Origin of the sequence: Cohnella cholangitidis (genome assembly GCF_014107495.1) — a bacterium.
GTDB classification, from domain to species: domain Bacteria; phylum Bacillota; class Bacilli; order Paenibacillales; family Paenibacillaceae; genus Cohnella; species Cohnella cholangitidis.
Window position 1 is genome coordinate 343501 of record NZ_CP041969.1, and the last position, 922746, is coordinate 1266246.

General features: G+C 51.3%; 869 protein-coding genes, 5 tRNA genes, 1 other RNA gene, 32 pseudogenes, 2 riboswitches and 3 other annotated features (2 of these 912 cut by a window edge). Of the genes and pseudogenes, 152 read left to right on the forward strand and 755 right to left on the reverse strand.

Annotated features, from left to right (window positions below; translation table 11 throughout):
- From FPL14_RS29710 to FPL14_RS01825, 23 genes and pseudogenes are all read right to left on the reverse strand, one after another.
- Positions 1-204 (reverse strand): annotated as a pseudogene (locus FPL14_RS29710) (IS5/IS1182 family transposase) (its annotated part extends 76 nt beyond the left edge of the window); the annotation flags it as partial.
- A 167-nt stretch (positions 205-371) separates the two neighbouring features.
- Positions 372-806 carry a DUF6326 family protein gene (locus FPL14_RS01725; RefSeq protein WP_182301392.1) on the reverse strand — a complete coding sequence of 145 codons (435 nt, stop codon included), beginning with the start codon at positions 804-806 and terminating at the stop codon, positions 372-374.
- A gap of 194 nt (positions 807-1000) precedes the next feature.
- Complete coding sequence (locus FPL14_RS01730; RefSeq protein ID WP_182301393.1) at positions 1001-1216, reverse strand: MDR/zinc-dependent alcohol dehydrogenase-like family protein; 216 nt, start codon at positions 1214-1216, stop codon at positions 1001-1003.
- Between the two features lie 517 nt (positions 1217-1733).
- The gene (locus FPL14_RS01735) at positions 1734-2105 is read right to left on the reverse strand and encodes a hypothetical protein (protein WP_182301394.1); all 372 of its coding nucleotides are present in this window, start codon (positions 2103-2105) and stop codon (positions 1734-1736) included.
- A complete protein-coding gene (locus tag FPL14_RS01740) occupies positions 2066-2383 on the reverse strand; it encodes a hypothetical protein (protein WP_182301395.1) in 318 nt (105 codons plus the stop codon). The genes FPL14_RS01735 and FPL14_RS01740 overlap by 40 nt, the downstream gene beginning before the upstream one ends.
- Positions 2384-2599: 216 nt before the next feature.
- Positions 2600-3103, reverse strand: a complete 504-nt coding sequence (locus FPL14_RS01745; RefSeq protein WP_182301396.1) for a DinB family protein — start codon at positions 3101-3103, stop codon at positions 2600-2602.
- Between the two features lie 188 nt (positions 3104-3291).
- The gene (locus FPL14_RS01750; RefSeq protein WP_229263745.1) at positions 3292-4089 is read right to left on the reverse strand and encodes a hypothetical protein; all 798 of its coding nucleotides are present in this window, start codon (positions 4087-4089) and stop codon (positions 3292-3294) included.
- Between the two features lie 110 nt (positions 4090-4199).
- On the reverse strand, positions 4200-4706 hold the full coding sequence (locus FPL14_RS01755) for a DUF6933 domain-containing protein (RefSeq protein ID WP_182301397.1): 507 nt from the start codon (positions 4704-4706) through the stop codon (positions 4200-4202).
- 253 nt (positions 4707-4959) lie between these two features.
- The gene (locus FPL14_RS01760; RefSeq protein ID WP_182301398.1) at positions 4960-5445 is read right to left on the reverse strand and encodes a hypothetical protein; all 486 of its coding nucleotides are present in this window, start codon (positions 5443-5445) and stop codon (positions 4960-4962) included.
- A gap of 444 nt (positions 5446-5889) precedes the next feature.
- Complete coding sequence (locus FPL14_RS01765) at positions 5890-6444, reverse strand: hypothetical protein (RefSeq protein ID WP_182301399.1); 555 nt, start codon at positions 6442-6444, stop codon at positions 5890-5892.
- Between the two features lie 556 nt (positions 6445-7000).
- A complete protein-coding gene (locus FPL14_RS01770) occupies positions 7001-7492 on the reverse strand; it encodes a DUF4365 domain-containing protein (RefSeq protein ID WP_182301401.1) in 492 nt (163 codons plus the stop codon).
- A 223-nt stretch (positions 7493-7715) separates the two neighbouring features.
- Entirely contained in the window at positions 7716-8711 is a 996-nt protein-coding gene (locus FPL14_RS01775) for a YwqG family protein (RefSeq protein WP_182301402.1), read from the reverse strand.
- 182 nt (positions 8712-8893) lie between these two features.
- The gene (locus FPL14_RS01780; protein WP_182301404.1) at positions 8894-9271 is read right to left on the reverse strand and encodes a hypothetical protein; all 378 of its coding nucleotides are present in this window, start codon (positions 9269-9271) and stop codon (positions 8894-8896) included.
- A gap of 1062 nt (positions 9272-10333) precedes the next feature.
- Complete coding sequence (locus FPL14_RS01785; protein WP_182301406.1) at positions 10334-11206, reverse strand: imm11 family protein; 873 nt, start codon at positions 11204-11206, stop codon at positions 10334-10336.
- Between the two features lie 362 nt (positions 11207-11568).
- Entirely contained in the window at positions 11569-12117 is a 549-nt protein-coding gene (locus tag FPL14_RS01790; protein WP_182301407.1) for a restriction endonuclease, read from the reverse strand.
- A gap of 265 nt (positions 12118-12382) precedes the next feature.
- A pseudogene (locus FPL14_RS29525) lies at positions 12383-12679 on the reverse strand (glyoxalase superfamily protein).
- A gap of 251 nt (positions 12680-12930) precedes the next feature.
- Positions 12931-13413, reverse strand: a complete 483-nt coding sequence (locus FPL14_RS01795; RefSeq protein WP_182301408.1) for a hypothetical protein — start codon at positions 13411-13413, stop codon at positions 12931-12933.
- A gap of 181 nt (positions 13414-13594) precedes the next feature.
- Complete coding sequence (locus tag FPL14_RS01800) at positions 13595-14350, reverse strand: hypothetical protein (protein WP_182301409.1); 756 nt, start codon at positions 14348-14350, stop codon at positions 13595-13597.
- Positions 14351-14615: 265 nt separating this feature from the next.
- A complete protein-coding gene (locus FPL14_RS01805) occupies positions 14616-15494 on the reverse strand; it encodes a YwqG family protein (RefSeq protein WP_182301410.1) in 879 nt (292 codons plus the stop codon).
- A gap of 184 nt (positions 15495-15678) precedes the next feature.
- Positions 15679-16350: a hypothetical protein gene (locus FPL14_RS01810; protein ID WP_182301411.1), complete on the reverse strand. Its 672-nt coding sequence runs from the start codon at positions 16348-16350 to the stop codon at positions 15679-15681.
- A gap of 243 nt (positions 16351-16593) precedes the next feature.
- On the reverse strand, positions 16594-17346 hold the full coding sequence (locus FPL14_RS01815; RefSeq protein WP_182301412.1) for a PD-(D/E)XK nuclease domain-containing protein: 753 nt from the start codon (positions 17344-17346) through the stop codon (positions 16594-16596).
- Positions 17347-17577: 231 nt separating this feature from the next.
- Positions 17578-18390 (reverse strand): hypothetical protein, encoded by an 813-nt coding sequence (locus tag FPL14_RS01820; RefSeq protein WP_182301414.1) that lies wholly within the window; start codon positions 18388-18390, stop codon positions 17578-17580.
- A gap of 238 nt (positions 18391-18628) precedes the next feature.
- The gene (locus FPL14_RS01825) at positions 18629-19585 is read right to left on the reverse strand and encodes an SIR2 family protein (RefSeq protein WP_182301416.1); all 957 of its coding nucleotides are present in this window, start codon (positions 19583-19585) and stop codon (positions 18629-18631) included.
- 1075 nt (positions 19586-20660) lie between these two features.
- On the opposite strand from FPL14_RS01825, the gene FPL14_RS01830 reads away from it, so the two are divergent.
- On the forward strand, positions 20661-21968 hold the full coding sequence (locus tag FPL14_RS01830; RefSeq protein WP_229263746.1) for an MFS transporter: 1308 nt from the start codon (positions 20661-20663) through the stop codon (positions 21966-21968).
- Positions 21969-22006: 38 nt separating this feature from the next.
- Here the strand turns inward: FPL14_RS01830 and FPL14_RS01835 are convergent, their stop codons facing one another.
- Both FPL14_RS01835 and FPL14_RS01840 read right to left on the reverse strand, forming a co-directional pair.
- The gene (locus tag FPL14_RS01835; RefSeq protein ID WP_182301420.1) at positions 22007-23704 is read right to left on the reverse strand and encodes an ATP-binding cassette domain-containing protein; all 1698 of its coding nucleotides are present in this window, start codon (positions 23702-23704) and stop codon (positions 22007-22009) included.
- Positions 23670-24548 carry an energy-coupling factor ABC transporter ATP-binding protein gene (locus tag FPL14_RS01840; protein ID WP_182301422.1) on the reverse strand — a complete coding sequence of 293 codons (879 nt, stop codon included), beginning with the start codon at positions 24546-24548 and terminating at the stop codon, positions 23670-23672. The genes FPL14_RS01835 and FPL14_RS01840 overlap by 35 nt, the downstream gene beginning before the upstream one ends.
- A gap of 100 nt (positions 24549-24648) precedes the next feature.
- On the opposite strand from FPL14_RS01840, the gene FPL14_RS01845 reads away from it, so the two are divergent.
- Together FPL14_RS01845 and FPL14_RS01850 are read left to right on the forward strand one after the other, a co-directional pair.
- Positions 24649-25290, forward strand: coding sequence for a biotin transporter BioY (locus FPL14_RS01845; protein WP_182301423.1), 642 nt, complete (start codon positions 24649-24651; stop codon positions 25288-25290).
- Between the two features lie 147 nt (positions 25291-25437).
- The gene (locus FPL14_RS01850) at positions 25438-26046 is read left to right on the forward strand and encodes a hypothetical protein (protein WP_182301424.1); all 609 of its coding nucleotides are present in this window, start codon (positions 25438-25440) and stop codon (positions 26044-26046) included.
- Positions 26047-26310: 264 nt separating this feature from the next.
- Here the strand turns inward: FPL14_RS01850 and FPL14_RS01855 are convergent, their stop codons facing one another.
- From FPL14_RS01855 to dpsA, 39 genes and pseudogenes are all read right to left on the reverse strand, one after another.
- Complete coding sequence (locus FPL14_RS01855; RefSeq protein WP_182301426.1) at positions 26311-26787, reverse strand: YlbF/YmcA family competence regulator; 477 nt, start codon at positions 26785-26787, stop codon at positions 26311-26313.
- 59 nt (positions 26788-26846) lie between these two features.
- Entirely contained in the window at positions 26847-28412 is a 1566-nt protein-coding gene (gene miaB, locus FPL14_RS01860; protein ID WP_182301427.1) for a tRNA (N6-isopentenyl adenosine(37)-C2)-methylthiotransferase MiaB, read from the reverse strand.
- Between the two features lie 179 nt (positions 28413-28591).
- Entirely contained in the window at positions 28592-29560 is a 969-nt protein-coding gene (locus FPL14_RS01865) for an ROK family protein (protein ID WP_182301429.1), read from the reverse strand.
- 12 nt (positions 29561-29572) lie between these two features.
- Entirely contained in the window at positions 29573-30259 is a 687-nt protein-coding gene (locus FPL14_RS01870) for an N-acetylmannosamine-6-phosphate 2-epimerase (RefSeq protein ID WP_182301430.1), read from the reverse strand.
- A 22-nt stretch (positions 30260-30281) separates the two neighbouring features.
- The gene (locus FPL14_RS01875; RefSeq protein ID WP_182301431.1) at positions 30282-31097 is read right to left on the reverse strand and encodes a carbohydrate ABC transporter permease; all 816 of its coding nucleotides are present in this window, start codon (positions 31095-31097) and stop codon (positions 30282-30284) included.
- Positions 31098-31107: 10 nt separating this feature from the next.
- Entirely contained in the window at positions 31108-31983 is an 876-nt protein-coding gene (locus tag FPL14_RS01880) for a carbohydrate ABC transporter permease (protein ID WP_182301433.1), read from the reverse strand.
- Between the two features lie 86 nt (positions 31984-32069).
- A complete protein-coding gene (locus FPL14_RS01885) occupies positions 32070-33422 on the reverse strand; it encodes an ABC transporter substrate-binding protein (RefSeq protein WP_220471205.1) in 1353 nt (450 codons plus the stop codon).
- Positions 33423-33445: 23 nt separating this feature from the next.
- On the reverse strand, positions 33446-34453 hold the full coding sequence (locus tag FPL14_RS01890) for a Gfo/Idh/MocA family protein (protein ID WP_182301434.1): 1008 nt from the start codon (positions 34451-34453) through the stop codon (positions 33446-33448).
- A gap of 206 nt (positions 34454-34659) precedes the next feature.
- Positions 34660-35277: a helix-turn-helix domain-containing protein gene (locus FPL14_RS01895; RefSeq protein ID WP_182301435.1), complete on the reverse strand. Its 618-nt coding sequence runs from the start codon at positions 35275-35277 to the stop codon at positions 34660-34662.
- A complete protein-coding gene (locus FPL14_RS01900) occupies positions 35274-36287 on the reverse strand; it encodes a response regulator (RefSeq protein ID WP_182301436.1) in 1014 nt (337 codons plus the stop codon). Before FPL14_RS01900 ends, FPL14_RS01895 begins: the two co-directional genes overlap by 4 nt.
- The gene (locus FPL14_RS01905; protein WP_182301437.1) at positions 36259-38061 is read right to left on the reverse strand and encodes a sensor histidine kinase; all 1803 of its coding nucleotides are present in this window, start codon (positions 38059-38061) and stop codon (positions 36259-36261) included. The genes FPL14_RS01900 and FPL14_RS01905 overlap by 29 nt, the downstream gene beginning before the upstream one ends.
- A gap of 165 nt (positions 38062-38226) precedes the next feature.
- The gene (gene pduL / locus FPL14_RS01910) at positions 38227-38811 is read right to left on the reverse strand and encodes a phosphate propanoyltransferase (protein WP_182301438.1); all 585 of its coding nucleotides are present in this window, start codon (positions 38809-38811) and stop codon (positions 38227-38229) included.
- A 98-nt stretch (positions 38812-38909) separates the two neighbouring features.
- A pseudogene (locus FPL14_RS01915) lies at positions 38910-39775 on the reverse strand (2-oxoacid:ferredoxin oxidoreductase subunit beta).
- A gap of 1 nt (position 39776) precedes the next feature.
- Positions 39777-41513, reverse strand: a complete 1737-nt coding sequence (locus FPL14_RS01920) for a 2-oxoacid:acceptor oxidoreductase subunit alpha (RefSeq protein WP_182301439.1) — start codon at positions 41511-41513, stop codon at positions 39777-39779.
- Positions 41514-41697: 184 nt separating this feature from the next.
- Positions 41698-42639, reverse strand: a complete 942-nt coding sequence (locus FPL14_RS01925) for a dipeptidase (protein WP_182301440.1) — start codon at positions 42637-42639, stop codon at positions 41698-41700.
- A gap of 147 nt (positions 42640-42786) precedes the next feature.
- A complete protein-coding gene (gene spoVS / locus FPL14_RS01930; protein WP_027084382.1) occupies positions 42787-43047 on the reverse strand; it encodes a stage V sporulation protein SpoVS in 261 nt (86 codons plus the stop codon).
- A 170-nt stretch (positions 43048-43217) separates the two neighbouring features.
- A pseudogene (locus tag FPL14_RS01935) lies at positions 43218-44035 on the reverse strand (TIGR00282 family metallophosphoesterase).
- Between the two features lie 78 nt (positions 44036-44113).
- Positions 44114-45655 (reverse strand): ribonuclease Y, encoded by a 1542-nt coding sequence (gene rny, locus FPL14_RS01940; protein ID WP_182303809.1) that lies wholly within the window; start codon positions 45653-45655, stop codon positions 44114-44116.
- A 256-nt stretch (positions 45656-45911) separates the two neighbouring features.
- The gene (locus FPL14_RS01945) at positions 45912-46814 is read right to left on the reverse strand and encodes a regulatory protein RecX (protein WP_182301442.1); all 903 of its coding nucleotides are present in this window, start codon (positions 46812-46814) and stop codon (positions 45912-45914) included.
- 97 nt (positions 46815-46911) lie between these two features.
- Positions 46912-47976 carry a recombinase RecA gene (recA, locus tag FPL14_RS01950; RefSeq protein WP_182301443.1) on the reverse strand — a complete coding sequence of 355 codons (1065 nt, stop codon included), beginning with the start codon at positions 47974-47976 and terminating at the stop codon, positions 46912-46914.
- A gap of 873 nt (positions 47977-48849) precedes the next feature.
- On the reverse strand, positions 48850-50103 hold the full coding sequence (locus FPL14_RS01955; protein WP_182301444.1) for a competence/damage-inducible protein A: 1254 nt from the start codon (positions 50101-50103) through the stop codon (positions 48850-48852).
- A 49-nt stretch (positions 50104-50152) separates the two neighbouring features.
- Complete coding sequence (gene pgsA, locus FPL14_RS01960; protein ID WP_182301446.1) at positions 50153-50731, reverse strand: CDP-diacylglycerol--glycerol-3-phosphate 3-phosphatidyltransferase; 579 nt, start codon at positions 50729-50731, stop codon at positions 50153-50155.
- Complete coding sequence (gene rimO, locus FPL14_RS01965; RefSeq protein ID WP_182301448.1) at positions 50728-52056, reverse strand: 30S ribosomal protein S12 methylthiotransferase RimO; 1329 nt, start codon at positions 52054-52056, stop codon at positions 50728-50730. The genes pgsA and rimO overlap by 4 nt, the downstream gene beginning before the upstream one ends.
- Positions 52057-52139: 83 nt before the next feature.
- Complete coding sequence (locus tag FPL14_RS01970; RefSeq protein ID WP_182301449.1) at positions 52140-52631, reverse strand: YajQ family cyclic di-GMP-binding protein; 492 nt, start codon at positions 52629-52631, stop codon at positions 52140-52142.
- A 116-nt stretch (positions 52632-52747) separates the two neighbouring features.
- On the reverse strand, positions 52748-53596 hold the full coding sequence (locus FPL14_RS01975; protein WP_182301451.1) for a RodZ domain-containing protein: 849 nt from the start codon (positions 53594-53596) through the stop codon (positions 52748-52750).
- A 42-nt stretch (positions 53597-53638) separates the two neighbouring features.
- Positions 53639-54409 (reverse strand): DUF3388 domain-containing protein, encoded by a 771-nt coding sequence (locus FPL14_RS01980; protein ID WP_182301453.1) that lies wholly within the window; start codon positions 54407-54409, stop codon positions 53639-53641.
- Between the two features lie 288 nt (positions 54410-54697).
- Positions 54698-55432 carry an elongation factor P 5-aminopentanone reductase gene (gene ymfI, locus FPL14_RS01985; protein ID WP_182301455.1) on the reverse strand — a complete coding sequence of 245 codons (735 nt, stop codon included), beginning with the start codon at positions 55430-55432 and terminating at the stop codon, positions 54698-54700.
- Complete coding sequence (gene yfmH / locus FPL14_RS01990; RefSeq protein ID WP_182301457.1) at positions 55429-56709, reverse strand: EF-P 5-aminopentanol modification-associated protein YfmH; 1281 nt, start codon at positions 56707-56709, stop codon at positions 55429-55431. The genes ymfI and yfmH overlap by 4 nt, the downstream gene beginning before the upstream one ends.
- A gap of 2 nt (positions 56710-56711) precedes the next feature.
- Positions 56712-57992: an EF-P 5-aminopentanol modification-associated protein YfmF gene (yfmF, locus tag FPL14_RS01995; RefSeq protein WP_182301459.1), complete on the reverse strand. Its 1281-nt coding sequence runs from the start codon at positions 57990-57992 to the stop codon at positions 56712-56714.
- Between the two features lie 199 nt (positions 57993-58191).
- Positions 58192-58980, reverse strand: a complete 789-nt coding sequence (gene sleB, locus FPL14_RS02000) for a spore cortex-lytic enzyme (RefSeq protein ID WP_182301461.1) — start codon at positions 58978-58980, stop codon at positions 58192-58194.
- Positions 58981-59146: 166 nt separating this feature from the next.
- Entirely contained in the window at positions 59147-61816 is a 2670-nt protein-coding gene (locus tag FPL14_RS02005; protein ID WP_456064438.1) for an FtsK/SpoIIIE family DNA translocase, read from the reverse strand.
- 63 nt (positions 61817-61879) lie between these two features.
- On the reverse strand, positions 61880-62140 hold the full coding sequence (locus tag FPL14_RS02010; protein ID WP_182301465.1) for a YlzJ-like family protein: 261 nt from the start codon (positions 62138-62140) through the stop codon (positions 61880-61882).
- Positions 62137-62886, reverse strand: a complete 750-nt coding sequence (locus FPL14_RS02015; protein ID WP_182301467.1) for a ClpP family protease — start codon at positions 62884-62886, stop codon at positions 62137-62139. Before FPL14_RS02015 ends, FPL14_RS02010 begins: the two co-directional genes overlap by 4 nt.
- Positions 62887-63005: 119 nt before the next feature.
- Positions 63006-64685, reverse strand: a complete 1680-nt coding sequence (locus FPL14_RS02020; RefSeq protein ID WP_182301469.1) for a ribonuclease J — start codon at positions 64683-64685, stop codon at positions 63006-63008.
- Between the two features lie 327 nt (positions 64686-65012).
- Positions 65013-65891: a 4-hydroxy-tetrahydrodipicolinate synthase gene (gene dapA, locus FPL14_RS02025; RefSeq protein WP_182301471.1), complete on the reverse strand. Its 879-nt coding sequence runs from the start codon at positions 65889-65891 to the stop codon at positions 65013-65015.
- A gap of 14 nt (positions 65892-65905) precedes the next feature.
- Complete coding sequence (gene dapG / locus FPL14_RS02030) at positions 65906-67138, reverse strand: aspartate kinase (protein WP_182301473.1); 1233 nt, start codon at positions 67136-67138, stop codon at positions 65906-65908.
- A gap of 77 nt (positions 67139-67215) precedes the next feature.
- Positions 67216-68256 carry an aspartate-semialdehyde dehydrogenase gene (locus FPL14_RS02035; protein WP_182301474.1) on the reverse strand — a complete coding sequence of 347 codons (1041 nt, stop codon included), beginning with the start codon at positions 68254-68256 and terminating at the stop codon, positions 67216-67218.
- 35 nt (positions 68257-68291) lie between these two features.
- Entirely contained in the window at positions 68292-68888 is a 597-nt protein-coding gene (locus tag FPL14_RS02040; RefSeq protein ID WP_182301475.1) for a dipicolinate synthase subunit B, read from the reverse strand.
- On the reverse strand, positions 68885-69784 hold the full coding sequence (gene dpsA / locus FPL14_RS02045; RefSeq protein ID WP_182303810.1) for a dipicolinate synthase subunit DpsA: 900 nt from the start codon (positions 69782-69784) through the stop codon (positions 68885-68887). Before dpsA ends, FPL14_RS02040 begins: the two co-directional genes overlap by 4 nt.
- A 487-nt stretch (positions 69785-70271) precedes the next feature.
- Here dpsA and FPL14_RS02050 point away from each other — a divergent pair, with 487 nt between their 5' ends.
- Positions 70272-71204: a transposase gene (locus FPL14_RS02050; RefSeq protein ID WP_182301476.1), complete on the forward strand. Its 933-nt coding sequence runs from the start codon at positions 70272-70274 to the stop codon at positions 71202-71204.
- Between the two features lie 514 nt (positions 71205-71718).
- On the opposite strand, the gene dut is transcribed toward FPL14_RS02050, so the two are convergent.
- From dut to sucC, 74 genes and pseudogenes are all read right to left on the reverse strand, one after another.
- Entirely contained in the window at positions 71719-72162 is a 444-nt protein-coding gene (dut, locus tag FPL14_RS02055; protein ID WP_182301477.1) for a dUTP diphosphatase, read from the reverse strand.
- Complete coding sequence (locus FPL14_RS02060; protein ID WP_182301478.1) at positions 72125-73405, reverse strand: M16 family metallopeptidase; 1281 nt, start codon at positions 73403-73405, stop codon at positions 72125-72127. Before FPL14_RS02060 ends, dut begins: the two co-directional genes overlap by 38 nt.
- A 65-nt stretch (positions 73406-73470) precedes the next feature.
- Positions 73471-74490, reverse strand: coding sequence for a polysaccharide deacetylase family protein (locus FPL14_RS02065; protein WP_407644639.1), 1020 nt, complete (start codon positions 74488-74490; stop codon positions 73471-73473).
- A gap of 152 nt (positions 74491-74642) precedes the next feature.
- Positions 74643-76742: a polyribonucleotide nucleotidyltransferase gene (pnp, locus tag FPL14_RS02070; RefSeq protein ID WP_182301479.1), complete on the reverse strand. Its 2100-nt coding sequence runs from the start codon at positions 76740-76742 to the stop codon at positions 74643-74645.
- Positions 76743-77011: 269 nt separating this feature from the next.
- Positions 77012-77281 (reverse strand): 30S ribosomal protein S15, encoded by a 270-nt coding sequence (rpsO, locus tag FPL14_RS02075; RefSeq protein ID WP_135153228.1) that lies wholly within the window; start codon positions 77279-77281, stop codon positions 77012-77014.
- A 198-nt stretch (positions 77282-77479) separates the two neighbouring features.
- Positions 77480-78463 carry a bifunctional riboflavin kinase/FAD synthetase gene (locus FPL14_RS02080; protein ID WP_182301480.1) on the reverse strand — a complete coding sequence of 328 codons (984 nt, stop codon included), beginning with the start codon at positions 78461-78463 and terminating at the stop codon, positions 77480-77482.
- A 15-nt stretch (positions 78464-78478) separates the two neighbouring features.
- Positions 78479-79438 (reverse strand): tRNA pseudouridine(55) synthase TruB, encoded by a 960-nt coding sequence (truB, locus tag FPL14_RS02085; protein WP_182301481.1) that lies wholly within the window; start codon positions 79436-79438, stop codon positions 78479-78481.
- Positions 79435-80427 (reverse strand): DHH family phosphoesterase, encoded by a 993-nt coding sequence (locus FPL14_RS02090; protein WP_182303812.1) that lies wholly within the window; start codon positions 80425-80427, stop codon positions 79435-79437. The genes truB and FPL14_RS02090 overlap by 4 nt, the downstream gene beginning before the upstream one ends.
- 15 nt (positions 80428-80442) lie before the next feature.
- The gene (rbfA, locus tag FPL14_RS02095; RefSeq protein WP_182301482.1) at positions 80443-80799 is read right to left on the reverse strand and encodes a 30S ribosome-binding factor RbfA; all 357 of its coding nucleotides are present in this window, start codon (positions 80797-80799) and stop codon (positions 80443-80445) included.
- Positions 80800-80824: 25 nt separating this feature from the next.
- Complete coding sequence (gene infB / locus FPL14_RS02100; protein WP_182301483.1) at positions 80825-83332, reverse strand: translation initiation factor IF-2; 2508 nt, start codon at positions 83330-83332, stop codon at positions 80825-80827.
- Between the two features lie 576 nt (positions 83333-83908).
- Entirely contained in the window at positions 83909-84241 is a 333-nt protein-coding gene (locus FPL14_RS02110; protein WP_182301484.1) for a YlxQ family RNA-binding protein, read from the reverse strand.
- A complete protein-coding gene (gene rnpM / locus FPL14_RS02115) occupies positions 84225-84545 on the reverse strand; it encodes an RNase P modulator RnpM (RefSeq protein WP_182301485.1) in 321 nt (106 codons plus the stop codon). Before rnpM ends, FPL14_RS02110 begins: the two co-directional genes overlap by 17 nt.
- A 49-nt stretch (positions 84546-84594) precedes the next feature.
- The gene (gene nusA, locus FPL14_RS02120) at positions 84595-85692 is read right to left on the reverse strand and encodes a transcription termination factor NusA (protein WP_182301486.1); all 1098 of its coding nucleotides are present in this window, start codon (positions 85690-85692) and stop codon (positions 84595-84597) included.
- A gap of 82 nt (positions 85693-85774) precedes the next feature.
- Positions 85775-86236 carry a ribosome maturation factor RimP gene (rimP, locus tag FPL14_RS02125; RefSeq protein ID WP_182301487.1) on the reverse strand — a complete coding sequence of 154 codons (462 nt, stop codon included), beginning with the start codon at positions 86234-86236 and terminating at the stop codon, positions 85775-85777.
- 195 nt (positions 86237-86431) lie between these two features.
- Positions 86432-90744: pseudogene (locus FPL14_RS02130) on the reverse strand (PolC-type DNA polymerase III).
- 189 nt (positions 90745-90933) lie between these two features.
- On the reverse strand, positions 90934-92643 hold the full coding sequence (locus tag FPL14_RS02135) for a S41 family peptidase (protein WP_182301488.1): 1710 nt from the start codon (positions 92641-92643) through the stop codon (positions 90934-90936).
- A gap of 89 nt (positions 92644-92732) precedes the next feature.
- The gene (locus FPL14_RS02140) at positions 92733-94115 is read right to left on the reverse strand and encodes a sensor histidine kinase (RefSeq protein WP_182301489.1); all 1383 of its coding nucleotides are present in this window, start codon (positions 94113-94115) and stop codon (positions 92733-92735) included.
- Positions 94112-94789: a response regulator transcription factor gene (locus FPL14_RS02145; protein WP_182301490.1), complete on the reverse strand. Its 678-nt coding sequence runs from the start codon at positions 94787-94789 to the stop codon at positions 94112-94114. The genes FPL14_RS02140 and FPL14_RS02145 overlap by 4 nt, the downstream gene beginning before the upstream one ends.
- 87 nt (positions 94790-94876) lie before the next feature.
- Complete coding sequence (proS, locus tag FPL14_RS02150; protein WP_182301491.1) at positions 94877-96325, reverse strand: proline--tRNA ligase; 1449 nt, start codon at positions 96323-96325, stop codon at positions 94877-94879.
- 64 nt (positions 96326-96389) lie between these two features.
- Positions 96390-97649 carry an RIP metalloprotease RseP gene (rseP, locus tag FPL14_RS02155; protein WP_182301492.1) on the reverse strand — a complete coding sequence of 420 codons (1260 nt, stop codon included), beginning with the start codon at positions 97647-97649 and terminating at the stop codon, positions 96390-96392.
- An 86-nt stretch (positions 97650-97735) separates the two neighbouring features.
- The gene (locus FPL14_RS02160) at positions 97736-98878 is read right to left on the reverse strand and encodes a 1-deoxy-D-xylulose-5-phosphate reductoisomerase (RefSeq protein WP_182301493.1); all 1143 of its coding nucleotides are present in this window, start codon (positions 98876-98878) and stop codon (positions 97736-97738) included.
- 61 nt (positions 98879-98939) lie between these two features.
- Entirely contained in the window at positions 98940-99731 is a 792-nt protein-coding gene (locus tag FPL14_RS02165) for a phosphatidate cytidylyltransferase (protein WP_182301494.1), read from the reverse strand.
- A gap of 4 nt (positions 99732-99735) precedes the next feature.
- The gene (locus FPL14_RS02170) at positions 99736-100476 is read right to left on the reverse strand and encodes an undecaprenyl pyrophosphate synthase (protein ID WP_182303813.1); all 741 of its coding nucleotides are present in this window, start codon (positions 100474-100476) and stop codon (positions 99736-99738) included.
- Between the two features lie 151 nt (positions 100477-100627).
- Positions 100628-101182, reverse strand: coding sequence for a ribosome recycling factor (frr, locus tag FPL14_RS02175; protein ID WP_182301495.1), 555 nt, complete (start codon positions 101180-101182; stop codon positions 100628-100630).
- Positions 101182-101910 (reverse strand): UMP kinase, encoded by a 729-nt coding sequence (gene pyrH, locus FPL14_RS02180; RefSeq protein ID WP_182301496.1) that lies wholly within the window; start codon positions 101908-101910, stop codon positions 101182-101184. Before pyrH ends, frr begins: the two co-directional genes overlap by 1 nt.
- Before the next feature lie 77 nt (positions 101911-101987).
- Positions 101988-102638: a translation elongation factor Ts gene (tsf, locus tag FPL14_RS02185; RefSeq protein ID WP_182301497.1), complete on the reverse strand. Its 651-nt coding sequence runs from the start codon at positions 102636-102638 to the stop codon at positions 101988-101990.
- 136 nt (positions 102639-102774) lie between these two features.
- Entirely contained in the window at positions 102775-103473 is a 699-nt protein-coding gene (gene rpsB, locus FPL14_RS02190; protein ID WP_182301498.1) for a 30S ribosomal protein S2, read from the reverse strand.
- Between the two features lie 212 nt (positions 103474-103685).
- Positions 103686-104273, reverse strand: a complete 588-nt coding sequence (locus FPL14_RS02195; RefSeq protein ID WP_182301499.1) for a hypothetical protein — start codon at positions 104271-104273, stop codon at positions 103686-103688.
- On the reverse strand, positions 104266-104868 hold the full coding sequence (locus FPL14_RS02200) for a hypothetical protein (RefSeq protein ID WP_182301500.1): 603 nt from the start codon (positions 104866-104868) through the stop codon (positions 104266-104268). Before FPL14_RS02200 ends, FPL14_RS02195 begins: the two co-directional genes overlap by 8 nt.
- A 27-nt stretch (positions 104869-104895) precedes the next feature.
- Positions 104896-105213 carry a hypothetical protein gene (locus FPL14_RS02205; RefSeq protein WP_182301501.1) on the reverse strand — a complete coding sequence of 106 codons (318 nt, stop codon included), beginning with the start codon at positions 105211-105213 and terminating at the stop codon, positions 104896-104898.
- 45 nt (positions 105214-105258) lie between these two features.
- Positions 105259-106674 (reverse strand): flagellar assembly protein A, encoded by a 1416-nt coding sequence (locus FPL14_RS02210; protein ID WP_182301502.1) that lies wholly within the window; start codon positions 106672-106674, stop codon positions 105259-105261.
- A gap of 15 nt (positions 106675-106689) precedes the next feature.
- Entirely contained in the window at positions 106690-107478 is a 789-nt protein-coding gene (locus FPL14_RS02215) for a FliA/WhiG family RNA polymerase sigma factor (RefSeq protein WP_182301503.1), read from the reverse strand.
- Between the two features lie 16 nt (positions 107479-107494).
- Positions 107495-107914 (reverse strand): hypothetical protein, encoded by a 420-nt coding sequence (locus tag FPL14_RS02220; RefSeq protein WP_182301504.1) that lies wholly within the window; start codon positions 107912-107914, stop codon positions 107495-107497.
- Between the two features lies 1 nt (position 107915).
- Positions 107916-108410, reverse strand: coding sequence for a chemotaxis protein CheD (locus FPL14_RS02225; RefSeq protein WP_182301505.1), 495 nt, complete (start codon positions 108408-108410; stop codon positions 107916-107918).
- Positions 108411-109028, reverse strand: coding sequence for a chemotaxis protein CheC (locus FPL14_RS02230; RefSeq protein WP_182301506.1), 618 nt, complete (start codon positions 109026-109028; stop codon positions 108411-108413).
- Between the two features lie 4 nt (positions 109029-109032).
- Positions 109033-109494 (reverse strand): chemotaxis protein CheW, encoded by a 462-nt coding sequence (locus tag FPL14_RS02235; RefSeq protein ID WP_182301507.1) that lies wholly within the window; start codon positions 109492-109494, stop codon positions 109033-109035.
- A 30-nt stretch (positions 109495-109524) separates the two neighbouring features.
- Complete coding sequence (locus FPL14_RS02240; RefSeq protein WP_182301508.1) at positions 109525-111603, reverse strand: chemotaxis protein CheA; 2079 nt, start codon at positions 111601-111603, stop codon at positions 109525-109527.
- Between the two features lie 42 nt (positions 111604-111645).
- On the reverse strand, positions 111646-112572 hold the full coding sequence (locus FPL14_RS02245; RefSeq protein WP_229263749.1) for a CheB methylesterase domain-containing protein: 927 nt from the start codon (positions 112570-112572) through the stop codon (positions 111646-111648).
- A gap of 68 nt (positions 112573-112640) precedes the next feature.
- Positions 112641-113108 (reverse strand): response regulator, encoded by a 468-nt coding sequence (locus FPL14_RS02250; RefSeq protein WP_182301509.1) that lies wholly within the window; start codon positions 113106-113108, stop codon positions 112641-112643.
- A 66-nt stretch (positions 113109-113174) separates the two neighbouring features.
- On the reverse strand, positions 113175-114041 hold the full coding sequence (locus tag FPL14_RS02255; protein ID WP_182301510.1) for a MinD/ParA family protein: 867 nt from the start codon (positions 114039-114041) through the stop codon (positions 113175-113177).
- Positions 114034-115518: a flagellar biosynthesis GTPase FlhF gene (gene flhF / locus FPL14_RS02260; protein ID WP_182301511.1), complete on the reverse strand. Its 1485-nt coding sequence runs from the start codon at positions 115516-115518 to the stop codon at positions 114034-114036. Before flhF ends, FPL14_RS02255 begins: the two co-directional genes overlap by 8 nt.
- The gene (gene flhA, locus FPL14_RS02265) at positions 115515-117548 is read right to left on the reverse strand and encodes a flagellar biosynthesis protein FlhA (RefSeq protein ID WP_182301512.1); all 2034 of its coding nucleotides are present in this window, start codon (positions 117546-117548) and stop codon (positions 115515-115517) included. Before flhA ends, flhF begins: the two co-directional genes overlap by 4 nt.
- A gap of 197 nt (positions 117549-117745) precedes the next feature.
- On the reverse strand, positions 117746-118834 hold the full coding sequence (flhB, locus tag FPL14_RS02270; RefSeq protein WP_182301513.1) for a flagellar biosynthesis protein FlhB: 1089 nt from the start codon (positions 118832-118834) through the stop codon (positions 117746-117748).
- Positions 118835-118864: 30 nt separating this feature from the next.
- A complete protein-coding gene (fliR, locus tag FPL14_RS02275; RefSeq protein WP_182301514.1) occupies positions 118865-119650 on the reverse strand; it encodes a flagellar biosynthetic protein FliR in 786 nt (261 codons plus the stop codon).
- A 6-nt stretch (positions 119651-119656) separates the two neighbouring features.
- A complete protein-coding gene (fliQ, locus tag FPL14_RS02280) occupies positions 119657-119926 on the reverse strand; it encodes a flagellar biosynthesis protein FliQ (protein WP_182301515.1) in 270 nt (89 codons plus the stop codon).
- A gap of 32 nt (positions 119927-119958) precedes the next feature.
- Entirely contained in the window at positions 119959-120705 is a 747-nt protein-coding gene (gene fliP / locus FPL14_RS02285; protein ID WP_182301516.1) for a flagellar type III secretion system pore protein FliP, read from the reverse strand.
- The gene (locus tag FPL14_RS02290; RefSeq protein ID WP_182301517.1) at positions 120702-121247 is read right to left on the reverse strand and encodes a flagellar biosynthetic protein FliO; all 546 of its coding nucleotides are present in this window, start codon (positions 121245-121247) and stop codon (positions 120702-120704) included. Before FPL14_RS02290 ends, fliP begins: the two co-directional genes overlap by 4 nt.
- A 25-nt stretch (positions 121248-121272) precedes the next feature.
- Positions 121273-121635: a response regulator gene (locus FPL14_RS02295; RefSeq protein WP_182301518.1), complete on the reverse strand. Its 363-nt coding sequence runs from the start codon at positions 121633-121635 to the stop codon at positions 121273-121275.
- Between the two features lie 22 nt (positions 121636-121657).
- A pseudogene (gene fliY, locus FPL14_RS02300) lies at positions 121658-122862 on the reverse strand (flagellar motor switch phosphatase FliY).
- Positions 122852-123853, reverse strand: a complete 1002-nt coding sequence (gene fliM, locus FPL14_RS02305) for a flagellar motor switch protein FliM (protein WP_182301519.1) — start codon at positions 123851-123853, stop codon at positions 122852-122854. The pseudogene fliY and the gene fliM overlap by 11 nt, the downstream one beginning before the upstream one ends.
- A gap of 100 nt (positions 123854-123953) precedes the next feature.
- Positions 123954-124436 (reverse strand): flagellar basal body-associated FliL family protein, encoded by a 483-nt coding sequence (locus tag FPL14_RS02310; RefSeq protein ID WP_182301520.1) that lies wholly within the window; start codon positions 124434-124436, stop codon positions 123954-123956.
- Entirely contained in the window at positions 124433-124666 is a 234-nt protein-coding gene (locus FPL14_RS02315; RefSeq protein WP_182301521.1) for a flagellar FlbD family protein, read from the reverse strand. Before FPL14_RS02315 ends, FPL14_RS02310 begins: the two co-directional genes overlap by 4 nt.
- A gap of 63 nt (positions 124667-124729) precedes the next feature.
- Positions 124730-125557, reverse strand: a complete 828-nt coding sequence (gene flgG, locus FPL14_RS02320) for a flagellar basal body rod protein FlgG (RefSeq protein ID WP_182301522.1) — start codon at positions 125555-125557, stop codon at positions 124730-124732.
- Between the two features lie 92 nt (positions 125558-125649).
- Positions 125650-126036 (reverse strand): TIGR02530 family flagellar biosynthesis protein, encoded by a 387-nt coding sequence (locus FPL14_RS02325; protein ID WP_182301523.1) that lies wholly within the window; start codon positions 126034-126036, stop codon positions 125650-125652.
- The gene (locus FPL14_RS02330; RefSeq protein ID WP_182301524.1) at positions 126029-126493 is read right to left on the reverse strand and encodes a flagellar hook capping FlgD N-terminal domain-containing protein; all 465 of its coding nucleotides are present in this window, start codon (positions 126491-126493) and stop codon (positions 126029-126031) included. The genes FPL14_RS02325 and FPL14_RS02330 overlap by 8 nt, the downstream gene beginning before the upstream one ends.
- Positions 126494-126517: 24 nt before the next feature.
- Entirely contained in the window at positions 126518-126946 is a 429-nt protein-coding gene (locus FPL14_RS02335) for a flagellar hook-length control protein FliK (RefSeq protein ID WP_182301525.1), read from the reverse strand.
- Complete coding sequence (locus FPL14_RS02340; protein ID WP_182301526.1) at positions 126946-127917, reverse strand: hypothetical protein; 972 nt, start codon at positions 127915-127917, stop codon at positions 126946-126948. The genes FPL14_RS02335 and FPL14_RS02340 overlap by 1 nt, the downstream gene beginning before the upstream one ends.
- A 68-nt stretch (positions 127918-127985) precedes the next feature.
- Positions 127986-128867, reverse strand: a complete 882-nt coding sequence (locus FPL14_RS02345; protein WP_182301527.1) for a MotE family protein — start codon at positions 128865-128867, stop codon at positions 127986-127988.
- Positions 128868-128910: 43 nt separating this feature from the next.
- Positions 128911-129357 (reverse strand): flagellar export protein FliJ, encoded by a 447-nt coding sequence (gene fliJ, locus FPL14_RS02350; protein ID WP_182301528.1) that lies wholly within the window; start codon positions 129355-129357, stop codon positions 128911-128913.
- 12 nt (positions 129358-129369) lie between these two features.
- Entirely contained in the window at positions 129370-130689 is a 1320-nt protein-coding gene (gene fliI, locus FPL14_RS02355) for a flagellar protein export ATPase FliI (protein WP_267875396.1), read from the reverse strand.
- The gene (fliH, locus tag FPL14_RS02360; RefSeq protein WP_182301530.1) at positions 130676-131518 is read right to left on the reverse strand and encodes a flagellar assembly protein FliH; all 843 of its coding nucleotides are present in this window, start codon (positions 131516-131518) and stop codon (positions 130676-130678) included. The genes fliI and fliH overlap by 14 nt, the downstream gene beginning before the upstream one ends.
- Positions 131511-132521: a flagellar motor switch protein FliG gene (gene fliG, locus FPL14_RS02365; RefSeq protein ID WP_182303815.1), complete on the reverse strand. Its 1011-nt coding sequence runs from the start codon at positions 132519-132521 to the stop codon at positions 131511-131513. The genes fliH and fliG overlap by 8 nt, the downstream gene beginning before the upstream one ends.
- A gap of 11 nt (positions 132522-132532) precedes the next feature.
- On the reverse strand, positions 132533-134101 hold the full coding sequence (gene fliF, locus FPL14_RS02370; protein ID WP_182301531.1) for a flagellar basal-body MS-ring/collar protein FliF: 1569 nt from the start codon (positions 134099-134101) through the stop codon (positions 132533-132535).
- Positions 134102-134196: 95 nt separating this feature from the next.
- Entirely contained in the window at positions 134197-134499 is a 303-nt protein-coding gene (fliE, locus tag FPL14_RS02375; protein WP_182301532.1) for a flagellar hook-basal body complex protein FliE, read from the reverse strand.
- A 51-nt stretch (positions 134500-134550) separates the two neighbouring features.
- Positions 134551-134994 (reverse strand): flagellar basal body rod protein FlgC, encoded by a 444-nt coding sequence (gene flgC / locus FPL14_RS02380; protein WP_182301533.1) that lies wholly within the window; start codon positions 134992-134994, stop codon positions 134551-134553.
- 3 nt (positions 134995-134997) lie between these two features.
- Positions 134998-135411 (reverse strand): flagellar basal body rod protein FlgB, encoded by a 414-nt coding sequence (gene flgB, locus FPL14_RS02385; RefSeq protein ID WP_182301534.1) that lies wholly within the window; start codon positions 135409-135411, stop codon positions 134998-135000.
- 250 nt (positions 135412-135661) lie between these two features.
- Entirely contained in the window at positions 135662-136432 is a 771-nt protein-coding gene (gene codY, locus FPL14_RS02390) for a GTP-sensing pleiotropic transcriptional regulator CodY (protein ID WP_182301535.1), read from the reverse strand.
- A gap of 132 nt (positions 136433-136564) precedes the next feature.
- Positions 136565-137953 (reverse strand): ATP-dependent protease ATPase subunit HslU, encoded by a 1389-nt coding sequence (gene hslU, locus FPL14_RS02395; protein ID WP_182301536.1) that lies wholly within the window; start codon positions 137951-137953, stop codon positions 136565-136567.
- Positions 137954-137982: 29 nt separating this feature from the next.
- Positions 137983-138525 carry an ATP-dependent protease subunit HslV gene (gene hslV / locus FPL14_RS02400; protein WP_182301537.1) on the reverse strand — a complete coding sequence of 181 codons (543 nt, stop codon included), beginning with the start codon at positions 138523-138525 and terminating at the stop codon, positions 137983-137985.
- A 99-nt stretch (positions 138526-138624) separates the two neighbouring features.
- A complete protein-coding gene (trmFO, locus tag FPL14_RS02405) occupies positions 138625-139956 on the reverse strand; it encodes an FADH(2)-oxidizing methylenetetrahydrofolate--tRNA-(uracil(54)-C(5))-methyltransferase TrmFO (RefSeq protein ID WP_182301538.1) in 1332 nt (443 codons plus the stop codon).
- 29 nt (positions 139957-139985) lie between these two features.
- Complete coding sequence (gene topA, locus FPL14_RS02410) at positions 139986-142082, reverse strand: type I DNA topoisomerase (RefSeq protein WP_182301539.1); 2097 nt, start codon at positions 142080-142082, stop codon at positions 139986-139988.
- A gap of 58 nt (positions 142083-142140) precedes the next feature.
- Positions 142141-143334: a DNA-processing protein DprA gene (dprA, locus tag FPL14_RS02415; RefSeq protein WP_182301540.1), complete on the reverse strand. Its 1194-nt coding sequence runs from the start codon at positions 143332-143334 to the stop codon at positions 142141-142143.
- Positions 143335-143480: 146 nt separating this feature from the next.
- Positions 143481-144407 (reverse strand): succinate--CoA ligase subunit alpha, encoded by a 927-nt coding sequence (sucD, locus tag FPL14_RS02420; RefSeq protein WP_182301541.1) that lies wholly within the window; start codon positions 144405-144407, stop codon positions 143481-143483.
- Positions 144408-144438: 31 nt separating this feature from the next.
- Positions 144439-145598 (reverse strand): annotated as a pseudogene (sucC, locus tag FPL14_RS02425) (ADP-forming succinate--CoA ligase subunit beta).
- A gap of 520 nt (positions 145599-146118) precedes the next feature.
- Here sucC and FPL14_RS02430 point away from each other — a divergent pair.
- Positions 146119-146343 (forward strand): hypothetical protein, encoded by a 225-nt coding sequence (locus FPL14_RS02430; protein ID WP_182301542.1) that lies wholly within the window; start codon positions 146119-146121, stop codon positions 146341-146343.
- Positions 146344-146416: 73 nt separating this feature from the next.
- On the opposite strand, the gene FPL14_RS02435 is transcribed toward FPL14_RS02430, so the two are convergent.
- A complete protein-coding gene (locus FPL14_RS02435) occupies positions 146417-147397 on the reverse strand; it encodes a fibronectin type III domain-containing protein (RefSeq protein WP_182301543.1) in 981 nt (326 codons plus the stop codon).
- 389 nt (positions 147398-147786) lie between these two features.
- Between FPL14_RS02435 and FPL14_RS02440 the strand changes: the two are divergent.
- The 4 genes and pseudogenes from FPL14_RS02440 to FPL14_RS02450 all read left to right on the forward strand — a co-directional run.
- Positions 147787-148949, forward strand: a pseudogene (locus FPL14_RS02440) (YifB family Mg chelatase-like AAA ATPase); the annotation flags it as partial.
- A gap of 3 nt (positions 148950-148952) precedes the next feature.
- Complete coding sequence (locus tag FPL14_RS30440; RefSeq protein WP_324617864.1) at positions 148953-149345, forward strand: magnesium chelatase subunit ChlI family protein; 393 nt, start codon at positions 148953-148955, stop codon at positions 149343-149345.
- Between the two features lie 115 nt (positions 149346-149460).
- Positions 149461-149829, forward strand: coding sequence for a hypothetical protein (locus FPL14_RS02445; RefSeq protein ID WP_182301544.1), 369 nt, complete (start codon positions 149461-149463; stop codon positions 149827-149829).
- A gap of 35 nt (positions 149830-149864) precedes the next feature.
- Complete coding sequence (locus FPL14_RS02450; RefSeq protein WP_182301545.1) at positions 149865-150500, forward strand: hypothetical protein; 636 nt, start codon at positions 149865-149867, stop codon at positions 150498-150500.
- Here FPL14_RS02450 and FPL14_RS02455 read toward each other — a convergent pair.
- The 33 genes and pseudogenes from FPL14_RS02455 to FPL14_RS02615 all read right to left on the reverse strand — a co-directional run bounded on the left by FPL14_RS02455 (position 150497) and on the right by FPL14_RS02615 (position 177597).
- The gene (locus tag FPL14_RS02455) at positions 150497-151189 is read right to left on the reverse strand and encodes a GTP pyrophosphokinase (RefSeq protein WP_182301546.1); all 693 of its coding nucleotides are present in this window, start codon (positions 151187-151189) and stop codon (positions 150497-150499) included. The genes FPL14_RS02450 and FPL14_RS02455 overlap by 4 nt on opposite strands.
- A 115-nt stretch (positions 151190-151304) precedes the next feature.
- Positions 151305-151613, reverse strand: coding sequence for an SPFH domain-containing protein (locus FPL14_RS29720; protein WP_407644640.1), 309 nt, complete (start codon positions 151611-151613; stop codon positions 151305-151307).
- Entirely contained in the window at positions 151610-152170 is a 561-nt protein-coding gene (locus FPL14_RS29725) for an SPFH domain-containing protein (RefSeq protein WP_229263750.1), read from the reverse strand. The genes FPL14_RS29720 and FPL14_RS29725 overlap by 4 nt, the downstream gene beginning before the upstream one ends.
- Positions 152167-153192 carry an FtsH protease activity modulator HflK gene (gene hflK / locus FPL14_RS02465; protein ID WP_182301547.1) on the reverse strand — a complete coding sequence of 342 codons (1026 nt, stop codon included), beginning with the start codon at positions 153190-153192 and terminating at the stop codon, positions 152167-152169. Before hflK ends, FPL14_RS29725 begins: the two co-directional genes overlap by 4 nt.
- Before the next feature lie 157 nt (positions 153193-153349).
- A complete protein-coding gene (locus tag FPL14_RS02470; RefSeq protein ID WP_182301548.1) occupies positions 153350-153748 on the reverse strand; it encodes a YraN family protein in 399 nt (132 codons plus the stop codon).
- Positions 153749-153762: 14 nt separating this feature from the next.
- Positions 153763-154089: an EscU/YscU/HrcU family type III secretion system export apparatus switch protein gene (locus tag FPL14_RS02475; RefSeq protein WP_182301549.1), complete on the reverse strand. Its 327-nt coding sequence runs from the start codon at positions 154087-154089 to the stop codon at positions 153763-153765.
- The gene (locus FPL14_RS02480) at positions 154086-154637 is read right to left on the reverse strand and encodes a hypothetical protein (RefSeq protein ID WP_182301550.1); all 552 of its coding nucleotides are present in this window, start codon (positions 154635-154637) and stop codon (positions 154086-154088) included. Before FPL14_RS02480 ends, FPL14_RS02475 begins: the two co-directional genes overlap by 4 nt.
- A complete protein-coding gene (locus tag FPL14_RS02485) occupies positions 154562-155938 on the reverse strand; it encodes a hypothetical protein (RefSeq protein WP_182301551.1) in 1377 nt (458 codons plus the stop codon). The genes FPL14_RS02480 and FPL14_RS02485 overlap by 76 nt, the downstream gene beginning before the upstream one ends.
- 123 nt (positions 155939-156061) lie before the next feature.
- On the reverse strand, positions 156062-156688 hold the full coding sequence (locus tag FPL14_RS02490; RefSeq protein ID WP_182301552.1) for a ribonuclease HII: 627 nt from the start codon (positions 156686-156688) through the stop codon (positions 156062-156064).
- 34 nt (positions 156689-156722) lie between these two features.
- Positions 156723-157148 carry a thiol-disulfide oxidoreductase DCC family protein gene (locus FPL14_RS02495; protein WP_182301553.1) on the reverse strand — a complete coding sequence of 142 codons (426 nt, stop codon included), beginning with the start codon at positions 157146-157148 and terminating at the stop codon, positions 156723-156725.
- Between the two features lie 130 nt (positions 157149-157278).
- Positions 157279-158151, reverse strand: coding sequence for a ribosome biogenesis GTPase YlqF (gene ylqF, locus FPL14_RS02500; RefSeq protein ID WP_182303816.1), 873 nt, complete (start codon positions 158149-158151; stop codon positions 157279-157281).
- Between the two features lie 54 nt (positions 158152-158205).
- The gene (gene lepB, locus FPL14_RS02505) at positions 158206-158937 is read right to left on the reverse strand and encodes a signal peptidase I (protein ID WP_182301554.1); all 732 of its coding nucleotides are present in this window, start codon (positions 158935-158937) and stop codon (positions 158206-158208) included.
- A 77-nt stretch (positions 158938-159014) separates the two neighbouring features.
- Complete coding sequence (rplS, locus tag FPL14_RS02510) at positions 159015-159359, reverse strand: 50S ribosomal protein L19 (protein ID WP_182301555.1); 345 nt, start codon at positions 159357-159359, stop codon at positions 159015-159017.
- Between the two features lie 195 nt (positions 159360-159554).
- Positions 159555-160319 carry a tRNA (guanosine(37)-N1)-methyltransferase TrmD gene (gene trmD, locus FPL14_RS02515; RefSeq protein ID WP_182301556.1) on the reverse strand — a complete coding sequence of 255 codons (765 nt, stop codon included), beginning with the start codon at positions 160317-160319 and terminating at the stop codon, positions 159555-159557.
- Positions 160320-160321: 2 nt separating this feature from the next.
- Positions 160322-160843, reverse strand: coding sequence for a ribosome maturation factor RimM (gene rimM / locus FPL14_RS02520; RefSeq protein WP_182301557.1), 522 nt, complete (start codon positions 160841-160843; stop codon positions 160322-160324).
- A gap of 175 nt (positions 160844-161018) precedes the next feature.
- Positions 161019-161252, reverse strand: coding sequence for a KH domain-containing protein (locus FPL14_RS02525; RefSeq protein ID WP_182301558.1), 234 nt, complete (start codon positions 161250-161252; stop codon positions 161019-161021).
- Positions 161253-161278: 26 nt separating this feature from the next.
- A complete protein-coding gene (gene rpsP / locus FPL14_RS02530; RefSeq protein ID WP_135152955.1) occupies positions 161279-161551 on the reverse strand; it encodes a 30S ribosomal protein S16 in 273 nt (90 codons plus the stop codon).
- Between the two features lie 42 nt (positions 161552-161593).
- Positions 161594-162970, reverse strand: coding sequence for a signal recognition particle protein (gene ffh / locus FPL14_RS02535; RefSeq protein WP_182301559.1), 1377 nt, complete (start codon positions 162968-162970; stop codon positions 161594-161596).
- Positions 162971-163036: 66 nt separating this feature from the next.
- Positions 163037-163387, reverse strand: coding sequence for a YlxM family DNA-binding protein (gene ylxM / locus FPL14_RS02540; protein ID WP_182301560.1), 351 nt, complete (start codon positions 163385-163387; stop codon positions 163037-163039).
- 221 nt (positions 163388-163608) lie between these two features.
- The gene (gene uraD / locus FPL14_RS02545) at positions 163609-164121 is read right to left on the reverse strand and encodes a 2-oxo-4-hydroxy-4-carboxy-5-ureidoimidazoline decarboxylase (RefSeq protein ID WP_220471208.1); all 513 of its coding nucleotides are present in this window, start codon (positions 164119-164121) and stop codon (positions 163609-163611) included.
- Between the two features lie 128 nt (positions 164122-164249).
- Positions 164250-164591, reverse strand: coding sequence for a hypothetical protein (locus FPL14_RS02555; RefSeq protein WP_182301561.1), 342 nt, complete (start codon positions 164589-164591; stop codon positions 164250-164252).
- Between the two features lie 374 nt (positions 164592-164965).
- Positions 164966-165970 carry a signal recognition particle-docking protein FtsY gene (ftsY, locus tag FPL14_RS02560; RefSeq protein WP_182301562.1) on the reverse strand — a complete coding sequence of 335 codons (1005 nt, stop codon included), beginning with the start codon at positions 165968-165970 and terminating at the stop codon, positions 164966-164968.
- A gap of 263 nt (positions 165971-166233) precedes the next feature.
- The gene (gene smc, locus FPL14_RS02565; RefSeq protein WP_182301563.1) at positions 166234-169803 is read right to left on the reverse strand and encodes a chromosome segregation protein SMC; all 3570 of its coding nucleotides are present in this window, start codon (positions 169801-169803) and stop codon (positions 166234-166236) included.
- 30 nt (positions 169804-169833) lie between these two features.
- Positions 169834-170535: a ribonuclease III gene (rnc, locus tag FPL14_RS02570; protein WP_182301564.1), complete on the reverse strand. Its 702-nt coding sequence runs from the start codon at positions 170533-170535 to the stop codon at positions 169834-169836.
- A 113-nt stretch (positions 170536-170648) separates the two neighbouring features.
- Positions 170649-171887 (reverse strand): beta-ketoacyl-ACP synthase II, encoded by a 1239-nt coding sequence (fabF, locus tag FPL14_RS02575; RefSeq protein ID WP_182301565.1) that lies wholly within the window; start codon positions 171885-171887, stop codon positions 170649-170651.
- Positions 171888-171988: 101 nt separating this feature from the next.
- Complete coding sequence (gene acpP / locus FPL14_RS02580; RefSeq protein ID WP_115990925.1) at positions 171989-172222, reverse strand: acyl carrier protein; 234 nt, start codon at positions 172220-172222, stop codon at positions 171989-171991.
- Positions 172223-172303: 81 nt separating this feature from the next.
- A pseudogene (gene fabG / locus FPL14_RS02585) lies at positions 172304-173049 on the reverse strand (3-oxoacyl-[acyl-carrier-protein] reductase).
- 44 nt (positions 173050-173093) lie between these two features.
- A complete protein-coding gene (gene fabD / locus FPL14_RS02590; RefSeq protein ID WP_182301566.1) occupies positions 173094-174020 on the reverse strand; it encodes an ACP S-malonyltransferase in 927 nt (308 codons plus the stop codon).
- 45 nt (positions 174021-174065) lie between these two features.
- Complete coding sequence (locus tag FPL14_RS02595; RefSeq protein ID WP_182301567.1) at positions 174066-175052, reverse strand: beta-ketoacyl-ACP synthase III; 987 nt, start codon at positions 175050-175052, stop codon at positions 174066-174068.
- A gap of 9 nt (positions 175053-175061) precedes the next feature.
- Positions 175062-176051: a phosphate acyltransferase PlsX gene (gene plsX / locus FPL14_RS02600; RefSeq protein ID WP_182301568.1), complete on the reverse strand. Its 990-nt coding sequence runs from the start codon at positions 176049-176051 to the stop codon at positions 175062-175064.
- Positions 176052-176080: 29 nt separating this feature from the next.
- Positions 176081-176656 (reverse strand): transcription factor FapR, encoded by a 576-nt coding sequence (gene fapR, locus FPL14_RS02605; protein WP_182301569.1) that lies wholly within the window; start codon positions 176654-176656, stop codon positions 176081-176083.
- A gap of 196 nt (positions 176657-176852) precedes the next feature.
- Positions 176853-177026 carry a 50S ribosomal protein L32 gene (rpmF, locus tag FPL14_RS02610; RefSeq protein WP_115990919.1) on the reverse strand — a complete coding sequence of 58 codons (174 nt, stop codon included), beginning with the start codon at positions 177024-177026 and terminating at the stop codon, positions 176853-176855.
- Between the two features lie 52 nt (positions 177027-177078).
- A complete protein-coding gene (locus tag FPL14_RS02615; protein ID WP_182301570.1) occupies positions 177079-177597 on the reverse strand; it encodes a YceD family protein in 519 nt (172 codons plus the stop codon).
- A gap of 166 nt (positions 177598-177763) precedes the next feature.
- Here FPL14_RS02615 and FPL14_RS02620 point away from each other — a divergent pair, with 166 nt between their 5' ends.
- From FPL14_RS02620 to FPL14_RS02630, 3 genes are all read left to right on the forward strand, one after another.
- Positions 177764-178999, forward strand: coding sequence for a nucleotidyltransferase (locus tag FPL14_RS02620; protein WP_182301571.1), 1236 nt, complete (start codon positions 177764-177766; stop codon positions 178997-178999).
- 100 nt (positions 179000-179099) lie between these two features.
- The gene (locus tag FPL14_RS02625) at positions 179100-179453 is read left to right on the forward strand and encodes a hypothetical protein (RefSeq protein WP_182301572.1); all 354 of its coding nucleotides are present in this window, start codon (positions 179100-179102) and stop codon (positions 179451-179453) included.
- Positions 179450-180328, forward strand: a complete 879-nt coding sequence (locus tag FPL14_RS02630) for a hypothetical protein (RefSeq protein WP_182301573.1) — start codon at positions 179450-179452, stop codon at positions 180326-180328. Before FPL14_RS02625 ends, FPL14_RS02630 begins: the two co-directional genes overlap by 4 nt.
- Positions 180329-180400: 72 nt before the next feature.
- Here FPL14_RS02630 and FPL14_RS02635 read toward each other — a convergent pair whose 3' ends face one another.
- The 6 genes from FPL14_RS02635 to FPL14_RS02660 form a co-directional block, all read right to left on the reverse strand.
- Complete coding sequence (locus FPL14_RS02635; protein WP_182301574.1) at positions 180401-181837, reverse strand: DUF4179 domain-containing protein; 1437 nt, start codon at positions 181835-181837, stop codon at positions 180401-180403.
- Positions 181834-182352: a sigma-70 family RNA polymerase sigma factor gene (locus FPL14_RS02640; protein ID WP_182303818.1), complete on the reverse strand. Its 519-nt coding sequence runs from the start codon at positions 182350-182352 to the stop codon at positions 181834-181836. The genes FPL14_RS02635 and FPL14_RS02640 overlap by 4 nt, the downstream gene beginning before the upstream one ends.
- A 141-nt stretch (positions 182353-182493) precedes the next feature.
- Positions 182494-183024 (reverse strand): pantetheine-phosphate adenylyltransferase, encoded by a 531-nt coding sequence (gene coaD, locus FPL14_RS02645; RefSeq protein ID WP_182301575.1) that lies wholly within the window; start codon positions 183022-183024, stop codon positions 182494-182496.
- Complete coding sequence (gene rsmD, locus FPL14_RS02650; protein ID WP_229263752.1) at positions 183021-183629, reverse strand: 16S rRNA (guanine(966)-N(2))-methyltransferase RsmD; 609 nt, start codon at positions 183627-183629, stop codon at positions 183021-183023. The genes coaD and rsmD overlap by 4 nt, the downstream gene beginning before the upstream one ends.
- 446 nt (positions 183630-184075) lie before the next feature.
- On the reverse strand, positions 184076-184342 hold the full coding sequence (locus FPL14_RS02655; RefSeq protein WP_182301576.1) for a YolD-like family protein: 267 nt from the start codon (positions 184340-184342) through the stop codon (positions 184076-184078).
- Between the two features lie 151 nt (positions 184343-184493).
- Positions 184494-184868 (reverse strand): YhjD family protein, encoded by a 375-nt coding sequence (locus tag FPL14_RS02660; protein ID WP_182301577.1) that lies wholly within the window; start codon positions 184866-184868, stop codon positions 184494-184496.
- A gap of 448 nt (positions 184869-185316) precedes the next feature.
- Between FPL14_RS02660 and FPL14_RS02665 the strand changes: the two are divergent.
- Positions 185317-185463: pseudogene (locus FPL14_RS02665) on the forward strand (ATP-dependent DNA ligase); the annotation flags it as partial.
- Between the two features lie 8 nt (positions 185464-185471).
- Here FPL14_RS02665 and FPL14_RS02670 read toward each other — a convergent pair.
- From FPL14_RS02670 to FPL14_RS02685, 4 genes are all read right to left on the reverse strand, one after another.
- Positions 185472-185690, reverse strand: a complete 219-nt coding sequence (locus tag FPL14_RS02670; protein ID WP_182303820.1) for a phage terminase small subunit-related protein — start codon at positions 185688-185690, stop codon at positions 185472-185474.
- A 58-nt stretch (positions 185691-185748) separates the two neighbouring features.
- Positions 185749-186675, reverse strand: a complete 927-nt coding sequence (locus tag FPL14_RS02675; protein ID WP_182301578.1) for a hypothetical protein — start codon at positions 186673-186675, stop codon at positions 185749-185751.
- 275 nt (positions 186676-186950) lie between these two features.
- Positions 186951-187556 carry a tyrosine-type recombinase/integrase gene (locus FPL14_RS02680; protein WP_182301579.1) on the reverse strand — a complete coding sequence of 202 codons (606 nt, stop codon included), beginning with the start codon at positions 187554-187556 and terminating at the stop codon, positions 186951-186953.
- Positions 187557-187626: 70 nt separating this feature from the next.
- Positions 187627-187920: a hypothetical protein gene (locus FPL14_RS02685; protein ID WP_182301580.1), complete on the reverse strand. Its 294-nt coding sequence runs from the start codon at positions 187918-187920 to the stop codon at positions 187627-187629.
- Positions 187921-188134: 214 nt separating this feature from the next.
- Between FPL14_RS02685 and FPL14_RS02690 the strand changes: the two genes are divergently transcribed.
- On the forward strand, positions 188135-188623 hold the full coding sequence (locus FPL14_RS02690; protein WP_182301581.1) for a hypothetical protein: 489 nt from the start codon (positions 188135-188137) through the stop codon (positions 188621-188623).
- A 53-nt stretch (positions 188624-188676) separates the two neighbouring features.
- Here FPL14_RS02690 and FPL14_RS29730 read toward each other — a convergent pair whose 3' ends face one another.
- The 4 genes from FPL14_RS29730 to FPL14_RS02710 form a co-directional block, all read right to left on the reverse strand.
- Positions 188677-189018, reverse strand: coding sequence for a hypothetical protein (locus FPL14_RS29730; protein ID WP_229263753.1), 342 nt, complete (start codon positions 189016-189018; stop codon positions 188677-188679).
- A gap of 400 nt (positions 189019-189418) precedes the next feature.
- A complete protein-coding gene (locus tag FPL14_RS02700) occupies positions 189419-189679 on the reverse strand; it encodes a hypothetical protein (protein ID WP_182301582.1) in 261 nt (86 codons plus the stop codon).
- 54 nt (positions 189680-189733) lie between these two features.
- Positions 189734-189883, reverse strand: a complete 150-nt coding sequence (locus tag FPL14_RS02705) for a hypothetical protein (protein ID WP_182301583.1) — start codon at positions 189881-189883, stop codon at positions 189734-189736.
- The gene (locus FPL14_RS02710) at positions 189873-190184 is read right to left on the reverse strand and encodes a hypothetical protein (RefSeq protein WP_182301584.1); all 312 of its coding nucleotides are present in this window, start codon (positions 190182-190184) and stop codon (positions 189873-189875) included. The genes FPL14_RS02705 and FPL14_RS02710 overlap by 11 nt, the downstream gene beginning before the upstream one ends.
- Before the next feature lie 107 nt (positions 190185-190291).
- Here FPL14_RS02710 and FPL14_RS02715 point away from each other — a divergent pair, with 107 nt between their 5' ends.
- A complete protein-coding gene (locus FPL14_RS02715) occupies positions 190292-190531 on the forward strand; it encodes a hypothetical protein (RefSeq protein ID WP_182301585.1) in 240 nt (79 codons plus the stop codon).
- Positions 190532-190617: 86 nt separating this feature from the next.
- Here FPL14_RS02715 and FPL14_RS02720 read toward each other — a convergent pair whose 3' ends face one another.
- Entirely contained in the window at positions 190618-191076 is a 459-nt protein-coding gene (locus tag FPL14_RS02720; RefSeq protein WP_182301586.1) for an ASCH domain-containing protein, read from the reverse strand.
- A 141-nt stretch (positions 191077-191217) separates the two neighbouring features.
- A complete protein-coding gene (locus tag FPL14_RS02725) occupies positions 191218-191469 on the reverse strand; it encodes a hypothetical protein (protein WP_182301587.1) in 252 nt (83 codons plus the stop codon).
- 89 nt (positions 191470-191558) lie between these two features.
- Here FPL14_RS02725 and FPL14_RS02730 point away from each other — a divergent pair, with 89 nt between their 5' ends.
- On the forward strand, positions 191559-191747 hold the full coding sequence (locus FPL14_RS02730) for a hypothetical protein (protein ID WP_182301588.1): 189 nt from the start codon (positions 191559-191561) through the stop codon (positions 191745-191747).
- 19 nt (positions 191748-191766) lie between these two features.
- Here FPL14_RS02730 and FPL14_RS02735 read toward each other — a convergent pair whose 3' ends face one another.
- The gene (locus FPL14_RS02735; protein WP_182301589.1) at positions 191767-192564 is read right to left on the reverse strand and encodes a DNA adenine methylase; all 798 of its coding nucleotides are present in this window, start codon (positions 192562-192564) and stop codon (positions 191767-191769) included.
- Positions 192565-192736: 172 nt separating this feature from the next.
- Here FPL14_RS02735 and FPL14_RS02740 point away from each other — a divergent pair, with 172 nt between their 5' ends.
- Positions 192737-193453 (forward strand): zinc metalloprotease, encoded by a 717-nt coding sequence (locus tag FPL14_RS02740; RefSeq protein ID WP_182301590.1) that lies wholly within the window; start codon positions 192737-192739, stop codon positions 193451-193453.
- Positions 193454-193484: 31 nt separating this feature from the next.
- Here FPL14_RS02740 and FPL14_RS02745 read toward each other — a convergent pair whose 3' ends face one another.
- On the reverse strand, positions 193485-193625 hold the full coding sequence (locus FPL14_RS02745; protein ID WP_182301591.1) for a hypothetical protein: 141 nt from the start codon (positions 193623-193625) through the stop codon (positions 193485-193487).
- The gene (locus FPL14_RS02750) at positions 193622-193906 is read right to left on the reverse strand and encodes a RusA family crossover junction endodeoxyribonuclease (RefSeq protein WP_182301592.1); all 285 of its coding nucleotides are present in this window, start codon (positions 193904-193906) and stop codon (positions 193622-193624) included. The genes FPL14_RS02745 and FPL14_RS02750 overlap by 4 nt, the downstream gene beginning before the upstream one ends.
- A gap of 428 nt (positions 193907-194334) precedes the next feature.
- On the opposite strand from FPL14_RS02750, the gene FPL14_RS02755 reads away from it, so the two are divergent.
- Positions 194335-194673, forward strand: coding sequence for a WGxxGxxG family protein (locus FPL14_RS02755; RefSeq protein WP_182301593.1), 339 nt, complete (start codon positions 194335-194337; stop codon positions 194671-194673).
- 78 nt (positions 194674-194751) lie between these two features.
- Here the strand turns inward: FPL14_RS02755 and FPL14_RS02760 are convergent, their stop codons facing one another.
- From FPL14_RS02760 to FPL14_RS02835, 16 genes and pseudogenes are all read right to left on the reverse strand, one after another.
- Positions 194752-195228, reverse strand: a complete 477-nt coding sequence (locus FPL14_RS02760; RefSeq protein ID WP_182301594.1) for a YhjD family protein — start codon at positions 195226-195228, stop codon at positions 194752-194754.
- Positions 195225-196483, reverse strand: a pseudogene (locus tag FPL14_RS02765) (DNA polymerase IV). Before FPL14_RS02765 ends, FPL14_RS02760 begins: the two are co-directional and overlap by 4 nt.
- Positions 196473-196670 (reverse strand): hypothetical protein, encoded by a 198-nt coding sequence (locus FPL14_RS02770; RefSeq protein ID WP_229263754.1) that lies wholly within the window; start codon positions 196668-196670, stop codon positions 196473-196475. The pseudogene FPL14_RS02765 and the gene FPL14_RS02770 overlap by 11 nt, the downstream one beginning before the upstream one ends.
- A gap of 180 nt (positions 196671-196850) precedes the next feature.
- Positions 196851-198173, reverse strand: coding sequence for a cohesin domain-containing protein (locus FPL14_RS02775; RefSeq protein ID WP_182301596.1), 1323 nt, complete (start codon positions 198171-198173; stop codon positions 196851-196853).
- Between the two features lie 180 nt (positions 198174-198353).
- The gene (locus tag FPL14_RS02780; RefSeq protein WP_182301597.1) at positions 198354-198722 is read right to left on the reverse strand and encodes a 4-fold beta flower protein; all 369 of its coding nucleotides are present in this window, start codon (positions 198720-198722) and stop codon (positions 198354-198356) included.
- 91 nt (positions 198723-198813) lie between these two features.
- Positions 198814-199599: an ABC transporter ATP-binding protein gene (locus FPL14_RS02785; protein ID WP_182301598.1), complete on the reverse strand. Its 786-nt coding sequence runs from the start codon at positions 199597-199599 to the stop codon at positions 198814-198816.
- Positions 199596-200381: an ABC transporter permease gene (locus tag FPL14_RS02790; RefSeq protein ID WP_182301599.1), complete on the reverse strand. Its 786-nt coding sequence runs from the start codon at positions 200379-200381 to the stop codon at positions 199596-199598. Before FPL14_RS02790 ends, FPL14_RS02785 begins: the two co-directional genes overlap by 4 nt.
- The gene (locus tag FPL14_RS02795; protein WP_182301600.1) at positions 200371-200673 is read right to left on the reverse strand and encodes a thiamine-binding protein; all 303 of its coding nucleotides are present in this window, start codon (positions 200671-200673) and stop codon (positions 200371-200373) included. Before FPL14_RS02795 ends, FPL14_RS02790 begins: the two co-directional genes overlap by 11 nt.
- Positions 200674-200693: 20 nt before the next feature.
- Entirely contained in the window at positions 200694-201758 is a 1065-nt protein-coding gene (locus FPL14_RS02800; RefSeq protein ID WP_182301601.1) for an ABC transporter substrate-binding protein, read from the reverse strand.
- Positions 201759-201872: 114 nt separating this feature from the next.
- Positions 201873-201983, reverse strand: a riboswitch (TPP riboswitch).
- A 77-nt stretch (positions 201984-202060) separates the two neighbouring features.
- Complete coding sequence (locus FPL14_RS02805; protein ID WP_182301602.1) at positions 202061-202759, reverse strand: class I SAM-dependent methyltransferase; 699 nt, start codon at positions 202757-202759, stop codon at positions 202061-202063.
- Between the two features lie 135 nt (positions 202760-202894).
- On the reverse strand, positions 202895-203188 hold the full coding sequence (locus tag FPL14_RS02810) for a stage VI sporulation protein F (protein ID WP_267875398.1): 294 nt from the start codon (positions 203186-203188) through the stop codon (positions 202895-202897).
- Between the two features lie 107 nt (positions 203189-203295).
- Entirely contained in the window at positions 203296-204057 is a 762-nt protein-coding gene (locus FPL14_RS02815) for a cysteine peptidase family C39 domain-containing protein (protein ID WP_182301603.1), read from the reverse strand.
- Positions 204058-204471: 414 nt separating this feature from the next.
- Positions 204472-206523 (reverse strand): ATP-dependent DNA helicase RecG, encoded by a 2052-nt coding sequence (gene recG / locus FPL14_RS02820; protein ID WP_182301604.1) that lies wholly within the window; start codon positions 206521-206523, stop codon positions 204472-204474.
- Positions 206524-206552: 29 nt separating this feature from the next.
- The gene (locus FPL14_RS02825; RefSeq protein WP_182301605.1) at positions 206553-207410 is read right to left on the reverse strand and encodes a DegV family protein; all 858 of its coding nucleotides are present in this window, start codon (positions 207408-207410) and stop codon (positions 206553-206555) included.
- 31 nt (positions 207411-207441) lie between these two features.
- Entirely contained in the window at positions 207442-209277 is a 1836-nt protein-coding gene (locus FPL14_RS02830; RefSeq protein WP_182301606.1) for a DAK2 domain-containing protein, read from the reverse strand.
- Between the two features lie 24 nt (positions 209278-209301).
- Positions 209302-209661, reverse strand: coding sequence for an Asp23/Gls24 family envelope stress response protein (locus FPL14_RS02835; RefSeq protein WP_182301607.1), 360 nt, complete (start codon positions 209659-209661; stop codon positions 209302-209304).
- Between the two features lie 203 nt (positions 209662-209864).
- Here FPL14_RS02835 and rpmB point away from each other — a divergent pair, with 203 nt between their 5' ends.
- Positions 209865-210053, forward strand: coding sequence for a 50S ribosomal protein L28 (gene rpmB / locus FPL14_RS02840; protein ID WP_120976086.1), 189 nt, complete (start codon positions 209865-209867; stop codon positions 210051-210053).
- Positions 210054-210141: 88 nt separating this feature from the next.
- Here rpmB and spoVM read toward each other — a convergent pair whose 3' ends face one another.
- The 19 genes and pseudogenes from spoVM to purT form a co-directional block, all read right to left on the reverse strand.
- Positions 210142-210222 (reverse strand): stage V sporulation protein SpoVM, encoded by an 81-nt coding sequence (gene spoVM / locus FPL14_RS02845; RefSeq protein ID WP_041064529.1) that lies wholly within the window; start codon positions 210220-210222, stop codon positions 210142-210144.
- A 143-nt stretch (positions 210223-210365) separates the two neighbouring features.
- Complete coding sequence (rpe, locus tag FPL14_RS02850) at positions 210366-211010, reverse strand: ribulose-phosphate 3-epimerase (protein WP_182301608.1); 645 nt, start codon at positions 211008-211010, stop codon at positions 210366-210368.
- A 4-nt stretch (positions 211011-211014) separates the two neighbouring features.
- The gene (gene rsgA / locus FPL14_RS02855; protein ID WP_182301609.1) at positions 211015-211920 is read right to left on the reverse strand and encodes a ribosome small subunit-dependent GTPase A; all 906 of its coding nucleotides are present in this window, start codon (positions 211918-211920) and stop codon (positions 211015-211017) included.
- 47 nt (positions 211921-211967) lie between these two features.
- Positions 211968-214043: a Stk1 family PASTA domain-containing Ser/Thr kinase gene (pknB, locus tag FPL14_RS02860; RefSeq protein ID WP_182301610.1), complete on the reverse strand. Its 2076-nt coding sequence runs from the start codon at positions 214041-214043 to the stop codon at positions 211968-211970.
- On the reverse strand, positions 214040-214807 hold the full coding sequence (locus FPL14_RS02865; RefSeq protein WP_182301611.1) for a Stp1/IreP family PP2C-type Ser/Thr phosphatase: 768 nt from the start codon (positions 214805-214807) through the stop codon (positions 214040-214042). The genes pknB and FPL14_RS02865 overlap by 4 nt, the downstream gene beginning before the upstream one ends.
- Positions 214808-214812: 5 nt before the next feature.
- On the reverse strand, positions 214813-215877 hold the full coding sequence (gene rlmN, locus FPL14_RS02870) for a dual-specificity RNA methyltransferase RlmN (protein WP_407644641.1): 1065 nt from the start codon (positions 215875-215877) through the stop codon (positions 214813-214815).
- A 35-nt stretch (positions 215878-215912) separates the two neighbouring features.
- Positions 215913-217313, reverse strand: coding sequence for a 16S rRNA (cytosine(967)-C(5))-methyltransferase RsmB (gene rsmB, locus FPL14_RS02875; protein ID WP_229263755.1), 1401 nt, complete (start codon positions 217311-217313; stop codon positions 215913-215915).
- A 174-nt stretch (positions 217314-217487) separates the two neighbouring features.
- Entirely contained in the window at positions 217488-218441 is a 954-nt protein-coding gene (fmt, locus tag FPL14_RS02880; RefSeq protein WP_182301613.1) for a methionyl-tRNA formyltransferase, read from the reverse strand.
- Between the two features lies 1 nt (position 218442).
- Positions 218443-218934 carry a peptide deformylase gene (gene def / locus FPL14_RS02885; protein WP_182301614.1) on the reverse strand — a complete coding sequence of 164 codons (492 nt, stop codon included), beginning with the start codon at positions 218932-218934 and terminating at the stop codon, positions 218443-218445.
- A 48-nt stretch (positions 218935-218982) separates the two neighbouring features.
- Entirely contained in the window at positions 218983-221478 is a 2496-nt protein-coding gene (gene priA / locus FPL14_RS02890; RefSeq protein WP_182301615.1) for a primosomal protein N', read from the reverse strand.
- Positions 221479-222699, reverse strand: a complete 1221-nt coding sequence (coaBC, locus tag FPL14_RS02895) for a bifunctional phosphopantothenoylcysteine decarboxylase/phosphopantothenate--cysteine ligase CoaBC (protein ID WP_182301616.1) — start codon at positions 222697-222699, stop codon at positions 221479-221481. It lies immediately after the preceding gene.
- Positions 222700-222771: 72 nt separating this feature from the next.
- The gene (rpoZ, locus tag FPL14_RS02900) at positions 222772-222993 is read right to left on the reverse strand and encodes a DNA-directed RNA polymerase subunit omega (protein WP_182301617.1); all 222 of its coding nucleotides are present in this window, start codon (positions 222991-222993) and stop codon (positions 222772-222774) included.
- A gap of 13 nt (positions 222994-223006) precedes the next feature.
- Positions 223007-223633 carry a guanylate kinase gene (gene gmk / locus FPL14_RS02905; protein ID WP_182301618.1) on the reverse strand — a complete coding sequence of 209 codons (627 nt, stop codon included), beginning with the start codon at positions 223631-223633 and terminating at the stop codon, positions 223007-223009.
- A gap of 13 nt (positions 223634-223646) precedes the next feature.
- A complete protein-coding gene (remA, locus tag FPL14_RS02910) occupies positions 223647-223907 on the reverse strand; it encodes an extracellular matrix/biofilm regulator RemA (protein WP_027084220.1) in 261 nt (86 codons plus the stop codon).
- 231 nt (positions 223908-224138) lie between these two features.
- Positions 224139-226022, reverse strand: a complete 1884-nt coding sequence (locus FPL14_RS02915; RefSeq protein ID WP_182301619.1) for a bifunctional homocysteine S-methyltransferase/methylenetetrahydrofolate reductase — start codon at positions 226020-226022, stop codon at positions 224139-224141.
- Positions 226023-226127: 105 nt separating this feature from the next.
- Positions 226128-227350: pseudogene (locus FPL14_RS30445) on the reverse strand (MFS transporter).
- A gap of 84 nt (positions 227351-227434) precedes the next feature.
- A complete protein-coding gene (locus FPL14_RS02925; protein ID WP_182301620.1) occupies positions 227435-227716 on the reverse strand; it encodes an ArsR/SmtB family transcription factor in 282 nt (93 codons plus the stop codon).
- 157 nt (positions 227717-227873) lie between these two features.
- Positions 227874-228704, reverse strand: a complete 831-nt coding sequence (gene dapF / locus FPL14_RS02930; RefSeq protein WP_182301621.1) for a diaminopimelate epimerase — start codon at positions 228702-228704, stop codon at positions 227874-227876.
- Between the two features lie 126 nt (positions 228705-228830).
- The gene (gene purT / locus FPL14_RS02935; protein ID WP_182301622.1) at positions 228831-229991 is read right to left on the reverse strand and encodes a phosphoribosylglycinamide formyltransferase 2; all 1161 of its coding nucleotides are present in this window, start codon (positions 229989-229991) and stop codon (positions 228831-228833) included.
- A gap of 154 nt (positions 229992-230145) precedes the next feature.
- Here purT and FPL14_RS02940 point away from each other — a divergent pair, with 154 nt between their 5' ends.
- Together FPL14_RS02940 and FPL14_RS02945 are read left to right on the forward strand one after the other, a co-directional pair.
- The gene (locus tag FPL14_RS02940; RefSeq protein WP_182301623.1) at positions 230146-230796 is read left to right on the forward strand and encodes a TetR/AcrR family transcriptional regulator; all 651 of its coding nucleotides are present in this window, start codon (positions 230146-230148) and stop codon (positions 230794-230796) included.
- Between the two features lie 57 nt (positions 230797-230853).
- On the forward strand, positions 230854-231375 hold the full coding sequence (locus FPL14_RS02945; RefSeq protein WP_182301624.1) for a hypothetical protein: 522 nt from the start codon (positions 230854-230856) through the stop codon (positions 231373-231375).
- A 20-nt stretch (positions 231376-231395) separates the two neighbouring features.
- Here the strand turns inward: FPL14_RS02945 and FPL14_RS02950 are convergent, their stop codons facing one another.
- From FPL14_RS02950 to FPL14_RS02960, 3 genes are all read right to left on the reverse strand, one after another.
- Positions 231396-231815 carry a DUF3995 domain-containing protein gene (locus tag FPL14_RS02950; protein ID WP_182301625.1) on the reverse strand — a complete coding sequence of 140 codons (420 nt, stop codon included), beginning with the start codon at positions 231813-231815 and terminating at the stop codon, positions 231396-231398.
- Between the two features lie 25 nt (positions 231816-231840).
- Entirely contained in the window at positions 231841-232437 is a 597-nt protein-coding gene (locus tag FPL14_RS02955; RefSeq protein ID WP_182301626.1) for a TetR/AcrR family transcriptional regulator, read from the reverse strand.
- Between the two features lie 161 nt (positions 232438-232598).
- Positions 232599-235427: a calcium-translocating P-type ATPase, SERCA-type gene (locus FPL14_RS02960; protein ID WP_407644642.1), complete on the reverse strand. Its 2829-nt coding sequence runs from the start codon at positions 235425-235427 to the stop codon at positions 232599-232601.
- Between the two features lie 170 nt (positions 235428-235597).
- On the opposite strand from FPL14_RS02960, the gene FPL14_RS02965 reads away from it, so the two are divergent.
- Positions 235598-237340 carry an Rqc2 family fibronectin-binding protein gene (locus tag FPL14_RS02965; protein WP_182301628.1) on the forward strand — a complete coding sequence of 581 codons (1743 nt, stop codon included), beginning with the start codon at positions 235598-235600 and terminating at the stop codon, positions 237338-237340.
- Between the two features lie 102 nt (positions 237341-237442).
- On the opposite strand, the gene FPL14_RS02970 is transcribed toward FPL14_RS02965, so the two are convergent.
- From FPL14_RS02970 to FPL14_RS03025, 12 genes are all read right to left on the reverse strand, one after another.
- The gene (locus tag FPL14_RS02970) at positions 237443-238282 is read right to left on the reverse strand and encodes a PHP domain-containing protein (RefSeq protein WP_182301629.1); all 840 of its coding nucleotides are present in this window, start codon (positions 238280-238282) and stop codon (positions 237443-237445) included.
- Complete coding sequence (locus tag FPL14_RS02975) at positions 238272-239177, reverse strand: LysR family transcriptional regulator (protein WP_182301630.1); 906 nt, start codon at positions 239175-239177, stop codon at positions 238272-238274. Before FPL14_RS02975 ends, FPL14_RS02970 begins: the two co-directional genes overlap by 11 nt.
- A 106-nt stretch (positions 239178-239283) precedes the next feature.
- The gene (locus tag FPL14_RS02980; RefSeq protein WP_182301631.1) at positions 239284-239721 is read right to left on the reverse strand and encodes a hypothetical protein; all 438 of its coding nucleotides are present in this window, start codon (positions 239719-239721) and stop codon (positions 239284-239286) included.
- A gap of 217 nt (positions 239722-239938) precedes the next feature.
- Positions 239939-240733 carry an ABC transporter ATP-binding protein gene (locus FPL14_RS02985; protein ID WP_182301632.1) on the reverse strand — a complete coding sequence of 265 codons (795 nt, stop codon included), beginning with the start codon at positions 240731-240733 and terminating at the stop codon, positions 239939-239941.
- Positions 240734-241660, reverse strand: coding sequence for an ABC transporter permease (locus tag FPL14_RS02990; protein WP_182301633.1), 927 nt, complete (start codon positions 241658-241660; stop codon positions 240734-240736).
- A gap of 61 nt (positions 241661-241721) precedes the next feature.
- Positions 241722-242804 (reverse strand): ABC transporter substrate-binding protein, encoded by a 1083-nt coding sequence (locus tag FPL14_RS02995; RefSeq protein WP_229263758.1) that lies wholly within the window; start codon positions 242802-242804, stop codon positions 241722-241724.
- Between the two features lie 234 nt (positions 242805-243038).
- Complete coding sequence (locus FPL14_RS03000; protein WP_182301635.1) at positions 243039-243302, reverse strand: YlbG family protein; 264 nt, start codon at positions 243300-243302, stop codon at positions 243039-243041.
- A gap of 27 nt (positions 243303-243329) precedes the next feature.
- Complete coding sequence (locus tag FPL14_RS03005) at positions 243330-243821, reverse strand: YlbF/YmcA family competence regulator (RefSeq protein ID WP_182301636.1); 492 nt, start codon at positions 243819-243821, stop codon at positions 243330-243332.
- 65 nt (positions 243822-243886) lie between these two features.
- A complete protein-coding gene (locus tag FPL14_RS03010) occupies positions 243887-245863 on the reverse strand; it encodes a helicase-associated domain-containing protein (RefSeq protein WP_182301637.1) in 1977 nt (658 codons plus the stop codon).
- Positions 245860-247563 carry a DNA repair helicase XPB gene (locus FPL14_RS03015; RefSeq protein ID WP_182301638.1) on the reverse strand — a complete coding sequence of 568 codons (1704 nt, stop codon included), beginning with the start codon at positions 247561-247563 and terminating at the stop codon, positions 245860-245862. The genes FPL14_RS03010 and FPL14_RS03015 overlap by 4 nt, the downstream gene beginning before the upstream one ends.
- A 111-nt stretch (positions 247564-247674) precedes the next feature.
- Positions 247675-248115, reverse strand: coding sequence for a CBS domain-containing protein (locus FPL14_RS03020; protein WP_182301639.1), 441 nt, complete (start codon positions 248113-248115; stop codon positions 247675-247677).
- Between the two features lie 106 nt (positions 248116-248221).
- Entirely contained in the window at positions 248222-249400 is a 1179-nt protein-coding gene (locus tag FPL14_RS03025; RefSeq protein WP_182301640.1) for an amidohydrolase, read from the reverse strand.
- Between the two features lie 254 nt (positions 249401-249654).
- Here FPL14_RS03025 and FPL14_RS03030 point away from each other — a divergent pair, with 254 nt between their 5' ends.
- Together FPL14_RS03030 and ftsW are read left to right on the forward strand one after the other, a co-directional pair.
- Positions 249655-249999, forward strand: coding sequence for a YugN family protein (locus FPL14_RS03030; protein ID WP_182301641.1), 345 nt, complete (start codon positions 249655-249657; stop codon positions 249997-249999).
- A 19-nt stretch (positions 250000-250018) separates the two neighbouring features.
- Positions 250019-251206, forward strand: coding sequence for a putative lipid II flippase FtsW (gene ftsW, locus FPL14_RS03035; RefSeq protein WP_182301642.1), 1188 nt, complete (start codon positions 250019-250021; stop codon positions 251204-251206).
- A 52-nt stretch (positions 251207-251258) separates the two neighbouring features.
- On the opposite strand, the gene FPL14_RS03040 is transcribed toward ftsW, so the two are convergent.
- Entirely contained in the window at positions 251259-251636 is a 378-nt protein-coding gene (locus FPL14_RS03040; RefSeq protein WP_182301643.1) for an Asp23/Gls24 family envelope stress response protein, read from the reverse strand.
- 200 nt (positions 251637-251836) lie between these two features.
- Here FPL14_RS03040 and cax point away from each other — a divergent pair, with 200 nt between their 5' ends.
- A complete protein-coding gene (cax, locus tag FPL14_RS03045) occupies positions 251837-252898 on the forward strand; it encodes a calcium/proton exchanger (protein WP_182301644.1) in 1062 nt (353 codons plus the stop codon).
- A gap of 72 nt (positions 252899-252970) precedes the next feature.
- Here cax and FPL14_RS03050 read toward each other — a convergent pair whose 3' ends face one another.
- From FPL14_RS03050 to FPL14_RS03070, 5 genes are all read right to left on the reverse strand, one after another.
- Positions 252971-253261, reverse strand: a complete 291-nt coding sequence (locus FPL14_RS03050) for an Fpa/YlaN family protein (RefSeq protein ID WP_182301645.1) — start codon at positions 253259-253261, stop codon at positions 252971-252973.
- A 207-nt stretch (positions 253262-253468) separates the two neighbouring features.
- Positions 253469-253708: an HPr family phosphocarrier protein gene (locus FPL14_RS03055; protein ID WP_182301646.1), complete on the reverse strand. Its 240-nt coding sequence runs from the start codon at positions 253706-253708 to the stop codon at positions 253469-253471.
- An 82-nt stretch (positions 253709-253790) separates the two neighbouring features.
- Positions 253791-254906, reverse strand: a complete 1116-nt coding sequence (locus tag FPL14_RS03060; protein ID WP_182301647.1) for an aminopeptidase — start codon at positions 254904-254906, stop codon at positions 253791-253793.
- A gap of 21 nt (positions 254907-254927) precedes the next feature.
- Positions 254928-255680, reverse strand: a complete 753-nt coding sequence (locus FPL14_RS03065) for a hypothetical protein (RefSeq protein WP_182301648.1) — start codon at positions 255678-255680, stop codon at positions 254928-254930.
- 148 nt (positions 255681-255828) lie between these two features.
- A complete protein-coding gene (locus FPL14_RS03070; protein ID WP_182301649.1) occupies positions 255829-257808 on the reverse strand; it encodes a sensor domain-containing diguanylate cyclase in 1980 nt (659 codons plus the stop codon).
- Positions 257809-258132: 324 nt separating this feature from the next.
- On the opposite strand from FPL14_RS03070, the gene rpsD reads away from it, so the two are divergent.
- From rpsD to FPL14_RS03085, 3 genes are all read left to right on the forward strand, one after another.
- Positions 258133-258732 (forward strand): 30S ribosomal protein S4, encoded by a 600-nt coding sequence (gene rpsD, locus FPL14_RS03075; RefSeq protein ID WP_182301650.1) that lies wholly within the window; start codon positions 258133-258135, stop codon positions 258730-258732.
- A gap of 121 nt (positions 258733-258853) precedes the next feature.
- Positions 258854-259078, forward strand: coding sequence for a DUF1450 domain-containing protein (locus FPL14_RS03080; RefSeq protein WP_182301651.1), 225 nt, complete (start codon positions 258854-258856; stop codon positions 259076-259078).
- Positions 259079-259140: 62 nt separating this feature from the next.
- Positions 259141-259647, forward strand: a complete 507-nt coding sequence (locus tag FPL14_RS03085) for a ferritin (protein ID WP_182301652.1) — start codon at positions 259141-259143, stop codon at positions 259645-259647.
- Positions 259648-259712: 65 nt separating this feature from the next.
- On the opposite strand, the gene FPL14_RS03090 is transcribed toward FPL14_RS03085, so the two are convergent.
- The 3 genes from FPL14_RS03090 to FPL14_RS03100 form a co-directional block, all read right to left on the reverse strand.
- Positions 259713-261044 carry an ABC transporter substrate-binding protein gene (locus tag FPL14_RS03090; RefSeq protein ID WP_182301653.1) on the reverse strand — a complete coding sequence of 444 codons (1332 nt, stop codon included), beginning with the start codon at positions 261042-261044 and terminating at the stop codon, positions 259713-259715.
- A gap of 134 nt (positions 261045-261178) precedes the next feature.
- On the reverse strand, positions 261179-262012 hold the full coding sequence (locus FPL14_RS03095; protein WP_182301654.1) for a carbohydrate ABC transporter permease: 834 nt from the start codon (positions 262010-262012) through the stop codon (positions 261179-261181).
- Positions 262012-262902 carry a carbohydrate ABC transporter permease gene (locus FPL14_RS03100; RefSeq protein WP_229263759.1) on the reverse strand — a complete coding sequence of 297 codons (891 nt, stop codon included), beginning with the start codon at positions 262900-262902 and terminating at the stop codon, positions 262012-262014. Before FPL14_RS03100 ends, FPL14_RS03095 begins: the two co-directional genes overlap by 1 nt.
- A 191-nt stretch (positions 262903-263093) precedes the next feature.
- Here FPL14_RS03100 and FPL14_RS03105 point away from each other — a divergent pair, with 191 nt between their 5' ends.
- The 4 genes from FPL14_RS03105 (at position 263094) to FPL14_RS03120 (ending at position 270712) form a co-directional block, all read left to right on the forward strand.
- Complete coding sequence (locus tag FPL14_RS03105; RefSeq protein ID WP_182301655.1) at positions 263094-264938, forward strand: cache domain-containing sensor histidine kinase; 1845 nt, start codon at positions 263094-263096, stop codon at positions 264936-264938.
- Complete coding sequence (locus tag FPL14_RS03110) at positions 264935-266539, forward strand: response regulator transcription factor (protein WP_182301656.1); 1605 nt, start codon at positions 264935-264937, stop codon at positions 266537-266539. Before FPL14_RS03105 ends, FPL14_RS03110 begins: the two co-directional genes overlap by 4 nt.
- Before the next feature lie 183 nt (positions 266540-266722).
- Complete coding sequence (locus FPL14_RS03115; protein WP_182301657.1) at positions 266723-267463, forward strand: MBL fold metallo-hydrolase; 741 nt, start codon at positions 266723-266725, stop codon at positions 267461-267463.
- Between the two features lie 144 nt (positions 267464-267607).
- Positions 267608-270712 carry a penicillin-binding protein 1A gene (locus FPL14_RS03120; RefSeq protein ID WP_182301658.1) on the forward strand — a complete coding sequence of 1035 codons (3105 nt, stop codon included), beginning with the start codon at positions 267608-267610 and terminating at the stop codon, positions 270710-270712.
- A gap of 48 nt (positions 270713-270760) precedes the next feature.
- Here FPL14_RS03120 and acsA read toward each other — a convergent pair whose 3' ends face one another.
- Entirely contained in the window at positions 270761-272485 is a 1725-nt protein-coding gene (gene acsA / locus FPL14_RS03125; protein WP_182301659.1) for an acetate--CoA ligase, read from the reverse strand.
- A gap of 248 nt (positions 272486-272733) precedes the next feature.
- Here acsA and FPL14_RS03130 point away from each other — a divergent pair, with 248 nt between their 5' ends.
- Entirely contained in the window at positions 272734-273366 is a 633-nt protein-coding gene (locus tag FPL14_RS03130; RefSeq protein ID WP_182301660.1) for a GNAT family N-acetyltransferase, read from the forward strand.
- Positions 273367-274578, forward strand: a complete 1212-nt coding sequence (locus FPL14_RS03135; RefSeq protein WP_182301661.1) for an acetoin utilization protein AcuC — start codon at positions 273367-273369, stop codon at positions 274576-274578. It abuts the gene before it with no gap.
- A gap of 81 nt (positions 274579-274659) precedes the next feature.
- Here FPL14_RS03135 and FPL14_RS03140 read toward each other — a convergent pair whose 3' ends face one another.
- The 5 genes from FPL14_RS03140 to FPL14_RS03160 form a co-directional block, all read right to left on the reverse strand.
- Positions 274660-275361, reverse strand: a complete 702-nt coding sequence (locus FPL14_RS03140; RefSeq protein ID WP_182301662.1) for a 5'-methylthioadenosine/adenosylhomocysteine nucleosidase — start codon at positions 275359-275361, stop codon at positions 274660-274662.
- Positions 275362-275453: 92 nt separating this feature from the next.
- Positions 275454-276467, reverse strand: coding sequence for a catabolite control protein A (gene ccpA / locus FPL14_RS03145; RefSeq protein ID WP_182301663.1), 1014 nt, complete (start codon positions 276465-276467; stop codon positions 275454-275456).
- A gap of 130 nt (positions 276468-276597) precedes the next feature.
- Entirely contained in the window at positions 276598-276957 is a 360-nt protein-coding gene (gene ytxJ, locus FPL14_RS03150; protein WP_182301664.1) for a bacillithiol system redox-active protein YtxJ, read from the reverse strand.
- Positions 276958-277053: 96 nt separating this feature from the next.
- The gene (locus FPL14_RS03155) at positions 277054-277464 is read right to left on the reverse strand and encodes a TraR/DksA C4-type zinc finger protein (protein ID WP_182301665.1); all 411 of its coding nucleotides are present in this window, start codon (positions 277462-277464) and stop codon (positions 277054-277056) included.
- Positions 277465-277536: 72 nt separating this feature from the next.
- Positions 277537-277947, reverse strand: coding sequence for a VanZ family protein (locus FPL14_RS03160; protein WP_229263760.1), 411 nt, complete (start codon positions 277945-277947; stop codon positions 277537-277539).
- 116 nt (positions 277948-278063) lie between these two features.
- Between FPL14_RS03160 and FPL14_RS03165 the strand changes: the two genes are divergently transcribed.
- Positions 278064-278585 (forward strand): type 1 glutamine amidotransferase domain-containing protein, encoded by a 522-nt coding sequence (locus FPL14_RS03165; RefSeq protein ID WP_182301666.1) that lies wholly within the window; start codon positions 278064-278066, stop codon positions 278583-278585.
- 85 nt (positions 278586-278670) lie between these two features.
- Here the strand turns inward: FPL14_RS03165 and ptsP are convergent, their stop codons facing one another.
- From ptsP to FPL14_RS03195, 6 genes are all read right to left on the reverse strand, one after another.
- On the reverse strand, positions 278671-280425 hold the full coding sequence (gene ptsP, locus FPL14_RS03170) for a phosphoenolpyruvate--protein phosphotransferase (protein WP_182301667.1): 1755 nt from the start codon (positions 280423-280425) through the stop codon (positions 278671-278673).
- The gene (locus FPL14_RS03175) at positions 280422-282305 is read right to left on the reverse strand and encodes a glucose PTS transporter subunit IIA (protein ID WP_182301668.1); all 1884 of its coding nucleotides are present in this window, start codon (positions 282303-282305) and stop codon (positions 280422-280424) included. The genes ptsP and FPL14_RS03175 overlap by 4 nt, the downstream gene beginning before the upstream one ends.
- Positions 282306-282631: 326 nt before the next feature.
- Positions 282632-283060 carry a CoA-binding protein gene (locus FPL14_RS03180; RefSeq protein WP_182301669.1) on the reverse strand — a complete coding sequence of 143 codons (429 nt, stop codon included), beginning with the start codon at positions 283058-283060 and terminating at the stop codon, positions 282632-282634.
- Positions 283061-283094: 34 nt separating this feature from the next.
- The gene (gene aroA, locus FPL14_RS03185; RefSeq protein WP_182301670.1) at positions 283095-284387 is read right to left on the reverse strand and encodes a 3-phosphoshikimate 1-carboxyvinyltransferase; all 1293 of its coding nucleotides are present in this window, start codon (positions 284385-284387) and stop codon (positions 283095-283097) included.
- A 22-nt stretch (positions 284388-284409) separates the two neighbouring features.
- Positions 284410-284790 (reverse strand): fluoride efflux transporter FluC, encoded by a 381-nt coding sequence (locus FPL14_RS03190; RefSeq protein WP_182301671.1) that lies wholly within the window; start codon positions 284788-284790, stop codon positions 284410-284412.
- A complete protein-coding gene (locus FPL14_RS03195) occupies positions 284787-285170 on the reverse strand; it encodes a fluoride efflux transporter FluC (protein WP_182301672.1) in 384 nt (127 codons plus the stop codon). The genes FPL14_RS03190 and FPL14_RS03195 overlap by 4 nt, the downstream gene beginning before the upstream one ends.
- A gap of 80 nt (positions 285171-285250) precedes the next feature.
- On the opposite strand from FPL14_RS03195, the gene FPL14_RS03200 reads away from it, so the two are divergent.
- On the forward strand, positions 285251-285556 hold the full coding sequence (locus FPL14_RS03200; protein WP_182301673.1) for a rhodanese-like domain-containing protein: 306 nt from the start codon (positions 285251-285253) through the stop codon (positions 285554-285556).
- Here the strand turns inward: FPL14_RS03200 and FPL14_RS03205 are convergent.
- Positions 285553-286089 (reverse strand): shikimate kinase, encoded by a 537-nt coding sequence (locus tag FPL14_RS03205; protein WP_182301674.1) that lies wholly within the window; start codon positions 286087-286089, stop codon positions 285553-285555. The genes FPL14_RS03200 and FPL14_RS03205 overlap by 4 nt on opposite strands.
- Positions 286090-286215: 126 nt before the next feature.
- Here FPL14_RS03205 and FPL14_RS03210 point away from each other — a divergent pair, with 126 nt between their 5' ends.
- Positions 286216-286500, forward strand: coding sequence for a hypothetical protein (locus tag FPL14_RS03210; protein ID WP_229263761.1), 285 nt, complete (start codon positions 286216-286218; stop codon positions 286498-286500).
- A 1-nt stretch (position 286501) separates the two neighbouring features.
- Here the strand turns inward: FPL14_RS03210 and gndA are convergent, their stop codons facing one another.
- The gene (gndA, locus tag FPL14_RS03215; RefSeq protein ID WP_182301675.1) at positions 286502-287917 is read right to left on the reverse strand and encodes an NADP-dependent phosphogluconate dehydrogenase; all 1416 of its coding nucleotides are present in this window, start codon (positions 287915-287917) and stop codon (positions 286502-286504) included.
- Positions 287918-288218: 301 nt separating this feature from the next.
- Between gndA and FPL14_RS03220 the strand changes: the two genes are divergently transcribed.
- Complete coding sequence (locus FPL14_RS03220) at positions 288219-288620, forward strand: YceI family protein (protein ID WP_324617919.1); 402 nt, start codon at positions 288219-288221, stop codon at positions 288618-288620.
- Between the two features lie 78 nt (positions 288621-288698).
- Here the strand turns inward: FPL14_RS03220 and FPL14_RS03225 are convergent, their stop codons facing one another.
- From FPL14_RS03225 to FPL14_RS03240, 4 genes are all read right to left on the reverse strand, one after another.
- Positions 288699-289298 carry a hypothetical protein gene (locus tag FPL14_RS03225; RefSeq protein WP_182301676.1) on the reverse strand — a complete coding sequence of 200 codons (600 nt, stop codon included), beginning with the start codon at positions 289296-289298 and terminating at the stop codon, positions 288699-288701.
- 213 nt (positions 289299-289511) lie between these two features.
- On the reverse strand, positions 289512-290660 hold the full coding sequence (locus tag FPL14_RS03230; RefSeq protein WP_182301677.1) for an ABC transporter permease: 1149 nt from the start codon (positions 290658-290660) through the stop codon (positions 289512-289514).
- Complete coding sequence (locus FPL14_RS03235; RefSeq protein ID WP_182301678.1) at positions 290657-291787, reverse strand: ABC transporter permease; 1131 nt, start codon at positions 291785-291787, stop codon at positions 290657-290659. The genes FPL14_RS03230 and FPL14_RS03235 overlap by 4 nt, the downstream gene beginning before the upstream one ends.
- Before the next feature lie 32 nt (positions 291788-291819).
- Entirely contained in the window at positions 291820-292764 is a 945-nt protein-coding gene (locus FPL14_RS03240; protein WP_182301679.1) for an ABC transporter ATP-binding protein, read from the reverse strand.
- A 158-nt stretch (positions 292765-292922) separates the two neighbouring features.
- On the opposite strand from FPL14_RS03240, the gene FPL14_RS03245 reads away from it, so the two are divergent.
- The 3 genes from FPL14_RS03245 to FPL14_RS03255 are packed head-to-tail and all read left to right on the forward strand — an operon-like array spanning position 292923 to position 295418.
- Positions 292923-294071 (forward strand): sensor histidine kinase, encoded by a 1149-nt coding sequence (locus FPL14_RS03245; protein WP_182301680.1) that lies wholly within the window; start codon positions 292923-292925, stop codon positions 294069-294071.
- A gap of 4 nt (positions 294072-294075) precedes the next feature.
- On the forward strand, positions 294076-294744 hold the full coding sequence (locus FPL14_RS03250) for a response regulator (RefSeq protein ID WP_182301681.1): 669 nt from the start codon (positions 294076-294078) through the stop codon (positions 294742-294744).
- A gap of 29 nt (positions 294745-294773) precedes the next feature.
- Entirely contained in the window at positions 294774-295418 is a 645-nt protein-coding gene (locus FPL14_RS03255; RefSeq protein ID WP_182301682.1) for a YktB family protein, read from the forward strand.
- Positions 295419-295490: 72 nt separating this feature from the next.
- On the opposite strand, the gene FPL14_RS03260 is transcribed toward FPL14_RS03255, so the two are convergent.
- The 3 genes from FPL14_RS03260 to FPL14_RS03270 form a co-directional block, all read right to left on the reverse strand.
- Positions 295491-299066, reverse strand: coding sequence for a M6 family metalloprotease domain-containing protein (locus FPL14_RS03260; RefSeq protein WP_182301683.1), 3576 nt, complete (start codon positions 299064-299066; stop codon positions 295491-295493).
- Positions 299067-299227: 161 nt separating this feature from the next.
- The gene (locus tag FPL14_RS03265) at positions 299228-302245 is read right to left on the reverse strand and encodes an efflux RND transporter permease subunit (protein WP_182301684.1); all 3018 of its coding nucleotides are present in this window, start codon (positions 302243-302245) and stop codon (positions 299228-299230) included.
- Positions 302246-302593: 348 nt separating this feature from the next.
- Positions 302594-303766, reverse strand: a complete 1173-nt coding sequence (locus FPL14_RS03270; RefSeq protein ID WP_182301685.1) for an MFS transporter — start codon at positions 303764-303766, stop codon at positions 302594-302596.
- Between the two features lie 238 nt (positions 303767-304004).
- On the opposite strand from FPL14_RS03270, the pseudogene FPL14_RS03275 reads away from it, so the two are divergent.
- Positions 304005-305476: pseudogene (locus FPL14_RS03275) on the forward strand (aminotransferase class I/II-fold pyridoxal phosphate-dependent enzyme).
- Positions 305477-305613: 137 nt separating this feature from the next.
- On the forward strand, positions 305614-306033 hold the full coding sequence (locus tag FPL14_RS03280; protein WP_182301686.1) for a DUF1885 family protein: 420 nt from the start codon (positions 305614-305616) through the stop codon (positions 306031-306033).
- Positions 306034-306144: 111 nt separating this feature from the next.
- On the opposite strand, the gene FPL14_RS03285 is transcribed toward FPL14_RS03280, so the two are convergent.
- The 3 genes from FPL14_RS03285 to FPL14_RS03295 form a co-directional block, all read right to left on the reverse strand.
- A complete protein-coding gene (locus tag FPL14_RS03285; RefSeq protein WP_182301687.1) occupies positions 306145-306441 on the reverse strand; it encodes a DUF1292 domain-containing protein in 297 nt (98 codons plus the stop codon).
- Positions 306442-306551: 110 nt separating this feature from the next.
- Positions 306552-307133 (reverse strand): copper amine oxidase, encoded by a 582-nt coding sequence (locus FPL14_RS03290; RefSeq protein ID WP_182301688.1) that lies wholly within the window; start codon positions 307131-307133, stop codon positions 306552-306554.
- A gap of 197 nt (positions 307134-307330) precedes the next feature.
- Positions 307331-307534 carry a hypothetical protein gene (locus FPL14_RS03295; RefSeq protein ID WP_182301689.1) on the reverse strand — a complete coding sequence of 68 codons (204 nt, stop codon included), beginning with the start codon at positions 307532-307534 and terminating at the stop codon, positions 307331-307333.
- A gap of 176 nt (positions 307535-307710) precedes the next feature.
- On the opposite strand from FPL14_RS03295, the gene FPL14_RS03300 reads away from it, so the two are divergent.
- A complete protein-coding gene (locus FPL14_RS03300) occupies positions 307711-308484 on the forward strand; it encodes an MBL fold metallo-hydrolase (protein ID WP_182303826.1) in 774 nt (257 codons plus the stop codon).
- Between the two features lie 201 nt (positions 308485-308685).
- Here the strand turns inward: FPL14_RS03300 and FPL14_RS03305 are convergent, their stop codons facing one another.
- Positions 308686-308883: a hypothetical protein gene (locus tag FPL14_RS03305; RefSeq protein ID WP_182301690.1), complete on the reverse strand. Its 198-nt coding sequence runs from the start codon at positions 308881-308883 to the stop codon at positions 308686-308688.
- Between the two features lie 182 nt (positions 308884-309065).
- Between FPL14_RS03305 and FPL14_RS03310 the strand changes: the two genes are divergently transcribed.
- Positions 309066-309141: transfer RNA gene (locus tag FPL14_RS03310), tRNA-Val, on the forward strand.
- 211 nt (positions 309142-309352) lie between these two features.
- On the opposite strand, the gene FPL14_RS03315 is transcribed toward FPL14_RS03310, so the two are convergent.
- Positions 309353-310777: a hypothetical protein gene (locus tag FPL14_RS03315; protein ID WP_182301691.1), complete on the reverse strand. Its 1425-nt coding sequence runs from the start codon at positions 310775-310777 to the stop codon at positions 309353-309355.
- Between the two features lie 511 nt (positions 310778-311288).
- Here FPL14_RS03315 and FPL14_RS03320 point away from each other — a divergent pair.
- The 4 genes from FPL14_RS03320 (at position 311289) to FPL14_RS03335 (ending at position 313578) form a co-directional block, all read left to right on the forward strand.
- On the forward strand, positions 311289-311456 hold the full coding sequence (locus tag FPL14_RS03320) for a hypothetical protein (protein WP_182301692.1): 168 nt from the start codon (positions 311289-311291) through the stop codon (positions 311454-311456).
- A 495-nt stretch (positions 311457-311951) separates the two neighbouring features.
- Positions 311952-312941, forward strand: a complete 990-nt coding sequence (locus FPL14_RS03325) for a hypothetical protein (RefSeq protein ID WP_182301693.1) — start codon at positions 311952-311954, stop codon at positions 312939-312941.
- A gap of 137 nt (positions 312942-313078) precedes the next feature.
- Positions 313079-313249: a hypothetical protein gene (locus FPL14_RS03330; RefSeq protein ID WP_182301694.1), complete on the forward strand. Its 171-nt coding sequence runs from the start codon at positions 313079-313081 to the stop codon at positions 313247-313249.
- 95 nt (positions 313250-313344) lie between these two features.
- Entirely contained in the window at positions 313345-313578 is a 234-nt protein-coding gene (locus FPL14_RS03335) for an alpha/beta-type small acid-soluble spore protein (protein WP_182301695.1), read from the forward strand.
- A gap of 61 nt (positions 313579-313639) precedes the next feature.
- On the opposite strand, the gene FPL14_RS03340 is transcribed toward FPL14_RS03335, so the two are convergent.
- Positions 313640-314203, reverse strand: a complete 564-nt coding sequence (locus FPL14_RS03340; RefSeq protein ID WP_182301696.1) for a hypothetical protein — start codon at positions 314201-314203, stop codon at positions 313640-313642.
- Between the two features lie 163 nt (positions 314204-314366).
- Here FPL14_RS03340 and FPL14_RS03345 point away from each other — a divergent pair, with 163 nt between their 5' ends.
- The 4 genes from FPL14_RS03345 (at position 314367) to FPL14_RS03360 (ending at position 316917) form a co-directional block, all read left to right on the forward strand.
- Positions 314367-315422, forward strand: coding sequence for an MBL fold metallo-hydrolase (locus tag FPL14_RS03345; RefSeq protein ID WP_182301697.1), 1056 nt, complete (start codon positions 314367-314369; stop codon positions 315420-315422).
- A complete protein-coding gene (locus FPL14_RS03350) occupies positions 315422-315634 on the forward strand; it encodes a DUF3006 domain-containing protein (protein ID WP_182301698.1) in 213 nt (70 codons plus the stop codon). Before FPL14_RS03345 ends, FPL14_RS03350 begins: the two co-directional genes overlap by 1 nt.
- 165 nt (positions 315635-315799) lie before the next feature.
- On the forward strand, positions 315800-315892 hold the full coding sequence (locus FPL14_RS03355; protein WP_182301699.1) for a sporulation protein YjcZ: 93 nt from the start codon (positions 315800-315802) through the stop codon (positions 315890-315892).
- A gap of 146 nt (positions 315893-316038) precedes the next feature.
- Complete coding sequence (locus FPL14_RS03360) at positions 316039-316917, forward strand: S-layer homology domain-containing protein (protein WP_182301700.1); 879 nt, start codon at positions 316039-316041, stop codon at positions 316915-316917.
- Positions 316918-316975: 58 nt separating this feature from the next.
- Here the strand turns inward: FPL14_RS03360 and FPL14_RS03365 are convergent, their stop codons facing one another.
- Positions 316976-317692 carry a uracil-DNA glycosylase gene (locus tag FPL14_RS03365; RefSeq protein WP_182301701.1) on the reverse strand — a complete coding sequence of 239 codons (717 nt, stop codon included), beginning with the start codon at positions 317690-317692 and terminating at the stop codon, positions 316976-316978.
- A gap of 168 nt (positions 317693-317860) precedes the next feature.
- Here FPL14_RS03365 and FPL14_RS30680 point away from each other — a divergent pair, with 168 nt between their 5' ends.
- Positions 317861-317947, forward strand: a complete 87-nt coding sequence (locus tag FPL14_RS30680; protein ID WP_407644658.1) for a putative holin-like toxin — start codon at positions 317861-317863, stop codon at positions 317945-317947.
- A 73-nt stretch (positions 317948-318020) separates the two neighbouring features.
- Here the strand turns inward: FPL14_RS30680 and FPL14_RS03370 are convergent, their stop codons facing one another.
- The 11 genes from FPL14_RS03370 to FPL14_RS03420 form a co-directional block, all read right to left on the reverse strand.
- Positions 318021-319445 carry a hypothetical protein gene (locus tag FPL14_RS03370; RefSeq protein WP_182301702.1) on the reverse strand — a complete coding sequence of 475 codons (1425 nt, stop codon included), beginning with the start codon at positions 319443-319445 and terminating at the stop codon, positions 318021-318023.
- A 182-nt stretch (positions 319446-319627) separates the two neighbouring features.
- Positions 319628-319716: transfer RNA gene (locus FPL14_RS03375), tRNA-Leu, on the reverse strand.
- A gap of 73 nt (positions 319717-319789) precedes the next feature.
- Positions 319790-319866: transfer RNA gene (locus tag FPL14_RS03380), tRNA-Ile, on the reverse strand.
- A 23-nt stretch (positions 319867-319889) separates the two neighbouring features.
- Positions 319890-319966, reverse strand: a tRNA-Met gene (locus tag FPL14_RS03385).
- Positions 319967-320039: 73 nt separating this feature from the next.
- Positions 320040-320222 (reverse strand): YycC family protein, encoded by a 183-nt coding sequence (locus FPL14_RS03390; RefSeq protein ID WP_182301703.1) that lies wholly within the window; start codon positions 320220-320222, stop codon positions 320040-320042.
- Between the two features lie 90 nt (positions 320223-320312).
- A complete protein-coding gene (locus FPL14_RS03395; RefSeq protein WP_169279842.1) occupies positions 320313-320477 on the reverse strand; it encodes a hypothetical protein in 165 nt (54 codons plus the stop codon).
- A 134-nt stretch (positions 320478-320611) separates the two neighbouring features.
- On the reverse strand, positions 320612-322156 hold the full coding sequence (locus FPL14_RS03400) for an ABC transporter substrate-binding protein (protein ID WP_182301704.1): 1545 nt from the start codon (positions 322154-322156) through the stop codon (positions 320612-320614).
- Positions 322153-323043, reverse strand: a complete 891-nt coding sequence (locus FPL14_RS03405; protein WP_182301705.1) for an ABC transporter ATP-binding protein — start codon at positions 323041-323043, stop codon at positions 322153-322155. Before FPL14_RS03405 ends, FPL14_RS03400 begins: the two co-directional genes overlap by 4 nt.
- A gap of 4 nt (positions 323044-323047) precedes the next feature.
- Positions 323048-325915, reverse strand: coding sequence for an ABC transporter permease (locus tag FPL14_RS03410; protein ID WP_182301706.1), 2868 nt, complete (start codon positions 325913-325915; stop codon positions 323048-323050).
- A gap of 3 nt (positions 325916-325918) precedes the next feature.
- Positions 325919-327022: an efflux RND transporter periplasmic adaptor subunit gene (locus tag FPL14_RS03415; RefSeq protein WP_182301707.1), complete on the reverse strand. Its 1104-nt coding sequence runs from the start codon at positions 327020-327022 to the stop codon at positions 325919-325921.
- Complete coding sequence (locus tag FPL14_RS03420) at positions 326967-327752, reverse strand: ABC transporter ATP-binding protein (protein ID WP_182301708.1); 786 nt, start codon at positions 327750-327752, stop codon at positions 326967-326969. The genes FPL14_RS03415 and FPL14_RS03420 overlap by 56 nt, the downstream gene beginning before the upstream one ends.
- A gap of 234 nt (positions 327753-327986) precedes the next feature.
- Between FPL14_RS03420 and FPL14_RS03425 the strand changes: the two genes are divergently transcribed.
- Positions 327987-329639 (forward strand): glutamine--tRNA ligase/YqeY domain fusion protein, encoded by a 1653-nt coding sequence (locus tag FPL14_RS03425; protein ID WP_182301709.1) that lies wholly within the window; start codon positions 327987-327989, stop codon positions 329637-329639.
- A 70-nt stretch (positions 329640-329709) separates the two neighbouring features.
- Positions 329710-331017, forward strand: a complete 1308-nt coding sequence (nagZ, locus tag FPL14_RS03430) for a beta-N-acetylhexosaminidase (protein ID WP_182301710.1) — start codon at positions 329710-329712, stop codon at positions 331015-331017.
- A 570-nt stretch (positions 331018-331587) separates the two neighbouring features.
- On the opposite strand, the gene FPL14_RS03435 is transcribed toward nagZ (FPL14_RS03430), so the two are convergent.
- The 12 genes and pseudogenes from FPL14_RS03435 to lspA all read right to left on the reverse strand — a co-directional run bounded on the left by FPL14_RS03435 (position 331588) and on the right by lspA (position 345214).
- On the reverse strand, positions 331588-332706 hold the full coding sequence (locus tag FPL14_RS03435) for an ABC transporter permease (protein WP_229263762.1): 1119 nt from the start codon (positions 332704-332706) through the stop codon (positions 331588-331590).
- A 1-nt stretch (position 332707) separates the two neighbouring features.
- Positions 332708-333637 (reverse strand): ABC transporter ATP-binding protein, encoded by a 930-nt coding sequence (locus FPL14_RS03440; RefSeq protein ID WP_182301711.1) that lies wholly within the window; start codon positions 333635-333637, stop codon positions 332708-332710.
- Positions 333638-333841: 204 nt separating this feature from the next.
- Complete coding sequence (locus FPL14_RS03445) at positions 333842-334246, reverse strand: hypothetical protein (protein ID WP_182301712.1); 405 nt, start codon at positions 334244-334246, stop codon at positions 333842-333844.
- Between the two features lie 122 nt (positions 334247-334368).
- Positions 334369-335016, reverse strand: coding sequence for an orotate phosphoribosyltransferase (gene pyrE / locus FPL14_RS03450; RefSeq protein WP_324617865.1), 648 nt, complete (start codon positions 335014-335016; stop codon positions 334369-334371).
- A complete protein-coding gene (gene pyrF / locus FPL14_RS03455; RefSeq protein WP_182301713.1) occupies positions 335013-335753 on the reverse strand; it encodes an orotidine-5'-phosphate decarboxylase in 741 nt (246 codons plus the stop codon). Before pyrF ends, pyrE begins: the two co-directional genes overlap by 4 nt.
- Positions 335754-335833: 80 nt before the next feature.
- Positions 335834-339051 (reverse strand): annotated as a pseudogene (gene carB, locus FPL14_RS03460) (carbamoyl-phosphate synthase large subunit).
- Positions 339038-340183: a glutamine-hydrolyzing carbamoyl-phosphate synthase small subunit gene (carA, locus tag FPL14_RS03465; protein ID WP_182301714.1), complete on the reverse strand. Its 1146-nt coding sequence runs from the start codon at positions 340181-340183 to the stop codon at positions 339038-339040. The pseudogene carB and the gene carA overlap by 14 nt, the downstream one beginning before the upstream one ends.
- 12 nt (positions 340184-340195) lie before the next feature.
- Positions 340196-341500 (reverse strand): dihydroorotase, encoded by a 1305-nt coding sequence (locus FPL14_RS03470; RefSeq protein WP_182301715.1) that lies wholly within the window; start codon positions 341498-341500, stop codon positions 340196-340198.
- 150 nt (positions 341501-341650) lie between these two features.
- Positions 341651-342097 (reverse strand): bifunctional pyr operon transcriptional regulator/uracil phosphoribosyltransferase PyrR, encoded by a 447-nt coding sequence (gene pyrR / locus FPL14_RS03475; RefSeq protein WP_407644659.1) that lies wholly within the window; start codon positions 342095-342097, stop codon positions 341651-341653.
- Between the two features lie 277 nt (positions 342098-342374).
- On the reverse strand, positions 342375-343628 hold the full coding sequence (locus tag FPL14_RS03480; RefSeq protein WP_182301716.1) for an LL-diaminopimelate aminotransferase: 1254 nt from the start codon (positions 343626-343628) through the stop codon (positions 342375-342377).
- A 130-nt stretch (positions 343629-343758) separates the two neighbouring features.
- The gene (locus FPL14_RS03485) at positions 343759-344724 is read right to left on the reverse strand and encodes an RluA family pseudouridine synthase (RefSeq protein ID WP_182301717.1); all 966 of its coding nucleotides are present in this window, start codon (positions 344722-344724) and stop codon (positions 343759-343761) included.
- Positions 344684-345214, reverse strand: coding sequence for a signal peptidase II (gene lspA, locus FPL14_RS03490; RefSeq protein ID WP_182301718.1), 531 nt, complete (start codon positions 345212-345214; stop codon positions 344684-344686). Before lspA ends, FPL14_RS03485 begins: the two co-directional genes overlap by 41 nt.
- A 166-nt stretch (positions 345215-345380) precedes the next feature.
- Here lspA and FPL14_RS03495 point away from each other — a divergent pair.
- Positions 345381-346126, forward strand: a pseudogene (locus FPL14_RS03495) (TraR/DksA C4-type zinc finger protein).
- A gap of 270 nt (positions 346127-346396) precedes the next feature.
- Here the strand turns inward: FPL14_RS03495 and FPL14_RS03500 are convergent.
- From FPL14_RS03500 to FPL14_RS29745, 10 genes and pseudogenes are all read right to left on the reverse strand, one after another.
- A complete protein-coding gene (locus FPL14_RS03500) occupies positions 346397-346798 on the reverse strand; it encodes a DUF5665 domain-containing protein (RefSeq protein WP_220471210.1) in 402 nt (133 codons plus the stop codon).
- 169 nt (positions 346799-346967) lie between these two features.
- Positions 346968-350053 (reverse strand): annotated as a pseudogene (ileS, locus tag FPL14_RS03505) (isoleucine--tRNA ligase).
- Between the two features lie 43 nt (positions 350054-350096).
- Positions 350097-350406, reverse strand: a binding site (T-box leader).
- A gap of 108 nt (positions 350407-350514) precedes the next feature.
- Complete coding sequence (locus tag FPL14_RS03510) at positions 350515-351000, reverse strand: DivIVA domain-containing protein (RefSeq protein WP_182301719.1); 486 nt, start codon at positions 350998-351000, stop codon at positions 350515-350517.
- An 83-nt stretch (positions 351001-351083) separates the two neighbouring features.
- Positions 351084-351869 carry a YlmH family RNA-binding protein gene (locus FPL14_RS03515; RefSeq protein ID WP_182301720.1) on the reverse strand — a complete coding sequence of 262 codons (786 nt, stop codon included), beginning with the start codon at positions 351867-351869 and terminating at the stop codon, positions 351084-351086.
- Positions 351870-351885: 16 nt separating this feature from the next.
- The gene (locus FPL14_RS03520) at positions 351886-352158 is read right to left on the reverse strand and encodes a YggT family protein (protein WP_182301721.1); all 273 of its coding nucleotides are present in this window, start codon (positions 352156-352158) and stop codon (positions 351886-351888) included.
- Positions 352159-352165: 7 nt separating this feature from the next.
- On the reverse strand, positions 352166-352630 hold the full coding sequence (locus FPL14_RS03525) for a cell division protein SepF (protein WP_182301722.1): 465 nt from the start codon (positions 352628-352630) through the stop codon (positions 352166-352168).
- 13 nt (positions 352631-352643) lie between these two features.
- Positions 352644-353333 carry a YggS family pyridoxal phosphate-dependent enzyme gene (locus FPL14_RS03530; protein ID WP_182301723.1) on the reverse strand — a complete coding sequence of 230 codons (690 nt, stop codon included), beginning with the start codon at positions 353331-353333 and terminating at the stop codon, positions 352644-352646.
- 7 nt (positions 353334-353340) lie between these two features.
- On the reverse strand, positions 353341-354180 hold the full coding sequence (gene pgeF / locus FPL14_RS03535) for a peptidoglycan editing factor PgeF (protein ID WP_407644643.1): 840 nt from the start codon (positions 354178-354180) through the stop codon (positions 353341-353343).
- Between the two features lie 57 nt (positions 354181-354237).
- Positions 354238-354516, reverse strand: a complete 279-nt coding sequence (locus FPL14_RS03540) for a YlmC/YmxH family sporulation protein (RefSeq protein ID WP_182301725.1) — start codon at positions 354514-354516, stop codon at positions 354238-354240.
- A 227-nt stretch (positions 354517-354743) separates the two neighbouring features.
- Positions 354744-355070, reverse strand: coding sequence for a hypothetical protein (locus FPL14_RS29745; RefSeq protein ID WP_229263763.1), 327 nt, complete (start codon positions 355068-355070; stop codon positions 354744-354746).
- Here FPL14_RS29745 and FPL14_RS29750 point away from each other — a divergent pair.
- A complete protein-coding gene (locus FPL14_RS29750) occupies positions 354966-355814 on the forward strand; it encodes a transposase (RefSeq protein ID WP_407644660.1) in 849 nt (282 codons plus the stop codon). The two genes, FPL14_RS29745 and FPL14_RS29750, sit on opposite strands and share 105 nt — an antisense overlap.
- A 339-nt stretch (positions 355815-356153) precedes the next feature.
- On the opposite strand, the gene sigG is transcribed toward FPL14_RS29750, so the two are convergent.
- The 26 genes and pseudogenes from sigG to FPL14_RS03675 form a co-directional block, all read right to left on the reverse strand.
- Positions 356154-356936, reverse strand: coding sequence for an RNA polymerase sporulation sigma factor SigG (gene sigG / locus FPL14_RS03550; protein ID WP_182301727.1), 783 nt, complete (start codon positions 356934-356936; stop codon positions 356154-356156).
- A 123-nt stretch (positions 356937-357059) separates the two neighbouring features.
- Positions 357060-357782, reverse strand: coding sequence for an RNA polymerase sporulation sigma factor SigE (sigE, locus tag FPL14_RS03555; protein ID WP_182301728.1), 723 nt, complete (start codon positions 357780-357782; stop codon positions 357060-357062).
- 16 nt (positions 357783-357798) lie between these two features.
- Positions 357799-358761: a sigma-E processing peptidase SpoIIGA gene (gene spoIIGA / locus FPL14_RS03560; RefSeq protein ID WP_182301729.1), complete on the reverse strand. Its 963-nt coding sequence runs from the start codon at positions 358759-358761 to the stop codon at positions 357799-357801.
- A 192-nt stretch (positions 358762-358953) separates the two neighbouring features.
- Positions 358954-360099, reverse strand: coding sequence for a cell division protein FtsZ (gene ftsZ / locus FPL14_RS03565; RefSeq protein WP_182301730.1), 1146 nt, complete (start codon positions 360097-360099; stop codon positions 358954-358956).
- Positions 360100-360152: 53 nt separating this feature from the next.
- A complete protein-coding gene (gene ftsA, locus FPL14_RS03570; RefSeq protein WP_182301731.1) occupies positions 360153-361403 on the reverse strand; it encodes a cell division protein FtsA in 1251 nt (416 codons plus the stop codon).
- A 223-nt stretch (positions 361404-361626) separates the two neighbouring features.
- Positions 361627-362376 (reverse strand): cell division protein FtsQ/DivIB, encoded by a 750-nt coding sequence (locus tag FPL14_RS03575; protein WP_182301732.1) that lies wholly within the window; start codon positions 362374-362376, stop codon positions 361627-361629.
- 79 nt (positions 362377-362455) lie between these two features.
- The gene (gene murA, locus FPL14_RS03580; RefSeq protein ID WP_182301733.1) at positions 362456-363730 is read right to left on the reverse strand and encodes a UDP-N-acetylglucosamine 1-carboxyvinyltransferase; all 1275 of its coding nucleotides are present in this window, start codon (positions 363728-363730) and stop codon (positions 362456-362458) included.
- A 16-nt stretch (positions 363731-363746) separates the two neighbouring features.
- The gene (gene murB / locus FPL14_RS03585; protein WP_182301734.1) at positions 363747-364652 is read right to left on the reverse strand and encodes a UDP-N-acetylmuramate dehydrogenase; all 906 of its coding nucleotides are present in this window, start codon (positions 364650-364652) and stop codon (positions 363747-363749) included.
- Positions 364653-364804: 152 nt separating this feature from the next.
- Positions 364805-365914, reverse strand: a complete 1110-nt coding sequence (gene murG / locus FPL14_RS03590) for an undecaprenyldiphospho-muramoylpentapeptide beta-N-acetylglucosaminyltransferase (RefSeq protein ID WP_182301735.1) — start codon at positions 365912-365914, stop codon at positions 364805-364807.
- Between the two features lie 5 nt (positions 365915-365919).
- Positions 365920-367017, reverse strand: coding sequence for a stage V sporulation protein E (gene spoVE, locus FPL14_RS03595; RefSeq protein WP_182301736.1), 1098 nt, complete (start codon positions 367015-367017; stop codon positions 365920-365922).
- 45 nt (positions 367018-367062) lie between these two features.
- Positions 367063-368496, reverse strand: coding sequence for a UDP-N-acetylmuramoyl-L-alanine--D-glutamate ligase (gene murD, locus FPL14_RS03600; protein ID WP_182301737.1), 1434 nt, complete (start codon positions 368494-368496; stop codon positions 367063-367065).
- Positions 368497-368521: 25 nt separating this feature from the next.
- On the reverse strand, positions 368522-369484 hold the full coding sequence (mraY, locus tag FPL14_RS03605; RefSeq protein ID WP_182301738.1) for a phospho-N-acetylmuramoyl-pentapeptide-transferase: 963 nt from the start codon (positions 369482-369484) through the stop codon (positions 368522-368524).
- Positions 369485-369488: 4 nt separating this feature from the next.
- A complete protein-coding gene (locus FPL14_RS03610) occupies positions 369489-370895 on the reverse strand; it encodes a UDP-N-acetylmuramoyl-tripeptide--D-alanyl-D-alanine ligase (protein WP_182301739.1) in 1407 nt (468 codons plus the stop codon).
- Positions 370892-372378 (reverse strand): annotated as a pseudogene (locus FPL14_RS03615) (UDP-N-acetylmuramoyl-L-alanyl-D-glutamate--2,6-diaminopimelate ligase). The gene FPL14_RS03610 and the pseudogene FPL14_RS03615 overlap by 4 nt, the downstream one beginning before the upstream one ends.
- 89 nt (positions 372379-372467) lie before the next feature.
- Entirely contained in the window at positions 372468-374396 is a 1929-nt protein-coding gene (locus FPL14_RS03620) for a stage V sporulation protein D (protein ID WP_182301740.1), read from the reverse strand.
- Positions 374397-374483: 87 nt separating this feature from the next.
- Positions 374484-376763: a penicillin-binding transpeptidase domain-containing protein gene (locus FPL14_RS03625; protein WP_182301741.1), complete on the reverse strand. Its 2280-nt coding sequence runs from the start codon at positions 376761-376763 to the stop codon at positions 374484-374486.
- Positions 376764-376793: 30 nt separating this feature from the next.
- Complete coding sequence (gene ftsL / locus FPL14_RS03630; protein WP_182301742.1) at positions 376794-377207, reverse strand: cell division protein FtsL; 414 nt, start codon at positions 377205-377207, stop codon at positions 376794-376796.
- 44 nt (positions 377208-377251) lie between these two features.
- Positions 377252-378208 carry a 16S rRNA (cytosine(1402)-N(4))-methyltransferase RsmH gene (rsmH, locus tag FPL14_RS03635; protein WP_182301743.1) on the reverse strand — a complete coding sequence of 319 codons (957 nt, stop codon included), beginning with the start codon at positions 378206-378208 and terminating at the stop codon, positions 377252-377254.
- Positions 378209-378282: 74 nt separating this feature from the next.
- Complete coding sequence (mraZ, locus tag FPL14_RS03640; protein WP_182301744.1) at positions 378283-378720, reverse strand: division/cell wall cluster transcriptional repressor MraZ; 438 nt, start codon at positions 378718-378720, stop codon at positions 378283-378285.
- A gap of 127 nt (positions 378721-378847) precedes the next feature.
- Positions 378848-379921, reverse strand: coding sequence for a DUF4349 domain-containing protein (locus FPL14_RS03645; protein WP_182301745.1), 1074 nt, complete (start codon positions 379919-379921; stop codon positions 378848-378850).
- Between the two features lie 145 nt (positions 379922-380066).
- Positions 380067-381329, reverse strand: a complete 1263-nt coding sequence (locus FPL14_RS03650; RefSeq protein WP_182301746.1) for an adenosylhomocysteinase — start codon at positions 381327-381329, stop codon at positions 380067-380069.
- Between the two features lie 25 nt (positions 381330-381354).
- Positions 381355-381870, reverse strand: a complete 516-nt coding sequence (locus tag FPL14_RS30920) for a hypothetical protein (protein ID WP_456064439.1) — start codon at positions 381868-381870, stop codon at positions 381355-381357.
- A 39-nt stretch (positions 381871-381909) separates the two neighbouring features.
- Positions 381910-383063: pseudogene (bshC, locus tag FPL14_RS30685) on the reverse strand (bacillithiol biosynthesis cysteine-adding enzyme BshC); the annotation flags it as partial.
- A 197-nt stretch (positions 383064-383260) separates the two neighbouring features.
- A complete protein-coding gene (locus FPL14_RS03665) occupies positions 383261-383650 on the reverse strand; it encodes a DUF3397 domain-containing protein (RefSeq protein WP_182301749.1) in 390 nt (129 codons plus the stop codon).
- A gap of 19 nt (positions 383651-383669) precedes the next feature.
- On the reverse strand, positions 383670-384587 hold the full coding sequence (locus FPL14_RS03670; protein WP_182301750.1) for a ketopantoate reductase family protein: 918 nt from the start codon (positions 384585-384587) through the stop codon (positions 383670-383672).
- Between the two features lie 90 nt (positions 384588-384677).
- Positions 384678-385322 carry an RsfA family transcriptional regulator gene (locus FPL14_RS03675; RefSeq protein ID WP_182301751.1) on the reverse strand — a complete coding sequence of 215 codons (645 nt, stop codon included), beginning with the start codon at positions 385320-385322 and terminating at the stop codon, positions 384678-384680.
- A gap of 356 nt (positions 385323-385678) precedes the next feature.
- Between FPL14_RS03675 and FPL14_RS03680 the strand changes: the two genes are divergently transcribed.
- Positions 385679-385915: a DUF2626 family protein gene (locus tag FPL14_RS03680; RefSeq protein WP_115990744.1), complete on the forward strand. Its 237-nt coding sequence runs from the start codon at positions 385679-385681 to the stop codon at positions 385913-385915.
- A gap of 132 nt (positions 385916-386047) precedes the next feature.
- Here the strand turns inward: FPL14_RS03680 and FPL14_RS03685 are convergent, their stop codons facing one another.
- On the reverse strand, positions 386048-387223 hold the full coding sequence (locus tag FPL14_RS03685) for a class I SAM-dependent methyltransferase (RefSeq protein WP_182301752.1): 1176 nt from the start codon (positions 387221-387223) through the stop codon (positions 386048-386050).
- A gap of 121 nt (positions 387224-387344) precedes the next feature.
- On the opposite strand from FPL14_RS03685, the gene FPL14_RS03690 reads away from it, so the two are divergent.
- Positions 387345-388430, forward strand: a complete 1086-nt coding sequence (locus FPL14_RS03690) for a coiled-coil domain-containing protein (protein WP_182301753.1) — start codon at positions 387345-387347, stop codon at positions 388428-388430.
- A gap of 25 nt (positions 388431-388455) precedes the next feature.
- Here FPL14_RS03690 and FPL14_RS03695 read toward each other — a convergent pair whose 3' ends face one another.
- Positions 388456-389748 carry an ABC transporter substrate-binding protein gene (locus FPL14_RS03695; RefSeq protein WP_182301754.1) on the reverse strand — a complete coding sequence of 431 codons (1293 nt, stop codon included), beginning with the start codon at positions 389746-389748 and terminating at the stop codon, positions 388456-388458.
- Positions 389749-389884: 136 nt separating this feature from the next.
- Here FPL14_RS03695 and FPL14_RS03700 point away from each other — a divergent pair, with 136 nt between their 5' ends.
- Positions 389885-390388, forward strand: a complete 504-nt coding sequence (locus FPL14_RS03700; RefSeq protein ID WP_182301755.1) for a hypothetical protein — start codon at positions 389885-389887, stop codon at positions 390386-390388.
- Here FPL14_RS03700 and FPL14_RS03705 read toward each other — a convergent pair.
- Positions 390383-391714: a PhoH family protein gene (locus FPL14_RS03705; protein WP_182301756.1), complete on the reverse strand. Its 1332-nt coding sequence runs from the start codon at positions 391712-391714 to the stop codon at positions 390383-390385. The genes FPL14_RS03700 and FPL14_RS03705 overlap by 6 nt on opposite strands.
- A 206-nt stretch (positions 391715-391920) precedes the next feature.
- On the opposite strand from FPL14_RS03705, the gene FPL14_RS03710 reads away from it, so the two are divergent.
- Complete coding sequence (locus FPL14_RS03710) at positions 391921-392580, forward strand: YhcN/YlaJ family sporulation lipoprotein (RefSeq protein ID WP_324617866.1); 660 nt, start codon at positions 391921-391923, stop codon at positions 392578-392580.
- Positions 392581-392739: 159 nt separating this feature from the next.
- Here the strand turns inward: FPL14_RS03710 and FPL14_RS03715 are convergent, their stop codons facing one another.
- The 6 genes from FPL14_RS03715 to FPL14_RS03740 form a co-directional block, all read right to left on the reverse strand.
- On the reverse strand, positions 392740-393855 hold the full coding sequence (locus FPL14_RS03715) for an LCP family protein (protein ID WP_182301757.1): 1116 nt from the start codon (positions 393853-393855) through the stop codon (positions 392740-392742).
- On the reverse strand, positions 393852-394040 hold the full coding sequence (locus FPL14_RS03720) for a hypothetical protein (RefSeq protein ID WP_182301758.1): 189 nt from the start codon (positions 394038-394040) through the stop codon (positions 393852-393854). The genes FPL14_RS03715 and FPL14_RS03720 overlap by 4 nt, the downstream gene beginning before the upstream one ends.
- A gap of 152 nt (positions 394041-394192) precedes the next feature.
- On the reverse strand, positions 394193-394510 hold the full coding sequence (locus tag FPL14_RS03725) for a YlaH-like family protein (protein WP_182301759.1): 318 nt from the start codon (positions 394508-394510) through the stop codon (positions 394193-394195).
- A gap of 85 nt (positions 394511-394595) precedes the next feature.
- Positions 394596-396437: a translational GTPase TypA gene (gene typA, locus FPL14_RS03730; protein WP_182301760.1), complete on the reverse strand. Its 1842-nt coding sequence runs from the start codon at positions 396435-396437 to the stop codon at positions 394596-394598.
- A gap of 223 nt (positions 396438-396660) precedes the next feature.
- Complete coding sequence (locus FPL14_RS03735; RefSeq protein WP_182301761.1) at positions 396661-397143, reverse strand: hypothetical protein; 483 nt, start codon at positions 397141-397143, stop codon at positions 396661-396663.
- Between the two features lie 141 nt (positions 397144-397284).
- Complete coding sequence (locus FPL14_RS03740; RefSeq protein ID WP_182301762.1) at positions 397285-397971, reverse strand: TerC family protein; 687 nt, start codon at positions 397969-397971, stop codon at positions 397285-397287.
- A gap of 121 nt (positions 397972-398092) precedes the next feature.
- On the opposite strand from FPL14_RS03740, the gene FPL14_RS03745 reads away from it, so the two are divergent.
- Entirely contained in the window at positions 398093-398836 is a 744-nt protein-coding gene (locus FPL14_RS03745) for a TerC family protein (RefSeq protein WP_182301763.1), read from the forward strand.
- A gap of 33 nt (positions 398837-398869) precedes the next feature.
- Here FPL14_RS03745 and thiI read toward each other — a convergent pair whose 3' ends face one another.
- The 6 genes from thiI to FPL14_RS03775 form a co-directional block, all read right to left on the reverse strand.
- Positions 398870-400096: a tRNA uracil 4-sulfurtransferase ThiI gene (gene thiI / locus FPL14_RS03750; RefSeq protein ID WP_182301764.1), complete on the reverse strand. Its 1227-nt coding sequence runs from the start codon at positions 400094-400096 to the stop codon at positions 398870-398872.
- Positions 400093-401271 (reverse strand): cysteine desulfurase family protein, encoded by a 1179-nt coding sequence (locus FPL14_RS03755; protein ID WP_182301765.1) that lies wholly within the window; start codon positions 401269-401271, stop codon positions 400093-400095. The genes thiI and FPL14_RS03755 overlap by 4 nt, the downstream gene beginning before the upstream one ends.
- 29 nt (positions 401272-401300) lie before the next feature.
- Positions 401301-401414 carry an AgrD family cyclic lactone autoinducer peptide gene (locus FPL14_RS30690; RefSeq protein ID WP_182301766.1) on the reverse strand — a complete coding sequence of 38 codons (114 nt, stop codon included), beginning with the start codon at positions 401412-401414 and terminating at the stop codon, positions 401301-401303.
- Complete coding sequence (locus FPL14_RS03765) at positions 401389-402069, reverse strand: lytic transglycosylase domain-containing protein (protein WP_229263765.1); 681 nt, start codon at positions 402067-402069, stop codon at positions 401389-401391. Before FPL14_RS03765 ends, FPL14_RS30690 begins: the two co-directional genes overlap by 26 nt.
- 102 nt (positions 402070-402171) lie before the next feature.
- Entirely contained in the window at positions 402172-402384 is a 213-nt protein-coding gene (locus tag FPL14_RS03770; RefSeq protein ID WP_182301767.1) for a DUF1540 domain-containing protein, read from the reverse strand.
- 82 nt (positions 402385-402466) lie between these two features.
- A complete protein-coding gene (locus FPL14_RS03775) occupies positions 402467-402967 on the reverse strand; it encodes a DUF3907 family protein (RefSeq protein WP_182301768.1) in 501 nt (166 codons plus the stop codon).
- A 226-nt stretch (positions 402968-403193) separates the two neighbouring features.
- Between FPL14_RS03775 and FPL14_RS03780 the strand changes: the two genes are divergently transcribed.
- Positions 403194-405089, forward strand: coding sequence for a S8 family peptidase (locus FPL14_RS03780; protein WP_182301769.1), 1896 nt, complete (start codon positions 403194-403196; stop codon positions 405087-405089).
- 66 nt (positions 405090-405155) lie between these two features.
- Here FPL14_RS03780 and rnpB read toward each other — a convergent pair.
- The 32 genes from rnpB to FPL14_RS03940 form a co-directional block, all read right to left on the reverse strand.
- Positions 405156-405587: RNase P RNA component class A (gene rnpB / locus FPL14_RS03785), an RNA gene on the reverse strand.
- Positions 405588-405676: 89 nt separating this feature from the next.
- A complete protein-coding gene (locus tag FPL14_RS03790) occupies positions 405677-406792 on the reverse strand; it encodes a Nif3-like dinuclear metal center hexameric protein (protein ID WP_182301770.1) in 1116 nt (371 codons plus the stop codon).
- On the reverse strand, positions 406759-407568 hold the full coding sequence (locus FPL14_RS03795) for a tRNA (adenine(22)-N(1))-methyltransferase (RefSeq protein WP_182301771.1): 810 nt from the start codon (positions 407566-407568) through the stop codon (positions 406759-406761). The genes FPL14_RS03790 and FPL14_RS03795 overlap by 34 nt, the downstream gene beginning before the upstream one ends.
- Before the next feature lie 2 nt (positions 407569-407570).
- On the reverse strand, positions 407571-408467 hold the full coding sequence (locus tag FPL14_RS03800) for a hypothetical protein (RefSeq protein WP_182301772.1): 897 nt from the start codon (positions 408465-408467) through the stop codon (positions 407571-407573).
- 18 nt (positions 408468-408485) lie between these two features.
- Positions 408486-409628, reverse strand: coding sequence for an RNA polymerase sigma factor RpoD (gene rpoD, locus FPL14_RS03805; RefSeq protein ID WP_169279922.1), 1143 nt, complete (start codon positions 409626-409628; stop codon positions 408486-408488).
- Positions 409629-409662: 34 nt separating this feature from the next.
- Positions 409663-411489: a DNA primase gene (gene dnaG / locus FPL14_RS03810; RefSeq protein ID WP_182301773.1), complete on the reverse strand. Its 1827-nt coding sequence runs from the start codon at positions 411487-411489 to the stop codon at positions 409663-409665.
- 85 nt (positions 411490-411574) lie between these two features.
- Positions 411575-412045, reverse strand: a complete 471-nt coding sequence (locus tag FPL14_RS03815) for a YaiI/YqxD family protein (protein ID WP_182303832.1) — start codon at positions 412043-412045, stop codon at positions 411575-411577.
- Between the two features lie 480 nt (positions 412046-412525).
- On the reverse strand, positions 412526-413332 hold the full coding sequence (locus FPL14_RS03820; RefSeq protein ID WP_182301774.1) for a pyruvate, water dikinase regulatory protein: 807 nt from the start codon (positions 413330-413332) through the stop codon (positions 412526-412528).
- Between the two features lie 25 nt (positions 413333-413357).
- Positions 413358-415439 (reverse strand): glycine--tRNA ligase subunit beta, encoded by a 2082-nt coding sequence (gene glyS / locus FPL14_RS03825; protein WP_182301775.1) that lies wholly within the window; start codon positions 415437-415439, stop codon positions 413358-413360.
- Positions 415432-416319 (reverse strand): glycine--tRNA ligase subunit alpha, encoded by an 888-nt coding sequence (glyQ, locus tag FPL14_RS03830; RefSeq protein ID WP_182301776.1) that lies wholly within the window; start codon positions 416317-416319, stop codon positions 415432-415434. Before glyQ ends, glyS begins: the two co-directional genes overlap by 8 nt.
- A 318-nt stretch (positions 416320-416637) precedes the next feature.
- Entirely contained in the window at positions 416638-417453 is an 816-nt protein-coding gene (recO, locus tag FPL14_RS03835) for a DNA repair protein RecO (RefSeq protein ID WP_182303833.1), read from the reverse strand.
- 6 nt (positions 417454-417459) lie between these two features.
- Positions 417460-417609, reverse strand: a complete 150-nt coding sequence (locus FPL14_RS03840) for a YqzL family protein (protein ID WP_182301777.1) — start codon at positions 417607-417609, stop codon at positions 417460-417462.
- 115 nt (positions 417610-417724) lie between these two features.
- On the reverse strand, positions 417725-418627 hold the full coding sequence (gene era / locus FPL14_RS03845) for a GTPase Era (protein WP_182301778.1): 903 nt from the start codon (positions 418625-418627) through the stop codon (positions 417725-417727).
- A 50-nt stretch (positions 418628-418677) separates the two neighbouring features.
- The gene (locus tag FPL14_RS03850; RefSeq protein WP_182301779.1) at positions 418678-419103 is read right to left on the reverse strand and encodes a cytidine deaminase; all 426 of its coding nucleotides are present in this window, start codon (positions 419101-419103) and stop codon (positions 418678-418680) included.
- A gap of 36 nt (positions 419104-419139) precedes the next feature.
- Complete coding sequence (locus FPL14_RS03855) at positions 419140-419514, reverse strand: diacylglycerol kinase family protein (RefSeq protein WP_229263766.1); 375 nt, start codon at positions 419512-419514, stop codon at positions 419140-419142.
- Positions 419511-420047, reverse strand: a complete 537-nt coding sequence (gene ybeY / locus FPL14_RS03860; RefSeq protein ID WP_182301780.1) for an rRNA maturation RNase YbeY — start codon at positions 420045-420047, stop codon at positions 419511-419513. The genes FPL14_RS03855 and ybeY overlap by 4 nt, the downstream gene beginning before the upstream one ends.
- The gene (locus tag FPL14_RS03865) at positions 420044-422308 is read right to left on the reverse strand and encodes an HD family phosphohydrolase (protein ID WP_182301781.1); all 2265 of its coding nucleotides are present in this window, start codon (positions 422306-422308) and stop codon (positions 420044-420046) included. Before FPL14_RS03865 ends, ybeY begins: the two co-directional genes overlap by 4 nt.
- A 22-nt stretch (positions 422309-422330) precedes the next feature.
- Entirely contained in the window at positions 422331-423302 is a 972-nt protein-coding gene (locus FPL14_RS03870; RefSeq protein ID WP_182301782.1) for a PhoH family protein, read from the reverse strand.
- A gap of 40 nt (positions 423303-423342) precedes the next feature.
- Positions 423343-424521: a sporulation protein YqfD gene (gene yqfD / locus FPL14_RS03875; protein ID WP_182301783.1), complete on the reverse strand. Its 1179-nt coding sequence runs from the start codon at positions 424519-424521 to the stop codon at positions 423343-423345.
- 144 nt (positions 424522-424665) lie between these two features.
- A complete protein-coding gene (gene yqfC / locus FPL14_RS03880; protein WP_182301784.1) occupies positions 424666-424962 on the reverse strand; it encodes a sporulation protein YqfC in 297 nt (98 codons plus the stop codon).
- Positions 424963-425253: 291 nt separating this feature from the next.
- Positions 425254-425586: a hypothetical protein gene (locus FPL14_RS03885; RefSeq protein WP_182301785.1), complete on the reverse strand. Its 333-nt coding sequence runs from the start codon at positions 425584-425586 to the stop codon at positions 425254-425256.
- A 25-nt stretch (positions 425587-425611) separates the two neighbouring features.
- A complete protein-coding gene (gene floA, locus FPL14_RS03890; RefSeq protein WP_324617921.1) occupies positions 425612-426601 on the reverse strand; it encodes a flotillin-like protein FloA in 990 nt (329 codons plus the stop codon).
- A gap of 80 nt (positions 426602-426681) precedes the next feature.
- Positions 426682-428061: an NfeD family protein gene (locus FPL14_RS03895; protein WP_229263767.1), complete on the reverse strand. Its 1380-nt coding sequence runs from the start codon at positions 428059-428061 to the stop codon at positions 426682-426684.
- Positions 428062-428245: 184 nt separating this feature from the next.
- Complete coding sequence (locus tag FPL14_RS03900) at positions 428246-428689, reverse strand: GatB/YqeY domain-containing protein (RefSeq protein ID WP_182301788.1); 444 nt, start codon at positions 428687-428689, stop codon at positions 428246-428248.
- A 15-nt stretch (positions 428690-428704) separates the two neighbouring features.
- Positions 428705-428878, reverse strand: coding sequence for a 30S ribosomal protein S21 (gene rpsU / locus FPL14_RS03905; protein ID WP_115990702.1), 174 nt, complete (start codon positions 428876-428878; stop codon positions 428705-428707).
- A gap of 156 nt (positions 428879-429034) precedes the next feature.
- On the reverse strand, positions 429035-429388 hold the full coding sequence (locus FPL14_RS03910) for a histidine triad nucleotide-binding protein (protein WP_229263768.1): 354 nt from the start codon (positions 429386-429388) through the stop codon (positions 429035-429037).
- Between the two features lie 102 nt (positions 429389-429490).
- Positions 429491-430003 (reverse strand): hypothetical protein, encoded by a 513-nt coding sequence (locus tag FPL14_RS30450; RefSeq protein WP_324617867.1) that lies wholly within the window; start codon positions 430001-430003, stop codon positions 429491-429493.
- 125 nt (positions 430004-430128) lie between these two features.
- A complete protein-coding gene (locus FPL14_RS03920) occupies positions 430129-430743 on the reverse strand; it encodes a hypothetical protein (protein WP_182301789.1) in 615 nt (204 codons plus the stop codon).
- Between the two features lie 63 nt (positions 430744-430806).
- Positions 430807-434751 (reverse strand): UvrD-helicase domain-containing protein, encoded by a 3945-nt coding sequence (locus FPL14_RS03925; protein WP_182301790.1) that lies wholly within the window; start codon positions 434749-434751, stop codon positions 430807-430809.
- Positions 434748-438290, reverse strand: a complete 3543-nt coding sequence (gene addB, locus FPL14_RS03930; RefSeq protein ID WP_182301791.1) for a helicase-exonuclease AddAB subunit AddB — start codon at positions 438288-438290, stop codon at positions 434748-434750. The genes FPL14_RS03925 and addB overlap by 4 nt, the downstream gene beginning before the upstream one ends.
- A gap of 167 nt (positions 438291-438457) precedes the next feature.
- Entirely contained in the window at positions 438458-438679 is a 222-nt protein-coding gene (locus tag FPL14_RS03935; RefSeq protein WP_182301792.1) for a hypothetical protein, read from the reverse strand.
- Between the two features lie 130 nt (positions 438680-438809).
- On the reverse strand, positions 438810-440201 hold the full coding sequence (locus tag FPL14_RS03940; protein ID WP_182301793.1) for a class I SAM-dependent rRNA methyltransferase: 1392 nt from the start codon (positions 440199-440201) through the stop codon (positions 438810-438812).
- Positions 440202-440282: 81 nt separating this feature from the next.
- Between FPL14_RS03940 and FPL14_RS03945 the strand changes: the two genes are divergently transcribed.
- A complete protein-coding gene (locus FPL14_RS03945) occupies positions 440283-441257 on the forward strand; it encodes a Na/Pi cotransporter family protein (protein ID WP_182301794.1) in 975 nt (324 codons plus the stop codon).
- A gap of 6 nt (positions 441258-441263) precedes the next feature.
- Here FPL14_RS03945 and deoC read toward each other — a convergent pair whose 3' ends face one another.
- From deoC to FPL14_RS04010, 13 genes are all read right to left on the reverse strand, one after another.
- Positions 441264-441956, reverse strand: a complete 693-nt coding sequence (gene deoC / locus FPL14_RS03950; RefSeq protein ID WP_229263769.1) for a deoxyribose-phosphate aldolase — start codon at positions 441954-441956, stop codon at positions 441264-441266.
- A gap of 23 nt (positions 441957-441979) precedes the next feature.
- Positions 441980-442408, reverse strand: coding sequence for an NUDIX hydrolase (locus FPL14_RS03955; protein WP_182301795.1), 429 nt, complete (start codon positions 442406-442408; stop codon positions 441980-441982).
- Positions 442409-442510: 102 nt separating this feature from the next.
- Positions 442511-443860: a tRNA (N(6)-L-threonylcarbamoyladenosine(37)-C(2))-methylthiotransferase MtaB gene (mtaB, locus tag FPL14_RS03960; protein WP_182301796.1), complete on the reverse strand. Its 1350-nt coding sequence runs from the start codon at positions 443858-443860 to the stop codon at positions 442511-442513.
- Between the two features lie 2 nt (positions 443861-443862).
- Positions 443863-444639, reverse strand: coding sequence for a 16S rRNA (uracil(1498)-N(3))-methyltransferase (locus FPL14_RS03965; protein ID WP_182301797.1), 777 nt, complete (start codon positions 444637-444639; stop codon positions 443863-443865).
- Between the two features lie 110 nt (positions 444640-444749).
- Positions 444750-445412, reverse strand: coding sequence for a site-2 protease family protein (locus FPL14_RS03970; protein ID WP_229263770.1), 663 nt, complete (start codon positions 445410-445412; stop codon positions 444750-444752).
- The gene (gene prmA / locus FPL14_RS03975; RefSeq protein WP_182301799.1) at positions 445409-446398 is read right to left on the reverse strand and encodes a 50S ribosomal protein L11 methyltransferase; all 990 of its coding nucleotides are present in this window, start codon (positions 446396-446398) and stop codon (positions 445409-445411) included. The genes FPL14_RS03970 and prmA overlap by 4 nt, the downstream gene beginning before the upstream one ends.
- A 348-nt stretch (positions 446399-446746) precedes the next feature.
- Entirely contained in the window at positions 446747-447073 is a 327-nt protein-coding gene (locus tag FPL14_RS03980; RefSeq protein WP_182301800.1) for a hypothetical protein, read from the reverse strand.
- Between the two features lie 5 nt (positions 447074-447078).
- On the reverse strand, positions 447079-447222 hold the full coding sequence (locus FPL14_RS03985; RefSeq protein WP_182301801.1) for a YfhD family protein: 144 nt from the start codon (positions 447220-447222) through the stop codon (positions 447079-447081).
- A 102-nt stretch (positions 447223-447324) separates the two neighbouring features.
- Positions 447325-448446, reverse strand: a complete 1122-nt coding sequence (gene dnaJ, locus FPL14_RS03990; RefSeq protein ID WP_182301802.1) for a molecular chaperone DnaJ — start codon at positions 448444-448446, stop codon at positions 447325-447327.
- 84 nt (positions 448447-448530) lie between these two features.
- On the reverse strand, positions 448531-450375 hold the full coding sequence (gene dnaK / locus FPL14_RS03995; protein WP_182301803.1) for a molecular chaperone DnaK: 1845 nt from the start codon (positions 450373-450375) through the stop codon (positions 448531-448533).
- 76 nt (positions 450376-450451) lie between these two features.
- Positions 450452-451039, reverse strand: a complete 588-nt coding sequence (gene grpE / locus FPL14_RS04000) for a nucleotide exchange factor GrpE (RefSeq protein WP_229263771.1) — start codon at positions 451037-451039, stop codon at positions 450452-450454.
- Positions 451040-451091: 52 nt separating this feature from the next.
- Positions 451092-452114, reverse strand: coding sequence for a heat-inducible transcriptional repressor HrcA (gene hrcA, locus FPL14_RS04005; RefSeq protein WP_182301804.1), 1023 nt, complete (start codon positions 452112-452114; stop codon positions 451092-451094).
- A 138-nt stretch (positions 452115-452252) separates the two neighbouring features.
- Entirely contained in the window at positions 452253-452753 is a 501-nt protein-coding gene (locus FPL14_RS04010) for an N-acetyltransferase (protein WP_182301805.1), read from the reverse strand.
- 192 nt (positions 452754-452945) lie between these two features.
- Between FPL14_RS04010 and FPL14_RS04015 the strand changes: the two genes are divergently transcribed.
- Positions 452946-453482 (forward strand): DUF1572 family protein, encoded by a 537-nt coding sequence (locus FPL14_RS04015; protein ID WP_182301806.1) that lies wholly within the window; start codon positions 452946-452948, stop codon positions 453480-453482.
- A 16-nt stretch (positions 453483-453498) separates the two neighbouring features.
- Here FPL14_RS04015 and hemW read toward each other — a convergent pair whose 3' ends face one another.
- The 6 genes from hemW to gpr all read right to left on the reverse strand — a co-directional run bounded on the left by hemW (position 453499) and on the right by gpr (position 461866).
- Positions 453499-454683, reverse strand: a complete 1185-nt coding sequence (gene hemW / locus FPL14_RS04020; protein WP_182301807.1) for a radical SAM family heme chaperone HemW — start codon at positions 454681-454683, stop codon at positions 453499-453501.
- A gap of 92 nt (positions 454684-454775) precedes the next feature.
- Entirely contained in the window at positions 454776-456593 is a 1818-nt protein-coding gene (lepA, locus tag FPL14_RS04025; protein WP_324617869.1) for a translation elongation factor 4, read from the reverse strand.
- Positions 456594-456696: 103 nt separating this feature from the next.
- Complete coding sequence (locus FPL14_RS04030) at positions 456697-458649, reverse strand: endonuclease MutS2 (RefSeq protein ID WP_182301808.1); 1953 nt, start codon at positions 458647-458649, stop codon at positions 456697-456699.
- 389 nt (positions 458650-459038) lie between these two features.
- A complete protein-coding gene (locus FPL14_RS04035; protein ID WP_182301809.1) occupies positions 459039-459422 on the reverse strand; it encodes a hypothetical protein in 384 nt (127 codons plus the stop codon).
- 14 nt (positions 459423-459436) lie between these two features.
- Positions 459437-460684 (reverse strand): stage II sporulation protein P, encoded by a 1248-nt coding sequence (locus tag FPL14_RS04040; protein ID WP_182301810.1) that lies wholly within the window; start codon positions 460682-460684, stop codon positions 459437-459439.
- Positions 460685-460861: 177 nt separating this feature from the next.
- Positions 460862-461866 (reverse strand): GPR endopeptidase, encoded by a 1005-nt coding sequence (gene gpr, locus FPL14_RS04045; RefSeq protein WP_182301811.1) that lies wholly within the window; start codon positions 461864-461866, stop codon positions 460862-460864.
- Positions 461867-461994: 128 nt separating this feature from the next.
- Between gpr and rpsT the strand changes: the two genes are divergently transcribed.
- Positions 461995-462267, forward strand: a complete 273-nt coding sequence (rpsT, locus tag FPL14_RS04050) for a 30S ribosomal protein S20 (protein ID WP_169279966.1) — start codon at positions 461995-461997, stop codon at positions 462265-462267.
- A 342-nt stretch (positions 462268-462609) separates the two neighbouring features.
- Here the strand turns inward: rpsT and holA are convergent, their stop codons facing one another.
- The 3 genes from holA to FPL14_RS04065 form a co-directional block, all read right to left on the reverse strand.
- The gene (gene holA, locus FPL14_RS04055; protein ID WP_182301812.1) at positions 462610-463641 is read right to left on the reverse strand and encodes a DNA polymerase III subunit delta; all 1032 of its coding nucleotides are present in this window, start codon (positions 463639-463641) and stop codon (positions 462610-462612) included.
- 224 nt (positions 463642-463865) lie between these two features.
- Complete coding sequence (locus tag FPL14_RS04060) at positions 463866-464849, reverse strand: anti-sigma factor family protein (protein WP_182301813.1); 984 nt, start codon at positions 464847-464849, stop codon at positions 463866-463868.
- On the reverse strand, positions 464846-465394 hold the full coding sequence (locus tag FPL14_RS04065; protein ID WP_182301814.1) for an RNA polymerase sigma factor: 549 nt from the start codon (positions 465392-465394) through the stop codon (positions 464846-464848). Before FPL14_RS04065 ends, FPL14_RS04060 begins: the two co-directional genes overlap by 4 nt.
- A gap of 195 nt (positions 465395-465589) precedes the next feature.
- Between FPL14_RS04065 and FPL14_RS04070 the strand changes: the two genes are divergently transcribed.
- Both FPL14_RS04070 and FPL14_RS04075 read left to right on the forward strand, forming a co-directional pair.
- On the forward strand, positions 465590-466123 hold the full coding sequence (locus FPL14_RS04070) for an RNA polymerase sigma factor (RefSeq protein WP_182301815.1): 534 nt from the start codon (positions 465590-465592) through the stop codon (positions 466121-466123).
- Positions 466120-467586 (forward strand): hypothetical protein, encoded by a 1467-nt coding sequence (locus FPL14_RS04075; protein ID WP_182301816.1) that lies wholly within the window; start codon positions 466120-466122, stop codon positions 467584-467586. Before FPL14_RS04070 ends, FPL14_RS04075 begins: the two co-directional genes overlap by 4 nt.
- A gap of 26 nt (positions 467587-467612) precedes the next feature.
- Here the strand turns inward: FPL14_RS04075 and FPL14_RS04080 are convergent, their stop codons facing one another.
- The 5 genes and pseudogenes from FPL14_RS04080 to FPL14_RS04100 form a co-directional block, all read right to left on the reverse strand.
- Positions 467613-468767, reverse strand: coding sequence for a ComEC/Rec2 family competence protein (locus FPL14_RS04080; protein ID WP_407644661.1), 1155 nt, complete (start codon positions 468765-468767; stop codon positions 467613-467615).
- Between the two features lie 30 nt (positions 468768-468797).
- Positions 468798-470245: pseudogene (locus FPL14_RS04085) on the reverse strand (ComEC/Rec2 family competence protein); the annotation flags it as partial.
- Between the two features lie 100 nt (positions 470246-470345).
- Positions 470346-470864 (reverse strand): deoxycytidylate deaminase, encoded by a 519-nt coding sequence (locus FPL14_RS04090; RefSeq protein ID WP_182301819.1) that lies wholly within the window; start codon positions 470862-470864, stop codon positions 470346-470348.
- Between the two features lie 32 nt (positions 470865-470896).
- Complete coding sequence (locus FPL14_RS04095; protein ID WP_182301820.1) at positions 470897-472189, reverse strand: homocysteine synthase; 1293 nt, start codon at positions 472187-472189, stop codon at positions 470897-470899.
- Positions 472190-472273: 84 nt separating this feature from the next.
- Positions 472274-472678 carry a ComEA family DNA-binding protein gene (locus FPL14_RS04100; protein ID WP_220471211.1) on the reverse strand — a complete coding sequence of 135 codons (405 nt, stop codon included), beginning with the start codon at positions 472676-472678 and terminating at the stop codon, positions 472274-472276.
- A 258-nt stretch (positions 472679-472936) separates the two neighbouring features.
- Here FPL14_RS04100 and comER point away from each other — a divergent pair, with 258 nt between their 5' ends.
- A complete protein-coding gene (gene comER / locus FPL14_RS04105; RefSeq protein ID WP_182301821.1) occupies positions 472937-473770 on the forward strand; it encodes a late competence protein ComER in 834 nt (277 codons plus the stop codon).
- 156 nt (positions 473771-473926) lie between these two features.
- On the opposite strand, the gene leuS is transcribed toward comER, so the two are convergent.
- Positions 473927-476362, reverse strand: coding sequence for a leucine--tRNA ligase (gene leuS / locus FPL14_RS04110; protein WP_182301822.1), 2436 nt, complete (start codon positions 476360-476362; stop codon positions 473927-473929).
- 63 nt (positions 476363-476425) lie between these two features.
- Positions 476426-476668: a binding site (T-box leader), on the reverse strand.
- A gap of 47 nt (positions 476669-476715) precedes the next feature.
- Positions 476716-477345, reverse strand: coding sequence for a TetR/AcrR family transcriptional regulator (locus tag FPL14_RS04115; RefSeq protein ID WP_182301823.1), 630 nt, complete (start codon positions 477343-477345; stop codon positions 476716-476718).
- A gap of 144 nt (positions 477346-477489) precedes the next feature.
- On the opposite strand from FPL14_RS04115, the gene FPL14_RS04120 reads away from it, so the two are divergent.
- Positions 477490-479724: an MMPL family transporter gene (locus FPL14_RS04120; protein WP_182301824.1), complete on the forward strand. Its 2235-nt coding sequence runs from the start codon at positions 477490-477492 to the stop codon at positions 479722-479724.
- Between the two features lie 65 nt (positions 479725-479789).
- Here FPL14_RS04120 and FPL14_RS04125 read toward each other — a convergent pair whose 3' ends face one another.
- The 16 genes from FPL14_RS04125 to essC form a co-directional block, all read right to left on the reverse strand.
- A complete protein-coding gene (locus FPL14_RS04125; protein WP_182301825.1) occupies positions 479790-481541 on the reverse strand; it encodes a hypothetical protein in 1752 nt (583 codons plus the stop codon).
- On the reverse strand, positions 481523-481708 hold the full coding sequence (locus FPL14_RS04130; RefSeq protein ID WP_182301826.1) for a hypothetical protein: 186 nt from the start codon (positions 481706-481708) through the stop codon (positions 481523-481525). The genes FPL14_RS04125 and FPL14_RS04130 overlap by 19 nt, the downstream gene beginning before the upstream one ends.
- Before the next feature lie 15 nt (positions 481709-481723).
- Positions 481724-483517 carry a serine/threonine-protein kinase gene (locus FPL14_RS04135; protein WP_182301827.1) on the reverse strand — a complete coding sequence of 598 codons (1794 nt, stop codon included), beginning with the start codon at positions 483515-483517 and terminating at the stop codon, positions 481724-481726.
- Positions 483518-483562: 45 nt separating this feature from the next.
- Positions 483563-484321 (reverse strand): hypothetical protein, encoded by a 759-nt coding sequence (locus FPL14_RS04140; protein WP_182301828.1) that lies wholly within the window; start codon positions 484319-484321, stop codon positions 483563-483565.
- Between the two features lie 45 nt (positions 484322-484366).
- Positions 484367-485047: a vWA domain-containing protein gene (locus FPL14_RS04145; RefSeq protein ID WP_229263935.1), complete on the reverse strand. Its 681-nt coding sequence runs from the start codon at positions 485045-485047 to the stop codon at positions 484367-484369.
- 320 nt (positions 485048-485367) lie between these two features.
- Positions 485368-486021, reverse strand: coding sequence for a serine/threonine protein kinase (locus FPL14_RS04150; RefSeq protein WP_182301829.1), 654 nt, complete (start codon positions 486019-486021; stop codon positions 485368-485370).
- 37 nt (positions 486022-486058) lie between these two features.
- Positions 486059-486247: a hypothetical protein gene (locus FPL14_RS04155; protein WP_182301830.1), complete on the reverse strand. Its 189-nt coding sequence runs from the start codon at positions 486245-486247 to the stop codon at positions 486059-486061.
- Between the two features lie 60 nt (positions 486248-486307).
- The gene (locus FPL14_RS04160; protein WP_182301831.1) at positions 486308-487885 is read right to left on the reverse strand and encodes an Mbeg1-like protein; all 1578 of its coding nucleotides are present in this window, start codon (positions 487883-487885) and stop codon (positions 486308-486310) included.
- Entirely contained in the window at positions 487882-488649 is a 768-nt protein-coding gene (locus tag FPL14_RS04165) for a hypothetical protein (protein WP_182301832.1), read from the reverse strand. Before FPL14_RS04165 ends, FPL14_RS04160 begins: the two co-directional genes overlap by 4 nt.
- Complete coding sequence (locus FPL14_RS04170; protein ID WP_182301833.1) at positions 488646-489389, reverse strand: polysaccharide deacetylase family protein; 744 nt, start codon at positions 489387-489389, stop codon at positions 488646-488648. The genes FPL14_RS04165 and FPL14_RS04170 overlap by 4 nt, the downstream gene beginning before the upstream one ends.
- A gap of 26 nt (positions 489390-489415) precedes the next feature.
- Positions 489416-490399, reverse strand: coding sequence for a glycoside hydrolase family 19 protein (locus FPL14_RS04175; protein ID WP_182301834.1), 984 nt, complete (start codon positions 490397-490399; stop codon positions 489416-489418).
- A gap of 38 nt (positions 490400-490437) precedes the next feature.
- Positions 490438-490764, reverse strand: coding sequence for a hypothetical protein (locus FPL14_RS04180; protein WP_182301835.1), 327 nt, complete (start codon positions 490762-490764; stop codon positions 490438-490440).
- A 72-nt stretch (positions 490765-490836) separates the two neighbouring features.
- Positions 490837-491139, reverse strand: a complete 303-nt coding sequence (locus FPL14_RS04185) for a pore-forming ESAT-6 family protein (RefSeq protein ID WP_182301836.1) — start codon at positions 491137-491139, stop codon at positions 490837-490839.
- A gap of 33 nt (positions 491140-491172) precedes the next feature.
- A complete protein-coding gene (locus tag FPL14_RS04190) occupies positions 491173-491475 on the reverse strand; it encodes a WXG100 family type VII secretion target (protein ID WP_182301837.1) in 303 nt (100 codons plus the stop codon).
- Between the two features lie 30 nt (positions 491476-491505).
- A complete protein-coding gene (locus FPL14_RS04195) occupies positions 491506-491757 on the reverse strand; it encodes a methyltransferase (protein WP_182301838.1) in 252 nt (83 codons plus the stop codon).
- Positions 491750-496378 (reverse strand): type VII secretion protein EssC, encoded by a 4629-nt coding sequence (gene essC, locus FPL14_RS04200; RefSeq protein ID WP_229263772.1) that lies wholly within the window; start codon positions 496376-496378, stop codon positions 491750-491752. The genes FPL14_RS04195 and essC overlap by 8 nt, the downstream gene beginning before the upstream one ends.
- A gap of 209 nt (positions 496379-496587) precedes the next feature.
- Between essC and FPL14_RS04205 the strand changes: the two genes are divergently transcribed.
- The gene (locus FPL14_RS04205) at positions 496588-496971 is read left to right on the forward strand and encodes a hypothetical protein (protein ID WP_182301840.1); all 384 of its coding nucleotides are present in this window, start codon (positions 496588-496590) and stop codon (positions 496969-496971) included.
- 3 nt (positions 496972-496974) lie between these two features.
- On the opposite strand, the gene FPL14_RS04210 is transcribed toward FPL14_RS04205, so the two are convergent.
- The 21 genes from FPL14_RS04210 to FPL14_RS04310 form a co-directional block, all read right to left on the reverse strand.
- Positions 496975-497331: a hypothetical protein gene (locus FPL14_RS04210; protein ID WP_182301841.1), complete on the reverse strand. Its 357-nt coding sequence runs from the start codon at positions 497329-497331 to the stop codon at positions 496975-496977.
- Positions 497321-497572 carry a hypothetical protein gene (locus FPL14_RS04215; RefSeq protein ID WP_182301842.1) on the reverse strand — a complete coding sequence of 84 codons (252 nt, stop codon included), beginning with the start codon at positions 497570-497572 and terminating at the stop codon, positions 497321-497323. Before FPL14_RS04215 ends, FPL14_RS04210 begins: the two co-directional genes overlap by 11 nt.
- 15 nt (positions 497573-497587) lie before the next feature.
- Positions 497588-498268 (reverse strand): hypothetical protein, encoded by a 681-nt coding sequence (locus FPL14_RS04220; protein ID WP_182301843.1) that lies wholly within the window; start codon positions 498266-498268, stop codon positions 497588-497590.
- Positions 498265-499233 (reverse strand): M23 family metallopeptidase, encoded by a 969-nt coding sequence (locus FPL14_RS04225; protein WP_182301844.1) that lies wholly within the window; start codon positions 499231-499233, stop codon positions 498265-498267. The genes FPL14_RS04220 and FPL14_RS04225 overlap by 4 nt, the downstream gene beginning before the upstream one ends.
- Before the next feature lie 34 nt (positions 499234-499267).
- Entirely contained in the window at positions 499268-500134 is an 867-nt protein-coding gene (locus tag FPL14_RS04230) for an S-layer homology domain-containing protein (protein WP_182301845.1), read from the reverse strand.
- An 18-nt stretch (positions 500135-500152) separates the two neighbouring features.
- The gene (locus FPL14_RS04235) at positions 500153-501250 is read right to left on the reverse strand and encodes an S-layer homology domain-containing protein (protein WP_182301846.1); all 1098 of its coding nucleotides are present in this window, start codon (positions 501248-501250) and stop codon (positions 500153-500155) included.
- A 52-nt stretch (positions 501251-501302) separates the two neighbouring features.
- The gene (locus FPL14_RS04240) at positions 501303-506948 is read right to left on the reverse strand and encodes a glycine rich domain-containing protein (RefSeq protein ID WP_182301847.1); all 5646 of its coding nucleotides are present in this window, start codon (positions 506946-506948) and stop codon (positions 501303-501305) included.
- Positions 506949-506969: 21 nt separating this feature from the next.
- Positions 506970-507944 carry a hypothetical protein gene (locus FPL14_RS04245; RefSeq protein WP_182301848.1) on the reverse strand — a complete coding sequence of 325 codons (975 nt, stop codon included), beginning with the start codon at positions 507942-507944 and terminating at the stop codon, positions 506970-506972.
- A gap of 7 nt (positions 507945-507951) precedes the next feature.
- Complete coding sequence (locus tag FPL14_RS04250; protein WP_182301849.1) at positions 507952-508401, reverse strand: hypothetical protein; 450 nt, start codon at positions 508399-508401, stop codon at positions 507952-507954.
- A 13-nt stretch (positions 508402-508414) separates the two neighbouring features.
- Entirely contained in the window at positions 508415-508702 is a 288-nt protein-coding gene (locus FPL14_RS04255) for a hypothetical protein (protein ID WP_182301850.1), read from the reverse strand.
- 13 nt (positions 508703-508715) lie between these two features.
- Positions 508716-509135: a hypothetical protein gene (locus FPL14_RS04260; protein WP_182301851.1), complete on the reverse strand. Its 420-nt coding sequence runs from the start codon at positions 509133-509135 to the stop codon at positions 508716-508718.
- 2 nt (positions 509136-509137) lie between these two features.
- Positions 509138-509548: a hypothetical protein gene (locus FPL14_RS04265; RefSeq protein ID WP_182301852.1), complete on the reverse strand. Its 411-nt coding sequence runs from the start codon at positions 509546-509548 to the stop codon at positions 509138-509140.
- Between the two features lie 2 nt (positions 509549-509550).
- The gene (locus tag FPL14_RS04270; protein WP_182301853.1) at positions 509551-509985 is read right to left on the reverse strand and encodes a hypothetical protein; all 435 of its coding nucleotides are present in this window, start codon (positions 509983-509985) and stop codon (positions 509551-509553) included.
- A gap of 116 nt (positions 509986-510101) precedes the next feature.
- A complete protein-coding gene (locus FPL14_RS04275) occupies positions 510102-510674 on the reverse strand; it encodes a hypothetical protein (RefSeq protein WP_182301854.1) in 573 nt (190 codons plus the stop codon).
- Positions 510675-510865: 191 nt separating this feature from the next.
- The gene (locus FPL14_RS04280; protein ID WP_182301855.1) at positions 510866-512863 is read right to left on the reverse strand and encodes a hypothetical protein; all 1998 of its coding nucleotides are present in this window, start codon (positions 512861-512863) and stop codon (positions 510866-510868) included.
- 21 nt (positions 512864-512884) lie between these two features.
- Positions 512885-514714: a Flp pilus assembly complex ATPase component TadA gene (locus FPL14_RS04285; protein WP_182301856.1), complete on the reverse strand. Its 1830-nt coding sequence runs from the start codon at positions 514712-514714 to the stop codon at positions 512885-512887.
- Between the two features lie 49 nt (positions 514715-514763).
- Positions 514764-515555 carry a CpaE/TadZ family protein gene (locus tag FPL14_RS04290; RefSeq protein ID WP_182301857.1) on the reverse strand — a complete coding sequence of 264 codons (792 nt, stop codon included), beginning with the start codon at positions 515553-515555 and terminating at the stop codon, positions 514764-514766.
- Entirely contained in the window at positions 515552-516124 is a 573-nt protein-coding gene (locus tag FPL14_RS04295) for a hypothetical protein (protein WP_182301858.1), read from the reverse strand. Before FPL14_RS04295 ends, FPL14_RS04290 begins: the two co-directional genes overlap by 4 nt.
- Complete coding sequence (locus tag FPL14_RS04300; protein WP_182301859.1) at positions 516124-517161, reverse strand: SAF domain-containing protein; 1038 nt, start codon at positions 517159-517161, stop codon at positions 516124-516126. Before FPL14_RS04300 ends, FPL14_RS04295 begins: the two co-directional genes overlap by 1 nt.
- Before the next feature lie 53 nt (positions 517162-517214).
- On the reverse strand, positions 517215-517784 hold the full coding sequence (locus FPL14_RS04305; protein WP_182301861.1) for a hypothetical protein: 570 nt from the start codon (positions 517782-517784) through the stop codon (positions 517215-517217).
- A 524-nt stretch (positions 517785-518308) separates the two neighbouring features.
- Complete coding sequence (locus tag FPL14_RS04310) at positions 518309-519586, reverse strand: adenylosuccinate synthase (RefSeq protein WP_182301862.1); 1278 nt, start codon at positions 519584-519586, stop codon at positions 518309-518311.
- Between the two features lie 109 nt (positions 519587-519695).
- On the opposite strand from FPL14_RS04310, the gene FPL14_RS04315 reads away from it, so the two are divergent.
- Positions 519696-520574 carry a LysR family transcriptional regulator gene (locus tag FPL14_RS04315; RefSeq protein ID WP_182301864.1) on the forward strand — a complete coding sequence of 293 codons (879 nt, stop codon included), beginning with the start codon at positions 519696-519698 and terminating at the stop codon, positions 520572-520574.
- Between the two features lie 48 nt (positions 520575-520622).
- On the opposite strand, the gene FPL14_RS04320 is transcribed toward FPL14_RS04315, so the two are convergent.
- The 15 genes and pseudogenes from FPL14_RS04320 to spoVAC all read right to left on the reverse strand — a co-directional run bounded on the left by FPL14_RS04320 (position 520623) and on the right by spoVAC (position 533548).
- Positions 520623-521414: a class I SAM-dependent DNA methyltransferase gene (locus FPL14_RS04320; RefSeq protein ID WP_182301865.1), complete on the reverse strand. Its 792-nt coding sequence runs from the start codon at positions 521412-521414 to the stop codon at positions 520623-520625.
- Positions 521415-521452: 38 nt separating this feature from the next.
- A complete protein-coding gene (locus FPL14_RS04325; RefSeq protein ID WP_182301866.1) occupies positions 521453-522397 on the reverse strand; it encodes a CvfB family protein in 945 nt (314 codons plus the stop codon).
- Positions 522394-522738, reverse strand: coding sequence for a ribosome silencing factor (gene rsfS, locus FPL14_RS04330; protein WP_182301869.1), 345 nt, complete (start codon positions 522736-522738; stop codon positions 522394-522396). Before rsfS ends, FPL14_RS04325 begins: the two co-directional genes overlap by 4 nt.
- A 22-nt stretch (positions 522739-522760) precedes the next feature.
- Positions 522761-523345: a bis(5'-nucleosyl)-tetraphosphatase (symmetrical) YqeK gene (gene yqeK / locus FPL14_RS04335; RefSeq protein WP_182301870.1), complete on the reverse strand. Its 585-nt coding sequence runs from the start codon at positions 523343-523345 to the stop codon at positions 522761-522763.
- Positions 523335-523922, reverse strand: a complete 588-nt coding sequence (locus FPL14_RS04340; protein ID WP_182301872.1) for a nicotinate-nucleotide adenylyltransferase — start codon at positions 523920-523922, stop codon at positions 523335-523337. Before FPL14_RS04340 ends, yqeK begins: the two co-directional genes overlap by 11 nt.
- Positions 523923-523943: 21 nt before the next feature.
- On the reverse strand, positions 523944-524240 hold the full coding sequence (yhbY, locus tag FPL14_RS04345) for a ribosome assembly RNA-binding protein YhbY (RefSeq protein WP_182301876.1): 297 nt from the start codon (positions 524238-524240) through the stop codon (positions 523944-523946).
- Positions 524241-524456: 216 nt separating this feature from the next.
- Positions 524457-525299, reverse strand: coding sequence for a shikimate dehydrogenase (gene aroE, locus FPL14_RS04350; RefSeq protein ID WP_182301877.1), 843 nt, complete (start codon positions 525297-525299; stop codon positions 524457-524459).
- Positions 525300-525334: 35 nt separating this feature from the next.
- Entirely contained in the window at positions 525335-526453 is a 1119-nt protein-coding gene (yqeH, locus tag FPL14_RS04355; RefSeq protein ID WP_182301878.1) for a ribosome biogenesis GTPase YqeH, read from the reverse strand.
- A 4-nt stretch (positions 526454-526457) separates the two neighbouring features.
- Positions 526458-526981, reverse strand: a pseudogene (locus FPL14_RS04360) (YqeG family HAD IIIA-type phosphatase).
- 140 nt (positions 526982-527121) lie between these two features.
- Positions 527122-529344 (reverse strand): transglutaminase TgpA family protein, encoded by a 2223-nt coding sequence (locus FPL14_RS04365; protein WP_182301879.1) that lies wholly within the window; start codon positions 529342-529344, stop codon positions 527122-527124.
- Positions 529341-530582, reverse strand: coding sequence for a DUF58 domain-containing protein (locus FPL14_RS04370; protein WP_182301880.1), 1242 nt, complete (start codon positions 530580-530582; stop codon positions 529341-529343). Before FPL14_RS04370 ends, FPL14_RS04365 begins: the two co-directional genes overlap by 4 nt.
- Positions 530583-530584: 2 nt before the next feature.
- Entirely contained in the window at positions 530585-531538 is a 954-nt protein-coding gene (locus FPL14_RS04375; RefSeq protein WP_182301881.1) for an AAA family ATPase, read from the reverse strand.
- A 174-nt stretch (positions 531539-531712) separates the two neighbouring features.
- Entirely contained in the window at positions 531713-532063 is a 351-nt protein-coding gene (spoVAE, locus tag FPL14_RS04380; protein ID WP_182303842.1) for a stage V sporulation protein AE, read from the reverse strand.
- On the reverse strand, positions 532063-533100 hold the full coding sequence (gene spoVAD / locus FPL14_RS04385; RefSeq protein WP_182303843.1) for a stage V sporulation protein AD: 1038 nt from the start codon (positions 533098-533100) through the stop codon (positions 532063-532065). Before spoVAD ends, spoVAE begins: the two co-directional genes overlap by 1 nt.
- Positions 533087-533548, reverse strand: coding sequence for a stage V sporulation protein AC (gene spoVAC, locus FPL14_RS04390; RefSeq protein WP_229263936.1), 462 nt, complete (start codon positions 533546-533548; stop codon positions 533087-533089). Before spoVAC ends, spoVAD begins: the two co-directional genes overlap by 14 nt.
- Positions 533549-533782: 234 nt before the next feature.
- Between spoVAC and sigK (FPL14_RS04395) the strand changes: the two genes are divergently transcribed.
- The gene (sigK, locus tag FPL14_RS04395) at positions 533783-534484 is read left to right on the forward strand and encodes an RNA polymerase sporulation sigma factor SigK (RefSeq protein WP_169280001.1); all 702 of its coding nucleotides are present in this window, start codon (positions 533783-533785) and stop codon (positions 534482-534484) included.
- A 400-nt stretch (positions 534485-534884) separates the two neighbouring features.
- On the opposite strand, the pseudogene FPL14_RS30695 reads toward sigK (FPL14_RS04395), so the two are convergent.
- From FPL14_RS30695 to FPL14_RS04425, 6 genes and pseudogenes are all read right to left on the reverse strand, one after another.
- A pseudogene (locus tag FPL14_RS30695) lies at positions 534885-535122 on the reverse strand (Fic family protein); the annotation flags it as partial.
- 126 nt (positions 535123-535248) lie between these two features.
- Positions 535249-535770: a WG repeat-containing protein gene (locus FPL14_RS04405; protein WP_182301882.1), complete on the reverse strand. Its 522-nt coding sequence runs from the start codon at positions 535768-535770 to the stop codon at positions 535249-535251.
- A gap of 13 nt (positions 535771-535783) precedes the next feature.
- Complete coding sequence (locus tag FPL14_RS04410; protein ID WP_182301883.1) at positions 535784-536029, reverse strand: WG repeat-containing protein; 246 nt, start codon at positions 536027-536029, stop codon at positions 535784-535786.
- Between the two features lie 52 nt (positions 536030-536081).
- Positions 536082-536162, reverse strand: a pseudogene (locus FPL14_RS30700) (HNH endonuclease); the annotation flags it as partial.
- Positions 536163-536328: 166 nt separating this feature from the next.
- A complete protein-coding gene (locus tag FPL14_RS04420) occupies positions 536329-536916 on the reverse strand; it encodes an ATPase (protein WP_182301884.1) in 588 nt (195 codons plus the stop codon).
- Entirely contained in the window at positions 536909-537085 is a 177-nt protein-coding gene (locus tag FPL14_RS04425; RefSeq protein WP_182301885.1) for a hypothetical protein, read from the reverse strand. The genes FPL14_RS04420 and FPL14_RS04425 overlap by 8 nt, the downstream gene beginning before the upstream one ends.
- A gap of 156 nt (positions 537086-537241) precedes the next feature.
- On the opposite strand from FPL14_RS04425, the gene sigK (FPL14_RS04430) reads away from it, so the two are divergent.
- Together sigK (FPL14_RS04430) and FPL14_RS04435 are read left to right on the forward strand one after the other, a co-directional pair.
- Entirely contained in the window at positions 537242-537751 is a 510-nt protein-coding gene (gene sigK, locus FPL14_RS04430; protein ID WP_229263938.1) for an RNA polymerase sporulation sigma factor SigK, read from the forward strand.
- Positions 537752-537953: 202 nt separating this feature from the next.
- Positions 537954-538616: a 3'-5' exonuclease gene (locus FPL14_RS04435; RefSeq protein ID WP_182301886.1), complete on the forward strand. Its 663-nt coding sequence runs from the start codon at positions 537954-537956 to the stop codon at positions 538614-538616.
- A gap of 39 nt (positions 538617-538655) precedes the next feature.
- Here FPL14_RS04435 and FPL14_RS04440 read toward each other — a convergent pair whose 3' ends face one another.
- From FPL14_RS04440 to FPL14_RS04465, 6 genes are all read right to left on the reverse strand, one after another.
- The gene (locus FPL14_RS04440; RefSeq protein ID WP_182301887.1) at positions 538656-539588 is read right to left on the reverse strand and encodes an urease accessory protein UreD; all 933 of its coding nucleotides are present in this window, start codon (positions 539586-539588) and stop codon (positions 538656-538658) included.
- Positions 539572-540246: an urease accessory protein UreG gene (gene ureG / locus FPL14_RS04445; RefSeq protein ID WP_182301888.1), complete on the reverse strand. Its 675-nt coding sequence runs from the start codon at positions 540244-540246 to the stop codon at positions 539572-539574. Before ureG ends, FPL14_RS04440 begins: the two co-directional genes overlap by 17 nt.
- 41 nt (positions 540247-540287) lie before the next feature.
- A complete protein-coding gene (locus FPL14_RS04450) occupies positions 540288-540959 on the reverse strand; it encodes an urease accessory protein UreF (protein ID WP_182301889.1) in 672 nt (223 codons plus the stop codon).
- 80 nt (positions 540960-541039) lie between these two features.
- Positions 541040-542752 (reverse strand): urease subunit alpha, encoded by a 1713-nt coding sequence (gene ureC / locus FPL14_RS04455; protein ID WP_324617922.1) that lies wholly within the window; start codon positions 542750-542752, stop codon positions 541040-541042.
- 52 nt (positions 542753-542804) lie between these two features.
- Positions 542805-543170 (reverse strand): urease subunit beta, encoded by a 366-nt coding sequence (locus FPL14_RS04460; protein WP_182301891.1) that lies wholly within the window; start codon positions 543168-543170, stop codon positions 542805-542807.
- A gap of 28 nt (positions 543171-543198) precedes the next feature.
- Entirely contained in the window at positions 543199-543501 is a 303-nt protein-coding gene (locus FPL14_RS04465; RefSeq protein WP_182301892.1) for an urease subunit gamma, read from the reverse strand.
- Positions 543502-543800: 299 nt separating this feature from the next.
- On the opposite strand from FPL14_RS04465, the gene ilvD reads away from it, so the two are divergent.
- The gene (gene ilvD, locus FPL14_RS04470) at positions 543801-545471 is read left to right on the forward strand and encodes a dihydroxy-acid dehydratase (protein ID WP_182303846.1); all 1671 of its coding nucleotides are present in this window, start codon (positions 543801-543803) and stop codon (positions 545469-545471) included.
- Positions 545472-545804: 333 nt separating this feature from the next.
- On the opposite strand, the gene FPL14_RS04475 is transcribed toward ilvD, so the two are convergent.
- Positions 545805-547205: a polysaccharide deacetylase family protein gene (locus FPL14_RS04475; protein ID WP_229263773.1), complete on the reverse strand. Its 1401-nt coding sequence runs from the start codon at positions 547203-547205 to the stop codon at positions 545805-545807.
- Between the two features lie 275 nt (positions 547206-547480).
- Here FPL14_RS04475 and FPL14_RS04480 point away from each other — a divergent pair, with 275 nt between their 5' ends.
- A complete protein-coding gene (locus FPL14_RS04480; RefSeq protein ID WP_182303847.1) occupies positions 547481-548626 on the forward strand; it encodes an AI-2E family transporter in 1146 nt (381 codons plus the stop codon).
- Here the strand turns inward: FPL14_RS04480 and FPL14_RS04485 are convergent.
- The 15 genes from FPL14_RS04485 to cymR form a co-directional block, all read right to left on the reverse strand.
- Positions 548559-550400, reverse strand: a complete 1842-nt coding sequence (locus tag FPL14_RS04485; RefSeq protein ID WP_182301894.1) for a peptidoglycan D,D-transpeptidase FtsI family protein — start codon at positions 550398-550400, stop codon at positions 548559-548561. The genes FPL14_RS04480 and FPL14_RS04485 overlap by 68 nt on opposite strands.
- A 107-nt stretch (positions 550401-550507) precedes the next feature.
- Positions 550508-552622: a methyl-accepting chemotaxis protein gene (locus FPL14_RS04490; protein WP_182301895.1), complete on the reverse strand. Its 2115-nt coding sequence runs from the start codon at positions 552620-552622 to the stop codon at positions 550508-550510.
- A gap of 166 nt (positions 552623-552788) precedes the next feature.
- Positions 552789-554048, reverse strand: a complete 1260-nt coding sequence (locus FPL14_RS04495; RefSeq protein WP_229263774.1) for a peptidase U32 family protein — start codon at positions 554046-554048, stop codon at positions 552789-552791.
- Positions 554049-554068: 20 nt separating this feature from the next.
- Positions 554069-554983, reverse strand: coding sequence for a peptidase U32 family protein (locus tag FPL14_RS04500; RefSeq protein ID WP_182301896.1), 915 nt, complete (start codon positions 554981-554983; stop codon positions 554069-554071).
- 133 nt (positions 554984-555116) lie between these two features.
- Entirely contained in the window at positions 555117-556424 is a 1308-nt protein-coding gene (mltG, locus tag FPL14_RS04505; RefSeq protein ID WP_229263775.1) for an endolytic transglycosylase MltG, read from the reverse strand.
- A 69-nt stretch (positions 556425-556493) separates the two neighbouring features.
- On the reverse strand, positions 556494-556799 hold the full coding sequence (locus FPL14_RS04510; RefSeq protein ID WP_182301897.1) for a DUF1292 domain-containing protein: 306 nt from the start codon (positions 556797-556799) through the stop codon (positions 556494-556496).
- Positions 556800-556836: 37 nt separating this feature from the next.
- Positions 556837-557145 carry a DUF1292 domain-containing protein gene (locus FPL14_RS04515; protein ID WP_182301898.1) on the reverse strand — a complete coding sequence of 103 codons (309 nt, stop codon included), beginning with the start codon at positions 557143-557145 and terminating at the stop codon, positions 556837-556839.
- Between the two features lie 11 nt (positions 557146-557156).
- Positions 557157-557570: a Holliday junction resolvase RuvX gene (ruvX, locus tag FPL14_RS04520; RefSeq protein ID WP_182301899.1), complete on the reverse strand. Its 414-nt coding sequence runs from the start codon at positions 557568-557570 to the stop codon at positions 557157-557159.
- A 3-nt stretch (positions 557571-557573) separates the two neighbouring features.
- Positions 557574-557849, reverse strand: a complete 276-nt coding sequence (locus tag FPL14_RS04525; RefSeq protein WP_182301900.1) for an IreB family regulatory phosphoprotein — start codon at positions 557847-557849, stop codon at positions 557574-557576.
- Positions 557850-558113: 264 nt separating this feature from the next.
- Entirely contained in the window at positions 558114-560741 is a 2628-nt protein-coding gene (gene alaS, locus FPL14_RS04530) for an alanine--tRNA ligase (RefSeq protein ID WP_324617923.1), read from the reverse strand.
- A 350-nt stretch (positions 560742-561091) separates the two neighbouring features.
- A complete protein-coding gene (locus tag FPL14_RS04535) occupies positions 561092-562162 on the reverse strand; it encodes an AI-2E family transporter (RefSeq protein ID WP_182301902.1) in 1071 nt (356 codons plus the stop codon).
- Between the two features lie 167 nt (positions 562163-562329).
- The gene (locus tag FPL14_RS04540; protein WP_182301903.1) at positions 562330-562536 is read right to left on the reverse strand and encodes a hypothetical protein; all 207 of its coding nucleotides are present in this window, start codon (positions 562534-562536) and stop codon (positions 562330-562332) included.
- Entirely contained in the window at positions 562533-563084 is a 552-nt protein-coding gene (locus FPL14_RS04545; RefSeq protein ID WP_182301904.1) for a PRC-barrel domain-containing protein, read from the reverse strand. The genes FPL14_RS04540 and FPL14_RS04545 overlap by 4 nt, the downstream gene beginning before the upstream one ends.
- A 30-nt stretch (positions 563085-563114) precedes the next feature.
- Positions 563115-564266 carry a cysteine desulfurase family protein gene (locus FPL14_RS04550; protein ID WP_182301905.1) on the reverse strand — a complete coding sequence of 384 codons (1152 nt, stop codon included), beginning with the start codon at positions 564264-564266 and terminating at the stop codon, positions 563115-563117.
- 66 nt (positions 564267-564332) lie between these two features.
- Positions 564333-564752, reverse strand: a complete 420-nt coding sequence (gene cymR, locus FPL14_RS04555; RefSeq protein WP_182301906.1) for a cysteine metabolism transcriptional regulator CymR — start codon at positions 564750-564752, stop codon at positions 564333-564335.
- A gap of 231 nt (positions 564753-564983) precedes the next feature.
- Between cymR and mnmA the strand changes: the two genes are divergently transcribed.
- Positions 564984-566156, forward strand: coding sequence for a tRNA 2-thiouridine(34) synthase MnmA (mnmA, locus tag FPL14_RS04560; RefSeq protein WP_182301907.1), 1173 nt, complete (start codon positions 564984-564986; stop codon positions 566154-566156).
- A gap of 108 nt (positions 566157-566264) precedes the next feature.
- Here mnmA and FPL14_RS04565 read toward each other — a convergent pair whose 3' ends face one another.
- The 3 genes from FPL14_RS04565 to FPL14_RS04575 all read right to left on the reverse strand — a co-directional run bounded on the left by FPL14_RS04565 (position 566265) and on the right by FPL14_RS04575 (position 568179).
- On the reverse strand, positions 566265-567011 hold the full coding sequence (locus tag FPL14_RS04565) for a YebC/PmpR family DNA-binding transcriptional regulator (RefSeq protein ID WP_182301908.1): 747 nt from the start codon (positions 567009-567011) through the stop codon (positions 566265-566267).
- Between the two features lie 161 nt (positions 567012-567172).
- On the reverse strand, positions 567173-567370 hold the full coding sequence (locus FPL14_RS04570) for a cold shock domain-containing protein (protein ID WP_135150164.1): 198 nt from the start codon (positions 567368-567370) through the stop codon (positions 567173-567175).
- 92 nt (positions 567371-567462) lie between these two features.
- Positions 567463-568179 (reverse strand): class I SAM-dependent methyltransferase, encoded by a 717-nt coding sequence (locus FPL14_RS04575; protein WP_182301909.1) that lies wholly within the window; start codon positions 568177-568179, stop codon positions 567463-567465.
- 228 nt (positions 568180-568407) lie between these two features.
- On the opposite strand from FPL14_RS04575, the gene FPL14_RS04580 reads away from it, so the two are divergent.
- From FPL14_RS04580 to FPL14_RS04595, 4 genes are all read left to right on the forward strand, one after another.
- A complete protein-coding gene (locus FPL14_RS04580; RefSeq protein ID WP_182301910.1) occupies positions 568408-568641 on the forward strand; it encodes a hypothetical protein in 234 nt (77 codons plus the stop codon).
- A gap of 32 nt (positions 568642-568673) precedes the next feature.
- The gene (locus FPL14_RS04585; protein WP_182301911.1) at positions 568674-568853 is read left to right on the forward strand and encodes a hypothetical protein; all 180 of its coding nucleotides are present in this window, start codon (positions 568674-568676) and stop codon (positions 568851-568853) included.
- 230 nt (positions 568854-569083) lie between these two features.
- The gene (gene pepF / locus FPL14_RS04590) at positions 569084-570874 is read left to right on the forward strand and encodes an oligoendopeptidase F (protein ID WP_182301912.1); all 1791 of its coding nucleotides are present in this window, start codon (positions 569084-569086) and stop codon (positions 570872-570874) included.
- A gap of 54 nt (positions 570875-570928) precedes the next feature.
- Positions 570929-571462, forward strand: coding sequence for a YfiT family bacillithiol transferase (locus FPL14_RS04595; protein WP_182301913.1), 534 nt, complete (start codon positions 570929-570931; stop codon positions 571460-571462).
- 52 nt (positions 571463-571514) lie between these two features.
- On the opposite strand, the gene FPL14_RS04600 is transcribed toward FPL14_RS04595, so the two are convergent.
- The 4 genes from FPL14_RS04600 to FPL14_RS04615 form a co-directional block, all read right to left on the reverse strand.
- Positions 571515-572018 carry a DNA-deoxyinosine glycosylase gene (locus FPL14_RS04600; protein ID WP_182301914.1) on the reverse strand — a complete coding sequence of 168 codons (504 nt, stop codon included), beginning with the start codon at positions 572016-572018 and terminating at the stop codon, positions 571515-571517.
- Between the two features lie 119 nt (positions 572019-572137).
- Entirely contained in the window at positions 572138-572968 is an 831-nt protein-coding gene (locus FPL14_RS04605; protein WP_182301915.1) for a carbohydrate ABC transporter permease, read from the reverse strand.
- Positions 572968-573849, reverse strand: a complete 882-nt coding sequence (locus tag FPL14_RS04610) for a carbohydrate ABC transporter permease (protein WP_182301916.1) — start codon at positions 573847-573849, stop codon at positions 572968-572970. The genes FPL14_RS04605 and FPL14_RS04610 overlap by 1 nt, the downstream gene beginning before the upstream one ends.
- Before the next feature lie 80 nt (positions 573850-573929).
- Entirely contained in the window at positions 573930-575318 is a 1389-nt protein-coding gene (locus FPL14_RS04615) for an extracellular solute-binding protein (RefSeq protein ID WP_182301917.1), read from the reverse strand.
- Between the two features lie 305 nt (positions 575319-575623).
- On the opposite strand from FPL14_RS04615, the gene FPL14_RS04620 reads away from it, so the two are divergent.
- The 3 genes from FPL14_RS04620 (at position 575624) to FPL14_RS04630 (ending at position 578096) form a co-directional block, all read left to right on the forward strand.
- Positions 575624-576286, forward strand: coding sequence for an MBL fold metallo-hydrolase (locus tag FPL14_RS04620; RefSeq protein ID WP_182303850.1), 663 nt, complete (start codon positions 575624-575626; stop codon positions 576284-576286).
- Positions 576283-576846, forward strand: a complete 564-nt coding sequence (locus FPL14_RS04625; protein ID WP_182301918.1) for a TetR-like C-terminal domain-containing protein — start codon at positions 576283-576285, stop codon at positions 576844-576846. Before FPL14_RS04620 ends, FPL14_RS04625 begins: the two co-directional genes overlap by 4 nt.
- 119 nt (positions 576847-576965) lie before the next feature.
- Positions 576966-578096: an HD domain-containing phosphohydrolase gene (locus tag FPL14_RS04630; RefSeq protein WP_182301919.1), complete on the forward strand. Its 1131-nt coding sequence runs from the start codon at positions 576966-576968 to the stop codon at positions 578094-578096.
- 52 nt (positions 578097-578148) lie between these two features.
- On the opposite strand, the gene FPL14_RS04635 is transcribed toward FPL14_RS04630, so the two are convergent.
- The 16 genes and pseudogenes from FPL14_RS04635 to FPL14_RS04705 form a co-directional block, all read right to left on the reverse strand.
- Positions 578149-578802, reverse strand: coding sequence for a fumarylacetoacetate hydrolase family protein (locus tag FPL14_RS04635; RefSeq protein ID WP_182301920.1), 654 nt, complete (start codon positions 578800-578802; stop codon positions 578149-578151).
- Positions 578803-578805: 3 nt separating this feature from the next.
- Positions 578806-579647, reverse strand: a pseudogene (locus tag FPL14_RS30455) (glycerophosphodiester phosphodiesterase).
- The gene (locus FPL14_RS04645; RefSeq protein ID WP_229263777.1) at positions 579622-580503 is read right to left on the reverse strand and encodes a CapA family protein; all 882 of its coding nucleotides are present in this window, start codon (positions 580501-580503) and stop codon (positions 579622-579624) included. The pseudogene FPL14_RS30455 and the gene FPL14_RS04645 overlap by 26 nt, the downstream one beginning before the upstream one ends.
- Complete coding sequence (locus FPL14_RS29755; RefSeq protein WP_229263778.1) at positions 580500-580871, reverse strand: hypothetical protein; 372 nt, start codon at positions 580869-580871, stop codon at positions 580500-580502. The genes FPL14_RS04645 and FPL14_RS29755 overlap by 4 nt, the downstream gene beginning before the upstream one ends.
- A 107-nt stretch (positions 580872-580978) precedes the next feature.
- On the reverse strand, positions 580979-581941 hold the full coding sequence (locus tag FPL14_RS04650) for an ROK family protein (RefSeq protein ID WP_182301921.1): 963 nt from the start codon (positions 581939-581941) through the stop codon (positions 580979-580981).
- 2 nt (positions 581942-581943) lie between these two features.
- Entirely contained in the window at positions 581944-583536 is a 1593-nt protein-coding gene (gene nagZ / locus FPL14_RS04655) for a beta-N-acetylhexosaminidase (protein ID WP_182301922.1), read from the reverse strand.
- Positions 583537-583565: 29 nt separating this feature from the next.
- Positions 583566-585197, reverse strand: a complete 1632-nt coding sequence (locus FPL14_RS04660; RefSeq protein WP_182301923.1) for a response regulator — start codon at positions 585195-585197, stop codon at positions 583566-583568.
- Positions 585198-585203: 6 nt separating this feature from the next.
- Positions 585204-587048, reverse strand: coding sequence for a cache domain-containing sensor histidine kinase (locus FPL14_RS04665; protein WP_182301924.1), 1845 nt, complete (start codon positions 587046-587048; stop codon positions 585204-585206).
- A gap of 226 nt (positions 587049-587274) precedes the next feature.
- Entirely contained in the window at positions 587275-588096 is an 822-nt protein-coding gene (locus FPL14_RS04670) for a BtpA/SgcQ family protein (protein ID WP_182301925.1), read from the reverse strand.
- Positions 588097-588131: 35 nt separating this feature from the next.
- Entirely contained in the window at positions 588132-589007 is an 876-nt protein-coding gene (locus FPL14_RS04675) for a carbohydrate ABC transporter permease (protein ID WP_182301926.1), read from the reverse strand.
- Between the two features lie 45 nt (positions 589008-589052).
- On the reverse strand, positions 589053-590360 hold the full coding sequence (locus FPL14_RS04680) for an ABC transporter substrate-binding protein (RefSeq protein ID WP_220471212.1): 1308 nt from the start codon (positions 590358-590360) through the stop codon (positions 589053-589055).
- A gap of 14 nt (positions 590361-590374) precedes the next feature.
- Positions 590375-591202 carry a carbohydrate ABC transporter permease gene (locus tag FPL14_RS04685; protein WP_182301927.1) on the reverse strand — a complete coding sequence of 276 codons (828 nt, stop codon included), beginning with the start codon at positions 591200-591202 and terminating at the stop codon, positions 590375-590377.
- Positions 591203-591220: 18 nt separating this feature from the next.
- Positions 591221-591970 carry an HAD family hydrolase gene (locus FPL14_RS04690; RefSeq protein WP_182301928.1) on the reverse strand — a complete coding sequence of 250 codons (750 nt, stop codon included), beginning with the start codon at positions 591968-591970 and terminating at the stop codon, positions 591221-591223.
- On the reverse strand, positions 591967-592752 hold the full coding sequence (locus FPL14_RS04695) for an SDR family NAD(P)-dependent oxidoreductase (protein ID WP_182301929.1): 786 nt from the start codon (positions 592750-592752) through the stop codon (positions 591967-591969). Before FPL14_RS04695 ends, FPL14_RS04690 begins: the two co-directional genes overlap by 4 nt.
- Positions 592753-592767: 15 nt before the next feature.
- Entirely contained in the window at positions 592768-594267 is a 1500-nt protein-coding gene (locus FPL14_RS04700) for an FGGY-family carbohydrate kinase (protein WP_220471213.1), read from the reverse strand.
- 264 nt (positions 594268-594531) lie between these two features.
- The gene (locus tag FPL14_RS04705; protein WP_182301930.1) at positions 594532-595278 is read right to left on the reverse strand and encodes a DeoR/GlpR family DNA-binding transcription regulator; all 747 of its coding nucleotides are present in this window, start codon (positions 595276-595278) and stop codon (positions 594532-594534) included.
- A 186-nt stretch (positions 595279-595464) separates the two neighbouring features.
- On the opposite strand from FPL14_RS04705, the gene FPL14_RS04710 reads away from it, so the two are divergent.
- The 3 genes from FPL14_RS04710 to FPL14_RS04720 are packed head-to-tail and all read left to right on the forward strand — an operon-like array spanning position 595465 to position 597873.
- Positions 595465-596283 (forward strand): ABC transporter ATP-binding protein, encoded by an 819-nt coding sequence (locus FPL14_RS04710; RefSeq protein WP_182301931.1) that lies wholly within the window; start codon positions 595465-595467, stop codon positions 596281-596283.
- Positions 596280-597083 (forward strand): ABC transporter permease, encoded by an 804-nt coding sequence (locus FPL14_RS04715; RefSeq protein WP_182301932.1) that lies wholly within the window; start codon positions 596280-596282, stop codon positions 597081-597083. Before FPL14_RS04710 ends, FPL14_RS04715 begins: the two co-directional genes overlap by 4 nt.
- Before the next feature lie 7 nt (positions 597084-597090).
- Positions 597091-597873: an ABC transporter permease gene (locus FPL14_RS04720; RefSeq protein WP_182301933.1), complete on the forward strand. Its 783-nt coding sequence runs from the start codon at positions 597091-597093 to the stop codon at positions 597871-597873.
- Here the strand turns inward: FPL14_RS04720 and FPL14_RS04725 are convergent.
- The 7 genes from FPL14_RS04725 to hemE form a co-directional block, all read right to left on the reverse strand.
- On the reverse strand, positions 597870-600086 hold the full coding sequence (locus FPL14_RS04725) for an ATP-dependent helicase (protein ID WP_182301934.1): 2217 nt from the start codon (positions 600084-600086) through the stop codon (positions 597870-597872). The genes FPL14_RS04720 and FPL14_RS04725 overlap by 4 nt on opposite strands.
- 70 nt (positions 600087-600156) lie before the next feature.
- The gene (gene mobB / locus FPL14_RS04730; RefSeq protein ID WP_182301935.1) at positions 600157-600684 is read right to left on the reverse strand and encodes a molybdopterin-guanine dinucleotide biosynthesis protein B; all 528 of its coding nucleotides are present in this window, start codon (positions 600682-600684) and stop codon (positions 600157-600159) included.
- A 32-nt stretch (positions 600685-600716) separates the two neighbouring features.
- Positions 600717-601976, reverse strand: coding sequence for a molybdopterin molybdotransferase MoeA (locus FPL14_RS04735; RefSeq protein WP_182301936.1), 1260 nt, complete (start codon positions 601974-601976; stop codon positions 600717-600719).
- A gap of 16 nt (positions 601977-601992) precedes the next feature.
- Positions 601993-602607, reverse strand: a complete 615-nt coding sequence (gene mobA / locus FPL14_RS04740; protein ID WP_182301937.1) for a molybdenum cofactor guanylyltransferase — start codon at positions 602605-602607, stop codon at positions 601993-601995.
- A gap of 286 nt (positions 602608-602893) precedes the next feature.
- The gene (gene hemG / locus FPL14_RS04745; protein ID WP_182301938.1) at positions 602894-604375 is read right to left on the reverse strand and encodes a protoporphyrinogen oxidase; all 1482 of its coding nucleotides are present in this window, start codon (positions 604373-604375) and stop codon (positions 602894-602896) included.
- On the reverse strand, positions 604375-605319 hold the full coding sequence (hemH, locus tag FPL14_RS04750) for a ferrochelatase (RefSeq protein WP_182301939.1): 945 nt from the start codon (positions 605317-605319) through the stop codon (positions 604375-604377). The genes hemG and hemH overlap by 1 nt, the downstream gene beginning before the upstream one ends.
- The gene (gene hemE / locus FPL14_RS04755; RefSeq protein ID WP_182301940.1) at positions 605316-606368 is read right to left on the reverse strand and encodes a uroporphyrinogen decarboxylase; all 1053 of its coding nucleotides are present in this window, start codon (positions 606366-606368) and stop codon (positions 605316-605318) included. The genes hemH and hemE overlap by 4 nt, the downstream gene beginning before the upstream one ends.
- Positions 606369-606554: 186 nt before the next feature.
- On the opposite strand from hemE, the gene FPL14_RS04760 reads away from it, so the two are divergent.
- Positions 606555-607757 (forward strand): MFS transporter, encoded by a 1203-nt coding sequence (locus tag FPL14_RS04760; protein WP_182301941.1) that lies wholly within the window; start codon positions 606555-606557, stop codon positions 607755-607757.
- Between the two features lie 61 nt (positions 607758-607818).
- Here the strand turns inward: FPL14_RS04760 and tyrS are convergent, their stop codons facing one another.
- Positions 607819-609108 carry a tyrosine--tRNA ligase gene (gene tyrS / locus FPL14_RS04765; protein ID WP_182301942.1) on the reverse strand — a complete coding sequence of 430 codons (1290 nt, stop codon included), beginning with the start codon at positions 609106-609108 and terminating at the stop codon, positions 607819-607821.
- Positions 609109-609160: 52 nt separating this feature from the next.
- Positions 609161-609389 (reverse strand) — a binding site (T-box leader).
- A 375-nt stretch (positions 609390-609764) separates the two neighbouring features.
- Between tyrS and serS the strand changes: the two genes are divergently transcribed.
- On the forward strand, positions 609765-611054 hold the full coding sequence (serS, locus tag FPL14_RS04770; RefSeq protein ID WP_182301943.1) for a serine--tRNA ligase: 1290 nt from the start codon (positions 609765-609767) through the stop codon (positions 611052-611054).
- A gap of 340 nt (positions 611055-611394) precedes the next feature.
- On the opposite strand, the gene FPL14_RS04775 is transcribed toward serS, so the two are convergent.
- From FPL14_RS04775 to FPL14_RS04800, 6 genes are all read right to left on the reverse strand, one after another.
- Complete coding sequence (locus tag FPL14_RS04775; protein WP_182301944.1) at positions 611395-612351, reverse strand: ABC transporter ATP-binding protein; 957 nt, start codon at positions 612349-612351, stop codon at positions 611395-611397.
- Positions 612344-613375, reverse strand: a complete 1032-nt coding sequence (locus FPL14_RS04780) for an ABC transporter ATP-binding protein (RefSeq protein WP_182301945.1) — start codon at positions 613373-613375, stop codon at positions 612344-612346. Before FPL14_RS04780 ends, FPL14_RS04775 begins: the two co-directional genes overlap by 8 nt.
- A gap of 13 nt (positions 613376-613388) precedes the next feature.
- A complete protein-coding gene (locus tag FPL14_RS04785; RefSeq protein WP_182301946.1) occupies positions 613389-614303 on the reverse strand; it encodes an ABC transporter permease in 915 nt (304 codons plus the stop codon).
- 3 nt (positions 614304-614306) lie between these two features.
- A complete protein-coding gene (locus FPL14_RS04790; RefSeq protein WP_182301947.1) occupies positions 614307-615236 on the reverse strand; it encodes an ABC transporter permease in 930 nt (309 codons plus the stop codon).
- Between the two features lie 142 nt (positions 615237-615378).
- Complete coding sequence (locus FPL14_RS04795; protein WP_182301948.1) at positions 615379-617049, reverse strand: peptide ABC transporter substrate-binding protein; 1671 nt, start codon at positions 617047-617049, stop codon at positions 615379-615381.
- A 592-nt stretch (positions 617050-617641) separates the two neighbouring features.
- Positions 617642-618280 carry an O-methyltransferase gene (locus tag FPL14_RS04800; RefSeq protein ID WP_182301949.1) on the reverse strand — a complete coding sequence of 213 codons (639 nt, stop codon included), beginning with the start codon at positions 618278-618280 and terminating at the stop codon, positions 617642-617644.
- Between the two features lie 209 nt (positions 618281-618489).
- Here FPL14_RS04800 and FPL14_RS04805 point away from each other — a divergent pair, with 209 nt between their 5' ends.
- Entirely contained in the window at positions 618490-620472 is a 1983-nt protein-coding gene (locus tag FPL14_RS04805; protein ID WP_182301950.1) for an LTA synthase family protein, read from the forward strand.
- A 77-nt stretch (positions 620473-620549) separates the two neighbouring features.
- Here FPL14_RS04805 and FPL14_RS04810 read toward each other — a convergent pair whose 3' ends face one another.
- From FPL14_RS04810 to FPL14_RS04915, 21 genes and pseudogenes are all read right to left on the reverse strand, one after another.
- Entirely contained in the window at positions 620550-620807 is a 258-nt protein-coding gene (locus FPL14_RS04810) for a YuzB family protein (protein WP_182301951.1), read from the reverse strand.
- On the reverse strand, positions 620794-621096 hold the full coding sequence (locus FPL14_RS04815; RefSeq protein ID WP_182301952.1) for an iron-sulfur cluster assembly accessory protein: 303 nt from the start codon (positions 621094-621096) through the stop codon (positions 620794-620796). The genes FPL14_RS04810 and FPL14_RS04815 overlap by 14 nt, the downstream gene beginning before the upstream one ends.
- A gap of 101 nt (positions 621097-621197) precedes the next feature.
- Complete coding sequence (locus tag FPL14_RS04820; RefSeq protein ID WP_182301953.1) at positions 621198-621821, reverse strand: cupin domain-containing protein; 624 nt, start codon at positions 621819-621821, stop codon at positions 621198-621200.
- A gap of 70 nt (positions 621822-621891) precedes the next feature.
- Positions 621892-622095 (reverse strand): hypothetical protein, encoded by a 204-nt coding sequence (locus FPL14_RS04825; protein ID WP_324617872.1) that lies wholly within the window; start codon positions 622093-622095, stop codon positions 621892-621894.
- Between the two features lie 89 nt (positions 622096-622184).
- Positions 622185-623078, reverse strand: coding sequence for a M14 family metallopeptidase (locus tag FPL14_RS04830; protein WP_182301954.1), 894 nt, complete (start codon positions 623076-623078; stop codon positions 622185-622187).
- 142 nt (positions 623079-623220) lie between these two features.
- A pseudogene (gene racE / locus FPL14_RS04835) lies at positions 623221-624032 on the reverse strand (glutamate racemase).
- A gap of 160 nt (positions 624033-624192) precedes the next feature.
- Positions 624193-624510: a YtxH domain-containing protein gene (locus FPL14_RS04840; RefSeq protein WP_182301955.1), complete on the reverse strand. Its 318-nt coding sequence runs from the start codon at positions 624508-624510 to the stop codon at positions 624193-624195.
- A 60-nt stretch (positions 624511-624570) separates the two neighbouring features.
- A complete protein-coding gene (locus FPL14_RS04845) occupies positions 624571-625008 on the reverse strand; it encodes a hypothetical protein (RefSeq protein WP_182301956.1) in 438 nt (145 codons plus the stop codon).
- A gap of 153 nt (positions 625009-625161) precedes the next feature.
- Positions 625162-626382, reverse strand: a complete 1221-nt coding sequence (locus FPL14_RS04850) for a type III PLP-dependent enzyme domain-containing protein (protein ID WP_182301957.1) — start codon at positions 626380-626382, stop codon at positions 625162-625164.
- Entirely contained in the window at positions 626379-627872 is a 1494-nt protein-coding gene (locus FPL14_RS04855; RefSeq protein WP_182301958.1) for a class I adenylate-forming enzyme family protein, read from the reverse strand. The genes FPL14_RS04850 and FPL14_RS04855 overlap by 4 nt, the downstream gene beginning before the upstream one ends.
- Positions 627873-627898: 26 nt before the next feature.
- Positions 627899-628144: a phosphopantetheine-binding protein gene (locus FPL14_RS04860; protein ID WP_182301959.1), complete on the reverse strand. Its 246-nt coding sequence runs from the start codon at positions 628142-628144 to the stop codon at positions 627899-627901.
- Entirely contained in the window at positions 628131-629006 is an 876-nt protein-coding gene (locus tag FPL14_RS04865) for a sugar phosphate isomerase/epimerase family protein (RefSeq protein ID WP_182301960.1), read from the reverse strand. The genes FPL14_RS04860 and FPL14_RS04865 overlap by 14 nt, the downstream gene beginning before the upstream one ends.
- Positions 629007-629040: 34 nt before the next feature.
- Positions 629041-630378 carry an ANL family adenylate-forming protein gene (locus FPL14_RS04870; RefSeq protein ID WP_182301961.1) on the reverse strand — a complete coding sequence of 446 codons (1338 nt, stop codon included), beginning with the start codon at positions 630376-630378 and terminating at the stop codon, positions 629041-629043.
- 23 nt (positions 630379-630401) lie between these two features.
- Positions 630402-630644, reverse strand: coding sequence for an acyl carrier protein (locus FPL14_RS04875; protein ID WP_229263940.1), 243 nt, complete (start codon positions 630642-630644; stop codon positions 630402-630404).
- Positions 630645-630654: 10 nt separating this feature from the next.
- Positions 630655-631710 carry a hypothetical protein gene (locus FPL14_RS04880; protein ID WP_182301963.1) on the reverse strand — a complete coding sequence of 352 codons (1056 nt, stop codon included), beginning with the start codon at positions 631708-631710 and terminating at the stop codon, positions 630655-630657.
- A 35-nt stretch (positions 631711-631745) separates the two neighbouring features.
- Positions 631746-633527, reverse strand: coding sequence for an ABC transporter ATP-binding protein (locus tag FPL14_RS04885; RefSeq protein ID WP_182301964.1), 1782 nt, complete (start codon positions 633525-633527; stop codon positions 631746-631748).
- Between the two features lie 65 nt (positions 633528-633592).
- The gene (locus FPL14_RS04890) at positions 633593-634495 is read right to left on the reverse strand and encodes a DUF6005 family protein (RefSeq protein ID WP_229263941.1); all 903 of its coding nucleotides are present in this window, start codon (positions 634493-634495) and stop codon (positions 633593-633595) included.
- Positions 634496-634544: 49 nt separating this feature from the next.
- A pseudogene (locus FPL14_RS04895) lies at positions 634545-635659 on the reverse strand (DegT/DnrJ/EryC1/StrS family aminotransferase).
- Positions 635622-636656 carry a Gfo/Idh/MocA family protein gene (locus FPL14_RS04905; protein ID WP_182301968.1) on the reverse strand — a complete coding sequence of 345 codons (1035 nt, stop codon included), beginning with the start codon at positions 636654-636656 and terminating at the stop codon, positions 635622-635624. Before FPL14_RS04905 ends, FPL14_RS04895 begins: the two are co-directional and overlap by 38 nt.
- 3 nt (positions 636657-636659) lie before the next feature.
- Positions 636660-636920, reverse strand: a complete 261-nt coding sequence (locus FPL14_RS04910; RefSeq protein ID WP_229263779.1) for a phosphopantetheine-binding protein — start codon at positions 636918-636920, stop codon at positions 636660-636662.
- Positions 636921-636923: 3 nt separating this feature from the next.
- Positions 636924-638180, reverse strand: coding sequence for an AMP-binding protein (locus FPL14_RS04915; RefSeq protein ID WP_182301969.1), 1257 nt, complete (start codon positions 638178-638180; stop codon positions 636924-636926).
- Positions 638181-638342: 162 nt separating this feature from the next.
- On the opposite strand from FPL14_RS04915, the gene FPL14_RS04920 reads away from it, so the two are divergent.
- Entirely contained in the window at positions 638343-639134 is a 792-nt protein-coding gene (locus tag FPL14_RS04920; protein WP_182301970.1) for a helix-turn-helix domain-containing protein, read from the forward strand.
- A 12-nt stretch (positions 639135-639146) separates the two neighbouring features.
- Entirely contained in the window at positions 639147-640343 is a 1197-nt protein-coding gene (locus FPL14_RS04925; RefSeq protein WP_182301971.1) for a macrolide family glycosyltransferase, read from the forward strand.
- Here FPL14_RS04925 and FPL14_RS04930 read toward each other — a convergent pair.
- The 11 genes from FPL14_RS04930 to FPL14_RS04980 all read right to left on the reverse strand — a co-directional run bounded on the left by FPL14_RS04930 (position 640336) and on the right by FPL14_RS04980 (position 650986).
- The gene (locus tag FPL14_RS04930) at positions 640336-641391 is read right to left on the reverse strand and encodes a hypothetical protein (protein ID WP_182301972.1); all 1056 of its coding nucleotides are present in this window, start codon (positions 641389-641391) and stop codon (positions 640336-640338) included. The genes FPL14_RS04925 and FPL14_RS04930 overlap by 8 nt on opposite strands.
- Before the next feature lie 151 nt (positions 641392-641542).
- On the reverse strand, positions 641543-641965 hold the full coding sequence (locus FPL14_RS04935) for a DUF86 domain-containing protein (RefSeq protein ID WP_182301973.1): 423 nt from the start codon (positions 641963-641965) through the stop codon (positions 641543-641545).
- A gap of 18 nt (positions 641966-641983) precedes the next feature.
- Positions 641984-642121 carry a hypothetical protein gene (locus FPL14_RS04940; RefSeq protein ID WP_182304234.1) on the reverse strand — a complete coding sequence of 46 codons (138 nt, stop codon included), beginning with the start codon at positions 642119-642121 and terminating at the stop codon, positions 641984-641986.
- Between the two features lies 1 nt (position 642122).
- On the reverse strand, positions 642123-642410 hold the full coding sequence (locus FPL14_RS04945; RefSeq protein ID WP_182301974.1) for a Dabb family protein: 288 nt from the start codon (positions 642408-642410) through the stop codon (positions 642123-642125).
- 428 nt (positions 642411-642838) lie between these two features.
- Complete coding sequence (locus FPL14_RS04950) at positions 642839-643219, reverse strand: cupredoxin domain-containing protein (RefSeq protein ID WP_182301975.1); 381 nt, start codon at positions 643217-643219, stop codon at positions 642839-642841.
- A 157-nt stretch (positions 643220-643376) separates the two neighbouring features.
- The gene (locus FPL14_RS04955; protein ID WP_182301976.1) at positions 643377-644801 is read right to left on the reverse strand and encodes an NAD-dependent malic enzyme; all 1425 of its coding nucleotides are present in this window, start codon (positions 644799-644801) and stop codon (positions 643377-643379) included.
- Between the two features lie 127 nt (positions 644802-644928).
- The gene (locus FPL14_RS04960) at positions 644929-645363 is read right to left on the reverse strand and encodes a phage holin family protein (protein WP_324617874.1); all 435 of its coding nucleotides are present in this window, start codon (positions 645361-645363) and stop codon (positions 644929-644931) included.
- A 281-nt stretch (positions 645364-645644) separates the two neighbouring features.
- Complete coding sequence (locus FPL14_RS04965; protein WP_182301977.1) at positions 645645-647435, reverse strand: alpha-glycosidase; 1791 nt, start codon at positions 647433-647435, stop codon at positions 645645-645647.
- A gap of 30 nt (positions 647436-647465) precedes the next feature.
- A complete protein-coding gene (locus tag FPL14_RS04970; RefSeq protein WP_182301978.1) occupies positions 647466-648290 on the reverse strand; it encodes a sugar ABC transporter permease in 825 nt (274 codons plus the stop codon).
- Positions 648287-649597, reverse strand: a complete 1311-nt coding sequence (locus FPL14_RS04975; protein ID WP_182301979.1) for a carbohydrate ABC transporter permease — start codon at positions 649595-649597, stop codon at positions 648287-648289. The genes FPL14_RS04970 and FPL14_RS04975 overlap by 4 nt, the downstream gene beginning before the upstream one ends.
- 66 nt (positions 649598-649663) lie before the next feature.
- On the reverse strand, positions 649664-650986 hold the full coding sequence (locus FPL14_RS04980; RefSeq protein ID WP_229263780.1) for a sugar ABC transporter substrate-binding protein: 1323 nt from the start codon (positions 650984-650986) through the stop codon (positions 649664-649666).
- Between the two features lie 180 nt (positions 650987-651166).
- Here FPL14_RS04980 and FPL14_RS04985 point away from each other — a divergent pair, with 180 nt between their 5' ends.
- Together FPL14_RS04985 and FPL14_RS04990 are read left to right on the forward strand one after the other, a co-directional pair.
- Complete coding sequence (locus FPL14_RS04985) at positions 651167-652189, forward strand: LacI family DNA-binding transcriptional regulator (protein ID WP_229263781.1); 1023 nt, start codon at positions 651167-651169, stop codon at positions 652187-652189.
- Positions 652190-652194: 5 nt separating this feature from the next.
- Positions 652195-652350: a hypothetical protein gene (locus tag FPL14_RS04990; protein WP_182301981.1), complete on the forward strand. Its 156-nt coding sequence runs from the start codon at positions 652195-652197 to the stop codon at positions 652348-652350.
- A 325-nt stretch (positions 652351-652675) separates the two neighbouring features.
- On the opposite strand, the gene FPL14_RS04995 is transcribed toward FPL14_RS04990, so the two are convergent.
- From FPL14_RS04995 to FPL14_RS05025, 7 genes are all read right to left on the reverse strand, one after another.
- The gene (locus tag FPL14_RS04995) at positions 652676-655402 is read right to left on the reverse strand and encodes a discoidin domain-containing protein (RefSeq protein ID WP_182301982.1); all 2727 of its coding nucleotides are present in this window, start codon (positions 655400-655402) and stop codon (positions 652676-652678) included.
- 16 nt (positions 655403-655418) lie between these two features.
- On the reverse strand, positions 655419-657836 hold the full coding sequence (locus FPL14_RS05000; RefSeq protein ID WP_182301983.1) for a glycoside hydrolase family 31 protein: 2418 nt from the start codon (positions 657834-657836) through the stop codon (positions 655419-655421).
- A 78-nt stretch (positions 657837-657914) separates the two neighbouring features.
- A complete protein-coding gene (locus FPL14_RS05005) occupies positions 657915-659375 on the reverse strand; it encodes an ABC transporter substrate-binding protein (protein ID WP_182301984.1) in 1461 nt (486 codons plus the stop codon).
- A 127-nt stretch (positions 659376-659502) separates the two neighbouring features.
- Entirely contained in the window at positions 659503-660375 is an 873-nt protein-coding gene (locus tag FPL14_RS05010; RefSeq protein ID WP_229263782.1) for a carbohydrate ABC transporter permease, read from the reverse strand.
- A 3-nt stretch (positions 660376-660378) separates the two neighbouring features.
- Positions 660379-661299, reverse strand: a complete 921-nt coding sequence (locus tag FPL14_RS05015) for a carbohydrate ABC transporter permease (RefSeq protein ID WP_182301985.1) — start codon at positions 661297-661299, stop codon at positions 660379-660381.
- Between the two features lie 98 nt (positions 661300-661397).
- The gene (locus FPL14_RS05020; RefSeq protein ID WP_182301986.1) at positions 661398-662729 is read right to left on the reverse strand and encodes a response regulator; all 1332 of its coding nucleotides are present in this window, start codon (positions 662727-662729) and stop codon (positions 661398-661400) included.
- A 35-nt stretch (positions 662730-662764) separates the two neighbouring features.
- Entirely contained in the window at positions 662765-664573 is a 1809-nt protein-coding gene (locus FPL14_RS05025; protein ID WP_182301987.1) for a cache domain-containing sensor histidine kinase, read from the reverse strand.
- A 188-nt stretch (positions 664574-664761) separates the two neighbouring features.
- Between FPL14_RS05025 and FPL14_RS05030 the strand changes: the two genes are divergently transcribed.
- The gene (locus FPL14_RS05030) at positions 664762-666741 is read left to right on the forward strand and encodes a methyl-accepting chemotaxis protein (RefSeq protein WP_182301988.1); all 1980 of its coding nucleotides are present in this window, start codon (positions 664762-664764) and stop codon (positions 666739-666741) included.
- A 340-nt stretch (positions 666742-667081) separates the two neighbouring features.
- Here FPL14_RS05030 and FPL14_RS05035 read toward each other — a convergent pair whose 3' ends face one another.
- From FPL14_RS05035 to FPL14_RS05060, 6 genes are all read right to left on the reverse strand, one after another.
- Positions 667082-667315 (reverse strand): hypothetical protein, encoded by a 234-nt coding sequence (locus FPL14_RS05035; protein WP_229263783.1) that lies wholly within the window; start codon positions 667313-667315, stop codon positions 667082-667084.
- A 237-nt stretch (positions 667316-667552) separates the two neighbouring features.
- On the reverse strand, positions 667553-668083 hold the full coding sequence (locus FPL14_RS05040; RefSeq protein WP_182301989.1) for an SRPBCC family protein: 531 nt from the start codon (positions 668081-668083) through the stop codon (positions 667553-667555).
- Positions 668084-668106: 23 nt separating this feature from the next.
- The gene (locus FPL14_RS05045) at positions 668107-668442 is read right to left on the reverse strand and encodes an ArsR/SmtB family transcription factor (protein ID WP_182301990.1); all 336 of its coding nucleotides are present in this window, start codon (positions 668440-668442) and stop codon (positions 668107-668109) included.
- 200 nt (positions 668443-668642) lie between these two features.
- The gene (locus FPL14_RS05050) at positions 668643-669632 is read right to left on the reverse strand and encodes an aldose 1-epimerase (protein WP_182301991.1); all 990 of its coding nucleotides are present in this window, start codon (positions 669630-669632) and stop codon (positions 668643-668645) included.
- Positions 669633-669732: 100 nt separating this feature from the next.
- On the reverse strand, positions 669733-670527 hold the full coding sequence (locus tag FPL14_RS05055; RefSeq protein ID WP_182301992.1) for a hypothetical protein: 795 nt from the start codon (positions 670525-670527) through the stop codon (positions 669733-669735).
- The gene (locus FPL14_RS05060) at positions 670493-671767 is read right to left on the reverse strand and encodes a M48 family metallopeptidase (protein ID WP_182301993.1); all 1275 of its coding nucleotides are present in this window, start codon (positions 671765-671767) and stop codon (positions 670493-670495) included. The genes FPL14_RS05055 and FPL14_RS05060 overlap by 35 nt, the downstream gene beginning before the upstream one ends.
- A gap of 108 nt (positions 671768-671875) precedes the next feature.
- On the opposite strand from FPL14_RS05060, the gene FPL14_RS05065 reads away from it, so the two are divergent.
- Entirely contained in the window at positions 671876-672214 is a 339-nt protein-coding gene (locus FPL14_RS05065) for a L,D-transpeptidase (RefSeq protein WP_182301994.1), read from the forward strand.
- Here FPL14_RS05065 and FPL14_RS05070 read toward each other — a convergent pair.
- Positions 672198-673355 (reverse strand): glycerate kinase, encoded by a 1158-nt coding sequence (locus tag FPL14_RS05070; RefSeq protein ID WP_182301995.1) that lies wholly within the window; start codon positions 673353-673355, stop codon positions 672198-672200. The genes FPL14_RS05065 and FPL14_RS05070 overlap by 17 nt on opposite strands.
- Positions 673356-673517: 162 nt before the next feature.
- Between FPL14_RS05070 and FPL14_RS05075 the strand changes: the two genes are divergently transcribed.
- Positions 673518-674462 (forward strand): aldo/keto reductase family protein, encoded by a 945-nt coding sequence (locus FPL14_RS05075; protein ID WP_182301996.1) that lies wholly within the window; start codon positions 673518-673520, stop codon positions 674460-674462.
- A gap of 76 nt (positions 674463-674538) precedes the next feature.
- On the opposite strand, the gene FPL14_RS05080 is transcribed toward FPL14_RS05075, so the two are convergent.
- From FPL14_RS05080 to FPL14_RS05140, 13 genes and pseudogenes are all read right to left on the reverse strand, one after another.
- Positions 674539-675099 (reverse strand): nitroreductase family protein, encoded by a 561-nt coding sequence (locus FPL14_RS05080; RefSeq protein WP_182301997.1) that lies wholly within the window; start codon positions 675097-675099, stop codon positions 674539-674541.
- A 4-nt stretch (positions 675100-675103) separates the two neighbouring features.
- On the reverse strand, positions 675104-676507 hold the full coding sequence (locus FPL14_RS05085) for a cobyrinic acid a,c-diamide synthase CobB (RefSeq protein WP_182301998.1): 1404 nt from the start codon (positions 676505-676507) through the stop codon (positions 675104-675106).
- Complete coding sequence (locus tag FPL14_RS05090; protein WP_229263784.1) at positions 676504-677658, reverse strand: cobalt-precorrin 5A hydrolase; 1155 nt, start codon at positions 677656-677658, stop codon at positions 676504-676506. Before FPL14_RS05090 ends, FPL14_RS05085 begins: the two co-directional genes overlap by 4 nt.
- Positions 677655-678434 carry a precorrin-4 C(11)-methyltransferase gene (cobM, locus tag FPL14_RS05095; protein WP_182302000.1) on the reverse strand — a complete coding sequence of 260 codons (780 nt, stop codon included), beginning with the start codon at positions 678432-678434 and terminating at the stop codon, positions 677655-677657. The genes FPL14_RS05090 and cobM overlap by 4 nt, the downstream gene beginning before the upstream one ends.
- Positions 678431-679141 (reverse strand): precorrin-2 C(20)-methyltransferase, encoded by a 711-nt coding sequence (gene cobI / locus FPL14_RS05100; protein WP_182302001.1) that lies wholly within the window; start codon positions 679139-679141, stop codon positions 678431-678433. The genes cobM and cobI overlap by 4 nt, the downstream gene beginning before the upstream one ends.
- A pseudogene (gene cbiE, locus FPL14_RS05105) lies at positions 679134-680413 on the reverse strand (precorrin-6y C5,15-methyltransferase (decarboxylating) subunit CbiE). Before cbiE ends, cobI begins: the two are co-directional and overlap by 8 nt.
- Positions 680414-680446: 33 nt before the next feature.
- Positions 680447-681570 (reverse strand): annotated as a pseudogene (locus tag FPL14_RS05110) (cobalt-precorrin-5B (C(1))-methyltransferase).
- 1 nt (position 681571) lies between these two features.
- Positions 681572-682222, reverse strand: a complete 651-nt coding sequence (locus tag FPL14_RS05115; RefSeq protein ID WP_182302002.1) for a precorrin-8X methylmutase — start codon at positions 682220-682222, stop codon at positions 681572-681574.
- A gap of 2 nt (positions 682223-682224) precedes the next feature.
- Positions 682225-682998: a precorrin-6A reductase gene (cobK, locus tag FPL14_RS05120; protein WP_182302003.1), complete on the reverse strand. Its 774-nt coding sequence runs from the start codon at positions 682996-682998 to the stop codon at positions 682225-682227.
- 18 nt (positions 682999-683016) lie between these two features.
- Entirely contained in the window at positions 683017-684060 is a 1044-nt protein-coding gene (locus FPL14_RS05125) for a sirohydrochlorin chelatase (protein WP_182302004.1), read from the reverse strand.
- A gap of 23 nt (positions 684061-684083) precedes the next feature.
- Positions 684084-685784, reverse strand: a complete 1701-nt coding sequence (gene cobJ, locus FPL14_RS05130; RefSeq protein WP_182302005.1) for a precorrin-3B C(17)-methyltransferase — start codon at positions 685782-685784, stop codon at positions 684084-684086.
- Between the two features lie 370 nt (positions 685785-686154).
- Positions 686155-686380: riboswitch (cobalamin riboswitch) on the reverse strand.
- 94 nt (positions 686381-686474) lie between these two features.
- Positions 686475-686831 carry a (2Fe-2S) ferredoxin domain-containing protein gene (locus FPL14_RS05135; RefSeq protein ID WP_182302006.1) on the reverse strand — a complete coding sequence of 119 codons (357 nt, stop codon included), beginning with the start codon at positions 686829-686831 and terminating at the stop codon, positions 686475-686477.
- A 49-nt stretch (positions 686832-686880) separates the two neighbouring features.
- Entirely contained in the window at positions 686881-688119 is a 1239-nt protein-coding gene (locus tag FPL14_RS05140; RefSeq protein WP_182302007.1) for an MFS transporter, read from the reverse strand.
- A 225-nt stretch (positions 688120-688344) separates the two neighbouring features.
- Between FPL14_RS05140 and FPL14_RS05145 the strand changes: the two genes are divergently transcribed.
- Complete coding sequence (locus tag FPL14_RS05145; RefSeq protein WP_229263785.1) at positions 688345-689646, forward strand: ABC transporter substrate-binding protein; 1302 nt, start codon at positions 688345-688347, stop codon at positions 689644-689646.
- A 40-nt stretch (positions 689647-689686) separates the two neighbouring features.
- Here FPL14_RS05145 and rarD read toward each other — a convergent pair whose 3' ends face one another.
- The 11 genes from rarD to FPL14_RS05195 form a co-directional block, all read right to left on the reverse strand.
- Positions 689687-690574 (reverse strand): EamA family transporter RarD, encoded by an 888-nt coding sequence (gene rarD, locus FPL14_RS05150; RefSeq protein WP_182302008.1) that lies wholly within the window; start codon positions 690572-690574, stop codon positions 689687-689689.
- Between the two features lie 101 nt (positions 690575-690675).
- Positions 690676-692925 carry an FAD-dependent oxidoreductase gene (locus FPL14_RS05155; protein WP_182302009.1) on the reverse strand — a complete coding sequence of 750 codons (2250 nt, stop codon included), beginning with the start codon at positions 692923-692925 and terminating at the stop codon, positions 690676-690678.
- 5 nt (positions 692926-692930) lie between these two features.
- A complete protein-coding gene (locus FPL14_RS05160) occupies positions 692931-693716 on the reverse strand; it encodes a carbohydrate ABC transporter permease (protein ID WP_407644662.1) in 786 nt (261 codons plus the stop codon).
- A gap of 114 nt (positions 693717-693830) precedes the next feature.
- Entirely contained in the window at positions 693831-694712 is an 882-nt protein-coding gene (locus tag FPL14_RS05165; protein ID WP_182302011.1) for a carbohydrate ABC transporter permease, read from the reverse strand.
- Between the two features lie 220 nt (positions 694713-694932).
- Positions 694933-695103: a hypothetical protein gene (locus tag FPL14_RS29760; RefSeq protein ID WP_229263786.1), complete on the reverse strand. Its 171-nt coding sequence runs from the start codon at positions 695101-695103 to the stop codon at positions 694933-694935.
- On the reverse strand, positions 695081-696271 hold the full coding sequence (locus FPL14_RS05170; RefSeq protein ID WP_229263787.1) for an ABC transporter substrate-binding protein: 1191 nt from the start codon (positions 696269-696271) through the stop codon (positions 695081-695083). Before FPL14_RS05170 ends, FPL14_RS29760 begins: the two co-directional genes overlap by 23 nt.
- 155 nt (positions 696272-696426) lie before the next feature.
- Positions 696427-697197 carry a response regulator gene (locus tag FPL14_RS05175; protein ID WP_182302012.1) on the reverse strand — a complete coding sequence of 257 codons (771 nt, stop codon included), beginning with the start codon at positions 697195-697197 and terminating at the stop codon, positions 696427-696429.
- A 34-nt stretch (positions 697198-697231) separates the two neighbouring features.
- Complete coding sequence (locus tag FPL14_RS05180) at positions 697232-699013, reverse strand: sensor histidine kinase (RefSeq protein ID WP_229263788.1); 1782 nt, start codon at positions 699011-699013, stop codon at positions 697232-697234.
- Positions 699014-699233: 220 nt separating this feature from the next.
- On the reverse strand, positions 699234-700928 hold the full coding sequence (locus FPL14_RS05185; protein WP_182302013.1) for a type 2 periplasmic-binding domain-containing protein: 1695 nt from the start codon (positions 700926-700928) through the stop codon (positions 699234-699236).
- Positions 700929-701036: 108 nt separating this feature from the next.
- On the reverse strand, positions 701037-702647 hold the full coding sequence (locus tag FPL14_RS05190; protein WP_182302014.1) for a response regulator transcription factor: 1611 nt from the start codon (positions 702645-702647) through the stop codon (positions 701037-701039).
- Entirely contained in the window at positions 702628-704433 is a 1806-nt protein-coding gene (locus FPL14_RS05195; RefSeq protein ID WP_229263789.1) for a sensor histidine kinase, read from the reverse strand. Before FPL14_RS05195 ends, FPL14_RS05190 begins: the two co-directional genes overlap by 20 nt.
- Positions 704434-704613: 180 nt before the next feature.
- Here FPL14_RS05195 and FPL14_RS05200 point away from each other — a divergent pair, with 180 nt between their 5' ends.
- Together FPL14_RS05200 and FPL14_RS05205 are read left to right on the forward strand one after the other, a co-directional pair.
- Positions 704614-705567, forward strand: coding sequence for an ABC transporter permease (locus FPL14_RS05200; RefSeq protein ID WP_182302016.1), 954 nt, complete (start codon positions 704614-704616; stop codon positions 705565-705567).
- A 15-nt stretch (positions 705568-705582) separates the two neighbouring features.
- Positions 705583-706455 (forward strand): carbohydrate ABC transporter permease, encoded by an 873-nt coding sequence (locus FPL14_RS05205; RefSeq protein WP_182302017.1) that lies wholly within the window; start codon positions 705583-705585, stop codon positions 706453-706455.
- A gap of 101 nt (positions 706456-706556) precedes the next feature.
- Here FPL14_RS05205 and FPL14_RS05210 read toward each other — a convergent pair whose 3' ends face one another.
- Positions 706557-708755: a glycoside hydrolase family 3 N-terminal domain-containing protein gene (locus FPL14_RS05210; protein WP_182302018.1), complete on the reverse strand. Its 2199-nt coding sequence runs from the start codon at positions 708753-708755 to the stop codon at positions 706557-706559.
- A 225-nt stretch (positions 708756-708980) separates the two neighbouring features.
- Between FPL14_RS05210 and FPL14_RS05215 the strand changes: the two are divergent.
- A pseudogene (locus tag FPL14_RS05215) lies at positions 708981-709960 on the forward strand (LacI family DNA-binding transcriptional regulator).
- Positions 709961-710169: 209 nt separating this feature from the next.
- Here the strand turns inward: FPL14_RS05215 and FPL14_RS05220 are convergent.
- From FPL14_RS05220 to FPL14_RS05235, 4 genes are all read right to left on the reverse strand, one after another.
- Positions 710170-710847 carry an ABC transporter permease gene (locus FPL14_RS05220; RefSeq protein WP_182302019.1) on the reverse strand — a complete coding sequence of 226 codons (678 nt, stop codon included), beginning with the start codon at positions 710845-710847 and terminating at the stop codon, positions 710170-710172.
- Positions 710819-711766, reverse strand: coding sequence for an ABC transporter ATP-binding protein (locus FPL14_RS05225; RefSeq protein ID WP_182302020.1), 948 nt, complete (start codon positions 711764-711766; stop codon positions 710819-710821). The genes FPL14_RS05220 and FPL14_RS05225 overlap by 29 nt, the downstream gene beginning before the upstream one ends.
- An 88-nt stretch (positions 711767-711854) precedes the next feature.
- Entirely contained in the window at positions 711855-712820 is a 966-nt protein-coding gene (locus tag FPL14_RS05230; protein WP_182302021.1) for a sensor histidine kinase, read from the reverse strand.
- A 1-nt stretch (position 712821) separates the two neighbouring features.
- Entirely contained in the window at positions 712822-713520 is a 699-nt protein-coding gene (locus tag FPL14_RS05235) for a response regulator transcription factor (RefSeq protein ID WP_182302022.1), read from the reverse strand.
- A gap of 188 nt (positions 713521-713708) precedes the next feature.
- Between FPL14_RS05235 and FPL14_RS05240 the strand changes: the two genes are divergently transcribed.
- Positions 713709-714596 (forward strand): ATP-binding cassette domain-containing protein, encoded by an 888-nt coding sequence (locus FPL14_RS05240; protein WP_182302023.1) that lies wholly within the window; start codon positions 713709-713711, stop codon positions 714594-714596.
- Positions 714593-715381, forward strand: a complete 789-nt coding sequence (locus FPL14_RS05245; protein ID WP_182302024.1) for an ABC transporter permease — start codon at positions 714593-714595, stop codon at positions 715379-715381. Before FPL14_RS05240 ends, FPL14_RS05245 begins: the two co-directional genes overlap by 4 nt.
- Before the next feature lie 53 nt (positions 715382-715434).
- Here FPL14_RS05245 and FPL14_RS05250 read toward each other — a convergent pair whose 3' ends face one another.
- The 5 genes from FPL14_RS05250 to FPL14_RS05270 all read right to left on the reverse strand — a co-directional run bounded on the left by FPL14_RS05250 (position 715435) and on the right by FPL14_RS05270 (position 720665).
- Positions 715435-716223 (reverse strand): TetR/AcrR family transcriptional regulator, encoded by a 789-nt coding sequence (locus tag FPL14_RS05250; RefSeq protein ID WP_182302025.1) that lies wholly within the window; start codon positions 716221-716223, stop codon positions 715435-715437.
- Positions 716224-716420: 197 nt separating this feature from the next.
- Positions 716421-717623 carry a PqqD family protein gene (locus FPL14_RS05255; protein WP_182302026.1) on the reverse strand — a complete coding sequence of 401 codons (1203 nt, stop codon included), beginning with the start codon at positions 717621-717623 and terminating at the stop codon, positions 716421-716423.
- A 10-nt stretch (positions 717624-717633) separates the two neighbouring features.
- Positions 717634-718791 carry a HesA/MoeB/ThiF family protein gene (locus FPL14_RS05260; RefSeq protein ID WP_182302027.1) on the reverse strand — a complete coding sequence of 386 codons (1158 nt, stop codon included), beginning with the start codon at positions 718789-718791 and terminating at the stop codon, positions 717634-717636.
- A gap of 224 nt (positions 718792-719015) precedes the next feature.
- Positions 719016-719627 carry a response regulator transcription factor gene (locus FPL14_RS05265; protein ID WP_182302028.1) on the reverse strand — a complete coding sequence of 204 codons (612 nt, stop codon included), beginning with the start codon at positions 719625-719627 and terminating at the stop codon, positions 719016-719018.
- A 588-nt stretch (positions 719628-720215) separates the two neighbouring features.
- Positions 720216-720665: a VOC family protein gene (locus FPL14_RS05270; RefSeq protein ID WP_182302029.1), complete on the reverse strand. Its 450-nt coding sequence runs from the start codon at positions 720663-720665 to the stop codon at positions 720216-720218.
- A 182-nt stretch (positions 720666-720847) separates the two neighbouring features.
- On the opposite strand from FPL14_RS05270, the gene FPL14_RS05275 reads away from it, so the two are divergent.
- The 6 genes from FPL14_RS05275 (at position 720848) to FPL14_RS05300 (ending at position 725714) form a co-directional block, all read left to right on the forward strand.
- Positions 720848-721393, forward strand: coding sequence for a PadR family transcriptional regulator (locus FPL14_RS05275; protein ID WP_182302030.1), 546 nt, complete (start codon positions 720848-720850; stop codon positions 721391-721393).
- On the forward strand, positions 721368-722174 hold the full coding sequence (locus tag FPL14_RS05280) for an alpha/beta fold hydrolase (protein WP_182302031.1): 807 nt from the start codon (positions 721368-721370) through the stop codon (positions 722172-722174). The genes FPL14_RS05275 and FPL14_RS05280 overlap by 26 nt, the downstream gene beginning before the upstream one ends.
- 40 nt (positions 722175-722214) lie before the next feature.
- On the forward strand, positions 722215-722571 hold the full coding sequence (locus tag FPL14_RS05285; protein ID WP_182302032.1) for an ArsR/SmtB family transcription factor: 357 nt from the start codon (positions 722215-722217) through the stop codon (positions 722569-722571).
- Between the two features lie 83 nt (positions 722572-722654).
- Entirely contained in the window at positions 722655-723437 is a 783-nt protein-coding gene (locus FPL14_RS05290) for an SDR family NAD(P)-dependent oxidoreductase (protein ID WP_182302033.1), read from the forward strand.
- Positions 723438-723543: 106 nt separating this feature from the next.
- Complete coding sequence (locus FPL14_RS05295) at positions 723544-724398, forward strand: GLUG motif-containing protein (RefSeq protein WP_182302034.1); 855 nt, start codon at positions 723544-723546, stop codon at positions 724396-724398.
- Between the two features lie 332 nt (positions 724399-724730).
- On the forward strand, positions 724731-725714 hold the full coding sequence (locus FPL14_RS05300) for a phosphotransferase enzyme family protein (protein ID WP_182302035.1): 984 nt from the start codon (positions 724731-724733) through the stop codon (positions 725712-725714).
- Here the strand turns inward: FPL14_RS05300 and FPL14_RS05305 are convergent.
- From FPL14_RS05305 to FPL14_RS29770, 7 genes and pseudogenes are all read right to left on the reverse strand, one after another.
- Entirely contained in the window at positions 725685-726128 is a 444-nt protein-coding gene (locus tag FPL14_RS05305; RefSeq protein WP_182302036.1) for a VOC family protein, read from the reverse strand. The genes FPL14_RS05300 and FPL14_RS05305 overlap by 30 nt on opposite strands.
- Positions 726129-726179: 51 nt before the next feature.
- Positions 726180-726758: a VanZ family protein gene (locus tag FPL14_RS05310; protein WP_182303859.1), complete on the reverse strand. Its 579-nt coding sequence runs from the start codon at positions 726756-726758 to the stop codon at positions 726180-726182.
- Positions 726759-726852: 94 nt separating this feature from the next.
- A complete protein-coding gene (locus FPL14_RS05315) occupies positions 726853-727947 on the reverse strand; it encodes a sensor histidine kinase (RefSeq protein WP_182302037.1) in 1095 nt (364 codons plus the stop codon).
- Positions 727940-728629, reverse strand: a complete 690-nt coding sequence (locus FPL14_RS05320; RefSeq protein WP_182302038.1) for a response regulator transcription factor — start codon at positions 728627-728629, stop codon at positions 727940-727942. The genes FPL14_RS05315 and FPL14_RS05320 overlap by 8 nt, the downstream gene beginning before the upstream one ends.
- 129 nt (positions 728630-728758) lie before the next feature.
- A complete protein-coding gene (locus FPL14_RS05325; RefSeq protein ID WP_182302039.1) occupies positions 728759-729733 on the reverse strand; it encodes an iron-hydroxamate ABC transporter substrate-binding protein in 975 nt (324 codons plus the stop codon).
- A gap of 198 nt (positions 729734-729931) precedes the next feature.
- Positions 729932-730048, reverse strand: coding sequence for a helix-turn-helix domain-containing protein (locus FPL14_RS29765; protein WP_229263790.1), 117 nt, complete (start codon positions 730046-730048; stop codon positions 729932-729934).
- Between the two features lie 359 nt (positions 730049-730407).
- A pseudogene (locus FPL14_RS29770) lies at positions 730408-730932 on the reverse strand (AraC family transcriptional regulator); the annotation flags it as partial.
- 162 nt (positions 730933-731094) lie between these two features.
- On the opposite strand from FPL14_RS29770, the gene FPL14_RS05335 reads away from it, so the two are divergent.
- On the forward strand, positions 731095-731679 hold the full coding sequence (locus FPL14_RS05335; RefSeq protein WP_182302040.1) for an NAD(P)H-dependent oxidoreductase: 585 nt from the start codon (positions 731095-731097) through the stop codon (positions 731677-731679).
- Positions 731680-731788: 109 nt separating this feature from the next.
- Here FPL14_RS05335 and FPL14_RS05340 read toward each other — a convergent pair whose 3' ends face one another.
- The 16 genes and pseudogenes from FPL14_RS05340 to FPL14_RS05415 all read right to left on the reverse strand — a co-directional run bounded on the left by FPL14_RS05340 (position 731789) and on the right by FPL14_RS05415 (position 748978).
- Positions 731789-731965, reverse strand: coding sequence for a hypothetical protein (locus FPL14_RS05340; protein WP_182302041.1), 177 nt, complete (start codon positions 731963-731965; stop codon positions 731789-731791).
- Between the two features lie 18 nt (positions 731966-731983).
- A complete protein-coding gene (locus FPL14_RS05345) occupies positions 731984-732457 on the reverse strand; it encodes a hypothetical protein (protein WP_182302042.1) in 474 nt (157 codons plus the stop codon).
- Positions 732458-732760: 303 nt separating this feature from the next.
- A complete protein-coding gene (locus FPL14_RS05350) occupies positions 732761-733384 on the reverse strand; it encodes a hypothetical protein (RefSeq protein WP_182302043.1) in 624 nt (207 codons plus the stop codon).
- Between the two features lie 27 nt (positions 733385-733411).
- Positions 733412-734398, reverse strand: coding sequence for an NAD(P)-dependent alcohol dehydrogenase (locus FPL14_RS05355; RefSeq protein WP_182302044.1), 987 nt, complete (start codon positions 734396-734398; stop codon positions 733412-733414).
- A 183-nt stretch (positions 734399-734581) separates the two neighbouring features.
- The gene (locus FPL14_RS05360) at positions 734582-737239 is read right to left on the reverse strand and encodes a winged helix-turn-helix domain-containing protein (RefSeq protein WP_182302045.1); all 2658 of its coding nucleotides are present in this window, start codon (positions 737237-737239) and stop codon (positions 734582-734584) included.
- Between the two features lie 235 nt (positions 737240-737474).
- A complete protein-coding gene (locus FPL14_RS05365) occupies positions 737475-737855 on the reverse strand; it encodes a VOC family protein (protein ID WP_182302046.1) in 381 nt (126 codons plus the stop codon).
- On the reverse strand, positions 737852-738463 hold the full coding sequence (locus tag FPL14_RS05370; RefSeq protein WP_182302047.1) for an SRPBCC family protein: 612 nt from the start codon (positions 738461-738463) through the stop codon (positions 737852-737854). Before FPL14_RS05370 ends, FPL14_RS05365 begins: the two co-directional genes overlap by 4 nt.
- Before the next feature lie 78 nt (positions 738464-738541).
- Complete coding sequence (locus FPL14_RS05375) at positions 738542-739510, reverse strand: helix-turn-helix transcriptional regulator (protein WP_182302048.1); 969 nt, start codon at positions 739508-739510, stop codon at positions 738542-738544.
- A gap of 83 nt (positions 739511-739593) precedes the next feature.
- On the reverse strand, positions 739594-740409 hold the full coding sequence (locus tag FPL14_RS05380) for an ABC transporter permease (protein WP_182302049.1): 816 nt from the start codon (positions 740407-740409) through the stop codon (positions 739594-739596).
- Positions 740406-741437 (reverse strand): ATP-binding cassette domain-containing protein, encoded by a 1032-nt coding sequence (locus FPL14_RS05385; RefSeq protein WP_182302050.1) that lies wholly within the window; start codon positions 741435-741437, stop codon positions 740406-740408. Before FPL14_RS05385 ends, FPL14_RS05380 begins: the two co-directional genes overlap by 4 nt.
- Positions 741438-741578: 141 nt before the next feature.
- Entirely contained in the window at positions 741579-744656 is a 3078-nt protein-coding gene (locus FPL14_RS05390) for an InlB B-repeat-containing protein (protein WP_182302051.1), read from the reverse strand.
- Positions 744593-745789 carry an InlB B-repeat-containing protein gene (locus FPL14_RS05395; RefSeq protein WP_182302052.1) on the reverse strand — a complete coding sequence of 399 codons (1197 nt, stop codon included), beginning with the start codon at positions 745787-745789 and terminating at the stop codon, positions 744593-744595. Before FPL14_RS05395 ends, FPL14_RS05390 begins: the two co-directional genes overlap by 64 nt.
- Positions 745786-746253, reverse strand: a complete 468-nt coding sequence (locus tag FPL14_RS05400; RefSeq protein WP_182302053.1) for an InlB B-repeat-containing protein — start codon at positions 746251-746253, stop codon at positions 745786-745788. The genes FPL14_RS05395 and FPL14_RS05400 overlap by 4 nt, the downstream gene beginning before the upstream one ends.
- Positions 746254-746381: 128 nt before the next feature.
- Positions 746382-746813, reverse strand: a pseudogene (locus tag FPL14_RS05405) (InlB B-repeat-containing protein); the annotation flags it as partial.
- Between the two features lie 50 nt (positions 746814-746863).
- On the reverse strand, positions 746864-747946 hold the full coding sequence (locus FPL14_RS05410; RefSeq protein WP_182302055.1) for an InlB B-repeat-containing protein: 1083 nt from the start codon (positions 747944-747946) through the stop codon (positions 746864-746866).
- 453 nt (positions 747947-748399) lie between these two features.
- Positions 748400-748978, reverse strand: coding sequence for a TetR/AcrR family transcriptional regulator (locus tag FPL14_RS05415; RefSeq protein WP_182302056.1), 579 nt, complete (start codon positions 748976-748978; stop codon positions 748400-748402).
- A 168-nt stretch (positions 748979-749146) separates the two neighbouring features.
- On the opposite strand from FPL14_RS05415, the gene FPL14_RS05420 reads away from it, so the two are divergent.
- Entirely contained in the window at positions 749147-750379 is a 1233-nt protein-coding gene (locus FPL14_RS05420) for an MFS transporter (protein ID WP_182302057.1), read from the forward strand.
- On the opposite strand, the gene FPL14_RS05425 is transcribed toward FPL14_RS05420, so the two are convergent.
- A complete protein-coding gene (locus tag FPL14_RS05425; RefSeq protein ID WP_182302058.1) occupies positions 750380-751729 on the reverse strand; it encodes a sensor histidine kinase in 1350 nt (449 codons plus the stop codon).
- A 1-nt stretch (position 751730) separates the two neighbouring features.
- Positions 751731-752417, reverse strand: coding sequence for a response regulator transcription factor (locus tag FPL14_RS05430; RefSeq protein WP_182302059.1), 687 nt, complete (start codon positions 752415-752417; stop codon positions 751731-751733).
- A gap of 211 nt (positions 752418-752628) precedes the next feature.
- Between FPL14_RS05430 and FPL14_RS05435 the strand changes: the two genes are divergently transcribed.
- From FPL14_RS05435 to FPL14_RS05445, 3 genes are all read left to right on the forward strand, one after another.
- The gene (locus tag FPL14_RS05435) at positions 752629-753666 is read left to right on the forward strand and encodes a DJ-1/PfpI family protein (RefSeq protein WP_182302060.1); all 1038 of its coding nucleotides are present in this window, start codon (positions 752629-752631) and stop codon (positions 753664-753666) included.
- Between the two features lie 46 nt (positions 753667-753712).
- Complete coding sequence (locus FPL14_RS05440; protein ID WP_182302061.1) at positions 753713-754363, forward strand: DUF2306 domain-containing protein; 651 nt, start codon at positions 753713-753715, stop codon at positions 754361-754363.
- A gap of 187 nt (positions 754364-754550) precedes the next feature.
- Complete coding sequence (locus FPL14_RS05445; RefSeq protein ID WP_182302062.1) at positions 754551-755471, forward strand: NAD(P)-dependent alcohol dehydrogenase; 921 nt, start codon at positions 754551-754553, stop codon at positions 755469-755471.
- Between the two features lie 37 nt (positions 755472-755508).
- Here the strand turns inward: FPL14_RS05445 and FPL14_RS05450 are convergent, their stop codons facing one another.
- Positions 755509-758853 (reverse strand): ATP-binding protein, encoded by a 3345-nt coding sequence (locus tag FPL14_RS05450; protein WP_182302063.1) that lies wholly within the window; start codon positions 758851-758853, stop codon positions 755509-755511.
- 137 nt (positions 758854-758990) lie between these two features.
- A complete protein-coding gene (locus FPL14_RS05455; RefSeq protein ID WP_182302064.1) occupies positions 758991-760985 on the reverse strand; it encodes an S-layer homology domain-containing protein in 1995 nt (664 codons plus the stop codon).
- Positions 760986-761136: 151 nt separating this feature from the next.
- Here FPL14_RS05455 and FPL14_RS05460 point away from each other — a divergent pair, with 151 nt between their 5' ends.
- Positions 761137-761871, forward strand: a complete 735-nt coding sequence (locus FPL14_RS05460) for a stalk domain-containing protein (RefSeq protein WP_182302065.1) — start codon at positions 761137-761139, stop codon at positions 761869-761871.
- 261 nt (positions 761872-762132) lie between these two features.
- Here FPL14_RS05460 and FPL14_RS05465 read toward each other — a convergent pair whose 3' ends face one another.
- The 3 genes from FPL14_RS05465 to FPL14_RS05475 form a co-directional block, all read right to left on the reverse strand.
- Positions 762133-763164 (reverse strand): Cfr family 23S rRNA (adenine(2503)-C(8))-methyltransferase, encoded by a 1032-nt coding sequence (locus FPL14_RS05465; protein WP_182302066.1) that lies wholly within the window; start codon positions 763162-763164, stop codon positions 762133-762135.
- A 236-nt stretch (positions 763165-763400) separates the two neighbouring features.
- A complete protein-coding gene (locus FPL14_RS05470; RefSeq protein WP_182304235.1) occupies positions 763401-763556 on the reverse strand; it encodes a hypothetical protein in 156 nt (51 codons plus the stop codon).
- Positions 763557-763969: 413 nt separating this feature from the next.
- Positions 763970-764341 (reverse strand): winged helix-turn-helix transcriptional regulator, encoded by a 372-nt coding sequence (locus FPL14_RS05475; RefSeq protein WP_182303860.1) that lies wholly within the window; start codon positions 764339-764341, stop codon positions 763970-763972.
- Positions 764342-764492: 151 nt separating this feature from the next.
- Between FPL14_RS05475 and FPL14_RS05480 the strand changes: the two genes are divergently transcribed.
- A complete protein-coding gene (locus tag FPL14_RS05480; RefSeq protein ID WP_182302067.1) occupies positions 764493-764912 on the forward strand; it encodes a cupin domain-containing protein in 420 nt (139 codons plus the stop codon).
- Between the two features lie 328 nt (positions 764913-765240).
- On the opposite strand, the gene FPL14_RS05485 is transcribed toward FPL14_RS05480, so the two are convergent.
- Positions 765241-765316: transfer RNA gene (locus FPL14_RS05485), tRNA-Ala, on the reverse strand.
- A gap of 156 nt (positions 765317-765472) precedes the next feature.
- Positions 765473-765934, reverse strand: coding sequence for a transcriptional regulator NrdR (gene nrdR, locus FPL14_RS05490; protein ID WP_182302068.1), 462 nt, complete (start codon positions 765932-765934; stop codon positions 765473-765475).
- A 110-nt stretch (positions 765935-766044) separates the two neighbouring features.
- Between nrdR and FPL14_RS05495 the strand changes: the two genes are divergently transcribed.
- A complete protein-coding gene (locus FPL14_RS05495) occupies positions 766045-766260 on the forward strand; it encodes an alpha/beta-type small acid-soluble spore protein (RefSeq protein WP_182302069.1) in 216 nt (71 codons plus the stop codon).
- A 71-nt stretch (positions 766261-766331) separates the two neighbouring features.
- Here the strand turns inward: FPL14_RS05495 and FPL14_RS05500 are convergent, their stop codons facing one another.
- The 27 genes from FPL14_RS05500 to FPL14_RS05630 form a co-directional block, all read right to left on the reverse strand.
- Positions 766332-766889 (reverse strand): lytic transglycosylase domain-containing protein, encoded by a 558-nt coding sequence (locus tag FPL14_RS05500; RefSeq protein ID WP_229263791.1) that lies wholly within the window; start codon positions 766887-766889, stop codon positions 766332-766334.
- An 8-nt stretch (positions 766890-766897) separates the two neighbouring features.
- Positions 766898-767494 carry a dephospho-CoA kinase gene (gene coaE, locus FPL14_RS05505; protein ID WP_182302071.1) on the reverse strand — a complete coding sequence of 199 codons (597 nt, stop codon included), beginning with the start codon at positions 767492-767494 and terminating at the stop codon, positions 766898-766900.
- A gap of 22 nt (positions 767495-767516) precedes the next feature.
- Complete coding sequence (ytaF, locus tag FPL14_RS05510; protein WP_229263792.1) at positions 767517-768200, reverse strand: sporulation membrane protein YtaF; 684 nt, start codon at positions 768198-768200, stop codon at positions 767517-767519.
- A 121-nt stretch (positions 768201-768321) separates the two neighbouring features.
- The gene (mutM, locus tag FPL14_RS05515; RefSeq protein ID WP_182302072.1) at positions 768322-769236 is read right to left on the reverse strand and encodes a DNA-formamidopyrimidine glycosylase; all 915 of its coding nucleotides are present in this window, start codon (positions 769234-769236) and stop codon (positions 768322-768324) included.
- Positions 769237-769256: 20 nt separating this feature from the next.
- A complete protein-coding gene (gene polA, locus FPL14_RS05520; protein WP_182303862.1) occupies positions 769257-771917 on the reverse strand; it encodes a DNA polymerase I in 2661 nt (886 codons plus the stop codon).
- A gap of 127 nt (positions 771918-772044) precedes the next feature.
- Positions 772045-773274 carry an EAL domain-containing protein gene (locus tag FPL14_RS05525; RefSeq protein ID WP_182302073.1) on the reverse strand — a complete coding sequence of 410 codons (1230 nt, stop codon included), beginning with the start codon at positions 773272-773274 and terminating at the stop codon, positions 772045-772047.
- Between the two features lie 112 nt (positions 773275-773386).
- Positions 773387-775768 (reverse strand): GGDEF domain-containing protein, encoded by a 2382-nt coding sequence (locus FPL14_RS05530; protein WP_182302074.1) that lies wholly within the window; start codon positions 775766-775768, stop codon positions 773387-773389.
- 359 nt (positions 775769-776127) lie between these two features.
- The gene (locus FPL14_RS05535; protein WP_182302075.1) at positions 776128-776601 is read right to left on the reverse strand and encodes a hypothetical protein; all 474 of its coding nucleotides are present in this window, start codon (positions 776599-776601) and stop codon (positions 776128-776130) included.
- 288 nt (positions 776602-776889) lie between these two features.
- Positions 776890-777549 (reverse strand): phosphate signaling complex protein PhoU, encoded by a 660-nt coding sequence (gene phoU, locus FPL14_RS05540; RefSeq protein ID WP_182303863.1) that lies wholly within the window; start codon positions 777547-777549, stop codon positions 776890-776892.
- A 25-nt stretch (positions 777550-777574) separates the two neighbouring features.
- Entirely contained in the window at positions 777575-778330 is a 756-nt protein-coding gene (gene pstB, locus FPL14_RS05545) for a phosphate ABC transporter ATP-binding protein PstB (protein ID WP_182302076.1), read from the reverse strand.
- A 16-nt stretch (positions 778331-778346) separates the two neighbouring features.
- On the reverse strand, positions 778347-779222 hold the full coding sequence (gene pstA / locus FPL14_RS05550; protein ID WP_182302077.1) for a phosphate ABC transporter permease PstA: 876 nt from the start codon (positions 779220-779222) through the stop codon (positions 778347-778349).
- A gap of 1 nt (position 779223) precedes the next feature.
- Positions 779224-780117 (reverse strand): phosphate ABC transporter permease subunit PstC, encoded by an 894-nt coding sequence (gene pstC, locus FPL14_RS05555; RefSeq protein ID WP_182303864.1) that lies wholly within the window; start codon positions 780115-780117, stop codon positions 779224-779226.
- Between the two features lie 160 nt (positions 780118-780277).
- On the reverse strand, positions 780278-781270 hold the full coding sequence (locus tag FPL14_RS05560; protein WP_324617875.1) for a PstS family phosphate ABC transporter substrate-binding protein: 993 nt from the start codon (positions 781268-781270) through the stop codon (positions 780278-780280).
- 94 nt (positions 781271-781364) lie between these two features.
- Positions 781365-782261 carry a phosphate ABC transporter permease PstA gene (gene pstA, locus FPL14_RS05565; RefSeq protein WP_229263793.1) on the reverse strand — a complete coding sequence of 299 codons (897 nt, stop codon included), beginning with the start codon at positions 782259-782261 and terminating at the stop codon, positions 781365-781367.
- A complete protein-coding gene (gene pstC / locus FPL14_RS05570; RefSeq protein WP_182302079.1) occupies positions 782258-783226 on the reverse strand; it encodes a phosphate ABC transporter permease subunit PstC in 969 nt (322 codons plus the stop codon). Before pstC (FPL14_RS05570) ends, pstA (FPL14_RS05565) begins: the two co-directional genes overlap by 4 nt.
- 100 nt (positions 783227-783326) lie before the next feature.
- Entirely contained in the window at positions 783327-784178 is an 852-nt protein-coding gene (locus FPL14_RS05575) for a phosphate ABC transporter substrate-binding protein (RefSeq protein WP_182302080.1), read from the reverse strand.
- A gap of 35 nt (positions 784179-784213) precedes the next feature.
- Complete coding sequence (locus FPL14_RS05580; protein WP_182302081.1) at positions 784214-785626, reverse strand: stalk domain-containing protein; 1413 nt, start codon at positions 785624-785626, stop codon at positions 784214-784216.
- A gap of 151 nt (positions 785627-785777) precedes the next feature.
- On the reverse strand, positions 785778-786962 hold the full coding sequence (locus tag FPL14_RS30460) for a methyl-accepting chemotaxis protein (RefSeq protein ID WP_182302082.1): 1185 nt from the start codon (positions 786960-786962) through the stop codon (positions 785778-785780).
- A 160-nt stretch (positions 786963-787122) separates the two neighbouring features.
- The gene (gene tatC / locus FPL14_RS05590; protein ID WP_229263794.1) at positions 787123-787866 is read right to left on the reverse strand and encodes a twin-arginine translocase subunit TatC; all 744 of its coding nucleotides are present in this window, start codon (positions 787864-787866) and stop codon (positions 787123-787125) included.
- Positions 787867-787878: 12 nt separating this feature from the next.
- Positions 787879-788142: a twin-arginine translocase TatA/TatE family subunit gene (tatA, locus tag FPL14_RS05595; RefSeq protein WP_182302083.1), complete on the reverse strand. Its 264-nt coding sequence runs from the start codon at positions 788140-788142 to the stop codon at positions 787879-787881.
- Positions 788143-788173: 31 nt separating this feature from the next.
- The gene (locus FPL14_RS05600; RefSeq protein WP_182302084.1) at positions 788174-789847 is read right to left on the reverse strand and encodes a PhoX family protein; all 1674 of its coding nucleotides are present in this window, start codon (positions 789845-789847) and stop codon (positions 788174-788176) included.
- 282 nt (positions 789848-790129) lie between these two features.
- Positions 790130-791266, reverse strand: coding sequence for a Gfo/Idh/MocA family protein (locus tag FPL14_RS05605; protein ID WP_182303867.1), 1137 nt, complete (start codon positions 791264-791266; stop codon positions 790130-790132).
- A 23-nt stretch (positions 791267-791289) separates the two neighbouring features.
- A complete protein-coding gene (locus tag FPL14_RS05610; protein ID WP_182302085.1) occupies positions 791290-792252 on the reverse strand; it encodes a sugar phosphate isomerase/epimerase family protein in 963 nt (320 codons plus the stop codon).
- 213 nt (positions 792253-792465) lie between these two features.
- Positions 792466-793578, reverse strand: a complete 1113-nt coding sequence (locus FPL14_RS05615; protein ID WP_182302086.1) for a Ger(x)C family spore germination protein — start codon at positions 793576-793578, stop codon at positions 792466-792468.
- Positions 793575-794675, reverse strand: a complete 1101-nt coding sequence (locus FPL14_RS05620; RefSeq protein ID WP_182302087.1) for a GerAB/ArcD/ProY family transporter — start codon at positions 794673-794675, stop codon at positions 793575-793577. The genes FPL14_RS05615 and FPL14_RS05620 overlap by 4 nt, the downstream gene beginning before the upstream one ends.
- Entirely contained in the window at positions 794672-796228 is a 1557-nt protein-coding gene (locus tag FPL14_RS05625; protein WP_182302088.1) for a spore germination protein, read from the reverse strand. The genes FPL14_RS05620 and FPL14_RS05625 overlap by 4 nt, the downstream gene beginning before the upstream one ends.
- A gap of 135 nt (positions 796229-796363) precedes the next feature.
- Complete coding sequence (locus tag FPL14_RS05630; RefSeq protein WP_182302089.1) at positions 796364-797437, reverse strand: Gfo/Idh/MocA family protein; 1074 nt, start codon at positions 797435-797437, stop codon at positions 796364-796366.
- Positions 797438-797570: 133 nt separating this feature from the next.
- Here FPL14_RS05630 and FPL14_RS05635 point away from each other — a divergent pair, with 133 nt between their 5' ends.
- Complete coding sequence (locus tag FPL14_RS05635) at positions 797571-798440, forward strand: helix-turn-helix domain-containing protein (protein WP_182302090.1); 870 nt, start codon at positions 797571-797573, stop codon at positions 798438-798440.
- A 195-nt stretch (positions 798441-798635) separates the two neighbouring features.
- A complete protein-coding gene (locus tag FPL14_RS05640; RefSeq protein ID WP_229263795.1) occupies positions 798636-799340 on the forward strand; it encodes a DNA-binding response regulator in 705 nt (234 codons plus the stop codon).
- Between the two features lie 427 nt (positions 799341-799767).
- Here FPL14_RS05640 and FPL14_RS05645 read toward each other — a convergent pair whose 3' ends face one another.
- From FPL14_RS05645 to FPL14_RS05655, 3 genes are all read right to left on the reverse strand, one after another.
- Positions 799768-800496 carry a response regulator transcription factor gene (locus FPL14_RS05645; RefSeq protein ID WP_182302091.1) on the reverse strand — a complete coding sequence of 243 codons (729 nt, stop codon included), beginning with the start codon at positions 800494-800496 and terminating at the stop codon, positions 799768-799770.
- 120 nt (positions 800497-800616) lie between these two features.
- On the reverse strand, positions 800617-802416 hold the full coding sequence (gene pnpS / locus FPL14_RS05650) for a two-component system histidine kinase PnpS (protein WP_182302092.1): 1800 nt from the start codon (positions 802414-802416) through the stop codon (positions 800617-800619).
- 44 nt (positions 802417-802460) lie between these two features.
- Positions 802461-804008: a fumarate hydratase gene (locus FPL14_RS05655; RefSeq protein ID WP_182302093.1), complete on the reverse strand. Its 1548-nt coding sequence runs from the start codon at positions 804006-804008 to the stop codon at positions 802461-802463.
- 90 nt (positions 804009-804098) lie between these two features.
- Between FPL14_RS05655 and yfbR the strand changes: the two genes are divergently transcribed.
- Positions 804099-804707, forward strand: coding sequence for a 5'-deoxynucleotidase (yfbR, locus tag FPL14_RS05660; RefSeq protein WP_182302094.1), 609 nt, complete (start codon positions 804099-804101; stop codon positions 804705-804707).
- A gap of 98 nt (positions 804708-804805) precedes the next feature.
- On the opposite strand, the gene FPL14_RS05665 is transcribed toward yfbR, so the two are convergent.
- The 7 genes from FPL14_RS05665 to citZ form a co-directional block, all read right to left on the reverse strand.
- Positions 804806-805375: a YobA family protein gene (locus FPL14_RS05665; RefSeq protein ID WP_182302095.1), complete on the reverse strand. Its 570-nt coding sequence runs from the start codon at positions 805373-805375 to the stop codon at positions 804806-804808.
- 5 nt (positions 805376-805380) lie between these two features.
- Positions 805381-805905, reverse strand: coding sequence for a hypothetical protein (locus FPL14_RS05670; RefSeq protein ID WP_182302096.1), 525 nt, complete (start codon positions 805903-805905; stop codon positions 805381-805383).
- A 246-nt stretch (positions 805906-806151) separates the two neighbouring features.
- Entirely contained in the window at positions 806152-807357 is a 1206-nt protein-coding gene (locus FPL14_RS05675) for an MDR family MFS transporter (RefSeq protein ID WP_182302097.1), read from the reverse strand.
- Between the two features lie 157 nt (positions 807358-807514).
- Complete coding sequence (locus FPL14_RS05680; protein ID WP_182302098.1) at positions 807515-807958, reverse strand: DUF2269 family protein; 444 nt, start codon at positions 807956-807958, stop codon at positions 807515-807517.
- 190 nt (positions 807959-808148) lie between these two features.
- A complete protein-coding gene (gene mdh, locus FPL14_RS05685; RefSeq protein ID WP_182302099.1) occupies positions 808149-809093 on the reverse strand; it encodes a malate dehydrogenase in 945 nt (314 codons plus the stop codon).
- Positions 809094-809438: 345 nt separating this feature from the next.
- A complete protein-coding gene (gene icd, locus FPL14_RS05690; RefSeq protein WP_182302100.1) occupies positions 809439-810731 on the reverse strand; it encodes an NADP-dependent isocitrate dehydrogenase in 1293 nt (430 codons plus the stop codon).
- A 105-nt stretch (positions 810732-810836) separates the two neighbouring features.
- Positions 810837-811952 carry a citrate synthase gene (citZ, locus tag FPL14_RS05695; RefSeq protein WP_182302101.1) on the reverse strand — a complete coding sequence of 372 codons (1116 nt, stop codon included), beginning with the start codon at positions 811950-811952 and terminating at the stop codon, positions 810837-810839.
- Between the two features lie 420 nt (positions 811953-812372).
- On the opposite strand from citZ, the gene FPL14_RS05700 reads away from it, so the two are divergent.
- Entirely contained in the window at positions 812373-813914 is a 1542-nt protein-coding gene (locus tag FPL14_RS05700; protein ID WP_182302102.1) for a Ppx/GppA phosphatase family protein, read from the forward strand.
- A gap of 12 nt (positions 813915-813926) precedes the next feature.
- Here FPL14_RS05700 and ppk1 read toward each other — a convergent pair whose 3' ends face one another.
- The 7 genes from ppk1 to FPL14_RS05735 all read right to left on the reverse strand — a co-directional run bounded on the left by ppk1 (position 813927) and on the right by FPL14_RS05735 (position 821067).
- Entirely contained in the window at positions 813927-816011 is a 2085-nt protein-coding gene (ppk1, locus tag FPL14_RS05705; protein ID WP_182302103.1) for a polyphosphate kinase 1, read from the reverse strand.
- A 164-nt stretch (positions 816012-816175) separates the two neighbouring features.
- Positions 816176-816580, reverse strand: a complete 405-nt coding sequence (locus FPL14_RS05710) for an FxsA family protein (protein ID WP_229263796.1) — start codon at positions 816578-816580, stop codon at positions 816176-816178.
- A 29-nt stretch (positions 816581-816609) separates the two neighbouring features.
- On the reverse strand, positions 816610-817083 hold the full coding sequence (locus tag FPL14_RS05715; protein WP_182302104.1) for an acyl-CoA thioesterase: 474 nt from the start codon (positions 817081-817083) through the stop codon (positions 816610-816612).
- A gap of 114 nt (positions 817084-817197) precedes the next feature.
- Positions 817198-818952: a pyruvate kinase gene (gene pyk / locus FPL14_RS05720; protein WP_182302105.1), complete on the reverse strand. Its 1755-nt coding sequence runs from the start codon at positions 818950-818952 to the stop codon at positions 817198-817200.
- A gap of 48 nt (positions 818953-819000) precedes the next feature.
- Positions 819001-819966, reverse strand: a complete 966-nt coding sequence (locus FPL14_RS05725) for an acetyl-CoA carboxylase carboxyltransferase subunit alpha (protein ID WP_182302106.1) — start codon at positions 819964-819966, stop codon at positions 819001-819003.
- Positions 819956-820822: an acetyl-CoA carboxylase, carboxyltransferase subunit beta gene (accD, locus tag FPL14_RS05730; protein WP_182302107.1), complete on the reverse strand. Its 867-nt coding sequence runs from the start codon at positions 820820-820822 to the stop codon at positions 819956-819958. The genes FPL14_RS05725 and accD overlap by 11 nt, the downstream gene beginning before the upstream one ends.
- Positions 820823-820878: 56 nt before the next feature.
- A complete protein-coding gene (locus tag FPL14_RS05735) occupies positions 820879-821067 on the reverse strand; it encodes a glutamate decarboxylase (protein WP_182302108.1) in 189 nt (62 codons plus the stop codon).
- 190 nt (positions 821068-821257) lie between these two features.
- Between FPL14_RS05735 and FPL14_RS05740 the strand changes: the two genes are divergently transcribed.
- Positions 821258-821542 (forward strand): hypothetical protein, encoded by a 285-nt coding sequence (locus FPL14_RS05740; protein WP_182302109.1) that lies wholly within the window; start codon positions 821258-821260, stop codon positions 821540-821542.
- A 336-nt stretch (positions 821543-821878) separates the two neighbouring features.
- Here the strand turns inward: FPL14_RS05740 and FPL14_RS05745 are convergent, their stop codons facing one another.
- Complete coding sequence (locus FPL14_RS05745; RefSeq protein ID WP_182302110.1) at positions 821879-825499, reverse strand: DNA polymerase III subunit alpha; 3621 nt, start codon at positions 825497-825499, stop codon at positions 821879-821881.
- Positions 825500-825660: 161 nt separating this feature from the next.
- Here FPL14_RS05745 and FPL14_RS05750 point away from each other — a divergent pair, with 161 nt between their 5' ends.
- The 3 genes from FPL14_RS05750 (at position 825661) to FPL14_RS05760 (ending at position 826932) form a co-directional block, all read left to right on the forward strand.
- The gene (locus FPL14_RS05750; protein ID WP_182302111.1) at positions 825661-825987 is read left to right on the forward strand and encodes a YtrH family sporulation protein; all 327 of its coding nucleotides are present in this window, start codon (positions 825661-825663) and stop codon (positions 825985-825987) included.
- Positions 825988-825996: 9 nt separating this feature from the next.
- Entirely contained in the window at positions 825997-826497 is a 501-nt protein-coding gene (locus FPL14_RS05755; RefSeq protein WP_182302112.1) for a sporulation membrane protein YtrI, read from the forward strand.
- 138 nt (positions 826498-826635) lie between these two features.
- Positions 826636-826932 (forward strand): YtpI family protein, encoded by a 297-nt coding sequence (locus FPL14_RS05760; RefSeq protein WP_182302113.1) that lies wholly within the window; start codon positions 826636-826638, stop codon positions 826930-826932.
- Positions 826933-826941: 9 nt separating this feature from the next.
- Here the strand turns inward: FPL14_RS05760 and FPL14_RS05765 are convergent, their stop codons facing one another.
- Positions 826942-828285, reverse strand: a complete 1344-nt coding sequence (locus tag FPL14_RS05765; RefSeq protein ID WP_182302114.1) for a DRTGG domain-containing protein — start codon at positions 828283-828285, stop codon at positions 826942-826944.
- Between the two features lie 176 nt (positions 828286-828461).
- On the opposite strand from FPL14_RS05765, the gene FPL14_RS05770 reads away from it, so the two are divergent.
- Positions 828462-829793 carry a sensor histidine kinase gene (locus FPL14_RS05770; RefSeq protein ID WP_229263943.1) on the forward strand — a complete coding sequence of 444 codons (1332 nt, stop codon included), beginning with the start codon at positions 828462-828464 and terminating at the stop codon, positions 829791-829793.
- A gap of 77 nt (positions 829794-829870) precedes the next feature.
- On the opposite strand, the gene FPL14_RS05775 is transcribed toward FPL14_RS05770, so the two are convergent.
- The 9 genes and pseudogenes from FPL14_RS05775 to FPL14_RS05815 all read right to left on the reverse strand — a co-directional run bounded on the left by FPL14_RS05775 (position 829871) and on the right by FPL14_RS05815 (position 837886).
- Positions 829871-830590, reverse strand: a complete 720-nt coding sequence (locus FPL14_RS05775; protein ID WP_182302116.1) for a hypothetical protein — start codon at positions 830588-830590, stop codon at positions 829871-829873.
- A 77-nt stretch (positions 830591-830667) separates the two neighbouring features.
- The gene (locus FPL14_RS05780; protein WP_229263797.1) at positions 830668-832470 is read right to left on the reverse strand and encodes an ABC transporter ATP-binding protein; all 1803 of its coding nucleotides are present in this window, start codon (positions 832468-832470) and stop codon (positions 830668-830670) included.
- A 121-nt stretch (positions 832471-832591) separates the two neighbouring features.
- Positions 832592-833314 carry an SDR family NAD(P)-dependent oxidoreductase gene (locus FPL14_RS05785; RefSeq protein WP_182302117.1) on the reverse strand — a complete coding sequence of 241 codons (723 nt, stop codon included), beginning with the start codon at positions 833312-833314 and terminating at the stop codon, positions 832592-832594.
- A 157-nt stretch (positions 833315-833471) separates the two neighbouring features.
- Complete coding sequence (locus FPL14_RS05790; protein WP_182302118.1) at positions 833472-835124, reverse strand: b(o/a)3-type cytochrome-c oxidase subunit 1; 1653 nt, start codon at positions 835122-835124, stop codon at positions 833472-833474.
- A 13-nt stretch (positions 835125-835137) separates the two neighbouring features.
- Positions 835138-835610: pseudogene (locus FPL14_RS05795) on the reverse strand (cytochrome c oxidase subunit II).
- 19 nt (positions 835611-835629) lie between these two features.
- On the reverse strand, positions 835630-835791 hold the full coding sequence (locus FPL14_RS05800; RefSeq protein ID WP_182302119.1) for a cytochrome c oxidase subunit 2A: 162 nt from the start codon (positions 835789-835791) through the stop codon (positions 835630-835632).
- A gap of 441 nt (positions 835792-836232) precedes the next feature.
- Positions 836233-836616, reverse strand: a complete 384-nt coding sequence (locus FPL14_RS05805) for a cupredoxin domain-containing protein (protein ID WP_182302120.1) — start codon at positions 836614-836616, stop codon at positions 836233-836235.
- A 215-nt stretch (positions 836617-836831) separates the two neighbouring features.
- Positions 836832-837056, reverse strand: a complete 225-nt coding sequence (locus FPL14_RS05810; RefSeq protein WP_182302121.1) for a helix-turn-helix domain-containing protein — start codon at positions 837054-837056, stop codon at positions 836832-836834.
- Between the two features lie 209 nt (positions 837057-837265).
- Positions 837266-837886, reverse strand: a complete 621-nt coding sequence (locus FPL14_RS05815; protein WP_182302122.1) for a YhcN/YlaJ family sporulation lipoprotein — start codon at positions 837884-837886, stop codon at positions 837266-837268.
- 195 nt (positions 837887-838081) lie between these two features.
- Here FPL14_RS05815 and FPL14_RS05820 point away from each other — a divergent pair, with 195 nt between their 5' ends.
- Positions 838082-839056 (forward strand): ketoacyl-ACP synthase III, encoded by a 975-nt coding sequence (locus FPL14_RS05820; protein WP_182302123.1) that lies wholly within the window; start codon positions 838082-838084, stop codon positions 839054-839056.
- 116 nt (positions 839057-839172) lie between these two features.
- Here the strand turns inward: FPL14_RS05820 and FPL14_RS05825 are convergent, their stop codons facing one another.
- The 11 genes and pseudogenes from FPL14_RS05825 to FPL14_RS05875 form a co-directional block, all read right to left on the reverse strand.
- A complete protein-coding gene (locus tag FPL14_RS05825) occupies positions 839173-840351 on the reverse strand; it encodes an ATP-grasp domain-containing protein (protein WP_182302124.1) in 1179 nt (392 codons plus the stop codon).
- Positions 840348-841481: a DegT/DnrJ/EryC1/StrS family aminotransferase gene (locus tag FPL14_RS05830; RefSeq protein ID WP_182302125.1), complete on the reverse strand. Its 1134-nt coding sequence runs from the start codon at positions 841479-841481 to the stop codon at positions 840348-840350. The genes FPL14_RS05825 and FPL14_RS05830 overlap by 4 nt, the downstream gene beginning before the upstream one ends.
- A 35-nt stretch (positions 841482-841516) precedes the next feature.
- Positions 841517-842542 carry a glycosyltransferase family protein gene (locus FPL14_RS05835; RefSeq protein ID WP_182302126.1) on the reverse strand — a complete coding sequence of 342 codons (1026 nt, stop codon included), beginning with the start codon at positions 842540-842542 and terminating at the stop codon, positions 841517-841519.
- A gap of 21 nt (positions 842543-842563) precedes the next feature.
- Entirely contained in the window at positions 842564-843781 is a 1218-nt protein-coding gene (locus FPL14_RS05840; RefSeq protein WP_182302127.1) for a glycosyltransferase family protein, read from the reverse strand.
- 6 nt (positions 843782-843787) lie between these two features.
- Positions 843788-844072: a hypothetical protein gene (locus tag FPL14_RS05845; RefSeq protein WP_182302128.1), complete on the reverse strand. Its 285-nt coding sequence runs from the start codon at positions 844070-844072 to the stop codon at positions 843788-843790.
- A 33-nt stretch (positions 844073-844105) separates the two neighbouring features.
- Entirely contained in the window at positions 844106-845026 is a 921-nt protein-coding gene (locus FPL14_RS05850; RefSeq protein ID WP_182302129.1) for a GT-D fold domain-containing protein, read from the reverse strand.
- 207 nt (positions 845027-845233) lie between these two features.
- Positions 845234-846318 (reverse strand): annotated as a pseudogene (locus tag FPL14_RS05855) (CgeB family protein).
- Positions 846315-847037 (reverse strand): sugar phosphate nucleotidyltransferase, encoded by a 723-nt coding sequence (locus FPL14_RS05860; protein WP_182302130.1) that lies wholly within the window; start codon positions 847035-847037, stop codon positions 846315-846317. Before FPL14_RS05860 ends, FPL14_RS05855 begins: the two are co-directional and overlap by 4 nt.
- A gap of 30 nt (positions 847038-847067) precedes the next feature.
- Entirely contained in the window at positions 847068-847796 is a 729-nt protein-coding gene (locus FPL14_RS05865; protein ID WP_182302131.1) for a glycosyltransferase family 2 protein, read from the reverse strand.
- A gap of 20 nt (positions 847797-847816) precedes the next feature.
- Positions 847817-848689 (reverse strand): glycosyltransferase, encoded by an 873-nt coding sequence (locus FPL14_RS05870; RefSeq protein WP_229263799.1) that lies wholly within the window; start codon positions 848687-848689, stop codon positions 847817-847819.
- 573 nt (positions 848690-849262) lie between these two features.
- Entirely contained in the window at positions 849263-850555 is a 1293-nt protein-coding gene (locus FPL14_RS05875) for a nucleotide sugar dehydrogenase (protein WP_182302133.1), read from the reverse strand.
- 366 nt (positions 850556-850921) lie between these two features.
- Between FPL14_RS05875 and FPL14_RS05880 the strand changes: the two genes are divergently transcribed.
- Positions 850922-851500 carry a hypothetical protein gene (locus FPL14_RS05880; RefSeq protein ID WP_182302134.1) on the forward strand — a complete coding sequence of 193 codons (579 nt, stop codon included), beginning with the start codon at positions 850922-850924 and terminating at the stop codon, positions 851498-851500.
- Between the two features lie 54 nt (positions 851501-851554).
- On the opposite strand, the gene FPL14_RS05885 is transcribed toward FPL14_RS05880, so the two are convergent.
- Entirely contained in the window at positions 851555-852253 is a 699-nt protein-coding gene (locus tag FPL14_RS05885; protein WP_182302135.1) for a glycosyltransferase family 2 protein, read from the reverse strand.
- A 163-nt stretch (positions 852254-852416) separates the two neighbouring features.
- On the opposite strand from FPL14_RS05885, the gene FPL14_RS05890 reads away from it, so the two are divergent.
- Genes FPL14_RS05890 through FPL14_RS05900 form a run of 3 tightly spaced genes read left to right on the forward strand, consistent with a single transcriptional unit; the run spans position 852417 to position 855603 of the window.
- Entirely contained in the window at positions 852417-853406 is a 990-nt protein-coding gene (locus FPL14_RS05890) for a sugar phosphate nucleotidyltransferase (RefSeq protein ID WP_182302136.1), read from the forward strand.
- On the forward strand, positions 853403-854695 hold the full coding sequence (locus FPL14_RS05895; protein WP_182302137.1) for a UDP-glucose dehydrogenase family protein: 1293 nt from the start codon (positions 853403-853405) through the stop codon (positions 854693-854695). The genes FPL14_RS05890 and FPL14_RS05895 overlap by 4 nt, the downstream gene beginning before the upstream one ends.
- 32 nt (positions 854696-854727) lie before the next feature.
- Positions 854728-855603 (forward strand): hypothetical protein, encoded by an 876-nt coding sequence (locus tag FPL14_RS05900; protein WP_182302138.1) that lies wholly within the window; start codon positions 854728-854730, stop codon positions 855601-855603.
- A gap of 921 nt (positions 855604-856524) precedes the next feature.
- Here FPL14_RS05900 and FPL14_RS05905 read toward each other — a convergent pair.
- From FPL14_RS05905 to FPL14_RS05920, 4 genes are read right to left on the reverse strand one after another with little or no spacing between them, the layout of a single operon-like run.
- The gene (locus tag FPL14_RS05905; protein ID WP_182302139.1) at positions 856525-857448 is read right to left on the reverse strand and encodes a UDP-3-O-(3-hydroxymyristoyl)glucosamine N-acyltransferase; all 924 of its coding nucleotides are present in this window, start codon (positions 857446-857448) and stop codon (positions 856525-856527) included.
- A 5-nt stretch (positions 857449-857453) separates the two neighbouring features.
- Positions 857454-858281 carry a beta-keto acid cleavage family enzyme gene (locus FPL14_RS05910; protein ID WP_182302140.1) on the reverse strand — a complete coding sequence of 276 codons (828 nt, stop codon included), beginning with the start codon at positions 858279-858281 and terminating at the stop codon, positions 857454-857456.
- Positions 858282-858298: 17 nt separating this feature from the next.
- The gene (locus tag FPL14_RS05915) at positions 858299-858613 is read right to left on the reverse strand and encodes a hypothetical protein (RefSeq protein WP_182302141.1); all 315 of its coding nucleotides are present in this window, start codon (positions 858611-858613) and stop codon (positions 858299-858301) included.
- Positions 858610-858993, reverse strand: a complete 384-nt coding sequence (locus FPL14_RS05920; RefSeq protein WP_267875405.1) for a glycosyltransferase family 2 protein — start codon at positions 858991-858993, stop codon at positions 858610-858612. Before FPL14_RS05920 ends, FPL14_RS05915 begins: the two co-directional genes overlap by 4 nt.
- A gap of 364 nt (positions 858994-859357) precedes the next feature.
- Between FPL14_RS05920 and FPL14_RS05925 the strand changes: the two genes are divergently transcribed.
- Positions 859358-860074: an FkbM family methyltransferase gene (locus FPL14_RS05925; RefSeq protein ID WP_229263944.1), complete on the forward strand. Its 717-nt coding sequence runs from the start codon at positions 859358-859360 to the stop codon at positions 860072-860074.
- An 11-nt stretch (positions 860075-860085) separates the two neighbouring features.
- On the forward strand, positions 860086-860814 hold the full coding sequence (locus tag FPL14_RS05930) for a glycosyltransferase family A protein (RefSeq protein ID WP_182302144.1): 729 nt from the start codon (positions 860086-860088) through the stop codon (positions 860812-860814).
- Between the two features lie 82 nt (positions 860815-860896).
- On the opposite strand, the gene FPL14_RS05935 is transcribed toward FPL14_RS05930, so the two are convergent.
- The 5 genes from FPL14_RS05935 to FPL14_RS05955 are packed head-to-tail and all read right to left on the reverse strand — an operon-like array spanning position 860897 to position 864894.
- Positions 860897-861673: a glycosyltransferase family 2 protein gene (locus tag FPL14_RS05935; RefSeq protein WP_267875406.1), complete on the reverse strand. Its 777-nt coding sequence runs from the start codon at positions 861671-861673 to the stop codon at positions 860897-860899.
- 7 nt (positions 861674-861680) lie between these two features.
- Positions 861681-862364 (reverse strand): PIG-L deacetylase family protein, encoded by a 684-nt coding sequence (locus tag FPL14_RS05940; RefSeq protein ID WP_182302146.1) that lies wholly within the window; start codon positions 862362-862364, stop codon positions 861681-861683.
- A 23-nt stretch (positions 862365-862387) separates the two neighbouring features.
- On the reverse strand, positions 862388-863110 hold the full coding sequence (locus tag FPL14_RS05945; protein ID WP_182302147.1) for a WbqC family protein: 723 nt from the start codon (positions 863108-863110) through the stop codon (positions 862388-862390).
- Positions 863103-863672: a GNAT family N-acetyltransferase gene (locus tag FPL14_RS05950; protein ID WP_182302148.1), complete on the reverse strand. Its 570-nt coding sequence runs from the start codon at positions 863670-863672 to the stop codon at positions 863103-863105. Before FPL14_RS05950 ends, FPL14_RS05945 begins: the two co-directional genes overlap by 8 nt.
- 1 nt (position 863673) lies before the next feature.
- Complete coding sequence (locus FPL14_RS05955; RefSeq protein WP_182302149.1) at positions 863674-864894, reverse strand: glycosyltransferase family 4 protein; 1221 nt, start codon at positions 864892-864894, stop codon at positions 863674-863676.
- 314 nt (positions 864895-865208) lie between these two features.
- Between FPL14_RS05955 and FPL14_RS05960 the strand changes: the two genes are divergently transcribed.
- A complete protein-coding gene (locus FPL14_RS05960; RefSeq protein ID WP_182302150.1) occupies positions 865209-865751 on the forward strand; it encodes a DUF4183 domain-containing protein in 543 nt (180 codons plus the stop codon).
- 64 nt (positions 865752-865815) lie between these two features.
- On the opposite strand, the gene FPL14_RS05965 is transcribed toward FPL14_RS05960, so the two are convergent.
- Positions 865816-866154: a DUF4183 domain-containing protein gene (locus FPL14_RS05965; protein WP_182302151.1), complete on the reverse strand. Its 339-nt coding sequence runs from the start codon at positions 866152-866154 to the stop codon at positions 865816-865818.
- A gap of 231 nt (positions 866155-866385) precedes the next feature.
- Between FPL14_RS05965 and FPL14_RS05970 the strand changes: the two genes are divergently transcribed.
- From FPL14_RS05970 to FPL14_RS06000, 7 genes are all read left to right on the forward strand, one after another.
- Positions 866386-867069 (forward strand): glycosyltransferase, encoded by a 684-nt coding sequence (locus FPL14_RS05970; RefSeq protein WP_267875430.1) that lies wholly within the window; start codon positions 866386-866388, stop codon positions 867067-867069.
- A 127-nt stretch (positions 867070-867196) separates the two neighbouring features.
- Entirely contained in the window at positions 867197-867814 is a 618-nt protein-coding gene (locus tag FPL14_RS05975; RefSeq protein ID WP_267875431.1) for a glycosyltransferase, read from the forward strand.
- Positions 867815-867832: 18 nt separating this feature from the next.
- The gene (locus tag FPL14_RS05980) at positions 867833-868561 is read left to right on the forward strand and encodes a glycosyltransferase family 2 protein (protein ID WP_182302154.1); all 729 of its coding nucleotides are present in this window, start codon (positions 867833-867835) and stop codon (positions 868559-868561) included.
- Between the two features lie 13 nt (positions 868562-868574).
- Positions 868575-869015 (forward strand): dTDP-4-dehydrorhamnose 3,5-epimerase family protein, encoded by a 441-nt coding sequence (locus FPL14_RS05985; protein ID WP_182302155.1) that lies wholly within the window; start codon positions 868575-868577, stop codon positions 869013-869015.
- A gap of 4 nt (positions 869016-869019) precedes the next feature.
- A complete protein-coding gene (locus FPL14_RS05990) occupies positions 869020-869838 on the forward strand; it encodes an aldolase/citrate lyase family protein (protein WP_182302156.1) in 819 nt (272 codons plus the stop codon).
- A 59-nt stretch (positions 869839-869897) separates the two neighbouring features.
- Positions 869898-870569 (forward strand): class I SAM-dependent methyltransferase, encoded by a 672-nt coding sequence (locus FPL14_RS05995; protein WP_182302157.1) that lies wholly within the window; start codon positions 869898-869900, stop codon positions 870567-870569.
- A 195-nt stretch (positions 870570-870764) separates the two neighbouring features.
- Positions 870765-871205 carry a hypothetical protein gene (locus FPL14_RS06000; RefSeq protein WP_182302158.1) on the forward strand — a complete coding sequence of 147 codons (441 nt, stop codon included), beginning with the start codon at positions 870765-870767 and terminating at the stop codon, positions 871203-871205.
- On the opposite strand, the gene FPL14_RS06005 is transcribed toward FPL14_RS06000, so the two are convergent.
- The 19 genes from FPL14_RS06005 to FPL14_RS06095 all read right to left on the reverse strand — a co-directional run bounded on the left by FPL14_RS06005 (position 871195) and on the right by FPL14_RS06095 (position 895379).
- A complete protein-coding gene (locus FPL14_RS06005; RefSeq protein WP_182302159.1) occupies positions 871195-871779 on the reverse strand; it encodes a GNAT family N-acetyltransferase in 585 nt (194 codons plus the stop codon). The genes FPL14_RS06000 and FPL14_RS06005 overlap by 11 nt on opposite strands.
- On the reverse strand, positions 871776-872009 hold the full coding sequence (locus FPL14_RS06010) for an acyl carrier protein (protein WP_182302160.1): 234 nt from the start codon (positions 872007-872009) through the stop codon (positions 871776-871778). The genes FPL14_RS06005 and FPL14_RS06010 overlap by 4 nt, the downstream gene beginning before the upstream one ends.
- Positions 872006-873724: an HAD-IIIC family phosphatase gene (locus FPL14_RS06015; protein ID WP_182302161.1), complete on the reverse strand. Its 1719-nt coding sequence runs from the start codon at positions 873722-873724 to the stop codon at positions 872006-872008. The genes FPL14_RS06010 and FPL14_RS06015 overlap by 4 nt, the downstream gene beginning before the upstream one ends.
- A 26-nt stretch (positions 873725-873750) precedes the next feature.
- Positions 873751-874932: a phosphotransferase gene (locus FPL14_RS06020; protein WP_182302162.1), complete on the reverse strand. Its 1182-nt coding sequence runs from the start codon at positions 874930-874932 to the stop codon at positions 873751-873753.
- 103 nt (positions 874933-875035) lie between these two features.
- Positions 875036-876124: an aminoglycoside phosphotransferase family protein gene (locus FPL14_RS06025; protein ID WP_182302163.1), complete on the reverse strand. Its 1089-nt coding sequence runs from the start codon at positions 876122-876124 to the stop codon at positions 875036-875038.
- Positions 876125-876281: 157 nt separating this feature from the next.
- Positions 876282-878723 (reverse strand): PKD domain-containing protein, encoded by a 2442-nt coding sequence (locus tag FPL14_RS06030; protein WP_182302164.1) that lies wholly within the window; start codon positions 878721-878723, stop codon positions 876282-876284.
- 209 nt (positions 878724-878932) lie between these two features.
- The gene (locus FPL14_RS06035; protein WP_182302165.1) at positions 878933-881950 is read right to left on the reverse strand and encodes a PKD domain-containing protein; all 3018 of its coding nucleotides are present in this window, start codon (positions 881948-881950) and stop codon (positions 878933-878935) included.
- 5 nt (positions 881951-881955) lie between these two features.
- Positions 881956-883113 (reverse strand): copper amine oxidase N-terminal domain-containing protein, encoded by a 1158-nt coding sequence (locus FPL14_RS06040; RefSeq protein ID WP_182302166.1) that lies wholly within the window; start codon positions 883111-883113, stop codon positions 881956-881958.
- Positions 883114-883625: 512 nt separating this feature from the next.
- Positions 883626-883952 carry a hypothetical protein gene (locus tag FPL14_RS06045; protein ID WP_182302167.1) on the reverse strand — a complete coding sequence of 109 codons (327 nt, stop codon included), beginning with the start codon at positions 883950-883952 and terminating at the stop codon, positions 883626-883628.
- Entirely contained in the window at positions 883949-884248 is a 300-nt protein-coding gene (locus FPL14_RS06050) for a hypothetical protein (RefSeq protein WP_182302168.1), read from the reverse strand. The genes FPL14_RS06045 and FPL14_RS06050 overlap by 4 nt, the downstream gene beginning before the upstream one ends.
- On the reverse strand, positions 884245-884583 hold the full coding sequence (locus FPL14_RS06055) for an alpha-helical endospore appendage domain-containing protein (RefSeq protein WP_182302169.1): 339 nt from the start codon (positions 884581-884583) through the stop codon (positions 884245-884247). The genes FPL14_RS06050 and FPL14_RS06055 overlap by 4 nt, the downstream gene beginning before the upstream one ends.
- Positions 884584-884611: 28 nt before the next feature.
- Positions 884612-884902, reverse strand: coding sequence for a nucleoside-diphosphate sugar epimerase (locus FPL14_RS06060; RefSeq protein ID WP_182302170.1), 291 nt, complete (start codon positions 884900-884902; stop codon positions 884612-884614).
- Positions 884903-885156: 254 nt separating this feature from the next.
- On the reverse strand, positions 885157-886551 hold the full coding sequence (locus FPL14_RS06065) for a glycosyltransferase family 2 protein (protein ID WP_182303871.1): 1395 nt from the start codon (positions 886549-886551) through the stop codon (positions 885157-885159).
- Between the two features lie 79 nt (positions 886552-886630).
- Positions 886631-887356, reverse strand: a complete 726-nt coding sequence (locus FPL14_RS06070; RefSeq protein ID WP_182302171.1) for a sugar phosphate nucleotidyltransferase — start codon at positions 887354-887356, stop codon at positions 886631-886633.
- Between the two features lie 66 nt (positions 887357-887422).
- Positions 887423-888184 carry a glycosyltransferase family 2 protein gene (locus FPL14_RS06075; protein WP_407644663.1) on the reverse strand — a complete coding sequence of 254 codons (762 nt, stop codon included), beginning with the start codon at positions 888182-888184 and terminating at the stop codon, positions 887423-887425.
- Positions 888185-888440: 256 nt separating this feature from the next.
- Entirely contained in the window at positions 888441-889019 is a 579-nt protein-coding gene (locus FPL14_RS06080) for a WIAG-tail domain (RefSeq protein WP_182302172.1), read from the reverse strand.
- 130 nt (positions 889020-889149) lie between these two features.
- Positions 889150-889617, reverse strand: coding sequence for a hypothetical protein (locus FPL14_RS06085; protein WP_182302173.1), 468 nt, complete (start codon positions 889615-889617; stop codon positions 889150-889152).
- On the reverse strand, positions 889523-891757 hold the full coding sequence (locus FPL14_RS06090) for an autotransporter outer membrane beta-barrel domain-containing protein (protein WP_182302174.1): 2235 nt from the start codon (positions 891755-891757) through the stop codon (positions 889523-889525). The genes FPL14_RS06085 and FPL14_RS06090 overlap by 95 nt, the downstream gene beginning before the upstream one ends.
- Positions 891758-891854: 97 nt before the next feature.
- Positions 891855-895379, reverse strand: a complete 3525-nt coding sequence (locus FPL14_RS06095) for a hypothetical protein (RefSeq protein WP_182302175.1) — start codon at positions 895377-895379, stop codon at positions 891855-891857.
- A 176-nt stretch (positions 895380-895555) separates the two neighbouring features.
- On the opposite strand from FPL14_RS06095, the gene FPL14_RS06100 reads away from it, so the two are divergent.
- Entirely contained in the window at positions 895556-895921 is a 366-nt protein-coding gene (locus tag FPL14_RS06100; RefSeq protein ID WP_182302176.1) for an ArsR/SmtB family transcription factor, read from the forward strand.
- A gap of 134 nt (positions 895922-896055) precedes the next feature.
- Here FPL14_RS06100 and FPL14_RS06105 read toward each other — a convergent pair whose 3' ends face one another.
- Positions 896056-897204 (reverse strand): glycosyltransferase family 4 protein, encoded by a 1149-nt coding sequence (locus FPL14_RS06105; protein WP_229263801.1) that lies wholly within the window; start codon positions 897202-897204, stop codon positions 896056-896058.
- Between the two features lie 165 nt (positions 897205-897369).
- On the opposite strand from FPL14_RS06105, the gene asd reads away from it, so the two are divergent.
- A complete protein-coding gene (gene asd / locus FPL14_RS06110) occupies positions 897370-898161 on the forward strand; it encodes an archaetidylserine decarboxylase (RefSeq protein WP_182302178.1) in 792 nt (263 codons plus the stop codon).
- Positions 898162-898215: 54 nt separating this feature from the next.
- Here the strand turns inward: asd and FPL14_RS06115 are convergent, their stop codons facing one another.
- Positions 898216-899001 (reverse strand): helix-turn-helix domain-containing protein, encoded by a 786-nt coding sequence (locus FPL14_RS06115; protein ID WP_182302179.1) that lies wholly within the window; start codon positions 898999-899001, stop codon positions 898216-898218.
- Entirely contained in the window at positions 898994-900514 is a 1521-nt protein-coding gene (pdxR, locus tag FPL14_RS06120) for a MocR-like pyridoxine biosynthesis transcription factor PdxR (RefSeq protein ID WP_182302180.1), read from the reverse strand. Before pdxR ends, FPL14_RS06115 begins: the two co-directional genes overlap by 8 nt.
- A 111-nt stretch (positions 900515-900625) precedes the next feature.
- Between pdxR and FPL14_RS06125 the strand changes: the two genes are divergently transcribed.
- Positions 900626-901252 (forward strand): pyridoxamine 5'-phosphate oxidase family protein, encoded by a 627-nt coding sequence (locus tag FPL14_RS06125; protein WP_182302181.1) that lies wholly within the window; start codon positions 900626-900628, stop codon positions 901250-901252.
- A 101-nt stretch (positions 901253-901353) separates the two neighbouring features.
- The gene (locus tag FPL14_RS06130; RefSeq protein WP_182302182.1) at positions 901354-902661 is read left to right on the forward strand and encodes an aminotransferase class I/II-fold pyridoxal phosphate-dependent enzyme; all 1308 of its coding nucleotides are present in this window, start codon (positions 901354-901356) and stop codon (positions 902659-902661) included.
- Positions 902662-902778: 117 nt separating this feature from the next.
- Here the strand turns inward: FPL14_RS06130 and FPL14_RS06135 are convergent, their stop codons facing one another.
- The 5 genes from FPL14_RS06135 to FPL14_RS06155 form a co-directional block, all read right to left on the reverse strand.
- On the reverse strand, positions 902779-904104 hold the full coding sequence (locus FPL14_RS06135; RefSeq protein ID WP_182302183.1) for an ABC transporter permease: 1326 nt from the start codon (positions 904102-904104) through the stop codon (positions 902779-902781).
- Positions 904097-904843 carry an ABC transporter ATP-binding protein gene (locus tag FPL14_RS06140; protein ID WP_182303873.1) on the reverse strand — a complete coding sequence of 249 codons (747 nt, stop codon included), beginning with the start codon at positions 904841-904843 and terminating at the stop codon, positions 904097-904099. Before FPL14_RS06140 ends, FPL14_RS06135 begins: the two co-directional genes overlap by 8 nt.
- 128 nt (positions 904844-904971) lie before the next feature.
- Complete coding sequence (locus FPL14_RS06145; protein WP_182302184.1) at positions 904972-906108, reverse strand: Ger(x)C family spore germination protein; 1137 nt, start codon at positions 906106-906108, stop codon at positions 904972-904974.
- Complete coding sequence (locus FPL14_RS06150; protein ID WP_182302185.1) at positions 906105-907544, reverse strand: spore germination protein; 1440 nt, start codon at positions 907542-907544, stop codon at positions 906105-906107. Before FPL14_RS06150 ends, FPL14_RS06145 begins: the two co-directional genes overlap by 4 nt.
- Entirely contained in the window at positions 907541-908644 is a 1104-nt protein-coding gene (locus tag FPL14_RS06155; RefSeq protein WP_182302186.1) for a GerAB/ArcD/ProY family transporter, read from the reverse strand. Before FPL14_RS06155 ends, FPL14_RS06150 begins: the two co-directional genes overlap by 4 nt.
- A gap of 106 nt (positions 908645-908750) precedes the next feature.
- Between FPL14_RS06155 and FPL14_RS06160 the strand changes: the two genes are divergently transcribed.
- On the forward strand, positions 908751-908966 hold the full coding sequence (locus FPL14_RS06160) for a hypothetical protein (protein WP_182302187.1): 216 nt from the start codon (positions 908751-908753) through the stop codon (positions 908964-908966).
- Positions 908967-909043: 77 nt separating this feature from the next.
- Here FPL14_RS06160 and FPL14_RS06165 read toward each other — a convergent pair whose 3' ends face one another.
- On the reverse strand, positions 909044-910291 hold the full coding sequence (locus FPL14_RS06165; protein ID WP_182302188.1) for an S-layer homology domain-containing protein: 1248 nt from the start codon (positions 910289-910291) through the stop codon (positions 909044-909046).
- 236 nt (positions 910292-910527) lie between these two features.
- On the opposite strand from FPL14_RS06165, the gene pdaA reads away from it, so the two are divergent.
- The gene (pdaA, locus tag FPL14_RS06170) at positions 910528-911313 is read left to right on the forward strand and encodes a delta-lactam-biosynthetic de-N-acetylase (RefSeq protein ID WP_182302189.1); all 786 of its coding nucleotides are present in this window, start codon (positions 910528-910530) and stop codon (positions 911311-911313) included.
- Positions 911314-911453: 140 nt separating this feature from the next.
- Here the strand turns inward: pdaA and FPL14_RS06175 are convergent, their stop codons facing one another.
- From FPL14_RS06175 to FPL14_RS06185, 3 genes are all read right to left on the reverse strand, one after another.
- Positions 911454-912986: a DEAD/DEAH box helicase gene (locus FPL14_RS06175; RefSeq protein WP_182302190.1), complete on the reverse strand. Its 1533-nt coding sequence runs from the start codon at positions 912984-912986 to the stop codon at positions 911454-911456.
- 39 nt (positions 912987-913025) lie between these two features.
- A complete protein-coding gene (locus FPL14_RS06180; RefSeq protein WP_182303874.1) occupies positions 913026-913808 on the reverse strand; it encodes an SDR family NAD(P)-dependent oxidoreductase in 783 nt (260 codons plus the stop codon).
- Positions 913809-913911: 103 nt separating this feature from the next.
- A complete protein-coding gene (locus FPL14_RS06185; protein WP_182302191.1) occupies positions 913912-914370 on the reverse strand; it encodes a chemotaxis protein CheX in 459 nt (152 codons plus the stop codon).
- Positions 914371-914486: 116 nt separating this feature from the next.
- Here FPL14_RS06185 and FPL14_RS06190 point away from each other — a divergent pair, with 116 nt between their 5' ends.
- Entirely contained in the window at positions 914487-915434 is a 948-nt protein-coding gene (locus FPL14_RS06190) for a zinc dependent phospholipase C family protein (protein WP_182302192.1), read from the forward strand.
- A 21-nt stretch (positions 915435-915455) separates the two neighbouring features.
- Here FPL14_RS06190 and FPL14_RS06195 read toward each other — a convergent pair whose 3' ends face one another.
- From FPL14_RS06195 to FPL14_RS06205, 3 genes are all read right to left on the reverse strand, one after another.
- Positions 915456-916706: an MFS transporter gene (locus FPL14_RS06195; RefSeq protein WP_182302193.1), complete on the reverse strand. Its 1251-nt coding sequence runs from the start codon at positions 916704-916706 to the stop codon at positions 915456-915458.
- Positions 916707-916818: 112 nt separating this feature from the next.
- A complete protein-coding gene (locus FPL14_RS06200) occupies positions 916819-917403 on the reverse strand; it encodes a PadR family transcriptional regulator (protein ID WP_182302194.1) in 585 nt (194 codons plus the stop codon).
- 5 nt (positions 917404-917408) lie between these two features.
- Complete coding sequence (locus tag FPL14_RS06205; RefSeq protein ID WP_182302195.1) at positions 917409-919007, reverse strand: MDR family MFS transporter; 1599 nt, start codon at positions 919005-919007, stop codon at positions 917409-917411.
- 208 nt (positions 919008-919215) lie between these two features.
- Here FPL14_RS06205 and FPL14_RS06210 point away from each other — a divergent pair, with 208 nt between their 5' ends.
- Entirely contained in the window at positions 919216-920118 is a 903-nt protein-coding gene (locus FPL14_RS06210; RefSeq protein WP_182302196.1) for a LysR family transcriptional regulator, read from the forward strand.
- Between the two features lie 19 nt (positions 920119-920137).
- A complete protein-coding gene (locus tag FPL14_RS06215; RefSeq protein ID WP_182302197.1) occupies positions 920138-920950 on the forward strand; it encodes a histidinol-phosphatase in 813 nt (270 codons plus the stop codon).
- Between the two features lie 453 nt (positions 920951-921403).
- On the opposite strand, the gene FPL14_RS06220 is transcribed toward FPL14_RS06215, so the two are convergent.
- A complete protein-coding gene (locus tag FPL14_RS06220) occupies positions 921404-922147 on the reverse strand; it encodes a DUF6612 family protein (protein ID WP_182302198.1) in 744 nt (247 codons plus the stop codon).
- A 162-nt stretch (positions 922148-922309) separates the two neighbouring features.
- Positions 922310-922746, reverse strand: the 3' portion of a protein-coding gene (locus FPL14_RS06225) for a pirin family protein (RefSeq protein ID WP_182302199.1). The gene runs 268 nt beyond the window's last position; the window shows 437 of its 705 coding nt (coding positions 269-705); the start codon falls outside the window, past its right edge — the gene reads right to left on this strand; the stop codon is at positions 922310-922312.

Consider the following 922746-nt stretch of genomic DNA (forward strand, 5'->3'; position numbering starts at 1 on the left):
ATTAACAAATCCAGTATTTTCAGACCCTTTAACCGCAACTTACGGAACTTTGTAAGTGAACTCAGCAGTAGTTTGCTTTCAGTTCGTCGTAAAGGAGAAGTTCACCAGTTCGTTGATCTGCCGCAGCATGTTATCCTTAGGGACGATGAGGTCGTATAGCGCCGTGTAAGGGCTGTGTGCAAATGAGATTTGAGGCTGGAACATGATCTTCATCTCCTTCGCCATTATATACTATCATTATTCTACATTAACGCATTGCCGCATTAAACATTTGAACAATTAAAAAAGACTGCCGAAACAATCTCGACAGCCTGCATGTTTTCGTACTTTTGAACTTTTTCAGTGGCCCCTTAGTCCCGCTATTATTGTTTCTATTTGGCCAACGAAGAAGGCCATTTCCATGAATACCAGATAATTAGACAAAGAAGAGCGACTTCTACAACAGCGCCAAACACCATGTGCACCCAAGCCTCTCCTGTCAAATTAAACAATGTATAGGGGATATACACCGCGGCAACAATGATATTTGCCCAGCGACTTACTTTTGCCGGCAGGGCAACAGAAAGGAAAATCATAAGAGCTGGAATTGTTACCGAAATCAGTGCTATCAATAGAAAGACATATGAAATGTCAAATATAAATATTTTTCCTACCAGAATACCTTCTATTTTGCCCGGCATATATAAGGCGAAATAATCAACATAAATATAGAGAAACATAAAACTCGCCCACAGCGTAGCAATCTTCAGTTTCGAACTGACTTTGATGTCTTCCAGTGCATTTTGTGCTTTATTTTGTGTATTCATATTAATCTCCATTCATAAATTAAAAGTTGTAATCCCTATATTCCACGTCATTTTACGATAACCATAAGAACCCGCTCCCCTTTTTGCAACTTTCCGAGGTCCCTTACTCCTTGAAGGGCTGTCACGGAAGTTAGAGGTAGCGACGCTGCTTCTAAGTGACTTAAGCGCTTTGGTTTATGGACCAGTAGTGTTTCTTAGACGCTGACATAATCTGCAAAGGCACCAAACCCTGCATCATCGCTAACTTTATTAAACCGCGTCACACCCTTGCCCATCTCAGAAACAATCCCAGAGACATCTGTGCCCTTTATGATGTGCTTAGGGCGAAAGATCCCTGAACTTAAGCGCATCATCATCGGTTTACCCCTTAAAAGACGCCAATCCGGAGCATTAAGGGATGTTGCCTTCATGCACAAGCACCTCGTCGTCTTTAGGCATAGGCTTTTTCACTTCAACTAGTTCTAACACACTAGCAGGTCCATATTTCTTATATAATTGCTTTCATTGACTCTCCTTCCACTCAACATAGATTAAACATAACGAATTGTGTAAGGCCTCACTACCTACTAAAGTAGGTTTCTTAAAAAAAATAAATAAGTAAACATCTTCCAAAATGAAAAAACCACCCCTGTCAGACATGGTGGCTAATGGTTACACTTAGCATGCAAAATCCAAACAGATGGTGGCGCCATCTAAAGTAAATAATCCTGAATTTCGAAAGCCCGCTAAATCAACGATCCCGCATGGATATTAATTGTCGGGTTTCGCCTAACGATCTTGTATTCACGACGTCGATTCCCCTTAGATAGCTATTATGTTAGGAGAATCGATATATCCGGCCGCTCCAACACCCCCGAAATCTATCTGCCTGACCGAGGGCGAATGCCCCGATGCACGAATATGGTGTTTGCTGAAGCAATCATCTCTTTAGTAATATTCGGGAGTTATTATTGGTTTGTCTTCATCAAGTATGGATTTTGACCCAATGATGGCTTTAAACATTTCATTTGTAAGAAACACTGCTCTTAGTTCATTCCCACCATATAGGATATACACCCTTTCATTTGATGATGCTTCCTCCAAAAGTTTGTTAACTATTCCGAAAGCTCTTATTGTACTAAGTTCCCAAATATCTTTGTCCAATTCATCTCCACTATATATCTTGTAGGATTTCCCATTTATTTCAACATTATAGTCCATATTAACTAGATCATCATTTACTTCCGTTATCTGAACGTTTTGGGTTGCTAAAAATGGTTTTAGAGCTTCAATGAACTCACCAACTCCACCTTCTGCCAATTTTCAGCATCTGAGGTAAAATCTCTTCCGGATTCTTCCCAACCAAAGAGATAACCGGCATTAATTGAGTTTTTCTTTATCTCCTTTTTGCTTTTAGGATCAACATATTTGTAATAACCCAATTGATCTAATTTATTAATTATCGAGACAATCCCTTTATCTGATCTGATAATATAAGATGATTTTCTAGATTTCCCTTTAGTCTTTAAGGAATCATCGAGAGCGAGATACAATAGAAATACTACGATTCCCACAATACTTATTATTAGAATCTTCATGTAATTGACCTCCTTCGCGTTTTTGGTTATTTCACCTAACGTTCTTGTATTCACGACGCAGATCTCCCTTAGATAGCTCCTATCTTAGGGAGATCTACGTGTCCGGCTGCTTTCGCCTCCCGAACCTTCTGTGCCGGACCGAGGGCCGAACTGCCGGATACGTGGATATGGTGTTATAGGATATATCCGCCTTCTTCGAATATGCATCAACCGTTACTAAGGTCCATCTATAATTTCTTTTATTTGTTTAATATGCCTTTGTTCATGTAAGTACAGGGATTTAAGCCATTCAATTAATAACATCTCTTTAAAGACTGGGTGTAGATAATGTCTTCTACTCAGCACTGAAGGGTCTTCTACTGTGTTTAAAAGTTCATGTAACTTCTGTCTTGCATAGTTTAGTTTTTCAATGATCACTTGATTTTCTAATAATTCATCAGTTGGTTTAGCAATGTCAGGGGCTTCTAACTTATTACTTCTGTCAACTAGAAATTCTACTGGTTTATTTTCAATAAATGAATCTTCTTTGCTCTTTAATCCCTTCCTTATTGCTACGATATATAACTCTTCTGTTTTAATGAGGTGCTGACAAACCTGACTAATACTCCAAGTTTCAAAGTCTTTCTGTTTGTTTATTTGATCCTCACTCAATCCATCAAGAATTCCGAGTAATTCGATTCTGGTTTCTTCTAATTTTCGATTGATTTCTTGAAGCTCCATAGAAAACTCCCCCAATCTTTAATTGTTTGCGGGTTTCGAAAGAACCGGTCGCGATGCTGTTAGGTGGTGCGGATGTGTCCGGCTGATTCTGCTTCCTTGCGAATGCCAATGCATCTCCGAATCCACATTTTACTCCTGCTGGACCGAGGGGCAAATGCCCCGATGCGTCAATATGGTGTTATATGATGTTAATTTTCGGGGGACTTCTTCGAATACACTATCAAAGCATCCCTAACTATCTTCTTATTAATGCCGCTTGCATTACTTATTCGTTCAACCCATTCTTCCATAGTTTGAAGTTTACTCTCCATCTGCTTCCCATCTATTGAACTAAAGAAACTGATATAGTTATCGAACTCCCAATGGATTACTTGACTATCAGTAAAAATTCTCCTTTCAACAAGTGGAGTCCATAAAGTTCGTTGAGTTTTCTCACCTTCAGCGATTAATCTCTCATCCGATATAGGGTTTAAGATATACCTTTGTTTGCTTACTTTTCCATTCGGTCTTTTGTATGTCACAAAAAGGCTATTCTCCGATGATTCTAATTTTACTTTTGCACCTGGAAAGAAGTTATCTAAAAATTCTTCCGTATAATTATCATGATTTTGTTCAATTAATATGGGTTCAATCCATTGATCACCTAAATCACATAAGTACCTGTTACCCTTATCGTTTAACGCAACCACAGCAACGTGGGATTCAGGAGTTAGTATTGCATAACTATGAAATTTTTCCTGTCTAAATTCATCAATTAACCAAATTGCTAAATCAAAACAATTTCCTGATGTGCCATACTGCTCCCTATGTGATTTCATTTGTTCAACTGTACGTTGTTTATAACCCGAAGTTAATTGGGAATACCAGGCTTTCGTTATTGTTTCCATGGGAAAATCATCAAACTTCTTCCAAATGCTAAGCACATCCTGAGTAGCCCTCAAATCTCTTCCCCCCCTAATTAAATTCTTATAACGTTTTGTATTCAAGACGTCCCTCCACTTTTAAGGAGCGAAGTGAATGGCCGTATACTTCTGTCCGGACCGAGAGGTGAATGCTCCGAAGCGTGAATATGGGGTTATTTGAAATTGACTTCCCACTAATTAACTTTCAAAGCATTTTTCATAGCCAATCTTGAATAGCCTTCCTCGAGTTTTAGAATCACGGAATCGTTAAGTTCAATATTTAAATCTACTATGTTCAAATCATCAGTTGGTAGATATTTTTGAATCCAATGTTCGGTCATAAGAATCTGATCATTAACTGATCCAAGTATGCTTTTGTTGTGTGTTTTAGTGTATGTGAGTTTTTCCATTTCAGATATAACGACAGCGATTTCTCGCTCATCGAATTTGTCCGCCTTTAATATGATTTCAAAATTACTTCGAAGTGTTGCTCCGAAGTCCTTAAAATGCTCCTTCTTTATTCCATAGAGAACTAATTGATATCTTGTTAAGTCATTCATGATTATTAAACAATTCTTCCGTCCAATCTTAAATATATTCGCATGCCAGCTATGTAATGGTCTGTATCCAAATTCCGAAAGTGGCGACATTGGAAATCCAGCAAGATCAATTAGTTTCTTTGTACATGCAATACTCGCCATTGATTTGCCCTTCTTTCTCAAGTTTTAAGTTTATTTCACATAACGTTCTTGTATTCACGACGTCCCACCACTTAAGCCCCAAAGGGATAGCCGCGATGCGGTTAGGTGGTGAGGATGTGTCCGGCTGATTCTACTTCCTCGCTACTGTCATTTGCTTCTCCGAACCCTCATCAAACTCCGACCAGACCGAGGGGCGAACGCCTCGAAGCGTGAATATGGTGTCATCGGATGTCGACATCTTCATTGAAATATCTCACATGTTATTTAATGCGTTTATTTTTGTTGTAAAGCTCTTCCAGTCACTACTATATCCTATATTCATTCCCCATCCAGCTGACTTTAAGTTATTTCCTAAAAGAATCAATTCATTTATATTATTTTGGTCGAGCTTTGAGTTTGGAAATCCTGAATATGTTGGAAATTTCGAAAAGATATTATTAAGCTTCCATAAGTCATTTTCTTGAGACTTTGACATTATCCCCAAATCTTTGCCTGTCACCATTAAGTAATTTATGCTTTCTCTTACATCTTCAATCTTTTCAATTACAGTATTCTCTTCATTCCAATTATTCTTTATTTGATAGTCAATTGAGCTTTCTAATTGGACCAAATCATTTTGTAGTTCAAAAGATAGATTGGAATATGAGCTTTTTAAGTGGTTTGTCTTCATGACGATGTAAGTAACCATGATTAAATTTATTAATATAGAAGGAATAATTATTTTTTTTATGTGTTTCATTTTGTCTCCTTTTTTATGGTCTTTATACCGGTTTCTGATAACGTTCTTGTACTCACTATATCCCACCACCTTAAGGCTCGAAGAGCCAACCGGTTATCTATGCATTCAGAAATAATCTTTTGAATAATTGCGTGGTTGTCATTCTTATTTAAATACTGTTCTATTTGATTCCATTCTGCACTATCAAAAAGTATTAAATATAAATACTTACTGCCTCTGCCTCGTAAACTTCTTGCAATAAATTCACCATATGCCATATCAGATAGAGTGGGAATTTTGAAAACTGTAGAGCAATTCAGACATCGCTCGATAGAACTTGGTTCTCATGAACTTTAACCGCCCTTCAAGCTATTGCGTGTATGCGATCCCTTGAGCTTCTGTGAAATACTCTCTAAATAATGTCCTTTCTAACTTCCCGAAATTGAATAAACACCAACAGTTTAATTATTCGACCTTCGTTCCATTAGAGTTCTTTAGATTGAATTCAGTAATTAAATCACTAACTTCCTCAAGCACTTGATATTGAATTCCTAAGCTTTTTCCTTCTAACTTATTTTGATAGTCAAGTACATCAACAATTTGCGAAATATATGAGGTGTACTCCTCTAAGGCTTGAATCCAAACCTCACTGTCTCTATCCATTGTGCGCTCAATTAATGCATAAGTTACAGCTCTAGATTGATATGGAGTATTGATTGTATTCAGGTTTACAGGAAAGTCGAAGTTTACACCCAAAGGAGTCTCTCCTGTTAACTGATAGTTATGATAGATAATTCGATCCGCTGAAATCAGTGCTTTGATAAATTCTTCTTTATTCTCTTTATTATTTAGTGCCCTTTCTAGCTCGGATAACACTTGTCCTTGTTGGGAAGCAAATTCTTGAACTACCCTTTTCTTGATAGCAATATTCTCTTGATATGTAGACAATAAAAAGTATGCCAGCGTTAAATTTATAACGACCGAAAGTGCAAGAATAACTTTCCATGCTCGAGTAGACATGACCTTTACCTCCTACTTTTTTTTGATTCATATGATTTCACTAATCGCAATTGAATCCATGATAATCGCGAATTAGATGTTGAATTTATGCAATGAAGGATTCAGAAGAAGATTAAGGTAATTCCTTATTATTTGATCATTTATTGTGCTCTTATGACGCTCTTTATTAATGCTCTTCAAATATTCCTTTAAACACGCTCTTAAATGGTATTATAACCCAGTCTTTCTAATTCTGCTCTTCAATTCTCCTTAATAATAATTTCAGTCACCAACACAAAAAGCCGCAGCGCCATGAGGATTTCAAATCCTTTGATTCGCACGCGACTATTTAATTTATTGAGTTTGTATGGTCTTTGCAATACTCTTCAGCACTCAGAGATTTCAGTTAACGTTCTTGTATTCACGACGCGGATCTTCTTGGATAACTCCTATCTAAGGAAGACCGAAGTGTCCGGTTGATTCCGCTTTCCTGTATCTGCGATACTCCAGTCGAAATCCTCTTCAACTCCGGTCCGGTCCGGCCGAGGGTCGAATGGCCCGAAGCGTGAATATGGTGCTATAGGATGTCAGTGGCTTCGAAGGAATACTTCATATTCAACAAAATTGACTTTTTAAATTCATATTGGTATAAGAAATCATAATTTTTCTTTGATATATTTATTCCATACTCGGGATTGCTCTTTAGATCAGGTTTATCATAGTTACGATCAACGAATATATTATTCGGTAATCTCCATACATTAGAAGGTATCAAAAATAAATCAGGCATTTGTCCTTCTCTAAATACTAATAAAGTCATATAGAGATTATCGTTATTAATATTGAATTTGCTCTTTTGAGCAAACACATATCCGTAACCTCTCAGCGCCTTCACTTGAATCTCACAGAATTGACCCCTTCTATCCTTCACAATAAAATCTATACCTCTGTCATCTACTTCTGAAGTAAACACTTCAAACCCATATGAGGTAAACTCCATCTTTGCAAAGTATTCTGCATATTTACCAATTTGTAAGTGATTCAAAACTGACCAATCCATATTAGGCATTGTAAGATGGCTCCTAGGTTTGTAGTATTTAATGGTTTCCGCTGATTTCCTATAAAGTTCCTCGTATTCACGACGTCCAATTCCCTTAAGGTCCGTAGGACCGGCCACGACGAGGTTAGGGAGTTGGATGTGTCCGGCTGATTCCTCTTCCCTGCTGCTGCCAACAAGTTGTTAGGTGAAGTTGGTGACTTCTTGAATCTACTCTAATTTCCTTCCGTGATCGCTAGCTACCTTCACGTATAGTGGTTACGCCATCAAAATGTAAAGTCTTCAAGTCATAATCTTTAATCCAAAAGTAAAGTCTTCCAGTATCATCCCATTCCATGTTAGTACTGTCTTCTGAATCTATTTGAAGAAGGAGCCTCCAACCCTCGCCCTTATATTCACCCTGAACAGAATCATGATATCCATAAAGTCTATTCATTCCTACATGGAATTCCGAAGTATAGCCCTCTATATATTCTTTCGAGAAATTTTCTTTAAATACTTCCCAGTACTTATCGTAATCTTCATCACCCCAAGACAACCCTAGCACTTCATTTATCTCAAAAGAATCCGACTCGGGAACACTCCATTCAAGTCGAGGTGTAACTCTCGCACTAAAAAACTGCAATTCTTTCGATAGTTTTTTAGGTGGTTGAGTTCTTATTAGATTATTTATTTCTCCGTCGTAAAATAAAACTTTTGAAGTCTTAGGGTTATTCTCAAAACTGCCATCTTCATACATCGCTTCGGGATAAGTTGTATAAAAGAAATAAATGATTCCTTTAGTTAGAAGATTATCGTCATCTGTCTGAATGTTAGGCATTTCTTGCAAATTGATCTGCGCAATAAATGACATCGGGTACTCTTCCCAATACGGCCATTCCATATTTGCAGGCAAATCTGGTTGGCCCCCTAATTTAGTTTGACCAATTGCTAATTTTTCCTCCGACTCTCTTTCCGTTATTAAACGGATAGATGGCTTGATCATTCTTTGAAATGTTTCTGAATAATCTTCAAGTCCTGCTTTATGAAACATAGACAAAATTTCTACTTTCGCATCCATTATTGGACTCACCTCTTCATCATCATTATTAATCGCGTATTTCTTACCGCATCCAGATAGAACCAAAATTAATATAAACAGAAAGAATAGTATATTCTTCAATTTGCTTCTCCTAGTATTTGTTTTGTTATTGTCCCATACAGCAATTTCACCTAACGTTCTTGTACTCACGACGTCCAACTCCCTGAAGTCCAAAGGGCGGCTGCGATGCGGTTAGGGAGTTGGATGTGTCCAGGCGAATCTGCTTCAGATCCGGCTTGGACCGAGGGGAAAGCCCTGATACGTGAATATGGTGTTATCGGATGTCAGCTACCTCTCGAAATACCCACAATCAATAGTTTAATTATTATTTTTTAAAGATTGGGCTTAAGCCACAAAACTTCAAACCCTAATTTACTCATAATATCAAGTCCATCAAACTCCATAACACTTTCTCCATTCCACCCATTATCTAACGCGAAAACAATGAATCTATAAATCTGTTTAGGATGATGTAAATTAAAATTTACGATCCCATCAGTATCTCTTTTCCTTATCGCAACGCCTACTATAAGAGGACTTCCAGCAATTGCATCTTCCCATGTGATAAATCTATAAATACACGCACTATTTCTCAAATCCTTTAATGATATCTTTAAGGTAATATGGCTTTTATTTTGAATATACTTTTGATTAATAACATATGTATATTTTTTACCATCAATAGAAATTTCTCTTGTTTTTTTCTTCATTAAGATTACACCTATGTTTGATATATTTATTAAATTCTCTTTTTGAACACCTTGATAAAGCTCACTCTAATATATTCGCTGATTTCCGATAACGTTTTTGTGTTCACTACGTCCCACCACCCTAAGGAACTTTAGGTCCGGCCGCGATCCGGTTGGGTTGTGCGAATGTGTTCCGGCAATCACTTCCCCATCTTATCTTCCGGGACCGAGGGGGCTTTAGCCCCCGAAGTGTGAACATATTGTTATCTGATGGGGACGACTTCTTCGAAATACCTTCAAATTGCCTTTAGACTGATATTCCATTCTGGTTTGTATAGTCTAATTAGCTCCTCCTCTAGTTTCATTATTTGGGTTTCATTACTTAGTTCCAAAATAAAGAATCTAATTCTTTCTCTGTTCTGAGTGATTAGGGAATTTAAATGGCAATTAGTAGACTGTCCATCAATATAACAATTCTTAGGATGGATCTTTCCATACCCTTGATTAATTCTCTTGCCGAATGAGTCTCTGCACCTACCAATGTATTTGAGATCATTCCCCACAGAATATAAATACAGTCCCATGCTTACTTTAGCTTTTGCATCCTCGATCTTGAAGATCGAGTATGTGGAATCACCGTATTTATTTAGAAAGTTATTGTAATATCCATTATTATTCTGTTTGAGCTGTATGAGAAATGTCCCCAATTCATAGTCCAAGTATTCTGAGTATTTAGTTTCGATAACATTCTTAAATTTCAAGTATCTCTTATGCTTAATCGTCTCACTTAGAGTTTTATTATTCTTCATAGAAAATACATCAGTAAAAACACTGTCAAAGAAAACGAGATCGACTTCCCGGAAAACAAATTCTTGGTGATTTAATGATAACTTCAAAGCGATCCCCCCACCCTATCATTTCGTCCCTTTCAGATAACATTCGTGTATTCACGACGTCCAGCTCCTTTAAGCCCTTAGGGCGACCGCGATGCGACTAGGGAGTTCGATGTGTCCAGCTGATTCCGCTTCCTGGAAAAACCTCTACCGGAACGAGGGCCGATTAGCCCGATGCGTGAATATGGTGTTAACTAAAGGTGATGACTTCCTTAAGTCTACTTAAAAAACTCTGTGCCTTAATCTTATCTTTTATTCCCCATTCTGCATAAAGAAATGTTGGGGGTATTGAATACGCTGTAATCCAAATATAATTACCATCCAATTGTAATAATCCAATCATTAAGTCTCCATCTTCATTTAACTTAATAGCAGATCTTCCACTATATACATTGATATTATTTGTTTTTAGTATTTTAAGCGCTTTATCAAAATTAAAAGTTTTATGTAACGATGCATTTATAAGTTCACCCATAACATTTAGTTTAATTTCAATCTCTGATTGAGTAATATCAGAATCCCATATATCAACTAGTTGATATCCTTTCAATTCTGAATTAGTGATTACATTTCTAATTTTTTCTGATACATAAATTTCTTTTAGAATAGTATTACTCTCTTTATTCTCAATCCGGAATATATCATGATTCTTTACTGCATCAACAATAAATTCTATCTCTTGATAGCCTATTAATCTTCCTGAGGACAATCGATCTTCTTTGCTTCTATCTTGATCAACACAATCCAAGACATTCAACACATTCAACACATTTAATATATAGTATTCTCCATCAGTAGTTATTACAGGTAAAAATTCAAAGAGTTCGGTTAGCATAGTTGTTTCAAATAATGCTTTAACTTTCTCAGTTACAAATAAAACACCATCTTTCTGGTATAAAAAATCAGAGGATCGTCCCTTTGCAATATATTTCATTTTAGGTGGAATCCATTTCTCAATTAAGGGTATTCCAAAAAGTAAAGATTCAAAAGCTTCAAAATCCTCATTATTATTAAACTCTAAATTATCGTAATCAGGATGATAATCTAACCACCAAATCTTCATTGAAGAACCTCCAACAAGTTAGTTTCATCACTTTCAGATAACGTTCTTGTATTCACGACGTCGATCCCCCTTAGATAGCTCCTATCTTAGGGGGGATCGATGTGTCCGGCTGCATCTGCATCCCCGAACACTGAAATGCCTCATCGACTTCACTTCTAACTTCGTGCCGGACCGAGGGCGAATGCCCGAAGCGTAAATATGGTGTGTTAGGTGAAGTATGTCATACTTTGAAATCCTACCGGATGTGTCCGGCTGATTCATATACCCCATTACTGCCAATTACTTCTTCGAAAAACATCTAACTATTGCCGGACCGAGGGCCGTATGGCCCGAAGCGTGAACATGGTGTTAGACGAAGTGCCTCACTCCATTGAATCACTAATCAATTCCTTAAAGTCTTTAATTAGGCTTGTTGAAAGATTTGAATTGCTTAATGGCTTTATCCAATGCATTACAATACTTCCTGACAAACTTGTTTCATCCGGAATGATATTTAATAACTCTGTGCTTCTTCTTTCATATATAAATTCTTCATTTATTAGTTTGATTAATCCAATATTATGTTTACTAGCGTATTCAAGCGCTCCTAATTGAAAAGAACTTGAGGCTACTAAAATTCCTTTTTGAGCTCCTATAGATTTAACTCTATCATTGAGGATTTGAATATAATCCCTCTTTATTGGATTCTTGTGATGTTTACATTCAACTAAAACTAAAAAGTTAACTCCTAACTCTTGAAATCTAACTGCTAAATCAATATTAAACTCTCCATCCATGCCCTTAATGTTCTCACGATGAGTAATCTCCACATTGGTAAATGATTCCTTAAATTTATTCATAACTATTAATTCAAATTGTTCCGGAGAAATAATTGCGTTCGGATAGAGAATTGTTGGAGGAAATGCATTCATGTTATTGGTCCTTTCTTTGAGGAATTTCGTCTAACGTTCCTGTATTCACGACGTCCCGCCACCTTAAGCCCGAAGGGCGGCCGCGATGAGGTTAGGTGGTGCGGATGTGTCCGGCTGCTCCCGCTTCACCGAAACTGAAATGCCTCACCGAACCCACTTCTTACCTCTGCCGGACCGAGAGCGAATGCCCGATGAGTGAATATGGTGTTAGATGATGTCGTCGACTTCCTCGAGACTCTTCTATTACACAACATTCTTCACTCCCTCATGGAGTGCTTTCCAATCCGGGCTTTGAATAATTGTATTGCTTGTTAATTAGGTTTCTTTGAAGCTCTTTAACTCCAGTTACCTCAATTCTGATCGCAGCTCCTGGACTGCAATCACCCTAATGTTCACTTAAATGTATCTTTAAATCATTTTTTGATATTTGAATATATAGCGGTAGATCAGACTCAAATCGGTGTTCCCAATCCACAGTAAATTCTAAGTAGTCTATATAAAACTCTCTTGCCTTATTAATATCAAACATTCGAAGAATAAGAACTATCTCATAAAGCTTCATCTGTCTTACCTCCAAATGAGTTCTTGTTTATTTGCGATTTTCGACGATTTCATCTAACGTTCTTGTATTCACGAAGTCCCACCGACTTAAGGCGACGAATGTCGCCGGGTGCGATGCGCTTAGTCAGTGCGGATGTGTCCGGCTGATTAAGCTTCTTCGTAATCTGAAAAGCCTCTTCGAAATACATCGAGCTACAGCCAGACCGAGGGCCGAATGGCCCAATGCGTGAATATGGTGTTATGTGAAGTGACCTACTTCCCCGACAACTCTATATAAACTGTATCTCTTATGTTATCTATGACTAGTTTAGTAAAGTGATTTGTTTCTCTATTGAATGAAGACATATATATCTTCCCGTCATTGATAACGAATGGGTCATACCATTCATACAATTTATTTCTTTGAAAATGATTCATCTGATCTTGATTCGATATACTTACTGTCTGATTGAGGTTAAGATTCTTCAGAGCTTTAGAGTTTATTACATACGCCTTAATTTCTTCTTTATCTGCATGAAATTTAATAAATATATTAGGATACATAAAAGAACCACCGGCAACTTGAAGTCCACTAGTAGAAGGAGGAAGTTCAGCCAAGTTTTCCTTAAGAAGTTGTTCTGCAACTTTGCTAGGTTTTAACTCATCATTTAATTCATAATCTAGTATCTTGTAAGCTAAAAAACTTAGAATTAGTGCTGCTAAAAATATTGCACTAACGATCTTTAGTTTTCTCATCTTTCACCTCATTTGGTCATTTCACATAACGTTCCCGCATTCACGACGCGACCCGGCCTTAGATAGCTCCTATCTTAGGCCAGGTCGTGTGTTGTCTGAGCTATTTATTTCATTGATTATACATCTGACAACCAAGGGTCGTAAGGCCCGCCGTGTGAAGACGACTTTATTGGAATGCTCATCAAGTTTTATTATTAAATCCCTTAATTACCTTTTTTTGATTTACAACATAACGCATAAATTCAATGGTATTATTTATTTTTAGTTGAATTGACCAATCATCAGTAGTTTTATCATGTTGGCTAAAGCTGGCTAGAATCTTTTCCTCTTTAGTCACAGAAGTAACCCAATTTACAATGTAGTGATTTTTTACTTTTCCGCTTTTTTTAGGTACAGAATACTCGAACAAAGAATTGTTTTTCAACATTATATTTAATAGAATATTATTTCCACATCTTTCAAAAACGTATCGCATGCAACTATCTGTGACAACGCAACCAGATAGTTGAATAATACTCTCAAAACTATATGCTTCAGTTAAAGCTTTTCCAAAAACCTGAATTCCCTTATCTGAGTTATAAATCGTCAGATCACCTCTATTGATAGTTCCTCTGAGTGGTATGCCTTCTTCAAATGAAGAAATCACTAAAAACTGAACAGCCATAACAAGCATACAAAAGTTTTCAGGTGTATCTGTAGCTGTCCATATTATTATACTATCTGAGATAATAACCGAATGGACCTGTTTTGGTGAATCCGTCTCTGATATAAACATTTCACCGATTGATTCAAAAAACTTCTCTTGATTAGATAATCTTGTTGAAAAATCATTATAAATTTGCGTTAGTCTTTCATGTGTATTATTTTCAACAATTGATTTAAATCCCAAAATATCAAGAAATGCTATGTATTTTTTATTATTGCTCTGAGAATACAATTTAGTCATTCTCCTTATTCTATCGTCAATTTCCTATAACGTTCGTGTATTCACGACGTCCAACTCCCTTAAGCCCGCAGGGTGGCCGCGATGCGGTTAGGGAGTTGGTTGTGTCCGTCTGATTCCGCTTCCCAGCTACTTCTAATTGCAACTTCGATTCTACTCAAACTCCTGTCCGGACAGAGGGGCGTACGCCCCGATGCGTGAATATGGTGTTATACGACGTACACAGTTCATTGAGATACAACAACCTTCTTACTTTTATTCAAGTGCCAACTCTACTTGTCATTACTTTCTCAAAAAATAAATTTGAAAAATCTTTCTTTTCAATAAAAAAGTAAAGTAGTCCAGATAAATCCCATTCCATCCCTATCTCATCATATGAGTCTGCTTGGAAAAGAAGGGTTTCACTTTCTGCATACCCACCAAATTGTAATGCATCCATATGACCTAGAAATCTAAATCCTATGCCTAAACTATGTTTATCTCTAAATGTTGGCTTAAATTGAGACCAGTACTGTTTTATTGCTTCTTCATCATCGTTCAATAATTTGTTTTCAATTATGTAATCTGAATCAGGGATTGTTAATTCTATATTGAATGAAACGTTGCAACTCTGAAATACTTGATCATCCCTTAATTCTTCAGGTGGGTTTGCCCTTTCTAAAATTGATATGTTGGAGACATAAAAGACTCTTCCATTTGAGTATTGATCATATTCAAAATCGTCCTCATACCAAATGTCACTATCGTAAACATAAAAAAAGTATAATAACCCCTCTCCAGGATAGTTTGGATTAATAGAAGTCATTGGAAGTTCATTTAAGTTAATTTGTGCTATAAAAGACATTGGTGTGTCTCTCCAATATGGCCACGTAAAACATGACGGAACATCAGGCTTACCTCCTATCTTGCTCCTGCCAATTGAAATAGTGTCTTCATCAACCAGTTCTGGAGTCAAAAAGACACCTGGTTCAAAATACGGTTTTAATACATCCCAATAAGGTCCCAAACCCGATTCATTTATCAATTGTTTAATATCGTCCAAAGTTGCTGGACTTACATAGATTGAATTCGCTTCAGACATCGATGCCTCTCTCCATTTCGTATTTCTGTGTATTTCATATAACGTTCTTGTATTCACGAGGTCCCACCACCCTAAACGAGCGAAGCGACTAGCCGGGATGCGATTGGGTGGTGCGGATATGTCCGGCTGATTATGCTTCGATACTACTGATATGCCTCTTCTAATTCGCTTCTAACTCCGGCCGGACCGAGGGCCGAATGGCCCGAAGCGTGAATATGGTGTTATACGAAGTTGAAGGCATCTATGAGTTACAATCATTGTGTTCTAGTATTATTCCTTCAAGTAATGTTTCTATTTCTTTCAATTTTGATCTTCTAAATGAGATCAAATCGTTATTTAGCATCCTACCAACAGATACTACCAATGTAACCATAATTATTACAAATAGTGCTGTCACGAAATACTTTGATGCCTCAACTAGCGTTGCAGAAGACTTGAAAATCAAAGTAATATACTGGTTCCATAAAGGTAGAAATAACGTTATGAAGACACCTGGGATAAAAAATATATTTAGTTTTGTTTTATCAATTTCCTTATTAATTATTTCATGTAGTTGTTTAAATTTATCTAGTTTATTAATACTTAGTTCATTAACTAGGTATACTTTAAACCTATCTTCTTTAAACTTATTGTAACTAGATCCACCCCACATAAATTCATCTTGGGGTATATTAAAGTTCTTCTTTACTATTGCTTTGGCTTTGTTATTAATAATAAGAATTTGAAAAATATATAAGATAAAGACAATGAATAGATACATAATATTCCCTGTATATTCTAGTAAATACATAAATCCAACCCATTCTACTAGTGAAAACAATATAAAGCTGAACCACCAATATTTAATCTTACTAAATACAAGCTTGTAATTACCCAATTCTTTTCTATAGAAATAGAGAATCTTGCTTATCATGTTATGTCCTCCATCAATTTCGTATAACGTTCTTGTATTCACGACGTCCAACTCACTTAAGGTCCGAAGGACCGGCCACGATGCGGTTAGGGAGTTGGATGTATCCGGCTGATTCTGCTTCCCTGAATTCCTGAATTGCTCCAATCGAATCCGCTTCAACTTCTGCCGGATTAAGAGCCGAATGGCCCGAAGCGTGAATATGGAGTTATCAATTGTCCCGGCCTTCAAGGAACTACATTAAATTTAATGTTTTACTATTATTACTTTGATCCCTTCATTGTTTTCAATATCTCTACAGAATTCTAATTCATCTCTTATAACACCAATATCATAAACAACAAAAAGGACGTTTTCATATTCTTTCAAATATGCGGTTAAATCAGCATTGATCTCTTCAATTATTTTGGACTTCTTGGAACTATCTTTTAATAACTTTACCTCTATACACATTCTAAGTTTAGGTAGGATAAAGTCTGGTATGTATTCCCTACCTGAGTAATTAAATTTCCCTGTTTCTCTATCATAGTCAATCGCTTTGTTAAATCCTTTTCCTAGAAACAAATTCTCAATTGCATTTTGAACTTCCTTTTCTTTTTCTGGGGCTCTGTAAAGCGCGCTTCGAAGTTTGGATCTAATGAAACTTTCAATGTTATCTATCTCTACTTCCACAAAATCAATATTACTTTCTAATGAAGATATTAGGATACGCGTGCTTATTAGAACAGTTTCTAGAATACTCTTTGCTGTAGGCCAAAGTGTATCTGCCCATCCTCTCATATCTTCAGTATTCATTTTATAAAAACTTCCGATCTTCATAACCGAGCCAGCCCTATTCGCTAAATCATTGTAAGTGTGCGCCATGCTCTTAAAAGAGGTATATTTGTTAGCTTCCATACCATCTCTACTTAAGATGTCATCAATCGTTTTTTCAAGTCCTTTTGCTTGTAGAATAAGAGTTTTTATTTCTTTTACTTCTGTAATTGTCAAATTACTCATAAATATCACCTATTGTTTTAATTGTTTTGCCGGGACTTCTGATAACGTACTTGTATTCACGACGTCGGTTCCCCTTCACTTCACTTATTCCATACTAATCTTTAATTTCCTTTCATTCCCTTATGGGACAGTGACACATTTCTACAAAAAAAGCCGCATCTTCTGCGACTTCAATCGTCTATATATTCCGGTCCGGACGAGGGCCGAATGGCTCGATGCATGAATATGGTGTTATCGGAAGTTATTGCCTACTTGAACAGCCTCAATACTTCTATTATTTTTGCCCCTTTTATCTACTAAATAAATCATTGATGCTTGTATTACGATACTTATTAAAGAAATATCTACAAATATCAATGAGATAAAAGGTGCAATTGATATTGTGATAATACAAAACATGAAGTAACGGGACCGTTTCTTAATTTTATTGTTAATAAACTCTTTAGAGAATATTGCGAACACCATGATCCCAAAGGTAAATGATATTGAAAAACAAATAATATTCATTCTGTCAAACCAAGTTGTCGATTGATTAAAAGAAATAAAACTAATGAATGCTATCAAACAGAAAAAAATAAGATAACTTATGGGCTTCATTGGAGCAATTAAACTTGTGATAAATTTTTCTACAGAATCCATTTTATTCTCTTGCATAGCCTCATCCAACTGATTCCTAAGTTTATATATTTCCGCTTGTACTAATGTTAAGATAAGTGGAAATTTAGTATTATCGTCATTAGTTGTATCAATAAATATATGCCTTATTTGATTCGAAAGAAGATGGGCTGACTCTCCAAATGATTCATATAACTTTAATTCTGTATCTGGACACTTATTTTTAAGAAATAATAATATAGCGCTTTCGATTCTTCCATATAGTAGCAAAAAAATTGTTTTTTCTTCTATTGATTCTCTAATGTTCGAAATATATTCCGTTCTACTTTCCTTATAAATCCAAACTATTAAGTACCCAACTAAAGATGCGGAAAGAGTCAAAACAGGGTTAGCCTTAATATAGTTATAAAGTTCTACTAAACTTTGCATTTTTTATCCTCTCTTCATTAAGCAATAATTTTCGATAACGTTCTATATTCACGATGTCGATCTCCCTTAGATAGCTCCTATCTTAGGGGGATCGGTGTGTCCGGCTGATTATGCTTCCCTGTAGCTGAAATCGCTCCAATCGAATACACTCCATCTCCGGTCCGGATCGAGGGACGGATGTCCCGATGCGTGAATATGGTGTTAGACGAAGTTAGTACCTTCCATGAAATAGCTTTCATTATTCATTTCTTAATAACTGCTCTATTTCTTTAGGTTCGGTTCCTTCTATATCATGGATATTATTTACACCGCCGAATTCAAAACAATGATCAGGAAGTGGAGGTCTTTTACGAATTTGTGTTCTTACAAACTTCTTAAATTTTTCTTGGGTAGAGGCTTCTTGTTTATAATCAATAATAAGTAAGCCCTTAGTGTAGTCCTTTACGCCATTCATCCAGCGTTTTATTAGATCATTTATGTGATCATCTCTGAAACTATATCCAACAATAAATAATTTACTTGCCTGTCCAAAATCACATATATCTTTTAATGCTCTATAATAGTACTCAAAAGGGTGTTGAACAATCTTATTAGATTTTCCACCACCAGTAATAATTGCTGGTAATAAAGGAAGGTTCTCAGTATAAATTTTCTCATAAATTGCTTCATATCCAATGTCTTGACTCTTTAACTTAATCACTCTGTTTCTAATGTAGTCATAAAATAATGATAAAGATCCATGAAGATGGTGCAGTTCTATTCTTCTTTGAGTTTCGGTATAATGCTCTTCACTTCGCCTAGGGTTAAAGTCAAATTTGGGAATATTTGTGTCTTTCAAAACATGAGATGGAAAACAAAAATCTGTAAAATGAAGTGTCCCTAGTTTCTCTAATAATATAGTTTCAACTAATAGATCGTAATTTAGTGTAAACACAAACCCTTTTTGGCTTTCTTTAAGTGTTCTGATAAAAAACTTAGTAAAATTCGAAAGCTTCTTCTCAATTGCGTCGAGATGTACATTCCCATGAATGATTCGCAAAATTCTGACTATGTATTTTTTATATATCCTTTCAATAATCTCAACATGTTTTGATAATTGAGGATTTGGAAGCTCATAATTGTTTAGCATTGTTTGACCTACAGGTGAATCTATAAACGTGGAATACTTTTTAAGACTTTCAAATGCAGATTCCAAAGCTGTGAAGTTTGCCTCGAAATCATCAAAAGAAAGCCCTTCTCCCCCCGTGGCATAGCTGCGTTAAAAATCTCTTTTCTTCATATTCCAGATCTTCAATGAATTTCGTAGTTATATTACGTAATGCGAAATCTGGTGAAAGAGCAATCGACAATCCATTGCCAAAAAGAAATAAAGGTTTATTCAATGATCTCAATCCTTTCGTGTTTGTGTGATAATCTCATCTAACGTTCATGTGTCCGGCTGCTTCTGCTTTCATACTACTGCCAACGTCATCTTCGAATCCTCATCTTACTTCTACCGGACCGAGGGGCGAATGCCCGAAGCGAGAATACGGTGTTATGTGCTGTTCCCTGTCTTCGTCGAAAATCGTACTTAACCTGTCAACGCCTAGCTTTTCGAATAAAAAGTACTATTCATGTTTCCCGTCTTTTCCCGTCTTTTCCCGTCCTTCCTTCTCTTTAGGTTCACTAGCGAATTAATCGAATCGCTATTTAGATTCTTCACTTCTCTTATTCCATACTAATCTTAATTTTCCTTTCATTTCCTTACGAGTCAGGACACATTTCTACAAAAAAAGCCGCATCTTATGCGACTTCAATCGTCTCTATATTCTCTTCTTTGCATAGCACTTCTTGGATTGCACATAACGTTCTTGTATTCACGACGTAGATCCCCCTTAGATTGCTCTAATTCAGTGGGATCTATGTGTCCAGCTGAAACGAAGAATTGAAGTGTTCGTAGTGACTATCTAAACTTGAACAACCTCCCAATATTGTGAAGATAAAAATGATGAATATGAGTTGAAACAACTTTTTCATCCTTTTAGATATCACCCTCTGCTAATACTTCAACATAATCGATCTTCCCCTCTCATTCTACCAATAAAACCTAATAATTGGAAAATAGAAAAAGAGACTCCCGCGATCGCCCTTGCTTTCCCACTCTTCTACTCTCTCTACTGTCTTTTCCCGACTTTTAACACAAGCAAACCCATCATCTTCCCAATTCCAATCGAATCCGTTACAGTAGAAAATGAGAAAAAGTCCCCTCAACCAGGAGGTTAACAACAACGATGACGATGCAGCAACAGCGATCCTCTTCCCTTCAATCGCAACCGGCTCTGCAACCACAACCACAACAAAAAGCCCAGTCGTTCAGACGCAGGCACCTGATCTTCGCTGCCGCTACTGTTCTTTACTGGACTACGCTATATATCTATGTTCCGATCCTCAGCCCCTATCTACAGGACCGGGGTCTATCGATGAGCTGGATCGGTTTTATACTCGGAAGCTACGGCCTGACCCAAGTTCTAACCCGTTTGCCGCTAGGCATGTACTCGGACGTGATGTCAAGGCGGAAGCCTTTTCTGATCGCGGGGATGGTCGCAGGATTGATTAGCTGCGTCTTCTTCATGCTGCCCGGAACTTGGGGCGGACCGCTCGCAGGTCGGTTGATGGCAGGTCTGTGCGCGGCGACTTGGGTGCCTTTTACGGTGCTGTATGCTTCCTATTATCCGACGAACCAAACGCACCAAGCGATGGGAACGCTAAGCTTTCTTACCGTATTCGGGCAACTCGCCGGCATGAGCGCTAGCGGCTGTTTAGCTTCGCTTGGCGGATGGAACTATGCTTTCACGTGCGGGATAGGCGTTGCGGCAGTTGGCATGATAGTTGCTTTATTCGTCTACGAACCGAAGAACGATTCAACGACAACGAGCAGCGCGCATGAACCATCCATACCCGCGAATTCCGACGACGAGATAGCCGCTAACCCCAACCTATCCTCCGCCAATCGCAAAGGAAAACATCAAACCATTTCCAAAGTGCTGCGATCATCCCTATTGTGGAGAGTATCGATCCTTTCCCTGCTCGCGCACGGAATTCTGTTCATTACGATGTTCGGCTTCACGCCGCTTCAAGCGGTGGAGCTTGGCGCAAGCGAGGCGCAATTGACGGGAATCGTCGTCTCGTTCATGATCCCGCATGCCCTTGTCTCTCTCTGGACCGGACGATATCTCGCCCCGCGCTTCGGGACGCGGACGGTCGTCATTACCGGCTTCGTACTTGCCGCCTTGTTCACCGCCGCCATTCCCTACAGTCCGAACCTTGGCTGGCTTGCCGTCACCCAGATGCTGAACGGAATCGCCCAAGCGCTCTATTTCCCGCTTCTGCTCAGCTTATCCATACGAAACTTCGCTCCAGTCGAACGGGCTACGGCGATGGGCTTCTATCAATCCGTCTACTCTCTCGGAATGTTTCTTGGTCCCTACATCGCGGGAGGCCTCAATTCATTCGGCGGTTTGAAAGCCGGTTTCCTCTTCGGTTCTTTGCTCGGAATCATGGCGGCCGTTCTCTCGATTAGTAAAAAACTAACCAACTAACAGAGTAAAACGAGCAGCCTAACTCCCACGAAAGACCTCTACCGTCCCGCGGCGAACGCCCACAAAGCAACCGCAAGCACGAGAGCTCCGGCAGCGACGCCATAATCTCTCATCCGCCACTTCAGCTTAACCGAGCGGGTAGGATGAGTGGTATAGCCGACCCCGCGGCTTTCCAGCGCAAGTGCCACTTCGTCTCCCAACCGGAACAACGCAAGCAAGAACGGAATCGCCACGTCCCGCAGTTTCCTGCCGTAGGCGACCGGATTTTTCGAGATCGTTTTGCCCCGCGCAATGAAAATCTTTGCAAACCGCTCCCACAATTCGAGCAGTACCGGAACGAACCGCAGCATCAGCGTCACCGTCAGAATGAATCTCTGAATGACCTGCGGCGATCTCCCGCCGAACGATAGAATTTGCTCCAACGACCTGCGAAGCGATAGCGGCGACATGACAAGCGGAATGGCTAAGCCGAGGAAGAGGATGAGCATCGTTCGCGCGAAAGGAAACAACGTATCCGCAAAGGCCTCCCATTCGAAGCCGCCCCTGCTGCTCGCCCCCCAAGCGAATATCGCTGACGTAACGACCGAGAAAACGGCGTAATTCACGATCAAACCTCGCCATCTCCCTATCGGGATTCTACCCGCGATCAACAAGCCCACGACGACCGCCGACCCCGCAACAAGTGAAATCCAATCTCCCAGGAAAAATAACCCGGTGGAAACGAGCAAGTACGCCAGCCATACCGACCTAGGGTCGAAACCCGCCAACCGATGCGACTTGCCGTTAGCGGCGCGTGTTCTACGTTCCTTGCCCACCACCGCTGCACCTGAAAAACCTTTCTCCAATCGCAAGCTCCGATCGGAAGCCGAAGCCCAACCCGCTGCTGCTTGCACGGGGTCCCATACGTGATTTGCGGCAACCCCGCTTTTCCCTAACAGATGAGCGACTCGCAGCCAATCCGGAACCGTCATTCCCGCTTGTTCCAGCCAATCGGGACGCATCAACAGCTCGTCGCGCTCGCATAATCTGACCGATCCGTCCGGGCTTAAGATCATTACGCGATCCGCTAGCGGCATCGCCCAATCGGAATCGTGCGAGACTAATAAGATACCCCGGCCTTCCGACCTCAGCTTCATAAGCTGATTGGCAACTCTCCCATGACCGGCTCCGTCTAAACCTGCCGTCGGCTCATCCAGCAGCAACCACGGCGCAGGCGTCACGAATACGGAAGACAGCGCAACCCGTCGCCGTTCCCCGCCGCTCATCAGATAGGGATCTCTCGTATCCCATGAAGAGTCCCAACCCACTGCAGCAAGGGCAACCTCTCTTCGTTCCGCTTGCTCCTGTTCGGTCAACGCATACGGTCTTAACGCATAATCAAGCTCATCCCGTACGCTTCGGGCGAACAGCCCTTCCTCGGGCGATTGGACGCAATAGCTATATTGCAACAAGGCTTGTTCGTTCAACCGCCTGCGTCCCGACCGCCCCCGCTTCCAAAGAGGTCTCGATCCGTACATCACTCGTAATCCCTCGGGATCGCGAAGGCCGGCCGCTTTTTCTAGCAACGACGTTTTACCCGCTCCGTTGCTGCCTATGAGCAGAGTGATCGTCCCCGGTTCCAGTCTTAAGCCGGAGTCGCACGATTGTCCATCGCCGATACGCCAAGGGATTCCGTCCAATAGAAGCGGCTCGTATGTATTTTTATCGCATAGCGCTCTTCGCTTCCTCGTCCCCAACCTGACCCAACACCTTTCCCCACTCTTGCGCCGTCATCGGCAACGGATCGGACCATATCCCTTGGCGTCTGAGCTCGACCGCCATCGCCGGTAAATAAGGCAACCGCAGACCCGCCCTGAGACAAGGGGATAACGGAGGCTCTAGCTCCCCCGGCTCGGCAATCCCATAGAGAAATTCGCGGGCATCCCCATCGAAAATAACCCGGCCTTCACCGATCGCTACCACGCGAGTATAAGGCTCCAGTTCATCCAATCTTTGCGTTACCCATACGATCGCCGTACCTTGCTTATGTAGATCTCGCGTCGTCTGCCTCACGATCTCCCGATTATGATCGTCTAACATCGCAGTCACTTCATCCAGAACGAGCAGCGGAGTATCGCATGCTACGGATGCCGCGAACGCCGCGAGCTGTTGTTGCCCGCCGGACAATCTGTCCCATGTTACATCGGCATATGCGAGTAATCCCACTTTGTTTAAGGCGCGTTCAACCAATTCGGCAATCCGCTCCTTATCCACGCCCCGCCACTCCAATGCAAAGACTACTTCTTCCCGCGGCGTCTCCCCGAACAGCTGAGCTTTCGGCTGCTGCAGAACGATCGGGCTAACGCCTTCCCCGGCGAAGCCTCGCCCAATGTCGCCGGTTAGATTGTCCGGCTGCAGGCCGGCCAGCAATCTAGCGAGCGTAGACTTCCCGCTTCCGTTAACCCCGACGACGGTTAACCATTCGCCCGCCGCGAGCGTAACGTTCGCTTCATGCAGGCGAACAGACGAGCCGCCATTCTCATCCAGATCTATTATCGATACGTTCTCCAGTACGACCGGTTCATCTGCTCGTTTCGCCATTTTACAAAATCCCTCTTTTCAACCAAGCCATCCCATGCTACAATCTCAATTGTTAACCACCAACATGATAACAGGTTAACATTTAGGAGGCTTTTTGACAATGTCCAATCATGCATCAACTTCGACGACAAGCGCGACGCAACCAACAAGAACGAATAGCCAATGGATTAGGGGAATGGTGTATACCGCCCTATTCGGCGCGTTGTTCATCGCAGGAAGCTTTATCAAAATCAATCTCGGTTTTACGCCCGTTCCCATTTCGCTGCAAACCTTTGCGATCATGCTTGCCGGCGGACTCCTCGGTGCCGTTTACGGCTTCTGGAGCACTTTCATCGTCGTGGCGCTGACCGCGATCGGACTTCCCCTCATGAACGGTTCCGGGGGAATTGCCCAAATCACGGGTCCGACAGGCGGCTTCATCTGGATGTATCCCGTGTCCGCGTTCTTGATCGGTTGGGCCAGCGATCGCATTTTCGCCGGACGCAAGAAGCTTAACCGGGTTCAACAGTTAACCCTTCTGCTCGCTCTCTTTGCTTTCGGTTCCTTATTGGTGTACATATCCGGCGTACCTTGGCTTGCGCATGTCGTGGATAGCGAGAAATACGATACCGTCACCGGAGCTCTAAGAGCAGGCATGTATCCTTTTTTGCCGGGAGACGCCATCAAAGCGGTCGTCGCGACGCTTGTCATCATTTCTCTCAAACCCGTACTGCCTGCCATTCGGCCATTCAACAAAAAGTAGATCCGACTACGGCGTAATCCCGGCTCCCTCTCTAAGAGGGAGCCTTTTTGACGTATGGACGAAGGTACAAACAAGCTACGGATTCGAAGCATATGCTAGAAGGATTCTTTAGTTTCATCTGCCTTTCAAGGAGTGTGACCCATCTTTATGGCAACCGGTCGTCTGGATTTGTTCATATCCAAGCTTCCCCTTCATACCGTCGTCCTTACTCTCAATTGTTCCGATTCCGCATCCGAATTGCTGGCCATTCCCCATAACGTAACGGTAACCCTCAAGCGGGGCACGATCAAACAAGCCATACAGATTCAGTTTCTGGAAGGACGGGAATGCTTCGCCGACTTCATGGAGATGAATTTCGCGTTAGCGCGACGGTTTCAGCTTACCGCATTGCGAAGATATTCTCTTACGTACAATCCGGCCGATCGCTCGCTGACCGTTAAACCCTCGCCGCTGAGCGATACGTCTGCGCTCTTGATGACAAGCACGTTAGGTTCCGGCACCGTGTCCGTCGGGTATGAGCTCTTATCCAGGCTCGGCATTCCCGAACGCCAAGGAACCATCATCAAGGTGCGCCAAGGCAAGAACGTCACTCGGATGCGTCTGCACGTGCCCGCGAATTTATCGGACGACCGGCTCAGGCTACCCAACCATTGGCTGCAAAAATGGAAGCTCAACGCCAATCAGCCCCATCTGTTCCAATTCGATCAACGGAACTTCACCTTAAGCCTGAGTCCGTTTCCCCCAACCCTCCGCTAACGGCTCCATTCAAGACAAAGGACCACGCGATCCGCGTGGCCCTCCGTTTTCACTTCGATTTTTTCTTAGCGGCCGAACGCCCTTGCTTCTTCGGATCGTCCGACTTCGGAGCCCGCGTCTGCGAGTTCGGAATGCCTTCTGTCATCAGATAGTCCTCCTTCAGCATTCAGGGTTAAATCCCTGGCGACAGTAGGGTGTCAACTATTCCTGCGACTTATTCAATCCGCTCGGCACATAAGCCCAGCCGCTCTTAGTCACTGGCTATTAATCGCATTGTTCCGGAGCTTCCGCCGGTTTCGCCGCTTCCACGTCGATTTTCTCCGCTACCGAATCGCGAATGATCGAGACGATCGATTGCAGCATATAGTTCACGTCCACTTGGCTTTGCTGGAACTGCTGCACGATCGGAATATTGTCCAATTCGTCTTGAATAGCGTCGATCTCCGCTTCGATCTTCTCGACCATAGCCGGGTTTTTGAACGTGTTCTGGAACGCTACGAGTTCCTTCTGTTTTTTCTTGATCGTCGTGATCAATCCTTGAACCTTCTCATGGTTCTGGATAAGCTTCTCCGAACGTTGGTAGAGCTCGACTTCTTCGGTCGTCGTAATCCGCTCCGCCAATTCTTTGGCCATGGCCAAAATATCCTCGCGAACGATCAATTCCCGGTTATCGAACTTAGGGATCGAGCATCCCTCGCCATGTTCGTGATCATGGTCGTGATCATGTGCGTGTGCTGACATTGTGTGGTTTCCTCCCGATCGATTGTTCTACGATATTTGCTATAAGCAAGTACAACTTCTTAACCTGCAAAGCCCGCTATTGCTGCCGGTTCACTAACGACTTCCGCTTTGACGTACCACGATTGGGCCGCGGTAACTTTTACTTGCACGAACTGCCCGATCCATTCCTTCTTGCCTTCGAAATGAATGAGCTTATTAGAGCGGGAACGTCCCGATAGAACGTTAGACTTGTTCTTGCTCTCGCCTTCGACCAACACCTCGAACACTTGCCCTACCAGCTCTTGGTGATGCTCGAGCGATAGTTGTCCGATCAATTCGTTCAGACGGGCCAGCCGGCTCTTCTTCACTTCGGTCGAAACGTCGTCGGCCATATCGAACGCGGGCGTGCCTTCTCTCGGAGAATAAATATACGTATAAGCCGAAGTAATCCCCGCTTCGCGCATCAACGTGAGCGTCTCTTCGAACTGTTCGTCCGTCTCTCCCGGGAATCCGACGATGACGTCCGTCGTAAGCACCGCGTTCGGAATTTCCTTGCGAATCCGGTGCGCCAGCTCCAAGTAACGTTCGCGAGAGTATTTGCGGCTCATCTTCTTCAGCACTTCCGTGCTGCCGGACTGCACCGGCAAGTGGATATGCTCGACGAGATTTCCGCCCTTCGCCATCACTTCGATGAGATGATCGTCGAAATCTCTCGGATGCGAAGTCGTAAACCGGATGCGAGGAATATCGATCTTCCGCATGTCGTCCATTAGATCCCCGAAGCGATAGGAACGATCAGCGAAATCTTTGCCGTACGCGTTCACGTTCTGGCCCAGCAGCGTCACTTCCTTGAACCCTTGCCGCGCCAGCTCGCGAACTTCCGCGATGACGTCCTCCGGCAGACGGCTTCGTTCTTTGCCTCTCGTATAAGGAACGATGCAGTACGTGCAGAATTTATCGCATCCGTACATGATGTTTACCCAAGCCCGCAACCCTTCGGTACGTTTCTTAGGCAAGTTCTCGATGATGTCGCCTTCCTTGGACCACACGTCGATAACCATCTCTTTGCCGAAATGCGCTTCCTGCAGCAAGTGAGGCAACCGGTGAATATTGTGCGTTCCGAAAATCATGTCGACGTGGGCATGCTTCTGCATGATCCGGTTAACGACCGAAGCTTCCTGCGACATGCAACCGCATACGCCGAGAATGATCTCCGGGCGTTGCTGCTTCAGAACCTTCATATGTCCGAGCTCGCCGAACACTTTATCCTCCGCGTTCTCGCGAACGGCGCAAGTATTGAACAGAATAACGTCGGCTTCCATGCGATCGTCGGTCGACGCGTAACCCATTTCCTCGAACAAGCCGCGCATCACTTCCGTGTCGTGCTCGTTCATCTGGCAGCCGTACGTTTGAATCAAATATTTTTTCCCTAATCCGAGGTTCTTCAGCTCGTCCGGAACGGCATTCTCATAGTGGACTTGAATTTCTTCTTTGCCCCGTTGCTTCTCTTGCCGATAGTCCGGCTCGGAGACGATATGGATATCCCGTCCGTTCAGACGGATCGTTTTGCCGTTGTGGTCCTCGGAAATGACTTTAGCACCGGAGAAATCGAAATATTTGCTGAAATCCTTCGTCTCTTTGGCCATTTCCTGTTTCCTCCCATAGAAAACGGGCAAGCTCCGGCGAGCCCCGCTTCTCGTCAATCCTACCTATTATAGCATGAACATCTGAATGGATGCGAATCGGAAAATAGAAAAAAAGTACCGAATCCAAGCCCTTTCGGCTTGAAGATTCGGTACGTTATTCCGTCCGTAAATCTATAAAGCTATGCGTATTCCCATAGCTGCATCGCGGCTCCGATCATGCCGCCTTGGTTTCCGCTGCTTGACGGCACGATCTTAACGCCATTCAAGAAGGAAGGCATAGCGCGCTTGCGCGTTTCCTCCTCGATTCGTCTAAGCAACGGTTCCCCGACATCCGCCAAGCCTCCGCCGATGACGACGACCTGCGGGTTAAAGACGTGCAGCAAGCTGGCGACGGCGGCTCCCAACGCTTCGAACGCCTCGTCCATGACCGCCGCGGCTACGGCGTCTCCCGACATCCAGCGCCTCACGGTTTCTCGCGTATCGAGCGGCCCATCGTCTTCCATCGTCCCGGTCGCGACCAGTCTTTCGTTCATCCGCTTGGCGATTGAAGTTCCCGAGGCGTACGCTTCCAAGCAACCTCTGCCCCCGCAGATGCACGGGAGGCCGCGGTAATCGACGCTCATATGTCCGATCTCTCCAGCTCCGCCCCATAGTCCATGCACGATCTTGCCTTTGTCCACGATGACGCCGCCGATTCCCGTCCCGAGCGCCAAGCAGACCATGTGATCGGCTTGTCTTCCCGCTCCGGCGTATTTTTCCGCCAATGCCAGCACGTTGACGTCGTTATCGACATGGACCGGCATGCCGAATTTCCGTGCGATCAACGATTTAATCGGCGTACCGGTATACCCCGGCAGCAAGTCGGAAGCATGGCGGATAACTCCGGTCTCCCATTCGACCTGACCCGCCGTACCTATGCCTATTCCTCTTACCGTTAGCAACGGCTCATTGTCATGCACACCTTGCAGCAATCGAGAAATCGCAATCGCTACGCGGTCTTCGACGACGCATTCGCCCGCCAGAGTAGGCAGGCTGTTCGAACAAACGACCTTACCATTGCGGCCGATAACGCCAACGTTGATTTTCGTCCCGCCCACGTCGACGCCTATCGCGAACTCGGAAGAGGGATCGAATACCGGTAATTCCAACTCCGGCACCTCCTATCCGAGCTTCTGGCGAATCGCTTTGACATAACGCGCGGTAATCAGTTGCGGACGGGTAATGGCGCTTCCGACGACTACGTAATCGGCTCCCGCATCTAGAGCGGCTACCGCTTCCTCCGGCGTCCAGATCCGTCCTTCCGCCACGACGGGAATGTCGAGCTCGCCGCTCAAGCGGCGAATCAGGTTCAGATCCGGACCTTCCTGCTGCGTGCTGTACGGGGTATATCCCGACAGCGTCGTTCCGACGAAATCGGCTCCCAGCCTAGCGGCAGCGATGCCTTCTTCGTAAGTCGACACGTCCGCCATGACGGCTGCACCGCGCTCATGAATGTAACCGAACAGTTCGACGACCTTATCCAGCCGGCCTTCCCGATCGGTCACGTCCATCGCCACGATATCCGCGCCGGCGTCGAGAATCGCCGCAACCTCTTGCATCGTCGGCGTAATGAAGACGTCCGCCCCCGGAATCACCCGCTTGATCAATCCGATCACGGGCAAGTCAATCGCTTCTTTTATCGCCCGAATATCATGCGCACCGTTCGTGCGGATGCCGATCGCTCCGGCTTCCAGCGCGGCGCGCGCCATTTTCGCCATCGTATCCCCGCCGTGCAACGGTTCGTCCTCGAGCGCTTGCGCCGAGACGATTAACCCTCTGCGAGGGAATATAGTTGAAATTTTCGCCATGTTCTCATTTCTCCTCTGAGGGTTATTTTACCGCTCCCATCGTCATCCCTTTGACCAGATGCTTCTGTACGAAGATTCCGAAGATAAGCATCGGAACCATGATGAAGGTGCCTGCGGCCGACAACGGTCCCCATTCCGTTCCTTGGAACGTCATGAACGACGTGACGAGCACGGGCAGCGTTTGCGTCGCTTTGCCCGTCATGACGAGTCCGATCAGGAACTCGTTCCACGCAAGCACCATCGATAGAATGAACGTCGCCGCCAATCCTCCGCGTGCCAGCGGAAGAATGACCTTGAAGAACGTTCTCGTCTCCGAACAACCGTCCACGAATGCGGCTTCGCGAATCTCGCTTGGAATATCCTCGAAATAAGTGACCAACATCAACACCGCGAACGGCAAATTCATCAGCATATACATAAAAATGAGCAACGCGTAGGAATCGGTAACACCGATTTGCACGGAGATGAAGTAGATCGGCAGCAGCATAAGGATCGGTGGAGCGACTCTGGAGCTCAATATGAATGTCATGATCTTGGATTTTTTCGGAAAGTTAAAATAAGCCAATGCGTAAGACGTTACCGCGGCGATACAAAGGCACAACAGGGTGGATACGACAGAAATGAGCACGCTGTTGCCGAATGCCGCGAAAAAATCGGATCTGCCGAATACGTTATTGTAGTTGTCTAGAGTCGGCTCGAATATCCATTTCGGCGGAATCGCGAACGCGTCCCGATTGTTTTTGAACGAGGTGGAAATGAGCCAGACAAGGGGGACCATGAAAAAGGTCAAAATGCAGCCTACGCCGACATAGAACAACCCGGATTTGGTTTTACGCATTCGTCTCCCCTCACTTTCTGGCCTTCGAGCCGTTTAGTTTGTTGTACACCATCGTGAAAATAAAAGTGATAATGACGGTAATCGTTAAATTAATGACCGTTGCGTAGCTAATGTTAAAGTTGTTGAAGCCTTGGATATAGGCGTACATGTTCGTCGTTTCCGTCGCTAGCGACGGACCTCCCCGCGTCATGACGTAAATGATGTCGAAAGTCTTGACGCTGTCGATGATCCGAAGCAGGAACGCGATCAACAGAGAAGGTGCTAACAGAGGAAGAACGACATGGATAAAGCGTTGGATACGCGACGCGCCGTCGACTTCGGCTGCCTCAAGCGGTTCGTTCGGCATCGCGTCGAGACCCGCGGCAAGGATGAGGAATACGAACGGAGTCCATTGCCACACGTCCGCGATAATGACGGAGATCATGGCCAGATCCATGCTGCCGAGCCAATTGTGCTTGCTGCCGAGTCCGAACACGCCCATATAGTAGTTGATAATTCCGGCGTTCGGATCGTAGAACACCCTCCAGATCAAACCCGATACGACGGGCGTCATGATCATCGGAATGAGGAGCAGCGTTCTGACGAGTTTCCTCCCGGCGAACTGCCGATTCAGGAACAGGGCAAGGCCCAAGCCGAATAACAATTCGATTCCCGTCGCCGATACGGAGAAAACGAATGTCCTCCATAACGAAGCCCAAGCCCTTGAATCATGGAACAATGCGACGAAATTGTCGAATCCGACGAAAGAGGTCACCGATTTCACCAAGTTGATATCTTGGACGGCCATATAGATCGAATACCCCATGACTACGACGGACATGATGCCCAGAATAAGCATCACCGGCATGATCCAATAAAGGGCTCTGTTTCTCAGTTGTTTAATCATTCGTTCACACCCTTAAGGGGCCAAGCAACCTTCATGCCGATTGCTCATGGCGCTTGCTTGGCCCTTGATCGATTTCGTCTTCCGTTTTATTTCGCGGATAAGAGCTTATTGTTCAGATCGTTGGCTTCCTTCAGCGCGTCCGCGGCCGACTTATTGCCCAGCAGCGCCTTGGAGATCGCTACGCCCGTGTTGTTGATAATTTCGTTGGATTGCGGGATTTGCGGCAAGTATTGGGTGTTGCCGTTCTCGATCGCCTTCAGCATCGTGTCTTTGAAAGCGCCGAATTTCGTAACGAACGCATCGTCCTGCATCGCGGCCAAAGAAGAAACGCCGGAGTTCGGTTCGATGGACATCGACTTGATTTGCTGTTCCTTAGCGGTCGCCCAGGTCATGAACAACCAAGCCGCTTCTTTGTTTTTGCTTTCTTTGGACAGGTACATGCCATGAACGGTTAGCGAGGATGCTCCGCCCTTCGGATTATCCGATTGCGTAGGCACCGGCGCGTAGCCGACTTTGCCGACGATGGAGGATTCTTTAGGATCTTCGTTGAAGGCGCCGTTCACCGTCGCATCGATCGTCATTGCCGCTTTGCCTTGCTGGAACAGAAGGCGATTTTCTTGCCAGCCGAAGTTGGCTACGCCGGTCGGACCGTATTTGTTCAAAATTTCTTGATAGAAATCTAATGCTTTAGCCGCTTCCGGAGACCCCAGGTCCGTTAAGCCTTGTTCGTTCAACCATTGTCCGCCGAAGCCCCATAGGAACGTCGCCCAGACGTAGACGTTCTGAATGCCTTGTTCTCCGCGCAGCGTGATGCCCGCGATATCCCCGTTGGACTTTTCGCTTACGGTCTTCGCCGCCGTCATCAGTTCGTCGAACGTCGTCGGAACTTTAATGCCGTATTCTTCGAATAAATCTTTGCGATACATAAGGAAAGTGCTCTCGCCGTATACGGGAAGCCCGTACATGACCTTGTCGATTTTCATCGCGTTCAAATATTGCGGCACGAAATCCGCTTCGTCGTAATCCGCGTTGATAGATGCGTTAGCGGCGAAAGCGTCCAGCGGCTCTACGTAGCCGGCATTGACGTAACCGTAACCATGTACGATATCGTCCATGACGATATCGTAACGCCCGGATCGGCTCGAGAAGTTGATCAGCGCTTTGGAAGTCAAGTCGCTGTAAGGAACGATTTCCAGATTCACCTTGATCCCTGTTTTTTGTTCGAACTCGGGCAATATTTTCTGAATGGCGTTGCTCGTCGAGTGCCCTTCGAGCAGAACGCTGATTTCTTTCCCTTTATAAGGCATGTCCGAGCCGGACGACGCGTCGCTTGCTCCCGTTCCCGTCGCTCCGGCGTTATCCGCTTTATTGCCGCAGCCTGCGACCAATACGGACGTTGCCAGCAATGCGAATGCTCCCCATTTTAACCGTTTGTTCATTGAAAATTCCCCCTATTGTGAGATCAGTCGTTAGTAGGAACGGAGACCGGAAGGCCGGTCAACAGCGATTTCTCCATGCACGAAGCGATAAGCACCGCACGGTAAGCGTCTTCGACCGTAATCGGCAATGGCGCGTCTTCCGTAACCGCAAGGACGAACGAGGTCAGCTCTTCCTTCATGATTCCCGTCAAGCGACCGTACATTTCCATGCCGTACATCGTATCCGGATAAGCGAATCGGCCGCCCGCATGGCGCTGAATGTTCTGGTTGACGATGTTGACGTTGATGGCGCCGTCCGTTCCGATGATGTCGAGCTTCGCGTCGAGCTCGTAATAATGGTCGGGCATAACCCAGCTTGTCTCATAGCTTCCGACCGCTCCGGACGCCAGCTTGAAGGTCGTTACGGCAGCGTCGCCGACGTTGAATTCGTTAAGACGATTGCGGACTTCCGCCGTGTATACTTCTACGATGCGATCCCCTGTCACCCATTCGATCGCGTCGATATCATGAACCCCTAGGAACATGAGCACGGACGTTCTGCCTTTCAGCCTTAACCCGTTCTGATAGGAGTTGTTCCGTCTAGCGTACAGATGCAGCGGACTGCCCAGTTGCCCGGCTGCGATGGACTCGCGAGCGTGATAATACCGCGGATCCCAACGCAGCGTATGTCCGACCATCATCTTGATCCCGGACGCTTTCACTTGATTGACGATCGCCTTCGCTTCGATCAGGTCCGTCGCAAGAGGTTTCTCCATCAATACGTGCTTTCCGTGTTTGCATGCTAGCTTCGCAAGCTCGTAGTGCTGGTCGTCGGCAGTGCAGATGCTGACGGCGTCCAACTCCGCCATACCGAACAGCGCTTCCAAGTTTTCCGCCGCCTTTGCTTGATACCGTTCCGCCATACGATCGGCATGCGCCTGGTTAATATCGTATACCGCGACTAACTCTACTCCGGCCATTTCCGAATAAATACGCGCGTGCGTTTGCCCCATCACGCCTAATCCAATGACCGCTACTTTCATCTTCCCCATTGTCCCTGCCTCGCTCTCTTGCCTATGTTATGGCTTTTGTATAACGCTTACATTTCACATTATAGAAAGCCGGACGAGGGGGAAGAAGGAACGCAATCGAGAACATTGTTCACGATTTCGCGACGTGTAAACGCTTTATTCACGATTTTCATGCGAATGTTCACGAAATTTTTACCAAATGGTCATTCCTCGCAAATAAAAACCTCCTATTCCAGAGGAATGGAGGTTGTCGATCCGGCCGAATAGTTAGCCCGATACCGCTTGGGGCTCATGCCTTTTACCTTTTTGAATATTCGTCCGAAGTAGTTAATATTGTCGTACCCGACCTTCTCGGCGATCGCATAACTAGGAAGATGCGTTTCCCGGAGCAATTCCGCCGCCTTCTCGACTCTCAGTCCGTTCATGTATTCGATTAAACCCGAGCCCGTCTCTTTCTTGAACAAATAACTTAAATACCCTTCGCTAATGTTCGTCATTTCCGCCGCTTGCTTCAGGGTGAAGCTTTCGGTGTAGTGTTTTTTCAAATAAGTCGTAAGCGCATGGATATCTTCCCTCATCCGCTCCCGCGAGGCGGATCGGATCGTGTCCAAGCACTGGGCGATGTAGGCGTCGAACCATCTTTCCGCTTCGCCGATTCGTTTGAATTCGATCATCTGGCTGTAGGCCGGACGCTCTTTCTCCGATGCTTGCACGATGTGTTCGCCGAATTTCCTGAATGCCGATTGCAAGCAGTAAAAGATATCCAAGCAGATTTGGATCGTACTGGCAATCGGTTGTTTCCCGCTTCGGAGCTTGTCCATTATATGGGCGATCAGGCGCTTCATGCCCTCTTCATCCAATCTCTCGACGAAGAGCGCCAGTTCCTTCTCCTCCAGCTTTGTGAACAGGGCAAATCCGTAGACGACCTCTCGCCGTTGCATTCGTCATATACATACACTCTAACTCCGCATTCATAGAAGCGTCCGTCCAGCGCCAGCTTCGACTGCGCATAAGCTTGCGACAGGCCGTTCGGTTCTCCGCAAGCGCCGCTGAACCCGACATCGATCGCCGCTCCTGCGAAGCGCTCCGCCGCGCTCGCCAAATCCGTTCCGATCTCCTTCAATTGTTCCGCAGCAGCAGCCGAATGCATCCACAGAAGGAGCACGGCTTCCGTCTCCGTAGAACGAATGAGGGAGGCGTCCGCCCATTTCCGTGCGTTGAGCTCCAGAACGTTCGCTAACGTGGCAACCGAACTTGCGGATAGCGGAGCGCCGCCGGACTCGTCCTCCGTTCTCGCCACGATGACGTAGGCTGCTTTCGTTCCGAACTTCTCCAACAGCTCCGCTCGATTCAGATCCTCGGTTGAAGATTTGCCGTCGATGCAACGGCGAAGGACATCCTCCAAGCTATCGCCGGATTCCTGTGAAATACGAGGGCTTTGGCCGTTGACGATCTCGGATTTGCGGTCGACGTTCGGAACGATGCGGCTTGCCGTCTCTTGCAGCAGCCGAATCAATTTGTCCGGGTCGACCGATGCTTTCAGAATATAATCGTCGGCTCCTAACTTCATCGCGCTCCGAACGTAATCGTATTCGTCGTGGCTGCTAAGCACGAGAATCCGGATCCAAGGGTACAATCGTTTCACCGATTCGATCAGTTCGATCCCGTTCATATTCGGCATCTTAATATCGGTTAATAGAATATCCGGTTTAACCTGCTCCAATAGAACCAATGCCTCTTTCCCGTCGCAAGCTTCCCCGACGTGCCGAAATCCGTTCGCTTCCCAGTCGATCACCGATTTCATCCCTAAGCGAACGATAATCTCGTCATCGACCAGCATGATCTTGATCGACATTGGACTGCTCCCCCCTTCCCTTCAGGAACGGCAACCGATAGGTAACCGTCGTTCCTTCGCCTAGCTTGCTGTCGATCTCAAGACCGAATGATTCCCCATATTGAAGCTTCAGCCTATCGTGAACGTTCCGGACGCCGATTCTTTTCGTTTCCTCTCTGCCTGTCGACTCGCTCAGCCACGCTTGGATTTCTTCCAACCGTTCCTTGTCGATTCCGACGCCATTGTCGCTAACGGTGAGGATTAGCGTACTTTGGGCGAGCAGAGCTTTCACTTCAATAATCCCTTTGCCCTGAACCTGATCCACCCCATGCTCGATACTATTTTCAACGATCGGCTGCAGCATGAATTTAACCGTTTCGGCTTGTAACAGCTCTACCGGCACGTCGAATACGATGTCCAGCTTTTCGTTGTATTTCAGTTTCATCAACGCGATATAATTTTGTATATAATCGATTTCGTCTTTAAGCGTATTCAGAACGCTTCCCCTGACGATGCTTCCTTCCATCAACCCGGCCAAGCTGGACAGCATTTGTCCGACCTCGCGCTCGCCCCTCATGTAGGCGGTCCATTTGATGTTGTTTAACGTATTCAGAATAAAATGCGGATTAATCTGAGCTTGCAACGCGCGGAAACGCATGTCTTCCTTCTGCTTGTATTCGTCCTTGACGCGTTGCAGCAAATCCTTAACTTGGCCGAGCATCTGGTTATAGGTTCTCTGCAGAACCGATATTTCTTTAGGTCCGCTTATTAGAATAGGGCTATTGAATTGATTGTTCTCCATCCCCGTCATTTTCTTCACCATCACGATCAACGGCCTCGAGATCCCATTAGCGATCGCTATCGTCAACAGAACGAACAATACGATAATGACTCCCGACATCATGAAATTCGCTTTACGGATATCGAATATTTCTTTGAACACGGTATCGTAGGGAACGATCTGAACGATAGTCCATCCCGTCTGGCTGATTTTGTACGTATTCACGATTTTCTTATCCGAACCTTCTCCGACGGTCGATTGTCCACGGGAGGTTTCCTGGCTATTCATGACGGCATACTTGACCGGCAAAGCGCTTCCTAGCTTGTCTTTGTTGGCGCTCGAAATAATCGTGCCTGACGAATCGGTTAAATAAACCTCTCCTTCAAGCCCCGTAATATAGCTATACAAATCTTCTTCCGCTTTGCTGAACAGCAGAACGCCAAGCTTGCGATGAGTTTGAGGATCCAGAATCATCTTGGCTAGCGATACGGTCGGTCTTTTGTCCGCGAAAGTATAATTGGTTTTCCTGAACACCCATAACAATTGATTCGGGGATTCGTTCAAGCGGGCGAGCCAATCGCTGCGCATGATCTCATCGTAAACCTGCGGTTCCGTATATCGGGATGTTAGCATATTCCCGTTATAATCCATTATCGCGGCGTAAGTCGTATGTTTCGATCTCGAGACTTTATTGAGCTCGTTATGCTGCAGCTCGTATTTCCCGTATGGCGTAAGCGCTTTCGGATCTTGCAGCAGCTGTATGACGCTCGGGTTTTGCGTGATTTCATTGGCATCCGTGAACATGTCTTCCGTCGTGAATTCGATATTCCTTCCCGCCAACGTGAGCGCTTCCTGAGCGGAGTGGCCTATCTTCGTCTTGATCGCGTTCTCCAAAGGCTTGTCCAGAAAATAAAACGTAAACAAAAACGGCAAAATGAGTATAAGCAGAATCAAAAAAATAATCTGATTCCGGATCGATATTTTCTGGGAGAGGGTGCCTAATCTAAGATTCATTTGCCATTTCTCCTGTCGTTCGATTTCCCACCCCAGTGTAAACCCGCTTATCCGATCTGTAAATGGCAAAAGCAGGTAACTCGTCCGTTTACATCGTCAGACCTGCTACAACAAACAAACCGTCTTCCCAAGGAAAACGGTTCGTTTCGACTGCAGAATGAAGCATTAGTCCACGATTTCGCCGAAGTCGCCGGTGTTTACGTTAGCCGCGTTACCTTCGTCCGTGTCGATGTGCATATCGAGAGCGAATTGGTCGGATACCCGTGCCAGCACCTGCTCGAATACGACGCCGCGTTCGCCGCCTACCCGCACTTTAAGCAACTGCTTGTCCGATATTCCCCAGCGCTCGGCATCCGACGTGTGAAAATGAATATGGCGCGCGGCCACGATAACGCCTTTGTCCACGGTAACTTCTCCCGCCGGTCCTACGATCCGTATTCCCGGCGTCCCTTCGATGCTGCCCGATTCGCGCAGCGGCGGTTGAAGACCTAGCGAGAATGCATCCGTGCGCGACACTTCCAACTGCGTCGCGCTGCGAGCCGGTCCTAGAATACGTACTTTAGGGAAAGAACCTTTCGGTCCGTATACGGCTACGGTTTCATTAGCGGCGAATTGTCCAGGCTGCGATAGCGGTTTAAACTCCGTCAAAGTCGCTCCGGCGCCGAACAGCAGTTCGACGTGCTCTTGGGAGAGATGAATGTGGCGAGCCGATACGCCTACCGGCACTTGTTTCACTTCGGATATCGTCATGAACAACCCTGCCTTCCTATGATTTCCTATCCCCAGTATAACGCAAGAGGCGCACGGGACAAACCCGTGCGCCTCTTGAATATCGTGCTTGTTCGTGCTTATTTGAATTCCGTCAACAGTTTGTCAAAGTCTTCGCGGGAAATTTTGATATCCTGCTTCGAGAGGGCTTCTTCCTTGAAGCCGACAGCCAAGTCTTCATACGACTTGCGCTCTTTGTTCTGGTAGATCAGACCGGTCAACATGCCGTTCGTTTCCATGATTTTGGTCATCGCGGCAACGCGGTTGGAAGGATCGTAATCCGGGAATTGCTCCAGGTTCACGATGTTCTCCTTGAACCAATCGTAAGTGTTGATCTTATTGAACGTTACGCAAGGGCTGAATACGTTGATAAGCGAGAAGCCTTTGTGGCTCAAGCCTTGCTCGATCAGCGACGTCAACTGCTTCAAATCGCTGGAGAACGATTGAGCTACGAACGTAGCGCCTGCGGACAGAGCGATCTCGAGCGGAGACAGCGTAGATTCGATCGAGCCTTCGGGCGTCGATTTCGTCTTGAAGCCTTCCGCGCTTCGCGGAGAAGTTTGACCTTTGGTCAAGCCGTAGATTTGGTTATCCATGACGATATAAGTGACGTCCAGGTTACGGCGGATCGCGTGGACCGTATGGCCCATCCCGATCGCGAAGCCGTCTCCGTCACCGCCCGATGCGATAACCGTCAACTCGCGGTTAGCAAGCTTGACGCCTTGCGCGATCGGCAACGAACGGCCGTGGATCCCATGAAGGCCATACGCGTTAATATAACCGGAGATCCGGCCGAACAGCCGATTCCCGAAATGACCGCAAGCTGTTCGGGCTCCAAGCCAACGTTGGCTGCCGCGCGCTGAATTGCCGCCTGTACGGAGAAATCTCCGCAGCCAGGGCACCAGTTTGGCTTAACGTTATTGCGAAACTCTTTGAATGTAGCCATCTTAGTTCAGCTCCTTGCACGCTTTGTGAATTTCCGAAGGCAAGAACGGCGTTCCGTCATATTTAAGCAGATTGCGGATTTTGTCGTGATATCCGATGTTTTGTTTGATCAAGTTAGCTAATTGGCCCGTAGCGTTGTTCTCCAGAACGACGACTTGCTTCGCCGCATCCAGATGAGGCTGCAGCAATTCTACCGGGAACGGATGCATCTGCCGAACCATGATTTGATTCGTCGTAATGCCGTCCGCCGTCAAGCGGGTACGAGCTTCCTCGATCGTTCCGCCCGTCGAACCCATCGCTACGATGAGCAGATCCGGATTCGCGTTCGGCGCATCGGCTTTCACCGCGTTCGTCACGCGAAGATTGCTGATTTTGCCTAAGCGTTTGTCCATCATTTTCTCGCGGTTGAGCGCGTTCTCCGAAGGTCTTCCCTCTTGATCATGCTCTACGCCCGTTACGTGATGAATGCCGTGTTTCGCGCCCGGAAGCACGCGAGGAGAAACTCCGTCTTCCGTGAATTCGTACCGTTTGAACAAACGGTTGTCCTCGTTAGGCGGCAATTCTTCGGTAACCAGCTTACCGCGGTTGATCACGATTTTGTCGTAGTCGAGCGCTTCCGACGTTTGTTTACCGAGCGACAACTGCAAGTCCGTCGCGACAATGACCGGAATTTGATATTCCTCGGCAATGTTAAAGCCTTCAATCATATCGTAGAAACATTCTTCGATCGTGCTCGGCGCAACGACCAGCTTAGGAATCTCGCCGTGCGTACCGTAAATAAGCGCGTTGATATCCGATTGCTCTTGTTTCGTCGGCAAGCCCGTCGAGGGACCGCCGCGTTGCGTATCGACGATCAGAAGCGGAGTTTCCGTCATTCCGGATAGACCGATCGCTTCCATCATCAACGCAAGACCCGGACCCGCGGAAGCCGTCATCGTACGGACGCCCGCGTAGTTCGCGCCGATTGCCATCGTAACCGCTGCTATTTCATCTTCCGTCTGTACGACCGTTCCGCCGAACTTAGGAAGCTTTTTGATCAAATACTCCATGATTTCGGAAGCAGGAGTGATCGGATAGGCGGACATCAGTCGGCAGCCCGCGGCGACGCAACCTAGCGCCATCGCTTCGTTACCGATCATGAACAGCTTCTGCTTGCCGTCCGCTTCTTCCAGCTTGAATTCGTCGAGAGGACCGCCCGCTTGTTCGAGCACGAATTCCGCGCCGCGGCGAACCGCTTCCACGTTCTTCTCTACGATTGCGGCTCCTTTGCGTCCGAACTCTTCTTCTACCGCTTTATTAAAGACTTCCATTGGCAAACCTAACAGCCCCCAGGATGCCCCGGAAGCGACCATATTTTTCATGAGGGAAGTGCCTAGCTCTTCTGCAATTGCAGTAATCGGTACGGCGAATAACCGCGCTTGCACGCCATCTGGGATCGTCGGCGAGAATTTCGCGTCGGCGACAACGACTCCGCCCGGACGAAGCTCACCTGCGTTTAGATCGATGCTCTCCTGGTCAAAAGCGACTAGAATGTCCAGGTCATCGGATATCGCGCGAATCGGCTTCGTGCTGATGCGGATTTTGTTGTTCGTGTGTCCGCCTTTAATCCGCGAGGAAAAGTGTCGGTACCCGTACAGGTAGTAGCCCAGACGGTTAAGTGCGGTAGAGAAAATACGGTCGGTACTTTCCACGCCTTCGCCTTGCTGGCCGCCAATTTTCCATGACAGTTGACTGATCACAGTGCCCATCTCCTCTTAATCTCTGGTTCGTCAATTTTCGACAGAATTACCCTATAATATTTTTTATTACCCTCATAAATATTATGTTTTACCAACGTAAATTGCAAGACATATTCGCGTAAGCAATAGATAACAGTTTGAGATTAGACCGATGCCGAAATGAGATCGATGTCGGCTCAACGATTCAATTAGGTAGATTTTTTAGGAAAAAACGGTATGCGTTTTCGCCGAGAATGTCGTTCACGAGCTTCTCCGGGTACCTCTTTAATAAAGCCTCGGTAAGGTCCGGATATCGCCCGGGGTGTTCGAGGCCTTGGACATGCCGGGAAATGCCGTCGAAATCCGATCCGAAGGAAAGATGTTCGGATCCCCCTAACGCGCATACATGCTCTACATGGCGAAGCACATCGTCAATCGTCGCGGGCTCTTCGGCTGTAACGAACCACGGGACGAAAGTAAGCCCGATGATTCCTTGCGCGGCGATGATTGCTTGAATCTGCTCATCCGTCAGGTTACGAGGATTGTCTCTAATCGCGCGAGCGTTAGAATGCGAGGCGAAAAAAGGGCGTTTGGCGCGTTCCGCCAACTCCCAGAAGCCTCGATCCGATAGATGGGACACATCTACTAGGATACCCAAAGATTCGCATTCCGTAACAAGCTGCCTTCCCGCTTTCGTAAAGCCTGCTCCGCGTGGCTCCATCGCTCCGTCGCACGCCCAATTGGCGTGATTCCATGTCGGTCCGAGCAGCCTCAACCCTAACCGGTGCAGGAGCCGCAACGTCCATAGCTTGCCTTGAAGCCCATCGACGCCTTCCAGGGACAGCAATGCGCCGATCGTCCCCTCTTGTTTGGCTTTCTCTAGATCCGAGGCTCTGCGAATAAGCCGCAGCCCTTTTATGGTTAATACTTCGCTCCAGAATAGCTCCGCCGCCTGAAGCACGCTCTCCGGGTTGGCCGGAACCGTGTCGGGCACGTACAAGGCGAACACTTGCAGTCCGATCCCTCCTTGCCTTAACCGCTCGGGAGTTGCATCGAAAGCTCCACTCTTGTCTTCCCTTCCCCATTTGGACCCGGGGTTTTCAAGCAGCTTGCATAACACGTCAATATGCAGATCCGCAATTCTCATCCTGTTTCCCCCCATAGCGCTTCTCGAAAATATGTACCCCGAACGGCACAAAAAAACCTGTCGCGTCGATGATACCGAGACGTAACGCAAGTTACGCCGCCTCGATGATCATCTTGAAACAGGTCGACAACTTTCCAAGCGAATTGCTTACCGGGGTTCGACAATGAGTTTAATCGCCGTCCGGTCTTCTCCATCGATCACGATATCCGTAAATGCCGGGATGCAGATCAAGTCTACTCCGCTAGGTGCCACGAATCCGCGGGCGATAGCGACCGCTTTGACCGCTTGGTTGAGCGCCCCGGCACCGATAGCTTGCAGCTCGGCAGCCCCGCGTTCGCGAAGCACGCCTGCTAGTGCGCCTGCTACGGAATTTGGATTGGACTTTGCGGAAACCTTCAATACTTCCATGACCAGTACCTCCTCTTATGACAACCCGCATAGTTCTTCGGTTGCATCGGGAATTATTCGGAAATCAAAGGATGGGCCCACTAAGGCATACTTATTCGGTAACGCGCCCGATAATTCCTTCTTTTCCTAAGCGGTTTGGTCATGAAAATGTCCAATTATTCAGATTATTGCTACACGGCGATCCAGGAATCTTCATCTACGGTAATGTTTTGTATTTTAACGGCTTTTCCCGTCGATTCATCTATGTCCACGAATACGCCATTTAACGTCCATTTTCCTTCCGCCACGGTGAACCTGCCGGGCATTCCCGTAATGAAGCGACGCAATACCGTCTCCTTCTCCATCCCCAACACTCCGTCGCGAGGTCCGGTCATTCCGGCATCCGTCAAGTAAGCCGTTCCTTCCGGCAAAATCCGGGCATCGTTCGTCTGAACATGCGTATGCGTGCCTACGACTAACGAAGCGTAACCGTCCAAGTGCCAGCCCATCGCGATTTTTTCGCTCGTCGCTTCCGCATGGAAATCGACCAAAATGCACTTCGTGCGACGACGAAGTTCTTCTATCTCTTCATCCGCGGTGCGGAACGGACATTCCGCGGGAGGCAAGAACGTCCGACCGATCAAGTTAACGACTCCAAGATCCTTGCCGTTTCCCTTTACGATCATGCTTCCGCGGCCCGGCGTGCCCGGCGGCAAGTTGGACGGGCGCACGATCCGCGGTTCATCGTCGATAAACTCGAAGATCTCCCGATTGTCCCACGTGTGGTTGCCCATCGTGATCCCGTGAACTCCCCACTCGAACAGCTCCCGCGTGATTGCCGCGTTAATCCCGCGGCGCCGGCGGCATTTTCCCCGTTCGCGATAATGATGTGCGGGTTATATTTGTCTTTGATCCACGGCAGCAGCCGCTTAACCGTATCCCTGCCTACGTTGCCTACGATATCTCCGATAAAAACGACTTTCATTTCCTGCTCACGCTCTCTTTCCATATCCAGCCTTAACCGAAGAAAAGGAAAAGTGGCTGCATGTTGCCGCAGCCACTTTCAGCCTTCCCTGCATTCCGTAAATTATTTAGCGTACTCGACCGCGCGAGTCTCACGAATGACCGTAACCTTGATGTGTCCCGGATAATCCAGTTCACCCTCGATTTTCTTCGTAATATCTCGTGCCAGGCGGAACGCCTCCGTATCGTCGATCTTTTCCGGTTGGACCATGACGCGAACCTCGCGTCCGGCTTGAATCGCGTACGATTTCTCGACGCCTTCGAACGATTCGGAGATTGCCTCCAGCTTCTCGAGCCGGCGGATGTAAGTCTCCAACGTTTCGCGGCGCGCTCCAGGGCGTGCGGCGCTAAGCGCGTCTGCAGCTCCTACGAGCATTGCGATAACCGATGTCGCTTCCACGTCGCCGTGGTGCGACGCGATACTGTTGATAACAACAGGATGTTCCTTGTATTTCTTGCCCAATTCCACGCCGATCTCGACATGCGAGCCTTCCACTTCGTGGTCGAGCGCTTTGCCGATATCATGAAGCAAGCCGGCGCGTTTCGCAAGCGTGATGTCCTCTCCCAGTTCCCCTGCCATCAGGCCGGTCAAATAGGCGACTTCCATCGAATGCTTCAACACGTTCTGGCCATAGCTCGTCCGGAATTTCAGACGACCTAGGATTTTGATCAAATCCGGATGCAGGCCGTGCACGCCAACTTCGAAAGTGGCTTGCTCGCCGTACTCACGAATTCTCTCATCGACTTCCTTACGGGACTTCTCCACCATTTCCTCGATCCGAGCAGGGTGAATCCGTCCATCCGCAACCAATTTTTCAAGCGAGGTACGAGCAATCTCGCGGCGGATCGGGTCGAAGCCCGATAGAATGACCGCTTCCGGAGTATCATCGATAATGAGGTCAATACCCGTTAACGTCTCAAGCGCACGGATGTTACGACCTTCGCGACCGATGATGCGTCCTTTCATCTCTTCGTTAGGCAACGTAACGACGGATACCGTCGTCTCCGCCACGTGATCCGCGGCGCAACGTTGAATGGCGAGCGAGATGATATCGCGAGCTTTCTTGTCGCCTTCCTCTTTCGCTTGCTGTTCGATTTCTTTGATCATCTGAGCCGTCTCGTGACGCACTTCCTGTTCCACGTTCGACAAAATCATCTGTTTGGCATCTTCCGTCGACAGGTTCGAAATGCGTTCCAATTCGGTCATTTGCTGCTTATGCAGCGTTTCGATCTGATCCTGGATCTCTTCGACCCGTTTCTCTTTGTTGGCGACTTGCTCCTCTTTGCGTTCCAACGCTTCGAGCTTGCGGTCCAACGACTCTTCCTTCTGCAAGAGGCGTCTCTCCTGGCGTTGAATTTCGTTGCGGCGTTCGCGAATATCGCGTTCCGCTTCGTTACGGAGCTTGTGCACCTCGTCTTTGGCTTCCAGTACCGTTTCTTTGCGAACGGCTTCCGATTCTTTCTTGGCAGACTCGACAATTTGAATGGCAGCCGCTTCGGCACTAGAGATTTTGGCTTCCGCAATGGATTTGCGTGCGACGTAACCGATCCCAAAGCAAAGGACGCCAACAACGAGAACGATCAAGATCCAGATCCATGAAGCCATCATGGTCTTTCACCTCCTCGTTGCATCACCAAGGCAACCGCTTGGGGATACTTATTCAATTGATTTTCCGGTTTCCAAACCGTTTGATTACATGTGAACAAAACATAAAGGGTCGAAAAAACACGTACTGAATCGCTTTTTGGAAGGAAAAAACGTTCAGTTGGGAAGATGGAATACAAAATCATTTTATCTTTTGCTAAATTAGATTGTCAAGCGAGGTTGTAACGTTACACTCGCCTACAAGGCATAGGTTCCATTAATCTTCCAGATATTCCACTCCATCGTCGTAATCCTCGGCGTAATCGGACTCCGAAGCCGTTTCCCCGAGCTCCGAAGAAGCTTGCTGTACAGCCGATCTAGCGACCCCGGAAGGGAACCCGCGGCGCAGCAATACGCCCATCAGCTTCAGCTTCCGTTCCCTGTCATTCCCTTTCGTACTTGACCAGCGCTTGCGGGCTAATGCCAGAGCCGCGTCTTGCTCTACCTGCCCGTCCAGCTCTCCGATCGCCTGCTCAATATCCTCACGCCCGACTCCCCGTTGTTGAAGCTCCTGTCTGATCAGCATCCGGCCCTTTCTCTGGCCGACCGCACGCTGCTCCGTAAACCGTTTAGCGTAGGCTGTGTCATCTACCATCCTTCTCGCCTGCAGCCGCTCCAGGCAGGCTGCTACGACTTCTGGGACATACCCTTTGCGCTTAAGCGCCCGCGACAGTTCCGCCGTCGTCCTCGCCTGACGTTCCAACATCACCAGCGCCGCACGGTAGGCATCTTCTTTCTGCTCATCTTGTTTCAACACTTCATAGTCCGCCGCCGTCAACTGCCGCCCCTTCAGTAGTCGCCAGCTAACCAACGTATCCTCATGAACGGTGAGCGTCGTACCCGTCCCGACCTCGGCGCCCATTCTCCGCGCGGATTGCGCACCGGAAATGAGAGCATCTACCTCCTCGTTCCAATCCCCGTCTCTCTGCTCAACGTCCTCCGCTTTTGCCGACTCATCAAGATCGAGCTTTAGCGTGACCCAGTACATATGCGTTTTCTTGGGATGAGACTCTATCGCAACCACTTCCGCGCCCAATACGGGCAGATTCATCGGATTTCCCTGAGTACCCGCAGCTGAATCTTTAGTTCGGCTCTTACCCGGTTTTCTTGGTTTATACATTCCGAACACCTCACTTCTCTACAAAAACACAAAGAGCGGCAATATATGCCGCTTAAGTGTCCTACTATTCATTAACCCCGTTAGTCATTGGGTTGTATTATAGATCTTCGCCGAATTCAGCATCGTCATCATCATCCGAGGATAATGCAGCGGAACTTGCTGCCGCAGCCGTTAACGAAGATGATAGAAGCGTTTCGCGAATCTGCCTCTCAATTTTCTCGGACGCTTCCGGATTGTCCTTTAAATATTGTTTCGCATTCTCGCGGCCTTGTCCAAGTCGTTCGTTATTGTAAGAGAACCAAGCGCCGCTCTTCTGGATAATATCCTGCTCCGCGCCGATGTCGATAATACTGCCGACCTTCGAAATCCCTTCGCCGTACATAATATCGACGTCCGCTTGCTTGAACGGAGGCGCTACCTTGTTCTTCACGACTTTGATTCTCGTGCGGTTGCCGACCACGTCGTTCCCTTGCTTAATAGCCTCAACGCGTCGAACGTCCAACCGAACGCTCGCGTAGAATTTCAACGCCCGTCCACCCGGAGTCGTCTCCGGATTACCGAACATGACGCCGATCTTCTCGCGAAGCTGATTGATGAAGATGGCAAGACACTTCGACTTGCTGACGGCACCGGACAGTTTACGCATCGCTTGCGACATTAAGCGAGCCTGCAATCCGACGAAAGAATCTCCCATATCGCCTTCGATTTCCGCCTTCGGTACAAGAGCCGCAACCGAGTCTACGACGATAATGTCAACCGCGCCGCTCCGTACAAGAGCTTCCGCGATCTCCAGAGCCTGTTCTCCCGTGTCCGGCTGAGAAAGAAGCAGCTCATCGATGTTCACGCCGAGATTTCGCGCATAAACCGGGTCGAGCGCATGCTCGGCATCAATGAATGCTGCCGTTCCGCCAGCGCGCTGTACTTCTGCGATTGCGTGTAAAGAAACCGTCGTTTTACCGGATGATTCCGGTCCGTATACTTCTATAATCCGCCCGCGTGGGTATCCGCCTATTCCAAGAGCGATGTCCAATGCTAACACTCCGCTGGATACTGTCTCAACAGCGAGGTTAGCACTCTCGCCAAGTTTCATTACAGAGCCTTTACCGAATTGTTTCTCAATCTGGCGCAAGGCCATGTCTAATGCGGCGCGACGATCTGACAACTCACCCACATCCTTATCTTTTGATAGATTTATCATAACGCTTTTCCAACTGTTTGCCAAGCATTTTGAGAACATTTGTTCTATTTTATTTCGTAAAAAACCGCAGCAAAGTAATCTTCGCTACGGTTCTTCCGCAACTTTCAAATAAACTTTATCATAACTCCCATGGATTGACAAGCATCGACAGTTTTTTGTCACATTTTGTTCACCCTTGCGATATTCCTACTATTCCGTCTATTCGTCTGCCTCTCAGTCTTACAACTTTAGATTCCTTATGAGCACTATCCCGTTCACTCAGTTGCTATTCTTCCCCTAATCCATCCCTTATCGGCTATTTTTCATAATACCCCCTTAATCTCCTTTAGCCAATATCCCCTTCACTCAGCTCCATAGCATTGATTAATAAGGTTCAAATTGCTAGAACGTTACCCCGGTTACAAATAAAACCGCTATGATCCGCTGCTACCTTAACCTAAATGCAGGGTTTCTGAAAATGCAGAATAGCAACGAATATGCCAGTCGATCACATCCAATTTACGACCTGAACCAATGGGATAACGATAGAAACTCAATAGACCACCGTATTATCTCTTACAAAACTGAGCGAAGGGGATAGCGACATAAGGCACGGTATCACAGCACACGCTTTCCTCTCACTCAACTGAGCAATAGGGATAGTGGAGATAAGGTGAAGATAAGGTGAAGATAAGGTACAGACTCCCCTCCCCTTGCCCTCCTGAACCAATGGGATAACGACAAAAAGGCACGGCCAGCACACTCAACCCTCTCACGCAACTGAGCGAAAGGGATAGCGGCTATAACCGTGCCCATATTAACACTTTTAATACTTGAAGCGAACTAGCCACTCTCGGATCAGCTACGGCCAGTCAACGATAGCCAAAGCATGTAGAGCGCTCTCTTCGCCGCCCGCAATCGAATGCCTTCCCTGTCGCCCGACAACTGAAGCTTCTCCACGCGGGTTTCGCGCCCCCGTTCGGCTAAGCCCACGTAGACAAGCCCAACAGGTTTGTCTTCCGATGCACCTGGCCCGGCATTTCCTGTAATGGACAATGCGAAATCGGAATCGGCCGCAGATCGCATTCCCTCCGCCATAGAGGCGGCCGTCTCCGCGCTGATCGCCCCCGGAGCTTCAGGTCCCTCAAGCAATTCGGCAGGCACGCCTAATTGCCCCGTCTTCATGGCATTGCTGTACGTCACGACGCCTCCGAGGAACACAACCGCGCTGCCTGGAATAGTCGTCACGAGCTGGGATACCATTCCTCCCGTGCAACTCTCCGCCAAGGACAAAGTCCGTTGCTGCTCGGTCAGCGTACGGACGATCGTTGCCTCGATCGGCACGTCTTCCTCGGCATATAGATGCGCTAACGTTCTACCGCGAATGGCCGTTAAAGTCCCTTCCAGTTTCCGCGCCGCTTCTTCGGAATCCGCCGCCTTGGTGGAGACGCGGATCGCGACTTCGCCTTCCTTCGCATAAGGAGCGATCGTCGGATCCTGTTGTTCCCGAATCAGATCGATCAACAAGTCCTCCAGCCCGGATTCTCCGATGCCAGCAAACTTTAACATGACGGAATGTAGCTTCTTCGCCGGTCCGAGCTGCTCTTTCAACCAAGTTGAGCCGTCGTTGTCGAACATCGGTTTCATTTCGCGCGGCGGTCCGGGTAACAGCAAGTAACAGGTACCCTCAACGGCCAACGCATTGCCGACCGCGAGCCCCGTGTCGTTCCGCAGCGGCGTTGCCCCTTCGATAAGCAAAGCCTGCCGACGATTGCTCTCGACGAAAGCGCCGCCCCTGCCGGCAAACATACTCGCGATTTTCGCCATCGTCGGCTCGTGCAATTCAATGCCGCGGCCTAAATATTCGGCCAACGCATCCCGCGTCAGATCATCGAGCGTCGGACCGAGCCCGCCCGTAAATACGAGCAAATCCGCTCTTCCGCGCGCGATATCGATTGCTTGGATCAAACGTTCCTTGTTATCGCCCGCAACAGTCTGATAATAAACGTCAATGCCCAGCTCTGCCAAACCTCGCGACAGATACTGGGCGTTCGTGTTTACGATTTGACCGAGGAGCAGCTCCGTGCCGACAGCTATGATTTCTGCTCTCATGCTAAGTTCCGCCTCGTTATGTTCGTCTTTAGCCGCCATAAGAAGCGGATTAATCCGAAACTGGAATCAAATTTTTGTTTTTGACGAAATAATCTATGCCCGAGTATACGGTAATCAGTACTGCCGCCCAGACGACGATTAGATCTATGCGCAAGTCTATGAAGTTAAAAGGGAAATTGTTGAGCAGCAAAACGATGATCATCGTGATTTGCACCGCCGTCTTCCATTTGCCCCATTTGCTAGCGGCAAGAACCGCTCCTTCCAGCAGAGCAACCTGCCTTAAGCCGGTTACCGCCCATTCGCGGCTGATAATGATAATCGCGACCCAGGCACCCAGTTTCCCCATCTCTACCAAGGCGATCAGCACGGCAGCCATAAGAAGCTTGTCCGCCAGCGGATCAAGAAGCTTGCCGAGATTCGTGACGATTTTCCGTTTGCGCGCGATATAACCGTCCAACCCGTCCGTGCTCGCCGCAATAATAAAAAGAAGCAACGCGCACACTTGATTGTAGGAAATGGAATACTCGCCTATCGTAAGCGAACCAAGGTCTAGTCGGACCAATAAGAAAATCGTCACGATCGGTACTAAAAAGATTCTTGCAAGCGTGATCCGATTGGCGAGGTTCACGCAATTCCCTCCCCTGACAAATCATACTCGTAAGCGTGTGTAATCTTTACCTTGCTTATCTCGCCGATTTGTACTGGACAATTAGTGATGAATACTTCTCCGTCTACTTCAGGAGCGTCATACTGGCTTCTGCCGATAAACACGTCGCTGCGGCCGTCGTAACGCTCTACCAATACTTCGATCGTGCGGCCTACGTATTTAGCGGCATTATCCTTAGCCACTTCGCGCTGAATCTCCATCAGCGTATTGGCGCGGAACTGCTTCACTTCATCCGATAGCTGATCCGGCAAGCGATTGGCAGGAGTATCTTCCTCTTGCGAATAAGCAAATACGCCTAGACGATCGAATTTCATTTCGCGGACGAAATCGCACAGCTTCTCGAAATCTTCCTCCGTCTCGCCCGGGAAACCGACGATCATCGAAGTGCGAAGAGCCACTTCCGGAATACGCGCGCGGATTTTGGCTACCAGCTCGCGAACGTCCCGTTGACGACCCGGACGTCGCATTCTTTTCAGAATGGAATCCTCGCTATGCTGAAGCGGCATATCGATATAATTGCAAATCTTAGGATTCGTAGCGATCGCTTCGATCAATTCGTCCGTAAAGAAGCCCGGATACGCATAGTGCAGGCGAACCCATTCGATTCCCGGCACTTCGCTTACGCGATTCAACAGCTCCGGAAGCTTAAACCCATCGTACAGGTCGGTTCCGTAGTTCGTGGAATCCTGCGCTATCAGGCTAATCTCTTTAACGCCTTGCTCCGATAACAGCTTTACTTCCGCAAGAATAGATTCTATCGAACGGCTGCGGAATTTCCCCCGCATAATCGGAATGCTGCAGAACGTACAAGCATTGTCGCAACCTTCCGCAATTTTAACATATGCCGTATGGCGCGGAGTCGTTAGCAATCTAGGCAAGTTTTCTTCATAGTTAAACACCGGGTTGCCTACGTATACCGGTTTGCGTCCGCGTAACGCCTCGTCGATAATATCGTTGATTCGATGAAAATCGCCAGTACCGACGATTCCGTCGATTTCCGGCATCTCGTCCATCAGTTCTTTTTTATAACGTTGGGTCAGACAGCCCGATACGATTAGCGCCTTCAAACGCGCCGAATCCTTGAGCTCCGCCAAATTCAGAATCGTGTTGACCGATTCTTCCTTGGCCGCGTCGATGAACCCGCACGTATTTACGATAATAACCGTCGCATCCTCCGGCTTCTCGACCAAAGAGAACCCTCTTTGATGAATCAGTCCGGACATAATCTCGGAATCGACTAAATTTTTCTCACAGCCAAGCGTGACGACGCTGACTCTCTCTATCATGGATGACTTCCCCCAAACGTTCGTCCGTTGTTATCCACAACAGTATAAACGAACCCCATATACGTGTCAAAACGGCACTGCCTTTAGCGATAGTTGATAAACTGCAGCTCGAGCGGAAGTCCGGCTCCTTTTAACAGCGCCATGACGGCTTGCAGATCGTCTTTGCTCTTGCCCGTGATCCGCAGCTGATCCCCTTGAATTTGGCTTTTGACCTTAAGCTTCGAATCGCGAATCAGGATGTTCATTTTCTTCGCGTTCTCCTGGTCGACGCCTTGCTTCAACTTGATTTCCTGACGCACAGTTCCGCCGGAAGCCGGCTCGATTTTCCCGTAATCGAGATTCAGGATAGGCACGCCGCGTTTGATCATCTTCGATTGCAGAATGTCCAAGACGCTTTTCAGCTTGAAGTCGCTATCCGAGGCTAGAACGAGCTTCTCGCCTTCCAGTTCTATGTTGCTTTTGCTTCCTTTGAAGTCGAAGCGCGTTTCAATTTCCTTAAGTGCTTGTTGAATCGCGTTGTTCATTTCCTGCATGTCCACTTTCGACACCACGTCAAAAGAATATTCCGATGCCATTACGATCCTCTTCCTTTCATCTATTGCCCATTTATCCCTATATTATAGCACGAGAGTCCCCTAGGATTAAAACAAAAAGCCCTCCATAGGAGGGCCGCAGCGTTACATTCATGTCCTTATTGTGCCGTATCGGTCACGGGAGTAAACATGTATTTGGTCGACCCCGGCTTGTTGCCGTCATCGAAGGTCACGTCATCCACATAAAAGGTAACGTAATCCGTCCGCCCGACATTGACGTATAGAGGCGTTGTGAGGTCGAACGTGAGCTGTTGGGCTTCCCTGACGCTCTTATAGAACAGTTTTTTTCCGGTCCTGCTGTTCTCTCTGACTTCGATCCATGCCTCTCCCGAAATGTCCAATTTCAATTGATGGCCTGCCCCGGGAGTCACCTCGTAATAGTTAATGCTGTTCTTCGTTTCGATCAACGTTAAGGTAACGGCGCTTACTGGCGGAGTCGGCGTTACGGATTCGGACGGAGTAACGCTAGGTGTAATGCTTGCGGAAGGACTCGGCGTCGATGTTTCCGTCGAAATCGGCGGATTGGAGTTGAGTTCCTGCGTATCGGGCTCTTTATTATTCGACCAGTAAACATAAATAACTACGGCGATTAGGATTGGAAAGGCCCACATCAACAAGGATACGGCAACTTTGCCCCATCGGTCGTTATGTTGCACGCTTCTCCTGCCGGGTTTGATCATCGGTTCAGCCTTAACCGTTTCGGTTACGGGAGCCTGCGGCAATTCTTTGTGATACAGACGCAGTACTTCTTCCGCATCCAATCCGACTGTCTCCGCGTACGTCTTTACGAATGCCCGAACGTAGAACGAACCAGGCAGCACTTTATATTCGCCGTTCTCGATCGCTTCCAAGTATCTTTTGCGGATCTTCGTATATTCTTGGATATCATCCAATGTATAGCCCCGTTGCTCGCGCGCTTTGCGAAGCAGGGCGCCTAAATCGGACATGCCTTTCACCTCCCAATGTTCATGGTGTTGGCGGTATGTAGTTTAGAAATCGTCGTTCAAGCCTGCGGTTGTGAAGTTTTCATAAGAAATTTCCTCATCCGGAGTGTTTCGCAATTCCACGATGCAATCGAACACGTCGTAATCGAATTGCGATTCCCTTACGAATATGTCCGGATGCTCGATAACCTTCGTGGAAGGCATCGCCATAATTTCCTGCAGCAAGGCATAATGTTTTTCGTTCGAACGAATCGTACTGACAATACCATCGATAATGAATACGTTATTCGGGTTCATTTCTTCTTCGGACAATTGGCTTCTTACCGTCTGGCGAAGGAGCGTGGAGGACACGAATGCCCAACGCTTATTGGAGCAGACGCTTCCGGCGATGATGGATTCCGTCTTCCCGACGCGCGGCATTCCGCGTAGTCCTATCGTTTGGTTTCCCTCGCGCTTGAACAGCTCGCCCAAAAAATCGACCAGAAGACCTAATTCGTCGCGCGTGAAGCGAAATGTCTTATGGTCGTCGGAATCACGCTCGATATATCGGCCATGCCGAACCGCTAAAATATCCGTCAGACGCGGGGGGCGCAGCGTATTCACCGTAATGTTCTCAACCTTGCGAAGCATTTTGCCGAGTAATTCGATCTTCTCGTCGTCATCGGTTTGGAGCAGCATTCCCCGAGTTCTATCTTCCACTCCGTTGATCGTTAGAATGTTGACTTCCAGCATCCCAAGCAATGAAGCGATATCGCCGAGCAATCCAGGACGATTTTTGTGGATCTTATACTCCATGTACCATTGTTTGGGTTCCATCTTGCACCTCATTCAAATTTCGGAAAATAATGTAAGATATATAATTGCCGTCGAATGGACGTTTTTCCCGTTTTTTTGGGCTTTCTCTTTTATTCTACAACGCTCATCATTATCCTGCAAAACAAAACCGATTATTACTCCAAAAGTCCTATAAATATTTGATTTGATGGACAGAAAGCCTCCGAATGGAGGCTTTCTGTTATTTCACGCGATACTCTCAACGCTAATATGTCCCGAATTAACTGAATATATGCGAATAGAGCGGTAAAATCAATCTTTGTGAAAAAGTTACATATGCCATCCGCCGTTTAGTCCGATCATCTGTCCCGTAACGTAATTCGCATCCTCCGAGACGAGAAATCTAACGAGCTGGGCCACCTCTTCCGCTCCCCCTAGCCTTCCCAACGGGATTTCCCGGCATAACTGCTCGCGGCCCTCGGAATCGAGCGCTGACAGCATGTCCGTATCGATGGCGCCCGGGCACACGGCGTTCACCGTAATGCCCGAGGAAGCCATCTCTTTGGCGGCAGATTTGGTAAACGCGTTAAGGCCCCCCTTGGAAGCTGCATATGCGGCTTCACCCGAAGCGCCGATCTGCCCCCAGATACTGGAGAGATGAACGAAACGCCCCCACCTCTTCCATCGCATCGCCGGACCGAACGACTGGGTCAAATAATAAGCGCCCTTCAGGTTTACGTTCATCAGATCGTCCCAAATCCGATCATCCATATCTTCCACTAAGCCGTAATGGGCCATCCCCGCGCAATGGACGACAATATCCGGAGCCCATTGCAATCGATCCAGCTGGTCCTTCAGATTCAGGGTAGACGCCTTGGATCGTAAATCCGCTTGCAGGATGACGGCCTGCACGCCGCTGCCCTTGCATTCGCCGGCAACTCGCCGCGCCTCTTCCGCCCCCGAATAATACTGGATGGCGACATCGGCGCCATCCGCGGCCAATTGACGGGCTACCGCGGCCCCGATGCCGCGGGAGGCGCCCGTCACTAACGCCGCGCGCTTCACGCCGGTCCGCTCCGCACGACGGAGACGGCACGCAGGTCCGGATTGGCGTGCTCCTTGATCCGTTCATTGACCTCATCCAGCGTCAGACTCTCGTACACCTCGACCAAAGGGAACAAATCCCCGCCTTTATGGCGGTAACGCGTAAACTCGCTCGCAATCGATTCCGGACTGTTCATCATTCTGAGAAAAGCCCCGATTTTTTTGCGACGCGTCCGTTCGAAGATATCGGGCGATATTCCGTTCTTGGCAGCATCGTACAGCGATTGGCTCACCCGTGCGACCAGCTCGTCGGGATCTCTCGTCTCCCCTCCGATGATCGAGAAGGAATATCCCGGCCCGGTATTGTACTCGTGGCCGAAACCGTCGGAGATTAAATTGTCGTCATACAATTGCTGATACAGCGCCGAACTGGAGCCGAGCAGCGCTTCGAGCATGACTTTGCTGGCCAGTTCGCGGCGCACGGCATCCTTGTCGTCCCCGGGCGCTTCCTTGAACCCGAATAAACATTTAGGCAAGGATACGGGGAGGTGCAGCTCTTTTTTCTCTGTTTTAACCTGAACCGGCTCATTTTCAAACAAACGCTTGATTTCTCCGCCCGCAGAGAACGACTTCTGCGCTTGATCCCGCTTGACCCGCTCCATCGTCCGTTCCGGGTCTACCCCTCCGACGATAAACAAAGTCATGTTCGACGGATGATAGAAAGTGTTGTAACAATCGTACAGCATTTCCTTCGTGATGGAACGGACTGAATCGGCCGTGCCGGCAATGTCGATATGCACCGGATGATTCCGGTACATCGCCTCGATCAATCCGAAATAGACGCGCCAATCGGGATTGTCCCGATACATATCGATTTCCTGCACGATAATGCCTTTTTCCTTTTCCACGTTCTCGTCCGTAAAATACGGATTTTGCACGAAATGGAGGAGCGTATCCAAGTTCGCTTCGATCTCGCCGGTCGCCGTGAATAAATATACCGTCCTATCGAAGCTCGTATACGCATTGGCCGATGCGCCTTGAGAAGCGAATTTGGAGAAAATATCCCCCTCCGGCTCCTCGAACATCTTATGCTCTAGAAAATGGGCGATCCCGTCCGGCACGCGGATCGTTTCTCCGTTCGGACGGGTAAAGTGATTGTCGATCGAACCGTAACGGGTCGTGAAGGTCGCATAAGTTTTCGTAAAGCCGGGCTTCGGAAGGATGAATACCTCTAAGCCATTGTCAAGCTTCTCGTGCCACAACGTCTCCTGAAGGTTCGGATATGGTTTAGCCGTCATGCTCAGCCCTCCTCTTTCCGGTCGCGCAAGAAGTAAATGGTATCCAGCGCAACTCCTTGCGCCACCGCCGTTACTTTCTCCGGCGTCACCGCTTGAATCTCGGCGATAAAGCTATCCCCCGTCCGCTCCGCTCCGGACAACACATTGCTGAAGTCGAAAGCGATTCGTTCGAATGCGGAATCCTGAAGCTCTCTCAGTTGGCCAATAATCATCGCCTGCGTGCGGCGGAAATCTTCCATGGCGAAGTCGCCTTTTGTCATCGCTTCGATCTGCTCGCGAATAATGGCCACGGCTCGCTCGTAGTTCGCGATCTCAACGCCCGATTGCAGCGTAAGAATGCCTTTGTGCCCGTCTAGCCTGGAAGAAGCGTAATAAGCCAAGCTCGCCTTCTCGCGAACGTTAACGAATAGCTTCGAGTGCGGGAAACCGCCGAGCAGTCCGTTATAGACGAGAAGCGACGCATAGTCGTCGCTGCCGTAAGTTGTGCCGACTCGTAAACCCATATTGAGTTTTCCTTGACCGACATCCAGCTTCTCTACGATCGTCTGTACTTCGGCACGGGCAGCCCGCAACGTCGGAGCGGAATAAGCCGAAGGCTTGCCGTCCGGCAGTTTAAACGATTTCTCGACGAGCGACCGCACCTCTTCCAAGTTGGTATCGCCGGACACGTATAAGTCGAAAGACGCTTCCCGCAGCCATTGTTGGTACGCTTGATAGAGCGAATCGGCATTCAACTCCGCTAGCCGATCTTTGCGTCCAAGCGCGAGTAGCCGAAACGGCTCATCCTTGCACATCTCTTCGACGCAGCGTTCAGCCGCGTACCTGATCTTGTCGTTGATAATGGCGTCGATTCTTTTGCTTACCGTCGACTTCTCCGCTTCCACGTATTTGCTCCGGAATTTTCCGTCCTCCAGGGCCGGGGCCGTCAATACTTCGCCGAGAAACCGCAACGCCTCTCCCAGCAACGATTCCTTGGCGGAAACGAATCGGTCGTTAATCATATCGAGACGGAACTGAACGATCTGATGATCGCCACGTTTGTACAAATCGAAACCGAATCCCGCGCCGTACAACTCATCCAATCGTTCGCGAAATGATATCGTCTCGGGAAGGGATTGCGTTCCTCTCCTTAAAACGAACGGAGTAAGCGCAACGGACGTAACGCGCTCTTCGGATAACGGAACGCCCGCGAACAAGGACAAGGCGAATGTTTTGAACCGTTTGGTAGGCAGAACGTGCAAGCGAAGCCGTCCCCATATCCCTCTCTGGAACTGTTCCGACATGATCTCAAGCTCCTTTAGGTAAAATCACTGCATAATGCTTCCAACATGGCATTTCAGCCCCATTCTAACCGATTGGACGAGCAGGAAGCAAATGTTGGAAAACAATGCCTCGTCCGAAAACGCGACAACCAACCGCGACGCCATAGGCGCGTTGGTTGGTTGCACTGCGATGAACGCGGGTAGCGATCGCGACGATCGATCAGCGGCAAAAAATATGTTTGCCGATCGTCTTGTATTGCGGACGTGTCCATATCCATTTGGAAGTCGCCGTCTCCGGATTGAAATAATACAGACAGCCGTCGCTCGGATCCCAGCCGCTGATTGCGTCTTTGACGGCTTTGATCGCTTTTTCGTTTGGCGTCAGCCAGATTTGGCCGTCAGCGACGGCCGTGAACGCGCCCGGCTGAAAAATAACGCCCGTCGCCGTATTGGGAAACTGGGACGATTTCACCCGATTGATGATAACGGCGGCTACGGCGACTTGGCCCTCGTACGGCTCCCCGCGAGATTCCCCGTACACGGCGTTGGCCATCATTTTCAAATCCTTTTCCGTGAAGCCAAGGTTGTTGGATGCGGGAAGCTTCGCGTTGCCGCCGGACGGTTGGTTCGGCTGGCTCGGTTGGTTCGCTTTCTCGCCACCCGCCGTCGGCGGCAGCTCGGCCGCGGTCGGCTTCCAATCCTTGGTCGCCTTCCATAGCATCAGCTTTGTTTTGGCGCCGACGATACCGTCCGATTTCATTCCGAACTTCCACTGAAACCAAGTGACGGCGTTTTTCGTGCTCGCGCCGAATTGGCCGTCTACTTTGCCGTTGAAATAGCCAAGCGCCTTCAACCGTCCTTGAAGCTCGTATATGTCCTTTCCGGAGGACCCTTCCTTCAGAATCGCGCTGCTGAACGTTTCGCGGCTTTGGGTGGAGTGCTGTATCGTATAAAGCCCAAGCAAGCCAAATACGACGCATACGGTCAAAATCACTAGACGATAACTCACTTAAGGTCACGCCTTTCCTGTTCCATGTTGGTCTTCGACCGTTAGTATGAGAAAGGGGAAAGGCTCTTATACCCAAATTTGCATGCTTTCTGCTTATGCGCCAAAAAAACCGCAGTCCTCTAACTCTGGACTGCGGGCTTATTCTGCCTTTTATTTATATTGCTTTTTATGATGGAATACGTTGTTGGTATTGTTCCATCGTCATCAACACCTCGCGGGGCTTGCTGCCCTCGTAAGGGCCGACGACGCCCTTCGCCTCCATCGAATCGATCAGCCTCGCCGCGCGCGTGTAGCCTATGCGCATCCGCCGCTGAAGCAAGGAGACGGATGCCTGCTTCGCTTCGAGCACGATCTGCACCGCTTGGTCGAACAACTCGTCCAATATTTCCTCCGATTCTTCGCTGGCCGAATCGTCGATTTCCGGTACGAGCTCCTCGTTGTATTCCGCCTCCGCTTGACCGCGGCAATAGCCGACGACCGATTCCACTTCCCCGTCGGACAAGAACGCCCCTTGCACGCGAATCGGCTTGGATGCCCCCATCGGCAGGAATAGCATGTCGCCTCGGCCAAGCAATTTCTCCGCGCCGACCATGTCGAGGATCGTCCGCGAATCCACTTGCGACGATACGCCGAACGCGATCCGGCTCGGAATGTTGGCTTTGATAACGCCGGTAATGACGTCTACCGACGGCCGTTGGGTCGCGATGATCAGATGGATGCCCGATGCCCGCGCCATCTGCGCCAGTCGGCAAATCGCATCCTCCACGTCGCCTGCCGCGACCATCATCAAGTCGGCGAGCTCGTCGACGATAACGACGATATAAGGCAGAACGGCGTCCGGATTGTCCCCGCTCATCATCAAAGCGTTGTAGCCTTCGATATTCCTCGTTCCCGATTTCGAGAACTTCTCGTATCTCTTTTCCATTTCCACGACGATCTTCTTCAGTGCCAAGGAAGCCCGTCTAGGATCGGTGACGACAGGCGCTAGCAAATGCGGAATCCCATTGTAGACGTTTAGTTCGACCATTTTAGGGTCGATCATGAGAAACTTGACCTCATCCGGCTTCGCTTTGTACAGCAGGCTCGTAATGATCCCGTTGATACAGACCGATTTGCCCGAGCCGGTCGCACCCGCCACGAGCAAATGCGGCATTCTAGCCAGATTTCCGACAATAGGCTGACCGGAAATATCGCGACCGAACGCAATCGTCAGCTTAGCGGAAGATTCCTGGAACGGCTGGGTCTCCAGCACTTCCCTCAACGTTACGACGCTTACTTCATTGTTCGGCACCTCGATGCCGATCGCCGCTTTGCCCGGAATCGGAGCCTCCATCCGTATATCTTTGGCTGCGAGGGCAAGCGCGATGTCGTCCGTCAGGCTGACGATCCTGCTGACTTTAACCCCGACGTCGGGTTGCAGTTCGTACCTCGTCACGGCAGGTCCACGCGCAACGTCCAATACCTTGGCTCTTACGCCGAAGCTTTCAAGAGTCGCTTCCAGCTTACGAGCCGTATTCATGTAATCCGCGGGGTTCCCGGATTTGCTGCCTCCCGGCGGCTTGTCCAGCAGATTCGCGCTAGGTAACCGGTATGGCTTTTGTATTTTGCGAACCGGCTTCGGCGCAGCCGCAACGGGAGTTTCCTCGCTCGGTTTCAAATCAAGCTCGACGTCGATATCTCCGTCCGGAACAGCAGAGTCTACGTCTTCGGGGGCTAAGGCGGCCTCCTCCGATTCCTCTACGGCTAGTGGAATAGCCTGCTGTTCCATTTCGGCTTCCTCGTCCCACTCATAGTCGGGATAACCTTGTGCCGTAAAATCCGTAAACCTTGGAGTGACCGGCTGCTCGAATTGTTCGTCCTCGTCCGCTAACGCCGCTGGCGGCGGCGTCACGGGAACATCTTGATGTCGCTCGATAATTTGCTCGACGGGAGTATCTTGACTAGCGACTCGCTTGCTCGAATATTTGATCGGTTCATCGTCGTCCCAATGCTCATCCTGCGCTATGTTGGGATCCCGTTCCGGCTTGCCGTGGAACAACTGGAAAAATAACGGCGTTTTTCTGGCGCGCGGGATAAGAGCCGGTTCGTCTATTTCGTCATCATCCGGCAACGTTGGGATAGGCGCTTGCGGCGCGGCCGCCGAGCTTCTCCCCCTTCTGCCTGAGCCGTTGACCGGAATCGCTTTCGCCGATAACAGTTTGCGCCCGGAAGCTAGACGCGACGCGAGCAGCGGCATCACTCTGAGCAAGAACAACCGAATCGACCGTCCGATTTCGACATAGGAACGGTTAGTCACAAGCATGACGGCAATGGCGATCTCGATCAGCAGAACGAATTTAGCGCCGTAATATCCGAATAACCAGTATAGGACGGAATATTGCAGAGCGCCGACGATCCCCCCGCCGACATCGGCATTGAAAACCTTAATATTGTCGGCAGGCGGGGCTTGCCAAAGCATCTCTTTCAGTTGCGCCATCGTTTGATTGACGATGCTAGACGGGGTTACCGAATCCATAAGTCCAAGACTATTATCGATAGCAGCCATCGCGCTCCAAAGCGTAACGACCAAGGAGACGAGAACGAACCCCGTACGGCGGGACGTCCAACCTCGAGGCCAGCAACGTTTAACCATCACATATAAACCTACCCAAATGCCGACCAACGCGAGCAAATAATAATGCTTCCCTAGCAGAAAGCCGAACAACTTGGAAAGCGACCTTCCGACTGCCGCTTCTCCGGAGATGGCGATAACGGAAATCGTAATGAGCACGATGCCATAAACTTCGTATTTCAAGCTTGCTCCGAACGAAGCCCGCTTCTTCTTGCGCTTGGCCAAATTTGCCACCTCCCGGTTCAACATTATATCACAGTTGAAGGGAGGTTGGCAGACTATCGGGGACTACATTCCAAAGTCGGGAAGTTCCTGCCCCTGTCGTAGTTCCGGGGTCGGATAATAACAGACCGTTTGGCCGGGGGCATACTCCGTTGACAGATAACAATTCAGCGGCGCGGAGAGAAGCCGCACGATCTTACCCATGCCGGGAGCGATCGGGATCAGCTGCATCATCACGCCTTGGACCGTCACCTCGACGAAAGGACCCGGCTCGTTTTGTATCCCGTCAAGCACGAGCTCCATAGGCATCGCCGTATAGATCGTCACGCCTTGCTCCCCCCTTCCGCGACGTTCGCTTTACGCTCGCCGATTCGACGATTCAATTCCTTCAAAGCATCTCCCAATCCTCCAACGGCATTTATCAGCCCGTGTTTTACGGCATCCCCTCCGATAACCGTCGTACCGATATCTCTCGTCAGCTCTCCGGTTTTAAACATAAGCTGCTTAAATACTTCCTCGGAAATTCGCGAATGCCTGGTGACGAAGCGGGTTACCCTTTCCTGCATTTTCTCCAAGTAATCGAACGTTTGCGGCACCCCGATAACGAGTCCGTTCATCCGTATCGGATGAATGGTCATCGTCGCGGTTTCGGCAATCAAGGAGTAGTTCGCGGACACGGCAATCGGAACTCCGATCGAATGCCCTCCCCCTAACACGATCGTAACCGTAGGCTTCGTTAACGATGCGATCATCTCCGCGATCGCTAGCCCCGCTTCCACGTCTCCTCCGACCGTGTTGAGCACGATCAAGAGTCCTTCAATCTTGGCATTCTGCTCGGCGGCGACTAACTGAGGAATGACATGCTCGTATTTCGTCGTTTTATTTTGCGGCGGAAGCATGAGATGCCCTTCGATCTGTCCGATGATCGTCAGACAGAAAATATTGCTCTCTCCGGATGGAATCGAAGTTTGGCCTAATTGCACGATCGAATCCGCAGCGGTGGCTGATTTACGTCCTTCTTCGGAAGGGGTCGGCTGTTCCGCCGTTTCCCCCGATTTCGTTTTGTCGGTCATGATGAGTCCTCCTAGTCGATTGGCAGCATGACATAGTATGGGCGATTTGGATAAAAAAAACCGTCTTCCAGCCGCATATGCGACGGAAAACGGTTTTCAATGAGTGTGGGTTAGTCTTTCTACACTTCCATGATGATCGGCAAGATCATCGGTCTTCTTCTTGTTTGTTCGTATAAGAAACGTCCGAGCGCGTCTTTGACGTTCGTCTTGAGCGACGCCCATTCGTTTACGTTCTCGTTCATCAGCTTGTGCAACGTGCTAGTCACGATGCGGTTAGCTTCTTCCAACAGACCTTCGGATTCACGAACGTACACGAAACCGCGAGAGATGATGTCGGGACCCGACATGATCGTTCCGTCTTGTTTGCTAAGCGTAACGACGACAACTAAAATTCCGTCTTGAGATAGAAGCTTACGGTCGCGAAGTACGATGTTTCCTACATCGCCGACTCCAAGACCGTCGATAAGTACGTTACCGGAAGGAATTTTGCCTGCTTTGCGTGCTGCGCCATTCTGAATTTCGACAGTGTCCCCGATATCGAGCAGGAAAATGTTTTCCTTCGGAATTCCTACGGATTCGCCGAGCAATCCGTGATGACGAAGCATCCGGTATTCGCCGTGAATCGGAATGAAGTATTCCGGACGCATAAGGTTAAGCATAAGCTTAAGTTCCTCTTGGCTGCCGTGACCGGATACGTGTACTCCAGACACCGAGCCAGGACCATAGATAACGCTTGCACCCAAACGCATCAACTCATCGACGGTACGTCCGACATACCGCTCATTCCCCGGAATCGGAGTTGCCGCGATAATAACCGTATCCCCCGGTAAAATGTCGACTTTCCGGTGCGTGGAACGTGCCATCCGCGTAAGTGCCGACATCGGCTCGCCTTGGCTTCCGGTCGATAGGATAACGACGCGGTCCGCGGGAAGCTTGTTCACCTCTTCCGGCTCGATCAACATTCCTTCCGGAATGTTCAAGTATCCGAGCTCGGACGCAATGTTCACTACGTTGACCATGCTACGGCCGATTACCGTCATTTTGCGGCGCGTTTCCGCTGCTGCGTTAATGACTTGTTGAATCCGATGAACGTTGGAAGCAAACGTCGCAACGACTACGCGTTGTTTCGCGCTCCGGAATAACGATTCGAACTCTCTGCCAATATTGCTCTCCGATGGCGTGTAACCCGCGCGTTCCGCGTTGGTGCTGTCGGATAGAAGAGCAAGTACGCCGCGGCTTCCGATTTCCGCCATCCGTTGAAGGTCGGCGAACTGGTCGTTTACCGGCGTATGGTCGAACTTGAAGTCGCCCGTATGCACGACATTTCCTTCCGGTGTTTCCAGGCAAACGCCGACGGAATCCGGAATGCTGTGATTCGTACGGAAGAAGCTTGCTTTGATCGTTCCGAAAGTCAACTCCGAATCTTCGGTGATAAGAATTCTCTTCGTATCGCCGAGCAATCCAGCCTCTTTAAGCTTGTTCTCTACCAAGCCTAGCGTTAGCTTCGTTCCGTAGATCGGAATGTTCAGTTGCTTCAGGACGTACGGTAATCCTCCGATGTGGTCCTCGTGTCCGTGCGTAAGCAGAATAGCTTTCACTTTGTCGCGATTTTCCAACAAATAGGCAATATCCGGGATAACGACGTCGATTCCGAGCATCTCTTCTTCCGGGAATTTCAATCCAGCGTCTACGACTACGATGTCGTTTCCATACTGGACGCAGTACATGTTTTTGCCGATTTCGCCAACGCCACCGAGCGCGAAAATCAGTAATTTATCTTGGCTGTTTTTCTTTGACACTCCTAGTACCTCCTAGATCCATTCGACGCACCCGATCGATATGAAATTTTCAATTTGCTAAAAATATTAGCCGCACCCAATCACTCTCAATCATTATACATGAAGCAATTCAGGAAATACAAGATCGACGATATTATCTTTCCCTGTCAAGTTATACGAATTCCCTGTCGTCAAGATAGGAGCAAACCTATGTATCGAACGATCAGATGAGCGTAAGTACGATGCGCTTCGCCGTGTACTTACGTTCATCTGATCGCGCAAAAAACCGATGCCCGGAGGACATCGGTTTTCGCAAAGCGCAGCTTCTAACGACCGACAAACTCCTATTTATACATTGATCAGTTTTTGCAAATAGCTTGCTTCCGCCTCGTTCACGTCTACCAATGGAAGGCGTACTCCGCCTACAGGCAAGCCGCGCAAAGTAAGCGCGTACTTCACCGCAACCGGATTCGGAACGGGGTGCGGACAATTAAACAGTCCATTGAAGAACGGGTAGCACTCTTCGTTGATCGTTTTCGCGTCGTGAACGCGGCCTTCGAGATAAGCCTCGATCAGTTGTTTCATTTTCGCGCCGACGACATGGCTCGCGACGCTAATGATTCCGTATCCGCCAACGGACAATGTCGGAAGAGTAACCGCATCATCCCCGCTATATAAAATAAAGCCTTCCGGAGCACCGCTGATGATTTCCGTCATTTGACCAAGCGAAGCGCATTCTTTGGTCGCAACGATGTTAGGAATTTGCGCCAGGCGCAGCGTTGTTTCCGAAGACATGCTGACTACCGTACGGGATGGAACGTTGTACAAAATGACCGGCAGCGAAGTCGCTTCAGCGATGGTGCGGAAATGTTGGTAGATGCCTTCTTGAGTTGGTCTATTGTAATACGGCGTTACGAGCAGGACGCCGTCGACGCCGGCTTCTTCGGCTTTTTTAGTCAATTGGACGGAATGGGCGGTTTCATTGCTGCCGGTTCCGGCAATGATTTTGCAACGTCCCGCAGCGTGTTTGACCGCGAAACGGAACAATTCTACCTTTTCATCGTCCGTTAATGTCGGAGATTCGCCTGTCGTCCCTGAGATAACCAAGCTGTCGGATTTTTGTACGTCGATCAAATAATCGATCAATCGACCCGTCGTCTCCCAGTTAATGTTCAGTTGTTCATCAAAAGGGGTTACCATTGCTGTAATTAAACGACCGAAACTCATTCCTTCGTCCTCCTCTAAATTCCCGTTGCCGGAGCAAGATGCAGCCCGAAAGCCGTATGCAAGGCCTGCAGAGCTTTCGCCAAATCTTCCTCGGATATAAGCACCCATATCGTGGTATTCGAATCCGCGGATTGCAGGATCGGAATTCCCGAGTTCGTCAAGGCTTCAACGATGATCGCCATAACTCCCGGTTCTCCGTTCATTCCGCCTCCGATTACGGACACTTTAGCGCACCCTCTGCGGATGTGGGGCTCGAACCCTAATTCTTGAAGCAATCGAATCGCGTTCTGCGTATCGTTATCGGATACCGTATAATGCACGCCAGTCGGCATTACGTTTATAAAATCGACGCTAATCCCGTGGGAAGCCATAGCGCGAAATACTCTCAGCTGAACGTCGGCGGGGCCGCTGCGATTCATGACGCCTAACTGAGTGACTTGGCTGACATGCGCAAGACCCGTTACGGTTCTATCATACCATATTCCTTGGCTGCGCAATGCTCGCGCGTGCGTGACCAACGTTCCTTCTTCATCGGAGAAAGTGGAGCGGACCCGAACCGGGATGCCCGCTTTCATCGCGATTTCAACGGCACGGGGATGGATAACCTTTGCCCCGTTCTGCGCCATGTTGCATATCTCTTCGTAACTGACGGCAGACAAGGCGCGAGCATTGCTCACCCACCGCGGATCGGCGGTTAATATCCCGTCGACGTCGGTATAAATATCCACGATGTCCGCGTTCAAAGCCGCACCGAGAGCCGTTGCCGACGTATCGCTGCCTCCGCGGCCTAAAGTAGTCATCTCGCCATCCGAAGTCATTCCTTGAAACCCGGTGATCACGACGACTTGGCCGTCCGACAAATGCTTTTGAATCCGGTCCGTCTTGATTTCTTTAATACGCGCAGCGCCGAACCGGTCGTCCGTTACGATGCCAGCCTGTCCTCCTGTTAAGGCGACGGAAGGTATCCCTTCTGCGTTAAGAATACTGCATAATACGGACGCGGATATGAGCTCCCCGCAGCTGAGCAACAGATCACGTTCCCTAGCCGGAAGAGCGTTCCCGTTATGGCGAACAAGGTTGAGCAACGAATCCGTTGCGTACGGTTCGCCGCTTCTTCCCATTGCCGAAACGACAACGACAAGGCCGATTCCCGCTCCATGCTCTCGAACAATATGACGGAGGACGTGGCGCCGACTTTGGTCGTCGGACAGCGACGTCCCACCGAATTTCTGTACGATCAGGTCCATCTTGTTTTCCTCCGCTCTTATCAGGATGGAGTAGTGAGGAAAGAAAAGATAGGAATTCTGCCGCATGTAATATTAAGTTATGCTTGCTGGGGAATCGCGATGTACTCGGCGATTTGTACCGCATTCCATGCCGCGCCCTTAAGCAGATTGTCGGAGACGATCCATAGGTTCAACCCGCGAGGGTTCGATAGATCTCGTCGTACCCGGCCTACGAACACCTCGTTTTTGCCGGCGGCATCCGTTGCGAGCGGATAACGTTGCCCGGATGGATCATCCACAAGCACGACTCCCGGAGCATCGGCAAGCAATGCTTTGATTTCTTCAATGTCGAAGTCGTTCTTGAGTTCTACATACACGGATTCGGAATGACCGTATACGACCGGTACCCGAACGCATGTAGCGGTAACTTCGAGCGAATCGTCGTCCAAGATTTTTTGCGTTTCGCGAATCATCTTCATCTCTTCGAGAGTAAACCCGTTCTCTTGGAATTTATCGATTTGAGGGATGACGTTGAATGCGATTTGGTGTTTCACCGGCAACGAAGATACCGGAAGGATAGCAGGATTGGAATCGTTGCCGGACAACACCTCTGAAGATTGTCTTAGCATCTCCTTAACCGCGGATGCGCCTGCGCCGGAAACGGCTTGATATGTTGAAACGATGATGCGGGAAATGCCAAAACGATCATAGATCGGTTTAAGTGCCGCAACCATTTGGATCGTAGAACAATTGGGATTAGCGATAATGCCTCTGTGATCGCTGATTTTGTCGATGTTGACTTCCGGAACGACTAGCGGCGTCTCCGGGTCCATGCGGTAAGCGTTCGTATTATCGATACAAACGGCGCCGTGCTCCACGGCGTGCGGAATCAAAGCTTTACTAACCTCTCCGCCTGCGCTGAACAAAGCGATATCTACGCCGCGAAAGCTGTCTGGCGCAGCTTCTTCGACCGTTACCGGTTTGCCTTTGAAAATGATCGTCGATCCTGCTGAGCGGGCAGACGAAAGCAGCTTCAAGCTTGCGATCGGGAAGTCGCGTTCTTCTAGTAATCTGCGGATCTGTTCCCCAACGGCGCCGGTCGCTCCCACGACGGCGACATTAAACAACTGTGTCGACATCTGCTGATACTCCCCTCGGTTGTGGCAAGTCTATCTCAAGCGTGCAAGAAACGCTCTACGAGCAAAGGTTGAAGTTGTTTCCCTTGAAGCGCGGCTTCGCAGGTTTCCATTACGAGATCCATTCTTGCGACAAGCGAATTCGGCTTGGCAATCGGATTGTCCTGTCCGAACGGCACGAAGTAAATATTCTTCATAATGAGCAGCTTGGCAATGTTAGCCGCATTCAGTCCTAATCCATCGTTAGTGGAGATGGCAAGAACCAACGGTCGTTGATTTCTCATTTGCGCCTTGGCCGCCATCAATACAGGCCCATCCGTCATGGCGTTCGCCAATTTACTCGTGGTATTGCCGGTACAAGGGGCTATCGTCAAAACATCCAACAGCTTGGAAGGACCAAGCGGCTCTGCGTCTACTATAGATGATATGATTTCATTGCCGGTTATTGAACGCAAGCTCTCTTGCCAGTGGTTCGAAGTTCCGAATCGGGTATCCGTGGTCATTATGGTCGCCGAGACGATAGGAACCACATTCGCACCCGCGTCCACAAATCGTTGAATTTGCGGCAAAATCTCTTCCAAAGTGCAATGAGAACCGGATAATGCGTAGCCTACGGTGATTCCCTGCCAGTTCATGGTCTATTCCCCCGTAATCGGTTGTCTTCCAGAATAATCTGGGTAAGACTGTTCGCGATGATTCGACCGGCTGTCTTCGGAGCTACGATCCCGGGCAATCCGGGAGCAAGCAGCGCCTTGATTCCTCTCTTCTCGGCGAACCGGAAATCCGTCCCGCCAGGCTTGGAGGCCAGGTCGATAATACATGCGCGCAGGGGAAGTTGAGCGATCACTTGTGCTGTGATTATCATAGTCGGAATTGTATTAAAAATCAAGTCGATATTCCCCGCCTGACGCGCTAATTCAGGCATATAGAAAGGCTCGAAGCCCATCTCGAACGCACGTGCGAAAGCCTCGTCCCGGCGTACTCCGACTTTAACGCGAGCGCCTACCGCTTGCAAGGTTCTTGCCATCGTAAACCCCGTTCTTCCGAGACCGAGAACGATGCAATTCGAGCCGTGAATCGTGATATCGGTATTCTGAATCGCCATCATCAAGGCGCCTTCAGCCGTCGGTATCGAGTTATAGATCGCCACGTCATCTCTTTCGAACAGCTCGATAAGCTCCACGTGATACTTTTCGCATAGCTTTCTAAGGTACGGCTTCGCCATGCCCGTAATGACTTTGCTCGTCTTGGGCATCTCCGCGAGATGGGCATCCGTCAGCTTCAATTCCTGATCGGTGAACAGCGTGGAAATAATCCCCTCGTCATCCGTTCCGACCGCGGGCAAAACCAACGCATCCACCTGCTTTAATATGTCAGCAGACCATTCCGCCTTAACGACGCCGCTAAAGGGCGTATCCAAACGATCGAAGCCAACGATCGTAACCGTGGCATCGAGCTCCGTTAACCGCCGAATCACTTCCAACTGCCGGGCATCTCCACCCGCGAGAACGATTTGTACTCCCGTAAGTATCGCAGCCCCCTCCTCTCGGCATTCTTGCATAGCACATCGTATGCATACGCCCAGTCCGGGGTGCCAATCACCATTATCCCTATCGCTCAGTTACACCGTGCCGTTCGCATCACTCTCCTCCATCTGATCTGCCTTATATCCACTATCCCTTTCGCTCAGCCATCCATCCGCTTAAGCCATTTAAACTACATCAGCCACTTCACTCCTTCTTTGCCATCATATAACTCCTATGTTCACTATCCCTTTCGCTCAGCCATCCAGCCCTCTCGCTATCCCATGTTCCGTATTTTATACTATCCCCCCCACTCGACCGACTCTGCCTCCTCATTTCTTCTCCATTATCCCATTCGCTCAGTCCTTCGCATTTCTTCTATTACCTTTCTTCTGCAGACCTATTCCATTTACAAAATAAAGATATTTTTCTTTAAATAGAACATATGTTTGGTATAATAAACACAAGAACATTTGTTCCCGTTGGAGGGGTTTTATGGAACGATCTGAAATAATAGCCTCATGCCTTTCAAATGCAAATGAGTCGTACTGGATTCAACAGTTGGTCGTGATTCGATGGCCATCCGGTTTCCTCTGCCCTTCCTGCGGAAGCCCAGACGCTTTCGCGATTTCGACTCGCAGGTTGCCTCTTTATGAATGCAATTCGTGCGGCAGACAAACCTCGCTCACTTCCGGTACAATTATGGAAAGAAGCCGGACCCCTGTCAGGTTGTGGATGCTCGCTATATACCTTCATTCATTTCCCGAAGGAATTTGCGCTCTTCATTTGGCGAACCTTATCGGAACCACTTACAAAACAGCCTGGCTCATTTGTCACAAAATCCGTCACGCTATGGCTCACGCAGAACAAAATGAACTGCTAAAAGGAATCGTACGCATTAACTTTGCTCAATATGGCCGCCCTTATAATCCAACGATATATAGACATCCTCAAGAACAGCCTCTGCTTATCGGAGCCTCCATGGACGGTCAAGGTGAATTTACCCATATTAAGATCAAACAAGCCATCGAGGAATGTTCATTCCCCCAATTCACTTGTCCTTTAAATAAACATCCTTTTATCCGCAAACATGTCGATCCTCGAGCAATAGAAGTGATTGCCGTAACCAAAAAATACAGCAAAGATAGAAACATACAGCTTATCGGAATGAGTCAAACCGCTTCTAGATGGATCAATTCTGTTTTCAAGGGGATTGGCGCAAAACATCTGCAAGTTTACTTGGACCAATATTGCTACGGCTACAACATCACTCGCAAAATAACGGCTCAGACAAGTGACGCCTTCTCCCACCTCATTAGATTGTGCACTACAACATCAGCGATGACATACCCTCAGCTAATCAGCAAGCCTAACCTTCAACCCCAATTACGAATGCAATACGCTCATTATTTAAGAAACGCAAGTTAGCCAAAATCATTTCGAGTCGTTACTTCTTTACCTCCCCACTTAGCTTTGGATGGTGTCTATTTGACTTGCACGAGAGGAATTAGTGAATATTGTCGCTTACAACAGAAGCAATGGAAAAGTTGATACGAAGAAATTAGAGGACGAGGATACCAGAGTACGCTGATACCAGAGTACGCTGATACGCGGAAACCAGAGTATGTTGATCCGAGACTGAGCAAGAGGGATAGTGATAATACCTGAGAAACCGGAAATTTTGGGCTGCTATGCACTGAGTCGTGGGGATAGTGACGATAAGGGAAATAAACGGAGTGCGGAGTTCGAGCTATCCAGAACTGAGCCATGGGGATAGCGGTGATAAGGGGTTTATGAAGTACCTGCCATTTAAAACTGAGCGAATGGGATAGTGGTCATAGGAAAGGCTCGACGAGTATTGCAAACCTGAGACTGAACGACGGGGATAACGATAAAACGAGCACCTAACACATAGCTTAAGCTGGGTTAGGTGCTCAATTCGTTACTTGCCCGTGTGGCCGAAGCCGCCTTCTCCGCGAACGGTTTCCGACAGCTCGGATACTTCTTCAAGAGTAACTTGGGGGACCCGCTGGAACACCATCTGCGCGATGCGCTCGCCGCGTTCGATCGTAAAAGGCTCTTGACCCAAATTGATGAGCAGCACTTTCACTTCTCCGCGATAGTCTGCATCGATCGTCCCCGGCGAGTTCAAGCATGTAATGCCGTGTTTGAATGCCAAGCCGCTCCGAGGCCTGATTTGCGCTTCAAGCTCGCGGGGCATTGCCATCGCGAAGCCTGTAGGGATTAATGCTCTCTGTCCCGGAGCAAGCACGAAGGGCTCGCTTACCGCAGCATGCAAATCAAATCCTGCCGCCCATTCCGACATTTGACGCGGCAAAGCTACGTCTTCATTCCCCGGTAGTCTCTTCAACTGAATTGGATACAATGAATTCCCTCCCGATTCCCGACAGCACCTTCTCGTTCGCGCCTACAAGTGCAACCGCACACGGCTGCGCCATCATCGATTCCATAATATCGCTTAGATCGGACAATTTCACTTGGTCGATCCGATCCAGCATTTCATCCAACGTATAATGTCGCCCAAGCATCAGTTCGTTTTTGCCTAGACGGTTCATACGACTGCTGGTGCTCTCCAAGCTTAGAATCAGATTCCCTTTTAATTGCTCCTTGCCCCGCGAAAGCTCAGCTTCGCTTAAGCCGGTTGCTGCGATATCATTCAGCAATTCCATCGTAATATCATAAACGTCTTTCGTTTGTTTAGGGGCCGTTCCTGCATAGACCGTGAACAAGCCGCTGTCCGCGTATGAAGTATGATAAGAGTAAACGGAATAAGCTAACCCGCGTTTCTCCCGGATTTCCTGGAACAACCGGGAACTCATCCCTCCGCCGATCGTATTGTTCAACAAAATCATCGCATACAGATTAGGCGCTTTGATGGAGCACCCAGGGAATGTCAAACAAAGATGATTTTGTTCCGTTTTCTTGCGATGGAACAAGGATTGGGAATGAAACGTCGGGATTTCCAACGCGGAATCCGTGCCCCTGACGTCAAAGCGGCCAAAATGGTGCTCAAGAAGCTCCAGCACTTCTTCTCCGACGTTGCCCGCTACGCTGATGACCGTATTATCGATCCGATAACGCTCGCTCATATATTGACGCAGGTGATCCGGGCCCATCGCGTTTAACCGTTCGGCCGTTCCAAGGATGGAATAAGCCAACGGGTGATCTTGATAAGCCGCTCTGGCCGCCAGGTCGTGAACGGTATCGTCCGGAGTATCCTCGTACATCGAAATCTCTTCTAGAATAACGTTTTTCTCTTTGGCCAATTCGGACTCCGCCATCTGCGACTCGAAGAACATATCCGATAAAATGTCCACCGCGATCGGCAAATGCTGATCCAATACCTTGGCATAGTAACACGTATATTCTTTGGACGTGAACGCGTTCACGTTGCCCCCGATTCCATCGAAGCGATCGGCTATATCTTTCGCGCTGTGGCGATTCGTTCCCTTGAACAGCATGTGTTCAATGAAGTGGGAAATTCCGTTGTTATCCAAATCTTCATAACGGGAACCGGTTTTGACCCAGATACCGAACGAGACCGACCGGCAGGTCGGAATAGATTCGATCATCACGCGCAATCCGTTCTTAAGTACGTACTTGTTCATCCGATTTCCCCCTTTACTGAATACCTAACGAACAGTGATACCACTATATCAAATTCCGACATCTGTCACAACCGATCCCTATCTTCAACCCGATTCGATGACAACGTTTCCGACACGGTGCCTAGCTCATACCCCTTGTTTTTTATTACCTTTATCATCCCGCTTAAAGCTCGTTGTGAGGACGAAGTAGGATGCATTAAGATCAAAGTTCCCGGTCCGACTTTCCGATCTATTTTCTGGATAATCGTTGACGGCTCGGGTTTCATCCAGTCGACCGTGTCCAATGTCCACAATACCGTCCTAAGCCCGTGCTCCGATGCCGCCTTAACCGTATTCTCGTTATAATCCCCGGACGGCGGAGCGAACCAAATGTTCTTAACGCCTATTTTTTTCAGCAAAGCTTCCGTCTTGCCGATCTCCTCACGTTGCCTCGCTAAGCTAAGCTTGCTCATATCCGGATGGGTATACGCGTGGTTGGAAGCCTCATGGCCTTGGGCGATGATGTTTTGGGCCGTATCCAGATTTTTGGCTAACCATGTTCCATCGAAGAAAAAGGTCGCTCTAACGCCGTTGTCCTTCAAAGTTTGGAGCATGAGCGGCAAAAATTCGTCTCCCCAAGCTACGTTAATCATAAGGGAAACCATCGGCTTGGCCGAATTCCCTCTATAAATAGGTTGTACGGGCAAATCGCTCAAGCTGATCTTAGGCTTGACCGTGTCAAATATCCACGGGAACCCTTTGTCGTCGCCTGGAACGGAACCGAATAATTTGGCTTTCAGGTAAGTCGCCTTCACGTCCACAACACGTCCGTCGTAGCCGGGAATCGCTTTCCACACCCGATCAATAACGGCGTTGACCGGCGGTTGGTTATGCTTCGTCGCTTGCGATTGAATCCACTTCATCAATTGGTCCTCAGCCACCGTACCGTTCACCGGAACCGGTGCCGTGATTGATGTCGCACGCGGTTTGACAGCTTGAATAAACGGCTGTAAAGGTCCGTATGTTCCTGCTAGCAGCACAGCCGACAAGCATACTATCATTGCCGTCAGCAAACTTAATGGCATCTTTCTTTTCAATCCGCTCACCCCGTCTTGTCCCGAATCCCTGCCTTCATCCTATGCCGGAATAACGAGCTTTATGAGTGAGCATCCCATGGAAAGCGCTCATTTATGCAAAACAAAAAGAGACCGTCTTGTTGGAGTCTCTTTTGTCGATCTTATGCGTTTGTAATGCGAGTTTATACCGAAACTTGCTCGGAATTCAGTAAAGCTTTGCGGGACAGGTTGATGCGTCCCATATTATCGATTTCGGTTACTTTAACTTCGATTTGATCCCCGATATTCACGACGTCTTCCACTTTCGCCACTCGCTCGTTGGCTAGTTGGCTAATATGGATTAACCCGTCTTTGTTAGGCAGAATTTCGACGAAGCAACCGAATTTCTCGATCCGTTTAACCGTTCCGGTATAAACTTCTCCGACGACGACTTCTTTAACGATCCCCTCGATGATGCCGCGGGCGCGTTGGTTCGCAGCTTCGTCTGTCGAAGCGATATACACGGTACCGTCTTGCTCGATATCGATTTTCACGCCGGTTTCCTCAATAATTTTATTGATGATTTTTCCGCCGGATCCGATAACATCCCGAATTTTGTCCGGGTGAATTTTGAGCGAAATAATTTTCGGAGCGTATTTGCTCAATTGTTTGCGTGGCTCTTGGATCGTTTCGAGCATTTTACCCAAGATGAACAATCGGCCTTCTTTGGCTTGCGCCAATGCATCGGTAAGAATCTGACGGTCGATTCCGTCGATCTTGATATCCATCTGGATTGCGGTAATTCCGGCAGCCGTTCCCGCGACCTTAAAGTCCATGTCGCCAAGGTGGTCTTCCATTCCTTGGATGTCCGTCAGAATAGAAGTGTGATCGCCGTCTTTGATCAAGCCCATCGCGACACCCGCAACCGGAGCTTTAATCGGAACGCCGGCATCCATCATCGCAAGCGTACTCGCGCAAATACTCGCTTGGGACGTAGATCCGTTCGACTCGAGAACCTCGGATACCAAACGAATCGTGTATGGGAAATCCGCTTCCGACGGAAGCACTTTTAGCAACGCGCGCTCTCCTAACGCTCCATGACCAATTTCGCGACGGCCTGGCGGACGAAGCGGGCGTGCCTCGCCGACGGAAAACGGCGGGAAGTTGTAGTGGTGCATGAACCGTTTCGATTCTTGCGGGCTGATCCCGTCCAAGATCTGCACTTCGCCAAGGGGTCCGAGCGTACAAACGCTAAGCGCTTGAGTTTGGCCGCGAGTAAACAAACCGGAGCCGTGAGTGCGCGGCAGTATGGCGGTATCGCTGGAAATCGGACGGATTTCAGCTAATCCGCGACCATCCGGGCGTACCTTGTCATGCGTAATCAAGCGACGGACTTCGTTTTTCACGATATCGTACAGCACTTCTTTAACATCTTTGAGTTTGCTTGGCGTCTCGGCATAAACGTTGCCGAAATGCTCGACCGTCTCGCCGTTGATCGCGTCGATGGCATCTTGACGAGCATGCTTCTCGGAAATGCTGACGGCTTGTACCAAACGAGCTTGCGCATAAGCTTGAACTTCGGCTTCAACATCCGCATCCACGCTATGCAGCTTAACTTCCATTTTCGGTTGTCCGGCAACGGCAACCAGTTGGTCGATCGTATCCACGATTTTCTTGATTTCGTCGTGGCCGAACATGATCGCTTCCAGCATATCCGTCTCGGATACTTCGTTCGCTTCCGCTTCAACCATCATGATCGCATCGCGCGTACCCGCTACGACAACGTACATGTCCGTAATCTCTTCTTGCTCTTGCGTTGGGTTCACGATGAATTTGCCATCGATGCGTCCGACGATTACGCCGCCAACAGGACCGTTGAACGGAACGTTGGAGATCGACAGAGCTGCGGAAGTACCGATCATGGCAGCGATTTCCGGCGAGCAATCTTGATCGACGCTCAGCACGAGATTCACGATTTGCACATCGTTCCTGAAGCCTTCGGAGAATAGAGGACGAATCGGACGATCCGTCAACCGGCTAGCGAGAATCGCTTTCTCGCTTGGACGCCCTTCCCGTTTGATAAAGCCCCCGGGAATTTTACCTACCGCATATAACCGTTCTTCATAGTTAACAGTAAGCGGAAAAAAATCAAGATCTTTCGGCTCATTGGAAGCCGTAACAGTGGATAGAACCACCGTATCTCCGTAGCGTACGACTACCGCTCCGTTAGCTTGCTTAGCCAATCGGCCCGTCTCTAAAGCAAACGTCCGACCTCCAAGCTGCATTTCCACGCGTTGTTCCAAACGAATTCCCTCCTCTAGTGCGAGCTTACCTCGTCACTTCTTCCAAACCGAACTAGGCTATTCGCCAATCTATTCGCTCGCAGCCGTTCGAAATGGGGTAAATAACTTTATGTACATTCGACACTCTTCCCATTATTTCCTGCCGGCACGCAGCTTAGGCATCGTTCGGTTAGGATTGTTATCCCTTATATGGGAAAAAGCAACCTGATGCCGAAATGGGCGTTGAGCCCCATTCGGCGTGGCCAGGTTGCTTTCGTGCGGGTAACAAATTAACGGCGAAGTCCCAATTTTGCAATCAGGGCACTATACCGGCTAACATCTTTGTTTTTCAAATATGCCAGCAGCTTACGACGTTGACCAACCATCTTGAGCAGACCACGGCGGGAGTGGTGATCTTTCTTGTGCTCCCTAAAGTGATTCGTCAGATTGTTGATGTTCTGCGTAAGGATAGCGATTTGGACTTCCGGGGAACCCGTGTCCGTAGCATGCGTCTTATGCTCTTCGATCAATTCTTGTTTGCGTTCTTGTGTCAATGCCATCCTTGTTCACCTCCTTCATTAGAATCGCCGTTAACCTAGCAGACGTCGGTGAGCACGCTTTGCCAAGCTAAGGTTCGTTTGTGCGTATTCAGCGAGATGCCTCATCTGACAGCAACGTGTTACAGTATAGCATATTGTTAGACTCATATACAATGCCAATGTAGCAGAAAGTCAGCCTTACATCGTACAAAGCGCCTCTTAATCTTGAACAATAACGGAAAAAATTTCTCTGGCCCGCCCGGAATCGCTTGAGATTTGCGCCACAAGCTGATCGATGGATTCGAACTTTTTCTCCGCGCGCAGGAACGTATGGAAAGTCAGCGCCAATTGCCTGCCGTACAAATCCCCTGCAAAATCGAACAGATGAGCTTCCAGCTTAAGCGCGCCGCCCGGCGCGTCGAACGTCGGCCTGTAACCAACGTTAAGCACCCCATTGTAACGGCCTTCGCTAACGCCCGAGTTCGATAATACGTCGATATGAATCGCATAAACTCCCGAACGCGGAATCACGTAGGATTGCTCAGGCGACAAATTCGCGGTAGGAAATCCAAGCAAACGGCCTCTAGCGTCGCCATGGACGACTTCGCCCTTGATAACATACGGGCGTCCCAGCAGTTCGGTTGCTTCACGGGAAGCGCCCTCTGCCAGCCGATCGCGAATTCGGGTGCTGCTAACTTTGTTCCCCTCTAGGAACACAGGAGGAACGACCTGAACCTGAGCGTCTCCCGTTCCGTGAAGCCTAAGCGTTTCGGCGTTGCCTTCGCCCCTGTGCCCGAAAGCGAAATCGAAGCCTATCGTCGTCGCTTTAACGTTAAGCGGGTTAATCAACGTCTTAACGAACTGCTCGGCCGTCACCTCGGAGAATGAACGATCGAACCGGATAATGTAAGCCGCTTCGACGCCAAGTTCGGATAACAAGCTTAGCTTGTCCGTAAGCGGCGTAAGCACCGTTTGATATTGCGAACCATGCCCCAACACGACTCTGGGATGCGGGTCGAAGGTCATTACGGCAGGCACAAGCCCCTGTTCCCGCGCCAAAGCAACCGCTTGACGAACGACCTCTTGATGGCCTAAGTGTACCCCGTCAAAAAAACCGATCGCGAGCGATATCCCACGTTCTTTTATTGCTCCTTCAGGGAGAGCTCCCGTTACGTTCGCAACTGATAGATCAAACCGTTCCACTTGATGCCCTCCTGCTTAATCGGACTGACTGTCGCTTAACTGGCCCTCCGAAGTGTGAAACACTTTTACCGGACGCACCGTTTCCCTACTCTCGTCGACAGAGAACAGCCCGAGAAATACCCCGTCTGACCGGTATAGCTTCAATAAACCTGCGTTGCCGGGCGGAGGTTGCAGACTTGCGGCTCCAATCCTCTTTCCCTGAAGCGCATGCAAAGATTCCGGATAAGCTGCGGTAGCGGCGGGAATCGTAGTCAGCAACGCATCGGGAACCAACAGCTTCTCTTTCAAAACCCCTTGTTCAAGTAAAACGGGGATCTGCTCTAGAGTCACGCAATGCTCTTGTTTAATTCCCGCGCTTTCCGTACGCACGAGCTCCGACATCACTGCGGGAACGCCAAGCTTACGCCCGATATCCACGCATAACGTGCGTATGTAAGTGCCTTTGGAACAAGTGACGGAGAAAGTCAGCTCCGGCGCTTCTCCCTCCACCACGTTCAGGATATCGATTTCATAGATTCGAACTCGCCTGGATGATCGTTCAACCGTAATTCCTTGTCTCGCCAAGTCGTAAAGTCGTTGACCGTTGACTTTGACGGCCGAAACCATCGGCGGGATCTGATCGATTTCCCCTATGAAGGACAAAGCGGATTCGATCATCATCGGTCCCGTGAGAAACGAAGCATCCTTCTGCTCGATGACATTGCCGCTTAGGTCTTCCGTGTCCGTCGCGATCCCGAATCGCAATGTTGCGCGGTAGGTCTTAGGCAGCTCTTGCAAATACTCGACGAATCGGGTGGAACGTCCAATGCAAAGAGGAAGCACTCCCGTTACGGCGGGATCTAGCGTTCCCGTATGACCGATCCTTCGTTCCCGCAGCAACCCTCTCGCTTTGGCTACGACATCGTGCGACGTCCAGCCCGCGGGCTTCCAAATCGCCAATACGCCGTCCCAATTTTGTTCGGTCCGTTGTTTCATTCGTCATCCAACGCTTTCTGAACGTATGCGACCACTTGATTAATAACTTCGGGCAAAGGTTCCGTCAGCCTACAGCCTGCGGCGCGGACATGTCCGCCGCCCCCGAAATGCTGGGCGACCGCGGCAACGTTAACCCGCCCGGCCGACCGCATGCTTACTTTAACCGACTCTTGGCCGTTCTGCTTGAAAAGCATCCCGACCTCTACCCCTTCGACGTTCCTCGGATAATTAACCAAACCTTCCAAATCCTCGTTCGTCGCTCCGGATTCCTCTAAATCTTCCGAATTCACCCACACCCATGCGATTTTTTGATCCTCGCTAAAGGAAAGCCGGGACAATCCGCGTTGAATAATTCGGAGTTGTCCCGTCGTCATGCGTTCCAGCAAATGTTCCGCCAGCTCAGGACCGTTAACTCCGGCCTCCAACAACCGCGAAGCCATCGCCATGACTAACGGGCTTGTATTGGAATAGCGGAATCCTCCGGTATCGGTTAACAATCCGGTATAGATCGCCGTGGCAACTTCTACATCCAATTGCAATCCCAGCTCGTCGATTAGCTCGAACAATATTTCGGCGGTTGCGGCCGCGTGGAACTTCATTAAGTTCACGAGGCCATAACCGTCATTGGTAGGGTGATGATCGATATTCAACAGCTCTGCGTCCGGGGCAAACCATGCATTGGTTTTGCCTACTCGTCCGTAATCGGCGCAATCCACGCAAATGACGTTGCGATATTGCCGGGAAATGGCATTCCCTTCTCCCGCCAAAGTATGGATCTCGGAGCTTTTCCATAAATAATGAAGCCGAGAAGGCACGGGGCCTTCATTCAGCATCGTATATTTCTTGCCCAGCTTCTCCAGTAGCCAGCCAGTGGCAACCGTTGAGCTTATCGCATCGCCATCGGGCTGCACATGAGAAACGATAAGGAAATCGTCTCTTTCACGAATGAAAGCGGCCGCTTCCTTCAAATCCTTGGCCCACATGCTTATTCCCCCTAGCTACTTCTAAGACTCCATAGAATCTTTGTTAATTTTCGCTAACAGCGATTCAATATGACTGCCGTAAGCGATGGAGCTGTCGAATCGGAACTCCATTACCGGCGTATGGCGCAGTTTCACCCGACGTCCCAGCTCCGAGCGCAAAAATCCGTTCGCGCGCCCGATCGCTTTAAGCGTCTCTTCCTTCTGTTCTTCGCTTCCCAGGATGCTTAGATACACTCTTGCGAGCGACAGATCGTTGGTAACGTCTACTCCGGTTACGGTGATGAAACCGATGCGAGGATCTTTCAGCTCCGTCTGGATAATGGAGCTGATCTCCTTCTTAATCTGTTCGCCGACCCGTCCGACACGAAATTTGGCCATTCAGATCCCACCTTGCTTGCTATTATTAGCGCTCTACGGACTCCATCACGAAGGCTTCGATAATGTCGCCTTGCTGTAAGTCATTGAATTTATCCAGCGTAATTCCGCATTCATAGCCTTCGGAAACTTCCTTCGCATCATCCTTGAATCTTTTGAGGGAATCGATTTTGCCCGTGTAGACAACGATTCCTCCGCGAGTAAGGCGAGCTTCGGAGTTGCGGGCGATCTTGCCGTCCGTGACCATACACCCTGCGATCGTACCGACTTTAGTTACTTTGAAAGTCTCGCGCACTTCCGCATGTCCGGTTACTCTTTCCTTGAATACCGGATCGAGCATACCTTTCATGGCGTATTCGATCTCCTCGATTACTTTGTAGATGATCGAATGCAGACGAACGTCGACTTTCTCTTGCTCGGCGATACCTTGAGCGCGCGGTTCAGGTCGAACGTTGAACCCGACGACAATCGCGGAAGAAGCGGAAGCCAGAATAATATCCGACTCCGTAATCGCACCTACGCCGCTGTAGATCGTCCGTACGCGAACGCCTTCGATCTCGATTTTCTCGAGCGAGCCCTTGAGTGCTTCAAGAGAACCTTGAACGTCGGCTTTAAGGATAACGTTAAGCTCCTTGATGTCGCCTTCCTTGATTTTGCTGAACAGATCTTCCAGCGTAACCGTTTGGTTGGCTTTCATCTGAGATTGACGCGTCTTGATCGAACGCTTGTCGGCGATTTCACGCGCTTTGCGTTCGTCTTCGAACACCATGAACGGATCGCCGGCTTGCGGAACTTCGGTCAAACCGGTAATTTCCACCGGTGTCGAAGGACCCGCTTCCTTGATGCGACGACCGCGATCGTTCGTCATGGCGCGAATACGTCCGAAGCAGTCGCCCGCTACGAAGGCGTCGCCCACTTTAAGCGTACCGTTCTGTACGAGAATCCGGGCAACGGGTCCTTTCCCTTTGTCGAGCTCGGCTTCCATAACGGTACCGCGGGCTCTCTTGTCCGGGTTCGCTTTGTAGTCGTTGACTTCGGCAACGAGAAGAATCATTTCAAGAAGACCGTCAAGGTTAATCCGTTGTTTCGCGGACACTTCGACGAAGATCGTATCTCCGCCCCACTCTTCTTGAACAAGACCGTATTCTGTCAATTCTTGCTTCACTTTATCCGGATTAGCGCCCGGCTTGTCGATTTTATTAACGGCAACGATAATCGGCACGTTAGCTGCTTTCGCATGAGCGATCGCTTCGACGGTCTGAGGCATAACGCCGTCATCCGCGGCTACGACGAGAATCGTAATGTCGGTTACTTGAGCTCCGCGAGCACGCATAGTCGTGAACGCTTCGTGACCAGGCGTATCGAGGAAGGAAATTTTCTTGCCGTTGATTTCGACTTGGTACGCGCCGATGTGCTGCGTAATTCCGCCCGCTTCGCCGATAGCAACCTTCGTTTCGCGGATCGCATCGAGCAAAGTTGTTTTACCATGGTCGACGTGACCCATAATCGTAACAACAGGAGGACGGGAAATCAAAGCATCCGGATCGTCGTTTTCTTCGATCGTTTCGAATTGGGTATCTTCCACAACGATTTTCACTTCGACTTCAACGCCATACTCTCCGATTACAAGCAGTACGGTGTCTAAGTCAAGATCTTGGTTAATCGTCGCCATAACGCCCATTAACAATAGCTTCTTAATGACCTCGGAAGCATCTTTATGGAGCAATTTAGCCAATTCGCCGACGGTCATGTTACCGCGAACGATAACCTTCTTAGGCGTGTTGTCGATTTTCTCCCGCGGCGGCTGAGCGTTCTTGCGCGCGTTTTTGCCGCCTTTGCCTTTAGGGCCTCTGAAGTTCGTTCTGCCATCATCGAAGCGACTATTGTTTTCTTTGCGTTTGCCAGCGGCACCCGGGCCGCCTGCTCCGCGATTGAAATCACTGTCTCCCGGACGACCTTTGTCTCCCGGACGTCCTCCGCGAGCTCCGGCAGCGGAAGGAGCCGGACTGCGTCCAGCGCCAACGCCTTGGCCCGGACGGCTAGTTGCGGCGCTGCTTACGCCACCGCCGAAACCGCCGCCTTGCGGACGGCTACCGCTGCTGTATCCGCCTTGACCGCCCTGTGGACGGTTGCCGCCGCTGCTGTATCCGCCTTGACCGCCGCCTTGCGGGCGATTGCCGCCGCTGCTATATCCGCCTTGGCCGCCGCCTTGTGGACGGTTGCCGCCGCTGCTGTATCCGCCTTGACCGCCGCCTTGCGGACGGTTGCCGCCGCTGCTATATCCGCCTTGACCGCCGCCTTGTGGACGGTTGCCTCCGCTGCTGTATCCGCCTTGACCGCCGCCTTGTGGACGGTTGCCGCCGCTGTTGTATCCGCCTTGACCGCCCTGTGGACGGTTGCCGCCGCTGCTATATCCGCCTTGGCCACCTTGCGGACGGTTGCCGCCATCGCGGTTGTATCCGCCTTGGCCTTGCGGGCGATTGCCGCCATCGCGGCTTGTATCGCCTTGACCCTTTGAGGGAGGTTGGCCTGCCACCGCGGTTGTATCCTGCCGTTCGAGCCTTGCGGGCGAGTTGCCGCCATCGCGTGGTTGTATCCGCCTTGGCCTTGCGGGCGAGGCGCATTTCCTTGCGATGGAGCGGAACTAGAGCCCGTTGGCGCTGCAGGCGCTGCTGGCGTAGGTGCCGGTGCCGTATTTGCCGTAGGAGCAGATGCCGGTTCCGAAGAAACGGGCGCCGCGGAAGTTTGCGCCACTTGAGGAGCCCCTGCCGCAGGCGTCGGTGCAGGAGCAGTTGGACGCGCTTGCTTCGGAGCTTGACTGTTCGCAGCCGGCGCAGCCGAAGAAGCCTGATCTCCCTCTTGCGGACGACGATCGGATGCAGGTGCCGTTGCGGGCTTAGAAGCTTGAGCCATTTTCGCCGCGGCATTCGCTTTGATATCGCGGAAGAATTTCTCGACCGCTCCGGTCATGCCGTCTTCCATAACGCTCATATGGTTGTTGACAGGCATGTTCTGTCTTTTCAATATCGTAATGATCTCTTTGCTGCTCATGTTAAGCTGTTTGGCATATTCGTAAACCCTTAACTTTTCCTTGTTATCCGTACTATCTTGTTTACTCAATATTCTCCACCTCCGAGTGATGACCCCAACCGGCGGCTAGCATATCGGCGAATCCTCGATCCGTGACCGCGAACAGCACGCGCTCGGGTTTGCCTACTGCAGAGCCCAGTTCAAATCGGGTAAAACCAACTAACAATGGAACTTCGTAACTATTGCATTTATCCTTAATCTTCTTGGTCGTATTGTCCGAAGCATCGCCCGCGAGCAAGACAAGTTTAGCTTCACCCGATCTAATCGCTTTGAGCACGACTTCTTCGCCGCTGATCAGCTTGCCGGCTCTCGTCGCCAATCCCAATCGGGATAAAACCTTATTCCCCTTCGTCATCTTCGTGAGCATGCTCCTTGTTAGCCTGAAACTCCTCTTCCACTTGAATGAAATCGGATTCCAGACGGTCATATATCTCCACGTCTACCGGCGTCTTCAAGGCGCGTTCGAATGCTTTAGACTTTTTTGCCAGTTTAAAGCATGCGACTTTGCCGCATAAATAAGCGCCGCGTCCGGGCTTTTTGCCGCTTAGATCGATCTGGATTTCCCCTTGCGGCGAACGAACGATCCGTATCAATTCCTTCTTCGCCATCATTTGCTGACAGGCGACGCATTTGCGCTGCGGTATCTTTCTAGGTCTCAAGGCGATCCCTCCCAGCGTTTCGTAAGAAACGCGCCTCGTAAGCGAAAACTTAGTCGATGGATACGCTGTCCTGATGCATCGTAGCTCCGGTCGATTTCGGACGGCCGTATTCTTGTTCGGCCTGCGTTTCGCTCTTGATATCGATTTTCCATCCCGTCAGCTTCGCGGCCAGACGGGCGTTCTGGCCTTTAATGCCGATCGCCAGGGAAAGCTGATAATCCGGAACGATGACCCGAGCCATCTTCTCGGATTCGAATACGAGCACTTCCAATACTTTAGACGGGCTCAACGCATTCGCGACGTACTCATCTATAGATTCCGACCATCTCACGATATCGATTTTCTCGCCTTTAAGCTCCGTCACGATCGACTGAACGCGAATGCCGCGTTGTCCGACGCAGGAACCTACCGGATCTACTTCCTCATTGCGGGAATAGACGGCGATCTTGGAACGGAAGCCCGCTTCGCGCGCTACCGAACGAATCTCTACCGTGCCGTCGAAGATTTCCGGCACTTCAAGCTCGAACAACCGCTTCAGCAATCCCGGGTGAGTACGGGAAAGAATGATTTGCGGGCCTTTGCTCGTGTTCTCCACTTTCGTAATGAACGATTTAACGCGATCGCCCTGCTTGAACTTGTCGGTCGGCATGAGTTCGGTCAGCGGCAACGCCGCTTCCACTTTGCCCAGATCGACGTATAAATTGCGCAAATCCATACGTTGCACGATACCCGTAACGATATCTTGCTCTTTATCTACGAAAGCATGATAAATGAGTCCGCGTTCTGCTTCGCGAATCCGTTGCGTGACGACTTGCTTCGCCGTTTGGGCGGCGATTCGGCCGAAGTCGCGCGGCGTTACTTCGATTTCGGCGATATCGTCCAACTGATAATGCGGATTGATTGCCCGTGCCGCTTCCACCGAAATCTCCATGCGCGGATCAAGCACTTCTTCCACGATCGTCTTACGAGCATAAACTTTAATTTGCCCCGTTGTCCGGTTGATATCGACGCGAACGTTCTGAGCTGTATTAAAGTTACGCTTGTAGCTGGAGATAAGTGCCGCTTCGATAGCCTCGATCAGGACGTCTTTGCTAATGCCCTTCTCGCGCTCGATTTCGGACAGCGCTTCGATAAACTCCATGCTCATGACTAGATTGATTCCTCCTCATTATACGCGAAGCCGCCGTATCGTTTAGGTTTCGGCGATTCGCTCTCACTGTAATTAAATATTAGAAAACAATGGCCAACCTTGCGGAAGCCACTTTATCGTAAGGAATGGCATGTTTGCGGCGTCCGACCGCCACGATCAACGTCGTGCCGTCGAACTCGTCCAACCTTCCTTCAAACTCTTTGGCTCCGTCAATCTTCTCGTAGGTCGTGACGAACACATGCTTGCCTACGGATTTCGTTATGTCGTCGGCCTTCTTAAGCGGCCTTTCCGCTCCGGGGGAGCTTACTTCCAGGAAATACGCTTCTTCGATCGGATCCAGCTCATCCAGCTTCGCGCTTACGAATTCGGAAACGCGGCCGCAATCGTCGATATCGATGCCGCCTTCCTTATCCACGTATATGCGCAAAAACCAGTTGCTTCCTTCCTTCACGTATTCCACGTCCACCAGTTCCAACTCGTTCTCCTCTAGATAGGAGTTCGCGAAGTTTTCCACGATGGATTTGATTTGCGCTGAATTCAATAGGGTTTACCTCCGATGCTCCAAATGGATTCCTGCAGTCTTTGATAACCGTAAAGACCCGCAGACAAAACGGAAAGAGTGGGTTTCCCCACTCTTCTGCAGACAGTGATATCCACATGATTACCAAAATTAATATAACATAACCTTAAAGCCGCTGGCAACCACAACTTTCCTGCGCCCGCGGCACTCTCATCCTTAGAACAGCATGAGCTGATTGGATTCCGGGAGCCCTCGGAAAGCACCTAATCCGGTCAACACCTCGACGATCGTTTTACTTGCTTTCGACCGTTGCTGGAAGTCCTCGATCGACAAGAAATCTCCGTCCGCCCGGGATGCCGCGATGTTGCGCGCCGCATTCTCCCCGACTCCGGCGATCGCTCCGAACGGAGGAATCAGGCTATCTCCGTCGATGATGAAGCGGGTCGCTTCCGACCGGTACAGATCGACCGATTTGAACTTAAATCCGCGAGCCGTCATTTCAAGACCCATTTCCAGAATCGAGATCATGTTTTTCTCTTTCGTCGTCGCTTGGAAACCCTTCTCTTCTATTTCAAGAAGCATTTTCAAGATGGCGTCATACCCTTGGCAGAACAACTCGACATCGAAATCGGCCGCGCGAACGGAATAGTAAGTCGCATAGTATTGAATGGGATAATACAGTTTGAAATAGGCGGTTCTAACCGCTGAAATAACATACGCGGCGGCATGCGCTTTCGGAAACATGTATTCGATCCGCAGGCAGGAGTCGATATACCATTGCGGCACCTTGCACTGCTTCATTTCCTCGATCCACTCCGGAGTGAGCCCTTTGCCCTTCCGCACGCTCTCCGTAATTTTGAACGCGAGCGACGCGTCCATGCCTGCTTTATAAATAAGAAACAACATAATATCGTCCCGGCAACCGATTACGGTCTTGATCGTACAAGTGTTGTTCTTGATCAGCTCTTGCGCATTGCCTAGCCATACGCCCGTTCCGTGGGACAGACCCGAGATTTGCAGCAGATCGGCGAAGGAAGCCGGCCTAGTCTCCTCGAGCATCTGCCTTACGAACCGGGTTCCCATCTCGGCACGCCGAACGTGGCGACCGGCGAACGAATTTGCTGCGGACTTACGCCGAGCGCCTCTACGGAATTGAACATGCTCATGACTTTCGGGTCGTTCATCGGAATCGTCGTCGGATCCACTCCCGTCAAATCCTGCAGCATCCGCATCATCGTCGGATCATCGTGCCCGAGAATATCGAGCTTAAGCAAGTTCGCGTCGAAGGCGTGATAATCGAAATGGGTCGTTTTCCATTCCGAGTTTTTGTCATCCGCCGGGAATTGCACCGGCGTGATATCCTCTACTTCCATATAGTCCGGTACGACGACGATACCGCCCGGATGCTGGCCGGTGCTGCGCTTAACGCCCGTACAGCCTGACGCCAAGCGGTTCAGTTCGGCGCCGCGCCAAGATTTGCCGTGCTCTTCCTCGTACTTCTTCGCGAACCCGAATGCGGTTTTCTCGGCAACCGTACCGATCGTACCTGCCCGGAATACGCTCTTCTCTCCGAATAGCACCTTCGTATAGTTATGCGCGTTCGGCTGGTATTCCCCCGAGAAGTTCAAATCGATATCGGGAACTTTATCCCCCTTGAACCCAAGGAACGTCTCGAACGGGATGTCCTGTCCTTCGCCGCGCATGATCGTGGAGCAGTGCGGACAAGCTTTATCCGGCAAGTCGAAGCCGCTCGGTATGCTTCCGTCCAGAAACCATTCGCTATGTTTGCATTCCGGGTTGCGGCACAAGTAGTGCGCCGGCAAAGGATTAACTTCGGAAATGCCGAGGAACGTCGCGACGACCGATGAACCGACGGAACCCCTTGATCCGACTAGATATCCGTCCTGGTTCGATTTCTTAACGAGCCGTTCCGAGATCAAATAGTTCGCAGAGAAGCCGTACTTAATGATCGGCACCAATTCCTTCTCCAGCCTGTCGATGACGACCTGAGGAAGATTGTCTCCGTACAGGCTCTTCGCCGTCTCGTAACAAGTGTTGCGGATTTCGTCATCCGCGCCTTCGATAATCGGCGTAAACAGCTCGTCCGGGAACATCTTGATTTCCTCGAAACGGTCCGCCAGCTCCGACGTGTTTTTCACGACGACCTCGTAGGCTTTGTCCGCGCCAAGGAATTGGAATGCCTCCAACATTTCCGCTGTCGTGCGGAAATGGGCGTCCGGCTTGCGTTGGTCCTTGAGCGGGCTGAATCCGGTAATGCCGTGAATCGTAATATCTCGAAATATTTTCTCGCGGGGAACGAGGTAATGAACGTTGCCGGTTGCGATTACCGGCTTCGTCAGCTTCTCTCCGATGCGGCAAATACGACGAAGCGCTTCTTCCAGCGCGCTGCGGCTGGCGACCAACCCTTTGTCCAGCAAGTGCAAGTAGAAGTCTAACGGCTGAATCTCGAGCACGTCGTAGAACGCGGCCACTTCTTCGGCTTCTTCCTGCGACTTGTTCAGCACCGTCTCGAACAATTCGCCTTTCTCGCAGCCGGAGATGACGAGCAGCCCTTCGCGAAGCTCGATCAGCTTGCTCTTCGGAATGCAAGCGACGCGATTGAGATAATCCGTATGGGACAGAGAAATGAGCTTGAACAAGTTTTTCTTGCCGATTGCGTTGAGCGCGTAAATACCGCAATGGAACGGACGAGTCGTCTTCCAGCTGTTCTCGTTAACCTCATTCAGCGTGTGCAGCTCCGTTACGCCTCTTGCCGTCGCGTCTTTCAGCAAACCGGTCAGTATGCCGCCCAACGCGATCGTATCGTCAATCGCTCTATGGTGATTTTCCAGAGATACCTTGTACAGGGCAGCGAGCGTGTTCAATCTATGGTTTTTCATTGTCGGATGCAGGAATCTCGCTAACTCCAGCGTGTCTAATGCCGGATTGGTCAGCGGCGGCAACCCGTGTTGCTTGCAAGCTTCCTGCATGAACCCGACGTCGAACCTCGCGTTATGCGCCACGAGAACGGCATCGCCTATAAAGGCGATGAATTCTTTCAGCTTCGGCTCCAGCTCGGGCGCATCCTTCACCATATCGTCCGTTATATTCGTTAACTGCTGGATATTATAGGGAATCGGTTCATGCGGGTTAATGAACGTCTCGAACCTTCCGGTTTCCTGACCGTTCACCATCTTAATGCCCGCTAGCTCTATAATCTTATTGTCCGTAACCGACAAACCGGTCGTCTCGATATCGAACACCACGTATTCGGCGTCGGCCAGGCTTTGTTCCCTCGGTTGAATGACCATCGGCACGGCATCGTTGACCACGTTCGCTTCTACGCCGAACATCACTTTAATTCCGTGTTTCTTGCCGGCTTTCGCGGCATCCGGAAAACATTGGACGTTCGCGTGATCGGTCACGGCGATTGCTTTATGTCCCCATTTCGCTGCCGTCTTAATATAAGTGTCCACGGGAGTGACCGCATCCATCGTGCTCATCGTCGTATGCAGATGGAATTCCACCCGCTTCTCCTCGGCCGTATCCTTCGGCTCCGGCGGCGCCAAGATCTCGCGAATATCGTTCGGAAACATGACGAGCTCGGGCGGATTAAGGAAACGATCGTATTCGATCTTGCCCCGCATTTTTACCCACTTGCCGTTGGCCAGCAGGCTGAGCATCTTAACGTCCTCTTTGTTCTTGCCGAAAATTTTGATCGATAACGAATCGGAGAAGTCCGTAATCGAGCATTGGAACAGCGTGCTCCCCGTTCTAAGCTCCTTCGTCTCCAGCCCGAAGATAACGCCTTGAACGGTTACCTTCTTCTCTTCCTCGCGGATTTCCTGGATCGGCACGGCCGGATCCTTGATTTCATGGCCATGCGCCAACACCTGCGGAGCTTCGCCGGCTTCTTCCGGCGGAGCTTCCTCCCTCACGCTGGCCATCAGCTGCTCGATGGCTTCGCGGTTTTCCTGTTCGATTTTCTGAGTGAACTCGGTATAAGTTTCCGGCTTCGTTTCTCCGACCGTTAGCTTTACCCGGCAAGCGCGTTGAAACCGTTCCTCGAAAAAACGCGCCGTAAACACGTCGATTTCTTTTTTCTTGGCCAAGCCCAAATTCGTATCGTTCAGCAACGTTATCGTCAGAATATCGCCTTCTACGCCGACGTCCGCTTTCGCGAGCCAGCCGTTAACGGATGCGATCTCCTGCTGCATCCAATCGACGAACGCCGGCCAATATTCCTGTACGATTTGGTCCGTCGTAATCGATTGACCGTAGTTTAGGACGATTTTTATTTGCGCGATATGACCTAGTTTGGCCCTAATCCTCTCCGTAAACCCGGAATAGATGGTTTTCGGTAGCAAAGCATCTTTGCCGATATATATCGTCCATTCCTTGCTGGAACGGCTAATTTCCACCTTCTCGATCCGTCCGTCCCGAAAATGTTGCCCTAGCCACTCGGTCGGCAGCTCCGCTTGCTGCAGAAGCACCTCGAACCGTTTACGTCCGTCTTCCGTCGGCTGCATCCCCACATCCCTCTCTTGTCCCACTTACCCGGTAAATATAAAAGCTTCCGTGAAAAAGGTCCGGTGCGGCGTGCATCCGTAAACCGTCTTCAATCAGAAGCTAACGTTACGCTTTCTATTATTCTACCTGAATGACCATATGCGAGCAATACATAATCTCGACCGCATTCGTAGATTTATGCTCGCGATTCACCTGCTTAACGCTTCGATTGCGCTCTGCAATTCAACGTCGCGGCCTTCCAGATAACGTTCTCGAAAAGTGTCTTCATTAAGCGGAATTCGAATGTCGGGAATCGCTCCCCCGATGCCCGAACCGTCGGAATCTCCTTGAATTCGCCCCTTCTCGTCAAGCGATCTGCCGTCAGGGAAATTTACGATAATATTTCCGGGCAGTTCGATTTCGATGGGGCTGCTCATGATGCCGAAGGATGCCGCGGATGGCGTGAAACCGATGACCGTAACGTTGGGTAACCCGTCCAGCGCCAACGGAATGCCTTCTGCCGAGCTGCCCGTACGATCGTTGATCAGAATCGCGATTTTACCGCCATAATAAGGTTCCCTTGGGATAACGTTAATGATTTCATTCCGGTTGATCTCGAAACGTCCCGAGTTCCGATTGTAATAACTGACCGTTTCGTAATGTTGCCGCTCTTGAACGAAAAATGCGGCGATGTCGGCGGCCATTTGATCTTCGCCGCCGGGATTGTTCCTTAAATCGACGATCAAACCTTTTGCCCGCTTCTCCAAAAAACCTCGAATCGCTTCCCCAACGCTCTTAGTCGGAGAAATAACCCCCGGACTTGATAACAGATGCTTAATTTTGACATAGCCGATCCCGTTGTCAAGCCATCGGCTTTCTACGGGGGATGCTTTCAAATCAGCTTCGGTTAGCTTTGGTTTCGTTCGTTTCAACGTCTCGAATCCGTCGTCGTAAGCCGTTAGCTTCGTCGCAATGATCGATGCTTCTCCCCGATTGCGATATTGCACTTGTACGGGAGCACCGACTTTGGCCCGCGTCATAAAACGACCTTTATTCACGGCAATCGCCTCGATCGTAGCCGAAAACGTATCGCTCCAAAAAGTGCGTTCGAATGCTTCTTCCGCTGTCATGCCGTTCCAACTGACCATTTCCGCCCCCGGTTTCATACCGCTCAGGTCTGCCGGACTGCCCGGTATAACAAAGCTGACAAACACTTTCCCGCTATCCAGCTTGACGACGCCGATGCCGAAGCCCCCGCCGACCGAATCATAGAAGTGGACATTGCCTTCGTAGACGTTATCGTTTGCGATTTTTACGTGCCCGTCCTTGAACGAAAACAAGTATTCTCGCAGCGTCCGGTAATATGCAGCTTCGTCCGAGTCTTGGTCCGCTTTCGCGAAGATCGGTTCGTATTTGCTCCGCAATGCTCGCCAATCGATATTTTTCCATTCGCCGAACGGATATTCGCGCGATAGTCTATCGTTCATCCGGACGAACGCATCAGCGTAACCGAGCTTGCCGAATTCGCTGGTCGGATTGTACCGCAACACCCCTGCATACATAAGCGATAATAAGATAGGGATGACTCCTAGCAACCCGACGGCGATTCGAGCGACTCGAATGAACGGCTTGCGGGAAGGAAGCCATGGTCGTTTCCGTTGAATTAACCTTTGGAGCGTGAACAGAAACTGTAAGACTGTCAGCCCATAGAGGACAAGGGCGGGAAGAGAATCGTCCCCGGCGATTAACAAACTTGCGAGTGCAACTAGAACACCCGCACCCGAGACGAAATCGAACGCTCTAACCTGTTTATGGATCGGCCATGCATAACGAAGCAACACAAACAACTGGAGTGTAATAAGGAATACGGTGTAGCCGGTAAGCCACTTTATCGAATCAATTGTGCCGATAAAACTCATTTATCCGTTCACCTCTGTTTGCTTTTTCTCTGTCCGCGCGGTACAAAACGTAGCATAAGAGAGAAATATGAACGGAGCGTGAACTGCATCTATTTTTTCGTTTCGTTAGGAAATGTCCGAGGGAGCTGTACGGTTACCGTCGTTCCTTGCTTAACGAGACTATCCATTTCGACTCTTCCTCCGTGGAGGGAGACGATTTTATGAACGATCGCGAGCCCAAGACCGTTTCCGCCGTCGCTTCTGGAAGCATCGCCCTTATAGAAACGCTCGAATATTCGCCCGAGATGCTCGGAAGCTATACCGACGCCGGAATCCCGAATCGTAACGATATAACCGCCCGATCCTGGATCAATTTGTAGCCGAATCCATATGCGACCGCCGTCCGGCGTGAACTTAACGGCGTTGCCGAGAAGGTTAAGCCATACTTGGCTCAGCAGCTCTCGGTCGGCCGAGATAGAACAAGAACCTCGCGGAAGTTCCAAGTCGATACGAATGTTCTTGGCGAACAACTGAGGCTCGCTCGTGACAACCAATTGTCGAAGCTGCTCATCGAGCCGATAATGTTCAAGCTCAAGAGGATGGCGCTCGGACTCGAGCGAGGCGAGTTTCAGCAGATGGTCGCCTAATTTGGATAGACGTCCGCTTTCCGCGATAATGATTTCCAGCACTTGTTCGCGTTCCTCTTCCGGAACGAGGCGCTTGTCCTTCAGAGCTTTGGCAAAACCCGAGATGGACGTTAGCGGCGACTGAATTTCATGGGAAACATTAGAAACAAATTCTTTACGCATGTTCTCCAGTTGTCGAAGGCCGACCGTCATTTCGGTAAAGCTTCGGGCGAGCGTACCGAGCTCATCCTTACGATTCGCGTCGAGCGCGATGTCGTATTCGCCGTTCGCGATCTTTTTCGTCGCTAACGTCAACGCTTTAATCGGTTTAACGATATACTTCGCGCCCAAGAGAACGAATAGACCGCCGATCGCAAGCGCGATAAACAAAATGGCGCCTAGCAGCCTGAGAATGGCTGTTTCGTTTTTGGCGGACGGGGATACGAATAATGCGAGATGGTCATCTCCTATTGGAAACGGCAGACCGACTAACGTTTCGCTATCTTGAGCGGTCGAAAGATACACGTTGCCGTTCCGTACAAATTGTACGGCTTCCATGCGGATATCGGATTGTCGAAGCCGACCGGATTCATAGGGATAATATTGATGAGAACCATTCGTCGCATATAAATCTAGATCGTATGAGCTTAACTTGGCCATACTTGCCATGAACGAGTCCATCTCGGTTGGAATCGTCCGCCCGTATACTTGTACGATCTCTCTGCCTGCTGCCAGCAAGTCCCGTTGACCCGTCTCGTCGAGTTCCTTCTCGAAGAACAACATTCCAAGCAACACCGCGATAGTCATTCCCGCGACCACAGCCGCAAGAAACGTTAGCACGACACGGAAGTACAATGTGCGGGTCATTTCGATACCTCAAGCCGATAACCGAGACTGCGAACGGTCGCAATTCGAAAGTGACGCTCGTCGCCGGAGAACCGTTCGCGAATGCGTTTCACATGAACATCTACCGTACGGTCATCTCCTTCGTAGTCCATCCCCCAAATTTCCGTGATCAGCTGCTCACGGGTCAAGATTTGCCCCGGATAGCTTCCAAGCATGAACAGTAAAAGAAACTCCTTATTAGGCAATATCAATTCTTCGTTTCCGCGAAAAACTTTGTTAGATCCGCGGTCCAGCACGACCTCGCCCAGCCTAACGATCCGAGAAGTCGATATCCGATAACGCTTTAGTAAAGCTTTGACCCGGAACACCAGTTCCACCGGATCGAACGGCTTGACCACGTAATCATCGGTTCCGAGCCGGAACGCTTTCGCCTTCTGCTCGGATTCTCCTTGCGCGGTTACCATCATGAACGGCGCTTCCGGAAACCGGGAGCGAATCTCTTTGCACAGTTCCCATCCGTCCATGTTCGGCATCATAATATCGATAATGATAAGATCGGCGGGCTCCCGCTCCATGCTGTTCAGTGCCTGAACGCCATCGCCCGCCTCGATCGTTTCGAATCCTTCGTTTCTTAAATATAAAGCGATCAACTTGCGAATGTTAGAATCATCGTCCACGATCAATATACTCGTCATCGTTGGTTGCTCCTTTGCATAGCGCTCTTTCCAAAAAGGACCCCAATCCCCGCTTGAAGCGGGTTTTGAGGTCCTCTCGCATACTAATTAGTAAGCTCTAGCAAATACTACCGTGTGTGTCGCTTCATCGCCGCACACGAGACATTTGGACTTTTGCTCCGCAGGCTCGAACGGGATATTCCGGCTCGTAGCGCCCGTTTCTTCCTTCACCTGCTTCTCGCAAGCGTCCGAACCGCACCAGCCTGCCAGCGCGAACCCTCTCTTCTCTTCCATCGCGGCTTTGTATTCATCCAAAGTCTCGACGGAGAAGAAGTTTTCTTGCTGGAAGGAAAGCGCGCGATTGAACATATCTTCGTGAATCTGCGCCAGTAACGCTTGAACCTCCGCAACGAGGTTGTCCAGCGATACCGATTTCTTCTCGCCGCTGACGCGGGAGACGAGCACGCACTGGCCGTTCTCCAAGTCGCGCGGTCCGAGCTCCAGACGAATCGGAATGCCGCGCATCTCGTATTCGTTGAACTTCCAGCCCGGGGATACGTCGGCGCGGTCGTCTACGCGAACGCGAATGCCAGCGGCCTTTAACTGGGCATACAGTTCGTCCGTCTTGCCGATGACGACTTCACGCGTCTTAGGAGGACCGATCGGAATCATAACGACTTGGGTCGCCGCCACTTTCGGAGGCAGCACAAGGCCGCGGTCGTCGCCGTGGACCATGATGAGCGCGCCGATCAGGCGGGTACTGACTCCCCAAGAGGTCGTATGGCAAAATTGCTGCGTATTCTCGCGATCCAAAAATTTGATATCGAAGGCAACGGCGAACTTCGTGCCGAGGTAATGGGACGTTCCCGCTTGTACGGCGCGGCCGTCCTTCATCATCGCTTCGATCGAGTACGTGTCTACCGCGCCCGCGAAACGTTCGGAAGGCGTCTTCTGCCCTTTAATGACCGGAATCGCCAATACGTTCTGGACGAAATCGGTATAGACGTCGAGCATCTGCATCGTTTCTTTGCGGGCATCCGCCTCGTCCTCATGCGCGGTGTGGCCTTCTTGCCAGAGGAATTCGCTAGTCCGCAGGAACGGCAAAGTTCTCTTCTCCCAGCGTACGACGTTCGCCCATTGGTTAATGAGCAGAGGCAGATCGCGATAGGAGTTGATCCACTTCGCGTACATGTGCCCGAACATCGTTTCGGACGTCGGACGAATCGCCAGTTTTTCCTCGAGCTGTTCCCCGCCCGCTTCGGTAACGAACGGCAGCTCCGGGTTAAACCCTTCGACGTGCTCCTTCTCTTTCATGAAGAAGCTCTCCGGAATGAATAACGGGAAGTAGGCGTTGCGGTGTCCCGTGTCCTTGAAACGTTGGTCCAGCTCTCTTTGCATGTTCTCCCACAGTTCATAACCGTCGGGACGAAATACAATGCAACCCCTGACAGGGGAATAATCCATTAATTCCGCTTTCTTGATTACGTCGATGTACCAGCGCGAGAAATCCTCGCTCTGCGGCGTTATTTCCGTTACGAATCCTTTATCCTTCGACATTGTGGCCCTCCAACTCCTAGCTTATGCTTACGATGTGCGTTTCTTACGAAACGCTTTAATCGGCTTAATTTCTTACTAATCCTACGATATCGTTATAAGTGACCACGATCATGAGCAGCATGAGCATGGCGAACCCGACCAAATGGACCATGCTTTCGCGGTTCGGATCGATCGGTTTCCCCCGCACCGCCTCTATCCCGAGGAACAGCAACCGGCTTCCGTCGAGCGCCGGAATCGGCAGCAGGTTAAAAATCCCCAAATACAAGCTTAATATTGCCGCCCAGAACGTAAGCTGGTCAACGCCTTCCCGAGCGATCTCGACGGTATATTGCGTCGTCTTGACAGGCCCTCCGATATCGTTCAGATTGAAATCCCGAATTAACTTTCGGAAGCCCTCGAATATTCGTTCGGTCATCTCGACCATAGAAGTACTCGCGAAGCTAAGCGTCTCGCTTGCGGTTGGATTGCGCATTTCCCCCGATGGATAGACGCCGATTTTGCCATCTTCGGCCGGCGTCACTTTAATCGGAACTTCGACGCCGTTACGGTCGACGATCCAATTCATCGGCTTGCCAGCGGATGCATTGATCTGCTCTCTGAATTTCTCGACATCTCCGCCGATAGCTACGCCGTTAATGGACCTGACCCAGTCACCATCGATCAAGCCGGACTGCTCGGCCGGCGTGTCGGGAAGCACCTTGGAAATAAAAACTTTGGACGAGTTTTCAAGGGGAACGCCGACTTGCAGCAAGTAAATGCCAAAAAGAACGAAAGCCAGCAGAAAATTCATAACGGGACCGGCGAAAATGGCTAACGCGCGCTTACCCACCGGTTTGTGCCCGAATTGACGGTCGATCGGCGCGATCTGCGTCTCCCTGCCCCGCGCGATGATAAGCGCCTGCGGATGCACGGAATACCGTTCGAGCTCTCCATCGACGTCCAATGAGATGAATAAGTCTCTCTCCAGATCCAGCGATTTCACTTCTCCGCGCATGACGCCCGAACGCTCATCCAAGCGATCCAGATAAAGGCGAGTAACGACATTCTCTTTGTTCACTCTTACCGATAAGGTTTGTCCAGGCTGAACTTCGACCACCTCGGGATCTTCGCCCGCCATCCTCACGAATCCGCCGATGGGAAGCAATCGCAAGGTATATCGAGTTTCCCCGCGTTTGATGGAAAATAGCTTAGGCCCGAATCCGATCGCGAACTCGCGCACCAAGATCCCCGCCCGGCGAGCGAAATAGTAGTGCCCCCATTCATGCAGCGAGACCAACAAGAAGAACATAAGCACGGTCAGCAAAGCGACCTGTATATTTTCCATCTTTCCAACCCCTTTTGTACCGCGAACGGCTGATCTTAGATTAACATTATTCTCCGAGCCGTTACAAGAGAATACAACCTTGCCCTTTATTCTATGGCAGCAGCTTCGATCCGCGCCCATGCATCCGTCTCCAGAATGGCTTCCAAGCTTGGCGAAGCAATGGAGACGTGTTTCGATAATACTTTCTCGATTCTGTCCTCGATGGCCAGGAAGGAGATTTCTCCCTTAAGGAATCGAGCGACGGCGATTTCGTTAGCCGCGTTGAACACGGTGGTCGAAGTTCCGCCCTCGCGACCTGCTTCATAAGCCAATCTCAGACAAGGATACCGTTCGAAGTCCATCTTTCGAAAATGCAGAGCTCCCGTCGTCAACAGATCAAGAGGCGAAGCCGGGGACGCTTTGCGTTCAGGATAGGTAAGCGCATATTGGATCGGAACTCGCATATCCGGGTTCCCGAGCTGCGCCATCACGCTCGTATCGGCGAATTCCACCATCGAGTGGATGATGCTTTCCGGGTGAAGGACGACATCGATCCGATCATAGGGCAAATCGAACAGCCAATGGGCTTCGATAACCTCCAGCCCTTTGTTCGCCATAGTCGCCGAGTCGATCGTCACCTTCGCTCCCATGCTCCAATTCGGGTGCTTAAGCGCGTCCGCTACGGTCACGTTTTTCAGTTGATCGCGCCCGAGGTCGCGGAAGCTTCCTCCGGACGCCGTCAATAGAATCCGCTTGACCGCTTTGCGGTTTTCTCCGTTCAAGCATTGGAAGATGGCGGAATGCTCGCTGTCGACCGGCAAGATCGACACGCCTTTTTCTTTCGCCCTCCGCATAACCAAATGGCCTGCCGTTACCAAAGTCTCCTTATTGGCAAGACCGATATCCGCTCCGGCCTCGATAGCCGCAAGGGTCGAAGTCAGTCCTAAGCTTCCGACTAACGCGCATACGACATAATCGGCACCGGATTGGCCGGCGATTTCGATTAAGCCCGCTTCTCCATGAACGACCTTAACGCCTGCGGGAACTTCCGAACGAATCCGGTCGGCCAAAGCCGCGTTCGCCGCGGAAACCCATTTCGGCTTGAATTGGCGGACTTGCTCCAGCAGCAGATCGACGTTATGTCCCGCCGCCAAGCCCACGACCTCGAAATCCTCGGGCTGGCGGGCAATGACATCCAGCGTCTGCGTGCCGATAGAACCGGTACTGCCGAGGACCGCTATTTTTTTCATGACAATCTCCACCTATCAACCCGACTATTAGAACTTTCGATTTATGTAGATATCGACTTAATTACATCGTTAAAAGGCCGAGCATATGTACTAACGGAAACACGATCAACCAGCTATCGGTACGATCCAATACGCCTCCGTGTCCAGGCAATAATTGTCCGGAATCCTTCACGTTCCTGAAACGTTTGTACGCCGATTGTACGAGGTCGCCAAGTTGTCCGGCAACCGCGGCCGTCAAACCGATCAGCGCCGCCTGTCCAACCCCTACCCACTCCGGTTGACTGTAAGCGAAGATCAATCCAACGCCTATCGCGATAACTAGTCCTCCAAGCGCGCCTTCGATCGTCTTATTCGGACTGATGGCCGGCCATAGCTTCGTTTTACCTATCGCTTTACCTACGAAATAAGCGCCGGCATCCGAAGCCCAAATGCATGCGAACGTGAGCGCCGACCAGAAGATTCCGTGCTCTAGATCTCTAGTGAGAGCCATGTAATGAAAGCCTGCACCGACGTAGACGGCCCCTAAAAACAATACGCTGACATGCTCTAGTTGTATACGGTTTTTGCTGAATACGGTTCCGCATAATAATACGAACATCAGCACCCACGTAATCGTCGTAAAGGAGGGCATCTCCCAACCGAAAGGCATTTTCGGGAGCGCGATCAATAAGACGGCGGCGAAGCCGATCAACACGTCAAGCCGCGTCCACTTTTGACCGTTCAGCCGTGCATATTCCCAATAACCGATTAACGCAAGCAGCAGGAGCAATCCCGTATAATACCAGCCTCCCGCCACTAAGAGTCCGATGAACGCAGCACCGGCTACGACTCCGGTGACAATTCGCTGACCCATGCTGTCAAAGCCCCCCGTAACGGCGCGCTCGCCGCTGATATTCGCGGACGGCGTCGTATAAATGTTGTTCGCCGAATTCCGGCCAATACACGTCGGTGAACCAGAACTCGCTGTAGGCGAGCTGCCATAACATGAAGTTGCTTAAGCGCAGCTCCCCGCTTGTACGGATCAGCAAATCCGGGTCCGGAAGTCCGTTCGACAGCAGCAGCTTCTCGAAATCCGCTTCGTCGATCGATTCCGGATCCAACCGCCCTGCCGCAGCCTGACGCGCCAGTTCCTTGGCGGCGTCCAGCATTTCGAGCCTGCTTCCGTAATTCAATGCGAAATTGAGAATGAGTCCGGTATTGCCCTGCGTCTGACGAACCGCTTCCTCGATTGCCGTGATCGTATGATCCGGGAGCAAGTCCCGATTCCCCATCATTCTAACTTGCACGTTGTTTTCTATGAGCTCGCCTAATTCGAGCGAAAGAAACTCCTGCGGCAGTTTCATCAAGAACTCCACTTCAGCCTTGGGACGTTTCCAATTTTCCGTCGAGAAGGCGTATAAAGTCAGCACTTTGACGCCGATGCGATCGGCGGCTTTCGTGATCCTTTTCACGGCCTTCATTCCATTATGATGTCCGGCAATGCGCGGGAGTCCTCTAGCTTTGGCCCATCGGCCGTTTCCATCCATGATGATCGCGATATGTTCCGGAATATTTTCTTGAACCGGGACTTCTTCCGTCTTCACCTGCAATTGCTGCATATCGTTCTCCGTGAAGACGCCGACCCGAAACTTCCGCAGCCATTTACTGAACAAACCCATGGTTCTTCCCCCCAATAGCGGACGACAAGACTCCGTTAACTAGCCAAAAGAGAATAAACCCCACCTTTCGGAGGGGCCTTGCGAGTTCGAATCAAACTTCCATAATCTCTTTTTCTTTAGCAACCAAGATTTTGTCCACTTCGGCGACATAACGGTCGGTGATTTTCTGTACGTCGTCTTGATGACGACGGGATTCGTCTTCCGAAATTTCGCCTTTTTCTTTTTTCTTGATATCGTCGTTCGCATCGCGACGGATGTTGCGAATGGCGACTTTAGCTTCTTCGCCGAACTTCTTCGTCGATTTGGCCAAGTCCGCGCGACGCTCTTCGGTCAGCGGCGGAATGTTCAGACGAATGATCGATCCGTCATTGGCCGGCGTAAGCCCGAGATCCGACTTCTGGATCGCCTTCTCGATGGCGGACAAAGCCGTTTTATCCCATGGCGTAATAATGATCGTACGGGAATCGGGCGTGTTGATGGAACCCATCTGATTAACCGGCGTCGGCGTGCCGTAATAATCCGCTTGAACCCGATCTAACATAGCGGCCGAAGCCCTACCCGCTCTCAAAGTCATTAGGTCGCGTTTCAACGCGCCTAACGCTTTCTCCATACGCTCTTCCGCGTCTTTCTTAATGGCCTGCGGCATTAGTCGATACTCCCCTTTACAATGGTACCGATCTTTTCGCCCAATACGGCTCGCTTAATATTCCCTTTCTCGGTAATCGCGAATACGAGAAGCGGGATATTGTTATCCATGCAGAGCGAAGATGCGGTTGAATCCATAACGCCTAAGTTTTTGTTAAGTACGTCCATATAAGTCAATTGCTCGTATTTCTCCGCCGTCGAATCTTTGAACGGATCCGCGCTGTAGACGCCATCCACTTTGTTCTTGGCCATCAAGATGACTTCCGCTTCGATCTCGGCAGCCCTAAGCGCTGCTGTCGTATCCGTGGAGAAGAACGGATTGCCCGTTCCTGCCGCGAAGATGACGACGCGACCCTTCTCGAGATGCCGGATAGCGCGTCTGCGAATATAAGGTTCAGCGATTTGCTGCATGGCGATCGAAGTCTGAACCCGGCTCGGCACGTCCATTTGCTCTAACGCATCTTGCAGCGCCAACGAGTTCATTACCGTAGCCAGCATACCCATGTAATCCGCCGTCGCGCGGTCGATGCCCTTCTGGCTGCCCGCGATTCCGCGCCATATGTTTCCGCCGCCGCATACGATGGCGACTTCTACTCCAAGCGCGGTTACTTCTTTAATCTGCTCCGCAATCGACAAGATGGTCGTCGCGTCGATGCCGTAACCGTTCGATCCGGATAAGGACTCGCCGCTCACCTTTAATACCACACGTTTATAAACGGGACGTTCCAACGTTTTGTACCTCCAGCCTGTCTGATGGTTAAAAAAGAGGGAACACACCGTGTTCCCATAAGGGTATTGCTCTTAGCTTATTGTTTAACTTGTGCCATAACTTCTTCTACGAAGTTATCCACTTTTTTCTCCAAGCCTTCGCCCAGCTCGTAACGAGCGAATCTGCGGATGGAGATTTTTTCGCCGATCGCGGCGATTTTCTCGTTCAGAAGAGTCGTGATCGTTTTGTCTTGGTCTTTAACGAACACTTGCTCCATGAGGCAGTTTTCCTCATAGTATTTGTTCATTCGGCCTTCAACCATTTTATCGACGATTTTTTCCGGTTTGCCTTCGTTAAGGGCTTGGTTACGGAGAATTTCTTTCTCTTTATCCAGCTCTTCTTGGGAAACCTCTTCGCGGCTCAAGAATTTAGGGTTAGCCGCCGCGATTTGCATAGCGATATCTTTAACGAACGCGCGGAATTGATCCGTTTTACCTACGAAATCCGTTTCGCAGTTAACTTCGACAAGAACGCCGATACGTCCGCCTGCATGGATGTAGGATTCTACGATACCTTCGGTTGCAACGCGATCGCCTTTCTTAGCTGCTGCGGAAAGCCCTTTCTCGCGAAGAAGCTCGGCAGCTCTCGTCAAATCGCCGTTTGCTTCCTCCAACGCTTTTTTACAATCCAACATGCCTGCTCCGGTTCTTTCGCGGAGAGTTTTAACGTCTGCTGCATTTACTGCCATGTAGACTCCTCCTAAGTTTAGGCCCTCATTCGGATGAAGCCGATAGATGAGGTGCGGTTGATTTTTTTGAAAAAAAGGGCGGTGAGAAGGTTCTCTTCTGACCACCCTTTGATTGTCCTTATGAACGCAATGGCGATTAGGCGGTTGTTTCTTCACCTTGGCGCGCTTCTACGATTGCGTCAGCCATCTTAGCCGTCAAGAGCTTAACGGCGCGGATTGCATCATCGTTACCCGGGATAACATAATCGATTTCGTCCGGATCGCAGTTCGTATCAACGATACCTACGATAGGAATGCCCAATTTACGCGCTTCGGCAACAGCGATACGCTCTTTGCGAGGATCGATGATGAACAAAGCATCAGGCAATTTACGCATATTTTTAATGCCGCCGAGGAACTTCTCGAGGCGCTCTTTCTCTTTGCGGAGAATGATAACTTCTTTTTTAGGCAGCACTTCGAAAGTGCCGTCTTGTTCCCATTTGTCCAATTGGTGCAAACGGTCCGTACGTTTTTGGATCGTGGAGAAGTTAGTCAGCGTACCGCCCAACCAACGTTGGTTGATGTAGTATTGACCGCTGCGCTCAGCTTCTTCCTTAACGGAATCTTGAGCTTGTTTCTTCGTTCCTACGAACAGCATCGTTCCGCCGTTCTCTCCGAGTTGACGCACGAAATTGTATGCCTCGTCAACTTTTTTAACCGTTTTTTGCAAATCGATAATGTAAATGCCGTTACGTTCAGTAAAGATGTACTTATCCATTTTCGGATTCCAACGACGTGTTTGGTGTCCGAAGTGTACCCCTGCTTCAAGCAGTTGTTTCATGGAAATGACTGCCATCTTCCTGCACCTCCTAGTGGTTTTTGGTGAATCTCCGCCGCCCTTCGCTTTTTTCGTCAAAACTTCCTCGTAATTACGAGATAAGCACCGTTGACGAAATTAAAAGGCGTGTGTTTTTTACACCGAAAAATAATATACCATATCGATAACCGTCGCGCAATGGCAGAAACGCATTAACGCTCGTTTTTTATGCACCGCGCGTAAATCTACGTTTATTTTTTCCGAGTTAGCTCGCTCATGATTTCCTTGACGGTCGGCTTACCGATAAAAACGGCGTTCCCTACGTTCATTTTTTTCGCGATCGGCCTAGCCTCATTAATGAAATCTTTCGTATCCTCGATGATCCCTTGTTCAAACAGCGCATTGGCGACTTCCGTCAGCGACATGCCGTAACGAATGTATAAAGTGAACTCCTCCGTATTTGCCGGTTCCGAAGCGCTTGCTTCCGGTTGCTCGGATTCAGCGCCGTCCGTCGGAGTAGCCGATGGTTGCCCTTCTTCATTCGCACCTGGAGGAGTTAGCGCGGATTCCGTGTCATTCATTCCGGAGTTGATGTCGTCGGTCTCTTGACCGGAGTCCTTTTGTACGGAAGCAACCGCTTCATTAATTTTGGTTTCCAATTGTTCCGTCGTCAGCAGCACGAGACCCGCTTTTTTGGCTTCCGCGTTTAATTCCTCGCGGGTTAAAGGCTCCGCTACCATGACGGCTTGTTTCTGCGCGAGCAGGATCAATTGCAACATGGAAGCTCCTAAGATGATGCCGATGCCAAACCCCAATAACCAGCTTCGATATTTACGCATGCTGCTCTTCCTCCCGACGCACGAGCTGCAAGATCAATTGCACCTCGCCCTTGTTCATCCCCATAGCTTTGGCGATTTGCTCAACCGATCTTCCTTTGTCATGCATCTCAAGCAACTCCGGATATCTGCCGCGGATCGTCGGCGGCGGAATTTCGATCGCGGTATCCTCAACGATAGGCACTGCAACATACGTTGGACTATCCGCAGCAGGATACGAAGATGGCGCTAATAACTCGTTATAAGTCGAGGGTACATCCATTTCATTGGTGGGGAAAGACGGGGGAGCTGCTATCGGAGATTTATAGTCCGGCGTCGCCGTAATAGGAGAAGCTTGGTCCGACCACTTCTTCAACTGTTGCTCCATATCGACGATCCGGCGTCCCAATCTGTCGACGGTCTCGTCCTGCTCTCTCTTGAACTTGGCAACCGCATCGACCAATTCGCGATTTTCGGCTTCCAGATCCTCCAGGAGCTGATTATAGGCGGCTTCGCTGACGAATTCCGTCTCTTTTCCTTTGCCATTCGATTTGGGCATCATCCACGCATACCCGGTAATCGCTACGCCAAGCAACACTATGCTTAACCAAGGACTCACCCTTTAACCCCTCTCTTGCTTGAAACATCAGCCCATGAAATCAATATGCTTCCCCTTGTAAGGGTGCTCGGAGGATTTCATTTCTCCTGCGGATTCTTCATGAGCTTGGCTGTTAGATGATGATTGCTGTTGATTTCGGTTGCGAGGCTGCCGGTCTGAGATCGTTCCATTCGATGTCGATTCCGTCTTCGGACTTCGCTTGGCTTGCTGTTCGGCTGCTTTGACGGCCTGTTGACCGAGCAGGGCTTGCTCCGTGGCCGATCTCTGTTGTTGTTGCTGTTGCAACGGAGCCATCTCCACCGTACGAGGAAGAGAAACTTGCAAATCAATGGACTTGAAACTCATGGCTTATCACCTCAGGTAAAGTTAATAGATCGTTCTTTTCCGGTCTTAGTAGAAGGGAACCATTACGATGTCTCCGTCGATAAAGCGGAAAGTTACCCTTTGAGAGGCATCTTTAACGAAACGGGTGTACCTGCCGATGACGATTTTCGTGCCGCCCCATAAAGTGTGCACCGCATCCACCCGAGCCGTCGTAGCGTCCTCCAGCGTTTTCTCGATCTCAAGCACCCGCTCTTTGGCCGATTGCAGTTCCTCTTGCGTCTGGCGTTTCGTTGCCGTCAGCTTTACGCGAAGAGCCAGCTTATCAGGAGTAAGCTGGCCGGCTGCCGCCAACTGGTCTAGCAATGTAAGTGCTTTCTCCGATTTGTCCATGCTATCCGCATGTTGCCTCATAACCGTTCTTAGATCATTCAGTTCTTGACGCAGCTCCGGACGAACTCCGACTTCGACGACCGTTGCCGTAGACATCGTATTGCCGATCATTCTAGCGGTAACGCGATCTCCGGCCTGGACGATCCCGCCTACGATCAAGCCCTTCGCGCCTAAGCAGCGGACGGATTTTCCCGCGCGAACGTTGGAATGCATAATGCTTTGAGTGACGGTGATATCCTCGCCGGCGATCACGTTCCCTTCCTGAACGAAGGAACATCGGATATTGCGTCCCGCTTTTACGTACCCTTTATTGCTTCCGATAACTCCGCCCGTAATCTCGATGGAGCCATCGGATTCGACTTCCGCTCCTTCGATCCCGCCGGTCACGCGGATATCGCCGGAAGCTTTAACCCGGAATCCGGTCAAAATATTGCCCCTAATGACAACGGTCCCGACGAAATCGATATTCCCGATATTATAATCTACATCCCCGTTTACCTCGTACACGGGAAATACGTTTAACTTATCGCGGTCCGTCTTCGTGACAAGACCGTCAATCGCCGCGTACATGCCGATTTTCTCCGGATTGACAACGACGTTTTTGCCGATCTTGAAATGGGCATCCTTGCCGTCTTTGGGCGCGATCTCATCGCCGGTCACGGATTTGCCCGGTATCCCGGGCGTCGCGGGTATACGCTCGGCGATCAATTGGCCCGCTTTCACGTTCGCCAGCTGCGTCACCTGTTTGTAGTCCACGCTGCCGTCTTCTCTTTCCACCGGACGACGTTCTTCCTCTTCCGTTTCTCCGTACAGAACTTTAACGAAGCCATCAACGCCCGGTTGCGGAGGGGTTCCGACGGCTACGATATTTTGCGTGAAATAAAACTCTTGCGGCTTTTGCGAAATCAAATACAATAAGTCGGTTTGTATGCCGAATTTGATTCCTTGCGATTGCAAATATTGTTCCAGTTCACGGGAAGTAACCTTAAGATCGCCTTCAACACGTTTAAAGACCAAGTACGCTTGCATCTTATCTTCAGAAATCGTAACCTGCAGACATTCCGCCAATGGCAATGTTCCATTGTCAGACATTATTAGCGCCTCCTATTATCCGTTTTGAAGCAGCTGTTCCTTTTGTTTAGCTAACGCTCCGCGAAGCCTTAAAATCGCTTTGGAGTGAAGCTGCGAAATTCTAGAAGGAGACAAACACATGACTTCCGCGATTTCGCTTAATGAGAGGTCTTCATAATAGAATAGGGAAACAACGGTGCGTTCTTTCTCCGTAAGCTTCTCGATTCCGTATTTCAGAGAATCCTTAAGGTAAGTTTCGTGTACCTTGGATTCCGGACTGACCGCTTTATCGTCCACCAAGAGGGAAAGCCTAGTCTCTGATTCTTCTTCCCGTATAGGATCTTCAAGCGAGAACACGGCGGCAACCGCGACTTCCTGAAGCATTTGCTGAAATTCTTTTTCGCTAATATTCAAATAGGCGCAAATTTCGTCGTCCGAAGCAGAACGCAAGTATCTCTGTTCTAGAACGGCATAAGCGTCCTCCATTTTTTTCGCTTTATCACGTACCGAACGGGGAACCCAGTCGCCTTGCCTAAGTCCGTCGATTATAGCCCCGCGGATTCGCCAAGAGGCATAGGTCTCGAACTGGAGCCCCCGCCGATAATCGAACTTCTCGATCGCATCGATCAAGCCCATGGCCCCATTGCTTGCCAAGTCGTCTTTTGTCACGTTTTTGGGTAAGCCGACCGCCATTCGACTGGATACATAATCCACGAGCGGCAAATAGTGCTCGATCAGAAGCTTTCTCGCGTCCGGATCCTCTTCCTCTTTCCATCGCTGCCATAAATCGTGATGGGATAACCGGGAACGTGTTTGATCGACCATTCAAGCTTCACCATCCTTATTCGTCCGTCAGGCGACGCAACGCCTGAACCACTTCCTCCGGATTGGGATTATCGAGGGATACCAACCGTGTAGGCTGTAATGGCTGGAAGCCTTTAATCGGTTCCCCTTTGCCGTCAGCCCATTGCTCCTTCATCATCTCCGACAAAGAATCGCCTTCATCCGGAGTCGTCACGTCAAGCATTGCGCCGCGTTCATTATCCGAAGGCAAATCTTCGGGAGCTTGGGGTTTCTTCGCCGGATGCAACAATTGTCCTAGCACGACTCTAACCACGAATGCCAGTATTGCGAATACCAGAAAGGCATAAAGACTGCGTAAGCATGTCGTTCCTATCGGATTGTTCGATAGAGAAAACAAAAAGGTCAACAATGCGCCGAATGCGCCGAACCCGACATTTAAGCGCCAAGAACCTATCATCTCAAATCTCCTTTACTCCGAACTGCACGCTGCGAATACTGAATATTCCGGTATGGCTATCAAGTTCTACGGTCCGGCCGTAATTGCCACCGGTATCTTCGGAGAGTAGAGGAATCGCGAATTGCTCTAATGCGAGCTTCGTAGCTTCCACGTTGCGGGGACCGATGCGCATCGTGTCCGTCCCTCCCATGAAGGCGAACATTTGCGCTCCGCCCGCCATTTTCGCGACCAATCGACCGATTACGGCACCCTTGCTCTTCATTCGCAGCAATAGCTCCGGCACAGCCGTATCCGCGTATTTAGCGATATTCAGTTGGCCTTCCCGGGCAATATCGGAGGAGGGCAGCATAATATGCGCCATGCCTCCCAGCCGTAGATGCGGATCGTAGAGCGTTAATCCTACGCACGATCCCAAGCCTGTCGTTTTGAGCACCGCGCCTCCATCAGCGATGTTCAAATCTGCCATCCCAACTTTGATAAGGGTGCCTTCGATCATTTAGAATGGCACTCCCAACGCACGAAACAGTTTCTCGAACGATTCGGGATCCGGAATGAGGAAGAAATGGCCTTCCGCTTCTTGATGACCTTCGAGAAACGTCGTATCGATAAGCAAAGCATCATCGCCCATCGTGCCGAATTGTAGTAGACCGTAGCTCAGAATCGCACCTGCCATATCGACCGCTAAAGAGGGAACGGTCGGAGACATCCGAAGTCCGGTAAAATCCGCAAGAGACGATAAATACGAGCCGGCTAATATATTTCCGATCTCGTTTAACGCCGACAATTCCAATTCGCTGTAATCGTCATTCTCCGCCGCGTTAAATCCTAACAGGCCTTGAAGAATCCGACGGGCGGGCTCTCTATTGATAATGAAGAACATGTTGCCGGGCGCGTCGCCCTCCACCCGCAGGAAGATGGCGACAACGACGGCTTCGGAGCCTCCAACACGTTCCGAGATCGCTTCGAATGGCAACAAGTTCACCGTAGGTACTGCCATATCTACCGTTTTATTCAATAGCGTCGATAGTGCGGTAGCCGCGTTGCCAGCACCGATATTGCCGACTTCTCTTAGCACGTCCAGCTTAAAATCCGCGTCATTCCTAAACAGATTCACGGTTCTACTCTCCGAATTGTTCTAATTGGATGATTTCGTTGCGGTTGAGCACTTCTACCAAATTCAGCAAGATCAGCAGGCGGCTGTCCCCGATTTTGGCAACTCCGCTAATATATTTGGCTTTAACTCCGCCCAATACTTCCGGCGGGTTCTCGATCGTATCGCTCATGACGTCCATGACGTCGTTAGCGGAATCGACGATAAAACCGACCTCAAGATCGTTCGCCGCGACGATAATAATTCTTGAATTTTCCGTGTAATCCGTCTCCGCAAGACCGAAACGTCCGCGCAGGTCGATAACCGGAATAACGATTCCCCGCAGGTTTATAACTCCCTTTACGAATTCCGGCGTTTTCGGAACGCGCGTAATCGGTACCATACGCTCGATCGTGCGAACTTTATCTACTTCAATCCCGTACTCTTCTTGCGCAAGCGTGAAGACAATGACTTTCAATTCCTCTGCCATGGATATAATCCTCCCTTAGAGTCCGGTATTTTACTTAATAAGTGCGTTAGGATCAACGATCAATGCAACTTGGCCATCGCCTAGTATAGTCGCCCCGGAGACGACGCCGAGATTGCCGGCTAAATATTTGCCCAATGGCTTCAAGACGATCTCGCTTTGTCCTATGAATTCGTCTACGAGAATCGCGGCCAGCTTGTCCCCTTTGCGTACGATCAGCATTTCGGTTTCCGTTTCTTCTTCGTCCCGATAGTCGGGCGAATCAACCAAAGCCGCCAGCGATACGACCGGAATGATCGATTGGCGATAATCGATCATTCGGTTGCCGTGAAGCGTTCGGATATCGGACCTTTTGACCGAACCGGTCTCAACAATAGAGGACAGAGGGAATGCGTATTTTTCGGATCCGAGCTTGATCAACATCGCCGCTATGATGGAAAGCGTGAGCGGCAGTTGTATCGAAAACTTCGTTCCGGCTCCCAGAGTCGAATGGACGGTGACATGTCCTCCGAGCGAGGAGATTTTAGATTTAACGACGTCAAGACCGACACCCCTGCCGGAAATGTCCGATACTTTGTCGGCGGTGCTGAAGCCCGCGGCGAAGATCAGCATGTTTACCTCTTCGTCGCTGAGATTTTTCGCCTCTTCGGCAGTAACGACGCCCCGTTTGATTGCCGTCTCCAATACTTTAGGACGATTGATTCCTTTGCCGTCTTCTTCGATTTCGATGAAGACGTGATTACCGCTATGGTAGGCGCGAAGATGTACCGTTCCTACTTCCGGTTTACCTATTTTGACCCGCTCTGCGATAGGCTCTACGCCGTGATCGACCGCATTACGGATAAGGTGTACCAGCGGATCGCCGATTTCGTCGATGACCGTACGGTCTAATTCCGTCTCGGCTCCGGTAATCACTAAATCTACTTTCTTATCCAGCGATTTAGCCAAATCCCGGACCATCCGCGGAAACCGATTAAATACGCTCTCCACCGGAACCATCCGCAGCTTCAATACGATATTCTGTAAATCCGCGCTTACGCGCGCCATATGCTCGACCGTTTCCGTCAAGTCGTTACGCCGAACTTCGGACGCAAGCTGCTCCAATCGAACCCGATCTATCAGCAACTCGCTAAATAGATTCATTAACGAATCAAGCCGGTCGATATCGACGCGAATCGTGCGCGGCGCGGCGCTTCCCGTCGATTGGGCCGCGGCCGGGCGAGGAGCGTTCTCGGCGCTGGGGCTAGGAGTTGCGGCCGGTGCATTGCTTGCCGGAGCAGCCGATGCCGCCGTTTCCAGGCTCGCTTTTTCGCTTTGCTCGACGGCGCCTTTACTTTGCTCCATCTCGGCTAGCGAATCCTTATCCACCGCGTTCAGAACAACCGATTCGATCTCCGAAACCCGTGAAATTTGGTCTTTGAGTTCATTTGCATCGACTTGAGAGATGTAATAGACCGAGAAGCCGCGATCGAACTGCTCCTGCTCGATCTCTTGGACAGAAGGATAGGATTTAACCACTTCTCCGTTGCGCTCAAGTACGTCGAACACCATATAAGCGCGAGCAGCTTTGAGCAAGCAGTCTTCTCGCACTTTCACTTCGATGTAATAGGCCTTATGGCCGCTCTCCAATGACTGGGCAAGGACGGATAGTTGGAATTGGTCCAATACGAACGAAGGTGGTACGGCTGCTGCCGACGACGCAGGTTTGGACGTTCCGCCACCGCCGCCGACATCGCCTTTGACTATCCCCTTCAGACGTTGAACAAGCTCTTCCACATCACTTTTTCCCGTACCGCCGTTGATGATATCTTGAACCATACCTTCGAGCGCGTCCAAACATTTGAACAACGTATCGAATATATGTCCGTTCATGCTGAGCTTGCTGTTGCGTACAAGGTCCAGAACGTTTTCCATTTCGTGCGTCAGGGCGGCAAGATCTTCGAAGCCCATCGTCGCGGACATTCCCTTTAACGTGTGCGCAGAGCGGAAGATAACCTGAACGATGCTGATATCCTCCGGTTGCTGCTCCAGCCGAAGCATATTTTCGTTCAGCGCTTGCAGGTGATCGTTGGACTCATCGATAAACATGGATAAGTATTGATTCATTTCCACTGGCCGGACACCTCCTTGTTGGCTGAGCTTACGGGTACATGATTAAGGTTTGCGGGATTTCACTTCCTGCACGAGAACCGAAGCAATTTCTTGAAGCGGCAATTGGTGGGAAGCGGCGCCAAGCTCGATAGCGCAACGCGGCATTCCGTAAACGACGCACGTCTGCTCCGCTTCCGCTATCGTTGTCTGAGCCCCATCCGCTTGAAGAGCCTTCATTCCTTTCGCGCCGTCGCTGCCCATTCCGGTCATGAGCACGATATGCCTTTTCAATTGCTGATGTCCGATCAACGATTCGAACATCACATCAACTGACGGCTTGTGCCCTCCCTTCGGCGCTTCATCCGATAGCTTGATTCTGTACTTGCCTGTCGCGTCTTTCGAGAGCGACATATGCCGACCCCCGGGAGCGATATAAGCAGTAGCAGTCTCAACGAGTTCATCGTCGACAGCTTCTCGGACATGGATGCTGCAAAAATTATCCAAACGTTGCGCCAGCGAATGCGTGAATTTAGGAGGCATGTGCTGGACAACGAGTATGGGAGCTGGAAAATCCGCCGGAATGCCGGTCAGAACTTCGTGCAAAGCACGCGGGCCTCCCGTAGACGTACCGATTGCAACCAGATGCGTGAATACCGTAGACGTCTTAGGCCCTGCATTCGCGTTATTGGACTCCTCTAAAGCTGAGGTATTCTCTAACTTTGGCTTTGGCGCAAGACCAGATGGCTTCTTGGCGGGTAGAGGTCTATGCTCTATGCCCGCCGCGGGCTTGCGGCTTGGCAATTGCAAGCTTTCCTTGCCTGCCGCGCGCTCCGTTGCTTTCGGTTTTGCCGCGTTAGCGCCAAAGGTACCAGTGATCCGCGGCTTATCGGGCACCCTTCCGAAGTTGACCGGGGGTTCCGTGTTTTTCTTCCTTGGAGGTAGTTCGAGAGGTTTCACGCTCTCTTCGTTCGTTTTGTCGGGGACCGACAATGCCGATACGCTCGGTTTCGGTTTCTTCGTATTTTCTACGATCGGAACGGGTGCCGGCGTTTCGGTTTTTACAGGCTCGGGAATAGCTCGCCCATCTCCTTTACCGCCGGCAGCATTTTTAACGCGCCTCTGCTCATCGTCTCCAACGCGACATGAAGCTTCTCAAGCAATTGTTCGCCTACTTGATGAATATCGAGCTTCACGGCTCCATCCGGCTTGCGGATAAAATCGATTGCGCCGTATTGGAGAGCTCGTATCGTATCCCTTGTCCCGTTATCCGTTACTGCTGAGAGCATGATAACCGGCATGGGCTGTACGGCCATGATTCGTTTCAGCGCCTCGATTCCATTCATATGAGGCATTTCCAAATCCATCGTAATAATGTCCGGCTTGAGTTCAAGCGCCAAGTCAACAGCCTCTTTACCATTCGAAGCTGTCGCCAATACTTTGAAGGCAGCATCAGCATCGATGACATCGCTGAACACTTTGCGCATGAATGGAGAATCATCAACAATGAGAACTTTGAATTCCGTCATATGCGATCCTCCCCTGTTAATCTGGCTGTAAACGCGTCACTGCTTCTAGTTCCTTAGCAACCTTGACTAACTCCATAGTTTTTTCATTTTTTGCAGAAATCCTGATACCCCTCGCGCGCTACTCTGTTCTCGTTCTTCCAGCAGAAACCGAGAAGTGATTCGATCGATTCCTTTAATGGCTTGACTATCCGGAAACGCTATAGATAAAGGGGTCTGGCGTTTGACCGCCTTGGTGACGTTTGCGTCATCCGGAATGAATCCGAGAACCGGTATTTCCAACCCCAAATATTTACTAGCCACTTGGCGAATGTTATCCGCCGTCTGATTGCCTTCCCGATCATCGGTAACCCGATTAACGACTAACCGGAAAGCGATATCGTGCCCCATCGTCTTAAGCATTTTAATCAAGGCGTAGGCATCCGTAATGGAGGTCGGCTCCGGAGTCGTGACGACGATCGTCTCCTCCGCCGCCGTTATGAATCTAACTGTTTCTTTCGATAAACCGGCTCCGGTATCGAATAAGATGAAATCCACATGTCCGTGCAGCTTGCCGATTTGTTCCGAGAAGTACTCGAGCTCTTGCTCGCTAAGCCTTACTAGATCTTGAAATCCCGAGCCGCCGGCGATGAACTGCAATCCGCTCGGCCCGATTTGGATGATTTCCCAAATGGACTTCTCGCCCTTAAGAAGATGAATGAGATTATACTGGGCAGGCGTACCTAAAAGGACATCGATATTCGCGAAACTAACGTCCGCATCGAAAATGAGTACGCTATACCCCCGATTCTGCAACGCCATCGCAAAGTTGAGGCTGAAATTCGATTTCCCTACGCCGCCTTTGCCGCTTGTTACGGTGACGACCCGCGTCGTGCGAGCGGATCGAATGTCCTTTGAATGAACCAAATGCCGGAGTGCCTGCGCTTGATCAATCATCGGTCGGATCCCCCAATATTCGTTTTACTAAATCCTCCGGCTCGAAAGCTTTAATGTCGTCGGGTACCGTTTGTCCGAAAGTAATATAGGAAATCCGAAAGTCGAACTCTCTCACCAAATTGATTACCGATCCGTAGGAATCCGTCTCGTCGAATTTGGTCAGCAACAGTTGGTTAACTCCGTATTTCACGAATTGGGATGCAACCGTCTTCATATCGCTGTATTTGTGGGTTAAGCTCAGGACGAGAATCGTTTGCGTTTGCTCGCCTGGCGCCAGAAGGCTGTTTACTTCCGACACGAACAGCTCGTTCCTATAGTTACGGCCCGCGGTGTCCATGAAGATCAAGTCTTGATCGCTCATTTTTTTGTAAGCTCGCGTTAACTCGCCCGGAGAGAACACGACTTCAAGCGGTATGTTTAAGATATCCGCGTAAGTTCTTAATTGGTCTACTGCGGCAATCCTGTAGGTATCCGCTGTGATGAAACCTACCGATCTTCTGTGGTTGAAAGATTGCTCCGCAGCCAGCTTGGCGATCGTCGTTGTCTTACCGACTCCCGTCGGGCCGACGAAATGGATAATTCGGGTTTCCGCATCGATGCCGACGTCCTTCGCGTTATGCAGCCAAGAGAGAAGCTCGGCTCGAGCTGCTTGATAGGAAGCTTCTACGCTCTCTTCTCCGAGATCCGCCAGCCTATGGCTGACCGCTTCGGCGAATTGTTCTACGTAAGCGGGTTCTACTCCTTGTTCGGCTAACCGCTTGCTCCACTTCATAACGGATTCCGGCATGCTGCGGTAGGTTTGCTGTTTGGCCATCTTCGTCATTAATTCTTTCATGGAACGCAGTTCCTGCAACAAAGCGGACGTTTCTTCAACTTCTTGCTTATTTCCTCTTGTTTGCGCGGTTAGCACATCATCGGCTAGCGTCGACGCTTGCACGCTCGTCCGCGGTTGTTCCGGCTTGTTATCGGTAAATGCCGGTTCCGGCCGAATCTCGGGAAGAGGAGCGCTGCGTTCTTGAGCCGATTTAGCCAGTTCTAAACTCGAACCGAAGGCACTCATCTTCGTCGGACCGGCTTGTCCGGAATCCGTCTGAATGTCGGCTAGTCCGATAGGCGACGGTAACGGCGCTCTTCCGCTATCCGCAAACGGAGGCTGGGAATAGCGTTCCCTGATCGTGTTCGAGGGCAACACGGGCGAAGACGTCGCTTGCTCTTCCGCAGGAGGGACATAAGGCTTTCTGTCGGGCAGACGATCAGGCAATGGCGATCTCGATGGCAACGGCGAGCGCGCGGGCGGTTTCTTGGCCGCTTCATCGATCGCGGCGATGACTTCCATACGCTTCTTGCGGAACATGCCAAGAAATCCGCCTACGCGGATTTCTTTCGTATTGAGAATGACGGCATCCGAGCCTAGCTCGCTTCGAATCATTTGAACGGCTTCGGGCACATCGTCGACGATATATCTTTTTACCTTCATGCACTCACCACCCCAACGCTTTGCACTTCAATGCTTGGCTCCAATTCACTGTATGAGATAACCGGAATATCTTGCAAACTTCTTTCTAGCAACTGGCGCAAATACATACGAATCGTCGGTGAGGTTAAAATAATCGGTTGTTGTCCCGATTGAACCAGGCGGTTGACTTGCTCCGTCAAGCGTTGATAGATCACTTGGGAAGATGCGGGATCCATAGCCAAATAGCTGCCTTGATCGGATTGTTGCACCGCATCCGCGATCTTCTTCTCGACGGCCGGGCTAACCGTAATCACCTTAAGAGGTTCGGAAGAAGTAGCGTACTGTTGCGTAATTTGTCTGGACAAGCTTTGCCGTACGTATTCCGTTAACACTTCCGGGTCCTTCGTATACTTGCCGTAATCCGCCAACGTTTCGAAGATCGTAACCAAATCCCGGATGGAGATCTTTTCTTTTAGAAGCTTTGACAATACTTTCTGCACGTCCCCCACGCCAAGGATGGATGGGATCAGTTCGTCGACCAGAGCCGGATACGTTTCTTTGACGCTTTCCACCAATGCTTTCGTTTCTTGGCGGCCGATAAGCTCGTGCGCGTACTTCTTAATGACTTCCGTTAAATGAGTCGCTACGACGGAAGGAGGATCGACGACGGTATAACCGGCCATCTCCGCACGTTCTTTCGTAGCTTCGTCGATCCAAAGCGCCGGAAGTCCGAACGCGGGTTCCTGCGTCTCGATTCCCGTGACGGAATCATCATCGAAGCCCGGACTCATGGCAAGATAATGATGAATTAATAATTCGCCACGAGCTACCGTATTTCCTTTCATCTTGATGACATATTCGTTCGGTTTTAGTTGAATATTGTCGCGAATTCGGATAACGGGCACGATTAATCCCATTTCAAGCGCGCATTGCCGTCGAATCATGATGATCCTGTCGAGCAAATCCCCGCCCTGTTGCGTATCGGCCAGCGGAATTAAGCCGTATCCGAACTCGAATTCGATCGGGTCTACCTGCAATAGGCTGATGACGCTCTCCGGGCTTCGGACTTCCTCGATTTGTTTCTCTTCGACAAGAAGCTCTTCTTCTTGCTGTTTACGGTCTAGATTAGACTGCAATCGATAACCGGCGACGGCGAGAATGATCGCATACGGAATGGTGCTAAGCAGAGGTATCGGCGTTGCGATCCCAAGCAGTGCTACCGTACCCGCTACGATGTATAGCAATTTCGGATAACGGAGCAATTGTTTGCTCACGTCGTCGGCCATATTTCCTTCGGACGCCGCTCTCGTGACGATAATACCGGCAGCCGTACTAATTAGTAGCGCAGGAATTTGGCTGACGAGACCGTCACCGATCGTCAAGATGGAGTATGTCTCTAGAGAAGTCATGACGTCCATGCCATGAATAGCCATACCGATAATAAAACCTGCGATCAAGTTGATAAGAACGATGATGATCGACGCGATAGCGTCCCCTTTTACGAATTTACTCGCACCGTCCATCGCTCCGTAGAAATCGGCTTCCTTCTCGATTTTCTCGCGGCGTTCGCGCGCTTGCTGTTCGTTGATCAATCCTGCGTTCAAATCGGCGTCGATGCTCATTTGTTTACCGGGCATCGCGTCGAGAGTAAACCTTGCCCCTACTTCGGCGACGCGCTCGGAACCCTTAGTAATAACGATAAATTGGACGACGACCAGGATAAGGAATACAACGAATCCAATCGCCATCTGACCGCCTGCAACGAATTTTCCGAAGGTCTCGACGACATGTCCCGCATCGGCCTCGGAAAGAACCAGTCTCGTCGTCGATACGTTCAACGCTAAGCGGAATACCGTTGTAATGAGCAATAAAGTCGGGAAAATCGAAAAATGTAGCGCATCTTGGGTGTTCATTGCAATGAGCAATATCATGATGGCTACGGAAATGTTGATGATGAGCAAAATGTCCAATAGCCCTTTGGGAATTGGAACGACCATCATCAGGACAATGCCGATGACGCCAATGAGTATGCTTAAGTCCCGTATTTTCATGACGCGTTCCTCCCATTCGAAGCGTTCTCTTATGAAAACGCGTGCGACAGAAAAGGATTGTCCCTGTGCCGCTGTTAAAATCAAGTTGCTATTGAAATGACTTTTGCCGTTGCAACTTGATTTTAAAGGCGGACGTAAACTCTCCGTGACAATTCCTTTTCTTCTGCACCCTTCATAAGCCGACCAATCTCACTATATTACCTACGGCCTTTGAGCCGATATACGTATGCCAGCACTTCCGCTACCGCTTGGAAGAGGTCGCCGGGAACGCTTTGTCCCACTTCAGTCCTCTCGTATAGCGCGCGGGCGAGCGGCTTGTTTTCCATTGTTATGACCTCATTTTGTTTGGCGATTTCCCGGATACGAAGAGCTAAGTAGTCTTGCCCTTTGGCGATAACCGTTGGCGCATCCATCTTTGAAGCATCATATTTCAATGCAACGGCGAAGTGCGTCGGATTCGTAATAATGACATCCGCGTTCGGCACTTCTTGCATCATCCGCATCAGAGCCATCCTGCGTTGGCGCTCCTTGATCTTCCCTTTGATTAAAGGATCGCCTTCTATGTTCTTGTATTCGTCTTTAATATCTTGCTTACTCATTCTCATATTTTTCTCGAACTCGTAACGTTGATACATAAAATCGCCAATGGCTAAAATAAGCAATAATGCAGCAACATAAATCCCCATCTGCATCGTCAAGCTGGTTACAAACGCGAAAATATCTTGTACGGGCAAATGCGCCAGATCCATCAATCGGTCTCTTTCGGACCATAAAAGCATGAAAACGATCAATCCGACAGCGATTAGCTTCAAAGAGCTTTTGAGAAATTCAACGATCGTACGCATACCGAAAATGTTTTTGGCACCGTTAATCGGATTTAGCTTATCCAGTTTTGGTTTTAGTGGTTCAAAAGTGAATAACCAACCGATTTGCACGTAATAACTCGCAAAGGCTACGACAACGGCAATGATGAAAATAGGCGATAATACGATTAGAATTTGAATGGCGTACTGGGAGAACAGACCCAGTACGTTCTGATCCGTTACTTCCATGTTCAATCGATGCAGCAAAGTGTCGCCGAACAAACTCAGTATTTCTTTCTGCAAAAATGGACCAAGCATGAGTAAGCAACAAATACTTGCGAGTAAAATCAGCGAGCTTGGAATTTCCGGGCTTTTTGCCACTTGGCCTTTGTTCCGGCTTTCCGAACGCTTTTTGGGTGTCGCCTTTTCCGTTTTCTCGCCTGAAAACAATTGCAGGTCCATCCTTAGGCGATTACGGGGCATGACACCACCTCCTCTTCTGGATTTCTAAGATTAAGAGGATGACTTTATGATGGTAAACAGTTTCTCGAGCGCTTGGAACATATGATCGAATATCACTTGAAACAATACGCCAAACCCGGGAAGAAGCAGGACGAGCAATCCCAAACCCACTAGAATTTTAATCGGTATGCCGATAACGAACACGTTGTACTGAGGAGCGGTTCTTGCGAGAAGCGCCAACCCGAAATCCGTCAAAAACATCGCTACGACGATCGGGGCCGATATTTGCAGCGCTAACAAGAACGTGTCCGCGAAAGTTCTGGTTAGAAACTCCGTGACGTTTCCTCCGTAATATACTTGAAACAGATTGTTATCGAGAGGCAACCACTTGTAACTATCCATAATCGCCGCCAACAAATAATGGTGACCGTTTATGGACAAAAAAACGAGAATCATTAACATATACTTGAAATTTCCGAGTATAGGCGCCGTTACGCCCGTAATGGGATCAACGATATTCGCAATCCCAAACCCCATTTGCATATCCATGAATGAACCGGCGGTTTGTACGATCGTGAAGAACATGTAAGCCACATAACCTATGAGCAGCCCCGCAAAAACTTCCCGTACGATCGCAAGAATATAAGTAGCATCGGCAGTAATTTTCGTATCGAAGCCGACCGTTAAAAAGACAATCAACGAGACGAAAAACGCAAGACCAATTTTGATGACCGTTGGAAACGTACGCGAAGAGAAAATAGGTGCCACTACAAAAAACGATGTTATTCGACATAAAACAAGCAGAAAAGCAGGAAACGCCTGCATAATTAGTTCCATTCGCCGTCACCCAATGTAGTTCGCCAAATTTCCTAGCAATTGACTCGTGAAATCGACCATGACATTCAGGATCCACGGACCGAAAAGCAGGATGGCCAAGAAAACAGCGATGATTTTGGGTACGAAAGCAAGCGTCTGCTCCTGGATTTGCGTGGTCGCTTGAAAGATACTGACGAGTAATCCGACGATCAGTCCGATTCCGAGCATTGGCGCGCTTACTTTAAGAACGGTATACAAAGCTTGTCCCGCTAAACCGATAATAAACTCTGTAGACATGATAACCCTCCTACCTTGCAATTACGCTTAATTCAAGTATTGAAGCTGGTCAACAGAGACTTAACGACTAGATACCAACCGTCGACAAGCACAAAGAGCAATATCTTGAACGGAAGCGAAATCATAACAGGCGGAAGCATCATCATCCCCATGGCCATCAACGTGCTGGCCACAACCATATCAATAATGAGAAACGGAATGAAAATCATAAACCCCATCTGAAATGCCGTCTTTAACTCGCTGATGGCATAAGCAGGTACAAGGACGGTAATCGGAATGTCTTGATAGGTTTCCGGTTTCTCGGTTTTCGTATAGTTCATGAACAAGAGCAAATCCTTTTCACGCGTATGTTTATACATGAACTCCTTCATCGGTACGCTCGCTTTTTGCAGAGCATCAGTTTGACTGATCTCCCCGGCTAGATAGGGCTTAAGAGCCGTTTCGTTAACTTGGGAGAACGTAGGAGCCATAATGAATAACGTCATGAATAAGGCCAATCCGATCAACACCTGATTCGGAGGCATCTGCTGCGTACCAAGCGAAGTCCGGACAAAGCCTAGCACGATAACGATTCTTGTAAAGCTTGTCATCAATACAAGTATCGCGGGTGCCAGACTGAGCACGGTAATGAGAAGGAGCATAGATAATGCCGAAGCCCCTACCGGCTCAGACCCATCGCCGAGAGTAACTCCGATTATGGGATCGGCGAAGGCAGATGCCTGAAATCCGATCAAGAGAGTCTGCAACGCAACAAAGCTGTAAAGTATTTTTTTTCTCATCGCTTATCTGTCCGATCCCCGGAACGACTATCCTCCAGCAATTGCTCCACCCTCTGCCTTCTTTCGGAGAGCTGGCGCAGCCGGTTTTCCAACGTATGCTCGAAGCTCGTTTGGTTTCCCGTTTCCTTGGAGGATTGAACATCGTTATGCGGATTGTTGCGTTGAGTCCATTTGCGAAGCCATTCAGGTAGAGCAGGACCGGTATTGGCCATGTTGGAATCATGTTCAGCCAGCAGAGCGGCAACGACTTCGGGCTCCGTGATGGACTCCAACAGCGTTACTTCGTCCCCAACGCCAAGTACGTATATTCGGCCATTCCATTCCACGATTTGCATCGACTTGTTCGTTCCGAGCGGAAATCCGCCAAGAGAACGAAGCGATCGATTCATTCCCCACCCGCGATTGCGTTTGGCGAAAAACCGCAGAACCAGAACGATTAAACCGATAATAATGCCGAGGACGAATAATACCCAGATTAAATCCCACGCCGACGCTGTCGATCCCGACAGTGGAATCTCTTCAACGAGCCCGTAACTTCGCATGAATCTTCAACGCTCCTGACTTTGTTTAACCCAGTGTTTTCTTGATCGCTTCGATTACGCGATCCGCTTGGAATGGTTTCACGATAAAATCTTTAGCTCCGGCTTGAATCGCGTCGATAACCATAGCTTGTTGCCCCATTGCGGAACACATAATGACTTTGGCGTTCGAATCCAGCTTGCGAATTTCTTTTAACGCCGTGATGCCGTCCATCTCAGGCATCGTAATATCCATGGTGATCAAATCAGGATTGAACTCTTTATATTTCTCGATAGCTTGCGCACCGTCTTGTGCTTCCCCAACTACCTCGTAACCATTTTTCGTCAAAATATCCCGGATCATCATGCGCATGAATGCTGCGTCGTCTACGATGAGAATGCGATTTGCCATTTTCTATTTCCTCCCGATATGCTTATTGGATTTTTTGGACGCGGTCCCATTGACTGACGATATCGGTGACGCGTACACCGAAATTTTCGTCGATTACGACGACCTCGCCTTTGGCGATCAATTTGTTATTCACTAAGATGTCTACAGGCTCGCCGGCTAACTTGTCCAGTTCGATAATCGAGCCTTGGGACAGCTCTAGAATATCTTTAATTTGTTTCTGAGTACGCCCAAGCTCAACCGTTACCTTCAGAGGAATATCCAGCAACAAATTCAGATTTGTTTCGTCCCCTTGCGAATACGCTGCACCTTGGAAATTGGCAAATTGAACCGGATTAACGTTCACGTTTCGATTCACTCCCCCTCCTAAAGTCTGAGGATGGCTAGGTACAGGCGCGCATAAGTTGGCGGAGCATGATGTACTGGCGGTGCCGGTTGCGCTGGCGGCGGCGTCGGTGCCGCATAAGCAGCCGCTGGTGGCGCAGACTGCGGTGCCGGTTGCGCGGCTTGCTGTGGAGCAGGCTCTTCGGAAGCGCCTCCCATTAAGGAACGAACAAGTTCTTTAGCGAAAGGTACGGCTATCAGCTGCATGATCGACGAATCGATCAAATCTCCGATTTTGAGCCGGAACGAGATTTTGACGAACACGCTCTCTTGAGGAATGTTGCTAATGCCCGAATTGTTGCGCACGTCCATAATATCGATGCCCGGAGGAGAAATATTTACCATACGGTTAAATATCGTAGACATGGATGTAGCGGACGAACCCATCATTTGATTCATCGCTTCTTGAACGGCGCTGACATGAATTTCATTCAGCTCTTCCGAAGTAACGTTCCCTTCGCCGCCAAGCATCAAATCCGCAATGACTTGCGCGTCATGGGATTTAATGACGAGTGAGTTAATCCCTTCGAAGCCTTCCACGTAGCTCACGTGTACCGCGACATGAGGTTTTGGAAATTCGGATTCAAACTGATCTCTGGCAATCGCCGAAACGGTAGGAGTAGTGATATCTACTTTTTTACCGAGCAGTGTCGATAATGCCGTCGCCGCGCTTCCGAATGTGATATTGCCGATTTCTCCAAGCGCATCCTGTTCTAGCGGCGTCAGATAGTCGCTAATGGCGGGTACGCCGCCGGATGAAGTCCCTGGCGACTCTTCTTCTCCGCCAGAGGATTGATTCAATAACGCGTCAATCTCTTCTTGCGATAAATAGTCTTTACTCGTCATGGATTTCATCTACTCCTTCGCTGACGATCTCTTGAATCTGAATCGCCATCTTATCTCGCACGGTGCCTGGGCTGGCAATAAATTTCACCTTATCCCCAACCTTCACTTCCAGGCCTTCGGCCGTAGGTTTATGTAAGGCAATGACATCCCCGATGTTCAGGTTCAGAAATTCCTGTACGGAAATTCTGGAATGGCCTAGCTCTGCGATAATCGGCAATTTGGCCTTGTTAACCCGCTGTTCAAGCATCAACTGTTCTTCAGGCGCCCTCGTCTTCTTCTGGGACACGAACCAGTGATGCACGGACAATCTCGGCATGATCGGTTCGATAACGACGTGAGGAATACATAGATTGATCATCCCGGTCGTCTCTCCGATTTTCGTACTGAGAGATATAAGCGCGATCGTCTCGTTCGGGGATACGATTTGCATAAACTGCGGATTCGTCTCTAAAGCTTCAAGGCGCGGTTGTACATCCAAAATCGTCTTCCAAGCTTCTTGCAAGCTCTCCAGCGCCCTGCTGAAGATTTTCTCCATGATGATCGTTTCGATCTCCGTTAAGCTGCCGATTTTGCTCGGAGCGCTGCCGCCGCCGCCTAATAGCCTATCCAACATGGCAAACGCTACGTTGGGATGTACCTCTAGAACCATTCGACCTTCAAGCGGTTCTGCTTCGAAAATGTTCAAAATCGTCATCTTAGGGATGGAGCGAATAAATTCGTCATAGGGTAGCTGTTCTACTTGAACGACGCTAATCTGAACGAACGTTCGGAGCTGAGCAGAGAAATATGTGGTCAAAAATCTAGCAAAGTTTTCGTGTATGCGGGTTAAGCTGCGGATATGATCTTTCGAAAAACGAGTGGCGCGTTTGAAATCATACGCACGGACCTTTTTCTGGGTATCCTCTTTTTTGAGCTCTTCCGCATCCATTTCTCCTGACGAGAGCGCCGCCAACAACGCATCGATCTCATTCTGCGAAAGTACATCTACCAAATCTCTCACCCCTTTCTTAAACCATTACGAAACTGATGTTGTTTGCGTCAAAGGTCAAAATGATCTACCCATCCATTGAAATAGCATTGGATTTTCTTTATTAAACAGGCATCATCACAAATCCCGTAATGCCGACATTCAACAGCTTTCCATCCGACAACACATCGTTGATGGAATTTATAAGCCCTGCCGTCAATTGGTCTTTGCCTTTGGTACCGTTCATTTCGTCTGGGGTCATAACCCATAAAGCGCGGTTAATGATCGGTTTAACTTTGCTTTCCTTGATCTTGTCGAACTCTTCCTTTGCTTTCTCGTTTTCGAGTTGGAACGAGAAGCTAATTTGCACGACATAATCCGTGTCGGCGAGGTTTGTTCTAATATCAATTAATTCGGATGTGACTTTAACCATTTCATCCGCAGATATTGGCTCGACTTGCACACTGCCGGCAGCTTCCTTCGCGACTTGTTCTGGATCATCCGATTTCTTGTCCCCGAACAGGTTAGTTGCGAAGTAAAACGTGACAATGACAATTAACGTAATCGCCAATAATAGCGAAACGAGCCATGGCAACAATTTTCTCATGACGTAGCTCCCTCCGATTGCGTGTCCACTGGGCTTGTAACCGCCGCTAGCACACCGATACTGCGTAGGTAATGCCGGATAGCCCGGATTACATCCGAAGAATTTTCAATAACGATGAATTTCTTTCCAGTCGTAAGCGTAATAATCGTGTCTGGCGTATCTTCTACCGTTTCGATCAATAAGGCATTGATATGAAACTTACTGCCGTTAAGGCGCGTGACATAAATCATTACAGGGCCTCCCCTAAGCTGCCAAGGGGAGAGCTAAGCTCTCCCAAGGCAGGAGATCAATAACTATCGTTTAAGGTTAACGACTTCTTGTAAAATATCGTCCGATGTCGTGATAATTCTGGAGTTCGCTTGGAATCCGCGTTGCGCGACGATCATTTCCGTGAACTCGTTCGTCAAATCGACATTGGACATTTCAAGCTGACCGGTAATGATTGCTCCAGTACCTGTTTCAAGGTTGGCTGCTGTTCCAACAATCAGCTCGCTTTCGGCGTTGGCATTCGGAGTCATGCGGTACAAGTTGCCTCCCACTTTCTCCAAACCGCTCGGGTTAACGACTTTCGCTACACCGACCTGGAATTCCGTAGGCGTTGCAATTCCATCTTGGTCAATCGAAATGATTGTTCCGTCTTGAGCGATAGAGAACGCGGTCACTCCTTCATCAAGAACGATCGGTTGGCCTTCGCCATCGTCGCCGGAGAGCACGAACATTCCATCCGCATTGACAAGTTGACGGTTAGCGTCAAGCGTGAAGTTACCAGAGCGAGTCAAATATCTTGGACCGTCCGCGCTCGGACTTACGACGAAAAATCCATCGCCATCAATACGAAGATCCGTTGAGCTTCCGGTAGTCATCGCGCTACCAGGCGTATGCATCGTATCGATGGAAGCGATCGACACCCCTAGGCCGATTTGTTTGGCATTAACGCCTCCGGATTCACCTTCAACCGGCGCCGTTACTCCTGACATCGATTGGCTCAAGATATCCTTAAACATCACTCGACCAGCTTTGAATCCTACTGTGTTTACATTTGCGATGTTATTACCGATAACGTCAAGCTTCGTTTGAAACCCGCGCATACCGGAGACACCAGAGTACATAGAACGCAACATGAAATGTCTACCTCCATAAATTTGGTGGAATAGAGCCGCTTCAATCGGTCGGCGGCTTAGGGCTTCCTAAGTAGGACCAGCCCGGTTTAACGTTAGCTGACAACGACGGCGCTATCGATTTGCGTGAAAATATGTTCTTTCATCGAATTGCCGTCCATCGCGGTAACGACGGTTCGATTCGGCACATTTACGATCATCGCGATATCCCGAAACAACACCAGAGAATCCTTCGCGCCTTTCGCAGCGGCTTGTTCAACCGCATCGGCAATTTTCGTCAACTGCTCCGGCTGCAATGAAATGCCTCTTTGCTGCAACCGTTGCTCGGCGTGGTGACTGAACTTCAGCTGTTGTTGACTAAGTAAGTCGCGGAATGAAGCCGTCTCCGGATACTCCTGCTTATTCCGGTTGATGTTGCGATTGCCTTGAATCGGTCCCGTAAGTCCCGTTGAAAGATGTCCAACGAGCATCCGGTCACTCATTTCCCGTCGCCTCCGATTCGCTGTCTTCAGACGGTTCAGAGATCGACGTTATTTCTTCCATTGGGACTTCCTTATCCTCGACCTTGACGTATTGAACGCCGTCGCGCCACAGCACGGAGTTAACGGTACCGTGATACTCCACCACTCCGGCATCCGTTTCAGTCAGCCAAGAAACTTCCTTGCCGATTAAACCGGCAGCCATCCCCGCGGATTGTTTAAGCGCGACCAGTTCCTTGGTCATGTTCATCGTTTGTTCCAAGGACGAGAATTGCGCCATTTGCGCGATAAACTCCTTATCTTGCAAAGGCTGCATTGGATCTTGGTTACGCAATTGCGTGACTAAGATTTGTAGAAACTGGTCTTTGCCCAGCTCCTTCACGGGTTTTCTCGCCGCCGCTTGAACGTTCTGCGAAGAATAATACGGCCATACATTCGAACTCCCGATACTATCAGCCACAGAATTCACCTCCTTCAACCGGAATTACGCTGTGACGTTAATCGAGCTTCCGTAACCGAATTCCTTAAGGGAAGAGTTACGTTCCAGCTCGGCGGCGAATACGGCAGGATCCTCGATTGCATCTCCATTGCCGTTGCCATTGTTGCCGTTGCCGTTTCTAGCATTCGAATGACGTTGCTCTTGGTGCATAAACGCAGTACTTGCCGAGTTAGCAGGTTGCTGCACAACCTCCAAACGTTCAACCTGCAAGCCCTGACCGTTTAATGCGGCTCTAAGCTGCGACATTTGATTTTCTAGAAGATCGCGAGCAGCCGGGTTTTCCGTAACGAATTGGGCAGTCAGCTGGCCGTTCTGCATGACGATACGAATGTCGACTTGACCAAGATGTTCGGGAGTGAGCGTAAGCTTCGCTTCGGATGTTCCGTTTCCTTGGATTAACTGGAATTGCTTCACTAAGAACTTCTCCATCTGCGATGCAAACTGCTGTACCGGAACTTGTGCCGCAACGACGGTTTACCCGTCTGCAATTCGGCATTCGTCGTTACGTCGTTCTGCAAGAACGTCCATGCCGGCTGTGAACCCGATTGACTCGCTTCACCGGAGGCTGCGGCGCTAGTGACCACGGCAGGTTGACTGTTCGAGGCTTCGTTCTCGGCTACTTCAGTAACGTTAAACCGCCAAACCGGATCGCGGAGAGCTTGAACGGATCTGCGCTCCTGAACCACGACGGCTGTCTGCGTTACCGCATCTTTCGTTGCAGAAACGGAGTCGACAGCTGCTTTATTAGGAGTAGCAGTCTGTACGCCTTCAGCACTGTCTTCTTGAGCAGCTCCTTGACTCACGGCTTGATTACTCTGCGTTTTGGCTGTAATCGAATCCAACAAAGCTTTAAGCTGACCGGCAAAGTTCGTCGCTAACGGTACGTTCTCATCGCTTGAAGCTATGACAGCGGCAAGCTGCTGTAAAGTTTCCCGCAACGAACGCACGATAGGTTTCGAATCGACGGATACCGGATCCGTCGTTGTAAGCGGATCCGCCTGCGCAGATTGGTTCTGGCCGATTTGTTGAAGCAAGCTTTGGAATGCAGCTAACAGTTCGGCAAGCTGAGATTGTACGTCCGACGTAAGAGAACTCAGATCGGATTGTTCTAGCTGCTCCAGCTGTTCGACTAAGCCGGCGAGCATCTCCAATAAATCCTGGGATTGCTCAGCGCTTGCATCTAACCCCAATTGGCCTAGCAATCCTGCTAATCCTACCGGCAATGACAATCCGTTGCTTACCGTCGCCGTATTGCTGGTACCATCGATCGCTTGCACCAGCGCGCCCGCGAATCCGCTTCCCGTTGCAGAGCCTGCGGCGGAACCAGAAGTCGATGCTGCCACCTTACCCGTAGAGATTGGCGAAGATGAGATAGCCATGTTCATTTGTTTTCACCTCCTTTCAATAGGCAGGTACAAAACGAATTAAGGATTAGCCGGCATGAGCTTGCTGACTAGATTAGCCGTAGCCTTCTTATCGAGCTCTGACATCGATGACAAAATATCCGAGCGAGAGCATCGTCCAACACGCTAAGAATTCGCAGCACTTTACTCTGATTCGTTCCTGCCAACTGCAACAACAAAGTCGCCGCATTGCTAGGCTTCATCGAGGAGAAAGTTCTATTTAGCTCCGCGGTATCCAGCGTCGAAGATTGCTCGCCTGCCTTAAGCTCCAATTCCTTAACGCGAGATTGCAAGGCGGAAATTTCGCGGTTGTCCACCGTTTCGGAATCCTTAAGCTTCATCGTAACGTCGGCCGCTTTTTTCGGAGTCATGCGTTCGAGCACTCGTCCGCGTTCGGTATCCGACATTTCGCCCAAAACAAGGGCGGATTCGTCCAAAGTCATATTCTCCAATATCGGAGCCGCTTTGCTTGGAGTCATTTTGCCGTACATTTGGGCTAAGGAGGAAATTCGAGCATGGTACGCATCGCTGGTAATCGTTTTTTCCGAGTTTTCTTTCGTCAATTGGTCGACTTTGCTCTGCAGATCATCGATCTGCTTTTTCTGATCGACCGTTTGTTGCGTCGCTTGCTTAAGTGCCGTTTCCCGATCCGCTAGAAGCGCGTTCAGCTCTTCTACTTTAGCTTTGGCATTGTTGACCGTCAGTTGTTCATCCGAATTGGCGCCCGGCACGGCAGGCTCGTCCGGATCCGGAACGATCGATTTAACGACGGGAATTTTATTCCCGATCTCAAGCGCCGCATTCCGCCATTCCTTATTGAACATCAACAGCAATATGCCTAGCAATACAGCGGTAAACAAGATCGGGGTAACAAAAAAGAGAAATCGTTCGAAGCCGCTGTAACTGCTCTTTTCTACGTCCGCGCTCGCCACGATTCTCCCTCCCTTCTCCTGCGATAGGTACGTGTGCTTCCAATCACCCGCGAGCGGCTGACGCAGCCCGTACGATCGCGATTTCATCCAGTTCGTTCTGTTCTTTAGCAAGCCATGCGCTTCTAAAACGCTCTAGAGCGCGTTCTCTTGCATTAACCCAAACTTTCTCGTCTACCATCTTGTCCGTCAGGTGGCTTTGGCGTTTTCTAACCAACGTTTCAGCCGATCGTACGTCTTCGCGCTGCTGAGTAATTCGCTCGTCCAAAATTTCTATGTAACGGTGCAGCGTCTGCAACTCGGTCAACGGCGTCGGTCGCGCGGAGGTCTCTTGCAAAGCTTGTTCCACGCCCCGTCTCTCTTCAAACAAAAGCGCCAGTTGTTCTTCTTCTTTGCGCAATTTTCCGAGTGAAGCCGCGTATTCCCATTCGGCCATCGATTTCTCGCTGCCCTTCAAATCAACGATCTTCTGCAAGTGATATCGAAATGACATAATCGCTTATTCTCATCTCCTGTAAAAATCGATGATCAACCGTTCTTGAGATTCCTGCAGCGTGATTTTCTCGTCCGTTCTTTGTTGCGTATAAGTTCTAATAAGATCGTAATACTGGATTGCTTTATCGATCTCAGCATTCGATCCCCGCTGGTAAGCGCCGATATTGATCAGATCCTCCGAATCACGATACACGGCAAGCAATTTCTTCAACTGCTCCGCCGCTCCTTGTTGCTCGGAACTGATAATGTCTTTCATAACGCGGCTTACGCTGGACAAAACATCGATTGCCGGGAAATGACCTTTATTCGCCAGATTACGATGCAAAACGATGTGTCCGTCGAGTATTCCTCTAACGGCATCGGCAATCGGCTCGTTCATATCATCTCCGTCAACGAGCACCGTATAGAATGCCGTTATGGAACCTGTTACTCCAGTCCCCGCTCGTTCGAGCAACTTAGGAAGAGCTGCGAATACCGAAGGAGTATACCCTCTAGTTGCCGGAGGTTCGCCGATGGCTAACCCTACTTCGCGAAGCGCCATGGCATAACGGGTAACGGAATCCATCATGAGCATGACGTTCAAGCCGCGATCGCGGAAGTACTCCGCAATCGTCGTCGCTATCAATGCGCCTTTCATCCTGACAAGCGCCGGTTGATCCGACGTAGCTACGATCACGACCGATCTAGCCAACCCTTCGGGACCTAAATCCTTTTCGATGAATTCAAGCACCTCGCGGCCGCGTTCCCCAATTAACGCGATGACGTTAACGTCTGCCGAAGTATTTCGCGCCACCATCCCGAGCAGCGTACTTTTACCTACGCCCGAACCTGCGAAAATCCCTACGCGTTGCCCTTGACCTACGGTTAACAATCCGTCTATCGCCCTAACTCCGACTCCGAGCGGCTGGGTTACTCTAGGCCGTTTCAACGGATTACCAGGGGCATTGTTCGTTGAATAGTGCGGCATGCGTACCGGTAAACTCGAACCATCAAGCGGCTTTCCTAATCCATCGAGCACTTTGCCAAGCAATTCGGAACCTACCTGAACCGTTAACGGCCCTCCCGTTGCCACGACTTCGCAACCGGGGCCAACGGCGTGCAGTTCTCCGAGCGGCATTAGCAGCACACGGTTATTTCGAAAACCTACTACTTCTGCTAGAACAGGTTTTCCGCCTTTGATCGGATGAATTGAGCAAACGTCCCCTATACTGGCATCCGGTCCTTCAGACTCCACGGTCAAGCCGATAATTTGAATCACTTTGCCGTTTACCCGTAAAGGATCCATGTGCTGCAGCGTTTCCGTATAACGGTTAATGTCAAGGAGCGGCAATATTATCGCCCTCCTCAATCCTATGAGACGCGACCTTGAGCAACTGTTCCCGTATCGCTTCCAATTGGGTATCGACTCTTGCATCGATGCTGCCGAAAGCCGAACGAACGATGCAACCGCCCTCCTTGATGGAAGAATCGGGAACGATTTGAAGCTCTGCCTGCGCATCCAGAATCATGGCTAATTCGTCTTTCGCGGCTTGTACATAAGCAAATTGCGACGGAGCGACGCATAATACGATCACTCCCTGCTCTCTTCTTCTGGCAAGAGCTTTCTCGAAAAGCTTCATGGACATTTCCGGCGCTTTAGACAGCTTGCGGCTAATGATCTTCTCCGCGATCGAACAACTTAGCTCGACGAGGAAAGACTCGCCTTCCGTGATCACCGTTTCTTTGGCAGCGTAAGCTTGCTCGACTATCGTTTGAGCTTCCTGCAGTCGTGAAGCCCAGTTCTGGTGCAGAACTTCCTCCGCTTGTCTTGATCCGGCTTCATAACCTTCATCATATCCTTGGCGGCTGGCTTCTTCGCGAACTTGCGAATCTTCCTCGCGACGACTTTGCCACCAATCCTCGATTTCCTTACCGGCTTTGTCCCGGATTTCGGCTGCATCTGCTCTTGCCTGCTGCAAAATTTGTTGCGCGGCTTCCTCTGCGTCGGCCAATATCCGATCCTTCAACGATTGTGTTTCGACGTCAATCGTCTCATTTCCTTCGCCGTCGACACCGGATTCCGAAATATTTTGCGGGCTCGGCGTAATTCTCCTAATTAATTCCAATCTCTTGAGATCATCCAGCGAAACGACATGAGAAGATTTGATGAGATTAGACAATAATATCGTCTCCTCCGCCACGAGCGATAATGATCTCTCCGGCTTCTTCCAATCTGCGGATTGTCGCTACGATGCGAGTCTGGGCTTCTTCGACGTCGCGAAGCCGCACCGGTCCCATGTATTCCATCTCTTCTTTGAAAGTTTCGGCCATCCTTTTGGACATATTTCGGAATATCGATTCCCTGACTTCTTCGCTGGCCACTTTGAGCGCCAATTGAAGATCGGCGTTCTCGATATCGCGAATGATGCGCTGGATCGAACGATTGTCCAGGTTGACGATATCCTCGAACACGAACATCCGCTTCTTGATCTCTTCCGCCAGCTCCGGATCCTGAATTTCCAACGAATCCAAGATCGTCCGCTCCGTCCCCCGGTCGACTCCGTTCAAAATCTGAACGATAGCTTCGATACCGCCTGCATTCGTGTAATCTTGCGTGACGGTCGAAGACAGCTTTTGCTCCAGCACTCTCTCTACTTGGGAGATTACGTCCGGCGAAGTGCTATCCATTAGCGCGATTCTGCGAGCCACTTCGGCTTGCTTCTCTTGAGGAAGCGAGGATAACACGGCGGAGGATTGCTCCGGTTGCAAATAAGATAAAACCAAGGCGATCGTTTGAGCGTTCTCGTTCTGAATAAAGTTAAGAATTTGCGAAGGCTCCGCTTTCCTAGCGAAGTCGAATGGACGAACCTGCAAGGTCGCCGTCAATCGATTGAGAATATCCATCGCTTTCTGCGAACCCAACGCTTTTTCCAAAATCTCTTTCGCGTATGTAATACCGCCTTGCGTAATGTATTCCTGCGCGACGCAGATTTGATGGAACTCGCTAAGAATCATTTCTTTCTCGCTCGCGTCGACTTTGCGCACGTTCGCGATTTCTAACGTCAGCTGCTCGATCTCATCATCTCGCAAATGCTTGAACACTTGCGCGGACACTTCCGGTCCGAGGGTGATGAGGAGAATGGCCGCTTTTTGTCTACCCGACAACTGAAATCCCTTCGCCACCATTGCCACCTCTATTCATCCACTAGCCATGTCCGGAGAAGATTAACGAACTCGTCCGGTTTACGTTTGGCCAAGCCTTCCAATTGTTTGCGAACTTGGCTCTCGTTTGCGACGTTGTCGATATCGATCGTCGGCATTTCCACGCGCGGCGCTTCCGCAAGTTCGGCCGCTTCTTGCGCTGCTTTACGACGACGGTACAAGTAATAACCGCCACCGCCCAGTAAGGCCAATGCCAAAAGTCCTGCGCCGGCTAACCAGTATGCGGATGTCGAAGTTCCTCCGCCAGAAACATCGTTACCTTCGAAAGACTGGGACATAACGGATACGCGTTGCGCCAAAGCCTCATCCGTCAACTCCAAGCCCGACTCCGCCAACAGTACCCTCGCGCTGCGAAGCAGCACGCCTTGGATCTCCGTCAGCTTCTCGGGAGTCATTTTTGAAGCATCTACTCCAACATTTATCGAAATGTCCTTCACTTTATAAGGTCCGTAGTCGATATTATTAGTAATCCGACTTACTTCATAGTTAACGGTGCTGGAAACCTTTTCCGAAGAAGACGAACCGGAACTTCCTCCTCCAGGGTAATTGGAAATATCCGTTTCCCCCGTACCCGCTACTCCGCCTGACTGGCCATCTTGACCTTGATAGGTCTCGCTGGTGTCGTTACGGCTAATTTCGATCCCTTTGTTATCGTTATCCGGGATCGGCTGCACCAACTGCTCCGTAGAGATCTTCTTGTCGAAATTCAACGCAGACACGACGCTTACGACCATGTTGTCCATTCCGACGATCGGATTTAGGAACTGTTGGATATTTCTTTTCAAGGTATTCTCGAATTCGTTCTGGATCGCGAACTGGGTTTCATAAACCGCTCCGCCCATACCGCCGCTGCCGCCGATCTGGGTAGACGGCGTCAAATCGCCAGTGCTGCTGCTAATCGTAATATCTTTGATATCGAGATTTGGCACAGCCGATTTCACTAGATTGTAGTAGCTGTCGACTTCTTCTTGTTTCGGGCGGAAGCCCGGTTTGAAAGTCATTACGACGGCTGCCGTCGCCTTGTCTTTGTCGGATTCATTCAAGAAAACCGAATCCTCGGGCAACGTTACGATTGCTTTAACTCTTGAAATCCCTTGTTTGCTCAAGAGCAACTGTTGAATTTCTCCGTTCAAAGCGTTGCGGAATTTAACTTTAAACTCTTGGTCAGTCGTTCCGATCGTAGAGGAAGAAGCGCTCATCTCGGCAAAACCGATCGAACCGTTCTGTATGAGTCCTTGCGAACCGATATCGACCTTTACTTTCGATGCGGATGCACTCGGCACGGAAATGCTAGTGCCTCCATCGTTCAACTGATAACTGATCCCGTTGGTATCCAAGTATTCCATAATTGCCGCCGCGTCCGAGCTGTCCAAATTTTGAAAAGCAAGCTCGTACTCTGTTCTTGTAAACAAATAAGTCAATAAAATAATGGCAAATAGCAACAAGGCTGCTGTTGAGGCGAGAACCCATTTTTGCGTTTTGCTGTACTGGTTCCAGAAACCTTGCAGCTTTTCTCGAACCTGTGCCCACTTCTCGTTCACGATTTCACCTCACCTGCGGTTAACACTTTGGGATCAAAGACATAGTCCGTCCTTCACCCAAAGTGGATTTGCTACAATGTTTAGTAGGAATAGGGCTACACTTGAATACGCATAATTTCCTGGTAAGCCTCGATCACCTTGTTGCGAACTTGCCCTACTAAAGTAAGGCTTAGCTCAGCCTGAGTAGCCGCGATAATCACTTTATTCTCGTCAACTTCCCCGATCAGAAATTGATCGTTAACCTTATGTACGTTCTGTTCTTGGGCCGCTACGCTATCTATTGCGGATTTGAGATAAGAAGCAAAGCTCTCCGTAGCTTCGGCGGGAGTCGTCTTCGTTTGAAGAGTGCTGACGTTAGGCACCAGGCCTACTGGAGTAATCATCGAATTCGAAATCAAACTAGCACCCGCTTTCAATTGTTATGTATGTAGCTTCTCTTGCTCGACCTCTTATCGACCCATCTCCAACGCTTTCATGAACATCGCTTTTCTAGCGTTTAATGCCGTCACGTTCGCCTCGTACGAACGCGAAGCAGCCAAAAGATCCACCTGTTCCTTCAGCATGTCCACGTTAGGCATATAGACCATTCCATTCGCGTCCGCATCCGGATGCGATGGATTATACACTTGCTTAAATGGAGTGGAATCCTCCTGAATCGCAGTTACCTGCACACCTTGCGCGGCAGAGCCATTCATTTGCTGGGCTAACAGGTCCTGGAACCTAGGTTGCACCGCTTCCATGACAACCATTTTTCTGCGATAAGGGACGAACTGCCCATTGACGTATCCTGCCCGCGTCGATTCCGCGTTCGCGATATTGGCAGTAATGACATCCATCCTCAGACGTTGTGCCGTTAACGCCGAAGCGCTAATATCAAAGCCTCCAAGCTTCATCCGTTAGATACTCCCTTTAATCCCGATTCTCATCATTTTTGCATCGTGGCTCACTTGCTGAGTCAGTAGGTTATACCTTAGCTGATTTTCCGCGAGCATAGCCATTTCTTTCTCTACGTCAACATTATTGCGATTATTGTTAATCGCTGTCGAATTCTGCGTTACGACCTGCGGAGATGGAGATGGGTAACTCGAGTTAATCGGGATGTGTCTTTCATTGGTCATCCTACCCGCTAGAACTTTCGTCCCTTGGCTGCCGATGGCTTGCGACAACATTTCTTCAAAAGCTACATCCGATCTTTTGAAATATGGCGTATCTACGTTCGCAATATTGTTAGCTAACACCCTTTGTCTCATCGTGGCAGCATTGATTGCGTTTTCCAAGCGTTGAAACGCAGCACCGCTCAAAACTTCCATTCCTGTCGCCTCTCTTCGCTTGTACATGAGAATTTATTCATGTTCATCCCAACTGTTATTCAACGCCTATCTCCCATATTCCTGCTTGTTCCGACATCATATTCTTCGAAAATACAAAAAATTTACAAAGTGCGACAAATTAAAATTTTCTAAGATCATCATCTACGACATACGGTCTTGTGACAATAAGAAAAAAGCCCTAAATCTTTTGTTAAAAGATCGGGCTTTCCTTATTTCTATTTTCATATTCTTAATTTTTTCGATGGTCAAGTTCTTGCAGCAATTGGGAATTTAGAATGCGAATGTAGGTACCCTTCATTCCGAGCGATCGCGTTTCGATTACTCCGGCGCTCTCCAATTTTCTTAGCGCGTTTACGATAACCGATCGGGTAATTCCCGCCCTATCCGCAATCTTCGATGCGACGAGAAGCCCTTCCTTGCCTTCCAACTCCTCGAATATTTGCTCGACGGCTTCCATCTCGCTGAAGGAAAGCGAATTGACGGCTACCGATACGATGGCCTTGCTCCTGGCCTCCGTTTCTCTTTCTTCCGCCCTCTCGCGCAGGATTTCCATCCCGATAATAGTGGAACCATATTCCGCCAGAATCAGGTCGTCTTCGCCAAAGATTTGCTTGTTTCTGGATAGGACTAAAGTACCTAGTCTATCGCTTCCGCCGATAATAGGAACTATCGTGACAATTTCATTTTCGAACAAAGCGTTCAGATTAGCGAATATCTCCTCGTTCGAAGTAACATTCGCCGCCGTCTCGGAAATTCGCAATAGGCGCTCGTTCGTCTCGGAAGGAAACCTGAGTTCGTCCGCCTGCTCGCTCCGCAACCACATTTCCGGAAAACCGGCTGAATGGGCGGCTCCAAGCACTTTGCCCTTACGGCTAAGAACAAAAACGTTTCCTAGCATCGTTTCCCGCAGTCCCTCGGCCATCTCGCGGAAGTTTAACGGTTTTCCCGCTGCCTCTTGCAGTAATTTGTTCAGCGTCCGGGTTTTCATCAACAACGTCATGATCCTGCTTCCTCCTAGTACGACAACCAAGTAAAACGGCTTCGCCGACTTCTAGGCGACAATTCTGCGACCGCAAAGGGTCGAACAGACTATTGCGCATGGACGGCTTCATTCGCAAGAACCGTATGTCCGTTACAATATATATTGACTTAAATCTCGATTGCTCGCAATCGAAGATAACTTCTCACGAACGTATTCCGGCGTGATCGTCATTTCTTCCAATTGCAGCTCGGGCGCTTCGAAGCTTAAATCCTCCAGCAATTTCTCCAATAAGGTGTGCAATCTGCGCGCGCCGATATTTTCCATGTTGTGGTTGACCTCTTGCGCCATGCGCGCAAGCTCGGTAATCGCGGCATCCGTGAAGGTTACGTTGATTCCTTCCGTCTGAAGCAAAGCCGTGTATTGTTTGGTTAGCGCATTTTCGGGCTCCGTAAGAATCCGAACGAAATCCTCGTCGGTCAAGCTGCTTAGCTCTACGCGGATAGGGAATCGTCCTTGCAGTTCCGGAATCAAATCCGAAGGCTTGGCGATATGGAACGCTCCCGCGGCAACGAAGAGCACGTAATCCGTTTTGACGGGGCCGTATTTCGTCATGACGGTCGATCCCTCAACGATAGGAAGAATATCCCTTTGCACGCCTTCGCGCGAGACGTCAGGCCCCTGTCCGCGCCCTTGGCTGGCGATCTTATCGATCTCATCGATGAAGATGATTCCCGACTGCTCCGCGCGTCGTACGGATTCGGATATGACGTCATCCATATCGATCAGCTTATTGGCCTCTTCCACGATGAGCACTTTACGAGCTTCCTTGACGGTTAAACGACGTTTCTTGCGACGTTTCGGAAGAAACTGACCGAGCATTTCCTGCATGTTGCCCATCTGCTCTTGTCCGGGGCCTCCGAGCATATCCAGCATGCTAGGAGAATTGTCCTCGACTTCGATCTCGATAATCTCGTTCTCCAATTGCCCCGCATCAAGCTTAAATTTGGTGTCGCGCCGTTTATCCTGCAGGCCGGGGTCCACCGGCTCCGGCTCGTCGCTCGGCGTGCTAATGCCGCCGAATAGCATTTCCAACGGGTTTTTATTCGACTTGGGCTTAGCCGGAGACGGCACCAGCAAAGCGGCTAACCGCTCGTTCGCGGCTTTCTCGGCTTTATCTTTTACTTTCTCCGTTCGTTCTTCCTTAACCATCCTGATAGCCGTCTCGACCAAATCCCGAACCATCGACTCAACGTCTCTGCCCACGTATCCGACCTCGGTAAATTTCGTAGCTTCGACTTTGATGAACGGAGCATGAACCAACTTGGCAAGCCTGCGGGCGATTTCCGTTTTTCCGACGCCCGTCGGGCCTATCATCAAAATATTTTTAGGAACGATTTCATCGCGAATCTCTTCAGGCAGACGGCTGCGCCGATAGCGATTGCGCAGCGCCACCGCCACCGAACGCTTGGCGGGTTTCTGACCGACGATGTATTTATCTAACTCCGCTACAATCTGGCGAGGCGTCAGAGCGTCATTCATGCGATTATCTCCCTTACCTAATGTAATCATCATATCTCCTCGACAATCAAGTGGTTATTGGTAAATACGCAAATCTCCGAAGCCGTTTCTAGCGCTGCGCGGGCAATTTCCTTGGCTTCCATCGCAGGGGCATGTTTCTTAAGCGCTCTTGCAGCCGCTAGCGCGAAGCTTCCGCCGGAACCGATGGCGAGAATGCCGTCATCGGGTTCAATAACCTCTCCGTTACCCGATAATAACAGCATCCCGGTAGCATCCACGACGATCATCATCGCTTCCAATTTACGCAACACCCGGTCCGAACGCCAATCTTTCGCCAATTCTACGGCAGCGCGCTGCAGATTGCCATGATGTTCTTCCAACTTTCCTTCGAACTTCTCGAATAGCGTAATCGCATCCGCAACCGATCCGGCGAACCCGGCGAGTACTTGATTGCGATAAAGCCTGCGTACTTTCTTAGCCGTGTTTTTCATGACCATGCTGTTGCCGAAAGTGACTTGACCGTCGCCCGCGATCGCGCCTTTGCCATTGTGCCGAATCGCGCAGATCGTCGTTGCGTGAAAGCTCATATCCATGGGCTGATCCTCCCGAATATTCATAGGTTTAAATTTACTCTATCGTAGAAGTCGCAAAAGCAGCGGCTTATGAGATATACGCTGCCGCTGCTTAATAAGTTACAAACCGGAACTTTTCTTGATTTCCAAACTAAGCGCGTCAATACTCTCCAATGCCCTGGCGGCGATGGCTTCGTTTTTCTCCTTTTTGCTTCGCACGCGATGCCCTAATGGAGGAAAAAGCCCGAAGTTCGCGTTCATCGGTTGAAAATGCTTGAAGTCCGCCGTCGTGATATAGTGCGCCATGCTTCCTAGCGTAGTATGGGCGGGTAAAGTCAGCAGTTCTTCTCCTTTGGCCAACCGTCCGGCGTTTAGTCCCGCGATCAAGCCCGAAGCGGCCGATTCCACGTATCCCTCTACTCCGGTCATTTGACCGGCGAAGAATAGCGTTTCTCTGTCTCGGAACTGATATGTCGGATGAAGCAGCTTAGGAGAATTGATGAACGTATTGCGATGCATCACTCCGTAGCGAACGAACTCGGCATTCTCAAGCCCGGGGATTAGCGAAAACACTCTTTTCTGCTCGCCCCATTTGAGGTGCGTCTGAAATCCTACCAAGTTATATAGCGTACCGGCGGCGTTGTCTTGCCGCAATTGAATGACCGCATGCGATTTCGTTCCCGTTCTCGGATCCACTAATCCAACCGGTTTCATCGGCCCGAACAGCACCGTCTGTTTCCCTCGCTTGGCCATGACCTCGATCGGCATGCAACCCTCGAAATACATTTCCTTCTCGAAATCTTTAACTTCCGCCGTTTCAGCGGTCGTGAGCGCTTCGTAGAACGCGTCGAATTCGCTTTCCGTCATCGGACAGTTCAGATATGCCGCTTCCCCTTTGTCATATCGGGATGCTAAGAACACTTTGTCTAAATCGATGGAATCCTTCTCGACGATCGGAGCAGCCGCATCGAAGAAGTAAAAATATTCTTCTCCCATCAACTGCTTAATGCTCTCCGAAAGCTCCGGGGAAGTAAGGGGGCCCGTCGCGATGACGACGATCCCGTCTTTAGGAACTGCGGTAATTTCCTCGTTCACTACCGTAATGAGCGGATGTTCGCGAAGCCGCGTCGTCACTTCTGCCGAGAAGCCTTCGCGATCAACCGCCAGCGCTCCGCCGGCAGGTACGGCATGTTTATCCGCGCAGATCAGGATGAGCGAATCCAACCTTCTCATCTCTTCCTTCAGCACGCCGACCGCGTTGGCCAATCCGTTAGCTCTTAAGCTGTTGCTGCACACCAATTCGGCAAACCCGCCCGTGTGATGGGCAGGCGTTTGCTTTACCGGACGCATTTCATATAATGTGACAGGTACGCCCTGGCTGGCAATCTGCCATGCGGCTTCGCTTCCAGCCAACCCGGCACCGATGACCGTCACGGATTGAACTTCTTTCAATTGCTAAACCTCCTAAGCTGACACTGCCCTTATTCTGCGGCTTCTTCAGACTCCTCTACGTTCTCCGAGTGGCTGCACGCCGTGCAGTGATATTGAATCTCGCCTTTTACGCGTTTCTCGACCATCAAGCCGCCGCAGCTAGGGCAAGGCTTCGCAACGGGTTTATCCCATGAAACGTAATCGCAACCGGGATAGAGGTTGCAGCCGTAAAATACCCGTCCCTTCTTGCTTCGGCGCTCAACGACGTGACCTTCGCCGCATTTCGGGCATTTAACGCCCGTTTCCTTGATAATCGGCTTCGTATTCCGGCAATTCGGGAAACCGGAGCAGGCAAGGAACTTGCCGAAGCGTCCCATCTTATAGACCATCGGACTGCCGCATTTGTCGCAGATTTCGTCGGAAGGCTCATCCTTGATCTCGATTTCCTTCATCTCGTCTTCGGCGAAGTTCAGCCGAACCTCGAACGATTTGTAGAATTCGCCGATTACGTTGACCCAATCTTGGGTACCTTCCTCAACGTGGTCGAGATCGCCTTCCATGTTGGCCGTAAATTCAGCGTCGAGAATTTCCGGGAAAAATTCTTCCATCAGCTGGATAACGAGCTCTCCGAGCTCGGTCGGAATGAATTTTTTCTCTTCCATCGCCACATAGTTTCTCTTCTGGATCGTCTCCAGCGTCGGCGCGTATGTACTTGGGCGCCCTATGCCGAGCTCCTCCAGCGTTCGGACTAATCTGGCTTCCGTGTAACGCGGCGGCGGTTGGGTGAAGTGCTGCTTAGGCTCAATCTCCTTAGAGCCTACTTTATCCCCGGTCGCGAGCGCAGGCAGCAAACGGTCTTCATCCGTCGTTCCGTCGTCGTTGCCTTCCACGTACACCTTCATGAAACCGGCGAATTTCAACTTTGAACCGTTAGCGCGGAAAACTACCGGACCATTGCTTAGATCGACGGTCATCGTATCAAGCACGGCGGAAGCCATCTGACTCGCGACGAAACGTTCCCAAATGAGCTTATATAGGCGCAGCTGATCCTTCGAAGTAAAGGCTTTAACGGACTCCGGATCACGGAGAACCGATGTCGGACGAATCGCTTCATGCGCATCTTGCGCGCCGGCGTTTTTCTTCGTGTACACGCGAGGCGTCTCCGGTAAAAACGAGCTTCCGTATTTGCCGGATATATATTCGGCGGCTTCTTCCTGAGCGACAGGAGATATACGCGTAGAATCCGTACGCATGTAGGTGATGAGACCGACTGTGCCCTCTTTGCCCAAATCTACCCCTTCATAGAGCTGTTGGGCGATTTGCATCGTTTTCGAAGCACGGAAGTTTAGCTTACGGGCCGCTTCCTGCTGCAAGGAGCTCGTAATGAACGGAGGAGACGGATTGCGCTGCCGCTCTTTCTCCTTCACTTCGCCTACGGTGAAGTCATTGCCCTTCATGAGGGCTAGTACTTCCTTCACTTCCGCTTCGCTCTTCAACTCTTTTTTCGTCCCGTGCACGGAGTGGAACTTCGCTTCGAAAGCCGACTTCTCTTTCGCGAGATGCGCGGTAATGCTCCAGTATTCTTCCGGAATGAACGCGTTGATTTCGTTCTCGCGGTCGTAAATGAGCTTGACCGCAACCGATTGTACTCTGCCCGCGCTTAAGCCTTTCTTCACTTTCTTCCATAATAGAGGGCTTATTTTATAACCGACCAACCGGTCGAGCACCCTTCTCGCTTGTTGGGCATTCACGAGATCCATATCGATGGGGCGAGGATTCTTAAAGGCATCCTTCACCGCTTGCTTCGTGATTTCGTTAAATACGACGCGGCAAGCATCCTTCTCGTCTATTTCCAAATAATGCGCCAAATGCCACGCGATCGCTTCGCCCTCCCTATCGGGGTCGGCCGCGAGATATACTTTTTTGACTTTTTTGCTGGCATCGCGAAGCTCCTTCAGGACGCTCCCCTTGCCGCGAATCGTAATATATTTGGGCTGAAAATCATTTTCTACTTCTACCCCGATCTGGCTCTTGGGTAAATCGCGAATGTGCCCCATGGACGCTTTGACGATAAATTTGCTTCCCAAATATTTGCCGATCGTCTTGGCTTTAGCCGGTGACTCTACGATAACGAGCGAATCCGCCACGTCCATTCCTCCTCTCCTACGGTCGACAAGTCCTCGTGCCTATGCGCTTATGTCTACATTAAAGGACATGATATACAGAACCGGGTTGTTGATGAATCCGTCTTTTTATTAGTAAAGATAGCAGAACGGAGTGTAAATGTCCAAATGTCATCCCGGATTGTTTCGCAAGTTCGTCGATCGAACAGGCTTTTTCGAGCAATATTCGATATAGCCGAAGCTCGTCGGGAGTTAGATTTTCGGACGGCGAAACCGGCTCTTCCGGCGCATCCGCAGCTTTTGGAGACGATGGGATCGGCGGCAGCCTGTATGCGTACATCTCGAAAATGTCACTCTCGTCAAGTACCGGGTGAGCGCCCTTCCGAAAATACTCGAGAGCCCCCTTGCTCCTTGGCGAAGTAATTTGGCCGGGTACGACGAACACATCCCTATTATAACCTAAGGCCAAATCCGCGGTGATTAAGGCCCCGCTCCTATGGGCTGCCTCTACTACGATGACTCCATATGACAAACCGACGATAATCCGATTACGCAAAGGAAACAAGCCGGGATGAAGAATCGTGTCCGGCGGACTTTCGGAGAGAATGAGGCCTTGATGGAGAAGATCGCGGTAAAGCGCTTTATTCTCTGGAGGATAACAATGATCCACTCCGCCCGCAACGACCGCAATCGTCCCGTTTCGAGCGTGTAAGGCGCCCAGATGGGCTGCGGTATCGACTCCCCTAGCCAAACCACTGACGACCGTCATACGCTGCGCACAACCCGCTCCGAGGTCCTCCGCCACCTTGCGGCCATATCCGGTAGCCAGCCGGGTGCCGACAATCGCGATCGCCGGATTGCGCACAAGCTCCCAATTCCCTTTGTAGTAGATAACCCAAGGCGGGTCCGATATCTGTGCAAGCAATTCCGGGTATTCATCGTCCAAATAGGTGATTACCTGAATATCGCGCTCCTCAAGCTTGCGAATTCTCCGCTCCGACGCTTCCTCCCGAAGATTGTCGACAACCGCCGCGGCTTGCTTTGCGCTAAGACCCATGTCTCTCCAATCTCCCGCCAAGAAATCGGGAACATGCCTTAACGAGCCGCTTCCTTTGGCGGCGCCATAAAGCAGAATATTGGCGATCGTAATTCTCCCTACCCCTTCCGTCTCATGCAGGGCGATGAGAGTGTCTCTTGATATCCCCGTCATCCTGGCTTCCGATCTGGAGACGACTCTCGCTTTGGTCGTTTCGTCAAGCTCAGATTCGCTTTTCAATTGGACTCCACTCCTTACTGTCGTTATACGCAAAGAAGCCTCCCGCTCCCTCCGAAGAGGGGGCAGAAGGCTGCTTGCCTTGCCGATTCGTCCAGCGGGTCAGATCGACCGCAGTCACGAAATTCTCATATGAGCTTACTGTAGCATTAACCTTTGCATTTTTCCAGCAAACCTTTTTCTTCGAGCACGGCGACAAGAGTCGCGCCCATGTCGGAAGGCGTCGGAGCAACGCGAATTCCGCATGCTTCAAGAACAGAAATTTTCTCGGCTGCCGTACCTTTCCCTCCGGAAATGATCGCGCCGGCATGTCCCATACGTTTGCCCGCTGGAGCAGTTGCGCCGCCGATGAAGCCAACGACAGGTTTAGTCATGTTCGCTTTTACCCACTCGGCCGCTTCTTCTTCCGCCGTACCGCCGATTTCGCCGATCATGATAACGGCATACGTATCCGGATCCTCATTAAACAGCTTAAGGATATCGATGAACTCCGAGCCTTTAACCGGATCTCCGCCGATTCCGACGGCGGACGATTGACCGATGCCGCTCGAAGTCAGTTGATGAACCGCTTCGTAAGTCAGAGTTCCCGAACGGGAAACTACGCCTACGTGGCCTTTTTTGTGAATATAACCCGGCATGATGCCGATTTTGATCTCCCCTGGCGTAATGACGCCCGGGCAGTTCGGTCCGATCAAGCGAGTTTTCTTGCCTTCCATGAAACGCATGACTTTAACCATGTCCAGTACCGGAATTCCTTCCGTGATACAGATGACAAGATCAAGCTCCGCGTCTACCGCTTCCATGATCGCGTCGGCCGCGAAAGGAGGAGCAACGTAGATTACGGATGCCGTCGCGCCCGTTGCGTTTACAGCTTCGACTACCGTATTGAATACCGGCAAAGAAACCGTCGTGCCGTTTTCCAAGTTGAAGTCTACGTTCGTGCCGCCTTTGCCCGGCGTAACGCCGCCGACCATTTGCGTACCGTAGTCCAGTGCACCCTTGGCGTGGAAATTTCCCGTTGCGCCCGTGATGCCTTGGGTGATCACCTTGGTGTTTTTATCGATCAAAATACTCATGATTACACACTCCCCGGTAGGTTCTCCCTAGTCATTTCACGAGCGACACGATTTTTTGCGCGCCGTCGGACATCGAATCCGCAGCCACGATGTTCAGGCCGGATCCGTTCAAAATTTCTTTACCTTTTGCTACGTTCGTGCCTTCCAGACGGACGACGAGCGGACGGTCGAGACCAAGCTCGCGAGCAGCCGCGACAACGCCCTCGGCAATAATGTCGCACTTCATGATACCGCCGAAAATGTTAACGAAAATCCCTTTGACGTTCGCATCGGACAAAATGATCTTGAACGCTTCGGTTACTTTCTCTTTCGTCGCGCCGCCGCCAACGTCTAGGAAGTTAGCCGGTGATCCGCCGAAATATTTAATGATGTCCATTGTCGCCATAGCTAGTCCAGCGCCATTAACCATACAGCCGATGTTGCCGTCTAGAGCAATATAGGAAAGATCGAATTTGGAAGCTTGAATTTCCTTGGCATCCTCTTCGTCCAAGTCGCGAAGCTCGACGATGTCCTTGTGACGGAACAATGCGTTGGAATCGAAGTTCAACTTCGCGTCAAGAGCCATAACGTCACCGGAACCGGTAACGACAAGCGGATTGATCTCCGCGATGGAGCAATCTTTGTCTTCGAACGCTTTGTACAAAGCGAGCATGAACTTAACCGCTTTGTTGATCAGTTCGCCCGGAATTTTGATATCGTACGCCAATTGGCGCGCTTGGAACATTTGCAAGCCGACCGCCGGATCGACGACGACTTTGATGATTTTCTCAGGAGAGTGGGCAGCGACTTCTTCGATATCCATGCCGCCTTCTTCGGAACCCATCATGACGACGCGTCCGGTTCCCCGGTCGACGACGACGCCGATGTAATATTCTTTCTTGATGTCGCAGCCTTCTTCGATCAGAAGACGTTTCACTTCTTTGCCTTCCGGTCCCGTCTGGTGAGTGACCAATACTTTGCCGAGCAATTCTTTGGCGTAGCTTGCTACGTCATCCAGGCTCTTGGCGATTTTAACGCCGCCTGCTTTACCGCGTCCGCCCGCGTGAATCTGGGCTTTAACGACAGTAACCGAGCTTCCGAGTTCTTTTGCTGCGCTTACGGCTTCGTCGACGGTGAACGCCACTTTGCGCGCGGCACGTTAACGCCATACTGCCTCAAGACTTCCTTGCCTTGATACTCATGAATATTCATGACCCTGGCATCCTCCCGTTGTGCGCTTTAATATCGAGTGCGACTATCGCATCGGTATATGATCACCGTGCGTAGCCGTCACAGGTGACTCCCTGTTAGCGATGCGATCATCGCTTGCGGCTGTCACACAAACGAATTTATGTAACAAAACCTTCACCATTGTAACACTAATCGTTGCACGCTTCCTCACTTTTTCATCAATTTATTAGTCTTATTTGGCAATGGTTTCATCTCAAATCGATATGGAAACAAGGCAAACACATATAGCTTTTGCATTTCAAGAAAGGATTATTCCTTTAAGTTGACAGTCTTGAGCGGCGAATGTATTTTTTCAAAGTCGCACTTTAAAACCGTTCAGCTACTAACACACGCAATTCCATCTTGATTTGTCTAGATAAACGCTTCATGGACTTGCACATAGGGGGAAAGTACATCTCCCCTTTCTTTGAAAATCTAATATCGTCAGTTTATTGGATTTGTTGTAAAATGATGTAAAATGATAACGTGAGAGGTGCTATACATGGTGGGATTTCTTAATGGCGTTGCTTTCTTTGTATTCTTAGGCACGGCTATGTGGGGATACAAAGTTGGAAATGATATAAATACAACGTTAAGCGTCTTCAATCAACCTTCACAGCAGTTCCAATACCAAGCAGCTATGTTCGTTTGGGTTCCTGGATTTCTAATAGGATCCTTCTTCCTTGCATTGGCTCGCATTATTGAATTACTAGAAAAAAAGAAATAATAATGGAATCGCCTGGAAAATTACGTGAGAAAAACAAAAAAAGCCCGAGAGCCATAGCCCTCGAGCTAATTCCTTATGGAGTTACATCATACTCATCCACATCAAACGCAAGAATCTTATCGAAGATGACGTATTCGCTACGAGCTTTGAACGGACCTTTGTTCCATGTCTTAGTGAACTTGTACTTAGCAGGGCCTGTGCCGCCGCCCTTGGCGTCGTACCACGAGATGAAGGCGTGAAGCTCAGCCATGGATAGATCGTATTCCTTTTCGAGTCCGTTCGTCATGGTTATGGTGAGGAGTGCGCGCCCAAGGATAAGAGGCGAAGCAGATACTTCATTTGATAGGGGACTCTCCCCATTAAGGCTAGTTGCAGTTATGACATAATAATAAGTCGTTCCATTCATAACATTAGTGTCAACGAAATTTAGATCAATAATGTTATTCGCTATTGTTGTGTATGGACCTCCACTTGTTAAGGATCTCTTGATTGTATAGTGAGTTGCATTTGTAATAGAACTCCACGAAAGCGTGATCTGATTTACTTCTTCTGTTGCAGCAAGTATGGGTACATCTGGGCTAACAGCATCGAAAACATCAAATTCAAACACTTTCGTTGCTGTACTAAATCCATTTGAAAGGTAGACTGACTTTACTCCCGGGACAGTTTGAATAAATTGTAACGAACCATCCGTAACAGGTGTAATCGTCTTAATAACAACTCCAGACGCATTAAGAAATGTAAGATTTGGTCGCCCGGGTGCATCTGTAAGTAGTCTATACGAACCAATAAGGTGAGGAACTGAAAAATTGTAAAATGCATTATCATATACGGTTGGTAAGCTTGCGTTTTGTGCATGTAAAGTAAACGATGTACTTTCATCATTATCAGTAATCAGAGTTGTTGTCCCTGCACTCGAATCTTTACCCATACCATAGTGCACTGGTTTATTTTCTAATAAACCACCCGTGTATGCACTTACCGATGACAAAGGTACGGTAAGGCTGAGTAATAGTGTAAAACTTAAAAATAAAACAATAATTTTTACCTTCAATGTAAATCCTCCTCATATGTAATGAATCAATCATAAGAGGAAATATTAGGAATTGTAAGACTGATATTCTACAATTTTCAACACTATACTTAAGAGTTAAAGGACAATCCCGGAAAGTACGGTTCACAAGCGAATGATTTACTTGTGATCGTTATCGTTTTGGTCGTATTAGACCATGTTACATGTGCTCCAAGCGCCCCCCACCTCACGCGGTAACGGAAACCATCGTTAATTACTCCACCTTAAACCTCTATCTGTTTATTCCATATAGTTGACAGCCTTGAGCGGCAATTGTATTCTTGCATTAACAGAAATATTCGGAGAGGAAGCACCTTTCCCGTCATTTAATCTCAGACGGAGGAAGGTGTTTTTTTGTGTACGTCAAAATCATGAGCGCAAGCGTATTCGGCGTGGAAGGACGGTTTATCGAGGTCGAAGTGAATATATGCTCGGGGTTGCCGCAGGTGTCGGTCGTCGGCTTGCCGGATTCGGCGGTACGGGAATCCGTCGAACGGGTGAGAGCGGCGATACAGAACGGCGGCATGAAGTTCCCGATGGACCGGATCACGATCAATCTCGCGCCGGCCGATCTGCGCAAGGAAGGCAGCGCGTTCGATCTGGCCATCGCCGCGGGCATTTTATGCGCAAGCGGACAGGTTGATACTAGCCTGCTGGAGGATACTTTGTTCATCGGGGAGCTTTCCTTGAACGGAACGGTTAGGAATGTCCCGGGAGTGCTTCCGATGACCGAATTGGCCCGCGGTGCCGGCATTCGGAGAATTGTCGTACCCCACACGGCCGTCGCCGAGGCTTCTCTCCTTCCCGGAATCGAAGTGTTCGGAATTTCTTCCCTGTCCGAGTGGATTCACGGTTTTATCGACGATGGGAGGGAAAATGGTCTTTCAATCGGGAATGCAAACGGATTCGGCATAAAAGAGCTCAACCGCTTGAATCTATCGCGATTAAAAACGGATCCGAATGACCAAGAACTGGACTTATCCGACGTCATCGGCCAAGACCAAGGAAAACGCGCGCTCCTTATCGCCGCTAGCGGAATGCATAACCTGCTCTTCGTCGGGCCGCCCGGTACGGGAAAAACGATGCTCTGCCGGAGATTGCCCACGCTCATGCCTCAGCTGGACGACGAAGAAGCATTGGCCGTTACGAAAATATTCAGCGTATGCGGTAAACTAGGCAACTCTCCCTCCGGGCTATTCCGTAAACGCCCCTTTAGGGCGCCTCATCATACGATCTCGTCCGCAGGATTAATCGGAGGAGGTTCCATACCGAAACCCGGAGAAGTCACGCTTGCCCATCATGGCATCTTATTTTTGGACGAAATGCCCGAGTTTTCACGTGTTTGCTTAGAGGCTTTGCGTCAACCTCTAGAAGATCGTGAAGTCACGATCGGGAGAGCGCGGGGAGTTTGTCAGTTCCCTGCCCGATTCATGTTAGCCGCATCGATGAACCCTGTCCGTGCGGGTATTATGGATGTTCCGTGGATGATCGTCCGTGTACATGCACTCCTACGGCGATAGCGAGATATCGCGCCCGCATGTCGGGTCCGCTTGCGGACAGACTGGACCTGCAGGTCGAGCTGCCCCGCCAAACGGTCAAGCCTTCGGATGGCGATCGCATGACTTCCACGCAGGCAAGAGAGATCGTGATCCAAGTTGCCAAACGGCAAAAAGCTCGTTATGCATCTCACGGATTTCAATGGAACAGCCAGCTGCAAGGACCTTTGTTGAAAAAATACGCGAAACTATCCTCCGATGCCGAGATGCTGCTCCATCACGTATACGAGCGGCTCGGCCTAAGCTTTCGCGCGCATGACCGAATTCTGAAGATGTCCCGCACGATCGCGGACCTTGCCGATAGAGAGCAGATTGGTTCGGAAGACGTAGCCGAAGCGATCAGCTACCGGTGCTTGGACCAGAAAGAAAATTAGATAAAGGGATTTAACCCGTGCACGGAAACAGGAAAATGGATAATAATGGAGAATACATCATATTGAACGGTTGCATAAGAGTTGTTAAAAAAAGGGGGGAAATTATACGGACTCCATGATTTTGCCGGTGAGCCAGCCATTCATTACGTCTTGGTCTAATCATTCGCATATTCTGTCCGTAATCGCCGGGAATTCGAACAGCGCCGAGTGGATCTTCTCGAACTATATCCAGCTTGAGCTTATCAAGGAATTGAACGGGAACAAGCTGCTTCTGAACTATTCCTTCGAGACGGCTCCCGAGGATGCCTGCCCTTGGCTTAGCGTGTCCAGAGCGCCGAGAAGCATTGTCGATTCTTGCGGCGGGGTCGTTCCTTTCCTAAAGCAAAAAATAATAGAAGGGCAATATATTTACCTATTCCTCGATGCCTTTTATTTATCCGCTTATCCTTTTTATCTTACCGAAAGTTGCCCCATGACCCTTTAATCATCGGTTTTAATGACAGAGATCAAGTTTTTTACTTGGAAGATTTTCATATCGCGGCAGGCGGAATCAACAAATACGGCACGTTTGAAATCCCTTACGTCCAGCTGGAGCAATCGTTTTATCATCTGTTTCCCGAGCAGGACCACCTTCATGGCATCGAATTGTTCAGCTACCGCTCCGACGCTGATTATCGTTTGGATACGAACTTGATCCGGCTGTATTTGTCCGATTATTTGAACGCCGAGTTTACGCCGATCAAAGAGCGCAACTGGCTTACGACGACCGTCGAAGCCTACGGAATCGCGGTTTACGACTATATTCTGGCCGAGCTCGAACAAGTGAAAGAGGGCTCGAAAATACCGGATTTTCGCTTGATTCACGTATTCAACGACCATAAGACGCTCATGCATCATCGATTGCATTACCTGAAGGAAAAGGGATTCATACGCGACGAGTTGGCTCGCTCTTACGATCAAATCGTCAAAGACTCTTTCGCCTTAAGAAAGAAAGCGCTTAAATACGGTTTAACGGGAGCCCTGGATTTGATTGCCGAGTCTTCAAGCCTGGTCAAGCTTATCTTGAACAACGAGACGCGGATCCTTCATTCCGTCATAGCGGATCTTGATGGAACATCCTCTTCTCCGCAAACAAAAGAAAAGCAAGGAAACTAGTCGTTTCCTTGCCCGATATCGATCATTTCCATTAACGCGGCAGGAATTTGGTACTCCTGATCGTTGATGATAATCCGCTTCGCCTTGGCGCCAGCGCTATTCTCTTGATTTTCTTTGATTTCCGCTATCTCGTCGTGCAGCCTTTCCATTTGCTTATCCAATGCTGCCGCCGAGTCCGCCGCTTCCTTCAACTCTTGCAGAAGCCTTGGGGGAACGGCCTCCTTGTACTTGTAGAAAATCTTATGCTCCAGACTCGCCCAGAAGTCCATCGCGATCGTGCGAATCTGTACTTCTACGCATACTTTTTCCTGCCTATCCGACATATACACCGGCACTTCGACGATCAGATGCAGGCTCTGATAGCCGTTAGGCTTCGGAAACTGGATGTAATCCTTCGTCTCCACGATCGTAAGATCGCTTTGGTTCTGAAGCATCTCGCTTATCCGGTAAATATCGGTGACGAACGAACAAGTAATGCGCAGCCCGGCGATATCTTTAATCTTATCCCTAATGCTTGCGAAGGATAAGTCGCAGCGCTTCCGGTAGATTTTGTTCAAAATGCTCTCCGGCGATTTCAAGCGGGATTTCGTATGCTCGATCGGATTATAATCGTGCAGGAATTGAAACTCTTCCTTCAGAATTTCGATTTTCGTTTCCAGAGAATCCAACGCGAATTTGTACATCATCATGAACCGGGTGATTTCATCCTTGAATTTCTTGAACTGCTCTATTGGTACCGGTAAGTTAGTAGTCAGAATCGTTCACCCTTTTGCAATTAGTGAGAGGCCCATCCTCTCTGGCGTATTATTTTCCAAGTAAAATGCGAGCGTACGGCGAATCGATCGGCAGCATAATGACCGGCTCGTTCTCCAGCGTCTTGACATAGCTTTGCAGCGTTCGGTAGAAGTTGTAAAATTCCGGATCCTTGCCGTAAGCTTCATTGTAGATTTTCGCGGCTTCCTGTTCTCCTTGCGCCACGATTTTCTTGGCATCCGCTTCCGCCTGCGCGAGCAGCTCCGTGGCCGTACGGTCGGCTTTCGAAGTAATTTTCCGGGATTCCTCGTCTCCTTCGGACAAGTAGCGTGCGGCGATGGATTGGCGGTCCGAGATCATCCGGTTATAGACGCTTTGCTTGTTTCCTTCCGGCAAGTCGGTGCGTTTAATTCGAACGTCAATAATCTCGATTCCGTAATTATCCCGTAGAATCGCGTCCGCAACGTCTTTCGTGATATCGTCGTTAATGTTGCTCGCTCGGTGTTCTCACTGATTATATTATCATAATTAACTTCGGAAAGCTTGCGACGGACGGAGTTGTATACCGCTTCGTCGATCCGTTGGATTCCTCCGCCTACGGTTTGGACGGTTCTCAGGAAGCTTTGCGGGCTCTTGATCCTCCATACCGTATAGTTATCGACGATAATCGGCTTTTTATCTTTCGTCAGAATCGTAGTCGGATTGCTCTCGTAGGTCATCTGGTATTTCGGCAGCTTGGACACGCTCTCGATAAATGGAATTTTGAAATACAATCCCGGGCTTTCTTCGACCCGTACCGCTTCGCCGAACTTAAGCACGACTTTGTACTCGCCTTCCTTGACGATAAACAAAGATCCCGCGACGAGAATGATGGCGGCTATAATACCGACGATCCAAGCGATCAACTTTTTATTCATTTCGCCGTCCCTCCCTGTTGCGATCCCGCGGTACCTGTTGCGCCGCCGGCCGAGCTTGGGTTGCGAAGAAGCTCGTTAATCGGCAAATATTTGACGGTATCGCTATTGGAATCGGAGATGAAAATTTTCGCCTTCGGCAATATTTTTTCCAGCGTCTCCACGATCAAACGGCTTTCGGTCACGCCTTTGCTCTTCGCGTATTCCTCGTAAATAGCGTTAAATTGAGCGACATCCCCTTGCGCATTCAGGATGCGGGACTTCTTGACCGCTTCGGCGTTTTCTAGCTGAGCTTGGGCTTCGCCGCGCGCTTTCGGAATTTTGTCGTTCTCGTATTTGACCGCGTTGTTGATTTTCGTGTTTTTCTCCTCGCGCGCGTTAGTGACCTCGCGGAACGCTTCCTCCACTTGACCGCTCGGCGGTTCTATATCCTGGAACTTAATGTCGATGATCTGCATCCCGGTCTGGTACTTCCCTTGAAGCTCCAAAAGCTTTTCCCGAACCTTGTCTTGAATCTCCGTCTTTCCGTCCGTTATCGCGTAATCCAGCTTCTCGGATCCGATGACGGAACGAATGGACGAACTGGCGGCATTGCGCAAAAATTGCTCGGGATTATCGATGTTGTATAAGTATTGTTGAATATTGCTTATTTTCCACTGGACGACCGCGTCCGCGGATACGATATTCTCGTCGCCGGTAATCATCATCGCCTCTTCCTCCACGGGCGTGATTACGTCTCCGTCTTGGCGATATCCGATGTAAATACGCTGAGTAAGCTCCGCCGGCACGATGATAACCTGTTGAATCGGATAGGGCCATTTGAAATGGAGCCCTGCCGACGACTCCCCCGTGTATTTGCCGAACGTCAGAATCGCTGCCCTTTCCTGCTCCTGCACGGTGTAAAAGGAAGAATAGCCGATCAGAACGACGAATAGCGCCGCGATGCCGAAGCCGATTTTTTTGAGCAAGCCCGGCGGCAAATCTAGCGGATTTTTCGGTCTTTTCGGAATTTTTACGAGTTCCATTTCAATTTTTGCCTCCCTTGTTTTCATTCAAGCGTACATAATGGGTTACGTGGCGGACGCTCCCTGCGTTTCAACATTTACCCATTTTCCTCTTGCGACGATAAAAAAACCAAAAAAAGCCTCCTATAATAGGGGGCTTTAAATCGGAAACATTCGCTCAGAAGGCGCCTTGAAGATGCTTGACCTCCACTAGGCCCCCATCCTTGCCGAAGGTAACCGCTACGACGTCGAAACGAACAGACAGGATTGCATCGTCTTTACGTTGTTTTAAGTAAATCGTCGCTAGTTCGCGGACTTGCCTGCATTTGCGGGGCGTTACCGCCTCGACGGCCGTGCCGAACCGGCTCGGATTGGACCGCGACCTCACTTCCACGAACACCAGCGTCTCTCCGTCGCGCGCGATTAGATCAAGCTCGCCGGATCGACATCGCCAGTTACGCCCCTCCACGAGGTAGCCGGATTGCTGTAAGTGATGAGCTGCGGCGTCTTCTCCGGCTTTGCCGACCGCGACTCTCCGATCCTTGGCCGTAGATGAGGGTGATGGAGATTGTCCCATGGGCGTATGACTCCTTATGGCAAAATTGGCTTATTGCCTTTCCCCTTCGCATTCTGACCGGCACGGCGATCCGACCGATAGACGAAGCTGAGCACTTCCGCGACAAGCGTATAGAGCTCGGGAGGAATTTCTTGGTTCAGGTCCAGCTTGGACAGCACTTCCACGAGAGACGAATCTTCCTGCAACGGAACGCCGTTCTCCTGAGCCCGGCGCATGATTTCGTCCGCTATGACCCCTTGCCCTTTCGCAATGACGGTAGGGGCCGAACCCCGCTCAGGTTCGTACTTAAGCGCTACTGCTTTCTTAGGCACATGGCGTTTGTGGGAATCTTCTTGCTTCATGCTTTGTAGTCGACTCCCTTATACGGTTTAGCGGAATAGGCGCTTGCGATTGCGGTTTTGTCCGCGCCTGTCGTCGGAAGAGCCGAAGCTGCGGATCCGATCTTCCATGCCGGAAGTGGGGACGCAGACAACGAAAGCAGCTGGAAGCCCGCTTTCGACATGCCCGATGACAGCTCTTCGCGAGCTTGCTCTATCAAAGCCGTCATCCCCGGAAAATCGCTGAGCAGCTTCAACGAGACGATGCGGTCCACGACTTGGACGTCCACGATCGTGTCTCCGATGTTCCTCATTCGCAAATCGAACAGCAGATGGCAATTGTCGGTATCCCATTCGCCGCGACGGCTGCGTCTCGTCTGGACGTGGACGGTAGCCGTCGTGTCTCCGTCGGCGCTCTCATCGGCACGAACAGCGTCATATGGCTGAACGGGGCTGTTGCGCTCCGGTCCGGAGGTTAGCAACAGCTGCTGGCCGGTCACCTGGTTGGCCAGCGTCTGCGCCGCCTCCCGCAGCGCGGGAGGCACGTCATCGTGCGCCGCAAGGGCGAGCAACGCGCCCTTGAGCGTCTCCGTGGCGGGCCGCGCCTCTTGCCCCCGGAGGCGGAATCCGCCTCCCCGGGCACCAGCGCTGCGGCTGCGCCCGCAACCGGCCCGGCGTCCCCGCCGGGCAACCGCGGCTCGGCGGGGGCGTGCAGGAGCTGGCGCTCATGCCCGACGCCGAGCCATTGCAGGAAGCGGCCTATCCACGCCGCTTCCGGTTTCGGGGCTGACGGCTGCGCGCCGTCAGCCTGCCCCGAGGCGCGGCGGCCGTCAGCGGCCGAGCCTGCCGCCGCCGCATTGCCCTCGGCCGCCGGACGCGCAGGCTCCGGCGGCCAAGCTGCCGTGCGCGACGCTTCCGGCGGTACCGCTCTCGCTCCCGCCGTACCGGCTTGCGCCGCCTGTGCCTGAGCCGAAGCCGGTTGCGCAGGCGTCCCCGTCGGCTGCAAGTTACCTGCTCTCGCTACGTCTCCCCTTGCCGTCGCCGCATCCGAGACGGCTTTCCCCAGATCTCCCGCAAGCTTCGGCCCCGTCGCTTCCTTCGCTAGGTTGGCCGCTTGCGCGCTTCCCGTTTCCGCTCCCTTGGTGGCGCCGGCTTTGTTCAGCGCTTCCTCTCCCGCCAGTTGGGCCTCTCCTTCGGCGATTAGCGCCGCTCCTTGAGCGAGCAAGCTTTGCAACTTCTGTCCGAGTACCGCGGCATCGGCGGAGGGCGCCTTCGCGCCGCCCAACCAACTGTCTATGGCCGTCCGAAGATTCGCCAGTTCATCATGAATCGGTTGTCCGAACAGCGCTTGCCGCAAAGAGGACAACGTCGTCTCCGTCGGCGTTAAGCCACGTCGAAACGCGACGTCCGATGCGCTCGCCCAAGTAGACGCGTCAACGCCGGAAGGCTTCATTGCCGCGGCATTATGGAAGAACGCCGCCGTTTCCTTGCCGATCGGAAATCCGTCGCGTTTCAGCCCGCGAAGAAGCTCCATCGCCCATTTCTGCTCCGGCAGGCCGAAAGTCTTTAAGACATCCTTCAACCCTTCTTCGGGCATCGCTTCGGTCATGTCCGTCAAAGGCTTAAGCGTCACTAATCCTCCGGCCCCGCCCGGCTGAACTTGCAACAGCGTGTTTTTTCCCGCGGCCATTTCCGCGTCGAGCTTGGCTCTTACTTGAACGCCGTTAATATTAACCATCGCTTCTTGGTTTTCCAACATCTCTATGAGCACGCCTCTTACGATCTGGCCGATCCTTAGCTCCAACGCGCGGCTATCCGTCGGCTGCGCTTCTCCCATTAACGCCCGAAGCATCGGGCCGATGTTCATGCTCATGCCGCATCTTCCTTTCAACCTGTTCGCTTGGCGCAGATACCTGCATTTCCGTGAACTTTTCCTCTACCTTATGTATCGGTTTTTATCTCGCTCTCGTTGAATCGTTAGTTGAACCCAGTAGAATCAGAACAATTCCTGCTGCTCTACGAACATGTTTTTAAGGAAGCTTCTCCGATGCATAGGCGTCGGACCCAGTTCAAGCAACGCTTCCCGATGAACCTTCGTCCCGTAGCCTTTGTGTACGGCAATGCCGTATCCGGGATACAAGGAATCCCATACCTCCGTGCATAGGCGATCTCGGGTCACCTTGGCGACGATCGATGCGGCGGCTATCGATTGGCTTAGACTATCGCCTTTAATGATTGCCGTCTGCGCCATCTTCAAATCCACGGATTCCGCATCGACTAACAAATATTGTGCCGGGACGCCAAGCCCTTGCACCGCTTGCTTCATCGCCAGCCTCGACGCTTGCCGGATGTTGATGGAATCGATAACGGAAGCTTCGACCCTCGATACCGACCATGCGATCGCCTCCTCGGTAATTTGCTCGTATAGCCTGTCCCGCTTCTTCTCGCTGATCTGCTTCGAGTCGTTCACTTCCTCGAGCACTAGTCCGACCGGCAAGATTACCGCTGCCGCCACGACATCCCCGAACAGGCATCCGCGCCCTACCTCGTCGACGCCGGCGATCATAGTTACCCCTTGCGACCATAACTCGCTTTCGTAAGCCAAACGATTGATTTCGCTCATCTTGCTTAATGCCTCCCGAATCCCATTCATTCCGCTAGTCTTCTATAAACCGTTTCCGAACGTCAGCCGTTGGAATCAAGCAGCTTTCGTTACGGCCGAACCAACGATACCGCCGTCTCGCGATCATATCGTATACCCGGTCGCGAATAGCTTTCGGAACGATTATCCCTATGTATAATAACGCCCATGCTCCGCCCAGCTTCCGGAATAAACGCAGGGCCGCAGTCGATTTCGTGTCGTATCGGCCGTTATCGACCATGACGACCGTATCCAAATCGGAAGCGGACAAGCCTCCCTCTTGCAGCATGCGTTGTCCCGTATTCGATTGGAGCGACGCAAATCGAAACTTGGCCTTCGGATCCCTACGGATGACAAACCGGGAAATTCCATGGCACATATTGCATTCCCCGTCGATCAGAAGAATAACAGGAGCTTTCGAATCGTTCGCCGTTCCGTTCATCTCCTCGCCTCCTCCGCCCTTTAAGGATTTATACGTAATTTATCATATTTAAGCGGATCGCAAAACAAAAAGCTGCCCCGCGGCGATAGGAATCGCCTGGGAGCAGCCATAAAAAACTCAACGATCCGGTTCAGTCCGTGAATTCGGGACTTTCCAAAGTCATACGGCCTAGCTTGCCGGACCGAAGATCCCTTAGCAGCAAAGTGGCCGTCTTCTCGTAATCGACATGTCCGCCGCTTACGATGCAGCCCCGACGTTTGCCGATGCTCTCCAATACGTCGATCGCCGCCTGCATGTCGGGCAATTCGGAAGGAAGCCCCTCTAGCCCGTATCGATCTTTCAACGCCGACCCGTAGCTTTCGACGAGCACCTTCAGAACGAAGCAAGCGACTTCGTCGAGATGAAGCACGTCTTCCTTGATCGCTCCTGTCGCCGCCAAGCGGAACCCCGCGACGGGATCGTCGAATTTCGGCCACAGAATGCCCGGCGTATCGAGCAACTCCAGTTCTCCTCCGAACCGAATCCACTGTTGACCCTTCGTCACGCCCGGACGGTCGCCCGTAACGGCGATGTTCCGGCCGGCTAACCGATTGATCAACGTCGATTTGCCGACGTTCGGAATTCCGATAATAAGCGCGCGGATCGGACGAGGCTTCATGCCTTTGTTGATTTGCCGCTGAATTTTTTCCTGAAGCAACTCCTTGGCTTTGTTTGCCAGATCTTTTACTCCCGCGCCTGCGTTGGCGTCGATCGCATGAGTCGCTAGCCCCTTGGAACGGAAATAGCGGCTCCACTCGGCCGTCTGTTCGGCGTCTGCCAAATCCGCTTTATTGAGCAGCACGAGGCGGGGTTTCGTTCCGGTTATTTCATCCACCATCGGATTTCGGCTCGACTGCGGAATTCTGGCGTCGAGCAGTTCGAAGACGACGTCGATTAACTTAAGCTTTTCCTCGATTTGCCGCTTAGCCCGGGTCATATGGCCCGGAAACCATTGTATCGTCAATTGCTTCACCTCTCTTACAGACAACAACGCGAGGGGAAGCTCCCCTCGCTATTGTTAATGCTTAACTAAGCTGAAATCCTTGAGCGGCCAGAAAACCAAATCGGCACGGCCCACGATCTCTTTCATCGATACGTAGCCGATCATCCGGCTGTCCTCGCTGTTAGAGCGATTGTCGCCCATTACGAATACGGAACCTTCAGGCACTACGTCGTCCGGAAACTCGTTGTTCGGGAAGTTGGCGCGCTCGTCGTCCTGCTTGTTATATAATACGCCTTGCGCATGAGCTTTGTCGTAAGCTCCCTTCAAATAAGTCTCGTCCACCTGTTGCCCGTTTATGTATACTTGATCGCCTTCGACTTTGACCTTATCTCCCGGAACTCCGATCACCCGTTTGATGAAATCTCTTCCTTCACTCGGAACGTGGAATACGATGACTTCTCCGTGCTTCGGTTCGCGTATATCGTATATGATTTTGTTTACGATAATCCGCTCGCGATCCCAGAAGTTCGGTTCCATTGATTGGCCGTCGACGATGAATGGGCTGACAAGAAACCACCGAATAACGAAAACGAGAATACCCGCGATAGCAAGCGCCTTAATCCATTCCGTCAATTCGTTCCCCGCGCGCGATTTTCTGGACTTGTCCGATCGTCTAGTACCTGGAGCACCGTTCTCCGAGCCTTGGGTCAGCTCTTGCCGTTCATCGCGAACGTCCTGTTCACCGGAGGCAGAGGTTGCTTCTCGCTCGGCTGATTCGTTTGGTTTAGGGTTTTGATGATTTTCCATTCGCAATCGCCTCTGCTTTCTTATAGAAAATGCAAAAAGGAGAGCTTGAACTTTGCCAAGCCCTCCTCTGACGCTCATTATCGAATTTCTTTGATCCGTGCTGCTTTACCGCGCAGGTTGCGCAGGTAATACAGTTTCGCGCGGCGAACTTTACCGCGGCGAGCCACTTCGATTTTCTCGATGCGCGGGGAATGTACCGGAAAAGCACGTTCTACGCCAACGCCGTAAGAAATTTTACGAACCGTGAATGTTTCGCTGATTCCGCCGCCGCGACGTTTAATAACAACGCCTTCGAACAGCTGTACGCGCTCACGGGAACCCTCGACGACTTTCACGTGTACTTTAAGCGTATCGCCTGGACGGAAGCTTGGTACGTCCTTGCGCAATTGCTCTTGCGTGATCGCTTGAATAAGGTTGCTCATTGAGTGTTCACTCCTTCCATAACAGACGTTCGTACCCCGCTCCCCGGATGTTCTCATTCGGATCATGGCGTGCAGAGGACCGTCCTACTCGTACGATTCGTTTGTCCCGTCCCATTGAAAGAACAAAGACAAAACAACATTTGAAATTCTATCATATCCGCGATGATATTACAACTATTTCTTCGCGACTTTTGTCTATTGTTCCCGCTCGGATGCTAAGGACGCCAGCCATTTGCGCTCTTCCGCAGTCAGCTCGGCCTGCTCGAGCAGCTCCGGTCTCCTTACGAGCGTACGTTCCAAAGATTGTTTGCGCCGCCATTTCACGATTTCCGCGTGATGGCCGGACAACAACGTATCGGGTACTTTCCAGCCACGAAACTCGGCGGGTCTTGTGTAATGCGGATATTCCAGCAAACCGTCGCTGAAGGAATCGGTTACGGCCGACTGTTCGTTCCCGAGAACGCCGGGCAGCAGCCGAACGACCGCATCGACGACGACCATTGCGGGAAGTTCCCCTCCCGTAAGCACGTAGTCCCCGACGGACAGCTCGTCCGTCACCAAGTATTCCCTTATTCGCTCGTCATAGCCTTCGTAGTGGCCGCAAATAAATATCAAATGCGATTCATCGGAAAGATGCTGCGCGATTTCCTGGGTGAACGGCTTCCCTTGAGGACACATGAGAATGATCCGAGGCTTGCGGGACGGAAATGGCGCATTAGCTTCCTCCTGCCGGCCGAGCAGATGCTCGACCGCGCCGAAGATCGGCTCCGCCTTCAGCACCATTCCTCCTCCGCCGCCGTAAGGGGTATCGTCGACAGTATTATGTTTATTGTTAGCAAAGTCGCGAAAATTAACCGTATTTAACGAGACGATCCCTTTATCCTGGGCTTTGCCCAATATGCTCGACCCGAACACGCCCGTGAACATTTCCGGAAATAACGTTAATACATCGATACGCATCTTTAGAGCAGCCCTTCCATGAGATGCACTTTAATCTTGCGACCGGCTACGTCCACATCCAATACGACGTCGTCAATGACCGGAAGCAACAGTTCTTTGCCCTTGGCCATCTTGACGACCCATACGTCGTTCGCGCCCGGCGATAAAATATCCTTAACCGTGCCTAGCGTCTCGCCTTCCTCGGTAATGACCTCGCAGCCGATGATGTCCCGGAAGTAATACTCGCCTTCGGATAGCGGCACTCGTTCGCTTTCGGTTACTTTAAGCTCCCAGCCCTTATATTTCTCAACTTGATTGATGTTGTCGAAACCTTTGATCTTAACGACATACATCGTCTTTTGTTCCCGCGCGGCCGCAATTTCAATGGCAATCGGCTCGCCGGACTCGGGAGGCACCATCAACAGCTTGCTTCCGGGCTGAAATCTGACTTCAGGGAAGTCCGTTTGCGGGTATATTTTCAGTTCTCCCTTAATGCCGTGCGTATTCACGATTTTGCCTATATTGAGCAAACGCTCATCGGACATGGAATAAACTCCCTTCGAATCTGCAGAAGTTGTTCGTAAACCCATCAAAAAAACTTCAGTACCTATCATATAGCACCGAAGCCGATATTCGCAAACGCTAGATGAATGATTTACCATTGCCTATGTTATACAAAAGGCCGCACCATGCTCTCGCACGGTACGGCCCTTCTGCCAATTATTCCGAGATAATGTCCACGATGACGCGCTTCCGCTCCTTAACCGCAGCGGAAGAGACTACTGTACGCAACGCCTTAGCGATACGTCCCTGCTTGCCGATTACTTTGCCGACATCGTCGGGATGAACGGAAAGCTCGTACACCAGGCCTCTCGCGTCTTCCTTGACCTGAATTTGCACGTCTTCCGGATGATCCACCAACGCTCGGGCAATAACCCGAATCAATTGTTCCATGGCTCAGCCCTCCGGTATTTAGACGATTACTTCTGGAGCTTGGATTCGTGGAATTTCTTCAAGACACCGGCTTTGCTCAGAAGGTTGCGAACGGTATCGGACGCTTGCGCGCCGTTTTGCAGCCATTTCAAAGCTTTTTCCTCATCGATTTGTACTTGGGCTGGTTGAGCAACCGGATTGTACACGCCGATTTCTTCAATAAAACGTCCATCGCGCGGGGAACGGGAATCCGAAACCACTACGCGATAGAACGGAGCTTTATGAGCACCGATCCGTTTCAAACGAATGCGAACTGACATTGACTTTCACCTCCTTGACAAAAATTCGGACTAACGGAATCGTTAGAAAGGAAACTTCATATTTTTTCCCCCGAACATGTTTTTCAGGCCTTTGAGACCGCCCTTCGGACCTTTGGGGCCCATCATGCCGGAGAATTGCTTCATCATTTTTTTCATATCTTCGAATTGCTTCAGCAAACGATTGACGTCGGCGATCGTCGTGCCGCTTCCCGCGGCGATTCTCTTCCGGCGGCTGTAGTTGATGATATCCGGTTTTTTCTTCTCCGCCTTCGTCATCGACTTGGCGATCGCTTCGGTGCGGGCGATTTGCTTCTCGTCGATTTTGAAATTCGGATTGCCTTTCAGCTTGTTCATGCCGGGCATCATATCCAGCAACTGATCGAGCGGCCCCATCTTGCGAACCTGCTCCATCTGCTCAAGAAAGTCGTCGAAAGTAAAATCGGCGGTGCGCATCTTGCGCTCCATTTCCTTTGCCTTCTCCGCATCCATGTTCGTCTGCGCTTTCTCGATCAGCGACAGCATGTCGCCCATGCCGAGGATCCGCGAAGCCATGCGGTCCGGATGGAAAGCTTCCAGCTGATCGATTTTCTCGCCGGTAGAGGCGAATTTAATCGGGCAACCGGTTACGGCTTTAACCGATAACGCCGCCCCGCCCCGGGTATCGCCGTCCAGCTTCGTCAGCACGACTCCCGTAAGCGCCAATTGCTCGTGGAAGCTTTGAGCCACGTTAACCGCTTCTTGACCGGTCATCGCGTCGACGACGAGCAACACCTCGTCGGGATTAACTGCGGAATGAATGTCTTTGATCTCTTGCATAAGCTCGGCGTCGATCTGGAGACGGCCGGCCGTATCGATCAGGACGTAATCGTTTCCTTGGTCTTTGGCCAATTGGACGCCTTGCTTGGCGATTTCGACCGGGCTGACTTTATCCCCGAGCGTAAATACCGGCACTCCGATCTGGCCTCCGAGCACCTCTAGCTGCTTAATCGCGGCAGGACGATAAATATCGCCCGCGATTAATAGCGGCTTATGGTTCTGGGATTGCAGCAGCTTCGCAAGCTTGCCCGTCAGCGTCGTTTTACCCGCCCCTTGCAAACCGGCCATTAGAATAACCGTAGGAGGTTTGTTCGCTTTTGCAAGCTTCTCCTGCGTGCCGCCCATCAACTCGGTTAATTCTTTGTTTACGATGTCGATGATGACCATCGCGGGAGTAAAGCTCTTCACCACTTCTTGTCCCGTGGCGCGTTCCTTCACCTTGGCGATGAAATCTTTGACGACCTTGAAGTTAACGTCCGCCTCCAGCAAGGCCAAGCGCACCTCGCGCATCGCTTCGTTAACGTCGTCCTCCGATACTTTGCCTCTGCCCTTCAGCTTGCCGAACACGTTCTGCAGCCGGGTTGATAATCCTTCGAATGCCATATTCCCATCCCTCCTTCGGAACGGTTTTTTACTTCATCTATTCCTGTTGTTGGGTCGTTTCAAACCTCATTCCGCGCTTCGCAGCCTAGCGGCGATCTCCGAGAGCGATTGACGCCACTCTTGGGGCAATCCGGCGATCCGCGACTCCAGCAGATCGATGCCCGCGTGCAGCTTGCCGTGGCGCTCGACGAGCCTCAGCTTGGATTCGTATTCCTCCAACACTTGCTCGGCCCGTTTGATATGCTCGTAAACCGCCTGCCTGCTAATCTGAAAATCCGCGGCGATTTCACCCAACGTATAATCATCGTGAAAATAACATTTCAAGAACGTCTGTTGCTTATCGGTTAACAAAGGTCCGTAGAAATCGTACAACTCATTGATTCGGTTCGTCTTTTCTAACGCATTCTCCCCGCTCACAATGGCTGCTCCCTTCATTCCCCCGCGGAATAGCACGTATTGATCCTTCAAACTAACGATACGATATCCGCCAATTCAATGTCAAGGAAAAACCCTTTACATCATCTTGCTTCCACTATGTTAACCAATCGCAAAAGAGATGTCAAGGGAAATCCCTTAACATCTCTCGTTTCGGTCGCAAAGAGTCGTATTCCGCATGAATCCCTCTCCCCGCAGTCCGATTAAGCCTCCAACAAATCTTTCAGACGAAAACCGGTGATTTTGCCTATTTCCTCTAGCGCCGTTTCCCTTTCCTCCGCTTCCGAATGGTGGATCCGTATTTTCATCGCCAATAAAACCTCATTCTTGTTCTTTCCTTTGACTGCCATAATAAATGGAAACCCGAACTTTTCCGCGTATTCGCGATTGTTAGCGGCGAATGTTTCAACCTCCTCCGCCGACAACAGGCTAAGTCCCGCTCCCTGCTGCTCGGCGGCGGAGTACTCCGTCACTTCGAGTCTGGTCGCCAGATCGGGATGACCGCGGAAAAACGCCGTTACCGTCTCGTCGGAAGCTTGCCTGACGACTTCCATCATTTTGTCGTGAAGCTGCTTGCGAGTCTTGAACGGACGATGTTCCCAAGCTCCTTCCGCCACCCATGGCGCGTTCTCGAATATTCCTCCCAACGTCTCGACGAATTGTTCTTTGCTCATTTTCCCGATGACCGGCATCGGAATGCCCGTCTCTGTTCTCATGAAGCGTTCCTCCCTAATGCTGTAGCTTTACGTACGGAGCGAAGAATGCCGCCGTAGCCGGTACACCTACATAGATTGCCCGAAAGCGCCTTTGCCATCTTTATACCATAATTAACTATTCATTCTTTTCAAATCGCTTCTCTACCGTATTTGTTTACGCGCTCGACATCCTTCATAACTACCTCTAGATCTTCTCCCGTTATTCGACCTTCTAATTTACCAAGAACGCCGTTTGTCAGCATAGTAACTATTTCGGATACGACATCGGCTCTAACCTGGTTCTGTTCAATCCCGGCTTTCGCCAACGTTAGGTAAACAAAGAATCTGTCGATCTCACTTTCGTTAATAACCGTATCAAACTCATAAAGAGCTCTTTCAGTCGCTTCGATTACATTAAGTCCTAGCGCTAAAGATTGAGTAAAGTTTTCGCTTACGTATTCATTCGTTTCCGAGTAACTCCATATCTCCATCTCAAACCCTGCTTTACAAGATTATTCCGACCTGCTCGCAACCATCTATCGTTTGTTTTTTCAAAGGCTTCCACATATTCTATCGAAATAAAATTTAGATTCATTGTTGGCATTCAACACCGAATAGTAACACAAAAGAAGCCATTGAAGTCCCTCCTACGGTCTCCAAACCCTACCGGATTTTTCAGAAGCAGAATGCGCAGTTTCATAATCCGTTTTGAAAATACCCTCAAATTTGGAATAATCAATAAAAATTGATTTCATTGAATAACGCATAATCACCTGGATATTACCATTTTATCGAATAAGTCGTGGACGAAAAAAACACCCCGTAGGCATTAAGCCAAACGAGGTGATCGTATTTAGACATTCTTTTAGTTGGATTGTTCCTCTTCCGCGTCTTCGTTGCCCGCCAGATCGGCGAATAAGGCGTGGACGAATTGGTCTGCGTCGAATTGTTGCAGATCGTCCATCTTCTCGCCGAGACCGACAAATTTGACCGGCAGAGACAGCTCATTACGGATCGCGATGACAATTCCGCCCTTAGCGGTGCCGTCGAGCTTAGTCAATACCAATCCGGTTACGCCGCTTTTCTCGCCGAACAGCTTTGCTTGTTGAAGCGCGTTCTGGCCGGTCGTAGCGTCGAGCACGAGCAGCGTCTCGTGCGGAGCTCCGGGGATCTCGCGTTGGATGACACGATGGATTTTTGCAAGCTCTTCCATCAAGTTGGATTTATTCTGGAGGCGTCCCGCCGTATCGCAAATAAGAACGTCGACTTTCTGCTGTTTCGCCGCCTGCACCGCGTCGAACATAACCGCAGCCGGGTCGGAACCTGACTCTTGTTTGATAACGTCCACGCCTACGCGTCCGCCCCAGACTTCCAATTGCTCGATCGCGCCCGCTCGGAAAGTATCTCCTGCAGCTAACAGAACCTTTTTGCCTTGCTGCTTATAACGCCAAGCAAGCTTTCCGATCGTCGTCGTTTTGCCGACCCCGTTCACGCCCACAAATAGGATAACCGTAATTCCGTTCGGGTTTTCCTTGATTCCGATTTCTTCGCCGGAGCCTTGGAGCATAGCCACGAGCTTCTCGGACATAATCGGCTGCAGCTCGGAAGGCTGTTCGATTTTGCGTTTTTTCACTTCCGCGCGAAGATCGTCGATCAATCCCATAACCGTATTAACGCCGACGTCGGCCCCGATCAGGATTTCTTCCAGCTCTTCGAAAAACTCTTCGTCTATCTTCTTGCGGCGAGTGAACAGTTCTGCCACTTTCCCGACGAAAGCGTCGCGAGTTTTCGCCAATCCATCGCGGAATTTGCTCGTGACCGCTTCCGTTTTGGATGCGATGCTTTCCTTAAGCCTCTTGAAAAAGCTCATTTTCGTTTCCTCCAACCTATTGCTAATACAACTTGTACTGCCTCTCGGTTACTACTTAGGTCTCTAAAACTCGTCTTGGGACGAGTTAGTCGATTAAACCGACTAAATCCAACCCGATTGCGTGTTTCTGGAGCGAGTTAGTCGATAAAATCGACTAATTCCAGCCCGGTTATGCGTTTCTGGAGCTAGTTAGTAGACAGACAAAACGACTTCATATAGTTGTACGGATTCGAGGAGACCTAAGCATTAACCTCACGGCACTATTAAGCCGTAGCCGTCATCTCTTCCGTGTCTTCCAGACGGACGGAGACGAGCTTGGACACTCCGCCTTCTTCCATTGTAACCCCGTACAGTACGTCCGCTTCCTCCATCGTCCCCTTGCGGTGAGTAACGACAATGAATTGCGTCGAGTCGGAAAACTCGCGCATATACTGAGCATAGCGGGCTACGTTAGCTTCGTCCAGTGCAGCCTCGACTTCATCGAGCACGCAGAATGGCACTGGCTTAACGTTAAGAATCGCGAACAGCAAAGCGATGGCCGTGAGCGCCCGCTCTCCCCCGGACAATAGCTGAAGGTTGGTCAGCTTCTTGCCCGGCGGCTGCGCGACGATATCGATTCCCGTATCGAGCGGACGATCCGGTTCTACGAGTATGAGATCCGCTCGCCCTCCGCCGAACATCCGGGAGAATACCACTACGAAATGCTTGCGGATTTCCTCGAACGTCGTGCGGAACCGCTTGGACATCTCGTCGTCCATCTCGCGAATAATGCCATGCAGCTTTGTTTTCGCTTCAATGAGGTCGTTCTCTTGCTCGGAGAGGAAGTTGAAACGCTCGGATACGCGTTTATACTCCTCGATCGCTCCCAAGTTAACGTCGCCCAGCGAAGAAATTTTCCGCTTCATATCGCGAACTTCGTTCTGGGTACTCACGATATCTTCCGGAACAGGGTACCGCTCCTTCGCGAGCTCGAACCCGATTTCGTATTCTTCGGTGAGTTTGCGGAGAAGGTTGTCGAGTTCGACATCCATTCGGTTGACGGCGATCTCCGCTTGACGCAAACCTTCCTCGACGGTTCTCAGCTTGGCGCGCTGATCCTTCGTCTCGCCTTCTTTGCGCTCCAACTCGCGTTGCTTTTCCGCGCGGTCCGCGCGTTTGAACTCGATATTTTCCGTGAACTGTTTTTTCTGAATCCGCAATTCGTTCAAACGTTCGCGGTGCTCCACGGACTCTTCTAGCGTACGCGCGGTTTCCGCGTCGTTATGCTCCAAAGATTGTTTGAACTGCTTTCTGTCGTCCGTCAAACGAGCCAGGTCGGCCCGGTGACGGTTTAATTGCTCGTCCAATGCGCTGCGGGACTGCTCCAACCGAGCGATCGAAACCTTCAGCTCGGTAAGCGCCGCTTGCAGCTCCTCCTTAGCGGATGCGCTCTTGCGGCGAAGTTCTTCCGCCTCTTGGATCCGCGCTTGAATACGCTTTTCCTCTTCCGTAAGCGCAGCGAGCCTGGCCTCGGCTTCTTCCTTGTTGGAATTCAGGCCGCCCGCTTCCGCGTCGAACGCGGCCTTCTCCCCGAGCATTTCAGCATGCTGTTCCTCCAGCAGCTTCTCGTCCTGCAGCAATTGGGCTTGTTCCCCGGTTACTTGCTGCTCCTTCAACCGCTCTTGCTCTCCCTGGTTACGGAGCTGCTCGATATTTTGCGCGACTTGCGCGAGTTCCTTCTTCAGGTCGTCCGCTTCCGCTTTTGCTTTTTCCCTCGCGATCTCGGCATCCTTGATTTCGCGATCCAGCTCCTCTAGCTGACGCTGGCGTCCTAACAGACTGGACGATTTCTTTTGAAGGCTACCGCCCGTCATCGAACCGCCGGCATTGACGATATCGCCATCCCGCGTTACGACGCGAAAACGGTATTGCAGCTTGGAGGCGATTCGATTCGCCAGTTCCAACGTTTCGGCGATAAGCACATTGCCTAGCATGCTGCTCACGATTGCCGAGTATTTCGGTTCGAAGCCGACTAACTCGGAAGCTATGCCAATGAAGCCCTCCGCTTGTTCCAACGTACGACGGTCGCCGTCCGACATGTGCCTTGGACGGATAACGTCCAACGGTAAGAACGTCGCGCGTCCGGATTGACGCTGTTTCAAATAGGCGATGGCAGTGCGAGAGCTTTTCTCGTCCTCCATAACAATGTGCTGCAATGCTGCGCCAAGCGCGGTTTCAATCGCGACTTCCAATTGCCCCGGAACGCTAACCAGCTCGGCAACCGCGCCATGTACCCCATGCAGCGATCCCCGCTTTGACGCTTTAAGCACTTCGCGGACGCCGTGCTGGAATCCGTCGTAGTCATTCTGCAGTTCTTTGATCGTGTCTCTCCGGGAAACTAATGCTTCCTTCTTCTGCTCGGATCGGCGAACCGAAGCTTGAGCTTCTTCCAGCTTGCGTTGCAGCTCCCCGGAACGCGCGCCTTCCGCGACATAGCGGTCGCGTACTTCGGTCAGCGCCAGCGTAACTGCGGCAACCCGCTCTTCGAGCAACCCGCGTTTCGCTTGCAGCACGTCCTTCTGCTCGCGCCACTTCGCTTCCTCTTCCGTAATCCGAGCCATCCGGCGCTCAAGCACCTCGCGCTGACCCTCGCCGTAACGAATATCGTTGCGGGCTTGAGCCATTGCGTTTAACGTATCGAACAATTCCGCTTTCAATCGTTCTTCGACTTCGGTGCTTCCGTCGGCAAGCGCCAGCCGGTCTTCTTCGTCCGCGAGCTTCGCGGTTAACTCAGTAAGTTCGGCATCCAATTGAACCCTTTTGGTCCGGAGCTCCGCTTCCTCGGCAGTCGCTTGCGCGAACCTTTCCTCGGCGGAAGCGAGCGATTGCTGAAGCCCTTCGCGGGTCCGTTCCAGATGTCCGCGGCGCTCGTTAAGCAACTCCACGTATCCTTCCGACTTCTCCGTCTCCTCGCTGCAGCGCAGCAACTCGTCCTGAAGCTTCTCGAGCAACTCTTCCAGGTGAACGAGAGCTTGACGCTCTTCTTCCAGGATCGCGTCATGCTTGCTAACGAATGTAGATAAACCAAGCTGCTCTTCGCGTAAAGCGGCGAGACGCTCGTTCGTCTGCGTCCAGGAAGTATGTACCCCTTCGATCTGATGGACGTAAAGGGCGATTTCTTTATTTTTCAAATCTTCTTTGATCGCTTTATAAGCTTCGGCTTTCTCCGATTGTTCCTTAAGCGGCTCGATCTGGCCTTTGAGCTCGCTGACGAGATCGTGAATCCTCAGCAAGTTGCTCTCGGTGTCTTCGAGCTTCTTCTGGGCTTCCTTCTTCCGGCTCTTGTATTTCACGATACCGGATGCTTCCTCGAAGATTCCCCGCCGATCCTCGGATCGCGTACTTAAAATCTCTTCGATACGGCCTTGCCCGATAATCGAATAAGCTTCCCTCCCGATTCCCGTATCCATGAACAATTCGGTAATGTCCTTGAGACGGCAAGGTTGCTTATTGATCAAGTATTCGCTTTCTCCGTTCCGGTGAACTCGGCGCGTAACGGTTACTTCGCTGAAATCCAAAGGCAACGCCTTGTCCATGTTATCGAGCGTCAGAGACACTTCGCCGAAGTTGACCGCCTTGCGGGAATCGCTGCCGGCAAAAATAATGTCTTGCATATTGCCTCCGCGAAGAGACTTCGCGCTTTGCTCGCCCAGTACCCAGCGGATTCCGTCGGAGATATTGCTCTTGCCGCTGCCGTTCGGTCCGACGACGGCGGTTATGCCGCGAACGAACTCCAGCTCGGTCCGGTCCGCGAATGACTTAAACCCAGTCAGCTCGATTCTTTTCAAAAACATAAGGATAATTACTCCTCTCGAGTCGGTCGGTTACCCGGGATATTGCTTCGCAAACGTCGTGAGCGCTTGTGATGCGGCTTGTTGCTCCGCCTCTTTCTTGGAACGCCCGATTCCCTTGCCTAAACGTTGCTTGCCGATGGCTACTATCGCGACGAACTCGCGGTCATGCGCCGGACCTCTCTCTTCCACGATCCGATAATCCAACGCACCCATCGACAGCTGCTGAACTTTCTCTTGCAGTTCCGTCTTGTAGTCTTTGAGCGGAGCTTGCCCGTCGCTCGGCAACTGCGAGAACATATGGCGCTCCAGAAAAGAACGAACGGCATCCAGCCCTTGATCCAGATAGAGCGCACCCAAAAAAGCTTCGAATGCATCCGCAAGCAAGGACGGACGGGTACGTCCTCCCGTCTGCTCCTCCCCTTTGCCGAGCAGCACGACTTGCCCGAATTCGAGCGTCTCGGCAAAACGGACAAGCGATGGTTCGCAGACGATACTCGCCCGCAAACGGGTCATTTCTCCTTCCGGAGAATCGGGATAGAGACGATACAAATACTCCGATACCGTTAATTGCAATACGGCATCGCCCAGAAATTCCAATCGTTCGTTGTCCGCAATCCGCGCTCCCCGCTGCTCGTTCACGTAGGAAGTATGCGTAAATGCCTGCTTCAGCAAAGCAGGGTTGCGAAATGTCAGATTAACGCGTTCTTGCAGCTGTTGAAAACCATCCTTCAAGTTCCTTCACCTCAACACCGCTCCATAAACAATCGACGCAGACAGCAAATGCCGCCTGCGTCGACGTTCACGCGCTTATTAGGTTGCGTATGTTTAATCGGTTCACGATTCCATTAGTCTTGGAATTTACGCATGATGATGGTGGCATTATGGCCGCCGAACCCGAAGGAGTTAGACAATGCCACTTGCACATCCGCTTCACGCGGCTTATTCGGTACGTAATCCAGATCAAGCTCGGGGTCTTGGTTATCCAGATTAGCCGTTGGAGGGATCATTCCGTTCTGCAACGTTAATCCGAGAATAACCGCTTCTACGCCGCCTGCCGCGCCGAGAAGATGCCCGGTCATCGATTTGGTTGAGCTAACCGCAAGCTTATACGCATGATCCCCGAAAGTCTTCTTGATCGCGGTTGTTTCGGACTTGTCGCCGATCCCCGTCGAAGTTCCGTGCGCATTGACGTATTGGACCGCTTCCGGCTCGATTCCGGCGTCTTTGATCGCCTTCTTCATGCAACGGGCCGCTCCGTCGGGATCAGGATCGGTCATATGATGGGCATCGCCGCTCATGCCGTAGCCGATTACCTCGGCATAGATCCGAGCGCCTCTTTGCTGAGCATGTTCAAGCGATTCCAATATGAGTACGCCGGCGCCTTCGCCCATAACGAACCCGTCGCGATCCACGTCGAATGGACGGCTTGCTTTCTCAGGCTCGTCGTTGCGAGTGCTCATCGCTCTCATCGCGCAGAATCCTGCCATGCCGATCGGACGAATCGTCGCTTCCGCGCCGCCGCAGATCATAACGTCGGCATCTCCGCGTTGGATCATTTTGAAGCTGTCGCCAATGGAATGCGTACCCGTAGCGCAAGCCGATACGGCCGCGGAGTTCGGACCTTTAGCGCCAGTGCTCATAGATACTTGGCCGCTGGCCATATTGGCGATCATCATCGGAATGAAGAACGGGCTCACGCGGCGCGGTCCCTTCTCCATCAACAACGTATGCTGATCTTCCCACGTACCCAAACCGCCGATGCCCGAGCCAACGACGACGCCTACCCGCTCGGCATCCGCGTTCTCGCCAATGACGAGCTTCGCGTCTTCAAGAGCCAGCTTGCTAGCCACGACTCCGAATTGAACGAAGCGGTCCATTTTGCGGGATTCCTTCTTGTCAATATATAAGCTAGGATCGAAATCCTTAATCTCCGCTGCGATCTTGGTTGTATATTCCGTTGTATCAAAAGCTTCTATAAGGCTGATGCCTGATTTGCCGTTCAGTAGATTGTTCCAGAACGTAGGCAGATCGGAGCCTAGGGACGTTACTACTCCCATGCCTGTAACAACAACACGCTGTGTCAAAACCCATTCACCTCTTCAGCTGATTCAGTACACGCTCCCGAGTGTGAAGCGGCGCTTAAATGTGCAGAAGTCCCGTCGCGATAACGGGACCCGGTCGATCATTACGCATGAGATTGTATGTATTTAACGACTTCTCCCACCGTTGTGATCTTCTCTGCATCCTCGTCTGAAATCTCCAAGTCGAATTCGTCTTCGAGTTCCATAACGAGTTCTACCACATCGAGAGAGTCAGCGCCTAAGTCGTCTTTGAAGGATGCTTCGGCTGTTACCTCTGCCTCTTCAACACCTAGGCGTTCGATAACGATGCGTTTTACACGTTCTTGTACATCGGACATCCGGTTCACCTCCCTTAACGTATTATACGTGAATCATGGACAAAAAGCCATAGATGCCTTGCACGGGGAACCTTACATTTCCTACATATACATTCCGCCGTCTACATGAATCGTTTGACCGGTCATGTAGGATGCCGCATCTGAAGCTAGGTAAACGACGGCGACGCGATGTCCTCGGGACGGCCCATTTTGCCGAGCGGAATTTCGCCGAGCATTTTCTCTCTGATGTCTGCGGGAATTTTATCGGTCATGTCCGATTCGATGAAACCCGGCGCTATCGCGTTGACGGTAATGTTGCGGGAAGCCAATTCCTTGGCCACCGTCTTCGTCATTCCGATCACGCCCGCTTTCGCCGCGACATAGTTGGCTTGACCAGCGTTGCCGAGTACGCCGACCACGGACGAAATATTAATAATACGCCCGGCGCGTTGCTTCATCATCGGACGGGTCACGGCTTTAATGCCGTTGAACACGCCCTTCAGATTCGTCTCGATGACCTCGTCGAATTCCGATTCCTTCATACGCATAATCAGGTTATCCCTGGTGATGCCCGCATTATTCACGAGAATGTCCAATTTTCCGAAAGTTTCCAGAGCCTTGGCGACCATCTCTTCGAACTCCGCCGCTTTGCCGACATTAGCCTTGATCATGATCGCCTTGCGTCCGAGCGCTTCCACCGCTTTGACGGTTTCTTCCGCCGCGGCTTCGTTGCCCGAATAGTTAATCGCTACGTCCGCGCCCGCGCCGGCAAGCGCAATCGCGATCGCTCTGCCGATTCCCCGGGACGCTCCCGTCACCAAGGCGCTTTTGCCGTTCAAATCCCACATCGCCATTCTCGATCACCCTCCCGTACATTGTCGCTGTTTCAGCTTCATTGCGCAACTGCCGTTGCCGATTCCGCGCTGTTGATGGAGATTACCTGTACCGACTTGTCGATTTTCTTGATCAAGCCGGCGAGCACCGTTCCGGAACCGATTTCAACGAACGTATCGACGCCTTCACTGATCAGATACTTAATCGTATCTTCCCATTGTACGGGGGATACGACTTGCTTCACAAGCAACTCGCGAAGCTCCTGGCCCGATGTAACAGGTTTGGCGTGAACGTTCGCAACGACGGGCACTTGCGCGTCATTGAAGTCCGTACTCGCCAGCTTTGCGGATAAATTGTTCGCGGCAGGCTGCATAAGCGAGGAGTGGAAAGGACCGCTAACGTCTAACGGAATTACCCGCTTCGCTCCAGCTTCTTTCCCCCGCTCGGCGACTGCCGCGACTCCATCCGCCGAACCGGAAACGACGATCTGCCCCGGACAGTTCACGTTCGCTAGTTCAACGATTGATCCCGAGGCGGCAATGTCCGCGCATAAGGTTTGCAAAGCATCGCGTTCCGCTCCCAACACCGCCGCCATCGCACCTTGGCCGCTAGGAACCGCTTGTTCCATAAACTGGCCGCGAGCCCTGACTAGCCGTACTGCATCATCGAAAGCCAATGCGCCGGCCGCCACTAATGCGCTATACTCGCCAAGCGAATGTCCCGCGACATAATCCGGTTTCACGCCGTGCGCTTTGTACGCCTCCAGCAATGCGATGCTGGTCGCAAGCAATGCCGGTTGCGTGTTAGCCGTCTGACGAAGTTCGTCGTCCGGCCCTTCGAACGCCAGCTTCGAGATCGAAAACCCGAGCGCGGCGTCCGCTTGATCGAAAATAGCGCGAGCAGCCGCGTGGCTCTCGTAAACATCCTTACCCATCCCTACCGCTTGCGCGCCTTGGCCGGGAAATACGAATGCGATTTTACCCAAAGTAATTCCTCCTCTTCACATGAGGCAACGACGAATTGCCGTCGCTTACCAGATCAAGACGGATGCTCCCCATGTAAGTCCGCCGCCGAATCCGACGAGAACCAAGCAGTCCCCTTCTTTAACTCGTCCTTGCTCGACCGCTTCCGCCAATGCCAAAGGTATCGATGCCGCCGACACGTTGCCGTATCGATCCAGATTGATCATGGCCTTGTCTTCTGACAAATCCAATCTTTCGAGCGCGGATTGAATAATGCGGATATTCGCTTGATGAGGAATAAGAAGATCAATGTCCGCTTTCTCGTAACCCGCGCTGCTCAACGCTTCCTCCGCGGCGCTTCCCATAACGCGGACGGCGAACTTGAACACGTCGCGTCCGTTCATTTCGATATAATGGCGACGATCCGTAACGGATTGTTCGGAGGAAGGCAGACGAGAGCCGCCGCCGCAAATCCGCAACAACTCGCCGCCCGCTCCGTCGGCGCCAAGCTTGAAGGACTTAAAGCCCCGCGATTCCGGCACTTGACCTAGAACAACCGCGCCCGCGCCATCGCCGAACAGAATAGCCGTGTTGCGATCCTCATAATCCGTAATTCTCGATAAGCATTCGGCGCCTACTACGAGAACGTGGCGATACAGACCCGTCGCGATTAAGCTGCTTGCATTCGCTAAACCGTATATAAATCCGGAGCAAGCGGCGGACAAATCGAAAGCGGCCGCTTTTTTCGCCCCGAGCTTTTCTTGTAACAAACAAGCCGTGGAAGGAAAAAACATATCCGGAGTAATGGTTGCCACGACGATCAGATCGAGTTCATCGGCCGTAATTCCGGCAGCTTGCAGCGCTTTAACGGATGCTTCATAAGCAAGATCCGAGGTCGCCTGCTCCGGAGCCGCGATCCTGCGTTCCCGAATTCCCGTGCGCGTCACGATCCATTCATCGTTCGTTTCCACCATCTGCTCTAAATCCTGATTCGTTAATCGGCGTTCCGGAACGTATTTACCCGTACCCAGAATGCCGACGGAAACTCCATTCATATGTCTCTCTCACTTTCCGCTGATTTCATCGGCCAACGCCGCGATAAGTCCATTGCCGATTGCCGTCCTCGTTTGCCTGATTGCCGTCTTCATTGCCTTCGCGTCCGAAGAACCGTGTCCTTTGACGACCAATCCATTCACGCCGAGCAACGGAGCACCGTTATATTCGTTATAATCCATACGATCTCTGACTCTACGGAAACTCGGCTTAAGAACAGCTGCCGCCAACTTGGCCGTTAAGGTCGAAGTCAGCTCTTCGCGCAATAGCGTAAAGATCGTGGAAGCCGCGCCCTCCAATGATTTCAGCATGATATTCCCGGAGAATCCATCGCAAACGATAATATCGCATTTGCCGGCCAATACGTCCCGGGCTTCGATATTGCCGATAAAGTTGATCGGCGCTTCCTCAAGCAATCCGAAGGCGATTTTGGTTAATTCATTGCCTTTGGCCGCTTCCGTTCCGACATTGAGCAAACCTACCCGCGGCTTCGCGATTCCATGAACTTTGCTCCGATATATGCTGCCCATAATCGCATATTGCAATAGGTGCTCAGGCTTCGCATCCATATTCGCGCCCATATCGAGCGCAAGCACGCCGACGTTGTCCAACGTCGGGAAGATCGCCGCCAAGCCGGGACGCTCGATTCCCTTGAGCCGCCCTACCACGAGCAAACCAACCGTCATTAAAGCTCCCGTGTTGCCGGCGGAAATCATCGCGTCCGCTAACCCTTCCTTAACCATCCGTCCCGCGACGACCATGGAAGAGTTCGTTTTGCGGCGAACGGCTTTGACGGGTTCATCGTCGCTCTCGATGATTTCCAGCGCGGATTCGACGGATATGTTCGGAGGCGCTCCTTTACCTAACAACGGTTGAAGCACTTCCGGGTTACCGACCAGAATCAAATGCGTATCCGGCCATTCGGCAGCTGCAGACAAAGCGCTTTCGACTTGAGCATGCGGCGCGTGGTCGCCGCCCATTGCATCAATAGCAATCCGCATGAGCTACACTCCTTTATGAGGCTGCAAATTTAAGTTTTCGATTCCCCGCCGGATCTATAAATGATAAAGTTCCCTTGAAAAACCATTTCCTCGCCAACATATGTAAACACTTCGACCTTAGCTTTCCCTTTTTGCTCGCCGCTTGCCCTTACGTAGGCTTTGGCAATGCATTTCTCCCCAAGCCGGGCAGGACGAATAAAACGGATATCCGCGGATGCAGTCAACGCGATCTCGTCGTTAATGATCGCGACCGCTAGCGAGTTCGCCTGAGCGAACACGTGGTGGCCGCGGGCAATGCCTGAACGGGAGAACACATGCTCCTCGCTTATCTCGAACAAGGAAATCCCGCTTTTGTCCAACTGCAAGTCGACGATGTCTCCGATCACCTCATGAAGAGGCAAAGACCGAACGGAATCGTACGACCGCTCCGCCATCAGCTTCAGTCTTTCCCTCAGCTCCGGAATGGCAAGCTCCAAGCGATCCAATCGGACGGTCTGGATGCTGACTTTCAGCAGACGAGTGAGTTCCCGGTCGGTGAGAAACGGATTTTCGTCCAATAGCTTGCTAAGCTGTTGATGACGCTGACGTTTAGGTAGCCGTTCCATGCTCACCACCGCTTTCTGTAGAAAGGTAGTTCAAAAATCGACTTTTTTGAACGCATCTATGAATAACCTTTAATACCAGGTGCCAAAATTAGCGTAAAGAAAAACGCGCCGGCATGCACCGAACGCAAGTAACGCCACTTCACCCGCAGTGCGGTCGAATGCGCTTCCCCGTCGTGAAACCAGACGCGTCTAAGCTTTATTGCTTGATGATTTCGCGTGATTTGTACGTACCGCAAACTTTACATACGCGGTGCGAAATTTTCAATTCTCCACATTGCTCGCATTTCACCATACCAGGAACTACCAACTTAAAGTGCGTCCGGCGTTTGTGTTTGCGGGCTTTCGATGTCTTCGCAAAAGGGACTGCCATTGCTGCCACCTCCTTATCAGGTCCGAATAATGCCGCGGCTTGGAGCCGGGCCCTATTCTTTCTGAGATTTAAACCAATCCTGAAGCGCAGCCATACGGGGATCGATCTTCTCCGTATTGCAACCGCACGATTGTTCGTTCAGGTTCATCCCGCATTCCGGGCACAGCCCTTTGCAATCTTCCTTGCAAAGCGGTGCATACGGCAGCTGGACAACGAGTTCTTCCGCCAAATAAGGAGAAAGATCGATCCGCTCTTCCGTTACCGGTACGGCTTCATCATCTTCACTCAGTTCGGCTTCTCCGTCCTCGACGATACGAAATTGTTCCTCGAAAGGAACGTTAACGGTTTCGTCGAATTTGTCCAAGCAGCGCGAGCACTGCATGCGGACGTCGCAGGAGAGTTGACCCGACACCAGAATCCGATCGTCGGAAGCTTGCGCAACCAGATCGTATTTCATCGGCGCGAGCGGATTATATTCCGAATTGCTCCGGAATAAATCCTTCAAGTCGAGAGTTCCCTGTAGCTCAATCGGCTGCTGCCGAGCGACAAGTTCTTGTACTTTTAGCAACAATGATATCACTCCAAACAAACAAAAATTATTATATCGAGTTTCGGCGTCCTTTGTCAACAATTACGGAGAGTTTTCGCCTAATCTTCTCTTGCGATCCCCCTACATGTTATATTGTGGCAAAAGAAATAATCAAGTATAACGGCTTAACCGCCTTAAGGAGACCGACATGTCAACGGTAGGTGTTATTGTAGAGTATAACCCATTGCACAACGGACATCTCTATCATTTGCAGCAATCCAAGAAAATAACAGGCTCCGACAACGTCGTCGCGGTCATGAGCGGCCATTTCCTCCAGCGCGGCGAACCCGCGATGGCCGACAAGTGGGCACGCGCGGAAATGGCGCTGCGGGCGGGGTGCGACCTCGTGCTGGAACTTCCCGTCGCTTATAGTTCTCAACCGGCCCAATGGTTTGCTTATGGTTCCGTCGGCTTATTGGACGCGACGGGAGTCGTCGACTCCCTCTGCTTCGGCAGCGAAAGCGGGGAACTGGATTCGTTGCAGCTTTTGGCCTCGTTGCTTGCGGATGAACCCGCGGAATTCGTTTCGCTCCTGAACGGTCGCCTTAAAGAGGGATTGCCTTACCCTTCCGCTTTTACCGCAGCCGCATCGGAATACCTGGAGCGCCGCGGCTTGGCCGAGCATGCTTACTCGTTGACTCAGCCCAATCATACGTTAGGGCTTCATTATTTAATGGCGCTGCGCAAGCTTAACAGCCCCATAACCCCGTATACTCTCCGTCGCGAGAAATCGGAATACGGGCAATCCGACATTACGGACATCCGAATCGCCAGCGCTACCGCGCTTCGCAAGCTATTGCTCGGCGAGACGGGATCTTTGGAGCAGTTAGCCGACTACGTGCCGGACTCCACTTTGGCTATATTGCGGCGAGAGATGGAAGCCGGAAGAGCCCCCATCCATTGGGAATGCTTTTCCAGGCCTCTATTCCATGAACTGTACCGCCAGAATGAGGCTGAGCTTTCCGCGTTCGCGGAAGTGACCGAAGGTCTTGAGCATCGCATTCGAAACGCGCTTGCGGAGTTACCCGATATAAGCGTGGCGACATTGCTTCAGGCATTAAAGACTAAGAGATATACGCATACGAAATTGCAGCGTACGTTGCTGCGCATCCTGCTCGGCCATCGCAAGGAACTCCTCTCCGCAGGCAAGCTCGCCACGGGAATAGAGTATATTCGGGTGCTCGGATTTAATGATCGCGGACAACGATTGCTTCACGACATGAGAGTCAAGGCCAAAGTACCCGTCTTCGCCTCCGCGTCCAAGGGGGATTCACCCTATTTAGCCATGGACGCCCGAGCCACCGCCGTCTACTCGTTAGCGTTCCGGAATCCCGCGCCATCCGCGGCCATGCGCGATTATACGAGTCCGCCCATTCGTCTCTGATCGCATAAACCTGCTGGAGGTCGGACAAGAAGGTCTAACCCTCCATCGCTAGGCGTACATTGTATTGTACTGCGTGCGCGTGTTGGGGAGGCGTTGCGAAATGGTCAAAGTAAAAAAGCGTAGAAGATCGGCCTTCCTCTCGCTCCTGCTGGGATCGGCATCTATGCTGCTCGTTGCCGGAATCGTTCATTCGCCGGGCGAAGCGTTCCGAGCTTCGCTGTCCGGATTGCAAATATGGTGGCAGAACGTGTTTCCCGGATTGCTCCCTCCATTAATGCTTACGGAGCTGTTAGCCGCATCCGGACTGTTGCACGGGATGGCTGCGTTAGCCGAGCCGCTGACCGCGGGTTATTCCGGTTGCCCGGGGCATCCGGATGGGCCATCGCTTTCGGTTGGTCGGCGGGCATCCCTTCGGGCGCTAAGGAAACCGCCCGACTCCGGGACAACGACATGATTCAGGACGGAGACGTCGATACCGTCCTGCTCGTTTCCCATTTGCCTAACCCTTTCCTCATCGTGCTCGTCATCGGCTGCGGTTTCCTGCAATCGCCCGAACTAGGATGGGCCATCGCTTTAAGCCTATGGTTATCCGCGATCGTATCCGGATTCGTGTGGGCGAGAGTGGCAAAGCCGCGTAAACCGAACATACCGGGCATCCCCATCAACCACTCGCGCGCCCTTCTCAAGCGGGCATTAAGAGCCGCAGCGGATGCGCGTATCGACGACGCTCGCCCTCTGGGCAAGCAATTAGCGGATTCCGTAACGAATGCCGTATCGACGTTGATGACGGTCGGCGGTTTAATGATGATGTGCGCCGTCGTTGTCCGGTTAATCCAGCTATTGCTCCCCGGCAACGATCTGTGGCTCGCCATTCCCGGCCTCTACGAAATGCACCTCGGCGCATACGAGAGCAGCCGTTCCGCCTTATTCGACTCGGCGCCTGCCCAAGCAGCCGCCCTCCTTGCCGCAGCGCTTGCTTGGAGCGGCTGGAGCGGCCTATTGCAGGCTCGGGCGGCCTTCGGTCTGGACAAACCGTTCCCATGGACGAGAGTTATCGCCAGCCGCCTTCTACATAGCGCTTTGGCGTTGCTTATCGCTTATCCGATCGCGTTAGCCGCGCTCTCCCAACCAGCGGCCCATTGGCTTGCCGACATCTGGCCTTTACAGACGACGGCTATGGAAGCATGGGCCGCGGAAGGATCGCTCGCAAGCGGGTGGGGACATCTGACCGTAAATCTAACGGTTGCGTTAGCTAGTTTCGGAGTGTTTCTATTGCTCGCATTGCTAGCGGCGCTCATACGGCCAAAGCCTCCGACGAAACGAGATTGACGTTGCCCTGCCCAGCCGCAGTAAAGAAAAGAGCTCTTGCCCGTGACGGCAGGATCTCTTTTCTTCATGTTTTCATTGGGTCTGGATAACTATCGGCAATTGGATATCCAACTGCTCTATCCGCTCTTTCGAATCTATTTGCACGACGGCGATTTTCAAACTTTCGTCCGGCTGAATCGCCGGAAGCTTTACTCTGTACGCATACGAAACTTCGCTGATGCGGGTTTGATCATAACGATCGAATAAGTATCGGTCGCCCTTGCCGTTCTCAAGCCACCATGCGTTATCTTGAATATAAGGTTCCGTACCGCGCACTTCGTATTCTATCCACGTTTGATCTTTTTCGAACCGTATGCTCCTGAACTCGATTTCTCCTGCATTGCCTTGTTTCATCGTAAACGGAGCGTCGATCGGCAGAGGCGCATAATGGATTTCCGGCGTACTGACGCCAACGAACGAACCGTCTCCCTGACTTCTCATCTTATCTGCGCTTTCGATCGTTCGAAGCGTTAACGACTTCACATCCGATGTAACGGGCGCGAACAAGACGACGCGCTTTTCGGGTTCGCCCGGCTTCTGGCTGCCGCTTCCGCTTAACGGTTCAAGACTTAACCCGTTTGAATCCACCAACTCGTAATCTAGTCTATGGGTTGTGACCAATTCCCCCTTGGGAACTTCTCCCCTGTTAAAAGTCATATAATCGTACTTATCCGGGACTTCCAGCTCGAACGCGACTTTGGTCGTTAACGGCGTTGACGTCACTTCCGTAACCGCGATTCGTATTCCCGCATGTTCGCGAATAAGCGGGGGATCGAACGGAATGACGTTTACGTCTTCCGCGAGTTTAACGACCGGCGTCGACAACCACCAACTGCCGGCAATTTTCTCCGAACGGCCTTCTTTGTTCCTCGTCACCTCATGGAAATGGAAATCGAGCATAAACCGATCGGGAAGCTGCTCCTCCGTCGTGAATTTGTACACCGAAGCCGTCATGCCGTTGGCAATCTCTTTGGATACCCCGCCCATTCCGGCGTTCAACTCCTTGCCGTCGATCCGAATCATTCCCGCAGCGCCGGGAAGCGATATTTGGATGTCCGATGAATGCAAGATGCCGATCGAGAGGCGCGTGCCGTCATAGATCACTTGATCCAATGTCACGGCAACCCCTTTATCCTCCACCGTCTGACCGACGGTAGAAACCAACCCTTTTTCGCTCGCTCGTTGAATCCCCTCGTCTCCGACCGTCTGAAAAGCCGATCCGATAACCGGAAGTTGACGCAGAACTTTCGCCACGGCGGGAGAGACGAATCCCGATGCAAAAATACCGACGAAAAGCAATAATGCGCAAACGCTCACCCAGACAATCCTTATACGGATAGAGCTTCTGATCGGATAATCAGGCAGTCGGCTGTAGACGTCATCCATCTTGTCCCGTACGAATGCGGGAAGCGTGAACGGGCTCGATTCGAGTTCGTTTTTTATTTCCCCGTCCCATAGTTGTTCGTTCATAGGCTTTTCACCCCTTTCGACAACCGATCGTACTGCGACCCCAAAATTTCCCGCGCTTTGTACAGCCTCGATTTCACGGTCCCCTCCGGAACATCCAGCTCTTCCGCGATTTCCTTAACCGTCAGGTCACCGTAATAATATAAGAGCACGACGCTACGCTGGGGCCCGTCAAGCCTGTCCACTAATTCCCGCAGCTCTAACCGGGCATAACCCGGATCCGCAACCGCAGGCTCGTACTCGGGCTGGAAGGAAACGACGTTACGCCTCTTGTCCAGCAATTTCTTGCACTCGTTGATCAAGATGCGCACGATCCACGTTTTGAAATACCGCGGATTTTTCAACCCCCGAATCGAACGGTACGACCGAAGGGCCGTTTCCTGCATCGCGTCCGCGCAATCTTCGTCCGAATGAAGAAATGCCTTTGCCGTCTGGTACAACGATACCTCCAAGCCCCGCATCAGCCGGATGAAAGCTTCCTTGTCCCCTCTTCGCGCGAGTTCGACATCGCCTATCATTTCCAATCATCCCCACTCTCCTCGCAGGCTTCATTCTCTTGTCATTCGATCGCTTTCGAAAATTAGATCGGAAAATGCGCTATTCGGTTCATTGCCATAACAAAAAAAAAAGACCGTACGATATTCGCCGGCCTTCCTTCCTTATTTCCGTTCCCCGTCGGGTGCCACATGCTTCCCTTGCAGGGCCACTTCTACCGCCGGCGGAACCAGATCCTGCACGGGTCCGTTAAACTTAGCGATTTCCTTCACGATACTGGAGCTTAAGTAAGAATATTTAGGATTAGTCATCATGAACACCGTTTCGATGCCTTCGTCGAGCTGACGGTTCGTTGAGGCCATCTGCAGCTCGTATTCGAAGTCCGTAACGGAACGAATTCCGCGAACGATGACTTGCGCTTGACGGGAACGCATATACCTAACGAGCAAATCGCGGAAGCTGTCGATCTCCACGTTAGGCAAATCCCGCGTAACTTCCGCCAACAAATCTTTGCGTTCCTGAACGCTGAACAAAGGCGTTTTCGTCGTATTGTTGAGAACCGCGACGATGACGCGATCGAATTGCTTGGCCGCTCTGCGAATAATGTCCAAGTGACCGAACGTAACGGGATCGAAGCTGCCCGGATATACGGCGATCCGGGATTCTCGCTCCGTACGGGATTGATGAGGGCTCATTGTCCAGCCTCCTCTTCCTCGACCGAGGAAGGAGCGGGCTCCGCCTCGTCTAATGGTTGATAACGATATACGGACAACGCAATTTCTCCGTAGGTCGCGTATTTGGTTCTTTCGTATCCGGCGAAAGAATCGGCGTAAACGACGTCCGGATGGTGTTCGACGACCGCGATCGCTCCGTCGGCTACTAATCCTTTGGAGGCCATTTCCTGCAGCAATGCGTCGCAATCCTTCATGGCATATGGCGGGTCCAGAAAAATCAGATCGAAACATTTGCCCGCGCGTTCGAGAAGCTTTAATGCCCTGCGCGCATCGTTGCGATACACTTCGGCCTTATCCGCCAGTCTCGTCGAAGCGAGATTGCGCCGAATGACCTCGACGCTTTGCGGGCTGGTATCGATAAAGATCGCGCTGATCGCCCCTCGGCTAAGCGCCTCGATGCCCAATCCTCCTGTACCGGCGAATAGGTCAAGCACCCGTTCCTCGTCGAAATAAGGACCGATGATGCTGAATAGGGATTCCTTGACTTTGTCCGTTGTCGGACGGGTATTGCTGCCTGGCACCGCTTTGAGCGGATGGCCTTTGGCTTGTCCCGAGATGACTCGCAAGTTCTCAACCCCATTGTGATAGCTGTCTTGTATGGAACCAGGATGATTATAACTGGTGTTATGTTACCACAATCTCCCGTGTTACAAAAGCTTAGAAAAATCCCCTTTATTCGTGATTGTTCGCCCGTTAATTTTTTTCCTCGCCGACGTATATTTTCCTCGCGCCGGGTCACAATGATAGTACCGGCGCCGAGAGGTGTCGGGGACAACCGCGGAGAAGACTTACGTTTCCCCATAAGCTCTTCGTCCGGTTTCTCCTCTCCCATGAAGGCCCTCGTCGCGAGACGGGGGTCGACTTTTTATGTTAACTAGCGCTCGAAAGTACTGATATTATAGGGTTTACCACATTTCGTTTCGCGTAAAAACATCATGCTTAAAGACTTAAAAATGGTGGTTGGCAGTTATCTTCTTCACGTTTCTTCATATAATATCGTTTTTCAGCAAAATCAATCGGGGCTCTCAACTTTCATAATATCCATAAACGGAACTTTCGTTGTCGCTCCAGCACGCTGCACGTGAACGAGTTTAGTCCTAGCATCCAATGCGACGATCAATCCTTGGACTACCTCATCCACACCCCACACGGTTAGGACGACTTCCGACTCTTCAACCAATGCTTCGACCAGTCTTTCTCCGATTTCCTCAAGGATAGCTTCGTCCCGTGTTGGTCTTTTATCTTTGGCTTTCTTCTTTGGTTTTTCTACTGGCGGCATGATGCGCCCTCCTCATTAGTCATGTTCCCACCATTTAAACATTGGTTGCGTCTTAATCTGATGAATCTCCCATGCAAGTTCCGCGATCGATGGAACATATCGCATGTTATTGAGGATTCGGAGTATTTTTCGAGACGTATCGTCCAACATATTATTCGCGCACTAAATTGATGCTGGTGTATTGACTGGCCTTGTGCAGCACCTCTGTTCGGACGGTACTCCAAAGTAAAGACATCTTATGATTGTATCCACGACAAAGGAATTCTGATTCGATGGAAGATTTACTTCGTGTCTCCTGAACAATCTTGATTCCCCGTTCACGAAGCTGCCGTTTAATTCTGATATGCTCGTTAATAATGTCATCCTGAACCTTCTTTAATCCATTAACCAGAACAATATCCGTATTAAGTCCGGACTTCTGAATCGTAGAAATGTCATTATCAATGTAATTAAGCATAACTGGTATGACTATGGCGTCTTTAACCATTGCGCGCTCTTCATTTGTGACGTTTCTAGGTGTGCTCACGCTGTCCTCCCCACCGGCTGCATAGCCAGTATTCGATCGATCCTAAAAGGGCGAGGAGCTCGCTTGTCAAAGTCATACGCTAATATCCTACCGTCAACAATTCGATTAACTCGGATTGTTCGTTGCGTTATTCGGCCCTTTGCGTCCTGGTAAATGATTCGAACAATCTGCCCAATGTATTTTTCAGGCATGCCCCTCACCTCCATATCGAACGTTTGTTCTTATAATATAATACGAACGCTTGTTCTTATAAAGTTAAAAAAAAAGCCCCAGCTACGCTAGGTCTTCTCCAATCGGTGATTCCAGATTTGATTAAATCATTCAGATCCCTCATATTGTAAGCGATTGATTTGGGTTAACTTACCGGCATCGCCGTGCAATCCCGAATGATACAATCAGTCTATCAACCTAGATATACGGATGGTGTACACCAATGTTTATTTCCCCGATGCTCCTAGATAAGCGCGAAACGCCGTTCGACGACGATCGGTACATATTTGAGCCTAAGATTGACGGCCACCGGCTTATCCTTTCGATGGAGAACGGGACCGTCCGTCTTTTTACACGTCACAATAACGATGTAACTCGCCAATACCCGGAGGTTCACGACGTTCCGATAGAAGACAAATCCGACGTCGTTCCTGGAGCTCCTCGGGGTCGTTTTAGAGGTATTTCGTCCCACTTATCGACGAACTTCCATTTGCGGATTAATGAGGCAATAGTACCAAGTACGTCAGCAATTTCAGTGAGCTTCATCTCCCGACCACTTTTGAGCCACAATTTTAAAGCTGCCGATCGGTTTGTGCTTCTATCTCTAGGCACTGCATTTCACCACCTCCAAAAAAATAAAAAAGCACCCAAAATGGATGCTCTAGAGAACTTATTCTAAATTTATTGTATGGATTAATTCATACAATTCAGAGTTAGAACTGATGGTCTTTACTATTTGATCCCTTGAAATAGATTCATTTGTATGGAGACTAATTAATATTGAATCACCTTCTTCTAAGTTGTATTGATTTTCATCTACATCTTTTTTAAATACTTCAAACCAGTTAGCTTCTTTGGATCTACGTATCTTTACTTCGCTAATACGGACAGATTCATCCCATAGACTTTCAAAAATTCCGACTACATTAGACAATTCAAGCCCATTCCTTACAGAGAGCCTTACTCTTATTCGACGCATGTTCCTTGCCCTAGAATTATTACTCGAATGTACTATATTTATGTTATTGTTATTAAGTTTATCTTCAATTGAATTCAACCTACTTATAAGGTACTTTTCCAAGGATTGGTTTTCCCCGCCTGTATCTTCTTTTAATATTTTTAATTCTGCCGTGGCTCTATATATAGGATTATCTGATAGTTCTTCCTCCAAAGCACTTTGTATCGATATTTTTAATTCTTGCTGTAACTCGACTACGCCTTTCATATCATTTGTATAAAAAATAGTTCTTTCGTCATTTATGTCAAATGGAAGTGAGGTTCCTACTTCACAGATTACAACAACAGGTTTTCTAACCGCATGCCGGACAGCCAATTCATACATTACATTTGGATTAAGTGAGGTTAAGTTTACAATTACCAAATCATCTTCTAAGATATGCTTCAATATTTGGTTTGTAATAGAACCAGGATTCGACATTCTATGAGATACAAAGTACTCAATTTGTAAATCCTTTAATATGGGTTCAATTGTTGCATCAATAACTCCATCTGCGTGTCTTCTTGTTTCAGTGGCTGAATTGCCAATAGGCGTTATAATAAAGCATTTTTTTAATGGTTCCTTCACTGTTTCAATCAATTATCTCTCCCCCTTGAGATAATAGTATATTAACTTCCATAATCCGGCAATCGTAGTATTGGGTTTAATTGAGTTGAATGGTAACGTTCATGTTCTTTGGTAACGTGTTGTTCCATTAATCATTACTTATCACAATATCAATACCGCCTTCACCCTCCCAATAAATGTAACTAGGGTGTAACTTAACTAGATTTCTGTTGCACTCGTGAATTATCAGAACCGTTGATAAATCAAGCATTCTTCATTCTCTTTGGTCGAGTGCAACATTAACCGGTTTATGTGAAACTCAAACGTAGAATCATGTGATCCATCGCGTCCTGAGTGAGTCCTAAATAACCCAAAGTTTCCTCTTGAGTCTCATGACCAAACATCTCCATTAGTAACGCCATGACGAATGCTGCTTTCTCGGGAGGAGCGTTAGTAATTAAGTGATAGCCCCATGTTTTCCGCATAGAATGGCACCCAATTTCCTCAAGGCCAAAATGCTTGGCTGCCTTACTCAACATACGCCACGCTGTCTCTCTGCGAATCGGCAATCCAACTTCACAGGTTTTCGTTTTCTTTTGTCTTGAGGCGAATAAATATGCATTATCAGGCATATCGCGAATGTAAATTTCTAAATCTTCCCGATAATCTGGATGGATAATGAACTTCTTCTCTTTTCTTCGCTTTCGTTTTCGGTTCTTAGTTTTCTCAGCGATGAATGTAACGTGAAGTTGATTCCGCACCTGCCATACTTGAAGATTTAGCAAGTCCGCAATACGGAGTCCACTATGAATCCCCATCGAAAACAACAGATAATCTCGGAAGCTCCGAACTTTCAAATAGTTTTTGATCAGGACTATGATATTAATGTCCCGGATCGGCTGAACAAACTTCATACCACCACCTCACTATCGATTTGGACAAAAGAAAAAGCACCCGAAGGTGCATCTCACTATGGCAGTATTATTACTTCATACTTTTTTCTTTCTTAAGAAGATATTTCGTTCTTATTCTCTTATTGAAAAACTTCTTCATTGGCACAACGATTGTTTTTTCGAGGACAATTCCAGATTTCTTGGGTGATATTTGAAATACACCGTACTTATTTAATTCATCAACAATAACTTGATGTGTTTTGATTTTGTAGCCCTTTTTGAGTGGTTTTAGTTTGGGGATTCCTACCTCGACAAACTCTTTAATAATATTCGAGAGCTGCCCTTTTTCATTTTGATAACCATAATAATCTAAGTCAAAATCCATGTGAATGCTTCTTTGCATGCGATTTACTGTTATAAAACAATATAAACAAAATAATTACGTCCAATCCTTCAGTTACAATCTCACCAAAAAAAGTTTTAATATTAATAACTGCAAAAAACGACAGTAGTGAAAAAATATAAATTTTTACTATTTTGATAGATATCTGTTTCGGGCCCGGAGCGTTATCTATCACCACCAAAAGGAGGAGTTATTAATGAAATCGTCCAAGATCAGAAAGGTAGTGGCAGTCCTTACCCTCGTCTCCGCCGTGGTCGTTGGTTCTCAAAGCGCATTTGCAAATACGAATATTAATGAGCAAAATGACATTCAGAACAACGGCTACTACACGCCTGAAGCTTTTCTTGCTGGTGCTCCTTCCGGTGCGAATAACCCCTTTCTTTACAACAAGGTAGGGACTCTTAGCAGCAGTACGGATATGGATTGGTATACTATATCTTTCCCTTCTAACACCTACTTCCCAGGGGCTAAAGCTTTGATCACAATGGCATTTCCGTCAGGTTACTACGGTTATGTTGGATTGACGACCGAGACAGGCGGATATGTTCAAAGAACGATAGTTAATGACTCCCCTGGCATATTCCAATTCGAGTTTGAATTCCAGCCAAATACCATCTACCGTCTCCGCGTTGACAGTAACGGACCTAACCCCGGACCTTTTACGTACATTCTTGGGGTTGATTGATCCTCATATCGCGTCGCCCTTTCAAGGGCGGCGTTTTTATTTCACTTATTTTTTCATTTCCCCTCTCCCTTCTCCCCTAATAGAGATTGGAAATCGAACTCGCCCAATATCTTCAACAGCCGTTCGACCTTCGGCGCCCTCCATGCCGTCATAGCGTAGGTGTGTACCTCATCTGTAAAGTGGTAATGGTTGCATTCGATGTGCCATTTCGCCTCAGCCTTCGTTAGGAACATCGTATTTTCGCGGACGAAATGCTCCTTCTTCGTAGGAACAAGATATGCATCCTCGTCCATGTACTTAATAATCCATTCAAGCGCTGAGGTTTCGCAGCCGATTTCCTTGAACTCGTCCAGTTTCTCCCCAGAAAGTTCCTCGTCCTCTTCGATGTCTTTCAAGTAAGAATTGACTTCGTATGATTCCCCGGCGCTAGGAAGATTTACATAGTATCGTTCGGCGTTATCTTCCGTACACTCTACCCATTTAAAGTCGCCGACTGTCCAAAATCTCGGGATGCTTGGCAATCATCGCTTTGGTCGTTCAGCTCACGTTGTAATTCAGCCAAGAATTGAATATCTTCCCTCATTTGCTCAGTTATGCTCATCGTCTGCTCCCTTCTCCCTCAATAAGTGGTGGGTAATACCCGTTCGATCCTTCGGTGTATTCGATCCATTTCCTCTGGCGTCCGACAAGGAAATTTACAATCGTTCTTGCATTTGGAGAGATGACCGTCACATTCCGCGCACAGTCCGTTATCCTTAATGCAAGCGAGGGACGTCCGGCACTCTTTGCATTTTCTCATTCCGTTGCTCCCTTCTCCCTTGGGGGATAGGATAGGAGGATGGTACGGGCTACGTAGCCTTTATCAAGCACACTCCGTATCCAACCCTTTTTATCTCTGTTCCAAAATTCTTCATCAGCATAGCCGTTAAGCACCTTATCCTTAGCTGCTAATTCGGATGCCATGACTACATTGTCTTCGTTTAATCTGAATAACTGTTGAGCAAAGTCGTCCCGTTCCGCCTTGACCTGTTCTAACTCCATTTGCAGTTTGATCATTGGCTCTAATGGACTTGCACCGAACTTGATCTGTTCAAGTTCTTCCCTTGTCTGTTAGAGTTGATCTAGTAAAAAGCGAATGTCCGCCATAAGATCATGAACGGTATTGGCTTGGACGCGAACAGCCCTACCGAGTTTTGATTTATCATTAATCTGTGCTAGTCTCTGCTCATTAGGTTGTGATGCCGCTCCTTTATTGGTCATGTCCTGAATCCTCCAGACCGGCGAGTTCTTCAAGTGCTGACCATTCCGAACCAGCTCTTTCCCACTCGCCGTTTTTCATCGCAACTCCATACCTCACCATAGCCAACTTATACTCCAGTATCTTGCGGGTTACTTCTTCGGGGAATTCGGTGACGAACGTCTTAAAAGATGGGCTGTCGTCGTCTCCCTCGCCATTTAGTGAAATACCTGTTGTGTCCGAATCCCCTGTCTCAAAGATCATGCTTATATGATAAGGTGATACATAAACCTTTCTACCTGATCCTGTTGTCAGTTTAATCATGTCCTATCTCTCCTTTGCTTTATCGTCGTACTGTGTAGTAGTGCGCATTATTGGTGGAAAAGTTCTACATCGCCTGCTACAATCAAAGAAAAAAGGTGGCGCGGTTTATGAGTTCGGATCTGGAAAACGATGTGAAAGCACTAGGATATACTGATGAAGAAATTGAGGCCATTAAATACCGGATTTCGTTAAGGTTATCCTATGAAGAATGGAAGTCCTTTGTAATTCAAGACGAAGGGTTTATCTATGATCCCTATGATGATGAGTATTTAAGACTCCCTACGGGAAGAGTGATCCTCATTCCTTATGATATTTACAGTAGGGACATTCTCAGCCAAGTTGATTAGTAAGGATCAAGCTATGCAACAGACTTCATGTCTTACCGCCCTATCTATTGAACAAAATGTGTCTACTATTCAGGGATAGATCGGCTCTATCTCTCCTCCGTCCAGTTCCATAATCCTTGCTGCCCCTTCGCTTCTACAGGCACCGATAGTCGTTGAATGTCGTCCAGCTCCCACGCATAACGACCATCATCGTAATATCCGAATACATATTCTTTCTCGTCGATATTCCGGACGTTAAGGTCGTCCGCGCCGTGAAGTGGCTTTCCTCTCAGTAGTACGCCGTGAGTGTTGTCCCACTTCCAGACCTCTGAAAGATTGGCTATTGCAACAATTGCGCCGTAAGGGAGTTTTGTCCAATCCGTGATTCCGTGTTTTATCAAAGTATTTTTGATTTCCGGTACGGTCATCGCTTGAAGGTCGATCTGCTTTCCGGCGTGTATTACTATGGAGCCGCGATACTTAGTCGGCCAACCCCGCGTTTCAAAATGTTTCTCGCGGAGAGCAATCAGCATCGCCCATGGTTGATGGATGGTTATGGCTTTCATCTATCTATTCACTCCTTATAGTTGATGGGATACCTTATATGGATTAGTCTTGTTAAGTTGGTTGGGCTGTTTTTCGCACCCCATCATAATTAGCAGTTGTTCGGCGAATTCAGCAGCCTCAGCCTCTTCGCTCGGCAACAATTAACGGACGTACCGATGCCCGAACTTAAACGTTGTCAGAAGCCGCACAGAATCCCACGTCTTCGCCCATTTTACGATTCCGAATTTGACCCTTAACTCCTTTTTGTACCGCTGATAGAGTCCGTTTAGCGGTCTGTTGTTGTCCTGTGCTGTTCGAAGGTCTTGTCCGGTAAGTTGTTGAATGACTTTTGCGGTAATGTCGGCTTGAAGCAATTCAAATTGCTCTGGAGTTAACATTTGAGTCACGCTCATCCTGCATCCTTCTCCATTAAGGAAAATATTGTCGTTCTATATCTGAATGTGTACAATCGTGAGTAGCAATCAATGAAAGGTAGGCCAACATGACAGCAGAACAATGGGAAACTTTCTTTTGCCTTTTTGGTGTGGCTATAGTTTTCTTTATTGCAGCAAACATCTTAAATAGATTCAATGTGGGCAGCGTGGAAAGGCTAACGATAGGTACTGTCGTCTTTTTTGTGGGCAGCATTGTCTATCTTGTTGCTGGACTGCTAGGTTTCAGGCTATTTTGATAACTTAAAAAAGTGTTAATTACCTCCCGGCGTGTTCGGCTGCTATTGGATTGATCCAAAGTACTTCGGTTCGAGGCTTGCCGCGATCCGCTGTTGCCGCCCTCTCATTTCTGGTCCAATGCCCTAAACGATCGTCATATAACGGATGAGCATAACCCGATAAGATTACTGGACCGGGATGCTTGTCCAGCGCTTCTAGGAGTTCATGGTGGTCATCTTCGTTCATTTCATGTCGGTACATCCTGGATGATCGAGTAGATAATACATATGGCGGATCCGCATATATGCACACCTCGGAATAGCGATAGCGCTCAAGAATCTGCAAGACTGGCTGTTGTTCAATTTGTACGTTTTTTAATCGATTGGTCGCTTCAATGATCTCCTCAGGGGCATCAGACCACTGTGCTGGCCAAAGTTTATGCGGAGCTTTATCGAATTGGATGTTGCTGCGCCATCCGGTCCGATCGCTTGTCTTAGCTCCAATCGCTTGCCAAGTCCGGACCAAGAAACGGCGCGCTCTCTCTACCTCGTCCTCAACCGGTTCGTATGAGGTGTAATACTCCTCACGACTATACGGTGTCCATCGAACCAAATGAGCTAATTCTTCCGGACGGTCCCGGATAACCCGGAAGAGGTTTACCACATCACCGTCAATGTCGTTAATCGTCTCTAGAGTACTCGGGGACTTATTGAAGAACACTGCGCCGGATCCGAAGAACGGTTCAAGGTACGTACTATGTGGTGGCATATAACTGATAATCCAATCGGCCATGCTCCACTTGCTTCCGGGGTAGTGTAATATCCTTGGGGCACTCATTAATCATCCCACTTATACCTGATGTTCATGGGTATTCATCCTTTCACTCTGTTACTGTCATACATTCCCCTTGTATCTGCTGAAAAACTTTGTCCCGATCTAGCATACTAGCCCTTACAATTAGCAATCTGAACCATATCCTGAAAAGAAATCTTAAACAGGTGGTGCTCTGGTGAAAATTAAGGCAGAACCATTGAATAGATGTGCGCTTGTAACGATATATGGCACATCTTCATATGCAAGAAGATCATTGATTCTCCCTTTGCAAAAAACCATAAATGAAAAAGTTAGTCCCTATTTCAAGAAATGTGGAATAAATCTTTATTCAGTGGACTATGCGAATGTCACTTGTCCATTTCCAAATAGCCCCCCAGGTGAAGTTAGAGCCGGTTGTTTGTCAGGAATCTCCTGTCCCCCTACCTCTTTAATGAATGAACAAATGATGGATGCTTTTTCTGGGGCAAACATAAAAATCGGTGATCGAACTTTCCCACAAATCATACTGGTGGTTTCTGGGTTTAATTTCCCTGGTGTTATTTTGGCTTGTACTGTGGCTCGTACTAAGAACGGAATTAAACGTCCATTTATTTGGTTATCGCAAGCGGCGAATGATGATCCCATAGTAATCGCACATGAGATTGGTCATGCATTAATGGTACAAAGGAATAGTGCCAGATGTAGATCAGATCCCGATCCTTATTCTAAAACCGACCTATGTCATAATAAGAACAAACGAAATATCATGTATCCAAACCGAACTGAATTGATACTACCAGTGAGTTTTACGAAAGCTCAGTGCGATTTAATGAAAAAAAGCTATTTAATTCGTCCCAATTGTCCTGATTCACAGATTTTAAGAAGAAAACTATCTAGGCGCCAACCATCGTAAGCAGGTTACTTCCTTCTTACTTCATAAACCCTCAATCTAAGCAAAAGTATCCTTTCCCTATCCGTTCGATATCGTCGTCCGTAGCCCGAGAAACTACAAACGATTCTCCGTGGACGACTAATACTGTTTCTTCCCCGTCTTTCAGGTCCTTAAGCTGATCTAGTAACTTCAAGATGCGACCTCCTGCAATTTGTAAATTTCCATTTCGATTCGTGGGTTTGTCCTATCTATTTGCCAATCAATGACGCGAGGTAGCGCGTAACGATCATTCGTATAGATCCCCGCATCCTCAAGGCAATCAAGCAATAGTTTTTGACCATTGTGAGTGTCGCGTATCCGGTTGTCCGGGAAGTAGTACCACAGGTTGACGACGACTTTTCCTTTTGCTGTTTGCCATCCGGACTTATTTCGCCAGAGCCTAGCGAGTAGAGTAGCTTGATCCACTTCAATCATGATTGCAAAAAATGTTCATTCAAAAGCAATTGCGAATCGACTGAGATGGAAAAGCACAAAAATGGTGGATCGCTACGGAAAGATATTTTCATCAGTCGACGAGGCTGCTGCCGTAGTATTTGAGGATGTACTTCCAGGGAAAAAGAAAACGTCAAATGGGTAGCCATTGGCAGTTAGTTGGCAGTTATTTTCTTCATTGTTCTTCATTACTTATCACCATATTTCTTTATTTCCGCATATATACAGGCGTTATATCCACTATTTCACCTCATATCATGCAGTATCATATACAGCGTCCCTCCTCTCCCATGAAGGCCCTCGTCGCGAGACGGGGGTCGACTTTTTGTTTCAAAAGGGATACAGGATAATCGATATGCATTTGGACAAGTTAAGCCTATAACAAAAATCCGGAAGCGAGGAAACAACGTATGAAAAAAGTGTCGATAGCCCTTATGATAATGGTCTTAATCGCAATCCAACTTTCCGCTTTTGCAGCTGCGAATACAACCGATGCAACTCGAACGAACGATCCGACCCAACTTGGACGCGCCGTTCCCGATACCGGAAAAAAATCCAATGACGACATTGGAATTACGGAAACGAACGGAAATAGGATCCACGACACAAACGTAAATCGTTCATTCAATAATCTAAATACGATTAGAGCGACAGCAACAAATACAAATAATAAATTTAATTGGAGCTGGCTTGGTTTACTAGGATTGCTCGGATTAGCCGGTTTAACCAAGAATCGTGGTCGCGCTTAAGCGTTGATTACCTATCGTGTTCTTGCACTCAACCATAAAGCCCTCGTCGCGAGACGGGGGCCTTATGTTTGTTCCTAATTATTCCTTATGCTCTTTGATTTCAGGGTAAATAATCGAACTGGCGTACCGGGCTAAGCGGACGCTGATCTCCGTACGCAATGTCTCTCTAACGATACCGAACTTGTCCTCATACCCGCGACAAGCGTATCGATGATAAATAATCCCGTCCGCCGTCTCATCATCGAATACTTTTATGTTCCGAGACTTCATCTCGCGACGGAGCAAAAATAGATCATTGCTGATCCTGTCCATTATTAATTGGATTAACTGTTCAAAGAACCTTTTAAATAAATTAGGCGACCGTTTAACCTCTTGCAGGCTCTTGTCGCACAACGTAAGCATATGAGGAAACATGATGGAATCGCGAATCATCGTTAGCTCTTCCGTCGTTGCTCTTCCTATATTGGACTTGTTATGGCGATTCTGATATTGCTCTTGATGTTCCGTCAATAGCATCTTCGACTTCCAACGCTCGTTTCCATCAAGTTTGGTCATTTATAGTGTCCTCCGATTTGCTCAGAACGTTCTCTAGCTACTCCGGCTGCCAGTAGCGATGATGCTCTCATGATAGCTCCGCTCCCATATCGGTCCTTGATTTGGTCGGTCGTTCGTTCGATTTCGTATGCCGCTGCCCGATCGTCAAATAACGTAAGCTGATAGGCGCTGTCGTCGGTGAGCTGCGTAAGCGAAATATAAAGACGGCTCACGGGAAGTCCATGCCAATTGTCGGCAAACAGCTTTAAAGCAGCCGCAGCGACTTCATGCGTAAGGGAAGTAGCATGGGGAAGCGTCATTTGCCGCCCGAATCCCGTTGAACGATCGCCGTCTGTTTCAGCGGCTCCTACAGAGACGACTCGGCCTAAGTACCCCAGCCTGCGCGCTCGCCTGCACACTTCGACAACGAGTTCGAGGAGTACGACTTCGATATCCGCTATCTTTTTGTACAGATTGCTTCTTAACGCCTTTCCGTGGCTTACCGATTTGAGATTTCCGCGTATCGAAGCCACAACCGGGCTCGGATCGATCCTCGTGCGGTCTGCCAATAGTATTCGGCTTGAATATCGCTCTGTTTGCCCATACGTTGCCTCAACCGTCTTTTGAAATCGGCAAGCGGCATTCTGGCAATATCTCCGATCGTCTGAAGTCCCATATACATAAAATGCTTCGTCATCCGGTTGCCCACCATGAACATTTGATGCACGGGCAGCGGCCAAAGATCCGTCTCCATATTCTCGTATCCCAGTCTAAAAATGCCGTCCGGTCTTTTCTTAGCGAAGTTATCCGTTGCCATTTTAGCTAGAATTTTGGTCGGGCCGATCCCTACTCTAGACCACACTCCCGTCGACAACAGAATGCGTTCCTGGATATCGTGGGCGATCTCATCCGGGGCGCCGAAGGTCGAAATAGACCCTGTCACGTCTAGAAATTGTTCGTCTATGCTATAAGGCTCAACTTGGTCGGTAATGGATTCGAATATTTCCGTGATCAATAAAGAAATCGTAATGTATCGTTGCATCCTGGGCCGTATAACCACAAGGTCCGGGCATTTGGCAAGCGCCTCTCCTACTCGTTCCGCCGTCGTGACGCCCTTTGACTTCGCAAGCGGGCAGGCAGCAAGAATAATGCCTGATTTCCTCTCGGGATCGCCAACTGCTATCGGCTTATCCCTAAACTCCGGATGCGCCGCTTTTTCGATTGAGGCATAAAAGGACTGGCCGTCGACTAAAAATATGGTGCGTTCAGGAGGCATGTAAGCTTACCGGCAAGTGGGACAAGATACGATCTATTCTAAAGGGGCGATGAACTCGTTTCTCTAAATCGTAAGCGAACACTTTACCCTCGGCGATGTTACGAATACGAATCGTGCGTTGCGTAATCTTCCCTTTGGCATCTTGGTAAATAATCTTTACGATCTGCCCAATGTATTTTTCAGGCATGCTCCTCGTCTCCATAGCGAACGTTTGTTCCCTTATTATATGGCGAACACTCGTTCTTATGCAAGGGATAAACGGACATCTAATTTTGGTAAAATGCCAAAGGGAACGGAAGGAGTTATCAGGTTTCAAAACGATAAAAAGACCCGCCGGCAGAAGCCAGCGGAGTCTTTGATATTCCATTTAAGCATTCAAAGGATAGTTCGTATTGTTCAACATTTCGTTTACGATAAACAATAAGTCGTCATCGTTAATATGTTCGTCTCCGGCTTGATCGGCATCATGCTTCGAGTGATCGGTGTCTGCCGCTAGTTTGCCGTAGTAGAATCCGTCAATCGCCAAATCGACCAGAGTGTACTCTCCCGTTCTATTGACGTCCTTATTGCCTTCAATCACGATCGTATCCTCAAGGCACGAAGAACCTTCCAGGTCATACTCGTCCTCTGTATCCGCTATTCTGCATTCGAGAGCGTCTACTTTAGCCGTACCTTTGGCCTTGCCCGAGAATTTCAACTTTAGAAATACTTGCTCTCCGTTAATCCCGTACTGCTCGCCCTGACTTGCGACAATGAAACGAAGAGTTCCGTTCTCATCGGTAGGTTGGTTGTAGATTTTATAGCCAGGAACTTCTTCGAATCCAACGTAGTTAAGAAGCGTGCTGTCGTAATTGATTTTGAAGTCTTCTGCGTAGATGTTGCTTACGTTTTTCAGAAGGATATCAGAAGTGAATTGTTCACCGACTTTAATTTTGTCTTTATCTATTACAACATCTAATGCAGCAGATGAAGGTTGGGGAGTAACCTGTACTGCGTTGCTTTTGGGTGACTCATTCCCGCTTGCGTTGATCGCTGTAACCTGGAATGCATAAGTAGTGCCATTTGTTAATCCCGTTGCCGTATAAGTTGTTAATGGCGAAGTAACGGTTGCTAAGTAATTTCCGTCTTTATAAATTTTATATCCGGACACATCGGAATCAGAGGACGGTGTCCAATTCAATACTGCCTGTTTATCGCCAGACGTGGCAGTTAATCCAGTAGGAGCGGCAGGCACGCTTGAACTTATAGCGGAAACAAAAATCTCATTTGAATAAACTGCTGAAGAATAGAATGAAACATACCGAACTTGCGGGTAGTTAACGCTTTTATATGAGGTGTCATGTGCATCAAAATTATAAGTGTTGCCTATTTTGTTTCCTTCTACATCGTAGAAGCTCATCTCTCCGCTTTCCTGAGAATTATACTTAATCGTTCTAACATCGAAAGTTGAATTAAGATCAATGTATATCCTGTGGCTTCTGTAAAGATCATATGTCGAGTCATCGTCATCCACGATATTACCTTTAAAAGCATAATTATATTCTGTTGTAAGAGGGGAATCGACAGTGTCGTTAACTCCATATAGCTTGTTGGGAAGAATGTTTGGCGATGGATGAGCCGCAAATGCGGATGGCGATAACAGACCTACGAATAATGCAATACTAAGTAATGCTCCTAATACTTTCTTCAATTGACTTCCTCCTTTTATGTAATGCTCCTATCATAAGAGGAAATATAAGGAATTAATAGACTGATAATCTACAAATTTCTACAATATACTTAAGGGTTAAAACAGGAAAATCCCGGAAAATTCAAGAAACCCCCTGACAAAAGAAAAAGCCCCGCCTAAGCGGAGCCTTCATCGTTCTCTCTAAATATCCGTACCGAAAAAATCGCGCACCTGTTTATTGGACCATCCGCCGTTGCCAGGATCGCTAACCGATCCCGCAAAACCGGGCTTGGGCGGACGGCCCGGGATCGACGGCGCTCCGGGAGCGCCGCTCATTCCGGGGATAGATGGCAATCTGGAGCTTGCCGAACGGGTAAATCCGACAATGCCCCCTGAGCGATCTCTGAGAACGCCCTTATCTAACCACCCGATCGGTTGTCCCGTCAGCGAGTAGACTTGCTGCCCTTGATACACCCAACCTAAATTGCGTCCGTTGCGGCTCACCAATCTATCCTCTTCGACTAACAGGAACGAGGCTTGTCCGGTTCGGTCGAAATACCAATCGCTCATCGGAAGTTCCTCCGGCTTTTTTTCCCAATTATAGCACGATTCTCTTGTCGCAAGTCGAAAATCGTAATAAGATTCGCCGGTATCTTCCAAGTTACGCGCGAACATTCCTCTCTCCGAGCAAATCCAATACTTCCTGCTTTAACTCGACGAATGCCGGATCGGTCCATACGTCGGGACGTCTTGGCCTCTCGAAAGGAATGACAATCTCCCGCAGCACGGTTGCCGGGGCGGACGATAAGACGTAGATCCGATCCGACAGCACGAGCGCTTCCTCTATGCTGTGCGTCACGAACAGCACCGAGCGCCTGTCCGCCTCCCATAGCTCCAGCAGCCAGCGTTGCATGTCCGCCCTGGTCAACGCGTCCAGCGCGGCGAAAGGCTCGTCCAAGCACATCACGTTGCGCTTCATGAGCAGGGCGCGCAAGAACGAAACCCTCATCTGCATCCCTCCGGACAGAACATGAGGATACTCTTTCGCTACTCCGCCCAGTTGGATTCTTTCCAACCATTCCAACGCAAGCCGTTTGGCTTCTTTCTTCGCGGATCCCGCTGTGACCAATGCGGAGGAGATATTATCCTGAACCGTCAACCAAGGAAACAAAGCCGCTTGCTGCGGCATATAGCTGATCAAGCCTCGTTGCCCGGTCGCTTCGTTGCCATCGATGACGATCCGTCCTTGGTCCGGACGTTCCACGCCGCCGATCAACCGGAATAAAGTCGATTTGCCGCTGCCGGATGGCCCGATCAACGTCACGAACTCCCCGGCCTTAACGGCCAAGTTAATATCGGACAACACGGGAACCCGATCTTTGCCGCGGAAATACGCTTTATAAATTCCGTTTAACTCCAAGGAATTACGGGTAATCGAACCGCTCATGAAGAAGCCCCTTTCCAATCGCCCTGAGAACGAGGTCTCCAACGAATCGTCATTCGTTCAGCAAATACCACCGCATAATAGAACAGAAAACTTAACGTCACAATGCAGACGATCGACCCGAACACGCCAGGTTGGTCGAATCCGTTGAACTTAAGTTTCAGGTAGAACCCGATCCCTTTGTTCGCGCCTAGCCATTCCGCTACGATGGCCGAGGACACGACGTAGGTAGCCGCGATCCGCAAACCTGAGAATAAATAGGATAAGGAAGCCGGAAATTCAAGTCGTTTCAGCCTTTCCCATCGCGAAGCTCCGATCATCCCCAAGTATTCGCGCAACTGCGGCTCGGCTTGCCCGAGCCCGACGAGTATCGATAAGGCAACCGGAAAAAAGCAAACGAGCACAAGCAAAATCAATTTAGGCGTCCAACCGAAGCCGAACCAAATCATAAGAAGCGGCCCTAGTGCGATTAGCGGAACGTTCTGCGACAACACCAGCAGCGGGGCGAATGCTTCCCTGAGAAAAGGGACGACATGCAGGAATACCGCCACGACGATGCCGATCGCCAAGCCTGATCCTAATCCGATGAGAGCTAACTTAAAGGTGGCTAGCACGTGCTCCCACAGCATGGCGGAGTCATCGTACATGGTGGTTGCTATATCCCAAGGCGAAGGCAAAGTATAAGTCTCGATCTTGAAAACGACGCACACCGCTTGCCAGATGCCGACGAATGCTAATAAAGTCGCGACGGGCAGCAAAATTCCTCTTAGCTTCTTATTGCCCATCTGGATACTTCTGCAACAAGCGAGCCATCGATGCGCCTTCTTGACCGTCGACGACCAATTTGATTTGCGACATGACGGAAGGGCTGCCCATCTCGAACATGGCGGCGTTCATCTGCTTAACGATATCGATTAGCTGATCGAGATCGCCTTCCATCGTCGTCTCCAGCGGCGCTACCCTGTATGCCACTCCGGATTGTTTAATGATCTCGATCGCCCGGTCCACGTAGGGGATCACTTCTTCTCCCGCTTTAACCTTCGGTAAAATCTGTATGCTTAACAAAGCTTGCGCCATCGCTCATCTCTCCTCGTTCGTTATTCAGGCAAAAATTCCGTCGTGAACATTTCGTCGTAATTCAATTGCTTTTTCATAAGCCCGTTCTGGGTCAACCAATCTCCGTAACCGGACCATACTTCCCGCTTCTGTTCTCCCCAACGCGGAGCATCGTCCTTGTATTTCGGGCTAAGCCACTTCTGGCTTGCCTTGACCAACTCCGCGTTTACCTCCGGAACCGCTTTGATCAGAATATCCGCGGCTGCGTCCGGATTGTCGATCGCATAGTTGTATCCTTCCGAGGCGCCAGCCAAGAACGCGCGAACGACTTCCGGCTTTTCCTTGATCAGCTTTTCGTTAGTCAATAACAAAGGCGTGTAATAATCCAACTGTTTGCTGTAATCGGTCAAATACACCATGTTGACGGGTTCATTGCGCAGCTCCGCTTCGATTCCCGTCCATCCGTAGAAGATCCATTCGAAATCGATCCCTTTCTTGACGGCGGTGAAGAAATCGGCTGTTCCGGCGCTTACGAAATTCACCTTGCTAACGTCCGCCTTCTGCACGTTCATGATCGATTCGATTACCGCCTGCTCCGCCGGAGATCCCCACCCGCCGTAAGATTTGCCCTCGAAATCCTTCGGCTCCTTGATGTTCTTGTCTACCGGAGAAGCGAAACCGGACGTATTATGCTGAATGATCGGGGCGATGGACACGAGCGGCAAGCCCTGCTCGCGCGCCAAGATCATGCTCTCCTGCGCTCCTACGCCGAAATCGGCCGTTCCGTTCGCTACCAAAGCGCTAGCTCCAGCTTCCGGCGGAAGAATGATTTCCACGTCCAAGCCGTGTTTTTTCCACAAACCTTGATCTCTCGCCACATATAAGCCCGTATGGTTCGTATTCGGAGTCCAGTCCAATACTAGCGTTACTTTCTGCAACGTCTCCGGCGATGCCTCCGCGCTTGCCTCCAAGGGGGAAGCAGTCGAGGGCGACGTCGGGCTGCCGGAAGCCTCCGTGTTTTCCTTGTTACCGCACCCCGCCAACAGCAGCATACCCGCCAGCATCGTTAGTCCCAAGATTTGCCAACCTTTGTTGTTTCTTTTCATCTTTCTCTCCCTTTCTATCTGTCTTGTCGAGTAGAAGGCTTCGCGAAATCAAAAAAACGCCCCCCGATTCCGGAGGGCGTCCTAAATAACAACGGACGTACGCCACGACAGCAACGTGTCGTGCTCCCGCCTTCCTACGCTGGTACTAACCAGATCAGGTATAAGGGTCTGCATCGATGGGATGCACTCTCAGCCGGCCTTGCTCCAGCTCCCCCGGGGCTTATTCAATTCATGAAACCCGCTACTTTCCTCCCCTATTATAGCAAAACACTCGAGGATGTCTATCTCATATTAGGCTCGGCTCATTGTTTCGACGATTTAATAATGTAAGGAAGTATCGAATGAAGCGGACTCTTTTCCGGCACGATAATTCCTAAGCCGTTGTTGGAGAATAGTTGATAATACTTAAGATGAAATTTCGATTCCCGCATGAAATCTTCTACCGCGGTTAATACGCCGTTCGTTTCCCCGTTTTCATAAACCGCGTTGTAGAGTTGCGGATTTTTGCCTCCGGACTTAAGCAACTTGGATCTCCCGCGCCGCATCCCTCTCTTGGCGTAAAGCTTTCGCATCTCTGCGGGAATAGATTCGGGATAATAGTACATGTCTCGCCGACCGTAAGGCCATTGCGTGTCATGAAGCATGACGATCGGGAATTGTCCCGACCGTTCGGCCATTCTCTCCGCCAGTTTCAATTCGTTATACACGGTATACCAATTATGATCGCCGTCGATCAACAGCAAATCGTACTTCTCGATTAAAGGCAACGCTTCTAGGCTGAACATCTGCAGCACGTCCGCGGCTTCTCCGTACTTCTCCTTGAGCGACTGCAAGTCGAATAACGGATTAGGATCGATAGTGATCGTCTGGGCATTGCAAGCTTTGCAATAATCGAGTAGTTTAAAGGTATTTTTTCCTGATAAAGATCCGATTTCAACAATGATATTCGGCCTCGCCGAAATAATAATCGGCTTGATGACTTGATCCCAAAATCGGTGCAAATCCATCTCTCCTTAGAAAATCAAATAGACAAGACAAACCTTGTCTATACTACGCACCTATTAGATAAGTTGTCCGGGCATGCCGAAAGAATAAACGCTCCGTTCCGGTTCGGACCGGAACGGAGCGTTCGCGTTTTACCTAAACATCGTATACAGCTTGATCAGGTGAAGCATATTGTTGGGATCGATTTTCTGGGAGATGACGAAATTGACTAATTGATCTTCCTGATGCTCGGTTAACGGTTCGTTTAATATCCTTGCGAACTGTTTAACCCAGCGGCGAACTTTGGCCCGATCCTGCAAATCGTATTTCGTTACGCCCTCAAGAATGCCTTTGATGCGCTCCTTGGTGGCCGGGTTTTTCATCTTTACCTTTACTCGTTCTACGAACTCCGCTTTGATGCCGAACTTTTGCCAGCTTGGGGTCAAAGAGGGTCACGCTCCTTCCGGCGGCTATTCGGTACATCATATGCCATCGGGATACGGGTAATGACACCGTCTCGCGCCCATCTCTTTAATCCAAAGTCTGTCCCGCGCTACTTCACGATCATTCCTCCGATTAAATCTTGAATGAATTCCGCTTCCAACTCTTTTATTTCATCCGTCTGTTGAGAAACGGTTTCTATCAAGTCCTTCTTTCCGGATAAAAAATACTTCAAAAACAGCTTCTTGACCATGAACGCCTTGTGCTCGATCAATTTAGCCGCCTCAATGAAATTCGGGTTCTCAATGAATCCGTTCTCGTACATATATTCCGTACGCAGCCTCATGCACGATTTGTGCTCCCACAAAATATGAAGATGCCGAATGTCCGTATGTATCTTGTTAGCTAGCAGGTCCTGAAAATATTTTTGCAGGCAGTCGTACGATTCCATGCCGTATGCGCGATCCCATGGCTCCGCAAGCATGCTGAATCTCTCCGAAGTGTTTCTGGAGTACAAATAATCCTCGAGCGTTTCTTTAACCAACTTCGCATTGAAGTCGTATTTTCCGTCTTGGTTGTATTGGTAAAGATAAATTTGATGGCAATGGTTTTCGATCTTGTCCAGAGAATGGTAGGACTGGCTAAACTCCTTGAATGAAACGTCCGTGCTCTCGTACGAGCCGATCTTGTTAAACCCTAATATCTTAAAAGTCCGCGACTCTAAATCGTATCCGTGCACAAGAGTGTCGTGCGAGAAATGTTGTTTATGGTAGCACCCGCGATCGGGAATAAAATATTCATCTACGTTAAGATAGACGTAATAACCTCGATCGATCGAATCCACCACAAAGTCGACTATTTCTCTATCAAACATAGAGAAAGTATCCCGGTGCAAACGATGAACGTTCAACCAAGGGTTACACGCATAATCATACATGTAGAAACATAGAGGTACCGGCGCTGAAGCATTTTTATCGAAGGCTAACTGGATGAAATTACTATAGAACCACGGGTATGATGCCTTGTGATTTAAGGTAATTGCCAAAGGATAGGAATAAAATTGATATCCGTTCGCTGGCGGTTTAGTTATCGCGAGAACTTTACTTTTCATCACGAATCCCCCTTTTAACCCTTAAGTTTCGACTTATTATATTTCTGGAAACAATAGTTGTCCATAGGGGTTTATGGAAGTTTTTGTCGAACCTCCTCTCTTTTAGAATTTTTTTGAGCTATTAACTCTCCATCACGACAAAAAAGCCGACAACGATTGTTGCCGACCTTTGTTCGTTTAATCCAACGGCTCGCCGTGCAGATTGGCATCGCGCGCTAGATTGTCCCTTAATTCCGCGTACATAGGCGACGACCAAAACTCTTCCCGCGATGTAAGAGAAGCCGCGTCGTCCCTGGCTTGCTCGAGAACCTCGAAATCGTTAAGCAGATTCGCTAGCCGGAACTCCGGCATCCCGCTTTGCTTCGTTCCGAAAAACTCCCCGGGTCCCCGAATTTCCAAGTCTCTTCGCGAAATTTCGAAGCCGTCATCCGTATCGGTCATGGCCCTCATTCTCTCCTGCCCGTTCTCCGATTTCGGATCGGCGATCAGAATGCAGTACGACTGATATTGTCCGCGGCCGACTCTTCCCCGCAGCTGATGCAGCTGCGATAAGCCGAACCGGTCCGCATCCATGACGATCATCAAAGTCGCGTTAGGAACGTCTACCCCTACTTCGATCACGGTCGTCGATACGAGCACATGGGTGTCTCCGGCAGCGAAAACCGCCATCGTCGCCTCTTTCTCGGAAGCCGACATGCGCCCGTGCAGTAAGCCGATCTTCAGGTCCGGCAAAGCTTGCGTTAACTGCATATGCAAGTCGATAGCGTTCTGCACGTCAAGCTTCTCCGATTCCTCGATCAACGGACAGATGAAGAACGTTTGTCTTCCTTGCCCGGCCTCCTTGCGTATAAACCCGAGTACGCGATCCATCATCTCGTGCTTTACCGAGTAAGTTTTGATCGGCAATCGACCTTTAGGACGCTCTCTTAACGTAGATACGTCCATATCGCCGAACACGGTGATCGCGAGCGTCCGCGGAATCGGCGTTGCCGTCATCGACAGCACGTCGGGATTCATTCCTTTGCGCCGAAGAATGCTTCGTTGGTTAACTCCGAACCGATGCTGCTCATCGGTCACGACGAGCCCAAGGCTTCTGAAGAAGACGTCCTCCTGGATTAACGCGTGGGTGCCGACCACGATATCGAGCAATCCCATTTGCAATGAAGCGATCACGTCCCGACGCTTGCGTTCCGTAAGACTTCCCGTCAACAGGCCGACCTGTATCCCATAAGGCTCAAACATTTTAGTAAGCGAGCGCGCATGTTGTTCGGCCAATATTTCCGTCGGCACCATCAAAGCCCCTTGATGGCCCGCTCTTACCGTTGCGTACAGACCGACGGCGGCGACAACGGTTTTGCCCGCGCCGACGTCCCCTTGAAGCAATCTGTTCATCGTATAGGGTTGCTTCATATCGTGAAGAATCTCGTTAATGACTTGTTTCTGGGAATCCGTCAGCGTAAACGGCAACACGCTCACGAATTGCCGAATTTCTTCGTTGTTGACGGGTTGAACGAGTCCGTCCGCTTTTTTAACATGGGTTACGCGATAAGCCTGGAGCTTAAGCTGAAATAAGAATAACTCCTCGTATACCATCCTTCTTCTTGCTTCCTGCCCTTCGCTCGTATTTTCGGGACGATGAATTCGCGTAATGGCTTCTCTACGCGGAACGAGCGAATGCTTGTCCAGAAGCTCTGCAGGCAGAATCTCCGGAATGAGCGCGCCGAATTGGGTTAAAGCCCGATCGATCAGCTTGCGTATCGCGGCTTGCGTAATGCTGCCTCCAACCGAATAGACCGGTTGCAAAGTTCCCGTCTTAACCGCGCTCCGATCGGGAAATTCCGAATCCGCCACGGTTAGATGGCGTCTGCGTTGGTCCCACTTTCCGGTCAGAGTGATCTCTCTGCCGAGCGTCAACTGATCCTTCAGAAACGCTCGGTTAAACCAAACGGCCGTAACTAAGGTGGATTCGACCGTCACGCGGCAAATCAACCTGCTTTTCCCTCCATACCTCTGCATCGAAGGCATCGAGGCGATCGTGCCTTGAATCGTAATTCTCTCTCCATCCTTCACTTCATGGAGCTCGCGTACCCGATAGTCCTCGTATCGGAACGGATAGTATTCAATCAAATCCCCGACGGTGGAAATACCCAAGGCGTGAAGCTCCTCCGCTTTCTGAGGGCCCACGCCTTGTAGTTTCGTCAGAGGAATCCGGAACAAATGAATAATCATTAGACCAACCTCTTTATATTACTGTTAACTCACTTGCGCAAGGGGAATACGAACAATCCGATCGTTCCCGGACCGGCATGGGAACCGATAACCGGACCAATCTCCGTTTCCAGGTAGGATTGCACGTTCAGACGTTGCTTAAGCAGCTCCGACATTTCGGACACTCCCGCGGTATGTCCCGGAGTCTTAGCAATCGTTAGATTCACTGGGGCGTCTTTGACATCCGCCTCCAGCACCTCCGCGATCCGGGCAAACGCCCGCTTCTGGCCCCTTACCTTATCGAAAGGAAAAATCGTTCCTTCGTTATCGATGGATAATATCGGCTTGATATTAAGCAGCGATCCTAGCAAAGCGGATGCCTTGCCGATACGACCGCCTTTCCGCAAATATTCTAACGTATCTACTAGAAAATAAAGCCGCAACTCCGAACGAAGCCGATGAATTTCCGCCACGATTTCTTCTTTGGAAGCTCCCGCCTTCGCCATCTCCGCAGCGGTAACGACGATCTGTCCATAACCGTAAGAGGCGGATTTGGAGTCGATTACGGTTACGTCCGCGTCTTCGTCCAACATCGATTTCGCGATCGTCGCGGATTGATAGGTTCCGCTAAACGCGCCTGACAGTTGAATGGAGATTACCGAATGCCCTTCGTCCGTCAATTTCTTATACACGTCGTAAAAATCGGCCGGAGATGGCTGGGACGTGGTCGCGAGACCTCCGAAAGATGTCAGCTTTTCATAAAACTGCGCCGGTTGCAGAGTAATGTTGTCTAGAAAGCTCTCGTCTCCGAAATTCACCTTAAGAGGTACCATCGAGATGCCGAGCTTCTCTCGCGTCTCGAGTGGAATATCCGCCGTACTATCCGTAACCAGAACTACAGATGCCATAGCTTGTACCTCCATCGCCTAATTTGAATAACTACGGTTCCACGGCGAACAAATACGGATACAACGGCTGTCCGCCTTCATGCACCTCGACCTCGACGTCGGGGTATTGCTGCGCAAGCCATTGCTCGAGCTCCTCCGTCTGTTCGCCTTCAGCGTTATCGCCGGTTAGGATCGTAAGAATTTCTCCGCCCGATACGAGCAGATCGGATAAGAGCGCTTTGCACGCTTCCGAAGGGGACGAAGCCGATGCGACGATCGTCTTGTCCTTGATTCCGATATAGTGGCCTTCTTTGATTTGCACGCCATCCATCTCGGTATCCCGCACCGCTTGCGTAACGGAACCCGTTACGACCCGTTCGTACGCTTTCGTCATCCGTTCGATGTTCGAAGTTTCGGAATCGTTCTCCTGAAAGGAGAGCATGGCCGCCATTCCTTGGGGCAGCGTGCGGGTCTGCAGAACGGTAACCGGACGTTCCGCCAGTTCGGCTGCTTGCTTCGCCGCCATAATGATATTCGGATTATTCGGCAACACGAATATATGATGAGCTGATAAGGACGTAATAGCGCCGAGCAAGTCTTCCGTGCTCGGATTCATGCTCTGCCCGCCTGAAAGGACGATATCCACCCCGAGGCTGCGGAATAACTCCGCGTTCCCTTCGCCAACGCTGACGGCGACCACTCCGTATGATGCCAGCTCGTATACGTCGGGATTCGGCTCGCTTTCCGGAGAAGCCGAGATCGACGGCAGATCGACGACGCCCGGCAACGCGTAATCGACGACGGGCCCGGATGTCGGTTCGTCTTGGCGAGGCGCTGCCGGAGCTTCCTGCTTAACAACGGGCTGCTGGGCCAACAATTCACGATGCTGTTCCTGCATATTCAGAATATGAATATGGGTAATTTCCCCATAGGTCAAAGCGAAATTAATAACATCGCCAGGACGCCGGGAATGGACGTGAACCTTCACGATCCCTTCGTCTTCGATCAGAATAATCGAATCTCCGTCCCGTTCCAGCGCTTTCCTGAAGGTCTGTTCAGGGAAAGGGGACGACGTCGTAACCCGTTGGATGAAAAATTCCATATCGTAAGGGAAAGCGATGCTCTCCGTCGTAATTTTGGATTGGGCCGCCGTATTCGCCCCTCCGCTAGCGCGTATAGCTGGAGCAGGAATCGTCGGCGGAACGGGTGCTTCCCGGAGAGAAACCGGAGCTTGAAACTCGCGCCCCTGCGCGGCGGAGCTCGCGAAATTCCCTTCGCTCAAATAATCCACGAACCCCTCGTACAAGTACACGAGCCCTTGTCCTCCGGAATCGACGACGCCTACCTGTTTAAGTACGGGAAGCATATCCTGCGTACGAGCGAGCGTCTCCGAAGCTTTGGCATGAACTTCGACCATCCATTCCTTCAGGTCGGACGTTCTGCGGGCAGCCGTAAGGCCATGGCGCGCGGCTTCGCGAGCAACCGTTAGGATCGTTCCTTCGACAGGTTTGACAACAGCTTTGTAAGCGGTATCAACTCCTTGTTGCAGAGCATTGGCGAATAGAGGCACCGTGAGCTCGCCCTGCCCGGAAATTGCCCGCGCGAATCCGCGGAACAATTGGGACAGGATAACCCCGGAATTGCCTCTAGCGCCCATCAGCAGCCCTTTGGAAAGCACTTCCGCCGCCCGTCCGACTTCCTCGGACGGTTTATTTTTTAATTCGGCCACTCCGGCCGTCATCGTCAAATTCATATTCGTTCCGGTATCCCCATCCGGGACCGGGAATACGTTCAGGGCATTCACCCGATCAACGTTGCGGGTTAACCGCTCCGCGCCGACCAGAATCATCGCCGCCCATTCACTTCCGTTCAAGAAGCGCTTACTCAATGATGAATTCCCCTTCCTAATAAGCTACTTCAATACTCGTACCCCTTGAACATTTACGTTCACTTGATCGACCTTCAATCCGACGACTTCTTCCAATACGTATTTAACCTTCGATTGGATGTTATGAGCTACTTCGGATATTTTGGTTCCGTAGCTTACGATGACATAAAGATCAAGATGGACTTGCTCGCCCTCATGGCGAACTTCCACACCCCGAGACAGATTCTCGCGGCCGAGCAATTCCGCGATCCCATCCTTTAATCCTTTGCGGGACGCCATGCCAACAAGTCCATAACAATCCAGGGTCGCCGAGCCGGCGATTACAGCGATGACTTGATCAGCTACATCTATCTTTCCGTTCTCCGAGACAAGCTGCAGAGGCATGGAAATTCACTCCTTTATGCCTGTATTATGGACCATATCTCATTGTACTATAAAAAATCGGGAGAATGAAGCCGTTTTCTAGCCAAATCTCACGATATTAACGACAAGGACCGCGAAAGGCCACTTTTTCCGTTGCATCAAACAACACGCTGTGCTAAGATAGTGAAGTATTTGTATGGACGTGGCAGGGAGGTGTATTTTTAGTGGCTCGTAAATGTTATATCACAGGGAAAAAGCCAGGTTCCGGTAACAACAAATCTCACGCGAATAACACTACCCGCCGTTCTTGGGGGGTTAACGTACAAAAAGTGCGCATTTTGGTGAACGGTAAACCTAAACGTGTTTATGTAAGCGCACGTGCTTTGAAATCCGGAGCAGTAACGCGCGTATAATTCACGTATCCGGCTGCATTAGCCATGAAGAAAAACCGTCAGGTGATCCTGACGGTTCTTTTTTTCGTGATGAATGCCTTCAAAGGCGTCAATTTTTGTGAAACGTGTTGAGAATCGCTTTGACGAAGCCACCCAAAAATTTCGGCAGCTTGATGGTGTAAAACTTCATCGTCCCATCCCTCCTCCGCAGGCTGAACCCTTGCCGGGCTTCTAACGTTCGAAGCGCGCTATTGATTCCAATGTATGCGGCCTTGAATTTGTCCTATACCAGACAAATCGGAGGAAGGAGCCCATTTCTCGAAGATTAACCCCTTATCGCAGGGAAGCAATTGCGGCAGCGCGATTCTCATGGCCGAAAATGTACGTTCCCGCCACTAATGAATTCGCCCCCGCTTCCCTTACAAGCGCGGCGGTTTCGGCATTAATGCCTCCATCCACTTGAACGTGGATGTCTTGACGTCCGTGACGCTCCAGCATTTCGCGGAGCTGACGAAGCTTCGGCAGCATCGACGGCAGGAAAGATTGGCCTCCGAAACCGGGATTGATCGTCATAATCAGAACGAGATCGATATCATCCAGTATATATTCCAGAACGGATAATGGCGTCTGCGGGTTTAACGCGACTCCAGCTTTCATTCCGAGTCCCTTAATTTCCGAGAGAGTCCGTTGAAGATGTACGCAGGCTTCCGCATGAACGGTGATCCGGTCCGCTCCTGCCGCTGCTAATGCCGGAAACAACGATTGAGGGTTCTCGACCATGAGGTGGGCATCGAAGAACAATTTCGTTACCGGGCGAATCATCGCCACGACAGGCGGCCCGAACGTGAGATTCGGCACGAAGTGCCCATCCATAATATCGATATGTACCCAATCCGCTCCCGCTGCTTCGATACTGCGGATTTCATCTCCGAGCGAAGCGAAATCGGAAGCAAGAATGGAGGGTGCGATTATTGTCATGTGATTAATACCTCCGCTTGGTTTCTTTCCATTCCGTCATGAAGCTGACGTAATTGTCGTACCGGCTTTCCGCGATTAGTCCCTGTTCCTTCGCCTGCAATACGGCGCAATGAGGCTCATGGGTGTGCGTGCAGCCGCGGAACTTGCACGAGGGAGACCATTCGGCGAACTCACGGAAGCAGGAACCGATTTCATCGATTCCAAGCTCCGCGAAATCAAGCTGGCTGAACCCGGGAGTATCCGCCATGTATCCGCCTCCGGCAATCGGAACGAGCTCTACGTGACGGGTAGTATGCTTCCCTCGGCCTAGCTTGTCGCTAATCTCGTTCGTCTCCAGCTTTAGGCCCGGCACGAGCGCGTTCACGAGCGAGGACTTACCGACGCCCGATTGTCCGGCAAGCATATTGATGTGCCCGGCCAGGGCGGAACGCAATTCATCCATCCCCTCGCCTTCGTGGGCGCTTGTAAGCAATACCTGATAACCGATGGAGGTATACAAGGCTCGGGCTTTATCCGCCGTCCGGCGAATGGCCTCCCCTTCTTCCCCCTTCGGAATACGATCCATCTTCGTAAGCACGATTATGGCATCCATGCGGGCATGTTCGGTGTGCACCAGGAACTTATCCAGCAAAACGAAGCTAAGCTCGGGACGCACGACGGAAAAAACGAGGATAGCCAGATCGGCGTTCGCGATCTGCGGACGGATCAACTCCGAAGCGCGCGGCAATATTTCCTCGACCGCTCCTTCCCCGTTCTCCGTCTCGCTGTACACGACGCGATCGCCGACCAACGGCGATTCCCCTCTTTTCTTGAATATTCCTCGGCCCCGGCATTGTACCGGATTCCCGCCTTCGGCGTTTTGCACGTAGTAATATCCGCTTAAAGCTTTAACGATTAAGCCCTCGGGCACTCAGAAACAACCCCTTCTCCTAGCCCGAATCGGCTCTAGTGATTATTTTATTCCGATTCCGTAATTTCTCCATCTACCGGAATCGATCCTTCATCGGTTTCCGGAACTCCTTCGGAAGCCGTCCCGTCGTCAATAGTACCGGGATCAGGTTCCTGGGTGGTATCGGCTGGGATTACGCGATAAGGAACGGGTTCCGTCTGTACGACCTGTCCGTCCCGGTAGATCGTAACAAGTCCATCTTTGGACGGTGACAAAATGAGGGTGATCGGGATCGACGTCGTCGAACTGATCTTATACGTGCCTCCCTCGATATTGTCGCCCGTCGCGTCGGAATATACGATTCTGAATTTACTCGTCTGTCCTTCGACGGTCGGGAACACCGTAACGTTTATCTTCTGCTCCCTGGAGTCTTCCGGATATCCGCTGCTTACCCAGATCATGATTTCCGTATCGGGCGTTACCATCTCGTTCTCTTCAACCGATTGCTTGAACACCTTTCCCTTAGGGGAATAGCTTGGTTCTCTAAAAATTTTGCCTTCCGACAGGTTCTTACTCAGGAGGATCGCCTTTGCTTCCGATTCCGTCTTATCGAGAAGTTTCGGCATCGGGAAAGCTTCTTCGCCCTTGCTGATCTTCAGGTTAATCACGGCAGTAGTAGGGTCGAACAATTCATCCTTCGCCGGAACTTGATCCAGAACCGTATCGGGCTCGCTTTCGTCGAATACGGGATTCGTGCCGATATTACCCGATTTAACGCCCATGTCCATTAGAATCTCTTTTGCTTCGCCTAGGGTTTTACCCGCTAAGTCCGGCATCGGAGGAAGATCCTTGGCCTTACTGACCGTAAGCTGGATAGGCGAACCTTCTTTGGCTTCCATGTTAACCTTATCCTGCTTAATAACGATGTCTGGATCCTTGTCTTCGACGACTTCGTACAAAATCGGATCCGCGATCGTAAAGCCGGCGGCGATCAATTCTTCTTTCGCTTCCTCCAGCTTCTTGCCGACCATATTCGGAACCATCACGTCATCCGGCATCTGTTGCTTCAGCGCGGATACGGCCCAGATCAACACCGCGATTAAGACGACCGCCAACACCCCTAGAACGGTCGGCAAAACCCATTTGCGCTTCGGTTCGGTTAAGCCGTCGGAATTCCAACGTTCCTCCTGATTGGAATTGGATACTTTAACCGCGGGAGCTTCGATCGTGTTGATCATATCCGGCCGGATTGCCGGCATGACTTTCGTTTTGTCCTCTTCGTTGTCCTCGTCGCTCGAATATTGCACCGCAGGCTCGGTCAACCGTTGCGGCTGCAAGCACGTTTCCAGATCGGACAGCATTTCCCGTGCGGACTGGTACCGCTCCTGGGGATTTTTGCGCATCGCCCGTAGAATGACGTTTTCCACGCTCTGCGGAATATAGGGATTCACTTTCCGCGGCTGTTCGAACGGCTCCTGCAGATGCTTAAGCGCAACGCTTATCGGACTCTCGCCGAGGAAAGGCAATCTGCCCGTCAGCATCTGGTACAGGACGATCCCCAACGAATACAAGTCCGATTTCTCGCCCGTGGCGACGCCTTTGGCATGCTCCGGGGAGAAATAATGAACGGAACCGATAACGGAACCCGTCTGGGTAATCGTCGAAGAAGTTACGGCCCGGGCGATACCGAAATCCGTCACCTTCACTCTTCCGTTGTTGCCGATCAATATATTATGAGGTTTAATGTCGCGATGAATAATTTGATTATGATGGGCGTGTTCCAACGCATCGCATATTTGAGCCGTGATTTTGACGGCTTCGTCGACTTGCAGAGGCGCCCTGTCGCGAATGATTTCATTCAAGTTAGCGCCATCGATGAATTCCATGACGATATAGTGGGTATCTTCGACTTGTCCGACATCGTAAATGCTTACGATGTTAGGATGCGACAAAGACGCGGCCGCCTGCGCTTCGCGGCGGAACCGCTTGACGAAATCGTCATCGTGCGTGAATTGCTGCCTTAACACTTTTACGGCTACGAAACGGTTCAACAATAAGTCCCGTGCTTTATATACTAGCGCCATACCGCCGCCGCCAACACGAGCCAGCAGTTCGTAACGCCCGCTAAGCGTAAGTCCGATCATGCTGTTTCCCCTCCTGTGGCATTAGCCAATCCTTCGTCAGAGACGAGTACGACGGTAATGTTGTCGTCTCCGCCTGCCGCTAACGCCAGATCTATCAACTTCTCGGCTTGCTGTTCCAAATGCGAGCCGGAATCGCCTAACGTAGCTTCGATAACGGAATCTTCGACAAGACCGCTAAGCCCGTCGCTGCATAACAAAATCCGGTCGCCGAGTTGCCAGTCGATGAACTGGACGTCCACCTCGACTTCCCGATCGGTTCCGAGAGCTCTGGTCAACACGTTGCGCCTTGGATGGTGGGCAGCCTCCTCCGGGCTTAGCTGCCCGGATTTCGTCAGCTCGTTCACGAGAGTATGATCCTCGGTCAATTGCTCCAAACGGCCGGCACGGAGCCGATAAGCCCGGCTATCTCCGATATGGCCGATCAAACCGGTGCTTCCTTCTACCAATGCCGCGACGACCGTTGTTCCCATATTGTGATATTGCTCGTTTAAGGAAGCCGTTTCGTAGACGACCTTGTTGGCTTTGCGAATCATATCCGTTAACGGAGAGGCGCCTCCTATTAGGGAAGAACCTTCTCCCCACGCTTGCAACGATTGCACCATGCTATCTACCGCAAGCGCGCTGGCTACGTCGCCGGCACGATGGCCCCCCATCCCGTCCGCAACGATCGCGACCGTAATGCCGCTAGGCAGACTCCCGCTCCAGGCTTGGTCTTCATTAATCTGCCTAACTTTGCCGACATGACTCCGCAATACCGTTTTCACACCTATCACCCCGTCGTCGTCTCCATGTGCTTCGCCCGCAATTGTCCGCAAGCGGCAGCAATGTCATGGCCTTGCTCTCTGCGAATCGTAACGTTCACGTTTTTCTTCTGCAATACGCGCTGGAATTCGAAAATATCGTCCCTTGGCGTTCTAACGTAATTGCGCTCGGGCACATAGTTGACGGGAATGAGGTTGACGTGGCACAACATGCCTTGAAGCACGTTGCCCAGCTCCTCCGCATGCTCGGGACGGTCGTTTACTCCGCCGATCAAAGCATATTCGAACGTAATTCTCCGTCCGGTTTTCTCGATATAATACTTGCAGGCATCCATAACGTCCGCGAACGGAAATCTTCTGTTGACGGGCATAAGCTTAGATCTAAGCGTATCGTTAGGCGCATGAATGGAAATCGCCAGATTGATCTGCGTATTCTCGTCCGCGAACTTGATCATGCTAGGCACGATTCCGCTGGTCGACACCGTGATGTGCCTAGCTCCGATATTCAATCCTTTCGGATGAATCATCGTGCGCAGAAACTGCATAGTCGCGTCATAGTTCTCGAAGGGTTCGCCGATACCCATGATGACAATACTCGATACACGCTCGTTAAGAGGATCGAGTATTCTTTGCGATTGAACTACCTGCGCTATGATTTCTCCCGCCGTTAAGCTCCTCTTGAGCCCGCCTAGCGTGGAAGCGCAGAACGTACATCCGATCCGGCAGCCGACCTGGGTAGTCACGCAGACGCTATTGCCGTAATTGTGGCGCATGATAACCGTCTCGATCGCATGGTCGTCATGCAGGCCGAACAGGAACTTCACCGTTCCGTCTTTGGATTCGAACTTCGCGATCTCCGAAAGCGTAATGAAACGGAAGCCCGCAATCAATTTATCCCTAAGAGATTTCGGCAAGTTCGACATCTCCTCGAAGGAGCCTACGCGTTTCACGTATAGCCAATCGAAGATTTGTCCCGCGCGGAAAGCAGGCTCCCCCTGCTCCTTGATCCATTGTTGAATATCTTCTAAAGTCAGGTCGTAAATAAAAGGTTTAACGTTGTCCTCAATATCCAATTTCGTCACCACCATTCGTTCATTTTAACATAAATTTATTGGGATTGCTTCCGCAATCGGGCAATGAAAAAGCCATCGCTTCCGAACATTTGGGGGAGAAGCTGCAGCATCCCCGCGAACGTTTCCGGAAGCTTTCCTGATTCGCGTATTGGAGTCAGAACTTCTTCCGGCCAGTTCGCATCCAGCGTAAAATCAGGATGCTGCGACAGGAATCTGTTAATCGTGCTCTCGTTCTCCTCGGACGCGATCGTGCATGTGCTGTAGACGAGCACTCCTCCCGGCTTGACGAGCGATTGAACCGCGCTTAACAATTCCGATTGAAGCCGGGATAGGCTTTCAATATCCTCAGCGGTCTTGTTCCACTTGATTTCCGGCTTGCGGCGAATGACGCCGAATCCCGAACACGGAGCGTCCAACAGGACGACGTCGCAAGACTGCGGCTCGATGCGCTTCGGCAACTCCAGGGCATCCCCCGTCATCGTTTCCACGCTCGTTAAGCCAAGTCGCTCGGCTTGTTGCTTGATTAAAGCTTCCTTATGAGGATGCACATCATTGGCGATTATTTTTCCTTCGTTGCGCATGATTTCGGCCAAATGCGTCGTCTTGCCGCCCGGAGCCGCGCAGCAATCCAGCACCCGCATGCCCGGCTTAGGGCTCGCGACCGCCGCGACCAGCATCGAGCTCTCGTCTTGAACCGTAATCCATCCTTGCTTATACCAATCGGAATGGACCAGATTTCCAGCCTTCAGCGCGATAATGCCCTCGCGGGCTAACGGAGACGCGATCGCTTCCATTCCCGCGTCCGTCAATCCTGCGACGACTTGATCCCGGGAAGCTCTCATCCGGTTGACGCGCGCGGAAGCATGGGGCGGCTCGTTGTTCGCCGTGCACATTTGTTCCGTTACGCTTTCCCCGTACTCCGAAATCCACCGCTCGACTAACCATTGCGGATGGCTGTGCGTTAACGAGATCCGTTCCGCCGCGGGCATGCTTTCAGGTAGCACGGCAGCGAAACCTTCCCTCAATAATCCGCGCAATACGCCGTTCACGAGCCCGCCGATGCCGGCATGTCCGCGTTTCTTGGCGATTCGCACCGCTTCGTCCACGGCCGCGTGCGCTGGCACCCGGGTTAGCCACCGCAATTGGTAATAGCTCATACGCAACAAGCTTCTTACCCACGGTTCTATTTTATTCGGCCAGCCTTTAACCCGGCTTTTCAAATCGTGATCGATCGTGTTCAAACGTTGTATCGTTCCGTAGACAAGCTCTGTCGCCAGCGCCGCGTCGGGACGGGAAAGCTCGGACGCTTGCAAAGCTTGGTTAAGCTCTAGCCCGCTGTACGCGCCTAGCATCTCCACGTTGTGAAGCACGCTCATGGCGACTTCTCGCGCCCCTTGCGGTTTGCCGCCGGGCAATCGACTTGGTTTCTTCATCATTCGCATCCTATCTCTTCTTGAGGTGAGGTCTATATTTTCGCTTTCGCAGCCGCTGGAAGCATGCTCGAGAGCTGTTACATGCCGTATTTGAGAACTATAAGTTTTTCTCTATTTAGGTTTTCCATACCGAGGAGCAAAATCAAACCTCGTCATCAAGCAAAAAAAAGCCCGGGATCACCCGAGCATTTTACCGGGAGCAAGCCGAGCGCCTTTGGCATACTCCGCTGCCGCTAACGTTTTTTTGCCGGCTGGCTGAACTTCCTTTAATACGATACTTCCGTCACCCGTGCGAACGCGTATTCCGTATGCGCCCGTCTCCAATACGGAGCCCGGAGCCATGGCCGCCCACTCCGGACGCAACTCCCCATCGGCGGCTTCAGGAATTCGGAAGCTCCACACCTTGAATACTTCGCCGTCCAAATGCGTGAAGCCGCCAGCCATCGGGCTGAGGCCTCTTACCCGGTTGAATAGCTGCCGCGAATCGCGATTCCAGTCGAGCTTCTCGTCTTCCCTCGTCAGGTTCGGCGCGTAAGTCGCTTCGCTCTCCTCCTGGGGAGTTCGCCCGGCGGTTCCGTCCGTTATGCGCGGTAACCATTCTAACAACAACTCGGCGCCCGCGACGCTAAGCTTGTCGAAAATCGTACCCGCCGTATCTTCGTCGGTAATCGGAACTTCCACCTTGGCGATCATATCCCCTGTGTCTAAACCTTCCGCCATGTACATGAGCGTAACGCCCGTCACTTTTTCCCCGTTAATAATCGAACGTTGAATCGGCGCTCCTCCGCGATAACGCGGCAACAACGAGCCATGCACGTTAATGCAGCCGAAACGCGGCAAATCCAGCACCGACTTCGGAAGAATTTGCCCGTAAGCGGCCGTTACGATCAAATCGGGCGCAATTGCCGTCACCGCGGCAACGCCTTCCGGCGAGCGCAGCTTCTCCGGCTGCAGAACGGCAAGCCCGCGCTCTAACGCATAAGCTTTAACCGGCGACGGAGTAAGCTCCCTTTTGCGTCCCTTTGGCCGATCGGGCTGCGTGACGACCGCCGCGATCTCGTAGCCGCGTTCGAGCAGCAACGCTAGAGAAGATACGGCGAATTGCGGCGTACCCATAAACAGTATTTTCATTCTAATCTCCATCCTGCTCCTGATCGTCATGCTTGCGCGCTTCGTATACGGATTCCGCCGTGTCGATGAATAGCACGCCGTTCAGATGATCTACTTCATGCTGAAACGCTCTCGACAGAAATTCCGTGCTCTCGTATTGTATCGGATTACCGTTGCGATCTTGGCCCCGGATCACGATCCGGTTCGCCCGGCGAACGTCTCCTTGAAGCCCCGGAATGCTAAGGCAGCCTTCGGGTCCAAGTTGCTCGCCTTCCGCGGAAACGATCTCGGGATTGACCAACTCGATGAGCTCATGTTCATCCCCTACGTCAACGACGATGACACGCTTCAATATCCCGACCTGAGGTGCAGCTAACCCGACTCCGTCGGCATCATACATCGTATCCGCCATGTCGTCCAGCAATTTATGCAGGTTGGCATTGAACTTCGTCACTTCCTGCGCTCTTTCCCGAAGCACGGAATCTGGGTGTTTCACGATTAATCGAATTGACATAACGGCATCCATCCTTCATTACAGAGGTTGTTTCTCTTGAACTTTCAACTAAAGCATCATCTGCGGATCCACGTCGACGCTGATCTGAACGCCCGCGCGTTTAACCGCTTCTCCTATAGCCGCGAGCACTTGGGAGGTCAACAAGCTAGCGTCTACGTCTCCTCGATATTTTACCATACATTGAAATCGGTAGCGATCTTTCAATCTCGCGATCGGAGAAGAAACCGGGCCTAGCACTTCCATGGCGGCATGGCCGCCCATGTCGAAATCTTTGCGGATCCCGAGCGCCGCCGCTTTCTCCCGCATTCCGGTAGCAAAGCTCTCCCCGATAGACAACAACATCGGCACCGATTCGTGCGAGAACGTGACCGATAAAAGACGTCCGTACGGCGGATAGCCCAGCTGCTTGCGCAACACGAGAGCCCTCTCGACGAACCCCGTATAATCATGACCTTGCACGTACGTAATGGACTCGTGCTCGGGGTCGTAGGTTTGGATAATGACTTCCCCTGGCAGTTTATGACGTCCGGCTCTCCCGGCTACTTGCGTCAACAATTGGAACGTCCGCTCGGATGCCCGGAAATCCGGCAATCTCAAAGCGGCGTCGGCGGCTAATACGCCGACTAACGTAACATACGGGAAATCCAGCCCTTTGGCTACCATTTGCGTACCGAGCAGCACGTCCGCGCGACGTTCGCGGAATTCGGCCAACCATCGCTCATGGGATCCCTTCTCCGTAGTCGTATCCACGTCCATTCGAATAACCCGGATACCCGGAAAAGTCGCGGCAAGCGACTCTTCGACCTTCTGCGTGCCCGTGCCGAAAAAACGAATATGCGGACTTTGGCAGCTCGGGCACTCCTTTGGCTCGGCTTCCGAGTAACCGCAATAATGGCAACGGAGATTTTGCGATCCTCTATGATAGGTTAGCGAGATTTCGCAATGCGGACAGGCGGCGGTATATCCGCAAGATCGGCACATGACGAAAGTGGCGTATCCCCGACGATTGAGCAATAATACGATCTGTTCCCGTTTCTCCAACCGATCCCTGATCGCATCGGCTAACGGCCTGCTGAACATGGCCCTGTTGCCAAGCTTCAGCTCCTCCCGCATATCCACGATCCGGACGCCCGGAAGAGGCCGGTTTGCGACCCTTTCCGGCAACGCGATATACTCCGTCCCGTCGAGCCCGGTTTCCAACCCGCGATATACCGCCGCTTCATAGGTTTCGAGAGCGGGAGTCGCCGATCCCAAGACGACAACGGCATCGTGCAGGCGAGCCCGCTCAACCGCGACGTCGCGGGCATGATATTTCGGACTCTCTTCTTGCTTATAGGAGGTTTCGTGTTCTTCGTCTATGACGATAAGTCCGATGCTAGTGAAAGGCGCGAAAATAGCCGATCGGGCTCCTACCGCTACTTGGGCCCGGCCTTCCCTGATTTTGCGCCATTCGTCGTAACGCTCCCCGTTGGACAAGCGGCTGTGCAGCACCGCTACCCGCGCTCCGAAGCGACTTTTGAACCGTTCGACCATCTGCGGCGTCAAGGCGATTTCCGGTACGAGGACGATCGCTTCGCGCCCCATTTCCAAACAACGCTGAATCGCTTGCAGATACACTTCCGTTTTGCCGCTCCCCGTAACTCCGTGCAATAGGAACGTTTTATTTTCGCGCGAATCCAGTGCCGACCTAATCGGCGCTAACGCCGCCGATTGCTTAGGCGTCAGCTCCATCGGGACAGACGCCGGAAAATCCCTATCGGCATAAGGATCTCGATCCTCCGTAACCGAACGGATCTCGACCAGCCCTCTTTCTGCAAGCGAACGGATCGTAGATGAAGTCGTCTCCGCGGCTTCGGTCAGCTTTGTCACGGCAATCGGTTCGTTGTGCTCGGCCAAATATCGCGCCACTTCCCGTTGTTTGTTCGCCCTAACGGGAATGCTCCCGACGGCTTGAAGCAACTTCTCCGGCAGGGCGGGGAATACCGTCAGAACGGTTTTGACGGACAATTGGTCCTCTACCCGTTGACGCTCCTCCAGCCTGCCTTGACGAAGCCAACGCTTGAGCAAATGCCCCTGTTCCGGATATTGCTGCAGAAGGCTTGTCAGCTTAATCGGTTTGCCTTTCAGCAACGCAAGCAAGAGACCGCCACTTTCGGCGGTCTCTTCATCGGACCACACTGCTCCTGCGGCCGGAAACACGTATTTCTCCGTTCGTCCTTTCAACGCGGCGGGGAGCATCGCTTGCAAAGCAACCGTAAGCGGGCATAGCCATCTTCTGCTCATCCACTCGCCAAGCTCCACCAATTCCGGCGAGAGCGGAGGCACCGCGTCCAGCAGATCGTCGAGCGGCTTCAGCTTCGCGTATTCGACGTCCGCGTCCTCCGCAAGACCGGTTACGATTCCTTGCAGCTTTCGCGGACCGAACGGGACCGCTACCCGGCTGCCGATCTCCACCCAACCGACTAGCCGGTCCGGGATTAAATAATCGAACGTGCGGTCCGTATCCCGGCTCGGTACGTCTACTATAACTCTGGCAACGGCCATCTAACCGATCCTTTCTTGCGCGATATCGAGCAGCCGCTCCGCGACCGCTCTCTTCGCCATCTGCGGAACGTGCTCGATCAGCCCTTGCGGACCGTACACGCTGACGACATTCGTATCCGTCCCGAATCCGTTATCCGCGTCCGCAACGTTATTCGCGACGATAAGATCGCACTTCTTCCGTCTCAGCTTGTCCATCGCGTACTTCTCCACGTCGTTCGTTTCCGCGGCGAAGCCGATAACGAACAGCTTATCCGGATCCGGCTGGGCAAACTTCCACTCGCCGACGGCCTGCAAGATGTCGGGGTTGCGCACAAGCACCAGCGACAGGTCCTCTTCCGTTTTTTTCATTTTCAACGCGGCTTGGTGCAACGGGCGATAATCGGCTACGGCTGCCGCCTTGACTACGATATCTATTCCCGGCAACCTCTCCATGACCGCCTCGTGCATCTGCGAAGCGGAATCGATCTTGACGACGTTGACGCCGTGAGGCGGTGCCGCTTCCGTCTTGCCGCAGATTAACGTAACGTCGGCGCCGCGATCTCTCGCCGCCTCCGCGATAGCAAAGCCCATTTTGCCGGAGGAATCATTCGTGATGTAGCGAACGGGATCGATTCTCTCGACCGTTCCTCCTGCCGTAACGAGCACCTTTTTGCCTGACAACGGCTTAGGTCCGACCAGCATGGACACGATCGCTTCCACGATCTCATCCGGCTCTGCAAGCCGTCCTTTGCCAACGTAGCCGCACGCCAATTGGCCTGTCCCCGGTTCCACGAAGATGGCGCCACGCGAGGCAAGCTTGTTTACGTTGTCGATAACGGCGGGATGCTCCCACATATGCACGTTCATGGCAGGAGCGATCAATAACGGCGCGGTCGTCGCCAGCAACGTCGTGCTGACCATATCATCCGCAAGTCCGTTCGCCAGCTTGGCTATTAAATTCGCCGTGGCCGGCGCGACTACCGCAAGGTCCGCGGAATCCGCCCAATCGATATGCTGAACGATCGAAGCGTCCTTCTCGTCGAAAACGTCCGTCGCGACGGGATGGCGAGTGAGCGTCTGCAATGTTAAGGGAGTAATGAAGCGCGTAGCCCCCTCCGTCATCATGACCCTTACCGATGCTCCTAAGCTGACAAGACGACTGCATAACGTAGCCGCCTTGTACGCGGCAATTCCGCCAGACACGCCTAATAGAATCGTTTTTCCCGACAGCGTCTTGCTCATGGTTCCCCCTCCCTAGAAAAAAAACAACCGCTGGGGTTGTCCTTTCCTGCCGATCTTATCGATATCCGAACCCTATTCTTTGATAACCGTAGGAACGTACTTCAGATGCTCGACTTTGATGGCTTCGTGATAAATTTCTTCCAAAGCGACGCCAACGTATTTATGGGACTTAGGCGCGCCGATATTGCACATGACGCCTTCGCGCAAGCCGCGGGCTCTCTTCGAAGCCGCTACGACCAACGTATATTTGCTGTCCACTTTCTTAACCAATTCATCGATGGATGGATATAACATGATTTCACCTCTTTCAGACGTTATCTGCGGTTTTGACGACTTCCAGCTGCTGGAACAGCTCGCCCAGAAATCTCTCCCGCTTGCAATGCTCCGCCGTTATAATAGAGCGGATTCGGTCGCACGCCTGATCGATCTCGTCGTTTACGACAGCGTAATCGTAATGATGCAGCAAGTTCATCTCTTCCACGGCGACGGATAACCTGTGGTCGATCGTGGCTTGAGACTCCGTCCCTCTGCCTACGATTCTTTGCTTCAATTCGTTCAAGGAAGGAGGCATCAGGAAAATAAACACGCCGCCGGCGAACTTCTCCCGTACCTTCAACGCTCCCTGAACTTCGATCTCTAGAATAATATCCTTGCCTTCGGAAAGCGTCTTCTCCACGAAATCGCGCGGCGTACCATAGTAGTTGCCGACGTACTCCGCATGCTCTAGCAGCGCGTCCGCTTCTATCATTTGATGGAATTGCTCGCGCGTCTTGAAGAAATAATTGACGCCGTCCTGTTCGCCTTCCCGGGGAGACCGGGTCGTCGCCGAGACGGAATAGACCAGCTCCGGCAGATTGCGTCGCAACGCGGCGCAAACCGTGCCCTTGCCGACCCCTGAAGGTCCGGATAGTACGAATAATATACCTCTGCTCATCGTGGTCCCCAATTCATTCATCGTGTTCGTCGTCTTTGGTAGACAACCGGTGTGCAACCGTCTCCGGCTGGACAGCCGACAAAATAACGTGATCGCTGTCCGTAATAATAACTGCGCGAGTACGTCTGCCGTAAGTCGCGTCGATCAGCATGTGTCGGTCCCGCGCTTCTTGAATAATCCGTTTAATCGGCGCCGATTCCGGACTGACGATTGAAATAATCCGATTCGCTGAAACGATATTGCCAAATCCGATATTAATCAGCTTGATCGCCATGGTTAGCACTTTCCCTCCGGTCATTCCTACCAAGCAGCATATAAGCGGGATACCGAACTTTGCTTCCAGTGTTGCCGAAAGCGGTTCGCCGCATACTGCAGGCTTGAAAATGCCTATTCTCTTCTTATTAAGGAGAGGTTGCTCCAAAATTTTCGCTTTGGGAACTCTCGCTATCAATTTATTGCTTTATTGTACTTCAAAACCCCAAGGGGGACAAGAGGATGGAGCAGGTTACTTGCCGGAATGGATGCTCTTGCTCTTGTTTCTGACATATTCGGTCAAGGAAACGGTCATCTCGTACGCCATGAACGGAGTCATTAAATAGATGCCGTTGAAATGCTCCATCGCGACGTCGAGCAGCTCCTCGGCGATCTTGACGCCTTCGGCGCGCGCCGCGCCCTCCAGGCCGCTCATCCGCTGACGAACCGAATCAGAGAGCTGAATGCCGGGCACCTCGTTGTGAAGATATTCCGCGTTGCGACCGCTCGCCAGCGGGAAAACGCCGATGAATATCGGGATGCTCAAGTGCTTCGTCATTTCCGCGACGCGAACGATCAGCTCCGGGTCGTATACCGGCTGCGTCATAATGTAATCGGCGCCCGCCGATATTTTGCGCTCCAGACGTTGAACGGCTTTGTCCAAATGCTTAACGTTAGGATTAAAGGCCGCGCCTACGACGAACTTGGCCTTCTGCTTTAGCGGCTTGCCCGAGAAAGCGATCCCGTCGTTCAGTTGCTTGATCATCCGTATGATCTCGAACGACGTGAGATCGTATACGGAGCTGGATCCAGGCAAATCGCCGAACTTGGCGGGATCCCCGGTAACCGCCAGCACGTGGTCGATGCCAAGCGCGTCGAAGCCCATCATATGCGTTTGCGTGCCGATAAGGTTGCGATCGCGGCAGGCAATATGCGCCAGCGGCCGAATGCCTACCCGTTCTTTCAGTAACGCGGCTAAAGCCATGTTGCTCATTCTCGTCACGGCAAGCGAGTTATCCGCCATCGTCAAGGCATCCGCTTTCGCTTCCTTCAGCGCCTGGGCCCCGGCCATGAACTTCGAAATGTCCAAATCGCGAGGAGGGTCCAATTCGACGATGACCGTGTGCCGCTGACGCACGAGATCGACGATGCTAGGTTCCGCATCCTGCGGCGGCTCATTGCCGTCGCCCGCGACCGCCGGTTGTACATCGACGACTTCAACCGGCTTGCCAGGCTGAGCATCCTCGGGGATAATCGGTTGCACAACAGGAGCATAGCCCTTAAGCGCGCCCGCGATCGCCGAAATATGCTCGGGAGTCGTTCCGCAGCAGCCGCCGATCACCCGAGCGCCCGCATTCGCGAATTTAATCGCGGAAGACGCGAAGTATTCCGGCGTTGCCGAATATATGACTTGGCCGTCGACGTAATCCGGTATGCCGGCATTCGGGAATACGCTTAACGGTACGCCCAGATCCCGCGGTATCGTCTCCAGCGCGCGCAATATTCCGTTAGGACCGCTTCGGCAGTTGAAGCCGATTACGTCGGCGCCTTCGCCCTTCAACCGGCGAAAGGCTTCAGGCAGAGGAATGCCGTCATGCGTTCTCTGCGCATCCTCGACGGCGAACTGGCAAATGACGCTAATATCGCTTTGCTTGCGAATAATGGATAACGCTAATGATAGCTCTTCGAGATCGAAGAACGTTTCCAGCAATAAGCCGTCGACGCCCGAGCCGAGAAGAACGCCGATCTGTTCCTCGAAATCCCTTTTGACGATCGCCGTTCTGACGTTTTTGCCTGCGCCGCCTCTGACGGCCCCGATCGAGCCGACGACGTAAGCGTCTTGTCCGACGGCTTTGCGGGCAATCGCCACGCCCGCGGCGTTGATTTCTTCGGTTTTCTTCTCTAAACCGTATTTAGCCAATTTATTTTGTTGCGCGGAGTACGTATTGGTTTCGATGATCTCCGCTCCGGCGGCCGCATAGCGGCGATGCACTTCCGCGATTACGTCCGGCTTGAGCAGATTGAATTCCTCGAACGATACGCCCACGGGCAAGCCGAGCTGATATAAGTAAGTGGCCATCGCGCCGTCGCCGACCAATGGCTTAAGAGCTAGCGCCGTACGCAAATCCGGTTTCATGAAGCTTCCCATCCATTTCCTCGATAAAGTATTCTAAATGTAGCACAAATTCGCTTCGGGGAAAATGGATAAACCCGATCTTAATCGATCGGGTTGTAAGGAATTTTATCCGTTAAGAGGAAGCCGTTTCCGGGTCCGCTTGGGGTACGCGCAATTTCTGTTCCGCAATTCTAGCTCTCGCCCCCGCGCGGATAAACCGAACGATCCCGCGGCCATCGCGGCCGCGATCGCCACGCCGGCGGCGCCGAGCCAGCCGATCGCGGATAGCGACACGCTTTCCACGATGACCCCTCCGATTCCCGCCCCCGCTGCCATAGCGAGCTGCAATACCGAAGAATTCAAGCTTAACATGATGCCGGAAGCTTCGGGAGCCAATGTCATCAAGTAATATTGCTGGGTCGGCCCGGATGACCATGCGGAGAACGCCCATATCATTAATAGAGGAAACATGAACGCGGCAGATTGGGAAAAAGCGGCGATTAGAAATAACACTCCGGAATGAAGCAGCATTCCTCCGACCAACGTGCGGGGGATCCCCCATCTATCCGTGCTGAATCCTCCCAGCTTGGAGCCGATCAAGCTCGCCACGCCGAATGCGAACAGCCCGATGCTTACGGCGCGTTCGCTCATCCCGGTAATCGTGAGGAGGAACGGGGAAATGTACGTATATACGATCGAATATCCGAAAATCCAAAAAAACGTAATCGATAAAGCGACGGCGATTCGAGGGCTTTTGAGCAAGGCGATTTGGGCTCGGACAGGTACCGGCGCCTCGCCTTCGGATTGCGGAATCAAACGCACGATCGCCGCCATGGCCAACAAGCCGAGAATGCCGATGCCCACGAAGATGAGCTTCCAATCATAGGAGGAAGCGATAACTCTCCCGAGCGGCACGCCATGATGAGCGAAGTGCTGAACCCCATGACCAGCGTAGCGATCGCGCTGCCCTGCTTGCCCGGCTGCGCCAGCTTAGCCGCAACCGTCAGCGCGACCACGACGAACACTCCCGTGCTAAGAGCCAATATTATCCGGGAGCCCATCAGCGAGACGTAACCGGATGCCGTTACCGCGATTACGTTACCTACGAAGAATACTCCCAACGCCGCGAGCATAAGCTTCCGTCGTTCCACTTTAGCGGTGATCGCCATAAGAACCGGCGTACCGAAAGCATAAGCAAGCGAGAACACGGTAATTAACTGTCCTGCCGCGGCTACCGACACCCCTACGTCATCCGCGACCATATCCAATATTCCCGCGATAATATTTTCCGACGTTCCCACCAGAAAACTAACGACGGCCAGCATGTAAATTTTCCAAGAATTCGACATGTTGATCATGCTCCTCTCTCCACTCCAAATAATTGTTTCTTGTTTTTATATTTCTAAATATATAGAAATATAGCTTAAAAAAATTTACGCCAACAAATAAGGCGCGTACTTCTCCGCCATATCGCGATTTACGCTATAGTAAATATACGTTCCGTCCTTGCGGAGATTAAGCAATCCGCAATCCGTAAGCTGCTTCAGATGGTGCGACAACGTTGAACCCGCCACGGATTCAAGCTTGCTGCCGATATCGGAACAGCACAAATTTTTCTCCTCGGTCAGCAACATCGCGATTTTCAGTCTTGTCGGTTCTCCTAACGCTTTGTACACTTTCACCGCTTGCGTCATGTCCGCGTTATCTTCGACCATCTTCTACTCACCTCGGTTCGAAACTTATATTTCTATATGTATCGAAATAAACAATAGCATAGTTCCCCGGAGATGTAAACCCGCTCGCTTAAAATAGGCAAAACTGCCTCCGCAGCATCCGCTTGGAGACAGTTTCGATATAAGCCGCCATATCCTTTTACGCTTGACCCGTAAACACGAACGCGGCAGGACCGGTCATGTAAATCCGGTTGTTGTCTTCGTTCCAGTCGATCAACAGATCGCCGCCGGCTAGGGATATGGTCGCTTTGCGATCGGTGTATCCGTTCAAGAAGGAAGACACCAGCGTAGCGCAAGCGCCCGTACCGCATGCAAGCGTCGGACCTGCGCCGCGTTCCCATACGCGCATGTCCACTTGGCTGCGGGAGTTAACGGTAGCGAACTCTACATTGATCTTGCGAGGGAACAACGGGTGCTTCTCCAGCTTCGGTCCCCACGTCGCCAGGTCGAATCCGGGCGCGTCGTCCACGTAGATTACGCAATGGGGATTGCCCATCGATACGGCCGTAAAGGTAAATTCGCGGCCGTCTACCGACACGGAATGGCCGATGACCGGATTCGCGTCGATCGTCGTAGGCACATCCAAGCCGTTCAAGATCGGTTGACCCATATCTACGGTCACGAGCTCGGCTTTGCCGCCCGCCGTTTGCAATTGAACGGGCTGAACGCCTGCGCCCAGCGTCTCGATCGTCAGCTCCGTTTTGTCCGTTAACCCGTTGTCGTACACGTATTTCGATACGCAACGGATCGCATTGCCGCATTGCTCCGCTTCCGATCCGTCGGAGTTGATGATTCTCATCTTAAAGTCCGCTTTGTCGGAAGGTAAAATATAAACCAAGCCATCCGCGCCGATACCGAAAAATCGGTTGCAAAGCCGTACTGCCAAATCCGCGACGTTGTCCGGTAGGGCTTGTTCTCCGGCTACGACGATGAAGTCGTTGCCTAGTCCGTGCATTTTCGTGAATTCCATTGTGCTTACCTCCCGGGAATGTCCATCCGTTATGTTCCGATTACTTCTTTAATCATAACGGTCATTCGGGAGGATGAGCATACAACAATTCTCCGTTTATTTGCACTTTTCCGACTATCGAACGCTTTATTGCCCTTGAATCCGAAGGCAATCCAACGCTTTCTTCGCTCTTTCGCGGGCTTCCGCGACGGAGCTTCCGGTAGATAGAGTTACGGCCATTCTGCGTCCGATCTTCGTCACCGGTTTGCCGAATACGCGCAGTTGCGTCCGCGGAACGGACAAGGCTTCGCCGATTCCTTCAATCCGGTATTCGGCCAATTCCTTATCCGCTTTGAGCGGCCGGCTGGCACCCGGAGCCGAAACATAGATTTCCGGGATCGGATAGCCTAAGATCGCCCGAACGTGCAGCGCGAACTCGGACAGGTTCTGGCTCGCCAACGTCACTAATCCCGTATCGTGAGGACGAGGAGATACTTCGCTGAAATACACTTTATCCTTGGCCAAGAATAGCTCCACTCCGAAAATGCCCGCTCCGCCGAGCGCATCCGTAATGACTCCCGCGATTCTTTTCGCTTCTTCGATCTGTTCGTCCGTCATTTCGTGAGGCTGCCATGATTCGATGTAGTCCCCGTCTTTCTGGATATGACCGATCGGGGGGCAGAATAGCGTTCCGTTAGCCGCGCGAACCGTAAGCAGCGTAATTTCCGATTCGAAAGTAATGAATTCCTCGACGATGACTCTCGCCTGTTGAACGCGTCCGCCTTCCATCGCGATCGTCCAGCAACGGTCTAGATCGTCCTCGGAACGGCAAACGCTTTGACCTTTGCCCGATGAACTCATTAACGGTTTAACGACGCAAGGAAAACCCATTTCCCGGGCAGCTTGGGCGAATTGCTCATACGTGTCCGCGAAACGGTAATCCGCCGTGGGCAGGCCGAGAGTTTCCGAAGCAAGTCTCCGAATTCCTTCCCGATCCATCGTCAACTGTGCCGCGCGAGCCGTCGGGATAACGCGGTACCCTTCTTCCTCAAGCTTGACGAGCTCCGCGGTCGCGATCGCCTCGATCTCCGGTACGATCAGGTCCGGCTTCTCCCGCTCCACCACTTCGCGAAGCGCCTGACGATCCAACATGTCGATGACGTAACTCCGGTGAGCGACCTGCATGGCCGGCGCATGCTCGTAACGATCCACCGCTACGGTTTCGATGCCTAGGCGCTGCGCCTCGATAATGACCTCTTTACCTAGCTCTCCAGAACCTAACAATAACAGCTTTTTACCTATGTACATTATCCTTTTCCTCCCGGATATCTTATCCAATACCGTCCATTATACACGATGGTTTCTCAATAACCAGTACCGATTCTTATCCAGACATTGACAATCGTTATAAGGTGCGGTATGTTTTCGTTGACACGCAAGTCAATGAAAAAGAGGTACCGACATGTCCCCACGCACGAAGGAACAGAACGAAGAAATACGCAAACAACGATCGCAGGAAATTATGCGGGCAGCGATTGCCGTTTATGCGGAAAAAGGCTACGCCGCTTCCGAAATCGGCGAGATCGCTGAAAAAGCCGGTCTGGCGCGCGGACTGGTCTACCACTATTTCAAGTCGAAGCAAAGCTTGTTTCGCGAGCTTCACGATTACATGATGGACGGAACGCGGAAGTTCACGAAATCCTACTTCGAGCAAGAAGGCCCTGCCCTTGAATTGTTTGCGGAATATGCGCGGAAGGTTTGCAAGCAAGTGTTGGAAGAATCGGCGATCTCCCGGTTTTACATGAGAATAAGCCTTGATGTCCATTACTTGTATACGCCCGAGGAATATACTCCGTTCGATTGGATGAAGAGCTTCATCGAGCCGATGAAGCAAGCCGTCGAGAAAGGCATCGGCCAAGGGTCGATACGTCAAGGAGACGCCAATCTAATGGCTTTGCAATTCTGGGGCGCCGTGTCGCAAGGGATGAGTTATTTAGACCGGCTGCAGCAGGAGCTCATTTCGCAGGGGATGGAAGAGAATGATTCCAAAGATCGGCTAAATCACGTACTCGAACAGATCGTGGAATCGGCTTTGGCCGTTTTGCGGGGATAGAAAAAATTTTTGCTCTTTTCGTTGACATTCGTGTCAGTCAAAAAAAGGAGAGATGTTATGACATTAGTAACCATGAACAAACAGGATTTCGATTCTTTAAACGACGAGGGACTCGGCTCAGCTTGCATGGAACCGACCTTCCGGCTAATTCGCGGCAAGAACGTCTCGGTCAAAACGCAAGTCATCTCCGGGTTGACCAAGGGACAGCAAGCTTTGTGCCTGTTCAGGGTCATGTACGACCATGCCAAAAACTCCGCTGCGGAACTTTACGGTTGGACATCGTATTTGCACGATCAACCGGGATATTGGACCGGCGTGACAGGAGCATTGAGCTTCTTCGGCGACCGTTCCCTGTTAGCTCTCCTTGAAGAGACCGAAGAAATGCTCCACGGCAGAAACGTTAGTTTGGGTTTGCGCTGGAGCGACGCTTCTCCTACCGATGTAGAGTATGATCCGGAGCTCCAAAGGACGATGAACGGCTTGTTTAATCGTTTTCAAACCCTCGCCCCTCTAAGCATAAGGATCGTTGGCGACTATATTCGTGCCAACCCTCAAGAATATGTCAGCTTCGAGCCATAATGGTTAGTAGAAAAATGATTTTATAAAGCCACGGCCGCAAAAACCGCGGCAAGGTATACGCACAATGGACTGTAGAACCGAGTATCGTTCGCCGCGAACGGCGTTCCTTTGATTTTCTTGGCAAAGCCCATATATTTGAAATCGCCGACAGCCCGGATCAAGAACACGAAACCGCAAAATAAGCAGCCCCATCGCGTGACTTGATTCGGGACTTCTATGTTTATGAGCTCGCTCTGGGCAAGCAACATTAAGCCAACGGCCAACATAATGACCGCCACGCCAACCGTCTCCGCGGTTCTAGGCCTGAAGAGCGCTCCGCCGCCGATCTTGCTCGGAATAACCGCTTGCCCTCCCCATTTTCCGCCGAACGCCCAGTAGAAATGTAATCCGCTAATCAACAACAAAATCGCGAATGTGAGCAGAACGATAGCACCCATCATTTTTAACCCCTCCTTTGATTTGAGTTTATCGGTCGATTATGCCTTCCCATACCAAATCCAACTCCCGCTGAATCGCAGTATAAAGATCGACTCCCGCATGATCTGTCACCGAAGCCGTCATAAGCGAATTGAAGTACAGCGATACGAGCACGGAGGCAATCGTTTGGGCAGGGAACCGAGTCTTTAACCTGCCGGAAGCAATCGCTTCGTCCAGTAACATCGCAAGTCCTTGTTGAAACAGCGTAATGTGGTCGGTTTGTTCCTTCATGAGCAACGCGGAACGGATCGTTTCGGAGATGACCAGCCTGAGCAGTTCCGAATCGGATTGCTCCCGGTAACGGGACAGCAACTGTCGAAAAATCAGCGATATCTTTTCTCTTGGATCACCGGCGCCGCCATGCTTCTCGAGAATTTGCTTCAGCGTCTCTAATTGAGACCTTCCCAAGTGAAGCAACAGCCCTTCTTTCTTAGGAAAATAGTTGAAAAAAGTGCCTTTCGCCACTCCGCATCGTTGGACGATTTCTTCCACCGTCACGTTGTCGTATCCTCTTTCCTTGAACAACCGGATCGCTTCCGAGAAAATTTGCTCCTTCAATTGCTGTTTGCGAGCTTCCCTTAACAAGGTGGAACTCCTCTCGTTATGACCGTGGTCATTTATTGACTATAGTCATTATATTCCATCGGCATTCGGAATGACAATTGCGAATTACCAAAATTTGTGTCCCTTACAAGAAATAAAGCCCTGCGCCGAAATCGATTTTCGGCACAAGGCTGATCTAACGGTTATCTTGCCATCGTAGGGGGTGCGGAGTTCCCTCCGAACGTGATTTTGCGGCCTTTTTTCTTTTGCTTGGACGTTCCCAGCACGCTTCCGATTCCCATCGCGAACGTCGGAATACCCGCCGCTACGAGGACGAGCGCCCAATCCCTTAAGTCCAGAGGAACGGTTTTGAATACCGGCTGAAGCGGCTCGACGTAGAGCACCGCCAACATCAGTAACAAGGAAGACAGCACCGCCAGCACTAGAAATTTATTTTCCAACAGCTTACGGTGGAAAATCGAGCGCGAGCTGCGGCAATCGAAAACATGGATGAGCTGGGCCATGACTAACGTGGCGAATGCGACGGTTTGCGCGTGCACGAGCTGCTGCGAATGTCCGGCTCCCGCCTTCAGGGCGATAATGAACGCCCCCAGAGTGCATACGCCGATAAGAATGCCTCGGCTGATAATTTTCCACCCTAGTCGCCTCGCGAATATGTTTTCTTTGGCGGAGCGCGGCTTGTGCTGCATGAGATCGCTCTCCGCTTGATCGACTCCGAGCGCCATGGCCGGCAAGCCGTCGGTGACCAGATTGACCCATAAGATCTGAATCGGAACGAGCGGCAACGGGAGTCCCGCCATCATCGCCATAAACATAGTCATGATTTCTCCAACGTTGGATGCCAGCAAATAACGAATGAATTTACGGATATTCTCGTAGATTCCCCGGCCTTCCTCGACGGCGGCGACGATGCTGGAGAAATTGTCGTCCGCAAGAACGAGTGCGGAAGCCTCTTTCGTCACGTCCGTTCCGGAAATCCCCATGGCGATTCCGATATCCGCCGCTTTGACGGCCGGCGCGTCGTTCACGCCGTCTCCCGTCATCGCGACCACGTGCCCGCGCCGTTGCAGAGCTTGGACGATTCTCAGCTTATGTTCGGGAGATACCCGGGCATACACCTGAACGTCGTCGGCGATTTGTTCCAGTTCGTCGTCGTTCATTCCGGACAATTCGGCTCCCGTTACGACGCGTCCCCCGCGTCCCATGATTCCGAGCGTCTTGGCGATCGCCTCCGCCGTCGTTCCGTGATCTCCCGTGATCATGACCGTCTTGATGCCGGCTTGACGGCACTTATAGATCGCATCCTTCACTTCCTTGCGCGGCGGGTCCATCATACCCGTCAATCCGACGAATATGAGCCCGCTCTCCGCTTGCTCGTTAGTCTCGCAATCTTCGTGAGGCTTCACTTCCCGGTAGGCTAGGCCGAGGACGCGTAGCGAATCCTTGGCCATCGCTTCGTTCGCCGTCATCACTTTTTGCCTCAACGTTCCCGTAAAGGGCACGACCTGGTCGCCCCACAGGACGTAAGCGCATTGTCCGACCAGCAGATCCGGCGCTCCTTTCGTGCAGATCAGCTTGCCGCCTTGGTGGGACACCATGACGGACATTCGTTTGCGCTCCGCATCGAAAGGAAATTCTTTGACTCGCGTGTAGAGGCTCTGCAAGGCCGATTTGACCATTCCCGTCTTCGCGGCGAGCACGAGCAAAGCGCCTTCCGTTGGATCTCCCTTGATTCGCCACTCCAACGCTTCGCCAGCCGGGGCTTGCTCGCCTTTGCCGGTTTTGCGCTTCTTCGGATCTTCCGCTTTTTCCTGCTGGGACAAATCCGAGTTATTGCACAGCGCCGCGATCTGGGTTAATCTGCGCAGCGAAGCGTCGCCTTTGGCGTCGACGCCCTTGCCGGCTTCCCTGAGCATGCCGATCGGATCGTAGCCTTCCCCGGTCACTTCGATCGCTCTTCCTGCGAGCCAGAGCTGCGTAACGGTCATTTTATTTTGCGTCAGCGTACCGGTTTTGTCCGAACAAATAACGGATGCGCAGCCGAGCGTCTCGACGGAAGGCAGCTTGCGTACGATCGCCCTACGTTTGATCATCCTCTGCACGCCGAGCGCGAGCGCGATCGTCACGATCGCAGGTAGTCCTTCGGGAATAGCGGCAACAGCCAGGCTAACGCCTGCCAGGAACATTTCGTAAATGGGTTGTCCGTGCAGGATTCCCGCTAGCACGACGACGATCGTCAGAATAATGGCGACGACGATCAGGATTTTGCCCAACTGCTCCAAGCGGTGCTGAAGCGGAGTGTCCGCCTCTTCCGTCTGCTGGATAAGATTCGCGATTTTTCCCATTTCCGTCTGCATGCCCGTTACGGTTACGACCCCTTTGGCCGTTCCTCGAGTGACCATCGTTCCCAAGTAACCGCAGTTTTTCCGGTCGCCGAGAGGAAGCTCCTCCGCGGCAAGCCGAACGGCTTGCTTGACGACCGGTACCGATTCCCCGGTCAAAGCCGCCTCGTCGACAGAGCAATCGTTGCATTCGAGGAAGCGAAGGTCCGCAGGCACCCGGTCTCCGCTCTCCAACAATACGATATCTCCGGCAACGAGATCCCGCGCGGGGATCTGCTCGTACTCGCCTCCCCGAATGACTTTGGCGGAAGGAGCGGACAGTTCCTTAAGCGCCCGCAGCGACCGTTCGGCCCGAAACTCCTGATAGAAACCCAGAATACCGTTAATCAAAATAATCGCAACAATCGTAAGGGCGTCGAGCATCTCTCCAAGCAGACCGGAGATAACGGTAGCCCCTAGCAGCACGAGCACCATAAAATCCTTGAATTGATTCAGCAATAGCTTGAGCGGAGATTCCCCTTGCTTTTCCGCAAGTTCATTGGGACCTTGCGCCTGCAATCGATTGGACGCTTCGTCCGCCGACAGCCCTTTCTTGATGTCGGAACCCAGCGTCGCCATCAATTGTTCTTCGCTAAGCTGATGCCATGCCTTTCCTTCCACGTTGGTCATCCCCTTCCGTCTTATCCGCGTTTATGACCTATGTGTATTCAGACAAGCCGGGAAATATCCCGCTTGGTTGTCCTTGATCGGCAGACAAAGCTTTCCCTTTGGTTCGATGTGTGGCATCATAGGGAGACAGAAAATCACGCATCGTAAGCGATGTAACAGGAGCAACCGCTATGTCATTGGACGGAATCGTCACCCGAGCGCTCGTGCACGAGCTGCAAGCAAGCGTCAAAGCGCGCATTCATAAAATATATCAACCTACGGAAAACGAACTGATTCTGCATATTAGGGGACAAGGCGTAAATGGCAAGCTGCTCTTGTCCGCGCACCCCTCGATGCCCCGCATACATTGGACCGAACAAACGTGGGCCAATCCTCAGGAGCCGCCTATGTTTTGCATGCTTCTGCGCAAGTATTGCGAAGGCGGCGTCATCGAGGCCGTCCGGCAAGTCGGACTGGAACGGATCGTCGAGATCGACGTTCGCCATCGCGACGAGTTGGGAGATTCCTCCTTCAAGACGATCGTGTTGGAAATCATGGGGCGCCATAGCAACTTGATCTTGTTGGATCCGGCGACCGGGATTATCCACGATGGAATTCGTCACGTCACCCCGGCTATTAGCAGCTATCGGGTCGTTCTGCCAGGCAGCGCGTACGTGCCTCCGCCGTCCCAAGACAAAGTCAGCCCGCTCGATGCGACTTCGGCCGGCTTCGAAGCGGTTCTCGCTTCGCTGCCGCAAACGGATCGGCTCACGGACGTGAATGCCTTGTCGTCTGCACTGCTTAACGCTTATACGGGACTAAGCCCGCTCATTACACGCGAGATCGCTTTCCGTGCCGCAGATCAACAACAAGAGCCATGGACGATCTTCGACAAAATGATGAAGCAGGTAGCCTCGAACGAATATACGCCGAATCTGGTCATTACGGGAGAGGGCAAAGCTCTGTTCTCCGCCGTTGCCTTGACCCATGCAAAAGGCGAAGCGCAAGCATTCGACTCCATGCACCAATGTCTCGAAATCTTCTATAGGGACAAAGCCTCCCGGGATTTGGTCCGGCAGCGGACGACGGACCTGAACCGTTTCCTGCTGAACGAAATGGCCAAAAACGAGAAAAAGCTGCTCAAGCTGCAAGATACTCTTAAGGAAGCCGAAGAAGCCGATCTCGTTCGTCGAATGGGAGAATTGCTTACCGCGCATCTTCACGCTTTCCAACGGGGCGACAAATCCGTCGACGTTATCGACTATTACGAGGAAGAGCAGCCCACGATATCGATTGCGCTTGACCCGCTTCTTACCCCGAACGAGAACGCCCAGCGTTACTTCCGCAAGTATAATAAACTGAAGAACAGCCGATCGGTCGTATCCGAGCAAATGGAAGCTACGAGAACGGAAATGGAGTACTTGGCTTCGGTGCTGCAAGGGCTGGAATCGGCTACGCCCAACGACATCGGAGAAATTCGCGAGGAATTGATCGAACAAGGATACATTCGCGACCGCGGCGTAAAGCGGGGAATGAAGAAGAAAAAGAAAGAAACGCCTTCCGTGCTCTGCTACACTTCAAGCGAAGGTATTCCGATCTACGTCGGCAAAAACAACACCCAGAACGACTATGTGACCAACCGTCTGGCCATGTCCACGGATACTTGGCTTCATACCAAGGACATACCCGGTTCCCACGTTCTTATCCGCAGCGCGGAATACGGGGAGGAAACGCTGCAAGAAGCCGCTATATTGGCCGCATATTATAGTAAAGCCAGAGCATCCAGCAGCGTCCCGGTCGACTACACCCGCATACGCAACGTCCGCAAGCCGAGCGGCGCCAAACCCGGATTCGTCATCTACGACGGCCAGAAAACTTTGTTCGTTACGCCGGACGAGACTATTGTGCAGCAAATGCCTTATACGGTGAAGTGACATTAATAAAGCGGTGGAACCCGGAGATTGCGTCTCCGTTCCACCGCTTTTTGTTGCGTTTATGCTGCGTGCAGTTCGGTTATTCCTAACGACAGAGCTACGTCAACCGTTGCGCAGCAATTTATCGACAATCGACGCGTCGACAGTGCGGTTCCCGATATCGCCATGGAACGCCACACCGTCCTTTACCCCGTGAAAATCGGAGCCTCCCGTCACGAGTTTTCCGCGGTTTTCCGCCCACTCCGCATAACGTTGCTCCATCCGCTCGTCATGATCCGAATGGAATGCCTCCAAGCCATCCGCTCCGCTATCCAACAAAGTTAATACCAAATCATCGTCCCCGTACAAACCGGGATGAGCGATGATCGCTATTCCGCCCGCCTCGTGGATCCACCGAATCGCTTCCGTCGGGGCAATTCGCGTCAGGCTCGCATAAGCCGGCTTTCCTTCTCCGAGCAACCGTTCGAACGCTTCCCTCTTATCGGCAACATAGCCTTTGTCGACGAGCACTTGAGCAATATGCGGCCTGCCGATCGAACCGTCTTCTAGACGGGATTTGCCCGCCGCCGCTTCCAGTTCCTCGAGGGATACATGCATGTTCAGCTCCGCTAATTTGTTAAGTATTTCCTCGTTCCTGCGATTTCTGACATTCCTTTGCGCCTGCAGCCGAGACAACAAAACCGAATCCTCCGTGGAAATCCCATATCCGAGAATATGGATATCTTTACCGTCGGCCGATGTGCTGAGTTCCATGCCGGGGATAACCGTTATGCCGTATTCTCTTCCCGCTGCCAGCGCTTCCTCCACTCCCGCGATCGTATCATGATCCGTTATCGCCAAGGCGGACAGGCCTGCTTCCTTAGCCAACCGTACGTTCTCCGCAGGCCGGAACATCCCGTCGGAAGCGGTCGTATGGGTATGCAAATCCGCCTTAGCGATCATGGGAAAGCCCCCTCAAGTCTTGCAGCAAAGCGGTTGCCGGAATCGAAAGAAGCGAAGATTGCAGCCACACCGCATAAAACTGCCGTCTGAAATTAACGCCCGAGATTTTGACCGGTTTGAGCAATCCTAACGCCAGTTCATGCTTAATGGTCCAAATGGAGAGCAAACTTAGCCCAAGACCCGCTTCTACCGCCGATTTAACGGCTCCGGTGCTGCCGAATTCACTGACGACGCGCAACTCGGCTTCGCTTACTCCGTGGCGGCGAAGCTCCTCTTCCATAATCATGCGAGTGCCCGAGCCCTTTTCCCGCAGCACCATCGGCTCTCGCATGAACTCTTCGAGAGTAACCTCATCCCGAGACGCGAAAGGATGGTCCGTAGGCGTAATTAGCAGTAGTTCGTCGTCCATAACCGTTTGCACTTCGAGACCCGGAACCTCGCAAGGAGCTTCGATAATACCGAACTCCAGCCCTTGGTGAGCTACCGCATCAACGATTTCCGTCGTATTCATGACTTTCATGTCCACGGTGACGTCCGGGAACCGCCGCAAGAAAGGCCCTAACAGACTTGGCAGAACGTACTCCCCGATCGTTAAGCTAGCCGCGAACTGCAGCCTGCCTTTCAACTCCTCGATATACGCAACCATCATCTCGTCCGTATCCCGCATCAGCTCTACCGCTTTACGCGCTTGCGGCAACAACCGATGTCCCGCCTCCGTCAGCTCCAGTTTTTTGGTCGTCCGGTTGAGCAGCTTCGTACCGAATCTTTCCTCCAACGCTTGAACCTGCATCGTTACGGCAGGCTGGGTCATATGCAAAGCTTGGGCGGCAGCCGAGAAGCTTCCCCGTTCCGCAACCGTATAGAAAATATGAAGCTGATGTACGTTCAGTGCCATGTTCGCCCCGCCTTACGTCCATTAAGTTAGTTTAACTATATCACATAACGCGAACAGCCGGGGGGAAGTAACCCTCCGGCCCGGCTGTTCGTCATATCAATTTGCCTTAACGGCGTTTACGATTGTTTTTGATCAATGTCATGCGTCTGGAATGCCGCAACCAAGAATAATACGTTTTCAAATCGCGCAATTCCATCGTTTCCGACATTCTTCCTAGGAACGTAACGATAATCATTTTATGCAAGGGGTTTCCGATTAAGTCCGTTTCCGTCTCGCTTACGGCGAATTCCGCGACAAATACGAGATCGTCATCGATCGTATACACATCCTGCTCGTTCCGGTAATAAGACACGATACGGTCTTCCTTCAAGCATTCCCACATAAACTCGGCGATATCGGAATAACCGGTCTTTTCGCTTTCAACCCGATCCGTCCAGCGCGTGCGAGCATGATTGGTAATGATGATGTCGACTACCTTCTTATCCCCTAGAACAACATGGAAGGGCTCGTAAGTATTCCAGCGCTCCGTATGTTTATCCTTCACCGGGCCTTCCCCTTCCCGATTATAGGTCTCATGACTCATAAGCAACCCATTCATGACTAGGAACATAAGTTCATTTTACCGCATTCTTTCCCGATGATTCAACAATAAAATAAAATGACGCCTTACATTCCACTATTTAGTTCAACTTTGGCTAAAGTAAAGATCGTCGGGAACTTCCCGACGATCCGACTTCGTACTGGATTGTTGACGCTCATTGCTAGCCAAGGATGACCCGATCGTCCGACAGCTGGTGTCCGCTGATCCGCTCGAATTCACCGAGCAGTTGAGCTACGAATAAGCTGTTTTTCCGTTCCTCCGGTATATCTAGAATGATACGCCCTTTATCCATCATGATCAAGCGGTTTCCTAACCGAATCGCTTGCTCCATGTTATGGGTGACCATCAGCGTCGTCAGCTTCATTTCCCTAACGATCTCCTCGGTCAGGCGCGTAATCAGTTCCGCCCGCGCCGGATCCAATGCGGCCGTATGCTCGTCCAGAAGCAAGATTTCCGGCTTCGTGAAAGTCGCCATCAGCAAGCTTAACGCTTGACGCTCTCCTCCCGACAGCAATCCGACCTTAGCGTTCATGCGGTTTTCGAGGCCGATTCCAAGCCGCGCGAGCTGTTCGCGGAACAATTGCCGCTTAGCGGAAGTTGCTCCCCAACCTAGTCCCCGCGTCTTCCCCCGTTTATAGGCCATCGTCAAATTTTCTTCGATCGTCATTCGCGGAGCGGTTCCTGCCATCGGATCTTGGAATACACGGCCGATCCAACGGCTTCTTTCGTACTCCGGAACGTGCTGAATCGCTTTGTCTTCTATCCGAACTTCGCCGATATCGGGCTTCATGACGCCGGAGATAATGTTCATCAGCGTGGACTTTCCCGCGCCGTTACTGCCGATTACGGTAACGAAATCCCCCGTCTTAAACTTCAAATTCGCATTCATTAATGCGACTTTCTCGTCCGGGGTTCCCGGATTAAACAATTTAGATACGTTCACTAAATCCAGCATCTAAGAGTTGCCTCCTTTGCCCTGAGAAACCGCGGCCAATAGCTCCGCGGAGCGTCTGCGAGCAACGCTCTTCTGCTTCATCATGCGTCTTATATAAGGAACGACGAGCGCAACGATTACGATAAGAGCGGTAACCAGCTTCAGGTCCGAGGATTTGAATAATTCGACCCGCAGAGCCAAAGCCACTACGATACGATACACGACAGAGCCAAGCACTACAGCCAGAGTAGCGATGAATACCGATCTTGCTCCGAAGATCGCTTCCCCGATAATAACCGAAGCCAAACCGATGACGATCATCCCTACTCCCATCGAGATATCCGCAAAGCCCCCTTGTTGCGCGATCAACGCGCCGGAGACCGCTACCAATCCGTTCGATAAGCTAATGCCGAGAATTTTCGTCCGGTCCGTGTTCGCCCCGAAGCTCCGAATCATTCTCTCGTTGTCGCCGGTCGCCCTAAGCGCTAGACCAATATCCGTATGCAAGAAAGCGTCCAACAACAGCTTCACGATAATGACGGCGATCGCCATGACGAGAATAAATAAGCCAATCGGCTTCATTATCGGAGAGAGCAACGTCTCGGTGTTGACGACGGAAACATTCGGTCTGCCCATAATCCGGATATTGATGGAATAAAGGGCGATCATCATCAAGATCCCCGCCAACAATCCGTTCACTTTCCCCTTCGTATGCAGAAGCCCCGTGCAAGCCCCAGCCGCTAATCCTCCGCCGAAAGCGGCCAAGGTGGCCAGCAAGGGACTATATCCTTGCGAAATCATAATCGCGGCGATCGCTCCGCCCGTTGCAAAGCTGCCGTCTACGGTTAAATCCGGGAAATCCAGAATGCGAAACGTGATATATACTCCAAGAGCCATTAACGCGTAAAGAAGGCCTAGCGCTATCGCTCCGTAAATTGAATCAAGCATGGTTCAGCCTCCTTATAGAAGAAGTGGAGTGAACGACGGGAATCGTTCACTCCACTATCTGTTACTGGATAATATTATTATCTTTGTCCTTTACTTTATCCTTCATGGCATCCGTTACCGTGATTCCTTGCGCGGCTGCCGCTTTCAAGTTAAGAATCAGATCAAGTTTATCCGGAACAGTGACTTTCAGGTCGGCTGGTTTCTTGCCGTTCTTCAAGATCTCGACGGCCATTTGGCCGACTTGATAGCCGTGGTCGTAATATTTAAAGCCTACGGTTGCGAAAGCTCCCTTCTCAACGGTATCTCTATCGCTGGAGAAGAACGGGATTTTGTTATCGTTGGCTACTTGAATAATGGTATCGACGGCGCTCACGACGGTATTATCCAATGTGATATAGATCGCATCGGCACGGCCGACCAGCGATTCGGCAGCTTGCTTCACTTCGGAAGTATTGGAAGCCGCGGCTCTAACAAGCTTGATATCGTGGGCCGCCAAAGCTTCCTCGGCTTTCTTAGCCATAACGACCGCGTTCTCTTCGCCTTCATTGATAACGATTCCGACGTTCTTGACGTTCGGCATGTCGCTGGCGATGAAGTTCATGAGCTCCGTGATCGCTTCAGGATTCGTATCGGAAGCACCGGAGACGTTGCCGCCCGGTTGATCAAGATTCGTTACGATCTTCGCCGCGAGCGGATCGGTTACCGCCGCGAACAGAACCGGCGTTTCCTTCACGTTCTGCGCTACCGCCAACGCGGAAGGAGTTGCGATTCCGAGTACCAAGTCGTTCTTCTCGGAAGCGATTTTCTGAGCGATCGACAAGTTATTGGTGGAATCCGCTTGAGCGATGTTAAGATCTACCTTGAGATTCTCGCCGTCGACGATGCCCGCATCTTTAAGCGCCGCCAGGAATCCTTCGCGCGTCGCATCCAGGGAAGGGTGTTCGACGTATTGGGAAATCGCGATCTTGTAGCTGCCCGCTTCGGCATTGGAACCGGATGCGGTTGGAGACGCGCTCGACGATGCGCTTGGCGCTGGCGTTGCAGCACCGGAATTGTTGCCGGCTTCGGGTTTGTTTCCGCAACCTGCCATTACGAGCAAAGCGGCAGAGGAAATCATAATCGTAGAGAGCCATTTTTTCTTCACTTCGTTACCTCTTTTCATGGTGTTTATTCTGAGCTGCCTGAAGCTGTAACGCTTCTGCCTATTACAGCAATAAAACAGAATTGTTACTAGTTTAATAGCGCGTTTCGACATTCGTCAATTCAAAATATTTATTTCCTGTTCTCCAATTGGCATGCCTCTCACATTATGGAAAAGAGACTAAAGAAAGCCTCCCGTATCCGGGAGGCTTTCTTCCATTCAATGGCTTTCTTGCGATTATAAACCGTAAAAACGGGTTTTGTCGGGTACGTTTTTCTCGTATTCCGTTTTGATTTCATTGCGGTACGAGCGTTCGACTTTGCGGACGAAAGGCAAACGTTGCAGGTTACGGACCGCTTCTTCCGCAACGTCGGCATTCATGTACATTACGGCGTACTGCATCTTGCGGGACATATAATGCAAAGTTCCGTATTTGTCCAAGCCCTTCGCCGCTTTCGAATCGCTAAACCACACGATATAACCTGTCCGTTCGGCAAACATGTTTAACCTCCGGTTCTATCAATCTGATCAGCCGCAGCCTCCGCTACCGCAGGAGCAGCTTCCGCCGTTGCCGCAGCCGGAAGCTTTCGGATTCGGATCGTTGTCCGGAACCTTAATGCTATGCGATACGGCGTGCGCCAGCGTTCGGGATATATCATTAAGCAGTTCATCCAAGGAGTTTTCCGCGGCTTTGTACCTGCGAACCGCTTCCACCTGATCAAGCAGCGCTTCCATCTCGTACACGCGATCCAATGCGGCGTTATAGTCCGGATGGAACCTTCCGAATCGTTCGCATTCCGCGAATTGCTCTTTCGCCTTGGCGAATTGCTTAGTCAGGCTTTGCGCCTCGGCGTCTTGAAGCACTTGATCTTTCCAATACGCATATTCCGCCGCCAAAACGGAGTTTTTAAGCGAATCCCCCAGCTCGAAGGCGTAGGATAGGAGCATTGCCATATCGGCAGGCGCGTTATCCCTCACACCTTGTTCTGCCGCAGGGAGGGTTTGAGTCATGCTGGCCATCGGCCTCACCTCACCTCTCGGCTTTGCCATACCCCATCATCATAACACAACTTGCCGCTATCCGGTCAATTGGTTTCGATATCCTCCAAGTCGGGGAGCACGATCATCACGGCTTCGATCTCGTCCGCGCCGACCGCGATAGTTGCTTCCGAGCCGATTCGGTTTCCGGTACTCCCGTTGTCGGCAAACAACCGCCATTGACCAATAACCGACCATTTTCCACCATCTTCCTTTAACTCGACGGGAACGAATAGCTTGGTTTGGCCGTCCCGCTCCACTTGAACGGGAGCTTGCCAATCGATGGCTCGCTGCAGCAGTTCCTTGCGCGTGGACAGATGGTATGTCCTTGGTTTCGTGATCCATGCCGCCGGAATGTCCAGCATCCCGGGAAACAGATCCTTTGCGGCAGGCAACGTGCGGTCCGCTTCGAATACGGATAACACGTGGCGCCTATAGATCCAGCCCGATTCCTCCGAATCCGACCGTCCGGGTACGAGCTCGGGCTGATGAGTATCCGCAATATTCATGCGAAGCCGTTGGTCCAGCGGCGGGTAGCCTATTTTGCGCAACCTTTCGTTAAGAAACTTAATGGAAGAACGATCAACGATAAAATCACGGTCGCCGACTTGCTCCAACAGTTTCTCGGCCGTCTCGGGATCTTGTCGGAGCTTGCCCGCTACAGCCGCGTTTTCCGTTCGCAACAGCATGGCCTCGGCGAATCGAACTTTACCGAGCATCGAATACCAATCCTCTATCGATCTGGCGACAGGCTCCGGTAATTGCCCTCTTGAGGCTTGCTCCAGGAACGATATTAGCGATTCCTTAGAATAACCGGCATTACTGGCCTCCATGCAGGAGTTTCTCGTTATCCGGTATACGAAAACAGTATCCGCCGTCACAAGCTCGGCTATCTCGGATAAAACCCAACGCTCCCTTAGTCCCGCTTCCGGAAGGACCAGAACTTCTCCGTCCGGCTGCACGAAAATTGCTGCTTGCCCTTCATCCTGCTCCGTCGGATATGCCGATCCCGTTCGTAGCGGCTGCTTGATCCGAAAAACCGCTCTGCCGTTCCATGCGCCCCGTTCAAGCCAACCGAGAGCTTGCAGCAGTTCCAGCCAATCGTTAATCGCTCGCTCTTGCCCGTCCCGAACGGCCGCATCCTCGTCCAAATACCATTTCATCGCGGTTAAGGTCATAATCGAAGAAGCCGTAAGATGTAACGCCGGACTGACCGCGCCATACCGATCGGCGAGTTGAGCGTACAGCAGACGGTCCGCCTCCATTGGCGAATAGGCTAACCACGAAGTCAGACCCGAATCGGAAATGCGAATTTCGTTTCCGGACTTCCGCAATACGCCGTTATGCAATCCAAGATCAAGAGCGATGGCGATTTGCGGGGGAAGGTTTTCACTTTGAGGGTAAGCCAAGGATAAACAATCGAACTCCTCTGCGGATAGCCTCATCCTCTTAGTCATCCGAGTAACGTCGGTACGGGAAATGGTGCCTTTGGACGTCCACAAGAGAGGTTCTCGTGCAATCTGGTGCCATACCGATAAAAGCTCCAGCGATAGCGGAAGGCGGAATTGTCCGGAGACGTTGACCACGTCTCTCGCGTCGATATCCATTATGGCGCTGCCTGCGATCGGCAATAACAATGGCTGCCATAACGAAACGCAGTCCGAAGGCAAATACAACAATTGTTCTCCCCACGCCTTGCGAACCGCAAAGACGACGCCCGATCTTCGCAGCTTCGTCAACGCAACCCTCGTCTCGGCTCCGGTTAACGATGATGTTCTCTCTAATAGCTTAATCAGCGATTCAAGTTCAAACGGCAAACCCGCAAATTCAATAAGAATTGCTCTGAGCACCTTTACTGACGACGAATCGCCGTTTTGTCTAAGCCACGCTTGCGCCCACTCCCGGCTTCTTAGGATTTCCTCTAATTTATCCCCTTGATCGCACCTTGGCTTGATCGTCGGATCCGCAAGGATGAGCCGTCGAATCGATTCCGGGAGCCGTTGAACGGATAGAGAGATGTTCATGGCTTGGCCTCCTCTGACGAAACGGATTTTTCGAGCGATTCCCAAGTATCCACTTCATAAGGATATCCTTGTTCCAACAGAAACCGACCCCGATTGCGCGCGAATTCCACCTCGTCCGTCCCTTCGCTAACGACGGAATAGAAAGTCGCCCCGCCTCCCGATCTTTTAGGGCGCATGATCCTTCCTAACCGCTGCGCCTCCTCTTGCCTCGATCCATAGCTGCCGGATACTTGGATAGCAACGGAAGCATTCGGCAGATCGACCGCGAAATTGGCTACCTTCGATACGAGAAGCACGTCGATTTCCCCTTCGTTGAATCGGTCGAACCATTGCTTACGGCTTCGATGCGGCATCTCGCCGGTAATGAGCGGCAGCGATAACTCGCGCGAAAGCTCGCGTAACTGATCGAGATATTGACCGATGATTAAGGTCTGCAATCCGCTATGGCGCTCCAGCAAGGATTTCACGACCTCTGCCTTGCGCGGGTTTTCTCCCGCGATGCGATGCCTGCTGCGTTTAGGCGCGTTGGCATAGGTGATCGCGGTATCCGGATCCAGCGGCACCCTCACTTCGGTGCAAGCAGCTTGAGCGATCCAACCTTTCTCTTCCATCGCTTTCCAAGGAATCTCGTATCTTTTAGGTCCGATCAAGGCAAAAGCGTCGCCTTCCCGCCCGTCTTCCCTGACGAGCGTCGCCGTTAGCCCCAATCTTCTCGTCGCTTGGATTTCCGCCGTCATCCGGAACACCGGCGCAGGCAACAAATGAACCTCGTCGTAAATAATGAGGCCCCAGTCCCTATTTACGAAAAGCTGCAAATGGGGATATTCCTCATCCTTCGAGCGCCTGTGGGTAAGCACCTGGTAAGTCGCCACCGTTATGGGCTTGACGTTTTTCTTGTGACCCGTATATTCCCCGACCTCATCCTCCGATAACGTCGTATTGCGCAAAAGCTCGGTTATCCATTGGGATACCGACACCCCGTTCGAGGTCAGGATAAGCGTTTCGACTTTTAATCGGGCGATCGCCGCCATTCCCACCCAGGTTTTCCCCGCGCCGCAAGGGAGAACGATAACTCCGCTTCCTCCGTCGTGCCTCCCGTCCCCGAGCAAGGCCTTTACCGCATCGGCCTGGTAGTCTCTTAGATGTATGGGCTTACCCAGAACGGAAACCTCGCGGAAAGCAACCTCCAACGATTCTCCGGCATGAAACCCCGCATCGTCCTTAACGGGATAACCACGGGCAGCCAGCTCGCGTTTAATCCACCCGCGCGAACCTTCATGAATGACGACGCTGGTCTCCCTAGGAGGACTTGCAAAAACCGACGAGACCGTTTCCCAGCCGCATACCATCGCCATCAGCTCCGCCGATTCGGCAGCAAGAGTTAATCCGCCGTCCGAAAAGCTTAGCCGGAGTTGGCCGTATCGGCTCATTTGCGAGCGGATCTCCTCTTCCAACCGACGGGGGATCTCATTGCGCGCCAGCTCGGTTAATTGTCTTATCACATACTCGCAATCCCGTCCCGCTGCCGCGGCGTTCCATAACGACACCTGCGTCAGACGGTAAGTGTGCCACTCTCCCGGGCGCTTCTGAAGCTCGGCGATTTCTCTTAAAAAGTCTCTCGTTTCCTCGTAATCGGGGTGTCTCCCGTCCAAAAGCACGGTGCCATCCGATTGGACCCATAACGGCCGGGTACTGTTCAACCCGCATCCCTCCTTGCTAACCTCAGCCTTCCCTTTCCGTTAGATTTCTAAGCTTCTTGGGAACGCAAAAAAGCCCATTACCCGGTTCCCCGGAAAATGGGCCTTACATCCCTAATGGGCAAATGAAGAAGATTGACCTTCATGCTCGGATATGCCGCTTAACGCTTCTCCGGCTTCGTTGACGAAAATTTCCCGTATGGCCAAATCCCCCAAAGAGACGACTCCGATCAAGTGCCCGTTCTCCACGACCGGCAGCCTGCGAATTTGGCCCGACGACATGATCGATGCCGCTTCGTCGACGGATACGTCGGGGGAGACGGTACGAACGTTATCGGAAAGCACTTCCGAGACGGACGTCGAGCCGTCATGATTGTTCGCGTAACCTCGGATGACGAGATCGCGGTCCGTAACGACTCCGATTAGCTTACGGCCATCGATGACGGGAATGAAGCCGATGTCATGCTGCTTCATCAATTCAGCCGCTTCTTTAATGCTGCCCTGAGGGGAAATCGTGGTACAGTCTGCTGACATGATATCGGCAATTTTTCGCATGTAGTTCCTCCTGTTTCGATTAAGCAACCTAAGTGTTCGGTTGCCCATCTTCATAGTCATCGGTCTCTAGGTTGACCGAAACAGGAAAACCTTATACGGCATTCGTCTATTCTAAGAGCTCGGAAGCCGAATCATTCGCAACCGCGATAAGCAGCTTAGCCGAATGGAGCATCGCCCTCTCCTCGATATCGAAACGGGGATGATGGTGGGGAGCGGAGCTTCCCTCCTCATTGCCCGCGCCTACGAAGAAGAAACAACCTGGTTTCTGCTCCAAGTAATACGAGAAATCTTCGCCTGCCATGATTTGCTCGCACGGACCGGAAACCGTCCCCGGTAATGTGTCTGCGATAATGCGAAGCACTCTGTCGGCTTCTCGCTCGTCGTTCACCACGGGCGGATAACCTTCGAAGTATTGTAGCCCGTACTCGCAGTCGTGCATTTCGCAAGTATGCTTGACGATTTCCTCCAACCGCTTGCGGACGAGAGCTCGAACTTCCTTATTAAAGGAACGAATCGTACCGCTCAGCTTGCAGCTCGCGGCGATGATATTATTCGCCGAACCCGCTGCCATCCTGCCGACGGACAGAACTGCCGCGTCGAGCGGATTCACGCTGCGTGCGACGATCGTCTGCAGCGCCACGACAAGCGACGCTCCCGTAACTAATGCGTCCCTGCTCTCGTGAGGCAATCCGCCGTGCCCGCCTTTGCCCGTAATCTCGATCTCGAATTCATCGGGGGTAGCCATGAACGGCCCCGGACGCGTCGTCGCGGTTCCGTACGGAAGAGGCGACCATAAATGAATCCCGTAAATCGCGTCTACTCCTTCGAGCGCGCCGTCGGCGATCATCCGAATCGCCCCTCCGGGCAACACTTCTTCGCCCGGCTGGAACAAGAAAACCCTCGTTCCTGCCGTTTCGTTCCGATGAAGGCTATAATAACGGGCGACGGCTAACAGTTGCGCCGTATGTCCATCATGTCCGCAGGCGTGCATTACGCCCGGGACGGAAGAACGATACGTACAATCCTTCGCATCTTGTATGGCAAGCGCGTCGATATCCGCCCGCAGAGCGATCGTTCGGCCTGGCAAGTCGCCGATAAGCTTCGCCACGACTCCGGTTCCGGCCACGCCGCGGCGAACTTCCAGCCCCCAGGAATCCAGCAGATCGGCGATCATTCTCGACGTTTCGTGTTCTTGGAAAGATAGTTCTGGATGTTGATGCAAGCGCCGGCGCCATTGGACCATATCTTCGTATAGAGATTGCAGCGTTTGTTCATTAACCGTCATGGTGGCGCCCCCTTTCCCGTAATCCATCTATTTGTACCATTGTATCAGAAAGCGAACGGCTCCGTAACCTTCCGGGCAAGCAGGAGGGGATAATTGTCAATGAACGTTCGAACTTGTGCGCGGGGCCGGGCTTGCAGAAGGCTCGTAAACCGTCTATCATGGAAAGGAACGACGCATATTTTGACCTCAGTGACGACAAACCGCAGGCGTCATGACGCTGTTTGTTGGATCGCTTATCCTAAGGAGGATTATCCATGTTACTCGACAATACCGGATTAAACGGAGTTCGCAGCGACCTTGCCCATCTGGACGAATCCAGCGACAAATTGGGTTTCGTACGTTGGCAATGGGAATATCGCCGCGCTACATATGACCTTAAGCTCCATGATCGGACGAGCGGTCAAGACTATTTCTTGCGCATCGCTACAAGAGCCGTAGAAGGAAAGCTCGAGAATCCGGACGCGATTCTCGAGGTGGAAGCGGTATACATCGGACGGGCAACGTTCCCTCACGGGCTTGATTACGAATCTCCGGTTCCGTCGACGATCCTTAACGCAGCGACTCAGCGTACGCAGGAATTAAAAAAGCTTCTTTCCTAATGGCGCGGGGGAATCGAAGATGAAGACTCCAGAGAGCGGTCAGCGGGGCACTCCTGATTTTCTGTTGCTGATTCTGACGCTTCTGCTTGTGGGTTTCGGTCTTGTTATGGTGTTCAGCGCAAGCTCGAGCATGGCGGTGTCCGATTCCGATTACAATAATGACGCTCTCTATTTCTTGAAGCGTCAATTGATGTGGGTTGGAATAGGAACTTTTATCATGCTGGTGATGATGAACATTCATTTCCAGAAGTACAAGAAGCTGTTTATGCTGTTTTTTATCGGAACGTTATTTTTGCTCTTCCTCGTCCCCATCATCGGGGAATCGAGAAACGGAGCGACTAGCTGGTTAGGAGTCGGCAGTTTCGGCGTGCAGCCGACGGAGTTCGCCAAATTGGCTATCATCCTTTACCTCGCGGCTATCATCGCGAAGAAGGATGAGAAGTTCCGCGATTTCAAACGCGGTCTGCTCCCCGTTATGATCGTGGTCGGTTTTTTCGCCTTCCTCATCATGCTGCAGCCGGATTTCGGCTCCTGCGCGATTCTCGTCATGTGCGCTTCCGCGATCGTCATCGCCGGCGGCTCGAACTTGAAGCATATCATGCTTTCTTCGGGCGTTCTTCTAGGTCTTGCGGCGCTGGGGACAAGCTTTTATTTCCTCTTCAACGGCGATGCCGATTTCGGCTTCCGCGGAGACCGCTTTACCGCCTTTATGGATCCATTGGCGGATCAACAAGGCACCGGCTACCATTTGACGCGTTCCCTCGAGGCTTTCGGGCATGGCGGGTTGTTCGGCGCCGGGTTGGGCAATAGCGTGCAAAAGTTATTCTACTTGCCTTACGCGTATAATGACTTCATATTCGCGGTCATCGGCGAAGAGCTAGGTTTCGTAGGGACAACGATATTTATTTTGTTCTATATCCTCTTCCTGTGGAGAGCGCTTATCGTAGCGCTCCGTTGTCCCGACATCTACGGGACGTTAGTCGGTATCGGACTCGTCTCCTTGATCGCCATCCAAGCCCTTATTAACATGGGCGGCGTTAGCGGCGCGATCCCGATTACCGGAGTAACGTTGCCGTTCATCAGCTACGGGGGTTCCTCGATGCTAACGTTGCTGACGGGCATGGGAGTTCTGCTTAGCATATCCCGCGAATATAACCGGGTAGGTAAAGAACCGACCTCGACCCCATCCTACTCCGGAAGAAATTAAAAAAACGTGATCGAGCAGCTTCGAGGCCGCTTTGATCACGTTTTTGCTTTGTTTACTTTACGCGGTGAGCTTCTTCCGTCTCCTCGTCCTTGAACGCAACGCCTTCTACCTTGACGTTCACCTCAACGACGGTAAGACCGGTCATATTCTCGACCGCTTCACGGACATTATCTTGCAGTCGGCGCCCGACCTCTTGAATAGGAATGCCGTATTGCACCACAATCCTTAAGTCGATGGCTGCCTCCACTTGACCTACTTCTACCGAAACGCCCTTCTGAGCGTTGCGTCCGCTCAGCCGTTTGGCCAAGCCTTCCGAAATTCCGCCCGACATGGCGGCGACTCCAGGCGTTTCCAACGCCGCTAATCCGGCAATCGTAGCGACGACATCATCAGAAATCCGAATTAAACCTTGCTGCATCTCTTCCGTCATGGCGGCTCACTCTCCCGAACCTGTTATGCTTCCATTGTAATGGAAGACTAGCCCAGAAGCAACCGGAAGCGAATCCCCTCTATCCCCGCCTCGAACTTTAGACCCCCCGTTTACTTCGCATAGCATATTGGGTATAGTAAGAAATGCCATTTGCAACTTAAAGAGGATATTAAAAAAGTTCCGCGACGGGGTGTGTTCGTTTGTTGAAAAAACTGTTCTTTCCGCTACTCATTATTACTTTCGTTCTTAGCGCCCTTTCCCACTACATGCACTGGGGCGCGGAGATCGAATTCGCGTTCGCCGGAATAGCCATCCTATTCGCGGCAGGACTCCTCGGCAAAGCGACCGAATCCGTCGCCCACTACGCCGGCCAGCGGCTTGGAGGATTCCTTAACGCGACGTTCGGCAACGCGGCAGAGCTCATTATCGCCATTTTCCTGATCAAGGAAGGATTGTTCGAAATCGTCAAGGCGAGCTTAACGGGCGCGATCATCGGCAACTTGCTGCTCGTGCTAGGGGCAAGCGCTCTAGCAGGCGGTTTAAAATATAAGGAACAGAAATTCAACCAGCACCTGGCTGGCCAGAATGCCTCCCTTATGCTGCTCGGCGTCATCGCCCTGTTCATTCCGGCCATCTTCGTCAAAACCGAGCACATATCCGAGCACAATACGATGAACATCAGCTTGGTTGTCGCTGCGTTTCTCATAATCGCTTATGCCGGTTGGCTGTTCTATTCCATGTTTACTCACAAGAGCATGCTCGAGGATCACGCCGAAACCCAGCCCGATCATGGGGAGGAACCTTCATGGTCCAAGGGACTGTCCGTCGTTTTCTTAGTCGTCGCCACTGTCATGGTCGCCTTCATAAGCGAATGGCTAGTACATACCCTTGACACCTTCTCCTCGCGTTTCGGATTGTCGGAATTGTTCGTCGGGGCTTTCGTGGTCGCTATCGTGGGCAACGCGGCAGAGCATAGCGCGGCGATTATGCTGGCGATGAAGAACAAGATGGGCGCCGCGGTCGAAATCGCCGTCGGCAGCAGCCTGCAAATCGCGTTGTTCGTCGCTCCTGCGCTTGTGTTCATTAGTTTGCTGTTCGGCGAAGGCATGAATCTCATCTTCACGACCATCGAGATTGCGGCCATCGGAGTCGCCGTTCTGATCGCGACTTCCATTTCCAGGGACGGAGCCACGACCTGGTTCGAAGGCAAGCTGCTTCTGATCGTGTACATCATACTCGGAGTATCCTTCTACTTCGTGTGATCTAGGCCCAATACTCAAAATGCCGACACTCAAAATGCCGACAAAAAAGAAGAGCAGCAACCCGACGGGTTGCTACTCTTCTTTTGTTTCCAACGCTTCGTATAAAATCGCCAGATTCCGTTCCAACTGGCTGATCAGCAATTTGCCCGCGCCTTCGTCAACCAGTCCTGTCCTGACCGCGAAATCAACCGCTCTCGAGAAGCCGTACATCTGGGTGTCCAGCACTTCCTCGTATAGCGGGCATTTGCGGGTCGTCAGATTTTCCATCTGGATCGCGATCAACTTCTCGATTTTGTCGGCATCCTCCTGAAGCAGACGCAACGCCTTCTCATTCAGATCGATCATAGTATCCGATGCTGCCATTCCCACTCCCCCTGTGCCCAAACTACCGATAAAGAGCGAGCCTCCGCGCCGATGATGATGTGTAGCACGCCAGCTTTCTCTAGCTATCCCTTTTATATTAGACGATATTGCAAAGAAGTACAAGATCATCGAAGCCCTTTAACTAAAAACACCTCGCCCAACCGGACGAGATGTCTCTTAAGTAACCATTATTCCGTTGGGGTCCGACTATTCCACAACCGTAACGTTCAAGTTATGTTTAGCGAAAATAGCGCCCAATTCCTTCTTCGCTTCTTCGGCATCCGGCCCATGAACGTGAAGCTCATAAGAAAGGTTACCGACTAGGGTAGTAAACAAGCCCAGGATACTTTTGACGTCGATGTACTTGTTCTCAGCTTGAAGAACGATGGATGAACGAAACTTATTGGCGGTTTGGGACAATTCAACAATAGCCGCATTATTAGACATGGTATCCCTCCTAAAATTTAGGCAAATCAATCTCTTTCACATCATACCTTGTTCCCCTAAATTCACGCAAGAGGGGAATGCATTATTTCAAAGAATCCGGGTTTAGGCCTTCGAGCTCAGGAATGACGAACAATCCGTCTTTGCGTATTAGCACGTCGTCGAAATACACTTCCCCGCCGCCGTATTCCGGCCTTTGGATGAGCACAAGGTCCCAATGAATCGAGGAACGGTTGCCGTTGTCGGTAACCTCGTAGGCTTGCCCGGGCGTAAAATGAAGGCTTCCCGCGATTTTCTCGTCGAACAGCGTATCCTTCATCGGATGGAGAATGTACGGGTTGAAGCCCAAGCTGAATTCCCCGATATGGCGCGCTCCGTCGTCGCTGTCCAGCAACGCGTTAATTCGATCGGTATCGTTCGCGGTCGCTTTGACGATTTTCCCGTTCTCGAAAGTGAATTCGATATTCTCGAAAGTAAATCCGTTGTATACGCTTGGCGTGTTATATGCGATCGTACCGTTAACGGAATTCCGAACCGGGCACGAGTACACTTCGCCGTCCGGAATGTTGCGCTCGCCGGAGCACTTCTGGGCGCCTATGCCTTTAATCGAAAACGTTAGATCAGTGCCCGGAGACACGATCCGCACTTTATCCGTCCGGCTCATGAGCTGCTGCAACGGATCCATGGCACGGTCCATTTTGGCGTAATCCAAATTGCACACGTCAAAATAAAAGTCTTCGAACGCTTCCGTGCTCATGTTGGCCAATTGGGCCATGGAGCTGTTCGGATAACGCAAGACGACCCATTTGGTCTTTTTGACCCGTTGCTCCATATGTACCGGATGGCGATGAATCCGATCGTACATTTTCATCTTCGCGGCCGGAACATCGGCAAGCTCGTTGACGTTCTCCCCTGCCCTTATACCGATATATCCTTGCATCCGTTTCATTCTTTCCAGATCGTAAGCAGACCAAGTCGCCAATTGCTCCTCGTTCGCGCAATTGAGCAAAGTTCTCGTGACGGAACGGTCCTCGATTTCGACGAAAGGATTTCCGCCTAATCGTGCCACTTCTTCGATCAGACATTTCAGCAATTCGCGCTCCGATCCGATCATCTCGATGAGAACGTTATCTCCCGGTTGAACTTTTACCGAGTATCCTGCCAGATTAGCGGCTAGTTTCTGCAAGCGTGGATCTCTCATAATCGCAAGACTCTCCTTTAGCTATCCCTGATTAACCTTCTTCATTGTACCACCTTGCGCTTTGAGGAGGAAATTCGTCTCGGAAACGCGTTTCTCCTGACAAGGTTTGCCATCCCATTCATAATTCAACACCGTCTCCTCTTTCATTTGGGAAGGAAACCAGCTTTTCGAATTCGCCGTCCATTGACAATCCGTCTTCACCCTTAAGGTGTCTATCGCCGCCTGAAGCTTCGCTTCCGAGGTCCGCAGTATTTTCTCGGCTTCATCGGGATCGCCCCTCAGAAGGCCTTTGTCGGCGCGCAGGAGGGCGAATTCCTCCTTTAACTGCTTCACGACCCTGTCCTTAGCCACATTGTCGTCTAATTTAATCTGCATGCGGACCGGTTGATCGGGCAGTGGATTCTCGACGTAGGAAATCGTTGCCGTCGTGGCTTTAAAAGCTTCGAGCAATTGAAGCGGCCGATAGGTTATCGTATGGCCCGACGCATGCGAAGCAGGCGATACGCCCGAAGCTTTCCATTGCATGTCAAGCTTGCCGTGCAACGTGACTTCCCCTTTGTACTCCGATCTCCCCCCTACGACCCCGCCGGAATCGAGTACGGTTACTTCTCCGGCGAATTCATATCTTTCGCTTCCCGACAAAGCGGAAGCGGACAAGGCGAAGGCTTTCTCCGCCGGCAGCGATTCCGTGGACGCCATGCAGCCCTGAATAACCAGCATAAGCATTGCCGATCCCGTGAATGCGGTTATTGTTTTCAGTATTTCGCTCCTCATATGTTCACCCCTTACGCTTCGTATCCTCTCCCCTTTTGTCATGTCTATTCGCAAAGCCGATCAATGAACGCTAAATCGGTTCCTCCGCTCGTCAAAAAAAGCTTGCCGAAGTCCGATGACTTCGAGCAAGCTTGTTCCCGTTCCGGTGTTACCCGACCACTATGCAGTTCCGTCCTTGGTGCTTGGCTTCGTACAGCGCCATATCCGCCTTGTAGAACAAAGTCTCGACGCTGACCCTCTCGTCCGCCAGTCGCCACTCCGATATTCCGCAAGAAACCGTCACTTGAGGATTCGTCTCCTCTTCGACTCTTTGCCGGATTCTCTCTGCCACCCGTTCCGTCTTTTCCAGACCCAGCAATGGCAAATAGATGGCCAACTCTTCCCCGCCCCAGCGCGCGGCGATGTCGCTATCGCGGATCGAGGAGCGAATAATGCCGCTGACTTGGATAAGGATATTATCCCCGACCTGATGCCCGTAAGTATCGTTGATTTTTTTGAAGTGATCGATATCTACGACGATAAGCGAGCCCGAGTTATCCCGAAGCTGTTTGCGGCCTATTCTCTCATTAAGGTAATGACGAGCATACAAGCCGGTTAAATTATCCGTAATGACCATTTTACGTACCTTCGCATGCAACGTGGCGTTGGACATAGCGAGTCCTAAATGGGCGGATAGTACTTGCAACAGCTTGTAGTTATCGTAAGAGAAGTGATTCGGTTCGCTCTTCGTGATAAGTACGGCGCCAATCACCTCGCCGTTGAGAAGCAACGGAGAAGCCAAAAGAGAACGTGAATGGGTCACGTCCATCAATTGAGACGAAACGGGAGTCGCCGAGCAATAATCGGATAAAATGATCGGCTCTTTCGTCGACCACATCACGCCGCAAAATCCGTAATCCTTGGAATAGGTTTCTCCAAGCATCTCCGTTACGTTCGCGGACATCACGACGAATTGCTGGGAATCCACGTCGTATTGCAGAATGCAACAAAAATCGGATTTGAATATCGCGAGCAGCTCGGTCGACGCGAACTGCATCGTGTCCGACAGTTTCAAGCTGCTGTTCAGCCGTTGCGTCAACTCGTTGATCAAACGCAATTCCCCGACCAGAACGTTAGCCTGCTCGTGAAGCTTGGCTTTCTCGAAAGCCGCGCCCGCGGCGGCAGCCAGCATCGACAAGAAGCTGATATCCGCCTCGTCGAACTCTCTCTCCGGCAAATCAAGCCGAAGAACTCCATAGACGCCTTGCTTGCCCGACAATGGCACGGCGAGCTTATGGCGCCCGCCGAAGCGGTCTTCGCGAATTTTGCCGTCCACGAACGCGGATTTGCATAGATCCATGTCACTCAAGTGGAATGCCAAAGGTTTGACCTTCTCGTTCGGACTATTATAGTCTTGGGAAAGAAACAAATCCGCCTTGCAGATCGGATACAGCTGTTCAAGGCTGTCAAGCACCTCGGACAGCACGTTCTCGACGTCGATATGATCGTTCAACCGCCTCATCACGTCGAAAAGAATATCCCTGCGGCTTTCTTCTTTCTTCGATAACTTGCGTTCCCTTAAAAGACCGCCGACGAACAGATTCTCGAAATGGCGGTAAATGCAGCTGCGAATATGCAACGCGGCCGCTTGAAGCAGCTTCAAATCCCCTGCCTGCGCCGTGCCTGCAGGCAATAAACAAGCGACTACGGCACACGGAATGCCTGTCGTGCGGGTAAAAATAGGGACTGCTATTGAATCGAACGCTTTGAGCTTAGGGTAGCGATGTTCCTCGGCGCGCATCAAGGTAGGCCGACATGTCTCAAGCGCCGTACTTGCCGCCGTCGGACCGATCATCTCCGCGTTCCAAGTGTCGAGTAAATATTCGTTATCGTCATCCTGTCCGCCGGCGGATACGCTAGTTCCGTCCGGATGAAGCAACGTCAACTGTCCGCCTAACCAAGGAAAGCCTTCAACGTCTTCCCGCCATTCCGTATAGCAACTTACTAGCAACGAATGGATATAGGGGAGATCTGCTTCCGTTAAATCCTGCTTCTGCAGCCATCCTGGCAGCTGCTGACGGGTGCGGGTTGGATTCTCTAGATCCTCTGGCACATCGTGTTGCTGCTGCGTTTTTCTCTTACTGACCATACCCGACACCTCCGCCCCGATGTCCTCTTTCCTTAACTATACAATGAAACAGTGATTTTTGCACTAGGTTCATAGAAGTCTATAGTCCTATTTCTTATTTTTTATGAAATGCTTTTTAATAAGCTTCTTGACAATCGCTCACAGTTTCTTATAATATAACTTGTTGAATACTGGGCTTAGTTCTTGTGACACCCTCTCGGACGACCCGCCAGCGGGCTGCGGCTGAACATCCCTTCTGGAACCGAATCATTCGGTTATGGCGAAATCCGCGCAACGAAACCCATTTTCAGAAAATTTCATTTTGAAAAAGGAGCTTTCTAACTCATGTCAAGATATACAGGCCCTAAGTTCAAATTAAGCCGCCGTCTGGGAATTTCCCTAAGCGGATCCGGTAAAGAATTGAAACGCGCTTTCCCTCCGGGACAACACGGCGCTAACCAACGCCGCAAAATCAGCGGATACGGAATGCAATTGCAAGAAAAACAAAAACTTCGCCACATGTACGGTTTGAACGAGAAGCAATTCCGCAACTTGTTCGATCGCGCATCGAAACAACAAGGTATTGCCGGTGAGAACTTCATGTTCTTGCTCGAAAGCCGCTTGGACAACCTCGTGTATCGCCTAGGTTGGGCTAACTCCCGTTACGGCTCTCGCCAGCTGGTCTCTCACGGTCACGTGACAGTCAACGGCAAGAAAGTCGATATCGCTTCTTACATCGTGCAAGTAGGCGACAAAATCGGTCTTCGCGAGCGTTCCCGCTCCCTTAAATCGATCAAAGAAGCATCCGAAGCGCGTCATCACCTGCCAGGCTACGTAGAATACGATGCCAACGCAATGGAAGGTAAGTACATTCGTCTTCCGGACCGCGGCGAGCTTTCCCAAGATATCGACGAAAAACAAATCGTCGAGTTCTACAGCCGTTAATCTTATTCTCATCGAAGCCACTCCTCTTCCGGAGTGGTTTTTTATTTTTTCCATTGACAATGATAATGAGAATTAATATCATTTAGGAGGTTGATCATTTTCCAAGAAAGCTGGTTCGAGCATGAGGAAAATCAAGTACTGCTGCCGAAACTTCAAGCACGGCTCCAAGATGGTTTACAAAACGCTAAAGGCCGAGTACCCGGACATGAAGCAGAAGAAAAAAGACTGCTTGGGCGAGTGTAAACTATGCACGAAGCAATGCATGGTCTTGATCGGAAAAACGGAAGTTGTCGTAGCCCCCTCCCCTGAGGCGCTTTACGAGAAATTAAAGCACCGGATAGGATGACCCGCTAATTTATGGTACAATTCGGGTAGATCCTACAGAGTACAGAGGGAGTGAGTATCAAAATGCTAAATGAATCTCTAAGCAAGGCTTTGAACGACCAGCTCAATTTTGAGCTCTATTCCGCTCACGTCTACTTGGCCATTGCCGCGTACTGTTCAGGCGAAAGCTTGGACGGGTTCGCTAACTTCTTTATGGTACAAGCAGAAGAAGAGAAATTCCATGCGATGAAAATCTACAAGTACTTAAACGACCGCGGCAAGCGGGTAACGATGTCCGGAATGGAGACTCCGAACAACGAATACTCCTCCGTCCTTGAAGCGTACGAGCATGCCTTCGAGCATGAGCAAGAAGTTACGCGACGGATTTACCATCTCTCCGATCTCGCGATGAACGATCGGGAGCACGCCACGATCCAATTCCTGAAATGGTTTATCGACGAGCAAGTCGAAGAAGAATCGATGTTCGACAGCATTATCAACAAGCTTAAACGCATCGACAAGGACAGCAACGCCTTCTTCATGATGGACGCGGAATTCGCTCAGCGGACGTTCACTCCTCCGGCTTTGTAAGCCCGATCGACATAATTAAAAATGGCTGGCAGACGGTGAGTCTGCCTAGCCATTTTTTTATTGCTTTATTTTTTTACGATATCCGCAACTGCTTTATCCAATTTCTCCAGCAATTGATCGCTCTTGATTTGTTTGCCGAGGTACTCCTGCATAGCTGCGCCCCATTGTTGCGTGATGCCGTCAGGGAAGCGGTCCCAGTTCCAAGTTTTCACTTGCGCAGGATTTGCCGGAGCGAATACCGCGAAGTCTCCAGCGATTTTACCTACCGCATCCGGGTTCGGAGTGATGGAGTTAAGAGCAGGAACGAATTTGAAATCGGTCGAGATATATTTCTTGCCCGTTTCGGAAGTGACCATCCAGTTCAAGAACGCTTTAGCCTCTTCAGGATGCGCGGACTTGTTGTTTACGATCCAGTTATTCGGTACGCCCGTGAAGACGTTCGGTTTGTCCAGAAGCGGAACCGGCATCATGCCGAGGTTCAAGCTTGGATCTACTTCGTCAACCATGCCTTGAATCCAGTTACCGTGTTGAATCATTGCGTATTTGCCGGAAGCGAATTCCGCGACTTGAGTGTTGTAGTCCGTTGTGATCGCTTTTTCTTGGCCGTTAGCGAACATGATATCGACCAAGCGAACCCATTCTTTCATGATCGGATCGTCTTTGAACGATTTCGTGCCGGCTTTGATTTCTTCGATGAATGCAGCAGGATCAGCTTGGTTAGCCAATGCGATATTCAGCGTGTGGATACCCATGGACCACCACTCGTTCGTAAGAGCGAAAGGAATGATGCCTGCGTCTTTCAATTTCTTAGCTGCGGCTTCAAGCTCGTCAAGCGTCTGCGGAAGCTCCGTGATGCCAGCTTTAGCGAACAGGTCTTTGTTATAAGTAAAACCGTAAGCTTCCAAGTTCATCGGCATGCCGAGCAGCTTGCCGTCACGCGTAATTTGCGGTTTGGATGCTTCGACCAAATCTTTGGCCCAAGGCTCGTTCGACAAATCCGTAGCACGGTCTACGTAAGGGTCGAATCCTGCCCAACCGGAGGAATTGAAGATTTCGGGCTCTTCGCCGGCAGCCAGCGTAGCTTTGAGCAACGCGCTGTAATCTTCTCCGCCGCCGTGCGTTTCGACTTCGACTTTAACGCCGGTTTCGGCTTCGTACTCTTTAGCCATTTTGTTCAGCGCTTCCGCGATTTCAACCTTGAATTGATACACTTTGATCGTTACGTCTTTTTTCGCAACCTCTGATTCTTGCGCCGCAGGCGAAGATTCAGCAGCCGAGGATGCAGGAGCGGACGAAGCGGATGGACTTGCTTCATTGCCGTTGTTTTTTCCGCAAGCGCTGATCAACGTGACGAGCAGTACGGCAAGCAAAGACAGAATCGATAATTTTTTACTCATTGTGTGACCTCCCAAGGTTATTTGTTTCTGTTGCTACAGCGTCATTATAATTTGGCGAAGATTAGATCTGACACCTAAATTATTGAACTGTTAGGTGTAAAATTTTGATTATTTCGATAGGTATAGTCAAATTTTCACCCTTTGATCGAACCCGCCGCAATTCCTTCCACGATGTGCTTTTGCAAGAATAAGAAGAACAGGACGATCGGAACCGTGCTTAACGTTAACGCGGCCATGGCCATGTCCCATTTCCGTAAATACTGACCGAAAAAGAGTTGTATCGCAAGCGGGATCGTCGTATAGGTGTTGTTAACGACGAGTACCGGCAATAAGTAATCGTTCCAGATCCACAACACGTTCAAGATGACTACCGTCGCCACGATCGGACGCAGAACGGGGAACACGATTCTCCAAAAGACGCCGTACGGAGAGCATCCGTCGACGACGGCCGCCTCTTCGATTTCCCTGGGCACGGATTTGATAAATCCGTGGAAGAGGAACATCGACAATGACACCCCGAACCCTAAATAACAAATGATGATTCCGTACAGATGCCCTCTTAACTCGAAAATAGCGCTTATTTTCATGAGAGGCAGCATGACCGATTGGAACGGAATGATCATGGCGCAAATGAACATCGTAAACAAGAACCGATTGAACAAGCTAGGGCTGCGCACGATCCGATAAGCCGTCATCGAGCTAATGACCACGAGCCCCGTAACGCTCAAACACGTCAACACGACCGAGTTCATGAACACGGTGGGAAAATCGATCGCTTCCCAGGCTCTGCGGAAATTGTCCAAGCCGAATTGCTCCGGCAGCTTGGCCGCGTCCAGCAAAATATCTTTGAGCGGCTTAAAGGAGTTGACGATCAGGAAGTAGAATGGCGACAAAAAGAGAAGCGCCAACAAGATGCCGACGATTTCCGCCGTGAACAAACCGAATGAATAACGTTTCTTTTCGAGCATTAGACTTCCACCTCCTTCTTCTTCGTCAGCAACACTTGCGTTACCGTAATGAGCGCGACGCCGATGAAGAAGATCATCGCCTTGGCCGTTCCTAATCCGTAATGGCTATAGGTAAGCGCCTCCCGATAAATATTCAGGGCAATCGACTCCGTGGCATAACCCGGGCCTCCGCCTGTAAGAGAAAGGTTGAGATCAAACATCTTGAACGCGTTCGACGTCGTCAAGAACAGACAGATCGTAACCGCAGGCATGATCATCGGCACGATAATGCTGCGGAGCATTTGACCGGAACTCGCTCCATCGATCTTCGCCGCCTCCAGCAAATCCTTAGGGACGCTGACTAGGGCTGCGACATAGATAACCATCATGTAGCCGGCCGATTGCCATACGAAGACGATAACGATTCCCCAGAAGGCCGTCTCCTTCGTTCCCAGCCATGCAAGATTGAATAACTCGATGCCGGTCGATTCTCCGATAGCCGCGAATCCGCGTACGAAGATGAAGTACCAGATGTAACCGAGCAGCAACCCCCCGATCACGTTCGGGAGAAAGATGACCGTCCGCAATACTTTTTTTGTTTTCAAGGCTTGATTAAGCAGCATGGCCAATCCGAACGCCACAAGATTAGTCGCGATAACCGCGACTAACGTAAATCTGAGGGTGAACCAGAAAGAAGTCCAAAACCTCTCGTCATCCGTTAAAATTTTCCGCAAGTTGTCCAGGCCGCTCCACTTGGCATGGCTGGAAATCCCGTCCCAATCCGTGAACGTGTAGTAGAACCCCATGGCAAAAGGAGCTACAACGATTAAGATAAAGAACAAGAGTCCGGGCCCGATAAATACGATTTGTTGCAGCCACTCTCCGCGACGCTTTTTTTGTAGTAAATTCACTCCGTATGCTCCCTCCCGATATCTAGGTGCTTTTCTCCAATATTCTCTTCCATGTCCCCAGTATAAAGCGGAGCATTTCTTCGCAACCACAGAGAATGATGATGTTCAAGGTGGAATATATTGACCATATTGACCATCGGGCAACCTTGGTTTACTGTTTGATAGACAAACGCAAGGAAGAGGCGATCCCGATGCTGAAGCTGTCCCTGTTCCGAAACACCATCCGCAATAAGCTCATGCTTCTGCTTCTCATCGCGACGATCTTGCCGATCGCGACTTCCATGGTGATCTCGTACAATTCCACGAAACGTTCAATTTCGGAGGAAGCCTACGAGAAGAACGCCAGGATTTTATCGCTCGGCAAAGCCAACTTACAAAGCTACATGCAAAATATTAACCAGAAGTCGCTTGCCGTCTATAACTCTATCAACGTCCCTCGCTCCCTGTACTATATTCTGGAGCATAATATGGAGGACGAAGTGTTTCCAAGCGATCTCTCCGACGTCATACGCAATCGGAATTTGCTTAGGGATCACTTGCTTAACATTTATCAGAGCGTTAAGGAAACCCATCAGGTCCGCCTGCATATCGTCTCTCAGAATACGACCTATTTATTAAGCAACGGCGGCGATAAAATAAGGGCGGACATCCCCGCGAACGACTTTAACGTCCTTACGAAGAAGCCTTTTATCGAGCCCAGCCACATGAGCCACAGCTATGGTCTCGGTGCCCGTTCCACGGATCAAAGCACGCTCGTGTTCACCCTCCATCGCCCGATTTTTCGCGCGCCGAGCGAGATTTTGATGGCCCAATTATCAATCGACATTAAGCTGGACGCGCTATCGGATTTAAACAGTCACCTCTATGATTCGGGTAAAGAAAAATTTTATATTGTCGACGCCGACGGCAATACGATTATATCTTCCGAGAATGGCGCGGCAGGCAAGCCTTTGGATGGAGATTGGCTTAAGAAAATCCGCAAAGACGATCTTACGAACGGTTATCTTAAATGGGAAGACTCCCATTTCGCGGGAATCGTTTTCTATGAGCGGATAACGACCCCGTTGATGGATTGGTATTTGGTCAAAATGACTCCTTACGAGCACTTGTACAAGACAGCCGAAGGCATTACGCAGATTAACACTTGGGTCGGAGCCATGTTCTTAGCGATCGCGGTGCTCGCCACCTTGTTGATTTCCTTCCGCTTTACGAAACCTTTGCTTAGCCTGATCGGCTACGTCAACCAAATCGAACGGGGACATCTGAACGTCGACATCGACATTCGCAGCAACGACGAGATCGGGCTTCTCTCGCGAAGATTCCGATCGATGATGCAGACGATCAACAATTTGATTCTCAAGGAATATCGGCTGGAGCTAGCCAACAAGACCAATCAGCTCAAAGCTTTGCAAGCGCAGGTAAATCCTCATTTCCTGTACAACGCCTTGCAGTCCATCGGCACGGTCGCCTTGCAACATAAAGACCAGCAAATCTATTCTCTCGTGACGTCGCTGGGTAAAATGATGCGCTATAATATGAACACCGGCGAAACGATCGTCGAGCTCGAGAAGGAATTCGGTTACGTGCAAGCGTATTTGGATTTACAAAAGCAGAGATTCGACAAATCGCTCGAAATCAATTACGTCATGGACCCTGAGACGCGGTCCATACTCGTGCCGAAGATGATCCTCCAGCCCCTCGTCGAAAATTTCTTCAAACACGGTTTTAAGCAAAATGACGACGAACCGGCGAAGCTGCTGATCTCGTGCTCGCTGCAAGAGCAACTGCTCGTTATTCTCGTCCGGGATAACGGAGCCGGGATGACCGAAGAGAATTTGGCGGAAGTTAACGAGCGTTTGAGGCTCGGGCAATCGGCAGGCCGGGGCAAAGAAAGCGGAATCGGATTGCTAAACGTACTGTCTCGCTTGCAACTGCATTTTCACGAATCGGCCTCCCTCACGCTTGCCAACGCCGTCCCGGAAGGTCTTTCCGTTGAAGTTCGCATCCCGCTAGGAAAGGAGCTGGCATCAGAATGAAAACGCTCATTATCGATGACGAGAAGCATGTCCGAGAAGCGATTAGACTGCTCGTTCCTTGGGAACGGATGGGAATTACCGCCGTACTCGAAGCAGCCGACGGACAAGCCGCGATTCGAATAATCGAATCCGAAAATCCAGCTATTATTTTCACGGACATGATGATGCCGCATGTAAGCGGCGTAGAATTGTTGGCATGGGTAGCGGAGCATGCGCCTTGCAGCAAAGTCATCGTAATCAGCGGCCATGACGACTTCAATTTCGTACGTCAAACGGTGAAATACGGCGGAATGGACTACTTGCTGAAGCCTATCGACGAAACGCAGTTGTTGACCGCCTTGTCCAAAGCGATCGACGAATGGCAAACCGACGAAGAAGCGCGATGCAGAGACCGTAACCGAAACATGGAAATCAATCAGCTCAAGCCGGTATACTTGGATAAATTTTTTTCCACGATGCTTAGCGAGCAAGTGGATTACGTCGCCATACAGGAGACGCTTCAGCAGCAATTCGAAATCCGCGAGCCGATACAAGAAGCGAGATTATGTCTGCTGAGCTTAGAACTTACCCCTCCATTCATTCGCAATAAGTTTGCGGCAGGCTGGGATTTGCTCTACTTCTCCTTAACGAATATTTGCAATGAATTTTTGCGCAATCACGGTTCGGGGTATGCTTTTCGATATTGGGGGCAAGAGAACGAAATCGTCATCATCCTATGGAAAAACGTCGATCTCGCGGAGAAGCTGATCGCCGAGATGAACGACGGGATCTTCCAGGTGTTAAAAGCGAGATTCGGATTCGGCATAGGGAACGTCGCCATGTTTCCCGGACAACTGCTGCAATCCTACAAGCAAGCCCGTAAAGCCGTACGCCACTGCAACTTGCGCCGCAACGGCAAATGGATTCAAACCTACTCCAACATTGAATCCGGCGGCAAAAACGTCGTTTTTTTCACCGAGCACGAGCAAAAAATCCGTTACGCTATTCAGAGCGGGGACAAAGATCAGTTGCCCGCCGCATTCGAGTCATGGTTCAAAGCGGTAGAACAATGCGATAACATTACTCTCGAACAGTTGCAGCTATGGTGGCAAGAATTTCGCTTGGCGCAGACGATGTGGATAAAAGGCTCCAATAACGCCAACGAAGGCGCGGGAGACAATCAACTGCCAGCCGTGATCGATAACGAAGGCAGATTCGACGTAGAGGTTTGGAAGCTTGGCTATATGAAGGAAGCTTTGTCGGTTGTGGAGAAATTGTCGGAAGGTTCCGGCTCCAGCCAAAGCTCCATGCAAGCCATCGCCAAATACATAGACCAATTTCTCCACGAGGAATTGTCGCTGCAGGATATTTCTAATCGGTTCTTCCTCAGCCGGGAGTATATATCGCGTAAATTCAAGCAAGAAATGAACGAAAATCTTACGGACTACATTACGCGTATTCGGATCGAACGAGCCAAAGATTTGCTAGCCGGCTCGCAATTGAAAATCGCCCAAATCTCCGAAATGGTCGGTTTTCAAGACGAGAAATACTTTAGCAAAGTGTTCAAGAAAGGGACGGATTGTTCCCCTAACGAATATCGCAAACAGCATTCCGGAAACTAACCGCGGATGACAAAAAAAAGAGGTTGCCCTGAAGATTAGGGTAACCTCTTTGACTTTTTAATTAAAGGATTGCATGCGAGCGGTAGTCGTGTTACGATAATACCTATTAATTTATTTTAATTGAATATTATAGCAAAATATTTACCGTTTGTCAACAATTATTTTTTTTGGAGGGAATCCCGAATGAATGCACCCGCTCAAGTAACGATGATCGAATTGCCGTACGAAGCATTCGGAGCGCGATCCGCGCTTCATCCAACGCTGATCCGCGACGATAAGCACGTTATCCTGATCGATACGGGAATGTCCGGAAAGGTCGGCCAACTGCGCGACGCGCTAGCCGAACTAGGCGTGACGTTCGACATGCTCACGTCTATAATTCTCACTCATCAAGACCTCGACCACGTCGGCGGGGCCGCCGACATTTTGCGGGAATGTTCCGGGCGCGTCACGGTTTACGCGCATGGGCTCGATAAGCCTTACATCGAAGGACGCTTCCCTCTCATCAAAACAAGCCCTCAAGCCTTAGCTCAAATGGCATCCGCTCTTCCGGAGCACATGCGCCAAGATGTCATGAAATCAATGGAATACGCGCCGATCGAATCCGTTGACAGAACGTTAGACGACAACGAACGACTGCCCTTTTGCGGCGGAATTACCGTCATCCATACCCCCGGACACACAGCCGGACATATTAGCCTCTACTTGGAGGAGAGCAAAACTCTCATTGCTGCGGATGCCCTAACATGCAAAGACGGAGTTCTTCACGGCCCCGTCCGGCAGACGACCTTGGACATGGAAACCGCGATCCTGTCAATCCGGAAACTGCTCGATTACGAGATCGATAAAGTCATTTGCTATCACGGCGGATTATGCTCCGATAACGTTCAAGATCAACTGAAGATTGTCGCAGAACAACGGTAACGAATGAGCTTCCACCTCCCTTGCGCTAATTGTCTTCCATTTGTCATTGGGTCTTTTCTCCTTGTTTAGCACGCCCTTCCGAAAGAAGTCAAACGATGGGTAAATGTGCTATAATAGTTCTGTTTGTTGAAGGAGGATTTCTAAATGACGAATACTAAACACCCCCCTTCCGATCCGAAGCCTAAAGGCCAGGGTTTCAAGACAGCGGGGAAAATCGCGGGATTTACCGTGCTTTGGCTTATCTTGTTCGGTGTGCTCGCCGGACTCGTGGGCGCCGGAGCGGTGACGGGATACATCGCTTCATTGGTAAACGAAGATCCTATCCGAGACCGCGGCTTCATCGAAGAGAAAATTAACGAGAACGCGATAACCGGATTCGTTTATTTCAACGACGGCTCCCCTATCGGACAATTGCGTTCGGAAGAAGACCGCCGTCCGGTCACTTACGATCAAATTCCGCAGACGATCATCGACGCGGTCATCGCCATAGAAGACAAAAATTTCTTTACGCATCCCGGCGTTGATACTAACGGGCTATTCCGCGCCGTTAAACAGCAATTGCTGAACGAGAGCGTGCAAACCGGAGGAAGTACCATTACCCAGCAATTAGCGCGCCGGGTATTCCTCAATCTCGATCAAACGTCCAGTCGCAAAGCCAAAGAAATTTTCCTATCGCTTCGATTAGAGCGATTCCTAAGCAAAAAAGAGATCATTACGGCCTACTTAAATAAAGTCCCTTACGGAAACGGCTCCTCAGGGTACCAAGTATTCGGAATCAAAGCCGCGGCGAACGGAATATTCGGGGTCAAGAACTTGAACGATCTGAATATCGCGCAAGCAGCCTATCTGGCCGGCGTTCCGCAGCTGCCGTCCTTGTACTCCGCTTTCAACGGGAAAGGGGATTTCAACGAGAAAAACTTCAAGCGCGCTGTAACGCGCCAGAAGCTCGTCCTTAGCCGTATGCTGGAAGAGCAAAAAATCAACCAAGCGCAATATCAAGAAGCATTAGCTTTCGACCTCTATTCGTCGCTTGCCAAACCAAGCGAAAAAGCTTACAACACTTATCCGTATCTCATGTTGGAAGTAGAGCGCCAGGCTGCCGAATTGCTCGTGCTTCAGCAAAATCCGGAGCTTAAACGCGAGGATCTGAAGAAAAAAGAAAATTCCGCCTTGATCGAAAACGCGCGTGCGGAACTTCTGCGAAGCGGTTATAAAGTCACTACTACCATCGACAAAAAAATATACAACCTTATGCACGATATCGCCGAAAATCCTGAAAACTTCGCTCCTGACCATCCTGTCAAAGGCGTCGAGCAGATCGCCGCCGTCATGATGGATCAGAAAACGGGCGCCATTCTGGGCATGATCGAAGGCCGCGACTTCCATATCGAGCAAATGAACTTCGCGACCCAGATGGTACGGCAACCGGGATCGGCGATGAAGCCGATCGGAGCCTATTTGCCGGCGATCGAGAAAGGCCTTATCCAGCCGGGCAGCGTGGTAGACGACTCTCCTATTATTTTGAAGAACGGCGGAGGGGGATATCATATTCCGAAAAACTCCAACAACCGTTATTCGGGACTCGTCACCGCCCGCCAAGCCCTGAACAGTTCGTACAACATTCCCGCTCTGAGAATCTTCTTAAATAAGGTCACGATCAAGGAGTCATGGAATTTTGCCCGTTCCCTTGGCATTACTACGCTAGTTCCCGAGGATGACCAAGCTCAAACCGGGGTTATCGGCGGACTCAAATACGGAACATCCGTCGAGGAATTGACGAATGCGTACGCTGCCATCGCTAATAAAGGCGTTTTCAACGATGCCTATTTAATCGAAGAAATCCGCGATGCCAATAACGAATCCGTCTACAAGCACAAAGCGGATCCGAAGCGAGTCGTATCCGAGCAATCCGCTTATCTGATGACGGACATGCTGCGAACGGTCGTCACGAACGGTACGGCAACGTCGATCATGTCGCAATTCAAAAATTACAAAAATATTCCGGTTGTCGGCAAAACCGGAACGACGCAAAATTACAGCGACGTCTGGTTCGAAGGGTATACGCCGGACATTACGCTTGGGGTATGGGCCGGATACGAGAAAGTCATTCATAATCTATCCTCCGACAGTCACGGAAGAGCCCGTTCCATCTGGGCCAAGATCATGAACGACGTCACGGAAGCCAAGCCGGAGCTCTTCCAAACCAAGAAATTCGAGAAGCCGGACGGTATCGTCTCGATGACCGTGTCCAGCGTAAGCGGCAAGCTGCCAACGGACTTGACGAAAGCTGCCGGCAAGCTCGTTACCGATATTTTCAACCGAAAATTCGTCCCGACCGAATCCGACGACGCTCTCGTCAAAGTGAAATACATTTCGTACAACGGCGTCAATTACTTGCCTCAAGACGAGACGCCGGAAGACTTGTTACGCGAATCGGTCATGGTCGTCCGGGAGTCTCCTCTCGATACGCTGATCGAGGAATTGAAGGCAAAGCTGGGCCAAGTGTCCGCCCAGTCCCGCCGAGCGTTGTCGTACTATTTGCCGAAGGACGCCGCCGAGAGCGCGCCTTCCAAAATCGACCCTCGGGTAGACGACGGAGCTAGTCCTAACCCTCCGGCGCACGTATCGGTGGAAACCTTGAACAGTTTGGCAAGAATTACGTTTACTCCTTCAACGCAGGCAGACGTTGCAGGATACCGCTTATATCGCTCCATTAACGGCGGCGTGTTCCAGAAAGTCGAGGCTTCCGTACCGACGGGCGAAGATCCTAAGTTCGTCAACTATACTAGCGCCAACCAATCTTATAGCTATTACGTTACGGCCGTTGACGTCGTTGGCAACGAATCCGCCCCGAGCGAGAAGATCTCGACCGATGGAGGACAGACGGACATCGACCCTAACTTCCCGGATCCAGGAATTCCAGGCGGCGGCGAAGAAGTCGATCCCTCCTTCCCAAGCAATCCAGGCGGGAGCAACGCTCCTTCAACGCCTTCCGGCTTGACCGCTCAAGGAACCGACATCGGCGTGTCGATCGCCTGGAACGCGAATTCGAGCAGCGAAGGCGTAACGCAGTATCAGGTATGGTACAGCGAATCGGAACATGGAAAGTATAAGCTCCTAGGCACGACGGAATCAACTGCATTCGAGTACATCGCTCCGATGTCCGCCGGCTGGTACCGAGTAACCGCCATTAGCGCATCCGGCGAGTCGACACCGACTACCGCAATCGAAGTAAAGTCCGGAACGTAACGCAAAAAGCCCTCGCGAATGCGCGAGGGCTTTTTGTTGTCGGTATAATTAATCTTCAATCGTGGATAAGTCGCCGGTCGGCAAATTCAGCTCCCAAGCCTTGAGTACCCTGCGCATGATTTTGCCGCTGCGGGTTTTCGGCAGCTTGTCTTTGAATTCGATCTCGCGCGGGGAAGCATGCGCGGACAGACCTTCTTTCACGAACTTAGCGATATCCGCTTTAAGCTCATCGGATGGCGTGAACCCTTCGCGAAGCGAAATGAACGCTTTGATAATTTCTCCGCGCAACGGATCGGGTTTGCCGATAACCCCCGCTTCCGCAACCGCAGGATGCTCAACAAGCTTACTCTCTACCTCGAATGGCCCTACCCGTTCGCCGGATGTATTGATAACGTCATCGATTCGTCCTTGGAACCAGAAGTAGCCTTCGTCATCCTGATAAGCGGAATCACCCGATACATACCACCCGGGAATATGGAAGTACTCCGCGTATTTCGTCGGGTTATTCCAGATTTTGCGCATCATGGACGGCCAAGGCGTTTTGATTGCCAGGTTACCCATGCGGAACGGCGGCAACTCGTTGCCTTGATCATCGATGATCGCCGCTTGAACGCCGGGAACCGGACGGCCCATCGATCCCGGTTTAATTTCCATGCTTGGATAGTTGCAGATCAATTGTCCGCCCGTCTCCGTCATCCACCAGGTATCGTGAATGCGTTGGCCATAAATTTTGTTGCCCCAACGGACGACTTCAGGGTTAAGCGGCTCCCCTACGCTTAATACGTGGCGCAAGCTCGAGAGGTCGAACGATTTGACGACGTCGTCTCCCGCTCCCATTAACATGCGGAATGCCGTCGGCGCGCTATACCATACGGAAACCTTATATTTTTGAATCGTCGAATACCAATCTTGAGGGCTGAATCTTCCTCCGCGAACGACGTTGGTTACCCCGTTCAACCATGGAGCGAACACCCCGTACGACGTACCCGTTACCCAGCCGGGATCGGCCGTACACCAGTAGACGTCGTCTTCCCTTAAATCCAAAACGACGCGGCCCGTGTGATAATGCTGGAGCATCGCGTTCTGTACGTGGAATACGCCTTTTGGTTTCCCCGTAGACCCCGAAGTGTAATGGAGAATCAATCCGTCTTCCCGATCGAGGTACGTAATTTCCGTTTCCTCGGATGCGGAATTCATCGCCGAACGATAATCGACGATGCCATCCCCCTCTGCTACGGAATCACCGAATACGATGACATGTTTAAGGTCCGGCAGCTCGGCGCGCGGCACCCGCGACAACAAAGCAGGAGTGGTTACGATAGCTACGGCGCCGCTATCCAGAAGACGATCCCTAACGGCCGTCTCCATGAACGCCTCGAACAAAGGCCCGACTACGGCTCCGACTTTGAGCGCTCCGAACAAGCTAAAATACAGTTCAGGCGTCCGCGGCATGAATATGAATACTCGGTCGCCTTTATCTACGCCCAATCCGCGCAGCACGTTGGCGAACCGATTGGACTGCCTCGACATTTCCGCGAAGGTATAGCTTTGCTCGCGCTGGTTATCGCTGTAATGGAGAGCGATTTTATCGCCGCGCCCATTGGCCACATGGCGATCGATCGCTTCGTATGCCATATTGACCTTGCCGGTCGAAGCCCAAGTAAATTGCTGCTCGACATCTGCCCAGTTAAAGCTTTGTACCGCCTCTTCGTACGATGCCATATTGGACACCGTTGCCGTGACGGCCAGTTTTTCATCCGATTGAAATGTCACGATCCATCACCTTCCCATTAAAATGCGAGCATCCCTTTACGAATGCGCTTACACAACATGGAGTAATCAGTCTCATCTGCCACAGACATTATAACACAGTGTTCCTAGGCTAGGCATAGGTAGAAAGGACATTTTCCAACAGGTCGGGGGTAATATTAACCAATCCTTCCGTATCCCGGTTCCGTCCCCGGCCTTGAAGATGATATAATGGTCTTTAAAGTTCGTACAACGGATCTAGGGGGAACGGCATGGACCATATCAAATCGTACGTCCGCTATCCAATCGCTAGAGATGGCCAATCCCTTATCCTTGAAGGACCAGTTCCTCCGGAAAGCTTGCGCGACATGACTCTCCATCCTAAGTTGGATGCTTTTCGCAGGCCTAAAGATCAGCATGAGGCTTTAGTCGAAATTTCCGAGCTTCCCGAAGGAAGGATCATCGTTGCGCGCGACGATAACGTTATCGTCGGATATGTAACCTTCCACTATCCGGACGAGATGGAGCGTTGGTCCGAAGGCGGAATGGATGATCTCGTAGAGCTCGGCGCGATCGAGGTAGCGGATGATTACCGCAATCTGGGTCTCGGAAAGTCTCTGATCTCCGCGGCGTTCGAGAACGGCCAATTAGATAATATGATCGTTTTCACGACGGAATATTATTGGCATTGGGATTTGGAATCAAGCGGGTTAAACGTGTGGGAATATCGCGAGATGATGGAACGGCTTATGAAGTCGGTCGGCATGGTGTGGTTTGCGACGGACGATCCGGAAATTTGCGCGCATCCCGCCAACTGCCTCATGGTTAGAATCGGCAAAGACGTTCCGTTGTCTTCCGTTGAACAATTCGATCGCGTTCGGTTTAGGCAACGATTCATGTATTAGATGAAAGGCAGGCGACCTTCTCTGTCCTCCAGAACGATATGGATTAATAACAAACCATCAGGGCGTTACTGTTTTTCCGAAGATCATCCGTTTCATCCCTTTCGCATCGAGCTGACGGAAGATCTTCTGCGTCGATGCGGCGCATTGCCAGATGAGCGTATTGTTGCGCCCTTCCCTCTGGAGGAAGCCGATCAGGTAATCCGAAAAATCCATAGGAAAGATTATGTCGATACCGCTATCGCGCTGAGCGCCGCCAATCCCGATGCGCGCATCGTCAGCAACGCCGAGCAATACGGCCTCGAAGCCGATGGGGATACGCCCTATTTTCCCGGAATGCACGAAGCTACCGTCGCCGTTGCGGCCGGTTCTCTGGCGGCGGCGGACGCCGTCATGTCGGGCCGGGCGGATCGCGCCCTGCACTTGGCCGGAGGTCTTCATCACGCGTTCCCGAATCGTTCCTCGGGCTTCTGCGTCTATAACGACGCGGCAGCGGCGATTACGTACTTAAGGGATAAATACAAGGCGCGCGTGCTTTACATCGATACGGACGTCCATCATGGTGACGGCGTACAGTGGTTTTTCTACACCGATCCCGATGTGTTTACGCTATCGATACACGAAACCGGCAAGTTTCTGTTCCCCGGCAGCGGCTTCGCGCATGAAAGAGGGGACTCCTCCGGTTACGGGTCATGCCTGAATCTGTCGATGGAGCCCTATACGGAAGACGATTCGTGGCTCGATTGTTTCTCTCAAGCGATAGAGAAAGTTGCCCATGCCTATCGCCCGGATATTATCGTCAGCCAGCACGGATGCGACGCGCACGCTTTCGATCCGCTCGCGCATATTCATTGCAGCATGCGAATTTATCGGGAAATGCCGAAAATCATACATCGGCTCGCGGATCGTTATACGGAAGGCAAATGGGTAGCGCTTGGCGGCGGCGGATACGACCATTGGCGCGTCGTCCCGAGAGCTTGGAGCCTGCTCTGGCTTGAGATGAGCGGCCATTCCCTGCTAACGCAAATTGACAGCGCATTCTGCGGAGGATTACTGCCGGAACAGTGGTCGGCTTTCCAATCGCCGAGCAAACCTTCCGATCTCCCGAATACATGGCTGGACGACGTAGCATGCTGGATTCCTATGCCGAGAAGAGCCGAGATTACGGCTAAAAATAAAACGATGCTGGAGATCGCGCTCCAGCATATCGGTTAAGAAAGAATGAAGAGCTGGCAACCGGATCGAACGAGGATCGGATCGCCAGCTCTATTTTCTTTGTCCACGATAGTTCGTCCCTTACAGCCCTTTAACCATCTCATCTACGATTGCATAAGAGCGATTAGCCGCTTCGATCGTAAATTCCGCGAAATTCACATGGGCGGAACCGTCCGCCTTGTCCGACATTGACCGAATGATGACATGCGGAACCCGGTTCATAAAGCACACCTGCGCGACGGAAGCCCCTTCCATCTCCGTGCAAGCTCCGCCCAGTTGCTCGTGCAAGCCTTTAACTACCGCACGATCTGCGATGAACTGATCTCCCGATAGGACTTTGCCCTTGTAACAACGTCCCGGATATACTTTTTGCCCGGCTTCTACGGCAAGCGCGATCAACCGTTCGTCCGCCTGATATTCCGATACTTCCTGGTAGGGTATCGTCCCGCGAGGAAAACCAAGCGCCGTCACGTCAACGTCGTGCTGAACGCTGCTCGTGGAAATAACGATATCCCCGATGTTGAGCTTCGGATCTACCGCTCCAGCCACGCCGGTGAACAGAACGACGTCCGCGCTGTAACGATCGATTAATACTTGCGTACAGACGGCGGCGTTTACTTTCCCCACGCCCGAACGCGTCAGTACGACCTTCTTGTTGCGAAATAAGCCATGGTGATAAGTAATTCCCGCATGCTGGTCCGTATGCTTATTGTCTAACTGCGCTAGCAACAGTTCGATTTCCTCCTGCATGGCTCCGATAATCCCGATTGTCCCGTAAGTCACGATTCTTCTTCCTTTCTACTCATGCTAACTCCATAGAGACGCCCCGCATCGGTCACGTATGCACCGAGGCAGGGCGATTAAAGGACTTATGGTTACTTTCCTTTCGGACCGGCAACGGACCGGCGCACGATTAGTTCATGCGGCAAGGTAACTTTCGCGTTCTCTACGGTTTCCTTCTTCATAAGCTTCGTTAGAAGCCGCATGGATACCGCTCCGATGTCATACATCGGCTGAGCGACAGTCGTCAGCAACGGTCGAACCATCGAGGAAATGCGGCTGTTGTCGACGCTGATGACGGATACGTCATCGGGAACGATTAAACCGGCATCCTGAATGCAATGAATAGCTCCGGTTGCCATTTCGTCCGTAGCGGAGAATACGGCCGTCGGACGCTCAGGCAAGTCCAAGAAATATTGCATCGCTTCAATACCCGATTCGTATTTATAATTGCCGACCCGCACGTAATCTTCCCGGTAAGGCAGACCGGCCTGCGACAACGCGCGTTTGTACCCCTGAAAGCGAGCGTAACCGTTCGCCGGATCCTGCAACGTACCGCTAATCATCGCAATGGCTGTATGCCCTTCCGCAATGAGTCGGTTAACGGCGTCGAAAGCCGCCGCCTCATGATCGATATCGACCGAAGGGATCGTGCTCTTCTCATCCGTAGTCGCGCACAACACGATCGGTACGTTGGAAGTTTTGAACGCTTGAATATGCTCGTCCGTCACCGCTCCGCCCATGAACAACAAGCCGTCAACCTGCTTTTCCAGCAGCGTGTTGATGACTCGAATCTCTTTGTCTTTGCGCTTGTCCGCATTACAAAGAATAATATTGTAGTGATACATATTGGCAATGTCTTCGATTCCCCTTGCAACCTCTGCAAATATCGCATTCGCGATATCGGGAATGACCACGCCTACCGTTGTCGTTTTCTTGCTTGCCAGACCGCGCGCGACCGCATTCGGCCGGTAGCCGAGTCGCTCTATCGCCTCGTAAACTTTCTTGCGAGTTTGAGGTTTAACGTTAGGATTGTTATTGACGACACGGGAAACTGTTGCCATCGAAACGCCAGCTTCGCGTGCCACGTCGTAAATGGTTACCGTCACAATGATTCGCTCCAATGTTCGTGACTGGATCGCAAACCCTTGTCCAGTCATGGATTATTAAGGTAATCATACGACAAAACCGCATGTTTAGCAATCTAACATGAGGTTAATCATGCGCATGAGGTCGAGATTAAGGGTTGTTCACAGACGAACCCAGCTTTTCCGACAAAAAAGAGTAAGTGATATGCCAATGGGAAGTATCCCAAACCGGCGATCCGTCCTTCACCAATATTGCTTGGGGAGAAGCATGCTTGACTCCGAGCTGCTCCGCGATCGCGTTGCTGACCGGACGATCCTCGATCACGTGAACGATGGCATAGTCGACGGACTCGGCTCGTCCGTCTTCGATGAAATGCGACAATTCTTCATGTGCGCCCGCGCTGACCGAGCAGCTGGTACTATGCTTAAAGACGAGCAAAGGCTTGCCGGATGTCGCTTTCAAAGCTTGATCCCATTGCTCTAAAGACGTTAATTGTTGAATGCTTGCCATTACGCAGCCTCCTTCAAAATCGAAGATCAATATGAATATCGTAGCAGAAAATGGATTGCCGCGCAAAAAAACGGGGAATCCCCCGTCCTCAAGCACCTATGATATGTATTGAGCGCTAATTTGGGACAGCCGGTTCTGAATTTCCTGCTTCCAGAGCTCATCCTCCAGAGACGATGCGATCAGCCATAGATCCAGCAATTGATTGATCCGTTCCTCCGCGGCTCTGGCGATCACGGGGGCGTGCAGCGTATCGGATAGGTGCATGGCTTCGGACAACACCCCCGCCCATTCGTGGATTTGGTCGAATGGAATACTGTGAGGAGCAGGACGCGAACCTAGCTGCCCGACCAACTTCCCGACGTCGTCTTTAACCCCGGGAAACACGTCGTTCCGGCCGCACTGCGCGCAATTGTATACGGGAACGTTATTGATATTCACTTTTTTGGCAAAGATGACCGTGCGGAGCTTGAGGTTCATTTCTCCTCCGCATGAACAGGATTTAAGCAACGGGATTCTCTCCTTAAATAAACAAAGAGCTTACCCTGTAATGATTCGTCCCGATGCCTATGAAATCCTGCTCTACCCTATCGTGTAATTTCTGGAACCGCGCTTATGGCGAAGCTTGCTAACTAGCAAAACAAGCAACGCAGCCGCAGCCGCGCCCATCCCGTCGTGAAGCAGATCCAACGGATCCGGACTTCTCATCGGAACGAAGGATTGATGCCATTCATCCGTCACGCCGTACAAGACGCATATTAATACGTTTATGACAAATCCCGACCATGCGGTCGAACGCCTGCCCATCGCGAATGCAACCGTCAGTCCCAAGATGAAATAGGCCACATAGTGCATAGGGTTGAAGTCCGCCAAGCCCGGCAGCCATTTCTGGAACCACGGAAGCACGCTATCCAATTGTTCCCCGCTTCGGGACGAGGAGATGAAAATGGCGATCATACAAATTACGGCGGGAGCGTATTTCCATATTCGCAACGGAAGAACCTCGCTTTCTGTCCGTTCGCGCTTGAAAAGCGAGCGTGAACGTAAGTCGATGATTTGGTACAATAGACTACTGAGCCTTATCAGATCAGGATTGGAGGACTTCTTTAATGACTACCGTAAAAAGAGTAGTATGTTTGCTCGACGATGAATTCGAAGATTTGGAGCTTTGGTATCCGGTGTATCGCTTAAGAGAAGAAGGCGCCGAGGTGCTCTACGCAGGTCCCGAGAAGGGACGGAAGCATATCGGAAAATACGGCGTGCCCGCTGTCTCCGACATCTCCTACGACGATCTCGACGCCGATCGCTTCGACGGCCTGCTCGTTCCCGGCGGCTGGGCCCCGGACAAAATTCGCAGAGATCCGCGAGTACTCGATTTCGTGCGGCGGATGAACGATAGCGGCAAGCCGATCGGACAAATCTGCCATGCCGGCTGGGTGCTCATCTCCGCGAAAATATTGGAAGGCAGAACCGTGACCTCTACGCCCGGCATCCGGGACGACATGGAGAACGCAGGTTCCGTCTGGCTGGACGAAGCGGTCGTGATCGACCGGAACATCGTATCCGCCCGCAGGCCGCCGGATCTGCCTCCGTATGCCAAAGCTTTCTGCGACTTGCTGTTCGGCCGTTAAATCCTAATGCCTCCTTCCCACCCGGTTTTCCGGCGAATTCGGTAAGGAGGCATTTTACGTCGCTCAAGGTTGCGATCGCGTGGGGTTAAATATGAGATTGCACATTGCCTGGCGCGAGCGCCACTTCCGCCCGGAACAGGTCGGCGAGCGCGCGAACTTCACCGGCGCTCTTGCATCGGAACATCTCTTCCAGCAGTCTGCGGCTATCCGACGCCTTCGTCCGCAGCATGCTTTGCTTGACCGGCAGGATCGCCTGCGCCGACAAACTGAGCACTTCGATTCCGAGTCCTAGCCAGATCGGCAAAGCGTTCACGTCGCCCGCTATCTCTCCGCATATGCTGACCGGGATTCCTCGCGCTTTGGCCGCTTGGGTCACCGTGCGAATCATGCGTAAAATCGAGGGATGATAAGGTTCGTATAGATGATTGATCTGCTCGTTCATCCGGTCGACCGCCAGCGTGAATTGGATCAAATCGTTAGTGCCGATGCTGAAGAAGGCCACTTCCTCAGCGAGCAAATCCGCGATCGCCACCGCCGCCGGCACCTCGACCATGATCCCGGCTTTAATCAAAGCATTATGAGAGATCCCCTCGGCAGTTAACTCCCTCTTCGCTTCAGCCAACACTTCATTCGCTTCCCGCACTTCGTCTACGGAAGTAATGAGCGGATACATAATCTTAATGTCACCGTAATCGGAAGCCCGAAGAATGGCACGGAGCTGAGTTTTGAACAAATCTTTGCGCTCCAAGCTGAATCGGATAGCCCGGAATCCCAGGAACGGGTTCTCTTCCTCGGGTAGTTCGTGATAATCCAATTGTTTATCGCCGCCGATATCGAGCGTCCGGATAATCAGCGTTTTCCCGTTAAGCTTTTGTACGACTGCCCGATACACTTCGTATTGTTCCTCTTCGGATGGAAAATGACTGCGGTCCATGTATAGGAATTCCGTCCGGAACAATCCGACTCCCTCCGCTCCGTTGCTTAACGCCGCCTCCAATTCCTTTAATGAACTGATATTGGCAGCCAGGGTGAGCGGTACTCCGTCCGGCGTAACCGAAGGTACCTTCGCGAGCATCAGCAGCTGCTCTTTTTCGATAATTTCGCGCTTGCGCATATCCGTATAGCGGGCTACCATATCCGCCGTCGGTTCGATCTGAAGCGAGCCGGTTCCGCCGTCGATAATCAGGAGATCTCCCGTGCTGATCGTTTGCTCCAGCTTGCCTTCCACGCTCATGACCATCGGAATCCCGAAAGCTCGCGCCATAATGGCCGCATGCGAAGTCGGACTTCCGACCATAGTCACGATGCCGAGCACGAGTTCGGGTTTGAGGTGAACGAGCTGCGACGGAGATAACTCTCTTACGACGAGAACGAAAGGCTGGGTATCCTCGGGCAGGGAAATATCGGGCGCGCCGAGCAAATGCTTGAGGAGGCGATTTCCTACATCCTTAATATCCAGCGCCCGTTCTTTCATGTATTCGTCGTCCAACAGATCGAACATCGTCACGAAATGATCGATCGCCTCTTTGACGGCGACTTCGGCGACTTTATATTGCCTTTGGATGATGCCTTGAATTTCATTCATGAATACGGGATCTTCCAAAATCGCCAGATGGGCATCGAAGATGCTCGCTTCCTCCGAGCCTACCGCTTCGTCCAGCTCCGTTTTCATTTGGTTGATCTCGGTTTTGGAACGGCGAATGCCTTCGTATAGCCGGTCGAATTCTTTGGCCAAATCCGCCACGTCGATCTTCTGATCCGGAAGCTCCCATTCCCAATGCGGAAGAACGAACGCTTTCCCTATTGCGATTCCTTGCGAAGCGCCAATAGCCTGTATCATCTCTCCGCCCCCTTCTCTCTCTCTTGCACGACAACCGACATAACCGCGGCTTGGCCTTTCTTGACCACCTTATACGGAGCGAACCGCCATGATTTGACGACGTCGCTGTTCGTTATGACCATTGGCGTGGCTAATGATTTCGCATGCTGCTTCAAGGTTGGAATATGGAATTTCAGAAGCGGCTGGCCTGGCGAGACTTCGTCTCCCATCTTCACGAGTATCGTAAAACCTTTCCCCTCCAAATGCGAGGTGTTGATACCGACGTGCAGCAGCACCTCCAAACCGTCTTTCGTAAGCAAGCCCACCGCGTGCAGCGAGGGATGGATATGGATGATTTTCCCTTGAATCGGCGCGACCAATTCCCCTTTATCCGGAAGGAAAGCGACTCCCCGGCCTACCAACCGCTGAGCGAATATCGGATCGTCGACTTCTTCCAGAGGAATCATCCGGCCTTGCACCGGAGAATGGAATTGAATCTGTTGAACGTCCGTCTGCATATGCTTATGAATTTCTTCCCGAATCAACTCCGAGAAAGTTCCGAACACGACCTGCACGTGCCCGCCTCCGAGTCGAATGACCCCTGCGGCTCCCAAGTGGCGCAACGATTGCACGTCGACCTTGCGATCATCCTCGAGAGTTAGCCGAAGACGGGTTATGCAAGCTTCAAGCCGTACCATGTTTTCCTTGCCGCCTAAAGCCTGCAGAATAAGGGGCGCACGGTATGGAATGTCGCCTGCCCAGTCGTCGAGCCGGGTCGCGTCCTCGCGTCCTGGGGTAGCCAGTTGGAAGCGCCGAATACTCCACCGGAACATGACGTAATAAATAAGCCCCGTTACGATCCCGATCGGCAGCAACAGCCACCCTCGCTGAGCAAGCGGCATGTTGACCAAGTATTCCAAAGCTCCCGCCGAAAAAGTGAAACCGTGATGAATGTCCAGTTCGTAAACCAACCACATTAACCCGCCCGAGAGGAGCGCGTGGACGAGAAATAAATAAGGAGCCACGAACAGAAAAGCGAACTCGACAGGCTCCGTAACGCCCGTAAGGAAAGAGCCTAGCGCCGCTACGCGGAATTGCTTGCTCGTCTTGGGCTTCAAATCTTCCCGCGCTTCATGGATGATAGCGAAGGCAACGGCCGGTAACGCGAACATCATCGTAGGATACAATCCGGCCATGAAGATGCCCGCCGAAGAATCTCCCGCGAAGAATCGCGGCAAATCTCCGAAATAGATGGCTCCGTCAGCGCCCTCGTACTCTCCGACTTGGAACCAGAAGAGATGATTGAGGATATGATGAAGCCCGAACGCGACGAGAATGCGATGAAGGAAACCGTACAGAAAAATTCCGAAGCCGCCTGCGGAGTATACCAAAGTGCCCGCGGATGCTGCCCAGCCTCTTAATCCTTCGCCTACCCCTATCATCGCCCATGCGAACGCAAGAGAGACTACGCTCATGAATAGAGGAACGAATCGGGAGCCTCCGATAAACTGCAGAAACTCCGGGAGTTGGAACGACTTGAACCGATCGTGCGCCCATCCGGAAACAATGCCGATAACGGCTCCCGCGAACATCGAGGGCTGAACGCCGTTCGGGTCATAGGTGTGCGTGACGATATGGAAAATAAACATCCCGGTCAGTGCCGCCATTCCCGCCGTGGCGGTCTGGTTGGACAATCCGAGCGCGATTCCTATCGCGAACACGTACGGCACGTATTGGAAAATGGCCATCCCCGCCGCGTTCAGAAGTTCCGGCACTTGCGTCCAGCCGAACGAATCCCACGGCAATCGCGCGAGCATAAGGAATATGGCGGCCGCGGGAAGCACCGTCATCGGCAGCATCATCGCCCGGCCCAACCTCTGGAGGTAGCCTATTCCGTACATGTCTCCCCCTCCTTTCCGATGGAAAATTCAACTTAGATGCTTATTAGCAGACAAAAAAGATGACCTGTAGATTGAGGCGACGATGTTTCTCTCTCCAGCCGCAACTCTTTTACCCCGCAAAGTGACGAAAATGCTAACGAAGCATAATCCGAGTACTTTGCGGGGGCCCCTGGGATGCTTTTAACCTGATTAGGTTAACAAGGTAGCAATGGGCTCCAAGAGGCGGACGTAAACTCTTACGAGAGATACATCTCTGCCCCATTTTCGGGTCATCTAATTTCTAATAAACATGATCATCAATCATTTTCCATTGCCGATTATTTAAATTAAGCTTTGCCGTGCGGAAGAAGGATCGAGTCCTCGACTTTGATGCAGCGGTCCATTATGATGCGTACGCCGCCTTCTTCAGCGATCGTTGCCGCCTCTTCGTTCGAGATGCCGAGCTGCAGCCACAACACCTTGGCTCCGACTTCAACGGCTTCCTTCGCGATCGGCGGAGTGTGCTCCGGACGCCGGAATACGTTAACGATATCGATCGGAACGGGAACGTCTTTGAGCGACGCGTAACACTGCTCGCCCAGAATGGAAGTCGCCTTCGGATTGACCGGAATGATCCGGTATCCTTTCTGTTGCATCGCTTCGGAAACCATGTACGAAACTTTGGACGGATCCTCGGATAAACCGACGACGGCGATCGTTTGGGAATCCAACAAAATTTGTTTGATTTCATCGCGGGACGGATGAGCGTATGGCATCGTAAAGAACCTCCCTATTGAATAGTCTTTCCGTTTAGTCTGCCCACTCGACTTGGGCGCCAAGCGATTTCAAGTGATCGAAATAGATCGGATACGATTTCGCTACATGATGCGCGTCTTTGATGCGAATCGGTTGCGCGGAACGAAGCCCGACGATCGTAAGCGCCATGATTACCCGGTGATCGAAGTGCGCGTCGATCTCCACTCCGCCCTCTACGCCTTCCGGACGGCCGTGAACGATGATCTCGTCTTGTTTCTCTTCTACTTTAGCGCCTGCTTTGCGAAGCTCCGCCAAGTAGTCGGTAATCCGGTCGCACTCTTTGTACCGCAAGTTTTCCACGTTATAGAAACGGGACGTTCCTTCCGCGAATACGGCCGCGGCAACCATCGCCAACACTCCGTCGGTGAACTCGTCGCCGTCGAATTCGCCGGCGGTCAAGCGTCCGTTCCCCTTGACGTGAACAATCCCGTTCTCATGGGTCAGAGGAACGTTCATCGCGCGAAGCACGTCTACGACGGCGCGTTCGCCTTGTTTGCTGTTCTCCATGAGGCGATGGACGACAACGTCGGATTCCGTTACCGATGCCGCCGCCAAGATCGCAGCGGATCCCGGATAGTCGCCCTGTACCGTATAGGTCTGAGCCTTGTACTTCTGCTTGCCCGGAATGCGATAGCGCATAAGGTCCTCGGAAGCTTCGACGACGATGCCCGCTTGAGCAAGCACTTCCAGCGTCTGGCCGATGACGACTTTGGATTTCAAGTCGTGCAGCACTTCGATTTCGCTGTCTTCGTCCAGCAGCGGGGTCAAGAACAGCAAAGAGCTCAAAAACTGAGAACTGACGTTGCCGGACACTTGGATTTTGCCGCCGCGAGGATTGCCGCCTTTGATGGTCATAGGAAGACGGCCGTTCTGGTGCTCGATAGATACGCCCATGCTCTCCAGTGCGGTGATCAAGTCGTTGTGCGGGCGTTTGCCTAGCGATTCCGGGTAAGCGTTGACGAAATGAACTTCCGGCAACAATGCCGCGATAGACATAACGAAACGAAGCACCGCGCCGGCGTTGCCTACGTTTAATTCCTTGGTCGGACGAGGATTGCGGCCGAAACCGGTAATGACGATTTTCTCGTCGTCCTCTTCGACGACCGCTCCCAAATCCCGAATGCAACGTCGCATCGCTTCTCCGTCTTCGCTATGCGCCGGGTACAGAATCGTGCTCGTTCCTTCCGCAAGCGCCGATACGAGCAAATATCTCGTCGTATAGTTTTTCGAGGATAACGCTTGAATCTCGCCATTCAGTTTACCTGTAGGGGTAACGATCATATCCATGAATAAACACGCTCCTTAAAAACTATGTATGTAGAATATAACCTAGTCCAACGCCGAAACCCGTTAAAGCGAAGCCTCCCAAATATGTGGCGGCTAAATACCGCGCCAACGTTCTTTTGGCACCTTCTCTGTAAATCGTAGCTTTCTGTACGTTTAACGTAGAATAGGTCGTTAATCCGCCCATAAGGCCGATGCCCGCGAATGCAAACGCGGACGCGTGCTCCTGCTCCAAATGTAATCCGAGGAGTAGGCCGATCACGAATGAACCCGCGAGATTAACGCACAAAGTGCCGTAAAAGCTTGGCTTGCCGTTGCGCACGACCGAACGGCCGACCCCGTACCGGATCAAGGCTCCGATCGATCCGCCCAGCCCGACCAGACCCGCTAACCATAAGTTGCTCATGAATGCCGGCCCCTTCCCCAACCTAGACCGGCTGCCGCCAGCATCCAACCGCCTGCGGCGCTTGCGAACCAATAGGCTGTCGCTGCTCCATAAGCTTGCTGCTCGAATAATTGCCACAGTTGAGCGTTAAATGCGCTGAATGTCGTGTAGGCTCCAATAAATCCCGTCCCTATCACTTCTCCCAGCCATTTCGGCGCAGATTTGCGGCGCGCTAACCAACCGGTCAACAACCCGAGAAGCAAGGAGCCGGTAAGGTTAATAATCAGCGTTGCCCATGGAAAGGCGGCCGGACCCGCATGCTGCGGAAATAAGTAGCCTGCCTCATATCGGGCGATTGCCCCCATAAATCCGGCTATGGCGATGCCGATTGCGATCCTCATCGATTCCTCCGCCCTTACATTGACAGTCCTTGCGCAGTTTCTTATGATGAACCTATATTCAGACGAAAGGTTGGCCGATCATGAGCTCCTATGCAACGATTACTGTCGAGCAACTTAAATCCCGGTTAGAAGCCGGAGAACAAATTCATCTTATCGACGTTCGCGAGGAAGAAGAAGTCGCGCAAGGCATGATTCCGGGAGCGCTGCACTTGCCGCTCGGCCAAGTGCCGCAACAGCTGGAATCCATTCCCAAAGAGGAAGAAGTCATCTTCATCTGCCGCAGCGGCTACCGCAGCGATCAAGCTTGCCAATACTTATCTTCGCTTGGTTATAAAGGCGCAACGAACCTCATCGGCGGCATGCTCGCCTGGAATCAGCTTCCTTAGTTCCACGATTCCGGAAGCCAGCTCGCGAGCAGCTCCGCCACTTCGGCAGGCGATCGTTTGGACGTGTCCACCGCGACATGCGCGAAATCGTAGGCATGACGCCTCGTTTCCAGCAAGGTGCTGACGCGTTCCTCCGCATCGCCGGCCAGAAGCGGTCTCGTTCCCGCAGCTGCCGAACTCGTTACGCGTCTGATCAGGCTCGCCTTATCGGCCGTTAGCGAGACAACCCAGCCGCCGGAGAGCATCGCGCGGCGATTGCTTTCGCGCAACACCGCTCCCCCGCCCGTCGCCACGACTTGTCGTCCTCGGCTTAGGATATCCTTAAGTACCCGGCTTTCCCAATCGCGAAAAACTTGCTCCCCGTCCTCGGCAAACATCTGTTTAATGGACCGACCGGCTAATCTCTCGATTTCCTCATCCGTATCCTTGCTCTCCCATCCCAGGCGTTCGGACAACAGTCTGCTTACCGTCGACTTACCCGTTCCCATGAAGCCGACAATAATAATGTTGCGGTTAGTGCCCAATCCACTCAAAACGAGTTCCCCATTCCTTGATTTTACGCTTTTTATATCATAGCATATCGATCCTAAGGTATAAAACGACGAGTTTTTCCGTAACTTTGATAGTGTACGAACCCTCCGTTAAAGGTGATGCTGCAATTGGAAAATAAACGAACGTCCTTGCCGATCGAGCAGCCTCTACGTCGACTGCTGGATCCTTCATACCCGCTCTGCAGGGAAGACGTCCTCTGGGCGCTTGGCTATATTAAGAAAAAAGTGGCCGACAGAGCTCCCGAATGGTCGGGGCTCGATCGGCCACAGCTGCTTGCCCATTTTGCCTGTTTCGCGGATATGGCCTTGTTGCTGCTCCATCGTCGCAGCCCTAGCCTTCAGGAAACCGCCTGCTTTCGCAACATGCTAAGCGAGCTTCTGCCGCGCGACTGAATTAAGAATTGATCCAGTTGTGGTGGAACGTGCCTTCTTTGTCCAGACGCTTGAACGTGTGAGCGCCGAAGTAGTCGCGTTGCGCTTGCAACAGGTTAGCCGGCAGACGCTCCGAACGGTAGCTGTCGTAATACGCGATCGCGCTAGCGAACGAAGGAACCGGAATACCGTACGCGACTGCCGTGGATACGACTTCGCGCCATGCGTCTTGATACGTTTCGACGATATTTTTGAAGTATTCGTCGAGCAGCAAATTGCGAAGCGCAGGATCGCGATCGTACGCCTCCTTGATGTTTTGCAGGAAACGGGCGCGGATAATGCAACCGCCGCGGAAGATCATCGCGATATCGCCGTAACGAAGATCCCAGCCGTATTCGTCGGAAGCGGCGCGCATTTGCGCGAAGCCTTGCGCGTAAGAGCAGATTTTGCTCGCGAACAGCGCTTTGCGCACGCTCTCGATGAATGCTGCTTTGTCGCCTTGGAATGCTTTCGTTTTCGGTCCTTTAAGCACTTTGCTCGCGGCAACGCGCTCTTCCTTCATCGCGGAGAGGAACCGGGAGAATACGGATTCCGTAATGATGGATAGCGGCACTCCAAGATCCAAAGCGCTTTGGCTCGTCCATTTTCCCGTTCCTTTTTGACCCGCGGCATCCAGAATGACATCCACCATCGGTTTGCCTGTTTCCGGATCTTTTTGCGCGAAAATATCCGTCGTGATCTCGATCAGATAGCTGTCGAGCTCGCCTTTATTCCACTCGCCGAAAATGTTGTGAAGCTCGTCCGTGGACACGCCGAGCACGTCTTTAAGCAATTGGTAAGCTTCGCAAATCAGTTGCATATCGCCGTATTCGATTCCGTTGTGTACCATTTTGACGTAGTGTCCGGCGCCGTCCGGCCCAATATATGTACAGCAAGGGTCGCCGTTTACTTTAGCGGAGATGCCCGTAAGAATCGGTTCAACCAAACGATAGGCCTCTTCAGGTCCGCCCGGCATGATGGAAGGCCCTTTAAGCGCGCCTTCTTCGCCGCCGGATACGCCCGTTCCGATGAAGTGGAAGCCTTTTGCCGTCAAATCTTTGCTGCGGCGCTGCGTATCCGGGAAATACGCGTTACCGCCGTCAATAATAATATCGCCTTGATCCAAGTGGGGAATCAGGGACTCGATCGTTGCGTCCGTACCTGCGCCTGCTTGCACCATGATCAGAATTTTACGGGGTTTCTCAAGAGAGTTCACGAACTCTTCCACGGAGAATGTGCCCACGAGTTTCTTGCCTTTGCCTTCCGTGTTCAGCAAATCGTCCGTTTTTTCTCTCGAGCGGTTGTATACCGCGACGGTAAATCCACGGCTCTCGATGTTAAGAGCAAGGTTGCGGCCCATAACGGCTAAGCCGACGACGCCAATGTTTGCATTCGACATAGTTTTCTTCATCCTTTAGTACAAAATTTTCACAATAGGATTATTGTACTCTTTTTGCGTCCAGATGAAAACCATCATTTGTATTTCCACAACTCGCCAATTTTTCTCTTGCTTTTTTATGTTACTTATTATTTAATAGTAGATATAAAAAATAAAGGGAGATGTTCATTATGGCAGCAAGCAATTGGATTCTCGATAAGTCTCACAGCGGCATTACTTTCAGCGTACGTCATATGATGATCACGAACGTCGCGGAAGCTTCAACGAATTCGATGCGACGGTAACCGCGGACAGCGATAACCTGACGGCGGTAGATGCAACGATTACGATCGACGTGAACAGCATCAATACCAAGGACGAAAATCGCGACGGCCACTTGAAATCCCCGGACTTCTTCAACGTCGAGCAATTCCCGAGCATCGTGTTCAAGAAAACGGCTCTCGAATCCAAAGGCGGAGACGAGTACAAGCTAACCGGCGATATAACGATTGCCGGCGTAACGAAATCGATCACGCTCAATACCGAAATCGCCGGCCCTGCCAAAGATCCATGGGGCAACACGAAATTCGGCGTTGTCGCGGACGGAGTCATCAACCGTTCCGAATTCGGACTGACCTACAACGCCGCGCTTGAAACCGGCGGAATTCTGATCGGCGACGCCATCAAAGTTCACATCGAGCTGGAGTTCGCTCAAGGCAATTAATTATCCATTCCTAACAGAAAAAAGCGGAGAAACCTTGCCGACAAGGAACTCCGCTTTTTGTATTTAGAATTATCGCCATTACAGCTCCAATAACAGCATTTCGGTTCGCATCCCTTTTAGCTTTTCCTTGCTCGCTTCGACTACCTCCGGCCAATCGTTCATGAGCGCCTCGTGAAGAACGGCTAGTTCGTAATCGATTTCAAGACGCAATACGCCCGCTCGCTGCTCGGCTCTTTTCGACTTATAAGCTTGCACCATGTCTTCTACCGTAACTTGCGGTCGTTTTTGAAAAATAATCCGATGTTCCATGCCGGACACCTCCACGAGACGGATAATTTCACCGAACATGATATTCTCGATCCTTAACACCTGACGGTCGTGGAACCTCTTCACAATGGCGTGGCCGCGGGAATCGTTGATGAGCTTCTCGATCCATTGCGCCAGCTTCTCATCCTTGACCAGATAGTCTCCTACCATTTTGTAACGATTGAGCACCCTCAAGAATCTCAGCTTGAGCAGCTTTCGCCCCGTTCTAACGGATACGATGAATTGATGCTCGTTCTCGTTCCAGTACAGGGAATAACCTTCCTGGATCAGTTCTCGGATCAGATTCTGAATTTGGCGGCGGTCAAAACGAAGCTCCAGGTTGCAATACTCCACTTCATGACTGCGGTTCACGGCCATCCCCCCTCCTGCATTAATCGCATGGTTTGAGATATTGACCGAATTGTCTGAATATTGTGGCTTACTTCTATCTTATACTCCATCTTATGTTATGGCAACTTGGTTTCTTGACTATTTTCCTTCCTATTTTTTTACGCAGTCAAGGGACTGTCCCAAAAGTCATTTCATGACTGAGGGCAAGTCCCTTGTTTTATTTCGTTATCGATTTTAGTTTTGGGCGGGCTTCAGCACGGCTGCTCCGTAGGCTAACAGCACGATCCCGAACAAGAGCAGAATTCCGATGTGCAGCGCAACCTCCGAAAGGGCCGCGCCGGAAGATACTTCCTCAAGGGCGACGATAGCCCATCTCTGCGGCATGAAGTTCGATAGCTTCTGCATGAAATCGGGCATCAGCGACACCGGCCAGAAGCAACCGGAGATCATGCATGTCGGAATAACGATCAGGTTATTGATACTGCTTAATTGCGCATAATTTTTGATGATCCCGGCGGCTGCCGTAGAGATGCCGACGGCTGCCAGCAGGAAAAACTCCATGATGACGAGAAGTTTGCCGAAGGGGATTCCGATGTCGAATCCGATTATGTAGCGGGATAAGATTAAGATCGCCAACAGTTGCAAAGTTCCGAGCGTCATGCAGCCTAGAAAATTACCCAAAGCAATTTCCCATGTCCTTACGGGAGCGGAATAAATCCGGAGCATCGTCCGGTTTCCGCGGTCCTCCATTACGCCATGGATGGATTGGTTGACCATCATCATGACGAACATGAGCATGAGTCCGATCACGAGGACAAACGTGTTGCTGAAGCGCTTTACGAGATGTTCCTTCGCAATGATTGGACCGTTGTCCCGTTGCTGCTTAAGCAATTCCCGAACGAGCTCTGCCTGCCTCGAGGGCTCGGGGTTAGCAAGCGCAGCCAGACGTATGTTACGGGCAATGCGTTCCGTTGTTTCCGTTATCGTCATGCCGAGGGACACGTTCCACATCTGTTCGTTCTTGCGGAAAAGCTGGACGCTCGCGGATTCGTTACGGAGCAGCTTATCCGTAAATCCAGGCGGGATGTAGATGACCGCCCCCCATTTGCCCTCGTAGGCTTCCTGTTTCAATTGCTCCAGGTCCCCTTTAGGTTCGCTGACCCGGTAAGTCTCGACAGCGAGCACGGAAGCAACGACCTCGTCGCTTAGCCAATTTCCATCCTCGTTCTTGACGGCGAGCGGAACGATCTCGTCCGAGGTCTGCCCGAACAGGCCAATGATAACCGAAACGACCAGAACCGGCAGCAGCACTAAGGATATAAAGCCTTTACGGCTGCCTATCGTTCTGCGAACGTTGAGCTTGGCAATAATGAAACTGTTCATGCAAGCTCCACCGCCTTCCGAAATCTAAAGATAGACAAAACCAGAAGAACCGCCGCAATCGCGCTCAAAATACCGATTTCCTGCAAGCTATCCAGCAAAGTTCCTCCTGCCATCATCGTACGAACGGCTTCGTTTGCCCAATGGTTTAACGTAAACTTGCCGATCTCCTTAACGACCGGGCTCAATTCCACGATCATTCCGCCGCTCAAGAAAGTCATGCTCGTAATCAGAACGCCGAATATCGTCTCGATCGCCCTGCGGTTGCGAACGAAGGAGGAAAGGATGACCGAGAAGCACACGGTAGCTATCGATACTAGCGCGCACACGGCGGCGATTCCCGCGTAATTCGAACCCCAATCCACTCCGTACACGATTTTCGTAAAAATGACGATTATACTTGTCTGAATGAAGGCAAAAAAGATTACCCCGAGCAGCTTGCCGAACAAAATGGCGCTCAGAGGAACGGGCATCGAATACAAACGGAGAAGCGTTCCTTTTCTTCTCTCCTCGGAAAGGGCGATCGCCGCCGACATTCCGGAGTATAGAAGGAACATGATCAAATAAGCGACGGAGAAATATTGCATGGCCGAGAAATTGTTGAAATCGGCTTTGTCCCTCGTTACCAAATTCCCGATTCGCACAAGCTCGCGGGAATCATCCGACGTAAGGCTTTTGTTCAACTGCTCATCGGATAGTTCGGGCAGCAAGTTAGCGGCGGACGTCCTAAGCTTCATTTCCGAGACAAATCGGTTCACGACCGATTCGGCGATCAGATTACGCTCGATGAACTTGCCGGAATAATACCGAACCGCTTCGTCTGAGAGGACCACGCCGAAATCCGACTTTTCCTGACGCATGTCCTCGACTACGTCGCCTTCTTTGTCCCGAAACCGAACGTTCACGTGGTCTGTTGCCGTTGCCGAAGCAAAGTACGTTTTCGCCGCCTCCCTTACCGCATCCGCCCCCCCTGCGTATACGGACAAGCCGACCGGCTTCCGATCGCTTTCCAACACGGTTCCCAATATAAAAATAAACAACAGCGGAAGTCCCAGCAGCATGAGGATGACGGTACGGATCCGAAACAAGAGCACGACTTCGTTCCAAGCCATCAATAAAACCAATCTCACGGGTATTCCCCACTTTCATAGATGTCGGATGATTAAACTCCGTCCCGCAATGTACGTCCCGTCAACGTGAGGAACAAGCTCTCCAGATCCGGCTCTACCCGCGTTAATTTTTGCAACTTTAAATCGTGCTTGCCCAGAACGAACAAAATGTCCTGGAGATAGGTTTGAGACTGTTGAAGCACAAGCTCAAGCTGCGAGTCTTCTCTACGTTGGAAAGAGGTTACCCGGGGATGCTTGCGAATTTCCTCGGCCGCCCCGTCCGTCAGCTTGTTCGTCTGCAGAAGCAGCCTCTCTTGAAGACCGGCTTGCTGGATGAGCTCGTCTTTCGTTCCGTGCGCGACAAGCTTGCCCTGATCCATAATCCCGATCTTCGTGCTGATCGCTTCTACTTCTTCCATGTAATGACTCGTATAAATAATCGTCGATCCCATAGCGTTCAATTGTTTGACGGATTCGAGAATGTGATTCCGGGATTGCGGATCGATGCCGACCGTCGGCTCGTCCATAATGATGAGCTTCGGCCGGTGCATGATTGCGCACGCGATATTCAGCCTGCGTTTCATTCCGCCGGAAAACGTGCTCGGTTTATCCTTCGCGTAATGGTTTAATCCCGTGAACGTTAACGCCTCTTCGACCCGCTCTTTCAGCAAACCGCCTTTTAATCCGAATAACCTGCCGAAGAAGGTCACGTTCTCCCGCGCCGATAACATTTCGTAGATCGCTAGCTCCTGGGGCACCAGCCCGATTCGGCTTTTCACCTCAAGAGGATTCTTGGCCGCGGAATACCCGTCCAGCGTGATTTCTCCGGAATCCAACGACAGCAAACCGGCGAGCAGGTGAATCGTCGTGCTTTTACCCGCGCCGTTGGGGCCAAGCAACCCGAAGATTTCGCCTTGTTCAATATTTAGGTTCAAGTGATTTACGCTTATATGAGTCTCGTATTTCTTGACGACCCCTCTGAATTGCACCAACGCCATGGCCGATACCCCTCCCGATCTCGTTAATTGTATTCTAATCGACGGAAGCCAACTTCTGCACGTACTCTTTGTCATCACATTTGATTGGACGAAGGTGACAAAAGTCATTTTTTCAGTGCTATAATATTCCTTATGCACAAATCGGAAGGAGCGCCTTCATGCGGTCGCTGCTTATATGGCTTCAACACTTGTTAATCGTTCTGCCCGCGATCGCTACGGTCTACGTTACCCGCATTGCTTCGCCGGCCGAGTATGTCGGCTATATTTTACTGGCGCTGCTGATCGTGAGAGTAACGGCTGTCGTCCCGAGAATCGCCTATTTGCTGTTGCCCGTTCAGTTGCTCGGATTCGGTTGGCTGTATTATACATACGGCGGAATTCTTTATTTCCTTATGTTCTCAGGGCTGGTCTCTACCTATCTCTTCCTTCGCAAACCGATCGAGATAACCGCAATGGCGCTTCTGTGCGGTATCGTCATGAATTACGTTGCCTACTCGGAAGGCGCGCATACGATCTGGACCTTAAATCTCATTTGGGTAGGATTCACGCTTCTTCTCAGCGCAATGTTCGCCATGAACCGAATTAAAGATCAGCTTGAGCGCAAAGTCGAATCGTTGTCCGATTACCAAGACCAGTTGGAGCAAGAACGTACGAGGGCCGTGGAACATGCCCGCAAGGTCGAGAGCTACGCCCAGGTCCAAGAGCGCGGGCGGATCGCGACCGAGCTGCATGACGATCTGGGACATCGGCTCATTCGGGTGAAGATGATGACGGAAGCGGCTTTGCAGATTATGGAGCACAACCCGCGGCAGGCTATCCAAATGGTAGAACAAGTTCGCGGGCAACTGGAAGAGAGCATGAACAACATGCGTTACACCGTCCGCAAGCTTCAGCCCGTCGAAGAGCATAACGTAAGGCAATACGGGCTTCATCGCCTTATCGAAGACGCAGCTCGGGACTTGCAGATCAAGGTTAATTTCGAGCTGAAGGGCAAGCCTTTTCCGTTATATCCCAGTATCGAGTTCGTGTTGTACAGAAACGCGCAAGAAGCGATTACGAACGCGGTCAGGCATGGCGGCGCCACCGTCGTCGAAATTACGCTCGATTTCTCGGAAGCCGAAGTGACCATGAACATCACGAATAACGGAACGATTCCCGAATCCGTATCCGACGGGCTCGGATTAAAAGGAATGAAAGAAAGGGTTGCGGTCATCGGCGGTCGGCTCCAAGTCTCGCTTGAACGCGGCTTCGTTCTATCAACGATCGTGCCCGTCCTAGAATCAAGCCAACACGCGGAAGGAGAATAAATGCATGATACAAGTTCTAATCGTAGACGATGATCCCTTTATTCGCGAGAGCTTGAAGCTGATCCTTGATCTTGATCCGGAATTGCAAGTGATCGGGACTTGCGGAAACGGCGAAGAAGGCTATCGGTTCGTCAAGCTTCATCCGGAAACGCAAATCGTCCTCATGGATATCCGAATGCCCGAATGCGACGGGGTCGAGGGTACCCGTCTGATCAAGACGTTGGACCCCTCTCCATCCGTCCTCATTCTGACTACCTTCGACGATGATGAATATATCGTTCAAGCTATTCGAAACGGAGCAAACGGCTACTTGCTCAAGAACGTTCCTCCCGCGAGAATCATCTCCGGAATTAAATCGGTGCACGAAGGCAATCATCTTATCCATCCGGACATTGCCCGCAAGCTGGCCGGCATGTTAAACTCTCGTGACGAGCCGCAAACGCATGATAACGGAGCGGACGGAGTCTCCGCGGGGAAGGATTTAAGCGGTACGGGCTTAACCCCCGCGGAACAGGATATCGTTCGCCATATCGCGGACGGCAAATCCAACAAAGAAATCGCCGGGGCGTTATTCCTAAGCGAAGGCACGGTAAAAAACTATATTTCCGAAATCTTAAGCAAGCTAGGGCTTCGCGACCGAACGCAAATCGCCATCTTTTATTTAAAAAAATAAATACATCGTGACAGCAAGGAGATCGTAATATGAGCACATCAGCAGTCGCTAATTTTACCGGATTCGATAACCGGGATTTCGAAGTGTTCGAGATTGACGGATTAGAGTCTCGGATGGAAGCCTTAATCGACCGCGTAAGACCAAAATTTCATCTGCTCGGAGAGCGGATTAGCGAGTCTCTAGAGCAACTGTGCGGAGAAGAGATGTTCACCCACGTGGCCAAACATGCCCGCAGAACAGTCAATGCGCCAAATGACTCTTGGGTGGCGTTCGCCAACAACAAACGCGGATACAAAGCGCATCCCCACTTCCAAGTCGGCCTCTGGTCTACGCACGTGTTCATTCAATTCGCCATCATCTACGAGTGTCCCAACAAGAACGTCTTCGCCGAACGCGCGCTAGCCGAGCTTGGTTCTATTCGTCGCGCGGTGCCTTCCGGATTCGTATGGTCCAAGGATCATATGGTTCCGACGGGCCTCAAACATAGCGAGCTGACCGATGACCAGTTGGCGGAATTATTCGACCGACTGAAGTCGGTCAAAGCTTCGGAGCTCACTTGCGGAATTCACGTTCAACGCGGCGATCCCGTACTCTCGAACGGCGACGCTTTCGTGACGCTGGTGGAGGAAACGTTCGCCACTTTGCTTCCCTTATACAAAATGGCTTTTGCTTAATGATGAAATAAACCTTTCGCGACAGAGAAAAGCCGAGGACAACCGTCCCCGGCTTTTCTCTAATACGCCGATCTATTGATCCTTCCAACGCTGAACGGTCAAATTGACCGATTGAGAACCTCCCGAAGTCGTCAACAGCCGGTTCGTAATATCGCTTCCGTTGCCCTTTGCTTCGACCGACGCCCAAGCGCCCCGAGTAAATTTGTATTCCAATGCCGTTCCCCCGGGAATGCTGAGCGTTATCGAATAGACGCCGTCCGTTCCTTTCGTTAATTGATAAGCGGAGTCTGCGGCGTTCCAACTATTGAAATTACCTGTGAGGTATACGGGTCCGCTCGGCGGCGTAGCGGCCGGCACCGTTACCCGGAACGTTACGCTGTCCGCTTGGGGCGGTCCAGAGGTGATTGTTCCATTCACCAAACTCCAAGTTCCGGTCCCGAAATGATAATTGTTCCCGCCGTTATTGTCCCACGTTCCGCTGCCGTTATTGAATGCCGCCGTTAAACCCGTCGCGGAGCCAAGCTGAATCGAAACGACGTTGTATCCCGGATAGTTCGAAGCCTGCAACTGCGTGCCGGGAACCGTCGTCCATGTGGTCGATCCATCCAATTTGTAATGAATGTACGAGTTCGTGTAGGCGTTATTTTTGTAATAAATCGTCAGAGCGTTGCCGGCCAAAGTGATAGCTGTCGCGGCGGAGCTTTCCGCCGAACGGTTTCCCGCCGCGTCGACCCCCTTCACGGTATACGAGTAAGTCGTGTTGGGGGTAAGGCCCGTATCCGTGAACGTCGTCCCGGTCGCCGTTCCGACAAGCGTTCCGTTTCGGAATACCTCGTACCCCGTTACGCCGACGTTGTCCGTCGAAGCGCCCCAAGAGATGCTGATCGACGTCGCCAAGACCGTTTGCGTCTCCACGTTCGTCGGAACGGTTGGCGCTTGCGTGTCCACGATCGGAGCTCCTGATTGGATAATGCCTGTCGGCGTATACGTCCAAGTGCCGGCTCCGAACAAATAGTTCTGCTGGTTATTGCTATCCCAAGTTCCGCTTCCGTTATTGAAGCACGCCTCGAGTTGGGTAGCGGTACCTATGTTGATCGTGATTTTGTTGTACGCTGCGTATTCCGACGCCGGGATCGGTACTCCCGGCGAGGTCGTCCACGTCCCCCCTGCCGGACGGTAGTGAATATAAGGCGTCGCGAATCCGCGCTTGTAGTATATCGTGACTTCGTTGCCGGCCGTATTCGTCGTCACCGTCACGGGATTGCTGGAAGGCGAAACATTGCCTTCCGCATCTTTGGCAACGACGGCGAACGTATAAGCCGTATTGGCCGATAATCCGGCAACCGTATAGGCCGTCGCTGCAGTCGTAGCGATAGTCGTACCGTCTCTCACGATGTTATAGCCCGTAACGCCGACATTGTCCGTTGAAGCCGTCCAAGACAAGCTGACGCTCGTATCCGTCTTGCCCGTCGTAACGAGTCCTGTCGGCACCGTTGGCGGTTGGGTATCGATTACGGGGAAATCTTCGGTGATTTGCCCGGCTTTAAACGTGTTGACCCCCGGCATGAAATAATAATTTCGGCCGTCGTTGTTGTCGACCGTCCCGTTTCCGTCGTTGAAAGCAACGACGATTCCCGAATAGCTCGTACCGTTAGGAATCGTTATTTTGCTGTATCCCGGATATTCCGATTGTTGCATCGGCGCCGCGTTCCATGGACCCAAATCGATCTGATACTGAATTTGAGGGTTGGCGAAGCCCCTTTTGTAGTAGATCGTCACGCTGTTCGTCGCCGGAGTCGTCAAGGTTAACGGAGCGCTTGGCGTCGAAATATTCCCGGTCTTGTCGACGGCTTGAACCGTATAAGCGTAGGTCGTGCTTGCAGATGCCCCGATTTTATACTTGGTCGAAGTCGTCGTATCGAATTTAAGCCCGTCCCTGTTTACGATATAATAATCGATTCCGGCATTATCCGTAGCCGGATTCCATGTCAGGCCTACCGCGCTCATCACCGCGTAGGTGGAGACCAAACCATCCGGAGTCGAAGGTGAAGTATAATCTCCGTAAGCGTTCAAGGTCATTGTAGGCGCGCTAGCGCTTGTCACGGAGACGTTGATCCCGCTCAGTCGTTGATCGTAGTACCCGAAGTATCGGTTGCTGTTCGGCGTCGTCGTCGGGCTGAATTCCGTTAAGAAGCCCGTTCGGTAATAAGCCGCATAATAGTCCGATGCGGCTTCCAAATCTACCTTCCGGCGACGTTCATCCGAATTTGTCCCGATAGATTCATCAATATGCCAAATCGCGATGCCTCCGCTTGCGACGTTCAAACTAGCGTCATACCCTTCCAATTGGCGGTTTTCAAGCAGAAAATATTGGTTCGGATCCGAAGTCGGCAGCTTGACGACGTTATAAGCACCCGTCGAATGCGACTTTAAGGAATAAGCCGCAGCGGTGCTTGAATTCGCGATAATCGGATCAACGAAACCGAGGGTGGCTTTGCTCCAAGCATCAAGATGTACGGGTGTAGCTCCCAAAAATTCATTCGCAAGACTTCCCCAGCTACCCAACCCCATCAAGCTATGAATTCCGACGCCCGAAGTACTGTAGTCGGTATCGTACAAATCCGGCAGTCCGAGCATATGGCCGAGTTCATGCGCAAGAATCCCAATCGTCGCCCGATGTTGGTCATGTTTCTCCCCTTGCTGCGTGTACCCTCCGCCATTATAGTAATCGCAGAGTCTTTTCCCGTCCAAGATAGGAACATCGGATCCGATAAGATTGTTCTTGTGTCCCCACACGCCAGGTTGCGTGCTGGTGTAACTATTTTCATAACCTGCCAATATCGTGACTACGTGGAGCTCGTCGTTGCTGATCGCGCCATTGCCGTCCGTATCGAAAGCGGCATAATTAATATAGGGATCCGCTGCGGTCAAAGCGTCTTTTACGGTTTGGGATCCCGCCGTATGAGGAATATTCAAAGAAACTTTAATGATGCCGTCATTAGGTGTTCCCGACGTTTCCGCAGCCGGCACGAGATCGAGCCGGTTGTTCGAAACCTCGCGGTAATAATTTCTTACCGTCTTTCCCGTCGTATTGAAAAAGGTATTATTCCATTCCGCGTCCGAGTATTGAATGTTGATATTATTGAATTGGACCAGCAGGACGAGAATCTTGTGCGTTCCCGTCATCGGAGCAGCCGCTCCGCCTAATTGCGGGCTTTCCGCTATTAACTGGCCGTAATCTATTATTCCGTTACCGTTTGGCGATGACTGAAAGTTCGCGTCGCCGCTCTTCCGCGCCTGCTCATGAAGCTTGGGGCCTTTCTCCTTCATTTCCTTCCCTGTCATCGCATGCTGCGGTTTGAGGTCTATCTTTACCTTCTTTCCGCTCGGCTGCAAGCGATCGGACGCCGCCTCCGCATAGTTCCAATACCCCTGCTTGTCTCTTACGACGATGTCTCCTTGGTCGGTTTCGACCCAATTCAACCATTCGTCGCCTTTCAATGAGCCTTGGAACTTCTGCCCCGTCGGTTGGCTGAAGTCCTGTACTCCTTCGCGAGCCGGTGCCGCATAAGCTACGACAGCGACCGTCATGGATACGAGAAAAACAAACATTGCAGCATAAAGAAAACGAAGCCCGTTCTTCATCATTCATTCCTCCTATAATGTATACGCTGTGAACAAAATAGAAGGAAACCGGTTTCCTTACAATAAATATCATATCAGCATAAATTAAGCACCGTCAATCCTTTTCGCCTGCGCAACAAAACAACTGCCGAGACGAAACGTCCCGGCAGTTGTCGTAAATGATCTTATGCGGCGATCTCGTTATTCGCGGCAGCGGTTCTGCGCTGCTTCGCGGACTTGCGGAAGTACAGAAGCTCATAGATGCAAGGTACGATAATGAGCGTTAACAGCGTCGAGACGACCAACCCGCCGATGACGACGATGGCAAGGCTTTGGGAAACGATGCTGCCGCTTTCCGACGAGCCGAATACTAACGGCAACATCGCGCCGACGGTAGCGATAGCCGTCATAAGAATCGGGCGCATCCGAATGCCTGCCGCTTCCAACAGAGCTTGACGAATAGGCATTTGTTTATCCGTTTCGTTGTGCTTAACGCGGTCGATCAAGACGATCGCATTCGTAACGACGATACCCACTAACATGACAACCCCGAAGATCGCGGTAAAGTCTGGCGTAATGCCGGTTACGATCAATCCTAGCACGGCTCCGATCGGAATGAATGCGATGGAACTAATAATCGCCAGCGGCGCTCTCAACGTCTTGAACGTAAATACCATGATCAAGTATACGATTCCGATGGATACGAGCACCATCATGAAGAGGCTCATGATGTCAGCCGATTGGTCCGCGGATGCTCCGCCTACGTTCAACTTAATTCCTTCGGGAGTTTGTACGTCTTTTACTTGTTTCTTGATCTCGGCTCCGACTTTGGACAATTGAGACGGTTCGACCGAAGCGGTTACGCGGACGTAGTTTTTGCCGTCCTTATGGTAGAACGTCGTCGCTTGCTCCGCCTTCACCCATTTCGCCACGCTGGAGACCGGTTTAGGTCCCGCGTCCGTCATGACGGTTAACGATGACAATTCGTTTTCGGATTTCGGCTTCAATACGGATTCCAGCATGACCTGGATCGATTGGCCGTCAACCGTGATCGCGCCTACCGGAACCGGGTTCAGCATGCCTTGAAGCTGCATGGCGATATCGGCGGCTTTCGCTTCCGTCGGATTGACTTCCAACGTATAGACGGTTTTTCTTTCCTGTTGATTGCTTTCGACTTTAAGAACGTCCTTGATCGGCTTGATTTTGGCAATGACTTCGTCCGCCGTCTTGCCGATTTCATCCAGGTTGCTGCCCGTAATATCGATGATAACCTGAGTCGAGCTTCCGCTGGACAAGAAGTTGCCCGTACCCGAATTAAGCTCGGCGCCCGGATAGTTCGCGCTCTCGGCTTTCACGGCTTCGATCACTTTCTCCGCGTCCGCGCCTTCTTTCATTTTCAGCATATAAGAAACCAATGTCGGGGAAGATACGGAACCGTACTTGGCTCCGTCGGAGCTGTTCCCGTTCATCATCGTAACGAATTCCACTTCTTCGCGGTTCATCAAGTAAGTTTCTAGCTTATGGCCGTTCTCGAGCACTTGGGCAACCGGCGTATCCGGTTTGTATTCCAGCGACACGTTTAAGTTTTCCGCGCTCGAAGAATCAATTGCGCCTTTAGGCATGGCAACGTAAGTTCCGATAGAACCGAATAGCAACACGATCGCAACAAGAATGGATATCCATTTGTAACGCAAGTTCCATTCCACGAAACGAACGAAACGTTTGGAAGGCTGATGTTCTTTGATCGTCGAGTTTTTGAGCAAGCCCGCGCTCATTAACGGGACGACAGTCAAAGCGACGAGCAACGAGGACAACAGGGAATACGTCATCGTTAAGGCGAAAGGAAGCAAGAACGATTGCAGGCCGCCTCTTAGCAAGCTCATCGGCAAGAATACCGCTACCGTCGTTAACGTGGAAGCCGTGATCGCCCTGGCTACCTCGCTCGTTGCGTCAATGACGAGCTCAACGGAGAATTTCTCCTTCTGCAGCCTGCGGAAAATGTTCTCGATAACGACGATGCTGTCGTCTACCAACCGTCCGACGGCAACGGCAACTCCGCCGAGCGTCAGAATGTTAAGCGTAATCCCGGATAGATCGAGCAAATACAAGGTCATTCCCAACGACAACGGTATCGATACGATCGTTACGAGAGTAGCGCGTACGTTGCGCATGAAGATGAGAATAACGATTGTCGCGAATAGAGCGCCGATAAGTACTTCTCTCATCATGCTGTTCACGGAGTGTACTACCTGCTCGGATGTACTGATGAACACTTTCATATTTACGGACTTGTTTTCTTCGTTGTACTTTTCGATGATTTTGTCTACTTCGTTGCCGACGTGAACCGCGTTGGAATTCGGACCTTTGGATATGACATATTCCAATGCGTCTTTTCCGTCGATTCGGAACAAGCTTTCCTTCGCATCGTCGAACGTTACCGTCGCTACGTCTCCGAGCTTGACGCCGGGAGCGATCGGAAGACGTTTCAGCGTCTCCACGTCTTGGATGCTCGCGGACACGTTCAAGTTCACGGTCTGGCCGTCCAACGTACTCTCGCCGATGGATGCGGAGGCGTCGCGTCCTTGAAGGACTCCGTACAGCGATTGCAACGGTACGCCTTTCTCCGTCAGCTTTGCAAGATCCGGGACGATGCTTACCTTAGGCTGCGACTTACCCGATAATTGCACGGTGCCGACGCCGTCGATCGCTCTGAACTCATCTAACACCTGCTGCTCCAGAACCTCTTTCTGGGCATCGCTCACGCCGTCGGCGAAAGTAAGCGTCACGAACGAGATCGGAATCATCGACGTATTGAATTGCACGACATACGGAGGCGATACGTTAGCAGGCAGCTTAACCGCGTTTACCGCTTTCTCGACCTCCAGCTTCGCTTCCTTCATGTTCGTGTTGGAATCGAAATTCAGATTCACTTGGGAGAACCCGTCCCCGGAGGACGAGAATACGTTCGTCTTTCCTTTGATCGCGGACAGGGATGCCTCTAGCGGACCTGTTACCGTTCTGTCCATCGAGGAGGCGTCGTACCCCGGCCCGATGACGGACACCGTCACTTGAGGATTATCCGCCTCGGGCAGAAATTCCATAGGCAGTTTGGTATAGCTGAGAATTCCCATGGCCAATACCATGATGACGATGATGATCATCGCCGCTTTATTGCGGAATGCACCTTTAATTAAACTTTTCACTTCGTTTTTTCCCCTTCCACTCCACGTTTTCTTTCAGCATAATGGAAATTCCCTTAACGCGAGAAACGACCAGAGACCGGACTTCAACCTAGACTAAAGTCTGATCTTAGATACATCTGGAACATCTGCTCCTTCCTCCCAATTGCGACTATAGGCAAAATTGATGAACGAAATCGGATCTCATTCACTAACGCTTCATGATGTTATTGTAACTTCCGTAATCGCCGATTGAAGGTGTATCGAGTCATCATTCGCAAGTGACGAAAGTCATTTTCCCATACAAAAAAAACCGGAGGCGTCTGCCTCCGGCTTCATAAAGCGTACGAACTATTATCGTGATTGGGTGAATCAGGCTTGAACCTGCCGACGATCCTGGGAACGGAATTGCGCCAGCAAACCGAGCGCCGCGATCGAGAGTACCCCGGATACGACGAACGGCAGCCATGACGTCGCTCCCAGCAAAGCAGCTCCAAGCAACGGTCCGACGATTCGTCCCAAACTATCCATCGAAGAACTGAGTCCGGAGGCGATCCCTTGTCCGACCGTCGTTTTCTGGGTAATAAGAGAAGTAACGCACGGTTTGATTAACGAGTTGCCGATACCGAAGATGCACAAATACACCGTAGCCAAGCCCCAACTATTCGCCGTTAACAGCAGGAAAAATCCTGCCGCGGAAATAATCAAGCCGATGGCGATGTACTGCCCCTCTTGCCCCCGCTTCACCCGGCGACGGACGATGCCGCCCTGCACGAGCGCTCCGGCTAATCCGCAGAAGAAGAACATCATGCCTACTTGCAAAGGCGTAACCCCGAACTTCTCCATTCCGAACAATTGAAGCGTCGCTTCCAAGATGGCCAAAGAAAACGTAACGAAGAAAGCTAGCACGTATAAAAATTTAAGCGGCCCTTGGAACGCGGTCCAACGGGAAACGCGCTTGCCTTGCTCTCCGGACGCTCTGCGTTCGGGCGGCAACGATTCCGGCAGCTTGATCCATGCGACGACGAAAACGATAAACGACAACGCGGCAGCCGCGTAGAATGGCGTATGATGCGTGATTTCGCTCAGGAAACCGCCAAAACCCGGACCGAATGTAAATCCGAGCCCGATGCTCATTCCGACGACCGCCATCCCTTTCGTGCGCTCCTCCTCGGTCGTGATATCCGCGACGTAGGCAACGATACAGGATACGACCGCTCCGGAGAACAATCCTCCTAATATTCGAGAGGCATACATAATGACGAGGTTATCTCCCGACAGACCGAACAACAAGAAACTGATCGCGAAGCCTAGCACGCCCGTCATAATAACGGGGCGTCTGCCGATTCTTTCGGATAGGCCTCCCCACACCGGGCTAAGCAGGAACGACATTAAAGAATAAACCGCAAGCATGGCGCCCGTATGCCAATTCGCCGATTGCCGGCTTGCTTCCGTCACCAATTCGGGCAATACCGGTATAATAATGCCGAAACCGATAAAAATCGTAAAGAGCATAAGTCCTACGATAGCTAATTTGCTTTTCACAGAAATTTCTCTCTCCTCTGTTTGGTTCGATAACGAGTACGATTCGCTTCATTAATCTACTCTAAATGGTAGCATATCGAACGACGTGTTCCAAATTTGATCGTTGACGTTTTGGTGACAACATTCGCTTTGAACAGACAGCGGTTGATTTCCCCTCTATTTTTGTTATACTCATGCTTGTTTGCTATAAGCATTCGACCCTATTCGATGCACGTTTGAGAAAGGCAGGGAACTTCTCTTGGATCATAACCGTACCCCGTTATTCGACGCGCTGCGTTCCCACGCGAAGCAGAATCCGGTGCAATTTCACATTCCCGGACATAAAAAAGGTTCGGGAATGGATCCCGAATATCGTAATTATATTGGACAAAACATTCTCGACATCGACTTGATCAACATAGCTCCGCTTGACGACTTGCACCAACCGATCGGCGTCATTCTCGAAGCGCAGCGGTTGGCCGCGGATGCCTTCGGCGCGGATGCCACGTATTTCTCCGTGCAGGCACGAGTACCGCGATCATGACCATGATCTTGTCCGTGTGCGGCAACGGCGACAAAATCATCGTTCCCCGCAACGTTCACAAGTCGATCCTGTCCGCTATCATTTTCGCGGGCGCGCGCCCCGTGTTCCTATCCCCTGTTCGCGATACGAACCTAGGGATCGACCACGGCGTGACGACCAGATCGGTACGCAGAGCGCTCGAGCGCCATCCGGACGCGTCGGCGGTTCTGATCATTAATCCTACCTATTACGGCGTATGCGCCAACCTGAAGGAAATCGTCGATCTCGTGCATGAATACGATGTTCCCGTACTCGTCGACGAAGCGCATGGCGCCTTAATCCATTTTTCCGATGAGCTGCCGTTATCCGCCATGCAGGCCGGTGCCGACATGGCGGCAACGAGCATTCATAAGCTTGGCGGGTCCATGACCCAAAGCTCGATCTTGAACGTCCGCAAGGGGTTGGTTAATCCGCAGCGCGTACAGACGATTCTAAGCCTGTTAATGACGACTTCCACGTCCTACCCGTTGCTCGCATCGTTGGATACGGCACGGCGCCAGTTAGCCCTTCGGGGTAAAGAACTAGCCGAAAGAACGGTGAGCCTTGCGAAAAAAGCCCGTGAAGCGGTCAACCAAATTCCGGGACTATACAGCTTCGGGGATGAACTGCTGGGCGAAGAAGCTACGTACGATCACGACCCGACAAAACTGACCATCCATGTCCGCCACTTGGGGATTACCGGATACGACGCGGAAAATTGGCTGCGCGAGCATTACCGTCTGGAAGTAGAGCTTAGCGATATGTACAACATCCTTTGTCTCATTACGCCAGGCGATGACGAAGAGTCGATCGGCATCTTGCTGGAATCGCTGAAGGCTATGTCGGATGCGTACCATGCGGATGCGAATGAAATTCCGGAGGTCGTCGTCAAAATCCCGGAAATCCCGCATCTCGCCCTTACGCCTAGGGATGCCTTCTACGGCGAAACCGAGCTGGTTCCCTTCAAGGAATCCGCGGGACGAATCATCGCCGAGTTCATCTATGTCTATCCTCCGGGTATTCCGATCCTTCTCCCGGGCGAAATCATTTCGCAAGAAAACATCGACTACATCGTTGATCATCTGGAAGTAGGGTTGCCGGTCAAAGGACCGGAAGACCGCTCCGTGACGAACGTGAAGGTCATCATGGAAGAAACTGCGATTTCATAATAAAAAGGTCTGCGCTCGTTTACCCGAGCGACGGACCTTTTTTTGATTGAATTGACGAAAATGTACTCCTCGTGGCCAAATGGTACCCGTTGCCAACAAAACTGGGAAATGCTATCATGGGCGTGGGGGTGGATCCGATGAGTCAAAGCGCTTACATATCTCTCGTACAAGGCTCGGCTTTAGCAGAAATCGATCTGAACGGCGTTAAGGAGCAGCTTAACCATTATCGGACGCAAATGACGTTAACCGGCAAGCAGCTAGGTTGGGATTACGCCGAAGCGGCTTTCCCCTATAGCATCGAGACGAAAGCCGATGCCAACGGCCAATGGTTCTATCTGAAAGGGAACAACCCGCTGTATCGCTACATCGTGGTCGGAACCGGTACGCGGGAGGAAGCAGGGACTAACATCCCTTACATCCAACTCGTCCTGCCCAACGATTCTACTCATGGAGACAAATCGAAAGCGAACGAGCTGTGCAAATGGATCGGCAAGCAATTGCAGGCGGAAGTGAAAATGTTCAACGGACGTACGATCTACTTCAATCCTCGCAAGTAAATCCTTTAAGCGACAACTTTACCTATAAAGAATAAGAAACAGGAGCCGGCGTCCCTAAGGATGCCGGCTCCTGTTCTTGAAGCAATGAAGATCATCTCGGTAGATAAAGGCTTAGCCGTTCTCGTTCTCCAGTGCAGCTAACTCTTCATATACCTTCATGACCGTTTCCCACTCTTGATCGTCTTCGATGTTGACGAGAATCTCGTCTTCGCCTTCTTCTTCGACACGGAAAATAACGCCGTCATCTTCTGGATCGTTACGGTCCAATAAAACGGCATATGCGCGATCATTGGTTTCAAAAGTGTACACGAGCACCATCTCGTGCTCATTGCCGTCTTCATCCGTTACGATAAATACGGCTTCTTCGTGGTCATGTTCGCAATTCTCGTCGTGGACATGATCGCTCATGGCGAACCTCCGTTCAATCGGTTGATTTTACCTACTCACGTATCGTATCACTTCCGCTTACAAGGGTCAAACGAAAAACGCCTAAACCGTCGGACGGCTTAGGCGTTATATTATTTGGAGGCAAGAACTTTCTCGGAAACGACTTGGTACGCCGACTCCCCGGCCGGCTTCATCCAAAAGCGCAACGTATAAGGGCCGGCTTGAGCGAATGTATACGAGCTAACGTTAATCGTAAGCCCGAAATCATACTTTTTGTCGGGGAAATCGCTATCTCCGGACTTCTGGGTCCAAATCGTCGTTTCGGCTCCGTAAGTATCCGCGATCGTCAACTTTAGCGCGCTAATATCGACTTTAAGCGAGTCGACCGTAATGAATACGTTAAAGTCAAGGGGTTGGTCTTTCTGAACTTCCCTGAACGTCGTGCTCTTATGGACGGTAGACATATGAACGTTAGGCTTGTAGATCGTGACTTTCTTGTCGCTGTCGTCCGAGATCACGATCGCCTGCAGCTTATCGGATATGAGCTGAGAAGAAATATACGTTTTGTTATCCACGATAACGCCGTCGCTTCCCTCTTCCCATTTCTTATTGATCAGTACTCGCAACTTCTGCGTAACAGAGTCCGCATAAGCAACGCTACCGCAGAGTAAAGTAAAAGTTAAAGTTAATACCACAAGTTTACGGACTTTCATTATTCGCATCCTCCGTCTTCACCGACTCACTTCCTCGTCTGTACTTGGTTATACCGACGGCCGGGCGGAAAGTTGCGCTTTAAAATATGATTTCTTAACCTTTTTTAATCAAAATGAAACAATCTTCATGTCACTTCATGGCGAACTCTGCGCTTGCCTGGGAAATGAACGATTTCTCGCCATGTTAAGGGGGCGGGTTAAGCTTTGCGGCCCGGCAAAGTTAACACGCAAGGAACGCCATACCCAAGGGATCCCGGGGCTTTCATCTGCTCCAAATAATCCAGCCCCTGTCTGCAAGGGGTTTTGCATACGGCACAAACATCGGAGGTCACGATCTTCATTTGTGCCCTCTTCTGCTCCGCCGCCGCGGCCGATTTTTTCTTCTTGTTCACCTTCGACATCGGAATCTTCCTTTCGCTAGCGCATAGGAGAATACAACTTCCCCATAGACTATGCGAATTCCGCCCAGAGCGTCACAGCGATCGAAGAGGTTTTTTCCGTATCCTTCTTACTTAACGAGGTAAATTATGGTACATTAATGATTATTGAAACGAAACCGCATCCATGTGCAGGGGGTATCGATTTGAAAGTTCAAATGTTAGGTACGGGCAGCGCCTTTGCCAAAGCATTCAATAATAACAACGCTCTATTTACGGTCGATGGCCTGAACCTATTAGTGGATTGCGGGATTACCGGGCCTAAAGCGCTTCACGAGCTCGGATACAGCTTTAACGACCTGCATGCCGTCCTGCTTACCCACATTCACGCCGACCACATCGGCGGAATTGAAGAGTACGCTTTTCAAATGAAATACATTTACGGTCGCAAACCGATCCTATACATTGCGGATACTCTTGTCGATACGCTATGGGAAAACTCGTTGAAGGGCGGACTCCAACAGGAACCGACCGATACTCTCGAGGATTACTTCGATGTCAGGCCGCTTCAAGCAGGAAGTAAGCACGAAGTTCTGCCGGGCTTGCAAGTCGAGCTGATCGCCACTCATCATATTCCTAATAAAGACAACTACTCGTTGCTGTTTAACGATTTCTTCTTCTATTCCGGAGATACCGTGTTCGATCCCGACTTGTTGGATTCGTTGGTCGGAGAACGGGGAGTACAGCTGATTTTCCATGACTGCCAGCTTCACCCTCCCGGCGTAGTCCATGCGTGCCTGTCCCAATTGTTGACCCTGCCTTCCCATATCCAAGAACGCGTTTATCTCATGCACTACGGAGACGATCAGCCCGAGTTCGTAGGCCGTACGGGTCCCATGAGGTTCGTGGAACAGCAGCGGGTTTACGATATCCATCAGTTAACTTTTGCCGGTCAATCCGGTATGATAGAGTAATACCCACGCATGAAAGGAAGTTATCTCTTGCTTGCTACGTTTATATTCGGCGCGGTCATAGCCGTCTTGCTTATCTGGATTGTCCTGTGGGCCACCAAGAAAGCTTATTCCCGCAAATGGGACGAAGAAGAGTAATACGTTCAGGGGTGACATCGATGCCGAGACCGGCTTTGTTGTCACCCCTTTGCATGGTTCGCTCGATTACGGATTATCCAGCTTGGTGTCCGTCACCGTTCTCTTAGCCGATTCTCCTTCCCAATTCGGATAGGCCGACCAGGTGAATTGCTTATCGTACTTCATGGAGTCTTTCCTAACGAAGCGTGCAACCGCTGCCATAACGCAGCCAATCAAACCGAACAGCCCTATCAGCCACACCGCGAGCAAAGCCGCATCCCTCATTCTCCGTTCCTCCCGCCGATTAACGCTGTTACATTAGTACGTCGGCCGAACGAGAAACATCCCTTTTTCGCGAAAATTTTCGCCTCTAAAGCTTGGCGTGAAATTTGCAAAAAAGTTTTCGGAAATGAATTGACTTTGCTGCTGTATCTTGATATTATATTCCTTGTCGCCGTTAAAAATATGATCTGATAGCTCAGCTGGGAGAGCACCATCTTGACAGGGTGGGGGTCACAGGTTCGATCCCTGTTCAGATCACCATAATCTAAAGCTCAGAACCCTTGATATTCAAGGGTTCTTTTGTTTTTGTTTGGATCACTGAAGACTAGAAATCAATCTTTCCCCATGTTCTGGTCAAGATGCTGCGGCTGCCGAAGCTGTAGCTCGTTTATTTACCATCGATTTGCACTCTTTTCTCAGACGGTCTAGTTCTGCTATCGTATTTGGAATCATGTCGATTCTCCTTGAATAGTTAATAACCTCCACTAAAAATCCATGATGCTCTCAAATACTCGTCATATAGAGACTCGTCATCTAGAGAATTAAGGTAGTCAAGGTACTTTTCCTGAAGAGAATCAATATCAACTAAAAGCTGTTTTAAACCATTTCGTATACGTTTGTCAGAATTATCTAGTTTGGTATAATCAATTTCGTCCCCGTAATACCACCCTGTATATTCATTTTTCAGATTATAGAGAGAATCAGTCATAGAAGTCGGCTCGAAATTATTGAGCACAAAATCTTTTTCAAGGGAGTCGTATCGATCCAAGAATTCTTTATATTTCGCTGGAAAATCTTCATACTTATCGACTTTCGGTGAAGATTCATTGTTTACAAGAGAATTATCATATTTAGCCGGATAAGAAAACCTCTTTGTTATAGCAGTATCAACGTACCACTTCCGTGCTTCCTCAAGATACGCCAACTTCTTATCAATTCCTTCATAAATACCTAAGCTAACCCACTTTGTCTTGGCAGTCGCCCATTTATCAGGATATTTCTTTTGAAACCATTCGATTTTTCCAAGAGCTTTGCCGTAACTATTAAAGAAGCCATCTACATCTTTTTGGGTTGTCTTTCTCGTCAATCCAGTGTCCATATAATAGAAGTCTAGTGCGAAAGCAATATACCTATCGACCACGAAGAAATCATTCTCAAAATTGTTCTTAAATTTGATTTTTCCAAGTATGTCATAATTCAGTGGATGAATATTGGCAGAGTTTGAAACAAGAGCAAAGGATTCTTCTGTCTTTCCTTTCATCGCGTTCAGTTGCGTGACTATAGTGGCAGCGAGAAGAGAATCAGACAAATTCAAATGCGATGCTTCGTTTTTATCGATCTTGCCGTCTGCAAGATATTTTCTTAATAAAGCTTTGTTCTTTGAACCCGACATTTCCAATATATATTCCGCTAATAATTTCTTTGATGCAGCATCCACTGGGTGATCGATGATTTCCTTTCCAATAAAATAACCAGTGATTATCATCGAAGAATCAGCTTTTAATTCTTCTTTCTTAACAGGAAGGTTTTCAGATGTTGAAAAAACAACAAAATCCTTGAAGTCAGAAGTGAAGTAGAATTTATACCGAATTCCCTGCTTGTACAGAGTTGAATTTTTGGTCACAGCCTCATAACGTTTGAATGTGGCTTTCAAATAATAGGAACCGCCATAGTACTTGGCCATGGAGGTGAGTGCTTCTTCTGGAATCATGGTCACGTCTTGCAATAGCTTTTTTTCTTTCAATAGCGATACTGCCTTTTTTACATTTCCGCTTGTGACGGCATTGTTAGAAGTTCTGTTCCATTTAGCTTCACTAGCCGCTTGCATCGTTTCTACATTCGCATAAATCAAGACGAAGATAGAAAACATCATTATAGATAGAGACTTTTTCAACATTTCTTCCCCCTGTTATCATGATCATAGCGTCCACACTACATCAATCGCCGATACTAGTTTCTGCTTCTTTTGTTAAAGTGGCCGCACTTTTGTTATTATTTTTACAACTCCACCAAACGTCCTGATTCTACCATTTTAATGCGATTCATTCCATACTATCCATAATGAAATTTGCGATTTCAATCGCTTTATCCCCTCCTATAGACTCACTTCTATGTGTACCTCCTGTCGTGTTGTGTCATTTATTTTCTGCATCTATAAGTAATTAGAACCACTCCTAAATACTATATCTCAAATGAAACTATTGGTTCGTTAAATAACCCCTTCAATAAACGAGCAAAGATGAATTACGTCTCTGTATATTGTTAATAATCGTTGCTTTGATAAATTAAAAGTTTAAATGCCTCCCGGCATGTTCGGCTGTTCTAAGGTTCACGATTTATGTGAATAAAAAGCAAACCTTATGCAAATGATTCATTGGTAATGAAATCCATGTAAAGGAGAACTACCAATGACCGAAAGAAATCTCGATGATCTAGAAAATCACACTTATGATGAACAAGTAGCGGAGCTTGCAGCTGATATGGCTGATGCCCCCGAACAGTCCGACAACCTGCAGGAGATAATGGAAAATGAATTCCAAACGCCTCCGCATAAAAACCCTCCACAGCAGATATGAGCTAGAAGAGAGGTTATGATTTGCCCATATTAAAATCCCGCTAGCTAAAGCCAGCGGGCTAATTCATTATGGGTTCAGTTACAACATATCGCTCCCACCAATCACCTAATGAAAATGATATACGATTCGTATATCATTTGATGTAGAGGAACTTGCAAAAGAATCTCTTTTGCACTTTTCTTCATAACCTTTTTTCCTCCTTAGGGTCACTTTATGTGACTCCTTTTTTGATTCTTCCTCCTTGTATCCACTTTTACCAGTTATTCACCTTCCTCTCCATCGGGTACCATCCTATAATGGCAATGTTAACCATAAGGAGGATTGCGAAGTGAAACTGCCCAAACTCAAACTAAAGATCGCGCTCGTATGTTTAGTTTTTTGCTGCTTTGCCACAATGGCCAGTGCCGCATCTAATCTGAAAGTCTCGCTCAACGGGTTCTCGATTACAATGAAGAGCGGCAAATATCAGGTAGGCAAAAATTAGTACCCGCTCTAGTGAATCAGAATGGCGCTTCCTACATAGCGGTAGATTTGGTCTCTCAATTGCTCGACGCCAAAAATGCATTCGATCCGAAAAAGAACGAGCTTGTTTTCACAAGTAACAAGAAAACTCAAGAAGATCCGAAGATTCAGCAATTGAACGCTAAGATCTCGAAATTGGAAGCTCAGGTAACGCAATTGAAAGAACGCGTAAACACGCTTCAAGCGACAAGCAACGAGGCGGAGGGCTGGATCGAATATCGTTCCAAATATTACACCCTCTTCTATACCGAACAATATAAGCAGGACGTAGAAAAGGTTGCCGAAATCTTCGATCATGCCCGTGAAGTGGCCATCCGGGAATTCAAGAGCATATTCCCGCAAGTAGACACAGCGCTTAATAACGAGTATTTCCCCATCTATATTTACTTGCATCCTAAAGCGACTGATCAAGTCTCCGAAGGCAACGTATACAATCTCGGAAAAGGTTCCGCGAATGCCCTGACCAGCGAAATCCATGTCATTTCTCCTTCGGCGTATCAAACCGCTTGTTGCACGATGGAAGGATGGAAATATGACGACAGCTATATTTTCAAATTGTTTATTCATGAATATATTCATAGCCCGCAACATATCGTCCAAGAACAATATCGAAAAATCCCAGGTTGGTTCCCGGAAAATCAACCGAATTGGATCGTAGAGGGATTGGCCGAATACTTCGCGTACAAAGACGGCGACTCTTATAAGCAGAAATTAGACTATTGGAAACCGATCGTTCTGAATAAGCCGCAAAATCATATTACCGTACGCAATGACTCTATATCCGTACAGACCGAATATGTCGGCGGATTTCTGTTCACTGCGTTTCTGCATGAGCAATACGGAAGCAAAAAATATGAATCCTTCCTCGCGAGCCGTAAATCGTCGATGGAAGAAGCTTTTCAGGAAACCTACGGAAGTTTCGAAAAAGTCAACGCGGATTGGCTGAAATGGCTCAAACTATAACATCCAAATACGTTCAGAATCTTGCTTAGCCAAGGTTCTGAACGTTTTTCATTTTGCTTCAGCCGGCATTCCGAATAAAAAATTCCCTTAGCAAATGACTAACACGGCAATGAAATCCAATGCAAGGAGCCGCGCGAATGACCGAAAACAATCAGTTCCTCGATCCGCCGATTGCCCCGCAAGACCGCAGCGATGTTCCGGGACGATCCGACGGCGATGCACCCGAAATGTCCGAAGATCCGGCAATCCAAAACGATTTTCAGGATTTGAAACAGAACGAAGGATATAAATCCCTCTGTCGAGAATGAGGGACGGGAAGAAAAATGGTCGATTATCGGAAGATCCTGCATAAGAGGAAAACCCATGAAGCATAATACGTGGTAAATCGTGGAGGTGATACATAATGGCAAACAACAACAGCGGCAGCTCAAACCAGCTAGTCGTTCAACAAGCCCGCGCAGCCCTCGATCAAATGAAATACGAAGCTGCTCAAGAGCTTGGCATCAATTTCCCGAAAGACGGTTACCATGGAGATTTGCTTTCCAGAGATGCCGGCCGGATCGGAGGCAACATTACCCGCCGTCTAGTGCAAATAGCCGAAGAGCAATTGGCAGGCCAAGCGAACAACTTCAGATAAGCCGATAATGACGGAACCCCCTGCTGCATAAGCAGGGGGTTTGCCTGTCTTGCTTCTGGTTCTATTTAAAATAAACAGCCATACGCCGATCTATTACCATGAGTAAGGTTGCGTATCCGTCTTCATTAAATAATGCCGAGAGGATGTATGTATCCACGCTATCTTCCATCGTTTGCCGCGGATCGTTCGGACCTCCGTCAAAAAATCTATCCGCACGGGAATCGTAAATATAATCTAGGTTATGCTCCGTTGCATCGAGCGCGACTTTTTCTCCGTATAACCGTTTAATGCTGCTTTTCGAATCGGAAATCGAAGCTCCCCGCACCGTCTTGAACTTGCCGGCCGATTCCTCCTTCAACAGGATACCGGCGGCTGCATCGTCTCGGTACATGACGGTCACTCCGTTATCGTATACGTAGCCTAAAGCCCCCGTATCCTTGCCTTGTCCAAGCGCCTTCTCGACCTCCGATCGGCTGTCCCCATAACAAATCTTCGCGCGCGAGCCGCCGGATTCAACAATGCACAGATCATCCTTCGAAAAGGTGTCCGCCTTAAACTCGGAGGCTCTTCCGCTGCATCCTGCCATGATGAGTAACGCTGCCGCCAACCAAGCCATACCTTTCATTCTCTAATCCCCTTTCCAACATTGCCCAAATCGTAACACAAATCGAAGACGAATGTTAACCCTATCATTCTTACAAATAATAATCTGATAAATATTTCCTTGTATTCCCCGGTAATCAATGTAAACTTAATTTCATCTTAACTTTTCGAGGAGAAGAACTCCCATGCGCAAAATCAGCCTTACGCTACTTACTATTGCAACACTTCTACTCAGCACGAACGTTTCCATGGCGCACCCCGGCAGAACGGATTCCAATGGCGGTCATACGTGTCGAACGGACTGCGCCAAGTGGGGGCTCAAAGACGGCGAATACCATTACCACAATAGCGATGGCACGATCAAAACGAAGACGCCTTCAGATCCGAAGGTGCCCACTGCTCCTACATCGCCTTTGGGTCCGACTTCGCCTGACGAACCGGAAGCTTCCGGCATTAAAGCGGACAAAATAAAACCGCCGGCCAAAGATAAGCTATCGGTCTATTTCCTCAATGTCGGCCAAGGCGACGCCACTTATATTAAAACGGCTGCCGGGGACGATATTTTGATTGATGCGGGCAAGAACGAAGCCGGCGCGGCCGTCGTTAATTATCTGAAGCAATTGGGAGTAGACGATCTCGAAATTTTGATTTCCACCCATCCCGATGAAGACCACGCCGGCGGACTTGACGTCGTATTGGACAAATTCAAGGTCAAAGCAGTTTACGCTCCCAAAGTCTCGCATACGACAAATACGTTTAAGGATTTCCTGCTTGCGGTTAAAAAAGAAGGGCTCACGATTAAGGAAGCGAAAGCCGGCGTGAAATTGCCCCTGAAGGACGTTACGGCGACCTTCGTTGGGCCGGTTAAGCAATATGGCGACGATTTGAACGACTGGAGCGCCGTTCTTCATCTTACATACGGAGAGAATACGTTTCTGTTTACCGGGGATGCTGAGAAAAAAGCCGAGAACGACATGATCGCCGCGAAGTTATCGCTTAAAGCGGACGTGCTGAAGACAGGTCACCACGGCTCCGTATCCTCTACGAGCCCGGCTTTGCTGAAAGCCGTCTCGCCTAAGTTTGCGATTATCAGCGTTGGCAAGAATAATTACGGACACCCTGCCGCGACGATACTAAACAGGCTTAAGTCCGCCAAAGTAACGACCTTTAGAACGGATCTGAACGGAACCGTCACAGCGGTCAGCGATGGCAAAAAAATCTCTTTCGTAAAGGTGAAATAATGGAACGGGGAATCATAGATCGGTTTGAGAACGATATCGTAGTCATTGAGGTCGGCGGGTCCACCAGGGACTTTCCCAAGGCTTCCTTGCCGCGGAACGCAAAGGTTGGCGACTCGGTAATTATCGATAACGGAGAAATCCGCATCGATAGGATTGAGACCGCAAATCGCAAAAAAGAGATCAATAGCCTAATGGACGAGTTATTCGAATAGATAGGACAACCATCCTGAATCGCGCTTTATAGCCTAGCCGAAATCCGTTGCCTGTGCGACAGCGGAAAATGCAATCGGATGTGCTAATGTACTGTCCCAATCGGGATCTTGACATAAGCTAAATGGGTGATGAACAATCATAATAACCTATTTGGCGGTGATTGCATGAGTTATCCTGTAACTGGCGGAGGTTCGGCTACGGCTATCGCGCTTGTCCTCTTCGTCCTGTTGGTCATTATCCTTAGAGCAGGATACTAATCCTCTCCCCGAATGTCCCGGAAAGCTCTAATGAGCTTTCCGGTTTTTTTGTCCATTTTTGAATATGCGCAACCTTTTCCGAACCTCTGTCGTCTAGGGGGTACCCATTGGGAAATGATGCATACTAGAAACTGGAGGGAATTATAATGAGCCATTATCTGAAGAAGCCGCTGCTGTTGCTGTTGTTCGTTGCGATATTTTGTACGACCGCTAGCGGTTCCGTATTTGCCAAAAATAAAATCGTCACCATCAAAGATCATCCCAAAAACAGCATCAGCGCAGCAACCGCCGTATCCTTGATCATAAAAGGCTTGAATTTGAACATCGATAACATCCGTTTCATTAAAGAACCTAAAGCAAGCGATTATTACACGAAGGTTAAAGACAACGCTACTTACGCCGGAGACTTCATCATCGCCCAATTCAATGGGCTTGAGCTGCCGAAGGACATTAACCCCTCGGCCAAAGTGACGCGGGAGCAGTTCGCTAAATGGTTGTTCGGGGCCTTAAGCCATAAAGGCGAGTACGCCTGGATCGAGATTTATCGAACTTTCGCCGACGAGAATCAAGTCACGAACGGGTATATGGACAGCATTCAGAAACTTCTGATCGCCAAGGTCGTCTCCTTGGACGGCAAACAGAAGTTTTACCCTGCAAGACAGATTACTTACGCGGAAGCTACGGCAATGGTCAAACGAACGGCGAAGTTCATCAAGGATACGCCGCCGGTCGCAGCTCCAAGCGTCTCCGTGCTTAGCGACGCTAAGCTCACTATTTCGAAAGAATCGGATGCCGTAACGCGCGTGACGCTTTCCGTGAACGCTCCGCATCCGGGATACGGCCTTGAGATTACTAACATTCAATTCGTTAAAGGAGAAGCCGTTATCAGCTATAGAGCCGTTGAACCCGATCCAGATAAAATGTACATTCAAATGATTACGGAGTTAAAAGCCGTCACTTATATCCCGTCGAGCTATAAAGCAGTGATTGGGGACGTTCAGCCTACCGCTCCGTTTCCCGGTTAATCGATCGCCTACGCAAAAAAAACGGATGGATCTCCTTGCGAGGTCCATCCGTTTCGTTTTAAAGATCAAACAATAGCGCCGTCTCTTCCAACTCCGGAATGCGCCAATCGATCTCGCCGCGCCCGCATTGTCTGAGAAACGCATTGCATTGCGAGAACGGCTTGCTGCCCCAGAACCCTCCATGCGCCGACAGCGGACTAGGATGCACCGAATTCAACACGAAATGTCTCGACGAATCGATGTATCGCCCCTTCTCTTGCGCATGGTTGCCCCATAGGACGAACGCTACCGGAGTCTCCCTCTCGTTCAATAGACTGATGATCTTGTCGGTATAAGTCTCCCATCCTAGCTTCCGATGCGAATTAGCCATACTCTCCCGGACCGTGAGAACGCTGTTCAGTAAAAGCACACCCTGCCGTGCCCAGTGCTCCAGATATCCGTGATTGGGAATGGGACAGCCGATGTCATCCTTCAGTTCCTTATATATATTCCTTAACGAAGGAGGCAGCTTTACGCCCGGCTGTACCGAGAAGCTCAAGCCATGCGCCTGATTCGGCCCGTGGTAAGGATCCTGGCCGAGAATAACGACTTTGACCTCCTCATAATCCGTTAATTCCATGGCCCGGTAGATGTCATTCCTCGGCGGGTACACGATATGTTCCCTGTATTGCGCTTCGACTTTCTCGAGCAAATCTTGAAAGTACGGTTTGTCATGCTCTTCCCGAAGCAGCTTTCCCCAATCGTTGCGCAACGTCGTCCGTACGCTTGTCTCCATTCGACCCACCTCTTTGTTCTATTATATCGTCATTTAGCTAAAGATAGGTGTCGAATTAGATAGGAAAAATAGTCCCTCTTCATCTTCCAATAATAACCAATTCGTTATATGATCAACTTGCAGCTTGTAAAATGGCGGACAGCTCAATTCGAAAGGAGGAGGCTGTTAATGGACGTCTTCCAAGCTTTCTCAGTCGTCTTCGCTTTTGGCGTGTTCCTCATTTCATTGTTAAACTATATTGAAAAGAGGAAATAATCAGGTTGGTTCATGTTGGCTGACGTGAAACCATACTGACAGAGAGCCGCCATTTACAAGCTGTCGGGCCGGATCACAATCGTGGTCCGGCTTTGCTTATCTTGGAACTCTTCTTCATCTTATCCTCGTAGCTTTCCGCGTAAAGTACCTTAAAAAACTTCTCATCGTATAGAGCTAATCCAACTATGGAGTCATCGGAAACTAAACCTCCCGAATGCATTCCAAAATTAAAGCTTACAATCATTCCGTCCTTCGTTTTAGCTGATATAACATTAGAATCTTCCCATCTACGAAACTCTAGATCGCCATAGATATTTAAAACCTGTTCCAACGTGCTTCCTACGCCTATCCCGCTCATAAGCATGTAGTTGCTTTGATCTGAAATGATGGCTTGCACCTTGCCGTTCGAGACATACAAATCCGCTAAAGAACCGTGGTATACAGTAGAGCCGCTCCTTGAGTCTTTCGTCAAAGATTCATCGAACGTGTTTAACATGTATTGCTCCGAATCCCCGATAGCTACGCCGCCAAACGCATATTCGTGGTTTTTCTTACTGATATCAATACCGGCGCATGAATAAAAATCTTTCTTTGTCGCCTTTTTAAGAACAATATTTTGCGAGTTAATGCTGTACTGCAGCGAGTTATTCTTAACCGTCAGCGTCAACGAACCCTCGTCCTCGCCATCTTCTCCAATCCCAGTCACCTTGATCACGTTGCCGTTATCTTCTTTCACGGTAAAGGGGATATGTTTTACTTCGCCGTTTGCGCAGTAGCTGAATTGCATAGTTTCCCCCGCAATAAGAACTTGCAAAAATGAAGAAGTACCCGACTGGGTCCAATAGCTGGTTTTTCGTTGAACCTCGCCGGCTCCATTTGATTTAGACTGGATATACTTCTTCTTTGATTCATCCCATCTAAAGGTAATAGCAGTCGCTTCGCCAGATCCAGGCTCGACTTTTAACCCGACAATCTCATGATATCCATCCTTGTTGGTATCGGCGATAATGTCGCCTTCACCGCCGCCACCCACTTCAATGGCCGCTACTTTCGTTAGTTTACCGTTGCGTAAAGTTAGAACCTCAACCTCAAAGGCCCCAAATCCCGTGGTACCATGAGAGATTATTGCGATGTTGTTCTTATAAGTCTTGTTCTTGATTTTGCGAATTTCAAAAGGAATACCGCTCGTGTCCTGATCATGTCTAGTTGTAATCTTCTTGCCATTCGATAAATTGTATATCCCTATGTAAAGATCTGCTTCGACCATCTCGTTCTTTGCCGTAGACAAAATAATCTCATCTTTACCGTCATTATTCAGATCATAAATGAGAGGTGTGGCGAGGTCGTTCGTGCCTAACTTATATTCTTTCATAAAGCTGGCGCTTGCAGAGTTCACAGCTTGTTGTTTATTCATTTTCGAGGCGGCATTCACGGTCGGGATCATGGTCATGATAATCATTAGAGCAATCAGCATTGCAATCGTTCGTTTCTTAGACATCGTATTGTTTTCTCTCCTCATATCTTCTCAAGAATCGACTTAATCAAGATTTATTAAACAATATACCACAAGATTCTTGGTAAAAATATCAGGTAAAACCGATCGTTATTTTAAAACAAAAAACCTCTTTCGTTCCTACCCGAAATACAGATAGTACGAAAAAGGATCTTTAATTTAAGATGTGGTGCCGAGGACCGGGGTCGAACCGGTACGGTAGTCACCTACCGCAGGATTTTAAGTCCTGTGCGTCTGCCAATTCCGCCACCCCGGCATATTGAACGATGTCGTTAGGAACATGTCCATAGTAAGGGTTAATAATAATTAAGGCAGGTAAGTTATTCACTTGGTGGGCCTTGAGGGACTCGAACCCCCGACCAATCGGTTATGAGCCGACCGCTCTAACCAACTGAGCTAAAGGCCCCCGTCTCGGTCCAGAGAAAAGGTTGGTTGCGGGGGCAGGATTTGAACCTGCGGCCTTCGGGTTATGAGCCCGACGAGCTACCGGGCTGCTCCACCCCGCGTCATTTTTGTCATCATGCAATTATTGGCGACAAGTAATAATATACTATATCGGACACCTTAACGTCAAGAACTTTATTCACTTTTCTTTTCTTCCGTTTCCAAATGTTTCTCCGTTTCGGGCGTCTGCGCTTTGGCCATTTCCGCCAGCTTCTGTAACAAAATATGCTGCGGCATGTGCATGAGATGCTCCAATGGTACCTTCATATATTGTGCGAGCTTAACGGCCGTATCTGCCGATAATGGCATTCTGCGCATAGCTGTCCCTCCGTCTCCTTGATCCTAGGAATCAGCTTAGCATAGGTGGGCAAAGATTGCCAATACCGCGTTTAGAGTGTTATTACGGGACTAGGGCAAATAACGAACGCCATACTTCCCTTTCCGGGAGCGGAACACTTCGATTTCCTGAGGCACGTCCACACCGAACACCCAGCTGTCATGTTCCATTCGTTGGACCAAACATCCCGCTTGAAATTTGCTGTCGTATAACCTAGACCAGTATATCCATTTCATGTGATTCCCTCCGATTGTAGGATGTAGTCTGGAGATGAACTTAGCATGTGCGGGTTTAACCATTTTGAGTCCGCGTTTCCATAATTTCAAATAAAAAAAGACCCATCCCTCGCGGGATGGATCGCTTCGAACGATTAGTCGACGACTACTTCGCCGGCTGCTTCCATAATGGCTCTCTTTTCCGGAGGGATCCCCGCTTCGTCGAATATCCCTTGGATCTCGCCTTTCGGATTCAGCTTGATTTTCTGCAAGAGGTCGTTCCCCTTCGTCTCCCATTGCGTCAGGGCTTCCTTAACCGTCTTCTTGCCTTGAATGAGTTCGGAGTAAGCTCTGTTGCCTAGTTCGGACACCATTTGCAGGTTCGGCTTCTCGCGATATAATTTCTGATCTTTAAGCGACGAGTTAAGCTGCGGAGCCGGCTTCATCTTCGTGAATGCCTCCACATTGTAGCTCATGCCGTCGCGCACTTTTACGAATTCTTTACGGGCGGACAATTCATACGTGCTGCGGGATTTCAGCTTCGCCCACTCTTTGCCGTTCATGAACTTCACGAATTCCCATGCGTCTTCCGGATTGGCGGCTTTAGCGTTAATACCGGATAAGGAGCTTAAATAGACGTTTCCGCCGATATTCTCGTATCCGACATGGTAAGGCATCGTAACGACATCCCAGTCGAGCTTCTCAATTTTCAGTTTGTCGCTATTGTCGTTCATTTGTTGGATTTCATTGATCAGATCATAGCTGCCAACCGACATGGCCACCCGCCCGTTAAGGAACAATCTTCCTTGGAACGGGTTATATTGTACTTTCTCGCCTTGCGGCTGCTCGTACTGCATGTCTTCCTGACGCGGAGTGACATGGTCTTTGTACAGATCGGATACCGTCTTCCATACCGATTCCCACTGCGGGGTATTCACCGTCATCGTCTCGCCTTTTTCGTCGAACATTCTCAATTGAAGCGGCGCGGCATAGTTCTGTACGTCCCAATAGCTATCTCCCGCTCCCCATTGATTGAAGGAGAAGCCGAAGATCGCGTCTTTGCCGCTGCCGGATTTCAAACGTTTAGCCAACGTGAAGATTTGGTCCCAACTCATGCCGTCTTGCGGGAATTCGACGCCTGCTTTGGTGAAAATCTTCTTGTTGTAATAAAGCGCGGACGGCGAGAAGGTCGGCGTTAGGGCGTATAAGAAACCATTGCCGGCGTCCTTGATGCCATCGATGACTGCAGGCACGTACTCGCTCGTATCCATTTTGTCTTCTTTCATCAGCGGGTCAAGTTGTTTGAGCATATTTTCGTTAGCCAATTGGCTGAGCATGCTCATATCGAAAATCATAACGTCTACCGGATTGGAGCCCGTCATGATCGCTTTGACTTTCTCCAGCGGGTCCGGCTGTTCTTGCTGTTTCGATTGATCCTCGAATTGCATTTCGGAATAATCGATCGCCGGTACGACCTCGATATCGATGTTGGAATGGGTGAATTCGAAAATGTCCGTGAATTGCTGACGGAACCACGTTTCGTCTTGTTTGCTGCCGTACATCGTGCCGACGCGAAGCGTATGACGCGTCTCGGACTCCTTGCCTTTGTCCGTGTTACAAGCCGCTAATGTAGGAACTAATAATGATAAAGTCAAACCGCTTAGTACCCACTTGCGAACGTTCTTTGATCTTGGACTCATGCGGATTCATCCTCCTCTAATGATTTCGGTTTGGTGATGACGATCTTATCGCCATCGAATTCCATGCTGGCTTTGTCGCCGATCGTTAACGCTTGTAAATATTCCTTAGGAATTTGCAATCGCCCTACCCGATCCACGACAACGTAAGCCTCGTGAACCTCCTCGGCGGTCTGGCCTTCCGATAACGGCAAAGATAAGTCGAGGTTCGGATTTCGTTTAATGAACTCCGTGCTCGTCAAGCCGTCGCGAATGGCGACAACCCGATCGACCTTGCCCGCAAGCGATAGATCATGCGTAACGATAACGATCGTAAGGCCCAATTCCCGATTGAAACGCCGAAAAATATCCATAATGATATCGGATGTACGGGAATCCACCGATCCAGTAGGCTCATCGGCCAGCAGCAGCTGCGGGCGATTCGACAGCGAGATCGCGATCGCCACCCGTTGCTGCTCGCCGCCGGAGAGCTGCTGGAGTTTGTTGTGCATCCGATCCTTCAGCCCAACCCACTCCAATAGTTGCTTGGCGTACGCGCGATCCAGCTTGCCGGAGAACATCATCGGCATTTCGACGTTCTCGAGCGCGGTCAAGAAGGGCAATAGATTCCGGGCGTTGTTCTGCCAGATGAATCCGACCGTATCGCGCTTGTATTTCACCAAGTCCTCATCGTTGACCTTAAGCAGATTCCAAGGCCCGACTTGCACTTGGCCCGCGGAGGGGCGATCAAGCCCTCCCAAGATGTTCAGGAGGGTCGACTTCCCGCTTCCGCTGTTTCCGATAATGGCCATCATTTCTCCAGGTTTGACGGACAAATTAAGTCCCTGAAGAGCTACGACCTCCAAATCATCGGCTTTGTATATTTTGACGAGACCTTCGCACTGAATCATCGGATTATCGCTCCTCTCCTAGCTTCACGGCCTGATGAACCTTGAGTCGCCTAATATGGGTAATCAGCAACGCGACCCCGATCGTCATCATAACGGCTACGACGATGTAGAGCCTCATCGTATCCGTTGCTTCGAATACGACCCTGAACGGCGGAACCTGGTTCGTGGAGTTTTCCGTCGTCTGCAGGAACGGCAGGAACAGAATACTCGCCAGCTTTCCGATCCCGATTCCTAGACCGATGGATAGACCGGCCGTGAATATTTGCTCTAATAGAAGCATCCCGGTCAGTTGCTTGCGGGATAATCCCATCGCCCGCAATATTCCGATCTGCACGACCCTGCGCGACAGATTGAAAAACCAGAATAAAATGTAACCCGATAAAGATACGATAATCGTAACCATGAATCCCAAGCTCAGAATACCGAATACGCCGCCTCTGGCCGGATGCTTGCTCTGAGTCGCGAGCTCGCTTCTCATGCTATTGATCGAAGCGATCTCTATTCCCTTGTCCTGAAGCGCAGGTATAATGTCCGCCACCTTCGCCTCGGGGTCCATCTTCAGCCAAACATCGTAAGGAATGAGCGGCACTTGATCGTAGATGTAATCCAAGTTCGCGATAAGGAACGGCGTTTGATCCGGATACTGGCTCGGCCAGTACGGGATGACGTCAAGAATAATGAACTCGATCGATTGCTCTTGAATGACCGTCTGAACGCGATCTCCTCGCTTTAGGTCGAATTTCTTAGCCACGTTGGAAGAGATAAAAGCTCCCTCAGGCACTTGACCTAACCAAGCAAGATACTTGTAAGGATTCGTATCGTACATATCTTTGCGCAACCAGCCTACGCGGGCGAAATCGACGTTGTCGATTCCCATAATCATCGTCTGGCCTGCCGTCTTGCCGGAAATCGTTAGGCTGTTCTTCGTTTGCAATACCCTAGCGGCATGTTCGACTCCCGGCAGCGAACGGAACACTTCAAACGGAGGTTCATTGTAATTGTACTTCGTCGGCGTCGGGCGCGAGCCTTGACCGCCGCCACCGCCGCCACTGCCACCGCCGGAACCTCCGCCGCTTCCTCCGCCTTGGGATTGTGTCGGCTGCTTGAACTCCGGATTTCCTTCCCATACCGTTTGGACGACGACGTCCGCACCGTATTTGTACATGATCCGCTCTTCCGAATTCAGTCCGATCGTCCGGGCCGCCGAAGAATTGTATACGCCTAGCCCGAGTGTCAGAATAAGCAAAATCATTAACGGATAATAGGATTTAGCGGAACGGGACAGTTGGGTAAGCGTCAAGTAAAACGGAACCGGCAATATCCTTTTCCAAATCAGGTTGAACAGCTTAAGCAAGAGCGGGAATAGTCTCAAGAATACGAGTCCCGCAGCGAAGATGCTTAACGCCGGAACAAAGAACAGGAATGGCTGTACGTTTAACTGATCGGTCGTCATGCCGGTCTTGAAAGATACCATCTGGCGTTCGTTGAACAAATACCAACCGTAGCCAGCAACGCCTAGCAGCACGACATCGATGTACCATTTTTGCCAGAAAGGCTTACGGTCTCCCCGAGCCATCTGCCGTTTGTAATCGACAATCGAAGTTCGCGTAAAGATCAGCGCGGGAATGACAGTTGCCGCGATCGCGACGATAACCGCCGCTACTCCCGCCAATACGCCATCCATAGAGAACCCGACCGGGATCGCTTTGCGGTCCACGAATTGCAAGAAGCCGCTCGCCGATCCGATACTCTTCGCCATGAACCATCCGAAGAGCGGTCCGATCAGCAGGGCCACAATGCCGAGCAGCGTACCTTCAAGCAGGAATAACATGAATACTTGCCTTGTGCTCGCTCCGCGGCTTCTCAATACGGCGATATCGGAGCGTTGCTTCTCGAGCGCTTGCTGCGTATTCATCGTGATGAAGTAAAACACCATCGCGATCATCGGCGCCGCGAGCGTAAACAGCATCGTCTGCAACTGGATGCTGTCTCGGCGGAAATCGCTAAGCATATCCGCGAAGCTGAGCTCCAGACGAGTGTCTTTTAACCTCTTGTACACTTCGATGTCTACGCGGTTGAGCTTGCTCGTCAGCGGAGATAGTTGGCTAGTCTTGATCTCCCGCAAATCGTAAGCGGAGTACCAGCCTGCCATCTGGATCGGAATATTGTGCTTTCCGACTAAATCCTCCGAAAAGGCGGGTTCCGCGACATACAGATTGTTCATCAGCCCTTCCATCCCTTGATACCAATAAGGGCTGCTCTCGTCGAGAGCTTTGAAGGAACCGACGATCTGAACTCTTAGAGTCAGGTTCGAGTTGCCCGGCACGGGATAAAAGAGCACGTCCCCGACATGCAAGTCGCTGCGGAACATCGCTTCTTCCATCATAACCGCTTGAATCGTTCCATCCGCTTCCGCCCGGTCGGCGAACCATTTGCCGCCGGCTAACTCCGATTGCTCCTTCAGTCCGCCGAATGAGGCAATCGTAAGCTTGCGCGTACGGCTGGCATCGACTTTGGTCGGATCTTCCGGATACACTTCGCTGCTGCGCAGCATCATGCTGCGTTGGCTAACTTCTACCGGAAATCCGATGCTTGCCTTTACGTCTTCCTGAATGTACTTATCGACGTTCCGGAAGCCTTCCATATCCGTCTTGCCGTCGGTTGATTGATAGCGAATCAGCATCGAACCCGCCGGCAAGCCTTCGCTGTTATCCTGCAACGATTGGGATACGACTCGCTTGAGCGCGCCGTCCGCGTACATCGGAATGCTCGTCGTAAAAGCAACGGCGACAAACAGTCCGGCGAGCGTGCTTAGCGTCATCCAACGGGTATTCCACATTTTCCGAAAGAGAAACCGAATAAGCGCGTTCATCGATTAACGTCCTACGACTTTCTGTCCCGGCGTCAATCCGTTCAAAATTTCCGCATCGGTCGACGTTTGTTGTCCGACTTCCACATCTACTTCGCGTTTGCTGCCGTCGTCTTCCACGACCTGCACGTAAGTACGCGCTCCGATCGTACGCAACGCCGCCAACGGGATAACTACGGCATTTTCTTTGCGGTTAACGATAACGGCAACGGACAACGGAGTTCCCCTATTGACCGTCTTAGGCAATTTCTCGACGTCGATCAACAGGTAATCGTTTACGCTCTCGACGGCTTTGCCGCCGGAACCGTTGCCCCCGTTCTGGTTGTCGGAGGAAGGTACGGGCAATTGCTTAACTTTGCCTTTAACCTGACCCGCGTTGTTAATGTCCACCCGCACTTCCATGCCTAAGGCGATCTTCGCCAGATCGTCTTTGGAGAGGTCGGCCGCAACGATCAAACTGCTCGGATTCGCGACGATGCAGATCGTATCGTACGCTTTGATCTGATCGCCCTCTTGGACCGACAACGAGACGACGGTTCCGGAGAACGGGGCGGTAAGCACCGCTTTATCGATTTCGTCTTGTTTGTCCACTAATCCTTGGCGCGTCTCTTCGAACGTGAGCATCTGCGTTTCGTATTCGATCGCATCCATCGTGTCTTTATCGCGAAGCAGCTTCTTCATATCGAGCTCGCTGCGTTTGAACGCCAGCTTTTCCCTCGTCAAGCTTTTCTTCAAATCGTCGACGTCAAGCTCGGCGATCGTTTGTCCCGCTTCGACCTTGTCGCCCGTTTTTATGTATAGTTTCTTGAGCCTTTTTCCTTCTAAAGTAAAATACAATGATTTCTCTTGAGTAGACATGATTTTCCCCGAGCCTTGCGCCGTCGACTCCAACGTCTTCGTCTCCACGTCGTACTTCGGCTTCTCCGAAATTTTCGGCAGCTCGATTGCCGATAGATCTTCTTCCTCCGGCTCGCTCGGAAGCAAGCTGCATCCCGATATCGCAACGGATAATGCAAGCGCGGCTAACAAGCTAGCGCTCTTAAGGCTTCTATTCTTAATTGTTTTCCGCTGTTTTGTCGACGAATACGCCGTCCACCATTTCATAGACATGATCTGCTACCTCCATAATTGTAGGATCGTGTGTCGTCATACAGATTGACACGTTCTCGGTCGCCACGATTTCTTTGAATACCTGCATAACCTGCGCAGCCATCTGGCTGTCCAATTCCGCCGTCGGCTCATCCGCCAACAACAGGCTGGGCTTATGGGCGATCGCCTTGGCGATGGCCACCCTCTGCTGCTCTCCCCCGGACAACTCGTAAGGACGATGGTGCATCCTCTTCGATAATCCGACCAGATCAAGGCATGACGTGATTCTCGACTTCCACTCCGATCGCGGGGTATTCGCCATCCGGAGCGACAATTCGACATTCTCGTAAGCGGACAAGAGAGGCATCAAAGCATACGCTTGGAAAATGAACCCGATATCCTTGCGACGCACTTCCGTGCGCTTATCGTCATCCCATTTATGGAAAGGGCGATTCTTGAAGTGAATCTCGCCTTCTGTAGGCGTATCCAGCCCTCCCATTAAATTCATCAGCGTCGTCTTGCCTGAGCCCGAACGTCCCCTAAGCATAACAAGCTGCGATGGATACAAGCTTAGGTTAATTCCTTTCAGAACGCGGATTTTCTGGCTGCCGACGTCGAATGATCGTTCCACGTTGCGAACGGTGAGCAGCGATTCGCTCACGGATGCTTTGCTAGCCGTTTCCTCTACCGGGGCCTCCGTTCGTTCGTCGTTTTTCTCCGCTGTGGAACCTCGGCCCAACCATGACAGCATACCATTTCCTCCCTTACCAATCTCTTCATTGATTATAACGAGCCGTCTTGCTGAAAAGTTACTGAAAAAATTAAATCTTTATCATTTTTTTAATTGGAATGGGTTCTAATATCGGTCAAATTTTGTCGGCGCTTTCCGACATTTCACCATTTTTTCGTTCAGACCTTTATAAGGAGCGTTACTTTTGTGTATTATTAGAAGATATACTTGCTACTGTGAGGAAGGTTGGTCCGCTTGGAAACTAAGACGTCGTCATCGAACTTTATCAAAAACATCGTAGCCGAGGATCTCGCATCCGGGAAAGTCAAAGAAATCGTCACCCGCTTCCCGCCCGAACCGAACGGTTACCTGCACATCGGACATGCCAAATCGATCTGCCTGAACTTCGAGCTCGCCGACGAGTTCAAAGGAAGAACGAATTTGCGGTTCGACGATACGAATCCCGTTAAGGAAGACGTAGAGTACGTGGAATCCATAAAAAAAGACGTCGAGTGGCTAGGCTTCGAGTGGGATGGCCTGTTCTTCGCGTCCGATTACTTCGGAGAAATGTACGAGAGAGCTTTAGTCCTCATTCGCAAAGGACTGGCTTTCGTCGACGATCAAACCGCGGATCAAATCCGCGAAACAAGAGGAACGTTGACGGCTCCCGGACAAGAAAGCCCTTATCGCAATCGCGCCGTCGAGGAAAACCTGGATTTGTTCCGGCGCATGAAGGACGGCGAGTTCGCCGACGGCCAAAAGGTTCTGCGCGCGAAGATCGACATGGCTTCCCCGAACGTCAATTTACGCGACCCGATTCTATACCGCGTCGTTCATGCGCATCATCACAATACGGGCGATCAATGGTGCATTTATCCGATGTACGCTTTTGCTCACCCTCTCGAAGACGCCATCGAGGGCGTCACCCATTCCATCTGCACGTTGGAGTTCGAGGATCAGCGCCCGTTCTACGATTGGGTCGTCCGCGAGTGCGAAATGAAATGGGTCCCGCATCAATACGAATTCGCCCGGCTTAATTTGACCAATACCGTCATGAGCAAAAGAAAGCTTAAATTGCTCGTAGACGAAAAAGCCGTAGACGGTTGGGACGATCCGCGCATGCCTACGATTTCCGGCTTGCGCCGCAAAGGATACACTCCTGAAGCCATTCGCGCATTCTGTCGCGAGATCGGCGTGGCCAAGAGTTACGGCGTAGTCGACGAGCGGATGCTGGAGCATTTTATCCGCGAAGACCTTAAACTTAAGGCGCTTCGGACGATGGCCGTGCTGCAGCCGCTTAAGGTCGTTATCACGAACTATCCGGAAGGCCAGACGGAATGGTTGGACGCCGAGAACAATTCGGAAAACCCGGAAATGGGACATCGTCAAATTCCGTTCTCTAGGGAAATCTATATCGAACGCGACGATTTCATGGATAATCCGCCGCCGAAATATTTCCGGTTGTTCCCGGGCAACGAGGTTCGTCTGAAGCATGCCTACTTCATTAAGTGCGAGGAAGTCATTCACGATGCGGAAGGCAACGCCATTGAGCTTCGCTGCACTTACGACCCCGAGACGAAGAGCGGATCCGGCTTTACCGGACGCAAGGTAAAAGGAACGATTCATTGGGTCGAAGCTTCCCATGCCGTGCCTGCGCAGTTCCGCCTTTACGAACCGCTTATTACGGATGAAGCGGAAGAAGACGGACAATCGTTTCTGGATCGCCTTAACCCGAATTCCCTCGAAGTCTTGGAAGGATTCGTGGAACAAGGAATGAAAGAAGCCGTCGGCGGAGATAAATTCCAATTTTTCCGTCACGGGTATTTCAATGTGGATACTAAAGACTCAGCGGAAGGGCATCCCGTCTTTAACCGCATCGTTTCTTTAAAAAGCTCATTCGAAATTTAAAATACAGAGAGCTCCTGCCGCCCTTCCCGGGCAGTGCAGGAGCATTTTTGCTTAAGAGGAGGATTACAGGATGAGATCAACGTCAGCGCGAATGTTAAGGAGTTTGGGGATAAGCCTGCTCCTAGTCGTTACCGTAGGTTGCGGATTAGGTACCGGCGGGAATCAGGCGTCGCAGTCTGCTCCCCCACTCCAGTCTCCGTCTCCGTCAGCTGAACCGTCACCTTCTCAAGCGCCGCCGGCAAGTCCCTCTTCCCCCTCGGAGATTAACCCGAGCGGGAATGTTGACATTAACGACATCATTAGCCAAATGACCTTAGAGCAGAAAGTCGGTCAAATGCTCCTCGCGGGCATCGAAGGTAAGAAAATCGATTCTTCCATGAAGAAAATGATTGCGGAACAACATGTCGGAGGCATTATTTTATACAAAAATAATTTCTCCGATTTGGCTGGTTCGGTCCGCCTAGTCAACGAGCTCAAACAAGCGAACAACGGCAATCCTGCGCCGCTCTTCATTAGCGTAGATCAAGAAGGCGGAAAAGTCAGTCGGTTGCCCAAGGAATTCGAAGCCATTCCTAACGCGGATAAAGTCGGTCGAACCGGCGACCCCGAACTAGCGAATGAAATGGGCGTTTTATTATCGAAAGAACTGAATCTCATGGGCTTCAACATAAATTTCGCGCCAGTTCTCGACATTAACAGCAATCCGAAAAACCCGGTCATCGGCAGCCGATCTTTCGGCAAAGACGCGGACTTGGTCTCGAAAATGGGCATTGCCGTCATGAAAGGGCTGCAAGAAGGCGGAACGATTCCGGTTGTCAAACATTTTCCCGGGCATGGAGACACTTCAGTCGACTCGCATCTGGATTTGCCGATCGTCAATAAGTCGACCAAACAGCTAGAATCGTTGGAATGGGTTCCCTTCCGCGCCGCCATAGAGAACGGGACGGACGCCGTCATGGTCGCGCACATTCTGTTCCCGCTCATCGACCCGGACGCTCCGGCTTCCTTCTCGAAAATCATCATCGACGAGCAGCTTCGCGGAACTCTCGGTTTCGAAGGCGTAGTCATAACGGACGACATGACTATGGGAGCCATCGCCGATCACTACGGCATCGAGGAGGCAGCGGTGAAGTCGGTGCAAGCGGGAAGCGATATTCTGCTTATCGCTCATGGTTACAATACGGAAAAAAAAGTGTACGACAAGCTGTTGCAATCGGTAAGATCCGGACAGCTCTCGGAATCTCGTATCGACGACAGCGTCCGTCGGATTCTATCCTTGAAACGCAAATACGGGCTATCCGACGAGCTTGTTTCCACTCCTGCAGCCGACGAACTGCCTAATGAAGAAATACGCCAATGGCTCTCACGTCTTAAATAGTAGCGGGCGGTAAGGAACGGGGCTCCATACTCCTTCCTTACCGTTTTTTCTTTTATAGCCACTATCCCCCTCGCTCAGTATCCTCCTATTTTTCTTTGTCTCCCCTCCGCCTTTGCTACATCATTTGTCACGTCCACATCCGTTATCCCTTTCGCTCAGTTTTCTCCCTCTCCCTCCAGCCTCAATTAGCTAATTGTCACCTCTATATCCATTATCCCCTTCATTCAGTTTCCACCCCTCCCTTAAAGTTACTTATACCTTCATTATCCCTTTCGTTCAGACAAGGAGATTAAATTCAGTTACCAGTCCATTCAAAACGCTTAGATATTGAACAATATTAGTTGCCACTGAGTAAAGGGATAATGGGTTTAACGACTCGGGTGACGTACTCAATCTAGCACCTGAGCGAGGGGGATAATGGGCATAGTGTGAATACGAGAAACCTACGAAATCGAGCCCCTGAGCGAGTGGGATAGTGGACATAGTGAATCTAGGCGACTTAATCAATCGAGATTGCTGAGCGAGGGGGATAATGGAAAAAGGAGCCGCGCGAGCAGCTCCTCAGGAGGACTAACGGACTTCCACTTTTCCTTTGCGGTAAATGAGGGCGCCGATGCCGAATGCGACGATTCCCCATGCTCCGAGAATTCCGATGCCCATCCAGAAATCTCCCGTCGCGATTCCGCTGCCGTAAACCATGCCGTCGCGGATGCTATTCACGAAGTACGTGAGCGGCAGCACCTCCGAGACGGGAACCAGCCATTCCGGAAATCCGCTCGTCGGGAAAAATATCCCGCTTAAGAACATCATGAGAAAACTAGCGATATTGGCGATCCCCATATAAGCTTCGATAGATTTACTGAACGATGAGAATAAATATCCCAAAGCGTTAAAGGCAAGCGCACCGACGAAAAATCCTACAACTAGCGTAGCGATATCTATGTGCAAATTCGCGCCGAACCCGAGTACGCCGATCACGGATAGGATTACGATCTGTACGACCCCGAGAACGAAACGAACGATCATGCCTGCCATGCCGAATAGTCCCATTTTGACAGGCGTCATTCTTAGCCGTTTCAATAAGCCTTTACGCCTCATTTCGACCATGTCTACCATGCCGAACAGGCCTCCTTGCGCGACTGCCAGCGCAATCATCCCCGTCATCAGGAAGTCGACATAGCTTAAATCCTCGCTTCCGTTGGAGACGGCCTGCGTTTCCAGCTTGAAAGTAGGCTGAACCTTAGACACCGCGTAGTTGGATTGAACGATGAATTGTTCTAAAGTGGCACTTATCCCAAGTGTAGTCGCGCTCTTTTCGTTTTCTTTGTTCACGATTAATTTCAAAGTTGTTGCGTCAGAAGTTGCAGGAAGAATAATAATGGCATCAACGTCTTTATCTTTAACCCATTTGTCGGCCTGCTCCTCGCTGACCGGCGTATCCGACTTCCACTCAAAGACCGGAACCTGCTTAAGATAATCCTCCAACACATTCGATGTCTCGTTAGCGTTAGTCTTGACTATGGCAATCTTCGCTTTGAAGTCGCTGCTGCCGCTCCCTCCGAAGATAACCATGAAGATGACCATTAATATAATTGGGAAAAATAGATTCCAAAACCAAACTTGCTTCTCCCGGAACATCATTTTGATTTGCGCTCCGAACAGCTTGCCTAGTTGTTTGCCGTTACTCACCTTAGTCCCTCCACTCTTTGCCCGTAAAGGCGATAAATACGTCTTCTAAGCTCATTTCGCGAATGGACACCTGTTCGACGCGGTAGCCCCGTTCTTTGGTAAACCCGAATATGCCGTACAAGGTTTCCTCTGGCTGTACGGACCAAAGCTTAAGAGATGAACCTTCCCGCGCCGTACGAACGACCGTAGGCTGCTCTTTCGCTACTTCTTCCGTATCTATCGCCGCTTGTTCCCCATCTTGGAAGAACAGCCGTACTTCCCTTTCTTTCGTCAGGCGATCGATAAGCTTAGCTGGAGTGTCTAACGTAACGATACGCCCTTGATCGACAATGCATACGCGGTCGCTTAGCTTCTCCGCCTCTTCCATGTAATGCGTCGTAAGAATCGTTGTTTTACCAAGTTCCTTAAGCTTGAGTACGATGTCCCAAATGTTGCGGCGAGCTTGCGGATCGAGCCCGGTAGTCGGTTCATCCAGGAAAATAATAAGCGGATCGCTAACCATAGCAAGACCGATCGCCAATCTTTGCCGCTGTCCGCCGGATAACGATTTCACTCTCTTATTGCGATGATCGGTCAAATTGATCATTTCCAACACTTCGGCAACTGTCTTAGGGCGTGGATAAAACGAGGAGAACAACTCCAAGTTTTCTTCCACGGTCAACAGCTCGAACAAGGAGCTGGATTGAGGCTGAACTCCGATTATGTACTTAATCTGCTCCGCGTTTTTATCCCAGGTCAGCCCGTTAATCGCTATCGTCCCGGCATCCGGAGGCAGCATGCCTTCGATCATTTCCAGAGTCGTTGTTTTGCCTGCGCCGTTAGGACCAATGATCGTAAACACCTCTCCGGCTTCAACGGAAAAGCTTATTTCTTCAACGGCTTTCACCGTTCCGAAAGATTTGCGCAGACCTTTCACCTCTAACATGGACATAGATCCGTTTCCTCTCCTTCATTTTCCAATTTCATGACTAGTTACATTGTATCTCAGCCTATGGACCGACTACACCGTCTACGGCACGCTTTTGTTATCGGTCTTGAGACCGATGCGCTGTATATCCGCTCAAAACAAAAAAAGATTGTCCCCACGTGTAAAATGCACCTGGAAGACAACCTAGTTGGGTAGAGAGACACCCGGTTAGTTCTTTACGATGTAGCTATGGGCAGCACGAAGTCGCTCTTTCATCTTCTGTTCCCGTTCCAATGTACGGGCGATATCGTCTTTAATTTTGGTTGAGCACGGAGTGCACAGATGTCCTCTCCGAATCGGCGAGGCGCATAGATCGCATTGATCGGTCATGTTCGGGTAATCGAATATGCTGAGCTTTCCTTTTCTGATCCAGGCTCGTATTCGTTGGGGAGACAATGTCGTAGCTTGCGCGAGGTCCTCCGTCGTAGCCATCCGGTTACGTAGTAGATACCGCTCGATAGACTGCATCTGTTGGTCCACGATTGTCGCGCAGCTTGCGCATAGGTTGCGCGGATTTTTCTGAAAAACGTTCCCGCATTCCGGACAATGGGCAACCATTAGTTCATTCGACATATGAATACCCCATTTGTTGGTTCTATAGAACCAATATTAGCATAGGTCCTCCGAATTTTCATCAAAATTATTTCATGCAAAAAGCTGCCCCCGAAAACGGAAGCAGCTTATCATATAGCGCTTTATTTACCGAAGGCTTGCGGATTCTCGCGCCAAGATTGCAGCAAGCTCACATCCGATTCGCTAATCGTTCCGCGACGGCGGGCTTCTTCTACCAAGGCGGTGTAGTTCGACAATGTTTGCAGCTCGATGCCCTCTTCGCGGAACGCTTCCTCCGCTATAGCGAATTGATACGTGAAGATGGCCAGAACGCTTTGGACGTCTCCGCCGGCTTCTATGACCGCAAGCGCGGCTTTCAACGAGCTGCCGCCGGTCGAAATCAAATCTTCGATGACAACGACTTTCTGTCCTTCTTTGATCGTGCCTTCGATCTGATTTTGTTTCCCGTGTCCTTTGGCTTTGTCGCGAATGTAAGCCATAGGAAGATTCAGCTTCTGCGCGACCCAAGCGGCGTGAGGAATTCCGGCGGTCGCGGTTCCCGCGATGACTTCCGTGTCCGGGTATCGGGCGCGGATCAGCTGCGCGAATCCTTCGGCAATCGAATCGCGAATGGCCGGATGGCCCATCGTCAGCCGATTATCGCAGTAGATCGGAGAGATGATTCCGGAAGTCCATGTAAACGGTTCGTTGGGGCGAAGATGTACCGCCCCTATGTCCAATAGATTTCCAGCAATGGATGCTGGCAATTGTTCCAAAGAAATTTCGTTCATGCTTCGGTCATCTCCTTCAAAATGGTATCCAGCGCCTCGGCTGGATCGCTTGCGGCGGTAATCGGGCGTCCGATGACGAGATAATCGGTTCCCCCGGTCACGGCGTCCCTTGGCGTCGTAATTCTGGATTGATCCCCCGTGTCCGCGCCTCTGGGGCGAATTCCCGGTGTAACCGTAATAAATCCCGTGCCGCAAGCGTTTTTGATCGCGGCAACCTCTAATGGAGATGCAACTACTCCTTGAAGGCCTGCTTCGCGGGCTAACTTAGCATACCTTACTACGGCGTCTTCTACTTGTCCCGGAATGCCAATTTGCTCATTTAATACCGATTGGCTAGTACTGGTAAGCTGGGTAACCGCGATAACGATCGGAGCATGCTCCGCGTCTCCCGAGTCAACCGCTTCCTTAACTCCCACGGCCGCGGCGCTCATCATATCCAAGCCGCCGGCTCCGTGAACGTTGAACATATCCACGCCAAGCCTTGTAATGCTCCGCGCGCCTCCCCGCACCGTATTCGGAATATCATGCATTTTCAAATCGAGAAATACGCGAAACCCGCGGGATTTCAGCTCGCGGACGACGGAAGGGCCCGCCGCGTAAAACAGCTCCATTCCCACCTTCATCCAGCATCCCGCTCCGCGCAGTTGTTCGGCTAACGCCAACGCAGCGGCAGCATCCGGCTTATCGAGCGCGACCATGACCTTGCCCGCGGCGTCCGCCCGAGAAAGATTTGCCATTGTTATGCCTCCTTATCGATTTGAATCTCATATAGAAGCCCGATCCTCTATCGGTTAGAGGACCGGGCGGCTAACTGTTATTAGGATTGGAAAGCAGGCATTGGCTCGCTTGAGAAACGCAGTGCTTGAAGCATATTGAGCAAGGCGCTTACCGTATCAAGCGAAGTTAAGCAGACAACTCCGTTTTCGACTGCTTCGCGACGAATGCGGAAGCCGTCGCGCTCAGGCGTTTTGCCCTTCGTTAACGTGTTGACGACGAATTGCGCTTGGCCGGTACGAATCAAGTCTAGAATGTTAGGGGAACCGTCGGACAGCTTGTTCACGCGGCGAACCTTAAGACCCGCTGCTTCCAAAGCATCTGCCGTCCCGCCCGTGGCGAGAAGCTTATAGCCCAGGTTGTAGAAGCCCTTTAAGATTTGAATCGCTTCGTCTTTATCTTTGTCGGCAACGGTAGCGATGATCGCTCCCGAATTCGGAATTTTCATCCCGGAACCGACCAAGCCCTTATACAAGGCTTTTGCGTAATAACGGTCGCGTCCCATGACTTCGCCCGTCGATTTCATCTCAGGCGTCAACGTCGGGTCAACCCTGCGAAGCTTCGCGAAGGAGAATACCGGAACTTTGACGGAGACGAAATCGTCTTCCGGCCAGAGCCCTTCTTGGTAACCGAGCTCCGTTAATTTTTTGCCGAGGATCGCTTGAGTAGCCAAATTCGCCATCGGAATTTTGGTTACTTTGCTCAAGAACGGAACCGTACGCGACGAACGAGGGTTAACCTCGATGACGTACACTTTGTCCTGCCACACGACGAATTGGATATTCACAAGACCTACGGTCTTAAGCTCTTTGGCGATCTTGATCGTAATATCGATCGCTTGTTGCTTAATATCGTCCGAGAGCGATTGCGGAGGATACACCGCAATAGAGTCGCCGGAGTGAACGCCCGCGCGCTCTACGTGCTCCATGATTCCCGGGATCAATACGGTTTCGCCGTCGCAAATCGCATCGACTTCGATTTCTTTGCCGAGCATGTAACGGTCGATCAGAACCGGATGCTCAGGGTTGATTTTAACGGCGACTTCCATATAGGAGAGCAACTCCTCGTCGGAGTATACGATTTCCATCGCGCGCCCGCCGAGTACGTAAGACGGACGAACGAGAACCGGATAACCAAGCTCTTGCGCCGCGCCTACTGCTTCATCTACGGAAGTAACCGTAGTTCCTTTCGGTTGAGGAACGTTCAGCTTGCTAAGCAAAGCTTCGAACTTCTTGCGGTTCTCGGCTTCGTCGATGCTTTCCAAAGATGTGCCGAGAATGCGCACTCCCGCTTTGGCAAGCGGAGCCGCGAGATTGATCGCCGTTTGGCCGCCGAATTGAACGATGACTCCGATCGGCTGCTCTTGCTCGATAACGTTCATTACGTCTTCGAAGAAGAGAGGCTCGAAGTAAAGACGGTCGGAAGTGCTAAAGTCGGTAGAGACGGTCTCCGGGTTATTATTGATAATAACCGCTTCGTATCCCGCATTGCGAATAGCCCATACGGCATGAACGGTGGAGTAATCGAATTCGATCCCTTGTCCGATCCGGATCGGTCCGGATCCAAGAACGATGATTTTCTCCTTGGCGCTCGGAATAACTTCGTTCTCCGTCTCGTATGTCGAGTAATAATAAGGAGTCGTCGCTTCGAATTCCGCCGCGCAAGTATCAACCATTTTATATACCGGTTTCAGTCCTTGGCTTAGTCTGTGAGCGCGAACGTCCGCTTCTTTAGTCAATGCGCCGTTCGGGTGCCTTCGCTGCGAAGCTCGGCGATCGCGCGGTCCGTAAAGCCGTTTCTCTTCGCGGCATACAGAGTTTCAGGCGTAAGAGCTGGCTCGCGGCGGATAACGTCTTCGAATTGCACGATGCGCTCGATTTTATCCAAGAACCACCAGTCGATGTTCGTCAGGTCTTGGATTTGTTGCAACGTCCAACCGCGGCGGAACGCTTCGGCGACCAAGAACAGGCGCTCGTCGTCCGGTTTGATCAGGCGCGTCGTCAGAACTTCGTCCGCGAGCTCGTTAGCGCCTTTAAGATAGATGCGGTGAACGCCGATTTCAAGCGAACGAACCGCTTTATGGATGGATTCTTCGAATGTACGGCCGATCGCCATAACTTCGCCTGTCGCTTTCATCTGCGTGCCGAGCTTGCGGTTCGCGGAAGTGAATTTGTCGAACGGCCAACGCGGAATTTTAGCCACGATGTAATCAAGAGTCGGTTCGAAGCAAGCATAAGTTTGTCCGGTAACCGGGTTAACGATTTCATCCAACGTGTATCCTACGGCGATTTTGGCCGCCATCTTCGCGATCGGATATCCGGTAGCTTTGGAAGCTAGCGCCGAAGAACGGCTTACGCGCGGGTTAACTTCGATTACGTAATATTGATAGCTTTGCGGATCGAGCGCGAACTGAACGTTACAGCCGCCTTCGATATTAAGCGCGCGAATGATTTTCAGGGAAGCCGAACGCAGCATTTGGTACTCGCGGTCGGACAGCGTTTGGCTTGGCGCAACGACGATGCTGTCTCCGGTATGAACGCCAACCGGATCGAAGTTTTCCATGTTACAAACGACGATACAGTTGTCGTTTGCATCGCGCATAACTTCATATTCGACTTCTTTCATGCCGGCGATCGATTTCTCGATCAAACATTGTCCGATCGGGCTGTAACGGATACCGTTCGTTACCGTCTCGCGCAGTTCTTCCTCGTTCGCGGCGATACCGCCGCCCGTTCCGCCCAGCGTATACGCGGGACGTACGATAACCGGGTAACCTAAGCCGTTAGCGAATTCCACGGCAGCTTCTACCGTCGTTACGATTACGCTCTCCGGTACCGGTTGCTCCAATTCGCGCATCAATTCGCGGAACAAGTCGCGGTCTTCCGCGCGTTCGATCGCATCGAGCTGCGTGCCGAGCAGCTTAACGTTCTCTTGCTTAAGCACTCCGGCGCGCGCCAGCTCAACGGCCATGTTAAGGCCGGTTTGACCGCCGAGCGTCGGCAGCAATCCGTCCGGACGTTCTTGGCGGATGATTTGGGAGACGAACTCCAGATTGATCGGTTCGATGTATACTTTGTCGGCAATGTTCGTATCGGTCATGATCGTAGCCGGGTTGCTATTGATCAGGACGACCTCGATGCCTTCTTCTTTCAGGGCTTGGCATGCTTGCGTGCCGGCGTAATCGAATTCCGCCGCTTGTCCGATGACGATCGGGCCGGAGCCGATAACGAGAATTTTCTTGAGGTCATTATTTCTGGGCATACTGCAGCTCTCCTCTCAGCGTCTCCGACAATTGCGCTTGACGCGGGCGTTCAGGGTTTGCGATTTTGTTATCGCGAATCATTTGCAAGAAACGGTCGAATAAGTAGCTGTTGTCATAAGGTCCAGGCGCCGCTTCCGGATGGTACTGAACCGTGAACGCAGGGTAACGCTTATGCTTCAATCCTTCGATCGTTTTATCGTTGTTGTTGATATGGGTCACTTCAAGCTCCGTACCGACCACGGACTCTTCCTTAACGGTATAGCCATGGTTCTGCGACGTAATGAAGCAACGTCCGGATTCTAGCTCTTTCACGGGGTGATTTCCGCCGCGATGGCCGAATTTCAGCTTATCGGTGTCGGCGCCGCAAGCGAGCGCGAACAATTGATGGCCTAAGCAAATTCCGAAGATCGGGAATTCTCCCAAAAGTTCGCGGATCGTGTTCACTGCGTGAGGCACGTCCTTCGGATCCCCAGGGCCATTGGACAGTTGAATCCCGTCCGGATGCAGACGGCGAATCTCGTCCGCTGTCGCGTCTTGCGGCACGACGATGACATCGCATCCGCGTTTCGTTAGCTCGCGCAGAATTCCGCTTTTCGCGCCGTAATCGATAAGAACGATACGTTCTTTCTCTCCCGGGCTCGAGAAAACGGTCTTCGTCGATGTGCGGGCGACTTGATCGCGCAGCAAGGAAGTCGCTCCGAGTCGCTCTTTAAGCTCCTCGATACGCTCGTTGCCGGTCGTAATAATGCCTTTCATCGTTCCGTGTTGGCGGAGGATTCTTGTCAGCATGCGAGTATCGATGTCGCTGATGCCGAGAATGCCGTACTCCTTCAACAATTGGTCGATCGTATATTGCGCCCTCCAGTTGCTTGGCACGTACTCATGGCGGCGAACCACGAAGCCGTGAATAAAGGGACGAATGCTTTCGAAATCATCGCGGTTAATGCCGTAGTTTCCAACGAGCGGGAATGTCATCGTAACGATTTGTCCGCAATAGGACGGATCGGAAATGACTTCTTGGTATCCCGTAATTCCGGTGTTAAACACCACTTCTCCGACGGATCCGCCTTCGGCGCCGAAGCTTTGACCCGTGAACAACGTGCCGTCTTCCAATAATAATCTAGCTTGCATCCCAATCACTCCTTAGCGGTTAATGCCGTTCTCTTCTGTCCAGACAACCTTGCCATTAACCATCGTTAATGTTGGCCAGCCATATAACTTCCAACCCGTGAACGGGGTGTTGCGGCCTTTCGTGAGGAACTTCGCGGGATCGACTTCCCGTTCGTTCTCGAGATCTATAAGTACGATATCCGCAGGAGCGCCTACTTTGAGCGTTCCGTATGGCAACCGGAATACCCGTGCTGGGTCGCTTGTCATTCTGCGAAGCAGAAATTCAAGGCTCCAACGTCCTGTACGGACGAATTTCGTATAAAGGAGAGGGAAAGCCGTTTCGAATCCGACGATTCCGAACGGTGCTCTTTCCATGCCGCGCGCTTTCTCTTCTTCGCTGTGGGGAGCGTGATCGGTAACGATAATATCGATCGTTCCATCCTCTAGCGCTTGGATGCAGGCATCCACGTCTTTAGGAGTGCGAAGCGGAGGATTCATCTTCCAGTTGGCATCCATGCTGTCCGGAATGTCCTCGTCCGAGAGCAGCAAATGATGCGGGCAAACTTCGGCGGTAACCTTCACTCCGACCGACTTGCCTAACCGAATCAACCGAACCGATTGCTCCGTGCTGACATGACAAATGTGATAATGAACGCCCGTCGCTTCGGACAAGAGGATGTCCCTTCCGACATGGATCGCTTCGGACTCGTTCGGAATGCCTTTCAAACCGTGCTTGCGGGCGAACGCGCCTTCCGACACAGCCGCGCCCTCAACGAGCGTATCGTCTTCGCAGTGCGCGATAATCGGCATATCCAGCGATTTGGCTAGCGCCATCGCGTTTTTCATCATTTGCGCGTTTTGCACGCCGACGCCGTCATCCGTAAATCCGATCGCCCCCGCTTGCTTTAGCGCCGCGAAATCCGTCAACTCGCGTCCCAGCTCGTTTTTCGTAATCGCCGCGTACGGAAGAACCCGCACGACGCCTTCCGTTTCCGCTTTATCCAAGACAAACTTAATCGTCTCCGGAGTATCCATTACCGGACGCGTGTTAGGCATCGGCGCAATGACCGTATATCCGCCCTTCGCGGCGGATTCGGTGCCGCTTGCGATCGTTTCCTTGTACTCGAAGCCAGGCTCGCGCAAATGAACGTGCATATCGATAAATCCCGGCGAAATTAGCTTGCCCTGCGCGTCGATCACTTCTGCGCCCGCCGTGTCCGGCAACGCGGAACCTTCTTTCCATTCCGCGATTAGCCCGTTGTCTACGCGCACGTGTTTGATTTCCGCTTCGCCGGTTTCTTGGTTGAGCGTCTTAGCGTTAATAATCCAAGTGGACATGTCTCTTGCGCCTCCTCTGCTGTTGTGGATTCCGACGTTACCGTCCGATCTCCGCTTCCCGCGGATGCAAAATCGTGACGCAATCATGGTCGTCGATTTCGCTTAACGAAACGTCGATCTGCTCGTGCCGAGAGGTCGGCACATTTTTGCCTACGTAGTCGGGGCGAATCGGCAGCTCGCGGTGCCCCGGTCGACTAGTACCGCTAGCTGGATCGACTGCGGCCTGCCGCAATCCATAAGAGCATCCAACGCCGCGCGTATCGTTCGTCCTGTGTAAAGGACATCATCGAACAGGATGATTCGCTTATCTTTTACCAAAAGCTTCAATTCCTCATCCGGAAGGACGCTGTTCGTTTCGGCCGAGTAAGGCCGATCGTCGCGGTATCGAGTAATGTCCAGCTCTCCGACCGCAACCGGCTGTCCTTCGATATCCAGTATCCGTTCCGCTACGCGTTTGGCAAGGTAGATGCCTCTAGTCCTTATGCCGATAAGCACGCAGCCTTGGATGCCTTTGTTCTTCTCGACCATCTCATGAGCAATCCGGGTAAGCGCCCGCCGAATGGCGGATTCATCCATGATGACGCGGGAGTCCGACATCTCGATCCCTCCTTCACGGGGTAATTGCACATAAAAAACCTCCTTGCGTCTTACGCAAGGAGGATTCAGTCAGATGAGGATATCGGAAGGCTCGCGTTCGCAGAACATGTCCGCATGCAGTTTAACTGCAGGACAAGTCCTTGTTAGATCGCTAAACCTCGGATATGTGTCAACGCTGCGCCACCTTGCCAGCCTCTCAGGACTGAGTTAAAGGTACCCGTTACATTAACAACAATTATCCCACGTTCGACATGATGTGTCAAGGAATTCGGCTCGATTAAAATTCGAATTTCACGTCGGTCAAACGGCGTTTAATTTCATCGATAACGCGCGCTTCTTCCGCTTCGCCCTGTGCGATGAACGTAACCGAAAAACGAATGAAATGGCCTGCGTCATCCCAAGGAACGGTAGAGATGAGTTTCTCGCGAATGAGGTATTGCGAAAAATCTTCGGCCGTTTCGAAGCGTTGTCCGCCTACGATTCCTTTCGGCGCTTCAACGTACAGGAAGAAGGAACCTTTCGGTTTCTCGGCGCGGAAGCCGATTTCGTTCAACGCCGCTACGAGCATGTTGTGGCGACGGGAATACTTGGCCGAAATCGCTTCCGTAATCTGCGGATTGCTAAGCCCGTATGCCGCGGCTTTCTGAATGGCGATAAACTGTCCGGAATCGTTGTTGTCTTTCACGTCTCCGAACGCTTTGACGATCAAAGGGTTACCGGCGATAAACCCGATCCGCCAGCCTGTCATGTTGTAGGACTTGGACAAGGAGTGCAATTCCACTCCGACGTCTTTGGCTCCGGGAACGGACAGGAAGCTGAACGGCTTGACTCCGTCGTAAGTCAATGCAGCATATGGCGCATCGTGAACGACTACGACATTGTATTTTTTCGCCCAAGCGATTACTTTCTCGAAGAACTCGACCGTAGCCGCGGCGCCGGTCGGATTGTTCGGGTAGTTCAGATACAACAGCTTAGCGCGACGCGCGATATCTTCGGGAATGGCATCGATGTCCGGCAGGAAGTTGTTTTCTTTCGTCAGTTGAACGTTATACACTTCTCCGCCTAGATATTTCGTGTGCGTTCCCATGATCGGGTAACCGGGAACCGTCATGATCGTAATGTCGCCCGGATTGATAAATACCGTAGGCAACATCGCGAGAGCCGGCTTTGCGCCGATCGTATGAAGAACTTCCGTCTCCGCGTCGATTCCGTCTACGGAAAACACGTCTTTCAAATACTTGGCTGCGGCTGCTTTGAACTCCGCGATCCCATTGTCCGCATATCCGCGGTTTTCGGATTTGGAGGCTTCTTCGGCAAGCTTGGCAACGATACCCGCATCGGCCATTTCATCCGGCTCGCCGACGCCCATATCGATCAGTTCCACGTTCGGTTGGGCTTTTTTGGCTGCCGCTTTCGCTCTTTTGATTTTTTCGAATTTATAAATATTCGTGTCCTTACCGTAGTTGGCTCCGCCGATGCGGTTAGCGAATTGCTCTTGGATAAAAGTCGATTGGTATTTTTCCACGCTCAAGTCACGACACTCCTCATAAGTCCATAGTTTTCTCGTTCTATGAATCAAACTATGACTTATTATGCCGTTAACCTCCATGGATTTTTGCGCACATCATTTGCAGAAATCGCCGCGCGCATGTCCATGACGACTAGCGTGTTCTAAGGATGTTGAGCGCTTCTTCCATGTCGTCCGGAATAGGTACCTCGAACTCAAGATACTCGCCGGAACGCGGATGGTTGAAACCAAGTACTCCCGCGTGCAACGCTTGTCCGTCCATTCCGAGCGTACGGCCGCTTTTTCCGCCGTATACCGGATCGCCGACCAGCGGAAATCCGATGTATTTCATGTGTACCCGGATTTGGTGGGTTCGGCCGGTTTCCAGCTTCAGCTCAAGCAACGTGTACTCGTCGAATCTCTCCGCTACGGCGAAATGCGTGATCGCGTGCTTGCTGTTTTTATCCGTTACGACGTAAAGCTTGCGGTCGTGATTTGCCCGTCCGATCGGGGCGTCCACCGTCCCTTTGTCGTGCTGCATCACTCCGTATACGAGCGCGAAATATTTGCGGGTCACGCTATGCTCCTTAAGCTGCTCCGCGAGCGAAGCGTGCGCCAAGTCGTTCTTGGCGACCATGAGCAAACCCGACGTGTCTTTATCGATTCGATGCACGATACCCGGCCGCATGACGCCGTTGATTCCGGACAAATCTTTGCAATGATGGAGCAAAGCGTTCACTACCGTACCGCTAGGATGACCCGCGGCCGGATGGACGACCATTCCGCGAGGCTTGTTGATGACGATTACGTCGCTATCCTCGTAAACGACATCCAGCGGAATATTTTCGGGAAAAGCTTCCAGCGGCTCCGGTTCGGGCAAAGTTACCTGAATTTGTTCTCCTGCGGATACTTTGGCATTCGCCTTCACCGATTTACCGTTTACGGTAACCGCACCCGTGCGAATCCAATCCTGAACTTGCGAACGAGAAAAAGAGTGCTCCGCCAGCGTTTCCGTAATATGTTTATCTATCCGTTCTCCGGAGCGCTCCTTATCGACTTGCCACTCGAATTGGTTATCTTCAGACGGGTTGATGCTCTTGAGGTTGTTCTCCATTGCCATTCGATTTATTCTCCTGTTTCATCGTCAGTAACGAATCCAAGATCACTAACCCTACGCCGATGCAAATCGCGGTATCGGCGAGATTGAAGATCGGGAACGTATACGAGCCAAAATTAAATTGCAGAAAATCAACGACTTCGCCGAAAAGCGCGCGATCCAGAAAGTTACCGACAGCTCCGCCTAGAATCGTGGCCAGAGCAAACATCAGCATGAAACTGCCCGTGTGATACGAACGGTGCAAGTACCAAAGAATACCTACGACTACAATAACCGTAATACAGAGGAAAAACACTCTTTGATCCTGCAGCATTCCGAAAGCGGCGCCTCTGTTGCGGATATGAGTAATGATGAAGAAGTCCCCTAGAACCGAAATTTTTTCGGTATTCTCTTCCACTGTTCCGCTGATGAGTTTTTTGCTTGCGTAGTCGATCAGAAACACAACAACCGCGATAACATAATAAGCCCAAATCGGCCAAATTCGACGTTGCATTCGTTTTTTCCGCCCTTCGTCTGTTTCTCCTGCGTGTTGATTTTATCACATTGCGATGAGGAGCGTCCACGAAGAGCAAGTAAAAATCGACAAAGCCTCCACACTTACCCGCCAAATCCCGCACGTAAAACCGGACAATCTCGAGAAAGCTATAGGCAGTCAGAAGATGAAGGGAGTGGACATCTTGACTATTCCGTTAGATCAAGAGCGAATCCAGACGCTCAAAAGGCGTTTGCTGCAAGAGCGTAACGACTTGGAAGAACGCGTGCGCGGGAACAGCCACTTCGGCTTGGCCGCATCGTATCGCGATTCCACCGGGGATCTATCCGGTATCGATAACCATCCTGCGGACGCGGGCTCCGAAATGTTCGAGCGAAGCAAAGATTTGGCTTTGTTGGAGAAGGAAGCCTTTCGTCTGGAGCGGGTCGAAGCTGCATTACATCGGATGGAAACGGGCGAATACGGCCATTGCGCCGCTTGCGGCAAGTTCATCCCGATCGAAAGGCTCGAAGCTCTACCCACGGCAATCTATTGCATTGAGCATGAGCCGAGGCAAGAAACTCGGATAGGCGCCCGGCCGAGGAAATGTACCTGTATCCGCCCTTCGGGCGCAGCAGCGTCGATGAAAGGGACGAAACCGGGTTTGACGGCGAGGATGCATGGCAGATCGTCGAATCATGGGGAAGCTCCAACAGTCCGGCCATGGCCGAAGGCAACAATATCGAAGATTACGACCATATGAACATCGAAGCCGACGAGAATGACGGTTTTGTCGAGCCGCTCGAAAGCTTCCTGGCCACCGATATTACCGGGAACAACCTAACGGTCGTACGCAACCGCGCTTACCACCGGTACATGGCCGACAACGAAGGTGACCTTCTCCTCGAACCCGACGAGTGGGCGGATAAATAATAAACTAATCACAGCTTAAAATAATCCTAGCCAGCTGGATGTAAGAGCAGAAATCGGAGCAGATATATGTCTCGTAAGAGTTTACGTCCGCCTCTTGGAGCCCATTGCCACCATTAAATCTCATCAAGGCAATGGGTTATCCCGGGGCCCCCGCAAAGTAATCGGAATAAGCTTCGTCAGCATAAGGTTCACTTTGTGGGGAAAAAGATATGCGGCTGGAGAGACATATATCTGTGCAGATTTTGCTCATTAACCATCCAGCTCCCTTGCTCAATACGGATTTATTTCAAGCTGCCGCTGAACGATGCGAACGATATCCGCGATATAATCCCCAACGATAGGCAAATTGAGCGCACCTAGGAATTGCAGCAAATACACGATCGTCGCGGCGAAAAACGTAAATCCGAGAGCAATGCCCACCCCCCGGGAAATTCCCGAGATAAAGTTTCTCCAGATCAGTTGCCAAGGACGATGCATTAAATTTACGTATTCCTTTAACTGCGCCTTCTCCATGTCGATCGCTAAGCGATCGATCTTCTTGGATAAATAACCAAGCGTTCCCCGCAGGTCCTTCGCTTCGTGAGCCAATCTTTCCGTTGATTCCAGAGTAGCTTCCGGAGTCGTCTTCACTTTAATCTGATTCGGTTTCCCGTTATTGGAATTGTCGCCCATATTCGCACATCCCTTCAGGCGTCCTTTTCCCTCTCTTACCCTTAAGCCGCCAAATACAAAACGAGCCCTCCCGATCGCCGCAGGCTTGAAACCTGACCGGCAATCGGAAATCGGAGCTCGTCTTATCGTTTTCTTTATTATATTTAGCTAATAACTATGCTTATTATGCTTATGAGACGATGGCGATTCCGATCGATTTCTCGCCGGCTTGAACCGTCTCCGTATCGTCTGTCCGCCCGAACGCCACTTCGTTCACGAGCACGTTTTCCTTCAGTACGTGATCGAACTCGCGAAGCGCCGCTTCAAGCTCGGCGTCGACCTCCAGCACGAGATCGATTCTTTTCTCGATCGGAAGGTCCAGCTTCTTCCGTGTATCCTGTACCGCGCGGATCACTTCGCGAACCCAGCCCTCCTGTTCGAGCTGAGGCGTGATCTCCGTGTTAAGCGCAACGGTCAAGCCGCCGCCGGATGCGGAAGCAAATCCCGTCTTCGCTTCTTTCTCGACCAAGATCTCTTCCAGATCGACGGTCAGCTCTTCGCCTTCGGGAGTAACGAAGTCGAACTTGCCGGATTGGACGATTGCACGCGTGTCGTCGCTAGACATTCCCTTAAAGGCATTTTGAATCGGACCGACGTTTTTGCCGTATTTTTTCCCGGCGACTTTCAAATTGAGCTTCAGGTTGAAGTTGACAACCCGCTATCATCGTTCACGATCGTGATCGTTTTGACGTTAATCTCGTCTTTGATGATCTCTTCGTAACCCGACAGATCGAATTCGCCGCTTAAGGAAACGAGCAACTCGGACAGCGGTTGACGCGTCTTCAAGCTCGATTCGTTGCGAATGTTACGGGCAAGCTCGACCATATTCCGCACGGCTGCCATCTCATGTTCCAATTGGCTATCGATAGCCGATTGATCCGCTTGCGGATAATCCGCAAGATGCACGCTGCCTTTGCCGCCTAGATTCCCGTAAATATCTTCGGATACGAACGGCGCGTAAGGCGCGATCAGCTTGGACAACGTCAGAAGCACTTCGCCCAGAGTTTGGTAAGCGGCAAGCTTGTTATCCGTCAACCCGCTTCCCCAGAAACGGTCGCGGGAACGGCGAACGTACCAGTTGGACAATTCGTCGATGAACGCTTCGATGCCTTTTGCCGGATTCAGGAAGTCGTTTACTTCCAAGCCTTTGGCAACGTCGGAGATCAAAGAATTCAGACGGGAGATGATCCAACGGTCGAGCTTATTATCGGATTTTACTTTCGCGTGCTCATCGGCTACATAACCGTCAATCGAGGCATACAGCGCATAGAAAGCATGCGTGTTAACGAGAGTGTCCACTACTTTGGATTTGGCTTCCGCAACGATTCCTTTGGAGAACCGTTTGCTGTTCCACGGAGCGCTATCCGCGAGGAGCGACCAACGGAAAGCATCGGTTCCGAACTCGTCGATGATTTCCCAAGGGTCGATAACGTTTCCTTTGGATTTGCTCATCTTCTGGCCGCTTTCGTCCAGAACGTGTCCGGTAGAGATAACCGATTTGTATGGCGCTTTGCCGTTATACAACGTCGATACGGCCAGCAAGCTGAAAAACCAACCGCGCGTTTGGTCGATCCCCTCGCAAATGAAATCCGCCGGATACTGCTCTTGGAACTTCGTTTCGTCTCCGAATGGGTGGAAATACTGCGCGAAGGGCATGGAGCCGCTGTCGAACCAGACGTCGATCACTTCCGATGCGCGATTCATGACTCCGCCGCATTCGCATCGCAATTGGATCGCGTCTACGTACGGCTTATGCAGCTCGATGTTTTCCGGCACGTCGCCGATAGCCAGCGCGCTAAGCTCCGCGATGCTATGAGGGGCTTTTTCTTTTCCGCACGTTTCGCATGTCCATACGTTAAGCGGAGTACCCCAGTAACGATTCCGGCTGATGTTCCAATCGACCAAATCCTCGAGGAATTTGCCGAAGCGGCCGTCTCTCAGATGCTCCGGATACCATTGAATCGTTTTGTTGTTCTCGATCAGTTGATCTTTGACTGCTGTCGTTTTGATGAACCAGCTCTCCGTCGCGTAATAGAGCAACGGAGTTTTGCAACGCCAACAGAAAGGGTAGCTATGCTCCATTCTCTCTTTGTGATGAAGCAAACCGCGTTCGGACAACATCTTCACGATGTCGACGTCGCAATCTTTGACGAAACGGCCTGCCAGATCCGTTACTTCGCTAATGTATTTCCCTTCGTTGTTTACGACCATTAGCATCGGAATGTCGTGCTGGCGGGCAACTCGATAGTCGTCTTCCCCATGCGCCGGGGAAATATGGACGATCCCCGTACCGCTTGAGTCCGTAACGTAATCGGCATCGATCACGCGATAAGCGTTTTCTACGGTCACGTATGGGAACAACGGCTCGTAGGTCAGTCCGACTAGCTCGCGCCCTTTAACCGTACTTAAAGTCTCGTATTCGCCTTTCATGACTTTATCCGCCAACGCTGCGGCGACGACGAACACTTGGACATCCTGACGAACCCGAACGTAGTCCAATTGCGGGTTAACGGCAAGAGCGACGTTAGCCGGCAGCGTCCAAGGCGTTGTCGTCCAAGCTAGCACGTACTCGCCGTTTTCCTTCAGCTTAAATTTAGCCGTCGCGGTCAGATCTTTAACGTCCTCGTACCCTTGCGCAACCTCGTGCGAACTAAGGGTCGTCTGGCAACACGGGCAATACGGGCTAACCCGGTGCCCGCGATAGAGCAAGCCTTTGTCGTGGATCGTAGCCAAGACATGCCACACACTTTGAATATAATTGTTATCCAACGTGATGTATGGATCGTCAAGATCAGTCCAATACGCGATCGCTTCGGTAAGCTCGCGCCATTGGCGCTCATACTCGAATACGCTCTCTTTACACTTGATAATAAAAGGCTCAACGCCGTATTTCTCGATTTCTTGCTTGCCCGAGATGCCCAACTGCTTCTCGACGCCAAGCTCGACAGGCAATCCGTGGGTATCCCAACCGGCTTTGCGAATGACGCGGTAGCCTGCCATCGTTTTGTAACGGCTGACGAAATCTTTGATGACGCGGCCAAGCACGTGGCCGATATGCGGCTTGCCGTTAGCCGTCGGAGGTCCCTCGTAAAAAACGAAGTTCGGCTTGCCTTCGCGGTTGTCGATGGACTTGCGGAACGTATCCTCTTGTTTCCATTGCTCCAAGATACGCACTTCGCGGGATCTTGCTTTTTCTTTTACGTCTACGCGTTGCATCTTCCTCATCCTTTCGTTGCAAAAAAATAAAACCCCGCCCCTGGAAAGGGACGAGGTTAGCTCGCGTTACCACCCTTGTTCCGCCTATGCTCCGTGTATGGAAAGCTTGGCGGCAACTCGCAACGCACCGAAGACGGTCGACAAAGCTCAGCGTTTCCGACTGCTTACATAGTGCGCGTTCCTGATAACGGCGGACGTCCGGCTCTGCTTATTAAACCCGGACACAAGGTCCACGGCGTTCGGCATCGCATCTCGGGGATGATATTCGGCGCGTTCCTCACGCTGGCTTGCAGCTCCCGCCAGCTCTCTGAATTTCGGATTACGCGCTTACTGATTCCCGTCTTCGATCGGGTATGGAATAATCGTATATCCCTGTTATACTTTTTACCGGAGCTTTTGTCAAACCCGCTTTTACTTCAAAACAAAAAAAGACCCGAAAGGATCTTTTTTCTGACACCATTTTACGCCTCGATGCCGCGCGGTTCGCGACTGTCCAACGATTCCCAGCCATCTTGAGTCAATAATTCCATTTGCGTCTCGATCAGCGCCCGGAAACGCGCACGGTAGATCGTCGCTTGTTTCTTCAATTCTTCGACTTCCAAGGCCACTTTACGGGACTTGGCTAACGCGTCATTGATAATGCGATCGGCGTTTTTCTCCGCTTCTTTTACGATAAGCTGGGCTTCTTTCTTCGCGTTGCCTCTCAATTCATCTGCCGCTTCTTGCGCCACGATGATCGTTTTGCTCAACGTTTCCTCGATATTGGAAAAGTGGCCAAGCTTGTCCTGTGATGCGGCGATTACGTTTTGCAGCTCTTTATTCTCGCGGATCATCGCTTCGTAATCCTTGATGATTTGGTCGAGAAATTCATTCACTTGATCTTCGTCGTATCCGCGCAGACGACGTGCGAATTCTTTGTTATGGATGTCCAATGGCGTAAGTGGCATTGGCGCACCTCCTAAGTCATGATTTCCGTGTAGGTTGTTCAGAAACTGAATTCGACGAAATCTGTGAAAATCCTTCTATTCCCCTACACAAATTTACCAACCCTTACCCGAATTCTTCCGCTCTTCGACACGCCTTCCACTTCAAGCACTTTGAATCGCCCGAAGCCTTTCATCGAGACGACGTCTCCGGCCTTCAACGGATGCGACGGGTCTTCCACCGGCTTCCAACTGACTCTGCATCGGCCCGCCTTGATCGGGGCGATGATTTTAGTCCTGCTAAGCCGGAAAACGTCGCTCGCTACTCCATCCAAACGCATCGACGCCACGGATAGTACTTGTTCCTCCAGCTTCGATTGGATTTCCCTCAACTCGGAGAGCGAACGTATGGTGACGCTAACGTCTACCCGGTGAGCTTGCTTCATATGACCAACGATGAAATCGCCGATCTCCTCGGCAATAAGCGCATGACAGCCTTCTTCGCTAACGTGCAGATCCCCGATCTTGTCCCGCTTGATGCCAAGTCCAAGCAACGCTCCAAGATAGTCGCCGTGGTCCAACTCGGATATGCGCCGGTCGTCCGACGAAATGTCCAAGACAGCGATCCCCATATCGACGTCATCGAGATTCTTATAATCCGGAGCAATTACCGCTCTCTGCCTCTCCGCTTGCGCGGAGCCTCCTGCCAGCAACACCTGCGCATCGGGATGGCGATTGGCCAGCGTAAATAAAATATGCGCCTGGCGCGGGTCGAGAAAATCCGTCCGCTTCGTCTCATGACGTTGCGCGGCGCGTTCGACCCATTCCCAGGCGCGATCAACGAATGCTTTTTCATCCGGATGAAAATGCTCGTAAATTTCTTTATGCGACATTGGACACCCTCAACCCTTATTCTCCGAACAAGAATCTCAATACGGTCACTAGACCAAGAATGACATATCTTAATGCGATATACGCAATGATCGGCGAAATGTCCAGCATGCCTCCGATCGGAGGTATCAATCTTCTGAACGGCTTTAAGTATGGCTCCACAAGTTTGCCGAGAAACTCGCCGACGAAGCTTTCGCGAACGGAAGGCAGCCATGACATCAGCACGTAAATAATGATCATGTAAGAGTAAATACTGCCCAATATACCTATATATTTTTCTACTTGATCCAACCTGGTGTCACCTCATTTTGGGATAGTCAGCGGATGATTCGTCTGACAAGATCTCCGTGATCGTTCCCGACACTTCCACAGAATCCGGCGTGCAAAGGAAAATATCCGGGCCTAGTTTAGAAATATGGCCGCCAAGCGCATATACGGTACCGCTTAAGAAGTCAACGATCCGAATCGCTTGATCCCTTCTTACGCGTTGCAGATTCACAACGACGGAACGTCGCGATTTCAGCTGATCGGCAATTTCTTGCGCTTCTTCATAGGAACGTGGCTCAGTCAGAACGACACGGGAGTTTTTCTGCGAATGTATGCTTACGACGTTGTTCTTACCTGATTGTTTACGCGAATCGAACACCGGGGTTTCAATTTCTTGCTCCTCGGATCCCGCGTATCTCTCGCGATCTTGATCTTGCTCCTGCTCATGTTCTTCTTGCAGTCCTAAATAGTTCAGAAATTTATTCATGACACCCATGATTATCCCTCCTCTATATCTCTTCTTTCCCTACCAGCACCGTTCCCAAACGCACCAACGTGGCTCCTTCTTCCACGGCCACTTCAAAATCATTGGACATTCCCATCGAAAGCTCCGTTAACGGCTCTTTCAAGATGGATGAGTCATTCAGCTCGTCCCGTAACACTCTCAGCGCGCGAAACACCGGCCTCGTCTCCTCAGGCTCGCTTTCGTAAGGAGCCATCGTCATCAGCCCGATCGGCTTAATCCGATCGTACTTTTGAAGTTCGATTAAGAACGGCTTTACTTCGTTAGGCGCTAAACCGTGTTTCGACTGCTCTCCCGATACGTTCACCTGCAATAAACAAGGAACTTGAATGTCCAACGTCCGCGCTCGATTTTGAATCGCTTCCGCTAATGACAGACGGTCCAATGAATGAACGTAATCGAATTTGCCTACGACATCTTTTACTTTATTGGTTTGCAAGGAGCCTATGTAATGAAAAACTGCTTGTCCTTGCAGCGTTTCCCACTTCGGCTTAGAGTCCGGCCATCGGTTTTCTCCGATGTGGTTTATGCCTTCTTGTACTACGGCTTCGGCCGTTTGTACAGATACGTACTTCGTTACGGCAATAATCTGGATGTCTTCTCTTTGCCTGCCGCTTCTGTTGCACGCTTGCTCCAGCCTGTTTTCCACGTCTCGTAAACGGCTTTGCAATGTCACGAAACGATCACCTCGATTTCCTTCCCAGCCAGCTCATCATTCGTCCAGTAACGCCATTCTCTTTCCGATGGGAGAAGAAAAGGTCGGTTCGGCAGCTTGTACACCATGATGACATTTCGATGCGGCTCGGCAAAATTCCTGCTTTTATCATAAGTTCTCGGTTTAAATGTTTCAAGTCGAGGTACGCGCGGCCTTCCGATTCGGAAGATATGACGATACTAGACTCCTCTATTATCGGGTTTCCGGCTCTAAGCAAATCAATAAGCGGGCGTACATGCTGAAGCACGCGTCGATCTACTTCGTAACAACAACTTCCGATAGAAGGGCCGATCGCGGCCAGTATATTTTCCGGCTCCGCACCGTATACGGCCTGCATCTTCGCAACGGTTTTGACGGCGATTTCCGAAACCGTGCCTTTCCAGCCGGCATGCGCGAGTCCAAGGCTTCCCGTGACGGGATCATGGAAATATAACGGTACGCAATCGGCAAAATACATTGCCAGCAAAACGTCGGATTCATTCGTAATGAGCGCATCCGTGTTCGGTATCGCGCTTTCCCTATCTAATCGGCCACGTCCTATATCTTCGGAAGAGATGACGTAAACATCGTTGCCGTGGACTTGTTCCGCGCAAGTAAACGCTTCGAATCGCCAGCTTAATTCTTCGGCAATATTATTGCGCGAAGTCAATACATTCCCGGGATCGTCTCCCACGTGAAGCGCCGTATTCTTGGCTTGCCTCGTCGTGAAACCGGCAGTAATGCCATTCCTCTCACACCAAGAATGCAGCATTAACAACGATGACTTTTCATCTTCTATGCGCAATTGAAACGGCTCCAAAATCGACACCTCCGAACCCAGTGTACCATAGCTCCGCCGCAATCGGAAGAAAGGCGCCGAAGCGCGCTATCTTCCCGAATGTTGGTCCCCGTCCTCTAGCCTATACACTTTAGCGTCATCCAAACGAACAAGCACGACATCCGTTCCGATTTTGACTATGTTCCTCCAAGGAATGACCACGTCGTTGCCGCCCCCGAACATCCCGAACAACCTCGTGGACGTCGGCACGACGATCGAATCGATTCGCCCCTGGCGAAGATCCAGCTCCAAATCGCTGACCTGCCCCAACTTCTTCCCGTCCACGATGTTAATGACGTCCTTCGTCTGAAAATCCGAAATTTTCACAATCCCTCGCCCCCATTCGGCTAGGCCTTCGTACCCTACTACTCAATATATGAGCCAGTCTGAAAAAATGTACGGTCCGTTTAGAGGAAACAACTTTATGAAGTCAGCTTTTGCCCAATTCCCCCTCAGTTAAGTTATCTTCCGTTCAGGCTGCCTTCTATTCTGGCCTCCTATATCCATTATCCCTTTTAGTCAGGTATACTGCTCTCTCTGATTTCGTATGGCCATTATCCCCCTCGCTCAGTTACTTTTCCCGTAAACGCCCCGAGCATCAATCTCAACACCGCCGGATTTTTATTTAAATAACTTGACCTTTTCAGCAATATTTTGTAAAATAAAAATAAGAACATACGTTCTATTTGGTGGTGATTCGGTTGCATGATACGCCTAGTTTCGAGCATTTCCTTAATCAATATGACACCGAAGAAAAATGCACCGCCGCGTTTTTCCTGGCTCGTTGGCCCGATGGCTTTTGTTGCCCTCGATGCTCCCATCGACAATATTATTTGATTCGCTCCCGCAAGCACCCATTGTATGAGTGCCGTGATTGCCATGCTCAGACTTCGCTTACCGCCGGGACAATACTAGAGGGGAGCCGAACTCCGCTTAAGCTTTGGTTTCAGGCCCTGTATCTCCATTCGCTTCCGCAAGGCGTAAGCGCGACTAAATTAGCATCGATTATCGGCACAACCTACAAAACCGCTTGGCTCATTTGTCATAAAATACGTCATGCCATGTCTAACGCCGAGTCTAAAGATTACCTTTCGGGATTGGTGAGGGTAAACTGGGGAGTCTATGGACGCCCATACAACCCGACAGTTTATCGTCATCCTCAAGAGCAGCCTCTGCTTGCCGGCGGCAGCATTGACATAAACGAACGGATCATCCGTCTCAAAATCAAGAAGATCGCCGATAACCATCTCATCCACGATCGCATAACTACGGCAGCAAGCCATGCTTTTATTGCTCAGTATGTGGATCCGACAACAACGGACTTAACCATCGTAACCCAAAAGTTTAGCCGCAACAGGTATAATGCCCTCATTATTCTCTGCAACCGCGCCTCTAACTGGATTAATCATACTTTCAACGGCATCGGACCCAAACACTTGCAATCTTATCTTGATCAGTATTGCTTTATCTTCAACCTTCTCCAGAAAAGCGAAAACATTTTTAGTTTCCTGGTACAGCATTGTACCGCTACTCCCACCATAAAATATCCTGATCTAATTAATCGAGAGAACTATTCCAAACATCATAAGCTCAATTATATTAATCAGTTGAAGGATGTCAGCTGAACGATCACGAAGTTGCTGCTTCCGATTCATGCGGGGATGTTTTCCTATTCACTAAATACATACTGACTTCAGTTCTATTCCATCTTGTCTTCAAATCCAATGTATCTGACTTCAGCTCAAGTCCATCTTGTCATCAAATCCAATGTATCTGACTTCAGCTCAAGTCCATTTCGATGTCAACATACATCCATCAGAAAAAAACTGAGCGAAGGGGATAATGGCTATAGACGCTTCAATGGGGAGAGCTGCCCGAAGGAGCAACGCACAACGATTAATTACAACAGAAAAAGAGAGTGAAGCGACAACCTCCACCCTCTCGCATAACCGTAACAGCCTGTACTACGTTTTTACGTGCTTTTGCATTTGCTGAATGGCCGACTTTTCTAGCCGCGATACTTGAGCTTGCGAGATCCCGATTTCGTCGGCTACTTCCATCTGGGTTTTGCCTTCGAAGAAGCGCATGGACAGAATCATTTTCTCCCGATCGTTCAGCTTTCTCATCGCTTCGCGAAGGGCGATCTCTTCGATCCACTGAACATCTTTGTTACGCTCGTCGCTAATCTGATCCATGACGAATATCGGGTCTCCCCCGTCGTGATAGATCGGTTCGAACAAGGAAACCGGGTCTTGTATCGCATCCAAAGCGAATACGATATCCTCCTTCGGCACGTTCAAAACCTCGGAGATTTCCAAGATCGTCGGTTCTCTGGAATGTTGATTCGTTAGTTGGTCCCTTACTTGCAACGCTTTGTACGCGATATCGCGCAAGCTTCGGGAAACTCGGATCGGGTTGTTGTCCCTCAAGTAACGACGGATCTCCCCGATGATCATCGGAACCGCATAGGTTGAAAATCGAACGTTTTGGCTCAGATCAAAGTTGTCGATTGCTTTCATTAAGCCTATGCAGCCGACTTGAAATAAGTCGTCTACGAATTCTCCACGGTTATTGAACCGTTGGATCACACTCAAAACCAGGCGTAAGTTACCATTCACCAATTTTTCCCTGGCGGAGATCTCTCCTCGGGTCTGTAGAGCGAGAAACAGTTCCCTCATTTCGGCATTGGTTAGAACGGGCAGCTTTGAGGTGTCCACTCCACAAATCTCCACTTTGTTGCGGGTCAAGGCAATTCCTCCCGGGGAGCAGCATTAATGTAAAGTATCTCCGGGTAGGGGTTTTTATTCCCTTGACTGATATTAATGACACTCGCGGAAAAAGCCGGAAAAGATCGAATTTCCACGTAATATCTACACCATTTTATTAAATTCCTTGCGTAGCCGCTTAATAATTCTTTTTTCCAACCTGGAAATATACGACTGTGATATGCCTAACAAGTCAGCGACGTCTTTCTGCGTTTTTTCTTCGCCGTCCGCCAAACCGAAGCGCAGCTCCATGATCGTACGCTCTCTCTCGCTGAGCTTATCCAGGGCTTTGTGCAGCAATTTACGGTCGACTTGCTCTTCGATATTGCGATAAATCGTATCGTTCTCCGTTCCAAGCACATCTGACAGAAGAAGTTCATTTCCATCCCAATCGATATTCAACGGCTCATCGAAAGAAACCTCTGTCCGCGTTTTGCTATTCCGGCGCAAATACATTAGAATTTCATTCTCGATACAACGGGATGCGTAGGTGGCAAGCTTGATTTTCTTGTCCGGGTCAAAAGTATTTACCGCCTTAATGAGACCGATGGCTCCGATCGATACAAGGTCTTCGATATGGATACCCGTATTCTCGAATTTACGGGCGATATAGACGACTAACCGCAAGTTTCTTTCAATAAGCATAGCGCGGATCGCAGCGTCTCCCGTTGACAGCCTCTCAAGCAAGTACTCTTCCTCTTCGCGGCTCAGCGGAGGGGGTAACGCCTCGCTCCCTCCGATGTAATAGACCTCTTCACTCTTCCACCCAAACCAGAATAACAGGCGATAAAACGATAATTGGGTCTTTAGTTTCAGGTTCACGAACATTTCTGCTAACCTCCTGTCACGCAGGTTGAGATGGAGCCGACGACAAGGGGTCGGCATGGGCCATGTCGGGGTGGACAATGGCGCGATAAGTACCTTCGGATGACAAAGTTCCTCCATCTAAACCAATAAGAACCCGGTTCACTTGAAGAAGGGGATGTCCTTCCCGAGACAACAAAACCGCATCCGGCTTTACGGCCAGCATGAGACGGGTAGTGCCATTCACTGTGCGGTAAGGTACCAGTCGCAGTCGATTGCTCCATGAATAATCCTCTGAGGAAGGCGCACCCAACTCGGAGATTAGTTGATCGGCCGACTCCCCCTTGAGACGGTCGCACCAGCCTTGAGGCAATTGCTCCTTCCAGACGCTTGCTTCCATAATCATTACGGGAATGCGAGTCAGAGGATCGTACAGTCGATTGCCGGTATCCAGCAATGCTTTAATTGCCCAACTGCCATCTCCGATTTTAATCTCGACATCCCAGAATAGCTGTTCCAAGCTTTGCGTCTTCCTACGCGTTTCCGACGTGCTGCGGAACAACCATAAGGAGAGCAGGAAGGTAACCGCGAACAAGCCTAACTGCATCTGCCACTCTAATAGCAAGCCTCCGTCCGCTGTATACGTGACTCCGCCCCACGGTGAATCTGCGGAACGAAGCAGGTAGGATAGTCCGATTACACCGCCTAGCGTCGCAAAGTTCACTAAGTAAAAGGCACCGAAGTTACGGATAAAATGCAACGGACCACCATAACCATAGGAGAGTAGCACCATTCCTAGTGAAACTAACACTTTAGCTCCGAAGGAATAGAGGTACGGGTAATGAGCCCAGAACATGGCAGCCGCATATACGGCCCCGATTATGGCGGCGGCGAATATACGGCTTCGGGTCGGCCGAAGACGGCGTACTTTAGCTGTAGCGAGCAAGACGGCCCCGTCTACGGCTAAGTTGGTGAAAAAGACTAAATCTACATATACGGTCATAGGCAGCCCCCATCCTTGATCGCCCGGAAGACGTCGCCGATGCGCAAGCCGGGATGGATGAACCCAGTATAATCGCTTTCAAATTCGGTGTCTGTCTAATCTTGCCGACCCTCTAAGCCTTTTTTTGTCGATAAAAAAGCTTCGGATCCGCAAAATGCGGACCCGAAGCTCCTGAATAAAACTTTATTCGATTTAACGATCGCTACGCGGACGATTACGTAAAAATGCCGGAATATCCAATTGATCGCTCGACAAGTTCTGATTGCCGAAAGGACGAAGATTCCCTGTCTGGCGAAGATCGGAAGGATTCGAGCTCTCCGTTTGAACTTGTGCCTGAGGCTGCGCTTGAGGCATAGGTGTCGCAATCGGACGTCTCGAAGGTCCTTTGTGCTCAAAACCCGTAGCAATGACGGTAACCTTGATTTCATCCTTCAAGTTGTCATCGATAATTGCTCCGAAGATCATGTTCACTTCCGGATCGGAAGCCGCGATGACGATCTCCGCCGCTTCGTTGACTTCATAGAGCGACAAGTTAGAACCGCCGGTAATGTTCATGATGACGCCGCGAGCGCCCTCGATGGACGTTTCCAAGAGCGGACTCATGATCGCTTTACGAGCCGCTTCCATGGCACGGTTCTCGCCGGATGCTTGACCGATCCCCATCAACGCGGATCCGCGTTCCGACATAATCGTCTTCACGTCAGCAAAGTCGAGGTTGATCAATCCCGGCACGGCGATAAGGTCAGAGATGCCTTGAACCGCTTGGCGCAAAACATTGTCCGCTTCGCGGAAAGCCTCTAGCATCGGCGTCTTCTTGTCGACGATCTCAAGCAATCTGTCGTTAGGAATAACGATGAGCGTATCTACTTTTTCTTTAAGCGCTTCAATACCAAGCTCTGCTTGAGTAGAGCGTTTACGTCCTTCGAACGTGAATGGACGCGTAACTACCCCAACCGTAAGAGCTCCGCATTCTTTCGCCAATTCCGCGATTACGGGAGCGGCACCGGTACCGGTTCCTCCACCCATACCTGCCGTAACGAATACCATGTCCGCGGAACGAAGCGTATTCGTAATGAATTCACGGGACTCTTCGGCCGCTTTCTTACCAACGTCCGGGTTTGCTCCAGCTCCGAGTCCGCGTGTAAGCTTATCCCCGATTTGCAGCTTTTGCTCCGATTTCGTCAGATGCAAAGCTTGGGCATCCGTGTTAACGGTAATAAACTCGACGCCTTTGACGCCGTTCTCAATCATTCGGTTTACAGCATTACTGCCGCCGCCACCGACTCCGATGACTTTGATTTTCGCAAGTGGCTCCATTTCAAAATCAAACTCCAACATAATTTGCTAACTCCTCCTTGCTTCGCATGAATGGTTCCTTAATAAGCGGCGGCTTAAATAAATTCCTTGAACATGTTTTTGAACCATTCAACAATGCCAGGCTTGGATGCCGTATTCGCGCTGCCGCTCGCCGCTTTCGCTTTCGGTGCGCGCTTGGTTCCTACCGCGCCGCGTGTCCGAACATATTTGGTTACATACTGAATCATGCCGACGCCGCTGCTGAAAGACGGATCTCTCACTCCGATATAATCGGGCACGGCGATTCTCACATTGGATTCCAATTCGATCTGCGCCAACGGAAGGACGCTAGGCAAAGAAACGGAACCGCCCGTAAGCACGTAGCCGTTAATTTTGTCATGATACCCCAAGCGCTTGACTTCTTGACGTACCATTTGGAAAATCTCTTGCATCCGAGGTTCGATGATATTCGCAAGATCGAGCTGGGAGAATTCCTTCTCCATGTTGCTTCCAACCCGCATGACTTTGAATTTCTGATCCTCTGCCGCATCATCCGTACGGGCGCACCCGTACTTCAGCTTGATTTTTTCCGCATGCTCCGTCTGGGTTTTGAGGCCATAACAAATATCGCTAGTCACATAGTCCCCGCCAATCGGAAGGGTTGAAACAGCCGCAAGGCTTCCACCTTCGAAGATGGCAAGCGTAGTCGAGCCTGCTCCAATGTCCGCCAGAACGGTTCCCATTTGCTTCTCGTCTTTGGTTAAAGCCATCATTCCCGATGCAAGCGACATCAAGATAAGGCCCGAAATACGCAGACCTGCCTTCTCTACGCATCTCATCAAGTTATGTACCGCTGCTTTAGTTCCAGTAATAATGGTGCATTCAACTTCCAGTCGAACGCCGATCATACCTCGCGGATCTTGAATATCCGCCAATCCATCAACTAAAAACTGCTTGGGAACAAGTCCAATGATTTCTCGTTCAGGCGGTAAGGCAACCACTTTGGCTGCTTGTAAAACACGTTCGATGTCTTCCTCGCCGATTTCCCGGTCTTCATTGGAAACCGCGACGACTCCGTGATTACTTTGCAATGCGATATGATTGCCGGATATCCCGACGTAAACCTCGCTAATTCCAATTCCGACCATGCGTTCTGCATGATCGACGGCATTACGGATGGACTGCACGGTTTGGTCAATATCTACAATGGCGCCCTTACGGATTCCATCGGAATCTGCAGAACCTACGCCAATGATGTTAATGGCCCCGTTGCTGATCTCCCCGATAATCACCCGGATTTTAGACGTTCCGATATCCAGGCTGACGATGAGGTCGTTGTTGCTCAACCGGTGGCACCTCCCGTAGTTCAATGAAAGTGGCTGTGTACAAGGGATGCTTCCTCTACTTATTCCACATCCACGAGGTTTTCCCTCTTTTTTCTACAATTTTTTTAGTCGTTCGTTAAGGATGCGATTGGACAATCTAAAAGAAACCTATTTCACCCATAAATGAAATTCTAGCATTCTTTTTGATTATTGAGTAGAGTCCTTTTTCCTTAAGTTTATCGGCTTATTGCAAATCCTCTGTAACATTTTCCGCCGAATAGGGCAAATAAGTGTCTGCTTCCAACATTATTATCTTTCCGGGCTCCCGATTTTGCACGATATCGCTAAGATAGGTAATTTTTTCTTTCAGTTTCTCTATCGTCGTGACGACCTCAAAGCGGGAACGGGTAAACAACTTAATCCGATTCGGATACGAGGTCGATGGATCCGGATGAATTTCTGATAAATCCGCCAGCAGATAATGGGGAAGCTCGTCCAAAACGCGGCATAAAGCGATCAAGTTGGCTTCATCCGGCTTCCAGCCCGATAGAATCGGCTTATCTAGCAAGTTACCTTCCGGAATCGGCAATGTCAAGCCGTTGGATAGAACGGCGAACACTTTGCCGTCGCTAGCAAGCTGTACCGCTACTTGCGGATACTCCTTTACTTCGACGCGCAGCTGGCCCGGAAAGTTTTTGATGATCTCAACGCTCTCGATCGGCTCTAACTCCGCCAGTCTCTTCTTCAATTTACCGATACTCGGCACAAAGAAGGAGTCGCCGGTCGTCACGCCGAGCTGCGACGCCACTTCATCTTTGCTTAAATATTGCGTGCCTGTAATTTGAATCTCCGAGATTTCGGCTAAGGGGGAACGGAAGAACAATACAATGAGCACGATAATAAAAAGGGCGATCAGAAGTCTTAGCAATTTTTTCCCGCGCCGCGAGCGAGGAATTCCCTCTTCGCGCTTCAATGCGGGAATCCGTTCGTTCATCACCCATCCCCCTTGTCCCTCTCGTTCATAAAAAAAACCCGCAGCCGAAGTAAGCTTCCGCGGCGGGGAACCATCACCGTTAGCTGTATACCTTGCTTTTGTGAACTTCGCGAGTAATGTCTCCGCCGATCCGGCGGAACATTTCCTCGATCCGATCGTAGCCGCGGTCGATATGGTGCACCTGTTCCACGATTGTGCGGCCTTGCGCCGCCAGCCCCGCAATGACGAGCGCCGCGCCCGCGCGCAGATCGGTTGCTTCCACCCTCGCGCCATATAGCTGAGGCACTCCGCGAATAAAAGCATTATTCAAGTCGACCCGGATATCGGCTCCCATGCGGCACAGTTCATCCACATGCTTGAACCGTCCTTCGAATATCGTTTCTTTCATGACGCTAACTCCGTCGGCCAGAGCGAGCAACGTCATTACCTGCGCTTGCAGATCGGTAGGAAAAGCCGGATAAGGCGACGTAACAATACGATCAACCGCGGACGGTCTAGCGTAAGCGCCAACTTTAATTATATCATTTCCAACCTCGATTTGAACACCTGCCCGGCGAAGGACATGAATGAGAGAGGTCAGTTGCCCCGATTGCGTATTCTCAAGAGTAACTTCTCCCCGCGTCGCGGCGGCGGCAACCATGATGGTGCCGGTAACGATGCGGTCCGGAATGACCTCGAAATCGCACCCGTACAAAGATTCCACTCCGTCGATCGTTAACGTATCCGTGCCGGCGCCCGACACTCTCGCGCCCATCCGATTCAAGAACAGCTGCAGGTCCTGGATTTCAGGTTCTCTGGCCGCTCCGATAATCGTTGTTCGGCCTTGGGCGAGAACGGCTGCCATCATAATATTTTCCGTAGCTCCGACGCTAGGAAAATCCAAGCTGACTTCGGCTCCTTTAAGTCGACGGGCGGAGCAAATAATTCTGCTGCCCTTCTCTTCTATATTCGCACCAAGAGCCGCAAGGCCGCGCAAATGCAAATCAATCTTTCTTTCGCCGATCGCGCATCCTCCGGGTTGATAGAGCTGAGCCTCTCCGAAACGCGCGAGAAGCGGTCCCATCAAGAAAACCGAAGATCGCATTTTCCGCATCAGGCTCTCCGGAATGTGAGAAGAAGTCGCGACCGCCGAATCGACCGTCACTACCGCATCCTGATGTCGGGCTTTACACCCGAGATCCCGCAGTATATCCAGCATCACTTCGATATCGAGCAACCTGGGAACATTGCGGATCGTCACGTTTCCTTCTGCGAGCAAGCTGGCGGCCAAAATCGGCAAAGCAGCATTTTTGGCTCCGTGGATACGAATGGTGCCCGAAAGCGGATGACCGCCTTCAATCACCAAATTGTCCAAGGGTTTCACCTCCGGGTTACCGCTCACCCAACAAGAGAACCTCCGGCACTAGTACGATTCCATAAGTTTGTTCGATAGTAAGTTGAACTCGTCGAATGAGCGTGAGAACGTCCTCAGCCTTGGCACCGCCATGGTTGACGATAAAGTTGGCATGCAATTGGGAAACTTCCGCGGCGCCTTCCCGCAACCCCTTTAATCCGGCCGCTTCGATCAGCCTTGCCGCATGATCGTTCGGAGGGTTGCGGAACACGCTCCCCGCGCACGCCATTTGGAGCGGTTGGGTACGCAATCGGCGATCTTTGAACGAGGCTAACGCCGCCGCGATTTCCTTACGGTCCCCGTTCGCCAACCGGAATACCGCACGGGTTACGATCCCCTTGCGTTCATGCAGGATGGAATGGCGATACGAGAATTCCATCTCATCTTTCCCAAGCACTGCCCGACTCCCGTCTTCCCATATGATGTCTGCTGACTGTAAGATGCGTGAAATGTCCGAACCGTGAGCCCCGGCATTCATGTACACGGCACCGCCTACCGTCCCCGGAATTCCTCCCGCGAATTCCAAGCCGGTAAGCCCTTCTTTGCCGGACATGACAGATAGCTTGATGAACGAATACGAAGCGCCTGCCGACACCGTCTCGCCATCGAACCGTACATCGTCAAAGCCGTCTCCTAGCTTAATGACGGCTCCGCGAACTCCTTTGTCGGACACCAGAGTATTGGATCCCCGACCTAGCGCGCACCACGGCACGTCGTGACGGTTCAGCAGCGTCAAAGCCGCCGCGAGCTCGCCATCCGATTCCGGAATGATCATTAGATCCGCAGGTCCGCCGATTTTCCAAGTCGTATGTCCGGCGAGGGGCTCATTTAGCCGCACATGGCCGATTCCCGCTTCTTGTAATTCAGCGACCAACTGCTGCATGGCATTATCCTCCTAACGAGTCCTTCAGGGCTGCACTTGCCGTCATTGCCGTTGCTTCAAGTTCGGCAGTCACGATCACGTTGTATCTTATGACGGCTAGGCGGGGGTGGTGACAAACGCCCAGTTGCATGCTCTCCGAAGGACCATGATTATTATCTTTTCCGTTGAATACGGACTATTTGTTCATAAATGGCGGAAGCGGCCTTAGGCATGCCAAGACCACGAGAAGCTTGAGCCATCGCGCCTCTTTGGACGGAATCGCCCATTATGGAGCTAATATGGCTGAACAGCAAATCGCCCGTCAAATCCCGTTCCAGGATCATCCGGGCCGCTCCGGCATCCGCAAGGCTCCTCGCGTTAGCTTCCTGATGATTATTCGTTACGTTGGGCGACGGAATCAAGATGGACGGCAATCCCAAGGAAGTAATCTCCGCCAGGAAAGAAGCACCCGCGCGTCCGATAAACAGAGTCGCCGCCGCAAGCACTTCAGGCATATTGTGAATATAAGGCAATACGTGCACGTGACCAGAAGCTTCCGGACTCATCCGTTTGATCGCCGCCGCCGTATCGTTATAGAATCTCTCGCCCGTGACGAATACGAAATCGGTACCCGGCAGCTTGTGCAGCAACGGCCCCATCTCCACGATCGCGTTATTGATCGCTTTCGCTCCGCCGCTTCCGCCTACGACAAGAACAAAAGGCGTCTCCTGCGGCAATCCAAGCGAGGCAAAGCCTTTAGCGCGGTCGGCTTGCAACACCCTCGTGGCGCATGGGTTACCCGCAAACTCGACATCCGGGCATTTATCGAACAGCTTTACGGATTCCGCGAAACTGACCGCCACGCCATTCACGTAACGGCTTAGAAATTTATTCGTTAAGCCCGGGACGACGTTCTGTTCATGAATCAACGTCGGAATCCCCAAGCGCGAAGCCGCATAGACGACCGGACCGCACACGTAACCTCCGGTGCCCACGACTATGTCAGGCTTGAATTTTCTAAGCAACTGCTTGGAACGTCGCACCCCTTGCACGAAACGAACGACGGTCCGGACGTTCTCCCAAGACAAGGAACGCCGGAATCCGGTAATCGTTACGTCTTCGAATGCGATCCCCTGTTCCGGCACGATTCGGCTCTCCAAGCCGCGGTTCGTTCCTATGTACAGAAGGGAGGAACCCGGTTGTTTCTCCGATATTTCGCGGCCAATGGCCAACGCGGGATAAATGTGCCCCCCCGTGCCGCCTCCGGTTAACACGACTCGCATGAACTTCACCTCGAATATCGGGATAAATTAAGTAAAATGCCAAGCGCCGTAAGCAATAAGGTCAACGAAGAGCCTCCATAGCTCACGAGCGGCAGCGTTACGCCCGTAATCGGCAATAAGCCGATTACCACTCCAACGTTAATCAATACTTGAACGGCGAAAATACCGACGATTCCGGTAGCAAGCAAACTTCCAAAAGGATCGGTTAACGTGATCGCCGTCCTCATGCCTCGCCATATGAGAAGCAGAAACAATAAAATCAACAAGGAGCCTCCGATAAAACCTAGCTCCTCGGCTATAATCGAAAAAATAAAATCCGTTTGCGGTTCCGGCAAATAATTATATTTCTGACGGCTCATCCCTAGTCCTAGGCCGACTAACCCGCCCGGCCCGATCGCGTAAAGCGACTGGATCGATTGATATCCGGCGCCTTGAGGGTCTTGCCAAGGATCCAAAAAAGCCGTAATTCGCTGTAGTCGATAGGGCGCTGCCGCTATTAATCCTACTAATCCTAACACGCCTAACATAGCTAGGCCGCCTAGATGGGTCAATCTCGCACCGGCGACGTAGATCGCCAGCAAAGTCGCTCCGACCATAACGGTACCCGTACCCAAGTCGGGCTGCAGCATAATCAGCGCGAACGCCGCCCCCATAATCCCAAGCGGCGGAAGTAATCCTTTTGTAAAATCGGTAATTTGATTCTGTCTCTCGGAGAGCAACTTTGCTATGAAAAAAATCATTGCTAGCTTCATAAACTCGGACGGTTGAATGCCGAACGAACCGATTCCTAACCAGCTCCGGGCTCCGCCGCGTACTACGCCGAGCCCCGGAATAAGCACGATGACGAGCATTCCGAAGCAAACGAGCAACGCAGGCCCTGCCCATTTGCGCCAGAACGTGTAATCCACGTTCATCGTGACGAACATCGAAGCGATCCCAAGAACGGCAAACAACAATTGCCTTTTCACATAGTAATACGAATCGCCATAATCGTGGAAAGCCGCCACAGCGCTAGCGCTATACACCATCACTACGCCTATGGCTAGAATGCCGAGCGTAGCGGCGATCATCCATACATCGGGAACGGAGCGGGATTTGGCCATGAACCGGACACCTCACGGTTTGCAAAAGTGGGGACATGCCCCCTTCTACAACGTATGCGCCGATTGCTTAAAAATGCGACCTCGAACTTCATAGGATGGGAACATGTCCCAACTGGCGCATGCGGGCGACAGAAGAACGATATCTCCCGGCGCCGCCATAGCGGCAGCTTCCTCGACAGCCCGGCGGAGCGTGTGCTCGGCGTCCTCTACAGGTTCGACGATTTTCACGTTCGTTAAACCGGACAACGCCGCTACCTTGCCGATTTTCTCCCTTGTCTCTCCGATAGCCGCCACGCCTTTCAGCCGATCGCGAAATACCGGCAACAGCTCCATATAGTCGGATCCTCGGTCCAAGCCTCCGGCGATGAGAACGAGCTGAGGCGGCAAAGACAAAATCGACATCGTCGTCGCCATCGGATTCGTCGCTTTGGAATCGTTGTAGAACTTCACGCCGCCGAACGTGCCGACATACTCCAAGCGATGCTCTACTCCGCGGAAATTTTGCAACGGTTCGACAAGCCGATGCGGCTCCGCTCCCGCCGCAAGAGCGATAGCGATAGCGGCTAACGCGTTAGCCGTATTGTGGCGTCCGGGAATACCTAGCTCATCGACGCGAATAATACGTTGCGCCGCTTCGCCTTCGTTCCGGCTGACGATCCATCTTTCCTCCTCGGCCTCGTTCTCCGCGGGACGAACCGAAGAATACGGCGGGTCTACCATGATCCCGTTCGATAAAGTTTGCGTGACCGAGAAAGGAAACAGCTTTCCTTTGAAGCCGGTCGCTAACCGGCGACACGTCTCGTCATCTTCGTTATAGATGGCGATGTCGTTAGCGTGCTGGTTCTCGAACATTTTCGCTTTCGAGCCGACATAATCCTCCATCGAGCCATGATAATCCAAATGCGTCTCCGCTACGTTAAGCAAACATGCGATGCGCGGACGGAAATCGGACGTTCCTTTTAACTGAAAACTACTCAGTTCGGCCACCAGCCAACCGTCATTCGCCACCTCGCGGGCAGCCTCGCTCAGCGGTCGACCGATGTTGCCCGCTACAAGCGGCTTGAGTCCTGCCGCTTCGAGCAGCACTCCCGTTAACGTCGTCGTCGTCGTTTTGCCGTTGGATCCCGTAATGCCGATTATCGGAGCCGGGGAAAGATGGCCCGCGACCTCAACCTCGCTTACGACTTCCACGCCAAGCTCCAGCGCCGCGGCGATCGGAGGCGCCGAATAAGGGATTCCCGGATTTTTGACCAATAGCGCGGTTTCCTTCGTGACGAGGTCGTCCGGATGATGTCCGCACACAACAGAAATGCCCAAAGCCGTTAATTCGTCGGCTTCAGGGCATTGTTCCCGCTCTTTCTTGTCGTTGACGATCACGTCCGCACCGACGCTGTGAAACAGTTTAGCGGCGGCAACGCCGCTTCTTGCCAGCCCGAGAACGACGACGTGCCGTCCCCGGTAGGATGTAAGTTGCATCATCTCGCAATAGCCCCTTTTGTCGCACTTAACTCACCTTGTACAATAATAAGCCTGCCCCGGCAAGCAATAAACCAACAAACCAGAAAGTCGTGACGACCCGCCATTCCGACCAACCCGACAGTTCGAAGTGATGGTGGATCGGACTCATCTTGAAGACGCGTTTGCCGCGCGTCTTGAACGAGGTTACCTGAATGATAACGGACAGCATTTCGAAGACGAAGACGCCTCCGATGACGATGAGCAGCAACTCCGTTTTCGTTAGGATCGCCACCGCGGCGATCCCGCCTCCAAGGCCCAACGAACCGGTATCGCCCATGAAAATTTTCGCGGGATGCGCGTTATAGACGAGAAAGCCGAGCACGGCGCCAACGACCGCCGCGCTGAATACAGCCGATTGAGGCTGCGTGGCTTCCAAGGCGATGATCGTAAACGCACCGAAAGCCAAAGCGCTTGTCCCGGATAACAGCCCATCCAGCCCATCCGTGAAATTCACGGCATTCGTAGAGCCCATGAACATAATTACCACAAGCAGATAGTAAGACCATCCCAAATCGAATGACCAGTCCGTTCCCGGAACGGCAATGATCGTACTGTGGTCCATTTTGTATAAAATATAACAGAAAATAGCCGAAAAGAGGAGTTGGCCGAATAATTTCTGCTTAGCGGTCAAGCCTAGCGACCGTTTAAACACGATTTTAATATAATCATCCAGAAAACCGACAAGCCCAAACCCGAGGCAAGCGGTTAGAAGAGCCCAATATTCCAGTCCTTGATCGGCGAATTTCAAAAAAGACAGCGTCAAAGCGACCAAAATGATTATGCCGCCCATTGTCGGCGTGCCCGACTTCTTCAGATGGGATTCCGGCCCGTCGACCCGAACCTGCTGCCCGAATTTAAGCCTGCGCAGGAGCGGAATGAACAGAGGTCCGAATAAAACAGCAAGCACAAACGAAACGCCTAACGTCCATAAAATCGATGTATAGTCCATTCCTTCACTCTCCGGCTCCTTTCTGTAATCTCGTAACGACTTCCTCGAGGCGCATTCCGCGAGAAGCTTTGACTAGGACCAGATCTTCCGATGCCAATTCTCCGAGCAAATAGTCGGCCAAAACGCTTTTGTCTTCGAAATGAAGGACGCTTCCTTCCGGAAAATTCGACTTCGCTTCCTCGAAGGTTTGACGGGATAACGAGCCGTATACGAGAACGTTGTCCGCTTTCGAATCATTTAAGTAACGGCCGATTTCTCCGTGTAGAGCGATCTCGTCCGCGCCAAGCTCGAGCATATCTCCAAGCACGATCCACTTGCGCCGGTATCCGGACAGTTCGGCGACGAGAAGGATTGCCGCCCTAACCGACGTCGGACTGGCGTTATAAGCATCATTGAGAATAACGGCTCCGTTCGCCGCGTTGCTCCGTTCGATCCTCATTCCGGTCAGTTTCGTCGCTTTAAGCCCTTCTCCGATCTCCTCGAACGATAGTCCGAACAGACGTCCGATCGCAACGGCGGCAAGCGCGTTAATCGCGTTATGCCTTCCCGGTACCGGCAGATCGAACTGGACATTAGGCTCGCCGCCGACCGTGAATTGCGTTCCTTCGGTATTCACCCGGATATAACGCGCAATCCAATCGCATTCCGGATTTTCGCCGAAGGTCACAAGCTTAATCGGCTTATCTAACGATAGAGCGGCCAGTTCTTCCGCGAGCAAGGGTTCATCGCCATAATAAACGAGAGTGCCCGACGGCTTCAGCCCCTCCGTTATTTCCAGCTTCGCCCGGGCAATATTCTTGCGCGATCCCAGCTGCAGCAAATGGGACTCGCCGATATTCGTAATAATAGCCGCGTCAGGCTTTCCGATGGAAGACAATAACGAAATTTCTCCTTGCCCGCTCATGCCCATCTCCAAGACGAGCATTTCGGTTTCTTTGGGCGCGCTTAGAATCGTCAGAGGCAATCCGATATGATTATTGAAGTTGCCCTCGGTTTTATGTACGAGGTACCGCGTCGAGAGAACGGAAGAAACCAAATCTTTGGTCGTCGTTTTACCGTTGCTGCCCGTTACCGCTACGACTTTGGCGTCTAACCCGTCGCTTAAATATCCGACCGCGATGGCCTGCAATGCCGTCAGCGTATCCTTCACTACGATCAGCGGAATGCCGATATCCGGCAATGGTACGGAAGCGTCCCACAATGCCGCGGCCGCGCCCGCGTCCTTCGCTATTTGAATATAGTCATGGCCGTCGAATCGTTCGCCCTTCAATGGCACGAACAATTGTCCGGGCTTCAGCTTGCGCGTATCGGTCGAGACGCCCTCCAGCCTTAAGTCGCCTTGATCGGAAATTCCGTATATGCTTTCGGCGCCGCCCCACCCGGCCACTTCGCGAATAGTTGCCTGCATCAATTCGTTCGACTCCTTATCGCTTCTTTCGCCACTAGGCGGTCATCGAAATCATGCGTGACCTTGCCGATGATCTGATAGGTTTCATGGCCTTTCCCCGCAATCAATACTACATCGCCGGGGCTTGCCATTTCAACCGCTTTTTCGATCGCGGAGCGCCTATTGGGCTCGAGCTCATAGCGATCCGCCGCTACTCCCGCTGACTGCAAGCCCGCTTCGATATCGCGCAAGATGGCCAGCGGATCTTCGGTACGGGGATTATCGCTCGTGACGATTATTTGATCGGCAAGCTCCGACGCGATCCGTCCCATAATCGGACGTTTCGTCTTATCCCGATCGCCGCCGCAGCCGAATACGCAAATGACTTTTCCCGTAGCCAGCTCCTTAACCATTTTCAACACGTTCTCCAAGCCGTCCGGCGTATGCGCATAGTCCACGATGACCGCATAGGACTGATCTTCGTTGACGGGCTCCACGCGTCCCGGCACTCCGGGGATCCGTTCCAGGCTGCGCAGCGCGTCGTCGAGATCGATCCCTTCGCACAGAGCGGCACCTAGGCAGCTAACGCGTTATAGACATTGAACTTCCCGACCAAGCGCAAATTCACTTGACGATTGCCGCGGAAGGACTCCAACTCGAAAGTCGTGCCGCTAGCCGTAATTTGCACGTTGGATGCTTTCAGATGGGCCGGTTGATCTATCCCGTAAGTGACAACCTCCGCGGCGGTCAGTCGGGCATAGCGGGCGGAAGCCTCATCGTCCCCGTTCAGCACGGCGAACGAACGATCCTCGATGCGATCGGAGTATGTATTGCCCAATCGGGAGAAAAACAATCCTTTAGCCGCTTCGTAGGCTTCCATCGTTCCGTGATAATCGAGATGGTCTTGCGTCAAATTCGTAAATACCGCGGTTCTGAAGTCGCAGCCCTTGACTCTCCCTTGCTCCAACGCGTGGGAGGACACCTCCATCGCGCAACGCTGGGTGCCGGCTTCGACCATCGAACTGAATATTCGCTGAAGCTCCAGCACGTCCGGAGTCGTGCCCGACATCGGGAAACTATTGCCTCCGTAACGCGTTTCGATCGTACCGATGACGCCCGCGGAGAAACCGGCGTCCGACCAGATTTGCTCGATTAAATAAGTTGTCGTCGTTTTACCGTTCGTTCCCGTAATCCCGACCGGACGCAGCTTATGCGAAGGCCTGCCGTAGTAATAGTCGGCCAACTGCGCGAGCGCTTGCCGGGTATTCGGCACGACGAGCTGCGTGGCGGCGATCGGCAGCTCACGGGACGTGACGAGCGCAACGGCGCCCTTCTCGACCGCTTGCGGCGCGTAATCGTGCCCATCCACCGTATGTCCCGGCAGACAAAAGAACAAACAGCCTTCGTTGATTTTGCGCGAGTCGACTTCCAAGCTTTGCACGTCTACGTTAGGATCGCCTACGATTCGGCAGAGCAACAGTTGTTGAGACAACTCATTGAGTTTCATATCGGACTAGCCCCCTGACGACTTCTTGTGTACAATGTAAACCCATTATGGTCCAATGACTCCCCATCATTCAAGTGGAATCTCTAACTTTAGTCCGCTGCGCCTAGATAGATTCGAATGACGGAGCCTTGCTCAACCCTTGCCCCGGCTGCGGGAGCTTGCCGAACGACGGTCTGCCCGCTTCCAGAAGTTGCTAACTGGAAATTCGTATTCATATCTTCGTATAGATCGGATACCGTCTTGCCTACCAGGTTCGGCACGGTAACGGTCCGGGGCTCGCCGCTCCCGTATTTATATTCTTTCTCCACTTGGGCGGTTCTAGGCTTGACCCCTAAGTGAGGGAGGGCGTCCGCCATGATATTGCGCACGATCGGAGCGGCAACGACTCCGCCGAATTGAATCCCCTGAGGATTATCGACCGCCACGTAGACGACTAATTGAGGATCGTCAGCCGGCGCGAACCCGATGAACGATACGATGTGCTCGTCTTTGGAATACCGGCCGTTCACGACCTTCTGCGCGGTACCCGTCTTCCCTCCGACGCGATATCCTTCCAGGAAAGCCTTGGCCCCCGTACCTTGCGCCACGACCTTTTCCAATGCTTCCCTTACCTTCTTGGACGTTTCAGGCGAAATGACTTGCCTGACCAGCTCGGGCTTAGTTTCCTCCAGGATCATTCCGGTTTCCGGCTGTATCCACGATTTCGATACGAAAGGCTTATAGAGCTTCCCTCCGTTAATCGCTGCCGAGACTGCCGTAATCTGTTGAATCGGCGTTACGGATACCCCTTGGCCGAACGCGGTCGTAGCCAACTCCACCGGACCTACCTGCTTAGGCTTGAACATAATTCCGTTCTCTTCGCCCTTCAGGTCGATCCCCGTCTTCTTGCCGAAACCGAAATCGTAAATATAAGAAAATAGTTTATCTTTCCCTAAGCGGTTCCCGAGCGTCACGAAACCCGGGTTGCAAGAGTTTTCGACGACTTCCAAGAACGACTGGCTGCCGTGTCCGCCCTTCTTCCAGCAGCGCAGCTTGGCGCCTGCCACCTCGATGAACCCGGGATCATAGAAATGTTCATGCTCCAGGTCCACTTTCCCCTCCTCCAGCGCGGCGGCCAGAGTGATGATCTTGAACGTGGAACCGGGCTCGTACGTCATCCAAATCGGCAAATTCCGGTTATATACCTCGGCGGGCACTTCCTGATATTGGTCCGGTTGGAACGAAGGTCGACTGCCCATCGCGTAAATTTCCCCGCTATTCGGATTCATCGCGATGGCGATGACGCTGTTGGCTTGATATTGCAGCATCGCCTGATCGAGCTCGCGCTCCACGATCGATTGGATCGTCTGATCGATCGTCAACTGCAGCGACAAGCCATCCTGAGGCGGCACGAACACGTCCGACGATTGCGGCATCTTGCGCCCGGCCGCGTCGGTAAGCGAGGACACGTTTCCCTTCTGGCCCGTTAACCGGTCGTCGTATTTCAACTCCAATCCCGTCAAACCTTGATTATAACTGCCTGTAAACCCGAGGACATGCGCGGCTAGGCTTCCGAACGGATAGTACCGCTTGTTGTCTTCGGACACGACGATGCCGGGCAGGTTCAAGCCGCGCACGGCTTGAGCTTTCTCCGTCGTCAACTTGCGGCCTCCGGGCTTAAGCTCTACGTTCGACGTCACCTTAGTCAGTAGCTTATATAAGCTTTCCTCCGACATGCCTAGCACTCCGGAGAGCTGTCTCGCCGTTTCGCGCTTATCCTTGATTTGCACCGGAATCGCATAGATCGTCGGAGAGCTGATGTTGTACGCGAGCCGAGTTCCGTTACGATCCAGGATTTCGCCCCGCTTCGCTTGGAACGGTATGTCCCTTCTCCACGAATCTTCTGCCTTCTTCGTAATCTCCCCGCCGATCAACAATTGTACGTAACCTAATCTGACGATTAATGCCGCAAAGGCAATGACCGCAAAAACCAATACGAAATACAACCTTTTCCGAACGGTGGCCTGTGAAATTTTCAAAATGAAAAACCCCCTTTACCGGGAACGTCTGGACGTGCTTTCGCCTAGTTCCAGACTATTCCCGGGACAAGTGGGTTAGAACAAGCCTTAACCTTCGGGCGGGGCTTGCGAAGAGTCTTCCGACGAATCCTCGGATGTCTCCGCAGGAGGCTCAACCGCCTGGCCGTGAGGGGATAGCGTTAATTGAAGAATCCATTTCCCGTCGACTTTGACGGCTTTCTGTCCGGTGACGTAACCTTGCCCTTCAACCGTGGCGACTACTTTGAGCAAAGAGCACATTTCGAGCGCGTCCCGGAGCGACAGCCCCGTCAGATCGGGAACGTTGCCGGGTTTCGTATCCGTCAACAAATAGATTCGCTGCGAAGCCGGAAGCACGCTTCCTCCCTTTGGAAGTTGCTGCAGTACCTTGCTGCCTTTGCCTAGCACTCCGACCGGGAAGGAACGCTGTTGCAGCTGTTGACGCGCTTGGGCGACCGTCAAGCCGGACACATCCGGCACGGAGGAAGTGATTTCGACATCTTTGCCGGTCGTTGTCGACGCGCTGGAAGCAGCCTCTTCCGTCTTCGGCAAGTTCGGCTCGATACCGAGATGAAGCAGCGATTTGCCCATGATTTCCTTGAAAATCGGACCGGCAACCGATCCTCCCCCCGCGTTCGCGATCTGCGGCTCGTCAACGACGACGTAGAGCACGACCTTCGGTTTCTCGACGGGCGCGTAACCGATGAAGGAAACGACGTATTTCTCTTTGGAATACCCGCTTTTGTTGTCTTCGGTTTTCGTAACCTTCTGCGCCGTTCCCGTTTTACCGGCAATCCGGTAACCGGGGATGTAAGCCAGTTTTCCCGTGCCGATCAACTGATCGCTAACGACCGTTTCCAAATATTCGCCGACTTTGCGGGAAGTTTCGGCCGAGATGACCTGGCGAATCACCTTCGGTTCCGTCAGCGTTTTCTCTCCCGTGTTCGGATCGCTGATCGACTTCACGATATGCGGCTGCAGCAATTTGCCCCCGTTGGCGACGGCGGCCACGGCCGCCACTTGCTGAATCGGGGTAACCAATACTTTCCCTTGTCCGAACGCGGCGGTAGCCACCTCGGACGGATAATCGAGACTGAACGGTCTCGACACCTCGTTCGGCAGCTCGATTCCCGTTTTCTGCCCGAATCCGAAATCGTTAATGTACTTCGTCAGCTTTTCTTTGCGTAGCATTTCATAGCCTAACTTGACGAATGCCACGTTACTGGAATGCTTAAGGCCGTCCAAATAACTGATTTCTCCCCAACCTACGCCGTTGTGGTCCTTAATTGGCCTATCCTTCTGGCTGTACTTGATCGAACCGGATTTGTAGAAATCGTTCGGATTGAACAACCCTTCTTCCACCGCGCCCGCCAAAGTCACAATCTTAAACGTCGAGCCCGGCTCGTATAACGACTGTATTGCGTTGTCGCGGAACACGTTCTGATCTTTAAAATCCCAGTACGTGTTCGGGTTATAGTCAGGCAAGCTGGCCATCCCCAATATTTCCATCGTTTCGGGATCGGCGGCTATCGCCGTAATACTGATGGGTTTGTACTGTTCGTATCCTCTTCTCAAGGCATCCTCGATGTAGTACTGAATGTCCTTGTCGATCGTAAGAGTAACGTCCTTGCCGTCCACCGCCTGCTTGTATTCCACTTCCCCGTTAGGCAGCTGGACCCGCGCCCCGTCCTTCTGGTATTTGATGAAGCCCGGAGTTCCGCTCAATTCGTCGTTAAGCTTCTTCTCCAGCCCGTAGATCGCCTTGCCGTCTTTGTCCTCGTAACCGAGAATATGGGAAGCGAGAGGACCATTCGGATAGTAGCGCTTTTGTTCTTCCATGAAATACAGACCGACATCGTTCTTCACGCCGGTCAGCTTCCGGATCTCGTCGCGGAACGCGGCCAATCGATCCTTCGTCGCTTTATCGACCTTCCACCCTTCCGGCCGAATTTCCCGTTGATCCCGATAGGTGATTCCATCCGCTTTCTTGGAGGCAATGAATTCCCTCAGATCGCTTTCCGGCGTACCTAATACGATATGCAATTTAGATACGATCCTGTCCGTCAGCTTCCATTCCGGATGCTCGGCTTCCAATTCGGCGATTCGTTTAGGCCCTACCGCGACCGTATAAGCTAGAGCATCCGCGGCTAGTACCTTGCCGTCCCGATCGAGGAGCTTCCCCCGTTCCTGCCGGATGGTCTCGCTGGTCATCCACGTCTTCATCGCTTGCTCCGTCCAGAAGTCGGCTTTCACGACTTGAACCCAGTAGATTCGTATGATTAAACCGACAAAAAGGAGGGTGAAAATCCCTCCCGCCAGCAACGTCCGCAATTTAATTCGTTTGGTCATAGCTTGATCCTCTTCTTTTCCCGATCGCGCTTAAGGCTTCATCGCCACGGCGTTTTGATCGTCTTTGGAAGCGGTGATTCCTTCGCTTTCTATCGGTACGAACCCGTTTGCTATAGCTTTTTTTCTGATTTCCGCCGGATCGCTTAGCCTATTCACTTCATTCTGAAGCTCTTTGCTCTGCTCCGTCGCTTGCTCGATCGATTTTTTCGTCGCTTGAATCTCTCCGTTGATTTGATAGATTTGCGCGTAACGAAAAATAATAAAGCCCGCAACGAAAACGACTAAACCGACGGTAAACAAATATAGCAACTTCTCTCCGATCGGAATCGAACGGCGGCGCGTAACTTTCGTCTTCTGCGTCTGTCTGGCCGGTTGTTGTCGTTGTTGTCGTTGTTGTTCCTCTACGCGCTCCGGACGAAGCGCCAAGTTGCCGTAATATGCCATAAGTGCCTTGTGCCCCTCTCAGCTTTATCTATTTCGAACCCGTATTAACCGAGCTTCTCTGCAATTCTTAACTTGGACGAGCGTGCGCGCGGATTGGCTTCCAACTCTTCCTCCGTCGGCACGATCGGTTTGCGGGGCGTCAGCTTCAAACGTCCGTCTCCGCCTCCGCATACGCACACCGGAAAGTCCGTCGGGCAGCTGCAGCTCGCGACTTCCTTCGCGAACGTCGTCTTGCAAATTCGATCTTCCAAAGAGTGGAACGTGATGACGGCCGCGCGTCCTCCCGGCTTAAGGCAATCGATCGTTTGATCCAACGCTTCTTGAAAAGCGCCCAATTCATCGTTCACCGCGATGCGCAACGCCTGAAAAGAGCGTTTGGCCGGATGCGGGCCCGTACGGCGCGTCGCCGCGGGAATCGAGGATTTAACGATCTCCGCTAATTGTCCCGTCGTCTCGATCGGCGCCTTGCTTCTCGCTTTGACGATGTTGGCCGCGATCTTGCGGGCGAACTTCTCTTCGCCGTAGTCCCGAAGGATATCGGCGATTTCCCGCTCCTCCCACTCGTTGACGATTTGTTTGGCGGTAAGCGACTCGTCGCGATCCATTCTCATATCCAGCTCGGCATCTTGGTTATAGCTGAAGCCGCGGTCGGCTTCGTCTAGCTGAGGACTGGATACCCCGAGGTCGAACAACACCCCGTCAACCTGCGGCACGCCGTCTTTCTCGGCGACTCCGGCCGACTTAAGAGCCAGCTTCAGGTGCCGGAAGTTGCTTTTCACCAGCGTTACGATATCGCCGTACGGAGCTAACCTCACTCGCGCATTCGCGAGAGCGGCTTCGTCCTGGTCGAGCGCGATCAATCGTCCTTGCGGACCGAGCTGCGAAGCGATAAGCTCGCTATGCCCCGCGCCGCCCAAAGTACAATCGACGTAAATGCCGTCCGGACGAATGTTTAAGCCTTTTACGGACTCTTCTTTCAATACGGTAACGTGGTGAAACATAGTTGCTGCCTCCCGGCACCCGACAGCGGGTCCGTCTTTCTCGTTTATGTATTGTTGTGCACGTTGTGAACGGGTTAAAAGTTAAAATCGAAATCGACCAGCTTCTCGGCAATTTCGTTAAAGGAATCGGCGGACTGCTTGGAGTATTCCTCCCAAGTCGCCTTATCCCAAATCTCCACTCTGCTCGATACGCCGATGACGGTACAGTCTTTGTCCAGCTTGGCGTATTCCCGCAAATGGTTAGGTACGTTTACCCTGCCCTGTTTATCCCATTCGCATTCGGACGCCCCGGAGAAAAGCAGCCTGGAGAAAGCTCTCGCATTAGCCGCCATCGAAGGCAGGCTTTTGATCTTCTGTTCGAGCTGGGCCCATTCGTCGCGGGGGTAGACGAACAAACAGTTGTCCAATCCGCGGGTGATAATAAAGTCGGTGCCGAGAGCTTCGCGGAATTTCGCAGGGATAATAATTCGCCCTTTGTCGTCGATGCTGTGCTGAAATTCCCCTAAAAACATAAGCTCTCCACACCTCCTCCACTATTCACCACTTTCCACCACTCTGAACCACTTATGATGATTATTCGCGGCATAAAATAAAAATCCTGCCTCGTGAGCAGGATTTTCGAAAAAATATTTTACGGGATTAACGAGTCCCATCCTTATTTTCTTGGTCATCCGAGTCCGATACGGACTCGATTTCCGAGTCGACGCGTCTTGTGCCTTTACGTCTGCGAACGAAATAATAGATCGGAAAACCGATGACGGCAACTACGGCTATGACGGGCAGCAGAGCGACGATGACGATGACGAACCACTCGCCGGCGGTCTTGAGCACCTTCGCGCTGCCGGCAAACGTATCCGAGATCCGTTCTCCGAACCCGTCGACTTCCTCCGTTTCCTCATCATCGCTGTTGGCGATCCCGGTCGATTGATATAAACGCAAGTTAATCGTGGAGAACGCAACGTTCTGGTCCAAAAAGCGGATCCGCCCTTTGATCTGCTCGATTTCCTGTTGAACGTTCGCAAGCTCGTTGGAGAACCGAACGAGGTCGTCCGATTTTGTCGCTTTGTCCATTAAAGACAGCAATCGCGCTTCCACCGTCTGCTTGGCTTTGAGACGGGCGTCGAGGTCGACGAACTCTTCCGTCACGTCGCTGCCTTCTACCTCCCGCTCGAATTTCAGGCTTTTAATCTTCTGCAATTTCTCCAGGAAAGGAGAGAACCCATCGGAAGGCACTTTAATCACATAGGAAGCGCCGACTTCGTCCGAATTGCGGCTGTCGGAAAACTGTAGCACGTAAGCTCCGCCCATATGGATGAGATTCAGCAACTGTTCCTCGGCAGCCTTGAACTCCTTGACCTTCATGACCAGATCGGCGCGGTAGATGACCTTGCGCCCGAAGCCCGCGTTCGCGTCCGCGATCGGGCCAATGCCTCCGCCGCCGACCGCAGCTACCTCTTCGGATTCCGATTCGCCCGCATCAGACCTTTCTGGTCCCTTTGCCAACTCGCCCGACTCCGCGTCCGAGAAAGCCGCCGATTGAGCGGACGTCGTCTTGATCGACTGATTCGCGGCTGCGTCGGGCGCCGCCATCTCTGCGGCAGCCGAATCCTTGTCGTTGCTGCTGCCTCCGCATGCCGCTAACCCAAGCATGAGCAATATCGCTAGCATCATCAGAACGCCGTTTCGCAATACCCGGTCTCGTTTTCCCTTCATTTAGATCTCCCCTTTTTGGTTTCTGCCAACATAGACGCATCTTGACAGGGAAATGTTTCCTTTTGTTTTCGAGCAATAAAAAAACGTTTATCCCGCCGGATTTTTCCCGGTGGAATAAACGTTTGATATTAAGCGAAGTTAGATCTTAATGAGAAGCCCAGCTGTCCAAGTAAGCCTTCTGCTCTTCGGAGAGCGTGTCGATCTTGATTCCGAGCGATTCCAGCTTTGTGCGGGCGACCAGCTCGTCGAGTTCGTAAGGAACGTTAACGACCTGATTGCCGATGCTCTTATAGTTCTCGTTGACGTGACGAAGGGCAATCGCCTGCAACGCGAAGGTCATATCCATGATTTCCGCCGGATGGCCATCGCCGGCTGCCAGATTGACCAGACGTCCTTCGGCAAGCACGTAGATTTTACGACCGTCCTTCAGAACGTATTCTTCGATGTTGCGGCGCACGACGCGTTTGGACACCGACAATGCGGCTAGCTCGACAAGGTTGACTTCGATATCGAAATGTCCCGCGTTAGACAAAATCGCTCCGTCTTTCATGTTCGCGATGTGCTCACCGCGAATTACGTCTTTGTTGCCCGTAACCGTCACGAAGAATTCGCCGACTTTCGCGGCTTCCTCCATGGATAGCACGGTAAATCCGTCCATGTACGCTTCAACAGCGCGGATCGCATCGACTTCGGTTACGATGACGTTAGCGCCCAAGCCTTTGGCGCGCATAGCTACGCCTTTGCCGCACCATCCGTATCCGTTAACGACGACGGTTTTGCCCGCAACGACAAGGTTTGTCGTCCGGTTGATGCCATCCCATACGGATTGACCCGTACCGTAACGGTTGTCGAACAAGTATTTGCAATACGCGTCGTTAACGGCAACCATCGGGAACTTCAATGAACCGTCCTTCTCCATCGCCTTCAACCGCAAAATGCCGGTTGTCGTTTCTTCGGCTCCGCCGCGCACTTGGGCAAGCAGGTCTTGGCGTTCCGAGTGAAGGATGGAGACGAGATCTCCCCCGTCATCGATGATGAGATCCGGTTTCGTTTCCAGCGTTTTGACCATCAGATCCTTATATTCCTGAGGATCCGGATTATATTTCGCGTATACCGCGATGCCGTCTTCTACGAGCGCCGCGCATACGTCGTCCTGCGTCGACAGCGGATTGCTTCCGGTAATGACCACTTCCGCTCCGCCTGCTTGCACGACTTTGGCCAAGTAGGCCGTTTTGGCTTCCAAGTGAAGAGAAATCGCTACTCGCAGTCCTTTAAAGGGCTGATCGCGTTCGAACTCCTTGCGAATTTGGTTCAGGACAGGCATATGCGCTTGTACCCAATCGATTTTCAACTTACCTTCAGGCGCAAGCGACGCATCGCGCACGATGCTTTTTAATGCTGTTTTCATACGATAATACCTCCAAAATGTTCTATTAATTAGTTAAGCCTTCCACCAGACGTTGCCCGCCGATCGCTTCGTAAGGCACGTCATTCCACATTGCTAGCCATTCGGAACCGTAACGATTCCAGAAATGTATGGTTCCATAGACTCTCTCCTGGGGCTTATCCAAAGGAGACAGCGAGAGCTGAATCCGATCCCACTGTCGGAGAGACGTTTCATGCTGCTTGGCGATCGCGTCGATGGACCGCGATTCCAAATATTTCATTTGCTCTATGATTTTATCCCGGTTGGTTGCCGCCAATGAGGCAAGACCGGGTTGAACCGCCGATACGGTGTTCATGATCGGGGCGTACAATTCAAGGAATTGTTGCTTAACCCGATCGAATTGTTGTTCTAGCTTCCATTCGTCTTGCTTGGACAGCCAATCCGATTTGCGTTGAGCCCATTCCGTCAACGCTTCCTCGACGGACAACGAGTATTTGTCCAATAGTTTAGCCACATTCGGCTCGAGATAAGTAAATGATTGCCGGGGAACCAATATCGGCATAGACAACCCAAACTCTCGGAACGCCGGGCCGAGAATGCCCCAATAGGCAAGCTCGGATGGCCCCAACACCGCCGCGAGCACCGGAAGCGCGTAGTCCTGCATGAGCGGACGCGTCAACGCGTTCGTGCTTAACCGATCCGGATATCCGTCCGTTAATTCCAGCATTTCTTCTCTATTAAAGGATACATTGCCCTTGCGGTCAATAAAACAACCGTCTTCCTTGTGAAGCAGCAATCTCCCCTGCTCGTGATGGAGGAACAAGTTCGCGCTGCCGGGCGTCGTCTCTGCCTGCAGCTTGAATCCGCGGGCTAGCACCTGCCGTTCGCCTGCTTCAGTGCAGCCTCGAGCTCGTCGTTGCGAAGAATGAGATCCCGGAACATCGGGCCTTCCAATGCTCGCAAGTTCGGATCGTCCGCGTCCAAGAGCACCAGGCCCTGACTGCCGAACCAATCCGCCAGTAACCTGGCAAAAGCGAGACTTAACGTCGGGGCATCCGTTACGTGGCTTTGCAAACGTTCCAGCACGCCTTGCTTGAATTCGGTGTCCGGCAATTGCGCCGCCAATTCTTGCAATGCCGTCTGCCACTGCTGCGCGGTTAACGAAGTTCTGCTAACGGCTAGACGAGGACCTTCCGGACGTTCGATCCTAACCCGCCTGATTCCGCCTTCCGTGGATTGAATGTTCACGTGGTTAGCTTCGTCGTAATCGTGATCCTCTCCCGCGATCCAGAAGAGAGGAATAACAGGCCTGCCTAATTTTTTTTCCGCTTCCCGAGCGGTTTGGATAACCGACAAAGCTTTGTAAAAGATGAGCAACGCTCCGCCGAACAGCCCGGCTTGTTGTCCGCCGACGACGACCAAGCTATTCGGTTGTTCGAGCTTCTCCAAAGATTTCTCGGCTTCCGGAAAGTAGGGAAGCTTCTTCTGATACTTCCTAAGCGCTTCGGCTACTTGAGCAATGCTTGCTCTCGTATTCGTCGTACCGTCTAACCGAGAGGCTCTCTTCGTCCAACTGTCGTCTTGGGAAGGATGCAAGCCGAACAATTCGCCGACTGCCGGATCTCCCGACCGATACCGTTCCGCCAATGAGGAACCGCCGCGTTCCGTTAAGGATGAAATATTCAAAGGGAAGATTCCCCCGTTCTGTCGTTGTGCTATCAGATTGATTGTACACAAGAGCAGATAGCGCGTCAAAAAAAATCGCGCATAGAAGGGCTTCCCTATGATTAACTCATTCGATCAAGTATACGCCTGTCGAATTCCTATTGTTCGGGCTTAATAAGAAGAGGAAGCAGCTATCGTTGCCTGCTGTAGCAATCGTTTGCGACAATCGAAAGCCATGCGGAGTGGATTAATGCGGGAGGAATAAACTCGTTTGCGCTAAATAAGGGCTAACTAAAATAAAGAATTAGACTAAGCGGCATTAATAGAACGTACAGCAATGCCAATCCGAAAAAAGAAAGCCGCCAAACGGCCCTTACGAGCTTTTTCGTATCTACTTTTCCTCTTAAACGATTTTGCGCGTTGCCGATCAATCCGCCGCAGACGAGCATGACGAGGATCAGGAAAAACAAGCCGAATTCGGTTTTTAGCAGACGATTGATTAACATGGCCACGCATCCTATCAGAAATGCGCCCGTTACGTCCATGGCGAGCTGCATCGATCTCTTCCGGTCCCCGCCGCGAAAGGAGGAGACGTAATAAACGAGAAGAAACGGAATAATGGGCACGGTGGCCAAAAAAGCGTATGACTGAACCAGCGCGGACCAGATTGAACTCAAGGGCTGCCTCTCCTCTCACCTAATGGATAGCTTTAACAAGGGCCGTCACGGCCGTGTTCCATGGCGCTTCCTTGCCTTGTTCGGCCGCCATCCGGCAGATCGCTCCATTAATAAAATCGACTTCCGTCGGTTTACGGGCGATTACATCCTGCAGCATGGAGGATTCGTTAAGACGGGTCGCGGAGCAAACCCGTACCACGGCATCCCACGACGCAGGCTCGTCCTTTAACCCGTAAGCGCTAAGAATATCGAACGTTTCGCGAAATAGAGATTTCATCACGTTCATGCGAAACGTCGTTTCGATAAGTTCGCCGTTGCGAATGCGCAGGATCGCCGTTAGCGGATTAATGACGGCATTCACAAGCAATTTACGTAAAATGGCATCTTCCAACTGTTTCGACAAAAAGACGGAAAATCCTGCCTGTTTCAACATTCGTTCGATGAACGTTAACAGGCGTTTGTCTACTTGCTCCTCTTCGCCTATTCTAATTTCCCCGCTTCCCGTATGGCGAACGGTCGTCTCGTCGACTCTTAGCGCTCCTTCCGTCGTTATCGCCGTAACGAGTTGCCTATCGGGCAAAGCTTCCTTCAGAAGCTCGCGATGCCCGATTCCGTTCTGGAAGAGAACCACGGCTCCGCCGACCGGAATGACCCCCGATAACTTCCGCAGCATCTCCGCGGTGAGCGCCGTCTGCTTAACCGCAAGGAAAACTACCCCCGTCTCCGATAGCCGCGCTTTTTCGAATGCGGAAGCCCTTATGGCGATCCGGCTAACGATTGCTCCGGTTTGATCTTCAAGCGTTAGCCCCTTGGCATTCAATAGATCGGCTTGTCCGCGGGTTCTCGTCCATATCGCGCAATCGCATCCCGAAGCCCTTAGTTTGCCTCCTAACAACAATCCTAGAGAACCCCCGCCGAGCACTGCTACTTTGTCCATCTTCCCGCCATTCCTTCTCTCGTTTTTTATAACCATACCAAAGCAAAACCCGCGAGGATAGTCCCCGCGGGTTTTTGATCTCGTTCAAACCTATTCGATTCTCTCGAGGTTCCCGTTAGCATCCATCTTGAACCTTGCTCGATCCTCGTCTACTTCTTCCGTTAGAAACGCGAGGCGGCGAGCGCGGTCCATAATGCGAATAAGCGCTTTATAATCGTCGTTGACGACGCGATAATCCGTTTGCACTTCGTTAACCTCTTTGGACAACCGTTCGTTCATTTCGCGGAATTCGTTCAAGCGATCGTCTTTGTCCTTCAACTCTTTCTCCAGTTGGCGGATTTGCCGGCTCATCTCTTGAACGGTCCCTTTCCATTGGCGCAAATATCGAATAATTGCTTCCAACGACATCGATTCCGCGGATAACAACTCCGATTTCGCGCCTTCGCCTTCTTCGACGACGAGACGCTCCGTGCCGGAAATGGTGGAAATCCCTTGTTTTTTGAGATAATTCCGTTTCTGGCGTTGTTGCTTGGCCATCCCGATGGCCTCGTCGTATCTCTTGCGGACGCAACTATTCCAACGAAAACCGCAAGCGGCAGAAGTCCGGGCGATTCGCTGCCCCACTTCTTCGAATGCGGATAATTGGGTGCTACCCTCGCGGATGTGGCGTAAAGTGACCTCCGCCAGTATCAAATCATCATCCGGACTCCATGCGTCTTGTCTCACAGCCGTCATGGGTGCCCTTCCCTCCTTAAGAATCGCGTATATTTTGCTGCTTTCTTCATTTCTATGCCCGTAGTAGAATTCATAGAATCTATCGGATACTTCTATTTATATCCATTTTTCGTTTCGCTATACCTCTGCCCGTAAATCGGTATGCCGAATAAACGGAAAATACATAGTTACGCGAATATCGGGAACATTAGCGTATGAAGCAAAGGCTACGACAAAGTCAAGTTTTCGGCACCGTTCAAAAGATGCTTAAGTAAAAAGTTTGCCGATTCGTCACGACTTGTTTGTTTACACTCTTTAGTCCAACCGTTATAATATGCTTTAGAAATCGTCTTGTGTGTATGAGAGGGGAATATACGATGGCACGAATGTTTAGGGTGCTTGGCTTCTGGACACTGGTAATTGCCCTAATGGCGTTTGCAGGCGACATGTACGAATTCGCGTTGCTGTTCTTCATGCAAACCGCTGTTTTCTTCTTGCTCGGGTATTTGAATTTCACCGAACGGACGTATCTTATGATGTTCTGGGGATACATGGTACTGGCTTTCCTCGGGTTCACCTATTGGACCGTGTTCGAGATGGGCATCCCGGTATAACCAGCATATCGAACGTTACATACGCCTAACTAGAAGCGATAACGAAGCACGCAAAAGGCTGCCTAAGACGTCCGCAAAGACGTCAGGCAGCCTTTCTCGTTCTCCGATTCCGCTTAGCGATCATTTTAAAGTTCATTCCGTCTTAAGAAACAACTGCACCTTAAACAATTCGCTCATGCCGTCCGAGAGAAGCAATTGGCGAATAGCCCGGTTGCGCCGGACGACGGGGTGGAACGGGTCCATGAACGTATGCGCGCTAAGTTTACTCATAATCCCGGACTCTATCAGGAACCGTTTTTGCGTTCCGTACCATTGCTCTTTCCATCCTTGCCGCTCTACGACTTGGCGAACGTGGCTGAAATTGACGTGCGAAGTCAAATCCTGCTCGCCCGGCACTTCATACGGATTATTATGGGCTTTGTGATTGCGATAGCAGAGCAACGTGCCGTCCATCCTATGCGGCGCTAGCAATTCCTCCGTCTCGTCTCCGTAATCGACGAATAACAGCATTCCCCTGCCCAACCGTCCCGCTAGTTTTTCCGCCCAATCCGCGGCATCTAAATTCACTTCGATCGATTGATTTTCTAGCAACTCGAGCCCCGTACGTTGAACCCATGTCTCCAACCTCTGATCAACCGGTTCCATCAAGCAAGCGGTCAAGCCCTTATTCTCTACACAAGCAACTCCCCATTCCCATAGGCACCCGTTTCTCCGAACGAGACGATAGGTCGGAAAAGCATCAAGTAGCTCGTTCGCCACGATGAAGATCGGACGCTCGCCCGATAACAGGCTTTCGCCTTCGTCGCTTCCGACGACGCGCGCCTTGCCCGCTATTATATAATCCGCCAGTTGCTCCCGGGCTACCCGCTGATGCCCGGGATTATCCTCCACTAGCGTTATGCGAAAATCAGTTTTTCGTTCCGATTGTCCGGCCGTTCCGTTCCGGGTTTCCCATTCGTCCAGCATCTGTCGGCTTAAGCGACCCGTGCCTCCGCCCCAATCCATAATCTCGAAAGCCCGATCGCGAGCAAACCACTCGCTGGCCATTCGGGATATTTCCGATGCCAATTGCTCCCCCATTAGCTCCCCTATATAGGCGCTCGTATAGAAATCGCCCTCCCGGCCTACTCTAGCGGCAGTTGAACGATAATATCCAAATTCGTGATGATACAGACATTGCTTCATATACTGGTGGAAGGGGATCGCGGACAACTCTTCTCCGTTGTCCAACTTGCCGCTTCGAATACTTTCCTTAATCGCATCTCTTATGATAGCCGTCAGCGGGGTTTCCGAAAAAACGTCAGCCAATGCGCACACACCTTTCCCGTGCCTTGTAGTCATATTATAATAACATAGGATTATAAGTTACTCCGTTCGTTCGCCATATGCGCAATCGATAGGATCTCGCAACAAGAAAGGAGGAACCTCGATGCGTCGTTGGCTCTTGTCCATACTAGCGGCTTCGACCTTGCTTCTCTATATGTCCCGGTCCGGGGCTCTGTTGCCCGTATATGCGGAACCGCTTCCGGAAGAAACCAGAAAACTTCTGGAGAAAAGCTTATCCGTCGTCGAGATCGACAGGGAAATCGAACGTATCTCCGGGCTTAAAAGCACGACCCAAACGGATATCGAAACGAGCGAACGTCAACTAGCCGAGCAGGAAATCGCGATTGCCGTGCAAAGGGAAAAAGCGGGAAGGGTGCTGCGTTCCTACTACATGGGCTACAAAGATTTCTGGTTATCCGCGTTGTTGAACGCGAACTCCCTTCCCCAGCTTATTAAAGTATGGGATACGATGGATCTTATCGTTCAATCCGATCAAGATACGATGAACGGTTACGCTTCCGAGTACCAACTCTTAAAAAAGGGCTATAGCAAGCTCCAACAAGACAAAGCCGACCTAGTAGCGGTAGAATCGCAGCTCGTCGCCCAACGCGAGAGGATCATCGCCCTGCAGAACGAATTGGACAAAGCGTTGGCTGCTAGCGGGGACGAGCAAATGCTTCTCCGATTAATGGAAGAGCTGCAAGCCTATTGGAAAAACGTCGGGTTATACGAGGTCAAACAGCATTTCAAAGCGCTAGCCAACGCCATGAAAAATTTGCCCGAGTTCGTCAAAGAAACGCCCGGAATCATTCAATCTAGCGGATTAAAAACGAAGCTGACGATTTCGGATGACCAATTGAATGAATTTCTGCGGAAAGAAGACAGCCGTTTCGACGATTTCGCCTTCACTTTCGAGGACGGACGCTTAACGATGGAAGGAGACAACGGGAACATCCAGGTCAAAATTCAAGGCCGGTATACCGTTGAAGACGAACCGGAGAACGCGATCCGATTCCATGTCGATACGTTGATATTTAACGGATTAGAGCTTCCCGATACGACTAGGGCGGATCTGGAACGGGAATTCGACCTCGGCTTCTATCCTCAGAAGCTGATCAAATACGTAAAAGCCAAAAGCGTCGAAATGGAAAACGGGGAATTAATCGTGCAGCTCACCATTGGCGGTTAGGCGCGAATCGACGGGTTATTCCCTGTCATTCTTTCGAGGACCATTCCTCTTTCCATTCGTCTAGAGTTAGGTTTCCTAGCGCGAATCTCGTCCATAGATCGCGCATCTGCTCCAAGCGGACGGACGTCTCCGGCCCCGTATAGAGCGGGGGTTGATTGGGGAAACTCTGTCCCGATCTTCCCGGAATCAAATTGGATAGCTTCCTGTCGCTATCATATAGGGAACGATAGACCGGAAGCTTGCCCTCTTGCTCTATGATCCGCAGCTGCGTTTGATCTCTCGTCATCTCGGAGATCCACGTATACGCAGCCTCTTCCGCTTTCGTGTTCGAAGAGATGACATAGCTATTGCCTCGCGGCCATACGAATGGCAGCTTCCATGAATAATGATCGACCACGAGCTTAGGCTGAGGGGCGGACCGCGGCTGATCAACCAGAGCGGCGGCTTCCGAGTACGGAATGACCGCCGCGAGCACGGTCCCTTCTTTCAGCGCGCGAGCAGCTTCGACCGTCGATCCGATAAGCTGAAGGCTCGCTCTGTTCTGATCGAGCAACGACAGAGCTTGCTCGAATAAAGTGCCGTTCCAAGGCTCGCTATCCTCGTCCCATATCCCGTCGCTTCTCTGGGAAGCGACGTTCTCAAGCCAGGCCATAAGCGCCAGCGGATCCTCCCGGTCAATCGCCAGCCAAGAAAACAACCCTTCCAACAAAGCGCTCTTCTCCGTAAGCGCGGTCCATTGTTCAATCGTAAGCGGAAGCGCAATATCTTCTCCAAGCCATTCGTGCAGCATATCCTGATTCCACACGAGCACGAACGGATCCATATCCCGGGGTACGCCCCACAAATAACCGTTCCATTTCAACGGAGCGGCGAGCGCATCGAATTGTTCGGCTAACGCTTTGCCGGCGAAAGCGGCGTCCGCGGGCAGCAGATAACCCGACGAGGCGAATTCGATTACCCATTCGTTGGATATAAGCATAATGTCCGCCGCTTGTTCCAACTGGGACGAAGTTTTATAAGTCGAATAAGCTTGCTTCGGATTTATTCTTTGCAATTCAATGAGAATATCCGGGTGATCCCGCATGAATTCCTCGTTCTGGGCAACCAGGTCTTGATACTCTTGCTCTCCCATGGCGACCTCTACGGTCAATTCGGCGATCTCTTGGGTCATCACGGGCTCCGCGGAAGCAGCCGCTTCCATCTCCTCCGGAACGATCGCCACGGAGTTCATCGGAGAAGGAGCATCGGCCCACGGAGATAAGATGAGGATCATCATGCACAGCAATAAGAACACTAAGGCCGATTTACTACGTGCCACAGCCTTCACCTTTTCCATTATTTCGTTAATCGCTTATTTTTTATGATAACAGGACGCGGCTCGCCTGTCTGCACTTTTTGGAAAGCGCTTTATCGGCTATGATAGTAAAAAAGCGTGTTGGAGGCTGGAGACTGAAATGGGCTTCAAGAAAATGATTGGTTTGGATATGCAGCTGCCGGCCGGCAAGCTGCCGGGATATTACGCTCAAATCGTAAAAGGGATAGCCGAACGCGCGCCGCTAACGGATCGATATAAGGAATTGCTTATATTCAACGATCTTCCCGCCGTCATCGAATTGCTCGACCATTATAAAGTCGTAGCCGAACGGTGCGAACTGCTTTGGTTGCCTACGGATGGAGTAGCGCCGGGAGAATTGTATGAAGACTATGCGATCGTTACCCGCAACGATAATATTTTCGTCGACTTGGCTCTGACCGCTCTGTTTGCCTTGGACGCGGCAAAGCCGGATGCGGAACCCGCCCCGGCCTTGCTGCAGTTGGAGGAACATTTGATTGGCGAAATCAGGAATGAAGAGCAAACGATCTACATGATGGATCGACAGTTGACCTTATTGGCGGATCGAATCGCGACGGCGTATAAATGCGAAATCGTTTGGCTGGATCTTGAACGGTTACTATAACCTTTCGGTCGCAAGCTGCGCTAGTCGCGATCGTTCGCCCTTCTCCAACGTAACGTGGCCGCTGATTCCTTCTTCCTTAAAGCGTTCGACTAAATACGTAAGGCCGTTGCTTTGAGAGTCGAGATAAGGGTGATCGATTTGTTCGGGGTCGCCAAGCAGTACGATTTTGCTGTTCTCCCCGACGCGGGACACGATCGTTTTGACTTCGTGTTTGCTTAAATTTTGCGCTTCGTCGATGATAATGAACTGTCCCGGGATCGATCGGCCGCGAATGTAAGTGAGCGCCTCGACTTGGATGCTTCCCATCCCCATCAAAATTTTATCGAGATCGCCGGCTTTCTTCGTATCGAACAAAAACTCCAGATTATCGTAAATCGGCTGCATCCACGGACGCAGCTTCTCTTCCTTCTCCCCTGGCAAATATCCGATATCCTTGCCCATAGGCACGACGGGACGGGCGATCAACAGCTTTTTGAAGCGATGTTCGTCCTCTACCTTCATTAACCCCGCGGCTAGCGTAATCAACGTTTTGCCCGTCCCCGCTCTTCCGGTTAACGTGACGAGCGGAATATCGTCGTTAAGCAATAATTCCAATGCCATTCGTTGCTGCGCGTTGCGAGCCGTAATGCCCCATACGGGATCGTTGCTCATATGCAAAGGTTCCAAGCGGTTCCCGTCCGGAGTTACCTTCAGAAGCGCCGACTTGGACGTTCCTAGCTCATCCCGCAAAATAACGAATTCGTTCGGGTGCAATGTCACTTTGATCCCGAGTTGGTTGACGCCTAGGAATCGAGTGGAATAAAACTCGTCTATGACCGAAGGATGCACGTGCAACGTCATGTGCCCCGAGTATTGATCGGATATCGACACCGTTTGGTCCGACAAATAATCTTGGGCAATAATGCCGAGCACATCCGCCTTTACCCTGACCAGCACATCTTTGCTGACAATGATGACCGGACGAGGATCGGCGCTTTCTTGCTCCTCCAGATGATAATTCAAGGCCACCGCGAGAATCCGATTGTCGTTGGTCATTTCCCCGAACAGCTCCTGAACCCTCACGAAGCGACGATGATTCATTTCCACCTTCAGCAAACCGCCGCTAGGAAGCGTTACTCCGTTATGCAGCTGTCCCAATGTTCTCATGCTATCCAACTCTCGAGAGATGTTACGCGCATTGCGCCCGATCTCGTCGGCGAGCCTTTTCTTGGAATCGATCTCCTCCAGCACGACCGATGGAATAATCACTTCATTATCCTCGAAAGCAAACAAGGAGAGCGGATCATGCAGGAGTACGTTCGTATCAAGCACATAGATTTTACGCATGGGTGTTCCCTCCCGGTTCGTCAATTTGGCTAAACATGTCACTTCGGAATAAAGATTTCTCCAATGCAGTCTTTACATAGTGAGCGAATGACAGGGAACAATATGACCAGCGAATGCTTTCTCCTGCGATAGCCGATTCCAAAACGAAGCGAGATCAGCGATATCGGCTACTACGGGCATCCCTCCAAACTAGGGTGGTGAATAAGTTGAAACAGTATAATTTAATCGCTTGCGCAGCCTCGTTGCTGGTGATGTTAACCATGGCAATGGGCTCCGCAGGCTGCGGTAACCGGCAAGCAATGCCTAACCCGGCAGACAATCGCTTGCAAGCCCAAGCTTACCAAAGAAAGGCTATCGACAACCCTAACAATGTTGCCGCCCATCTAGAGTCGTTAGCTCGCGGCGTACAAGGCGTTAAAGATGCCACCTGCGTCGTATTCGGCAAGTATGCCATCGTCGGCATCAACGTCGACGAGAAGATGGAACGCACTCGGGTCGGCACGATCAAGTACGCGGTAGCCGAAGCCTTCCGGAAAGACCCATACGGAATCGATGCTCTTGTAACGGCGGACATCGACTTGGCTCAGCGGGTTCGCGAAGTAAGGGCCGACGTGAATAACGGTCGTCCGTTTGCCGGCTTCGCGGAAGAGCTTGCCGACATCATGGGCCGCCTCATTCCGCAAATCCCGAGAAACATCATCCCGCCGAAAGCACCGGAAAACATGGGAACCAGCTCCTTGGATAGCTCAAAAAATGACAAAAAGCCCAGTGGAAAACCACTGGGCTTTGCTCATGGCAACAACAACTCGATGGTTCTCGCGAGCTCTCGAGTTATTAGTCATTTGAAGTTCCGTAATCGCGGATAGTCGGATGCCATCGATCGTGGCACCTTGATCTAACGATTTGATTGGGGTCATGCCGAGTTCTGTAAGAGAGAGTTTGGGTATCGTCATCCGCAGCCCCCCTTAGTGGAATTCTGGCTTCATTATATCACATGAATATCCGGTTTCCAACGGACAAATAGGTCACTCCGACGCCGGAGCTGAACTAGTCGGTACGGCTACGGGAGCCGGCCGGCCGTCCGGAAGCAGTTCTTCGGCAAGCGCCTTTTTCGCCTCTAGCAGCTTATCCTCGTCCAAATACACGTACGGGCTCTTCCATTCGCCCGTCAGCGGAATGAAGCGGATATCGGAACGATTGATTCCGAAGTAAGTTTTAATGATGTTTTCGATCTGCGAAGCCGGGATATCCGTTCTCATGTTATCGCCGACGGCGTCCATGATATTGCCGACTTTCGTTACGCTGCTGAACGATTTCAAACGGTCGGCGATCGCGCCAAGCACTTGGCTTTGCCGTTCATTGCGTTCGAAATCGCTGGAAGCCGCCGTACCGCGATTCGATTTGCGGTAACGAACGAATCCGAGCGCCTGCTCTCCGTCGAGCTCTTGCTCGCCCTTCTTCAGGTCGATATTCGTATCGTCTACCGTATCGACGTAACGCATATCCTTGTCGACCGTGACATTAACCCCGCCGAGCGCGTCCACGACGTCAACGAATCCTTGGAAGTCGATCACGGCGGTGTAATCGATCGGCAAGTCGAAAAATTGGGACAGCATCTCGCGAGTTTCATCCCTGGCGTAAGCCGACACTTGATCGCCCTCGAGCTTCTCTTTGTTGCGCCCGCTCATGAAAAAGGCGGCATAATAAGCGTTTGCTTTATGCTTCTTATAGCCTTCCAAGTTCAAATCGGTATCTCTGGGGATGGAAACGACGGTAGCTGTTTTCGTGATCGGATTAAAGGCGGCCACCATCATGACGTCCGTGTTCATGCTGCCCGTCTTCGTTCGCGTATCCAATCCGAGCAAGACGAGCGAGATCGGTTTAACCTGCGCGCGCTCTTTTTCCGGCACGGTCACGCTGCCTTTTCCGTCATCCGGCTTCGCGATTTTGGCCAAGTTGCCTTTCCATTTATCGAAGAACAGATAAGCTGCCCAGCTGCCCAAGACGAGAATGATCACTCCTAGCAGAATCAACACGATTCTGCCCCAACGGATTTTTTTGCCGGGCGGTTTCGGGTTATAGGCTTGTTTAGCCGAGGCTCGACTTTTCGATCGCGATGGCAACGGTGTATCTTGACTCAAACCAGTTCCTCCTCATCCTCTGTTCCGGGCTCTTCATCCGCGTCGTCCGAATGTCCGAACATGTCGCGATTCAATTGCTCCACGGCTTCCCGATCAAACCATACGGTACGAGTGGAACCGTCTGTCTTGGCATATGTAACGTATACTTTTCCGGCCTCGATCGAGCTGACGTCAAACGACGCCAATTCGTGATCTTCCGACAAAATTTGCGCAAAAAGAGAAGAGTCTCCTTTGCCGCCCCGTCATCGGGACGCGCGGAGGAAACCCACTTCATCTGCAGCCAGTAGAACAACGCATCCATTAGAGACACGGACGTTTCCCCTCTCCCAAGGAAAAGCTATTGCGGATCGGCTGAATTCACTTGCCGTGAATCGCCGTTCTTGTTATTGCGGTATGCTTTGCGCTTGTCGTAGAACTGGCGCATCCGCAGCAAAGCCATCATCGCGACCGCAACGGCCATGCATTGGATGATCGGCAGCTTATCGAGCTGCAACAGCAACAGGACCAAGCAACCGATCGCAAGAACGACGTGAACGAGAATCTCCTTCAGAATCGGAAGCTTTCCCGCCCTGAATACGGCATTGAAAATATAGATCGTGCAGGCGACAATGAACAGATAAGAAATAACCGGGTGATCGTGAAACCACGTCTGCATTGAAATCCCCCCTTAGCGATACTACGCGTTACGACCGATACTCTCTTCGATCGAAGTATCGGTCGTTACGTTAAGCCAGCAGCGATTAAACTCCGGTTTCCGCCATGCGGCGTTGTTTCTCGGATCTGTCACGCTCGCTTTTATTAAGCACTTTTTTGCGAAGGCGTATGCTCTTCGGCGTAATTTCGCACAGCTCGTCGTCGTTCAAATACTCAAGCGCTTCTTCAAGCGACATCAGACGCGGCGATTTCAGCTTTACCGTTTCTTCCTTGTTGGCAGTACGGATATTGTTCAGCGCTTTTTCTTTGCAAATATTAACGATGATGTCGTTATCGCGCGTATGCTCGCCGACGATCATCCCTTCATAGACGTCCATACCAGGCTCAAGGAACAAAATACCGCGATCTTCTACGGACATCATACCATACATTGTCGATTTCCCAGTTTCGCTCGCGATGAGCACGCCTTGATGGCGTCCGCCGACTTGACCGCCAACCATAGGACCGTAGTTGTCGAAAGCATGGTTCATAACGCCGTAACCGCGCGTTAAGGTCAAGAAATTCGTACGATAACCGATCAATCCGCGCGCAGGAATCAAGAATTCCAGACGTACTTGGCCCGTACCGTTATTGATCATGTTAACCATTTCGGCTTTGCGCGTTCCCAAGCTTTCCATTACCGATCCCATGCTCTCTTCCGGAACATCGATCAGCAAGCGCTCGATCGGCTCGCTCTTCACGCCGTCAATGACTTTAAGAATAACTTCCGGCTTAGATACTTGGATCTCGAAGCCTTCGCGACGCATGTTCTCGATCAAGATACCGAGATGCAATTCCCCGCGACCGCTCACGACGAAGGCGTCCGGGCTGTCCGTCTCTTCGACTCGCAAGCTGACGTCGGTTTCGATTTCCTTGAATAAGCGCTCGCGCAGCTTACGCGAAGTTACCCATTTGCCTTCGCGTCCAACGAACGGGCTGTTGTTAACGAGGAAAGTCATTTGCAGTGTCGGTTCGTCGATTGCCAGTACCGGCAATGCTTCAGGCTGCGCAGGATCCGCAATCGTTTCGCCGATATTGATTTCCTTCAAGCCCGCGATCGCCACGATATCTCCGGCCGCGGCCTCTTCGACCTCGATCCGCTTCAACCCTTGGAAGCCGAACAGTTTCTCGATCCGAGCTTGTTTAACGGCGCCTTCGCGATCGATAACCGCGACGACTTGGCCTTGCTGAATACGTCCGCGGTTAACGCGGCCGATCGCAATACGCCCCATATATTCATTGTAATCAAGCAAAGTAACGAGGAATTGCAACGGTTCGTCCGGATTTTCTTTGGGCGATGGAATGTGTTCGAGAATCATCTCGTACAGAGGTTCCATTGTCGACTTCAAGTCATCCGGCGTATTGCCCGCGATTCCGTTCAGACCCGAAGCGTATACGACCGGGAATTCCAATTGGTCATCGGATGCTTCCAACTCGATGAACAACTCAAGAACTTCGTCGACGACTTCGACAGGGCGCGCGGCTGGTCGGTCGACTTTATTGACGACGACTACCGGGGTTAAGCCTTGTTGCAATGCTTTGCGCAATACGAACTTCGTTTGCGGCATACAACCTTCGAACGCGTCAACGACCAAAAGAACGCCGTCAACCATCTTCATGATCCGTTCTACTTCTCCGCCGAAATCGGCATGTCCCGGTGTATCAACGATGTTGATCAGCGTATCTTTGTAATTAATAGCCGTGTTTTTCGCCAAGATCGTAATGCCGCGTTCTCTTTCGATGTCGTTGGAATCCATTGCGCGATCCTGCAACTGCTCATTATCGCGGAATGTTCCGGATTGACGCAACAATTGGTCAACCAGTGTTGTTTTACCATGGTCAACGTGGGCAATGATTGCGATATTACGAATTTTGTCTCTTGAATGCATACTTCCACTCCTCGTTTATCTCTGGTCCCCCAGACGTCATAAAGCCTTTTACTCTAGGGTTCTCTAAATCCACAAAACAAAACGTCGACTCGAGGCCGACGTTAATGAGCATCACCGGTACGATTGACTCAGCGTGATCCAAAAGTTCTAAACTGGTCCTCAACCATTCTATTGTACGCTAGGTTGGGTAAAAAGCCAACTATTTATAGAACTTCGTATGAAATTACCAGGATTTCGGCCGACGAACGACAAGCCATACCCCGATGCCGATCAGCGCGGCAGCCAGCAGATAAATTCCCCAAGTCCAGATCAAGGTCATGCAGAACAAGACGAGCGAGACTGCCGCCAATCCGACCGCGATCGACCAGATTTGCTTGGAACGGCTATAGCCGAACACGTAATATTCATAAAGCCCGACAGCGACCGCGAACGGGAAGAAGGGCCATAAATATTTCATCGAACCCCACCCGAACCAGTTGCCGATCAACAAAATAATCGATACGACTGTCAAGATCCCCGCGGGAATCAATGCGACGGAGGGAACCATGCGACCGAAATACAGAACATGAAGCAATAAACCGGGAATTAAAATAAACAGCGGCCAGAACACGGCGCCGATAAACGCGAAAACTCCCAATTTGCCTAGAAGAATTATCAATCCAACAGCCACGACTCCGATTCCGACTGCGGCGGATTGTCTGTTCACGATGTTTCCCCCACTTCATTCCATTCTCTGCACGCTTCAAGTTACGGAACGTGACATCTATTTCTTTAGTTTAATGGAAGTCCGGGGAAAAAACTAGTTCATGAAAGCAAAATTTTCCCTAAAGAGCTTCAATTTCGCGGACTATGCAGGAAAATCGCCATTGCGGACTTTGCTTTGCCGTCGCAAGATCAAAGCAAGCACGATAAGCAGCGCCACCGTAACGAAAGGAAAGAACTTTTCGAATTCAGGTTGAAGCTGTTCTACGTAACGCCGCATCCCCGGATCACCAAGTGCCATTTCGGCAGCCGTATAGCCAAGCAAACCTCCGCCCAAATAGAGCAAGCCCGGCAATCGGTCAAGAACCCGCATAATGAACGAGCTGCCCCAAATAATAATCGGGATGCTCATTACGATGCCGATAATGAGCATTGCCGTATCTCCGTTCGCAACCGCCGCTACCGCGAGCACGTTATCCAGACTCATGACGAAATCCGCGACTACGATCGTCCATATTGCCCCTGCGAGCGTCGAGGCTGCCGGCGTATGAGCCGATTTCTCCTTATTGTCCAATAGCAATTGCAAAGCAATAATAAGCAGAAGTACGGCGCCTGCCGTTTGAAGAAACGGAATATGGAGCAACGTAATCGCGCCTAGGGTCAATACGATTCGTAATCCGATTGCCGCCAGCGCTCCCCACCAGACAGCCTTCCGCCTCTGGTCGGCAGGCAGCCTGCGGCCGGCCATCGCGATAACGATGGCGTTATCGCCGCTAAGGAGTAAATTGATCATGACGATTTCCAGAAAAACAATTAACGTTTCCATCCCCATACGGACACCCCCTCTTACCAGTTTTATGTACAAGCAAGAGCGGATATGTTGACGCATTTTTTTGAATCTAATTTGAAATGGGGACGTATTACTGCATGAATTATCAGGGGAGGGACTTATCGTGGAGCTATTCGGATGGGATCTACTCAGCGTGGATTTCTGGTCAATCTTGCTAACGATCGTTTTTATCGATCTTCTGCTCGCAGGGGATAACGCAATCGTAATCGGTCTCGCAGCCAGAAACTTGCCGAAAAACTTACAGAAGCAGGCAGTCATCTGGGGAACCGCAGGCGCCGTCATCATAAGAATCGTTGCCACCATGCTCGTCGTTTCGCTTCTCAAAATTCCGTTTTTGCTTGCCATCGGAGGAATATTGCTTCTATGGATCGCCTACAAGCTGCTCGTGCAGGAAAATTCGCATGGAGACATCAAAGCAAATTCCACGCTATGGGCAGCCATTCGGACGATTGTCATAGCGGATGCGGCAATGGGCCTCGATAACGTTATCGCGGTAGCCGGAGCGGCCCACGGAGATTATTTCCTGGTTATCCTCGGATTGATCATCAGCATTCCAATCGTCGTCTGGGGCAGCACGTTATTCATCAAGATCATCGAGAAATACGCATGGATTATTTATATCGGTTCCGGCGTTCTCGCTTATACCGCCGCCAAGATGATTACGCATGAAGGAGAGTTCAAGCAAATCTTCATCGACAATCCCGTTTTCAGTTGGATTTTCATCGCCACGTTAGTCGTGCTTGTCATCGTCGCCGGAGTCTGGACGAATGCGATACAAGCAAGGAAAGCTCAGCAAAACAAGACCTTACCGCCGCTAGTCGCAAAAGAAAGCCGTGAATCGCATTAATGCGCTTCACGGCTTTTCCTTAATTACCGAGATTTAGAACCACGCGTCTTCTTCTTTCGGCTCTCCCGCGGACTCTATATCTCCGTCTTCTCTAAGCACGAGTACTTCGGTTCCTAGCACGGCCTCCTCGATCAGTCGCTCGAGCTCTTCGCCCATATGAGCTTCAACCCGCTCGACGAGCGCAAGGTTCGGATTGGTGGCCGGAGATTTCGGCACGAACAAGGTGCAGCAATCTTCAAACGGCAAGATCGACGTCTGGAACGTCCCGATTCGTTCGGCGCAGTCGATAATGTCCTGCTTGTCCATCATGACAAGCGGACGCAGCAGCGGCAACGAAGACGAGCGTCCGATGACGTTCATGCTGCCAAGCGTTTGGCTGGCCACCTGTCCGAGACTATCGCCGGTTACGATCGCTAATGCGCCATTCTGCTCGGCCAATCGTTCCGTAATTTTCAGCATGGAACGCCGCATTAACGTAATGATTAAGCTATCGTGACCGGACTGGGCTAGTTTCGTTTGCAGTTCCGTAAAAGGAACCAGATGCAGCTTGATCTTACCGCCGTAATAGGCCAGCCTCTTCGCGAGGGAAATGACCTTCTCTTTCGCTTGCTCGCTTGTGAACGGATAGCTATGGAAATGGACGGCCTCGATCTTCAATCCTTTTCTCATCGCCATCCAGCCCGCGACCGGACTGTCGATGCCGCCCGAGAGCAGCAGCATGCCTTTCCCGTTCATCCCAAGAGGGAAACCTCCCGCCGCCTTCTCGACCTCGCAGTAAATATATGTGCTTTCATGCTGGATATCGATCTTCAACTCCACATCGGGAGACCTTACATCCACTTTAAGATCGGGAGTGTTGCGCAGCACGTGGGCTCCGACCAAATGGTTCATCTCCACCGAATCGTGAGGGTATTGCTTCCACCCGCGCTTCACGGATACTTTAAACGTTCTCGGTGCCGGGCTTAAGCTTCTCATCAATTGAAGCGAAGTCTCGCGAATGACTTCCAAATCGTGATCGGAGCTGATTACCGGACTAAAGGTCTGAATCCCGAAAATATCTTTCAACCGATCGCCTACTTGCTCGTAGCTCTCGCCGTTCAAATGAATGTATACCCGAGCGTACCCTCTAACAAATTCTAAATTCGGCATTTCCTTGAGCGCCGACTTGATCCGCGTAAGCAGCATCGCTTCGAAACGATTGCGGTTGCGTCCTTTAATCGTAATTTCGCCGAATCTTACCAATACGAGATCGTATTTCATTTCGAATTCCTCTCCAACGGCTTCAGCTTGGCTACCACCATTTTGAGCCTCTCGCCTAAAATTTCGATGTCTTCCATCGCGTGTTCATCTCCGAAGCTGATCCGAATGCTTCCCGAAGCGCGATCCGAGGCGTGTCCCATGGCTAGAAGCACCCGGCTTGGCTGCAAGCTCTTCGATGAACAAGCGGATTGCGTGGAGACGAGGATGCCGTGTTTCTCCAGCATATGAATGATGACCTCGGGCCGCATGCCGGGATAAGATAAGTTCACGATATGAGGTGCGGTCCGGGACTCGGCGTCGGCCTCGTCCGAATGTACGCCATTTAAGACCAGTTCGGGAATATCGGCTACGATACGGAGCAACCTTTGTCTCATCGCGTACATATTTTCCCGTCGGGATTGTTTGCTCTCTTCCGCGAGTCTTAGCGCTTGGGACATCGCTACGATGCCGGGAACGTTATGAGTCCCCGAGCGAATCCCCTGTTCTTGATCCCCTCCGCTTAACAACGGAGCGAGTTCAATCCCTTTCTTGACGAGCAGAAAACCTAATCCTTTCGGACCGCCGAATTTATGGGCGGAGCCGCTATATAAGTCCACGCCCCATTTTTTCCAAGAAAACGGAACCTTCCCGACGGCTTGAACTCCGTCAACGTGGAACCGAACATGCGGATATTCGGATAATCTTCTTCCGATCTCGGCTATAGGTTGAACGACGCCGGTTTCATTATTAACCTGCATAACGCTAACCAGCACCGTATCTTTGCGTATCGCTTTCACTACGTCTTCGGGATTAACTTTCCCTTGCCCATCGACGGGCAAAATCGTCGTTTCGATTCCGAACGTTTCCAATTGGCGGAAACTCTCGTATACGGATGCATGCTCCACCGCAGTCGTGACGATATGTTTGGAAGTTCGGGCTGCCTTATTCACGGAACCTTTGATAGCCAAGTTATTGCTTTCCGTCCCACCCGATGTGAAAACGACCTCTTCGGGCTCCGCTCCCATGCGTTCGCCGATACTCGCTCTCGCCCGATCGACCAGCTTCATCGCCTCGGCGCCGGACCGGTGAAGCGCTGCGGGATTTGCGTAGTGCAGCTTCATAAGCTCGCCCATCGTCTGGATCACGATCGGCAGCATCGGAGTCGACGCGCTATGATCATAATAATACGATTTCATTCCTATTCCCCATTCCGTACTCCATGGAATTATTCATAAGAAAAGGACCAACAACGGGAGCAGGCATTGGCCTCCCCCGTCTTGATCCCCATAAGTGATAGTAAGGATGATGTCAGATCAGACGCTCCATTGACTGGACGCATTCAGAACCTTGCGCACGTAATTCTGCGTCTCCGTAGGCAGCAAATGAAGGTTCATCGCGAGATCCTGATCGTTCTGGATTCCCGAACGGTCAACGCGTCCCGGTCCCGCATTATAAGCGGCTAAAGCGGTGGATACGTTGCCATCGTATTTGCGAAGCAAATAAGATAAAAATCTGGTCCCGCCATCGATATTCTGAGCCGGATCGAAGGAATTGCTTACTCCCAATCCGCGAGCCGTGTCGTCCATTAATTGCATGAGTCCTTTGGCGTTAGCCGAAGAAACGGCATTCGGATTAAAAGAAGATTCCGACTGGATAACGCCTTTGATCAATGCGGGATCGACGCCGTACTTAGCCCCGGCGGCGGTAATCAAATCGTCGTAGGCCGAGGACGAACCATGATCGTCGGTTAACGCTCCTCCCCAAGAAGCGGTAGGCATAGCAATAGATGAGATGCTCCCTAACTGCGAGGGTAAACCATAAGTTGTCGACTGCGCGGAATCGGTCGTCGATAATTGGCTCAGCAATAGTTCGAATAGGCCGGAGCTATCGCTTGCCGTTCCTTTCGTTGCTTTGCTGCTTAACGGATTCATCTCCGTCATCCATTGCGCGAGAAGCATTTGCTTCAGAATACGTGGATCCGTCGTTACATTCACGTCGGTTAGCTCCCGATAGTCAAATTGTAAGTAATTCCATTGTACAACAAACTACCGGAGGTCGACTAGTCCCGACAAAACCCGATCTCTCGTCCCTTAGAACTATTTTTCCCCATTCGGTTTGAACGTTAGGCAACAAGTAACGGAAGAAGTCGGCGCCGAGTCCCGATGAGTGAAAAATTCATCCGCGAATTCCTCATTCCAACGATGGCTGGCGTGAGAATCCACTTCGATCGCGATTTCCTGTGCCCCGCAACGATTTCCTTGATTCCAATAAGCGCAATTATTGACGCTGCAAGCTACGCCGTTCGGCATAAATAAATCACCCCCCTGTCCTATTGTGTACCCTATGGATGAGGGTATACGGACAGAAGGGTGGAGGTTGTAGCTATAATTGTTATTTAGATTGGCTTTGCATGCGGCGATGCGTTAAATAATCGCTTTCGTAATAAGACAGATCATCGCGCAGTTCTTCGTATACGCGGGAGATGTTCAGAATAACGTCGCGCGCGGCGCGAACCGGCTTAGACCGGAAACGAATCGCGTCTTGTCCCGTGTAAGCGTAACGTCCATCTTCGGAATAACATTCGTTTTTCGGATAGAAGAACGAATTCACGCCGTTGTGGTACACCTCGTACAATGCGCGTTCCGCTAGCTCGTTATCGAAGTTTGGACGTCTAAGTACGGCGCCAAGCTTCTCGTAAGCCACTTCCGAAAAAACGAGCAAATGACGCAGATCGGACAATAAGCCGCTGTAAAAGAGATTGCTGTCGGGATTGTCGGTTTGCGCAAGCTGCTCAAGCGCGTTGTGGTTTAAGAAGTGTTCGATCGGATCGATCGCCGCCTTTAATTTATCTCGGCTGGATTCGGCAAGCGCTTTAATATTAGTAGCTGGCATGGATTGTTCCCCTTTCCATTGTGCAAAACATATCCTTAAAGTAGTAGATGGGTATCAAACGAAATAGTCTCGCAGTTGGATCTGGCGAAACTTTAATTATCGTAACATAATTCATGAGGAAACGGTACTGGCAAGGGTAAAAAGTGCTGTATATTTTTATGGCTTCTCCTTCATTCTAAGTAACAATGAGCTCCCTTCTTGGAGGGATGTAAAGGAGAGGTTCCAGTTGCGCCGTAATACGATTATCGGAATTTTGTGCGCGTTGGCCGTCGTTCTAATCGCGATCCCCCTCGTACCGTCTTTTTACCGTTCCGTTCAGCGCGAGCCATACGCTTCACCGGCCCGCGAAACGCCGCCCAGCCCTAAACAAGAGGCATCGTATAAACTTCAAACGGTAGAGCGGGATATGGCCGCTACCGAACGTTTATCCCGCGCGCAGGTCGTTCGGGACGTGAGAAATTTTCTTGGGGACAGCGCCAAGCGATCTTCGCTCCAATCGTTCCAAACTCTTCTTGGGACGCACCCCGAAATTTTGTATGCGGAGCAGAGCAATGGGCGCCATTGGGAAAAAGCGGGAAAAATTCCTTCGGAGCTGGCCCGAACAGCCGAACCTCATCTGGCCAAAGCCCGTCAAACTTTGAAGAAAAGCGAGAGCTACTCATCACCTACTTTTACCCATAAAGGGAAAAGTTATTTCGTTTTTTCTCAACATGCGCCCGACCGAGCCGAACAATCCCTTATCGTGCTCGTTACGTCCGAAGTCATCCAAGCGGTGGAACGGCATCAACGCCGCAATATGCGCCTCGTGCCCTATCCGCCCGAAGGCCGCTATCGTATCGAGTCCGTCGTACCGGGCTCCAATGCGGAGACTACCGTGCGTACGGGGGAGGATAACGGCAATGCCAGCCATTACGCGGTGGACGAGATCGTCGTTAAGTTTCGATCGCCGCTTACGGAGCGCCAACTGTTGCAGCTCCGCAAGGATCTCCATTTGACCGTCGTGCGGTACACAGGGAAAACCTACGTATTCCGCTCCAAGAAACATGATACGAAAGCGTTGAAAAAATACTTTCACGATAAATTCGACCCCGAGTTCGTTGAGCCTCACTACCTTTATTTAACGAATGACTGGGGAAGCACGCCGAACGGCGTATCCGACGGATCAAGCAATCAACCGCCGGAAGGCGCGTCCATCGTACCCAATGATACACTCTATTCGGAATACCAGTGGAATTTGCCCGAAATCGCTACGGAAAACGGGTGGAAAATTTCCAAAGGCAGCGCCGACGTCGTCGTCGCCGTGCTCGATACCGGCGTCCAAGCCGACCATCCCGATCTTAAGGGACGTCTCGTGCAAGGAGTGAATATCGTGGATCCTTCCAGCCCTCCCGAAGACGACGTCGGACATGGTACGCACGTAGCCGGGATTATCGCTGCAGAGGTCGACAACAACGAAGGCGTCGCGGGAATGACTTGGTTCACGAAAATCATGCCCGTCAAAGTGCTCGACAGCTCGGGAGCAGGCTCCACTTATTCCGTTGCCGAAGGCATCATTTGGGCTACGGATCATGGAGCGAAAGTCATCAATATGAGCTTGGGCAATTATGCCGAAGCGGAATTCCTTCATGACGCCCTTAAATATGCTTACGAGCGGGGAGTCGTATTGGTTGCGGCCAGCGGTAACGATAATACGGATCGGCCCGGTTATCCGGCAGCTTATCCGGAAGTCATCGCCGTATCCGCTACCGATGCCGACGAATCCCGGGCGGAATATTCCAACTATGGCGATTACATCGACGTCGCCGCTCCGGGCACTTCCATTCCGAGCACTTACCCGGGCAGCCGCTATGCGGCGTTATCGGGCACGTCGATGGCTTCCCCTCATGTCGCGGCGCTAGCTTCGTTGGTACGAACGGCAAATGCCAGCCTAACGAACGCCGAAGTCATGGAGCTGCTTAGGCGTACGGCCAAAGATCTTGGACAAAGCGGCAAGGACAACGACTTCGGTTATGGGCAAATCGATGTCCAAACCGCTCTGCAAACCGCTAACGTGTCCAACAACTCCTTACAGCTCTTTCCTTTGCAAGTTCGGAAGCAATTAGAGCGTCTTGGCGGCGGTTAATATACGGGTATATCAAAAAAGCCTTCCCGCAAAAAAGCGGGAAGGCTTTTCGATTCATTAAGTAAGCCGGAAAGCTTGCCGTAAGCCGGGTTCTGTACTTCAAGTGGTCATAGCGGACTGCTCGAAGGCAATCCTCCCACGGACTGAAGCGACAATCATCTTTCTAGGCCGCACATTGCTATACGGCTCAAGCGACCAACCCGAACGCACCCCGGGCTAGGGCTGGCGGTTGCCTGCGTTCTCCTCGGTCTTGCTCCAAATGGGGTTTACCAGGAGCAAAGTCGCCAGTGCTCCTCGTGGTCTCTTACACCACGGTTCCATCCTTGCCTGTTTCTCTACCCCGAATCTAGTTCGGGAGAATAGAGATCATCGGCGGTCCATTTCTGTGGCCCTGATCCTTCAGCTCGCGCTGACTGGACGTTATCCAGCATTCTGCCCTGTGGAGCCCGGACTTTCCTCTCGTGGCGCGAAGCCACCAGCGATTGTCTGTCAAACTTTCCGGTTTGCATCGACTAGTATACCGCGAATCGCCTTCGCTGACAACGGGAATGAATGGAGCCCTTGCCAAACGACTTGCCATTTGCTAATTATCGCAATTGAAAAGGCTCGGTATCGATCTGCGACGCAAATACTTCCGTAGCGTAGCCCTTAGCTTTCAGCTGCTCCGTCAACCATTGCGCGACGTTAGGCTTCATGATCTTCTCGGCATGGTGGCCGGGATCGATGATGGACATCCCCGCGGCCAATGCGTCTTGGGCGGAGTGGAAATCGATATCTCCGGTAACGAGCACGTCCGCTCCGGCGAATTGGGCGTGACGGATATATCTCGCCCCGGATCCGCCTAGAACGGCGACTTTGCGAATCGGCTTCGAGCCGTCCCCGACCATTCGCACGAATGGAACTTGGAAGGCCGACTTTACGCGCTCGGCGAACCGATCCAAGCTCTCCGTCGCGGGGAGCACGCCTACTCTGCCCAGTCCGAACGATCTTCCTTTCAAATCCATACTGTACAGGTCATATGCTACTTCCTCGTAAGGATGCGCTTTTAGCATAGCGGAAATGACTTTTTTCTTTGCGCTGAGCGGAACGACCGTTTCCAGTCGGATTTCCCGTGAGTCGGCCAACTTCCCTTGCGTACCGATAAAAGGGTTGCTTCCTTCCCGCGGAAGGAATGTACCCGTCCCCTCGATGTTAAAGCTGCAATGGCTGTAATTGCCGATCCAGCCGGCCCCTGCGGAGAAAATCGCGTCCCTGACTTTCTCGTGGTGGCTTTCCGGAACGAAAACGACCAGCTTGTATAGCTTATCGGTATGAACCTCTTCCAACACTTCTCTGCCGGCAAGCTCAAGCGCCTCTGCCATCCAATCGTTAATGCCGCCCTCGGTCGTATCCAGATTCGTATGGGAAATGTATACCGCGATATCTTTACGGAGCAGTTCGGCCGCTAGCGCCCCCGCGGGCGTATCCGTCCGCAAATGGGCCAGCGGGCGGTAAATAACCGCGTGGTGCGCTATGATGAGCTCCGCCCCTAACTTTGCGGCTTCCTCTACCACCGCCGGCGTAACGTCCAGCGTAACGAGCACGCGGCGCACTTCCTTCGCAACCGACCCTACCTGCAGCCCGATCTTATCGTCCGGTACGGCATAATGCTTGGGAGCTAGTCGCTCCATCAATTGGAGGATCGTTTCTCCACGGGCAAACATGACAGCACCTCCCGGATTTCTCTAACGTCCTCTTCCCATTCTCTAGCTTTCTCCGCCGCTTCGGGAGCTGTAGCATGCTTAAGCTGCAAAATAACTCGTTCCCGCTTCGCGATCTCTTCTTCCCACTTCCGAAGGAACTGTTCCGTTGGATGCCGTAATAGCAACGGTCCCATATCATACATCAACGCGGACGATATTTTCGCGATTGCAGGAGCAAGCGTCTTCTCGTCATATAGACGCGCATGGGATTCCTTCGCCTCCGAAGGATCCGACGAGCGAACGGCTCTCATAAGCGTATAAATAATCCCGTCTTCCTCCAGCAGCATTTCCCGATCCAGCACGAAATGATGCTTGACTAGCCAACGTCTGACGGCATCTTCCGCTACGTGGGGAGAGAGCACGAGCGTACGAACGCCGTTTAAGCGATCCCCCGCCTGATCTAGTATTCTGGCCATCAGACTGCCGCCCATGCCGGCTATCGTTACCGTATCCACTTCTCCGGGAGAAAGAACGGACATCCCGTCCCCTAACCTGACGGACACGACTTCTTCCAAGCCGGCCTCCGACACTTGGCGCTTGGCTGCTTCGACGGGTCCGGCATGAACGTCTCCGGCTACCGCATAGCTGATTTGACCTTGCTGAGCTAAATAAACCGGGAGCAGAGCATGATCCGTCCCGATATCGGCGAATCGCGCCCCTTGCGGGACCCATTCGGCCAATGCCGATAACCGGCGAGACAGCTTCAGCCCTGCTCCGTTTCCTTTAAGTTCCTTCATTTTTAAGCAACCCATTCCATCCATTGTTTGCGTAATCGGAACAATGCTACGCCCATGATTACGATCTTGATTATGATTTCCAACTGAATCCATTCTATCTGAACGCCGAACAATGCCGAGTATACCTCCGGCATGAACCACAGCACTAACGATGTCGCGAACAGCACCGTTCCCGTAGATTTATACTTCACATGGAGAAACCAGCTGAGCCAGCAAAACAACAAAGCCGCGGGTATCCAGTACACTTGGGTTTCCAGCAAAGACGGTCCAGAGGCGTGCCGAGACAATAACAGCGTATATAACACGACGATCGCCATCCATCCGAACCAATGCACGACGGCGTAACGAAAAACCAATCCGCTCGTTATCCATACCGCGGCGCATATTCCGAGCAGCCACAACGGACCGGCCCCATCCATCCAACCGTTAAGTTGCAAGATCAGAAATCCGACACCGCACAGGAACGCCATCCCCGCTCCCATGTTGATAAGCCCTTTTACCGGATTATCGGCCTTCTGCTTAGCCCCGAACGTAATAAAAGCCGCCGAAACGACGCCCGTTATCCCTATTTGCAATAGCAAAGGAAACACGCTAAAATGAAGTACAATAAAACAAATCAAGGCAAAACTTCCAAATGCAAGGAGCCAATACTTACCTGAAGCCTGCCCGATTTTTTTGACGGCATTCCCCACATAACTTAGCGGACGTTCATTCAAATCTTCCAAATAGATGTTTTGCAGGAAGTCGCAATATTGCTCCGGCAATAGCTTGCTGCGGCGCCAAGATTCAATTTCCTTCACGATGAGATTGCGTTTCTCTTCATCCAAAGCAGCCATGCCGTCGATCCCCTCTTCCCTTTTGAAGAAAAAGACCTTCAACCATATCGGCAAAGGTCTCAATCACGTGTTTATCCTTGTTTATTCCAAGAAATCCTTCAACCGCTTGCTGCGGCTAGGATGACGCAGTTTCCGCAGAGCCTTGGCTTCGATCTGGCGGATGCGTTCACGGGTTACGCCGAATACTTTGCCGACTTCTTCAAGAGTGCGCGTACGGCCGTCATCCAATCCGAAACGAAGACGGAGCACGTTCTCTTCCCGTTCGGTCAGCGTGTCCAGAACGTCTTCCAACTGCTCCTTGAGAAGCTCGTAAGCAGCTGCGTCCGCCGGAGCCAGCGCTTCTTGGTCCTCGATAAAATCGCCAAGGTGGGAATCGTCTTCTTCGCCGATAGGAGTTTCGAGCGACACCGGCTCTTGCGCGATTTTCATGATTTCCCGAACTTTATCTACGCTTAATTCCATCTGTTCCGCAATCTCTTCAGGAGTCGGCTCTCTTCCGAGCTCTTGCAGCAATTGACGCGAGACGCGAATCAATTTATTGATCGTTTCCACCATATGAACGGGGATCCGGATCGTTCTGGCTTGGTCGGCAATCGCGCGAGTAATCGCCTGTCTGATCCACCATGTCGCGTAAGTACTGAATTTAAAGCCCTTGTCATGGTCGAACTTCTCGACGGCTTTCAACAAGCCCATATTGCCCTCTTGGATCAAATCCAAGAACAGCATCCCCCGTCCAACGTAACGCTTCGCGATACTGACGACGAGACGCAGGTTGGCTTCCGCCAGCCTTTTTTTCGCTTCTTCTCCGTCCGGTCCGCCGATTTCGATCTTCTTGGCAAGCTCGACTTCGTCGTCCGCTCCCAGAAGGGGGACACGGCCGATTTCTTTCAAATACATCCGAACGGGATCATTGATTTTGATGCCGGGCGGAAGCGAAAGATCGTCGTCGAAATTAAATTCGTCGCGCTCTTCCTCTTCTCCGCTGCCATGTCCATGGCGTTCGCGGCCCAATTCGTCATGATCGTTCGACACCTCGATACCGATATCCGCCAACTGCTCGAAGAACTCGTCGATTTGCTCCGGATCTTGATCGAATGGCGACAGCTTCTCCATGATGTCTTTATAGGTCAAGGTAGATTTTTTCTTGCCTTGTTCAATCAGTTGGGCTTTGACCTGTTCTAGCGTCGATTCCGTTTCCAGTCCGGTGTGTTGATCGTTTGCCATTTCCGACTCCCTCCTCCCTGAGAAACCCGCGCAATCAAAATTGCTTGCGCTGTTTTTCCAGGGCGATAATCTCTATACCCATTTGTGTTGCACGTGAATAGTCGCCAGCTCGCTGGGCGCGGTTTAATTCTTCGGTCAAACGTTCCACTTCCCGTGCAAGAGAAGCGCGACCGATCGTACGGATGCAATCTTCCAGTTCCCGCTCGCCAAACGGAATGTCTATTAATGCAATGGCACTGGCGGTGCGTTCTAATCGGTCGTCTTGCAGAACCGCGACGAACCTGCCAACATCAGGATCATTGTTTTGGGCGTAAAAAGCATATAAATAAGCAGCTAAAGCCGCGTGATCCTCAACATGAAAACGTTCGCCAAGCTTCTGCTGAACAAGGAGCGCCGTCTCTTTATCCTGCATCATCCACGAAAGCAGTTGGCGTTCCGCATTGACATGCGCGGCTCCCAGTGGAGGGTTCTTGGAGGCAGATCTCTTTTCATTCCATTCATTATTCCACGATCCGGCTGGAATATCCCCTGCGTTTCCCAATTTCTCCTGTTGCCTGAATTCGTAGCTTTCCTGCTTCAGCGTATCGAGCGATACGCCGAACTCTTGGGCAAGCTCCTTCAGCAGCAGCTCCCGTTCCGTTGGAGAATCTCGTCTCGCTACGATTCGAACCGCATCGCGCAGATACCTAATCCTTCCATCTTCTTCTAGGAGTATATGGGATTTCCTTAAATATATAAGCTGAAATTTGACCGCGGAAACCGCTCCTTCAATGAATTCGCGAACGAACGGCTCATCGCCGTGGGTAGTGATGTATTCATCCGGATCCATTCGGTTCGGCAGCACGCTTACCCGAACGCGGAATCCTGCCTCTTCCAGCAAGGGTATGCTCTTGTGCGCGGCGGCTTGTCCTGCATCATCTCCGTCATAGCATAAAATGACTTCGTCAGCGAATCGTTTCAACACGGCCGCATGTTCGTTCGTCAACGCGGTTCCCATCGTCGCCACTCCGTTATGGACGCCTGCCGACCATGCTTTAATGACATCCACGTAACCTTCGAAAAGAACGACCTGTCTAGTGCGCCGTATCGAAGGACGCGCTTCATGCAAGCGGTATAGCGTTCTGCTCTTATTGAAAAGAGTCGTCTCGGGAGAGTTCAAGTACTTGGGCTGCCCGTCCGACAGCAACCTTCCCGCGAATGCGACGATCTGCCCGCTTGCATCATGAATAGGAAACATGATGCGATCCCGGAAGCGATCGACGTAACCGTCGGAATCTTGCCTTCGCGACAACAAACCCCCGGCTTCCATTTCCGCAGGCGCGTAACCTTTGCGCTCCAACGCTTGCGTAAGGGTATCCCATCTCGGCGGCGCGTAGCCGATACCGAACTGTTCGATCAACGTATCGTTAAATCCGCGGGATAACAAATACTCCATTGCCGGTTTCGCAATTTCCATATTCCGCAAAAGATAATGATACAATTTCGAGCTGTATTCATGGGCTTCATGAAGAATTTTCTTTTCCTTATGGAATGCGGAAGGCTCCTCATGATTAGCGGTCGTCCACGTAATGGGAATGCCAGCTTCTTCGGCTAGCGCTTTGACCGCTTCCGGGAACGTTTCCCCCTCCATCTCCATAACGAATTTAATAACGTTGCCGCCTTTACCGCAGCCGTAGCAATGAAAAATTTGCTTTTCCGGGGTAACGGTGAAGGATGGCGTTTTCTCGGAATGAAAAGGACAGAGACCCTTCAAATATTTACCGTTCTTGGTCAGATGAACGTATTTGCCTACCGTTTCGGAAATTTCATGGCGGCTCAACACTTCATCGATAACCGACTGCGGTATCATTCCGTAATTCATGGAATTCACCTTATTTCCCAGTGCGCGCGAGGACAAGAACAAGTAGGTTGTCCAATGGTCGCTTGCTTGCACGTAATACAATTCGCTATAGGTCGGGATTCTCCTGCAACCCTCGCAACAGAGTTGTCAGTTTTTGTTGAAACCGATCCCGATCCTCGTCGGTGAATGCCCTCGGTCCCTTCGTGCGCATGCCTCCGCGACGTTGCCGGGCCGAGAAATGACGCTGATCCAGCAAGCCATCGATGTCAGCTTCGCGAATTTCCTTGCCTCTTGGCGTCAAGACGGCCGATCCGCGCGCCAACCCTAACGCCGCCAATCCATAATCGCCCGTGACCAGAATATCGCTCTTGGTTAGTACGTTGGCGATATAGAGATCCGCCGATTGATCGCTAGCGTCGACGGTGACGACTTCAACGGACGGCTCCGGCACCAATACATGCGCATGGCTCGAAACAAGGAGCGCGGTTGCTCCGCAATTTCTCACCGTTCTGGCAATTTCCGACTTGACCGGACAAGCATCGCCATCCACCACAACCCTATGACGCTGGACAATCATCGACATCACCACACGATTCACCCAAAGTTTGCCGTATTATTATATACGCTAACGGGATTCGAAAATCCTGCAATACCCCATCAAATTTTATGTTCCCCATTTCATATGCGTTTGAAAACATTTTCGGGAACGCCTATCGGATGAAAAAGAAGCAAACCATTCGACATATCAACATTTTTCGACAAACGACATGCTAAACAGAATACACTAGAACGTAATATTTCTCCTAGATTGCACCGAAATCGTTCATAAATTGCTCACATTTTAGCCGTGCAAGCCTACATCCATCTCATCACTAGATCTTATTACCTATAAATCTTGTCCGATTAATCCTAATGATCCGCGCAATTAGATCTACTCCTTAGCTATCATCGGCGCATTCCCTTTTAAATAAACCTTTTGAATTATTGTTCCTAATAATAACTAAAAGAGAACCTCGCGGTTCTCTCCGTCATACGGCATTCATTCAGGTCATCTTCGTTAAGCTTGCAGGTGTTCCAGTATAAGACTCGCGGTCTCCTCCACCGCTTTATTCGATACGTCGATCACCTTGCACCCGATTTTGTCCATGACTTGCTTCGCGTGTTCCAATTCCTTGCGGATCCGCTCGGATGTCGCATATGGAGCGGAATCGGGCAATCCCAGTGCCTTTAGTCGCTCTTTGCGAATAGCGTTCAGCGTTTCCGGGCTGATCGTCAAGCCGATTACCTTGCTCGGAGAAGCGAGATACAATTCCTTGGGAGGCACGAGCTCAGGGATCAGCGGCACGTTCGCGACCTTAAACGTTTTATGGGCGAGCACCATCGAAAGCGGCGTTTTGGACGTTCTCGATACGCCTACGAGAACGATATCCGCTTTGAGGATACCGGTAACGTCGCGAGCGTCATCATAGCGAACCGCGAATTCGACGGCCTCTACCTTGCGGAAATAATCCGCGTTAAGCACATGGTTCAAACCGGGTTCGTGCCGGGATTCGTGTCCTAGCGTGCGCTCCAGATTGTCGATGAGCGGACCGAGCAAATCGATGGCCGTCAATTGCATTTTCCTAGACTGATCAACCATATAATCGCGCAAGAAAGGTATTACCAACGTATAGAGCACGATGCTGTTATCCGATTGGGCAGCCGCGAGAACCGAATCTATGCCTTCGCGCGTCTGAATGAACGCCGCGCGGCGTATTTGCACCGATAACGGATGGAATTGAGCTGCGGCAGCGCGTACCGCAAGCTCTCCCGTGTCGCCGGCAGAATCGGAAACCACATATACAATCACGCTAACTTGCGGCATAAGATCTGCTCCTTCCATTGGATCGTCAACCCGACAGCTTGGAGAAATTCGCGAATTGTTTGACGTCGTCCGCCGCTAACGCCAAGATCGCCAGACGGTTACGACGCAAAGCTTCGTCCTCCGCCATGACCATTACCGCCCCGAAGAAGGCAGCCACAGGACCGCTTAGAGAAGAAAGCGCGGATAAAGCTTCATCCATATTAGCTTGGGCTATTGCCGTCAAGTAACGGCCGTGCGCTTGTTGCCAAGCTTCGTACAGCTCGCCTTCCGCCGCATCCGCGAACAGATTGGCATCCACTTGCTTGGAGTCGGCTTTCGCGGCCAGATTGCACACCCGGTTAAAAGCTTCTACGGCCGGACGGAATTCCGCTTTGCCGCTCTCCGAGTTCGCCGCCTGCAAGGCATGGGCGCGAAGCACCGTGCGACGTACGTCCGCAACGCCAGCCCCGAGCACGGCATCCACGACGTCATACCGAATCGCTTGGTCCGAAAGGACGTTCTTAACCCGCAACGCGAAAAATTCCTGCATGTCTTTGTTAATGTCGTAAGCTTCGCGTTTCAATCCTCTGGCCGCATGAACGTCCAGAGCGATCTCGAACAGTTCCGCGAGCGTGATTTCCAGTTCGTGCGCCAGCAGCGTATTGACGATTCCGGCAGCTTGCCTGCGAAGAGCATAAGGATCCTGCGAGCCCGTCGGGATAATGCCGATCGAGAAACATCCCGCGATCGTATCCAGCTTGTCGGCGATCCCGACGATGGCGCCGATTAAACCGGCCGCAGGCTTGTCGCCCGCATTGCGAGGCGAGTAATGTTCATTGATGGCGCGGGCGACGCTGTCCCGCTCTCCGGCTTTGCGGGCATAATCTTCGCCCATGATGCCTTGAAGCTCAGGGAACTCGTATACCATCTGCGACACTAGATCGAACTTGCAAATGTCCGCCGTGCGGCTTACGTCGGCGAGATCATCCTGTGCCAATCGTAAATGCCGCGCGATCCGATCCGCGACGATCCGAACCCGGCGGACTTTATCCGCAACGGTGCCCAGTTCCTCGTGATAGACGATATTCTCAAGCTTCGCCAGCGCATCGTTAATGACTAGCTTCTTATCTTCCTCGTAGAAGAACTTCGCGTCGGACAGACGAGCGCGAAGCACTTTCTCGTTGCCTCTGGATACGACGTCAAGAGACGCGTTATCCCCGTTGCGCACCGTGACGAAGTGCGGAAGCAATCGGCCTTCTCCGTCTAATACCGGGAAATAGCGCTGATGCTCGCGCATCGAAGTGATGAGCACCTCTTGCGGAATTTGCAGGAATGCCGGATCGAATGAGCCCGTTAGAACCGTCGGCGTCTCCACGAGGAACAATACTTCTTCGAGCAAGTCTTCCTTTACGGCGATATTCCAACCGCGTTCCGCGGATAAGCTTTGAATGCCCGCTACAATGGCTTTCTCGCGTTCCGCAACGTCGACGATCACGTTCTGCGCGCGCAATCTCTCGACATAAAGCTTCGGTTCCTCGACGACGGTATCCTCTCCGAGGAATCGGTGCCCCCTCGTGACGTTGCCGGTCGACACTCCCGTAATTTCGAAAGGAACGATTTCCTTTCCATGTAGGGCAATCAGCCAACGGATCGGACGTACATACCGCAGCTCGTAATTTCCCCATCTCATATTTTTAGGGAAGGTCAACGACGTAACTAACGCCGGCAACGCGTCCGGGAGCAAAGATGCCGTCTCGACGCCTAGACTGCTCTTCTTGGCGTAAACGTACTCGACGCCCGCCAATTCGCGAATGAACAAAGATTCGGGATCTACGCCTTGGCTGCGCGCGAATCCTTGAGCCGGTTTGCTAAGCGCTCCGTTCTCGTCGTATGCGATTTTACGGGAAGGGCCTTTGACTTCCTCGCTAATATCCGTTTGCTTATCCGCGAGGCCGATGATATGAACCGCTAACCTGCGCGGCGTCGCGTAAGTTTTAACTTCGTTATAGTCCAAACGGCTGTCCGCCAGCCATTTTTCGGTCTTTTCCTTCAGTTGGTCCATTGCGCCCCGAACGAATCGAGCGGGCACTTCTTCCAATCCGATCTCCAATAGCAAATCTCTAGCCATTGTTCACCGCTCCCTTCTTCAGCAGCGGGAATTCCAGCCGCTCGCGTTCCTGCAAATAAGTAGCCGCAACCTGTCTGGCCAAATTGCGTACCCGCGTAATGTAGCCCGTTCTTTCCGTTACGCTGATTGCCCCTCTAGCGTCCAATAGGTTGAACGCATGGGAACACTTCAACACGTAGTCGTAAGCGGGGAAAACTAGGTTAACGTCCATCGCGCGCTTGGCTTCGCTCTCGTACGTCGAGAACAATTGGAACAGCATCGCCGCGTCCGACACTTCGAACGTATATTTGGAATGCTCGAATTCCGGCTGTTTGAACACGTCGCCGTACGAAACGCCTTGTACCCATTCCAAGTCGAATACGTTTTCTTTGTCTTGAATGTACGAGGCCAACCGTTCCATCCCGTACGTAATTTCTACCGCAACCGGATGGCAATCGATTCCCCCGACTTGTTGGAAATACGTAAATTGGGTAATTTCCATTCCGTCGAGCCAGACTTCCCAACCGAGTCCCCATGCGCCGAGCGTCGGAGACTCCCAGTTATCTTCGACGAAACGAATATCGTGATGCAACGGATCGATGCCGAGCTTCTTCAAACTTTCCAAATAAAGCTCCTGGATGTTATCCGGCGACGGTTTCATAATGACTTGGAACTGGTGATGCTGATAAAGCCGGTTCGGATTCTCGCCGTAACGGCCGTCTGCCGGTCTTCTGGACGGCTCTACATACGCAACGTTCCAAGGTTCCGGTCCGATCGCGCGAAGGAAAGTCATCGGGTTCATCGTTCCCGCGCCTTTCTCCGTGTCATAAGGCTGCACGACGATGCAATTCTGTTCTGCCCAGAACTGCTGCAGCGTCAACGTCATTTGTTGAAAGTTCATTCGTTATTCGCTCCTTTGGCATTGCTGCTCATAATAAAAAGCCCCCGTCCCACGTCTGCCTTGGCAGACATAGGGACGGGAGCTGAACATTCCCGCGGTTCCACCCTACTTGGTTTCCTTCCGGTGACGGCTGCTAGCGCCGCTTCGCCGAAGGATACCCTCCTCATTGTCGCGATTCTCTCCAGAGCGCCTTCGCCGATCCGTAACTCCGGGCTTGCACTCTCCCCGGCTCGCTGCTGCTCACGGTGTTCGGTTACTCTTCTCCTTCGCAGAGAAAAAAGATTATGATGCCATTCTACCTTACTGCGGCGCGGACTGTCAAACCGTTCCGTCTCCTGCGTCGCCATTCTGCGGCGGCGGCTCCGGGCGTCTTCTTTGCTCGCCTAGCAGATCTCCGTATTTCTCCCATTGATCGAGGAAGCCGCGGGACTTCAAATTCAAATTCAAGTGCGTATCCATCCATCTTCGCAAGGCAAGCTGCAATTGACGTTTCGTGCTCGGCTTGACGGCAATGTTCCCCAATCGGCGCAAATCCAACGCCAGGAACACTCGCAATAGCTTCCAGACGGCATCCTCCAGCTCCAATGCCGCAGTATCCCTATGCCAGCATCGGGAGCATAACGCGCCTCCGCCAACCGAGCTGAAGCGGAACGGACCTCCATCGTTGCCGCAGCTGACGCATTCATCCAGCATGGGCGCGTATCCGGCGGCAGCAATTATCTTCATCTCATAAGCCCTCAGTACGACCTGCGGGTCTTTCCCTCCCGCAAGCGCGCTCTGGCAAGCTTTCAATTGGTGAAACAAATAAGCAGCCGCTTCGTCATCGTTGATCGCCCGATCCGTCAGTTCCGCCGCGTAAGCCGCGTACGCGGGACCTTCAAGCCCTTCCCGCAACTCCTGGAACGACTCGAGAATTTCGCCGCTATTCAACGTCCCTAACGTTCCGGATTTATAATAAGAATAATCCCCGTATGTAAAAAGTTGGGCCAAAGCCCCGTACCTGCTCTTCAGCTTTTTCGCTCCGCGCACGATAATACCCTGCTTCCCGTACGACGGCGTAAGCAGGGTAACGATTTTATTTCCTTCTCCGTAATCGGTGCTTCGGATGACTAGCCCTTCCACTCGGTATAACATCGGCACTCATTCCTCGTCCGCAGCATAACCTTCCTCGGTATCGGCATCCGTATCGGTTCCGAGTTCGGAAGCTCCGAGATTGTGCACTTCTTTATAAAGCAAATAAGCTTCGATATCGCCGGTTTGCGTAAACACGTGCCACGTGAAATCCCGCACAGCGCCCCATCCTCTCCGGTCGAAAATGAATTGCACTTTCGAGGATTAGGATGTCTCGGGAACGGCTGCGGTATGCCTGACACTTTTTGCACAAGGCGATTTTCGCGACGATCAGCTATTCATTGCGGTAACCAAGCGTTTTGAGCATCGACTCGCGGTTGCGCCAATCTTTGTTTACCTTAACCCATAGCTCCAAGAAAATTTTCGAGCCGAGCAGTTTCTCCATATCCAGCCGGGCCAGCTTGCCCACTTCCTTCAGAAGCGCTCCGCTTTTGCCGATGATAATTCCCTTCTGGGAATCCCGTTCGACGAAGATGACCGCGCCGATGTTCACGAGACCGTTATCCGCCACGCTCATGCTCTCGATCTCGACGGCGATGGAGTGGGGAACTTCTTCCCGCGTCAGCTGAAGGAGTTTCTCCCGGATTAACTCCGCGCACACGAACTGCTCGGGATGATCGGTAATTTGATCGGCCGGGTAATACATCGGGCCTTCATCCAAATATTTCGCCACTTGTTCCAGCAATGCATTCACGTTGTTCCCGTTCAGCGCCGATACCGGCACGACTTCGGCGAAGTTCATCAGCTTGCTGTATTTATCGATAACCGGCAGCATCTCGTCGGGGTGAATCTTATCGATCTTGTTAAGCACGAGAAAGACCGGCGTATCTTTGACTTTCTTAAGCTGCTCGATAATATAGCGATCCCCGCCTCCTATCGGCTCCGTTACGTCCGTCAGAAACAAGATCGCTTCGACTTCGTTCAAGGCGCTTTCCGCGGCCTTAAGCATGTAATTGCCAAGCTTTGAATTCGGTTTCGTAATTCCCGGCGTATCGAGAAACACGATTTGCACGTCGTCCGTCGTATATACGCCGTGGATTTTGTTGCGCGTCGTCTGAGGTTTATCCGACATAATCGCGATTTTCTGGCCGATTACTTGGTTCATCAGCGTCGATTTGCCCGCGTTCGGACGGCCGACGATCGCTACGAATCCTGATTTGAAGCCTTTCTTTTGCATAGCTGCCAATCTCCTTAATGTTCCTTAGGTCACATCAACTGCATTAAATCCTATTTGTTCAAATCCCGCGAAGTGAATGCGCCGGGAAGCAATTCGGCCACGGTCGTCACCCTGTAGTCGCCCTTCATGTTGCCGAGAACGACGGGCATATCGGGTTCGCATAGCTCCGCCAGCACCTGACGGCATACGCCGCATGGCGTAATCGGATGATCCGTCTCGCCGATGACGGCTACGGCTTTGAATTGCCCGGCCTTGTTGCCGTCGGCGATCGCGCGAAACAATGCCGTCCTCTCCGCGCAATTGGTCGGCCCGTAAGCCGCATTCTCGACGTTGCAGCCATGATGCAGCCGATCTTGAGCATCGACCGCGATCGCGCCGACCGCGAATCCGGAATAAGGCACGTAGGCCCGGGAACGAGCCTCTTTAGCCGCTTCCAATAACTGCTCTATCGAATAGGAAAGACCGATACCGCTCATTAGGATTCCTCCAAGTCGTCCATCAAATGAATAGTTTTAACGAAAACAAGCTTCCCACAAAGGCGGACCTAACACGATCGCTCCGACTGCCGCCGCGAATAACGCCGCCACGAGCACGGCGCCTGCAGCCGCGTCCTTGGCCGTTTTGGCGAGCGGGTGCGGTTCCGAGGAAATCCGGTCGATCGTTCTCTCGATCGAAGTATTGATCAGTTCCGATACCCACACTCCGGTTATCGCGGCAAGCAGCCATAACCAGTCTATACGGGCAACCTTCAACCACGCCGCAAGGACGACGACCGCGACCGTAGCCGCCAGATGGAATTGCATGTGCCGTTCGCTCCGCAGCGCTTCGGCGATGCCCGAAACCGAATTCCGGAACGATTTGATCTCCCGGGGAAGCCAGCCGCTCACCTTGTCAGTCCTGCCTCTTTCAATACTTCTTCTTGTTTGGCGAACATTTCGCGCTCTTGCTCTTCATCGCCGTGATCGTATCCGATCAAATGCAGAAAGCCGTGCACGAACAGGAAACCGAGCTCCCGCTCGAAGCTATGTCCGTAATCTTCCGCTTGCGCCTCGGCTCTAGGAACGGATATGACGATATCCCCGAGCAAATCGGAGAACGGATTGGCCGCTTTCTCTTCGTCCTTCCACTCCTCGTCCCCTTCTTCGGAAGCCTCGTATTCATCGTTATATTGGATATCCGGTTCTTCCCCTTCGATCAGGGAGAAGGAAAGCACGTCCGTCGGCTTGTCCAGTCCGCGATACTGCCGATTCAGCTCGCGAATGCCTTCGTCGTCCGTCAGCGTGAGCGTAACGATGCCGTCCTCGACTTCCTCCTTCTCTCCCGCGATAAGAAGCAGCTTCTCCAGCAAGTCCATCCATTTCTCTTCGCGCTCGCCCGCTCCGCCTTCGCGCTCGTCGATCCATTCCAAGCTTAACGTCATGCTTTGATCTCCTTTACTTCCTTCATTTTTTTCAGTTCTTTGTCGTCGGGATACTCGATCCGGGAATGGAACATCCCGATTACCGTTTCCTTGAGCGTTTCCGCGATTTTGTCCAATTCCCTTAGCGTCAGGTCGCATTCGTTGAATTGATTGTCGTCCAGACGGTCTTTGATGATTTTGCCGATCATGTCTTCGATCTGTTCTACCTTAGGGTGATTCAGAGACCGCACGGCCGCTTCCACGCAATCCGCGATCCCGACGATCGCGGCTTCCTTCGATTGCGCCTTAGGGCCCGGGTAACGGTAATCATCCTCGGTAAAATCGATCTCCGTCTCTTGCTCTTGCGCTTGCTTGACCGCTTTGTAATAAAAATATTTCAAGAAAGTCGATCCGTGGTGCTGTTCGGCGATATCCCGTATCGGCTTGGGCAGCTTATGCGCTTTAAGCATATCCGCTCCGTCTTTCGCATGCGCGATTATGATCGACGCGCTTACTTTGGGATCGAGCTTGTCGTGCGGATTGCCGGAAGCGCTTTGGTTCTCGATAAAATATAACGGCCTTTTCGTTTTGCCGACGTCGTGATAGAACGAACCGACTCGGCATAACAGCCCGTTCGCCCCTACGGATTCCGCGGCGGCCTCCGACAGGTTGCCGACCATCAAGCTGTGGTGGTAAGTGCCCGGCGTCTCGGTAAGCAATTTACGCAGCAAAGGATGATTCGGATTGGATAGCTCGACGAGCTTAAGCGCGGACAATATCCCGAACGTAACCTCGAAGAAAGGCATCAATCCGATGACGAGCACAGCCGTCAACAACCCGCTGGAGAACATGAAGATGACCGATTGAACGAGCTGCGTCCGGTTCGGCTCCGGATTGACCAGCATCAGGGCAAGCACGGCGACGGAACCGAACAGGCTGACCATGATCCCCGCCTTCAGAATCGAAGATCGCTGGCTCGCCTTGTGTATCGCCAGAACCGCGGTAAAGGAAACGACGGCTGCCACGAACCCGTAATGGAAATCGAAAATATGCTCCTGCTCCACGTTCAGAATGAGGCTGGCGAGCAGGGTGAACAAGAAGGAGCTGACCAGCCCGAGATGCAAATCGAGCAGCAGCGTTACGAGCATGCTCCCCATCGCTATCGGGGCTAAATAGCCGACGAAAGGCCATTCCGAACTGTGAGTTAACGCAACGAGATGCATCATTAGGATGTTCAGCGCGAAGATCAGCAGCAGCATGACCCAATCCACGTTCGTCCGCTTTTTGGCGGAAGCCGCGGAGGTTAACTCGACGTATCCGTATAAGGCCAACGTGAAAATGACAGAGAACAGCAGAACGCCGAGCTGCGGCAAATAGCTTTTGCGCTCCTGAAGAAGTCCTAGCGAGTCCAACTTCTCGTAGATGCTTTCCGTGATGACTTGTCCCGCCTTCACGACGACGTCTCCTTGCTTGATCATGACGGGAGGCGTATTTTGCTTCGCTTCGACCTTGGCGTCCTCGGTCGCTTTCTTGTCGTAAAATTTGTTCGGCAGAATGGCCAGACGCGCCAATTCCTGCACGATTTCGCGTTCCGTCTTGAGCGACAACGAGCTTGCGTTAACGAGCTCCGCGACCTTCGTCCTTCCCGTCTCCGCTTGGGTTAGCGATTCCCCCGTCAGCTTGCGGACGACGTCCCACCCGACCTTGCGCATCTCGGTCAGCTGATCTTGCGTCAAGCGGGGGATCTTGTAGAACGTTTCCTCGGGTATCGAATATTTCTGCGACAGCACGACCTGCTGCATCTCCTCCAGCAAGCCTTCGGAATAAGTTTCCGATCCCTTGTTCGCTTTGACGAAAGTCGCGATATACTGGTCGACGCGCTCCGGAATGACGCGCCGGTAAATATCGACTTTGTCGGTTTCCGTAATCTGATCGTCCAGATTCAATTCTTCGATTCTCGAGAAAATCTCGTTGATCAAGGATTCGTTGCGCATCACCACGATCGAATACATCGGGCCGACCTTCTCCGCGGCTTCCTCCTGCGCCTTCAATGTCGCCTTTTCGTCCAGCTCCTGCCGCGGAGCTTTAATATCCTTATCGCTTTTGCCATTCAGCGTAATATCGTACGTCTCCGGTACGAGCCGGGGCGAAATGCTGAAATAAAACAAAAATACAAAAAGCAGGAGCAGGAGCCAGCGCATCGCTGCGCTATGCTTCCATCCTGCCGCTGCCCCTGATAAGGTAAGCGGATTGCTTGGTTGGCCGCTGATTTTCCGACTCATCCGGCGCTCCCCTCCCTTATGATTATTGTTGTTGTTCGCTGTGCGCGTTGTAGGCCAAGATGATTTTCTGCACGAGGGCATGCCTTACGACGTCCTGGTCGGTGAAGCTCACCATGCCGATTTCCTCGATATCCCGCAAAATGCGTTCGGCTTCGATCAACCCGGATTTTTTCCCTTTCGGAAGGTCGATCTGGGTTACGTCTCCCGTAATGACCATCCGCGATCCGAAACCTAGGCGGGTCAGGAACATCTTCATTTGCTCCGGAGTCGTATTCTGCGCTTCGTCCAAGATGACGAAGGAATCGTCCAACGTCCGTCCCCTCATGTAAGCCAGCGGCGCGATTTCGATCTGTCCGCGTTCCATCGCTTTCGCGACTCCTTCCAGCCCGAGCGCGTCGTTCAGCGCATCGTACAGAGGTCGCAAGTATGGATCGACCTTCTCCTGCAGGTCGCCCGGCAAGAAACCGAGGCTCTCTCCCGCTTCGACGGCCGGACGCGTAAGCAGGATCCTCTTCACTCTGCCTTCCTTAAGCGCCGCGACCGCGCACATGACCGCCAAATACGTCTTGCCCGTTCCTGCTGGCCCAATGCCGAATACGATGTCTTTTTTTCTGATCGTCGTCACGTAGTGCCGCTGTCCTAGCGTCTTCGGAATAACCGGCTTGCCCCGGAAGGTCGAAGTGATCTCGCCCTTGAACAAGCTCAGCAGCTCGTCCGCTTTCATCTCGCGGGACAGTTCCAACGCGTAGCGGACGTCTCGTTCGTTTAATTGCAGCCCGCTCTGAACGAGTTGGATGAGCGTGTCGAACAATTGCTGAAGGGAGCGGACTTCGTCCGCGGGTCCTTCGATATAGATTTCCGCGTCTCTGGAATGGATAAGCGACACGGTTTCCTTCTCGATTAGTCTTAGGAACTTATCTTGCGGACCGAACAGAGCCAAGCCTTCGGCCGCATTGCGTAACGGGATAGTCGTATATTCTTTCAATTCCGTCAAAAAGCCTCATTCCCCCTGATCGATTGCTGCTTATCCTAACTTATCCTATTGGACGTTCGATTGCGATAGATTGTTCCACTTCAAAAAGAACGGTTAACAACACTTTACCATTCTCGGTTTGTTCATGCAAAATGTTTTCGGCTTTAATGACCGCATCTTTACCCGCTTTGGCCAGCATTTCGGCGCGCGCTTGCGCCAATCCGGCTTCCTTCGCTTCGGCGGGAGTTCTTTTTTTCTCGATTTCGATCACTTCAAGCTCATGCTCTTTCATCGTTCCGAATGGCATTAGTTTCTTCCACAGCTGCGCCCGATGCACGGACGTGCGCGTTTGCGAATTTTCGTAGGATGGCTCGCCATATCCCGATATTTGCAAGGCCCTATTGCCGATGATCAAATAGGAGCGCTCTTGGGCGGCGCCCGTCAGGTTTTTGGATTTCGTAACGAGAGGGGACTCGATCCGGTATTCATGCCATACCAAGCCCATGACCTTTCCTTTCGACACGACCGCTTTATTCCGCTGCTCATCCCCTATAATACCCGAAATCAGAATATCGCCTTTGCGAACCCGGTCGTTGCGTTCTACCTTAGGCCGCCCGTTCTCGGCAATGATTCGCGTGACTACGGCATCCGTCTTCGCTACGAGATGCCTTGGACCTTCCAGCGTCAGCTTCTCGGGCTTGGTGGAATCGATAACCGTGATGGAGATCGAAGTCCCCCGTCTGTCCACTCCGACCCATGCCGCTTCGGGCAAGCGCAGCGCCAAGCGCTGCGACAAGGAAGCCGCATCCTGTAGGCGGAACGACCACTGATACTCGAATATTCCTTCTTCTTTTGCAGCCTGCCGTATTTTTTCCTCCGGAATCGCGGAGTTTCCTTCTACCCGAACATCCCATACCAGCGTGGACAATAGAAATAACGCGGCCACGAATGCGAGCATGCCGCCGGCGAATGTTTTTCTTCTCGCAAGCCGCGCCATTCGAAAAGGCAACCCGTGGCGGGATAGGATCCGCGTTCGGCTCCCGCTCTCCCGCAGCAACGGGCGAAGGCGGAAAAAATCCGGAACCGATACTCCGAAATTCAATTCTCCCGCGCGGTTGTAAGAGATGTTCCATAGAGGAACCTGTTCCTTGGTCGCCGCGTTAAGGAACGCTTCGGCTTCCCCCCCGATGAGCTTGACCCAAACATAACCGCGTAGCGTCGCTACCCAAGTTCCTTTCATTCTTGTTCTCCTCCCGCATTAAGGCTTGTCCCGACCGATTAAAAGGCTTCGCCGTCACCTAGGCAACTTCGCGCGGGCGCTCGGCATCGCAGAACCAGTTGCTTTCAGGACGGCGGCCTATTGGATACGAACGTCGTTCGGGCATCAACCGGACGGCTTTCCTTTCGCGTGCAGTTGGACGCCCATGATTTTTCCTTCAACGAAAACTTCCTCTGCCCCGATATTCCGGATTATCAAATCCTGGCCCGTAACCTCCATGATTCCGTTATCCATCGCCAGCCGAAGGACGTCCGGTGAAAAATGGAGGATACCGCGGTGGTTTTCCACCGTAACCTGAAGGCCCCCGATCATCGTGATGCGCGGCAAGTCCAGCACCACATCCTGCGGCAGGTCGAGAATCGTTGCGGTCCATTTGCGCAGCTTCCGACTTACACGCATCATTGGGCGGTCCTCCCTCCTATACGTTAAACATATGCGCGATATGCTCGCCTTATGATGCGAGGATCGGCCAAGCCGGGATTCGTACTCCGACCGAACGACAACAAAAAAGCAGGCCCCGAAGGACCCGCTTGCGAAATCGCTACTATGGACGATCGATCCACTATCTTCGAAAAGGCTTGCGCGCCCTCGGCGGACCAAGGATCTCCGCCCACATGACTGCGCGCGTCAGATCCGAGCCCGCAAGCCCGCGGGAGCTATCCGAGGCCCCCGTATTCCCTGTAACGGAAGCTTCTATCGGATTAGCGCGGGCACTGCTCTCCGGTCGAACTGCCGGTTCGTCGATCGCATAGGCATTATCCGCGTCGATACTCTCCCGATCGTAGCGGGGCGCGATGCCGATCGCCTGGATTCCGCCCGAATCGTTTGCTCCCGTTGAGGCGCAGGCGCGCGGGGTTCCGCCCGCTTAGGCTGCTCCGTCCGCTGATTACCGCCCCCGAAGTCCGGCATCCGGTTAGGACGCCGTTGCTCTTGCTGGGATTTGCGGAAAAACAGCGAGTAAATAATGCCGATCGCAATGATGACGAAGTGAAAATTATTCGTCAGGAACGAGATCAGTTCCTCCACCGTTCATTCCCCCTCTTGCCTTAACTCATGGCTTCTGATTGCCGCTGCCGCCTAACGAGTCGTTTTGTTTGCCGATGGAACCGCGCATCTGCGTATCGGCTTCGATATTTTTCAGGTTCATGTAATCCATGACGCCGAGCTTGCCCGATTTCAACGCTTCCGCCATCGCCAGCGGAACTTCGGATTCCGCCTCGACAACCTTGGCTTGCATCTCGACTACGCGAGCTTTCATTTCCTGTTCTTGGGCTACCGCCATCGCGCGGCGTTCTTCCGCCTTCGCTTGGGCGATCCGCTTATCGGCTTCCGCTTGTTCCGTCTGCAGATGGGCGCCGATGTTCTTGCCCACGTCTACGTCGGCGATATCGATTGAGAGAATCTCGAATGCGGTTCCCGCATCCAACCCTTTGCTGAGAACGGTTTTGGAAATGAGATCGGGATTTTCCAGAACGTCCTTGTGGGATTCCGATGCGCCGTTCGTACTGACGATCCCCTCCGCTACGCGGGCGAGAATCGTTTCTTCCCCTGCTCCCCCGACCAACCGATCAATGTTCGCGCGTACCGTAACGCGGGCTTTGACTTTAACTTCGATCCCGTTCTTGGCAACCGCGGAAACGACCGGCGTTTCTATGACTTTCGGGTTGACGCTCATTTGCACCGCCTGCAATACGTCCCGACCCGCCAAGTCGATGGCAGCCGCGCGTTCGAACACGAGAGGGATGTCAGCGCGTTGCGCGGCGATAAGCGCATTGACGACGCGATCCACGTTGCCTCCGGCCAAGAAATGGCTCTCGAGCTGATTAATGTTTAATCCTAATCCGGCCTTAGTCGCCTTGATCATCGGGTTCACGATCCGGCTAGGAACGACGCGACGCAGCCGCATGGCGACCAATGTGATAATGCTGATTCTAACGCCCGACGCCAAGGCTGAAATCCAAAGCATGAAAGGAAAGAAACTCAAGAACACCGATATCGCGATAACGGCAACCGCGATAATGACCAATAACTGAATATCCATGTTATCCATTTTGTACCTCCGACAATTATAGTTTATTGCCAATTTCATTTACGTACTCTTAATACATTCGGCAATCGCACTTATATCTCCTTTACAAGAATACGGGTTCCGTCCACGGACACGACCCGAATCGGCTTGCCGTTTTCGATGAATTCGCCCGAAGTAATGACATCAAGACGCTGCCCATCGATTTCCGCAACCCCCGAAGGGCGAAGCATTGAAGTCGTTACCCCCTCTTGGCCAACCCATTTCTGGCGGGAAAGCTGAGGAACGTATCCCTTGTCCGAAGTCAATTGATCTTTAAGAATAAACCGGTTCCAGATCCCCCGCTTGCGGAAAATATAGACGAATACGGCGACGATTACCGCAGCCACCAGAACGGCGATTCCAAGCGATTGAAGCGCGTTGCCCGTGTCGTAGGCGCCCATCGTTATGCCCAAAATCAACGCTGCGATACCTAGTATGCCTAGAATGCCGAAGCTAGGAATGAACACCTCCAAGACGAGCAGCCCGATTCCGACCAGGAAAACGACCAGCGCTTCCATTCCGGCGAATCCCGCGATGGACTGGCCGAAAAAGTAAAGTCCGAAGGAGAGAAGGCCGATTACTCCCGGCACTCCGAAGCCCGGAACTAAAAATTCGATAGCAATGCCCGCTATCCCGATAATGAGCACCAAAGTCGCGATTCCCGGACTCGTGACGGCAGCGGATACCCGTTCCGCGAACGAGGGATTGAATTCGATGACCGCTCGGTCGGACAAGCCTTTCCAAGCGATGACTTCCTCCGCGTTCTTGGCCAGCTTATCCGCGTATCCGACCTTCAATGCATTCTCCGCGCTTAAAGAAATAATATGGCCTTTCTCTTTCCTTTCGCCGATTGCCGACATCTCGACGACCGAGTTGGGGTCAACCATGCCGATCGCGATATCCGGATTGCGACCGTTTAACTCCGCCGCGGCAACCATTTCCGCTCTCCAGAAAGATACGAGCTTAGGATTGTCCACCGCGTTGCCGGAGCCGTCTACGATCATCGCCGCCCCGATCGTCGTACCTGGCGCCATGGCGATATCTCCCGCGTTCAAGGAGAGATACGCCCCTGCCGACGCGGCTTTGCCGCTGACGAACGCTACGGTCGGGACGGCGGCTTCCCGAATGCGCTTTCCGATTTCCTCCGCGGTATCCAATCGTCCGCCCGGCGTATCGATGTCGAGCACGACGAGAGAGGCTTTGGCCTCCTCGGCTTCCGTTAACGCGCGATCCAGGAAGGAAGCCAGTCCGCTTTGCACCGTTTGTTGCACGGGGATCACGTACACGGACCCCGCCGACGTGTCTTCCGCGGCGCTAACGCTTCCGGCGGCGACGCCGAGCAAAGGGATTACCATTAGGAGCAACAGTAAGGCACGTCTGGCCGCTCCGGTCCATCTTGCGGGTTTTTGGCGGTTTGGATGAATTACGCTCAATTCCATTCCTCCTACGAAATTATTAGCCAATATACTCTTACTACGTTTCGACAAGACGATCGTTTCAATCCGTCTGATCTAAGTATCGGATACCCCGCCGTTGAAAATTAGCGAGGGCCCCGCTTTCGACATACAAATAGCAAAAAGCACTCCCGTAAGGGAGTGCCAGTCGTTCATGTCGGAATTATTGCAGAGATTGTTGGACGATTGCATTGACGAGCTTGCCGTCAGCAATTCCCTTCACCTTGGGCATAAGAGCGCCCATCAATTTCCCCAGATCGGCTTTAGAAGAAGCACCGGTTTCTTGCATGGTCTGTACAACAATGGCTTTGACTTCTTCTTCCGTAAGCTGTCGTGGAAGATATTCGGAGATGATCTCAATTTCTGCTTTCACTTTGCTCACGAGGTCTTCCCGTCCGCCTTTTTCAAAGTCGAGGACGGAATCGCGTCGCTGCTTGAGTTCACGGCTCAATATATTAAGCGTTTCGTTATCGTCAAGCGCGCGGCGCAGCTCGATTTCTTGGTTTTTGATCGATGCACGAACCATGCGAATGGTCTGAAGGCGAAATTTCTCGCCGCTCTTCATCGCTTGTTTCATGTCTTCGTTCAATCTTTCCGCAAGATTCATGAGTGCGGATTCCTCCTAGAACTTCCGTTTGCGCGCAGCTTCGGATTTCAACTTCCGCTTAACGCTTGGTTTCTCGTAATGTTTACGTTTCTTCACTTCCGCGAGAACGCCGTCTTTGGCAATGGAACGCTTAAAGCGGCGGAGTGCAGCGTCGATTGTTTCATTTTTTCGTACTTTTGTTTCGGCCACCTGTTTTCCCTCCCTCCGCAACAGACCCAACACGGTTATCAAACTATATTATATGTGAAGAGGAAAGGGAGTGTCAACTTGAGTCTGCCGAAAAATTGCATTCGTTCGGAACTAAGTTTTTCCTCTGCACAAAGTGTTGCTAAGCGATATGAAAACCTATTTCGCGGGCGGGTTAAGGTTGGCTAACTTCTCTCCTCCGAGAATGTGCCAATGGACATGGAATACGACTTGTCCCGCATCGCTTCCGCAGTTGTTTACCAGCCGGTAACCCGTTTCGGACAATCCCGCTTCATGGGCGATCTGACGAGCCGCCAATAACGTATGTCCAAGCAAAGCGGAGTCGTTAACCTCCCATTCGTTCATCGAAGCGATATGTTTTTTCGGAATGACCAGAAGATGAACGGGCGCCTGCGGTTGGATATCATGGAAAGCGACGACTCGATCGTCTTCGAATACTTTGCGCGAGGGAATCGTCCCTTCGACGATTTTACAAAATAGGCAATCTGACAATGAACACAACCCCTTAACATCAGTTATATCCATCATACCGCATACGCAAAACAAAAAAAAGAAGCCCGCCTTCGCGGCAGGCCTCCTTCTCTCCTCGGACGCTTACCAGTAATACGGCAGCAGCGAGATGGCGGCCAATCCCGCGAGCGGAAGGATCAATCTGTTGAACCGCCTTGGGCGGAACGGAGAAAAAGGGCTAAACGGGGAAAAAAACGGCGGCTGCGGAAAGAACCCGCGCATATGCTCCACGGAGCCGGGAACCGCTAAACATACCCATTCGTCGTCCACGTGTTCGACGATCCCGTCATAACAATATCCGTCCGCGGCTTGAACTTCCACATATCGGTGCATGTGAGATTCGCACAGTGACTTCGTAACTTTTTTGGCAACGGGATGAACCGCTACGTGATGCTCGTGCTTGTGATGATGGTGCTTGTGGTGCTCATGCTCATGCTTGTGATGATCGTGTTCGTGCTCCTTATGGTGATGGTGCTTGTGGTGCTCGTGCTCGTGCTCCTTATGATGATGGTGCTCTTCCGCCACCGGGTAAACAGCCGGTTTCTCGGTTTTTTTCGGCACCGGTTGCGGTGCCGGCTGAGGTTTCGGTTTCTCCATCGGATTTCCCTCCTTGGGCGCTTGCCTTCCCCAACATCATATGCCGATGTGGGCGAATGGCTACTTGAAGGCCCAATAAATGGGCGCCCCGTCGGGAGCTGCATCCGAATTTCACGAAACTTTCTTTAGAACCGTTTTGCTAATTCCTCTAGGCTTTTGCTTGCTTCGACGGCGTTCGGCACCCATTCGGCTACCGTGACCATCTGCCTAAAGCCCGCTTCTCCCGAGGGGGCGCGAAACTTATCAAGAGCTTGCTGCATTTGCGCCGCGCCGTCCCGCACGAGAGTCAGCATGGCGATCTCCGCGTCGGTAAGCTGGCCCTCATGCTCTCCGACCGCGGCTAACGGGCTTTCCTCGCCCATAACGGCATTCATCGCGCCGAATAACGGTTTGGCCGCTTCTTCCTTGGATAGTCCCGAGGATAAATGCGCGGCCTCTACGAATAAGCCTACCGTTTCCGAGGAAGCGAGATCGGCTTCTCCCAGCAATCGAACCGCGCGCAGCCGCTCGGCCTCGGTCTTGGCGTTCAACAGCCCTTCGGCTCCGTCGTGAAGCCGATCGGCATAAACTTGAGCGTAAACGTACTGCTCGGCTAATTGTTTTCCTTGATCCGTCGTATGAACCTGCTTCGTCGTCAAATATTTGGTATACACGACGATGATTAGCGTCATGAGAACCACAAGAACGATAAAGATAACAGGCGCCTTATAGGATCTTTTTGTTTGAACGTTATCCGACATGTCGATTTCCTCCTGAAATCCCGGTAATGAATCTACTGTTCCGAAAAACCGGTTTAACCCCTTTTAGACTAGACGTACGGAATGTCCCCCATCGAAAAAATACACGTAAGCTTCCTTCACCGGCGTATCCAGAATGCCGCTAACCGCCTCGCCGTATTTCTCCACTTGGAAACGGTGCTTCTCCGCCGCCTCTTTCGGATCCATCCCCTTAAGGACGTCCGTTTTGTAATCTACGAGGACGAGCCCGTCTTCTTCCGCGAACAAACAATCGATAACCCCTTGTATGATGACCGTCTCTCCCGAAGAAGGCGAAATCGATCCAGGGTAAACGGCTGCCGCATCATGACCGAACGTAAACGGGACTTCCCTCCACACCCGCGAAGATCGGCATATCCGCGAATAGATGGACGTCCGGCAAAATGCCGCGACCTCTGCCGCAGCCACTCCCTTGCGCTGCTCTTCCGACAGAATCCTGCGCTCCGCCAAGCTCTCAAGCAAGCTTTCGATTTGCTGTTCGGTTAAGCCTTCTTGTACCGGCAAATGCTGCATGACCAAGTGGAACGCGGTTCCCCGCTCGGCAGGAGTCAGTTGGCGCGCGGACATAAAACGCGGACGGCGAAGACGATACGTCTGCGTTGAACTAGCCCGAACCTCAGCCGTATACGATTCCGGCCATCCTTCCCCTTCGGACCGTTCATTCCACTCATCGGTGTGAACCGATGGCTCCGGCATTCGTTCGGAAGAGACTAGGGCGTTTGTATCCTGCAATCGATTTTTCAGAGCCGTTATCGAGGTTTTGGCTGCTAAGCGCGTCGAAGCCGCATCCTCGTATTCCCAGGATAGAATACGGTTAACCCGTTCATACGTCCCGGCCTCTTCCAAATCAACCTTCTCTCCGTTCAATACGGCGTTCCATAATTGCCCCTCGTCAGGCCGGTCTTCCGATGCTCCGGCCGATTGCACGGTGTACTCTTTGGCCGGAACGATGCGGCAATTCCATTTCCGTGCCGGGTCCTGAATGCCGCTCGCGATGACCGCAGCCGGTCCGAGCCAATCCAAGTACTTCCCCGCGGCGGCAACGGCGAAAGTCGGCAAGGTCATCTCGGCCATGGCCGCGGTTTCGCTCCACTGCTCCCATTGCTTGGAGGCGTTCTTGCTCGTGCCTATTAGATAGAGTTTCTCCTTGGGACGGGTCAAAGCCACGTACAGCACCCGCATTTCCTCGGCGAGCATTTCCGCCGCCAATTTCCGCCGGATGGCGAGCTGCGGCAATGTCGGGTACGTAACGCGAGTGTCCTTCTCCATCATTCTCGGCCCGAATCCTAGCTTCTTATGTTTCAAGAAAGCGCCGTTTAAGTCTCTCCGGTTGAAATTACGCGATAGCCCCGCCGCGAATACGACCGGGAACTCCAGTCCTTTGCTTCGATGGATGGATACGATTCGCACGACGTTCTCGCTCTCGCCGAGCGCGCGCGCGGCTCCGAGATCGGCTCCGGTATCGCGCATGCGGCCCAAAAAGCGGAGAAACCGGAACAGGCCCCGGAATCTGGAGGAACGTTCGTACTGGACGGCCCGGTTGACGAGAGCTCGCAAGTTCGCTTGCCTCTGCCCGCCTCCCGGCAACCCGCCTACGTAGTCATAGTAGCCGGTTTCGCGATACAACATCCATAGCAGATCTCCTAGCGGTTCCTTGCGCGCATAGTCTCGCCATTGCTCAAGACGGCTTATGAATCCGGTTAGCCGATCTCTCAGATCATCCGACGCAGCGTCGCCGGTAGCGTCCATGACGCCGGCAGCCGCGTTAACCGCCTCCCAGAACGAACCGTTGCGGCGGGCTAACCGGATTTGCGCGAGCTGCTCGGCCGTAAACTCCCCGATAGGCGAACGCAGTACGCCCGCCAGCGGAATGTCCTGGTGCGGATTATCGATGATGGACAACAGAGACAGCACGATGTCGACTTCCGTCGCCGCGAAATAACCCGTTGCCAGATCCGCGTAAGCGGGAATCCCGGCGGCCTTGAGCTCGTCCAGAAACGTAGGGGCTAACGCGGTAACGGCTCTAAGCAGAATGACGATGTCCCGGTACTGAACCGGGCGGTGCAGCTTCGCCTTGCCGTCGTAAACCGCGAACGGGAGCTGTCCCGAATCGTCCGCCCCGATCAATTTGCGGATTTCGGCCGCGATGCATCTCGCTTCAAGCTGCGCCGATTCTACGTCTTCCGTCTCTTCCGCCCCTTCGGAAGAACCCGTACCGTCTTCATTCCCTTCGGAACTTCCGGAATCCGCCTTTTCCGGCGCGGTCGCGATTTCCTCGCCAGATTCGACGGCGTCGGCCCCTGCTCCCGGCGCGGTATCCAGTAGAATCAATTCGACCGAATAGGGATTCGGCGCGCCGCCGTCGGGATATCCATCGCCGTAGATCAGCTCGGCGCGTTCGTCGTAATTCATCTCTCCGACGGGTTCATGCATGATAAGCCTGAACACGTGGTTAACGGCGTTCAGGATTTCTCTGCGGCTGCGGAAGTTGCGAGCCAGATCGATCCGCAATCCATCCGGATCAGCAGCGTTCCCGGAATTTTCCGCTTCGCCATACGCCTTATACGTACGGTATTTTTCCAGAAACAAGCCCGGTTCGGCCAAACGAAAACGATAAATGCTCTGTTTGACGTCCCCGACCATAAACACGTTGCCCGGAGCTTTACGCGAGATGAGGGCAACGATGGCTTCCTGAACCTCGTTCGTGTCCTGGTATTCGTCCAAATAGATTTCGGAGTAGCGCTCCATGAAACCGTTAGCCGCCAGGGAAGGGATGCTCCGCTCCGGAGTCGACGCGGGATCCCGCAGAACGCGCAGCGCGTAATGCTCCAGATCGCTGAAGTCGAGCAGGCCTTTCGCCCGCTTGGCTTGCTCGTATCGCTCTCCGAACTCCACTGCGAGCTCGGCCAATTGTCCCATCGCCGGAGCCAAAGCGCGAAGTTCGGCGGCATACTGCCCGGGGGAACGGACGAGCCATTCCTCGGACAGCTTGGCCGTCGCCTTCTTCGCCGAATCTCGAATCCCTTTGACTCTGTCGATCAGATCGGCATCGTATTCATCGCCCTTGCACGGCTTGAGCCGCCCGAAGGAAATATTCGCGACCGCGGCTTGCCAATCTTCCCAAGTCCCCGACTCGAACGCGATCGTCACTTTCTCCAATCCGTCTATGTCCGCGAATAACGTTTCGATATACGGCTCCGGTCCTCCCGGTTCATGGGCAATGCGCAATGCGCCGCGAAGCAGGTGAAGCGTGCCCTGCAACAGCAGCACGGCATCCTCGAGCAAGCTCTTCACCCACAATGAACCAAGCAGCGACTCGGCTTGCGCCTGTTCGAACTCGCCGGCCGTCCTCCGAAGCCAGAATGCCGGCCACGGATGGCTTCCCGCGTACTCGAATAATTCAAGCACTAGCCGATGCAGCGGTTCGTCGCTTCTTTCCCCTCCGAAGTGATCCGCCAACGAGGCTAACGCCCCTGCTTCCCCTTCGTTTTCGTACCGCTCCTCGAACAACTCGTCGAGCGTATCCATCCTGAGCAGCTCGGCTTCCGTCTCGTTCGCCATGCGAAAGCCGGGATCAAGCCCGATCAGCGGAGCGTAGCGTTCCACGACTTCCAGACAGAAGGAATGAAGCGTCGTGACCGACGCCCTAGGCAGCAACGCGATCTGGCGTCGCAGATGTTTGGATTCCGGGTCTTTCTCCAACGCTTCTTCCAGCGCATGACGAATTCGCTCTTTCATCTCCGCCGCTGCGGCTTTCGTGAACGTGGCGACGAGCATGGCATCCACGTCGAGCGGACGATTCTCGTCGGCGATCCGCGAAATAATCCTCTCGACGAGCACGGCCGTCTTGCCCGATCCGGCTGCAGCCGCAACGAGCAAGTTGGACCCGTCCGCGTTAATCGCGGCCCATTGCTCGTCGGTCCAACGGCTATTGTCCGGTTTAGGCGGCCATTCGGTTGTAAGCTGCGTCACTTCAAGTCCCCTCCTTGCGCGCTGTTCGCCAGCCTCTGCCAAAGTTCCTCTCGGTTGCTTGCCTTGCTTAAAGCTTGATAAGCATTTCCTTCAATTTGGTTGTCGAAATGGCATACCGGACGAAAATCGCAATACGTGCATGGGCTGCGCTTATCGAGCCGATATGGGGTAATCGCCACGTCTCCGTCGACAATCCGTTTGCCGATACGGCGAATTTGTGAGCGTACCGAGCCGCGAAGCACTTCCCATTGACTCTTGTCGGCGACTTGCGAACGCGCGGAGAACGTTCCGTCCTTCTTGAACTCTACCGGCACGACCGCGGATTTATTGCCATGATTAAGAGATTCGTCCATCAGCTTAACCGATTCCCCGTCGGATAGCAGCAAGCCCTGCATCCGATATTGTCGGAACAAGGCGTTGCGGGCTTCTTCTTTCGGCATTCCGTTCGGGGTGCTCAGCAGCGGGTTCTGCACGTGAAAATAGAGCACTCCCGCAGGTTGGGCCGGTTGCCCGAGCCAATGCGGCGCGTGCGAGACGACGACGTCCAAATAAGTAAGCATTTGAAGCGACAAACCGTGCGCCACCTCGTCCAGCTTCAGCTTCATGGCGCTAGACTTGTAGTCCATTATGCGCAAGAGGAGCCCCGAAGAAGATTGGGCCGCATCGACGCGATCGATTTTGCCGGCGATATCCATCCATCTTCCTCCGTCCAATTCCAAAGACAGGGCGGGCAGCAATCCCTTCGGTCCGAAGCTCAATTCGAGCCCGACGGGCTTGAAGGCCGACAGCGCGGCTTGCTCCCCCAGTATCGCCGAAGCTTGCGTGACGATATCTCTCAGCTTGCGCGCCATTACTTGGTGGCGATGAGAGGATAATAGAATTTGCGACTGAACGCGGGGGAGCAGCTTGTCCACCGCCGCCGCGGCTTCCATCTGCCAGCGCAGCGAGTCCATTCCTGCAGGTCCTGCCGCGAACAGCTTTTCCGTCGTTTGGCGCAATGCCGCGTGAAACAACTGGCCGATGTCCGGCGCGTCGACCCGGAACAAACGGCGTTCTTGAAGCCGCAATCCGTGGACGGCGAAGTGCTGGAACGGGCAAGCGATGAACCGTTCCATCCTGGATACGCTGGCTAGGAGGCGATCTCCATATAGCGCTCGGCTCGTTTCCGGACTTAACGGCCGCTCTTCGTTCGTATGATTCAAAGATGAAATCAGAGAAGTGAGCCGACCGTTCCAGTTCGTCTGCCCCCTAAGCCAATTGTAGACCGCCCACCAGCCGGCCGATAACGTTTCTCCTTGCCGCCAGGCGCGCAGTCTCGCCAGCACATAGGTCATCGCCCTTCCGGGATGCGCCGCATAACTAAGCTGTTCCTCTTCCGATTGCGTTTCCTGAGGTTCCGCTGCAACCGATCGGACGGGAATGCCCGGAAATTTCTTCTTGATCTTGCTGATCCATTCCGACGGAAGCAGGCCTTGCCCTTCGTCGTCCGCCAGCGGATAACTGACCCATAGATGCCGGGACGCGGTCGTGAAAGTCAAGTACGCCAAAAAAGCTTCGTCCAACAGCCGTCTGCGCGAACCTGGCGCAAGCTTAAGCCCCGAGGCGGCGACTTGGTCGCGCTCTTCCTCGGCGAGCAAACCGTTCTCGGAGATTCTCATCGGCAGCACGCCGTCATTCGCTCCGAGCAAGTAAACGATGCGCACGCGGTCGGATCGCGTCCTCTCCGGGCTGCCGATCAATACGCCGTCGAGCGAGGGAGGCACGGCTCCTAGCTTAAGCTCCTCCAATCCGGAATCGATCATTCCGGCGAAGAGCTGAACATCCGGAGACTGTTCCCCCATGAGCTCTACTAATTGATCCAGTAGATTGATAACCCCGTCCCATAACGGACGGTGCGTGGCCATTCTACCCGGCTTGCCCGCCGCGAGATCTTCCGCGCTCCAGCTTTCCAAGACGTCGGCGGCGCCGGTCTCTTCCAGAAAGGCAAATAGACTTTCGCATAGTTCTCTGACGGATCGTGCCGCTTTCATTGTTTCTTCCATTGCCAATAGGGGCTTGAGCAAAGCATCCCGTACCTCTATCAAGCTTTGCAACGTCTCATCGGCCTCGTCGGTCGTTCCGTCTGTCTCCAAATCGCCGCGGAATAACGGAAACCAAGCCTGGGCCGAATGCCATCGCCAACCGTCGATTCCTGCCGCTAGAACATAGTTCTCCAAGCGATCGATTTCGCCGCGGGACACTCTCCGTTCAGGCGTCCCTAACAAATCCGTCTTGGCGCACCGAAATACGGCTTCCGCTTTCCATCCGCCGCTCACGCATTCGAGCGCCGAGCGGACGAATTCCACGAACGGGTGGTGGGAGACGGGAGCTTTGCCGTCCAAATAATACGGTATTCCGTAGTCGCCGAACACGATCGCCAGCAAATCCGCGTAATCGTCCATTTTCCGCACGAACACGGCCATATCGCGCCAACGGCTCCCTTGTTCTCTAACGCGATATAGCATATCCCGGGCAACCGCTTCCGCCTCGGCTCGGCGGTTAGCCGCTTCGTGCAAGGATAGGCCGCATTCGGGATGATTCTGCTGCAGCAACGCGGATTCGCCTTCCCAACGCTTGCGACGCGGAGTCTCCCAATTCCGTTCCAAGAATGCCAACATCGGATTGCGTTTGAATCGCGGCGAGACTTCGGGCTCAAGAACGACCGGAACCTCAAGTTCGACTCCCACCGCTTGCGCGAGCTCGCACAATTGTGCCGAAGTCTCCGCCGTCGGGTGGAATACATCTAACTCGTCCGGCCGTTCGCCGGCGCCATAGGGCTGATTCACGCAAAGCGCAATGTTGACCTTTTTCGCTTTTTTAAGCAGCGCTTCAATAACCGCATATTCGCTCGGAGTGTACCCATGAAAACCATCCAACCAGATTTGGGCGCCTTCCAAGTACGACGATGAACCGGCTCCCTTCGTCAGCCAGCCCAGCATATCCTCTCCGTCCAGCCAATGTCCGGCCAATTCGCGCTCCATATCCGAATAGATCAAGGAAAGATCGCGGAGCTTGTCCGCAAGTAATGACGAACCCTTGCTCGCAACCGTTCGTTTGGCCGCGGCTTCGGCATGCTCGGTCAGCTTGGAGCCGTTCACTCCGTACCTTTTCATCTCCGTGAATAGGTCATTGATCCGGGAAATAAGCCCCGATTCCGTTTTTCCGCCGCGAAACACGCGTAAGCTATCTCTGCGGGCTTCCAATACTTTATGTAAAAGCATCGCTTTGCCGTTATCGTGAATCGGAACGACTGCCGAACCGCCCGTCTCCTGCATGACCCGAAACGCAAGCCTGCGAAAACTAAGCACCTGCGCCCTCATGAACCCGGACAGTCCGGGCGTCGTAACCATCGCGTATTCCATCTGGAAGGTCGCCTGTTCGGGAACGAGCAGAATAAGCGGAGCGCCCAAAGGATCCTTCTGCAGCTCCCCTCTAATTTCATCCAAGATCAGACGCGTCTTTCCGCTGCCGGAGCGACCCGTAATGAGCCGAAGTGACATTCGACAACCCTCCAACTTCCTTCAAGATCCCTTCTATCGCCGATCTTAAGCCGTTTTTATTCTTCGACCATTGTACCATAGGTACCCGAAAGGAGCACAGGCGTTCGGAAAATTGCCATCGGCTTACGAAAAATAAAAAACGCCAGTATCCCTGGCGTTCGCTGCAACTAAGAAATATTCATGTACCACTTGCTGCCGTCATCGTATTTGAAGATCGCTGCATCCGACCACAGTTCAATATAACTCACGTGTTTCCAGCGACGGCGAAATTCGAGATCGTCCGCCATTGCCCGCATACGGGTATTAAATCGGCTTCTGCTGCTTAGAGCTTTAGCCCTATTCTCCAATGGGACCGCCCGTTTACCGAATAATATCACTTCATGTACCATAATCGAAACCTCCCGTTTCCTTGCCTCTAGATTAAAGATAATCCAGAGGCGTTAGAAATGTTCCCGAAACGGGAGGAAATCATCCTTCATTTTGCTAACATTTTCTTAACAAATGCATATAGGCCCGACGTTAGAGCTCCTTGCGGCTGCGCACCTCGAAAATGCCGAATTTCAAATAATGCCCTTCTTCGACGCCGGCCAATTGCGGATGGTCTTTGCCCGCTCCTCGCCATTCGATCCGACGTATGATCTTACCCGCATCCTTGGCGGCTTCTTGGATCGTTTCCAGGAAGAGATCCGGTCTTACATGGTACGAGCAACTGGCCGTTACCAAATAACCGCCCTCGTTCAATAGCTTCATCGCCTGCAAGTTAATGTCCTTGTACCCGCGGCGAGCTCCTTCGACGGCGCGTTTCGTCTTCGCGAAGGCCGGAGGATCCAGAATAATCACGTCCCACGTCCGTCCCTCGGAGGTCAACGGCTTAGAGGTGTCTACCTTGACGCCGGCCGCTTTTGCGTTCGCTCGCGATTGCCGTTCATCGCGACCGGCGACTTGTTGGCGCAAATATTCGAAGGCATCGGCGGCGACGAACTCCACGCGGTCCGTGAAGCCGTTTATTTCAACGTTGTGGCGCGCTGTCTGAAGAGCGTGTTCCGAAATGTCCAGGCAGGTCACTTTTTTGGCGCCGTAATCGCAGGCGTGCAAAGTAAAGCTTCCCGTATGTGCGAAACATTCGAGTACGGTTGCCCCGTCCCAATAAGGGAAAGTAACCTCGCTCCCTTTTTCGTTGACCGGAACCATCCGGGCGGTTCCCTCATCCGACGTCTTCTCTGCCAGCTTGATTCCGCTCCGCGCTCCCCAGCCTTTCACCAACGGCCTGATCGAAGCCCGGTTCTCCCGCTGGTCGAAGAAATAACCGGTTTTTTGCCCGCCTTCGATATCGACCTGAACTTTCAATCCATTCTCCACGATCTCCACATGCCTTGAGCATTCTCCGTACAGGACGCCCGTTCTCTCTTCCAGTCCTTCCAAAGTGCGGACGCCCACGTCGCTTCTCTCGTATATGCCTTGAGGAGCGAATACTTCGATAAGAGCCGGAAGCCAAGCGTCCTTCGCTAGCTCCATCCCTAACGTGAGCACCTGGACGACCAGGACGCCGTTGAAACGATCGACGACGAGTCCCGGCAGGAAATCGGCTTCGCCGTACACGAGGCGGCACGAAGTTTCTTCTCCGAGAAAACGGGACCGGTGAGCTCTCGCATGTTCGAAACGTTTCTTGAAGAAACCCGCGTCCATCGCTTCTAACGGCCCGTAAGCTACGACTCTCACCGTAATTTGCGAAGCCGGATTCCAATATCCCGTTCCTAATAATTGTCCGCGATGATCGCGTACTTCCACCAACTGCCCGGGAGTCGCCTCGCCTTCCGTTTTGGCGATCTCGTTAGCATATATCCAAGGATGTCCTTCCTCCAGACGAGGTCGTCTTCCTTTGTTTAACCATACCGCTGCTTGACTGCTCATTTGCCATCCGCTCCTTATCCGTTTCCTTAACCGATCATAAACTTGTCCTGTTTTCGCATAGTGTTATTGGGGGGTGCGAATATGATTGCCAGCTTCATTTTCCCGTCTTTGCTCGGTTTTGCTTTGTTATTGTCCGGCATGAAAGTAATGGAAACTTCCCTGCAACAATGGGCAGGCCGGAAACTTTCCAACTGGGTATCCCGTTCGACGGAGACTCCGCTTAGGGGGTTCGTCGTCGGTACCGCCGCTTCGGCGCTTCTTCAGAGCAGTACGGCAGTGACCGTGCTCACGATAGGTTTCGTTAACGCCGGATGGCTCACTTTGTCCCGAAGCTTCGGGATTATTCTCGGAACGAACGTAGGCACGTGCTTCACGACGGAACTCATGAGTCTCCAATTGCACCGCTACGGGGAGCCGCTTCTGGTCGCGGGCGCATTCGGTTGGATGATTACCTTTGTTTTGAATGAAATGCGGGATGCAAGCTCCGCTCCCCGGTGGGGAACGACCTTGCGTTATGTATCCGTTGCCGTTGGAGGCTTCGGGTTGCTGCTCGTCGGCTTCAAGCTTCTCCAAGGAATGGGACCTGCCCTGCGTGAAAACGAGCTGTTCGAAGCGTTGATGCGACATACGGACGAGTACTTGTTATGGGGAGTCCTTGGCGGCGCCGCGCTTACCGCGCTAGTCCATTCCAGCGCCGCGGTCATCGCGATGTGCATGGGGCTCGCGGCCACGGGAGCGATCTCGCCGGAAGCCGGAGTCGCGATCGTGCTTGGAGCGAATATCGGTACTTGTTTTACCGGATTGGTCGCTTCGCTCGGCGGAGGCCCCGGAGGCCGGTTCGTCGCCTTGTCCCAGCTTGTGCTTAACGCGGGAGGAGCCTTGCTTTTCTACCCGTTGATCGGCATCCTGCACGCGGCAGCGGCCTATATTTCTCCCGGCGACCCCTCCGCCCAGATTGCGCACGCGCAGACGATTTTTAACGTGCTGTGCTCCGTAATTGCTCTTCCGATCGCCTATTTGCCTGTCTGGCGTAACGCGGACTCGGGAAATCTTTAGCCATGCTTAGCGGGATAAGCCATGAACGAGCGCTTTTCCCGAGCTGCTGCCTATCCGATTAGCGCCGGCGTTTAACAATAATATCGCGGACTCCGCCGTCCGAATGCCTCCGGACGCTTTAATCCCCATGGCATCCGAAATGGATGACCTAAGGAGCCTAATGACTTTCTCCGAAGCACCTTTGCCGCCGAATCCCGTAGACGTCTGGATGTAGTCCGCCCCTGCCGTTTCCGCGATTTTGGCGCCGGTCGCGATCTGTTCATCGGTCAACAAACCCGTTTCCAAGATCACCTTCACCAGAGCCCCTCCTTGAACGGCTTGGACTACCGCGGCGATGTCCCTCTCCACCGCTTCGTAATCTCCGTCCGTTAGCTTGCCGACTGATAGGACCATATCGATCTCCGATGCGCCGTCATCGAGCGCCGCGGACGCTTCGAACGCCTTCGCCCTAGTCGCGTGCGCCCCAAGCGGAAAACCGACTACCGCGCTTATTTTCACGGAAGTGCCGCCTAATCTTTCCCGGCACAATCGAACCCATCCCCCGCTCACGCAAACGCCGTAGTAACCGTCTTCGACCGCTTCATTGCACAGATCGATATAAGGTTTGGCACCCGCCTCGGCAGAGACTAACGTATAATCGATGAAGGCTGCTAAACGGCCGTCCGTTTGCCATATAGGAAACCGCGTTTCCTCGGACACAGCTACCACTCCCGTATTCAGCTTTATACTTTGACTCCTAGTTTCTCAAGCGCAAGCCTGAGCACTTCATCGTTGTTATCGTAACCGGAATCGCGCTGCAATTTCCAAGCTTCGGCAGGTTCATGCCAAGCGACTCCCGTAATTTCCTCGACTTGTGCCTGGAGATTACCTTTGGCCGCCTCGACTAGATAATAATGCACTTCCTTCTGAACCGCACCCAGCTGCGCATGCTCATAGACGTAAGAAATGACTTGCAGAGGCGCGGACAATCGCCCCGTTATGCCCGTCTCTTCTTCGATTTCCCGCAACGCCGTTTGTTCGATCGTCTCCCCCGGTTCCATTTTCCCCTTCGCCAACGTCATACGTCCGAACCGATCTTCGATCAACTGGATTTCCAGCAGTCCCTCGCGCTTACGATAGACTACGCCTCCGGCGGAAATTTCCGTCTTCATGCCACGAATCCCCCTATTGTTCCTATGTATGAGAAAAAGACTTCATCGAAAGGAGGATGCTTGCGCAAATCCGCCTTGCGATGAAATCTTCGATCCGAAATGCTAAGCTTGCATCGCCATCGGGTGCGATTGGATATCCAATACCTCTAACAGCTCGCCCTGGCATTCATTCACCGCGGAATCCGTAATGCGCACTCGGCATAGCTTGCCGATCATCGACGGATCTCCGTTGAATACGACTTGAATGTAGTTGTCGGTATATCCGGAAATGAGCCCGGACCCTTCCGCGCCCTTCGCTTCCCGTTCGGGAATGACGTCGAGCACCTTGCCGACCCACTCCCTGCCGTAAGCCGCTTGCATGCGCTCGGACAGATCGATCAGTTGATGCACGCGTTCGTGCTTCGTTTCTTCGTCTACCTGCTCATCCATGCGAGCCGCAGGCGTTCCCGTGCGCTTGGAATACGGGAATACGTGCATCTCCGCGAAATTCATCGCTTCCATGAATTTGTAGCCGTTCTCGAATTGCTCTTGAGTTTCGCCCGGGAACCCGACAATGACGTCCGTCGTAATCGCGACCCCCGGCATAGCTTCTTGGATAAGACGGATCTTCTCCGCAAACTCCGCCGTCGTATATTTGCGACGCATCCTCTTCAAGATATCGTCGTCGCCCGCTTGAAGCGGAATATGAAGATGCCGGCACATTTTGGGCGAGCTGTTCAAAATGGCAATCATCTTCTCGTCGATCTGACTTGCTTCGATCGAGCTGATCCGAATGCGCTCCAGACCTTCGATTTTATCCAAGTCGGCCAGCAGGTTGGCTAACCGGTAATTTTCCAAGTCGTCTCCGTATCCACCGGTATGGATACCGGTCAGGACGATTTCCTTGTAACCCGCGGCGACGAGCTGGCGGGCTTGATCCAGTACGCTTTCCGGCTTGCGGCTGCGGGACAGTCCGCGAGACCATGGAATGATGCAGAACGTACAGAAGTTGTTGCAGCCTTCTTGGATCTTCAAGAACGCGCGAGTCCGTTCCGCGAAATCCGGAACGTCCAACTCCTCGAACTCCCTGGTTTTCATAATATTGCGAACCGCGTTGACCGGCTTGCGATCGTTCTGAATGTCGGTAATGAACGACATTAGTTTCTCGCGGTCTTGCGTTCCGATGACGAGATCGACTCCCGGTATCGCCATGATCTCGGCAGGCGACGTTTGCGCGTAACAACCCGTAACCGCGATGACGGCATCCGGATTTCTGCGCACCGCGCGGCGGATGATTTGCCGGCTTTTCTTGTCGCCCGTATTCGTAACCGTACAAGTATTAATCAAATAAACATCGGCCGTCTGTTCGAAGTCCACTTGCTCGTAGCCTTCGTTCTTGAACAGCTGCCAGATCGCCTCGGTATCGTAAAAATTGACTTTGCAGCCAAGCGTATAAAATGCCACGTTAGGCATCTTCAGATTCCTCCCAACTCTCCGGACTCGTAAGCCAGACAAGCAAGCGCGAATAACGCCGCCGTCTCCGTCCGTAATATTCTTTTACCCAGTCCGACCCATTTTGCCCCGGATGCCGTTGCCGCTTCCGCCTCTTGCGGGGTAAAGCCCCCTTCCGGCCCGATCACGACCATCACGCGCGGCGCGGTTGCCGACGTTGGGGATAGCTCGGACTTGAAGTTCGCCAGCAGCTCGCGCAGCCCGTTTCCCGAACGTCCTTCTTCTTCATAACAAAAGAGTACAAGATCATATTCGGCGAATCGCTTAAGCAAAGCTTTCCACGAACTGACCGCATCGATTTGCGGAACGATGCTTCGATGGCTTTGCTCCGCGGCCTCCTTGGCGATCTTGCGCCAACGTTCGATCCTTTTCGCTTCCTTGCGCTCATCGTATTGCACGACCGTACGCTGCGACAAGAAAGGCTGGAATGCGAACGCTCCCGCTTCCGTTCCCTTCTGAATAACGATTTCGAGTTTGTCCCCTTTGGGCAAGCTCTGAGCTACCGTCACTTTCCACGCCATCTCGGCGTTCGACGATAACTCTTCTACGATATCCGCCTGCACTTTATCTTTATCCACCGACACGATCTTGGCGAGTACGTCTCGACCGTTACCGTCGCAGGCTATAAAACAATCTCCCGGTTTGGATCTCATGACGGCGGCCACATGCCGGGCGTCTTCTCCCTCAAGCGCGACGGATCGTTCCCCCATCAGCGCCGCGGGCACAAAATAACGCTGCATCTAATTATAGCCTCCCGCTTATGTTCCATCCTTCATCATACCTTGTTCCGGATTTTTTCGCTACCATAGGCGATTGTAAAAAATATGCATATATGACCATTAGCCGATGATTAGAAAATCAAGTTTAGAATGTTATTCATCCCGTCCCAAATCGGACCTCTTAAACTCATCAACGGGCTGATCGTAACGGCTCGCAGAGGCGGTATAAAGATGATCAACAGGAAAGCGAACGTGATCCATTGACCCATTTCTTGAATCTTGATACGTGTTCTAATCGGCAGAAACTCTTCTACTATCCGATAACCGTCCAAAGGAGGAATCGGAATCAAGTTGAAGATAAACAGCGCAAGGTTGATAGCCATCCAATAGTTAACGAAAGTAACTAAATTATTCAGGAAATCAATCGAAGCATGATCGAATACGTTCAAGGCGCTTAATAAATGAATGAGAAATAAAAATACAAAAGCAAGAAGCAAATTGCTGAGAGGCCCTGCGGCCGTAACCAGAATGCTCATCAAGCGCGGATTCTTGAATCTGCTGCGGCGAACCGGCACCGGCTTAGCCCAACCGAATCCGGCCAACACCAGAAACAACATCCCGATCCAATCCAAGTGAGCCAACGGGTTTAAAGTAACCCGTCCTTCCCGGTATGCCGTATCGTCTCCGAATTTCCATGCCGTCCATGCATGAGCGAACTCATGTACGGTAAAAGCGATCAGCATGATCAGGATAATGACGGGAAGATGTTCTATCGGAAACCAGAAAAAGCTCACTGGCCGTCCCCCTTCGGTTTTCCGGCGACGAACGCCACCCATTCTTCTTGCCTCAACACGTCGATAATCTCGAATCCGGCCGCCAGCAATCCCGCCTCTACGATCATTTCTTTGTTCTTGTAGATACCCGACGTAATATAGATTCCGCCCGGCTTGAGCACTTCCATGACGTCTCCGATGAACAATAAAATAATCTCCGCCAAAATGTTAGCGACGACGAGATCTACGGGAGGAGTTACCCCTACCGCGGCCGTTGCGGTCGATTCTCTCTCGTTAAGCACGCCTAATAAATCGCTAAGCCTAACTTCGACATCATTCTCGTAACCGTTCAACTCGATGTTCTCTTGCGCGCATTTGACGGCTACCGGATCCAAATCGAGCGCCAATACTTTAGATGCGCCAAGTTTCATAGCACCAATAGCAAGAACTCCTGATCCCGTTCCGACGTCAATGATCTGCTCTCCGCCTTTGATCGCGTGATCCAAAGCTTTCAAGCAAAGCGCCGTCGTAGCATGCGCGCCCGTTCCGAAAGCCATGCCCGGGTCGATCTCGATAATGAGCTCGCCTTCGCTCGGCGTATACTCTTCCCAAGTCGGCTTAATCGTGAGTCGCTCGGTTATCGCGATCGGTTTGAAGTATTGTTTCCATGCGTCGGCCCAATCGTCCTCGTGCACGTCTCCGATCTCGATCGTGAATTCTCCCGCATCGAATCCGTACTCCGGGAGTCCTTCTAGCAACGCCTTTAATTCTATTGCGATAGGCTCCATCTTGGTCTCTTCCGAGAAATAAGCCTTGAAAACGGCATAGCCAGGTCTAATATCGTTCAGCGGAGTATCGTAGACTTCCCCGTAAGTCGTGTTTCTCGGTTTGTCCTCCGACCATGCTTCTTCAACCGAGACGCCGCCCGCTCCAAGCTCAGTCAAATAATGCGTAACCATTTCCTGAGACGACTCCGTCGCCAGGACGGTGATTTCATGCCAGCGCAAATCATTTCCTCCTCATGACTCTATGCCTTATGACTTCTTAATGAATCTCATTATACACGCACTGATTTGCATGATGCAAAAACCTTTACCTCCTTCGCCGTGCTCGCGGTTGGCTTTGTCCGCTATCCCATTCAGTCAGGACTAACTCCGTGACGTTCATCGCTGGCGTGATCAAAGCTATGACCTGAAACGCTTCACCTTCTGAGCGAAAGGGATAATGGACCTAGCGAGAAAAAAATAGGGCCTTTACGGAGTTGAGGGAATAATGGACATACATGAGCAGAAGGAATAGCGGCAAAACGTACGAAAAAACGCACCACGCCAAAGCGAGATGCGTCCTTCTACGTACTATATGATTTGTCCGCCGGCCTGCACGATAACCGTACGAGCCTGGTCCGCGGCGTCTTCGGGTACATTAGCGGATAAAGTGAATTCGGCAACGGGAGTGACCGCGGATGGAGTAAGCTCAACCGAGGCCTCCAATCGGGAATCCGATAACGGTGACGCTTCCGAACTGCCAATAGCCGAGGGCAATTGCGCTGAGGATGGGGAGGATGATGCTCCGCTGAACCTCTCCAATCGGAAACGATCCCCGCGCAAAGATGCTAGCTTGCGTATAACCGATTCCGCTTGGTCCTGCGTCTCGAATCTCGCCTGAAGGGGCTGCATGTCCAACCTCGTCACTCCCCCTCGTACTCGGAAGCTCTTCGGTCGGCCGCTTCCGCGCGTTCTTGGGCTTCCTTATCGTCGCGATCCGCCAGCTCTTCGGAAAATTCGACGTCCTCTGCCGAAGCGATCGGCAATTGCTCTTGTTCGTTGTTCATGTGTATTCCTCCTTCAAAATCTTCATTCTCATAGATTTCTCAACAGGAACCCGCATTATGCAAAAATAAAAAACCGCCCAGATTACTCTGGACGGTTCATTTTTAATCGCCTAATATGGCACGCTTCATACGTTCGAAGATGGACTTGCTTTGCTCGTGCGTAGACTCTCCGCTTTTGGAAGCAAAATCGCGCAACAGCTCTCGTTGATCCTCGCTCAGATGGGTCGGGGTCACAACGGTCACCTTAACTTGCTGGTCGCCTTGCCCGTAACCGCGAAGCTTCGGAACGCCTTTGCCTTTCAACCGGAAATACGTTCCGGTTTGCGTTCCCGCAGGAATTTTCAGCTTAACTTTCTCGGTTAAAGTCGGAATTTCGATCTCGTCGCCCAATGCCGCTTGGGTAAAGGTCAACGGGATTTCGCAGAAAATGTCGTCGCCTTCCCGCTCGAAGAAATCATGGGATTTCACGCGCAGAACGATATACAAATCTCCCGGAGGACCGCCTCGAACTCCGCCTTCCCCTTCGCCGCTGACGCGGAGCTGAGCGCCCTCGTCGACGCCGGCAGGAATTTTGACGTGGATTTTGCGTTGTTTTTTCACTTGACCGCTGCCGGAGCAAGTGCCGCAACGATCTTTAATAATCGTTCCCCGACCGGAGCAAGCGGTACATGCTCGACGGTTAACGATTCGGCCGAACGGCGTATTTTGCGCCACTTCCTGTTGACCGGAGCCGCGGCAAACCGTGCAAGTCTCCGGTTTCGTTCCTGGTTTAGCTCCGTTGCCGTGACAAGTATCGCAAGTTTCCGTACGTGGAATAGTGATATCGGTCTCTTTGCCGAACACCGCTTCCTTGAACTCGATCGTCATCGTGTATTGCAAATCGTTGCCGCGCTGCGGCGCGTTCGGATCTCTCCGGCCGCCGCCTCCGCCGAAGAACATATCGAAAATATCGCCGAAACCGCCGCCGAAATCGGCACCTCCGCCGCCTCCGAATCCGGCATTCGGATCCTGGTGGCCGAATTGGTCGTAACGGGCCCGTTGCTGGTCGTCGCTCAGAACGTCGTACGCTTCTTTGACCTCTTTGAATTTCGTTTCGGCATCCGGCGCTTTGTTGACGTCCGGATGATATTGACGCGCCAACTTACGGTATGCTTTCTTTACGTCGTCCGCAGAGGCATTTTTCTGTAGCTCCAACACTTCGTAATAATCTCTTTTGTTCGCCACTTCTCCACCTCCTCATGAAGGAAAGTCAAAATGATCCCGCGAACGGCGGAAATCACTTTGACTTTCGGTTTATTTCAACGAAACTTAGTTTTTCTTGTCTTCGTCGACTACTTCGTAATCGGCGTCAACGACGTTGTCTTTCGCAGGGCCGGCATCCGCGGCGCCTTCGGCTCCGCCTTGGCCAGCTTGCGCTTGCGCCGCTTGCTCGTAAAGCTTAACGGACAGCTGCTGTACGATCTCGCTCAGCTCGTCTGTTGCCGCTTTGATCTCCTCAAGGTTATCGGAAGCAAGCGCGCTCGTCAACTTCTCTTTGCCTGCGTTCGCTTTCTCGATCTCGCCCGCGTCGACTTTGTCGCCAAGATCCTTAATCGTTTTGTCAACGCTGTAGATCAATTGATCGGCGCTGTTTTTAGCTTCGACCAACTCGCGGCGAGCTTGGTCTTCCGCTGCGTACATTTCCGCTTCTTGCTGCATGCGGTCGATCTCTTCCTTGCTCAAGCCGCCGGAAGAAGTAATCGTGATTTTTTGCGTTTTACCCGTTCCTTTATCAAGCGCGGATACGTTAACGATACCGTTCGCGTCGATGTCGAAAGTAACTTCGATTTGCGGCACGCCGCGTGGCGCGGCCGGGATATCGCTAAGAATGAAGCGTCCAAGCGTTTTGTTGTCTTTCGCCATGGCGCGCTCGCCTTGCAGTACGTGGATTTCGACTTGCGTCTGCATGTCCGCGTATGTGGAGTAAACTTGCGACTTGCTTGTCGGGATCGTCGTGTTGCGATCGATCATTTTCGTCAATACGCCGCCTGCCGTTTCGATACCGAGGGACAACGGAGTCACGTCCAACAATACAACGTCTTTTACTTCGCCGGTCAATACGCCCGCTTGAACCGCCGCGCCGAGGGCAACGACCTCATCCGGGTTAACGCCTTTATGAGGATCTTGTCCCGTCAGCTTCTTGATCGCTTCTTGTACGGCCGGGATACGAGTAGAACCGCCGACAAGAACGACTTTGTCGATATCCTTCGCGGTCAAGCCGGAATCGGATAGAGCTTGACGAGTAGGTCCCATCGTGCGCTCAACCAGGTTAGCAGTCAATTCGTCGAATTTGGAACGGCTAAGATTAAGCTCCAAATGCTGCGGAACTCCGTCTACGACCGTGATGAACGGCAAGGAAATCGTAGTGGAAACGACGCCGGACAGTTCTTTTTTCGCTTTCTCGGCAGCATCTTTCAAACGTTGTACGGCCGCTTTGTCTTTCAGCAGATCGATGCTGTGTTCTTTTTTGAACTCGCCCGCCAACCATTCCATTACGGCTTGGTCGAAGTCGTCTCCGCCCAGGTGGTTATCTCCGCTAGTCGCTTTAACTTCGAAGAAACCGTCGCCCAGCTCAAGAATACTGACGTCGAACGTACCGCCGCCAAGGTCGAATACGAGGATCGTTTGGTCTTCTTGTTTCTCAAATCCGTAAGCAAGCGCCGCTGCCGTCGGTTCGTTGACGATCCGCAGAACTTCGAGACCCGCGATGTTGCCCGCGTCCTTAGTCGCTTGGCGCTGGCTGTCGTTAAAGTAGGCAGGAACCGTAATAACGGCTTGCGTTACGGGCTGGCCCAAATACGCTTCCGCATCGGCTTTGAGCTTCTGCAAAATAATGGCCGAGATCTCGGGAGCGGAGTACGCTTTGCCTTCGATCGTTTCTTTGTGAGTCGTTCCCATGTGACGTTTAATGGAGCTTACGGTACGATCGGGATTCGTGATCGCTTGGCGTTTCGCCGTTTCGCCGACTACGCGCTCTCCGTCTTTCTTAAAGCCGACAACCGAAGGGGTTGTGCGGTTTCCTTCCGGATTAGGGATAACGACGGCTTCGCCGCCTTCCATAACCGCTACGCAGGAGTTCGTTGTACCAAGGTCTATTCCGATTACTTTACTCATACTGTATTTCCTCCTTCATAATAAGTGCATAGAGCAGCTAAGTTAAATTGCTATATAAGTATCCTTTGACCGTCAATTAGCCGCTGACTTTGACCATAGCAGGGCGAATGACTTTGTCTTTCAGCCAATAGCCGGTTTGAATCGCTTCAACGACGATTCCTTCCTCGTACTCTTCGCTCTCGACCTGCATAATCGCTTGATGCAGCTCGGGATCGAACGGTTGGCCGACCGCATCCATCTGTTTCAAGCCTTCCGCCTCCAACACCTGGGAAAGCTGGCGGTAAATCATGTCCACGCCCTTGGCGAAAGATTCGCCCTCCGCGCCTTCGTTGCTCGTCTGCAGCGCCCGCTGGAAATTATCCAGAACAGGCAATAGCTGCGTGATCAGCTTCAAAGAAGCGTATTGCGTAAGCTCTTCTTTCTCCTTCAAAGTACGGCGCCGGAAATTGTCGAAGTCTGCTTGCGCGCGTAAATAACGGCTATGGTTATCATCCGCTTGGCGCTGAAGCTCGGCAATGGCTGCATTTTCTTCGCTAACCTCCGCTGCCGGTTGCTCGCCTTCCGCTTGGGATGTTACATTCCCTTCAGAACCCGTTTCCTTTTCCAAAGAGTCCTCTTGATGCTCATTCATGTTTACTGGCTCCTTCGTCTCATTCGTACTCATGTAGAGTTCACCTCCTTACCGTGCCACCCTAACGTTGGGGCTATGCAGGTCTTTACTTATACCATCTGGACATCATCGAAGCGATATCCTTGGATAAATAATTGAGCAAGCTGATTACTTTGCCGTATTCCATTCTAGTCGGTCCCAATATTCCGATCGTTCCGAGCGATTGACCCTCATAGGAGTACGTGGCCGTTATCAAGCTGCATTGATTGATCGCTTCGAGCGCGTTCTCCGTGCCGATCTTGACCTGTATGCCGCCCGGACCGGGCTGGAACAGCTGCATGAGCAGCTGCGTCTCCTCCAGCATGCCGAGGATGCTCTTCGCTTTGTCGACGTCTTTGAACTCCGGTTGAGTAAGCATGTTGGAAGCGCCGCTTAAATAAACTTTCGGCTCCTGCTCCTCGGTAATCGTCTGCTCCAGCAAAGCAAGGATCTCCTCGCAATGCTCGACGTAACGACTCAGCTCTTTGGCGATCTCGCTGTGAAGAACGGATTTGACTTTGTAAAAAGGAACGCCCGACAGCTTCTCGTTCAACAGGTTGACGACCTTGTTGATGTCCTCCATCGCGATTCCGTCCGGAATCGAAATCGTTCGGTGTTCGACATGTCCCGTATTGGCCACGATGATGGCTACCGCGGACGCGTCGCCGATAGGAATCAATTGAAAATGCTTCAACGTCGTGCTGAACATTTCCGGTCCGAGCACGATCGAAGTGTAATTGGTCATTTGGGACAAGATCGTCGCCGCATGTCCGATTACGTCTTCCCAGTGATTCATCTTCTCGGCGAAGAAGGTCCGGAGCTTCCGGGCATCGTGATCGCCGATTCCATCCAGAGTAACGAGGTGGTCGACATAATAGCGGTAGCCTTTAATGGAAGGAATCCGGCCTGCGGAAGTGTGCGGTTGCTCCAGCAACCCCAACTCCTCAAGATCCGCCATCTCGTTGCGTATTGTAGCCGGACTGAAAGTCACGTCTCCACGCTTGGATATGCTGCGGGATCCGACAGTCGGCGAACGGATATAATCGTCGATTATCGCGTTAAGTATCATTCGTTGACGTTCGCTTAGCATCCGAACTCCTCCTTTAAGCTTTTCCGCTTCTTCCCTATCGTTAGCACTCCATATCGATGAGTGCTAACGGCTAATACAAAAATACCAAATCGATAGCGGTCGTGTCAAGAACGTTCCCGCTCGATTTGGCAGTTCGAATCAGATTTGGGCGAAGGTCACTTGCTCTTTGGATACCGCGGGCTCTATCACCCTGACGACGGCGATCTCGTCGCAGCAATGCTGCTTAGGACAGTTCACGCAATCCGTCCATACTTTCTCCGGGAAAATCTCTTTGTCGACGATTTTGAACCCGTTTTTCTGAAAAAAGGCGGATTCGTAGGTCAAAGCCATCACTTTAGGGATGCCTTGCGCGCTAGCTTCTTCTATTAAAGCATCGACTAACCGGCTGCCTACCCCTTGCCCCTTGTATCTGTCCACGATGCCTAAAGAACGAATTTCCACCAGATCGGTGCCCAGTCGGCACAGAGAACCGCAACCGATCAAGCGCTCTCCGTCCTGCGCTACGATAAAAGTATCGATATTACGGGTTAACGCCTCGCGCGAACGAGGCAACATGATGCCATTGGCGGCATAACCCTGTATAAGTTCATAAAGCGCATCGACATCTTCGAGCAGCGCTTTCCGGCACACGATCGTCATGTGTATTCCTTCTCTCCAAACTTCAAATATGTATGAATAAATATACAACAAAACGAATGAACTCTCAAGGGACATTTCAGATTCATTGAACGGAGTTATTTATCGCCCCGATTCAAAAGCTAATCTGCAATTATATAAGAGATCGCTTATGATATATTCGAAAAGCAAACGTGAAGAGGAGCTGAGCCTAAAATGAGCGAACATGATTTAGCCAAGCATCTGCTCGAGACGTCCATCGCCGACTTTAGAAGCCAGAAATCCCTCGGGGACCGCGCTTTAGCCCAGATTGGGCAAGAAGGAATCGGTTGGAGCCCGGATCCAGGGAGCAACAGCATCGCGATCATCGTGAAGCACGTCTCGGGGAACATGATTTCCCGTTGGACGGATTTTCTGACGACGGACGGAGAGAAGCCGGATCGCAATCGGGACGACGAATTCGAAGACGATATCGGAAACCTGAGGCAGCTTACGGAAATATGGGAAAAAGGATGGGCCGTTCTCTTCGATTCGCTTGAGCAGCTTAATCCCGAAGACGTGCTGCGCACCGTAACGATTCGCGGTCAATCCCTTACCGTATTGCAAGCGATCCATAGGCAAATCTCGCATTACGGCTATCATGTCGGACAGATCGTATATTTAGCCAAAGCCAACAAAACCGCCGTTTGGCAGACGCTTAGCATCGCCAAAGGCGGATCGGCCGAATTTAACGATAAAATGAAAGAACGGTAACGCGCGACTGAACGGCTTACACGAACGCCCCGAACACCTCGTTGCCGAGCAGAATGCCTTTCGAAGTCAATCGGTATCCCGCATTTTGCTCGGATAGCTCGAGCAGTCCTATCGAGACTAACCGCTGCAGTTCCTCGCCGAACACCGCTTCCAGCTTCGCCCCGTCGAACTGCCTTCCGAAGCTCGCCTGCGTAACGCCTTCCTGCAGACGAAGTCCTACCATCATGAAGTCGCCCATCGCTTCCTCGACGCTGACGGCGTTTCGTTCCATTCGCGGCAAAGCGATATTCGCCGCATCGATGTACGGTTGAACGCCTTTGATATTAATATGCCGTTGGCCGAGCGCATAACCGTGCGCGCCGGCCCCCAGGCCATAATAGGGTTCGTTATGCCAGTAAGTCGTATTATGACGGCTCTCGCAGCCCGGTCTAGCGAAGTTGCTTATCTCGTAGTGCCGATACCCGGCACCCCCGAGACGCTCCATGAGATGCTCGTACATAGCCAGTTCTACGTCTTCTTCCGGCAGTGGCAGCTCGTCCCGTTGATATAATCGGTGGAACAGCGTATTCTCCTCGACTTTCAAACCGTAGAGAGAGTAATGCGGCAAATCCAACTCCAATGCCTTGGTCACGCTATCCTTCAGCTGTTGCAGCGTCTGATTAGGCAATCCGAACATCAAGTCGATGGACAGATTCGTGAATCCCGCCGCTTTCGCGTTCGCGATGCTTTGAACGACATCCTGGGCGGCGTGGATTCTGCCGATCGTCGCCAGCAACCCGTCGTCGAACGTTTGCGCGCCGAAGCTGATCCGGTTAACGCCTCCGTCGCGCATGGCCGCAAGCTTCTCCATATCGGTCGTACCCGGATTTGCTTCCATCGTGAATTCCGCATGATCCGCAAGCGGAAAATATTTGCGAACGGAGTCCAGAAACCGCGTCATCTGAGGAGGAGTAAGCACGGTCGGCGTGCCGCCGCCTATGAATACGGTGTCGATCGCCTGAGGAGGCAAATCGGCAACCGTTAGCTTCATCTCGTTTTCCAGCGCGTCAAGATAAGCATCGATCGGTTGGCCGGCAGCCACGTACGAGTTAAAGTCGCAATAAAAACACTTATTCGTGCAGAAAGGGATATGGATATAGAGCGCCCGCGGAGTCCATTGGTGTACCGGCGGAACGTTCGTTAAGTTATTCGCGGGTATCATGTTTTGCTCTTCACCTCTCTAGAAAACCTAATCTATCGCCGACAAAGCGAAAAGCGGGCCGGAAGCCCGCCATTCTGTATCGGTATTGTCTGTTATTCGTTATCCAGCTTAAGCACGGCCATGAATGCCTCTTGCGGCACTTCCACGTTGCCGACCTGCTTCATCCGTTTCTTACCTTCTTTTTGCTTATCGAGCAACTTCCGTTTCCGGGAAATATCTCCCCCGTAACATTTCGCGAGAACGTTTTTGCGCATCGCTTTGATGGATTCGCGCGCCACGATCTTCTGGCCGATCGCCGCTTGGATCGGCACCTCGAACATTTGGCGCGGAATGAGATCTTTGAGCTTCTCGCAGATGACTCGCCCGCGGTTGTAGGCTCTATCCTTATGCACGATGAAGGATAAGGCGTCGACCTTCTCGGCGTTAAGCAGAATATCCATCTTAACCAAGCTGGACTGGCGGTAGCCGATCAGCTCGTAGTCGAACGAAGCGTAGCCCTTCGTGCTCGACTTCAACTGGTCGAAGAAATCGTATACGATCTCCGCGAGCGGAACGTTGTATTTCAACGTAACCCGGTTCGTGTCCAAGTATTGCATGTCGATGAACTCGCCGCGTTTGCCTTGGCACAAATCCATGATAGCCCCGACGAAATCGTTCGGAACGATGATCGAAGCTTTAACGTACGGCTCTTCGACGTAGTCGATCTTGCCCGCTTCCGGATAATCGGCAGGGTTGGAAATTTCCAGCACTTCGCCGTTCGTCTGCGTAACCTTGTAAATAACGCTTGGCGCAGTCGTGATCAACGGAATGTTAAACTCCCGCTCGATGCGCTCTTGAATAATTTCCATGTGGAGCATTCCCAGGAAGCCGCAACGGAAGCCGAAACCAAGCGCCTGCGAGGATTCGGGCTCGTAACGCAGCGACGCGTCGTTAAGCTCCAGCTTTTCCAGCGCGTCCCGCAAATCGTTGTAATCCGTAGACTCGATCGGATACAAGCCGCAGAATACCATAGGATTAATGCTGCGATATCCCGGAAGAGCTTCCGCTGTCGGATTGCGCAGATCGGTAATCGTATCCCCGACGCGGGTATCCTTCACGTTCTTGATCGAAGCGCTGACGAAACCTACGTCTCCCGGACCGAGCTCCGTAACGACCGTCGGCCGGGGCATGAACGTTCCGACTTCGACGACGTCGAAGCTAGCTCCGGTAGCCATGAACTTCATTTTCGTGCCGGCGCGGATCGTTCCGTCTATAATCCGGATATAACAGACTACGCCTTTATAAGCATCATAGTGAGAGTCGAAAATAAGCGCTTTAAGCGGCTTGTCGCGATCCCCTTGGGGAGCCGGGATTTTCTGTACGACCTGCTCCAATATTTCTTTGATCCCGATGCCGTTCTTCGCGGACGCAAGTACCGCATCGCTCGTATCCAAACCGATAACGTCTTCGACTTCTTTCTTCACCCGCTCCGGTTCGGCGCTCGGCAAGTCGATCTTGTTGATGACGGGCACGATCTCCAAGTTATTGTCCAGCGCCAAGTATACGTTGGCCAACGTTTGCGCTTCGATTCCTTGCGCGGCGTCTACGACCAGCAACGCGCCTTCGCAAGCGGCCAAGCTTCGGGAAACTTCGTACGTGAAATCCACATGTCCCGGGGTATCGATCAAGTGAAGCAGGTAAGTCTCCCCGTCGTCCGCTTTGTACAACAGCCGTACCGCTTGCAGCTTAATCGTAATGCCGCGCTCGCGCTCGAGATCCATGGAGTCTAATACTTGGTCCTGCATTTCGCGGGAAGTGAGCGTTCCCGTATATTCCAAAATGCGATCGGCCAAAGTCGATTTACCGTGGTCGATGTGCGCAATAATGCAAAAATTGCGAATGTGGCTCTGTTTAATAGAAAGTTCTGCCATTCCAATAAGTACCTCCAGCCGGATCCATAACGTCAAATGACGATCACTTCATTATAACAGCGTATCCCCATGGCATCAATGTTGCCTATGCCGTTATTTGTCGTTAATCTTCCGAAGGCTTCTCGATGGTCAATCCCTCTACATGCCGTTTTCCCATCAGATGCCGTTTCTTGCGGTTTTCGACCGTGTCGAACACGATGTCCATGTCGTAATCCTCGCCGGGATACAGATGTTTCCTGTCGATATATTTGCGAATTCGCTTATGGTTGATCGTGATCTTCTCTTTCTGCACTTGCACGATCATATTGCCTTTATCGTCCGGCAAACGATAGACGACTCCCGGCTTGCGCAGTTGTGGTATGAACACCACGTCTCCAACGGACCAACGCAACGATAACTCTTCACGATGGGAGTCTGTGCTAATCTTAGAATGGTTACTCATTTCGCGGCCGTTTTTCCCCTCGCGAGACGGCATACCCCGAGGCTTCCCCCCCTCTTGCACGGGAACCGATACTTGACCGCGCCCCTTCTTCAGACTATCGGCAATCGTGCGCGCCCTATCGATAATCCCTTTGGAAATGCCTAGCTTGGCCGCAATAACGAAAGCATAACTATTGCCGGCTTCCCCCATGTCGAGCCTGTATAACGGACTCAGCGTTTCTTCGTCGAACGCCATCCTCGCATTCCGAAAACCTTCCGTTACCCGGGCGTATTCTTTGATTTCGTTAAAATGGGTCGTCGCCATAATGACGGAGCCTCTCCGGTATAATTCCTCCAATACGGCGATCGACAAGCCGACGCCTTCGCCCGGATCCGTACCGGTCGCCAGCTCGTCGAGCAGCACGAGCGAGGACGAACCTGCATGAGCCAATATGTCGATGACGTTGCGCAGATGCGAAGAGAAGGTGCTCAGCGACGAATCAAGGCTCTGATCGTCGCCGATATCGACTTCAACGTTACGGAATACGCACATCCGGCTTCCTTGCGCGGCAGGAACGAGCAGCCCGGATTGCGCCATGAGCGTTAACAAGCCTACGGTCTTGAGCGCGACCGTCTTCCCTCCCGTATTCGGTCCGGTAATTAACAAAGCTTGATAACCGTCGCCCAACCTAATGTCGAGAGGTACCGGTCTCGTTGCCAGCAGCGGATGCCGGGCTTCCCGCAAATCGATCACCCTATCCTCGTTAAGCTCCGGTGCGACTCCTCCTATCGTTAGCGCCCATTTCGCTTTCGCGAATAGAAAATCGTAATGGCCCACCGTATCTTGGTTAACGGATAACTCATAGGAATACGTCTCCACCTCTCCGGTCAGCCGGGCCAGAATTTGCGCCTCCTCGCGATTTTCTTCCAGCTTCAACGCGCTTAAGTCCATCTGCAAGCCTGCCAGCTCGGACGGTTCGACGAACACCGTTTGCCCGCTGGACGACTCGTCGAGCACCGTACCCGGAATTCTTTTCCGGTATTCTTTTTTCACGGGCAGCACGTAACGCCCGTTCCGTTGACTGACCAACCGTTCTTGCAAAATATCGGAGAACCGGGATAACATCCCTTCAAGCCGTTTCTGCAGCCTCTCCTCCGCGGTACGGATTTTTTTGCGGATTTTGTGCAGCTCCGGGCTTGCCGTATCTACGATGCGTCCCCGATCGATGCAAGCTTCGATCGCTTCCCTCAGCGGCTTAAGATCGAACATCCCCGTTCCGTACGCCGCCACGATCGGACTCTCCGTTTTTTTGGACGCCATATATTGGCGCAATTGTTCGCAGCTGCGCGCGAATTGGGCCGCGAACCCGAAATCCTCTTCGGACATGACGTATCCCGTACCGAGCAGCGCCATCATCGTTTCCATTCCTTCTAGCGACGGCAGAGGCGGATGCCCTCCTTTGGCCAGCAACCGGGACGCTTCCTGCGTCTCCGCCAGCTTGCGGCTAATGATCTCCTTGTCCTGCAACGGCTCAAGCTCCTCGATCTGCCGACGGCCAAGATAAGTGGAAGCATAAGAGTGCAAGGTTTCAATCACGCGGTTATATTCTAATTTGCGAAGCGAATGTTGTCTCAAGGTAAACCCTCCTGTGATTTGGAAAATAAAAAAACAGACAGCAAGCCGGAGCGCCATCGGCGCAAGCTCGCTGCCTGTCGGAATTTAAAAGTCGGGAAAGATGCAAAAAAACCGTACCCTGATGAGCACGGTTGATCTCCCCGAAAATTCATTCTTCGTAGGGGCGGTCTTGACCGGTTCTTCACTGGTTATCAGCGCCACGAAGAAGCGACAAGGAAATAAACCCTCCCAATGACGGTTTTCTCCCTTATGCCTTATTCGCGACTTATCAGATAAATCAGTTCAGAACCAATACCAACATCAAAATTTCCCCTTAAAACGTGTTATGCACATCATAACTTTAAGCGTACAATGACGTCAAGCCCGGATAGATTCTGGATTCCTAATGGTCAACCCATAACCTTATCGAATATGGATACGACCATACGAATCCCGTTGCGGGACAAATCATGGAGCACTTCGGCGGTTTTGCCGGATACCCTGTCTACGAGCGGCTCCCGATCGTTGCGGGGGATCGCGTACTCCTCTTCCTCCCACCGGTAATCGGGCGTATCGACCGCGTTTGCGTTCTGCCTCTCCCCATCGCGGGAATGATTAGGCGGCAACGTCCAATCGCCTTCTTCCGCGGCGGTTTGCCCCCCGCCGCTAGGGGCTACCGTTTCCCATGGACCGTTCACGGTCTCGATCCCTTTCGAAGACAGCTCCATCCCGTATAAAATCGCAAATCCTACGATCCCAGCGAAAATCAACAATTTAAACGTATCCCGACGCATCCTGCACCCTCCTTCTATTTTTTCCGCGCGTTCGCTTTAACCGCTTCCTCGTTTTTCCAATATAACTCGGCAATGACTTTTGCGAGCACGTCTACCGTACGGTTGCTTTCCTCCAGCGTATTATCGACGCCGCCGATTTCCAGAAGCACGCTGTCCGGAGCGATCGATTGATTGTATTCGCCGTTGCCGTTGGCAGCCGTTTTGCCCCATACCCCGCGCGACAATCCCGGGTAAGTCTCTTCCAGCTTCTCGTGAATTTCGTTCGCGAACGCCTCGTTCTCCCGCCAATTCGGGTTTCGGTGCCCGATGATGAAATACACTTGCGCGTAATCTTTCCCTTTGATCGTCGCGGTCGTCTTCTTGCGGCGCTGGGAATCCCGATGAATATCGAAGAAAAATTTCAATTGTTTGTTGGCCGCCAAAGCTTGGCGAACCGTCTGCAACGAATATTTATATGAATAATTCCAATTATAGCCAGGAACGGCAGTCGGGTAATCCTTCGAGGAGTGGGTAGAGCCTACGCCCAGTGACTCCAATTGTTTAGCTAGCCTTTTGCCTACCAAGGTAATGTTGGTCTTATCCGAGTTGGGATCCTTCTTGTCGGACTTCAGTTCGGGATACCAAGACTCGCGGTTGTGCGAATGGTAGATAAAGACGACTTTCCGTCCTTCCGTGGAATGCGTTTCCGTTAAGTCCGAGGGGTCCTTTTGCGTATGCGACTCGGTTGGTAAGGGCTCCTGCCCTGGATTCGTCTCTTCGGGAGATTGCTCAGGCCATCCGGGAATGCCCGGGAAGTCTTCTGATGAGGGTTGTCCGACGTCATCGATCGGTCCGCGGTCTTCCGGCGCCTCGGGCTCGTCGGAGCCCGGCCTAAGCAACACGGAATGGTCCCGGTCCATTCCCGGCATCTCCAGCGCCAGCAAGCTCTTCGGATCATTAGGATTCACGTCGGTCATGAATCTCAGCAGGAATGCGGCCATCCGCCCCGTCTGAAACGGGGAAGCTTCGGAGGCATCCATATGAGGAAGCTCCATGCTAAGCAGCGATTGAAAAAACTGCCCGGACAACGAAGCGGCGAAACCTTTCATCGATTGCACGGGAGAGGCGGCCAGCGACTTCTGCATCATTCCTCCCAACCCTAGCAAAACGAACAGCACCATGGAACTGACGCTTAATAAGAGAAACGCGCGGCCGGTAATCAAAATTCTTCTCCACCTAGCGCGCAATAGCGGCCATTTCAGCGATTCGATGATGCGTTTCATCCCGTGTTCCTCCCCGGAGCCTCGAGCCTGCGGAGACCCCTTCTCTTATTTTCTATAGGTATCCCATCCTATGAGACAATCCGGAATGATAGAACCGGAATTTAATAGAGTCGGAGATTACAAAAAAACCCGGCTCTCTTGAGCCAGGCAAACTTGCCGTAATTTTAAATAGCGATGTTAGTGCGTGTACGCCGCGACGTTATCCGTGTCTACCGCTTCATGAAGCGCGGCGTTCAGTCCGCTCGCGATGACGTTGGCGATATCCTCCATGAATTTGTCGATTTCCTTAGGCGTGACCAAGAGGTCGTGGCCGAGCGGGTTCAGCACCTCTCTTACGAGCTGCAGGCGCTCCTTCTCGTCCATCGTTCCGAACACGCCGAACAGCGGATCCATATTGGCCGTATGCCTCTTCATATGTTCGAATACCAAGTCCAGCGTGTTGTTCACGATCGTCGAAGCATAGACGACGGTCGGAACGCCGACCCCGATGACGGGCACGCCCAAAATGTCTTTGGTCAATCCCTTCCGCTTGTTCCCGATTCCCGAGCCGGGATGGATTCCCGTATCCGCGATTTGGATCGTCGTGTTCACTCTTTCCAACGATTTGGCCGCCAAGGCATCTACGGCAATGATCAAATCAGGCTTCGATCTTTCGACGATTCCTTGCACGATGTCGCTCGATTCGATCCCCGTCGTGCCTAGCACGCCCGGAGCCACGGCGCTAACCGGACGATAGCCCGGGCTTACCTGATCGGGCATCAGCTCGAAAAAATGCCGAGTCACCATGATATTCTCCACGACGACGGGACCGAGCGCGTCAGGGGTTACGTTCACGTTGCCCAGGCCGACGATCAACACGCTGCTCTTCGCCGTCGCTCCGATTCTCTTCAGGAACGCTTCGAACTCCTTGGCAAAGGATGTCGCGACTTTATCTTGAAGGGTCGTGTCCCCTTGACGCAGGTCCGGCACCTCAAGCGTTACATAATGGCCGACCATCTTGCCGATCTGCTGCGCGGCTTGGTCGTTCTTAATTTCCATGCGGGTGACGGTGATTCCGTCCGCGCTCTCGTTCTCGGACCATACTCCCGGAACGTTCGATGTCTGCTGGCCTTTCGTCGCTAGCTCCTGAGCCTCCAGCGCCAGATCCGTGCGTACGTCGTACATTGACAAATCATGATCCATAGGGTGAAATAATGCCCCTTTCGCATGCGGATTGAGGTGGGAAATCAGCTTGCTTTTTACCCCCTTGCATGATAGAATGTTACAAGTTGTGTGGAGAAATACTTCTGTTTTATCTGGAGGTGAAAAGAATGCCAAACATCAAATCCGCCATTAAACGTACCAAAACGAACGAAGCTCGCCGCCTGCGCAACGCTTCGGCTAAATCCGCTCTTCGTACAGCAGTTAAACAAGCTGACGTAGCGGTCGTAGGAACGGACGTAAACGCTGCTAAAGCAGCTTACGGCGCGGCTCAGAAGAAGTTGGACAAAGCGGCTACTAAAGGGCTCATTCACAAAAATGCAGCTGCCCGCAAAAAGTCCCGTCTGGCCAAAAAACTCAACGCATTGTCCGCGCAAGCGTAAGCTTGTGCCTGACGCATATGCGGCTGCGGCGACCTTCTGGCGCGGCAGCCATGAAAAAGCCATCCTTGCAGGGTTTCCTGTCTATAGGATGGCTTTTTTGTTGGGTTTCATTAAAGATGTAGCAGACGCTTCCGACTAGTATGGGCGACATAAAATAAGTCCCACCCCACCGCTACTCCTCCCCACAAAGTGAAGTAAAGCTGTAGAAGCTTATTCCGATTACTTTGCGGGGGCCCCAAGTTCATCCATCTTTCCGTGTGACTTATTTTATTCTGCCCATTGTCGAAATCACAGCCAACATAAAAAAGAAAACCCAACAGGTGTGGGTTTTCAAGGTTAGCGTTAGCTTGCGCCTTGGGAGCCGGTTTTGAGGAGGAATAGCTCGAGGCCGAGCGTTTTTTCGACGCGGCCCGTTTTCATCGCGTAGTCAAGGTCGGCTAGCTCGGATAGAAGATTGGCTAAACGTTCCTGGCTGAACTTGCGCGCTTGTTCTCCCGTGATTTTCACGGCGTACGGATGCAAGCCGATCTGGGACGCCATTTGCTGCGGAGAATAACCTTGGTTTCCTAGCTCTTTGACGTACAGCATATTGCGGAATTGCCGCACGAGCAGCGCCATCAGCTTGATCGGCTCCTCGCGTTGCTTGAGCAGATCGTGATACAGCTTGATCGCTTCCGCGGTACGGAGCGCGGCAAGTTCCTCCGTTAGCTTGAATACGTTCTGCTCCGTTGCCATAGGAACTAGCGAACGCACCGATTCCAACGTCACCGAACCGCCCGAGCCCGCATGCAAGCATAACTTGTCGGTCTCCGCCGCCAGCGCGTGCATATCCGTCCCTACTCGCCTTAATAGCTCCTCCGCCGCGTGGTTTTCCATAGCTCTTCCTTGATTAGACGCGCGTTTAAGCAGCCATTGCAGCAGCTCCTCAGGCTGCAATGGACTGAAAGAGACGACGGCATCGTTCGCCTTCGCCGTCTTGACCAGCTTCTTGCGCTCGTCCAGTTTCTCGTGGTGCACCATGAACACGAGCACGGTCGTATCCGATGGCTGCCCCATGTAAGCCAGCAAGCTTTCGGGACGGTGTTCGATGCGGGACGATTCTTTGCCCGATGCGAACAATACGCTGTCCCTGACGAGAATAATTTTGCTGGGAACAAGGAAGGGAAGGGTCTCCGCTTCCTCCAAAATGCTGTCTATCGAGGTTTCCCCCGTATCGAATCGAATGACCGCCATATCCCGATGTTCGGGCTGAACCGAATGTTCAAGCAATCGTTCGACAAATTCGTTCATGATATAAGTTTCGGTTCCGAAACAAACGTATATCGGGGATACGTTCCCTTGCTTGATCGATCGAAAAGCTTGTTTAGCGTCCATTGCGCCGATCCCCTAACCTTATGTACTCCTTCTAATTGTACACTAAACAACAAAGAGATCACACCTTTAAGCAAGGCGCGATCTCTCTGTCCTCGGACATCTATATCAACGTTCGCCGGCCGGCCCATGGTGCCGTGCGCGAACGACCGTGACGATGGTCCAAAGACGATCGTCAACTTCGTCTGTACACTATACGCGATTTCGCGCAAAGTGTGACAACCGAATTAACGTTTTGATTCTTTTGCCGCGGCGACATCGAATTGCCATTGGCTCTCATTGCCCTCTGCATCGGTGAACGTAAAGTACAATAGCGTGCTTTCGTCGTTCCAACTCAAGAGACTTATTTTGCCGTCCTTAGCCTGAGAGCTATAATACTCGCTGCCGTCTTCATTGAGATACACTTGGAACGTTCCGCCATCCGAGACCGCGATCGCTTTCCATTTCCCGTCCGGTGAATCCACTGCCGCGGCCGGTACTGAATATCCCGAAATCGCCGGATTGTCGGAGTTGATCTTTAACGGACTTTCGGCAACCGGAACCGATTCGATTCTGTTAGCCGATGCGTCCAGCTTCTTCCCGCTATCGGAATCGATTGCATCGTTGGAATCCTGAGCCCCGGAGAAGGCCCTAGGCTCCGCCCCACCGGCTTGATCTTCAACTCCGCCTTGCTGCTTACTTTCCATTTTCGCCTCCGGCGAATCTTCCAACCCTTTTCTCATCATCAAAGCGGAAGATCCTTCGCTTGCGGGAGCAGCCGCCGGGCTCGGCGCCGCTGCTTCGTTATTGCTGCCGGTTCCGCCTAGCGTCCATTGTCCCGGGTTGCTGAACAACAACAGCCCTGCGACAATGCCCGCTGCGACAGCGCCCGATATTTTGCCGAACAAATGTCTTGCCGGACGATTCGATCTACCCGATGGCGTTGAAGTCGGCGCGCTCGAATCGGAGCGTTCTTGGCTTACGTTCAAGCCTTTCGAAGATTCAGCCGCATGAAGGCGATCCAGTTCCGGAAGAATCGCGTCTACAAGGCTGTATTTGGGAACGACCCGCGGCAATTGCTCTAATTCGCTCGACAACTTCTGCAATCTAGCTAACATGGCGGCGCAATCAGGGCATTGACCAGCATGATCCATCATGAGCGATGTTTCTTGTTGATCCAAATCCCCGTCAATATAACGCTGCATGAGTTCCATCACCTCTTGGCAAATCATCCCCGGACACCACCTTTCTGATAATCTTGAAGTAGAATTTGCAATTGTTGCCGGGCTCTGAATAAGTAGGATTTAACGGTGTTTAAAGGTAAATTCAACGAGTCGGCAATTTCATTGTACGAAAAATCCTGCAGATACCTGAGAACGACAACGGTACGATGATGCTCGGGAAGCTTACCGATGGCCTCGCGTATTTCCTCCGCGGCGTATGCGGAAAGAACCTCGGTCTCCACATTATCCCCCGCTTGAAATACCATTTCATGCTCGTCGATGGATACGGACGGTTTTTTGCGCCGAAATTTATCAATGCATATGTTCGTTACAATCCGTTGCACCCAGGTGCGAAATTGAGCTTTTTCCTCATAGGAATCGATTTTCGTATAAATGCGAATGAGCGCGTCTTGAGAAGCGTCCATGGCATCCTGCTCGTTATTTAATAAATAATAAGCCGTCCGATATACTTGATTCTCAATTTCGCGGAGTAGCGTAACGAGAGCTTCCCGGTCGCCCGCTTGTGCGGCTTTGATCAGAGCCGGCTCCACCACAGAAGATCCTCCTCCCCTGCACCCTCTCAGACGTTAGCGTCCGTATAAAGGTTGCAATCCCCCCGAGGGAATTTTCGGTAATTAATAATAACTAATTTAAGTCTAGCAAAAATGTTTCAAAAGGCATAATGTTTTATGTGGAATTTACGGAACCGAATCCCATTATACACTGTCTAATAGGTTGGAGGTGAACCTATGGGCTCGGAATATTTAAAGCATGTCGACTCCGTCGACGGATCGGAGCTTAGGCGGCTGATGGATCAATACGGGGACGACGTGTGGAAATACGCCTACGCGCTAACCAAAGACAGGGAGCAGGCAAAAGATATCGCGCAAGAGGTGTTCATTAAAGCGCATTACAGCATCCATACGTTCAGAGGCCAATCCTCCATTAAGACGTGGTTGCTCGCTATCACTAGAAATCTATCGCTGAATTACTTATCTTCCAGCTATTTTCGCAGAATTCTTCTCTTCGGAACCGTCAAGCCGCGCCAATCGACGCCTTCGGCCGAGTCGGCTTATATCGGACGGCAATCCGCCTCGGAGCTGTGGGCGATCATTATGAAGCTGTCTAACAAGCTGCGCGAGGTGCTTGTTCTCGATTTGGAGCACGATTTAAGCGTTCAAGAAATGGCCGCGTTGCTCCGCCTGCCCGAAGGGACCGTTAAGTCCAGGCTCCATCGAGCGCGCAAGGAAGTAGAAAACGAGTTAAAGGGGTGGGGAAAATGAACGAAAACAAGCCGGACTGGTACGGCGACGCAAAAGGCGGATTGGGGAACAATGCGTTCACCGAGCAAATGAAGCAGGAAGTGAATCGACGAATTCGCGAGCGACGGCCCGCGCGCAAAAAACACGGTCTATGGACCGCGGTTGCCGCCTTTGCGGTCTGTGTCATCGCCCTCCTGCTGTTCATGCCCGATCTAACGAATGACCGGGCTCCATCGCCCGCCGGAACCGATACGCCCAACATCGAAAGCACGCCTCCGACACCGTCGCCGACCGAGAGCATCCCGCCCGCGGAGACGCCGGTCTCTACTCCCGAGGAGCAGGTTCAGCTTGCTTATCGGAATGTTGAAGATACGTTGGGCGATTATCCGGTCGAGGTCAACCGAATTGAAGCGACTCGAATAGCGAAGTCTTCCGTCATCGTCAAGCGGGTCATCGAGCTCGGAGATTTAGGAAATTTCATTGTTTACTTGAAAAACGAAGAGGATACCCAACTATACTCGGGTATGGAAATTCACGCCGCCGGTCCGGGTTCCGCCCCCGCTTCCGATATTTACGAGCTAGGTCCCGCGGGCGAGATACAATATCTGAACGACGTTGAAGTTACGGGAAGCAACTTGTTCGGCCAATTTCAAATTCGGATCTATGGCGTATGCGGAGCCAATTGCGTGACGAACAATTGGATTCACTTCGAAGAAACCGCTCCAGGCGTCCCGATTAGCGACTTTAGGCTCAACTCGCACGTTGCGGAAATGGATATCGACGAAGACGGAACGATGGAAGCGATCGTACAGGAAACTTCAACGATAAGCCAAGTCGAAATTATCAAAAAAATAAACGGCCAATTCCAAATCGCCGATTTGAATATCGCGCTTAAAGCCGAACACCCTAACTCCGTTACTTTCGACAAGGAGAAACGCGTCTTTAAAGCGCTCTTCCCTAACCGCAGCTTAAGCTATCAGCATAAGAAGGGCGAGGACACGCTTGTACTCGTAGAAGATTCCGAAACCGAAACGGATCAAGACCAGCTCATCGTCGGCGGCATATACGAAGGGAACGACACGATTTCGCTTCAGGTTGACGGAACGGCAATCGACGCTCAGTGGTTCAAGGATCCCTACGACGACTTCGGCTTGTATATTCCCGAATCCATGAAGACGGTCAAGTTCGAGGACGGATACGAATATGCAACCAAAGACGGGAAGGCGACCCTATCCATCCTAAATTCGGACCAGGCATCTACTCCTTATTTGCGTAAAGAGAAAGATCTAAGCCGCTACTCCGAATACATCGGATCGGAGTTCTGGGGGGATGACCAGTCTATCCGCTATGACCATTTTTCGGTCCAATTAGCGCCGAACTATTCGGTTCGGATCTCGATTCGCACGAAAACCGAACAAACCGAGCAAATCCGGCCGCTGCTGCTGGCGGTCGTATCGAACATTCGCTACGCTCCAGCCGAATGACCCGACATGGTCGCCTCTTGCCGCAGTTACGGCTTGCCAGGCGGCCTTGTTCCATTCCCGGTCCGCAACGTTCTTCGTTCCATAGTTCCTTCAGGCTTAATCCGGTATTGAATCTCTCCGTTCAAATCCGTTCTCCATACGAGACTGCCTGCTTCCGCAAGGCGATCCAGCACGTCGCCGTTCGGATGACCGTAGAAATTGTTAGCCCCTACGGAAATAACCGTCTCCCGGGGTAACCAGTAGGTTGTCCATAGCGGTGTAGTTGAAGTTTTGCTGCCGTGATGTTCTGCTTTGAGGACGTCGATCCGATGAACCGCTCCCGGCTTGACGTCATTAAGGGTATCGCTTGCCTCCCTAACGACGATTTCCTCCTCCCCGCTTTCCTCCAAGTCTCCGGGAAACAAAAATGTCCGGCCGAATATCGTTACGTATAGAACAACGCTGCTCTCGTTCTGATCGTTCTCTATCGAAATTTGGTTTGCGTCGCTTCCAACTGCCGGAGTCATGGGATAGAGAACTCTGATCGCCGTTGATTCGTCGACAATCCAATCCATCAGCGCGTGAACGGCGTAAGCCGGAATATTGCCGGCCGTTGCCGTTTGGAGCAACTTCAACACGCCTGGCGAATCCTTCACCGTCCCGTTGAACAGCAACGTTCGAACGGGAATATTGTCAAGAACCGCTTGCGCGCCTCCGATATGGTCGGCATCGAAATGCGTCAGTACCAGTGCGTCGAGCTCTCTTACCCCGCGCTTCAGAAGCAAAGGAACGATCAGCTTGCGGCCGACTTCATAGGGGTCTCGGCGAGTTTTCCATTGTTCGCCCGCTTTGCGGAACTGAACCGTCCCGCCTGAATCGATGAGAATGTTCTTGCCGCCGCCGGTCCGGATCAAGATGCTATCGCCTTGGCCGACGTTGAGGAAAGACACCGACGCGCTATGATTCATCCAAGCCGGCTCATATCCCCATACGAACCAACATCCGACGGCAAACGTGAAAACAATGCGGGTTACGATCCTGATACCGATACGCGGGCGAACCGTCGTTTCCGTTGTCCTGCAAGCTACAGTTGCGGTTATATCGTCTGATCGGGCCATGGCCTCGGCTTCTTGTCTCTCCCACCACGCTTGCTCCTCTCGGCGGACCAATCTTCTTTTTAATCCGACGATGCCTAAGCCCATAAACACATACGCCGCCGCAACCCATGTTAAGGAAGGCTGCGGCCATACCGTTCTTAATCCGACAAAAGAATCAAGCCAATCGATGAGGTCGAAAGTCCATTGATTGCCTATCGAAGCCATCCTGGCCGGGATGATTCCCATCGGCAGCCATATCGCGCCCAATACGATCGAAGCCATTCCAAGCGGCATAACGATGAAGCTAATAAACGGAACAAGCAGGAAATTAGCCGGCAACGATAGCAAATGAACGGCGTGAAAGTAGTAGATCGTAACCGGAAACGAGACGAGCTGGGCGGTTAACGTTACGGCTGCCGCCCCCCTTAACCACTTCCAGCGAATCGGAAGCGACTCCGTAATCGAGGGAACGAAGAGAATTAATCCGGCCGTCACGAGAAAGGAGAGCTGAAAGCTGACATCTTCGATTAGCAACGGATTCCACAGGAGCATGGCCATCGCGGCCGCGAGCAATAGATGAAGCCCGTCCTTCAAAGCATGCCGGCGAGCTAGCCAAAGCGCGAGCATGGCCATTAAGCATGCGCGAACGGCCGATGGGGAGCTCCCGTAAGGAGCATATACAGGGGCATCATCGCAATGGTCATGCTTAATGCTCTTTCTCTCGTCATCCTCGCCCAAGCACCGATTTGCAGCAACAAATATACGATTACGCCGACATGCAATCCCGAAATGGCCAACACGTGCGTCAAGCCGAGCCGCGCAAAATGATCGTACTGTTCCGGATTCAGTTCCGAACGTATTCCGACGACTAATCCTTTCATATATCCTTTATCCGCATCGCCGTACAACCTATCCATCAATGCGCCGATTTTGTTGCGTATATCGTCCAATACTCTCAACGGATAGTCACGCCAAGAGACGGACTCCCCGGTGAAAGCAACGGCGTTCAAGCCCCTGACGGCAAGCTGCCAGTGAATGCCTTGCTTCGTTAAGTAATCGCGATAGTCGAAAGCTCCGAAGTTGCCCGCTTCGCCCGGCAACTGCAATACGCCCGCTATCCGGATTCTCTCTCCTCTTCGCCAACCGGAAACGATCCGTTGGTCGTCTTCTTTGGCGAGTTTGATTCTGATCATTACCGTTTCCGAGATATCCTGCCCTTGGGAAGCTCCCGGGAAGATTATCGCGCTGCCGCGCAATCGGAATGATGCCAGATCCCCGTCTACTTCGACTGTTGAGGCTATAAGACCTTCGACTCTAATTTCCGCATCTATCGTTACGGCAGAAACCTCGATATCGGATAGATTGCGTTGTTCCACCCAGAATCGTTCCCCGTATGCCAATACTAAAGCCAATCCGCAGATAATCGTCGATCTCGCATTAATTGTTCCCATGAATGCTAGACTCAACAATAAAGAGAGCAAGCCGAACAACGCAACGATAACGGCATGTCCCTGAAATAACGATCCGATCGAGACGCCCACGATCCAACAACAAGCTACCGAGACTAAAGGTCTCCCGTTCATCTTTCACCTCCATGCCGTCTAACGACAAAAGCACCCCTTCGCCGAGCGAGCTCGGCGAAGAGGTGCTTCCTCTTCCGTAATCTTTAATTGGTTTTCCTTGCTAAGATCCATCTTGCACTTCGGTATCCGCCGGGGGAACGTAATTCGCGATTTGCCTGAACAGTACGCCTCGTTGCTGCATCAGCGCGGCAACCTTTCCGTGATCTTTCAAATACGGGCGGAAATAGACGATTTCCACGATCCCGCTATTTGCCAGCATATTCGCGCAAGTCCAGCAAGGCTGATCCGTAACGTACACGATCGAGCCTTCGCGATCGACACGATCCGTGAACAGAAGAAGATTCTGCTCCGCGTGAATAGTTCGGATGCAGCGCTGCTTCTTGATCATCTCCCCGCTTGATGATCCCGCGGGTGCGGCCTCGTATTCTTCGACGATCATGCAGCCCGCCTCGGAGCAATCCTGAACGCCCATCGGAGCGCCGTTATAAGCGGTTCCCAATAGCTTCTTCCCTTGCACGAGCACGGTTCCGACATGACGTCTCGGACAGCGGGAACGAGTCGACGCCATAAAGGCAATATCCATGAAATACGTATCCCAGTCTTTACGAAGGGCTGTCATGCTTCATAACCTCCACTTGCTAACTTGCTGATTTATTTCTGGCTTGCCGCCAATGCTTGATCCAAATCGTGAAGAATATCTTTGATTCCTTCCGTGCCGACCGATAGGCGAATCATTCCCGGCTGAACGCCCGCGGCAAGCTGTCCCTCTTCGGTAAGCTGCTGATGCGTTGTGCTCGCGGGATGAATGATTAGCGATTTCGAGTCTCCGACGTTGGCCAGATGCGAGAAGAGTTTAACCGCGTTGATCACTTTTTTGCCCGCTTCCACTCCGCCTTTAATGCCGAAAGTCAGAATGGCACCCTGTCCGTTAGGCAAGTAGCGTTGGCCTAGTTTGTAGGATGGGTGGCTTTCCAACCCGGCGTAGTTGACCCACTCAACTGCGGGATGCGACTCCAAGAACTTAGCGACGGCGAGCGTATTGCTGCTATGCCGTTCCATCCGGAGATGGAGAGTTTCCAAGCCTTGAAGGAACATGAAGGAGTTAAACGGCGCAAGAGCGGCGCCCATGTCGCGAAGGAGTTGAACGCGCATCTTAATAATATAAGCGACCGGTCCAACGGCATCCGCATAAACAACGCCATGATAGCTTGGATCCGGTTCGGTTAAGCCCGGGAACTTCCCGCTTGCTTTCCAATCGAACTTACCGCCGTCGACGACGATTCCGCCGATCGAAGTTCCGTGTCCTCCGATGAATTTCGTCGCCGAGTGAAGTACGATATCCGCTCCGTGTTCAAGCGGGCGGCAGAGGAACGGCGTAGCGAACGTGCTGTCGACGATCAACGGAATTCCGTTGTCGTGAGCGATATCGGCCACCGCGGAAATATCCAGGATGTCTCCTCTTGGATTGCCGATCGTTTCCGCGAAAATCGCTTTCGTCTTCGGCGTGATCGCCGCGCGGAAGTTCTCGGGATTGGACGGATCCACGAATTTGACCGTGATTCCCAGCTTAGGAAGCGTAATGGCGAACAAATTGTATGTGCCTCCGTAGAGGCTCGCCGCGGAGACGATCTCGTCTCCCGCTCCCGCAATATTCAAGATGGAGTATGTAATCGCCGATTGGCCGGACGCAACCGCCAACGCCGCCGCGCCTCCCTCTAACGCCGCAACGCGCTGTTCGAACACGTCGGATGTCGGGTTCATAATACGAGTATAGATATTGCCGAATTCCTTCAGAGCAAATAAGTTGGCAGCGTGGTCTGTATCGCGAAAACCATAGGAAGTCGTCTGGTAGATCGGCACGGCGCGGGACATCGTCGTCGGGTCTATTTGTTGCCCACCGTGTACAGCAAGCGTTTCCAGTGAATACGATGATTGTTGACTCATTCAATAACCTCCCAAGATGGATATAAATAAAACACTCTACCATTTTCTCATATTTACGGCGAATGTTAAAGCTAGCTTTGGTTTTTATTGCCTCGCGGCCGCTTGAACGAGCACGGAGATCCTCTCGAATACTTTAGGACCGATCCCTTTCACCTCTAGCAACTGATCAACGCTGCGGAATCCGTTATGCTGATCGCGGTAAGATAGGATCGCCTTCGCTTTAGATGGACCGATGCCTGGCAACGTTTCCAGTTGGTCTTGCGTCGCTAGGTTAAGATCGAGGAGTCGCGAAGAGGACTCGGCCGGGGCGGGCGACGCCCCGGATGATGCGGCGGGTTCCGTCGTTTGGCGAGAACCCGGGGATGGCTCGGCTTGATCGGAGCGGGCGTCGGGCACGGCTTCTTTCGATGGCAGTCGGCTTGCGCTTGGAGCTGATTCGGTTGATGGAGCTGCCGCATGGTCCGTCAAAGCTTGTATAGCCGTTTGCAACGGTTCGTTAGCCGGCGTCCACTCCGCGATCTACGACGAACCGGAATTGAACATGAATGCAAACGAGAGAAAAGAAACTGCCGCAAGCATCAAGCACGTTGCGACTATTTTATTCCGATTGCCGGCTTTGGCTTTTTTCATGGATCGATCCTCCGATTTATTTAATTGCTTTCATGTTTTCAATGAAAAAGTATCATCTCGGCCAAGCGCTGATTCATACAATGAGATGTAAATAGTTCGTCGTAGGAGGGACAAAGGATGAAGATCGGCTTCATCGGTGCAGGGAGTATGGGAAGCTTACTAGTGGGAGCGTTCGTACGCGCCGGCGCAATGCGGCCGGACGACATCGTTGTCAGTTCCCGCACCGTTAACAAATTGTTCGATCTGGCGGATCAGTACCCGGGATTGCAGACGGTGACTACTAATCAAGAAGCGGCGCTAGGTGCCGATTATTTATTTTTGTGCGTTAAGCCGCTGGATTTTCGAACGGTGCTGGACGAAATTTCTCCAGTTCTGACTTCCGAGCAAATCGTGATCTCGATAACGAGTCCGGTTAAAATCTTATCATTAGAAGAAATCATTCCTTGCAAAGTAGCCAAAATCATACCTAGCGTCGTAAACGCCGTCGGCAGCGGAGCATCCTTATTCATCTGGGGCTCGCGATTAACGGCCGAGGACCAAGCCGCGCTATGGAATTTATTTTCCGCGATCAGTGAGCCCATCTTGATCTCGGAGGAAGAAGTGCGAGTCGCTTCGGACATCTCCAGCTGCGGTCCGGCTTTCCTGGCATGTCTGCTGGAACAATTCATCGACGCGGCGGTCATCTCTACCGGAATGGAGCGGGAGACGGCGACCGAGCTCGCATGCGAGATGATGTTAGGAACCGCGCGCCTCATGCTTGAACAATCTTGCTCGCCGATCGAGCTGCAAGCCAAAGTTTCCGTCCCTGGCGGAATTACCGCCGCGGCGCTGGAAGTGCTGCGCAAAACGACTCGCGGCGCCTTCCTCCAGGTTCTGCGCACAACCCACGAGAAGTTCGCCGAAGACTTGGACCGCGTCGACTATTCGCTCTCAGCTCGGGAGCGGACTTGAGCGGATATTCGGTGAGTATTTTAGTCAAATGAGAGGCGGCTTCGTCCGCCTTTTTGGGTATGCCTCCTTTGATGATGAAAATGGGAATAAAAAAAACGCCGCCCTCTCCGGTATCGGAGACAAGCGGCGTGTTCTTCACGCTGCAGCGATATGCGATTAGTTGGCGACAATGTTGACAAGCTTGCCTTTGACGGCGATGACCTTGCGTACCGTCTTGCCGGCGATAAGCTCCTTCACCTTCTCCGACTCGAGCGCGAGCGCCTGCATGCCCGCTTCGTCCAGGTCGGCCGGAATATTCAGACGATCGGCGATTTTGCCGCTCACTTGCACGACGATTTCGACTTCGGAATCCACCGTAAGCGATACATCGTATTGGGGCCAAGCAACATAAGAGACAGAGCCCGTATAGCCAAGCTTCTCCCACAGCTCTTCCGCGATATGCGGAGCGATCGGGGATAACATTTGAACGAAATGAGCCATAGCTTCCTTAGGCAACGTTTCCGTTTTGTAGGCTTCGTTCACGAAGATCATCATCTGGCTGATCGCGGTGTTGAAGCGCAATGCCTCGTAATCCTCGCCAACCTTCTTCAAGCTCTTATGCCATGTCCGACGGAAACCGTCATCACCTGCAACCTCTTGGATCTTGCCGTTCAAGTTGCCGTTATCGTCGACGAACAGTCTCCACACGCGGGCCAAGAACCGGTAGACGCCTTCTACCCCGTTCGTGTTCCACGGCTTCGTCGCCTCAAGCGGCCCCATGAACATCTCGTACATGCGAAGCGTATCCGCCCCGAACTCGTTCACGATATCGTCGGGATTGATGACGTTGCCGCGGGACTTGGACATTTTCTCGTTGTTCATTCCAAGGATCATGCCTTGGTTAACAAGCTTGTGGAAAGGTTCTTTCGTATTCACGACCCCGATATCGTACAGCACCTTGTGCCAGAAACGAGCGTAGAGCAAGTGAAGAACCGCGTGCTCCGCGCCGCCGATGTACAAATCTACCGGAAGCCACTCGCGTTGCTTCTCCGGGGAACAAATTTCATTCTCGTTCTTCGGATCGATGAAGCGCAAGTAATACCAGCAGCTTCCCGCCCATTGCGGCATTGTGTTCGTCTCGCGGCGAGCCTTGCGGCCATTGCGGGAATCGACTACGTTCACCCAATCCGTCACGTTGGCCAGTGGAGATTCGCCGGTACCCGACGGTTGAATCGCGTCAACCTCCGGCAACAGCAACGGGAGCTCCTCTTCCGGAATCGTATCCATCGTACCATCCTCGTAGTGAAGCACCGGGATCGGCTCGCCCCAATAACGTTGACGGCTGAACAGCCAGTCGCGCAGACGGTAAGTGACTTTGCCTTTCCCTTTGCCGTCCTGCTCCAGACGCGCGATCATCGCGGCGATCGCTTCCGCAGTGGACAAGCCGTTCAAGAAATCGGAGTTGACGAGTTTTCCATCGCCGGTATAAGCCGCCGCATCGACGTCTCCGCCGGATACGACCTCCAATATCGGCAAGCCGAATTTCTTCGCGAACTCCCAGTCCCGTTCGTCGTGCCCCGGAACGGCCATAATCGCACCCGTACCGTATCCGCCGAGCACGTAATCCGCGATCCAGATCGGAACTTTACCGCCGTTAACCGGGTTGATCGCGTAAGCGCCCGTGAACACTCCGCTCTTATCTTTGGCCAGGTCCGTGCGCTCCAGATCGCTTTTCCGGGCAGCTTGCTCGACGTAAGCTTCGACTGCCGCTTTCTGTTCGGCCGAAGCGATTGCGCCGACCAGCTCATGCTCGGGGGCCAAGACGCAATAAGTCGCACCGAACAGCGTATCGGGACGCGTCGTAAATACGGTCAGCTCGGCGTCGTGGCCGTCGATGGCGAATTTGACTTCCGCTCCGGCCGATTTGCCGATCCAGTTGCGTTGCATATCTTTGATACTTTCCGACCAATCCAACTCTTCCAGGTCTTCGAGCAATCTCTCCGCGTACTCGGTAATCTTCAGCATCCATTGGCGCATCGGCTTGCGAATGACCGGATGGCCTCCACGCTCGCTCAAACCGTCGATGACTTCCTCGTTGGCAAGCACCGTGCCGAGAGCCGGACACCAGTTCACGGGTACTTCCGCTACATAAGCAAGTCCCTTCTTATACAATTGGATGAAAATCCATTGCGTCCATTTGTAATAATCCGGATCCGTCGTACTGAATTCGCGGTCCCAATCGTACGAGAAACCGAGAGATTTAATTTGACGGCGGAAATTATCGATGTTCTCGACCGTAATTTCGCGAGGATGACGCCCTGTCTGCAACGCGTATTGCTCCGCAGGCAACCCGAACGCGTCCCACCCCATCGGGTGAAGAACGTTAAAACCTTTCATCCGCTTGAAGCGGCTAACGATATCCGTTGCCGTGTACCCTTCCGGGTGACCGACGTGCAATCCGGCTCCGGACGGGTACGGGAACATATCCAGCGCGTAAAACTTCGGCTTGCCCGCTTCCTCCGTCGTACGGAACGTTTTGTTCTCGTCCCAGTAGCGCTGCCATTTCGGCTCGATTTTTAATGGTTGATAGCCTTGCCCGTGTTCTTGTGACATGTGAATTAACTCCCTTATTTTCATTTCGGGCGAAACAAAAAAGCTCCCGCCTCTAGCGTTATCGCTAGGGACGAGAGCATCAATTCCCGTGGTACCACCCTAGTTGACGGACATCCTGCTTGGATTGCCGCCCACTCGTGCCTCGTAACGAGAGGAAACGCCTAGCTTGTCGAACGCATGTTATCCGCGCGTTCGTTCAGCTCGGAGGCTCCAAGGCGAGTTCGTCGTTCGCGTTAACCGGCTTGCACCATCCGCCGGCTCTCTGAGTAACGTCTAACGAGTACTGCTCCTTATCGCAGCCAAAGTATGCCATGATTATAGCCAATTCACTCGATCGGTGTCAAGTAAGCCGGCTACTCTTCCGCTTGCCTAGGAGAGATCCCCTTCCAGAACAATTCCACGATGGAATCGGATAATTCGGCTACGGAATAAGCTTTGTCTCCGATCGTTTCCCGGTTGCCGATCATTAATAGAGCAGTGAAAGCATGCGACAGCAGCATCGGATTCCCCTCCGCGATATGTCCTTCTTCCATAGCTTCCCGGAAAGTGTCGGCCAATACCTCGTGAATCTGATGCTCCGCCTTGCGAATATCTTCCCGTTGCTCTTGCGACAAGAAAGGTATCGCTTCCCGCATCAGGCTCTCGAATTCCAAATGCGTTCCGGACATCTTGGTAAGCGCGATCTGCTGCAGCCTCGTTCGGATATCCGAATGGGCTTGAATAATCCGAAGCGTATACGTACAAATCCTCTTCATCATTTCCGTGACGGAAGTGGTGAAGAGATCGGCTTTATTCGTAAAATAGTAATAAACCGACGCCTTGGTCACACCGGCTCGTTGCGCGATCATATTCAGTGAAACGGGCTCATAGCCTAGTTCCATGAAGAGGCGGGAAGCGGTACTCAGCACTTTGTCGCGCATCGAGGGTTGGTCCATGTCGTTCTTCGGCCTGCCCGGAGAACGCTTGGTACGGGGAGTCGTCATGTCGGTCCCCTCCTTTGTTCAATAAATCGCCATTGCATAATTAACCTTCCGGTATATATAATTAAATTGCAATTCATAATTTAGATTATATCCCAAATAGCTGACGCTTTCATCGTCGATTTCATGAAGGAGGATTTAGATACGATGCACGAGAAACGTGGATTAGGAAAATGGGTAGCCGGAAGAAAAGGCAGGTGGATCACTTTGCTCGTCTGGATACTGGCAGCGGGACTTCTAAGCGCATTGCTGCCGTCCGTTAACGAGGAAGAGATCAACAACGACCCTAATTTAAGCGCTTCTAAACCTTCCGTTCAAGCCGATGCCGTCGCCGAGCGCGAATTTCCAAGCGGAGCCGACATACCAGCCCTTATTGTCTGGCATAGGCAAGGCGGAATAACGGATTCCGACCTGCAGAACGTCCAGAAACTCGCGGAGAAATTAACGGCCGAACCGGTGCCTCATCAGACTTCCGTGCCTCCTCTCCACCAATTGCCGCTTCCGGCGATCAAAGGGGAATTGTCCGAGGACGGCAGTACGTTCGTCGCTCCCGTCTTCTTCGGCAAACAAATCGAAGTGGATCAGTTGAAAGAGGGCGTCGATCAATTAAAGGAAAAAGCGACAAAGATAATTGGCGCCGATCCGTTCGCCGCGGACAATGATTCCGCGGACCAACTAAGCGCCAGGGTAACCGGCCCCGTAGGCATTCAGATCGATGCGACGGGACTATTCAAGAACGCCGACGTTTCCTTAATGATCGGGACCGTCCTGCTCGTGCTCGTCCTTCTGCTGCTCATTTACCGTTCGCCGATACTAGCTTTGCTTCCTTTGGTAGCCGTCGGATTCGCATACGGAGTCATCAGTCCGATTCTTGGCTGGATGGCGCGCGAAGGCTGGATCGTCGTCGACGGCCAAGCCATTTCCATCATGACCGTATTATTGTTCGGCGCGGGCACGGATTACTGCTTGTTCCTGATCTCTCGTTTCCGCCAATTGCTCAAAACGGAGAGGGATAAAGGCAAAGCCTTGTTAGGCGCAATAACCGGATCTTCCGGAGCGATTGCGATGAGCGGCTTGACCGTCGTTCTATCGTTGCTCGCATTGCTATTCGCCGAATACGGCGCTTATCATCGGTTCGCGGCTCCGTTCAGCATCGCCATCCTGATCATGGGCATCGCCAGCTTAACGCTTGTTCCTGCGATGCTCGCGATTATCGGCCGCGCTTCCTTCTTCCCGTTCGTGCCGAGAACGCCGGAAATGCAGCAAGAGCGCGCAATGCGCAAAGGTAAAACCATTCCGGCGGCTGAGCCTAAACAACCTCGCAATTGGGTGGGCAAAACCGTCGTCAGCAAGCCTTGGCTAGTTGTCGTCATCTGTGTCGTATTACTCGGCGGCCTCGCGAGCTTCTCGACGCAAATCAAGTCTACGTACGACATCCTCTCTTCCTTCCCGGAAGACATGGAATCCCGCGAAGGCTTCGCGACGATCGGGGAGCAATTCTCCCCGGGAGAACTCGCACCGGCGAAAGTCATTATCGATACGCAAGGCAAACAGGTGTCGCTTGACCAAACGCTCGGCTCCCTTCCTTACATCGATGAAGTCGCGCATCCGCAAACCGGTAAGTCTAACGCGCAAATCGTCGCCTATGACGTTCAATTCAATTTGAATCCGTATTCTATGGAAGCGATGGATCATATACCGGACATAAGAGCGGCGGCGGAACAAGCGTTGGCTCAAGCAGGCGTATCCGATCCGGAAGATCGCGTATGGATCAGCGGTCAGACTGCCGAGCAGTACGATAACAAGGTCACGGGAGAACGGGACACGATCCTGATCATCCCGATCGTCATCGGACTCATTACCCTATTACTGCTCGTGTATTTGCGTTCGATCGTGGCTACCGTGTATCTCGTGTTGACCGTTATTCTCTCTTATTTCTCGGCTTTGGGCCTGGGCTGGCTGATCGTTCACTACGTCATGGGAGCGGACGCCATTCAAGGATCGATTCCGCTCTATTCATTCGTCTTCCTGGTCGCGCTCGGCGAGGACTATAACATCTTCATGATCTCGAGCATCTGGCAGAAGAGAAAACAGATGCCGCTTAAGCAAGCGATAAGAGAAGGCGTTGGAGAGACGGGCTCCGTCATCACGTCCGCCGGACTCATTCTTGCCGGGACTTTCGCCGTTCTCGCGACGCTTCCGATTCAGGTACTCGTCCAATTCGGGATCATTACCGCGATCGGCGTATTGCTGGACACCTTCGTCGTTCGTCCGTTCCTCGTCCCCGCGATTACGATGTTGCTCGGCCGTTGGTCCTTCTGGCCCGGCAAGTACGAGCAGGTGCATGAGCAAGAGCAAGCGCCTTCGGCAAATCATTCATAAACACGAAAAGGCTGCCCTGACTTCTAACGGGGCAGCCTTTCTTTATGGCACTTATAAGTTACGATCTATCTGAAAGCTTCCTCGAACGTCTCCGCGACTTCCCAGCTTTCGTAGGGCTTGGACTGATTCAAGGAGCATGCCCTAATATATTGCATCCTGGGTAAAATGATCGCTTTCGTCATCAGAGGGTCTAGCGATAGATCGGCAAGCATTCTGTGCGGATCAAGCGGAGGATCAATGAGGATCGCTTTGCTAGCTACGTTCTCCGCGCGGAAATGCTCTACCGTTGTCTTCAAGAGCCTGTTGCCTCTAGGCGTGCAATCGGTAAGAAAATGTACGGATAAGGCAGATTTAGCGAGCCGATTGAGCAGCTCGGTCTGACCGGCATCCAGTAGGATATGAACGTGCGCGTAATAATGAAGCCGGGTTTTCAACTCCGCCACGACTTCTTCGACTCTATTGCCCTCTTCCTCCAAATTGCCTTCCACGCAAATGAACTGCCTCTCCAGCCGATCTTTCAAAAATAGGTTCAGCTCCACCGGCTCGACACCATACTGACTAAGCTTCGAATTCCCGGTTAGATCCAATAGAAGCGTATTCTTTCTTCGCGATACGATTCCCGACCACGTTAGGGCGGTTGCCGTACGCCCCGTATCAGCGGGGCCGACGAATATCCGCAAGCAATACTTGATCACATGATCCACGACGACGACATTTTCGACTCTCTGCGCCATGAGCAATCGGATCAGCTTCTGCTGGTAATCGATTATCGTCGCGTCTTCCTCGCATAGCTTGAAGACCAGATCGACCAACTTTTTGATCTTCTCTTCGACAATGGATAGCACGACTCTCTTCTTATGTAAATCGCCGATCAATTTGTTCGTGACGGCGGCGATATTCCGAGGAAGAAATAACGGCTTGAGCGGTTGCATGATCTCGTTAATATAGACATTGTCGGACGCGTACTCCGCGCCCATGCCGTCCAGTTGCTCCGTCACCGTCTTGTCCATCGCCATGTACACTTCGATGATTTCCTTGGACAACTCCATCAGGTCGACCTGCACGCGCATTCTGGCATCGATCAACGCCTCAAGCTTTCCATGATCGTCATATAACAATTCCGCCGACGTTACGACGCCGAGCGCTTCCCTGAGTGATTCAATCCGTCTCTCGACGGTCGCTTCGGCGGAAGATACGATCGCTTCCATGATGGCCGCAAGCTTGTCCGCGACGATGCTGTTCTGCATCCCGCTGAACGTCGAGCGATCGATCCCGATCGCCTTAATCATCTCGAAGCGTTGCTCGGCCGGAAGATTTGCCTCCTGAAAGATGCTCGCGATCTCTCGATCGTAAGCCTCCAACATATTCACAAGACCGGCATATTCGGTGTTCTGGTCCATCAGCTCGGCAAGCACGACGTCTTTGCGCAGAGCTTCTTTGAAGAAGCCGAAGTTCGCGAATTCGCCCATCTCCCTGATCCGCTGTTCTAGCGTCTTCGGAGGCTCGACTTCCGGCAAGACGGTAGCCGCAACCTCCTGCTCCGCCTCGATAACGGGCGAGATCGGCTTAGGAATAGGCGTTGTCAGCTTAACCCGGGCTATCTCATGCGCCTTATTGTCGCCCGATTCGATGATCCGGTTGTCCCGGCCGATATCTCCGATCGTTCGCTCGACTTCCTGCTGGATTTCTTCCGGCGTGATCTTCCCGATCTTGATCTTGGAGATGTCTCCGTAGATAAGGTCGGCATCCTTTTCCTTCTGATAGAAATACAAGATACCCACGGAAGCATGCTTGCCGTTCAATGCGGCTTGCAGCATTTTGCCGGGGGCCCGTACATATCCTTCGGGCCGAGTACTACAGCGTCCATATTGGAAACCTTCGGATCTAGAGGCAACGTCTCTATGATTTTGTTAATGTTCGTTTGAAAGCCTTTGTCGGTTAATGCCTTCTTGACGAAAGGCCCCAAGGACGCTCCGTAAATCATGCGCGTATCCCCCTCTTAAAATCGGTGCATGTACTCTTTATGAAACGAGACGTTCCGCTTCGGATCTCGGCTTTGATTGTAGACGTATGGAAAGTAGTATCCTTCCACGATTTTGGTCCGATCAACGAAGGGTTGGTCGAATTCGAACACTTTCATCAAATACTCGTTCATATGGTTTAAGTACAGCTGGGCAGCGGCGAACGTCTTAACGTCAAGCTTGTCGTTCAGCGCCGGGTCCGCGTTGGCGATTCGCTGCAGCTCGCTGTAATCTTCCTCCAGCGTCTTAAGCATTTCCTGCTTCTTAGCGGATAGATCCAGCGCCTTCAATTGTTTCGTTAGCTGGGCGATTTCCTTGTCTTTCTCCTTGAGGTCCTCCGTCAAGCTCTCCACCGAGCCGACCGCTTGCTTATCCAGATAGGCTTTGCTTAGAAATCCGACCAAACCAAGCAGGACAATGAAGGCAAGAGTAAGAAATACGCGTTTGATCTTGCGGGAAGTCTCGGCGCGATCCCGCTTCTTCTTGTTGCGCGACAGAATCTCCTCGATATGCTGGATCGCGATCTCTACTTCCTTAGCCAAACTTGAATGCGCGTTTAACGTTTGGATGGAACGATACACTTCCAGCGCTTGCTTGTAGTTCTTCTTCTGCTCCAGATTTTTGGCCTTCTGGAGCAGATTCGCGTTAAATCCGCCGCCGTCCGATTGCGAGATCGAGTCCGCCGAAGCCGCCGTCCTCGGCGCGGACGCGACTGCCGGAGCAGGAGGTCTAGGAGAGGCCGCTCTCGGCGCTGGACCGGATAACGTCTCCGTGTGATCCGATAGCGAAGTCGAAGGAACGGCAACAGGCGCGGCAGTCGCCGCCACTTCGGCGCCGACGGTCCCTTCGATCTTGGATAGCGCCATCAGCCATTCCCCGAAAGGCGGACATTGGCTCAGATGCTCGCTTTCCCAAGCTCTGACGAATAGCGCGGCCAACGCTTCTCCCCAGATCGTTCGAATCATCTCGACCAACTCGTCAAACCGATCGCAGCCGGTTTGCAGCTCTTCCGGGTCGAAATAGCTTTCGCCCCAGACGCTTCGTACGAAGGCGTCGGAGCAGGAAGCGAGCATTTCCGCGAGCAGTATAGCACCCGCGAAGCGATCGCTCTGCCCGCTCCACATCAGCGATTGGGTTTTGTTCCGTATGGCGTATCCCGGCGAGCCCGCGGGAATATGCTCCGGCTTCTCCAGATGGGTGGAAAACATTTGTTCCAAATCGATGAGTTGGACGAATTCGACGGGCTTGACGACTTTCTTCGCCGTGCTGAGCATCGGCAGCATGACGTTCGTAGCGGATAGATCGCAATGCGCCAGCCCACGCTGCTCCATGTCCATGAGCACGTGCGCCAAGGCGAAGGCGGCGGCGAAGCTTTGCTTCTTGCTCAGGCGCTGCTTGGCCAGCAGCACGTCCATCCAAGTCGGTCCCTCGATCCAAGGCATGACGACCGCGTACAGCAGATCGGGCTCCCTGTTCAGCAGGTCCGCGTGATTTTGCGGCGTAAGAATGGATCGTTCGCACGCCGACAGGCCGGCAACTCCTTTGTATTTCGCGACCGTATCCGTATGAAAGACGAGAGAAGGGTTGATGAATTTGCTTCTGAACACCTTCATCGCTTTCGGACCGCCGCTCTCTTCGGCGTTCAGCAGATATACGATACCTTGCCTGCCTTCCTGGCCGTAAGGCACGCCGGCAGCGTGAGGATGCTCCCCGATCGTATAGGGCTTGCCGTTAATGGACAATCGGGCACGGACTTCCGGTTGAAAACTCATCTCATCTCTTCTCCTTCACGATGAAAGCATAATTTCCGCTACGCGTTAATCCCACAAAATATGTAATAACGATAGATCGTCGCTGGAAGGATGGCCGGCTTCCTGCTTCATTACCTCCGCCAGCTTCTCCTGAGGAAACCGATCCCATGCGTCGATCGCCTGAAGACCATCGGAATACAGCAGCACCGCGCCTTCCTTCCAGCTTCGGAGATCTTCGCAGATTAGGTGCGGCTTTTCGCCCACGGGACCCAAGACGCTATTCCACTGATGTCGGGTATCGAATCGATTGCCTAACATCGACGTTTGCTCCTTCCCGTCCTTCCACACCCGAAGACGTATATCGCCTTGCCAAGCAAGCACGATACGCCCTAAGGGAAACGCCTTGCCGGGCAGATCGATTCGGCCGCAGCCGTACATCGACGCGCTGCCTTTCGCTTTCTTATCGAGAATGATGTCCCGCAACAAACCTTGAATCCGGGGTGGCATCCGATGCCGCTCCAAGGTCCGGGTCGCTTGCGCCGTGATTTCCTTTAAGTAAAGCCCCAACGATTGCCCCAGCTCCGATTCCCCGTTGCGTCCATCTTCCAACCGACTTAACCATTCGATTAACCGATCGCCCAGAAACTTAGCCGCGATATCGCCGAAGTAAGACATGCTGATCCCGTCGCAAAGCGCGAAAATAAAGCTGGAATCGGACTGTACGAAGCATAAATAGTCCTGACCCGGATCACCCGAAGCTACCGACTCCGCAGAACGGGAGTAGCCGTATCGGTAAGTCCAAGAAGACTGTGTTACTTGCTGCAAGCCTGTTTCGCTTAGTTGGGGGAGTTGAATGCGCCGATTCATCGCTTAGAAGATCGGCGTCGCTGCCGACATCTGAAAACCAAGCGACACCAGATCAGGATTCGTCCCGGGAAACATAAGCAGCGAGCCTTGGGCCAGGTTATAATTGGCATCTCTCATCATCTCGCGGTAGCTATCCGGCATGACGGAGGACATCGCCCGCAATTTGTACCCGTATTCGTCGAGGAAGGGCGTATTCGGCGTGACGCCTTGCCAGCGTTTCGGATCAACAACCTCTTGCTCCAGAACGTCACCGGAAATGAAAATATTTTCGACCAGTACGTTACCGTCTTTCACCGATAGATCCATGATTCTGCGCGCGATCGGCTCCGGATCGTCTCCGGTGTACACGCCATCCGTCATATGGCAGATCAGCGGCGCCGGTCCGTCCTGCAACGAAGGAAGCTCCGCGCGCAGGATCGTCTCCGCGTGTCGGAAAGCTTTGGCCGTATCCGTGAAGCGATGCGTATTCAATATAGGCATTCCGCCGTCGTTCATCAGTTCGTCGATTTTCTTAACTCCGCCAAGCAGATCGTAGACCTCGTCGCTGTAAGCCAGCATGGCCACTCTATAACGGGATGAGATTCGGCTTCCCTTGGTCGAGCGGTATACCATTTGTCGCAATGTGACATGCAAGGCATCGGTGACGACGTCGATGCGCCGTTTATCTCCGTTCGCGAGCGTCATCGAGCCGCTAACGTCCAGCAAGTAAATAATGAGCGCCGGATGGCTTTGCGTCGCTTGCGCCCTGTATGCCGCCTGCCGTTCCGGCGTCCGGCTCCGCTGCTCTCTCTCCGCGGGCTCATGGTAATCGGCGGCGCTTAGCATGACGGTACTCATCTCAGGCTTGTCCTCGTTTGGAGGAAGAGGCGCTGGAGCTTCGGACTGGATGTGCTTGAAATCCGCTATCACCTCGCTCAAATCCTGATATCTGAGCTTTGGTTCGGTCTGCAGCAGCTTGTCCATGATTCTCACCAACTTGTCCGGGACGTGTGCGAATAGGCTGTCTAACGACTCGCGTGCTTGATAGACGTATTTGCCCCGCTCAGCAAGTAGTGCATGACAGAACCGAGCGCGTAAATGTCCGTTCTTGGATCGGTTTGCTTATTCTCGAATTGCTCGGGCGCCGCGAACGCGATCGTCCCCATCTGAACCGTATCCGTCGCCTTGCCTTGATCGTAGCCGCGCGCGATACCGAAGTCGATCAGCCTTATGTTGTCGTATTCGTCGATCATGATGTTCCCCGGCTTCAAGTCCCGGAATACGATCGGCGTCGGCTGACGGTGAAGATACAGCAAGATTTCGCATATCTGCTTCATGTACTTGAGCACGGTATCCAGCGACAGCGCCCGGTCGGCATCGTCGAATCGCTGCTGCAAAGTGACGCCGTTGATATATTCCATGACCAAGTAACAATAGCCATTCGCGTCGGGCTCGAAATAATCGGTAATCTTCGGGATATAGGGATGGGTCAGATCGGCCAGAATTCGCGCCTCCTCAAGGAAAGCTTCGTGGCTCTGCACTTGTGTAATTTCCTTGACCGCCCATACCTTGTCGTTAAGCTTCGAGTCTTTGACAAGATAAACGGAGCCCATTCCGCCTTTGGCGATGACCGATTCTACTTTGTATCTGTTTCCTAGCAAATCTCCGCTACGCAGCAATCCGATCACCTGACCTTATGTTAATCTTCGGAAGCGGTTATAGCCGATAGAGATTTTGTCTGACCTTGTTGTACTTCTGCGAGATTTGGATCAACTGCTCGGCGCAATATTCCGCTCCGACACCCTTGATCCGTCTGAGCTCCTCGGCGACTTGCTCCAAATCCCGACTGATCGCGTTCAGATCGCTAACGATTTCGTTCCGTTCCATGCTGGCTCTGTAGTCCATCTCGTTCTACTCTCCTAATTGTTGGTATGGAGTGCGTGAATCTTCAACACGCTTCGGCAGCTAGAACGCATGAGCCTTTTGCACAAGCGATCCTTCGCATTGATCCAGCCTGTCCGCCGTTTTGTTCAAGAAGTCCATGCACGCCTTGAGCTCATAATCGAAACCAAACTGCATGTCGAGCCATAGTAGAGGCAGCATTTCGTCGAAGTCCACTAGACCTCGGAGCGTGCTGATTCTGCGATCCGCCTGCTGCACTTTGTTCTGGATCATATTCAAACGAGCGGCAAAGTTTCTGAGCATCGCGGTATTCACGTTAATCGCCTCGTCGTAATCCTTGCGTCTGCCCCCGCCGAACAAGCCTGCGATCGCGTTGCCGATGCCGTCGAAGAAATTTTCCACCTCCACCAGCACCCGGTTGCGGAAATCGTTGAATTGACGGTACTTGTCCTGTACATAGTCGAAAGCGGATTCGAGCTGATCGCCTACGAATTTAGCGATTTGCTTGCCGAAATCCTTGGCCCTGGCAGCGACATCATTTATAAACGGCATGACGTAATATTCAATAACCAGAGGCAAGAGATAACTAACGGCAGCGACGGCAACCAAGGTAATCGTGACGGCAGGGCCTAGTACGATGACCATTGCCGCAGCGGGAACGATTACGGCCGCAGCCATCGCTACCATTTCGGCTTTGCTCATTTGCCCCGTCCAGATCTGAACCGCTACATTAGATATCCCTTTTGAAATAAAGTTAGGTAATTTGTCTGCTTGCTGGGTAAGATCCCGAATGACGAAACAGGCGAAATCTTTTTTTTCCGCTATCGCCAGCATTCCGTCTTCCATCGCCATGAATCCCAGACCGTGATTATCAAAATTATAAATTTTAGGATCCTTAGCGGTGGATTTAACGATGATCGGATCCGTCGGGTTATGGAAAAGCGAGGAAACCATATCATGCTGGTTTTGATATTCGTGCATTTTCGGTTTCATTATGTCAATGGCACCCTGATAGCGATCGATGAATTCCTGGTTAAATCCAGGCGCGTTATAGGTATAAGTCTGCGTTATCCTATCCTGGATGCCGGAATCCGCAGTGATCGTGCTATACAGCGCAAGATTCCCTCCCAGCGAATGCCCGGTTACCTCTATATCCTTGTATTTATCCAAATGCCCGTCGTTTATATAGACAGCTGCATCTTTTTGCTGCTTCGTGGCATCCTCGTACCAAGAAGATAAATTGTTAATCCAGTCGTTCCGATACTCGACTTTGCCTATATCCTCGCTACCCCGAAAAGCGACGACAGCCTTTCCGCCATCTCCGGGAGGCTCGAAAGTGTAAGCGACAAATCCCGTAGTTGCATTGTTGTCTTGCTTGTTGCTGATTTTCCAATCGTAAAATTTCGAGGAGGAATCGGATAACTTGTCGGTCAATTCCTTAAAGGCGTTGTAGTCCGCTTCCGTTTTGAATTGAACGCCATCGATTCCTTTATCTAAGGAGTTTTTGTAGTGAGTTACGAGATCTCCTACCGTAAGATTATTTTCGTTGTACAGATTTTCCAATTCCGTATTTCCCGTGATGTCCAGATAAACCAAGTCCGATAATATCTTCAAATCGATCTCGGAAAGAGGCGCACTCATAAAATCACCTCTTTGGAAGCGATTCGATTGGCGACTTCTTCAATGCTATCCATCTTGGTGTACGAATTGAAATAAACATACATCGATTTATAACTCATGTTTTTTCTTTCAAAATACTCTTTAGGATGTACATCTCGTTCATATCCCGCCATAACTTCACTAAACTCCGACGAATTCGTGTAGTAAACAGTAATAAAAGCATTAATAATGCCATAAGCCTGATATTGCTCGGCAATTTGGACAATTGCAGACGCTCCAGCCTTCGCATCGACCTTTGAGTTCGTATTAATAAAAACATCGGTAGCAAAGTCCAAATCGGTATTACCTATAATGTAATCCTCAACGTTCATTTCCCTGTTATTCAAAGTCGCATCCGGAAAAGATATTCCTCGTTGACCTACTCTAGCTCTAACGATGATCTCTTCATTAAATACAGAATTGGACACGCCAAATGCATAATCCTCAATCTTATCAAGCATGATTACATTCATGTATTTATCCAAAACCGATTTACCATCTTTCGAAATTGCGACATCGAACAGTTCGTCCGGATTCGATGTCGGATAAACCTTAGCCTTTAGCATATTGTTCGTCAGCGTTCCATACCCCCCGCCGATCGCATCCACGACAAATTCTTCGCCGTACTTTTCTTGCAAATGTTGTTCGATCTTCTCGATCGCCTTCTTGTCTCTATCCGTGCAGCCGATCAAGGATAATAATGAAGATAGAATCATGGATACGAGCACCGCCTTCAAGATTTTCATTTTTTTCGCTCCCCGCTGCGAGGATCTATCGGTTCATGCAAAATTCCTTTTAACTCTTCATAAGCGATTTCCACTTCCGCGTGATCGCCAATCGCGTGAGGGACGCCGAAGCTTATCCCTAATGCGTCATCCGTCAGATAGGAGAAAACATTCATGGCGTTCTCCTCTCCTAGATCGTCGGCGTGTTCGAAAAATGAAACCCAATTTTCGTCGCTATACTCATTCATCGATTCCTTGATCTCTTGCTCAATCTGCAATTCGGGATCGTATGGTTTGTATTTGCCTTTCTTGAAATTCTCGATAAAACTTGCATTTATGTCGACAATATCCGAAAGTTTCATCCGCTCTCCGGTAAGGATATCGATATTAGTCGTAAATAATAGATTCGTTGGATAAGCGGCATCGGGCACGACGCTCGTTCCCGAATACATAACGCTCAAGTATTTTGGGGTTTGTGCTTGAATGGCATACTTCATTTCTAAATGAAAGTTCTCATCGGCGTCCGCATAAAGCGACTCCACCTTAAGTGCTTCATTCTTCAGCGTCTTATTGATCGCCTGCTCTTTGGCTCGATCGCCAAGGCCGATTATTTGCGGATAACTGAGGATAAGATCTTGATTCCGATAAGTTTCGCTTGTTACTTCGTAGAGTCGATCATGCTTCCGTAATGCTGGAAACGACAACGGCTCCGATATGATCGTTGTCGTTAGGATAAATAAAGTCAGCAATAACTTAATCAAGATGGTCTCCCCCTTGTCGCCTGTCGTTACTTGAAGATTTCTACGCACTTGTTATAGTAGCTTTCCCGGTCCTCCAGACCGTTATAGCCGCCGTTCACTCGCTTCGTGATCTGTTTAACCGTCGCTCCCTTGTCGCATAGGGCGTTCATATTGTTCTTGTCCCACCAGAAGCCCGCGCTAGTCCAAGGGTATGTCTTGGCTACGTAATCTACGCCGTCCATGATTTTCGGGTCGTTCATCGCTTTGGCGAACGCCTGGTAATTGCTTCTGCCGGTCAGTTGGATATAGCCCGCGCCTTTATATTTCGGACCGTCTCCTTTGTTGACGTTGCCCAGATCTTTTCTGTTCTCGTAGGCTTTACCGCTCGCCAATTCTTTGGGCCATTTGCCCGCGCCCGATTCATGACTGCATTGGCTGATAAAATGACGGATTCTTGCCGGCGTCGTGATATTGTATCTAGCCAGGCAGGCGTTCAAGTCCGCAAGCATCGCTTCCGTAAGCTTCGATTTGTCCCATCCGAGCTTCTTCAATTGATCCGCGGTCACGTAAACTTTTTTTTCGGTCGTCTTCGTTACCGCGGTTTTCGTGTCGGCCGATTTAGAATCGGTCTTCGCGCCGCTGCCGGCGGGAGCTGCAGTTGCATTCGCTCGTACTTGCGTCGTTTGGGTTGAAGCGCTCTTCGCACGCAACGGGACTGTGTCCATAACTACAGCTTTGCCGCTTATCCCAGCAAGTTTCCCTTTCTCCACCAGTTGATTTTCCGTCTTGTCGTACCTGGACATCGCTTGTTCGATGAAAGTCTCCAAAGCTTGTACCCGAAGATGGATCGCATTCAAGTCTTTATCCGCTTTCGCCAACCTGGAGCCGATATTCCTTCTTGCGGCAACGCCATGGTCAACATTCGACTTTAAGGCGGAGAGCGCTATTCTCGCGTTAGAAAGCTTATTCGTAACGGGCTTTACAGCATCGTTTATGTTTCTAACCTTGTCCGTTTGTACTTTGATTGACATCAATGTTCAACACCTCTCCGGAACCTCATAGATGCGTACTATTTACGAATGGGATTATAGTAGAAGGCAGCCCTGGCTGCCGCAGCCGCCGCGGCCGCTTGCCTCGCCGCTTCTTCTTCTCGATGGATTTCGTTGGCTACGCTAACGATATCGCTGCCTAACGACTCCAGCTCCCTGCTAAGGATGATAATCTCGTTCGTCAAACGGTCAATCGCTTGGTTGACGAAGACCATTTCATCTGAATGCCAAGCTAAATTCAGATTCGCGCGGTACTGCTTCAAGCTGTTATTGATATCCCTCAGCGTCGATGCGTATTGATTCATCGCGCTAGCTTGAGAGGCGGCCAAGCCGACGTTAACGCCCATCCTTATTCCTCCCTTGAAGGTGAAAATACAACTTGGGGGCACCTTTAACGCCCCCAAATTGACTAGCAAGGATTACTTAAACGCGCTTGCATTGCTGTTGATCGCATTCTCGGCAGCTTCGTAATTCGCCACGGTGTTATCCAGAAACTTCGCGTACGATTCGATTACTTTCTGATACTCTTCGAATCTAGGCGCCAACGCGTTGAAATTGTTCCTGATCGTATTGGAAGCGTCGCTCTGCCAAGTGGAAGACAGATTGCCCATTTCCTTCTTGATCTCGTCCAACCTCGAATTCAAACTTGTATTCAAGTTTCTGATCGTAGACGCCGATTTGGCGACCGCGCCTAACGAAATACTGATTCCATCATTAGCCATTGAATAACTCCCCTTTCATGATTAGTTCGCTGATTAGTTCGTTAACCGTTTTGCTTGATTAATCGTTTCGTTCTGCGTTTCCCGGTAAGTTTTCGCGCTGTTTTTCAGGAATTCGGAATACTGATTCATCAGCTGCTTCATCTTCTGGAAATCGTCTTGGAAACCTTTGATCTGCGATACGAACGCGACGTTGTCCGCGCCCTTCCAGTTAGCGGCCATTCCGTCAACTTCGTTGAAAAGCTGGTTATACAGCTTCTCGTATTCCGCGGATTGGCTGTCCATTTTCTGGGATGCAGATTCAAGTTTGGATGGATCGACTACAATCGTTCTAGCCATGTTTGATTTGCTCCTTTCAGATTGGGTTTATTATATTAACATCAGCCGGGAGCCATTGAAGAGACCTAACTCCATGGCTGATTTGTTAATATCTAGCAAGGTGCCGGATTGCATGTCGCAGATAATCGCGTTGCGCGATGCGACGAAATAACCGTCCGACAATTCGACGAATGCTCCGATCAAGAGCGCCTCGATTTCATGCAGCCTTAGCGTGATCGGGATGAATACGTCATACTTCTGGTTAATCGATGGCAGGAAAATCTCGACGATAATCTTATCCATCGGTTTCCACCTCCGATTCCATGGTCACCGAAGTTAACAGCTTCACGAGAGCGGGTTTGCCCTTCGAGATCAGATAGCCGAAATCCTGACCAATCTCTTGGTACAAGTCCGTTGTCATTTTCGCGATCTTCAGTTGGTATTGCTCTGAAATTCCGTTGCCGATCCAGATCGCGTCGCTCAACGATGCCTTCCTCGTGAACCAATTCTCGTAAGCGACGGCGGAAATGCTGGAAACGGAATCGCACAGAACGAAGCTGACCTTGTACTGGGTCTCGCCTTTCTCGAACAGGACCTTGAGCTTGTCCCTCGAATCCTCGGATATTCTGGACATCAAGGAAGACAAGGAACTGATAATGCAGGTCAAGTTCTCGAAAACCGGAGGTTGTTCTCCTCGTTCAATAGCTTCCTTATATGTGTTGTTCCTGATGACCAATGTTTGAAATAACCGTCCGATCTGGTCGTCCAACTCCGATAGAGAAGAAACATACTTATACTCCATACCGGAACTTCCGTCCCGGAAATGACCATCCGGGTCGAGCACGACGATGTCCGATGTCTCTTTCGCGGCCGATACTTCGGCCAATCCTTGGATAAAGCTCGGATTATCGTTGTTCTGCGACAGCACGAGATTGATATAGGATTGGTTGAAATCGTAATACGCGACCTTCAGGCTGTTCTTGTCGACTCCGATCGGAACTCTAGTTTCCCTTCTAGTCTTGATCTCGTTCTCTAGTTCGAGCACGTTGACCTTGTCGGGCAGAATCGGAATCTTCGTTGCGCCGGGCGCCTGCCATTCGCGCTTGCGCTCTTCGCTGAAATTCCGCAGATAGTCGAACATTCGTTCGGAATCGCGGTCGACATGGGCGATCTGGAACTCGTAGACGCGATCCGATTTGTATATTCCTCTGCCTTTATACTTGGAAGGATACAGCCCTTCGACGTTACCGAGCACGCTCGAATAGTCGGTTGGATCGTTCAATTGCAGCACGTAAAGCTGCTTGAAATTTTGTAATATTCTGTACCTTACGGCATTGGTGTTAGATGCGGTTAGAATGAAATACAATCCGTATTTCAAGCCTTCGCGGGTCAAGTAAGAAATCGCTTCTTCCTTGTCTTCGTAAGTTTCCGCAAAAGCGGAATAGTTGTGAATGAATACGACGATCGAAGGAAGCTTCTCACTGTCGCTGCTCGCCCGGATAAAGGACTGATAATCCCCGCCGTATTCGGAGAACCGCTTCTTGCGCGATTCGACCTCACGGTACAGCATCTTGAAAAAGTTGTTGATCTTCTCCGTTTCATGCGACAATAACACGTCGCCGACATGCGGAGCCTTGGCGTATACGCCTAAAGTCTCCGAACCGAAATCGAGCAGATACAAATTCAGTTCCGCCGGGGTATGGTTCTTGATCAGCGCATAGGTCAACGTAGTGAGGAAAGTCGTCTTTCCGTTGCCCGCCGAGCCGTAAATAATGGCGTTGCCCTCCCTAGTTAATGGAAAGGTCATCGGAAATTGCCTTTGCGTCGTCGGATCGTCGACTTCGCCGATAAGCGGGTTAAGCACGAACGGCGTTGAATCGGGAAAACTATACTTCTCTTTCAATTCGTCGACGACGATCATATCCGGAATAGGTTCCAGCCATAACGGCCTAACCTGTATGTTTTCTTCTTCCGCGATGGCGGACAAATACTTATTAATCTCGTCGATCTGCTTCGGCGGATTGCGGAACATCGCCCTTCGTTTATCCGACTTGGCTTGCTTAGTAATACGTCCGAGGTTATCGACGACCGCGATGCTCTCGTCTCTATGTTTCTCGATGCGGTCCGCGGGATAATAGGGAGCGCCGCCCCATGCAGACTGGCCGAGATCGAAGAGCTCGTTGAAGCCGACCTGTACGAAATATCTTCCCGTAACCGACAACTCCGCCGCGTCCGGGCGCTTGATGACGTCCATGCTGTCCGCTTTCTCCTGCACCTTGAGACAGATTCTGAATTTGCTGTTACTCCAGATCTGATCATCCACGACGCCGGATGGCTTCTGAGTAGCCAAGATTAGATGCACGCCCAAGCTTCTGCCGATCCGCGCGGCGCTGACGAGCTGCTCCATGAATTCCGGCTGTTGCGTCTTCAACTCGGCGAATTCGTCGGAGATGATGAACAGATGCTGCAGCGGCTCCGTAACTTGACCTTCGCGATAGAGCTTCTGATACTTGTATATATCGATGTTGCTGATATTGACTTGCTTGCTGGTATCGCTGAAGATCGCTTGCCTGCGCTTCAGCTCGCTCTGGATAGAGATAAGCGACCGCTTTACCGCAGCGCCGTCCAAGTTCGTGATCGTGCCCGCCAGATGCGGCAGGTTCGCGAAGGCATTGGCCATTCCGCCGCCTTTGTAATCGATTAGAATAAACGCCACTTCATACGGATGGTAGTTGACGGCGAGCGATAGAATAAACGTCATGATGAATTCGCTTTTCCCAGAGCCTGTCATCCCCGCGATCAAGCCGTGCGGACCGTGGAATTTCTCGTGCAGGTCGAGCTTGAACTTCTCTCCGGTCGTATCCACCCCGATCGGCGTTTCCAAAGTAACCGTCGGATCGTTCTCCTTCCAGCGCGTTAAGGCGTTCAAGTGCTCTATCTTGCCGACCTCGAACATCTCCAAGAACGTTAACATGTTCGGCAAAACGTAAGACGACGACGCGGAATCCAGTTCCGTGTTCGCTAGGATGACCGCCAGATCATGCTCGTTGTGCTTATAGTAAAAGTCCGGCTGAAAAGCGATATGTTTGCCCGTAATGTCGTCCTTATCGTAAATCTTCGATATGCCGCCGCCGAATTCGACGACCATCGAACATTCCTTAGGCAGCTGTTTCAACTCGTCATAGAGGTATACGACGCTGAATCCGTAGTTTTTCTTATGCTTCAAGATGGAATTGATCATCTCCGCCTTGGCGGCTAAGCTCTTATTTAAAGCAAATACGACATAATGAGGACTTATCTCGGCGAGTTCCTCGTCGTTGGATATAGCTTCGCGCCGTGCGATCTCCTTCTCGAAGAACGCCGCCAGCTCTTTCACCTCGCTCGCGCTTGTTGCCAAGAAACGGATTCCTTGTTCCCTGTTCCAGATATGCGGCAACCACTTGGCGAAATCCCAGACGTCCTGTTCCTTCTTGTCGTAGATGAACACCAGCTTTAATTCGTCGTAGCTATGCAGAGCGACTAACTGAAGAATGATTCCTTTGATTAAGTCGGTGATGCTTGTCCGGTTGCCGATAAAGCCGCTGTTCCAATCCTCCATCAAGCTTAGAGTGACCGGCACCTGCTCCAGTACTTTTGGCTGTTCGGCCAATTTGTACAACGCGTCTTGCAGATCGTCGTCATCCAGCGTGAACCTTCTCTCGGGATATTTGATATCCGCCTGAAGCGGAAGCTGACCTAGGCCGAGACGGACTTTAAGGAAATCGTTGTGACCGTGGCTTCTTTCCCACAAGTTCCGTTGCCGGAGCTTGATACGTTCGACGCACTTATCGACGGTCACGTGATTCTCATGCAGGATCTGGCTTTGGCGGACGCATTCGTTGGCGATCTCCTGGCTCATCCGGTCTATGTACGCCCTGTATTTCTCCTGTCTAAGCTTCTCCCGTTGGATCCGTTTCCTCTTCTCGTGCTTTCTCGTCAAGATCGGCCACAGAATCGTCCCGATCAGCATGCTGAACGACATAACCAACGTCGGCATGGCGCTCTTAACGCTCCCGGTCGAGCTCATCGCGTTCTGCAACGAGAAGATGCCCATGAATACCGCGGACATTCCCATCGTGAGCGAAGGACCCAACATCAGCATTAACGGCGTCTGTTCTTGATTCCCCAAGGACGGCGGCGGATCTATCTTGATTTCCTTGCTGGCAATGTCTTTCTTGAATCTCGGCGAGCGGTAAAACGGAGTGCTCACGGAGACGTCCTCGTCGTCGCCGTCCTCGTCGTCCGCCGGAATCGCAGCTTGCTTAACCAATGGCCTAAGCACCGATTGCTTATAAGACATTTGGCCGTCCGGATTGTTGATCGCGATGAAGCCTTGTCCTACCAGAATCTTAAGTCCGATGATATAAATAATGTCTCCCGGCTTCAGCGTCTTGTTCTGCACTCTTATTCCGTTAACGAACGTTCCGTTGGAGCTGTTCAAATCCTGGATAGTCAGCGTGCTTCCGGCAATGAGAATTTCCGCATGGCGCGACGAGGCGTATTTGTTGGCGAAATGAATGTCGCAATTGTCGGCCCGTCCGATTACCATCTCGCCCTGCGTCGGGAGGATGAGCTTCTCGAACGTCTTTCGGTCTTCGGAGATAGGCTCCGAGTATAACCAGATCGTCTCGTTCGTTTTTTTAAGGATTAAGCTATAGAAGCAAGGCGCTTCCAGAACCAGTTCTTTCACCCGCTGATGTCCCCGGTCCTGGATGATCGCGTTTTTGTTCGACTTCAGAATCCACTTGCCTTCGACGCCCTCCGCGCTAATGACCCTTTCTTCGAACCCTTGCGCATTGGTGTGCGTTACCCAATATTGACCTTTTTGTTTTTCTGGCAGGACGCAGGTGAATAATTCATTTTCTTTCAATAATGATAGCTGCACGCTCTCGCAACCCTCCTTATTGTGGAAACAAATCCATTTGTCGTATAAACTATCATACAATTCTGAATATTTCGACATTATTCAGGAAATTTTGGGTAAATTTTATAATTATTTGATATTAAACGCCGAATTGTGCAGGACTTTCGGGATTAGAAAACTAAATATTCATAGGATAGTTAGAATTTGTCTTAGAAAGGAACGTCGACCCTATGAAAACAAGCGAGTTGACCGCCGCGGAATTCGCCGCCCATTTTGGAGCGAGCCATGTCTTGCCCGGACCGTTCGCTTATTTCGCTTGCGATAACGGCATGGGCGTCATCCGGGATAACCGCGACCGAACGATCGAGATCGTTAACGCAACCGAACAAAATCTCGCCGAGATCAGCCCCGAGGACGAATTGCTTCTGCTGGCCATGGTGTGCGGGGAGTACCGGGAGGAAGTAGCCGTTCCTAGAAGCGATACCGTCTTCGATTACGAGGAACGCTATCGTAAGACGACCAGAAAATACAACGTCGTAAGGATGACGATAATCATTCTGTTGTCGCTTTTCATCAGCTTATCGTTAATCCTCTTCTTCTTGCTTATGGAATAGCGGTTACTTTTTCAAATTCACATCGTACGGAATGCTGCCGGTAGGGCAATCGATAGAGGCGTCGCCCGGATCATCCTTGGCCAAGTAAGCCGCGCCGGCAAGCTTTTCTTCAACGAATTTGCTTGTGCTTTCCAGCGACGACTTGGCTGCGGCGATCTCTTCGGCCACGCGAATGATCGCGTTGCGAGCTTCCGCGTAATGGTCGGAGAACGCTCCGCTCTGGAACGCGGGGTCAATGATCTGGGCAAGCCGCTTGTGTATCGTCTGCATGCTTGAGGTCGCCCTCTGGTCGAATGCGCGACTTACCGAATAGAGTTCGCGGATTTGCTTCGGATCGAGAATTTTCGTCTTACCGCCCACTGGAAACCCCCTCCATCATATCTTTCAGCTTGACGCGGAGTTCTTCTAGGAGCTCCGAAAGCTTAATGAACTCTTCCGTCAAGTCCTCGTATCGATGTTCGATAATCTTGATGAACGTTAAATCCGTGTCGGTGGAGGCTTGGTTGTATACCGCCTTGAGCTCTGCCGACTCCTCGCATAAAACGTTCAACTCGTCGGCAATTCCCGACAACGCTTCTCCGAGCGTCACATCGTAACTCATTCCGGCTCCTCCTCGTTACATGAGTAATTTTTTCGTCGCGCTCTTTTCTTTTTCCGAAGGTCCTTTACCCGTCGCAGCAAGATCCGGTTCCCTTAATTGGGAATAGCCTTCGAGTACTCCCGTGGCGTCTACAGGCGTCTCCGTACGGGCGATGCCTCCGATGGCACCTATTGCGCCGCCTAGATCCGTCTTGCCGGACATTCCGTTCATCATCAGAGCCAGTCGTTGCGCGGATAGCGTCAATAGATCCCGCTGCTCATAGGGCATCGCCGACATGAAGAAGCTTTCCCAAGCCAATTCGTACTCTTCCTTGATCGACAGCGTAAACGACACGCTCTTGCGCACTTCTGGCGGCTTAAGAATGAAACCTCGCAAGTTGATCATTGCCGAGATCACGTGCAGCGCTCCGCAGCACAATTCCATGTCCTTCTCTATAGTCCCTTCGATAAGTTGAATGTAAGGGGCCAGGATATTAAGCGGCTTCGGCGTTTGCTCGTAAAACCAACGAACCGTTTCTTCGTTTATGCGCGAACCTCCGATCAGTTCGGCCAACGATTCCGGTTTCTCGAAACGATCGGACAAGATCACCATCTGGTCGTAGACGTCCCTATGAATATAGAAATACCATTCCCCTTTGGTCAGGACTAACGTATTGATGACAACGGGCATGTATCGTTCCTTCGATGCGATAATCATTCGGACACTCCCTCCCCATTTGCTATAAAAACACCGGGATCTACCGCGCTTCCGTTAATGTATACGCCGAAATGCAAATGTGGGCCGGTTGATCTGGAGCCGGTGCCGCCCGATTTCGCGATAACGTCGTACTGCTTAACTCGCTGTCCTTTCTCGACAAGGCTTTCCGAGAGATGCCCATAGAGGGTCATAATCCCGCGCCCGTGATTCACGATGACGTAATGGCCGATCGACTCGTTCTCGGAAGCCGCTTCCACGACTCCATTAAACGCAGCCAATACATAGGTACCTTCCGGCGCCGCGATATCCATCCCTTTATGAAAGGTCATGGCGTCCCTTGTGATTGGATCGAGCCGAATGCCATAAGGAGAGGTGACTCGAATAGGAATTTCAAGCGGTGATTTGAAGTTCTCGATATATCCCAGATCGGGATTGTCGAGCGACTTCTCGTACCTCTTTCGTTGAGTTTCCACCTGTTTGCCCAATTGCTCCATTCGGAGCTTGTCCTGCTCGATATTTTCGCTTGTTACGATTTTCGTTGGCTGAGTCTGCTCCGCCAAAGCTTCCCTAGCATTCCGTATGCTATCTTGCTTGGCCAGCAATGTTCTATATTTCGCATCCAGCTCAAGGACATAGGAAACGGATTGCTCCTTGCTCCGGTCCATCAAGAGCTCCGTCTGTCGCAGCTCATCGTCAATGTTGTATAGGTCGAGATCGAACGCCGCCAGCTTCGTTTCATAGTTCCGACCGTGCAAACCGTAAGCCACTGATAGCATCTCATTCGAATTGACAGCGAATAGCGCGGTCGAGTAATCGTCTTCGACCAGGATCAACTTCGCGTTCTCGATCACGGGGTCGTCGATGGAAATGCCGTATTTCTTAAGCAAGACGGATGCTTTCTCCGCATGGGCGATTGTTCCCCCGATGAAGAGTAGCATGAATAAGATCAAGATGGCTCTGAACAAAGATATCCCCCCTTTTCCTCTTGCAGAGAGACGTTTACCAAGAGACTTTGATCAAAAAATCTTCCCCATAAGTTTCAAACAACAACCGCTCCTGTCTAACCGTTGTTGGCTGACCCGATTTCAAAGCTTCCTTGGTCTCGCTTGTCAGATTCCCGGCAATGGCATTCATCAGCTTCTCGTAATTCATTTTCGACTTGGGCGTACCGATCTTGACGTAATTGGCGCCTACCCGCATATCGTCGATGTCCTCAAACTTCACGAATACTTTCCCGCGCAACGATACGCCGTCTACCTTTTTCACGAAATCGACCAATCGTTTCATCGTTAATATCGTTTGCTCTCTCGTGTAGCTATGGTACGGTTCCATTCCGTTTTTCGAACCTTGGAATATATTCGCGTTATAACAAATGTTCGCCGATGTCTTTGCCCACCCGGCAATCGCTTCCTTGTCGATAAAATCGGCCGCTTTCGTCGATAACCCTTCCACCTTGAAAGTATTCAGCATGTTCGCCATAAGCACGACCGCCTCTTGCCTGGAGATGGCCCGGTCAGGCTCGAACGTCTCTTCCTTGACGCCGTTAACGACGCCAAACGCAAACATGGAGGTCACGTATTGCGCATTCGTATCGGCGAAGGATTGTTCCGTAGTCACGACGTGCAGTTTCTCGTTGGAATGCGTTATCCGCAGCATGACCCGATCGGCGATTTCGGCGAACTCTTCTCTCGTAATCTTGCTCTGATATTCGCTTTTTAGCCGCTCGGGTACGAGCCCTTCCTTAATCATCCAGTCAACGTCTTTTCTGGCCCAATTGGAAGGATGATCGTCTATTGCGGCATTGACCGGCGTAACGGAAAGCAACGCGAAACCCGCCAACAGAACGATCGACAATTTCCTCGCCATCGAGTTCCACCTCATCGTCTACTTTATTTGTTTCACTTCGACGGGTACGGGCGGATATCCATACTCATACCCGGCCCCAACGTAACTGTATCCGATAATCGGCTTGAATTTGAATTCCAGCAGACTGTCGTCGTTATAGGTGGATACCGTCATGTAACCGTAATCCCATTTCGAAGGTTTTCCCGCTATCGTAGCCTTGGATATCCCCGTATAATCTTTCGCCATTAATTGCCAATTGAAGCAATTGATAATGATTGCTTTGCCCGTTTCATATTCCTCATCCATGGTCAGGCTGTCTTCTAGCCAAGCTCCCATTAAATGATTTTCCAGTTCAGACCAGTTATCTGGATCTTTATCGCCTTCGTACACCACTTTGACGTAATCCTTACCCACGCGGAAATGAAGATCATCCATATACTCGAAAATATCTATGTTCCCTCTAAGTATCACGCCAGCGTAATTCTTATCAAAAACTTTCCTCATCATCATAATTGCCTGTTCCCGAGTAATGTTGGATTTAAAGTCGAATCTACCTCCTACACCATCCATGAATCCATGTGACTTCGCTATCTCTACAGCAGGCTTGGCCCATAGCGGAATTTGCTTAAAGTCCGATAACCCTAATTTCTCTTCGCCCGGATACGAGTTGGGAATATGCAAATGATAGGCGTTCACGATCATCACCGCGGCTTCCTGCCGGGTAATCAGCCTGTTCGGGGCGAAAGTCGTGTCCGTAATGCCGTTTATCGCTCCGATGATGAAAGCCAGCTTTACGTAATCTTGCTTGGCATCTTCAAATTCTACATCCATCGTAACTTTGGACAGAACTTCCTCCGGAGTCCAGTAATCAAAATCAAGATTATGTCCTCCTGCCGTATCTAGATCCTTAATGTGCATAAAATAAGTTCTAACCAACAGTTCGGCGAACTCATCGCGCGTAATCGGCTTTTGATAATCGGACTGCAATCTTTCAGGTACCAGATTCTCCGCGATCGCTTCCATCAATTTTTTTTGCGCCCATTTGGAGGGCATATCCGCGGACTCCGCATAGGCTGGCGTTACGGAAATAAGTAAGATCGCTGCTAATATCCCGATTACAATTTTGCTCGTCTTCACTTCTGTTTCCCCCATCGGCATCGTCCGGCAGCCTGCCGAACGATGCCCTAAATTAGTGAGTCCCCTTGACGTCGAGATCTCCCGCGGACGTCTGATTTCCTGAAAATACGGTAAGCACAGGATATGGAAGAGCGCTGAAATCAAAAGTTTTTCCTGCAATTTTGGTTACGCCATTATTCCCTTTAAGAGAATACTGCAGCGCGTAAGTATCTCCGATCGCTTTAATATCCGCGGCCATTAGCAACACGGAAGTGTTATTCCTAAGAACCTCGATATTAGCCTGTATCGGACTGAACCCTTGTTTTACGGCAACCGCCGAAGACGGCAATCCGTAAGTGAAATGCCATCTTTGCCCTTGCTTCCCGAACGATTGCTCCCCGATAAGGCTGCTCGGGTTGTTGTTCGCCCCATTCGTACGCGAAGTTCCCATGAACGTGCGATTACGCTCGGTTAACGTCATGACCTGCGCATTCCCGAATAGATGCTGGCTTCCGAGTGGCTTCTTGAACTGATGCAAGTTATCGCCATCGTCGATATACGAGAATGAATGAATAACGTTCATGGTATTCGCGGCTTCCCCATCAGCATAATTACGCCTACTGAACTCGGCATCCCAATCCAGGGAATATTCATAGTCGTAAATATTGCTTTTAATGGCGTCCCAGTTCGGTTGAGCGGGAGCTCCGAATAAATTGATCGGTTTGTAAGAGCCGTTAACCTTCATGTAAATATCTACCGGCGTAACCGCTCCCGTCGTAAGATTGAGATGATAGTAATAAGGAACAATCTGTACGTAATTCACCGAATAATTGCCGAGCGTTTGAATATCCGCCAGAACGTTATAACCTAGTCTCACCGGTTGTCTTCGCAGTGCCGGAATATTGTTATGATCCGGAGTTAAAGGCAACGATAGCGGCTTCTGCCTCAAGTAAGGAAGCAACCCGTAATTATCCAGGTAGTACACGCTAACGGCTTCTTCGCCCAAAATATTTTCGGTATCTCCGACGATGAATTTTTGTTTGCCGAGATCAACCTGCTTGACCAAATTTTTGACTATCCAGTCTGTCGGCTCCTTAGGCTCCTTAAACAAGTTAGAGAATCTAAAATCTCCCGTATCCTCGATTACCAGGTTGCCGATTCTCCCGACGACGTCAATGTTCCAGCTCCCAATCGAACTATGCTTTGCGGCTAGGTTTTCATATCTGATTTTATTTTTGGGCGCGGTGTAATCCGGCGTGTCGGAGTTGATGGCGAACGAACGAAACTGAACCAACGCGCTTATGGCTTCGCTATTTGCCAATGGCACATAAAAATCGTAGATGCACCGAAAGCTCGCGCAGTTAACCGGCAAATCAATCCACTCATCAGGCGAATAGGTTTCCCCGTTATAATTCACGTAGAAATCGAATTTCACTTGCTTGGACTGCGTCCATTCGGTCGTATCCATATTATCTACGAAGCCTTTGCCGGTAATTTCGCTCGCGTATGAAAGGCCTTGCGCGCCGTTTCCGTAGAAATCGCCGGTATTCGGAAAGAATATTTCGAATCCGTAATCGAGGTTAATGAAATTTCCCGCTTGGAACGTGCCATCCGGCGTAACGACCGGACTTCCCGGCGGATATTGAACCTCCACATATTCGTAAGCGTCTTCCGGCGGCTCCGTAATCGCCGGACTAACCAGCACTTTCGTTGTAATCGTAGGCGTTCCTTGGGCCGGGAAATCCGGCACGGTTATTTTGGCGTAACCGTTCCCCGGTTGACCGATTTGATAACCTCCGCCGGGTGCGGGCATGTTCGCGTTACCGGCATTTACTCCCGCGCCGGCAAGCGATCCCGACACGTAGGAAGAGCCGCCGTAGGACCATTTCGGATCGTCGCCATGATTCACTAATCCGCCGTAGTACCCTCCTCCTCCTCCTCCTTCGTCGTTCGGGTAACTGGATACGTGCCGCGAAGATTCGGCGTCCCCTCCATCGAATAAACTGCCAAGGTTGCTCGTGTTTCCCCCATAGGATGCTCCGCTGCCGGTCGTGTCGCCTCCGCCACCGCCTGCGACGATAATCCGGTTTTCTATGGCCGAACCGCCGAGCCGCATGTCCGTCGCGCCTCCACCGCCCGCTCCCGCGGAGCCAATGCCGTATCCGCCGCCGTTATATCCTGGCTGCTTAAAGCAATCGCATTGGTCTATGTTGGTCGTTCCGCTCTCGCCTTGTCCTCCGACATAGATCAGAAGCTTCTGTCCTTCCGACAAGATAACGCTGCCCTTTGCATAACCGCCGCGGTTATTCGCGCTAGCGGAGCCGACAGCGATGCCCCCTTGAGCTCCCCACGCTTCCAGATGGTAGAGACCGCTTCTAGGAGCCACGAACTCTTGGACGCTGCCGCTATAATTATAATTCTTTACTTCCCCCGTAACGGGAGGAAGATAATTCGGGTTATCGATTTCCCGTTCTTCGTATACGGGCGGACTTGGCGTAAATACGTATCCCTCTTTTAACCTCTTCTCGTATTCGACCGTCGGTTGCTGCAAATTACCGCCCAGCAGCTTCGCGTCGGCCGTTCTTTGGTCTCTGCCAGGAGCCAATGAGACGACGCGCGCATCCTCGACGGAGACCGGATTATGAACGAGAATGTTGTTTACTTTGCTGTGACTATCCGAATAAGCGGACCTGAACTCCTCGCCTGGAGCTCCATATTCCCCTTGATATCCTGTGTCATATAGAAACGTGCTTCCCTTCTGAGGAAATGAAAGATATTCATAGAAAACATGGGACTCTCCGGTTACATACTCTCCATTGCGCTTCGTATCCGGAATATCGATATTCGTATTCATCAATCTCAAAGGCGCGGACGGCCGAGCGGGTCTATTCAAGCCCGCCGGCTTTGAATCGAACACCGTCGAAACCGTGCCTAATCCGCCGACTCTCGAATACTTGCCGTTCACGTTGTAAAATTGTCCATTATACGATCCGATAGCAATCGTGTCTTTTTTGGACCACTTCGCAGCGGATAACGAATTGCTCGTCCACATGATTTCGAAGCTGGATTTAGGAACGTCGATATCTTCCGTCGTTTTTTTCGAAGGCCCCGTCTTCTCAAAGTACATGACCGATTGGTCGCCCTTGGACGTTTGCAGGATCAAGAAGTCGGAAACCACGGTCACGTCCGTCGTCATATTCCGGCGTTCCTCGAATTTCTCCTTCTCTTTGACGGGCCCGGCATCCGTATTGGCATGGGTATTGTCGGACGGACCTTCATTCCAAACCACGTTGTCATGCTGCTCCGTCTCCAAGGAATACCTAAGCCGTCCGGCGGAGCTTGTGTTAGACGATGCGATATTAGCGAATACGTTAGGCTCTCCTTGCACGATCGAAGCCGTAAATTCTTCCGTATCCGTTAACTCCGCCATGCCGTCCACTCTCGATTTATTCAGCTTCCACACGTGAACTCTATTGATTTTCATATAATCGTAGTTCATCGTATGCGACCAATGATCATCGTAACCGCCGACCGTATGCACGTGCCCTGCTTGAACCCATCCGTATTCCGTGCCCATTACCGGAGGAGTCGTTTCCGTTCCCGGCACCTTGACATAGGGTCGGCTAACTGCCGTAACCGTTTCGGTAAATGTCGCACCGCTGTCGTCCGTTGCCGTTCTAGGCGTCGGCATTGGCGGTTGAACGTCCTGCGTGTAGCTGGCCGGAATCGGCGGCATTGACCATCCGCATGGAACAGGCGTAAAAAAGGACGTATAATTTCTGGCCGTACTTGCATCGGGAACGTATTCGACTTCGATATCCACGATAAATTCCGACCCCCCCGAGGCGAAGAACAGATTCCGCGTCGTCGGCGTTCCCGCCATCGCCTCGAACTGTTCCGCTCCGGGTTGCCCTTGCTTAATCTCGGACCAAAAAACAGGGGCGGAAAAATATTCGCCTATCAATGGGATGGGGGGATCTTCCTTATGAAAAAAAGTAACGCTATCGGGTTCCCCATCCGAACATTCGTAAGTGTACTTCGATCCATCATTGCGAACGCCTTCGATAAAAATCTCCACATTGTATTCAAACGTTACTTTACTATTCTTCGGCACCGAATAGTTCGTCAGATCGTCGTAATACGTCAATGGAGTTCCTTTTAGATAATTCATAAGATCCGCTTTCGTAACGCTAACGAAGCTGCCCGAAGGCTCGGGGCTGTCTTCCGCGGACCATATCGGACTACCCGTTCCGCCGCTTCTCGTCAATTTGACTTTCATCTTTAATTTGCTTTCGTTGGTATTCGACAATAATTTCGTCCAATTATCCAGCTTCTTCTTTACGGTTTCTTTCATGGAGATTTGCAATTGCGATTTTTTCCCGATCTTCTCCTTAACCTCTCCTTCGATCTCGGCCTTATTCGATATTCGTATGCTTTGAGAGCACTCGCATTCTACTCGCTTTATATTGTGGGAACCAGCCGCGATAATAAATCCGAAATACTCCGGACCGTCGAATTCCAAAGCCTGCATAATGCCCTTCAGGCTGGAAGCCGACCACACTCCGACCCCGCTGTCCGTACGGAAGATGTCGCCCGTTACGCCCGAATAACCCCAAGTGAAACCGTTATTCCGGTAATCATCGCCTCGTAAATCCGTATTTCGCTTACGGTTAGGCATTTCCCTGATCGCTAGGTCCGCCGCTTTCTTGATTAGCATTTTCGTATCGCTTTTCGCGGCGCCGGCAGGAAAATCGGGAGAATTCAGGTTGGTCTTGGGTGTACCCCCGTGCATCCACTGTACAAACTCGATGCTTGGAATGAACATCTTCGAATCGAAATGGGCAGGCGCGCTGAACCTGGCAACGGTATCGACAGCGATTAGAATCGGCTTCTCCGACAATCCGACACCGTCAAGAAACCTGTTGATCGCCTCGGCATACTCGCCTCGCTGATCATCCGGCGACAAAGCATATAAAGTCATTAGTAAATCGACGTATTTTAAGTCCCCTTCTAAATCTTTTAAGGCATTACCGGTCAGTAGACAGGTTTTACATGTATATTCTTCTATTCGTTTTTCGATTTGAGTTTCATCTTTCAGAATATAATTCCATACTTTAGGTGCCCCCGAGGCTCCTATCGAATTGAATACATTTTTCCATCCGTTATTCTTGAGTTTCTTTAAGTCTATTCCCCCTGTCGCTGCAACAATAGATACTCTGTTTCTTAAACCCTCATAGTATAGATTCGGCAAAGGTCCATCAAACTCCACAATCTTTCTTACCTTTTTGTCGAAATCAACTTTGTTATTTTCCCCTCTTTCGATCGTGACGAGGTCGCCCGAGCTAGCGTTCCACCAGCTATACGCCGAATCCGTCGTCCAACAAGAAGAAGGAATAAATATAATGGAACTTTCCAGCTTGGGAAAGTGATTGCTGAATTGAGCTTTTACCTTATTCACGATTTTGAGATCTGATGTATCCGTTTGAGCGTCGAACTGGTTCGCGGCAGCAAAGGTCTCGCTAATGACCGAAACTCGATACCCTACGAATCTGGGTGCTTGAAGACAAACTCCCCCGCCTCGGCCGGTGCTTCCGCCAGGAGAAATGATTTTAGACGTACCGACAACGGTTGCCGCCTCTACCTCATAAGGAGGCACAAGCGACAAGAACGAAGACATCAACATCGCGAGAAGCATCAGAATAGTTAAAGTTTTTTTCACGAGAACCCCTCCTCCCTAGCGCTATTTCATGACTTCCAGATCCATATAATATCCGGCCTCGGCTGCTTCTTCGATTGAAGTGAACAGATCAACCACCGTTACGGTCCCTTCATCCACCTTGTCGGCATACGCGTATAATGGCACGCCGCCCGGTTTATAACCGATAACCATGCGCGCGCCGACGATCTTCGTTCCCGAAACGCTGAAGCCGCTAATCGGCCTAGAAGTCGTTAGATTGACGCCTTGTACGAGCACAAGAAAGCTTGGACCTTCGATCGGATTGACTCCCGAGTTTTTCGTCAATTGACTAGGGATATAAAAAGCATTCCGCCAGTACGGATTCGTTTCGTTCATCTCGTCGATGCTGTTGGCCATATCCTCCGAAACAAGGTTGCTCATGAGCGCTCTGGCGGTCACCTCGGTAAGGCCCGGCGGGATGCCTTCGGGCTTCGTCAAGCTGTTATTGTTTATCTTCAAGGAGTGCTTCAGCCCCATATTCAACGCGTAAATATCGGATCCGGAAGCATACAGATATGGCATCTTCATTCCGAAAACGAGATCCCAATCCCCATCGTTCACCTCGCCCCCAGGATTATCGGGATAATTGCCCCCGCCGTTGCGAACGAGCTGATGAGTAGCCATATAGTAACCGTCATTTGTGGCAACCGCAGCTACCGGAATGAAATCTTTTAACAAGGCTTTGTTCTGCTCCGTAGGCATCATATCGTAGTTAAAGCAAAACACATCCAAGAAGGCGTCCAGCGCGAGCTGCGGATCGACAGAAAACGAGAATTGGCCTTTGGTATAATCCATATCGAGGTTAGTCGTCTCCAGCATGGCCATCGCCCCCGCATCGCTGGCATAGTCGATCGCATACGAGAGCTTGAGCTGCTCGATCTCGCTTTTTTCCTTCTGCACATAGACGATATAAGCGACGAGTAAGGCTGCGATGAAAACGACGGCGAGCATGTTTACGATTCCGAGATTTCTTCCCATCGCCTGCCTACTTTCTCACCATGCCGGATAATGTCTGATCGAATTTGGCGGGCGTAATGCGCAACAGTTGATTTTGCAATCTTTGCGCCCCCGTATAATCAATCGCTTTAACCGTTACTTTGATGATGTCCCCTTGGTTCCATTTGCTTATATCGTCGTTAAGCATATAGCTCGTTGCCGTGCTATTCGGCCCGTCCGGGTTGACGACCTTCATATATCTTCGGATCGTGGCGTCCATCGTCATGCCATGCGAGGAAATCGCGATATAGAAATCCTCTTTATCCTCGGGGGTGAGTCTTCCATTATCCGTCACTTTGTCAATCAGGTTAGTCATCTCGTTGAGCACGCTTCTGTTCATTGTCAGATCCTTGCTCATCGTATTAATGACGAGCGGCCCTCCGGCAAGCAGCGTGAACGCGAGCAACACTCCCAATATTTTATTGAAAATGTCCGTCATGTTTAGACCCCCCTTACGCCCTGGCTAATCTCGACTCGTCGACCGCGTACAAAATTTCTTTGATCAGCACGCCGCAATAAATGTTCGTTTCCCCTGCCGCGTCCTTATACTTAATCATCGCTACGATACGTCCCTTGGCGCCTTTCTTTAACGGGCCGTATAGGTTTCGTTTATATTCGTTCTTCGGATCCAGATAGCGGAAAATATTTTCGGCGCTTTGGCCGCGCGCGCAGACGGGATCGGCGATGATGACGGACACGCCTTTCCTGAACGACGGAACGAGTAAACCGAACAACTTCATCGGGTATTCCTCCTTATTGACGTTGTACGTCCCAGAACCTCAAGCCGGCCGCCCCCGAGAATAATTCCAGCTTTACCGGCACGTTGTCGGGCATTGCCGCTTTCGCTGCCCTAACGGTTGCGGCTCGATCGATAAAGAAGTTATCGTCTAACGGAATTTCGAAAGAGCCGTTAACGCTAAGTCTGATATTGTTCGGGCTAGGCGTATATTTGTCCGCGACGGCTAGCATCAGCAGCACATCATTAGTCGTAAGTTGCCGATTTTCCGGGATAATCTCGGCCTCGGTGACTCTAGCCGTCTTCTCGATCTGCACGTCGAAGCCGCCTACGTCGCCTTTAAGAAACGGAACCATGATAAACACCAAAATCGGCGTAAAGATAATCAACGCGGCTATTAGCGTAACAAAATCGAAAGCGTCATCCGCTTGTTCCATCGTTATCCCTCCGTTACTTCGACTGTGTAGTAATCAAAATCGGAACGCGATGCATCTTCCGGCCCGTTCGTCACCGGTTCAACGCGCAATCTGACTTTGTTGTCCATGATTCTGGTTAAATCTTCTATGCTAGTTATGGATACGCCGAACGCCGCTCCCGATATCGATCGAACAGCGCCCACGTTTTTCGTTAATAGAATGTAAGCGGAAGCAGCGGGAATCGATGATTCGTAATTCCTCATCGCTCTTAATTCGGCCGCGTACGCCGAAGCTTGATTGTCCGCGATAACCGTTTGGGCGTTTCTGCCGAAATTTTGGCCTAGCGTGATGAACAACGCCAACATGGCGACTATGGCAGCGATGATTACCATATTCACGGTAAGATGAATCCCATGGCTCACTTCGTTATCCATCTCTACTGCCTCCTGAAAATAATTTGTACGATGGCTCCGTTCGCATCCGGAACTAACTCCGAGGTATATCGGTCGGTGGGATCGAAGAGCCCTCCGGCTACATTGTCTTTAACTAACTCCGATGTACGGAACTGCGAAGCCGGCGTTGCCTTACTCCACTCTCTCGGACTTACGGGGCCACGTCCATAAACCGTAACCTTGGGCATGCCGTCGGATTCTGTAATAGCCGTTATCACGTCCGTCGGAAATAAATTTATCGTTCCGTCGAATTGGTTATACTTCCGATACTCTTTGATATTCTCGACGGCAGCGTCGCTCTCTTGTTGAATATTCGCGCTCTCTCGTGCGAGCGAACCAAGCGTGATGATTAGAGTAAGCACGAGGGCAGCCGTCATGGCGCTAATACTCGCCCATATCGTCGTCGACCATTCGTTCATACCTGATTCCTCCTTATCCTTTAGCCATAAATTTCAACTAAAATCTAGCAATTTCTATACTCTATAGGACACACGAGCCAATATGGCTCGTGAATCCGAACAGTACAAAAAGCAAACTATTGCTGCGTAAAGCAGATGCCGACTATCGTGCCGGTCGCATCTTGGATCAGTTCTGCCATAAACTTAGCGGTCGGTCTAATAAATGTGGGAGTTCCTGATCGGGTCGTCGGAATAATTAACATGTTATACTGTTCTGTTCCAGTAGTTTGTAAATTATGAGTGTAAAAGGAATTCGTTAGTGCTGCTTTAGACATAGTAACTGTTGTAAAAATTCTATTATCGCCAGAACCGCTTGGTGTTGAACCTACAAGCAGAGCGCCATAGTTATGGCCTTCTGCAGCAGCAGTAGTAGGTGTCGCCCTTAACGCCCTTGTCCTAACAACCATCGCCACCGGCCTGCCATCAAACAACTTAATCGCGGAAGTCACTTGCGTACCCGATAAGATCTTCTGGTCGTAATCATCAAATTGCGCCAACGACATCGAATCCATCGAGTTCTGCACCGTCGTAATCCCAGAGTTCGTCGTGCCTCTCGTAAAGCCCAGAATTACGAAAATAACCGAAATAATAACCCCGATAACGATAAGCGCTATGGCTATCCTAGCGCCTGATCCCAATTCACCTTCCATTGTTTACTCACTCCTCGTTTTTTTAAGATTGTTTTTAAGATTTTTGCGCCAAGTACAAATCAAGCTCTCTTGCGCGCGAACACGAAGACGCATATTCCGGCGATGACCAAGACGACTACCGCAACGATGGGAATCCATGGCACATTGCTCAATTCGTACTCACCCCCTTAACGGAATCTATTGTGATCCTGCTAATAATCGATGTTGGACAACGCTGCCGTGAACTCTCTGAAACCCAATATGCCTAACGGTACTAGAATATAGAGAACCGCCGTTAAGACGAGAGGGGCCATCGCAAGCGGGCTGACCATCGCTCTCTTCTTGTTGAGCGTCGTTGTCTGGGAGATTTCCCGTATTCGCAAAACGTGATCCCTCTCCGTGACAAGATCGCTGAACGCTTCGGCTAGCGTAATCTGATGAATCGTCAGGATCAGCTTGTCCACCAGCCTGCGGAAACCCGGAAGAACGGCTTTGGCTTTCAAGCGATTCAACGCCAGGTCGGGATTCGACGGGTACTCGTGATAAGCGTCGATCAAGGCGTTCTTGTGTACCCGGCTCTGGCGTTCCAGCCAGAACAGCGTGTCAAGCGTATCGGTAGACGTGTTCATGAGGATGGAGATCATCGTCTGAAGCTGCAGCACGTCCTCTTCGCTTTCGGTCTTGAGCAGCCATGTCCTGCCCTTAAGCAACAGCTCTGGAATTCGAGTGCAAGCTATGGCAATTCCGAACGCGATCACGATCATCCACCATCTGAAGTACGTATTATGGTAGCTTTTATATTTTTCTTGCAGCCGCTTGATCTGCGCGTCTTGATCGAAGGGAGGCAAATCGGACAAGTATTGCTTGACGAAATCCTTCGTTTTGCTTTCGCTCAGCGCCGCCGGCAATTCAAGATAGATCTTATCCATCTTCTTCCGGATTTCTACATCTTCCGCATCAAGCTGTTCTCCGCCGACCAGGGATACTTCCTTGACGTTGGAATAAACGAATTGCTTGCCCAGATTCACCGCAAAGAACATGAAGAGCATGCACATAACGAAAGCAATAAAGCCGAATACGAGTTTACTAGCGTACATATGTCTTAGGTCCGTCATGCTTAGCGCGCCTTTGATAATCCGCTGCTTTCTCCCTCGCTTGAGCTGTTTTTTCGGAAGGATGTCGTTCACAAGGTTGGAGAACCAAGAAAACTTCTTCATGCAGAACATGACGAGCGGATTCCGATCATCCTTCTTGACGGACACCGCGCTGTTGATCTTTACGATGACCGTATATCCAATGATCGAGGCGAGCAGGATGACGATTCTGGAAATATAGCCGATGGGGCCGTTGTACATAACCGTCGTACCGGGAATGATCGAACTAAAAAATCGCTCGATTACCCCGATAGCGAACAACGGCGCGATGGGCAAATATTCGAGAAACCCGAAACGGGCCTTCTGAAGCGTAATTCTTCTGATTTCCAGATTCACTTCGTCCGCCAGCATGCCCATCGCTTGCAAGAAGTTAGAGGAACCGTTGCTCAGCTTCGTGTCCCCCGAATTGTTCAGGATGTAGCAGACGCCGGCAAGCGTACACAACAACCGGAAAGGCGTCATCGCATAAAACTCGTCCAAACGCCGCTTGCCGTCAACATCCGTCAGGATCAAGTAAATATCCTCGAACGCCCTTTGCAGCTCCGCCCCGGTTTCGGTTTCAGCGATCGCTTGCGGGATAGAGTTTAAGCGTAAATAGTTTTGCCGCAGCGAAGAGACGGACATCGACATCTGCTTCAACAGCTTGAAGTGCACGCTATCGACTTGCTTTGATACGATGACCGTATTCATGACCACCGCATACAAGAGCACGAGCAGCGTCGAGAACAAGTCCCGGAAGATTATCGCTCCTGCGACTACGAGAGCGATCGAAGCGACCATGGAGATCGAATAGATTCTGACTGAAAAGACCTGAATTTCTTGGTAGCTATATACCGACAGTTCTCCCATTCTTTGCTTGACTCGTCGGAAGCTGCCCCTGGACAAGAAGAACTCGTCCAGAAATTTGCTTATCTTGATATAAGTCGCTAGCGAAATGATTCCTTTCTTCTTCGCTGCTCCTAATCTGCGTTTCTTCGCTTTTTTCCGGTCGGAGACGATAATCATCGAGATGCCTAGTATCGCCGTGAGCATGATCGCAATGATAAGGAATATCATAATCGTATCGTGAGCATAGGCTCACAGCCTCCAGTTATCCAGAATAAAAGACTTGAAATCCTTCATCTTATCCGGCGGCATGACTTCCAGCATCTTCTGCGTCAGGTCCGTGGTAAACCAATCGAAGGTTTCGTAGGTATCCGTCTCCAAGTTATATTTCAGGATATCCCGGGTCGTAAACGACTTGCGATCGGTCTGCCGGGTGTAGTATTCCTTCGTGATTTCGTTCATCGAATGAACGGGATTACCCGCGTCATAGTCGGGATAAGGAACGCTGACGTCCAGCTTAACGATCTCCGACACGCGTTCGATGTATCGACGCCCGTCCGTCGTATAGTTCAAATGGATGTCTACGCGGATAACGTCGATAACCTGCTGTTCGGCGGTGATCATATTGCCCGTGAAGCCGCCCGCGTTCACGAGCGAGTTCCGGATCGCATAGACCAGTTGCTCCGCCATGTTGGCGTGGTGCGAGAAGATCGTGAAAATCGATGCGACCTGCCCCATCTGGATCATCCGGGCGGCGATCGCGTCGGTTGCGACCTCGCCGACGATGGACACCGCGGCATCGGATTTCTTGAGCGCGTCCTGCAGCTCGGAAGCCGATACGTATTCGGTTTCCTGGACGGACAAAATGTTTCTCTCTGGATACAACTCCCGCAAGTACATCTCCGGTGCCATCTCCAGCACGCGCACCGTGTACCGCGGATCGATATATTTGACGGCCGCGGTCATCATCACCGTCTTGCCTGCGCCTTGCCGGCCGGTAAAGCCGCAAGTGATCTGCCCCATCATCAAATACATCACCAGATTAATCGCGAGGTAAGCCTTGTTCACATAAGGTTTGTCGATCAACGCCGGCAAGGACGAATCGCTTAGCGTGAACTTGCGTATGAACACGGCCCAGTATTCCGCGGCCGGAGGCCTTAGCGCGAGCACACGCGACTTGTCGTACATCGTATTGACCAAATAACCCCGCTTCTCTGTCAACGGCCCTGGGTTGTTATAACGGCATAAGAGCTGAACGACCCGCCTTAATTCCTCTTCCGAGTTAAATGTAAGAAAACGAAGATGAATGTACTTCCCGTTAAAGTAAAGCCATACCGACCTTGGCGCCTTCATAATGTCCTTATCCTTGTTCAGCAAGGCGCTTAGGATGGAACCGGAAGTTCCGCAGTTAAAGCCGTTAATGTTCATCTCGCGCAACGTGTCGACGACGCCAAAGCCTTTGTAACGCTGATAAACCATAACGGAGAGAATGTCCAACATGACGTGATAGGTCAGTTCGTAATTTTTCTCCGCATAGATGGCGTCGATATCCTCGTTCGAGATCAAATAGGAAGGCTGCGATTTGTCCTCGATCTCATAACGCTCCCTAGCCAATCTGTACTCGTTAATCATCTCCGCCAGTGCGTCCTTGCCATGCGTTTTCTTATAGTAGTACATCAGAATCTCGAACTTGACCCGCTGGTCCAAGTTCCGCGCGTGGAAATCGAACACCTGCAAAATATCCTCTTCCGTCTTCAGCAGATCGGCGATTAAGCTTCTAATCAAGTCTTGAACGATCAGCTTGGCGGAATCGATGCCATACACGCAGTTCTGAATCGCGTCGATAATGCGTGCCCGGCGCTTGTACAACGATTCGAATTCCTCGTCCGCCAATCCCGCGAAGCTCTCGTCCTTGACCATATCGGCAAGGCTGTACTTGACGATCTCCAAGATTCTGTCCAACGTCAGCTTGTCCGACAACTCGATATCCGGCTTCTCCCGCTTAGCCTTCAGATAGAGAAGGATCAGCAGTACCGCGATAGCCAGGAGGGATACTATGATGAGCAGAGTATTTAAGTTCAAGAACGCTTCCTCCAATCCAACCGGTCTCCGCCTAGTGCGGCGCGCTCTCTTATTTGTGCGGCCAAACGGTTTTTCTGCCCAAGTTGGCCAGTATCATCATGACGCATTCCTTCAGATCGTTATTAAGCTCGATGACGCGCGGATCCTTGTCGAGAATAAAAGAAAGGATGCTTTGCAGATTCCCTTTATTGCTCGTGCGCCTGATGAACGGATTGTAGCTAATCTTGGCGCAGCGCCTGTGTCTTAATCCGAGTCGTTTGGTCGTTTCCCTGAACGCTTCGACGTAAGGGTCGTATTGGTTAAACACGAACACGAGACCTTTCGCGTTCAGATGCCTGATCACCTCGGCCGTTTCCCAATACGCCAGCTTATCCCCTACATCCTTGGACTGAGTGAGTACCATGACGATCAGATCGGCATTGTCGATAACCGATTGCGTCACTTCTTCGTAGATCTCGGTCGTGACGTCCGTAATAACGATCTCGTGGTTCAGACTTTCGATGGCAAAGCGGATTAACTTCGCGCTATCTTCATAGGACACCGTCTCCGAAGCCGTTTCGATGACCTGCAGGTTGGGCACGTTCGGCACCTTAATGCAATAATCTTGGATTTCGTCGCGCGAGATCGCGCTGGCTTCAAGCATCTTGATGACTTGCGTCAAGTTCCTCGTCTTATCCTCCGTCGGCTTTAAGCCGAGAACGCCCGCCATCGCTTTGTTGTTGCTGCCCGTATAAGTAAGACAAGTCGATAGATTCTGCGTCTGCGCCAAGGCAATCGCCAGCAGCACGCTAATCGTCGTCCCGCCTTGCTTGCGATCCGGAGAGATAACGGCAATATTCACTTGCCCCACCTCCTCGTCAACAGTTTAAGAGCGGTTTTGACTTTCAGATTAAGCTCCGGAGCCAGCAACGCGGCCAGCCCTTTATTCAAATCCGTTGATGGAATCGGGTTAAGTATGCGATACGTCTCGATCTCCTCTACGCTTTTCCAGATTGAGGCTAGCGGCGATACGTTTATGGCATCCTTTTCCCGCTTGCGGTCATAAGTCAGCTTGATCGTCTTGTAAGCGCCCAGAATATCGAGAAATGCTTGCTCCTCCTCGTTAGGCGCATAACTCTTGACGTAAATGATCTGAGACAGATTTTCCGGAAGCGTATCTTGAATATCGAAGATGACATGCTCGAAATCGTCTTGCGAATAACCCACTTCCTCGAATATTTCATCGGGGGATGCATCGGAGATCGCGATCATCATGTTCGCGAGGTGCCCCTGAGATTCGCCCGGCGCCAGCAGCCGCTTGTAGTGCCGGTTGTTGCTGAACAAAGCGACGTCACCGGTAGCCTGCAACAGCTTCATGAGCGCGTAGATAACGGGACGCTTGTCCGTATAACCGTATACGCCGATCAGCATTATTCGACGACCCCTTCCTCGACGGTAAAGGATGCGGAATCGGAAGACGATCCTGCGGGCGGCGTGTCAGGAGACGGCTGGGTCGTATCCTGGACACCCTCGGAGTTCATCGCGGCCTGCGCCTGTAATTCCAATAACGCCTTTAGGTCGTTTTCTAGCTTCGTTGCTCCGCTGTCGATTTTCCCTTGAATCTCGCTTCTGCCCGACGAAATCGCCGATCCAATTTCCTGCGTAACGCTTAGAATTGCCTTATCGATTATCTTTCTTGTCGCAGCGTTCATCTCGCCGTTGATTTGCTGCGATACGTTAGGATCGAGCAGCATGATCGCTTGGATGTTTTTCGGAATCGCATAATATTCGATAGCAGGCTTCTGAATGCCGGGTTCGACGTATCTCGCCATATACAATGTGGCTCCATCTTTCTTCTGCAGGAAATAATCAACCAAAGCCGCTTGATAGAAATGAATTTCGTTTTCCGTCATCCTTAGCTTCATTGTCTTGTCATGAATCGCCTCGATGCGCTTATGTGTGAGCACGATAAAATCTTCCCCGCGAGGATAAACGATTCTGTAGTCGATATAATCACCGACCTTGATGCCGATCGGCAGCACGTTCGCGACGACGTCGTAATCCCTGGTCGTATCGTCGATCGGATCCTCCATGACAAAATCCATGCTAAGCGGAGTTCCGGAATTCAACCCGATTCGGTAATATTTGCCGATGATCGCTTCCGGGTCTAGAATAAAACTTCTCGTTAGCAGAGACTGCGGAATTTCCCGGAGCTCCAAGTCGGTTTCCTCGATAGTCTTGCCGGGGAACAGGCCATCGGCGCCTTCCTTCACCGTCCAGATGCCGACCATCGGACCGTATTCGTCGATGGTGGCCTGCAATACCGCTTTCTCCTCTTCGAACTGCTTGGTCATAGACTCTTGCTTAGGTCCCCACAAAATGAAATATTGACCGACGTTGGTCAGTAGGAATAGCAATACTACGCCTGTTACGATCGCAATCGTCTTCCAATTCCATTCCATGTTCATATGTACATCCTCCAAGTAGAACTTTATATTCATTCACTTTGAACCAAGAATGTTCACTCCCGGACAAATTGCTCAGGATCGGGCAATCGGCCTTGGATATCGTGGAATACTTTGATGCTGTTCTTCAAAATGATCACCCGTGCTAAGGTTGCTTTTTTCTCCAAGTACGTGTCGATATATTTCGGTGTGGAATATAACCCTATCGTTCGCCAACCATCCTGACGCAAAGTCTCCAGATAGGCGGAGGAGTTCTCGATCGTTGAATCGTACGTATAAGGAATTGACGGACTTATGCCCAGCCTTAAGCTTGCCGGATCGATCAGCGAGGTCCCTGGTAAGTAAGCAAAATCCGTAACGGCGTTGCTGCTAAACGTTTTCAAAATCGGATCGAATTGGCCGGTTACTTTGCGAAGGGGTGTTGTTGTATTTTGGTTTGTATGCTTAAGGTAGAGGGTATCGTCATATGCATAGACGATATAATGCGAGCCGCCGGCGATAGCTTCTCTGACGACAATGCCTTCGGGCTGCTGCTGGGCAGCAGTGTTCTGCTGAGCGAACAAGTAGATGGGAAGAGGTATAAGCAATAGCAGAATTCCGATCACGACGACTGCCGGCTTCTTCAATGGTCTCGCCACCCCTCTATGCAAAGAATGGAATTGCGAAGCTGCAACGGCGTTTTTCGTATGCTGCGAGTGTCAAGCCTAGCATTGCGCTTCGCTTGCACTGGAAAATACGCTTATGGTAGAATAGCAAATAAGCGACTTTATGCCGCGCATAGAAGTTGCAACCACGGAACCAATACCAGCCGACCGGCCAAAGTTAACTGGTATTGGTTTTTTATTTTCCCTTAAACATATACTTTGGCAGTTGTCAATAACCAATTCAAATCTCTGAATTCCTCTTGACAAGCAGAGTATAGCATTTAGTATTTTTAGTGTATATCACTTTTTTTGACGAAAGATGTAAAATTTTGTCGAAAAACACCTCTTTAGGTAGTTTTTAGGTTGGTGTTTTGGTACATAATGTCGTTATTTTGTTTAACATATCATTCTTAAGATATGCTTGCTAGTTCAACAGTCATGTACAAAAAGACCTTGAAGCAACTCCTTCAAGGTCTTTTTGTATGCTATCTATAATTTAACTTTATCTAGAGATTGATAATCTGGTCTCTATGAGGCCCTACCGATACGCTTGATATTTCCACTTCAATCGCAGACTCGATGAACTTCACGTATACCTGAGCAGCATCAGGCAAATTATCGAATGCCCGAATGCCCGTAATATCGCTTTTCCAGCCTGGAAATTTTCTAAATATGGGCTTTGCCCGATCCAATTCCGCGGTTATCGGAAAACGATCGATAGCGACCCCATCCACTTCGTATCCGACGCATACCGGAATTTCGTCCAAATAACCGAGCACGTCGAGATTCGTCAACACGACATCCGTCGCGCCCTGCAGCATACATCCGTACCTCGTGGCAACCGCGTCGAACCAGCCTACCCGTCTCGGACGTCCCGTCAACGTCCCGTACTCTCCCGCGTCCCCGCCTCTGCGACGAAGCTCTTCCGACTCCGAGGAACCCAACTCCGTAACGAACGGTCCCGCGCCTACGCATGAGGAATACGCTTTGACTACCGCGATCACGCGAGTAATCGCATGCGCCGGCAATCCGGCTCCGACCGGCGCGAACCCCGCAAGCGTGGAAGAGGAAGTGGAATACGGGTATATACCGTGATCCGGATCCCGGAGCGCTCCCAACTGTCCTTCCAGCAAAACCGGCTCCCCCTTCTCCATAGCACTCCGAAGCAAGCCAGTCGTATCGCAAACCATTGGTCGGAGCTTCTCTCCCAACTCTAGCAGTTGGCCGAGCAAATCATCTATCCGTACCGGAGGTTTGTTATACAAGTGCACGAGCAAAACGTTTTTGGCCATAAGCAGCTTCTCCATCTTGATTTGCAATCGGGCCGCGTCGAATAGATCCGATACTTGGATGCCCAGCTTTGCGTATTTGTCCGCATAGAACGGAGCGATTCCCCTTTTCGTAGAACCATATCCGTTAGAGCCGAGCCTTTCCTCCTCTAACTCGTCGAATAGCCGATGCACGGGAAGAACGACTTGCGCTCTTTCGGACAATCGAACGCGCGGCTCGGGCACGCCCCGATCCTGCAATGCCTCCAGCTCTCTTAGCAGTTGAGCGGCATCTACGGCCACTCCCGGACCGATAATATTCGTGACATTCGAATGGAATACGCCCGAAGGCAGCATATGCAAAGCGAATTTACCATAGTCGTTGATAATCGTATGTCCCGCGTTGCTGCCCCCTTGAAACCTCACTACGTAAGATGAATTAGCGGCGTAATGATCCGTCATTTTGCCTTTGCCTTCGTCCCCCCAGTTCGCCCCTACTATTGCCGTTACCGCCATGTTATCCGGCCTCCTATTTCGTTTTGACTCCGCAAAGCTTATTATAAGAGTGTTATCATCATAAAAATAATTGATATAACTAATATCAGATATAAGTAGGGGTAATGTCATGAACATCAATACCGAATGGTATCGCGCGTTCTATTGGACCGCGGTTAAAGGAAGCTTGTCTAGAGCAGCCGAGAAGTTGCATATCACTCAGCCTGCCGTCAGCCATACGCTCAAGCAGCTTGAGAGCCAGCTTGGCGGTCAATTGTTCTTCCGGACTCCGAAAGGCGTCGTATTGACGAAAGAAGGAGAGGTGCTGTTCAGCCACGTTAAACAAGCTTTTCAGCTCATGGAAATCGGGGAAAAGAAAATAGCCGAGATGCACAATCTCGACAGCGGGGAAATCCATATCGGAGCAAGCGACACTCTATGCAAACATTTTCTGCTGCCTTATCTCGAGCAATATCACCAAGCTTATCCGAACGTTCGGATTCACGTCACGAACCGGACGACACCAGAGACGTTAGCCTTGTTGAAAAATGGACTAATCGATTTCGGCATCGTGAACCTTCCCGCGGCGGACGGCAGAGTAAATTTCCGGGAAAGCCAAGCTCTGCATGAATGCCTTATAGGAGGAAAAGCATATGCCGCTCTGGCAGAGCAGCCTTTCCATCTTGAGGAGCTAAGCCGTTATCCCTTGTTGATGTTAGAATCGGGCGGCAACACTCGCCGGTTTCTCGATGGGTACAGTTCTAGCCATGGCGTAACGTTAAAGCCCGAGTTCGAGCTCGGCAGCATCGATTTGATCATTCAATTCGTTCGCAGCGGTTTCGGCTTGGCTTTCGTTGCCCGCGAATACGCGCAAAACGAACTAGACGCGGGAACGCTTGTTGAAATTCCGCTGATCCCCGCGGTACCCGAGCGGCATGTCGGAATCGCGACACTTAGCGGAACTCCGCTCTCCTCCGCTTCGAGACGATTGCTGGAACTATTGCCATAATAAAAAGCGCCCTTGCATGGGCGCCTTAATTCCATTCGTTCTATGAGACTATTCCGGCTTGCGAGCCACGTAAAACAGTCGTTCCGATTCCTCGTTCGGCTTGTCCCAAGTGAAATCGGCAAGTCGATGAAGCAGTTCGAACCCGGCTTCGGTTAACTGCTCCGCAATCCAATCGGGATCGTACGTTCTCTGTACGTGAGATTCCTCGAAGCGGCAGTACAATGCACCGCCGCTCTTGGGAGACGTCTCTTCTTGAATGAAGAAAGTGAGCGAATGCTCGATTTCCATCCGATCCGGGTCGTAATCGCAAGTCCACAGATAAGCGACGTCTTTCTCGTCATACACGAACGGCTGCTCTTCCGCGTACCTCTCCAATTGTCTCGGAGAATGGACGTCGAACAGAAACAACCCTCCCGGCGCCAAGCCGTGATAAGTTTGACGTATCGTTGCCGACACGTCTTGCGGTTCCGTTAAATAGTTCAAGCAATCGCAGAAGCTGATAACCGCATCCACTGGATGCGGGAGCTCCCAGTCCCGCATATCCTGCTGAAGCCAACGAATCGTTCCGGGCTCGTCCCGATATCCGCCTCGCGTAGCCGGCTCGTCCCATTTGCTGCGGGCAACCGATAACATCTCCGAGGAGATATCGATCCCGAACACGCTGAAGCCCGATCGGGCTAGCGGTATCGTCATATTGCCCGTTCCGCAGCCGAGATCCACGACTGTCTTCGGTATACCGTATTTATCCCAGCATCGGCGAGCGAAGCTCATCCAGTCGGAATACGGCATTTCCTCCATCAAACGGTCATATACGGCAGCGAACTGCCGGTAAGTACGCATGGTCGTCTCCCCAGTCTGTTACAGATTACGTATAGAGCTTAAGTCGCGGGGCTCCCGTCATCCGAAGCCGATTGATGTTCCGACTCTCCCTCGGCCGTAACCAGATGCGTCCAGTTGCCTTTCTGCGTGACGAGGCCTTCTTTCATCAGCTTCCCGAGAGCTCTCTTGAACGCCGATTTGCTAAGCTGGAACCGACGTTGGATATCGTCCGCGCTTGTCTGATCGGAGTACGGCATCGCACCGCCCGGCCGCTCCTTCAAGAAAGCAAGAATCCGGTCCGCGTCTTCCAACCGGCCGACTTCTTTGCTCGCCTTGATACTTAAGGACACTCGGCCATCCTCGCGAACTTGCGTAACGCGTGCGCTGAACTTCTGTCCGATCCGAAGCGGATGGACCATGGAAGCGTCATGAATATATCCAAGCACGCCAAAGCCTAGCAAACCGCCGTCAACCAAAGTAAACACGCCATCCCGATAGACATCCGTTACCCAACCTTCACGCCATTGGTTAAGCCACGTCGTCGGTGCCCGAACGACCTTCGAAGCGAAATCGTCGATCTTCGCCAATCGAGCAAGCATACGGCCTTCTTTGTCGTGTTTCATGACGACGAACAGCTCGTCGCCCGTCTGCGGCCACACGTTCTTGCGCTCGGGAGGAAATTGCTTCAAAGGCAACAACAGTTGACGCCCGATTCCCATCTCCAAGAAAAATCCGAAATGAGGGTGAAAATCCGCGACCGTCAGCTTAGCCATTTCTCCGAGCGAAATAAGCGGTTTGCGTAAGGTTGCGGTTAGACGCTCTTTGTCGTCGTGAAATAGGAACACTTCGATCTCCGAATCGATCTCGGGTCTAGTTCCGACCGCTTCCCCGTAAGGAAGATGGACCTCGGGACCGTCTTCCGCTCCGAATCCGAGAAACCAGCCATACGGAGAAACTTCCCTACGAACCCACAAGCGTTGCAGCGTGCCCGCGGTCAGGTTCATACGGATTCAACGGCCTTCGCGTCGGACCATAGACGTTCCAAATGGTAATACTCCCGCTCGTCCCTATGGAATACATGGGCGACAACGTCTCCCATATCCACGAGAACCCATCTTGCGGTATCCATGCCTTCCAACCGTACTCTTTTGCCGTTCAACTCCGCGCTTTTGCGGATTTCCGAAGCGATCGACAACACTTGCGTATCCGAATTCCCGTGACAGATGACGAAATAATCCGCAATCAGCGATATGCCTTGCAAGTTCAAAGCCACGACGTCGTGGGCTTTCTTTTCTTCCGCCGCATTGAGTACTGCCTTCAATAATTGTTCCGAGCTACCTGCCATGTCTCAGCCTCCGCTTTATAGGTTATTGTTCTTTTGTTTGCGATTGTTTGAATTGCGTAATGAGATCGTTACGCGCCAATACGGTTAATGGAAAAATTCGTTTTCCCCGCTCCACCAGCACTTCGATCGTCGAACCGAACGCCGCGATCAGCGCTTCTTCCATATTATGTTTAGCAAGCTTGCGCAGCTTATCCACTCCGGGAAAATCGCGCCCCGGTTCTATATAATCCGCTAAACAAACGATTTTGTCCAACTTCGTCATGTTTTCCCGTCCGGAAGTATGGTAGCGGATCGCGTCCAATACTTCTTCATCGGCGATGCCGTGTTCCGTTGCCACCGCCCAGGCTCCGACATGCGCATGCCATAGCTCCTTGTCGTGATCTAACAGGTCCGGAGGCAAATGGCGTTCCCTGATAATCGCTTCCATCCGGTCGATCGCCCATGCTTTGGAGTAATCATGCAGCAGCGCGGCGAGCTCGGCCTTGTCAGGATCGCCGTCGTAGCGCTTGGCAAGCTGAATGGCGGTATCGACTACGCCAAGGGTATGTTTCCAACGCTTGTCGGGCATCTGCCGGCGAGTAGCTTCCCTTAATGCTTCAAGATTCATATAAGCCATTCCTTCTAATGAATTCGGCAACCTGTTCCGGGAGCATGTAGCGGATAGAGCGACCTTCCTTAAGCCTGCGCCTAATATCGGAGGAAGATATCCCCATCGGAGGCATGATCGCCCGCAGCAACCGGCGCCTTATGAAGATTGGAAGCGCGGCGTCGTCGCTAGGCTGGTCCGGCCGTTCCAAACCGATAAAAGTTAAACTTTCCGCAAGCCTCTCGATTTCCCGCCAATTAGGCAAGTCTTTGACCATATCGGAACCGACGATCCAATAGAACGTCAAGTTCGGATGTCGTTCTTTCAAAGCCGTTACCGTGTCGATCGTATAAGAGGTCCCTTCGCGCTGCAGCTCGATGTCCTCGACCTTGAATGCGGGATTGTCCGAAATGGCCTCATCGAGCATTCGGCGTCGCGACTCGCTATCCGCGCCGGGCTGCGGTTTATGAGGCGGCGTTAAAGTCGGGATAAACCAGACTTCGTCAAGGCCGACTGCCTCAAGCGCGGCTTGCGCGGCCAGCAAGTGGCCGTTATGGACCGGATCGAACGTTCCGCCGAGCAAGCCGATTTTACGCATTGGCTCTCGCCCTTCCGTTCATCATTTGCGTGGAAGCTCGATTTGCTTATGGTCTTTGGATTCTTTGTAGAGCACGATCGTCTTGCCGATCACTTGGGCAAGCTCCGCGCCGGACTTCTCGGCCAGTTCAGCACCGATCTCGCGAGGATCGTCGTCGCAGTTCGTCAGGACGGAGATCTTGATCAGCTCGCGTACTTCGATCGCTTCTTCGATGTGGCGGATCAGGTGATCGTTCGTGCCGCCTTTGCCGACTTGGAAAATCGGGGTGAGGTGATGCGCCAACGATCTTAGGTGGCGTTTTTGTTTTCCTGTTAACATTTCTATTCCTGCTTTCTGTTGTGTGAATCCGGATACTCGTAATATAGGGTTACAAAAAAGGGTTGGCACTCCGCCGCTGTTAAAATCGAGGTTGTTCTTGAATGGAATATGCGGTCACAACTCGATTTTAAAGGCGGACGTAAACTCTCCGTACCAATCCCTTTTTCTCCACCCCTTGACGAGTCACCGTAATCTCTAGCCCAATACCAAAAATGCTTATTTACCAAAAGACTCAAGGACGACCGAACGCATGGCTTCGACCGGGGCGGATTCGCCCGTCCAGTACTCGAATGCGTAGGCGCCCTGGTAGATGAACATGCCCAAGCCGCCGTGCACGCGGCAGCCTAATTGCTCGGCTTGCTCGAGAAAAGCCGTCTTAAGCGGATTGTAGATTAAATCGCTAGCGACGGATCCGGCCTTCAGCCAGGAAGGGTCGAAAGGAAGCTCGCCGATGTTAGGCGACATGCCTACGGAAGTCGTGTTGATGACGACGTCGGCGGACGAACAAGCTTCGCGGAGGCTGCTCCACGGAATCGCCGAGATCCGATAGTCTGACGAGAACGAAGCGGCGAGTTCGGCGGCTTTCGTCTCCGTTCGATTCGCGATCAGGATCGCTGCCGGACGTTCTTGCGCCAGAGCCCATAGGATTCCCCTAGCGGCTCCTCCGGCGCCTAACACGACGATCGTCTTGCCGCTCAAATTAGGCTCGGCTTCTTCTTTTAAGGAGCGAACGTATCCGATACCGTCCGTATTATAACCGATCAATCGACCGCCGTCGTTGACGATCGTATTGACCGCCCCCGCCGCCCGGGCACCCTCGCTTACTTCGTCGAGATAGGCCATGACTTCGACTTTATGCGGTATCGTGACGTTCAATCCTCTGAATCCCAATCCGCGAACGCCGGCAATCGCCTGTTCAAGCTTATCCGGAGTCACATGAAATGCCGCGTAAGCTCCGTTAATGCCCTTTTCGCGGAATGCCCGATTCAGCATGATCGGGGATTTCGAATGCCGGATGGGGTCGCCGATGACCCCGAACAATACGGTATGACTATCCATCTTATTTTATCTCCTCTCCCACAAGAGGCTGTCGGTTACATCATGCTGTCCCGCAGCAAAACTTTAATTCCGCGCGGAGCGTGGACGTCTACCGTCGCTCCGGTTTTGCCGTTCGCCTGAATCCAGCCCAATCCCGAAATAAAAATATCCTGATTCGAATTCGGCGGAATCCTCAAGCGATGCCGGGTCCATGCCGGGAACGATTCAAGGTCTTCCGTGCTAGGAGGACTCAACATCACCCCGCGATGCTGCTCGTAAAGCTCGTCGGCCCGTTCCAGCTTCGTCCGGTGAACCGTCAAGCCCCCCGAGAGATTCACGGTGAACGATTGGCGTTCGCCTTCCAGGAAATCGAACCGGGCTAACGCTCCGATAAACAACGTCTGCTTCTCGTTTAACTGATACGTTAGAGGCTTCAACGGTTTGTCCGGTAGAAGCGCCGCCAAATCCTTGCGCGGAACGATCTCCGACATCCGCCATGAATAGACGATTCCCGGCGTGTCGATGATGCTCTTGCCGTCGTCGAGGGGAATGTGCACGGCATCGAGCGTCGTTCCGGGATATCGGGAAACGGTGAGCTCGCGCTTCAAATCGCTATAATCCGAAATCAAGCGGTTAATCAAAGTGCTTTTGCCTACGTTCGTCGCTCCGACCACGTACACGTCCCTGTCGTTCCGATAAGTATTGACCGCTTCAACGACGCGGTCGAAACCGATATTGCGGCGAGCGCTGCACAATACGACGTCGATGACCTTCAAGCCTTCCTCGCGGGCTTGTTTCTGAACCCAATTCCGCAATCGGTTCCAGTTCGTAACCGGCGGCAGCAAGTCGATCTTATTGACGACGAGAAGCACCGGGTTATTCCCGACGAAGCGCTGCAAGCTCGAAATTAAGCTGCCTTGAAAATCGAACAAATCCACGATGTGGACGACCAAACTATCCGTCGAGGCGATGCCTCCGAGCAATTTCAGAAACTCGTCCTGGTCTACCGTCACGGATGACGCTTCGTTATAATTTTTAATCCTAAAGCAACGTTGGCAGACTGCCTCTTCCTTCTCTATCGAGGAAGCGGGCACGAATCCCGGCTTCTTCTGGTCACCGCTCTGAAGCGGAATTCCGCAGCCTGCGCAACGAGGAGGCTTATGTTGGTCTAGCATCCGTTTAGCGTCCTCCCTTATCTGGCCATAGCCCTTTTTTCCGTAGCCTTGCCAGCGCGATTTTCTCTATTCTTCGGTTGATTTGCGTCGCCCAGCCTTCTTCTCCCGGGGCAATCGGCGTAACCAGAATCGTATGTAATCCCGCGCGCCTTCCCCCTAATACGTCGGTAAGCATCTGATCGCCGACGACAACGGCATGTTCGGGATTTAGTCCCATCAAGCTCAGCGCGCGACGAAACGCGGCCCCTGCAGGCTTGCGCGCCGCCGGTATGAACGGAATGCCAAGAGGGTCGGCAAACTTGCCTACCCTGATTTTATTGTTATTGGAAAGGATGACAACCTGAAAACCCCGCTCCTTGATCCGATCCAACCACTCGATCAATAAAGGGGTAGCAAGCGGGTTTTGGCGCTGACCAACGTATTGTCCAGATCGGTAATGATCCCGCGGACTCCTCGAGCCTTCAGTTCATCCAAATCGATATCAAATACGGTATTCACGATTTGATCGGGAAGCAGACGCTTGAACATCTTGATTATAAACTCCTGTCTGTTAACGGCTAATCTTCCTCAAAATATACCACACCGCTTCTGGGCTTGCAAAAAAACGGGAAAGCCCGGGCAACCCGAACCTTCCCATAATCGCTTAACTCGCGCCCTCTTTTAACCCGTTATAACGCTTTTCGGATTTTGGCAGCCGCCTCGGTAAAATCATGCAGCAGCTGGCTATTGCCGCTGTCATGCCCGTACCGGGCCTTCTCGAACGTCGTTAAAGCTCCTTCGAACTCGTTGCGCAGCGAGGAAAACTTATTCCCCCAACGGTCGAACGTTTCCCGAATGGTCTCGTGCGATTCCCTGCGCAACCCCTGGCGCTGCAGGAACGACAACAGCCTCTCCATTTCGCGAACGACTCTCTGATTAGGCGTATTCCCTTTATGGCGAATTCGGTTCCACAGCCTTCTGGCATTATTGCTCCGGTAGCCGAAGATCACTAAGATCACAATGACGAGAACGACGACGATCGCGCCGACCGGAACGACCCAATCTTTGTTGTTGTCCGCGGCTCCTTCTTCGACCGGCGTTCCGTTTGCGGCCGTATCCACGTTAGGCTGCAGCGCTTCGCCTTCCGGCAAAGGCTGCGGAATGCTGAATCCGGAAGTCGGTTCGAACGGAATCCAGCCGTATCCTTCGAAGTATACTTCCGCCCATGAATGCGCATCGGCATTCCGTACGGTGTAAGTACCCGCTCCAGTCGGATCGGGAATTTCCGAAGGACCTCCGAATCGAGCCCGTTCAATCGCAGCCGGATCGAATCCGGTGGAATACCCTTTCACCCATCTCGTCGGCAAGCCGATAGACCTCGCCATGACTACGAACGCCGTCGAGAAGTAATCGCAATACCCTTCTTGGACTTCGAATAGGAACGCATCCACGAAATCCCCGTTAGCCCGATTCGTTCGACGGGTCAAATCGGGAGTGTTCGTGTAAGGAAAAGTTTCTTTCAAATATTGCTCGAGCTTCTTCGCGCGGTCGTAATCGTTCGTCAGGCCGCTTGTTTGCTGCTCGGCCAACTCGCGTACGCGTGCAGGCAAGCTGTCGGGCAGTTGTAAGTACGGCTGCAGCAACAGCTTACCCTCTGACGGAGGCGCGGCTTCGCGCAATGCCTTCTCGTCGAGAACGGCGACTTGGGAGACGACCGAATACGACTCGACCCGGGCAGGTTTGTTCCATCTTAACTCCCATTCTTCCGGACTCCATCTCAAGCCGGTGTTGCTATCGCTCTTAAGCTCGGTGACCGCCGAAGCGGGACCCGCCGAGAACAGCACGGATTGCTTGCCTTTGCGTTCAATCTTGACCGTCTGAACGACTTCGATCGTCTCGGTTCCTTCGGCTCTCGGCGGCACAAGCTCCAGATCGGGCGTTTCCTTGCCGATCGGCGACGGAACCGTTTGTTGGTTTTTGCTGTCCGCCCAGCCTTTACCGGTATAGACCATTTTCGTCTCGCCTCGCCAGTAGCTGCGCTGAGACGTCGTGACCGTCATCACCGGCGAATAGTCGAATTGAAAACCGCCGCCGATATTTCGGTCGTCCCTGCTGTATCCCGACAGCGAGGAGCCTTTGTTGCCAGAAGAACTAACCTTCTGAATGCCGCCTTCTCCAGCGAAGGTCGGGACTTCCCGGCCTTGGGCTTCCGTCCATATCGTATAGGGATCCTCGAGAATGACGGGAGCCCGCGGCATGAGAATACCCGCCAGAAGGACGAGCACGATGATGATGATGGCCGGGAATGCAATATCGAGCGGCCTTTCAGCCAACGCTTCCCAGCTGTCCGGATGTCGCACCTGAAGCTGTCTTAGATGAAGAATGACGAGCCAGGCCAGGCCGGCCGTAACGATCCACGCAATGTTATGCCATAACTCGAGAGGAAAAAACGAATCGACGGCGGCCATGACGGCAATGGACAATACGATTACCGCGATAGCCCCCACGCGTCTCGAACCTATCCATGACATCACGTGAACGACTGCTACTATCCCAATCGCCAATTCGATGAACGGATGAAACTGCTCCGCGTGCGTGACTATGAATTGTTCGACGAGCCCCCAATTTTTCCAGCTTTCCGGCCACCCCTGCCACTGAATCGGGATTTTCATCAAAATCAGACCGATCGCGGTTACGCAAGAGACGGCGATACGAACCCCGATCAATCGGGACATCAACAGTTCCGCGACTGCCGTAACCGTCAATACGCCGTAAATAATGAAATAGGTTTCTTCCCACCAATAATCGGAGAAACATTGGACCAGTTGCAGGACGACAACGATCGCCAGCAGCCTATGAAGCCGTTCCAACACTAACCGTCGCCAGAACTGATCGGATATCCGCAACCTCATGCGCTCACCCCTCCTAACGCTTGGGGCAATTTTTCCAATTGGGATACCGTGCAAAATTCCCATTGCTTGGATTGGCACAATAATTGCCATTGATGGAGCTTCGATTTTTGATCCGATAAGGCATGCTTGTCTGAAATATGGATGAAGCTCGGCACCATCCTCTTGCCCTCCAGCGCGCCCATAGCCTTCACGGTCTGTTCATCCGTCGACGATCCGATGATGACCACGTGAATTCCCGGTTCGTACCGTTCGGCTACTTGGCAGAGCTGATCTCCGAGGGACTGCGTTCCATCCGCTTCGACATCGACCAAATGCTGCAAAACCTCATCCCTGGAAACGGGAGACCGGCCTTCGCCGAACCAATACGACGTCGCGCCGGATGAGACAAAGCCGATCGGCATCCCTTTGGCGATCGTTAATTCCAGCATCGACGCGGCAGCGGAGACGGCTAGCTCGAACTGCTCCGCTGCAGGATAAGACGAGGCTTTGCGATCCAGGACGAACACGACCCGGGGAAGAGCCTCCCGCTCGAATTCCTTCGATTTCCACTGTCCGGTTTTGGCGGTGGCATTCCAATGAATGCGGGATAGCCGGTCACCATGGATGTATTCCCGGACTCCGTCGATTTGCGTCGTCTCCCTCGCCCAGAGAGAATTGAACGTATGCTGGAATACGCCCCGTTGCGACTTGCGGAACAACTTCCAGTCTTTCAGCGCGATCGTCCTGGGGAGCACTTGAATGTGCAGCGGTTGCTCAAAAGAACCGCGGTGCTCGAATAAACCGAAAATATCCCTGGTCGAGCAATCCGTCTGATGAAACTCGTATCTTCCTCTTCTGAGGGGGGCCGTCTCGAACTGTACCTCGCCTCTGCGCTTATAATCCGGTACGAAAGACATTTCGTATAATTGCGATTCCCCGCCCGTAGAACGAACCAGCTTTTCTCTTACTATAATATATGGCAAGGGCCAGAACCCGGGAATTTGCATCCGGAGCTTAACCTGCAGCCTCATTCCTGCGGTTAGTAACGCCGAATCGTTCTTTCCCGTTTCCGTTAACCTAATCCCTTGCACGCCGCCGATGCCGCTCCAACGGCCAAGCATTAAATAGACGGCAAGCGCATTAAGGATCACGAACAGCATAAGAGAGGTTTTGCCGCCTTGGAACAGTAAATAACAAAATGCGGTGACGTATAGAATGGCGCTTAGCCACCAAGCTCGTGGGAAATGCAGCCGCGACATGATTATCGCTCCATCCCTACGGGCACCGGCAATAGACGCAGAACGTCCTGCAGCACTTGCACGCTAGTAACTCCCTGCATCCGGGCTTCGGAGCGCAAATGCAGCCTGTGGCTGAGTACTAGCGGAGCCATGGCCTTTACGTCATCCGGCAAAACGAATGCGCGATGGTTCAAGAATGCATAGGCTTTGGCCGCGGAAGCGAGCGCAACGGCGGCCCGAGGGCTTGCGCCGAGCAGTACTCCCGAATGCTGGCGCGTGCCGCGGATTAACGCAATCAGGTAATCCGCCACGGTCGTTTCGAGATGGGTACCTTCCGCCAGCTTCTGCATCTGCGAGATGTCGTCTACCGTTGCGACCGCCTGTAGCGACTCGGCCGCGCGGCTCGCGCCAGGTTCGAGAATAAGGCGTTTCTCGGAAACCTCATCCGGATAACCTAGCTTGATCTTCATCAAAAACCGGTCCAGCTGCGCTTCCGGCAAATTATAAGTTCCTTCGAATTCGATCGGGTTTTGAGTAGCGAATAACATAAAAGGATGCGGAAGATTGTAAGTCTCGCCGTCGACGGAAACTCTCCGCTCCTCCATCGCTTCCAGCAGGGCGGACTGCGTCTTCGTCGTTGCCCTATTGATTTCGTCGGCGAGCAACAAGTTGGCCATTACCGGACCCGGCCTGAACACGAACTGCTCCAGCTTCGGATGATAGATCGATACCCCGGTAATATCGGTAGGCAATAAATCCGGGTTACATTGAATGCGATGGAACACGCCTCCGATCGATAAGGCGAGCGCCTTAACCATCTGGGTTTTTCCGGTTCCCGGCACGTCTTCGATGAGCACATGTCCGCCTGCAAGCAATGCCGTAAGCATGTAAGCGATTTCCTCTTTCTTGCCGTAAATACATGATTCCATATTTCGTCTGATTTGATCTAATAGTTGCATCGCCGCATGATGGTCCATTTCTCTGTTCCTCCTATGGAATCTACATTGATGATGTTATATAGTCCCCTACATATTATACCGGAATTTGGATGCGATCGTAAATTTTAGTTTCTTCCAAAAAACAATAGAAAAACAGCCAATCCCGATCGGGCTTGGCTGCGAGGATCAATTATTCTTTATAGAAATTAACGGTTAACCTTTCGGTTTGACGACCAACGCGGCTAGAAAAGAGAACACGATCGCCGCGGACACGCCAGCGCTCGTCACGCTGAATATGCCCGTAATGACGCCGATCCATCCTACTTCTTGGAGCTCGGTCAACGCCCCGTGAACCAAGGCGTTGCCGAAGCTCGTAATCGGAACGGTGGCTCCGGCTCCCGCGAAATCTACCAAAGGATCGTACCAACCGACCGCGTCCATCACCGCACCCGTTACGACCAATAACGACATCGTGTGCGCCGGCGTGAGTTTTACCACGTCGAATAACAATTGACCGACGACGCATATCGCGCCGCCGACTACAAAAGCCCATACATAAGCCATCATGGCGCGGCATCTCCTTGTTTCTCGGAATTAGAGGCTTCAATCGCGACCGCATGCGCTACGCAAGGTATGGTCTCCCCCTGCTGATACGACAGCGGACTCAGCAGAGCTCCCGTCGCCACGACGAGAATTCGGCGCAACTCTCCTTTGTGGATTCGTTTGAGGAGATGTCCGTAAGTGACGACGGCGGAACAAGCGCATCCGCTGCCCCCTGCCTGCACCTTCTGATTCTCCACGTCGTAGATCATCAGCCCGCAATCCAGAAACTTCGTCTGATCCATCTGCACGCCGTTTCTGCGCAGCATTTCGCTGGCGATCGGATGACCGACTCCCGCTAGGTCCCCGGTAACGATCAGATCGTAATACCCCGGTTCTCGGCCGGTATCCTGGAGATGCCCTTGGATCGTATCGACCGCGGCGGGCGCCATGGCGGCCCCCATATTAAACGGATCTTTAATACCCAAATCCATGATTTTGCCTATCGTGGCCGCCGTGATGACCGGTCCTTGCCCTTCGCGCGCGACGATGGAAGTACCCGCTCCGGTCACCGTATATTGCGCCGTCGGAGGTTTCTGGGAACCGTACTCCGTCGGATAGCGGAATTGCTTCTCCGCCGTGCAATTGTGGCTGCAAGTACCCGCCATAACGTATTCTCCCGCGCCCGAAGACACGATTAAGGAAGCTATCGCCAGCGATTCCATCGAGGTAGAACAAGCGCCGAAAACGCCGATGTAGGGGGCGCCTAACGTACGGGCCGCAAACGAATTACTAATGATCTGGTTCATCAAATCTCCGCCGACGAAGAAATTCAGCTTATCCTTCGATAACTTGGCATGTTGCAGTGCGATATCCGACGCTTGCTCCAGCAACGCCCTCTCGGACTTTTCCCAGCTTGGCTGGCCGATTTCCAAGTCCGGATGAACCAGATCGAACTCGGAAGCGAGCGGTCCCTGTCCTTCATCAGGGCCGACGACCGTTCCGGTAGCGATAATGACCGGCGGCTTGGGATACACCCACGTGCGTTTACCCTGAAGTATCATGCCATGCCCCTATTCCGAATATCCAGTAGACTATGCCGACGATGAAGGATGCCACGACTCCGAATACGATGACGGAGCCCGCCAGCTTGAACATATTCGCTCCGACTCCAAGCACCAATCCTTCGCTGCGATGCTCGATCGCCGCGGAACACATGGAGTTAGCGAACCCCGTTACCGGGACCGCGCTGCCGGCGCCCGCCCATTGCGCGATCTTGTCATAGACGCCAAGGCTCGTAAGAATAACGGACAACAGGATCATGACCGCGACGGTCGGGTTGCTGGCGTCTTTCGAGGACATATTGAACGCCGCCACGAAAAACTCCGTGACCCCTTGGCCGATCGCGCAGATGACCCCTCCCGCCAAAAAAGCCCTCAAGCAATTCGTCCATACGGACCGGGAAGGCTCCCTCGCTTTGGCGAAAGCTTGGTACTCTTTGGACGACATGGATACCGGCTTATACCCGCGATTTCCTCGCCCAGCGCTTTTTACAGCCACAGAAACCACCTCCATCGGAAATAACATCAAGCTCATCGCCTTCATTATTTCCCACAGTGGCATCTTGTCATTCGGCCAAATTACTTTAATGCTTTGGAACAGGCACGGATAGGCGTAAACCCACATACAATGGTAATGCTCCTTTTCCGCAACCCGATCCCCACTTTCGGAGGTGGCCTTCCCGTGCCCGGTTTTATCACATCGATAGCCCTGTTCTTGAAACAATTGTCTTTACTCGTCTCCTATGTCAAGAACAACGCGTTCCCGCAGCCTCTGACCGATGATGAAGAGGCGTTACATTTGCAACGGCTTGCGGAGGGTAACCCCGTGTCCCGCAACCTGCTTATCGAGCACAACCTGCGTTTAGTTGCCCATATCGTCAAGAAGTTCGACAATACCGGCGAAGACTTGGAAGATCTCATCTCCATCGGAACGATCGGGCTTATTAAAGCGATCGAAAGCTTCCAACCGAACAAAGGAACGAAGTTGGCCACATTCGCTGCCCGTTGCATCGAAAACGAGATACTCATGCACTTAAGGTCTTTAAAGAAAACCCGAAAGGACGTGAGCTTGCACGACCCGATCGGAACGGACAAGGAAGGCAACGAAATCACTCTTCAAGATATCCTCGGAACGGAGCCGGACGAGGTCGTCGAGAAGGTGCAGCTCAAAATCGAGAAAAGCAAAATATACCGAAATCTCGACATTCTGGACGACCGCGAGCAGGAAGTCATCCGCGGCAGGTTCGGATTGGATGGCGGCGGCGATGAACGGACCCAGCGGGAAATCGCTCGCGAGCTTGGAATAAGCAGAAGCTACGTTTCGCGGATCGAGAAGCGGGCATTGATGAAGCTCTATCACGAGTTCTATAAAGCTAAGCGATGAACTCCATAGAAAACAAGAAATGACCGACAATCTGCTTTGATTTGGTATTATCCCCTTCAGGTAGACACTCGTAAAAACCTCCATGTTATCATGGAGGCTTGAGTGCCACTTGGAGGGGATATTTTTATGGCTAGAAAGGAACAAACAATCCAAACGTATCTGAAGAATTCCAATTGAAGGCGTCAGAGCGTATTTACGTTGTGAGCATTTCATTCAAAGCCATTGATTATGGATTATCTTTTCCTTTTCTTATGGCGAGGTTTCTCAAGTTGAGATCGTAGTGCTTCATTCATTTGAGAAAATGGGCGAATTTATCCGGCGCATTCCGAATTTCTTGAGCCAAACCATTCCGCCCAAAAGAATAATTTTGGTGAAGTCCTAACTGTAGTCGACGAGATTATTCGGCTAAATTGCAATCATAGAAATTCTCGAGAACGAATAATCCTTTCACCCCGTCTCCGCCGCGGAGTAGAAGAAAAGTTGTGACCATCCGGGCCGTTCGGCCAATTCCCATCCAAATACGGATAGATTGTTATAAACTGCCACATAAAAATCCTTGCTTTGATTGGAACCGGCACCGAATAAGTCTCCGGAGAGTTAATCCAAACAACCATATCCTCCATCAATAAAGGGACATTCACCGGGAGTTGCCTTCTTTGGCCTCATCCAGTTATTCCAAAGCTTTCATTAAGTTAGGTAACAAAATCATTAATATCAAAATACAAATAGTATTTTATGATTTTTCAAGGTTCATTTCCCTCCTATTATTTTTTAACTCCAATAAAACCCTCTGAATAGTCTCCAACCCAGGAATATTTTGGGTATGTCTTTATGTCGCCATGTATATCTATTATTGCCCATTCATCTTGATAGACTACGTTCGCATAACCATTCTTATAAGGGTTTACATCATCAAATTGGAAGTCAATTCTAACCTCCCCCTTAATATCAATAAAACCCCATTTTTTATTTTTGCGAACTGGAGCTAACCCATTTGAAAACTGCCTAGCTTCTTTATATTGCGGTGATATGACCTCTTCTCCATTTGAATTTATAAGTCCATATTTATTAGCTCTTCTGAAGAAAACAATGCCTTCATTGAAGGGTGAAATATAATCATATTTCCAAGTGACTATTTCCTTTCCAGATCGATCAATAAAACTGTAATGGTTATCCTTCATTATCGTTGCATAACCTTCCGTAAATAAGGTTGCACGATCCCATTTACAAGGAATAACTACCTGGCCTGTAATATCAATGAATCCATATTTGTCATTACGAAACACCAATCCTAACCCCTCAGTAATCATGATTAAGTCTGATATGCCAGCCTAATTTACTCGATTGATTAAATACAGGAGCAAGACCACTACAAAAAGGGCGACAGTGTGTATATGGACCAGGATCAATTAATTCGCCCTTTAGGTTGATGTAATAGTATTTATCTCCTTTTTGTACACATGCATATCCCTCTAAAAAAGAATAAGTTTGGTTATATTCAGGCGCAATGATTTCGTTTCCATTGATATCAATAAATCCGAACATCAACATTCCCCCTTAATAATTTTAAACAAATCACAAACAATTTATGTTTTATTCAGCGTAATGGAATTAAGTTACTATACGAGTTAGAGCCACCACAATCTATCGGACGTATATGATGTACTTCCCAAGCAAGTTTATCGAACTTTTTAAGTACCTAACCAGGTGCTGGTAATGGCCCCATATAAACAATTGAAAATTGATTGGAATAACGAAAGAGGTACTTATCATGAAAAAAGGAGAATAACCATTAAATTTAACTTGGTTGTTCCCCATTGTTGTAATTATGTAATAACCCCATATTATTTAATTAACTGTTGCTCAATCAATTCAACCCATTGTGGAATTTGTACCGCGCGAGTTTTTATCTCACCATAGTCAGCCTCAAGAACAATTTCACCATATGATTCACTATTATCAATAACGATTAGGTGATCAATTAAATGAAGATTAGTAAGTAAATTTCGAATAGACGTCTCATGCCGCCTCATTATGTCATCGGAGGCAATGTGATGCCCTCCATTCTTAACGCGAACTGCAACTCTCTCTATATTCAATCGATAATCACCAAGTCCGACATAAAACATGGTGATTTCAAACCCATTTGCCTTGGCTTCTTGCATATGGCGAATCGCGTTTCCGCCAGCCAATGTTGTTTCGACTGAAAAATCACGTTTGTAACGAATGCAATCCCTGGCTAGCTTAATGGCTTCTTTCCCCGCTGATACCTTTCGACGTTCTGGATTAACGGAATCGATTCTTCGTGCCAAAGCATCGGGATCTATATTAACACCGATCCCGAGTCGATCCACGATCAAATTTCGGATAGTACTCTTTCCGCTTCCGTTGTTTCCAGCAAATACAAACATGATTGCTGAAGGATCACTCATGGGCGAGATCCTTATCGTCGATGGGAATAATATCCCCGTTATTATATTCTTTAACAATTTGACCTTGGTCCGTTTTATAGACGATATAGGTATCATTAGCTTTAGCATCGAGCTTCGCGCGATCACCTGTGAGCTTGATTAACTTTTTCAGATCTTGAATATGATTCATGGCAATTCACCGTCCAATTCTCATCCATGTTATATCGTCAATTATATCACAAGAACACTACATCATCTCGCATCCACTATCGTTCAACCAGCTTCACCGCACCAACACCCCCGTAAACACCAACCGCACCCCCTCCTTACATCGGTTTGTGTTTACATCGTCAAGAAGTTCGACAATACCGGCGAAGACTTGGAAGATCTCATCTCCATCGGAACGATCGGGCTTATTAAAGCGATCGAAAGCTTCCAACCGAACAAAGGAACGAAGTTGGCCACTTTCGCTGCCCGTTGCATCGAAAACGAGATACTCATGCACTTAAGGTCTTTAAAGAAAACCCGAAAGGACGTGAGCTTGCACGACCCGATCGGAACGGACAAGGAAGGCAACGAAATCACTCTTCAAGATATCCTCGGAACGGAGCCGGACGAGGTCGTCGAGAAGGTGCAGCTCAAAATCGAGAAAAGCAAAATATACCGAAATCTCGACATTCTGGACGACCGCGAGCAGGAAGTCATCCGCGGCAGGTTCGGATTGGATGGCGGCGGCGATGAACGGACCCAACGGGAAATCGCTCGCGAGCTTGGAATAAGCAGAAGCTACGTTTCGCGGATCGAGAAGCGGGCATTGATGAAGCTCTATCACGAGTTCTATAAAGCTAAGCGGTGAAACTCCATAGAAAACAAGAAATGACCGACAATCCGCCACGATTGCGGTCATTTCTTGTTGATAGCCTTTTATGGCATAGGGCGAGCAACCAATCGGCTAATTTCCGGTAACGAAGAATATTTTCCACACTGACAAATGACCCGCATAAGTCTATAATAACAAAGGTACGAACCATTATCGGAATGTCTTAGAGGTGCATGAAGTGACCATTATTGTATACGATTTGGAAATGACCGTTCGACGCAAGAAAGGCCAGATCGCCGAAATCATCGAAATCGGAGCGGCTAAAGTCGGTTTGGTCGGCGATACCCCGCAAATCATCGATACGTTTCAATCATTCGTCAGACCTGTTATCGTTACTCAGTTAACGGAGGACACGACGTCTTTTACCGGAATTACGCAAGACGACGTGAACGGCGCGGGAACGCTCGCGGAAGTTCTTCGGGAATATACGGAATGGATGGGCGACGAAGAATATTTCCTGTGCGCGTGGGGACCAGACGACCAGCGTCAGCTCGTGCAGGAGTGCCGCCAACATCAAATTTCCACGGACTGGATCGTTAACCATAACAATTTGCAAAAAATGCTGTCCAAAATATATAAGCTAGAGAAACATCAGCAGATGGGTCTGAAACCGGCGCTGGAAATGCTCGAAATCCCGTTCTCCGGATCCCATCACCGCGCCATGGACGACGCGATTAACACCGCCCAAATTCTCGTCAAGCTCTACGATCAATTCCAGTTTCGCCGCAACAAGCTAAGCGACGAACCTAAATTCGAGAGCGAGGTCGTTTACAAAACCGACCATTTCGAGAACTTGCCCTTCGCGGGACTGGCGAATCTATTCCCCGAGCAAAACAAGTAGCCGCGACTAATTCCTCGCGGCTACCGATTCGAATTCTCCTTATTTGACTCCCGGCATCCACGATTCCTTCAGCAGCCGAAGTGGCGGCTGCCCCAAAAGCTGCTCCCGAATGTTATCCCAAGCGGCGAACAGCAGCCTTTGCAGCTTCCATGCCGCTTGACCGGCCGCCTGAACGACGAGGCCGTGCCGCGCCGTACGGGCGACGCCATAGCGTACGTCTTCGGTCACCGCACCCGACTTCTCGATTGCCTCGCGCAACTTATCCGCTAGATCAGGCGTTATCCGATCCGAGAAAACCGAGAACATCCCCATATGAGTGAAACTGCCAAAACATCCGGCATTATCGATCTGCAACAACGATGGCTCCCATATTTGGCGCTGATAGTGAATAAGCTCTCCCCGATACCGAACGGTTACCCTTGCATCATAGCTTCGGAAAGCGAACGATTCTCCCCTAGATAGCCTTCCCGGACAGAAAATATCCCCCATCACGCATACGGAACCTTCTTCCAGATCGATCTCCGTGTCGGTCATGAACCCGGCGTTCCGGAACAGCATTACGGGCTCCGGCATCCATTCCAGCACGGCATCGGCTTGCAATCTCAATCGTTGCTTCATTCGGGAATCATGGCCCGACTCGCAAGGATGGACCCTCGTATACGCTTGGTTAGTCGCATAGACGCGAACCCTTTCCCGAAGCTCCCAATCGAATAAATAGCGGTCTCCCTCGAGAAGTCCAGGGGAACCGTCCATTTGCACGACGGCCAGCTGTCGCCAATCGCCGGCCGACAGCGCGAACGTTTTGGCTATCTTTAGAGGCGAAGTGTGATAGCGCGCAATGAGCTCCGGTCGTCCGTTGACCAAGCCGACGACCGCTCGAAGCTCGGACAGCCTTTCGGTGGCCGGGGGCAATTCGGCTCCGATCGGACGGTCCGCCGCAGCCGCATTCTCCAAACTAGACGGCAGCCCCATGATGTCCGGTCTCGTGCGCTACCCAATCCGCGACGGTGTCCAACCCTTGCCCCCCGAACAAATTCGTAAAGACGAACGGCCTTTCACCGCGCATATGACGGGAATCGTGCTCCATCACTTCCAAGCTCGCCCCCACGTAAGGCGCCAGATCGATCTTATTAATAATAAGCAGATCCGATCTCATAATTCCCGGACCGCCTTTGCGAGGAATTTTCTCCCCTTGCGCTACGTCGATGATGTAGATGAAACGATCGACGAGCTCGGGGCTGAACGCCGCCGCCAGATTGTCCCCGCCGCTCTCGATCAGGATCAAGTCCAAATCGGGAAACCGCTGCTCCAGCTCCTCGACCGCCTCGAAGTTCATTGACGCGTCTTCGCGAATGGCCGTATGCGGGCATCCTCCCGTCTCCACTCCGATAATCCGATCGTTAGGCAAACAGCCCGTATCCGATAAAATCCGCGCGTCTTCCTTCGTATAGATATCGTTGGTGATGACGGCGAGATTGATTTTATCCTTCAATTGAAAAGCCAGTTGCTCGACCAGTTTCGTTTTACCCGACCCTACCGGTCCGCCGATTCCGATCCGCATTGGGCGTCCTCCCGCGACTTGCGGAGTTTCCCATTCGTGATGATGATGTCCTTCTTTTCCTTGGCACATCGATAATCCCTCCGTTAACTAATGTAGATTTCATTGTAGCGTCAAGACATGAAAAGCCGGGAATACAACGTCTCGTGCCTAATCATCGCAAGTTCGGCCATAGGCATCGCGCTATACGCATCCGCCGGGTCCATCTCCCTGACTTTCGCCCAAGCTAACGAGATATCCGGGAACAAAGAGGCCGTCAACCGCTGAGCCTCCGTCTGACCCATGGAGATCAGACGCAACGCCGCATTCACGCAAGTAGCGACCGCAGTGTACAAATAACCTTCCGCCGCCCGTTCGAGGGGAACTTGCAGCTCGCGGCAGATGATGCCGTAGATAAGCGGGTAACTGCCGAAACAACGCCCGCCGCGAATATCTTCTTGCAGCTGGCGGATCATCGTCAACATAGACGGAAACAATTCGGGAGCCAGCTTAAGCAGCCTTCGTCCGATTTTCTCCATCCCGTCTCGCGACTCGGGAGCCAATCTTTGGAGATGTACGAGTTCTTCGATTCCATAGGCGTAACCATCACCATCATGAGATGATCTGGCATATGCCGCTTTAACGATCATCAGGTCGCTAGTCGCCCAGCTATGCCGCAGCATCGCTTCCATATACGTGCGCAAGCTTGCTCCGTCTTGAATTTGTCCATCTTGTACAAGAGATTCCAGTCCGAAGGAATGGGCGAAGCTGCCGATGGGCAATGCCGAGTCAAGCAACAGCTGCAAGGAAAGCCAAGTTCCCGGGCAGCCGGCGCTTTTCCTTCCAACATCAATTCAGATCCGCCCCTTTCCCTCTATAGAATCGACTAGAACAAATAATAGCGCTGTGCCATCGGAACGACGGACACCGGTTCGCATATGGCAAGCTCACCATCTACCGTTACCTTGTAGGTATCGGGGTCAACCTCGATGACCGGAGTCGCATCGTTGCGGATCATGTCTTTTTTCCCGATATTACGGCAGTTGACGACGGGTTCTATCCGTTTCTGCAGACCGAGCTCCGAGGCGATTCCCCGCTCATACGCCGCTTGCGAGACGAACGTGATCGAGCTATGGAACAACGATTTGCCGTAAGACGCGAACATCGGACGGCCGAATACCGGTTGAGGCGTCGGAATCGAAGCGTTCGGGTCTCCCATTTGAGCGTAAGCGATGCTTCCGCCTTTCAAAATCAGATCCGGCTTTACTCCGAAGAACGATGGGCTCCAGACGACGACGTCGGCCCATTTGCCGGCTTCGAGAGAACCGACGATATGGGAAATGCCATGTGCGATAGCCGGATTGATCGTGTATTTGGACACGTAACGTTTAATTCTCTCATTGTCGCCTTCCCCGCCTTCGTCATCGCCCGCAAGCGGCCCTCTTTGCATTTTCATTTTGTCCGCCGTCTGCCATGTCCGGGTGATGACTTCTCCGACGCGGCCCATCGCTTGCGAATCGGAGCTGATGATGCTGAACGCGCCCAGATCGTGCAAAATGTCTTCCGCCGCGATCGTCTCCGGACGAATGCGGGAATCCGCGAACGCTACGTCTTCCGGAATGCCGCTGTCGAGGTGATGGCATACCATGAGCATATCCAGATGCTCTTCGATCGTATTGACGGTAAAAGGACGGGTAGGATTCGTCGAAGAAGGAATGATATTCGGCTCCCCCGCCGCTTTGATTATATCCGGAGCATGGCCGCCGCCCGCTCCCTCCGTATGGTAGGTGTGAATCGTCCGTCCGCCGATGGCTCTGAGCGTATCCTCGACGAATCCCGCTTCGTTCAGCGTATCCGTATGAATCGCCACTTGAACGTCGTATCGATCCGCCGCGGACAAACAAGCGTCTATCGCCGCGGGCGTCGTCCCCCAGTCCTCATGCAGCTTAAGTCCGATCGCTCCGGCTTCGATCTGCTCGATTAACGGTTCTAACGTCGAAGCGTTCCCTTTGCCCAGGAATCCGAGGTTCATCGGAAAAGCTTCCGCAGCCTCGAGCATCCGCCTCAGGTGCCAAGCTCCCGGAGTACAGGTCGTTGCGTTCGTTCCCGTCGCGGGTCCCGTTCCTCCGCCGATCATCGTGGTTACGCCGGAGGATAACGCCGTTTCGATCTGCTGAGGGCATATATAATGGATGTGCGTATCGATTCCGCCTGCCGTCACGATCTTGCCTTCGCCGGCAATCACTTCCGTGCTCGCGCCGACGACCATATGAGGCTCGACCCCGTACATGATGTCGGGATTACCTGCTTTGCCGATGCCCACGATAACGCCGTCTTTTATCCCGATATCGCCTTTCACGATTCCCCAATGATCGATAACGATCGCATTCGTAATCAACGTATCCAGCACGCCATCGCTTCTGACCGCGCGGCTCGATTGGCCCATGCCGTCCCGGATGACTTTGCCGCCGCCGAACTTGCACTCGTCTCCGTATACGGTATAATCCCGTTCAATAACCGCCCACAAGCCGGTATCCGCCAACCTAACCGCATCTCCGGTCGTCGGTCCGAACATCCCGGCATAGCTTTGACGATCCATGCGCATGCTCTCTCTCCTCCCAATGCCCGTTCCTGTTAATATGTAATCCGAATTATGATTTCAGATCATTCCAAGCTCTAAGCCGCTCGGACACCTCTGCCGCCATCTCCCCCGAAGCATCGCCATTGGAAATCCCGTTCAAGCCGAAGGCCAGCTTAGCTCCGCCCAGCTCGGTTAACGCGACGGGCTTCTCTTCTCCGGGTTCGAACCTGACGGCCGTACCGGCCGGAATGTCCAGCCGCATGCCGAAAGCTTGTTCTCTCGGGAAGCGAAGCGCCCGGTTCACTTCGAAGAAATGAAAATGGGAACCGACTTGGACCGGGCGGTCTCCGACATTGTTCACGATGATTTCCGCTTTGCGCCTGCCCGCGTTCAATTCAAGCACTCCGGGCTTAGCCTTGATCTCGCCTGGAATCATATTGGCCGTCCTCCTCAGCTATTTGACATTATGCGATCGGTTGATGCACCGTTACGAGTTTCGTACCATCGGGGAATGTCGCTTCTACTTGCACCTCGTGAATCATTTCCGGCACGCCGTCCATCACTTGTTCGCGGGTAAGCAACGTCGTGCCGTAAGCCATCATCTCCGCTACCGTTTTTCCGTCTCGCGCGCCTTCCATGATGGCGGATGTGATCAAGGCGATGCATTCCGGATAATTAAGCTTTACTCCTCTGGCTAATCGTCTATGGGCCAGATCGGCCGCTACCGTAATGAGCAGCTTCTCTTTTTCGCGTTCCGTCAGATTCATTTCCTATCCTCCTCGCGAACTTTCTTCTCATTATAGGAAAACAAATTCTATATGTAAATCGTTTATGTTAAGTTTCATTACATAAAATCGATATTATTTGTGTAAATTTCACTTCCTTTCGATAAATATATTACATTAACATAACATAAAAACTCCATCTTTTGCTCATAACCCCAAAAACGAGCTCTCTTCTATCTCTAAGCCTTATCTGGTCAAGCCGTCTCGTTCTGTGATAAAATCAAGGATATGACATTCCGGTTTATCCGAAAGCGAGGGACTTATCATTGGCTAACAAAAAAATGCGCTCAGACATGATTACCAAAGGTTTCGATCGCGCGCCGCACCGCAGCTTGCTCCGCGCCGCGGGCGTAAAAGAAGAAGATTTCGGCAAACCGTTCATCGCAGTGTGCAACTCGTACATCGATATCGTTCCGGGGCATATTCATCTCCAGGAATTCGGCAAAATCGTTAAGGATGCCATTCGCGAAGCAGGCGGCGTTCCTTTTGAATTCAATACAATCGGCGTAGACGACGGGATCGCTATGGGTCACATCGGCATGCGCTATTCTCTCGCAAGCCGCGAAATCATTGCCGATTCCGTCGAGACGGTCGTCAATGCTCACTGGTTCGACGGAATGGTTTGTATTCCGAACTGCGACAAAATTACCCCAGGCATGATGATGGCCGCGCTGCGCGTCAACATCCCGACGATCTTCGTCAGCGGCGGACCGATGAAAGCCGGCCGCACTAGCGACGGCAGAGCGATTTCGTTGACCTCGGTATTCGAAGGCGTCGGCGCGTTCATGACCGGCAAAATCGACGAGAAGAGCCTCACCGAGCTCGAACAATACGGCTGTCCAACTTGCGGTTCCTGCTCCGGGATGTTCACCGCGAACTCCATGAACTGTCTTGCCGAAGTACTCGGCTTAGCATTGCCGGGTAACGGTACGATTCTGGCGGTCGCTCCGGAACGCCGCGAGTTCGTCAAGCAGTCCGCTACTCAACTGATGGAACTGATCAAGAAAGATATCAAGCCGCGCGACATCGTCACTCTCGATGCCATCGACAACGCTTTTGCGCTCGACATGGCCATGGGCGGCTCCACGAATACCGTATTGCATACGTTGGCGCTCGCGCACGAAGCCGGAATCGACTATCCGATCGAGCGCATTAACGAAGTCGCTAAACGCGTGCCTTATTTATCCAAGCTCGCTCCCGCTTCCGATCATCACATCGAAGATCTTCACAACGCGGGCGGCGTAAGCGCCATTATCAACGAGCTGTTCAAGAAAGAAGGCGCGTTGCAAGGCGACGTAATGACCGTTTCCGCTAAAACGCTTCGCGAGAATGTCGAAGGCGCGGAAATTACCGACCATTCGGTCATTCGCCCGATCGACGATCCTCACTCGAAGGAAGGCGGCTTGTCCGTCCTATTCGGAAACCTTGCTCCGGGCGGTTCGATCATCAAAGTCGGCGCCGTGGACAAATCGGTCGGCGGATATCACCGCGGTCCGGCGATTTGCTTCGATTCCCAAGAAGAAGTTCTTCAAGGATTGGCCGAAGGCAAAGTAAAAGAAGGACACGTTGTCGTCATTCGTTACGAAGGCCCTAAAGGCGGTCCCGGCATGCCGGAAATGCTTGCCCCGACTTCCCAAATCGTCGGCATGGGACTCGGCACGAAGGTCGGTTTGATCACCGATGGACGTTTCTCCGGAGCTTCCCGCGGTATCGCGATCGGCCACATTTCTCCGGAAGCTGCCGAAGGCGGTCCGATCGCTTTCGTACACGATGGAGATATCATCGAGCTTGATATGAACAACCGCACGATTACGCTCGAAGTTAGCGACGAAGAGCTGGATCGCCGCCGTTCCGAATGGGCCGGTTTCGAGCCGAAAATCAAGCGCGGTTACCTTGCCCGTTATTCCGCGATGGTTACCAATGCCAGCCGCGGCGGCGTTATGAAGATGTAATAGCATTACGCGATAGCTCATTAGAGCGCAAAAAGCGGTGGAGCAGGATATTTCCTGCCCCACCGCTTTTCTATTTGGTCAGACTATTTAGTGCTCAGCCTCCGCAGCTATCGATTTTGTTGCGCAGTTCGGTTTTAACAATTTGCAGCTCTCCAAAGTGTACTGCCTTGGGTTCCCAATTGTATGGGAAACCAAGGCACTTTTTTGGCCTTCATGCTTCACGCGCTGCTGTTTTGACTGAACCAAGGCACTATTTTGGCCTTCGCAATTCAAGTCCGGCTGCGCCGGCTTAAAAAAAGCAGCTACCGTCTAACCCGGTACCTGCTTCCTTCCTTAAACAAGCTTGCCGATCGCTCCTTCATCGAAAGCCGCTACCAGATCCTGCGATTCGGTCTCGGATTTAACCGACTTCTGAACCCCGGAATCCGACTCCGTTCCCTGCTCGCGAACCGGGCGACGCTTCACGCGCGACTCGTCCGCCCAAGTCAACAGAATATGGCGAGGCATTATGAGCATCCTAGGCGACATCGTTTCGCCTCTGTCGCGAACCCTTTGATTGCCGGAAGGATGGATGACGCGAATGAGAAAACGCAAGTAAATATTCGTCATCCATGCGAACAGTCCCCTTGGCAAATCAAACGTCTTATAACCAAGAGATTCCGATCCCCGGTGGATCATCGATACGCCGTACAGCGCCTTAACTTGCTCCCCCTTCGGAGCGACCGCTAGTTCTCTGGCCATATCCGGCAACGCTTTCTCCATTTCGCGAATAATCCGGATGGCGATCTGGACGGTCGACTTCGACTTCATCCCAAGATCGAACAACATTTGGTTCTCGAAATGGATTTCCATGATCCGGTCGCCGGAACGAAGCGTCTGATTGTCTTGCAGATCCATTGGCGGACCCGAGTATTTCCGTATACGGTAATTAAAGAAATGGCCCGAGCCGACAGGGCGTAACCTGAAGACTACGTGAAACACTTTCTCGTACACCATCCATAGGCTGACAACTACTTTTTTAAGCGGACCGATCGCATGGCCCCGTTCCGTTTCCTTATCGCCGTTTTTCATGCCTCCGGATCTCCTCGCCTCTTGTTCGCCGCCCGTTTTCTTTTTTTTCGCGCGTTCCGTGACGGCAATCATTTCATCGATCCCGATGAAACGGTACCCTAGCTGCCGACCGTCGTCCAATATCCGCCCTAACGCGGATAGGGTATTCGCCGGCGCATCCCGATCCGCTCCGAAAGTAATTCCGCAATCGTGCAACAGGAACACTTGGCCCGGCTTTAGCTTCTGCTTCATCCGGTGATACAACTTATCCGCGCCTACCCGCTTGCGCCAATCTCCGAACAAGGATGTCCATAATACGATCTGTAAGTGTCCGAGATTCGCATAATCGAATACGTTCATGATCCCCCAAGGCGGACGATAGTACATCGGCCTGGATCCCGTAATCCGTTTGATCAAGTCCGAGGTACGATGGATTTGCCGCTTGACCGTACTTGGACGCATTAGCCAGTTCGTATGGTGAACGTAATTGTGAATACCGAGAATATGCCCTTCCTCATGAATTCGGGCGATAATGTCGGGATATTTCTCCGCGTTCTCCCCTACGACGAAGAACGTCGCTTTCGCGCCATGCTTTTTCAACAAGTCCAGCAATTGCGGAGTATAAACCGGATCGGGACCGTCGTCGAACGTAAGCGCGATATCGGATTCCGATTTTCCTTTCATAAACACTCTAAAACCGAAAATTCTACTAATGAGTGCCGGTAAAAAAGCATAAAAAGTCAAAAAATAAAAACCGATCCAAAGGATGATTTCCATGCCTTCCCCACCATCTTGATTGCCATATTTAACCTAGCGAGCGGTTATGTGCCTGTCTTCTATTTTATCATAACCTTCCGAAAAATAGGCATTGTTGTAGGCATCTTTTTTGTTATCGTGTACAATAAACAATAAATGGAATAGACTGCTCGCGCACGAGCATAAAAAGGGTGGCTAACGAGATGTTGTCTTTGTATCAGAAATATTGGCGGACCGCGTTCGATATCGGCGTGATCGCGCTAACGGTTTGGCTCACGATGTACATATTCAGCTATTTGTATAACCTGGCCACTCCCGTCTTTTTATCCTTCCTCATCTTCTGGATAATCGAGCCTCTTGCTAGACGGCTGAATCGATGGGGCATACCTAAATCCATCGCTTCCGGGATCAGCATTTTGCTATTCACGCTCGTCATCCTTGCTATTTTTCTCGGTCTAGGGTTCATCTTCACGATGCAAATTACGCAATTAGCGGATGATTTGCCGAAATACCAGAGGCTTCTGCAAGAGCAAGTGAACAACATTTCCGTTGACGTTCAAGGCAGGATGGAAGCTCTGCCGCCCGATGTCGCGCAGAAAATAACCGAAGCCACGGCAAAAGTAACCGACTTGGGAGCGAAGTGGGCCGGGCAATTCCTCAATTGGCTCGTCGGATTCCTAACATCGTTCTCGTCGTTCATCCTTAATTTCTCGATAGCCATCATTCTCGCTTACTTCTTGAGCATCGAGATTGAATCGTGGAAAAAATTAAGCAAAGACCGGGCGCCCAAAACGTTCAAAATCGCTTTCGACTTCCTGCGCAATAACGTATTCAAAGGAATCGGCGCTTATCTTAAAGCTCAAGGCAAGCTCATCAGCATCACGTTTCTCGTCATCTTCATCGCTCTCTTGGCGCTTGGAGTCAACAACGCCTTCTCCATAGCGCTTCTTGCCGGTATTTTCGACGTTCTGCCGCTGCTTGGAGTTAATACGTTGTTCATTCCTTGGATCGCTTACCTCTTCATTACCGGAGAAACGAACCTCGCGATTTGGCTAACCGCCTTGTTGCTCGTCGTTACGTTGACGAGGCAATTTTTGGAACCTCGCATTACCGGACAAACCGTGGGCGTATCGGCTTTTACGATGTTGGCCTTCATGATGGTTTCTTTATCCCTGTTCGGCGTTGCGGGACTTATCTTGGCCCCGATCCTAATGATCTTGCTTAAAGCCTTGTACGATCAAGGATACTTTCACAAGTGGATTCGGTTTCCGAAAGAAGAATTCAACGTTTCGCCTTTTGCTCCGCAGCCTGAAGAAGTCGTTGCTCGCGAAGGCGAAGCCCGTCCATAATCGCTCCGAACAGAATAGCTCCGCGGTTGCGCAGCCCCGCCGGTTGGTCTTCGATCAGCACGGCGACCGCGTATCGCGGCTTTCCTTCCGCAGGCCCGTAACCGACGAACCATTGGTCGTTGCGGGCTGTTTGTTTGCCCGCAAGCTCTGCCGTGCCGGACTTGCCGGCCAACGGCCACTTAGCCCCCTTCAACGCGCTCTCGGCCGTGCCTTCCCGAACGACCGCCCGCATTCCTTGACGCAACAATCTAGCGGTTCGCGAATCAATCTGACCATATTTGGACTTGGCGGATTTGACTTGGATCGAAGCCATTAGTCCCCCGTCCGCATATCGGATATCCTTTACGAGCCGAGGCGAGAACACTTGTCCGTCATGCAATAGTGTAACCGCCACGTTAGCGACTTGCAGTGGAGAAACGCGGACATCCCGCTGGCCGATCCCCGTCCCTGTCCTCACGCCGCCGTCTTGAGCCGTACGCTTGCTCAGAAAGATCGATCCCGCCTCTTCTTCTCCTAGAAGCCTTAACGGTTTCCCGTCCACGAAGCTGTCCGTATGCCAGCCGATTTGACGTCCGAAGCCCAGCCTATCCGCCGTAATTTGCAGCCACGCCGCATCCATGCGCTCCGCTAAACCCGCAAATACCACGTTGCAGGATTGGGCATAAGCTTGCTCCAACGTCAGCGTGCCGTGGCCGCCTTCCTTCCAACACTTCAGTCCGTATTTCCCGTAATGGCCGTCGCAATGAAACGTCTCGTCCCAGTTCGTCACTCCGGCTTCCAGAGCGGCAGCGAGCGTCACCGTTTTAAAAACTGAGCCGGGAGGGGCGGCTACTAGCGCATGATTCCGTTCATCCGTTTTGTCTGCTCCGATATGGTGAGGATCTAGCCGAGGGAGTGACGCCATTGCGAGAATATCGGCATTGGACGCATCCAGGACGACTGCCGCCCCTCTGGCGATGCCGTATTTGCTCATCACGTCTTCCGTTATTCTCTGAATGTCCAAATCCAAAGTCGTCGTCACTTGAATCGGAAAATGCGGATTGTCGGGTGCCGAAATTCTTAACCCCAAACCTTGTAACGGACGACGATTCGCATCCGTCATTTGCATCGCTTGTGTCGGGGCACGTCCTTGAAGAAAACGGTCCATCGATTTTTCTAACCCCGAGCCGCCAATGGGACTTCTGACCGTCATCCGATGCTTCGCAAGCTGATGGCCATACAATTCGCGAACCCGATCGGGATGTTGGGAAATGTATCCGAGCGCATGGATAGGGGCAATCTCGGCAGGGTATCTATTCACGAACGGGACAATCGCCACGCCTAACAAATCGGACTGCTTCGCGGCCCGTATTTGGGGTTTCGTCAAGTTAAGGGCGGAAGTTCTAGCATCGCCCCCCCCTTTCCACACTTCCGGCTCACGAAGTCCCGCTAACCATATATCAAACTTACTTGCCTCCACTCCTAGGGCGGAGGCAAGTAAACGAACGTCTTGATCCGTGCCCCGAGGCATTCCGTTATCCGGGAACGCCGCCAAGCTCTGCACGGTAACTCCGGTGAGCAGCCGACCGGTGCGGTCGCGAAACTGTCCGCGCCCGTTATCCAGAATTAGCCCGTCGGAGTGTTGCAGGAAGGCGCTTTGATTAAGCGAACCGCTTGCCGTTCGCGCTCCGCCGAATCCAAGCTGCAGCCAAGCTAATCTTGCCCCTTCCACGCCAAATAAGATCGCGATGAACAACAACGCATGAAACGCTCTCATCGCCCAATCCCTATTCATAAGACCAACTCCCTGCTCTTCCCTAACTCCTCCTTTCTCATTGTTTCCAAAAAACGCCGAATAAAAAAGCAGACAGGATCTACTCCTGTCTGCCGTAAAACCAAATATTAAGATACCGTAAAGCGGCTTAGCGACTCGCGCAATTGTCCGGATACGGCCTCTAGCCGGTTAGACAATTGAACCAATCCATCGCTTATGTTCAATTGTTCGTTACTTAGGGATGCGACTTGCTCGGAGGTAGCGGATGCTTCTTGCGCGACCGCGCTCACGTTACTCATAGCCATTGCCAACGTCGATTGCGCTTCTTCCAGATTACGAACGGAATCCGTAGCCGATTCTAGCCGCTGCACGAAGCTTCCCATATTGTCTTGCACAGTAACGAAGATCTGATTCGCTTCCCGTACGGATTCGATCTGTTCTTGGAAGATCGGGTACGCTTCGGACAATACGTTTACGGTTTCATCGATTTCGCGTTGAATGTTCTCGACGATTCCGCCTACGATGCCGATCGACTCCCGCGTCTGATCCGCAAGCTTGCGGATCTCGTCGGCGACGACCATGAAACCTTTGCCTGCCGCCCCGGCTCTTGCCGCTTCAATCGTCGCGTTCAAGGACAAAATATTCGTTTGCTTGGCCATATTGCCTAATACGTCCAAAATTTTGCGAATGGAACGCGTGCTGTCCTTCAGATTATCTACTTTTCCGACCATCGAGCGAGTCATATCTTCCGTCTGGCCCGTTTTCTCGATTAGGCTTCCCATATAAATCGTACCTTTGCGTCCGGCTTCTTCGACCTCGTTAGCCGAATTGCCCATCTCGACGTTCGAATCGATAACGGATTTGACTTGCCCTCCGATTTGGAGCGTCAGATCCGTTCCTTTCTCCGATTCCACCGCAAGGTTCGTTGCTCCGTTCGCGATTTCTTCCGTCGCAACGGCGATTTCCTTAGCGGCGCTGGCCGTTTTGCGGGAAGAATCGGTTAATGCGACGGCGGTATCGAGAACCTCTTGGGCAGAAAGATTCGTCTGGCGAACAAGTCCGGTGATTTCCTCCATCATGCGGTTAAAGCTATCCGACACTTGTCCGATCTCGTCTTTCTTGCGGATGTTCGAACGCACCGTCAAGTTTCCGCGTTCCCCTTCGTTCATCAACGTTCTTAGTTGACCCAGAGGACGTCCTACCGACAACATAACGATCAATCCGATCCCGCCCGCGATTAGCGCCGCAACGAACGTCATGATCCAAGTTAAATTGCTGATCGCTTTCGCATCTTTCACGAGAGAGGAAACCGGGATATTACCGATGAGCTTCCACCCCGTGAGTTCTAGCACGCCTGCCGAGGACAATGTTTTCGTTCCATCCATGTTGATCGTCGTAGAACCTTTTTCTCCCGGCACTTCGTACGCGTACTTCGATCCCCATTGCTTCTCGTCGGGGCCATAAATGATCGTGCCATCGGAGGCCACGATGAAGGAGGAGCTATCCTCGCCGAAATTTACCGTTTTCATCTGCTCTTCCAATGTCTTGGCTTTAATTTCGAGAATCAGATAAAAAGGTTTGCCCTGGTTAATTAAGCGTCCAACCGCGAATGTAGGCAGACTGCGTCCTCCGTCCAAGCCGTTGGGGGAAGTCGGGTACCATACGGCTCTGCCATTCGCTTCGGCAATCGTTTTGAGGAACGGCAGTTTCAGAAATTCATCCCGGTTAATGGAGCCGCCGGTTGTCATGACTTGTCCGTTCTCGTCCGCGGGAATCAAAGAAATCGACTCGTAACTCGTATCCGCCATGGCGACGCTGCTCATTTTCTCCGTGAGCTGCCTGGACATGTCGAACAGTTCGTAATCGTCTTTCGATACCGACATCGAGCTCAAGAAGCCGATAAATTTAGAGTCGGTAATAAATTGCAACGATTGACGCTCGTAACCTTTCAAGAGCAACGCGATTTTTCCGGCCGTCTGCTCCGCGGTCTGGCTGCTGGAATCGGCAACCTTCTGCTGAATGATCGAACTGGACTTAGAATAAGAGAACCAGCCTAAGGATAGCACGCACACCAGTATGCTGCTAAAAATCAGCAAAAAAAGCTTCATTCCGACGGAACGAATCGGATTTTCGACCTTTGTTTCTTTCAACTTGTTTCCAAAATTCTTCGTTAAACCGCTTACACTGCGGATCGAATTCTTCAAGTTGCCATTTCCCAATTTCTCACGCCACGATTTCTGCATCTGCTATGACCCTCCAACTATGTAGTGACGACTGACTAGCGGCATCAAAAAAAAGACTTGCCGAAAAGTGTACTTAAAGTATATCGGTCGCTTGGGTCGCAACGTTTACTTTAATGTGACAATTCGACAAGTCTAATCATAATTCCTCTTGGTTTTTTAAAATATTTTAATGCAACCGTTTGCGCATCAAATCATATGGCTCAACGGGTTGCTGCGTTTTCAAACGGATTTTTTGCAGCGGATGACGCGCAACGGTCAGCGGGTTGCCTTCTTCGTCCGTAATGTCGGTAATTTGCTGTTTGAATTGCCGTCCGCCGGGTCCGAAAAACTCCACTTCCATGCCCGGCCGAAACGGGCTGCGCTGCTGCACGGTCGCGATTCCCGTCGCTTCGTCATAATCCGTCACTACCGCCGCGAAATCGTATGGAGCCGGCTTGTCTTCCGCTTCGTAAATATGTTCTTCCGCTCCCGGTACCGCATAGAAAAATCCGGTGTTCAAGGGACGATTGGCCGCTTTGCCGATATCTTCGACCCATTCCGGACGCAGATGATACCCTTCCGGATCGGCCATGTAGGCGTCGATCGCTTGGCGATAGACGTTCACCACCGAAGCAACGTAGTGAATGCTCTTCATCCGGCCCTCGATCTTAAAGCTGTCAACGCCCGCATCGATCAGATCCGGGATATGCTGGATCATGCATAAATCTTTGGAGCTCATCGTGAAAGCATTGTCGCCGATTTCCATAACCGATTGCTCGTCGGCGTGCAGATCGTACTTCCAACGGCAAGATTGACAGCAGCCGCCTCGGTTGGAGTCCCGATCCGTGAAATGGTTGGATAGGACGCAACGCCCGGATACGGACGAACACATCGCCCCGTGAATGAACACTTCCAGTTCGACGTCCACGCGTTCTTTCATTTCCCTGATTTCTTCCATCGTCGTCTCGCGGGCAAGCACGACGCGCGGCAATCCTTCATCTTTCCAAAATTGAACGGCTTGCCAGTTCATCGTCGACTGTTGGGTGCTGAGATGAACTTCGAGCTTCGGCGCAACCTTCTGCGCGGTTTCGACGATCGCCGGGTCGGCCGCGATAATGGCCGCGATTCCGGCATCCTCAAGCTGCTTGAGATACTCCTCTACCCCGTCTAGATCTTCTTGATGGGCATAAATATTCGTAGCTACGAACACTTTGGCCCCATATCGGGCCGCGAATTCCACGCCCTCGCGCATTTCTTCGAAGCTGAAGTTGTCGGCATTGGATCGCAAGCCGTACTTCTGCCCGCCGATATACACGGCGTCGGCGCCGTAATGAACGGCGAACTTCAGCTTTTCCAAGCTTCCCGCAGGCGCCAGCAGCTCCGGTTTGTCCAACCGATTTCTTTTGCCTTTCGGACGCGGAGCATCCTTGATAATCGTTTGGCTCACTTTTTAACCCCCTTGCTTAATTAATAAACTTGTTCTTTGTACAAAAATCCGAAACCGAGCTCCCTATCGGGATTTTGCAACTTCCGGATGTCCGCGAGCCATTTTTGTTCGAATCGATACCCGTCCGGATTTTGTTTCCACAGGTCCAGAGCCTGTCTGTAGCTTCTCAGAACGGTAACGTTATATTCCTCCGATTTAAGCAGAGGTTCTATATACAAGCTGTCCACTCCCGATTGAATAAGCTCGGGCAGCGCCTCCAGCAAGCAAATGTCATCCGGACTCATGACGTGCGTGCCGTTCTCGTCCTCATATACGGGGAACTTCTCGTCCGGCCTCTCCGCTTCCACCAAGAACAAGCCTTTGTCCGCGCCTTTGCGGATGAGCGTCGCTTCTCGTCCGAGATGCTCCAGGTAGCTCTGCAATAAATTCCGGTGCGAGTGATAGATGTTGGTCATTCCGTGAACCTGAATTTGAATTTCCATGGACGCCTTCTGCTTCAAGTCGGCGATTTCCTCTTCGTTCAGTTCTCTTGCCACGACGGCCCGAATAGCTCCTCTACGTCCCCAATAAGACGCTGCCGAAGAATTCGTGCCGGTCATCTCCGCGTTCCAGAACAACGTTAATTCCGGAGCATGCTGCCTGACGTTCATCAGCACCGCGGGATCGCCGAAAACGATAGCGTCCGCTCCGGATGCCTGTACGTGTTTAAGATATTCCGGCAGCCATTCGAGCTCGTCGTTGCGAAACAGCTTGTTCATGTTCACGTATGCCTTCGCGCCTAATCGGTGCGCCGCGGCAACGACACCTTTCAGTTGATCCGACGTAATCTCGCCGGGCTGTCTCATGCCGAACCGGGATTCGCCGACCAATATCGCCGTCGCTCCGGCTTCGATATATTTTTCCGCCTGCTCGTGGGAAGCGGCGGAGATTAGCAACTCGGGAATAAAGGCCGTAATAGGGATACACCTCCGGGAAGTCTTCGACCCGGCTCGCCGATCCGCGGTACATTTAAGTACCTCGAACAAGCTAGCCGGGTCGGAGCGCGTCTCAAGGAACGCGTCTGTGTTCTTATTTGACGTTTTTCTCGCTTAATTGAATGTTTTTCTGGTGCTGCTTATACGTAACCGCGAACAGATGCGTGTTCGTTCCGTCTTTTTTGGTCACGTAATAGAAGTAATCGGTTTTCTCCGGGTACAGGGCAGCCTCTATCGACTTCAAGCTCGGAGTAGCGATCGGGCCCGGCGGAAGACCCGCATTCAAGTAAGTATTGTACGGGCTATCCACTTTCAGGTCAACCTCGAGCAACCGTTCCTTCTGCTTGTCGAGCAAGTATTGGATCGTTGCGTCGATCTGCAGCGGCATTTTCTTGTTCAGACGATTCTGAATGACGCTAGATACGATCGCCCGCTCTTCATCCACCACGACTTCGCGCTCGACCAAGGAAGCGATGGTGAGCAACTGGTGCACCGTAAGTCCGCGTTCCTCCAGCGTGCTCTGCCAGTCTTCAGGCAACTGGTCCAGCTTATGGTCCAGCTCGGAGAGCATCCGGTTGATGATGTCGGTTTCCGTGCTTCCGCGTTTCATCTCATAGGTTTCCGGGAAGAGATATCCTTCGAGCGGGAACCTTAGGCTGTTATCGTTCGGAAGCGCTTTGGTCCATAGCGACCCCGTCCATTGCTCCGGCTTGGAAGCCGCTTCGAGAAACTTGTCTTTATCGACGTCGGCCGTTTCCGATAATCTCGCCGCGATTTGCTGCACCGTGAACCCTTCCGGAATCGTGAAGCGGATCGTAGCTGCCGCAACGATATCTCCCGAGTTCAGCTTGGCGACGATCTCCTCGCGAGTCATGCCCGGAGTGAGTTCGTATTCTCCCGCTTGGAAACGGGAACCTTCCCCTTCGAGCTTCAACCAACCGCTAAAAAGAAATGCACTGCGAATGAGTCCGTTTTCTTCCAGTACTTCGGCGACCTTCTGCGCGCGCATCCCCGAGCTGATCGTAATTTTGACCGGCGTATCGGAAGCGCTCGCCGGCCGCAGCCCGTTCCACAAGTAGAACAACGCCCCGCCAAGGACGATTAGCACCAGCCCCAGCGCGATGAGAAAAGACCAAAGCAATACCCTCGGCTTGCGCCGTCGAGTCGGCGGTACCGATGTCGTGCGGGCCACGGTGTCCGTATGCGCAGACTGCGTCGACGAAGATTCGCTCCGTTGCGCGTCCGAGCGCAGCGGAGTCGCAGACCTCGTCAGTTGCGGGTATCTGCCCGTTTCCGTCGCCGCGGCCGTTTCGCGCGTTCCGCTGGACTTCCCGTCGTCTCCGTTGATTTTATTGCCGTATATGGATTTCCAGCCCGATGTCGGCTCATCATCTCTATCCACGTTATTTCCCCTCCAGCAAGCCCCTTATTCATGAAAAAGAGCGGTCGCCCGCTCTCCGTCACTTAAATCTCAAGGCCGGTCGTCACTGCCAAACTGGGAATCGTCGAACGCCTCTTCGACGAGCTCCCATTCCTCTTCGTCCGTAACGGTTTCAAGCTGCGCTTCACCATCGGCGCCCGGTACGACCTTAAACACTTCAATCTCGTCCTCTTGCCGCATCTCTTTGGATTGAAGGATAGCGTAGTCGCTGCCGTTCACGGTTAACTCGGCCAAGATTTGAAATGCCCGAGCCGTTCCGTCTTCGTCGTGCAATTCCACGTGATCGCCGTACGCTTGCCTCAGAGCGGATAGTTCATTGTTGCCTTTAACAGCCATTTTCTCGTACCTCCAGAAGCGTTAGCGGACGGCTTGTTTAGCCTTTGTTATCCTCTGCTTCATCGAATTCGCCGATCAGCGTATTAAACGTTTCCTCGACCATATCCCATTCGTCTTGATCTTCGATCGGGTACAGCTTGATTTCATCGTTCTCTTCGTCGTAACGGAAAGCGAATACTTCTTGCTCTTCGTCTTCCTCGTCGGCGGGAACGACCATCAAATACTTGCGGTCGGTTCCGTCGTCCAACTCGAAACGCATGATGACTTCGAACGCTTCATCGTTGCCTTCGTCGTCCGGAATATAAATAATTTCCGCTTCTTCTTCGTTGTTCACAATGTCCGCCATGGACGATTCCCTCATTTCGATATCGAATCCAGATAGCTCTGCAGCAAAATGGCCGCGGCCATCTTATCGATGACTTGTTTGCGTTTGCGCCTGCTTACGTCGGCTTCCAGCAACGCTCGTTCCGCGGATACCGTAGTCAGCCTTTCATCCCAAAGTTGGACAGGTAAGGATAGTGTCTCCTTAAGCTTCTCCGCGAATGCGATGCAATTTTCCCCACTGGGACCTACGGTTCCGTTCATGTTCTTCGGAAGTCCTACGACAATGGACTCCACTTCGTGTTGTCTGATCAATTCGACAATACGTGCCATCGGATCCGCGACGACCTTCTGGTCGATCACTTCCAAGCCTTGAGCGGTCCACCCGAACAAGTCGCTCATCGCTACGCCGATCCGTCTCTCCCCGTAGTCCAATCCCATTATACGCATGGATTAGCGGTTCTGCTGAAGATAGAAGCGTACGAGTTCTTCGATTAGTTCGTCGCGTTCCTTCTTGCGGATCAGACTGCGCGCGTTGTTGTGACGCGGAATAAATGCAGGGTCGCCGGAGAGCAGATAGCCGACGATCTGGTTGATCGGGTGATACTCTTTCTCCACCAAGGCGTCATGCACCGTAAATAAAATGTCGCGGGATGATACTTCATGGGGATCCGCAACGACGTCAAACTTGACCGTCATGTCCATATGATTGTTATCCGACGAGCTCATCTCCAGCACCTCGCTTTCACTGACAAACTCTTAAGCGCTTATATTCATAATAACATAATCTCCGGTGGACAGGAAATTAGTGGCTTCGTTTAGATTATCGACAAGCAGGGAGTACAGTGAACTAACTCTCTCCAGCCGCTTCCTCTCCGCCCATTGCCATGATTAGACTTAAAGGTGGCAATGGGCTCCAAGAGGCGGACGTAAACTCTTCCGAGAGCTAGTTCACTTCCCTCCATCGGTCGAAGTTTCCAAATCATAATTACATTAAGACAACTGAGCCAGAACCAACTGTTCGGCGGCTGCAAGAGCTTCGGATAGCTTGGATGGGTCTTTGCCGCCGGCTTGGGCAAGCTCCGGCTTGCCGCCTCCGCCACCGCCGCAGATCGCCGCGATATCTTTGATCAGCTTGCCTGCGTGCAGGCCTTGTTGAACGAGGTCGGACGTCACCGCTACGACCAGGTTCACTTTGTCGTCGGCAGCCGCGCCGAGCACGAGCACAGCGGAACCGAGCTTCAGCTTAAGCTCGTCGGCCACGCCGCGAAGGGCATCCATGCCGCCCGCGTTCACTTGGGTCGAGAGCAGCGTCACGCCGCCGACCGTTTTCGCTGCCGATACGAGATCGGCGGCTTCCAAGCGGCTAAGCTTGCCTTGAAGCGATTCGTTGTCGCGCTGCAGTTGGCGAACCTCGCCTTGAACGGCTTCGATTCGCTTGGCAACGTCGTTAACGCCGCATTTCAATTGCGCAGCCGCGCCTTTGAGGACGTTTAATTGATCGTCCAGATAGTTATAGGCATTGCGGCCGGTCACCGCTTCGATCCGACGAACGCCAGAGCCGATACCGCCTTCGCTTACGAGCTTGAACAGGCCGATCTGCGAAGTGTTCCGCACGTGGCATCCGCCGCAAAGCTCCAAGCTATATTCGCCAACGCGCACGACGCGGACGATATCTCCGTATTTCTCTCCGAACAAAGCCATGGCGCCGAGAGCTTTCGCTTCGGCAATCGGCTTGAAGCTAATGTCCAGCTCCGTTCCGATCCAGATCTGTTCGTTCACGCGACGTTCGACTTCGGCTAGTTCTTCGGGCGTAATCGCGCCGAAGTGCGAGAAGTCGAACCGCAGGCGATCCGGTTCCACGAGCGATCCGGCCTGATTGACGTGCTCGCCGAGTACGTCTTTCAAAGCTCTGTGCAGCAAGTGGGTCGCCGTGTGGTTGCGAACGATGTCGCTGCGTTCGGATGCGTTGACGGAAGCCGTTACCGTATCGCCGACCCGCAGGAAACCGCCGGTAACGACGACTTGATGGACGGACTGGCCGTGCGGAGCTTTGCTCAAGCCGGTCACGTCGGCATTGACGCCTTTGCCGGATAGCACGCCGCGGTCGCTCACTTGTCCGCCGCTCTCCGCGTAGAACGGAGTCCGGTCGAGGACGACGAGGACCTTATCGTCTACGCCGGAGACGTCGACGAATTGGTTATCCGACACGATGGCGATTATGCGGGATTCGGCCGTAAGGCCGTCGTATCCGACGAACTCGCTTTTCTCGGTGTAATCCGCGAGCGGCCCGCCTTGCACCTTCATGCTGTCCGTCTCTTGACGGGCTGCACGGGCGCGATCGCGCTGCTCTTGCATGGAGGAATCGAAGCCTTCCCGATCGACGGTCATGCCTTGCTCCGTCGCGTAGTCTTCCGTCAGATCGAACGGGAAGCCGTACGTATCGTACAATTTGAAAGCATCCGGACCGGAGATGACCGTACGTCCGTTTGCGCGGGCTTTGTCGCACAAGTCAGCCAAGATAGCCAAACCGTCCGTCAAAGTCTCGTGGAAACGCTCCTCCTCCGTGCGGATAACCTTCTCGATGAACTCGCGTTTCTCCAGCACTTCCGGATAGTAGACGCCCATAATTTCTCCTACGGTAGGCGTAAGCTCCCACAAGAAAGGACGGTCGATGCCGAGTACTTTGCCGTATCGAACGGCGCGGCGAAGCAATCGGCGGATGACGTATCCGCGGCCTTCATTCGAAGGCAGCACGCCGTCTCCGACGGAGAACGCGACTGTCCGAATATGATCGGCAATAACCTTCAGCGCGACGTCGTGCTCTTCGTTCGTTTTGTATTTTACCCCGGCGATGCCGCAAGTGCGCTCGATCAAAGGCATGAACAAGTCCGTGTCGAAGTTGGAATCCACGTCCTGCAAAATCGACGCGAACCGTTCGAGCCCTGCGCCCGTATCGATGTTCTTGTTCGGAAGCGGCGTATAGCTGCCGTCTTTATTGTGGTTGAATTGAGAGAAAACGAGGTTCCAAACCTCGAGGAAACGCTCGTTCTCGCCTCCCGTCGTGCAATCGGGATCGGACAAATCCCCGTACTTGTCTCCGCGATCGTAGAAAATTTCGGTACAAGGACCGCATGGGCCTTCGCCGATATCCCAGAAATTGTCTTGCAGCTTAACGATCCGCTCGGCGGGAAGACCGATTTTCTCGTTCCAGAAACGATAAGCTTCTTCATCTTCCGGATAAACCGTAACGGACAATCTATCGGGATCGAATCCGATCCATTCCGGCCCCGTCAGGAATTCCCAAGCCCACGTAATCGCTTCTTCCTTGAAATAATCTCCGATGGAGAAGTTGCCCAGCATCTCGAAGAAAGTGTGATGGCGACGAGTCTTGCCCACGTTCTCGATATCGTTAGTCCGGATGCACTTTTGCGAATTGGCGATTCTTGGATTTTCCGGCTTTACGCGTCCGTCGAAATACGCTTTCAACGGTGCCATGCCGGCATTAATCCATAACAACGACGGATCGTTATGCGGGACGAGCGGAGAGCTCGGTTCGATCTTGTGGCCTTTGCTTTCGAAGAACGCTAACCATTTACTGCGGATTTCTGCTGCTTTCATCGGTTTCATTCCAAATCCTCCTCGTGAATGTCCAAAAAAATAAAAAAACGCCCCTTAAATCAGGGACGAAAATCTTCGCGGTACCACCCTGGTTATTGCATCGCATAGACGCAATCTCCTCATGCAGGGATAACGGCCTTCGCCGGCGGACTTCGATCCGCACTCCGAAACGAGCTTCCTTCGCCCTTCGCATTGAAGATTCTCTCAGCCAAGCCGTTTGTTGTTGCCATCGGCAAACCTACGGCTTGAAATCTTCTCTCTGATCATGCGGACTGCAAAGTACTTATGTTTCGTCAACGCGTTGCAAATATGTTAATCATACAAATTATAGACAACGTATTTCGACGCTGTCAAACGGTTTTTCTATGGATGTAGTAGGCGGACACATGCTGCACGACGACTTTCATCGCCGCGTAGAAAGGAACCGCCAAAATCATTCCGACGACGCCCGCCAGCTGGCCCCCGATGAGCAGCACTAAAATGATCGTCAACGGATGCATTTTCATCGATTTGCCTACTACCTGCGGACTGATTACGTTGCTCTCGAGATTCTGGCAGATCATGTTGACGATGACGACCATCAACACCATTTTCCAAGAAACCGTCGTCGCCATGACCAATGCGGGCAACGCTCCTAGGAACGGCCCTAGGTAAGGGATTATGTCGAACAAAGACACGAATCCGGCCATTAGCAGCGGATAAGGCATTCCTATGATCAAATATCCGATATAAGCCAGCACGCCGATGCACAGGGAAACGATAAGCTGCCCTCTTATGTAGCTTCCTAAAGCCTCGTCTATTTCCTTCATGAGCCTTACCGCATGTTTGCGCCTGGCACGGGGAATATACTTTAATGCCGCCCGTTCGAATACGTCCAAATCTTTCATCATGTAAAAAGCCAAAAAAGGAACGATCATCGCCATGAACAAGACGTTAACTACGGCCCCGATATTGTTCAGAAAGTCGGCGATCCGTTGTTCGATTTGCTTCTCCATCGTACTGATCGACCGATTGATCCCGTCCCTGACCGTTTCCGGCAGCACGTTGTTATTATTGAAATGATCCACGATGCTCTGGGCCTTCATCGTTAAATCCGGCATTCGCTCGTTCAATTCCTCCACTTGATCCATGAACATCGGAATGACGTTCATGAGGATGACTATTGAAACCGAAATAAATACCGCGTAGATGAGCAATACCGCCGCCGTTCGAGGCACCTTGCGGTCATGCAGCAGATTGACGATCGGATTTAACGTATAGGAAATGACCATCGCGATGAGGAAGGGCGTCAAAACCGCCTTCAGAAAATCGTAGACGGACATGAGCATCGGGCGCACGAGTACGACAAGAAACAATACGATCAAGATCAGGATCGCGTATATAAGCAAGTTAAACAACCGACTCTGAGTGATCCGGCTCATCTCTCTACCTCCCCCGAATGCACGCCCCATACTCCCAACATTCTTAACCGGAGAGCGAAAGCCTTTGAAGTTAGTATATGTACTTGTCCCGACGGGTAAACCAACGGAAATAAAAAAGCACCCCGAGCTCCCGCGAGGGAGCATCGGAGTGCCTGCCGCTGCCTTGCTTACATTCCGTTCGCATGGATTTGAGCCGGCATTGCTTCTTCAAAGAACAAATCGTCCAAAGAACTCAGCGTTCCGTCTTCTTCCACTTGATATACCGACATTTTCTCGCCGTTCACCGTCAATTCGATAAAACAGCTCCAACAATAAAACTGGTGCGAACCGATTTTGCCAATATCTTTGGAGCTGCAATTCGGGCATCTCATCATCCGTCTTCACCTGTCACTTTCCGCGTATGGTCTCTCGTAAGAATCCGCTCGTATGAAGCGGGTACCAGAATGGCATCCTCGCCTAGAACGATATTTTCGGGTGATTCCGGCAGAAACAATTTCCGCCTTCCCTCGAATACGTCCGCGAGAAAACCGTCCGTCAACTCGTATCCTAATATTTGTGTACCCTCAGACGGATGGAAATAAACGTCTGAGACTTCGCCTAAATGCCGTCCTTCAATCGTATACACAGACATATCCTTCAACCGGACGACGCCGGTATGAAAAGTCCGCAGCAGCTGCTTGCTATCTATAGTCGCAATGACCGTACTGTTGCGAATCAACAGGGCGTCTTCACCGCAGTGAACGATATCTTCCCAGTAGACAGCCCTAGGCATCTTGCGTATTAAGCCTGACCGAGTATATCTGTCCAAGATAACCCCGACCGGCGTCCAAAACTCGTCGAACCAGAGATCTTTTACTTTCCCTGCGAATTTACCGTTCTCGTGCAGCACCGGTAGGCCGAGAATCCGCTGTACTTGAATCATAACCGGACTCCTAACTATTCCAGCGCCTTGTTATCTATTACGCAAACGAGCTGAAATGGTTGCAGTTATTTTCGCCAAATTATCGGCTTCTTCTCTAGTATTGCCCAAACCGAAGCTAAAACGTACGGCAGATGACACTCTTTCGGAAGAAATGTTCATTGCCGACAGAACATGCGACGGCTTCAAGGAGCCCGAAGTGCACGCCGATCCGCCCGAAGCCGACACCCCCGCCAAATCCAGGTTCATCAGCATGCTCTCGGAGGAAATGCCGGTAAAGCTCAAATTCAGGATATGCGGAAGTCGTTCGTCGGGATGTCCGTTAACCGTAAACCCGTCGGCACCGAGTTGCTCCGTCAGCTTCTGCAGCAAGGTCTCGCGGATACTCTCCGCATGATCCCTCCTGGATTGAAGCTGGGCGTATGCTAGCTCCGCCGCTTTGGCGAAGGCTGCGATTCCGGGTACGTTCTCCGTTCCGGCTCTGCGGTTGCGCTCTTGGGAGCCGCCGAATAACAACGGCTGAAACGAGGTTCCTTTGCGGACGTAGAGTAGGCCAACGCCCTGCGGGCCGTTGATTTTGTGCGCGGACAGGCTGAGGAAGTCAATCGGCAATTGCTTGAGATCGAAAGAAAGATAACCAAATGCTTGTACCGCGTCGACGTGCATGTATGCTTTATGCTTGCGAGCCCAATCGCCGATTTCGGCAATCGGCTGTATAGTCCCGGTTTCGTTGTTGCCCGCCATGACGCTGACGATCGCCGTCGTATCGTTAATGGCGGCTTTCGCGTCCTCTACCGCGACGCGTCCGAATTCGTCGACAGGCAATACCGTCAGCAAGAACCCTTGAGCCTCTAGCTGACGGCATGCATGCAAGACGGCGTGATGCTCGACCGCCGTCGTAACGATCCCGTTGCGCCCCTTACGGCGTTGCGCAAGGGCTGCTCCGAATAATGCGGAATTATCGCTTTCGGTACCGCTCCCCGTAAATATAAGTTCAGAGGGTTCGCAATGAAGAATTGCCGCAAAGGCGTCCCTCGCGGAAGTGATCCGTTCTCTGGCCGTTCGCCCGTGGGAATGCAAGCTGGAGGGGTTGCCCGGTCCTCCGGTTGCCGCCTCGGCGTAGGCTTGGAGAGCTTCCGGACTCATAACCGTGGTCGCCGCGTGATCGAAATAAATGGAACCCATGCCTTGCACCTTCTTCTAAATGGGAAAGTTCTCCCCGCGTTCGAAAAACGACTGGATGAACGGCTGCTAAATGTAGAACATGTAGTTGTCCAGCTTGTCCTCGCCTTTAAAGGAAATAAGGTCGTGAAGAGTCGTCGAATCGAGAACTTCGGCAATGCTGTCCCGGATTCTCAGCCACAGGTCGCGTTTGGCCGGATCGTCTTCTTCGGTGAAATCAACGGGGCTGATCGGTCCTTCCAGTATGCGGATGACGTCCCCGGAGGAAATCGTTTCCGGATCCTTGGACAGAATATACCCGCCGTAAGCTCCCCTAACGCTTTTGACTAGCCCGGCATTGCGCAGCGGGGCAATCAATTGCTCCAAGTAATGCTCGGATAGACCGTTTTTCTCGGCAATGCTTTTTAATGAAATCGGCCCCTCGCCGAATTTAGCCGCAAGTTCCATCATAATCGTTAAGCCGTAGCGGCCTTTCGTCGAAATTTTCAAGAGAACACCCGCTTTCATGCCTTGAGCATAGAATAAGTTTCTTTATGTCTTATTCAAAATGTTTTAAATGGGGGTATCCCCATATTAAATCTATGTTATCACATCTATATCCTTTTTGGTCAAAAAAACGTGACATATTCATGAAAGGGATGCCGATATGTGAGAAATCGGTTCGAATATGCTAATATTAAAGACGAAACGGTTCTCGTTTGCAGTAAGGAGAGATGAAAGATGTTGGATCATGAAACGGTTATTCCGTCGCTGAACGAGCGATTCCCGGATCCGTCCAAAGTCCGCGTCGTCGTCGGCATGTCCGGCGGCGTGGATTCCTCGGTGACGGCTCTGTTGTTAAAAAAGCAAGGCTTCGACGTGATCGGAGTATTCATGAAAAACTGGGACGATACGGATGAATTCGGCGTATGCACCGCGGAAGAGGACGCGGAGGACGTCCGCCGAGTATGCAACCAGATCGGAATTCCTTATTATACAGTCAACTTCGAGGATGAGTACAGAGACAAAGTATTCGAATATTTCCTCGAGGAATACCGCCGGGGAAGAACGCCTAACCCCGATGTCATGTGCAACCGCGAAATCAAGTTCGGAGAGTTCCTGCAGAAGGCTCTGGAGCTGGGAGCCGAAGTCATTGCTACGGGACATTATGCCCGCGTCGAGCTTCGGGACGGCAAATACGAACTGTTGCGCGGCGTCGACGCTAACAAGGACCAATCGTACTTCCTGCATGCCCTTAACCAATCGCAGCTCGCCCGCGCCATGTTCCCGATCGGGCACCTGAACAAACCGGACGTGCGGAAGATCGCCGAAGAAGCGGGCTTAGCGACGGCCAAGAAAAAAGACAGCACGGGCGTTTGTTTCATAGGCGAACGCAATTTCAAGGAATTTCTAAGCCAATATTTGCCCGCGAAACCGGGCAATATGGTCGACCTCGTCTCCGGCGAAGTGAAAGGTCGCCATGACGGGCTCATGTATTACACGCTAGGACAACGTCAAGGCCTTGGAATCGGCGGTTCCGGCAACGGCGAACCATGGTTCGTGGCGAGCAAGGATTTGGCGAGCAATACGTTGTACGTCGTGCAAGGAGATGCTCACTCCAGCCTCTACTCCGTGGCGCTCACCGCTACGGAAGTCAACTGGATCAGCCCTTCCGTGCCCGCCGAACCGATCAAGTGTACCGCAAAATTCCGTTATCGCCAGCCGGATCAAGGCGTGACTCTGACCCCTCAGGGCAGCGGAGCTTATCTCGTAGAGTTCGACGTTCCGCAAAAAGCGATCACGCCCGGGCAAGCCGTCGTCTTCTACGACGGAGCAACGTGCCTTGGCGGCGGAACGATCGATAAGGTTCGCATGCTTCAGCCCGACGATTCCGCAGCAGGGACCTTGGTTTAACTTCGCGTACGACCGCTAGCCGTTAACGGTTAGCGGTTTTTTGCTGAGATAACGGCAAAAAGAGGCCGCGAGGCCCCTTTAGGAAATGCGCTATAGGATATCGAACCGTTAACCTATCCGGCTCATTTCGTCGTCGCTGATCTCGAAATTGTGGTACACGTCCTGAACGTCGTCGTTGTCATCGAATGCTTCCATCATTTTCAGGAGTTTCTCCGCGTTCTCCCCTTCGGTAGCTACCGTATTTTGCGGCAACCAGCGAAGGCTTGCCGTCTCGAACGCGTAGCCTGCCGCTTCCAGATTGCTCTTAACGGCATCGAATTCTTCCGGCGCGGTCAAGATTTCGAAGCTGTCTTCCCCGACGACGACGTCTTCCGCTCCGGCTTCTAGAACTTCCATCATGAAGCTGTCTTCGTCGCGTCCATCGTCTTCTTCGCGCTCAACGACTAGCAAGCCCTTATAATCGAACATGTAGGATACGCAACCCGATTCCCCCATGTTGCCTCCCCGCTTGCCGAAGATCGAACGAACGTCGGCCGCCGTACGGTTGCGGTTATCGGTCAGGCACTTCACCATGATCGCCACGCCGCCCGGTCCGTATCCTTCATATAGAACTTCCTCGTAGTCCACGCTGTCGGTCCCGCCGGACGCTTTCTTGATCGCTCTTTCAATATTATCAGCTGGCATTTGAATCGCGCGAGCGCTAGCAATCGCGGCCTTGAGGCCGGAGTTAGCCTCAGGGTTCGTTCCGCCCTTGCGCGCTTGTACGTAAATCTCGCGAGCCAGCTTAACGAAACGATTGTTTTTGGCTTGGTCCGCTTTGCCTTTGCGGCCAGCGAAAAGCTTGAATTTTGGCATAACCATTTACCCCCGAGAGACATTAGTATCAATAAAACCCAGAAATAGTGTACCACTACGCCGATGACGAGGTCAAAGGAATCGACAATAAAACCCCTAGCAGAGGCTAGGGGTTTTACTGCTAATTCGTGATATGATAATAAGTCAACGCATCGCGAGACTTACAGTTTAACCACGTTAGATGCTTGTGGACCACGATTGCCTTGAGTGATTTCGAATTCAACCGCTTGGCCTTCTTCCAAGGTTTTGAAGCCTTCGCCTTGGATTGCAGAGAAGTGAACGAATACATCGTTGCCGTCCTCGATGGAGATAAAACCGTAGCCTTTCTCCGCGTTAAACCACTTTACTGTTCCTCTCAAATGAAAAACCTCCTAAAATCTCGCCGTCAATCGGCGAATACGATAATTATAACCGAATTTACCCTTTTTTGCAAGATAGGCAGATTCGACCATTAAGCCAATTTAACCAGTCGTAGCAAGGGACTGGGGACTGGCGTGAAGGGCAAACCGCTAGGCAAAACCTCCGCGTGCGCGACTTGCCGAAGCTCTCTCAAAAGATCCGGAATGAAAGAGCAAGGCTCCCATTTCAAGGAAATCAAAGGATATATTCGCAGTTCTCCGCCCGGGCGAAGAACCCGTATCAATTCCGTCAATGCTTCGGCATGAAATTTCTCTCCGAAGGCGTCGGCATATAGGAACAAGAAATGGCTGCACAAGACCAATCCGAACGAATCCGTATCGAACGGCAAATTCGGAAGCGACGCCGCAACGTACCTCGACCTGGCTTCTTCCTTGCGGAAGTCTTCCGCGAACAGCTCGAAGGAACGCTCTCTTAGCTTGCGATGTTGCTCCAAAGAGCTGTAAAAGCTCCAGTCGAATTGTTCCGAGATGGCGGCCAGCTTAGCGGTCGAAACCTCGATCTCCCGATAACCCGCGGCGATTACGCTCTCGGTAAGCCCTTCGTAATAAGGATCCGCGGCAACCGCGCTAACGCCCATAGCGTTAAGCTGAGCGGTAAAGGACGAAGCTCCTCCCGCGACGTCTAAAACGGGACCCGCGTTCCAATTCGTTTCGGTCAGCGCAAACATCGCCCGATATTCTTCGAACGATCGGCAAGTCGATGCGACTCCGACTTGCGGATAAGCTTTCAACGCGGACTTGTTTTCCATTTTTCTTTTCTCCTCTCGGCTCGTCAATCCTAGGCTCATCTAGTCTCGGCTCTTTGCTTGCCCCATTCGTTATCCATTGCGAACTTCCGCAATAGAAGCGAATTTTTAGTAGGATCCCACATCCCTCGTTTGCTGTCAACCTATTTTTACCAGCGCCGCATTGATTTCTATGCCCATCTCTTCTATGATGAGAAAAACGGCACGACGTGCCCAGACCAGGAGAAGATCATGTTCGCTAAACATACCGTCTATAAGCACGATAACTACAATATGCTGACTGTAGAGGTTCAAGGCAAAACGCTTGTCGTCAGGGAGATTTCCGACCAATGGGGCGAGACCTGCCACAAATTCCTGAGCCGCCCGGAACTGATGGACTGGGCTCAAAAAAGATTTCGGCCCGAAGACTTTCCCGATGGCGAGGAAGGGCTTAAGCTCACGATGGAGAAGCTTAAAAACATCTAATCGCCCATAGCGGGAAAGGAGCTTTACGCTTAATGGAATCAGAAGCGACTCTCATTTTCATCATCGCATCCTTTAGCTTGGCGGTAATTCTCATTTTATCTCGGGAACGGCTTCCCGAGTCGATGCGCCGATACATGGCGATCCTATCGATTGTTCTCGTTCTGTTTGCTTTTTTCCTTATCGTATATAGCTTCTTTCGGATAGGCGCGTAGCGTAAGAGGTCTTATAAACCTTCCAGGTAAGGACATACTAATCCGGTAACTCATTCCGTTCCCGGAGGCGTCCTATGAAATCCTGCGCATTGCCGCTCTCCGCCACTGTAGTGGTGATGTCTATCCTATGCACGACAGCGACCGTTAGCACTTCTTCCGCAAACCCAAGCATCTCCCATGCGGAAAAACATATTTCCCATAGTCCATTATCCAGGAGGTTGAGCTCTCCCATGAATCAAGTAGCCAAAAGAAACGAAGTTCCTCAAGAGAACCGTTGGAAGCTGGAAGACTTATATCCGAACCAATCCGCTTGGGATGCCGAATTCGCCAAGGTCAAAAGCCTGATCGGGGAAATCTCGGCCTATCAAGGCAAACTTCAAGATGCCGCATCCATCGCTCGCTGTTTCGCGCTGGACGACGACATCTCCTTGTTGACCGAACGTCTCTACGTATACGCCAACATGCGCCATCACGAAGATACGGCTGAGCCAAGCTATCAAGCCTTGTCCGATAAATCCAAGAAAATCAGCGTGGAAGTGAGCGAAGCCACCTCCTTCATCACCCCGGAGATACTCAGCTTGACGGAAAAACAGTTGTCCGGTCTGATCGCCGATCCCGCAGTGGCCAAATACAAGCGCACTCTGGAAGAAATGCTTCGCCAGAAGCCGCATACGCTGTCCAAAAACGAAGAATCGCTTCTTGCGCAGGTCGGCAACGTATCGCAAGCGCCCGGCACGATCTTCGGAATGTTGAACAACGCGGATCTGAAATTCCCTAAAGTAAAGAACGACAAAGGCGAAGAAGTCGAGCTTACTCACGGACGGTACATCCAATTCCTGGAGAGCAAAAACCAAGAAGTCCGCCGCGATGCCTTCAAAGCGATGTACGACACTTACGGCAAATGGCGCAACACGCTCGCTTCCACTTTGAACGCCAACGTGACCAAAAACATTTTTTATGCGAAAGCTCGCCACTACCCGTCCGCGCTGGAAATGTCGCTGTTCGGCGATAATATCCCGCAATCCGTATACGATAACTTGATCTCGACGATCCATGAGTTTTTGCCGCTTATGCACCGGTACATGGATCTGCGCAAGAAGCTGCTCAAGCTTGACGAACTACATATGTACGACCTGTTCGCTCCCCTTGTCGAAGAGTTCGATATGGAGATCTCGTACGAGGATGCGAAGAAAAAAGTTTACGAAAGTCTCGCTCCGCTTGGGGAGGACTATCGCAAGGTGCTGCAGGAAGGCTTCGACGGAGGTTGGATCGACGTCTACGAGAACGAAGGCAAACGCAGCGGCGCTTACAGTTGGGGCGCGTTCGGAACGCATCCTTACGTTCTGCTGAACCATAACGACAACCTGAACAGCATGTTCACGTTGACGCACGAGATGGGCCATGCGCTGCATTCCTATTACTCCGATAACAACAATGAGTACCGCGACGCGCAATACACGATCTTCCTGGCCGAGGTCGCTTCGACGCTTAACGAAGCGCTCCTCATGAACAACTTGCTGGAGAAATCGACCGATCCGAAGGAAAAAATGTACCTTCTCACCTACTACGCCGACCAGTTCAGGACGACCGTATTCCGTCAGACGATGTTCGCGGAATTCGAGAAAATCATCCACGAGAAAGCGGAGAAAGGAGAGGCGCTGACGCCGCAGGAGCTCAGTTCGATCTACTATGATCTGAACGTGCGTTATTACGGCAAAGGAATGGTCGTAGACAAGGATATCGAGATGGAATGGGCTCGTATCCCCCACTTCTATACGAGCTTCTACGTATACAAATACGCGACGGGCTTCTCGGCGGCGACCAGCTTCGCGAAGCAAATTCTCGACGAAGGCCAGCCTGCCGTCGACCGCTACCTCGGTTTCCTGAAGAGCGGCGGCAAAGACTACTCCATCAACATCCTTAAGAAAGCCGGGGTCGATATGTCCTCGCCTGAGCCGATTCGCCAAGCGATGAGCGTCTTCGAAGGGCTGATCGAGCAGATGGAGCAATTGACCAAGTAAGATTTCCAAGCTTATGGGAGAATTAGGTCAAGATCGCTAAAGGGGGAAAACCGGATGTCGGATTTGGAACAGTTGAAATACCCGATCGGAAATTTCAGTTACGACGAGAACACTGCCGCGGAGCAGCGGCAAACGAGGATCGAAGAGCTTGCGTTGACCGCATCGAGACTTCGCGAAGCCATTGAAGGGTTGAACGACGGCCAATTGGATACTCCGTATCGTCCTGGCGGCTGGACGGTAAGGCAAGTCGTCCATCACGTGGCGGACGCTTCGATGAACGGCCTTATTCGCGCCAAGCTCGCCTTGACCGAACAGCAGCCGCTCGTCAAGACGTTCGAGGAGAACGATTGGGTTAAACTTCAGGATTCCAGCCTCCTTCCGGTCGAGCCCTCGCTGAAGATGCTTGAAGGCATTCATGAGCGTATGGACGCGCTATTGCGTTCCCTTCCGCCGGAATCGTTCTCTCTTGCCTTCCAGCATCCCGTTAGCGGCCTCAACACGCTTGATCGGTTAGTCGCCTACTTCGCGTGGCACGGCAAGCAGCACGCGGCCCATATTACGTCCTTAAGGCAACGCGAAGGTTGGTAAGCGACCTGTATAAGACAGTCCGGCAAGAGGATCCCCTCTTGCCGGACTGTTTTTATATGTCCAACAACACTCGCCAAACCGCCAGCCGATCATCCAACCCTCTGTAATCCTTCGTCGGAATCGGGCTCGTCGAAGGCATGCGGAGAATCTTCCGTTGCATGATCTCCGGATGCGAGCCGAAATGCTTGTTCATCTCCGCATAAGACTTCGTACCGTTGCAGACAAGCGTTTTCACGTTCGGATACCTCTCGAGCAAACCCGGAATATCGTTCGGGACGGCCTTTTTAATATCGCTATCCAGGCTCCCCTCCCTCTCGCAGCTCGCGATGACGTCCCATAAGGCGATTCCGTTATCCGAGGCCAGCTTAAGCTTCTCTTCGTAGCTTTCGTCCGGTTTCCTCCCCTCACCGTACAGAGCGTACAGGATCGGCCACAAATAATTGCGCGCGTTCCCGTAATACTGATGCGCCCGCAAGGAGGCTACGCCGGGCATGCTGCCTAAAATCAATATTCTCGATCCGTCGCCGATGAACGGCGGAAATGAGTAAACGTTCAATGGGGTCCCGTCCTTTCGCGTTGCTCCCCCTATTTTCTCATTGATGACGATGAAAAACAAAAAAGCACGATTCTCCAGAAGGAGAACGCGCTTGTTCGATTGCACTCGATAATTTCGGATTAGCCTTTGACGCCACCCGCGGTCAAACCTTCGATGATCGTTTTTTGCAAGAATGCGTAGATGACCAGAATCGGCAAGACGCTGATTACGATTCCGGTAAATACCAACGGATAATTCGTCTGGAACGCGTCGCGGAAACCGACCATCCCGGTCGGGAGCGTGCGCAAGTTGTCTTTACTGATGAAAAAGTTCGATAGCAAATATTCGTTCCAGTTACCTAGAAGGTTAATGATAAACACCGTTACGAGCGCAGGTACGGTCAACGGAAGAATAATTCTGAAGAACGATCCGATAACCCCAAGCCCGTCCACGATCGCAGCCTCTTCCATTTCCTGCGGAATGGCTTTCATGAAGGCGACGATGAGCAATACGCTGAACGGTAAAGCCCCGGCCGTATAAGGCAAGAACAAAGCCCAGTGCGTGTTGAGGATTCCCATTTTCTGAACGAGAATATATTGGGCGATAAACAGCACGTTACCCGGTATGAGCATCCCCAGCAAAATAAACTGATAGATTACCTTGCTTGTACGTTTCAATCTCATGCGGGCGATGGCATAAGCGGTCATTGCGGAGAGCAGGATCGCTGCCACTGCGGCCGCCAAGGATAGATAAGCGCTGTTGAAGAAATATCGGCTGATTTTCGCTTGGGTCCAGGCATCCGAGAAATTCTCGAACGTCAGCTTTTTCGGCAAACCGAAAGGCGCGGTTACGATCTGATCGTTCGTTTCTTTCAAGGACGATAACAGCACGAAAACGAATGGAAACAAGATAATGAATACATAAACTATCAGCACCAGATGGGGCAAGACTTTTTTTATGACTTTAGGCATCAGTACTCGACCCTTTCCTGCCTTCTGGCAAACACGATTTGGTAAAGCGCCGTCAAGAGCAAAGCGATGGCGAAGATCATAATGGAAAGAGCGGTGCCGTAACCGTATTCGCCATACTTCATAGCTTTATTGACCATATATGACGCCATTACTTCCGTTGCCCCAGCCGGACCTCCGTTCGTCATGACAAGAACGATGTCGACGACTCTCATCGCGCCAGCGATGGAAAGCATAACTACTATCGATATAACAGGCATAATGAGCGGCGTCGTAATCCGGACTGCCCGTTGGAAGCCCGTTGCTCCGTCGATCTCCGCCGCCTCGTTGATTTCCTTCGGAATAGCCAAAATGGCTGCAAGTACCAATACGATATAAAAGCCCATCCACTGCCAAGCATTCGTAATCAGAATGGACAACAGCGCCCATTTCGTATCGGATAACCAATAAATCGGTTCAATGCCGAACCAACTAAGGAATTTGTTGAAAAACCCGATGCTCGGATGATACATAAAACCCCACAAAATACCGATAATCGACGTGGACAAAATGGAAGGCATAAATACCGTTGTCTTATAGAAGCCTTGTAAACGTTTCACGCCGCTGATGAGCAACGAGAAAAGAATAATCAAAGGAACTTGTACGAAAACCGAGAAAAGAATGAAAAACATGTTGTTCTTGACGGAAACCCAGAAATCATCATCTTGAAACGCCCGTTCGAAATTTCCGAATCCGATAAAATTAGCAGTCGTTAAGGCATCCCAATCCGTTAATCCGTAATAAGCCGATTGGATGACGGGATAAATAAAGAACAATCCGTAAAGACCGATCGTCGGCAGCACAAAGAGCAGGTATACATATGGATTTCTCAAAGTTTTGTTCATGGTTCCCCCACCCTGATGACGAGAGAGGAACCGCCCGTTGCGGGCAGCGGTTCCTCATCGTCGTGATCGCTGAATTAGGACTATTTCAGAGCTGCTAGCTCAGTATCTAGAAGTTTTTGAATCGCTTCAACCGCTTTTTGCGGATCGGACTTGCCGGCGATCAGGTTTTGGATTTGTTTTTCGAACTCGCCGTTTACTGTTCCTGGTACGAGAGAATCGAAGTGCGGGAATACAGTGCCAGCTGCAGCATTGTTCGCCAAAACTTCTTTCATGATCGGATCTTCGGAAGTCAGCAACGTTGGATCTACTTTCATGGAAGGCAATACGCCGTCTTCTTTGAAACCGCGAACTTGGTACTCGTCCGCATAAAGATTTTTGATGAACGCTTTGATAGCCGCTTTTTCGTTGTCGTTAAGGTCCGAAGAGAACGCGTAACCATTGTTTTGGTTGTAGTTAACCGCGGTTTGGTCGCCTTTGCCGCCCGATACCGCAGGGAATGCAAAGTAACCGACTTTACCGTTAAGAGCTTTACCTACGCCTTCAGCAGCGAAGGTAGACGCGCGCCAAGTTCCATCGAACAGGAATCCGGTTTTGCCTGCGATGAATTCGTTCGTTTGACCGGCGTAGTCGATACCGAGTTCGCCTTTCGTGAAGTAGCCTTTTTTGATCCACTCTTCGTATTTCGCGAAGGCAGCGACAACTTCAGGCTCAGTCAATTTGCGAGTACCGTTGGCTACGCCTGCTTGAATATCAGGACCAGCATAACGAGCGATCATGGTGTTCACGAGCATGAACGGCACCCAAGCAGCTTGGGACCCCATTGCGATTGGCGTAATGCCTTTGCCTTTCAGCGTTTCGAACGCGGCTTCGAGCTCTTCAAGCGTTTTTGGAACGGCGATGTTGTTAGCCGCAAGAAGTTCCGTATTGTAGAACCATCCCTCGGAGCTAGCACCGATCGGCAATCCGTAAATTTTACCGTCTACCGTAAACGTGGAAGTGTCCGTAAACTTATCTTTGATTCCGAGCTCATCAAGGATCGGAGTCACGTCGAGCAATTTGTTAGCGCGGGCATACTTTTGAGCTTCTGCAGGTCCGCCGAACACGTCGAAGATTTTAGGAGGATTGCCTGCCGCCATTTCGGCCGGCAGCTTTGTCCAACGGTTGAAGCTGTCTTCAACGGCGTCGAGTTCAAAGTTGGCTCCCTTTACTTCGTCCTCGGATTTTTTAACGACTTCGTCAAGAATCGCTTTACGGAATTTTTGCAGTTCGCCGATTTGGATGTGGCGCAAGGAAACGTCGAATCTTTCCACGTTCGCCGGCGCTTCGGCCGATTCGCTCGGGCTGGCGCTTGCGCTAGTGCTTGGGCTTGCAGCAGGAGATGCTTCGTTTTTGTCGTTGCCGCCGCAAGCAGTCAAAGCCGATGACAACATTACGACGGATGCAACTGTGGTAAGTAGTTTCTTTTTCACTTTTATAGACCTCCCAAAAGGTTGTTTGATACTTACACCCTTATTGTAAAAGCAAACTTCCTTAAAGTAAGGGAGTCAAACAGCTAAAGAAGGGATAAGATCATCTTGCGCAAAAAACAAGTTTTTTCCCCCTTCGCCGCCAGCTAATATCAACGATAAATGGAAAATTAGTCAAAATACCCGCTTGCTAAAACTAATGATATTAGTTATAATGATAATACAATTAGTAATTGGAGGCGATTAGCTTGAACAAAAATACATGGGGTCCCGTGACCCAACTGATCTTCGTTCCTAAATTATTCCCGATGGATTGTTATCTCATAGAAGACGAGAACGGCGTGACGCTTATCGACGCATGCGTTCCTTCCCTGGCCAAAGGAATCGACTCCGCTATCCAAGCAACAGGCAAGCCGCTTACCCGGATCTTGATTACTCATGCTCATGATGATCATATCGGCGCCGTTCCTTACCTTAAGACGAAGTATCCGAACGCGAAGATCGGAATGTCCCGCCGGGAGGCAGCCATTCTAAAAGGAAATCGCTCTCTCCTGCCGAATGAACCGCAAACCCCGCTTAAAGGCGGATTACCGAAAAAGGCGCTCTTCGCTCCGGATTTCCTCATCGAAGACAATGACTGCATCGGTTCGCTGATAGCCGTCTCGTCTCCAGGACACTCCCCTGGCCATCTTGCTTTTCTGGAAACCGAAACCCAAACGCTTATCGCGGGCGACGCCTTCCAATCGAAAGGCGGATTAGCCGTCTCCGGCCACGTGAAATGGACGTTTCCATTTCCGGCATTGGCCACCTGGCATACGCCTACGGCCATCGCAAGCGCCAAGAGGCTATTGCAGCTTAACCCCTCGGTACTGGCCGTAGGCCATGGACCGGCGCTTAATCAACCCGCGAATCTTATCCGGCGCGCCATCGAAGAAGCGGAGCAACGTTTAGAAAAGAGGAAAGCCCAATGAGAGCCGGCATTAAACCCGAAATCGTAATCGCAACCGCGGCGGACATAGCCGATCGGATCGGCTGGGAGCAAATCACGCTGGCCAACGTCGCAGGTCAATTAGGCATTAAAACTCCCTCCCTTTACAACCATGTGGAAGGTCTTCCCGACCTCCGCCAGAAGCTGGCCGTTTACGCCTCCCGACAATTGCTCGATCAACTGCAGGACGCGGCTATCGGCCATTCCGGGAAAGAAGCGTTAATCGAGGTCGGTCAGGCTTACGTTCTTTTCGTTCGCCAGCATCCGGGCCTATATGAATCGATTAACCGCATCCCCGACCCTAAACCGGCACCCTTCGAACAAACGGCGGAAGGCATACTGAATCTGTTCATCCGGTTGATGCAGCCGCTCGGTATCCCGCCCGAAGAAGCCGTTCACGCGATTCGCGGTTTACGCAGCTTGGTGCACGGATTCGCCTCCTTGGAAGCGATAGGCGGATTTCAAATGAAAGAAGACTTAATGGAAAGCTTGTCTAAGTCGATCACTTATTATATCGATGGTTTGAGCCGCCAATTTAACTAACTGCACCCATTACCCGTAAAACAACTTTTTCCGACCGAAGAAGTTGTTTTTTTTGCGCATAAAGCAGGATTCGACAACATTCTCGCGAATAATGCTATTGGATGGTTAAGGAGTGAAGCATGGTGTACAAAAAAGAGCTGACGCCGGAAGATTTATTACGCATTATTTTTGACTATACCGCGAAAATCGCCAGCGAGCGGAAATTGAATCAAGTGCTCGTCCATATGGCCAACATGGGACGGGAAATGATCTTGTCGGATCGATGCGCCGTATGGCTGATCGACGAAAGCAATCATGAATTGTACACGACCGTGGCTCATGGCGTCGACGAAATCCGTATCCCTTACGGAACGGGTCTAGTCGGAAACGCGATCGTCTCCGGCGAACCGATCATCATCGAGGATGCCTATAACGATCCGAGACATAACTCCGAGAACGATCAGAAAACGGGTTATCATACCAAATCCATCATTACCGTTCCGTTCCGCAACAATGACGGTGAAATTATCGGCGCCTATCAAGCCATTAACAAATTGACCGAAGTCGGTTATTTTACCACGGTAGATTTAGAATTGCTCTCCTTGGCCGCTTCTTACGCCGGCAAATCCCTCGAATCCGTCATGCTGCATCAGGAAATTATCGATACGCAGCGAGAGATCATTTCGACCATGGGCGAAATCGGCGAGATCAGATCCAAGGAAACGGGCAATCACGTTAAACGGGTAGCCGAATACTCCTACGTCCTCGCTCTTGGCCTAGGTCTGGGCGAGAGTCAAGCCGAATTGCTGCGTACCGCTTCCCCGATGCACGATATCGGGAAGGTCGCCATCCCGGATGCGGTGTTGAATAAGCCGGGCAAATTGACCGCCGAAGAATACGATATCATTAAATCGCATACGAACATCGGACATCAATTGCTGCGGGGGTCCAGGCGCGAATTGCTGCGAACCGCCTCCATCGTGGCGGAGCAGCATCACGAGAAATGGGACGGCACCGGATATCCCTTAGGGAGAAAAGGCGAGGAAATCCATATTTTCGGCCGTATTACCGCCGTTGCCGACGTATTCGACGCGTTAAGCGCGGAACGGGTTTACAAGGCTGCATGGCCGCTTGATAAAATCGAAAACTTATTCCGCGAAGAGAGGGGACGCCATTTCGATCCGGCCGTCGTTGACGTTTTCTTCGAAAAATTGCCCAAGCTGCTCGAAATCCGCCAGAAGCTAACGGATGATGAAATCGAGATTAAATAAAGGAAGGAGCTATTCCGCGGCCTCAGCCGCTTGGAGTAGCTCCTTCTCTTCTTTATCCTTCCAGTCTCACCTTCATAATGCCTAGGCTGCTCTCATTCCACTTGACGTCCAGCTTATCCCCGTCCCGCAAGGCACCGACGCCTTCGGGAGTACCCGTGAACAGCAGATCTCCCGCTCCCAGCCCATAGTTAAGGCCGACGAAATCGACGATTCGCTGCAAATCGAACACCATTTCCTTAGCGTTACCCCGTTGAACTTCCCTATCGTTAATGTTCAAGCTGAAATCATGCTCGGACATGGCGCGTAACCCCGGAAATTTCAACCAACCGCCTAGCGCCGCCGAATTACGGAAGCCTTTGGCAGGCAACCAAGGCTGCCCCTTCGACTTCAACCGATCTTGAACGTCCCGTAGCGTAAAATCCAATCCTACCGTGAACGATGAGATGAGCTCGTCGCATGTCATACCCGGCTCGTATTCCTTGCCGACTGCGAATACGAGCTCCGCCTCGTAATGGACGCTCCCTTGCGAACCGGTAATCCCGACGATATTATTCAACATCGCCGTAGCGGCATGGGTCGGCTTGGTAAAGATCATCGGAGTAGTAGGGACCTCATTGCCTAGTTCGGCGGCATGAAGCCGATAATTTCGGCCGACGCAATAAATGTTACGCAAGTTCGCCAAAGATTGTCGATCTTGATCCGGCATCGCTTATTTCTCCTCTTTAACCGCGGACAACCAACGGTCCGGATAGTTCGTGCATAGCTGGAAAGGTTCTTGTCGGCTCGATAGCCTGCGCAGATCCCCGACGGAATTAACTGTCCATGCCATAACGTCGATAGAAGCTTCCGAGGTTTGTTGCAGAAGCTTCTCGTCGATGTGCCTGAAGCCGATCGACAGCAAGGACGCGTCGAGCGAGATTAAAGTCCGGACAAGATCATCAGGCCGTTCATCGATAATTAGCCCGATCCTTATGGAAGGGGAGTATTTGCGAACGGCGCGAAGAATATCGGGCCGGAACGAAGTGATCACGATTTCGTCCTCTAACCGTTGGGAACGGAGAACCTCGATCGCCCGTTTAGCCAGACGGTCATAATCGGCGTCGTCCCCTTTTAACTCGACGTTTAATCTGCATTTACCTGCGGTTAGACTCAGAACCTCGCTTAGCGTAGAAACGGTTTCCGCGGAAACTTAGGATCGAACCAGCTTCCCGCGTCTAATCTTCCTAACTCCTCGGCGGTATGATCAATGACGCGCCCTTGGCCGTTAGTCGTCCGTTTCAACGTACTGTCATGAATGACTACGGGGATCTCGTCCTTCGAAAGATGAACGTCCAGCTCGATCCAATGGACATGAGGCTGATTCATCGCAAGTCTAAAAGCGGCAATCGTATTCTCCGGCGCTTCTCCCGAGAAGCCGCGATGCGCGACACAGGGGTGCAGAGCGGCGCGCGTAGTGTCGTTCATTAGATTACTCCCTTTAATATGAAATCGGAATGGCAAGTTTCTAAGCCCTTTTGCAAAGCTCTTAATCCCGTGCCACAATCGTTCCATCCTCCTCTACGTCGGCGCCGTAGGATAATGACGACAAACGCGCCAGCAGCGCCTTTCTTTCCGCTTCCTCCATCGGCGCGGGCTGAGAGTTTTTCGCGAACATCGGAGCAAACGATAACGAACATGCTCCGTCCTTGCCGCACTTGGCATTCAATACGCCGGTTTCCGATGATTTGATCCCCGTAGTAGAGAAGACGAAGTTGCCTAAGCTATATGCGATCCACTTCCCTTTGTATGCCTCGAAGCCCTGCAATACATGCGGATGGCTGCCGATAACCAAATCGGCTCCGGCGTCGACGAAGCGATGGGCCAAGTCCGTCTGATGGTTAACCGGACGTTCTTCCCGCTCCACTCCCCAATGGACCATAACCACGACGACATCGGCATTCCGCTTCGCCTCCTTGATCGCCGCAACCGCGCGATCCGGCGAGTATGCTTCGGCGACTCCGGGGTGAGTCTTATCGGCTTTCCAAGACACTTCCGGTACCACTCGCGTAACGCTGACGAAGCCAACCGTATTCCCCTTGCTTTCTATGTATGCGGGAGCAAAAGCTTCGCGATCGTCATTGCCCGAACCGGCATGCTGGAGATCTGCGTCGTCCAGCGCGTCCATCGTATCGCTAAGCCCTTCCCAGCCGTAATCCAAAGTATGATTGTTCGCTAACGACAAGAAATCAAAACCGGCTTCCTTCAGAGCGGGAATGGCGTCGGCGCTCCCGCGGAACACGTACTGCTTATTCTCCGCCGGCGTGCCCCTTGTCGTAATCGGAGCTTCCAGATTACCCGCCGTAATATCCGCCGCCTCCAACGCGGTTTTGGCCTCGCGGAACGGATAATCGAAACCGTTGGATTTCATAAGTTCAAGCACTCTCGCCGCCGGCAATATATCCCCGACGAATGCCAACGACACCGTATCGGACGGGCTTCCGGCTCCGTGTATTGTTCCTCCGGCTCCGGCGTCGGGGTAAGCGAACTCTCATTTTCTTCCTCGACCGGACCCGGAGATGGCGTCGGAACGCTTTCTCCCGAAGGGGAAGCGGCGCTCTGGGCTTGCGGGTTCCCCGATCCGTTGCCTCCCTCTTTATCTTCGTTCGACTTCCATACCAATGCGGCAACCGCGACGATACAGATTAATAAAACTCCATTTACGATAAGCAGAAGCCGCATTCTGTTGCGACGTTTCGTCTTTTGTTGATTTTGCGTTCGCGACCGCGAATAAGTCATTTCGTCAACCGTCCTCCCGTCTCTCTTGCCCGTTATTATACAACATGAAAACGCAAAAGACGATTTCCCATCTCCATAATTAGGGGGAAATCGTCCTTTTTCTCGTTTTATTGCGCTGCAAGCTGTTTTGCGGCATACTCCGCGCTGCCGTATAGCCCGGAGTCGTCCCCCAATGAAGGCGGAACGATGAGAAGCCGTTCCCTATATAACGGATGCAGGCTTTCGGATACGTATTTCCTTAACGGCTCGAAGAATACGGCTCCGGCCGCCGCGACGCCGCCGCCGATAATCATGACATCGGGGCTTAACAACGCAACGGAAGGAATCAATACCCTCGACAGCCAATACGCCGTCTTCTGAAACACTTGTCCGGCAAAGGCATCGCCCTCACGGTATGCTTGCCATACGTCTCTGGACGTTAGCTCTTCGCGTTTGGCGGGAGGGAAACGGTCCGCCAGCAATCCGACCCAACCTGCCTCCAACCCGTCTCTTGCTTGCCTGACGATGCCGGAAGCGGAGACAACCGTCTCCAAGCATCCTTTCATGCCGCAACCGCACATGTAGGGGATATCCGAGTAAGCGACATGCCCGATTTCCCCGGCTAAACCTCCGGCTCCGCCATGAAGACGGCCTTCCGTCACCCATGCGGATGCCATCCCCGTACCTAAAGTGACTCCCAGAATGTGCGAGTATCCTTGTCCTGCGCCTCTAAGCGATTCTCCGTATACGATCATTTTCACGTCGTTCTCGACCGTAACGGGTACTCCGAGCAATTCGCGGAGGCGTTCGGCAACGGGAATGTCGGTAAACGGCAGGTTAGCCGCGTTGACTAAACCCGTCTCCTTGGCAATAAATCCAGGGAGCCCGATTCCTACCGCGCTCAGAAGCTGTTCCGGCACTTGTTCGGCGTCTATTATCTCTTTGCATAGATCAGCCAATTGCCGCAATAGCTCGTGCGAACTTGTTTTGACCGTGCGGGTTTTGCTTCGCCGCAGCAGCTTCCCGTCAGCTCCGAACAATCCGATTACGACGTTCGTTCCTCCAACATCCATCCCGATCCGATAGCTCATGTTCACTCTCCCGCATCTACCCGGGGATAGTCTCCGATCGTTACCGGAAGCTTCGCCGCAACGGGAATATTACCGGACAAAATCCCGGCCAACGCCGTCATCATAGCCGGCTTGTTCTCATAAGTGCACAGGTAAGTGGTTGCTTCAGGGGCGATCAGCAAATCGTAAGGCGTTCTTGTGGCTACCCATACGAACGAATAACTGCCATTCGCGGATAGTTCCCGGATCAGTTCGGATTGTTCCGACGAGAAACCCGCGTCATATGAAGCGAACACGACCGTCTTGCTGCCGGCCGTAGCCGCGCGCACGGCTGCCGCCTCTTGCGCGGTCGGCCGGATGCCGATTCTGACTTCTTGAACATCATAACCCGCTTGCTTAAGCGCGGCTCCCAATGTCCATTCCTGCGAAATGACCTCTATGACTTCGGTTCCCACTCTCGCTTCCGTCCAGACGACTACCGTTTTGCCATCGTTGGACAACGGGAGGTTATGACCGCCTTTGACGACGGTGACCGCCGCTTCGCTGAGCTGGCGTTGCACTTGTTCCGCCTTTAGGCGGTCCGTTGCCGGAACGACATTGCGGAACAAACCGCGAGTTTGTTTCAATTCCCAATTTCGCCGCGCTGCCTCTTCTATCCGGGATTCCGGGATCTCCCCGGTCATAACCGCTTCCATTACCGCTTCCAGCGCCGCCTTCTGACGAGCTACCCGATGGCTGACCAAGATCAGATCGGCTCCGGCTTTAATGGCTTCTACCGCGCCTCGCGCGACTCCGATCGTCTCGGCGATGGCGTTCATCTCCAAGCAGTCCGTCACGATCAGCCCTTCGAATCCGAGCTGTTTGCGCAATAGCCCGGTCAAGATCCGTTCGGAAAGGGTCGCGGGAATGTTGCCCGGCTCGAACGCAGGGAACACGACGTGAGCCGTCATGATGGCGTCCGTCCGTTGTTCGATCGCCCGGCGGAACGGCAGCAGTTCTACTTCATTCAATCGATCGACGCCATGGGGAACGAGAGGCAGATCGTAGTGGGAATCTACGGCGGTGTCGCCATGCCCCGGAAAATGCTTGGCGACTGCCGCTACTCCGCCTTCCTGATAGCCGTGAATGGCCGCTAAGCCGATTTCCGCTACGCGCGCGGGATCTTCTCCGTAAGAACGAACGCCGATGACCGGGTTTTGCGGATTATTGTTGACGTCCAAGCACGGAGCGAAGTTCATGTTGATTCCGATCCCGCGCAATTCCGCTCCTGCCCACTTGGCGGATTCGAAGCTCAGTTCCGCGTTGCAAGCCGCGCCTTGCGCCATTGCGCCGGGCATGACGGTCACGCCGTCCTCGAGACGAACGACCATCCCGCCTTCTTGGTCGATCGCGATAAAGAGCGGATCGGCAGACGCCGCCTGAAGCTTGGCCGACAGAGCCTCGACCTGCGAGGCGTTGCGAAGGTTCCGCCGGAAATAAATGATTCCGCCGATCCCGTATTCGGAGATCAGATTCATGATCTCTTTCGTCGGCTCCAAACCGTCGAACCCGCACATAAAGAGCTGCCCGATCTTTTCCTTAAGGTCAAGCTGCTCGAATTTTCTGTTCCATGCCATTATTCTCTCTCCTCATTGTCCCTCTTCATTTATGCTTCGGGATTCGCCCATGCCGGAGGCTCCGCTCCGGATTGATTCTGTTGCCGTTCGCGATATTCCGACGGAAGCATTCCCGTGTATTTGCTGAACACTCTAGTGAAATAGCGTCTTTCCGAGTAGCCGACCATCTGCCCGACCAACGTAACGCTCTTGTCGCTTAGCGCGAGAAGAGATTTCGCCATTTCCATTCTTTGTTTGGTCACGTACTCCACGAACGTTTCCCCGAAGTGCTGCTTGAATAGAAGGCTGAAATAGCTGCCGCTTATCCCCAAATAATCGGCGAGCAAATCAATGCTAAGCTCCGACGACAAATTCCGTTCGATATAATCTCTCGCGGACAGCATGAGAACGTCGCTCGTCTTCTTCTTCATAACGCTCTCTATCGATTGATCCACGAGCCGGTTAATGACCATTAGCGTCTCGCGTATGCCTTGATGCTGATCGATCTGACTCCAAATCGCGATTTCCTCTTCCCGGTTGATCACTTCCATCGCCCGCATCTCCCTTAAGAGGTGGATGCACAAGTAATGAACGATCGGCGCCACCCGCTCGAATGAAGCTTCCGGAAGCGAACGGAAGCTCTCGTTCAGTTCTTTCAACGCGGTTTCCGTCCGGCGTCGGTCGCATCGCTTCAGGCCGGTAACCATTTCTTCGATCCGATCCCAGAGCTGCTGCGACGTATCCGCGTTCCCTCTCGCCTTCTCCGACACGATGACTTTCGCATTGGAGGCCGAGGACAGATTCAACGAACGCTGCAAGCTCTTATAAGTTTTGGCAAGCTGTTTCAAGCTAACTTCCGACGGGTGGAGAGCGATTCGTATGTTCAGCTTAAGATAGCTTTCCACCGCGTGGCGCAGCTTCTCCCCCCACGTCAAGCATTGCTCGCGATCATAGAGATCCGGAGGAATTCGCTCGATCAGCACGCACCATTCTCCGCTGCGTACCTGAAGAACGGAATGCGGCACCTCGAAGTTCGTCAAGTTTTCCTGCAAAATATTTTGTATCGCGAAGTTCCACAGCTTGCGTTCCTTGTCGTCCCACGTGCGTTCGCGCTTCGAATAATCCGCGACATCCACCAGCATCATCGCGAATGCCAGATTGTCTCCGTCGGCTTCGTCAAGCTTCAGGAAAGGGCGGCTTGCGGTTCCGCCAAGGTCGATGATCCGATCGTAGAGCACCTTCTCGTAAGCCAGGTGGAAAACCTGTTTCCATTCTTGCTGCATGGAATGCTGTTCCATGCTTCTTTCCCGAACGCCTATCGCCAACCGTTTGATCGTTTCCGTAAGCTCCTCGTAGTCGATCGGCTTCAGAATATAATCTTTTACCTCATAACGAATGACCGAGCGTACATAGCTGAAATCTTGATAACCGGTCATCATGATCACTTCGGCTTGCGTATCGAACTCGCGCAGCGCGCCCAGAAACTCGATACCGTCCATAACCGGCATGCGAATATCGCACAAGATCAGATGAGGGCGCATAGATTTAGCCAGTTCGACAGCCTGCTCGCCGTTACGGGCCGTACCGACCAATTCGATATCGAGAGAATCCCAAGGGATAACCGCGGTCAGGTTTTTCAAAATATTCACTTCGTCATCTACCAATAGCGCTTTAAGTCTCATTAGGAGTCACTCCCCCGGTGTTTGCGGTATCAAGCATTTAATGACTGTTCCATGTCCGGGCGCGCTGCACAGAATAATGCCGTATCCTTGTCCGTAATGGATGCGCAACCGGTCGGCTACGTTACCTACCCCAAGCCCGCGGCGTTCCCCGGTTTCCGGGGATTCCTCGTACATTTCCTGCAGCGTCGTCATCCCCCTGGTCGCGAATAGCGCCAATTGGCGATCGGAAATGCCGATTCCGTTGTCTTCTACGTAGAAAGCGATATTACGGCCTTCTTCTTGAACTCTAATATGAATTTTCCCCATGTATTCGATTCCTTCGAATCCATGCTGGATGCTGTTCTCTACTAGAGGCTGAAGCGTCAGCTTCAGGATGGATTCGTTCAAGAGCTCTTTTGGTACGTCGATCGTGTAGTCGAACAGATCCTCGAACCGGTATTTCTGAATTTCCAGGTAACTCATCAGATGCTCCAATTCCTGCTCGATCGTAATTTCTTCCTTCTGCTGAATGCTGATCCGGAATATGTTCGCGAGCCGTTGAACCATCTTGCTCACTTTGCGGCCTTCGTTCTGAACCGCCAAAATGTTAATGGACTCAAGAGCATTGAATAAGAAATGCGGTTTGATTTGGGCTTGAAGAAGCATCATCTCCGCCTTGCGTTTGCGGGACTGCTCCTCTTTCACGTCGTCCAGCAGCTCCTCCACTCTCGTAACCAAGCTGTTAAAGCCCCGCGCCAGAGCCGTCGTTTCGTCTTTCCCTAAGATCGTTACGCGCGTCGTAAGATCGCCCCGCTCCACTTGGCGCATCGCCCTGACGACGCGAATGATGAACGTAACCGTTCTGCGAACGAACATCAGATTAAAAACGAGCGCCAGAGCCAAAGAAATCGTAGTCACGACGACCATCCAACGCAGGACGATCACCATATCCCCGGACAAATACTGCCACGACGTCACCATGACGAGTTTCCAATCTCCCACGCCCAAACGCTGCAATTGCAAGTCTTGGACGGAGACGAAGCTTTTGTTTCCGTCGAACGATAAGGTTTTGCTCTGCGGCTGATTGCTCGTCATGTCGATTCCTTTGACCGTATCGACGTACTTCGAGATGTGTTGGCCTTCCGCAACCGTTTCGTTATCGAAAATAATGTTGCCGTTGCCGGCTACGATAAGAAAACGCCGGTCTATTTTTCCCTGGCTGCTATAAAAACTGAATATGCGGCTTAACTCGCTCATCTGGAAACGAGTGACGAGAATCCCTTTGCTCTTCAACGAGTCGATGTCGAGCAGCACCCGTATTTGCGTAAACAAATTGTTCTCGCCCGTCAGCTTCACGTCTTCGTTGGGACCGATCCATACGGGAGCTCCGTTTTTCTTAAGAACTTCTTGATAGATAGGGCTGCTCTCAAGATCTTCGCGGGAGAGCGGCATATCCTTCGTGAAATTGACGGTCACTTGTTGGTTATCGTTGCGGTAATGCGTGACGGATTTTATTCCGGGGTAAGTGAGCAGCATCCTTTGACGAAGCTTCTCTTTCTCCAGCAATTGAACATAATCGGGGGCGCGGGACGCATCGCCAGTAACCTCCGGATTTCCTTCGTTCGGGTCGATCGTTTGCTCCGCGGCCTCCACGCTATCCTCCGTCGTTACCCAAAAGTCGGAGAAGTAGTTGGCTTCCTTGATCATGTTGTTGATGTTTCGGCCGATCGCTTTGAGCGTCACTTCCGTCTGCTCCGCGTATTTCTCCTGAGTCACTTTCTGGAACACGAGATAGGAAACGGAACCCAACACGAACAAAGGAACGATGATAAACGCTAAAAACGCGGCAAAAATCCGTTTGCTCAAACTCATCTGAAGATGCCCGTCCTCTCGGGTAAAGTAATCTCATTATAGCAGGAGGAGACCTGATCGGCTTGAGCGAATGAAAGTTCCGCTTCCTTCATTATAAAATCCGAACGCCTCGCCTATTAGTCGCCATTCCCATTATGGGGGGATAAAAATAAACAAAAAGCAACCCCGGCCCGTTAATTCTCGGGTCGAGGTTGCCGAACGCTTCGCTATGGTTTGTAAATCCCGATTATACGACGATCGCGTCTTTGCGGAACGCCTTCACTTTGTTCATCAGGGCTTTCACGCGCTCGATGTCGACATGGTTCTCGAATACGCCGTCGTATTTGAACGTCGTTCCGACTACGGCGCCGTCGGCCACGGACAGCTGGCGTTCCACGTTCTCCAAGCGGATTCCGGTATTGGCGAGCACGACCGTTCCGTTCGCCGTTTTCTTAACGCGCTGCAGGATTTGATCGTCCGTTTCCGCGCCGGCCGTCAATCCCGATACGCAGAGCGCATCCGGACGGTTGTTGAACACCGTTGATTTGACGATGCTCTCGATCTCGCGATCGGCTACGTATTTGGCAGCCTCGGGCACGATATTGAACAATAGCTTTACGTTGTCCGCGCCGATGCGGTGCTGATGGCGGATCGTCTCTCCTACGTTCGTATTCCATAAGCCGAAGTCGCTGGCGTAGACGCCCGTGAAAATTTCCCGAACGAATTTCGCTCCGGTAGCTACCGCGAGATCAAGCGATTTTTTGGCGTCCCACAGAACGTTAACTCCGAACGGAATTTGGATAAGCGGCATAAGCTCTCCGATAATGCGCGCCATCGAAGCTACGGTTTCGGTTTTGACGTCGGTCAGATAGGGCAGGCTGAACTCGTTGGAGAACATGACGGCGTCGACGCCGCCTTCTTGAAGCGCGAGGAAATCTTTCTTGGCCATCTCGATGACGTGATCCATTCCCTTGTCGGCGTCAAAATGCGGATCGCCTGGCAATGGAAGCAAATGGCACATGGCGATAATTGCCTTTTCCGTTCCGATGACTTCTTTTAACCATGTCATTCCAATCACTCCTATGATGTAAGATCTGTATATGTTTATCTAGGTTGAGGCTTTCCTCTGCTGACTCTTACGAACAAGGTGCTGATTAGCAAAATGACGAGAAGCAGCAAGTAGGACATAGCCGAGGAGTACCCCGTGTTCAGGAAGGTATAAGCTTGCTTGTAAATGTGATAGCTGATGACTTCCGTCGTAGTTCCCGGTCCGCCTTTCGTCAGTACGTAGATGAGGTCGTAAGTCTTGATGGCGGTTATGACGCGGAAAAGGACGGCCACGACGATCGTTTCTTTCATCAGCGGCAAAGTAACGTGCAGGAAAGTTTGAAATCTGCCGGCCCCATCGATGGTAGCCGCTTCATATGGCTCGCCGGGCAACGATACCAGCCCTGCGAGCAGCAACAAGATCATGAACGGCAACTGATGCCAAATGTCCACCAGGACGACGGTCATCATGGCAAGCTTGGCGTCTCCCAGCCATGCCTGCCCTTCTACTCCGATCAAACCGAGCAGGTAGTTGACGATTCCCAGATCAGGGTGCAGAAGCAGCCTCCAGATAAGACCGACGGCGACGGGGGTGATCAGCATCGGCACAATGATGATCGTAAAGAAGATCTTTTTGCCCCGCTTGATCCGATTAAGCAGCAACGCGACGGCCAATCCGAAAAGAAACTCCAGCGTGACCACGATAACCGTAAAGACGATCGTATTCCAACCCGAATCAATGAAATACGTATCCTTGAACGCTTTGATATAGTTATCCAATCCGATGAACTCTCCAAACCCCTGTCTCTTCAAAGACGCGTTCGTAAAGCTCATGATCAGCGAGTATATCAACGGATAGATGACCGTCACGCCGAGCACGATCAAGGAAGGAACGAAAAAGATCAGAAATTGCTTGCGTTTTACCGAAAACATCGGCCAACCACCTCCTTCCCGGGATCAATTTATGATTCCTCGCTCTTATTCCAGTTCGGAAATTTCTTTGGCGACGGTATCCAACGCCTTCTGGGAGGATTTGCCTCCCGACACCGCCTCGGACAGCTCGCGTCCTAGAATCTCGATCAACTGCGGCGCTTGCGGAATAATCGGAATCATATGCGAGTCGTTGATGATTTTTTGCACTTTTACGTAATGAGGATATTGTCCCAACACGTCGCTGTCCGCGAACACGTCGTTTCTCGTCGGGGAACCGCCGGCCAAGGCGCGTTCCTTGGCGATGTCGAACGATTCGACCCAGTTGAGGAATTTCCAAGAAGCTTCCTTATCCTCGGCGTTTTTCGGAATTGCCCAGCCCCAGCCTCCGTTAAGGGAAACGCCGCCGGGAACTTCCGCTACGTCGACCTTGCCCGCGACCTTCGATTCGTTCTCGTCTTGCAGCTTGTTCAGCATCCAGTTGTAAGTAATGAACGAAGCCGCGTTGCCTTGCGCGAAAACGTTAAACGCCTCGTCGAAGCCGAATCCGGCAGCGCCTTTCGGTGCCGCGTTCTTCATGTTGTCGATGTACAAGTCTAGCGACTTCGCGGCATTCGCGTCGTTGATTCTCGCGGAACCGTCCGCGTTGAAAAATTCGCCGCCGGAGCTGAACAAGTAGTTGAGCCACTCGACGCTGATCGGATCCGGGCGAAGGCCCATCATGACGGCGCCGTACATGGAATCGCCTTTTTCCTTCGTTATAAACTTGCTGATGTTTACGTACTCTTCCAGATTATCCGGAAGTTTCAGTTCGCGACCGAACTCGGCTTGGTACTTGGCTTTCAGATCCGTATCGTTGAAGACGTCCGTACGATAGACCAATGACATGGCGTAATTATAGAAAGGAAGCATGTACGTCGTGCCATCTACTTGTCCTACCATATCCCACATCGATTTCGAGTAGACGCTCGTATCGAACTTATCGCGGGTAATGAAGGAATCGAGCGGCTCAAGCCAGCCCGCGTCCGTGAATTCCCCGACCCAATAGTTGTCGACGACGATGATATCGTAACTGCTGGTCGCATTCAGCAATTGCGGAACGAGTTTCTCGTGCATGGATGCATAGTTGACGGCTTCGATGTTGACTTTAATGCCCGATTCCGCGGTGAACTTATCGACCACCCGCTTGACGAAATCGGTATCCGGCACGGACTCCATCAGAATGTTGAGTTCTTTCTTGCCGCTGCCGGCTGCGCCGGGGCTTTCGGATGTTTCCTTGTTGTTTCCCGATGCGCACGCGGAAAGTATCGACAGTACGAGCATAATTGCCATTAGCACTAATCCATGTTTCTTCATCTGTTAGATCCTCCTTATTTGACAGAGCCCATTGTCATGCCGTTGACCAGGTATTTCTGTATAAACAAAGACAGGACTACGACGGGAAGAATGATGATTACCGTCGCCGCGCACAGCTGGGCGATCATAACGCCTTGTTGGGTTTCCATATTGGCGATCGCCACCGGAAGCGTGCGCGCTCCGGTGCCCGTAAGCACCAAAGCAAAAAGAAACTCGTTCCATGCCATGAGGAAGCTGAGAATGCCCGCCGCCATGATCCCTGGCGCCGCAAGCGGCAGAACCACTCTCGTGAACGCCTGCATTTTCGTGCAGCCGTCGATTTCGCATGCTTCGTCCAGGTCTTTCGGTATTCCTTCGAAGAACCCTATCAAAAGCCAGATCATGTAGGGCAAACTAAAGGATAAATAAGTCACGATAAGCGCCAGCCAAGAATCCAGCAAATCAAGCTTCTTGATCATCATGAAAATTGGAATGACCATAACGATTGGCGGAAGCATTTGGGTTCCCAGTATGGCAATCCGCAAAAAGTTGCCGCCTTTCACTTGCCGCGCGATCCAGTAAGCCGCCATTGCCCCGAGAAACACGGCAATGATCGTCGAAACCAGCGAAACGACCATACTGTTCAAGAAGTAGCTCCCGAACGGGTTATCGGAGAAGATCGCGCGATAATTGTCCAACGTCGGCTCTACGAACCATTTCGGGGGAATCTGATACGCAATCGCTTTGGTCGTAAACGAAGTCCGAACGATCCAAAGAATGGGCAGCAGAAAAATAAGGGCGACTACCGTAAGCGCGGCGTAGGTTAGACCGTTCAGCAGCCTTTCGCTCTGTCTTGCGTTCATTTGATGTCACCTCCCCCGCTAAAACTCAATTTCCTCTAATGAAGAGATAATCTTGGACGCATAAGGCGACATCTTCGCCTTCATCCCTTCGTCGTCGGGAATACCGATTCCGATGCTGCCCGCCTCATATGCCATCTGCACGTCGACATAGGAATCTCCGAGCATAAGCAACTTGCCGGCCGGAACCCCCAGGATGTCCGAAGCACGATGCAGCATATCAGGACTCGGCTTGCCTTTCTTTACGTCTGCCGGCGTGATTATGAAGGAGAGAGAATCCGCGCGATCATAGGCGTCGACCGAAATCCGCGTCCGTTCCGCATCGTCGGAGGTGGCGATTCCATACGGAATTCCGGCTTCCCGCAGCCTGCGGAAAATATCGGGAAAGCCGGGTTTCGGGAGCAGTACTTTGCGCACGTCGAATCTCTCGTCGGAACGCTTAAAAGCTGCCGCCGCCTCATTACGGCACCAACCCCACTCCGAACCGGTGGCGTCGTGCAGCAACGCCGCCGTAACGGTGGCTTCTTCCTGAGGGGAAGCGATCGCGAAGATCCCGTTCGGATCGATATCCGCGACCTTGCCTTCTTCTAGTCGGACGCCGAACAAGCGGCACCATTCCTCGACCGGGAACCGATCGATCTCGGCCAAAGTCGCGATACGAACGTCCCCCAGCCCTTTCCAGAAATGCAACGAATCAAAGAGCAGCCCGTCTTTGTCGAAAACTACGCCATCGATGTCATATTCATCCGTGCCTACTCTTATCTTCGTCAACCCAATCCCGCCCCTCCGGTTACGTCCATCGCCTCGCCGCTAATGAACTCGGCTTCCGGCGATGCGAGAAATCCGACCGCTCTGGCGACGTCTTCCGCGGTACACAACCTGCCGAGCGGCGTGTTGCGGATATACTCGTCCTTGACTTCTTCGGGCGTCATGCCGCGAAGCGAAGCTTCCCACTCCAGCTCGCGTTCTTGCATGCTGGTCTTAACGTATCCCGGGCACACGCAGTTGACGGTAATTTTATCGGCGGCCAGTTCCATTGCCGCGCTCTTCGTGAAGCCGATAACCGCCCATTTGGAAGCCGCGTAATGCGCCAGAAGAGGAACGCCGCGTTTGCCCGCCATGGAGGCGGTATTCACGATCTTGCCTCCCCCTCTGCTCCTCATGACGGGAATAATCGCCTGGGTGCAGAAGAACATGCCTTTAATGTTGACGTCGAAGTTGAAGTCCCACTCTTTTTCCGTCAGCTTCTCGATCGTGTTCATCGTGGAAACTCCGGCATTGTTGACGAGAATATCGATCCCCCCGTATTGGGCCGCCGTTTCCCCGAACACTCGAATGACTTCTTCCTTGTCGGTTACGTCGAGCTTCATAGCCGAGTGAGCCGGCGATCGCGGCTCCAACTGCGCCACCGTGCTTTCCGCGGCTTCCGCGCGCATGTCCGTCACGACGACCGTGGCTCCCAAGGAAGCGAGCTTGATCGCGATGCTTTGGCCGATTCCGGCTCCGCCCCCCGTAACAAGAGCGATTTGGTTCCGCAATGGATAGTAGGTCATGCTGTGGTTTCCCCCTTAGTAAAGTGACTTCAAGGACTCGAACGACGGCTTTAACTGCCGATATAAGTCCCGGTAAATCCGATACGATTTATCGTAAACGTCCGAATGGGACGGTATCGGCGAGAAATCCCGATAATCTTGCAGGAAGCCGTGAATGTCCGACCAATCGTCGAACAACCCGGCGGTCATGCCTGCCACGAACGCGACGCCTAGCGCCGATCCGGGATGGGACGGAAAAGACCGTATATCGCATTTCAGCACGTCTGCGGCGATCTGGCACCAGAACTTGCTCTTCGCGCCTCCATTGGTCGCGAACACTTTGTTCGGACGATAACCATGGGATTCAAGGATTTCGACATGGTGCCTGAAGCCGTATATGACAGCTTCGAGGATGGCCCGGAAAATATGTCCGCGTCCATGGGACAACGTAAGACCGAACATGACGCCTCTCGCTTCCGGATCGAAGATCGGGGTTTTCTCTCCCAGAAAATAAGGAAGGATTACCAAACCGTCCGCTCCGGGCTTCACCTGGAGCGCGGCCTCGTCCAGCTCTCTGAAAATATCGTCGTTCTCGGTACGGAGCAAATCTTTGATATACCATTTCACGAGCGAGCCGCTAGCCGCCATGCAGCCGTTCAGCAAGTAACGTCCCGGCACGACGTGATAGTCGAAAAACAACTCCGGCACCGTCACGATATCATTGGTGCAGTAGAGAATATCTCCGGCGCCTCCGAATTTGATCAACAGATCCCCTTCGTCCACGATGCCCGCAGCGAGCGTGGAAGCGACATGGTCGGCCGAACCCGCGATAACCGGAATACCCGCCGGAAGTCCCGTCAGCCCGGCCGCCTCTTCCGACACGGTCCCGACGATGTCGGCCGAAGCCCGAACGTCCGGGAACAAGTCGGGATCCACATTGAATCCTGTAAGTTGATCTGTCAGCCATACGCCTTCGCGAATGTCGTACAAACCGCTTTCGACCGCCCAATTGGCTTCGATGGAATATTGCCCGGTTAATTTATAGGTGACATAGTCGTAGGATCCGAAGATCGTCGCCGTCTTGCTCCAGACATCCGGTTCGTTCGCCTTTACCCATAACAACCTTGGCAGTACATGCTGCTGATTCGTATATCCGCCCGTTAAGCGATAAAGCGAGTCTTGATCGAGGGTTTTCTTTAACCAATCGATTTCTTTGCCGGAACGCGCGTCGTTCTGTTGAATCGAGCGCCGCAACGGATTCCCTTCCGAGTCGAGCAATACGATGGCCGGCACCATGCCGCTGACGCCGATCGCTTCGATCCCCGCTGCCGCTTGGGGAACCTCTTGCAACATCCGCTCGATCACAAGCAACGTGTTGCTCCACCAATCATCCGTGTTCTCCTCCGCCCACCCGATCCGTTCGGAATACAGATCGTGCGGAGAGCTTGTCTCGTAGACGATCCGCCCATCGCGCGAGATCAGGATGGCTTTGACGGATGTTGTACCGATGTCGATCCCTAAAGAGTAGCGACTCACAATCCATCCTCCTTCAATTCGTTGTTATTGAACATGAAATGGAACATGCATGTAAGATAACCTAACTCTAATATCAATCCGTGATCTGAATATATCATAAGCTTACATTACGGTCAATAAAAATCTAATTACGATCACAATTAATCACCATATGATCATTTACTGATCAAAGTGTAGTAAAGAACTCTTTATTTGAACGCAAAAAAAAGACGGCTTTCGCCGTCTTTGTCTGGCCTATCCGGCCAACGCCCTCATTCTATTTCCTTATACGAAAGTCCATTTGCCTCGGAACGGAATTTGCTCATGCATAGAATTCGGATCTTCATTCGTTACGATTTCGTCAATTTCGTCGAACTCGCAGATCTTAACAAGCGAAGTTACGCCGATCTTCGTCTTGTCGACCAAGGCGACTACGTGCTTGGAGCGTTCGAGGAACGCCCGTTTGATCTCGGCTTCTTCCAGGTTGAAATCGGTCGGCCCGTTATCTTTGGAAAGTCCGGCCATCCCCATGAAGAAGCGATCGAAATGAAATTTCATGATCGTGTCGCGAGTAATCGATCCGACGAGCGACATCTCCGTCTTGCGAAGATTGCCGCCTACCAGATACAAATTAACGTTGCTCTGGGAGAGGATGTTGGCCGCTTGGAAGGAAAACGTGAACACGGTTACGTTGTTCTTCCGAAGCAGCTCCCTGGCAAGCTCCGTAACCGTCGTTCCGATGTCGAGAGCGATCACTTCCCCTTCGCACACTTGGTCCGCGGCATAAGCCGCGATTCTTTGCTTCAAGTCGGAATTTTGCTTCATCCTCTGATTGAATAGAGGCTCGATTCCGAGGCCGGGGAGAAACGCCCACCCCCGCTTGCGAACGAGCAACCCTTTTTGCTCCATGTCCACGAGATCCCGCCGTACCGTCACTTCGGACATCTTCAAATGCGTAGCAAGCTGTTGGACTGACGAAGGCGATTGCTTGTGAAGAAGCTCTAGGATGTCTTTTTCACGTGCGTTGTTCACATTCGACCCTCCTTTTATCACAAACATAACAAATGATCATATTTTGATCATTGCCTATTGTATCTAATTCCCTAACTTTAAGCAATAGGATACGTCGGAAGCGATCAAAAGACAGTTGACACAATTCTATCGGAATGGTACCATCTTCTTCCTTTCGCTTTTTATTCCATGCAGGAGGACAAATCATTGATAACCGTTAGCGGAATTAGCAAGACATTTAAAGTAGCGAAAAGAACCTCGGGGGTACGGAGCGCGGCTAAAGCGTTGTTCCGCAGGGAGTATACGGAAGTCGCCGCGTTACGCGACATTTCGTTCTCTATCCGGCAAGGCGAAATCGTCGGTTATATCGGACCGAACGGAGCAGGGAAATCGACGACGATCAAAGTCATGAGCGGCATCCTCGTTCCCGACTCCGGCACGTGCGATATTATGGGCTACACGCCCTGGCTGGACCGCGTGGCGTACGTGAAAAACATAGGCGTCGTGTTCGGGCAGCGATCCCAACTCTGGTGGGACGTGCCGGTCATCGACTCCTTCGATCTGTTACGGGATATCTACGATGTGCCGGAAGCGGAATATCGAAGCAATCTCATGCTTCTCACCGAAACGTTGGACCTCGGGGACATTCTTCGAACTCCCGTGCGGCAACTGAGTCTCGGTCAACGGATGCGCTGCGAAATCGCGGCTTCGCTCCTGCACGGTCCCAGCATCCTTTTCCTCGACGAACCTACGATCGGACTGGACGCCGTCTCCAAGCTCGCGGTCAGGCAGTTCATTACCCGGATCAACCAGGAAAAGGGCGTCACGATCATCTTGACTACCCACGATATGAACGATATCGAAGCGCTAGCCCAGAGAATTATCCTGATCGGCAAGGGTTCCCTCCTGTACGATGGAGACATTCATGCTTTGCGCGAAAGATACGCCGATCAATCCCCTTCCGAGCCTGCGCCTACCGTGGAAGAGATCCTCGTACGGATGTACAAGGAGTACCAGATCTCATGAGGGCATACTTTTCCGTTTTTCGCCTTCGCCTCGCCAACGGCCTTCAGTATCGCACCGCCGCGCTTGCTGGAATCGCGACGCAGTTTTTCTGGGGTTTCATCATCATCATGGTGTTCGAGGCTTTCTATAGCCAAGCGTCCGTCGCGCCGCCGATCTCGCTGCCGCAGCTCATTGCTTACGTGTGGCTCCAACAAGCCTTCCTCTCGTTCATAATGCTTTGGTTCAGGGATAACGAGTTGTTCAAGTTGATTACTTCCGGCAACATCGCCTATGAGTTATGCCGTCCGACCGGCATTTACGGGTTTTGGTACGCCAAGCTGCTCGCTCAGAGATTATCCAGCGCCGCGCTTCGTTGCTCGCCCATTCTCGTCGTAGCCCTATTCTTGCCTCGCCCCTATCGCTTATCGCTGCCCGTTGACGTAACCGCAGCCGGGTTATTCGTCGTTACTCTTCTTCTCGGCCTTCTCATTCTCGTAGCCATCTCGATGCTCATTTACATTTCGACATTCGTCACGATGTCCGCGGCCGGTTCATTGCTCATGTTCGGAGTCATCGGCGAATTTCTCGCGGGTATGGTCATTCCGATTCCGCTAATGCCCGATTGGCTGCAAACGATCGTCAACGTCCTGCCTTTCCGGTTAACGGCGGACTTCCCGTTCCGCGTATACTCGGGGCATATACCGGCCGAAGAAGCGATGGCCTTCATCCCTCTCCAGCTGATATGGCTTGCAGGACTAGTGATGATCGGCCGCTTCGCGATGGGCAAAGCTTTGCGAAGAGTCGTCATCCAAGGAGGATAGCGCGCATATGAAACTATTCGGCAAATATTTGCTTATCTTGTTCAAATCGCAGATGCAGTATCGGACTTCGTTCTGGCTGCTCTCGTTCGGCCAATTCTTCATTCCGTTCTCGGTCTTCGCGGGACTGTACTTTATGTTCGACCGATTCGGCCAACTCAGAGGCTGGGACTTCTACGAAGTCGCTCTCGCCTTCGGGGTCATCCATATGGCTTTCGCGATCAGCGAATGCTTCGCGCGCGGCTTTGACATGTTCTCTAGCTTAGTCGTAAACGGTGAATTCGACCGATTGCTCGTTCGCCCGCGAAGCACCGTGCTTCAGGTGCTTGGCTCCAAGTTCGAATTTACCCGGGTCGGAAGGCTGCTGCAAAGCGCTCTTGTGCTCGCCTGGGCGATCGGTCACATTCAGGTCGAATGGTCGGTTATGAAGGTTCTCACGTTACTGTTCATGATCGCCAGCGGCGTGTTTATTTTCTCCGGCATCTTCATTCTGACGGCGACGATGTGCTTCTGGACCGTTCAAGGCTTGGAGCTCGCCAACATCTTCACGGACGGCGGCAGGGAAATGGCTCAATATCCGTTGAACATCTATCAGAAATGGGTGACCCGCTTCTTCACGTACGTGATCCCGTTCGGTTGCGTCAATTACTTGCCCTTGTTGTACATCTTGGGCAAGACGTCGGGAAATCCGGTTCCTTATATGCTGGCTCCGTTAGCAGGCTTGCTCTTCCTCGTTCCGTGTTTGCTCGTTTGGCGGATCGGCGTGCGCCATTACCGTTCGACCGGATCTTAAGCATCCGGTTCCAGCAACCCCATCTCGATGCAAATGTTAATCGACAACCTCTTAGTCTCAGACGGAAAGCGAATCTCCACGCTATCCCCAAGGATCAGGACGATGTCCCCGCTGCCGAACACGCGATGCCGCACTCTTTTGCCGACTGCGAATTGAGCCGGCTCCCTGATCGCATTCTGGTTGTACGGGACGGATGGGAGAGACCGGCGAGCTCGCTTCGCAGCGGAATCGCCCGGGCTCTTGCCCGGAATTTCCTTGGGAGGATTCTGAATGAATCGTACGTCCGTCACAAATGGCGAGATCTTCGTTTGTTCTCCGTCCCTGGACTTGTAGGACAGCAGCTCCAGCTCTTGTTTGGCACGGGTCATCCCGACATAGAAGAGTCGAACCGCTTCCTCCATTCCGTCCGGCTCATCCTTCTCGAACTTCTTAATATCGTCATTGGAAGGCAGTATGCCCTCGACCAAGTCCACCATGTAGACCGTATCGAACTCCAATCCTTTGGCGCTATGGAGAGTAGACAAAGTAACCGCGCTTCCGTTCTTGTTCGATTTGGAATCTTTCATGCTTTGCTCTAGGAATTTCAACCGTTTGGCGAATTCCTCCATCGTCTCCAGAGACTCCGCGATTTCCTCCAGCGTATTCAGGATCCCGATCAAGTACTCCTTGCGGAACCCTAGCCGCTCGCACATTTTTTCGATGGCTTTGTCGTATCCGAGCTTGTCCCGGATCGTTTGAATCGCGGCGAGCGGCTTAGCGCCCTGCATCCTGGCGAACGTTTCTTTTCCCGCTTCCAGCTGCTTGATCTGATACTCCTGCAGAGGAACGTGATTAAGCAATCGATCGAAAACCGACTGGTCCGTATCCGCGCTTAGCTCCGCCAACATGACCATTTGCCGTTTCGTAATATAGCCGTTGAACTTCGTATGGATTTTCTCCAAAATATCCGGACGCTTATCGTTATAGGTCATTCGCATAAAATTCAAAATATCCTCGACGACCCAATGGGAGAAAAAACGGTTATCCCCATCCTTCATGTAAAAAGGAATTCCCGCCCGATCCAAAGCGTTCATCAGCATAATGGAAGAGGAATTGTTGCGGTATAGCACGGCCACTTCGTTCAGATCGTCGTTGTCCGATATTTTCTCCACGACGTACTTCGCTTGATATTTGTAATCGGGAAGCTCCGTGATCGTAATCGGCTTGCTCTCCGGGTTTCGCGTGAACATGTTTTTGTCGTAGCGGTTTTTGTTCCGTTTAATGAACCGGTTTGCTACGTCCACGATATTGCGTGAAGAGCGGTAATTTTGTTCCATTTTCAGAATGGACGCCATAGGGTACGCTTGCTTGAAATCGAGCAAATAGCGGGGTTCCGCCGCCCGCCACGTGTAAATCGATTGATCGTCGTCGGCGACGACGTACAGGTTGCCATGGCTTTTGACTAGTTTCTCCACGATCGCATGCTGGACAAGCGACGTATCCTGGCTTTCGTCCGTCAGCACGTAGTCATAGCGAAGCTGGAACTTCTTCAGGATATCCGGTTCAAGCGTCAACGTATCGTTCGCGATCGTCAGCATATCGTCGTAATCCACCAGCAATTGAGGCGCACCGGACTGCTTGAACTTCTCGTACTCCTTGTAAATCGTCTCCGCTTTCGGCACGTCGCATTTGGCTAAAGACAATTGGCTCGGAGAAATAAGCTTGTTCTTAATGAAGCTAATATAACTCGTCAACTCTTCCATCTGGTCGTCGGTAGGGAAATCCCCGTTTAATCTTTTATAGATGTCCCGTAAAATCTTGGTTTTGTTCCACTGCTCGTTGTCTGCGTCGGCCGCGCCTTCGATCATGCGGTAGGAAACCCTTTTCGCGTGAAAAAGCTCTCTTACGACCTCGAAGGCCAGGCTATGAATGGTGGAAAAGTCGGGCATTTGTCGGCGCAGCCCCGGAAAAAAGCGATCAAACCGCTCCTTCATATCCTTAGCCGATGCCCTGCTGAACGTTATCGCCTTAATGCGAGACGGCCGCACTCCTTTCGACTCGATCAAATACCCGATCCGCATGATCAGCGTCGTCGTTTTTCCCGAGCCCGGAGAAGCCAGCAACAATAAAGCGCCATCCGCGTAAGATGCGGCTTGCCGCTGCACCTCGTTTAAGACAACCCCCGTTTCGGTTTCTTTGCGCGTAAAATAGTCCATGTCCAGCTGAAGTGTCATCCTTGCGTTTCCTTTCGCTTGCCTGAAATAAAAAAACACATTCACCGGGACGAATGTGCGGGAAATGACGTCATGTTCGGATAGGATATGATTTCAGAACGTCCAGCGCATACGCGATAAGCGGCGCAAACGACTGAACGTCCGGTTGGACGAATAACGGTACGACCTGAGCTTCCGCGATATCCGTTACGGCTTGATTAGGCTTTCGAACGACTGCGGCTATTACGTTAGGCAGCTCGAAGAGATCAACATCCTCTTCGGTTCGGAGAAGCACGATCTTAGGATAAGGCGCGGTCTTAAAGCCTTCTATAACGATAAACTGGGCGAACTTCGCCTCCATGCGGGCGACCAGCTGTTCGACCGGCGTCGATTGCTCGTGAACCCATGCCGTGCGGGACGGGGAAGTAATCGCGGTGAGAAAAGCGCCCGCTTGGCGATGCTGCCAGGTGTCTTTGCCCGCGAGTTCCGGCTCGAAATCATGCGCGTCATGCTTCAAAGTGCCGACCCGAATCCCTTGCCCGGCAAGCTCGCGGACGAATTCGCACGATAGCGTCGTTTTCCCCGCGTTTTTGTAACCGACGATCTGTACGATCCGCATGATTCGCTCCCTCTTCTCTATGCCGTTTTCCGTTATTTCAACCGCAAAGCCGTTACGAGGCGTCCCTTTTCCAAACCTTCCTTGAGAGGGGGGATGACGATCAGACAGTCGGCGTCCACGATCGTCGTCATCAGACTCGACTTGTCGTCGCCGGTAGGCGTTACCCAAACGGTCCCGTCGCGCAGCTCCGTTCGCGCTCGGATGTATCGGCGATACGCGTTTACTTTAAGGAAGTCCTCGGCTAGATAGGCCGCGAAGCTCGGAGTCGCTTGCACGGGCTCTCGCAGCATAGCTCTTAAAGCCGGAGCGGCGAACAAGTGGAAACCGACGAAGCAAGCTCCGGGATTGCCCGAAAGCGCAAGAAGCAGCTTGCCGTTCATGATGGCGGCGCTTGTCGGACTGCCGGGCCGCATGGCGATTTTGTTGAATAGCAGCTCCGCCTCAGGAGAGGCAAGAACGTCGACCATCACGTCGTAATCCCCGACGGATACGCCCCCGGAAGTAAGCAACATGTCGCACGTTTGCAAGCCATGGCGAACGAGCGCTTGCGCCGCATCCACGTCGTCGGGAACTTTGCCGAGCATGACGGGCTCCGCGCCGAATTCCCTGACCAATGCCGCGAGCATCGGAGCGTTGCTGTTGCGAATTTTGGCTGGGGCCAGCGGCTCGTCCACTTCGAGCAATTCGCTGCCGGTAGAGAGTATGGCGACCCGCGGCTTCTTCGACACGAGTACTTCGGCATGCCCGCATGACGCAAGAAGAGCCGTCTCTCCCGCTCCGACGACTTTGCCTTCGGGCAACAGCAGAACGCCTTGTTCGATTTCGCAGCCGATATCCGCCAGATTCGTACCTTTGGGGATGCTTTTGCCGATTTGAACATAAGACTCCCCATCCCTCGTATGAGCAGAGGTCATCTCCAGCATGACGACGGCATCCGCGCCTTCCGGCACCATCCCTCCCGTCATGATTCTGGTCGCTTGACCCGGACGAACGGCAACCTGCGGTTCTACCCCGCTCGGCAACGATTCCATTACCCGGAGTTCCGCAGGATCGGCGACGGTCGCCCGATCCAAATCGGCCACGCGAACGGCATAGCCGTCCATCCCCGACCTGCGAAACGGGGGAAATGGATGAGGCGCGACAAGGGCTTCGCCTAGTCGTCGCCCCCACGCATCGGCTAGCGGCGTTCGCTCGACCGGAAGCGGCCGAATACGTTCAAGGATAAGCTTCTGAGCTTCTTCCGGCTGCAAAGCTGTGCGGCGAAATCGGTCGAGACTATCAACGGACTGCATGAAGGATGTAGCTCCTTTATCTCTCCCCGGAAATCAGGAGGTTCGCTTTCGCATGTTGCTCGGGAGTATCAATATCGTCCGTAAAAGCCAAGGAAAGGCCATTATCGGCAAAACAATGCTCCTCTACCCTGCACCAATTCAGTTGATCGAGCAAAGCGAGAAATTTGCGTTCTCCGGATGCCAGCAGCTTCTCCGCAACGGCGCCAACCTCCTTGCGGTAGATAGCGTGCAACGGCTGAGGCCTTCCACCGATGAGCGGCAACGCCGCTTGGCTTGCTTCGCTTGCCATACGTTCCAGCAAAAACTCGGCAGCCGACAGATCGAGAAAAGGCTGGTCGCAGCCTAGAACCCAGGCGCAAGATCGGGTAGACGCTAGGAGACCGGCATGGAGACCAGCCAACGGGCCCTCCCCCTTGTATGCATCGGGGACGACGCGGATATCCGAATGTTGCCGCAGATACCCTTCAAGCCGCTCGTCGTCGGATACGACAACGATCTCGTCCGTCCATTGTCTGACCGCCTTAAGCTGTCGCTCGATAATCGTCTCCCTGCCGACGAGGAGCAACGCTTTGTTCACGCCGCCCATTCGCCGCCCCTGTCCTCCGGCCAAAATAACCGCCGATCTGTCCATGGCGTTGCCTCCCTCCGTCGATTAGGACTCTGCTGCGACATGTTACCCACCCGCACGACGGAATAGATTTGCTCAACATTGTCACAGCCGTACATCAGAATAAGAGTAACCTTACTTTCGTTAAGACGATGCCATAACGCTATTCTAGGAACTTTCATTCGATGGATGTCACTAGAGTGATGGCGTAACGCTATGCGAGATTTCGACAGTTGACGAATCGCTTCCCAAGTATCAATTCCTTTATTTTATCCCCACGTCATGTTCCATGACAACCCTTGCTTCCTCTTTAACAACCGAGAATTTCTTCCGCGGCTTGTTTCCCTTGGGCTACGCAGTCCGGCAAGCCGACGCCGCCGAAAGCCGCGCCCGTCGCAAATACGCCGGGGAGCCGTTCGCTCAACCCTTGGCGGAACGATGCGATTGCGTCCACATGTCCAACCGGATACTGCGGCATGGAATGGCGCAATCTCGTAATTTCAACGAATTCGGGCGTAGCCGTTAGCCCCATGAGATCCTGCAAATCCCGCTGGACGACTCCCGCCAATACCGCATCGTTCAATTCGACGCCTTTCTCGTCGCCGGCTCGTCCGACGTAACAGCGAATAAGGCGTTTGCCGTTCGGCGCGGTATGCAGCCACTTGGCCGATGTCCACGTGCTTGCCGTGATCTGCCTATGCTCGCCGCGCGGAATAAGAAATCCCGAGCCGTCGAGGTTATGTTTAAACCCGGCCTCGTCATAGGCAAGCACGACGTTAGCTACGGAAATATACCGAATGTTCGTCATCGCGGATACATCGACATGCGGACTAAGCAATTCCGCCGTTCCGTATGCCGGCAAAGTAAACAGAACTTCATCCGCTTCAACGAACGAGCCATCGGCCAGTTGAAGGCGATAACCTTCTTCTCGCTCAGGCGAAATGCGCTCAAGCGATTCGGCTTGCGCTCCTAATCTAATGATGCAGCCTTCGGCAATGAGACGAGATTCAAGCGCTTCGATGACGGTAGACAAACCGTTGCGGAACGTCAAAAATACGGATGGCGGCAAGACCGTCTCTCCGGCATTTGCTCCTACGCCCGCTCCCTCTTGCGCATCCGCCTCCGTCTTCGCCCTTGCTTTAGCGGCGGCAAGCTGAGCTTCCCGAGTACCGGCGATTAAGCTGCCGTGCTCTCCGACCATCTGCTTGAACTGAGGAAAGGTCGCCTGCAGTCCCAAATGATACAGGTCGCCCGCATGAATGCCGGCGAGCAAAGGCTCGAAAATCCGTTCGACCATCTCTTTGCCCATGCGGCGTTCAAGGAACCGTCCGACCGTTTCGTCGCCGGCCAAGTCCCCGGCAGGAATGTCCAAATCTTCGAGGGCCCGCATCTTGCCTTCTTCGGATACGAGATCCGTTCGCATGAATTTTTCCCGATCGGAAGGGATACCGAGCGTTAACCCTTCGGGCATCGGATGAAGCCGGCCGTCCATGGAAATATACGTTTTCTTGGCTTGCGGGTTCGTCCCCGTCAGATCCCCGTCGATTCCGAGCTCTCTGGCTAGTTCGATCATCGGAAGTTTGCGGGCCAGGAAGGAATCCGGGCCTCGTTCGATAACGAAGCCGTCTTTGCGCAGCGTATTCACCATGCCGCCGAGGCGGTCGGAACCTTCGATCACCGTAACTTCAAGCTTCTCCCCGCGCTCTTTAGCAAGCTTAAGTAAATAAAAGGCGGCGCTAAGGCCGGTCATACCGCCGCCTAGCACCGCCACCCGGCGAACTTGTCGAGCCATCAATTCGTCCTCCCGTTCGCCAAGCCGATCACCGTATCCGCCATAGCGGCCAAATATTGAGGGTCATCGTTCAGCATGCGAATTCTCTCTAACCGAATATTGCGTTCTTCCGCGAATTTCCGGGCTTCGATGTCGATATCGTACAGCACTTCCAGATGGTCCGAAACGAACCCGACGGGCGTCACGAGAACCGACTTCACTCCTTCGGAGCTCAGTCGCTCCAACGTCTCGAGAATATCCGGCCCGAGCCACGGCTGTCCGGTCTGTCCGGCGCTCTGCCAAGTAAATTGCCACTTCTCCACGCCTGCCGCTTGCGCGACCGCGGCCGAAGTCGCCAGCAGTTGATCCGCGTAGGGATCGTTCATTTCCAGGATTTTCGCCGGGAGGCTGTGCGCGCTGAACAAAACCAGCGCGTCCTCGCGCAAGTCTCCTAACCGTTCTAACCCGTCCTTGACCCGCTTGCTCAAAGCCTCGATGAGCTCCGGATGCAAATGATACTCCTGAACCGCTTTAAAAGCGATTCCGCGTTTCTCCGCTTCCTCTTGCGCCCGTTTCATGTATCCGCCGACGCTCATAACGGAATATTGAGGCGTAAGCACGATACCTATTGCCTCTGTAATCCCGTCCGCCGCCATCGCCGCTACGCCGTCCTCGATAAAAGGAGCCGCATGCTTCAAGCCTTGGTAACAAACGTAGGCTCCTTGGCCGGCCAAGCCGTCCAACGTGCGTTGCAGGGCCGCCACTTGCCCGTTCGTGTTCTCGCGCAACGGAAACACGCCGCCTACGATCGCCTGATAGCGACTCGTAAGATCTTCAAGCTGTTCCGCGGAAGGAGGATGGCCTCTGCGAATATGCGTGTAATAAGCTTCGATACCTTCCAGGCTCTCCGGCGTTCCGTAGGACATCACAAGAACCCCGATTGCCTTTTTGACCGTCTCGCTCATGAGCTCACTCCTGCCGCAAGCTGCCGCTCGCTATATAGATGAATGAAATCCGTTAAATCCCGCAGTTTATCCAATGAAGCTTCGGGGAACAATCCATGTCCAAGGTTAAAAATAAAGCCAGGCTCCTTCATGCCTTCGTCAAGCAATCTGCGGGCATGCTCGTGAATGACTTCGGACGGAGCGGTCAGCACGTACGGATCGAGATTTCCTTGAATCGCGAATTTGTTGCCGATGCGTCTTCTTCCCTCGGATAGAGGAACCCGCCAATCCAAACCGATGACGTTTGCCTTTAAGCCGGCAAGGTGCGGAAGCAACTCTCCCGAGCTGACGCCGGGGAAGTAAATTTTCGGAACGTCGAGATCGGACAGACTCGCGAAAATGCCTTCCACGTGCGGAAGCACGAACTCCTTGAAGTCGTGAGGAGCAAGAGAGCCTACCCAGCTATCGAATAACTGTATCGCTTTCGCTCCCGACGAAATATGCGCGCGCAAATAAATCGCCGCCATGTCCGCCAGCTTGCCCATCAATCGGTGCCAGACTTTCGGCTCGCTGTACATAAGCGCCTTCGTCCGGATATAAGATTTGCTTGGACGCCCCTCGATGATATAGCTGGCTAGCGTAAACGGCGCGCCGGCAAACGAGATAAGCGGAACTTTCAGCTCGCGGTCCAAAATCTTAATCGTTTCCAGCACATGAGATAGATCGCGCTCCACGTCGATCGGGGTCAGACGGTCAATGTCGCTCTCGCTGCGCACGGGATTATGAATGACCGGCCCGACGTCCTTGACGATGTCGAAGTCGATTCCGATGGAAGCTACCGGATTCATAATGTCGGAATACAGGATTGCCGCGTCGACTCCGAGCTTCCGAATAGGCATTAAAGTCACTTCCGCCGCCAGCTCCGGCTGCTTGCAAATTTCCAGCAAGGAGTATTTTTCTTTTATTTTACGATAATCGGGATCGTATCGTCCGGCTTGGCGCATGTACCATACCGGCACGCGTTCAACCGCTTCGCCGCGGCAAGCTCGTAAAAATAGATCGTTCGTCATTTAGGTTTGCCTCTTTTATGTAACAGATTGGCTTTCAATGCTTTCATTATGCCCCTTTTGCACCGCCCGAACAACCTCGCAGGCCTCGTCGAGTATGACAATAGTTTGACAATGCTGTTATTAGGCACCCGATTAGCCTATGATATACTAGCCATACATAAGCAAGTTAGAGGAAAGGAGCAGCCGATGCAACGTTGGAAAATTAATCTGATCGTACTTATGTGCGGAAACTTTCTCGTTATGGCGGGGATGACGATGATCATGCCCTTCCTTTCGTTATATTTGCAGCAAGATCTTGGATTAACCGACAAGCATGAGATCGGGGTATGGGCGGGCGTTATTTTCGCGGCCAACTTTATTACCTCTTTTATATTTCAACCCTTGTGGGGCAAGCTGTCGGACAAATACGGACGTAAAATGATGCTTCTGCGTTCGGGATTCGGAATGTCGATCGTCATGGTTCTGATGGGATTTGCGACCGCCCCCTGGCATTTGCTGGCGCTAAGAATGCTGAACGGAGTAATCTCCGGTTTTACGCCGGCCGCGGTGTCCCTCGTATCGGCCACGACGCCCAAAGATCGAATGGGTTTCGCGATGGGCACTTTGCAATCGGGAGGAACCGCAGGAACGATTCTCGGTCCGTTCATCGGGGGATTGTTGGCAGACAATTTCGGTTTTCGCCCTATCTTCTATATTACGGGTACCCTGTTGTTTCTTGCCTCCGCCATCTCTTGGCTGCTCGTTCAGGAAAACTTCGATCGGACCGCGGCGGCGCTCAAAAAGCAAATGAGCGTAATCAAAGGATTTCGCGATCTCATGGTCATCCGGCAACTGCCGGTATTGCTAACGGTAACTTTCCTGATCCAATTCGCGATGCTTAGCCCGATGCCGCTTATCCCGCTTTACGTGCAGGATCTGCACGGCACGACCGAGAACCTTGCCTTCTACGCCGGGTTCGTAGGGTCGGTAACCGGAATTTCCAATATGATCTGCGCTCCGCTGCTCGGACGGTTAAGCGACAGGATCGGAGCTTCGCGAATTCTGCTAATTTCGCTGGCGGGAGCTGCGGTCATGCTTATTCCTCAAGCTTTCGTGGGCTCCGTAGGGCAGCTTCTCGTATGCCGGTTTCTGCTCGGCTGCTTTATGGGCGGACTCATTCCGACCGTGAACTCCCTAGTGCGACGCTATACGCCCGACGGCATGGAAAGCCGCGCGTTCGGCTTCAATAGCAGCGCTCTCAGCCTCGGCAATATGATGGGGCCGGTCATGGGCGGAGCATTATCGGGATTCATCGGAATCGAAGGATTGTTTATCCTGTCCGGCGCTTTGCTGTTTATGACTTGCATATGGGCTACGCGCGCTTTGCGAATCAGGCAAAAGTCCGCATAACGAAGGGAGCGGCCAATAACCGGATTTACTTCCGGTTGATGGCCGCTCCCTTTGCCTTTGCCTATTCGAATCTAACTAGGTAGTAATTTTTTTTGCCACGGCGCAATACCGTGTACTTGCCGTGCAACCGTTGCTCCTTCGTCACGAAGAATTCGACGTTTTGCTGACGCTGTCCGTTCACGTACACCGCGCCACTCTCGATATCTTGTCTTCCTTGGCGTTTCGAAGGGGCTGCTTTTGCCTCGATCAACAGATCCAGCAGCGCAATCTCCTCTTGACCCGAGATGACCGTAGTCGGCATGTCTTGCAGCGCTTCGACGAGCTCCGCTTCGCTAAGCTGCGTCACGTCTCCCGAGAACAACGCCTGAGTAATTTTCTCCGCGCTCGCGACGGCTTCTTCGCCATGCACTAGGCCGGTCACTTGACGCGCCAGCTCGCGCTGCGCTTCGCGTTTCTCCGGACGTTCGGCAAGCTCGGCTTCGAGCTCCGCGATTCTCGTTTTGTCCAAGAACGTGAAATACTTCAGGAACTTAATGACGTCGTTATCGTCCGTGTTGATCCAGAACTGGTAGAAGGCATATACCGACGTTTTGTTGCGATCCAGCCAGACCGCGCCCGATTCGGACTTGCCGAACTTCTTCCCGTCGCTCTTCGTGACCAGAGGTACCGTCATCCCGTAGGCGTCGCCTCCGCCCATTTTTCCGATCAAATCAAGTCCCGCGGTAATGTTGCCCCATTGATCGCTTCCGCCTACTTGCAGCGTACAGCCGTGATCCGTCAGCAGCTTGTAGAAGTCGTAGGATTGCAGGATCATGTAGCTGAATTCGGTAAAAGAAATGCCGTTCGCCAATCGGGAATCGACCGAATCTTTGGCCAGCATGTAATTGACGGTAAAGTTTTTGCCGATGTCTCTCAAGAAAGTGATGACGTCCAGCGAGCCTAACCAATCATAGTTGCTGACAAGCTTCGCGGAGTTGACTTCGGGATTGAAGTCGAGAAACCGGGAAAGCTGATCCTTCAGTCTGTTCGTCCATCCCGCGACCGTATCCGCCGTGTTGAGTGAACGCTCCGTGGAACGGCCGCTCGGGTCTCCGATCATGCCCGTACCGCCGCCGACTAGCGCGATCGGGTTATGTCCGGCTCTCTGGAAATGGCGAAGAATCAGAATCGGAAGCAAATGTCCGATGTGCAAGCTGTCCGCCGTCGGGTCGAAACCGCAATACAACACGACGCGCTCCTTGTTCAGCTTTTCTTGCAGGCCTTCGCGGTTGGTCATTTGGTGAATCAAGCCTCTGTATTCCAGTTCATCCAACAAACCCGTGTCGAGATTAGGCGTAATCGAATTGGTCATTGTTCAATCGCTCTCCTTGTTCTGAAATTAAAAAAGACCCGTCCTGTCTGTAGACAGGGACGAGTCATCGCGGTACCACCCTAATTGAAAACGCGCGCTTGCGCATTCTCCACTCCGATCGGATAACGGCCGACTTCCGTCTTGTCCTTCCGCACCGGTACGGTTTCGGATCAAGATGCTCCGGGACGTAATTCGCGCTTGCTCGCGTACCGGCTCACATCGGCCGCCGGCTCTCTGGAACGCGTAATGCGAACGCTACTGATTCCCTTCAATGCGATTGCTTATAGTATTCGTTTGAACCACTTTAAACGATGCGGCCCGAGATGTCAATCGGACTTTGCGCAAATTGACGGATGCCCGTTTTTTGCCTCTTGTTCGGGCTTAGCGGATACGATATACTACAACAAACTTCATGATCGTAATCATGCCTGTGAAGAGCATCCAACTCGGAGGCGTTCCCGTCAAGGAAATCGCGATCGCGGTCCAACCGTCGATTTCCCTAAGTCAACCGTAGCCGCGCGTTACAGCGGAACTAAAGCGGATCGGACAGTTCGGCTGTTCGGTCAATTTGGGTGGCACCGCGAGAATTAAACGCTCCTCGTCCCATAGAGACGAGAGCGTTTTTTTGCATTTTATCCTAAAAGGAGCGCGGTAACATGTTGGACATCAAATGGATCAGGCAACACCCGGACACGGTTCAGGAGGCGGCTGACGCGAAAGGAATCGACGTATCGATTCGGGAACTGCTGGAATGGGACGGCAAGAGACGTTCGTTGATCTCCGAGACGGAAGGACTAAGGGAATCGAGGAACAAGCTGTCGCAACGGATTGCGCAATTGTCCCGCGAAGCGAATGCGCGCGAAGCGGAAAATAAGAAGTCGGAGGCCAAGCTGATTAACGAAAGCTTGCGTTCGGCGGAGACGGCGTTAGCCGATGCGGAACGGCACTACAACGAATTAATGATGCTCGTGCCGAATGTCGTCTCGCCGGACACTCCCGCCGGACGATCGGACGCGGACAACGTGGAGCTCCGTCTGGTCGGCGAGCCGAGGATAACGGAGTCGTGGATGAAGGATCACGTCGCGCTCGGAGAGCTTCACCGGATGATCGACGTTCCCCGGGGAGTCAAAGCCGCGGGCACGCGCAATTATTATTTGACGGCCGACGGCGCCCTCCTGCACCGGGCCGTCCAACAGCTCGCGATCGATCTGGTCCTCGCCCAAGGCTTCACTTTGCTGGAAGTTCCTTTAATGGTGCGTCCCGACGCCTTGTACAACACCGGATTTTTCCCGCTGGGCGAAGATCAAGTATACCGGATCGAGGAAGAAAACAAACATCTGATCGGGACCTCGGAGGTTCCGTTAGTCACGTATCATGCCAACGAAATCGTCGATGCGTCCGAACCGATCAAATTGGCTGCCGCCTCCGTTTGTTTTCGGAGCGAAGTCGGCTCGACGGGAAAAGACGTCCAAGGGCTGTATCGCGTCCACCAATTCGCCAAAGTGGAACAAGTCGTCTTGTGCGAAGCCGATCCCGCATTATCTGACAGCCTGCTAAACGAAATTACCGCTAACGCGGAAAAGCTTCTGCGACTGTTGGAGCTTCCCTATCGGGTAGTGGCCGTATGTACCGGCGACATGTCGCAAAAAACGTACAAACAGTACGATATCGAAACTTGGATGCCCTGTCGCGGATCGTACGGCGAAACCCATTCTTCATCGAACTTGCACGACTTCCAAGCGCGACGCTCCAACATTCGCTATCGCGACGCGGACGGTAACCTGCGTTACTGCCATACGCTCAACAATACGGCCGTGGCCAGTCCGCGCATCCTGATCCCTCTTCTCGAGAATCATCAAGCCGAAGACGGATCGATTCATCTTCCGGCAGCTTTACGCCCTTATATGGGCGGTCGGGATCGCCTGTATCCGATTCGACTCGATTAACCTTGGGTTCGGCTCGGTCCGGGAGTGCTATTGTGAGGGTTAGGGCGAGCCTATTTGAAAATAGCGGCACCGCGTGCCGTTATTGGACGCTCCGGCGGCGGTTTCGGCGAAATAGCGGCACCGCGTGCCGTTATTGGACGCTCCGGTGACGGTTCCGTCAGAATAGCGGCACCCCGTGCCGTTATTGGACGCTCCGGCGACGGTTCTGGAGGAATAACGGCACCCCGGGCCGTTATTGGACGCTTCGGCAACGGTTTCGGCTCAATAGCGGCACCCCGTGCCGCTATTGAGCACACGCCAAAAAGCCCCAAGTCAACAGACTTGGGGCTTGCTATATAGATTAGAGCAAATGGCAAGCCGCGAAGTGGCCCGGCTCGACTTCCTTGAAAGGAGGCATCGTCGCCGCGCATTCCGGCATCGCATGCGGACAGCGCGTGCGGAACGGGCATCCGCTCGGCGGATTGAGAGGGCTCGGAATCTCGCCCTGAAGAATGATCCGCTTGCGCTGCTTCTGCAGGTCCGGATCCGGAATCGGTATCGCGGACAAAAGCGATTGCGTGTAAGGGTGCAGCGGCTTCGCGTTTAATTTATCGGACGTCGCCACCTCGACCAACTTGCCCAAGTACATAACGCCGATACGATCGGAGATGTGCTTGACCATAGCCAAGTCATGCGCGATGAACAAATACGTCAGTCCGCGTTCCTTCTGCAACTTCTTGAACAGATTAACGACCTGCGCTTGAACCGATACGTCGAGCGCGGAGATCGGCTCGTCCGCGATGATGAATTGCGGCTCGATCGCGAGCGCGCGGGCGATCCCGATCCGTTGGCGTTGGCCGCCGGAAAACTCGTGCGGGAAACGTCCGGCGTGCTCTTCGCTCAAACCGACGTCCCTGAGCAACTGGTTGACGCGTTCCTTCTTCTCCTTGCCGGAATACAATCCGTGAATCTCGATTCCCTCGGCAATGATTTTACCGACGGTCATACGCGGGTTCAATGAAGCATAGGGATCCTGGAACACCATCTGCATATCGCGATGGAATTGGTTCCGGTCCGCTCCCTTCATCTTCTGAACGTCTTTGCCGTTAAACAAGATTTGCCCGCCGGTGGCTTCATAGAGGCGGATAATCGTTCGGCCCGTCGTCGATTTGCCGCAGCCCGACTCTCCGACCAAACCGAACGTTTCTCCCCGGTTGATCGAGAAGTTCAAGCCGTCAACCGCCTTGAGGACGCGGTTGCCGCTCAGCTGAAAATGTTTCTGCAAATCTTTCACTTCTAGAATTTTATCTTCAGCCATGTGATCCCCTCCCTATTCCAACGGGCATCTCTACCTCGGGAGCGTCCGGATGATTAAGCCAGCATGCCGCGCTGTGATCCGCCGACACTTCGAAGTGTTCCGGATCGATCTCTTTGCACACTTTCATCGCATAAGGGCAACGGGCCGCGAATGCGCAGCCGACGGGCGGCGAATACAAGTCGGGCGGCGTACCCGGAATCGAGGCAAGCTCGTTGTTCTTATCGCTGTCAAGCCGAGGAACAGAACGAAGCAACCCCCACGTATACGGATGTTTTGGATTGTAGAAAATATCGTTCAGCGTGCCTCTCTCCACTACTTTTCCCGCATACATAACGATAACCTTGTGGGCCATCTCCGCTACGACGCCCAAGTCGTGCGTAATCAAGATGATCGAAGTTTCGGTTTTCTCTTGGATGTCGCGCAGCAAATCGATGATTTGCGCTTGAATCGTCACGTCGAGAGCCGTCGTCGGCTCATCCGCGATCAACAGCTTCGGATTGCAAGCCAGAGACAAGGCGATCATGACGCGCTGGCGCATCCCGCCGGACAGCTCATGCGGGTACTGATGGATGCGCTCCTCCGCGTTAGACATTCCGACAAGCGTAAGCAACTCGGCGGAACGCCGCAGCGCATCTGCTTTCGTCACCTTCTGGTGCTTGCGGATTCCTTCGGAAATTTGCGCGCCGACGGTCATCGTCGGATTAAGGGAAGTCATCGGATCTTGGAAAATCATCCCCATCTCTTCCCCGCGAATCTGTTGCATTTGGGATTCCGTCATCTTGGCGATCTCATGCTTGCCGTCGAACAAGATGGACGATCCTTCTTTAATATAACTAGGCGGAGTGGGGATCAATCTCATGATCGTCTGGGCCGTTACAGATTTCCCGCAGCCGGACTCGCCGACGATCGCCAATACTTCCCCTTTATTTACGGTGAAGGAGACGCCTCGTACCGCCTGAACTTCTCCGGCATACATTTTGAAGGATACGCGAAGATTGTTGACCTCAAGTATGGGTTTACCCATTCGGCAGGCCTCCTTATTTCCTCATTTTCGGATCGAGAGCGTCTCGCAATCCGTCGCCAAGCACGTTAAAGCTAAGCAAGATCAAACTGAATACGATCGTCGGGAAAATAATCCGGTGCGGCTGGTATCTCATGTAATGGGCACCGTCGTTGATCAGATTACCGAGCGACGCCATAGGCGGACGAATCCCGACCCCGATGAAGCTCAGGAACGATTCGAAGAAAATGGCCGTCGGCACGATAAACGTAATTTGCACGATAACCAACCCGATGACGTTAGGAATCAAATGCTGCAGGATGATCCGTTTCGGCTTCGCGCCTAACGTACGCGCGGCTAGCACGAATTCCTGCTCTTTCACGAGCAGCAGCTGGCCCCTGACAAGACGCGCCATTCCTACCCATCCCGTTAAGGCATAGGCGATAATAATGGAGCTAATGCCCGGCCCTAGGAAAACAATCAGAATAATGGCGAGCAGCAATAACGGAATGGAGTAAATAACCTCGATAATCCGCTGCATGACGTTATCCACTTTTCCGCCGAAGTAAGCCGAAATTCCGCCGTAGAGCACGCCGATGACCAAATCGATCAAAGCCGCGATTACCCCGATGAGCAAGGATATGCGGGTTCCCCACCATACCCGGGTCCACAAATCCCTTCCGAAGTCATCCGTTCCGAAAAAGTGCCCCCAAGACGGCTTAAGATCGATATCTTGCAAATATTGCGTTTCGTAATCGTACTTGCTGAACATTGGAGCAAAGATGGCCAGAATCGTCATCAGGATTAGAATAATCAATCCTGCCATAGCCATTTTATTAGATCTCAAACGCCTCCACGCATCCTGCCAATAAGTTAGGGAAGGTCGCACAATGGACTCCGCGTTTGTCGTTTTCTCAGCCGGTTGAAACTTGTCTTTAGATAGGCTTTCCATCGTTTACCTCCTCCCCGACATACGAATCCTTGGATCGATAAAGCCGTAGGCGATATCGGTTAGGAACATCACAACGATGAGAATCGCCGCATAGAAGATGGTAAGTCCCGTAATCATGGTATAATCCAAAGTCGTGATGGAGCTGACGAATTGATATCCCAAGCCCGGGATAACGAATACATTCTCGACGACGAGCGTTCCGGTAATGACGCCGACCGCGATAGGGCCGAGAATCGTCACGACTGGCAAAATAGCATTGCGTAACATGTGGCCCGTCACGATTTTACGCGTCGAAAGGCCTTTTGATTTAGCGGTTTTGATATAATCCAAGCTCGCTACTTCCAGCATGGAAGCGCGCATCATCCGCGCGAGCGTGGCAATCGTGCCTAATGCCAGAGCGAAAGCCGGCAAGATGCGATTCTCGGGGCCTTCCCACAGACCGGGCGGAAGAATTCCCCATTTGTTGCCTACATAAAGAGAAAGCAATGGCGCAAGAACGAAGGACGGAATCGAAATGCCGACGAGGGCAATGATCATGGCGGAGTAGTCCTGCCATTTGTTATGCCGAAGAGCAGCGATGATCCCTAAGGTCAAACCGATAATAATCGCGATGACAAGCGATTCTACCCCAAGCTCTAACGAGGCCGGGAAAGATTGCTTAATGACGCTTACTACCGAACGGGTCGGAAATTGGTAAGAAACGCCCAAGTCGCCTTGTACGACGTTACCCAGATATTGCAAATATTGTTGCCATTCCGGCTTATCCAAACCGTATTGCGCTTTCAGGATAGCCAAGTTCTCCGGAGGCAGCTTCGCTGCGACTTCTCCGAAAGGATTTCCCGGCAGCAGCTTCATGAGAAAAAAAGTGGCCGTAATAATAACCCATAACGTAATGATCATATAGACCAAACGACGCAGCACGTATTTCAGCACGATGAAATCCTCCTTTCCGGGAATGAATAATTTTCCTATGCCTGCAATCAACATGAAAGAAGCCGTTCTAGCAACGGCCTCTTTCATGGATTGTTCTTGTACTGAATGTACGGCATGTATCGTTCTCAAAGATTGAAGCTTCCTATTTAACGGAAGCCCATTTCAATTCGAAGTCAGGACCGTAAGGAGGCAAGATCAAACCTTGTACTTTATCTTTGATCAAGAACGGAGAAGAGCGGAAGTAAAGCGGGAATACGGCTGCTTCTTCAAGCAGGATTTTTTCCGCTTCGTGCATTTTCTCCGCGCGGACTTTCGTGTCAAGTTCCTTTTGCGCGGCTTTGATCAATTCGTCGTATTTCGCGTTTTTCCAATCTTGCGTGTTGAAAGGACCGCCGGAAACGTACATGTCCAGCCATGTCATCGGATCGTTGTAATCAGCGCCCCACAGCGTGGACACGATCGAGTAGTTTTTGCTAAGTTCTCTTTCAAGACGGGTAGCATGCGGCAATGGCTCCGCCAGAACCGTAATGCCGAGGTTCGTTTTCCATTGGGAAACGAGGAACTCAAGCATTTTCTTGCCTGTCTCGGTATCATCGCCAATGATGGACACTTGCGGCAGGGAAGCCACGCCCGCTTCGGCCAAACCCTCGGCCAGCAGCGTTTTTGCTTTAGCGGCATCGAATGCCACTTCCGTGTCGCCTACGACCTTACGGAATTCCTGGCCGTTGCCGTCGCTGTTTCCGTTCGGCACATAACCCGTGGAGGCTACGGAACCGTTTTTCAGAACGACGTCGACAAGACCTTGACGGTCAATCGCCATGCTCAGAGCTTGACGAACTTTAGCGTTAGCGAAAGCGGGAACTTTCGATTGTTGGAAATTCAAGTAACCGGTAACGAGCTCGCTCTTGCGGTGAAGCTCCGTTTTACCTTCATAAGGCTTCATTTGGTCGCCTTTGATATCTGCATAATCCGTTTTGTTAGATTCGTACAAGTTCAAGCCGGTTGCCGTATCTTTGACGATGTTCAAAGTAACCTTGTCCAGCTTGACGTTGGCAGCATCCCAGTATTTCGGATTTTTCTCGAGAACGAGCTGTTGCTCGTGATCCCATTTCGTCAGGACGAAAGGTCCTGCGCCGAGCACTTTGTCCGCATCCGCGCCGCTCTTGTCGCCTTGAGCTTCTACGAACTCTTGTTTTTGCGGATAGTAGTTCAAGAAAGCAAGCTGAGCCGTGAAATATGCCCGCGGAATATCCAAAGTAATTTCAAGCGTTTTGTCGTCGAGCGCTTTAACGCCCAGATTCTCTTGAGCTTTTTTCAACTCTTCAGGCGTTTTGGCATCTTGTACGGCTTGACCGCCTTTAAGCCATGTAAGAATGAAAGCGTAAGAAGCTTTAGTAGCCGGATCAAGCGTTCTTTGGTAGGAATATACGAAGTCTTTAGCAGTCAATGGGGATCCATCCGCCCACACCAGACCGTCGCGCAGCTTAATGGTATAAGTCAAACCGTCTTCGGAGATCGTCGGCAATTCCGCCGCAAGAGCCGGTTGTGGATTCATGTCTTTGTCCAAACGATACAAACCTTCGCTAATAGCTCCGAGAATCGTGAACGATGCCGCGCTTTCCGCGATGGATACGTCCAATGCCGGAGGATCGGCGCGATAGTTCATCACCATCTCCTGCTTGCTGCCCGTTCCGGAGCCCGTAGAAGCGGTACCTGACGGTTCGGAGTTCGTGTTGTTGTTGCCGCAAGCCGCAAGCAGCGTACCGGCTAACGTGACTGCCATGGCAGCCGAGAAAATTTTCTTGAATTTCATTCTGTTGCCTCCCCGTTTTTTTTACTGACTATCATTACTTTTTTGCATAGTTTCTATGCATCTATCTACGCATGTCCCCTATACACTTGACTGATAATTGCCAATATTTCCAATATTGAAAAAATGACAACTCCACTCCCCCGCAAGCTTTCATCTCATGAAATGAATACCCTCCAAATTAAGGGTTTAATCACTTGTCCGATTTGAATTTTGACGGAACAGAAGTCATCCTACTATATAACGTTCGGATTTAGCAATGAGAGTTTCTGGCAAAGGTACGATTCATACCTCCGCATGTAATATATATTTACATTAAAGATTGATTAAAAAATGTTTTCCGTTTATTCATTAATAAAAATGCATATTCATTCACGCTCATCCTTTGAATTTGTAAGACGACATCGCCCGAGGATGAAATTCCGTTCACCCTAGCCCCATTAATTAGGAATTGCGTAATTTTACTGGGCACAAACTTAGTACATTATTAACTAAATATTAGTACTGCATTAAAAAAGCGTAATGTATAAGAAAAAACCTCTAGAATAGGCTTAAATAGCCAGTTCTAGAGGTGCTTCTTTTATCCATGCGTTCCTTATTTTGTTCTGACTCTCGCTAATGCAAGCCCGTCATATGCCGGTAAATGGACACCGGACAGCCTCGGATCTTGAGCGATCGTCCGATTGAAATTTCGTATTGCCAGCACCGACGGCCCTTGCCTCGACTCGTCGATCGTTTTTCCGCGGAGCAGCGTGTTATCCGCGGCAATAATCGCTTCGTCATTGGCAAGGCTGATACAGGTTTCTAAATAATGAGGGTAATTTTCCTTGTCCGCGTCAATGAAGAAGAAATCGAAGCGGGCACCCTCCTCCCGCAATTTCTCCAAGCTGGCCGACGCGTCGCCTACGCGATATTCCGCCAATCCGCCTAACCCGGCCGCTGCCATGTTCGCCATGGCGATATCCGCGTATTCCTGCCGCAGTTCCAAGGATACCAGCCTCCCATCCGCGGGTAATCCTCTCGCCAAACATATTCCGCTATATCCCCCCAACGCTCCGATCTCTAGAATAGAGCGCGAATGGGATAGCGACACAAGAAACGTAAGCAAACGGCCATATCCCGGCGCAACCGAGATCGCCGGCATTCCGGCATTCTGAATGCTTTCGCCAACCCGCTCAAGATCGGGATCCTTCAGATACAGCTCGTCAAAGTATTGATCAGGCGACATGCCCATCCCGTTCGTTCCTCCTCGTTGTCCGCCACACCGTTAAATCTGCAGATGGTTACAATCCAACATTGTACCACAATATTTGTAATTTCCCCTTCATTAGAGCTATACTGATTTTTGTTCAGCATTTTACATTACGTTGATCAAACGTACGGCGAATTTACTTTCTATTAATGGAAGCGACATTCGCTACGCTTAGGAAAGGAAGTTATGTCATGTTAGCGCAGTTGCGAACTGCTGCACGGAAAGGACTTGATTGGTCCGCGAGAGGGCTCCGGCTCTGGCCCTTATGGGGAATAACCCTGCTCGTCGCTTCCATGTTGTTCAAATTAAACGAGCTCGATCATCAATTTAACGTCGGCGGCATGAATTACTGGAAATGGGCCGTTAATTTAGGCGCGGTACTTCTCGCTTCTTTCTGGACGATCTTCTTGGGCCCGCGCGCCAAAGCCGTATCTCTAGCCTTACTGGATCTTGCGCTATCCATCCTTCTGTTCGCGGATCTTATCTATTTCCGTTACTTCAAAGATTTCATTTCCGTTCCCGTGCTTCTTCAAGCCGGCCAGGTAGGAGAATTGCAAGCCAGTATCTGGAGCCTCATGGAATCCGGAGATTGGCTTTATTTCGCCGACATCCCCGTCGCCTTCGCGCTTGCCGGTTGGGTGCTGTGGAGGCACTCCGCTAAGCGCCAGTCTCTTAGGTCCGGTTCCGAGTTTGCCTCGCGGAAACCGTTATGGCGCAAATTCATTCCGGCTACGTTGGTATTCGCAATCGGTTGGGCGCTCATTTATTACCCGGTTGAAGAGCAGAAAAACGGATGGGCCCGCGGTTTATTCGTCGGCAACTGGTGGAACGTCCCAATCTATAACGTCACCGGTTTGCTCGGATTCCATGGCTACGACACCTATCGTTATGCCAAAGAGCATTGGTTCGGCGACAATCTGTCCAAAGAGCAAATCCAGGAAGCGAAATCATGGTTCACGGAGCGGCAAAAGCTGCAGAAGCAAATGGAATCGGAGCCTCTATTCGGGCAGTACAAGGGCAAAAACGTACTTGTGGTCCAAGCGGAAGCGTTCCAACAATTCGTCATCGGTCAGACGATCGGAGGAGAAGAGATTACTCCTATCCTGAACGAACTGATAGGACGAAGCCTGTATTTTCCCAACTTCTATCACCAGACCGCTCAAGGGCGGACTTCCGACGCCGATTTTCTCACGAGCTGTTCCATGCATCCGTTGCCGACCGGCTCCGCGTTCATCCGCTTCGCCGGCAACCAATTCGATTGCGCTCCTTCCGTCATGAAAAGCGAAGGGTACGACGCGACCGTCCATCACGCGTACGACGGCAGCTTCTGGAACCGGAACAATATGTACCATAATATGAAGTACGATCAATTTTATAATATCAAGGATTATACGATAGACCAACCGATCGGCTGGTCGCTGGGCGATCAATCCTTCTTCCGCCAAACGGTCGAACAATTGAAAGAGCGTCAGAAATCGCCTTTCTATGCGCTATCCATTACGTTATCCAGCCATCATCCTTTCAAACTGCCCTACGCCAACCAAGAGCTGGACGTAGGCGATCTGCAAGGCACGATACTGGGAGATTACGTTCAAGCGATGCATTACGTCGACTCTGCCGTCGGCTCGTTAGTCGAAGATCTAAAGGATGAAGGCATGTGGGATGACACGATTCTCGTATTCTACGGCGATCACGATAACTCCGTGTACGATTGGAAGCTGTACGAAAAGTACTTCGGCAATCCGGTGTCGGACATCGACAAGGACCGAATCGTACGCAAGGTCCCCTTCTTCATCCACTTGCCTAACGACGAGAATGCGAGAGTGGTAGACAAAGCGGTCGGCCAGATCGACACGACGCCTACCCTCATGCACCTGCTCGGTATTCCGGCCGACGATCGGTATTTAATGGGGATCAGCATGTTATCCGAGGCGCCGAAGTCGGTCGTATTCCGCAATGGCGGATTTACGGACGGCAACGTCTACTTCGTGCCTAGCGCGGACGGGATCGCGGCTAACGGAACCTGCTACGACGTCTCGGGCGGTGACGGCGAGAAGACGGATGCGGCGGCATGCGCGGCCGGAGCGGAATCCGCCAAGCATGACCTCAGCGTATCCGACACCGTCATCGAGCACGATCTGATCGCCGCGTTTCATGAGGAAGACGAAGAATAGCGCGAACACAAAGGCTCCGCCGTCCCTAAGGGACGGCGGAGCCTTTGGCTTAACGATTCAGAAAGTGCGAAAGCCGTTTATACTTGCGACTTCACGTATTTGCGAGCTTTCTCGATCACTTCGTCTTCCGTAGGCGCCGTGACGTAACGCCCGTTAATAAAGATGAATGCGTAACGGGAACAAGGTCCGCAATACGATTTGCAAGCGACCTTGATCTCGGTTCCTGGCACCAGCTTCTGCAGCTTCGGGAGCATCGTCTTGACCCGTACATGCTTGCACTTATCGCAAATCCGTATATCGTTAAGCGGGGTAAGCTCGTTATCAGTGGTCTCCATGGTTGCCCTTGCTTGGATTCGTAATCACGAATCCTTCCTTCGGAAAATAGAGATAGTCGATCTTCACGCCGTCTAGCAAGGACTCCCCTTTGGCTAGGATGACATCGATCCCTTTATCCGTCGATACGACTTCTTCCTTGTCGGTCGGCTTAGCCAGATCCATTCCATAGTGCGCATGGTCTCCGTGGCTATGCGTAATAAAGACTTTCAACTTCAAGTCCGCGTTCTCGGGCTTGTCCAATTCACGACGCAGCACGTTAGCCGCGTTCCGAGTAATTTTGCAGTTCATATGGCCATTCACTCCCGTCAGGTTCTCCGTTCTATTGTAAGTATTTTAAAGTAGGAACACAAGAGACGGTTCAATCGACCGCCTCCTAATTCCTGGCCAAACTATTCTTGCCGCTGGGTTGATCGATACTGCCGCTGCTGATCCGGCTGCCGGTATCGTAGGTTGGCCGTAGATCCGATCCCTTGCGCTTGCTGACAATCCTTAGGCGAGCCGATGTACGCGGTAGACGTAATGGGAGCAAACGTATCCTCGACTTTTGCTTCGTTCAAGCAGTAGGAGTGCGCCCACACGCTCGCGGGAGTCAATCGCAAAATATCCGAACCGAAAATCGCTTCGGGAGCCGGGGCATCGAAGATAGCAAGCAGGCGAGTATTGTCGACGGTCGCGATCTCGTAGTGCCACCATCCTTGCGGGACGTTGGCGACTTGACCCGGTTGAATCGGAAAATGGAGCAACCGGGTCGTAAAAGGATTAATCAACGAGACGACAGCCGCCCCCGAAATACAATAAACGAGCTCGGAAGCGTTCTGATGGATATGCGGTTCCACCACGTTCCCCGCGCTCATATAAATGTCCAGCAGCGAGTTGTTCCCCAGCGTGTTCAAATCCTTGATGGACAGCCGGTTAATATAATTGCTCGCGTCTTTCCTGAAAAACAAGTCGTTCTTCAAATCAAAGGTGAACTGAACCGTTGGTGATGTAAAATCCGCGTTCGAATTCGCCAAGCTTATTCCACGCCTCTCTCTTCGTTGATCGCAATCTTAGAGAAGTATATGCGAATGCCTAGAAAGAGGTTCAAAGCGTGTATTTGCGTTCCATCGCCCGCGCGTACCAGCCGGCGACAAGAGCCGTAAAGGCCGCATCGTCAATCGGCATGAACGGCATGAAGTCCGGAAGCAGCCAATACAGGCTACCGGAACGATGAAGATCAGCTTGTCGCTTAGAGACACGCGCTCCGAACGAAGAATCCGCCATACTCTGCTCGGAAGATGTTTCCATACGGTTGTCCAAGATCTGCGAGCCATGCGCGGGGCCCCTTTCTGTACATGCAACTTGTATCCAGTGTACCCCGCTCTCCGCCGGACGAATCATTCCGGCGCGCAATCCAGCGCTTCCGCCAAAAGCCTCGCGATATCGTCATAGGTGTCCTCGAAGCCCTCCATGGGGAGCGGATTGCGTCCCCAGCCGGCTTCCACCGTAAATCCCGGACGACGGAACTTGGAGATGAACCAGTCTTTGTACCCCGCATCGCTTCCTTCCAGATAGACGGCGCGATACCCGGCCGAAGCCGCCAATCGCCCCGCCCAAGCTCGCGATTCCTCCGGCTCGTCGTTCCGGTAATTCCAGTAAATCTCCTCGCCCTGGGTATGCAGCGAGATAACCGCATGGAAATCATTCCGCTCCGTAAATTCAGCCAACGCGGCGGCTTCCGGTTCGGACAAGGGTTTCTCGCCGCCGTAATCGCGCGGCGCCGGCGACAAAATCCCTCTGCGCAGCCGTTCCTCCTCCCAATGGGCAGGAAATTGATCGTTCAAATCTACGCCTCGCGCATTCGCTTTCCATCTATGAAAACGAGAGGAACCCCGGTTCCACTGCAGCAGCTCCTTGTAATAAGGATGTTTTGGCGTCATTCCTCGTTGGACAAGCTCGACGCCATCCGGATTCACCATCGGGACGATCCACAAACTGCAACGCGAAAATAACTGTTTGGCTGATTTTCCCCAGAACGAGAGCCTCTTCGTGCAAGCATGGGCGTATTGTTCCGCGAACTTCATCAGCAAGAGGGAGGTGATCCACTCGTTCGCATGGCAAGAACCGTTAAAATGCCAGTTAAACGGACCGGCGCCTAGTTTCAAGTACGGGATCGGTTTGCCAAGCGCGCTTCTGCCAATCGACCCTACGCTAATAAAGGGATACTTGCGCGCTAATCTTCTTACGTCTTTCGTTAACTGTTCCGGACTATACTCGTCTTTGCCAGCCATGGGAACACCCTCCTATACCTCGGCGGTTCTTATGGTCTATGTGCGTAAGTCCGCTCTTATAACCTCTCTCCGCACAAAAAAAAGCCCGGCGAGCCGGACGCCGTCTGAAACGTCGTCGAACTCTCCCGGGTCCGATCGTCAATCATACCCTGATATGCGGAACCTGCCACACGACAGGTGTTAGTCGGATCTGCTCTCCTAACCAAGCTTGAGCGATATCCTGAAATTTTCTCGGTTCTCCGCTGCAAAAAACTGATGAACGGGAACTTCGCTCTGATCCGCCAGTTCGTTATTCTCGTATAGAATCGAACGAATCTCCCTTGCGGTCTCTTCGGCCGAATTGATCAAGACGACCTCCGGACCCATCACTGCGGAAATGCTATCCGTAAGGAAAGGGTAATGTGTGCATCCGAGAATCAAACAATCCATCGTGGATTTCCGCAGGCTTAGGAGAGACTCGGATACTGTTCTGAACGTTTCCGCGGAACGGAAATTGCCATCCTCCACAAGCGGCACGAACGTTGGACATGCGCGGCTTACGACCTGTACAAGAGGAGACAGCTTCTTAAGCTCGATATCGTAAGCACCGCTTCTAATCGTCCCTTCCGTGCCGATCACGCCGACGACTCCGGATTTCGATCGCCCGACTGCCGCGCGAGCTCCGGGACTTATTACGCCGACCACCGGCAGGTTGATCCGTTGCCGGATGTCCTCCAAAGCTAAGGCCGTTGCCGTATTGCAGGCAATGACGATCATTTTGGGATCGTAATGAGTGAGATATTCTACGATTTCGCGGGTAAATGCGACGACCTCTTCCGCAGGTCTGGAACCATAAGGCGTTCGTGCGGTATCGCCGAAATACACTATTTTTTCATGGGGAAGCTGACGCATCACTTCCTTGACGACGGTCAGTCCCCCTACGCCGGAATCAAGGACTGCGATCGCTTGCTGCACGAGAACACCGCTTTCTTCACAGTTGATGAAGTCATTTCATCATACTTTATGAGCCCCAAGCGCAAAAGGTACCTAGATCTTAGCTGATATTTGGACAAGGATGAGCCCCAAAAACGCGCCCTGCGGGAGAGGGCGGCGTTTCGGCGCGTTATGGATAGGATTATTGTACCGACGGCTTGTCGTCCTCGTAGGATTCTTCCGTAGCGGCGACTTCCTCCGTGTCGATGGATGCGTTCAGCTTGCGGGTACGGATATCGGTTACTAAATTCGATGTTTTCTTAGCCAGCGATTGCACGGCCGAACCGGCTTGGCGGCTAAGATCCGCCGTTTTCTCCCCGACCTTCTGAGCCGTTTGCGCGATGTCTCCGCGAAGCTCGCGGCCGGTTTTCGGAGCGAACAACAGCGCCGTGACCGCTCCCGTAATCGCGCCCGTCAACGTTCCCCACAAAAACGATTTTACTGCTTTCTTATTAGACATGCTTTCACACTCCTCTGATGAATCCGCACCCAGTCCCGGTCTCTGACCGTTGCCGGAGGATTACCCTTGGCCGGTGCGCTGCTTCCACATAGACCACATTCTACGGCCAATGTCCATGAGATCGGGCGTCTCTCCCGCCTTCTCATCGCACTTGTCGGCGCAGGATTGGAGCGGCGCGGTTAACTTTTCTCGGTATAGCTCCGTTACCCGAACCGCCGTTTGCGCTGTCGTCTGCACGGCCTCGCCCAAAGCTCGCGCCCCCTCCGCAAGCGTAGCGAAGCCTTGCAGGCTTTGACGCGAAACGGAGATCGCCTCGCTCGCTTCCTCTGCCAGACGGCTGCATTGCCGCAGCGAAGCCTCAGCTTCCTTGCTAAGGTTCATCGCGGCATGATCCAACCGCCGAAGCGAACGAGCAACGTTCGCGATTCCGTAGAGAACGGATAAGGCAACGATCAACACGGCCGCCGCAACGCTATACCCCGCTAATTCCCACGCCACTCGTCATCCCTCCAGCAGGTTCTTAACCCGGGCGAATGCCCATGCGGTTAAGACATTATAAGTAGCTGCGGCTCGTCTTGACACAGGAGACGGGCTAAAATCAAAAAGGAGTGCGAGATTACCGGCAACAACACGATTCCTGAATTCTCTCGCCTAATATTTCTTTCTCTCGAGCTCGATTCGCGAAATATCTATGACTTCATTCACGCTATATACGATTTCCAATGGCGATTCTCTGCTTAAAAAGCCCAATAAACTCGATGTTAACCCATAGGCCCCTACATTGGGGATAACGATATGATCGTTTATGTCAAGCTTCGGTATTTCGCCGGGTCGTCTAATAAAGTCTAATGGAGTGCACAGCGGACCGACTAACGATGCAATGTCATTCTCTTCCGATGAGGCTTCGTCGGATACGGCAAAATCCACGTCCAATTTCTGCATGCGTCCCAATCCCGACATCCCGCCAAGATGATTAATCCCTCCGTTAAGGATCACATAGCGACTGCCTTTGCTTTCTTTGATATCTTCGATTGAACAAATATACTGTCCGCAGCTCCCCGCAATAAACCTTCCGGATTCAAAAGCGACCTGCGTTTCGTTGTTTCTCCATTCGGGAATCTCGGAGTCCAAGAGGGCCGTTAGTTCTGATTTTAGGATAGAGAAATTCGGAGAATCGCCGAATTTGGCATAGGGGTGGCCGAAACCTCCTCCAAGATTGAGGTAGCGGAGATTGATATTTAACTCTTCGGCCAACCTTTTGGCCATCTGGATGGAATAAGCAAAAGAATCGATAAGACTGCCGACGTCCGTCGAGTTTGTTCCGTTGAATACGTGGAAACCGATAACTTCCATGGATGGATGCGCAAGAAAATCCAAAGATCCGTTCATGATTTTGTCTTCATCGATTCCGAACTGGGAAGAAACCCCCGTCATCGCTAAACTGGATCGCAAGTTTTTGGAGTTCGGATTCACTCGTAATACGACAGCTAGTTTCGTTGCGTGTTCTTCTGCGACGGAATTCAATTTATCGAACTCATTCCATGATTCGCAAGAAAATAATCTAACTCCCCGAATGACGGCGGTCTCGATTTCGTTTCTCGTTTTGGCGGGACCGGTGTATTGTACCCGATCCGCTCTCGCGCCGGCTTGCAGCGCGACCGCGAGTTCGTTGACGGAAGACACCTCGCATCTGCATCCCAAGCGAACGAGCTGGCCGACCAATACGGGGTGCGGATTTGCTTTAAGCGAATAATAAAGGATGGAATCGTCCGGTAAATAAGAACGCAACTTATGATAGGAGTCTGCCAGAGCGTCAATATTATAAACATACAAAGGACTGCCGTATTTTCTGACCAGATCGGAATAGTTCATGCCCACGTTCCTTCGCTCAGCGTTTTTTTAAGCGATAGTTTATCGATTTTTCCATGCGGGGTTAAAGGGAGATCCATCACCTTCACAATGTGATGGGGCATCTTATAACTTTCCAGCTTTAGCGCCAGCTCTTCTCGAATGTTATCAATCGTGTTTGGCGAAACGACCAGCAAATAGGAAGGCTCGTCCTCCCCAAGGGGGATGAAAACCGCTTGGGTAACTCCCTTTACTTCAAGCGCTGCCCCTTCAATCTCCAGAGTGCTCAATCGATATCCATTATGCTTGAAGATATCGTCCTTTCGCCCGTAGAAGTACAAATACCCTTCTTCGTCCATGCTGCAATAATCACCCGTGAATAGAACGCGTTCATCGTTCAAGCGCCTATAAAATTGGTTCGTTACCGGTTCGTTGTTCCAGTAGCCTTGCATCACGTGAGGGCCTTTGACCACTAGCTCTCCGATTTCATTGGGAGGCAATTCGTTCCCCGTTTGGTCCACGATGCAGCATTGCGTACCGGGCAGCGGCTTGCCTATCGAATTGATCTTCCTATGCACATCGGCGCAAGGCAGTATAGAAACTCTTTTACATTCGGTAAGCCCGTACATGGCGTAGATATCGCATTGTCCAAAAATTCGAATTAAATCTAATATGTTGGAATAGGCAAAAGAGGAGCCCGTGCTTGTAATAAACCGCAGCCCTTCGATTTTATTCGTCTCCCGCTTAGCCAAAGCCACTAATGTATTGACCATGGAAGGAACGATTGGCAATCCGGTAATTTTCCATTTGAGAATATCCTTCATGATCGTAGACCCGACGTTTTTCTTGTTTCCTATGAACAGAGTCGCTCCCGCATGGCACGACAAGAAAATTTGATAAAGTCCGTAATCGAATGAGAACGGGATATACGTAGCTATAATGTCACTGGCTCTAATCTCGAGGCATTTCTGAATCGCATCGGTCACGAACGTAACATTGGAATGGGAGGATATAACCGCTTTAGGTTTCCCCGTACTGCCCGATGTGTAGATCAAACACGCGATATCCTCTTCGTCGATTGAAACTTCGCGATCCGCCGCAAGCGGATCGCCGGACTTATCGGCGTGCAACGCGTCCAGATTAAGAATGTTTAAGCCTTCTTTATTCAACTCGAACTTGTCGATGAAACGGTCATTCGTAATGATGATTTTGGGACCGCAATCCTCGATGATATACTTCAAATTTGCCGATACGATTTCAACGTTTAAATGGACGAATACTGCGCCGATCTTGGAAATCGCGAAAATCGAAAAGACGGATTCGACGCTGTCGGCAAGAAGGGCGACTACCCTGTCCCCTTTTCGAACGCCCCTAACGGCTAACTCATTCGCCAAACCGTCCACTTCATCCAACAGTTCTCTATAAGTATAGGATGAAAATTCCGAAAGCAGGGCCGTCTTATCCTCATCCTTGCAAGCTCCCGTTTGCAATAGACCGTAAACAAGCTTATTCATATCGGATCCCCTCGTTCGATGAAAGACTATACCGCTTGTTTGTTCTTCATAATCTCCATGATCTTCTCGATGCTGTCGAAATTATCGAATATAAGTTCGTCGTCATCGATGATAATATCGAATTCTTCTTCCAGTCTAACGATGAGTTGGATGGCATTTAAGGAATCCAACCCGATATCGAACAAGTTTTGGTCCGCCGTCAGGTTAACGTTACCGTGAACCTTTAGCATTTCGCGTACGATTTCGCTTATTTTCAGTTCAATAGAATCCATTTGCATGCCTCCCCGTATTTAATCCCGTCAGCCAAGCGAGCTCCGTTCTCAGATGCGTTAAAGGTTGATCCCCGAACCACTCGATCGCAAGCGGTTCAGAGGTCTCGTCCCGCTCCAATCGCTCCATAATTTCCGAATAATCGATCGCCCCCTTGGATAATCCCACCATGCCCGCTCTGCCGCCCATCGGAGAATAGACGTTTCTCGGCTCGAATACATCCAGCCTGTTCCGATCGGATATATTCTTAAGATGGTAATTTACCGTCCAATCTCTTAGCTGTTCGTAGGCAACTATCGGATTGCACCCCGATTCCCATAGATGCAGGAAATCAAGATTGATGCGGACATGGTCGTGTCCCACGTTCGTCAGCAGACGTAACGTAGACTCCAATGTATCGGCTAAAGTATTTGGATGCGTTTCTATGACTACGTACATGCCGAATTCCGAAGCAAGCTCGGCCGTTTGCCTAAGATTTGCGATGCAGCGCTGCCATTCCGACGCGCTCGCCGAGGCGCTAGGCTTGTTTCCAGCGAAGATACGAATTTTGCGCGTGCGAAATAAGCGCGCCATCGAGAGGAGGAGACCGCCTTGCTCCAATACGTTGGATGATCGGCCGCTCTCGGTCATTAAGTCGATATAATCGCTGATCATGGAGATGTTCAGACCCTTGGAGTGCATCCTATCGATGCTCCGGGTAACTTCGAGCGGGTCATAGCGCATTAAAGCCTTAGCATGAGCCCCCCATAGTTCAATACCGGAAAAACCGATTTCATGCGCGAAGTGGACAAGTTTATCGAATGAAACAAGCTCGTGTCGGAAAGATATGGAGCATAAATAATAGTTCAAGCTGAACACACCCATCCCATTGGTAGCTTCCTGACTTCATCGCCAAGCTTTATTTTCGCACCTTCTTGAACCGATTCGAAAAAAGACGACCGCTCTCGACGTAGACTTTTACCGGAATTTGAAACGGTTCGAGACGGTCTCGGCAAAATTCCCTTATTCTCGTTTTGATGTCTTTGGCGCTCGCCGGAGTTCCTACATTGACAATGGCGGTCACGATATTGCCCATGATCGGATTCGGTTCGCCTTTGACGATAACATCGTTTAATTCCGGCATTTGGAGCAGAACGTCCTCTACCTCGATCGGATATACCTTTCTTCCGCCGACGTTGATGATTTCCGTCCTGCGTCCGAGTATGCGAACGTACTCTCGATCGACGACGACCTGGTCCTCCGTATTGAACCACCCCTCATCGTCGAACGGGTTAGGAGCATTCAAATATCCCAGCATCGCCCATCGGGATCGGATATAGAGCGTTTCGTCCCGGACTTCCGTTTCCACGCCCTCGCCTCCGATTTTGAGCCAAGATGAACCGGAGCTTTGGGATTTCGCGCGAAGGATTCCGAGTTCCGACAAACCGTAGGTTTGTTTGAATTGGACATCGGGAAATCTGCGGTGAAGCTGGCTAAGCGTATATTCCGGCATGACTTCCGTACCGTAAGTGATGATCTTGAGCGAAGACAAATCATATTGCCTATCCGATTCCGTCATTAACAGCAAGTTCAGGAAGCTGGGGGAAGCAGGCAGTAACTCCACATGGTGTTTGTCGATTAAGGCGCAAATCTCCGCAGGCGAACGATTGGAAGGAGAGATGATCGCTCCGCCGTTGGAAAGAGTATGGAATAGAGTGTTGATTCCTCCGATGTGATCGAATAACAAAAATGACAGGGTACGATAAGTCTCTCTCGGGGTTTTGTATCTTTCGACAAAAAGCTTGAAATCATGCAAGATCGCCTTGGGAGCTCCGGAAGTCCCGGACGTAAAAAGAATCAAGCCCGCATGTCCCGTTTCCTGAAAGTCCTTCAACAAACCCGTTCGCGGGCCTGCCGAATGGTTCTCAATATGGAAAAGACCGTCCGCGAAAGAAATAGACTTCTGAACTTGGGCGATTTCCATGAACTCCCGGCGTTTGTGGCGCGCGCCGGCGGACATCGGAACGACGATATTCCCATTCTCGATCAATGCCAACAAAGCTCCGCAAGCCGCGGACGAATAATCGCCCTCCAATAATATAACCTCTCCCGCTTGAAAGTTATGGTTTCTAACGATCGCGGCCCATTCCCGATAATGCTCCAACAGCATTGCGTAACCGACTGCCGCATGGTCCGCGATGATCGCATCGCGGTTATCGTAAGCGGACATTTTATCGAGCAGCCATTTGATCGCCAATCTCTCCATCCTCCTTGAATCGATCAAGCCGTCATCCCGGCAACGTAGGTTTTCAGAAGTTCGTACTTGCTGAGAATCGGCGTTGTAATGTCTTGGATATGAATACGGATGTCGAATTCCTCTTCCAAATCCGCGAATAAATTGACGATCAAGATGGAATCCAAAGCCAGATCGTTAATCAAATCGGTCTCGGGACGGATATCTTCCGAATTGATTTGCGTTCTTGCATTCCGCAAAAGCACTTCCTTCAATCGCGCATCTATCATAGGCTGCACATTAATCTCCCTCTTCCGCGACTAGGATTAACCACTCCATAAATCGAATTTCGGCCTGTTTGAGTTTAGCGATGAGCGGTGAAAGGGCTTGATCGGATAGAGCAGTATCTTGCTCCTTCAAGGCTTTAAGCAGCTTAAAGCTGATCGTGTTCCACAAGCCGCTTATCGAATCGATCTGCTCTTTACCTTCGCGCAGCCGGTTCTCTCCTATACAACCGGTTTCAATGTAAGCTTGCCAGACGGCGGAACGGATTCGCCTAATCGAAGCGATCGTAATGGCATTCCTTTTCATCCAAGCGACTCTGGCTTCAGGCGCCCAAACCGCCGACTGTACGAAGTCCGCTTCGAACGCTTCCAATGCTTTCGCGCCGCTCTTGCGGTTGCTGAACCATTGCTGCCATTCTCTCCTTCTCCGTTCCTCCGGAGTCGTTTCATTCGCGAGGGGAACCGCCTCGCCGTCCGAATTGCCGTAATAGTACAGATTGCGTTGCGCGCTCTTGCGGATACATGACTTTATGTCCGGCGGCGAATATGGGATAGAGGGTTTCGTTAATACGAAATAATGCAATTCGTCGCGTCCCTTTTTTACGGCTCCCGCTTTCAGGACTTCGTCCGGATTCATTTGAACGATAGCGCTCACGGTTGGATCGCCTACAACGTACTTCTCCCCCGATTGATCCCAACCGTAGATCAAGATGGAATGCTGAAATCCGCTCGATTCCATTCCTAGATTCTCGCGAGGAAAATAGTCGAGCTTGGAAGCCTGGCAGAAGCAGATCGCGGCACTGCCCCCGCGAACGCTTTGATTCAGCGTCTTTGAATCGCCTTTGATGAATTTCATCTCGATTCCGTAGAATAAATCGAGAGGAATTTGCCGCGCGTCCTTACTGGATAGCAACGTTCTGAATTGATAATTTAAATTCCAATAGTCCAACAGAACCTTTCTGTAATCGTCCCCATTGAAGTTGAGATAGGTAAGCACGCAGGAAGCAAAACACTCCATATAAGCCAAATTGATCATTCGATTGTCCTTCTCAACAATGTCCCGGCGCGCCATCGATCGCCCTCGTTCCTTATTCGAATTGATTCGGGTTAACCTATCCGCATCGTTTGGTGCTGAAGCTCTTGAGCGTTAACGAGCTTCGAATATTCTCCGCAACGGTTCATTAATTCGTGATGAGTACCGAAATCAACGACGACCCCGTTATCCATCACGTAAATCACGTCGGCGTAAATAATCGTTTCCAGCCTGTGCGTCGCGATAAGCGTCGTCTTGTTGTTCATCGTCCGCTCGATGATCGAGAGAACTTGCTCCTCCGTATTGCGGTCGAGCGCGGATGTCGGCTCATCCAATATTAAAATTTCAGGTTTTCTGATAATCGCCCTGGCAATGGCCACTCGTTGCCTCTGTCCCCCGGAAAGTTGAAACCCTTGATTATCCAATTGGGTATGAATGCCGTCCGGCAAAGAATCCACATAGGCTTTCAGATCCACATCGCAAAGCACTTCGTAAACCTCTTGTTCCGTAACCTCCGGTTTACCGAGCGCGATATTGTCGAACAGCGTTCCCTTGAATAAAAAGGTTTCTTGGGACACGTAGCAGATCATTCGGGATAATTCCCTTCTGGACCATCTCTCCAAAGATAGGCCGGCTAGCGAGACATTTCCGGTTTCAATGGGCATAAACCCTTGCAGCGTCTTAAACAGCGTCGACTTTCCGGAACCGCTTGTTCCAACGAAAGCGGCGATCCTGCCTCGGCCAATCTCGATATTAACCCCTTTAAGAATGCGGGTCCCTTCATATGCAACATTCAGATCCTTGCATACCACGACCGGAATCTTATCCTTAGGCAACCTCGGATACTCGTTCTCCGTTCCCTTCCCTCCGGCGTTCTCTTCTTGCATAACCGTCTCTATCGGACTTCGAAGGAAATCTTCAATCCGCGACATGGCTACTTCGCTGCCCAACAAATCGCTTATGAGATAATTCATGTTCTGGACGGGACTGAGCACGGAGTGTAAATATTGCGCGGAGGCCACCATCATGCCAACGGTAAAAACCCCATTCAGAACTTGCCCGCTGCCGAATCCGTACAGAAAAACAATCGTAATCGCAATAACGAGAGAGGCCGTTTCTCCCGAAAGCCTGCGGAACAATCCCTCCTTGATGCTGACTTTCACAAGATCCTTATACATGGCTTCGTTCCGCTGTTCTTCCCACGATTCAAGGTGATAAGCTCTAATTTCTCGCGATCCTTGAATGCTCTCGACGAGATATGAACCGATTTCTTCATTATGCGTACGGAGAAGATTAACCGCGTCTTTGACAGGTTTGTTATAGAGGCGGGGAATGCTTAGAAGCAGCGGAATGCCGATAAGCGCGATGAGCCCTAAGCGCCAATCGATCGCTAATATTATGACGAGCGAAATAAACATTTGAAGCCATTGCCTGGTCAACTCCACGGCAATGACATTGATAAACACGGCGACTTTCGAAGTATCCATCCCCATTAGCGCTATGTATTTCCCCGGACCGTTCTTTTCTATCTCGGTCAATGGGATTTTGCGAATGTGGCTAAGAACCTTGCTTCGTAGATCAAGCGTGGTTCTAGCCTCCAAATAACGGAATATGCTGAATCCCGATACGTTCAATAGGGCTGATATAAGCGTAAGGGCCAGGGATAATCCCAGCAGCGGAATGGCTGCGTTCGTCTCTCTATCGATTAACACCCGATCGATAAACATGGAAATCAAATAAGGCTGGAACAAACCGAATATTAAGCAAAGCAAGGTCAATAGAAACGCTAATCCCGTTAATCGCCAACGAGGATTGATATATTTCATTAAACGAATATACATTTTCACGCTATTCATTTACTTATCCCCTCTTTAGTCGGCATGAGTCACTTTGTATTTATTCCAATGGCCATAACCCTCGATCAGTTCGCTCTTCGCGCAAGCTCAAGCTTGCGCAGATAATCCACCTTCGCCGAGAAAGCTTGCAGATCCACTTTCTTGTCTTGGACTTGATACCTTAATACGGCTAAAATGAGATTCTCCCAGCCCTTTAACAAATCCGCTATTATCGCGCTTCCCGCTGCGGCACAATAATCGCTCGTTGCTTCGAAATACTCGAACGCATGAACATAACCGACAAACCGTTTGGAAATAACTCCTGCCAGTTTAATCGATTCGAATAGGGTTTTTGGAGCGTAACCCTCGTTGCTCTCTATGGAGCGACACACGAATTTCTCGAATTCAACGAGCAAGCGGCTAGGACGAAGATGCATTTCCTGTTCGAATAAACGGCTTATTACGCTTGTTGCCGGGGAATGCAGAGCTTGAGCGTTTATTTCAAAGCCCATACCGAAGTTCATAAAATAAAAGGCGTTCCACATATCGATATTCGAAACGTATCCTTCCCAGGAGAAGAATGGGTCTTTCAGATGCCACTGCGTATCTTTTCTATGCTTTACGATCACGTAATGAGGAGTATGATTGGAACGATACTGGTTCGAGTAGGGAAGATAATACAAGTCCGCCATAACGACGGAAACGCTAGAAGCTCGACCGTCGGCCATTCTATTCTTGAGAACGGCATAATTCTCGTATTTATTTTTGTCCCTATCGAACCAATGCTTGACGGCATTCCCGTAAAGCGTCTCAAACCTGTCTTGCCAATCGTAGGGATCCGCTGTATCGCTGTAGTAGTAAATCCCTTTCTCGTTCGCGTCGAAATAAGCGTTCCACGCTCCGACATACAAAGGCCTATAGTCGAATCGGGCGTCTTCTTTCAGCACGGAAGCATAGCAGTCGAGCAAGCAATGGATAGGACTATTCATTTTCACGGAAGACCCAACGCTCCCAACTTCATTGGCTTAAGTGATTCGATTATCCGTTGCTTAAGAAAGATCTGATTTCATAAGCGACTTTGGCGACTTCGTCTTCCGTAAGCGAAATATGCATGGGAAGAGAGAGAATGCTTCGCGCGAACAGTTCCGAGTTCGGGAATGCCCCTTCTTGGTATTCAAGCGACGAGTAAGCAGGCGTTAGATGAACGGGCACCGGGTATTGCACCGCCGTTAGAATCCCTTTTTTCTGTAAATGTTTTTTGAGTTCGTCACGGCGGCTCGATTTCACCTTTATCACGTACAAGTGGTAAACATGGCTTTCATCCTGCGGATCGTTCGGCAATTCAATAGAAGCTTCATCCGCTAAATACGCGCCGTACCAACTTGCTATTTCGCGCCTTCGGCGCGTCCATCTCTCCAAATATCGAAGTTTAATTTGCAGAGCGCTGGCTTGGATGGGATCAAGGCGCGAATTAAAACCGGGGATGTCATGCTGGTACCGGACTTCTCCTCCATGGTTTCTTAATTTACGCAGCCTGCCGAGCAACTCGCTCGAGGAGGAAATGACGGCTCCCCCATCGCCCAACGCTCCTAAATTTTTGTCCGGATAGAAGCTGTAGCACCCCATGACGCCCCAACTGCCCGCCGGTTTGCCGAATAACTTGGCCCCCGCGGCCTGCGCGCAATCCTCGACGATGAAAATGCCGTTTGCATGCGCCCAAGGAACGAGAGACGTCAAATCCACCATTCGTCCGTAAAGATGAACCGGGACAATAGCTTTTGTCCTCGGCGTAGCGCACGCCTTTACCTGTTCGATATCCATTAAAAAATCGGTCCGAACGCAATCTACCAAAACCGGTTTGCCCCCGTTTGATAGATTGCGTTAACGGTCGCGATAAAAGTATTGGCAACGGTAATCACTTCGTCGCCAGGTCCGATTCCCAGCGCCTTCAAAGCCAGGAAGAGAGCATCCGTTCCGTTGCCGACTCCGACGGCGCCCGTAACGTTGGTATAGGAGGCGAATGCCGATTCGAAACCGGATATGACGGAACCCCCGACAAAAACGCCTTGTTTGGCGATTTGCAGCACCGATTGCATCCATTCCTCGCGGATCTCTTCAAACTCTGACTGCGGGGCGGCAAATAAGATTCCCATTTTCCATCTCCTGACGGTTTAGCGAAGATAAACGAATCCATTCCACGATTTTCATGGCCTCGATGGCCTCCTCTAGCGTGACTTCCGGCTTTGCTCCATATCGTACGGAGTCCGCGAACGAGGAATAAATACGAATGGCGCCTTTGTTGAGCGAAGGTTCCAGCATGATCGGTTGGGTCGGCTTTCCCTTCACGTGCACGCTTGCTTCCCGTTCCGAAACGATCTGAAGCGTAGCTTTGTCTCCTCCGACTACCCATAAGGGAGCGGGGACGTTCGAAGCAAAATTAATATCCATCGACATGACGACGTTACGTTCCGTCGTAAACGTGGCTCGCACGTAATCGTCGACTTCGCCTTGCTCCCAGCTTAAGGTTTTCATGCTGGCATTGATATCCACGCATCGACCGAAATCCAACTGCAGCAGTTGGTCGATCAGATGGATCCCCCAATCCAGCAATGCCCCGCCGCCGTAAGCCTTCTCATTGCGCCATTCTTGATGAAACGACTTCACCCCGAACGATGCTCCCGAGCCGAACATATGATGGCGCCTCTCTACGAACAAAATCGATCCCAAGGCCTCCTCGTTAATCATTTGCTTAACCAGCAAAAAATCGCTGTCGAAGCGTCTGTTGTGAAAGACGGATACGATCTTGCCTTCTTGCTCGGCAATGGTTTGCAATCGAACGGCTTCCTCCGAAGATAAGGTTACCGGTTTCTCGATTAATACATGTTTTCCGCTGCGCAACGCTTGTTCGGCTAATCGAAAGTGGCTATTGGGCGGCGTTGCGATTAACACGGCTTCTGCCGGGGACGACAGCAAATCTTCAAGCCGCTCGAAGATATCAAATCCTCTTTTGGCCGCCAGCGCCAAACGTTGAGGAGTTACGTCGAATACTCCGGCAACTTCGATCCGGGGTAACTGTTTGAGCAAGGGGAGATGAATGAGTTCGACAATTCTACCGAAACCGACGATCCCTAATGGTATGGTTTCGCTCATCGGTTACACGGTTGCCTTCTGAAGAGATTCAATAAAATCGGCCAAAGAACCCGCCGTCGAAAAGACGTTAAGATCGATTTCCTCTTCTGGTATCGATACTTGAAACACCTCTTCTATGTACACGATTAATTGCAGCATCATAATGGAATCGATATTCAAGTCATCATAAAGTTTGTCCGTTTCCCGAAGGATTTCCGGCGCTTCCAGCTCCAAGTTTTCTACGATTACGTTTCTTAACTCATTCATGATCTCGTTTCTGTTCATTCATTATTCATCTCCAGTCGCGGAATAGGTTTTGCGATTGATTTTACCGGACGGCATCCTCTGTATTTCATCCGTCATTTCGATGACGCTGGGCACCTTGTAGCTTGGCAAACGCGCGATGCACCACGATTTTACGTCTTGTTCGCTAATATGGGGATCGGCAACGACCACGGCCTTGACTGCATCCCCCCATACCCGGTGCCGGGTCTTCAACACGATCGATTCTTGAACGCCGGGCAACCGTCCTATAACCGATTCGACTTCGTAAGGAATGACCTTTAACCCGGAAACGTTAATTAAATCGTCTAATCTGCCCAAAATATTCAAGCGGTTGGACACGGGGTCCATAAACCCCAGATCCCTAGTCGCGACTATATTCTTGCCATCCGTCACCATCACTTCTCCGCGCGAATCATCGTATGCTTGTTCGTCGCGTCCAATCGATAACCGCAAATGCCCTAAGGGAAAACCCACGTCCGTACTAGAGAAAGGATGTTTGGCGACGGATATGCATCCCGCTTCGGTACAGCCGTATTGCTGCCATACTTCGTCCGTATTGAGCTTCGTATTCAGGAGAAGTTCATCGGACAGCGGAGAGCCCGAAAAAACAACTTTGTGGCCATGAAGTTGGCTATTGTCTAGTGCGTTTAATATGCCGTAATGAAAGGGGACCGTATATACGATAGGCGCTTGGGCGGATTTGATCGCGTGCAGGGCGAATTTGGGATTTTTCTCCTGCACGACAACCGGGACGACTTTTCTCGCTAGCGCAGTCAATACGCCCGCGATGAGCCCGTAGGAATGAGAAACCGGCACAAGTATGATCGGCGTTTCCTTCGGAGCGTCGCCGAATAATACATTGTAATGGTCTATTTCTATCCCGATTTGGGTCCATGTACGGGCAATTAGTTTGGGCTTGCCCGTCGTTCCCGATGTGTACTGAAGCATCGACGCGATAGATTCGGTTCGGGAACCGTTCATAGATAGGATCGTATTCCAACAAGAATAAATAAGATAACGACAATCCGCATCCGCGGCCATTTCCCTCGCCGACTCTGCGGGCGTATTGCCGTGAATAAGAAGAACCGATCCTCCTCTATCTCTGAGATACATGACGATCGTCAGCAGATCAAACGCGTGATGTACGCAAACCGCGTATCTTTTCCCTTCCGGATTACGATATTCCCCCATTCTTTTCATCTCTTCATACCTTGCCGACAAGTCGGAACTCTCGTACGTTTGGCTGTCGATTTTGAGCATCCAGCACCCCTTAACAATCGAATAGTCAAATGGTATAGTATGGTTTGAACAACCATATTTTACCTAGTCTTCCTGAATGCGAACAATATTATATTTTTCAGATGTTGGTACATTGTTAAGAATTTACCTGCTTGCGGTAAACTTTTCTTAAGGAGGGACGGCATGCCGTTACCATTCGAGGAGGCGCTTCCTGCCCAGTTCGTAGCTTTTCACCACCCCGAATCACCGGAATGGGACTGTCCCTATTTCGTTCTCCTATGGCCCAAAATGGACAATCCCTCACAACGTTTAACGCCGATTACATTCGCCCCGCCTCATACGCCTCTTCATACCAACGTACATCTGCATCAATATTATTGCGTTTTATTTCAAAGCTCTTTTCTCGATTCCGCGGACATCATCGCGAACGGCAAAGAACCCGTAATCATACCCGCTACTTTATATACAAGGCATCTGCAGGAGCTTATTTCTTATTTGTATCTCAATCCCGACCAGAACCAAGCTAGACTGTCATGTTTAATATCAGCGTTAATCAACGAAATGATCGGGAACGTTACGGCGGTTCGAAAGCCGCTTCCGCCTATGGCGAACGACCGTAAAGCCGATGCCTTGAAAGAGGGAAAAGCCATTATCTACGCAACGAGATACATGAGAAAAAACATGAGCAATCCGCATTTGTCGTTGAATCATATCGCAAACGCCATCGGTTACCATCCGAACTACTTCTGTTATGAGTTCAGCAAGGTTTTTTCCGTGTCGCCTATTCGGTTTTTGAACAATCTCAGACTGAAGCGCACCTTGCAGTTACTCGAGAATTCCGATTTAAACGTGAAAACCATATGCGAGATCGTCGGGTTTCCTAATGCAGGAAGGCTAATCAGCATGGTGAGAGCCACTTCGGGAATGAGTCCGGTGTTATTCAGGCGTTCAAAGAGACTCCAACATATCAAATAAAGGAGCATACGTATGTCGACGATCTTATTTATCAACGGTCCGGCTAGCGGCCATGTTTATCCGACATTGGGAATCGTGGAGGAGCTCGTTGCCGAGGGGGAACGGGTGATCTACGTTTCAAGCGAGGAGTTTCGCAAACCCTTGGAAAGACTGGGGGCTACCTATATCGCATACGAGAACTTTCTTGATCGGGAAGATCCCTTCAATACGCAGAGTTATTTGTCATTGGTGATTAAAATCTTATCCTCCTATGAGATTATTCTTCCATGCATTCTTGATTTAACCCGGCGATTTTCTTTCGACTACGTCATTCATGATTCCATGTACGGTTGCGGGGAGATCGTCTCCGAATGGTTAGACGTTCCTTCCGTATCTACCTGTACTTCCTTTATCCACGCGGAACGATTAATGATAGAGAACAACCGGAGCAAGGAGAAATTCAAGGAGAATATGGGCTTGGTTAAACAGTTCGCCTCGTTATCGCAAAAAATTCGCGCCAAATATAACATTCGGCGCAAGTTGGACATGAATCGCGTATTCTTCAACGAAGGCGACATTAATCTTGTATTTACTTCCCGCAGCTTTCAACCTCGCGGCGAAACGATCGGTGACGCATACAAATTTATCGGTCCGAGCCTCTCGGACCGATTTCAACCCGCCGAACTCTCCATCGATTGGATTCCTGGAAGCAAAGTCGTCTATATCTCTATGGGGACGGTTTTTAATAACGTCATGGATTTCTATCAAACGTGCTTCGAAGCCCTAGCTTCATTTAACGGACAGGTAATATTGTCGGTTGGCCACCGAATCGATATCCGCTCTATCCGGGGGATACCGGATAACTTTACCGTGCTTTCGTTTGTTCCGCAGCTGCAAATCCTACAGCGCGCTCATCTATTTATTACCCATGGAGGTATGAATAGCGTGAACGAAGCCCTCTACCACGAAGTACCGTTAATCGTTATTCCGATGGCGGCGGACCAACCCATCGTCGGAGACAGGGTAGCCGAGCTCGGCGCGGGAATCAAGCTGGATAGAGACTCCCTAACCCCGGAATTGTTGCTTCGAAGCGTAAATGAAGTGCTGCATGACGAACGATACCGAAATAACTGTTCCATAATCGGGGAAAGCCTGCGTATCTGCGGAGGCCAGAAAAAAGCCATCGAGGAAATTCGGCATTTCAAACAGACGCATAAGATTACTAGTTGATCGCTCCTATGCGATCTACCGGACGCTTCGCCTCCGGCAAATGTTCGATTAAACTCGTTAAAAGATCTATTTCTTTACTAATAAACGTGTCCATCCCGTCTATTACTTTCAGCAAAATGCTTTTTTGTTTCGTAGCGTTATATTTTAAAAGCAAATTGCAAAGCATAACCGATAATTTGTGGACTTCCGCGTAGTTCATGGAAAAGTTCAACGACTTATTCAAAAACCGGTTATTCTCCATGTACTCCAATCTGAGCAGCATTGCCTTCTTGTGGGTAACGAGAAAATAAAAACCGCGAACGTCTGCATCCGTTTGTAGGAGCGCGATTCGTTGTAAATAGGCTTTAAGTTTCTCATAGACTTCCATGCCGAAAGAGAAATCCGAATCCGCTTGCGAGCAGCCGGAAATAAAGTCTTTGTACGGATCGGTGGAGTTTAAGTAGTGCTTTAATTGCACAATGACATGATCAAGATTGAAATCGTATACGGCATCGGGCTGGTATTTCATCAGCAGAATATACTTGCTTGTATATAAATTCGAACCGACGTCGCGCTTTTCCTTATAGGCTTGTTCAAACTCCGAATAACCGATTTTTTCAAAACTGTATTTCCGATCCTTGAAATTATCCGCTGCATAAAGCGTATTTTCGCTGTCGTTATAACCGTATATCAAGGAATCGTGGACGAAATTATGATTTTTCCCGGACAAAGGAATGTATAAATGATTTAAGTGTACTCGGACATAGTGACCCAGCCGGATAGAATCTTTAATGAACTCCAATATATTTCCATTCCACTTCTCGTTAAGATTAATGATATCGGTAGATATGGCTTGCGTTTGAATCCAAGGGCAGTCCCAATACAAATGAGGTCTATAAAAATTAACGTAAGTTTCCATGTTGCCTGAGTATTGATTGCTGATTTGGATTAAATTGCTCATAAACCAAGGAATCGCGTTTTCGTAATTGGACAGAATCGAGAACTCATGGGCGATAGCCGAATAGGCGTTCAAGACGGGAATTTTCATCGGTAAAATCATTTCTTTCATTATTGACCACCCCACTTTAATATTTGTAAATAAAGACTATACGGAACTATTTTACTCTATCTTGGTAAAATTTTCATTTTAAGAATAGTTAAAGAGCCACCCCTTAAGCCTAAGCTTAGCGGGATGGCTCTTTTGGAAACGGATTAAACGGCTAGATCAATTCTTTTTGCAAGTACGCTTCTACCTGATCGGAGAATCCCATTAACACCCTAGGAAGCTCGGCGGTCAGCGGATGCAATTCGCTTCGCTGCCAACGTTCGTATTCTTGAACGAGCGTCTTGCGCAATAAGACGAGCCGGCGCAACGGTTCGGCTATCTCAGTCGTAATGACGCCTTCTCCGGCTATTATTTCGATGATATCCTCATAGCTGCTCGCATCCCGCATAATGAATCCGTCAATCAACGCGTGCCCGACATCGGTCACGATTTCAGCGGCCAGATGAAGCGCGCGCTCTTGCGCCAACCCTTCGATCAGGCCTCCTTGCCAGGACACCGTCGAAGCGGATAACGCTTGAGCGAGCTCCGGCAAACACGCCAGACGGCTGCGGATGCTTCCGACGTTCACGTCATACATTGGTGAACGGCCCCCTTGTCATTTCTTCTTGCTTCTGCCTCTGCGCTTCAGCCACACGACCATCACGACGGCACTGATCAAGATGAGGATCGTGTAGGTCGCCATCTGATACACGTCCCCCATATTGGAAGGATCTTTCTCCACTAACATTCTCATCTTAGCTCTCGTAATCAAGGCTTACTGATGCTTCGCGATAGATCATCATGTGCTCGATAACTTTCTTGTGCACGGGGTGCACTTGATAGGCTTGCAAATCTTCCATGGAATCGAACTTCGTGTATAAGGCGATATCGTAAGAACGGTCGGAGTGAAGCACGTCCGTTCCGACTTCCAGATGGCGGAGAACGTCGATCTTGCCTTCCATGTCGCGAAGAACTTGCGCCGTGCGTTCAACGCTTTCCGGACTGCGGTCTTTCATTTTGAAAAGGACGATATGAGTAATCATTTTTTCCCATTCCTTTCTTATCATGAGGATTTGGAGCGTCGTGCATACTACCCGTAACGTAATAAAGAAGGGAGTCACATGAACCATTATGCGTCGCACTTTAACGATAGCATGTACTCTGATCGGCGTTGCACTATGCCTTTTTAATGTGACCGGCTACGACCCCCACAATTTATTCCTGATGATGTTTAGCGTCCCGATGTGGTTCGTCGAAGTGTTTACCGATCTCCATAGGGTAAATATATGGTTTATGTACGCATTGACGGTGTTGAGCTGGGCGCTCATCGGATATTTAGGCGACCTAGGGATCGCGAGAATCCGGACCTGGAAACATCTCTGAGGCGAATGCCGCGCACGGAACGGAATAACGGGAAAAAGGAGCCCTTACGGCTCCTTTCCTATCCCAAATGGCGAGGCCGTCCGAAACGTTACTCGACGATTAATTTCGAGACCATATCTCCGTGGCCTTGACCGCACATGATGCTGCAATGCATCTCGTAAGTGCCCGGTTTGTCGAATGTCACTTCGGTCTCCGGCGCGTCTTTGCTAAGCTCGATATCAAGTCCGACGATTTCGACGCCGTGGTTACCAAGCGTATTGGAGAATTTCACTTTGTAGTTCGTTCCCGCTTTAACATGATATTCGGCTTCGTCGAAACTAAAGTTAGTCGCTTTGATTTTAAGCAACTCTTGGCCTTCTTTTAGTTCGGATGCCTCATCCTTCGGTTTCTCGGGCAATCCGGTCGCCAACAAGTATACCCCCATTGCGCACGCGATCGTGATCAAAGTGGACAAAACCCATTTATGCATCGTCTGCTCCCCTGCTTCCTACAAATTGTCTACCTCATATTTTACCTAATACAAGCATTTGAACTCAAGCACTAGTCTGAAGAGATTCGTTAACTTTTTATACTTTTGACAAATTGATGAACTTCTTAAGCGATCCCTTAATGATTTTACACTATTTTTAGTCTAAATTCCGAAAATCGCTAGGAATCTTGCGCGCGACCCCGCTGCGTATCGCTTCCTGCACGACCGCCCTGCGGACGGCGGGTACGACTTTGTCGTTGAAAACGCTCGGGATGATGTACTCTTCGTTTAATTCCTCGTCCGTCACGATAGACGCGATGGCATGCGCGGCGGCAAGCTTCATCGATTCGCTGATCGTGCTTGCCCGGGCATCGAGAGCCCCGCGGAATATACCGGGGAACACCAGCACGTTGTTCAGCTGATTCGGATAATCGGAACGCCCGGTCGCGTATACGCGCACGTACGGTCCGGCTTCTTCGGGAGTAATTTCCGGGTCCGGGTTCGCCATGGCGAAAACGATAGGATCCGGCCTCATTTTCCGGACGTCCGCGTTACTCAGTAGTCTTGGCCTAGACAGCCCAATGAATACGTCGGCTCCTTCGATGACGTCGGATAATCGTCCTTTTTCATTGCGAGGATTCGTAACGGCGGCAAATTCGTTCCAAGCTTGATTCTCGTAATGAGTATCTCGATGAATCGCGCCGTCTTTGTCAACGCCTACGAGATGGGTCACGCCGGCTGCCAAGAGCATACGGGAACAAGCGACTCCCGCCGCGCCGATGCCGCAAACGACGACTTTTATGTCTCCGATCGCCTTTCCGACGATTTTTAACGCGTTAATCAGCCCCGCTAACAGCACGACGGCCGTGCCGTGCTGGTCATCGTGGAATACGGGAATATCGAGCTGTTCTTTTAGTCGGCGTTCGATGTCGAAGCATCTCGGCGACGAGATGTCTTCCAGATTAATACCGCCGAACGTCGGGGCAAGCGCTTTGACGATGGCGATTATTTCTTCCGGGTCTTTCGTATCCAGACAGATCGGGAAAGCGTCTACGTCGGCGAGTTCTTTGAATAACATCGCTTTCCCTTCCATGACGGGCATCGCCGCGTGCGGTCCGATGTCCCCCAGACCGAGAACCGCAGTTCCGTCGGATACGACCGCAACCGTATTGCGGCGAATCGTCAACGAATGGGCTTTGTTGATATCGTCCCGGATCGCCAAACATACTTTCGCTACGCCGGGCGTATAGACTCGGGATAAGTCGTCGCGGTTTTTGATCGGCACCTTCGATTTCACTTGAATTTTCCCGCCTAAATGCAGCAAGAAAGTCCGATCGGATACGTTCACGAGGTGGATGCCCTTCATGGCGCTTACGGCCCCGCTTAAAGTTTCGACGACCGATGGCTCGACTACGCTTACCGTAAGATCGCGAATTTCCGTCTTGCGGCCGGGCTGGATGACGTCAATCGCTACGATGTCTCCGCCTTGTTGTCCGATTAAAGATACAAGCTCACCGAAAGTAACCGCCTGCTTGTCCATTTCAACGCGAAGTATGACGCTCGTTCCGCCTTCCAATCTCATGAATCCCTCATCCTCCCTAACCCGAAGGTATCTGATAAGTATGATTATATCCTGAGTTGCGCCAAAACAAAAAAACCGGACCTCATCGCCACTATAGAGCGTGATAGTCGGTTTGGCAAGCTTAAGATTACGTTGTCGGGGGATCAGGCTTGTCCTCGCCTTTCTCCTTGGATTCTCCCGCTCGGTCTCTAAGCACGAGCACGATCTTCTTCAATCGGTCGGGCAACGGAAGGCCCAACCTCCCGTAATTCTCGATGATGGAGAGCAACTCGTTCATGATATAGAAGAAAACGGCGCTTCCCATAACGACATCTACGCTAAGCAGCAGATCCAACCGGTGCGCGATAATGAGAACAAGCAATATAAGAGCCTTCTTGAACAAACCCCAAAAGCCGATGTTGCTGTTTAATCCGCTGCCGTCCTTGATCGCGGCCGTCACGCCCGTAATATAGTCTATCGCCATCAAGACGAGCAGAAAAGTTAGCGTTTCGCTCCAAATGCCGAAAGAGAAGGAAATCGCCGCTCCTAGTAACGCGCATACGGCACCGAGTTGTATTTGCAATTGTTGTTCCTCCTCGGTTAATCAGATTTATTCAATAGCTTATTCCGAAGTGGACAAGACGGGAACGGTGTATTGCCGATCGGCACGCAACTAATAAATCGCGCGCAAGCAGAAGAGCCCCGGTCTCTCGGGGCTCTTCTACGAAAATGATGAATAGTGTCGACGACAGGGGGTGCCGCCTACTTTATGATGCAATCCTTCAAACTTCATTGTACACGAGCCTATAATGAAGAACCCGTGTCGGGGGGGAATGACGTTCGAGGCTTACTTCTTGACATAGGTTAAACGAGGGAAAATAACACAATGGACGCACCGTAAGGCGGCAACGTGCACGATCCTATCCCATTGCTCCACTCCCAATCGCGGGAGCCGAACAACGGTACGAGTTTCTGCGCTCCAATCCCTTTGGGAGCATCCAATCTCAACTTCCGCTCGTTCGGGCTGTTGTTCAGCACGATCCCTATCATTTGATCCGCGAGGTAGCGAATAAATCCTAACGTATTGTCGGCTTCTTCAACGAACCACATTTGAAACTCGCCTTCGCGCAACGCCGGATATTCCTTTCTCAGGGCGATCAACTGCTTGTAATGCGCATGGATCGTCGCGTTCTGGTTTGCCTCGTCCCATATCATCGGTTTGCGGCACACCGGATCTTCGCCGCCTGTCATGCCTACCTCATCGCCGTAATAGATCATCGGCATTCCCGTATAAGTCAATTGGAACATAGCCGCGAGCTTAAGCCGAGCGATCTCTTGTTTCTCGTGCCATCCCCAGACGCTCTTGGTGCAAGCCGTAAGGAATCGTTCGGTATCGTGGCTGCCGATTAGGTTGAACATGGCCGAATTAGCCGAATCCGTGTATTGCATGCGGATCGATTCGATTTGGCCGGCGAAAGCGCGTGCCGTTGTTCTCTGCTCCGCGAAAAAACCGATCACCGCGTCCCGAAACAGATAATTCATGACGCCGTCGAATTGATCGCCTCTGAGCCAAGCTCCGGATTGATGCATGATTTCGCCTACCAACAGCAGCTCACGGTCGATCCCTTTGATCTCTTGTCGCAGACGCCGCCAAAAGCTATGGTCGATCTCATTGGCAACGTCGAGTCTCCACCCGTCGATTCCAATCTCTCTGATCCAGTATTTGGCTACGTCCAGCATATATTGAACGACTTCCGGATTGCTCGTATTCAGCTTCGGCATGGACGGGGAAAGAATGCCGAATGACTCATAGCTTGGCTCCGGGCTTTGGACGACTGGGAAGCGGTCGATAAAAAACCAGTCCTTATATTTCGAATCCGCGCCGTTCTTCACGACGTCCTGGAAAGCAAAGAACCGATCGCCGGAATGGTTGAACACCGCATCGAGCACGACCTTCATATTCAGCGCATGCGCCTCGTCTACTACTCTTCTAATATCCTCGAGTTGCCCGAAATGAGAATCGATAGAATAGTAGTCCGAAGTATCATATTTGTGATGGGACGGCGATTCGAAGACGGGGGTTAAATACAGAACGTTAACGCCTAAATCGTGAAGGTAAGGCAGTTTCTCGAATAATCCTTGAAGATCTCCCCCATAGAAGCTGGTGCTCTCCGGATCTTCAGATGAAGTCCAGCTTCTGACGCCCGCAGGGTCGATAGCCGGATTTCCGTTCGCGAATCTCTCCGGGAAGATCTGATAGACAACCGCATCCCGAACCCATGTCGGTGGACCGCCTTCGTACGCCGCCAAGACGGAAGCGCAATGAAAATACCCGGCCGCTTGGCGATTGTCCGACACGCCGTATTCTCCGCACCACGCTTGAGATCCGTCAAATCCCGTCAAGAGGAATTGGTATCGGATTCTTTTAGTCGGCGAGTAGACGACGCCTTCGAAATAATCGTGGAGTTCGGTCGTGGCGACCAGGTCTAGCTTAACGGCGTCGCCGGCACCCGGAGGTTTGTACCGATCCGAATGAAGCAGCGCGCAATGACAGACGTCGCCTCGTTTGGCGCGAATACGTATCTTCACTTCGTGTTTGCCGATCGTGAAGAGATAAGGAATATCGTTAATATGATAGATAGCTTCCTTTTGCATAATGCGGTAGCTCCTTGAGGCGAAATGGATTTATCCTTTGGACGCTCCCGAGGTTAAGCCTTCAACCAGGAAGCGCTGCAGCCAGATAAACAAGACGAGGACTGGAACGGCCAGCAACACCGCGCCTGCTGCGAAAAAAGTAAAATCGGTCGATGTCTGTTGATTGACGATATTGTACAGTCCGACGGCAAGCGTCGATTTGTCTTCCGTCCTCAAGATCAGTCTTGCGAAAATAAAGTCTATCCACGCGCCGTTGAATATGACGAGACTAACGTAGGTCAGCATCGGTTTGGACAGCGGAACCATGACGCTCGTAAATACTTTCCAGTTCGAGGCGCCGTCAATGCGAGCGGCCTCCTCCAAACTTCTAGGAATCGTATCGTAGAATCCTTTCGCGACGAATACGTTGCTGATGAACGCGCCGGAGCTATAGACGAGGATCAACGCCCAATGCGAATTCAGCAAATTGAACTGAAGCATCAAAATATAGATGGCCACGAGCGACATGAAGCTCGGGAACATATTCAAGACGAGCATTCCCGTCAATCCGAACTTCCGGCCAACGAAACGAAACCTAGCCATCGCATACGAACCTAACAGGGTCATCAGCGTCCCGAGAATCGCCGAGATCACCGCAACCTTGATCGTGTTCAAGTACCACTGGACATATTGATACCGGGTGCTCGTAAACAGTTCTTTGTAATGATCCAGCGTGAATTTCTTCGGAATCAACGTCTCGCTGTACAGGCTATTTCCTTCCTTTAAGGAAGACATAACGATCCAGAGGGCCGGATACACAATGGATACGGTCAACAGAACGAGAATGATATACGTGATGAGATGACGAGTCTTCATTGGATCAAATCCTCCTCTTTGAAGGATCGGGTTTTACGGAAGTTAAGGATCGAGATCGATGCAATGAATATAAAGACGAGTATGCTGAGCACCGATGCGAAGTTATATTGGTTGTTCGTCAATGTCAACTTGTACAGCCAAGTCACGAGCAAATCGGTCCCGCCGGCGTAAATATAGTCGGGCATGACGGGATTTCCGTTCGTTAACAAGAAAATAACGTTGAAGTTATTGAAGTTGCTGGCGAACTGCGTGATTAAGATCGGAGCCGTCGAGAACAGCACCAACGGGAACGTAATCACTCTGAAAGTGAAGAAGCGCGAGGCTCCGTCGACTTCCGCAGCCTCGTATAGATCTTTGGAAATCGTCGTCAGAATGCCCGATACAAGGATCATGATCAATGGAAAACCTAACCATAGATTAACGGCGATGACCGTGATTCTCGCCCATGTCGGATCGTTAAGCCAAGGAATCCCGCCTAGTCCGAGCATCTCCAAGTATTGGTTGATCGGACCGAATTCTTCATTTAATAAGTTTCTGAATACGAGCAGCGAAACCAAATTCGGCACGGCGAAAGGAATGACCAGCATCGTCCGCCAGAACGTTTTCAGCCTGATTCCTTTTTGATGAATGAGAACCGCGACGACCGTCCCTAGCATATACGTCGTTAGAGTGGCGGCGATAGACCAGAACACGGTCCATGCGGCTACCCCGATTAACGTATTGCTCCACGAACCTAGATTCAATAGATTCTTGAAAGTATCGAAGCCGATCCAATTGACCAGTTTCGCGGGAGGCAGATTGGGGGCCGCGAAATCGGTAAACGCGACCAGCACCGTAAAGATGATCGGCATGACCGTAAACAGCACGGCTGCCGTAATCGGTATAGCGAGGATGAAGTAAGGAAAATTGCGGTTCGCCATGTTGTTCCAGCTGACTCCGAAAGATGGGGGTTCGATTCCTTTCTCCCGATTCAACGCCGTTATCCTGGCATCGCGAACGCATAGAAAATATACGAATAAGAACAGCAATACGAAGATTAAGGCGATCAGCCCTTCTACCATCATGAAGATGGAATGGTCGCCGGCCACCGGCTTGAATTCCCTGCCTATCTTAACCATTCCTCTGGGCGTGTCTCCCAAAGTAATCAAACCTCTGACCGATGTCGCCAATCGCGTTGCGATCCAGTAAATTCCGGCGATTTCGACTAATGCGAACAGCAAGCCTTTTACGAACTGGCGATTGTACCATTGCCCTAATCCCATAAACAAAACGGACAGCAGCGTCGCTTGAGGGGTATGTTTGGTCATATGATCCGAAGCTCCTCTCTCCGAGGACACCCGGCATGCGCCGGATGCCTTCGGACATTAGCATATTTATTGCGCTGCAGTCGAATTGATTAGATCTTTAACCGTTTGAACGGCTTTATCCATAGTCTCTTTAACATCCGCGTTCGAATCCCAGATCGATGCCCAAGCTGCATCCGTAGGAGCATAGAGGCTATTCATTTCCGGAATCGAAGGCATCGGCTTGGAATTTTTGAATTGTTCCACGATGCCGCTCAGAATCGGATCGTTCTTGATCAATGGATCTTCATTCGCTTCTTTATTCGCGGGAATGATATTGGCCAATTGGAAATCTTTAAGCGCGTTTTCTTTGGAAGTCAGGAAATTCGCGAAAAGTTTGGCCGCGTTCGGATATTGCGTGTAGGAGTTAACGTAGAACGATCTTACGCCGGACAGGGACAATGCAGGCGTACCGTCCGGGAACGAAGGCAACGGAGCGATACCGAAATCTACTTTTCCTTTGTACGAGCCAATGGACCACGGACCGTCGATCGACATCGCGACCTTGCCCGTCGAGAACAATTCGCCTTGAATATCAAAGGTCAAATCCGTCGTTTTGAGCGGAAGAATCTTTTTCAGACTTTGGTAGTACTTGATGCCTTCGATCGCGGCATCGCTGTTGAGACCGATGTCCGAACCGTCCGTATCGTCCTTACCGAAAATATAGCCGCCCTTCCACTTAACGAACATGCTGTTGAAATACAGGTTGTGCAGCCAAGTGATCGCGTATTTCTTGTTCGCCGGATCGTTGTACGATTCTGCGAATTTGATGACGTCGTCCCAAGTTTTAGGAACTTCTTTGACGAGCGCTTTGTTATAGAATAAGGCGTAAGTTTCGATCGTCTGAGGATAGCCGTACAAAATTCCGTTGTAGGAGCTCGCCGCAAGCGCTGTTTCAAGAGTTTTGGCTCTCGTTTCCTCTTCGAAAATATCGTTAGGAAGAATCAGGTTAGCCGCAGCCAATTTCGATACATGGTTATGCGGAATCATAAGAACATCGGCCGCGACGTTCGCAGGTCCGTCGGTTTCCAATTTCGCCGCTTGATCCGGGATATTCACTTCTTCGATCGTGACGTCTACGCCGTATTTAGCCTTAAAGTCGGGGAGAACGCTTTCGATGAATACTCTTTCCGTTTTGTCGCTCCAAATTTTCAGGCTTGCACCGTCTTCTGGTTTAATTTCCGCAGGAGCTTCTTGTGTAGCGCTTTCATTTGAAGCCGTAGGACTTGCGCTTACGGAAGCTTCCGGGGTTGCCGCGCTTGGAGACGCTTCGTTGCCGTTGTTGCCGCCGCAAGCCGACAGAACCAATGTCATCGTCGCGAACGCTGTCAGTAATCCGATTCTTTTTTTCATAATTTTGTTGAACCCGCCCTTCGAATCGTTTATGATTTAGGAAACCGGTTTCCTGAGTTCAAATTAACACACCCGTTTGGGGAAAGCAACAACTTTTTTATTTGAGAATTGGCGGGAGGTTCTAGCAGCGGTATAATAAATATATGATGGAAGTCGCTTGTAAAAAAAGGGGAATTCTTGATGAAAACGACAATAAACGATATCGCTAAAGCGGCTAATGTCGCTAAGTCTACCGTTTCCAAAGTATTGAACGACGCGCCTACCATCTCGGAGGCTACCAAGCAAAAAGTCCGCGCGATCATGAAAGAGCTGCAATATACGCCGAGCAGCATCGCAACTCAGTTGGCCAGGCAGAGCAGCATGAACATCGGCTTCCTGATGAACTTCGACCGGAAGGACGACTTTCTCAACCCTTTCTTCTACAGCTTGCTGGGAGGCGCGGAGAGCGTTACCTTCGAGCATCAGTACGAGCTCACGATCTCGAATATTTATAATCGCGACAATGATTTCATGAACCAATACGTCTATAGCAAGAAGCTGGACGGCATGCTGATTAACCCCTCCGTGTTGGACAAGGATATCGTTCAAGAGCTGGAACGGCTGGCTTTCCCGTTCGTGATCGTAGGAAAGCCCAAGGAAGATTACGGCTGCGGGGTTACGTGGGTCGATATCGACAACAATTCCGGCGGAAGCATGGCGGCCAATCATTTGTTGGAGCAGGGCTATTCCCGAATCGCCTTCCTCGGGAGCAAGCCCGAAGACCCGATTTCCGATAGCAGGTTGACCGGCTATCGGAACGTGGTATCTACCTTGCAAGGAACCGCGGATAACAACGAGTATATTCGCTTAGGCGAAGCCAACGAGGCGCACGGCTATCGGATGATGAACGAGCTGTTGGATATGGAGCTTCCGCCCGATTCGATCATCTGCGTCAACAATTTCGTGGCGTTCGGAGCCTTGAAGGCTGCGCTCGACCGCGGCGTTCGCGTGCCCGAAGAGCTCGGCATCGTTACCTTCGACAACTACCCGCTAGCTCCGTATACGACGCCGGCCATTACGGCGCTCGATATCGATACGTTTAACCTAGGCGTGCTTGCGACGAAGGTTCTGTTCGACAAGATCGGACAGGTCGAGCTTGGACGGCAGTTCCAGGCGATTAAGCCGGAGCTGATCGTTCGCGAATCGACTCTAAGACAGGGTTGATCGGTTTGAGCGTACGAAAATTGCTGGACGGTGGGGATAGCGGCACGGCGTGCCGTTATTCCGTTACTGCGCGGCAGTTCTTCCGATATAGCGGCACGGCGTGCCGTTATTCCGTTACTGCGCGGCAATTCTTCCGATATAGCGGCACGGCGTGCCGTTGATCGGTTTGAGCGTACGAAAATTGCTGGACGGTGGGGATAGCGGCACGGCGTGCCGTTATTCCGTTACTGCGCGGCAGTTCTTCCGATATAGCGGCACGGCGTGCCGTTATTCCGTTACTGCGCGGCAATTCTTCCGATATAGCGGCACGGCGTGCCGTTATTCCGTTACTGCGCGGGCAGTTCTTCCGATATAGCGGCAAGGCGTGCCGTTATTCCGTTACTGCGCGGGCAGTTCTTCCGATATAGCGGCACGGCGTGCCGTTATTCGAAATGGATCAACCGAAAACAGGCTGCCCTATAAAGGACAGCCTGTTCTCGGTTGTTCTCAATAAATTTCAAACTCCGCGATTTGCGCCGCGGGCCATGCCGTGTTGCCGGTAATCGTCAACCGGACGAATTGCGTCGCGACGCCGGATAACGGAATTTCCACCGCGTTGGCTTTCTTCGGATCGAAGGTGTACGGTTTCGGCGCCAATACCTGTGCGAACGACTCCCCATCCGCGCTGACGAGCACTTCGATCTGTTGATCCCTCGCTTCCCAAGCATCCTGCGGAGGAAGCTTGAGGATCAGCTTGGTGACCGCCTTCCGCTCGCCAAGATCGAGCGTCAGGGATTGCGGGAATTTCTTGGCGGTGCTCTCCCAATACGTATAAGGATCGCCGTCTACCGTCAATTCCGCGGGGAACGCCTCTGCCGTGCTGGAAGTCGAGAATACCTTTTGCTGCAGCGCTACGTTGTGCTGCTCTTTGATCTTTTCAAAAGCTTCCGTTGCCCGGCTGGCTTCCTTAGAAGATTTGAGCTCTACGTAAGCTACCTTCTGTTCTTTGATCAGCCCGACATAGTCGAAAATCGCATAATCTCCTTCCTCTTTGACAGGAAGATCGGCGATCTTCGTTCCGTTCGCTTGGTAAGCGACCGCGGTAGCGTGAGGCCACTTATTCCCCTTACGAATCTTAAGAGTCGTGTCCGAACCGATAGGCTGATAGACGCGCACCGAATTTTCTTCTCTCAACTCGACGAGGTTATGATTACCGGCGTCGAGCTCCAGTCCGTTCAATCGCGCGTAGTTGCCGGCCCGGCGATTGCCGTCGTCGGCCGACACGTCGTAACCTCCCGGCGCAAGCGATATGTCTCTATCCAGCGCGTATGGTTCGTCTTTGCTCCAGTTGGCCGTAACCGCATATCGGCCGAAGTCCGTCCTAGTGACGTTAGGAGTCACTTGTTCGAAGCTCTCTACAAGCGAATCCGCGTACTGCGACAAAACGAACTTCTGGAATACGCCGACCGTGTCTACCCACGGATTGCCGACTCCGTTAAAGAAATCCGCGCTAAGATGATAACCCATGGCCAGATTCCATCGGAGCATGTCTTGATCGTCCGTCATCGTCTCCGCCGCCAAATCATGATGATATTGCATCACCTTGTCGCGAAGAAGCATGCCCGACAGCGGATAATAATCCGTATATGAAGACGTATTTTTGCGGTACCCTAGCTGATCCCACAAGTAAGTCGAACCCATAAAGCCGACCGCGTCATCCGCCAGAACGTCCGTCCCGTCTTCCATATACATGTTGTGGCTGAGCGAATCGAAATATTTCCTGACTCCTTGGAAATACGCCGTCGAAGGATCGGTTCCTTCCGGGATCGCCTTATTGAACACATAGGGAGAATTGCGAATGCCCCACTGGTCTTCGAATATCCCGTCGAACCCCGCTTGCTTATTCAGCTTCTGATGCTCTTCAGCCGTCCTTTGCAAGAAGAACGGATGACCGGTGTTGACCACGTAACCGCTATGACTGCCGTAGTCCTCTTTCATGATCGCGTTATTGTCCTTCAAGACGATAAGGTCTTCCATCGTCGTACCGGAAGGCAATTTCGCGAGCGTCGGGGAATGATCGCCCCACCAGCTCATGTTCGTATAAGGAACGACGCGATTGCCTTTGTCCTTCGCCGCTTTCATGAACGCCAGGAAAGCAGGCTCCCCGCCCCAAGCGGAATCCGGAGGGTAGAAGTCCGGATAATTCTCGTCATGGCCGCCTTTCTGGAAGCCTACGAGATGTACGACGCCGTTATAGTTCATTTTGTCCAAGTAATGATGGATCAGATTGCTCCAACTGCCGTCTTTGATCGCGGAAATATCCGTTTTGTAGAACGGCAGTTCGAAATAGGCTTGCTTTTCCTTGTCTAGCTTATCGGCTAAGGAACGATACTCGTCGATGTCGTTCTGATCGCGATAACTCGCGGCGGTCGTCTCGTAATCCCCGATTTCGAGCACGACGGTTGGACTGCTCCACCGCTTCTTCGCATCGATCCACGTTTTGTAGTTATGAACGATACCCGTCTTGCCCGCGTCGTCCACTTGGCTCTTAAAACCCAAGTCCATAGTGGCGACGATATCTCCGTGCAGATCGTATATCGCCAAGTTGCCTCCGGTCGTCCGCAATCCTAGATAGGCGGCGAACATGACTCCCGGATACTGATCCTGAAAGGAATTGCTCTCCTTGAAGAACGTATCCCGCAGCTTGGCTCCGGGAAGCATCGGCAATAGGCCGTCTTTCACGTCCGAGGAGTTCACCTTCAGTTCGTAAGGAAACCGGAAAGATTTAATGGCCTTATCCGTCTGGTTGTCTACCTCCGCGTTCAACGTAATCCGGTTGTCGTCCTCGAAACGGGCGATTACGTCGACCTTTACTTGACCGCCGTAACGCAAGCTCAGCTCGCCCTTCCGGGCGTTCCAATCGTAGGAGAAATCGTCCGCCTTCTGCCCGTTCGCGGAAGAATCGTCTTGGAGGAACGCCCACCATAGCGCGTTCTCGCGGTTGTCGAGCGCAATGTCGGCGCCCGAGACTTTGTTCTTAAGGTAAGCGATCGCGCCATTGTCGGAGCGAAAAGCGATCTCGTATTGTCCGCGGCCGACGATAAGCAATCCATCTTTGTCTTTGAAGCTGGCTTTGGCGCTAAACGGAGAATAGACGATGACGTAAGCTGCCGCCAGCAAAATCAGAATGGCCCCGATCGAGATCCATGCCGCTTTCGATTGCCATACGCGCATTTCCTCACCTCTCTCCTTATAGCCGGATTCGAATTTCGAAGGAATGCTTGATCGTTGCGTTAACTTGCAGCAGCTTGTTCTCTTCGTCGTAAATCCACGTATCCACTTCCACGCCGCCGGACGAGATTAATTCAACCGGTTTGGCCGTTATAGGTCCTATAATCAAGATCGCGGTTTGCGTTTCGTCCAAACCGTCGTGCAAGTAATCGCATGCGATGCGGATTCCGTCCTCTTGCGATTCCCGCGAACTCCACTCCCTCAGGCGATATTTGCCGTGCTCGAAGGCGTAAGTGCGGCCATCGTCCTCGTACTGGGCGAACGGGCTTACGTCCGTCGTGCCCGCTCCGACGTAGAATCGGATCCGAGCCGGTTGTTCCGATCCCTCTCCGGTCGATTGACGCAGCGCTTGTTCCGGGATAACCGCTCCCGCTTTGACGTACAGCGGCATCGTATCCAGCGGAGCGGCGGCCAGCACCGATCGTCCGCCCTCGAATCTCTCTCCCGTCCGATAGTCGTACCAAATGCCCTCCGGCAAGTAAACCGATCTCGACTGAACGCCCGGCCGGTAGATCGGAGCGACCAGGATACCGGAGCCGAATAAGAACTGATCGCAAATGTTGTAGGCGTCGCGATCGTCCGGGTATTCCATGATCATGGAACGCAAGATCGGCAAGCCGGTCTTGTGGGCTTCATAGAAGAGAGAATACAAGTAAGGCATGAGCCGATATCTCAGTCCGATATACTCCCTGCAGATTTCTTCGACTTGATCCCCGAACGTCCAAGGCTCCTGACGGCGGGAGTCGATCATCGTATGGTTGCGGAAGAACGGGAAGAAAGCGCCCATCTGCGTCCATCGGGCAACCAACTCGCCGGATGAGTGATGCGAGAAACCGCCGACATCGGGCCCCGCGAAGGCGATTCCCGACATGCCTAAGTTCAAGACCATCGGAATGCTCAAGGCCATATGTTCCCAGAAGCTGCGGTTGTCGCCCGTCCATACCGTCGCGTATCGTTGGATGCCCGCGTACCCCGCGCGCGTTAGCACGAACGGACGCTCGCCGGACAATCCCCGCTTCATGCCCTCGAACGTTGCCTTGGACATTAAAAATCCGTACAGATTGTGCCATTCCTCGTGCGTTTTCGGATTGCCGTTGTTGCCGTGAACGACGTCGAGATCCATCGTTTTCGATTCGTTGAACACGGAAGGCTCGTTCATATCGTTCCAAATCCCGTTAATGCCTTGCTTAATATAGAATCGGTGTTGGTCTCCCCACCACTCCGCCGCGGCATCGTCCGTAAAATCCGGGAACGCGCTAAGTCCCGGCCATACTTTCCCGATGAAAATATCCCCTTCCAGCTTGCGGCAGAAATACCCGTTCTTGACGCCCTCCGCGTAGACCGGATATTTAGGATCTTGCTTCACGCCCGGATCCACGATCGGCACGAGCTCGAATCCGAGCTCCTTAAGCTCCGCCATCATCTCCATAGGTTTGGGAAACCGCTTGGAATCCCAAGTGAACACTCGATATTCGTCCATATAATGAATGTCGAGATACAGAACATCGCATGGAATTCCTTTTTTTCGGAAAGTCCGGGCAATGTCCAGCACTTCTTCTTGATTCATATAGCTGTATCTGGACTGTTGGTATCCGATCGCCCACATCGGAGGCATGTACGTTTTGCCGGTTACATCGGTAAGCCGTTTCACGACGTCTTTAATGCTCGGTCCGCCCAAAAAATACAAGTCCAGCTCGCCGCTGTTAATGCTGACGGTATAACGGTCCTCGTGCGTCCGCATGTCGAAGACTGTTCTGCCGGGGTTATCGAGCAATAAGCCGTAGGCAGGTTTTCCGTGCTCATAGTGGATCATGAATGGTATCGATTGGTATAGGGCATCCGTATCTTGCACGTGCGGCTCGTAAACGTCGCTATTCCACATTTCATAGCGTTCGCCGTTCTTATCGAGGAAGCCCGTTTTCTCCCCGAGTCCGTAGATGCGCGACTCGTTCGTCTTAGCGGCCGCGAATCGGATCTTCGTCTTCTCGTCCCATGCAATTTCTTTCTCTTCTAGCAGCAACCGGCCTTCCGTATCGAATAAGCGCAAGGAGAATTTTTCCGGGTTGACCACCGCGTGCAATGCCGGAGAGGAGATGACGACGTGGCCTTCCTTCTCTTCGACATCCGCAATCGTCGATTTCGCCGCATCGTCCACGATGGCGGGAGTCGAACGCAAGTCGGGCGTTTCTCCGAAAAACAGTTTCATTCTAAGCGTCTGATCGTTAATAAACATAAAAGCCGCATTCGCGTATTCTCCGCGCAAAATGACGGTTCCCTCGACGGTTTCCGTCTTATGGATTCGACCGATCGAGGCCGACAAAGTCGTTTCCCTTTTGTCGTTCGGTTTATCCGGCAATATCGCTTCGCTTGTTAGCATGTCGTTGGTTGCTCCTCCGATAGATTAGAGGGTTGCCCCTTGCAAACTTTCGTTCGCCCCGGGCAACCCTCTTTCCAACTATTCTACTTTGATTTGATCGTAGAATTTCTCTTGTACGGTTTTCGCCGCCGCGTCGAGCTGCGCTTTAAGGTCTACGCCTTTTTTGGAGAATACTTCTTGAATGACGTTCGTCATCGCCGCGTAGTATTCTTGCGTATTAAATTGCGCTTCCGGTTTGCCGTCCAGCAATCCCATCAACTCGTTGCTGTACTGGTACACGTTGTCGTATTTATCGTATACGGCTTTCATTTTCTGGCCGTACTCGGAGTCTTGGCTGAAGTATTGGATAACCGGCGGTACGAAATACTTGTTCTCGTCTTTACGCGCCTTGATGTTGACTTCGATCGACTCGAGGCCTTTGTCCGTGAAATAATCGAACACCGCGTATTGGAACGCCATTTGCTGCTCTTCTTTCGTTGCGTTCGGGTTAATGACGAGGAAGTCTCCGCCAAGCACGCCCGTATGCTTGCCGCCCGCCGTCGCTGCCGGCATCGGATAGACGACCAGATCTTCCGGCTTGAAGCCGCCTTGGTTCAACCCTTGGTCGATCGGACCGTCCGGACCCGCGATAACCATAGCCGTTCTTCCTTGGGCGAACGCGCCGACCGCGTCTCCCCATCCCAATGCCCAGTCGGCCGGGATGACGTTGGCTTCTTTCAGCTTGCTGTAGAACTCAAGAGCTTTAAGTCCCGCGTCGGAGTTGAATGCCGCCACGACTTTTCCGCCTTCGACCTTCTGGATTTCGCCGCCCGCTTCGAACAGGAAGTTCGTCCAGTTCCAGCCGGCTTCGTTGCCTTTACCCATCGGAGCGATACCGGAAATTCCTTTGCCCGGATCGGCAACCGCTTTGGCGGTATTAAGCACGTCATCCCATGTCCAGTCTAGCGGCGGTACCGCAACGCCTTTGTCTTTAAGCATTTTAGTGTTCACTACGGTACCGACTACGTAACCTTGTTGCGGAATGCCGTAGATTTTGCCGCCGATGTTGAATTGGTCTAAGAGGATCGGATTCAATTGATCTTTCTTGTCGTAAGCGTTGAACAGCTCGGTAATATCGGCTGCCCAGCCCTTCTCGGCAAGGAACTTGCCTTCCGTTGCGTAAGTGTTGAATAACGTCGGAGCTTCGTTAGCTCCCATCTTGATTCCGATTTCGTTCGGATTGTACTGCCAGTCGCTCTTCACGATTTCGACGTTAGGGTATACTTCGTTGAAACGCTTGATTCTGTCGTCTTCCAAAGCCCGTTTCTCGACTTGGTCCGGAGTCGGGTAGTAGATGCTGATCGTCGCTTTGATCTGCGTCGGATCTGCCGCCGGAGCTTCGGAGCCCTCGGATGCCGGAGCCGAAGAATTATCGGCAGGGGCGCTTGCCGAATTCGATGCAGAAGGCGAAGCGTTGTTGTTTTTGTCGCCGCCCCCGCATGCAGCCAGTACTAAGCTGAATACGATAAGACAAGCGATAACCGTTGAAATCTTACGCATTGTTTGTAATCCCCTTTTCGGTTTGATTGTTTTGCTTACACGCTCATCATAATGGAGGCGCATTCAACCTGACGATGTGTATTCCTATTTCGATCGTGTGCAGATTTACGCATGCTGATCGAGGACGCTATCCTTTAACTCCACCCAAATGAAGCCCTCTAACGATGTATTTCTGGAAGAATAAGAATACGAGAACCGGCGGGAAAGTGATCATCGAGAGGATCGCGAATTTCAAATTCAAGTCTAGTCTTCTTACGTTCACGACGTACTTGTAGATGGCGGTCGCAAGCGGATAACGTTCATCGCTGGAAAGAATGAGCGACGGCCAATACCAGTCGTTCCATGCCGTCGAGAAGACGAATATCGCAAGCGTCGCGAAGATCGGAACCGACAACGGAAAAGCGATCTGGAAAAAGAGTCTAGGTTCGGAGGCTCCGTCAATCCTCCCGGATTCGAACATTTCGTTGTTGATGCCGTCGAAGAACGACTTCAGCAACAACAAGTAGAAAGCGTTCGCGCCGGCAGGGAGCCATAATGCCCAGAACGTGTTCATGAGTCCGAGATCGCGCAGGTTAACGAAGTTCGGAATGATGTACGTCGTCGGCGGGATGAATAAGGTCAACAAGAAGAAGTACTGGATGACCTTCTTGTACGGCACGTCCATCTTGGACAAGCTGAATGCCGCGAATCCGACGACGAGAATCGTCATCGCCATGTTGCCGGCGAAAATGTAAAGCGTATTGCGGATAAAAATCGGCAGCTTGATGTAGCCCCATGCTTTGCTATAATTCTCGAAATGCCATTCCGTAGGCAGGAAAGTCGGCGGGAAGGAATTGACTTCCGTATTGAGCTTGACCCCGTTGAAGAAGATGACGGCCATCGGGTATAGCATCGAACATACCATGACGAGTACGACTGCGATCATTAAGAAATATAAAATCTTGTTTCCCGGCTTCTTCAGATCGTAACTCGATAGAATTCCTCTGTCTGCTGTCTTCAAAGCTTATGCCTCCCCCTTATTGGACATCCGGTACTGGATAATGGCCAATAATCCAAGCACTAGGAACATCAGTACGCCAAGCGCGGAAGCCGTTCCGTAGTCTTGCCGCGAGAAGGCATATCTCTGAACGAGCAAGGCATAAGTCAGCGTTGCGTTGTTAGGGCCTCCGTCCAAGACGGCATAGTGCGTTTGGAACCCTTGGGACGTCGCGATCAACTGCAGCAGGAACAGTAACACGATCTGATTCTTGATCGCGGGGAGCGTAATGTGGCGGATTCGCTTCCATATGCCGGCGCCGTCGATTTCCGCCGCTTCGTACCAATCCCGCGGGATGCTGAGCACGGCCGCCAAGTAGATCAACATGGCCGATCCGAACGTCTGCCATGTCTCCATGATGACGATGGAGATCATCGACCACGCCTTGTCCGTCAGGAACAGCACGGAATCGAAACCAAGCTTCGTGATGACCGCGTTGAACGGCCCGACCGGGTCGTACAGCCATCTCCATAAGCTGTACAAGACGACGACCGGAACGACGTACGGCAAGTAAGCCGCGATTCTGGCGAAGCCTTGGAACCTTCTCATTTCCGAGATCGCGATGGCGAAGAGGATCGGCACCCAAAAACCGATAATAACCCCGAGGCCCATGTAGTACAGCGTATTTTTGACCGAGATGGTCACTTCCGGATCTTTGAATAATTTCGCGTAATTATCCCAACCGACGAAAGAATCCCCTTTGACAAAGTCGATGTGGTAGAAGCTGAAGACGATCCCTTTGCCGATCGGCATCCATAAGAAAGTGAAGAAAACGGCTACCGCGGGGAGCAAAAACAAATAGCCCCAGAAGTGCTTTCTCCACTTTGCGGGAGGTCTCTTGGTTTGGGATTCCAAGGGACGTATTGGAACAGCTGTTGTTTGATTCATTTGGTCTCCCTCATTCCTTATTTTCTACTAATAAGTACTATTGTAGAAAAAGGAGAGCGGAGTGAACATGTGCGTATCTATTGGGATCATAGGCGATCTTACTTCTTCATTTCGCTTGGGCTCATTCCGAAGTATTTTTTGAAAATTTTGCTGAAATGCTCGGGCGATTCGTACCCCACTCTCTCCGATATTTCATAACGCCGCAAATCGGTATGTTGGATAAGCCGCTTGCTCTCTTCCATGCGCAGCTTAATGACGTACTCCCATAAATTAATGCCTTTGTTTTTCTTGAACAAGTAACTGAGATAGTTCGGGCTAACGTGGTTCTTCTGGGCAACCTCGTTCAACGTAAGGCCTTTCTGCGCGTAATTGGCGTGAATATACTCATGCGCCCGTTCCACGATCAGGTTGTTCTGCGCGGCGAGCTCCTCGTCGGTAGGATCCTCGGCCAGCCTCTCCCATTTGAAATCGCCATAGTAAAACACGTGGTGGTCCTTATGCTCCCGATTCCATACGATCGCCTTGTTGACCTGATCGTTCAGCTCGGACAGAAATTCCCGGCCTTTCAGAATCTGGCTAATCCCGACGACGCATTGAAATCCGAGAAACTTATGAACGTTGAAATGCAGACTGCGTCCGATCATCTCGAGCTGATTGATTTTATCGACGCTGGACTCCCCGTATCTCGCTTCGTCCCACTGAATGATCATGCTGACGTCTTGGTTCGAGGAATAGAACGAATAATGGTCCCATTCCTTGTCCAGCAGCTCGTTGACGATGTTCAGCACGGCGTATTGCAGCAACCTCGCATCCTTCTCTTCGATGATTGCTCCCTTCGCGCTCGAGTTAAAATCCAAACGGATTTTGATCATGGCGAAATAAGGCCCTCGAAGAGAGATTTGATTCTGTTGCTCCAGATCGACGGTATCCTGCGACGATCCCATGAGGCTCTCGGCGAGAATCCGGTTCAACAGTTCGGTTCTTTGCGGATGAGGCTGTTCCATGCGGAAATGCTCGCGCAGGTTCGAGAACAATTCCGCCTGATCCTGAACGGGACGATCCATGTGCAACAGGACGTGGCGAACGGAATTCAGCAGTTGCTCGCTGTTAATCGGCTTGATCAAATAATCCCGCGCGCCCAGCCTCATGGCAAGCTGAGCATATTGGAACGTTTCGTGAGCCGAGATGACGATGACCTGCACCCACGGCTTAATGATTTTGGCTTGCTGCATTAACTCGATCCCGCTCATGGCGCCCATCTGAATATCCGTGACCAACAAATCTATCGTTTCCATCTTCAAATAATCCAAGGCTTCGTATCCGTTGCTAGCGGTATAAATATTTTGAATGTTAAGCCCCGAGGATTGGAGAAGATTAGCTAGGCCGCGGCAAATAAGCGGTTCGTCATCCACGATTAAGATGTTGTACATTACGATGTTCCTCCCGTTTCACGACGTTATTCGTTCTAGTTGACGCTAGTCCGCTTAGGGATAATGACGGTCACCGTGGTGCCTTCCGGTTCGCGAGCCCCGTAATGCAAGCCGTATCCGTTGCCGAAATGCAGCTGGATCCGCTTGTTGACGTTCTTGATTCCGTAACCTGTCGTCGCCTCCGAATGCTCGCTGACGAGAAGCCGGTTAATGGCTTCGTAATCGGTTTCTTTATAGCCGTTATCCTCGACGGTAATGACGACATTCTCCTTTTCGGAACGGGCGGAAACGATGATTTCGCCGTCTTCGCCCATATGGATAACTCCGTGGATGATCGCGTTCTCTATCAACGGCTGCAGCGTAATTTTGGGAATTAAATAGGGACCGACGTCATCGTCGATATTCCAGCGGATGCCGAACCCGTATTCATAACGTTTTTGTTGAAGACTCGTGTAGGCCATGGCGTGCTCCAGCTCTTCCTCGATCGTGATCAGTTCCCTTCCCCGGCTCAGGCTGATCCGCATGAGCTTCGACAGCTCTTTGATCATCTCGGCGGAGCCCATATTCCCTTCCAAGGAGCTTTTCCAATAGATGCTTTCCAGCGTGTTGTACAGCAAATGAGGATTGATTTGCTGGTAGAGCAGCTGCAATTGGGACTCCTTCTGCTTGATCTCCATCGCGTATTGCTCGTGAATCATGTCATTGATCCGATTCGCCATGTTGTGCACGGAATAGATCAGAACGCCGACCTCGTCGTTCCGGCCTTTCGTCGGAATTATCGATAACGGCTTGCCGGGCTCGTGAGATCGGGCGAACATCGCCAGCTTGCGCAAAGGGTTCATAAGCGATCGCCAGAAATACATCATCACGACGATGGCGAACAACGAATAGACGATCGAGATCGTCTGAATGACCTGCTTCAGGGCGCTCTGCTGCTGGAGAAGCGATTGGGTAGGAATCGTATAGACGAGCTTTTGTTTCAAGGAATACTTCGTATGGATGACGTAAATGTAATCGTCGGAAACCGAGCTGAACGTTTCGTCCATCGAATCGTTCGTGTTCAGTCCGTGCGGCAGCTTCAACACTTTGCCGATATCGTCTGTCGTCGTTGCAAGCACCCTATCGGACCAATCGGTCAAATACATCTGCCCGCCTTCCGGCAAGGAAACCGTGTTTAACGACTCTTTGATCTTCATGTCCATCTTCGTGGCTACGAGAACGCCTACGAAGCTTCTTCCGTTCGTAATGCTATTAACCTTGCGTAGATAAGCGAGCGTCTGCTGATCCCCTTTAGGACCGAAATTGTCGATCAGTCTCAGAACGCCTTTTCCTTTGGCTTCAAGAGCCGCTTCGATCCACGGGGTCTTCGTCTCGTCCGAGTAGAAGAACACGGATGAGCCGTTATTCCGGCGGTTAATGTCCGGGATCGAAGGCGCGAACGGGTAGCTGTTATCGGGGTCGTATACGAACAAGAAATAATAGATGGCCTCGCCGCCGAATAAACCGACGGAATGGTTTCCTAGCAAGGTGTTCACATCCCGGTACTTCACGACGCGATCGAACTGCCCGTCCTTGTCGTTGCTGATCATGCTCTGCGTAGTCGGGTTCTGGATAATCGTCGTCATGATCCGGCTGATCGTGTCGATGTCCCTATTGATCAGGTAATGGTTTTGCTTGTTCAATTCCTCGTAGGCGCTCGTCACTTGCTCCTTCAAAATTTGCTCCGCTTTCGTATTGGCATACCAGTTTAACAATATGACCGGGCTAACCAGTATGAGAAACAACAGGATCAATTGTTGTCTTACGTTCAATCTCGTCAAAGGATTTTTCCAGCTTGCTCTCATGGCTCCCCCACCCCAACGAATTGTTGCAATCTTATTATGTACTCTATCCGGAATATTGGGCAGAAGTTTGACGCAACGTCGTACAAGCGCGCCTAGTTTACGTAGAATAACACATTATCAGTTTGCCGTAAGCCTTTACAATGAAAGAGAAGCTGTATCCAGCTATAACCACTTAGGGAGGCGTCTTCATGCGTGCTTTTCGTTCGGTAGGCGCGAAATTATTCATTCTGTTTTTTGTTTCGACGTTTATATCCGTTCTCCTTGTCGGAATGATTTCTTATAACAAATCCCAGTCCATTATCGAAGGGAAGATAGAATCCGTATCTCAGCTTACGGTTCGGGAAGCGACCGAGAAGATCGGTTTGATGTTGAAACAGTTCGAAGATATGTCCCTGCAGTTCTCGACGAGCCGCGAGCTTCAGCTTCAGCTGGACACCGCGTTCGATCCGGCGGCGGAGCCGGCCGAGCTGATGAACGCGAAGATTACGATTCAGGACACCCTTAACCAGATTGCCCGCACGAATACGTTTATTAAATCGATCTCATTGTTCAATCCCGCGAACGAGAACCAAACGATTTCTTCCGTATCCGCCGGATTAATAACGATAGACCGCAAAGCCGAGTGGTATTCGCAAGTCACGGGGATGAAAGGAACCGCGTTATGGCTTCCGATGATCGAGAACGGCTACACGGGCATGGCAAAGGGCAATCTGTTCGGCTTGTCCAGAATGATCAACAAATTCCTGATCGTCTTCGAGATCGACGCGGCGATGCTCTCGCAAACGTTGGAGGCGATTCATTTCAGCGACAGCTCCAAAATAATCCTGACGGACGACGAAGGAACGATCCTCCTCTCTTCCGTTCCCGCGGACGCCGGACAGACGTTCGCGGAATCGAACGTGACACGAGATCATTTGGTCGTCTCCGCGCCACTTAAGAAAACCGCTTGGACGCTCACCGGGATCGCTCCGCTTAGCGAACTGGTCGAGGATACGAAAGTCATCCGGAATTTGACTTTCTTGATGTGCGCGATCGCGGCCGTAATCGCGATCGCGATCGGTTACCTTGTACTCCTGTACATAGGCAAGCCTCTCTTGAAAATACGAAATCGGCTAAACGAAGCCGCGAAAGGAAATTTGGAAGTCCGCGTGGAGATTAACAGAAGCGACGAGATCGGGGAAGTCGCGAGCAGCTTCGATACGATGATGCGGCAGATGAATCGGTTGATCGAGCAAACCCAATCGTCCGCGCGCCAAGTCCTGAACACTTCCTCCAGCCTGTTGCAGGTTTCGCAGAGTACGGCCGTCTCGTCCGGGGAAATTTCCCTCGCGACGGGAGAAATCGCCCAAGGCTCGACGCAGTTAGCCGCGGAAGCGGATGAGGTGTTCCAAATCGTAGAATCGATGAACGCCAATCTATCGAACGTCGTTAGCGCAACCGACGAAATTAACGTCTCTTCCTCGGAAGTAAAATCCGCTTCCTCAGAAGGCAAACAGTTCATGGAGGATGCCGCCCAAGCGACATTGGACTCGGAGTCGTCCATCGATCTGCTAGTCAAACGGGTTACGAGGCTGGAAGAAAGCACGGACGAGATGCAGAAGGTGTTCGGATTAATGAACAAAATCACGAAGAATTCCAAAATCCTGTCGCTGAACGCGGGAATCGAAGCCGCGCGCTCCGGTCAGCAAAGCGGCGGATTCAGAGTTATCGCCAAGGAGATGGGCCGACTATCCGATCAAACCCATGACTCGCTTGAGACGGTCAATCGGATGACGGAGACGATACAAGACGAAATCTCGCAAACGGTCAACGCGTTGAAGCTTGCCCTGCCGCTGCTGCAAAGCCAAATCCAATCGGTGAAAACGGCCAACGAAATCTTCATCAAAGTTTACGGAAAAGCCGAAACGTTCTCTCTCTACGTCGATAGGATCAAGCACCATGTACATGAACTCGAAAGCAAGCAGCAGCATCTGAACAGATCGATCGCCAACGTGAGCAGCTTCTCCCAGCAAGCATCCGCGACTTCGGAACAAGTTGCCGCGCTTAGTTCAGGACAGCTCCAATCGAGCCAAGAGGTCGTCGGAATCGCCAAAGAGCTCGAAGGCTTGTCGTCGGCTTTGCAACTCACGCTCGGAAGCTTCTCCTCCCATAAGCTAGATCCGCGCTAATGAAAAGCGCAAACAGGCTGTCCTTAAGCGTTCTAAGGGACAGCCTGTTTGCGAACTCGTACCCGTGAATAACGGCACCTCGTGCCGTTAATTTGGAAGAATTGGCCTCATGTTACCGGATAACGGCACCCCGTGCCGTTATTTTGGAAGAATTGGCTTCATGTTACCGAATAACGGCACCTCGTGCCGTTATTTGGGAAGAATTGGCTTCATGTTACCGGATAACGGCACCCCGTGCCGTTATTTTGGAAGAATTGGCTTCATGTTACCAGATAACGGCACCCCGTGCCGTTATTCGGTAATTGTACCTCTTCCGGAATAGCCCAATTGTGCATGGGCGTTACGGAAAATCAAATCGCAATGTCGGTTTATTTTGATTCGCCGGGTTTCCTATAACTATACCAAGTCCGTTCGTTCCGACATAGACGCGGCCGTATACTCTTGGATCCCCTGTAATCGTCCGATCCGCCGCACCGAATTGGTACTGATCATCATTGATGCGAATCCATGAGGCTCCTCCATTATCCGAGCGGTAAATGCCGAACTGATCGCCGATCTTAGCATAGGAAGACATCCTTGCTACCTTTAGCGGCTTTACCGAATCCGATCGTAGCCGCTTCCTGCACCTCCTTCGTTTTCGTGAACGATACCGGAGTTCGTATATAATCACTGCTTATTTCATTGCATAATTAGAGTCTCGGGCTGGACCCGGGCGTAGATCGGAAGAGGTCGTTTGGAACTGTCGCAGATGAAATAGAAGAACCCTCCGGCAGCGACGGAGGGTTCTTCTCGGATGAATCTATGCCAAACGTCAGATAGTGGCCAAGTATTCGGCAAGTTGATCGAACGTGCCGCCGTATCCTTGCGTCATTGACTCGAACATGCCCTTAAAGAAACTGATCTCTTCCTCCGTCGCGTTAATCGGACTGCTGCGGAGGGTAATCGTCGTGCGGCCTTCGGATTCGGACAAGGTCACAACATTACGAATTTCCAATGGGATGGAATCGCTGAACGGAGCCCTGACGATATTGCCTTCCGGATCGGAGAACGAGTTGACGAATACGATTTTCCCGGGAGCATCGATCTCATGGTAAACGAACTTGCCCCACATCTCGAATCCTTCCGAAGAGCGCATGCAATAGTGGAACACGCCTCCCGGGCGGAAATCTAGACTAACTCGACTCAACTCGAAGTCTTTCGGCCCCCACCATTTCTTCAGATGATCGACTTCCGACCACGCTTTAAACACGAGATCGCGCGGCGCATCGAACACTCGGGAAATGACGAACGTGTATTCTTCCTCATTCGTCGTTGTTTGGCTAGTTGCGCTGTCGTGCGGCATGTTTAACTCCTCCAATCGAATTTTTATTTGCCCTCGTTATCGTGCGGCTTCCTTTGCAACATACTTAAATAAGCTTCCAAGTTATCGAATTTCTCTTCCCACATTCGGCGATAAGCTGCCAACCATGTATCGAGCTCTTGGAACGGTTGAGGCCGCAGCTTGTAAATTCGCTTATTGGCGAGCGGCTCCACTTCGACAAGACCGGCTTCGCTAAGAACGCGAAGATGTTTGGACGTCTGCGGTTGGTTGAGCTCCAAACGGAATGCGATCTCGCCTACCGGCAATGGACCCTCGCACAAGAGCTCGACTATCTCTAGACGATTCGGTTCGGCAAGAGCGCTGAAAGTATTCAAGTTCATGTTGAATCTACTCCAAGTGAGTTTCTTTTTTATAAAATACGCCATTCGGAATATTCCAGTCAAGGAATATATAGATGAACTATCGATCATTTCCGAATTAGACTCCGCATAATCGCAAATAAATAAACGTCAAAAAAAGAGCGGTCTCGCCGACACGCTCCTTGGGCTGACTATTTTTTTACGTTCTCGCGTTTGAAGCCTTACTCCGCGTACATTCTGCTGACCGCAGTCCAGCTTTGGCCGGGCTCCAAACGAATCAAGCCGGTTTGATCGGCGTCCAGCTCGACGTTAGGCGCGTTAACCATTCCGGTCTGCGGTTCCGGACAGAAGAACTTGCCGTTCGCGACCTTGTTGTATACCATCCAATGTTTATAAGCGTCCCCTGCTTCATATACAAACCGCACATTTGCCCGCCTATCAAACAAAGTCATCGCGTTTAATTCCGTTTTACTTGCCGTATAGTGATTGTCAAGAGATTCGAAGTACGGATCGCCCTCGCCCTTCCGCAACGCTAATTCCCCTTCGCTCAGCTGCTGTTTGCGGCCGGTCGGCAGCATACGTTCGTTCAACTCCCAACGCTCGCCAATGGCTATGCCGCATTGGATATCTTCCTTGCCGCTGCCCGGAGCAAACGGAGCATTCACGCTCGTATGGAATCCCAGCATGAACGGAATCGCTTCCGCGCTCTCGTTCACGGCGTCGAACTGCTGTCTTAGGCCTTCATTGGATAGCGTAAAAGTCTGAGACAAAGTAACCCGGTGAGGGAAATACGCAAAATCCGGATGCTTCTCGTCAAATCGAAGCCTGACGGTGACGGAGCTCATCTGTTCCGTACTGCCGAAACGAACGACTTCCCATTCCGATTTGTAAACGAATCCATGAATATGGTTGCCCGTCTTTTCTTCGTTCACGGGCAGTTGATAAGATCTTCCGTCAAACTCGAACTTCCCGCCGTCGTAACGATTCGGAGGAAATAGCACGGGGATTCCATGCAGCATTGGCGTTTCGATGAACGAATGCCAATCTTGTCCCTCCGGTTCCCGGATGAATCGAAAATCGCGCTCGTCATCGCGGAACGAAATCAGATTTCCGCCGATCCGAGGCAACAGAATAGCCGAATAAGGCCCGTATTTTAATAGTATTGCAGGCTCGTTCTCATAGGTTCCTTGCTTTGCGTAATGCTCCGTCATCGTTGCTCCTCCACTTATCTCTATTATTTAATGAGTATATAAGCCGATGAACGGCAGCGTCAACTTCTGTCGGCTTCCCCATGAAATCATCCGTCGGATTCTACTCCGATGTTTGATTCCGCCGAGAGAGCCAGCCTAGTATTACATCCATTGTAACTTCTAGATTCGATTTTCCGTTCGTATCCACGTAAGGAGACCTCTCGCGAAAATAATCCGCGTGTCCGCCGACGATCGGCACGGCAATAACGGTGGAGGGAGCGTGTTTATCCCTATTCCAGAGAGGAAAGCTTCTCCTGGCTTCCGTCTCTCCGTTCATGGAGGCTGAACGAAGCGTCCACCCGCCGTGCGTGCCTAACCGGGAAACCAGATCCGGGGATTTTCGTTTCGTCAAGCTTCTCTTTCCCCTTCTCCCGGCAACATGAATCGAAAGCGTATTAGGCCTTAGCCTATGCGGAATCCGGCATCTCGGGGATCCCACCGTCACGACGAAGCAAGCCGAACTCAGCCCTTGTTCCAGCAATAGCTGCCCGGCATGAACGGCGGCGATGCCTCCTCCGCTATGGCCGATAAGGATCGTCGTCGCGCTAGCCGTTCGGTTCGGGCTTAAGGCACGTTGCCGGCGAATCGCTTCAAGCGCCCGGTTGCCGCCAACCGACTTCGTTACACGCTCCGGGCGAAGCCGCATGTCCGAGCGGATTTCCCATAATTGCGGAAGAACCGCCCTGCTCCAATCCCCATACGGAAACAGCAGCTCCGAGCGGACAAGCCGCCCGTCCGTCATCGAGGTTAGCATTTCCGTTCGAAGCTTCTCCATGAACGTAGGCGCGGTTGCCAGTCCTGCCAGAAAATACAATTCGCACTCACCGGCCTCTTGCCCGATCGAATCTCTCCGCATCGATAATCCTTTCCATGTCCGACGGATGGTCGCTCCGGAACCACTTGACGAGAAGCGGCGGATGAATATCGCTCAGCACGGCGACGGACATTTTCTGATTCATCGTAATCGAGCCTTCGGCGCTTCCGATCAGTTCCATCGCGTACCGGTCCGCCGAAGCTTCGGCTTGCCGAGAGATGTAATTGGATACCGGCAGCGAAACGAAAGACAGGATGGACATCAAGAGCAGAACGAGCGGCAGAGCCGCCATATCCGAAATGGACCGAATGCCCCATCTAGCGCCTCGATTACGAACGATGATCGGATAAAGCCAACCGCCAAAAGCTAACACGACAAACGACGATCCGATAGCCCCGACGGCGCTCCATTCCAGATGATGCATGACGTAATGGCCCATTTCATGTGCCATGATGAGTAAAATTTCTTGTTCGGTCAATTGCTTAAGCGTCGTATCCCACAGAACGATCCGCAAGGAAGAGCCTAGTCCGTTGACATAGGCGTTCATCGCATTCGTCTTGGCGGACATGTCCACCTCGTATACGCGATGGGCGGGGATGTCCGCTTTGGCGGCAAGATCGAGAATTCGCTGTTCTAATGCCGGATTCGATAAAGTCGAGAATTTATTGTAGATCGGGTCGATGACTACGGGCTGCACGTACATCATGAATACCGTAAACGGAATCGAGACCAGCCACAGCTTAAGCCACCATTTGCCTCCGCGCGAGAGAATCCAGAATGCGAAGGCCGATACGGCTAACATCGTGACATAGCTAATCCCGAAAGCTACCAGCTTATCCCTTAGCCACCCGGCAACGGGCTGCGTCGAGATTCCATAAGCCTTAGATAGATTGTAGCTCAAGATTCGCAACGGCAAATACAGCAAAAAAGACACCGCGTTCACGATGAGAACATACGCTGGAAACCGGACAAAGATCGGAAGGCGATATCGCTCCAGCCATTCCTTCCAACTTCTCGCGAACCCGCCCGCCAAGATTGCGATATAGATTAACCATTCCCACGGCCCGCTCATGAAGAAGATCCAATTTCTCGCGGCGTTCAGCGTCTCGCTGTCGCGAAGCCGTTCGGGCGTGAAGAACGTTGCGGGATCCGCTGCCGTGCCCCGGTAAGCTTCGGGAACTTGGTTAGGCGACGTATACCAGACGTATAGGGCCATGATAATGGCATAACAGGCGAAGAGGAGTATATATCGTAGAAGAGAAGATTTATTAGGATACGGCATCGGAAGATTTCCCCTTGCGCTCGGATATAAAGATCATACCATTTCCCGAGCCCACTTCAAAAGAATACGCAATCGTGTATCCACTATGCCCATAACGGAGGAATGGCCATGCCGCAATATCGGATCATTGTCGATCTTTCCAATCGAACGCTTTACTTGCTTGACGGGAATAACGTCGTACGGGCTTATCCGATCGGCATCGGCAAAATCCTGACGAAAACCCCTGTCGGCGAATATATGATCGTAAATAAACAAGCCAATCCCGGCGGGCCTTTCGGCGCCTTCTGGATGGGCTTGTCGCGTCCTCATTATGGCATTCACGGCACAAACGATCCTTCTTCTATAGGAAGAGAAGTTAGCCATGGATGTATCCGAATGTACAATGAAGACGTGTTGCAGCTCGCATCGATCGTTCCGATCCGAACGAGGGTTACGATTCGGGCTTGACCGCCCCGAGCAAACGGACGACATTGCGTGCGGTAAAAAACAAATTTTTCTCCGCTTGAACTAAACAATCCGTTAACGACATCGATCTCGGCACGCAGGAGAAACACGCGGCGAACTCGCGTTCCAGCTCGTCCGTCTCCGCGCCTAAGCTGCCGGACAGAAGAATCGTCCTTGCTCCGGCCTCTTTGGCCAATCGCGCTACGTATACCGGCAGCTTGCCGTACAGGGTTTGATTATCGCTTTTTCCTTCGCCCGTTATGACCCAATCCGCCCCGGCCAGCTTATCCTTCAGTCTCGCCGCGGAAGCAATAACGTCCGCACCCGATGCCATTTCGGCGCCTAACGTTAACAATGCGTACCCCACTCCTCCGGCCGCTCCCGCGCCGGGCTCGCTTTTCATGTTTCGCCCGATCGCTTCGGACAGCAATTCGGAATAGTCGTCCATCGCTCTATCCAAAGCGGCAACCTGCTCGGGAGCGGCGCCTTTCTGAGGGCCATAGACGACGGAAGCTCCTTGCGGGCCGCATAGCGGATTACGTACGTCGGACGCGATTACGATATGGCATTGGGATAGACGCTGATCCAACTCTTCCACGTTGACCTTTTTCGCCTGAAGCAAGTCTTTGCCGTACCCTTTCAGAAGATCGCCGTTGCCATTGTAGAAGCGAGCGCCAAGGGACGTTAACAAACCGATGCCGCCATCATTCGTGGCGCTGCCTCCGAGACCGATAATAAACTTTCGAATTCCTTGGTCGAGCAGCCGCAGCACAAGCTCCCCCATTCCCGCGGAAGTCGTCAGGTAAGGATCTCTTTCGTGCGCGGATACGAGAGAAAAGCCGAAAATAGACGCCGCGTCCAACACCGCCGTCGTCTCCCTGGACGCGCTCTGACTTGGAGACTCAAACAAGCCGTATTTCGCAACGATCGCGCGGCCTAGCGGCCCCGTAACTTCGCATTGCGCGAGCTCGCCTTGAGCGGCTGCCGTCAACGCTTCCACCGTGCCTTCTCCCCCGTCTGCCATCGGTACGATCTCGACCTTCGCATCGGGGAAAACCTCTCCGATAGCCGCCGCTATCGTTGTTGCCGCCTGCTGTGCGGTCAAGCTTTCTTTATAGGAATCAGGAGCTACTACGAATTTCATTTCGCTCACCTCGTCGCCTTTATTCACTGCCTTCACATTGTACCAAAACAAGGATTAGACCGATATTCCGATCGCGCTTCAACAGCGCATTGCATCCATGGCGCGTTAGTATGGTAAGATAGAATCTGTAATCATTTAAATGACAGAAGGGATGATTCTGTTATGAATTACCGTAGACTGGGCCGAAGCGGCCTGAAAGTAAGCGAGATCAGTCTGGGAAGCTGGCTTACATACGGAGGTTACGTCGAGCAAGAGCGCGCGGCGTCGGCCATCCGCAAAGCATACGATCTAGGAGTAAACTTCTTCGATACCGCCAATGTATATGAGAAAGGCGCCGCCGAGAAAGTGATGGGCGCCATCCTTCGCGACTATCCGCGGGAAAGCTACGTGCTCGCGACGAAAGCATTCTGGCCGATGGGAGAAGGTCCGAACGATCGCGGACTGTCCCGCAAACACGTTACGGAACAAATCAATTCGAGCCTCAGCCGTCTGGGCTTGGATTACGTCGACATTTTCTACTGTCACCGCTATGACAAAGAAACGCCGATCGACGAGACGCTGCGCACGATCGACGATTTCGTCCGTCAAGGCAAAGTCCTGTACGTCGGCGTCAGCGAATGGACGGCTGCCCAGATGGAAGAAGCTCTCGGTACCGCCGATCGCTATCTGCTCGACCGGATCGTCGTAAGCCAACCCGTATATAATATGTTCAATCGTTATATCGAGAAAGAAGTCATTCCTCTCGGCGAAGCGAAAGGCATTTCCCAAGTCGTGTTTTCTCCGCTCGCCCAGGGTCTGCTGACGGGCAAATACGATTCCGTCGCCTCGATTCCTTCAGATAGCCGCGCGGCGAAGCTGGAATGGGTGAAGAACGGCATTACGGAAGAGAAGATCGAAGCCGTCAAGAAGCTTTCCGCCATCGCCCGCGACCTCGAGCTCACGACCGGCCAGCTCGCCCTTGCGTGGATTCTTCGCCAGCCTAACGTAGCCAGCGCCCTTGTCGGCGCAAGCCGCCCGGAGCAAGTCGAAGAGAACGTGAAAGCGGCCGGCGTTAAACTGTCGGAAGAAACGTTAAGCTCGATCGAGGACATTCTCGCTACGGTGTAGCCAAACGAAAATACCGGTGCCTTGGCACCGGTATTTTTACTTTCCTATGAAGTTAGCTATCTGCCGGAAAATAAAATTATCGCAAAAAAGTCGTTTTCTCTCGTGGCGGCGTCCGCGCCGTCGCCGGAGTCTCTTCCGCCGGATAACCGACAAACAATGTTCCGACTACCTTTTTGTTGTCGGGATTACCGATGAACTCGCGCATGCGCTCGTCATGGACGAGTCCGACTCCCCGCGTGCGCCATACGAGACCTAGCCCGAGCTCGTTCGCGGCGAGCCACATGGAATGAATGGCGCAGGCGACCGCATATTCGTTGTCCTTGCTCGAGGCTTCGTCATCCGCGATAATATCCGACGTCACGACGATAACGAGCGGAGTGGCCGTTACGACTTTCAACGATTCCGCGACCAGATTCGGTTTCGTCGGAAAACGCTGCTCCAAATATCTCCGCGCCAAATCTTCGTACCGCTGCTTCGCGGCGCCTTGAATGACGTAGAAATGCCATGGCTCGCGCAGCCGATCGTTGGGGGCGAGCACGGCTGCCTCCAGAAGGGCGTGAATTTTATCCTCCTCGACTAAATCCGGCTTGAGGTTTCTCACCGCTCTCCGTTGCCGCAATAATGAAATGACCGACATCCGTTCAGTCTCCTTTCCGTTGATAGTCTTGGCATCGCGCGATCCATCGCTCGACCATGGCAGGTTCGGAAGCAAAATGAAAATGGACGTAACCGGCAACCAAGTTGCCGTCATGACTAAGATATCCGTCCTGCTTTATCCCTTGCCGGCCCGTCGTTTCGTACGCGTGCTCGTGCGCGCTGCCGTCTGCGGATTCCGAAACGAACGTGGAATAATGGAACTCGTGGCCTTTCGCTTCGTCGGACGGTCCCAATAGAAAATTGCCTTCCGCCCCGCCAACATCCCGATAGCCTAACGCCGCCAGCTTATTCTGCATCCGCACGTAGCCGGGGACGATTCCGAGCATCGGATACCGTCTGCCGTTCGTATCTTCGATCGCCCGGGTCAAATACATATAACCCCCGCACTCCGCCAGCGTCGGAATGCCCGAATGAATAGCTTCCTTGATGGACTGCTTTACGGTATCGTCCGCAGCCAATGTCGCGGCGAATTCCTCCGGGAATCCGCCGCCGAGATATAACCCGTGAACGTTCTCGGGAAGCCGTTCCCCGGCAAGCGGAGAGAAATAAACGATTTCCGCGCCGTAGGCTTCCAGCAGCTCGATATTTTCTTGGTAGTAGAAGTTAAACGCGGCGTCTTTAGCTATCGCTATCCTGACCGGTATGGCCGGTTTGTCGCCGCGCGGCCGGAACAATTCGGCTTCCGGCGCTTCTACCTTTGGCGATTCCGCCAACTCCCAGATCCGCTCTATGTCGATCGTTGACGAGACCAGATCTCCTAACCGCTCGAAGAAAGGTTCAAGCTGTCCTCTCTCGATAGAAGGAATAAGACCAAGATGCCTTTCCGGAATTGCGATCTCGTCTTCCCGCTTCAAGTATCCGACGACCGGTATTCCGCACTCCTGCCCGACCGCGTCGCGAACGATCCGATAATGGCTTTCGCTGCCTACCTTGTTGGCGATTACCCCCGCTATTTTAACCCGAGGGTCGAAAACCTGGAATCCTTTGACGATGGCGGCAACGCTCCGCGCCATGCTCTGGCAATTGACGACCAGCAGCACCGGAGCGTCTACCAGCAGGCTTATCTCGGCGGAGCTTCCGTCGTTGTTCGTCGGATTTTTGCCGTCATACAGTCCCATTACCCCTTCGATAACGGAAATATCCGCGTCTCGGCTTGCTCTCGCATAGATCTCTTTCACCGTATCATGGTCTAACATATAACTATCGAGATTACGGGAGACGCGCCCGGTAACCGCGGAATGATAGGTAGGATCGATATAGTCGGGGCCGCACTTGAACCCTTGGACGCGGCGCCCCGAACGTTTGAACGCCGCCATCAAGCCGATCGTTAACGTTGTCTTGCCGACGCCGCTGCCGGTTCCGGCGATCACGATTTTTCGAACGGTCATCGCTCAGCCATCCTTCCCGTTTCTCGCCAGCCCCGTCGTTTAACCCCGACGGAAATCGTGACGTTGCCCGATTTTTTCTTCACGAGGACGAGATCGGACGAACCCGTGTACAGCTTGGCTGCCGGTTCGCTTACGGCGTAAGCGCCGGTAAATTTGAATACCGTATCGGAAGGCGCTTCGATCGTTGCTTCGTTTAACTGCTCCGCCGTATAGGTAACCAACTCCCAGCGGAATTTGTTCGCGACGGCGAGCAACCCTTCCTCGTCCTTCTTCAGGTCTATCGTGCATATCGCTTGTACGCTTCTGAGCGCCAATCCCAACTCCGCCAGCGTTTCTCTTACGACTCCTTCGATCTCATCCGCTGCCGTGCCGCGGTTGCAGCCGATGCCGAGCGCGATAACCTTGGGGCGGTATAGAATGCCGTTGGAAAGAATCGCTTCTTCCTCGGGCGACAGAACCCGATGGGTTACGACGAGAGCCGCATGGGGGCTCGCTTGCAGCCCTTCCGCCAAAGAACCGTACGTCCGAATATTCGCGGGCAGCGGCGTATCGTATAACCACCACCCCGTCTCCCCCGATTCTTGGACTACGGCAACCTGCTCCTCGTTCACGACGGACGCGCTTACCGGCGTCAGCTTCTCGTCGGATTCCCATTCCCAGCCGAAGCGCCGTCCGAACAAATCTACCGCTATCGTTCCCTGTACGTCCGATGCCGTCGTAATGACAGGCTTTGCTTCGATTGCGGCGGCTACTTCGCGAGTCAATTCGTTGGCTCCGCCCAAGTGACCGGACAGAACGCTAATGACATGTTCTCCTTTATCGTCGATGACGACGATTCCGGGATCTTCCTTCTTATCTTTCAGCAAGGGAGCGATCATGCGGATGACGGCTCCAAGAGAAATAATGATAATGAGGCCTTTGTAAGCCGGGAACAAGGCTGGAAAAAGCAGCCTGACGCTGCCTTCGAACAGTTGGATGCCTCTTTCCTCTTCATCCCCGCGACGGAATTTCGACATGTAATAGAGATCGGAGCGGCCGAATGAAGCATGAAGCTTCCGCGCAAGCTCCACGCCATGCTTCGTGATCGCCACGATCGCGTAATCCCCGTTCCTCTCGATTGAAGGGATTTCATCTTCCAGCAACAGGATCACGACGGCTTCACCCCTTTGCGGAACCGATGGGTAAACTCCTTGTCGTACAGCTTGGAACGGTATTCCTCGTTGCTGTGAATTTCCGGGTCGAGCGCCCATCCGGCCAAAATCATCGCGTGCGAGCGAATCCCGTTCTGCTGCATCTCCCGATCGAGATTGGCGAGCGTCGTACGTACGATTCTCTGATCCGGCCATGTCGCGCGCTGAATGACCGCGACTGGCGTATCTTCGCTCCAGCCCGCGTCCGTAAGCTCCTTGACGACTTTCTTCGTTAACGTCGCGCTCAAGAAGAGCGCGATCGTGCAATGGTGGGCGGCCAGATCCCGCAGCTTCTCCAGCTCGGGAACCGGGGTTCTGCCTTCCGCCCGCGTCAAGATCAACGTCTGGGTAAGATCGGGAATCGTAAGCTCCGCTCCGATCGCCGCAGCCGAAGCGAATACGGAACTGACTCCCGGTACGACTTCGTACCCGATGCCCTCCTTCTTAAGCAGAGCGATTTGTTCCATGATCGCTCCGAATACGGCGGGGTCTCCCGTATGGACTCTGGCCACGCTCTTGCCCTGCTTCGCCCGGTCGACCATGATGGCGACCATCTCGTCGAGCGCCATTCCCGCGCTCTTCAGGATTTCCGCGCCGGGTTTCGCCTTGGCGATCAACTCTTCGTTAACGAGCGAATCGGTATAGAGGACGACGTCAGCCTCTTGAAGCAAGCGCAAGCCTTTGACCGTGATCAGATCCGGATCTCCGGGACCGGCCCCGATAATATGTATCTTCATTTTCTCACCACCATCAACGTTAAGTATTCTAATTCCCGGCCTTCAAGCACCCGAATGTCCCGCCAGATCATCTCCTCGGAGGAGGTAACCTTAGTCAACACCGAAGCTTTATCCAACAAATCAAGATCGCCTAATACGCGGAGCATCAAGTCGATGACCTTGGCGACTTTAATCAGAACGACGCAATGGTGCGACTCGATCGCATGGCGCATCGCGTCGTAGTCGTCCATCGCGGGAACGATCGCGATCTGCTCGTCTCCGTCCGCGAGAGGAATCCCGAGACGGGATGCGGACGCGTTCACGGAAGATATTCCGGGAATCGAACGGATTTCCACTTCCGGGTGGCGTTCTTGCATCAATCTCATCAGATGGATAAAGGTGCTGTAGATCATCGGGTCGCCTTCCGTGACGAACGCGACGTTCTTGCCTTGCCCGATGTGCGTCCATACGGTATCTACCGTATTGTTCCACTGCAGCTCTAACGCCTCGCGGTCTCTTGTCATCGGGAAGGTCAGGCCGATCATTTCCTTCTCTTCCGTGTTCACGTATAGCTCCGTAATCGTCAGGGCATAGCTCTTAGCGCCCTTCTTCTTGCGCGGATACGCAATGACGGGGCTTTCCCTCAGAATGCGGAACGCCTTCACGGTGATGAGCTCCGGATCTCCGGGGCCGACGCCCAGACCGTACAATATGCCAAGCTCACTCACTTGCGCTCGTCTCCTTCTCGTTCGCCGCTTCGGGCTCCTTTTGTTTGGCCGTTATGATATATACCGGATTCAAGCCTTCGAACCGGGTCATGTCCAGAATCGGTTTGCTCCGGGAAATCTGCACCATCGAGATATTCACGGCAAGTCCCTCCGCCGCCAAAATCCGGTTCGCTTCGTACAAATTCTCGATCGTCACCGCGTTAAGAACGATCCTTCCGCCCGGACGAAGCCTCTCCGCGCAAATCCTCAGCAGCTCCTTCATCTCGCCGCCCGTACCGCCTAGGAATACCGCGTCGGGATCGGGAAACGATTGAAGCCCGTCCGGCGCCAAGCCTTGTATCGCCGTAATATCCGCGCGAAAACGACGCATATTGTCCCGGCAGTTCTGAAGATCCGCGGCGTTTTTCTCGATGGCGTACACTTCGCCCTGTCTGGCGATTCGGGCCGCTTCAATCGCTACCGAGCCCGTGCACGTGCCGATATCCCAAACGATGCTGTCCGGTTTAAGCGCAAGCTGGCCAAGGCTTAACACGCGGATTCCTTCTTCGTGATCAATCCCTTATCCGGCTTGCGTTGGGAGAAAGCTTCGTCTTCGATGCCGAGCGGCCACGAAGGCAAAGCTTCCCCAGCGCCTGCCCGATGCCTGAGCACGACGACATTCAACGGGGAGAACGCATGGTCCTTAGCTTCCAGAAGCTCGTACCAGCCGCATCGCTCCGACTTCCCGTCCAAGTTTTCGGCGACGAACATCCGATATTCCGCCATTCCGAAATCGAGCAAATAGTCGGCGACGGCTCCCGGATGGTTGACCTCGTCGGTCAGAAGCGCAACCTTCGGTTTCCCGTCGATCCGTTGAGCAAGTCCCTTTATGTTGCGCCCGTGCAAGCTGATCACTTCGGCATCCTGCCAGCTCTCCCCCATCCGGGCAAAAGCAAGCTGAACGGAGCTTGTCGCGGGATAGATCTCAACGTCCAGCTTCTTGCTCAAGTAACCTCCGATTCCGTAGAATAGAGGATCGCCCGAAGCCAAGACGATGCATCTTTTCCCTTGCTGCGCCTGCTCGATCAAGCGGTTGGCCGCATTCGTTAGCGCACCCTTCAGCACGATCTTCAGGCCGGGATATTCCGGAAAAAATCCAAGCTGCCTCTCGCCTCCCATTAGAACTTCGCTTTGCTCGATCCATTCCAAATAAGCCGGCAGCAGACTTTCCTTGCCGCTATCCCCGACCCCGATCACCTTCGGTTTGCAAGCCGCCCGGTTGTCGTTTGCCACTCCGTTTCACCCTTTCCCGATTGTCCGTGCCTTCTACGCATGAAAACCGCCATTTCTCTCCGCTTGTCCGAGCAAGACGGCTTTCATCGAAATGATGACGGTTTCCATATCCATTCCGCCTCCTATTTCACGCAAGCTTTCCTCGCAGCAATAAGCGCATAACCGCTCGAAAAACTCGCCATAACCCCACTCTTGCATCCAATCCCCGACTAGCGCCGCCGTATTGGCTTCAGAGATAGCCGCTTTTTGTTCCGGCGTCGCGCCCGCTTCCTCCGCCACCTTGGCGAGAAAACCGAAGTCGACCGGCGCGCTCTTGTTATGGACCATCATGACGCCTTGCGCGACTTTGGAGAATTTACCCATCATTCCGACAAGGGTAACCTTACGAACGCCTTGTTTCTTGCAATGCAACAGGCAAAACCGACGAAGTCGCCCATCTCGATGAACGCTTCCTCCGGCAATTCGGGATACATCTCCATGCCGAACTTCTCGCTTCGCCCTCCGGTCGACAGCACGAGATGGTCGCACCCGCACCTTACCGCCACGCGTATCGCCTGAACGACGCTCGCTTTATAAGCCGCGGTAGAGAAAGGCACGACCGTCCCTCTCGTTCCCAATATCGAAATGCCGCCTATAATGCCCAGGCGACCGTTTAACGTTTTCTTGGCGATCTCCTCGCCGTCCGGCACGGAGACGACGACTTTGACTCCGCGCTCCAGCTTGAATAGGCTGAGCACGAACGCAACGGAATCGCGGATCATCTTGCGCGGTACGGGATTGATCGCGGCTTCGCCGACGGCCACGGGCAGACCGGGTTTCGTCACCCGTCCGACCCCGATGCCCCCGTCAATGACGATTCCGGGCTCCGGCAGCCACGACACGCGGGCGATAATCCGCGCGCCGTGCGTCGCATCCGGGTCGTCTCCGCCATCCTTGATCACTTCCGCTTCGGCGAAGGCGTCCGAGAATTCGCTTCTCACGATATCGAACGCGACCTCGATTCCGATCGGCAGCTTGATCGTTGTTTGGACTTGCGCCTCCTGCACGATAAGGGCGATAAGAGCCGCTTGCGCAGCGGCCGTCGCGCAGGAGCCCGTCGTGTATCCGTGCCTGAGAGGTTTCGTCTCTTGGTTATCGCCTTCCGCCGCCATCGCCATCTTACCCCGTCCGCTCCGCCATCAATGAAATCGCGTTAACCGCCGCTACCGCGACAGGACTTCCGCCCTTGCGCCCGATATTCGTGATGAACGGGATATCGAGCTTCGCCAGCTCCTCCTTCGATTCGGCGGCCGATACGAATCCGACCGGAACTCCGATGACGAGTCCCGGTTTTGCCGCGCCTTCCTTCACGAGACGGATGAGCTCCAGCAATGCCGTAGGAGCGTTGCCGATCGCGTAGATGCCTCCTTCTGCTTCCTTAATCGCCTTGCGAATCGAGATAATCGCGCGCGTCGTATTGAGCCGTTTGGCTTCTTCCATGACATCGCGATCGGAAATGTACACGTTGACCGTGCTGCCGAACTTTTCCAACCGCGGCTTGCTAATGCCGACTTGTACCATCTGCACGTCCGCCACGACCGGACGGCCCGCGCGGATCGCCTCGATGCCCGCCCGGATCGCATCCCGGTGAAACACCAAGCTCCGCCCTAATTCAAAGTCCGCGGAAGCGTGAATGACCCGCTGCACGACCGGATATTGTTCCGCCGTGTACGAATGCTCGCCAAGCTCTTCCGTAATCATCTCGAAGCTGCGCTCTTCGATTTCCTGAGGCTGCACGGTCAACGGTTTAAAATCGGTATGAAACTCCATTGTTACGTCCTCCCTAATACTTCGTTTGCTTTCGAGACAACGCCCTCGAACTCGTTATAATAGATCCCGTACGCTACCGCGGGGCGGCCGATGACGATCGTCTCGATGCCAAGCGCCAGCGCCGATTCGAGCTTCTCGTCCACCGCCCCTGCCTTGCCGCTTTCCTTCGTGATCATCAGAGTCACGTTATAGTGGCGATATAACGCCTCGTTAAGTTCCCTGGAAAAAGGACCTTGCATCGCGACGATGTTTTTCTGCTCTAGGCCGAGCTCTTCGCACTTCTCCATATTGTCTCGGCGGGGCAGCATCCTGGCGACAAGCGTCGTGCCCGGGAGCGATAGCAATTTTCTCGTAAATATCGCAAGCGTCTTGCTTCCGGTCGTCAGCATGACGACGCCTTTTCGTTCCGCCGCCAGCTCCGCTGCTTGTTCGTAATCGTCCACGTACGTAATGAGCGGGTTGTCATCGAACGTAAGTCGGTCCCGCTCGTAGCGGATGTACGGAACACCGGTCGCTTCCGCGGCGGCGATCGCGTTCCGCGAAGCTTCCTCCGCGAACGGATGGGTCGCGTCTACGACGAGACGAACGCTTTTATCCTCGATAAGACCGATTAACGCATCTTGAGGCAACCGTCCGGTAAGCACGGGCAGACCGGCTTCCTCCATCGATTTCGCCGCGCTCTCGGTAACGACCGTAGTCAGCAACGGATGGCCTTCCCGCTGCAGAAGAAGCGCCAGCTCGCGGGCATCGCTCGTGCCTGCCATGACCAAAATCATATCGAACCGCTCCTTCGCTTATGTAGATGCCGAACCCGATTTGCCGGTTACGATGGGTTCATGAGAATGTTCGTGATCATGGTCATGACGGTGGTCGTGCTCATGATCGTGATGGTCGTGTCCATGGTGGTGATCATGGTCATGCTCGTGTCCATGGTGGTGATCATGGTGGTGATCATGGTCATGCTCGTGCCCGTGGTGGTGATCATGGTGATGGTCGTCATGGTCGTGATGGTGATGATGGTCGATATGCTCCATAGCCGCCGTACGGTATTGGCACATATCGCAGTTCAATTTCGCTTCGCCCTCGATCGCCTCCAAAGCCCGCTCCCGCAAAATATGCTGAAGCAACGGATGAAAGCCGAAATAATCCGCCAGCGCGAATTGATTTTCGGGGTACCGTTCCTTGAAGCTTTCCAGCATCTGTTCCATTCTCTTAATCAAAACGCCGGTAAACAGAAAATAAGGAAGAATGATAACCTTGCGCGCGCCCAGCTTCAAGCAGCGTTCCACGCCTTCGTCCATCAACGGCGCCGTTACGCCGATAAACGCCGTTTCGACCCATTTGAACTTCATCTTCTCCCAGAACAATCGCGAGATCTTATAAAGATCGCTGTTCGCGTCGGCGTCGCTGCTGCCTCTGCCGACGATCAGAATCGCCGTATCCTCGCCTTGAAGCTCGTCTACCCAACCTCCCGAAGATTCGACGCTTTCCAGACGGGAGCTTAATATTTTCAATACTTGCTCATGAACTCCGATCGGTCTCCCGTAAGTAAATCGGATATGGGGATAACGAATTCTCGCTTCGTCGATTTCCGCGGGAATATGGATCTTCGCGTGTCCGGCCGAAAAAAGCGTAATCGGAACGATAGCGACGCGAGCGGCGCCTTTGGCTATGCACTGGGCGATTCCTTGCGCTATCGTCGGCTTAACGAATTCCAGAAAACAGGTCTCTACTAAATAAGAAGAAAGTTTCTCCGAGACGACCTTCACCATTTCCCGTATTTCTTCATTCCCTGCCACGTCCTTGCTGCCGTGGCCAACGAATAATATGGCATCCACGTTAGATCAGCCTCCTAGTTGTATTAATCGCCGCAAATCGCGTTCTCAATTTCAAATACAGGGTGGTCCATATGACGAAACCCTTCGATTTCCTTGATCCGCTTAAAAAACTTATGAAACCGCTCGTTCGGATGGCCTTCTTCGCGGTACCTCCGCACGATCCGGTCGATCAGAGCCACGATCTCGGCAGGCTCGATGCCTTCCGCGACGGGCTGCGCCGGATGAACGTTCCGGCCGATCGTCTTGCCGCCGAGGAACAAATCGAACTTGCCTCTTCTGTACACGACGCCGATATCTTCTTGAACGGCTCCGTAACAAGCCATTCCGCATCCGTTGAACCCGATTTTCATTTCCTTGGGCAAGCTTATGCCGCCGACTTGACGTTGCAGCGCTTCGGCGTAGGGGATCGAATCGCCTTTTTCTTTATCGCAGAAATCGCACGCTTTGATCTGAACGACGTCGCCGATCGGCGACAGCAACAACCCTTCCTCGCGCAGCTTAGACGTAATCGTATCGGGGTTCGACGTCGGGACGCGGACGACCATCTGATGATGCGGAGTGTAATCCATCGTCCCCTTCTCGCCGATGACGTCGGCCAAGACAAGCATCTGCCTGGAAGTAAAGCGCTTATCCGCAACGCCGGGGCTGACCGCGAACTCGAATATTTCCTGTTGTTTAAAAGCGGTAGCCGCTGCGTAACCTGAAGCGCTCGCCTGTTCTTCCGGCAAAGGAATGCCGCGCGCCCTGTCCACGAGCCGAAGCGCGTCGATAGCTAATGCCAGCGAGCCGATAACCGGCGCGCCGATGCCGCTTGGTTTGAGAGTCCGCTGCTCAGGAACTTGCCCGGCAAGTTCTTCCTCGTATTCGTAATCATCGTCGTCCTCATCATCCGACCACTGCGGCAGTGCCCAAGGTTCGGCTTCCTTCTGCAGCCGTAGATGCGGACGAAGCGGCTGCACGTCCGCTCCCAGCGTATACTTGCGCTGGTACCCTCGCGGCGTGATCATGAGTCCTTCATAGACGACGGTCGACGAATTTCCGATAATCACCGTCGTCAACATGCCGATGTCATGATCCAACATGTCCCGCAAATTCGTAAGCACCACGTGCTCCCGCTCCCGATAGGCGCTTTTCACGATTCCGACCGGCGTTTCGGGAGAGCGGTACTTCAGCAAGATGCGCTGCGTCTCCACGATTTGCCGCGTTCTTCTTCCGCTCCGCGGATTGTACAGCGCGATAACGAAGTCGGCTTGACCGGCGGCATCTACCCGTTTCGCGATCAGCTCCCAAGGCGTGAGATGATCGCTGAGGCTAATCGTGCACGCATCGTGCATGACCGGAGCGCCTAATAAAGAAGCCGATGAATTGATGGCCGAAATCCCCGGAATAATCTCGACTTCTACGCCCGACTCTCTCCGCCACCCTTTCTCCATAAGAACTTCATAGACGAGTCCCGCCATGCCATACACGCCGGCATCGCCGCTGGATATGACGGCGACTTTTTTGCCCGCCTCCGCTTGTCGAACCGCCTCCTGCGCGCGGCTCACTTCTTCCGTCATGCCTGTTCGCACGATCTGTTGATCGGACAACAATCCCCGGATCAGATCGACGTAAGTGTTATAACCGATGACGACGTCGCTTTCCTGAAGCGCTTCCCTCGCCCGCTTCGTGATATGCTCGAAGCTGCCGGGACCGAATCCGATGATCAGCAATTTGCCTGCCATTCCTCGCACATCCTTTCGATTGCTAGTGGGTAACGCAGCGACCAAGGCCCTTTTTTTAGCCTTCGTTCTCAACCTCATCCGATTCCGGTGCGACCAAGGTACTTTTTTGGCCTTCGTTCTCGTCCTCATCCGATTTCGGCGCGACCAAGGCACTTTTTTGGCCTTCGTTCGCGTCCTCAAACGGAAATTAGGGAACGCTTGCTACCTTCAACGAGCAAATGCAACAAAAAAAAGCACTTCCAACACAAGAGCGTGTTAGAAATGCTTCTCAGCGCGCGAACCTTTATATAAACGGGACAGTAATCCTACTGACCGTAATACATGAAAAAGGCGTGCCTATCCCTAACACCTCCCTAAATCCTCGTAGGTCGACAGTGTTTAGAAGTAGGCTGGTTTCCTGACTTGGAACATCATCCTCCGTTTACCTTCCCAGATCGCGTCAAGCCGGATCCAGTGGCATATTCAAACGGATAGACTGCCGATCCCGAGAGATCGGCGTTCCTTACAGTGGCGGGTCCGTGTCGGCATTTCACCGAACTTCCCATTTAAGCTTGCTCGGGTCGATCCCAAGCAGCACCTAGTTCTCTAAACTATTCAATTGTCACGGTCATCTTAACATTGTCATCCTATCATTGTCTAGCGAATTAAGCCGCCTATCAAGCTCTTTTTCCCGACAGGATAACGAATCCTTTACGCTTTGTCTACTCCTGTAACGGATACCCCTGTAGCTACCGCCTCAAGCTCGAATACATAGACGAGATTCGATTCCAGCATTTCGCCGGCAACGAGCTTGCGTACCAATTGCTGTCCCGACTCCGGCGTCATGTCTTTATACCATAATCCTTGCGGATACGCGATGACGACGCAAGCGTCCAAGCAACGGCCGTTACAGCGCGTCCTTGTCGTATGAATGAGCTTGTCGGCTTTCAAGCGGGCAATCTCTTCCCTGATCGCAACCGTTACTTCTTCGCCCTGCTCTCGCATACAGCTTCCGCCGTTGCAAATGAGCAGATGACAGCGAGTTCCTTGCAAATTCCAAGTGGTCAACTCCGCAGCCTCCTCTTCCCCTAGGGGCCGATCTTGTTATACGATCCAATTATACGATCTCGTTTCTCTTGCGAAGATAACGAAAAAGAATGATGCAACTGACGGAGCATAGGAGCGCCATTAACGCAATAAAACCGTATCCGGCTTGCAAGCCGAGCAGGAGGCTTCCTTCGGTGCCTTTCTCATCGCCGAACAAGGATTGCACGCCGTCGATTATTACGCCGATCAGTAAATTGCCGATGACGCTCGCGATTCCCATTAGTGTGACGGTAAAAGTAATCGCGGTATCCGTTCCTCTTGGATATCGTTTGGCCAGCATGGCCATGACCGTCGGATAAATCGGAGCGATCCCGATTCCCGCGATCGCGAACCAAATGGCGCCTTGCTCTCCTAGCCCAATCGCGATTAGGCTGCTCAAGCCGGAGAAAGCGGACAAAATAATGATCGAGAGCGTATATCCGATCTTATCCGTAACCGGGCCGAGGAATAACCTTGCGCCCATGAAGAACACGAAGAAAACGGACAGCATGCCGGAAGCGGCTTCCGTCGACCAACCGTACGCCTTCTCAAGGAAATTGACGAGCCAGCCTCCTACCGCCAGCTCGGAGACGACGCCGAACGATAGAACGGCTACGATCAGCCATGCGGCAGGATCTTTGGTGAAGCTCTTTAACGTAACGCGTTCTCCATGTTCTTGGTTGTCTCCCGGAAATTTAGCCATTAATGACGGAATAATCGGCAAAAGAGACAAGCTCAGCATCGCCAAATACATGCCGCGCCACCCGAACTCGCCTCCGAACAGATTCCAACCCATCATAGCGGACGCGATAATCGGAGCGATCGCCGAGCTTAATCCATAGAAGAAATGAGATAAGTTCATCATCGCGCCCGTATTCTTCGTAAAGATGCGGGCCGCCATAATCGCCAATCCGATCTCGAGCATGCCGTTGCCGATATACATCAGAAAATACGACGCGGAGAGAAAAGCATAGTTCGTAGACAGATACATTAGCACGCCGGAAATCGCCATCGATAAAAAGGCGAGGATTCCCGTCCATTTAATGCCGATTCGGTTCGACAATAGACCGGTAAAAGAACAAGCGACGAGATAACCTATCGAATTAAAGGCGAGCAAGATTCCGAGCTGCGTTTCGTCCAACCGGAAGTCGGATTGCATTCTGGGAATCGCCGGCCCTTTCACGTTTTCCGAGAAACCGAAGATTAGGAATCCTCCGAATACGATAAGCAGGAGTAACCAATAATTTGTTTTTAACCGATCTAGCTTCAAGCCGAAGTTCCTCCATGTAAGTAAGTATGTATAATGCCATTAGGTCTTTGCTATTGTAATCTATTTTGCCTAAACCCTCCATAACACGATTTTCGCTACGGACAGGCGAAATTAAAGATTGATAAATAATCGTTGAATATTTGCTATGGGTTTAATGCCCCGACGACGATAGAATGGAAGCAAGCGTAAACAACAATCACGAAGCTCGAAAGGGGTCACAACCGAATGAAACTAAAGAAAAGCGGAATGATTGGTTTAACGCTTGCGATGACGATAGGATTGACGGCTTGCGGAGAAGACAAGCAGAACGCGCAGTCCGCGGACAAGCCCTTCGCGGGCCAGAAGATTACCGTGTTCGCCCTCGGCCATCCATGGACGGACGGCATGAAAGCTTCGCTGGGGGAATTCGAGAACGCGACCGGCATCGACGTCGATCTGCAGGTGTTCCCGGAAGAGCAGCTTCAGCAGAAGCTGGCCGTCCAATTCACTTCCCAAGCGGGCACGCCGGACGTGTTCACCTACCGCCCGTTCATGGAGAAGCTTTACTACGACATGAACGGCTGGACCGAACCGCTAGACTTCTACGTGAAGAAAGACCCCGAGTACGGTTTCGACGATTTCTCCAAAGCATCCGTGGACGGAAGCATGGTTAACGGCAAGCTGATGTCGATCCCGCTCTGGACGGACCAATTCGTCATGTACTACCGCAAAGACCTGTTGGAGAAAAACAACATTCCGGTGCCGAAAACATTGACCGAGCTCGAAGCGGCGGCGAAACGGCTTAACGATCCGGCGAACGACTTCTACGGCTTCGTGTCCCGCGGCCAGCGCAATGCGCTCGTCTCCGCGGCGGCTTCCTTCATCTACTCCGAAGGCGGAGATTTTATCGTCGACGGCAAAGCGGCCGTTAATACGCCGGAAGCGATCCGCGGATTCGGGACGTATGCGGGCTTATTGAAAAATTACGGGCCTAAGGACTCTCTCAACATGGGTTGGCCGCAAGCGGCGGCGTTGTTCGCGCAAGGCAAAGCGGCGTTCTACGTCGATGCTGCCGCCCTTTACAATAACACGACCGACCCGGAAAAATCGCTCGTCGCGGACAAAGTCGCATTCGCTGCGTTCCCGGCGGGGTCTGCAGGTCGGAAGCCGTACGCCATCGCGGCTTGGGCGCTGGCGATGAATCCGAAATCCGAGAAGAAGGACGCGGCTTGGGCGTTCATGGAATGGTCCTCGAACAAAGAAAACGTGCTTCGAATTCAACAAAGCGGCGTCCCGGGCGCCCGCGACTCCGTCTGGGCAGCTTCGGAAGGGATCGAGAAATTCCCTGCCGATCTCGCGGAAGCGATCAAACTGACCATGAGCATCGGCGTCGATCACAGCGTGCCTCAAGTCATGAGCGTGACCGAAGCTCGCGACATTGTCGGAAGCATCGTCGTGAAAGCGATGCTCGGAGAAGATATCAACGCCGCGGCGGAAACGGCTAACAAAGAGCTTCAAGCCATTATTGACAGCGATAGCAAAAAATAAGCAAAAGAACGGCTACCGCGTTGGGCAGCCGTTCTTTTGCTTATTTGGCATCCGCCGGTCTAAGGGCTCGGGCAGCCCGAATCGAGGACATGGCGTACACGACAAGCGCGGTCCAGATCAAGCAAAAGCTAATAAGCAGGACGGAGCTGATCGTCTCCTTAAACACAAGCACGCTTATGAGGAGAGTCAACGTTGGACCGATGTATTGCACGAATCCAAGCATCGACAGCGGAAGCTTCTTCGCCGCTTTGGCGAACAGCAGCAGCGGCGTCGCCGTCGCTACGCCGGATAATAACAGCAATAGCAGCGAGGAAATCGGCAGCGACCAGGCCGTATCGGCATGCGAAGCGCCAAGGTATCCCCAGTAAATCACGGCCACGGGTACGACGATCATCGTCTCGGTCATAAGACCGATCGAAGCGTCCATCGTCACCCTCTTCTTCACGAGTCCGTAGAACCCGAAAGATAATGCCAAGGAAATCGATACCCACGGGAAACTCCCGTAATCGATGGCGACGAGCAGAACGCCCGCAGCCGCCAACGCCACCGCGATCCACTGGCCTCCGGTCGGCTTTTCGCGCAAGAACAATATGGCCAAGACGACGTTAAACAGAGGAGTCAAATAATACCCGATACTAGTTTCCACGACGTGGCCGTTATTAACAGCCCAGATGAAGATCAACCAATTCGCGGTGATCAATAGACTGCTGAAGATCAAGGGGACCAACGTACTTCTGACCGTAATCGTCGCCTTCAGCTCTTTCCACCGCTTTTGAACCGCGATTAGTCCCGCGACGAAAACGAAAGACCATATGATCCGGTGCGACAGAATTTCCCCTGCCGGCATCGTTTCAAACCATTTCCAATAAATAGGGAGAAGTCCCCAGATCGTATAAGCGATTATTGCGTTGATAAGTCCATTTCTCATGCTGGCCGTTCCCTCTTTCCGTTCAATAGACATGAACGGAATTATAACATCTTGGACACGGGCTGAACACGGTAATTGTTAGGCAATTTTCGTAACAAACATCAGGCGTACACTCTAACTTCGACCAATTCGGCGCAAAGGGCACCATTCGTTTCCTCGACTACAATGCGCATGGCATCCGCGACCAACGGCCGTTCCAGCTTGCGCCTGTCCGTGCGGCGACGGTTATCCCGGACGGAAGCGACGACCGTCCACTCTCCTAGTATTCGCGCTTCGATCCGGTAGTTCTTCGCCAGCTCCGGAATGACGTCGAACGAAGTACGGTGATGGTGTAGATTAATGAGATCTTCGTTCACGTCGTCGTTCCAAGTGACGATAATTTCGCCGATCGTAACGGAATTCTCCCAGCTTAGCTCTAACCATTCCTCTCCTCCATCGCCAAGCGGTAGAGATACCCATAAATTCGGGCCGCCATAGGGCCGCTTGTAACCGCCGACGGCTTTGTCCGGCGCATAAGCCGCTGTCTTGGAAACGGCGCGGAAGCAGAACGGGCTTCGGATCAAAGCCTTCATGCTCCATTCCACGACCGGCTGGGTCGGATCGTGATCTTCCAGCTCGGTCGCCGCATGCGGAAGCGCCCCCCTCTCGAAAGCCAATGCGCCGGTGAACGGTTCGACAGATTGATGAAGGCGAACGTTGGCGTTCTTCCGAATGATGACGAACGCGTTCTGCGGACTGTCGGGCTCCCACTCCAACCCGAACGGCACCCATTGTCTCTCTCCCTTCCGAATGTTCGCAGTCGCTCTCGCGACCAATCCGGACGGCACGTAATTTTCCGGTCGTCCCGTCTCCCACAACTCCACCGCCAATTCCGTATCCTCGCGGACGTCGACGAGCAGTTCCAATCCCCGCAAGCTTGGATCGACCGGGAAGAGTAAAGCCGCGTCCCGCTCCAGGGGATAAGTCCTCGTCGAGTTTTCGACGGCGATTCTAGTCCTTGTCGACGAAGCCTTCGTCATTGCCCTGCGCGCCAGATCATTCGAGTCTCCGTTCGCGAGACCTATTATAGAAGCATCCTGCCTGAGCAGCGTCTGCTGAAGCTCATCCAACCCCGATTCGTAGAGCCCGCGAGGGGACAGCTTCTTGTCCGAGCACAACGCCGCGGCGGTTCCGGCCGCTTCTCCCATGACCGCGCAAGTCGCCATGACCCGCGTCGTACCAAACGCGACGTGGGAAGCGCTGACGTTACGGCCGGCGAAGAGAAGGTTTGAGACGTTCGCCGAATATAACGAGCGATAAGGGATATGGTAAACGCCGTCCGCGTGCATATGCTTCGAGCCGCTTTCGGCGGCGTACATCCCTTGAGGAGGGTGAAGATCGATCGACCAGCCTCCGAAGGCGATTCTGTCGCGGAACGGCGCCTGACCGATGACATCGTTCTGGTTCAGCACGTAGTCGCCTACGAAACGCCTATATTCCCGTTTGCCCGGGATCGATCCGACCCACTCCAGCGTCATCGATTTCGCTTCGAACCGGCCGGAATTTTTGATATAATCCCAAATTCCATAAATAACGGACCACAGTTCATCCCGAATGCGTTCGTTTTCGTGAACCGTATCGCGCTCCCCGCCCCACTCGATCCACCAGTAGTGGCACCCGGAGTCGCCGCTGCGGATCACCCGCTTGATAGGAATCTGAGTTTGCGCGATATCTTTGGCGAAGCTCGGCGGAACGAACTTCACCGGGCGACCCGCGTCCTTCGTGTAGAATAGCAAAGTACTGCCTAAGGTGATGTCGTCCGCGACCTCCGGCGCCCACTCCTCTCCGTATTCCCACGCAGCTTCCCGTCCGAGCCGATACCTGGCTCCCGCAAGGAAGCCGATCAATCCGTCGCCGGTGCAATCGAGAAATATCGGGCTTTCATAGCGAATCCGCCGCTCCGAGCCCATCATCCAGCCCGTGGCCGAGCGGATGATTCGGTTCTCTTCGCTTCCGTCCGCCTCCACTTCGTGTACGTCCGTGTTCAGGAACAGCCGGAGATTAGGCTCCGCTAGCACGGTCTCCAGAACGACCAAATCCCACAAGTACGGATTCCCTTCCGGATTGCGAAATTGGTTTTCGACGAACATCTCGCCCATGATGCCCGTCTCCCGGGCATAACGGTTCGTCCCGTGCGCGGTCGCGCCGCACACCCACACTCGGACTTCGCTGCTGGAATTGCCCCCGAGCACGGGACGGTTATGGACGAGGGCGACTTTCTTTCCGAGTCTTGCCGCCGCTACCGCGGCGCATACGCCCGACAGCCCTCCTCCGATGACCGTAATATCGCTTAGAATCGTTTCCGTTCTCATCTCGCTCACCCTTTGACGGCAGAATTGGTTAAACCTTGTATGATAAAGCGTTGGCCAAGCACGAACACCGCGATCATCGGCAGGATTCCGGCAGAGGCGGCCGCCATCATGCCGTTATAGTCGACCATATTCTCCAGGATGAAGTTCTGCAAGCCGAGCGGGACGGTGTACAAGCTTTCGTCGATCAGGAACACGAGCGCGTTCTCGTAATCGTTCCATTGCCAGGAGAAGTCGATGATCGCCAGCGTCGCGAGCGCCGGCTTCGCCAGCGGCAGGATCAGACGGAAAAAAATCCGGAAATGTCCCGCTCCGTCTATAAAGGCCGATTCGGAAATCTCGTGCGGTATGGACAGGAAAAACTGGCGAAGCATAAACACCCCGAAAATCGTAAACAAGCCGGGCAGAATGAGCGCGAGATGCGTATTGTAAATGCCGGCCCATTCAAACATGATGAACTTCGGAACGAACAGCACCTGCGGCGGGATCATCATCATGGACAAGTACACCATGAACAAGGCGTTCCGGCCTTTGAACTCGATGCGGGCGAAGCCGTAGGCGGCGAACGCGGACAGGAAGGTCGCTCCGATCATGCCGATGACCGAGATCTTCAAGGAATTCAAGTAATAGGTAGCGAAGTTTTTCGGTCCGGACCACACTTTGATATGGTGATCCCACGTCGGATGCGCGGGAATCCATTTGATCGGATATTGGAACACTTCCGCGGGCGTTTTCAAGGACGTGCTGATCATCCACAGGAAAGGGATGACCATGACGATCGCAAGCGCGAGCATGACGATCGTGGCGGCCACTCTCTTCGGAACGTCGGCGGACGGGCGTCGTTTGGTTTCCATCGTCGTTGTCTTCCTCTCTACATTAAATCGTTCGTTCAGCAAGTCTGTTTTTTTTTAATAATGAACCCATTTTTTCTGTCCGATCCATTGCAGCAAGGTGATCACCAGAATGATCGCGAACAACGCCCAGGAAAGCGTCGACGCATACCCCATGTCGTAATACCGGAACGCGTTCTGGTAGACGTACAGCGATAGGATCGTCGTGCTGTTGCCCGGTCCGCCTTGCGTGATTGCCTGAATGATCCCGAACGTCTTGATCGTCATGATCAAGCCGGTAATGAGCAACAAGAAGGTAGTCGGGCTGACCAACGGCCAGATGATTTTCCGAAGGACTTGCCCTTTCTTGGCCCCGTCGATCTTGGCGGCCTCCATCAACTCGGGCGACACTTCCTGAAGCGCGGCCAGATAAATGATCATGTTGTAGCCGAGCATGAACCATACCCAGATAATGTCGATGGCGTACATCGAGGACGTCGTCGTGGACAGCCAGCCCGGCGGATTATCGATGCCGATGCTCCTTAGAAGCCCGTTGATCGGACCTTGCTTCGGCTGGAACATCAGCATCCAGACGAACGCGACGGCCACCCCGCTCGTAATGTACGGCATGAAGTACAGGCCCCGGAGCAGCTTCTTGAGATAAAGACGCTGGTTCAAAATGACCGCCGCCACAAAACCGAGGACGATGGATACCGGTACCGCGAGAAGGAAAATCAACGTATTGCGCAAAGAGAGATAAAACAAAGAGTCGTTCAGCAAACGGTCGATGTTATCGAAACCCACGAACCCGACTTTCGGGTTCATGAACTTGTAATCCGTAAACATCAGGCCGAAAGAATAGGCAGCCGGAATCAGGAAGAACAGCAGAACGCCGATCATGCTCGGACCTACGAACACGTATCCCAGCATGCGCTGTCTTCTCATCCAATTGTTGTTCATGCGCTTCATCCTCGCTTCTTCAAGAGATACGTCCAGTCTACCAACCGGACGAACATCCCATAAGGAACAAATCCATCGTCTTTATAAAACAAAATCATGCAAAAAAGCCGCCCGGGCGGCCTTCGATCACATCAAATCGTTCTATTCGGTCAGCGTAATTCAGTTAATAACAGGGGGACGGCCGATGATCGATCGGCAATCCCCCTGTATTCCGTCCCGATTATTTCTTCAGGAACTCGTTATGACGGCTAACCATGGCGGAGATCGTCTGATCGAGCGTTTGCGAGCCGAGGAAATACTTCTCGTACTCCTGGGAACGAAGATCCATGACCTCTTGCGGCACGGAGCGGACGTAGGTCGGCGTTTTGTTATCGAATATGACGTACATCAAGGAATCGCGATCGTACGTGTCTCCCTTGTCTCCTAGCATGCTCTCCAGAGCCGCCGCCTGATCGGAGTCCTTGGAAGCGGCAGTCGACCGCCCGCAGCCATCGGCGCCATGCCGCCATCGCATACCACTTGAGGAATTCCCAAGCTGCCTGCTGATTTTTGGACTTGGCGTTAATTGAAATATAGTCTCCGATTCCGCCACGAGTCATGTAATCCGCCGCATTGTCCGTAAGCCTAGGCACCGGAGCGAACGCGATCTTGAAATCCCGAGGATAGTCCGTAAAATTGTTGGAGCTTCTCAGGAGCCACGCCCCGATGTTCAGCATCGGCGCTTCCCCGCTAAGGAACATTTGCTCGACCGGCATCTTCGACGTGAGCTGCTCGCCGAGCGGCGGCGTCGTTTTGTCGTCCTGCATCATCCCGTTCAGCGTTTCCAACCATTTCTTAACGAGCGGATGATCCAGATTCGAGCTGCCGTCAGACTTCGTATATCCCGCTTGCGAGAGTACCGAATCGATCGGATCGACGTATGGCTCGGTATTCTGAATGAAACCGTATCCTTCGCCTGCTTTCAGCTTCTTGGCGTACTCGCGCAGCTCGTCCCACGTCCAATCCTTCGGCACCGGAAGATTGGCCGCGTCGAGCGCGTCCTTGTTAAGCGCGACGAAGAAAGCGCTCTTCGTAGTCGGCACGCCGTAATACTTGCCGTCGATCTTCCAGCCATCCGCTTCGATGCCCATTTTCTCGTCGATGTTATAATCTTGAAATTGGCTCAAATCGATCGTGAACCCGGATTCCACGCGCTTGGCGGCTTGGGAGAGCGAATAGTTGACGAATAAATCGACATCCTGGCCGGTCATCATAGCGGTATCTAGTTTCAGATTTCCTTCGTCATCGTTGACGTAACGAACGTATTCTACTTGAATATCCGGGTGATCCTTGTTCCACGAGTCGACCACCTCTTGCGGTCCCGCTTCCGGGGGAACGCCCCCCCACATCTTCAATTTAACCGTATTTCCGGACTTCGCCGGCACGCTTGCAGACGGAGACGCTCCCGCGTCCGTACCGCCGGACGAATTGCCTTTATTGCCGTTGCCCGAGCATCCCGCCAAAACGCCCGTTAATAGAACAAGCGATGCCATGCCCGCGAACCAACTTTTTTTTCTCACAAACGACGACCTCCCTGAATGACTAGGATTAATGTTGCAACTCAAGGATAGCAAGACGGAAGGGCGTGCCATAAGTAACAGAATCATGGATAACATGGAACAGATATACGCAATTTCCGAACGTCCCCCCCCGTACGTTTGCGGAACAAATCGTTCTATCTCTTCAGCCGGTATTGGCTCGGAGTCGTGCCCGTCATTCTCTTAAAAATCTTAATAAAGTAGTTGTCGTTCATGAAACCTACGCTAGGGCCGATTCGGTTAACGGGCAGGTCGGTATTCTTCAAGAAGTAGATCGCTTTCTCCACCCTCGTCCTATGCAGGTAGTGGATCAGCGTCTCTCCCGTTTTTTTCTTGAAGAGGGCGCTGACGTAATTTTCCCCCATCATGACGTACCTCGACAACGACTTAAGCGTAATGTCTTGGTCGTAGTTTTGTTCTATATACTGAATGATTTTGTTCACTTCGGGGTGCGTGATTTTCGCCAACGGTTGAATGGAACCGCGGGACAAGCCGTCTTGCGAAGCCGTCGATGACGACGAGGCGGACGCGGAGATCAACTCGAGGCTGATCTTGGCCAACGTCTCCCTCAGATCCTTCACGCTCATCGAGAGCTTCAGAATATAGTTGGACGCTCCGAACTCCATCGCCTGTCTCATCGACTCGAAATCGCCGATGCAGGTCAACATGACGAACTTGGAGGAGATCCCGGCTCTTCGGGTCTCCTTCAGCAGCTCAAGGCCGTCCATCTGGGGCATGACGATGTCGCTGAGCACCAAATCGGGCGGATCCCTCTTGATCATCTCGAGCGCTTCCGCCCCGTTGCCCGCTTCTCCGACCAGCGTGAAACCCATATCCTCCCAACGGATAATCTCCTTCACCGATTCGCGGACGAAAATCTCGTCCTCGACTAGAAGCACCTTCCACATGCGAATCTCCTCCTTCCGCGAAACGGGATATGGATTAGCGGTTGTCTTCGTAAGGCTCGGACAACAAGAGCGGCAGATGCAGCCGGAACAGCGTTCCTTGCGGAAGAGGAATCATTTCCAGCTCGCCTTTATCCTTAAACAGCAATCTCAGCCTTTCCTTTACGTTCGCAAGTCCGATTCCGGGTCGTTTGCGGCCTTTCTCCTGATTCAATCCGGAACTCTCGACGCCGACTCCGTTATCCTCGACCTCCAAGGTCAATCGATCGGACGACTCTCCGCTTATGCCCATTCGAATCTGTATGCGTCCTCCCTCGGCCATGTTGCCGATGCCATGCTTAATCGCATTGTCTACGAGCGGCTGCAGGCTTAGCTTAGGAACAAGGGCGTACTGGAGATCCTCGTCGTAGCTGAACTCGACCTCGAAACGGTTGCCGTACCTGACCAGCTGAATGTAGATGAACGCCTTGGTCAGCTCGATCTCGTCTTGGAGATGGATGAGGTCCACGTCCGAGTTGAGGCTCATCTCCAGCAGCTTACCTAGCGACAGGCACATTTCGACGATCTCCTCGTTCCGGCTTCGGAGGCCTATCCACTTCATCGTGTTAAGCGTATTGAGCAGAAAATGCGGATTCATCTGGGCGAGCAGCATCTGAAAGTGGACGGCGTCCTTCTGTCGTTCTTCCGCCTTCAGCCGCTGGATCAGCTCGTTCATGTCGACCATCATCGTATTGAACGTACGCGTCAGCTCCAGAATCTCGCCTTTGTAATTTTTCTCGGGAAGACGGATGCGCAGATCTTTGCGCACGGCTTCCTTCATCTTGTTCTGCATGTGGGAGAGCGGCCTCGTGAACGTATACGCGATCATGAACGCAACGATGATGAACGCGGCCGTAATCAAAAAGAACGTGACGAAATATTGATGCTTCAAGGTTTCGATCTCGTTAAACAGAATATGGAGAGGAATCCGGTTGACCATGTACCAGTCCAAGGAGGACAGATAGCTGTAGTTGACGAGCGCGTCGTTCTTCCTGTCGGTCCAGAATCCGTTCTCCGGCGAGCCGGATATTTCCTTGATCGCCTCTGGCGATAGCTTGCCTTCCGGCACGGAACTCGCAATCAGTTCGCCCTTCCTCGTCATGATGAAATAAGCCTGGTCGCTCGCCGATTTCTGCAGAACGGATTGAAACCAGAAGGAGAAGTCGATGCTTATTCTCGCCAAGCCGTACGTCTTGTTGTTGCGGTCTCGCAGTTCGGCGTACAGCGACAGCAGCCTGGGACTTTTCGTAATGTCGCGGGAAACGTAATTGTCGTCGTCCGGAATCCAGAGGTAAGAGGCTTTGGTTTCTTTCATCGAGACGAAATTCGGATTGGACGAAATGCTGTCGTAATTCAGCGTGACCTTGGGCAGGTAGGACGTATATACGTGCCCGTGATCGTCCAGCAAAGTGAAATAGACGGAGGGATTATATAAGAAGAAACTGTTGTTGAGGCCTTTGAACTTATCCTCCATCAGTTCCTTGTTGTCCAAGACGGAACGCTTGTCCGGATTTTGCAAAATTTGCCGCACGTCCGAATCCTGCTCTAGGAAGATCAGCGTCTTGAACGCGATGCTCAGATGGTCTTCCAAGGAACGGTGCAGGTTGTCCAGCTGCTCGTGGCTTTGCTCGCTAATTTTTTGCTGGACGAGAGACTCGATTTTCGTATAGTTGGATATGTTCAAAATGCTGAAAGGGAGAAGAATGACGAGGACGAAAACGGCGAACAAACGGTATTTCAGCTTATGGGGAACCCAATATCCCAGCCAACCCCGCATCATAGATGTCCCCCTTCGTATCTAGTGCTCCCATTATATCACCTGGGCACCTCCTGATAAGCCGACGGAACGAAATGCACAAATATGTAAGACCGGGAGCCCGCAAACAACATCAAATCGTTCTACTTTTCCACTTAATCCCTATTTCCGTTTGACGGAACGAATAGATCGCCCTCCCGATCGGTCAACGGAACCGAACGGAAGAGCGATCTCGAGAGCTTAATTATTTCGACACGGACTTAAACCATTCGTTAACTTCCTGCGTGACTTTATCTCCGCCGTTCGCTTTCCAGCTAGCGACGAATTCATCGAACGCGTCAACCGGAAGTTTGCCGTAAATGATTTTGTTGAACGTCTCGAGCTCGGACTGGCGAAGCAAATTCCATTTCTCGATCATCGTAGGCGTTGCGGCGCCCGTAAAGTAGTTTTGTTTGCGAATGTCGATCTGCGACATGACAACCTTCGCCGCATACCAGTTTTCCGGTTTACGGAACGTTTCTTGTTGCTTCTCGTACGGCGTTTCCGCGGTGCCGCCGTCCGCCAGCTTGACGAGGGACTTCATGTACAGGTCGGGAATGCGCGCAGGACCCGTGATGTACGGGAACTTGTCGAAGAAGTCCGCTCCGATTTTCTCTTTGTCGTTCGTTGGTTGGCCGTCTATGATATCCCAGTCATACCCTTTGGCAAAGCCGTATTCGTACGGACTTCCGACGGTCGGATTAGCCAGGTTGTCGAGCAAATAGTTGTAGTATAGGATGATGGCTTCCGGATGTTTCGCGTCTTTGTTGATCATGAAGCTGCTGTTGACGCCGGAGTTCTGCCATTTGGTGCCGATCAAACCGTCTGGACCCGCAGGTACCGGATAGGCTTTGTATTTCGCGCCTTTTACGTTTTTCAGCAAGTCCGGGGCCGGCCAGTCGGGTACCCAGTTCGCGCCCGGTAATACGCCGGCGTTCCCTTTGGTCCAAATCTCGGCCGATTTTCCTTCGTCCCAAAGAGCGGAGTCCGGGTGAATATATCCTTTTTCCATCCATTCTTGCAGCTTGGCTAGCGCTTGCTTAGCGCCGGGATTAACGGACCCGTATTCGAGATTGCCGTTCGCGTCTTTGTTCCACTGTTCCTGAACGGAACCGTAGGCGCCGAACAGCCAGTCCAGACCGCCCATCCAAGTATTCGTGTTGTTCTTTAACGAAATCGCGAGCGGGAATACGTCTTTCGCGGCCAATCCGTCCGGATTCTCGTTCTTGAACTTGTCCATGATGTTCTCGAGATCGGCTATCGTCTTCGGTTGTTGCAGGTTCAGCTTCTCCATCCAATCTTCGCGCAACCACAGAAGCGTGTCGTCGTTATCGGTATATTCCATGATCGGCAGGTTCCACTTCTTGCCGTTCTTCGTGAAGGGATACCACAATTCGGGGTGCTCGGCCGCGTGGTCTTTCCACACTTTAGTCGCGTACTTGTCGAACAACTCGTCGATCGGCATGAATTGCTCGGAGTCGATCAATTGATTAGTCAGAACCGGGTCCGTCGGCACTTGAACGAAGTCCGGCAGCTTCTCGCCGGAGGTGAGCGCGAGTTGAAGCTGCTGCCTGTATTGGTCGGAACCAGCCGGATACCAAGTATCCTTATGTTTAATGCCTAACGTTTCGAGCATCCAACGATCGTGGACGTTGTTGTCCTTCGTCTCTCCTTTGGTGTACTCCTTCGGCATGATAACGGTGCTGATGTCGATCGGCGGATCGTATTTGCCTTTCTCGAACGCCAGATCCGCTTCGGATTTGCCTGCGGATGCCGATGCGCTCGGACTAGTCGAGCCGGTTGCGGCCGCATTGCCGTTGTTCGCGTTGTTGCTGCTGCAGGCCGATACGATTAGCGATACCGCTACGAGCGGAAGCCATAGCTTGCTGAACTTAGCCATTATTTGTTTTCCCCCTACGATGTAAGATTCTCACGAGTTTACTTTACCAACGGGGCTAGGAAGTCATCTATAGGAGTTTCTTAGTTTCCATAGGATTCTGTCATGTTGTTATTTTCCTTCTCGGTATTCTTGGGGAGTAACCCCGAATTGCCTTTTGAACACTTTGATGAAATACGCCGGGTCCAAATAACCGATGTCCGCGCTGATCTCGTATATTTTCCGATCGGTCGTCTTAAGCTTATGGCAAGCGGTCTCCATCCGAAGACGGGACACGTACTCGCTTACTCCCTCGCCCGTTTCGATCTTGTACAGCTTCGAGAGATGCGTCGGATGCAGGTTAACGTGATCCGCCAGCGCCCGAAGGGAGACATCTTGGTGCAAGTTAGCCTGCACGAATTCCTGGATTTTCTTGACGTACACCGAGCGCGTGTCCTTCACCTTGTCGGAAGTTCCTTCTTTCAAGCCGTCCATCGCGGCGAAAGCCCAACTCCGCAGCTTGCTTATGGAAGAGAATGCTTCCCCGTTCTGCAACGCCTCGATATTGTCGCCGAGCAATCCGGCAAGCGTATATCCGTTGCGGTGGGCGAAATGTGTGTATGACGACGCGATGATATAGCCGGCTTCCAAGCAGTGCTCCAACGATTCGGACCACCTCTCGTCCAATTCCGCGAAGATGTCGCGCAGCTTCTCCTCCGCCGTTTCCCAGCGTCCGGCCTCCAACAGGTTGTTCAGCCCGGGCGGAGCGTAAATCGCATCCAACGCGCCTTGCTGCGACAAGCTATTGTCCAAGTCCGCCGCGCGTATGACGAATTCTCGTTCATCCCCAACGATCTGCCTGAAGTAGGCGAGCGCGTGCCGATATCGGCCGGACAATTGATCGGGGAAAACAAATCTTTCCGTCGTGACGATGGAGATAGACCCTTTCAAGAACTGCCTGACTTTCGATTGAAGCTGCATGGCAAGCTTCTCGAGCAGAACTTCTTTCCCGGAATCCTCAACCTTATCCTTGTATTGCAACAGGAAAGCCAAATAACCGTGCTCTTCCTTAACGCCCCACAGATTCGAAAATTCGCTGAAAATTTCCTCGGCAATATTGATGACCGCATATTCCAATAATTGTTGTCCGTTGTTGCGGTATTGCCCGAATTCGTCCTCCATTCGGACGAGCAACAGCGCGCATTCCCCTTCTCGAAAAGGCAAACCGTAGGTATCGAGCTTTCGGTGCCACTCTTCCGCGGACAACCGCTCCCCCCGGAACGCGCTTAACAGCAGTTGACCGCGCAGCAGCGGCAAGTTTTCCCGCAACGCGTACTGGGTTCGTTCAAAGGAGCTTACGCTTTCCCATTCCGTCTGCAGCTGCTCGACGGCGGATTTCACCGCCCCCAGTAGTTCATTGTCCGTCGGCGGTTTAAGCAGATAATCGACCGCTTGATGGCGGAGCGCTTCCTTCGCGTAATCGAAGTCGGAATGACCGGACAAGATAATGCACTTGATGTTTGTGTCCCGTTCGCGAATTTTACCGATAAGCTCGATTCCCGTCATCTCGGGCATGAGAACGTCGGAAATCACGATGTCGATCGGATGGGTCTCGATAATGCTGAGCGCTTCTTGCGCGGAATACGCTCTATGGACATGATCGATGCCAAGCGTGTGCCAAGGCTTGTTCATGGACAGGTTGTCCACCCAGTGGGCTTCGTCGTCAACGATGATCATTTGCATGAGGTCGTTCTCCTTGTTGTATGGAATAAGATCGGCTCTCTTCTTCGGGAATTTCCCATATGATCTCCGTACGTAATCCTCCAAGCTCGGATTTCACGAACAGGAGGCAAGACCGTTCCCCGAATTGATGGTTGATCCGTTGATGGGTATTCCAGAAGCCGTAACCCATGTCATCCTGCATCGGCCCCCGAATTTTGCGATTCAGCGCGTCCAACTGCTCTTCGGTCATACCGGGTCCGTCGTCATCGACGTATAATTTGCAGAAAGCGCCCGACATCTCGCCCGTAATTCGTATTTCCCCGGAAGAATAGCTCTTCCCTACCCCGTGAATGACGGCGTTCTCTACGACCGGCTGCAGCATAAGGCGCGGAACTTGCTGCTTCATCATTTCCCCGGGAATATCGATATGATAATGAATTCTGCCGTTGCGAAGCTTCTGGATGTCCAAGTAGTTGGTAATGAGTTGGACTTCCTCGGCGAGCGACGCCATCGGCCGCTCCATACGCGTAATGTATCGGTAATAGGCGCTCAAATTGTGTCCCATCGAGACGACGGCTTCCTCGTCTTTCATTTGCGCCATATTGATCATGTAACCGATGCAATTGTACAGAAAATGAGGATTGATTTGCGCCTGCAATTGCTTCAAGGTCGCTTCCCTAGCCAACACTTTCTCGTTCAGCACGTTCTCGATCAAGCTTTGTATTTGTCGGGACATATCGTTGAAACGGTAAAACAGGTAAGAAAACTCGTTGTTGCTGTTGGAATCGAGCCTCACCGAGAAGTCTCCCCGTTGCACGCTTTGCAATCCTCGAATGAGCTTGCGGATCGGACGTTGAACGTTACGGTACATGAGTACCGACGCGGATATTCCGACTGCGAAGAGCAAAGCCATCGCCAAATAGAACAGATTGCGGCTGAAGGAAATCGGTCCGAGAATTTGATCGAGCGGCACGATATCCACCAGATACCATTGGAGATGAGGCGACTTCACGGCGCTGAGCAGGTAGCTCTTATCATCTAATTCGACGACTTCCTGGATCGTATTCCCCAAGCTTTGCCCGTCCAAATACCGGACAAGCTCATTCGTCAGACGCTCCGAGGCGCTGCGGTTCAGGATCGGCTTATCTCCCTTGTGATAGAACAAAGGATCTCCTTGTCCGCCTGCCTTATAAGTGTCCAGCATGTTCTGGATATTGTCGTGGTTAAAGCTGGCCTCCACGACCAGATCGCTGCCTCCAAGCACGTCTTGCTGAACGAACGAATCCGTATAGAACCAATGAAACGCATTGTGCTGACCGGGTTCCGCCGTTTCTCCGTCGCCGTAAGACCATTTGCCGGTCACGTTTCTTTTCAAATATTCCGCATCGTACTCCACCTTGTCTTCGGAGTTCGAGATCGCTTCTTTGTTTAGTTGCGAATACACCGTGAATTTGACGGGCCATATGTTCATAACCCCCGATTGGAGCCTCATCTTCTCCTGAATGACGTATCTCGTCTGCATCCGGTCGTAACGGTCGTCCCAGATGTTCAACCCGTTGAATTTGCGAACGTTCGGATCTCTGGAGAAAGTCACGACGAAGTCCATCGTTTGATTGATCCGCGATTCGATCTGGCTCGACAAGAAGGATAGTTGCTTGCTGTTCGAAGCCTGAAGCTCTTTATTCATGACTTTGGAAGTCACTCCGTTGGAGTAAGTAAACAAAACGATAATCGGAATGAACAAGACAAGGATCAATCCGTTGATTTTCACGAACAGGCTAGCCTTGGAACCCTTCCTTTTTTTCATCAAACCCAAACCTTTTATCCGCATCCTTAATCCGCCCCCACGAACAAGATCCCTAACAAAACCCTATCGATCCTAACAATGTCATATAGTTCGATGATCATACGCGTTGTTACTATATATATCAAGGTATCAAGGCTTCACCTTATAAACAATTGAGATTTTATGGAACGGGAGAGTGCTATGGAAGAAAATACACTGCGTAAAGCCGACTTCAAAGCCGTCCGGAAATCCGAAAAGAGAAAAGGCTACAAGATTCCGTGGACTTTGCACTTGATGGTGCTGCCTGCCGTCCTGCTCGTTTTCGTTTTTTCCTACTTGCCCATGTCGGGTTTCGTGATGGCGTTTCAGGATTATAAAGCCGCGCTTGGAATTACCGGCTCTCCATGGGTCGGTTTGAAACATTTTCGATTTATGTTCGAGAATGATTACTTCGTCAAAATCATTGGGAATACGGTGTTGTTCGCATGCTCCAAAGTTTTGCTGAACTTGATCATCCCTTTTACTTTCGCCTTGTTGCTGAACGAGGTCAGGCATATGGGTTACAAGCGATCCATTCAGACGCTCGTCTATTTGCCCCACTTTCTGTCATGGGTTATCCTCTCGGGCATCCTGATCGACTTGCTTTCCCAAACCGGCATCGTCAACCAATTCCTGACGTTCCTGTTCGATCTTAAAAAACCGATTTTCTTCTTGGGCGACGGAACTTGGTTCCGGCTCACGATTATTTTCAGCGACGTCTGGAAGGAATTCGGATTTAATACGATCATCTTCCTTGCCGCATTGGCCGGAATAAACCCTTCGTTATACGAGGCAGCCGAAGTCGACGGAGCAGGCCGGTTCAAGCAAACGATGTCGATTACGATTCCGTCGCTCGTGCCGATTCTAATCGTCGTCGCGACGCTAGCCTTGGGCAACGTCATGAACGCGAACTTCGACCAAGTATTCAACTTGTACAGCCCGATGATCTACCAACAAGGCGATATCATCGACACGTTCGTCTACCGGGAAGGCTTGCTGAGCGGCCAATTCAGTTTCGCGACGGCGGTCAGCCTCTTCAAATCGATGATCAGCCTGATTCTAATCATCATCTCGTACCGACTTGCGTTCAAATTCGCCGGATATAGAATCTTCTAGGAAGGATGTCATCGCATGTACCATAAAACGTTGCCTTACCGAATATTCAGCGTGTTTAACTATGCGCTGCTCGGGATCATCGCGATCGTTTGTCTGCTCCCGTTGTTCCACTTGCTGATGGTGTCCTTGAGCTCGACCGCTCCGGCCAACGCCGGACTCGTGTCGTTCTGGCCGGTCGGCTTCACGTTCGAAGCTTACGCGAGAACGTTCGAGAACGAACACTTCTTAACTTCTCTAGTCGTTTCCTTAAAAAGGACCATTCTCGGTACGGCGCTCGCTCTAGCCGTAAACGCCGCCGCCGCGTACGCGCTCTCCAAGGATACCCGCGTGTTCCGCGCCAGAAACGTTTACCTGTGGTATTTCGTCGTCACGATGCTCTTTACCGGCGGTCTTATTCCAAGCTACATCCTCATCTTGAAGCTCGGCTTATTGAATAATCTGTTGGCTTTGATCCTTCCGGGATTGGTCACGGTGTACAACGTCATCCTGCTCCTGAACTTCTTCCGCACCGTGCCGAAAGAACTGGAAGAAGCCGCGTTCATGGACGGAGCCGGGCATCTTCGCAGCTTTTTCTCGATCTATTTGCCGATCTCGTTGCCGGCGATAGCGACGATTGCTTTATTCACGATGGTCGGCCACTGGAACGCCTACTTCGACGGCTTGATCTACATGAAGCAGGCCGAGAAACTTCCGCTGGCCAGCTTCATGCAAACCATTATCGTAGCCAACGATATGACCGGTTTCGATGTATCCGTCGTCGTCAACAAGTCTCAGCGGACGATCAAGGCTGCCCAGATCTTCATAGGCGCGCTGCCGATTCTGATCGTCTATCCGTTCCTGCAGCGCTTCTTCGTTAAAGGAGTCGTCATTGGCGCCGTTAAGGAATAGTGGGTTGTCGAGCGCGGCCGGTTACGCAATCGCGTGCCTGCCGCGCTCTTTTTTTATTTGCTCAGCTTTACACCTCGTACGCCTGTCGCTTAAAAAACGGATTATTTCACCAGCTTGAACGGAAGCGCGGCATTTGTCTTGCTATTCGGACCGACATAGGCGACGAACGCACCGGCATCGCTGTCATGCGTAAGATCCGAGTGATAATATCGCAGTTGCTTCTCGCTTAACGTGAATTGGATCTCGCGGCTCTCTCCCGGCCGAAGCGCGACTTTGCGGAAATCCTTCAATTCCTTGACCGGCCGCACGACTTCCCCCGACATGTCGCGCACGTACATCTGCACCGTTTCTACTCCGGCCCTGCTTCCCTTGTTCGTCAGCGTGACCGATACTCGCAGTTGCTCGTCCTTCGTTATGACCTCGGACGAAAGCGCGGCATCGCCGTATTCGAATTCGGAATAGCCGAGACCGAATCCGAAAGGAAGCAACGGTTCGTTCGGAATGTCCAAATACTGGGACACGTAACGAACTTGAGCGTCGGGGGCTCCTTGCGGGCGTCCCGTGTTATACGCGTTATAGTAAACGGGAACTTGCCCTACGCTATAAGGGAAGGACATCGTGAGCCTGCCTTCCGGGTTAGCGTCGCCGAACAGCAAATCCGCGATCGCGTTGCCCGCTTCGGAGCCCGGATACCAAGCTTCGAGTACGGCATCGGCTTCTTCGTATACCCCATGCAAATCCAGCGGACGTCCATTGAACAAGACGACGACGATCGGTTTGCCGAGCGACTTGATCTTGCGAACCAATTCCAATTGTATCTCCGGCAGACGAATGTCCGCCCGGCAGCCCGCTTCCCCGCTCATATCCGAGTGTTCGCCCAGCGCAAGAACGATCGTCTCGGCAGCTTGAGCCGCCGCCAGCGCCTCCTGCCATTGCTCCTCCGTCGCCGTTTCGATTCCGCAGCCGTCAGCGACCGTCAGCGATCCGGACATTTTGCTTCTCAATCCGGCGTCTAGCTTGACGGCATCGTCTTTGGAGCCTGTCCATGACCATGGCCCGAGCACGTCGCCGTTTCTCGCGAACGGACCGATCAAAGCGATCGACCGATCGCCCTTAAGTGGAAGCGCTCCTTCGTTCTTCAACAACACGCAGGATTTAACCGCAAGCTCCCGCGCGGTCTCGCGGTGTTCTTCGCAGAACACGATGTCCTTCTCGCGCTCCGGATCGGCTGCCCGGTAGGGGTTGTCGAACAGCCCCAGCTTTTGTTTCAAGGTTAATATCCGCAGCACCGCTTCGTCGATCAGCGCGACGTCTACTTCCTTGGCGTCCACGAGCTCGGACAGGTGCTTGACGTAGCAGGAAGTCATCATTTCGATGTCTACTCCCGCTTTGATCGCCTTGGCCGCCGCTTCCGATTCGTCCGCCGCGATACCGTGCGCGATCAACTCCTTCACCGCTCCCCAGTCGGAGATAATGATCCCGTCGAAGCCCCATTCCTCTCTCAGCAGCTTTCGCATGAGCTTCGAATTGCCCGTCGCCGGAATGCCGTCCACCGTGTTAAAAGAAGTCATCACCATTTCGCAGCCTTCGTCTAACGCGGCTTTATATGCCGGCAAGTAAAATTCGCGCATCTGGCGGTCCGACAAATCGACCGTATTATAATCCCGGCCGGCTTCTGCCGCGCCGTAAGCCGCGAAATGCTTCACGCACGCCGCCACCCTGTCCGTATCGCCCGACAGATCCGTTCCTTGGAATCCTCTGACGAATGCCCGCGCGAATTCCGAGTTCAGATAAGGATCTTCACCCGTCGATTCCACGACTCGGCCCCATCGCGGATCGCGAACGAGATCCGCCATCGGCGCATAAGTAACGTGAACGCCGGATACGGACGCTTCCTTGGCGGCGATCTCCGCGCTCTTCTCCGCGAGCTCCATATCCCAAGAGCAACCGATAGCGAGCGGTACGGGGAAAATCGTTTTGAAGCCGTGTACGATATCCGCCATCATCAGCAACGGAATGCCTAGGCGGTTGTTGTTCAGATGCGCGCGCTGCACGTTAATCGTTTCCGATGCTCCAGCCATGCCGAGGACGGACCCGGAGTTGTGGACGGTTTCTTCCGTAATGCCGAGCGAAGCCATCGGCCCCGTAATCAGACCGTCTCCATCCGCCCCCTCGTAGAACGGCACGGCCAATTGAATAAGCTGGGCTATCTTTTCGTCGAGCGTCATTTGATCCAGAAGGTTTTTCAAGTTTCGATGTTTAACCGCATCGGCCGGTGATAGATGATTCGAATCGGACATGATCTTTAGCAGCCCCTCTAGTTGGTTGATAAAATTTGCAATCGAAACGTTTCGATCGACTTCAAATTGATTATAAATCCGTTTTTTTAGCGCTGTCAAACTTATATTTTATGTACATTTAGTCTCACTATTAACTCTTGAAAGAAGATCGCCCTTTAGGTTATAGTTATTATCGAAACGTTTCGCGCGTTTTATTCAGTTATGTTCCTAGAAGGAGCGACAAGCGTGGTCAGCATTAAAGATATAGCCCGCAAAGCAGGCGTTTCCATTTCTACGGTATCCTACGCTCTTAACGGCAGTCCCAAGGTAACCGAAGAAACCGCTGCGAGAATTTTGAAGATCGCCGAAGAGATCCATTACGTCCCTCATGCCGCCGCAAGATCGCTGAAGAAGCGGCAATCCAACATTATCGGAATGTTTCTTACCGATTTCAGCGGCAATTTCTACGGGGACTTGCTCCAGGGGGTTAAAGAAGGACTGAACCGTAAAGGCTACGATCTTATCGTATGCAGCGGCATGCAATCCCGCCGGTTGATTCCCGAACGAATGATAGACGGCGCGATCGTGCTAGACGAGACGTTCTCCGACGAAGAACTGCTTAAATACGCGAATCAAGGCCATAAGCTCGTCGTTCTGGATCGCGAATTTAATCATCCGAACATCAATCAAGTGCTGCTCGACAACAAAGCCGGCGCTACGCTTGCCATGGATTATCTTCTGGAGCAAGGCCACGATAAAATTTACGTCGTTACGGGACCGAAGGGCTCGTACGATGCCAAGCAACGGCTTCATGCGGTCAAGCAAGCCGTCGAACGCAATCCCCATCTGGAATTCATCGAGATTGACGGCGATTTCGGCAAAGCCTCGGGAGAAGCAGCCGGGGAGCGGATCGCGAACGAATACAGACGCCCGGCCGCCGTATTCTGCCTTAACGACGAAATGGCCGTCGGACTGTGCCATTTTATCCGCAACCGTACTTCGCTTGTCATCGGCGAACAGATTCATCCGATCGGATTCGATAACATCGAGGTTTCCCAGTACATCCAGCCAAGCTCGCGACCATCGACTATTCCATGAGCAAATGGGGTTCCTTCGCCTCCGAGCAGCTGCTGAAAATGATCTCCGGGGATGGAGTGGAGCATGAGCGGATATACGTCACTTTAGTTAAGGGCGAGTCGGTGCAATCGGTTCGCGGGACTGTTTGACAGCGATCGAACGCGGACCAAAGAAGCTCATCCTTCGAATTGGATGAGCTTCTTAATGTTTTGCAGCAAGCCGGTTGCTATTTGAGATCACGAACGTGATCTCAAGCGTTTTAGTACCGCTTCACGGTACTATCGAGCTCATGAGCACGATTCCATGCGACAAAAAAAGGCTCAAGCTAGATGCTTGAGCCTTGCCATGAAATTGCCCGCTATAAATCGGCATGTTCGACTTTGCGGATCGATAAATAGGCTACGAGGAAGCCGATGATTCCTAACGTAATCGGAACCGCGATAATCTCGCCCAAGGAAGCTCCGTTATTGCTCGAGTTGATAACCGCTACGATAAGAATCGAAGAAACGATCGTCGTCGGTACGGATTTTTTCAACATCCCGAAAAACAACGGAACTAAAGCCATGCCCGCGGCGGCTACCGCGTTGACTCCGAGTTGCAGCGCCTGCTTCTTCACGATGTCGGCCGTCAACGGCGAGGGGAAAAAGTGCAGCTTCTCGTTGAAGAGATAGAATCCCGCGGATACGAGCACGGTGCCGATGATAACCAAAACAAACGTAATTACTCCGACAATAAGCAGTTTGGCAAGGAGCAGCTTTTTCCGGCTGATCGGGTACGTGAACAGGAGCGCCATCGTCTGATTGCGATATTCCTCCACGATAAGCTTGGATAGAAGGACCGAGGCATAGATGATGAAGGCGACTCGGACGATCATCCCGATGACCGACATCGCCTCCGCGTAATCTTTGAATCCTTCGGTTTTGTCCGAACCGATGAGCAGAGCGAATCCGAGAATACCGAGCAGAATCAGAGCCGCCGTCCTGAGAATGCCGGCGATCTTCACTTTCCTAAGCTCCAGTTTGACGAGATGCAGCATGTCGTTCTCCTCCTTGGATCAGTTGCATGAAATAATCTTCCAGCGAATGATTTTTCCGGTTGATCGAATCGACGGACACCCCGTTCAAGATCAAAGTGCGCGTCAACTCGCTCTGCGGCACCTTCAGGTCGTAGATTCTAATAACGCCGTTACCCTCCACGATCCGAAAGTTCGAAATTTTCAATACGCTCTCCAAGACGAAAGCCGCTTTCGTACCGTCCGAAACATGCAATTCGATATATTCCGCATGGCTGCCGCGAATTTCATCCATCGTAACCTCTTCCACCAGCCTGCCGGCGCGAATGATGCCTATCGTATCCGCGATTTGCTCCATTTCCCCGAGAATGTGGCTGGAGATCAACAACGTAATGCCATATTGCTTGCTCAGCATGAGGAATAAATCTCTCAGTTCCCGGATCCCTACCGGATCGAGACCGTTGATCGGCTCATCGAGAATGAGCAGCTCGGGTTTCGTCGTGATCGCCCGCGCGATCGCCAGCCTTTGCTTCATCCCGAGCGAAAACTCCTTGACCGGTTTGCGTTCGACGTTGCGCAAGTTCACGAGATTCAGAGCATCGCCGATCGCGCTCTTGTTGTAATAGCCCATGTACTCGCAATGAAGCTCCAGATTTTCCTGGGCGGTCATTTTATCGTAAAACACCGGATTTTCGATAATGTTGCCCATTCTCTTCAACACTTCGTACGAGGAAGGAGTTAATTTCTCCCCTAAAATCTCGATTTCCCCGCCGGTCGGTTTAACGAGATTCGTCATCATCTTCATGACCGTCGTTTTGCCCGCGCCGTTGGGACCTAGAAATCCGTAAATCTCGCCCTTCTTAATGTTCATGCTGACGTCGGACACGACCTCTTTGCCGCGATAAGATTTGGTTAAGCGATGCGTTCTTAGAATGTAGCTCACCGGCTGGTTCCCTCCCTGCTTTCTTTTCTTCATTACCTATCCTATCAGGGGGATCGAACTTTTCTATTACTCGAAACTTACGAAAATCTTACGAATTCGACGCCGCCGCGTTATACTCGAATTTCGGCTTGGCGAATCGCAACGTAAATACCGTCCGCTCGTAAGCTTTGCTCCGCAATTCGATTTTACCGTCCATCTGTTCGGTTAAGCGCTTGGCTATCGTCAGCCCTAAACCGCTTCCTACCGTGGAAGAGCTCCGGGAATCCTCCAACGTATACAACCGTTCGAACACTTTGTCCATATCCGTTTCCGGAATTCCTCTGCCTTTGTCCCACACGTCGACATACGCCGCATCCTGGTCTTGGCGGAGCGATAACCCGATCACGTTGCCTTCATAACCGTATCGAACCGCATTGGATAACAAATTATCCAATATCCGTCCGATCGCCTCATCGTCCGCATAAATATAGATAGGCGCTTCCGGAATGTCGATGGACACCTCGAGCCCTCTACCCGTCAATAGATCGTAATAGCCGAGCATGCTGTTCCGGCAAACTTCGTTCAAATGGATCCTTCTTCGTTCCAGTTGCCAGTCCCCGGACTCCAGCTTGGCCAAGTCGAAAAATTTATTCATCAGCGCCAGCACTTCCTCGGCTTTGGACTGCACCTTGGACAGCATGACGTCTCGTTCATCGGAGCTTAAAGCCCGGTTAAGCTTGATCGTCTCGATATAGCCGAGCACGACCGTCAGCGGCGTCTTCAGATCATGGGAAACGTTGGAGAGCATTCTCCTCATCGATAGGCTCATCTTCGCCGAATCCGACATCAGCTCATGATTGTACGAGAGCAGCCGATTCGTTCCGATCAGCAATTGCCTAAGTTCCGTCTCCGCCGTTACTAAAAGCAAACGCTCCGACGATCGGTCGGATATAATCGCGTTTAATTTATCGCTCATATATTCGAGACCGGCATTTCGTTCTTTCTTGGCCCTGTATTGCGCGACGTTCAGCGCCAGCGATAGAAGAAGCAGCGTCCCTAAAAGGTAATAGATCATTTCATTGATCACCTAACTTATAACCGATTCCCCATAACGTCTTGATATACCGGGGATTAGAAGGATCGTCTTCGATTTTTTCGCGGAGCCTTCGCATATGCACGTTAATTACGTTCTCGTCTCCGTAATACTCTTCGTTCCATATCCGCTCGTATAGCTGAGCCTTCGTGAATACCCGTTTCGGATGGGTAGCCAGCAGCCGCAAAATGGCAAACTCCTTGGCCGTCAGTTTGATCGCTTGCCCGTTCTTAGTCACGGAAAAATTGTCCGTATCGATGACGAGATCGAAGAGACGAACGGATTTATCCCCGCCGAGCGTATCCGGCTGCCAAGTCAGCTTGGAACGGCGAATCGCGGCCTTAACCCGTGCGCTCAGTTCGATGAGAGAAAACGGCTTCGCTATATAATCGTCTGCACCGAAACCTAACCCCAGCGCTTTATCCACATCGCCATTCTTCGCGGACACGATAATCACGGGAACCCAGCTTTTCTGCCGGACTTGCTGAAGCAAATCCATGCCGTTGAGTTGGGGCAGCATCAGATCGAGAATGATCAGATCGAATTCGTTGTTCCGAATCAGTCGATGGGCTTCCTCCCCGTCGAAAGCCGTTACGAGACGATACCCTTCCGTTCTCAAATGGTTCGCCACCATCTCGCTAATGGAGCTGTCGTCTTCTACTAGAAGGATCGTTTCCGACATCCCGCACCTCCCGAAATCCTTAATGCTTATTCTCTAGCAACTGACTGATTATACCATATCCCATAATCGGATCATTATGGACAACGGCATTTTCGACATTCAAATAGGTGTTGTATTTTACACTGTGTATAACATATACTGTTTATACAATACTCAGTTGTTGAGATATTCATTCAAGGAGGATACCCATGAATAAGTTCGCAATAGAAGTGAACGGTTTACGCAAAAAATTCGGCAGCCAAGTCGTGCTTGACGGCATTGATATTACCGTCCCGTCAGGCACTGTTTATGCGCTGCTCGGCCCCAACGGCGCCGGTAAGACGACGCTGATCCACATCCTGTCCACGTTGGCGGCAGCCGACGAAGGAACGGTTCGGGTAGCCGGCTACGATGTCGTAGCCGACAAGCTTAAAGTGAAACAATCGATTAGCCTTACCGGGCAGTTCGCGGCGGTGGACGATGCCCTGACCGCCGAGGAGAACTTGCGGATGATCTGCCGTCTATCCGGGCTATCAGCCTTGGAATCCCGCGTGAGAACGCACGAACTGTTGCAGCTCTTCGACCTAACGGGAGCAGCCAACAAACGGGTCAAAACCTATTCGGGCGGAATGCGCCGGCGGCTGGATCTCGCGATCAGCCTAGTCGTCAGTCGGCCGGTCCTGTTCCTCGATGAACCGACGACGGGGTTGGATACGATTAGCCGACGCGCCTTGTGGGAAATCATTCTTCAATTGAAGCAGTCGGGCATTACCGTATTTCTCACGACTCAATATTTGGAAGAAGCGGATCAACTGGCGGATACGATCTCCGTTATCGCCGGCGGACGCGTCGTCGCGACCGGCACGCCCGAGGAATTGAAAGCTCGCGTAGGCGGAGAAGTCATCGAATTATATAACGAGGATGATCAGGTAATCGAAGCTTTCCCGACGACCGGAAGCGTCCAGCACATCAGACATGCGCTGAACGAGCTCATCGCTAAGGTCCCTCAGGAAACGAAAGTGCGCATTCGCAAACCTAGCATGGACGATGTCTTCCTTGCCCTGACGACGAAACGATTGGAGGAGGTTTACTCATGACAACGCTCCGTTCGATAACCAAGCCTACTTCCTTCTGGGTAACGAACGCCGTCTTCATCGGCCGAAGCCTTCGTCTCAGCTTGCGGAATACCGAAGCTTTGCTTATGGCCATCCTGCTTCCGGTCATGCTCATGTTGTTGTTTACTTATGTATTCGGAGGGGCGCTCGATCCGAGCGGAGATTACGTTAACTACGTAGTTCCGGGCATCATTCTCCTCTGCGCGGGCTTCGGCTCCGCCAGCACGGCCGTGGATGTCGCCACCGATATGACGAACGGAATCATCGACCGTTTTCGAACGATGCCGATTCACAGCTTGAGCATCGTCACGGGCCATGTCGTCGCAAGCCTCGCCCGTAATTTGTTCGCAACCGCCGTAGTCATCGGAGTGGCATTGATCGTCGGGTTCCGGCCATCCGCCGGCGCGTTGGAATGGATAGCTGCGATAGGGATGATAACGTTGTTCATCTTGACGTTCACTTGGCTATTCGCGGCCATCGGCTTAGTCACGGGCAGTCCCTCCGCGGCTAGCGGATACGGGTTCATCCTGCTATTCTTACCTTATCTCTCCAGCGCTTTCGTCCGCACGGACACAATGCCTAGCTGGCTGCAAGGTGTTGCCGATCATCAACCGATCACGCCGGTCATCGAATCGATTCGCGGATGGCTGACGGGAACTCCGGTTCAAGACAACGCATGGTGGGCGCTCGGATGGTGCACGATCATTCTCTTGCTCTCCTTGACCTGGTGCTTCATTGCCTTTCAACGAAAAGCGGGACGCCGATAAGATCATCTTAAAGAGAACAGCGACCAGGCACTCGCCTGATCGCCGTTCTCTTCTCATTTGCCGGGTTTCTTCCCGACAAAATAATGTTCGATGCCGTCAAGAATACGCTCCAGCCCGAAATCGAAATCGTTGCCGACCGTATTCTCCGCCGCATTGTCGTCCGTGTATGCTCCGGACTGGATGATCGGGTACAGATTGGGATAACGGTCCGGTTTGACCAGGTGCTTGAGAGCGGCGCTATAATGGACTCCGCTAACGGAATCTTGGCTTGCTCCTTCCCGGATGGCTCGTTCGATATCCCGAATGATCATCCCGCTCGATCGCGAATAACTGCTAAGCAGCAAGATGATCGACATTTTTTCAAAATCGTTCAACGGGAAATCCCGCAATACCCGCAGCACCCAGTCGATAACGAGCAAATTATTGGGTCCTAGGGGAACGCCGGTAATCGGGATATCGCCGAACCACGGATGGATTCGGAAGACTTCGATACAAGCGTTAACGTATTCCCGCAAATCTTCGCGCCAATCCGACTCGCTCTTCTCCGGAGGGATCGGAATGGCGCACACGGTGTCCTGCATCAGTACGAGCAGGTCCTCCTTGCTGGAGATGTACCTATAGAGCGACATCGTTGTAAATCCCAAGGAACCGGCAACCCGATTCATCGACACGGCTGATAGCCCGTCTTTATCGGCGATGGCGATTGCCGCCTCGACGATTTTCTGTATGCTGAGTTCACCCTTCGGACCTCTCTTCGACTGTTTCCCTAAACCCCAGCTGAGCTTCACCCCATTGGGCAGAGCCTTCACGGCCTCGTGATCAAGGTCATCGTGATTTGACATGTTTCCTGTCCCCCATACGCTTTTGTTGCTGATCGAAATTGTATACTTAATAAACAGTATATCACAAACGCCCTTACAACTTCCGTTAGGGAAGCGTAAGGGCGTATCGTGAGCCGATCCTGATTTGGCGGGAACTATGGACGAGCCGCTTCAACCTGATACGACAGAAGACGCGGCATCCGAGAGATGCTGCGCCTTCATGCTTGATGAACTCCGCGTTTGCTTTTTCTGTCGCGAATGGCCGTCTGGGCTCCCTTTCCGTAAAGGGCGAGCCGGAATAAGGCCAATGAGAGAATGATCGCTCCGTCCCAGAAAGGGATCGATTGAATCGAGTAGTTCCTGACTTGGCTCAACGCACTCTTTAAGGCGGTATAGCCTCCCGGAACGCTGAAGAGTACGAACACAACGGTTAGCGAGGCGATCCCTACGAAATAAGCGGTTCCGAACCATTTCGCCGCGTTCTGCTCCGTAGCGGGCAATCCCTCCCACTGAGCGCGAGTTTCGTTGTTTCTGCGCCATAATTTCCGTATGAAAAGCTTGCCGCTTCTGGCCAGATCAGGAGAATGGGTGTAATTTCCGAGCACGTAATAGACATCCGTCCGCAGAAACACCATGAACTGCGATAAAATGCCGAGCGCGAGCAGAAGGACTACCAGTCTGGCGAACAGATAGATAAAACTGCCTTCCGCTACTCCCATCTGTACAAGCAAAGCGATTAACATGAGCGCGGAATCCCATGCCATACCGGCAAGATAAGGAAAATACCGCTTTGCCTTCTCATGACCCCACAACCCCGTCATATCGGTCTCCGCTACGACGAATATATACCGGATATTCACCCTCATTCGAGCCGGGACGCCCGCACCGAAAGCCGCCAACAGATGAGCGCATTCGTGCAGGAAAATCAGTACGCAAGCGGTTAGAGACACCAACAATGAGTTGCCTCCGATGACCGGCAACACGAACATATCCGCATAATGAGGCAGAAGCCCGGGCCGGCTCCAGAACAAAACGATAACGGCTAGGATTACGAGCAAATAGAACCATTTGGCGTGAGAGCGAAACATGACCGCTCCAAGTCTCTCCGCAGTGCGAATAATCCCTTTTGGCCGGCGAGAAACGGCGGCTTCGCGTTCCGCGACCTCAGATACCAATCCGATCGCTCGCAAATTGGAGACGAAATCCAACACGTCGATCTCAAGCCCTTTATCCTTTAGAATTTGCTCGCGAACTTCTTCTACCGTGCTCGTGCCGTCACACCGTTCGATCACGAACACCGCAGGCTCCGGAACCCGAATAAATCTCGGTATCCGCGGATCCCCGATCGTGTATTCCTCGCCTTCCCTTTGTACGGTGAGATGAGCTAAGGTAACTACGGAATTCGAGTCAAATGGCTTCATCTTCATCCCCCTAACCAATCGTCAGCGCTTCGGATTCCGCTAGGGAGAAGAGCCGATCCAGAGGAACAGGTTCGGTTGCCAGCGAATCGGAATGGCGTCCGCAGCTTGGGCAATCCGAGGATTTCGGGATGTTGCGATGGGAAACTTGCATGTCTTGGAAATTAACGAGCCCGAAGGGCAATTCGAAGGTCGGGCCGTAACCGGTGATATGTTTGGCGATCTCGGATGCGATCAGCGAGGTCACGATAGCTACGTTGGGCGCAAAGCCGGGATTGCCGAAATCAACGTCCGGAATCGCCCCGAACCATTTCTGTTTCGTCACGTCGAGCAATTCCGGCTCCGTACGCATGATATGAAGCAGCCGACAATCGGTACAGCCGCTCTCGAAGGGGAGCACGCGATAGTAGAATCCCAGCTTGTTCCCGATCGATACGTAGTAGGAAGGGATTCCCAATTGCAGGCAGGCGGAATTGACGTAACGCGACCCCATTAACGGAGGCGTATCGATGGCGCTGACGACCAGATCGGCACCCGCGACAACGTCCATTAGCGACTGGGCGCTATCGATCTTGCGATTGTGCACTTCTACGTTGACGTCGCGGTTCAGCAAATTCAATCTCCGCTTTAACGCGGTCGTTTTATATTCTCCCACGTCATCCTCGGTATAGAAAAATTGGCGGTTCAAGTTGTTTAATTCTACCCTGTCGAAGTCGACTCCGATAATCGTGCCGACCCCCATGGCAGCGAGCCAAGCCGCAATAACGCTTCCCCCGCCTAGGCCTATGACGGCAACTTTAGCGTTTTTCAGCTTCCGCTGGTAGTCGAACCTGCTGTCTGTCATGTTCTCATATAAGGAAAAGTAGGTGTAATTGTTCTTGTACCGCAACCGTTCGCGTTCCGTAAGCCCGTTCGGAACGGCCGACACGGACTCTAGAATCCGGTAACCGTCCAGCGATGCGATACCTTCTTCCACCTCTGTAAGGGTCAAGTTCAATTCCCGCGCGATATCCTCTTTCGTATGCGCTCCGTCCAGAAGATTAATGAACGCGTAGATGCGCCCTTCGGGATCCGGTATTTCCAAAGTCGTGCGTTCCATCTTGAACCGGATTACCTCGTCTTCCCGGCTCATGACGTATCGGCAGTATTCTTTTAAATTCGGTTTCATCATCGGCAGGTCATCTCCTTTGAGAAAGACCGTACGGATACGTACGGCCTCTCTGCAGGTTACGTTAAAATTAGGCTTTGAAGTCTACGACTTCGAACGGATCCAGGTGGATAGCCGTAGGCGTAAGGTTTTCAACTTCGCGGATTTCGATTTTCATGAATGTCACCTCCTCTTCACAATTCGAATTATAGGTCCCACGGCCGGAGATTGAGGAGGATGATCTTTATTCACCCCCAGTACAGCAGCTTGTCGCGTATGCTTCTCATCTGCGTTTTGACCGTATTCTCCGATTTGAACAGCCTTGCGGCGATTTGTCTTTTGTTGAATCCGTTATTCTTTAATTGATAAACTTCCCGTTCCGTAGGCGTTAACGTCATCAGTTTCAGTTCTTCCCTGATAATCTCCGCCACGTCGGAGTGGATCGCGGAGCGGTTATGGAACGCGTCGCGAATAGCCGCTACCCTATCGCCGCAATTGGATTTGTTCAAATAATTAACCGCGCCGTTCTGAAAACAACGAACGATGGTCTCCCTGTCGGCATTCGTAGAGTGCATAATAATTTTCAGCCTGTTATGCTGTTTGGCGATCATTTCGCGAATAGCCTGGGAGCCTTCCGGTGCATAACCGGACGGTTTCACATCCATCAAAATCACGTCTATCGTCCCGTTAACTGCCACCTCCATCGCTTCTTTGTCCGACTTAACGACTTTAACGACCTCTATATCAACCTCCTTACTCAATTCCTCCGCGATTTTTTGCTGCCAATTCACGTCTTCCTCTACCAGCATGACTTTAATAATCCGCAACTCTTCTCCCCTCCAGTCCGTAATCGAGTTCATCTTATAGCATCGTTTTAATCACCAACAAGTTACTTCCAGTCATCATTTTTGCCCCGAAAGTAACGTGACTCTCCATTACCTAACCTTGCATTCTTGGAAATAGCGGAACAAATGAATTCGGAGGATTGGATATGGCATGAGATTATGTAAAAAAACGTGTTGATAATCATCGATATATGTCGAATAATCGCGATTTAAGTTGAATTAGGAATCATGACCGTCATATGACGAATGAACCTTAAATTCCGAACAAAAGGGCGGGGATGCCTCCTTCCGCTGCTGCTCCACCCCACAAAGTGAAGAAGAAGCTATCGAAGCCGATTCCGATTACTTTGCGGGGGACCCCGGGTTAAAATGGTGAACTCTGATTCACCTGACCCTTAACAAGGAAATTTCACGATTTTAAGAGGCAAACGCTTCACTCCTCCAGGAGATGCATCCCCGCTTTTTCTATCGGTTAAGGAAAGAAAGTACTCTAAAAACAAAAAAACCGCGCTTTGGTAAATGGATGTACGGCCCGCCATTTACGAAAGAAACGGTTTATTTGTACTTCATTACAGAATAGCCTTCCGCCTCAACGCTTATCCGCTAGCCATCATAGGCTTGCTGCAGCTTCGCGATATCGATCTTATCCATTTGCAGCATGGCTTGCATGACTCTCTGCGATTTTTCCGCGTCGTTGGAGTTTAACAGTCTACCTAGCGCGTTGGGGATAATCTGCCAAGATACGCCGAATTTATCCTGAAGCCATCCGCATTTCTGTTGCTCTCCGCCCGCGGACAGCTTCTCCCATAGCTCGTCTACCTCTTGCTGCGTCTCGCAATCCACGAACAGCGAAATAGCCGGAGAAAACTTGAAATGCGGGCCTCCGTTCAGCGCCATGAATTGCTGTCCCTCGAGCTGGAACGTCCCTGAGAACACCTCCGTTCCGTTGCGATTAACGCTAATGATTTGGGAATCGTTAAAGATGGAAGTATAGAAATTCATAGCCTCTTCCGCCCGACCGTCGAACCACAAGAAAGGTGAAATTTTTTGCATGCTCCATAACTCCCTTGTCATGATTAATGTTATCTCCATAATAACATGGGAATGATATTCGCGCCTGTTGCTATTTTCTATATTTTTCCACGTTTAAATAAAACCGTTGAATATACCTATTAGGTATATTATGATGATATTAATGACAGGAAATGGGGGTTGTCGGTTTGGAGTTTGTTCTCTTGGGACTTCTTATGATACGCGCATTATCTCAGTATGACATGAGAAGCGTGCTTCAGAAGAAGGTGTCCCCTTTCTACAGCGCAAGCCTAGGAAGTATACAAGTCGCGCTCAAAAAGCTCGAAAACAATCGCCATGTCGAGTGTCATGAAACAATCGTGAACGGGCGCCGAAAAAAAGTATATTCCATCAGCGAACTCGGTAAGCGGCATTTACGCGATTGGATGCTCGGTTCAAGCATTCCTAGCCGATTCGAACAGGACCTGCTTACGCGTTTGTTTTTCTTAGGCATGATGACGGCTTCGGAGCGGGTAGCCATCGTTCGCGCCGCGATCGAGCAACTGAAATCGACCCTCTTCGAATTTGAAGCCGTCGCTGCGGAAGCTCATCGGCAAGCCGTTCCCGCGCACTTGCAACAGCATGCCGTCTATCAGCTCAAAACGTTGGATTTGGGACTTCATAATCACCGGCATACATTGGAATGGCTCGAACGATTATGCGTTGAACTGGAGGCAAACGTTGATGAACATACGGAATCTGATCTATAAAGGCGTCGAGATTCCCTATCGTATTCATGCGAATGAGGGTAAAGAGACAATCCTGTTGCTCCATCCGGCCTTTGCGGACTATCGGATTTTCGAATATCAGATCGCGGGTTTCAAGGAACGCTATCAGCTCATTCTCATTGATCTTCCGGGCCATGGAAACAGTCCTATACGTTCATCGGCAATAACGCTCAAAGACGTACCCGAGCTCTGCAATCGGATCATGGACGACAACGGAATCGACCAATGCCACATTCTCGGCGTGTCGTTGGGTTCACTCGTGGCGCAAGCGATCGCCGATCGTTATCCGCAACGCGTCCGGTCGGTAACGATCGTTGGAGGCTACTCGATTCATAAAGATAATACTCCTATTCTGAAGGCGCAAAGAAAAGAAATGCTCAGATGGACGTTCTACATTCTCTTTTCCATGCGCAAATTCAGGAAGTATGTCCTTAACGTTTCTTGCCATACGAATCACGGCCGCCAACTGTTCCAACAAGGCATACAGCATTTTAATAGAAAATCGTTTGCCGCCATGTCCGGAATGAACGCTTTCTTTACGCCAAAATCCGCCCCCATGCCATATCCTCTCTTGATCATTGTCGGAGACAAAGACCTTCAGCTCGCTAATGACGCCGCGTTATCGCTTCATCAGGCTGAACCCCGCTCTCGAATGGCTACCATCGCCGAAGCGGGCCACTGCGCGAACGCGGACGCGCCGGAGAAATTCAACGCGATCGTGCTTGACTTTCTACGATCCGCGACTTACAATACACTCAAATAACTAATTATTTAGTTGTATAATCAACACGGAGACGATCCTAATGAAACAAGAACATCCCAATACCGCTCAACTAGAGACCAAAGTGCATCAGCAGCTACGGGATTGCAGTCCTATATTCCTCGCTCTTGCCGATCCGATCCGACAAGATATTATTATGATGTTAACCAGACACGACAGCTTGAACGTTGCCCAGATTACCGAACGGTCGCCGATGTCCAGATCGGCCATCTCCCACCATCTCAAGATTTTGCGGCAAGCCGGACTGATCCTTTCCAACAAAATCGGTACGGAAATCTATTACGAGTTGGATATCGAACCGTCAGCGCTGCAATTAAGAGCTTTCTTGGAAACGACGGAACGAATCATCGAACTGAAAACACCCCCCGAGGCTAAGTAAGCCTTCTTTTTTCGAGTTAAATAACCAAATAATTAATTATTTAGTTTATTGGTTATTTAAAATAAATCATAGGAGGCTATACAATGAAAAAAACGGCATTGATTACGGGAGCATCCAGCGGGATCGGCAAAGCGTTCGCGGAAATTTTCGCAAAGGAGCATTACAGGTTGATCTTAGCCTCGCGTAACGAGAAGAAGCTCAACGATATCGCTCGCCAATTGCATGAACGCTATCGGACGGAAACGATCGTCGTTCCGGTTGATCTCTCTCAAGCAAGCGGTCCTCAACTACTGTTCGATGCCGTGGCGCAAAGAGACATCGAGATCGACGTTCTCGTCAACAACGCGGGAATCGGTTCGTTCGGACCGCTTCACGAGCTGACTATCCAATCCGAGCTGGAAATGATCCAATTGAACGTACATTCTCTCTCTCATCTGATGATGCTGTTTCTTCCGGGTATGGTCGCGAGAAACTCCGGCCGAATTCTTAACGTGGGTTCGACGACTTCCTTCTATGCTTGCCCGTTAAGCGCCAACTACGCGGCCTCCAAAGCGTTCGTGCTGTATTTGTCGGAAGCCGTATCGAATGAGCTCAAGGGCACGGGAGTCGGCGTCACCGCTCTCTGTCCGGGAGCGACGGGCACCGAGTTTTTCCGGATGGCCAAGATGGATAAACAAAAAGTGTCGGACGCTAAAGCGGTCATGGACGTCAAGAAAGTCGCCCGGATCGGGTATGATGCACTTATGAGCGGGAAACCTTTCGTCATTCCCGGCCTGCAAAACTGGCTGCTCGCGCAAGCGCCGCGGCTCTTTCCTAGACGGTTCGTGACCAAGATTACCCGCAACGTGCTGGAACGGACGCTGTAGCGTTCCCGTGACAGCTTCCTCATGATTCGATTTCCTCTGAAACAATTCAACGCAACCGACATACAAATTTATAGAATAAATAAATTTGTAGAAAGGTTGTGCGATTGTGAAAAGATCGTTCGTGATCGTTCTATGTTTGGCAATGATTATATGTTTATGGCAGTCGCTAGCGTCTGCTGGCGGTCCGCCACCCAAGACAACTTCATGCGGGAATGGAGACGGTTCGGCGAATAACCCGATCAAGATTTGCACGCAAGCGGATTTCACGGCAATGCGAACCTGGCCGGCATCCCACTTCGTTCTAGGGAACAGCATTGACTTGACTCCGGATTGGACGCCTATCCTGAGTTTCGAAGGAACTTTCGACGCTAAGTATCATTGGATAGTTGGGCTTCCAGCCCCATTCATTCAAGACAATTACGGTACGGTAAAAAATTTGGTCGCGAAAAAGGCCAACGTGGTCGGAAACGGAACGATCGCGAACGTAAATCTCGGAAGATTAACAAGCGTTTATGCGGAAGGAAACGTGCAAGGCGGAGTTAAGAACGGCGGATTGGTCGGCGTGAATAAAGGCGTTATCGAATGGAGCCAATTCACCGGAGAAATTCAAGGCACGGCGATTTCCGGCGGAATTGCCGGATACAATGAAGCGACCGGCAGTATCAAGCAATCAAACGCCGGCGGAACTTCGGGGGCATTCTCGACCGCGGGAGGACTCGTCGGCACGAATGCCGGATCGATCAAAGATTCCTATGCATGGGGCATCGCTTCCTCTTCAAGCGGAACGGTGGGCGGATTAGTCGGCCGCAATCATGCGACCGGGGTCATTGCGAACTCCGTGGCTACGGGCGACGTGCATACGATGGATACGGCGATCGAGATCGGCAAGTTAGTGGGCTTAAACAGCGGTAAAATTATCCGATCCTACGGGACCGGACAGATCGTTCTGTACAATGGGTAACCGCTAAAAGAACTGCAGCCAATACATTGCCGTTATTCCGAACCACGATCCCGCGGTCGCTCCAATGTCGTATTTCGCTTAAGAAAATAGGAATTTCTTCCAGTGATGAACTCAAGTAAAATCGGACTATCAAGCTTTTGAAGGGTGTGAGCGGCATGAAACGCCGGGCTAATACGACTACTATCGTTGTTAAGAGGACTATGAACTAAATATTGCAGGCAGGCTGAGGTCTGCCCTTTCATAAGGATATATCTGCCCCTAGACCGCAGGCATAGCCTTGCGGTCTTTCTGCGCGCAAAACAGGATTATCAATGATGAGGAGATGCATATCCATGTTAAAGCTGAAATACCTGTTCGATAATGTGGACTTAGCGGAAATGCTTCTGGGGAATTGGGAATTCGACGAACGATCGGTCGAGATGTTTAAGTACTATAGAATATCTTCCAATGCCATTTACCCTTTTCAGCATAGAGGGAACACCCGACTGTTGAGATTTGCCCCGAAGACGGAGAAGAAGAGAGATCAGATTGAATCGGAACTCGAATTTATTTCTTACCTGCGTTCCCGAGGCTATGGAGTTCTGGAATCGGTTGCATCCCATAGAGGGGAGAAACTCGTAGAAGCACGCACCCCTTGGGGGGAATACTTTGCTTCCGTTTTTAAACGAGTATCCGGCGTGCAGATGAACAAGACCGATTTTAACGATGACGTTGTATTCAATTATGGCCAAGCGTTAGGAAAACTTCATTCCTTATCTAGCGAATATAAGCCAACCGGCCGCAAAAGGTGGTCTCACGATGAAGTCTTGAATTGGATCCGAGAAGTTCTGAGCGAATATCCGAATGAAACGGCGGCATTGGCGGAGACCGATCTGCTGCAGCGATATTTCTCTTTGCTGCCTATAGCGCCATATAATTATGGACTTATCCATTACGACTTCGAGTGCGATAACGTCTTCTATGACGAAACGTCGAAAAGCTGCAACGCGATAGATTTCGACGACGCGATGTACCACTGGTATGCCATGGATATCGAGCAAGCTCTGGAAAGCTTGCATGACTCTATCCCGGCAGAAACCTACGACCGCAAGAAACAATGTTTTATGGACGGGTACGTTGCGGAATTCGCCCTAACGGATGTTTTCATTGACGTCCTGCCGGCATGCAGACGCTTCGCCAATCTATTCGGATATGTCCGAGTACTAAGAGCGATGGCCGAACAATGGGATAACGAACCGGAATGGATGAGCCGGCTGAGAGAAAGATTGACTTCGTCCAACGAGAATCTATCTTACGGTTTCGGCAGCGAGATCTAAGTCTTCCCAATCCGGATTCCAGACGACTTCCCACAGATGTCCATCCGGATCAAGGAAATGCCCGGAATATCCGCCCCAGAAGGCATCGTGCGCGGGGTCCGTTATGATGGCCCCTGCCTTTCGCGCCTGCTCCATGATCTCGTCGACCTCCTCTTTGCTGCCTACGTTGTGGCCGATCGTCATTTCGGTAGAGCTTGGCGATACCAGGGGAACTTTCGCTTCATGGGAAAGATCTTTGCGATTCCAGATGGCGAGCTTCACGCCTGCTTGCAAGTCGAAAAAAGCAACCGCTCCATGTTCGAATTCTTTGCCTACGATACCTTCCGTCGGGAAACCCAATCCGTCGCGATAGAAGGCGAGCGATCTTTCCAAGTCGTCAACTCCCAATGTGAGGACGGAAACACGCGGTTTCATTAAACGATGCCTCCCAAGAATTCATTTATTATTCTTAATATACATGATCTCCTACTTAAGAGATTTTTCATTGTAAAAAACGGACTTCTTCCGTCGCCTATCGGGATGTTGCGTATGACTGCGATGGTCAATACCCGGATTAGGATTCGATTTAAGCTTGATTCGCAGCAGCTTAATCATGATGAAATAAACTCCATATCCAAGCAAACCGCCAAATGTATTCAGGATGAGATCGTCTACGTCGAAGCTTCCCATCGAGAAGACGATTTGCGCGCATTCCAAGCCTAAGCTTATCCCCAAGGAGGTTAAAAACACGCCAACGGCTTTGCCTTTGGCCATCAATCCGACGAAAATGCCTAGCGGTGCGAATATGGCGATATTCCCGACCAGATTAACCAAATCATGATGATTCGATAATCTGTTTATGTTTTGATTGATCGATCTGAACGGGACGAAATTGGCGAAATCCAGCCTGCTCCGCATATGATCGGAGTTCACCGCGAGCCTTCGAAGCTGCGACTCGAGATAAGCCAAATCCACCGGGCCGAATTTAAAAAGGATCACTTTGATCAAAACGTACAAATAGCAGATGAATAGCATTGTTAGGAGGATAAACCAAAAATCCCGCATCTTCAAAATCAGCATCTCCCTTACCCTGTGTAAGTCTAGGTTAGCGGAAATAGATTAAAGAACAAGCGGGATAAACTTTAAGTTTTTATTAACGTCAAGCCGGACGCGGCAACCGAACTTCGAAGCACGTCCGGGTCAAGCTGCTCTCGGCCGAGATCGTCCCGCCGTGCTGCTCCACGATATTTTTGGCGATAAACAATCCGAGGCCCGTGCTGCCTCCTTGATGGGTTCGAGCCTGATCTCCCGTGTAAAACATATCGAATAGATAAGGCAAATCTTCCGGCGGAATGAGGTGGCCGTAATTTACGACCCGTACCACGACGGCATCCTCCTCAAGCGAGCCGCTAATATCCACGAACTGCCCGTCCTTCCCGTATCGGGCGGCGTTCGACAGCAGGTTCTCGAAGACGCGGGCGAGCAGCGCTCCATCGCCTGAAACCATCGTATGCGGGGTAACGTTTAATCTGGCGGCGAGCAGATTGTTCTCGAAGATCGGGTAGAGCTCCTCTACCAGTTGATGAAGAAGCTCGCTGAGATCGACCGGCTTCTTGTCGACGGAAAGCATGCCGTAATTCATTTTCGTAATTTCGAACAATTCCTCGATCAGCTTCTCCAATCGCCGGGATTTCGTATAGGCGATAGAAGTGTAATGCTTGGCTTGTTCGGCCGTCAGTTGGTCGTGTTTCAGAATGAAATCCAAATATCCTAACACGGAAGTAAGCGGGGTTCGCAAATCATGGGCCAAATTCAAGACGAGCTGATCCTTGCTGCTTTCCGCGAAATCTCCCCGCTCCACCGCTCTTCTCAGCTTCTCTCCCGCACGGTTGATGTCCTCCGCGATGGACTGAAACTCATCGCTCGAATCGAGCTCCACGCGAGCCGTGAAATCGCCGTTCGCCAGCCTATGAATGCCTTTGGAAATTTTATCGAAGTAGGACCCGTAGGATTTGGTCAGCAAATAGAAAAACAGCACCGCCAGCGGAATGAAAACGATCATAAAGAAGTTAATGTCCCCGACGTTGTTCATGAGAGTACGCAATCTTACGATGGGGTCTTCCGCCCGGACGTGTTCGTGGTAATAAACTTGGAGCCCTTTGTAGAGCAAATAAGTCAGAATGCCGGAAGCGAGCATGCTGAATCCGAACAGCAGCAGCATTTTCGACCGAAAGCTGTATTTGACGTTAACCATTGAACGTGTACCCGACTCCCCATATCGTTTTGATGTACTTGTCTTTATCCTCCCCTAGCTTCTTCCGGAGCGTTCGGATATGCACCATAACCGTGTTCCCGCTCTCGTAGTAGGCATCGCCCCATACCTGCTGAAAAATATTTTCCGCGCTGTACACCTTGTTGGGATGGCTGGCCAATAAATACAAAATGTCGAACTCTTTAGGGGTAAGCACGATGGATTGACCGAATAGCGATGCCGTGCGTTTGTCCGGGTCCACGACTAGGCCGCCCGCTTCCAAAAGCGTCTTATGCTCCGTCGAAGGTTGGTTCAATTGCATCGAACGGCGAAGCTGGGCGTTCACCCGGGCAACAAGCTCCAACGGGTTGAAAGGCTTCGTCATATAATCGTCGGCGCCCATGATAAGTCCGGTTATTTTATCTAAATCCGACGCTTTGGCGCTCAGAAAAATAATCGGCATCCGATAGTGCTCCCGGATTTGACGAGTCACTTCATGGCCGTCGATCTTCGGCATCATAATATCCAAGATCGCCAAATCGATCGCCTGGGTTTGCACCGCTTGAACCGCCGCTTTTCCGTCGTATACCTTGATGGCATGGTAGCCTTCCTTCTCTATATTCATGGCGATCAAATCCGCGATTTCCGGCTCATCGTCCGCGATCAAGATCGTAATCCGCTTCATATCCATTCCGCTCCTAATTTGATATCGGCATCAATCATTCTTCGTTTATCTTAACTGAACGAATGCGTTAGCGACAAGACGACGAAATAAAAGCCGCCCGCAGGCGGCTTTCTTGTTCATTGTATACGATTAAGATTTGGCAAGAAATCCTTCATGGAAAATTTTCAACAAGTATTCGAGCGTGATCGGATCGCTGTACGTGGAAGATTCCGTATCGATCTCGATGACCCGATTGCTTTTGACGGCGGGAATGTTCTTCCATGTATCGGACTCAAGGAAAGTGCTGTTTCCTGCCTTGTTTTTGCTGAGTACGACGTAATCGCCCGCATACTCGGGAACGAGTTCAAGGGACAGCGTGTAGTAACCGGGACCGAGAGCGTCTTTCTTGACTTTATCCGTCATGCTTAAGCCCATCTCTTGATACAGGATTTCCGTTCCGCGCGCCCAATTGTTCCCGAACACGTAGAAATCCTTGGCGTCGTATTCGAAGACGGATACGGTCGCGTTTTCGCCGATTTTTGCTTTAATTTCATCGCCCGCCGCTTTGGCGCGGGCTTTAAAATCGACTATCCATGCTTGCGACTCTTGTTCTTTGTTCAGCACTTTACCGATCTCTATCTGCTGCGACAAGTAATCCAATTTACCCCACGTGTAGATAATCGTTGGAGCGATTTCCTTGAGTTTATCAATGTTCTTCATCCACGATCCGGCAATAATGAGATCCGGCTCGAGCTCGATGATTCCCTCCAGATTTTCATCCGATACGGTCGCAATCCCCTCTAACTTATCCGTGAACAGAGGGTTCTTCTTCGTCCATTCGTCTACCCCGACCAGCGTTGCTCCTAGCGAGATGAGGTTCGGCGCGTTAGTCAGGCCGATGATTCGCTTAGGGTTGGCGGGAATTTCGACCGGCCCGGTCTCGGATTCGTAAGTGATCGTTCCGGATTCGGCCGATGCCTCGCTCGCCGGTGCCGTGCTTTCAGGCGCTGTACTCGCCGCTGCCGTGCTCTCGGATGCGCTGTTTTCTTTTGCCGGCTCGTTGTTGCCGCACGCGCTTACGATAAGCATCAGCATCACAATGGCGGAGGTGAATAGCTTTTTCATGAAAGTTTGTCTCCTTTGGATCTATTGAGGATTATTTGTTGATAATGAGAATCAATATCAGTATTAACACTTCATTAATTTAATGATTTCTTCTCCTTTTGTCAATATCTTTTGTTGCGGATAGTCTCCGTCAGGACCCAAGCTCCTCCCCGAACGACAAAAAGACACGCCTCGTAAGGCGTGTCTCCTATACACGGATCAATTACTCGCTTCGGCGCCGCGTTGGTTGGCGTTCGCCCGATATTGCCCCGGCGTCAACCCCGTCCACTTCTTGAAGGCGCTCTGGAAGGCGCTAGGCTCCGAAAAATGCAGCACGTACGCGATCTCTCCGACCGAATACTCTTTTTCTTCAAAAAGCCCATTGCCATCTCCTTGCGGACACGAACAGCCAAATCGATGTAGGTCGTGTTCTCTTCCTTTAATTTATTCTGAACCGTTCTCGTGCTCATACCGAACGATTCGGCCGTTTGCTGCAAGGTAGGAAAGAATGACGGCATGCATTTTTTCAACCACCGCACGACCCGTTCCGAGAATTCGCTCTCCCGGGTCAAAATTTCCTTCGTCTCTTGAGCGATATTCTCGAACACCGCTAGCAGCTTGGGGTCCGAATACATGACCGGATATCTCAACACGTCCTTGCGCATGCGCAAGTAATTGTTTTCCCCGCCGAACCGGGGGACTTTTCCGAATACTTCCGCATAAGGGGCGGTATCCGCGGGCGCGTCATGCGCAAATCGTACCTCTTGCAGCGGAACGGGTCTGTTGCTAAGAATGCCGATCATCCGATACAAAGAACTCGCCATATCCTCCACGCAATGACGGGATATCCGTCCGGGGCGATGCGGATACATCCGAATCGCGATATCGTCCCCGCTTGCTTCCAAATCCAGATTAAAGCTGTTGCACAATATCACATTGTATCTCTGATAAGCGGCCAACGCGTCGGCAATCGTACCGGAGTGCAGCATTACGTAACCGAGAATGCCCATATCGGCGAATTCCGTGATCTGGCCTTGGCGCAAACCGAAGTATTCGTCACTCGTGAAAGCCGCTGCCGCGATCATTAGCCGCTCCAATTCCTCTCCGGCGATACGCGCTTCAACGTCTTGAAGCAGACTGGCGTCGAAAGCAGCGTAACGGAAATATTGCTCCGCGTCGTAGCCTTTGTGAACGATGGATTTCATGATCGGAAAGACCATGGAGATGGCGATTCCTTGATCGGACAAGACTTACTCCTCCTTTGCGCGAATAAGCAATAGGCGTGCGCGGTCGATCATACCTTTATGGACGCAATCCCTCTATGCTGATAATAGTCTCGCACAAACATTTTATCACGCCTGCGATTAGAGGAGGAATATGAAATGAAAACGAATATACTGATCATCACCGGACATCCCGATTCGCAAAGTTACTGCGCGGCTCTATCCGACGCCTATCGGAAAGGGGCCGCCGAGAACGACAAAGTTCAAGTTCGGGAGATCGATCTCGGCAAGATCGAATTCGATCCGAACCTGCAGTTCGGTTATCGCCAAAGAACGGAGCTCGAGGAGGATTTGAAACAAGCGCAGGAGCTCATCCGTTGGGCCGATCACCTCGTATTCGTCTATCCGACATGGTGGGGGTCGATGCCGGCTATTCTGAAAGGCTTCATCGATCGCATTTTCTTGCCCGGATTCGCCTTCAAATACCGGGACAACTCCTCCTTGTGGGATAAGCTCTTGAAGGGCAAGACCGCCCATCTCATCGTTACTTCGGACACCCCGTCCTGGTACAATAAGTTCATCTACAGGAGCGCGGGCCATAGCGTCATGAAACGGAATATTCTCCACTTTTGCGGAATTGCGCCCGTTCGCATTACCGAAGTCGGCCCGGTTAAGCCATCGTCGGAACAACAGCGCGCCAAGTGGTTGGATAAAGTGAAACGGCTTGGCTCGAAGCTGGCTTAACCGTTCATACGGAAGCTGCGAATACTCTCCTTCGGCAACATCAACCGCAAATAAGAGCAGGAGAAATGAGATTTCCCCTGCTCTTATTTGCGGTTGTCGTCGATTGGGGTTAAAGGAATGACATGGCAGCGCGATTCTGGTACTTAGCGAATTTAATGATCGATTCGTATTGCGATTTCGCGATCCGACGTTGAGACATTGGCAGTTGAGGGTTCTTCATGATTTCCGCCAATTTTTTGAGCTCCAGCATTTCCTCGGAGGTAACTTTAACGGATTTACGTACCACTAAACACTCTCCTTTCAGCTAATGCCTATCGTCATTTCCTACAACCTCTTCGGGAACGGTTTTCGATAATTCTTCATTCGCCTTCCCCTTCAAATAAGAAAGCCCAGCATACCCTGCCAACAGCGCACTGCTTATGACTGCAAAGTCATTATCTGTTTCTGCAAGCGCTAAAGCCGTTTTAGCCAATACTCCCGTTCCAATCGCGATTAACAAATCCCCTAAAAAACCTAAGTCGAAGAAGACTCTTTTGGTCTCATTGCTTTTCCTTCTATAACCCAGAATAAAAAAAATAAAATAATAAATTTTTTGAAACCGCGATAACCAACGATTTTGCGACAATTCCATTTCATTGACATCGTATTCTATAACGATCTTCGGCAACTCCACCGTACCGTTTTTTACAAAATGGCCAATGAGACCGCCGATAAGGCTCATGATGACGGGCAGACGAAACACTTCGATAAAACCTGAAAGGGTAGTCATGTCTGCCATGATAATCCCTCCATAGGATATGTCGAACTTACAAAAAAAGACCCGACTATCGGGTCAGAAAATACGGGACTCGATTCAAATGGGACAAATAAGTAAGAGTTCCTCCTAAATTTATGTCAGTCGGGGACTTGATATACCAATCAACTTCCGTCCGATAACGAAAATCTTGTTTCGCGGAACTTTTCGCAAAATGGGAATCAACAAAACGGAACGTTTATTCGCGAGTCTATAGTTTGCCTGTCCGCCAAACCAAAAAAACACGCCTTTTCGGCGTGTTTTCGTTAGTTCAAAACTTTCGCAGTGTTATTCCAGTCCGTGTTGTTCCCGGATTTTGTACAATCCTTCAAGCAACATATCGGACGGATCCCGATTAAGAAGAAATTGCGTGTACAACAAATGAAGAGGAATCGCGCACACGTTATTGCCGTCCTTAATCGCCGGGAACCCGGTTTCGAATACCGGACCGTGCTGCTCGTTCCATGCGAGTCCCGCATGGACTTGCTCCGGAGCGAACTCTTCTTGAACGGCTGCAATGCAATGCGGCACAAGTTCTTTATCGATGAGGGCTTTCGTTTCTTCTTCGTTGGTTGGCGGTTTAGGAAGCGCTCTTCCTCCTTCGGTCTTCATCAACTCGATGAAAAAGGAAGCCATCCATTCCGCCGGCTCGTTGTTCGACTGGAATTTCGCGAGCAATTCGTAAAGAAGAAATCCGCACTCATATACGTTACTCGAAGAATCCTTTACTTTAAAGACAAATACATGCCCGTAAACCGGCTGGCTCAACACCTGAACTTCAACATCGTTAAAATGTCTTTTCAAAGCGACAAGGCCATTATGTTCAAGAGCTTTGACCAATTCAGCTACTTTTTCTTCTGTATCAACGACTTGATTACCGTCAACTTCTACGTTCTTCGTCTCGTTGCTCATCGTATTCATCACCCGCTACCCATCATATCATTCGACGGTCTGAACAGTCCAGTCCAAAGCGATGACTACATTTCCCTTCTTATGCCCTTTCTCGACGTATCTGTGAGCTTCCGCTATTTGTTCCAACGGATACCGCCGATCGATTACCGGTTTTATATTCCCCGATTCTACGAGCTCTTTAAGGAAAACTAAATTTTCTTTATTCTGCTTAAGACCCGTAGGCGAAAATATCGCTTTTTTGCTTCTGAACATAGACGTCCATAACATATTAAGCATAAGAGCAAGCGTCGGGACGGTTCCAAGATACATTCCTTTTGGGTTAAGCGAACCCTTGCAACGGGAATATGAACTCTTGCCTACCGCATCGAATATAACGTCAAAGGTATGGCCGGATTTCGTAAAATCATCTCGCGTGTAGTCGATCGCTTTGTCCGCGCCAAGAGATCGAACGAGTTCGAAATTCGCGGCGCTGCAAACCGCGGTTACTTCCGCTCCGTAATATTTGGCAAGTTGTACCGCATACGCCCCTACCGCTCCGGAAGCTCCGTTGACCAGAACTTTCTGTCCTCGCTTAACGCGCGCAATGTCTCTGAGGAAAGATAGGGCGGTAGTTGCCCCGTCGCAGATTCCTACGGCTTCTTCATAAGTCGTATTGGACGGCTTGATAGACAACAAATCGCCTTCGGGCAAACATTTGTACTCGGCATAAGCTCCGAAACTGCGCGTGCTTAATCCGAATATCCGGTCCCCTTCCTTATATAACTTCACTTTATTCCCGACCGCTTCGACTTCTCCGGCCAGCTCGACCCCTAATACGGAAAACTTAGGTTTCCGCAATCCGTACATGAACCGAATAAAAAACGGATCTGCCTTGCGAAAAGCGCAATCCGATGGCGTAACCGAAGCGGCATAAATTCTTATTCGTATTTCATTGTCCTTGGGAATCGGTTTTGCTATTTCTCTCAATTGAAGAACATCCGGAGAACCGTATTTCGTGGCAACGATCGCTTTCATGCATTACCTCCCGCCTCTTCCTTAAGCCATCGAACCAGTCGGCCCGTTGTACCTGTGGCGGCCGGACCGCACAGTCTGCGCAACTTGCTCAATATATAATTTATCCTCTGGAAGGTATTGAAGCGTAGATACTTAAGTAGGGTTTGAGGGTAACGTTTGCGGAGTTTAGCGGTTCATTCTAGACTATAGCAATCCCAATTGGCGGGCACGCGCTACTGCCTCGGTACGTCTTTGCACTTGCAGTTTGCCAAAAATATTCTGATTATGTCCTTTAACCGAACTCAAGGCGAGACAAAGACGCTCGCTAATCTCGCGATTCGAGAGTCCTAGGGCTATCAGTTGCAACACTTCTAACTCGCGATCGCTTAACGGTTCGATGAGAGGCCGAGCATTGAGGGTCCGACGCGGAAGAGACTTGTCATCGTTCTTCATTTCCTCAACCGCAAACGCAGCTAGCAATTTACCGATGTAGCCCGACATGCTCCCTTGCGCAGCCGTTTCGGACAATAGCCGAGCCATCGGAGTACCTTCATCAACGAATAGACGGATGAAACCGTTCGGCTCGGCCATCGCCAGCGCGTCGCCCAATAGGCGTACGGCCTCGATCATGTCGCCGTGCGCATGAAGGGCGATCGCCTGCACGATCGTCGCTTTTAGGCGTACATCCACCCAACCTTTATTTTCCGCCTGCTCGCGCAAAGCGCCCAACTTCGACAATGCCGCGGCCGAATCGCCCTGCGCCAAACAAACGCGAGCTTCGCTCAAGGGGAGCTCGTGGGTCTGAGCCAGACGAGCGGCTTCCGCGAAGTTGCCTTGTCGCAGCGACGTAAGCACATGCACGGATGCGATATCAGGCAACCGATGCACGAAGTTATGATGCCGCGCGAACCGATCGGCTTTAGCTATTATTGCGGCTGCTCCGGACACATCTCCTTGGGCAAGCTTCAAACGGGCAAGAAACACCTCGCAGGCAATGAATCTATCCGTGTGCTCTAACTGCCGCGCGAGTTGGACGCTCATACGTCCATGTTGCTCTGCCGCGTTTATATCGTTCCACTCGTAGTAAATGCGGGCCAGGCCTAGATGAGCTTCGCAGGCAGCCGGCAACGGCGGTTCTCCTGCCAGTTGCAATACGCTTCGATAGGTTTGGGCTGCCGACTCGAGCTGGTTATCCGCCTCTTGAAGGCCGCCCAACCCCGTAGTCGCCAGTATAACCATAAGAACATGTCCGATGGCTTCGCTAATCGTAATAACTTCGGTATATGCCTGAATCGCCGCTGTGCGATTTCCCTGAAGCTGATAGGCATACCCCAGCGTCCAAGTCGTGGCGGTACGGACTGGCAGGTTAGCCGGATGTAAATACTCCAAGGCGCGTTGAGACTGCGCGATAATCGTTTCCACCCGATGTTGGCTAACCGCAACCGTTGCCCGAATCGAGGCAATATGTCCGATAAGGTCATGAGTTTTGTCGTCCGCGTCGGCTCTCTCAAGAACGGCTTCCGCTGCTTGAAGCTTCTGTTCTACGGAAGCCAGTTGGCCGGCCATTAATAACACCGAGGCGTGCATTACCCCCAACGAAGGTCTTTCGTCCAGTACCGACGCCGGCAATGACCCTAGCCAATTCAATACCGGAGTCAATACGCCGCGAAAGTGCAAAGGCAGCCCCTCGCCTTCCATCAAGCGAGCGGCGCGATCGATATCGTTGGCCGCAACGGCATGGCGAAAAGCTTCAACTTCCAAGCCATTGTCCTCATACCATGCGCTAGCACGGACGTGCAGTCCGGCCACAGCCTTCCGCTCTTCCTCTGAGGACGAACCAATCGACTGGTGCAAGCGCTGAAGCAATAGCTCGGCAAAGAGATGATGATAGCGATACCAACGCCTCTCGTTGTCTAGAGGGACGATGAACAAGTTGGCGCGTTCGAGATATTCCAACGTTTCTTGCCCGGAAGAGGAGCAATCGAGTCGCAGAACGGCATCGCAAAGCGGACCGCATAGTCGGTCCAGGATAGCCGTGCGTAACAAGAAATTTTGAACGCTTGCGGATTGCCGCCGCAGCACTTCTTCAACCAGATAATCCAACACGAAACGATGGCTGCCGGTGAACGATTGGATGAAACCGGCGGTATCCTTATGGCCTTGCATGGAAATCGCGGCTAATTGCAAACCGGCGATCCAGCCTTCCGTGCGGGTTTCAAGCAGCTCGATGTCCGTTGACGAGAGATTAAGGTTCATCGTCTGATTGAGAAATCCCGCGGCTTCGGACGGGGTAAAACGCAAATCCGCGACGCGCAGTTCGGTCAATTGATTCCGGGAGCGCAGGCGGGCAAGGGGGATTCGCGGATCCTCCCGGGTGGCGATAACCAAGTGCATCTGCTTCGGCAGATGTTCAAGGAGAAAGGCGACGGCCTCGTCAACCGGTTTGGCTTCGATCACGTGGTAGTCGTCAAGAACGAGAACGAAAGGTTGCGGGACGACGTCGATCTCATTTAACACAATCGTTAGAATCGAATCTATAGGCGGTGAGTGGGAAGATCCAAGCATGCCAAATACGCTTTCACCGATCTTAGCCCCAATCGTCTGCAACGCAGCGAAAAGGTAGGTCAGAAAGCGCGCGGCGTCGTTATCCCCCTCGTCCAGCGACACCCAGGCAACCGGTCGCTCGAAACCGTTCAGCCACTCGCTGACCATGGTTGTTTTGCCAAAGCCGGCGGAGGCGGAGACAAGGGTCAGTTTTCGGTAGAGCCCCGCGTTCAGCCTCTCGGTTAAGCGAGGGCGGCGAACGACTTCGGATCGTGTCGGAGGAAGATAAAGCTTAGTGGATAAAATTGGCGTGATCATAAATTAATTATAGTAACTGCCTCTTGCAACCGTCAATTAGATGCTTCCGAATGCGCCGTAGATCAGCACTTTTTGTCCGCTGGCTTAAGTAGTCGATCTCATCGTTGCACTTCAGTTCCAGAACATTGCTTTCAGGCATCGATTCTTTGAGATAACCATGCTGGAGTTATTCGATTTATTGCTTAGAAAACAAAAAAACACGCCACATCGGCGTGTTGATCTCTTTACGGCTATTTTAATTTAATCTATGAACCATCTCATACTTATTGCCGCACGGGTCTTCGAAATATACGGCATAATAGGTCGGACTGATCGGGAATAGCCCTGGACCGCTTGAAACTCGTCCTCCATTTTGGATGACGATGTCCGCGATATGGTCGACTTCTTCGCGGTCATTAGCCCAGAAACCGATCAAGTTCCCATTCGGCTTATGCTCGGGATCCTCCGTTATGGCGAAGTAAGCAACGCTAGGCAGATCGCCTTCCGCCGCGAATACCTTCCACAGTTCCGAATGATAAGTGTTCGTAAACCCAAGTTCATGCAACAGTTTTTCATAAAACCGGCTTACTTGATTCCAACTGTTCACCCTAAGATCAATATGGCTGAATTTGTTCACAACTCCGCCTCCGTTAACGTTTTGATCGTATTCAAAACCTCATCCCAATGACGCCTCATGACTTCTCTCATATAGACGTCATCCAGCATTTCCTGATGAATCGCGATCGTTGTTTTCCCTGAATTCGTCGACAAACAATAGAGTTGAAGCCGGGAAGGGTTGTCCCACTCCGGGCGTTTCCAAGTCAAACGCAGCTTGTGAAAAGGTTCGGCCACCGTAATTTTGCCGGATACGCCTTCCTTCGACTCATATTCATATCCTGCCTGCAATTTCAACGTCGGCACTTCCCCGATCCATAACGACAGCCCTTTGGGCGACACGAGAAAATTCCAGACTTGCTCCTTCGTAACGGCCAAAGTCCTCCTGACGCCGATTTGCGCGCCCGCATCCTTGGTCATACCTACCGGTACGCGCCCCATTAGTTGCCCATATAGGAGGGCGATCCATTCGCTCCACTCTTCCGCAACCTCATGCTGCCCGCGGACGTAATTTTTGATTTGTTCATGAGACCATAGCGAATCCACGTGCGGGCCAAGCTTCGCGATCCATTGTTCCCATGCTGTTCCCGTCGCTTTCGCGACTTCTTGTTTGAAAATAGCGCCTGCCACACTCTCTCCTCCTGTCGCCTTATTCATATGGATTATTATATAAAACAAACACTGACAAGGAAGGTCAGTGTTTGCGAGCTAGGATCGATAATAATCGAGCAAGGATGAAGTAATGTCCACCATGCAATCTTTCAGTCGTTCGGGTTCTTCTATTCGGATTTTCCCGCCGAAAGATAATAGATAGTAGGGTACTTGCGTGTACAGATTCAACTCGTCCAGCTTGAAATGCGCACGATCCTCCGTTCGTTCTACGAGCGCGTGACCCAATAACCAATGTCCGCACAAGTCGTCCAGCGCTTGCGGGTTTCCCTGGATGCGTACCGAAATCAAATGCCGATCGCTTTCGGCTCCCGATTCGGAGAGCAAGCCGTCCAATAAAAACTCTCTGGCGGAAAAATGCGACGGGCGACGGAAATTGCCTTCGGTGCGTTTCAAGTCGCTCATGCGGTCGACGCGAAAGCTGCGTATTTCACCGCGCATATGACAGTAACCGACGGCATACCATTTGCTTTTCCAATGGACGAGCCCGTAAGGGTCGACGGTACGTTTCGTTACGGCACCGTCATACCCCGTCTTGTAATGGATTTCGAGACTCGATTGCAGATCGATGCCTGTTTCGATCTCTTTCAGCACGGAGAGAAGCACGGGATCGGATGGGGGTTGGATAACCTCCAGGCTCGTCTCGTGGCGCTCCATTCGTTCCATTTGCTCCATATTCGCATATCGCTTTATTTTGGACACCGCCCGATCGAGAGCCGTACCGGACGGATAACCGGCTTCCCTTGCGAATGACGCCGCTTGCAGGAGCGCTTTCTGCTCCTCTCCGTCGAAAAACAGAGGTTCAAGCTTAAGGTGTTCGGGAATAGAGTAACCGCCGTCTCGGCCTGTCTCCGATTCGATAGGAACCCCGGAAATGCACAGTGCGTCGATAAGCCGATAAACCGTTCGAATATGAACTTCCAATTCATCCGCCAATTGTTTGGCCGACATTCTTCTTCGCGACTTCAGAAGCCACAAAACGGCCAGCATATTGTCGGCTTTAGACATCGTTATAACAGCCCTTTCCGTCGGGACGATCTATTTTCATTGTACTAAAAAAACGGCATCTCTGCCGTTTTGATTGTGCAGCTCTATGTCCGGCGCATATAAGCGCGTACCGTGATCGGAGCGAAGATCGCCACGATGACCGCGGCTCCGATGAGGGAGATGGCGAGATCCCAACCTACCGTCCCGGAGTTGGCAAGATCTCGAACGGCGGAGACGAGATGCGAGACCGGATTGATGTTAACGAACCATTGAAGCCAATCGGGCATGGTATCGACCGGCACGAAGGCGTTGGATAGAAACGTAAGCGGGAACAGTACGAGCATCGATATCCCCTGTACGCTAGAGGCAGTACGCGCAATGACTCCGAAGAAGGCGAAAATCCAACTGATGGCCCAGGAACAAAAAATAACGAGAACCGCGGCGATTGCGACGTTACCCAAGCCTCCGTCGGGTCGGTAGCCCATGATAAATCCCATGGAAAAAGTGAGCACGGTCGCAATGGAATATCGGACGGTGTCCGCCAGCAGCGCTCCCGCAAGCGGGGCAATCCGCGCGATAGGCAACGACTTGAATCGGTCGAACACGCCTTTGTCCATGTCCTCGCGCAGTTGGACGCCAGTGACGATCGAGGTCGTGATTACTGTCTGCACGAGTATGCCGGGAATGATGACGGGTAAATAGCTCGCCACGTCGCCGGAGATCGCCCCGCCGAAAATGTAGGTAAACATCAACGTGAAAATGATGGGCTGTAGCGTAACGTCGAACAATTGCTCGGGCGTGCGCCGAATTTTTAGCAGTCCGCGATATGCCATCGTCAACGAGTGGCGCACGGTCTGGCCGAAGCTCGTGTAGTTTTTCAATTGGCGGTCGGCGCCAGGTTTGATTGCAGCGTTGCTCATACTCTTGCAGCCTCCTTTTTATTGGATTCATCGGACTCCGGCGACGCGTCCTCTTTCACGCCATGGCCGGTGATCGTTAGAAACACCTCGTCGAGGGTCGGTTTCTGTACGCTCATCTCGGCCAAATGAATCCCCGCCGCGCGAAGAGCGATTAGCAGATCGGTAACCCTATCGGCATTCTCCATCGGCGCGGTAATCTTCCCGGCTTCCGACGACACGTTAGCCTGTACCTTGAGCACCTGCTCGACGATCTTACGGGCTTCCGCCATATCAAGCGGATTTTGGACTCTCAATTGCAACGACGAGGTCCCGACCGACGCCTTCAACTCATCCACTGTCCCCTCGGCGACGACATGGCCGCGATCGATAACCGCGATCCGGTCGGCCAATTGATCCGCCTCGTCAAGATATTGGGTCGTAAGAAGTACGGTCGACCCCGTCTGCACCAACCGGCGAATCGTATCCCACATCTGCGCGCGGGTGCGGGGGTCCAACCCGGTAGTTGGTTCGTCCAGGAAAATAAGCGGCGGCTGAGCGATCAGGCTTGCGGCCAGATCCAGTCGGCGACGCATGCCGCCTGAGAAGTTTTTCAACGGCCGCTTCGCAGCTTCCGACAAACCGAATTCTTCAAGCAACTCCGTTGCCTTTCGCCGCGCCTCTACGCGTCCGAGACCAAGCAGCCTAGAGAAGATAATCAGATTCTCCGTAGCGCTGAGCGACTCGTCGACCGATGCGTACTGACCGGTCACTCCGATCAATTGGCGGACAATTTGCGACTCCTTCACTACGTCGTGCCCGAAGATTCGAGCCGAGCCCGAATCCGGTCGAAGCAACGTCGCCAGCATCCTGATCGTAGTGGTCTTGCCTGCTCCGTTCGGTCCAAGCACGCCGTAGATCGAACCGGTGCGTACTTTCAAATCCACCCCGTCCACCGCACGATTGTCGCCGAAAGCTTTGACGAGTCCGTTCGCTTCGACGGCCCAATCGCCGTTAATGGAATTCAATTTATTCTTGTGCATGCGATCCATGGAAATTCCTCCTAAATAACTGTTTACTTAGGTAGGGTAAATCACGTTTATGAACTGAATATGAACTTGGTAAAAAGGACTGTCAGGGAGCAAAATATCTGCTCGATGACAGTCCTTTAACAATGGCTTTGAGAAATTCATTTAATCGATTAGCGCAGCCTTCTTCAACAAACGCTGTACGATGGAAGCCGTTTCCGCTCTCGTTATAAGGCTATTAGGCTTCAAGCCGGCTTCGGTACCGCTGACGATTCCGTTCTTCACTGCCGATGTAACGGCGGCTTTAGCCCAATTACTGACGGCTTCGCTATCGGGGAACTTGGACAGCGACGTTTCGATTTCAGTCGAGCTAACCTCTGTTTCCATACCCGCCAGCTTCATTGCGCGTGTAACGAGGGCCATCGCTTCTTCGCGCGTGATCGTGCTCGAAGGTCGGAACGTCCCATCTTCATATCCGTTAATGAGGCCGTATTCCTGTGCCTTCGATATGGCCGATGCATACCAATCATCGGATTGTAAGTCCTTAAAGACCGCCGGACCTCCGGTGCCGGACAATCCCAACGCTCTCACGATTATCGCCGCGAATTCCGCGCGAGTCACCGCTGCGTTCGGGTCATAATGCGTTTGATCTACCCCGTTCACGATGAACCGCGAAGCCAAGTCGTTCACGGCATTTTCAGACCAATGTTTATCCATGTCCTCGAACTTCACTTGACGCTTAACAAGAGCATACACGCTATTCGTCGTACTATGGATAATCGCGAAATATTTCCCGTCTTTCAACCTTACGTAAGTAGGAACCGGGTGGAAGGTTCCATCCTCATGGATCACGATGGCGGTCGTTACATCAATCGGCTTTAAATCGTCAGGCAACGGGATTTCCCGCTTAATAAACTTGGAGAACTTGCTTACTTTCTCTTTCTTCCCTTTGTATTCAGCATCGATCCGGAAATCGACAGGCTGACCTTCTAGAGCTAATCGACTTATACCCGATCCAATCGAAGTTACGTTTTCCCCGGTGACAGTCGTCTCTCCGATACTTACCCGAACGAGAATATCCTTCAATGCTTCTGTTTCGAAACGTGCAGCCAAAACGTCGATTCCGATCTCGGCTGCGGGTAGGCTGTAATTACCGCTCGGAGTGTGGACTTCCCATACCGCTTGCTTTCTTTCCAGCATTTTGATTACATCCCCCGGCAGAACCACGGATACAAGACCTGCATGGGATGATATCGCTATTCGGACGGCAGATATGGTTTCCGTATTCTCTATAATTTTTTGCATACGGGAGGTATCTATCGTGACTACTAGAGTATTATCCTCTGACAAAGAACTTTTCAATACGTGATCATACGACTGCCCGTTGACGATCAGCAGAACTTCATTTTGCGGTTGCGGGTTAGGCTTTTCTTGACTTGGTTCAGGTCCCGACGAACTCGAATTGGAGTAGGCTCTATCCACTCTCACTTCATAGGTTTTCGTCATGCCGTTCTGTGCGGTGACTACGACCTTGATCGTATTGTTGCTCACGTTCAAAATAGACTGACCGTCTGTTATTTCAACGCCGTTCACTATGATTTTGATTGACGCATGACTATCATAAACAGCTGCCGTCACCGATGTCGAAGCGATACCGTTCGCTACGCTGGCCGTGTACGAATAAGTCCCAGGCGTAAACGTCGGGCTGAGCGTAATTCCCGTTAGATCCAAGCTTGTCAATGCCGTATTTCCGCTAAGCGGCATGGCAAGAACTTCGTTGGAATACAAGCTGCCTCCTCCAACGCCGTTGGCCATCACAGTAAAGTAGTAGCTTGTGCCATTGGTTAGACCCGTTACCAAGTAGCTTTCCGTTGAGCCGCTTACGGTCGCAATAGGAGCTGCGCCGTAAGAGCGGGAAGATGTTCCGCCGTACACGCTATAGGACACGGATCCCGGCAAACTTTGCCAATTCAAGGTCACGTTCCCGTCATCGGGCACCGCCAACAGACCGACGGGAGCCGCGGGCGCTCTCGAAATGGTAACCGTGTATCTCTTAGTCGTACCGTCCTGCGAGGTTACGTCAACAACGATCGAATTGTTCCCCTCGTTCAGAACGATCTCTCCCGTCGCTTCGCCGCTATCGACCGCCGAATTGTTGACTTTAACGGTTGCATGACTATCTTGTACCCACGCCTTCACATTTACCGAGCTTGTACTGTTAAGAACGTTCGCCATATAGCTTGTCATATGGGGGGCAAAAGACGGACTCAGGATCGTGTCCGAAACAATCAAATGGCTCAGGTCCGCGTTACTGCTAGCCGTCCACTTGGCATACAATGCCGTATTTCCCGTAATGGCCGAAGCAAAGGAAAAAGCTGTCGACAGCCCTACGTCCTTGTACCAGCCTTCGAACGTGTATCCGGATTTCGTCGGATTCGACGGTTCCGCGGCCGTGCCGTTGTAACTTACGGCCTGACTGCTTACGGACGTGCCTCCGTTGCTGTTAAACGTCACCGCGTAGCTATCCGTCGCCCAGTTCGCATACAGCGTTATATCTCCCGTGATCGCCGTGGCGAAGGGGAATGCGATCGTCAGGTTTTCATCCGCGTACCAGCCTCCGAACGTAAAGCCCGGCTTGGACGGGTCCGAAGGCTCTACGGCAATGTCGTTGTAGCTCACTACTTGACTGGTTACCGTCGAACCTTCATTGCTGTCGAAGGTTACGATGTAGCTGTCTGCCTTCCAATTCGCATATAACGTTATGTTCTCCGTTATTGGCGTCGTGAAGGCGAATGCGATCGTCAGGTCTTCATCCGCATACCAACCATCGAAAATGTATCCTAGCTTCGTCGGGTCTGTAGGCGCTGTAGCCGTGTTGTTGTAGCTTACTGTCTGAGCGCTTACCGCCGTACCTCCGTTGCTGTTGTAATTCACCGCTAAGCTATCCGCCAACCAATTGGCATATAGAGTCATATTCTGCATGATCGCTGTCGTGAAGACGAAAGCCGTCGTCAGGTCTTCGTCCGTATACCATCCTTCGAACGTATGCCCAGCCATCGTAGGATCCGCCGGTGCCGTTGCCGTATTATTGTAGCTCACGGGCTGGCTGCTTACCGTCGAACCGCCGTTGCTGTCGAACGTCACGGCGTAACTGTTCGCCGTCCAGTTCGCATACAGAGTCAAATCCCCGTAATCGCTGTCGCGAAGGTGAAAGCCGTCGTCAGGTCTTCGTCCGTATACCATCCTTCGAACGTATGCCCAGCCATCGTAGGATCCGCCGGTGCCGTTGCCGTATTATTGTAGCTCACGGGCTGGCTGCTTACCGTCGAACCGCCGTTGCTGTCGAACGTCACGGCGTAACTGTTCGCCGTCCAGTTCGCATAAAGAGTCAGATCCCCCGTGATCGCCGTCGAAAAAGTAAACGGAACCGTCATGTCTTCATCCGTATACCAGGCTTCAAACGCGTAACCCGTCTTCGCCGGATCCGCAGGCTCCGTGGCCGTTCCGTCATAGCTCACTTCCTGACTGCTTACGGACGTACCTCCATTGCTCTCGAACGTGACCGTATGAATGTCGGCTAGCCACTTCGCATGTAAAGTCGCAGTTCCCGTGATCGCGTCCGTGAAATGGAAAAGCGTCGTGAAGCCCGCGTCCTTATACCAGCCTTCGAAAGTATAGCCTGTCTTCGTCGGGTCTGTCGGAGCGATGGCCGTGTCGTTATAGCTCACCGACTGGGCGCTTACCGCCGTACCTCCGTTACTGTTAAACGTAACCGGATAAACTTCGGCTGTCCACCCGGCATATAACGTCAAATTTCCTCTGATCGCTGTCGTGAATGCGAAAGGCATCGTGAGTCCGGCATCCGTATACCAGCCCGAGAACGAGTGACCAACCTTGGTGGGGTTTGAAGGTGTCGTCGCCGTACTGTTATGGCTTACAGTCTGGTTGCTCACTGCCGTGCCCCCGTCGCTATTAAACAAAATCAAATATTGATTAATCGTCCATTTCGCATACAGCGTCGTGTCTCCGATGATCGGAGTGGTGAATAGGAAAGGCGTCGAAAAGGTCACGTCGTCCAGATACCACCATCCGAATGTGCTTCCCGGCAACGTCGGTTCCGATGGAGCCGTTGCCGTTCCGTTATGGCTCACGCTTTGGCCGCCCACCGCCGTACCGCCATTGCTGTTGAACGTTACCGTATACGTATTCGGTGTCCATTTCGCATACAGCGTTGTATTTCCGGTAATCGGCGTGGTGAAAGCGAATGCCGTCGTCAATCCCGCGTCCGTATACCATCCTCCAAACGTATTGCCACTCTTGTTCGGAGCGGCGGGTTGTACCGCCTGAACGCCGTCGCTCACGGCTTGGCTGCTCACGGCCGATCCGCCATTGCTGTTAAGGTTACCGTATAAAGATTCACAGTCCATTTCGCATACAGAGTCGTATTTGCCGTAATCGCCGTCGTGAAGGTAAAGGCCGTCGTTAGCCCAGAATCCTTATACCACCCTTCGAACGTAAAGCCCGGTCTAGTCGGAACGATAGGCGCCGTCGCCTTGCCGTTGTAACTCACCGTCTGGTTGCTCACGGCCGATCCGCCGTTGCTGTTAAACGTTACCGTATAAGTGTTCACCGTCCACTTCGCATATAGAGTCGTGTTTCCGGTGATCGGAGTAGTGAATGTAAAAGCCGTCGTCAATCCCGAGTTCGTATACCATCCTCCGAAAGCGCTGCCCGTCTTGGTCGGGTTGGCGGGCGCCGCTGCCATACTGTTATGGCTTACCGTCTGGTTGCTAACGGCCGATCCGCCGTTACTGTTGAACGTTACGGTATAATTGTTCAAATTCCACTTCGCATATAGCGTTGTGTTTCCTGTAATCGCCGTAGTGAAGGTAAACGCTGTCGATAGAGCCGCGTTCGTATACCAACCTCCGAACGTATACGCCCGTCTTCGTCGATTGGCAGGCGCGTTGCCGTATTGTTATAACTTACCGTCTGGCTTGCCACAGCCGATCCGCCATTGCTATTGAACGTTACGGTGTAATTATTCAACGTCCACTTCGCGTACAACGTCGTGTTTCCTGTAATCGCCGTAGTGAAGGTAAACGCTGTCGATAGAGCCGCGTTCGTATACCAACCTCCGAACGTATAGCCCGTCTTCGTCGGATTGGCAGGCGCCGTTGCCGTATTGTTATGGCTTACCGTTTGATTGCTCACGGTCGATCCGCCATTGCTATTGAACGTTACCGTATAAGAGTTTAACGTCCATTTCGCATACAGCGTCGTGTTTCCGGTGATCGGCGTGGTGAAGGCAAAAGACGTCGTCAACCCCGTATTCGAGTACCACCCTCCGAACGTATAACCCGTTCTCGTCGGGGCGGCAGGGGCGGTGGCATTGCTGTTGTAGCTTACCGTCTGGTTCGCTACGGCCGTGCCGCCGTTACTGTTAAACGTTACGGTGTAATTAATCGGTGTCCACTTCGCATACAACGTCGTATTTCCGGTGATCGGCGCGGTGAAGGCGAAAGCCGTCGTAAATGTCGCATCCTTGTACCACCCTCCGAACGTGTAGCCCGCCTCGTCGGATCCGCGGGTTTGGTCGCAGTACCGTTGCCGCCGACCGTCTGGTTCGCTACGGCCGTACCGCCGTTGCTGTTAAACGTTACCGTATAATTAACGAGCGTCCACTTCGCATACAAGGTTTTATTCGCAGTAATCGCCGTCGTAAACGCGAACGGCGTCGCTAAGGCCGCATCCGTATACCATCCTCCGAACGCGTAACCAGCCCGAGTCGGGTTAGCAGGTGCCGTTGCTTTGTCGTTATAGGCTACAATCTGGCTGCCCACCGCCGAACCGCCGTTGCTGTTAAAGTAAACGTTGTATTTCATTTTTTGTACATTGGCAATCCTGATGTTGTCCAGCTTTAGTCTCGAAGGCGCCAAATCATCTTCGAACGTCCACAATATTTTAATAGAATTTACATTATTCATCTGAAAGAGGTTGTTCGAATTTAACAATGTCGAAAGTTTAGCCGAACTTGTCCCGACGCTTAACTTGGCCCCCCCTGCATAGCTGTAATTATCGATGGTCGTAATCATCGAGCCGGTCGAATCGTACAAGGTGATATGCAAGAAATCAAGCTTTAGCCCGTTGCTTACGGCGCTGAAGCCCAAGTCCTGCAACGTGAAGCTTCCGAGCACCGAACTTCCCTCCGCTTTAAGCATGATGTACCCCGGGACACTCGTATCCGTTTGCGTCTGCGGCCATAAACTCGTTCCGCTTTTGACCAGGTCTTTGCTGACGTAAAACTTATCGCCCGTTTTATTGTAATCGCCGTTATACACTGCCAGCGTACCGCCGAAATCATAGGTCCCGTCCGTCACGCCCGTAGCTACCGCGCCCGCTTTGCCCGGAACGGCAGGAAAACATATCACCACCGCCAATAGGAACAGACAAAGCGATCTCATCTTTTTCCGCAGCCCGTTGTCCTCAAACTTGTCCCTTTCCTCATGCGCCGCTCCCCCAACTCGTTCCATTACCGAATCTCCTCTCGCAAATAAAAAGCCGTTTTTTCTTGATTATTTCAACGAAGATGCCAGTATTCAGGCTGTCGAATTTTACATAAAATTGCCAACTATTAATTAAAACATAGGTTTACTCGGAATCATATCTTTTTTTTTACTTGCTTTTGTCGAATGTAAAAGAGTCCTGTAGATTTTATCAAGTATGTAACCGAATTTTCTTAATGAAATCTTAACCGTTATATTTTCAGAATTAAAAAAAACAGCCTTCGCTGCAGTGACCCCCAAAAGTTAGACACTATGTATTTAGACGGCTGTCATTCTAGACTCACTGAGAGTACGAACAAGCTGAGGACGAGAATAAGAACACGATAACGATAACGCCGTAAAAAAATTTGTTGGAATCAAGTCTGTCCCCATGCAAAAACACGCCTCGCTCGGCGTGTTTGATCGCGCGGTAGGGTCGACTCAAGCCGAACGCATGCCCTCAAAGACATTGTCTACCAATTGCTGGACGTACTTATCGTCAACCACATCTCCCGTAACTAACAAGCGGTAGAAAATCGGCCCGTAAACGAGATCCGTGCATAACGCGATATCTAGATCGTTCTTCAACTCTCCGCGCTTGACGCCCCGATCCACAATACCGCGTACCTCCAGTCGGCGAGGTTGTATATAGCGCGTCCGATAAGCCTCCGCCAAGGCGGAATCAGTCTGCCCTTCTCCGATGATCTCCAGAAAAATGGAACCCTCGCGGCTTGTCATAAACCGGGCCATATTCGTGGCATGTTCCAACATATCCCGGAATACCGAACCCGTGTCCGGCACAGGCAATCTTGCAGTCGCGGCGGATAGAAAACCGTCCATCACCACCGCAGCCTTGTTAGGCCACCATTTATAGATCGTAGCCTTGCTTACCTTGGCACGATCGGCGATTTTTTCTACCGTAACCGCTCCAAAGCCGTTTTCCAACAATAAATCATAGGAAGCGGTAAGGATGGAGTTTTGCGTTTCCAGGTTGCGCGGACGCCCTCGTTTCCCCTGCACTTGAATCCTCCTTTGCTTAAATCCGTCTCAACCGCTATAAACTATACGTTTAGTATACAAAATAGGCAACACGAAGAAAAGCCTATTTACAAAACCGTACGTTCAGTATATCATTGGATTCATTCGATTTACTAAACTATACGTTCAGTATTTATGAGGAGGATCACTATGCGAAACAAACAAGCAGATCAGGACAGCCGGATTTCAAGTTGGATGATGATTCTGCTGGCAGCCGCGTGCGGGCTTATCGCTGCCAATCTTTATTACGCTCAAACCTTGGTAGGGCCTATCAGCGATGCAACCGGCCTTACTTCTACGGCAGCGGGATTAATTGTTACAGTGACTCAAATCGGTTATGTCGTCGGGTTGCTGTTCATCGTACCGTTAAGCGACGTCATTGAAAATCGCCGTCTCACGGTTATCATGCTTACGGTTGCGGCTGGCGCTCTGCTGACTGCAGCGTTTGCGCCCAATGCCCCGTTGTTTTTGATCGCATCTCTTTTTATTGGAATCGGATCCGTAGTCGCTCAAGTTCTGGTGCCCTTCTCCTCCTATTTGGCTTCCGAAGAGCAGCGCGGCCGCGTCGTCGGAAATGTGATGAGCGGCCTCTTGCTAGGAATCATGTTTGCCCGGCCGGTGGCGAGCTATATAACGAGTCTCTGGGGCTGGAGAGCCATTTTTGTTTTATCGGCAATCGCGATCTCTCTATTGACCGCACTGTTGTCGTATGTACTTCCTGAGCGCAAGCCCGCTCCTGCGGTACGTTACGGAAAACTAATCCTCTCTTTAGGCGGCATCTTGCGACAAACGCCTGCATTACGACGTCGCGGCCTGTATCAAGCTTGTTTATTCGGAGCCTTCAGCTTGTTTTGGACCGTCGTCCCTATCCATTTGGCTGATGATTTCGGAATGTCCCAGCGAGGCATTGCATGGTTTGCGCTAATTGGCGTGGGCGGGGCGATTGCCGCCCCGATTGCCGGAAGATTGGCGGATAAGGGTTGGAGTAAATCATTAACGGGGCTAGCCATGATTGTAGCCGCTTTGTCTTTTTTGCTCATTCATTTGTTCCGAAGCGATTCCACCTTTGCCCTGATTCTTCTCTTTGTATCCGCATTTACGCTCGATATGGCCGTGTCGGGAAATCTTGTCGTTAGCCAACGTGCCATTTATTCGCTGGGAAGCGAAGCGAGAGGACGCCTGAACGGACTATTCATGGCTATTTTCTTTATAGGCGGAGCCATTGGCTCATCATTGGGCGGTTGGTCTTATACCCATGGGGGCTGGAAGCTCACGTCTCTCATTGGAACCCTCCTGCCGCTCTTAGCTTTGATTTATTTTTTCGCCGAGAAGAGACTGCCAGGTTCGAAGAAAATGCAAGAGACGGTTGCCGTCGAGAGTTAATCATCGTTTGACCGTGCTGTTATCTATAGGGCAGGGTATCCAACCGATCACCAGCGCTCCTCCATCCGTATGGTTACTTACGGTAAGATCGCCTCCATGCCGTCTCAAAATGGTTTGCGAAATGGTTAACCCTAATCCCGCTCCTCCAGTTGAACGATTTCTCGATATTTCGCCGCGATATAGTGGTTCGAATACGCGTTGGAGTTCCTCTGAAGCGAAACCAGGCCCGGTATCCAAAATCGTAAAAAGTACCTTATTATCTTCCTTATAACATTGAACTAGAATTTTACCGTGGAGCGGCGTATGTCTAACGGCGTTATCCAATAGATTGTTCATGGCGCGTTCCAACAAATGCGGATCGCCGATAATCGCGAAATCATCCGCCGCATGATGCATAATCGCCGAGATATGCTTTTGTTCGGCCGACGGTTTCAGGCTATCCAGCGCTTTTTGCAATATGAGCTTAAGGTCAATCGTGTTTTTGTTCATTTCCGTTTCCAAGTATTCGATCTTCGTAAACGTGAACAGATCCTCGACGAGCCGATCCAGCTGCGCCGATTTTTCCTTGCATACCGCCAAATACTTCGCCAATCTCTCCGGCGATTGAGCTATGCCTTGTTCTATACCGTCCAAATAACCTCGCAAGGCGAATAGCGGCGTCCTTAAATCATGCGCGACGGCGGCAATGACGAATCGACGCTCTTCTTCCAATTCGACCTGTTTCCGATTTGATTTTTGAAGCCCATCCACCATAACCATGAAACTATCGCGTACTTCGGCTATTTCCGTCATTCTGGACGGGGGTAGCCGGACATCCCAATCTCCTGCGGCAATTTGTCTAGCAGTCACGCTCATCCTCTCAAGGGGTTTAAGAATGAACCTTCGCATTTCAACCCCTACGAGAAAGAAAGCCAGCAAAAGTCCTGCAAACGCCGCAATCAGGGGAATCGCATTGGAATTCGGCAGGTAAACGACAACTTTTCCAAGCACTTGGCCGTCCTCGATAACCGAGAATCGTTCCGTCTTCAACAATGCTCTATTGCGCTCCGGATTGGAGCGATAGATGTCTTGATTCGAGGCATTTAGAATAGCCGCATCCAAGTTCGCTTGCCGCAGTTGAATCTGCAATCGGTTTTGCCAGTTCGGATCCGTCCAATGGTCCGAGCCCGTTTCGATCAGGCGAATCGTCTCGGTCAACTTTTTTTGCAGCCTTAGATCTTGCGGTTGATTCTCTCCGAAGCTCAACGATTTCGTTACCATGAAGTGCGCTGCGACAAAGAATATCCACGGTACCGAAAGGATCAATAATAAGCAAAGCATCGTAAACTTCCGAATGCGAATCGTTCTCACTTTATCCTCCCTCGAACCGATACCCTACGCCCCATACGTTAATCAGGTATTCGGGATGGTTCGGATCCGATTCGATTTTTTCGCGAAGCCGACTGAGATGGACTCGAATGGTATGCTTGTCGCCTACTCCATCCCAAAATTTATCAAGCAGTTGGTCATAAGAAAAAACATGCCTCGGATTCTCGGCAAACAATCGCAACAGTTCGAATTCCTTCGGTGTCAGCGAGATGATCTGCCCTTCTACAAACACTTCGCGCGCGGATAGATTTATTTGAAGGCGACCATAGTCCAAAACCCTTTTACGGATTTCCTGCCGAGAACCGGTACGTCGCAGTACGGCTTTCACTCGGGCGACAATCTCTCCGGGCGAAGCCGTCTTGACGATATAATCGTCGCCGCCGAGCGTTAATCCTCGAATCTTGTCTACATCATCGCTTCGAGCACTCAAAAATAAAATAGGAACGTCGCTTTCCGCGCGAATTCGCCGGCATAATTCAAAACCGTTCAGTCCCGGCATCATGATGTCGACAACCATGCAATGAATCGTGCTCTCCCGAAACACGGCAAGCGCTTGAGCGGTATCAAGAGCGGTTTTTACTTGATATCGTTCATTCTCCAAAAAATCCCTCAAAAGTTCGACGATACTTTCGTCATCATCCACGACTAGAATCGTTTTGCTTTCACTCACGAGCATCCCACCTTTGTGCCGATGATTCTCGGTTAAGTTTATCATTTTTTGCTATATGAAAAACCAACTCTCGCAATCTGTGATGCATTGTTTATTGTTTTGTGACCTTTTTGCGGCTTCGTTCGAGATATTTAGTTGCTATGATTCCGTTGTTGCCCCGATCGGCGAATAGACTCAAGTTAAACCGACGCGGAAAAAGGAGGTTTCGGTTATGTTATCTGTTCAAATCGTGTTATTCGATGGCTTCGACCTCTTGGATGCCATTGCGCCTTATGAGGTTTTTTGCGCCGCTGAACTGTTTGCGGACGGCGCGTTGAGCGTGGAGCTCGTCACGGCGGAAGGGCCAAGGTCTGTCGCCAGCGGCATCAACGGGTTAAAAATAGAAGCAAGCGGCCAACTGGATCCGGAACGCGCGGGAATCATTCTAGTACCCGGCGCATCCGGCGACATCGCGGGGGACGGTCCCGATTCGGTCCCGGCAATTCTGATCCGGACAATGAATTCGGCGTTGACCGATCTGATCCGACAAGCGCTGGAACGACAAGACGCAGTAGTCGCCGCGGTATGCGGTGGCTCCCTAATACTGGCCATGGGAGGGTTATTGGAAGGCAGACCGGCTGTAACCAACCGGCTGGGCATGGATCTGCTTGGGTCGACCGGCGCTATTCCCGTCTCGGCACGCGTCGTGGACGACGGAAACCTGGTTACCGGGGGAGGAGTCACATCGGGGCTCGATGTCGCTCTGTATTTGGTGGAACGCGAGCTTGGACCGCGTATTGCGCACGCGGTGGAGCAGTTGTTCGAGTTCGAACGGAGAGGAACGGTTTGGCGAGAGAAAGGGATTTCTCCCGGCACTCAAAAGGCGATAACTAACGAAGATCCCAACACTGCGAACGCAGAGAAGGCGACTTTGGGCGCTCAGTATAACAAAACCAATCGAGTATCGGTCTTTGAAGGCGATTGGGATGCAACAATCGCTACGCCAGTCGGGAAGCTGCAAGTCAAGCTCTCGATTTCAACGCGCGACGGGACGATCCACGGGACGGCGACGCAAGGGGACGAGACGGTCGAGTTCATGAATCCTTTGCTTCGGGACAACAAGCTTGCCTGGTCGCTGCGAATCTCGAAACCAATGCGATTAAATCTAAAGTTCGAAGTTGCTGCCGAAGGAGATCAATTGACCGGATTCGCTAAAGCCGGCGTACTCCCGTCATCCAAATTAACGGGCGTGCGGGTTTCCTTGCCCTAATGAATAGAAAAATAAAAAGGAAGACGCCACGGAGGATCCGTATCACATGAAGAAACGCAATATGCTATTCGGAATATTATCCTGTATCGCCACTGTATTTATTCTGTACGCCTTGTTGGACAACTATATTTTCGATCCCGGAGCCGATGAGTTTTTGAGTCAGAAAACCGGACTGAGTCGCGAGCTTAAACTCCCCGTATGGTTAACCGTTATGCACGTGCATGTCGCATTCGCCTGCTTCGCCATGGCGGCGGGACTGCTCAACTTTTCGAACCGGATCTTTGAAAAAAGCCGCAAGTTTCATCGCGTAAACGGCTATGTCTATTTATTGTCCGTTCTTCTCGTAGTACTGACGTCCGGATACATGGCGCCATACGCCACCGGAGGAAAAATAAGCAGCATGGGTTTCAATGCGCTTAATATGATATGGCTGCTCATAACCATAACGGCGCTAGTCCAGATTAAAAAGAAAGAGATCGCCCGGCATCGGAACTGGATGATCCGAAGTTACGCCTTTTGTTTTACGAACATGTTCATACATCTCATTACCTTTCTGTTTAATCGGGGATTCGATTTCAACTACGGCGCCAGCTACACGATCGGCGTTTACGGCTCTATTATTCTCCTCCTGATTATTCCTAACGTCATCATCAAAACTATCGGTCAGCCGAAGGCCGGCAACAAGGAATTCGACTGAATGATTGCAACGGATAACGAAGATGGACCGACCCTTACGGATCGGTCTTCTTCATGAAGCGAGATCGGACCGGGCGTCAACAGATTCTAATGCAAAACCATACTTAAGTATCTGTAGGTCTATACGAAACGTTACGTATATTAGTAGTGATCGAACTTTGCCAGAAAGTCTATAAGGGGATATGCCTATGAAGGCTGTTGTATGTACCAAGTACGGTCCGCCGGAAGTTCTTCAACTTAAAGAGACGGAAAAACCCGCTCCCAAGGAAAACGAGATTTGCATAAAAATCTTTGCTTCGTCCGTGACGGCAAGCGACTGCATCATACGGGGATTTAAAGTTCCTATGAGGTTCTGGCTCCCTATGGCATTAGCGATCGGTCTCAAGAAACCGAGAAAATCCATTCTTGGAATGGTATTCGCCGGAGAAGTCGAATCTGTAGGCGCGAACACGCAAACCTTCAAAAAAGGGGATCAGGTTTATGGGATCGATCGTTTCGGGTTCGGCTCATATGCGGAATATAAATGTATACGAGAAGACGGCGTTTTGGTTAAAAAATCAGCTAACGCGAAATACGAGGAAGCCGCCGCTATTCCTTTTGGCGGATTATTAGCCTTGCACTATTTAAAGAAAGGGAATCTTCAAAAAGGACAAAAAATCCTTGTTTACGGAGCTTCGGGAGCTGTCGGCACTGCAGCCGTACAGCTGGCAAGACATTTGGGAGCGGAAGTTACCGGGGTGTGCAGCACTGCAAATTTGGAACTCGTTAAATCTTTGGGCGCTCACACAGTCATCGACTATACGAAAGAGGACTTTACGGAAAAGGGCGAACTTTACGACCTTATTTTTAATGCTGTCGGAAAAGCGAAAGCAACGTTGCAATGTAAAAACGTACTTGTTCCAAACGGAAAACAGATAACGGTCGATGATGGTTCGCCTCCTCTTCGTAGTGAGGATTTAATTTGGCTCAACGGACTTATGGAACAAGGACGGATAAAAGCGGTAATAGACAGGCATTATCCGCTTGAGCAAATCGTCGACGCTCACAGTTATGTGGACAAAGGACATAAAAAAGGCAACGTTATCATAACCGTGGAGCATAGTCATTAAATTCATGCTTTTGGGAATGCCAGCACTATGCTCCGAGTCAATCGAGCGATAAAAAACGATCGATATCCGCCAATAGGTTCGGGGAAATTCGTTTCTGCTGCACAGCCTCTGCGGCAAACTTCGGCATCGGGCGCGCTGAGATAACTTGGTCGAAGCCGCCAAGCTCGCGCAAACGGCCGAAATATTCCTGCTTGCCCGACTTCCGGTACAGAGCTTCGTTCAAGGAGAACGCGGCAGTCCGTAGTACGTCCGAGTCGGGCTCCAGTCGCCACATTGCGAAGCGAACGGCAGCCTGTTCCTGATCACCGGCGTATTGTTCCGCCATACGCTGCAGCTCGTCCAACGCTTCGCAAGGACGGATCCGTCCCAAACGCGTCTTCACATACAGGCGCTGCACAAGAAGCTTGAACTGCAAGTCCCGCCGTTTGAGCCGAATGGCGAGCTTCAGCGCCTCGTCGGCAACCTCCGCGCAACCTGCCATCTGATTCTGCCGCTCCCTTAGAAGGCTCGTGAAATAGAGCGCCTCGCATTCGAAGAAAGGGATGCGAAGCAGCTTGGTTAACCTCGCCGATCGTTCGATCCATCGTCCGGCTTCCTCATACCGATGCTGCTCCATTAAATTGCAGCCTTCTATGCCGAGCACGACGGCGGCAATATGCCAATCCTGGATGCGCACCGCTTCTTCAAGGCAGAAGGCGATGCATTGTTCCGCTTGCAGGCGGGAGCCGAGCAAATAATAATATTTGCCCAACATACCCACCCCCATCGCGAAGCCCATTTGCGCCCCGATCGACTTGCTGATCTCCAGCTTCTCGACGATGCGGTCGTAAGCGAGGTCCATATCGTCCGTCTCTAAATAAACCAACGCCAATCCGCCCAATGCATCTCCGACGAAAAATGCGTCCCGGATTTCCGTAGCGAGGCCGATTTGTCTCCTGAACCAATAAATCGCTTGGTCATACTCGCTTTGGTCGTAATGCAGGAAGCCGATCATGCCCAGGAACCGGACATCGTCTTGCGTTTTCGTTTGATTTCCGGTGCGAGACAATTCCATTCTATCCAAGAAGTATCGAAGCGACTTATCGTAGCTTGCCATAAAGTAATGCAAAATACCGAGCGTTCCGTATGCGAAACCGAGTCCTTCATAGTCCTCAGTCAACTTGAAGTGGTAGGACGCCCGTTCCAGATGGAATCCGGCTTCCTCATATTTGCCCATCAGTCGCAAGCAGTTGCCGAGCGCGACGTCGCAATAGGACCGCTCATTGATCGTGACCAAGTATCCATAACGCTCAAGCCATTGCTTGTAAGTCTTCTCCGCTTCGTTCCAATTTCCCGTCACGATCAAAGCGTCGCCGAGCTTCATCAGAACGGGTAAAGTCCCTTTTGCCGGCAGCAGGCTGAAGAGCTTCCGATAATAATGGATTCTCGTCTCATTGGCATAGATCTTCTCCGCCGCCGTCGCTGCCAATTCATAGTAGGCAACGGCCTCTCGATCCATCCCCGCAAGCTCGTAGTGAAAGGCGATTTCGCCGGCAACCGGTTCGATCTGCAAGCAATGATAGGCGAGTAAACCTTCCGCGATTTGCCGGTGACACCTGCGCCGCCTGCTCTCATTGTTCAGCTTGTACGCGGTTTCCTTGACGATGTCATGGGTGAAGCCGTAATTCCCGCCCCCCACCTCCTGCAAAACCTTCAATTGCACGAGCTGCTCCGTGCGCTCTAGAATCGCTTCCTCCTCCATGTCCGTTACCAACGTCAATTGCGCTGCGGAGACGGGCCTTCCGACGGCAGCGATGATTGATACAAGCTTGCGATTGACCGGCGACAGCCTGTTCAACCTATTTTCGATAACGGATTTCGCCACTTGCGACAAACGGAATTCGCCGCTGTCCCCGCTCGTTTGCCATTCCCGCAACGTTTCTACAATAAATAACGGATTGCCGCCGGTTTCCGCATATAGATTCGCGGAATGGCGGTCGGCCAGCGCATCGCCAACCGTTTCGACCGCCAAGCGGGCCGTTTCGTCCCGGCTTAGCGGAGCCAGCTCGATATCGATCAGCTTCCGCTCGGACCGAAGCTCGCCCAGAACATAAGCGACGGCATCTCCCGCTTCTTCGTCCGTTCTCATCGTCGCCACCAAAAGCATTCTGGCTTTGGAATCGCCTCGGATCAGGTAGGACAGAAACCGAAGCGTCTCTTCGTCGCTCCACTGGATATCGTCAAGGACAAGCATCAGCGGCTCGCTGGCCAGCAGCATCCGTTCGATCGCTTCGAACCATTGGTTCAACTGCCATTTCTCTTGAATCGGAGACGGCTTCGGCAAGTCTGGATATTGCTCCAACAGTTCGGGAAGCAGACGCGCCAATTCGGACAACCACACCGATCCGAGCTTCGGCGGCGGAAGGCTCCGGAGCCAGTTGGTTACCGGCATATAGGATAGCGACCTGACCGACGGATAGCAGCCGGCAAAAGCGGTTTGAATCCCCAAGCTTTCTAAGCATGCCTTAAACTCCATGGCCAATCGGGTTTTGCCGATCCCGGCCTCCCCCTTCAACAGAAGCAGGGCGTTTCCGCCGGCAGCGATTTGTTTCCATGCGCCCAGCAAGCTTTCCCATTCGCCTATTCTGCCGATCAGAGTGACTTTGCTTTGCAAGGCCGCGGAAATCCCGCTCTCGTTTTTCGTCAGTCCTTCATACAGAAGCAGCGTCTCCTCCGAAGGGGCGATTCCAAGTTCGGTATGCAGAACGCCGTGCAGCTTCCGAAATGTTTGCACAACGCCTGCCATATCTTTGTTCAAGGCATGCAGCCTCATCACCGTGCGATACGTTTCCTCCCTTAACTGGTCCTGCGCAAGCAGCTTTTGCGCGAAGAACAGAGCCGACGCATGATCCCGCTGACGTTCCATCAAGGAAACGAGCTTGTCGAGCGCGGTCAAGTAGGTTTGCGCCAACTGGTCCCGTTTCACCGCGAGCCACTCCTCGCCGAACCCGGGCAGCAGCTCGCCTCTGTACAGCTCTTCCGCTCTGCACAGCTCGTGAACGGTTGTTCCTTGCGCCGCCCGTTCGAATTCGCGCACATCCGAATAGAAGGGCAGCTCGGTATTCAAGCGGATGGATGCGGGCGTAATCTTAAGATAGCGGTCGATTCTCGGAACGGATACCCGAAGATCGTGAAGAAGCTTCCGCAAATTGGACAATGCTTGCTTCTCGCTGGAGTCGGGCCAGAAATGAAAAGCGATTTGCCTTCTGCTGGAAGACGCATCAATAGCGAGAATCAAGTAAGCCAGCAGCAGTGCAGCTTTTTTGCCGGAGATTTCCGATAGTTCTTCGCCGTCGAGGGTAAATTTCAAACTGCCTAACAACTGAAAATTGCAGCCTGCCAAACGGCTCCCCTCCAATCGTAAATCGGATCATTGTCAATTGTATTCTCTTATCGAGCGGAAATCCCTTTCGAGAAGCCGGATAAAAAAAGATCCTTTGACAGGGGGTCAAAGGATCTAAATCGTAATGACGAAGATTTCTAATTGCGAGCCTCCAGCATGCGGACGATGGCCGACGCGGCTTCCGCACGGGTGGACACCGCTTGCGGCGCGAATTTGCCGTCCTGGATATCCCCGGCGTTGATGATCCCGATCTCCTCGGCTTTGGAAACGGCGGGTTTCGCCCATCTCGGAATGTCCGCATCGTCGGTGAAGCTGGTCTGCGGCACATTGCCGGCCGTAGAGAAGCCAGAGGCGCGAATGACCATTGCGATCATTTCCGCATGGGTAATGTTCGTATTAGGCCGGAACGTACCGTCTTCGTACCCGTGGATAATGCCGAGCTTCACCGCCTGCCGGACAGCCTTCACCGCCCAGGCTCCGATTTTATCCTTATCTTTGAAGCCGAGCGGCGCTCCTTCCTCTTCTGAGGGCAGCCCTCTGACGATCATGCTGGCAAATTCGGCTCGGGTAACGTTCCCGTCGGGCCGAAACGTGCCGTCCGAATAACCGAATACGATGCCGAGCGCCACCGCTTTGGTAATTTCCGGGCCCAACTTGTGCCCCGCAATGTCCGTCAGACTCGCCGCATCCGTTTGCGGAGAAGGAGGATTATTTGCGGGAGCAGGAGGATTGTCGTTCGTTGCGGCTGATACGGTCACGACACATTGTTTGTAGTATCCTCCATCCTCTGACGTTGCCGTAATCGTAGTCGTGCCTGGTCCAATGCCCGTCACTTTGCCTGTAACGTCCACTTCGGCAATGCGATCGTCACTGCTCGACCATGCGATTTCTTGATAAGAAGCATTGCCCGGAATTGTTGTCGCCTGCAGCGTCTCGCTTTGCCCGGCGTCCAATTTGAGCGTGGCTTTACTCAGGTTCACTCCGTTAACGTGTATCATGCCGATAGCATACAACTTATGATCGCCAGAACCAATATATACCGCACCGTCAGGACCTATCGCCGATGCGGCGACGATCTGGCCATTGGTTCTGAACTCCCATTTCTTCGTTCCGTCCGTTTTAATCGCGTATAGCTTCATATCGGCCGATCCTATATAGACGGTGCCGTCTGCTCCGACTGCAGGCGCGGCTACCATAATGCCCTCCGTATCGAATTTCCATTTCTTCGTTCCGTCGGGTTTGACTGCATAAATGCCAGAGTTGCCCGATCCGACATAGATTGTGCCATCCGGACCGATCGTTGGCGATGAATAGGAATTGCCTCCATATAGCTTTTTATCCAAGGGATACTCCCATCTCTTCGTTCCATCCGGTTTGATAGCATACAGTCTCTCCGCACCCGAAGCGATATAGACGGTACCGTCTGTCCCGATGGCCGGCGACGTCTTCACTTCGTTGATCGTTGTAAATTCCCATTTTTTCGATCCGTTCGGATTTATCGCATAGAGTTTCTTATCGCGGGAACCGACGTAGATGGTGCCGTTAGAATCGATGGCGGGTTTGCCGCTCATTCCGCCTCCTGTTACGAACTCCCATCTCTTCGTACCGTCCGGTTTGAGCGCATAGAGCTTGCCATCCTCACATTCAACATAGATGGTACCGTCTTCGCCAATGGCCGCTGTGGAGTATATGGCGCCTCCTGCTTCGAACGCCCACTTCGGCTTTCCGTCAGGAGTGATTGCATATAGAGTTTCACTCGAGCCGACATACACGGTGCCGTCTGCGCTAATCGCCGGCGATGAGTAGACGGCTGCTCCCGTCGCGAACTCCCACTTCTTCATCCCCTTTTTATCGACTGCATAGAGCTTCCCGTCCGTAGATCCAACGTAAACAGTGCCGTCTGGACCGATTGCGGGCGAAGACGAGTTGATCGCCCCCCCTGTTTCAAACGCCCATCGCTCCACGCCGTTCGAACTCGGCATATACAAGCGAATGTCAATGTTCGGGTTGACCTCTATCCATAATTCCGGATTTAACTGAACATCAAGCGCCTTAGCGGATTGAAACGGAATTAGACAAGCCAATAGCAAGGCACCAGAGAAAGCAAGATAAAGAGATTTCTTATCAAACACAGTGAGACCCTCCTTTCCGACTATTCTATTGCAGCGAGCGCTTCAAAAGCGTTTCCCTCGCCCGCTGCCCTATTTGAAACGCTTTTGAAGCGCTTATCCTGTTATGGTCTTTCATGATGATTCGATCAAAAACATTGGAGGAAGATAATTGATGAAGAAGACAAGCGTTATTCTATTACTCGTTATCACCGCTATGCTTTCGCTTTCAGCCGGAGCGTTCGCCGCCAGCAATCTCACCGAGATCAAAGCCTACCTCAACTCGGGGATCAACTTCCGTCTGGACGGCAAGCCTTGGCGCCCTCTCGACGACAAAGGCAAGGAAGTGCTTCCGATCACGTATAACGGAACGACCTATTTGCCTCTTCGGGCAATTGCCAATGCCTTTGACATTCCGATCACATGGGAAGGATCCACGCAAACCGTCGGAATGCGCGAGAGCAGCAACCTCACGTTGTATTCCAAAGAGGTGAAAGTGGATAATTGGAGCGAGAAGTTTTACGATGTGGTCGATAAAAAGCAACTTGTTTTCGGAAATCATCAGTATGAAGGAGCCTACGCCTTCTCGGCGGAAAACGTGGGGTTGGGTTGGTATGAGGGATCGCCTTACCTGAAATTCAACTTTGGAAAAAAACACAATACTTTGCATCTGATTCTGTACGCCTCCTCGTCAATGAAGATCAGGGTGCTGAACGGCAATAATCAGCAATTGACGGAGGAGATCAGTCTCGAGGCCGATCGGGTTACTGAACTGGATGTAGACCTGCAAGGCAGCCAATATGCCTTAGTATCGGCTTACGATGCCGCTAATCAAGCCGAGAAACCGCTTCTCTATATTTTGAAAGACAGCTATGTTACGACGGAACCCCTTCCGGCTTCGCAAAAGTAAATCTGACGGCAGCTACCGCACCCTTATTACTGTCTTGGCTCATCGGGAAACGCCTGATATAGCTTGATATCTTTAGTGCTTGGCGGACCTAGCCGGATCGAACCGCCGACTTATTCGCTGCCAGCGAAGCGTTCTCCCGTTGCGGTCGGTTTCATAGCCTACGCCGCAAATCAAAACGGCTGCCCTCTTCATGGCAGCCGTTTCTCTTTCAAGTCGCAGATCCGCTGCGTCCGGCGTAATAAATTTAATTTCAGACATCGATTATTCAGAGCGGTATAGCTGGCCGCATGCCGCGTTAATGTCCGATCCGAATTGGGTTCGGACCGTGATGTTGATACCCTTTGACTTCAAAATTCGAACAAACGCTTTAATCCGATTAGGATCCGATTGCCGATAGCTGTCTGGCGTAACTTCGGTCGAATTGAATGGAATCAAGTTAACGTGGTAGAGATGATCCCCTGGTCCCCTTCCGCTTAACAACTCGGCAACTGCTTCGGCATGCGCCTTCGAGTCGTTGACTCCTCGAAGAAGAATATACGCAATATAAACCTTTCTCCCTGTATACCGGATGTGACGATCCAATGCCTTCAACACGTCGCGGACAGGAAATCGGTCGTTGATCGGCATCAGCTCGCTTCGCTGATCGTCGAACGGCGAATGCAGCGAGAAGGTTAGATTGACCTGCGGAAATTCCCGTGTCAGCTTGTCGATCCCCGGCAACAGGCCGATGGTGGAAACCGTAATTCGTCGATGTCCTAAACCAAAGAGATGCGGGTCGGTCAAAATCGTAATGGCATCAAAAATATGCGGGTTGGCGAGCGCCTCCCCCATGCCCATGAATGAGACGCTGTCCAAAGCGTGGCCGTTCAAGCGAAAGTGCAGCAGTTGGTCAGTGATTTCGTCGGCGGTCAGATTTCGTTTAAGGCCGATGGTACCGGTGGCGCAAAACTTGCACCCGAATCCGCAGCCGCACTGCGTGGAAATGCAATACGATTTCCACCCCCGCTCATAGGTAAGTCGTACTGCCTCCACGCGTTCGTCGCCCGCTATGGCAAACAGCACCTTGCTGACCTGTTTCGACGTGAGTTCCTTTACCGGAACGATGCTGCAGACGTTCGGACCAAGCATTCGGATCAACTCGTCGCGCAAAGCTTTGGGCAGTATGGTCAAACGTCCGTATTCGCCGACGTTTTGCTTGAAAATCGCGTTCATAATCTGAGCATACCGATACTCGGGTTGCTTAAAGTCGGACAACATTCGCCGAATCGTTTCATATTTCGAGGTTAGTCTCATGTCTTCTCCTTACCGCCGGAGAAAACGCAAAAAAGCAACCGTTAGTTGGCGCTTTGACACGTCATTAACCAACTATATCGAAAAAGCGCGTACGTTTGCAGACGGATCGCTACGTGCACCTATCGATAGATTGGTAAAACTCCGGCAACCGATTTGTTTTTTTGTGAACCGCTACACCAAACAGGAATCGGTTCACGCAATCATCTACAACCTCAATCTTCATCGTTTTCATCCTCCTAGTAATGGTTAATCTCTTTCAGTTCCGCAATCTTTGTCGCGATATGCTTGCAAAACTCGCTGTCATGCTCTACAGAAAGGATGGTCGGAAAATGCTCCAGCAGCAGTTTTTCGATTTGCATCCGGGAGATGACGTCGACAAAATTGATAAGCAAACGTCAGGTTCGTTACCTTGATCAATGGCATGTGTCGGCAACATCCTTTGTCAAAATAAAAAGAGCTACAAGAAAGTTACCTTTCTTGTAGCTCAAAAAATACGGCACATCCAACCCGGTGCAGGGTATGAAGAGGATCAATTTTTGAGTGAAAAGAATAAGGTAACTTTCTTGCCGATAAAGAATAAAACAAATACTGATTTATTCTTTAAAAAGCGGCAAGAAAAATTACATTATCCTCTTCAACTCCAATCGTTAAGTGTCAGCGCGATTTTAACATACCCGCTTCTACATTGCAACATCCTAAAAATGAATTACTTTCTTATTTTTAGCAGCAACGTGGTAAGTTAACATACTGATTAACTTTTCTGACAAAGAGATTCGACGATAACAATCATAGTGATAAACGAATATTAAGGATCGATATCGAAGAAATTACGCAATAGGCGCTGCTCCAGCCCTTTTTCATCGGTTGTCAGTTCCTGCATGATCGGAATGCTCATATCTGTATTCGGGTTGTATTTAAGACCCCAGTGCATAATCTCAAAAACGACGGGAAACAGATCAAGGGCTTTTTGCGATGGACGATACATCGTTTGCGCGCGGTTCGACTCGCCTTCTATTTTGACAAGCAGGCCCGCTTCAACGAGCGATTGGAGCCGTGCACTCAATATATTGGTTGAGATTCGCTCGGAAGAAGCAAGAAACTCGCGGTAATATCGCTTGTTATGGATGAGGACGTCGCGCAGGATGATCAGGCTCCAAGGATCGCCCCAGATGTCGATCGCATCACGCTTTCATTTTTCAATATCGTAATTGCATATTGCAAGTACGTTGATTATACTTGAAGTGAGCTCGAAATAGGCAAAAACCAATCCGCCTTCTAACCTCTTTTCGTGTGCTTAAACAAAACTCAAATTGAAAGGAAGTTTATAAATGAATGGTAATCATTTCAGCGTTGTGGATGTCGGTCCTTTTAACAATCTTATGAATTCGTCGAAGGACCCCGCTCCAGGTAAGTACTTTCTGAAGGACAGGCTTGAACTAACCGGTATGGAAGTTTCAATGAATCAACTTCCGGAAGGGGGCTCTATCCCGTTCTATCACACCCATCGCGAGAATGAGGAGCTATACGTTTTCACTGGCGGCCGAGGCCAGTTTCAGGTGGATGGACAGATTTTTGATGTAAAGGAAGGAACGGCTATCCGTGTTTCCCCTGAAGGCGAACGCACGCTTCGAAATAATGGTACTGGAGATTTGTATTTCATCGTAATTCAAGTCCAAGCGGGCAGTCTCCGTCAGTGGGTTGAAACGGATGGCGTCATACTCGAAAAACCTGTGACCTGGCTGGAATAGGATCAGTTCTATTGGATTCAACCCTACGGAACACCCTGGTTCGATCAGCTTAGTCCATCCAAAACAAAAAACACGCCTGTTTCGGCGTGTTAAGTTTAATGTTTGGTGGACCCTAGCGGGATAACGATATTCTGATTAACCTTGCTGACGAAGCACACTCGACGAAGCAGATCGCAGCGGTAAATATCGATGCCGTGCTCGTCCGTTGAAGTTCTTCAATGTAGTATCTCAGCACTCTCTGCGCGCGGAACGACCCAGTTTGGTTCGATCTACGCTAGGCCACCAATTAAAAAAGCAACCCTTATAGGGTTGCTTGAAAGTTTTAATTTGGTGGACCCTAGCGGGATCGAACCGCTGACCTCTTCGCTGCCAGCGAAGCGCTCTCCCAGCTGAGCTAAGGGCCCGTAAATGGCGACAAAATAGAGTTTAGCACACAAACAAACACGCTGTCAACGGACATCGCCAATTTATTATTACCTTTTTTGACACGACATTATTATGCCGATCACGACTCGCACGTTAGTCCGCCTGTATCCATTCCAACCATACTTAATTAATCATCAAATTCCATGCTTGCTCATCAACGTATTCAATTCTTTAAGAAACATATTAATGTCCTTGAATTGCCGGTACACGGACGCGAATCGAACATAGGCAACCTCGTCTACGGAATAGATGTGCTCCATAAGCAGCTCTCCGATAATGCGGCTTTCCACTTCGGCGTGTGCCGTATTGCGAAGCTCTCTCTCGACGTCCGAGACGATCACTTCCAGCTGTCCGACGGATACCGGACGTTTCTCGCACGCGCGCAACAACCCGCGAAGCACTTTATCCCGGCTGAACTCCTCGCGGCTTCCGTCTTTTTTGATCACCATTAACGGCGTTTCCTCGACGGTCTCGAAGGTCGTGAACCGACGGCTGCACTTCTCGCATTCCCTGCGGCGGCGTATCGATTTGTTGTCGTTCGCGGGACGCGAATCCAATACCTTCGTCCCGCTGTAGTCGCAATAAGGGCATTTCATAACGGCGATTCCGCCTCCCAGAACATTATTTTTATTTCCAACCCTTCCCTTACATGAACAGAAAAATAAAGCACATAATACAGTTACCAACCGCAAGGAGGTGAACAACAATGGCCGGACAAAACAGCAACAGCAATCAATTGCTTGTCCCCCAAGCAACTGCAGGATTGAACCAATTGAAGTACGAGGTCGCTCAAGAGCTTGGTATCGCCATCCCACAAGATGGATATCAGGGGAACATGACAACAAAAGATAACGGTTCAATCGGGGGTAACATTACTCGCCGCTTGGTGCAAATCGCCGAGCAACAACTGGCAGGCCGCTAATCGCCAACCGAAAGCACTTAATACCGGGAAGCTTTGAAGCGAACTGCTTCAGGGCTTCCTCTTCATTGCGATTACAGCGTCTTATATACTTTCTGATACTTCTTATAATAATACATCACACGTTGCACGTAATGTCTAGTCTCTCCGTAAGGAATATCTCGTATCGTTTGCTCTTCTCCGTTCCAAACCCCTTTTTGAAGCCATTGCCGCACTTTCCCCGGACCTGCATTATAAGCCGCTAAGGAAATGATCAAATTCCCGTCGAATTGGCGATTAAGCTCTTTCACGTACCATGAGCCGAGAGCAATGCCGGCATGCGCTTCCTGGCCTGCGTCCTTCACCGTAATACTGCCGAAATCGTCCTGTTCCAAGATCCAATTCGCGGTGTCCGGCATAATCTGCATAATGCCGACCGCGCCCTTGGGAGAAACCGCATTCAGCTTATAATTGGATTCTACCCGTATAATGGCCGCGATAAGCAGAGGATCCAACTCGTATAGGGCTGCGTTCCTTTTGATCTCTTCGGTGAAGGAGATCGGATAGATCCAGCGACCGAGCCAATCCGACTGAACGAACAAAGCGGCTAGAATGATAAGAACAAGGGGGAGGATTATTCTTTTGCGTTTCATTCTTTTCCTCATTCCAGCCCCTTTTCCCGCCAGAAGCGATCGAGCTGCTCCTTCGTATGCTCTAAGCTTCCGCTGTTGTCGATCAGAATATCCGCCTTGATCTTCTTATCCTCGATGTTCATCTGCGCGTTTAGCCTCTTCAGAGCTTCCTCCGAGGTTAGCTTATCCCGTTCCATCAAGCGCTGCAACTGAACGTCGCGCGGAACGTACACAACCATGATTTGCTCAAAATAGGACTCCAGCCCGGACTCGAACAGCAGAGGAACATCCACGACTACGAGCTTATTCGGTGTATGGCTTTCATGATAGGCCATTCTTTCTTTCATTACGGCACGAATAGCCGGGTGGATAATCGCTTCGAGCGCTTTGCGTTCGGACGGATCCGAGAATACGATCGAGCCCAGCTTCTTGCGGTCAAGCATTCCGTCCGCTTGCAACACGGCTTGTCCGAATCGCTCCGCGATAGCGAGCAAGGACGGCTGCCCGGGTTCCACGACTTCCCGGGCTATTCCGTCAAGATCTATCAATATCGCGCCGCGCTCCGTAAGCCCTTTGGCGACGGTACTCTTGCCTGTGGCGATGCCACCCGTTAATCCGATGTTCATCGTTACTCTTCCTTTAATCCTTTTATATAAACAATTTGAAGATTCCCATAGCGATTAGAATTATGCCCGGCAACATCGATAGCTGTCTGACCCATCGCCATCCGGATGCGACGAATCCGACTCGAGTACCTAACCATAGAAACAGGCCGCTTGAGGTTGCGATGAGCATCGCGGTCAGTACGGGCGGGAAGCCAACCAACGCGGCTCCGATTCCCGCTCCGAATGCATCTAGGGACAATGCCGTTCCCAGGAAAAACGCTTCTCCTGCGCTGATCGTACCCGAACGGTCCAAGTCGGCCGCGGAAGGCGTACGCAATATTTGGATGATAAAGCCGAACAACCTCAGCTCAAGCTTAAGCACGGGACTCTGATCGAGCGGCTTGGACGCGCCATCTTTAGAATCCTCCGCGCTGATTTTCCCCGTCTCGTAATTGCCGCTCCGTATGAATTGAATCAGGGCGACCAGTCCGATTCCGATCAGAATAATCGCGCCTACGGCCGAAGCGGCATGAGGACTCATCCAACCCGTGATCGCAACTCCAGCCATCATCGACAGCAGAATAATGAGTCCGGAACACGCGGAAATGATGAAGATGGAATGGATCGGAATCTTGATTTTCCTCACGCCGTAAGTGATGCCGACTCCGAAACCGTCGAGGCTGACCGCGAAAGACAACAACATTAGCGAGGCGACAGGTGCCATCATATCGTATTTCCCCCTGCATGGATGCTTACCCGAGCCTCCGTAACCGGAGCCGGGTTCTGTTCATCCTATGCAAGATACGGTTTGATTGCCCCCCGCTCAAGCTACTTTCATGTGCGAATGCCTATAGCCCCTCGCCGTCTAATCGACGTTTCACGGCATTGCGGCGCGGTTGTCTCGCTGCGGATCCGTTAGCGGCATTCCCTGTGCGGGGTTGCTTCTGACATTTCGGACAGACGTGCGTGCCCCGGCCTCCGACGACGGACTTCTCAATGGGAGTGCCGCAATTGCGACAAGGCTCTCCGGTTCTGCCGTATGCCTTCAAGCTATGCTGGAATAGCCCCATTTCTCCTTGGCCGTTCACGTACGACTTGATGGAGGAGCCTCCTGCCTCCACCGCCGAAGACAAAGTCTCGACGATCGCCGCGTGAAGATTTTCTTGCTCCTTCCGCTTCAGCTCGTTCCACGGCGTCTCCGGGTGGATCCCCGCCGAATGCAACGCTTCATCCACGTAAATGTTGCCTAACCCGACAACGACCTCCTGATTAAGCAGCAGCGGCTTAATCTTCGTGGAACGGTTGCCGAGCGCGCGCCGGAACGCGTCCAACGTGAACCGTTCATCCAAAGGCTCCACTCCAAGTTTATTCAAAGGAGGGGCTTGTAATTCTTCGCCGGGTAAAAAGAGATGCATCGTTCCGAACTGGCGGACATCCTTATAACGCAATTCGGTTCCATCGGTGAAATGAAAAATAACGTGCGTATGCAGCTCCTGCGGCTCTTTCTTATCGTATAAGCCATAACGCCCCTCCATCCGAAGATGGGAAACGAGAACGAGCCCGTCCAATACGAGCCTCAGAAACTTGCCCCTGCGCTCGACGGACTGGAACGTCCTTCCTTCCAGCTCGGCGGCGAACAGAAGCGGATCATCCGGCTTCTGCAAAATGCGCGGCAGGTTAACCGTCACTCGCTCGATTCGTTTACCGGCGATGAGCTGGTTCAACGTTCGGCGAACGGTTTCCACCTCGGGCAATTCGGGCATGATGATCCTCTCCTTCCTTATTATTTCGCTTCGTACCAGTTGCTTCCTACGCTGACTTCCGCCAATAGCGGCACATCCAGCTCCAGAGCCGTACTCATCACTTCCGGCACTAACTCCTTCATGATCTCCAGCTCCTCTTGCGGAACCTCGAACACCAATTCATCGTGTACCTGCAGCAGCATTCGGCTCCGCAGTCCACGTTCGAGAAGAGCTTCGTTCATGCGCATCATCGCCAGCTTGATAATATCCGCCGCGGTTCCTTGTATCGGCGTATTCATGGCCGTCCGTTCCGCAAAAGAGCGCAGATTAAAGTTGGAATGGCGGATTTCCGGCAAATACCGGCGACGATCCATTAGCGTCGTCACATAACCGTCGTTCCTCGCTTTCTCCACGATATCCACCATATACTTGCGTACGCCGGGGAAGGCTTGGAAATACTGTTCGATGAATTCGGCCGCCTCGCCGCGGGTAATGTTCAGGTTCTGGGACAGCCCCCAATCGCTTATCCCGTATACGATTCCGAAATTGACCGCTTTCGCTTGACGGCGCATGTTGGAGTCCACTTGATCGGCGGGAACCCCGAAGACGTCCATCGCGGTTTTCGTATGGATGTCCATCTTGTTCACGAACGCTTCCTTGAGGCCATCATCTCCGGATATATGCGCCAATACGCGCAATTCGATCTGCGAGTAGTCTGCCGCGAGAATCGACCAACCGGGCTCCGACGGCACGAAAGCTTTGCGGATTTGACGCCCCTCTTCCATGCGAATCGGTATATTTTGCAGGTTCGGGAATTGGCTGGACAGCCTTCCCGTCGCCGCTATCGTTTGTTTATAGAACGTATGAATCTTGCCGGTAGACGGCTGAATTTCTTTAAGCAGTCCTTCGATATAGGTCGATTGCAGTTTCGTCAACTGGCGATAATGCAGGATCAAACGTACGACCTCATGGTACGGCTCCAGCTTCTCCAGTACTTCCGCATCGGTAGAATAGCCCGTCTTCGTCTTCTTGATGACGGGAAGCCCCAGCCGCTCGAATAACACTTCTCCCAATTGCCTAGTCGAACCGATGTTGAACTCGAAACCGGCCAAATCGAATATGTCCTTCGTCATTTGTTCGATCCGCCGCTGAAACTCCGTTCCTAACTCCTGCAACGCTTCCGCCTTTACCGTTATCCCTTGCTTCTCCATTCCGGCAAGCACGCCGGACAAAGGCTGTTCGAGCTCGTAGTATAGCCGATTCATTCCGAGTTCTTCCAGCTTCTCGGCAAGGTGCGGCTTCAACCTGCGAATCGCATCGGCTTTGGCGGCCAAATGCTTAGCCAGCGCTTCTTCCGCCGGAATACGAGCCTTCGCGCCTTTGCCGTACACGGCTTCGTCCGACGGGATAGGCGCCAGGCCGTTACGCTGCAGCAAGCCATGAAGGGACGGATCCGCTTCGGTAGGGTCGAGCAAATACGCCGCGAGCTGCACGTCGAACGCTTGCCCCGTCAAGGCGATGCCCGAACTTGCCAATACAAGCTCCACGCGATGCAAGTCGTAGCTAACCTTCGGAGCATCGGCATTTTCGAGCCAAGCTCTAAGAGATGCCGCCTCAGGCGAGAGCAGCAACGAATAAGGAACCGCATAACATTCGGTACCCGCAACGATCAATATCCCGATTCCTGCCGCGTGGTGGGGATTGTCTCCGGAAGACTCGACGAGTACCGCTTCCGCGCTGGTTAACGCCTTGTTTAGACCGTCCCAACCGGCCGTATCTACCCGTATAACCTCATATTGGGAAGCCGTCTCCGCGTTCTCCGCTTCCGATGCCTCGTCCGCCCCTGCCAAATTCAATCTCTCGACGAGGTTTTTGAATTCCAGCTTCCGCATCGCGCCCGCCAGCACCGACTCGTCGTAACCTTTCCATGCGACATCCTCTAGCGCGTAATCAAGCGGAACTTCGCGGTATATCGTCGCGAGTTGCTTGCTCATCTTAGCGTCGTCCATATGGGCTTCGATATTGTCGCGCAGCTTGCCTTTGATTTCTTCGACATGATCCAGAACGTTCTCGACCGTGCCGTATTCATGCAGCAGCTTTAATGCCGTCTTCTCGCCAACCCCGGGCACGCCGGGAATATTATCGCTCGCGTCTCCCATTAGCCCTTTCAGATCGATAATCTGAGCGGGAGTAAGACCGTATTTCTCGCCGATTGCGCCCGGCGTATATTTCTCTACCTCGCTGACTCCTTTGCGCGTAATCCATACGCTTACTTGCTCCGTCGTCAACTGCAGCATATCTTTGTCCCCGGACACGATGATCGCGGACTTGCCTTGCTCCTCCGCCAGCTTCGCCATCGTTCCGATAATATCGTCCGCTTCGTAGCCCGCAAGCTCGAACTGCGAGATCGAGAACGCTTGAAGAAGTTCCTTCAGCAGCGGGAATTGCTCCGATAGCTCGGGAGGCGTTTTCTGGCGGCCGCCTTTATACTCGGAATACCCTTCATGACGGAAAGTAACTTTCCCCGCATCGAATGCGACGAGCACGTGGCTTGGCTTTTCTTCCTCCAGAACTTTAAGCAGCATCGTCGTAAACCCAAGAACGGCATTCGTATGCAGCCCTTTGCTGCTCGTCAAAGGCGGAATCGCGTAAAAAGCGCGATTAATGATGCTGTTGCCATCGATTAAAACCAGCTTGTCCATTCCATTGCTCATGACCTAGCGCCCACCTCACCGACATTATTCGTACGATTATCATAACATACTGCCCATTGCGTCGCACCCCGGAGCCGGTTGCCAACTAACAGAAAAAAGAACTTCCCCCTAAGCTTTACGCTTTGGGGAAAGCTCCTACCATAGTCTCGCCCGGATATTCGCTCGGCCTGCCGATCAAATACCCTTGCGCGAAGTCGAAACCCATCGCTCGCAGCAGCCTTAACTCCTCCGGCCTTTCGATTCCTTCCGCTACGGTGCGGATATTCATCTTCTTGGCGAAGCGGACGAACGTTCTGAGCATATGTTTCTTCATCTCGTCCTTGTCGGCCATCCGAATGAGCGATCGGTCTACTTTGATATAGTCCGGGCTTAATTCCACGATCGATTGCAGGGAGGAATATCCCGCTCCCGCGTCGTCGATCGCAATCTCATACCCTTGTCTGCGATAGTGCGACAGAATTTTTTTGGCCGCCTCGAAATCGTCGATCGAACTGCGTTCCGTGAGCTCGAATACGACTTGGCCCGGATAAAGTCCCCGTTCGTTAAGCCAGTTGACGGTTTGTCCGGATACGAAATGAGGATCGTTAATGATGCTCATCGTGACGTTGATGAAGATTTTCTGGATCGTGCCTAGCGTCGGACAATGGCGAATCGCCTTTTCCCTGGCGAGACGGTCTAACGCGAAAGCCATGTTGTTTCTCTCGGCGAATTGGAAGAGAGAGAGCGGTCCGTCGAACAAGCTCCCTTCCGGGCATCTCGTCAGCGCTTCGTAGCCGAACACTCTTCCGTCCCCTAGCCGCATGATCGGTTGATATACGCTTTTGATGCTGCTTTCCGTTAACAAACGCTCCAACTCTAGACGAAGCTCCCAATCGCTCTGATCGATGAGGGAGTCCCGAATCTGTCCCGTCGCTTTCAGTACGCCCCGATAGATAGAGTCTTTGAGCTGCCCGCGTTTCCAATCGCGCAGAGCGGCATATCCAATCCCTCTCTCCCGGTACCTAGCGGATTGGGAGAACGATTTGCCCGCTAACCCGGAATGCGCGATAATCGCTTCTTTCACCCGCTTGGCCAACCCGCGCAAATAGGGTTCGCTCTCCTCCTCGGCAAGAGATGCCGGCAGTTCGGCGTACAGCCACAGATGGCCCGCTACTTCGTCGCCGAACCATAGATCGCTGCGGCCCATGGACAAGGCCAACCAGTTAGGCCAATTAAACCCTTCCTCCCAGAGCTCGGACGAGAATCCGCTCCTCCACTCGGATAGATCTATTCCTATTATCCCAATATGGTGATGATGTTCGATTCTCTCTAGCAATCGCTCCATGCCAAACCAAGATGATTTCATTGTATCCAACACCATCTTCCGCAGATACTGTAAGTAAGGTTCAATAAGCCAGGTTCGCCTCGTTTAGAACATTAATTTACCAAAGTTTTGTAAACGCGGTGCCCGCTCTTTGTCAATGTGTGGTTAAATCGGCAACAATCGGACTTAATTCGACATTTTCCGCGATCGATTCGCACACAAGCGCGTTCCCGCTCAACTGCTTGGCCTTCTTCTTGAGCAGCGCCGCCCTCTCGGAGAGAGCATCCGGCGTCCAACCGGCCGTCGACTGGCAGAGCAGCAGGGACAGGGAGAGCGATAGGCCCGTCGCTTCCAGCGGTCGCCCCGATCTATCGAGCACCGGGCCGACATATTTCCCCGTATACGCACCGATTCCCCGTTCGAACCGGTTAATGACTTCTCTCGCCATCTCGGCGGGGTCCGAACCGGATGAGACGACGATAAAGTCATCTCCCCCGATATGGCCTACGAAACACTCCGCATTGGTCTGCGTCCTTACGGTATCCAGCAAAGTTTCCCCCGTAAATCGGATAACTTCGTCTCCCTTATGAAACCCGTACTGATCGTTGTACCACTTGAAATGGTCCAGATCCGCATACAGCACCGCGAACGGACGGCCTTCCGCCAGCCTGCGAACGAGCTCCCGATGAATCGGTTCGTTGCCCGGCAACCCGGTTAACGGATTCGCCCATTGCGCATCCGTCATCCTCGATTGCGTAATCCACTCCAGCATGGATCGGATGGACGTAATACCGGTAACAAGTCCGTCGCGAGTGACGATTACGGCGTCGTACAGCTTGTCCGGCTCTCTGGCCATCGCCATCTGCGAGGCTTGATCGACCGTAATGGATTCATCGACGATCATCGGATGAGCGTCCATGATTTTGCCGACCGAACGGCTCCAATATAACGGTAAACCGAATTGGCCCGACAACAATTGATGAAGCTTTTCTTTCATGACTAGCCCGATTGGCCTTCCGTTATCCGTAATGACGATTCCCTGTCCTTCCCTATGCAGCTCAAAGTGCCGGGAAACTTCCGAGACGGAAATATCTCTGCTCATCGTTTTCACGGGTTCTACCAATTCCGACAACGTACCGGTGGCCCCTTGATAACGCCTGTTCACTTCCGAGCGTATACGGGTCTGAATTTCCGGAGCCAGTACCATCCGGTCTTCGACTCCACGGTCCAGCCATTTGCCTTGGGCATAATTCATTCCGCTCGCGACAAGCGCGGGGAGCAGCCCCTCTTGATCCAGCCCGCTCGCGATCAGAACGATCTGTTCTTTGCGCGTTAAAGCAATCAAGCCTTGCAGCATGCTCTCTTCGACTGGATCGAGTCCTTTGCCGCTTATCCAGCCTACGTTCAGTTGCGCGTAATCCGGATGCATGTCCACCATTCGGCGCAATGAAGCGAAGCTCGGCATGATTCCGGACAAAGCGATCCGGAACCCTTGATTGCGATAATGGCTAAGCGCGGCTTTCATCGTGACGCCCTGTTCGTCTTCCCCTCCGACCATAACGAGTACGACATGCTCCGGCCTTAAGTTGGCCGCTTCGATCCGCCTCAAAGTACTTCCCGGATAAAGCCTCGGATCGAAAATAATTTTCGACGGTACGGGGAGGAACAGCTTCACGTCGCCGTTGCGGGAAGGAAACCCCCGAATCGCCGCTTCGCGGAAACGGCGATCGACCTCGAACAACCGCCCTTCCTGATCCGCGTTCTCATAGAACTCTTTCAGGTTCATCCTTGCGCCGCCATTCTTTCTAACGGGGATCGCTTCGAAACCGTACAGCGACCCGTCCAGCAGCGAAACGATCGGCAAATAGCGGACTTTGAAATCGGAATCCGCCGATAGCGACGGATATTCGGTCAATGGCAATCTTATCGGATTGCCGGAGAAAAACATTCTCTGCCATGCGGTTTCATACGCCGTGAGCAACGCCTCTTCCAAGTAAGCAGGCGAAGTATCCTTTCCGGCCTCAACGGCGGACGGACTCCCGATCCATCCGAACCCGTATCGAAGGCTGCTTCCGTTCTCTACTCTGCGCGAATAGCGAAAATCGGTAAAAACCCTTGTCATGACGTCGCGCAGCAGAAAAGCGATTCTTCCCGCTGCAATCTCCGGAACCTCCTCGGGAGACGTGCCCCCCTGCTGCTTCTCGGCCGTGAAAGCTACGGTTAGGATGAGGCTCGCGCCGGACATCGTCCAACGCAGGACGGAATCGGATAACTTCGAGAATCTAAGGGCGACCGCTCTTAACAGACGGCGTATGCGCAAAGGCACGATTGCCGGAGCTTGGTCGGACTGCGCCGGAGCTTGCCCGCCTTCCCAACGCACGATAAATAACCCGCGGCTCTGCAGGTTCAGGCTCTCGACCGACTTGTCGCCGAGTTCGCCGTTCCGTGTATCATGCTCTTCTCCGTTAACCGCTCTTCTACCCTTCCAGTGCGCCGTAACCAGTTCTGGATTTAACCATCCGCTTGCTTCATTCATATTCGTATGCCCCCGACCGACGATAGTGGATTCCATACCCGGGAAAGGATCGTTCTTTTCTACCACCGTACCATGGCATTGTTTTCGTAATCGTTCGGTTTTGTTGTCCGTATGTAAAAACGCTTAGCAGCTCTCGAAATGATCCCTTTCGCACTAAATGAGTAGAGTACAGTAAGGTGATCGTATCACTTTATCCATCTACTTTGCGGATCATGTCCTGAAATAAGATGATGCGGTAACGCTAAACGTTCCGGACAGCTTCACTACACCGGGTTCAGATTCAAATAGCGTTATCCCGTAACGTTATTGGATAGCTACAGCTCCCTATCAAACCAATAGAGTGACAAGGAAGCGCTATTCTATATCCAAGTAGGTGCTTTGGGCCCAAGCAAGTATTTGCGCGCGCGAATTCTATCGTTTTCAGCAACAAGTAACTCCATAGAAACCAACTCATGCAACAAATGGCGCGCGTGCTGTGCTTGTACCCCCAATAGAATACATACTTCCTTAGGCGTAAATGGACGTTGGAGACGAATGGCCATTCTCATAATCTCCCTATGCTTGAGCGAGAGCGCCGAAACACCTTGGTTGCCGCCGCCATATAACTTCCCCATCACTTGCAAAATAAATTGCAGGCATTGGCGGGGCCGTTCTTTGATCATATCTAGCGGAATTCGATACACGTGCCAGCCGTAATGCACCAGTTGATTTTGTCTCTCCTTCTCATAATCAAAGCCTCGGCGAGTGATATTCTTCGCATGAGAGCTAAAGTCGTCCACTTCCCAATCGATAAAATACTTCATATTCCGCGTGCAGAAATTGGAGATTACCAAATAAAGGCCACCAAATTTCCTGTAGAAACAACTTCTCGGAGTGACCGTGGTCTTCTATTAATTTGCGCAACGGTTCTCCTTTTCGCAACTTCTTTTGATTCGCCAACCATTGTTCATAATGGTCATGAAACATCTTGCTCTCTCTCCTTTGCGGCACTGAAGACGACAAAAAACCGCGATCTCCCAACTTGGGAAAACGCGGTGTGCTTCACTCGCCGATATTCGTTTAATATAAAAATAAACGATAAATTCAAATGTGTCACGCAAGCTATCTGTATTCCACCACTGCTATTGATTCAAATCGGGACGTTTGCCAGTCATCAGATAGACGACGCTTTCGGCGATGTTCGTCGCATGATCGGCGATCCGCTCGATGTAGCGGCCCACGAAGCTAAGCAGCATCGCTTGGCTGACCGTCTTCGGATTCTCTACCATGATCGAGAATAGCTCCCGTATGATTTGCGCGTACAGGGCGTCTACCTGATCGTCGTCCTTCGCGCTCTTATATGCGAGATCGACGTTTTCGTCCACATAGGACTGCAGCGATTCTTGGATCATGATCGCGACTAGATCGGCCATTCTCGGCAGATCGAGAAGCGGCTTGATTAACGGTTGACCGTCCAACCGGATGACTACCTTGGCGATATCTACGGATAAGTCGCCCATCCGCTCCAGATCGGACGAAATTTTGAAGGCGATCAGAATACGGCGCAAATCCTTCGCGACCGGCTGTTGCGTAGCGATCAGCTTCGCTCCGATTTCGCTGATTTTCTCTTCCAGCTGGTTCAGCTCGGAATCGGATTTCACGATTTTTTTACCCGTTTCGATATCGCCGTTCTTCAGCGCGTCCATCGATTCGATAAGCGCCTTCTCGACGCGATTGCCCATCTCGATTAACAATTGCGTCATTTCTTCCAATCCATGATCGAACTCCAGCCGTTTAACCATCATCCCTATCCATCCTCTCTCGGAATCAACCAAACCGTCCACTGATGTAATCTTCCGTGCGCTGATCAGTCGGATTGGAGAACAAACGCTCCGTCTCCGAATATTCCACGACTTCTCCGTTCAGGAAGAAGACGGTTTGTTGCGAAACGCGAGCCGCTTGGTGCATGTTGTGCGTGACCATGACGATCGTATAACGATCCTTCAGCTCTTGCGCGAGCTCTTCGATCTTGAGCGTGGAAATCGGGTCTAGAGCCGACGTCGCTTCGTCCATGAGCAGAATGTCGGGCTCGACCGCGAGCGCGCGCGCAATGCACAGACGTTGCTGTTGACCGCCCGAAATACTAAAGGCGGAACGCTTCAGATGGTCTTTCACCTCATTCCACAGAGCGGCCGAACGAAGGCTCGTTTCCACGATTTCGTCCAGTTTCTTGCGATCGGTAATGCCATGCAAGCGCGGTCCGTAGGCGATGTTGTCATAAATCGATTTCGGAAAAGGATTCGGCTGTTGGAACACCATTCCTACGCGTTTGCGAAGCGTCTCAACGTCTACCTCGTTGGAGTAAATGTCGGTACCCGCGATCGCGACCGTACCTTCGATTCTCGTACCGGCGATCATATCGTTCATCCGGTTGAACGTTCTAAGCAGCGTGGATTTGCCGCAGCCGGAAGGACCGATGAACGCGGTGATGGCTTTCTCCGGTATTTCCATGTTGACATGCTTCAAAGCGTGGAATTCTCCGTAAAACAAATCCAAGTCGTTGATCTCGATAATGGGTTTCATCGTCTGGTCCCTCACCTTATATGTTTTTCTGGAACTTGTTGCGGATAAGAATGGCCGAGAAGTTCATCAGCAGAAGCATGACGAGCAGGACGATTATCCCCGCCGCGGCCAGGTCATGGAATTCGACCTGCGGCCTTGAAATCCAGCTGAAAATTTGAATCGGCATAACGGTGAACGACGACATAAGGCTGTTCGGCAAGAAAGCAATGTACGTCACGGCGCCGATCATGACGATAGGCGCCGTTTCGCCGATCGCTCTCGACATCGCAAGAATAACTCCGGTCATTACGCCGGGCAGAGCGGAAGGCATGACCGCCCGGGATACGGTTTGCCATTTGTTCGCGCCTAGCGCGAAGGAGGCGTCCCGTCTTGCTCTAGGCACGGCTTTGATCGCTTCCTGCGAAGCCACGATAATAATCGGCAATACGAGCAAAGTCATCGTCAGTGCGCCCGCGATTAAGCTGCGTTCCAAGGAAAGCAACCGCACGAACAACGTTAATCCCAAAATTCCGTATACGATGGAAGGCACGCCCGCAAGCGTACTGATATTAAGCTGGATCAACCTGGTGAATTTGTTCTTCTTGGCATACTCCTCCAAGTAGATCGCCGCACCCACTCCGAATACGAAGGAGAGGGGAGCCATAATCGCGAGAATATAGAGGGTACCTACGATAGCGGACTTCATCCCCGCGATGGAAGCTCTGCGGGAAGGATAATTGTTGAACAGCTCCGGCTTTAAGTTCTTGAATCCGTCCGACACGATGTCCGCCAGAAGGACGATCAGGACGAGGACGCCTAAGGAAGTACAGGCGAGAAACAAGAGCTTAAGAAAGAGATCGATCCGGCGTCTGCGCATTACTCTCTTGTGGTCGTCTTGAATGAGGTCTGTCATCTTAGTACTCCTCCCGGAAGCGCTTGGCCAATTTTTGCGCCACGATATTAAGCAGAAGCGTTATGACGAACAGCGTCATGCCCACCGCGAAGATCGAGCCGTATTCTATGGAACCGTGCTGCGTATCCCCGCTGCTGACTTGCACGATATAAGCCGTCATCGTTTGGATGCTCTCCAACGGATTGGCAGTCAGCTTCGGCGTAGCTCCCGCCGCTACCGTCACGATCATCGTTTCTCCGATCGCGCGGGAGAAAGCAAGCACGGAAGCCGATACGACTCCGGAGAAGGAAGCTGGCAATACGATTTTGAGCGCCACTTCGAACTTCGTGGCTCCGAGCGCGTAAGCGCCGTCGCGCAGCGAACGAGGAACGGCGGTCATCGCGTCTTCGCTCAGGGAGCTGACCATAGGGATGATCATGATCCCGACCACGATTCCCGCGCTGAGCGCGTTGAATACGGGAAGACCCGGTATTATATTTTGCAGAAGCGGAGTCATAAAGGTTAACGCGAAATATCCGTACACGATGGTCGGAACACCCGCGAGGACTTCCAAAATTGGTTTAATCAATTTGCGAACTCTGCGCGGAGCATATTCGCTTAAGTAGATTGCCGCCGCCAAACCGACCGGGATGGCAACCAAACAAGCAATCAAGGTGATCATCAACGTTCCGCTCAGGAGCGGCCATATCCCGTATGCCTTCGGGGCCATCAAGGGATTCCATTTGGTCTGGGTGAAGAAATCCACGATCGATACGTGTTTGAAAAACTGAAAGCTCTCGGAAAACAATGTAAACACGATGCCTATAGTCGTAAGAATAGATGTCGCCGCGCAAATGAATAATAAGACGGGCATCACTTTATTCATGAAGCTGGAACGCTCGTTCTTGAATTGCATTTTTCCCGAAAGGACGGGTTGTTCGGGGTTGCGAATGGGCTTCAAGGCCTCTTCTGTCATCGTCGTTCGCTCCTTGTTCATCCTGACATAGAAAAGCCGATGCCCCCAGAAGGCAACGGCGCCGTCACGGCCCGTTCGCCTTCTGGGAACATCACCCTTACTACAGCTTGGCTTTTTCAGCGGTATATTGCTCTTCCGGCAATGGAATATATCCGACTTCAGCCGACAGAGTAGGCACGTTGTTCATGAAGTACTCTACGAAACCTTTGACTTCAGCGCGCTCGTACTCTTTCTTGTTGACATAGATGAACAATGGGCGGGACAAAGGAGCATAAGTGCCGTCTTTGATCGTTTCCGCGGAAGGTGCGATCGCGCCGCTGCCTCCGTCTACGGGAACCAATTTCAATTTGTCCGTGTTTTCCTCATAGTAAGCAAATCCGAAAAATCCGATTCCGTTCTTGCTGCCCGCTACGCCTTGAACCAAAGTGTTGTCGTCTTCGCTCAAAGTTACGGCGTCATCGGTGCGAAGGCCTTTTTTATCCAAGATCGCTTCATTGAAGTAATCGAACGTTCCGGAATCAGCGCCCGGGGAGAAGATCAGGATTTTTTCGTCCGGCCATTCCGGACGAACTTCTTTCCATGTTTTCGCAGTGCCTTCGTTACCGAAAATTTTGGCAAGCTCTGCGATCGTCAGGTGATCGATGAAATCATTGTCTTTGTTCACGACGATGGACAGTCCGTCGAACGCGATTTTGAGCTCGTTATATTCAATGCCTTTTTCTTGGCAAGCCGCTTTCTCTTCGTCTTTGATCGGACGCGATGCGTTGCTGATCGCGGTCTCGGCGTTACAGAAGCGTTTGAAGCCTCCGCCTGTACCGGATGTGCTGACAGCCGGTTTAACATCCGGTTGCTCTTTGCCGAATTCTTCGACTACCGCTTCCATGATCGGGTATACCGTGCTGGAACCGTCGATCTCGATCGTACCGGACAATGCTTCGGAGCTTGCAGGAGCTTCAGAGCTTGCAGAAGCCTCTTCGCTTGGGGACGCACTTTGGTTTGCGTTGTTGTTGCCGCATGCTGTCATGAATGCCACCAGCAATACGGCCAGTGTTAGAAGACCTTTGCGTTGAAACTTTGTAAACAATGTACCCACTCCTTAAATCTCTAATGTGTTTTACTGTTATTAGATTAACTGAGGAGTGTAAAATACAAATGCCACTTTTGTTAACGCTATGTAAAAATATAATCTAGCGATTTTTACGGTCTTTAATCCATAGAGGGATTCGGAAAATAATATTGAACATCAAGATTACGAACACAAGAACGGCCGCCGATTTATCCGAGATCGAGACGGCATCGGGCACGATAGCCTCCGATTGCACGTACCAGAGATGAACGGCCAAAGTCTCGCCTGGCGACAACAGATTGAAATCCCACATCTCGCCGGATGTCGTCACGCCCGCGGTCAGTATGATTACCGCGCTTTCGCCGAACGCGCGCCCCGCAACCAAACAAATTCCCGTCACGATGCCGCTGATCGCGGTCGGAATCAATACGCGCCTGATCGTCTGGAGATGAGTCGCGCCTAACGCGAATGATGCCTGCTTCATTTCCTTGGGCACGGCTCGAATCGCTTCTTCCGTTACCCTCGTCATGACCGGGAGGTTCAGAAAAGCCAAGCTGACCGCGCCGCCGATGATCGTTAAGCCGATCTGGAACATTTCGACGAACAGGGCGATCCCGAACAGCCCGAATATAATAGAAGGAACGGATGCCAGACCTTCCACGCAAATTCTTATGAAGCCGATCCATTTATTGTCCGGCGCGAATTCCGCCAAGTAGATTCCGGCGGCCATGCCGAGCGGAACCGCGATCAGCAGGGAGATTAACAGCATATAGAAGGAGTTGAACAAGGCAGGCCCGATGCCGCCTCCTTCTTCCATCTCGCTAGGCAATCCCATGATGAAGTCCCATGTCAGGCTAGGCAGTCCTTTTTGCAAAATTAAATAGAGCAAAGCGCAAATGAACAATACGATACATGCGGATATTCCCCATACGAAGACGGTAAAGATCCGATTGTTGACGTTGTTGATTCCTCTGTTCGTACTGAACATCTTGCTCGTTTCCGTGGCAGCCGATTTCATTGTTGAGCCCCTTTCCGTTGCAGCAAGCGGACAAGCACGATCATCAAGAGAGAAATAACGAGCAGTAAGAAGCCCATCATATACAACGCGTTGTTCCAAGTGGAATCGAACGGAACGTTAGCGATCTGCATAACGATGTTGCTCGTCAGTACGGACGTCGGTTTGAATAACGCGTCGGCCAGCTGCGGGGTGTTCCCGATGACCATAACGACCGCCATCGTCTCCCCGATCGCGCGAGCCATCCCTAGGATAACTCCGTACATAATCCCGCTGCGGGCAGCCGGAATCGTCACCTTGAATATCGTTTGGAATCGCGTTGCCCCTAGCGCATACGAAGCATCCCGGTATTTGCGAGGGACGACGCTGATCGCATCGTCGCTGATCCGGCTAATGGTCGGCAAAACCATGATCGTGAGCACGATCGCAGCGGCTAGTATGCCGTCCCCCATGTTCGTTCCGGTAATATCCCGAAGCAGCGGAATTAAAATCGTCAAGCCGAGGAAACCATAGACGACCGAGGGTATTCCGACTAGCAAGTCCAGAATGGGACGCAGCAGGTTTCTCAACCATTTCGGCGCGATTTCGGCCAGAAATACGGCAATGATAACCGATAACGGGACGGAAATCAGGAGAGTCAGCAGCGTTAGCGCGAAGGTGCCGAAAATGAACACGAACGCGCCATAGCTTTCGTTCTCCGGCGTCCAATCGGTCGAGAAGAAGAAGGTCATCGGAGAAACATCGCGGAACGTTAGCACGCCTGTTCGGAACATGAAGAAAAGGATGCTGAACAAAATAAGGCAGACGAACACGGCACTTGCGATACAAGCGATTTTGAATATGCGGTTGTAGAACAACAGCCGATTTTTCCGATCGAAGACGTTACCCGAACCGGCTTTTATGCTTCCTCCAAGCTCGTTCTCGGATTTCTCCGCGATCGGTAATTGCGCAGAAGTATCCACTTGCATAGGGGTGTTGCTCCTCCCAATAAGAAACCAGCTTCGCGTAAGTTCGCTTTGCTGGTTTCTTTATTAATGTGTAGTTATTGGAGCGATTGGAGTACGTCGCTTACTTGATAGCGGAAATCGGAATGAATTTCAGCTTCTTCAAGGAACCGTTCTGGAACTTCGCGCTTTGGATGTACTCGATGAACGCTTTCGTCGCGCCATCCGGCTGGCCTTTGGTCATGTAGTAGCCGTAGCCCCATACTTTATAAGTTCCGTTGATTACGTTAGCTTCGGACGGAGCAACGCCGTTGATTTTCATAGCCTTCATGTTGCTGGTAACGTATACGAGGTCGATGTATCCGATTGCGTTAGGGGTCGTTTCTACAGCCGTTTTCATGTCCCCGCTCGACTTAACTTCTTTGTAATTGCTGCCTTTGCTTAGGAAGTCGGAACCTGCCAGTGCTTTCATTTGGAAGTTAACGCGAGTACCGGAACCGAAGGCGCGGTTAACGACGATAATGTCCGCATCGGAGCCGCCGACGTCCTTCCAGTTCGTCACTTTGCCGGAGAAAATGTCCTGAAGCTGTTTCGTAGTCAAGTTATCGACTTTAACGTTCTTGTTGACGACGGCAGCGAACGGGATAACCGCTACTTTATGAGCGACTTGGCCGTCGAACTTCTTGAAGCCCGGAACGTCTTGGGAAGCATCCCAGTCTACCGCACCGATATCCGCGATGCCTTTGCGAACGGATTGCGGTCCCGTAATGGAACCGGCGGCGGAAGCCGAAATTTTGACCTTCGGATTCAGCTTCTTGAACTCGTTCGCCGCTTGAAGCGTCAAAGGAAGAAGAGCGGAAGATCCGTTAACTACGATTTTGCCTTTCAGGGAACTAGCCGCGCTAACCGCGGAAACGGACGATGTAACCAGCGCGATCGCCATCGCGGCGACGGATAACGATTTGAACAATTTCATGGGTTAAAAATCTCCTCTCGAATATACCGATTCTCTTATCGGGTTGTTGGTTTCCATAGACCGTTAATGTTCAGGAATACGCGTCCGTCATTGATCACTGCGAACGGAGCGCCTTCCTGCGCGACGATCTCGCTTACCGTCTCGTCAAGCGTGTACAATTGCTTCGAAGTTCCGGTTGCCGGATCGACTTCGTAGACGAAGTTGTTCGCGCCGCTTCCTTCCGTGAGCAAATACCATTTGCCGCCGGACAATACCGCATCGTATACGTCCTTCTCGTTGAACAGCGTTTTGAGCGTTTTGTCGTTGCTAACGGATACCAACGTGGATTTAGCGGCATCGTCGCTGCTGACGCTTACGAACGTTACGTTCGATGCGTCCGCGTTCGCGCGAATGAACACTTTGTCATCCGCGGACGTCGTCAGTTGCACGGCTTTGTTTTCTTTGACCGAAGGGTCGACTTTGAATAAGAAGATTTGCGGCTCGGTGCCCTTCATGTCGATCGCGACATCGTCGCTCTCTACCGGCTTCGAGCTGTCGGCGACGACCGCGCCCGGCTTCGTTACCGTATACGTGAACGTTTTGCCGTCCGCGGATACGCCCAAGTTCGCTTTGTAATCGACTTTGTCGTCAACGATTTTCGTGATTTTGTTGATTTCCGGTTCCAGCTTGGCGATTACGCTGCCTTTGTCCCCTTGCAGGAAGAAGATCGACGCGCTGTCGGCGGACCAGACCAATTCCGGCTTGATGTTCGTGTCGCTGCTCACTTTCGTCGGAACGATTTTATCGAAGTCGATGACGTAAATTTCTCCGTTCGCGTTCGTGTAAGCGGCTTTCTTGCCGTTAGGGGCAACCACCAGCTCCGATGCATCAGAAGAAAGAATCAGTTTCGAGTATTTGCCCGTTTGCGCATCGACCAAGTAGTCCGAGCGGCCCGATTCATTTTCCTGCGAAGCGATGAATCTAGCAGCGTCCACCCATTGAATATGATCTACGTCGCTCAACAAGTTCGCGTCGATCCAGATCGTTCCGGATGCATCCTTAGCGAAGCTTGCTCCCAATGCTTCAACGTAAGCTTTTAACTCCACGTATGTAGTGCCTTTTACGCTTTTTACCGGAACGTTAAGCTGCTGTTCCGTTCCGTCGACTCGAATCAGATTGCTGTTCACCTTCAATTGGACGGCATGGCCGTTCAGCGTAGCTTGAATTCCGTCTTTAGTCACCTGCAACCGTACGCCCAGATTCAGGCTAAGATCGCGGAGAGACACGAGCGTTCTGCCTTTCTCATAGAACGTGCTGATGCTAGCCGTCGCCCCGTTTACGATGTAAGCCGAACTTGTAACCTGTACCGCGCTTGCTTTCGTTGCCGTAGCAGCGGATGCCGCACCCGCTGCGGATACTCCGATTGCCAACGCTAATACAGAAACAACAGACGCTTTTTTTAGCAACATCGACTCTGATCACCCTTCTGATTATGGTAGATTCTTCTTACTAGTGATCGTTCAAAAAGCCAGGTTTTGCTATATGAACAACCTCTACTAGTGTGAGTATAGTACTGGTTTGTAAAGCGGCTGTTCATGAATCGTATTCCGATTGTTAAATTTATGAATTCATTTGTTGGACGAGCTTCTGGAACTCCATTCGTACTTCCGTTGAGCGGTCGCTCGCTTCCCTGGAAGCCTCCATAAGCTTGGACGCCGCTTCTTGATTCAGCTCCGACGAACTCCACAGCTGCGCGAAAGTATCCTCCGTTTTTTTCACTTGAAGGAACCCTTTGTCCGCGCCTTTCTTTCCTTCGCCGACCAAACTAGTCGCGCTTAATACGGCTTCCGACATCGACCTGAGCAGTCCGGAAATCTGGGTCGCGGATTGTTTCGTTTGGTCGGCCAGCGTACGGATCTCGCCGGCAACTACGCCGAAGCCTTTCCCGTGCTCCCCCGCTCTAGCTGCTTCTATCGTCGCGTTGACCGCAAGCAAATTGCATTGATCCGCAAGATCCGCGATAAGCCGAATGATGCCTTCCGCCGCGGACGTCCGTTCCGTGAGCTGAACGACCGCTTTCTCTTGCTTGGCCGCGTTCGAGGACCAGATTTTGAACAGCTGCAGCATCTCGCCCAGTTCTTCCCTGCCTTGATCGGCGATCTCTCCGATTCGTTCGCTGCATGCTTGGGTGTCGCTTGTCGCTTCGTTTACGCGCTCTACGGAATCATGAATGCTGACGATCATCGATTCGGTATCTCTAATCGTGCGGATTTGCCGGCTTACCGCTTCGCGTTGCAGCAAGCGGGATACGTTAAGCAGATCGTTCATCGTCAGAATGCCGACGAATTTGCCGTTATCCGTCAGAAGCACGGCATCGTAGAACGTCTCTTCCGAGCGCGACAACGCCCGGTCGATGAGTTCTTGAGGGTCGATGGAAAGCTCGGCGATCAAGGGCGACGGCTCCATATGGCCCGATATCGGTTTATGCCCGAACAATGACATCCCGTATAAAGAACCTATTAATTGAAAGAAACGGTCTCTCATGATCAAACCGACCGGCCGATGCGTATCGTCGCAGACGGCTACGCATTCGAACTGTTTCTTCCTCCGGAACAAGTTCACGAGATCGTCGCTATGCATCGTCGGCGAAATGACCGGACAGCTTTTCATCCAATCTTTGACGATAATAGGTTGAAAGATTTCCGTTATTGCCGGGTCGGCTTTTCTGATCGGATGAGATTCGGATTTCTGAACTTCCGTCTGCCGTTCGTTGATGGTTCTAGTCAGAACTGTAGCGATGGCCACAGGAACACCTCACTCGGTATGGGATGGGTAAATATTTCCTCCATTGAAACTATCAAATTTATGTTCTCCATTTGTTCTAACTTCGTTATCGGAATGTAAACTTTATCGAAAAGGAGGCAAAAGAATAACCCTCTCCGAGCTAACGGAGAGGGTCTCATGACTATAAACTGGATTTGTCCGATTGTTTGCGATAGATCCATTTCGATAATGTAACGCTAATCTCATAGAGCAATAGCAAGGGAGCAACCACTAGCAAATCGGAAACGATGTCCGGCGGCGTAATCAATACCGCCGTAACCGTCAGGGCGAAATAAGATAGTTTCCTTGCCTTGGCCAACCGCTTAGGGTTCAGAATGCCGAGGGAAGTGAGGAACATGACGATCGCCGGCATCTCGAACAGAAATCCGAAAGGCACCGTCATATTGAGCATGAACGCGAAATACTTCTGCGCGGTATACACGGTCTCGAAATCATCCGCCATTTTCTCCAAGAAACCGATAACCATCGGATAAATAACGAAATAACCGAAACTTAGGCCGAATACGAACAAGATCGCAAGCGCCGGAATATAAGCGAGTGTTTTCTTCTGCTCTTCGACCGACAATGCCGGTTTGACGAATCGCCATGCCTGCAGTCCGGCTACGGGAATCGTCACGGCAATCGCGACGACCCCGGCCAACATGAAGTACACCCAAATAATATCCGACGGAGCGAGAATCGCAAGCTTCTGGTCCAAGTCCCGCACAAGCCAGCGATACAACTCTTTGACATATACCAATGCACCGCAAAGCGAAACCAGGAATGCGATTAAAGTGAAAATAATCCTGCTTCGCAATTCCCCTAGATGCCCTACGAAGCTTTTGCCGTTCGCTTTCCGAGAAAACGATTGGGAAGAGTCCATCATAGAACGCCCACCCTATCCATTCGACTTCTCGACGACGGACAGCCGAGGTGTTGCATCGCTAGCCGTTGCCGTTGCGGACAAACCTTTGTCCGCTTCCTTGGAGTCCTTGTCCTTGTCATCGGAGCCGTTGACCATTTCGCGAGTCGCGGATTTGAATTCGCTTAACGTGCGACCGAATGCGCGTCCAAGCTCCGGAAGCTTCGAAGGACCGAATATAATAAGAGCAATGATTAGAATTAGAATTAGACCACCGATACCAATGTTTCCGAACGGCATATCCTCATCTCCTTATGAGTAGTTGAGTTGCTTAACCTAACTTAAATCCGCTGATCGCCACGACCGAGCAACGCGCTTTTCCATCGCTTTTGCGGTGCGGCCATAAACTTGTAGGGTTGCTTAGATCCGTCGTATTCTCTCCCGGATGCTGCACGGAGAGGAACAGCGTTTTCTCATCCGGCGTAAAGAACGGACCCGTCAATTCGCAATCGTTCGGACCGGATGCGAATTGCAACGCATGTCCTTTGCTTGGCCCGGATGTCGGAATCACGAACAGTCCGTTATTCATGAAGGAAGAGTAGATCCCTTTGTTCAAGCTGCTTGAAGAAATATCGGTAACGACCCATAAGTCTCCGTTCGCATCGAACGCAAGGTTGTCCGGCGAGCTGAAGCCCGATTGCCGGCCGCCCGCGGCGAAAATTTCAAAGTCGAACGAGGCGGCTCCCAAATCGTCGTCCTTCTCGAAAATGCGCGTAATATGACCGTGGATGTTTCCGTGAAGATCGTTGTTCGTATGGCAGATAAAGACCGTGTTGTCGAAAGGAGAAATCTCAATGTCTTCCGGACGGTCCGTCGGCATGCCGCCGAGCAGAATAGCCGCTTCGTGGCAATTCGTAACGACGTCGGCTTGGCTCTGGAACAGCTTGAGGAAATCCTCTTTCGTTCCCTTAAGGCCGGCAGGCGTCTTGAATTTCGGATTATCCAATGCCTTCTTCACCGCATCGTAAGTAAGAGCGATCCACGTCCCGCTCTTCAGGCTGGCAACATAAAGCGTGCCATCTGCAAGAAGATCCGAATTGGCGCGTCCTTTCGACTTGTCGAATTTGCCGTTGCTGACGAACTTGTAGATACAGGCATCCTTCTTGTCATCTCCCATGTACACAACGACTCGACCGTCTTTGGCAAGACCCATAGCCGTATTCTCATGGTTAAACCGTCCGAGTGCCGTGTGTTTGCGAAGGAAAGAACCGTCGAAAGGATCGATTTCGACGACCCAACCGTAGTGAGTCAGAGGCAATGCCGCTGCGGTCGCCAAATCCGCGAAGTTTTCTTCGCAGGACAAGACCGTATTCCACAACGTAACGCCTCCGGAGCAATTGGCGAAGGTTCCAGTTACGGTTGTTTGTCCGCCTAACGCCTTGGAGCCTTTGGCTGGGCCGGTCAATTCGAACTTAGAGAAGCCGTTGATGCGGCGTGCATGGACGGAAGACTTGTCCATTTTCCAAGCGCCATCCGTATCCCGATATACTTCGATAACCGACATTCCTTGATAGTAAAGGGCTTCTTTGACTTGCTCCGGGCTCATCTTGTCGTCCTTCAAAGGCCCGTGCAGAAAAATATTGGTGTATTCATGGTTAGTAGCGAGCAAACCGCGTTGGCTGGAGCCGTTGATCGGAAGGAACGCATTATAATCGCATCCTTGCCCGAACTTGTCGCCCTTCTGGTTGATGACATCGTCGAACGCGGCAACTACATCGTATTTGTAACCTTTAGGAACGATAAGTTGATCTTCATTGGAAGGGGAAATCGGATCGAAGTGTCCGCTAACACGGTTGGAATTGTACCCGAACAGATGATCGGCCGTTTTCGAAGCAGCAGAGGCTTTTCCATCAAGAACTCCCAATCCTGTCGAAACGGCTGCAAGCGCAGCGGCACCCGTACCTAAATACGTTAAAAACGCGCGACGATCCATTTGCTTCTCCATAAACTCGCTCCTCTATAGAAAATAGACTCTCCATAGTCAAGAATACTTCGGGATTGTTAATGGGAAATGTATCAGAATGCAGCTTTAGGTTAAAAACGTTATCAATCTGTTAATTATGGTTGAGTTTTTATAAATCCAAGTAAAAGAGCGCGCTGCTCATTAGATGTCGGTCATCGATATCGTCGTTGGCTGTCGCACTCGTCTAAAATTATCTCCGAAAAAAAATAAGCCGACTTATCGTTTAATGCAAAACGATAAGTTGGCTTATTAAATCAAATCGGTTTAGACTTCGTCAACATTGACCCAAGCGCCGCGCTCGATCGACAGATCTACCGCTTCCAGCACCTCTTGGCATTTCACGCCGTCGAGGAACGTTGGCGTGAACGGGGAATCGGTCGTCATATGCTGTACGAACTCGTACACGATATGAACGAATGCGTGCTCATAACCGATAATGTGTCCGGTCGGCCACCAATTGCCCGCGTATTTGTGGGACGGTTCCGTAGCCAGAATGCGGCGGAACCCTGCCAAATTCGGCTCGTCCTCGCGGAAGTATACTTCAAGCTCGTTAAGCTTCTCAAGATCCCAACGGATGGAGCCTTTGCTGCCATGGATTTCGAACGTGTTATGGTTTTTGCGGCCTGCCGCGAAACGGGAAGCGACGAACATGCCCATAGCTCCGTTCTTGAAGTCGGCCAGGAATCCCGTCGCGTCGTCGACGGTAACTTCGCCCTTCTCCGTTGCGGACCCGGAGCCGGTTAAGCCCGACGATTGGGTAAGAATCGGACGCTCCTTAACGAAAGTCCGGTTGTGTCCGACGACGCGATCGAATTCCCCGATCAGGAACCGGGCAAGGTCGATGCTGTGCGCGTTAATATCGCCATGCGCGCCGGAGCCGGCGACTTCCTTCTTCAGACGCCAAGCGAGCGGCGTATTCGGATCGACGAGCCAATCCTGCAAGTAGGTGGCGCGGTAATGATGAATCTCTCCTAGGCGTCCTTCGTCGATGATTTGCTTGGCCAATTGCACGGCCGGCAAGAAACGGTAGTTAAAGCAGATGGCATGCTTTACTCCCGCTTTTTCCGCCGCTTCGAGCATTTCGCGTCCATCCGCCAGGTTAAGCGCTAACGGCTTTTCGCAGAAAACGTGCTTCCCTGCCGCGATCGCGGCGAGCGTAATTTCTTTATGCGCGTCGCTCGGAGCGTTAATATCGACGAAATCGATGTCGTCGCGAGCGATCATTTTCCGCCAATCCGTCTCGTACGATTCCCAACCGAATTTGTCCGCGGCTTCTTTAACGCCGTTCTCGTCGCGTCCGCAGATCGCCTTCATGACGACATCCGCGGCCGGATCGAAGAACATGCCTACGTCTTTGTAAGCATGGCTATGGGCTTTGCCCATGAATTTATAGCCGACCATGCCGACGTTGATTTTTTTCTTGTTTACGCCCACCACATTTCACCCGCGCTTTCTTTCAAGATAAGAGAGTTGAGGAAGTTGGCCGCTTTGGTAAAGCCTTCGTTGACGCTCATTAAGCCGTCCTCGTGCTCGATGCTGATCGTGCCCTCGTATCCGACGAGGCGCAGCGTGCTGACGAGATCTTTCCAGAACTCGTCGTCATGTCCGTAGCCGACCGTGCGGAACACGAAAGAACGGTTCAGAATGTCGCCGTAATGCTTCGTATCCAGAACGCCGTTTAGCGCCGTATTGCGTTTGTCGATCTTCGTATCCTTGGCATGAACGTGGTAGATGGATTTCCCGAGCGCTTTCACGCACTCGATCGGATCCATGCCTTGCCAGAACAAGTGGGAAGGATCGAAGTTGACGCCGATGTTGTCGCCCGCTTCTTCCCGTAGGCGCAAAGCCGTCTCGGTATTGTACACGAGGAAGCCCGGGTGAGCTTCGATCGCTACTCTTACGTTGTGCTTGCGGAGGAACTCGGATTGCTCTTTCCAATAAGGGATCGCGATTTCGTTCCATTGCCACTCCAATACCGTTAAGAAATCAGGCGGCCAAGGGCAAGTCACCCAGGATGGATATTTCGAGTTCTCCGATTCTCCCGGGCAGCCGGAGAAAGTAATTACGGTATCTACGCCAAGCTTCTCCGCCAACAGGACGGTAGCTACGAAATCGTCATGGTGGGATTTGGCGATCGCCGCGTCCGGATGGAGAGGATTGCCATGGCAGCTAAGCGCGCTGATCGTTAAGCCGCGGGAATCTACCGCATCGCGAATACGTCGGATCGCCGCATCGTCGTTCACGATGTCTTGCGCGTTAACGTGCGCGGTTCCCGGATATGCGCCGGTACCGATTTCAACGGATTGCAATCCGGCCGATTTAATCGTATCGAGTGCTTGTTCGAATGATTGCTGGCTGAACAAAACCGCAAAAACTCCTGCTTTCACTTGTTAACCACCAAACCTTTCCTAGTCATTTCGTGTTTTTGCGCATTTATGTACGCGCGTTCACTTTTCCAATTCCAGTTTACATGATAACGCATGCATTGTGCCACCCCTATTTCATATGGCGACCATTCCAGTCTACATGAGTTTGTCCTTCGATTCATTTCCCGATTTAATCCTTTTTATATGCTTTTGTATCATGAAATTCAAATCCGATTACCTGGTCGCGCCCATCGCCATGATCTTTACTTTCACTTTCACGTTCACTTCCGCGTCGGAGAACGCTTCTTCCCAATGCTCCCGCACCTCTTTCCATTGCCGGTATTGTCTTGCCCGCGCGTAAAATCCGAATCCGATCGGATCGACCTTCGCTTGTTGCATCTTCGCGAACAATTTATCGTATTGCTTCTCGAATTCGCGCTCGATCTGCTTCTCCAGTTCCTTGCCTTGCTTTTCCACCTTTATCGGAAACAACAACTCCGAAAAGCTGATTTTCAATTTCACCTGAACGTCGAAACGGAAACGACCGTCGACGAAGCTCGATTTCGTTTTCGTTGAAATCCCCGTTGCGGTAAAGCTTAGAAGATTATGCTTAAAGAATCCATCGCTTGGCTGAGATGGATTCGTGAACGTAAAAGGAAAGATCCCGTTCCTGTGAGGATACAACAAAGCGAACAGCTTATTCTCGGATGGATTGAGCGTTATCGCATAACGACCGTCCTCCTTCAACAACGCCGTTCCCATGAGATTAAGATGGTCATCCTCCACCTTTAATTGGGTAATGCTGGGGGTCATCGCCTTGTCGTACATTTGCCTATGCAGCTCTTGAAGGGTAGTCGCCATCGTGATGTTTCTGCGTTTCGCCGTGCTGATCAATTCCGTGACATAGGTTGGGAGACGAGGTTTATCTTTGGGCGATAAATCCATCAGTTCGGATACCGGACCGTCCACGAGCACCGCGAGAGCAAGAACCGTGTTCTTATTATCGCGGTACAGAGGATCAAGAAGTTCAAACCAGCCTTTATGCCGCAGAAGGCGTTTGCCGAGAAGAAGAGATTGTACTTTGCCTCCCATGCTCATGGCGACCACTCTTCGGTCGAATTCTTCCCTTGAACTGCGCAAAGTTTCCGTATGAACTTCGAAGTGCTCTTCCTTCTTGCGAGCCTCTCTGCTGAATACGGGACTTGATAAGAAATAGACTAAACGGTCTTCTTCGTCCAAGTCGATTCCGACCATCAACGCGAAAGTTACGTCTTCTACGTTCTGGCGATCGCTGCAACCGGAGAGGAGCGCGAGGAGCAACGCGCAACATAGCTTACTTCTTCTCATTGCGATTCCCCCTTGTTAACCCTCGCATTCCCTTGAACGTATATCCACAACATTACGGGTAACGCATAAGCGACCATCATTCCGTAACGGCTCATCCACGCCTGCCAGACGTTCGATTGATTCCATGAGGGATGAAGCACGAATACGATAATGATTAACAAGACGACCAACCAAGTGATAATCGGGCTATGGTTCTGCCTTCGCAACACGTGAGCGATACTGAAGGAAGCGAAATACAAATACGGAATCCATGTAGACGAGATCACGTAAATGTAAATAGCCAATATGATCATGTCGAACCTCTCCAGAAAACGAAACTCGATTACTTTCAACATGCTTAATAACGGCTGGTTATACCCCCCGATTTCGTCCGGACTGAAAAACGCGAAACAAATCAACGTGACGGCCAGGTACAATAATATCGTTATCGAGTTTGCGATCACGACTCCCAGCATGGCTTTCTTCTTATTTTCCAAATAAGGATACAGAACGAACAGAATTTCAAAACCCAAAAGCGAATACGTCGTCGTTTCCACGCCTTTCAAAACGGGCATTACGCCTTCCTTAAACAGGGGCAACAGATGGATCCAGTGGCTATTGTTCAAAACCAGCAAGAGAATCAAGGGCATCCAAGCCGTCATATAGAAGACGAGCTCGCCATATCTACCCAATACCCTCAATCCTTTCCTAGCCAGCATATAGGTAGGTATGGAAAACAAGGCAATGATGATCGTATCGGAAGTTTGAGGCAAAAACCATGATTTGATAAAAAGCATCGTTTTGATTTGGATGAGCCACGCAAAAAAAGTAAAGTAAATGGCGATCGGAATCGAAATGAGCAGGGATAACCGTTTGCCGAACAATTTATCGAACAAATCGAATAGAGTGAAGTCGGGATAACGCTTGAAAACTTGAATGATGAGATAACCGGCGAGAATGTTGATGAACCAACCCGCGATCAGGGACATCCAACCATCGGTTCCCGCCTTCTCCCATAGCTCCCTCGGAAGCGACATCACCCCCGTTGCGACCTGAATCCCGTGGATGAGGAATATGAACTGCATTAAAGTAATGCTGTTTTGAGCATACCCTCTCATTTCTTGTCCCCTTTTTTTCGATTATCCACCGCTCTTCTCGACTGAACGGGTTCCGCGCTTTTCGGCCGTTTGATCATCTTCCAAGCCGGAAACCTCACGAACGTATCCTTCATGTCCGTCCAACGGAACGGAGAAAGCGGGCTTCCGTAAGGCGTGCCCAAAGATTCCAACGATATGAGATGAACGATCAAAATCATCATTCCGGCGACAATCCCGATAATCCCGAACATGAACGCGATAATCATCATCGGAAACCTCAGCAATCGAATTGCCGTTCCCATGTCGTAGTTAGGGATAATAAAAGAAGCGATGGCGGTCGAAGCGACGACGATGACCATGATATTGCTGACGATGCCGGCTTGCACGGCCGTTTGCCCGATGATGATTCCTCCCACGATACCTACGGTTTGTCCCACCGGAGCGGGTAAACGGATTCCGGCCTCCCGCATCATCTCGAGCGTGATTTCCATGAGCATGGCTTCCAACAAGGGCGGAAAAGGAACGCGAGTTCTCGACTCGGCAATCGAAAACAACAGTTGGATGGGGATCACTTCGTAGTTAAAAGAAATAAACGCGATATAGAGCGCAGGTAACATTAACGCGATAACGAAAGCCAAAAACCTGAGCATCCGGATGAACGAAGCGATCAACCAACGCGTGCTATAGTCGTCGATGCTCTGGAAGAACGAGACGAACGTTGCCGGAGCGATAAGAACGCTTGGAGAACGGTCTACCACGATGGCGATTCTTCCTTGCAGGATTTGAGACACGGTCGAGTCCGGGCGTTCCGTCAGAATGAACTGCGGAAAAGGAGAATACGGATTATCCTCGATAAATTCGACCAGTTCCCCGGTATTGATGATCGAATCTATTTCGATCGATCGGAGTCGCGTCTCCAGATCCGACACTAATCGAGGATTCGCCACGTCGCCGAGATACATTAACCAAACCATGCATTTCCCCCGGCTGCCGATCGTCATTTCTTTGATTTTCAACTCGCGGTTAGGAATATACCTGCGAATCATGGAGATGTTTTGACCGCCGGATTCCGTGAACCCTTGATGCGCGCCCTTAAGAGACGTTTCGATCTGAGGATCCTCGATCGCCCGTTGCGGCCACCCCTTCGTGTCCAACAGCGTAGCAACCGGCCTGCCGTCAATAAGCAGTACGGTATTGCCTTGAAGGATGGCGCTCTCAAGCTCGTCCCAATGAACGCTTATACTGACCTGACTCACATTGGGGAATGCAACATCCCCATTCCCGCTTGGAGCTTCGCTTGTTAACGGTCGGATAATATCGTTGTTTAAGGTCGTTTTGTCCGTTAGCCCGGCTATAAAAACGAGAGCTGCCTTCTCATCGGACGCTCTGATGGTCAGCCGTCGGATAACCAGATCCGGAGTCAGATCGAACAATCGACGAATGAAGTCCAAATTAACGGATAATTCGCTATGAAGGGATTTTCCCTCGGTCGAATTCAAAAAGTTGGCTTGCGGACTTCCGTGAACGTTGCGTCGCCTTCTCTTCCTTAATAACCAACTTAGAAAATGAAACATAAATCATCATCCCGTTAACCGAATTTTCTTCTATATTCTGGCTAATTGACTGGAAAAATATCCTTTCCTGCGCCCGGATTCAAAAAAAAGAAGCCGAGGCTCCTTAGCTTCGGCTTCTTCCTGACATATTCAATTTTATACGAAGCTTATCGCTTGTCCTTTGCTCGCGGATTCGTATACGGCTTCTAATATTTCTTGCACCACCAAAGCTTGTTTGGCCGTTACGACGGGCTCGCGATCGTGCAGGATCGCTTCGATCCAAGCGCGGGCTTCCTGTTCGGCCGCATCGTCCGGAAGCGGATTGCCGCCGAAATCTCCCGCCATTTGGATTTCCTGCGTATACAGACGGCCGTGTCGTTCGCCGTTAACGCGCAAGCCCTTCTTCATATCGGCTCCCGCTTTCGTTCCGCTAAGAGAAACTTTCGCCTCGTCCACGTCAAGCGTATTCAACGCCCAACTGGACTCCAGCCATACCGTAGCGCCGTTCTTCATCGTGATCATGGCGAAAGCGGAATCCTCGACGGTGAACTTGGAAGGATCCCAATTTCCCCATAGATTCGCCTGGCTCCCTTGCTCCGCTAACTTGCGGTATGAAGTCCCCAATACCGTTCTCGGCTCGTAGTTGTCCATCATCCACAGCGCCAAGTCAAGCGCGTGCGTTCCGATATCGATCAACGGACCTCCGCCCTGCTTCTCCAAATCGAGGAATACGCCCCAAGTCGGCACTGCCCGGCGGCGCACCGCATGCGCCTTCGCCACATAAATTTCGCCCAGATCGCCTGCGCGACATGCTTGATGCAGCCATCGGCTATCGGCGCGGAAACGGTTCTGATAAGCGATGCTCAGCTTTTTGCCTGTTCTCTGCGAAGTTTCCAGCATGCGTCCGGCATCCTCGGCGGTTTTGGCCATCGGCTTCTCGCATAAGACGTGTTTGCCCGACTCCAGCGCCGCGATCGAGATTTCCGCATGGGTATCGTTCGGCGTACACACATGTACGACGTGTACGTCTTGATCGCGAAGCAGATCGTAGACGTCATGGTAGACTCTTGCGTCGTGAGTACCGAATTTGTTTTTCGCTTCATGCGCTCTGTCCGGCGCAACATCGAAGAACGCAACGGCCTGCGCTTCCGGGATTTTGGCGAGTGACGGCAAATGCTTCCCCATCGCGATTCCGCCGCATCCGATCATCCCTACGTTAACTTTTGTCAAAACGCTTGTCCTCCTTGCGAGTTATCAGGATTCATTCTACAATCAGTGTATCATAATCATTTTGAAATCCCATGCGCTGGGCTGCGAGGATTTTATGTGATTTTGTCATTTGAGGGAGTTAGGGGATGAGCCCGTGCAAGCCGTCAGAGAAAAGATCGAATACGAGAATCCGTTACTATCCTTGAAGATCTGGCAGATTACGCGAAACGATGCCGGAAACGTGACATGGCATTACCACCCTGAATGCGAGCTATTGCTCGTGCAGGGCGGACGCCTTAACGTGGATCTCAGCGACGAGTCTTACGCCATGCAAGCCGGAGATATCGTCATTCTCGGAAACTCCCAGCTTCACCGCGACCGCAATCCCGGAGGAACGCTAGATTATATCGTGCTTCAGTTTGATTTGAACAATTATTTCGATCAGAGTACGATTCCTTATTTGCAATATTTTAATGAAACCAAAGTCCCGCTTAGCGCGATGAATTACATTTTTCGCGACAACGCCGAAGCCCGCATTGCCGCCGCCGACTGCATTCGCCAGATTCATCAGGAAGCGCTGCGCAAAGAAAGCGGCTACGAGCTTGCCGTTAACATGCTGATCAAGAAGCTGCTCCTCATTCTCATCCGCAACGACAGCAGAGGGTTGCTTGCCGATCAAGACCGGGTAGAGCGCATTCGCCTTAAGCCGGTGCTGGACTACGTCGAATCCAACATCGAGGATCGGATTACAGTCGAGGACGTATGCAAACTCGCCAATATGAGCTACTACTACTTCGTGAAATTTTTCAAGAAAATCATGGGCTTCTCCTTCACCGAATACGTCAATTTCCGTAAAATCAAACGAGCCGAGCAACTGCTCCTAACCCGAGATATGAGCGTCAGCGAAGTGGGCGACCAGATCGGAATGGCGAACATGGCCCACTTCTACAAAATGTTCAAGCGCTTCAACGGCTGCTCCCCCAAAGAATTCCAACGCAAGATGCTCGCCTGGGGACGGGGGTAGTCTGGGCTCGTCACAACAAATGCTCTCTCAAATTGCTTTTACATTTACCACTTGTATAATTTAAGTTTATATTGTAAATTTTGTATATCAATAAATTAACATTACGGTCGTGAAGCACACGCCGCTCTTTCCGGAAGAATCCGGTTTGGGCGGCTTTTGTCTTTTATCCCATTAGAAAAGGTGAGAGGTATGAAGATGACAACGACTAAAGAAGTCCAGATGTCCGATCAATTAGCTCATGGATATGAGGAGTGGATGAACAAGCTGCGCGCCGCAAGCAAAGGAGAACGTAAAAGACGATTGTCCATTTCAACGAATCATGCCGAGAAAATGTTTATCAAGCAAGTCTGGTGGCCTGCCTTCGGACATTTTACGCATTTACATGCGGAATACGAAGTTAAAGACTTCAAGGACGGTTGGAGATATCTCGATTTCGCTTATATAACCGAAGGATATCGCATTTGCATCGAGATTGATGGCTTCGGTACGCATTGGAGAGACATTAGTAGATCCCAGTTCGCAGACCATTTAATGCGCCAAAACCACTTAATTATTGATGGCTGGTATGTTCTTCGATTCGCCTACGATGATCTCATTGAACGGCCTCGCGTGTGCCAACAGATCATACAGCAGCTTCTTGGAAAGTTAGGAGGGGTATCATCAGGAGTAGAATTTAAACTTTCGACTATCGAGCAAGCCATTATTAGAATAGCCTCATCTCTATCAACTCCAATCACACCGAAATTTGCCGCTACGCAACTTAGGGTGCATCGTACTACAGTGATGAGACATATCCAATCACTCGTTCACAAAGAACTGTTGATTCCGACTCGTCCTGACGTCAAGCGCGTCTATAGTTACAGATTAAACAAACCGTTACTCTCCAACTCTACGTTCTAAATCTCCTCCCCGGCATGCTATTCGGTTAGACTGCTCTATCGTCGCATTTTGCGACAATGATGCTCTTCTGGCATGCCCTATCGTCGCATTTTGCGACTATGAGCGGGGAGTTACTCTTCTGGCATGCCCTATCGTCGCATTTTGCGACAATGAGCGGGGAGTTGCTCTTCTGGATTGCTCTATCGTCGCATTTTGCGACTATGAGCGGGGAGTTGCTCTTCAGGATTGCTCTATCGTCGCATTTTGCGACAATGAGCGGGGAGTTACTCTTCAGGATTGCTCTATCGTCGCATTTTGCGACTATGAGCGGGGAGTTGCTCTTCATGATTGCTCTATCGTCGCATTATGCGACTATGAGGGGAGGCGTAATTCCCCCATTAAAAAACTCGCCCAGATTAAGCTGGGCGAGTTCGTTGTTCGCCAAACCTTAACGGTTAGACGAAGAAGTTTTGCGGTTGATGAACAGTTTGTAGCCGACTCCGCGGATGGAGTCGATTTGGACGGTCTGCTGGTTGAGCTCGAGTTTTTTGCGAAGGGAGCTTACATGCACGTCGACCGTGCGCTGTCCTCCGATATAGTCGAAGCCCCAAACGACGTTCATCAGATCGTCGCGGGTTATGACGATGCCCGGTCTCTCCGCCAAGTACAGCAGCACCTCGAATTCCTTCGGACGCAGCGTAATCCACTGGCCGTTGGAGAATACCTCGTATTTGTCCGGGAAGATTTGCAAATCCCCAATCGTAATGACCTTATCCCCGCCCGAAGCTTTCTCCGGTTTGCTCTCTTCGTTGCGCGAACGCCGCAATACGGCGGACGTGCGAGCTAGCAGTTCGGCTACTCCGAACGGTTTCGTAATATAATCGTCCGCCCCGAGCTTAAGCCCCTGCACGACCTCTTCTTCGGCATTCCTTGCCGTCAGAATGATGACAGGCGTGCGCACTCCATTCTGCCTAAGCTTCTGAAGCACTTCGAATCCATTCATGCCCGGCAGCATGAGATCCAGAAAAATAATGGCGTAATGATCATGGATCGCCTTATGAAGTCCTTCCGCACCGTTCCCGACGACTTCCGTCTCGTAACCCTCTTGCGAGAGGTTATACGTTACTAGACGAGCGAGTGTCGGTTCATCTTCTATAATCAGTACTTTGTCCGACATGCGTTCCTCCGGTCCAGCAGGCAGTCCTGCCTATTTGGCTCTTCATGTTAGTTTTATCATACCACTGTAAACGCAACATCATGTAATTGTTAACGCAGCGTAAAATAGGTATTTCCCCACCTACGGCTGGATCAGCGGTAGCTCTAAAATAAACTGCGAACCTACTCCGACCGTGCTCTCGACTCTGATCGTCCCGTGATGCAGTTCGGTTAGATGCTTTACGATAGATAGACCCAAGCCCGTACCGCCCGAACTGCGCGAACGCGCCTTGTCCACTCGATAGAACCGCTCGAAAATTCGCGGGATATCCTTCTTAGGTATGCCTATGCCGGTATCCGATACGGTAATCCGCACGAACTCCTCTTCCCCGTCGCTCTCCGCGACGATTTCCGCGCGCACCTTGACCCTGCCGCCTTCAGGCGTGTAGTTGATTCCGTTCTGCATCAAGTTCATGACGATCTGTCCCAGTCGATCCTCATCCGCTTCGAGGAACAAGCCGTCTTCGACTTGCACGTCTAGTTCGATGTCTTTTTTCGCCGCTTCCGCGGAGAGCAACTCCGACATTCTGCCTAAGAACATCGGCAAGTCGATCGGAGAAAACTGAAGCGGAGAACGACGGGATTCTATCTTCGACAATTCCAGAATATCGCCGATCAAGCGATTCAGGCGGTCGCTCTCATCCTGAATAATCGTGAGGAACGATCGCGCGGTATCCGGATCGTTCATGGCACCGGAAAGCAACGTTTCCGCGAACCCTTTCACCGCGGCGACCGGCGTCTTCAGTTCATGCGATACGTTCGCGACGAATTCGCTCCGCATCCGTTCCAATCTGCGAATTGCCGTTACGTCCTGCAGAACGAGCAGCAATCCAGGCTCCTCGTCTCCGCTCATCGTCATCGGGACGATGTTGATCTCAAGCAATCTCTCCTCCGGATAGTAAACCGTCAACTCTTCATGAACGGTTACCGGGTAGGCAAGAACCTCTCTTATTAGTCCCACGAGCTCGAAATGCTGGCGGATTTCATTATAGCTGCGGCCGACGCGTTCCTGGACCGTACTGCCTAGCAATAACTCCGCTTCGCGATTGTATAGCGTAATTCGTCCATCATGGGCGATCATGACGACGCCGCTCATCATATTGTCCAACACGCTCTGCAGACGTGTCTCGTTCAGGCGAATTTCATCCAATTGCTCTTGCAAGCTTCCGCTCATCGCATTCAACGCCCGGGCCAACTCGCCGACCTCATCCCGGCCGCCTTCCGGCACCCGAATGGCGTAATCCATGTTCGCCATTCTTTTGGCTGCGGACGTCATGCGCTCCAACGGACGGGTAACGCTAAGCGCTACGCGATAACTGACGACTGCGGCGACCGCGAACAATAAGAAGAGCCCGAATATTAACGCGATCCACATGTTGTTAAGGCTGCTCTCCACGTCGCCTAAGCTCATCGCTAGACGAATAACCCCTTGATCAGCCTCAATCTTATCCGGGCTTACGGTAATCGCGACGTACATCATGTTCTGCTTTAACGTATCGCTATGTCTTACGCTGCTTCCGGTTCCGTCGGACAAAGCTTGCTGGACTTCTTCCCTGTTCAGATGGTTATCCATCGTCTGCGGGTCATGGTCGGAATCCCCCATGACCTTCCCGTCCAAGCGAATATACGTGACCCGCATTCCCGCGATTTCCTTGAATCTTTGCGCCTGTTGTTGCAAATACGCGCTCTGTTCGGTTTCGTTCCCTTTTTCCGGCCATGGCGCCGCGGCGTTCAACACGTGCAGCTCCTGTATCATATGTTCCCGCAATGCCGCTTGATGATTCTTCTGATAGGAATTGCCCATCAGAAGGCCGGCCGCCAAAACGGAGAAACCGATCAAAATCACGAACAAGGCAGTCAGTTTCAAGCGAAATTTAGTCATGGACGGAAGATATCTCCTTTAGAGGACATTCAAAAAGCCAGCCTTTATGCGAATACCGGATCCTTGAACTGCGCTAGCTTGGATTTGGAATCTTTGTCTACGTCTGCATGCAGGCTGTTGCCGTGCGAATCCATCGTGACGATCGCCGCGAAACCTTCAACTTGCAAATGCCACATCGCTTCCGGAATACCGAACTCCGAAAAATCGACGCCGTTTACTTTTTTAATACACTCCGCATAGTACTGAGCAGCTCCGCCGACGGCGTTCAAATAGACGCCGCCATGCTCTTGCAGCGCGGCTAGCGTTTTCGGACCCATGCCGCCTTTGCCGATAACCGCGCGCAATCCGAATTTCTTCATGATCTCGCCTTGATACGGCTCTTCCCGAATGCTTGTCGTCGGACCAGCGGCTTTCACGTGCCAACCGGCATCATCCTTCAGCATAACCGGTCCGCAGTGGTAGATAACCCCGCCGTTCAGATCGATCGGAGCGTCATGATCCATTAAATGCTTATGCAGCGCGTCGCGCCCCGTGTGCATTTCGCCGTTCAAGATGACGACGTCTCCTACTTTCAACGAGCGTACATCCTCTTCCGTCAGAGGCATCTGAAGCACGATTTCCTTCGGCTTCGCGGCGACTTCAGACCCTTCGCCGGACTCGTCTCTTGCAAGGTCAGCCATCGGTACCGCGGAACCGCCCTCGTAAATCCACTCTTTGATCTCATGCGAATTACCGTCGAGGAGGACGCCTTGACGGCGGTATGCCCAACAGTTATAAGCGACGGAGACGAAAAAGCTGGCCGGGAGGCGGTTGTTTACGCCAACCTTGCATCCGAGCAGCGTCACGTTGCCGCCGAAGCCCATCGTACCTATGCCCAATTGGTTCGCTTTGTCCAGAATATACTCCTCCAACTGCCGAAGCTCTGGAATCGGGTTAACGTCTTCGACTTTACGGAAAAGCTGCTGTTTAGCCAGCTCATAACCCGTCGTCCGGTCTCCGCCGATGCCCACGCCGATAAATCCGGCGCTGCAGCCTTGTCCTTGGGCTTGATAGACCGCGTGCAGAACGCATTTGCGGATGCCGTCGAGATCGCGGCCCGCTTTGCCCAAGCCTTCGATCTCGCAAGGCAAGCTGTACTGGATATTTTTATTTTCGCAGCCGCCGCCCTTGAGAATGAGACGAACGTCGACTTCCTCGCGCTCCCATTGCTCGAAGTGGATAACGGGAGTACCCGGTCCCAAATTGTCTCCGGTGTTGGAGCCGGTCAGCGAATCTACCGAGTTGGTGCGGAGCTTTCCGTCTTTAGTCGCTCTAGCGATCGCGCTTCTGATTTCTTTTTTCATCACGATTTGGTTGGCGCCGACAGGGGTGTGTATGACGAAAGTCGGCATGCCTGTATCTTGGCAAATGGGAGAAACGTTGCATTCCGCCATTTCGATATTTTGCGCGATCGTAGACAAGGATAATCCCGCGCGCGTTGCGCGATCTTCCGCCTCGCGTGCCGCGGCAATCGCCCGGCGAACGTCCGCGGGAAGGTTAGTCGAGGTTTCTACGATAAGTTTATAAATGCTCTGTTCGAATGTTGATGACATAATGAGTGCCAAATCCCCTCTCTGTTCGATGATCTACATACATTATATAATAGCATATAGATTAACGGTGGGAGAAAAGGAGTCAAGTTCATGGCAAATCATTTTTTGGCTTATTTATACCGATTACAATATATTGAACGTTGGAGCCTCATGCGGAATACGACGACGGAAAACGTCGCCGAGCACTCGTATCACGTGGCGCTGATCGCGCACGCTCTCGGCAGTATTGCGCGGGAAATATTCAATCGCGACATCAATCCCGACGAGGCGGTGACGTATGCCTTATTCCATGATGCCACGGAAGTGTTTACGGGAGATATTCCGACTCCCGTCAAACATCATAACCCTCGAATTCTAGCGAATTTTCGGGAGATTGAAGCTATGGCCGCGGATAGGCTATTAGCAACCGTACCTGCGGAGCTGCAAAACAGCTATCGCCCTCTATTGTCCCGTAAGCCCGCGAACCCCGAGCTCGAGAAACTGTTGAAAGGGGCCGACCTTCTCGACGCCTATCTGAAATGCATAAGCGAAATGTCCGCGGGAAACCGAGAGTTCGCCACCGCTCGCCGACAAAGCGAAGAAAAACTAAGGAAGCTGGACATGCCCGAAGTCGAATGGTTTCTGACCCATCTGGCGCCCGGGTTCGAGAGAACGATCGACGAGCTCGCGGAGCTCGAACAGGATATTCCGGAAGCTTAATCGTAAGGAGTTATTGGCTCGCAAAGAAGAATACGCCTGCATATAACGAAATACGGGAAAGACTATCGGAACCGATCCGAAAGCCTATCCCGTATTTTTTACTTTATATCCGCTACCTTGATCTCCAACGTTTTCTCTTCCCAGCTCCCGGCGATCTCGATCCGCCATTCCGAAGCTTCTGCATCAAAATGGACTTGTTTGATGACCGGGGCTGCGTAATCCTCGATTTCCGGGGAAATTAACGCTTTTCTAACCGCTTCGGATTCCGTTAACCGGGCGCCCTCGGGCTGATTCGTCTCCATAACGGCAATGCGGTCCGCTTGAGCTTGGCCCGGGTAGGAATCTTCCATTTCGCCCTCCGCCCAGACTTCCACCTGTTGACCGACTTGAATATCCGACGACGCTTTCGAAAACCAGACAGCCTCATAATAATGACTGGCTCCGCCATTCGCGCTGAAGTCTTTTTCAACGTCGTTCACGACCAGAACTCTGCCCTTATCCTTCTTGACGACGTGCCCGATAAAACCTCGCTGCTCTTGTACGAGCTCCGTGCCCGACTGCCCGGACTGACCCTTCGGCTCATTCCCGCAAGCAGCGAGCAGCATCATAGCGGACAACAGGAAACACCCCAGCTTAATCTTCACATCTTCACGCCCATTCCAGACCATTAAGTCTACGACTTTCTCCTAAAGGAAAATACCATGAATGCGAAACCGAGAATAAGAACAAGTCCGCCAAGGGGAATCCAATAATAGCCTGCCGGTTTCCCTGCTGGCATCTCCGTCGATTTCTCTACCGGGTTTTGTTTCTTCTCTGGGCTAGTATTTATCGCGGGAGCGGAATCTTTAGGATCGGCTACCTCGCTAATCGTCACAGGTTCATATCCCTTCCCCAGCTCCGCGATGTCCTCGCCAGCGCTTGCTAACGGCTTCGTTCGATCGCATATGTTCGTTTCAAGCTGATCCATAACCCCATACGCATACACGACATATTCCGTATTCACTGCGAAATCCTCGATTCCGCAGCTCGCCGAGCTAAGCGCGGTACGAACGACCGTCTTTTGCTTCACTTCGCCCTTCCACACCTTATCTACCTCGAATGTCACGCTGACGGGATCGGCGCTAGACATGATCTCCTTCTGCTCGGGAGGCGTAACCTTGATCGCTTTACCGGAGAAGATTGCGGTTTTATTGTTCATTTCTTCGCTCACCTCAGGGGGCGCCGCGCAAGAACACGCGAAAGCCCGCTCCGGTTTAAGGATCGACAACGCTCCCGCAAGAAGCATAATACACGCTAAGAACATGCTAATTCGTTTGAACATTTCCTTTCACCTCGTCACCTATAGACGCTCCAACGTTCTATTTTGTTCCAACTTCCGCATTTTTCAGGCGCAGCAAAAAGACGCCGATCTCTCGGCGCCTTCTCTTGCCCAACATTTTCCGGTTTACGTTAATCTCTTAATCACCTTGAACTGGGCATAACCGGCCACGACCATCAATGCCGCGAGCACCGTAAACAACGTTTCTCCGCCACTCCATTCGAGCAGCAAACCGCCTAAGATCGGACCCAGGCCGCGGGATAACAATTGACTTGTCCCGTACACGGAGAAGTAGAAGCCTCTTTGATCTTGCGGAGCCATGACGGATACGGCTTTCTGCATGTGCGGACCGAACATCATCTCTCCGATCGTAAAAATAAACTCCGCCGCGAACAACCACACCACAACGCCGGAGTAGCCGTAACCGAGAGAAACGACGGCAAACAGAGCATACGAAATTCCGATGATGAGATGCGACGGTACCGGTTCCGTTCTTCTCGCAATCCAAATCTGCAAAGCGATGACCATGATCCCGTTAAAAGTAAGGAGAGACGCAAGCACGGTCCGATAATGCTCGAAGTTCGTTTGCAAATGCAACGGCAATGTGGATTCCACTTGCGCGTATAACAATCCGACAGGCAAGCAGAGCATCGTCATGAGCACGAGTCCTTTATGCTCGGCCCATGAGAATTTAGGTTTAGCCGGCTGCGGAAGAGGCGTTGAGTTAGCGGTCGGTCCCTTGAGGGCAAGCGGCGCGGATTCGGGTATCTTGAACCAGACTAACAACCCGTAAAGCACGAACGACATCGCCGACATCAGAAACACCGCGGAAGGATTCCAACCGAACATGAGCAATCCGAGTACGGGACCGACCGCCGCTCCGACGTTAAACGCCGTATGCATGAGCGCGAACACTTCGGCGCGTTTTTCTTCCGTAATTATGTCCGTAATCTGGGCACTGGCTGCCGGACCGTACAACGCAAACCCTATCCCGTTTATAATCGAGATCAAAGCATACTGCCAGACGTCTTCGGCGAAAACGTAACCGATCATGCACAGCATTTGCAAGGCGAGAGCGATAAGAATGAGCGGCTTGCGGCCGTATCGGTCGCTCCAGCTCCCTCCAAACCAACTGACGAACAGTCCGCATAACGGCTGCAAACCGACTATGATCATGGGCAGGATGACCGAACCTTCCAGTTGATCGTATAAATAGAGGACAAGAAAAGGACGAATCATAAACCCCGTAATCGTCGTCAACGCGGCCCCAAGTACGCGGATCCAAATTCCGCTATCGTATCTTCCGATAATATTATTCGCGAATTTTACCATTGTCTGCGTTGTTCATTCCTCATGATGTCGTCTATCGTTCCCTATGGTCGTCGGAAACGATCTCAACAGTATAGCACAGACAATTTGGACGGAATTAAGCAAAAACCCCAAAAGCGGTAAACCGCGATTGGGGTTTTTTGGCTATGAGATGCATGATTTAGTCAATGCGATAAGCCGGGTCTTGCATGAACCAGATGATAACCAAGAACAATACGAACAGAATCGTGCTAAGCACTTGAACCCGGGAAATATCCGAGCTTGCGCTCTGACCGTTAGCGGCCGCGGCCGCGATTCTCTTGAGCGGCGCTTGCACGATGCCCGACAGAGCCCCGATAATCACGAACAAGACGATGACGATAACCATCCATGCAACCGTGTATTTCGCGTCGCCCGGCGCATTGGAGATCAAATATCCTCCCGTCAGCAATTGCAGCACGAGAGAGTATTGACCCAAACGTCCTCCCGTAATGATCCCGCTAGCCAATCCTTCTTGAGCGGCACCCGACAGCTGCTTGAACTTCCCGACCACAAACGGCATGATCGCATAAATGCCCATTCCAACCGCACCTACTATGTGCAAAAACAACATGACAGTAAACATTCGCCGTTCCCTCCAATAGTTAACAAACAGACTAAGACAACCTCAGTATACACAAAAAAACGCCCGAACAAAACCATATCGATACATTCGTTATGATTCCTTCACGAAAGCTTCACGATTTGTTCGATACTTAGACCTACATATGAAAAAGAGAGCCCGAAGGCTCTCACATGGGATACGTTGAGCTTGCTTATGCGTTTTCGACGATTTTGATGACGTTGCGAACCGATTCCGCCGATTTCTCGAGGGCCGCTTTCTCTTCGCCGGTAAGGTCGAGCTCGAAAATCTTCTCGATGCCGTCTCCGCCCAGCACGGCAAGAACGCCCATGAACAAGTTGTCATACCCGTACTCGCCTTGCAGCAACGCGATGACGGGAAGGATGCGTTTTTTGTCTTTCAGAATCGCTTCCGTCATTTGGACGAGCGAAGCAGCCGGCGCATAATACGCGCTGCCGTTGCCGAGCAAGTTAACGATCTCGCCGCCGCCTACGCGAGTACGCGCTACGATAGCATCGATTTGCTCCTTAGGGAGCAATTTCTCGACGGGAATTCCGCCGATCGTCGTGTAACGAACGAGAGGAACCATGTCGTCGCCGTGGCCGCCGAGAACGACGCCGCGCACGTCTTCAACGGACACGTTCAATGCTTGCGCCAGGAACGTATTGTAGCGGGCCGTATCCAGTACTCCCGATTGGCCGATAACGCGGTTTTTCGGGAATCCGAGCGCTTTGTTCGCAACGTAAGTCATTGCGTCGACAGGGTTGGAAAGGATGATGACGTAAGCGTTAGGGCTAGTCGCCTTGATGTTCTCGCACACGGATTTTACGATACCTGCGTTCGTGTTCACAAGGTCATCGCGGCTCATGCCCGGTTTGCGGGCGATACCAGCAGTGATGATAACTACGTCGGAGTTAGCGGAATCTTGGTAGTCGGCCGTTCCCACGATGTTGGAGTCGATTCCTTGAACCGGAGTCGATTCCATCATGTCGAGCGCTTTACCTTTAGTCGGGTTTTCCAGTTGCGGAATATCGAGAAGCACGACGTCTCCCAATTCCTTCTGAGCCAACATGAGCGCAGTAGTCGCGCCTGTGAATCCTGCGCCGACAACCGTAATTTTCGCACGTTTAATCGCCACTTGCATCTCCTCCTTGTATTTAACCCGTCACTCTCCATGCATGAGCGTATATCCAGATACAAAAATACATTTAATTCCACCGATCCACGCCTATTCGCACGAACCTAGACAAATTAAATGTACTTTTACCCACGCTTATTCATACTTCCTAGGTTTACCCAATTTTCGAAAAGGGATTCGCCAGAGAAGCGGCGGCAGTCCCTTTAATCGAAAATTCGGCGACCTCCTAGCACAAGCCCCGCTCCCAACCGCTCGTCGACTACTCATTCCACGAAGGCGGGTGTCCAGAGGGCGGCAGCCCTTGGAATCCCCCTTGGAAAGGGGGACTTAGGGGGATCGATCCACTTAGAAATTTTTGATGATTTCGTCAGCGAATGCGGAACATTTAACTTCCGTAGCGCCTTCCATCAGACGAGCGAAATCGTAAGTGACGACTTTGCTGTTGATGGATTTTTCGAGGCCTTTGTAGATCAGGTCAGCCGCTTCCAACCAACCCAAGTGCTCAAGCATCATAACGCCGGACAAGATAACGGAACCTGGGTTCACGACGTCTTTGTCCGCGTATTTAGGAGCAGTACCATGAGTCGCTTCGAAGATAGCATGCCCAGTCAAGTAGTTGATATTAGCTCCAGGAGCGATACCGATTCCGCCTACTTGAGCAGCCAAAGCATCGGACAGGTAGTCGCCGTTCAGGTTCAACGTAGCGATAACGTCGAAGTCGGTTGGACGAGTCAGAACTTGTTGCAGCGCGATGTCGGCGATCGCATCCTTGATTAGGATTTTGCCGGAATCAAGAGCGGCTTTCTGAGCTGCGTTAGCTGCTTCTTCGCCTTTGTCGGCTTTGATTTCGTCGTATTGAGCCCAAGTGAATACTTTATCGCCGAACTCTTGCTCAGCCACTTCGTAACCCCAGTTTTTGAACGCGCCTTCGGTATATTTCATAATGTTGCCTTTATGAACGAGCGTAACGGATTTGCGGCCGTGTTTGATTGCATATTCGATCGCTGCGCGAACAAGACGTTTGGAACCGTCGGCGGAAACTGGTTTAATACCGATACCCGAAGTTTCAGGGAAGCGGATTTTGTTAACGCCCATTTCTTTTTGCAGGAACTCAAGCACTTTTTTCACTTGTTCCGTACCGGATTGGTACTCGATGCCCGCATAGATGTCCTCGGTGTTTTCACGGAAAATAACCATGTCCACCAGTTCAGGGCGTTTAACCGGGGAAGGTACGCCGTCGAAGTAGCGAACGGGACGCAAGCACACGTACAGGTCAAGCTCTTGGCGAAGCGCAACGTTCAGGGAACGGATACCGCCGCCGATCGGCGTAGTCAAAGGTCCTTTGATCGCGATGATCATTTCGCGGATCGCCGTCAATGTGTCGGCTGGCAACCACTCGCCGTAAGTATTAAAGGCTTTCTCGCCGGCGAACACTTCGTACCATGCGATTTGTTTTTCGCCTTTGTATGCTTTCTCTACCGCTGCGTCAAGCACGCGTTTGGAAGCTTTCCAGATGTCGCGGCCAGTGCCGTCGCCCTCGATGAAAGGGATGATCGGGTTGTTAGGTACGTTCAATACTCCGTTAGTTACCGTGATTTTCTCGCCGGAAGTCGGCGCTGCGAATTTTTCGAGTTTCATGAATCGTTTCTCCTCCTAAAATGGTGTTCTGGTTTTTCGCAAAGAACCGGCGGCTTGCCTCATGCGCATGGCATAAAAGGCAACCCGCCGGCAAGTGCATTCAATTTAGCAGCGGTTCGCGATAGGCACGTAGTGCTGGTCGACTGGACCGACGTACTCCGCGCGGGGACGAATGAGGCGATTGTCTTCGTACTGCTCGAGAATGTGCGCGGTCCAACCGGACACGCGGCTGATCGCGAAGATCGGCGTAAACAAGTCGCGAGGAATGCCCAGCATCGTGTAGCAGGAAGCGGAGTAGAAGTCTACGTTCGGCTTCAATCCTTTTTGGCCTGTTACCAGATCTTCGATCTTGACGGACATTTCATACAGCGTCATGTCGCCTTTCAATTCCCCGAGTTGACGGGACATTTGCATCAAATGCTTAGCCCGAGGGTCGCCGTTCTTATATACGCGGTGACCGAAGCCCATTACCTTGACTTTGTTGTCCAGCTTGTTCTGGATGTATGATTCTACGTTGGCAAGGGAGCCGATCTCGTCCAGCATAACCATAACCGCTTCGTTAGCGCCGCCATGCAAAGGGCCTTTTAAAGCGCCGATAGCCGACGTTACGCCGGAATAAATGTCGGATAGCGTTGCTACCGTTACGCGAGCCGCGAAAGTCGAAGCGTTCAACTCGTGGTCCGCGTGAAGAACGAGCGCCTTGTCCATCGCTTCGATCGCGACTTGAGCAGGCTCTTCTCCAGTAAGCATATACAGGAAGTTATGAGCGACTCCTACGCCTTTTTTCGGTGCGATCGGCTCTTTGCCTTCGCGAATACGCGCAAAAGCCGCGACGACCGCCGGCAATTGAGCCTGTAGCTTAACCGCTTTGCGGTAGTTGGCTTCTCTGCTCATGTCATTGGCTTCGCCGTCGTACAGCGCCAAGCTGGAGACGACAGTACGCAAAGCAGCCATGGAGTTGGTGCCTTTAGGATACAAGCGCAAGCCCGCGATTACGTCTGCAGGTACGACCGCGTATTCGCCAAGCTCCGCGATAAGCCCGTCCAGTTCCGATTGAGTTGGAAGCTTGCCGTGCCATAATAAGTACGCGACTTCTTCGAACGTCGCTTTTTCAGCCAGTTCGTCGATGTTGATGCCTTGATAGGTCAAGACGCCGTCGATAATGGAGCTGATCGTCGATTTAGCCGCAACGATGCCTTCAAGACCTTTTGTTGCTGTCATTTACTCTCTCTCCTTTATCCCGAGAATTCAAAATCAATCGGCTTGTCTTATTCGCGCCGAACGACTTCATGGAAAGTCGCGAGAGAGCTAGAAGCTCTCCCGACTCAATAATGAACGAAAACGTCAAATAACATAGCTTTTTTTGACCTTTTTTAATGATAATCGATTTTTACGGGGAATGGAACCGATTACGGCATCAAAATGTTTTATCGGCACCATAAGCAATCGTTCTTGGAGACGTAGTTCAATAGGTCGGATTTTGATCACGGACTCGTTCTATCTTTATCTTGGCAACATTAGTCATTTGCTTATTCGCTCTAATTATTCGAATGATTATTTTGTGATACAATGAATACTTAAGTTCGAATGTCCGGTTAACGGCACCGAGAAGGCTGAGAAGCTAATCTGGAGGTCAATGACATGCATGATCAAGCAAACCGAATGACCGGAATTATCGATATCGGCTCCAACACCGTCCGTCTTTCCGTTTATCAACTGACGGACAACGGGGCGTACCGCGTCGTTGACCAAGGGCGCTGGCCGGCACGGCTTAGCCAGCGTTTGGACAAGACGGGTTTATTGCCGGACGAAGCCGTTGAAGAGCTGGCGGAAGTGCTCAGACACTTTTGCCGAATATGCCAGAAGCACGGGGCGGATCGCGTTCGCGCGGTCGCGACCGCGGCAATACGCCAAGCCGTTAACAGAGAGTCGATCATCCGGCGGTTGTTCGCGATGACCGGGCTAACGATAGAAGTGTTATCCGGCGAGGACGAAGCTAGAATCGGCAGCCAAGCGATGCTGAACAGCCTTAGCCTCTCGGATTGTTTCGTTGTCGACATCGGCGGCGGTAGCACCGAGATTTCGCTAATCCGGAACAGGAAAGTCGTATCGGCGGTTTCTTTTCCGATCGGTTGCGTCAACACTTCCGCCAAATACGCTTTGGGCAGCGGAACGATCTCTTCGTCCGTGCTTGCGGAAATTCAGTCCGAGGTTCGCCGTCTGCTAAGCGCTCAGAAGTGGATTGCCGGCCATCCCGGACTTCCGCTGATCGGGTTGGGCGGAACCGTCCGCGCGCTTGCCAAGCTCCATCAGAGGGAATCGAATTACGCTTTCCCCCATCTTCACGGATATGAGCTGTCTATCCCCGACCTTTCTTCCGCGCTCGATCTCTTGTCCGCCATCCCGGTCGACAAGAGACGGAAGCTCCCGGGATTGTCCAAAGATCGCGGCGACGTCATCGTGCCCGGGCTCGCAATCCTTCTCGGCGTCATGCAACAGATGCTGGCTTCGCGGTTGGTCGTGTGCGGTACGGGCCTGCGCGACGGGCTGTTCTACGAGACCTGCCTGTCCGGCCATCCCACGGACTCCGAAGATTATGTATTGAATGAAAGCATACGCAATCTGATCGCTTTATATCCGGTTGCTCCCGCAGAACATCTTCAGCAAGTTCGCAAGTTAGCCCTGACGGTATACGACCGATTGTCCCCTAACGCGAAGATGCCTCCGGAATGCCGCCGCTTGTTGGACACCGCGGCGCGGTTGTTCCGAATCGGGACCGTTATCGACTATAACGACAGCGCGGATCATACGTTCTATATGCTATTGCATACGCATTGGAACGGTTTGTCCCACAGGGAGACGATCTTGACCGCCGCCATCGCATCGTACAGAGGGACCAATCCGCTTAGGCGCAAGCTTTCCCCGTACCGGTCGATGCTCGCCGAAGGAGACGACAAGCTCGTTGCCAAGCTCGGTTCGTTGCTGCAGCTTGCCTCCGCGCTCGATCGCAGCGAATCTCAAGCTATCCTATCCTTGGAATTAAGCATTAAAGGATCCAAACTGCACATGGTCGCGGACGCCAGTCACCCCTTGCCCGTCGAGCGCATGGAAGTTGAGAACATCGCCAAGGAGCTCAAAAAAAATTGGGGAATTACTCCCGAACTGACGGTTCGGGTCCAGTAATCCCCCAAGTTCTTATTCGTACGCTGCCGCAACCGATTTCCACAGCGGAATATCCGCCGTCTCGAATTGGCTGCGCAGCGGAACGTTCTCGTTCGTCACGCGCGTATACGAGCCGGTGGATTGCAGCTCCCGCGCCTTGACGTTGTCCTGCAAATTCATATGCAACACGTTCATTAGCATGTGACGAAGCCCCGGATCGTACACGGGACACATCAGCTCGACTCTACGGCTCAAATTACGGGTCATCCAGTCCGCGCTGGAAATGTAAACCTCGTCATTCCCGCCTCCCGCGACGGAAAGAATTCTCGCATGCTCAAGGTAGCGGTCCACGATGCTGATTACGCGTATGTTCTCGCTAAACCCTTGCACTCCCGGCCTCAAGCAGCAAACTCCGCGCACGATCAACTCGATCTTTACGCCCGCCTGCGATGCCTCGTACAGCTTATCGATTATCGATTGATTCGATAAGGAATTCATTTTCGCCACAATTCGTGCCGGACGTCCGGCAAGCGCATGCCCGATCTCCCGGTCGATCAGCTCGAACAGCTTCGGCTTTAAGCCGATCGGCGCCACGGCGAAGGAAGACCATAAATGCGGAGTCGAATATCCCGTCATCTCGTTGAAGAGCGCGGTAGCGTCCGCTCCGATATCCGGATGGCTAGTAAATAAACCTGCATCGGTATAGAGCCGCGCGGTATTCTCGTTATAGTTTCCTGTACCGACATGGACGTATCTCCGCAACGTGTCCGCTTCTTTGCGAACGACCAACATGATTTTGGCATGCGTCTTCAACCCCACCAAGCCATAGACGACATGGCAACCGGCCTTCTCTAGTTGGCGTGCCCATGCGATGTTGCGAGCTTCGTCGAACCGGGCTTTGATTTCAACGACGACGGTCACTTGTTTGCCCGATTCCGCCGCGCTCGCCAAAGCTTGAATGAGCACGGAATTGACGCTGACCCGGTATAAAGTCATCTTGATCGCCAGAACTCCCGGATCGGCTGCCGCTTCCAAAATAAAATCATTTACGACCTCGAACGACTCGTAAGGATGATAAACGAGGACATCCTTCTCGCGAAGCACGGATAACATATCTTCCGTCTCGTCGAATTCCTCCGGATAGACCGGCTCATGCTTCGGATATCGAAGATGATCGTAATTCGGCAACGCGCCGACGAATTTAGACAGGAAACCCAGATCAAGCGGTCCGTCGATCTCGTCGAACATATCGCCTTCCAGCTCCAGTTCATCGCTTAACAGCTCCATCGCGTCCGGATGGATTCCTTTCTCCACTTCAAGCCTTACGGGCAATCCGCGTCTGCGACGGCGCAGCTCCTTCTCGATTTCCTGCAGCAGATCCTCCGCGCCTTCCTCGTTCAACGTCAAATCCGAGTTCCGCGTCACGCGAAAAGAATGAACGGCTTCCGTCCGATATCCGCTGAACAACAAGCCGATATGTTCCTTAATGAGGTCTTCCAGCAGAAGAAAGCTCAGCTTCCTGCTGTTTTTGCGCCCCGGAACGGGTACCGTGCGGGCCAAGATCGAAGGCACTTGAACGATCGCGCAGAACGATTCGTCCTCGTCCTCGCGAGAGTTCTGGCTCTCTTCCTTAAGCACGACCGACAAATAAAGCTCTTTGCTATGCAATAACGGAAAAGGACGGCTTTGATCGACGGCCATCGGCGTTAAAACCGGATAGATAATTCGCTTGAAGTAATCCGTCATCGAAGCCTTCTGATCCTCATGCAGCTCGCGGAAAGTCGTAATGGACACGCCTTCCTTTGCCAGCAGCCGCAAAAGATCCCGATAAGTCTTATACTGTTCGCGAACCATACGGGTCGTCCGTTTCATCAATCGTTTGATCAACCCTTGGGGAGTATAACCCGTGAAATCGGTTTTCAAATATCCCGCTTTGCTCTGAGCTTGCAATCCCGCAACCCTAACGCTCATGAATTCATCTAAATTGCTTTGCACGATTGATAGAAATTGAAACCTTTCCAGAAGCGGCGTATCCGTATCTTCGGCTTCCTCAAGCACCCGTCTATTGAACTCCAGCCAACTTAAATCCCGGTTAATGTACTTTTTGACGCCCGACACTCGGTTTCCCCCTATTCATCCTGCAAGCGACTTCATCTATCATTGCTGACTCGTCTCTTTCATTATGTTGGTCAATTGTAAACTCAACGTTAACGAATCGTTAACGCACAGTTAAAAGAGGGAATAAAGCGTATAATCTTGGAAAATAAAAATAGAATATCGTTCTACCAGCGATTCGGACCGCGCGAGATCGTGAAGCGGCCGCCGCGAACCAAACGTTCAATCCAGCGGTACAGGAACAGCCGATAGATCGGACGTGTAACCGGAATGACCATCGTTAACCCGACGATATCCGTAAAAAAGCCCGGAACGATAAGCAAAATTCCTCCGACTAAAACGCAAAGCCCTTCCAATAACTTATTCCCGGGCGCTTGACCGGAGTGGATTTGCTGCTGGGCTTGCTGCCACACTTTACGTCCTTCCGTCTTGATTAACCAAACGCCTAACGCAGCGGTCGCGATCAATAAAACGAACGTCCCGAAACCGCCGATCCAGCTCCCCACCATATAGATGCCCCATATTTCGATTAACATCGCGATGACCAATACCGGCAACCATTTTTTTTGCACGACTGGCACCTTCCCTCTGCTCGTTTTCCTTACGTCTTAGGCTCACCTGCTAGCCGTACCATCTTATCATACCAGTCCGGCGCTTCGCGCGCGAAACGGACGGGCTTCCACTCCTTGTTGACCCAGACGTGCTTCGTACCGCCTTGCACGAGTATATCCCCGGGCGGTTCCTCTCCTTCATAGCTAAATCCAAGAGTTTCCGTCAAATTGCCGCTAACGACCCGGCTTTCGAATCGAACTCGAATGCTTGTCATCTCCGCTACGCGAGTGCACACCGTAACCCAGTCATCGTAAAGAGCAGGATGCTTAAATGAAGCCTCGACATCCGTAACCGGCAGCAGCAATCCCCGGGCTTCCATTTCCTTGTAGGCAATCCCCGCTTGCCTTACCCACTCCGTTCGCCCGATCTCGAACCAGTTCAAATAGTTCGCGTGATAGACGACCCCCATTTGATCGGTCTCCTGATACCTAACCCGCAAAGGGAACAAAAACCATTTGCCCATCCCGTTACCTCCTAATGCATATGACGTCCGTGCGTCAGGGTTTCCGGTCGTCCGGATATAAAAATCCCCCACAGCAACGCTGCGGGGAATTTTCCAGCACGATCTCTCGATCTATTACATCACTTTTGCTTGGCCGGAATAGATCACGCCGTGCTCTGCATACAAAGTGACTTCCATTTCGTCCTTCAAGAGCTTAATCGCGTCGTTAACGCCTACGATTACCGGGATACCCAGGTTAAGCCCGACTACGGCCGCGTGGCAAGTAATGCCGCCGCATTCCGTGATGACTGCCGCCGCTTGTTCGAAAGCAGGCATGTAATCTTTATCCGTGGACGGAGCCACAAGAATCGCACCAGGCTTCATCTTGCGAATCGCCTCTTCCGGCGTATTCGCGATAACGACTTTACCCGTAGCGCTCTGCGATCCGATTCCTTGGCCTTTGGCGATCAATTCCCCAACGTTGTGGATCTTGATCAGGTTCGTCGTACCGGAACGACCGACCGGAACGCCCGCAGTAATAATGATCGTGTCTCCAAGACGTACGGTACCGGTCTCCATGGCGCCTTTAACGGCAATTTCGAACATTTCGTCCGTTGTTTTCGCGGATACGCCTTTCACCGGAAGGACGCCCCATACAAGCTGCAAACGGCGAAGCACTTGATCGACAGGCGTAACGGCGATGATCTGCGATTTCGGTTTGTATTTGGAAATCATGCGCGCCGTATAGCCGCTCTCCGTAGAAGTAACGATCGCTCTCGCATCCAGATCGAGCGCGGAGTTCGCCACCGCTTGGCTGATCGCTTCCGTAACGGAAGTTTGTTGAGCGTTAGCTTGTTTGATGAAAATTTCGCGGTAGTGCAACGCGGACTCCGCGCGCTCCGCGATGCGGGACATCGTCTCAACGGACTCGACCGGATATTTGCCCGCGGCCGTTTCGCCGGAAAGCATGATCGCATCCGTTCCGTCGAAGATCGCGTTCGCAACGTCGGAAGCTTCCGCGCGCGTCGGACGAGGGTTCCGTTGCATGGAATCCAGCATTTGCGTTGCCGTAATGACCGGTTTGCCCGCACGGTTACACTTCTCGATCATCAGCTTCTGTACAAGCGGAACTTCTTCGGCCGGAATCTCTACGCCGAGGTCTCCGCGGGCAACCATCAGGCCGTCGGAAACTTCAAGAATTTCGTCGAGATTGTCGACGCCTTGTTGGTTTTCGATTTTCGAGATGATTTGAATGTGGCGAGCATCGTGGCGCTCGAGAAGTTCGCGAATTTCCAGCACGTCGCTAGCGCGGCGAACGAAGGAAGCCGCGATGAAATCTACGCCCATTTCGATACCGAATTTGATGTCGCCGATATCTTTTTCCGTAAGTCCAGGCATCGAGATCGCTACGCCCGGAACGTTTACGCCTTTTTTGCTTTTGATTTGGCCGCTGTTAACGATTTGGCATTTGATTTCCGTGCCTTGGATATCAACGACCGTTAGGCCGATCAAGCCATCGTCGATCAGGATCGTCGAACCGACGCTAATATCGCTCGGCAATTCCTTATACGTAATCGGAACGCGGTTGATGTCGCCCAAGATTTCTTCCGTCGTCAAGGTAATGTATTCGCCTTGAACAAGCTCGATCGGCTCTTCTTTCAATTTGCCGAGACGAATTTCCGGACCTTTGGTGTCGAGCAGGATCGCAACCGTTTTGTTAAGATCCTGGCAAGCTTGGCGGATCGTTTTCATCCGGGTGCCGTGCTCTTCGAAGTCGCCGTGGGAGAAGTTCAGACGGGCGACGTTCATGCCGGCGCTGATCAATTTTTTGGTGTTTTCCAATGATTCGCTGGAAGGGCCGATCGTACACACAATTTTTGTTTTACGCATGATTTCTTTTTCCTCCGTTTTTCTATCCATGGTCGCATTTATATAGAGCTATTCAAGCTCTGCGGTACCGAAACGCCCGACTTTACGGAACTTCTGGTACCGGTCTTCCCTCAGTTCATCCGGGGTCATCCGCAGCAATTCCTGCAAATGGCGCCAAACGGCTTCCTTGATCGCTTCGGCCTGCATAGCCTTATCGCGGTGAGCGCCGCCTTGCGGCTCCGGAATAATGTCCTCGATGATGCCGAACTCGAGCAAATCCTTCGCGGTGATTTTCATCGCCTCCGCTGCTTCGTCCGCCTTGGAGGCGTCCTTCCACAGAATCGATGCGGCTCCGTTAGGCGAAATGGCCGAATAGATCGCGTTTTCCAGCATCAACACTCGGTTGCCAACGCCTAGCGCCAACGCGCCGCCGCTGCCGCCCTCTCCGATGACGACGCAGATGATCGGCACGCCGAAAATCGCCATCTCCAGAAGATTGCGGGCGATTGCTTCCGATTGATTACGTTCCTCGGCGGTATTGCCGGGATAAGCACCCTTGGTATCGATGAACGTAATGATCGGACGCCCGAACTTATTCGCTTGCTGCATGAAGCGCAACGCTTTGCGAAAGCCTTCCGGGTGAGGGCTCCCGAAGAACCGTTGGATATTGTCCTTCGTATCCTTGCCGCGCTGGTGACCGACAACGGTAACGGGAATGCCGTTAAGCTTGGCCAATCCTCCGACGATCGCTAAGTCGTCGGCGAATACTCGGTCTCCATGCAGCTCGATAAAATCCGTGAATACGAGATTTATGTAATCAAGAGACGTCGGACGTTGATGATGGCGGGCCATATGCATGATCTGAGCCGCGCTCATATTATCGTAGATCTCCGCTTCAAGCTCTTTGTAACGCTGTTCCAGCCTTCCGATTTCATCCGTGAAATCAATTTGCTTCTCGGCTCCGAAATGCTTGAGCTCGTCTATTTTTTTGCGTAATTCGGCGAGCGGCCTCTCAAAGGGCAGTTCACTGGACATCGGCCGGCTCTCCTTTCCCCGCGTGCATGTCTAGCAGCTTCGTCAGCAACGCTTTCATTTCCTTACGGTGCACGACTTTGTCTAATTGGCCGTGCTTCAGGTTGAATTCGGCCGTTTGGAAATTGTCCGGCAGCTTCTGACGGATCGTCTGTTCGATAACGATACGTCCAGCGAAACCGACGATCGCTCCGGGCTCGGCCAAGTTATAATCGCCAAGGCTCGCGAAGCTGGCCGATACGCCGCCAAGGGTAGGATCCGTAAACACGGAGATAAACAAACCGCCTTGCTCCTGGAATTTCGCAAGAGCCGCGCTTGTTTTGGCCATCTGCATCAAGCTTAGAATGCTCTCTTGCATTCTAGCCCCGCCGGAAGTAGAGAAAAAGACAAGCGGAAGTTGTTTCTCGGTCGCTTTTTCGATCGCGCGCGTAACCTTCTCGCCGACGACGGAGCCCATGCTTCCGCTGAAGAAATCGAAGCTCATCACGCCGATGACGACGCCGAAACCGCCGATCTCGCCTTCTCCGGTAATGACCGCGTCCTTCAATCCGGAGCTTGCTTTTTGCTGTTCCAGCTTCTTAGCGTATCCCGGGAACTCCAAAGGATCCTCGGAGACCAGATCTTCGTCAATCTCAAAAAGACGCCCCTCATCGAGCGTCATCGCGATGCGCTCCCAGGCGTTTAAACGGAAATGATGTCCGCAAGTCGAACAAACTTTCAGGTTCTTCTCCAGCTCTTTGCTGAATTGAATCGTTCCGCATTTCGGGCAACGGTTCATTAACCCTTCGGGAATATCCCTCTTCGTGCGTTCCGAGGGAACGACGGCATATTTTTTCTTCTGAAATAAATCCTTGAACACTGCGACACCTCACAAGCGATATATGGGGACCGTCAAGCTTTGGGTATCGTACTAAATTACAGGTGCAGAATGCTGCCTAATACGTCTTGCACTTCCCGCACTTCGCCAGATGGTACCAATATTTCGTACTGCGGTTTGGTAAGATTAATGGGGCGTACCTGTACGAGAAATCCTTCATCGGTTAGACGCTTCTGAATTCGTTCGGCAATCTTAGCGGTCGGTGCGATGTAGATGACCGTCCACATGAAGCGGTACCCCCAGTTTCTTAGACATTCGATTGGAATAGATAATTTTAAATAGAAAACTTCTGCATTAAGCAATAAGGAAATCATAGCACAGATGCCGCAAGACTAGCAACCGAACTACCTCAGTTTCCCTTATGTTGCCAGCCCGCGCCGCGCTCTCAGTCGTCGGGCGTGTATGGGAGAGTAGTCGATGTTGCGGGTATTCCCGTCTCCCCTCTCCGATAACGGCGCCGCGTGCCGCTATTTTGCTCTCGGATCAAGATTGCCCTCGGATAACGGCACCGTGTGCCGCTATTTTGCTCTCGGAGCGAGATTGCCCTCGGATAATGGCACGCGTGCCGCTATTTTGCTCTCGGAGCGAGATTGCCCTCGGATAACGGCGCCGCGTGCCGCTATTTTGCTCTCGGAGCAAGATTGCCCTCGGATAACGGCACCGCGTGCCGCTATTCTGCCTCTCGGAGCAAGATTCGCCTAAGTTTCTCGTGCACGCGCTTGGCACGGCATGTAGCGATATCGATCTTGCCCTCCGTATAACGGCACCGCGTGCCGCTATTTTGCTCTCGGAGCGAGATTGCCCTCGGATAACGGCGCCGCGTGCCGCTATTTTGCTCTCGGAGCAAGATTGCCCTCCGATAACGGCACCGCGTGCCGCTATTTTGCTCTCGGAGCAAGATTGCCCTCGGATAACGGCACTGCGTGCCGCTATTAACCTCCACGAGTAATTTAACCTTATTAAGGTAACATAACGCCTCGCAAGAGGCGTTGATTCATATCACACTTCGCCATTTCCCGCCAACAACCCGCGCAACCTTCACTTCACCCTTATGCTTCCCTCGCCGAGCAGCTTCTCCATTTCCTCGACCAGCTCCGGAGTCGGCTCGACTTTATATTCGTCGCTCAGCGCTACGGTTCGCTTTTCCCTCTCGTAGCGAAGAACGGTCACTAGTTGGCCCGGGTGCGTTTTAAGCAGCAGCTTAAGCCGAATAAGCGTCGCCGGCTGTTCGTGAGCGGCATCTATTAGAATGTACACTCTTTGCGGAGCTTCGATCATCGTCGGAGTTGCGGGCTTGACGGCAGCGGCACTCGCGGCTGCCACAGGCACTGCACCTTTCGCGCCTTGCGCAGTCGCCCCCGGTCGACCCGGATAACTTCCGCCCGAGCCCGGACCCGAGCCCGAACGCGACGACTGGCCAATGCGGCGAAGCCGTTCCGCCTGCAGCTTCAGATTCGCGCTTTCAAGCGGCAATATATCGTCCGCGAGCAGCTTGTAATCCTCATCGCCTAGCTGAACCTTAGCGCGAACGAATACCAACGAGCCTTTCTTGACGAATGAAGCCGACTTCGCCCACACGCTAGGGAAAGCGACAAGCTCCGTCCCCATGATCCGATCCTCGATTTCCAAAAACGCCATCGATTGCCCTTTGCGCGTTACGAAAGGCTTAAGCGATACGATCATGCCCGCGGTAAACACGGTCGATCCGTCCGCCATTTCCGAGATATCCACCAACCTGTCGAGCTTCAGCTCGTCCATCAGTTCATCGAACGCATCCAACGGATGCCCGGATAAGTATAGCCCCATCAAATCTCTTTCCAGCTCCAGCATTTGCGTCTGGGTATAAGGCGGAACGTTGGGAAGATCGACATTCCAATTCGGGGACTCCTCGAAGTCGAACAGCTCGATCTGCAGCTCTTCCCGTTCCTTGCGCCATAACGCCGCCGCCGCGAGCGTAGGCTCCAACGCTGCCAATTGCTGCGAACGATGGCCCGGCAACGATTCGAGAGCGCCCGCCTGCACGAGCGACTCGATGACCCGCTTGTTGCACACGCGCGAATCCACGCGCCTGCAGAAGTCGCTTAAGCTCTCGAAAGAGCTCTCCCCCCGTTCCCTCATGATGCTCTCGATCGCTTGCGTGCCGACGTTCTTCACCCCCGCAAGCCCGAAACGGATCGCTCCCTTGCCCGACTCGCCCGCAGCCGCGATCGGAGTAAACAACACGCCGCTCTCGTTCACGTCCGGCTTCAACACCTCGATGCCCATCCTGCGGCATTCGTCTACGTATTCCGCCGTCTTGCGCTGGTTGCCTACGACCGCCGTCAACATGGAAGCCATGAACGCGACCGGATAATGCGCCTTCAAATAAGCCGTCTGGAAAGCCAACACCGCATATGCGGCGGCATGCGCACGGCAGAAGCCGTAGTCGGCGAAGCGAACGATCAGGTCGTATACGCCGTTCGCCTCTTCATCAGAATAGCCTTGCTTCAAGCTCCCCCGGACAAAAAACTTCCGTTGCTCGTCAAGCACTTCCCGCTTCTTCTTGCTCACCGCGCGACGCAGCAAATCCGCTTCGCCCAGCGTAAATCCGGCCATCGCAGAAGCGATCTGCATAATCTGCTCCTGATAGACGATAATCCCGTACGTATCGGATAAAATCGGTTCGAGAGTCGGATGAGGATACTCCACCTCGATTAAGCCGTGCTTCGCCCGAATGAATTGCGGAATAAACTCCATCGGCCCGGGCCTGTACAGCGCAACCGCCGAAACGACGTCTTCGAACGAGGAAGGCTTCATCTCTTTGAGCACCCGGCGCATTCCCGAGGATTCGAGCTGGAAAATCCCCGTCGTCTCCCCGCGTCCCATCAGCTCGTAAGTGTCCTTATCTTCGTAGGACACTTCCTCCCACCGCAATTCCCTTCCGGTTTGTTCCCGGATGGAGACAAGCGACCGTTCGATGATGGACAAAGTACGCAAACCGAGAAAATCCATCTTGAGCAAGCCGACCGCTTCCAGGTTCTCCATCGAATACTGGGTCAACGGAACGCCGTCGGTTCCTTCCTGCAACGGCACGTAGTCCGTAAGCGGATCTGACGAAATGACGACTCCGGCCGCGTGGGTAGACGCATGGCGCGGCATCCCCTCGACCCGCTTCGCCATCGCGATCAGCTCCGCGGCGCCGGAGCCGCCTTCCGCCAATGCCCGAAACTCCGCGTTCTCCTTCATGGCCCGTTCGATCGACATCCCCGGCATGCCCGGGATGAGCTTCGCGGTCTTATCGACTTCGCCGTAAGGCAAATTAAGCACCCGGCCAACGTCGCGCACCGCCGCGCGGGCAGCCAACGTTCCGAAAGTAATGATCTGCGCCACGTGTGCGGCGCCGTACTTCTCCACGACGTAGCGGATAACTTCGTCGCGCCGTTCGTCGCTGAAGTCGATATCGATATCCGGCATGCTGACCCGTTCGGGATTTAGGAACCGCTCGAACAAGAGCTTATGTTTGAGCGGATCGACGTCTGTGATTTTCAATACGTACGCAACCAAGCTTCCCGCCGAGGAACCGCGCCCAGGTCCCGTCACGATGCCGTGCTCGTGCGCATAGCGAATAAAATCCCACACGATCAGAAAGTAATCGTCGAACCCCATCTCGCCGATGACGCGCAGCTCGTAGCGAAGGCGCTCCTCCGCCGCCGAGCGGTACTCGGCGTCCTCCCACTCCGGCAGCCCTTCGAAGCGCTCCCGCAAGCCTGCCATGCACAGCTCTTCCAAATACCTCGCAGCCGAGCTCCCTTCCGGCAACGGGTTAAACGCCGGCAAAACGTGTTTGCCGAACTCAAGCTCAAGCGAGCAGCTATCGGCGATCTTCACCGTATTGGCGATCGCTTCGGGAACATGTCGGAACAACGCCGCCATTTCTTCCCCGCTTTTGAGGAATAACTGGTTCGTCGAAATCTTAAAACGATCCGGATCGTCGACCGTCTTGCCGGTTCCAATGCACATCAGCACGTCCTGCAGGGAGTTATCCTCTTCGCAGATGTAGTGCGAATCGTTCGTTGCGGCTAGCGGAATTCCCAACTCCTCGGACAGCTTTAGGACTCCGGCCGTTATTTTCTTCTGGTCCAGAATGCCGTGATCTTGAATTTCCAAGTAATAATCTTCGCCGAACAAGTCCCGGTACCTCATCGCCGTCGCCTTGGCCGCCTCCTCGTTGTCGTCCATCAGTTGGCGCGACAATTCGCTGCTCATGCAGCCGCTGAGACAGACGAGGCCTTCGGCGTGGGCAGATAACGCCTCGAAGTCGATGCGCGGACGATAATAGAAGCCTTCCAAATGCCCGATCGAAGTTAGTTTCATCAAGTTCCGGTAACCGGTCTCGTTCTTGGCGAGCAACGTAAGATGATAAGTCGGCTGTTCCTTGCGCGATTGCTTGTCGTGCCTGGAACCGGCCGTGATATAGGCTTCCATGCCGATTATCGGTTTAATGCCGTGCTCAAGGCAGGCTTTATAGAAGGGAATGGCGCCGTACATGACGCCGTGATCCGTAAGGGCAAGCGATGTCATGCCAAGCTCGGCCGCTTTGGCCGCCATCTCCTTGATGCGAGCCGCGCCATCGAGCAGGCTGTATTCGCTATGAACGTGTAGATGAACGAAATCGCACATGGAGATCCCTACTTTCCCGTTTAATCTCTGATTTTGCGAACGGTCTTTTATATGAATTGTATCATAAGGAGATAGGCCAGTCCCATAGATATGATAGTGTAGCTGACGATAGAGCGGACGCCGCGCAAGCTGCTTGTCCGTTCCACGGTGGAGGGATACGTATGGACGAATTTTTTACGAAAGCGGCGTTCAGCTTCTTCATTGCTTTCGGCGTCGTATTGGGCGGAGCGCTGCTCGCGGGAATGGGTTCCGTATTTTTGATGACCCCGCCCAAGGAGAAGATGCTTCAGGTCGCGAGCAATTTGAAAATATGGGCGCTCGTCGCCGCGGTCGGCGGAACGATCGACCCGATCCGCGTCATCGAATCGCACGTGCTCGTCGGATATTTGTCGCCGGCGATGCAGCAGATCGGCTATATTTTATTTGCTTTCTTAGGCGCCCATCTGGGAGTCGAGCTCATTCAATGGCTTCACAGCAACGGAGGGTGAGGTGCCATTATGCGGGTGCCTACGTTCGAACGATTTCAGCGGTTCATGCAGGTGACGGCCTTTTTCGTATGCGGGATGATCGTAGGCAGCGCAGTCTATAACGCGTTAAAGATCAACGTGGTGAACGAAGTGATTCAGAAAAACTACGAGTTGAAAGATCAGTTGGAGACGATCAAGACGGATCTCGAGCTCGCGCAGCAGGTGCGCAAAGAGAACGTTATCCGCAACATCGTAACGATCTTCCGCAACGATCAAGGGAATTCGGAAAACCTCGACATCATGACGGAAAAGGAACTGAAAAGAAGACTTAAAGAGGATTTGAATATTATTTTCCTGGGACGGAACATCTACACGATTAACACCGATGCCGAGGTCGCGAGGAAGCTGCTTAACAAAAAAGTATACGACCATGTCGAGGATCAGGACTACGAGGTAACGATCCGAACGATGCTTCTCGTCGATGGCGTGCTGCAAGTGTGGGTAGAAGCCAAGAAACACCTGAATAAATAATGTTAAGCGGTAAGGATACCGGAACCTTGAGAAGTCCCCGGCGGAAGGAACGCAGCTCCCTCTTAGGAGCGCGTTCCTCTTCTTTTGTGGTACAATAGTTGGCGTTAAGGATTGAGCTAAAGGAGCTGTTTAACTAACATGATCGACGCGTTGGAATGGGTGTTCGGCGCCCTTATTATCGTGACTTGTTTCCTGTCCGCCCTCTATAGCTTCCGTTCCCGCCGGACGAGAGAAGGCCGGTTGCGCGGGTTGTATGCTTCGCGAATGAATATTTCCATGGGGCTGATGCTCATCTTTATCGCCGCTTTGCTCATGATCGTCTTCACCGGTTCATCGGTTAAGGTCGTCGTCGGGGCGTTGTTTATATTGCTCGGCTTGTTCAACTTGTTCGCCGGCTTGCGCAACCATTCGCACTACGCGAGACTGCAGCAATAGCCCTTCGTTCTAAGCCGGATCGATCGTCTGCGCGGTCAGCATCGCTTTCGCAATGACGTCCCCGTCATGCACCGCTTGCACTTCCACCTTCACGTACCGTCTGCTCGCTTCGATAATATGGGGGACGATGGAGATACTCGCGTCGACCGGAACCGTGCGCAAGAAGTAGGTCGTCATATTATCCAGAACGTGCTCCCTCTTCCGCAAATCTTCGACCGCCCGGCTAGCCGCCTGCTGCATGAGCGAAGTCAGAACCCCTTCCGAGATCGTTCCTAACGGGCCCGACATCTGCGGGGTGGCCAAGCCGGTAAAGAATAAGCGGCTCTCCGAATCCCGCTGCTCCGCGAACCCTCCCCACATGAGCGCATCGAAGGTTTCTCCCAGATGGGCCGGGCGGTTGGCGAATTGCATCGCCCGCAGCACTTCTCCCCTGCTGATCGCCCCGACAAGCTTGCGTTGCCGATCGACGACGGGAAGCAGCTCGATGCCTTCCGATACCATGCGATGGGCTGCGGATGCGACTGGCGTATTCATCGTTACGGTCATCGGCCTCCGAGTCATCAGCTTGTCCAGCGTCTGATCCGGGGGAGAATCGATTACGTCCTTGGACGTAATCATCCCGACAACGCGGTTCCATTCGTCGGTAACCGGGAAACGCCTGCTTCCCGATTCGGCGCTAAGCTTCAGGAAGTCGGCGACTTCCGACGATTGCTTCAATACGCCGTTGCGTGACGTTGGTTCAAGCAGATCGGCGATGATCATGATTTTGCGTTTAATGAGTCTATCGTACATAGCCCGGTTAATCATGGATGCAACCGTGAACGTATCGTGACGGCAGGTGAGAATAGGCAGCTCTCGTTCGTTCGCCAGCGCCCGCACTTCCTCGCTCGTCCCGAATCCCCCCGTAACTAGCACGCCGGCCCCTTGCTCGAGCGCGATTCTGTGGGCATTTTCCCGGTTACCTACGATTAGTAAGCTCCCCGCGTCGATATACGTCATCATTTCGCCGAGTTCCATCGCTCCGATGACGAATTTATGCAGCGTCTTCTCCAAGCCTTCTTCTCCGCCCAACAAGCTCCCTTGAACGATTTCCAACACTTCCGCGAAAGTTAATTGCTCCGGATGGCTTCGTCTTTTTCTATCCACCCGTACCGTTCCGATTCGTTCCTTCGTGCTGACTAACCCTAATTGCTCGGCTTCCTTTAGGGCCCGGTACGCGGTTCCTTCGGAAACGCCGCGGTCTTTCGCCATTTGACGAACCGGTACTTTCGTACCGATCGGAAGCTCGCGGATATATTGGAGAAGCTGCTCGTGCTTCGAGAGTTCATTCGGATTGTTATCGTTGCCGGGCATATGGCTACCTGCTTTCTTAGGGTCTTTAGGTAATCTTTAGGTAATATTTTTGTTGCATTTATAGGGGCACCTATTCCACAGCATACCAAAAAACTGTAAAGTAGATTTATGTTCATACGACATTATATCTATTAATTCGACTTAATTCGACATTTATAAGGAGGATGCTTGTGGACATGCTGTTAGATTACTTCAAGCTCGTTATTCTACTGTCCATCCCGCAAGCATTGATCCATATCTGGCTTACCTTCGAGCTCTGGGGATTAAAACCGATGCTGCACTACCGGAAGCTCATCCTCTATGCCGTCGTGAACTCGCTGATCGTCGATTTGGATATTTGGAGCGTCACCATGCCGGTTCACATGCTTACTTCGACCTGCTTAAACTTTATCGTCATGTTTTTCGTTTTTCGGAGTTTCGGCAATAGAAAAATGCTTATTGTCTTTTTATCCAACCTTGCGCTCCTACTATTGGTGGAATTGTTATGCACGCCGCTCCTTCAATTGGTTTACGGCCCTTCCGCCCGGGATTTAATGATCGACTACTATCTGCTCCAGAGACTGTCCGGATATGCGGCCGTCGGCTTTATTTTCTTTTGTATATCCCGTTACTTGGAAAAGAGAAACTTCATCTTCTTCCATCGATTATACCAATATTTGGCGAGCATCAAACAGACCCGGGGAAGAGAGATTTTGCTGCTGACGCTTTTCCAAGCTTTCCTTCTCGGAATATTATTTTATATCGGATTGGAACAAAAACAGCGCTATACGGAAATGACCTATAATATCTTGATCTATGCATTAGTCGTATTGACCTTCGGAGCCTTCTTCTTCACGATCCGGCTGTTGGTAAACATCCGCGAGGAAGCCGTGCGCAAGACGCAGGATATATACGTAGAGGAACTCGGCAAAATGTTTACATCGATTCGCGGGCAACGCCACGACTTCCTTAATCACGTACAGGTCATGTCTTCCATGTTGAGAATGAACAAAATCGATCGGCTTCGAAGCTATATGGAAGACATCGTCAAGGAAGCGCAAATCGACAGCGAAATCATTTCGCATCCTACTCCCGCGCTGGCCGCCTTCATTCAGGCTAAAAAAGAAATGGCCATCACCCGAAATATCGATTTTACTTATGAAATCCCGAATAGCTTGGACATCGAATCTTCGATCAAATCCATCGACTTGGTGAAAATCATGGGCAATCTCGTCGACAACGCCTTCGATGAAAGCGATATGCTTCCGATGGAACAACGGCTCGTGCATCTTTCCATTCGCCTCTCGGACGGGATGCTGGAGATAGAAGTCCGGAACCAAGGAAGGCTTCTGTCCGAACAGGATAAGTCGATGATTATTCTTCCCGGCTATACGACCAAGAAGTCCGGGCATTCCGGACTTGGGCTTGCGATCGTGCACGAAAGAGTGCAATTCTACAAAGGGCTGCTCGATATCGAATCTTGGGAGGAGAAGGGCACATCCATTCTCGTGACGTTGCCGCAGCGCTAAAGCTTCCCTCATCTGAACGAATAAAGGCTGTATCCGGTCCTTCAGCGGGACCGGTACAGCCTTTATTCGCGGTTAATTTACGTAATGATCGTATATACCAAGAATAGCAAAAACATATAAGCCGCTACGGAATAGACGATATATAGAAATCTGCGTTCCCTGCTTACCTGGTGAAGCTCTTCCGCCTGAGTAACGACTAACAGCAAGTTAATGAGCAGCAGAATAACTCCGATCAGCATGGACAGTTGCAACGATACGAAGGCGACGACGCCGGATACGATCCAGCCAGCCCCGAATAATAGCTGCGTGCTTCCGTGGAACGTTACGGCTTCCATCCAGCTGCGTTTGGCTCCTCCAAGCCAATTGCCGACCAGCGTCAGCGAGCCGACGAGCAGCGCGATGGAAAATATACCGATGACCAAATATTTGCCAGGCGTCGTGAACCCGAGCAAGCTCAGGAAAACGAGATTCCCGAGGCCGCCGAACAAATCGTTCTTAATCTCCTCTTGTATGGCCCAAATCCAGAAGAAAAATCCGATAACCCCTACCCCGGCGCCGATGGCTCCGTAAATCCATTCCGTAAGCGGCTGAAGCTTTAAGGCCGCCGAAGGGTTTTTCACTAGCTCCAGCAGCTTCTGCACATCGATTCCGTTCGCCGGGGCGCTTTGCGTCACGCTCCCTGCGTTCGGCAATGGCGTAGGCGCGCCCTCCGCGGCCGCTGCCGCGGTCTGAAGCTCGCCTTGCTCCCGTATTTCCTCTTTGCGTAATTCCGGCTGATTCGAATCCTGGTCGGGCATGTCGAATTTTCCTCCTCGGAACAACTTAGGAATATTTTACCTAAATCCACTTGTTCGACGAGAAGTGTTAATATCCTTTAATTTTGTAACATTTTCAATTGATAGAACTCGCCCTTCCGCTCCATCAGCTCTTCATAGGTACCGATCTCCACGCACTGGCCTTGCTTCATGACGACGATGCGGTCGGCATCCCGGATCGTCGATAGGCGGTGAGCGACGATGAACGTCGTGCGCCCCGCGATCAGCTGTTTCATCGCTTGCTGTACGTGATATTCGGATTCGTTATCGAGCGCGGACGTCGCTTCGTCCAGCAGAATGACTTTAGGATTGCGGACTAGCGCCCTTGCGATCGCAATCCGCTGCCGTTGCCCGCCGGATAGCCGCCCGCCATGCTCTCCGACCGGCGTATCGAGTCCCTCGGGCAATTGCGCGATGACGTCCTCCAGATGAGTCATGCGGATAACGTCTTCCAGCAGTTCGTCGCTGACCGTCGGCAGGCCGTACGTGATGTTCTCCCGGATCGTGCCGGAGAAGAGCACCGTATTCTGGTGCACGACCGCAATATGCTTGCGATAGGCAATCATGTCCAACTCGTCCATCGGAATGCCGTCGATTTTCACTTGCCCTTGAATCGGCCGATTAAACCCGATGACCAGATTGAGCACCGTCGATTTCCCGGCTCCCGAAGCTCCGACTAGGGCAATACTCTCGCCTGCCTTAACCTCCAAGTTGAAATCCGACAAAATATGCCGGTCGGAATTCGGATATCCGAACTCGATGTTATCGAAATGGAATTGGCCTTTAACCGATTCGACCTTTCTTTTGCCTTGGTAGGCTTCCGTATCTTTCGACAGAAGGATTTCGGTTACCGAATAGATCGACTCGAAGCCTTTGGCGATGTTCGGATAGACGTTGAGCAATTGCGTGATCGAGTTCAAGATCATGCCGAAGAACGATTGGTATAGCACGACGTCGCCGACGGGAATTTTCCCCTTGAGCGCGAGCCAAACCGTGAACCCGAGGCAAAGCACTTGGAAGAGCTGAAAGGTTACCCATGCGGAAGAACCGAAATAAGCTTCCACGATATCCAGCTTGTAACCTTTCGTGCGCAAATGGGTCAGCGTATTGTCGATCTTCTTGATCTCCGTTTGCTCGAGGCCGTGTGCTCTCGTGACCGGCATCATTCCGACCATTTCGGACACTTGCCCGGACATCGTCTCGATCTGCTTGCGAAATTCCATGTTCGAGCGCCTGATCTTCTTGCGGAAGAAGGAAATGACGAACAACGCCGTTGGAATCGTGAGGACGAAAAAGCCCATAACCGTCAAATTCCGCGAAGCGGTAATGACAATGGCGACGATCACGCTAAGAATAGCGGGAAAAACGGACAACATGAATTGCTTGGATAGAAATTCGATCGCTTCGACGTCGCGAAGCACTTTGGCTTGCAGCTTGCCCGCGGCAAGTTCCCCGTGCGCGGACATCGACAACCGTTGCAGCTTGCGAACGAGCGTGCTTCGCAATCCCGCTTCCACGAAGCGGATCGCCTTGCTCATATAGCCGATATGGAGCACTTGTGTCGGAATGTTCTGAATGATGACGACGGACAAAATGATGATGTTCCACCACAACGTCTCCATCCCGTATTTGTCGGGGTTCGACGCCATGTTGATTAGATTCGCCGTTACGATCGGAAGGATATAGATCGGCGAATGTTTGATCAAGAAAAACAAGATGGAAAGCAATAGCTTGGTCCAATGCTGCCTGTACAGCACGAACAACAGCCTAACCGGCTTACGCTCGGTCAATGAATCATCGTTCAATAGATGCTCAAAGCCGTAAGAGTGGGATTCGTTTCGGTTCATCGTGGCGGATTGCAAAATGTGTCTCTCCTCTGAACGCGCGTTTATGACTTTCATTTTCATTCATTTCCGCAACGATGTAAACCCCTTCGAATTGTTTTTTTATTGTGTTTTATTGTGTTTTTTCCTTCGTTTGTCCTCACCAAGGCAGACGATTCCCGAGCAGATCCACGTAAGAGGGTTGATCGGAAACGTAATGTTCGGGACGATCGGCAAGCTCCAGGATGTGCGCCGCGGACTGCGCCGGCGTGTAGGTCGCCGCCGCGTCCAGCTTGCCTTGCATATGCGTCTGAACCCATCCCGGATGAACGGACAACAGTTGAACTCCAAGCGGATTCAGTTGGTTATGAAGCAACGCCGTTTGCATGTTAAGCGCGGCTTTCGACATGCTGTAGGCGAACCAGTTCGTCCGATAACAATTGCCGATGCTGCCCGCTTCCGAGGAAATGTTCAGAATCGTCTTTCCATCCGATTGAAGCACGCGATCCAGCAAAGCCTGCGTCACCCTTAACGATCCTATGGCATTCACGTTATATACGTCGAGCATCTCTTGGTACGGCAACTCGTCGAAAATCGTTCTCTCGATATCGCCAAGCCTCGCCGCATTATTGATAAGCAAATCGATTCGGTCGGTCCTTTCGCCGATCCATTTCGCAGCCTCGTTTACGCTGCGATCTTGAGAAACATCCATATGTACGGTATAGAGATAAGCGGCATGCCGCTTGCCTAATTCCGATAGCCCCTCGCTATCCGCCGTTTCGAATCGTCCTGCGAACACCTTATACCCTCTGTTCAACAAACCGGAGGTCAACGCCAGCCCCAACCCGTGATCCGTCCCCGTTACGCAGGCGACTTTATCCATTTTTATTCCTCCTTAACGTCGATAGCTATATCAAGTATAAGAGATGATTCGCTTGATCTCCATTCCAACGTGGCGCGAACAAACCAAGTTGAACGAAAAAAAGGCCGGGCATTCCCTAACCGGGAATGGCCAGCCTTATACGCTCCAAAAGCTCTTATTACCAAGTCACGTACCCCGGAGATCCCGGCGTCGTATTGCCGATCAAGTCGATGACCGGAATCGTGTACGCGATTAAGATCAGCACGACGGTAAGCGTAATCCACAGCTTCCAATTTTCCAGAAACCGCGGCGTCGGTTCGGAGCCCTCGGACACCTCGCCGATCGGGTATTCCGTCTCTCCCTTAGGAGCTCGCATTAAGGAATAAATATTGTAAATAATCAGCAGCACTCCGATGAACAGGATGATGCCTCCGATCGCCATCGCCACATGATACGGCATCCATAGCACGGCGTCCGGATGATCGTCGTAAGTATTGTAAGCCGTACGTCTAGGCGAGCCTAGCAAACCGACCGTGTGCATGGAGCCCGACATGAAGAACATGCCGATGCACCAGATCAAAGTCTGTATAATGCCCAGCTTGTTCATTCGCGGCGTAAGCACGCGACCCGTTACGACCGGAATCAGCCAGTATACGATGCCGAAGAACGTAAGCGCGACGCTTGTCGCGACCGTGAGATGGAAGTGTCCCGTTACCCACAGCGTATTATGAACGACGGCGTTCATCTGGTTACTGGCGTTAACCAAACCGCCGGCGCCAGCCGGGATGAAGATCAGCATCCCCATGAACGGCGCGAAAAATCTGACGTCTTTCCACGGCAATACTTTGACCCATCCGAACAGCCCTTTAGCGCCTTTGGACCTGCCGTTAAGCTCGAAGGTAGCGAACAGGGAGAAAGCCGTCATTAGCGACGGAATGACAACCATGAACGTCAAGACTACCTGCAAGTATTTCCAGAAGTGGCTAATGCCCGGCTCCATCAATTGATGGTGGAAACCGACCGGAATCGAGAACAACAAGAACAATGCGAAAGACATACGGGCTAGCGCGTCGCTGAATATTTTGCCCCCGATGATTTTCGGAATAATGACGTACCAGCACATATACGCCGGCAGCAGCCAGAAGTAGACGAGCGGGTGACCGAAAAACCAGAATAACGTCCGGCTTAACACCACGTTAACCGTGTCCACCCAACCGAAAGACCACGGGATGAGCTGTACGACTACCTCAAGAGCTACCCCGATCGTGGCGATCTGCCACAACAGCATCGTCATTACGGACATGTAGCCGAATAGCGGAGACAGCTTGCCTTTGTTGCTTTTTTTCCACCGAGCATATTGGTACATGATCCCGTAACCGCTTAGCCAACTGCCGATGACGACAAGCGCTAGGGCAACGTAGAAGTATGGGGATGCCTTCATCGGGGCGTAGAACGTGTAGAGTACGCTCGCTTTGCCGAGAAGAATGACGATGACCCCGATGATCGTGCCGACGGACATGAGGAAAAATCCGAGCCAGCCCAATTTCTTCGTCCGCGGAAGGAGCTTTCCTCCCAACGTCTGGGAGATGCCGGAGTACAGGAATCCGACGATGAAGTAAGTCGTGAAGATAAGCGCCATCAGCACGCCATGCGCGGTGAGCAGCTCGTAATATCCGATATTGGCGGGTAAAGTGATCGTACCGCCTTTAACCATCCCTTGCAGCATGCCTGCAATGCCTCCGAGCAACAGCGCTCCGAACGCGAACAGGATATGGGCAAGCACCAGTCGGCCGTCTTGGCGGTCGAACGGCTTAGTTTGAGTCGTAGTCATGGGATGCGGCCTCCTATTTCACCACGAGGGTGGTTTTCATCATTTCATGGGCAATCCCGCAATACTCGTTGCATAGGATCAAATATTCGCCTGGCTTGGCGAACGTATGGGTTACCTGGCTGATTTCGCCCGGAGTAACCATGACGTTGACGTTCGTGCCCGGAATTTCGAAGCCGTGAACGACATCCGACGAGGTGACTTTGAAGTGGACCGTGGCGCGGCCGGCACTTCCATCGGTTCCATCGGATCGTAGCCGAACGCGTACGCGACCATTACCGCTTCGTATTCGTTATCCCCGATCTTCTTTAATTCGGGCTTGTCGAACGGAGCCGTCTGGCTTACTTTCGTAGGGTCGATATGATGAACGTGTTCATTGGGCGGCGCGATCCCTTGCGAGAACGTCATGATTCCTAGCACGAGCAAGAATACGGCCAGCATGGACACCCCGATGCCGAGCCAGATTTTCTCCAGTCGATGCATGTGCATATTGTGTCTTCCCCCTTATCTAATCTCGTGCGATGAATAATAAGAAAATCCCAATCCAGACAAGCGCCAAAAAGGCTCCCAGCAGCAATACCGATACGAAAGTTCCTTTGAGCGGCTGATCTTTCGAATCGGGTGCAGAGCTAGTTTCATTCGGCTTAGCTGCCGTTCGTTCATCACGCATTCCGGATTCCTCCTGATCTCAAGTTTGTTTTCATTGTAGAAATTTTCGACAACTTGCACTGTGATAATTGTCACGGGATTTCGACATCGATTGTGGACGATTTGTTACATGGCTGTCGGGCGATCTGACGGCGGTACGGGGAAAAGTAGCGGAGCGGATGCTCCAGCGGCTGGCTCCAATAGCGTTATGCCATAATGCTATTGGACAATAACGAGGGGGGTTGGGCGCAAATAAAGTGATGGCGTAACGCTATAAGACTAGACTCAACGCATTACCGGCGTTTGCTGCACAATAGCGTTATTCCATAAAGCTACCTCGCGTCTCAAGCTGCGTTCCGGAATGCTTAACGTTATGCCATCATCTTATTTGTCGCAGCGTAAAAACCCCCATCGCCGGGCGAGCCGACGATGGGGATTGAGAGGTTATCTTCTTGCTTCAAGTTTATTCCACGATCAGCTTGCCGACCATATCGTTATGGCCTTTGCCGCAGAAAATGGAACAAATATATTTGAATTCTCCGGCTTTGTCGGCTACGAAAGTAACGGTAGCGTTCCCTTTGATTTCCTTATCGTAGCCTTCGATTTTGATGGCATGGTTACCTTGGCTGTTTTTGAGCGTAATGCTGACTTCCTCGCCCTTTTTCACTTTGATCTCTTCTTGGTCGAACTTAAAGTTCGTGGCATCGATCGTGATCGCTTTCGCCGCGCCGCCTCCAGCCGCTGCTGGAGATGAGCTTGCTTCCTCCTTGTTGTTCTTGCCTCCACATCCGGAAGCAATCAACATCGCTGCCAACAGCAGTCCGCTTAACGCCATCCATTTTTTCATCTGACCTAACTCCCTCCATCGATATCGTCTTGTTCAGACTCATCATAAAGCCGGGAGGGGTTACCAACTGTGATATGCCTCACACCGTAACAATATTGACACATCTTGACAAGCTTGGAGAATTATCAAAAAACCCTCTCTTCCGAACCCGTTTAGGAACGAAAAAGAAGGCTTACGCCGATGTTTCAGCGACAAAAAAGATGCGTCCTGCTGCTTTAAATCTTTAGCTCCCCGAGCTTAATAAGCTCGACAACCGCTTGAGAACGACCTTTGACATTCAGCTTTTGCATCACGTTCGAGATGTGGTTGCGGACCGTTTTCTCGCTGATAAACAAGTGCTGCGCAATGTCGCGGGTCGTCTTATCTTGCACTAACAGCTCAAAGACTTCGCGTTCCCGATTGGTGAGTAGGAATTTGCTTTTATGGTCGCTGCCCTTCAACGTTTGTCACCCCTCCTTGCCCGGGAATGTTGTGATTACAAGGTATAGGGATACAGTCAACTTTATCATATGAAAGGGTTTTTCTTGTGGTGCGGAGGTCTGACAAAATGGGCGCAAAAAGAAAAGCCTAAGCTCAAAGATCCCTCTTTTGAACTCGGCTTTTTATGGTTAAAGCTTATAGCATGGAGAACTATGGAGAACTACGAAATTTATCGGTTTCTTGTACCCGAAGGAGCCGGGAAAACACGTTCGACAAGGGCGTTAAACTCGGCTAGGAAGCCCTGAATCGGATGCCCCGCCCTCACGTCGTTGGCGTAGCCTTTCATCCGGCCCGTGAAGTCGGGGTTTGCGGATACGTATACGTTCTCCACCGATGGCGACAGCGTCTTGACTTGATCGGCGATTTTATCCTTCACCGCGTCCGTCACCGACGCCGAAGTATTTCCCTTATTTGCTCTGTTGTCCTCTGTAACGGCAACGTAGGCGTTATGATCTGTCATCATGACGTAAGCGGAATCGATGCCCGGCATCGCGGCGATTTTGTTCGCGATTTTATCGCTCGTCTCGATTCGGGAATTCCCGTGCATACCGATTACGTTGTTATTTTCTCTTCTTATTCCGTACATCCGGTTTTGCTCATTGTCTTGATCGTTGGCAAACCGCATGCGGGTCATTCCGTTTCCGGTCAAGCCGTTGCCGTAAACGTTGTTATTTCGAACGGCGTTCGGACGGATATTTTTATTCCCAAGATCCCCCGTCTTCTGCATGCATCCCGACAAGGCAATTGCGGAAGATAATAAGACGGCAGTCATCAATATTCCTTTACGCACGATAGAAAATGCCCCCCTTTATGGTAAATGCTCAGCGTTATCCGACAAGGCATAGGATTCGCTTTGAAACGTTGATTTATGCCAATAATATAGGCATACCGCTGTTGACTTTTTGGTTCGCCGGCATTAACATGAAGATATTAATACCTGGTACTAATACTATGTACTATATCACCTGAAACGGGGGGATCCCATATGGCTCAACAGTCCGCATCAGCCGCTTTTCATTCCAAAGCGCATATTACGGCCATCGGCAGTTACGTACCCGAGAAACCGATCACGAATTCGGATTTGGAGAAACTGGTGGATACCGATCACGATTGGATCGTCAGAAGGACCGGCATCGAATTACGCCATCAAGCAGCTCCCGACCAGAAGACAAGCCATCTGGCCATCGCCGCCGTAAACGATCTGTTGCGTAAATTTCCCGCCGTTGGCGTTAACGGCATCGATGCTATAATCGTCGCTACGACGACTCCGGATATGCCGTTTCCGTCCGTGGCCTCGCAAGTGCAGGAGGCGCTCGGAGCCGCTAGATGCCTTGCTTTCGACGTTAGCGCGGCATGCGCCGGATTCATATCGGCTCTTCAGATCGCTAACGGATTAATCCTGTCGGGTGCGTACCGGAAAGTACTCGTTATCGGGGCGGAAACGTTGACGGGAATTACCGATTACACCGACCGATCGACGTGCATCCTATTCGGCGACGGAGCAGGCGCGGTGCTTGTCGAAGCGAAGGAACAAGGGGCTTTCTTGTCTTCTAACGCGGATACGGACGGATCGGGAGGCATGCAGGTTTACTGCAATGCCGACGACAAGATCGTCCAAAACGGAAGAGAGGTATACAAATGGGCGTTGTCCACCGTACCTGACGGGGTTCGCGATCTCCTGCTCAAGGCCGGATTAACGCTTGAGGATTTGGATTGGTTTATTCCGCATAGCGCTAATCTTAGAATGATCGAGGCGATATGCGAACGGTTGGAGCTGGCTCCCGAGAAAGCCTTGCAAAGCGTCGTGCGCAACGGGAATACATCCGCGGCGTCGATCCCTTTGGCTCTGGATGCCGCATACGTGGAAGGCAAGCTTCGTTCCGGTCAATTGCTGGCGTTGTACGGCTTCGGCTCCGGGCTCACCCAATCGGGACTGCTCGTCCGCTGGACGATAGATTAACTATAAAACCCGATCTTTATGATCGGGTTCTTGATTGTAAGGTTGCGCGCCATTACCGTCTGACTTGCCGCGGATTTCTCCAGTGGGAAACCGGATGTACATCCCTATGATTGATTCTAATTCCTTAAAGCGATTCCTATGTTCGCTTTAACTTCCGCTAGCCGATTCAGCGATTGTTCCAAACTGTCGCCTTTCACGATAATCTGCCCGATCCGGTCCGTCCCCACCCTGAATTTACGAATCGTATCGCCTATATCGTAATCGAACGAAACCTGAATAATATCATCGTGAGCTCCGTTGCCGTTCTCAAGTCGAACGATTTCGCCGTCCTCGTCTGCGATAAGGAGCTCGCAGGCGCATGGCTGCGCGGAATGCGTAGGAAACGCGGGATTCATACGAAGCGCGGAGCGAATGATCTGCTCATAATAATCGAATCCGTAGAAGGTCGACACAAGCTCGGGCAAACATGTCGCGCCGGCTCTTCCGCCGATTTCAAGAACGTATACCTTCCCGTCTTTCAGAATAAAATCGGCATTGATCGCGCAATTGTTTAAGCGTAACGCGCGAATGCTATTTTCCAACTGCACCCGTATGTCCTCTACGACGTTATCCGGCAACTCATACGGCACGTAATGGCCGATAGGCACCCCGGTATCCCCGTAAAACATAAGATCGCCGTGAGGCATAATAAATTGAAGGCGATTATCGTTTACAAACCCCTGCGCGCCGAACTCCGTTCCTTCCACGAACTCCTCGATGACAAAAAAATCGAGCTTCGTCGCCTTCATCACGTACTCGTAGGCGTACTCCACTTGCGCCGCGCTCGCGACTTTCGCGATCCCTTTGCTCGCCCCGTTGTCTACCGATTTGAAGATAAGAGGCGCCGTCAATGCTTCGAAAGCTTGATACGCCTCTTCTATCGTTTTCGCTTTTATAAACTTCGCCGTTCTTACGCCGTGTTCCATAAATGCCTGTTTCATTTCCCATTTATTCGAGGAAAGCTTGGCGGAATCATAACTGATTCCGCTAAGCCGAAGCGTGTCCGCTACTTTGCCGATCGACTTCACGGCCACGTCGGTTCCCGTAGTACAAATTCCTTCAATCCGTTCCAGCTTGGCGATTTCCACTACCTTATCTACGTTCGTCGTATCCTCGTAGTAGACTTTGTCGGCAAGCGCGAAACCCGGGTATTTCCCGTAACGGCTCAGAACGATAAGGGTTAAACCCATCTCTTTCGCTGTCTTGATCAACGGCAACTGAGAAATTCCCGCGCCTAGCACCATAAGCTTTCTCATGGCTGAAACTCTCTAATACGGTTAATGATCCGTTCGAGGTCTTCATCCGTTATATTCGGGTGAATAGGCAACGTGAGAATCCTTTTCCAAATTTCCGCCGAGACCGGAACGACCGCCTTCAGATGGATATAGCTCGGATGAAGATGACATGGATAATAATGCACGCCGGAGGCGATGTTGTGTTCTTGCAAGTGAGAGATCATCCGATCCCTCAAGCCTTCTTCCCTGAATTTAACTTGGTAGAGATGCCATGAGCTTTGAGAGAAAGCTTGTTCCCGCGGAAGCTCAAGCCATTCCAAGTCATTCAATTCCGCCGAGTATCGTTCGGCAATCTCCCGGCGCCTTCCGTTAAGCTGATCCAACTTTTTCAACTGAACGATGCCGATCGCCGCCTGCAAATCGTTCATATGGTATTTGTACCCGACTTGATCGACGAAATATTGCCAAGCGTATACCTTCTCGTGAGACGAGCGCATCCACGTATCGCGGGAAATGCCGACCCATCTTTTCTCGCGCAGCCTTCGATTCATCCACTCCGCATTGCACGTAATGGCACCGCCTTCGCCGCTGGTCAAGTTTTTGACCGCGTGAAAGCTGAAGCAGGTCATATCGCTGATCGACCCGATCCGTTTGCCTTTGTATTCCGCGCCGCAAGCATGCGCGGCGTCTTCTACCACCTTGATTCCTCTCGATTGCGCAAGCTCGCGGATAGCATCCATATCGCAAGGATGACCGCCCAAATGAACGACGATGATTGCCTTTGTTTTATCCGTAATTTTCCGTTCGACGTCCGCGGCCGAAAGATTCATCGAATCCTTCTCGATATCGGCAAAAACCGGGGTAGCGCCTACGTAACTTACGGCGTGAACGGTAGAGATAAAGGTAATGGAAGGTACGATAACCTCGTCGCCCGGTCCGATCCCCAGTATTTCCATTGCCAGATGCAAGGCGGCCGTACCGGAATTAAGCGCAACCGCGAATCGGCTGCCGGCAAAGTCGGCAAAGCTTTTTTCGAACTGCTCCGTCTTAGGTCCGAGACCAAGCCATCCGGAACGCAACACTTCCGTCACCGCATCGATTTCCTCTTGACCGATGCTCGGTTGCAAAACAGGAATCAGTTTATGCCCCAAAAGAATGTCCCCTTCCTAAATCCCATTCCATCTGATCAAACATCGAATATTTGATTGCGCCAGTTCTCGGCGCAGGTTTCCACGGAAAAATGTTCTTTAGCCGCCGTTTCCGCGCGATCCTTTATTTTCTCCCGCAGATCCGGCTTCTCGATCAATTCGGCCATCGCTTCATACCAATCGTCCCGCGTCCCGGACGCTAGCATTCCGTTCTCTCCGTCCTCGACCCAATCCTCGTAAGCCTTCGATTTGGAGTAGATGCCCGGTATGCGGCATGCTGCGTATTCCCGAAACTTATTGTTCGTTTTGCAATCGTGCAGCAAAGTGTTCTCTAGCGGCGCCAAGCCGATATCCCATTTGAGGCGGTATAGGGATTTCAGGAAATTGCGATAATCCGAATCATGATGGTTATAGAACACTTGAGGTTTGCCCACCAGTCCATCGGGAATATAGCCGAAAAACTCGATTCTGATTTTCTCGCCATAGGTTCTAAGAATTCCCCGAAGCGCATCTATAACAGGATCGAAGGCCGCAAGTTTTTTCCCGCCTTCGTATCCGATAACGATTTTGTCCTCATGCTTGTTGCTCTTCTCCAACCCGGAAAAGATAGAAAAATCGACGCTGCCCGCGAAGCATACGATTTTGTTGGGATTGAAATGCGTCTCCAGATGCCTGGCGAAAAATTTCGAAGCGACTTTGACGATATGCGTGTTTTTCAGAAATTTGACGTAGTTCGCTCTTTTGTTCGGGTCGTGATAGTAATTTCCCATTTCGCTCGCGGGAGACATCGCCATAAAATGGTCATCGATAACGTAAACCGTTTTTTTCCCCATCTCGCGGGCCAGCTCCAAAAGTTTATAAGCCTCGTTGCTGACCGTACGGAAAAAGATAACGATATCGGCCGCGGCAAGCCTCGACAATTGAACTTCATCGTCCGATCGAATGCTAAAGCTGCATACGCCATGCTTTTCCAGATGCCGAAGAGGCTGCTCTAATCCGATCTTATAGGATGCTATTCTTTCGGAGCCGATGATGAGTACGTTGATATCTCCTCTTCTACCCATTTCCGCGCTCACCCTCCAGCCTTACGTTTCAAGAATCGTATTCTTCCAGTTATCGATGCACGTATTCAGCGAGAAGTGCACTCTGGCCGACGTTTCCGCATTCTCTCGAATATTAATTCGCATGGACGGGTTCTCGATCATTTCCCTTATTCCTTCGAACCAGCCTTTCTCCGTATGCGGAACGAGAAACCCGTTGTCGCCATGGGTAATCCATTGGGCATACACGGGAGAGTTGGAGTAGATTCCGGGAATCCGGCAAGCCCCGTACTCCCGAAACTTGTTATTCGTCTTGCCTTTGTTGAAGATATTGTCGCCAAGGGGAGCAAGCCCGATATCCCAATTGCATTGATTTAGTTTTTGCATGAAGCTCTTGTAATCCAAGCCGCCTTCATCGTATTTAACGCTAGGATGATCGGCCAGAGCGGCAGGGATATAGCCGTAAAACTCCATCCTGACGAATCCGCCGTAGTAGTCGAGAATTTTCTTTAACGCCGGGACCACGGGAGCGAAGTCCTCGTCTTTGGCGCCTCCCTCATAACCGATGACGATCGGGCCGATTTCCTTGTCGCGCCTCGGCTGTTGGTCGAGCCAGTCGAAATCCACGCTGGCGGGGAAATACACGACTTTGCGATTGAACTTCCGTTCGATATAAGCGCCGAGATCCGGGGCATCGACTTTCACGATGTCCGCGCTTGTCAGAAACTTAATGAACGTATCTCTTAATACGGGATTGGAATAATACAGTCCGACAGGCGTGGTAGGTTGAATTTCCAAGAAGTTGTCGTCGATCACGTATACGGTCCGTTTCCGCATCCCCTTCGCCCATTCCAGCAGCGTATAGGCTGCGGGTTCTACGTTGCGCAGGAAGACGACCGTCTTGGCCGCCGCGATCATTTCTTTGCTGACTTCGTGCTCCTGCTTCACTTCGAATTGCAAATTCTCGCGATTTTTCAGAGCATCCAAGGGTTGAACGATGCCGATCTCAAGCGATGGAATCATGCCCGCGGTGATGACCAGAACGTCCATCGCAGGGTGCGGAGGATCGACGCTTTCGACCGCGGTATTTTCCATCATCGTTCTGGCCATGGACTGTCCTTGGGCGAAACCGTCCTCTTTGCCCCGATGGAAACCGTCGATTTTCCCCCGTTGGAACGCGTCCGAATGATGGCGAACCGATCTTATCGTTCTGCCGCTTCTATGCTTTTGCTTTCTTAGCCTCTGCTTTTTTCTCAGTGCCATCGCCTATCATGCTCCCTTGGATGCTTCTTGATGGCCTGCGGCCATGCCCTCGTGATAGCCAATGTCGAATCCTTCGTTGTAAGCCGAGTCGAACCCCTCGTCATAAGCCTGATTATAGGAAACGGGATGCTGTGGAACCCGGCCGGTTCTTCTAATCCTCGTTCCCGTCCTTTTCTTTCCTCTTCTTAACAGCGGTCTTTTGGTCCCTTTTTTTCTTAGAGGCTTTTTCCCTCTTACTCCCCTGCTTCTCCATTTCGATGATGAACCTCCGCTTTTTTTGCGTCTGATCACCGCTCGCACCTCCTGCTAGATATGATTGCAGCCTTACAAGGCCGCTTCCCCTTTCACGAACGAATCGGCGAGATGTCCGAAGTCGATCGCGACTTTGCCAAGCTCCGAAGCAATCCGTTGTACGATAATGACGGCCGGCACGCCCGCTCCGACAAGAGCGATATCGAAGTCGTAATCCGCTATCTCCCGCATCACTCTCGGAATATCGGGAATTCCCTTTACGGGGGATACCGATCCGATCACGCGTATGCCGCTGTCCGACAGCACTTGCGCAAGTCCGGGAGATGAATTGCCTACGACAAGTACGCGGCGATCGGTAAGCATTCCTCGGAAAAATCCTTCCAGGTAAAGCGTGTAGTTGATGGTCGACAAAGTCATTCTAAGGTTCCCGTAATGAATTCCGTGAGCCTTGAACGCGGCGAAGGCAAGGGGCTGAAAGTTGGGCAATCTGAGTTTGGGTATACCAACGATATCCGCCTTGGTAATCGCCCGAACCAATTGGTCTCTGGCGTCTAAATCAGGCAAATGGACTCCGGCGTAACTTAAAAAATGTCCTTCTATCCGCACCTCTTCCTCGTTCATGACCGCTTCCTGCGCTAACGTCAGCAACTCTCCATCTCCCAAGCGAACGATGGATAATGGCGATTTCGAGTTCATGGCGCTGATGATACAGTCGTTAACTTCCGTTGCGCTCAGTACACGATGAAGCCGCGGACGCAGATGCTCGATCCCGGCTTCGATAATCTGCCTTACGGATATGTCGGGAAGAATATCCGTATCCGGCAGAATCGAGTCTACGATTCCTTCGCCGGCGTCGTAAACTCCATTTCGGTATGCTTTGTCGGGGCTTATTGTCGGAGCCTTGCCGGAAACCGATTGCCCCGACTTGCTCAGCGCTTCGTCATAACCGGCGTCGAAGCCTTGATTATACGAAGCGGCCGCCTGCTCCAACAATTTCTGCGCGCAACCCGCCTGACTATGCCCCTTGATGAGCGACAGTCTTCTGCTTTTGTTTTTTCGCCTAGGAATTCGTTTTGTTTTTGTTCGGTTTTTCAGTGCCCCTAAACGCTGACGAATGGTTATCACCCCATCTAACACACAAGTAGTATATTCACCGCGTTTTTTTCAGAAACGGAACAACCATCCATTTTAGCCTGCAAGCTATGGAAAAATAATGCCCAGCATGGTGCTCAGCCTTTTGAGGTAGGTATGATCTTTTTTCGTCCGCATATATCCGTTAAGAGCGACTTGCTGTCTCTCTTCGTCATGGCGCAATAGTAGTCGATCTTATCGATCAGTTCATCGTGGGAGACGTACGTGGAGAGATCCGTGCCCGGGGAATATAAGTTTTCCATATCCTCGCGTATATCGGACAGCTGGAGCGTAGCGCAGCCCGAGATTTCGAATGTTCGGGGATTAACGGATAAAGCTTCTATTTTCTTCGTTCTATTCACGTTAATCGTATCGTCATCGTAAGAGCGATGAAGGTTAATGACGATTTTGGCCCCATTGTAATAGCTGGCCGTATCCTCGGGAGTCATCCAATCTCCCAGTTTGATTTTATCCGATAGCTGAGAGTAGTTTTGCAGCCGATCCCACCACCATCCGGCGATCATCGCTTTTTTGTTTTTCAGAACGGGAGTCAGACGGTCGATCAACTCTACCCGGTTCCAGAAAGCCGTGCCGATAAAGCAAATATCGGTTTGATAAGAGCTAGGGACATGCTTGGGAAAGAAGGTTTTCGGGTTAACCGCGAACGGAAGATAATGGACGTTCTGGCAGCCTATCTGACGGTAAAAGGATAAAATGTTAAGCTCAAGCGTAAATACGTACTCGTATCGGGGGGCGATCGAAACCGTCCAGTCCGTATAATAGGGATCGTCGGTAAACCAGATCGCCGTCTTGAATCCGCTCTGTCTCAGTTGCGCGACTTGATCGGCCGGCAGGACTACTCCGTTAAGAACGAGAATAAGATCGGGTCGGATCTTCTTAGCGAGAGCTACGATATCGTCCGAGGGATAGGCGACCGTGGTCGCCCGAGTCAAATCGCCTAAAGCGTCGATGACCGCTTGATCGAGCGCCGGATACGGAACGCCTATTCCCGCGGTCACATAAATAATATGAATATCCCAATGCGGAACGGCTTCCGGCGACGCCTCCCGTGAATAAGCGTCGCAGAACCCCACCCGGTAACCATGACTGCGTCCCAACTGAAATCCGTCTATGTGACCCTGTGTTCTTATCATTGGTTTTGTCCGTTAAGCAGATGCCCGCTTGCTTGATAGAGAGACTGGAAAGTTCCCGCATCCGTCCACCAACCGGATAGAATGTCGTATGCGAGCTGTCCCCGCGCCGCATATACGTTATTCACATCCGTGATTTCCAATTCGCCGCGTCCGGAAGGCTTGATTTGCCGAATAACATCGAATACGCCGGAGTCGTACATGTATATCCCCGTTACGCAATAATCCGATTTCGGTTGTTCGGGTTTCTCTTCGATCAAGGAGATTTTATTATCCTTCATGATAGGAACCCCGTATCTTCGAGGATCATGAACATTCTTCAGGAGTACCCGCGCCCCTTCCGCTTGCTCATGAAATGCTTGAACGCAAGGAGTCAAAGGATCCTCGAACAAATTGTCCCCAAGCAGCACGACGAACTTATCGTCAGGTCTCATTAGAGGTTCGGCCAGCGCAAGCGCCTGCGCGATCCCGCCCGCTTCTTCCTGGATTTTATAAGTCATGCGGACTCCCCAATCCTTACCGCTTCCCAGTAATTCGGTATATAATCCGGCCGAATGCTTGCCGATAACGATAACGATCTCTTCGATGCCCGCGGCCCGCAGCTTCTCGACCCCATGGCAGATCATGGGGACTGTCCCGACGGGCAACAAGTGTTTATTAATCATCTTCGTTAACGGATGAAGACGGCTGCCTGTGCCTCCGGCCAGTATGACGCCTTTCATGCAACCCATCCTTTCTTAGCGAATCCCTCTCTACACGTAGATGTTCGGATCGATGCCCCATTTGGCGATAAACTTATTCCGGTTATTCTCGATCAACTGCTTAACCGTGCTAGCTTCCTGTTGGCGGAAACTGGCGTTGCCATGATGGAAGACGAAGACGTCTCCGGCGATTCTTAACTGATAACCGGCGATCTTAGCCCGGTAACAGTAGTCGTCGTCTTCGTAATGACCGGGAGAATAACGTTCATCGAGCAACCCGATTCGCTCCATCAACTCCCGCTTAAACAGAAAACATAAACCAACGATTCGATCGATTTCCATCCATTTGCCGGGATCGGGTTCATTTAGTTGATTGGCCATGTCCTCTAGATGGGTGTAAGGCATATCGATTTGCTGCCTGCCGCTTGCGTAATTGGTAAGAGGGCCTACGATGCCGATGTCTTCCCTGCTATATAGACAGGCAAGCATGTTTCTAAGCCAGTTTTTGGCCACCAACACATCGTTGTTTAATAAAAGCAGCGTGTCGCCCGAAGCTACTTTAAGTCCTTTATTGCAGGCTGCCGGAAAACCGGCATTGCCGGGAAGGGATACGAAAGAAATTCCTTCCTGGCGGCAAATATCGAGCGTGCCGTCCGTCGAACCATTATCCACTACGATGATTTCATAAGGTTCGTTCGTATACTGCTTAATGGTATAGATACAATCTCTCAGCAGTTCTCTTCCATTATAAGTAGGGATAATGATGCTCGTTTTGTTCATACCGTCCATCCTTCTTCACGCTAGGTTAATTGCCTTCGTCTGATAGGATCCGGGAATGACAGCCTCGAGCCCTTGAAGTCCATAGCCGATCTTATAGCTTCGACGTGGTCTCCGAGGATCATATGGGAAACGGCGTTATTCAAGCCGACATTCCGAGCGCGAATCCGATTTCTGGTCATGACGTCTACGCTCGTCGGCGATCCTATCTTCAATCCTTTGGCCATGGCGATCACTTGCGCTTTCGGGGGGACGGCCAAATTCGAATACCCTATTTGTTCCGCAGCCAGCTTCTTCATCGCATGAGGAATCGCCGTGAGAGAATTTGCTCCGAGCTCCGCTCTAGCCATCGATCGGTTGACGAATTCTTTCACGGTGGTCACGTAGTCCCTATGGGAGAATAGGCCGATATAGGGAGTGATGTTGTTAAGCGCAATATCCAATCCTTGTTCAATGGCTTCGATGAAAGGCACGAGGTGCTCGGCAAATACAGGAAAATCGCCATCCAGGAATAGCAAAATTTCCGATTCGGCCAACTTAGCCCCGATTGCTCTCCCGACATCGTGTCCTAATGGTTCATGATAGTGAACGATCATGGCCCGGGATTGGTTTCTGATCATCTCGAAGCTTTCGTCCGTCGAACCGTTCACGACGAAGATCATTTCATGAAGCGGCAACCGATGAAGCTGTTCGAGCACGCTTGGAATCGTATCCTTTTCGTTCATGACCGTCACGATCGCCGCGATCGATCGGTTCGTCGGTACGAGTACCCGATTGCCTGAATGTCCTCCCGAACGTTGAAAATAACCTTCCATAAACTTGGATGCAGCCGCGTGATACGCAGATTTAGGCAACCGTTTAACGGAATGGTACCATCGGCTCCAGTGTTCGTTCACCTGCTTATGAGAATCCGAAATGGCTGAAGTCGCCATCTCTCCCGCTAATGGTGCGCCGGGTGCCGAAGCGGCAAGATTTCCGGCTATATAAGCTTTTTTAGTCCAGTAACCGGCTCCGCTCGTCGACGGCCTAATCGGCTTACGAGCACGAAGCGGTCTACGGTGTTTGGTATTTCTCTGGGGCCATTTCGCGGCTGGCCTTTTGCGTTGCCTTGTTTTTCGGTTTAGCATCCTATCATCACTTCACGCTCTCTCTCTTTCTTGTGAGATCCGACCGGCGTCCGTCTGACGAGATAGTTGAGTAATGTACCCTCATAGTATGTACGGGTTGTTTAACCGTAACGGCATTCGTACCTACGGGCTAAATAAACGGAGTCCAATCATTCGTCTAGCACTCTATTTCAATGGGGTTAGCTCGTTTATTTCTAATCCTATCGATTATGTTTTTTACGGGGATGTATCCCCTCTTTTTCATCGAATAAAACAAGAATAAACAAAGACGAAAAAAGAGGTGCAGGATTAGTCCCTGAACCTCTATCATCTATTAACAGCCTTACTTTTCGGACAGCCCCCTCAACATTCCCCGTCCTCCGGTCTACCCGTACCGTAACGGACAACTCGAGCTTTGCCGGTTCGTCCTCTGGTCGAATTCCGCGTGTCATAGACTAGAGTCGCATGGTCAAGAATAGACTGGAGCGGCAACTGCGAATGGTCCGTCGCGATAACTACGCAATCCGCGTCCGCTAGCTTGCGTTCGTCCAACTGCTGACTTTTCATCACATTCCCGTATACCTTAACCTCCGGAACATAAGGATCATGATACGAGAGAATTGCCCCCTCTTGAACAAGCAATTCCATTAGGCTTAGCGAGCTTGATTCGCGCACGTCATTTATATTTCTTTTGTAGGCTACGCCGATAACGAGTATGGATTTTCCTGTTAGGGATTCCTCTAAGCACTCTTTTACTCTATCCACGATGTACTTAGGCATCGCTAGATTAACCGCATGGGAGTAATCGATAAAAGCGCTATTCGTTCCCCGAAGGTTGGCGCTCCACTGCAAATACAAAGGATCTACGGGAATGCAATGCCCTCCGATACCCGGCCCGGGGTAGAAGGCCGAGAAGCCGTACGGCTTCGTTTTGGCCGCTTCGATCACTTCCCATACGTCGATGTTCAGCTTATCGCAAATCATGGCGAATTCATTGATGAACGAAATATTCACGAAGCGATACGTGTTTTCCAGCAATTTGGTCAGTTCCGCGGCTTCCGGAGTAGAAAGCGGAACAACGCGGGAGAACACGGTTGAATACAATTCGAATATTCTCTCCGAACATCGCTCCGTCAACCCGCTGATCACCTTCGGAATATCTTCGAATAAGAAGCTGGAGTTTCCCGGATTGATCCGTTCCGGGGAATATGCCAAGTAATAATCTTCTCCTACCTTCAATCCGCTCTTCTCCAGAAGCGGCAAGAGGATTTCTCTTGTCGTTCCGGGATACGTGGAGCTTTCCAGCACGATAAGCTGATTGCGTGCCAGTTGTTTGCTTAACCTGGACCCGACCTGCAAGAGATAGGATAAATCGGGTGTATGGTTAATAGTCAAAGGCGTAGGAACGCATAGAATAAGGGCTTCCGCTGCGGTCAGCTGCGAATAATCCGATGTAGCGAGCAATTTGTTATCCGCCAAGGATTTCCGTATCGCCTCGTTCGAGACATCGGGCAAATAGCTTTTCGATTCGTGCAAAGCTCGTATTTTCCGCTCGTCCAAATCTACGCCAATAACCCTGTGACCCTTCTGAATGAAAGTAAGCGCCAGAGGCAGCCCTACGTAACCTAAGCCAATGATGCCTATGACACGAGTCATCGTCTATGTTCACCTCAACCTTACTATTCTTCGACATCGCAATGTTATCTTATGCGGACAAAGATCGTTCGGAGTGGGTACATCCATGATTTTCGATTGAAATGAAAGAATAGATAGATGACTAGAAGCAAATGACGTACCCCTTATGTCGCTCCGTCATAAATTGACATAACACGGACGATAAGCGTCCGCACATCACGAGAGGTGAGAGAACTGAATTCTTTTTCCTATTTGGAATATTCCCACCTGATCCGCAACGTAGCCGATTCCGGCCGATATATGGATTTCCGAGAGGTAAGCCCGGAGACGCCCAGCTTCATCGTTTTGCGCCATGATGTTGAATTTTCCATAGAAAGAGCTTTGCGAATGGCTCGACTCGAATGGATGCTAGGGATCACCTCCAGTTATTTCTTTCAAATACGCAACGATGCTTACAATTTGTTCTCTCCTAGCAATATCGGAATCGTGCGGGACATTAAGCAAATGGGACATTCCATCGGATTGCATGCTCACTTGGGGATGATTGAAAGCTACGATGAACTCGCAAACAATCTCGTTCGCGACGTTGAGATCATGGAGAACATGTTAAAGCTACCGATCGATCGTTACTCCTATCACCGCCCGCCCAAAGCCGTCTTATCGCTCAAGTTAAAAATCAAAGGATTGATCAATACGTACGACGGTTTGTTTTTCGAGCATAGGGAAAGCAACTTGGAAAAGGTCTCCGTTAAGTATTTGGCGGATTCCCGGCATCAATGGAAGTACGGCTATCCGGAGGAGCGAACGATCGCGAGCCATCCTAAAATCCAACTGCTTATTCACCCCGACGAATGGACCATAGCCGGATACGACGCGAAAACCAATTTTCGAATGCTTGAAGACGAGAAAAGGATAAACTTCCGCCAGACTATCCGTTCGGAATGCGATCACTATACGGAATCCTAATACAGCAAAAACCTCCGGCGGCCTTACGGCAGGAGGTTTTTTGCTAAGCGACAATCAACTTGTCATTTTTTTGGTTATGATCGGTACGAAGTTATGGGTATGAGAAACGAGGGTGCATTTGGCGAGAAGCGCCTCCATGGTTATTTTTTGCGTGTGCGAATTAATATCCGCTCTCCGAATGCAAACATAGTTGTATTTGGAAACCGAATAGATCAAATACCCTTTCCTCTTGCATCTGTTCAAGAAACTCGTATCGCTGCCGAATTCTTTCCTTTCGCTGAATTTGACATGGTCCCACACCGATCTTTTGAATACTAAAGTCCCGCCTTTCACTTTATTGCGGTACTTATGTTCGCGTCCTTCCCTATATAACATCAACGCTTCGATCTGTTCGAAATAAACGTAAGTAGTATGTTTGCCTATTATGCTGGCATCGCTTTTTTTCAGCTGATCCACGGCTTCTAGCAAGTAGTGAGGAGCGTAGTAATCATCGTCGTCGAATTTGGCGATAATGTCGTATTTGGCTTTCGTGATTCCCACGTTCAAACATCTGCCTAGCTTATGCTTTTCGGAGACTTGATAGACGGACACGTTAGCGTATTTTCTCGCTTTCGTCTCCCATAGGCCGATATCCATGTCGTCTGAATTTAATATAATAATCATTTCTTTTTTCCCGAATTCTTGACGTTCGTAATTGTTGAAAATGTTATCCATATAAGAAGATCTCATCGTGCAGCAAATGATTGAAACCATTTCGATCTCTCCTTCTTGCCTATTCCTCGGTCTAGTCATTAGGATATGTGCTCAGCTTTACTGAAGAAACGGCGGATATAACAGCCACTATGTCCAAACCATACAAAAAAAGCGTCATATATTGGTTAGAAAGATTTCACTTCCAAATAAGGAGAGATCTGATGTGAAAGGGCTCATCCTTTGTGCCGGAAGAGGCTCCAGGCTTTATCCGTTAACGCGTTCTTATCCCAAAACGCTTATTCCTATAGCCAATATTCCGATCTTGCAAACTTGCATAGAGAAATTAATCGAACAAGAAATAGACGAAATCGGGATTGTCATACATCCGTCTCAGGATGCCATGATCAGGGAACAGGTCGGTAACGGCGAAAGATGGGGCCTTCAGTTCACTTATATTTACCAGGACGAACCGAAAGGCATATCGGATGCGATCAAACATGCGGAATCGTTTATTAACGGGAATTCTTTTCTGCTTTTGTTGGGGGACAACTTAATCAATGAATCCCTATCCAAGTTGAAAGAACTCATAGATTCCCATAGATGCCAAGCCGCGCTGATGCTATCGGAAGTTAATAATCCCCAAGACTACGGAATCGCCGAATTAGTAGGCCAACGTATCGTCCGGTTGGAAGAAAAGCCGTCATCGCCCAAATCCAATTTGGCCGTCGTTGGGGCATATGCCTTTACGTCTTCTATTTTTAAAGCGGTCGTCGCCATCCCCCCCTCCCCAAGGGGCGAATATGAAATTACGGACGCCATTCAATGGCTAATCGACCAAGGCGAGTCGGTGTCCTATCACATTACGGACAAACGGATCTTCGACGTCGGCAAGATCGAGCGGCTGTTGGAAGCCAACCAATGGAAGCTCAGCCAGATGGAATCCGGATTGTCCCATGAACCCTCTCTGCTGGAGAACTGCCAACTCATTCCTCCGGTCGTCGTCGGGCCTGGATGCGTATTAACCAATTCCGTCATCGGACCCTACGTATCGATCGGAGAAGGAACGAGCATTGACGGATGCCGAATTCGGAATTGCGTCATTCTGAGTCAATCGCAATTGAAAGAGATTCCTTATCTCGTTAAGGATACGGTGATCGGATTTAGGTCGGTCATAACGGGCTTGCATTCGGAAGGGAAAGGAACCGATCAGTGAAAATATTGGTAACGGGAACGGGATACGTAGGTACGACGACCGCCCTAGTATTGTCGGAAATGGGTTGGAACGTGACGGGGCTCGATACGGATGAACGCAAGATCGACCTGCTCCGGCAAGGTTCGATTCCTTTTTACGAAGACGGTTTGGAGGCTCTGTTGAACAAACAACTGCAATCGGGAAAACTTCGGTTCACTGCGGACGTCGAGAAGGCGCTCCAAGACAACGACGTGATCTTTGTCTGCGTAGGAACTCCCTCGTTGCCGGACGGGAGCGCGGATATGCAGTATATGAAGCAGGTTGCCGAGAACATCGGCCGATACATGAACAAATATCAATTGATCGTCAATAAAAGCACGGTACCCGTCGGCACCCAGGAGAAGATGAGCGATTGGATCCGCTCCGCGCAGCTCTCCCCTCAGCCATTCGACGTCGTTTCCAATCCGGAGTTTTTGCGCGAAGGCAGAGCGTTATCGGATGCTCGTTATCCCGACCGGGTCATTATCGGAGCCGATAACGATCATGCGGCGAAACTCCTCAAAGCTCTCTATCATTCGTTGAACTGTCCCGTTATCATTACGACGCCTAGAACGGCGGAGTTGATCAAATACGCCGCGAATGCGTTTTTGGCCACTAAGATATCCTTCATTAACGAAATAGCGGAGCTATGCGACAGGTTGGACGTGAACGTGAAAGAAGTCGCCCAAGGCATAGGGCTGGACCCCAGAATCGGACTGTCGTTTCTTCATGCAGGTATCGGATACGGGGGCTCTTGCTTTCCGAAAGACGTGGCCGCTCTCCTCCGAACGGCAACCGAGCAGAATACCGAACTGTCTTTATTGGAAAAGGTCATCTCCGTTAACCGGTCGAAGTATTTGAACATGCTGGACAAAGCTCGCAATCGGCTAGGAAACCTTGAGAATAAAAAAGTAGCGGTATTAGGCCTAGCCTTCAAACCGGACACGGACGATATTAGGGAAGCCCCTGCCATCCGGATCATTAGAAGCCTTCTTGAGGAGAAGGCTCACGTAAGCGTTCATGATCCGGTCGCCAAGCTTCCGCCGGACCTTGCCCAATCCGCGGCTGTGCAGTGCCTTTTACCCGAACAAGCGCTCATCGGCGCGGATGCCGTTCTCTTGTGCACGGAATGGAACGACTATCAGCATATCGGATGGGAACGAATGAAGAAGATAATGAACCGGCCCAACGTCTTCGATGGCAGGAATATGCTGTCCGCCAAGCAAATGAAGGCGATGGGTTATCACTACGAAGGGATCGGTTATCGATAAATTCGCGAGGTCCGTGAAACGGAGGGAATAAGATGGATAATGAACAACGATCTCCAGGTAGTTCCGTCTCCAATATCAAACAACGCCTTCAGAGGTTCGACAATACGTATGCCTTCAATATGCAACCGATCGGGATCGTGTTTGCCATTTCACTAAAGAGCAAAGCCGTCTCGCGGGATTGGGTCACGGTTCAAAACAATCTGGCCAAAACGTTGCGATCCATCCTGCATAGTTCGGACGCCAACTTCCGCATCGTGATCGCGGGACACGAGAAACCGGATATCGAGGAACTGAAACATGAATACGTAACTTGGTTATCCGTCGATTTCCCTCCCCCGAAGAGCTTTCACGAATTCAGCAGGGATAAAATGTCCAAACGTAAAGTTATCGGAGCCTATTTGAGAAAAATCGGGTACACGGGGTATTTCATGCCTCTCGACGCGGACGACTGGGTGCATTACAGATTCGTGGAATTTATTCGTTCTCAGCCTTATTCCGATGCTTTTGTGTTAAAAAAAGGCCTAATGGTCAATCTGGTAAAAGACGAAATTTGGTTGAGAAGAGGCCGCTTCTTTGCCAGCTGCGGCAGCAGCGCCGTATATTTCTTTTCCAATTCCGATTATCCCCTGTCCGCGAAAAAGCCTTTAAATAAATCTCCTTTTCTCATCGTGCTGAACAATCATACGAGGGTACTCCAACATTTGGCGCAACATAAGAAAAAACATCAGATGATCGATTTTCCGTTCATAACCTGGGTTCTTGCTCATGGAGACAACAATAGCATGCTTAAAGGACGAAGAGATAATAGCATATCGGCCAAAAACTACGGGGCAACGTCAGAAAAATTCGGCGATTGGCTTTATGATTACTTTAAGATCAGGGGAACCAAAAACGATGGCAGCCTTTGAAGTTATTGACTGAATACATGAGGGTGTCCTAGAAGTAAGTTCCAGCTCACTTGAAGAATAATGGCTTATTTTTGCAAATGGCGGCGCTGGGATGTTCATCCTTGCGTCGCCATTGCACGTTTTGATCAGAAACCGCCGGAATCCCCGGTTGTTATTTGATGTTATCGTCCAGTCGATTCACCGCTTCGTTGACGACACGAACGAGGTGATGGGTAGGAATGTCTTTCGCGAGATCCATTGGCAGGCGAGTTGGTCCATGTACAAAGAAACCGTTCCTTTCGTAAATGGCTGGCTGGCACCTCTATTTACCAAAGAACGGTTTCTTTGCGTTTGGGGATGAAACCTAATTGAAAAAGAGGGGGATGTGTCTCCTGGAGGAACGGAGTGTCCGCCTTTGAAAATATGGAATCTCCTTGCAACGAGTTTACCTATTCGGATTTCCACATTTTCAACCCGGGGTCCCCGCAAAGTAATCGGAAATACTACGAAGTTCCTCTTCACTTTGCGGGGTGAAGCAGCGGCCGAATGGAGTTACATCCCCCCCTTACAAATTCAATCGAAATAACTTAGCAAGAGGCTCTCCCTCAGTCATAAAAATGACTTATGGGGCCCCTTGGTAGGCTTGAACGTAGAGAGCTACCGGTATAACGGCACGCCGTGCCGCTATTTGACCATCGGAACCCGACCGCCTCCAGTTAACGGCACGCCGTGCCGCTATTCGACCATCGGAACCCGATCGCCTCCGGTATAACGGCACGCCGTGCCGCTATTCGATCATCGGAGCTGATCTCCTCCAGTTAACGGCACGCCGTGCCGCTATATTGCTCATGTATCTCGCGGACGATCCGGCAAGCGATATCCCTCCCTTTCCGAGGAGATACATCCCCCTTATAACTTCAATCGATACCTGTAGTGCAATATTCACTCGCCGGATGTCTTCTTAATCGATTTAGCGGGAACTCCTGCTACGGTATCGAACGGGGGCACGTCTCTGATCACTACCGCTCCTAATCCGGTTACGGAGTTTTGCCCGATCTTCAGCCCTTGTTTATACACGGAACCCGGCGCGATCCAGCAGTCGTTCTCTATGATTAATTTCCCTCCGATATGCGCGAGATGAGTAATCATCGTATTTTCCCCGATCGTTACGTTGTGCGAGATATGTGTCAGGTTGCCGATTTTCGTGTTTTTTTTGATGACCGTATTCGCTAGTACGCCTCTCGCAACGCAAGAATTGCTGCCGATTTCCACTCCGTCCTCGATGATCACGCCGCCGATATGCGGAATTTTAAAGGCGGTTCCATCCGGGTTCCGTTCATAGCCGAAACCTTCCGTACCGATGACGACTCCGTTATGAACGATGCAATCGCGACCGATCGTACTCTTATCGTGAATGGCAACATGACTATGGATGCGAGTGCGGTCTCCTATTTTAACGCCATTCCCTATCACAACGTATTCTCCGATAGATACGTCTTCGCCGATCTCGCAATTCGTCCCGATCACGGCCGTATCCGATATCCCATGCGGCGTAAATTTAGGGCCATATTCCCGCAATGCCAATGCGAAGGCATTTTTGGGTTTATCAACGGCAATAAAAACAATGTCCGTATTTTCGGGAAGCTCGGCATTAACGGAGCAAATAACCACGGAAGCTCTAATCGCCGGCCAATCCAACCGTTGCGCGGTCATCCACGACAACGTGTTCGGTTCCGTTTCATAGATGGAGGAGAATCCCTTAATGACCCGTTCCGTTTCCTCAGCATTTCCCGATTCTCTAAAGTTGACACCCATCCTCTTATAAAATAAGAGCAACTCGCTAAGCTTGAGGTCGATCGCGACCATCCGGTTCATCCTTTCGACGAGTCTATGTTCAAGATCCTTCTTGCTTCCGCTGGCGTGGCAATCTCTCTTCCCAAGTCTCTCGCATAATTAGCCAATCTCTCGACCAGTTGGGCATTGCTCGCAGCCAATTTGCCATAGCTCCAATACACGTTATCCTCGAATCCCGTTCGAATATGGCCGCCGAGGACGATTCCTAACAAATCCATCGGCAATTGCCCCCTGCCGACCGCCGCAACGGACCACGTGCTTTCCGACGGAATGCTTTCCACGCAATGAAGGAGGTTTTTGGCCGTTGCCGGGATTCCTCCTTCAATTCCTAGTACGAACTGAAAATGAAGCGGAAGATCGAGAAGATCCTCCTTGGCGATTTTTAACGCTTGGCCGATCATCCCGAAGTCGAAGATTTCGATTTCCGGTTTTACCCCGTATTCCTTTATCTTTGCCGCTAGCTTTCGCACGAACGTAGGAGAGTTAATCATCACGCTATTTTTCCGGTTCATGGAACCCGGCGTGAACGTTGCCATTTCCGGTCCGCATGCGAGGGGTTTCCATCTATCTTCTTCTTGACTCGTCTGTCCCCAGCCCGTCGTTGTCAAATTTATAATTACATCGCAACGTTCGCGGACTCGCTTAACGATTTCCTCGTACAAATCCACCCGTTGGCTTGGCGTCCCGTCATCTTCTCGCGCGTGAATATGAGCTATGGATGCGCCGGCTAACCAGCAATCATATACGGCATCCGCTATCTCCTTAGGAGTAATCGGGAGATTCGGATTATTTGCCCGAGTCGTTACTCCTCCCGTTACCGCGGCGGTAATCATAAGTTTGTCCATGGTTTCACCTCCCTTTCTCAAAACCTCTTCGTGATGTGCGGGATGAAGTTCGTAGTGCGAGCAACGGGCACGCATTTCGCCATATAATCTTTCGTGCTTATTTTTTGCGTATGCGAATCGGTGTCCGCCCGCCTTACGCAGACGTAATTATATTTGGATACCGAATAGATCTTATATCTTTTTTTCTTGCACCTTTCCAAGAAATCGACATCGATTCTCTGTTGCTCCACTTCGTTGAACTTAACATCGTCCCACACGGACTTTCTAAATACGAACGAACCTCCCTTGATCTTTCTTTGATACTGATCTTCGCCGCCTTTTCTAAAGATCATGAGAGCTTCTTTTTCTTCGAAATAAATGAACGACGTATATTTGCCCACGATGGATACTCTTCTATTTTTTTCAGAGCATCCATCGCTTCGGTCAAATAATATCTCCCGTAGTAGTTATCGTCGTCGAATTTGGCGACAATATCGTAATTCGCCGCTTGTATTCCGAAATTCAAGCATTTTCCCAGGTTATATCTTTCAGGGAGCTGATAGACGAACGCGTTATTATATTTTTTCGCTTCTTTTTTCCACTCTTCGATATCCATGTCATCCTGATTCAATATAATAATCAATTCTTTTTTTCTGACTTTCTGGTTTTCGTAATTTTTGAATACGTTTGGCATAAATGAGTTCCTCATCGTACAGGTAATAATGGAAACCATGTCGTCCTCCTTCGACGAACCGCTATTAAGACAAAACGTACGATTCCAGACGATAATCGTTACCCCAGTATATGTTCAATCCGTCTCCTCGCAACGGCACAGGTCTATTAGGACAAAACCTTCGGCGAACTTCAAAAGGTTGTTAGATTGTATAGCAGTCCAAACAAATACGGTTTGGAAGCATACATTATTCATATGCCGTAATCGCTTATCTCTTTAAGTTCATTGGATGGCACGGTGGAAACGAGGTGTCTGCGGAATTAAAAAGCTTATTATCGACGGTACGTCCCACATCCTATTTGTAGATAAAAATGAACATAGAGGCAATTGGTTATGGAGACAATCCGGGGTTACGAAACGGTTGGTGACTTCGTTATGGCAAAGCGCGGCAAGCGGGTTCTTGCCGTCGACGATCATAGACGTGGGAGCAAATTACGGCGAGATCGTTTTTTCCGCCCTATACGTTCCCAAAGCTAATATCATAGCCATCGAAGCAAATCGGGTCCTCTTGCCTTACTTATTGAAATCCGCATCCAAACATCCCAATCGAAAACAAATGAAAATCATCTGCGCGCTAGCGTCCGACGCCGAAGAAAGCGACAAAACATTTTATATTAATCGGCTTTCGACAGGGCGATCATCCGCTATTCCGCTTTCTCCTAGAAATATGCTAGAGACTACAGTACCGAGCATGAGAATCGATTCTCTATTTCACGGCATGGAATTGAGCAAGGAAAGATTATTATTCAAAATCGACGTAGAAGGATACGAATATTTCGTTATAAGAGGCATGGACAACCTATTGCAGGGCTGCGAAAGCTGCATCGGAATCATTGAATGCGACAGCAAATACATTCGTAAATCCGGAATCGGTTTGGATGAGTTTTTAACCTTTCTCCAAAGCGCCTTTAACGTATTTTTGCCTATATCCGCTCAACAATTGCTTGCGTTCGACCCGCTTACGTCCAGTTCGCTTCAGCAACATTTCAACTCCGAGATTTTCCATACGGATCTGCTCCTCGTTTCCCCGAATCTGAATATCGAAAGACTAGGATTTAACGTAAGCCTACAAACCTATTGAAGGATTGATACATGATGCCGAACAAGTGCATTCAAATGGAAATTCAATTTAACGGCCGCTCGGAAAAAGTTAAACGTTCCGAGAAAAATCAGCTCTGGCAAGTCGGTTTAACGAAAGAATGGATCGAGTACCGATTACGCATTTTTATGAAATACACCTTGCAAAGCCTTAAAAAACAAACGAACCAAAATTTCACGGCGCTTATCAAATACGCATCCGCGAGCGAGGGCCTCATTCTCAAGTCATTAGCCAAGTACGAGCCGCTGCCCGACAACATTCGCTTCATTCCCCGCAACCGCAAAATCAGAAACCAAAAAAAGTTTTCGGCAGGCTGCGAGGATCTATACCTTGTCCGCCTGGATTGCGATGATACGTACCATAAAACTTTTATCCAACAGTTGCATGACTTCGACCCGAAACCGGACACGATCGCTATCGTTAACCAGGCGGGATACATTTACGACAGCACGAACCATCGAATGGCTTCCGTTACGATGCCTTCGCCTAATTTTTATACTTGGATCTATAAGACCGAAGACTATTTCAACGGCAAAAGATACATTGCCCAGGGCGGGCATAAAGGCGTTATTCTGAGTAAACACGAAATCTTGAACCCTGATCAAAGAAATTATATGATCGTTGTTCACCAGCAAAACACGAAAAATCAGAAATTGCTGGCGCAATACGATTTCGAAACGAAACGGTCGAAAGTGAACTCCATTCTGAAAAACTTCATATAAAAAGACGAAGGCAGGTCTATCTCATTAGATCTGCCTTTCTTTACGCGCGATAAGAGACCTCCCCGGTCCGGGATGGTCTCGGTTAATCTAGATTTTTACTTATATGCGGGATATAGTCTCGGGTACGGCAGATCATTTCGCATCTTCTCATGTATTTTTTCGTGCCCGTTTTTTGCGTATGCGTGCTAATATCCTTTCTTCTTACGCAAACGTAGTTGTACCTTGAAACCGAATAAACGCGAATTCTTTTGTTTCTGCACGTTCTCAGAAACTTGACGTCGCACCCGTTCGCCCGATCTTCATCGAATCTGACTTTTTCCCATACGGATCTTTTAAATACTAACGTTCCTCCCTTGACCTTTCTGCGATATTTCTTCTCGCCCCCTTTCCTATATAGCATAAGCGCGTTTTTCTCTTCGAAATAAACGAAGGAAGTATATTTGCCGACAACGGATACCCGTTTGTTGCTTAAAGCTTCCATTGCCTCCGCCAAATAATGGGGAGCGTAATAGTCGTCATCGTCGAATTTGGCCAGAATGTCGTATTTCGCCTTCCGGATGCCATAGTTCAAACACTTTCCCAATCTATATTTTTCCGATACCCGATAGACCTTCACGTTTTTATATTCCCTGGCCTTGGCTCTCCATTGTTGAATATCCATGTCGTCGCGATTAAGGATGATGATCAATTGTTTGTCCTTGTATTCCTGGCGATCGTAATTGCCGAATATATTTTCCATATAATCGGGTCTCATCGTGCAACAAATGATTGAAACCAAAGACAATCCCTCTCCTTCTGCGAATGCACCTCTCCTGTCTAGGATATGAGTCGTTCCGTTGCCGAGAAACGGCGATTCCATCAGTCCCTCAAAATAACATGGCCTTGAGCAGATGATACTTCTCCGCGTATTCAAGGCCGACCTCCATTCCCCGTTTGGCCGCCCACTTCCTGACGGATTCTGGCGATATTAAATGGCGGGGTTCCCTGATCTGCGATCTATGCTTTCTCAGGGCTTCCACCTTTTTCTCGATCGTCCCGCTTATATCCAAATACATCTCGCCAGTGTCTCTAAGCTTTGGATACTGCCATACAATGAGAGGGTATTCATACATGGCAATAATTTTATAGTGCCGATCGGGAATCGGCCGCAGTCCGGCGATGCAAGCTTCGAATAGGGCCTGGTGATCGTGATTGAAGCTAGGATAAGGAATGAAAATCATCGTCGGTTTAAATTCCGTTAGGATAATATCGATTTTCGTGACGATGTCTTTCCTAGGGATTGTATCCAACGCGTTCTCCTTGTCGTTAAACATGATTTCCCGGTTCGTGCAGCCAAGGAACCGAAGCGCGTCATAAAATTCTTTCTTGCGCGACCGGGCGCTGACCGGTCGGTCTCTATGCCAGAAAAACGAGTTTCCTACCGACGCCAATACGACCTTGACGGCGTTGCGATATCGGCATGCTTTCTCTATTAAACCGCCGCATCCCAATACTTCGTCGTCGGCGTGCGGCACGAATATCAGTATTCTTTCATTTCCCGATTCCAGCATTCGTCCCATCCTTCTTCCTGTTCCTAATCATACGTTCGCCATCCGTTCGTCCCTCCCGAGACAAGCCGTTCTCTTGCGCCGTCTATCCCGACGTTGGCAATCAGGTCCAATATAGACAAATTGTTCACGAACGCCCCTTGGCTTTGTGGATACTCGGGGCATCGCCAATCTTGGACGATAAGGGCAAGATTCCGGCTCCGAAAATGAACGATATCCAAATATCGCAGGAACCCTTCGTTCCCGCACACATAATGGGTCCCATGCAGAAGGGAAACCATTTCCGACATTCGCTCCGACGCTTTCAAATCGTTGGCTAAGCCCGCGGAACTAATCGTCTCGCCTTGCCATCCCAGCTTGCGAAGCATGTCCAGCGTAAATTGCTCGCAGAACTGCCGGAAATCCGTGTTCTTTGTTTGATGAAGCTCGATGTAATCGCCAGCGATAGAACGTACGGTTCCGATAAAAGGACTTCGGCCGTAAGCATGGTCGAGAGTCCTATGAAACTTGGCTATCCAGTCGTCATACCGGATGGCGGCTTCATCGATTCTCATCCGATTTCCGCCGCGGAGGGGAACGGAAATCGTGTGCTTAAGGCCGTTTACCTTCAAAGAAAAGCGGGACTGCCCCACTTTCCTATTGATCTGAACGTCGTCGAGCATCACCCAAGCATCGCTGTTCATAATGCGATTAAAGTAATGAAGCGGCGGGAAAACGTTAGGCTGGTAAATGCATATTTTCTTAACCATCTTCTTTCTCTTCCTTAAGAATATAGATCAACACGTAACGTATGCCGTACTCGTCCACGAAATAGTTATCGAATAGCCGCACGCCCGATCTCCCCGTTTGTTCGAATAGGTTCGTCATGAACGGCTTGTCGGCTATTTGAGCGCCTAGCCTCTTCGCAAAAGGTACGGACAGTCTGTGATCCGCGCGGATAATCCCCGTTATCATGTGATACTGCGGCATGTTCTTCCACTCCATGAATGATCTGAACATGAGCTTCGAGCCGATGTTGTCTCCGGGATGTTTCGGATGCAAGGCGACTCTATGCACGTGACATACCCCGGGTCTCGTTTCGGAGCAAATCAGAAAAGCAATCAGCTTCTCGCTTTTTACGACGCCGAAGCTTAGTTCGAATTTACCCGGGAGCTCGGCTAAAAATTGGTTTTCTCCCCACAATTCCGTGGAATAACGATGCCCTCTTTTCAGATGGACCAGTGTTTCCACTTCCAACAGATCGGATAGATAACGTTGAATATTGGCCTTGTCCAATTTGATTACGGATAACCCCAACTCCATGCCGAACATATCAATTCTTACTCCTATCTGTTGAACTTGGCTTCAAAGCTTTGTTATAAACTTCTAATACTTGCTTCGTCATCTTTTCCAGCGAGAGGTTTGTCCTTCCCCACCTTTTAGCTTCCTCTCCTAAACGTTGTTGCAGTTTCCGGTCAGCTAGCAGCTTCTTCAGATGCCAATACAGCTTTGTGCCGTTTCCCGGCGGAACCAGAAGACCGTTCTTGCCGTGTTCCACCATTTCGGTTATCCCGCCTACGTCGGAAGCAATAATAGGTTTACCCGCGACTTGCGCTTCCACCAAAGTGTAGGGATAGTTATCCTGAAGGCTTGGAATGACGAAAATATCCGCCTGGTTTAACAGCGCGGGAATGTTATTTCGCCTTCCGAGAAATTTAACGTAACCGCTAAGTCCTAATCTTTTCGCTTTCTTCCTTAAATCGCTTCCTGCATCCCCTCTTCCTACGATCCAGCAAACCCAATCTTTCCGGTCTCTCCTTAATCGTGCCAATGCGTCCAGCAAGCAGTGCTGCCCTTTGACCTTCTCCAGTCGCCCCGTGCTTATGATGACGGATTTGTTTTTCGGTTTCGTCATGCTTGTCTTGTTTTTCATTTGCTTCCGAAACGAAGCGATATCGATGCCATTGGAAATGACTTTCATGTTTCCGGTTGGAATTCGGCACTTCTCGTAGATTCTCACGAGCCAGTTCGAAGGCACGATCGTCTGATCGGTGCTCTCGACGACCTCCGATTCGAAGGAGGATAGAACCAACGATTCCGGCGAGTTCGCTCTAATATATCCGAAATAATAATACTCGGCGGTAACGCAGCCGTGCACGGTTAGGATAAGGGGGGTGCGACGAGGCTTGTACGCCCGCAATACGGCGGCGGAGGCGATGTCTTGCGCATGGATAATTTGATATTGGCTAAGATCGATCGATTGCACGGCATCGAAAAATTTCACCATTTCATCTCGTAAATTTTTTAAATAGTTTTGTACTTTATTCCCGGTCCCCCAATTCAACGGCAAAAACGGGACTCGTCCGCCGCCCGGTTTCTTTCTTTTCAACGAAATTTGGCGATTCGATCTGGTCATGCGGTATTCATCCTCATGTCTGGCCAGGATATCTACTTTGTGTCCCGCTCGTTCAAGCCCCTTCGTCAGTTCTTGAATATATTTTCCTACCCCGCCTCTTGGGGGATAAGCAAATATCGTCGTAATCAATACTTTCACGGCGCCCTCCTCCTATCTCAAGTTGATATAGGATATGTAAATCTTTCATTCTTCGAAAGGTATAGCGAACTAATTTCATGCGAATAACAGAAAACACTCAGGTCGCGGGTATTCGTCCATGCTCTCCGTACGTTCTCGACATACCCTGTATCATATATAGGAAATAAAAAAGGAGGATTCTGATTGTGGCTGTTGGCCCTGCTCCAGCTAAACCGCAACGTAAGGCCGCTAAATCCGTTTGCCCGGTTAGAAAAAAGCCCAAAATGAAAACTGGCCTTTGTCCTAAAAAGAGAAAGAGACAGAGAAAGACCCCGATGAAAAAAAAGGCGATACGCATCCTCTTTAACCCGACAATCGTCATGCCGCAAGGAGAGCAAGGAAAACCCGGCGCGCATGGGACTCCGGGGGAGCAAGGAGATCCGGGCATACAGGGAGCTCCGGGAGAGCAAGGGCTTCAAGGCATTCCGGGTCCTCAAGGGGAACAAGGCGCGAGAGGGTCTCAAGGTTCGCGAGGGCCGCGCGGTCATGCCGGAGCGGACATTTCCGCCGTCAACGTGATCCCCGCTGTTCGAAGATACTTCTATGTGGCGGATTCCGATATTCCCATGAATAGGTCCAGAACTTTTACGGCTGACCAATTCGTTGACGACGCCGGCGACCGCGCGTTGCGATTTACTCTTAACGGACAGAACGGATATTGTAATTTATATATCAACGCCGTCATGCAAGAGGGGCAATTATACAGCCTAGCGCCGGACGCTCTCACGATTAAGCCTACGGGTCAACTGATTAGAACCGGAACCCCGATCATCTTGGAATCGGTCGGTTTTACCGCGGAAATGATCCCGAAACTTTGAACCTTCCGTTTCGCAGCGTACAATCAACAAAACCCACCGGTAAGTCGGTGGGCTTTCATTCGTTTTAAGTTGCCGATACTTCGACGGCTTCCAGAATCAGAATCGTCCCTACCGTAAAGGTAGCGGCTACGTTAAAGGTGATCGTATTGTCGGCGTTAACCGTATAAGCTCCCGCTTCTTGCATAACCCCGTTTACATAGAAATTATAATAGCCGTTCGGTGCGACAACGGGAACGGTAACCGGGCTGGTTCCCGCGTCATTGCTAAATTGCGTTGTTGCCCCGTTCAAGTCCAGCTCGTCCGTAGCGGCAAGCACGATGCTGGCGCCCGTTACTTGCAGGAAAAATCTTTGCGGATCAAGTGCCGTACCGGGAAATGTAATCTGAAAAATTTGGAGCGGCATTTGATTCACCTCCTTCCTCTCTGTCTATTAAATGCAAGTCCGGAAAGAAATGAACAGGCGGATCATAAGCGCAAATGGCACAATTAATCGATGAAATATTTCCGGATTCGAGGTTATGTTTACTCCCCCTATAAGAATGTCCATACCAATCCTGCTGCCGGCGAATAGGATAACAAGACCTTTTTTCGAAAGGAAGGATGGGAACTGCCGCATAAAACGATCCTCATCGAAATTCCGTTTAACAGCCGATCCAAACCGAACAATCGCTGGCAAGCGGGCTTAACGCAGTCGTGGATGGCTTACAGAATGTCTATCTTCATGAAATATACGTTGCAAAGCCTCCTTAAACAGACCAACCAATCCTTCACGGCGCTTATCCGGTACGCCGAAGCTACGGAGGATGCGATTGTCCCGCTGTTAAACTCGTTTGATCCTCTTCCGGGGAACATCCGGTTCATCCCCCGACGAAGCAAGGTAAAAGAGCAGATCATACGAACGGCGGGGGTTGAGGATCTTTACTTGGTTCATCTGGATTGCGACGACATGTATCAACGATCTTTTATTCAACAGTTGCATGACTTTAAGCCGCGAAAGAAGACTCGTGCTCTTATTAACCAACACGGCTACGTCTACGATAGCGTGAACCATCGCATGGCCGCCGTGACGATGCCCTCCCCGCCTTTTTACACTTATATTTATAAGGCTGAAGAATATCTGCAAGGCACAAGGTATAAAGCCCAAGGGCATCGCAACGTAATCCGTAGCTTCGAGCATGAAATTCTGACTGACAAGAAGAACAGGAATTTTATGGCCGTCGTGCATGAGAGAAACAAATTGAACCAAAAGCTGCTGACCCGGTATAAGTTCGAGAGAGACCGATCCATCGTGGATACGATATTGAGGAAATTCAAATAGCCGAGTCAAGCAAAGACCGGGACGGGAAGGAGCGGTTCATATCCCCCGAAAAAATATCATCGTCGATATCGCGTTTAACAGCCGCTCCACTCCTTATCGCTGGCAGATAGGGTTAACGAAATCGTGGATCGAATACCGGATATCCGTCTTTATGAAGTACACTTTGCAAAGCTTGATCAAGCAGAATAACCAACAGTTCACGGCCCTTATTCGATATGCCGAAGCAAGCGAGGACATCGTTCAGAAGGCGCTAAGCGCTTATGACCCTCTCCCAAGCAACGTTCGATTCATTCCGAATGGCAGCAATATCCCTACTCAGCGCTCTCTATCGCAAGGCTATGAGGAACTGTACCTTGTTCGCCTGGATTGCGATGATACGTATCGCAAATCGTTTATCCGGCAGTTGCAGGAAGTTACCCCGAAACCGGATACGCTTGCCCTTCTGAACCAACATGGATACGTGTACGACAGCTTGAACCACCGAATGGCCTACATCAGAAGATCCTCTCCGCCCTTTTATACATGGATTTATAAAACCGACGAGTACTTTAATAGCAACAGACGCTATATTCGCGGACATAGAAAAGTCATTCGATACAAACATGAAATTTTGACCGACGACGGGAAGCCGAATTTTATGATCGTCGTGCACGAGCGAAATACATCCAATCAGAAGATGTTGTCCAGATATGAATTCGAGGCGAATCCGTCGGCGGTGAACAAGATTTTGAAAGGTTTCATTTGAGCGGAAGGAGCGCAACGCATGATTGTCCATGTATATGCTTTGTGCTGGAACGAAGAGAAGATGCTCCCGTACTTTTTCAGGCATTACGATAACATAGCGGATCGATATTACATTTTCGATAACGGCTCGACGGACAACTCGTTATCCATTCTTCGAGCCCATCCCAAAGTGATCGTGGACAAATTTACGATACAAGGCAATTCCTTCGTCAAATCGGCGCAAAAGACGTACGACCATTTTTGGAAGCAAAGCAGGGGGATTGCCGACTGGGTTATCGTCTGTAACCTTGATGAACATTTATATCATCCGAATCTTAGAAAATATCTCCAGCATTGCTCTTCCCACGGGATTACGATGATCGTTCCCGAAGGTTATGAAATGGTTTCGAACCGATTTCCCAAAGCGGACAAACGGCTATGCAAAAGAATAACTTACGGCGTTAGGAAGAAGCGATTCGATAAGCCTCAGATTTTTAATCCGCGCGAAATCGAAGAAATCAATTTTGCTGCCGGAAGGCATACCGCATCTCCCGCGGGCAATGTCGTAATGCCTTCTACCAGGAAAGTACTGCTGCTGCACTACAAATATATAGGATTGAAGTATTTAAGCAGCCGCTATGAGGAACAGAAAACAAGGCTTAGGAAAACGGATATCGCAAATCGATGGGGAAGCGAATACTTGTGGGAAGAAAGCAAAAAAGCCCGGGAATTCGAGAAGCTTAAGAGAGCGGCCGTCAAAGTTCTATAAGGGAGGATATGGAATGGAAGGCGTAAAAGCGGTTGCGCTAAAAAAAGTAAGAAACGAGAAAGGGTTCCTGCAGGAGGTACAGGGAATCGACGATACCGAATTTCCCGGATTCGGGCAGGTCTACATTACGGCCACTAACCCTGGCGTCATTAAAGCCTGGTATCTTCATCATAGACAAATCGACCAGATCGCTCTCGTGAAAGGCGAACTATTGCTGGCCCTATACGATACAAGAGAAGATTCGCCTACCCTTCATCAGCTCCAAGAAATCCATATCACGGAAACCGAACCGTTGCTGGTACAGATTCCGCCGGGAGTATGGCACGGATTCCAATCGATCGGCGATGAGCCGGCGCTGTTGCTGCATATGAACACGATTGCTTATAGCTTCGAGAATACGGACGAAGACAGACTCCCCCCGGTAAATCATACGATCCCTTATCAATGGAAGTGAAACTATGCTTCTATCCCTTATTACTAACGACCCCGACATAGCTAATTACGCAGAGGCTGCCGGAATTGACCGGATTATGATCGACCTTGAGGTTAAAGGCAAGAACATCCGCCAGTCCGGTAAAAATCTTTTTTTATCCGACCATACGATCGGCGATCTCCCTGCTATCAAAGCCTTTTTCAAGGAAAAGTCTCTATTCGTGCGAATAAACCCCATCCACCAACAATCCAAAGAAGAAATCGATGCCGTGATCCGAATGGGAGCGGATATCGTGATGTTGCCTTTCTTTCGTTCGATGGACGAAGTGGAAACTTTTCTGGAGCTAACGAACGGGGCCGTTAGGAATAGCTTACTGGTCGAAACTAAGGAAGCGACCGAACTCCTTCCGCAAATAGTCGATTTGAAAGACGTTCATGAAGTTCATATCGGATTTAACGATCTCAGCATCAGCTTCGGATACCGGACGATATTCGAACCGATACGGAACGGTTCGTTGGAAGAGTATGCGCAGATCGTCAATCATAAAAAAATTCCGTGGGGGTTCGGGGGCTTAGCCAAATTATCCGATTCGGCCCTTCCGATCGATCCGCAATTGATCTTGTTCGAGCAGTTAAGATTAAATGCTTCCGTGGGATGGCTTGGAAGAAGTTTCCGCGATTCGTTGGACCGGGACCGTATCGGCTCCTCCCTTCGGGAAGAAGTTTCGCTTATAAGAACCTTCTTCCGCGACCATGCGCCGGCTCCTAAGGAATTATTCGATCTTAAACACGCGGAACTAATAGAACAAATCGATAGGATGATCTCGGAAGCTCATTCAAAATAACCTCTGACCGGGGCGGGTTGGATTCCCCCCCCGGATTATAGAAAGGCAGGTAGATTCATTTGGGAAAACTTCAGGATTATTTTGTCGGGAATAAAGGCCGTCTTATGAAGAAGTGGCTGCATTATTTCGATATTTACGAGCGCCACTTCGGCCGATTTGTCGGACAAGAAGTTAATCTCATGGAGATCGGAGTATTCCACGGAGGGTCATTGCAAATGTGGAAGCACTATTTCGGGGACCAAGCGACGATTTACGGTCTTGACGTAAATCCGCGAGTCAAATCGCTCGAGGAAGACCGGATCCATATTCTTATCGGGGATCAGGGGAATAGGAAATTTTGGAAAGGCGTTAAACCCTCTCTGCCGGTATTCGACATCATTATCGACGACGGCGGACATACGATGGACCAGCAGCGCATTACGTTCGAGGAGATGTACCCGCTGCTCTCCCCCACCGGCGTATACGTTGTCGAAGACATGCACACGAGCTATTGGCCGAGATTCGGCGGCGGTTACGAGCGTTCGGACAGCTTTGTAGAATATTCCAAACGTCTGATCGATAAACTTAACGCATGGCATTCAAAGGACAAGCGTCTAACGGTAGATACGTTCACGGAGTCAACCTGGTCGATGAGCTATTACGATAGCGTCCTCGTTGTCGAGAAGAGGCCTATCGTGCGACCCTCTACCATCTCGTCGGGTTTTCCCTCATGGGAGAAAAAGCATCAATAAATATGAACGCAAACGTAAAGCCGGGAGTCATGACGATCCCGGCTTTACATTGGGATAACATTCGCAGTCACGCGCCGTTACAATGTCCCTCTCTTCCACATAAACTAACTTATCGATAAATAGGATGGTGGTAGAGTGAAGGGTGCATTATTATCCGAACGTCATTTAAAACGGATTCGGCGATGGATATCGCGAATGAAAAGCTATCGATCATTATCGGAAAGGCATCGGATAAGAAAGGCAATAAAAACCTTACGATTAAACTATCAAATTCTAGGCTCCGGCAAAACTAGAATCGTATACGATCTTGATAACGGATACGTGCTCAAGGTCGCGATTTCCAAAAGAGGGTTGAAAAGCAATCAGACCGAATTCCATCTCTATAACGGATATTCCGACAGAATACGCAAATATTTATGCCCTGTCATCGAGAGCGGCGAGGGATGGATCATAATGAAGAAAATGAATCGGATGGTCGAGCTGACGGAACGATACAAGGATAAGCTTCCAAGAATAAAAAGGAAGTTCAAGAGAGCAGGGGTAACTGCGCGCAGTCTTCGAAGCAAAAATTTGGCGGTATACCGCCATCGGATTAAGGTCATCGACTACGGCAGCTTCAAAAACGTTAACCCTTGAGTTCTTCCCGCAGCAGCCGTTCCGCTAATTCGGCTGGCCTCTCCAGTTTCTTTTGGATCGCAGGCCAGCTCGTCTTCGTTGCTGTATGAATGATGACATCATAGGAAACGCCTTTAATCGTCAACCCGCCCGGTTCGATCTCCGTTCGCGTTAACCCGCAGTTATCATGAAAGGAGACGACGCTGGCATTTTCTATGATTGTATTGGAATAAACCTTGGACAAGCCTAGAATATCGAAAGCAACATGAAAAATAAGCCACACGCTGGCCGGCGCGGCCGGGACCGAAGGGGAAATTATCCACCGCCCCCAATTCCCGGCATCGTTCGCAATATCATAGACCGCGATCGTTCCGATCGGCTTCCCCGACAACGACTCGATGCAAAAATAATAATCTCCTTCGCGGTGGAAGTAGTTCTCCAGCCAAGATCGATGAACCGAGAAATCGGAGTCTATCTCCCCGATGTATTTGGATAATTCCGGCTGCCTTCTGATTTGATAAATAAATTCAGCATCGTCCAGCGTAATCGGTCTCAATCGCACCCCGAAACGTTCAACGACAATGTTATGGTTCATAGTTTCACTCCTATGATGTGGATAAGATCATCTAAACTTTGGATTTCCGCTACCTCTTTGCCATTGAACCGGACTTGAAAATGTTCTTCGAGACGCAAAATGAGCTCCATATGGTTGAGGGAATCCCAGTTCGCGAGTTGCTCCCTAGTCGGATTATCATCCGGTAGAACGGGTACCTTCAGCACCTCCGATAAGACGGAGGCGGTTTGTATTCGCAATTCGTCTGTCATTCGATAACCTCCACTCTTGCAGGATGATTCATACAGGCGGATCGGACCTCAGATAGCAATTCGGCAAGGGACAAGTTGTCCGTAGAGTCCGATACAAAGCGCCGCAGCCAATCGATGGCAGGACTATTGCGGGTTCCTACGGTCACGTCGATACTGATCTGCTCTATTCCTGCGGCCGTTAACTTTTCCAGTAGACAAGCAAAAGCCACCGTCTCTACTTCACGTCCCAGCGCCCTGCAGCTGAAGAGCGTTTCGATTAACCTGGCATTACGCCCCTCCAAGCGACAGACGAAAGCGCCGATTATTCCGCTCTCGGAGAGAATATCCGCAAGATGAACGGTTAAGGTTACGTATTTCCCCGAATCCATGGCATCTTGCGCTTCCATTTCCGTCATACGCCGCATAGCCAAGTTAAATTGGTTCGTTTTACGGCTTAATTCGTACAATCTTCCGGAATGCGAAGGTTCATTGCCGTAAATACGGACGGTCATCTTCAAGCTTTCCAAATATTTATTGTAATCGGAAGCATTCTCTCTAATGATCTCCCGTTGTTGTTTAGCTTGTATATCCCTCGTTCTCGAGGCTGCCTCTCCGTCGGGATGGTTGAGATAGAGGCCCGGATAATGACTAATTTTATTCCTCGTCAGCATGCCATCCCGATCCGCGCGGAGCAGACGAATCTCAGGCAACACGGATGCCGTCTTAAGCAATTCGGCCGGATTGTCGTCGACAAACAACATCGCCGAAGGATCGATGTTAAGCAGTTGCGCCAACCGGTTCAAATTTTCCGCTTTCGGCTGCCAATTGGCGCTAACCGCCGCAAAATCGGTCCACTTTAACGGAAAATCGTCCCTGCTGTCGAATAGAGCCTTAACATCCTTCTCCTCGTTGCGGCTGCATATCGTTAACAGGATTCCGGACCGCTTCAGCTCTAATAGCAGTTGCTGCAGAGCAATATGCCCTTCCGATAAGGTTATCCCGTCGCTTCCTTCCTCTCCCAACACGCCGTTATATAACGTATCGTCAAGATCCAGCGCAATCGCTTTTAGACGCGGCAGGAAGACGGCGGGAAACAGATGAACCCCTAGATGACGAGCCATTACTATCGTTGCCTGATCGGAGAACGGATAATGGCTTATCGCTTCATTGCGATCATCGAAGAAGGAACTTGCACGCTCTTGGGCTAGACCCTCCAAATCAACCAATTCGCACCCCGCCGCGTGCTCCAGATGATCGAATAAACACGAATTTAGCTTCCGTATCCATCCTCGCTCGGTTGCGTTGATCCGAAATCCGAAAAGATGATCTCCGTCAGCCGCGGACACCGGCCAGTTGTTCACCAAGATCGTCTTGTTCGTCCCGCCGCGCAGATGCTGTATCCGATTCATAAGCCAGCTCGCGGCTGCTTGCGGCGTCATCGACTTACGATAGACCCGCCAATCCAGCCAGATTAAATAAGCGTCCGCCTGAAGATCTCCGCCAAGCTGGGACAGAGCCGCGTCGTAATCGGACACTTCGAACCGGATATCCGCGCCCCATAATCCGCAGAACGGCGGCATCAAGTTACTTATGAATTCAAAGGGCATCGTTCTGTCGACTCTAATCTTGAAGCTACTACGGACCGGCAACTTGGGAGTTCTGGCTATTCGCGCTCTTGTAGGAAAGGAATCCAGCAACCGGTCCGCCGAATCAAGGTAGGTTAGAACGGAATCCATGTTTCTCCCCTCCTTTCTATGCCGGCTTAATATATTCCTAGCTCTTTGCCCCAACCGTTTATTTTGTCCAAATAACTATCCAAAAGGAAGGCCGGCTTTTGCCCTTCCGTACCCCACTGCAACTGCAAAAATAAGCTCCGTTCCAAAATTCGCTGCAAATACGCCATTTTATACAATTTGACGGGATCTTCTTGAAACGCGATGCCGTGTTTGCCCATTTCGGCAGCGTAAAGATGGGCGCAACGGCGAATGACCGCTTCTTCGTCTTTTCTCCAGTCTTTCCGGTAGGCGAAAAACACTCCGATCAAATTAAACATATCGAACCAACAAGGAGCGAATCGCGCCCCTTCCCAATCGATGAATTTAATGTTCCAATTCTCTTCCGCTACGTTTCCGCAGCCGATGTTAGGCGTCTGAAGATCGTTGTGAATAATGCTTTTTCCCGCTTGAACGAGCTCGGGAAAAAATTCGGGCCCCTTGAGCAATATGCCCTTCAATCTGTCGTAACTGGAGTCCAGCCTTGGTTGGAGATCCGGATGGCTCATGGCTTTATCTAAATACTCCAACGTTTGCTTATTGGTCTTCTGACGATCAAGAGTCGCAGCCTCGGAGTGATATAAAGGCAGCCAACCCGCGAACAAATCCCATTGCTCATAGAAACGGTCGTTATAGGTTTGGGAATGGAGTTTGGCCAAGGCAGGAATAATTTTGTCGAAATAATCGGGGGTAAAGATGACTTGGCCTTTCAATTGAGGGACGAACTCCATGTACACCCAAATATCTTGGCCGTTAGGCCCTTCTTCTACCGAATATATAGTAGGCATCAGATCCGGGAGAAGCCCGCTCGCCTTGCGGTACATATTGAGTTCGATCAAATCTTGGTTGAGCACCGGAGCCTTGAATATTTTAAGAATAATCGGGTAGGAATTCTTGTTCGCGGTAATTTCGAGTTTCCATATCGTGCTTTTAACGGTATCCTTCAAACACTCCATGTTAGTATCGTTAAGCGTTACGGAGTGACCGAAATACCCGGTGAATTTGTCGGCACAACGATTCTCCCGCCATTTCAAGCTAATCTCGTTAAGCGGCGGATTATGGACTAGTTCCCGCGCATCCTCGCGTCCTTTATTGAAGCCATCCTGTTTTCCCCGTTTGAATCCATCCTCGCGCCCTTTTTCATAACCGCCTGAATCATTGGGTTTCAGCATTGTTATTGTTCCTCCACTCCGGATTTCCTGTATATCTTATGTAGGAACCCGTACTCGTGACATAAAATCAAGTAACTTATCACGAATCCGGCTAACCCGATGACTAATAAAGACCTAGTTGTTTGCCCCAGACTTTGACTTTCTCTAATAGAACGGGCAGCAGCTTAGGTTCTTTTTTGCCTGTTACGGCCCAGTTCAACTGTAAATATAGGCTTCTTTCCAATATGCGCTTCAAGTAGGCCATCTGATAGAGCTTCATGGGGTCCATGTCGAATACTACGCCGTGCTTCCTCATCTCATCCGCGTACAACTGTACGGAGCGACGGGTAATTTCCTCTTCTTCGTCTTTCCACTCTCTCCGGTACCCTAGGAAGATTCCGACCAAATTCACGAGATCAAACCAACACGGGGCGTATTTGGCGCCTTCCCAATCGATCAGCTTAAGATCCCATACTCTTCGCTTCACATTGTGGCATGCCATATTGGCCGTATGCAGGTCCCCATGAACGATACTCATTCCTGCATTAGTCACTTCGGGAAAAAACTCCGGCCCTTTCTTCAGCATTGCGCTCAGCAGCTCGTAATGCGGTTGCAACATCGTTCTAAGAGCAGGAACCTTCATCGCCTTTTCCAGGTAATAGATCGTTTGCTTATTCATGTGGATTCTCTCTTTGTTCATCTTTTGGGAATCGTATCGGGGCAACCAGTCCGAGAAGATGCTTTTGCGCGAAGTGAATTTTTCGTTCATCGTCGAAGCGTGAAGCTTCGCCAACGTCGGAATAATGCTGGCGAAGTGATCCGGATTATATTGGACTCGCCCCGACACCGATTCGATATATTCCATAAACACCCACAAGCCGTGACCGTAAACGTTTCTTTTCGTCAAATAGATTTGCGGCATGAACGGTTGCAATACGTTCTTCGCTTTCCGGTATATATTTTTCTCTACGGTGCTTTCCGGGCGGTCCCTTCTTAACGGTTTGGAGATTTTTAAGACGATAGGCATTCTTTTACGGTTAACTCTGATTTCGAGTTTCCAAATGCTGCTTTTGTAAGAATCCTTCAAACACTTCATCTTATGGCGGTTTAACGACACGTCCGCGTCGAAGAAAGTCCTGAAATGGTCGGCGAACTTCATTTCGCGCCATTTTCTGCGAATCACTCTTTTCGTTATTTTTATGGCTCGGCTCATAAGTTCTCACTCCCTTCGAGCTTATGTACCATTTATATTCGTGCCTGCAAGGTTCATCTTGGATACTTATCCGTCTTTCCGACAAATATAGGCGAGCAAAAAGCACCCATTCTCCCGTGAACGCGAGAAAATGGGTGCTTAACTAACGATTGCGAAGCTATTGAACGCGATGAACTTGAACGTATTCGTCTGCCGCGTTTCGGATCTCGATCGGAACGGCGGCCGTTTTCGTTACGCCGTTACTATAATTCACCGTAAACGCGAACACATAATGGCCATCCGGCAATTCGTCGAAAACGATATCCGTATCCCCCTCGCGCAAAATCGTTGCCCATAGCGTCGAACGCAACGATGATTCCGTTAAGCTCTTCTGCAATTCCGTCGTAGCCATGGCTTTCACGGCAATCGCCCGAGTCGCGGATTCTCCGGTATCCGTAACCGTTGCTTCCAGTACGAATGCTTCTCCCGCCCAAAACACGTTTTCCGCGCGGGATTTCTCCGGATATTTGGCGTTCCAGTTTAAACGGTTCTCCTCCCACTCCGGCGTGTGTTTAACCCTGCCCGCCAGAGTAAGCTCGCCCACGGGAATCTGTTTCTTCTTCGTATCCGTCTCTCCGTTAGAATCCTTTGCCGTAAGCGTAACGGTGTAGATTCCCGGGCGGTTCGCGGTATCCGGGATGGTAGGGTTCGTCTCCGTGCTCGCGCGCGTATACCCGTTCGGTCCCGTAATGTCCCATTGGTAAGTCAGGACGTCATCGTCCGGGTCCGCGGATTGGTTAATTAACGTGATCGGATCCCCTTCCCACGAAGGTTTTGGCGACCAATCGAAATCGGCAACCGGGGGCGAATTGATCATAAACCACGTTCTAGGCGACCACCCCGACCACTCGGTACCATCGTTTACGCGCACCCTTACTTGCATCTTCTTTCCTGTCGGCAGGTCGGCGCTTGGTGTCCATGTTGCCGTAGTCGCGGCCGTGTTCTGATTCCGTTCCCCGGTATCTAGAATGAAATGGCTATTGTATTCATTGATAATCTGGATCTGGTATTTCTTGAATACCGTTCCGGGGTCGGCATCCGTTTGATTCCATTTGAAAACAGGCCGGCTGTTTTTGAAAATCGTAGGATTTTCTTTAGTCCCGTCAGGAACGACCATCATTGCCTCCGGAGGTACGTTTAAGATCTGTACATCCTGCCGGTAGACGTTACTCCACATGGAAATGCCGACCGGAGGCTCGTCCCTAACCTGAAGGGATAGGGTATATTTGCCGATTGCCGGTTTCCCCTTGGATATCGCACCCGCTTTGAGCTGGCTCGCTGTCGGAGCTTGTGCGTCGGCATATACCTGAACGCCATCTTTAACTGCTTCCCATTTGCGTTCCACGATCGGATCGTTATTAGGGTCAAAGGATAAGTCGGTAATCGTGAAGTCTTCCGCTTGCGAGATCCTTGCCGGTTCAGCGGTGAACAACGCAACCGGAGGCAGGTTGCCCGTAGCTCCAATGATCTGCACGTTCTCGTCACTCCAAGCGCCCTCTATGTCTTTAACCTTGAGCGATACGACGTATTGCTCGTTCTCCGCCAAGATAGCAGGCGGTAGTCCCGCCGTCCAACTCGTATCCTTGATGTTCTTCCAACGCCAGACCTTCTGCGTTATTCCTTTTCCCGAAGCAGTTTGATGATCGAGATCGTAGGAATACTCGTTGATGGAAACGTGATATTGATTGCCGTTAAGATTTGCGCTTGCCGAGTACAAGGCAAACGGCGCACGGTGAACATAAAATGTCAGCGTATCTCCCGGTCCTTCGCTCCACTTCCGATAAGAGAAATATTTCGGATTCGACGTCGGGTTGTCTTGCGCCTGATATTGAACTTCATACTTTCCTACTTTCGGAGGCGTAATGATCGCTCCGGGAATAAACCCGCCGTTATTTTCGATCGCGCCCTGATTATTCTCGAAAACGCTAGGATCATGGTCAAAGCGCCATCTCGAAGCGAATTCGGGATCGTACTCCGGATCGAGATAACTGGTCATGTAGTCGAGCGATTCCCCGAGAAGAAGGTAGTGATCGAGAACGGCATCCTGATTAACACGTGTTATTAGGTCGTTTGTGAATGTCGTTAATGCCGCGTCCGGATCGCTGTTGTCGTAAAATTTACCGTTGCCGTCGTTTAGTGAAATGAGCGCGTTCGATTGCGCCTGATTTGCCGCAGCTCCGAGAACGTTGTAAGAGACGTTATTCTCCAGCAAACTTTTTAGCATACTGCTTTGTATTTGCGGCGTGTTCATGTCCGGACGATTTTTGTTGGTAATATCCACGAAAAACTTGTTCGTCGGATCTCGCCACGTAATACCCTTTAACCCCTTATCAGATGGCGGCGCATTAACCACATCGGTTGTGGGCAGCAACATCATTGGCCCGTATCGGATTTCAGAATCGGTGCTTGTGTCGAATACATACTCCTTGCTATTTCTTTCGGGGTCGTAGACGTACATTTTATTGTTCATGTTGTAATACAATTTCTCGTCGTAAGTCATCCCGACAAGCTTCGAGTACGAAGGATCGATTTGTTCCTCTGCTCTCGTTATCAGGTTCAATCGCATTAATCCCGAGTTGGTTTCATCCCGAGTATCCCACGAATAAGGCTGTTTACCCGCGTTATAATACATATAAGGCTTTGATCTACTGCTTGTCAGATTAGATACGGTACCACTGTAAGCGTCGTTAAATTTCCCATATACTCCACCCGACCCGTAGAGATATCCATCAGTACCATATATCGCATTTGGATATCTATCAAAATCGCCTAGGAAAGCCCAGTCGGTGAGAAACTTGCATGGGTTTTAGACCATATTGATCCGGAATCCGCGTATTGGACAGATACATTCCCATTGAAGCTCGCTTGCAGATTAGAGTACCCATAGTGACCATTGCCGTTCGCGTCGCTTTGGTGAATTTGTGTCGTTATTCTTGTCACCGGGTCATACATGAAAACACCTATGCGCATAAACCCGCTATGCCCTACAACCCACATACTCGTATAGAAGATGTTGCCTAATTTATTAATAGCCCATGATGAAATGTAATGTTCGGGCGGAGTATATACATGAGTGCTATTACCAGTTGCAGGATCGTATTTTTGAAGTGATCCTGTCGCATCACGGTAAATGATTGTTTCGTCGGGCATCACTGTCCCCGAAATAAATTTCTGATCAAGCTCTTTCGTTATACCCGTTTCAGGATTATATACGAACGGTTTTTGTGTGTAATATTCATTGTTCTTTATCGTGTAAAAGTAAAACAATTTCGACGCAGCTGGTCTAGCATCGCCATAGGTTATCTTTGCATCGATCCCGTTCGCTGCTAGCTCAGGCAAGACAAGCGTATTGACTTTTGTCTTCAACTCATCTAGCGAGGCGTAATTACTTTCCCCTAGATTGAAGTTGATATCTACGAACTTCTTCTTGAGCAACCCGAATGATGTACTAGGTGCATAGTTATCTACATTCACTTTCACTTCGGACATACCGCTGCGATAATCCGCCGGCGTAATGAACTGCGGAATCGTGGGCTCGCCGAACGTTTCCGTCGCACTGATTTTGAAGCAATAATTCCCTACTTGAGGGGCGGCGTAGGAATATCGCTTGCCAGCCGTGCTGGAGAGCGTCGTGTACGTGTCGTTAGCGCATGTGCCATCGTTGTTGTTATCGAAAGCAACGGCAACGGTACGCGCATTAATGTAGTCTCCGTCTCCGGAGTACGAGAAATCTTCCAATTCGATTAAAGCTTGGTTTTCATAATAACTTTGGCGATAGACGGGAGTAATGCTGCTTGACTCCATAATCGGAGGAAGATCGGGTTTGATCGTAATCGTTTTTTCCGCGGTATCCGATCCCCAATGGTTCCATACCGTGAGCTTTACCCGATAAGTGCCTTCTTGTTTAAAGAGAACCTCTTTGCTTACGTCGTTTGCAGATCCCGCATATTTAACATCTGCATTGGTTCCCCCGCTTACGGCGGTTATCTCCCATTCGTATTTGCTGATTGGCGCTCCCGGAGGCTCATAGCTCGTAGATCCATCCGTTACGACTTTACGATTTTGTTTTAATGTCCCTCCTACGCGGATAAAAGCTTTAGGCAGAGGCGGCTTCACGACGACGGTATGGTATGCGTCTTTGGACTGCGCGCCTTTATTGTCGATTACAGTCAGCCCGAATGTGTAAGTTCCAGGATACCCGCAAACGATTTTTTGCGAATCCCCGTAATCTTCCGATAACCCGCAACCGCTAGGCCTACCCCATCTGTAATCGACTACCGTTCCATCCGGGTCGTAGGAGCTCGAACCGTTTAATGTAAATTCGCTTCCCGCATCTACCTCAGACGGCCCTCCTATGACAGCTACAGGCGGTATGTTCGGATCAGGCTCGGGATCTGGCGGCGGCGCAGTCTCTTTGTATACAAAGGTAGCTGCTTCTGCAGGAGCGGATAGACTTGCTTTTCCAGCAACAGCGTTCTTAAAAACTGCTACAGCTGTAACGGCATATACTTGCGTATAATTTGCTCCCGACATCCTAGCTTTAGGTATCGTAAAGTTAAAGCTCGTCTTTTGAGAAAGTACGTTGCCTGAGACAACTTTTGTCTGCAAAGTTGCATTCGTAGTGTCATTCTTCTCTTTAGCGTAAAACTTCCACTCTTTGACGTTACTAGCGTTGTCGTAATTGTACAGCTCGCCGGTCGCATCCAGTTTGACCCTTATATCTGCATTGTTAAATTTAACAGAGTTAGGATTCGTCACTGCAGTTGCTCGAATTCCTGGATCATCGTTATCCGCTTGGATGACGACATTAATATCTTTCTCTACAGGCTCCGTTTGTTCTTCCTGGAATACATTCAGGATTGAAACACGGCCTGTTAGTTTGATTGGTTTTTTTACATCCACATCACTAACCGGGAAATCTGACCTTTTGATAGTGTGCTTTAATCCATTAAGCGTTACGGTTCCTTGACGCGCGACACTTGCGTTTTTATTATCTTTAATTGACTTTAACGATAATATATCGTTTGCAACAGCATATTGAGTAAGCTCTGCTTTCGCTGTAATTGAATAAGGAATTTCAATTTGGTTAACACCCTTGGGAATGATATAGGTGGTTTGCCCATCATCAGTTTTTATGACCCCATCAACCATATCGCTTCCGCCCATTGGTTCCGTTGTAAAAGATGCATACCATACCCTGCTATTAGCACCGTAATGCTCTGTATAGACACTTCCTCCAATACGCCACTTCGGAGGAGACTGAACCTTTGTATAGATATTATATGCGCCTATTCCGCCGGTCATTTTTTGACTTATATAATTAACGGTATAGTTTGGTCCAGCATTATTACCATAAAGACTTGTTTTTTTCAGAAACTCACGCTGGCTAGTAGATAATTTCTCCCACGATTTTACACCTTCTGATTGTTTCAAATAGGTACTCCAATCTTGGGGATCATCTTTCGTCGCATCCGGCCGAAAACAAGTATTTGCGTATTTCGTATGATTAACCGTATATCCTAGATATCGCGGCTGGTCTTGTGGTTTATCTGGACAGATGCTCGTACCCATTTCCCCAAAAGGAAGCCCATAAACGATTAAGTTGTACTTTTCATAGGTTTGAAAATTTGCTTCAAGGTCACCACTATTTATTGTTTCCTCACCCATATTATCCAACATTTCAAAGAATTCCTCTTTGTCATTAGGATAAGCAGCAAAGGAGGGAGTAGGTAGAATACCTACTCCCAAACAGACAAGTAATATTAAGGAGATGAACTTTTTCATCATACTTCTCACCGCTTAAACGAAAATACAAAGTCCAATGTTGTCGCTTCACCGGAATCATAAAAGTCCACTTGAATGTTACCGAATGTCTTCACTTGTTTAACACTTTTATACGATTCTTGTCCATTTAGTCGTTTCTGAACATAATGATTCAGAACATAATCTGCAATATCACTGCCATCCTTCATCCCAAATAACGCGATAAACGCAGATTTCATTTTATTTGCATAGAATGGATCTACCCATCCGCTTGGGCTCTTATCCCTATATAATCTTTCCAAAACAAAGAGAATCGAAGCATTATCGCTAAATTCTTTACCCATAAGTTTGTTACTATAAGCCTCTTCTTCTCTCAAAATAAACTGAAACAGATGGTTACCTCTTGCATCAAATGCAGGTCCCTTAGAGTAAGATAGAAATACTCTTTCAGGATATTCCCCTACCCCGTCCGAGTCATATTTCAATCCAACAAAGTTGTTATCATCCAATAATACTTTAGTAGCATCGTATAACCGACGATTTAAATCTGGAATTAACGTTTCTTTAAGCGTGTAATTCGGATCGCTTCCGTTCTCTCCCACGCGGAACAGAAATTTACCGTTTTCCGGAATGAAGTAATGAGGATATGAGGTCAGCTGGTTCAACTTCTCCTTGTTATCGAAAATCTCATCGCTAGGCAGTTTATATTCAAAAGTTGGAATTGGTTCTGCTTTTACTTTACTGTTGATCGAAATAAGCTTCTTATCTCCATCCCACTCGAAGTAAACACCGAGCGCAATAGCGGCATATCGCACCGGAATAAACAGGCGGCCATTCTTCATTTCTGCTTGTGTATCCATCGTTACGGATGCACCGTTAACTTTCATGATCGAGCTTCCAAGAACGATAGTCGCTTCATCCCCATTACGCTTTAGCGTAACTGTTTGTGTCTTGTTATTCCACTTCACGTCCTTGCTAGTCATACCGATCGCGCTAGAGAAGAAGCGAATGGAAACCATTGTACGTTTGTCCTTGTTCACGTATGGTTCTGGCTCGCCTTTCGGGGTCTTAAACGGCTTGCCATCGATAATAAACGTCACATCGGGTTTCACTGTAGCCGCTCCTGCTGATCCGACAGATAGTAGAACGATAATCAGAATTAAGAAAACTGCGGTCAAATTTTTCACGATTATTCCTCCAAATGATAGACTATTTAAAAATCAAGCCAGTAATCAACGACCGATTTGTTCAGCTAGCTCCCCCATCGGACACAGAAGCCCTTATTTGCTGCCAAGGAGCCCAAGAGAACCTAAATTTCGAAAAATAAGGTCTCTGGTGTCCGCTCATATTGGTAAGCCGCTTAAAGCCGCTCCCCACGCTCCAGCCAACACCCCATATTCCCTGCATGCGCACATTTTTCTTCATTATCCCCCTCGCCGAGATGAATTGGATTCTTGGACCCGGCATGCAACCCAGCCCCGAAAGCCCGCCATCAAAAAAGACATAAAAAAGAGAAAGCACGGCCGACATCGGTTAAACGTCTGCGGGTGCTTCCTCGCGATAGATATCCTGTTTTTGGATAATTTATTATATGAACAACAATTATTATTCGTCAACTATGAATCTGACAAAATATCAACTTATTTGTAAATCGTGTCAATTGGTGGCGTATGGGCTCGCAAGACTCCGACTAAATCAATCAAACCTGCTGCTCATAAGCTAACTGATGGCCATCCTCGAAGCCTTTCGTAAAGCCTTCGTTGTAACCTTCGCTATAGGCTTGATTAAAGGCCGCTTTATGGATGGAGCCCCCGCCCTTACCGCTCGTGCCTCCCGCTCCCTTATGCATCCTCACCTTGCCCCGACGTCGGATCAACCTCTTCCGCAATCGCGGCTTGCCTTTACCTGAACGGATTTTGCCCCGACGGACCGGTTTCGCAGCTCCCCTGGATAGTTTGCGGGTGACGATCGGGACCTTCTTTTTCCCGACTATTCTGTAACGTGATGTACGCTTAATGCGCTTCAATCCGAGACACCTCCCGCATTTCGATAAGTGGGCTTTAGGACGTCGGATGATAGCCATGGGGAAACCGGCGTCCCTCGGGTAGGCGGACGCCAGCTTGTTCCGGATACCGATCTAAGCAGCGCTCCCTGCATGCCGGTCAAAACTCGAACATGCTCATGAAGAGTTGCTGGAGTGACCCCCGTAACATTCGTAACGTCCGCTACGTTCTCCAATATTTTCGCCAATGCCGATTGGCTTCTGGTTATGGCCCCCATGAGTTGAAGCTTAATCTCCCACTCCCGCTGCAGCCGGTTCATCTCTCTAGTTCTCCCGTATCCATGCCTCCGAACATGGAAGCCATCGAATCATCCGACTCCTCGCTGTCCGGATTGATGATGACCTTCATATTCCGGCTTAATCCATTGCACAGCTTCGTTAACCCGTCGATGATCTCGACATTCTGCTCGTTAAACTGCAAACTGGTGGACAACTGATCGTTATGGGCTTCATAGGTTCCATTCGTAATATGGGTGCAAAGCCAATTCCGAACCTTCTCTGCCTCAGTCGCTTTTGCTTCCAAAATCAAGGAAACGTTCCATTGCATTTTGGCAATGGCGTCGAGCGTAATATGGTAAGCTTCCTCTCGGCTCATCCCTCTGCCTCCTCTTCCGGCGACCCCTTTATTCTTCGTCCGCGGAACTCCCCATAGCCTTTACGACATTGGTCATGCTATCCGCGAAAGCTTCCTGCAAGTCCGCCAGACTATTCAAATAGGACACCACATTCTTATTGACGTTGGATGAACTATCCACTATCCCGCTAAGATCGGTAAATTGGGGATTCTCATCCGGCAACGTCTGAACCAAATGCGCCATACGTACGGTCACATGCCGCTTAGCATCCAATATTCTGGCCATCTGCTGATGTGACTTGGACAAATGAACGACTATTTCCGTCAACAACTCCTGCATGTTCGCCGCATCCCCCATCCCTTAACGGTTTACCTTAGGCTTCCTGCCTACACGCAAACGTCTAGTCACATATAGCATATGCCGCCAATAAGCGCTTGCCACTGGGGCAAACGCCTACATTGTTTCGGCATTCCTCAACGGGTTGCTCCCAACTTCCCAACAGCCATTGCTACATCGCCGCTACCAAAACAAGCCTACTAACCGTCCTCAATCGGACCGCTAATAGGCTTAACAACGGCAATACTATACACCCGTTAAAGAACCTGACGGAGCAAAGGCGCAGAAATAATCGGAAGCCCTTGAGCCTTGCATTCCAGCATCTCCGGCGTGATCGTCTTCTTCGGTTTCAGATGCAGGTTCCACTTCGTCATGGCCGCGGAGCTGACTATGCGCCGCGCCAGACTATTTTCGATATAGTATGCACTCCCGTCAGACAGCATGACGAGCCCGGATTCCATATCCCAGTCGTCCCCCGTTCCACGCCAACGAACTTCTACTTCTTCGGAGGAAATGGGTTCGCCAAGCGGCCAACGCCGAAGATCGACTTGAGATAACCGAACAACAGGGAAGCTGACGTCTCCCTCCACCAACCTGCGCTTACCATCCTCGATCCAATAGTAATTGGCTCCTATCGCTTGAACAACGACCTTCTCCGGATAGAAGCATGCCGTATTCGGCAACGGGCATTGCCGCAGATCGGGATGCTCGCGTACCATCTGAATCCATTCATACGGATTATGCCATTTGTCCGAATAATAAAACTGGTTCCGGTCGTTCACTTCCTGGAATCGATCGCCAAGTGCTTTCATGCTGACGCTGCCGAAATGATGGATGAACGAATCCTCCGCCATAACCAGGCTTTTGCCGATCAATCTTACTCGGACGTTATAATCGTCATCCTCGAAGTTCCCGATCTCGAAGCCCTCGTCGAAGTATCCGATTGCTTCGAACAGCTCTCTGCGGAACAATAAACAAAACCCGGTTAGCCGATCGATCCGCCGCCAACGCGCGGGATTGGATTTATTGTTCTCTCGGGCAAATTTCGGCATATCCGCGACATTGTCATAAGGAACGTTAATTTGCTGACCCCCGCTGATATAGTTTGTTACGGGTCCGACCATTCCGATGTTATCGTCGCTATATAAACAGATGAGCAAATTGTCGAGCCATTTTTCCGTAGCCAACGTATCATTGTTGAGCAGCATGATCGTTCGCCCCTTGGCCATCATCATGCCAACGTTGATCGCTCCGGCAAAGCCCCGGTTGTCGTCTAGCACCCGATACCTGACTTGGCCTCCCAATCCCCGCAAATAAGCCTCCGTCCCGTCCGTCGAAGCATTATCCACGACTATGATCTCATAGGGCAAATCGGTATTTTTCATTATGCTTTCAACGCATAACCTCAGAAAGTCCAACTGATTGTAAGTCGGGATAACGATGCTTGTTCCTTCGAACTCCGTCGAATAACTTTGAATCCCTGCCTGTACGCCTTCGCGATACCCTTCTCCGAACCCTTCTCGATAGTGGACCTTACGGACGTTGTCCTTATCAAGCGATCCAGGTTGCCTGTTGCGAAGTTTGGTCTTGGCAGCAACCGAATGGTTACGGGAAAACTTGCGACGTTTCATGCGTACCGTTTTCGCCCTCATCGCAGCCAATCCACTCGCCTCCCTTGGGTTCTACCTTTCCTAGCATTTAAGAAAGGCTATTTATATATTTTTGGAGCTCTCAAGAGATCGCGCCCTTCAATTTCCTGCCCGCTTCTTCCAAGGACTCGAACGTACCGGCATCCGTCCACCAGCCGGTAAGCTCTCGGTAAGCGAGACGACCGCTCCTGGCATACGCGTTGTTGACGTCCGTGATTTCCAATTCCCCTCTGCGGGAAGGCGTAACACCATTGATCAATTCGAATACTTCGGCATCGTAAAAATAAAGGCCCGTTACGCAATATTCGGATTGCGGATGCTCCGGTTTCTCCTCGATTAACACGATCCGTCCATTCGTTTCGTCTAAAATGGGCACGCCGTATCGCCGAGGATCGTCGACTTTCTTCAACAGCACCATCGCCCCGTTAGCCTGTTTTAAGAACTGCTCGCGGTAAGGCCGCAAGCTTTCCTCGAACAAATTATCGCCGAGCAACACGACGAACTTTTCCTTCGGGGATATGACGGGGCGCGCCAGCTCCAACGCCTGGGCGATGCCTCCCGCTTCTTCCTGAACCCGGTACATGATCGATACTCCCCAATCCCGGCCGCTGCCGAGAACTTCCGCGAAGCTCCCCAGAGCCATCCGGTTAGTCACGATGATGATATCCCGGATGCCGGCATCGCGTAATTTCGTTATTCCGTAACAGATCATAGGATACGAACCAACGGGCAACAAATGTTTATTCGTCCAGTAGGTAAGCGGTTTAAGCCTAGATCCCGTTCCGCCTGCCAGTATGACAGCCTTCAAAACCATTCCTCCTCGCGAAGATTGGAAGTAAAGCGCTCTTCAAGCTTCCCGAATTCTTGCATCGAATTACCACACCATCCACCTTTGACGGACTCCATCGTCATATCCGCCCCTGGAATCCGATTTTTTCAGCCACCACTGGATGGCTTCCAAGTGGTCTCCCACAATAAGCGGTTCCAAGGAATTTTTCCTCTCCCGCTTCGTGCGTATCGGATTCAACAACCCAACGTTGATCGGGATCGCCCGATCGACCTTCAATCCTTCGCGGATAGCCATCGTGTGTGCCAGCGGAGGTACGGACAGCGCGGAATGGCCTATGACCGATAATGCTTTGCGGCTGATCGCATGGGGAATAGCCGTCATTGAGGTCCCCTTTAGATCGGGGCGTCCAAGCAACGTATTTAGTGCATGTTTGGCAAGAACAACGCCATGGACGACCGATTTGTTAACCGGGCCGGAATAGTCGTTGAGAGCTACGTCGGTCCCGTTCGCCACCGCGTTGACAAAGGCTCTTAGCTTCGATGCGGGAATGACCATATCGGCATCGATAAATAGCAAAACATGGCCTTTCGCTTCTTTGGCCCCGATCGACCTGCCGACATCGTGGCCTAACGGGCGATCGAAGTAAAGTACTTTAGCGCCGCTTTGCCGTGCGATGTTCAGCGATCCGTCCGTCGAGCCGTTCACAACCACGATAACCTCCGCATGGGGATGAACCTTGAACGCTTCCCGGATGACCCTTCTCAGCGTTCTTCGCTCGTTCATTACAGGCACGATAACCGATACGTAAGGAGATGACCATGAATCCTCGGAGGGGCGGAGTGCCATTTCGTGTTTCTTGGAGGAAGCGAAGCTTCTCATCGGCGATTTACGCGCTCTCCCCGCACTAAGCGGCTTGCGGAGACGAGAAACGTTCTTTCCGATTTTATACGCCAATCCATTCACCCCCCTCAGGCTCGGGCTACGGTATACATGACATTGTATGTGTGACGTGTCCATTCGCAACGGCATATGTACGGTTCGGCATTCGACAAAAAGCGGTGCCCTGCCATATCGGAGGCACCGCTTCTCGTATGCGAATCTTTTACCCTTTCGCCTTATTGCCTAAGGCGATCCATTGAATCGTTCCTCGCGGTTCCGGTCCCAAGCGCGTACGGAATACGATCAGTTCAGCCTCTTGCGGGCGTTTGTTTCCGAGAACGCAATTGCAGGAAGCATGATCGGACATGGCGATTAAAGTATATGAACTATCGGCAAAAGAGGTGGCGAACGGCACGACAATGCGCATGGACTCTATTCCGCCCTGGAAAGCGAATTCCTGGTTGCCGAATAGTAATCCGATTCCCGGCAATGGGGCAATGACAGGTTGAAAAGATAGTTTCTCCTCGTCCACGCTTCCGTCTGCCAGATGCTCGCCTGTCACGCTGCCACACTCTAGCTTCGCTCCGCCAATGCTGCCATCTGCCAGATGGTCGGCAGTCACGCTGCCATATTCTAGCTTCGCCCCGCTAACGCTGCCGTCTGCCAGATGTTCGCCCGTCACGCTGCCATACTCTAGCCTTGCTCCGCTTATGCTGCCATCCGCCAAATGCTCGCCGGTTACGCTGCCATACTCTAGCTTCGCCCCGCTAACGCTGCCATCTGCCAGATGGTCGGCAGTCACGCTGCCATATTCTAGCTTCGCCCGCTAACGCTGCCGTCTGCCAGATGTTCGCCCGTCACGCTGCCATACTCTAGCCTTGCTCCGCTTATGCTGCCATCCGCCAAATGCTCGCCGGTTACGCTGCCATACTCTAGCTTCGCCCCGCTAACGCTGCCGTCTGCCAGATGTCGCCCGTCACGCTGCCATTCTCCAGCTTCGCTCCGCTAATGCTGCCGTCCGCCAGAAATTCGCCCGTCACGCTGCCATACTCTAGCTTCGCTCCGCCAATGCTGCTGTCTGCCAGATGTTCGCCCGTCACGCTGCCATACTCTAGCCTTGCTCCGCTTATGCTGCCATCCGCCAAATGCTCGCCCGTCACACTGCCATTTTCCAGCTTCGCTCCGCCAATGCTGCCGTCTGCCAGATGTTCGCCCGTCACGCTGCCATACTCTAGCCTTGCTCCGCTTATGCTGCCATCCGCCAAATGCTCGCCCGTCACGCTGCCATTCTCCAGCTTCGCTCCGCTAATGCTGCCGTCCGCCAGAAATTCGCCCGTCACGCTGCCGTACCCTAGCTTCGCTCCGCCTAACGCTGCCGTCTGCCAGATGTCGCCCGTCACGCTGCCATTCTCCAGCTTCGCTCCGCCTAACGCTGCCGTCTGCCAGATGCTCGCCCGTCACGCTGCCATTCTCCAGCTTCGCTCCGCTAATGCTGCCGTCCGCCAGAAATTCGCCCGTCACGGTGCCTTGCTCAAAACCCTTGCTTTCTTCTTGAACCGAGTCGATAGCGGCGACGGCATCTTGCAAGTGATCCAACAGCTCGCGAACGTCCGTTGCAAGCTTTTCTCTGCTTACGCTGCCGTCCACAAGATGTTCTCCCTTGACGGCTAGCGGTTTAATGTGGCTGGAAGTGATCGTTTGTTCCCCTAGGTGATAACCCAGAATGGAACGCGGGATAAGATGCGAGGAACTGACGCTGCGCACGGATAATTTCTCGGCGTTGACCGAACCCGCCGCCAATTGATTCGTGCCAACGCTTCCGTCGCTCAGCTTCCCGCTCACGATCGAACCGTCCGCGAGCTGCTCCGTACCCACGGCCCCTGGAGCCAGCTTCTCGGAACTGACAGCACCGTCCGCCAATCTATCATCGGTGATCGGGTTACCTACAAAAGCTAAAAATCCGGACAATTGGGCTGAAAGATTCTCAACCGCTACGGCACCTTGCGCGAGTTTGTCAGTCGTCACGGAACCGTCCGCCAATTGGATCGAACCGACGCTGCCGTCCGCTAGCTTATCCGCCGTTACCGTGCCGTTCGCAAGCTTCTCGACCGTCACGCTGTCGTCGGCCAGAATATCGGATACGACCGAACCCCGTGCCAATTGTTTCGTTCCGACACCGCCGTCAGCCAGCTTTTCGGAGGTTACCGCGCCATCGCTCAACTTCTCCGAAGATACGGAGCCGTCCGCCAATTTGTCCGTTGTCACCGACCCGTCGGATATTTGACTCGTGCCAACGCTGCTTCCGGCCAATTTATCCGTCGTGACGACGCCATCGATCAGTTTGGCGGTCGATACGCTGTCATCGGCCAATTTATCCTCCGTCACCGATCTTCCCGCTAATTGCTCCGTACCGACGCTGCCGTCCGCCAGCTTATCCGCCGTAACCACTCCGCGCGCAAGCTTCCCGGCCGTCACGCTTCCTTCGTCCAGAAGATCAGCAACGATAGCTCCCGCCGCTAGATGGCTTGTTTCGACGCTGCCGTACGCTAGTTTCGCGGATGTTACCGCGCCGTCCATCAGCTTCTCGGTCGTTATGCTTTCCTCGGCCACTATGGCTGAAGTAACGGATTCTACTGCCAATTGGTACGTATTAACGCTGCCAAATGCAAGCTTCTCGGAGGTCACCGCGCCGTTCGCCAGCTTGCTGCCCGTCACGCTCTCATCCGCTAGAATGTCAGCGTTGACGGAGCCGGCTGCCAATTGACTCGTTCCCACGCTGCCATACGCAAGCTTCGCGTTCGTGACCGCGCCGTCCGCTAGCTTGCCGGACGTTACGCTGTCATCGGCCAATATGTCCATCGTTACCGAATGATACACCAGTTGACTCGTTCCCACGCTGCTGCCTGCAAGCTTATCCGTCGTAACCGCGCCGTCAAGGAGCTTATCCGTCGTTACGCTTCCGTTTTCCAATATGACCGCATTAACCGAACCGGCTGCCAGTTGGCTCGTTCCCACGCTGTCATGCGCTAGCTTGGCGCTCGTTACGGCGCCGTCCGCAAGCTTGCCGGCCGTTACGCTGCCTTCGCCGAGAATATCCGTAATTACCGCTCCTGCAGCCAGCTGGATTGTTCCGATACTGCCGCTCGCAAGCTTTTCACTCGTTACCGCACCTTCGGCAAGCTTCCCGGAAGTGACGCTGCCATCCGCAAGAATATCCGTAACGACCGCGTTCGCCGCCAATTGTCTCGTTCCCACGCTGCCATGCGCGAGCTTTTCCGTCGTAACCGCTCCGTCTTTCAACTTGCCAGCCGTTACGCTGCATTCCCCAAGGATGTCCGCATCGACCGACCCTTCCGCCAGTTGTGTCGTTCCGACGCTTCCGTCGGCAAGTTTTTGACTCGTTACCGCACCTTTGGCAAGCTTTCCGGAAGTGACGCTGCCATCCGCAAGAATATCCGTAACGACCGCGTTCGCCGCCAATTGTCTCGTTCCCACGCTGCCATGCGCTAGCTTTTCCGTCGTAACCGCTCCGTCTTTCAACTTGCCAGCCGTTACGCTGCATTCCCCAAGGATGTCCGCATCGACCGACCCTTCCGCCAGTTGTGTCGTTCCGACGCTGCCGTATTCCAGCTTCGCGTTAGTACCGCGCCGTTGGCAAGCTTTCTCGGTCGTTACGCTCCCGTCGCCGAGAATGTCCGCTCACTACCGACCTTTCCGCAAGCTGCCTCGTTCCGACGCTGCCAACCTCCAGCTTGGCGTTCGTAACCGAGCCGTCGGCAAGCTTTCCGGAAGTGACGCTGCCGTCCCCAAGGATGGCCGTAACGACCGAGCCTTCCGCCAATTGCTTCGTTCCGACTCCCCTATCCGCAAGCTTTTCCGACGTAACCGCCCGATCGACCAGCTTCCCGGACGTTACGCTCCCGTCTCCGAGAATATCCGTAACGACCGAGCTTTCCGCCAATTGTTCCGTTCCGACGCTGCCTTCCGCAAGCTTCTCCGACGTAACCGCGCCATCGTCCAATTTTTCCGTCGTTATGGATTTGTCTTGGAATTTATCCGTCGTTAGGCTGTCGTCGTCGATCTTTTCCGTCGTCACGCTGCCGTTCGCGAGCTTCTCTCTCGAAATCAAGCCGTCGGCGAGCTTATCCTCGGTAATCGATCTGTCTTTAATATGGACAGCGCTAACCGCATTCGGCTCTAATCGTTCGGCATCGATGCGGCGTTCTCCGTTTTTGGCCAATTCGAGCAGATCGGGCGCAAGATGGGAGACGGATACCGTTCCTTTGCGCAGATGGAATCCGTGTACGGACTCGGACTTCAAATGTTTGCCGCTGACGCTTTCGATTTGCAGATGCTCGTTGCCTACGCTGAGAATAGACAATTTCTTGGACGTGACGCTATCGTCCGCCAATTTGCGGGAAGTAATCGCCTGATCCGCGATTGCCGCTTCCTGAACGCTGTTTTTGGCCAGATGCGCGGCATCGACCGCTCCTTCGCGGATATGGTCTTTATCGATTAGATTCGCTTGCAGATGCGAGGATGCGATCGCATGGTCGCCTAAATGGGATTCCTTCACGGATCCGGCTTGGAGCTTGCTGCTGTCGACGCTGTTGGCCGCAAGCTTGCCAACGGTAATGCTGCCGTCGTGGAGATGCATTTCGCGTATGCTCTTTTCGGCGATGTGGATTCCGAGTACCGATTGTTCGGCGATATGCCGGCTCTCGACCGCATTTGAAACCAAGTGCTGCGGTTTGACGGCCCCGTCCGCGATCTTCTCTTTCGTAACCGCGCCTTCCGCCAAGATCGAAGGGGTTACCGCGCCTTCGCTCAAGTGCGACTGTTTAATGGCTTTAGATCTCAAATGCAGGGAAGAAATAGACCCTTCGGCCAATGACCTCCCGGTTACCGCGCCGTCCTGCAAAGCTTTATCGTATACCGCGTTTTCGGACAGCTTGTCGGAAGTAATGCTGTCATCCGCGAGTTTGGCCGTCGTAACCGCCAGATCTGCCAGCTTATCCGTCGACACGCACTCGGGCGACAGCTTTAATGACGTAATCAGATGGTCGGTCAGATGATGCGAGAATACCGCTCGAACGCCGAGTTGGCGTTCTCCTACGGCCCCGGGGGCGATATTCTTCTCCGTCACGGATTCGATTTGCAACGCGGCGGTGCTAACCGACGCATTCCCGATATGAGCGGCCTCCACCGCCCCTTGGCGGATATGGCGGCTGTCCACGGAATCGCTCGCCAGCGCGCTGGCCGAGACAGATTCCGGCGAGAAATGATAAGGTTTAAGAGACCCGTTCGCCAGTTGTTCCGACGTAACGCTTCCCGACGACAGATGCTCCGTCTTTACCGCGAGGGTCGCCAAATTCCGGCTTCCGACGGATTGATCCGCGAGCTTCGCGGAGGTGACCGCTCCATCCGAAATCTGGGAAGCGCCCACCGCTCCATCGGATAGATGAGGGGATTGGATGGCGCTTTTCGCGAGTTGCTTGGCCCCTATGAGTTCCTCCTTCAGATGTTCCCTTCCGACCGCTTGGGCGGATAAATGCCGGCTATCCACGGAACGTTCCGTCAGATGCCGCGATTCGACGATTCCGTCCGCAAGCTTATCGGCTCCAATGCTATTCTTGGCTATATGTCTGGACTGCACGGCGTCGTCGGCGATTTTGCCGGATACGATGCTCTGGTCGGCAACTTTGGTCGAAGTAATCGCATGATCGACCAGCTTAAGCGTAGTAACCGACTGCTCGGCTAACTTGGACGCGATGATCGCTCCGTCAGCCAGATGTTTCGTTTTAACGGCCTCGTCCGCGAGATGGTCGCCCCTTACCACTCCCGCTTGCAGATGTTCGGATAGAACCGCGCCGATCTTTAGCTTGCTTCCCGATACGGACCTCTCGGCCAACTCGCGCGTTCCGACCGATCCGTCTACGAGATGCTCCGCCGCTACGGCGCGCGGAGCCAAATGCTTTCCCTGCAATACTCCGAGAGCTACGTGATCGGCGAGCACGAGTCCTTCCGTCAGATGTTGGGTTTCGATGGCTCCCCGAGCCACTTTATCCTTGGATACCGAACCGTCCCGAAGCTTCGAAGAAGTTACGGACCCGTCAGCCAATTTCGACGTATCTACGCTTTCGTTCGCCAAATTCTCGGTACGAATCGATCCGCTGCGGATTTTCTCCGACGTAATGATCTGGTCTTGCAGCAATTCCGAGGTGATGATAGATAAGTTCAGATGCTTAGCCTGTATGGAGCCTTCGGCGATTTTGTCCGAACTGATCGTTCTGTCCGCAAGCTTCTCCGAAGATACGCTCCCATCGCGCAGTTTCTCGCCCGTTATCGATCGGTCGCGAATTTTCTGGCCGGAGATCGAGTTCTTGGTCAGATGGTCGCCTACGACGGATTCCGAAGCTAACTTCGAGGAAGTAATCGAGCCGTCGGCCAATTTGATAGCCGTAACGGAGAAGTCCGCCAAAGAATTCGTGCCTACCGAATCCGCGGCAAGATGCGTAGCCTTAACCGAGAATGGGGCCAGTTTGTCTCCGGTGACCGCCTCATCCGCAATATCGTCCGTGTACACGATCGGAGACGGACGGTGAGGCATTCTTTTCTCCTCGAGCTTGGTATGTCTGGCTTCCCGGTCCGCTTGCTCCTCCGCCGCGATTTCCTCGATCGCGGGGTCTTCCAGGGGAATGTCGTTGCTCAACATCGCGACCAATTCATCCGTCGATTGCATGCTTTCCGCTTGCAGCGATTCGACGACCGCCGCGACATCCGGCAGTTCGACCGCGGCGGGCAGCTCGATAGACGGAGGTAGAGCTGTTGCTATGGCCACTATTTCTTCGGCTTCCTGCAGCGACGAGACGAACTCGGACAACTGCGGCAATTCCGTCTCGACGGCTACGGGATGACTCGAAACCGCAAAAGATGGCGAGAATGGCTCGCCGTCCGCATTCGAATCGTCTTGATCTTGCTTGTTCTCTGCTTGTTTGTCCGCCGATGGCTTATCCGCGATTGCCGATCCGTGAACGGAAATCTGCTTGGCTTTCTGTTGTTGTATGTCATCCAGCCATTTCAGCTCGAGATTGTTCGGATTATCGACGTAATAAAGCGGCCGGCGCGATCTGGTTGTCTTACTCGCCTGTTTCTTTTTCATATGCCTCTCCTTCCTGATCATCGAAATCTTCAGTATCATATGCATTCACCCATGGGCACGTCACGAGGATGGGCGACTATCCTTAATCAACCTTGGAAAATACGCCGTATTTCCGCTTGTAACCTGTTGCGTTATAATTAAGGAACATTCGTAACTAATGACGAGGGAGCTTGTCCATGAATAAAATCGCGCTCGAACAATCCGGCGAAGGCTGTACCCATTCGGACATTCCGTTGCCGGAAATTAAACAACGGATGATCAACGATACGTCCGCGACCCGCCTTGCCGAAGTGTTCAAGGCTTTGGGCGACCCGACTAGAATCAAGCTGATCGGCGCGCTGCTTCATCAGGAGCTATGCGTGCACGACTTATCCGTTCTGCTCGAAATGGGCCAATCCGCGGTATCCCACCAGTTGCGGTATTTGCGCAACTTAAGAATGGTTAAGCGGAGAAAAAGCGGTAAAACGGTGTTCTATTCCCTCGATGATTCCCATATCGAACAAATTTTCCTGCAAACGCTGCAGCATCTTGAACACGGTTGAACGAAACTGTCTTATAAGCGGCTTACAATCAGTCCATAGGGGCTCCTCTGCGACTAGATGACATGTTAACGGACACTGCCACAAACGCGAAATGGCGGCAGAAGGATTAACCCTGCTGCCGCCATCTTTGCCCTTCATTCCCTTTGAAATTCTAACCACCTCTCCGCGGTATGTCGCCACAGAAAATGGTTCATGACCCTATCTCTCCCCCGAAGCCCCATGTCTCTTCGTTCCGTTTCATTGGCCAACAACTGGCCTATCCGGGAGGATAACTCGCCCGCGATTACGGCGGAATCCGCCGATACAAGATAACCGGTACTGCCGTCGACCACGATTTCTTTCATTCCTCCCGCGTTCGTGGCCACGACGGGAAGCTCGGCCGCCATCGCTTCCAGATTGACGAGGCCGAATGCTTCCCGCCCGATGGAGGGCACGACCGCCACGTCCGCCATAACGAACCAATTCGGAATCTCGTGGTGAGGAACGTAAGGTTGAAAATGAACGTGGTTTTTCCAACGCGCGGCTTGTTTGTATAGACGTTTTACGTATCCCGTCCGAAGATGGGAACCGTATCGGGCGCTGCCGACGATAACGACCATCGCGTTCGGCGCTTGCGCGATAATCGAAGGCAATGCGCTTAACAGATGATGAACGCCTTTCTGCGGAATAAGCCGGCCCACGTAGAGTACGATAGGCCTTCCTCCCCATCCGTGCTTGGAACGCCACCTCTCGCTTATTCCCATTCCTTCTAGCGACGATTTGCCGGGAAACCTTGCCGCATCGACTCCAAGATGGTTCACTTTTATTTTTCCGGCGACTTGGGGGACGCGCGTCTGGATGTAGTTGCGCAGAAACTCGCTATTTACTTGTATATAATCGGCAGCAAGCAAACATCGTTTCCTTTGCAATCGGTTCAAATAAGGGGGATTAATGAAAGTGGTCGAATGTAAATTCAACCAAATCCGACTATGGGGAAAAGACCGTTTAAGCCTCGGAATCCATAAAGGACGATTCTCGACTTGTATGACTTCCGGCCTGATTTTGGCAAGCCTGCCGGATACGAGCTTGAAATATTTGGCTTTGTTTACGGCGGGAAACCTGATGACGGGTACTCCGTTCAAGCTTCTGTTGGCGGGAATCCGTTTGCCCAGCCGCCCGTAGATCGTTGCGCTGACATGAGGAATTAGCTCGGGGACAACCTTCTCCACTACGCGTTCGACGGAACCTCCCATCGCCGAAGGAATCGGGAAAGCTCCGGGAGTGATGAAAGCGGCTCTTAGCATCGTCATATTCTCCTTACCGGCCAATCTCGGCTATCTTGACAACATATTAGGAGGGCCGGCGAATGGACACGGCTTCTACCCCCGAAATGACGACTATTGCACTTTAGGCACCGATGTGTCACAATTCACGGGAATGTATTTTACGATAAAGGAGTGCTCGGCCGCATGACTCGTTGGCTGCTGCGCATGATGACGGAACTGTCTTCACGCAAATTCGTGTCCCGCATGACGGGACGTTTCGCTAAATCTTCCTTAAGCCGCAGATGGATTCCCCGCTTTGCGGCCATGTACAAAATTCCGGTGGAAGAAGCGGAAAAAAAGCTGGAGGATTATCGTTCCCTGAACGACTTTTTCACGCGGAGACTTAAACCGGGCAAACGGCCGATCGATCAAACGGCCGGCGCGCTAGTCAGTCCCGTCGACGCTAAGATCACCGGCTGCGGCGTGATCAAGGACGGAATGATCCTGCAAGTCAAAGGCCAAGACTACACGGTGGAGGAGCTGCTTAACGGCTCGCCGCGCCTGTCCCAATATCTTAACGGTTATTACTGGGTACTCTATTTAAGCCCGACGGACTATCATCGGATCCACTCCCCTTGCGAGGGCGAGATCGTGGAAACCGAACATATTCCCGGCCGCGTGTATCCCGTTAACGAATTCGGCCTGACATCCATGCGACGCGTCCTTTCCCGCAACGAAAGATTGGTCACTTACGTCCGCAACGACATTGGCGAAGTCGCCGTCGTTAAGGTCGGAGCCTTGAACGTGAGCAGCATTAAATTCGTCGAGCCCATGCCGCATATGCTGGAACGCGGCGACGAGCTCGCTTATTTCGAATTCGGCTCAACGATCGTCCTGCTTACGGAAGACGGAACGCTTAACCCGCGCTCGGATCTCAAGACCGGAGACAAAGTCCGGATGGGCGAGAAGCTCGGCACTTTAATAACGGATAAATAAACGACAAAGCTCGTCCGACCGGCTCTTAGCCAACGGACGAGCTTCTTTTATTAATCAACGGATTTCCGATGGGCTTTTGCCCGTATACTGCTTGAATTGCCGGCTAAAGAAGAAAATATCCCGGTACCCCAGCGCGTCCGCGACTTCCGTCACGTTCATCCCGGCATGCATAAGCAGGTGCTGCGCCCGTTCGATTCTTGTCCGGATCATATAGGTTTGCACGGACATGCCGATCAGTTCCTTGAATTTGATCGAAAAATATCTCGAGGAAAGTCCCGCCCGTTTCCCTAGATCGTCCACGCGATGCACGATACCGGGATGCTGCTGAATATAATTGGCCACTTCGCGAATGCTCTCCGTCAGCTGGTTGCTCGCTTTGCGTTCGACCGGTTCCTCCCGGTCGTAGCGAAGCAGGTGGATGATCAGTTGCTTCAGGATCAATTGGGCTTCTATCTCCGCGGCATATGTGCGGACTAGAAACAATCGTACGTATTTCGCGAGCATATGCTCGAAATCGAACGTGTCCTCCAATTCCCGATAGGGCTCGGGAATATGGTCGATCTGCTCCGACACGTCAAAATGGATATAAGTGAGCACAAGCGGCTTCTGCGGGTTGTGGGTGGCGCTTGTATGATCTCCGGGACGGAACAGGAAGCAACTGCCTTTGCCCAGCGTATACGGCTTGCCGTTAAGGAACAGTTCCCCTTCCCCGCTCCATACGTAGAAAATATCGAAATTCGCTAGCGGCTTCTCTCGTTTCTGCCACTTCCATCCGGGTTCGCAGGAAATCTTGGCGAACGAAGGAAGCAAGACGAATGACGAGGGTGATAAATCAAGCATGAACGGTTCCTCCTTGCCCTTGATTGGAGTCGATCAATCCTAACATTCGCGCAGCCTGGCAGATCAGCTCGATGCCTTCCTCGATCCGATTTTCATCCAGATGCGCAAAACCGAATAATGCCGAATGTCGAATCGGCGCGGACGTATTCCCTTTACCAGTATCATACCTAGCCCCGTCTCTCCAAGTCACGCCTTTTTTTTCGCATGCCTCCGCCAATCGATCGTATTCTTCCGCCGTTTTTCTCCATTTGGCATACACATGCAGTCCCGCGTCCGACGGGATGACCTCGAACAAATCCGCTAGTTGCCTCGTCATGTCCGATCGCAACTTGTTTTCCAACTTGCCGAATATTCTGCGTATCCTGCGCATGTGCCGGTCATATCCTCCTTCCGACATCCAATTGGCTAGCGCCAACTGTTCGACGATACCCGTCGGATGAGGATCGTATAAATTTTTGGCCGCTATGAACGGCTGTACGAGTTCTTTGGGAACGACGGCATAGCCAATGCGGACGCCTACGCTCATAGAGCGGGAGAACGTTCCGATATAGACAACCCGGCCTTCCCCGTCCAACGCTTTGAGCGGTTCGATCGGACGGCCTCCCCAGCGAAAGTCGCTGTCGTAGTCGTCCTCGATGATCCACGCGTTGCTTCGGGAAGCCCATGCGAGCAACGCGCGTCTGCGCTCGTAGCTGAGCACCGCTCCGGTCGGAAATTGCCGGGTCGGCGTGACGAATAGAAGCTGCGCGTCCCAGTCGTGCGGGACGATGCCGCTGCCATCGATACTCTCCGCGATGACGCTGGCGCCGGTGGCGTGCACCGCCCGTTGAATTCCCGTATAACAGGGATTTTCGATTACCGCCGTTTTTCCCTTTTCCAACAATAGCTGGGTGAGTAACGTAATGGCTTGCATCGAACCTGCCGTAATAATGATGTCTTCGGCGTCGCAAGCGATTCCCCGATCCCGCCGCAACCGGCTGGCGATCGCCTGGCGCAGCGTTAAGCTGCCTTCCGTCGAATGTCCGGTCCCCCGGTCCGAACCGAGTTTCTTCCACTGCAGCGCGACTTCCGCCTTCCATTCCATCTTAGGGAACCAGTCGCCGATTCCTTCCGGCACGAAAGAGAGCGGCTCTTCGGCAATCGATTCCGACCGTCTGCAAGCCGCAGGATGCGATTCCATTAAACGACGGCCCCATTCCGTTAACTCCGGAGCTGCCATCGGAAATCTTCCATCGTCGGCTTTTGCGTCCCGTCCCGGCTGCTCCCATCCCGAGACGAACGTCCCTTGCCCGACTCCCGACTGCACGAATCCTTCCGCGGTCAGCATTTCATAGGCCAAGCTGACGCTTCCGCGCGACAACTCGTACAATGCGGCAAGCTGCCGGGTAGACGGCAATTTCTCGCCCGGAGCCAGCCTTCCTTCGGTAATGGCTTCGCGAATGGCCAAGTACAGCGCCAGATGCTTGCTGCCGCACTCCTCAAGCTTAACGGAGTAGGCAAAAGGACTATTCAAACGATTCACCCCGACTGTAATGGACTAGTCATTTTAATGTAAATTGGATCTTTTCCCTTGTCAATAATAGCCTTACACTAAATCTCAATCTAAGATCGGAGGCGCAAGCATATGAGAAGAAAAGAGTTTCAAGTATCGGAACCCGAGCTATGCGAACAATTTCTTAAGGAGCTGAACGACGGCGTGCTCTCGTTTACTGGGGCGGACGGCTGGCCTAAGGCGGTTCCGCTCAATTACGTGTATCATAACGAATCGATTTATTTCCATGGCAGCAAAAAGGGCGAGAAAATGTCCGGACTAGACCATGATCCGCGGGCGGAATTCGTCGCTTACCAAGCGCATGCGTTCATCCCTTCGTATTTCTCCGATCCGTATTTGGCATGTCCGGCGACCGTATACTTCCGTTCCGTGCGTATCCGGGGCAGCGTTGCCCAAGTAGAGGATGCCGAGGAAAAAGCCGCCGTGTTGGCCGCTTTGTTGAAGGCGATGCAGCCCGAGGGCGGGCACGCCCCGATCGACGCGTCCGATCCGCGCTACCAATCCTCTCTGCGAGGAGTAGCCGTCCTCCGGCTTGATCCGGTCGAGATGTCGGGAAAGTTCAAATTCGGCCAAAATTTATCGGATAAAAGCAGGGGACAAGTCATAGAACACTTAACCGAACGCAACCTTCCGGGGGATCCCGATACGATAATGCGCATGCGCGGCAGCGCTTTAAAGTGTCCAATCGGCGACTCCTAGAATATTCCTTGTCTTTTTTCGGTCAATGCGACCGATTTCAATGACTCTCCCCCGTCAATAGTGTATAATATCACCTAATGAATATTGGAAGGATGGAAGTCATGAACCCTCTTGCCCAGCAGTTGAACGAAACACTTACCAGAGACAATCCGCATGTCGCCGAGATGCTTTCCGGTTTAGGAAAAGCTCTCTACATGCCCAAGCTTGGCATTCTAAGCCAATCTGCTGAAGCGAAGCAAAAGGCGAACCTCTATAACGCCACGATCGGGATTGCCACGGAGAACGGTATTCCGATGCACCTTGACGTCATTCAAGAAACGTTGTCCGCTTACGAGCCTAAGGACATTTACGAATATGCCCCTCCCGGAGGGAAACCCGAGCTTCGTACGGTATGGCGCGAGAAGATGTTCGTGGAGAATCCGTCCGTCGTGGGTAAAAATATTAGTTTACCGGTTGTCACCAACGCTTTGACGCACGGTTTGAGCATCGTCTCCGACCTGTTCGCCGACGTTGGCGATGCCGTTATCGTACCCGAGAAAAACTGGGAAAACTATGAATTGACGTTCAGCATCCGCCGTGGTGCTGAAATGGTTTACTATCCGCTGTACAACGAGGACAACCGCTTTAACTCCGCAGGCTTGCGCGAGTCTCTGCTGGCGCAGAAAGAACGAGGCAAAGCGATCGTCCTGCTTAACTTCCCTATCAATCCAACCGGCTATACGCCGGACGCGGAAGAAGGACGCGAGATCGTCACGGCTATCCGCGATGCTGCCGAAGCCGGCATCAATGTGGTAGCGGTGACGGATGACGCTTACTTCGGCTTATTTTTCGAAGACTCCTTGCAGGAATCGCTCTTCGGCCAGCTTAACGGCTTGCACGAGCGCGTGCTCGCGGTCAAAGTGGACGGAGCGACGAAAGAAGAGTACGTATGGGGCTTCCGCGTCGGATTTATCACTTACGGCGGATTGACGGATGCAAGCTTGGCGGCATTGGAGCACAAGACGATCGGATGCATCCGCGCTACGATCTCCAGCGGGCCTCACCCCTCGCAGACGTTTATCCTTCGCGCGCTGAAGTCGGATAAGTTCAAAGCCCAGAAGGAAGAGAAGTTCAACATCATGAAGGGCCGCGCCAACAAAGTGAAGCAATTGCTCGACAGCGGCAAATACGGTAACGAGGAATTTACTTATTATCCGTTTAACTCCGGCTACTTCATGTGTCTTAAGCTGTTCAACGTAGATGCCGAAGCCGTTCGCCAGCGTTTGCTGAACGCATACGGCGTCGGAACGATCGCGCTCGGCACGACCGACCTGCGTGTCGCCTTCTCTTGCATCGAGGAAGTAAACCTCGAAGACCTGTTCGACCGGATCTATCAAGCCGTTCTTGATGTTAAAGGCGGCAAAGCATAAACGGAATCTCAAAAAGGCTGGCAGAGAGAATGAACTCCTCTCTGCCAGCCTTTCTTCGTGGAGACTCCCGCGCTTTATCGCCGCGAAGTTCGGTTTCACCGAACTGCTCAGCGCTTCCTACATCTCGTCCTCGTCGACGAACTTGGCGATTTTCCGGGGAATCCACCATCCGCACCACAATAGTCCGGCCGCGAGCAATGGCAGCCAAGTTTCCAGATGGATCGCCTCCGCCAAACCTCCGCCGGCGGCATCCGCGCTTGCGCCTTCCCCAATACCCGCAGCACCCCATCCGAACGTCAGCATCCCTATCAATCCGAGCAGCAACGCGACACCTAGCCCCGCAGTCCGTGCGACGGCCGCTGCCCCCGCCAGCCGATTTTCCGCCGCGATCGGCACGGTCGCCGCGGTCTCGACGAACCTTACCCTTCGCAACTCGCTTAATTGCAATCCGCTGACTAGAATGGCGATTCCGTATATTACCGCATCGGCCAAACTATTTCCGGTCACGATCAGCACGATGCCTGCCAATATGACCCAACGCCATAACGCTCCGAACGTCTCCCCGCGCAAGAATACTTTGGCATACAGGTAATGCCAAGCCCGGCTATGCTGCCACGGCAAGAAGTCCGCTGCCCAGGCAATCCACTTCCGGCGCGCAGGCTTGGCCGTTTCCGAGGGCACGTCCACGAACCAGCCGAGGAAAGCCATCCAACGACGGCGTACCGCGGCCTCTTCGTCGATGAGCCTCTCCCAAGGGAGGGCATGCCGCGCGGGAATTCGCCAAAGCAATGCGACGATCGCCATGCACGACAGCATAAGAGGAATCGCCAGCGCTAAAGTCTTTAGCAATAACGCCGCGACGGTAAGAAACGTCAGCGACCACCTGACGAGCTTCAATCCAAGCCTCCACGAGCGGGCGGCCGGTTGGCGTTCTCTCCATCCGCCGTATACGTTACAGCCGGCGATAAGCGCGAATAGCGCTCCCAACGCGCCTAATGGATGAGTATCCGCTAGATATGCCGTATCCGGCGAGCGAGAATATATAGGCCAAAATAATAGAAACAACGCCAGCGTTCGCAGAACGGCCGTTACGATCGCGTTCCGCAAGGCCGGGTTAATATAGAAGCTTAGCAAACGGCTCTCCATCGGCAACAGAAATACGGAATCGGCAGGCCGAAAATAGGAGCGAAGAGGAGCTCGAACCGAAGCCAGAGAAATAATCGCGACTCCGACGATCTCGACGGGCCATCCCTCGGGAACCGCTTTAATGAAGCCCACGTACCAAATCAATGCGGTGAAGAAGATCGCGGAAGCGAATAAACCGAAGCCGCTTTGGAACACGTAACGAAAATGCGGAACGATCTCTTGGCGGAAAGCTGCGGCGCGGCTTCGGCGAAGAGACCGCATAAAGCCGATTTGCTCTTCTTGACTCGTCTCACGCACGCGGTTGTCCACCTTCCGCCGCCAGAACTAACGATTCGAACGCATCGTCCATCGTCGAATCGGGATCGGTGCAGCCCGCTTGCGCCTTCACTTCCCGAGGCGTTCCTTCCGCTATGATTCGCCCTCTGTGCAACACCACGAGCCGATTCGCCTTGCGTTCCAGCGCCGGCAATATATGAGAGCTCAACAAGATCGCGCATCCCTCCGCGCGAACCTCGTCGAGAGCCGCCAATAGCCCTCGAATCGCCAACGGATCCAATCCAAGGAACGGCTCGTCGATAATGAGCAACGGGGGCTTGACTAGCAGCGCGTTCATCAGCATAACCTTCTGCTTCATCCCTTTGGATAACGTATCCGGCAAAGCATTCAACGCTTCCGTCATCCGGAACGTGACCGCCAGTTCCTCCATCCTGGATGTCGCCTTCGACTGCTCCATGCGATAGGCCATAGCCATCCATTGCAGATGCTCTTTCACCGTCAAGTTCGGGAACAAAGACGGCTGTTCGGGAACGTAAGCCGTTGATGAACGATAGAGGTCGCGATTTTCCTCGAGCGTCGCTCCCGCAACCCTAACTTCGCCGCTATGAGGCACCATAAGCCCTAGAATATGTTTAATCGTCGTGCTTTTCCCCGCGCCGTTTAAGCCGATCAAGCCGACCATCTCACCCGGATTGACGGTGATCGACACCTTGTGCAGCACGGGTCTTCGTTGGCTATAACCGCCCGTTAGCTCTATCATTTTCAGCGCGGGCACCGCACTGCTGCTTAGCTCTAAAGCCACTTCGAATCCCCTCCATAACGCCCCAGCTTTTCCCTCTATTATACCGGGCGAGGGTGCTGCGCACAAAGAGAAGCGCCATAACGCGATTATGTAGTAAAGTTCGTATGGTCGATTCTGGAATGGACTTCGACGCTGAACGTCGTTCTAGGATAGATTTCGTTCCATTTATCCTTTACCTTTTTCCAATGCTTAGGATATTTTCGATGCATGCGTTCCTTAATCCCCAGTAAATCCGAATTTTTCTTTTGCGAGAAAGCAATGAATCGCTCGACGGCATCCGAAATCGACTTGTTCAGTTCTTTTTCCCACTCTTCGATCGAGGATAGCGTCACCTCCCGAGTCTCGCACTGGACGCTGGCCAAATTCAAATCCGCATTGATTTCGATGTGGACCTTCGGGTTCCCGTCTGCGTCCAAACCGATTTTCACCCGGCTATTGCTGCTAGTATTCTCGAAAGCGATCATCTGATTCGGGCCGCACGGTATCGTCTCGACGGAACCGCTCAAGCTGCCCATCGCCCGATAGAACCCTTTCGTTTCCTTGGACTTCATTAGCCCGACAAGCCGATCCTTATCGAATGCATATATCCCTATGGTCTTTAGCAGCTTTTTTTTCTTGGCGCTAGGGTCTTCCAGCAATTGAACGGCAGGGACGTGAATGTCCGTATCTTCGTTAATCAAATGGTCATACACGTCGATCAACGTCTTTTCTTCGGTCAACGCCGTGTTTTCCCCGCCCTCCGACAACCCCCTCAAAGCCTGCGAAGTGATCGTCGCGTTCGGCATGGTCGCTTCCAGCACATCTGATGCTTTGTCTTCCGTCACATAGATTAACGTGGAGTTCCGGAACTCCCTCAACCTCCTTAAAGCCATAATATGCTTGCCGATGCCTTGTTCGGCTACGGCTTTGTTGAACACGACGACCGTAGCATGTCCCCATAATAGCGACCGATCGGACTTCGTCCTCATGAGCCGGGCCGCTTCGAAAAGGCTGCTTCCTTCTCCCGATAAGTAAAACGTTCGTTCTTGCATCCCTTTAGGCTGCTGGCCGCTTGAGGACAGCAAGGAAATTTCCGCCGTGAGTTTAATCCCGTTATTCCGCCCCGCATCGATGCCGACGGTATGTACGATATGCAACTGATTCAGTTCCATGCCCCCCTTGCATCCCGAGTTCAACAAACATGCGCCGATCGCGAAAATGATAAGCCCCATCCTGGCATTCATCTTGTCTTGCCTCGATATCGGTTATTGTTCATTGCGCGGAATAGGCTCGGCCGTTTGTTGCGGCTCGTGCTCGGGCGGCGTACGACCACGTCGGTCATCTCGCTCATATCGAAGGGAGCGGCAGGCCCGAGATAGGGGACTCCGAAAGACCGTAGCGAAGCTAAGTAAGTCAACAGCATAATTATTCCGACTGTAATGCCAACATAGCCCAGCAGGGAAGCAAGAATAGTCATCCCGAATTGGAGGGCACGAATAACGTAGTTCATCGTTGTCGGCGGCAACGTGAAGGTGCAAATTCCCGTCAACGCCGCAACGATGACCATTATCGGCGATACGATGCCGGCTTGCACGGCAGCTTGTCCCAATATGAGAGCCCCGACGATGCTAACGGCTTGTCCCACTTGCTTCGGCATGCGAATACCCGCTTCGCGCATGATCTCGAAAGCGAGCATCATGGCCGTGCTTTCGACCACCGCCGGAAAGGGAACCGGTTCTTTGGCCGCCGCGATGCTCTGCAACAACGGGGTCGGAACCAATTCGTGGTGGAAGGTTACGGTTGCCACGTAGAATGCCGGCAGAAACATGCCGATTAGTCCGCAGAATAACCGAAGAACGCGCATGGCGGAACCGATGTAATAGTTCCAAGAGTAGTCCTCGCTTACTTGGAAAGCCTGCAAAAATACGAACGGCAGCAGCAGCACGAACGGAGTACCTTGGACAAATACGGCAATTCTTCCATCCAGCAACGCTCCGACGACCCGATCGGGTCGTTCGGTCGATTCGATAAGAGGAAACATCGTCCCTCGATTATCCGTGATCCATTCCTCGATGTCATTGCTGCGCAATACCGCGTCTTCCGATATTTCTCCGATTCTGCGGTGTACTTCTCCGAGAATGGCCGCGTTCGTAATCCCTCCGACGGAAAGAATCGCAATCGTGGTCTTGCTTAAGTACCCGCAGTTCCGAAATTCGACTCTCAAGCTAGGCGCGCGAAAATGAAATCGGACTAATGCTAAGTTATTGAACAAGGATTCGGTAAACCCGCTCCTCGGACCCTTTACGGTTGCTTCGCTCGGAGGCTCGTCCACGTTGCGCAGCTGTACGCCCATCGTATCTATCGCAACGCCGTATGCAGGCTCCTTGAAGAGCAATACCGTCATTCCCGACACGAGGCAATCGGCTACTTCCTCGATGGAGCTTAGTTTGGAATCCGTGCGAAAAGCCGGAAACAACGGCTTGTCTTCCAAGTACAGTACGAGCGTCTGCTCAAGCCTTCGGGTGTCGGTTAATCCTTCTAGATAACAGACCGTTATGGCCTTTCCATGTCCATTGGAAGTATCCGACATGACTAAATCTTCCGTGCCTTGCATCCTTTGAAGTAACGCCCGCTTGTTCACAGCCGCGTCATCGGACAAAACCGTTCGTTTCCCGTTCATGAGTTCACCCGCCTGTTGTGGCTATCTTTTCTTATAAGCGCAACCATAAGCAGCAGACTCGGAGCGAATAGCTGGAACGATAAGAAGTACAAAGCCTGTTTGTCGTAAAAGCTGGCCAGCTCGATTAAACCCCACACTTTGTACTTGGAACATAGAACGAATCCGCATGCCAACGGCAAGAGAAACAAGCGGGGCTTGCGGATTCGCAGCACCTCCTTAAGACCTTGAACCGCTGCCCAGAAATAAACGGTAATTTTGACGAACGAGCTCATGACCCACACGGCGACGAGCGCCGCATCGAACCTTTCGATATTGCGAAACAACTTAATGTTCTGGATTAAGCTTACGATGGGATAAGTGAACGTTTCGGTCGCCCGCGCGCCGAACAGCATTGTACAGGAGAGAACGGACAAGAGCATGAGAAGCGTAGTAATCCCGACTGCCCCGGTCGCGTACGCCGTCGTCCTTTTGGTTTTGCGCACATGCTGAATAACCATGGATATGCACATCAGATCTCCGAACCAAGAGCCGGAGAGGATCAGGCCGTTAAGAGGTTTAATCATTCCTTCCTCCAATACGGGGAGCAAATATTCGGGGCTATACTGGTTGACCAACAGCAAATAGATGGCCAGAAACGTAATAGCCGTAACGAAGAAAATAATTTCCGACACGCGCGCGAAAACTTCCAGACCATGATAGACCGCATAAAGACACATAACGGCTCCAGCGACCAAGTACCAAGTTTGAGGAGTGACGGGATTGAGCGCGATAGTAAAAAACTGGGCGAATTCCCTCAATACCCACGAAGTAATATCCAAGAAGTAAAAGGCGAAAGCCAATGCGAGCACGCCTCCGAGCAAAGGCCCAAGCAGATGCATGCAAAGCTTGATCAGGCTTTTGTCCGGGTGCAGGCGGTTCAACCATAAGAAAACGAATACGTTCAACAATCCGACCGCCCCTCCGGCCAGAACCAAATACCAAGAATTCCGTTCCGCATAACGGGCTAACGTCGCAGGGGCGTACAGACTCGATGTTCCTAACGAGGAGATCACGATCAAAGACATCAATTGTATATTGCTGACTGTAATCCGCCGTTCCATATCGTTCCTTCCTTTCCAATGCATTCAGTATGCGCTCTAGCCTGCGAAATATGCTCCGCATAATCCTTGGAGAGAGAGTGGAATGCTAGCCGAAAGAGGTGTGGATATGAATGCCAAAGCGTGTTCGATCGCTTATGCGTTGTCCGGCATATGGCTTTTCCTAGTGTACGCATGGATGTCCGATTACCATTGGTTCAGATCGCTCTCCATCGGTACCTGGGGATTCCTCCTTGTCGACGCGATTACGTTAGCGCCCGTTATTCTGATCTTGCTCGTCGCGGACCGGTTTCAGCCCGCCGGGAAATCCGGCAATCCTCGCTAAAGGGAACCCGGCGCAATTACGCGCAATAAAAAGAACCGCCCGGAAGCGGTTCTCTTGTTCGTAAGCATGTATAGAAGTTATGCCAAAATTTCGATCGATTGAACGAGATTATTGGTCCCCTTGACGACCACGTTCAAGTTAGGCGACAGAACGCCGGAATTTCCGGTAATCGTAACGTTGGGATCTACGTTGTAGATGATCGAATTGATCGTGCCGTTCACCTCTTTGATCAGCGCGATCGTAGCGATTTTGCCTTGCGCGTTTAACGTGAACGAGCTCACTTTTCCGGAATCGGCCAATTGCACGTTCGCTTCCGCAGCTTTGGTGACCTCGATGAACACCGCTTTGCCTTGGAAAGTACGCACGAGCGCCTCGTCGCCGACTTGCAGGGCGGACAACGGTGCTTTGACATCCTTGCGGAAAATAAACACGTTGGCGTCTACCGGAACCTGAACCGTCGTATTATCCGCTTTTTTCACGGTAAGGGTACCGTTAGCAATCGCTTGAATCGACCCGGTAATCGCTTGCGCGTTCTGATCTTCCGGAAGCTGTTGATCGACCCGATCCAGCAAAGCCGCCAGCTCGGCGCGCGTTACGGGACGGTTAGGCTGGAACGTGTTGTCGTTGTATCCCGTGATCAAGTTCTTCTCGAGAGCAACCGCAATGTACCCTACCGAACCGGCAGGAATTTGTTTCGCGTCGCGGAACGGCAATACCGCATCCATCTTCTGCTTCGCCTCCGCGTCCAGCTTCATGGCTTTGACGAGCAAGACGGACGCCCACAGACGGTTAGCCGGCTTATCCGCTTGGATCGAGACTTCCGTCTCGGAGAAGAGATCGTTCTCGAGCGCTACGGTTACGTATCCGACTGCCCAGCCGTATTTTTTCTTCAATTGGTCGAAATCTTTGAAGTTAAGGTTGGCATTCATGTTCTCCGGCTTCTCCGCTTCTTCCTTCAATCCCAGAAGTCGTACGGCGGCTACCAAAGCTTCGATTCTCGTAATGTTGTTGCGAGGCTTGAAGCTTCCGTCCTCGTAACCGTTAAACACGCCTTGCGCGGCAAGCCGGATAATATGGTCGTACGCCCATTTCCATTCCTTCTCGTTCAGATCGCCGAAATCAAGGTTGATTTCGACTTTGGATTTGTTATTTTTTTTATCGTCTTTATCGTTATCTTTCCGGTCGTCCCAGGAGCTATTTTTCCAATCGTTATTACCGTGCTTGTTTTTCGCGGAAGCCATCGCTCCCGTCGCGCCTCCTACCAGCATCGTGAGCGCCAGCGTAGCGGCAGCCGTTTTTTTCAAGATCGGTGGATTTAATTTCATGTATAAATCTCTCCTTCGCAAGTAAGTATTCACGGATTAAACCCGCATGCCTATACTTTTCGAGGGATAAATCGAATATTAGAGGGTCCTAGGCGGAAAATAAGCCTTAAGTACGGGATCGGTCCCACTTCTCCCAGCCTTTCGGCCCTGAGGCCGACTTGGAAAGGCATGAATAATTTTGTTCCATTCGTTTCAAGGTATATAGATACCATTTCCAAGAGGAGTGAACGTCGTTCATGCCCAGCTTAAAAATCATCTTGAATCTAACGGCCGCGATCTGCATGCTCTTCGCCGGAAGCGCGTCCGCGCAAACTAACGATACACCTTATCATTTCGGCTTCAAGAAGAGCCGGAACGGGAACCTGCCGTCGATCGCGGATGAAGGTTTCATGAACGTCCTTCGGCAGCATGACGCCATTTTTCTTGGAAATACGCAGAACAAAGAGTTGTATTTGACCTTCGACAACGGCTACGAGAACGGTTATACTCCCCGCATACTGGATGTTCTCCGGGACAAGAGCGTGCCCGCGGCATTTTTCGTAACAGGCCACTTCGTTAAGGAACAGCCCGAATTGATAAGCCGAATGGCCAAGGAAGGCCATATTATCGGCAACCATTCCTGGAGTCACCCGGATATGAGCCGGATCGGCGCCGATCGCATCCGCGGCGAAATGGACAAAGTCAAAGCCGGAGTCGCTGAACTCACTAATCAGCCGGAAATGCGGTATATGCGTCCGCCGCGGGGCATCTTTAGCGGCCGAATGCTCGGCGCTTGCCGGGAGCTCGGGTACACCGGCGTATTCTGGTCGATCGCTTACCGGGATTGGGACGTCAACCGTCAGCAAGGCTGGCATTACGCCTACGAAAGCGTCATGAGCCAGTTGCATCCGGGCGCCGTCATCCTGCTCCACTCCGTTTCGCGGGACAATGCCGAAGCGCTGGCCCGAATCATCGACGACGCGAGGAAGCAAGGCTACGAATTCCACAATCTGGACCGCCTCACTTCGAGAACATACCGTTAAGCCGAGACCGCAAACGAGCGAGCGGTGCGGATCAAAACAGGGACTATCCCATTCGGGATAGTCCCTTCATATTCATCAAAGAAATCCCGCCTTAGTGCGCATTGTTAAGAAGCGCGGCGGGATTTATCGGCTAATGCCATCTATTCTTTTTTATCCGTAGAAGCAACCTCGCGCTTCTCCTTCAACCATTTCGGAGCGCCTTTGTTTTTCTTGTCCCTCGCCCGTTCCGCTTTGGCTTTCGCTGGCTTGACCGGCTCTTTCGCCGGAGCTTTAGCCGGAGCCTTGACCGTCGGTTTCGCCGCATTCGCGGGAGCGGATGTCACCGGATGAACGGCTTTGTCGGCCGCCTTCTTCGGTTGGGACGTACTCCCTTTCCTCTCGGGAGCTTCCTTAGGCTTGCTCGCCGGTTGGGGCTTGAGAGTCGCCAAGTATTCCGCTTTGGATTTCCATACCGGGCGTCCGTCCTTCGCCTCTTGGCCGCCGCCGGATTGCGGTATCTTCTCAACGGCCGAGCCCCTCTTAGCGATGCCTTCTTCCAAGGATACGACTCGGCCTTCGTATAACATCTTCGGCTGTACTTGGATGTTTAACTGTTTTTCCAGCTTGTCGATAATGAATCTTTCTTCCGGCGCGATCAGCGTGATCGACGTTCCCTCTCGTCCCATCCTCGCCGTTCTCCCCGAACGGTGCACGTAGTGATCGGCGTCGAGGGCGGGCTCGAACTGGATGACGAGAGGCAATCCCGGAAGATCCAAGCCTCTAGCGGCAACGTCCGTAGCGATCAGCAGCTTCGTGCGGCCTTTGCGGAACCGTTGCATCACTTCGCCGCGTTCTTGGCCGCGCGTATCTCCGTAGAGCGCATCCACGGAAACGCCCTCGTACCGCAGCTTCGCGAGCAGTTCCCCGATTTTCTCCGTATCGTTAACGAACAGGAGCGCCGATGACGGCTTCATATGCCGAACGACTTTTCGGATCAGATCGATTTTCTCCCGGCGATCGCTCAAGAAGTACCAGTGCTGCAGCGTCGAAGAGAGTCCGTTCTCGTTTTCCTTCTCCGTCACGTCGGATACCCATGGGTCCTTCTGCCATTTTCTCTCCGCGTCCTTCATCGCTTCCGATCGGGTCGCGGATACGAATACGGTTTGCCGGTCGCGGGAGCATTGCCGCATCAATTGTTCCACGTCGTTCTTCCCGCCGAGCGAGAACACCCGGTCCGTCTCGTCTATGACGACGGAAGCCACCGAATGCAACGACAGCTTGCGGGTATTCGCAACCTCGCGCACCCGCCCGGGCGTGCCTACGATGAGCGCGGGCTTGCTCTTCATTCGTTCCAATTGGCGAGCTAGAGAAGCTCCCCCGATCAATGCGGTCGCTTTAATGCCTAACGGCTGTCCGTACGTTTCCGCCTCGCGCATGATCTGCATCGCCAGCTCTTGCGTCGGCGCGAGGATCAGCGCTTGCGTCTCCCGCCGGGAGCCGTCGATCTTTTGCAGCACCGGCAGCAGATAAGCAAGCGTTTTACCGGTCCCCGTCGGAGACACCAGCACGCCATCCTTGCCGCTCAGCAACGCGGGCAACGCTTGGCTTTGCACTTCCGACGGCTCCGAAATCCCGTTAGCCGCCAGCTTGTCCGCAAGCACCTCGTTTAACCCCAGTTCTTTGAAACCCATCATCCCAACCCCAGTCTTCTTGTTATCGCTAAGTTCGCCTGCTTATTTCTTATTCATTAAACGTCCGAAGAGCGCATTGCCGATCCGAGGAAACGCCTGCATGAACTTCACGCCGACCGAGGCTGTCCAAGGCAAATCAAGCTCAGGCTTGCGCCGCTCGATGACGGATACGATCGCTCCGGCGACTTTGTCCGGCGACATCATGAACCATTTGATATTGCGAACGTAATTTCCTTCGGGATCGGCGCGATCGAAGAACGGCGTATCGATCGGTCCCGGGTTCACGGCGGACACCCGCACTCCCGAGCCGAGCAACTCTTGGCGCAATGCGTTCGTAAATCCGAGTACCGCATGCTTGGTAGCGGAGTAGGCGGTGGACTTCGCCGTTGCCATTTTGCCCGCCATGGAGGCCACGTTAACGATATGTCCTTGTCCGGCTTGAAGCATGGACGGCAATACCGCGCGCGCGCAGCGTACCGTGCCCAAGAAGTTCACGTCCATCATGTCGCTGAAATCGTCTATCCGGGTTTCCGTAAAAGGAATAAATTCCCCGTACCCGGCATTATTGAGCAACACGTCAATTTTACCGTATCGGGCAAGCACTTGCGAGACTACCTGTTCGACCTGCTCGTCCGACGTAACATCCATTTCGTATACGGCATGTTCCCCTCGAATCGATGCGGCCAGCTCCAGCATTTTTTCCCGCGACCGGGCCGTTAGTACGGGAATAGCTCCCCGCTCGGCAAGAAGCTTGGCGACGAGTGCCCCGATCCCGCTAGATGCTCCGGTAATTAACACGACTTTGTTTTGCAGCGCTACTCTCATCATTACCCCTCCTCGGAGGAAATAAGCAGGCAAGGCAATAGATCCTGCACCATGAAAAAAGCCCTGGCCGGGGCGGACGAGCAACCTTATAAGATCGTATGTATTACGCGATCAATACTTGAATTTCCATTTCGCCGATTCCATCCATAATGAGCGGAACCGCTAACGCGCGGCTTGCGCCGGTAGCCGAAGCAAAATGAGAGTTCATAATCTGAGGTGGCGTAATATCCACGTGCACTCCTTGATTATACAACATCGTGCTCGCATTGCCACTGATCATGTTGCCTAATTCGGATATGGCGCTCTTGCCCATATCGTCGATCTCGGTAATCGCGTAACCGCCCATCATAGCCGAAATGATCCGCAACGCAACCGATTCGCTTAAACCGAATACAATATCTCCGGTCATATGTCCCGTCAGTCCAATTTGAATCCATACGTGGTTTTCCGCGAACTTGATGTCCCTAATGGAGAGCTGTCCGGTGCTGGGACGGATTTGAACCATCTGTTCGATGACCATACGCGCGGATTCCAAAAATGGGTTGATGTACTCAGCCTTCATGCCTGAACGCGCCCCTTTGTCTACTTGGATTGAAACCGCTAGCCGTAACCGCTTTCCTTTATTATACTGAAATCATAGGTACAAGTACACTGATTTTTGTCAAAAGGAGCGGAAGCATGCCGAATATATGGGCCCATATTCTATTTGGTAAAGAAGTCTTAAGTGCTATTCGCGTTGACCAATATATGGAGGGGCAACAGTGGAAGACCGCGTTCCAACTCGGCTGTCAAGGTCCCGATTTCTTGTTCTACGATCATTTCCTGCCGTGGCAATCTTCGACTCCGCTGAATAAACTCGGCACGCTCATTCACAACGTTCGCTGCGGACCGTTTTTGCTCTCCCTGTTCAACGCCGTCCGTAGTCGCCCGATGGAAGATCCGGCCGTGGCCTATACGATAGGTTTCCTTCTTCACCATGTGTTGGACCGGCATCTCCATCCGTTCGTATTCAGCCGTTCCGGCTTTAAGAAATGGCATCACCAAACATTCGAGACGGCGATGGATTCCGTCATCTTAATGAAGCGGGCCGGAGTTCATACGGGAGTAACGCCGGTATTTCCGGAAGTAGATACGGAGAACCGATTGCCGGGCGGATTTTCTTCCGCTTTCCTTTGCGTTGTCGCCGAACACTTTCCCGCCGTCGCGAGCCGGATCACGGCGGAACTGCTCGATCGGGCCGTCGCCCAGATGCTCCGGGCGCAGCGTCTATTCTTCGACCCGACCGGCTGGAAAGGCAGGTTTGCCTTCGGCCAGCTCGCGCCGTTCTCTCCTCCGAGGCGAATTCCGGAATGGGACGTTCTGAACGAGAGCCGCCAGCCGTGGATCGATCCGACGGACCGTACGATCATTCATCGCGAAAGCGCAATGGAGTTATGGGAGGCCGCATTGGAAGACGGCACGGCTACGACTGCCGCGGGTATCGCTTGGTTAACGGCCAAGACGGACGAAGAAGCAGCCCATCTGAAATTGCGTTTCAGCGAGCTGCTTCGGAATATTTCCTATGAAACGGGACTGCCGTGCGATGAAGGATGGATTACTTTCGCCGATTCCGTCGTGCCCGCATAACGGAAGCCTAAGATGCCCGAACTAGATCTGTTGCCGGGCTTCTTGCTCGCCCTTGGCCAGATTGACGAAGGTCAGCAAGATGATTCCGACGACGAAAAAGAACGCGACTGCCAACAGCGCTGAACGACTGGAGTCGCTGATCAGCTTCACGATTCCGAACACGAGCGGACCTCCAAAGGAAAAGAAGCGGCTGGTGAAGCTCAGGAACCCGTTGAACTCCGCTGTCCGTCCCGGCGGGATGATTTTACTGAAGATCGCCCTGGACGTTGCTTGCGATCCGCCTTGCACGAGACCCACCAGGCAGGCAAGCGCAAAGAAATGCAAGGAATTCGTCATGAAATAACCTAAGATGACGATAACGACATAGGTTACGAGCGAACCGTACAGCATTTTCTTGCCGCCCCATTTATCCGCCAACTTGCCGAAGAGCAGCGTAGCCGGGAAACCGATGAACTGGGTAAGCAGCAGCGCCGTAATCAAGTCCTCGTCTTTAATGCCGACCGTCGTCCCATAGCTTGCGGCCATGACGATAATGGTGTTGATCCCATCGAAGAAAAACCAATACGCGACCATGAATTTCATTAGCTCGGGATATTTTTTAATCTCGGAGAACGTAATCTTAAGGCGGTTAGCCCCTTCCTTCAAGTTGCCCCGGACGGTTCCATCCTTTACCAATCGAATATCCTTATTGTTTCGAAACAGAGGCAAAGAGAACACGAACCACCATATTCCGACCGTAACGAACGAAATCTGCGATGCTGCGGTTTTGTCCGGCAACCCGATCGATTCCCAACCTAAGATCATCCCTAGATTGACGGCAAGCAACAGGCCGCCGCCCAAATATCCCATCGCGTATCCCCGCGCGCTGACTCTCTCCCTCTGTCCGGGAGATGCGATATCGTTGAGCGCGGCATCGTAGAACGTATTGCCGGTGCCGAACCCGACCATGCCGATGACGACGAGCACGGAAGCAAGCCACATATCTCCCGGCCCGACGAAAGCAAGGCACGCGCTCGCCACGGCTCCGATAATGCTGAATACCCGCAAAAAAGCAAGCTTCCTGCCCGTATGATCCGCAATCGCTCCGAGCAGCGGCGACAGCAGCGCCACGACGATCGCGGCCGCGGTTTGCGTAAAGCTCCAGCTTCCGTCCGTGCCTCCCGCTACGCTAATGAAGTAGATCGGCATAACGGCTGCCATAATCGTCGTCGCGAAAGCCGAATTTCCCCAATCGTATATTACCCAAGCGTTAATCTTCCGTTTATCATCCATCAGGCAATCGCCTCTCTCGCTGTTCAGCGCCGTTTGACGGAATCATTCGACGAAAGCTTTGCGGTTTCCTTTCTTTATTCCTCGTATTAACGTTATTTAATGTTCTCTTTACTTATTCCGAACGTCTCGCGCCTTGATCCGGAATGTTGCCGGGGTCGGTCAATTTTCCGGATCTCGCGTCTTCCAACAGCTCCCGCAGCCAATCCCGTTCCGTTTCGCTGAAACGCAATACGCCTTGGATCATGCGCGAAGAGCCGCGAGGCAACCATTCTCCCTTGAGCTCCAACACGAAGCGAAGGTGTTTGATCCGCTCTAAGCACGCGTTCAGCCTCTTGGCGATTAGCGGCTCCATCAATCCGTCGTCGGCATGCTTAGCGAAGGGTAGAGACACGAATATCGGATGCTGGGGATAGAAATCTTTGCCCATTTCCGCGTAAAGCATTTCCAGAAGCGCAGCTTCCCCTTGCTCCGTAATTCGATAGATCATCTTGTCCGGCCGATTATCGCCTTGCAGGGAAACCGCCTCCGCGACTTCGATCATTCCTTCGTCCCTAAGCTGGTCGACCGCATAGTAGAGCGAGCCGTCCCGAATTTTGAACGTATGGTGCCAATTCCTCGCTTTAATCGTCTGCCTGATCTCGTAAGGATGGCGATTGCATTCCCTTAGCAGACCTAAGATCAACAACTTCATCGACATCGCGATTATCCTCCGTGGAACGAAGGCTCAGGCTTGCCGGATACGGCGTCGTTACCCCCTTGAGCGTTCGGCGGCGTGCCGGGCGACCCTTGCTGTCCGGGGTTCGCTTTCTCCATCCGAGCCCGGCCCATGAGCAGCACGAATACGAGCGCAAGAACCGGCAACAGAACGGACCATTGGAAAATGTACAGGATGGAATCCGCGAGTTTCCCCAATAACGCGTTTACGATATCCGGTGAGAGTCCTATTTTCGCCTGAACGGTCGGATCAAGCAAAGCTTGACCTCCCTTGATTTGGGCTGCCATTTCGGGGCTCATATTCGGCAACTCCTGAATCCCTTGCTGGAAATCGTGCTTCTGCAGCGTACCGAATACCGTCACTCCGATAGCCGAACCGATCGTCCGGAAAAAAGTAATCAGCGACGAGGCCGACCCTTTGTATTGCGGAGGAACGGAATTCAGCGTGGAGATGTTGAGCAGCGAGAAGGAGACTCCCATTCCGAGACCGATGATGACCATGAACACGGTAATCATTAATCGGCTTGTCTCGGTATCCATTACGAAGCCAAGCAAATAAGAGCCGACCAGCAATGTGAGCGCCGATACGATCATGACGTCCCGATATCTGAACCGGGTGGCGAATCTTCCCCCGATCTGACTGCTTAAGACAACCCCGAGCATCATTGGAGTAAGAACGGTGCTCGTCTCCGTTGCCGTCTTGTGGAACACCCCTTGAATGAAGATCGGAATGTATGTAGCCCCTGCGATCATGACTCCGCCATACAGCATGCTGACGGCCATGCTGCTCGTGAATAGCCGCTTCCGGAATAAGCCGAGCTTAATGATCGGATCTTTAGCGACTCTCTCCGCCAGCAGGAACAGGATGAACAAGATTGCCGAGCCCGCGAACAACGAGATCGTTTGCGCCGAATCCCAAGCCCAGCCCTCCGTTCCTCCCAACTCCAATCCGAACATCAAGCACAGGATCGTCCCGGTCAACAGAATGGCGCCTGCCCAGTCGATGACCTGTTTGCGGGTTACTTTCGTTTCGTGATAAGCCTTCAAAATAAATGCAATCGCCAAAATTCCGATCGGAACGTTGATATAGAAAATCCAGCGCCAGCTAAGATTATCCGTAATCGTTCCTCCCAAGATCGGCCCGAATACGCTGGACACTCCGAACACGGCTCCGAACAGCCCCATCATTTTGCCGCGTTTCTCCGCCGGGAACAGATCGAAAATAATCGTGAACACGATCGGCATCAGCGCGCCGCCGCCAATCCCTTGAATGGCGCGATAAATGATCAATTGATCCATATTCTGCGCGGTTCCGCATAAAATCGAGCCAAGCAGAAACAGAATAAGACCCATCAAGAAAAACCGTTTGCGTCCATACATATCGGACAGTTTACCGAATATAGGCGTCGAGACGACCATTGCGATCATGTATGCGGAATACACCCAGATGAAGCTTTCCAAGCCTCCGAGCTTCTGAATGATCGTTGTCATCGCCGTGGATACGATCGTCTGATCCAGCGCCGCCATGAATAAGCCAAGCAGCAAACCCGCGACGACGAGCTTCGTATTGCTTTTTTTCACGTCCATGTTTTGTTATTTCCTCCCTAAACTCTCTTTCCGCGATTCGGTACAAGTACTCAAATTTGATTACCCATTCGTTATTATACTCAAATTTGAGTGATTATCAACCCTTTGCTACGGAAGAATGAATCCCCTATAATGGAATTAACGACAAATCCTTTTTATATGATCAAGTTGATCTGATAAATTTATTCAATCTCAAGGAGGCGACTAGATGAACATAAGCCAACTGGAAACGTTAGTGACGATTTCCAAGACGCTTAGCTTCCGCAAAGCAGGCGAAATGCTCAACTTGACGCAACCGGCCGTATCTGCTCAGATCAAGAGCCTTGAAGACGAATTCAAAGCCATTCTCGTCGATCGGAACCATCCCGTTACGCTAACGGATCGAGGCCAGGTATTTCTGGAGCATGCCGAGCAAATATTAGCGATCGTGGAGCAACTGAAGCAGAAGTTGTCGGATTTGAATCAAATTCCTCAAGGCCATATTGTATTGGGAACGACAACGTCGATAGCCATACAGATTTTGCCCAGGGTGTTGTCCTATTTTCAAAACCAATTCCCCTTGATCAAGACGAGCATCTTATCCATGTCCTCCGCGCAGGTGCTCTCCAGCGTCGAGAACGGTACGGTCGACGTCGGTATCGGCTACTTGACGGACAGAAGCCCGCAAGTGGAAACGTCGGTGCTTTATTACGATACGTTCGAGCTCGTCGTAGCCCCGCAGCATCCGTTGGCTTCCTTCAACCGCATCACGATCAACATGCTCAAGGACATCCCTCTTATCCTGTTATCGCCGGACACGCTTGGCCGACGGTTTACGGACCGCATATTCAGGGAAAACGGACTTGAACCCAATATCGTAATGGAACTAGGAAGCAGCGAAGAGGTTAAACGGATGGTCGAACTCAACATGGGAGCTGCCGTCGTATCGAAACTATCCATCGCGGGCGAGCTTCGCCGGGGAACGCTAAAGATGATTCCCGTGAACGAACTGGAAGTCAGCCATCCCGTCGGAGTGATGACCAAATCCAGTCGTTACGTCAACAGCGCCATGCGCCAATTTTTGAACGATCTGAAAGGGATGCCCGAAGATCAGTTTATCGGAAGCGAATAATAGGAAGAGGAGAACTGACATGAAATTCGATTTGCATACGCACCATGACAGATGCGGACACGCATCCGGTAAAATCAACGACTATATCGTATCGGCCATTCAAGCCGGCATGCAGGTTATCGGAATTTCCGACCACTCGCCTTATTTTGCCCATGAACTCGATCAGCCCCAGCCGAAAATCGCGATGGCCAGAAGCGACTTCCCTCATTACGTAGCCGAAGTTCTTCGCCTTAAGGAACAGTACAAGGACAAGATCGAAGTGCTGCTCGGCGTCGAATCCGATTTCTATATCGATCAGATCGAATTGTACCGCAAGAGTTACGAGCCCTACCCGTTCGATTACATTATCGGCTCCGTGCATCAAACGCGGGGAGTCAGCATCTTCAACCGCAATCGTTGGAAGGGCAAGAACGAAGCGGAGCAGCTCGACGAGAAAAAACACTACTACGACCTGATTCGCCAATCCGCCGAGAGCGGAATGTTCCAGGTGCTGGGCCATATCGACGCGATGAAGGGCTACTACCCGGGCTTCGCCGATATCCGCGGCGCCGAAGCCGACATCGACGAGGCGCTGAAAGCGGTCTCCGCCAACGACATATCCATCGAGATCAACACGAGCGGCAAAACGAAAGACGTCGGCGGCTGGTACCCTTCCGACGCGATGCTCGAACGCGCCTTGCATTTCGGCGTCGACGTCACCTTCGGCTCCGATGCCCACGTTCCCGAACGGGTAGGCGACGAATGGGAGCTTGTCCAGAAACGTCTACGCGAGATCGGCTTTAACCGCTGGGTCTTTTTCCGTCAGAAGCAGAAGGTCGTCGTATCGCTATAAAGTAAGATGACACATCAAAAACACCCAAGGAATTGCGAGAGGTCGCAGCTCTTTGGGTGTTGTGGTATCCTATCCCTTCTCCACTCTATGCTAGCGTACATCCTCTCGTGCAATGTGTGTCGCGGATAACGGCACGCCGTGCCGTTATTTGGACCATCTAGCGGAAACCTCCACTCATAACGGCACGGCGTGCCGTTAATTGACACCTTGAACCGATTTTATTGCGATTAACGGCACCGCGTGCCGCTATCTGACTAAAAAACAAGAGTCCCTCACATATAACGGTACGCCATGCCGTTATTCAGTCAACATCATTCATACACGCAAAAAAAAGGAAGCCTGCCAACGGTGGCAGGCTTCAATCATATGAAAAAAGGGGGTCTTGTTTATTATAATATCCGACCACTGCGACAGATACGTAACAGGAATGTTTCAATTGTGTAACAAAAACGGTTATTTAACGTTAATAAGTGCCTGAAGCTCGTTCGGAATCGAAATTTCGCTAGTATTGTAATCGCTATATGTAATGTTACTCGTTTGATTGATTTCCATTATAAAATCATTGCCCGGCTTTTCAACGACTATGTGTTGCTCCATAACGATGTTCTCGATCAATCCCGAAGATTCGTTTATCAGGATGTCCAGTTTCTTAAGCTCGTGCTTTTGCAACTCCAGCCCAGCATCGTCCGCAAGTAAAGTGTCCAAGAGGTATGCCGTTATTTTCCGAGTGGTTTCTTGGCTAGGCTCGGCTAACACGACATGGATTCCGTCCTCTTTTTTTTCGGCCGTCAGATGGTTGTCGTCTTCGAGGATCATGCTCAGATAGACATTCGGTTTATCGAAATCCATCAACGGTTTCTCAAGCTGATTCATTTGTTCCAGATTTTGCGCCTCTATCCATTCTTTTGGAGTTTCATTGTCTTTAATGTAATAGGAATCAATGGATTTATACACTGAAACATCGATTGTCGCGCCCTGATTTTTCACTTCCATATCCAAAAGAAACCGTAACGGATTATCGACAACGACTCCCCCTGCCGTGACTTTCTGGGTCATAGAGAGATCTCCCATGTCTACCTCTTGAATCGCATCCACGCCGATACTGAAATTCCGAATCTCCTCGTTAGCCTCCATCGCGTTTCGAACGATCTCTTCCGGTACGAGCCTTTCTCCGCAAGACGTGAGAACGAACGCCAACGCAACCACAACGCATAATCGAATGAACAGTCTGCTCGACCTCCGAAAATTCCATATATTCCCTCATAGTAATACATAAACTCCAATCCAACAATCGCAAAAAAAGAAGCTGCTCCCGCAAGCGAGAACAACCCCTTCCATTCCCCTTATCCGACGACGAAATTACGGCAAATCGATCAGCATGATTCGCGCGCCTTCCTTGCTTACGATAGACAACTCCGGCATGTCCTCTATTCGAGCTGCATCCCGCCGCCCCAACTGAGCTTCGCCGTTAACGCTGACTTCGCCTTCCAGCACGAACAAGAACACCTTTCTTCCGCCAAGCTGCGAATAGGTTAGCGGCTTACCCGCCGACGGATCGGACAAATAGATCGTCATATCCTGATGCAAGCTCGCGACTTTTCCTTCTACGCCGCTTGAAGAAGCAACGGGCACAAGCTTATCCGTTAATCCGTCCTTATCGAATTGCGTCGTCTCGTAGGACGGATTCACTCCCTTAACGTTCGGCATGAACCACAGCTGCAGCAAATCCAACTGCTCGTCTTCGGAAATGTTGTACTCCGAATGGAATACGCCGGTCCCGGCAGACATTCTTTGAA

Bases quoted from the DNA above. Each gene is read 5' to 3' on its own strand.
- FPL14_RS01725 (WP_182301392.1), bottom strand. From the start codon at position 806: ATGAATACACAAAATAAAGCACAAAATGCACTGGAAGACATCAAAGTC.
- FPL14_RS01730 (WP_182301393.1), bottom strand. From the start codon at position 1,216: ATGAAGGCAACATCCCTTAATGCTCCGGATTGGCGTCTTTTAAGGGGT.
- FPL14_RS01740 (WP_182301395.1), bottom strand. From the start codon at position 2,383: ATGAAGATTCTAATAATAAGTATTGTGGGAATCGTAGTATTTCTATTG.
- FPL14_RS01745 (WP_182301396.1), bottom strand. From the start codon at position 3,103: ATGGAGCTTCAAGAAATCAATCGAAAATTAGAAGAAACCAGAATCGAA.
- FPL14_RS01755 (WP_182301397.1), bottom strand. From the start codon at position 4,706: ATGGCGAGTATTGCATGTACAAAGAAACTAATTGATCTTGCTGGATTT.
- FPL14_RS01760 (WP_182301398.1), bottom strand. From the start codon at position 5,445: ATGAAACACATAAAAAAAATAATTATTCCTTCTATATTAATAAATTTA.
- FPL14_RS01765 (WP_182301399.1), bottom strand. From the start codon at position 6,444: ATGTCTACTCGAGCATGGAAAGTTATTCTTGCACTTTCGGTCGTTATA.
- FPL14_RS01770 (WP_182301401.1), bottom strand. From the start codon at position 7,492: ATGCCTAATATGGATTGGTCAGTTTTGAATCACTTACAAATTGGTAAA.
- FPL14_RS01780 (WP_182301404.1), bottom strand. From the start codon at position 9,271: ATGAAGAAAAAAACAAGAGAAATTTCTATTGATGGTAAAAAATATACA.
- FPL14_RS01785 (WP_182301406.1), bottom strand. From the start codon at position 11,206: ATGAAGATTTGGTGGTTAGATTATCATCCTGATTACGATAATTTAGAG.
- FPL14_RS01790 (WP_182301407.1), bottom strand. From the start codon at position 12,117: ATGAATGCATTTCCTCCAACAATTCTCTATCCGAACGCAATTATTTCT.
- FPL14_RS01795 (WP_182301408.1), bottom strand. From the start codon at position 13,413: ATGAGAAAACTAAAGATCGTTAGTGCAATATTTTTAGCAGCACTAATT.
- FPL14_RS01810 (WP_182301411.1), bottom strand. From the start codon at position 16,350: ATGATAAGCAAGATTCTCTATTTCTATAGAAAAGAATTGGGTAATTAC.
- FPL14_RS01815 (WP_182301412.1), bottom strand. From the start codon at position 17,346: ATGAGTAATTTGACAATTACAGAAGTAAAAGAAATAAAAACTCTTATT.
- FPL14_RS01820 (WP_182301414.1), bottom strand. From the start codon at position 18,390: ATGCAAAGTTTAGTAGAACTTTATAACTATATTAAGGCTAACCCTGTT.
- FPL14_RS01830 (WP_229263746.1), top strand. From the start codon at position 20,661: ATGACGATGCAGCAACAGCGATCCTCTTCCCTTCAATCGCAACCGGCT.
- FPL14_RS01840 (WP_182301422.1), bottom strand. From the start codon at position 24,548: ATGGCGAAACGAGCAGATGAACCGGTCGTACTGGAGAACGTATCGATA.
- FPL14_RS01845 (WP_182301423.1), top strand. From the start codon at position 24,649: ATGTCCAATCATGCATCAACTTCGACGACAAGCGCGACGCAACCAACA.
- FPL14_RS01850 (WP_182301424.1), top strand. From the start codon at position 25,438: ATGGCAACCGGTCGTCTGGATTTGTTCATATCCAAGCTTCCCCTTCAT.
- FPL14_RS01855 (WP_182301426.1), bottom strand. From the start codon at position 26,787: ATGTCAGCACACGCACATGATCACGACCATGATCACGAACATGGCGAG.
- miaB (WP_182301427.1), bottom strand. From the start codon at position 28,412: ATGGCCAAAGAGACGAAGGATTTCAGCAAATATTTCGATTTCTCCGGT.
- FPL14_RS01870 (WP_182301430.1), bottom strand. From the start codon at position 30,259: ATGGCGAAAATTTCAACTATATTCCCTCGCAGAGGGTTAATCGTCTCG.
- FPL14_RS01875 (WP_182301431.1), bottom strand. From the start codon at position 31,097: ATGCGTAAAACCAAATCCGGGTTGTTCTATGTCGGCGTAGGCTGCATT.
- FPL14_RS01880 (WP_182301433.1), bottom strand. From the start codon at position 31,983: ATGATTAAACAACTGAGAAACAGAGCCCTTTATTGGATCATGCCGGTG.
- FPL14_RS01885 (WP_220471205.1), bottom strand. From the start codon at position 33,422: ATGAACAAACGGTTAAAATGGGGAGCATTCGCATTGCTGGCAACGTCC.
- FPL14_RS01890 (WP_182301434.1), bottom strand. From the start codon at position 34,453: ATGGGGAAGATGAAAGTAGCGGTCATTGGATTAGGCGTGATGGGGCAA.
- FPL14_RS01895 (WP_182301435.1), bottom strand. From the start codon at position 35,277: ATGAAGCGCCTGATCGCCCATATAATGGACAAGCTCCGAAGCGGGAAA.
- FPL14_RS01900 (WP_182301436.1), bottom strand. From the start codon at position 36,287: ATGTCGATCAAGATCATGCTGGTCGATGACGAGATTATCGTTCGCTTA.
- FPL14_RS01905 (WP_182301437.1), bottom strand. From the start codon at position 38,061: ATGAATCTTAGATTAGGCACCCTCTCCCAGAAAATATCGATCCGGAAT.
- pduL (WP_182301438.1), bottom strand. From the start codon at position 38,811: ATGACGATATCCGAAGTGAAACAAGTGCCGGTAGGCGTATCGGCTCGC.
- FPL14_RS01925 (WP_182301440.1), bottom strand. From the start codon at position 42,639: ATGAGAATTGCGGATCTGCATATTGACGTGTTATGCAAGCTGCTTGAA.
- spoVS (WP_027084382.1), bottom strand. From the start codon at position 43,047: ATGGAAGTATTGAAGGTTTCCGCAAAGTCCAATCCAAATTCCGTAGCA.
- rny (WP_182303809.1), bottom strand. From the start codon at position 45,655: ATGGCTTCATGGATCTGGATCTTGATCGTTCTCGTTGTTGGCGTCCTT.
- FPL14_RS01945 (WP_182301442.1), bottom strand. From the start codon at position 46,814: ATGTATAAACCAAGAAAACCGGGTAAGAGCCGAACTAAAGATTCAGCT.
- FPL14_RS01955 (WP_182301444.1), bottom strand. From the start codon at position 50,103: ATGAGAGCAGAAATCATAGCTGTCGGCACGGAGCTGCTCCTCGGTCAA.
- rimO (WP_182301448.1), bottom strand. From the start codon at position 52,056: ATGATAGAGAGAGTCAGCGTCGTCACGCTTGGCTGTGAGAAAAATTTA.
- FPL14_RS01970 (WP_182301449.1), bottom strand. From the start codon at position 52,631: ATGGCATCGGAATATTCTTTTGACGTGGTGTCGAAAGTGGACATGCAG.
- FPL14_RS01975 (WP_182301451.1), bottom strand. From the start codon at position 53,596: ATGTCCGATTTAGGCGCCCTGCTTCGCAAAGCGCGCGAGCAACGGGGC.
- FPL14_RS01980 (WP_182301453.1), bottom strand. From the start codon at position 54,409: ATGGAACCCAAACAATGGTACATGGAGTATAAGATCCACAAAAATCGT.
- yfmH (WP_182301457.1), bottom strand. From the start codon at position 56,709: ATGACGGCTAAACCATATCCGAACCTTCAGGAGACGTTGTGGCACGAG.
- yfmF (WP_182301459.1), bottom strand. From the start codon at position 57,992: ATGTCGGAACAGTTCCAGAGAGGGATATGGGGACGGCTTCGCTTGCAC.
- FPL14_RS02015 (WP_182301467.1), bottom strand. From the start codon at position 62,886: ATGACCGACAAAACGAAATCGGGGGAAACGGCGGAACAGCCGACCCCT.
- dapA (WP_182301471.1), bottom strand. From the start codon at position 65,891: ATGAGTTTCGGTCGTTTAATTACAGCAATGGTAACCCCTTTTGATGAA.
- dapG (WP_182301473.1), bottom strand. From the start codon at position 67,138: ATGGACCTGATCGTACAGAAATTCGGTGGGACGTCGCTGTCCGACGAC.
- FPL14_RS02035 (WP_182301474.1), bottom strand. From the start codon at position 68,256: ATGTCGACACAGTTGTTTAATGTCGCCGTCGTGGGAGCGACCGGCGCC.
- FPL14_RS02040 (WP_182301475.1), bottom strand. From the start codon at position 68,888: ATGAACTGGCAGGGAATCACCGTAGGCTACGCATTATCCGGTTCTCAT.
- FPL14_RS02050 (WP_182301476.1), top strand. From the start codon at position 70,272: ATGGAACGATCTGAAATAATAGCCTCATGCCTTTCAAATGCAAATGAG.
- FPL14_RS02060 (WP_182301478.1), bottom strand. From the start codon at position 73,405: ATGAACAAGTACGTACTTAAGAACGGATTGCGCGTGATGATCGAATCT.
- rpsO (WP_135153228.1), bottom strand. From the start codon at position 77,281: ATGGCATTGACACAAGAACGCAAACAAGAATTGATCGAAGAGCATAAG.
- truB (WP_182301481.1), bottom strand. From the start codon at position 79,438: ATGAAACAACGGACCGAACAAAATTGGGACGGCGTATTGGCGATTTGG.
- rbfA (WP_182301482.1), bottom strand. From the start codon at position 80,799: ATGGCCAAATTTCGTGTCGGACGGGTCGGCGAACAGATTAAGAAGGAG.
- FPL14_RS02110 (WP_182301484.1), bottom strand. From the start codon at position 84,241: ATGACGAAGGGGAATAAGGTTTTATCCCGATTGGGATTGGCGACGAGA.
- nusA (WP_182301486.1), bottom strand. From the start codon at position 85,692: ATGAGCATGGAGTTTATCGAAGCGCTGTCCGAAATCGAGCGCGAGAAG.
- FPL14_RS02135 (WP_182301488.1), bottom strand. From the start codon at position 92,643: ATGAGTTTTATCGGCACAATTGATTCGATAAAGTGGCTTACCGGCTAC.
- FPL14_RS02140 (WP_182301489.1), bottom strand. From the start codon at position 94,115: ATGACCCGCACATTGTACTTCCGTGTCGTGCTAACGTTTCTTGCGGCT.
- FPL14_RS02145 (WP_182301490.1), bottom strand. From the start codon at position 94,789: ATGACGAGTATATTGATCGTGGACGATGATTCTAACATTCGCAAGTTG.
- proS (WP_182301491.1), bottom strand. From the start codon at position 96,325: ATGTCGAAGGATAAAGGATTCGTAACGGAAATAACGCCGCAGAGCGAG.
- rseP (WP_182301492.1), bottom strand. From the start codon at position 97,649: ATGGAAAATATACAGGTCGCTTTGCTGACCGTGCTTATGTTCTTCTTG.
- FPL14_RS02160 (WP_182301493.1), bottom strand. From the start codon at position 98,878: ATGAAAAAAATAGCGGTCCTCGGCAGTACCGGTTCTATCGGCACGCAG.
- FPL14_RS02165 (WP_182301494.1), bottom strand. From the start codon at position 99,731: ATGGGTCAGCGAATTGTCACCGGAGTCGTAGCCGGTGCTGCGTTCATC.
- FPL14_RS02170 (WP_182303813.1), bottom strand. From the start codon at position 100,476: ATGCAGCAATTGCAGGTGAAGACGGAAGAAGTCCCGGTTCAAGAAAAT.
- frr (WP_182301495.1), bottom strand. From the start codon at position 101,182: ATGCCGCAGGCCATTAAGAAAGACGCGGAAGAGCGTATGGAGAAAGCG.
- tsf (WP_182301497.1), bottom strand. From the start codon at position 102,638: ATGGCAGTAAATGCAGCAGACGTTAAAACTCTCCGCGAAAGAACCGGA.
- rpsB (WP_182301498.1), bottom strand. From the start codon at position 103,473: ATGGCAGTCATTTCCATGAAACAACTGCTTGAAGCAGGGGTACACTTC.
- FPL14_RS02195 (WP_182301499.1), bottom strand. From the start codon at position 104,273: ATGCGTAAATATCGAAGCTGGTTATTGGGGTTTGGCATCGGCATCATC.
- FPL14_RS02205 (WP_182301501.1), bottom strand. From the start codon at position 105,213: ATGAGTTTCAAGTCCATTGATTTGCAAGTTTCTCTTCCTCGTACGGTG.
- FPL14_RS02210 (WP_182301502.1), bottom strand. From the start codon at position 106,674: ATGTCTGACAATGGAACATTGCCATTGGCGGAATGTCTGCAGGTTACG.
- FPL14_RS02215 (WP_182301503.1), bottom strand. From the start codon at position 107,478: ATGGTCGATCAAACACGTTCCCGGTTATCCCATCACGATTTATGGCAG.
- FPL14_RS02220 (WP_182301504.1), bottom strand. From the start codon at position 107,914: ATGATAGGTTCTTGGCGCTTAAATGTCGGGTTCGGCGCATTCGGCGCA.
- FPL14_RS02225 (WP_182301505.1), bottom strand. From the start codon at position 108,410: ATGATCGAAGGCACCCTTATCAAAGTTGGGATGGCAGATTTGAACATC.
- FPL14_RS02235 (WP_182301507.1), bottom strand. From the start codon at position 109,494: ATGGCAGAGGAATTGAAAGTCATTGTCTTCACGCTTGCGCAAGAAGAG.
- FPL14_RS02250 (WP_182301509.1), bottom strand. From the start codon at position 113,108: ATGACGGAATTCAAAGTTCTCATTGTTGATGATTCTCCATTCATGCGC.
- FPL14_RS02255 (WP_182301510.1), bottom strand. From the start codon at position 114,041: ATGATTGATCAAGCGCAGGCACTCCGGCATTTGGTTCATTCAAAGGAC.
- flhF (WP_182301511.1), bottom strand. From the start codon at position 115,518: ATGAAGGTAAAAAGATATATCGTCGACGATGTGCCCGAAGCCGTTCAA.
- flhA (WP_182301512.1), bottom strand. From the start codon at position 117,548: ATGAAAATACGGGACTTAAGCATACTCATTGGCGTCATCGGCATTGTC.
- flhB (WP_182301513.1), bottom strand. From the start codon at position 118,834: ATGCCCCGTAATCGCCTAAGGATGGACCTGCAATTGTTTTCAGGCGAG.
- fliR (WP_182301514.1), bottom strand. From the start codon at position 119,650: ATGGAACTAATTATGCAGGCGTTTCCTGCTTTTCTGCTTGTTTTATGT.
- fliQ (WP_182301515.1), bottom strand. From the start codon at position 119,926: ATGTCTACAGAGTTTATTATCGGTTTAGCGGGACAAGCTTTGTATACC.
- fliP (WP_182301516.1), bottom strand. From the start codon at position 120,705: ATGAGAAAAAAAATACTTTACAGCTTTGTTGCGTTGCAGACTCTCTTG.
- FPL14_RS02290 (WP_182301517.1), bottom strand. From the start codon at position 121,247: ATGCGAAGTTACGGGCTCGTTGAAGAGATTCCACTGTCGGGATCGACA.
- FPL14_RS02295 (WP_182301518.1), bottom strand. From the start codon at position 121,635: ATGGCAAATCGCATTCTCATCGTAGACGACGCAGCATTCATGCGCATG.
- FPL14_RS02310 (WP_182301520.1), bottom strand. From the start codon at position 124,436: ATGAGAAAATTGTTGCCATGGCTCGTTTCGCTATTATTGGCGATTACG.
- FPL14_RS02315 (WP_182301521.1), bottom strand. From the start codon at position 124,666: ATGATTTATGTCACGCGCCTTAACGGCAGTAAGTTTCATATCAATGCC.
- flgG (WP_182301522.1), bottom strand. From the start codon at position 125,557: ATGTTGCGTTCTATGTACTCTGGTGTCTCCGGTATGCGCGGGTTTCAA.
- FPL14_RS02325 (WP_182301523.1), bottom strand. From the start codon at position 126,036: ATGAGTGACCGGATGCTCGTTGGACATCTTTCAACGGGACTTACGGGA.
- FPL14_RS02340 (WP_182301526.1), bottom strand. From the start codon at position 127,917: ATGAACATGGCTATCTCATCTTCGCCAATCTCTACGGGTAAGGTGGCA.
- fliJ (WP_182301528.1), bottom strand. From the start codon at position 129,357: ATGTCATTTCGATATCACTTGCAGAAGATCGTTGATTTGAAGGGCAGC.
- flgC (WP_182301533.1), bottom strand. From the start codon at position 134,994: ATGAAGCTTGGAGGCTTTGATATTAGCGCTTCGGCGTTAACGGCACAA.
- flgB (WP_182301534.1), bottom strand. From the start codon at position 135,411: ATGGAAGTTTTGAGCGGTGCTGCGTTTCAACGCTTGGAAAACGCAATC.
- codY (WP_182301535.1), bottom strand. From the start codon at position 136,432: ATGACGTTGTTGATGAAAACCCGGACGCTGAACAAATTACTGCAAGAG.
- hslU (WP_182301536.1), bottom strand. From the start codon at position 137,953: ATGAATGACGCTCTGACGCCTCGCCAGATTGTAGCGGAGTTAGATAAA.
- hslV (WP_182301537.1), bottom strand. From the start codon at position 138,525: ATGGATATGAGCTTTCACGCAACGACGATCTGCGCGATTCGGCACAAT.
- sucD (WP_182301541.1), bottom strand. From the start codon at position 144,407: ATGAGTATTTTGATCGATAAAAACACCAAGGTGATCACCCAAGGCATC.
- FPL14_RS02430 (WP_182301542.1), top strand. From the start codon at position 146,119: ATGGTGGGATTTCTTAATGGCGTTGCTTTCTTTGTATTCTTAGGCACG.
- FPL14_RS30440 (WP_324617864.1), top strand. From the start codon at position 148,953: ATGTCGGGTCCGCTTGCGGACAGACTGGACCTGCAGGTCGAGCTGCCC.
- FPL14_RS02445 (WP_182301544.1), top strand. From the start codon at position 149,461: ATGATTTTGCCGGTGAGCCAGCCATTCATTACGTCTTGGTCTAATCAT.
- FPL14_RS02455 (WP_182301546.1), bottom strand. From the start codon at position 151,189: ATGATGATGTACAAATTCGCGTTGGATTCTCTGGAAACGAAAATCGAA.
- FPL14_RS29720 (WP_407644640.1), bottom strand. From the start codon at position 151,613: ATGATCTCGGACCGCCAATCCATCGCCGCACGCTACTTGTCCGAAGGA.
- FPL14_RS29725 (WP_229263750.1), bottom strand. From the start codon at position 152,170: ATGAATAAAAAGTTGATCGCTTGGATCGTCGGTATTATAGCCGCCATC.
- hflK (WP_182301547.1), bottom strand. From the start codon at position 153,192: ATGGAACTCGTAAAAATTCCGAAAAGACCGAAAAATCCGCTAGATTTG.
- FPL14_RS02470 (WP_182301548.1), bottom strand. From the start codon at position 153,748: ATGGGACAATCTCCATCACCCTCATCTACGGCCAAGGATCGGAGAGTC.
- FPL14_RS02475 (WP_182301549.1), bottom strand. From the start codon at position 154,089: ATGAAGCAAGAAGATTCCCACAAACGCCATGTGCCTAAGAAAGCAGTA.
- FPL14_RS02485 (WP_182301551.1), bottom strand. From the start codon at position 155,938: ATGAGCATGAACATCGGCCCGATGCTTCGGGCGTTAATGGGAGAAGCG.
- FPL14_RS02490 (WP_182301552.1), bottom strand. From the start codon at position 156,688: ATGAGCGAAATCAATCGTTTGGCTTACGAAAGCGAGTTATGGTCGCAA.
- FPL14_RS02495 (WP_182301553.1), bottom strand. From the start codon at position 157,148: ATGAACGGAACGGCGAACGATTCGAAAGCTCCTGTTATTCTTCTGATC.
- lepB (WP_182301554.1), bottom strand. From the start codon at position 158,937: ATGGAAAATCATCAAAACCCTAAACCAAACGAATCAGCCGAGCGAGAA.
- rplS (WP_182301555.1), bottom strand. From the start codon at position 159,359: ATGAGCAACCTTATTCAAGCGATCACGCAAGAGCAATTGCGCAAGGAC.
- trmD (WP_182301556.1), bottom strand. From the start codon at position 160,319: ATGCGTATCGATGTATTAACGTTATTTCCGGAAATGTTCACGGGCGTG.
- rimM (WP_182301557.1), bottom strand. From the start codon at position 160,843: ATGTCCGATGAGCGTTTGCTCAATATAGGCAAAATCGTGAATACGCAC.
- FPL14_RS02525 (WP_182301558.1), bottom strand. From the start codon at position 161,252: ATGGAACAATTGATTCGGGTTATTGCCCGAGCGTTGGTGGATCATCCG.
- rpsP (WP_135152955.1), bottom strand. From the start codon at position 161,551: ATGTCAGTTCGCATTCGTTTGAAACGGATCGGTGCTCATAAAGCTCCG.
- ffh (WP_182301559.1), bottom strand. From the start codon at position 162,970: ATGGCATTCGAAGGATTATCAACCCGGCTGCAGAACGTGTTCGGCAAG.
- uraD (WP_220471208.1), bottom strand. From the start codon at position 164,121: ATGAGAACAGAGACGGGCATTCCGATGCCGGTCATCGGGAAAATGAGC.
- FPL14_RS02555 (WP_182301561.1), bottom strand. From the start codon at position 164,591: ATGGAGATATGGAGTTACTCGGAAACGAATGAATACGTAAGCGAAAAC.
- ftsY (WP_182301562.1), bottom strand. From the start codon at position 165,970: ATGAGCTTTTTCAAGAGGCTTAAGGAAAGCATCGCATCCAAAACGGAA.
- smc (WP_182301563.1), bottom strand. From the start codon at position 169,803: ATGTTTTTGAAAAGAATCGAGCTGACTGGGTTTAAGTCATTCGCGGAC.
- acpP (WP_115990925.1), bottom strand. From the start codon at position 172,222: ATGTCCGATGTACAAGAACGTGTAAAACGCATCGTTATCGAACGCCTA.
- FPL14_RS02595 (WP_182301567.1), bottom strand. From the start codon at position 175,052: ATGAATGGAGTTTCCGTCGGCATTCTGGGTACGGGTAAATACGTTCCG.
- plsX (WP_182301568.1), bottom strand. From the start codon at position 176,051: ATGCGGATTGCTATTGATGCAATGGGCGGCGACCACGCGCCGCATGCT.
- fapR (WP_182301569.1), bottom strand. From the start codon at position 176,656: ATGGAACGGCTACCTAAACGTCAGCGTCATCAACAGCTTAGCAAGCTA.
- rpmF (WP_115990919.1), bottom strand. From the start codon at position 177,026: ATGGCAGTCCCTTTTGCGAAGACATCGAAAGCCCGCAAACACAAACGC.
- FPL14_RS02620 (WP_182301571.1), top strand. From the start codon at position 177,764: ATGTCAACGGTAGGTGTTATTGTAGAGTATAACCCATTGCACAACGGA.
- FPL14_RS02625 (WP_182301572.1), top strand. From the start codon at position 179,100: ATGGTCAAAGTAAAAAAGCGTAGAAGATCGGCCTTCCTCTCGCTCCTG.
- FPL14_RS02630 (WP_182301573.1), top strand. From the start codon at position 179,450: ATGATTCAGGACGGAGACGTCGATACCGTCCTGCTCGTTTCCCATTTG.
- FPL14_RS02635 (WP_182301574.1), bottom strand. From the start codon at position 181,837: ATGAACGAACAACTATGGGACGGGGAAATAAAAAACGAACTCGAATCG.
- FPL14_RS02640 (WP_182303818.1), bottom strand. From the start codon at position 182,352: ATGATAGGCGATGTCGAACTCGCGCGAAGAGGGGACAAGGAAGCTTTC.
- coaD (WP_182301575.1), bottom strand. From the start codon at position 183,024: ATGAGCCCTCATCAATCCCGTACGGAGCGAGAATCCCGGATCGCCGTA.
- FPL14_RS02655 (WP_182301576.1), bottom strand. From the start codon at position 184,342: ATGCCGCCAGTAGAAAAACCAAAGAAGAAAGCCAAAGATAAAAGACCA.
- FPL14_RS02680 (WP_182301579.1), bottom strand. From the start codon at position 187,556: ATGAAGTTTGTTCAGCCGATCCGGGACATTAATATCATAGTCCTGATC.
- FPL14_RS02685 (WP_182301580.1), bottom strand. From the start codon at position 187,920: ATGGATTTTGACTTAGATTATTATGGTTATCAAAATGAAAAAGGGCAG.
- FPL14_RS02690 (WP_182301581.1), top strand. From the start codon at position 188,135: ATGAAATCGTCCAAGATCAGAAAGGTAGTGGCAGTCCTTACCCTCGTC.
- FPL14_RS02700 (WP_182301582.1), bottom strand. From the start codon at position 189,679: ATGATCAAACTGCAAATGGAGTTAGAACAGGTCAAGGCGGAACGGGAC.
- FPL14_RS02705 (WP_182301583.1), bottom strand. From the start codon at position 189,883: ATGACCAATAAAGGAGCGGCATCACAACCTAATGAGCAGAGACTAGCA.
- FPL14_RS02710 (WP_182301584.1), bottom strand. From the start codon at position 190,184: ATGATTAAACTGACAACAGGATCAGGTAGAAAGGTTTATGTATCACCT.
- FPL14_RS02715 (WP_182301585.1), top strand. From the start codon at position 190,292: ATGAGTTCGGATCTGGAAAACGATGTGAAAGCACTAGGATATACTGAT.
- FPL14_RS02720 (WP_182301586.1), bottom strand. From the start codon at position 191,076: ATGAAAGCCATAACCATCCATCAACCATGGGCGATGCTGATTGCTCTC.
- FPL14_RS02725 (WP_182301587.1), bottom strand. From the start codon at position 191,469: ATGAGCGTGACTCAAATGTTAACTCCAGAGCAATTTGAATTGCTTCAA.
- FPL14_RS02730 (WP_182301588.1), top strand. From the start codon at position 191,559: ATGACAGCAGAACAATGGGAAACTTTCTTTTGCCTTTTTGGTGTGGCT.
- FPL14_RS02735 (WP_182301589.1), bottom strand. From the start codon at position 192,564: ATGAGTGCCCCAAGGATATTACACTACCCCGGAAGCAAGTGGAGCATG.
- FPL14_RS02750 (WP_182301592.1), bottom strand. From the start codon at position 193,906: ATGATTGAAGTGGATCAAGCTACTCTACTCGCTAGGCTCTGGCGAAAT.
- FPL14_RS02755 (WP_182301593.1), top strand. From the start codon at position 194,335: ATGAAAAAAGTGTCGATAGCCCTTATGATAATGGTCTTAATCGCAATC.
- FPL14_RS02760 (WP_182301594.1), bottom strand. From the start codon at position 195,228: ATGACCAAACTTGATGGAAACGAGCGTTGGAAGTCGAAGATGCTATTG.
- FPL14_RS02770 (WP_229263754.1), bottom strand. From the start codon at position 196,670: ATGCCTGAAAAATACATTGGGCAGATCGTAAAGATTATTTACCAAGAT.
- FPL14_RS02780 (WP_182301597.1), bottom strand. From the start codon at position 198,722: ATGAGCGATTGGTATTTCGACCGAACCGGACAAGCCTCGTTCCTGTTA.
- FPL14_RS02785 (WP_182301598.1), bottom strand. From the start codon at position 199,599: ATGAGCGGTTCGATTACCCGTAATTCCTTGGAGTTAAACGGAATTTAT.
- FPL14_RS02790 (WP_182301599.1), bottom strand. From the start codon at position 200,381: ATGGGCAATAAGAAGCTAAGAGGAATTTTGCTGCCCGTCGCGACTTTA.
- FPL14_RS02795 (WP_182301600.1), bottom strand. From the start codon at position 200,673: ATGGCGCAAGCTTTGTTAAGCATACAGATTTTACCGAAGGTTAAAGCG.
- FPL14_RS02800 (WP_182301601.1), bottom strand. From the start codon at position 201,758: ATGAAAAGAAACAACAAAGGTTGGCAAATCTTGGGACTAACGATGCTG.
- FPL14_RS02815 (WP_182301603.1), bottom strand. From the start codon at position 204,057: ATGTTTGATAGAGAAATAGTCGACTTTGTGGTGGATTCGATCGATCGA.
- recG (WP_182301604.1), bottom strand. From the start codon at position 206,523: ATGATTATTCATTTGTTCCGGATTCCTCTGACGAAACTACAAGGCGTG.
- FPL14_RS02825 (WP_182301605.1), bottom strand. From the start codon at position 207,410: ATGGCATCTGTAGTTCTGGTTACGGATAGTACGGCGGATATTCCACTC.
- FPL14_RS02835 (WP_182301607.1), bottom strand. From the start codon at position 209,661: ATGCCTCTGCAGCTTGTCTCGGAGAACGGAAAGATAGATGTAGCTGAT.
- spoVM (WP_041064529.1), bottom strand. From the start codon at position 210,222: ATGAAGTTTTACACCATCAAGCTGCCGAAATTTTTGGGTGGCTTCGTC.
- rpe (WP_182301608.1), bottom strand. From the start codon at position 211,010: ATGACAATAATCGCACCCTCCATTCTTGCTTCCGATTTCGCTTCGCTC.
- pknB (WP_182301610.1), bottom strand. From the start codon at position 214,043: ATGATCGGACTTACGCTTAGCGGGCGTTACGAACTGCTGGCTCGTGTT.
- rsmB (WP_229263755.1), bottom strand. From the start codon at position 217,313: ATGATGAAGAAACCAAGTCGATTGCCCGGCGGCAAACCGCAAGGGGCG.
- fmt (WP_182301613.1), bottom strand. From the start codon at position 218,441: ATGAAAATACTGTTTATGGGTACGCCGCAATTCGCCGTATCTTCTCTA.
- def (WP_182301614.1), bottom strand. From the start codon at position 218,934: ATGTCAATTCGATTAATCGTGAAACACCCAGATTCCGTGCTTCGGGAA.
- priA (WP_182301615.1), bottom strand. From the start codon at position 221,478: ATGGCCGTTGCCAGAGTTATAGTAGACGTACCGAGCCGGGATACGGAC.
- coaBC (WP_182301616.1), bottom strand. From the start codon at position 222,699: ATGAGCAAGACGCTGTCGGGAAAAACGATTCTATTAGGCGTGTCTGGC.
- rpoZ (WP_182301617.1), bottom strand. From the start codon at position 222,993: ATGTTATATCCATCCATCGATGAATTGGTTAAGAAAGTGGACAGCAAA.
- gmk (WP_182301618.1), bottom strand. From the start codon at position 223,633: ATGAGCAGAGGTATATTATTCGTACTATCCGGACCTTCAGGGGTCGGC.
- remA (WP_027084220.1), bottom strand. From the start codon at position 223,907: ATGGCGATCAAGCTGATTAATATCGGATTTGGCAATATCGTTTCAGCG.
- FPL14_RS02915 (WP_182301619.1), bottom strand. From the start codon at position 226,022: ATGAAACCGGATTTGCGTACGGCGCTAGCTCTTAAGCCATTGGTCGGC.
- FPL14_RS02925 (WP_182301620.1), bottom strand. From the start codon at position 227,716: ATGGTCGAAGATAACGCGGACATGACGCAAGCGGTGAAAGTGTACAAA.
- dapF (WP_182301621.1), bottom strand. From the start codon at position 228,704: ATGGAATTCACGAAAATGCACGGACTAGGCAACGACTTCATCGTCGTA.
- purT (WP_182301622.1), bottom strand. From the start codon at position 229,991: ATGTACATAGGTAAAAAGCTGTTATTGTTAGGTTCTGGAGAGCTAGGT.
- FPL14_RS02940 (WP_182301623.1), top strand. From the start codon at position 230,146: ATGTCCCCACGCACGAAGGAACAGAACGAAGAAATACGCAAACAACGA.
- FPL14_RS02945 (WP_182301624.1), top strand. From the start codon at position 230,854: ATGACATTAGTAACCATGAACAAACAGGATTTCGATTCTTTAAACGAC.
- FPL14_RS02950 (WP_182301625.1), bottom strand. From the start codon at position 231,815: ATGATGGGTGCTATCGTTCTGCTCACATTCGCGATTTTGTTGTTGATT.
- FPL14_RS02960 (WP_407644642.1), bottom strand. From the start codon at position 235,427: ATGACCAACGTGGAAGGAAAGGCATGGCATCAGCTTAGCGAAGAACAA.
- FPL14_RS02965 (WP_182301628.1), top strand. From the start codon at position 235,598: ATGTCATTGGACGGAATCGTCACCCGAGCGCTCGTGCACGAGCTGCAA.
- FPL14_RS02970 (WP_182301629.1), bottom strand. From the start codon at position 238,282: ATGATCGCTAAGGCGGATTTGCATACCCATACGACCGCTTCCGACGGG.
- FPL14_RS02975 (WP_182301630.1), bottom strand. From the start codon at position 239,177: ATGGCACTGAACGTACATCAGCTTCATATTTTCTATACGGTTGCGGAA.
- FPL14_RS02985 (WP_182301632.1), bottom strand. From the start codon at position 240,733: ATGCTGGATTTAGTGAACGTATCTAAATTGTTTAATCCGGGAACCCCG.
- FPL14_RS02990 (WP_182301633.1), bottom strand. From the start codon at position 241,660: ATGCTTGATTCAATTTACGGAGCGATAGCGCTAGGCCTTCTTTACGCG.
- FPL14_RS03000 (WP_182301635.1), bottom strand. From the start codon at position 243,302: ATGTTTGCCGAACGGACAGGTTATATCGTGTGGTTTAGCGATTCGAAA.
- FPL14_RS03005 (WP_182301636.1), bottom strand. From the start codon at position 243,821: ATGGCCAGCATGACTCAAACCCTCCCTGCGGCAGAACAAGGTGTGAGG.
- FPL14_RS03010 (WP_182301637.1), bottom strand. From the start codon at position 245,863: ATGAACATCTCTCTATCCGTTCAACGGCTCCCGGAATCGATTCGACGG.
- FPL14_RS03020 (WP_182301639.1), bottom strand. From the start codon at position 248,115: ATGCGAAAAATTGCCGATATCATGTCAGCAGACTGTACCACGATTTCC.
- FPL14_RS03025 (WP_182301640.1), bottom strand. From the start codon at position 249,400: ATGACGGTTAATGAACAAACGCTGCAATCTCTATACGAAGATATGGTC.
- FPL14_RS03030 (WP_182301641.1), top strand. From the start codon at position 249,655: ATGTTACTCGACAATACCGGATTAAACGGAGTTCGCAGCGACCTTGCC.
- ftsW (WP_182301642.1), top strand. From the start codon at position 250,019: ATGAAGACTCCAGAGAGCGGTCAGCGGGGCACTCCTGATTTTCTGTTG.
- FPL14_RS03040 (WP_182301643.1), bottom strand. From the start codon at position 251,636: ATGACGGAAGAGATGCAGCAAGGTTTAATTCGGATTTCTGATGATGTC.
- FPL14_RS03050 (WP_182301645.1), bottom strand. From the start codon at position 253,261: ATGGCAGCATCGGATACTATGATCGATCTGAATGAGAAGGCGTTGCGT.
- FPL14_RS03055 (WP_182301646.1), bottom strand. From the start codon at position 253,708: ATGTCTAATAATGCGGCTATTGTTGAATTGTCCCAAACCGCCAATAAG.
- FPL14_RS03060 (WP_182301647.1), bottom strand. From the start codon at position 254,906: ATGAGAGATCCACGCTTGCAGAAACTAGCCGCTAATCTGGCAGGATAC.
- FPL14_RS03065 (WP_182301648.1), bottom strand. From the start codon at position 255,680: ATGAGGAGCGAAATACTGAAAACAATAACCGCATTCACGGGATCGGCA.
- FPL14_RS03070 (WP_182301649.1), bottom strand. From the start codon at position 257,808: ATGGTCAGTAAGAGAAAAACGCAGCAGCAACACGATGTGCCAGAGGAT.
- rpsD (WP_182301650.1), top strand. From the start codon at position 258,133: ATGTCAAGATATACAGGCCCTAAGTTCAAATTAAGCCGCCGTCTGGGA.
- FPL14_RS03080 (WP_182301651.1), top strand. From the start codon at position 258,854: ATGAGGAAAATCAAGTACTGCTGCCGAAACTTCAAGCACGGCTCCAAG.
- FPL14_RS03085 (WP_182301652.1), top strand. From the start codon at position 259,141: ATGCTAAATGAATCTCTAAGCAAGGCTTTGAACGACCAGCTCAATTTT.
- FPL14_RS03090 (WP_182301653.1), bottom strand. From the start codon at position 261,044: ATGAGTAAAAAATTATCGATTCTGTCTTTGCTTGCCGTACTGCTCGTC.
- FPL14_RS03095 (WP_182301654.1), bottom strand. From the start codon at position 262,012: ATGCTCGAAAAGAAACGTTATTCATTCGGTTTGTTCACGGCGGAAATC.
- FPL14_RS03105 (WP_182301655.1), top strand. From the start codon at position 263,094: ATGCTGAAGCTGTCCCTGTTCCGAAACACCATCCGCAATAAGCTCATG.
- FPL14_RS03110 (WP_182301656.1), top strand. From the start codon at position 264,935: ATGAAAACGCTCATTATCGATGACGAGAAGCATGTCCGAGAAGCGATT.
- FPL14_RS03115 (WP_182301657.1), top strand. From the start codon at position 266,723: ATGAATGCACCCGCTCAAGTAACGATGATCGAATTGCCGTACGAAGCA.
- FPL14_RS03120 (WP_182301658.1), top strand. From the start codon at position 267,608: ATGACGAATACTAAACACCCCCCTTCCGATCCGAAGCCTAAAGGCCAG.
- FPL14_RS03130 (WP_182301660.1), top strand. From the start codon at position 272,734: ATGGACCATATCAAATCGTACGTCCGCTATCCAATCGCTAGAGATGGC.
- FPL14_RS03135 (WP_182301661.1), top strand. From the start codon at position 273,367: ATGAAAGGCAGGCGACCTTCTCTGTCCTCCAGAACGATATGGATTAAT.
- ytxJ (WP_182301664.1), bottom strand. From the start codon at position 276,957: ATGGCAAGCATTCAACAATTAACGTCTTTAGAGCAATGGGATCAAGCT.
- FPL14_RS03165 (WP_182301666.1), top strand. From the start codon at position 278,064: ATGACTACCGTAAAAAGAGTAGTATGTTTGCTCGACGATGAATTCGAA.
- ptsP (WP_182301667.1), bottom strand. From the start codon at position 280,425: ATGATACAGGCTATTGGCGCTTCGCAAGGAATCGCAATAGGGAAAGCG.
- FPL14_RS03175 (WP_182301668.1), bottom strand. From the start codon at position 282,305: ATGTACGGAATAGGCTACCTCCAGAGGTTGGGCCGGGCGATGATGCTG.
- FPL14_RS03180 (WP_182301669.1), bottom strand. From the start codon at position 283,060: ATGCCATACGCTCATCCGTCCCGCGATGAAATCAAACAAATTTTGTTG.
- aroA (WP_182301670.1), bottom strand. From the start codon at position 284,387: ATGGATATGATCGTTACCCCTACAGGTAAACTGAATGGCGAGATTCAA.
- FPL14_RS03190 (WP_182301671.1), bottom strand. From the start codon at position 284,790: ATGAGCAACTTATGGTTAGCGGGTCTGGTCGGGCTGGGCGGATCGATC.
- FPL14_RS03195 (WP_182301672.1), bottom strand. From the start codon at position 285,170: ATGAGGATCGCAATCGGCATCGCCATAGCCGGATTTATGGGGGCAATC.
- FPL14_RS03200 (WP_182301673.1), top strand. From the start codon at position 285,251: ATGAGCTCCTATGCAACGATTACTGTCGAGCAACTTAAATCCCGGTTA.
- gndA (WP_182301675.1), bottom strand. From the start codon at position 287,917: ATGTCGAATGCAAACATTGGCGTCGTCGGCTTAGCCGTTATGGGCCGC.
- FPL14_RS03230 (WP_182301677.1), bottom strand. From the start codon at position 290,660: ATGAACAGTTTCATTATTGCCAAGCTCAACGTTCGCAGAACGATAGGC.
- FPL14_RS03240 (WP_182301679.1), bottom strand. From the start codon at position 292,764: ATGGCGTTGGTGCAATTCAGAGGGGTCGTCAAGAAATACGAGACTCAT.
- FPL14_RS03245 (WP_182301680.1), top strand. From the start codon at position 292,923: ATGCGGTCGCTGCTTATATGGCTTCAACACTTGTTAATCGTTCTGCCC.
- FPL14_RS03250 (WP_182301681.1), top strand. From the start codon at position 294,076: ATGATACAAGTTCTAATCGTAGACGATGATCCCTTTATTCGCGAGAGC.
- FPL14_RS03255 (WP_182301682.1), top strand. From the start codon at position 294,774: ATGAGCACATCAGCAGTCGCTAATTTTACCGGATTCGATAACCGGGAT.
- FPL14_RS03260 (WP_182301683.1), bottom strand. From the start codon at position 299,066: ATGATGAAGAACGGGCTTCGTTTTCTTTATGCTGCAATGTTTGTTTTT.
- FPL14_RS03280 (WP_182301686.1), top strand. From the start codon at position 305,614: ATGAGTCAAAGCGCTTACATATCTCTCGTACAAGGCTCGGCTTTAGCA.
- FPL14_RS03285 (WP_182301687.1), bottom strand. From the start codon at position 306,441: ATGAGCGATCATGTCCACGACGAGAATTGCGAACATGACCACGAAGAA.
- FPL14_RS03290 (WP_182301688.1), bottom strand. From the start codon at position 307,133: ATGAAAGTCCGTAAACTTGTGGTATTAACTTTAACTTTTACTTTACTC.
- FPL14_RS03295 (WP_182301689.1), bottom strand. From the start codon at position 307,534: ATGTCGAAGGTGAACAAGAAGAAAAAATCGGCCGCGGCGGCGGAGCAG.
- FPL14_RS03305 (WP_182301690.1), bottom strand. From the start codon at position 308,883: ATGAGGGATGCGGCTTTGCTCGCGGTGTGGCTGATAGGGCTGTTCGGT.
- FPL14_RS03315 (WP_182301691.1), bottom strand. From the start codon at position 310,777: ATGTTGAAAAAGTCTCTATCTATAATGATGTTTTCTATCTTCGTCTTG.
- FPL14_RS03320 (WP_182301692.1), top strand. From the start codon at position 311,289: ATGACCGAAAGAAATCTCGATGATCTAGAAAATCACACTTATGATGAA.
- FPL14_RS03330 (WP_182301694.1), top strand. From the start codon at position 313,079: ATGACCGAAAACAATCAGTTCCTCGATCCGCCGATTGCCCCGCAAGAC.
- FPL14_RS03335 (WP_182301695.1), top strand. From the start codon at position 313,345: ATGGCAAACAACAACAGCGGCAGCTCAAACCAGCTAGTCGTTCAACAA.
- FPL14_RS03340 (WP_182301696.1), bottom strand. From the start codon at position 314,203: ATGAAAGGTATGGCTTGGTTGGCGGCAGCGTTACTCATCATGGCAGGA.
- FPL14_RS03345 (WP_182301697.1), top strand. From the start codon at position 314,367: ATGCGCAAAATCAGCCTTACGCTACTTACTATTGCAACACTTCTACTC.
- FPL14_RS03350 (WP_182301698.1), top strand. From the start codon at position 315,422: ATGGAACGGGGAATCATAGATCGGTTTGAGAACGATATCGTAGTCATT.
- FPL14_RS03355 (WP_182301699.1), top strand. From the start codon at position 315,800: ATGAGTTATCCTGTAACTGGCGGAGGTTCGGCTACGGCTATCGCGCTT.
- FPL14_RS03360 (WP_182301700.1), top strand. From the start codon at position 316,039: ATGAGCCATTATCTGAAGAAGCCGCTGCTGTTGCTGTTGTTCGTTGCG.
- FPL14_RS03365 (WP_182301701.1), bottom strand. From the start codon at position 317,692: ATGGAGACAAGCGTACGGACGACGTTGCGCAACGATTGGGGAAAGCTG.
- FPL14_RS30680 (WP_407644658.1), top strand. From the start codon at position 317,861: ATGGACGTCTTCCAAGCTTTCTCAGTCGTCTTCGCTTTTGGCGTGTTC.
- FPL14_RS03370 (WP_182301702.1), bottom strand. From the start codon at position 319,445: ATGTCTAAGAAACGAACGATTGCAATGCTGATTGCTCTAATGATTATC.
- FPL14_RS03390 (WP_182301703.1), bottom strand. From the start codon at position 320,222: ATGCGCAGAATGCCATTATCGGCAGATACGGCCGTTAAGCTCGCACAA.
- FPL14_RS03395 (WP_169279842.1), bottom strand. From the start codon at position 320,477: ATGAAATGGATATACTGGTCTAGGTTATACGACAGCAAATTTCAAGCG.
- FPL14_RS03400 (WP_182301704.1), bottom strand. From the start codon at position 322,156: ATGAGTCCAAGATCAAAGAACGTTCGCAAGTGGGTACTAAGCGGTTTG.
- FPL14_RS03405 (WP_182301705.1), bottom strand. From the start codon at position 323,043: ATGATTCAGTGCGAAGGTCTCGTCAAAATATACAAAGCCGATGATTTG.
- FPL14_RS03410 (WP_182301706.1), bottom strand. From the start codon at position 325,915: ATGAACGCGCTTATTCGGTTTCTCTTTCGGAAAATGTGGAATACCCGT.
- FPL14_RS03415 (WP_182301707.1), bottom strand. From the start codon at position 327,022: ATGTCTATGAAATGGTGGACGGCGTATTCGTCGACAAAACAGCGGAAA.
- FPL14_RS03420 (WP_182301708.1), bottom strand. From the start codon at position 327,752: ATGCTGTCATGGTTGGGCCGAGGTTCCACAGCGGAGAAAAACGACGAA.
- nagZ (WP_182301710.1), top strand. From the start codon at position 329,710: ATGAGATCAACGTCAGCGCGAATGTTAAGGAGTTTGGGGATAAGCCTG.
- FPL14_RS03440 (WP_182301711.1), bottom strand. From the start codon at position 333,637: ATGTCCATGTTAGAGGTGAAAGGTCTGCGCAAATCTTTCGGAACGGTG.
- FPL14_RS03445 (WP_182301712.1), bottom strand. From the start codon at position 334,246: ATGTCGAATGAACTAATGGTTGCCCATTGTCCGGAATGCGGGAACGTT.
- pyrE (WP_324617865.1), bottom strand. From the start codon at position 335,016: ATGAACGAAATTTCTTTGGAACAATTGCCAGCATCCATTGCTGGAAAT.
- pyrF (WP_182301713.1), bottom strand. From the start codon at position 335,753: ATGGCAAATCTTTCTCGGGCGGACGCCGCGGGCAAGGTCATGGTCGCG.
- carA (WP_182301714.1), bottom strand. From the start codon at position 340,183: ATGCAAGCTAGATTATTATTGGAAGACGGCACGTTGTTCACGGGTCAA.
- FPL14_RS03470 (WP_182301715.1), bottom strand. From the start codon at position 341,500: ATGTCCACTTGGATTATTAACGCTAAGACGCTCAACCAAGAAACCGGC.
- pyrR (WP_407644659.1), bottom strand. From the start codon at position 342,097: ATGTCGGACTCCCGCGTCATCATGGATGAATCCGCCATTCGGCGGGCG.
- FPL14_RS03485 (WP_182301717.1), bottom strand. From the start codon at position 344,724: ATGGCAATGGAGAACAACCTCAAGAGCATCAACCCGTCTGAAGATAAC.
- lspA (WP_182301718.1), bottom strand. From the start codon at position 345,214: ATGCAACGTCGAATTTGGCCGATTTGGGCTTATTATGTTATCGCGGTT.
- FPL14_RS03500 (WP_220471210.1), bottom strand. From the start codon at position 346,798: ATGGGCGACAATTCCAATAACGGGAAACCGAATCAGATTAAAGTGAAG.
- FPL14_RS03510 (WP_182301719.1), bottom strand. From the start codon at position 351,000: ATGCCACTTACGCCATTGGACATCCATAACAAAGAATTCGCACGTCGT.
- FPL14_RS03515 (WP_182301720.1), bottom strand. From the start codon at position 351,869: ATGTCGCATAAAGAAATTTACGAGCATTTTCATCCGGATGAAAAAGCA.
- FPL14_RS03525 (WP_182301722.1), bottom strand. From the start codon at position 352,630: ATGGGTGTCATGAATAAATTTCTGAACTATTTAGGACTGCAAGAAGAA.
- FPL14_RS29745 (WP_229263763.1), bottom strand. From the start codon at position 355,070: ATGGCAATCACGGCACTCATACAATGGGTGCTTGCGGGAGCGAATCAA.
- sigE (WP_182301728.1), bottom strand. From the start codon at position 357,782: ATGTTCGTGAACCTGAAACTAAAGACCCAATTATCGTTTTATCGCCTG.
- spoIIGA (WP_182301729.1), bottom strand. From the start codon at position 358,761: ATGACCGTATATGTAGATTTAGTCTTTTTCACCAACTTAGCCGTAGAC.
- ftsZ (WP_182301730.1), bottom strand. From the start codon at position 360,099: ATGTTGGAGTTTGATTTTGAAATGGAGCCACTTGCGAAAATCAAAGTC.
- FPL14_RS03575 (WP_182301732.1), bottom strand. From the start codon at position 362,376: ATGAACGAACGGATTCCCGCATTGAAGCGCGAAGAGGGAATTCCTCGC.
- murB (WP_182301734.1), bottom strand. From the start codon at position 364,652: ATGCAGCAGTTGGTCGCTGAATTACAAGAAGCGGGAATCGGCCATGTG.
- murG (WP_182301735.1), bottom strand. From the start codon at position 365,914: ATGCGAGTCGTGTTAACCGGAGGCGGCACGGGGGGGCACATTTATCCC.
- spoVE (WP_182301736.1), bottom strand. From the start codon at position 367,017: ATGGCCAAATCCCGCTCCGTTCCCGATGTATGGATGATCGCCGCTACG.
- murD (WP_182301737.1), bottom strand. From the start codon at position 368,496: ATGATGCAACTTACATCCTACCGGGGACGGCACGTCGTCGTTCTCGGG.
- mraY (WP_182301738.1), bottom strand. From the start codon at position 369,484: ATGGACTATACATCGATTTTATGGACGTTAGGCGTTTCGTTTGTGCTT.
- FPL14_RS03625 (WP_182301741.1), bottom strand. From the start codon at position 376,763: ATGACCAAACGAATTAAATTGCGGACGTTGCTGGCGGGAGGGATTTTC.
- ftsL (WP_182301742.1), bottom strand. From the start codon at position 377,207: ATGGCATATTACGGCAACTTGGCGCTTCGTCCGGAGCGCGTAGAGGAA.
- rsmH (WP_182301743.1), bottom strand. From the start codon at position 378,208: ATGTTTCACCACGTTACCGTATTGAAAGAAGAGTCCGTAAAAGGCTTA.
- mraZ (WP_182301744.1), bottom strand. From the start codon at position 378,720: ATGTTTTTAGGGGAATTTCAGCACAGCATCGACGACAAAGGGCGAATT.
- FPL14_RS03645 (WP_182301745.1), bottom strand. From the start codon at position 379,921: ATGAAGGGAAAACGAGACCGGGTATTGCGAAACGGCGTTCTGATGATG.
- FPL14_RS03650 (WP_182301746.1), bottom strand. From the start codon at position 381,329: ATGAAAACAGCATTAAAAAGCATCGTGCGCGATGCGTCGCTTGCGCCT.
- FPL14_RS30920 (WP_456064439.1), bottom strand. From the start codon at position 381,870: ATGCCGATATTGGTTCCCCGGCAATCATTTACTTATCTCGAGCCGAAT.
- FPL14_RS03670 (WP_182301750.1), bottom strand. From the start codon at position 384,587: ATGGACAAAGTAGCAGTGCTCGGCGGGGGTTCTCTAGGATTGTTGTTA.
- FPL14_RS03675 (WP_182301751.1), bottom strand. From the start codon at position 385,322: ATGACGGCTGTGAGACAAGACGCATGGAGTCCGGATGATGATTTGATA.
- FPL14_RS03680 (WP_115990744.1), top strand. From the start codon at position 385,679: ATGGCACGAATGTTTAGGGTGCTTGGCTTCTGGACACTGGTAATTGCC.
- FPL14_RS03690 (WP_182301753.1), top strand. From the start codon at position 387,345: ATGCGTCGTTGGCTCTTGTCCATACTAGCGGCTTCGACCTTGCTTCTC.
- FPL14_RS03700 (WP_182301755.1), top strand. From the start codon at position 389,885: ATGGGCTTCAAGAAAATGATTGGTTTGGATATGCAGCTGCCGGCCGGC.
- FPL14_RS03705 (WP_182301756.1), bottom strand. From the start codon at position 391,714: ATGCGTAAAATCTATGTGCTTGATACGAACGTACTCCTGCATGATCCG.
- FPL14_RS03725 (WP_182301759.1), bottom strand. From the start codon at position 394,510: ATGCAGACGTGGTTTCACGATCACCCGGTTATTTCTTATCTGTTCATT.
- typA (WP_182301760.1), bottom strand. From the start codon at position 396,437: ATGCATTCAAGAGACAAAATTCGTAATATCGCAATCATTGCCCACGTT.
- FPL14_RS03740 (WP_182301762.1), bottom strand. From the start codon at position 397,971: ATGGGGATGGAAACGTTAATTGTTTTTCTGGAAATCGTCATGATCAAT.
- thiI (WP_182301764.1), bottom strand. From the start codon at position 400,096: ATGAAATACGATCTCGTATTGGTAAGATTCGGCGAAATTACGATTAAA.
- FPL14_RS03755 (WP_182301765.1), bottom strand. From the start codon at position 401,271: ATGAAATCGTATTATTATGATCATAGCGCGTCGACTCCGATGCTGCCG.
- FPL14_RS30690 (WP_182301766.1), bottom strand. From the start codon at position 401,414: ATGCGTCCAGTCAATGGAGCGTCTGATCTGACATCATCCTTACTATCA.
- FPL14_RS03770 (WP_182301767.1), bottom strand. From the start codon at position 402,384: ATGCCGAACGGCGTAGCTTGCAGCGTCAATAATTGCGCTTATTGGAAT.
- FPL14_RS03775 (WP_182301768.1), bottom strand. From the start codon at position 402,967: ATGCCAGCTACTAATATTAAAGCGCTTGCCGAATCCAGCCGAGATAAA.
- FPL14_RS03790 (WP_182301770.1), bottom strand. From the start codon at position 406,792: ATGTTTGCCCGTGGAGAAACGATCCTCCAATTGATGGAGCGACTAGCT.
- FPL14_RS03795 (WP_182301771.1), bottom strand. From the start codon at position 407,568: ATGAAGGAACTTAAAGGAAACGGAGCAGGGCTGAAGCTGTCTCGCCGG.
- rpoD (WP_169279922.1), bottom strand. From the start codon at position 409,628: ATGGCAAACGATCAACACACCGGACTGGAAACGGAATCGACGCTAGAA.
- dnaG (WP_182301773.1), bottom strand. From the start codon at position 411,489: ATGAATTACGGAATGATACCGCAGTCGGTTATCGATGAAGTGTTGAGC.
- FPL14_RS03815 (WP_182303832.1), bottom strand. From the start codon at position 412,045: ATGATTGTCCAGCGTCATAGGGTTGTGGTGGATGGCGATGCTTGTCCG.
- FPL14_RS03820 (WP_182301774.1), bottom strand. From the start codon at position 413,332: ATGCCGCAAGTTAGCGTGATTGTATATGTGGTTTCCGATTCTGCCGGC.
- glyS (WP_182301775.1), bottom strand. From the start codon at position 415,439: ATGGCTAGAGATTTGCTATTGGAGATCGGATTGGAAGAAGTGCCCGCT.
- glyQ (WP_182301776.1), bottom strand. From the start codon at position 416,319: ATGAACTTTCAACAAATGACGTTGACGCTGCAGCAGTTCTGGGCAGAA.
- recO (WP_182303833.1), bottom strand. From the start codon at position 417,453: ATGTTATACCGAGTGGAAGGGCTAGTCATCCGAAGCACCGATTACGGA.
- era (WP_182301778.1), bottom strand. From the start codon at position 418,627: ATGCAAAAGAAAGGCTTCAAATCAGGATTCGTAGCGATCGTCGGCCGT.
- FPL14_RS03850 (WP_182301779.1), bottom strand. From the start codon at position 419,103: ATGAGCGGTATCGGTCTTTCCTATTCGATAGAGCAGTTATTGGAAGCG.
- ybeY (WP_182301780.1), bottom strand. From the start codon at position 420,047: ATGACGTTAAGCTTGGAATGGATCGACGAGCGCGAAGGCGGAGCGGGC.
- FPL14_RS03865 (WP_182301781.1), bottom strand. From the start codon at position 422,308: ATGAGTCGGAAAATCAGCGGCCAACCAAGCAATCCGCTTACCTTATCA.
- yqfD (WP_182301783.1), bottom strand. From the start codon at position 424,521: ATGAAAGGAACTTGGGTAGCGACGCTACGCGGTTATGTTTGGGTCAAG.
- yqfC (WP_182301784.1), bottom strand. From the start codon at position 424,962: ATGATGCGTGTAAGTCGGAAGCTGCGCAAATGGACCGCAACGATTCTC.
- floA (WP_324617921.1), bottom strand. From the start codon at position 426,601: ATGGATATTCAGTTATTGGTCATTATCGCGGTTGCCGTTATCGCGATA.
- FPL14_RS03900 (WP_182301788.1), bottom strand. From the start codon at position 428,689: ATGAATCTTGCGGAAAGATTGAACGAAGACATGAAACAAGCGATGAAG.
- FPL14_RS30450 (WP_324617867.1), bottom strand. From the start codon at position 430,003: ATGGAGAAACCGAAACCTCAGCCGGCACCGCAACCGGTGCCGAAAAAA.
- FPL14_RS03920 (WP_182301789.1), bottom strand. From the start codon at position 430,743: ATGTCGGATAACGTTCAAACAAAAAGATCCTATAAGGCGCCTGTTATC.
- addB (WP_182301791.1), bottom strand. From the start codon at position 438,290: ATGTCACTTCGGCTCATTACGGGTCGCTCCGGCAGCGGAAAGACGCGT.
- FPL14_RS03935 (WP_182301792.1), bottom strand. From the start codon at position 438,679: ATGGTACATGAAGTGATATTATTCGGTAAACGGGCGGTCCCATTGGAG.
- FPL14_RS03940 (WP_182301793.1), bottom strand. From the start codon at position 440,201: ATGAGCAGTCAAGCAGCGGTATGGTTAAACAAAGGAAGACGACCTCGT.
- FPL14_RS03945 (WP_182301794.1), top strand. From the start codon at position 440,283: ATGATTGCCAGCTTCATTTTCCCGTCTTTGCTCGGTTTTGCTTTGTTA.
- FPL14_RS03955 (WP_182301795.1), bottom strand. From the start codon at position 442,408: ATGAAGACGGAAATTTCCGCCGGAGGCGTAGTCTATCGTAAGCGCGAG.
- mtaB (WP_182301796.1), bottom strand. From the start codon at position 443,860: ATGCCTAACGTGGCATTTTATACGCTTGGCTGCAAAGTCAATTTTTAC.
- FPL14_RS03965 (WP_182301797.1), bottom strand. From the start codon at position 444,639: ATGCAGCGTTATTTTGTGCCCGCGGCGCTGATGGGGGAACGATCCGTC.
- FPL14_RS03985 (WP_182301801.1), bottom strand. From the start codon at position 447,222: ATGAACAACGAACAAGAGCAATTGCCGATCGCTTCGGCAGAGGACGTC.
- dnaK (WP_182301803.1), bottom strand. From the start codon at position 450,375: ATGAGTAAAGTAATCGGAATAGACCTTGGTACAACGAACTCCTGCGTA.
- grpE (WP_229263771.1), bottom strand. From the start codon at position 451,039: ATGAGTACGAATGAGACGAAGGAGCCAGTAAACATGAATGAGCATCAA.
- hrcA (WP_182301804.1), bottom strand. From the start codon at position 452,114: ATGCTAAGCGAACGTCAACGAATGATACTTAACGCGATAATCGACGAT.
- FPL14_RS04010 (WP_182301805.1), bottom strand. From the start codon at position 452,753: ATGACGATCGTGTGCCGGAAAGCGCTGCTCGAAGATGTCGATGCGCTT.
- FPL14_RS04015 (WP_182301806.1), top strand. From the start codon at position 452,946: ATGAGCGAACATGATTTAGCCAAGCATCTGCTCGAGACGTCCATCGCC.
- hemW (WP_182301807.1), bottom strand. From the start codon at position 454,683: ATGATACCCGCGAATAACTTAACGAACGTTCCGCCGGTACACCAATGG.
- lepA (WP_324617869.1), bottom strand. From the start codon at position 456,593: ATGGCAGAACTTTCTATTAAACAGAGCCACATTCGCAATTTTTGCATT.
- FPL14_RS04035 (WP_182301809.1), bottom strand. From the start codon at position 459,422: ATGCGTCGGGATACGTTTAAATTGTTGATTTTCGCTGGGATCGTAGGA.
- FPL14_RS04040 (WP_182301810.1), bottom strand. From the start codon at position 460,684: ATGAAACGCATCATCGAATCGCTGAAATGGCCGCTATTGCGCGCTAGG.
- gpr (WP_182301811.1), bottom strand. From the start codon at position 461,866: ATGGATCATGATTTGTCAATGTACGACGTACGCACGGATCTGGCGCTG.
- rpsT (WP_169279966.1), top strand. From the start codon at position 461,995: ATGCCAAACATCAAATCCGCCATTAAACGTACCAAAACGAACGAAGCT.
- holA (WP_182301812.1), bottom strand. From the start codon at position 463,641: ATGGACGCTAAACAAGCTTTTCGATCGATCAAGCAAGGGAACGTATCC.
- FPL14_RS04060 (WP_182301813.1), bottom strand. From the start codon at position 464,849: ATGATTTGCCAAGAGGTGATGGAACTCATGCAGCGTTATATTGACGGG.
- FPL14_RS04070 (WP_182301815.1), top strand. From the start codon at position 465,590: ATGGGCTCGGAATATTTAAAGCATGTCGACTCCGTCGACGGATCGGAG.
- FPL14_RS04075 (WP_182301816.1), top strand. From the start codon at position 466,120: ATGAACGAAAACAAGCCGGACTGGTACGGCGACGCAAAAGGCGGATTG.
- FPL14_RS04080 (WP_407644661.1), bottom strand. From the start codon at position 468,767: ATGGGCTTAGGCATCGTCGGATTAAAAAGAAGATTGGTCCGCCGAGAG.
- FPL14_RS04090 (WP_182301819.1), bottom strand. From the start codon at position 470,864: ATGACAGCCCTTCGTAAAGACTGGGATACGTATTTCATGGATATTGCC.
- FPL14_RS04095 (WP_182301820.1), bottom strand. From the start codon at position 472,189: ATGAGTCAACAATCATCGTATTCACTGGAAACGCTTGCTGTACACGGT.
- comER (WP_182301821.1), top strand. From the start codon at position 472,937: ATGAAGATCGGCTTCATCGGTGCAGGGAGTATGGGAAGCTTACTAGTG.
- leuS (WP_182301822.1), bottom strand. From the start codon at position 476,362: ATGTCACAAGAACACGGGCAAGGCTATCAACCATTAAAAATCGAGCCG.
- FPL14_RS04115 (WP_182301823.1), bottom strand. From the start codon at position 477,345: ATGACGACTCCCCGTACCAAGCGTTCTCCGGGCAGGCCGAAGAACGAC.
- FPL14_RS04120 (WP_182301824.1), top strand. From the start codon at position 477,490: ATGCACGAGAAACGTGGATTAGGAAAATGGGTAGCCGGAAGAAAAGGC.
- FPL14_RS04125 (WP_182301825.1), bottom strand. From the start codon at position 481,541: ATGCTGCAAGCCGCATTGAACGGCAAGCATGCTTCCGTGGGTATCTTG.
- FPL14_RS04130 (WP_182301826.1), bottom strand. From the start codon at position 481,708: ATGATTTACGGAGCGTCCTTGGGGCCTTTCGTCAAGAAGGCATTAACC.
- FPL14_RS04135 (WP_182301827.1), bottom strand. From the start codon at position 483,517: ATGAGTTTTCAACCGGAAGTCCGTGCCCGATTGTCCATTAACGGCAAG.
- FPL14_RS04145 (WP_229263935.1), bottom strand. From the start codon at position 485,047: ATGACGCTCGCGAACGGAGATAAACGGCGCATCGACGTCGTCACCGAT.
- FPL14_RS04155 (WP_182301830.1), bottom strand. From the start codon at position 486,247: ATGGACTACAGAGCCAGCATGGAACGGAACGAAATCGTTAGCGATCTG.
- FPL14_RS04160 (WP_182301831.1), bottom strand. From the start codon at position 487,885: ATGAGTGCGCCTCTTTCCGAGATCGATTTGAAGATATTATCGGACTTG.
- FPL14_RS04165 (WP_182301832.1), bottom strand. From the start codon at position 488,649: ATGAAAATCTTGAAGGCGGTGCTCGTATCCATGATTCTATCTTCATTA.
- FPL14_RS04175 (WP_182301834.1), bottom strand. From the start codon at position 490,399: ATGTCAATCAAAGTACAAACGGACAAGGTTAGAAACATAAACGATGCT.
- FPL14_RS04180 (WP_182301835.1), bottom strand. From the start codon at position 490,764: ATGGGCGTTAACGTCGGCTTGGCCGCCTCTCAAGCTAGCGCGATGAAT.
- FPL14_RS04185 (WP_182301836.1), bottom strand. From the start codon at position 491,139: ATGGCTAATGATGGAATCAGTATTTCGTTAGGCGCGGTCGCCAAATCG.
- FPL14_RS04190 (WP_182301837.1), bottom strand. From the start codon at position 491,475: ATGGCTAGAACGATTGTAGTCGATCCATCCAAACTTGAATCTGCATCC.
- FPL14_RS04195 (WP_182301838.1), bottom strand. From the start codon at position 491,757: ATGGATAAGATTATCGTCGAGATTTTCCTGCCATCGATTAACCAGAAG.
- FPL14_RS04205 (WP_182301840.1), top strand. From the start codon at position 496,588: ATGAAAACAAGCGAGTTGACCGCCGCGGAATTCGCCGCCCATTTTGGA.
- FPL14_RS04215 (WP_182301842.1), bottom strand. From the start codon at position 497,572: ATGAGTTACGATGTGACGCTCGGAGAAGCGTTGTCGGGAATTGCCGAC.
- FPL14_RS04220 (WP_182301843.1), bottom strand. From the start codon at position 498,268: ATGATTATCGCATCGAAGGAACGATACATGCCCGTTGTCATCAATACG.
- FPL14_RS04230 (WP_182301845.1), bottom strand. From the start codon at position 500,134: ATGGCGAGGAAATTGTCGATCGTTCTGTTGGCGGGTTTCGCGTTGCTT.
- FPL14_RS04245 (WP_182301848.1), bottom strand. From the start codon at position 507,944: ATGGGAAGAAATCTCGGAATCGTAAACATGCTCGCCGTCGTTTTCATC.
- FPL14_RS04250 (WP_182301849.1), bottom strand. From the start codon at position 508,401: ATGACGGACATTTTCAATAAAATATTGGGAGTGTTGCTCGCGTTCACG.
- FPL14_RS04255 (WP_182301850.1), bottom strand. From the start codon at position 508,702: ATGAAGTTGTTCGGTTTACTCGTTCCGTCGTTCAGGAAAGGCGTGTCC.
- FPL14_RS04260 (WP_182301851.1), bottom strand. From the start codon at position 509,135: ATGGAACAAGCGGATGACGCTTTCGATTTTGTTACGCTAATAGCCGCG.
- FPL14_RS04265 (WP_182301852.1), bottom strand. From the start codon at position 509,548: ATGGATAACGAAGTGAGCCATGGGATTCATCTTACCGTGAATATGGTA.
- FPL14_RS04270 (WP_182301853.1), bottom strand. From the start codon at position 509,985: ATGAACGAATGGTCGACGACGATATGGGCGAGTATTAGCGCCATGACG.
- FPL14_RS04275 (WP_182301854.1), bottom strand. From the start codon at position 510,674: ATGGAAGGTGAATTGGGATCAGGCGCTAGGATAGCCATAGCGCTTATC.
- FPL14_RS04280 (WP_182301855.1), bottom strand. From the start codon at position 512,863: ATGATATTCCTTATCATTGCGATCATGCTCACGGCGATACTAGGCATC.
- FPL14_RS04295 (WP_182301858.1), bottom strand. From the start codon at position 516,124: ATGCTGATCGGCGTATACGGTTATACGGACAAGCGTCCCGTTATCTAC.
- FPL14_RS04300 (WP_182301859.1), bottom strand. From the start codon at position 517,161: ATGAACATGGAATGGAATTGGAAGACGATTGCGATCGTAACAGGCGTA.
- FPL14_RS04310 (WP_182301862.1), bottom strand. From the start codon at position 519,586: ATGGCGGTAACGGCAATAGTAGGGGCGAACTGGGGGGACGAAGGCAAA.
- FPL14_RS04315 (WP_182301864.1), top strand. From the start codon at position 519,696: ATGAACATCAATACCGAATGGTATCGCGCGTTCTATTGGACCGCGGTT.
- FPL14_RS04320 (WP_182301865.1), bottom strand. From the start codon at position 521,414: ATGCGTACTTACCGGCAGTTCGCTGCCGTATATGACCGTTTGATGGAG.
- FPL14_RS04325 (WP_182301866.1), bottom strand. From the start codon at position 522,397: ATGAACCTGACCGCGGGCACGCTGCAACGCTTGTGGGTTCGTAGGGAA.
- rsfS (WP_182301869.1), bottom strand. From the start codon at position 522,738: ATGGCAGGTAGCTCGGAACAATTATTGAAGGCAGTACTCAATGCGGCG.
- yqeK (WP_182301870.1), bottom strand. From the start codon at position 523,345: ATGAATCTTGAAGCATTAAGGGAAGCTACTCGCCGGCAGATGCCCGAC.
- FPL14_RS04340 (WP_182301872.1), bottom strand. From the start codon at position 523,922: ATGCGTAAAATCGGCTTGCTCGGCGGAACGTTCGATCCGGTCCATAAC.
- yhbY (WP_182301876.1), bottom strand. From the start codon at position 524,240: ATGTTAACAGGAAAACAAAAACGCCACCTAAGATCGTTGGCGCATCAC.
- aroE (WP_182301877.1), bottom strand. From the start codon at position 525,299: ATGGATAGTCATACCGTATTGTTCGGGGTCATCGGCGACCCCATCCGG.
- yqeH (WP_182301878.1), bottom strand. From the start codon at position 526,453: ATGCTAGACCAACATAAGCCTCCTCGTTGCGCAGGCTGCGGAATTCCG.
- FPL14_RS04365 (WP_182301879.1), bottom strand. From the start codon at position 529,344: ATGAGGTTGCGGATATCCGATCAGTTCTGGCGACGGTTAGTGTTGGAA.
- FPL14_RS04370 (WP_182301880.1), bottom strand. From the start codon at position 530,582: ATGTCGCGGCTGCATTTCCCACGAGCTTGGTGGCTAAGCGCCATTCTA.
- FPL14_RS04375 (WP_182301881.1), bottom strand. From the start codon at position 531,538: ATGGACCATCATGCGGCGATGCAACTATTAGATCAAATCAGACGAAAT.
- spoVAE (WP_182303842.1), bottom strand. From the start codon at position 532,063: ATGGCTTATGTATGGGCTTTTGTAGTCGGCGGCGCGATATGCGTCGTC.
- spoVAC (WP_229263936.1), bottom strand. From the start codon at position 533,548: ATGTCGTCCAAAGAGTACCAAGCTTTCGCCAAAGCGAGGGAGCCTTCC.
- FPL14_RS04410 (WP_182301883.1), bottom strand. From the start codon at position 536,029: ATGTTCGGATTTATTGATATCAATGGAAACGAAATCATTGCGCCTGAA.
- FPL14_RS04420 (WP_182301884.1), bottom strand. From the start codon at position 536,916: ATGAGTGATCCTTCAGCAATCATGTTTGTATTTGCTGGAAACAACGGA.
- FPL14_RS04425 (WP_182301885.1), bottom strand. From the start codon at position 537,085: ATGAATCATATTCAAGATCTGAAAAAGTTAATCAAGCTCACAGGTGAT.
- FPL14_RS04440 (WP_182301887.1), bottom strand. From the start codon at position 539,588: ATGGGGCTGCCGTCTAGTTTGGAGAATGCGGCTGCGGCGGACCGTCCG.
- ureG (WP_182301888.1), bottom strand. From the start codon at position 540,246: ATGTGCCAAGGAAAAGAAGGACATCATCATCACGAATGGGAAACTCCG.
- ureC (WP_324617922.1), bottom strand. From the start codon at position 542,752: ATGGATCGTCAAAGCTATGCCGGGATGTTCGGACCGACGACCGGAGAT.
- FPL14_RS04460 (WP_182301891.1), bottom strand. From the start codon at position 543,170: ATGATTCCAGGCGAGATCAAGGCTAAGCCCGGAGTGCTTGAATTGAAC.
- FPL14_RS04465 (WP_182301892.1), bottom strand. From the start codon at position 543,501: ATGAATCTGACGGAACGCGAAAAAGAGAAGCTGCTCATTACGGTAGCG.
- ilvD (WP_182303846.1), top strand. From the start codon at position 543,801: ATGCGCTCAGACATGATTACCAAAGGTTTCGATCGCGCGCCGCACCGC.
- FPL14_RS04475 (WP_229263773.1), bottom strand. From the start codon at position 547,205: ATGAAAGGAAAATCGGAATCCGATATCGCGCTTACGTTCGACGACGGT.
- FPL14_RS04480 (WP_182303847.1), top strand. From the start codon at position 547,481: ATGTTGTCTTTGTATCAGAAATATTGGCGGACCGCGTTCGATATCGGC.
- FPL14_RS04485 (WP_182301894.1), bottom strand. From the start codon at position 550,400: ATGAATAGGGATTGGGCGATGAGAGCGTTTCATGCGTTGTTGTTCATC.
- FPL14_RS04490 (WP_182301895.1), bottom strand. From the start codon at position 552,622: ATGCAGAAATCGTGGCGTGAGAAATTGGGAAATGGCAACTTGAAGAAT.
- FPL14_RS04510 (WP_182301897.1), bottom strand. From the start codon at position 556,799: ATGGCTGTTAAAGGCAACAATGAACTATCCGCTCTGAGGCAAGCGTAC.
- FPL14_RS04515 (WP_182301898.1), bottom strand. From the start codon at position 557,145: ATGGCGGACATTGTGAACAACGAAGAAGAAGCGGAAATTATTTATATT.
- ruvX (WP_182301899.1), bottom strand. From the start codon at position 557,570: ATGCGTATAATGGGATTGGACTACGGGGAGAGACGGATCGGCGTAGCG.
- FPL14_RS04525 (WP_182301900.1), bottom strand. From the start codon at position 557,849: ATGAGCTCGTCGGATAACAATCATATGGACATGACGGTCAAGTTTGAC.
- alaS (WP_324617923.1), bottom strand. From the start codon at position 560,741: ATGAAAGCAGCAGAAATCCGCAGTAAATGGTTAGCGTTCTTCGAAAGC.
- FPL14_RS04535 (WP_182301902.1), bottom strand. From the start codon at position 562,162: ATGAGCCGGATCACTCAGAGTCGGTTGTTTAACTTGCTTATATACGCG.
- FPL14_RS04540 (WP_182301903.1), bottom strand. From the start codon at position 562,536: ATGATGAGATGCCCGAATTGCAGCTCCAAAGATATTGGCAAAATCGGT.
- FPL14_RS04545 (WP_182301904.1), bottom strand. From the start codon at position 563,084: ATGATTCAAGTACAGCGGATTCTCGGCCTACCGGTGCTGCACGAGAAC.
- FPL14_RS04550 (WP_182301905.1), bottom strand. From the start codon at position 564,266: ATGGGTTCCATTTATTTCGATCACGCGGCGACCACGGTTATGAGTCCG.
- mnmA (WP_182301907.1), top strand. From the start codon at position 564,984: ATGTTGGATCATGAAACGGTTATTCCGTCGCTGAACGAGCGATTCCCG.
- FPL14_RS04565 (WP_182301908.1), bottom strand. From the start codon at position 567,011: ATGCCAAAATTCAAGCTTTTCGCTGGCCGCAAAGGCAAAGCGGACCAA.
- FPL14_RS04575 (WP_182301909.1), bottom strand. From the start codon at position 568,179: ATGGAAAACAAGTCCGCGTTGAAAGCTTATCCGCAAGTCGGAGTCGCA.
- FPL14_RS04580 (WP_182301910.1), top strand. From the start codon at position 568,408: ATGTTCGCTAAACATACCGTCTATAAGCACGATAACTACAATATGCTG.
- FPL14_RS04585 (WP_182301911.1), top strand. From the start codon at position 568,674: ATGGAATCAGAAGCGACTCTCATTTTCATCATCGCATCCTTTAGCTTG.
- pepF (WP_182301912.1), top strand. From the start codon at position 569,084: ATGAATCAAGTAGCCAAAAGAAACGAAGTTCCTCAAGAGAACCGTTGG.
- FPL14_RS04595 (WP_182301913.1), top strand. From the start codon at position 570,929: ATGTCGGATTTGGAACAGTTGAAATACCCGATCGGAAATTTCAGTTAC.
- FPL14_RS04605 (WP_182301915.1), bottom strand. From the start codon at position 572,968: ATGCCTAAAGTCATAAAAAAAGTCTTGCCCCATCTGGTGCTGATAGTT.
- FPL14_RS04610 (WP_182301916.1), bottom strand. From the start codon at position 573,849: ATGAACAAAACTTTGAGAAATCCATATGTATACCTGCTCTTTGTGCTG.
- FPL14_RS04620 (WP_182303850.1), top strand. From the start codon at position 575,624: ATGGATTGTTATCTCATAGAAGACGAGAACGGCGTGACGCTTATCGAC.
- FPL14_RS04625 (WP_182301918.1), top strand. From the start codon at position 576,283: ATGAGAGCCGGCATTAAACCCGAAATCGTAATCGCAACCGCGGCGGAC.
- FPL14_RS04630 (WP_182301919.1), top strand. From the start codon at position 576,966: ATGGTGTACAAAAAAGAGCTGACGCCGGAAGATTTATTACGCATTATT.
- FPL14_RS04635 (WP_182301920.1), bottom strand. From the start codon at position 578,802: ATGCCGGATCAAGATCGACAATCTTTGGCGAACTTGCGTAACATTTAT.
- FPL14_RS04645 (WP_229263777.1), bottom strand. From the start codon at position 580,503: ATGAAATCCAACGGTTTCGATTATCCGTTCCGCGAGGCCAAAACCGCG.
- FPL14_RS29755 (WP_229263778.1), bottom strand. From the start codon at position 580,871: ATGACTTATTCGCGGTCGCGAACGCAAAATCAACAAAAGACGAAACGT.
- FPL14_RS04650 (WP_182301921.1), bottom strand. From the start codon at position 581,941: ATGAGCTATCGGATCGGGATGGATGTTGGAGGAACGAACGTCGTAATC.
- nagZ (WP_182301922.1), bottom strand. From the start codon at position 583,536: ATGGCATGGAACAGAAAATTCGAGCAGCTTGACCTTAAGGAAAAGATC.
- FPL14_RS04660 (WP_182301923.1), bottom strand. From the start codon at position 585,197: ATGAGACTTAAAGCGCTATTGGTAGATGACGAAGTGAATATTTTGAAA.
- FPL14_RS04665 (WP_182301924.1), bottom strand. From the start codon at position 587,048: ATGAGTTTGAGCAAACGGATTTTTGCCGCGTTTTTAGCGTTTATCATC.
- FPL14_RS04670 (WP_182301925.1), bottom strand. From the start codon at position 588,096: ATGACATGGTTAAAAGAAGTCATCGGAACGGAAAAGGCAATTATCGCC.
- FPL14_RS04675 (WP_182301926.1), bottom strand. From the start codon at position 589,007: ATGTTTTCGGTAAAACGCAAGCAATTTCTGATCTTTTTCGTTCCTTCC.
- FPL14_RS04680 (WP_220471212.1), bottom strand. From the start codon at position 590,360: ATGAAGAAACATGGATTAGTGCTAATGGCAATTATGCTCGTACTGTCG.
- FPL14_RS04685 (WP_182301927.1), bottom strand. From the start codon at position 591,202: ATGAACGCAAGACAGAGCGAAAGGCTGCTGAACGGTCTAACCTACGCC.
- FPL14_RS04695 (WP_182301929.1), bottom strand. From the start codon at position 592,752: ATGACCTACTATCCATTGCGGAACCAAATCGCTCTTGTTACGGGGGGC.
- FPL14_RS04715 (WP_182301932.1), top strand. From the start codon at position 596,280: ATGAGGGCATACTTTTCCGTTTTTCGCCTTCGCCTCGCCAACGGCCTT.
- FPL14_RS04720 (WP_182301933.1), top strand. From the start codon at position 597,091: ATGAAACTATTCGGCAAATATTTGCTTATCTTGTTCAAATCGCAGATG.
- FPL14_RS04725 (WP_182301934.1), bottom strand. From the start codon at position 600,086: ATGACACTTCAGCTGGACATGGACTATTTTACGCGCAAAGAAACCGAA.
- mobB (WP_182301935.1), bottom strand. From the start codon at position 600,684: ATGCGGATCGTACAGATCGTCGGTTACAAAAACGCGGGGAAAACGACG.
- FPL14_RS04735 (WP_182301936.1), bottom strand. From the start codon at position 601,976: ATGCAGTCCGTTGATAGTCTCGACCGATTTCGCCGCACAGCTTTGCAG.
- mobA (WP_182301937.1), bottom strand. From the start codon at position 602,607: ATGGACAGATCGGCGGTTATTTTGGCCGGAGGACAGGGGCGGCGAATG.
- hemG (WP_182301938.1), bottom strand. From the start codon at position 604,375: ATGGCTCGACAAGTTCGCCGGGTGGCGGTGCTAGGCGGCGGTATGACC.
- hemH (WP_182301939.1), bottom strand. From the start codon at position 605,319: ATGAGCGAGACGGTCAAAAAGGCAATCGGGGTTCTTGTGATGTCCTAC.
- hemE (WP_182301940.1), bottom strand. From the start codon at position 606,368: ATGACGAACGATCTATTTTTACGAGCTTGCCGCGGCGAAGCGGTTGAA.
- FPL14_RS04760 (WP_182301941.1), top strand. From the start codon at position 606,555: ATGCAACGTTGGAAAATTAATCTGATCGTACTTATGTGCGGAAACTTT.
- tyrS (WP_182301942.1), bottom strand. From the start codon at position 609,108: ATGACCAATTCGATTACGCCTAATCTCGACACGGGTTTGTTGGATGAA.
- serS (WP_182301943.1), top strand. From the start codon at position 609,765: ATGTTGGACATCAAATGGATCAGGCAACACCCGGACACGGTTCAGGAG.
- FPL14_RS04775 (WP_182301944.1), bottom strand. From the start codon at position 612,351: ATGGCTGAAGATAAAATTCTAGAAGTGAAAGATTTGCAGAAACATTTT.
- FPL14_RS04780 (WP_182301945.1), bottom strand. From the start codon at position 613,375: ATGGGTAAACCCATACTTGAGGTCAACAATCTTCGCGTATCCTTCAAA.
- FPL14_RS04785 (WP_182301946.1), bottom strand. From the start codon at position 614,303: ATGGAAAGCCTATCTAAAGACAAGTTTCAACCGGCTGAGAAAACGACA.
- FPL14_RS04795 (WP_182301948.1), bottom strand. From the start codon at position 617,049: ATGAAATTCAAGAAAATTTTCTCGGCTGCCATGGCAGTCACGTTAGCC.
- FPL14_RS04800 (WP_182301949.1), bottom strand. From the start codon at position 618,280: ATGGGCATGTCGCCTGATCAATACTTTGACGAGCTGTATCTGAAGGAT.
- FPL14_RS04805 (WP_182301950.1), top strand. From the start codon at position 618,490: ATGTTAGCGCAGTTGCGAACTGCTGCACGGAAAGGACTTGATTGGTCC.
- FPL14_RS04810 (WP_182301951.1), bottom strand. From the start codon at position 620,807: ATGGAGACCACTGATAACGAGCTTACCCCGCTTAACGATATACGGATT.
- FPL14_RS04815 (WP_182301952.1), bottom strand. From the start codon at position 621,096: ATGAACTGCAAAATTACTCGGAACGCGGCTAACGTGCTGCGTCGTGAA.
- FPL14_RS04825 (WP_324617872.1), bottom strand. From the start codon at position 622,095: ATGGAAACATCTTCCGAGCAGAGTATGGCGGATTCTTCGTTCGGAGCG.
- FPL14_RS04830 (WP_182301954.1), bottom strand. From the start codon at position 623,078: ATGGCTGGCAAAGACGAGTATAGTCCGGAACAGTTAACGAAAGACGTA.
- FPL14_RS04840 (WP_182301955.1), bottom strand. From the start codon at position 624,510: ATGTCTAATAAGAAAGCAGTAAAATCGTTTTTGTGGGGAACGTTGACG.
- FPL14_RS04850 (WP_182301957.1), bottom strand. From the start codon at position 626,382: ATGAACTATTCCGATCTGGTCAGAAAATACGGCAGTCCTTTGTATGTT.
- FPL14_RS04855 (WP_182301958.1), bottom strand. From the start codon at position 627,872: ATGAATAAGCTTGTTTACGGTCTATTGCAAACGGGAGCTTGCAAGGAT.
- FPL14_RS04860 (WP_182301959.1), bottom strand. From the start codon at position 628,144: ATGGATTCTATTGAACTGAAAATAAGCGAAATCGTACGCGAAATGCTA.
- FPL14_RS04865 (WP_182301960.1), bottom strand. From the start codon at position 629,006: ATGGGTGTGTTCAGCTTGAACTATTATTTATGCTCCATATCTTTCCGA.
- FPL14_RS04875 (WP_229263940.1), bottom strand. From the start codon at position 630,644: ATGATAGATGCGCGATTGAAGGAAGTGCTTTTGCGGAATGCAAGAACG.
- FPL14_RS04880 (WP_182301963.1), bottom strand. From the start codon at position 631,710: ATGGCGCGCCGGGACATTGTTGAGAAGGACAATCGAATGATCAATTTG.
- FPL14_RS04885 (WP_182301964.1), bottom strand. From the start codon at position 633,527: ATGAATAGCGTGAAAATGTATATTCGTTTAATGAAATATATCAATCCT.
- FPL14_RS04890 (WP_229263941.1), bottom strand. From the start codon at position 634,495: ATGAATAGTCCTATCCATTGCTTGCTCGACTGCTATGCTTCCGTGCTG.
- FPL14_RS04905 (WP_182301968.1), bottom strand. From the start codon at position 636,656: ATGAGCGAAACCATACCATTAGGGATCGTCGGTTTCGGTAGAATTGTC.
- FPL14_RS04910 (WP_229263779.1), bottom strand. From the start codon at position 636,920: ATGAACAGAAACGAGATCATGAATGAGTTAAGAAACGTAATCGTAGAA.
- FPL14_RS04915 (WP_182301969.1), bottom strand. From the start codon at position 638,180: ATGCTCAAAATCGACAGCCAAACGTACGAGAGTTCCGACTTGTCGGCA.
- FPL14_RS04920 (WP_182301970.1), top strand. From the start codon at position 638,343: ATGCCGTTACCATTCGAGGAGGCGCTTCCTGCCCAGTTCGTAGCTTTT.
- FPL14_RS04925 (WP_182301971.1), top strand. From the start codon at position 639,147: ATGTCGACGATCTTATTTATCAACGGTCCGGCTAGCGGCCATGTTTAT.
- FPL14_RS04930 (WP_182301972.1), bottom strand. From the start codon at position 641,391: ATGAAAGAAATGATTTTACCGATGAAAATTCCCGTCTTGAACGCCTAT.
- FPL14_RS04935 (WP_182301973.1), bottom strand. From the start codon at position 641,965: ATGTATGACGTGAACGTCGGAAGCATCCGCAGCCGTCTGGCGTGTTTG.
- FPL14_RS04940 (WP_182304234.1), bottom strand. From the start codon at position 642,121: ATGAGAATGTTAGTGGAGAAAGATCCTTCCAATATGGGGGACGTGTAT.
- FPL14_RS04945 (WP_182301974.1), bottom strand. From the start codon at position 642,410: ATGATTACTCATATCGTCCTTTTCAAAATGAAAGACCGCAGTCCGGAA.
- FPL14_RS04950 (WP_182301975.1), bottom strand. From the start codon at position 643,219: ATGCATAAATGGGTTTTGTCCACTTTGATCACGATCGCGTGCGCAATG.
- FPL14_RS04955 (WP_182301976.1), bottom strand. From the start codon at position 644,801: ATGAGATTGGAAGGCGGAACGAGCGTCATACTTCGCGTTGAAATGGAC.
- FPL14_RS04965 (WP_182301977.1), bottom strand. From the start codon at position 647,435: ATGCAAAAGGAAGCTATCTATCATATTAACGATATTCCTTATCTCTTC.
- FPL14_RS04970 (WP_182301978.1), bottom strand. From the start codon at position 648,290: ATGAAGACTCGTCATCTCATCACGTATATCATTCTCGTTCTGTTGACC.
- FPL14_RS04975 (WP_182301979.1), bottom strand. From the start codon at position 649,597: ATGACCAAACATACCCCTCAAGCGACGCTGCTGTCCGTTTTGTTTATG.
- FPL14_RS04980 (WP_229263780.1), bottom strand. From the start codon at position 650,986: ATGAAAAAAAGAATCGGATTACTGACAGCGTTCGCGACGATGACATTG.
- FPL14_RS04985 (WP_229263781.1), top strand. From the start codon at position 651,167: ATGAAAACGACAATAAACGATATCGCTAAAGCGGCTAATGTCGCTAAG.
- FPL14_RS04995 (WP_182301982.1), bottom strand. From the start codon at position 655,402: ATGCGCGTATGGCAATCGAAAGCGGCATGGATCTCGATCGGGGCCATT.
- FPL14_RS05000 (WP_182301983.1), bottom strand. From the start codon at position 657,836: ATGCTAACAAGCGAAGCGATATTGCCGGATAAACCGAACGACAAAAGG.
- FPL14_RS05005 (WP_182301984.1), bottom strand. From the start codon at position 659,375: ATGCGTAAGATTTCAACGGTTATCGCTTGTCTTATCGTATTCAGCTTA.
- FPL14_RS05015 (WP_182301985.1), bottom strand. From the start codon at position 661,299: ATGAATCAAACAACAGCTGTTCCAATACGTCCCTTGGAATCCCAAACC.
- FPL14_RS05020 (WP_182301986.1), bottom strand. From the start codon at position 662,729: ATGTACAACATCTTAATCGTGGATGACGAACCGCTTATTTGCCGCGGC.
- FPL14_RS05025 (WP_182301987.1), bottom strand. From the start codon at position 664,573: ATGAGAGCAAGCTGGAAAAATCCTTTGACGAGATTGAACGTAAGACAA.
- FPL14_RS05030 (WP_182301988.1), top strand. From the start codon at position 664,762: ATGCGTGCTTTTCGTTCGGTAGGCGCGAAATTATTCATTCTGTTTTTT.
- FPL14_RS05035 (WP_229263783.1), bottom strand. From the start codon at position 667,315: ATGTCTTCCTATGCTAAGATCGGCGATCAGTTCGGCATTTACCGCTCG.
- FPL14_RS05040 (WP_182301989.1), bottom strand. From the start codon at position 668,083: ATGCCGCACGACAGCGCAACTAGCCAAACAACGACGAATGAGGAAGAA.
- FPL14_RS05045 (WP_182301990.1), bottom strand. From the start codon at position 668,442: ATGAACTTGAATACTTTCAGCGCTCTTGCCGAACCGAATCGTCTAGAG.
- FPL14_RS05050 (WP_182301991.1), bottom strand. From the start codon at position 669,632: ATGACGGAGCATTACGCAAAGCAAGGAACCTATGAGAACGAGCCTGCA.
- FPL14_RS05055 (WP_182301992.1), bottom strand. From the start codon at position 670,527: ATGCGGAGAGATTCGATCGGGCAAGAGGCCGGTGAGTGCGAATTGTAT.
- FPL14_RS05060 (WP_182301993.1), bottom strand. From the start codon at position 671,767: ATGCCGTATCCTAATAAATCTTCTCTTCTACGATATATACTCCTCTTC.
- FPL14_RS05065 (WP_182301994.1), top strand. From the start codon at position 671,876: ATGCCGCAATATCGGATCATTGTCGATCTTTCCAATCGAACGCTTTAC.
- FPL14_RS05070 (WP_182301995.1), bottom strand. From the start codon at position 673,355: ATGAAATTCGTAGTAGCTCCTGATTCCTATAAAGAAAGCTTGACCGCA.
- FPL14_RS05075 (WP_182301996.1), top strand. From the start codon at position 673,518: ATGAATTACCGTAGACTGGGCCGAAGCGGCCTGAAAGTAAGCGAGATC.
- FPL14_RS05080 (WP_182301997.1), bottom strand. From the start codon at position 675,099: ATGTCGGTCATTTCATTATTGCGGCAACGGAGAGCGGTGAGAAACCTC.
- FPL14_RS05085 (WP_182301998.1), bottom strand. From the start codon at position 676,507: ATGACCGTTCGAAAAATCGTGATCGCCGGAACCGGCAGCGGCGTCGGC.
- cobM (WP_182302000.1), bottom strand. From the start codon at position 678,434: ATGAAGATACATATTATCGGGGCCGGTCCCGGAGATCCGGATCTGATC.
- FPL14_RS05115 (WP_182302002.1), bottom strand. From the start codon at position 682,222: ATGGAGTTTCATACCGATTTTAAACCGTTGACCGTGCAGCCTCAGGAA.
- cobK (WP_182302003.1), bottom strand. From the start codon at position 682,998: ATGATTTTGGTCATGGCAGGCACGAGCGATGCCCGCGAGCTGGCGCTT.
- cobJ (WP_182302005.1), bottom strand. From the start codon at position 685,784: ATGGCAGGCAAATTGCTGATCATCGGATTCGGTCCCGGCAGCTTCGAG.
- FPL14_RS05145 (WP_229263785.1), top strand. From the start codon at position 688,345: ATGAAACTAAAGAAAAGCGGAATGATTGGTTTAACGCTTGCGATGACG.
- rarD (WP_182302008.1), bottom strand. From the start codon at position 690,574: ATGAGAAATGGACTTATCAACGCAATAATCGCTTATACGATCTGGGGA.
- FPL14_RS05155 (WP_182302009.1), bottom strand. From the start codon at position 692,925: ATGAGAACGGAAACGATTCTAAGCGATATTACGGTCATCGGAGGAGGG.
- FPL14_RS05160 (WP_407644662.1), bottom strand. From the start codon at position 693,716: ATGCTCGCGCTTGCGATCGTCATGGTCATCCCTTTCCTGTGGATGATC.
- FPL14_RS05165 (WP_182302011.1), bottom strand. From the start codon at position 694,712: ATGAACAACAATTGGATGAGAAGACAGCGCATGCTGGGATACGTGTTC.
- FPL14_RS05175 (WP_182302012.1), bottom strand. From the start codon at position 697,197: ATGTGGAAGGTGCTTCTAGTCGAGGACGAGATTTTCGTCCGCGAATCG.
- FPL14_RS05180 (WP_229263788.1), bottom strand. From the start codon at position 699,013: ATGATGCGGGGTTGGCTGGGATATTGGGTTCCCCATAAGCTGAAATAC.
- FPL14_RS05185 (WP_182302013.1), bottom strand. From the start codon at position 700,928: ATGGCTAAGTTCAGCAAGCTATGGCTTCCGCTCGTAGCGGTATCGCTA.
- FPL14_RS05190 (WP_182302014.1), bottom strand. From the start codon at position 702,647: ATGCAAATGATCATCGTTGACGACGAAGCCCACTGGGTGGACAACCTG.
- FPL14_RS05195 (WP_229263789.1), bottom strand. From the start codon at position 704,433: ATGAAAAAAAGGAAGGGTTCCAAGGCTAGCCTGTTCGTGAAAATCAAC.
- FPL14_RS05200 (WP_182302016.1), top strand. From the start codon at position 704,614: ATGGAAGAAAATACACTGCGTAAAGCCGACTTCAAAGCCGTCCGGAAA.
- FPL14_RS05205 (WP_182302017.1), top strand. From the start codon at position 705,583: ATGTACCATAAAACGTTGCCTTACCGAATATTCAGCGTGTTTAACTAT.
- FPL14_RS05210 (WP_182302018.1), bottom strand. From the start codon at position 708,755: ATGTCCGATTCGAATCATCTATCACCGGCCGATGCGGTTAAACATCGA.
- FPL14_RS05220 (WP_182302019.1), bottom strand. From the start codon at position 710,847: ATGCTGCATCTCGTCAAACTGGAGCTTAGGAAAGTGAAGATCGCCGGC.
- FPL14_RS05230 (WP_182302021.1), bottom strand. From the start codon at position 712,820: ATGATCTATTACCTTTTAGGGACGCTGCTTCTTCTATCGCTGGCGCTG.
- FPL14_RS05235 (WP_182302022.1), bottom strand. From the start codon at position 713,520: ATGTCGGAAACGATCCTTCTAGTAGAAGACGACAGCTCCATTAGCGAG.
- FPL14_RS05240 (WP_182302023.1), top strand. From the start codon at position 713,709: ATGAATAAGTTCGCAATAGAAGTGAACGGTTTACGCAAAAAATTCGGC.
- FPL14_RS05245 (WP_182302024.1), top strand. From the start codon at position 714,593: ATGACAACGCTCCGTTCGATAACCAAGCCTACTTCCTTCTGGGTAACG.
- FPL14_RS05250 (WP_182302025.1), bottom strand. From the start codon at position 716,223: ATGTCAAATCACGATGACCTTGATCACGAGGCCGTGAAGGCTCTGCCC.
- FPL14_RS05255 (WP_182302026.1), bottom strand. From the start codon at position 717,623: ATGAAGCCATTTGACTCGAATTCCGTAGTTACCTTAGCTCATCTCACC.
- FPL14_RS05260 (WP_182302027.1), bottom strand. From the start codon at position 718,791: ATGATGAAACCGAATTTAAAAGAATACTGCCGATACGTCATGAGCCGG.
- FPL14_RS05265 (WP_182302028.1), bottom strand. From the start codon at position 719,627: ATGAACTCGATTACGGACTGGAGGGGAGAAGAGTTGCGGATTATTAAA.
- FPL14_RS05270 (WP_182302029.1), bottom strand. From the start codon at position 720,665: ATGCAAAAAATTTCACCTTTCTTGTGGTTCGACGGTCGGGCGGAAGAG.
- FPL14_RS05280 (WP_182302031.1), top strand. From the start codon at position 721,368: ATGAACATACGGAATCTGATCTATAAAGGCGTCGAGATTCCCTATCGT.
- FPL14_RS05285 (WP_182302032.1), top strand. From the start codon at position 722,215: ATGAAACAAGAACATCCCAATACCGCTCAACTAGAGACCAAAGTGCAT.
- FPL14_RS05290 (WP_182302033.1), top strand. From the start codon at position 722,655: ATGAAAAAAACGGCATTGATTACGGGAGCATCCAGCGGGATCGGCAAA.
- FPL14_RS05300 (WP_182302035.1), top strand. From the start codon at position 724,731: ATGTTAAAGCTGAAATACCTGTTCGATAATGTGGACTTAGCGGAAATG.
- FPL14_RS05305 (WP_182302036.1), bottom strand. From the start codon at position 726,128: ATGAAACCGCGTGTTTCCGTCCTCACATTGGGAGTTGACGACTTGGAA.
- FPL14_RS05310 (WP_182303859.1), bottom strand. From the start codon at position 726,758: ATGCGGGATTTTTGGTTTATCCTCCTAACAATGCTATTCATCTGCTAT.
- FPL14_RS05315 (WP_182302037.1), bottom strand. From the start codon at position 727,947: ATGGTTAACGTCAAATACAGCTTTCGGTCGAAAATGCTGCTGCTGTTC.
- FPL14_RS05320 (WP_182302038.1), bottom strand. From the start codon at position 728,629: ATGAAGCGGATTACGATCTTGATCGCGGACGATGAGCCGGAAATCGCG.
- FPL14_RS05325 (WP_182302039.1), bottom strand. From the start codon at position 729,733: ATGAAAAAGCTATTCACCTCCGCCATTGTGATGCTGATGCTTATCGTA.
- FPL14_RS05335 (WP_182302040.1), top strand. From the start codon at position 731,095: ATGAAAACGAATATACTGATCATCACCGGACATCCCGATTCGCAAAGT.
- FPL14_RS05345 (WP_182302042.1), bottom strand. From the start codon at position 732,457: ATGGCAGACATGACTACCCTTTCAGGTTTTATCGAAGTGTTTCGTCTG.
- FPL14_RS05350 (WP_182302043.1), bottom strand. From the start codon at position 733,384: ATGAGCAACGAGACGAAGAACGTAGAAGTTGACGGTAATCAAGTCGTT.
- FPL14_RS05355 (WP_182302044.1), bottom strand. From the start codon at position 734,398: ATGAAAGCGATCGTTGCCACGAAATACGGTTCTCCGGATGTTCTTCAA.
- FPL14_RS05360 (WP_182302045.1), bottom strand. From the start codon at position 737,239: ATGATCACGCCAATTTTATCCACTAAGCTTTATCTTCCTCCGACACGA.
- FPL14_RS05375 (WP_182302048.1), bottom strand. From the start codon at position 739,510: ATGTCTAAAGCCGACAATATGCTGGCCGTTTTGTGGCTTCTGAAGTCG.
- FPL14_RS05380 (WP_182302049.1), bottom strand. From the start codon at position 740,409: ATGAGCAACGCTGCAATCAAACCTGGCGCCGACCGCCAATTGAAAAAC.
- FPL14_RS05385 (WP_182302050.1), bottom strand. From the start codon at position 741,437: ATGGATCGCATGCACAAGAATAAATTGAATTCCATTAACGGCGATTGG.
- FPL14_RS05390 (WP_182302051.1), bottom strand. From the start codon at position 744,656: ATGGTATACGGACGAAGACCTGACGACGGCTTTCACCTTCGCGACAGC.
- FPL14_RS05410 (WP_182302055.1), bottom strand. From the start codon at position 747,946: ATGGAACGAGTTGGGGGAGCGGCGCATGAGGAAAGGGACAAGTTTGAG.
- FPL14_RS05420 (WP_182302057.1), top strand. From the start codon at position 749,147: ATGCGAAACAAACAAGCAGATCAGGACAGCCGGATTTCAAGTTGGATG.
- FPL14_RS05435 (WP_182302060.1), top strand. From the start codon at position 752,629: ATGTTATCTGTTCAAATCGTGTTATTCGATGGCTTCGACCTCTTGGAT.
- FPL14_RS05440 (WP_182302061.1), top strand. From the start codon at position 753,713: ATGAAGAAACGCAATATGCTATTCGGAATATTATCCTGTATCGCCACT.
- FPL14_RS05445 (WP_182302062.1), top strand. From the start codon at position 754,551: ATGAAGGCTGTTGTATGTACCAAGTACGGTCCGCCGGAAGTTCTTCAA.
- FPL14_RS05460 (WP_182302065.1), top strand. From the start codon at position 761,137: ATGAAGAAGACAAGCGTTATTCTATTACTCGTTATCACCGCTATGCTT.
- FPL14_RS05465 (WP_182302066.1), bottom strand. From the start codon at position 763,164: ATGAGACTAACCTCGAAATATGAAACGATTCGGCGAATGTTGTCCGAC.
- FPL14_RS05480 (WP_182302067.1), top strand. From the start codon at position 764,493: ATGAATGGTAATCATTTCAGCGTTGTGGATGTCGGTCCTTTTAACAAT.
- nrdR (WP_182302068.1), bottom strand. From the start codon at position 765,934: ATGAAATGCCCTTATTGCGACTACAGCGGGACGAAGGTATTGGATTCG.
- FPL14_RS05495 (WP_182302069.1), top strand. From the start codon at position 766,045: ATGGCCGGACAAAACAGCAACAGCAATCAATTGCTTGTCCCCCAAGCA.
- FPL14_RS05500 (WP_229263791.1), bottom strand. From the start codon at position 766,889: ATGAAACGCAAAAGAATAATCCTCCCCCTTGTTCTTATCATTCTAGCC.
- coaE (WP_182302071.1), bottom strand. From the start codon at position 767,494: ATGAACATCGGATTAACGGGTGGCATCGCCACAGGCAAGAGTACCGTC.
- ytaF (WP_229263792.1), bottom strand. From the start codon at position 768,200: ATGATGGCACCTGTCGCCTCGCTAATGTTGTTGTCTTTCGCGGTCAGC.
- mutM (WP_182302072.1), bottom strand. From the start codon at position 769,236: ATGCCCGAATTGCCCGAGGTGGAAACCGTTCGCCGAACGTTGAACCAG.
- polA (WP_182303862.1), bottom strand. From the start codon at position 771,917: ATGGACAAGCTGGTTTTAATCGATGGCAACAGCATCATTAATCGCGCT.
- FPL14_RS05525 (WP_182302073.1), bottom strand. From the start codon at position 773,274: ATGAAATCATCTTGGTTTGGCATGGAGCGATTGCTAGAGAGAATCGAA.
- FPL14_RS05530 (WP_182302074.1), bottom strand. From the start codon at position 775,768: ATGAATGAAGCAAGCGGATGGTTAAATCCAGAACTGGTTACGGCGCAC.
- phoU (WP_182303863.1), bottom strand. From the start codon at position 777,549: ATGGTTAAACGGCTGGAGTTCGATCATGGATTGGAAGAAATGACGCAA.
- pstB (WP_182302076.1), bottom strand. From the start codon at position 778,330: ATGAAACCCATTATCGAGATCAACGACTTGGATTTGTTTTACGGAGAA.
- pstA (WP_182302077.1), bottom strand. From the start codon at position 779,222: ATGACAGACCTCATTCAAGACGACCACAAGAGAGTAATGCGCAGACGC.
- pstC (WP_182303864.1), bottom strand. From the start codon at position 780,117: ATGCAATTCAAGAACGAGCGTTCCAGCTTCATGAATAAAGTGATGCCC.
- pstA (WP_229263793.1), bottom strand. From the start codon at position 782,261: ATGAAATCGGCTGCCACGGAAACGAGCAAGATGTTCAGTACGAACAGA.
- pstC (WP_182302079.1), bottom strand. From the start codon at position 783,226: ATGCAAGTGGATACTTCTGCGCAATTACCGATCGCGGAGAAATCCGAG.
- FPL14_RS05575 (WP_182302080.1), bottom strand. From the start codon at position 784,178: ATGAAATTGTTCAAATCGTTATCCGTCGCCGCGATGGCGATCGCGCTG.
- FPL14_RS05580 (WP_182302081.1), bottom strand. From the start codon at position 785,626: ATGTTGCTAAAAAAAGCGTCTGTTGTTTCTGTATTAGCGTTGGCAATC.
- tatC (WP_229263794.1), bottom strand. From the start codon at position 787,866: ATGATGGACTCTTCCCAATCGTTTTCTCGGAAAGCGAACGGCAAAAGC.
- tatA (WP_182302083.1), bottom strand. From the start codon at position 788,142: ATGCCGTTCGGAAACATTGGTATCGGTGGTCTAATTCTAATTCTAATC.
- FPL14_RS05600 (WP_182302084.1), bottom strand. From the start codon at position 789,847: ATGGAGAAGCAAATGGATCGTCGCGCGTTTTTAACGTATTTAGGTACG.
- FPL14_RS05605 (WP_182303867.1), bottom strand. From the start codon at position 791,266: ATGGTCGGCTATAAATTCATGGGCAAAGCCCATAGCCATGCTTACAAA.
- FPL14_RS05615 (WP_182302086.1), bottom strand. From the start codon at position 793,578: ATGAGAAGAAGTAAGCTATGTTGCGCGTTGCTCCTCGCGCTCCTCTCC.
- FPL14_RS05620 (WP_182302087.1), bottom strand. From the start codon at position 794,675: ATGAGAGGGTATGCTCAAAACAGCATTACTTTAATGCAGTTCATATTC.
- FPL14_RS05625 (WP_182302088.1), bottom strand. From the start codon at position 796,228: ATGTTTCATTTTCTAAGTTGGTTATTAAGGAAGAGAAGGCGACGCAAC.
- FPL14_RS05640 (WP_229263795.1), top strand. From the start codon at position 798,636: ATGACAACGACTAAAGAAGTCCAGATGTCCGATCAATTAGCTCATGGA.
- FPL14_RS05645 (WP_182302091.1), bottom strand. From the start codon at position 800,496: ATGTCGGACAAAGTACTGATTATAGAAGATGAACCGACACTCGCTCGT.
- pnpS (WP_182302092.1), bottom strand. From the start codon at position 802,416: ATGACTAAATTTCGCTTGAAACTGACTGCCTTGTTCGTGATTTTGATC.
- FPL14_RS05655 (WP_182302093.1), bottom strand. From the start codon at position 804,008: ATGTCATCAACATTCGAACAGAGCATTTATAAACTTATCGTAGAAACC.
- yfbR (WP_182302094.1), top strand. From the start codon at position 804,099: ATGGCAAATCATTTTTTGGCTTATTTATACCGATTACAATATATTGAA.
- FPL14_RS05665 (WP_182302095.1), bottom strand. From the start codon at position 805,375: ATGGTCTGGAATGGGCGTGAAGATGTGAAGATTAAGCTGGGGTGTTTC.
- FPL14_RS05670 (WP_182302096.1), bottom strand. From the start codon at position 805,905: ATGAACAATAAAACCGCAATCTTCTCCGGTAAAGCGATCAAGGTTACG.
- FPL14_RS05675 (WP_182302097.1), bottom strand. From the start codon at position 807,357: ATGGTAAAATTCGCGAATAATATTATCGGAAGATACGATAGCGGAATT.
- FPL14_RS05680 (WP_182302098.1), bottom strand. From the start codon at position 807,958: ATGTTTACTGTCATGTTGTTTTTGCACATAGTAGGTGCGGTTGGAATG.
- icd (WP_182302100.1), bottom strand. From the start codon at position 810,731: ATGAAACTCGAAAAATTCGCAGCGCCGACTTCCGGCGAGAAAATCACG.
- citZ (WP_182302101.1), bottom strand. From the start codon at position 811,952: ATGACAGCAACAAAAGGTCTTGAAGGCATCGTTGCGGCTAAATCGACG.
- FPL14_RS05700 (WP_182302102.1), top strand. From the start codon at position 812,373: ATGCATGATCAAGCAAACCGAATGACCGGAATTATCGATATCGGCTCC.
- FPL14_RS05715 (WP_182302104.1), bottom strand. From the start codon at position 817,083: ATGGGCAAATGGTTTTTGTTCCCTTTGCGGGTTAGGTATCAGGAGACC.
- pyk (WP_182302105.1), bottom strand. From the start codon at position 818,952: ATGCGTAAAACAAAAATTGTGTGTACGATCGGCCCTTCCAGCGAATCA.
- FPL14_RS05725 (WP_182302106.1), bottom strand. From the start codon at position 819,966: ATGTCCAGTGAACTGCCCTTTGAGAGGCCGCTCGCCGAATTACGCAAA.
- FPL14_RS05735 (WP_182302108.1), bottom strand. From the start codon at position 821,067: ATGTGGACGGTCATCTACATCGCACCGACCGCTAAGATTGCCGAACGA.
- FPL14_RS05740 (WP_182302109.1), top strand. From the start codon at position 821,258: ATGTTGCGGGTATTCCCGTCTCCCCTCTCCGATAACGGCGCCGCGTGC.
- FPL14_RS05745 (WP_182302110.1), bottom strand. From the start codon at position 825,499: ATGTGCGATTTCGTTCATCTACACGTTCATAGCGAATACAGCCTGCTC.
- FPL14_RS05750 (WP_182302111.1), top strand. From the start codon at position 825,661: ATGGACGAATTTTTTACGAAAGCGGCGTTCAGCTTCTTCATTGCTTTC.
- FPL14_RS05755 (WP_182302112.1), top strand. From the start codon at position 825,997: ATGCGGGTGCCTACGTTCGAACGATTTCAGCGGTTCATGCAGGTGACG.
- FPL14_RS05760 (WP_182302113.1), top strand. From the start codon at position 826,636: ATGATCGACGCGTTGGAATGGGTGTTCGGCGCCCTTATTATCGTGACT.
- FPL14_RS05765 (WP_182302114.1), bottom strand. From the start codon at position 828,285: ATGCCCGGCAACGATAACAATCCGAATGAACTCTCGAAGCACGAGCAG.
- FPL14_RS05770 (WP_229263943.1), top strand. From the start codon at position 828,462: ATGCTGTTAGATTACTTCAAGCTCGTTATTCTACTGTCCATCCCGCAA.
- FPL14_RS05775 (WP_182302116.1), bottom strand. From the start codon at position 830,590: ATGCCCGACCAGGATTCGAATCAGCCGGAATTACGCAAAGAGGAAATA.
- FPL14_RS05785 (WP_182302117.1), bottom strand. From the start codon at position 833,314: ATGGATAAAGTCGCCTGCGTAACGGGGACGGATCACGGGTTGGGGCTG.
- FPL14_RS05790 (WP_182302118.1), bottom strand. From the start codon at position 835,124: ATGACTACGACTCAAACTAAGCCGTTCGACCGCCAAGACGGCCGACTG.
- FPL14_RS05800 (WP_182302119.1), bottom strand. From the start codon at position 835,791: ATGCGTGATGAACGAACGGCAGCTAAGCCGAATGAAACTAGCTCTGCA.
- FPL14_RS05805 (WP_182302120.1), bottom strand. From the start codon at position 836,616: ATGAAAAAATGGATGGCGTTAAGCGGACTGCTGTTGGCAGCGATGTTG.
- FPL14_RS05820 (WP_182302123.1), top strand. From the start codon at position 838,082: ATGGCTCAACAGTCCGCATCAGCCGCTTTTCATTCCAAAGCGCATATT.
- FPL14_RS05825 (WP_182302124.1), bottom strand. From the start codon at position 840,351: ATGAGAAAGCTTATGGTGCTAGGCGCGGGAATTTCTCAGTTGCCGTTG.
- FPL14_RS05835 (WP_182302126.1), bottom strand. From the start codon at position 842,542: ATGGGTAGAAGAGGAGATATCAACGTACTCATCATCGGCTCCGAAAGA.
- FPL14_RS05840 (WP_182302127.1), bottom strand. From the start codon at position 843,781: ATGGCACTGAGAAAAAAGCAGAGGCTAAGAAAGCAAAAGCATAGAAGC.
- FPL14_RS05860 (WP_182302130.1), bottom strand. From the start codon at position 847,037: ATGAAAGGCGTCATACTGGCCGGAGGCACAGGCAGCCGTCTTCATCCG.
- FPL14_RS05865 (WP_182302131.1), bottom strand. From the start codon at position 847,796: ATGAACAAAACGAGCATCATTATCCCTACTTATAATGGAAGAGAACTG.
- FPL14_RS05875 (WP_182302133.1), bottom strand. From the start codon at position 850,555: ATGACTCGTGTCATAGGCATCATTGGCTTAGGTTACGTAGGGCTGCCT.
- FPL14_RS05880 (WP_182302134.1), top strand. From the start codon at position 850,922: ATGGCTCGACTCGAATGGATGCTAGGGATCACCTCCAGTTATTTCTTT.
- FPL14_RS05885 (WP_182302135.1), bottom strand. From the start codon at position 852,253: ATGGTTTCAATCATTTGCTGCACGATGAGATCTTCTTATATGGATAAC.
- FPL14_RS05900 (WP_182302138.1), top strand. From the start codon at position 854,728: ATGGATAATGAACAACGATCTCCAGGTAGTTCCGTCTCCAATATCAAA.
- FPL14_RS05905 (WP_182302139.1), bottom strand. From the start codon at position 857,448: ATGGTCGCGATCGACCTCAAGCTTAGCGAGTTGCTCTTATTTTATAAG.
- FPL14_RS05910 (WP_182302140.1), bottom strand. From the start codon at position 858,281: ATGGACAAACTTATGATTACCGCCGCGGTAACGGGAGGAGTAACGACT.
- FPL14_RS05915 (WP_182302141.1), bottom strand. From the start codon at position 858,613: ATGATCTTTAGAAAAGGCGGCGAAGATCAGTATCAAAGAAAGATCAAG.
- FPL14_RS05920 (WP_267875405.1), bottom strand. From the start codon at position 858,993: ATGGTTTCCATTATTACCTGTACGATGAGGAACTCATTTATGCCAAAC.
- FPL14_RS05930 (WP_182302144.1), top strand. From the start codon at position 860,086: ATGATGCCGAACAAGTGCATTCAAATGGAAATTCAATTTAACGGCCGC.
- FPL14_RS05935 (WP_267875406.1), bottom strand. From the start codon at position 861,673: ATGGAATCGCCGTTTCTCGGCAACGGAACGACTCATATCCTAGACAGG.
- FPL14_RS05940 (WP_182302146.1), bottom strand. From the start codon at position 862,364: ATGCTGGAATCGGGAAATGAAAGAATACTGATATTCGTGCCGCACGCC.
- FPL14_RS05945 (WP_182302147.1), bottom strand. From the start codon at position 863,110: ATGGTTAAGAAAATATGCATTTACCAGCCTAACGTTTTCCCGCCGCTT.
- FPL14_RS05950 (WP_182302148.1), bottom strand. From the start codon at position 863,672: ATGTTCGGCATGGAGTTGGGGTTATCCGTAATCAAATTGGACAAGGCC.
- FPL14_RS05960 (WP_182302150.1), top strand. From the start codon at position 865,209: ATGAAAAAAAAGGCGATACGCATCCTCTTTAACCCGACAATCGTCATG.
- FPL14_RS05965 (WP_182302151.1), bottom strand. From the start codon at position 866,154: ATGCCGCTCCAAATTTTTCAGATTACATTTCCCGGTACGGCACTTGAT.
- FPL14_RS05980 (WP_182302154.1), top strand. From the start codon at position 867,833: ATGATTGTCCATGTATATGCTTTGTGCTGGAACGAAGAGAAGATGCTC.
- FPL14_RS05985 (WP_182302155.1), top strand. From the start codon at position 868,575: ATGGAAGGCGTAAAAGCGGTTGCGCTAAAAAAAGTAAGAAACGAGAAA.
- FPL14_RS05990 (WP_182302156.1), top strand. From the start codon at position 869,020: ATGCTTCTATCCCTTATTACTAACGACCCCGACATAGCTAATTACGCA.
- FPL14_RS06000 (WP_182302158.1), top strand. From the start codon at position 870,765: ATGAAAAGCTATCGATCATTATCGGAAAGGCATCGGATAAGAAAGGCA.
- FPL14_RS06005 (WP_182302159.1), bottom strand. From the start codon at position 871,779: ATGAACCATAACATTGTCGTTGAACGTTTCGGGGTGCGATTGAGACCG.
- FPL14_RS06010 (WP_182302160.1), bottom strand. From the start codon at position 872,009: ATGACAGACGAATTGCGAATACAAACCGCCTCCGTCTTATCGGAGGTG.
- FPL14_RS06015 (WP_182302161.1), bottom strand. From the start codon at position 873,724: ATGGATTCCGTTCTAACCTACCTTGATTCGGCGGACCGGTTGCTGGAT.
- FPL14_RS06020 (WP_182302162.1), bottom strand. From the start codon at position 874,932: ATGCTGAAACCCAATGATTCAGGCGGTTATGAAAAAGGGCGCGAGGAT.
- FPL14_RS06025 (WP_182302163.1), bottom strand. From the start codon at position 876,124: ATGAGCCGAGCCATAAAAATAACGAAAAGAGTGATTCGCAGAAAATGG.
- FPL14_RS06035 (WP_182302165.1), bottom strand. From the start codon at position 881,950: ATGATGAAAAAGTTCATCTCCTTAATATTACTTGTCTGTTTGGGAGTA.
- FPL14_RS06050 (WP_182302168.1), bottom strand. From the start codon at position 884,248: ATGAACCGGCTGCAGCGGGAGTGGGAGATTAAGCTTCAACTCATGGGG.
- FPL14_RS06055 (WP_182302169.1), bottom strand. From the start codon at position 884,583: ATGAGCCGAGAGGAAGCTTACCATATTACGCTCGACGCCATTGCCAAA.
- FPL14_RS06060 (WP_182302170.1), bottom strand. From the start codon at position 884,902: ATGCAGGAGTTGTTGACGGAAATAGTCGTTCATTTGTCCAAGTCACAT.
- FPL14_RS06065 (WP_182303871.1), bottom strand. From the start codon at position 886,551: ATGAGGGCGAAAACGGTACGCATGAAACGTCGCAAGTTTTCCCGTAAC.
- FPL14_RS06075 (WP_407644663.1), bottom strand. From the start codon at position 888,184: ATGGCACTCCGCCCCTCCGAGGATTCATGGTCATCTCCTTACGTATCG.
- FPL14_RS06095 (WP_182302175.1), bottom strand. From the start codon at position 895,379: ATGAAAAAGAAACAGGCGAGTAAGACAACCAGATCGCGCCGGCCGCTT.
- FPL14_RS06100 (WP_182302176.1), top strand. From the start codon at position 895,556: ATGAATAAAATCGCGCTCGAACAATCCGGCGAAGGCTGTACCCATTCG.
- FPL14_RS06105 (WP_229263801.1), bottom strand. From the start codon at position 897,204: ATGCTAAGAGCCGCTTTCATCACTCCCGGAGCTTTCCCGATTCCTTCG.
- asd (WP_182302178.1), top strand. From the start codon at position 897,370: ATGACTCGTTGGCTGCTGCGCATGATGACGGAACTGTCTTCACGCAAA.
- FPL14_RS06115 (WP_182302179.1), bottom strand. From the start codon at position 899,001: ATGCTTGATTTATCACCCTCGTCATTCGTCTTGCTTCCTTCGTTCGCC.
- FPL14_RS06125 (WP_182302181.1), top strand. From the start codon at position 900,626: ATGAGAAGAAAAGAGTTTCAAGTATCGGAACCCGAGCTATGCGAACAA.
- FPL14_RS06130 (WP_182302182.1), top strand. From the start codon at position 901,354: ATGAACCCTCTTGCCCAGCAGTTGAACGAAACACTTACCAGAGACAAT.
- FPL14_RS06140 (WP_182303873.1), bottom strand. From the start codon at position 904,843: ATGATAGAGCTAACGGGCGGTTATAGCCAACGAAGACCCGTGCTGCAC.
- FPL14_RS06145 (WP_182302184.1), bottom strand. From the start codon at position 906,108: ATGAATGCCAGGATGGGGCTTATCATTTTCGCGATCGGCGCATGTTTG.
- FPL14_RS06150 (WP_182302185.1), bottom strand. From the start codon at position 907,544: ATGAACGGGAAACGAACGGTTTTGTCCGATGACGCGGCTGTGAACAAG.
- FPL14_RS06155 (WP_182302186.1), bottom strand. From the start codon at position 908,644: ATGGAACGGCGGATTACAGTCAGCAATATACAATTGATGTCTTTGATC.
- FPL14_RS06160 (WP_182302187.1), top strand. From the start codon at position 908,751: ATGAATGCCAAAGCGTGTTCGATCGCTTATGCGTTGTCCGGCATATGG.
- FPL14_RS06165 (WP_182302188.1), bottom strand. From the start codon at position 910,291: ATGAAATTAAATCCACCGATCTTGAAAAAAACGGCTGCCGCTACGCTG.
- pdaA (WP_182302189.1), top strand. From the start codon at position 910,528: ATGCCCAGCTTAAAAATCATCTTGAATCTAACGGCCGCGATCTGCATG.
- FPL14_RS06175 (WP_182302190.1), bottom strand. From the start codon at position 912,986: ATGATGGGTTTCAAAGAACTGGGGTTAAACGAGGTGCTTGCGGACAAG.
- FPL14_RS06180 (WP_182303874.1), bottom strand. From the start codon at position 913,808: ATGAGAGTAGCGCTGCAAAACAAAGTCGTGTTAATTACCGGAGCATCT.
- FPL14_RS06185 (WP_182302191.1), bottom strand. From the start codon at position 914,370: ATGAAGGCTGAGTACATCAACCCATTTTTGGAATCCGCGCGTATGGTC.
- FPL14_RS06190 (WP_182302192.1), top strand. From the start codon at position 914,487: ATGCCGAATATATGGGCCCATATTCTATTTGGTAAAGAAGTCTTAAGT.
- FPL14_RS06195 (WP_182302193.1), bottom strand. From the start codon at position 916,706: ATGGATGATAAACGGAAGATTAACGCTTGGGTAATATACGATTGGGGA.
- FPL14_RS06200 (WP_182302194.1), bottom strand. From the start codon at position 917,403: ATGTCGATGAAGTTGTTGATCTTAGGTCTGCTAAGGGAATGCAATCGC.
- FPL14_RS06205 (WP_182302195.1), bottom strand. From the start codon at position 919,007: ATGGACGTGAAAAAAAGCAATACGAAGCTCGTCGTCGCGGGTTTGCTG.
- FPL14_RS06210 (WP_182302196.1), top strand. From the start codon at position 919,216: ATGAACATAAGCCAACTGGAAACGTTAGTGACGATTTCCAAGACGCTT.
- FPL14_RS06215 (WP_182302197.1), top strand. From the start codon at position 920,138: ATGAAATTCGATTTGCATACGCACCATGACAGATGCGGACACGCATCC.